General features: G+C 73.9%; 858 protein-coding genes, 5 tRNA genes, 3 rRNA genes and 8 pseudogenes (2 of these 874 only partly in view). 530 read left to right on the top strand and 344 right to left on the bottom strand.

The window, feature by feature from the left end; translation table 11 throughout:
- Positions 1-553 carry the 3' portion of an alpha/beta fold hydrolase gene (locus FB558_RS09730; RefSeq protein ID WP_142050615.1) on the top strand. It extends 347 nt beyond the left edge of the window, so only the last 553 of its 900 coding nucleotides appear in the window; the start codon falls outside the window, past its left edge; it ends in the stop codon at positions 551-553.
- A 31-nt stretch (positions 554-584) separates the two neighbouring features.
- Here FB558_RS09730 and FB558_RS09725 read toward each other — a convergent pair whose 3' ends face one another.
- Positions 585-1,214 carry a PadR family transcriptional regulator gene (locus FB558_RS09725; protein WP_211366252.1) on the bottom strand — a complete coding sequence of 210 codons (630 nt, stop codon included), beginning with the start codon at positions 1,212-1,214 and terminating at the stop codon, positions 585-587.
- Positions 1,215-1,306: 92 nt separating this feature from the next.
- Between FB558_RS09725 and FB558_RS09720 the strand changes: the two genes are divergently transcribed.
- Entirely contained in the window at positions 1,307-2,530 is a 1,224-nt protein-coding gene (locus FB558_RS09720; protein ID WP_142050612.1) for an FAD-dependent oxidoreductase, read from the top strand.
- 13 nt (positions 2,531-2,543) lie between these two features.
- Here FB558_RS09720 and FB558_RS09715 read toward each other — a convergent pair whose 3' ends face one another.
- Positions 2,544-3,053 carry a GtrA family protein gene (locus FB558_RS09715; RefSeq protein WP_142050610.1) on the bottom strand — a complete coding sequence of 170 codons (510 nt, stop codon included), beginning with the start codon at positions 3,051-3,053 and terminating at the stop codon, positions 2,544-2,546.
- Positions 3,054-3,110: 57 nt separating this feature from the next.
- On the opposite strand from FB558_RS09715, the gene FB558_RS09710 reads away from it, so the two are divergent.
- From FB558_RS09710 to FB558_RS09700, 3 genes are all read left to right on the top strand, one after another.
- Positions 3,111-4,334 (top strand): 5-(carboxyamino)imidazole ribonucleotide synthase, encoded by a 1,224-nt coding sequence (locus tag FB558_RS09710; RefSeq protein ID WP_281288583.1) that lies wholly within the window; start codon positions 3,111-3,113, stop codon positions 4,332-4,334.
- On the top strand, positions 4,327-4,830 hold the full coding sequence (gene purE, locus FB558_RS09705) for a 5-(carboxyamino)imidazole ribonucleotide mutase (protein WP_211366249.1): 504 nt from the start codon (positions 4,327-4,329) through the stop codon (positions 4,828-4,830). The genes FB558_RS09710 and purE overlap by 8 nt, the downstream gene beginning before the upstream one ends.
- Before the next feature lie 450 nt (positions 4,831-5,280).
- Positions 5,281-6,222, top strand: coding sequence for a hypothetical protein (locus FB558_RS09700; RefSeq protein ID WP_211366246.1), 942 nt, complete (start codon positions 5,281-5,283; stop codon positions 6,220-6,222).
- Between the two features lie 57 nt (positions 6,223-6,279).
- Here FB558_RS09700 and FB558_RS09695 read toward each other — a convergent pair whose 3' ends face one another.
- Positions 6,280-6,954, bottom strand: a complete 675-nt coding sequence (locus FB558_RS09695) for a TetR family transcriptional regulator (protein ID WP_142050604.1) — start codon at positions 6,952-6,954, stop codon at positions 6,280-6,282.
- Positions 6,955-7,013: 59 nt separating this feature from the next.
- Here FB558_RS09695 and FB558_RS09690 point away from each other — a divergent pair, with 59 nt between their 5' ends.
- Positions 7,014-8,171, top strand: coding sequence for an acyl-CoA dehydrogenase family protein (locus FB558_RS09690; protein WP_142050602.1), 1,158 nt, complete (start codon positions 7,014-7,016; stop codon positions 8,169-8,171).
- A gap of 13 nt (positions 8,172-8,184) precedes the next feature.
- On the opposite strand, the gene FB558_RS09685 is transcribed toward FB558_RS09690, so the two are convergent.
- The 3 genes from FB558_RS09685 to FB558_RS09675 form a co-directional block, all read right to left on the bottom strand.
- Complete coding sequence (locus tag FB558_RS09685) at positions 8,185-8,715, bottom strand: YflT domain-containing protein (RefSeq protein ID WP_142050599.1); 531 nt, start codon at positions 8,713-8,715, stop codon at positions 8,185-8,187.
- Positions 8,716-8,826: 111 nt separating this feature from the next.
- Positions 8,827-9,546 (bottom strand): TIGR03089 family protein, encoded by a 720-nt coding sequence (locus FB558_RS09680; RefSeq protein ID WP_142050596.1) that lies wholly within the window; start codon positions 9,544-9,546, stop codon positions 8,827-8,829.
- Between the two features lie 22 nt (positions 9,547-9,568).
- Positions 9,569-11,320, bottom strand: a complete 1,752-nt coding sequence (locus tag FB558_RS09675; protein WP_142050593.1) for an LCP family protein — start codon at positions 11,318-11,320, stop codon at positions 9,569-9,571.
- 166 nt (positions 11,321-11,486) lie between these two features.
- Here FB558_RS09675 and FB558_RS09670 point away from each other — a divergent pair, with 166 nt between their 5' ends.
- From FB558_RS09670 to FB558_RS09650, 5 genes are read left to right on the top strand one after another with little or no spacing between them, the layout of a single operon-like run.
- Positions 11,487-12,314: a glycosyltransferase gene (locus FB558_RS09670; protein WP_142050590.1), complete on the top strand. Its 828-nt coding sequence runs from the start codon at positions 11,487-11,489 to the stop codon at positions 12,312-12,314.
- 50 nt (positions 12,315-12,364) lie between these two features.
- A complete protein-coding gene (locus FB558_RS09665; RefSeq protein ID WP_142050587.1) occupies positions 12,365-13,216 on the top strand; it encodes a tetratricopeptide repeat protein in 852 nt (283 codons plus the stop codon).
- A 32-nt stretch (positions 13,217-13,248) separates the two neighbouring features.
- A complete protein-coding gene (locus FB558_RS09660; protein WP_142050584.1) occupies positions 13,249-14,016 on the top strand; it encodes a glycosyltransferase family protein in 768 nt (255 codons plus the stop codon).
- Between the two features lie 40 nt (positions 14,017-14,056).
- Positions 14,057-15,127: a mannose-1-phosphate guanylyltransferase gene (gene manB / locus FB558_RS09655; protein WP_246106506.1), complete on the top strand. Its 1,071-nt coding sequence runs from the start codon at positions 14,057-14,059 to the stop codon at positions 15,125-15,127.
- Positions 15,128-15,132: 5 nt separating this feature from the next.
- Entirely contained in the window at positions 15,133-16,044 is a 912-nt protein-coding gene (locus FB558_RS09650) for a DNA-3-methyladenine glycosylase family protein (protein ID WP_142050580.1), read from the top strand.
- 92 nt (positions 16,045-16,136) lie between these two features.
- Here the strand turns inward: FB558_RS09650 and FB558_RS09645 are convergent, their stop codons facing one another.
- From FB558_RS09645 to FB558_RS09630, 4 genes are read right to left on the bottom strand one after another with little or no spacing between them, the layout of a single operon-like run.
- Entirely contained in the window at positions 16,137-17,030 is an 894-nt protein-coding gene (locus FB558_RS09645) for a carbohydrate ABC transporter permease (RefSeq protein WP_142050578.1), read from the bottom strand.
- Positions 17,031-17,034: 4 nt separating this feature from the next.
- Entirely contained in the window at positions 17,035-17,973 is a 939-nt protein-coding gene (locus tag FB558_RS09640) for a carbohydrate ABC transporter permease (RefSeq protein ID WP_142050575.1), read from the bottom strand.
- Positions 17,970-19,283: an ABC transporter substrate-binding protein gene (locus FB558_RS09635; protein WP_142050572.1), complete on the bottom strand. Its 1,314-nt coding sequence runs from the start codon at positions 19,281-19,283 to the stop codon at positions 17,970-17,972. The genes FB558_RS09640 and FB558_RS09635 overlap by 4 nt, the downstream gene beginning before the upstream one ends.
- 24 nt (positions 19,284-19,307) lie before the next feature.
- Positions 19,308-21,119 (bottom strand): glycoside hydrolase family 127 protein, encoded by a 1,812-nt coding sequence (locus FB558_RS09630; RefSeq protein WP_142050569.1) that lies wholly within the window; start codon positions 21,117-21,119, stop codon positions 19,308-19,310.
- 128 nt (positions 21,120-21,247) lie between these two features.
- On the opposite strand from FB558_RS09630, the gene FB558_RS09625 reads away from it, so the two are divergent.
- The 5 genes from FB558_RS09625 (at position 21,248) to FB558_RS09605 (ending at position 25,839) form a co-directional block, all read left to right on the top strand.
- Entirely contained in the window at positions 21,248-22,255 is a 1,008-nt protein-coding gene (locus FB558_RS09625; RefSeq protein ID WP_246106342.1) for a LacI family DNA-binding transcriptional regulator, read from the top strand.
- 119 nt (positions 22,256-22,374) lie between these two features.
- A complete protein-coding gene (locus FB558_RS09620; RefSeq protein ID WP_211366243.1) occupies positions 22,375-22,914 on the top strand; it encodes a methyltransferase family protein in 540 nt (179 codons plus the stop codon).
- A gap of 72 nt (positions 22,915-22,986) precedes the next feature.
- The gene (gene cofD, locus FB558_RS09615) at positions 22,987-23,979 is read left to right on the top strand and encodes a 2-phospho-L-lactate transferase (protein WP_142050563.1); all 993 of its coding nucleotides are present in this window, start codon (positions 22,987-22,989) and stop codon (positions 23,977-23,979) included.
- A complete protein-coding gene (locus FB558_RS09610) occupies positions 23,972-25,306 on the top strand; it encodes a coenzyme F420-0:L-glutamate ligase (RefSeq protein WP_142050560.1) in 1,335 nt (444 codons plus the stop codon). Before cofD ends, FB558_RS09610 begins: the two co-directional genes overlap by 8 nt.
- Positions 25,300-25,839, top strand: a complete 540-nt coding sequence (locus FB558_RS09605) for an NUDIX hydrolase (RefSeq protein ID WP_142050557.1) — start codon at positions 25,300-25,302, stop codon at positions 25,837-25,839. The genes FB558_RS09610 and FB558_RS09605 overlap by 7 nt, the downstream gene beginning before the upstream one ends.
- A 286-nt stretch (positions 25,840-26,125) precedes the next feature.
- Here the strand turns inward: FB558_RS09605 and FB558_RS09600 are convergent, their stop codons facing one another.
- Entirely contained in the window at positions 26,126-26,899 is a 774-nt protein-coding gene (locus tag FB558_RS09600; RefSeq protein WP_142050554.1) for a site-2 protease family protein, read from the bottom strand.
- A gap of 165 nt (positions 26,900-27,064) precedes the next feature.
- Here FB558_RS09600 and FB558_RS44415 point away from each other — a divergent pair, with 165 nt between their 5' ends.
- A complete protein-coding gene (locus FB558_RS44415) occupies positions 27,065-27,397 on the top strand; it encodes a WhiB family transcriptional regulator (protein ID WP_246106341.1) in 333 nt (110 codons plus the stop codon).
- 30 nt (positions 27,398-27,427) lie between these two features.
- Here the strand turns inward: FB558_RS44415 and FB558_RS09590 are convergent, their stop codons facing one another.
- Positions 27,428-27,910, bottom strand: coding sequence for a metallopeptidase family protein (locus tag FB558_RS09590; RefSeq protein ID WP_142050551.1), 483 nt, complete (start codon positions 27,908-27,910; stop codon positions 27,428-27,430).
- Positions 27,911-28,077: 167 nt separating this feature from the next.
- Between FB558_RS09590 and FB558_RS09585 the strand changes: the two genes are divergently transcribed.
- The 5 genes from FB558_RS09585 to manA all read left to right on the top strand — a co-directional run bounded on the left by FB558_RS09585 (position 28,078) and on the right by manA (position 32,498).
- Positions 28,078-28,434: a DUF3499 domain-containing protein gene (locus FB558_RS09585; protein ID WP_142050548.1), complete on the top strand. Its 357-nt coding sequence runs from the start codon at positions 28,078-28,080 to the stop codon at positions 28,432-28,434.
- Positions 28,435-28,460: 26 nt separating this feature from the next.
- Positions 28,461-29,816: a phosphomannomutase/phosphoglucomutase gene (locus tag FB558_RS09580; protein WP_142050545.1), complete on the top strand. Its 1,356-nt coding sequence runs from the start codon at positions 28,461-28,463 to the stop codon at positions 29,814-29,816.
- 137 nt (positions 29,817-29,953) lie between these two features.
- Positions 29,954-30,163 carry a Trm112 family protein gene (locus FB558_RS09575; RefSeq protein ID WP_142050542.1) on the top strand — a complete coding sequence of 70 codons (210 nt, stop codon included), beginning with the start codon at positions 29,954-29,956 and terminating at the stop codon, positions 30,161-30,163.
- Positions 30,164-30,166: 3 nt separating this feature from the next.
- Positions 30,167-31,261 (top strand): SIS domain-containing protein, encoded by a 1,095-nt coding sequence (locus tag FB558_RS09570; RefSeq protein ID WP_142050539.1) that lies wholly within the window; start codon positions 30,167-30,169, stop codon positions 31,259-31,261.
- A 16-nt stretch (positions 31,262-31,277) separates the two neighbouring features.
- A complete protein-coding gene (manA, locus tag FB558_RS09565; protein WP_142050535.1) occupies positions 31,278-32,498 on the top strand; it encodes a mannose-6-phosphate isomerase, class I in 1,221 nt (406 codons plus the stop codon).
- A gap of 48 nt (positions 32,499-32,546) precedes the next feature.
- Here manA and FB558_RS09560 read toward each other — a convergent pair whose 3' ends face one another.
- A complete protein-coding gene (locus FB558_RS09560) occupies positions 32,547-33,656 on the bottom strand; it encodes a DUF418 domain-containing protein (protein ID WP_246106340.1) in 1,110 nt (369 codons plus the stop codon).
- 115 nt (positions 33,657-33,771) lie between these two features.
- On the opposite strand from FB558_RS09560, the gene FB558_RS09555 reads away from it, so the two are divergent.
- Genes FB558_RS09555 through FB558_RS09535 form a run of 5 tightly spaced genes read left to right on the top strand, consistent with a single transcriptional unit; the run spans position 33,772 to position 38,004 of the window.
- A complete protein-coding gene (locus tag FB558_RS09555) occupies positions 33,772-34,356 on the top strand; it encodes a TetR/AcrR family transcriptional regulator (RefSeq protein ID WP_142050532.1) in 585 nt (194 codons plus the stop codon).
- Between the two features lie 47 nt (positions 34,357-34,403).
- Positions 34,404-35,324, top strand: a complete 921-nt coding sequence (locus FB558_RS09550; protein ID WP_142050529.1) for a cation diffusion facilitator family transporter — start codon at positions 34,404-34,406, stop codon at positions 35,322-35,324.
- A 55-nt stretch (positions 35,325-35,379) separates the two neighbouring features.
- The gene (locus tag FB558_RS09545; RefSeq protein WP_142050526.1) at positions 35,380-36,885 is read left to right on the top strand and encodes an amino acid permease; all 1,506 of its coding nucleotides are present in this window, start codon (positions 35,380-35,382) and stop codon (positions 36,883-36,885) included.
- 40 nt (positions 36,886-36,925) lie between these two features.
- The gene (locus FB558_RS09540; protein WP_142050523.1) at positions 36,926-37,237 is read left to right on the top strand and encodes an ArsR/SmtB family transcription factor; all 312 of its coding nucleotides are present in this window, start codon (positions 36,926-36,928) and stop codon (positions 37,235-37,237) included.
- On the top strand, positions 37,234-38,004 hold the full coding sequence (locus tag FB558_RS09535) for an SRPBCC family protein (RefSeq protein ID WP_142050520.1): 771 nt from the start codon (positions 37,234-37,236) through the stop codon (positions 38,002-38,004). The genes FB558_RS09540 and FB558_RS09535 overlap by 4 nt, the downstream gene beginning before the upstream one ends.
- 82 nt (positions 38,005-38,086) lie before the next feature.
- Here FB558_RS09535 and FB558_RS09530 read toward each other — a convergent pair whose 3' ends face one another.
- From FB558_RS09530 to FB558_RS09520, 3 genes are read right to left on the bottom strand one after another with little or no spacing between them, the layout of a single operon-like run.
- The gene (locus FB558_RS09530) at positions 38,087-38,710 is read right to left on the bottom strand and encodes a nucleoside/nucleotide kinase family protein (RefSeq protein WP_211366240.1); all 624 of its coding nucleotides are present in this window, start codon (positions 38,708-38,710) and stop codon (positions 38,087-38,089) included.
- A gap of 53 nt (positions 38,711-38,763) precedes the next feature.
- Complete coding sequence (locus FB558_RS09525) at positions 38,764-39,501, bottom strand: maleylpyruvate isomerase N-terminal domain-containing protein (RefSeq protein ID WP_142050517.1); 738 nt, start codon at positions 39,499-39,501, stop codon at positions 38,764-38,766.
- Entirely contained in the window at positions 39,498-41,159 is a 1,662-nt protein-coding gene (locus tag FB558_RS09520; protein WP_142050514.1) for a long-chain fatty acid--CoA ligase, read from the bottom strand. Before FB558_RS09520 ends, FB558_RS09525 begins: the two co-directional genes overlap by 4 nt.
- 119 nt (positions 41,160-41,278) lie before the next feature.
- Here FB558_RS09520 and FB558_RS09515 point away from each other — a divergent pair, with 119 nt between their 5' ends.
- From FB558_RS09515 to FB558_RS09505, 3 genes are all read left to right on the top strand, one after another.
- Entirely contained in the window at positions 41,279-42,565 is a 1,287-nt protein-coding gene (locus FB558_RS09515) for a glutamate mutase L (RefSeq protein WP_142050511.1), read from the top strand.
- A 332-nt stretch (positions 42,566-42,897) separates the two neighbouring features.
- Positions 42,898-44,397, top strand: a complete 1,500-nt coding sequence (ahcY, locus tag FB558_RS09510) for an adenosylhomocysteinase (RefSeq protein WP_142050508.1) — start codon at positions 42,898-42,900, stop codon at positions 44,395-44,397.
- Positions 44,398-44,437: 40 nt separating this feature from the next.
- The gene (locus tag FB558_RS09505) at positions 44,438-44,890 is read left to right on the top strand and encodes an NUDIX hydrolase (RefSeq protein WP_246106339.1); all 453 of its coding nucleotides are present in this window, start codon (positions 44,438-44,440) and stop codon (positions 44,888-44,890) included.
- 161 nt (positions 44,891-45,051) lie between these two features.
- Here the strand turns inward: FB558_RS09505 and FB558_RS09500 are convergent, their stop codons facing one another.
- Positions 45,052-45,636 (bottom strand): MarR family winged helix-turn-helix transcriptional regulator, encoded by a 585-nt coding sequence (locus FB558_RS09500; protein WP_142050505.1) that lies wholly within the window; start codon positions 45,634-45,636, stop codon positions 45,052-45,054.
- Positions 45,637-45,749: 113 nt separating this feature from the next.
- Here FB558_RS09500 and FB558_RS09495 point away from each other — a divergent pair, with 113 nt between their 5' ends.
- Entirely contained in the window at positions 45,750-46,976 is a 1,227-nt protein-coding gene (locus tag FB558_RS09495; protein ID WP_142050502.1) for a multidrug effflux MFS transporter, read from the top strand.
- 7 nt (positions 46,977-46,983) lie between these two features.
- On the top strand, positions 46,984-47,625 hold the full coding sequence (locus tag FB558_RS09490; protein WP_142050499.1) for a dTMP kinase: 642 nt from the start codon (positions 46,984-46,986) through the stop codon (positions 47,623-47,625).
- A gap of 52 nt (positions 47,626-47,677) precedes the next feature.
- Here the strand turns inward: FB558_RS09490 and FB558_RS09485 are convergent, their stop codons facing one another.
- A complete protein-coding gene (locus FB558_RS09485) occupies positions 47,678-47,848 on the bottom strand; it encodes a type II toxin-antitoxin system VapC family toxin (RefSeq protein ID WP_142050496.1) in 171 nt (56 codons plus the stop codon).
- Positions 47,849-47,941: 93 nt separating this feature from the next.
- On the opposite strand from FB558_RS09485, the gene mtrA reads away from it, so the two are divergent.
- The 6 genes from mtrA to secA all read left to right on the top strand — a co-directional run bounded on the left by mtrA (position 47,942) and on the right by secA (position 56,890).
- Positions 47,942-48,619 (top strand): MtrAB system response regulator MtrA, encoded by a 678-nt coding sequence (mtrA, locus tag FB558_RS09480; protein ID WP_142050493.1) that lies wholly within the window; start codon positions 47,942-47,944, stop codon positions 48,617-48,619.
- Positions 48,620-48,635: 16 nt separating this feature from the next.
- Positions 48,636-50,363, top strand: coding sequence for an MtrAB system histidine kinase MtrB (gene mtrB, locus FB558_RS09475; RefSeq protein WP_142050490.1), 1,728 nt, complete (start codon positions 48,636-48,638; stop codon positions 50,361-50,363).
- Complete coding sequence (locus FB558_RS09470; RefSeq protein WP_142050487.1) at positions 50,360-52,093, top strand: LpqB family beta-propeller domain-containing protein; 1,734 nt, start codon at positions 50,360-50,362, stop codon at positions 52,091-52,093. The genes mtrB and FB558_RS09470 overlap by 4 nt, the downstream gene beginning before the upstream one ends.
- 75 nt (positions 52,094-52,168) lie before the next feature.
- Positions 52,169-52,843 carry a ComF family protein gene (locus FB558_RS09465; protein ID WP_246106338.1) on the top strand — a complete coding sequence of 225 codons (675 nt, stop codon included), beginning with the start codon at positions 52,169-52,171 and terminating at the stop codon, positions 52,841-52,843.
- Positions 52,844-53,094: 251 nt separating this feature from the next.
- Positions 53,095-53,736, top strand: a complete 642-nt coding sequence (gene hpf / locus FB558_RS09460) for a ribosome hibernation-promoting factor, HPF/YfiA family (RefSeq protein ID WP_142050484.1) — start codon at positions 53,095-53,097, stop codon at positions 53,734-53,736.
- A 163-nt stretch (positions 53,737-53,899) separates the two neighbouring features.
- Positions 53,900-56,890, top strand: a complete 2,991-nt coding sequence (gene secA, locus FB558_RS09455; RefSeq protein WP_142050481.1) for a preprotein translocase subunit SecA — start codon at positions 53,900-53,902, stop codon at positions 56,888-56,890.
- A gap of 105 nt (positions 56,891-56,995) precedes the next feature.
- On the opposite strand, the gene FB558_RS43180 is transcribed toward secA, so the two are convergent.
- Positions 56,996-57,487 (bottom strand): Rv3235 family protein, encoded by a 492-nt coding sequence (locus FB558_RS43180; RefSeq protein ID WP_170231256.1) that lies wholly within the window; start codon positions 57,485-57,487, stop codon positions 56,996-56,998.
- A 101-nt stretch (positions 57,488-57,588) separates the two neighbouring features.
- Here FB558_RS43180 and FB558_RS09445 point away from each other — a divergent pair, with 101 nt between their 5' ends.
- Positions 57,589-58,422: an HAD-IA family hydrolase gene (locus FB558_RS09445; protein WP_170231255.1), complete on the top strand. Its 834-nt coding sequence runs from the start codon at positions 57,589-57,591 to the stop codon at positions 58,420-58,422.
- Positions 58,423-58,431: 9 nt separating this feature from the next.
- Here FB558_RS09445 and FB558_RS09440 read toward each other — a convergent pair whose 3' ends face one another.
- Genes FB558_RS09440 through FB558_RS09425 form a run of 4 tightly spaced genes read right to left on the bottom strand, consistent with a single transcriptional unit; the run spans position 58,432 to position 60,966 of the window.
- Positions 58,432-58,620 (bottom strand): hypothetical protein, encoded by a 189-nt coding sequence (locus FB558_RS09440; RefSeq protein WP_142050472.1) that lies wholly within the window; start codon positions 58,618-58,620, stop codon positions 58,432-58,434.
- A gap of 57 nt (positions 58,621-58,677) precedes the next feature.
- Positions 58,678-58,920 (bottom strand): antitoxin, encoded by a 243-nt coding sequence (locus tag FB558_RS09435; RefSeq protein ID WP_142050469.1) that lies wholly within the window; start codon positions 58,918-58,920, stop codon positions 58,678-58,680.
- Positions 58,921-58,964: 44 nt separating this feature from the next.
- Entirely contained in the window at positions 58,965-60,185 is a 1,221-nt protein-coding gene (locus tag FB558_RS09430; protein ID WP_142050466.1) for an alpha-hydroxy acid oxidase, read from the bottom strand.
- A 10-nt stretch (positions 60,186-60,195) separates the two neighbouring features.
- Complete coding sequence (locus FB558_RS09425) at positions 60,196-60,966, bottom strand: TrmH family RNA methyltransferase (protein ID WP_142050463.1); 771 nt, start codon at positions 60,964-60,966, stop codon at positions 60,196-60,198.
- 22 nt (positions 60,967-60,988) lie between these two features.
- Between FB558_RS09425 and FB558_RS09420 the strand changes: the two genes are divergently transcribed.
- From FB558_RS09420 to FB558_RS09405, 4 genes are all read left to right on the top strand, one after another.
- The gene (locus FB558_RS09420) at positions 60,989-62,398 is read left to right on the top strand and encodes a WS/DGAT/MGAT family O-acyltransferase (RefSeq protein WP_142050460.1); all 1,410 of its coding nucleotides are present in this window, start codon (positions 60,989-60,991) and stop codon (positions 62,396-62,398) included.
- 4 nt (positions 62,399-62,402) lie between these two features.
- Positions 62,403-62,909 carry a DUF6912 family protein gene (locus FB558_RS09415; RefSeq protein ID WP_142050457.1) on the top strand — a complete coding sequence of 169 codons (507 nt, stop codon included), beginning with the start codon at positions 62,403-62,405 and terminating at the stop codon, positions 62,907-62,909.
- 112 nt (positions 62,910-63,021) lie between these two features.
- Complete coding sequence (locus tag FB558_RS09410; protein WP_142050454.1) at positions 63,022-63,873, top strand: FadR/GntR family transcriptional regulator; 852 nt, start codon at positions 63,022-63,024, stop codon at positions 63,871-63,873.
- Complete coding sequence (locus FB558_RS09405; RefSeq protein ID WP_246106337.1) at positions 63,870-65,126, top strand: CynX/NimT family MFS transporter; 1,257 nt, start codon at positions 63,870-63,872, stop codon at positions 65,124-65,126. Before FB558_RS09410 ends, FB558_RS09405 begins: the two co-directional genes overlap by 4 nt.
- A gap of 43 nt (positions 65,127-65,169) precedes the next feature.
- On the opposite strand, the gene FB558_RS45155 is transcribed toward FB558_RS09405, so the two are convergent.
- The 3 genes from FB558_RS45155 to aroA are packed head-to-tail and all read right to left on the bottom strand — an operon-like array spanning position 65,170 to position 67,886.
- Positions 65,170-65,598 carry a DUF1707 SHOCT-like domain-containing protein gene (locus FB558_RS45155; protein ID WP_142050450.1) on the bottom strand — a complete coding sequence of 143 codons (429 nt, stop codon included), beginning with the start codon at positions 65,596-65,598 and terminating at the stop codon, positions 65,170-65,172.
- A 27-nt stretch (positions 65,599-65,625) separates the two neighbouring features.
- Positions 65,626-66,624: a ribosome small subunit-dependent GTPase A gene (gene rsgA / locus FB558_RS09395; RefSeq protein ID WP_142050447.1), complete on the bottom strand. Its 999-nt coding sequence runs from the start codon at positions 66,622-66,624 to the stop codon at positions 65,626-65,628.
- Complete coding sequence (gene aroA / locus FB558_RS43875) at positions 66,621-67,886, bottom strand: 3-phosphoshikimate 1-carboxyvinyltransferase (RefSeq protein ID WP_142050444.1); 1,266 nt, start codon at positions 67,884-67,886, stop codon at positions 66,621-66,623. The genes rsgA and aroA overlap by 4 nt, the downstream gene beginning before the upstream one ends.
- A gap of 113 nt (positions 67,887-67,999) precedes the next feature.
- Between aroA and FB558_RS09385 the strand changes: the two genes are divergently transcribed.
- Positions 68,000-68,794 (top strand): SOS response-associated peptidase, encoded by a 795-nt coding sequence (locus FB558_RS09385; RefSeq protein WP_142050441.1) that lies wholly within the window; start codon positions 68,000-68,002, stop codon positions 68,792-68,794.
- 6 nt (positions 68,795-68,800) lie between these two features.
- Here FB558_RS09385 and FB558_RS09380 read toward each other — a convergent pair.
- Positions 68,801-69,121, bottom strand: a pseudogene (locus FB558_RS09380) (barstar family protein); the annotation flags it as partial.
- Between the two features lie 133 nt (positions 69,122-69,254).
- Between FB558_RS09380 and FB558_RS09375 the strand changes: the two are divergent.
- Positions 69,255-69,896 carry an alpha/beta hydrolase family protein gene (locus FB558_RS09375; protein WP_246106336.1) on the top strand — a complete coding sequence of 214 codons (642 nt, stop codon included), beginning with the start codon at positions 69,255-69,257 and terminating at the stop codon, positions 69,894-69,896.
- Positions 69,897-69,966: 70 nt separating this feature from the next.
- On the opposite strand, the gene FB558_RS43175 is transcribed toward FB558_RS09375, so the two are convergent.
- Positions 69,967-71,247, bottom strand: a complete 1,281-nt coding sequence (locus FB558_RS43175) for an MFS transporter (RefSeq protein WP_170231253.1) — start codon at positions 71,245-71,247, stop codon at positions 69,967-69,969.
- 19 nt (positions 71,248-71,266) lie between these two features.
- Here FB558_RS43175 and FB558_RS09365 point away from each other — a divergent pair, with 19 nt between their 5' ends.
- Positions 71,267-71,809, top strand: a complete 543-nt coding sequence (locus FB558_RS09365; RefSeq protein WP_142050431.1) for a CGNR zinc finger domain-containing protein — start codon at positions 71,267-71,269, stop codon at positions 71,807-71,809.
- A 10-nt stretch (positions 71,810-71,819) separates the two neighbouring features.
- On the opposite strand, the gene ybaK is transcribed toward FB558_RS09365, so the two are convergent.
- The gene (gene ybaK, locus FB558_RS09360) at positions 71,820-72,293 is read right to left on the bottom strand and encodes a Cys-tRNA(Pro) deacylase (RefSeq protein WP_142050428.1); all 474 of its coding nucleotides are present in this window, start codon (positions 72,291-72,293) and stop codon (positions 71,820-71,822) included.
- A 227-nt stretch (positions 72,294-72,520) separates the two neighbouring features.
- Between ybaK and FB558_RS09355 the strand changes: the two genes are divergently transcribed.
- The gene (locus FB558_RS09355; RefSeq protein ID WP_142050425.1) at positions 72,521-73,204 is read left to right on the top strand and encodes a sigma-70 family RNA polymerase sigma factor; all 684 of its coding nucleotides are present in this window, start codon (positions 72,521-72,523) and stop codon (positions 73,202-73,204) included.
- Positions 73,201-73,545, top strand: a complete 345-nt coding sequence (rsrA, locus tag FB558_RS09350; protein WP_142050422.1) for a mycothiol system anti-sigma-R factor — start codon at positions 73,201-73,203, stop codon at positions 73,543-73,545. Before FB558_RS09355 ends, rsrA begins: the two co-directional genes overlap by 4 nt.
- Positions 73,546-73,594: 49 nt before the next feature.
- Here rsrA and FB558_RS45655 read toward each other — a convergent pair whose 3' ends face one another.
- Complete coding sequence (locus tag FB558_RS45655) at positions 73,595-73,669, bottom strand: 50S ribosomal protein bL37 (protein ID WP_369805044.1); 75 nt, start codon at positions 73,667-73,669, stop codon at positions 73,595-73,597.
- An 88-nt stretch (positions 73,670-73,757) separates the two neighbouring features.
- Here FB558_RS45655 and FB558_RS09340 point away from each other — a divergent pair, with 88 nt between their 5' ends.
- Positions 73,758-75,233 (top strand): sensor histidine kinase, encoded by a 1,476-nt coding sequence (locus tag FB558_RS09340; protein WP_142050416.1) that lies wholly within the window; start codon positions 73,758-73,760, stop codon positions 75,231-75,233.
- A gap of 157 nt (positions 75,234-75,390) precedes the next feature.
- On the opposite strand, the gene FB558_RS09335 is transcribed toward FB558_RS09340, so the two are convergent.
- Positions 75,391-75,642, bottom strand: coding sequence for a WhiB family transcriptional regulator (locus tag FB558_RS09335; protein ID WP_094923777.1), 252 nt, complete (start codon positions 75,640-75,642; stop codon positions 75,391-75,393).
- Positions 75,643-76,190: 548 nt separating this feature from the next.
- Here FB558_RS09335 and FB558_RS09330 point away from each other — a divergent pair.
- Positions 76,191-76,628, top strand: a complete 438-nt coding sequence (locus FB558_RS09330) for a hypothetical protein (RefSeq protein ID WP_246106335.1) — start codon at positions 76,191-76,193, stop codon at positions 76,626-76,628.
- A gap of 273 nt (positions 76,629-76,901) precedes the next feature.
- Here the strand turns inward: FB558_RS09330 and FB558_RS09325 are convergent, their stop codons facing one another.
- Together FB558_RS09325 and FB558_RS09320 are read right to left on the bottom strand one after the other, a co-directional pair.
- A complete protein-coding gene (locus FB558_RS09325) occupies positions 76,902-77,402 on the bottom strand; it encodes a GNAT family N-acetyltransferase (RefSeq protein WP_142050413.1) in 501 nt (166 codons plus the stop codon).
- A 29-nt stretch (positions 77,403-77,431) separates the two neighbouring features.
- Positions 77,432-78,028, bottom strand: coding sequence for an acid phosphatase (locus tag FB558_RS09320; protein WP_142050409.1), 597 nt, complete (start codon positions 78,026-78,028; stop codon positions 77,432-77,434).
- Positions 78,029-78,273: 245 nt separating this feature from the next.
- On the opposite strand from FB558_RS09320, the gene trpS reads away from it, so the two are divergent.
- The gene (gene trpS, locus FB558_RS09315; protein ID WP_142050406.1) at positions 78,274-79,260 is read left to right on the top strand and encodes a tryptophan--tRNA ligase; all 987 of its coding nucleotides are present in this window, start codon (positions 78,274-78,276) and stop codon (positions 79,258-79,260) included.
- 69 nt (positions 79,261-79,329) lie between these two features.
- Here the strand turns inward: trpS and FB558_RS09310 are convergent, their stop codons facing one another.
- The gene (locus FB558_RS09310; RefSeq protein ID WP_142050403.1) at positions 79,330-79,731 is read right to left on the bottom strand and encodes a PPOX class F420-dependent oxidoreductase; all 402 of its coding nucleotides are present in this window, start codon (positions 79,729-79,731) and stop codon (positions 79,330-79,332) included.
- 309 nt (positions 79,732-80,040) lie between these two features.
- A complete protein-coding gene (sodN, locus tag FB558_RS09305; protein WP_142050398.1) occupies positions 80,041-80,457 on the bottom strand; it encodes a superoxide dismutase, Ni in 417 nt (138 codons plus the stop codon).
- A 30-nt stretch (positions 80,458-80,487) separates the two neighbouring features.
- On the opposite strand from sodN, the gene FB558_RS09300 reads away from it, so the two are divergent.
- The 7 genes from FB558_RS09300 (at position 80,488) to FB558_RS09270 (ending at position 88,548) form a co-directional block, all read left to right on the top strand.
- Positions 80,488-80,847: a S26 family signal peptidase gene (locus FB558_RS09300; RefSeq protein WP_342787296.1), complete on the top strand. Its 360-nt coding sequence runs from the start codon at positions 80,488-80,490 to the stop codon at positions 80,845-80,847.
- Positions 80,848-81,078: 231 nt separating this feature from the next.
- Complete coding sequence (locus FB558_RS09295; RefSeq protein WP_142050392.1) at positions 81,079-82,248, top strand: NAD(P)-dependent malic enzyme; 1,170 nt, start codon at positions 81,079-81,081, stop codon at positions 82,246-82,248.
- A gap of 184 nt (positions 82,249-82,432) precedes the next feature.
- Positions 82,433-85,051: a putative bifunctional diguanylate cyclase/phosphodiesterase gene (locus FB558_RS09290; protein ID WP_170231252.1), complete on the top strand. Its 2,619-nt coding sequence runs from the start codon at positions 82,433-82,435 to the stop codon at positions 85,049-85,051.
- Positions 85,052-85,161: 110 nt separating this feature from the next.
- On the top strand, positions 85,162-86,259 hold the full coding sequence (locus FB558_RS09285; RefSeq protein WP_142053929.1) for an ABC transporter ATP-binding protein: 1,098 nt from the start codon (positions 85,162-85,164) through the stop codon (positions 86,257-86,259).
- Positions 86,256-86,906, top strand: coding sequence for an ABC transporter permease (locus FB558_RS09280; RefSeq protein WP_142050386.1), 651 nt, complete (start codon positions 86,256-86,258; stop codon positions 86,904-86,906). Before FB558_RS09285 ends, FB558_RS09280 begins: the two co-directional genes overlap by 4 nt.
- Positions 86,903-87,625, top strand: a complete 723-nt coding sequence (locus FB558_RS09275) for an ABC transporter permease (RefSeq protein ID WP_142050383.1) — start codon at positions 86,903-86,905, stop codon at positions 87,623-87,625. Before FB558_RS09280 ends, FB558_RS09275 begins: the two co-directional genes overlap by 4 nt.
- The gene (locus tag FB558_RS09270; RefSeq protein WP_142050380.1) at positions 87,622-88,548 is read left to right on the top strand and encodes an ABC transporter substrate-binding protein; all 927 of its coding nucleotides are present in this window, start codon (positions 87,622-87,624) and stop codon (positions 88,546-88,548) included. The genes FB558_RS09275 and FB558_RS09270 overlap by 4 nt, the downstream gene beginning before the upstream one ends.
- Positions 88,549-88,750: 202 nt before the next feature.
- Here FB558_RS09270 and FB558_RS09265 read toward each other — a convergent pair whose 3' ends face one another.
- On the bottom strand, positions 88,751-89,674 hold the full coding sequence (locus FB558_RS09265) for an SDR family oxidoreductase (RefSeq protein WP_142050377.1): 924 nt from the start codon (positions 89,672-89,674) through the stop codon (positions 88,751-88,753).
- Positions 89,675-89,738: 64 nt separating this feature from the next.
- Between FB558_RS09265 and FB558_RS09260 the strand changes: the two genes are divergently transcribed.
- Positions 89,739-89,966 carry a type II toxin-antitoxin system VapB family antitoxin gene (locus FB558_RS09260; protein WP_142050374.1) on the top strand — a complete coding sequence of 76 codons (228 nt, stop codon included), beginning with the start codon at positions 89,739-89,741 and terminating at the stop codon, positions 89,964-89,966.
- 68 nt (positions 89,967-90,034) lie between these two features.
- On the opposite strand, the gene FB558_RS09255 is transcribed toward FB558_RS09260, so the two are convergent.
- Positions 90,035-90,733 carry a hypothetical protein gene (locus tag FB558_RS09255; protein WP_142050371.1) on the bottom strand — a complete coding sequence of 233 codons (699 nt, stop codon included), beginning with the start codon at positions 90,731-90,733 and terminating at the stop codon, positions 90,035-90,037.
- Positions 90,730-91,071 carry a PadR family transcriptional regulator gene (locus tag FB558_RS09250; RefSeq protein WP_142050369.1) on the bottom strand — a complete coding sequence of 114 codons (342 nt, stop codon included), beginning with the start codon at positions 91,069-91,071 and terminating at the stop codon, positions 90,730-90,732. The genes FB558_RS09255 and FB558_RS09250 overlap by 4 nt, the downstream gene beginning before the upstream one ends.
- Positions 91,072-91,169: 98 nt before the next feature.
- Here FB558_RS09250 and FB558_RS09245 point away from each other — a divergent pair, with 98 nt between their 5' ends.
- Together FB558_RS09245 and FB558_RS09240 are read left to right on the top strand one after the other, a co-directional pair.
- Positions 91,170-91,592 carry a hypothetical protein gene (locus FB558_RS09245; RefSeq protein WP_142050368.1) on the top strand — a complete coding sequence of 141 codons (423 nt, stop codon included), beginning with the start codon at positions 91,170-91,172 and terminating at the stop codon, positions 91,590-91,592.
- Positions 91,589-93,142: a multicopper oxidase family protein gene (locus FB558_RS09240; RefSeq protein WP_142050366.1), complete on the top strand. Its 1,554-nt coding sequence runs from the start codon at positions 91,589-91,591 to the stop codon at positions 93,140-93,142. The genes FB558_RS09245 and FB558_RS09240 overlap by 4 nt, the downstream gene beginning before the upstream one ends.
- A gap of 21 nt (positions 93,143-93,163) precedes the next feature.
- On the opposite strand, the gene FB558_RS09235 is transcribed toward FB558_RS09240, so the two are convergent.
- From FB558_RS09235 to FB558_RS09200, 9 genes are all read right to left on the bottom strand, one after another.
- Entirely contained in the window at positions 93,164-93,460 is a 297-nt protein-coding gene (locus FB558_RS09235; RefSeq protein WP_142050363.1) for a DUF1330 domain-containing protein, read from the bottom strand.
- A gap of 15 nt (positions 93,461-93,475) precedes the next feature.
- Positions 93,476-94,477 (bottom strand): TIGR03842 family LLM class F420-dependent oxidoreductase, encoded by a 1,002-nt coding sequence (locus FB558_RS09230; protein WP_142050360.1) that lies wholly within the window; start codon positions 94,475-94,477, stop codon positions 93,476-93,478.
- Between the two features lie 94 nt (positions 94,478-94,571).
- Entirely contained in the window at positions 94,572-95,966 is a 1,395-nt protein-coding gene (hydA, locus tag FB558_RS09225) for a dihydropyrimidinase (protein ID WP_142050357.1), read from the bottom strand.
- Positions 95,963-97,255 (bottom strand): aspartate aminotransferase family protein, encoded by a 1,293-nt coding sequence (locus FB558_RS09220; RefSeq protein ID WP_142050354.1) that lies wholly within the window; start codon positions 97,253-97,255, stop codon positions 95,963-95,965. The genes hydA and FB558_RS09220 overlap by 4 nt, the downstream gene beginning before the upstream one ends.
- Complete coding sequence (locus tag FB558_RS09215) at positions 97,252-98,103, bottom strand: nitrilase-related carbon-nitrogen hydrolase (protein ID WP_142050351.1); 852 nt, start codon at positions 98,101-98,103, stop codon at positions 97,252-97,254. The genes FB558_RS09220 and FB558_RS09215 overlap by 4 nt, the downstream gene beginning before the upstream one ends.
- 112 nt (positions 98,104-98,215) lie before the next feature.
- Entirely contained in the window at positions 98,216-98,725 is a 510-nt protein-coding gene (locus FB558_RS09210) for an SRPBCC family protein (RefSeq protein WP_142050348.1), read from the bottom strand.
- Positions 98,722-99,042, bottom strand: coding sequence for an ArsR/SmtB family transcription factor (locus FB558_RS09205; RefSeq protein ID WP_142050345.1), 321 nt, complete (start codon positions 99,040-99,042; stop codon positions 98,722-98,724). The genes FB558_RS09210 and FB558_RS09205 overlap by 4 nt, the downstream gene beginning before the upstream one ends.
- Before the next feature lie 32 nt (positions 99,043-99,074).
- Positions 99,075-99,284 (bottom strand): hypothetical protein, encoded by a 210-nt coding sequence (locus tag FB558_RS43170; protein ID WP_170231117.1) that lies wholly within the window; start codon positions 99,282-99,284, stop codon positions 99,075-99,077.
- 5 nt (positions 99,285-99,289) lie between these two features.
- The gene (locus tag FB558_RS09200) at positions 99,290-99,673 is read right to left on the bottom strand and encodes a hypothetical protein (protein WP_211366237.1); all 384 of its coding nucleotides are present in this window, start codon (positions 99,671-99,673) and stop codon (positions 99,290-99,292) included.
- Positions 99,674-99,801: 128 nt separating this feature from the next.
- Here FB558_RS09200 and FB558_RS09195 point away from each other — a divergent pair, with 128 nt between their 5' ends.
- The 5 genes from FB558_RS09195 to FB558_RS09175 all read left to right on the top strand — a co-directional run bounded on the left by FB558_RS09195 (position 99,802) and on the right by FB558_RS09175 (position 104,205).
- On the top strand, positions 99,802-100,062 hold the full coding sequence (locus FB558_RS09195; protein ID WP_094923702.1) for a hypothetical protein: 261 nt from the start codon (positions 99,802-99,804) through the stop codon (positions 100,060-100,062).
- Positions 100,059-100,310 carry a hypothetical protein gene (locus tag FB558_RS09190; RefSeq protein ID WP_142050342.1) on the top strand — a complete coding sequence of 84 codons (252 nt, stop codon included), beginning with the start codon at positions 100,059-100,061 and terminating at the stop codon, positions 100,308-100,310. Before FB558_RS09195 ends, FB558_RS09190 begins: the two co-directional genes overlap by 4 nt.
- Positions 100,311-100,319: 9 nt before the next feature.
- Entirely contained in the window at positions 100,320-103,055 is a 2,736-nt protein-coding gene (locus FB558_RS09185; RefSeq protein ID WP_142050339.1) for an FtsK/SpoIIIE domain-containing protein, read from the top strand.
- A gap of 73 nt (positions 103,056-103,128) precedes the next feature.
- Positions 103,129-103,512 (top strand): hypothetical protein, encoded by a 384-nt coding sequence (locus tag FB558_RS09180; RefSeq protein ID WP_142050336.1) that lies wholly within the window; start codon positions 103,129-103,131, stop codon positions 103,510-103,512.
- A gap of 93 nt (positions 103,513-103,605) precedes the next feature.
- Positions 103,606-104,205 carry a class I SAM-dependent methyltransferase gene (locus FB558_RS09175; protein WP_142050333.1) on the top strand — a complete coding sequence of 200 codons (600 nt, stop codon included), beginning with the start codon at positions 103,606-103,608 and terminating at the stop codon, positions 104,203-104,205.
- Here FB558_RS09175 and FB558_RS09170 read toward each other — a convergent pair whose 3' ends face one another.
- A complete protein-coding gene (locus tag FB558_RS09170) occupies positions 104,206-104,982 on the bottom strand; it encodes a maleylpyruvate isomerase family mycothiol-dependent enzyme (protein WP_246106334.1) in 777 nt (258 codons plus the stop codon). It abuts the gene before it with no gap.
- A 45-nt stretch (positions 104,983-105,027) separates the two neighbouring features.
- On the opposite strand from FB558_RS09170, the gene FB558_RS09165 reads away from it, so the two are divergent.
- The gene (locus FB558_RS09165; RefSeq protein ID WP_142050330.1) at positions 105,028-105,960 is read left to right on the top strand and encodes a MerR family transcriptional regulator; all 933 of its coding nucleotides are present in this window, start codon (positions 105,028-105,030) and stop codon (positions 105,958-105,960) included.
- A gap of 88 nt (positions 105,961-106,048) precedes the next feature.
- On the opposite strand, the gene FB558_RS09160 is transcribed toward FB558_RS09165, so the two are convergent.
- Both FB558_RS09160 and FB558_RS09155 read right to left on the bottom strand, forming a co-directional pair.
- On the bottom strand, positions 106,049-107,347 hold the full coding sequence (locus FB558_RS09160) for an MFS transporter (protein ID WP_142050323.1): 1,299 nt from the start codon (positions 107,345-107,347) through the stop codon (positions 106,049-106,051).
- Between the two features lie 138 nt (positions 107,348-107,485).
- Positions 107,486-108,403, bottom strand: coding sequence for a LysR family transcriptional regulator (locus FB558_RS09155; RefSeq protein ID WP_170231251.1), 918 nt, complete (start codon positions 108,401-108,403; stop codon positions 107,486-107,488).
- 82 nt (positions 108,404-108,485) lie between these two features.
- On the opposite strand from FB558_RS09155, the gene FB558_RS09150 reads away from it, so the two are divergent.
- Positions 108,486-110,120, top strand: coding sequence for an amidohydrolase (locus FB558_RS09150; protein ID WP_142050314.1), 1,635 nt, complete (start codon positions 108,486-108,488; stop codon positions 110,118-110,120).
- A 77-nt stretch (positions 110,121-110,197) separates the two neighbouring features.
- Here the strand turns inward: FB558_RS09150 and FB558_RS43165 are convergent, their stop codons facing one another.
- From FB558_RS43165 to FB558_RS09100, 11 genes are all read right to left on the bottom strand, one after another.
- Positions 110,198-110,371 (bottom strand): DUF6104 family protein, encoded by a 174-nt coding sequence (locus FB558_RS43165; RefSeq protein ID WP_170231250.1) that lies wholly within the window; start codon positions 110,369-110,371, stop codon positions 110,198-110,200.
- Between the two features lie 6 nt (positions 110,372-110,377).
- Positions 110,378-114,142: a multifunctional oxoglutarate decarboxylase/oxoglutarate dehydrogenase thiamine pyrophosphate-binding subunit/dihydrolipoyllysine-residue succinyltransferase subunit gene (locus FB558_RS09145; protein ID WP_246106504.1), complete on the bottom strand. Its 3,765-nt coding sequence runs from the start codon at positions 114,140-114,142 to the stop codon at positions 110,378-110,380.
- A 191-nt stretch (positions 114,143-114,333) separates the two neighbouring features.
- Positions 114,334-115,131, bottom strand: a complete 798-nt coding sequence (locus FB558_RS09140) for a hypothetical protein (protein WP_142050306.1) — start codon at positions 115,129-115,131, stop codon at positions 114,334-114,336.
- Positions 115,132-115,201: 70 nt separating this feature from the next.
- Positions 115,202-115,882, bottom strand: a complete 681-nt coding sequence (locus FB558_RS09135; protein ID WP_170231249.1) for a GntR family transcriptional regulator — start codon at positions 115,880-115,882, stop codon at positions 115,202-115,204.
- Between the two features lie 85 nt (positions 115,883-115,967).
- Entirely contained in the window at positions 115,968-116,642 is a 675-nt protein-coding gene (locus FB558_RS09130; protein ID WP_142050300.1) for an RraA family protein, read from the bottom strand.
- A gap of 27 nt (positions 116,643-116,669) precedes the next feature.
- Positions 116,670-117,776 carry an Ldh family oxidoreductase gene (locus tag FB558_RS09125; protein WP_170231248.1) on the bottom strand — a complete coding sequence of 369 codons (1,107 nt, stop codon included), beginning with the start codon at positions 117,774-117,776 and terminating at the stop codon, positions 116,670-116,672.
- A gap of 56 nt (positions 117,777-117,832) precedes the next feature.
- The gene (locus tag FB558_RS09120; protein WP_246106333.1) at positions 117,833-118,864 is read right to left on the bottom strand and encodes an aldo/keto reductase; all 1,032 of its coding nucleotides are present in this window, start codon (positions 118,862-118,864) and stop codon (positions 117,833-117,835) included.
- A complete protein-coding gene (locus FB558_RS09115) occupies positions 118,861-120,399 on the bottom strand; it encodes a tripartite tricarboxylate transporter permease (RefSeq protein ID WP_142050294.1) in 1,539 nt (512 codons plus the stop codon). Before FB558_RS09115 ends, FB558_RS09120 begins: the two co-directional genes overlap by 4 nt.
- 10 nt (positions 120,400-120,409) lie before the next feature.
- The gene (locus tag FB558_RS09110) at positions 120,410-120,916 is read right to left on the bottom strand and encodes a tripartite tricarboxylate transporter TctB family protein (protein ID WP_142050291.1); all 507 of its coding nucleotides are present in this window, start codon (positions 120,914-120,916) and stop codon (positions 120,410-120,412) included.
- 1 nt (position 120,917) lies between these two features.
- Positions 120,918-121,919 carry a Bug family tripartite tricarboxylate transporter substrate binding protein gene (locus FB558_RS09105; protein WP_170231247.1) on the bottom strand — a complete coding sequence of 334 codons (1,002 nt, stop codon included), beginning with the start codon at positions 121,917-121,919 and terminating at the stop codon, positions 120,918-120,920.
- Between the two features lie 231 nt (positions 121,920-122,150).
- Entirely contained in the window at positions 122,151-123,182 is a 1,032-nt protein-coding gene (locus FB558_RS09100) for an LLM class F420-dependent oxidoreductase (protein WP_142050285.1), read from the bottom strand.
- Between the two features lie 107 nt (positions 123,183-123,289).
- On the opposite strand from FB558_RS09100, the gene FB558_RS09095 reads away from it, so the two are divergent.
- Both FB558_RS09095 and FB558_RS09090 read left to right on the top strand, forming a co-directional pair.
- On the top strand, positions 123,290-123,871 hold the full coding sequence (locus FB558_RS09095; protein WP_170231246.1) for a winged helix-turn-helix domain-containing protein: 582 nt from the start codon (positions 123,290-123,292) through the stop codon (positions 123,869-123,871).
- 4 nt (positions 123,872-123,875) lie between these two features.
- Positions 123,876-124,091, top strand: coding sequence for a hypothetical protein (locus FB558_RS09090; RefSeq protein ID WP_142050279.1), 216 nt, complete (start codon positions 123,876-123,878; stop codon positions 124,089-124,091).
- A gap of 77 nt (positions 124,092-124,168) precedes the next feature.
- Here FB558_RS09090 and FB558_RS09085 read toward each other — a convergent pair whose 3' ends face one another.
- On the bottom strand, positions 124,169-124,882 hold the full coding sequence (locus FB558_RS09085; protein ID WP_142050276.1) for a dienelactone hydrolase family protein: 714 nt from the start codon (positions 124,880-124,882) through the stop codon (positions 124,169-124,171).
- Positions 124,883-124,905: 23 nt separating this feature from the next.
- Here FB558_RS09085 and FB558_RS09080 point away from each other — a divergent pair, with 23 nt between their 5' ends.
- The 7 genes from FB558_RS09080 (at position 124,906) to glmS (ending at position 134,839) form a co-directional block, all read left to right on the top strand.
- Complete coding sequence (locus FB558_RS09080) at positions 124,906-125,412, top strand: NUDIX hydrolase (RefSeq protein WP_246106332.1); 507 nt, start codon at positions 124,906-124,908, stop codon at positions 125,410-125,412.
- A gap of 134 nt (positions 125,413-125,546) precedes the next feature.
- Positions 125,547-126,437 (top strand): SGNH/GDSL hydrolase family protein, encoded by an 891-nt coding sequence (locus FB558_RS09075; protein ID WP_142050270.1) that lies wholly within the window; start codon positions 125,547-125,549, stop codon positions 126,435-126,437.
- Between the two features lie 19 nt (positions 126,438-126,456).
- Entirely contained in the window at positions 126,457-127,371 is a 915-nt protein-coding gene (locus tag FB558_RS09070; RefSeq protein WP_142050267.1) for an ATP-binding cassette domain-containing protein, read from the top strand.
- Positions 127,368-128,186: an ABC transporter permease gene (locus FB558_RS09065; protein ID WP_142050264.1), complete on the top strand. Its 819-nt coding sequence runs from the start codon at positions 127,368-127,370 to the stop codon at positions 128,184-128,186. Before FB558_RS09070 ends, FB558_RS09065 begins: the two co-directional genes overlap by 4 nt.
- Positions 128,187-128,681: 495 nt before the next feature.
- Positions 128,682-132,446 (top strand): ABC transporter ATP-binding protein, encoded by a 3,765-nt coding sequence (locus FB558_RS09060; protein WP_170231245.1) that lies wholly within the window; start codon positions 128,682-128,684, stop codon positions 132,444-132,446.
- Between the two features lie 286 nt (positions 132,447-132,732).
- On the top strand, positions 132,733-133,002 hold the full coding sequence (locus FB558_RS09055; RefSeq protein WP_142050261.1) for a hypothetical protein: 270 nt from the start codon (positions 132,733-132,735) through the stop codon (positions 133,000-133,002).
- Between the two features lie 10 nt (positions 133,003-133,012).
- Entirely contained in the window at positions 133,013-134,839 is a 1,827-nt protein-coding gene (gene glmS / locus FB558_RS09050) for a glutamine--fructose-6-phosphate transaminase (isomerizing) (protein ID WP_142050258.1), read from the top strand.
- A 200-nt stretch (positions 134,840-135,039) separates the two neighbouring features.
- Here glmS and FB558_RS09045 read toward each other — a convergent pair whose 3' ends face one another.
- On the bottom strand, positions 135,040-136,518 hold the full coding sequence (locus FB558_RS09045) for a GAF domain-containing protein (protein WP_170231244.1): 1,479 nt from the start codon (positions 136,516-136,518) through the stop codon (positions 135,040-135,042).
- Positions 136,519-136,678: 160 nt separating this feature from the next.
- Between FB558_RS09045 and FB558_RS09040 the strand changes: the two genes are divergently transcribed.
- From FB558_RS09040 to FB558_RS09025, 4 genes are all read left to right on the top strand, one after another.
- Positions 136,679-137,410 carry a LuxR C-terminal-related transcriptional regulator gene (locus FB558_RS09040; protein WP_142050252.1) on the top strand — a complete coding sequence of 244 codons (732 nt, stop codon included), beginning with the start codon at positions 136,679-136,681 and terminating at the stop codon, positions 137,408-137,410.
- A gap of 95 nt (positions 137,411-137,505) precedes the next feature.
- Positions 137,506-138,222: a DedA family protein gene (locus FB558_RS09035; RefSeq protein WP_142050249.1), complete on the top strand. Its 717-nt coding sequence runs from the start codon at positions 137,506-137,508 to the stop codon at positions 138,220-138,222.
- Positions 138,223-138,270: 48 nt separating this feature from the next.
- Complete coding sequence (locus tag FB558_RS09030) at positions 138,271-138,864, top strand: TetR/AcrR family transcriptional regulator (protein WP_142050247.1); 594 nt, start codon at positions 138,271-138,273, stop codon at positions 138,862-138,864.
- Positions 138,865-138,906: 42 nt separating this feature from the next.
- Complete coding sequence (locus tag FB558_RS09025; RefSeq protein ID WP_142050244.1) at positions 138,907-140,304, top strand: amidase; 1,398 nt, start codon at positions 138,907-138,909, stop codon at positions 140,302-140,304.
- A gap of 147 nt (positions 140,305-140,451) precedes the next feature.
- On the opposite strand, the gene FB558_RS09020 is transcribed toward FB558_RS09025, so the two are convergent.
- Genes FB558_RS09020 through FB558_RS09010 form a run of 3 tightly spaced genes read right to left on the bottom strand, consistent with a single transcriptional unit; the run spans position 140,452 to position 143,484 of the window.
- The gene (locus FB558_RS09020; protein ID WP_142050241.1) at positions 140,452-141,477 is read right to left on the bottom strand and encodes a 6-phosphofructokinase; all 1,026 of its coding nucleotides are present in this window, start codon (positions 141,475-141,477) and stop codon (positions 140,452-140,454) included.
- Between the two features lie 59 nt (positions 141,478-141,536).
- Positions 141,537-142,892, bottom strand: a complete 1,356-nt coding sequence (locus FB558_RS09015) for a sodium:proton exchanger (RefSeq protein ID WP_142050237.1) — start codon at positions 142,890-142,892, stop codon at positions 141,537-141,539.
- 22 nt (positions 142,893-142,914) lie between these two features.
- The gene (locus FB558_RS09010; RefSeq protein ID WP_342787357.1) at positions 142,915-143,484 is read right to left on the bottom strand and encodes an ATP-dependent Clp protease proteolytic subunit; all 570 of its coding nucleotides are present in this window, start codon (positions 143,482-143,484) and stop codon (positions 142,915-142,917) included.
- A 318-nt stretch (positions 143,485-143,802) separates the two neighbouring features.
- Between FB558_RS09010 and FB558_RS09005 the strand changes: the two genes are divergently transcribed.
- The gene (locus tag FB558_RS09005; protein WP_425467981.1) at positions 143,803-145,908 is read left to right on the top strand and encodes a PhoX family protein; all 2,106 of its coding nucleotides are present in this window, start codon (positions 143,803-143,805) and stop codon (positions 145,906-145,908) included.
- A gap of 131 nt (positions 145,909-146,039) precedes the next feature.
- Here the strand turns inward: FB558_RS09005 and FB558_RS09000 are convergent, their stop codons facing one another.
- From FB558_RS09000 to FB558_RS08990, 3 genes are all read right to left on the bottom strand, one after another.
- Entirely contained in the window at positions 146,040-146,813 is a 774-nt protein-coding gene (locus FB558_RS09000; RefSeq protein ID WP_142050231.1) for a VldE C-terminal domain-containing protein, read from the bottom strand.
- A gap of 169 nt (positions 146,814-146,982) precedes the next feature.
- Positions 146,983-147,687, bottom strand: coding sequence for a VldE C-terminal domain-containing protein (locus FB558_RS44405; protein WP_246106331.1), 705 nt, complete (start codon positions 147,685-147,687; stop codon positions 146,983-146,985).
- Between the two features lie 441 nt (positions 147,688-148,128).
- Complete coding sequence (locus tag FB558_RS08990) at positions 148,129-149,103, bottom strand: AraC family transcriptional regulator (RefSeq protein WP_211366234.1); 975 nt, start codon at positions 149,101-149,103, stop codon at positions 148,129-148,131.
- 149 nt (positions 149,104-149,252) lie between these two features.
- Between FB558_RS08990 and FB558_RS08985 the strand changes: the two genes are divergently transcribed.
- The 4 genes from FB558_RS08985 (at position 149,253) to FB558_RS08970 (ending at position 152,090) form a co-directional block, all read left to right on the top strand.
- Complete coding sequence (locus FB558_RS08985; protein ID WP_142050226.1) at positions 149,253-150,146, top strand: NmrA family NAD(P)-binding protein; 894 nt, start codon at positions 149,253-149,255, stop codon at positions 150,144-150,146.
- On the top strand, positions 150,143-150,622 hold the full coding sequence (locus FB558_RS08980) for an anthrone oxygenase family protein (protein ID WP_142050223.1): 480 nt from the start codon (positions 150,143-150,145) through the stop codon (positions 150,620-150,622). The genes FB558_RS08985 and FB558_RS08980 overlap by 4 nt, the downstream gene beginning before the upstream one ends.
- Positions 150,623-150,692: 70 nt before the next feature.
- Positions 150,693-151,172, top strand: a complete 480-nt coding sequence (locus FB558_RS08975; protein WP_211366232.1) for a DUF3291 domain-containing protein — start codon at positions 150,693-150,695, stop codon at positions 151,170-151,172.
- A 60-nt stretch (positions 151,173-151,232) separates the two neighbouring features.
- The gene (locus FB558_RS08970; protein WP_142050220.1) at positions 151,233-152,090 is read left to right on the top strand and encodes a spermidine synthase; all 858 of its coding nucleotides are present in this window, start codon (positions 151,233-151,235) and stop codon (positions 152,088-152,090) included.
- 15 nt (positions 152,091-152,105) lie between these two features.
- Here FB558_RS08970 and FB558_RS08965 read toward each other — a convergent pair whose 3' ends face one another.
- Entirely contained in the window at positions 152,106-153,551 is a 1,446-nt protein-coding gene (locus FB558_RS08965; protein ID WP_142050217.1) for a DHA2 family efflux MFS transporter permease subunit, read from the bottom strand.
- Between the two features lie 243 nt (positions 153,552-153,794).
- Positions 153,795-154,550 (bottom strand): CDP-alcohol phosphatidyltransferase family protein, encoded by a 756-nt coding sequence (locus FB558_RS08960; RefSeq protein WP_246106330.1) that lies wholly within the window; start codon positions 154,548-154,550, stop codon positions 153,795-153,797.
- A 49-nt stretch (positions 154,551-154,599) separates the two neighbouring features.
- On the opposite strand from FB558_RS08960, the gene FB558_RS08955 reads away from it, so the two are divergent.
- The 5 genes and pseudogenes from FB558_RS08955 to FB558_RS08935 form a co-directional block, all read left to right on the top strand.
- A complete protein-coding gene (locus FB558_RS08955; protein WP_142050214.1) occupies positions 154,600-155,577 on the top strand; it encodes a zinc-dependent alcohol dehydrogenase in 978 nt (325 codons plus the stop codon).
- Positions 155,578-155,660: 83 nt separating this feature from the next.
- Positions 155,661-156,059, top strand: coding sequence for a 6-pyruvoyl trahydropterin synthase family protein (locus tag FB558_RS08950; protein WP_142050211.1), 399 nt, complete (start codon positions 155,661-155,663; stop codon positions 156,057-156,059).
- On the top strand, positions 156,056-157,159 hold the full coding sequence (locus tag FB558_RS08945) for a glycosyltransferase family 4 protein (protein WP_246106329.1): 1,104 nt from the start codon (positions 156,056-156,058) through the stop codon (positions 157,157-157,159). Before FB558_RS08950 ends, FB558_RS08945 begins: the two co-directional genes overlap by 4 nt.
- Positions 157,156-157,968, top strand: a complete 813-nt coding sequence (locus FB558_RS08940) for a methyltransferase domain-containing protein (protein ID WP_142050205.1) — start codon at positions 157,156-157,158, stop codon at positions 157,966-157,968. Before FB558_RS08945 ends, FB558_RS08940 begins: the two co-directional genes overlap by 4 nt.
- A pseudogene (locus tag FB558_RS08935) lies at positions 157,965-158,732 on the top strand (lysylphosphatidylglycerol synthase transmembrane domain-containing protein); the annotation flags it as partial. The gene FB558_RS08940 and the pseudogene FB558_RS08935, both read left to right, overlap by 4 nt.
- Before the next feature lie 115 nt (positions 158,733-158,847).
- On the opposite strand, the gene FB558_RS08930 reads toward FB558_RS08935, so the two are convergent.
- Positions 158,848-159,540, bottom strand: coding sequence for a creatininase family protein (locus FB558_RS08930; protein ID WP_211366230.1), 693 nt, complete (start codon positions 159,538-159,540; stop codon positions 158,848-158,850).
- A 59-nt stretch (positions 159,541-159,599) separates the two neighbouring features.
- On the opposite strand from FB558_RS08930, the gene FB558_RS08925 reads away from it, so the two are divergent.
- Positions 159,600-160,250 (top strand): GTP cyclohydrolase II, encoded by a 651-nt coding sequence (locus FB558_RS08925; RefSeq protein ID WP_142050199.1) that lies wholly within the window; start codon positions 159,600-159,602, stop codon positions 160,248-160,250.
- Positions 160,251-160,389: 139 nt separating this feature from the next.
- Here the strand turns inward: FB558_RS08925 and FB558_RS08920 are convergent, their stop codons facing one another.
- Entirely contained in the window at positions 160,390-161,586 is a 1,197-nt protein-coding gene (locus FB558_RS08920) for an MFS transporter (RefSeq protein ID WP_142050196.1), read from the bottom strand.
- Positions 161,583-162,524 carry an NAD(P)/FAD-dependent oxidoreductase gene (locus tag FB558_RS08915; RefSeq protein WP_142050193.1) on the bottom strand — a complete coding sequence of 314 codons (942 nt, stop codon included), beginning with the start codon at positions 162,522-162,524 and terminating at the stop codon, positions 161,583-161,585. The genes FB558_RS08920 and FB558_RS08915 overlap by 4 nt, the downstream gene beginning before the upstream one ends.
- A gap of 91 nt (positions 162,525-162,615) precedes the next feature.
- On the opposite strand from FB558_RS08915, the gene FB558_RS08910 reads away from it, so the two are divergent.
- Positions 162,616-163,233 carry an XRE family transcriptional regulator gene (locus FB558_RS08910; RefSeq protein ID WP_142050190.1) on the top strand — a complete coding sequence of 206 codons (618 nt, stop codon included), beginning with the start codon at positions 162,616-162,618 and terminating at the stop codon, positions 163,231-163,233.
- Positions 163,234-163,295: 62 nt separating this feature from the next.
- Here the strand turns inward: FB558_RS08910 and FB558_RS08905 are convergent, their stop codons facing one another.
- Positions 163,296-163,691 carry a VOC family protein gene (locus tag FB558_RS08905; RefSeq protein ID WP_342787355.1) on the bottom strand — a complete coding sequence of 132 codons (396 nt, stop codon included), beginning with the start codon at positions 163,689-163,691 and terminating at the stop codon, positions 163,296-163,298.
- Positions 163,692-163,871: 180 nt separating this feature from the next.
- Positions 163,872-164,966 (bottom strand): dienelactone hydrolase family protein, encoded by a 1,095-nt coding sequence (locus FB558_RS08900; protein WP_142050184.1) that lies wholly within the window; start codon positions 164,964-164,966, stop codon positions 163,872-163,874.
- A 157-nt stretch (positions 164,967-165,123) separates the two neighbouring features.
- Here FB558_RS08900 and FB558_RS08895 point away from each other — a divergent pair, with 157 nt between their 5' ends.
- The 3 genes from FB558_RS08895 (at position 165,124) to FB558_RS08885 (ending at position 169,274) form a co-directional block, all read left to right on the top strand.
- Complete coding sequence (locus FB558_RS08895) at positions 165,124-168,198, top strand: alpha-L-rhamnosidase (RefSeq protein ID WP_211366227.1); 3,075 nt, start codon at positions 165,124-165,126, stop codon at positions 168,196-168,198.
- A 157-nt stretch (positions 168,199-168,355) separates the two neighbouring features.
- On the top strand, positions 168,356-168,757 hold the full coding sequence (locus FB558_RS08890; RefSeq protein WP_211366224.1) for a hypothetical protein: 402 nt from the start codon (positions 168,356-168,358) through the stop codon (positions 168,755-168,757).
- Positions 168,758-168,797: 40 nt separating this feature from the next.
- Positions 168,798-169,274 carry a cupin domain-containing protein gene (locus FB558_RS08885; protein ID WP_142050181.1) on the top strand — a complete coding sequence of 159 codons (477 nt, stop codon included), beginning with the start codon at positions 168,798-168,800 and terminating at the stop codon, positions 169,272-169,274.
- A 12-nt stretch (positions 169,275-169,286) separates the two neighbouring features.
- Here the strand turns inward: FB558_RS08885 and FB558_RS08880 are convergent, their stop codons facing one another.
- On the bottom strand, positions 169,287-170,531 hold the full coding sequence (locus tag FB558_RS08880; RefSeq protein WP_142050178.1) for a flavin-dependent oxidoreductase: 1,245 nt from the start codon (positions 170,529-170,531) through the stop codon (positions 169,287-169,289).
- 145 nt (positions 170,532-170,676) lie between these two features.
- Here FB558_RS08880 and FB558_RS08875 point away from each other — a divergent pair, with 145 nt between their 5' ends.
- A complete protein-coding gene (locus FB558_RS08875) occupies positions 170,677-171,894 on the top strand; it encodes an MFS transporter (protein ID WP_142050175.1) in 1,218 nt (405 codons plus the stop codon).
- On the opposite strand, the gene FB558_RS08870 is transcribed toward FB558_RS08875, so the two are convergent.
- The 3 genes from FB558_RS08870 to FB558_RS08860 all read right to left on the bottom strand — a co-directional run bounded on the left by FB558_RS08870 (position 171,889) and on the right by FB558_RS08860 (position 175,526).
- Positions 171,889-173,322 carry a lipopolysaccharide biosynthesis protein gene (locus FB558_RS08870; RefSeq protein ID WP_142050172.1) on the bottom strand — a complete coding sequence of 478 codons (1,434 nt, stop codon included), beginning with the start codon at positions 173,320-173,322 and terminating at the stop codon, positions 171,889-171,891. The two genes, FB558_RS08875 and FB558_RS08870, sit on opposite strands and share 6 nt — an antisense overlap.
- A 330-nt stretch (positions 173,323-173,652) precedes the next feature.
- Entirely contained in the window at positions 173,653-174,363 is a 711-nt protein-coding gene (locus FB558_RS08865; RefSeq protein ID WP_425467980.1) for a response regulator, read from the bottom strand.
- Positions 174,351-175,526 (bottom strand): sensor histidine kinase, encoded by a 1,176-nt coding sequence (locus tag FB558_RS08860; RefSeq protein WP_142050169.1) that lies wholly within the window; start codon positions 175,524-175,526, stop codon positions 174,351-174,353. Before FB558_RS08860 ends, FB558_RS08865 begins: the two co-directional genes overlap by 13 nt.
- Before the next feature lie 267 nt (positions 175,527-175,793).
- Between FB558_RS08860 and FB558_RS08855 the strand changes: the two genes are divergently transcribed.
- Positions 175,794-176,540, top strand: a complete 747-nt coding sequence (locus tag FB558_RS08855; RefSeq protein WP_211366221.1) for an aminoglycoside phosphotransferase family protein — start codon at positions 175,794-175,796, stop codon at positions 176,538-176,540.
- A 128-nt stretch (positions 176,541-176,668) separates the two neighbouring features.
- Positions 176,669-177,256 (top strand): dihydrofolate reductase family protein, encoded by a 588-nt coding sequence (locus FB558_RS08850; RefSeq protein ID WP_142050166.1) that lies wholly within the window; start codon positions 176,669-176,671, stop codon positions 177,254-177,256.
- A 15-nt stretch (positions 177,257-177,271) separates the two neighbouring features.
- Here FB558_RS08850 and FB558_RS08845 read toward each other — a convergent pair whose 3' ends face one another.
- The 4 genes from FB558_RS08845 to FB558_RS08830 all read right to left on the bottom strand — a co-directional run bounded on the left by FB558_RS08845 (position 177,272) and on the right by FB558_RS08830 (position 180,324).
- Positions 177,272-178,279: an RNA polymerase subunit sigma-70 gene (locus FB558_RS08845; RefSeq protein WP_142050164.1), complete on the bottom strand. Its 1,008-nt coding sequence runs from the start codon at positions 178,277-178,279 to the stop codon at positions 177,272-177,274.
- Between the two features lie 458 nt (positions 178,280-178,737).
- Positions 178,738-178,812: transfer RNA gene (locus FB558_RS08840), tRNA-Arg, on the bottom strand.
- A gap of 34 nt (positions 178,813-178,846) precedes the next feature.
- Complete coding sequence (locus FB558_RS08835; protein WP_142050161.1) at positions 178,847-179,554, bottom strand: DUF305 domain-containing protein; 708 nt, start codon at positions 179,552-179,554, stop codon at positions 178,847-178,849.
- The gene (locus FB558_RS08830; protein ID WP_142050158.1) at positions 179,554-180,324 is read right to left on the bottom strand and encodes a thioredoxin-like domain-containing protein; all 771 of its coding nucleotides are present in this window, start codon (positions 180,322-180,324) and stop codon (positions 179,554-179,556) included. Before FB558_RS08830 ends, FB558_RS08835 begins: the two co-directional genes overlap by 1 nt.
- Before the next feature lie 119 nt (positions 180,325-180,443).
- Between FB558_RS08830 and argS the strand changes: the two genes are divergently transcribed.
- The 10 genes from argS to FB558_RS08780 all read left to right on the top strand — a co-directional run bounded on the left by argS (position 180,444) and on the right by FB558_RS08780 (position 192,899).
- Complete coding sequence (gene argS / locus FB558_RS08825; RefSeq protein WP_142050155.1) at positions 180,444-182,093, top strand: arginine--tRNA ligase; 1,650 nt, start codon at positions 180,444-180,446, stop codon at positions 182,091-182,093.
- Between the two features lie 85 nt (positions 182,094-182,178).
- Positions 182,179-183,621 carry a diaminopimelate decarboxylase gene (gene lysA, locus FB558_RS08820; RefSeq protein ID WP_142050152.1) on the top strand — a complete coding sequence of 481 codons (1,443 nt, stop codon included), beginning with the start codon at positions 182,179-182,181 and terminating at the stop codon, positions 183,619-183,621.
- A 79-nt stretch (positions 183,622-183,700) separates the two neighbouring features.
- Complete coding sequence (locus FB558_RS08815) at positions 183,701-185,026, top strand: homoserine dehydrogenase (protein WP_142050149.1); 1,326 nt, start codon at positions 183,701-183,703, stop codon at positions 185,024-185,026.
- Complete coding sequence (thrC, locus tag FB558_RS08810; RefSeq protein WP_170231242.1) at positions 185,023-186,099, top strand: threonine synthase; 1,077 nt, start codon at positions 185,023-185,025, stop codon at positions 186,097-186,099. Before FB558_RS08815 ends, thrC begins: the two co-directional genes overlap by 4 nt.
- Positions 186,100-186,175: 76 nt before the next feature.
- Positions 186,176-187,078, top strand: a complete 903-nt coding sequence (gene thrB, locus FB558_RS08805; RefSeq protein WP_142050145.1) for a homoserine kinase — start codon at positions 186,176-186,178, stop codon at positions 187,076-187,078.
- A gap of 318 nt (positions 187,079-187,396) precedes the next feature.
- The gene (gene rho, locus FB558_RS08800; protein ID WP_142050142.1) at positions 187,397-189,772 is read left to right on the top strand and encodes a transcription termination factor Rho; all 2,376 of its coding nucleotides are present in this window, start codon (positions 187,397-187,399) and stop codon (positions 189,770-189,772) included.
- Between the two features lie 130 nt (positions 189,773-189,902).
- Entirely contained in the window at positions 189,903-190,124 is a 222-nt protein-coding gene (gene rpmE / locus FB558_RS08795) for a 50S ribosomal protein L31 (RefSeq protein WP_142050139.1), read from the top strand.
- Positions 190,125-190,193: 69 nt separating this feature from the next.
- Complete coding sequence (prfA, locus tag FB558_RS08790) at positions 190,194-191,258, top strand: peptide chain release factor 1 (protein ID WP_142050135.1); 1,065 nt, start codon at positions 190,194-190,196, stop codon at positions 191,256-191,258.
- A 19-nt stretch (positions 191,259-191,277) separates the two neighbouring features.
- The gene (prmC, locus tag FB558_RS08785) at positions 191,278-192,156 is read left to right on the top strand and encodes a peptide chain release factor N(5)-glutamine methyltransferase (protein ID WP_142050132.1); all 879 of its coding nucleotides are present in this window, start codon (positions 191,278-191,280) and stop codon (positions 192,154-192,156) included.
- A 95-nt stretch (positions 192,157-192,251) separates the two neighbouring features.
- Positions 192,252-192,899: an L-threonylcarbamoyladenylate synthase gene (locus FB558_RS08780; RefSeq protein WP_142050129.1), complete on the top strand. Its 648-nt coding sequence runs from the start codon at positions 192,252-192,254 to the stop codon at positions 192,897-192,899.
- Positions 192,900-192,979: 80 nt separating this feature from the next.
- On the opposite strand, the gene FB558_RS08775 is transcribed toward FB558_RS08780, so the two are convergent.
- On the bottom strand, positions 192,980-193,654 hold the full coding sequence (locus FB558_RS08775) for a TetR/AcrR family transcriptional regulator (RefSeq protein ID WP_142050126.1): 675 nt from the start codon (positions 193,652-193,654) through the stop codon (positions 192,980-192,982).
- A gap of 110 nt (positions 193,655-193,764) precedes the next feature.
- Here FB558_RS08775 and FB558_RS08770 point away from each other — a divergent pair, with 110 nt between their 5' ends.
- From FB558_RS08770 to FB558_RS08710, 13 genes are all read left to right on the top strand, one after another.
- Positions 193,765-195,054 (top strand): serine hydroxymethyltransferase, encoded by a 1,290-nt coding sequence (locus tag FB558_RS08770; protein ID WP_142050123.1) that lies wholly within the window; start codon positions 193,765-193,767, stop codon positions 195,052-195,054.
- Positions 195,055-195,067: 13 nt separating this feature from the next.
- Entirely contained in the window at positions 195,068-196,225 is a 1,158-nt protein-coding gene (locus FB558_RS08765) for a glycosyltransferase family 4 protein (protein ID WP_246106327.1), read from the top strand.
- The gene (locus tag FB558_RS08760; protein ID WP_142050118.1) at positions 196,222-196,674 is read left to right on the top strand and encodes a Cg1360 family ATP-synthase-associated protein; all 453 of its coding nucleotides are present in this window, start codon (positions 196,222-196,224) and stop codon (positions 196,672-196,674) included. The genes FB558_RS08765 and FB558_RS08760 overlap by 4 nt, the downstream gene beginning before the upstream one ends.
- Positions 196,675-196,877: 203 nt before the next feature.
- Positions 196,878-197,096 (top strand): hypothetical protein, encoded by a 219-nt coding sequence (locus tag FB558_RS08755; RefSeq protein WP_142050115.1) that lies wholly within the window; start codon positions 196,878-196,880, stop codon positions 197,094-197,096.
- Positions 197,097-197,153: 57 nt separating this feature from the next.
- On the top strand, positions 197,154-197,939 hold the full coding sequence (atpB, locus tag FB558_RS08750; RefSeq protein WP_211366218.1) for a F0F1 ATP synthase subunit A: 786 nt from the start codon (positions 197,154-197,156) through the stop codon (positions 197,937-197,939).
- A gap of 65 nt (positions 197,940-198,004) precedes the next feature.
- Positions 198,005-198,220, top strand: coding sequence for an ATP synthase F0 subunit C (atpE, locus tag FB558_RS08745; protein ID WP_142050112.1), 216 nt, complete (start codon positions 198,005-198,007; stop codon positions 198,218-198,220).
- 37 nt (positions 198,221-198,257) lie between these two features.
- Positions 198,258-198,818, top strand: a complete 561-nt coding sequence (locus FB558_RS08740; RefSeq protein ID WP_142050109.1) for a F0F1 ATP synthase subunit B — start codon at positions 198,258-198,260, stop codon at positions 198,816-198,818.
- Positions 198,818-199,648, top strand: coding sequence for a F0F1 ATP synthase subunit delta (locus FB558_RS08735; RefSeq protein ID WP_142050106.1), 831 nt, complete (start codon positions 198,818-198,820; stop codon positions 199,646-199,648). Before FB558_RS08740 ends, FB558_RS08735 begins: the two co-directional genes overlap by 1 nt.
- Positions 199,649-199,683: 35 nt before the next feature.
- Positions 199,684-201,333 (top strand): F0F1 ATP synthase subunit alpha, encoded by a 1,650-nt coding sequence (gene atpA, locus FB558_RS08730; protein ID WP_142050103.1) that lies wholly within the window; start codon positions 199,684-199,686, stop codon positions 201,331-201,333.
- 26 nt (positions 201,334-201,359) lie between these two features.
- Entirely contained in the window at positions 201,360-202,346 is a 987-nt protein-coding gene (locus FB558_RS08725) for a F0F1 ATP synthase subunit gamma (RefSeq protein ID WP_142050100.1), read from the top strand.
- 1 nt (position 202,347) lies between these two features.
- The gene (gene atpD / locus FB558_RS08720) at positions 202,348-203,775 is read left to right on the top strand and encodes a F0F1 ATP synthase subunit beta (RefSeq protein ID WP_142050096.1); all 1,428 of its coding nucleotides are present in this window, start codon (positions 202,348-202,350) and stop codon (positions 203,773-203,775) included.
- A gap of 11 nt (positions 203,776-203,786) precedes the next feature.
- A complete protein-coding gene (locus FB558_RS08715; protein WP_142050093.1) occupies positions 203,787-204,161 on the top strand; it encodes a F0F1 ATP synthase subunit epsilon in 375 nt (124 codons plus the stop codon).
- 11 nt (positions 204,162-204,172) lie between these two features.
- The gene (locus tag FB558_RS08710; RefSeq protein WP_342787291.1) at positions 204,173-204,634 is read left to right on the top strand and encodes a DUF2550 domain-containing protein; all 462 of its coding nucleotides are present in this window, start codon (positions 204,173-204,175) and stop codon (positions 204,632-204,634) included.
- Between the two features lie 323 nt (positions 204,635-204,957).
- Here FB558_RS08710 and FB558_RS08705 read toward each other — a convergent pair whose 3' ends face one another.
- The 6 genes from FB558_RS08705 to FB558_RS08680 form a co-directional block, all read right to left on the bottom strand.
- Positions 204,958-205,536 carry a cob(I)yrinic acid a,c-diamide adenosyltransferase gene (locus FB558_RS08705; protein WP_142050090.1) on the bottom strand — a complete coding sequence of 193 codons (579 nt, stop codon included), beginning with the start codon at positions 205,534-205,536 and terminating at the stop codon, positions 204,958-204,960.
- A gap of 121 nt (positions 205,537-205,657) precedes the next feature.
- Positions 205,658-206,260, bottom strand: coding sequence for a DedA family protein (locus FB558_RS08700; RefSeq protein WP_246106326.1), 603 nt, complete (start codon positions 206,258-206,260; stop codon positions 205,658-205,660).
- A 5-nt stretch (positions 206,261-206,265) separates the two neighbouring features.
- Positions 206,266-207,486 carry an alpha/beta hydrolase family protein gene (locus FB558_RS08695; RefSeq protein ID WP_170231241.1) on the bottom strand — a complete coding sequence of 407 codons (1,221 nt, stop codon included), beginning with the start codon at positions 207,484-207,486 and terminating at the stop codon, positions 206,266-206,268.
- An 84-nt stretch (positions 207,487-207,570) separates the two neighbouring features.
- On the bottom strand, positions 207,571-208,236 hold the full coding sequence (locus tag FB558_RS08690; RefSeq protein ID WP_142050082.1) for a response regulator: 666 nt from the start codon (positions 208,234-208,236) through the stop codon (positions 207,571-207,573).
- A complete protein-coding gene (locus FB558_RS08685; protein ID WP_142050079.1) occupies positions 208,233-209,846 on the bottom strand; it encodes a sensor histidine kinase in 1,614 nt (537 codons plus the stop codon). Before FB558_RS08685 ends, FB558_RS08690 begins: the two co-directional genes overlap by 4 nt.
- 28 nt (positions 209,847-209,874) lie before the next feature.
- A complete protein-coding gene (locus FB558_RS08680; protein ID WP_142053904.1) occupies positions 209,875-210,606 on the bottom strand; it encodes an SDR family NAD(P)-dependent oxidoreductase in 732 nt (243 codons plus the stop codon).
- Between the two features lie 89 nt (positions 210,607-210,695).
- On the opposite strand from FB558_RS08680, the gene FB558_RS08675 reads away from it, so the two are divergent.
- Positions 210,696-211,307, top strand: coding sequence for a TetR/AcrR family transcriptional regulator (locus tag FB558_RS08675; protein ID WP_142050076.1), 612 nt, complete (start codon positions 210,696-210,698; stop codon positions 211,305-211,307).
- Positions 211,308-211,336: 29 nt separating this feature from the next.
- Entirely contained in the window at positions 211,337-212,605 is a 1,269-nt protein-coding gene (murA, locus tag FB558_RS08670; RefSeq protein ID WP_142050074.1) for a UDP-N-acetylglucosamine 1-carboxyvinyltransferase, read from the top strand.
- On the opposite strand, the gene FB558_RS08665 is transcribed toward murA, so the two are convergent.
- Genes FB558_RS08665 through FB558_RS08655 form a run of 3 tightly spaced genes read right to left on the bottom strand, consistent with a single transcriptional unit; the run spans position 212,602 to position 216,218 of the window.
- On the bottom strand, positions 212,602-213,600 hold the full coding sequence (locus FB558_RS08665; protein ID WP_142050071.1) for a substrate-binding domain-containing protein: 999 nt from the start codon (positions 213,598-213,600) through the stop codon (positions 212,602-212,604). The genes murA and FB558_RS08665 overlap by 4 nt on opposite strands.
- 33 nt (positions 213,601-213,633) lie before the next feature.
- Positions 213,634-214,641: an ABC transporter permease gene (locus FB558_RS08660; protein ID WP_142050068.1), complete on the bottom strand. Its 1,008-nt coding sequence runs from the start codon at positions 214,639-214,641 to the stop codon at positions 213,634-213,636.
- Complete coding sequence (locus FB558_RS08655) at positions 214,638-216,218, bottom strand: sugar ABC transporter ATP-binding protein (protein WP_342787290.1); 1,581 nt, start codon at positions 216,216-216,218, stop codon at positions 214,638-214,640. Before FB558_RS08655 ends, FB558_RS08660 begins: the two co-directional genes overlap by 4 nt.
- Before the next feature lie 176 nt (positions 216,219-216,394).
- On the opposite strand from FB558_RS08655, the gene FB558_RS08650 reads away from it, so the two are divergent.
- On the top strand, positions 216,395-217,129 hold the full coding sequence (locus FB558_RS08650) for a DedA family protein (RefSeq protein ID WP_142050065.1): 735 nt from the start codon (positions 216,395-216,397) through the stop codon (positions 217,127-217,129).
- A gap of 239 nt (positions 217,130-217,368) precedes the next feature.
- A complete protein-coding gene (locus FB558_RS08645) occupies positions 217,369-218,127 on the top strand; it encodes a DUF1206 domain-containing protein (RefSeq protein WP_170231240.1) in 759 nt (252 codons plus the stop codon).
- Between the two features lie 4 nt (positions 218,128-218,131).
- Here the strand turns inward: FB558_RS08645 and FB558_RS08640 are convergent, their stop codons facing one another.
- Positions 218,132-218,452, bottom strand: coding sequence for a hypothetical protein (locus FB558_RS08640; protein ID WP_246106325.1), 321 nt, complete (start codon positions 218,450-218,452; stop codon positions 218,132-218,134).
- A 143-nt stretch (positions 218,453-218,595) separates the two neighbouring features.
- On the opposite strand from FB558_RS08640, the gene FB558_RS08635 reads away from it, so the two are divergent.
- Positions 218,596-220,620 carry a protein meaA gene (locus FB558_RS08635; protein ID WP_142050060.1) on the top strand — a complete coding sequence of 675 codons (2,025 nt, stop codon included), beginning with the start codon at positions 218,596-218,598 and terminating at the stop codon, positions 220,618-220,620.
- A 12-nt stretch (positions 220,621-220,632) separates the two neighbouring features.
- The gene (locus tag FB558_RS08630; RefSeq protein WP_211366215.1) at positions 220,633-221,313 is read left to right on the top strand and encodes a GNAT family N-acetyltransferase; all 681 of its coding nucleotides are present in this window, start codon (positions 220,633-220,635) and stop codon (positions 221,311-221,313) included.
- A gap of 49 nt (positions 221,314-221,362) precedes the next feature.
- Here FB558_RS08630 and FB558_RS08625 read toward each other — a convergent pair whose 3' ends face one another.
- The gene (locus FB558_RS08625) at positions 221,363-222,382 is read right to left on the bottom strand and encodes a TrbL/VirB6 family protein (protein WP_142050057.1); all 1,020 of its coding nucleotides are present in this window, start codon (positions 222,380-222,382) and stop codon (positions 221,363-221,365) included.
- A 240-nt stretch (positions 222,383-222,622) separates the two neighbouring features.
- On the opposite strand from FB558_RS08625, the gene ehuB (FB558_RS08620) reads away from it, so the two are divergent.
- Genes ehuB (FB558_RS08620) through ehuA form a run of 4 tightly spaced genes read left to right on the top strand, consistent with a single transcriptional unit; the run spans position 222,623 to position 225,677 of the window.
- Positions 222,623-223,531: an ectoine/hydroxyectoine ABC transporter substrate-binding protein EhuB gene (gene ehuB, locus FB558_RS08620; RefSeq protein ID WP_142050054.1), complete on the top strand. Its 909-nt coding sequence runs from the start codon at positions 222,623-222,625 to the stop codon at positions 223,529-223,531.
- A 7-nt stretch (positions 223,532-223,538) separates the two neighbouring features.
- Positions 223,539-224,243, top strand: a complete 705-nt coding sequence (locus FB558_RS08615) for an amino acid ABC transporter permease (RefSeq protein WP_142050051.1) — start codon at positions 223,539-223,541, stop codon at positions 224,241-224,243.
- On the top strand, positions 224,243-224,896 hold the full coding sequence (gene ehuD, locus FB558_RS08610; RefSeq protein ID WP_425467979.1) for an ectoine/hydroxyectoine ABC transporter permease subunit EhuD: 654 nt from the start codon (positions 224,243-224,245) through the stop codon (positions 224,894-224,896). Before FB558_RS08615 ends, ehuD begins: the two co-directional genes overlap by 1 nt.
- 16 nt (positions 224,897-224,912) lie before the next feature.
- Positions 224,913-225,677 (top strand): ectoine/hydroxyectoine ABC transporter ATP-binding protein EhuA, encoded by a 765-nt coding sequence (gene ehuA / locus FB558_RS08605; RefSeq protein WP_142050048.1) that lies wholly within the window; start codon positions 224,913-224,915, stop codon positions 225,675-225,677.
- A 17-nt stretch (positions 225,678-225,694) separates the two neighbouring features.
- Here ehuA and ehuB (FB558_RS08600) read toward each other — a convergent pair whose 3' ends face one another.
- The 3 genes from ehuB (FB558_RS08600) to FB558_RS08595 all read right to left on the bottom strand — a co-directional run bounded on the left by ehuB (FB558_RS08600) (position 225,695) and on the right by FB558_RS08595 (position 228,343).
- The gene (ehuB, locus tag FB558_RS08600; RefSeq protein ID WP_142050045.1) at positions 225,695-226,555 is read right to left on the bottom strand and encodes an ectoine/hydroxyectoine ABC transporter substrate-binding protein EhuB; all 861 of its coding nucleotides are present in this window, start codon (positions 226,553-226,555) and stop codon (positions 225,695-225,697) included.
- A gap of 26 nt (positions 226,556-226,581) precedes the next feature.
- Complete coding sequence (locus FB558_RS43160) at positions 226,582-226,746, bottom strand: hypothetical protein (protein WP_170231239.1); 165 nt, start codon at positions 226,744-226,746, stop codon at positions 226,582-226,584.
- A gap of 823 nt (positions 226,747-227,569) precedes the next feature.
- A complete protein-coding gene (locus FB558_RS08595) occupies positions 227,570-228,343 on the bottom strand; it encodes an enoyl-CoA hydratase-related protein (RefSeq protein WP_142050042.1) in 774 nt (257 codons plus the stop codon).
- A gap of 132 nt (positions 228,344-228,475) precedes the next feature.
- Here FB558_RS08595 and FB558_RS08590 point away from each other — a divergent pair, with 132 nt between their 5' ends.
- Both FB558_RS08590 and FB558_RS08585 read left to right on the top strand, forming a co-directional pair.
- Positions 228,476-229,183: a TetR/AcrR family transcriptional regulator gene (locus FB558_RS08590; protein ID WP_142050039.1), complete on the top strand. Its 708-nt coding sequence runs from the start codon at positions 228,476-228,478 to the stop codon at positions 229,181-229,183.
- 32 nt (positions 229,184-229,215) lie between these two features.
- Complete coding sequence (locus tag FB558_RS08585) at positions 229,216-230,478, top strand: cytochrome P450 family protein (RefSeq protein WP_142050036.1); 1,263 nt, start codon at positions 229,216-229,218, stop codon at positions 230,476-230,478.
- A gap of 204 nt (positions 230,479-230,682) precedes the next feature.
- On the opposite strand, the gene FB558_RS08580 is transcribed toward FB558_RS08585, so the two are convergent.
- Complete coding sequence (locus FB558_RS08580; RefSeq protein WP_246106324.1) at positions 230,683-231,219, bottom strand: NUDIX domain-containing protein; 537 nt, start codon at positions 231,217-231,219, stop codon at positions 230,683-230,685.
- 44 nt (positions 231,220-231,263) lie between these two features.
- On the opposite strand from FB558_RS08580, the gene FB558_RS08575 reads away from it, so the two are divergent.
- From FB558_RS08575 to FB558_RS08550, 6 genes are all read left to right on the top strand, one after another.
- Complete coding sequence (locus FB558_RS08575) at positions 231,264-232,250, top strand: helix-turn-helix transcriptional regulator (protein ID WP_142050031.1); 987 nt, start codon at positions 231,264-231,266, stop codon at positions 232,248-232,250.
- Positions 232,251-232,327: 77 nt separating this feature from the next.
- Positions 232,328-232,987, top strand: coding sequence for an endonuclease NucS (nucS, locus tag FB558_RS08570; protein WP_142050028.1), 660 nt, complete (start codon positions 232,328-232,330; stop codon positions 232,985-232,987).
- A gap of 20 nt (positions 232,988-233,007) precedes the next feature.
- Complete coding sequence (locus FB558_RS08565; protein ID WP_142050025.1) at positions 233,008-233,229, top strand: hypothetical protein; 222 nt, start codon at positions 233,008-233,010, stop codon at positions 233,227-233,229.
- Between the two features lie 105 nt (positions 233,230-233,334).
- Positions 233,335-234,825, top strand: a complete 1,491-nt coding sequence (locus FB558_RS08560; RefSeq protein WP_142050022.1) for an aldehyde dehydrogenase family protein — start codon at positions 233,335-233,337, stop codon at positions 234,823-234,825.
- Positions 234,826-234,941: 116 nt separating this feature from the next.
- Positions 234,942-236,681 (top strand): 3-hydroxyacyl-CoA dehydrogenase family protein, encoded by a 1,740-nt coding sequence (locus FB558_RS08555; protein ID WP_142053894.1) that lies wholly within the window; start codon positions 234,942-234,944, stop codon positions 236,679-236,681.
- Positions 236,682-236,691: 10 nt separating this feature from the next.
- Entirely contained in the window at positions 236,692-236,982 is a 291-nt protein-coding gene (locus FB558_RS08550) for a hypothetical protein (protein WP_142050019.1), read from the top strand.
- Between the two features lie 82 nt (positions 236,983-237,064).
- Here FB558_RS08550 and FB558_RS08545 read toward each other — a convergent pair whose 3' ends face one another.
- The 3 genes from FB558_RS08545 to mce all read right to left on the bottom strand — a co-directional run bounded on the left by FB558_RS08545 (position 237,065) and on the right by mce (position 240,206).
- Positions 237,065-238,246 carry a coiled-coil domain-containing protein gene (locus FB558_RS08545; RefSeq protein WP_142050016.1) on the bottom strand — a complete coding sequence of 394 codons (1,182 nt, stop codon included), beginning with the start codon at positions 238,244-238,246 and terminating at the stop codon, positions 237,065-237,067.
- 88 nt (positions 238,247-238,334) lie between these two features.
- Positions 238,335-239,666, bottom strand: coding sequence for a crotonyl-CoA carboxylase/reductase (gene ccrA / locus FB558_RS08540; protein WP_142050013.1), 1,332 nt, complete (start codon positions 239,664-239,666; stop codon positions 238,335-238,337).
- A 96-nt stretch (positions 239,667-239,762) separates the two neighbouring features.
- Positions 239,763-240,206, bottom strand: a complete 444-nt coding sequence (gene mce / locus FB558_RS08535; RefSeq protein WP_142050010.1) for a methylmalonyl-CoA epimerase — start codon at positions 240,204-240,206, stop codon at positions 239,763-239,765.
- Positions 240,207-240,367: 161 nt separating this feature from the next.
- Here mce and FB558_RS08530 point away from each other — a divergent pair, with 161 nt between their 5' ends.
- Entirely contained in the window at positions 240,368-241,558 is a 1,191-nt protein-coding gene (locus tag FB558_RS08530; RefSeq protein ID WP_142050007.1) for an acetyl-CoA C-acetyltransferase, read from the top strand.
- Positions 241,559-241,567: 9 nt separating this feature from the next.
- On the top strand, positions 241,568-242,542 hold the full coding sequence (meaB, locus tag FB558_RS08525; RefSeq protein WP_142050004.1) for a methylmalonyl Co-A mutase-associated GTPase MeaB: 975 nt from the start codon (positions 241,568-241,570) through the stop codon (positions 242,540-242,542).
- A gap of 1,023 nt (positions 242,543-243,565) precedes the next feature.
- On the opposite strand, the gene FB558_RS08520 is transcribed toward meaB, so the two are convergent.
- Entirely contained in the window at positions 243,566-244,708 is a 1,143-nt protein-coding gene (locus FB558_RS08520) for a helix-turn-helix domain-containing protein (RefSeq protein ID WP_142050001.1), read from the bottom strand.
- Positions 244,705-245,616 (bottom strand): pentapeptide repeat-containing protein, encoded by a 912-nt coding sequence (locus tag FB558_RS08515; protein WP_142049998.1) that lies wholly within the window; start codon positions 245,614-245,616, stop codon positions 244,705-244,707. The genes FB558_RS08520 and FB558_RS08515 overlap by 4 nt, the downstream gene beginning before the upstream one ends.
- Before the next feature lie 127 nt (positions 245,617-245,743).
- Here FB558_RS08515 and FB558_RS08510 point away from each other — a divergent pair, with 127 nt between their 5' ends.
- The gene (locus tag FB558_RS08510) at positions 245,744-246,079 is read left to right on the top strand and encodes a hypothetical protein (protein ID WP_142049995.1); all 336 of its coding nucleotides are present in this window, start codon (positions 245,744-245,746) and stop codon (positions 246,077-246,079) included.
- An 11-nt stretch (positions 246,080-246,090) separates the two neighbouring features.
- On the opposite strand, the gene FB558_RS08505 is transcribed toward FB558_RS08510, so the two are convergent.
- Complete coding sequence (locus FB558_RS08505; RefSeq protein WP_142049992.1) at positions 246,091-246,618, bottom strand: MarR family winged helix-turn-helix transcriptional regulator; 528 nt, start codon at positions 246,616-246,618, stop codon at positions 246,091-246,093.
- A gap of 93 nt (positions 246,619-246,711) precedes the next feature.
- On the opposite strand from FB558_RS08505, the gene FB558_RS08500 reads away from it, so the two are divergent.
- Positions 246,712-247,014, top strand: a complete 303-nt coding sequence (locus FB558_RS08500) for an MTH1187 family thiamine-binding protein (protein ID WP_142049989.1) — start codon at positions 246,712-246,714, stop codon at positions 247,012-247,014.
- 61 nt (positions 247,015-247,075) lie between these two features.
- Here the strand turns inward: FB558_RS08500 and FB558_RS08495 are convergent, their stop codons facing one another.
- On the bottom strand, positions 247,076-247,369 hold the full coding sequence (locus FB558_RS08495; protein ID WP_142049986.1) for a hypothetical protein: 294 nt from the start codon (positions 247,367-247,369) through the stop codon (positions 247,076-247,078).
- A gap of 315 nt (positions 247,370-247,684) precedes the next feature.
- Between FB558_RS08495 and FB558_RS08490 the strand changes: the two genes are divergently transcribed.
- Positions 247,685-248,608, top strand: a complete 924-nt coding sequence (locus tag FB558_RS08490; RefSeq protein WP_142053893.1) for a tetratricopeptide repeat protein — start codon at positions 247,685-247,687, stop codon at positions 248,606-248,608.
- A gap of 64 nt (positions 248,609-248,672) precedes the next feature.
- On the opposite strand, the gene add is transcribed toward FB558_RS08490, so the two are convergent.
- Both add and FB558_RS08480 read right to left on the bottom strand, forming a co-directional pair.
- Positions 248,673-249,710, bottom strand: a complete 1,038-nt coding sequence (gene add / locus FB558_RS08485; RefSeq protein WP_246106323.1) for an adenosine deaminase — start codon at positions 249,708-249,710, stop codon at positions 248,673-248,675.
- 164 nt (positions 249,711-249,874) lie between these two features.
- Positions 249,875-251,248 carry a neutral zinc metallopeptidase gene (locus FB558_RS08480; protein WP_170231238.1) on the bottom strand — a complete coding sequence of 458 codons (1,374 nt, stop codon included), beginning with the start codon at positions 251,246-251,248 and terminating at the stop codon, positions 249,875-249,877.
- A 79-nt stretch (positions 251,249-251,327) separates the two neighbouring features.
- Here FB558_RS08480 and FB558_RS08475 point away from each other — a divergent pair, with 79 nt between their 5' ends.
- Positions 251,328-252,542 carry a glycosyltransferase family 87 protein gene (locus tag FB558_RS08475; protein ID WP_170231237.1) on the top strand — a complete coding sequence of 405 codons (1,215 nt, stop codon included), beginning with the start codon at positions 251,328-251,330 and terminating at the stop codon, positions 252,540-252,542.
- Positions 252,543-253,388: 846 nt separating this feature from the next.
- Here FB558_RS08475 and glgB read toward each other — a convergent pair.
- Positions 253,389-255,596, bottom strand: a pseudogene (glgB, locus tag FB558_RS08470) (1,4-alpha-glucan branching protein GlgB); the annotation flags it as partial.
- A 230-nt stretch (positions 255,597-255,826) separates the two neighbouring features.
- Between glgB and FB558_RS08465 the strand changes: the two are divergent.
- On the top strand, positions 255,827-256,381 hold the full coding sequence (locus FB558_RS08465; protein WP_142049976.1) for a hypothetical protein: 555 nt from the start codon (positions 255,827-255,829) through the stop codon (positions 256,379-256,381).
- Between the two features lie 13 nt (positions 256,382-256,394).
- Here FB558_RS08465 and FB558_RS08460 read toward each other — a convergent pair whose 3' ends face one another.
- Positions 256,395-257,087 (bottom strand): FadR/GntR family transcriptional regulator, encoded by a 693-nt coding sequence (locus FB558_RS08460; RefSeq protein WP_246106322.1) that lies wholly within the window; start codon positions 257,085-257,087, stop codon positions 256,395-256,397.
- Between the two features lie 166 nt (positions 257,088-257,253).
- Between FB558_RS08460 and FB558_RS08455 the strand changes: the two genes are divergently transcribed.
- The gene (locus FB558_RS08455; protein WP_170231236.1) at positions 257,254-259,035 is read left to right on the top strand and encodes a 2-isopropylmalate synthase; all 1,782 of its coding nucleotides are present in this window, start codon (positions 257,254-257,256) and stop codon (positions 259,033-259,035) included.
- Positions 259,036-259,063: 28 nt separating this feature from the next.
- Here FB558_RS08455 and FB558_RS08450 read toward each other — a convergent pair whose 3' ends face one another.
- The 5 genes from FB558_RS08450 to fes all read right to left on the bottom strand — a co-directional run bounded on the left by FB558_RS08450 (position 259,064) and on the right by fes (position 267,087).
- A complete protein-coding gene (locus FB558_RS08450; protein WP_246106321.1) occupies positions 259,064-260,080 on the bottom strand; it encodes a sigma-70 family RNA polymerase sigma factor in 1,017 nt (338 codons plus the stop codon).
- A gap of 113 nt (positions 260,081-260,193) precedes the next feature.
- Positions 260,194-261,597, bottom strand: coding sequence for a maltokinase N-terminal cap-like domain-containing protein (locus FB558_RS08445; protein WP_142049967.1), 1,404 nt, complete (start codon positions 261,595-261,597; stop codon positions 260,194-260,196).
- On the bottom strand, positions 261,594-263,345 hold the full coding sequence (gene treS, locus FB558_RS08440) for a maltose alpha-D-glucosyltransferase (RefSeq protein ID WP_142049964.1): 1,752 nt from the start codon (positions 263,343-263,345) through the stop codon (positions 261,594-261,596). The genes FB558_RS08445 and treS overlap by 4 nt, the downstream gene beginning before the upstream one ends.
- A gap of 277 nt (positions 263,346-263,622) precedes the next feature.
- On the bottom strand, positions 263,623-265,608 hold the full coding sequence (locus FB558_RS08435; RefSeq protein ID WP_142049960.1) for an alpha-1,4-glucan--maltose-1-phosphate maltosyltransferase: 1,986 nt from the start codon (positions 265,606-265,608) through the stop codon (positions 263,623-263,625).
- Between the two features lie 156 nt (positions 265,609-265,764).
- Positions 265,765-267,087, bottom strand: coding sequence for an enterochelin esterase (gene fes / locus FB558_RS08430; protein ID WP_142049957.1), 1,323 nt, complete (start codon positions 267,085-267,087; stop codon positions 265,765-265,767).
- 35 nt (positions 267,088-267,122) lie between these two features.
- On the opposite strand from fes, the gene fepB reads away from it, so the two are divergent.
- Positions 267,123-268,097 carry a Fe2+-enterobactin ABC transporter substrate-binding protein gene (gene fepB, locus FB558_RS08425; protein WP_142049954.1) on the top strand — a complete coding sequence of 325 codons (975 nt, stop codon included), beginning with the start codon at positions 267,123-267,125 and terminating at the stop codon, positions 268,095-268,097.
- Between the two features lie 3 nt (positions 268,098-268,100).
- Here the strand turns inward: fepB and FB558_RS43870 are convergent, their stop codons facing one another.
- Positions 268,101-268,661, bottom strand: coding sequence for a TetR/AcrR family transcriptional regulator (locus tag FB558_RS43870; RefSeq protein WP_211366213.1), 561 nt, complete (start codon positions 268,659-268,661; stop codon positions 268,101-268,103).
- Positions 268,662-268,718: 57 nt separating this feature from the next.
- Between FB558_RS43870 and FB558_RS08415 the strand changes: the two genes are divergently transcribed.
- The 3 genes from FB558_RS08415 to FB558_RS08405 all read left to right on the top strand — a co-directional run bounded on the left by FB558_RS08415 (position 268,719) and on the right by FB558_RS08405 (position 272,599).
- Positions 268,719-269,549: an alpha/beta hydrolase family protein gene (locus FB558_RS08415; protein ID WP_142049951.1), complete on the top strand. Its 831-nt coding sequence runs from the start codon at positions 268,719-268,721 to the stop codon at positions 269,547-269,549.
- 36 nt (positions 269,550-269,585) lie between these two features.
- Positions 269,586-272,162: an alpha-glucan family phosphorylase gene (glgP, locus tag FB558_RS08410; RefSeq protein ID WP_142049948.1), complete on the top strand. Its 2,577-nt coding sequence runs from the start codon at positions 269,586-269,588 to the stop codon at positions 272,160-272,162.
- A 224-nt stretch (positions 272,163-272,386) separates the two neighbouring features.
- Positions 272,387-272,599, top strand: coding sequence for an FmdB family zinc ribbon protein (locus tag FB558_RS08405; protein ID WP_142049945.1), 213 nt, complete (start codon positions 272,387-272,389; stop codon positions 272,597-272,599).
- Positions 272,600-272,712: 113 nt separating this feature from the next.
- On the opposite strand, the gene glgX is transcribed toward FB558_RS08405, so the two are convergent.
- The gene (gene glgX / locus FB558_RS08400; protein ID WP_142049942.1) at positions 272,713-274,713 is read right to left on the bottom strand and encodes a glycogen debranching protein GlgX; all 2,001 of its coding nucleotides are present in this window, start codon (positions 274,711-274,713) and stop codon (positions 272,713-272,715) included.
- A gap of 89 nt (positions 274,714-274,802) precedes the next feature.
- On the opposite strand from glgX, the gene FB558_RS08395 reads away from it, so the two are divergent.
- A complete protein-coding gene (locus FB558_RS08395) occupies positions 274,803-275,567 on the top strand; it encodes an ABC transporter ATP-binding protein (protein WP_142049939.1) in 765 nt (254 codons plus the stop codon).
- A 34-nt stretch (positions 275,568-275,601) separates the two neighbouring features.
- On the opposite strand, the gene FB558_RS08390 is transcribed toward FB558_RS08395, so the two are convergent.
- Positions 275,602-276,255, bottom strand: coding sequence for a winged helix-turn-helix transcriptional regulator (locus FB558_RS08390; RefSeq protein WP_246106320.1), 654 nt, complete (start codon positions 276,253-276,255; stop codon positions 275,602-275,604).
- 56 nt (positions 276,256-276,311) lie between these two features.
- Here FB558_RS08390 and FB558_RS08385 point away from each other — a divergent pair, with 56 nt between their 5' ends.
- Complete coding sequence (locus FB558_RS08385; protein WP_142049936.1) at positions 276,312-276,815, top strand: pyridoxamine 5'-phosphate oxidase family protein; 504 nt, start codon at positions 276,312-276,314, stop codon at positions 276,813-276,815.
- Positions 276,812-277,660 (top strand): alpha/beta fold hydrolase, encoded by an 849-nt coding sequence (locus tag FB558_RS08380; RefSeq protein ID WP_246106319.1) that lies wholly within the window; start codon positions 276,812-276,814, stop codon positions 277,658-277,660. Before FB558_RS08385 ends, FB558_RS08380 begins: the two co-directional genes overlap by 4 nt.
- Positions 277,661-277,683: 23 nt before the next feature.
- On the opposite strand, the gene FB558_RS08375 is transcribed toward FB558_RS08380, so the two are convergent.
- Positions 277,684-278,979, bottom strand: coding sequence for an IS110 family transposase (locus FB558_RS08375; RefSeq protein WP_281288572.1), 1,296 nt, complete (start codon positions 278,977-278,979; stop codon positions 277,684-277,686).
- 196 nt (positions 278,980-279,175) lie between these two features.
- Here FB558_RS08375 and FB558_RS08370 point away from each other — a divergent pair, with 196 nt between their 5' ends.
- Positions 279,176-279,877: an alpha/beta fold hydrolase gene (locus tag FB558_RS08370; RefSeq protein ID WP_246106317.1), complete on the top strand. Its 702-nt coding sequence runs from the start codon at positions 279,176-279,178 to the stop codon at positions 279,875-279,877.
- A 16-nt stretch (positions 279,878-279,893) separates the two neighbouring features.
- Positions 279,894-280,673, top strand: coding sequence for an enoyl-CoA hydratase/isomerase family protein (locus tag FB558_RS08365; RefSeq protein ID WP_142049930.1), 780 nt, complete (start codon positions 279,894-279,896; stop codon positions 280,671-280,673).
- Between the two features lie 98 nt (positions 280,674-280,771).
- On the opposite strand, the gene FB558_RS08360 is transcribed toward FB558_RS08365, so the two are convergent.
- The 3 genes from FB558_RS08360 to FB558_RS08350 are packed head-to-tail and all read right to left on the bottom strand — an operon-like array spanning position 280,772 to position 284,390.
- Positions 280,772-281,929: a DUF418 domain-containing protein gene (locus FB558_RS08360; RefSeq protein ID WP_211366211.1), complete on the bottom strand. Its 1,158-nt coding sequence runs from the start codon at positions 281,927-281,929 to the stop codon at positions 280,772-280,774.
- Positions 281,926-283,635, bottom strand: coding sequence for a hypothetical protein (locus tag FB558_RS08355; protein ID WP_142049927.1), 1,710 nt, complete (start codon positions 283,633-283,635; stop codon positions 281,926-281,928). Before FB558_RS08355 ends, FB558_RS08360 begins: the two co-directional genes overlap by 4 nt.
- Positions 283,620-284,390 carry an ABC transporter ATP-binding protein gene (locus tag FB558_RS08350; RefSeq protein ID WP_142049924.1) on the bottom strand — a complete coding sequence of 257 codons (771 nt, stop codon included), beginning with the start codon at positions 284,388-284,390 and terminating at the stop codon, positions 283,620-283,622. Before FB558_RS08350 ends, FB558_RS08355 begins: the two co-directional genes overlap by 16 nt.
- A 129-nt stretch (positions 284,391-284,519) precedes the next feature.
- On the opposite strand from FB558_RS08350, the gene FB558_RS08345 reads away from it, so the two are divergent.
- A complete protein-coding gene (locus FB558_RS08345) occupies positions 284,520-285,803 on the top strand; it encodes a sensor histidine kinase (RefSeq protein ID WP_246106316.1) in 1,284 nt (427 codons plus the stop codon).
- Positions 285,800-286,456 (top strand): response regulator transcription factor, encoded by a 657-nt coding sequence (locus FB558_RS08340; RefSeq protein WP_246106315.1) that lies wholly within the window; start codon positions 285,800-285,802, stop codon positions 286,454-286,456. The genes FB558_RS08345 and FB558_RS08340 overlap by 4 nt, the downstream gene beginning before the upstream one ends.
- 9 nt (positions 286,457-286,465) lie before the next feature.
- Here FB558_RS08340 and FB558_RS08335 read toward each other — a convergent pair whose 3' ends face one another.
- The gene (locus tag FB558_RS08335) at positions 286,466-286,795 is read right to left on the bottom strand and encodes a hypothetical protein (RefSeq protein ID WP_142049918.1); all 330 of its coding nucleotides are present in this window, start codon (positions 286,793-286,795) and stop codon (positions 286,466-286,468) included.
- 146 nt (positions 286,796-286,941) lie between these two features.
- On the opposite strand from FB558_RS08335, the gene FB558_RS08330 reads away from it, so the two are divergent.
- The 4 genes from FB558_RS08330 (at position 286,942) to FB558_RS08315 (ending at position 290,488) form a co-directional block, all read left to right on the top strand.
- Complete coding sequence (locus tag FB558_RS08330) at positions 286,942-287,895, top strand: class I SAM-dependent methyltransferase (RefSeq protein ID WP_142049916.1); 954 nt, start codon at positions 286,942-286,944, stop codon at positions 287,893-287,895.
- A gap of 43 nt (positions 287,896-287,938) precedes the next feature.
- Positions 287,939-289,084 carry a MacS family sensor histidine kinase gene (gene macS / locus FB558_RS08325; protein WP_246106314.1) on the top strand — a complete coding sequence of 382 codons (1,146 nt, stop codon included), beginning with the start codon at positions 287,939-287,941 and terminating at the stop codon, positions 289,082-289,084.
- A 17-nt stretch (positions 289,085-289,101) separates the two neighbouring features.
- Positions 289,102-289,737 carry a response regulator gene (locus tag FB558_RS08320; RefSeq protein ID WP_142053874.1) on the top strand — a complete coding sequence of 212 codons (636 nt, stop codon included), beginning with the start codon at positions 289,102-289,104 and terminating at the stop codon, positions 289,735-289,737.
- 97 nt (positions 289,738-289,834) lie between these two features.
- Positions 289,835-290,488 (top strand): response regulator transcription factor, encoded by a 654-nt coding sequence (locus tag FB558_RS08315; RefSeq protein WP_246106313.1) that lies wholly within the window; start codon positions 289,835-289,837, stop codon positions 290,486-290,488.
- Between the two features lie 87 nt (positions 290,489-290,575).
- On the opposite strand, the gene FB558_RS08310 is transcribed toward FB558_RS08315, so the two are convergent.
- Genes FB558_RS08310 through FB558_RS08300 form a run of 3 tightly spaced genes read right to left on the bottom strand, consistent with a single transcriptional unit; the run spans position 290,576 to position 292,562 of the window.
- Complete coding sequence (locus FB558_RS08310; protein ID WP_142049913.1) at positions 290,576-291,505, bottom strand: nucleoside hydrolase; 930 nt, start codon at positions 291,503-291,505, stop codon at positions 290,576-290,578.
- Positions 291,502-292,338 carry a ribokinase gene (locus tag FB558_RS08305; RefSeq protein ID WP_142049910.1) on the bottom strand — a complete coding sequence of 279 codons (837 nt, stop codon included), beginning with the start codon at positions 292,336-292,338 and terminating at the stop codon, positions 291,502-291,504. The genes FB558_RS08310 and FB558_RS08305 overlap by 4 nt, the downstream gene beginning before the upstream one ends.
- Positions 292,339-292,358: 20 nt before the next feature.
- The gene (locus FB558_RS08300; protein WP_142049907.1) at positions 292,359-292,562 is read right to left on the bottom strand and encodes a hypothetical protein; all 204 of its coding nucleotides are present in this window, start codon (positions 292,560-292,562) and stop codon (positions 292,359-292,361) included.
- Between the two features lie 54 nt (positions 292,563-292,616).
- Here FB558_RS08300 and FB558_RS08295 point away from each other — a divergent pair, with 54 nt between their 5' ends.
- Together FB558_RS08295 and FB558_RS43155 are read left to right on the top strand one after the other, a co-directional pair.
- A complete protein-coding gene (locus FB558_RS08295) occupies positions 292,617-293,342 on the top strand; it encodes an acyltransferase (protein WP_142049904.1) in 726 nt (241 codons plus the stop codon).
- 97 nt (positions 293,343-293,439) lie between these two features.
- Complete coding sequence (locus tag FB558_RS43155; RefSeq protein WP_170231235.1) at positions 293,440-293,598, top strand: hypothetical protein; 159 nt, start codon at positions 293,440-293,442, stop codon at positions 293,596-293,598.
- 16 nt (positions 293,599-293,614) lie between these two features.
- Here the strand turns inward: FB558_RS43155 and FB558_RS08290 are convergent, their stop codons facing one another.
- From FB558_RS08290 to FB558_RS08280, 3 genes are all read right to left on the bottom strand, one after another.
- A complete protein-coding gene (locus tag FB558_RS08290) occupies positions 293,615-294,865 on the bottom strand; it encodes a glycosyltransferase family 4 protein (protein ID WP_142049901.1) in 1,251 nt (416 codons plus the stop codon).
- Positions 294,866-295,146: 281 nt separating this feature from the next.
- On the bottom strand, positions 295,147-296,634 hold the full coding sequence (locus FB558_RS08285; RefSeq protein ID WP_142049898.1) for a 1,4-alpha-glucan branching protein domain-containing protein: 1,488 nt from the start codon (positions 296,632-296,634) through the stop codon (positions 295,147-295,149).
- Positions 296,631-297,386 carry a class I SAM-dependent methyltransferase gene (locus FB558_RS08280; protein ID WP_142049895.1) on the bottom strand — a complete coding sequence of 252 codons (756 nt, stop codon included), beginning with the start codon at positions 297,384-297,386 and terminating at the stop codon, positions 296,631-296,633. The genes FB558_RS08285 and FB558_RS08280 overlap by 4 nt, the downstream gene beginning before the upstream one ends.
- A 122-nt stretch (positions 297,387-297,508) precedes the next feature.
- Between FB558_RS08280 and FB558_RS08275 the strand changes: the two genes are divergently transcribed.
- The gene (locus FB558_RS08275; RefSeq protein WP_142049892.1) at positions 297,509-298,162 is read left to right on the top strand and encodes a class I SAM-dependent methyltransferase; all 654 of its coding nucleotides are present in this window, start codon (positions 297,509-297,511) and stop codon (positions 298,160-298,162) included.
- A 6-nt stretch (positions 298,163-298,168) separates the two neighbouring features.
- Here the strand turns inward: FB558_RS08275 and FB558_RS08270 are convergent, their stop codons facing one another.
- Positions 298,169-298,477, bottom strand: a complete 309-nt coding sequence (locus FB558_RS08270) for a hypothetical protein (protein WP_142049889.1) — start codon at positions 298,475-298,477, stop codon at positions 298,169-298,171.
- An 86-nt stretch (positions 298,478-298,563) separates the two neighbouring features.
- Positions 298,564-298,704 carry a hypothetical protein gene (locus tag FB558_RS43150; protein WP_170231234.1) on the bottom strand — a complete coding sequence of 47 codons (141 nt, stop codon included), beginning with the start codon at positions 298,702-298,704 and terminating at the stop codon, positions 298,564-298,566.
- A gap of 230 nt (positions 298,705-298,934) precedes the next feature.
- Here FB558_RS43150 and FB558_RS08265 point away from each other — a divergent pair, with 230 nt between their 5' ends.
- The 3 genes from FB558_RS08265 (at position 298,935) to FB558_RS08255 (ending at position 301,728) form a co-directional block, all read left to right on the top strand.
- Complete coding sequence (locus FB558_RS08265; RefSeq protein WP_142049886.1) at positions 298,935-299,717, top strand: electron transfer flavoprotein subunit beta/FixA family protein; 783 nt, start codon at positions 298,935-298,937, stop codon at positions 299,715-299,717.
- 32 nt (positions 299,718-299,749) lie between these two features.
- Entirely contained in the window at positions 299,750-300,697 is a 948-nt protein-coding gene (locus tag FB558_RS08260; RefSeq protein ID WP_142049883.1) for an electron transfer flavoprotein subunit alpha/FixB family protein, read from the top strand.
- A gap of 257 nt (positions 300,698-300,954) precedes the next feature.
- Positions 300,955-301,728: a GNAT family N-acetyltransferase gene (locus tag FB558_RS08255; RefSeq protein WP_142049880.1), complete on the top strand. Its 774-nt coding sequence runs from the start codon at positions 300,955-300,957 to the stop codon at positions 301,726-301,728.
- Between the two features lie 88 nt (positions 301,729-301,816).
- Here the strand turns inward: FB558_RS08255 and FB558_RS44400 are convergent, their stop codons facing one another.
- Complete coding sequence (locus FB558_RS44400) at positions 301,817-301,984, bottom strand: hypothetical protein (RefSeq protein WP_246106312.1); 168 nt, start codon at positions 301,982-301,984, stop codon at positions 301,817-301,819.
- Between FB558_RS44400 and FB558_RS08250 the strand changes: the two genes are divergently transcribed.
- The 9 genes from FB558_RS08250 to FB558_RS08210 all read left to right on the top strand — a co-directional run bounded on the left by FB558_RS08250 (position 301,971) and on the right by FB558_RS08210 (position 313,642).
- Positions 301,971-302,684: a lysophospholipid acyltransferase family protein gene (locus FB558_RS08250; protein WP_246106311.1), complete on the top strand. Its 714-nt coding sequence runs from the start codon at positions 301,971-301,973 to the stop codon at positions 302,682-302,684. The genes FB558_RS44400 and FB558_RS08250 overlap by 14 nt on opposite strands.
- Positions 302,685-302,763: 79 nt before the next feature.
- Entirely contained in the window at positions 302,764-303,978 is a 1,215-nt protein-coding gene (locus FB558_RS08245) for a cysteine desulfurase family protein (RefSeq protein ID WP_142049874.1), read from the top strand.
- Entirely contained in the window at positions 303,975-305,051 is a 1,077-nt protein-coding gene (gene mnmA / locus FB558_RS08240) for a tRNA 2-thiouridine(34) synthase MnmA (RefSeq protein WP_142049871.1), read from the top strand. Before FB558_RS08245 ends, mnmA begins: the two co-directional genes overlap by 4 nt.
- A 224-nt stretch (positions 305,052-305,275) precedes the next feature.
- Positions 305,276-306,328: a uroporphyrinogen decarboxylase/cobalamine-independent methonine synthase family protein gene (locus FB558_RS08235; RefSeq protein ID WP_246106498.1), complete on the top strand. Its 1,053-nt coding sequence runs from the start codon at positions 305,276-305,278 to the stop codon at positions 306,326-306,328.
- A gap of 23 nt (positions 306,329-306,351) precedes the next feature.
- Entirely contained in the window at positions 306,352-308,016 is a 1,665-nt protein-coding gene (locus tag FB558_RS08230) for a DUF1841 family protein (protein WP_142049865.1), read from the top strand.
- A gap of 46 nt (positions 308,017-308,062) precedes the next feature.
- The gene (gene ligA / locus FB558_RS08225; protein WP_246106310.1) at positions 308,063-310,390 is read left to right on the top strand and encodes an NAD-dependent DNA ligase LigA; all 2,328 of its coding nucleotides are present in this window, start codon (positions 308,063-308,065) and stop codon (positions 310,388-310,390) included.
- Positions 310,391-310,510: 120 nt separating this feature from the next.
- Positions 310,511-311,230: a 3-keto-5-aminohexanoate cleavage protein gene (locus tag FB558_RS08220; RefSeq protein ID WP_142049859.1), complete on the top strand. Its 720-nt coding sequence runs from the start codon at positions 310,511-310,513 to the stop codon at positions 311,228-311,230.
- A gap of 187 nt (positions 311,231-311,417) precedes the next feature.
- The gene (locus FB558_RS08215; protein ID WP_142049856.1) at positions 311,418-312,491 is read left to right on the top strand and encodes a ferredoxin reductase; all 1,074 of its coding nucleotides are present in this window, start codon (positions 311,418-311,420) and stop codon (positions 312,489-312,491) included.
- An 8-nt stretch (positions 312,492-312,499) separates the two neighbouring features.
- Positions 312,500-313,642, top strand: coding sequence for a fatty acid desaturase family protein (locus FB558_RS08210; RefSeq protein ID WP_142049853.1), 1,143 nt, complete (start codon positions 312,500-312,502; stop codon positions 313,640-313,642).
- A gap of 78 nt (positions 313,643-313,720) precedes the next feature.
- Here FB558_RS08210 and FB558_RS08205 read toward each other — a convergent pair whose 3' ends face one another.
- Both FB558_RS08205 and FB558_RS08200 read right to left on the bottom strand, forming a co-directional pair.
- Positions 313,721-314,329, bottom strand: coding sequence for an ATPase (locus FB558_RS08205; protein WP_142049850.1), 609 nt, complete (start codon positions 314,327-314,329; stop codon positions 313,721-313,723).
- Positions 314,326-314,883, bottom strand: coding sequence for a peroxiredoxin-like family protein (locus tag FB558_RS08200; RefSeq protein WP_142049848.1), 558 nt, complete (start codon positions 314,881-314,883; stop codon positions 314,326-314,328). The genes FB558_RS08205 and FB558_RS08200 overlap by 4 nt, the downstream gene beginning before the upstream one ends.
- A 70-nt stretch (positions 314,884-314,953) precedes the next feature.
- Between FB558_RS08200 and FB558_RS08195 the strand changes: the two genes are divergently transcribed.
- Positions 314,954-315,565: a TetR/AcrR family transcriptional regulator gene (locus FB558_RS08195; protein ID WP_142049845.1), complete on the top strand. Its 612-nt coding sequence runs from the start codon at positions 314,954-314,956 to the stop codon at positions 315,563-315,565.
- A gap of 77 nt (positions 315,566-315,642) precedes the next feature.
- On the opposite strand, the gene FB558_RS08190 is transcribed toward FB558_RS08195, so the two are convergent.
- A complete protein-coding gene (locus FB558_RS08190; protein ID WP_142049842.1) occupies positions 315,643-316,812 on the bottom strand; it encodes a helix-turn-helix domain-containing protein in 1,170 nt (389 codons plus the stop codon).
- A gap of 4 nt (positions 316,813-316,816) precedes the next feature.
- A complete protein-coding gene (locus FB558_RS08185; RefSeq protein ID WP_142049839.1) occupies positions 316,817-317,470 on the bottom strand; it encodes an ACT domain-containing protein in 654 nt (217 codons plus the stop codon).
- A 307-nt stretch (positions 317,471-317,777) separates the two neighbouring features.
- Between FB558_RS08185 and gatC the strand changes: the two genes are divergently transcribed.
- The 4 genes from gatC (at position 317,778) to FB558_RS08165 (ending at position 322,112) form a co-directional block, all read left to right on the top strand.
- Entirely contained in the window at positions 317,778-318,089 is a 312-nt protein-coding gene (gene gatC / locus FB558_RS08180) for an Asp-tRNA(Asn)/Glu-tRNA(Gln) amidotransferase subunit GatC (protein ID WP_142049836.1), read from the top strand.
- Complete coding sequence (gene gatA, locus FB558_RS08175) at positions 318,086-319,582, top strand: Asp-tRNA(Asn)/Glu-tRNA(Gln) amidotransferase subunit GatA (RefSeq protein WP_142049833.1); 1,497 nt, start codon at positions 318,086-318,088, stop codon at positions 319,580-319,582. Before gatC ends, gatA begins: the two co-directional genes overlap by 4 nt.
- Positions 319,582-321,081 carry an Asp-tRNA(Asn)/Glu-tRNA(Gln) amidotransferase subunit GatB gene (gene gatB / locus FB558_RS08170; RefSeq protein ID WP_142049830.1) on the top strand — a complete coding sequence of 500 codons (1,500 nt, stop codon included), beginning with the start codon at positions 319,582-319,584 and terminating at the stop codon, positions 321,079-321,081. The genes gatA and gatB overlap by 1 nt, the downstream gene beginning before the upstream one ends.
- 65 nt (positions 321,082-321,146) lie before the next feature.
- Positions 321,147-322,112, top strand: a complete 966-nt coding sequence (locus FB558_RS08165; protein ID WP_142049827.1) for a DUF3558 family protein — start codon at positions 321,147-321,149, stop codon at positions 322,110-322,112.
- A gap of 33 nt (positions 322,113-322,145) precedes the next feature.
- Here the strand turns inward: FB558_RS08165 and FB558_RS08160 are convergent, their stop codons facing one another.
- The gene (locus FB558_RS08160) at positions 322,146-323,300 is read right to left on the bottom strand and encodes a PQQ-dependent sugar dehydrogenase (RefSeq protein ID WP_246106309.1); all 1,155 of its coding nucleotides are present in this window, start codon (positions 323,298-323,300) and stop codon (positions 322,146-322,148) included.
- Between the two features lie 81 nt (positions 323,301-323,381).
- Here FB558_RS08160 and FB558_RS08155 point away from each other — a divergent pair, with 81 nt between their 5' ends.
- Entirely contained in the window at positions 323,382-323,975 is a 594-nt protein-coding gene (locus FB558_RS08155; RefSeq protein WP_142049823.1) for a DoxX family protein, read from the top strand.
- Positions 323,972-324,841 carry a phosphotransferase gene (locus FB558_RS08150; protein ID WP_142049821.1) on the top strand — a complete coding sequence of 290 codons (870 nt, stop codon included), beginning with the start codon at positions 323,972-323,974 and terminating at the stop codon, positions 324,839-324,841. The genes FB558_RS08155 and FB558_RS08150 overlap by 4 nt, the downstream gene beginning before the upstream one ends.
- A gap of 1 nt (position 324,842) precedes the next feature.
- On the opposite strand, the gene ilvD is transcribed toward FB558_RS08150, so the two are convergent.
- The 5 genes from ilvD to FB558_RS08125 all read right to left on the bottom strand — a co-directional run bounded on the left by ilvD (position 324,843) and on the right by FB558_RS08125 (position 330,619).
- Positions 324,843-326,684, bottom strand: coding sequence for a dihydroxy-acid dehydratase (gene ilvD, locus FB558_RS08145; protein ID WP_142049819.1), 1,842 nt, complete (start codon positions 326,682-326,684; stop codon positions 324,843-324,845).
- Positions 326,685-326,871: 187 nt separating this feature from the next.
- Positions 326,872-327,294, bottom strand: coding sequence for a PH domain-containing protein (locus FB558_RS08140; RefSeq protein ID WP_170231233.1), 423 nt, complete (start codon positions 327,292-327,294; stop codon positions 326,872-326,874).
- Positions 327,295-327,320: 26 nt separating this feature from the next.
- Positions 327,321-328,517: a lysophospholipid acyltransferase family protein gene (locus FB558_RS08135; protein ID WP_211366208.1), complete on the bottom strand. Its 1,197-nt coding sequence runs from the start codon at positions 328,515-328,517 to the stop codon at positions 327,321-327,323.
- A complete protein-coding gene (locus FB558_RS08130) occupies positions 328,514-329,347 on the bottom strand; it encodes a phosphatidate cytidylyltransferase (RefSeq protein WP_142049813.1) in 834 nt (277 codons plus the stop codon). Before FB558_RS08130 ends, FB558_RS08135 begins: the two co-directional genes overlap by 4 nt.
- 678 nt (positions 329,348-330,025) lie before the next feature.
- Positions 330,026-330,619, bottom strand: coding sequence for a CDP-alcohol phosphatidyltransferase family protein (locus FB558_RS08125; protein WP_211366205.1), 594 nt, complete (start codon positions 330,617-330,619; stop codon positions 330,026-330,028).
- Between the two features lie 405 nt (positions 330,620-331,024).
- On the opposite strand from FB558_RS08125, the gene FB558_RS08120 reads away from it, so the two are divergent.
- The 3 genes from FB558_RS08120 to ilvC are packed head-to-tail and all read left to right on the top strand — an operon-like array spanning position 331,025 to position 334,481.
- The gene (locus tag FB558_RS08120; RefSeq protein ID WP_142049807.1) at positions 331,025-332,941 is read left to right on the top strand and encodes an acetolactate synthase large subunit; all 1,917 of its coding nucleotides are present in this window, start codon (positions 331,025-331,027) and stop codon (positions 332,939-332,941) included.
- Positions 332,941-333,447: an acetolactate synthase small subunit gene (gene ilvN, locus FB558_RS08115; protein WP_142053865.1), complete on the top strand. Its 507-nt coding sequence runs from the start codon at positions 332,941-332,943 to the stop codon at positions 333,445-333,447. The genes FB558_RS08120 and ilvN overlap by 1 nt, the downstream gene beginning before the upstream one ends.
- Before the next feature lie 29 nt (positions 333,448-333,476).
- Complete coding sequence (ilvC, locus tag FB558_RS08110) at positions 333,477-334,481, top strand: ketol-acid reductoisomerase (RefSeq protein WP_142049804.1); 1,005 nt, start codon at positions 333,477-333,479, stop codon at positions 334,479-334,481.
- Between the two features lie 75 nt (positions 334,482-334,556).
- Here the strand turns inward: ilvC and FB558_RS08105 are convergent, their stop codons facing one another.
- Positions 334,557-334,907 (bottom strand): MerR family transcriptional regulator, encoded by a 351-nt coding sequence (locus tag FB558_RS08105; RefSeq protein WP_142049801.1) that lies wholly within the window; start codon positions 334,905-334,907, stop codon positions 334,557-334,559.
- A 41-nt stretch (positions 334,908-334,948) separates the two neighbouring features.
- Between FB558_RS08105 and FB558_RS08100 the strand changes: the two genes are divergently transcribed.
- From FB558_RS08100 to FB558_RS08070, 7 genes are all read left to right on the top strand, one after another.
- A complete protein-coding gene (locus tag FB558_RS08100) occupies positions 334,949-335,857 on the top strand; it encodes an aldo/keto reductase (RefSeq protein ID WP_142049798.1) in 909 nt (302 codons plus the stop codon).
- A gap of 11 nt (positions 335,858-335,868) precedes the next feature.
- A complete protein-coding gene (locus FB558_RS08095; protein WP_142049795.1) occupies positions 335,869-336,657 on the top strand; it encodes a hypothetical protein in 789 nt (262 codons plus the stop codon).
- Positions 336,658-336,693: 36 nt separating this feature from the next.
- A complete protein-coding gene (locus FB558_RS08090; RefSeq protein ID WP_142053863.1) occupies positions 336,694-337,686 on the top strand; it encodes an LLM class flavin-dependent oxidoreductase in 993 nt (330 codons plus the stop codon).
- A 147-nt stretch (positions 337,687-337,833) separates the two neighbouring features.
- Positions 337,834-339,456: a phosphoglycerate dehydrogenase gene (gene serA, locus FB558_RS08085; protein ID WP_246106307.1), complete on the top strand. Its 1,623-nt coding sequence runs from the start codon at positions 337,834-337,836 to the stop codon at positions 339,454-339,456.
- Positions 339,453-340,370 (top strand): ribonuclease Z, encoded by a 918-nt coding sequence (locus tag FB558_RS08080; RefSeq protein WP_142053861.1) that lies wholly within the window; start codon positions 339,453-339,455, stop codon positions 340,368-340,370. Before serA ends, FB558_RS08080 begins: the two co-directional genes overlap by 4 nt.
- Positions 340,371-340,372: 2 nt before the next feature.
- Entirely contained in the window at positions 340,373-340,936 is a 564-nt protein-coding gene (gene thpR, locus FB558_RS08075) for an RNA 2',3'-cyclic phosphodiesterase (RefSeq protein WP_142049789.1), read from the top strand.
- 289 nt (positions 340,937-341,225) lie between these two features.
- Positions 341,226-342,278 (top strand): 3-isopropylmalate dehydrogenase, encoded by a 1,053-nt coding sequence (locus FB558_RS08070; protein ID WP_142049786.1) that lies wholly within the window; start codon positions 341,226-341,228, stop codon positions 342,276-342,278.
- A gap of 43 nt (positions 342,279-342,321) precedes the next feature.
- Here FB558_RS08070 and FB558_RS44395 read toward each other — a convergent pair whose 3' ends face one another.
- Positions 342,322-342,624, bottom strand: a complete 303-nt coding sequence (locus tag FB558_RS44395; protein ID WP_142049783.1) for a hypothetical protein — start codon at positions 342,622-342,624, stop codon at positions 342,322-342,324.
- Between the two features lie 945 nt (positions 342,625-343,569).
- Between FB558_RS44395 and FB558_RS08060 the strand changes: the two genes are divergently transcribed.
- Both FB558_RS08060 and cimA read left to right on the top strand, forming a co-directional pair.
- Positions 343,570-344,562, top strand: coding sequence for an iron-siderophore ABC transporter substrate-binding protein (locus FB558_RS08060; RefSeq protein ID WP_142049780.1), 993 nt, complete (start codon positions 343,570-343,572; stop codon positions 344,560-344,562).
- 197 nt (positions 344,563-344,759) lie between these two features.
- Complete coding sequence (cimA, locus tag FB558_RS08055; RefSeq protein WP_142049777.1) at positions 344,760-346,382, top strand: citramalate synthase; 1,623 nt, start codon at positions 344,760-344,762, stop codon at positions 346,380-346,382.
- Between the two features lie 43 nt (positions 346,383-346,425).
- Here the strand turns inward: cimA and FB558_RS08050 are convergent, their stop codons facing one another.
- On the bottom strand, positions 346,426-347,685 hold the full coding sequence (locus tag FB558_RS08050; RefSeq protein ID WP_425467978.1) for an MFS transporter: 1,260 nt from the start codon (positions 347,683-347,685) through the stop codon (positions 346,426-346,428).
- A gap of 121 nt (positions 347,686-347,806) precedes the next feature.
- On the opposite strand from FB558_RS08050, the gene FB558_RS08045 reads away from it, so the two are divergent.
- Positions 347,807-348,736 carry a LysR family transcriptional regulator gene (locus FB558_RS08045; protein ID WP_142049775.1) on the top strand — a complete coding sequence of 310 codons (930 nt, stop codon included), beginning with the start codon at positions 347,807-347,809 and terminating at the stop codon, positions 348,734-348,736.
- 131 nt (positions 348,737-348,867) lie between these two features.
- A complete protein-coding gene (locus FB558_RS08040; protein WP_142049772.1) occupies positions 348,868-349,320 on the top strand; it encodes a hypothetical protein in 453 nt (150 codons plus the stop codon).
- Positions 349,321-349,357: 37 nt separating this feature from the next.
- On the opposite strand, the gene FB558_RS08035 is transcribed toward FB558_RS08040, so the two are convergent.
- Both FB558_RS08035 and FB558_RS08030 read right to left on the bottom strand, forming a co-directional pair.
- The gene (locus FB558_RS08035) at positions 349,358-350,212 is read right to left on the bottom strand and encodes an alpha/beta fold hydrolase (RefSeq protein ID WP_211366197.1); all 855 of its coding nucleotides are present in this window, start codon (positions 350,210-350,212) and stop codon (positions 349,358-349,360) included.
- 49 nt (positions 350,213-350,261) lie between these two features.
- Positions 350,262-350,705 carry an Lrp/AsnC family transcriptional regulator gene (locus FB558_RS08030; protein ID WP_142049769.1) on the bottom strand — a complete coding sequence of 148 codons (444 nt, stop codon included), beginning with the start codon at positions 350,703-350,705 and terminating at the stop codon, positions 350,262-350,264.
- A 90-nt stretch (positions 350,706-350,795) separates the two neighbouring features.
- On the opposite strand from FB558_RS08030, the gene FB558_RS08025 reads away from it, so the two are divergent.
- Positions 350,796-351,944 carry an MFS transporter gene (locus FB558_RS08025; RefSeq protein WP_142049766.1) on the top strand — a complete coding sequence of 383 codons (1,149 nt, stop codon included), beginning with the start codon at positions 350,796-350,798 and terminating at the stop codon, positions 351,942-351,944.
- A gap of 87 nt (positions 351,945-352,031) precedes the next feature.
- Here the strand turns inward: FB558_RS08025 and FB558_RS08020 are convergent, their stop codons facing one another.
- Positions 352,032-353,321, bottom strand: coding sequence for an FAD-dependent oxidoreductase (locus FB558_RS08020; protein ID WP_142049763.1), 1,290 nt, complete (start codon positions 353,319-353,321; stop codon positions 352,032-352,034).
- Between the two features lie 60 nt (positions 353,322-353,381).
- On the opposite strand from FB558_RS08020, the gene gltX reads away from it, so the two are divergent.
- From gltX to FB558_RS45150, 4 genes are all read left to right on the top strand, one after another.
- Complete coding sequence (gltX, locus tag FB558_RS08015) at positions 353,382-354,875, top strand: glutamate--tRNA ligase (protein WP_142049761.1); 1,494 nt, start codon at positions 353,382-353,384, stop codon at positions 354,873-354,875.
- 46 nt (positions 354,876-354,921) lie between these two features.
- Positions 354,922-354,993: transfer RNA gene (locus FB558_RS08010), tRNA-Gln, on the top strand.
- A 50-nt stretch (positions 354,994-355,043) separates the two neighbouring features.
- A tRNA-Glu gene (locus FB558_RS08005) sits at positions 355,044-355,116 on the top strand.
- 795 nt (positions 355,117-355,911) lie between these two features.
- The gene (locus tag FB558_RS45150) at positions 355,912-356,046 is read left to right on the top strand and encodes a hypothetical protein (protein WP_281288567.1); all 135 of its coding nucleotides are present in this window, start codon (positions 355,912-355,914) and stop codon (positions 356,044-356,046) included.
- Between the two features lie 164 nt (positions 356,047-356,210).
- On the opposite strand, the gene FB558_RS08000 is transcribed toward FB558_RS45150, so the two are convergent.
- Complete coding sequence (locus tag FB558_RS08000; RefSeq protein WP_142049758.1) at positions 356,211-358,103, bottom strand: Hsp70 family protein; 1,893 nt, start codon at positions 358,101-358,103, stop codon at positions 356,211-356,213.
- Positions 358,104-358,257: 154 nt separating this feature from the next.
- A complete protein-coding gene (locus tag FB558_RS07995) occupies positions 358,258-358,959 on the bottom strand; it encodes an IclR family transcriptional regulator (protein WP_142049755.1) in 702 nt (233 codons plus the stop codon).
- 51 nt (positions 358,960-359,010) lie between these two features.
- Here FB558_RS07995 and leuC point away from each other — a divergent pair, with 51 nt between their 5' ends.
- From leuC to FB558_RS07955, 8 genes are all read left to right on the top strand, one after another.
- The gene (gene leuC / locus FB558_RS07990) at positions 359,011-360,423 is read left to right on the top strand and encodes a 3-isopropylmalate dehydratase large subunit (RefSeq protein WP_211366194.1); all 1,413 of its coding nucleotides are present in this window, start codon (positions 359,011-359,013) and stop codon (positions 360,421-360,423) included.
- Positions 360,423-361,016, top strand: a complete 594-nt coding sequence (leuD, locus tag FB558_RS07985; protein ID WP_142049750.1) for a 3-isopropylmalate dehydratase small subunit — start codon at positions 360,423-360,425, stop codon at positions 361,014-361,016. Before leuC ends, leuD begins: the two co-directional genes overlap by 1 nt.
- 24 nt (positions 361,017-361,040) lie before the next feature.
- The gene (locus FB558_RS44390; RefSeq protein WP_142049747.1) at positions 361,041-361,646 is read left to right on the top strand and encodes an HU family DNA-binding protein; all 606 of its coding nucleotides are present in this window, start codon (positions 361,041-361,043) and stop codon (positions 361,644-361,646) included.
- Between the two features lie 317 nt (positions 361,647-361,963).
- On the top strand, positions 361,964-362,800 hold the full coding sequence (locus FB558_RS07975; protein WP_170231231.1) for a MurR/RpiR family transcriptional regulator: 837 nt from the start codon (positions 361,964-361,966) through the stop codon (positions 362,798-362,800).
- Positions 362,801-362,825: 25 nt separating this feature from the next.
- Positions 362,826-364,019 (top strand): ABC transporter substrate-binding protein, encoded by a 1,194-nt coding sequence (locus tag FB558_RS07970; RefSeq protein WP_142049741.1) that lies wholly within the window; start codon positions 362,826-362,828, stop codon positions 364,017-364,019.
- Between the two features lie 2 nt (positions 364,020-364,021).
- The gene (locus FB558_RS07965) at positions 364,022-365,791 is read left to right on the top strand and encodes an ABC transporter permease (RefSeq protein WP_170231230.1); all 1,770 of its coding nucleotides are present in this window, start codon (positions 364,022-364,024) and stop codon (positions 365,789-365,791) included.
- Positions 365,788-366,903, top strand: a complete 1,116-nt coding sequence (locus FB558_RS07960) for an ABC transporter ATP-binding protein (RefSeq protein ID WP_142049735.1) — start codon at positions 365,788-365,790, stop codon at positions 366,901-366,903. The genes FB558_RS07965 and FB558_RS07960 overlap by 4 nt, the downstream gene beginning before the upstream one ends.
- Positions 366,900-367,502 carry a histidine phosphatase family protein gene (locus FB558_RS07955; RefSeq protein ID WP_142049732.1) on the top strand — a complete coding sequence of 201 codons (603 nt, stop codon included), beginning with the start codon at positions 366,900-366,902 and terminating at the stop codon, positions 367,500-367,502. The genes FB558_RS07960 and FB558_RS07955 overlap by 4 nt, the downstream gene beginning before the upstream one ends.
- On the opposite strand, the gene FB558_RS07950 is transcribed toward FB558_RS07955, so the two are convergent.
- From FB558_RS07950 to cofC, 5 genes are all read right to left on the bottom strand, one after another.
- Positions 367,481-368,401, bottom strand: coding sequence for an NUDIX hydrolase (locus FB558_RS07950; protein ID WP_246106306.1), 921 nt, complete (start codon positions 368,399-368,401; stop codon positions 367,481-367,483). The two genes, FB558_RS07955 and FB558_RS07950, sit on opposite strands and share 22 nt — an antisense overlap.
- Positions 368,398-370,755: an RNA degradosome polyphosphate kinase gene (locus FB558_RS07945; protein ID WP_425467977.1), complete on the bottom strand. Its 2,358-nt coding sequence runs from the start codon at positions 370,753-370,755 to the stop codon at positions 368,398-368,400. The genes FB558_RS07950 and FB558_RS07945 overlap by 4 nt, the downstream gene beginning before the upstream one ends.
- Positions 370,756-370,806: 51 nt before the next feature.
- Positions 370,807-371,253 (bottom strand): protein-tyrosine phosphatase family protein, encoded by a 447-nt coding sequence (locus FB558_RS07940; protein ID WP_142049729.1) that lies wholly within the window; start codon positions 371,251-371,253, stop codon positions 370,807-370,809.
- Complete coding sequence (locus FB558_RS07935) at positions 371,250-371,660, bottom strand: helix-turn-helix domain-containing protein (protein WP_142049726.1); 411 nt, start codon at positions 371,658-371,660, stop codon at positions 371,250-371,252. The genes FB558_RS07940 and FB558_RS07935 overlap by 4 nt, the downstream gene beginning before the upstream one ends.
- A 134-nt stretch (positions 371,661-371,794) precedes the next feature.
- Positions 371,795-372,460: a 2-phospho-L-lactate guanylyltransferase gene (cofC, locus tag FB558_RS07930; protein ID WP_142049723.1), complete on the bottom strand. Its 666-nt coding sequence runs from the start codon at positions 372,458-372,460 to the stop codon at positions 371,795-371,797.
- 69 nt (positions 372,461-372,529) lie between these two features.
- On the opposite strand from cofC, the gene FB558_RS07925 reads away from it, so the two are divergent.
- From FB558_RS07925 to FB558_RS07910, 4 genes and pseudogenes are all read left to right on the top strand, one after another.
- Positions 372,530-373,237: a lysophospholipid acyltransferase family protein gene (locus tag FB558_RS07925; RefSeq protein ID WP_142049720.1), complete on the top strand. Its 708-nt coding sequence runs from the start codon at positions 372,530-372,532 to the stop codon at positions 373,235-373,237.
- Positions 373,238-373,308: 71 nt separating this feature from the next.
- The gene (locus FB558_RS07920) at positions 373,309-374,250 is read left to right on the top strand and encodes an NAD(P)H-dependent glycerol-3-phosphate dehydrogenase (protein ID WP_246106497.1); all 942 of its coding nucleotides are present in this window, start codon (positions 373,309-373,311) and stop codon (positions 374,248-374,250) included.
- 37 nt (positions 374,251-374,287) lie between these two features.
- Positions 374,288-375,391: a cystathionine gamma-lyase gene (locus FB558_RS07915; protein WP_142049717.1), complete on the top strand. Its 1,104-nt coding sequence runs from the start codon at positions 374,288-374,290 to the stop codon at positions 375,389-375,391.
- Positions 375,392-375,856: 465 nt separating this feature from the next.
- Positions 375,857-376,198: pseudogene (locus tag FB558_RS07910) on the top strand (transglycosylase family protein); the annotation flags it as partial.
- Between the two features lie 122 nt (positions 376,199-376,320).
- Here FB558_RS07910 and FB558_RS07905 read toward each other — a convergent pair.
- From FB558_RS07905 to FB558_RS07875, 7 genes are all read right to left on the bottom strand, one after another.
- Positions 376,321-377,970: an ABC transporter substrate-binding protein gene (locus tag FB558_RS07905; protein ID WP_142049711.1), complete on the bottom strand. Its 1,650-nt coding sequence runs from the start codon at positions 377,968-377,970 to the stop codon at positions 376,321-376,323.
- 29 nt (positions 377,971-377,999) lie between these two features.
- Entirely contained in the window at positions 378,000-378,878 is an 879-nt protein-coding gene (locus tag FB558_RS07900; RefSeq protein ID WP_142049709.1) for an ABC transporter permease, read from the bottom strand.
- 10 nt (positions 378,879-378,888) lie between these two features.
- A complete protein-coding gene (locus FB558_RS07895; RefSeq protein WP_142049706.1) occupies positions 378,889-379,839 on the bottom strand; it encodes an ABC transporter permease in 951 nt (316 codons plus the stop codon).
- A complete protein-coding gene (locus FB558_RS07890) occupies positions 379,832-380,863 on the bottom strand; it encodes an ABC transporter ATP-binding protein (RefSeq protein WP_142049703.1) in 1,032 nt (343 codons plus the stop codon). Before FB558_RS07890 ends, FB558_RS07895 begins: the two co-directional genes overlap by 8 nt.
- On the bottom strand, positions 380,863-381,891 hold the full coding sequence (locus FB558_RS07885; protein WP_246106305.1) for an ABC transporter ATP-binding protein: 1,029 nt from the start codon (positions 381,889-381,891) through the stop codon (positions 380,863-380,865). The genes FB558_RS07890 and FB558_RS07885 overlap by 1 nt, the downstream gene beginning before the upstream one ends.
- A 109-nt stretch (positions 381,892-382,000) precedes the next feature.
- Complete coding sequence (locus tag FB558_RS07880; RefSeq protein ID WP_170231229.1) at positions 382,001-382,660, bottom strand: PHP-associated domain-containing protein; 660 nt, start codon at positions 382,658-382,660, stop codon at positions 382,001-382,003.
- Positions 382,657-383,238, bottom strand: coding sequence for a CGNR zinc finger domain-containing protein (locus FB558_RS07875; protein WP_142049697.1), 582 nt, complete (start codon positions 383,236-383,238; stop codon positions 382,657-382,659). The genes FB558_RS07880 and FB558_RS07875 overlap by 4 nt, the downstream gene beginning before the upstream one ends.
- 108 nt (positions 383,239-383,346) lie before the next feature.
- Between FB558_RS07875 and FB558_RS07870 the strand changes: the two genes are divergently transcribed.
- Positions 383,347-383,787: a VOC family protein gene (locus FB558_RS07870; RefSeq protein WP_142049694.1), complete on the top strand. Its 441-nt coding sequence runs from the start codon at positions 383,347-383,349 to the stop codon at positions 383,785-383,787.
- A gap of 62 nt (positions 383,788-383,849) precedes the next feature.
- Here the strand turns inward: FB558_RS07870 and FB558_RS07865 are convergent, their stop codons facing one another.
- The 6 genes from FB558_RS07865 to FB558_RS07840 form a co-directional block, all read right to left on the bottom strand.
- Entirely contained in the window at positions 383,850-384,638 is a 789-nt protein-coding gene (locus FB558_RS07865) for an SDR family NAD(P)-dependent oxidoreductase (RefSeq protein ID WP_142049691.1), read from the bottom strand.
- A 1-nt stretch (position 384,639) separates the two neighbouring features.
- Entirely contained in the window at positions 384,640-386,127 is a 1,488-nt protein-coding gene (locus FB558_RS07860) for an MFS transporter (protein WP_211366192.1), read from the bottom strand.
- A gap of 122 nt (positions 386,128-386,249) precedes the next feature.
- Entirely contained in the window at positions 386,250-387,365 is a 1,116-nt protein-coding gene (locus tag FB558_RS07855) for an acyl-CoA dehydrogenase family protein (protein WP_142049686.1), read from the bottom strand.
- A gap of 12 nt (positions 387,366-387,377) precedes the next feature.
- Entirely contained in the window at positions 387,378-388,256 is an 879-nt protein-coding gene (locus FB558_RS07850) for an SDR family NAD(P)-dependent oxidoreductase (protein ID WP_211366189.1), read from the bottom strand.
- Positions 388,253-389,479, bottom strand: a complete 1,227-nt coding sequence (locus FB558_RS07845; RefSeq protein ID WP_142049683.1) for an acyl-CoA dehydrogenase family protein — start codon at positions 389,477-389,479, stop codon at positions 388,253-388,255. Before FB558_RS07845 ends, FB558_RS07850 begins: the two co-directional genes overlap by 4 nt.
- A gap of 13 nt (positions 389,480-389,492) precedes the next feature.
- Entirely contained in the window at positions 389,493-391,706 is a 2,214-nt protein-coding gene (locus tag FB558_RS07840; RefSeq protein WP_142049680.1) for an acetate--CoA ligase family protein, read from the bottom strand.
- A 154-nt stretch (positions 391,707-391,860) separates the two neighbouring features.
- On the opposite strand from FB558_RS07840, the gene FB558_RS07835 reads away from it, so the two are divergent.
- The 4 genes from FB558_RS07835 to FB558_RS07820 are packed head-to-tail and all read left to right on the top strand — an operon-like array spanning position 391,861 to position 395,038.
- Positions 391,861-392,709: a MaoC/PaaZ C-terminal domain-containing protein gene (locus tag FB558_RS07835; RefSeq protein WP_142049677.1), complete on the top strand. Its 849-nt coding sequence runs from the start codon at positions 391,861-391,863 to the stop codon at positions 392,707-392,709.
- 48 nt (positions 392,710-392,757) lie between these two features.
- Positions 392,758-393,942 (top strand): thiolase C-terminal domain-containing protein, encoded by a 1,185-nt coding sequence (locus FB558_RS07830; protein ID WP_142049674.1) that lies wholly within the window; start codon positions 392,758-392,760, stop codon positions 393,940-393,942.
- Between the two features lies 1 nt (position 393,943).
- Positions 393,944-394,339 (top strand): Zn-ribbon domain-containing OB-fold protein, encoded by a 396-nt coding sequence (locus tag FB558_RS07825; RefSeq protein WP_142049671.1) that lies wholly within the window; start codon positions 393,944-393,946, stop codon positions 394,337-394,339.
- Between the two features lie 57 nt (positions 394,340-394,396).
- Positions 394,397-395,038 (top strand): TetR/AcrR family transcriptional regulator, encoded by a 642-nt coding sequence (locus FB558_RS07820; RefSeq protein ID WP_211366187.1) that lies wholly within the window; start codon positions 394,397-394,399, stop codon positions 395,036-395,038.
- A gap of 6 nt (positions 395,039-395,044) precedes the next feature.
- Here FB558_RS07820 and FB558_RS07815 read toward each other — a convergent pair whose 3' ends face one another.
- The 4 genes from FB558_RS07815 to FB558_RS07800 form a co-directional block, all read right to left on the bottom strand.
- Positions 395,045-395,668 (bottom strand): TetR/AcrR family transcriptional regulator, encoded by a 624-nt coding sequence (locus tag FB558_RS07815; protein ID WP_142049666.1) that lies wholly within the window; start codon positions 395,666-395,668, stop codon positions 395,045-395,047.
- A gap of 62 nt (positions 395,669-395,730) precedes the next feature.
- Positions 395,731-397,245, bottom strand: a complete 1,515-nt coding sequence (locus tag FB558_RS07810; protein ID WP_142049663.1) for a tripartite tricarboxylate transporter permease — start codon at positions 397,243-397,245, stop codon at positions 395,731-395,733.
- A gap of 13 nt (positions 397,246-397,258) precedes the next feature.
- Positions 397,259-397,762 (bottom strand): tripartite tricarboxylate transporter TctB family protein, encoded by a 504-nt coding sequence (locus tag FB558_RS07805; RefSeq protein ID WP_142049660.1) that lies wholly within the window; start codon positions 397,760-397,762, stop codon positions 397,259-397,261.
- A gap of 1 nt (position 397,763) precedes the next feature.
- Positions 397,764-398,732 (bottom strand): Bug family tripartite tricarboxylate transporter substrate binding protein, encoded by a 969-nt coding sequence (locus tag FB558_RS07800; protein WP_142049657.1) that lies wholly within the window; start codon positions 398,730-398,732, stop codon positions 397,764-397,766.
- A 163-nt stretch (positions 398,733-398,895) separates the two neighbouring features.
- Between FB558_RS07800 and FB558_RS07795 the strand changes: the two genes are divergently transcribed.
- From FB558_RS07795 to FB558_RS07780, 4 genes are all read left to right on the top strand, one after another.
- Positions 398,896-400,467, top strand: a complete 1,572-nt coding sequence (locus FB558_RS07795; protein WP_246106304.1) for an acyl-CoA synthetase — start codon at positions 398,896-398,898, stop codon at positions 400,465-400,467.
- 17 nt (positions 400,468-400,484) lie between these two features.
- The gene (locus FB558_RS07790) at positions 400,485-401,657 is read left to right on the top strand and encodes an acyl-CoA dehydrogenase family protein (protein ID WP_142049654.1); all 1,173 of its coding nucleotides are present in this window, start codon (positions 400,485-400,487) and stop codon (positions 401,655-401,657) included.
- An 89-nt stretch (positions 401,658-401,746) separates the two neighbouring features.
- The gene (locus FB558_RS07785; RefSeq protein WP_246106303.1) at positions 401,747-402,349 is read left to right on the top strand and encodes an HNH endonuclease; all 603 of its coding nucleotides are present in this window, start codon (positions 401,747-401,749) and stop codon (positions 402,347-402,349) included.
- 10 nt (positions 402,350-402,359) lie between these two features.
- Positions 402,360-402,932 (top strand): beta-class carbonic anhydrase, encoded by a 573-nt coding sequence (locus FB558_RS07780; protein WP_425467976.1) that lies wholly within the window; start codon positions 402,360-402,362, stop codon positions 402,930-402,932.
- Between the two features lie 6 nt (positions 402,933-402,938).
- Here the strand turns inward: FB558_RS07780 and FB558_RS07775 are convergent, their stop codons facing one another.
- Together FB558_RS07775 and FB558_RS07770 are read right to left on the bottom strand one after the other, a co-directional pair.
- A complete protein-coding gene (locus tag FB558_RS07775; protein WP_142049639.1) occupies positions 402,939-404,009 on the bottom strand; it encodes a hypothetical protein in 1,071 nt (356 codons plus the stop codon).
- A 257-nt stretch (positions 404,010-404,266) separates the two neighbouring features.
- Positions 404,267-404,491 carry a hypothetical protein gene (locus tag FB558_RS07770; RefSeq protein ID WP_142049633.1) on the bottom strand — a complete coding sequence of 75 codons (225 nt, stop codon included), beginning with the start codon at positions 404,489-404,491 and terminating at the stop codon, positions 404,267-404,269.
- A gap of 95 nt (positions 404,492-404,586) precedes the next feature.
- On the opposite strand from FB558_RS07770, the gene FB558_RS07765 reads away from it, so the two are divergent.
- Together FB558_RS07765 and FB558_RS07760 are read left to right on the top strand one after the other, a co-directional pair.
- Positions 404,587-405,261 (top strand): helix-turn-helix transcriptional regulator, encoded by a 675-nt coding sequence (locus FB558_RS07765; protein WP_142049630.1) that lies wholly within the window; start codon positions 404,587-404,589, stop codon positions 405,259-405,261.
- 7 nt (positions 405,262-405,268) lie between these two features.
- Complete coding sequence (locus tag FB558_RS07760; RefSeq protein WP_142049627.1) at positions 405,269-405,901, top strand: arsenate reductase/protein-tyrosine-phosphatase family protein; 633 nt, start codon at positions 405,269-405,271, stop codon at positions 405,899-405,901.
- Between the two features lie 775 nt (positions 405,902-406,676).
- Here the strand turns inward: FB558_RS07760 and FB558_RS07755 are convergent.
- The gene (locus tag FB558_RS07755; protein WP_142049624.1) at positions 406,677-408,146 is read right to left on the bottom strand and encodes a sugar transferase; all 1,470 of its coding nucleotides are present in this window, start codon (positions 408,144-408,146) and stop codon (positions 406,677-406,679) included.
- Between the two features lie 288 nt (positions 408,147-408,434).
- Here FB558_RS07755 and FB558_RS07750 point away from each other — a divergent pair, with 288 nt between their 5' ends.
- The 8 genes from FB558_RS07750 to FB558_RS07715 all read left to right on the top strand — a co-directional run bounded on the left by FB558_RS07750 (position 408,435) and on the right by FB558_RS07715 (position 418,687).
- Positions 408,435-409,538 carry an LCP family protein gene (locus FB558_RS07750; protein ID WP_142049621.1) on the top strand — a complete coding sequence of 368 codons (1,104 nt, stop codon included), beginning with the start codon at positions 408,435-408,437 and terminating at the stop codon, positions 409,536-409,538.
- On the top strand, positions 409,535-411,526 hold the full coding sequence (locus FB558_RS07745; RefSeq protein ID WP_170231228.1) for a tyrosine-protein kinase domain-containing protein: 1,992 nt from the start codon (positions 409,535-409,537) through the stop codon (positions 411,524-411,526). The genes FB558_RS07750 and FB558_RS07745 overlap by 4 nt, the downstream gene beginning before the upstream one ends.
- Positions 411,527-411,598: 72 nt before the next feature.
- A complete protein-coding gene (locus FB558_RS07740; RefSeq protein WP_142049614.1) occupies positions 411,599-412,978 on the top strand; it encodes a UDP-glucose dehydrogenase family protein in 1,380 nt (459 codons plus the stop codon).
- A 1-nt stretch (position 412,979) separates the two neighbouring features.
- On the top strand, positions 412,980-414,119 hold the full coding sequence (locus tag FB558_RS07735) for a DUF1972 domain-containing protein (protein ID WP_211366184.1): 1,140 nt from the start codon (positions 412,980-412,982) through the stop codon (positions 414,117-414,119).
- Between the two features lie 10 nt (positions 414,120-414,129).
- The gene (locus FB558_RS07730; protein WP_170231227.1) at positions 414,130-414,927 is read left to right on the top strand and encodes a glycosyltransferase family 2 protein; all 798 of its coding nucleotides are present in this window, start codon (positions 414,130-414,132) and stop codon (positions 414,925-414,927) included.
- Between the two features lie 10 nt (positions 414,928-414,937).
- Positions 414,938-416,098: a glycosyltransferase family 4 protein gene (locus tag FB558_RS07725; protein ID WP_142049608.1), complete on the top strand. Its 1,161-nt coding sequence runs from the start codon at positions 414,938-414,940 to the stop codon at positions 416,096-416,098.
- A 46-nt stretch (positions 416,099-416,144) separates the two neighbouring features.
- Positions 416,145-417,422, top strand: coding sequence for a hypothetical protein (locus FB558_RS07720; protein ID WP_142049605.1), 1,278 nt, complete (start codon positions 416,145-416,147; stop codon positions 417,420-417,422).
- A gap of 104 nt (positions 417,423-417,526) precedes the next feature.
- Positions 417,527-418,687 carry an MATE family efflux transporter gene (locus FB558_RS07715; protein WP_170231226.1) on the top strand — a complete coding sequence of 387 codons (1,161 nt, stop codon included), beginning with the start codon at positions 417,527-417,529 and terminating at the stop codon, positions 418,685-418,687.
- Between the two features lie 889 nt (positions 418,688-419,576).
- Here FB558_RS07715 and FB558_RS07710 read toward each other — a convergent pair.
- Positions 419,577-420,455: a phosphotransferase family protein gene (locus FB558_RS07710; RefSeq protein ID WP_246106301.1), complete on the bottom strand. Its 879-nt coding sequence runs from the start codon at positions 420,453-420,455 to the stop codon at positions 419,577-419,579.
- Positions 420,456-420,467: 12 nt separating this feature from the next.
- Entirely contained in the window at positions 420,468-421,715 is a 1,248-nt protein-coding gene (locus FB558_RS07705) for an NsdA family TPR-like regulatory protein (protein ID WP_142049599.1), read from the bottom strand.
- Between the two features lie 422 nt (positions 421,716-422,137).
- Here FB558_RS07705 and FB558_RS07700 point away from each other — a divergent pair, with 422 nt between their 5' ends.
- The 6 genes and pseudogenes from FB558_RS07700 (at position 422,138) to FB558_RS07675 (ending at position 428,315) form a co-directional block, all read left to right on the top strand.
- Entirely contained in the window at positions 422,138-422,362 is a 225-nt protein-coding gene (locus FB558_RS07700) for a hypothetical protein (protein WP_142049595.1), read from the top strand.
- 219 nt (positions 422,363-422,581) lie between these two features.
- The gene (locus FB558_RS07695; RefSeq protein ID WP_142049592.1) at positions 422,582-423,064 is read left to right on the top strand and encodes a GNAT family N-acetyltransferase; all 483 of its coding nucleotides are present in this window, start codon (positions 422,582-422,584) and stop codon (positions 423,062-423,064) included.
- Positions 423,065-423,254: 190 nt separating this feature from the next.
- On the top strand, positions 423,255-423,779 hold the full coding sequence (locus FB558_RS07690; RefSeq protein ID WP_170231224.1) for an RNA polymerase sigma factor: 525 nt from the start codon (positions 423,255-423,257) through the stop codon (positions 423,777-423,779).
- Positions 423,776-424,327: pseudogene (locus FB558_RS07685) on the top strand (sigma-70 family RNA polymerase sigma factor); the annotation flags it as partial. The gene FB558_RS07690 and the pseudogene FB558_RS07685, both read left to right, overlap by 4 nt.
- A gap of 731 nt (positions 424,328-425,058) precedes the next feature.
- Entirely contained in the window at positions 425,059-426,330 is a 1,272-nt protein-coding gene (locus tag FB558_RS07680; protein WP_142049586.1) for an HNH endonuclease signature motif containing protein, read from the top strand.
- Positions 426,331-426,925: 595 nt separating this feature from the next.
- Positions 426,926-428,315 (top strand): annotated as a pseudogene (locus tag FB558_RS07675) (amidase).
- Positions 428,316-428,362: 47 nt separating this feature from the next.
- On the opposite strand, the gene FB558_RS07670 reads toward FB558_RS07675, so the two are convergent.
- Complete coding sequence (locus FB558_RS07670) at positions 428,363-428,689, bottom strand: MerR family transcriptional regulator (protein ID WP_142049584.1); 327 nt, start codon at positions 428,687-428,689, stop codon at positions 428,363-428,365.
- 371 nt (positions 428,690-429,060) lie between these two features.
- Here FB558_RS07670 and FB558_RS07665 point away from each other — a divergent pair, with 371 nt between their 5' ends.
- From FB558_RS07665 to FB558_RS07650, 4 genes are read left to right on the top strand one after another with little or no spacing between them, the layout of a single operon-like run.
- Positions 429,061-429,894: a DUF6597 domain-containing transcriptional factor gene (locus FB558_RS07665; RefSeq protein ID WP_142049582.1), complete on the top strand. Its 834-nt coding sequence runs from the start codon at positions 429,061-429,063 to the stop codon at positions 429,892-429,894.
- A 53-nt stretch (positions 429,895-429,947) separates the two neighbouring features.
- A complete protein-coding gene (locus FB558_RS07660; protein ID WP_142049580.1) occupies positions 429,948-431,255 on the top strand; it encodes an FAD-binding oxidoreductase in 1,308 nt (435 codons plus the stop codon).
- Positions 431,256-431,277: 22 nt separating this feature from the next.
- Positions 431,278-432,198: an NAD-dependent epimerase/dehydratase family protein gene (locus FB558_RS07655; protein ID WP_142049577.1), complete on the top strand. Its 921-nt coding sequence runs from the start codon at positions 431,278-431,280 to the stop codon at positions 432,196-432,198.
- 11 nt (positions 432,199-432,209) lie between these two features.
- Positions 432,210-432,593, top strand: a complete 384-nt coding sequence (locus FB558_RS07650) for a PPOX class F420-dependent oxidoreductase (protein WP_142049574.1) — start codon at positions 432,210-432,212, stop codon at positions 432,591-432,593.
- 7 nt (positions 432,594-432,600) lie between these two features.
- On the opposite strand, the gene FB558_RS07645 is transcribed toward FB558_RS07650, so the two are convergent.
- Positions 432,601-433,500, bottom strand: coding sequence for an SDR family oxidoreductase (locus FB558_RS07645; protein ID WP_142049572.1), 900 nt, complete (start codon positions 433,498-433,500; stop codon positions 432,601-432,603).
- Between the two features lie 84 nt (positions 433,501-433,584).
- Between FB558_RS07645 and FB558_RS07640 the strand changes: the two genes are divergently transcribed.
- Positions 433,585-434,142 carry a TetR family transcriptional regulator gene (locus FB558_RS07640; RefSeq protein ID WP_142049568.1) on the top strand — a complete coding sequence of 186 codons (558 nt, stop codon included), beginning with the start codon at positions 433,585-433,587 and terminating at the stop codon, positions 434,140-434,142.
- A 15-nt stretch (positions 434,143-434,157) separates the two neighbouring features.
- On the opposite strand, the gene FB558_RS07635 is transcribed toward FB558_RS07640, so the two are convergent.
- Positions 434,158-435,018, bottom strand: a complete 861-nt coding sequence (locus tag FB558_RS07635) for a helix-turn-helix transcriptional regulator (protein WP_142049565.1) — start codon at positions 435,016-435,018, stop codon at positions 434,158-434,160.
- Between the two features lie 102 nt (positions 435,019-435,120).
- Here FB558_RS07635 and FB558_RS07630 point away from each other — a divergent pair, with 102 nt between their 5' ends.
- Entirely contained in the window at positions 435,121-436,119 is a 999-nt protein-coding gene (locus FB558_RS07630) for an aldo/keto reductase (RefSeq protein WP_142049562.1), read from the top strand.
- 1 nt (position 436,120) lies between these two features.
- Here the strand turns inward: FB558_RS07630 and FB558_RS07625 are convergent, their stop codons facing one another.
- Positions 436,121-436,981 carry an alpha/beta fold hydrolase gene (locus FB558_RS07625; protein WP_142049559.1) on the bottom strand — a complete coding sequence of 287 codons (861 nt, stop codon included), beginning with the start codon at positions 436,979-436,981 and terminating at the stop codon, positions 436,121-436,123.
- 86 nt (positions 436,982-437,067) lie between these two features.
- Between FB558_RS07625 and FB558_RS07620 the strand changes: the two genes are divergently transcribed.
- Both FB558_RS07620 and FB558_RS07615 read left to right on the top strand, forming a co-directional pair.
- Positions 437,068-437,535: a DUF2975 domain-containing protein gene (locus FB558_RS07620; RefSeq protein ID WP_170231223.1), complete on the top strand. Its 468-nt coding sequence runs from the start codon at positions 437,068-437,070 to the stop codon at positions 437,533-437,535.
- Positions 437,535-437,783 carry a helix-turn-helix domain-containing protein gene (locus FB558_RS07615; protein WP_142049553.1) on the top strand — a complete coding sequence of 83 codons (249 nt, stop codon included), beginning with the start codon at positions 437,535-437,537 and terminating at the stop codon, positions 437,781-437,783. Before FB558_RS07620 ends, FB558_RS07615 begins: the two co-directional genes overlap by 1 nt.
- A gap of 56 nt (positions 437,784-437,839) precedes the next feature.
- On the opposite strand, the gene FB558_RS07610 is transcribed toward FB558_RS07615, so the two are convergent.
- Positions 437,840-438,433, bottom strand: a complete 594-nt coding sequence (locus FB558_RS07610; RefSeq protein WP_142049550.1) for a TetR/AcrR family transcriptional regulator — start codon at positions 438,431-438,433, stop codon at positions 437,840-437,842.
- Between the two features lie 26 nt (positions 438,434-438,459).
- On the opposite strand from FB558_RS07610, the gene FB558_RS07605 reads away from it, so the two are divergent.
- The 3 genes from FB558_RS07605 (at position 438,460) to FB558_RS07595 (ending at position 441,670) form a co-directional block, all read left to right on the top strand.
- Entirely contained in the window at positions 438,460-439,200 is a 741-nt protein-coding gene (locus tag FB558_RS07605; RefSeq protein ID WP_170231222.1) for an SDR family oxidoreductase, read from the top strand.
- Between the two features lie 569 nt (positions 439,201-439,769).
- The gene (locus tag FB558_RS07600) at positions 439,770-440,624 is read left to right on the top strand and encodes a DUF222 domain-containing protein (RefSeq protein WP_142049547.1); all 855 of its coding nucleotides are present in this window, start codon (positions 439,770-439,772) and stop codon (positions 440,622-440,624) included.
- Positions 440,576-441,670 carry an HNH endonuclease signature motif containing protein gene (locus FB558_RS07595; RefSeq protein WP_246106300.1) on the top strand — a complete coding sequence of 365 codons (1,095 nt, stop codon included), beginning with the start codon at positions 440,576-440,578 and terminating at the stop codon, positions 441,668-441,670. The genes FB558_RS07600 and FB558_RS07595 overlap by 49 nt, the downstream gene beginning before the upstream one ends.
- Before the next feature lie 400 nt (positions 441,671-442,070).
- Here FB558_RS07595 and FB558_RS45145 read toward each other — a convergent pair whose 3' ends face one another.
- Positions 442,071-442,193: a hypothetical protein gene (locus tag FB558_RS45145; protein ID WP_281288563.1), complete on the bottom strand. Its 123-nt coding sequence runs from the start codon at positions 442,191-442,193 to the stop codon at positions 442,071-442,073.
- A gap of 223 nt (positions 442,194-442,416) precedes the next feature.
- Between FB558_RS45145 and FB558_RS07585 the strand changes: the two genes are divergently transcribed.
- Positions 442,417-443,160, top strand: a complete 744-nt coding sequence (locus FB558_RS07585; RefSeq protein ID WP_142049543.1) for a GAF domain-containing protein — start codon at positions 442,417-442,419, stop codon at positions 443,158-443,160.
- Positions 443,161-443,178: 18 nt separating this feature from the next.
- Here FB558_RS07585 and FB558_RS07580 read toward each other — a convergent pair whose 3' ends face one another.
- Positions 443,179-443,862, bottom strand: a complete 684-nt coding sequence (locus FB558_RS07580) for a sugar transferase (RefSeq protein ID WP_170231221.1) — start codon at positions 443,860-443,862, stop codon at positions 443,179-443,181.
- 295 nt (positions 443,863-444,157) lie between these two features.
- On the opposite strand from FB558_RS07580, the gene FB558_RS07575 reads away from it, so the two are divergent.
- Positions 444,158-445,549 (top strand): sugar transferase, encoded by a 1,392-nt coding sequence (locus FB558_RS07575; protein WP_211366179.1) that lies wholly within the window; start codon positions 444,158-444,160, stop codon positions 445,547-445,549.
- 16 nt (positions 445,550-445,565) lie between these two features.
- Positions 445,566-446,816, top strand: coding sequence for an MATE family efflux transporter (locus FB558_RS07570; RefSeq protein ID WP_170231220.1), 1,251 nt, complete (start codon positions 445,566-445,568; stop codon positions 446,814-446,816).
- Here FB558_RS07570 and FB558_RS07565 read toward each other — a convergent pair.
- The 4 genes from FB558_RS07565 to FB558_RS07550 are packed head-to-tail and all read right to left on the bottom strand — an operon-like array spanning position 446,782 to position 452,378.
- A complete protein-coding gene (locus tag FB558_RS07565; RefSeq protein ID WP_142049533.1) occupies positions 446,782-448,440 on the bottom strand; it encodes a choline dehydrogenase in 1,659 nt (552 codons plus the stop codon). The genes FB558_RS07570 and FB558_RS07565 overlap by 35 nt on opposite strands.
- Before the next feature lie 52 nt (positions 448,441-448,492).
- Entirely contained in the window at positions 448,493-449,572 is a 1,080-nt protein-coding gene (locus FB558_RS07560; RefSeq protein WP_142049530.1) for a cellulase family glycosylhydrolase, read from the bottom strand.
- On the bottom strand, positions 449,569-450,912 hold the full coding sequence (locus FB558_RS07555; RefSeq protein WP_142049527.1) for a hypothetical protein: 1,344 nt from the start codon (positions 450,910-450,912) through the stop codon (positions 449,569-449,571). The genes FB558_RS07560 and FB558_RS07555 overlap by 4 nt, the downstream gene beginning before the upstream one ends.
- Positions 450,909-452,378, bottom strand: a complete 1,470-nt coding sequence (locus tag FB558_RS07550) for a YveK family protein (RefSeq protein WP_142049524.1) — start codon at positions 452,376-452,378, stop codon at positions 450,909-450,911. Before FB558_RS07550 ends, FB558_RS07555 begins: the two co-directional genes overlap by 4 nt.
- 118 nt (positions 452,379-452,496) lie before the next feature.
- Between FB558_RS07550 and FB558_RS07545 the strand changes: the two genes are divergently transcribed.
- On the top strand, positions 452,497-453,408 hold the full coding sequence (locus tag FB558_RS07545) for a glycosyltransferase family 2 protein (protein WP_170231219.1): 912 nt from the start codon (positions 452,497-452,499) through the stop codon (positions 453,406-453,408).
- Here the strand turns inward: FB558_RS07545 and FB558_RS07540 are convergent.
- A complete protein-coding gene (locus FB558_RS07540; protein ID WP_142049518.1) occupies positions 453,405-454,199 on the bottom strand; it encodes a hypothetical protein in 795 nt (264 codons plus the stop codon). The genes FB558_RS07545 and FB558_RS07540 overlap by 4 nt on opposite strands.
- A 75-nt stretch (positions 454,200-454,274) precedes the next feature.
- Between FB558_RS07540 and FB558_RS07535 the strand changes: the two genes are divergently transcribed.
- The 10 genes from FB558_RS07535 (at position 454,275) to FB558_RS07490 (ending at position 469,382) form a co-directional block, all read left to right on the top strand.
- Positions 454,275-455,210, top strand: a complete 936-nt coding sequence (locus FB558_RS07535; protein ID WP_142049515.1) for a glycosyltransferase — start codon at positions 454,275-454,277, stop codon at positions 455,208-455,210.
- Positions 455,211-455,334: 124 nt separating this feature from the next.
- Positions 455,335-456,120, top strand: coding sequence for a glycosyltransferase family protein (locus tag FB558_RS07530; RefSeq protein WP_142049512.1), 786 nt, complete (start codon positions 455,335-455,337; stop codon positions 456,118-456,120).
- 466 nt (positions 456,121-456,586) lie between these two features.
- Positions 456,587-460,084, top strand: coding sequence for a Pls/PosA family non-ribosomal peptide synthetase (locus FB558_RS07525; protein ID WP_142049509.1), 3,498 nt, complete (start codon positions 456,587-456,589; stop codon positions 460,082-460,084).
- Between the two features lie 42 nt (positions 460,085-460,126).
- Entirely contained in the window at positions 460,127-462,628 is a 2,502-nt protein-coding gene (locus FB558_RS07520; protein WP_246106299.1) for a non-ribosomal peptide synthetase, read from the top strand.
- Positions 462,629-462,660: 32 nt separating this feature from the next.
- Positions 462,661-463,662 (top strand): TauD/TfdA family dioxygenase, encoded by a 1,002-nt coding sequence (locus FB558_RS07515; protein ID WP_142049502.1) that lies wholly within the window; start codon positions 462,661-462,663, stop codon positions 463,660-463,662.
- Positions 463,659-464,705 carry a 2,3-diaminopropionate biosynthesis protein SbnB gene (gene sbnB, locus FB558_RS07510; protein ID WP_142049499.1) on the top strand — a complete coding sequence of 349 codons (1,047 nt, stop codon included), beginning with the start codon at positions 463,659-463,661 and terminating at the stop codon, positions 464,703-464,705. Before FB558_RS07515 ends, sbnB (FB558_RS07510) begins: the two co-directional genes overlap by 4 nt.
- A gap of 37 nt (positions 464,706-464,742) precedes the next feature.
- Positions 464,743-465,735 (top strand): 2,3-diaminopropionate biosynthesis protein SbnA, encoded by a 993-nt coding sequence (gene sbnA / locus FB558_RS07505; RefSeq protein ID WP_142049497.1) that lies wholly within the window; start codon positions 464,743-464,745, stop codon positions 465,733-465,735.
- A gap of 25 nt (positions 465,736-465,760) precedes the next feature.
- Entirely contained in the window at positions 465,761-467,509 is a 1,749-nt protein-coding gene (locus FB558_RS07500) for a heparan-alpha-glucosaminide N-acetyltransferase domain-containing protein (protein WP_142049494.1), read from the top strand.
- On the top strand, positions 467,506-468,648 hold the full coding sequence (locus FB558_RS07495; RefSeq protein ID WP_246106298.1) for a pyridoxal-phosphate dependent enzyme: 1,143 nt from the start codon (positions 467,506-467,508) through the stop codon (positions 468,646-468,648). Before FB558_RS07500 ends, FB558_RS07495 begins: the two co-directional genes overlap by 4 nt.
- The gene (locus FB558_RS07490) at positions 468,648-469,382 is read left to right on the top strand and encodes a response regulator transcription factor (protein WP_142049492.1); all 735 of its coding nucleotides are present in this window, start codon (positions 468,648-468,650) and stop codon (positions 469,380-469,382) included. Before FB558_RS07495 ends, FB558_RS07490 begins: the two co-directional genes overlap by 1 nt.
- On the opposite strand, the gene FB558_RS07485 is transcribed toward FB558_RS07490, so the two are convergent.
- From FB558_RS07485 to FB558_RS07475, 3 genes are all read right to left on the bottom strand, one after another.
- Positions 469,300-470,640 (bottom strand): sensor histidine kinase, encoded by a 1,341-nt coding sequence (locus FB558_RS07485; protein WP_142049489.1) that lies wholly within the window; start codon positions 470,638-470,640, stop codon positions 469,300-469,302. The two genes, FB558_RS07490 and FB558_RS07485, sit on opposite strands and share 83 nt — an antisense overlap.
- Before the next feature lie 83 nt (positions 470,641-470,723).
- Positions 470,724-471,227 carry a hypothetical protein gene (locus FB558_RS07480; protein ID WP_142049486.1) on the bottom strand — a complete coding sequence of 168 codons (504 nt, stop codon included), beginning with the start codon at positions 471,225-471,227 and terminating at the stop codon, positions 470,724-470,726.
- Between the two features lie 157 nt (positions 471,228-471,384).
- On the bottom strand, positions 471,385-472,701 hold the full coding sequence (locus FB558_RS07475; RefSeq protein WP_142049483.1) for a glutamate-1-semialdehyde 2,1-aminomutase: 1,317 nt from the start codon (positions 472,699-472,701) through the stop codon (positions 471,385-471,387).
- A 74-nt stretch (positions 472,702-472,775) separates the two neighbouring features.
- Here FB558_RS07475 and FB558_RS07470 point away from each other — a divergent pair, with 74 nt between their 5' ends.
- From FB558_RS07470 to FB558_RS07445, 6 genes are all read left to right on the top strand, one after another.
- The gene (locus FB558_RS07470; protein WP_211366177.1) at positions 472,776-474,230 is read left to right on the top strand and encodes an apiosidase-like domain-containing protein; all 1,455 of its coding nucleotides are present in this window, start codon (positions 472,776-472,778) and stop codon (positions 474,228-474,230) included.
- A 1,173-nt stretch (positions 474,231-475,403) separates the two neighbouring features.
- A complete protein-coding gene (locus FB558_RS43860; protein WP_142049480.1) occupies positions 475,404-478,112 on the top strand; it encodes an ATP-binding protein in 2,709 nt (902 codons plus the stop codon).
- 127 nt (positions 478,113-478,239) lie between these two features.
- Entirely contained in the window at positions 478,240-479,157 is a 918-nt protein-coding gene (locus FB558_RS45470) for an SRPBCC domain-containing protein (RefSeq protein WP_142049477.1), read from the top strand.
- 35 nt (positions 479,158-479,192) lie between these two features.
- Positions 479,193-479,447, top strand: a complete 255-nt coding sequence (gene ctaJ, locus FB558_RS07455; RefSeq protein WP_142049474.1) for an aa3-type cytochrome oxidase subunit CtaJ — start codon at positions 479,193-479,195, stop codon at positions 479,445-479,447.
- A complete protein-coding gene (locus FB558_RS07450; protein WP_142049471.1) occupies positions 479,434-479,961 on the top strand; it encodes a DUF5130 family protein in 528 nt (175 codons plus the stop codon). The genes ctaJ and FB558_RS07450 overlap by 14 nt, the downstream gene beginning before the upstream one ends.
- Before the next feature lie 314 nt (positions 479,962-480,275).
- A complete protein-coding gene (locus tag FB558_RS07445) occupies positions 480,276-480,533 on the top strand; it encodes a hypothetical protein (RefSeq protein WP_142049468.1) in 258 nt (85 codons plus the stop codon).
- Here the strand turns inward: FB558_RS07445 and FB558_RS07440 are convergent.
- Positions 480,523-481,518 carry a DUF2332 domain-containing protein gene (locus tag FB558_RS07440; RefSeq protein ID WP_211366175.1) on the bottom strand — a complete coding sequence of 332 codons (996 nt, stop codon included), beginning with the start codon at positions 481,516-481,518 and terminating at the stop codon, positions 480,523-480,525. The genes FB558_RS07445 and FB558_RS07440 overlap by 11 nt on opposite strands.
- 34 nt (positions 481,519-481,552) lie before the next feature.
- A complete protein-coding gene (gene pepN, locus FB558_RS07435) occupies positions 481,553-484,087 on the bottom strand; it encodes an aminopeptidase N (RefSeq protein ID WP_142049465.1) in 2,535 nt (844 codons plus the stop codon).
- Positions 484,088-484,246: 159 nt separating this feature from the next.
- Between pepN and FB558_RS07430 the strand changes: the two genes are divergently transcribed.
- On the top strand, positions 484,247-484,870 hold the full coding sequence (locus FB558_RS07430; RefSeq protein ID WP_281288561.1) for a mycothiol-dependent nitroreductase Rv2466c family protein: 624 nt from the start codon (positions 484,247-484,249) through the stop codon (positions 484,868-484,870).
- A gap of 6 nt (positions 484,871-484,876) precedes the next feature.
- Here FB558_RS07430 and FB558_RS07425 read toward each other — a convergent pair whose 3' ends face one another.
- Together FB558_RS07425 and FB558_RS07420 are read right to left on the bottom strand one after the other, a co-directional pair.
- Positions 484,877-485,458, bottom strand: a complete 582-nt coding sequence (locus tag FB558_RS07425) for a hypothetical protein (protein WP_142049459.1) — start codon at positions 485,456-485,458, stop codon at positions 484,877-484,879.
- Positions 485,459-485,554: 96 nt separating this feature from the next.
- Complete coding sequence (locus FB558_RS07420; RefSeq protein ID WP_142049456.1) at positions 485,555-485,986, bottom strand: CBS domain-containing protein; 432 nt, start codon at positions 485,984-485,986, stop codon at positions 485,555-485,557.
- Positions 485,987-486,361: 375 nt separating this feature from the next.
- On the opposite strand from FB558_RS07420, the gene FB558_RS45465 reads away from it, so the two are divergent.
- Positions 486,362-488,584 carry an apiosidase-like domain-containing protein gene (locus FB558_RS45465; RefSeq protein ID WP_142049453.1) on the top strand — a complete coding sequence of 741 codons (2,223 nt, stop codon included), beginning with the start codon at positions 486,362-486,364 and terminating at the stop codon, positions 488,582-488,584.
- Between the two features lie 132 nt (positions 488,585-488,716).
- Entirely contained in the window at positions 488,717-490,246 is a 1,530-nt protein-coding gene (locus FB558_RS07410; protein WP_142049449.1) for a serine/threonine-protein kinase, read from the top strand.
- Positions 490,247-490,325: 79 nt separating this feature from the next.
- Here the strand turns inward: FB558_RS07410 and FB558_RS07405 are convergent, their stop codons facing one another.
- Positions 490,326-492,194 (bottom strand): S9 family peptidase, encoded by a 1,869-nt coding sequence (locus FB558_RS07405; RefSeq protein ID WP_246106492.1) that lies wholly within the window; start codon positions 492,192-492,194, stop codon positions 490,326-490,328.
- Between the two features lie 5 nt (positions 492,195-492,199).
- Entirely contained in the window at positions 492,200-493,981 is a 1,782-nt protein-coding gene (locus FB558_RS07400) for an N-acetylglutaminylglutamine amidotransferase (RefSeq protein ID WP_142049443.1), read from the bottom strand.
- A gap of 115 nt (positions 493,982-494,096) precedes the next feature.
- On the opposite strand from FB558_RS07400, the gene FB558_RS07395 reads away from it, so the two are divergent.
- The 3 genes from FB558_RS07395 (at position 494,097) to FB558_RS43135 (ending at position 495,895) form a co-directional block, all read left to right on the top strand.
- Complete coding sequence (locus FB558_RS07395; protein WP_142049440.1) at positions 494,097-494,888, top strand: LLM class flavin-dependent oxidoreductase; 792 nt, start codon at positions 494,097-494,099, stop codon at positions 494,886-494,888.
- A gap of 126 nt (positions 494,889-495,014) precedes the next feature.
- The gene (locus FB558_RS07390; RefSeq protein WP_170231218.1) at positions 495,015-495,776 is read left to right on the top strand and encodes a hypothetical protein; all 762 of its coding nucleotides are present in this window, start codon (positions 495,015-495,017) and stop codon (positions 495,774-495,776) included.
- Positions 495,692-495,895, top strand: coding sequence for an endonuclease domain-containing protein (locus tag FB558_RS43135; RefSeq protein ID WP_170231217.1), 204 nt, complete (start codon positions 495,692-495,694; stop codon positions 495,893-495,895). Before FB558_RS07390 ends, FB558_RS43135 begins: the two co-directional genes overlap by 85 nt.
- Before the next feature lie 50 nt (positions 495,896-495,945).
- Here FB558_RS43135 and FB558_RS07385 read toward each other — a convergent pair whose 3' ends face one another.
- The 7 genes from FB558_RS07385 to FB558_RS07355 all read right to left on the bottom strand — a co-directional run bounded on the left by FB558_RS07385 (position 495,946) and on the right by FB558_RS07355 (position 503,338).
- The gene (locus FB558_RS07385; RefSeq protein ID WP_142049434.1) at positions 495,946-496,209 is read right to left on the bottom strand and encodes a type II toxin-antitoxin system RelE family toxin; all 264 of its coding nucleotides are present in this window, start codon (positions 496,207-496,209) and stop codon (positions 495,946-495,948) included.
- A complete protein-coding gene (locus tag FB558_RS07380; protein ID WP_142049431.1) occupies positions 496,206-496,475 on the bottom strand; it encodes a type II toxin-antitoxin system Phd/YefM family antitoxin in 270 nt (89 codons plus the stop codon). Before FB558_RS07380 ends, FB558_RS07385 begins: the two co-directional genes overlap by 4 nt.
- Before the next feature lie 107 nt (positions 496,476-496,582).
- Positions 496,583-499,156, bottom strand: a complete 2,574-nt coding sequence (locus FB558_RS07375) for a carboxylate--amine ligase/circularly permuted type 2 ATP-grasp protein (RefSeq protein ID WP_142049428.1) — start codon at positions 499,154-499,156, stop codon at positions 496,583-496,585.
- A 111-nt stretch (positions 499,157-499,267) separates the two neighbouring features.
- The gene (locus tag FB558_RS07370; RefSeq protein ID WP_142049425.1) at positions 499,268-499,912 is read right to left on the bottom strand and encodes a TenA family protein; all 645 of its coding nucleotides are present in this window, start codon (positions 499,910-499,912) and stop codon (positions 499,268-499,270) included.
- 14 nt (positions 499,913-499,926) lie between these two features.
- Positions 499,927-500,703, bottom strand: coding sequence for an MBL fold metallo-hydrolase (locus FB558_RS07365; protein WP_142049422.1), 777 nt, complete (start codon positions 500,701-500,703; stop codon positions 499,927-499,929).
- Positions 500,700-501,413: a 2-phosphosulfolactate phosphatase gene (locus tag FB558_RS07360; RefSeq protein ID WP_142049419.1), complete on the bottom strand. Its 714-nt coding sequence runs from the start codon at positions 501,411-501,413 to the stop codon at positions 500,700-500,702. The genes FB558_RS07365 and FB558_RS07360 overlap by 4 nt, the downstream gene beginning before the upstream one ends.
- Positions 501,414-501,430: 17 nt before the next feature.
- Complete coding sequence (locus FB558_RS07355; RefSeq protein WP_142049416.1) at positions 501,431-503,338, bottom strand: molybdopterin biosynthesis protein; 1,908 nt, start codon at positions 503,336-503,338, stop codon at positions 501,431-501,433.
- 203 nt (positions 503,339-503,541) lie between these two features.
- Between FB558_RS07355 and sbnA (FB558_RS07350) the strand changes: the two genes are divergently transcribed.
- The 6 genes from sbnA (FB558_RS07350) to FB558_RS07325 are packed head-to-tail and all read left to right on the top strand — an operon-like array spanning position 503,542 to position 514,075.
- A complete protein-coding gene (gene sbnA, locus FB558_RS07350; RefSeq protein ID WP_142049413.1) occupies positions 503,542-504,528 on the top strand; it encodes a 2,3-diaminopropionate biosynthesis protein SbnA in 987 nt (328 codons plus the stop codon).
- A 15-nt stretch (positions 504,529-504,543) separates the two neighbouring features.
- Positions 504,544-508,689, top strand: coding sequence for a Pls/PosA family non-ribosomal peptide synthetase (locus FB558_RS07345; RefSeq protein WP_211366172.1), 4,146 nt, complete (start codon positions 504,544-504,546; stop codon positions 508,687-508,689).
- Positions 508,686-511,190, top strand: a complete 2,505-nt coding sequence (locus FB558_RS07340) for a non-ribosomal peptide synthetase (RefSeq protein ID WP_246106297.1) — start codon at positions 508,686-508,688, stop codon at positions 511,188-511,190. Before FB558_RS07345 ends, FB558_RS07340 begins: the two co-directional genes overlap by 4 nt.
- Before the next feature lie 10 nt (positions 511,191-511,200).
- On the top strand, positions 511,201-512,166 hold the full coding sequence (locus FB558_RS07335; protein WP_142049410.1) for a TauD/TfdA family dioxygenase: 966 nt from the start codon (positions 511,201-511,203) through the stop codon (positions 512,164-512,166).
- Entirely contained in the window at positions 512,163-513,191 is a 1,029-nt protein-coding gene (gene sbnB, locus FB558_RS07330; RefSeq protein ID WP_142049407.1) for a 2,3-diaminopropionate biosynthesis protein SbnB, read from the top strand. Before FB558_RS07335 ends, sbnB (FB558_RS07330) begins: the two co-directional genes overlap by 4 nt.
- A 20-nt stretch (positions 513,192-513,211) precedes the next feature.
- Positions 513,212-514,075: a DUF1775 domain-containing protein gene (locus tag FB558_RS07325; RefSeq protein WP_170231216.1), complete on the top strand. Its 864-nt coding sequence runs from the start codon at positions 513,212-513,214 to the stop codon at positions 514,073-514,075.
- Positions 514,076-514,125: 50 nt separating this feature from the next.
- Here FB558_RS07325 and FB558_RS07320 read toward each other — a convergent pair whose 3' ends face one another.
- The 3 genes from FB558_RS07320 to FB558_RS07310 form a co-directional block, all read right to left on the bottom strand.
- A complete protein-coding gene (locus FB558_RS07320; protein ID WP_142049401.1) occupies positions 514,126-514,332 on the bottom strand; it encodes a DUF7455 domain-containing protein in 207 nt (68 codons plus the stop codon).
- Between the two features lie 5 nt (positions 514,333-514,337).
- Positions 514,338-514,574: a hypothetical protein gene (locus FB558_RS07315; protein ID WP_142049398.1), complete on the bottom strand. Its 237-nt coding sequence runs from the start codon at positions 514,572-514,574 to the stop codon at positions 514,338-514,340.
- Between the two features lie 153 nt (positions 514,575-514,727).
- Positions 514,728-517,187, bottom strand: coding sequence for an Hsp70 family protein (locus FB558_RS07310; RefSeq protein WP_246106296.1), 2,460 nt, complete (start codon positions 517,185-517,187; stop codon positions 514,728-514,730).
- A 142-nt stretch (positions 517,188-517,329) separates the two neighbouring features.
- On the opposite strand from FB558_RS07310, the gene FB558_RS07305 reads away from it, so the two are divergent.
- The 4 genes from FB558_RS07305 (at position 517,330) to FB558_RS07290 (ending at position 522,913) form a co-directional block, all read left to right on the top strand.
- Positions 517,330-518,034 carry a sensor histidine kinase gene (locus FB558_RS07305; protein ID WP_142049395.1) on the top strand — a complete coding sequence of 235 codons (705 nt, stop codon included), beginning with the start codon at positions 517,330-517,332 and terminating at the stop codon, positions 518,032-518,034.
- The gene (locus FB558_RS07300; protein ID WP_142049392.1) at positions 518,025-518,690 is read left to right on the top strand and encodes a response regulator transcription factor; all 666 of its coding nucleotides are present in this window, start codon (positions 518,025-518,027) and stop codon (positions 518,688-518,690) included. Before FB558_RS07305 ends, FB558_RS07300 begins: the two co-directional genes overlap by 10 nt.
- Positions 518,691-518,798: 108 nt before the next feature.
- The gene (locus tag FB558_RS43130) at positions 518,799-520,124 is read left to right on the top strand and encodes a hypothetical protein (protein WP_170231215.1); all 1,326 of its coding nucleotides are present in this window, start codon (positions 518,799-518,801) and stop codon (positions 520,122-520,124) included.
- On the top strand, positions 520,121-522,913 hold the full coding sequence (locus FB558_RS07290; protein WP_142049388.1) for a sensor histidine kinase: 2,793 nt from the start codon (positions 520,121-520,123) through the stop codon (positions 522,911-522,913). The genes FB558_RS43130 and FB558_RS07290 overlap by 4 nt, the downstream gene beginning before the upstream one ends.
- An 8-nt stretch (positions 522,914-522,921) precedes the next feature.
- Here the strand turns inward: FB558_RS07290 and FB558_RS07285 are convergent, their stop codons facing one another.
- A complete protein-coding gene (locus FB558_RS07285) occupies positions 522,922-523,869 on the bottom strand; it encodes a helix-turn-helix transcriptional regulator (RefSeq protein WP_142049385.1) in 948 nt (315 codons plus the stop codon).
- A gap of 53 nt (positions 523,870-523,922) precedes the next feature.
- Here FB558_RS07285 and FB558_RS07280 point away from each other — a divergent pair, with 53 nt between their 5' ends.
- Positions 523,923-525,227, top strand: a complete 1,305-nt coding sequence (locus FB558_RS07280; RefSeq protein WP_142049382.1) for an FAD-binding oxidoreductase — start codon at positions 523,923-523,925, stop codon at positions 525,225-525,227.
- Between the two features lie 3 nt (positions 525,228-525,230).
- Here FB558_RS07280 and FB558_RS07275 read toward each other — a convergent pair whose 3' ends face one another.
- From FB558_RS07275 to FB558_RS07265, 3 genes are read right to left on the bottom strand one after another with little or no spacing between them, the layout of a single operon-like run.
- Positions 525,231-526,784: an efflux RND transporter periplasmic adaptor subunit gene (locus tag FB558_RS07275; protein WP_142049379.1), complete on the bottom strand. Its 1,554-nt coding sequence runs from the start codon at positions 526,782-526,784 to the stop codon at positions 525,231-525,233.
- Positions 526,781-528,004 (bottom strand): ABC transporter permease, encoded by a 1,224-nt coding sequence (locus FB558_RS07270; protein WP_142049376.1) that lies wholly within the window; start codon positions 528,002-528,004, stop codon positions 526,781-526,783. The genes FB558_RS07275 and FB558_RS07270 overlap by 4 nt, the downstream gene beginning before the upstream one ends.
- On the bottom strand, positions 528,001-528,750 hold the full coding sequence (locus tag FB558_RS07265; protein ID WP_142049373.1) for an ABC transporter ATP-binding protein: 750 nt from the start codon (positions 528,748-528,750) through the stop codon (positions 528,001-528,003). The genes FB558_RS07270 and FB558_RS07265 overlap by 4 nt, the downstream gene beginning before the upstream one ends.
- A 460-nt stretch (positions 528,751-529,210) precedes the next feature.
- On the opposite strand from FB558_RS07265, the gene FB558_RS07260 reads away from it, so the two are divergent.
- The 5 genes from FB558_RS07260 (at position 529,211) to lepB (FB558_RS07240) (ending at position 531,439) form a co-directional block, all read left to right on the top strand.
- Positions 529,211-529,477, top strand: a complete 267-nt coding sequence (locus FB558_RS07260; protein ID WP_142049370.1) for a hypothetical protein — start codon at positions 529,211-529,213, stop codon at positions 529,475-529,477.
- A 272-nt stretch (positions 529,478-529,749) separates the two neighbouring features.
- The gene (locus tag FB558_RS07255; protein ID WP_142049367.1) at positions 529,750-530,040 is read left to right on the top strand and encodes a hypothetical protein; all 291 of its coding nucleotides are present in this window, start codon (positions 529,750-529,752) and stop codon (positions 530,038-530,040) included.
- A gap of 24 nt (positions 530,041-530,064) precedes the next feature.
- Entirely contained in the window at positions 530,065-530,304 is a 240-nt protein-coding gene (locus FB558_RS07250; protein ID WP_142049364.1) for a hypothetical protein, read from the top strand.
- Positions 530,305-530,348: 44 nt separating this feature from the next.
- Positions 530,349-530,585 (top strand): hypothetical protein, encoded by a 237-nt coding sequence (locus tag FB558_RS07245; RefSeq protein ID WP_142049361.1) that lies wholly within the window; start codon positions 530,349-530,351, stop codon positions 530,583-530,585.
- A 68-nt stretch (positions 530,586-530,653) separates the two neighbouring features.
- Entirely contained in the window at positions 530,654-531,439 is a 786-nt protein-coding gene (gene lepB / locus FB558_RS07240) for a signal peptidase I (protein WP_246106295.1), read from the top strand.
- Between the two features lie 12 nt (positions 531,440-531,451).
- On the opposite strand, the gene FB558_RS07235 is transcribed toward lepB (FB558_RS07240), so the two are convergent.
- The 6 genes from FB558_RS07235 to FB558_RS07210 form a co-directional block, all read right to left on the bottom strand.
- Positions 531,452-532,723, bottom strand: a complete 1,272-nt coding sequence (locus FB558_RS07235; RefSeq protein WP_142049355.1) for a molybdopterin-binding protein — start codon at positions 532,721-532,723, stop codon at positions 531,452-531,454.
- Positions 532,720-534,483, bottom strand: coding sequence for an NAD(P)H-dependent oxidoreductase subunit E (locus FB558_RS07230; RefSeq protein ID WP_142049352.1), 1,764 nt, complete (start codon positions 534,481-534,483; stop codon positions 532,720-532,722). The genes FB558_RS07235 and FB558_RS07230 overlap by 4 nt, the downstream gene beginning before the upstream one ends.
- Complete coding sequence (fdhF, locus tag FB558_RS07225) at positions 534,480-537,347, bottom strand: formate dehydrogenase subunit alpha (protein ID WP_142049349.1); 2,868 nt, start codon at positions 537,345-537,347, stop codon at positions 534,480-534,482. The genes FB558_RS07230 and fdhF overlap by 4 nt, the downstream gene beginning before the upstream one ends.
- 186 nt (positions 537,348-537,533) lie before the next feature.
- Entirely contained in the window at positions 537,534-539,399 is a 1,866-nt protein-coding gene (locus FB558_RS07220) for an ABC transporter ATP-binding protein (RefSeq protein WP_246106491.1), read from the bottom strand.
- Between the two features lie 198 nt (positions 539,400-539,597).
- Positions 539,598-541,400: an aldehyde ferredoxin oxidoreductase family protein gene (locus tag FB558_RS07215; RefSeq protein WP_142049343.1), complete on the bottom strand. Its 1,803-nt coding sequence runs from the start codon at positions 541,398-541,400 to the stop codon at positions 539,598-539,600.
- 49 nt (positions 541,401-541,449) lie between these two features.
- Positions 541,450-542,301 (bottom strand): NTP transferase domain-containing protein, encoded by an 852-nt coding sequence (locus FB558_RS07210; protein WP_211366170.1) that lies wholly within the window; start codon positions 542,299-542,301, stop codon positions 541,450-541,452.
- A 93-nt stretch (positions 542,302-542,394) separates the two neighbouring features.
- Between FB558_RS07210 and FB558_RS07205 the strand changes: the two genes are divergently transcribed.
- Genes FB558_RS07205 through FB558_RS07185 form a run of 4 tightly spaced genes read left to right on the top strand, consistent with a single transcriptional unit; the run spans position 542,395 to position 545,864 of the window.
- Positions 542,395-543,747 (top strand): AI-2E family transporter, encoded by a 1,353-nt coding sequence (locus tag FB558_RS07205; RefSeq protein WP_211366168.1) that lies wholly within the window; start codon positions 542,395-542,397, stop codon positions 543,745-543,747.
- A 39-nt stretch (positions 543,748-543,786) separates the two neighbouring features.
- The gene (locus FB558_RS07195; RefSeq protein ID WP_142049340.1) at positions 543,787-544,287 is read left to right on the top strand and encodes a ribose-5-phosphate isomerase; all 501 of its coding nucleotides are present in this window, start codon (positions 543,787-543,789) and stop codon (positions 544,285-544,287) included.
- Positions 544,287-545,120, top strand: a complete 834-nt coding sequence (locus FB558_RS07190) for an Fpg/Nei family DNA glycosylase (protein WP_142049337.1) — start codon at positions 544,287-544,289, stop codon at positions 545,118-545,120. The genes FB558_RS07195 and FB558_RS07190 overlap by 1 nt, the downstream gene beginning before the upstream one ends.
- Before the next feature lie 60 nt (positions 545,121-545,180).
- Positions 545,181-545,864 carry a GntR family transcriptional regulator gene (locus FB558_RS07185; RefSeq protein ID WP_170231214.1) on the top strand — a complete coding sequence of 228 codons (684 nt, stop codon included), beginning with the start codon at positions 545,181-545,183 and terminating at the stop codon, positions 545,862-545,864.
- 61 nt (positions 545,865-545,925) lie between these two features.
- Here the strand turns inward: FB558_RS07185 and FB558_RS07180 are convergent, their stop codons facing one another.
- Positions 545,926-546,819, bottom strand: a complete 894-nt coding sequence (locus FB558_RS07180) for a sigma-70 family RNA polymerase sigma factor (RefSeq protein ID WP_142049332.1) — start codon at positions 546,817-546,819, stop codon at positions 545,926-545,928.
- 74 nt (positions 546,820-546,893) lie between these two features.
- Here FB558_RS07180 and FB558_RS07175 point away from each other — a divergent pair, with 74 nt between their 5' ends.
- On the top strand, positions 546,894-547,361 hold the full coding sequence (locus FB558_RS07175) for a carboxymuconolactone decarboxylase family protein (protein WP_425467975.1): 468 nt from the start codon (positions 546,894-546,896) through the stop codon (positions 547,359-547,361).
- 56 nt (positions 547,362-547,417) lie between these two features.
- Here FB558_RS07175 and FB558_RS07170 read toward each other — a convergent pair whose 3' ends face one another.
- Positions 547,418-548,185, bottom strand: coding sequence for a hypothetical protein (locus FB558_RS07170; RefSeq protein WP_142049329.1), 768 nt, complete (start codon positions 548,183-548,185; stop codon positions 547,418-547,420).
- A 106-nt stretch (positions 548,186-548,291) separates the two neighbouring features.
- Here FB558_RS07170 and FB558_RS07165 point away from each other — a divergent pair, with 106 nt between their 5' ends.
- Together FB558_RS07165 and FB558_RS43125 are read left to right on the top strand one after the other, a co-directional pair.
- Positions 548,292-549,041 carry an HAD-IIA family hydrolase gene (locus FB558_RS07165; RefSeq protein WP_211366556.1) on the top strand — a complete coding sequence of 250 codons (750 nt, stop codon included), beginning with the start codon at positions 548,292-548,294 and terminating at the stop codon, positions 549,039-549,041.
- 211 nt (positions 549,042-549,252) lie between these two features.
- Positions 549,253-549,408, top strand: a complete 156-nt coding sequence (locus FB558_RS43125) for a hypothetical protein (RefSeq protein WP_170231213.1) — start codon at positions 549,253-549,255, stop codon at positions 549,406-549,408.
- A gap of 7 nt (positions 549,409-549,415) precedes the next feature.
- Here FB558_RS43125 and FB558_RS07160 read toward each other — a convergent pair whose 3' ends face one another.
- Complete coding sequence (locus FB558_RS07160) at positions 549,416-549,904, bottom strand: GNAT family N-acetyltransferase (RefSeq protein WP_246106294.1); 489 nt, start codon at positions 549,902-549,904, stop codon at positions 549,416-549,418.
- 48 nt (positions 549,905-549,952) lie between these two features.
- On the opposite strand from FB558_RS07160, the gene FB558_RS07155 reads away from it, so the two are divergent.
- Complete coding sequence (locus FB558_RS07155; protein ID WP_246106293.1) at positions 549,953-550,489, top strand: TetR family transcriptional regulator; 537 nt, start codon at positions 549,953-549,955, stop codon at positions 550,487-550,489.
- A gap of 31 nt (positions 550,490-550,520) precedes the next feature.
- Here the strand turns inward: FB558_RS07155 and FB558_RS07150 are convergent, their stop codons facing one another.
- Together FB558_RS07150 and FB558_RS07145 are read right to left on the bottom strand one after the other, a co-directional pair.
- Complete coding sequence (locus tag FB558_RS07150) at positions 550,521-552,077, bottom strand: PH domain-containing protein (protein WP_246106292.1); 1,557 nt, start codon at positions 552,075-552,077, stop codon at positions 550,521-550,523.
- Positions 552,074-552,601: a PH domain-containing protein gene (locus FB558_RS07145; protein ID WP_142049323.1), complete on the bottom strand. Its 528-nt coding sequence runs from the start codon at positions 552,599-552,601 to the stop codon at positions 552,074-552,076. The genes FB558_RS07150 and FB558_RS07145 overlap by 4 nt, the downstream gene beginning before the upstream one ends.
- Positions 552,602-552,644: 43 nt before the next feature.
- On the opposite strand from FB558_RS07145, the gene FB558_RS07140 reads away from it, so the two are divergent.
- Together FB558_RS07140 and FB558_RS07135 are read left to right on the top strand one after the other, a co-directional pair.
- Complete coding sequence (locus FB558_RS07140) at positions 552,645-553,250, top strand: TetR/AcrR family transcriptional regulator (RefSeq protein ID WP_142049320.1); 606 nt, start codon at positions 552,645-552,647, stop codon at positions 553,248-553,250.
- A 32-nt stretch (positions 553,251-553,282) separates the two neighbouring features.
- Positions 553,283-554,008 carry a Mut7-C ubiquitin/RNAse domain-containing protein gene (locus tag FB558_RS07135; RefSeq protein ID WP_246106291.1) on the top strand — a complete coding sequence of 242 codons (726 nt, stop codon included), beginning with the start codon at positions 553,283-553,285 and terminating at the stop codon, positions 554,006-554,008.
- 187 nt (positions 554,009-554,195) lie between these two features.
- Here the strand turns inward: FB558_RS07135 and FB558_RS07130 are convergent, their stop codons facing one another.
- The 5 genes from FB558_RS07130 to FB558_RS07110 all read right to left on the bottom strand — a co-directional run bounded on the left by FB558_RS07130 (position 554,196) and on the right by FB558_RS07110 (position 557,128).
- On the bottom strand, positions 554,196-554,984 hold the full coding sequence (locus tag FB558_RS07130) for an endonuclease/exonuclease/phosphatase family protein (RefSeq protein ID WP_142049317.1): 789 nt from the start codon (positions 554,982-554,984) through the stop codon (positions 554,196-554,198).
- 19 nt (positions 554,985-555,003) lie between these two features.
- Entirely contained in the window at positions 555,004-555,663 is a 660-nt protein-coding gene (locus FB558_RS07125) for an RraA family protein (protein WP_142049314.1), read from the bottom strand.
- Positions 555,664-556,166: 503 nt separating this feature from the next.
- A complete protein-coding gene (locus tag FB558_RS07120; RefSeq protein ID WP_142049311.1) occupies positions 556,167-556,400 on the bottom strand; it encodes a hypothetical protein in 234 nt (77 codons plus the stop codon).
- A 19-nt stretch (positions 556,401-556,419) separates the two neighbouring features.
- Positions 556,420-556,496, bottom strand: a tRNA-Pro gene (locus FB558_RS07115).
- A 71-nt stretch (positions 556,497-556,567) separates the two neighbouring features.
- Positions 556,568-557,128: a dihydrofolate reductase family protein gene (locus FB558_RS07110; RefSeq protein ID WP_142049308.1), complete on the bottom strand. Its 561-nt coding sequence runs from the start codon at positions 557,126-557,128 to the stop codon at positions 556,568-556,570.
- A 168-nt stretch (positions 557,129-557,296) separates the two neighbouring features.
- Between FB558_RS07110 and FB558_RS07105 the strand changes: the two genes are divergently transcribed.
- The 10 genes from FB558_RS07105 (at position 557,297) to FB558_RS07060 (ending at position 575,681) form a co-directional block, all read left to right on the top strand.
- Positions 557,297-557,367 (top strand) — tRNA-Gly (locus tag FB558_RS07105).
- Between the two features lie 754 nt (positions 557,368-558,121).
- Positions 558,122-559,642: ribosomal RNA gene (locus FB558_RS07100) — 16S ribosomal RNA — on the top strand.
- A 298-nt stretch (positions 559,643-559,940) separates the two neighbouring features.
- Positions 559,941-563,056, top strand: a 23S ribosomal RNA gene (locus FB558_RS07095).
- A gap of 77 nt (positions 563,057-563,133) precedes the next feature.
- Positions 563,134-563,250 (top strand): 5S ribosomal RNA (gene rrf / locus FB558_RS07090).
- The 16S, 23S and 5S rRNA genes sit together here, the layout of an rRNA operon.
- A 221-nt stretch (positions 563,251-563,471) precedes the next feature.
- A complete protein-coding gene (locus tag FB558_RS07085; protein WP_142049305.1) occupies positions 563,472-563,984 on the top strand; it encodes a single-stranded DNA-binding protein in 513 nt (170 codons plus the stop codon).
- A 23-nt stretch (positions 563,985-564,007) separates the two neighbouring features.
- Positions 564,008-565,684 carry an energy-dependent translational throttle protein EttA gene (gene ettA / locus FB558_RS07080; RefSeq protein WP_142049302.1) on the top strand — a complete coding sequence of 559 codons (1,677 nt, stop codon included), beginning with the start codon at positions 564,008-564,010 and terminating at the stop codon, positions 565,682-565,684.
- Between the two features lie 70 nt (positions 565,685-565,754).
- The gene (locus FB558_RS07075; RefSeq protein WP_211366165.1) at positions 565,755-569,588 is read left to right on the top strand and encodes a hypothetical protein; all 3,834 of its coding nucleotides are present in this window, start codon (positions 565,755-565,757) and stop codon (positions 569,586-569,588) included.
- Positions 569,589-569,824: 236 nt separating this feature from the next.
- On the top strand, positions 569,825-574,549 hold the full coding sequence (locus FB558_RS07070; protein WP_246106290.1) for an NAD-glutamate dehydrogenase: 4,725 nt from the start codon (positions 569,825-569,827) through the stop codon (positions 574,547-574,549).
- Positions 574,550-574,611: 62 nt separating this feature from the next.
- Entirely contained in the window at positions 574,612-575,028 is a 417-nt protein-coding gene (locus FB558_RS07065; protein ID WP_142049293.1) for an acyl-CoA thioesterase, read from the top strand.
- On the top strand, positions 575,025-575,681 hold the full coding sequence (locus FB558_RS07060; RefSeq protein WP_142049290.1) for a DUF8185 domain-containing protein: 657 nt from the start codon (positions 575,025-575,027) through the stop codon (positions 575,679-575,681). The genes FB558_RS07065 and FB558_RS07060 overlap by 4 nt, the downstream gene beginning before the upstream one ends.
- A 181-nt stretch (positions 575,682-575,862) precedes the next feature.
- Here FB558_RS07060 and FB558_RS07055 read toward each other — a convergent pair whose 3' ends face one another.
- The 5 genes from FB558_RS07055 to FB558_RS07035 form a co-directional block, all read right to left on the bottom strand.
- Entirely contained in the window at positions 575,863-577,449 is a 1,587-nt protein-coding gene (locus FB558_RS07055) for a glycoside hydrolase family 13 protein (protein WP_211366554.1), read from the bottom strand.
- Positions 577,450-577,536: 87 nt separating this feature from the next.
- The gene (locus FB558_RS07050) at positions 577,537-577,920 is read right to left on the bottom strand and encodes a globin (protein WP_142049284.1); all 384 of its coding nucleotides are present in this window, start codon (positions 577,918-577,920) and stop codon (positions 577,537-577,539) included.
- A gap of 19 nt (positions 577,921-577,939) precedes the next feature.
- A complete protein-coding gene (locus FB558_RS07045) occupies positions 577,940-578,941 on the bottom strand; it encodes a mechanosensitive ion channel family protein (RefSeq protein ID WP_246106289.1) in 1,002 nt (333 codons plus the stop codon).
- The gene (locus FB558_RS07040) at positions 578,938-581,031 is read right to left on the bottom strand and encodes a prolyl oligopeptidase family serine peptidase (RefSeq protein ID WP_142049281.1); all 2,094 of its coding nucleotides are present in this window, start codon (positions 581,029-581,031) and stop codon (positions 578,938-578,940) included. Before FB558_RS07040 ends, FB558_RS07045 begins: the two co-directional genes overlap by 4 nt.
- A gap of 190 nt (positions 581,032-581,221) precedes the next feature.
- A complete protein-coding gene (locus tag FB558_RS07035) occupies positions 581,222-581,872 on the bottom strand; it encodes a pyridoxamine 5'-phosphate oxidase family protein (protein WP_142049278.1) in 651 nt (216 codons plus the stop codon).
- 68 nt (positions 581,873-581,940) lie between these two features.
- On the opposite strand from FB558_RS07035, the gene pdxR reads away from it, so the two are divergent.
- On the top strand, positions 581,941-583,302 hold the full coding sequence (gene pdxR, locus FB558_RS07030; RefSeq protein ID WP_142049276.1) for a MocR-like pyridoxine biosynthesis transcription factor PdxR: 1,362 nt from the start codon (positions 581,941-581,943) through the stop codon (positions 583,300-583,302).
- A 3-nt stretch (positions 583,303-583,305) separates the two neighbouring features.
- On the opposite strand, the gene FB558_RS07025 is transcribed toward pdxR, so the two are convergent.
- On the bottom strand, positions 583,306-583,617 hold the full coding sequence (locus tag FB558_RS07025) for an ArsR/SmtB family transcription factor (protein WP_142049273.1): 312 nt from the start codon (positions 583,615-583,617) through the stop codon (positions 583,306-583,308).
- Between the two features lie 81 nt (positions 583,618-583,698).
- Here FB558_RS07025 and FB558_RS07020 point away from each other — a divergent pair, with 81 nt between their 5' ends.
- From FB558_RS07020 to FB558_RS43850, 6 genes are all read left to right on the top strand, one after another.
- Positions 583,699-583,986, top strand: coding sequence for a DUF1330 domain-containing protein (locus FB558_RS07020; protein WP_142049270.1), 288 nt, complete (start codon positions 583,699-583,701; stop codon positions 583,984-583,986).
- A 115-nt stretch (positions 583,987-584,101) separates the two neighbouring features.
- Positions 584,102-584,821 carry a FadR/GntR family transcriptional regulator gene (locus tag FB558_RS07015; RefSeq protein ID WP_211366163.1) on the top strand — a complete coding sequence of 240 codons (720 nt, stop codon included), beginning with the start codon at positions 584,102-584,104 and terminating at the stop codon, positions 584,819-584,821.
- On the top strand, positions 584,818-585,687 hold the full coding sequence (locus tag FB558_RS07010; protein WP_142049267.1) for an NAD(P)-dependent oxidoreductase: 870 nt from the start codon (positions 584,818-584,820) through the stop codon (positions 585,685-585,687). Before FB558_RS07015 ends, FB558_RS07010 begins: the two co-directional genes overlap by 4 nt.
- A complete protein-coding gene (locus FB558_RS07005) occupies positions 585,684-586,451 on the top strand; it encodes an SDR family NAD(P)-dependent oxidoreductase (protein ID WP_142049264.1) in 768 nt (255 codons plus the stop codon). Before FB558_RS07010 ends, FB558_RS07005 begins: the two co-directional genes overlap by 4 nt.
- The gene (locus tag FB558_RS43855) at positions 586,448-587,338 is read left to right on the top strand and encodes a four-carbon acid sugar kinase family protein (protein WP_211366160.1); all 891 of its coding nucleotides are present in this window, start codon (positions 586,448-586,450) and stop codon (positions 587,336-587,338) included. The genes FB558_RS07005 and FB558_RS43855 overlap by 4 nt, the downstream gene beginning before the upstream one ends.
- On the top strand, positions 587,302-587,859 hold the full coding sequence (locus FB558_RS43850) for a nucleotide-binding domain containing protein (protein ID WP_211366157.1): 558 nt from the start codon (positions 587,302-587,304) through the stop codon (positions 587,857-587,859). The genes FB558_RS43855 and FB558_RS43850 overlap by 37 nt, the downstream gene beginning before the upstream one ends.
- 8 nt (positions 587,860-587,867) lie before the next feature.
- On the opposite strand, the gene pruA is transcribed toward FB558_RS43850, so the two are convergent.
- The 4 genes from pruA to FB558_RS06980 form a co-directional block, all read right to left on the bottom strand.
- Positions 587,868-589,493 (bottom strand): L-glutamate gamma-semialdehyde dehydrogenase, encoded by a 1,626-nt coding sequence (gene pruA / locus FB558_RS06995; RefSeq protein ID WP_142049261.1) that lies wholly within the window; start codon positions 589,491-589,493, stop codon positions 587,868-587,870.
- A gap of 122 nt (positions 589,494-589,615) precedes the next feature.
- Complete coding sequence (locus tag FB558_RS06990; protein WP_142049257.1) at positions 589,616-590,083, bottom strand: SRPBCC family protein; 468 nt, start codon at positions 590,081-590,083, stop codon at positions 589,616-589,618.
- Positions 590,080-590,418: an ArsR/SmtB family transcription factor gene (locus FB558_RS06985; RefSeq protein WP_142049254.1), complete on the bottom strand. Its 339-nt coding sequence runs from the start codon at positions 590,416-590,418 to the stop codon at positions 590,080-590,082. Before FB558_RS06985 ends, FB558_RS06990 begins: the two co-directional genes overlap by 4 nt.
- Positions 590,419-590,473: 55 nt before the next feature.
- Positions 590,474-591,277 carry an aminotransferase class IV family protein gene (locus FB558_RS06980; RefSeq protein ID WP_142049251.1) on the bottom strand — a complete coding sequence of 268 codons (804 nt, stop codon included), beginning with the start codon at positions 591,275-591,277 and terminating at the stop codon, positions 590,474-590,476.
- Between the two features lie 55 nt (positions 591,278-591,332).
- Between FB558_RS06980 and FB558_RS06975 the strand changes: the two genes are divergently transcribed.
- A complete protein-coding gene (locus FB558_RS06975) occupies positions 591,333-591,683 on the top strand; it encodes a MerR family transcriptional regulator (RefSeq protein ID WP_142049248.1) in 351 nt (116 codons plus the stop codon).
- A gap of 10 nt (positions 591,684-591,693) precedes the next feature.
- Here FB558_RS06975 and FB558_RS06970 read toward each other — a convergent pair whose 3' ends face one another.
- The 3 genes from FB558_RS06970 to FB558_RS06960 form a co-directional block, all read right to left on the bottom strand.
- Positions 591,694-593,271, bottom strand: coding sequence for a PucR family transcriptional regulator (locus FB558_RS06970; RefSeq protein WP_170231211.1), 1,578 nt, complete (start codon positions 593,269-593,271; stop codon positions 591,694-591,696).
- Between the two features lie 105 nt (positions 593,272-593,376).
- A complete protein-coding gene (locus FB558_RS06965) occupies positions 593,377-593,580 on the bottom strand; it encodes a DUF397 domain-containing protein (RefSeq protein ID WP_142049245.1) in 204 nt (67 codons plus the stop codon).
- A 180-nt stretch (positions 593,581-593,760) separates the two neighbouring features.
- Positions 593,761-594,606: a helix-turn-helix domain-containing protein gene (locus tag FB558_RS06960; protein ID WP_170231210.1), complete on the bottom strand. Its 846-nt coding sequence runs from the start codon at positions 594,604-594,606 to the stop codon at positions 593,761-593,763.
- 542 nt (positions 594,607-595,148) lie between these two features.
- Here FB558_RS06960 and FB558_RS06955 point away from each other — a divergent pair.
- From FB558_RS06955 to putP, 3 genes are all read left to right on the top strand, one after another.
- Entirely contained in the window at positions 595,149-595,616 is a 468-nt protein-coding gene (locus tag FB558_RS06955) for a hypothetical protein (protein WP_142049239.1), read from the top strand.
- Positions 595,617-595,710: 94 nt separating this feature from the next.
- Positions 595,711-596,634, top strand: a complete 924-nt coding sequence (locus tag FB558_RS06950; RefSeq protein WP_142049235.1) for a proline dehydrogenase family protein — start codon at positions 595,711-595,713, stop codon at positions 596,632-596,634.
- 35 nt (positions 596,635-596,669) lie between these two features.
- On the top strand, positions 596,670-598,181 hold the full coding sequence (putP, locus tag FB558_RS06945; RefSeq protein WP_142049232.1) for a sodium/proline symporter PutP: 1,512 nt from the start codon (positions 596,670-596,672) through the stop codon (positions 598,179-598,181).
- 28 nt (positions 598,182-598,209) lie between these two features.
- Here the strand turns inward: putP and FB558_RS06940 are convergent, their stop codons facing one another.
- A complete protein-coding gene (locus FB558_RS06940) occupies positions 598,210-598,650 on the bottom strand; it encodes a nitroreductase/quinone reductase family protein (protein WP_142049229.1) in 441 nt (146 codons plus the stop codon).
- Between the two features lie 52 nt (positions 598,651-598,702).
- Between FB558_RS06940 and FB558_RS06935 the strand changes: the two genes are divergently transcribed.
- Positions 598,703-599,182: a MarR family winged helix-turn-helix transcriptional regulator gene (locus FB558_RS06935; RefSeq protein ID WP_170231209.1), complete on the top strand. Its 480-nt coding sequence runs from the start codon at positions 598,703-598,705 to the stop codon at positions 599,180-599,182.
- Here FB558_RS06935 and FB558_RS06930 read toward each other — a convergent pair.
- Positions 599,166-599,558, bottom strand: coding sequence for an NAD(P)-dependent oxidoreductase (locus tag FB558_RS06930; RefSeq protein ID WP_142049223.1), 393 nt, complete (start codon positions 599,556-599,558; stop codon positions 599,166-599,168). The two genes, FB558_RS06935 and FB558_RS06930, sit on opposite strands and share 17 nt — an antisense overlap.
- Before the next feature lie 22 nt (positions 599,559-599,580).
- Here FB558_RS06930 and FB558_RS06925 point away from each other — a divergent pair, with 22 nt between their 5' ends.
- Positions 599,581-599,958: a TetR-like C-terminal domain-containing protein gene (locus FB558_RS06925; protein WP_246106288.1), complete on the top strand. Its 378-nt coding sequence runs from the start codon at positions 599,581-599,583 to the stop codon at positions 599,956-599,958.
- On the opposite strand, the gene FB558_RS06920 is transcribed toward FB558_RS06925, so the two are convergent.
- Both FB558_RS06920 and FB558_RS06915 read right to left on the bottom strand, forming a co-directional pair.
- A complete protein-coding gene (locus FB558_RS06920; RefSeq protein ID WP_142049220.1) occupies positions 599,949-600,398 on the bottom strand; it encodes a pyridoxamine 5'-phosphate oxidase family protein in 450 nt (149 codons plus the stop codon). The two genes, FB558_RS06925 and FB558_RS06920, sit on opposite strands and share 10 nt — an antisense overlap.
- A 26-nt stretch (positions 600,399-600,424) precedes the next feature.
- Positions 600,425-600,844 carry a hypothetical protein gene (locus tag FB558_RS06915; RefSeq protein ID WP_142049217.1) on the bottom strand — a complete coding sequence of 140 codons (420 nt, stop codon included), beginning with the start codon at positions 600,842-600,844 and terminating at the stop codon, positions 600,425-600,427.
- A gap of 117 nt (positions 600,845-600,961) precedes the next feature.
- Here FB558_RS06915 and FB558_RS06910 point away from each other — a divergent pair, with 117 nt between their 5' ends.
- The 6 genes from FB558_RS06910 (at position 600,962) to FB558_RS06885 (ending at position 606,703) form a co-directional block, all read left to right on the top strand.
- Positions 600,962-601,930, top strand: a complete 969-nt coding sequence (locus FB558_RS06910) for an NAD(P)H-dependent flavin oxidoreductase (protein ID WP_142049214.1) — start codon at positions 600,962-600,964, stop codon at positions 601,928-601,930.
- 41 nt (positions 601,931-601,971) lie between these two features.
- On the top strand, positions 601,972-602,763 hold the full coding sequence (locus FB558_RS06905) for a DeoR/GlpR family DNA-binding transcription regulator (protein WP_142049211.1): 792 nt from the start codon (positions 601,972-601,974) through the stop codon (positions 602,761-602,763).
- A gap of 127 nt (positions 602,764-602,890) precedes the next feature.
- Positions 602,891-603,835 (top strand): carbohydrate ABC transporter permease, encoded by a 945-nt coding sequence (locus FB558_RS06900; protein WP_142049208.1) that lies wholly within the window; start codon positions 602,891-602,893, stop codon positions 603,833-603,835.
- Positions 603,832-604,701 (top strand): carbohydrate ABC transporter permease, encoded by an 870-nt coding sequence (locus tag FB558_RS06895; protein ID WP_211366152.1) that lies wholly within the window; start codon positions 603,832-603,834, stop codon positions 604,699-604,701. The genes FB558_RS06900 and FB558_RS06895 overlap by 4 nt, the downstream gene beginning before the upstream one ends.
- Positions 604,698-606,020 (top strand): ABC transporter substrate-binding protein, encoded by a 1,323-nt coding sequence (locus FB558_RS06890; RefSeq protein ID WP_142049204.1) that lies wholly within the window; start codon positions 604,698-604,700, stop codon positions 606,018-606,020. The genes FB558_RS06895 and FB558_RS06890 overlap by 4 nt, the downstream gene beginning before the upstream one ends.
- The gene (locus tag FB558_RS06885; RefSeq protein WP_142049201.1) at positions 606,017-606,703 is read left to right on the top strand and encodes a glycerophosphodiester phosphodiesterase; all 687 of its coding nucleotides are present in this window, start codon (positions 606,017-606,019) and stop codon (positions 606,701-606,703) included. The genes FB558_RS06890 and FB558_RS06885 overlap by 4 nt, the downstream gene beginning before the upstream one ends.
- An 8-nt stretch (positions 606,704-606,711) precedes the next feature.
- On the opposite strand, the gene FB558_RS06880 is transcribed toward FB558_RS06885, so the two are convergent.
- Complete coding sequence (locus FB558_RS06880) at positions 606,712-607,719, bottom strand: sigma-70 family RNA polymerase sigma factor (RefSeq protein WP_142049198.1); 1,008 nt, start codon at positions 607,717-607,719, stop codon at positions 606,712-606,714.
- Between the two features lie 102 nt (positions 607,720-607,821).
- Between FB558_RS06880 and FB558_RS06875 the strand changes: the two genes are divergently transcribed.
- Entirely contained in the window at positions 607,822-608,637 is an 816-nt protein-coding gene (locus FB558_RS06875) for an SDR family NAD(P)-dependent oxidoreductase (RefSeq protein ID WP_211366150.1), read from the top strand.
- Positions 608,638-608,702: 65 nt separating this feature from the next.
- On the opposite strand, the gene FB558_RS06870 is transcribed toward FB558_RS06875, so the two are convergent.
- Positions 608,703-609,587 carry an alpha/beta fold hydrolase gene (locus FB558_RS06870; RefSeq protein ID WP_246106287.1) on the bottom strand — a complete coding sequence of 295 codons (885 nt, stop codon included), beginning with the start codon at positions 609,585-609,587 and terminating at the stop codon, positions 608,703-608,705.
- A 494-nt stretch (positions 609,588-610,081) separates the two neighbouring features.
- On the opposite strand from FB558_RS06870, the gene FB558_RS06865 reads away from it, so the two are divergent.
- Complete coding sequence (locus FB558_RS06865) at positions 610,082-611,191, top strand: D-alanine--D-alanine ligase family protein (protein WP_142049195.1); 1,110 nt, start codon at positions 610,082-610,084, stop codon at positions 611,189-611,191.
- Between the two features lie 456 nt (positions 611,192-611,647).
- Complete coding sequence (locus FB558_RS06860; protein WP_142049190.1) at positions 611,648-613,276, top strand: hypothetical protein; 1,629 nt, start codon at positions 611,648-611,650, stop codon at positions 613,274-613,276.
- Between the two features lie 99 nt (positions 613,277-613,375).
- Here FB558_RS06860 and FB558_RS06855 read toward each other — a convergent pair whose 3' ends face one another.
- The 3 genes from FB558_RS06855 to FB558_RS06845 are packed head-to-tail and all read right to left on the bottom strand — an operon-like array spanning position 613,376 to position 614,861.
- On the bottom strand, positions 613,376-614,041 hold the full coding sequence (locus tag FB558_RS06855) for a metal-dependent transcriptional regulator (protein WP_142049187.1): 666 nt from the start codon (positions 614,039-614,041) through the stop codon (positions 613,376-613,378).
- Between the two features lie 19 nt (positions 614,042-614,060).
- The gene (locus FB558_RS06850) at positions 614,061-614,618 is read right to left on the bottom strand and encodes a DUF3515 domain-containing protein (protein WP_246106286.1); all 558 of its coding nucleotides are present in this window, start codon (positions 614,616-614,618) and stop codon (positions 614,061-614,063) included.
- A gap of 6 nt (positions 614,619-614,624) precedes the next feature.
- Positions 614,625-614,861, bottom strand: coding sequence for an Lrp/AsnC ligand binding domain-containing protein (locus FB558_RS06845; protein ID WP_142049184.1), 237 nt, complete (start codon positions 614,859-614,861; stop codon positions 614,625-614,627).
- 70 nt (positions 614,862-614,931) lie between these two features.
- Here FB558_RS06845 and FB558_RS06840 point away from each other — a divergent pair, with 70 nt between their 5' ends.
- On the top strand, positions 614,932-615,918 hold the full coding sequence (locus FB558_RS06840) for a thiamine-phosphate kinase (protein ID WP_142049181.1): 987 nt from the start codon (positions 614,932-614,934) through the stop codon (positions 615,916-615,918).
- Between the two features lie 66 nt (positions 615,919-615,984).
- Here FB558_RS06840 and FB558_RS06835 read toward each other — a convergent pair whose 3' ends face one another.
- The gene (locus FB558_RS06835) at positions 615,985-616,566 is read right to left on the bottom strand and encodes a TetR/AcrR family transcriptional regulator (protein ID WP_142049178.1); all 582 of its coding nucleotides are present in this window, start codon (positions 616,564-616,566) and stop codon (positions 615,985-615,987) included.
- Between the two features lie 88 nt (positions 616,567-616,654).
- Between FB558_RS06835 and FB558_RS06830 the strand changes: the two genes are divergently transcribed.
- The 6 genes and pseudogenes from FB558_RS06830 to FB558_RS45650 form a co-directional block, all read left to right on the top strand.
- Positions 616,655-617,836: an MFS transporter gene (locus FB558_RS06830; protein ID WP_142049175.1), complete on the top strand. Its 1,182-nt coding sequence runs from the start codon at positions 616,655-616,657 to the stop codon at positions 617,834-617,836.
- A 268-nt stretch (positions 617,837-618,104) separates the two neighbouring features.
- Positions 618,105-618,572 carry a cupin domain-containing protein gene (locus tag FB558_RS06825; protein WP_142049172.1) on the top strand — a complete coding sequence of 156 codons (468 nt, stop codon included), beginning with the start codon at positions 618,105-618,107 and terminating at the stop codon, positions 618,570-618,572.
- Complete coding sequence (locus tag FB558_RS06820) at positions 618,569-618,952, top strand: DUF3870 domain-containing protein (RefSeq protein WP_142049170.1); 384 nt, start codon at positions 618,569-618,571, stop codon at positions 618,950-618,952. Before FB558_RS06825 ends, FB558_RS06820 begins: the two co-directional genes overlap by 4 nt.
- Positions 618,953-619,013: 61 nt before the next feature.
- The gene (locus FB558_RS06815; RefSeq protein ID WP_142049167.1) at positions 619,014-619,748 is read left to right on the top strand and encodes an isocitrate lyase/phosphoenolpyruvate mutase family protein; all 735 of its coding nucleotides are present in this window, start codon (positions 619,014-619,016) and stop codon (positions 619,746-619,748) included.
- 38 nt (positions 619,749-619,786) lie between these two features.
- Positions 619,787-621,115 (top strand): MFS transporter, encoded by a 1,329-nt coding sequence (locus tag FB558_RS06810; RefSeq protein WP_142049164.1) that lies wholly within the window; start codon positions 619,787-619,789, stop codon positions 621,113-621,115.
- Positions 621,112-621,867, top strand: a pseudogene (locus FB558_RS45650) (SDR family NAD(P)-dependent oxidoreductase); the annotation flags it as partial. The gene FB558_RS06810 and the pseudogene FB558_RS45650, both read left to right, overlap by 4 nt.
- 172 nt (positions 621,868-622,039) lie before the next feature.
- On the opposite strand, the gene FB558_RS06800 reads toward FB558_RS45650, so the two are convergent.
- Positions 622,040-622,603: a DinB family protein gene (locus FB558_RS06800; RefSeq protein ID WP_142049163.1), complete on the bottom strand. Its 564-nt coding sequence runs from the start codon at positions 622,601-622,603 to the stop codon at positions 622,040-622,042.
- A gap of 126 nt (positions 622,604-622,729) precedes the next feature.
- On the opposite strand from FB558_RS06800, the gene FB558_RS06795 reads away from it, so the two are divergent.
- The 5 genes from FB558_RS06795 (at position 622,730) to FB558_RS06775 (ending at position 627,578) form a co-directional block, all read left to right on the top strand.
- Complete coding sequence (locus tag FB558_RS06795; RefSeq protein WP_246106285.1) at positions 622,730-624,148, top strand: ABC transporter substrate-binding protein; 1,419 nt, start codon at positions 622,730-622,732, stop codon at positions 624,146-624,148.
- 4 nt (positions 624,149-624,152) lie between these two features.
- On the top strand, positions 624,153-625,190 hold the full coding sequence (locus FB558_RS06790) for an ABC transporter ATP-binding protein (protein ID WP_142049161.1): 1,038 nt from the start codon (positions 624,153-624,155) through the stop codon (positions 625,188-625,190).
- The gene (locus FB558_RS06785) at positions 625,190-626,140 is read left to right on the top strand and encodes a carbohydrate ABC transporter permease (protein ID WP_142053793.1); all 951 of its coding nucleotides are present in this window, start codon (positions 625,190-625,192) and stop codon (positions 626,138-626,140) included. Before FB558_RS06790 ends, FB558_RS06785 begins: the two co-directional genes overlap by 1 nt.
- A gap of 1 nt (position 626,141) precedes the next feature.
- Positions 626,142-627,023, top strand: coding sequence for a carbohydrate ABC transporter permease (locus FB558_RS06780; protein ID WP_142049159.1), 882 nt, complete (start codon positions 626,142-626,144; stop codon positions 627,021-627,023).
- A 114-nt stretch (positions 627,024-627,137) separates the two neighbouring features.
- The gene (locus FB558_RS06775) at positions 627,138-627,578 is read left to right on the top strand and encodes a VOC family protein (protein ID WP_142049157.1); all 441 of its coding nucleotides are present in this window, start codon (positions 627,138-627,140) and stop codon (positions 627,576-627,578) included.
- An 83-nt stretch (positions 627,579-627,661) separates the two neighbouring features.
- Here FB558_RS06775 and FB558_RS06770 read toward each other — a convergent pair whose 3' ends face one another.
- Positions 627,662-628,591 (bottom strand): zinc-binding dehydrogenase, encoded by a 930-nt coding sequence (locus FB558_RS06770; RefSeq protein ID WP_142049155.1) that lies wholly within the window; start codon positions 628,589-628,591, stop codon positions 627,662-627,664.
- Positions 628,592-628,677: 86 nt separating this feature from the next.
- On the opposite strand from FB558_RS06770, the gene FB558_RS06765 reads away from it, so the two are divergent.
- Positions 628,678-629,319: a TetR family transcriptional regulator gene (locus FB558_RS06765; RefSeq protein ID WP_142049152.1), complete on the top strand. Its 642-nt coding sequence runs from the start codon at positions 628,678-628,680 to the stop codon at positions 629,317-629,319.
- A gap of 82 nt (positions 629,320-629,401) precedes the next feature.
- Here FB558_RS06765 and FB558_RS06760 read toward each other — a convergent pair whose 3' ends face one another.
- The 3 genes from FB558_RS06760 to FB558_RS06750 are packed head-to-tail and all read right to left on the bottom strand — an operon-like array spanning position 629,402 to position 633,511.
- Positions 629,402-630,736, bottom strand: a complete 1,335-nt coding sequence (locus tag FB558_RS06760; protein ID WP_142049150.1) for a (Fe-S)-binding protein — start codon at positions 630,734-630,736, stop codon at positions 629,402-629,404.
- A 1-nt stretch (position 630,737) separates the two neighbouring features.
- Positions 630,738-632,072 (bottom strand): FAD-binding oxidoreductase, encoded by a 1,335-nt coding sequence (locus FB558_RS44360; RefSeq protein ID WP_246106284.1) that lies wholly within the window; start codon positions 632,070-632,072, stop codon positions 630,738-630,740.
- Positions 632,069-633,511, bottom strand: a complete 1,443-nt coding sequence (locus FB558_RS06750) for an FAD-linked oxidase C-terminal domain-containing protein (RefSeq protein ID WP_142049148.1) — start codon at positions 633,509-633,511, stop codon at positions 632,069-632,071. The genes FB558_RS44360 and FB558_RS06750 overlap by 4 nt, the downstream gene beginning before the upstream one ends.
- Positions 633,512-633,655: 144 nt before the next feature.
- Here FB558_RS06750 and FB558_RS45140 point away from each other — a divergent pair, with 144 nt between their 5' ends.
- The 5 genes and pseudogenes from FB558_RS45140 (at position 633,656) to FB558_RS06730 (ending at position 637,973) form a co-directional block, all read left to right on the top strand.
- Positions 633,656-633,790, top strand: a complete 135-nt coding sequence (locus FB558_RS45140) for a hypothetical protein (protein WP_281288558.1) — start codon at positions 633,656-633,658, stop codon at positions 633,788-633,790.
- Positions 633,791-633,884: 94 nt separating this feature from the next.
- A complete protein-coding gene (locus FB558_RS06745) occupies positions 633,885-636,035 on the top strand; it encodes a malate synthase G (protein WP_142049146.1) in 2,151 nt (716 codons plus the stop codon).
- A gap of 46 nt (positions 636,036-636,081) precedes the next feature.
- On the top strand, positions 636,082-637,263 hold the full coding sequence (locus FB558_RS06740) for an MFS transporter (protein WP_142049143.1): 1,182 nt from the start codon (positions 636,082-636,084) through the stop codon (positions 637,261-637,263).
- Positions 637,264-637,308: 45 nt separating this feature from the next.
- Positions 637,309-637,437: pseudogene (locus FB558_RS06735) on the top strand (mycothiol transferase); the annotation flags it as partial.
- Between the two features lie 20 nt (positions 637,438-637,457).
- Complete coding sequence (locus FB558_RS06730) at positions 637,458-637,973, top strand: GNAT family N-acetyltransferase (protein WP_425467974.1); 516 nt, start codon at positions 637,458-637,460, stop codon at positions 637,971-637,973.
- A gap of 980 nt (positions 637,974-638,953) precedes the next feature.
- Here the strand turns inward: FB558_RS06730 and FB558_RS06725 are convergent.
- From FB558_RS06725 to FB558_RS43840, 3 genes are read right to left on the bottom strand one after another with little or no spacing between them, the layout of a single operon-like run.
- Entirely contained in the window at positions 638,954-640,228 is a 1,275-nt protein-coding gene (locus tag FB558_RS06725; RefSeq protein ID WP_142049138.1) for an ABC transporter substrate-binding protein, read from the bottom strand.
- An 8-nt stretch (positions 640,229-640,236) separates the two neighbouring features.
- Positions 640,237-641,049, bottom strand: coding sequence for a carbohydrate ABC transporter permease (locus FB558_RS43845; RefSeq protein ID WP_211366147.1), 813 nt, complete (start codon positions 641,047-641,049; stop codon positions 640,237-640,239).
- A complete protein-coding gene (locus FB558_RS43840; RefSeq protein ID WP_211366144.1) occupies positions 641,046-641,945 on the bottom strand; it encodes a carbohydrate ABC transporter permease in 900 nt (299 codons plus the stop codon). Before FB558_RS43840 ends, FB558_RS43845 begins: the two co-directional genes overlap by 4 nt.
- A gap of 240 nt (positions 641,946-642,185) precedes the next feature.
- Here FB558_RS43840 and FB558_RS06715 point away from each other — a divergent pair, with 240 nt between their 5' ends.
- From FB558_RS06715 to FB558_RS06655, 13 genes are all read left to right on the top strand, one after another.
- On the top strand, positions 642,186-643,862 hold the full coding sequence (locus FB558_RS06715; protein WP_142053791.1) for a sodium:solute symporter family protein: 1,677 nt from the start codon (positions 642,186-642,188) through the stop codon (positions 643,860-643,862).
- An 11-nt stretch (positions 643,863-643,873) separates the two neighbouring features.
- A complete protein-coding gene (locus tag FB558_RS06710) occupies positions 643,874-644,149 on the top strand; it encodes a hypothetical protein (protein ID WP_142049135.1) in 276 nt (91 codons plus the stop codon).
- 428 nt (positions 644,150-644,577) lie between these two features.
- Positions 644,578-646,947, top strand: coding sequence for a hydrogen gas-evolving membrane-bound hydrogenase subunit E (gene mbhE / locus FB558_RS06705; protein WP_246106281.1), 2,370 nt, complete (start codon positions 644,578-644,580; stop codon positions 646,945-646,947).
- Complete coding sequence (locus tag FB558_RS06700; protein WP_142049133.1) at positions 646,944-647,501, top strand: MnhB domain-containing protein; 558 nt, start codon at positions 646,944-646,946, stop codon at positions 647,499-647,501. The genes mbhE and FB558_RS06700 overlap by 4 nt, the downstream gene beginning before the upstream one ends.
- A 17-nt stretch (positions 647,502-647,518) precedes the next feature.
- Positions 647,519-647,971: a Na(+)/H(+) antiporter subunit C gene (locus FB558_RS06695; protein WP_142053787.1), complete on the top strand. Its 453-nt coding sequence runs from the start codon at positions 647,519-647,521 to the stop codon at positions 647,969-647,971.
- 115 nt (positions 647,972-648,086) lie between these two features.
- On the top strand, positions 648,087-649,619 hold the full coding sequence (locus FB558_RS06690) for a Na+/H+ antiporter subunit D (RefSeq protein WP_142049130.1): 1,533 nt from the start codon (positions 648,087-648,089) through the stop codon (positions 649,617-649,619).
- The gene (locus tag FB558_RS06685; RefSeq protein WP_142049128.1) at positions 649,616-650,206 is read left to right on the top strand and encodes a Na+/H+ antiporter subunit E; all 591 of its coding nucleotides are present in this window, start codon (positions 649,616-649,618) and stop codon (positions 650,204-650,206) included. Before FB558_RS06690 ends, FB558_RS06685 begins: the two co-directional genes overlap by 4 nt.
- Entirely contained in the window at positions 650,203-650,469 is a 267-nt protein-coding gene (locus tag FB558_RS06680) for a monovalent cation/H+ antiporter complex subunit F (RefSeq protein ID WP_142049126.1), read from the top strand. Before FB558_RS06685 ends, FB558_RS06680 begins: the two co-directional genes overlap by 4 nt.
- Positions 650,466-650,822, top strand: coding sequence for a monovalent cation/H(+) antiporter subunit G (mnhG, locus tag FB558_RS06675; protein WP_142049124.1), 357 nt, complete (start codon positions 650,466-650,468; stop codon positions 650,820-650,822). Before FB558_RS06680 ends, mnhG begins: the two co-directional genes overlap by 4 nt.
- Before the next feature lie 10 nt (positions 650,823-650,832).
- A complete protein-coding gene (locus FB558_RS06670; protein ID WP_142049122.1) occupies positions 650,833-651,354 on the top strand; it encodes a gamma carbonic anhydrase family protein in 522 nt (173 codons plus the stop codon).
- Complete coding sequence (locus tag FB558_RS06665; RefSeq protein WP_142049120.1) at positions 651,354-652,034, top strand: uracil-DNA glycosylase; 681 nt, start codon at positions 651,354-651,356, stop codon at positions 652,032-652,034. Before FB558_RS06670 ends, FB558_RS06665 begins: the two co-directional genes overlap by 1 nt.
- Before the next feature lie 1,175 nt (positions 652,035-653,209).
- A complete protein-coding gene (locus tag FB558_RS43120; RefSeq protein WP_170231208.1) occupies positions 653,210-654,052 on the top strand; it encodes a polysaccharide lyase family 7 protein in 843 nt (280 codons plus the stop codon).
- A gap of 81 nt (positions 654,053-654,133) precedes the next feature.
- Positions 654,134-655,153 carry an NAD(P)/FAD-dependent oxidoreductase gene (locus tag FB558_RS06655; protein WP_142049118.1) on the top strand — a complete coding sequence of 340 codons (1,020 nt, stop codon included), beginning with the start codon at positions 654,134-654,136 and terminating at the stop codon, positions 655,151-655,153.
- A gap of 59 nt (positions 655,154-655,212) precedes the next feature.
- Here FB558_RS06655 and rpmB read toward each other — a convergent pair whose 3' ends face one another.
- On the bottom strand, positions 655,213-655,404 hold the full coding sequence (gene rpmB, locus FB558_RS06650) for a 50S ribosomal protein L28 (RefSeq protein ID WP_142049116.1): 192 nt from the start codon (positions 655,402-655,404) through the stop codon (positions 655,213-655,215).
- Between the two features lie 119 nt (positions 655,405-655,523).
- Between rpmB and FB558_RS06645 the strand changes: the two genes are divergently transcribed.
- The 3 genes from FB558_RS06645 (at position 655,524) to FB558_RS06635 (ending at position 660,198) form a co-directional block, all read left to right on the top strand.
- Positions 655,524-657,146 carry a DAK2 domain-containing protein gene (locus tag FB558_RS06645; RefSeq protein ID WP_142049114.1) on the top strand — a complete coding sequence of 541 codons (1,623 nt, stop codon included), beginning with the start codon at positions 655,524-655,526 and terminating at the stop codon, positions 657,144-657,146.
- On the top strand, positions 657,143-659,332 hold the full coding sequence (recG, locus tag FB558_RS06640) for an ATP-dependent DNA helicase RecG (protein ID WP_142049112.1): 2,190 nt from the start codon (positions 657,143-657,145) through the stop codon (positions 659,330-659,332). Before FB558_RS06645 ends, recG begins: the two co-directional genes overlap by 4 nt.
- A gap of 275 nt (positions 659,333-659,607) precedes the next feature.
- On the top strand, positions 659,608-660,198 hold the full coding sequence (locus FB558_RS06635; RefSeq protein WP_142049111.1) for a TetR/AcrR family transcriptional regulator: 591 nt from the start codon (positions 659,608-659,610) through the stop codon (positions 660,196-660,198).
- Here the strand turns inward: FB558_RS06635 and FB558_RS06630 are convergent.
- On the bottom strand, positions 660,158-660,700 hold the full coding sequence (locus tag FB558_RS06630; RefSeq protein ID WP_170231207.1) for a nuclear transport factor 2 family protein: 543 nt from the start codon (positions 660,698-660,700) through the stop codon (positions 660,158-660,160). The genes FB558_RS06635 and FB558_RS06630 overlap by 41 nt on opposite strands.
- 332 nt (positions 660,701-661,032) lie before the next feature.
- On the opposite strand from FB558_RS06630, the gene FB558_RS06625 reads away from it, so the two are divergent.
- Entirely contained in the window at positions 661,033-661,827 is a 795-nt protein-coding gene (locus tag FB558_RS06625; protein ID WP_142049107.1) for an SAM-dependent methyltransferase, read from the top strand.
- An 88-nt stretch (positions 661,828-661,915) separates the two neighbouring features.
- Here the strand turns inward: FB558_RS06625 and FB558_RS06620 are convergent, their stop codons facing one another.
- Positions 661,916-662,812, bottom strand: coding sequence for a hypothetical protein (locus tag FB558_RS06620; protein WP_142049105.1), 897 nt, complete (start codon positions 662,810-662,812; stop codon positions 661,916-661,918).
- Between the two features lie 181 nt (positions 662,813-662,993).
- Here FB558_RS06620 and FB558_RS06615 point away from each other — a divergent pair, with 181 nt between their 5' ends.
- The 6 genes from FB558_RS06615 (at position 662,994) to FB558_RS06590 (ending at position 670,536) form a co-directional block, all read left to right on the top strand.
- Positions 662,994-666,371, top strand: a complete 3,378-nt coding sequence (locus tag FB558_RS06615) for a pyruvate carboxylase (protein ID WP_142049103.1) — start codon at positions 662,994-662,996, stop codon at positions 666,369-666,371.
- Between the two features lie 79 nt (positions 666,372-666,450).
- On the top strand, positions 666,451-667,017 hold the full coding sequence (rsmD, locus tag FB558_RS06610) for a 16S rRNA (guanine(966)-N(2))-methyltransferase RsmD (RefSeq protein ID WP_142049101.1): 567 nt from the start codon (positions 666,451-666,453) through the stop codon (positions 667,015-667,017).
- On the top strand, positions 667,014-667,499 hold the full coding sequence (coaD, locus tag FB558_RS06605) for a pantetheine-phosphate adenylyltransferase (protein WP_142049099.1): 486 nt from the start codon (positions 667,014-667,016) through the stop codon (positions 667,497-667,499). The genes rsmD and coaD overlap by 4 nt, the downstream gene beginning before the upstream one ends.
- A 77-nt stretch (positions 667,500-667,576) precedes the next feature.
- Positions 667,577-668,326, top strand: a complete 750-nt coding sequence (locus FB558_RS43115; RefSeq protein WP_170231206.1) for an SPFH domain-containing protein — start codon at positions 667,577-667,579, stop codon at positions 668,324-668,326.
- Positions 668,327-668,639: 313 nt separating this feature from the next.
- Positions 668,640-669,491 carry a MinD/ParA family ATP-binding protein gene (locus FB558_RS06595; protein WP_142053785.1) on the top strand — a complete coding sequence of 284 codons (852 nt, stop codon included), beginning with the start codon at positions 668,640-668,642 and terminating at the stop codon, positions 669,489-669,491.
- Between the two features lie 73 nt (positions 669,492-669,564).
- Positions 669,565-670,536: a MinD/ParA family ATP-binding protein gene (locus FB558_RS06590; RefSeq protein ID WP_246106280.1), complete on the top strand. Its 972-nt coding sequence runs from the start codon at positions 669,565-669,567 to the stop codon at positions 670,534-670,536.
- 82 nt (positions 670,537-670,618) lie between these two features.
- Here the strand turns inward: FB558_RS06590 and FB558_RS06585 are convergent, their stop codons facing one another.
- Positions 670,619-672,952, bottom strand: a complete 2,334-nt coding sequence (locus tag FB558_RS06585) for a hypothetical protein (protein ID WP_142049095.1) — start codon at positions 672,950-672,952, stop codon at positions 670,619-670,621.
- A gap of 435 nt (positions 672,953-673,387) precedes the next feature.
- Between FB558_RS06585 and FB558_RS06580 the strand changes: the two genes are divergently transcribed.
- From FB558_RS06580 to FB558_RS06565, 4 genes are all read left to right on the top strand, one after another.
- On the top strand, positions 673,388-674,095 hold the full coding sequence (locus FB558_RS06580; protein ID WP_142049093.1) for a GntR family transcriptional regulator: 708 nt from the start codon (positions 673,388-673,390) through the stop codon (positions 674,093-674,095).
- Between the two features lie 627 nt (positions 674,096-674,722).
- Positions 674,723-675,811, top strand: coding sequence for a MinD/ParA family ATP-binding protein (locus FB558_RS06575; protein ID WP_246106279.1), 1,089 nt, complete (start codon positions 674,723-674,725; stop codon positions 675,809-675,811).
- Positions 675,812-675,831: 20 nt separating this feature from the next.
- On the top strand, positions 675,832-676,266 hold the full coding sequence (locus tag FB558_RS43110; protein ID WP_170231205.1) for a hypothetical protein: 435 nt from the start codon (positions 675,832-675,834) through the stop codon (positions 676,264-676,266).
- An 87-nt stretch (positions 676,267-676,353) separates the two neighbouring features.
- Positions 676,354-677,490: a MinD/ParA family ATP-binding protein gene (locus FB558_RS06565; protein ID WP_246106278.1), complete on the top strand. Its 1,137-nt coding sequence runs from the start codon at positions 676,354-676,356 to the stop codon at positions 677,488-677,490.
- Positions 677,491-677,547: 57 nt separating this feature from the next.
- Here FB558_RS06565 and FB558_RS06560 read toward each other — a convergent pair whose 3' ends face one another.
- Positions 677,548-678,843: a sensor histidine kinase gene (locus tag FB558_RS06560; protein WP_142049091.1), complete on the bottom strand. Its 1,296-nt coding sequence runs from the start codon at positions 678,841-678,843 to the stop codon at positions 677,548-677,550.
- Between the two features lie 15 nt (positions 678,844-678,858).
- Positions 678,859-679,563 (bottom strand): response regulator transcription factor, encoded by a 705-nt coding sequence (locus FB558_RS06555; RefSeq protein WP_142049089.1) that lies wholly within the window; start codon positions 679,561-679,563, stop codon positions 678,859-678,861.
- Positions 679,564-679,721: 158 nt separating this feature from the next.
- Between FB558_RS06555 and FB558_RS06550 the strand changes: the two genes are divergently transcribed.
- From FB558_RS06550 to FB558_RS06530, 5 genes are all read left to right on the top strand, one after another.
- Complete coding sequence (locus FB558_RS06550) at positions 679,722-680,909, top strand: ABC transporter ATP-binding protein (RefSeq protein WP_170231204.1); 1,188 nt, start codon at positions 679,722-679,724, stop codon at positions 680,907-680,909.
- Between the two features lie 38 nt (positions 680,910-680,947).
- Positions 680,948-682,219, top strand: a complete 1,272-nt coding sequence (locus FB558_RS06545; protein ID WP_211366139.1) for an ABC transporter substrate-binding protein — start codon at positions 680,948-680,950, stop codon at positions 682,217-682,219.
- Positions 682,216-683,517, top strand: a complete 1,302-nt coding sequence (locus tag FB558_RS06540; RefSeq protein WP_246106277.1) for an ABC transporter permease — start codon at positions 682,216-682,218, stop codon at positions 683,515-683,517. Before FB558_RS06545 ends, FB558_RS06540 begins: the two co-directional genes overlap by 4 nt.
- Positions 683,514-684,461, top strand: a complete 948-nt coding sequence (locus FB558_RS06535; RefSeq protein ID WP_142049083.1) for a carbohydrate ABC transporter permease — start codon at positions 683,514-683,516, stop codon at positions 684,459-684,461. Before FB558_RS06540 ends, FB558_RS06535 begins: the two co-directional genes overlap by 4 nt.
- A gap of 145 nt (positions 684,462-684,606) precedes the next feature.
- Positions 684,607-687,048 (top strand): glycoside hydrolase family 65 protein, encoded by a 2,442-nt coding sequence (locus FB558_RS06530; protein WP_142049081.1) that lies wholly within the window; start codon positions 684,607-684,609, stop codon positions 687,046-687,048.
- Positions 687,049-687,096: 48 nt separating this feature from the next.
- Here the strand turns inward: FB558_RS06530 and FB558_RS06525 are convergent, their stop codons facing one another.
- On the bottom strand, positions 687,097-687,984 hold the full coding sequence (locus FB558_RS06525; protein ID WP_142049079.1) for a class I SAM-dependent methyltransferase: 888 nt from the start codon (positions 687,982-687,984) through the stop codon (positions 687,097-687,099).
- A gap of 129 nt (positions 687,985-688,113) precedes the next feature.
- Positions 688,114-688,470 (bottom strand): hypothetical protein, encoded by a 357-nt coding sequence (locus tag FB558_RS06520; protein ID WP_142049077.1) that lies wholly within the window; start codon positions 688,468-688,470, stop codon positions 688,114-688,116.
- Between the two features lie 55 nt (positions 688,471-688,525).
- Here FB558_RS06520 and FB558_RS06515 point away from each other — a divergent pair, with 55 nt between their 5' ends.
- From FB558_RS06515 to mutM, 6 genes are read left to right on the top strand one after another with little or no spacing between them, the layout of a single operon-like run.
- On the top strand, positions 688,526-688,921 hold the full coding sequence (locus FB558_RS06515) for a GntR family transcriptional regulator (RefSeq protein ID WP_142049075.1): 396 nt from the start codon (positions 688,526-688,528) through the stop codon (positions 688,919-688,921).
- The gene (locus tag FB558_RS06510; protein ID WP_142049073.1) at positions 688,918-690,054 is read left to right on the top strand and encodes a DUF1648 domain-containing protein; all 1,137 of its coding nucleotides are present in this window, start codon (positions 688,918-688,920) and stop codon (positions 690,052-690,054) included. Before FB558_RS06515 ends, FB558_RS06510 begins: the two co-directional genes overlap by 4 nt.
- The gene (locus FB558_RS06505) at positions 690,051-690,626 is read left to right on the top strand and encodes a YceD family protein (protein WP_425467973.1); all 576 of its coding nucleotides are present in this window, start codon (positions 690,051-690,053) and stop codon (positions 690,624-690,626) included. The genes FB558_RS06510 and FB558_RS06505 overlap by 4 nt, the downstream gene beginning before the upstream one ends.
- A 27-nt stretch (positions 690,627-690,653) precedes the next feature.
- Positions 690,654-690,836: a 50S ribosomal protein L32 gene (rpmF, locus tag FB558_RS06500; protein WP_142049071.1), complete on the top strand. Its 183-nt coding sequence runs from the start codon at positions 690,654-690,656 to the stop codon at positions 690,834-690,836.
- Positions 690,837-690,849: 13 nt separating this feature from the next.
- Positions 690,850-691,590, top strand: a complete 741-nt coding sequence (gene rnc / locus FB558_RS06495; protein WP_142049069.1) for a ribonuclease III — start codon at positions 690,850-690,852, stop codon at positions 691,588-691,590.
- A 1-nt stretch (position 691,591) separates the two neighbouring features.
- Entirely contained in the window at positions 691,592-692,473 is an 882-nt protein-coding gene (gene mutM, locus FB558_RS06490) for a bifunctional DNA-formamidopyrimidine glycosylase/DNA-(apurinic or apyrimidinic site) lyase (RefSeq protein WP_142049067.1), read from the top strand.
- A 129-nt stretch (positions 692,474-692,602) separates the two neighbouring features.
- On the opposite strand, the gene FB558_RS06485 is transcribed toward mutM, so the two are convergent.
- On the bottom strand, positions 692,603-692,794 hold the full coding sequence (locus FB558_RS06485) for a helix-turn-helix domain-containing protein (protein WP_246106276.1): 192 nt from the start codon (positions 692,792-692,794) through the stop codon (positions 692,603-692,605).
- 111 nt (positions 692,795-692,905) lie between these two features.
- Between FB558_RS06485 and FB558_RS06480 the strand changes: the two genes are divergently transcribed.
- Complete coding sequence (locus FB558_RS06480; RefSeq protein WP_142049063.1) at positions 692,906-693,193, top strand: hypothetical protein; 288 nt, start codon at positions 692,906-692,908, stop codon at positions 693,191-693,193.
- Between the two features lie 1,087 nt (positions 693,194-694,280).
- On the opposite strand, the gene FB558_RS44355 is transcribed toward FB558_RS06480, so the two are convergent.
- The 8 genes from FB558_RS44355 to corA all read right to left on the bottom strand — a co-directional run bounded on the left by FB558_RS44355 (position 694,281) and on the right by corA (position 702,837).
- A complete protein-coding gene (locus tag FB558_RS44355) occupies positions 694,281-695,456 on the bottom strand; it encodes a Gfo/Idh/MocA family protein (RefSeq protein WP_142049061.1) in 1,176 nt (391 codons plus the stop codon).
- The gene (locus FB558_RS44350; protein WP_246106275.1) at positions 695,453-696,460 is read right to left on the bottom strand and encodes a Gfo/Idh/MocA family protein; all 1,008 of its coding nucleotides are present in this window, start codon (positions 696,458-696,460) and stop codon (positions 695,453-695,455) included. The genes FB558_RS44355 and FB558_RS44350 overlap by 4 nt, the downstream gene beginning before the upstream one ends.
- Complete coding sequence (locus FB558_RS06465) at positions 696,457-697,461, bottom strand: Gfo/Idh/MocA family protein (RefSeq protein WP_211366135.1); 1,005 nt, start codon at positions 697,459-697,461, stop codon at positions 696,457-696,459. Before FB558_RS06465 ends, FB558_RS44350 begins: the two co-directional genes overlap by 4 nt.
- Positions 697,462-697,466: 5 nt before the next feature.
- Positions 697,467-698,303, bottom strand: a complete 837-nt coding sequence (locus FB558_RS06460; protein ID WP_142049057.1) for a carbohydrate ABC transporter permease — start codon at positions 698,301-698,303, stop codon at positions 697,467-697,469.
- Positions 698,296-699,234, bottom strand: a complete 939-nt coding sequence (locus FB558_RS06455) for a carbohydrate ABC transporter permease (protein WP_142049055.1) — start codon at positions 699,232-699,234, stop codon at positions 698,296-698,298. The genes FB558_RS06460 and FB558_RS06455 overlap by 8 nt, the downstream gene beginning before the upstream one ends.
- Positions 699,231-700,535 (bottom strand): ABC transporter substrate-binding protein, encoded by a 1,305-nt coding sequence (locus FB558_RS06450; protein ID WP_142049053.1) that lies wholly within the window; start codon positions 700,533-700,535, stop codon positions 699,231-699,233. Before FB558_RS06450 ends, FB558_RS06455 begins: the two co-directional genes overlap by 4 nt.
- Positions 700,532-701,701, bottom strand: a complete 1,170-nt coding sequence (locus tag FB558_RS06445) for an ROK family protein (protein WP_142049051.1) — start codon at positions 701,699-701,701, stop codon at positions 700,532-700,534. Before FB558_RS06445 ends, FB558_RS06450 begins: the two co-directional genes overlap by 4 nt.
- A 101-nt stretch (positions 701,702-701,802) precedes the next feature.
- Positions 701,803-702,837: a magnesium/cobalt transporter CorA gene (corA, locus tag FB558_RS06440; protein ID WP_142049049.1), complete on the bottom strand. Its 1,035-nt coding sequence runs from the start codon at positions 702,835-702,837 to the stop codon at positions 701,803-701,805.
- A gap of 93 nt (positions 702,838-702,930) precedes the next feature.
- Here corA and FB558_RS06435 point away from each other — a divergent pair, with 93 nt between their 5' ends.
- A complete protein-coding gene (locus FB558_RS06435) occupies positions 702,931-703,251 on the top strand; it encodes a PadR family transcriptional regulator (protein ID WP_142049047.1) in 321 nt (106 codons plus the stop codon).
- Complete coding sequence (locus FB558_RS06430) at positions 703,248-704,537, top strand: HAAS signaling domain-containing protein (RefSeq protein ID WP_142049045.1); 1,290 nt, start codon at positions 703,248-703,250, stop codon at positions 704,535-704,537. The genes FB558_RS06435 and FB558_RS06430 overlap by 4 nt, the downstream gene beginning before the upstream one ends.
- Positions 704,538-704,641: 104 nt before the next feature.
- On the opposite strand, the gene FB558_RS06425 is transcribed toward FB558_RS06430, so the two are convergent.
- The gene (locus tag FB558_RS06425; RefSeq protein ID WP_142049043.1) at positions 704,642-705,349 is read right to left on the bottom strand and encodes a CAP domain-containing protein; all 708 of its coding nucleotides are present in this window, start codon (positions 705,347-705,349) and stop codon (positions 704,642-704,644) included.
- A 21-nt stretch (positions 705,350-705,370) separates the two neighbouring features.
- Between FB558_RS06425 and FB558_RS06420 the strand changes: the two genes are divergently transcribed.
- From FB558_RS06420 to FB558_RS06370, 10 genes are all read left to right on the top strand, one after another.
- Entirely contained in the window at positions 705,371-705,661 is a 291-nt protein-coding gene (locus FB558_RS06420) for an acylphosphatase (RefSeq protein ID WP_142049041.1), read from the top strand.
- Positions 705,662-705,705: 44 nt separating this feature from the next.
- Positions 705,706-709,299, top strand: coding sequence for a chromosome segregation protein SMC (gene smc, locus FB558_RS06415; RefSeq protein WP_142049040.1), 3,594 nt, complete (start codon positions 705,706-705,708; stop codon positions 709,297-709,299).
- A complete protein-coding gene (locus tag FB558_RS06410) occupies positions 709,296-709,829 on the top strand; it encodes an MmcQ/YjbR family DNA-binding protein (protein WP_142049037.1) in 534 nt (177 codons plus the stop codon). The genes smc and FB558_RS06410 overlap by 4 nt, the downstream gene beginning before the upstream one ends.
- Before the next feature lie 190 nt (positions 709,830-710,019).
- Entirely contained in the window at positions 710,020-711,759 is a 1,740-nt protein-coding gene (gene ftsY, locus FB558_RS06405) for a signal recognition particle-docking protein FtsY (protein ID WP_142049035.1), read from the top strand.
- A gap of 161 nt (positions 711,760-711,920) precedes the next feature.
- The gene (locus tag FB558_RS06400) at positions 711,921-713,267 is read left to right on the top strand and encodes an ammonium transporter (RefSeq protein ID WP_142053773.1); all 1,347 of its coding nucleotides are present in this window, start codon (positions 711,921-711,923) and stop codon (positions 713,265-713,267) included.
- 2 nt (positions 713,268-713,269) lie between these two features.
- Positions 713,270-713,608, top strand: coding sequence for a P-II family nitrogen regulator (locus FB558_RS06395; RefSeq protein WP_142049033.1), 339 nt, complete (start codon positions 713,270-713,272; stop codon positions 713,606-713,608).
- A 77-nt stretch (positions 713,609-713,685) separates the two neighbouring features.
- Positions 713,686-716,019: a [protein-PII] uridylyltransferase gene (locus tag FB558_RS06390; RefSeq protein WP_211366133.1), complete on the top strand. Its 2,334-nt coding sequence runs from the start codon at positions 713,686-713,688 to the stop codon at positions 716,017-716,019.
- Between the two features lie 22 nt (positions 716,020-716,041).
- Positions 716,042-716,380, top strand: coding sequence for a P-II family nitrogen regulator (locus tag FB558_RS06385; protein ID WP_142049029.1), 339 nt, complete (start codon positions 716,042-716,044; stop codon positions 716,378-716,380).
- A 1,042-nt stretch (positions 716,381-717,422) separates the two neighbouring features.
- Positions 717,423-718,862 (top strand): group II intron reverse transcriptase/maturase, encoded by a 1,440-nt coding sequence (ltrA, locus tag FB558_RS06380; RefSeq protein ID WP_211366131.1) that lies wholly within the window; start codon positions 717,423-717,425, stop codon positions 718,860-718,862.
- A 341-nt stretch (positions 718,863-719,203) separates the two neighbouring features.
- Complete coding sequence (locus FB558_RS06370) at positions 719,204-719,815, top strand: AAA family ATPase (protein WP_170231203.1); 612 nt, start codon at positions 719,204-719,206, stop codon at positions 719,813-719,815.
- Between the two features lie 9 nt (positions 719,816-719,824).
- Here FB558_RS06370 and FB558_RS06365 read toward each other — a convergent pair whose 3' ends face one another.
- Positions 719,825-720,607 (bottom strand): SDR family oxidoreductase, encoded by a 783-nt coding sequence (locus FB558_RS06365; protein ID WP_142049021.1) that lies wholly within the window; start codon positions 720,605-720,607, stop codon positions 719,825-719,827.
- Between the two features lie 103 nt (positions 720,608-720,710).
- On the opposite strand from FB558_RS06365, the gene FB558_RS06360 reads away from it, so the two are divergent.
- The 7 genes from FB558_RS06360 to rimM all read left to right on the top strand — a co-directional run bounded on the left by FB558_RS06360 (position 720,711) and on the right by rimM (position 727,035).
- Positions 720,711-721,529, top strand: a complete 819-nt coding sequence (locus FB558_RS06360) for a helix-turn-helix transcriptional regulator (RefSeq protein WP_246106274.1) — start codon at positions 720,711-720,713, stop codon at positions 721,527-721,529.
- 10 nt (positions 721,530-721,539) lie between these two features.
- Positions 721,540-723,069 (top strand): signal recognition particle protein, encoded by a 1,530-nt coding sequence (ffh, locus tag FB558_RS06355; RefSeq protein ID WP_142049017.1) that lies wholly within the window; start codon positions 721,540-721,542, stop codon positions 723,067-723,069.
- Complete coding sequence (locus FB558_RS06350) at positions 723,070-724,146, top strand: amidohydrolase family protein (RefSeq protein WP_142049015.1); 1,077 nt, start codon at positions 723,070-723,072, stop codon at positions 724,144-724,146. It abuts the gene before it with no gap.
- A gap of 139 nt (positions 724,147-724,285) precedes the next feature.
- On the top strand, positions 724,286-725,539 hold the full coding sequence (locus tag FB558_RS45135) for a CPBP family intramembrane glutamic endopeptidase (RefSeq protein WP_281288557.1): 1,254 nt from the start codon (positions 724,286-724,288) through the stop codon (positions 725,537-725,539).
- Positions 725,540-725,728: 189 nt separating this feature from the next.
- Positions 725,729-726,175, top strand: coding sequence for a 30S ribosomal protein S16 (gene rpsP / locus FB558_RS06340; protein WP_142049013.1), 447 nt, complete (start codon positions 725,729-725,731; stop codon positions 726,173-726,175).
- A gap of 73 nt (positions 726,176-726,248) precedes the next feature.
- Positions 726,249-726,488, top strand: coding sequence for an RNA-binding protein (locus tag FB558_RS06335; protein ID WP_142049011.1), 240 nt, complete (start codon positions 726,249-726,251; stop codon positions 726,486-726,488).
- Positions 726,466-727,035 carry a ribosome maturation factor RimM gene (rimM, locus tag FB558_RS06330; protein WP_142049009.1) on the top strand — a complete coding sequence of 190 codons (570 nt, stop codon included), beginning with the start codon at positions 726,466-726,468 and terminating at the stop codon, positions 727,033-727,035. Before FB558_RS06335 ends, rimM begins: the two co-directional genes overlap by 23 nt.
- Positions 727,036-727,261: 226 nt before the next feature.
- Here rimM and FB558_RS06325 read toward each other — a convergent pair whose 3' ends face one another.
- Both FB558_RS06325 and FB558_RS06320 read right to left on the bottom strand, forming a co-directional pair.
- The gene (locus FB558_RS06325) at positions 727,262-728,632 is read right to left on the bottom strand and encodes an FAD-binding oxidoreductase (RefSeq protein WP_142049007.1); all 1,371 of its coding nucleotides are present in this window, start codon (positions 728,630-728,632) and stop codon (positions 727,262-727,264) included.
- A 97-nt stretch (positions 728,633-728,729) separates the two neighbouring features.
- Positions 728,730-731,825 carry an ATP-binding protein gene (locus FB558_RS06320; protein WP_142049005.1) on the bottom strand — a complete coding sequence of 1,032 codons (3,096 nt, stop codon included), beginning with the start codon at positions 731,823-731,825 and terminating at the stop codon, positions 728,730-728,732.
- A 138-nt stretch (positions 731,826-731,963) separates the two neighbouring features.
- On the opposite strand from FB558_RS06320, the gene FB558_RS06315 reads away from it, so the two are divergent.
- The 12 genes from FB558_RS06315 (at position 731,964) to FB558_RS06260 (ending at position 741,526) form a co-directional block, all read left to right on the top strand.
- Entirely contained in the window at positions 731,964-732,179 is a 216-nt protein-coding gene (locus FB558_RS06315; RefSeq protein WP_142049003.1) for a helix-turn-helix domain-containing protein, read from the top strand.
- A 10-nt stretch (positions 732,180-732,189) separates the two neighbouring features.
- Entirely contained in the window at positions 732,190-732,762 is a 573-nt protein-coding gene (locus FB558_RS06310) for a Clp protease N-terminal domain-containing protein (protein WP_142049001.1), read from the top strand.
- Positions 732,763-732,831: 69 nt separating this feature from the next.
- Positions 732,832-733,593, top strand: a complete 762-nt coding sequence (trmD, locus tag FB558_RS06305) for a tRNA (guanosine(37)-N1)-methyltransferase TrmD (protein ID WP_142048999.1) — start codon at positions 732,832-732,834, stop codon at positions 733,591-733,593.
- Positions 733,594-733,729: 136 nt separating this feature from the next.
- Positions 733,730-734,089: a 50S ribosomal protein L19 gene (rplS, locus tag FB558_RS06300; RefSeq protein ID WP_142048997.1), complete on the top strand. Its 360-nt coding sequence runs from the start codon at positions 733,730-733,732 to the stop codon at positions 734,087-734,089.
- Positions 734,090-734,122: 33 nt separating this feature from the next.
- Positions 734,123-735,379, top strand: a complete 1,257-nt coding sequence (gene lepB / locus FB558_RS06295; RefSeq protein ID WP_425467972.1) for a signal peptidase I — start codon at positions 734,123-734,125, stop codon at positions 735,377-735,379.
- Between the two features lie 39 nt (positions 735,380-735,418).
- Positions 735,419-736,288: a ribonuclease HII gene (locus FB558_RS06290; protein WP_142048995.1), complete on the top strand. Its 870-nt coding sequence runs from the start codon at positions 735,419-735,421 to the stop codon at positions 736,286-736,288.
- Positions 736,285-736,608, top strand: coding sequence for a DUF2469 domain-containing protein (locus tag FB558_RS06285; RefSeq protein WP_142048993.1), 324 nt, complete (start codon positions 736,285-736,287; stop codon positions 736,606-736,608). The genes FB558_RS06290 and FB558_RS06285 overlap by 4 nt, the downstream gene beginning before the upstream one ends.
- A 112-nt stretch (positions 736,609-736,720) precedes the next feature.
- Positions 736,721-737,077: a YraN family protein gene (locus FB558_RS06280; protein ID WP_142048991.1), complete on the top strand. Its 357-nt coding sequence runs from the start codon at positions 736,721-736,723 to the stop codon at positions 737,075-737,077.
- On the top strand, positions 737,077-738,582 hold the full coding sequence (locus FB558_RS06275) for a YifB family Mg chelatase-like AAA ATPase (RefSeq protein ID WP_142048989.1): 1,506 nt from the start codon (positions 737,077-737,079) through the stop codon (positions 738,580-738,582). Before FB558_RS06280 ends, FB558_RS06275 begins: the two co-directional genes overlap by 1 nt.
- Positions 738,579-739,757, top strand: a complete 1,179-nt coding sequence (gene dprA / locus FB558_RS06270) for a DNA-processing protein DprA (protein ID WP_142048987.1) — start codon at positions 738,579-738,581, stop codon at positions 739,755-739,757. Before FB558_RS06275 ends, dprA begins: the two co-directional genes overlap by 4 nt.
- A gap of 31 nt (positions 739,758-739,788) precedes the next feature.
- The gene (locus FB558_RS06265) at positions 739,789-740,712 is read left to right on the top strand and encodes a tyrosine-type recombinase/integrase (protein WP_170231202.1); all 924 of its coding nucleotides are present in this window, start codon (positions 739,789-739,791) and stop codon (positions 740,710-740,712) included.
- Positions 740,687-741,526 carry a FliA/WhiG family RNA polymerase sigma factor gene (locus tag FB558_RS06260; RefSeq protein WP_142048985.1) on the top strand — a complete coding sequence of 280 codons (840 nt, stop codon included), beginning with the start codon at positions 740,687-740,689 and terminating at the stop codon, positions 741,524-741,526. The genes FB558_RS06265 and FB558_RS06260 overlap by 26 nt, the downstream gene beginning before the upstream one ends.
- A 13-nt stretch (positions 741,527-741,539) precedes the next feature.
- Here FB558_RS06260 and FB558_RS06255 read toward each other — a convergent pair whose 3' ends face one another.
- Positions 741,540-742,139: a murein hydrolase activator EnvC family protein gene (locus tag FB558_RS06255; RefSeq protein ID WP_246106273.1), complete on the bottom strand. Its 600-nt coding sequence runs from the start codon at positions 742,137-742,139 to the stop codon at positions 741,540-741,542.
- A 323-nt stretch (positions 742,140-742,462) separates the two neighbouring features.
- Between FB558_RS06255 and rpsB the strand changes: the two genes are divergently transcribed.
- From rpsB to FB558_RS06225, 6 genes are read left to right on the top strand one after another with little or no spacing between them, the layout of a single operon-like run.
- The gene (gene rpsB / locus FB558_RS06250) at positions 742,463-743,365 is read left to right on the top strand and encodes a 30S ribosomal protein S2 (protein WP_142048981.1); all 903 of its coding nucleotides are present in this window, start codon (positions 742,463-742,465) and stop codon (positions 743,363-743,365) included.
- Positions 743,366-743,413: 48 nt separating this feature from the next.
- Positions 743,414-744,229, top strand: a complete 816-nt coding sequence (gene tsf, locus FB558_RS06245) for a translation elongation factor Ts (RefSeq protein ID WP_142048979.1) — start codon at positions 743,414-743,416, stop codon at positions 744,227-744,229.
- 20 nt (positions 744,230-744,249) lie between these two features.
- Positions 744,250-745,038, top strand: a complete 789-nt coding sequence (pyrH, locus tag FB558_RS06240; RefSeq protein ID WP_142048977.1) for a UMP kinase — start codon at positions 744,250-744,252, stop codon at positions 745,036-745,038.
- Positions 745,035-745,592: a ribosome recycling factor gene (gene frr, locus FB558_RS06235; protein WP_142048976.1), complete on the top strand. Its 558-nt coding sequence runs from the start codon at positions 745,035-745,037 to the stop codon at positions 745,590-745,592. Before pyrH ends, frr begins: the two co-directional genes overlap by 4 nt.
- Positions 745,593-745,627: 35 nt before the next feature.
- Positions 745,628-746,461: a phosphatidate cytidylyltransferase gene (locus FB558_RS06230; protein WP_142053765.1), complete on the top strand. Its 834-nt coding sequence runs from the start codon at positions 745,628-745,630 to the stop codon at positions 746,459-746,461.
- Entirely contained in the window at positions 746,458-747,192 is a 735-nt protein-coding gene (locus tag FB558_RS06225) for a class I SAM-dependent methyltransferase (RefSeq protein WP_246106272.1), read from the top strand. The genes FB558_RS06230 and FB558_RS06225 overlap by 4 nt, the downstream gene beginning before the upstream one ends.
- Here FB558_RS06225 and FB558_RS06220 read toward each other — a convergent pair.
- A complete protein-coding gene (locus FB558_RS06220; RefSeq protein ID WP_142048974.1) occupies positions 747,179-747,595 on the bottom strand; it encodes a Rieske (2Fe-2S) protein in 417 nt (138 codons plus the stop codon). The two genes, FB558_RS06225 and FB558_RS06220, sit on opposite strands and share 14 nt — an antisense overlap.
- Before the next feature lie 114 nt (positions 747,596-747,709).
- On the opposite strand from FB558_RS06220, the gene FB558_RS06215 reads away from it, so the two are divergent.
- The 3 genes from FB558_RS06215 (at position 747,710) to rlmN (ending at position 750,564) form a co-directional block, all read left to right on the top strand.
- Positions 747,710-748,240, top strand: coding sequence for a hypothetical protein (locus FB558_RS06215; RefSeq protein ID WP_142048972.1), 531 nt, complete (start codon positions 747,710-747,712; stop codon positions 748,238-748,240).
- Between the two features lie 90 nt (positions 748,241-748,330).
- A complete protein-coding gene (locus FB558_RS06210; protein WP_142048970.1) occupies positions 748,331-749,461 on the top strand; it encodes a hypothetical protein in 1,131 nt (376 codons plus the stop codon).
- Positions 749,458-750,564: a dual-specificity RNA methyltransferase RlmN gene (gene rlmN, locus FB558_RS06205; RefSeq protein WP_142048968.1), complete on the top strand. Its 1,107-nt coding sequence runs from the start codon at positions 749,458-749,460 to the stop codon at positions 750,562-750,564. The genes FB558_RS06210 and rlmN overlap by 4 nt, the downstream gene beginning before the upstream one ends.
- On the opposite strand, the gene FB558_RS06200 is transcribed toward rlmN, so the two are convergent.
- On the bottom strand, positions 750,540-751,769 hold the full coding sequence (locus tag FB558_RS06200; protein WP_170231201.1) for an MFS transporter: 1,230 nt from the start codon (positions 751,767-751,769) through the stop codon (positions 750,540-750,542). The two genes, rlmN and FB558_RS06200, sit on opposite strands and share 25 nt — an antisense overlap.
- A gap of 88 nt (positions 751,770-751,857) precedes the next feature.
- Between FB558_RS06200 and FB558_RS06195 the strand changes: the two genes are divergently transcribed.
- Together FB558_RS06195 and FB558_RS06190 are read left to right on the top strand one after the other, a co-directional pair.
- Positions 751,858-752,220: a YciI family protein gene (locus FB558_RS06195; RefSeq protein ID WP_342787350.1), complete on the top strand. Its 363-nt coding sequence runs from the start codon at positions 751,858-751,860 to the stop codon at positions 752,218-752,220.
- 11 nt (positions 752,221-752,231) lie between these two features.
- On the top strand, positions 752,232-753,488 hold the full coding sequence (locus FB558_RS06190; RefSeq protein ID WP_142048962.1) for an RNA polymerase sigma factor: 1,257 nt from the start codon (positions 752,232-752,234) through the stop codon (positions 753,486-753,488).
- Between the two features lie 30 nt (positions 753,489-753,518).
- On the opposite strand, the gene FB558_RS06185 is transcribed toward FB558_RS06190, so the two are convergent.
- On the bottom strand, positions 753,519-754,595 hold the full coding sequence (locus FB558_RS06185; protein WP_142048960.1) for an ATP-dependent DNA ligase: 1,077 nt from the start codon (positions 754,593-754,595) through the stop codon (positions 753,519-753,521).
- Positions 754,596-754,654: 59 nt separating this feature from the next.
- Here FB558_RS06185 and FB558_RS06180 point away from each other — a divergent pair, with 59 nt between their 5' ends.
- The 3 genes from FB558_RS06180 (at position 754,655) to mug (ending at position 756,744) form a co-directional block, all read left to right on the top strand.
- Positions 754,655-755,194 (top strand): MarR family winged helix-turn-helix transcriptional regulator, encoded by a 540-nt coding sequence (locus FB558_RS06180; protein WP_142048958.1) that lies wholly within the window; start codon positions 754,655-754,657, stop codon positions 755,192-755,194.
- On the top strand, positions 755,187-756,020 hold the full coding sequence (locus FB558_RS06175) for a DMT family transporter (protein WP_142048957.1): 834 nt from the start codon (positions 755,187-755,189) through the stop codon (positions 756,018-756,020). The genes FB558_RS06180 and FB558_RS06175 overlap by 8 nt, the downstream gene beginning before the upstream one ends.
- A gap of 127 nt (positions 756,021-756,147) precedes the next feature.
- The gene (gene mug / locus FB558_RS06170) at positions 756,148-756,744 is read left to right on the top strand and encodes a G/U mismatch-specific DNA glycosylase (RefSeq protein ID WP_142048955.1); all 597 of its coding nucleotides are present in this window, start codon (positions 756,148-756,150) and stop codon (positions 756,742-756,744) included.
- A gap of 93 nt (positions 756,745-756,837) precedes the next feature.
- Here the strand turns inward: mug and FB558_RS06165 are convergent, their stop codons facing one another.
- The gene (locus FB558_RS06165) at positions 756,838-757,809 is read right to left on the bottom strand and encodes a DNA polymerase domain-containing protein (RefSeq protein ID WP_142048953.1); all 972 of its coding nucleotides are present in this window, start codon (positions 757,807-757,809) and stop codon (positions 756,838-756,840) included.
- A gap of 7 nt (positions 757,810-757,816) precedes the next feature.
- Positions 757,817-758,083 carry a DUF2631 domain-containing protein gene (locus tag FB558_RS06160; RefSeq protein WP_142048951.1) on the bottom strand — a complete coding sequence of 89 codons (267 nt, stop codon included), beginning with the start codon at positions 758,081-758,083 and terminating at the stop codon, positions 757,817-757,819.
- Between the two features lie 70 nt (positions 758,084-758,153).
- Between FB558_RS06160 and dxr the strand changes: the two genes are divergently transcribed.
- On the top strand, positions 758,154-759,326 hold the full coding sequence (gene dxr / locus FB558_RS06155; protein WP_142048949.1) for a 1-deoxy-D-xylulose-5-phosphate reductoisomerase: 1,173 nt from the start codon (positions 758,154-758,156) through the stop codon (positions 759,324-759,326).
- Positions 759,323-760,633 carry a M50 family metallopeptidase gene (locus FB558_RS06150; RefSeq protein WP_142048947.1) on the top strand — a complete coding sequence of 437 codons (1,311 nt, stop codon included), beginning with the start codon at positions 759,323-759,325 and terminating at the stop codon, positions 760,631-760,633. Before dxr ends, FB558_RS06150 begins: the two co-directional genes overlap by 4 nt.
- Before the next feature lie 320 nt (positions 760,634-760,953).
- Here FB558_RS06150 and FB558_RS06145 read toward each other — a convergent pair whose 3' ends face one another.
- Complete coding sequence (locus tag FB558_RS06145; protein WP_142048945.1) at positions 760,954-761,709, bottom strand: maleate cis-trans isomerase family protein; 756 nt, start codon at positions 761,707-761,709, stop codon at positions 760,954-760,956.
- Positions 761,706-762,752, bottom strand: a complete 1,047-nt coding sequence (locus FB558_RS06140; protein ID WP_142048943.1) for a 2,5-dihydroxypyridine 5,6-dioxygenase NicX family protein — start codon at positions 762,750-762,752, stop codon at positions 761,706-761,708. Before FB558_RS06140 ends, FB558_RS06145 begins: the two co-directional genes overlap by 4 nt.
- Positions 762,753-762,845: 93 nt before the next feature.
- Here FB558_RS06140 and FB558_RS06135 point away from each other — a divergent pair, with 93 nt between their 5' ends.
- The 11 genes from FB558_RS06135 (at position 762,846) to FB558_RS06085 (ending at position 774,573) form a co-directional block, all read left to right on the top strand.
- The gene (locus tag FB558_RS06135) at positions 762,846-763,391 is read left to right on the top strand and encodes a MarR family winged helix-turn-helix transcriptional regulator (protein WP_246106271.1); all 546 of its coding nucleotides are present in this window, start codon (positions 762,846-762,848) and stop codon (positions 763,389-763,391) included.
- A gap of 196 nt (positions 763,392-763,587) precedes the next feature.
- A complete protein-coding gene (locus tag FB558_RS06130) occupies positions 763,588-764,856 on the top strand; it encodes an FAD-dependent monooxygenase (RefSeq protein WP_142053759.1) in 1,269 nt (422 codons plus the stop codon).
- Positions 764,857-764,881: 25 nt separating this feature from the next.
- Entirely contained in the window at positions 764,882-766,288 is a 1,407-nt protein-coding gene (locus FB558_RS06125; protein WP_142048941.1) for an MFS transporter, read from the top strand.
- 4 nt (positions 766,289-766,292) lie between these two features.
- Positions 766,293-767,219 carry an FAD binding domain-containing protein gene (locus FB558_RS06120; protein WP_142048939.1) on the top strand — a complete coding sequence of 309 codons (927 nt, stop codon included), beginning with the start codon at positions 766,293-766,295 and terminating at the stop codon, positions 767,217-767,219.
- Complete coding sequence (locus tag FB558_RS06115; RefSeq protein ID WP_142048937.1) at positions 767,216-769,576, top strand: xanthine dehydrogenase family protein molybdopterin-binding subunit; 2,361 nt, start codon at positions 767,216-767,218, stop codon at positions 769,574-769,576. Before FB558_RS06120 ends, FB558_RS06115 begins: the two co-directional genes overlap by 4 nt.
- On the top strand, positions 769,569-770,081 hold the full coding sequence (locus FB558_RS06110) for a (2Fe-2S)-binding protein (protein ID WP_142048935.1): 513 nt from the start codon (positions 769,569-769,571) through the stop codon (positions 770,079-770,081). The genes FB558_RS06115 and FB558_RS06110 overlap by 8 nt, the downstream gene beginning before the upstream one ends.
- Positions 770,078-770,704, top strand: coding sequence for an isochorismatase family protein (locus tag FB558_RS06105; protein ID WP_142048933.1), 627 nt, complete (start codon positions 770,078-770,080; stop codon positions 770,702-770,704). The genes FB558_RS06110 and FB558_RS06105 overlap by 4 nt, the downstream gene beginning before the upstream one ends.
- Positions 770,701-771,534, top strand: a complete 834-nt coding sequence (locus tag FB558_RS06100) for an alpha/beta fold hydrolase (protein ID WP_142048931.1) — start codon at positions 770,701-770,703, stop codon at positions 771,532-771,534. The genes FB558_RS06105 and FB558_RS06100 overlap by 4 nt, the downstream gene beginning before the upstream one ends.
- 149 nt (positions 771,535-771,683) lie before the next feature.
- Positions 771,684-772,826, top strand: coding sequence for a flavodoxin-dependent (E)-4-hydroxy-3-methylbut-2-enyl-diphosphate synthase (gene ispG / locus FB558_RS06095; RefSeq protein ID WP_211366129.1), 1,143 nt, complete (start codon positions 771,684-771,686; stop codon positions 772,824-772,826).
- A 62-nt stretch (positions 772,827-772,888) separates the two neighbouring features.
- Positions 772,889-773,722, top strand: coding sequence for a GNAT family N-acetyltransferase (locus FB558_RS06090; RefSeq protein WP_142048929.1), 834 nt, complete (start codon positions 772,889-772,891; stop codon positions 773,720-773,722).
- Between the two features lie 62 nt (positions 773,723-773,784).
- Entirely contained in the window at positions 773,785-774,573 is a 789-nt protein-coding gene (locus FB558_RS06085) for an SAM-dependent methyltransferase (RefSeq protein WP_142048927.1), read from the top strand.
- On the opposite strand, the gene FB558_RS06080 is transcribed toward FB558_RS06085, so the two are convergent.
- Both FB558_RS06080 and FB558_RS06075 read right to left on the bottom strand, forming a co-directional pair.
- Entirely contained in the window at positions 774,565-775,380 is an 816-nt protein-coding gene (locus tag FB558_RS06080) for an ABC transporter permease (RefSeq protein ID WP_142048925.1), read from the bottom strand. The two genes, FB558_RS06085 and FB558_RS06080, sit on opposite strands and share 9 nt — an antisense overlap.
- The gene (locus FB558_RS06075; protein ID WP_142048923.1) at positions 775,377-776,363 is read right to left on the bottom strand and encodes an ATP-binding cassette domain-containing protein; all 987 of its coding nucleotides are present in this window, start codon (positions 776,361-776,363) and stop codon (positions 775,377-775,379) included. The genes FB558_RS06080 and FB558_RS06075 overlap by 4 nt, the downstream gene beginning before the upstream one ends.
- Before the next feature lie 70 nt (positions 776,364-776,433).
- Here FB558_RS06075 and FB558_RS06070 point away from each other — a divergent pair, with 70 nt between their 5' ends.
- Positions 776,434-777,213, top strand: coding sequence for a TetR/AcrR family transcriptional regulator (locus tag FB558_RS06070; RefSeq protein WP_142048921.1), 780 nt, complete (start codon positions 776,434-776,436; stop codon positions 777,211-777,213).
- Between the two features lie 83 nt (positions 777,214-777,296).
- On the top strand, positions 777,297-777,731 hold the full coding sequence (locus FB558_RS06065; RefSeq protein WP_142048919.1) for a DoxX family protein: 435 nt from the start codon (positions 777,297-777,299) through the stop codon (positions 777,729-777,731).
- 53 nt (positions 777,732-777,784) lie between these two features.
- Here FB558_RS06065 and FB558_RS06060 read toward each other — a convergent pair whose 3' ends face one another.
- From FB558_RS06060 to FB558_RS06050, 3 genes are all read right to left on the bottom strand, one after another.
- Positions 777,785-779,068: an NAD(P)H-dependent oxidoreductase gene (locus FB558_RS06060; RefSeq protein ID WP_142048917.1), complete on the bottom strand. Its 1,284-nt coding sequence runs from the start codon at positions 779,066-779,068 to the stop codon at positions 777,785-777,787.
- The gene (gene rfbC, locus FB558_RS06055; protein ID WP_142048915.1) at positions 779,068-779,616 is read right to left on the bottom strand and encodes a dTDP-4-dehydrorhamnose 3,5-epimerase; all 549 of its coding nucleotides are present in this window, start codon (positions 779,614-779,616) and stop codon (positions 779,068-779,070) included. Before rfbC ends, FB558_RS06060 begins: the two co-directional genes overlap by 1 nt.
- 72 nt (positions 779,617-779,688) lie before the next feature.
- A complete protein-coding gene (locus FB558_RS06050) occupies positions 779,689-780,138 on the bottom strand; it encodes a MerR family transcriptional regulator (RefSeq protein WP_170231200.1) in 450 nt (149 codons plus the stop codon).
- A gap of 31 nt (positions 780,139-780,169) precedes the next feature.
- Between FB558_RS06050 and FB558_RS06045 the strand changes: the two genes are divergently transcribed.
- From FB558_RS06045 to FB558_RS06015, 7 genes are all read left to right on the top strand, one after another.
- Positions 780,170-780,796, top strand: coding sequence for a class I SAM-dependent methyltransferase (locus FB558_RS06045; protein WP_142048911.1), 627 nt, complete (start codon positions 780,170-780,172; stop codon positions 780,794-780,796).
- 64 nt (positions 780,797-780,860) lie between these two features.
- Positions 780,861-782,678, top strand: coding sequence for a penicillin-binding transpeptidase domain-containing protein (locus tag FB558_RS06040; protein ID WP_211366127.1), 1,818 nt, complete (start codon positions 780,861-780,863; stop codon positions 782,676-782,678).
- A 67-nt stretch (positions 782,679-782,745) separates the two neighbouring features.
- On the top strand, positions 782,746-783,126 hold the full coding sequence (locus FB558_RS06035; protein WP_142048909.1) for a DUF3054 domain-containing protein: 381 nt from the start codon (positions 782,746-782,748) through the stop codon (positions 783,124-783,126).
- Between the two features lie 245 nt (positions 783,127-783,371).
- Positions 783,372-783,659 carry a type IV toxin-antitoxin system AbiEi family antitoxin domain-containing protein gene (locus FB558_RS45645; RefSeq protein ID WP_142048907.1) on the top strand — a complete coding sequence of 96 codons (288 nt, stop codon included), beginning with the start codon at positions 783,372-783,374 and terminating at the stop codon, positions 783,657-783,659.
- The gene (locus tag FB558_RS06025) at positions 783,577-784,302 is read left to right on the top strand and encodes a hypothetical protein (RefSeq protein ID WP_170231199.1); all 726 of its coding nucleotides are present in this window, start codon (positions 783,577-783,579) and stop codon (positions 784,300-784,302) included. The genes FB558_RS45645 and FB558_RS06025 overlap by 83 nt, the downstream gene beginning before the upstream one ends.
- Before the next feature lie 259 nt (positions 784,303-784,561).
- Entirely contained in the window at positions 784,562-785,419 is an 858-nt protein-coding gene (gene map / locus FB558_RS06020) for a type I methionyl aminopeptidase (protein WP_142048903.1), read from the top strand.
- A 20-nt stretch (positions 785,420-785,439) separates the two neighbouring features.
- Positions 785,440-786,036, top strand: coding sequence for a pyridoxamine 5'-phosphate oxidase family protein (locus tag FB558_RS06015; protein WP_142048901.1), 597 nt, complete (start codon positions 785,440-785,442; stop codon positions 786,034-786,036).
- A gap of 495 nt (positions 786,037-786,531) precedes the next feature.
- On the opposite strand, the gene FB558_RS06010 is transcribed toward FB558_RS06015, so the two are convergent.
- Complete coding sequence (locus tag FB558_RS06010; RefSeq protein WP_142048899.1) at positions 786,532-787,413, bottom strand: AraC family transcriptional regulator; 882 nt, start codon at positions 787,411-787,413, stop codon at positions 786,532-786,534.
- A gap of 188 nt (positions 787,414-787,601) precedes the next feature.
- On the opposite strand from FB558_RS06010, the gene FB558_RS06005 reads away from it, so the two are divergent.
- Genes FB558_RS06005 through FB558_RS05985 form a run of 5 tightly spaced genes read left to right on the top strand, consistent with a single transcriptional unit; the run spans position 787,602 to position 795,296 of the window.
- Positions 787,602-790,937, top strand: coding sequence for a DUF5107 domain-containing protein (locus FB558_RS06005; protein ID WP_142048897.1), 3,336 nt, complete (start codon positions 787,602-787,604; stop codon positions 790,935-790,937).
- Positions 790,934-792,193, top strand: coding sequence for a cellulase-like family protein (locus tag FB558_RS06000; protein ID WP_142048895.1), 1,260 nt, complete (start codon positions 790,934-790,936; stop codon positions 792,191-792,193). The genes FB558_RS06005 and FB558_RS06000 overlap by 4 nt, the downstream gene beginning before the upstream one ends.
- A gap of 40 nt (positions 792,194-792,233) precedes the next feature.
- Positions 792,234-793,535 (top strand): ABC transporter substrate-binding protein, encoded by a 1,302-nt coding sequence (locus FB558_RS05995; protein ID WP_142048892.1) that lies wholly within the window; start codon positions 792,234-792,236, stop codon positions 793,533-793,535.
- The gene (locus tag FB558_RS05990) at positions 793,532-794,476 is read left to right on the top strand and encodes a carbohydrate ABC transporter permease (protein WP_142048888.1); all 945 of its coding nucleotides are present in this window, start codon (positions 793,532-793,534) and stop codon (positions 794,474-794,476) included. Before FB558_RS05995 ends, FB558_RS05990 begins: the two co-directional genes overlap by 4 nt.
- A 1-nt stretch (position 794,477) precedes the next feature.
- Positions 794,478-795,296, top strand: coding sequence for a carbohydrate ABC transporter permease (locus FB558_RS05985; RefSeq protein ID WP_142048886.1), 819 nt, complete (start codon positions 794,478-794,480; stop codon positions 795,294-795,296).
- Between the two features lie 4 nt (positions 795,297-795,300).
- Here FB558_RS05985 and FB558_RS05980 read toward each other — a convergent pair whose 3' ends face one another.
- The 8 genes from FB558_RS05980 to FB558_RS05945 are packed head-to-tail and all read right to left on the bottom strand — an operon-like array spanning position 795,301 to position 802,354.
- Positions 795,301-795,759 carry an SRPBCC family protein gene (locus tag FB558_RS05980; protein WP_246106269.1) on the bottom strand — a complete coding sequence of 153 codons (459 nt, stop codon included), beginning with the start codon at positions 795,757-795,759 and terminating at the stop codon, positions 795,301-795,303.
- Positions 795,756-796,220 carry a peroxiredoxin gene (locus FB558_RS05975; RefSeq protein ID WP_142048884.1) on the bottom strand — a complete coding sequence of 155 codons (465 nt, stop codon included), beginning with the start codon at positions 796,218-796,220 and terminating at the stop codon, positions 795,756-795,758. Before FB558_RS05975 ends, FB558_RS05980 begins: the two co-directional genes overlap by 4 nt.
- Positions 796,207-797,028 (bottom strand): DUF1295 domain-containing protein, encoded by an 822-nt coding sequence (locus FB558_RS05970; RefSeq protein WP_142048882.1) that lies wholly within the window; start codon positions 797,026-797,028, stop codon positions 796,207-796,209. The genes FB558_RS05975 and FB558_RS05970 overlap by 14 nt, the downstream gene beginning before the upstream one ends.
- Positions 797,025-798,389 (bottom strand): SAM-dependent methyltransferase, encoded by a 1,365-nt coding sequence (locus FB558_RS05965; protein ID WP_142048880.1) that lies wholly within the window; start codon positions 798,387-798,389, stop codon positions 797,025-797,027. Before FB558_RS05965 ends, FB558_RS05970 begins: the two co-directional genes overlap by 4 nt.
- A 2-nt stretch (positions 798,390-798,391) precedes the next feature.
- The gene (locus FB558_RS05960; protein WP_142048878.1) at positions 798,392-799,642 is read right to left on the bottom strand and encodes an SAM-dependent methyltransferase; all 1,251 of its coding nucleotides are present in this window, start codon (positions 799,640-799,642) and stop codon (positions 798,392-798,394) included.
- An 8-nt stretch (positions 799,643-799,650) separates the two neighbouring features.
- Positions 799,651-800,394 carry a DUF1365 domain-containing protein gene (locus FB558_RS05955; protein WP_142048876.1) on the bottom strand — a complete coding sequence of 248 codons (744 nt, stop codon included), beginning with the start codon at positions 800,392-800,394 and terminating at the stop codon, positions 799,651-799,653.
- Entirely contained in the window at positions 800,388-801,653 is a 1,266-nt protein-coding gene (locus FB558_RS05950) for an NAD(P)/FAD-dependent oxidoreductase (RefSeq protein ID WP_142048874.1), read from the bottom strand. Before FB558_RS05950 ends, FB558_RS05955 begins: the two co-directional genes overlap by 7 nt.
- Complete coding sequence (locus FB558_RS05945) at positions 801,650-802,354, bottom strand: alpha/beta hydrolase (protein WP_142048872.1); 705 nt, start codon at positions 802,352-802,354, stop codon at positions 801,650-801,652. The genes FB558_RS05950 and FB558_RS05945 overlap by 4 nt, the downstream gene beginning before the upstream one ends.
- A 171-nt stretch (positions 802,355-802,525) precedes the next feature.
- Here FB558_RS05945 and FB558_RS05940 point away from each other — a divergent pair, with 171 nt between their 5' ends.
- Both FB558_RS05940 and FB558_RS05935 read left to right on the top strand, forming a co-directional pair.
- On the top strand, positions 802,526-803,353 hold the full coding sequence (locus tag FB558_RS05940) for a lysophospholipid acyltransferase family protein (protein ID WP_246106268.1): 828 nt from the start codon (positions 802,526-802,528) through the stop codon (positions 803,351-803,353).
- A 262-nt stretch (positions 803,354-803,615) separates the two neighbouring features.
- A complete protein-coding gene (locus FB558_RS05935) occupies positions 803,616-804,497 on the top strand; it encodes a type IV toxin-antitoxin system AbiEi family antitoxin domain-containing protein (RefSeq protein ID WP_142048868.1) in 882 nt (293 codons plus the stop codon).
- 185 nt (positions 804,498-804,682) lie between these two features.
- Here FB558_RS05935 and FB558_RS05930 read toward each other — a convergent pair whose 3' ends face one another.
- From FB558_RS05930 to FB558_RS05920, 3 genes are all read right to left on the bottom strand, one after another.
- Positions 804,683-805,630 carry an acyl-CoA desaturase gene (locus FB558_RS05930; protein ID WP_142048866.1) on the bottom strand — a complete coding sequence of 316 codons (948 nt, stop codon included), beginning with the start codon at positions 805,628-805,630 and terminating at the stop codon, positions 804,683-804,685.
- A gap of 70 nt (positions 805,631-805,700) precedes the next feature.
- Positions 805,701-807,074, bottom strand: a complete 1,374-nt coding sequence (locus FB558_RS05925) for a mycothione reductase (RefSeq protein ID WP_142048864.1) — start codon at positions 807,072-807,074, stop codon at positions 805,701-805,703.
- Positions 807,075-807,119: 45 nt separating this feature from the next.
- Entirely contained in the window at positions 807,120-807,887 is a 768-nt protein-coding gene (locus FB558_RS05920) for a M15 family metallopeptidase (protein WP_425467971.1), read from the bottom strand.
- A gap of 60 nt (positions 807,888-807,947) precedes the next feature.
- Between FB558_RS05920 and FB558_RS05915 the strand changes: the two genes are divergently transcribed.
- Positions 807,948-808,406 carry a GNAT family N-acetyltransferase gene (locus FB558_RS05915; protein ID WP_142048862.1) on the top strand — a complete coding sequence of 153 codons (459 nt, stop codon included), beginning with the start codon at positions 807,948-807,950 and terminating at the stop codon, positions 808,404-808,406.
- A 90-nt stretch (positions 808,407-808,496) separates the two neighbouring features.
- Positions 808,497-808,946 (top strand): lipopolysaccharide assembly protein LapA domain-containing protein, encoded by a 450-nt coding sequence (locus FB558_RS05910; RefSeq protein ID WP_246106267.1) that lies wholly within the window; start codon positions 808,497-808,499, stop codon positions 808,944-808,946.
- A gap of 55 nt (positions 808,947-809,001) precedes the next feature.
- Here the strand turns inward: FB558_RS05910 and FB558_RS05905 are convergent, their stop codons facing one another.
- From FB558_RS05905 to yaaA, 4 genes are all read right to left on the bottom strand, one after another.
- Positions 809,002-810,354, bottom strand: coding sequence for a glycoside hydrolase family protein (locus tag FB558_RS05905; protein ID WP_142048860.1), 1,353 nt, complete (start codon positions 810,352-810,354; stop codon positions 809,002-809,004).
- A gap of 89 nt (positions 810,355-810,443) precedes the next feature.
- The gene (locus FB558_RS05900; RefSeq protein ID WP_246106266.1) at positions 810,444-811,733 is read right to left on the bottom strand and encodes a DEAD/DEAH box helicase; all 1,290 of its coding nucleotides are present in this window, start codon (positions 811,731-811,733) and stop codon (positions 810,444-810,446) included.
- A gap of 416 nt (positions 811,734-812,149) precedes the next feature.
- Positions 812,150-813,103 carry a serine protein kinase RIO gene (locus tag FB558_RS05895; RefSeq protein ID WP_211366125.1) on the bottom strand — a complete coding sequence of 318 codons (954 nt, stop codon included), beginning with the start codon at positions 813,101-813,103 and terminating at the stop codon, positions 812,150-812,152.
- Positions 813,104-813,347: 244 nt separating this feature from the next.
- Positions 813,348-814,094, bottom strand: a complete 747-nt coding sequence (gene yaaA, locus FB558_RS05890; protein WP_142048856.1) for a peroxide stress protein YaaA — start codon at positions 814,092-814,094, stop codon at positions 813,348-813,350.
- Between the two features lie 176 nt (positions 814,095-814,270).
- Here yaaA and FB558_RS05885 point away from each other — a divergent pair, with 176 nt between their 5' ends.
- On the top strand, positions 814,271-815,566 hold the full coding sequence (locus FB558_RS05885) for a bifunctional o-acetylhomoserine/o-acetylserine sulfhydrylase (protein ID WP_211366122.1): 1,296 nt from the start codon (positions 814,271-814,273) through the stop codon (positions 815,564-815,566).
- Between the two features lie 8 nt (positions 815,567-815,574).
- Complete coding sequence (gene metX, locus FB558_RS05880; RefSeq protein ID WP_142048854.1) at positions 815,575-816,717, top strand: homoserine O-acetyltransferase MetX; 1,143 nt, start codon at positions 815,575-815,577, stop codon at positions 816,715-816,717.
- On the opposite strand, the gene FB558_RS05875 is transcribed toward metX, so the two are convergent.
- Entirely contained in the window at positions 816,695-817,348 is a 654-nt protein-coding gene (locus tag FB558_RS05875; protein WP_142048852.1) for a TetR/AcrR family transcriptional regulator, read from the bottom strand. The genes metX and FB558_RS05875 overlap by 23 nt on opposite strands.
- A gap of 131 nt (positions 817,349-817,479) precedes the next feature.
- Between FB558_RS05875 and FB558_RS05870 the strand changes: the two genes are divergently transcribed.
- A complete protein-coding gene (locus tag FB558_RS05870) occupies positions 817,480-817,701 on the top strand; it encodes a hypothetical protein (RefSeq protein ID WP_142048850.1) in 222 nt (73 codons plus the stop codon).
- A 70-nt stretch (positions 817,702-817,771) separates the two neighbouring features.
- On the opposite strand, the gene FB558_RS05865 is transcribed toward FB558_RS05870, so the two are convergent.
- On the bottom strand, positions 817,772-818,170 hold the full coding sequence (locus FB558_RS05865; protein WP_142048848.1) for a VOC family protein: 399 nt from the start codon (positions 818,168-818,170) through the stop codon (positions 817,772-817,774).
- A 664-nt stretch (positions 818,171-818,834) separates the two neighbouring features.
- On the opposite strand from FB558_RS05865, the gene FB558_RS44335 reads away from it, so the two are divergent.
- The 5 genes from FB558_RS44335 to FB558_RS05840 all read left to right on the top strand — a co-directional run bounded on the left by FB558_RS44335 (position 818,835) and on the right by FB558_RS05840 (position 825,260).
- A complete protein-coding gene (locus FB558_RS44335) occupies positions 818,835-819,515 on the top strand; it encodes a RibD family protein (RefSeq protein WP_142048846.1) in 681 nt (226 codons plus the stop codon).
- Complete coding sequence (locus FB558_RS44330) at positions 819,512-819,952, top strand: cytidine/deoxycytidylate deaminase family protein (protein ID WP_142048844.1); 441 nt, start codon at positions 819,512-819,514, stop codon at positions 819,950-819,952. Before FB558_RS44335 ends, FB558_RS44330 begins: the two co-directional genes overlap by 4 nt.
- A gap of 184 nt (positions 819,953-820,136) precedes the next feature.
- Positions 820,137-821,885 carry a proline--tRNA ligase gene (locus FB558_RS05850; RefSeq protein WP_142048842.1) on the top strand — a complete coding sequence of 583 codons (1,749 nt, stop codon included), beginning with the start codon at positions 820,137-820,139 and terminating at the stop codon, positions 821,883-821,885.
- A gap of 259 nt (positions 821,886-822,144) precedes the next feature.
- A complete protein-coding gene (locus FB558_RS05845) occupies positions 822,145-824,370 on the top strand; it encodes an FHA domain-containing protein (protein ID WP_142048840.1) in 2,226 nt (741 codons plus the stop codon).
- Positions 824,371-824,411: 41 nt separating this feature from the next.
- Entirely contained in the window at positions 824,412-825,260 is an 849-nt protein-coding gene (locus FB558_RS05840) for a protein kinase domain-containing protein (RefSeq protein WP_142048838.1), read from the top strand.
- A gap of 211 nt (positions 825,261-825,471) precedes the next feature.
- Here FB558_RS05840 and FB558_RS05835 read toward each other — a convergent pair whose 3' ends face one another.
- Positions 825,472-825,882: a secondary thiamine-phosphate synthase enzyme YjbQ gene (locus FB558_RS05835; protein ID WP_142048836.1), complete on the bottom strand. Its 411-nt coding sequence runs from the start codon at positions 825,880-825,882 to the stop codon at positions 825,472-825,474.
- 34 nt (positions 825,883-825,916) lie between these two features.
- On the opposite strand from FB558_RS05835, the gene FB558_RS05830 reads away from it, so the two are divergent.
- Entirely contained in the window at positions 825,917-826,936 is a 1,020-nt protein-coding gene (locus tag FB558_RS05830) for an aminotransferase class V-fold PLP-dependent enzyme (RefSeq protein WP_142048834.1), read from the top strand.
- 18 nt (positions 826,937-826,954) lie between these two features.
- Here FB558_RS05830 and FB558_RS05825 read toward each other — a convergent pair whose 3' ends face one another.
- Entirely contained in the window at positions 826,955-827,419 is a 465-nt protein-coding gene (locus FB558_RS05825) for a ferritin-like domain-containing protein (RefSeq protein ID WP_142048832.1), read from the bottom strand.
- Positions 827,416-827,916: a hypothetical protein gene (locus tag FB558_RS05820; RefSeq protein ID WP_142048830.1), complete on the bottom strand. Its 501-nt coding sequence runs from the start codon at positions 827,914-827,916 to the stop codon at positions 827,416-827,418. Before FB558_RS05820 ends, FB558_RS05825 begins: the two co-directional genes overlap by 4 nt.
- A 293-nt stretch (positions 827,917-828,209) precedes the next feature.
- Between FB558_RS05820 and rimP the strand changes: the two genes are divergently transcribed.
- From rimP to FB558_RS43105, 10 genes are all read left to right on the top strand, one after another.
- Positions 828,210-828,734 (top strand): ribosome maturation factor RimP, encoded by a 525-nt coding sequence (rimP, locus tag FB558_RS05815; protein ID WP_142048828.1) that lies wholly within the window; start codon positions 828,210-828,212, stop codon positions 828,732-828,734.
- Complete coding sequence (gene nusA / locus FB558_RS05810; RefSeq protein WP_142048826.1) at positions 828,731-829,750, top strand: transcription termination factor NusA; 1,020 nt, start codon at positions 828,731-828,733, stop codon at positions 829,748-829,750. Before rimP ends, nusA begins: the two co-directional genes overlap by 4 nt.
- On the top strand, positions 829,675-830,181 hold the full coding sequence (locus tag FB558_RS45640) for a YlxR family protein (RefSeq protein WP_425467970.1): 507 nt from the start codon (positions 829,675-829,677) through the stop codon (positions 830,179-830,181). Before nusA ends, FB558_RS45640 begins: the two co-directional genes overlap by 76 nt.
- A gap of 92 nt (positions 830,182-830,273) precedes the next feature.
- On the top strand, positions 830,274-833,303 hold the full coding sequence (gene infB, locus FB558_RS05800) for a translation initiation factor IF-2 (protein WP_142048822.1): 3,030 nt from the start codon (positions 830,274-830,276) through the stop codon (positions 833,301-833,303).
- 53 nt (positions 833,304-833,356) lie between these two features.
- The gene (locus tag FB558_RS05795; protein WP_142048820.1) at positions 833,357-833,653 is read left to right on the top strand and encodes a DUF503 domain-containing protein; all 297 of its coding nucleotides are present in this window, start codon (positions 833,357-833,359) and stop codon (positions 833,651-833,653) included.
- 13 nt (positions 833,654-833,666) lie between these two features.
- Positions 833,667-834,122 (top strand): 30S ribosome-binding factor RbfA, encoded by a 456-nt coding sequence (gene rbfA, locus FB558_RS05790; RefSeq protein WP_142048818.1) that lies wholly within the window; start codon positions 833,667-833,669, stop codon positions 834,120-834,122.
- Between the two features lie 56 nt (positions 834,123-834,178).
- A complete protein-coding gene (locus tag FB558_RS05785; RefSeq protein WP_142053744.1) occupies positions 834,179-835,111 on the top strand; it encodes a DHH family phosphoesterase in 933 nt (310 codons plus the stop codon).
- A 591-nt stretch (positions 835,112-835,702) separates the two neighbouring features.
- Positions 835,703-836,335 (top strand): class I SAM-dependent methyltransferase, encoded by a 633-nt coding sequence (locus tag FB558_RS05780; protein WP_142048816.1) that lies wholly within the window; start codon positions 835,703-835,705, stop codon positions 836,333-836,335.
- On the top strand, positions 836,332-837,675 hold the full coding sequence (locus FB558_RS05775; protein WP_142048815.1) for an MATE family efflux transporter: 1,344 nt from the start codon (positions 836,332-836,334) through the stop codon (positions 837,673-837,675). Before FB558_RS05780 ends, FB558_RS05775 begins: the two co-directional genes overlap by 4 nt.
- Positions 837,676-837,755: 80 nt before the next feature.
- Positions 837,756-837,908: a hypothetical protein gene (locus FB558_RS43105; RefSeq protein ID WP_170231197.1), complete on the top strand. Its 153-nt coding sequence runs from the start codon at positions 837,756-837,758 to the stop codon at positions 837,906-837,908.
- A gap of 28 nt (positions 837,909-837,936) precedes the next feature.
- Here the strand turns inward: FB558_RS43105 and FB558_RS05770 are convergent, their stop codons facing one another.
- Positions 837,937-838,530: a TetR/AcrR family transcriptional regulator gene (locus tag FB558_RS05770; protein ID WP_142048813.1), complete on the bottom strand. Its 594-nt coding sequence runs from the start codon at positions 838,528-838,530 to the stop codon at positions 837,937-837,939.
- A 107-nt stretch (positions 838,531-838,637) separates the two neighbouring features.
- Between FB558_RS05770 and FB558_RS05765 the strand changes: the two genes are divergently transcribed.
- On the top strand, positions 838,638-839,021 hold the full coding sequence (locus FB558_RS05765; RefSeq protein ID WP_142048811.1) for a VOC family protein: 384 nt from the start codon (positions 838,638-838,640) through the stop codon (positions 839,019-839,021).
- Between the two features lie 6 nt (positions 839,022-839,027).
- Here FB558_RS05765 and FB558_RS05760 read toward each other — a convergent pair whose 3' ends face one another.
- The 3 genes from FB558_RS05760 to FB558_RS05750 all read right to left on the bottom strand — a co-directional run bounded on the left by FB558_RS05760 (position 839,028) and on the right by FB558_RS05750 (position 843,347).
- Complete coding sequence (locus FB558_RS05760) at positions 839,028-840,677, bottom strand: PstS family phosphate ABC transporter substrate-binding protein (RefSeq protein ID WP_142048809.1); 1,650 nt, start codon at positions 840,675-840,677, stop codon at positions 839,028-839,030.
- A 132-nt stretch (positions 840,678-840,809) separates the two neighbouring features.
- Positions 840,810-842,486 (bottom strand): ABC-F family ATP-binding cassette domain-containing protein, encoded by a 1,677-nt coding sequence (locus tag FB558_RS05755; protein ID WP_142048807.1) that lies wholly within the window; start codon positions 842,484-842,486, stop codon positions 840,810-840,812.
- A 42-nt stretch (positions 842,487-842,528) separates the two neighbouring features.
- The gene (locus FB558_RS05750) at positions 842,529-843,347 is read right to left on the bottom strand and encodes a DUF5995 family protein (RefSeq protein ID WP_142048805.1); all 819 of its coding nucleotides are present in this window, start codon (positions 843,345-843,347) and stop codon (positions 842,529-842,531) included.
- A gap of 159 nt (positions 843,348-843,506) precedes the next feature.
- Here FB558_RS05750 and FB558_RS05745 point away from each other — a divergent pair, with 159 nt between their 5' ends.
- Complete coding sequence (locus FB558_RS05745) at positions 843,507-846,536, top strand: helix-turn-helix transcriptional regulator (protein ID WP_142048803.1); 3,030 nt, start codon at positions 843,507-843,509, stop codon at positions 846,534-846,536.
- Positions 846,537-846,550: 14 nt separating this feature from the next.
- Here FB558_RS05745 and FB558_RS05740 read toward each other — a convergent pair whose 3' ends face one another.
- Positions 846,551-847,132, bottom strand: coding sequence for a sigma-70 family RNA polymerase sigma factor (locus FB558_RS05740; RefSeq protein WP_142048801.1), 582 nt, complete (start codon positions 847,130-847,132; stop codon positions 846,551-846,553).
- Positions 847,133-847,331: 199 nt separating this feature from the next.
- Here FB558_RS05740 and FB558_RS05735 point away from each other — a divergent pair, with 199 nt between their 5' ends.
- A complete protein-coding gene (locus FB558_RS05735) occupies positions 847,332-848,021 on the top strand; it encodes a DUF5995 family protein (protein WP_142048798.1) in 690 nt (229 codons plus the stop codon).
- A gap of 688 nt (positions 848,022-848,709) precedes the next feature.
- Here the strand turns inward: FB558_RS05735 and FB558_RS05730 are convergent.
- The gene (locus tag FB558_RS05730) at positions 848,710-850,494 is read right to left on the bottom strand and encodes an ABC transporter ATP-binding protein (RefSeq protein ID WP_142048796.1); all 1,785 of its coding nucleotides are present in this window, start codon (positions 850,492-850,494) and stop codon (positions 848,710-848,712) included.
- Complete coding sequence (locus tag FB558_RS05725; RefSeq protein WP_142048794.1) at positions 850,491-852,131, bottom strand: ABC transporter ATP-binding protein; 1,641 nt, start codon at positions 852,129-852,131, stop codon at positions 850,491-850,493. Before FB558_RS05725 ends, FB558_RS05730 begins: the two co-directional genes overlap by 4 nt.
- 83 nt (positions 852,132-852,214) lie before the next feature.
- Between FB558_RS05725 and truB the strand changes: the two genes are divergently transcribed.
- The gene (truB, locus tag FB558_RS05720) at positions 852,215-853,090 is read left to right on the top strand and encodes a tRNA pseudouridine(55) synthase TruB (RefSeq protein WP_211366118.1); all 876 of its coding nucleotides are present in this window, start codon (positions 852,215-852,217) and stop codon (positions 853,088-853,090) included.
- 8 nt (positions 853,091-853,098) lie between these two features.
- Here the strand turns inward: truB and FB558_RS05715 are convergent, their stop codons facing one another.
- Positions 853,099-853,779 carry an NAD(P)-dependent oxidoreductase gene (locus FB558_RS05715; RefSeq protein ID WP_246106265.1) on the bottom strand — a complete coding sequence of 227 codons (681 nt, stop codon included), beginning with the start codon at positions 853,777-853,779 and terminating at the stop codon, positions 853,099-853,101.
- Positions 853,776-853,925: an NAD(P)-binding domain-containing protein gene (locus tag FB558_RS44325; protein WP_246106264.1), complete on the bottom strand. Its 150-nt coding sequence runs from the start codon at positions 853,923-853,925 to the stop codon at positions 853,776-853,778. Before FB558_RS44325 ends, FB558_RS05715 begins: the two co-directional genes overlap by 4 nt.
- A gap of 115 nt (positions 853,926-854,040) precedes the next feature.
- Between FB558_RS44325 and FB558_RS05710 the strand changes: the two genes are divergently transcribed.
- From FB558_RS05710 to FB558_RS05690, 5 genes are all read left to right on the top strand, one after another.
- A complete protein-coding gene (locus tag FB558_RS05710; RefSeq protein WP_142048790.1) occupies positions 854,041-854,967 on the top strand; it encodes a bifunctional riboflavin kinase/FAD synthetase in 927 nt (308 codons plus the stop codon).
- A gap of 177 nt (positions 854,968-855,144) precedes the next feature.
- Positions 855,145-855,654 carry a helix-turn-helix domain-containing protein gene (locus tag FB558_RS05705; protein ID WP_142048788.1) on the top strand — a complete coding sequence of 170 codons (510 nt, stop codon included), beginning with the start codon at positions 855,145-855,147 and terminating at the stop codon, positions 855,652-855,654.
- 162 nt (positions 855,655-855,816) lie between these two features.
- A complete protein-coding gene (gene rpsO / locus FB558_RS05700) occupies positions 855,817-856,086 on the top strand; it encodes a 30S ribosomal protein S15 (protein WP_142048786.1) in 270 nt (89 codons plus the stop codon).
- 194 nt (positions 856,087-856,280) lie between these two features.
- Positions 856,281-858,542 carry a polyribonucleotide nucleotidyltransferase gene (locus FB558_RS05695; protein ID WP_142048784.1) on the top strand — a complete coding sequence of 754 codons (2,262 nt, stop codon included), beginning with the start codon at positions 856,281-856,283 and terminating at the stop codon, positions 858,540-858,542.
- Complete coding sequence (locus FB558_RS05690) at positions 858,539-859,873, top strand: M16 family metallopeptidase (protein WP_142048782.1); 1,335 nt, start codon at positions 858,539-858,541, stop codon at positions 859,871-859,873. Before FB558_RS05695 ends, FB558_RS05690 begins: the two co-directional genes overlap by 4 nt.
- Before the next feature lie 36 nt (positions 859,874-859,909).
- Here the strand turns inward: FB558_RS05690 and FB558_RS05685 are convergent, their stop codons facing one another.
- On the bottom strand, positions 859,910-860,524 hold the full coding sequence (locus FB558_RS05685; RefSeq protein WP_142048781.1) for a GNAT family N-acetyltransferase: 615 nt from the start codon (positions 860,522-860,524) through the stop codon (positions 859,910-859,912).
- A gap of 76 nt (positions 860,525-860,600) precedes the next feature.
- On the opposite strand from FB558_RS05685, the gene FB558_RS05680 reads away from it, so the two are divergent.
- Genes FB558_RS05680 through dapB form a run of 4 tightly spaced genes read left to right on the top strand, consistent with a single transcriptional unit; the run spans position 860,601 to position 863,596 of the window.
- A complete protein-coding gene (locus tag FB558_RS05680; RefSeq protein ID WP_170231196.1) occupies positions 860,601-861,200 on the top strand; it encodes a CGNR zinc finger domain-containing protein in 600 nt (199 codons plus the stop codon).
- 58 nt (positions 861,201-861,258) lie between these two features.
- Positions 861,259-862,296 carry an ABC transporter substrate-binding protein gene (locus FB558_RS05675; protein WP_211366115.1) on the top strand — a complete coding sequence of 346 codons (1,038 nt, stop codon included), beginning with the start codon at positions 861,259-861,261 and terminating at the stop codon, positions 862,294-862,296.
- Positions 862,297-862,355: 59 nt separating this feature from the next.
- Positions 862,356-862,835: a DUF456 domain-containing protein gene (locus tag FB558_RS05670; RefSeq protein WP_211366112.1), complete on the top strand. Its 480-nt coding sequence runs from the start codon at positions 862,356-862,358 to the stop codon at positions 862,833-862,835.
- A 5-nt stretch (positions 862,836-862,840) separates the two neighbouring features.
- The gene (gene dapB / locus FB558_RS05665; RefSeq protein ID WP_142053737.1) at positions 862,841-863,596 is read left to right on the top strand and encodes a 4-hydroxy-tetrahydrodipicolinate reductase; all 756 of its coding nucleotides are present in this window, start codon (positions 862,841-862,843) and stop codon (positions 863,594-863,596) included.
- A 359-nt stretch (positions 863,597-863,955) separates the two neighbouring features.
- Here the strand turns inward: dapB and FB558_RS05660 are convergent, their stop codons facing one another.
- Positions 863,956-864,516, bottom strand: a complete 561-nt coding sequence (locus FB558_RS05660; RefSeq protein WP_142048777.1) for a GNAT family N-acetyltransferase — start codon at positions 864,514-864,516, stop codon at positions 863,956-863,958.
- A gap of 83 nt (positions 864,517-864,599) precedes the next feature.
- Here FB558_RS05660 and FB558_RS05655 point away from each other — a divergent pair, with 83 nt between their 5' ends.
- Both FB558_RS05655 and FB558_RS05650 read left to right on the top strand, forming a co-directional pair.
- On the top strand, positions 864,600-865,565 hold the full coding sequence (locus FB558_RS05655; RefSeq protein WP_170231195.1) for an EamA family transporter: 966 nt from the start codon (positions 864,600-864,602) through the stop codon (positions 865,563-865,565).
- The gene (locus FB558_RS05650; protein ID WP_142048773.1) at positions 865,562-866,794 is read left to right on the top strand and encodes a winged helix-turn-helix domain-containing protein; all 1,233 of its coding nucleotides are present in this window, start codon (positions 865,562-865,564) and stop codon (positions 866,792-866,794) included. Before FB558_RS05655 ends, FB558_RS05650 begins: the two co-directional genes overlap by 4 nt.
- Positions 866,795-866,800: 6 nt before the next feature.
- Here the strand turns inward: FB558_RS05650 and FB558_RS05645 are convergent, their stop codons facing one another.
- The 3 genes from FB558_RS05645 to FB558_RS05635 form a co-directional block, all read right to left on the bottom strand.
- On the bottom strand, positions 866,801-867,676 hold the full coding sequence (locus FB558_RS05645) for an oxidoreductase (protein ID WP_142048771.1): 876 nt from the start codon (positions 867,674-867,676) through the stop codon (positions 866,801-866,803).
- A 245-nt stretch (positions 867,677-867,921) separates the two neighbouring features.
- Entirely contained in the window at positions 867,922-868,884 is a 963-nt protein-coding gene (locus FB558_RS05640) for a DUF4097 family beta strand repeat-containing protein (RefSeq protein ID WP_142048769.1), read from the bottom strand.
- A gap of 5 nt (positions 868,885-868,889) precedes the next feature.
- Positions 868,890-869,402, bottom strand: a complete 513-nt coding sequence (locus tag FB558_RS05635; RefSeq protein WP_142048767.1) for a toxin-antitoxin system HicB family antitoxin — start codon at positions 869,400-869,402, stop codon at positions 868,890-868,892.
- Positions 869,403-869,501: 99 nt separating this feature from the next.
- On the opposite strand from FB558_RS05635, the gene thyX reads away from it, so the two are divergent.
- Positions 869,502-870,254 carry an FAD-dependent thymidylate synthase gene (gene thyX / locus FB558_RS05630; RefSeq protein ID WP_211366109.1) on the top strand — a complete coding sequence of 251 codons (753 nt, stop codon included), beginning with the start codon at positions 869,502-869,504 and terminating at the stop codon, positions 870,252-870,254.
- On the opposite strand, the gene FB558_RS05625 is transcribed toward thyX, so the two are convergent.
- Entirely contained in the window at positions 870,241-870,456 is a 216-nt protein-coding gene (locus FB558_RS05625) for a hypothetical protein (RefSeq protein WP_142048763.1), read from the bottom strand. The two genes, thyX and FB558_RS05625, sit on opposite strands and share 14 nt — an antisense overlap.
- A 146-nt stretch (positions 870,457-870,602) precedes the next feature.
- Between FB558_RS05625 and FB558_RS05620 the strand changes: the two genes are divergently transcribed.
- The 3 genes from FB558_RS05620 (at position 870,603) to FB558_RS05610 (ending at position 874,911) form a co-directional block, all read left to right on the top strand.
- Positions 870,603-871,427, top strand: a complete 825-nt coding sequence (locus FB558_RS05620; RefSeq protein ID WP_142048761.1) for a helix-turn-helix domain-containing protein — start codon at positions 870,603-870,605, stop codon at positions 871,425-871,427.
- Positions 871,428-871,441: 14 nt separating this feature from the next.
- Entirely contained in the window at positions 871,442-871,648 is a 207-nt protein-coding gene (locus FB558_RS05615; protein WP_142048759.1) for a DUF397 domain-containing protein, read from the top strand.
- Between the two features lie 95 nt (positions 871,649-871,743).
- Positions 871,744-874,911 carry an ATP-binding protein gene (locus FB558_RS05610; RefSeq protein WP_142048757.1) on the top strand — a complete coding sequence of 1,056 codons (3,168 nt, stop codon included), beginning with the start codon at positions 871,744-871,746 and terminating at the stop codon, positions 874,909-874,911.
- A 2-nt stretch (positions 874,912-874,913) separates the two neighbouring features.
- On the opposite strand, the gene FB558_RS05605 is transcribed toward FB558_RS05610, so the two are convergent.
- Positions 874,914-875,747 (bottom strand): ABC transporter permease, encoded by an 834-nt coding sequence (locus FB558_RS05605; RefSeq protein WP_142048755.1) that lies wholly within the window; start codon positions 875,745-875,747, stop codon positions 874,914-874,916.
- Complete coding sequence (locus tag FB558_RS05600; protein ID WP_246106263.1) at positions 875,744-876,712, bottom strand: ATP-binding cassette domain-containing protein; 969 nt, start codon at positions 876,710-876,712, stop codon at positions 875,744-875,746. Before FB558_RS05600 ends, FB558_RS05605 begins: the two co-directional genes overlap by 4 nt.
- A gap of 97 nt (positions 876,713-876,809) precedes the next feature.
- Here FB558_RS05600 and FB558_RS05595 point away from each other — a divergent pair, with 97 nt between their 5' ends.
- From FB558_RS05595 to FB558_RS05565, 7 genes are all read left to right on the top strand, one after another.
- Complete coding sequence (locus FB558_RS05595; RefSeq protein ID WP_142048751.1) at positions 876,810-877,433, top strand: TIGR03085 family metal-binding protein; 624 nt, start codon at positions 876,810-876,812, stop codon at positions 877,431-877,433.
- 71 nt (positions 877,434-877,504) lie between these two features.
- Complete coding sequence (dapA, locus tag FB558_RS05590) at positions 877,505-878,503, top strand: 4-hydroxy-tetrahydrodipicolinate synthase (RefSeq protein ID WP_211366106.1); 999 nt, start codon at positions 877,505-877,507, stop codon at positions 878,501-878,503.
- Between the two features lie 175 nt (positions 878,504-878,678).
- Positions 878,679-880,352: a ribonuclease J gene (locus FB558_RS05585; RefSeq protein WP_246106484.1), complete on the top strand. Its 1,674-nt coding sequence runs from the start codon at positions 878,679-878,681 to the stop codon at positions 880,350-880,352.
- A gap of 98 nt (positions 880,353-880,450) precedes the next feature.
- Complete coding sequence (locus FB558_RS05580) at positions 880,451-880,705, top strand: type II toxin-antitoxin system Phd/YefM family antitoxin (protein ID WP_142048747.1); 255 nt, start codon at positions 880,451-880,453, stop codon at positions 880,703-880,705.
- Entirely contained in the window at positions 880,702-881,133 is a 432-nt protein-coding gene (locus FB558_RS05575; RefSeq protein WP_142048745.1) for a type II toxin-antitoxin system VapC family toxin, read from the top strand. The genes FB558_RS05580 and FB558_RS05575 overlap by 4 nt, the downstream gene beginning before the upstream one ends.
- Positions 881,134-881,226: 93 nt before the next feature.
- Complete coding sequence (locus FB558_RS05570) at positions 881,227-882,009, top strand: phytanoyl-CoA dioxygenase family protein (RefSeq protein WP_246106262.1); 783 nt, start codon at positions 881,227-881,229, stop codon at positions 882,007-882,009.
- Positions 882,010-882,199: 190 nt separating this feature from the next.
- Positions 882,200-882,670, top strand: coding sequence for a hypothetical protein (locus tag FB558_RS05565; RefSeq protein WP_142048743.1), 471 nt, complete (start codon positions 882,200-882,202; stop codon positions 882,668-882,670).
- Positions 882,671-882,695: 25 nt separating this feature from the next.
- On the opposite strand, the gene FB558_RS05560 is transcribed toward FB558_RS05565, so the two are convergent.
- A complete protein-coding gene (locus tag FB558_RS05560; RefSeq protein WP_142048741.1) occupies positions 882,696-884,243 on the bottom strand; it encodes an aldehyde dehydrogenase family protein in 1,548 nt (515 codons plus the stop codon).
- Complete coding sequence (lat, locus tag FB558_RS05555; RefSeq protein WP_142048739.1) at positions 884,240-885,550, bottom strand: L-lysine 6-transaminase; 1,311 nt, start codon at positions 885,548-885,550, stop codon at positions 884,240-884,242. The genes FB558_RS05560 and lat overlap by 4 nt, the downstream gene beginning before the upstream one ends.
- Before the next feature lie 83 nt (positions 885,551-885,633).
- Here lat and FB558_RS05550 point away from each other — a divergent pair, with 83 nt between their 5' ends.
- The 3 genes from FB558_RS05550 to FB558_RS05540 all read left to right on the top strand — a co-directional run bounded on the left by FB558_RS05550 (position 885,634) and on the right by FB558_RS05540 (position 889,186).
- Positions 885,634-886,074: an Lrp/AsnC family transcriptional regulator gene (locus tag FB558_RS05550; protein ID WP_170231194.1), complete on the top strand. Its 441-nt coding sequence runs from the start codon at positions 885,634-885,636 to the stop codon at positions 886,072-886,074.
- Between the two features lie 95 nt (positions 886,075-886,169).
- On the top strand, positions 886,170-888,689 hold the full coding sequence (locus tag FB558_RS05545) for an FtsK/SpoIIIE family DNA translocase (protein ID WP_142048734.1): 2,520 nt from the start codon (positions 886,170-886,172) through the stop codon (positions 888,687-888,689).
- Positions 888,686-889,186, top strand: a complete 501-nt coding sequence (locus tag FB558_RS05540) for a GNAT family N-acetyltransferase (protein WP_142048732.1) — start codon at positions 888,686-888,688, stop codon at positions 889,184-889,186. The genes FB558_RS05545 and FB558_RS05540 overlap by 4 nt, the downstream gene beginning before the upstream one ends.
- Before the next feature lie 730 nt (positions 889,187-889,916).
- Here the strand turns inward: FB558_RS05540 and FB558_RS05535 are convergent.
- Positions 889,917-890,561 carry a TetR family transcriptional regulator gene (locus FB558_RS05535; protein WP_170231193.1) on the bottom strand — a complete coding sequence of 215 codons (645 nt, stop codon included), beginning with the start codon at positions 890,559-890,561 and terminating at the stop codon, positions 889,917-889,919.
- An 84-nt stretch (positions 890,562-890,645) separates the two neighbouring features.
- Between FB558_RS05535 and FB558_RS05530 the strand changes: the two genes are divergently transcribed.
- Positions 890,646-891,539, top strand: coding sequence for an SDR family NAD(P)-dependent oxidoreductase (locus FB558_RS05530; protein WP_142048729.1), 894 nt, complete (start codon positions 890,646-890,648; stop codon positions 891,537-891,539).
- Between the two features lie 160 nt (positions 891,540-891,699).
- On the opposite strand, the gene FB558_RS05525 is transcribed toward FB558_RS05530, so the two are convergent.
- On the bottom strand, positions 891,700-892,545 hold the full coding sequence (locus FB558_RS05525) for a helix-turn-helix domain-containing protein (protein WP_142048727.1): 846 nt from the start codon (positions 892,543-892,545) through the stop codon (positions 891,700-891,702).
- 41 nt (positions 892,546-892,586) lie between these two features.
- Entirely contained in the window at positions 892,587-893,084 is a 498-nt protein-coding gene (locus FB558_RS05520; RefSeq protein ID WP_142048725.1) for an amino-acid N-acetyltransferase, read from the bottom strand.
- Positions 893,085-893,127: 43 nt separating this feature from the next.
- Between FB558_RS05520 and rimO the strand changes: the two genes are divergently transcribed.
- The 4 genes from rimO (at position 893,128) to FB558_RS05500 (ending at position 896,885) form a co-directional block, all read left to right on the top strand.
- A complete protein-coding gene (rimO, locus tag FB558_RS05515) occupies positions 893,128-894,597 on the top strand; it encodes a 30S ribosomal protein S12 methylthiotransferase RimO (RefSeq protein ID WP_425467969.1) in 1,470 nt (489 codons plus the stop codon).
- Positions 894,594-895,205, top strand: coding sequence for a CDP-diacylglycerol--glycerol-3-phosphate 3-phosphatidyltransferase (gene pgsA, locus FB558_RS05510; RefSeq protein WP_142048721.1), 612 nt, complete (start codon positions 894,594-894,596; stop codon positions 895,203-895,205). The genes rimO and pgsA overlap by 4 nt, the downstream gene beginning before the upstream one ends.
- Positions 895,206-895,348: 143 nt before the next feature.
- Positions 895,349-895,771 carry a helix-turn-helix domain-containing protein gene (locus FB558_RS05505; protein WP_142048719.1) on the top strand — a complete coding sequence of 141 codons (423 nt, stop codon included), beginning with the start codon at positions 895,349-895,351 and terminating at the stop codon, positions 895,769-895,771.
- 307 nt (positions 895,772-896,078) lie between these two features.
- Complete coding sequence (locus tag FB558_RS05500) at positions 896,079-896,885, top strand: PspA/IM30 family protein (RefSeq protein ID WP_142048717.1); 807 nt, start codon at positions 896,079-896,081, stop codon at positions 896,883-896,885.
- A 70-nt stretch (positions 896,886-896,955) separates the two neighbouring features.
- Here the strand turns inward: FB558_RS05500 and FB558_RS05495 are convergent, their stop codons facing one another.
- Positions 896,956-898,182, bottom strand: coding sequence for an FAD-dependent monooxygenase (locus tag FB558_RS05495; RefSeq protein ID WP_142048715.1), 1,227 nt, complete (start codon positions 898,180-898,182; stop codon positions 896,956-896,958).
- A gap of 75 nt (positions 898,183-898,257) precedes the next feature.
- Between FB558_RS05495 and FB558_RS05490 the strand changes: the two genes are divergently transcribed.
- Complete coding sequence (locus FB558_RS05490; RefSeq protein WP_142048713.1) at positions 898,258-898,977, top strand: TetR/AcrR family transcriptional regulator; 720 nt, start codon at positions 898,258-898,260, stop codon at positions 898,975-898,977.
- A gap of 11 nt (positions 898,978-898,988) precedes the next feature.
- Here the strand turns inward: FB558_RS05490 and FB558_RS05485 are convergent, their stop codons facing one another.
- On the bottom strand, positions 898,989-900,281 hold the full coding sequence (locus FB558_RS05485) for an MFS transporter (RefSeq protein ID WP_142048711.1): 1,293 nt from the start codon (positions 900,279-900,281) through the stop codon (positions 898,989-898,991).
- Positions 900,278-901,093, bottom strand: a complete 816-nt coding sequence (locus tag FB558_RS05480) for an Fpg/Nei family DNA glycosylase (protein WP_211366104.1) — start codon at positions 901,091-901,093, stop codon at positions 900,278-900,280. The genes FB558_RS05485 and FB558_RS05480 overlap by 4 nt, the downstream gene beginning before the upstream one ends.
- 238 nt (positions 901,094-901,331) lie before the next feature.
- Between FB558_RS05480 and FB558_RS05475 the strand changes: the two genes are divergently transcribed.
- Positions 901,332-902,633: a sensor histidine kinase gene (locus FB558_RS05475; protein WP_211366101.1), complete on the top strand. Its 1,302-nt coding sequence runs from the start codon at positions 901,332-901,334 to the stop codon at positions 902,631-902,633.
- Entirely contained in the window at positions 902,633-903,262 is a 630-nt protein-coding gene (locus FB558_RS05470; RefSeq protein WP_142048707.1) for a response regulator, read from the top strand. Before FB558_RS05475 ends, FB558_RS05470 begins: the two co-directional genes overlap by 1 nt.
- 162 nt (positions 903,263-903,424) lie before the next feature.
- Here FB558_RS05470 and yidD read toward each other — a convergent pair whose 3' ends face one another.
- Positions 903,425-903,886, bottom strand: a complete 462-nt coding sequence (gene yidD / locus FB558_RS43825) for a membrane protein insertion efficiency factor YidD (protein ID WP_211366098.1) — start codon at positions 903,884-903,886, stop codon at positions 903,425-903,427.
- A 402-nt stretch (positions 903,887-904,288) separates the two neighbouring features.
- On the bottom strand, positions 904,289-905,035 hold the full coding sequence (locus FB558_RS05460; protein ID WP_142048705.1) for a GNAT family N-acetyltransferase: 747 nt from the start codon (positions 905,033-905,035) through the stop codon (positions 904,289-904,291).
- Positions 905,036-905,095: 60 nt separating this feature from the next.
- On the opposite strand from FB558_RS05460, the gene FB558_RS05455 reads away from it, so the two are divergent.
- From FB558_RS05455 to FB558_RS05440, 4 genes are all read left to right on the top strand, one after another.
- A complete protein-coding gene (locus FB558_RS05455) occupies positions 905,096-905,437 on the top strand; it encodes a DUF6412 domain-containing protein (RefSeq protein WP_142048703.1) in 342 nt (113 codons plus the stop codon).
- A 106-nt stretch (positions 905,438-905,543) separates the two neighbouring features.
- On the top strand, positions 905,544-906,473 hold the full coding sequence (yidC, locus tag FB558_RS05450) for a membrane protein insertase YidC (RefSeq protein ID WP_142048701.1): 930 nt from the start codon (positions 905,544-905,546) through the stop codon (positions 906,471-906,473).
- A gap of 27 nt (positions 906,474-906,500) precedes the next feature.
- The gene (locus FB558_RS05445) at positions 906,501-907,289 is read left to right on the top strand and encodes an alpha/beta fold hydrolase (RefSeq protein ID WP_142048699.1); all 789 of its coding nucleotides are present in this window, start codon (positions 906,501-906,503) and stop codon (positions 907,287-907,289) included.
- A 102-nt stretch (positions 907,290-907,391) separates the two neighbouring features.
- Positions 907,392-907,631, top strand: coding sequence for a hypothetical protein (locus FB558_RS05440; RefSeq protein ID WP_142048697.1), 240 nt, complete (start codon positions 907,392-907,394; stop codon positions 907,629-907,631).
- Positions 907,632-907,638: 7 nt separating this feature from the next.
- On the opposite strand, the gene FB558_RS05435 is transcribed toward FB558_RS05440, so the two are convergent.
- A complete protein-coding gene (locus tag FB558_RS05435; RefSeq protein ID WP_142048695.1) occupies positions 907,639-912,417 on the bottom strand; it encodes an ATP-dependent helicase in 4,779 nt (1,592 codons plus the stop codon).
- Between the two features lie 145 nt (positions 912,418-912,562).
- Entirely contained in the window at positions 912,563-913,963 is a 1,401-nt protein-coding gene (locus FB558_RS05430; RefSeq protein ID WP_246106261.1) for a PP2C family protein-serine/threonine phosphatase, read from the bottom strand.
- Between the two features lie 214 nt (positions 913,964-914,177).
- On the opposite strand from FB558_RS05430, the gene FB558_RS05425 reads away from it, so the two are divergent.
- Positions 914,178-914,897, top strand: partial view of a M20 metallopeptidase family protein gene (locus tag FB558_RS05425; RefSeq protein WP_142048693.1) — the 5' portion only. The gene runs 489 nt beyond the window's last position; the window shows 720 of its 1,209 coding nt (coding positions 1-720); it begins with the start codon at positions 914,178-914,180; its stop codon lies off the right edge, out of view.

Below are 914,897 nucleotides of genomic sequence, written 5' to 3'. Positions count from 1 at the left end.
GGGCGGCCTGCTGGCGCAGCGCGTCGCACTGCGCCACCCCGGCCGCGTCCGCGGGATCGCGGTGTCGGCGGCGGTGCCGAGCGACGCCGGGTCGCTCGGCGTGCTGCGCTACGTCCGCCTGGGATTCGTGGCCCGGATGTCGCGGCTGCGCTTCCCGGACGGGCCCGACGGCGACCTCGTCGCCGGGCTGGCGCTGGCCCGGGCGGTGGCCTCCCCCGCGTACCCGTTCGACGAGGACGCGGCGCGGCTCGTCGTCGACCGCGAGCGGGCGGTCGGGGTGCGCAGCGGCGTACGGGACGCGGCGGCGCAGGGCCGGCAGACGGGCGCGCCGTGGAGCGGTCCCCGGCTGGCCGCGCTGCGCGTGCCCGCGGTCGTCCTGCACGGCACGGCCGACCAGGTGCTGCGGCCGGCCGGGGCCCGCGTGACCGCCGCGGCGATCCGCGGTGCACGGCTCGTGCTCCTGCCCGGGGTCGGTCACGACCTGCCGCGGGAGCTGTGGCCGCGGGTGGCGGACGAGGTGCGTGCCGTCGCCGATCGCGTGGAGGGCCGGTAGGCGGAGCGGAGCCCACGAGGTCGATCCCGTCTCAGTCCGTGCCGTCGCCCTCCGGACTGAGGCGTCGGGATACGGCGTGCAGCCATTCCGAATTCCAGGTGAGACCTCCCGCACGCAAGTCGTCCACGAGGTCGTTCACCCATCGCAGCTCGGTCTCGGTGATCGCGCGCTGGTACTCGTCCTCCAGCATGAACAACCGGGGCAGGCCCATTCGATCGGCGCGCTCGGCGTCAGCGCCGGCCCGCCGCAGCCGTTCCCGCAGGCTCTGCGCCCGGTGTTCCAGCAGGTCGGCGGCCCGCTCCGGGGTGAGGTGCGGCAGTGCGGCCAGTGCCACGGGGAACTCCGGGAACTCGCGGGCGGGAGCGGAGAGCATCTGCCGCAACCACTCCTCCAGAGTGCCGTGCCCGTGGTCGGTGAGCCGGTAGATCGTCCGCTCGGGACGGCCCGGCGCGCGCTCCGTGTCCGCCACCGCGATGAGCTCGGCACGCAGTAGCCGGTCCAAGGTCTGGTACACGCTGTTGCGCTGGGCGATGTTGACGATCCGGTCCTTCTGCCGGGCCTTGATCAACTGCTGCATCCGGTAGGCGTGCATCGGCTCCTCGGCCAGCAGCAGCAGTAGTTGCACCGCCAGGGGCGAACGCCGGTGCGTGTGATGCGGCACCTGGTCACCTCCACATCGTCGTCATGCCGGGCCGATGGTGGGAGTCATCCTATGTATAGTCATAGTATGACTAGCGGTGAAGTGGGCGGGCGATGACCAAGGCGCTGATCATCGGAGGAGGTATCGGTGGCCCGGTCGCCGCGGCGGCGCTGCAGCGCGCCGGTATCGAGGCGGTCGTCCACGAGGCCCACGCCGGTCCGGGGGACAACTTGGGCACCTTCCTCACGCTGGCGCCCAACGGCCTGGCCGCCCTGCGCACGGTGGGCATGCTCGACGCGGCGCGGCGGGCGGCCGCTTTTCCCACGACGGGCATCGAGTTCGTCAACGGGTCCGGCCGGCGCCTCGGGAGGTTGGGCGACGGCTCGGAGCGGGGCCCGGCCGAGTTACGCACCATCACCATCAACCGGGGCGACCTGCAGCGCGCCCTGGCCGAGGCCGCCCGGGACCAGGGCATCCGGATCGAGTACGGCAAACGCTTCACCCGTTACACCGAGACGGACTCCGGGGTGGCCGCCGAGTTCGGCGACGGCTCCTCGGCCGAGGGCGATGTCCTGCTCGGGGCCGACGGAATCCACTCCCTGGTGCGGCGCTTGATGGACCCCGAGGCCCCGAACCCGGCATACACGGGGCTCCTGGGGATCGGCGGGTACCTCGAATCCTCGGACGTCGCGCCCACCGCCGAGGCCACGACGCGGATGGTCTTCGGCAAGCGGGCGTTCTTCGGCTACCAGACCGGGCCTTCGGGCGAGGTGTTCTGGTTCGCCAACCTCGGGCATTCCGAAATGACCGCCGAAGAGATCGCCGCCCGCGGCGACGACGATTGGAAGTCCCACGCGCTGGCGTTGTTCAGCGACGATCTTCCGGACATCACCACGATCATGCGGGCTGCCGAACCCTCGCGGTTCCGACCGCTCGGCACCTACGACCTGGCATCGTTGCCCCGATGGAGTCGGGGCCGGGTGGCACTCCTCGGTGATGCCGCCCACGCCGTGTCCAACTCTAGCGGCCAGGGCGCCTCCCTCGCGGTGGAGGACGCACTCGTCCTGGCTGCCTGCCTACGGGACCTCCCCGACGCCACCCGGGCGTTCGCCGCCTATGAGCATCGGCGCCGCGCCCGGGTGGAGCGGATCGCGGCTGAGGGGCGCAGGCGCGGCAATCAAAAGGTGGGCTCGGCCCATCCCGCGGCGCGGCTGGTACGGGACATGTCACTGCGGGTGGTGTTCGCGCTGATCGCCCGGTTCGGCAGCCAGGCGTGGATGAACGACTACCGCGTCGACTTCGAGGGGTCGGACTCCTCGCCAGGGCTCCGATGCTGACGTTCGCCTGCGCTCAGCCGGTGGGGACCTGGCGCCGCACGTCCTCGTCGGGGAAGACGAACCGGCGGAAGGCCCACCAGCGGAACGCCATCCCGGCGAGGACGCCGATGATCTGGCCGCTGACGAAGTCGGCGATCCCCTCGGTGAGCGGGCTCACCTGGGGGACCTCGAGGTGGAACACGTAACGCGAGATCGCCAGCGGCGCCGTGTACACGGCGACCCCGATCCCGCTCACGAGGAAGAACAGCGCGGCCTCGTGGTGGCGTTCCCGGCCACCACGGGTGCGGAAGGACCACTCGCGGTTGAGGACGTAGGACGCGATCGTGGCCACGAGCACTGCCATGATCTTGGCCGTGAGCGGCTTCTCCTCGAGCACGGTGGCCTTGAGCAGCAGGAACACCGCCGTGTCGATCACCCACGTGGTGCCGCCGACGAGGGCGAACTTCACCAGTTCCCGGTGCTTGATGGCGATGTCGCGGTAGGGCTGCGGGATGATCGCAAGCGCCGACTCGACAACGGACACCTGCTCGATCGTGCCAGACGCCGGTGCCGCGGCACCCGCCGGTAGGCTCCCTGCACCGTGGACGCCTCCCGATCGCACTCCGCTGGGGGCCTTCCCGTCGTCGGGATGGTCGGTGCCGGACAGCTCGCGCGCATGACGCACCAGGCCGCGATCGCGCTCGGCCAGTCGCTGCGCGTGCTCGCCGTCGATCCGGCCGACCCCGCCGCGCTCGTCTGCGCCGACGTGCACGCCGGCGCGGCCTCGGACCTGGCGGCCCTGCGCTCGTTCGCGCGGGGCTGCTCGGCCGTCACCTTCGACCACGAGCAGGTGCCCCAGGAGCAGCTGCGCGCGCTCGTCGCGGCGGGCGTCCCGGTCCACCCGCACCCGGACGCGCTGCTGCACGCGCAGGACAAGCTGGTGATGCGCCACCGGCTGGCCGGGCTCGGCCTGGTGGTGCCGGCGTTCGCCGAGGTGCGCGAGCCGGGGGACGTGGGGGCGTTCGCCGCCGAGCACGGCTGGCCGGTGGTGCTCAAGGCCGCGCGCGGCGGCTACGACGGGCGCGGCGTGTGGATGCTGCGCGAAGCGCAGCCCGAACTGGTCGCCGAGCTGCTCGCGGCCGGCACCCCGCTGCTCGTGGAGCAGGCCGTCCCGATGCGCCGCGAGCTCGCCGCGCTCGTGGCCCGCTCGCCCTACGGGCAAGCGGCGGCCTGGCCGGTGGTGGAGACCGTGCAGGAGGACGGCCAGTGCGTGCAGGTGCTCGCGCCGGCTCCCGGCCTGGACGAGGACGTGGCCGCGCGCGCCCAGGAGATGGCGCTGCGGGTGGCCGCCGAGCTGGGCGTCACGGGGCTGCTGGCGGTGGAGCTGTTCGAGCGGACCGACGGGGTCATGGTCGTCAACGAGCTCGCGATGCGCCCGCACAACTCCGGGCACTGGACGATCGAGGGCTCCCGCACCTCCCAGTTCGAGCAGCACCTGCGCGCCGTCCTGGACTACCCGCTCGGCGCCACCGCGCCCACCGCGCCAGCCGTCGTGATGGCCAACGTGCTCGGTGCCGCGCAGGAGCCGGCGATGTCGGTCGACGAGCGGGTGCACCACCTGTTCGCGCGGTTCCCCGACGTCAAGGTGCACCTGTACGGCAAGGCCGAGCGCCCGGCGCGCAAGGTCGGGCACGTCACCGCGCTCGGCGCGGACATGGCCGCCGTGCGGGAACGCGCGGCGCTCGCCGCGGCGTGGTTGTCCACGGCGCAGTGGCCCGACGGGTGGTCGGTGCACGAGAACGCACAGGAGGCGCACGGTGTCTGACCCGCGGGTCGGCGTGATCATGGGCAGCGACTCGGACTGGCGCGTGATGCGCGCCGCCGCCGAGGCGCTCGCCGAGTTCGAGGTGCCCCACGAGGTGGGGGTCTACTCGGCCCACCGCACGCCGCAGCGCATGCTCGACTACGCGACGAGCGCCGCCGGGCGGGGCCTGCAGGTGGTGATCGCGGGTGCCGGCGGCGCGGCGCACCTGCCCGGCATGGTGGCCGCGGCCACGCCGCTGCCGGTGATCGGGGTGCCGGTGCCGCTCGCGCAGCTCGACGGGATGGACTCGCTGCTCTCCATCGTCCAGATGCCGGCAGGCGTGCCGGTGGCCACGGTCGCGGTCGGCGGGGCGCGCAACGCCGGCCTGCTCGCCGTCCGGATGCTGGCGACGGGCGACGCCGGGCTGCGCGAGCGGATGGTGGCGTTCCAGGCCGACCTCGCGGAGTCGGTGCTGGCCAAGGACGCGGCGCTGCGCGACGCCGCCGCGGGGACGTGATCCGCGGAATTCTCGTGGCGCGCCCGCGTCTCCCGGTCGTAGTGTGGCCGTACACAGGAGAGGAGGTGGTCCAGCGTTGAATAGCAACTGGGCATGTGAGGTGGCTGTCCGCTAGCACCACTGGACTCGTTCCGACGGCCGTCAGTGGAAGCCGGTGTGGTGCCGGCGAATCCCAGGCAGTCACCCGTGGTCCCCGGGCCCGAGCCCGTCCAGCTCGGCGTGCGCAGCTCCTGCTGCGGCCCGGGGATCACGCATGTCCGGCCTCTCCCGACGGGGGTTTCCCCCACCCGGATCCCGGGGTCATCCCCAATGATCTTCGGTGGCGATCGCAGGACGATCGACGGGTCGGAGGGCTGCGCGGCGGCCCGCTCCAGTCGGGAGGCCCCAGTGTCCAGCTCCTTTGCCGAAGTGCGGTCGTGGCACCGACCGTTGGTGGTCATGGTGGCCGCGATGGCCGGACTGGTCGTCGTCGCAGGCATCGGGCTCGTCGTCGACGACCGGCAGCTGCTGACCGAGTCGATCTGGGCGAAGCCGTTCAAGTTCGCGGTCTCGTTCGTCCTCTACGGCGCGACGCTCGCCTGGATGCTGCCGAGGCTGCGCCGGGCCCGGCGCACGATGTGGACCCTCGGCACGGTCTTCGCCGTCACCGGGATCGTCGACGTCGGGTTCATCGCGCTGCAGGCCGCCCGCGGCACGTTCAGCCACTTCAACACCAACACCGACCCGATCAACGCCATCGGCCAGCAGGTCTTCCAGTCCGGCGTGATCGGGCTCTTCGGGGCGAGCCTGCTGATCGCCGTGATGCTGCTGTTCCAGCGGGTCGGCGAGCCCGCGCTGACCTGGGCGCTGCGGGCCGGCGTCGCGCTGGCCGCCCTCGGGATGCTGGTGGCGTTCTCCATCGTCGGGTCGGGTCCCGGCCCGCGGGTCGTGGAGGACGCGAACGGCACCCCGGTCCGGCTGTCGGGGCAGCACGGCATCGGGGTACCTGACGGCGGCGGCATGCCGATCACGAACTGGAGCGTGCAGGGCGGGGACATGCGGGTGCCCCACTTCGTCGGCCTGCACGCCATCCAGGTCTTCGTGCTCGCGGTGCTGGTCCTGCGCGCCGCGGCCACGCGGGTCGCCTGGCTGCGCAGCGAGCGCGTGCGCGCGCAGCTGACCGGGGTCGCGATCCTCGCCTACACCTGCGTCTTCGTCATCACGGCATGGCAGGCGGTGCGGGGCCAGTCGCTGGTCCACCCCGACGCCGCTACCTGGACCGCCGTCGGGGCGACGGCCGCGGTCACGGTGCTGCTGACGGTCGGGATCGTGACGCGGGCCCGCCTGCGTCCGCCGGTGGCGGGCCGGCACCGCGCCACGGCGGAGCCGCTCGTGCGCTCCGGGGCGGCGTGAGGGCCGCCTGCCGGATTGCTGCCTGCCGGATTGCTGCAACCGGGCGGGGCCGGGCGCTCACAGGCCGAGCCGCTCCACCGCGTCCTCCAGCCGCTTCGCCACCGCGTGCAGCCCGGCGCGCTCCGTGGGCTCGCCGGGCAGCATCGTGGCGACCCGGCGGAACCGCTCCTTGGCGGCCGGGAGCCCCGTGGCCGGGGCGCCGTCGGCGAGCCAGGCGCGCAGGGCGAGGTTGTGCGCGGCCACCACGGACGCGCCGATCACGGCGGCGCGCAGCTCCCCGTCGGGCTCGCCGGTGAAGCGGCTGCGCAGGTGGCGGGTGAACAGCCGCCGGTAGTGGTCCACGCGGGCCGACTCGCGGTCGCGCAGCACGGGCACCTCGTGCGTCAGCGCGAAACGCTGCACCGACAGCGCGGGGTCCTCGGCGTAGAGGTCGAAGACCGTCTCCCCGGCCCGGAGCACCAGCGAGGCCGCGGGCTCGTCGGGGTGGGCGGCCTCGAAGACCTCCGCGATCCGGGCGAGGGCGGCCTCGTGGTCGGGGGAGACCGCGTCCTCCTTGCTGCGGAAGTAGCGGAAGAACGTGCGCCGCCCGACGCCGGCCGCGGCCGCGATGTCGTCGACCGTCGTGTCCTCGTAGCCGCGGGTGCCGAACAACCGGACGGCGGCCGCCACCAGTTCGCGCCGGACCTCGGCCCGGCCCTCCGGGGAGCGGCCGCGGCGGGTGGCCCCAGTCATGGCACGCAGGGTAGCAACCTCCTTGAGTAGTGGCACGTAGTGCCGTTAAGCTGGCGCACATGAACCCCGACTTCGACATCTACCGGCTCAGCGACGAGCACGAGGCGCTGCGCGAGGCGGTGCGGGCGCTCGCCGAGAAGGAGATCGCCCCGTACGCCGCGGAGGTCGACGAGCAGGGGCGCTACCCGATCGAGGCGCAGAACGCGCTGGTCAAGGCGGGGTTCCAGGCCGTCGTCATCCCGGAGGAGTACGGCGGCCAGGGCGCCGACGAGCTGTCGGGCTGCATCGTGATCGAGGAGGTGGCGCGCGTGTGCGCGTCGTCCTCGCTCATCCCGGCCGTCAACGGGCTGGGGCTCACGCCGATCCTGCTCTCGGCGTCCGACGGGCTGAAGCGGCAGGTGCTGCCGTCCATCGCGGCGGGGGATGCGATGATCAGCTACGCCTTGTCGGAGCGCGAGGCGGGCTCGGACGCCGCGGCGATGAAGACCCGCGCGCGCCGCGACGGCGACTCCTGGGTGCTGAACGGCACCAAGTGCTGGATCACCAACGCGGGCGAGTCCACGTGGTACACGGTCATGGCGGTGACCGACCCGGAGAAGGGCTCAGGCGGGATCTCCGCGTTCGCGGTGCACCGCGACGACCCGGGCTTCGAGGTGGGCCCCAAGGAGCGCAAGCTCGGCATCAACGGCTCGCCCACCCGCGAGATCTACTTCGCCGACTGCCGGATCCCGGCCGACCGCCTCATCGGCGCCGAGGGCACAGGCTTCAAGACCGCGCTCGCCACCCTCGACCACACCCGCCCGACGATCGGGGCGCAGGCGGTCGGCATCGCCCAGGGTGCGCTCGACGTCGCCACCGCGTACGTCAAGGAGCGCAAGCAGTTCGGCAAGCACCTCGCCGAGTTCCAGGGCCTGCAGTTCATGCTCGCCGACATGGCGATGAAGGTGGAGGCGGCGCGGCAGCTGGTCTACGTCGCCACCGCGCGCGCCGAGCGCGGCGAGCCGAAGCTGGGGTTCATCTCCAGCGCGGCGAAGTGCTTCGCCTCCGACACGGCCATGAGCGTCACCACCGACGCCGTGCAGCTGCTCGGCGGCGCCGGCTACACGCGGGACTTCCCGGTGGAGCGGATGATGCGCGACGCGAAGATCACCCAGATCTACGAGGGCACCAACCAGATCCAGCGCATAGTGATGGCGCGGGCGCTGCTCAAGGGCTGACCCGCCGCCGCGGTCACGGCACCGCGCGGTCCGCCGGTCCCGTCGCGCTCCCGCGTCCCGGAGCGCCGGGCGCGTCCAGCAGCTGCGCCGCCCGGGCGGCCAGCTCGCTGTCTACGACCACCTCGTACGCGTCCGCGCGCACGCCCGGGACGGAGGAGAAGTCCCGCCGCCCGCCGCTCATGGCGTGCCCGAGCGCGCCGAGGACCGCGCCGAGGACGGCGCCGACCACCAGCCCGTACAGGGCGAGGAGCAGGCCGGAGATCAGCGGGTCGACCCAGCTGAACACCCCGAACAGCCACCCCAGCAGCGCCCCGATGACGGCGCCGGACACGGCTCCCTGCAGGGCCGCGCGTCCGGTCGTGAGGCGTCCGGTCACCTGCTCGTAGCTGCTGAGACCGCGTCCGGCGATCGCCGTGCGCTCCACCGGGAAGCCGTTGTCGGACAGGTGGTCGACGACGCGTTCGGCCTCGGCGTAGGTCGCGTAGGACCCGAGCACCGTCTGGCCGCTCGCCTGCGGCGCGGCGTGCTGTCCCGGCTCGGTCATGCTCCATCACTCCTTCGTCCGTCGGTCGCCCCCGCAGTACCCGCGGTGCGGGCGGGGAACCGGGACGCGACCGGGGGGCACCCGGACGTGACGGGATCGTGACCGTGCAGGTCAGGCCAGCCGGACGGTCGTGCGCTCGGTGGCGGCGCGGCGGCCCATCGCCTCCTCGTCGGGGTGGCGCACCTGCACCAGCGACGCCTCCGCGGCGAGCACGGCGAGCAGGCCGTCGCGCAGCCCGTCGCCGGTGCTCCAGTCGAGCGTGGACAGGACCCGGTCCCCGCGGGAGATCCCCAGCTCGCCCGCCCGCGCCCGGGCGCAGGCGAGCACCTCGCCCACCGTGGCCCCGGCGAGCGCGGGAGCGTTCTCGGGCACCGGGCTCCACGGTACGAACTCGTCGCCCTGCAACCGGACCTCGGTGGCGAAGTCGACGACCCCCGCAGGCAGGCCGGGCACGCCGGCGCCGAACGCGTCGAGCGACAGCGCCACCACGCCGCCGGCCGGCTCGACGCCGAGCGCGAGGTCCACGCGCTCGGCGTCGCACAGCACCCACTCGGCCTCGGCCGGCTCGGTGACCGTGGCCCCGCACCACCACGCGGCGAGCAGCACGGCGGCGGTCTGCCAGTGCGCGGGCAGCAGGACGGCGACGGGCGTGCCCGGCTCGACGTCGCACTCCTCGCGCAGCAGGTTCGCCGCCTTGGCGGCCCAGTTCGCGGTGGTGGTGGCGGAGAGCTCGACGCGCTCACCGGTCGCGTCGTCGTAGAAGGTGATCAGCGGGCGGGCGGCGGCCGCGCCCGAGAGCAGCGGGCCCAGCAGGGCGGCGGTGAGCGTCACGGGACGCCACGCTAGCGCCCGCTCAGTCGACGCAGGGGACGCCGGCCGCTGTGATGGGGGCGTTCGGCGGGGGAGCCGGGGCCGCGGTGGTCGGCGAGGCGGCGGACGTGGGGGCCGGTGCCTCCGCGGGCGGCTCGGGCACGACGGCGGGGTCGAAGTCGGCGCCGAGCACGACCTGCAGGTGCCCGCGGGCGACCGCGTCGTCGCGCTCGACCTCGATGCCGCCCAGCTGGTCGGCCACCGACTGCGCGGCGTCGGCGTCCGGATCGGTGTAGCGCACCACCGACGTCGCGGCCGGCTCGGCGTTGTCCACGATGCCGGGGACGAAGCCGAGCCCGTCCAGGTGCTCGGAGACGTCGCCCGCCATCCCACCGAGGTCGGATCCGTTGCTCACGTCCACGACGTAGCGCGAGGCGATCACGTCGACGGGTGGGGGTGGCGGGGGCGGCGGGTCGGCGGCCTCCGCGGCCACGGCCTGCGCCGCCGCCTCGGCGGCCGCCCGCTGCGCCGCGATCCGCTCCTCGATGAAGGCCTCCACCTCGCGCGGCTCCACCAGCACGACGTCGCCACGGGTGTTCGTCTCGCGCCCCTCGGTCGGGATCGTGAGGAACTGCAGGTTCCCGGCCGCGATGTCGGCGGCCTGCTGGGCGAACGCGAGGAGGTCCCAGCCCTCGTCGATGACGAGTGACTGCTGCGCCACCCCGACGAGCGCGGCGAGCCGACCCGGGTCGGTGAGCGTGCCGCCCGCGAGCACCTTGTCGGCGACGGCGGCGAGGAACACCTGCTGGCGGCGGATGCGCGACAGGTCGCCGTCCGGCAGGCCGTGCCGCTGCCGGACGAAGGCCAGCGCGTCCGTTCCCGAGATCGTCTGCGGCCCCGCGGGGAAGCGCGCTCCGGAGAGCGCGTCGTCCACCGGCTCGCGCAGGCAGACGTCCACGCCGCCGATCGCCCGGGTGAGGTTGTGGAAGCCGAGCAGGTTGATCTCGGCGTAGTGGTCGACCGTCTGCCCCGTCAGCCGCTCGACGGCGCCGATCAGGGCGCTGCGACCCTCCTGGGCCGCCTCGGCGTCGCGGCCCTTCCCGGCGCGGACGCCCTGCGCCGCGAGCCGTTCCTGCGCGCGGGCCGCGATCGCCGGGTAGGCCGCGTTGATCTTGTCGCGGCGGTAGCCGGGGATGTCGACGTAGGCGTCGCGCGGGATCGAGAACGCCGTCGCGGCCCCGCCGCCCTCCGGCACGTGCAGCAGGATGATCGTGTCCGAGTTCAGCACGCCGGTGTCCGGGCCGCTGTTGAGCATCTGCTGCACCTCGGGCGGCAGCGGGTTCCCCTGTGCGTCGGTCCGGCTGTCCACGCCGACGAGCAGGATGTTCTGCGCGCCGCCGTCGCCGCCGCCCGCGATGACGTCGGTGGTCGTGATCCCGGCGGTGATGTCGCGGTAGAGGCCCCACGCGGTCCCGGTGAGCGTCAGCACGAGCACCGAGGCCACCACCAGCACGACGCGCAGGCGCCTGCGCAGCGTGTGCCCGCGCGGCGGCGGGGCCGGTGTGCGGGGCGCCGACGCCGGGCGGGGCCTGCGGGCCGACGCCGGGTGCGGGCCCGGCTCGCGGGACGGCGAGCGCCGGGGCGCCTCGCGCGGGGACCGCTCCGCCGCGCGGGCGGGGCGGAGGCCCACGGCGGAGCGCTGCGGTGACGAGCGCTGCGGTGTCGAGCGCTGCGGTGACGAGCGCTCCGGTGTCGAGCGGCGTGGTGTCGAGCCGCCGGTCACCCGTCCGTCCATCGGTGACCACCTCCGCTCGCTCCCGGCATCCGGTCTCCTAGGGTGCAACACCGGAGGTGGTCCCCCCGGGTCACCGCGGTGCGTGTCGCGGGTGACCCCTGCCGCGTCCACGCTCGTCACGCACCGTGACTCCGGTGGTTCCCCGCCGGAGCGGAGGGAGCCCGCGATGTCCGAGCGGCTGTCGCTGCTGCTGCCCGTCTGGGCCGGTGACCGGCCCGACTTCCTCACCGACGCGTTCCGGTCCACGGTGGACGCGCAGACGCGTCGACCGGACCAGGTCGTCATCGTGCGTGACGGCCCGGTGGGCGCCGCGCTCGACGAGCGGATCGCGGAGCTCGCCGCGTCCAGCCCGGTGCCGGTGGACGTCGTGGAGCTCGCGCAGAACGCGGGCCTGGGCCCCGCGCTCGACGCCGGGCTCGCGGCCTGCCGCCACGACGTGGTCGCGCGGATGGACGCCGACGACATCTCGCTGCCCCAGCGGTTCGCCGTGCAGATGCCGGTCATCGAGTCCGGCGTCGATGTCGTGGGCTCGGGCCTGCTGGAGTTCGCCGACGACCCGGACGTGGTCGTCGGCTCGCGGACCGTGCCGACCGAGCCCGCCGAGATCGTCCGCCGGGCCCGCTTCGCGACCCCGTTCCACCACCCGACGGTCGTCTACCGACGCCCCCTCGTCACCGGTGTCGGGGGCTACGGGGACTTCGCGAAGATGGAGGACTACCTGCTCTGGGCGAAGCTGATCGTCGCCGACGCGCGGGTGGCCAACGTGGCCGAGCCGCTCGTGAAGTACCGCGTGGGTGCGGGCGCCTACGCGCGGCGCGGCGGGCTCGCGCTGCTGCGCGCCGAAGTGGCCCTCCAGGCCCGCTTCCGGGAACTCGGGTTCACCACGCGCGGCCAGTGCGTGCGCAACCTGGTCGTACGCGGCGGCTACCGGTTGGTCCCGGAGGGACTGCGCCGGTCGGCGTACCGCAGGGTGATAGCCCCCTACCGACGGTGATCTCTCCTGGTCGGAGTGGCAGCATCGCGCCACCCGATCGAGGGAGAGAGATGACCGAGCCACCCGTTCCGTCTCCGGAGGACATGGCGGTGCAGGGCGCGGCGCTGCTCGCACAGGGGCGTCCGTTCGAGGCCGTCGACGTGCTGCGGCAGGCGGTCGCGGCCGGGGAGCCCTCCGCGCCGGACCTGCTGGTGCGCGCCTACCTGGACAGCGGCAGCTTCCGCGCCGCCGCCGACTGGCTCGGCACGCTCGTCGAGCAGGGGCACGTGCGCTTCGCGGGTCGGCTCGGCGTCGCACTGGTGCAGCTCGGTGAGCGGGACCGCGCGGAGGCGGCACTGCGGCTCGCCGTCGAGTCCGGCGAGATCAACGCGGCGAACGACCTCGCGATCCTGCTGCGCGACGAGGGCCGGCTGCAGGAGGCGCTGCGCCTGCTGGGCGACGCGCTCGCGGCGGGCGACCAGCTCGCCGCGGCCAACCTCGTCGAGCTGCAGCTCGAGGCGGGTGACCTGTCCGCCGCGGTCGAGACCGCCGAGGCCTACGCGAGCGACGGCAGGCCGGACACCCTCGTCGCGCTGGCCGACGTCCGCGCGTTGCAGGGGCGCCACGACGACGCCGACGCGCTCTACCGGCGGGCGGGCGAGCTCGGCGCGCTGCGGGCGCACACCGCGCATGCGCAGTTCCTGCTGAGCGCCCGGAACGACCCGGTGGCTGCGGAGCGCGCGTTCCGCGAGGCCGAGCGGCGCGCCGAGCCCGGCTGGGCCTTCGCGCTGGGCCGGTTCCTCCTCGACGAGGGCCGCGGGGAGGAGGCGCGCCACTACCTGCAGCTCGCGGTCGACGAGGGCGACGAGACAGCGGTGGAGGCACTGGCGGAGCTGGACGGGGTGGACCTGGACGAGTACTGAGCCTCGGGCGCTGGGCGGATAGCGTGGCTGGGGTGGAGATCGATGCGGTGCGTCGGTACGGCGACGGGCTCGCCGTCCTCAGCGCCACCCGGCGGGGGGTTCCCGCTCTCGACGGCGTCCGGGCGGCGCTGCCCGCCGCCACCGCGCGGCCCGTGCGGCTGGTCGTCGTCGACACGGCCTGCGGTTCCGCCGCGGGGGACGGGGACGTGCTGCGCCTCGCCGAGGACGTCGGCCGCGCAGCCGCGCTCAACCGCGCCGTGGCCGGGCTGGAGCCGTCGGTGGGCTGGGTCGTGCTCACCGATCCGGGGGTGCGCTGGCGGCCCGGTGCGATCGACGCGCTCCTCGACGCGGCGGCCCGCCACCCGCGCGCCGGCCTGCTGGGGCCCCGCCTGTACGCGGCGGACGCGGCCGTCGCGTCCGGGGGAGCGCTGCCGGGGGTGCTCGCCGCGGCGCGCGGACGGATCCCCCACGCGGTGGTGTCCGGACCGACCGGGTGGCTGTCCACGGCGGCCGCACTCGTGCGCCGGACCGCCTGGGACTCGGTGGACGGTCTCGACGGCCGCTACCTGGGCGGGCCCGGCGAGATCGGTGACGTCGACCTCGGGGACCGGCTCGCCGCGGCGGGCTGGCTGGTCGTCGCGGTGCCGGGCGCGGGCGCGGAAGTCGAGCCCGGTGACACGTTCGAGTGCGGGCACGGCATCCTGGAGGCGCACGCGGCCGGGCTGCACCGGTACGTGCGCGACCGCGCCTCCGGACCGGTGCGGGCGCTGGCGGCGCTCGCGGGTCGCCGCCGACCCTGAACATCCGAACCCGAGATCCTGAACACGAGGAGTACGCGTGCTGGACGACGTCGAGGCCGTGGTGCTGGTCGGCGGCAAGGGAACACGGCTGCGGCCGCTCACGCTGTCGGCCCCCAAGCCCATGCTGCCGACGGCCGGCGTGCCGTTCCTGGCGCACCTGCTCTCCCGGATCCAGGCGGCGGGTGTGCGCCGGGTGGTGCTCGGCACGAGCTACCTGGCGGAGACCTTCTCCGAGTACTTCGGCGACGGTTCCGAGATGGGGCTGGAGATCGAGTACGTCGTGGAGACCGAGCCGCTGGGCACCGGCGGTGGCATCCGCAACGTCCTCAAGTACCTCACCGCCCCCGACGTGCTGGTGTTCAACGGTGACGTCCTGTGCGGCACGGACCTGACCGCCGTGGTCGACACCCACCGCCGCACGAAGGCCGACGCCACGCTGCACCTGGTGCGCGTGCAGGACCCGCGCGCGTTCGGCTGCGTGCCCACCGACGAGGACGGGCGGGTGACGGCGTTCCTGGAGAAGACCGAGGACCCGCCGACCGACCAGATCAACGCCGGGTGCTACGTCTTCCGCCGCGAGGTGATCGAGTCGATCCCCGAGGGCCGTCCCGTGTCGGTGGAGCGCGAGACGTTCCCCGGGCTGCTGGAGGCGGGCGCGCGGGTGTCGGGCCACGTCGACACCGCGTACTGGCGTGACCTGGGCACCCCGCTCGACCTGGTGCGCGGCTCGGCCGACCTCGTCCGCGGCGTGGCGCCCTCGGCCGCCCTGCCCGGGCCGGCCGGCGAGGCACTGCTGCTGGACGGTGCGCAGGTGGACGAGACGGCGCGCGTGTTCGGCGGCACGATCGTCGGGCGCGGCGTGACGATCGGCAAGGGTGCCCGGGTCGACGCCTCCATGCTGTTCGACGGCGCCGTCGTCGAGGACAACGCCCGTGTCGTGAACTCGGTCGTCGGGAACGGCGCGCGGATCGAGGAGAGCGCCGCCCTGTTCGACGCCGTCGTGGGCGACCGCGCGGTCGTGGGCGCGCACTGCGAGCTGCGGCACGGCATGCGGGTCTGGCCCGACGTCACGCTGCCCCCGCACGGGCTGCGCTTCTCCCCGGACGTCTGACGGACGTGGCCGGCGCGAGCACCCGCGAGTGGCGGCCGGACTTCCGGCTGGACCTCGCCGGTGTGCTCGCGCCGCTGCGCCGCGGCCCCGGTGATCCCAGCTGGCGCGCCGACGGCGCCGCGGTCTGGCGGACCGGCAGCACGCCGGACGGCCCGGCCACGCTGCGGCTGCACCGTCGCGGTGACGGCACCGTGGTGGCGCAGGCGTGGGGCGCCGGGGCGCAGTGGTCGCTCGACGGGGTCCCGGCGCTGCTGGGCGAGGGCGACCGACCCGAGGGGTTCGTGGCCCACCACCCGCTCGTCGCCGACGCGGCCCGGAGGATGCCCGGTCTGCGCCTCGGCGCGTCGATGCGCGTGTGGGACGTGCTGGTGCCCTCGGTGCTGGAGCAGAAGGTCACCGGCACCGAGGCGCGGCGGTCGTGGCGGGAGCTGTGCCGGCGCTTCGGCGACCCGCCGCCCGGCCCCGCCCCCGAGGGCATGCGCGTGCCGCCGTCACCGGCGCAGGTGCGGGCCATCCCGGACTGGGAGTGGCACCGCGCCGGCGTGGACCTCGCCCGCAGGCGCGCCATCCTCGCCTGCGCCGCGGTCGCGCACCGGCTGGAGGCGGCCTGCGAGCTGGGCGGCGAACGCGGCCGTGAGCTGCTGCGGAAGGTCCCGGGCATCGGCGTGTGGACCGCGGCCGAGATCGCGCAGCGCGCGTGGGGCGACCCGGACGCCGTGAGCGTCGGCGACTTCCACATCCCCACCGTCGTGGGCTGGGCGCTCGTGGGCCGCCCGCTCGACGACGCCGGGATGCTGGGCGTCCTGGCCCCGTACGCGCCGCAGCGCCAGCGGGCGGTCCGCTACGTGGAGCTGTCGGGCTTCAAGCGCCCGAGATTCGGCCCCCGCTACAGCCCGAAGGACTACCGCGCCATCTGAGGAGCGCCCACCCCGCACCTTGGAGCCATACCGCACTTTTGAGGCGCTTCAGAACAGCAGTACGGCTCCAAGGTGCGCTCTGGAGGGTGGCGTCAGCCCTTCACTGCTCCGCTGGCCAGGCCTGCCACGTAGAAGCGCTGGAGGCCAACGTAGAGGATCACGCAGGGGATCATCGCGATCACCGAGCCGGCCGCGATGAAGCCGAAGTCGATCTGACCGTAGGTGCCCTGCTGCAGGTTCACCATGGCCACCGGCAGCGTGTAGAGGTCGGTGTCGGTGAGGAAGGTCAGCGCGCCGAGGAACTCGGTCCACGCGGCGAGGAACGCGTACAGGGCGACGGTCGCGGCGCCCGGCGTGATCAGCGGCCGCAGCACCGACGTGACGATCCGGAACGTGCCCGCGCCGTCGATGTGCGCGGAGTCCTCCAGCTCACCGGGGATCGAGGAGAACGCGTTGCGCATCACCAGCACCCCGAACGGCAGGTTCAGCGTGGTGGTGAACAGCACGAGCCCGAGCAGGCTGTCGGTGAGCCGCATGAGGTTCATCTGCAGGTACAGCGGCGTGAGGATGGCCTGGAACGGCACCATCATCGATGCCACGACCAGCGCGAACAGCAAGGGGCCGGACCGGAAGCGGAACCGGGCGAACCCGTAGCCGGCCGCGGTGGCCAGCACCGTGGTCAGCACCGCGCAGGACAGCGCCACGACCAGGCTGTTGCCCACCGCGCGGATGAGGTTGCCCGGGCCGGTCACCAGCGCCGCGAAGTTCTCGCCGGTCAGGTCGAAGAAGGTGGCCGGGTCCGGGGCCGCCACGATGACGTCGCCGGGCTGCAAGGACCGGAACAGGGCCCAGGCCAGCGGTACCGCGAAGACCAGGAACGCGCCGGTGCCCCCGACGGCGTAGAGCAGGCGCTTCGTCCGGGTCTCGCGCCGGCCGGTGCTCGTGCGACCGGCGCTGGCGCGGGGTGCGGGTGCGACGACGGTCATCGGTTCACTCCTCGCCTCGGACGAGCCACATCTGCAGGGCCGTCACCAGCGCGATCACGACCACCAGCACGACCGACAGCGCCGTGGCCGCGCCGAGCTGGAGCTGCACGAAGGCGCGCTTGTAGATGTAGAGCACCACGGTGGCGGTCGCCGAGCCCGGCCCGCCCTGGGTGAGGATGTAGAACTGGGTGAACGCGAGCAGCGAGCCGATCACCGAGATCACCAGCGACATCGCGATCGTCCGGCGCAGCATCGGGATCGTGATCCGCCACTCCTGCTGCCACCAGCTCGCGCCGTCCAGGTCGGCCGACTCGTAGACCTCGCGCGGGATCGCCTGCATCCCGCCCATGAGCAGCAGCATGGTCAGCCCGGACACGCCCCAGATCACCAGCACCGAGACGAGCACCGTGGCCAGCGGCCCGTCCACCAGCCACGCGGTGCTGCCGTCGGTGATGCCGAGCGCCGCCAGCACCAGGTTGATCGCGCCGCTGTTCGGCTGCGCCTCGAGCAGGGTGATGAACGAGAGCGTGGTCAGGCCCACCACGAACGGCAGGAAGAACACGGTGCGCAGCAGCGTGGCGCCGCGCCGCCTGCTGCGCACGAGCACCGCGAGCGCGTAGCCGAGCACGAGGATCGGCAGCGTGACGATGCCCGTGTAGAGCAGCGTGTAGAGCACCGCGCGCAGGAAGCCGAGGTCGCTGCCGATGCTCACGTAGTTGGTGAGGCCGGTGAAGCCGACCTCGCCGATCAGCGGCCAGTTCGTGAAGGAGATCCCCAGGGCGAACAGCAGCGGCGCGAGGACGAACACCCCGATCATCACCAGCGCGGGCGCGACGAGCAGGAGCCCGACGCGCGGGGGGTGGGTCAGCGAGCGCCGCCGCCCGCCGCGCGGGCCGGACGGCGCGGGAGGCGCGGCCCGCTCCGCCGTGGTCACGGCGGTCATGTCTGGGCCTGCCGGAGGATCCGGTCGTAGCCGATCTGCGCTTCTGCCATGGCCGCCTCGATCTCGCCGTCGAAGACCGCGCGGCGGAGCATCGTGAGCCACGGGCCGTCGGGCTGGTTGTAGATCTGGTTGTAGGACAGCGTCTGCGGCGCATAGCCCTCGTCCTGGTTCAGCAGGGGCGGGAGCACCAGCGGGTGCCGCGCCGCGAACTCCGGTGTCGCGACGTCGGAGCGCACCGGCGTGAAACCGCCCTCGGGCAGCGCCGACTGCTGCGGCAGATCGAGCGCGAACCGCGCGAACTCCCACGCCCCGGACGCGTTGGCGGCGCCACGGGGGATGCACATGTTGTCGCCGCCGTCGAAGAAGGCGCGCCCGCCGTCGGGACCGGGCAGCAGCCGCACCGTGGTGGCCGCCACGAGCTCGGGGTCCGTGTCCGTGGTGACCGTGCTGTAGTTGGAGGGGATCATGCCGATCCGCCCGGCCTTGTAGTCCGAGCCCCAGCGGGAGGCGTCGTCGGCGAAGTTCTCCGGCGGCACGAGCCCGTCCACCCAGAGGGCGCGGTAGAACTCCAGCAGCCGGGCCACGGCGTCGTTGCCCGCCACGTTGCCGCTCTGGGCACCGACCTCGCCGCGGATGAGGTCGGTGTCGGCCGCCCAGACGTGCGGCTGCACCACGAACCCGAGCGAGCCCTGGTTGTTGCCGGGGAAGGTCCAGCCGCGCACGTCGCCGCCGAGCGCGGTGATCCGCCGCGCGGCGTCGAGCAGGGAGTCCAGGTCGGTCGTGGCCTCGTCGACGTCGAGGCCGGCCCGCTCGAACAGCCGCGTGTTGCAGAACAGCGCGGAGTTGTCGGCCAGGTACGGCACGGCGTAGCGGCGGCCGCCGACCGTCGCCAGTGCCAGGTGTCCGGGGCTGAGCCGGTCGGCGAAATCGAGATCCGCGATCAGGTCGGTCAGGTCGGTGAACGCGTCCCGGTAGACGAACAGCAGCGAGTTGATGTCGTCGATGTCCACCAGGTCCGGCACGTCCCGCGCCCGGATCGCGGTGGCGAGCTTCGTGACGTACTGGACGTCCGGGATCGGTGTCAGCTCGACGGTCAGCCGGTCCTGGCTCGCGTTGAACGACGCCACGAGCGCGGTGAGGCCCTCCTGGGTGTTGGCCCGGCACCAGACCCGGACGGGGCCCGTGGCCGAGGTGCCGAATCCGGGCGCCGCGGTGTCCGGCGCCGGCAGCACGGAACTGCAGGCCGGCAGCCCGGCCGCGAGCGCGCCGAGTCCGGCGAGCCGGAGGAAACCGCGTCGTGAGGTCGTCATCGTCCTCTTCCTGACGGGTGGAACTCAGGTGGTCGGGATCCAGACGCGCATCGGCGCCGCGCCGCGGTTGGCCCAGGCGTAGTACGGCACCAGGGTCAGCTCGCCCGCGGTGACGACGGTGACGCCGCCGAGCAGGTCCGGGCGGTGCGCGCCCGCGCGCGGGGCGGCGGGGTCGAGGCGCAGGTCGTCGACCGGGGTGTCGTGGTCGGCCTGCTCGGCCGCGTACACCAGCGGCCCGCGCTCCACGGCCACGCAGCCGCGCACGGCGTCGACGCGGGGGTGCGCGGTGGTGGTGCGGACCTCCATCGGCAGCCGCAGTTCGACGACGTCGCCCGCGGCCACCTGCACCCGGGCGTAGCCGGGTCCCACCGGTGCGCCGTCGAGGGTGGCGCCCGCCGCCCACGCCGGCACCCGCAGGGACAGGGCGAAGGGGGCGTCCGCGGCGTCGACGCGCACGCGCACCAGCCCGTCCCACGGGTACTCGGTCTCGACGGTCAGCGTGGTGGCGCCTGCCGTGACCGTGCCCGGTGCGTACTGGTGCAGCTGGACGCCGCCGTCGTCACGCGTGGCGAGGTAGCCCTCCAACCCGGACAGCGTGCGCATCACGTTGGGCGGGCAGCAGGCGCAGTCGAACCAGCCGCGGCGGCCGTGGGCGGGCGAGCGGTCGCCGTCGGCGTGGGCGTCGCTGCGGTGCTGCAGCGGGTTGACGTAGAAGTACTCGGAGCCCGACAGGGAGACGCCGGCCAGGAAGCCGTTGAACAGCATGCGTTCGATCGCGTCGGCGTAGCGGGCGTCGCCGGTGGCCAGCAGCATCCGCCACGCCCACTGGACGCCGCCGATCGCCGCGCAGGTCTCGGCGTAGGCGCGGTCGGTGGGCAGCTCGTAGGGGTCGCCGAAGGCCTCCCGGTCCCAGCGCGCGCCCAGCCCCCCGGTGATGTAGGTCTTGGTGGCGAGCATGTGGTCGAACTGCCGGGCGAGGGCGTCGAGCAGCGCCGTGTCGCCCCGTTCGGCGGCGACGTCGGCGGCACCGGCGGTCAGGTAGACCGCGCGCACGGCGTGGCCCTCCACCGTGGTGGCCTCCCGCACCGGAACGCGGTCGGAGAAGTAGGTCGGGTCGTGGCCGTAGGCGCTGATCAGCCCGTGGCCGCGGGCCTCGACGAAGTAGCGGGCGAGCTCCAGGTGGCGGGGGTCGCCGGTCTCGCGGTGCAGCTCGACGAGCGCCATCTCGATCACGGGGTGGCCGTCGACGTCGTGGCGGCGGTCCTCGCCGAAGGTGTCGGCCAGGTGGTCGGCGACCTTGACGGCGACGTCGAGCAGCGCCGTGTCGCCGGTGCAGCGGACCTGGGCGACGGCGGCCTGGATGAGGTGTCCCGCGCAGTAGTGCTCGTGGCTCCACGGCAGGTCGGTGTAGCGCTCGTCGGCGTGGCGGACCTGCACGACGGAGTTCAGGTAGCCGTCCGCGGCCTGCGCGTCGGCGACGACCGCGGTGACCTCGCGCTGCATCGCCAGCAGCTCCTCGGCGGGGCGGCGGGCGTACTCCCAGGCCACGGCCTCGAGCCACTTGTAGACGTCGGAGTCGGCGAAGATCGGGCCGATCGCGTCGCCCTCCTCCCGGCCGGCGGCGATGCGCAGGTTCCGGAGGTTCCCGGCGTCCTCGAGACGCCGGCGGCCGAGCGGGATCGCCGCCGCGTTCGCGTCCTGGCGGCCGGCCCAGAAGCCGCCGCCGATCGTCGCCTCGCCGAGGCCGAGCGGGCGCAGCGCCACCTGCGCCGCGGCCGTCGGGGCGGCGGGCCCCCGGGTGCTGGTGGTGCCGGTCCGGGGCGAGGTCGCCGTCATGCCACTCCTGCGTGTCACGGAAAAAAGGAATTCGATTTCCGTGGAGACGGTAGGGTCGGTGCCCCGAGCAGTCAAGGCCTGGTGCCGCTACGATGCGCCGAGGCCGGAACGTACGGAAAGGAGTGCCGGTGGCGAGCAGTGCGTCGAGCCGCGCCGGCGTCGTCCGCATCACCGACGTCGCGGCGCTGGCCGGGGTCTCGCCCGGCACCGCGTCGAAGGCCCTGAACGACACGGGCCAGCTGCGCAGCGAGACCCGTGAACGGGTCCGTCGCGCCGCCGAGCAGCTCGGGTTCACCCCCGACGGCCGCGCCCGCGCGCTGTCCTCGGGGCGCAGCTACACCGTCGGGCTGGTCACCACCGACAGCTCCGGCCGCTTCAGCATCCCGATCATGCTCGGCGCCGAGGACGCCCTCTCCGCGGGGGAGATGGCCCTGCTGCTGTGCGACACCCGCGACGACCCGTTGCGCGAGCAGCACTACGTGCGCACCCTGCTCGCCCGGCGGGTCGACGGGATCATCGTCACCGGGCGGCGCACCGAGCCCCGGCCGCCGATCGACGTGCCGATCCCCGTCGTCTACGCGTTCTCCAGCTCGACCGACCCGGCCGACGCCTCGGTCGTCGTCGACGACCGGGGCGGCGCGACCGCCGCCGTCGGGCACCTGCTGGACGTCGGGTGCACCGCGATCGCCCACGTCACCGGCCCGCAGCGGCACCGCAGCGCCGTCGAGCGGGCCTCCGCGGCGGTCGAGGCGGCCGGAGGGGCGTTCCGCGGCCCGGCGCTCTACGGCGAGTGGAGCGAGCGCTGGGGCCGCCACGCCGTCGACCTGCTGCTGCGCGCCCACCCCGACCTCGACGCGATCTCCTGCGGCAGCGACCAGATCGCCCGCGGGGTCTGCGAGCGGCTGCGCGAGCTGGGCAGGCGCATCCCCGAGGACGTCGCCGTCACCGGTTACGACAACTGGGACGTCATGGCGCTGGCCAGCCGCCCCCCGCTCACGACGGTCGACCTGGAGCTGGAGGAGCTGGGCCGCCACGCCGCCCGGCTGCTGCTGGACGCGGTGGCCGGCCGTGCGCACCGCGGAACGGTGGCGCTCCCGGCCCGCCTCGTGGTCCGCGCCTCGACCCTGCCCGACTGAGGCGGCGGCGTGGCCGCGCGCTCCGCTGCAGACTCCCACCCGGACGAACGGCACTCTCGTCGGTACCTAGCCGACGAAAGTGCCGTTCGTCATCGGATATGGTCCCGGGGAGGTGCCCGATGGGAGCGGACGTGCGGACGCGGCGCCGGCGCGCGGGGCTGGTCTCGGCCCTCTTCATGGCCGCCGGTCCCGGCACGGTGGCCGGCGTCGTCCCCTACCTGCTCACGCGCTGGGAGCGACGCGACCCGGTGCCCGGGGGCGTCCCGGCCCAGGTGGCGGGGAGCGTGCTCGTCGCGATCGGCGGGGCGGCGATCACCTCGGCGTTCGTGCGCTTCGTGCGGGAGGGCCTCGGCACGCCGATCCCGGTGGCCGCGCCCACCGAGCTCGTGGTCGGCGGGATCTACCGACACGTCCGCAACCCCATGTACCTCGCGCTGGCCTCGGCCGTCCTCGGGCAGGCGTTGCTGCTCGGCCGCGCCCGGCTGCTCGTGTACACGGGCGTGATGGCGGTGCCGGTCACGGCGTTCGTTCGCCTGCGGGAGGAGCCTGCGCTCGCAGCGCAGTTCGGTGAGCAGTACGAGCTCTACTGCGAGAACGTCCCCCGCTGGATCCCGCGTCGACGCCCGTGGGAACCGCCCCACCGCACCGTGGAGCCATAGCGCTGCCCAGCGGGCGACAGAACAGCAATAAGGCTCCAAGGTGCGTCTGGGTGGACGACTACGCTCGTTCGCGTGAGAGTCGCTGTGTTGGTCGGTGGCGTCGGTGGGGCCCGCTTCCTGCTCGGGGTGAAGGCGGCGCTCGGCCTGCCCCCCACAGGTGAGGGGGAGTCGGGGCACCAGGTCACGGCCGTGGTGAACGTCGGCGACGACGTCTGGATGCACGGCCTGCGGATCACCCCCGACCTCGACACGTGCATGTACACCCTCGGCGGTGGGATCGACACCGAGCGCGGCTGGGGCCGGGTCGGTGAGACCTGGACGGTGCGCGACGAGCTCGCCGCCTACGGCGCCGAGCCCACGTGGTTCGGCCTCGGCGACCGCGACCTCGCCACCCACCTCGTCCGCAGCCGGATGCTGCGCGCCGGGTACGGCCTCTCCGACGTCGTCACCGCGCTGTGCGACCGGTGGCGCCCCGGTGTCCGGCTGCTGCCCGCCACCGACGACAGGGTCGAGACCCACGTGGTCGTGGACGACCCGGAGACCGGCCCGAAGGCGCGCAAGGCGATCCACTTCCAGGAGTGGTGGGTGCGGCACCGCGCCGAGCTGCCCGCGCACGACATCGTCTCGGTCGGCGCCGAGCAGGCGAGCGTGCTGCCGGCGGCGCGCGACGCGATCCGGGACGCCGACGCCGTGCTGCTCGCACCGTCCAACCCCGTCGTCAGCATCGGCACGATCCTCGCCGTGCCGGGTGTGCGCGAGGCGCTGCGCGAGACGGCGGCGAAGGTCGTGGGGTTGTCGCCGATCGTGGGCGGCAGGCCGGTGCGCGGGATGGCCGACGCGTGCCTCACCACGATCGGCGTGGAGACCAGCGCCGAGGCGGTCGGGCGGCACCTCGGTGCGCGCGCCGACGGCGGGGTGCTCGACGGCTGGCTCGTGCACACCGGCGACACGGCCGACGTCCCGGGCGTCGAGGTGCAGGCGGTGCCGCTGCTGATGTCCGACGTGGACGCCACGGCCGAGATGGCGCGGCGGGCGCTGGAGCTGGCGGGGACGACCGTTGCGTGACCACGCCGCCCCCGAGGGCCTGACGGTCCTGCCGGTCCCCGGGCTGCCCGAGTTCCGCCCCGGTGACGACCTCGCGGGTGCCCTCGCCGACGCCGCGCCGTGGCTCGCCGACGGCGACGTCGTGGTGATCACCTCCAAGGTGTTCTCCAAGGTGGAGGGCAGGCTCGTTCCCGCCCCCACCGACCCCGAGGCGCGCGACGCGCTGCGCCGCGAGCTCGTCGACGCCGAGACCGAGCGGGTGCTGGCCCGGCGGGGCCGCACGCTGATCGTCGCGGGCAAGCTGGGCATCGTGCAGGCGGCGGCGGGTGTCGACGGCTCGAACGTCCGGCGCGACGAGCTCGCGCTGCTCCCGGCCGACCCGGACGCCAGCGCCGCGCGCCTGCGGGACGAGCTGCGGCGCCTGCGCGGCGTCGAGGTGGCCGTGGTCGTCACCGACACGCTGGGCCGCACCTGGCGCGTGGGACAGACCGACGTCGCGATCGGCTCGGCCGGGCTGCCCGTGCTGCACCGCTACGAAGGGCAGCTGGACGCCGAGGGCAACGAGCTGCTGGTCACCGAGGTGGCGCTGGCCGACGAGCTGGCCGCGGCTGCCGACCTCGTCAAGGGCAAGCTCGGCGGGCTGCCGGTGGCGGTGGTGCGCGGAATGGCGCCGGTGGACGACGGCTCCACGGCGCGGGACCTCGTGCGCCCGCTCGACGAGGACATGTTCTGGCTCGGCACCGACGAGGCCATCGCCCGCGGCAGGCGCGAGGCGGTGCTGCTGCGGCGCAGCACCCGCGCGTTCACCGACGACCCGGTCGACGGGGCGGTGCTGCGGCGGGCCGTCGGCGTGGCGCTCACCGCGCCCGCGCCGCACCACAGCACACCGATCCGGTTCGCGTGGGTGCGCGAGCGGCGCGCCGCGCTCCTGGACGCGATGGCGGCGCGGTGGCGCGAGCACCTGGAGGCCGACGGGCGCCCCGCGGACGAGGTGGAGCGGCGGATGCGGCGCGGCGACCTGCTGCGCCGCGCCCCCGAGCTGGTGCTCGCCTTCCGCACCGGCGACGGCATGCACACCTATCCCGACGACGCCCGCCGCACGGGTGAGCGGACGATGTTCACGGTGGCCGGGGGTGCGGCCGTGCAGTCGTTCCTCGTGGCGCTGGCCGCCGAGGGGCTCGGCTCGTGCTGGGTGGGCTCGACGATCTTCGCGCCGGACGTCGTCCGCCGGGTCCTGGACCTTCCCCCGGACTGGCAGCCGCTCGGCGCCGTCGCCGTCGGGGTGCCGGCGGACCCGCTCGTGCCGCGCCCGCCGCGCGATCCGGACCAGGGGTTCCTCGAGTGGTAGCCCCCGCTGCGGCGGTCGCCGAGCTGACGGCCTGGGACCCGGCCGACCGGGCTCAGCAGGGCCTGCGCCACGCGCTGCTCGCCTTCCTCGACGCCCGTCCGGACGACGCGTGCTCCCGCTCGTGCGAGCCCGGGCACCTCACCGCGTCCGCGCTCGTCGTCGACGCGGCGGCCGAGCACACCCTGCTGACCCTGCACCCGCGCGTCGGCCGGTGGCTGCAGCTGGGCGGGCACTGCGAGGACGGCGACGCCTCCCTCGCGGACGCCGCGCTGCGGGAGGCCACGGAGGAGTCCGGCATCGACGGCCTGACGATCGACCCGGCGCCGCTGCACGTGGACGTCCACCCGATCACCTGCTCGCTGGGCCTGCCGACCCGCCACCTCGACGTCCGGTTCCTGGTGCGGGCGCCGGAGGGCGCGGTACCGCGGATCAGCGCCGAATCCGACGACCTGCGCTGGTGGCCCCTCGACGCCCTCCCCGACGACGCCGACGTCCCCGCGATGGTCGCCGCCGCCCGCTCCCGCCTTCCCTGACGCCCGACCCCACCCCGGCGAGTCTCCCGTCCGGACAGCGCGAGTCTCCCGTCCGGACAGGGCGAGTCGCGCGGGCGATCAGGCCGGTCGGGCGGGCGGCGCGGGTGGGAGCGGTGGCTCGGGTGGGTCCGGCGCCTTCGGAGGGGTCGGCGGGAACGGCTCGGGCCCGGGCGGTTCTGGCTCGGGGCCCGGTCCCGCGGGGTCAGTGGCGTGGACGCCCATGTTCCACCCCTCGTGTCGTCGTCACGATCGCCCTACTCCGCACCAGTACCCGCGGGCGGTGCACTCATTCCCAGAACCGCAGCTCGCTGTAGCCGAAGAACGCGAGCTCGGCGTCGCCGCCCACGGCCGCGAACAGGTTCCCGCCGACCTGGAAGAACGCCGAGGAGACCCCCGGCACCCCGATGATCAGCAGGAACAGCACGAGCGGTGCCCACGGCCGCACCCGCGCCGCCAGCCGGCGCGCGGACAGCGGCAGGAACGGCTCCAGCACGCCGAAGCCGTCGAGCCCCGGGATCGGGATGATGTTGAGCACGAACGCGATCACCTGGATGAACGCCAGGCAGGAGAGGCCGATCGCGAGCCCGATCGGCATCGGCACGAGCGCGACGGCCGCGGTGAGCAGCGCGCCGAGCACCAGGTTCGTGCCCGGGCCCGCGAGCGACACGAGGCTGCGCGCGCCGCGGGAGCGGATCGCGCCGTGGTTGATCCACACAGCGCCACCGGGCAGTGGGATCCCACCCACGAGGAGGATCACGATCGGGAGGACGAACGACAGCCCGACGTCGGTGTAGCGGCGGATGTCGAGCGTGAGGTAGCCCTTCGACCGCACGGACCGGTCGCCCGCGCGGTAGGCGACGAGGGCGTGCCCGAACTCGTGCAGGCACAGCGACACCGCCCAGCCGCCGAGCACCAGCAGCACCACCCCCGCCGTGAGCAGCGGAGACGTGCCCGTGGCGAGGGCGGCGGGAGTGCCGGCGACGGCGAGCACCGCTCCGGCGACCGCGATCGCGACGAGCACGAGGAACCAGGGACTGACCCGATCAGACACAACGCGCACCCGGTCATTGTGCTGAACGGGCGACCGACCGGGTGGACTGCGTCACCCGGTCGGCAGCTTCAGCTTGCAAACCTCGAACCGACAGCGCTGTACTTACATCGCTGTCATTCCCAGCCCGTAGGGTTGGTGGCGGCCACGCCGGGGGCGCGCGGGGAGGTGGGCAAGGTGAACGTCATCACAGCCACGATGGAGCTGGTCGAAACCACAGCGGGGGTTCCGTATCCGGCTGCCGATCCGTTCGGGGAGGCGGTTGCCGCACTCGGCCAGGAGGAACCCGAGGAGCAGGACTGGCAGGAGCGCGCGCTCTGCGCGCAGACCGATCCGGAGGCGTTCTTCCCGGAGAAGGGCGGCTCCACGAGGGAGGCCAAGCGCATCTGCTCCGGGTGCGAGGTGCGCGCCGAGTGCCTCGAGTACGCGCTCGCGCACGACGAGCGCTTCGGCATCTGGGGCGGGCTCTCGGAGCGGGAGCGGCGCCGGCTGCGGCGCGCCGCCTGCTGAGCCGTCCGGTGGTCTGAGCCGCGCGAGCGCCTACCGGCCCTCGTCGCCGTCCACGGCGTCCGGCTCGATGTTCAGGTACTCCGCCACCTGCTCGACGAGCACCTCGTGCAGCAGGTCGGAGAGGTCGGCGCCCCCTCGGGCGCGCGCCTCGAGCGGTCGGCGGTAGATCACGATCCGCGCCCGCGACGGCAGCCCCTCCGGGTCCACGCCGGCCGGCACGAGCTGCGCGAGGGGAACCCCGACGTCGGCGAGCACGCCCTGGCCCCACACCACGTCGTCCGGCGAGGTCTCGTCGACCTCGGGGACCTCGTCCACGGCGAGGTCGAGGTCGGCGAGCTCGGATCCCCAGCGCAGCTCGATCGGCTCCAACGCCTCCAGCACCATGGCGTCGAACTTCTCGGCACGCGTGCGCGAGGCAGGCGTGGTGGCCGGGTACATCAGTCCGCGCAGGCCCCGCCCCCGGCGGTCCCGCCTGCGGGGCGAGCGGCGCAGCGTCCGGCGCGCGGTCGTCACCCGGGGAATCCTACGGCCCCCGGCGGGCCGGTCCCACTCCCCGACGCTCCGCGTCCCGCGGACACCACCCGCACCGGCGATCCCGGCGGTGCCCGGAGGGGGTGAGTCGCGCAGACGGTGCGCGTCGCGGCCGGGGAGCGGGGGCGCGAGGAGGTATCGTCCGGGACGTGCTGAGTGTGCGGCGGTGTTCGCGGACCGGGTGCACCGAGCTCGCGGTGGCCACGCTCACCTACGTCTACGCCGACTCCACGGCGGTCGTCGGTCCCCTGGCCACACAGGCCGAGCCCCACTCCTATGACCTGTGCACGGCGCACGCCCACCGGCTGACGGCGCCCAGGGGCTGGGAGCTGGTGCGGTTCGAGGGGGAGTTCGCCCCGCCGCAGCACAGCAGCGACGACCTCACCGCGCTGGCCGAGGCCGTGCGCGAGGCCGGACGCGCCGACCGCCCGGTGGAGCCGGTGCCCGCGTCGGGCACCGGGCGCCGGGGGCACCTGCGCGTCCTCCCCGGGCCCTCGGAGGACTGATCCGCGGCGACGCTAGTGTCTGAGGCGTGGCAGATCTGGCGGCGATCGTGAAGGCCTATGACATCCGCGGCGTGGTCGGCGAGCAGCTCGACGCCGCGACCGTCCGCGACCTCGGCGCGGCGATGGCGGCGCTGGTGGGGGCGGAGGGCGCGCGCGGGGTCGTGATCGGTCACGACATGCGCGACAGCTCCCCGGAGCTTGCGGCGGCGTTCGCCGACGGCGTCACGGGGCAGGGCCTCGACGTCGTGTCGATCGGCCTGGCCAGCACCGACATGCTCTACTTCGCCTCCGGCACCCTCGAGCTGCCGGGCGCGATGTTCACCGCGAGCCACAACCCGGCGAAGTACAACGGCATCAAGCTCTGCCGCGCGGGCGCCACGCCGATCGGGCAGGACACCGGCCTCTCGCAGATCCGCGAGGCCGTCGAGGCGGGCGTGCCGGCCGGCCCCGGGGGCGGCACGGTGAGCACCCGCGACATGCTCGCCGACTACGCGGCCTACCTGCGCGAGCTCGTCGACCTGAGCGGCGCGCGACCGCTGCGCGTGGTGGTCGACGCCGGCAACGGCATGGGCGGCTACACGGTGCCCGCGGTGTTCGAGCCGCTGCCGTTCGAGGTCGTGCCGATGTACTTCGAGCTCGACGGCACGTTCCCCAACCACGAGGCCAACCCGCTCGACCCGGCCAACCTCGTCGACCTGCAGAAGCGCATGGTCAGCGAGGGCGCCGACATCGGCCTGGCCTTCGACGGCGACGCCGACCGCTGCTTCGTGGTCGACGAGCGCGGCGAGCCGGTGAGCCCGAGCGCGATCACCGCGCTGGTGGCCACCCGCGAGCTGGCCAAGGACCCGGGCGCCACGGTGATCCACAACCTGATCACGTCGAAGGCCGTTCCGGAGATCGTCACCGAGCGCGGTGGCACCCCGGTGCGCACCCGCGTCGGGCACTCGTTCATCAAGCAGACGATGGCCGAGACGGGCGCCGTGTTCGGCGGCGAGCACTCCGCCCACTACTACTTCCGCGACTTCTGGAAGGCCGACTCCGGCATGCTCGCCGCGCTGCACGCGCTGGCGGCGCTGGCCGAGCAGGACGCGCCGCTGTCGCAGCTGATGGCCGACTACGAGCGGTACTCGGCATCCGGCGAGATCAACTCGACTGTGCGCGACCAGGCCGACCGGATCGCGGCGGTGAAGGACACCTACGGCGCCCGCGACGGCGTCGAGCTCGACGAGCTCGACGGCCTCACGGTCAACCTTCCCGACGGGTCCTGGTTCAACCTCCGCCCGTCCAACACCGAGCCGCTGTTGCGGCTGAACGTGGAGGCCGCGGACGCCGCCGCGATGGCCGCGCTGCGCGACGAGGTGCTCGCGGTCGTCCGCGCCTGACCTCGCCGAACTCCGCGAGTGGCCGACCTGCCCGGCGGAGTGCGCCGCACACTGGCAGCATCGGGTGTTCCCGCGCGCGCCGAGCGCCTGGGCGGAGCTCGCGGAGCGAACATCGACGCCGTCGAAGGAGGAGGACCGTGGCCGTACAGCTCGATCCCCAGCTGATGGACATCCTGGCCTGCCCGTCCGACGACCACGCGCCGCTGCGGGCCGGCAGCCCCGCCGATCCGGACGCCGACGTGCTCACCTGCACGTCGTGCGGTCGCGGGTTCCCGGTCGTGGACGGCGTGCCGGTCCTGTTGCTGGACGAGGCGATCCCGCCCGTCGAAGCACCGCCGAGCGACTGACCCGTGCTCGACGACACCCTGCTGGCCGACCCGAGGGCGCTGGCGGCGCTCGACTCGGGCGGTGTGCTGCGGTCCGCGGCGACCGCCGGTGCGCAGGTCCGGTCCGCGGCGCAGAGCGCGGCGGAGGCGGGCGTCGGTGAGCTGGCCGGCGGCCGTCCGCGGGCGCTGGTGCTGCTGCGCAGGCCGGGCGCGTCCGCCACGTCGACGGGCCTGCTCGCCGCGCTGCTCGGCCCCGGCGCGCCGGTGCCGGTGGTCGTCACGGACACGACGCCGACGTGGATCGGCCCGCTGGACGTGGTCATCGCGCACACGGCCGAGGAGACCGACGCCGAGCTCGCCGACAGCGTCGTCCTCGCGGTGCGCCGAGGTGCCGAGGTGGTGCTCTCCGCGCCCGGCGAGGGGCCCGTGGCGTCGGCGGGTGCCGGCCGGGCGCGGCTGGTGGAGCCCCGCATCCCGGTGCCGCCGGGGCTGGACCTGCCGTGCGCGCTGGCCGTCGGGCTCGCCGTGGTCCAGGCGCTCGGGCTCCTCGACTCCCCGCTCGATCCGACGTTGGACGCGCTTGCCGACGTCCTCGACGGGGAGGCGGAGCGCAACCAGCCCGGCCACGAGCCCTTCATGAACCCGGCGAAGTCGCTGGCGCTGCGCCTGGCCGACCACACACCGCTGCTGTGGGGCACGGACCGCCTCGCGGCGGCCGTCGCCGTGCACGGGGCGGCGGCGCTGGCCACCCAGGCCGGGGTCGTGGCCCACGCGGGGGAGGTCACCGAGTCCGCGGCGGCCGCAGGCCTGGTCCGGGCGGTGGACCGCGGGGCGCGGGGGACCGACATCTTCCGAGACCCGTTCGACGACCCGGACGGGGCCGCGGAGGCACCCCCCGTGCGGCTGGTACTGCTGGCCACCGGGGAGGATGACCCCGGACAGGTGACGTTGCGGCGCGCCGGGCGCGGGTGGCCGGCGGCCGATGTGGCGCACCCGGTCGACGAGGTGGCGCGCGGGACCCGGCACGCCGCCCTGCTCCGGGCCGTGCTGCTCGCGTCGCGTCTGGACGTGGCCGCGGTGTACCTGGGACTGGCCACCCGCACGATCGAGCCTGCCTGAGGAGAGCTGACCGGACGTGGAGCTGCTGGACAACCCCGTGCGTGCCTACGCGTGGGGCTCGCGCACGGTGATCCCGGAACTGCTGGGCGAGGAGGTGCCCTCGGCGCACCCGCAGGCCGAGCTGTGGTTCGGGGCCCATCCCGCCGACCCGTCGCACCTGGTGCATCCCGACGGCGGGCGCACGTCGCTCCTCGACGCGCTGCGCGCCGACCCGCGGCGGCTGCTCGGTGACGACCGGAGCGCGCGCTGGGACGGCACCCTCCCGTTCCTGCTCAAGGTGCTGGCCGCCGACGAGCCGCTCTCGCTGCAGGCGCACCCGAGCATCGAACAGGCCAGGGCGGGGTTCGCCCAGGAGGAGGCCGAGGGCGTCGCCCGCGACGCCTCCGACCGCAACTACAAGGACGCCAACCACAAGCCCGAGCTGATCTGCGCGCTCACCGAGATGCACGCGCTCGCCGGGTTCCGGGACCCGGCGGTGACGGTGCGGCTGCTGCGCGCGCTCGGCGTGCCCGAGCTCGCGGGGCATGCCGAGCTGCTCGCCGCCCAGCCCGACGCCGACGGGCTGCGGGCGCTGTTCACCACGTGGATCACGCTCCCGCAGGCCGTGCTGGACACGTTGGTCCCCGCCCTGCAGGAGGGCTGCGTCGGGCTGGCGGGCGGTGACGGCGAGTTCTCCACCGAGGCCCGCACGGTGCTGGAGCTCTCCGAGCGCTACCCGGGCGACGCGGGCGTGCTCGCCGCGCTGCTGCTCAACCGCGTCACGATCGAGCCCGGCGAGGCGCTGTACCTGCCGGCCGGCAACCTGCACGCGTACCTGTCCGGCGCGGGCATCGAGCTGATGGCGAACTCCGACAACGTGCTGCGCGGCGGGCTCACGCCCAAGCACGTGGACGTCCCGGAGCTGCTGCGGGTGCTGGACTTCCAGGCCACGCCGCCGCCGATCGTCGCGGGCAAGCCGGACGGCGACTGGATCCGCTACGACACCCCTGCGGAGGAGTTCCTGCTCCGCCGGTTCGACGCCGTGGCCGAGGCGGGCGGCCCCGTCCCGGTGCCCGACGGCGGCCCGCGGATCCTGCTCTGCACCGCGGGGTCGGCGCGCGTCCGTTCGCTGGGTGGCGAGCTGGAGATCGGCCGCGGGGCGTCGGTGTGGCTGGGAGCGGCCGACACGAGCGTCACCGTCACGCCGCGGGCGGACGGCACGCAGCTGTTCCTTGCCAGCGACGCGCTGGCGGTCTGACCCCAGGAGGCCGTGAGTGGATACGGGTGCTCCGACACCCATATCCACTCACGACGTGCGGTAGGCCAGGCGACGCAGGAGCGCCTCGGCGGGCCCGGGGCGGCCTGCGCGCCGGGCCAGGTCGGCGACGACCACGGTGACCAGCCAGATCCCGAGGCCCACGGCGGCCGCGGCGGCGATCCCGAGCGCCCCGGTCAGGCCGGCCAGGTAGGGCTCCAGCAGCAGGAACCAGGCGACCGACTGGGCGAGGTAGCAGCTCATGGAGCGCTGCCCGCAGGCGGCGAGCGCCGTGGCGACCGGGCCGGGGGCCGTGCCCCGCCGGGTCAGCCGCAGGGCGACGAGGCCGACGAGTGCGGCGTAGCCGAGCCCGCCCGCGTAGCCGGTGGCGGTGTGCAGGGCACCGGCCGCGACGAGGGCGCCGCTCCCCGGGACCCAGGCGGCGGTCGTGACGAGCGCGTGCGGCACGGCGCCGACCGCGGCGATCGCGATCCCGGCGACGGCCACGCCCGTGAGCAGGCGGCGGTGCCGCTCGGGCTCCTCCAGCAGCAGGCGCCGACCGGCCCAGATCCCGACGAGCAGGGGCGCCGCGGCCATCACCGCGTTGAGCGGGACCACCAGCGGGAACGCCATGAGCCGGTAGAGCGCCGAGCCCAGCGGATCCACGGGCAGGTCGGCCGGGTCGCCGACCGGGGCGGGCAGCGCGAGGACGGAGCCGTACACCAGCGCCCCGACGACGGCGGCGCCTGCGGCGACGGTGAGCAGGCGTCCGTCCGGCCAGCGCAGCGCGCCCACCAGGAGGAGGGCGAGGACGCCGTAGGAGGCGAGGATGTCGCCGGGGTAGAGCAGCAGCACGTGGCAGAGGCCGAACATGATCAGCCACGTGGCGCGGCGGCGCAGCAGCCTGCGGGCGCCGGTCCGGCCGAGGACGGGTTCGCGGCTCCGCAGGATCTGCACCATCCCGTAGCCGAAGAGCGCCGCGAACATCGGGTAGCCGCGGCTGTCGACGAAGAGCGTCAGCAGCGCCTGCACGGCGGTGTCGACGGCGGATCCGGGCGCGGGCGCCGGCCCGAGGAACGGCTGCGCGAGCACCTGCGAGTGGGCGAGCGCGATGACGGCGAGCATGGTGCCGCGCGCGAGGTCCGGGGCGAGGGCACGCACCCGGGGGACGGGGGGTTCGTAGCGGGTCGACGACACGAGCGGTGCCTCTCGTAAGATACGGATGCGTAGCTGGCGCAGAATAAGATACGGATGCGTATCTCGGCAAGGAGGCGCGATGGGTGGCCGGCCCCGGCGCCGCGGAGCGGAGCTCCTCGCGGCCCTGCACGACGCGGTGCTCGCCGAGCTCGACGAGGTGGGGCTCGGCAGGCTGACGATGGAGGGCGTCGCGCGCCGTGCCGGCACCCCCAAGACCACGCTCTACCGGCGCTGGGCCGGCCCGGAGGAGCTGCTGCTCGACGCGATCGCCGCGGCGTACCCCGTGGAGGCGCCGTCCCCGGCGGCCGACGACCTGCGCGGGGACCTGGTCGCGGCGCTGCAGCTGCTGATCGAGTGGTCCCGGCACCCGACGGCGCGCGCGGTGCAGGCGATCATGACCGAGCGGCACCGCCGCCCGGAGCTGGCCGAGGCGCTGCAACGGGTCTTCGACGCCGCGGGCAGGCGGTTCACGGCCACGGTGCTGCACCACTACGCCGGGCTGGGACAGCTCGACCCGGCGCTGGTCACCCCGGTCGTCGAGGACATCGGTGAGGCGCTCGTCCTCAAGCACGCGATCGACTCCGGCGAGGAACCGACGCGGCAACGGCTGGCCGAGATCGTCGACCAGGCCATCCTCCCCGCGGTCGGGGTCCGTCCGGTCTAGGGGAGCACTAGGCTCCGTGCCGGACATCGGCCGGACGGGGAGAAGGCATGGCTGCGGGTGGGGGAACGCGGGCGATCGTGGCGGCACTGGTCGCCAACGCCGGGATCGCGATCGCCAAGTTCATCGGATACCTGATCACCGGGTCGTCGTCGATGCTGGCCGAGGCCGTGCACTCCGTGGCCGACACGTCCAACCAGGGGCTGCTGCTGCTCGGCGGCCGCACCGCCCGGCGCAAGGCCACCCCCGAGCACCCGTTCGGCTACGGCCGGGACCGCTACTTCTACTCGTTCGTCGTGGCGCTGCTGCTGTTCACCCTGGGCTCGGTGTTCGCGCTGTACGAGGGCATCCACAAGCTGGAGGCGCACGAGCCGCTCACGTCGCCGCTGGTCGCCGTCGTGATCCTGGTGGTCGCGATCGGCCTGGAGACGTACTCCTTCCGCACCGCGATCCACGAGTCGCGGCCGCTGAAGGGCTCGAAGACCTGGTGGCAGTTCATCCGCCAGTCGAAGACGCCCGAGCTGCCGGTGGTGCTCCTGGAGGACCTCGGTGCGCTCGTCGGGTTGGTGCTGGCCCTGCTCGGCGTCGGGCTCAGCGTGCTCACCGGCGACCCGGTGTTCGACGCGATCGGCACCATCTGCATCGGCCTGCTGCTCGGCGTCATCGCGATCATCCTGATCATCGAGATGAAGAGCCTTCTGATCGGTGAGGGGGCGGCTCCACCGGTGCTGTCCACGATCGTCTCGGCGCTGGAGGTCGAGGACGTCCAGCGCGTCATCCACATCAAGACCCAGTACCTCGGCCCGGAGGAGCTGCTGGTCGCCGCCAAGATCGCACTGGCTCCTGGGCTGCCGCTCGAGGCCGTGGCGCGGGCCATCGACGCCGCGGAGGCCCGGATCCGGGAGCGCGTGCCGGACGCGCGGGTCATCTACCTCGAGCCCGATCTCGACCGCGCCACCGTCTCCGGCTGACCCCTCCTCCTCGCCCGGCTGGCCGAAGCAGCGGGCGACGGTTAGGTTGCGCGTCATGGCCCTCCGCGAGACCCGCAACGGGATCATGCGCACCAAGTCGGTGGAACAGTCGATCGCTGACACCGACGAGCCGGACAGCAAGCTCCGCAAAGACCTGACCACCTGGGACCTGATCGTCTTCGGGGTCGCGGTCGTCGTCGGCGCGGGCATCTTCACGCTCGCCGCGAGCACGGCGGGGGACGTGGCGGGGCCGTCCGTCTCGCTCGCCTTCGTGCTGGCCGCGATCGCGTGCGCGCTCGCCGCGCTCTGCTACGCCGAGTTCGCCTCCACGCTGCCGGTTGCCGGGAGCGCCTACACGTTCTCCTACGCCACGTTCGGCGAGTTGATCGCCTGGATCATCGGCTGGGACCTGGTGCTCGAGTTCGCGGTGGCGGCCGCCGTCGTCGCGAAGGGCTGGTCGCAGTACCTCGCCACGGTGTTCTCCCAGTTCGGGGCGGAGGTGCCCACCACGCTGGACCTCGGGGGCGTCGCCTTCGACTGGGGCGCCCTGCTGCTGATCGCCGTGCTCACCGTCCTGCTGGTGCTGGGCACGAAGCTCTCGAGCCGGGTCAGCCTCGTGATCACCACGATCAAGGTCGCGATCGTGCTGTTCGTGATCATCCTCGGCTTCACCTACATCAACGCCGCCAACTACTCGCCCTTCATCCCGCCTGCCGCGGCGGCGGGCGAGGAGTCCGACGGCGGGCTGCAGCAGTCGTTGCTCTCGGCCATCGGCGGCGAGGCCGGCAGCACCTACGGCATCTACGGCCTGCTCGCGGCCGCGTCGCTGGTGTTCTTCGCGTTCATCGGCTTCGACGTCGTCGCCACGACCGCGGAGGAGACCCGCAACCCGCAGCGGTCGCTCCCGCGCGGCATCCTCGGCTCGCTCGCCATCGTCACGGTGCTCTACGTCGCGGTCGCGCTCGTCCTCACCGGCATGGTCCCCTACACGGACCTGCAGACGCAGGAGGACGGCACCCGGGCCACCCTGGCCACGGCGTTCGCCTCGCTCGGCGTCGACTGGGCGGCCACGATCATCGCGGTGGGCGCGCTCGCCGGGCTCACCACCGTCGTGATGGTGATGCTCCTCGGGCAGATCCGGGTGTTCTTCGCGATGTCGCGCGACGGCCTGCTGCCGCGCTCGTTCGCGCGCACGGGGTCGCGCGGCACGCCGGTGCGGGCCACCGTCCTGATCGGTGTCGTGGTGGCGATCGTCGCCACGTTCTTCCCGGCGGGCACGCTGGAAGAGATGGTCAACATCGGCACGCTGTTCGCGTTCGTGCTGGTGTCGATCGGGGTGGTCGTCCTGCGGCGCACCCGGCCCGACCTGCCGCGGGCCTTCCGCACGCCGCTGGTGCCGCTGGTGCCGATCCTCGCCGTGCTGGCCTGCGTCTGGCTGATGATCAACCTGTCGGTCGAGACCTGGCTGCGGTTCGTCGTCTGGATGGCCGTGGGCGTGGTCGTGTACTTCGCCTACGGCCGGTCGCACTCGGTGCTGGGGCGGCGGGAGCGCCAGAAGTAGATTCCTTGCGGTTATATAGCTGGCTCGGTATGTTCGGCTCGTGACGTTCGAGGTGCTCGCCGAGCCGGTCCGCCGGCGCATCCTCGACCTGCTGCGGGAGCGCCCGCGGCTGGTCGGGGAGCTGACCGCCGAGCTCGGCATGAGCCAGCCCGGCACCTCCAAGCACCTGCGGGTGCTGCGCGAGGCGGGGTTGGTGCGGGTGCGGGCCGAGGCCCAGCGCCGCTGGTACGAGATCGACCCGGCCCCGCTGCGCGAGGTCGACGCGTGGCTCGAGCCGTACCGGTGGATGTGGGCCGACCGCTTGGACGCCCTCGAACGGCACCTCGACGAGGATGCTGAGGAGGAGACGTGAGCGAGAGCCTGCAGACCGACGGCGGCCGCGCGGTGTTGCGCCTGGAGCGGCGGCTGGGGCACCCGCCGGAGAAGGTGTGGCGGGCGATGACCGAGCCCGAGCGGCTCGCGGACTGGTTCCCCGGGGCGATGACGCCCGAGCTGCGGGTGGGCGGGGCCGTCACGTTCGACTTCGGCGACGACGGCGTGGTCACGGACCTGGACCCGCCACGCGTCATCGCCTACACCTGGGGCGGGGACCACCTGCGCTGGGAACTGCACCCGGACGGCGCCGGTACCCGCCTCGTCCTGCTGCACACGTTCGACGACCGCGCGGGCGCGGCGAGCTTCGGAGCGGGCTGGCACACCTGCATCGTGGCGCTCGCCCTCGCGCTCGACGGCCGCGCGGGCGAGGACCCGGGCGTCGACGACATCGCCCTGCACGAGCGCTTCGTCGCGCAGTTCGGGCTCGACGCCGGCGCCGTCGAGGAGGACGCGCAGGGCCGGCGGGTGCGGTACGAGCGGCAGCTCACCCGGCCCGCCGACGCCGTGTGGGAGGTGCTGACGGCCGGCGTGCCCGCGGGCGCCGTCGCGCACGGGCACGTGCTGGAGCACGACGCCGACGAGGGTGGCCGGCTGCGCTGGGAGTTGCGGGAGGGCACCGGGCACGGCGCCCGGCTGCTGCTCACGCACACCGTGGGCGGCGACCCGCAGGCGGCGCTGGCCGCCGACCGCACGCGGGTCGCCGACCTGGTGGCGCGGCTGGAACGCGTGCCGAGCGGCCGCTGACGCGGCGGCTGCAGGCGGCGCACCCCGGGTCGGTCGAGGCTCCCGGGTCGACGGGGCGCGTGGCCGGAGACGGGGCGCGCGCTCATCGGGCAGGGGCGGGTGCCGCGAGGACGACCTCCCGCGCGGGGTCGTGCGGCACCTCGGACGCACCGTCGACCCGGAAGTCCGCGCGCTCGGCGGTGCCCTCCTCGGCGAAGTGGGCGGCCTCCTGGCGCGCCCAGCGCTCCCAGTGCGGGCGGTAGGTGTCGCCGTCGCGGGCGATGCCGCGCCGGTACCGCTCGTCGCGCGGGGCGTCGATCCAGACCAGCAGCACGGCACGGGCTGCGACCTCGCGTGCTCCGCTCCCGGCCCCCTCCACGACGAGCACGGGCGGTGTGCCGAGTGCACGCGGCTGCGCGAACTCGCCGCGGTGCCAGTCGTAGGGCCGGTAGCGGGCCGCCCGCCCCGCGGCCAGTGGCCCGACGACCTGGTCGTGCAGCAGCGGGACCGCGGCGGCGAGCCCGTCCCAGCCCGGGTAGATGTCGTCCATGTGCAGCACCGGCGAACCGCCGAGCGCGGCGGCCAGCCGCGCGGCGAACGTCGTCTTCCCCGACCCCGACGGCCCGTCGACGCACACCAGCCGCGTGGGCCCGCACCGCGGCGGGGCGGCGAGCACCTCCACCGCGAGCGCGGCGAAGGTGATCGTGCCGGCCCGCGGGAGCTCCACGGCGGGAGACTACGTGGCTGCAGGAAAGTGGCTCTGCTGCAATCCCCCCGCCCTCAGCCGAGTAGCGGGAGGCGCGCGGCCGCCGGGCCCAGGGCTCGGCGTTCACCGCCCCCGGGCGGTACGCGACCGGTGCCGAGCAGGGCCCAGCGCTCGTCGGGCCAGTCCTGCGGGGCCGGGTGGCCCAGCAGCGCGTCCAGCGTGCAGCGCACCAGCGCGAGCGGCTCGGGCCGCGGGCCGGGACGGCGCAGCTCCACCACGAGGTCGAGGTGGTGCACGGCGGCCTTCACCGCGAGCGTCGTGACGAGGTCGACCACCTGCAGCACGTGCCCCTGCGTGGCGACGAGCGCCTCGGGCGGGGTCCGGCCGGCGAGCGTGACGACCGCGCGCGTCGTCTCGACGAACGTGCGGACCAGGTCCTCGAGGTTCCACGCGCTCGCGATCGTGCGCAGGCTCCGCAGTTCCCGGAAGTCCGGGTCGTCGGTCGGCTCGGCCCCCGTCCACCACGTCACGGCGTCGCGGTCGGGTGGACCCACGGCCGGGGTGGCCAGGGCGACCAGCGCGCGCTGGACGTCACCGAGCAGGTGGACGAGCAGGTCGCGCACCACCCACCCGGTGCACCGGGTGGGTAGCCAGGAGTCCTCCTCCTCGATCGAGGCCACGATCGTCGCGATGTCGGAGTAGGCGATCCGCAGCGCGGCGAGCTCGGGGCTCGGCAGCGCCGCGGTGAGCGGCGGGCCGATGTTCGGGCGGGTGGGCGTCGTGCGGTGTTGAACCAGTCGTGCGGTCGTCATGTCCTGCCGTCGTCGGTCGTGCTCGCCGGTCCGGGACCGGTCACCTGGTAGCCACCGAACTTCTCACGAAGTGTCCTCTTGGAGAACTTGCCCACGCTGGTCTTGGGCACCTCGTCGATGAACTCCACCGCATCGGGGAGCCACCACTTCGCGACGCGCGGCTCCAGGTGGGCGATGACCTCGTCCGCGGTGAGCGTCTCGCCCGGTTTGACGACCACGCACGCGAGCGGGCGCTCGACCCACTTCTCGTGCGGGATCGCGATGACGGCGGCCTCGGCGACCTTCGGGTGCGCCATGATCTCGTTCTCCAGCTCGACGGACCCGATCCACTCGCCGCCGGACTTGATGAGGTCCTTCGTCCGGTCGACGAGCCGGACGAAGCCGTAGCGGTCGACCGCGGCGACGTCGCCGGTGCGCAGCCAGCCGTCGTCGGTGAACTGGGCGCCGCCGCCCTCGCCGCGGTAGTACTCGGCGGCGATCCACGGGCCCGCCGCCTGGATCTCGCCGGTGGCCGTGTCGTCCCACGGCTGCGGCTCGCCCGTGCCCGGGTCGACGAGGCGCAGGTCGACCAGCGGCACGGCCTGGCCCTGGCGCGCGCGGACGTCGGCGCGCTCGGCCTCGGTGAGCGGGTCGTGCTGGGTGCGGGGCGTGGACATGGTGGCGATCGGGCTGGTCTCGGTCATGCCCCACGCGTGCAGCATCGGCACCCCGATCGCCTCCCGGTAGGCCTCCGACAGCGCCTTCGGCACGGCCGACCCGCCGCACAGGATCGTCCGCAGCGCACTCAGGTCGTGCTGCGCGAGCAGTGGCTGCATCCCCATCCAGATGGTGGGGACACCGCCGGTGACGGTGACGCGGTGGCGTTCCAGGAGCCCGGCTATCGCCTGCGGGTTCATGTTCGGACCGGGGAACACCAGGTCGGAGCCGGCGAGCAGGCAGCCGTAGGGCAGGCCCCACGCGTTGGCGTGGAACATCGGGACCACCGGCAGCACCACGTCGCGCTCGGACAGCGCCGCCCCGTCGACGATCAGGGTGATCAGCGAGTGCAGGACCGCGGAGCGGTGGCTGTAGACCACGCCCTTCGGGTTGCCGGTGGTCCCGGAGGTGTAGCACATGGCCGCGGCGGTGTTCTCGTCCTCGATGACGAACGTGCCCTCGAACGGGGCGGCTGCGCCGATGAGCTCCTCGTAGTCGTGCACGCGCGGGTCGACCGGCACCTCGGTGTCGGCGCCGTCGTCGATCACGATGACGTGCCGTACGGTCTCCAGCTTGTCCACCAGCGGCCAGAGCAGCGGCAGCAGCGACCGGTCGACGAACACCACCTCGTCCTCGGCGTGGTTGGCCACGTAGACCAGCTGCTCGGGGAACAGCCGGATGTTCAACGTGTGCAGCACGCGTCCGGTGCAGGGCGCGGCCAGGTACAGCTCGAGGTGCCGGCCGGTGTTCCAGCAGAAGGTCCCGACACGCCCGTCCGCGCTCACGTCGAGCGTGTCGAGGACGGTGGCGAGCCGCCGCACCCGCTGCGCCCACTCGGCCACGGTGGTCCGGGTCTCGCCCGCTGCGCCCGCGGTGACGATCGTCTTGTGCCCGAAGTACTGCTCGGCCCGGTGGAAGACGTGCGGCAGGGCGAGCGGTCGGTCCTGCATGAGTCCGAGCATCAGGGGCCTCCTGTCGGCGACTGTGCCGTGCGTCATGCGGAAGTTACCTCCGGACGGGTGGCTTGACCATCGACGCGACGCGCAGCCGTCGGAGCCACCAGCGGTTACGCTCGTTCGTCGTGACGCCCACCGACCAGGCCGCATCGGTCTGCCTCGACGTGGGTTCCACGTGGACCAAGGCCGTGCTCGTGCACCCCGACGGCGCGCTGGCCGGCTTCGCGGAGCACCCCACGACCACCGGTGACGTGCTCGCGGGCATGGACGCCGCCGTCCGCGCCGTGTCCGCGGCGGGCTCCGGCGGGGAGCCCGAGCTGCTGGCCTGCTCGTCGGCGGGCGGTGGCCTGCGGCTCGCCGTGGTCGGCTCGGAGCGGCTCTCGGCGACCGAGGCGGGGCACCGCGTGGCCGTCACGGCGGGGGCGCACGTCGTGCACGTCCACGCCGGCCCGCTCGAGCCCGCCGACGTGCGGTCGCTGCGCAGCGCCCGCCCCGGCGTCGTGCTGCTGGTGGGCGGGTCCGACGGCGACGACCCGGCCGGGCTGCTGCACAACGCCGGCCGGTTGGCCAGGGCCAGGATCCGGCACCCGATCGTGCTCGCGGGCAACGCCGCGGCGCACGACGACGCCCTCGCGCTGCTGCGCGCCACCGGGCGCCGGGTGGTCAGCTGCGACAACGTCCTGCCGCGCCGGGGAGAGGTGGTGCCGGGCCCGGCGCGCGCCGCGCTCGCCGAGCTGTACCGCCGCCACGCCATCGGCGGCCGCGGCCCCGCGGTCGCACCCCGGTTCCGCAAGCTCGTCCGCGTGGTCACCCCCGACGCGGTGGGGCACGCGGCCGGGGAGCTCGCGCGCATCTGCGACGCCCGCGCGCTGGTCGTCGACGTCGGGTGCGCCACCACCGACGTCCACTCCTCGGCGGGGACCGAGGCCGCCGTCCGCACCGTCGAGGGCGACCTCGGCGTCCGTGCCGCCGCCGGTGGGGTGCTGGTGGAGGGGCAGGCCGAGGGCATCGTCGACCCCGTGGAGGCCGACCTGCTCGGCCCCACGGTCGCCCGGATGGCGAGCGAGGTGGGCTACGTGCCGCGCGATCCCGGCAGCGCCGCGGAGGACCGCCGCGTCGCCGCGGTGGCCGCCGTGGTCGCGGTCCGCCGGCACCTGCGCGTGCACGACGACGCCGGGCGCGACCTGGGCCTCGTGGTGCTGTCGGGCGGGGTGTTCCGCCAGCGCGACCGCGCGGGCGGGCTCGCGGCCGTGGCGGCCACCCTGCGCGCCGACCCGGTGCTCGCTCCCGCGCTCGCGGGCGTGCCGATCGTGGTGGACGCCGACTTCGCGGTGGTGCCGGCGGGGCTGCTCGCGGCCCGCGGCCGCACGAGCGCGGCCGAGTCGCTGTTGCGCGACCACCTGCTGGGCTGACGGCCGCCGCGCGGTGTGTGTCGTGTCGCCGCGCGGTTGACAGCGTCGACCGCCGATGGCGATGCTGGAGGGGCAATCGCGTAGTCGGTCTCGAGAGGCGCTGCGACGGGCTGCCCGCACCCGGGCCCCGCCACGCTCGATGACCAGGCCGTTGCACGCAACAAGGGCGCCTGCCACTCGCACGAGGAGGGCAGCCCGGTGCACCCCGCGTTCCGCCGCAACCGGCGGCGCCGCCGCACGCCGTCCTCACTGCTCCACCCACCCCGGCGGGCCCTCGCGCACCGAGTAGCGTGGCCCGCCGCACCAGCCCATCGAGGAGGCGTAACCACCCCATGACCGCCACTGCCGACATCAGCAGCAGGCTGCAGACCCGCGGCGGCATCGACTTCGCCGTGGCCGACCTCGGCCTGGCCGAGTTCGGCCGCAAGGAGATCCGGCTCGCCGAGCACGAGATGCCCGGCCTGATGGAGCTGCGCCGCGAGTACGCCGAGGCCCGCCCGCTGCACGGGGCCCGCGTCGCCGGCTCGCTGCACATGACCGTGCAGACCGCCGTCCTGATCGAGACGCTCGTCTCGCTCGGCGCCGACGTGCGCTGGGTGTCCTGCAACATCTTCTCCACCCAGGACCACGCGGCCGCCGCCACGGTCGTCGGCCCGCACGGCACCGCCGAGGAGCCGAAGGGCGTGCCGGTGTTCGCCTGGAAGGGCGAGACGCTGGAGGAGTACTGGTGGTGCACCGAGCAGCTGTTCAAGTTCACCGACGAGGCCGGCAACGTCGTCGGCCCGAACATGATCCTCGACGACGGCGGTGACGCCACCCTGCTCGTGCACAAGGGCGTCGAGTTCGAGAAGACCGGCGTCGTGCCCACCGTCGAGGACGAGGACCTGACCGTCTCCGACGAGTACCGGATCGTCCTCGACACGCTGCGCCGCTCGCTGGCCGAGGACCCGAAGCGCTGGACCACGGTGGCCTCGGACGTCCGCGGCGTCACCGAGGAGACCACCACCGGTGTGCACCGGCTCTACCAGCTGGCCGAGCAGGGCCTGCTGCTGTTCCCGGCGATCAACGTCAACGACTCGGTCACCAAGAGCAAGTTCGACAACAAGTACGGCATCCGGCACTCGTTGATCGACGGCCTCAACCGCGGCACCGACGTGCTGATCGGCGGCAAGGTCGCGGTGGTCTGCGGTTACGGCGACACCGGCAAGGGCTCGGTGGAGGCGCTGGCCGGGCAGGGCGCGCGCGTCATCGTCGCCGAGGCCGACCCGATCTGCGCGCTGCAGGCGCTGCTGGAGGGTCACCAGGTGGCGCGGCTGGAGGACGTGATCGGCCAGGCCGACATCATCATCACGGCCACCGGAAACAAGGACATCGTGTCCGCCGACCTGATGTCGCGCACCAAGCACCAGGCGATCATCGCCAACGTCGGCCACTTCGACAACGAGATCGACATGGCCGGGCTGGGCCGCTACCCGGGCATCCGCAGGCTGAACATCAAGCCGCAGGTCGACGAGTGGGTCTTCCCGGACGGGCACTCGATCATCGTGCTGTCCGAGGGCCGGCTGATGAACCTGGGCAACGCCACCGGGCACCCGTCCTTCGTGATGTCCAACAGCTTCGCCAACCAGGTGATCGCCCAGGTCGAGCTGTTCACCAAGCACGAGGAGTACAACAAGGACGTCTACCGGCTGCCGAAGATCCTCGACGAGAAGGTCGCCAGGATCCACGTGCAGGCGCTGGGCGGCGAGCTCACCAAGCTCACCAAGGACCAGGCCGAGTACATCGGCGTGGACGTCGAGGGCCCGTTCAAGCCCGAGCACTACCGCTACTGACGCCTCGCCCTCTCACCACCCCGCCGCATAGTGTGGCGGGGTGGTGCATTTCCGGGGCGACGGCGACGGCTGGGCCCAGTGCGCCCTCGGCCACCGGCACTGGGGGCTCTACGGTGCCGCGGGCCTGCTGCTGTGGCACCACGACCTGGTGCTGCTGCAGCACCGCGCGCTCTGGAGCCACCACGGCGGCACCTGGGGCCTGCTCGGTGGCGCCCGCAACCGTGCGGAGTCGGCCGAGCAGGCCGCCCGGCGCGAGGCCTCCGAGGAGGCGGGCCTCGCCGCCGACGCGTACGAGGTGACCGGCCGGCACGTCGACGACCACGGCGGCTGGTCCTACACCACGGTCGTCGGCCGCGCCCGTACGGCCGTGCTGCCGACCGGCCTGACCGGCGAGACGCTGGAGGTCCGCTGGGTGCAGGCCGACGAGCTCGGTGAGCTCCCGCTGCACCCGGGCTTCGCGGCGACGTGGGAGACGGTCCGCGCGATCGCCTGACCCGCGCGGCCCGCTACGCTGCCGCCGCTGTGTCCGTCGATCTTCCTTTTGCTCCTGACGTCCCGTGCCCTTCGCCGGGAGCAGCGGCGATGTTGCCAGGTCCGGAGGGCTGTGACGGCACTGGAGCCGCTGGTCGAGGACGACGCCGCCGGCAGCGGCACTCAGCACGAGGGGTCGTCCTGACGACGATCGGCTTCCGCTTCGTCGCTGCCGGCGCCGTGCCGGCGGTCTGACCGCTGCCCCGCGCAGGGCCCGGGTCGGGTCGGCGGGTTCGCGGCGGCGGCGCGGAGGGCGTCGGACAGCGTGGTGAGTGCGGCCGTGATCTCGGCGCGCTGCTCTGCGGTGAGCGTCGAGAGCGCCGCGGCCTCGAGCGCGAGCTGGCGCGGGAACAGGGAGTCGACGACCTGCGCGCCCACCTCCGTGAGCTCGACGAGGGCGGCCCGGCGGTCGGCCGGGTTGGGCGTGCGGGTCACGTACCCGCGCTGGTCGAGCTTGGCGAGGGTCTTGCTGATCGCCGCGCCGGACCGCCCGATCGCCCTCGCCAGCGCGACGGCGATCGTGGGCTGCGGCCCGAGCCGGAGCTTGAGCAGCACGTCGAGCTCCGCCGGGCCGACCGGCGCCGTGGCGAACAGCGGCTCGACGAGCAGGTCGTGGGCCGCCTGAGCGGCCTTGAGCGGGCCGACGACGGCCATCGACGACGTGTCCAGGCCGGGATGGTCCCGTTCCCAGCTCTGCGGCGCGCTCATCCGCCCCTCCGTTACATAACCGGTTGACTATCGGCGATGCTTAACTGGTAATGTATCGCTCGCCGACCGGTCCGGACCCTACGCGACGCCTCGAACTCGATGGGAGCTCCGGCATGGAACCCGCACACCCCGACACCACCCGCACCCGCGAGCCGCGCGGGCTGATCCCCGTGCTCGCCGCCGTCACGGCGGTGGCGCCACTGGCCACCGACATGTATGTGCCCGGCTTCCCCCGGATCGCGTCGGACCTCGGCACCTCGGGGGCGGCCGTGCAGCTCTCGCTCACCGGCTTCCTGGTCGGCCTGGCCGTCGGGCAGATCGTGCTCGGCCCGCTGAGCGACCGGGTGGGCCGACGCCCGGTGCTGCTCGGTGGCGCGATCGCGTTCACGCTGCTGTCCCTCGCCTGCGCGGCCGCTCCGAGCATCGTCGTGCTGGACGCGGCGCGCGTTCTGCAGGGGATCGCAGGGGCGGCCGGCCTGGTGGTGGCGCGTGCGGTCGTCACGGACCGGTTCGCCGGGGTGGCGGCCGCCCGCCGGTTCTCCACGCTCTCGGTGATCGTCTTCGTCGCGCCGGTGGTGGCTCCGCTTGCCGGTGCGCTCGTGCTGGCGCTCGGGTCGTGGCGGGCGGTCTTCGGCGTGCTCGCCGCGTTCGGGGCGCTGCTCGTGGCGGGGGTGTGGGCGTGGGTGCCGGAGTCGCTGCCTGCGACCGACCGCAGCCGCGGGGGCCTGCGGAAGACGGTGGCGGCGATGGCCGGGCTGCTGCGCGACCGGCTCCTCGTGGGCCACCTGCTCGCACTCGCATTCGGCGGTGCCGCGCTCTTCGGCTACATCGCCGGGTCGGCCTTCGTCTTCCAAGGCGTCTACGGCATGTCCCCCACCGCCTACGGCCTCGTCTTCGCGAGCAACGCGGTTGGCATGCTGCTGGCCGGCGCGGCGTTCGGGCGGCTCGCGGGCAGCCGGCCCGTCCCGGTGCTGCTCGCGTCCGGCGCGGCGGTGGCGCTGGCATCCGCCACGGTGCTGGTCGCGCTCCTGCTCGCCGGCCTGGACACCCCGGGTGGCACCTGGGCCTGCCTGTTCGGGACGACCGCGGGACTCGGCATGATGCTGCCGGCCGCGGTCACGACCGTGCAGGAACGGGGCCGCAGTGCCCCCGGCGCGACGTCCGGGATCCTCGGCGGCGCGCAGTTCGTGCTCGGTGCCGCAGCCGCGCCGCTGCCCGGTCTCCTCGGCGTCACCACCGCGTTCCCGACGGCCGCGGTCGTGCTCGGTGCGCTGCTCCTGGCGGTCGCGGCACTGGCGGGGCTCGCCCGGCCGTGGGCGCGGACGGCCCACCGGGGATGATGCGGCCATGGGCCGCTTGATCGTCGTGGAGGGGCTGGACGGGGCCGGCAAGCGCACCCTGTCCGATGCCCTGTGCGCGGCACTCGACGCGCGGGGGGCGCGGGTCGCGCGCTACGCGTTCCCCCGCTACGACGCGGACGTGCACGCGGAGCTGGCCCGGGAGGCGCTCTACGGCCGGCACGGCGACCTCGCTGCCTCGGTGCACGGAATGGCGTTGCTGTTCGCGCTGGACCGCCGCGCCGCCGCCCCGGAGCTGCGGGCGGCGCAGCAGGAGCGCGACGTGGTGCTGGTCGACCGGTACGTCGCGTCCAACGCCGCCTACAACATGGCGCGGCTCGGGGAGGATGTCGACGGCCGGTTCGTGGAGTGGGTGCACGAGCTCGAGGTCGAACGGTTCGGCGTGCCGGTGCCGGACCACCAGCTGCTGCTCTCGGTGCCCCGCGCGGTCGCCGCCGAGCGGGCCGCCCACCGCGAGCGCACCGAGGCCGGCCGGGAGCGGGACGCCTACGAGTCCGACGCCGGGCTGCAGGAGCGCACCGGCGCGGCGTACGCGCAGCTCGCGGCGGCGTCGTGGCTGTCACCCTGGACGGTGCTGGACGGCAGCGGATCGATCGACGCGACGGCGCTCGCGGCTCAGCTCCTCGGGTAGACGACGATCCGCGCGTGGTGCCCGCTGGCCCGGCCCGGGCGGGCGTCGCAGGTCAGAAGGCGAGGTCGAACGCCTCGGCGAGCGCGACGTAGGCGGCGTCGTACGCGGTGATCGCTCGAGGATCGCGGACGCGTCGACGGCGAAGCTGATCACCGACGGTCGGCTCGATCCCGTTCCGGCGCGGCGGCGGGCGCGCCACCCGGAATCGCGTGGCCTGCCTCACGCCGCTCGTCCGCGCGCGCCCCGCTCCTGGTGCAGATTCCGCGAACCCGCGGGTCCGAGGCGGGCCGCGCGCGGCGGGTGGGATGCTGCGCTCATGAAGTCGCGCGTTCTGGTGGTCGATGACGACCCGGCGTTGGCCGAGATGCTGACCATCGTGCTGCGGGGCGAGGGTTTCGACACCGCGGTGGTGGCCGACGGCACCCGGGCGCTGCCGGCCGTCCGCGAGCTGCGGCCCGACGTCGTGCTGCTCGACCTGATGCTGCCCGGCATGAACGGGATCGACGTCTGCCGCGCCATCCGGACCGAGTCCGGCGTGCCGATCGTGATGCTCACCGCCAAGAGCGACACCGTGGACATCGTGCTCGGTCTCGAGTCCGGGGCCGACGACTACGTGGTCAAGCCGTTCAAGCCCAAGGAGCTCGTCGCGCGCATCCGCGCCCGGGTGCGCCGCACCGAGGCCGAGCCGGCCGAGCAGCTCGCGATCGGCGACGTCACCATCGACGTGCCGGCCCACCAGGTCGCCCGGGCCGGGGTGCCGATCGCGCTCACGCCCCTCGAGTTCGACCTCCTTGTGGCGCTGGCCCGCAAGCCGCGGCAGGTGTTCACCCGGGAGGTGCTGCTCGAGCAGGTTTGGGGCTACCGGCACGCCGCGGACACGCGGCTGGTGAACGTGCACGTGCAGCGCCTGCGGTCGAAGGTGGAGCGCGACCCGGAGCACCCGGAGGTCGTGCTGACGGTCCGCGGCGTGGGCTACAAGGCAGGCCCGCCGTGATGGGCCGCCGCCGTCCATGAGCTCCGCCGGAGCCCCGCGGCGGCGGAGGTGGACCGAGCCCGTCGGCCGTGCTCTCGCCCCGGTGCGCCAGCAGGTCAGCGAGCTGATCGAGGCCTGGGGCGTGGCCTGGCGGCGCTCGATGCAGCTGCGCGTCGTGATCAGCACGCTCGCCCTGTCGACGGCCGTCGTCCTGGTGCTCGGCATGGTGCTGCAGACGCAGATCGCGCAGCGGCTGCTGCAGAACAAGGAGGACGACGCCCGTACCCGCACCGAGACGGGCGCGGTCCTGCTGGAGCGCGACCTGGCCGGCGTCGATCCGGAGCGCGAGGGCGCGCAGGGCGAGCTCAACAACGCGTTGGACCGGCTCACCAACGCCAGCGCCGCGGACGACCAGCAGGCCACGGCGGGCGAGTTCCGCGCGGTGCTCACCACGAGCAGCGGCGACGGGGCCCAGGTCTCCGCGGGCCCCGTCGAGGACGTCCCCGCGACGCTGCGCGAGGCCGTCGCGGCGGGCACCCTCTCGAGCCAGTACACGACCACGCTGAGCGAGCAGGGCGTCGAGGTGCCGACGCTGGTGGTCGGGCAACCGGTGCGCACCGCGGTCGGTGACCTGGAGTTCTACCTGCTGTTCCCGCTGACCGCCGAGCAGCGCACGCTCGGCACCGTCCAGAGCACGCTGATCGTCGGTGGGTTGATCCTCCTGCTGCTGCTCGCCGGGATCGCCGGGCTCGTCACGCGGCAGGTCGTGCGCCCGGTGCGGCAGGCCGCCGAGATCGCGGAGCGGTTCGCCGACGGCCACCTCGACGAGCGGATGCCCGTGCAGGGCGAGGACGAGGTGGCCCGGCTCGCGGAGTCCTACAACGAGATGGCGTCGAGCATCCAGGTCCAGATCCAGCAGCTCGAGGAGTTCGGCGCGCTGCAGCGCCGGTTCACCTCGGACGTGAGCCACGAGCTGCGCACCCCGCTCACCACCGTGCGGATGGCCGCCGACGTGCTCTACGCCTCCCGCGAGGAGCTGTTGCCCGCGCTGCGGCGCAGCTCGGAGCTGCTCGTCGCCGAGCTGGACCGCTTCGAGGCGCTCCTCGCGGACCTCCTGGAGATCAGCCGGCTCGACGCGGGCGTTGCCGAGCTCGGCGCCGAGCGCGTGGACATGCACGCCGTGGTGGTGCGGGCGGTCGAGGCGGTGCGCGGCATCGCCGACGAGACCGGCACCCCGCTCGAGCTGGATCTCCCGGCCGGCGAGTACGCCGAGGTCGACCCGCGCCGGGTCGAGCGCATCGTGCGTAACCTGGTGGCCAACGCGATCGACCACAGCGAGGGCAGGCCGGTGCACATCTCCCTCGCGGGCGACGAGCGCGCGGTCGCCGTGCGGGTGCGCGACCACGGCGTCGGCCTGCGCCCCGGAGAGGCGAGCCTGGTGTTCAACCGTTTCTGGCGCGCGGAGGAGTCGCGCGCGCGGCGCAGCGGCGGCAGCGGCCTCGGGCTCGCCATCGCGATCGAGGACGCGCGGTTGCACGGCGGCTGGCTGCAGGCGTGGGGCGAGGTCGGCGAGGGTGCGGTCTTCCGGCTGACGCTGCCGCGCACGGTCGGCGACGTCGTCGAGTCGAGCCCGCTGCCGCTCGGGCCGCCCGACGAGCCCGCGCCCCGTGCGGAGACGGCGGCGTCCGTGCCGACTCCGCCGCTCGGGTGGCCGGTCACGGTGCCCCCGCACCCGCCCGCGGACGGGCCGGGGGAGGGCCGGTGAACCCGCGTCGCCGGGGCGTCCTGGTGGCGCTGCTGCTGGCGCTCTGCACCGCCGCCGGGTGCGCGAGCGTGCCCGAGACGTCCACGGTCCAGGTGCTGCGCCAGGTCGGCGGCGGTGAGGACGCGATGCTCCCGCCCGGCCCCGTGGAGGGCAGCAACCCGCTCGACCTGGTGCGCGACTTCGTGTTCGCCTCGGGCAGCAGCACCGAGCGCCACGGTGCGGCCCGCCGTTTCCTGGCCCCCGAGGCCGAGCACTGGGACGACGCCGCGGGCCTCACCGTGCTCGACGGGCAGTTCGACACGGTCCCCGCGCCCGGGGCCGCGAGCCTCAGCACGGGCGTCACCACCATTCGCATCCGCGGCACCGCGATCGGGCGGCTCACCTCGTCCGGGTCCTTCGAGCCGGAACAGCGCACCTTCCAGCAGGACGTCACCGTGGTGCGCCGTGACGGGCAGTGGCGGATCTCGAACCTCCCGCCGGGGGTCGTCGTGCCGCTGACGGTCTTCCGGGACAACTACAAGCCCGTGCGCACCTGGTTCGTCGACCCCGTCCGCCGGATGGTCGTCGCCGACCAGCGCCACGTGCCCAGCACCCCGTCCCGGGCGCAGGCCGCGCGGGTGATGGAGCTGCTGCTGGCGGGGCCGTCCCCGGCGTTGCAGGGTGCGGTGGTCTCGTTGCTGCCACCGGGCGCGCAGCTGCGCGCCAACGTGACGGTCAGCGCCGACGGGGCCCTGATCGTCGACCTGACGCGCCTCGGTGACCTCGACGAGCCGTCCCGGATGCTGCTCGCCGCCCAGGTGGTGCTGTCGCTGTCCGAGGTGAACGTCGGGCGGGTCCGGCTGCTGGCCGACGGCGAGCCGCTGGTGCCCGGCCGCCAGGACCTCACCCGCGAGGACGTCGCGGCGCTGTCCGCGGTCGTCCAGCCGGCCGCGGACGTGCCCGGGCTCGTGGTCGCGGGCGGGCGGGTGCGCCAGCTGTCCGGCCCGGAACCGAGCGCACCACTGCCCGGCGCCGTGGGTGACGGCGCCTACGACGTGGAGTCGGCGGCGTCGACGGTGGACGGCACGCGGCTCGCGGCGGTCACCCGCTCCGGGGGGCGCCGCTCGCTGGTCGTCGGGGACGGCTCCGGCGACGTCTCGGCGGTGTCGCTCACGGCCGACACGATGACCCGCCCGTCGTGGACGCCGACCGGGGGCGAGGTGTGGACCGTGCTCGACTCGGCCGTCGTCGCGCGGGTGCTCGTCGGTGACACGGCGCCGCCGCGCACCGGGCAGGTCAACGCCGAGGAACTGGCCGCGCTCGGGCCGATCGCGGACCTGCGGCTGTCCCGCGACGGCGTGCGCGTCCTCGCGGTCGTCGGCGGCGGGCTCCACACCGGGGCCGTGGTGCGCAGCATCGACGGTGAGGTCGCGATCCGCAACATCCGCCGGTTGCGGCCGGACGACCTCGGCGAGGTCGTGGCGGCGGACTGGCGCTCGGTCGACTCCGCCATCGCGATCACGAGGACCGGGGAGATGCTGGTCGCACAGGTTTCGGTCGACGGCCTGGTGGTCCAGCCGGTGCTCAGCAACAACCTCACCCCGCCGCTCACCGCGATCGCCGCCGCGTCGAACCGGCCCCTCTGGGTCACCGACCAGACGGGGGTGTGGAGCTTCGGCGGCGGCGACCAGGTCGCGTGGCGCCAGGTCCTCGGCGGTGCCCCCGACGCGGTCCCCCTCTACCCCGGCTGAGCGCGGGCCCGCGCCTGTGGACAACCCGGGTGCGGGCGGGCGTCGCGGGGGGTGGTGCGCGCGAAGCTGGACCCCGTGGACCCTGTGGACGCGCGGGCGCTCGGTGCGGCGCTGGTCGACCTCGTGCTGCCCGGCGAGTGCGCGGGGTGCGGCGTCGCGGTGCGGCCGTGGTGCCCGGCGTGCCTCGCCCAGGTCGGTCCGCCCACCCGGCCGTGGCTGCCCGGCGGGCCCGCGGTGCTCGCGGCCGGGCGGTACACCGGGCCGCTGCGCGCGGCGCTGCTGCGCTACAAGGAGCGCGGCCGCCGCGACCTGGCCGGGGCGCTCGCGTGGCTGCTCGTCCCGGTGCTCGACGAGGTCGCCGGGCCGCCGCGGGGGAGCGCGGTGTGGCTGGTGCCCGCGCCGTCGCGGCCGGCGGCGGCGCGCGAGCGCGGCGGCGACCACGTCGCGCGCCTGTGCCGCACGCTCGCGGCGGGCCGGGCCGACGTGCGGGTGGCGCGGCCGCTGCGGCTGGCCCGGCGCACCCGGGACTCGGTGGGGCTCGACGCGGCGCAGCGCGCCGCCAACCTCGCGGGTCGGGTCCTGGTGCACCCCGGTGCACTGCCGGGCGCCGGTCCGGGGGACCGGGTGCTGCTCGTCGACGACGTCGTCACCACCGGCGCCACGCTGCGGGCGTGCCGGGACGCGCTCGGGGGTGCGGGGGTGCCGGTGGCGGCGGCGGTCGTGCTCTGCGACGCCGTGCGGGAGCGTTGATCGTCGACGGAACGATCATGAACGCAACGTGGAATCGTACCGTCGCCGCGGCGTACGGGGAATGTCGTTCAGCGCATCCACTCTGCCGGGGCCCAGAGGGGCCTCAGGGCTGTTGCACAACCGTGATGCGCGTTACGGTGCTCGGCATCCCACCGAGGCACCCAATCAGGAGGAATCGCCGATCGAGCGCCGGGGGTGGGTTCCCCCGGCGCACCCTGCAACGTCACCCGACGAGAGCGAGGGAAGTCTGCGTGGAGATCGTTGTCACCGGCCGCAATGTCGAGGTTCCCGAACACTTCCGTGTTCACGTGTCCGACAAGCTCGGTCGCCTGGAGCGGTACGACCACAAGATCGTGGGCATGGAGGTCGAGCTCTTCCACGAGCGCAACCGTCGCCAGCTCAAGAACTGCCAGCGGGTCGAGATCACCGGCAGGGGGTGCGGCACGGCGGCCAGAGCCGAGGCCTGTGCCCAGGACTTCTACGCGGCCTTGGACGCCGCGGTCGCCAAGCTCGAGTCCCGGCTGCGCCGTTCGCACGACCGGCGCAGGGTCAACGGCAAGCGCACCCGCGTGACGGCCGGCCGCGGCGCCGCGGGCGCCGCCACCGCCGTGCTCGACGAGCTGCCACCGGTCGAGCAGGACGAGCAGTCCGATCTCGACATTCCCGGGCCGCGGGGCCATGACGAGGGCCTCCCGGCCGACGAGCAGGTGCCGGGCCGGATCGTCCGGCGCAAGGTGCACACGGCGTCCCCCATGAGCGTCGACGACGCGCTCTCGCGGATGGAGCTGGTCGGGCACGACTTCTACCTGTTCTCCGACGCCGACAGCGGCCAGCCCTGCGTCGTGTACCGGCGCAAGGGGTACGACTACGGGATGATCCGCCTCGAGCGGTAGCCCTGTTTCCGCCCGAAGGGGCGGCTCGCGCTCCGGGACCGGAACGCGAGCCGCCCCTCCGGCGTTGTGCAGGGAGCGGTCCGTCGCTTCGCTACCCTGGTCCGGGCAGCGCGTGCTCCGGCAGCGGGCTGCACCCTGACCGCGAGGTGAATGAGGTCGATCCGTGTCGTTCCTGAACCGTCTGCTCCGCGCCGGCGAGACCAAGCTGGTGAAGAGGCTGGCGAAGTACGCGCAGGAGATCGACGCGCTCGAGGCGGAGACGCAGGCCCTCACCGACGACGAGCTGCGTGAGAAGACCGCCGAGTTCCGCGCGCGCTACGCCGACGGCGAGTCGCTCGACGACATGATGTTCGAGGCGTTCGCCGTGGTCCGCGAGGCCGCGGTGCGCACGTTCGGGCAGCGGGCGTTCCCCGTGCAGCTCATGGGTGGCGCCGCGCTGCACCTGGGCAACATCGCCGAGATGAAGACCGGTGAGGGCAAGACGCTCACCTCGGTGTTCCCGTCCTACCTCAACGCCATCTCCGGCGACGGCGTGCACGTCATCACCACCAACGACTACCTGGCCAAGCGCGACTCCGAGAACATGGGCCGCATCCACCGGTTCCTCGGGCTCACGGTCGGCGTGATCCTCTCCGAGATGCCGCCCGCGGTGCGCCGCGCCCAGTACGGCGCCGACATCACCTACGGCACCAACAACGAGTTCGGGTTCGACTACCTGCGCGACAACATGGCCTGGAAGCAGGCCGACATGGTGCAGCGCGGGCACAACTTCGCCATCGTCGACGAGGCCGACTCCATCCTCATCGACGAGGCGCGCACCCCGCTGATCATCTCCGGCCCCGCGGAGCAGAGCGCCCGCTGGTACCAGGAGTTCGCGCGGATGGCGCCGATGCTGCAGCGCGACCGCCACTACGAGGTCGACGAGCGCAAGCGCACGGTGGGCGTCACGGAGGAGGGCGTCACGCTGGTCGAGGACCAGCTCGGCATCGACAACCTCTACGAGGCCGCCAACACCCCGCTCGTCGGCTACCTGAACAACGCCTTGAAGGCCAAGGAGCTGTTCAAGAAGGACAAGGACTACATCGTCCGCGACGGCCACGTGCTGATCGTCGACGAGTTCACCGGCCGCGTGCTGGCCGGTCGCCGCTACAACGAGGGCATGCACCAGGCCATCGAGGCCAAGGAGGGCGTGGAGGTCCAGGCCGAGAACCAGACGCTGGCCACCATCACGCTGCAGAACTACTTCCGGCTCTACACGAAGCTGTCGGGCATGACCGGTACCGCCCAGACCGAGGCGGCCGAGCTGCACCAGATCTACAAGCTGGGCGTGGTGACCATCCCCACCAACCGGCCGATGGTGCGCAAGGACCAGCCGGACCTGATCTACAAGACGGAGGAGGCGAAGTTCGCCGCCGTCGCGGCCGACATCGCCGAGAAGCACCGCAACGGCCAGCCCGTCCTGGTCGGCACCACGAGCGTGGAGAAGTCGGAGTACCTGTCGAAGCTGCTGGTCCAGCTCCAGGTGCCGCACGAGGTGCTGAACGCCAAGCACCACGAGCGGGAGGCGGCGATCATCGCCCAGGCCGGGCACGCCGGCGCGGTCACGGTGGCCACCAACATGGCGGGCCGCGGCACCGACATCCAGCTCGGCGGCAACCCCGAGTTCCTGGCCGACCTCGAGCTGCGCCGCCGCGGGCTCGACCCGGTGGAGCGGCGCGAGGAGTACGAGGCGGAGTGGGACGCGGTCCTCGCCGCCATGAAGGACCAGGTCGCCGCCGAGGCCGAGGAGGTCAAGGAGGCAGGCGGGCTCTACGTCCTGGGCACCGAGCGCCACGAGTCCCGGCGCATCGACAACCAGCTGCGCGGTCGGTCCGGCCGCCAGGGTGACCAGGGCGAGTCGCGGTTCTACCTCTCGCTGGGCGACGAGCTCATGCGCCGGTTCAACGGCCAGATGGTCGAGTCGATCATGAACCGGTTCAACCTGCCCGACGACGTGCCGATCGAGGCGGGCATGGTCACCAAGGCCATCCGCAGCGCGCAGACCCAGGTCGAGCAGCAGAACTTCGAGATCCGCAAGAACGTCCTCAAGTACGACGAGGTGCTCAACAAGCAGCGCACCGTCATCTACGAGGAGCGCCGCCGCGTCCTGGCGGGCGAGAACATCCAGTCGCAGATCGAGAACATGATCGAGGACGTCGTCCGCGCGTACGTGGAGGGCGCCACGGCCGACGGCTACGCCGAGGACTGGGACCTCGACAAGCTCTGGACGGCCCTGCGCACGATCTACCCCGTCGGCATCCGCTGGCAGGACCTCGCCGGGGACGGCGACGACGACGAGGTCGGCGACCTCACGAAGGACGCGCTCACCGAGGCGATCCTGGCCGACACCCGTGCCGCCTACGAGCGCCGGGAGGCCGAGGTCGACGCGCTCATCGCGCCGCTCGGCGGCATGCGCGAGCTGGAGCGGCAGGTCCTGCTCACGGTGATCGACCGCAAGTGGCGCGAGCACCTCTACGAGATGGACTACCTCAAGGACGGCATCGGCCTGCGGGCGATGGCCCAGCGCGACCCGCTCATCGAGTACCAGCGCGAGGGCTACGACATGTTCAACGCCATGTCGGAGGGCATCAAGGAGGAGACGGTCGGCTACCTGTTCAACGCCACCGTCCAGGCCGCCGCACCCGCGCAGGCCGCTCCGGCCGCCGACGGGCAGCCCCAGGCGGCCCAGCCCCAGGCGGCCCAGCCTCAGACGGCGCAGCCCCCGGCGGCGCAGCCCGGCGCCCCGGGCCGTCCCGCTGCGGCCGGGGCGCAGCAGGCCCCTGCCGCGCGCCCCGCGCAGCAGGCGCCGACCGCGCCGCAGGCGGAGCCGGCACGGGCGGCCGGTGGCCGGCACGCCGCGCCCGCCGGGGATCCGACCGGCGCCGGGAGCGTGCTGCCTGCGGCGTTCCGCGGCAGCAGGCCCACCGACCTGCGCTACAGCGGCCCCGCCGAGGACGGCACGGCCACCCGCACCCGCTCCGCGGGCAACGGTGGCGAGCGCGGCGAGGCGGCGGGCGCAGGCCCCGCCCAGCCCTCGCGCAACCGCCCGTGCCCGTGCGGCTCGGGCCGCAAGTACAAGCAGTGCCACGGGTCGCCCACCGCGGCGCGCCCCTGACCCGGCCAGGCGGACTCGCCGGTCCGGGCCTCCCACCTGACGAACGGCACTTTCGTCGGCTAGGTACCGACGAGAGTGCCGTTCGTCATGCGGATCGCAGGGGAGCTAGCCCATCCGCACCGCCGTGCACCACCACCTGCCGTCGTGGCGCTCGAAGCGCGCGGCGAGAGCGCGGTGGCGGCCGTCCACGACGCAGGTGACGGCCACCTCCGCCACGCCCGAGCGCGGCAGGCAGAGCCGCAGGCGGCCGCACCGGGCCGGTGCCCGGGCGGTGCGCCGGCCGGCGGCGGCGCGCCAGTAGCGCAGCGGCGCGTCCGCGAAGTGCGTCCTGAGCTGCGCGGGTGGGCGCCTGCCGTCGAGCACCTCGAGGGCGAGCCGCAGGATCCGGGTGGCGGCGAGGTGCGCGTCCACGAACTCGCGGCCCGGGTGTCGGCGCGCGGCGCTGCCCGGTGGGGGCGGCCGCGGTGGCCCGGACGGCGCAGGTGCCGGACCGGGCGGTGGGCGGCCGGTGGCGGGCTCGTAGCGGACCGGGCGCAGGCGGGCGCGGGTGGGGGCGGGCGCGGCGGGCACCGGCGGGCTTCCCAGCGTGGTCGTCATGCCGCGATGGTGGGGCTCGCGGCGCCGTCGGCAGGGCCGTTCGGGTCTATTCGGGGCCATACCGTACGTGGGCGAACCATCTCCGCACGTACGGTCGGCCGGTGCATCCCGGACCAGGGGAGGAGCCGCTGGAACGGCTCCTCGTGCGCACGGCGCAGGCGCTGCAGCGTCGCACCCGGCGCGCGGCCGCCGCGCTCGGATTGACGGCGACAGGCCTCGAGGTCCTCGGTGTGCTCGTCCTGCACGACGCGCCGTCGCAACGCGACCTGGCAGGCCACCTCCGGCTCGCACCGGCCACGCTCACCCCGGTGCTCGACGCGCTGGAGGAGCGGGGCGCGCTCCAGCGGGTGCGCGACGCGGCCGACCGGCGGGTCGTGCGGGTCTCGGTCACGGCCCGCGGCCGGGAGCTGTGCACCGAGGCGAGCGCGGGCGTCGAACGCCTCCTCGCGGGGCTGCCGCGCCCGGGCCCGGAGCGGGTCGCGGTGGTGCGGGAGCACCTGCTCGAGCTCCTGGCGGCCCTGGACCGACCCGAGCCGCGGCCGGTGGATAGCGTCGACGCCATGCCCGTGCGCGCGCTGCTGATGGACTACGCGGGCGTCCTGACCGAGGCGCCGGAGCTGCTCGACGTGGTCGCCCGGGCCAGGGCTGCGGGCGTGGCGACCGCGCTGGTGTCCGACGCGCAGGTCGTCCCCGACGCGTGCGCCGCGGCGTTCGACCTGCTGGCGTTGGGTGACGCGCTGGGCGTGCGGAAACCGGATCCGGAGCTCTACCGGCGCGTGGCGGGGCGGCTCGGGGTCGGTGTCGCCGAGTGCGTGGTGGTGGACGACCACGTCCGCAACGTGCGTGGCGCCCGCGCGGCGGGCGCGGTCGTGGTGCACCACCGGTCCGCGGACGTCACGGTGATGGAGCTGGAGGCCCTGTTGGACCTGCGGTGACCCGCCGGGTCAACGCGTCTCGTCGTCGGAGCCGTCCCCGTGGCGCGGGAAGGCCGCGCCCTGCGGCTCGGCCGGCGGCTCCGGGTCCTCGCCGGTGCCGGTGAGCGTGGCGTCGCGCAGGGTGCTCTCGGTGGTGCCCTCGGAGCCGGGGGCGGGCCGGTCGGTGCGTCCCTCGGGTCCCGTGTCGTCGTTCGGCATGGGACGGGGGTGCCCCGAACCGGCCGGGCCCGAACCGGTCAGCCGCGGTTCACGGCGTCACTGCGGCGGCGGGGGCGGCTGCTCGCCCGGCTCTCCGGGAGGCGGGGCCTCGCCCGGCGCCGGGGCCTGGGTGGTGTCGCCGTCACCCGTCATCCCCTGCACGCGGTCGACGCCCTGGTCGATGTGTTCCTCGTGGCCGGCGAAGCGGCCCTTCGCCGCCTCCCCCGCCTTGTCGAGGCCCTGGTCGACCTTGTCGTCGTGCTGGTGCAGCATTTCCTTGGCCTTGTCCATGAAACCCATGCGCCCACCATGGACCCCCGCCATCGGCGGTGCAGTGTCGGACGTCACCCGTTCGGGCGTAGCCGGACGTGCGACGGGCGGAGCTCGTCGACGCTCGCCACCCCGATGAGCTGGAGGGTGCGCACGATCTCGCCCGCCAGGATCGAGACGGCCTTCTCGACACCGACCCGGCCGCCGGCCATGAGCCCGTACAGGTAGGCACGCCCGATGAGGGCCGCGCGGGCGCCCAGCGCCACGGCGGCGAGCACGTCCGCGCCGTGGACGATGCCGGTGTCGACGAACACCTCGGCGCGGTCGCCGAGCGCCTGCACGGTGGGCTCCACCAGCTCCAGCGGCACGGGAGCGCGGTCGAGCTGGCGGCCGCCGTGGTTGGACAGCAGCACCGCGTCGGCCCCGGCGTCGACGACCCGGGTGGCGTCCTCGACGCTCTGGATGCCTTTGATCACGAGCTTCCCGGACCAGGCGCCGCGCAGCCACTCGACGTCGTCCATCGTGAGCGCCGGGTCGAACACCCGGTTGATCAGCTCGGCGACCGTGCCCTCGGTCGAGCCGAGGCTGGCGAAGTTCAGCGGCTCGGTGGTGAGCATGTTGAACCACCAGTGCGGGTGCAGCGCACCGTCGACGAACGTGCGCAGCGAGAGCGCGGGCGGGATCGACATGCCGTTCCGCACGTCGCGCAGCCGCGCTCCGCCGACCGGGGTGTCCACGGTCAGCATCAGCGTGTCGTACCCGGCCGCGGCCGCCCGCTGGACCAGGTCGCGGGCGTGGGCCCGGTCGCGCCAGATGTAGAGCTGGAACCACTTGCGGGCGTCCGGCGCGGCCGCGGCGACGTCCTCGATGGTGGTGGTGCCCATCGTCGAGAGCGTGTACGGGATCCCGACCTGCTGGGCGACCGACGCGACGGCGCGCTCGCCCTCGTGGTGCATCATCCGCGTGAACCCGGTCGGGGCGAACGCGAACGGCAGCGCGGCCCGCTCCCCGAGGATCTCGCGGCTGGTGTCGGTGGCGGAGACGTCGCGCAGCACGGTGGGCTGGAACTCCACCCGGGCGAACGCGCGACGGGCCCGGTTCAGCGACAGCTCGCCGTCGGCGGCCCCGTCGGTGTAGTCGAACACAGCGCGCGGGGTGCGGCGCCGTGCGATCGTCCGCAGGTCGGCGATGCTCGCGGCGCGCCGCAGCCTGCGTTCGTCCGCGTCGCGCACGAACGGGGCCGGACGCAGCAGCGGGCGGAGCTCGGAGGGGCGGGGCAACCTGCGCTGGACCATGTTCCCGAACCTATGCCCCGACCGGGTGCCGCCGCCGCGAGAGCTCGAACGCCGCGACGGCGCCGGCGCTGGCCACGCCGAGCGACTCGACGCCGCCGTGCATCGGGATCGCGAGCAGGCCCTCCAGCAGCGGGCGGACCGACCCGGACAGCCCGTCGGTCTCGTTGCCCAGCACGAGCGCCACGCGGTCGGGCAGCGCAGCCCCGAGGAGCGAGTCGCCACCCGCGTCGAGGCCGTACAGGGCGAACCCGGCGTCGGCGAGCGCGGCGCACCCCTCCTCGACGGTCGCCGAGCGCAGCACGGGGGCCCGGAAGGCGACGCCGGCCGACGCCTTCACGACCAGCGGGTCGATCGCGGGCAGGCCGCGGCGGGGCAGCAGCACCCCGTCCAGGCCCGCGGCGGTGGCGCTGCGCAGGATCATGCCGACGTTCGCGGGGTTGGTGAGCCGGTCCAGCACGAGCACGGCCGCAGGGGCGCCGGGTGCCAGCGCGTCGGTGAACTCGGCGACCGGTGCCATCCGCGGCGCGACGACGTCGGCGAGCACGCCCTGGTCGTGCCGCCCGTTGCCGGCGAGGACCTTGACGCGGTGCGCCGACGCGCGCTGCACCGGCACCCCCCGCCTGCGGGCGCCGTCGAGGATGGCCTGCACCGGTTGGCCGCGCAGACCCTCGGCGAGGACGACCTTGTCCACCCGCAGCTCCCGGTCGTCGAGGGCCTCGAGCACCGGCTTGCGGCCGTAGACGGTGATGAATGTGTCCTTCGGGGACCGCTCGCCGCTCATGCACCGAGCCTAGGATCGGGGGATGCCGCCCCGGCTCTCCGCCCTCGACGCCTCGTTCCTGTACCTGGAGGCGCCGACCACGCCGATGCACGTCGGCGCGGTGTCGGTCTTCCGGCGGCCGCGGGCCGGGTTCGACTACGACCGGCTCGTCGACCTGATCGAGCAGCGCATCGCGCTCGTGCCGCGCTACCGGCAGAAGGTCCGCCACGTGCCGGGCAACCTCGCCCGGCCGGTGTGGATCGACGACCCCGACTTCGACGTGGCCTACCACGTGCGGCGTTCCGCCCTGCCCAAGCCGGGATCGGACGAGCAGCTCACCGAGCTCGTCGCCCGGCTGATGTCGCGCCCGCTCGACCACACCCGTCCGCTCTGGGAGATGTACCTGGTCGAAGGGCTGGCGCGGGGCCGCACGGCGGTCGTCACGAAGACCCACCAGGCGATGGTCGACGGGATCAGCGCGATCGACATCGGCCAGGTGCTCCTGGACGTCTCGGCCGAGCCGCGGGTGGTGCCCGAGGAGCTGTGGATGCCCCGGCCGGAGCCGTCGGGCGCGGAGCTGGTGCTCGGGGCGGTCGCGGAGGCGGTGGCGCGGCCCGGCGAGATCGTCGACAACGTGCGCGTGGCCACCGGCGACGCCGTGGCCACCGTCGGCAAGATCACCGGTGCTGCGGCCACGCTGTTCTCGATGGCGTGGACGGCGAGCAGGCCGGCCCCCGGCACGCCCCTCAACGTGGGCATCTCCACGCAACGCCGGTTCGCGATCGCCCGCACCGAGCTCGAGGACTACCGGCGGGTGCGGGCGGCGCACGGCTGCAGCGTCAACGACGTCGTGCTGAGCGTCGTGGCGGGGGCGCTGCGCAACTGGCTGCTCTCCCGCGGCGAGCCGGTCACCCCGTCCGCGACGGTGCGTGCGATGGTGCCGCTGTCGGTGCGCGGGGAGGCCGACGTGCCGAGCTCGGCCACCGCGGGGTCGCTGGGCAACCGGGTGTCGTCCTTCCTCGTGGACCTGCCGGTGGGGGAGCCCAGCCCGGTGGTGCGCCTGCACCACGTCACGCACGCGATGCGCGAGCACACCTCGAACGGCCAGTCCGTCGGTGCCGACACCCTGGTCCGCATCGGCGGGTTCGCCCCGCCTACGCTGCACGCCCTGGGGGCGCGCGCCGCGAGCGGGTTCTCGAAGCGGATCTTCAACTTGGTGGTGACGAACGTGCCGGGACCGCAGTTCCCGCTGTACGCCGCAGGTGCCCGGATGCTCGAGATGTTCCCGGTCGTGCCGCTGGCGAAGGGCCAGGCGCTCGCGATCGGGCTCACCTCCTACGACGGGGGCGTCTACTACGGGTTCAACGGCGACCGCGACGCGATGCCCGACGTCGACGTGCTGGCCGGGCTGGTCGACGAGTCGCTCGACGAGCTCCTGAGCACGGTGGCCTGAGCCGATGCGCGTCTACGTCCCGGCCACGTGGCCGATGCTCCGCTCGCTGGTCAAGAACGGCGTCCTGGACCCGATCGGCGGCACCGCGTTCGCCCTCACGCCCGCCCTGCGCGAGGCCTACACCAGCGGCGACGACGAGGAGCTCGAGTACGCCGCGATGAACCAGGCTGCCCGGGCTTCGCTGCGGCTGCTCGCCGTGGAGTTCGGGCTCGGGGAGGACACCACACCGGCCCGCCGGGTGGTGGTGGCGGCCGACCTGGACGACGTCACGCTGCGCCCCGACCTCGACGACGGCGTCGTGCGCATCGCCGGCTCGGTGCCGTTCGAGTCGATCGCGGCGGTGCACGTCGACACCGAGGAGGCCGCGTACGCGGTGCGCCAGGCCTCCGGCGCGGTCGACGCCGCCGACATGGGCGACCTCGACGCCGAGTTCCTGGTCGGCGAGGCCGAGGACCACGAGCTGGCCTGGTACGACCCCTCCGAGGTGGCGTTCCTGGTGGAGGTCGGCTGACCGCAGCGCACGCCGGAACGGGTGGGCCCGGTTCGCCCCGGCGCTGTGCGCTGACCCTTGCTCGCAGGTCTGCTAGGTTCAGTCCTATGACCAGCTGCCCTACATTTGGCCAGTGTCGCAGCCGGCGACCCCGCCGGCTGCCGTGATCCCGCCGACCCCGCCGACCGGCGCACGACCCGGCCCCCGGCCCCGCCACGGCGCGGCCGCGGCGGAGCACGGCCCGGAGATCTCGGGCGCCTCCCCGAGCGGGCTGCGCGCACCGGCCCGGACGATCCCGCTGTCCCGCCAGGTCGCCGACCAGCTCCTCGAGCTCATCTCCTCGGGTCGCTGGCCGGTCGGGACCCGGGTTCCCCCGGAGCACGACCTGGTCGCCGATCTCGGCGTCAGCCGGAACACCGTGCGCGAGGCGCTGCGAGCACTCGTGTACCTCGGCCTGCTCGAGTCCCGGCCCGGGGACGGCACCTACGTCCGGGCGTCCAGTGAGCTCGAGGCCTCGCTGGCCCGCCGGGTGCACCGGACCGGCACGGCGGAGGCCTTCGAGGTGCGGGCCGTGTTGGAGCAGCATGCAGCGGGGTTCGCCGCCGCGCGCCGTCGCCCCCACGACGTGGAGCACCTCCGGGTGCTGCTCGCCCGCCTGCTCGAGCTCGATGCCGGCGGCGACACCGCCGCGTTCCTGCGCGCGGACGCGGAGCTGCACCGTGCGGTGGTGGCGTGCGCCGGTAATGACCTGCTGACCGAGCTGTACGACAGCCTCGGGAGCGCCCGCGTCGCGTCGGTGGCCACGCGCGCCCTCGGTCGCGAACACCTGGCCGCCGAACAACGCCACCGCCACGCGGCCCTGGTGGAGGCCATCGCCGCAGGCGACGTTCCGGCCGCGCAGCGCGCCGCCATCGGCATCGTCGCCGCCTCTCAGGACGCCGAACCGGACGACCAGCCCGACGATCCGCGGCGGGGGACGTCGTGATCCGCCGACATCCCGCTCCCACCGCGGCCGGCCGGCCGGACCACCACCGCACCGCACCGGTGGCGCTGCTGGTCGCCGGCAGCGTGCTGATCGCAGCCAACCTGCGCGCCGCACTGACCGTCGTCGGCCCGGTGCTCGACCCGATCGGACGCGGCCTCGGGCTCTCGGCATCCGCTGCGGGGCTCCTCAACACCCTTCCGCTGCTGGCGTTCGCCGCGTTCTCGCCGATCGCCCCGGGGCTGGCCCGCCGCCTGGGCCGCGAACGCGCTCTGCTGGTCGCGCTGGTGGTCCTCACCGCCGGGATCGTGGTTCGCTCGCTGCCCGCCGCGGGCGCGTTGTTCACCGGCACCGTCATGCTCGGCGCGGCCATCGCGGTCGGCAACGTCCTGCTGCCCGAGGTGATCCGGTACTACTTCCCCGACCGGGTCGGGGTGCTCACCGGGACGTACGTGACCGTCATGGGCCTCGTCGCCGCGCTGGCCTCCGGGTTCGCGGTACCGATCGCGGGAAGCGAGCCCGACGGGTGGCGCCTCGCCCTCGGCTGCTGGGCCGGGCTGGCGTTGATCACTGCGGCCCTCTGGGCTCCGCATGCCGTACGTCAGAGCCCGGGTTTCCCGCCCACCGGGTCCACCCATCCCCGGCGTCCGGTCGCCATGCCATGGCGGTCCCCGCTGGCGTGGCAGGTCACCGGCTTCATGGGGCTGCAGTCGCTCGGGTTCTACGTGATGATCGCCTGGCTACCCAGCATCCTGGAGAGCCGAGGCGCCACCAGCGCCACCGCCGGCTGGGCCCTGTTCGGCTACCAGTTCGTCGCGCTGGCCGCCAGCCTCGTTCTCCCGTTGGTGACCCGCCAGGTCACCGATCAGCGACGGGTCGCCGTCACCGCCGCGCTGTGCTGCCTCGTCGGCTACCTCGGCCTCGCGCTCGCTCCTTCCGCGGCCCTGGCCTGGGTCGCCGTCGTGGGCCTCGGCGGCGGCGCCTGCCTGGTGCTCGCGCTGTCGTTCATCGGCCTCCGCGCTTCCGACGCCGCCCACACCGCCGCGTTGTCAGGCATGGCCCAATCCATCGGCTACCTGCTCGCCGCGTTCGGGCCCGTCCTGTTCGGCGCCCTCCACGACAGCACCACGAGCTGGACGCCGCCCCTGCTCGGCCTCGCCGCCACCGCGGCGCTGCTGGCGGTCACCGGTCTCGGCGCCGGTCGGCCCGCGCACGTCCAGGCCGCCCCCCGCCGTTCCCCTCGACCGCAACGCTGACGCCCAGGGGCAGGGCGATCGCCGTGGTGGTGGGCCGCACCGTTCACTGCCGCCGCCCCGCCCACAGCAGCACGGCCGCCAGCGGGATCAGCAGCATCAGCACGCCCTGCCGGGTGAGCAGGAACAGCCCGATCGCGACGACCACCGCCACCCCCATGAGCTGAGGTGCCCAGCGCTCCAGCGTTCCGGGCTGCGGCGGGGCGACCTCGCCCGCCGGCGGTGCCACCGGGAGCGGCGCGGTCGGTGGCGGCGCGGCCGGACCACCGGGTAGCGGCGGGTGCGGCTCGGGCAGGTCGGTGAACAGGTCGGCGAGATCGGCCGCGACCACGGCGCCGGCCGCGGCGGCCGAGCGGTCGGCGTACTCGTCGACGTCCAGGCGGCCCGCCGCGAGGTGCTCGTCGAGCGCCTTCAGGGCCGCCGTGCGCTCCGCGTTGCCGATCCGCAGCGGCGAGCGCTCCTCTCCGGCCGTCATGGGTACGACACTGCCATCCCGCACGGGTCAGTGCAGGGCCACCAGGACCCGCCGCAGCGCGGCGAGCCGACCGGGACCGAGCTTCCCGTCGGCCACGAGCGTGTCGAGCGCGCACTCCGGGTCCGCCGGCGGCCCGAGGTGGCCACAGCCGCGCGGGCAGTCCTCGATCGCCTCCGCGAGGTCGTCGAACGCCGCGGGAACGTCGTCCGGGGTGACGTGGGCGAGCCCGAACGAGCGGATGCCCGGCGTGTCGACCACCCAGCCCGCGCCGCGATCCTCGGGCAGGGCGAGCGCGAGCGCCGCCGTCGTCGTGTGGCGGCCCTTGCCGACGGCGGAGACCACGCCCACGGCGCGGCTGGCTTCCGGGACCAGGGCGTTGACCAGCGTGGACTTGCCGACACCTGAGTGCCCCACCAGCGCCGAGACCTTCCCGGCGAGGGCGGCGGCGAGCGGTGCGGGGTCGTGGTCGCGCCGGGTGACGAGCACGGGCAGGTCCAGGTCGCGGTACTGGGCCGCGAACGGCTCCGGGTCGGCGAGGTCGGCCTTGGTCAGGCACAGCACGGGCGTCAACCCGCCCGCGTAGGCCGCCACCAGGCAGCGGTCCACGAAGCCGGTGCGCGGGACCGGGTCGGCCACCGCCGTGACGATCACCAGCTGCTCGGCGTTCGCCACGACCACGCGCTCGTACGGGTCGGTGTCGTCGGCGGTGCGCCGCAGGACCGTGCGCCGCTCCTGCACCCGGACGATCCGGGCGAGCGTGTCGACCGCGCCGGACAGGTCCCCGACCAGCCCCACCCGGTCGCCCACGACGATCGGCGTGCGCCCGAGCTCGCGGGCACGCATCGCGGTGACCGGCGGCCGGTCCGCGTCGCCGTCGGGGGCGCAGGTCCAGCGGCCGCGGTCGACCGCGGTGACCATGGCCTCGGCCGCGTCGGCGTGCTCCGGGCGGCGTTTGCTGCGCGGCCGCGACCCCCGGCGCCCGGGCCGCACCCGGACGTCGGTCTCGTCGTACTCGCGGGGACTCACCCGAGCAGCGCCGTCCAACGGGACGGGAAGTCGGGGATCGTCTTGTCGGTGGCACCGATGTCGTCGACGGCCACCCCGGGCACGGCCAGCCCGACGAGCGCGCCCGCGGTGGCCATCCGGTGGTCGGCGTAGGCGTGCCACGGCCGGTCCGGCGCGGTGAGCGGCGCGGGCCGGATCTCCAGCCCGTCCGGGGTCTCCGCGACGTCTCCACCGAGCGCCGAGAGCTCGGTGGCCAGCGCGGCCAGCCGGTCGGTCTCGTGGCCGCGGATGTGGGCGACGCCCCGGATGCGCGACGGGGAGGTGGCCAGCGCGGCGACGGCGGCGACGGTGGGCGTGAGCTCGCTGGCGTCGTGCAGGTCGACGTCCACCCCCGCGAGCTCGGACGGCCCCCGCACGGTCATGCCGTCCGGGCCGGGGGTGACGGTGCAGCCCGCCTGCTCGAGGACGGAGAGGATCTCGGTGCCCGGCTGGGTGGAGCCACCCGGCCAGCCCGCGACGGTGACCTCGCCGCCGGTGAGCGCCGCGGCGGCCAGGAACACGGCGGCGTTGGACAGGTCCGGCTCCACGCTCCAGTCGCGCGCCGCGATCGGGCCGGGGGCCACGCGCCAGGTGTTCGGCTCGGCGTCGTCGACCTCGACCCCCGCCTCGCGCAGCATCGCGACCGTCATCTCGATGTGCGGCAGCGAGGGCACCGGCTTGCCGTCGTGGTGGACGGTGACGCCCTTGTCGTAGCGGGCGCCCGACAGCAGCAGCCCCGACACGAACTGCGAGGACGCCGAGGCGTCGATCACCACGTCGCCACCGGCGAGCCCGCCGGTGCCGTGCAGGACGAAGGGGAGGGCGGAGCCGTCGACGCGGGCGCCGAGGGCGCGCAGCGCGTCCAGCACGGTGTCCATCGGGCGCTCCCGTGCCCGCGGGTCGCCGTCGAAGGAGACCGGGCCGTCGGCGAGCGCCGCCGCGGGCGGCACGAAGCGCATCACGGTGCCCGCGAGGCCGCAGTCGACGGTACCGCCGCCGCGCAGCCCGTCGTGCCCGCCGAACACGACCCGCTCGCCGTCGGCCTCGACCGCGACGCCCAGCGCGCGCAGCGCCCCCACCATGAGCGCGGTGTCCCGGGAGGCGGGCGCGTGATCGACGGTGCACGCGCCGCCGGAGAGCGCCGCCAGCAGCAGGGCGCGGTTGGTCACGGACTTGGAGCCCGGCACGCTCACCCGGCCGCGGACGGGTGTGGTGGCGTGCGGGGCGGGCCAGGCTGCGGTCACGCCACCATGATTCCGCATGGCCGGCGGGCCCCGGCGAGCGGACGAACGGCACTTTCGTCTGCGAGGTACCGACGAGAGTGCCGTTCGTCGGACCCGGCTGCCACGATGGGGGCATGTGCGGCCGATACGCCTCCATCAAGGCCCCCGCGGACCTCTCCGACGAGTTCCGGGCCGTCGACGCCACCGACGGCGCAGCGCAGGCCGACTACAACGTGGCCCCGACGAAGCAGATCATCACAGTCGTCGAGCGGCACCCCCGCGACGCCGAGGGAACGCCCGACCCGGACCGGACCGAGCGCACGCTGCGGATGGTGCGGTGGGGCCTCGTACCGTCCTGGGCGAAGGACCCGAAGGCCGGAGCGCGGATGATCAACGCGCGCTCCGAGTCGGTGGCGACGAAGCCGGCATTCCGCCGGGCGTTCAGCTCCCGGCGCTGCCTGATCCCCGCCGACGGCTGGTTCGAGTGGCAGCGCGGACCCGAACACAAGCAGCCCTACTACACGCACTACGCCGACGGCTCATCCCTGGCGATGGCCGGGCTGTGGGAGTTCTGGAAGCCCAAGGACGACCCGGACGGCGAGTACCCCAACGGTCTGGTGACCGCCACCGTGCTCACCACCGAGGCCGTCGGCCCGCTCGCGCAGATCCACGACCGGATGCCGCTGGTGCTGCCGCCCTCGGCGTGGGAGGCCTGGCTCGACCCGGACCGCGGCGCGGACGACGACGCCGTTGCGTCGCTGATCACGCCTCCGTCGCTCGACCTGATCGGCAGGCTCGAGCTGCGGCCGGTGTCGCCGCTGGTGAACAGCGTGCGGAACAACGGAGCGCAGCTGCTGGAGGAGCTGCCGCCGGAGGAGGTGCGGGAGCCGGTGCAGCTGGATCTGCTGGCGGGGCCGAACCCGAGCTGAGCAGGTTCACGCCGAGAGGTGGTAGTGCGGGCCCGGCGGGTTGGTGGGGTCGGCGGAGAACAGCACGAAGAGTTGCCCCCGAGGGATGTCCCGGCCCAACGGGTCGGCCGGCCTGCTGGCGATCTGACCGAAGATGGCGAGGAACGTCTCGAAGGCCTGGGGCGGCTCGTTCGCGAGAAGGTGCTCGGCATCGGCAACGGTGACGACGAGGCTGCGCGCCCGGCGGCCCATCCGCTCGCCGTAGTAGCTCCCGAGTCCGCCGTCGGACAGGACGAGCAGTTCGTAGAGACATTCGTCCAGCGCGTCCCAGTTCATCCCGTAGTAGCTGGGGAACTCGAGCGGCGTGACAGCGGATGAAGGCCTGACGAGCGATCCGGCCCGGCGATAACGACCGGTCGTCGTGCCCGCCTCGCCGCGTTCACGCCGCGGCGGTGCCTACCGCCGTGCGAGCATGACGCCCGTGTTGCCAGCCATCGAGAGGTCTGCCGGCGCCACCATCGAGGTGGACACGCCCCACGGCCCCGCCCGCATCACCCGCCGCGACGCCGACGGCGACGCACGCGGCCTGCTCCTGCTCGGCCACGGTGCCGGCGGGGGAGTGAGCGCACCCGACCTGCTCGCGACGGCGGGCGTCGCGCTCGCCCTCGGCGTGCACGTGGGGCTTGTCGAGCAGCCCTACCGGGTCGCGGGGCGCCGCGCCCCGGCGCCGGCCGGGCAGCTCGACACGGCCTGGCTGGCGGTCGTCGAGCACGTCCGGGCGGAGCGGCCGGACCTGCCGCTTGTCGTCGGCGGGCGCAGCTCCGGTGCCCGGGTGGCGTGTCGGACGGCCACCGCGGCGGGGGCCGCGGGCGTCCTGTGCCTGGCCTTCCCCGTGCACCCGCCGGGCAGGCCGGAGAAGGACCGGCTGCCCGAGCTCGCCCAGCCGACCGTTCCGGTGCTGGTGGTGCAGGGCGAGACCGACCCGTTCGGCCGCCCGGAGCCTGCGCCCGGCCGCGACGTGGTGCTGCTGCGGGGCGACCACAGCCTCAAGTCCGACGTCCACGGCCTCCGCGCCGCGGTGACGAGCTGGCTGACGCAACTACTGGCCCTGCCGGTCTCCTGATCCACCGGGGCGCTGGGTGACGGGAGCCTCGCGGGTTCGGCACATACCTCGGCTGCCTGGCACACACCTCCTACCGGGCGTGCCAGGGCGTGGAGGTCTGTGCGGGGGCCGGCGGGCCGGGAGCCGCTCGGCGGTCGAGCACCGCCGCCACCGCCGCGACCGCGACCACGGCGGCCGAGCAGGCGAGGACGGCGCGAGGTCCGAGGGCCAGTGCGATGCCGGTGACCGCCGTGCCGGCCGAGGCGGCCGCCGTCTTGGCGCCCGCCATCGTGACGAAGACGCCGGCGCGGGCCTCCGGTGGTGAGTACGTCGAGCGGGCCGCGAGCGAGGCGGGGAACAGCACCCCGTTGACCGCACCCGCCACGCCGAACGCCACCAGCGCCGACCCGAAGCCGGGTGCCAGGGCGCACCCGGCGATCGCCACGGCGAGCACCGCGGTCAGCCGGATCGTCAGCCGCTCCGGCTCGGCGCGCAGCGGCAGCACGGCGACGACGGCGGAGGCACCGAGGCCGCCGAGACCGAACGCGGCGGCCAGCGCAGGTCCGGCGCCGGCGGCGGTTGTCAGCTCGCCTCCGAGCACCACCGCGACGACGAGCAGCCCACCCGCCGCGACGGCGGTGAGGGTGCTCGCCACCAGCACCCGTCGCAGCGGGCCGGGGGCCGCCACCAGACGGACGACCCGCCCGGGTCCGGCCGCGGGTGCGTCCCCGCCGGACGGCCTCGGCAGGGGGAGGGTCGTCAGCAGCGCGGCGCCGACGAGCGCCGCGCAGGCGAGCCCGACGACCGATGCGAGCGGGGTGGCCACAGCGACGATCGCGCCCACCGCGGCAGGCCCGGCGGTGCCGGCCAGGCCGTAGGTCACGGCGTCCCAGCCCTCGGCCCGCCGCTGGGCGTCGACCTCGGGGTCGGCCAGCGCGGAGAGCCTGCTGCTCAACCCGCCGGTCAGCAGTGGTGTGGTGAGCCCCGCGACGCCGATGACGGCCGCGGCGACGCCCACCGGCGCGCGGCCGACCAGCACGGCCCCCACCGCGAGCGCGCCCGCGAAGAGCACGCACGAGGCGGCCAGCACCCAGCGGCCGTCGCAGGCCCGGTCCAGAGGTCGCGCGCAGACCGGTCCGAGGAGTGTGGGCGCGGTCAGCATCGCGGCGAGGAGACCACCGACCGCGGGCCCGTTCCCGCCCGGCCCCGTCGCGTCGACGGCGAGCGCCACGAGCGCCACGGCCGCGCCGGTCGAGGCGGCGCGCACCAGCGCCGCCGCGACCACGTACCGCAGCAGCACAGCGCCCACCGCGATCCCCTCCCCGTCACCGGTCCGACCGGTGAGCATCGTCAGCGTTGCCCGACGGTGCATCACCGGTCAAGATGGTGACGTGCGGTTCCAGTTCGTCGGTGGGAACCTCGCCCTCGACTTCGTCGGCACGGTCGCCGAGTGGACGACCAGCCGGACCGAGCTGCTCGTCGCACCGGCCGACCTCGGCGCATGGCTGGCCGAGGCCGGCGTGCTGGATCACGCCCCCGAGGTGAGCACGGCCGACCTGGCAGCCGCCAGGGAGCTACGGGGCGCGATCCGCGGGTTGGTCGTGGCGCTCGAGGCGGGGCAGCCGGTGCCGGTCGAGGTCGGCGAGGTCGTCAACCGGTATGCGGCCGTGGAGCCGGTGCTGCTCCGACTGGACGCGACCGGTCGACCGGTGCGTCGAGGGACGGTGGGCGCCGCGCTGTCGTCGGTGGCGCGCAGCGGGATCGAGCTGGCCGAGCCGTCCACCGCGGGGCTGCTGCGCTCGTGCGCCGACGCCACCTGCACCCGCGCGTTCCTCGACCGCTCGCGCGGGCGGCGGCGCCGGTGGTGCGGGATGAGCGGCTGCGGGGACCGCGCGAAGGCAGCGGCCTACCGCAGCCGGCACCGCCGGAGCTGAGCCTGCCCGCTCAGCTCGCGATCGGCGCCACCGTCGCCCCGCAGAGGTGCACCAGGTCGGCCGGGGCGAGCTCGATCTCCAGGCCGCGGCGTCCGCCGCTGCAGAACACCGTCTCCCAGCGCTGCGCCGAGGCGTCGACGACCGTGGCGAGGCGCTTGCGCTGGCCCAGCGGGGAGATGCCGCCCGCGACGTAGCCGGTGGCGCGTTCGGCGGCCGCGACGTCGGCCATCCGGCCCCGCTTGCCGCCGACGGCTGCGGCGAGCGCCTTCAGGTCCAGCGTGGCCGACACGGGCACGACGCCCACGGTGAGGGTTCCGTCCACCTCCGCGACGAGCGTCTTGAACACCCGCTCGGGGTCGAGGCCCAGCAGTTCGGCGGCCTCCGGGCCGTACGCCTGCCCGTCGCCGTGGGTGTAGGTGTGCACCTGGTGCGCGACGCCCCGCCCGGCGAGCAGCGCCGTCGCCGGGGTCCCCTTTCCTGCCACGGGCGAACGGTATGCCAGGCGTTCGTTGCGCGGGGAATCACCCACCTCGGCCGGGTGTTGACGCATCCGTGGCACAGGCAGTGATGGACGGCCCCCGCACCACCGGATCGGTGCGTCCCGTGGGCCGGGATCGAGCGAGCGGCGTACCCTCGACACGTCATGCGGTCGCCAGAGCGGCGGCCGACACCGGGGTCGCCGAGCGCGCGGCCCGGCGTGAGAGGAGCGCGGTGCCCGGCACCGAGCAGGACGCGGCGCGATCCGTCGAGTCCCGGACCGTCGAGTCCCAGACCGGCGAGCAGAGCGGCCAGCAGGTCGAGCGGGAGGAGACCGCCGACGAGCGGGTCGCCCGTTTCGAGCGCGACGCCATGCCGCTGATCGACCAGCTCTACGGCGCAGCCCTGCGGATGACCCGCAACCCGGCCGACGCCGAGGACCTCGTGCAGGAGACCTACCTCAAGGCGTACTCCGCCTTCCGGACCTTCCGCGCGGGCACGAACCTCAAGGCGTGGCTGTACCGGATCCTGACCAACAGCTACATCAACGGCTACCGGAAGCGGCAGCGCCAGCCGTTGCAGTCGCCCACCGAGGAGATCACCGACTGGCAGATCGCCCAGGCCGGCGAACACACCTCGCAGGGGCTGCCGTCGGCCGAGATGGAGGCGCTGGACCGGCTCCCGGACAACGACGTGAAGGCCGCGCTGCAGCAGCTTCCCGACGACTTCCGGATGGCGGTGTACCTCGCCGACGTCGAGGGCTTCGCCTACAAGGAGATCGCTGACATCATGGGCACCCCGATCGGCACCGTGATGTCCCGGCTGCACCGGGGCAGGCGCCAGCTGCGGGACATGCTGACCGACACCGCTCGTGACCGCGGTTTCCTTCGCGGACGGCATGAGGAGGTCTCGTCGTGAGCTGCGGGAACCACCACGACACGGACTGCTCGGAGGTGCTGGCCGAGGTCTGGCTGTTCCTCGACCACGAGTGCAACGAGGAGCGGCGGCGGCTGCTGGCCCAGCACCTGGACGAGTGCGAGCCGTGCCTGTCCGAGTACGGCCTCGACGAGAAGCTGAAGCGCCTCCTCGCGGCCAAGTGCGGCGGCGAGCACGCGCCGGCGGGCCTGAAGGACCGGTTGCGCCAGCAGATCCGCGTGGCGGTGCTGGAGCAGGCGGAGGTGAAGGTGGAGGAGGGCCCGGCGGGCACCACCACCACGACGGTCGAGGTGCGCAGCACCCGGGTCGAGCAGCACGGCTAGCGGACGCGGGCCAGGGACGACGCGGCGCGTCGTCCCCAGCCGGCGACGCTCAGGTGTTGGGCTTCTTGCCGTGGTTCGCGCCCTTCTTGTTGCGGTCGCGACGCTTGCGTGCGCGCTTCGACATGTTCGACCTCCTCGTTCCGTCCGGGGGATAACCCCGATCCTCCCACGTGGTTTCATGGAGCCGAGTACGGACCGGAAGGCGGCGTCGGGTGTCGACCCTGAGTGAGCTGCTCGCCGAGCAGACCGAGTTGCGCGGCGAGGCGGTCGAGCACCTGCAGCGCGTCGTCGCGGAGTGGCAGCTGCTGGCGGACATGTCGTTCGCCGACTTCCTGCTGTGGGTGCCGCTGGCCGGTGGCGCGGAGTTCCTCTGCATCGCGCAGGCCCGGCCCACGACGGCGCCCACCGCGCACCCCGAGGACATCGTCGCTGCGCGCGTCACGACGGCCGAGAGCCCCCAGCTGCGGCGCGCGGTCGTCGAGGGGCGGATCTGCCGGGAGGAGTACCCGCGCTGGCACCTCGAGGTTCCGGTGCGGCGCGAGACGATCCCGGTGCGCTTCGGCGGGTCGGTCATCGCGGTGCTCTCACGCGACACGAACCTGGCGATGCCGCGCGTGCCCAGCCCGTTGGAGATCGCCTACCTCGGCAGTGCCTCCGACCTGTGCCAGATGGTCGCCGACGGCACCTTCCCGCCCAGCGCGGAGACGGTCGGTGCCGTCACGAGCCCGCGGGCGGGCGACGGGCTGGTCCGCCTCGACGCGCACGGCCTCGTGGCCTACGCCAGCCCCAACGCGCTGTCGGCCTACCACCGCATGGGCCACGCGAGCGACCTCGTCGGCGTCGTGCTCTCCGACGCCACCCGCGACCTGGTCCACGACCCGTTCGACGCGGCGGAGGTCGCCGCGCGGATCGACGGGGCGCTGGACGGCAAGCACTCGCTGCGGATGGAGGTGCGGGCCCGCGGCGCGGTCATGCTGGTGCGCGCGCTGCCGCTGCGGCCCCGCGGCGACGCCGCCGGTGCGCTGGTGCTGGTGCGCGACGTCACCGACCTGCGGCGTCGCGACATGGCCCTGCTCTCGAAGGACGCGACGATCCGGGAGATCCACCACCGGGTCAAGAACAACCTGCAGACGGTGGCGGCGCTGCTGCGCCTGCAGGCGCGGCGCACTGCGATCCCGGAGGCGCGGATCGCGCTCGCGGAGAGCGTGCGGCGCGTCAACTCGATCGCGCTGGTGCACGAGGCGCTGTCGGTGTCCGTGGCGGAGCGCGTGGACCTCGACGAGCTCGTCGACAAGGTGCTGCCGGCCATCGGCGACGGCGCCACCGCCGAGTCGCGGGCGAAGGTCCGCCGGGAGGGCAGCTTCGGCACGCTTCCCGCCGCGCTGGCCACACCGCTGGTGCTCGTGCTCACGGAGCTGGTGCACAACGCGCTCGCGCACGCCTTCGACCCCGGCCGGGCCGGCGAGGTCGTGGTGTCGGCGCAACGGTCGGACACGACCCTCGACGTGGTGGTCGGCGACGACGGGCGGGGCATCCCGGACGGCATCGACCTGGAGCGATCCGCGGGCCTCGGCCTGCAGATCGTCCGCACGCTGGTCGACTCCGAGCTGGGTTCCGCGCTCGAGGTGCGTCCGCGTCCGGGGGGCGGAACGGAGGCCGTCATCAGGCTCTCGTTGCGGGGGCGCTAGCCTGCACACGAGGTCGCTGGTTCGACGAGCGAGGTCGCGACGCCCGGACCGACGGCCCCCTCCGGAGCTGCCCCCCGCGTGCGCCCGGTGTAACGACCGCGGGCCCGGAGCCGGGTGCAGTCCGGCTTCGGGCCCGCGGTTGGGGAACTAGGGAGGTTCAGGCAGTGCGTGCGCGCGTACGCGCATTACGGCGCTTGAGCGCCCGCCGCTCGTCCTCGCTCATACCGCCCCAGACGCCTGCGTCCTGGCCGCTCTCGAGTGCCCACGCGAGGCACTCACTGGTGACAGGGCAGCGCCGGCAGACGGTCTTGGCCTCGGCGATCTGCAGCAGCGCAGGACCGCTCGTCCCCACGGGGAAGAACAGCTCGGGGTCCTCGTCGCGGCAGATAGCGCGGTGACGCCAATCCATGGTCTCTCGGCTCCTTGTGCTTGCGCGATCGGGGTCGCGCCGATCGTCTGTCACGGTCTTGTGGTCCGCGCTTGTGAATGATTTCACGAGCGCCCTCGATCTTCAAGGGACCAGGTCCATCCAGGTGACCACTCTCACCCACTCACCGCAACGATCCCCAGTACCGACAGTTACTGATCCGGTACTCATCCAGCTCGTGGTCGTTGCGATGACCGATCGACCTCGTCCCGCCCACCGGCCCCGTATACCCGGGATCGGCCGGACCATGCGAGAAGTCCACTCGCGATCACTCGCTTGTCCGTGACCTACCATGGAGCAACGTTTGCCCAGGTGCGAGCCCTTATCGGCTCGACGGTCCACGAGCATCGGTGAGTGGACACCTGCCGTCACCTCATCGGGTGACAGGGCGCGTCCGGCTGCGGCGAGCTGCGCGTCTCGTACGACGACGCGTAGCGCACCGGACACGGCCCGGAGCCGCACCGTGCGGTAGTGCGCGCAGGTGTGGGCACAGCGTAGGCCCGGGCGTTCGGAGGCCTATCCTCGACTCCGTGAGCGCGCAGGACGGCCCCGTCGCGGGCCCGCCCCGCCAGGTGCGGCTGGCCGGGCTGCTGGTGGCCGTGCAGGGCCTCGTGGGGCTCGGTTTCGCGGTCGCGCTCGTCGTCCGGGCGCTGACGGCCGAGGGCGTGGGCCTGCCGGTCGGCGACATCGTGGGGGAGGCCGGGTACTTCGCCCTCGTCGGCGCGGCCCTCGTCGCCGTCGGGGTCGGGCTGGTCCGTGGCCGCCGCTGGGCGCGCACCCCGGCGATCGTGACGCAGCTCCTGCTGCTGCCCGTCGTCTACACCCTGCTCGGGCCGTCCCGGCAGCTGTTGCTCGGCATCGTGGCCGGCGTCGTCGTGGTCGCCACGTTCCTGCTGCTGATCAGCGAGGCGTCGAGGACCTGGTCGATGGGGCTGAACCTGCCCGACGCGCCTCCGCAGCCCCGCTGACGGGTACGTCCGTGCGGTGGCGCGGGTGCGAGCTGCACCTCAGGTGATCGCCAGGAGTGGTGCCAAGGCGACAGATCTGTCGCTCTCCCACCACTCTTGCTGATCAAAGCCGGCCGCGTTCCGCGGAACACGGCCGCGCATGACTGATCAGATCGACACCAGGGCGATTTCTGGGTGATCCAACAGCCCTGGTGTCGATCTGACCATGAATCTCCCGTGGGCGCGCCGTTCCCGGCTCGAGGCCAGTGCCCGGGCGATGCCCGTGGCCCGGCGCTAGTCGACCTGCGCGGGTGCTCCGCGGTCGGCGGTGGCGGCGAAGCCGGCGAGCGCGGCGCCGTCGAGGCGGAAGGTCGTCCACTCGTCCATCGGCACGGCGCCCAGTGCCCGGTAGAACCCGATCGACGGTTCGTTCCAGTCGAGCACCTGCCACTCCAGGCGCGCGTAGCCGCGTTCGGCGCAGACGCCGGCGAGGGCGGCGAGCAGCGCGCGGCCGAGGCCGCTGCCGCGGTGCGCGGGCCGCACGAAGAGGTCCTCGAGGTGGATGCCGGCCACGCCGGTCCAGGTCGAGAAGTTGAGGAACCAGATGGCGCAGCCCACGACCTCGCCCGCCGCCTCGGCGACATGGCACTGGGCGACGGGCTCGGGGCCGAACAGCGCGTGGCGCAGCTGCGGCTCGGTGAGGGTGCAGGCCGAGGCGGCGCGTTCGTACTCCGCGAGCTCGTGCACGAGCCCGACGACGGCGGGCACGTCGTCGATCCGCGCTTCCCGGATCATCGTGGTCCTCCTGGTGCTCGGAGGGCTGGTCACGGCGTGACCGGCCGCAGGTTGACGTGGTCGAGCCGGGGGACGCCGCGCTCCTCGCCGAGGACGGCCCACCCCGCCGCCTCCATCGCGAAGTGGACGCCGTCGGTGGCGGGCAGCCCGATCCAGCGGGCGACGAGGACGCGGCTGAAGTGGCCGTGCCCGACGAGCACGACGTCGCCCGCCCCCAGCCGGGCGCGGGCGTCCGCGAGGAGGGAGTCCGCGCGCTCGGTGACGTCCTGCGGCGTCTCGCCCCCGGGGTGGGGGTGGGTCCACACCGTCCAGCCGGGCACGGTCTCGCGGATCTCCGGGGTGGTGCGGCCCTCGTACTCGCCGTAGTCCCACTCCGCCAGGCGCTCGTCGACGGCGTCGACGCGGAAGCCGGCCAGGTGGGCGGTGTCCTGCGCCCGGGAGCGCGGGCTGGTCAGCACGAGGGCGGGCGGCGCGTCGGCGCGCAGCGTCGCGACGACGCGACCGGCGGCTGCGGCCAGCTCACGGCCCCGCTCGGTGAGGGGGACGTCGGTGCGGCCGGTGTGCTTGCCGGTGCGCGACCACTCGGTCTCGCCGTGGCGCAGCAGGAAGACGCGGCCGGAGGTCATGGGCACGGAGCCTAGTGCGACGCCGATCCGGGCCGTCCTGCCGATCATCCCGGGACCGTGAAGTGCGGCTCGCACCGACCACTAGGCTGTCGACGTGCGCACTTACCCGAGCTCCTGGTGGCCGCCCTCAGGCGGCTCCACCCACGTGCGCTGACACGCAGCAACCACGAAGGCCGCCCGCGCAGGCGGCCTTCGTCGTTCCCCGGGGGCCGTGGCGCGCCGGCCACCGACCCGAGGACACACCGATGCGACTTTCCGGGATCACCCCGTCCGGCCACCCCCACCTCGGCAACCACCTGGGCGCGGTCCGGCGCTGGGTGTCCGACGGCGGCCCGGACGACCTGTACTTCGTGTCCGACCTGCACGCGATGACCACGAGCCACGACCCGAGCCGGCTGCGGGCGCGGACCAGCGAGATGCTGGCCGTGCTGGTGGCCTCCGGGATCCCGGCCGAGCGGGTGTTCGTGCAGTCGGACCTGGCGCGCGAGCTGGGCGCGCTGACGTGGGTCCTGGAGTGCACCTGCAGCTACGGCGAGGCCGCACGGATGATCCAGTTCAAGGAGAAGGGCAGGGGGCAGGCCGGCGTCCGGCTGAGCCTGCTGACCTACCCGGTGCTGATGGCCGCGGACATCCTGTTGCAGGGCGCGGAGGAGGTCCCGGTGGGCTTGGACCAGAACCAGCACGTCGAGCTGGCGCGGGCGCTGTCCCGGCGGTTCAACGGCACCTACGGCGAGGTGTTCACGGTGCCGCGGGCGGTGCTGCCCCTGACCGGCGCGCGGGTGCGCGACCTGACCGACCCGACGCGGAAGATGTCGAAGTCCGCGCGGGACGCCGCCGGCGTGGTGTTCGTGCTGGACGAGCCCGACCTGGTCCGGCGCAAGGTGCGCCGGGCCGTGACGGACGGGTGCGCCGACGTGGTGTACGCGCCGGACGAGCGTCCCGGGGTGGCCAACCTGCTGGAGATCCTGGCCGGCTGCCGCGGTGGCCGTCCGGCGGACCTGGCCGCCGGGTTCACCTCCTACGGCGCGCTGAAGGAGGCCGTGGCGGACGCGGTGGTCGAGACGCTGCGCCCGGTCCGCGAGCGGACCGTCGAGCTGCTCGCGGACCCGGGCGAGCTGGCCCGGATCCGCGCGGAGGGCGCCGCCCGTGCCGCGGAACGGGGGGAGCACCGCCTGACCTCGGCCATGCGGTTGATCGGCGCGGGCGCGCCGGCGGGAGGGCGGAGAGCATGACTGCATGACTCGTCCTCCGAACGGGCTGCCGGAGGTTCGGACCACCTGCGCGCGGACCTGGGCGGGCCCCTATGAGTTCGGCCAGGGACTGAACACCTTGTCGGCCGTGATCCTCACGGTGACCCATTGCGGGTTCGGCCCGGCGAACCCGGGGTACGGTCCGCCCGTGTACTTGTGCGACAGCTCATCGATCAGCGTGCCGTCCGGGTCGTCGACGACGGAGGCGACGCCCTGCACCTGGACACTCTCGTAAGGCCTCGCGGCGTCGAAAATCGCGACAGCAGCCCGCGGGTCCCGGTTCAGGTTCCTGGTCTTGCGCCGGCTCTTCGGCAGCGCGAACAGGAGGTCATCTCCGTCGCGCTTCACCCAGACCACTGTCGAATGTGGCCTGCCGTCCGGTTCGAGCGTCGACAGTACAGCGAAGTTCTTGTCATCGAACAGCATGCGCACCTTGCCGCCGAGCTGCGCCATCAGCTTCTCCTTCTCCCGGTCGCCGGCAGGAGCAGCCGCTCGAGGTCGACCGCGAATGCCCCCTGATGGCGCCACGCTAGGCCGACCCCCCGACACTCTGAGCCGCGCTCGTCGCCGCTCGTCGGAGTCGTCCTACCCGACGGGCTGGGGCGAACCGACGCAAGAGCCGGTGCGGCATCGAGGCGAGGCGGGACCTGGCTGGGCCGTCCCGACCCGTCTGCGGGCCGTGGAAGCGCACCCGACGACGAGAAACGGCGCTGACCGACGGGAGGTCGTTCCCGCGGGCCAGCGCCGTTCCGACGCCTGTGATCAGGCAGCCGCCTTGGTCTCCCAGAAGATCTTGTCGATCTGGGCGATGAGGTCGAGCAGTTCCTGGCCGGTGGCCGGGTCCATCGACGACTTGGCGCCGTCGGCGCCGCCGCCCGCCTTCTTCGTGGCCTTGTTGAACAGCTCGTGCAGCTCCGGGTACTTCTCGAAGTGCGGGGGCTTGAAGTAGTCGGTCCACAGCACCCACAGGTGGTGCTTGACCAGGTCGGCCCGCTGCTCCTTGATGTGGATGGCTCGGGTGCGGAACTCGGGGTCCTCGTTGCCCTGGTACTTCTCCTGGATGGCCTTCACCGACTCGGCCTCGATCCGGGCCTGCGCCGGGTCGTACACGCCGCAGGGGAGGTCGCAGTGCGCGGTGGCCTCCAGCCGCGGGCGGAGAATGCGGGTGAACAGCCGCATGGGTCCTCCCTGGATGGTGATCGTTCTGGCGTGCCCGACACTACTCCCGGCGTCGGGGTGCAGCAGGGTGACGAGGGGGTGGGAGTGCGCTGGCGAAGGGTGGCCGTGCGTGGACCGTCGATGTCTCCGACGTTGCGGGACGGCGACGTCGTGCTCGTCCGGTTCGGTGGGCGGGTCCGGGCGGGTGACATCGTGCTGGTCCGCTGGTTGTCCCGGCCCGAGCAGCTGTCGGTGAAGCGGGCCGCGCGGCCCGCGGAACGGGGGTGGTGGGTGCTCGGCGACAACGACCACGGCTCGACCGACTCGCGCTCGCTCGGCCCGGCGGACGTGCTGGCGGTGGTCCGCGCCCGGTTGTGGCCGCGGCCGCGGAGGTTCCGCAGCCGCCCGTGACGGGTTCGTCACCCCTCGGAACGCAGGAGCGGCGGGGACGGCGGGGCACGGTAGGATCACCGCGAACCCGACAGCCCGTTCGCCCGGCCCACCGCACCATCCTGCGGTCGCCGGCGCGAGGCCGTCCGGCACCGGTCGCGACCCGCGACCTCCGGTGCACGGCGAGCGCGCGCCCCCCGAGCAGAGCTCGCGGCGCGCATGCCCTGAGCACCCGCACGAGGAAGTGGACCCGTGACGATCGCTGGAGAACGCACCCTGCCCACCCGCGAGGAGATCTTCGCCGCCCACGGCGGCGGCAAGCTCGCCACCGCGCTCACCGCTCCGCTGGCCGACGCGCGCGACCTGGCCGTCGCCTACACGCCGGGCGTCGCCGAGGTGAGCCGCGCCATCGCCGCCGACCCCGGCCTCACCGCCCGCTACACCTGGACGAACCGCCTCGTCGCGGTCGTCAGCGACGGCACCGCCGTGCTGGGGCTGGGCGACATCGGCCCGCGCGCGGCGCTGCCCGTGATGGAGGGCAAGTCCGCGCTGTTCAAGGCGTTCGCCGACCTGGACTCGATCCCGCTGGTGCTGGACACCACGGACGTCGACGAGATCGTCGAGACGCTCGTGCGGCTGCGCCCGAGCTTCGGTGCGGTGAACCTGGAGGACGTCGCCGCGCCGCGCTGCTTCGAGCTCGAGCGCAGGCTCGTCGAGGCGCTCGACTGCCCCGTCATGCACGACGACCAGCACGGCACCGCCATCGTCCTGCTCGCGGCGCTGCGCGGCGCCTGCGCGGTGCAGGACCGCGACCCGGCGGGGCTGCGCGTGGTCATCTCCGGGGCGGGTGCCGCCGGCGTGGCCTGCGCCCGCATCCTGCTGGCCGCCGGGATCCGCGACGTCGTCGTGCTCGACTCGCGCGGCGTGCTCGACCACACCCGCGGTGGGGAGAAGGCGGCGCTGGCCGCCGTCACCAACCCGCGGGGCGTCCCGGGCGGGATCGCCGAGGCCCTCCAGGGCGCCGACGTGTTCGTGGGCCTCTCCAGCGCGGTGCTGCCCGAGGAGCTGCTCGCCCGGATGGCGCCCGAGGCGATCGTCTTCGCGCTCTCCAACCCCGACCCCGAGGTGCACCCGGAGGTCGCGGCGCGGCACGCGGCGATCGTCGCCACCGGGCGCAGCGACTTCCCGAACCAGATCAACAACGTGCTCGCGTTCCCCGGCGTGTTCCGCGGGGCGCTCGACGCGGGGGCGCGGCGGATCACGGAGCCGATGAAGCTGGCCGCCGCGGAGGCGATCCTCTCCGTCGCGCGCGAGGACCTCACGGCCGAGTCGATCGTGCCGAGCCCGTTCGACCCGCGTGTCGCGCCGGCCGTGTCGGCGGCGGTCGCGGCGGCGGCCGCTGCGGCCGACGACGCTGTGTGACCCGCTGGACCTGCACCTCTGCGCCATTAGTGATCAACTAGAGATCACTGTGATCACGCAGCGTGCCGGTCCGGCGTTCACTCACTCGGGGTGGGGTAGGTCGATCGGGCAGTTCGGCCAGATCCAGTGGCGGGTGTCGTCGTTGAAGCTGTGAGTGTCGAGGCCGCAACGCTGGGAGATCGCCGTGAGAGAGCTCGGACACCGCTCCGGACGGGGCGCGGCGATCGAGCCGCCGACCGAGCCGACGGGCACCGGGTTCGCCTCGGACGCGGTGCTGCGGACGGACCTGCACCGTTCGCGCCGGGCCACGCTCGGTGGCGAGGTGCACCCGGAGGCCGCGCTGTTCGCGTCGCGGCTGGCTCGGGCGGTGGTCGAGGCGCCGGCAGGCGAGCGGGAGGACGGCCCGGACGGCAGCCCGCTCCCGGCGCTGCGCGACGCGGTCTTCGGCGGCGGCGTCGTCCCCGTGGCGACGCCGGAGGCGGTCGCGCTGCCCGCCGAGCCCGCGCTGGTGTGCCGCGAGGAGCGGGTGGTGCGGGCCAACGCCGCGCTCGCCCGGCTCGCCGGGGCGGACGAGGCGGACCTGGCCGGCGTCCGGCTGCACAAGCTCGTCCTCGGCCCCGACGCCGACGCGCAGCTGGTGCGGGCGGACGGGGTCGTGGTGCCGGTGCGGCCGGTGCGCTGGCCCGTGCCCGGCACGGACATGGCGGTGATCGTGCTGCTCGCGCGGGACGCGGCGCCGGTGGTGGACCCGGTGTGGGTCACCGAGCTGGAGCGGCTGGCCCGCGTGGGCACGTGGTCGTTCGAGCTGGCGACGGCCACGCTGCACCGCAGCGAGACCCTCGAGGAGCTCTACCGCGCCGTGGGCGTCGACCCGGACGGCGCCGGTGCCGGACCGGTGGAGGGCGAGCAGGTCGCGGCGCTGTGCCGGGCGTTGCGCACGGGAGCGCCCACCGGTGACCACCACGTCGAGCTGCAGCTGCCCGGGGACGGGATGCTCAGCTGCCGCGCCCAGGTCGAGCACACCGAGGACGGCGTGCCCGTGCGGCTGATCGGCGTCGTGCACGACGTGAGCGCGGAGCGGGTGGCGCGCAGGCGCGTGGAGCGCTGCTGCGAGCGGTTCGCCGACCTGATGGCCGTCGCCCCCGGCGGGGTCGTCCTGCTCGACCCCTCGGGCCGCGTGCTCGACGCGAACGCGGCGCTGTGCGCGCTGCTCGACGTCCCGCTGGAGCGGCTCCGCGGCGTGGCGGCGTCCGCGCTGTCCGCGGACGAGGTGCCCGCCGGGCAGGGACTGCCGGAGTGGCTGCGCCCGCTGCCGCCGGGTGCGGACCACGGCTACCGCGTCGAGAGCGCGCCGCTGCGCCGCGGGGACGGCACCACGGTGTGGTGCGAGCTGGCCGTCTCCGTCACCACCGCGGACGACGGTGGCTGGCTGTGGCTGGTGGCCTGCGCCGACGTGTCGGACCGCAGGCGGGCCGAGGAGCTGCTGCGCAGTGCCGGCACGGTGGACGAGCTCACCAGGCTGCCCAACCGCGCCGCCTGCCTGCAGATGGTGGACCGGCTGCTCGCCGGCCCCGAGCGCGAGCGCGTGGCCGTGGTGTGCGGCGACCTCGACGACTTCGCCCGCGTCAACTCCTCGCTCGGTCACGACGCCGGGGACGACCTGCTCGTCTCGCTCGCCGGCCGGCTGCAGCGGGAGCTGCCGTTCGGCTGCACGGCCGCGCGCCTCGGCGGCGACGAGTTCGTCGTGATCTGCGCCGACCACACCGAGGTCGGGGGGCCGGACCAGCTCGCCCGCACGGTCGCCGACCTGCTGCGCACCACGATCACGGTGTGCGGCCGGCCGGTGCAGATGACGGCCTCGGTCGGGCTGGCGACGCCGGTCCCGACCGGCGAGGTGCGGGCCGCGGACCTGCTCCGGTTCGCCGAGGCGGCGATGCACGACGCGAAGCGCCGGCAGTCGCGCGGCGGGATCGGGATCGCCACCGACGGCGTCGTGAGCTCCGCCACCAAGGCCCTCGAGCTGGAGGCGGAGCTGCGCGCGGCGATCGCGGGTGAGGGCCTCGTCCTGGACTACCAGCCGGTCGTCGGCCCGGACGGCGCGGTGCTCTCGGCCGAGGCGCTCGTGCGCTGGCGGCACCCGGAGCGCGGCCTGATCCCGCCCGCCGACTTCCTCCCCGTCGCGCAGCGCAGCGGGCTGCTGCGGGAGCTGGACCTGTGGGTGCTGCGCACCGCCACCCGGGAGGCCGCCGGCTGGCCGGAGCACCTGGGCCGCCGCTGCGCCGTCGCGGTGAACCTCGCCGGCCTGCTCCCCGGGGACGTGGGGTTCCTCGCCGCGGTCAGCGACGCGGTCGACGCGGCCGGGCTCGCCTGGGACCAGCTGGTGCTCGAGCTGGTCGAGACCAGCCTCGTCGCCCTGCCGCCGCACGCGCTGGCCGCGATGGCCGAGCTCACCGAACGCGGCGTCCGCTTCGCGGTGGACGACTTCGGCACCGGCTACTCGTCGCTGGCCCGGCTCAAGGAGCTGCCCGCGCAGACGGTGAAGGTGGACAGGGCGTTCGTCACCGGCGTCGCCGACGACCCGGCCGACTTCGCCGTCGCCCGCGCCGTGGTCGACATGGCGCGAGCGATGGGTCGCACCACGGTGGCCGAGGGCGTGGAGACGGCCGAGCAGTTCCACGTGCTGCGCGGCATCGGCGTCGACGCCTACCAGGGCTGGCTGTTCTCCCGCCCGGTCCGCGCCGTCGGCCTGCGGGACGTGCTCCTGCGGGGCAGACTGGCGACACCCGCCTCCGCAGGCCGATGAGGCGGGATCGCGGTCGCGTCACATCGGTCGCGGTTGTCGGTGCCTCGGGATAGCCTCGCGGGGACGCGACGACCGGCAAGGGGTCGTCGGTGAACACGGAGGTCTCCCGGATGATCGAGTTCCGGGGCGTGACCAAGCGCTTCCCCGACGGCACCGTTGCGGTCGACTCCCTCGACCTGGCCGTGGACGCCGGCAAGATCACGGTCTTCGTCGGTCCGTCGGGGTGCGGCAAGACCACGTCGTTGCGGATGATCAACCGGATGATCGAGCCCACCGGCGGCACGATCACGGTCGACGGGCGCGACGTCACCGCCGTCGATGCCGCCGAGCTGCGCCGGGGCATCGGCTACGTCATCCAGCAGGCGGGGCTGTTCCCGCACCGCACCATCCTCGACAACATCGCCACCGTGCCGCTGCTGCTGGGCTGGAGCAAGGCGAAGGCCCGCGCTCGCGCCGCGGAGCTGATGGAGCTCGTCGGCCTGGACCGCGAGATGGCCAAGCGCTACCCCGCCCAGCTGTCCGGCGGCCAGCAGCAGCGGGTGGGGGTGGCAAGGGCGCTGGCGGCCGACCCGCCCATCCTGCTCATGGACGAGCCGTTCAGCGCGGTCGACCCGGTGGTGCGCGAGAGCTTGCAGGACGAGCTGCTGCGGCTGCAGTCCGAGCTGGGCAAGACCATCGTCTTCGTCACCCACGACATCGACGAGGCGATCAAGCTCGGCGACAAGGTCGCGGTGCTGCGGGTCGGCGGTGTGCTCGCGCAGTACGACGAGCCCGGCCAGCTGCTCGCGCGGCCCGTCGACGACTTCGTCGACAACTTCGTGGGGCGCGACCGGGGCTACCGGGGCCTGGGCTTCCTGTCCTCCGACGCCATCCCGATCGGGGAGCTGGCCACCGTCGCCCTCGGCGACCCGGTGCCCGACGAGGACGCGTGGGTGCTGGTCGTCGACTCCGAGCGGCACCCGCAGGGATGGCTCAACGGCGCCGAGCGCAACGGCACCCCCACGGTCGACCCCGCGCACCTGGTGCCCGGGGGCTCGCTCTACGACATCGGCTCCGGTTCGCTGCGCAGCGCGTTGGACGCCTCGCTGTCGTCGCCGTCGGGCGTGGGCGTCGCGGTCGACGAGGGCGGTGCCGTCGTCGGTTCCGTCACCGCGGGCGACGTCCTCGCCGTGCTCGACGCCGCGCGGGAGCACGAGGCGGCTGCGTGATCTGGAGCTGGATCCCCGCCAACGCGGACCGGATCCTGGATCTCACCGTCGAGCACCTGCGGCTGGCGCTCATCCCGGTAGTGGTCGGGCTGGTGTTGTCGGTGCCGCTCGGCTGGCTGGCGAACCACTACCGGGTCGCGCGGGCGGTGCTGGTCCCGGCGGCCGGGGTGCTGTACACGATCCCGTCGCTCACGCTGTTCGTCGTGCTCCCCGGGATCCTCGGCACCCGCATCCTGTCCGAGATCAACATCATCGTCGCCCTCACGATCTACACCGTCGCCCTGCTCGTGCGCAGCGTCGCCGACGCGCTCGCGGCGGTGCCAGGGCTCGTCGTCGCGGCCGCCACGGCGATGGGCTACCGCCCGGCCCGGCGGTTCCTCGACGTCGAGCTGCCGCTGGCGGTCCCGGTGCTCGTCGCCGGGCTGCGGGTCGCCACCGTGTCGAGCATCAGCCTGGTGAGCGTCGGCGCCCTGATCGGTGTCGGCGGCCTCGGTGAGTTCTTCACCGAGGGCTTCCAGCTGCAGTTTCCCACCGAGATCATCACCGGCATCGGGCTGATCGTGCTCCTGGCGCTGGCCGGTGACGCGGTGCTGCTGCTGCTCGGGCGCGTGCTCACGCCGTGGAGCCGGGCGGGGGGCGCCCGGTGAACATCGTCGCCGAGGTCGTCGCCTGGTTCGCCGACCCCTCGAACTGGTCGGGCAACACCGGCGTGCCGGCGCGGCTGCTCGACCACCTGGGCTACACGCTGCAAGCCCTGCTGATCGCCGCGGCGATCGCGATCCCGATCGGTGCGGCGATCGGGCACACGGGGCGGGGCGGCTTCCTCGTGGTCGGGTCGGCCAACGGGCTGCGCGCGCTGCCCGAGCTCGGGCTGCTCACGCTGCTGGTGGGCTTCACCGGCCTCGGGGTCCTGCCGCTCACGATCACGCTGGTGATCCTCTCGGTACCGCCGCTGCTGGCCGGCACCTACGCGGGAGTGCGCAACGCCGACCCCGCCGTCGTCGACGCCGCCCGCGGCGTGGGCATGCGCGAGCGGGAGGTGCTCACGAAGGTGGAGCTGCCGATCGCGGTGCCGCTGATCCTCGGCGGGCTGCGCACCGCCACCCTGCAGGTGATCGCCACCGCCACCATCGGCGCCTACATCGGCCTCAGCGGGCTGGGCCGGTTCCTGATCGACGGCCTCGCCCGCAACGACTACACCGAGATGGCAGCGGGCGCCGTGCTGGTCGCCGGGCTCGCCCTGGTCGTCGAAGGGCTGCTCGGCGGCCTGCAACGCCTGATCGTCTCACCCGGCCTGCGCTCGGCGCAGGCCCGCCGGAGGGCCCCCCGAACGGCCCCCGTCTTCGCAGGAGGAACTGCATCATGAATCGCACTCTCGTCGCGCTGGCCGGCCTGATCGCCGTCGGCCTCACGGCCTGCGGGGGCGGCGGCGACCCGCTCGCCGGCGGCTCCGCAGGCACCGCCGCCGAGCAGCCGCCCGCCGCGGCCGACACCATCCGGATCGGTTCGGCCAACTTCACCGAGAACCGGCTGCTCGGCGAGATCTACGCACAGGCGTTGGAGGCCAAGGGCGTCACTGTGGAGCGCCAGTTCGGCATCGGCAGCCGAGAGGTCTACTTCCCTGCACTGCAGGACGGCTCCATCGACCTCATCCCGGAGTACAGCGGCAACCTCCTCCAGGAGATCGACCCGCAGACCACGGCCACTGCACCGGACGCGGTGTACCAGGAGGTCACCCAGAAGCTCCCGGACGGGCTCACCGTCCTCGAGCAGTCCGCCGCGGAGAACAAGGACGCCGTCGTCGTCACGGCCGAGACGGCGCAGCGGTACGGCACCTCGTTGGCCGACTACGGCCCGGCGTGCGGGGAGCTCGTGTTCGGTGGACCGCCCGAGTTCGCCGAGCGGCCCTACGGCCTGCCCGGGATCGAGCGGCTCTACGGCTGCACGTTCAGCGAGTTCCGTTCGCTCGACGCGGGCGGCCCGCTCACGGTCGCGGCCTTGGCGGACGGCACCATCCAGGCCGCCGACCTGTTCACCACCGACCCGGTCATCGAGGACCGCGGATGGGTGGCGCTGGAGGACCCGAAGAACAACTTCGCGGCCCAGAACGTCCTGCCGCTGATCAACGAGGCGAAGGCCACGGACCAGGTGCGCGAGACCCTCAACGCGATCTCGGCAGCCCTCACCACCGACGGCCTGATCGAGCTCAACCGCAAGCTCGCCGACGCCGCCACCAACAGCGTGGAGTCGGTGGCGACGGAGTGGCTGGCGGCGAACAACCTGGGCTAGCGCCTTGATCCATCTGAGCAGCACGTGACGGTGCGCCCGACCGCGCTGACGCGCTGCTCGGGTCGATCAACGCTGCCTGATCGCTGCGAGTCGCGCGCTGTGGTGGCGTGACCGCCGTGGCGTACTGCTCGGACGGACTGCGGCCCGGACGAGCGGCGCTCTCGTCCACACCGATCGGACGAAGGTGCCGCTCGTCCGATCGTCAGCGGTAGCCCGTCACGTCCGCCGGCTTGCCCGCGTCCTGCACCTCGACGATGTAGCGCCAGCAGTCCGGCCGCGAGCCGTCGAGGTCGGTGAAGCCGTACTCCTTCGCGAGCCCGCCGCTGGACAGGCTGGCGCCCTGCCACCGCCCGCGGTCGGGGTCGGCGGCCAGCGCGGCGACGGCGCGGCCGACGAAGTGCGGGGTCTCGGAGATCGCGAAGTGCGGCTCCTTCGCGCACGCGTCGCGCCAGTTCTGCTCGGCGACGTCGTAGTGGTCGAGCATCATCTCCGAGCGCAGCCAGCCGGGCGTGATCACCACGGACGTACCGCCGTGCGGGCCGAGCTCGTGCGCCCAGGTGCTGGCCAGCCGGATGGGCGCGATCTTGGCGAGGTCGTAGTAGGCGTTGAGGCGGTAGTTCTCGGCGTTGTACTCCGCCGTCCCGTCGGTGACCTCGACGACGAGCCCGCCGGGCCGCTCGATGAGCAGCGGGAACGCGTACCGCGCCGTGATCAGGTGCGTGTCGATCGCGAGGCGCAGGATCCGCAGCCCGGCATCGAGCGGGTGCTCCCAGACGGTCTTGTCCCACTCCGTCAGGTACTCGCCGCCCCAGATGTCGTTGACCAGGACGTCGAGGCGGCCCTGCTCGGCCCGGATGCGGGCCACGAGTGCCTCGACCTGTTCGGGCACCAGGTGGTCGGTGGGTACCGCGATGCCGGTGCCGCCCGCGGCCGTCACCAGGTCGGCGGTGTCCTCGATCGTCTCGGACCGGTCGTACTCGCTGCGCCGCTCCCGGGTCGTGCGGCCGGTGACGTACACCGTGGCACCCACGGCGCCGAGCTCCACCGCGATGCCCCGGCCCGCGCCCCGCGTCGCACCCGCCACGAGCGCGATCCGTCCGGCCGGCGGCCTCTCCGTCGATGTCATGTCGCCAGCATCGCGTGCATCCTTGACAGCTGCTGTCGGTGTATGGCGGGTGTATCGAATGTGCATGGCGCGCACCAACATCGACATCGACGACGAGCTCGTCACCGAGGCGATGCGCAAGTTCGGGCTCGAGACGAAGGAGGAAGCCGTCGACCTGGCCCTGCGCCGGCTCGTGGGGCCGCGGCTGTCGCCTGAGTTCTTCGAGAGCATGCGCGGGATCGGCTGGGACGGCGACCTCGACGAGATGCGGGAGTCGCGGGTACAGGAGATCGAGGACCGCGAGTGGAGCTGATCGACTCCTCGGTGTGGATCGAGTACCTCCGCGACCGGGACCGGGACTTCGACGTGCTCGCCGCGGCCCTACCCGACCTGCGCGTGCGCTCCCTGGTCCGAGCGCGTCGACGCCCACGCCACCCGCAGCGACCGGACGGCGGAGCGGACCACCACCACGAGCACCAGGGCGCTCACGACGACCGCGACCAGCGCGAGGGGTCTCGTGGTGAGCATCAGACCCGCTTGCGGCGCGTGCGCCAGGTTCATCACGATGGCGGTGCCGCCGCAGACGAGCGCGCCCGTGGCGGCGGTGAGGCCGGCCAGCCCGGTGATCCACCGGGGGGCGCCGCTGCGCCGGAACGTGGCGACGAGCAGCGCGAGCGCGGCCGCCGCGATCCCGAAGCTCGCGACGTCCTGAACGCGGGCCAGCGCGGCGACGACGGCCGGTGCCGGGCCGGGCCAGCCGATGCCGGAGCTCCACAGCAGGTCCCAGCCGAGGACCATCGCGGGGAACACGAGCGCCAGCAGCAGTGCGGTCGCGCGGCCCTGGCGCACGGTGAGCTCCTCCTGCATCAGCGGCGCCACCGCGCGCACCGGGCCGAAGTCCTGCACGGCCGCGGCCGCCGCGGGGAGCGGTTCCAGCCCACCGGCCCGGTAGGCGTCGGCCGCGTCCTGCAACCCGCCGTGCACCTCCGCGATCATGCTGCGCTTGACGGTGCCGGGGCCGCGCAGCAGGCGGTCGAGCTCGGCGACGTGAGCGGCCACCGGGTCCGCGGCCGCGGTCACGACGCGTCCCGGGCGGTGCCGGGGAGCCGCAGCACGGCGTCCACCACGGCGCTGAACTCGCGCCAGTCGGCCCGCTGCCCGGCGAGCGAGTGCCGCCCGGCGCGGGTGAGCGTGTACGTGCGCCGCTCGCGCCCGCCGACCGTGCTCCACGCGCCCGAGAGCAGCCCGGCCCGCTCCAGCCGGCGCAGTGCGGGGTAGACGGTGCCCGTGGGCAGGTCCAGCCGCCCGCCGCTGCGGGCCTGCAACGCCTCGATGATCGAGTAGCCGTGGCGGGGCCCGTCCTCGAGGACGGCGAGGATCAGGCCGTCCAGGTGGCCGCGCACGACGTCGGGCTTCATGCATAGGGACTCTACCTAGCCCGGGCGTCTCCGGATCCGGGGCGGGATCAGGGATCTCCCGGATTCATATGTAGACGCGCTACCTATAGCGTCGCGGTGTGGACACCCTCGCGCCACCGGCGGCTCCCGTTCGGAGACCCCGGATCACCCTCTGGACGTTGCGGCTGATGCTCTCGGTGCACCTGCTGGCGGTCCTCGCCCAGCCGGTCCTCGCCGGCCGGTACCTGATCGGCGACGTCGACGCGATGGCCGCGCACGGGCTCGTCGGCTCGCTGCTGGCGCTCGTCGCGATGTTCGTGATCGCCGCGGCGCTGGCCTACGTGCTCGTGGTCCGGGGGCGGGTGTGGATCCTGCCGGTCACCGTCCTGCTGTTCCTCGCCGACGGCTTCCAGATCGGCGTCGGTTACAGCCGCGAGCTGAACCTGCACGTGCCGCTCGGTGTGGGGATCGTCGTCGGCGCGGTCCTGCTCACGACCTGGGCGTGGATGCCGGTGGCCGCCCGGCCACGGGGGCGGCGATGAGCCCGCGGGTGTCGCGGCGGGGCTTCCTCGGGCTGCTCGGGGGCGCCGCGGCGCTGGCGGCGCTCCCGGCGTGCGGGTCGCTCCCCGCCGGGTCCACCGGCGAGGTGCTGGCCAGCACGCTGCCGCTGCCCGAGCCGTTCCGGGTGCCGCTGCCGGTGCCGCCGGTCGCGCGGCCGGTCGGCGTCGACGGGTCGGGTGCGGAGCTCTACCGGGTGACGCAACGCGTGGCCGAGCAGGAGATCATCCCCGGCTACCGGACACCCGTCCTCGGCTACGACGGGATCTTCCCCGGGCCGACGTTCGAGACCCGCCGCGGGCGCCCCGTCGTGGTGCGGCACCGCAACGAGCTGCCGGTGCCCACCGTGGTGCACCTGCACGGCGGCCACACGCCGGCCGAGCACGACGGGTGGCCGCTCGACCTCGTGCTCCCGGTGGGTGACACCAGCGACTGGACCGGGCACCACGGGATGGTCGGGGACCCGGTGGCGGGCGAGCGCGAGCACCGCTACCCGAACGACCAGCGCGCCGCCACGCTCTGGTACCACGACCACCGCATGGACTTCACCGCTCCGGCGGTCTACCGCGGGCTCGCCGGCTTCCACCTGGTGCGCGACGACGCGGAGGACGCGCTCCCGCTCCCGCGCGGCGACCGCGAGTTGCCGCTGATGATCTGCGACCGCGCGTTCGCCGCGGACGGCTCGTTCGCCTACCCCGGCCTGGACCAGGGGATGCGCTCGGTGCCCGGTGTGGAGGACGCGTGGATGGAGGGCGTGCTCGGCGACGTCGTGCTCGTCAACGGCGCACCCTGGCCGGTGCACGAGGTGGACGCCGCGCGGTACCGGTTGCGGCTGCTCAACGCCGCGAACGCCCGGCGCTTCCGGATCGCGCTGACCGTGCCCGGCGGGCCGGCCGTCCCGCTCGTGCAGATCGGCTCCGACGGCGGGCTGCTCGCCGCACCGGTCGTGCACGAGGCCATCGAGATGGCGCCGGGTGAGCGGTTCGACGTGGTCGTCGACTTCTCGGCGCTCCCGGTCGGCACCGAGGTCACGATGGTCAACGGGCTGGACGCGGGGCGCGCGGGCGACGTCATGCGCTTCCGGGTGGTGCGCACGGCCGCCGACGACAGCCGGGTGCCCGACCGGCTCGCCGACGTCGAGCCGCTCGTGGCGCCGCCCGGCGCGACCCTGCGCACGTTCGACTTCGCGCGCGGCCCCGTCGGCGGCCACACCGGCTGGACGATCAACGGAACGTCCTTCGACCCGAACTCCTCGATCGCCGACATCCCGCTCGGCGAGACCGAGGTGTGGCGGTTCGTCACCGACGTCCACCACCCGGTCCACCTGCACCTGGACGCGTTCCAGGTGCTGAGCCGAGGTGGGCGGCCGCCCTCGCCCTACGACGGCGGGTGGAAGGACACGGTGGACATCCGCCCGGCGGAGGTCGTCGACGTCGCGGTGCGGTTCACCGAGCACGCCGGCCGGTTCGTCTTCCACTGCCACAACCTCGAGCACGAGGACATGGCCATGATGGCGACGATCCGGACCGTCTGAGCGACGCGCCGGCGGGGTGGATCACTGCGGGGCGGGAGCTCCTTCGACGATCACGACCGACGCGGTGCTGCACGCCTTCCGGATCTCGACCAGCCGCTGGTACTCCGGTGACCGGTAGAAGGCGAGCGCGGCGTCGTAGCTGGGGAACTCGACCACCACGACCCGCGGCAGCCACTCGCCCTCCACCACGGTGGCCGCGCCGCCGCGGGCGAGGAAGCGCCCGCCGTGCTCGGCGACGACCCGCTGGGCTCCCGCCTTGTACTCCTCGTAGGCGTCGGGGTCGGTGACCTCGCCGTTCAGGATGACGTATCCGGACACAGGGCTCCTTCTCGCTCAGGAGAGCGCGGGGATGACCGAGGCGCCGTACGCCTCGATCGTCGACTCGCGGGCGTCGTGCATGGCGTAGACAGCGAACTGGTCGACCCCCAGCTCCCGCAGCTCGGCGAGCCGCTCCAGCTGGGCCGCGGGCGGGCCGAGCAGGCAGAAGCGGTCGACGACCTCGTCGGGCACGAAGTCGGTGGACCGGTTCCCCGCGCGGCCGTGGTGGCTGTAGTCGTAGCCGTCGCGGCCCGCGATGTAGGCGGTGAGCGCCGCGGGCACGGCCGCCGACCCCTCGCCGTAGCGCGTGACGAGGTCGGCGACGTGGTTGCCCACCATCCCGCCGAACCAGCGGCACTGGTCGCGGGCGTGGCCCAGGTCCTCGCCGACGTACGCGGGCGCGGCCACGCACATCGTGATCGATGCCGGGTCGCGGCCCGCGGCCTCCGCCGCGGCCCGCACCGTCTTGATCGTCCACTCCACGAGGTAGGGGTCGGCGAGCTGCAGGATGAACCCGTCGGCGGCGCGCCCGACGAGGTCGAGCGCCTTCGGGCCGTACCCGGCCATCCACACCGGCAGCTGCGCGCCCTCGGCGACCCAGGGGATCTGCACGGTCGTACCGTGCATCTCCACGGCCCGGCCCTCGGCGAGCTCACGGATCACGTGGATCGACTCCTCGAGCCGCGCCAGCGTGGTGGGCGGGCGGCCCTGCACGCGCACGGCGGAGTCGCCGCGACCGATGCCGCAGACCGTCCGGTTGCCGAACTGCTCGCCCAGCGTGGCGTGCATGGAGGCGATGACCGTCCAGTCGCGGGTCGCCGGGTTGGTCACCATCGGCCCGACGACCAGCCGTGACGTCCGCTCCAGGATCCGCGGGTAGAGGACGTAGGGCTCCTGCCACAGGACGTGCGAGTCGAACGTCCAGCCGTGGCTGAACCCCAGCGACTCACCCCTCACCATGAGGTCGACGACGGCCCGAGCAGGCGGATCGGTCTGAAGGACGAGCCCCACGTCCATCACGTGCTCCCGCCCCGAGCGCACCGTGGAGCCTTACTGCTGTTTTTCGGCCGCCAGGACAGCAATGTGGCTCCAAGGTGCGGGGTGTTGACCGTCATTTGAGGTACTGGCACGTCGACCGCTGTTGGAAGCGGCCGTGGCCGGCGCTCCCGCGGTACTCGCCATCGTCGACGATCACCCGGCCCCGGGAGATCACGGTCTCCGCGCGGCCGGTGATCGCTTTGCCCTCGTAGGCCGAGTAGTCGACGTTCATGTGGTGCGTCTGCGCCGACAGCACCTGCTGGGCGGCCGGGTCGTAGACGACCACGTCGGCGTCCGCGCCCGGGGCGATGGTGCCCTTGCGCGGGTACAGCCCGAACATCCGGGCCGGCGTGGCGCAGGCGATCTCGATCCAGCGCCGCCGCCCGATGTGCCCGTCGAGCACGGCCTGGTGCAGCAGGTCCATCCGGGTCTCGACGCCCGGCAGCCCGTTGGGGATCTTGGAGAAGTCCCCGAGCCCCAGCTCCTTCTGGTCCTTGAAGCAGAACGGGCAGTGGTCGGTGGACACCACCGACAGGTCGTCGGTGCGCAGCCCGCGCCACAGCGCCGCCTGGTGGTCCACCGGGCGCAGCGGTGTGGAGCAGACGTACTTGGCGCCCTCGAAGCCCGGCCGGGCCAGGTCCGCCGTCGAGAGGTAGAGGTACTGCGGGCAGGTCTCGGCGAAGGCGTTGTAGCCCTCGTCGCGGGCGCGGGTGATCTCGGCCAGCGCCTCGATCGCCGACAGGTGCACGATGTAGATCGGCGCCCCCGCGACCTGCGCGAGCTTGATCGCCCGGTGCGTGGCCTCGGCCTCGAGCAGCGCGTGGCGCACCACGCCGTGGTAGCGCGGGTCGCTCTGGCCGCGGGCCAGCGCCTGCTCCACGAGCACGTCGATCGCGATGCCGTTCTCGGCGTGCATCATGATCAGCCCGCCGGTCTCGGCGCCCTTCTGCAGCGCGCGCAGGATCCGCCCGTCGTCGCTGTAGAGGTTGCCCGGGTAGGCCATGAACAGCTTGAAGCTGGTGATGCCCTCCCCGATCAGGGCCTCCATCTCCTTGAGGGAGGAGTCGGTGACATCGGACATGATCATGTGGAAGGCGTAGTCGACGGCGCAGTTGCCGTCGGCCTTCGCGTGCCATGCGTCGAGGCCCTCGCGCAGCGAGCCGCCGCGGGGCTGGATCGCGAAGTCGACGATCGTGGTGGTGCCGCCCCATGCGGCGGCCCGGGTGCCGGTCTCGAACGTGTCGGACGCGACGGTGCCGCCGAACGGCATCTCCATGTGCGTGTGGGCGTCCACGCCGCCGGGGATGACGTAGCGGTCCGTGGCGTCGATGACGGTGTCGGCGGTGAAGCCCTGCGCCACCGCAGGGTCGACGACCGCGACGATCTTCTCGTCCTCGATGAGGACGTCGGCGCTCAGCTCGTCCGACGCGGTGATCACCAGGCCGTTGCGGATCAGCGTGCGGCTCACGGCGTGACCTCCTCGATCGCGGCCACGAGGATGGCCAGCCCCTCTTCGGCCTCCTCGGCGGTGAGGGTGAGCGGCGGGGCGATGCGCAGTGCGTTGCCGTGCAGCCCGCCCTTCCCGACGAGCAGCCCGCGGCGCTTGCAGGCCTCCAGCACGGCGTTGGCCAGCTCGGGTGCCGGCTCGCCCGGGCTGCCGGTGCCCGGGCGCACGAGCTCGACACCGATCATCAAGCCCTTGCCGCGGACGTCGCCGATGATCGGCGACCCGTGTGCCCGCAGGCCGTCCAGCAGCGTCGGCCCGTGCCGGGCGGCGTTGCCCTGCAGGTCGTGGTCCAGCAGGTACCGCAGGTTGGCCAGCGCGCCCGCCGACGTCAGCGGCGAGCCGCCGAACGTCGAGATCGAGTTGGCGCCGAGGCAGTCCATCACCTCGGCGCGGGCGATCACCCCGCCCATCGACAGCCCGTTGCCGATGCCCTTGGCGAAGGTGACGATGTCGGGCGTCGAGCCATGTGCCTGCCAGCCCCAGAAGTGCTCGCCGGTGCGGCCCCAGCCGGTCTGCACCTCGTCGGAGATCCAGAGGATGCCGCGCTCGCGCAGCACGTCGGCGAACGCGCCGAGCAGGCCGTCCGGGCCGGAGGTGAAGCCGCCGACGCCCTGGATCGGCTCGGCGATCAGCGCGGCCACGTCGCCGCCCGCCTGGTCGAGCACCTCGTTCAGGTCGGTCACGCAGGCGGCGATGTACTCGCCGTCCGAGAGCCCCGCGTAGGGCGAGCGGTACTGCTGCCCGCCGTGCACGTAGTAGACCTGGAACGGGGAGAGCGACGTGGGCGACCACGTCCGGTTCCCGGTGATCGCCACCGTCGAGAACGACCGGCCGTGGTAGCTGTTGCGCAGGGCCAGGATCTGGTTCGACCGGCGCAGCGAGCTGGCCAGCAGCAGCGCGGTGTCGTTGGCCTCGGTGCCCGACGTCGTGAGGAAGACCTTCGCGTCCGGGATGTCGGAGACGGCGGCGATCTGCTCGGCGAGCTCCACCATCGGCCGGTTCAGGTACAGCGTGGAGCTGTGGATGATCCGCCCGGCCTGGTCGGAGACGGCCTTGGTGACCTCGGGCAGCGCGTGCGCGGTCATCGTGGTGAGGATGCCGCCGAAGAAGTCCAGGTAGCGGCGGCCGTCGGCGTCCCAGACGTGGCGGCCCTCGCCCCGCTCGATCTCGATGGGCTCCTGGTAGTAGACCGCCAGCCACGACGGCAGGACCGCGCGGGTGCGGGCGAGCAGGTCGTCGGGGCCGCTCATGACTGCACCAGCGGCCCGTAGGCGTCGGGACGCCGGTCGCGGTAGAACGCCCATTGCTGGCGCACCTCGTCGATCAGCCCGAGATCGAGGTCGCGGACCAGGAGCTCCTCGTCGGAGCCGCTCGCGACCTCCCCGACGAACTGCCCGCGGGGATCGACGAAGTAGCTCGTGCCGTAGAAGTCGTTGTCGCCGTACTCCTCCACGCCGACGCGGTTGATCGCCGCCACGAAGTACTCGTTGGCCACGGCCGCGGCCGGCTGCTCGAGCTTCCACAGGTAGGACGACAGGCTGCGGCTCGTGGCCGACGGGTTGAACACGATCTGCGCGCCCGCGAGGCCGAGCGCGCGCCAGCCCTCCGGGAAGTGCCGGTCGTAGCAGATGTAGACGCCGACCTTGCCGACCGCGGTGTCGAAGACCGGCCAGCCGAGGTTGCCCGGCTTGAAGTAGTACTTCTCCCAGAAGCCCTTGACCTGCGGGATGTGGTGCTTGCGGTACTTGCCCAGGTAGCTGCCGTCGGCGTCGATCACGGCGGCGGTGTTGTAGTAGTTGCCCGCGCTCTCGATCTCGAAGACCGGCACGACCAGCACCATCCCGGTCTCCCGGGCGAGCGCCTGCATGCGCTGCACCGTCGGGCCGTCCGGGACGGACTCGGCCCACCGGTAGTGCTCCGCCTCCTGCACCTGGCAGAAGTACGGGGCGTTGAAGACCTCCTGGAACCCCATCACCCGCGCCCCCTGCTCGGCGGCCGAGCGGGCGTAGGACTCGTGCACCTCGATCATGGACGCGGTGTCGCCCGTCCACTTGGCCTGCAGCAACGCCGCCCGCACCACGCGGGACCCATCCGACATCTGAAGAACCTCCGCCGTGCTCGCCCGAGGGGGAAGTGGTCACCTTCGAACGCGGAGCGGCCCCAGTGCAAGACCCAATCGCATCGACCTTCCGCGGACCTCCCGCGCGGCGTCAGCGCGATGCCGCGTACACCTCGCTCAGGGCGGCGTAGTCCGGCTCGGCGGGGGTCTCGCCGTCCAGGTGGGCGGCCAGCGCGTCGAGCATCGCGTGCCAGCCCGTGGCGTAGTCGGAGGCGGGCTCGGAGCGCAGCGGTCGGTGCAGCAGCACCAGCACCGAACCGTCGCCGTCCGCGCTGATCTCCCAGCGGACGGTCGACGCCGGCTCGTCCGGCCACAGCCAGGTGTGCTCCAGCGCGCGTGGCGGGTCGACCCGCAGCACCTCGCCCTCGGCGCGGCCCTCGGCGTCGAAGTCGAAGACGACCGGGCCGCCGACGCGCGCGTGGATCCGCACGCCCGGCACCCAGCGGTCCTGCTGGTCGACGTCGACGAGCGCCTCCCACACCCGTTCGGGCGGGTGCGGCACGCGGCGCTCGAAGCGGATCTGCCACTGCCCGTCCTCGCCGACGCCCAGCGTGCCGCGCCGGTCGTCGCGGGAGGGGGTCGTGTCGGGGTGCTCGCTCATGCGTCGTTCCACCTCTCGTCCAGGTGCTTCTCGAAGGCGTCCAGGCGGACGGCCCAGTTGCTGCGCGTGCGCTCGATCCACGCCCCGGCCTCGGCGAGCGGGGCCGCGTCGAGCCGGTAGAGGCGCCGCTGCGCCTCGCCCCGCCACGCGACGAGCCCGGCGTCGCGCAGCACCCGCAGGTGCCGCGAGACGGCGGGCCGCGACGTCGCGAACTCGGCGGCGAGCTCGCCCGCGGTGCGCTCGCCGGAGGCGACGAGCTCGAGGATGCGCCGGCGCGTGGGGTCGGCGAGGGCCTCGAACACGGCGTCGTCGGACACCCGCCTTTTGTAACCGAAGTTCTACGTAACCGTCAAGTGACAGACGACGCGGGCCCGCGCAGGGCACGGGCGGGCAGCCTGCGCTCCAGCAGCAGCACCCCGGCGACGCTCGCGGCGTTGAGCAGGCCCAGTGCGATCCACGGGGCCGCGGGGAGCAGCTCGAACAGCGTGGCGAAGAACGCGGGAGCGATGATCGAGGAGACCGCGAACGAGTACTGGAACGTGGCGAGTCCGAGCATCATGCTGCTCAGGGCCGCCGTCCACGTGGTCGGCGATGGCGGTGAACACCGACGACCAGAAGAACCGCACCCCGATCGCGACCAGCGACGCCGAGACGAGGATGCCCACGGGCCCCGCTACCCAGGCGTAGGCCAGGAACCCGGCGGCCTGCAACACCTGCGAGGGTGCCGGCCCACACCGGGATCGGCGGGGTGACCGCGTTGGCCACGCTGAGCAGCACCCCGACCAGGGCGAGCGGCACCTCGGTGAGCTGCACGAAGTAGACCAGCGACAGGGGGAGGAACAGTCCGTTGCCGAGCGAGTCGACGGCCGGTGCCCCGATCAGGACACCACCACCGCGACTGCCATGATCGCTGATCATGCGCCGCGCCGCGCGGTCCCCGTGCACCACGACGGACGAGCGTAGGGCGGCCGTTCGGGGCGAAAAACCGAGTAACGGGCCGCATGCGCCGGGTAGCCATTGCGCGGTTAGATTTGCACCGGTAGTGACGGGTACGGGGATCAGGGGAGCAGCGGGACATGGCGAGCATCGAAGAGGTCCGGGCCGGCATCGCGCTGGCCAACGACAAGGCCTCGGAGAGTCTCGGAGCGCTGCAGCAGGCGCACTCCTCACTGGAGCAGGCGCAGGGGGCGCTACTGCGCGTCACCGAGGGCAGTGCGCAGTCCGACGTCTCGGAGGCGAACGGCCTGCTCGCCCAGGCGGTCAGCAGCATCGGCGAGGTGCAGCAGGCCGTGCAGGCGGCGATCCAGGCGTCCGAGGGGGTCGCGAACCGGCTGTGAACGATCTGGGTGAGATCCGGTTCGTGCTGGCGGGCGTGGCCGAGCAGCTCGGCAGCGCCTACCAGCACGCGGGCGTCGCGCGCGACCGGATCGCCGACGCCGTCGCCGTGCTCGACGGGCTGGCTCCGCAGCACTCCGAGCCGCTGGTGCCCGTCGAGCTGCAGCGGGCGGCCGAGGAGCTGGACCGCGGGCTCGGGTTCATCAGCGGCGGTGCGGCCGTCGTCGCCGACATCGACGCGCGGCTGTAGGGGCAGGCCGTGGCACGCGGACCGAGCAGGCGCCAGCAGCGCATCACGGCGGCCTTCGACGCGCTGTGCGCCACGATGGCGCGCGCGCTCGGAGCCGCCGAGGGCGCGCGGGACGCCACCGTGCGCGCGCACGCCGAGGCGATGGCGGAGATGTGGCTGCGCACCGAGGGGCTGGACGGCGCGCAGGCCGACCCGGCGCTGCGCGGCCTGCTCACCAACCCCCGCCTCGCCGGCCCGCTCGAGCGGGTGCGGGCCGACCGGGCCGCGGCCTTCGGGGAGTGGTTGGACACCGGGCCGGAGCAGCTCGCGGGGATCCTCGCCGAGGCCGCCCCGGACGCCGCCGGCCGGGAGCCGGACCAGTGGCTCGGCCAGGTCGGCAAGATCGACGGCGCCGGACCGGTGCCGGCGTTGTGGTCGATCGGCACCGGCCGGATCGGCGGCGCCGAGCCGCGCCTGCCGGTCGCCGTGCCGCTGCTCGACGAGTCGCACCTGCAGATCACCTCCACCCACGACAGCCGGGCGCGCGCCGAGGCGCTGGTGGAGAACCTGCTGCTGCGCGTGATGAGCAGCTTCCGGCCCGGCGTGGTGCACCTGCACGTGTGGGACGTCGGCCAGTTCACCGGGTCCATGCCCGGGCTCTACCCGCTCACCCGCACCGGGCTGCTCACCGTGCACGACCCGAGCATGCTGGCGCAGCTGCTCGAGGAGCTGTCCGACCGGATCCGCCGCGTCCACACCCGGGTGCTCGTCGACGGCCACCCGTCGCTGCGCGCGATGGCGGAGACCGCAGGCGGGCGCACCGAGCCGTGGGTCGTCGCGGTCCTCGTCGGGAACCGGGCGGCGCTGAAGGACGACGAGCACCGCCAGCTGCAGCGCGTGGCGCGCGGCGGGCTCGCGTGCGGCGTGCAGCTGGTGCTGCTGGACGTCCCGATGACGGTGAACGCGCCCGTCGAGACGATCCGGTTCGACGACAGCGGTACCGCGAGCACGTCGATGACCGGGCAGTACGTCACGGTGGAGCCGGACCCGCCGCTGCCGACCACCGAGGTCACGCGCGCGTGCCACGCCATCGCCGACGAGCACGAGCGCTGGCGCAGCCGGATCGGCACGTTCGCCGACCTGCTCCCGTCACCCGCGCAGTGGGGCGGCATGCGGTCGGTGAGCGGTTTGCACGCCCCGATCGGCTTCGCCGACGGGCTCCCGGTGCAGATGGCTCTCGCCGACTCGGCGCCGCACGCGCTGATCGGCGGACCGAGTGGCTCGGGCAAGACCAACCTGCTGCTCACCATGATCAGCTCGATGGCCGCCCGCTACGGGCCGGACGAGCTGGAGTTCTACCTCCTCGACTTCAAGGAGGGGGTCTCGTTCGCCCAGTTCGCCCCGGGGCGGCGCGACCTCACCTGGCTGCCGCACGCGCGGCTGGTCGGGGTCAACATCAACACCGACCGCGAGTTCGGGCTCGCGCTGCTGCAGTTCCTCTCCGACGAGATGCGGCGCCGCGCCGAGGCGGCCAAGTCGCACGAGGTCACCAAGCTCGAGGAGCTGCGCGAGGCCGACCCGGACGGGCGGTGGCCGCGCATCGTCGCCGTCGTCGACGAGTTCCAGTACCTGTTCGCCGAGCGCGACGCCGTCACGCGGCAGGCCACGCTGCTGCTCGAGGACGTCGCCCGGCGCGGCCGCTCCCAGGGCATCCACCTCGTGCTGGCCAGCCAGGACGTCTCCGGCATCGAGGCGTTCTGGGGCCGGCCGGCGATCTTCGAGCAGTTCGTGCTGCGGATCGCGCTGCCCCGCGCCCGGCGGGTGCTCGCCGAGCTGAACGACGCCACGCTCGGCCTGCCGCGCTGGCACGCGGTGCTCAACCACGAGTCGGGCATCAGCCACGGCAACGAGGTCGTGCGGATCCCCGATGCGACGGGCAAGGGCTCGGTGGACGAGGTGCAGCGGACGCTGCACGAGACCTACGCCGAGGGCAGAGCCGAGCCGCGGCTGTTCGACGGGAGCCGGTCGCCGCGGTTCGCCGACCTGCTCGCGGGTCTCCCCGAGGACGGGCCGAACGCGCTCGTCGGGCAGTGCATCGACGTGGCGGGCAGCGCCGCCGCGGTCGCGCTCCCGGACGCCCCCGGCCGCAACCTCGCCGTGTTCGCCTCTGTCGGGCGGGAGGCCGTGCGCGTGCTCGGCGCGGCCGCGGCGTCGCTGGCCGGCAGGCACCCGCGGGGGGAGCTGGACGTCGTGATCGCGCCGCTCGTCGCCGAGGCCGCCGAGCCGGCGCGACGGCTGGCCGAGCGGGTCGTCGCGGCGGGGCAGCGGGCGGAGACGGTCGCGCTCGACGGCCTGCGGGCCCGGGTCGTGGCGCTCGCCGGCGACGTCGGCGACCGGCTCGGCGACGCCGCGGCGCGTCGTCCCGTCGCCGTGGTGCTCTACGCCGCCGACGCCGCCGACACCGTCCTCGAGCGCGAGGGCACGGAGGCGCTGCGCAAGCTGCTGCGCTTCGGCCCGGAGACCGGCGTGCACGTCCTGGGCTGGTGGCGCAGCCCGGCGCGCCTCAAGGCGTTGCTCACCATGGGCGCATCGCCCGACGACGTGGGCGCGTGGGTCGCCCTGGACGTACAGGGGTCGGAGCTGCAGCCGCTCGTGCCCGGGATGATGATCCCCTGGTCGCCGCGCCCCGGGCGGGCGCTGCTGTTCGACCGCGCGCAGCACGCGCAGCCGGAGGTCGTCATCGTGCCGTCGCTGGAGGAGACGTGAGCGAGCTTGCGAGCTCACCATTGAATACAGCAGCGCCGCGAACGGGGCCGACGAGCGTCAGCGAGGAGGACTCGTGAGCGACCACCTGCGGAAGCGACCGGTGAGCGCGGCCCGCGAGTACAAGGAAGTCGTCGCCGGCATCACAGCGGCGGCCGAGGCGCTGCGGGAGCGTGACCGCGAGCGGGCCGCCGCGCTCGCCCGTGAGCTCGTGGGGCTCGCCGATGCCATGCACGGGGCGGGCGAGCGCGCGGCGCTCACCCGGCTCGGGGTCCAGCTGCACTGGGAGGCGGTGCTCGAGGCGCTGTGGGTGGAGTCGTGGATGAAGCTGCGCCCCCTCCCCGGCCCCGACCCCCGCGCCGATCCCGCGGACCTGGACGACCTCGACGCGGAGGTCGAGGCGCGGGCCGCGGAGCTGCAGGAGGCGGTGCGCCGCCGGTTCGGCCTGCCCCGCCGCTGACCACTCGCACACCGATAGTGGTGCTCGCGCACCGACTGCAGTCGGTGTATGAGGGCAGGAGTCGGTGTGTGAGCGTCATGGGAGGGTGGCGGCGTGCCCGTGCCTGACGAGCGGTGGAACCACAACATCCACTACCACCCGGTGGTGCTCGGCGCGGTGCCGGCGGACTGCCGCACGGCGCTCGACGTCGGGTGCGGCGAGGGGATGCTCGCCCGCGAGCTGCGGGCGGTGGTCCCGTCCGTCACCGGCGTCGACCTCGACGCGCCCAGCCTCGAGCTCGCCCGCGCGCAGGGCGGCGGCGTCGAGTACGTGCAGGGCGACGTCCTCACCCATCCCTTCGCGCCCGCGTCGTTCGACCTGATCGCCTCGATCGCCGTGCTGCACCACATGGACACGGCCACCGCGCTGCGCCGGATGCGCGGGCTCCTGCGCCCCGGCGGGGTGCTCGCGGTGATCGGCCTGCCCCGCACCCGGCTCCCGCGCGACCTCCCGTACGAGATCGCAGGCGCGGTCGCGCACCGCTGGCACCGCAGGCGCCGCGGGTACTGGGAGCACTCCGCGCCGACGGTGTGGCCGCCGCCGGACACCTTCGCCGACGTCCGCCGCACCGCGGAGCGGGAGCTGCCCGGTGTGCGGCTGCGCAGGCACGCGCTGTGGCGCTACTCGCTGGTCTGGACGAAGCCCGCGGCCTGATCAGAAGGCCGTGTGCGCCCACCAGTGGTCCAGCAGCGCCCGGTCCCCGGTGATCGTGATCCGGTCGTCGTCGGGGTCGGTCCGCCGGGAGAACACCAGCAGGAGGTCCCGCACCGCCCCCGAGACCGTGACGTCCGCGTCGGCCGTCCGGCGCTCCCAGATGACGCCGGCGGGGGTGCGGGTGATCAGCCACCCCGCGCCCAGGTCGTCCGGGCGCAGCTGGAGCGTCTCGCCGTCACCGCGCAGCTCGGCCAGCGCGGGCTGCAGGTTGGCGCTGCCCGCGGCGGCGATCAGCCCGAGGCCCTCGCTGATCGTGTCCGCCGCCAGGTCCGGGGCGATCGCGAAGTCGACGCGCGCGGCGCCCGCGGCGTCGGCGTGGTGCACCGCGGTGTCGGCCAGCATGCGGCGCAGCCAGAACGCGGCGGGACGCTCGTCGAGGAACGTCCAGACCGGGGTCGCGGGGCCGCCGTCGACGACCGCGGCGACGAGCGCGTCGGCGCCGTCGCGCAGCCACTCCGGCCACTCCCGTGGGGCGCCGGGTTCAGCGGCGCGGGGATCGGGCACGGGTGCCGCGGCCCGCGTGCGCACGAGCTCGGCGCTCCACCGGTGCGCCTGCCCGATGTGGCCGACGAGGTCCCTGACCCGCCACTCGGGGCAGGTCGGCACCGGGGCGTGCGGGTCGAGCCCGGCGACCGCCCGGGCGAACGCCCCGGTCTCCTCCCGCAGGCCGGTGGCCAGCCGTTCGACGTCCAGATCGTGGATCTGCAGCTGTTGCACGCGTCGTACCGTAGGAACTCCACCCGACCGGAGGTTCCACCGACTGTGACCGACAGCACAGCCACGCTCGGGATCGGCGACCTCGCGGCGCGGACCGGCGTGCCGGTGCGCACCATCCGCTTCTACTGCGACGAGGGGATCCTCGAGACCGGGCGCAGCGCGGGCGGGCACCGCCGGTTCGCCCCGTCGGCGGTCGAGCGGCTCGACCTCGTGCGGCGGCTGCGCGGCCTCGGCCTGGGCCTTCCGGCGATCGCGGGCGTCCTCACCGGCGAGCGGTCGCTCGCCGAGGCGGTCGCGGCGGAACGGGCCGCGCTCGACGTCGAGCTGGCGGCGCTCGCGTGGCGGCGGGCGACACTGCGGGCGGTGGAGGAGGCCACGTCCGTCGAGCGGGCCGCGCGCCTCGCGCTGCTCGCGGCGGTGCAGGACCACCGCGCCGCGCACCACGCGCTCCTCGACTTCTGGAACCGGCTGTTCGTCGCGCCGCTGCCCGCGGACCTGCTCGACATGTTCCTCGAGGTCAGCGTGCCCACGCCGCCTGCCGACCCGACGCCCGCGCAGGTCGTCGCGTACGCCGAGATGGTCGTGCTGGTCGGCGACCAGACCCTGGCGCAGCGGATGCGCGCGCGGGGCCGGTTCAACGTCGAACGCATCTCCGACGAGCCCGGGCTGCTGACGGGGATCGCCGAGGCGTGCGAGCTGGCCCGGCCGCTGCTGCTCGCCGGGCGTCGCCCCGAGCCCGGCCGCGCCCTCGACCGGTACGTGACCGCCTACGCCTCGGCGCAGCGCGCCCGGGACACCCCGCGGTTCCGGCAGGAGCTGCTCGCCACGGCCGCGGTCGACCGCGATCCGCGGCTGCGCCGGTACTGGGGTCTGGTGGGTGAGGTGACCGGTGAGCCCGTGACCGTCGGCGTGGCACAGGCCTGGCTCGTCGACGCGTTGGAGCGCTCGGTGGACGGGCGCGGTCGAGCCGAGGGGTGACGCGGCCCTGTCGGAGCGGGGGACTCGCCCTGTCGAGATGGGGGACTCGCGCTGTCGGGACGGGAGACTCGCGGGGAGGGTGGGGCCGTTATGCGCTCTCCTTGCGGTGGTCGGTGCCGATGACGTGCCGGGCGATGATCGAGGCGACGAGCGAGACCACCGCGATCCCGAGCAGCAGGGATGCGGGGCCCCATGAGGCCCCGCCCGACCGGGAGGAGACGAAGGTGGCCAGGGCCGGCATGAACCCGGCGATCACCCCGGAGATGTTCGCCGACAGTGCCAGGCCGCTGTACTGCAGCCGGGCCGGGAACAGCTGCGAGAGCAGCTCGCCGATCGGGCCGTAGGCGATCGTGGTCAGGCCGAGCTGCAGGACGAACCCGACGGCGATCAGCGCGGGGTTCCCGCTGTCGACGATGAAGAAGATCGGGAAGGCCATGGCGACGGAGAAGACGTAGCCGATGATCACGGTGCGCGGCGAGCCGAGGCGCACGGCCATCCACCCCGCGACGAAGAGACCGACGATCTGCCCGAGCGCCCCGATCGTCAGGGCGTTGAGGATGACCGACGCGGGCAGCTCCCGCACCCGCGTGGCGTAGCTGATCATGAACGTCGTGACGATGAAGAAGCCCGCGTTGTTGAACAGGTAGGCGCCGACGCCGAGGGCCAGCCGGCCGGGTGCCTTGAGCACCTCGACGACCGGCGCCCGCTCCGTCTTCGCCGCGGCGGCCAGCGCGCGGAACGTCGGTGTCTCCTCCACCCGCCAGCGCAGCCAGAGCGCGACCGCCACCAGCACGATCGAGGCCAGGTAGGGCAGCCGCCAGCCCCAGGCCAGGAAGTCCTCCTGCGGCAGGAGCGTCACGAGCGCGACGGCGCCGGTGGACAGCAGCGTCCCGGTGGGCGAGCCGATCTGCACCATCGAGGCGTAGAAGCCCCGCCGCCGGGTCGGGGCGTACTCGATCGCCAGCAGCGTGGCGCCGCCCCACTCACCGCCGGTGGCGACGCCCTGCACGGCCCGCAGCAGGGTCAGCAGGATCGGCGCGACGATCCCGGCCGACGCGTAGGTCGGCAGGAGGCCGATGAGCGTGGTCGCGATGCCCATCAGGCCGATCGTCACGACGAGGGCGACGCGCCGGCCGTACCGGTCGCCGATGTGGCCGAAGACGACCGCACCCACCGGGCGGGCGATGAAGCCCACGGCGAAGCTCAGGAACGCCGAGAGCGTGGAGAGCACCGGGTCGTCGCCGGGGAAGAACAGCGGCGCGAACACGAGCGCGGCCGTGGTGCCGAAGAGGAAGAAGTCGTACCACTCCAGCGCGGTGCCGACGTACGCGGCGGTCGCGATCTTGCGGACCTGCTGCTCCGTGGGTCGAGCCGTCGCTTCCGTCATCTGCGTCTCCGCCCGGCCGAGGGACTGCGGGATGGCCGGAGGCTAGGCGAGCACGAGGATGCCGGCCAATACTCGAACGCGATCGACGGCATGCCGCACCGGCATACTCGCCCGCACCTTGGAGCCGTACTGCTGTTCTCACGGTCGGTGAACAGCGGTATGGCTCCATGGTGCGGACATGTGGAGGAACGTCGCCAGGCGTTCGGCGAGCGCGGCGATCACCTCGGCCGCGTAGTGGTGCGGCTCCCACGCCACGTGCAGCGGCACGCCGAGCGCGGAGGCGGGTTCGCCGACGTCGCCCCGTACCGGCACCGGGTGGACGCCGTAGCGCGGGCCGTCGGTGACCACCGCGACCCCCTTGCCCGACGCGGCGACGGCCTGCGCGGTGCCCCCGTCGTCGCACTCCTCGACGGGGCCGTAGGTCAGCCCGCAGCGCGCGACGGCCTCGTCGAGCACCCGCCTGCTCACCGCGGAGCTGCTGGGCAGCACCAGCGGCTCGGCGAGCAGCTCGGCCAGGCCCACCGCGGTCCGGCCGTCCCGGGCCCACGGGTGCCGGGCCGCGACGTGGGCCTGCAGCGGCGCCGCCCCGAGCGGCTGCCGCGCGAAGCCCTCCTCCCCGGGAGCGGGCGAGACGATCGCGTCGGCGCCTGCGCGCAGCGCGTCGTACAGCGCGAAGTGCGACTCCGGCCGGGTCAGCAGGAGCGGGTCGGCCGGGCCGAGAGTGGCGACGAAGGGCGCGACGAAGGCGCTGAGCGACGCGGGGGTCGCGGCGACGGTGAGCCGCCGCACGGCGCCGGCCGCGAGCGCGTCGGCGGCCGAGCGCAGGCTCTCCGACTGCACGAGGAGGTGTCGGGCCATGCGGGCGAACTCCACGCCGGCCGGCGTGAGGCGCAACGTGTTGTGGTGGCGGGCGAACAGCCGCAGGCCCACATCCTTCTCCAGCGCGTGCACCTGCCGGCTCAGCGCGGGCTGGGCGATCAGCAGCCGGCGGGCGGCGGCGGTCACCGTGCCGGTGTCGACCACCGCGAGGAAGCAGCGCAGCCGGTGCAGGTTCACGGCCGCACCATGCCGCATCGGCATGCTCGGCCACCAGTTCTCGTAGTCGCGGGGCCGGACGGGCGTGCGTAGCGTCCCGGGGATGCGGCTGGATGCGATCTACGAAGGCGGGCGGTTCGTGACGATGGACCCCGCGCGGCCGCGGGCGCACCGGGTCGGTGTGCTCGGCGGGCGCATCGTCGGGTTCGACGACGAGCTGGACGGGGTGGGCGCCGTCCGGACCGTCGACCTGGGGGGCGCCTTCGTCGTGCCCGGCTTCAACGACGCCCACCACCACCTGAGCATGCGGGGCCGCCGGTTGCGCGCGCTGGACCTGCGCTCGCACGTGGTCACCTCGCTCGACGCGCTCTACGCCGCGGTCGCGCGCGCGGCCGAGGCACTGCCGCGCGACGCGTGGGTCCACGCGGGCGGGTACGACCAGAACAAGATCGGTGCGCATCCGCTCGCCGAGCGGCTCGACGAGGTGACCGGAGGGCGCCCGATCTGGATCGAGCACGTCTCGGGGCACATGGGCGTGGCGAACACCGAGGCGTTCGCGCGCGCGGGCTTCCCGGGCCGCGACGGCGTGCCCGACGTCGAGGGCGGGCACGTCGTGCGCGGCCCTGACGGGCGCCCGGCCGGGCTGCTGCAGGAGCGGGCGATGCCGCTGGTGCGCGGCGCGTTCGAGCCCCTGCCGGTCGCCGAGATCGAGGCGAACATCGCCGAGGCCTCCCGGGTGGCGCTGTCCGAGGGGCTGACCAGCGCGACCGAGCCCGGGATCGGGACCATCGACGGGCTCGGCAACAGCCCGCTCGACCTGCACGCCTTCCAGCGCGCCCGCGAGTCCGGCGCGCTCGGCGTGCGGATGACGCTCATGCCCTACGTCACCGCGCTGCACGCCGTGGCGGGCGAGGACGGGCTGCGCGGGCTGGACCTGGGACTGCGCAGCGGGTTCGGCGACGAGTGGCTCCGGATCGGGCCGGTCAAGATCCTCACCGACGGCTCGCTCATCGGCCGCTCGGCCGCGATGACGTGCTGCTACGCCGGTGAGGACGACAACACCGGCTTCATGCTGTTCGAGCCGCAGGAGATGGCGCCGCTGCTGGTCGGTGCACACCGGGCGGGCTGGCAGGTGGCCGCGCACGCCATCGGCGACGCGGCGATCGACCACGTGCTCGACGTGTACGAGCAGGCCCAGCGCGACCACCCGCGGCCCGACACCCGCCACCGCATCGAGCACTTCGCCGTGGCCGACGACCGGCAGGTCGCCCGGGCGGCCGCCCTCGGCGTCGTCGCGGTGCCGCAGGGCCGGTTCATCACCGAGCTCGGCGACGGCATGCGCACCGCCCTCGGGCCCGAGCGCAGCGAGCACTGCTACCGGATGCGCAGCCTGCTGGACGCCGGCATGGTCCTGCCCGGCAGCAGCGACACCCCCGTCGTCGACGGGGCGCCGCTGCTCGGCATCCACGACATGGTCAACCGCCGCACCCGCTCCGGGCAGGAGCTCGCGCCCGGCGAGCGCGTCACCGTCGAGCAGGCCCTGCGCGCCTACACCCACGGCTCGGCCTACGCGGTGCGCGAGGAGCACCGCAAGGGCACGCTCGTCGCCGGCGCCCTCGCCGACTTCACGGTGCTCTCGGAGGACCTGCTCGCCGTCGAGCCGGAGCGGATCGCCGAGATCGAGGTGCGCGCGACGGTGGTGGGCGGCGAGCTCGCCTACGAGCGCTCCGCGGGGTAGCACCGACAGACCGACGAACGGCACTCCCGTCGGCACCTGGCCGACGAGAGTGCCGTTCGTCAGGCGCGGGACGCGCGTCAGGCGTCGGCGTCGTCTCTCGCCAGGAAGCTCGCCACGCGTTCCACCGCGTCCTCGAAGGCGGGGTTGAGGTCGACGAAGACGCGCAGCCGCTCGGCCAGCCACTCCACGCTGACCTGCTCGTCACCGCGCCGCTCGACGAGCTCCTCGATACCCCGGTCCGTGGCGTACATGAAGGATCAGCTCCCGAACGCCTCGTCGATGAGGGCGTTCTGCTCGACCTCGTGGACCTTGCCCGAGCCGGCGGCCGGTGCGGCCATCCGACGCCGCGACACCCGCCGGAACCCGACGAGCCGCGGCAGCTTGGCCGGCAGCTCCAGCCCCATGAACGGCCACGCGCCCTGGTTGGCCGGTTCCTCCTGGACCCACCGGATGTCCTCGGCGTTGGGGTAGCGCTCCAGCACCGACGCGAGCTGGCGGTCCGCCACCGGGTACAGCTGCTCGACGCGGACGATGGCGGTGTCCTCGATGCCCCGCTTCTCGCGCGCCGCGGCCAGCTCGTAGTAGAGCTTGCCGTAGCAGAGCAGGACCTTCCGCACGTCGGACGCCGGGCCGTCGTTCTCCCGGAAGCGCGGGTCGTCGATCACGGCGCGGAAACGGCCGCCGGTGAAGTCGGACAGCGGGCTGACGGCCTGCTTGGCGCGCAGCATCCACTTGGGCGTGAACACCACCAGCGGGCGGCGGACCCCGTCCATCGCGTGCCGGCGCAGCAGGTGGAAGTAGTTGGCAGGCTCGGTGGGGATGGCGACCGTCATCGAGCCCTCGGCGCACAGCTGCAGGAACCGCTCGATGCGGCCCGACGAGTGGTCCGGCCCCTGGCCCTCCAGGCCGTGCGGCAGCATCAGCACCACGTCGGACATCTGGCCCCACTTGGCCTCACCGGACGAGATGAACTCGTCGATGATCGACTGCGCGCCGTTGACGAAGTCGCCGAACTGCGCCTCCCACGCCACGAAGGCGTTCGGGTTGGCCACGGAGTAGCCGTACTCGAAGCCGACGGCCGCGAACTCCGAGAGCGCGGAGTCGTAGGGCAGGAACCGGTCCTGGTCCTCGGACAGGTTGCGCAGCGGGTAGTACTCCTCGCCGGTGCGCCGGTCGATGACCACCGAGTGGCGCTGCACGAACGTGCCGCGGCGGGTGTCCTGCCCGGACAGCCGCACGAGCTTGCCGTCCATCACGAGCGAGCCGAGGGCGAGCAGCTCGCCGAACGCCCAGTCGACGTTGCCCTCGCGCGACATCTTCTCGCGCTTCTGCAGCACCGGCTTGACGCGCTGGTGCACGGTGAAGCCCTCGGGCAGCTCGACGTGCGCGTCGCCGATGCGGTGCACGACCTCCAGCGACACCGAGGTGTCGAGGTCGGTGGGCACCGACTGCTCCTGCTCCACGGACGGGCTCGGCGCAGGCGGGGTCTTCTCCAGCTCGCGGACCTCGTTGAAGACGTGCTCCAGCTGGTTGGAGAAGTCCTTCAGCGCGTGCTCGGCCTCCTCCATGGTGATGTCACCACGGCCGATCAGCGACTCGGTGTAGATCTTCCGGACGCTGCGCTTGGCGTCGATGATGTCGTACATCGCCGGCTGCGTCATCGAGGGGTCGTCGCCCTCGTTGTGGCCGCGCCGCCGGTAGCAGATCATGTCGATCACGACGTCGTTGTTCCAGCGCTGCCGGTACTCGACCGCCAGCTTCGCCACCCAGACGCAGGCCTCCGGATCGTCGCCGTTCACGTGGAAGACCGGCGCGTCGATCATCTTCGCGACGTCGGTGGAGTACTGCGAGCTGCGGGAGTGCTCCGGCGCGGTGGTGAACCCGACCTGGTTGTTGACGACGACGTGCACGGTGCCGCCGGTGCGGTAGCCGCGCAGCTTGGCCAGGTTCAGCGTCTCGGCGACCACGCCCTGACCGGCGAACGCGGCGTCGCCGTGCAGCATCAGCGGCAGCACGGTGAACCCGCCCTCGCCCCGGTCGAGCAGGTCCTGCTTGGCGCGGACGATGCCCTCGAGGACCGGGTCGACCGCCTCCAGGTGCGACGGGTTCGAGGCGAGCGACACGACCGTCTCGCCGTCACCGAACATCCGGAAGTACTTGCCCTCGGCGCCGAGGTGGTACTTCACGTCGCCGGAGCCGTGGGCCTGGCCCGGGTCGAGGTTGCCCTCGAACTCGCGGAAGATCTGGCTGATCGGCTTGCCGACGATGTTGGCCAGCACGTTGAGCCGCCCCCGGTGCGGCATGCCGATCACGACCTCGTCGAGCTCCTGCTCGGCGGCCTTGTCCAGCACGGCGTCCAGCAGCGGGATGACGGTCTCGCCGCCCTCGAGGGAGAACCGCTTCTGCCCGACGTACTTGGTCTGCAGGAACGTCTCGAACGCCTCGGCCGCGTTGAGCTTGGAGAGCACGTACTTCTGCTCGGCGGCGTTCGGCTTCTGGTGCGGCACCTCGATGCGCTCCTGCAGCCAGGCGCGCTGCTCGGGGTCGGCGATGTGCATGTACTCGGTGCCGATCGTGCGGCAGTAGGCGTCGCGCAGCACGCCGAGCACGTCGCGCAGCTTCATGTGCTGCTGCCCGGCGAACCCGCCGACCGCGAACTCCCGGTCGAGGTCCCACAGCGTCAGGCCGTGGGAGAGGATGTCCAGGTCGGGGTGGCGGCGCTGGCGGTAGTTCAGCGGGTCGGTGTCGGCCATGAGGTGCCCGCGGGTGCGGTGCGCGTCGATCACCTCGATCACGCGGGCGGTCTTGTCGACCGCGCCCTCGGGGATGTCCTTGACCCACCGCACGGGCTCGTACGGCACCCGCAGCGAGCGGAAGATCTGGTCGTAGAACTCGTCCTCGCCCAGCAGCAGCGCGTGCACGCGGCGCAGGAAGTCGCCCGACTCGGCGCCCTGGATGATCCGGTGGTCGTACGTCGAGGTCAGCGTGATGATCTTGCTGACGCCGAACTCGGCGAGCCGCTCCTCGCTCGCGCCCTGGAACTCCGCCGGGTACTCCATCGCACCGACGCCGATGATCGCGCCCTGGCCCTGCATCAGCCGCGGCACCGAGTGGTTGGTGCCCAGCGTGCCGGGGTTGGTGAGGCTGATGGTGGTGCCGGCGAAGTCCTCGGCCGCCAGGCTGCCGGCCCGCGCCTTGTGGACGATGGCCTCGTAGGCCGACCAGAACTGCGCGAAGTTCATCGTCTCGCAGCCCTTGATCGAGACGACGACGAGCGAGCGCTGCCCGTTCTTGCCCGGCAGGTCGATCGCCAGCCCGAGGTTGACGTGGTCGGGCTGCACGACGGTGGGCCTGCCGTCGTTCTCGGCGAAGTGGCGGTTCATCCCCGGGAAGTCGGCGAGCGCCTTGACCAGCGCGAAGCCGATCAGGTGCGTGAAGGAGATCTTCCCGCCGCGGGTGCGCTTGAGCTGGTTGTTGATGACGACGCGGTTGTCGGCGAGCAGCTTCGCCGGGACCGCGCGCACGCTCGTGGCCGTGGGCACGGTGAGCGAGGCGTTCATGTTCTTGACGACCGCGTTCGCGGCGCCCCGCAGCGGGGTGGCGGTGCCCGCGCCGTCGTCACCGGACACGCCGGCGGGCCGCGCGGCCTGCGACGTGCTGCCGGCGGCCGGCTTGGCGGCGGTGCCGCTGCCCGCCTTGCTCGCCCGGGGGGCGGCGCTGCCGTTCGCCCCGCCCGCGGGCGGCGGCGTGAGCGCGCTGCGGTCGGCGACCCGCTTGCGCTCGGTGGGCTCGGCCGACTCGGCCGCGGGGCGAGGGGCCGGCGCCGTGGGCGCCTGTGACGGAGCCGACGGCGTGGCGGGCTGCTGCGCGGCCTGCTGCACGGACTTCTGCGCGACGTCGCCGCGATCGGCGGGACGCTCGGTCGTGCCGTCGGTTGCGTCGTCGGTCGGGCGGTAGTCGGCGAAGAACTCGTGCCACGCGGGGTCGACGGTGCTCGGGTCGTCGAGGAAGCGCTGGTACATCTCCTCGACGAGCCACTCGTTGGGCCCGAACTCGCCTGCCGGACTGGACGTACTGCTGCTGGACACGCTGAAGACCGCCTTGATCGGATCGCATCGTCATCGCCGAGGACTGCACGCCAGGTTAGTCCTCGCGATCCGGGGCCGGGTACCGCGCACGGGAGGCGCGCGGCTGCACCGGTTCAGGGGTCGGTTCAGGTGACGGGGAGCTCACCGGCCGCGTCGACGACGGCCGTGCGCACCGCGGTCGTGCTGATCACGGTGCCCGCAGGCAGACCGAAGCGGGAGTCGGTGCGCAACGTGTCGCGCTCGCCGGCGAACTGGCCGTCCGACGGGTCGAGCAGCAGCTCGGTGCGCGTGCGCCCGGCGTCGTGGACGATCGCCACGCAGGAGTGCCCGTCCACGTTCGCGGCCTCGTCGCCGATCCGGACGCCGGGCAGCGCGGAGAGCGCGCGGAAGAACGCGGCACGCAGCTCCGCGGGTACCAGCGCCGTGCGCAGGGCCGTGACGGCGGCCGCGAACGGCCCGAACCAGCTGCCGGGGTTGTCCTCGCGCAGCTTGTCGAGCAGGACGTCCGGGTCCCGGGGGAGGTTCTGCAGGAACTCCGGCGTCGGGGACTGCCAGCTGCCGCGCCGCGGCGGGCGCGGACGGGCGCAGAACGAGTCCAGGTCCACGCCGAGATCGGCGTCCGGGCCGGCGTCGAAGTCCCCGTAGGGGGCGCGGAACCGGCCGACGGGCGCGATGTCGCGCAGGTCGAACCCGTCCGCGCGGGCCTCCTCCGCCGAGCCCGAGAGCCAGCGCTGCGCGCCGGTCAGCTCGCGCTCGAGCACCCACTCCCGTTCGGGGCGGGCAGGCACCCACTGCCGCAGCCGGTGCTCGGTGAGGTGCTGGTGGGGGCCGAAGGTCCCCAGCCACCACGCATGGGTCTCGACATAGCGGTACTGGTGGGACGCCATCGGTCGGTCGGACACGGCGATGGCGGGGTCGGACACGCGCGCTCCTGCGGTCGGGGGTCGTCGCCACTGAGTGTGGCCCAGTGACGCTGCGTGATCGAATCGCCCTCTACTGGCCGCTGGTAGCCCGGGCGCGCAACGTCTCGATCATCAGTTCCTCGCCGGTGCGCAGGTGGTGCAGCAGCTCGCGCCGAGCGGCCGCGAAATCGCGATCGCGGATCGCGAGGGCGACGGCGAGGTGTTCGTCGAGCGTCTCGTCCGCCCGGCCCGCGGCCGCTGTGGTGAGGAAGTGCCTGCCCCGGTCGATGTGGTTCTGCATCACGGCGTAGGTCCGACGCAACCGGCGGTTCCCGCTGCAGGCGACGATGAGGTTGTGGAAGGCGTGGTCGCGCGCGAAGTACTCGGGGTACCGCCCGACCGGCACGGGGTGTGAGAAGTCGTCGAAGAACCCGGCGATGCGCGCGATCACCTCGTCGTCCCGGTCCCGCGCGAGCTGGTCGATACCCGCTGGTTCGAGCAGCATCCGCATCTGGAAGATCTCGTGCACGTCCTGCTCGGTGAACGGGCTCACCTCCCAGCCCGCCCGGCCCCGTGGCTCGACGAGACCCGCGGCCTCCAACCGGTGCAGCGCCTCGCGCACGGGCGTCCGGCTCACCTGGAGTGCCTCGGCGAGCTGCCGGTCGCGCAAGGGCTCGCCGGGCACCAGGTCGCCGTTGATGATCGCGAGCCGCAGCGTCTCGAACGTGCGGTCGCCGAGGGCGACCGACTCGATCGGCCGCAACGGGGTCACGGACGTGCCTCCTGGAATACAAAACTCTGGATACCCACGATAACGCACGGGTTCCCCCGCTCACGGCCTCGACGGCCGCCCGCGGTCAGTGGACTTCGTGGACGTTCAGCGCGGCGTCGATCCAGCTGCGGTCCCACCGGCCGGCCGCGATCGCCTCGCGTTCGGCGGCCTCGGCCTCCGCCTTCTTCTCGGCGGCCGCGACGATCTCCTCGGCCCGGTCGCGCGGCACCACGGCGATGCCGTCGTGGTCGCCGATCACGATGTCACCGTCGTGGACGACGAGTCCGGCGACCGACACCGGGCCACGCAGGTCACCGGGCCCGTTCTTGTACGGGCCGAGGTGGCTGACGCCGGCCGCGAAGACGGGAGGTGCGACGTCCCCGAGGCTGGAGATGTCGCGCACCGCGCCGTCCACCACCACAGCGGCGATGCGCTGCGTCGTGGCGTACTGGCCCATCAGACCGCCGATGATCGCCCGGTCGGTCTGCCCGCCCGCCGACACGACGAGGACCTCGCCGGGACGGGCGATGTCGAGGGCCTTGTGCACGACGAGGTTGTCACCGGGCCGGGTGCGGACGGTCAGGGCGGGCCCGGCCACGACCCGTCCCGGGGCGAGGCCGGCCAGCGGCAGGAGGTTCGGGGCGCCGGCCCAGCGTCCGAAGACGTCGGAGACCAGCGAGGTGGCCAGGCGCTCGAACCGCGCGACGAGCTCGGCGGGCGGCAGCGGGGTGGCGGCATGGATACGGCAGTCGACCTGCATTGCGCTCCTCGTTCCGGACGGGTGGGGTCAGCGGGGTGCGGTGGTGAGCCGGTGGTCGAGCCCGACCTCGGCGGCGATGGCGTCGAGGTCGGCGGCGACGCTCGCCGACAGCGTGACGCCGTCGCGCTCCGCCGCCGCACGGGCGTTCTCCTCCACCTCGCCGGGCAGCAGGACCTGGTCGAAGCCCTCGGCGGGCGGGAGGTCGTGCACCCGGCGCGCGAACGCCTCGACGTGGGCCAGGAACGCCTCCCTGCCCAGCCAGCCGTCCGGGTTGAGCACGATGAACAGGTGGCTGACGCGCTGCGTGCGCGTCCAGTCCTCGTACATGTCGCCGATGCCGTCGGCGGTGACGCCCGCCACCAGCGCCCCGCAGAGCAGCTCGACCATCATCGCCAGACCCGAGCCCTTCGGCCCGGCGAAGGGCAGGACCGAGCCCAGCAGCGCCGCCGCCGGGTCGGTGGTGGGACGCCCCGCCTCGTCGACGGCCCAGCCGTCGGGGATCTCCGTGCCGAGCTGGTGGGCAAGGATGATCTTTCCCCGCGCGGTGGCGCTGGTGGCCATGTCGACGGTGACCGGCGGGCCGCCCGCCCGGGGGACGGCCATGCTGACCGGGTTCGTCCCGACGGCGCGCGTGCGCCCGCCGAAGTAGACCATCGTGGGGGGAGCGGTCGACATCGCGATCGCCACCAGGCCGCGGGCGGCGACCTGCCGGGTGAAGTAGGCGAGCGTCCCGCAGTGGTTCGAGTTGGCCACCCCGGCCACGCACACCGCGCCCTGGAGCGCACGCTCGACCGCGGCGTCCGTGCCGGCCTGCGCCCCGAGGTGCCCGATGGCGTTGCCGGCGTCGATGTGCACGCCGCCCGGTTGCTCCCGGACGACGGCGGGCCGGGCCGCCGCGTCGATCATGCCGCCGCGCAGTCGCTCGGCGTAGATCCGCGTCCGGTTCACGCCGTGCGAGCCGATACCGCGGGCCTCGGCGTCGACGAGCGAGTCGGCGACCAGGTCGGCCGCGGCGCCGTCCAGCCCGGCCGCGCGGAAGACCGCGGCGCAGTGCCCGCGCAGCCGGGCCAGTGGCACGGTGCGGGGCGCCGCCGCCGTGGCATCCCCCCTGCGGTACGCGGTGCTGCGGTCCACTCGCTCTGTCCCCTCGCTCGGTCCGGTGGGCGCGTCGCCGCGCACCGCGTCCGCGTTCATCGGTTGTAGTGCGGCGCGGCGCCCTCGAGGCCCGCCCACACGTCGTCGCAGGCGCTCAGGACGTCCGGCCCCGGCGGCGGCCCGTCCAGCGCCCCGAGGTTGGCCGTCAGCTGGTCGATGCTCGACGCGCCCAGCAGCATCGCGTCGGTCAGCGGGCGGGAGTACACCCACCGCAACGCCAGCTCGATCAGCGTGAGCCCGGCCTGCTCGGCGACGCCGCGCAGCCGGTCGATCGCCTCGAACTGCACCGGGTTCCAGTAGCGGTCCCGGTACATCGCCTTGCTGAACCGGGTGCCGGGGGCCGGGTCGGCGTCGGGGCGGTGCTTGCCGGTGAGCAGCCCCCCGGCCAGCGGGTTGTACGTGATGCTGGACAGCCCGAGCCGGCGCGCGCACGCCGCGTACTCGACCTCGACCCGCCTGCCGAGCAGGTTGTACATCGGCTGGGAGATCCGGATCTCCGGCCAGCCGTTCGCCCGGGCCAGGTAGAGCATCTCCGTGATCTGCCAGGCCGCGAAGTTGGACTGGCCGACGTGGCGCACCTTCCCGGAGCGCACGAGCTCGTCGAGGGCCGCGAGGGTCTCCTCGACGGGGGTGTTCGGGTCCGGCCGGTGCAGGTAGAACACGTCGATGTGGTCCACGCCGAGCCGGCGCAGGCTGCCCTCGACCGCGTGGTTCAGGGCGGTGCGCGAGAGGCCGGCCACCGAGGCGTCCGCCTGGTCCACGTGGCTGCCGGCCTTCGTGGAGAGGACGATCTCGTCCCGGAACGGCTTGACGATCCGGCCCAGGATCTCCTCGGACGCGCCGCCGGCGTAGTTGTTCGACGTGTCGAACGCCGTGATGCCGGCGTCGCGGCACCGGGCGACCATCTCGGTCGCCTCGGCCTCGTCGACCTGGGCGCCGAAGGTCATCGTGCCGAAGACGACGCGGCTGATCGACAGGTCGGTGCCGGCCAGGGTGTGGCGCTCCATGTGCGGCGGCTCCTCGGGATCGTGGTCGGTCTGGTCGCCGCGGTGTCGGTCGGGCGTCACCGCGGGGCGCCCTGCGGGTCACCGGCGCGGCGCGCGCGCAGCGACCGGACGAGCGGCAGGACGAACAGCGCGAGGGAGGCGAGCAGGACGGGCAGCGCGATCGGGCTGGTCACCATCGATCCGGTGACGGCGGCCGCGTCGCCGTCGTGGAGCTGCAGCATGCGCCGCAGGTTCGACTCGAGGATCGGGCCGAGGATGAGGGCGAGCACGAGCGGCGCCTTCGGGATGTCGGCGCGGGCGAACGCGAACCCGACGGCGGCGAACACGAGCATGACGGTCACGTCGACCGTGCTGTTGTTGATCGCGTAGCTGCCGACGACGCTGATGGCGGCGATCGCCGGGAGCAGGATCGTCCGCGGCACCGCCAGCACCCGGGCGAAGTGCCGGGCGGCGAGCATGCCGATGACGAGCAGGCAGATGTTGGCCAGCAGCAGGCTGATGAAGATCGACGACACGAGGGCGGAGTCCGACTCGAACAGCCGCGGTCCGGGCTGTACGCCCTGCACGACGAGAGCGCCCAGCAGGATGGCGGTGAGGGCGTCGCCCGGGATCCCCAGCGAGAGCATGGTCATCATCGCGCCGCCGCTCGCCGCGTTGTTGGCGGTGTCCGAGGCGGAGATGCCCTCGGGGGCACCCTTCCCCATCTCCTCCGGGTGCTTCGAGAGCCGCTTCTGCGTGCCGTAGGAGATGACCGACGCGATCGTCGCGCCCGCCCCGGGCAGTGCTCCGACCAGCGTGCCGATGACCGAGGAGCGTCCGATCACCCAGCGGAGCGGGATGACGTCGCGGACGGCGCTGCCCATCCCGCGGACGGTCTGGGGCCGCTGCGCGGTCCGGTGCTGGCGGCTGAAGACCTGCTCGAGCACCTCGGCCATGCCGAAGATTCCGATGATCACGGCGATGAACTCGAGGCCGCCCATCAGCGAGGGCTCGCCGAATGTGAACCGGGCCTGTCCGGACAGCAGGTCCCGCCCGACGGTCCCGACGAGCAGCCCGATCAGCGCCGACGCCAGGCCCTTGAGGAACGAGGTGCCCGAGACGTAGGCGATGACCGACAGACCCAGCACCGCCACCGAGAAGTACTCGGCGGAGCCGAAGTTGCGGGCCATCTCCGCCAGCAGCGGCCCGGCGAGCCCCAGGACCAGGACGCTGATCGTGCCGCCCAGGAACGAGGAGAGCACGCCGATCCCGATGGCCCGGCCACCCTCGCCGCGCCGGCTCATCGGGTAGCCGTCGATCGTCGTCATGAGATCGGCCGGGGTGCCCGGCATGTTCACCAGTACCGCCGGGATCGTCCCGCCGTAGAGGGAGCCCAGCCAGACGCCTGCGAGCACCGCGATCGCGTCGGTCGGCTCCATCGTGAACGTCAGCGGGACGAGGACGCCGACGCTCATGTTGGCGGTGAGCCCCGGGATCGCGCCCACCACCATGCCGGTGAGCACGCCGAGGACGATGAGCGCGAGCGTCAGCGGGTCGAGGACCAGGCTCCAGCCCTCGGTGTAGAGAGAGCCGGGCGAAGCCGCAAAGACGATCATCCCTGACCTCTCATGGAAGCGGTGTCCGCGGCAGGGGGACCCCGAGGAGCAGGAAGAACCCGATGTACATCGCGGCGGTGAGCCCGACGGCGAAGACGGCCAGCACGGCCGTCCGGCGCCGGTCCGTGCCCCAACCGAGGAGGACGGGGAGCGCGACGAGGAACACGACGGTGGTGCTGAGGTAGCCCAGCTGGAACGCGGCGGTCGCGTACCCGGCGAGCACCGCGAACACGGCGAGCGCGAGCCGCGGCGCCGGGGGGAGCTCCGCCCGGGCTGCCAGCTCCTCCTGCATGTCCTCGGGCACGTGGGCGGACCCGAGGGCGGGCGCGGCCCGCCTCCCGCGGAGCCCGAGGGCGACCATGCAGACGCCGGTCACGACCAGCCCGGCGGACACGGCCCGCGGCAGCAGGGCCGGGTCGGCCGCGGCCGACGGGGCCGTGGGGAAGCCGGCGCTCGCCGCAAGGGCCGCGGCCCCGAGCACCGTCACACAGGCGCCGCTGACGATGTCCTTGTCCACGTCAGTTGGGCACGCGCTCGGGCCGGGTGGTCATGAAGTCCTCGCCCGCGAACAGTTGGCGGATGAGCTCGTCCTCCTGGGTGATGAGCTCGCCGAACTCGGCAGGGCCGATCCAGGTGGTCTCGAACCCCGCCCCGGCCATCGCGGTCTGGTAGGCCGGGTCCTCGGCGGCCGCGCGGACCCGCTCGGCGAGCTCGAGGCGGACGGGCTCGGGCGTCTCGGCATCCACGACGTAGCCCCGCCACACCGCGTAGGTGACGTCGATGCCCTGCTCCTGCAGCGTCGGGACGCCGGGGTAGAGGCTGGACCGCTCCTCGCCCATCACGGCGAGCATCCGCGCGTCGCCGCCCTCGACGAACGGGCGGGTCTCCGGGGCGCCGATGGTGACGGCGTCGATCTCGCCGGCCACGAGCGCGTTGCCTGCCGACGAGCCGCCGTCGTAGGGGATGAACGTGAACTCGACGCCCGCGGCGCGCGCGAGTAGCAGCCCGGCGGCGTGCCAGACCCCGCCGGTGCCGGCCGTCCCGATCCGCACGCCGCCGGGGTTGGCGCGGGCGTGGTCGAGGAACTCCGCCACGGTGTCGTAGGGCGCGTCGGCGCGGACCGTCAGCGCGGAGACGTCCTGGTGGGTGACCCCGATCGGCGCGAGGTGGAGGACCGGGTCGATCTCGGGGGTGCCGGTGTAGGGCACCGAGGCGATCGATCTGGACGTGATCATCATGGCCGTGCCGTCGGCCGGATCGTCGAGCATCTGGGTAGCGGCGATCGCGCCACCCGCCCCTTCGAGGTTGGTGGGTACCACGCTCTCACCGAGCTGCTCGGCCAACGCGGGCTGCAGGGCGCGCGCGGCGATGTCGAACCCGCCGCCGGGGGCGTTCGGGATGTACAGGGTCATCTCGCCGGGCCACTGACCTGCGGCGGGGGCATCCGTGCTCGTCGGCGCCTCCTCCGCACCGGCGCAGCCGGCGAGCACGAGGGCGAACGGCAGCGACAGTGCGGCCATGCGGAGACGGGGGCGCATCTCGTCCTCTCTGGAGCCGGTCGACCGCGGATGGACCGGGCAGCGGGACCGGTGGTAGGCAGGATATCGGTCGTCGGAATTAGGTATACCGCACACCAGCCGCCGGTATCTGTCAAGGACGAGTCGGGCGATCCGGGGTCACCGATGGCGGGGGGCGGCCGTGCGGAGGCGCGGCCGGCCCGTGGCCCCGAGGCGGTCAGTGACCGCCGCTGATCAGGAGATCCACTCCTTGACCTGCGCGAGCAGCTTCGGTGCATCCGCGGAGACCGGGTTCACGTGCAGGTGGGTGACGCCGGCCTCGCGCAGCGCGGCGATCCGCTCCCGGACGTGCCCGGCCGGGCCGATCAGCGTGACCCGGTCGATGAAGTCGTCGGGCAGGGCCGCGGCCGCCTCGTCCTTGCGGCCGTCGAGGTAGAGGTCCTGCACGCGCTCCGCGGCGTCCTCGTAGCCCTGGCGGGCGAAGACCGTGTTGTAGAAGTTCTTCCCGCGCGCGCCCATGCCGCCGATGTAGAGCGCGTAGATCCCGCGCGCGAGGTTGCGGGCCGGCTCGAACATCTCCTCCTCGAGCGCGAGGACCCCGCCGCCGGTGATCTGCAGGGGACCGAGCTCCGGCGCGCGCTTGGCGAAGCCCGCGTCGAGCGCGGGGCCGAAGACCTCCCGCATCTTCTCCGGGAGCAGCGCGTGCGGCAGCCACCCGTTGGCGAGCTCGGCCGTCATCTCGAGGTTCTTGTCGCCGAGCGCGGCGACCCAGATCGGGATGTCGGCCCGCTGCGGGTGGTTGATCAGCTTGAGCGGCTTGCCGAGGCCGGTGCCCTGCTCGGGCGGCAGCGGGATCGTGTAGAGCCCCTCGTGCGTGACCCGTTCGCGGCGCCACACCTTGCGGCAGATCTCGATGACCTCGCGCGTGCGGGCCACCGGCTTGTCGTAGGGGACGCCGTGGAAGCCCTCGATCACCTGCGGGCCGGACGCGCCGAGGCCGAGGATCGCGCGACCTCCGGAGAGCGCGTCGAGACCGGCGGCGCTCATCGCCGTGAGCGTGGGGGTGCGGCTGTAGATGGGGAGGATCCCGGCGCCGATCTGCACGCGTTCGGTGCGCGCCGCGAGGTAGCCCATCAGCGACACGGCGTCGTAGCTGTAGGCCTCCGCGACCCAGACGACGTCGAGCCCCGCCTGCTCCATGGCGACCACGCTCTCCGCGTTGCGCACCGGGTCGTCGCCGTACTGGAGCTGGGTCGAGAGCAGCATGCAAGTAGCCAACACAGGGGTTACCGGCGAGTCAAGCAACAGGCTTCGCAAGGAAGCTTGCTCAAGAAGTCTTGCTCAAGGAACCTTGCGCAAGATACCTTGTCCTCGTGACCGAGCACCTGCCCGAGCGCATCACCGATCCGAAGGCGCTCCGCGCCCTGTCGCACCCCACGCGGTGGAAGCTGATCGAGCTGCTGGGCCTGGAGCGCACCGCCACGGCCACGCGCTGCGCCGACTTCACCGGCGAGAGCGTCGCGAGCTGCTCCTACCACCTGAACATGCTGGGCAAGTACGGGTTCGTCGAGCAGGCCGAGGGCGGCACCGGCCGGGAGAAGCCGTGGAAGCTGGTGAAGTACGACCAGAGCTGGGAGACCGAGGGCCTGGAGCCCGAGGGGCAGCTCGCGGCCGAGGCGCTCACCGACGTCTTCCTCGACTACGAGGTCGGCCGGATGAAGGAAGCCTCCCGCAGGCAGGAGCGGGAGCCGGAGGAGTGGCGCCGGCACAGTCGCAAGAGCGCGGCCCTCACCTACCTGACCGTCGAGGAGCTGGAACAGGTCGCCCAGGAGCTCCGGTCGATCCTCGACCGGTACGCCGACCGGCTCGAGGAGCCGGCCAGGCGGCCGCCCGACGCCCGCGCGGTCAGGATGTTCTTCGCGACGTACTTCCCACCGGGTTCCGGGACGGGGTGAGCCCATGGACCCCCACCAGCTGCCGTACCTGTTCCTGCACGCCGACGACGTCCGCCGCGTCCGGGAGGCGGAGGCGGCGCACCGTCGCCTCGTGCGCGCCTGCCGCGGCCGCCGGCGTCCCTCGCGCGTCCTGCGGCTCTACGCCCGGCTGTGGTGGGCCTCCCGGCCGCGGGCGGCCGCGTGGACGCCGGGCCTGTTCGACACCCCGGCGCGCACCTGAACCCGCCGCCTCGGCCGGACGAAGCCGGTACGAGCGCCACTTCTCGCCGGGGCGCAGCGGCGTGCGGCACGGACCGATCAGGGTCGCAGGTGCTCGTCGAGGAACCGGAGCGTGCGCTCCCACGCGGTGCGGGCGGCGGCCTCGTCGTAGAGCGACGGCGCGTCCCAGTTGGAGAACGCGTGCCCGGCCTCGTAGCGGTGCAGGGTGACGCCGGGGCGGCCCGCCACGGCCCGCTCGACGTCGTCGATCTGCTCCGCCGGGATGTACGGGTCGCGCGACCCGTAGTGGAACAGGACGGGGCACTCGATCCGGTCGGCCGACCCGAGCATGCCGTGGATCGCCGAGCCGTAGTAGGACACCACCGCGTCCGGCCCCCGCCCGTCCACGCGCGCGCTGGTGGCGAGCAGGTAGGCGAGCGTGCCGCCGAGGCAGAAGCCGATGCCGCCGACCGTGCCGTTGCACCCGGGCATCGCACGCGCGTGGGCCATGGTGGCGGTGAGGTCGGCGGGCACCAGGTCGAAGTCGAGCCGCTGGAGGTGGGCGAAGCCGTCGGCGAGGCCGGACTCGTCCTTGCGCTCGAAACGCGGCTCGCTCCTCCAGAACACGTCCGGCGCGAGCGCCAGGTACCCGGCATCGGCGAGCTGCTCGCACAGCCCGCGGATGTTGTCGTTGATGCCGAAGACCTCCTGGAGGACCAGCACGGCAGGGGCCGGGGAGGTCTCGGGCAGGGCGCAGAACGCCTCGAAGTCGCCGTCAGGTGTGCTGATCTTCTCGTAGCGGGTGTCGGCCATCCGGTGCAGCCTAGGGTGTGATCGTGAGGTTCTGCGTCGTCCCGGCCGCCTACGTGCTCCTGCTCCGCGGAACCGGTCACGACGCCGAGGTGCTGCTGCAGCTGCGCCAGGGCACCGGGTACCGGGACGGGCACTGGGCCGCGGCGGCCGCCGGGCACGTCGAGGCCGACGAGTCGGTGCACGAGGCCGCGTGCAGGGAGGCGACCGAGGAGGTCGGGGTGCGGATCGACCCGTCCGACCTCGAGCCGCTCACCACGATGCACCGCACCCACGCCAACCACGAACCGATCGACGAGCGCGTCGACTTCTTCTTCGGCTGCCGCCGCTGGTCCGGCGAACCCCGGTTGCTCGAGGCCGCGAAGGCCGCCGACCTCGGCTGGTTCAAGCTCGCGGCGCTGCCGGAGCCGGTGGTCCCGCACGAGCGGTACGTGCTCGACGCGCTGCGCGCCGGCACGCTCCCGACGATCACGGCCTACGGCTTCCGCCCCCGCTCGGGCCACGGAGGGGAAGTGGGGGCCAACGGCGGGTGACGTCCGGGCGAACGGCATGGTCCGGACCGGTGGCACGCAGGGACCCGGCGGGGTGGCCGCACGCCGCCCTGGCTACGGTGACGATCCCCACCCCCGTGCACCACGGGTCGCGACTACCGCTCCCCGGAGTCCTCATGAGCTCACCCCTGCAGGTCCCTCGGATGCGCGCCGCAGCGCGACGGGTCAAGGCGGGTGGCGAACGCTTCCTCGGCGGCGTGCTGCCCGGAGCCTCCGCCCGCAGGCTGCAGATCCGCGCCTTCGCCGACGACTGGGCCGCCGCGAACCTCGACGCCCGCCAGGCCACCGGCCCGCTGTGGATCGTCCTCGGCGACTCCGCGGCCCAGGGCATCGGCGCCACCCGCCGCGACGCCGGTTACGTCGGCGTGGTGCACGAGCTGCTGCGCCACCGCGACGCGTGGCGGGTGATCAACCTGTCCCGGGCGGGCGCAGGCGTCGCCGACGTGCTGGCCCACCAGCTGCCCGAGCTCGTCGCGCTCACGGGTGAGGAGCCGGCCGCGCTCGTCAGCTGCATCGTCGGTGCCGAGGACATCGCCCGGCGCGTCCCCGGCGCCGACATCACGCTGCGGCAGGTGCTGGCCGCGCTGCCGTCCGGCTCGGTCGTCGGCACGTTCGCGCGCGGCGCCCGCGGCGGGCCCGCCGCCGCCCTCGACGCCGTCACCCGTGAGGAAGCGGCGAAGCACCGGCTGCGCGTCGCGGAGCTGCCCCCGCGCTTCGGCCCGGGCAGCCGCGGCCGCAGCGGCGCGCTGCTCGGCGACGTCGAGCACGCCGCGTGGGCCCAGGCCGTCATCGCGGCGATCGACGGACCGCCGGCCGAGGTCGCGCCGTCCACCGACCCCGAGCTCCCCGTGGTGCCGGCGCTCCCGTCCGAGAAGTCCCCGGTCGCGAAGTCCGCATCCGGGAAGTCCGCTTCCGGCGAGCCCTCGGCCACCAAGCCCTCGGCCACCAAGCCCTCGGCCACGGAGCCCGCGTCCGGCAAGTCCTCGTCCGCGCCGGCCGAGGACTGAGGTCCGCCCGGGTACGAGGTTGGACGACCGGAGCGGCCGCGTCACCGTACGCGAGCTGAGCAAGCGGTTCGGCGCCGTCGCCGCCGTCGACGGGCTGAGCTTCACCGTCGAACCCGGGGCCGTCACCGGCTTCCTCGGACCGAACGGTTCCGGGAAGACCACGACGCTGCGGATGGTCCTCGGGTTGGTCACGCCCACCGCGGGTGAGGCGCGGATCAACGGGCTGCGCTTCGCCGAGCTCGCGCAGCCGGCCCGCGTGGTGGGCGCGGTGCTGGAGGCGCAGGGGTTCCACCCGGCCCGCACGGCGCACGCGCACCTCCTCGCCTGCGCGGCCGCGGTCGGTGTCCCGGACGCCGCCGCCGACCACGCGCTCGGCACCGTCGGGCTGGCCGACGCGGGCGGGCGCCCCGTGGGCGAGTACTCGCTCGGCATGCGCCAGCGGCTCGCGCTGGCCGTCGCGTTGGTCGGGGACCCGCAGGTGCTGCTCCTGGACGAGCCGGGCAACGGCCTCGACCCCGAGGGCATCGCGTGGCTGCGCGCGTTCCTGCGGGCGTTCGCCGCGCAGGGGCGCACGGTGCTGGTGTCCAGCCACCTCCTCGGCGAGGTGGAGCAGACCGCCGACCACCTCGTCGTGATCAGCCGCGGCCGCTGCGTCTACCAGGGTTCGCTCACGCAGCTGCAGCAGTCGCGCCGGGCCCGCGTCCTGGTGCGCTGCGCCGATCCCGCCAGGCTCGCCGAAGCACTCGCCCGCACGGGGATCGTGGAGATCGACACCCTTGCCGATGGCTGGCTGGGGATCGCCGGGACCGACCCCGTCCACGTCGGCGACGTTGCGCTGGGAGCGGGGGTCGCGGTCTACGGGATGGTGCACGAGAGGATCGAGCTGGAGCAGCTGTTCTTCCAGCTCACCGCCGACGAGTGGTGGACGCGGTGACGGCAGCGGCGATCCGGGCCGAGTTCCGCAAGCTCGTCTCCACGAAGCTGTGGTGGGGCCTGCTGGTCCCCGTCGTCGCGCTGTCCAGCGTGATCAACCTCTTCGGCGGGGTGTTCACGGCGGCGTTCCCGGAGTCGGGCGCACTGCCGCTGCTGCTCGGTTCCCTCGCCTACGCCCTCGGGCTGACCACCGTCTTCGCCGCCGTGCAGGGCGTCGTCGCGGCCGCGGGCGAGCACCGGCACCGCACGATCACCACCACCTACCTGACGACGCGGGGCCGCACGCAGGTGCTGCTGGCCAAGATGGTGGTCAGCGCGGGGGTCGGCGCGGGCTACGCCGCGGTCGCCGTGCTCGTGGGCGTGCTCGCCGGCTTCGTCGCCGATCCGAGCGCGTCGTTCCCCGGAGCCGGCCCGCTGCTCGCGACAGCGACGATCGGCCTCGCCGTGGCCGCCCTGTGGGGCGCGCTCGGCGCGGCGCTGGGAACCGCCGTGAGCAACCAGGTCGGTGCGCTGGTCGCCGTGCTGCTGTACCTGATGGTCGGGGAGCTGCTCCTCGGGGCGCTGCTCGACGCCGCCGAGTCCGACGCCGTGCGGGCCCTGTCGTCCTACCTCCCGTCCAACGCCGGCGAGGTGGCGATCTACACGATCCCGGCCCACGCGATCGCCGGTCCGGTGACGGCACCGCAGGTCGTGGAGATCCTGTCCGGCGCCACCACCCCGCCGCCGTGGGGCGTGGCGCTCCTCGTGCTCGCGGTGTGGACGGCCGTGGTCGGCGCGGTAGGCGCGCTGGTCGGCGGCAGGCGCGACATCACCTGAACCTTCGCCACGAGGCGGCGAGCTCCCGCCCGAACAGCGCGAGTCTCCCGTTCGGACCGGGCGAGTCTCGCGTTCGGACCGGGCGAGTCTCGCGTTCGGACAGGGCGAGTCTCGCGTTCGGACAGGGCGAGTCTCGCGTTCGGACCGGGCGAGTCTCGCGTTCGGACCGGGCGAGTCTCCCGTGCGACAGGGGCGTTTGGGGGTCGGGCAGGTGTACCGCGTCCTGCGCGCAGCCGTCCTAGCCGAGACAGGGGCTCACGTCGTCGAGCCGGGGAGTTCACCGTGTTGAGATGTGCGACTCGCGCTGTCGAGGTGAGGGACTCGCGCTGTCGAGGTGGGGGACTCGCGCTGTCGAGGTGGGGGACTCGCGCTGTCGAGACGGGGGACTCGCCCGGCTGGAACGGGAGACTCGCCTTGTTGGGGGGGCGGGCGTCGGCGGGACGGCTCCCACGCGGGCGGCGTCGCGGTGTCGGTGGAGCGGCATAACGTGGAGGTGTGCCCGACGCTCCCTCTCCCGGCTGGATCCGCCGGCTCGTCCGTTCCTGCCTGAAGCACCGGGCGGTCGCCGCGGGGGCGCTCGTCGCCTCGGTGTTCGGGGTGAGCCTCGAGGCGGTGGGGCCGCTGCTCACGCGGGTCGCGGTGGACGATGCCGTCGCCGGCTCCACCGCGGTGCTGGGCACGGTCGTGGTGGCGGTGCTCGCACTGGCGCTCGTGCGCTTCGGCGCCGCGTTCCTGCGCCGTTACCTCGCGGGGCGGCTCGCGCTGGACGTGCAGCACGACCTGCGGCGCCAGGTCTTCGCCGCCGTGCAGCGCCTCGACGGGGAGCGGCAGGACGCGCTGCGCACCGGGCAGGTCGTCTCGCGGGCGATCACCGATCTGCAGCTGGTGCAGCAGCTGCTGTCGATGGCGCCGCTGGCGCTGGGCGCCGTGGTGCTGGTGGTCGTCTCGATCGGGGCCATGCTCTGGCTGTCGCCGCTGCTCACGCTGGTGGCGCTGGTGCTGCTGCCGGCGGTGTGGTGCGTCGCGCTGCGCACCAGGGCGCGGCTGTTCCCGGCCACCTGGTCGGCCCAGCAGCGCGCGGCCGACATCGCCCAGCACGTCGAGGAGACGGTCGCCGGCGTCCGGGTCGTCAAGGGCTTCGGCCAGGAGCAGCGGGAGACCGCCACGCTCGAGCGCGGCGCCGCGCGGCTGTTCGGCGAGCGCATGCGCGCCGCCCGGCTCACCGCCCGGCTCAACCCCACGCTGCTCGCGCTTCCCGCGCTGGGGCAGGTCGGGGTGATCGCGGTCGGGGGCTGGCTCGCCATGGGCGGGTCGATCAGCCTCGGCACGTTCCTCGCCTTCTCCACCTACGTCGCCCAGCTCGTCGCGCCCGCCCGCATGCTCGGGTCCCTGGTCGTCAGCGCCCAGCTCGCCCGCGCGGGTGTGGAGCGCGTGCACGACCTGGTCGACTCCCAGCCCGACGTCGTCGACCCCGCCTCCCCCGCGACCCTGCCCGAGGGGCCGTTGTCGGTGGAGCTGGACGGCGTCACGTTCGGCTACTCGCGTCGGGAGCCCGTGCTCGACGGCGTCACGCTGCGCGTCGCGGCGGGGGAGACGCTCGCGGTGGTCGGCACCGCCGGGTCCGGCAAGTCCACGATCGCCCTGCTGCTGCCGCGCTTCTACGACCCGCAGCGGGGCGAGCTGCGCCTCGGCGGCGTGCCGCTGCCGCGGCTGCGCCTCGCCGACCTGCGCCGCGAGCTCGGCGTGGTGTTCGAGGAGGCGTTCCTGTTCTCCGACACCATCCGGGCCAACATCGCCTACGGCCGCCCCGACGCGAGCGACGAGGAGGTGCGGGCCGCGGCGCGGGCGGCCCAGGTGGACGGGTTCGTCGAGGCCCTGCCCGACGGCTACGACACCCTTGTCGGCGAGCGCGGCCTCACCCTGTCCGGCGGGCAGCGCCAGCGGGTGGCGCTGGCGCGGGCGGTGCTCACCGACCCGCGGGTCCTGGTCCTCGACGACGCCACCTCGGCCGTCGACACGGCCACCGAGGCCGCCATCCACGACACGTTGCGCACGCTCACCGCGGGGCGCACCACGCTGCTCGTCGCGCACCGGCGTTCCACGCTCGCCCTCGCCGACCGGATCGCCGTGCTCGACGCAGGCCGGGTCGTCGACGTGGGCACGGAGGCGGAGCTGGCGCAGCGTTGCCCGCTGTTCCGGGAGCTGCTCGCGGTGCCCGAGCCGGGGGCTTCGGTGACGCGGCTGGACGAGCCCGGGCGGCGCGGCGCCCACCGCGGCGGCACGGTGCACGCGCCCGTCACCGCGGAGCTCTGGCCCGACCCGGAGCCCGCCGACGGCGTCCCGCAGCCCGTCCGCACCGCCGACGCGGGCGCGGTCCGCCCCGGCGGGCGCGGCGGCATGGGTGGCGGCATGGGTGCCGCGGGGAACATGGCGCCCACCCCCGAGCTCCTCGCCGCGGTCGAGGCGCTGCCCCCGGCCACCGAGGAACCGCGCATCCGCGGCGAGGACCCGACGGCGCCGGACCCCGGCTTCCGGCTCGCCGGGCTGTTGCGGCCGGTGCGCGCGCTGCTGCTGGTGGGCGTCTCACTGGTGGCGCTCGACGCGCTGGGCACCCTCGCCCTGCCCGCCGTCACGCGGATGGCCGTCGACGGCGGCATCACGGCGGGCGCGCCCGAGGTGCTGCTCACGGCCATGCTGCTGGGCATCGGGCTGGTGGTCGCCGGGTGGCTCGTGGTGGCCACGCAGACCGTCGTCACCGCCCGCGCCGGGGAGAGCCTGCTCTACCTGCTGCGGGTGCGCAGCTACGCCCACCTGCAGCGGTTGGGCCTGGACTACTACGAGCGCGAGCTGTCCGGGCGCATCATGACGCGGATGACCACCGACGTCGACGCGCTGTCGGCGTTCCTGCAGACCGGCCTCGCGCAGGCGGTCGTCAGCGTCCTCACGATCGTCGGTGTCGCGGTCGCGCTCCTGGTCACCGACCTGGAGCTGGCGCTGGTGGCCCTCGCGGTGCTGCCGGTGCTCGTGGTCGCCACGGTGATCTTCCGGCGGGTGTCCTCCACCGCGTACGCGGAGGCCCGCGAGCGGGTGAGCATCGTCAACGCCGACCTGCAGGAGAACGTCGTGGGCGTGCGCGTCGCACAGGCCTACGTCCGGGAGGAGCGCAGCGCCAGCACGTTCGGCGAGCGCAGCGCGGCGTACCGGCGCTCGCGGCTGCGCGCGCAGCGCTACATCGCGACGTACTTCCCGTTCGTCGCGCTGCTGTCCGACGTGTCGACCGCCGCCGTCCTCGGCGTCGGGGCGGCGCGGGTGGCCTCGGGGGAGATCACCGCGGGCGTCCTCACCGCCTTCCTGCTCTACCTCGCGCTGTTCTTCGCACCGGTGCAGCAGCTCTCGCAGGTCTTCGACAGCTACCAGCAGGCCCGCGTCGGCCTCTCGCGCATCTCCGACCTGCTGCGCACCCCCACATCGGTGCCCCCCGAGCCCGCCGGCGACCCGGTGCCCGCGCCCGCGCGGTTGCGCGGCGAGGTCGAGCTGCGCAACGTCGGCTTCGCCTACGCAGGGGCGGAGACGCCCGCGCTGGCCGACGTCTGTCTGCGGGTGGCCCCCGGCGAGACGATCGCCCTCGTCGGTGCCACCGGCGCGGGCAAGTCCACGCTGGTCAAGCTGCTCGCCCGGTTCTACGACGCCGGCACGGGCGCGGTGCTCGTCGACGGCGTCGACGTGCGGCGCTACCCGCTGGCCGGCTACCGGCAGCGGCTGGGGATCGTGCCGCAGGAGCCACACCTGTTCACCGGTGACGTCGCCGCCAACATCGCCTACGCGCGCCCGGGGGCGTCGCGGTCGGAGGTCGAGGCCGCGGCGCGGGCCGTCGGTGCGTGGGAGCTGGTGGCCGGGCTGCCCGGCGGGTTCCGGCACCCGGTCGGTGAGCGCGGGCAGGGGTTGTCGGCCGGGCAGCGCCAGCTGATCGCGCTCGCCCGCGCGGAGCTGGCCGACCCCGACCTGCTGCTCTACGACGAGGCCACCGCCGCGCTCGACCCGGCCACGGAGGCCGCCGTGCTCGAGGCGGGTGACCGGGTCACCGCCCGCCGCACGGCCTTCGTGGTGGCGCACCGGCTGGGTACGGCCGCCCGCGCCGACCGGATCGTGGTGCTGGACGGCGGCCGTGTCGTCGAGGTGGGCCCGCACGCCGAGCTGCTCGCCGCCGGCGGTCACTACGCCCGGCTCTGGCAGGCCGGGGAGCTGGAGCCGGCGGCGTAGCGGCCTCGGACGTCGCGCCGGAATCGGTGCGCGAGCGGCGAAGCGCGCCCGGGCGCCGCCTCGCCCGCCGCACACCGACTTCTGCTCGCACACCGAATGCTGCCCTGGCACACCGACTGCAACCGGTGTGGGAGCACCACGATCGGTGTGTGAGGGGGCCGGGCGGGCCGCCGCCCGTCACCTAGCGTCGTACGGCGGCCGCCAGGACTGCCGCATCGGGCGGATCCTGCCCGTATTCGGGCAGGAAGTTTGGGTTTTGCCGCCGCGCAGGGCACCATCTCTCCTCGTGCCCGCCGGACCCTACGACGACCTCGTCGCCCACCTGGTGCGCAGCACGCCGCTCAACGCGGGTGAGGCGGCGCGGGTGGTGGCCGAGGTCGTGGGCTACTTCTCCGAGGAGCTTCCGGAGTTCGTCCGGCGCAGGCACGCGGAGCTGCAACGTCGCGGGCTCACCAACGAGCAGATATTCGCGGCGCTGGACGCCGAGCTGGCGACGCGACGGGTGGCCCCGCCGCCGCTGTCGGCACGCCAGCTGCGGCGCATCGTCTACGGCTGAGAGGACTGCTATGTGCGGCATCGTCGGATACGTCGGGCCCCAGGACGCCGCCCCGATCCTCCTGGAGGGGCTGGGGCGCCTGGAGTACCGCGGGTACGACAGCGCCGGTCTCGCGCTCGCCGGCAAGGGCGGGCTCAAGGTGCGGAAGGTGAGCGGCCGGGTCGCCGACCTCGCCGCCGACCTGCCCGCGCGGTTCAAGGGCTCGCCGGGGATCGGCCACACGCGCTGGGCGACGCACGGTGAGCCGTCCACGGAGAACGCGCACCCGCACACCGACACGGCGGGCCGGATCGCCGTCGTGCACAACGGGATCATCGAGAACGCCGACGAGCTGCGCGCCAAGCTGACCGCAGACGGCGTGGAGTTCGCCTCGCAGACCGACACCGAGGCCGTCGCGCACCTGGTGGCCGCGGCCTTCGCCGCGGGGGCGGTCGACCTGGAGCAGGCGGTGCGGCAGGCGCTGCGCCAGGTCGTCGGCGCCTACGGCCTCGCCGTGGTGGACGCGGAGCACCCGGACCGGGTCGTCGTCGCCCGCAACGGCAGCCCGGTGCTGCTGGGCGTCGGTGAGAAGGAGATGTTCGTCGCCTCCGACGTGGCCGCGCTGATCGGCTACACCCGCCAGGTGGTCTACCTCGACGACGGCGAGCTCGCCACCGTCACCGCGGGCGGCTACCGCACGTTCACCCTCGACGACCGCGCGGTCGCGAAGAGCCCGTCCTGGATCGACTGGGACGTGGTCGGGGCGGAGATCGGCGATCACGCGCACTACCTGGTGAAGGAGATCGAGGAGCAGCCGCGGACCATCGAGCGGGCGCTCAAGGGCCGCATCGACGAGCGCTTCACCACCGCGCACCTGGGCGGGCTCAACATGAGCGTCCGGGAGGCGCGGGAGTTCCGGCGCGTCAAGATCCTGGGCTGCGGGTCGGCCTGCTACGCGGGCGAGCTCGGCGCGCAGCTGATCGAGGACCTCGCGCGCGTCCCGGCGAGCGCCGAGGCGGCGTCGGAGTTCCGCTACCGCAACCCGGTGGTGGAGCCGGACACGCTGTACGTCGCCGTGAGCCAGTCCGGCGAGACGATCGACACCCTCGCCGCGGTGCAGGAGCTGCAGCGCAAGGGCGGCCGCGTGATCGGCATCGTCAACGTGGTCGGCTCGACGATCGCGCGCCAGGTCGACGGCGGCATCTACCTGCACGCGGGGCCCGAGATGTCGGTGGCGGCGACCAAGTCGTTCACCTCGACGGTGACGGCGTTCGCCCTGCTGGCGCTGCACCTGGGCCGCATCCGCGACCTCTCCCCGGAGCAGGGGAGGCGCATCATCGCCGGGCTGAACGCGCTGCCCGGGCAGATCACCGAGATCCTGGGGCAGTCCGATGCGATCGCCGAGGTCGCGAAGGAGATCGTCGACAGCCGCGGCATGATGTTCGTCGGTCGCCGCCGCGGCTGGCCGGTGGCGCGCGAGGGTGCGCAGAAGCTCAAGGAGATCTCCTACATCCATGCCGAGGCCTACCCCTGCGCCGAGCTCAAGCACGGCCCGCTCGCGCTGATCAGCCCGGAGATGCCGACGGTCGCCGTGGTCCCCGACGACGACCTGCTGGAGAAGAACACCTCCACGCTCTCGGAGATCAAGGCGCGCAAGGGTCCGGTGATCGCGGTGGCACACCGCGAGCTGCCCGCCGACCTGGCCGACCGCACCCTCGTGATCCCGCGCAACGAGCCCGAGCTCGACCCGATCCTGCTGTCGGTCCCGCTGCAGATCCTCGCCTACCACGCCGCCGTCGCCCTGGAGCGCGACGTGGACAAGCCGCGCAACCTGGCCAAGAGCGTGACGGTGGAGTAGGGCGCAGCCCGCGCGCTGAGGAGGCGGGGTGTCCGGCGGTTCGGCCGCACTCGGGCCGGGCGCCGCGAGGCGCACGCGAGCGTCGTGACGGGCGCCCTGCGGTGCAGGTCGGAATGATTGTCCGCTGCTGATCGCTGCGAGATGTACGCAGCGGTCTCGGCGGCAGCGCTGATGCACGGCTGGGAACGATCAGGGGGTGACTACCCCTCGGCCACCAGCCGCGCCCGGCGGGCGGCGAGCGTGCCGCGGCGCGGGTCGGACGCCGGGAGCAGATCCAGCAGCCGGTCGTGCACCTCGAGGTCCTCGCGACCCAGCGGGTGGGCGGCGAACTCGGCGAGCAGGTCGGGGTCGTCGCTCTCCAGCACGACCCCGCGCAGCCCGACCTCCAGCTCGTCGCGCAGCTCTCGGATGGCGGGGGCGTCCGAGCGCGGCAGCAGCGCACCCGCGCAGGCGCGCAGGGCGTCGGCGGGCCTGCCGTCGCGGATCGCGCGGGCGAGGGCCTGGAAGTCGGTGTCGACGGTGGCGGCGAGCCGGTACGGGCGGGTGCGCAGCACGTCGGCGCCGATCAGGGAGCGCAGGCGCAGCACCTCCCCGCGGACGGTGGTGGGGTTGCCCTCGTCGCCGTAGAGCAGCAGCGCGAGCTGCTCGGCGGTGAGCCCGTCGGGGTGCAGGGCGAGCGCGGTGAGCAGCTCGGCGGGGCGCAGCGTGAGCGGGATCGACCGGCCGTCGAGCACGGCGGAGGGCCCGCCCTCGCCCGTGAACCGCAAGGAGAGCGCGGAGCGCGGCGCCGCGCGTGCGCTCGTCTGCGGCGCGCGCAGCAGGAAGCCCTCCGCGAGCTGCTCCACCACCATCTCGCGGCCGTCGTCGAGCACCACCCGGTCGGCGTCGGGGCGCAGCGCCACCCGCTCCGGCCACTCGCCGTACGGCTCGCCCGCCACGACGCGTCCGGTGTCGCTGACCAGTGCGCCGGGGCACCCGCGCAGGCCGGCCAGGTGGGGCATGTTGCGCACGCGCAGCCGCTCGTCCTCGATGGCGAGGCGCACGCGCAGCTGGTTCTCCGCGAGCTGCGCCGTGGCCACGACCAGCTGCTTCATCGCCGGGTGCACCGTGTGCAGGGGACCGCTGATGTCGATGGCGCCGAGGATCGCGCCGGTGTCGGGGTCGTGCACGGGCGCCGCGGCGCAGGTCCACGCGTGGTAGGTGCGGACGAGGTGCTCGGCGGAGTGGATCGTCACCGGCGCGTCGACGGCGAGGGTGGTGCCCATGGCGTTGGTGCCGATGGCGTCCTCGGTCCACCGCGTGCCCGGTTGCAGCCCCACCTCGTCGGCCGAGGACAGCAGCCGGGCGGCGCCCTCGCGCCACAGGATCGTGCCGTCGGCGTCCGTGACGAGCATGACGTGCATCGCCTCGTCGGCGATGCTCACCAGCGTGCTGCGCAGCAGCGGCATCACCGCGTTCAACGGGTGGGCGGTGCGCAGCTCGGGCAGGTCCGCGTCCTGCAGGACGACCGGTGGCGTGCGCTTGTCGGGGTCGATGTGCGCGGCGAGGCTGCGCCGCCACGACTCGGACACGAGCGAGCGCGGTGCCGCGGGAGCACGGTCACCGGCGAGCACGGCGTCGAACACCCGGTGGAGCAGGTGGGCGTGCGCCACAGGGTCGTGTGCACCTTGAGTCGTCATCAGCACTCCGAGCGTCATCGCCCCAGGACCGCGCCATCATCACCCAGCGGTCGGGAAGCAGCAAGACGAGCGGATGTTGAGCGTGCAACGTGCAGGCAACGTGCGGCTTCCTAACCTCGCCGAACCGACGCCGACCAGCGCCGCCAGGGGAGGTTGCCCGATGACCGCTGACGCACTGCTCGACCGCCACACCGCGACGGACACCGTGGGTGGCGTTCCCACCACCACCGTCCGGCGCACCGCCCGCCTCCTCGTCGTGGACGACGAGGCGATCGTCCGATTCGGGTTGCGCCAGCTGTTCGCCGCCGACCCGCACCTCGCCGTCGTCGGCGAGGCCGCGACGCCGCGCGACGCGCTCGTGATCGCCGACCGCTGCCCGCCCGACCTCGTCATCCTCGACGTGGACCTCGGGCGGGGGGACGCCGCCGGCGTCGAGCTGGCCCGGATGCTGCTCGAGCGCCATCGCGGGGTGCGCGTCCTCGTGCTCACCGGGTGCCGGGACCGCGACGTCATGATGCGCACCGTCCGGCTCGGTGTGCACGGGTACGTCCGCAAGGGTGCCGACACCGCCGACATCGCCCGCGCCGTGCACATGCTGCTGCGCGGCGAGAGCGTCTTCGACACGGGCGGCGCCGCCGGTGCCGTCGTCATGGACGTGCTGCGCGACGAGGACCGCCCGCCGGCCCGCGGGCTGGGCGGGGCGATGCTCACCGAGCGGGAGAACCAGGTCCTGCGCCTGCTCGCGGTGGGGATGTCCAACCGGGAGATCGGGCGGCGGTTGGTGATCAGCGAGGCCACCGTGAAGTTCCACGTGCGCAACCTCCGCGACAAGCTCGACGTCCGGCGCCGCACCGAGATCGTCTACACGGCGACGCGGCAGGGCATCGTCTGACGACCTCCCCTCGGGGAGGACCCTGATACGAAATCCGGGTCGGGCGGCACTTTCGACCGATGTGCCGCCCACCTCGTGGTTCCTAGCCTGGCTGCATGATCGATGGACTGCGGCTGCTGCTCGACGGCGCGTTGGCGTCGCAGTGGCTGCTGCTCGTGATCGTCGGGCTCGCCGCCGTCGACGCGCTGCTGCCCGTGGTGCCGAGCGAAGCGCTGATCATCGCGGCCGGTGTGGGGGCGGCCGCGGGGAGCCAGGACCTGCTCGCGGTGGTGGCGGCGGCGTCGCTGGGAGCGTTCCTCGGCGAGGTGGCGTCGTACGTCCTCGGTCGCGGGTTCGGGTCCGTGGTGCGTGGGCGGCTGCAGCCCGGGACGCCGCGGGCCGAGCTGTTCGCCCGCATGCAGCACACCCTGACGACGCGGGGTGGCCTCATCCTGTTGACCGCGCGCTACATCCCGGCCGGACGGACCGTCGCGGCGCTGGCGGCCGGGGCGATCCGGTTCCCGACCGCGCGGTACCTCGCCTACAGCGCCATCGGTGCCACGATGTCCGCCGCCTACGTCGCGGCGCTGGGCTTCCTGGGCGGCGCGGCGTTCGCGAGCGACCCGCTCGTCGCCCTGCTCGTGAGCCTGGGCGTCGGTACCACGATCGGGGCGGTCGCCGGGCTGGTGCGCAAGCGCCGGGCCGGACGGCCCGAGCCGGCCCGCCCGCAGCTGCGGACCGTCGCGGCGCCGGTGCCGCCGCGCGACCACTGGGAGGTGCTGCGCGTCGGACGCCGGCCCGCTCGGCTCGCCCGGACGGCGATCGCTCCGTAGCCGACGGAGCGCGCCGTCGCCGCGTGCGTGACGCCGTATCGTGGCGCGGTGCCGAGCAAGCGCCTGACCCGCGAGCAGAGCCGGGCGCGCACCCGTGAGCTGCTGCTCGACGCCGCCGCGGCCCTGTTCGCCGAGCGCGGCGTCAACGGAGCGTCGGTGGAGCAGATCGCCGAGCGCGCCGGCTTCTCGCGCGGCGCCTTCTACGGCAACTTCGCCGACAAGCACGATCTCGTCCGCGAGCTGCTGCAGCGGCGCACCGAGCAGGAGCTCGCCGAGGTGCGGGCGCTGCCCGGCGGGGACGGCTACGAGGGCCTGCGGGAGTGGAACCGCGCCCGTGCCGAGCACCTCGAGGAGTGGCTGGCCCTGCGCCTGGAGCTGCTGCTGCACGCGCTGCGCCATCCCGAGGCCCGGCCCGCGCTCGCCGCGCGGGAGGACATGGCGCGCGACGCCCACGCGCGGGCGCTCGCGTCCCGGTTCCGGGAGCGCGGGGTGGAGCCGCCCGCCGACCCGCGGCAGCTCGCGCTGATCGTGCACGCGCTGGAGGACGGTCTGCTGCTGCAGCGCATGCTCGCGCCCGACCGGTTGCCGGCCGACGTCGTCGTCGACGCGGTGGAGTTGTTGGACCGGCTGTGGACCCACTGATATGCAGCTGCGTATCTGAATACAGCTCTGTATCTTGAGTGCGTGGACGGGATCTGGGAGTGGAGCGCGGCCGCCGTCGGCCGGGCCGTCGGTGCCGGCGAGGTGTCGGCGCGCGAGGTGATCGAGGGGTGCCTCGCGCGGATCGACGAGGTGGACCCGGCGGTCAACGCCATCACCGTCCGCTTCGGCGAGGCGCTCGCCGAGGCGGACCGGATCGATGCCCGGGTGCGGGCGGGCGAGCCGGTGGGGCCGCTGGCCGGCGTGCCGTTCACCGTCAAGGAGAACATCGACGTCGCGGGGTACGCGACCACGCACGGCGTCCCCCACTTCCGCGACGCCGTGGCCGGGCGGGATGCGCCGCCGGTGCGCCGGCTGCGGGCGGCCGGCGCGGTCCCGATCGGGCACAGCAACATGCCCGACCTCGCGCTCGCCGGGAACACCACCGTCAGCCAGCTGTTCGGGGAGACCCGCAACCCGTGGGGCGCGATCCGCAGCCCAGGGGGCACCAGTGGCGGGGACGGTGCGGCCGTCGCGTCGGGGATGGCCGCGATCGGGCTCGGCAACGACTCGGGCGGGTCGGTGCGGCTGCCGGCGATGTTCTGCGGGGTCGCGGCGCTGAAGCCGAGCTACGGCGGCATCGCCCAGGACCACCGCGTCGGGGGCGCCGACCCGACACCGGCCTCGCAGCTGTTCCCGGTCGACGGTCCGATCGCGCGCACCGTCGAGGACCTGGGCCTCGCGTTCGACGCCCTCGCCGGAACCGACCCGGCCGACCCGCGCGCGGTCCCGCGGGCGGCGGGGCCACCGCTGCCCCGGCGGGTCGCGTTGTGCGTCGACCCGGCGGGGCTCGGCGTCGACCCGCAGATCCGGGCGGAGCTGGAGCGGGCCGCGGCCGCACTGGGCGAGGCGGGCTACGAGGTCGAGGAGGCGGAGCCGCCACGGCTCGCGGACGCCCTGGCCGCGTACGGGACGTTGATCACCACCGAGTTCGGGTTGCGCTGGCCCTCGATCCGGCGGCTGCTCACCGAGGAGTCGGCGCAGCACATGGAGCTGTCGATGGCCCGGCGCCCGCCCGCCGACCTCGAGGGCTACCTGGCGGCCTCGGCCACCCGGTTCGGCGTCATGCGGGAGTGGGACGCGTTCGCCCAGCGCTACCCCCTCGTGCTCGGGCCGGTGTACACCGAGCGGCCGTTCGACGTGGACCCGTTCGACGCCGAGCAGGGGCTGCGCGCGATGCTCGGGATGCGGTTGTGCACGGCCACCACCTGCGTCGGCGTGCCGGCGGTGGCCGTGCCGACCGGGGTGGTCGACGGCCAGCCGCTCGGCGTGCAGCTGATCGGACCGCGCTACCGCGAGGACGTCTGCCTCGCGGCCGCCGGCGAGGTCGAGGCCCGCCTCCCGATCCCGGCCCCGATCCCCGAACCCCGCGTAGCAGGGTGAGCTGGGGGCTCCGACTCCTGGACCAGAGCGGATGCTGAGTCGCACTGTCGTTTTGGGAGATTCGCGCTGTCGAGACGGGAGACTCGCGCTGTCAGAACGGGAGACTCGCGCTGTTGGTTGGGGGACTCGCGCGCGTTGGCGGAGGGGTCAGCCGAAGAAGACCTCGGCCTCGGCGTAGAGGCCGGGGTCGACGACCTTGAGCTCCTTCGTCGCCTCCGAGAGGGGGACCAGCTCGATGTCGGTGCCGCGCAGCGCGGTCATCTGGCCCCACGAGCCCGCGTGCACGGCGTCGATCGCGTGCAGGCCGAAGCGGGTGGCCAGCCAGCGGTCGCGAGCCGTCGGGGTGCCGCCGCGCTGGACGTGCCCGAGCACCGTGGTGCGGGCCTCCTTGCCGGTGCGCTCCTCGATCTGGTGGGCGAGCCAGTCGCCGATGCCGCCCAGGCGGACGTGGCCGAAGGCGTCCTTCTCGCCGCTCTGCAGCACCTCGTCGCGGTCCTTCGGCATGGCGCCCTCGGACACCACCACGATCGGCGCGTAGTCGAGCCGGAAGCGCGACTCGACCCACCGGCAGACCTTGTCGATGTCGAAGCGGATCTCCGGGATGAGGATGGCGCTCGCACCGCCCGCCATGCCGGAGTGCAGCGCGATCCAGCCGGCGTGCCTGCCCATCACCTCGACGATCAGGGCGCGGTGGTGCGACTCCGCCGTGGTGTGCAGGCGGTCGATCGCCTCGGTCGCGATGTTCACCGCGGTGTCGAAGCCGAACGTGTAGTCGGTGCCCGACAGGTCGTTGTCGATCGTCTTCGGCACGCCGACGACGTTGACGCCCATCTCGTGCAGCTTCGTGGCCACGCCCAGGGTGTCCTCGCCGCCGATCGCGATGAGCGCGTCGACGCCGAGGTCCTGCAGGTTGCGCTGGATGCGCTCGACGCCGTCCGGCACCGCGAACGGGTTGGTGCGCGAGGAGCCGAGGATCGTGCCGCCGCGCGGGAGCAGGCCGCGCACGGCGGGGATGTCCAGCGGCTTCGTGAGCGCCTCCAACGGCCCCCGCCAGCCGTCGCGGAAGCCGAGGAAGGAGTAGCCGTACTCCGGCACGCCCTTGCGGACGATGGCCCGGATGACCGCGTTCAGTCCGGGGCAGTCCCCGCCTCCCGTGAGCACGCCGACGCGCATGGCTCGTACCTCTCCATCGATGCAGAAGTGGGCGCCGTCACGCTAGCGCGACGGCTCCGTCACCGAGAGGGCGACACCCGCTCACCCTCCGCCAGCTCGTCGAAGGGCGTGACGAGACCGTCGCGGAGGGTCCGTCCCAGCGCCCGTCGCCTGCGCAGCAGCAGCCCGGCGGAGAGCACGACGTAGAGGGCCGAGAGCACGATCACGACGACGCGGTCGACCTCGGTCGGGAGCGTGAGGCTGGCGACGAACTGGATGGCGAACAGCACGAACAACGCCACCGCGCCCCACGCCGTCAGGGACAGGGCGATCAGCAGGCTCACGGCGAACAGCGACTGCGCGGCGGTGAGGAGCAGCTCGAAGCGCTGCTGGGCGTCCAGCGGGAGGCCGTGCACCGAGCGGGAGGCGAGCGCGAACACGATCGGGATGGTGCCGACGAGCAGCGTCCACTGGTTGACCTTGCTCGACAGCAGGGTGCCGAGCGAGTCGCTCGCCTTGAGCCGGGCCGCGTACAGGCAGGCGACGATCAGTTCCGGCGCCTCGCTCGCGATCGGGGCCACCCACTGGACCAGCAGGAACTCGTCGACGCCGAGCTCGGCGCCGGTCTGCACGAGGTTGTCGGCGAAGTGCTCGGCGCTGGCCAGGATGACGAGCGCGGCCACGGCGAACAGCGACAGGTAGGTGCTGCGGCGGCGCCGGCGTTCGAAGCCGCCGATCCAGGCCGAGGTGCCGATGAGGTCCGGTTCCTCGGCCGGTGCCTTCGCGAGCCGGATCGCGTACGCCACGAAGATCGACACGAGCACGGCGGCGTCGAGCAGCGTGAGTGAGGTCCGCAGCGGCAGGTGCAGCGAGTACACCGTGGCGATCCCGAGGTAGACGATCTCCGCCGACATGGCGCGCGGCATCGTCACGCCGCGGGGTGAGACGCCGGTGGCCGTGCCCGCCCGGCGCGCCCGCAGCGCCGCGACCGCGGCCACCAGCACGACGACCGGCCACCCGATGCCGACGAGCACCCGGTTGGCGCCGGTCATGTTCGCGAGCGCGAGCGAGCACGGGTTGGCGCCGTCCGGGGTGGGCACGCACTCGCCGTGCTCCCCGTAGACGAGGCCCGCCTGGAGGCTGAAGACGAAGTCGACGGCGTACTCGGGCAGCACGGCGAGCAGGGCGAGGACCGCCAGCGCGAGCCCGGCGCTGACGTCGACCTGGGCCGCCTCGGCCGCCCACGAGAGGACGAACGCGGCCGCGATGATCGCGATGCCGTAGATCAGCGCGCCGAGCGGTGCGGGCAGCTCCGGGTGCGGGAGGCCGAGGTAGGACGCCGCACCGAGGTAAGTACCCGGTACGGCGACGAGCACGGCGAGCACGAGCGGCAGCGGTATGCGGAACCGGGGCACCGGGCCTGGGTACCCCGCCATCGCCGCCTCCACCCCGGGTGGGTCAGGCCTGCACCACGTGGTCGACCAGGCCGTACTCGCGGGCCTGGACGGCGGTGAACCAGCGGTCGCGGTCGGCGTCGGCGGTGATCGTCTCGAAGGTCTGGCCCGTGTGCCGGGCGGTGATCTCGGCGATCTCGCGCTTCATCTCGCCGTAGACCCCGGCGCGGATCGCGATGTCGGTGGCGTTGCCGCCGATCCCGGCCGAGGGCTGGTGCATCAGGATCCGCGCGTGGGGCAGCGCATGCCGCTTGCCCGGTGTGCCGGCCGAGAGCAGGAACTGCCCCATGGACGCGGCGAAGCCGATGGCCCAGGTCGCGACGTCCGGGCGGACCAGGCGCATCGTGTCGTAGATCGCCATGCCCGCGGTGACCGAGCCGCCGGGCGAGTTGATGTACAACGTGATGTCGCGCTCGGGGTCCAGCGCGGCGAGCAGCAGCAGCTGGGCGCTGATCCGGTTGGCGATCTCGTCGTCGACCTCCCGGCCGAGGAACACGATGCGCTCCTCGAGCAGCCGGTCCAGCACCGGGTCGGAACCGCTGGGGACGGTGGCCGGTGACGAGTGCAGCACCAGGCCGCGGACCGGGGGCGGGGACGGCTGCGCGGGCGGCAGGGGCGAGGGACTCGGGGTGGGGAACGGCGGTCGGGGGTGGGTGGCGCTGGTGATCGGCACGGGGGCTCCTGTCGTCGGCGAGAACCCGACGCTAGGACGGTTCTGCGCCCCACCGGGCCCGTGTTCGCCCAGAGCGGCGGTGTTCGCCCAGGGTGATCGGGGTGACGCACGCCTCGCCCTCCCCGGGCACGTTCACCTCTGCTCCATCTGGACGCCATCCCACCCTCAGTGGCCCTGCCTAGGGTCAGCGCGTTTCCCGAACGCCCCTGGAGGATGACGGTGGCCCTGCCACGCCCGGAGACCGGTCTCCGGTCCACTCTCTCGCTGCCGCTGCTGACCCCCCGCCACGGTGGCCGGCAGGGACTCACCTGCCGCTACCGCTGCGGCAACGCGTGCGCCCACGACGAGCCCAACACCTCCGAGAACGAGTACTTCGGCGACGTGCTCGCCCGCGCGGTGAGCCGCCGCGGCGTGCTGCGCGCCGGTGCCGTCCTGACCCTCGCCGCCGGCGCCACCACCGCCACCGCGGCCTGCGCGCCCGGGGCCGGCCCGCAGGCCGGTGGTGAGCCCGGCCTGCCGCAGGGCCTCGCGTACGAGCCGGTGCCGCCGAACACCACCGACGCGATCACGCTGCCGCCCGGTTACGAGAGCAACGTCGTGATCCGCTGGGGCGACCCGGTGGTGCCCGGGGCGCCGGAGTTCGACTTCGAGAACCAGACGGCCGAGGCGCAGGCCGCCCAGTTCGGCTACAACAACGACTTCTGCGGGCTGGTGCCGCTGCGTGGCCCCGGCGAGCGGTACCTGATGTTCTCCAACCACGAGTACACACTCGAGCCGCTGATGTTCCGCGGGTACGACCCGGCCGACCCCACCGAGGAGCAGTTCCGGATCGGCCTGGCCGCGCACGGCCTGACCGTGGTCGTCGTGGAGCGCGACCGGGAGACCGGCCGCATGACGCCGGTGCTCGACGGGCAGTACAACCGCCGCTACACGGGCACCTCGGAGTTCGTGCTCGACGGCCCGGCGGCCGGATCGGACCTGCTGAAGACCGGTGCGGACGCCTCCGGCACCCGGGTGCTGGGCACGTTCAACAACTGCGCGGGCGGCGTCACGCCGTGGGGGACGTTCCTGTCCGGCGAGGAGAACTTCAACCAGTACTTCGCCAACGGGGGCTCGATCTCCGACCCGGTCGCGGCCGCCCGCGTGCAGCGCTACGGGATCGAGGAGGCGGGCACCGAGCGGCTGTGGGAGCGGTTCGACTCCCGCTTCGACCTGGCGCAGGAGCCCAACGAGGTCAACCGCTTCGGCTGGGTGGTCGAGGTCGACCCGTTCGACCCGGCGGTCCCGCCCCTGAAGCACACCGCGCTCGGCCGGTTCAAGCACGAGGGCGCCACGATCCGGCTCGCCGAGGACGGGCGCGCGGTGGCCTACATGGGCGACGACGAGCGGTTCGACTACGTCTACAAGTTCGTCTCGGACGAGGCGATGCGGGAAGGCGAGAGCCGTGCCGCCCGTGAGCACAACCGCACCCTGCTCACCCGCGGCACGCTCTACGTCGCCCGGTTCACCGGGAACAGCCCCGCCGCCGAGATCACCGGGAACGGTGCGGTGCCCGCCGACGGTGCGTTCGACGGTGGTGGCGAGTGGATCCCGCTGGCGGCGGGCGACCGCTCGTTCGTCGACGGCATGACCGCGGCCGAGGTGTACGTCTACACCCGCGAGGCGGCGGACAAGGTGGGCGCCACCAAGATGGACCGCCCCGAGGACGTCCAGGCCAACCCGCGCACCGGCACCGTCTACCTGGCGCTGACCAACAACAGCGACCGCGGCAAGGCCGACGCCACGCGCACCACCGGCCCCGACGAGGCGAACCCGCGGCTGGACAACAAGCACGGGCACGTCATCGAGCTGGTCGAGGAGGGCAACGACCCGACCGCCACGAGCTTCGGCTGGTCGATCCTGCTGCTGTGCGGCGACCCGAACGACCCGAGCACCTACTTCGGCGGGTTCGACAAGAGCCAGGTCAGCCCCATCACCTCGCCGGACAACCTCGCGTTCGACCCCTACGGCAACCTGTGGATCTCCACGGACTCCGGCCTGGAGCTGAACATCAACGACGGCCTGTACGGGGTGTCGCTGGAGGGCCCGACCCGCGGGCGCACCACGCTGTTCGCGAGCGTCCCGGCGGGGGCGGAGTGCTGCGGCCCGGTGGTCACCGAGGGGTTCGTGCTGATCTCGCCGCAGCACCCGGGCGACCTGGACGGCGCGAGCCCGGAGACGCCGATGAGCACCTGGCCCGACGGCCCCGGCACCCAGCCGCGCCCGTCGGTGGTGAACATCTGGCGAGCTGGTCCGGGCGGCCGACCGGGCCGCATCGGCGCCTGACCGCTTCGTGAGTGGATACGAGTGCCGGAGCACTCGTATCCACTCACCGTCCTCCCTCGCTGCGCTCGGTCGGCCGCTTCGCGGCCCACGCTGTGTCCATGGTTCGCTCGCTGCGCTCACTCACGGCGGCGTCAGCCGCAGCGATCGGGGCGCGGTGTCGACTCCGGCGCGTCCTCGTCGAACGAGACGTGCACGTGGTCGTAGTGGTTCTCGGTGTCGTCGCCGCGGTCGGACATGCGCTCCCAGCCGCCGCCGTCGTTGTACCGCTGCTCCCAGATGACGTAGTCGACGCCGAGCTCGTCCTGGTTGGCCAGGGCGCACTCGGCGATCCGGTCCCCCCGCTCGCCGCGGACCATCAGGTCGATGGCGAGGCCCCGCGGGTGGTCGGAGTCGCGGCTGCGGTGGGCCTTGCCGATGAGCTCGGGCTCGTCGTAGAGGCAGCTGAGGAACCGGGCGCCGGCCCGCACCCACGGTTTGACGCGGCCCAGGTCGTCCAGGTCGACGTCGTCGCAGAACGCGGCGGCGTGCTGCTCGGCGAGGCCGGTGGCCTTCACGAGGTCGGCGACGTCCAGTTCGGGGGGTTCCGGCTCGTGCGTGGCCGCGACCGGGAGGATGCTGGTCAGCATCCGGACATCGCCCCCGGGGACCGCGGCCACGGGGCGCACGAGCGTCCCGTCGGCCGCCGCCTCGGTGACGGGGGCGGTGATGGTGGTGGCGGCGACGGTGGGAACGGCCACGGCGAGCGCGCCGCCCGCGGCGACCGCCGCCATGCCGTTGCGCACGACGAACTCGCCAGCGGCGCGGTGGCGCGCCGGTCGGTGGGCCTGCGCACCGGGGAGCGCGGCCGCGTTCAGAACGGGCCGCTGGTGCGCGCTGCGGCCGCCGGGGGAGCGGTGCCGAGACACGACCTGCCTTCCGGATCGCGCGACCCGTCCGGGCGACCGGTTCGGGGGAACCGGCGGATCGGGGGATCCCACCCGTGGGGAGCCGGGTCGCGCGTCGATCCGTCACGCACGATAGCGGATCGGTTACGCAGGGCTGTCATCGGTGACCCCGCGTGTTGCGGTTGCGGCGTCAGCAGCCCTGGAGGGAGCCGCCACCTCCGCCGCGTTCGAACGAGATGTGCACGTGGTCGAAGTGGTTGGCGGTCGCGCCGCCGCGGTCCTCCATGCCCTTCCACCCGTTGCCGTGGTTGATCTGCTGTTCCCAGATCACGTACTTGACGCCCAGGGTGTCCATGTTCTCGAGTGCGCAGGAGGCGAGCGCGTCACCGGTGGCGCGGTCGACCATGAAGTCGACGGCCAGGCCGCTCGGGTGGTCCGAGGTGCCGGCCCGGCCTGCGACGCCGTGCATGTCCGGCTCGCCGTAGCGGCAGCCGAGCTGCTCCGCCGCGTTGCGCACGTTCGACTTCACGCGTCCCAGGTCGGAGAGGTCCAGGCCGCAGTCCACCGGGCCCTTCGCAGCCTCGGCCTCGGCGGCGGCGCGCTCCTGCGCGGCCCGCTCCTCGGCGGCGGCCTTCTCGGCGGCGACCCGGGCGATCTCCTGCTCGGCGAGCTGCACGGCCTTCACCAGCTCGCTCGCGTCGGCGACGTCCGGGTCGGGGTCGACCGGCTCGACGGCCGCCGCCAGCAGCGACGCGCCCGTGGCGCCCGCCGCGTCGAGCTCGTCCGGCTCGTCGAGCTCGGCCTGCGCGACCGGCACGACGGCGGGCGCGGGAGCCCGTTCCGGTTCGGGTGGTGCGCCGCCGACCAGCGAGAACGCGCTGCCGGTGACGGCCACTGCGGCGGCACCCCGCCGCAGCGGGGTCGGTACGGACCGTAGCGCGCCAGCGCCGGCACGGCGGCGGCCGGGAGCCACCGTGAGCGGGTGCTGGTGCGCGCCTCGGCCCCGGGGGGAGCGATGCCGAGCCACGACCTGCCTTCCGGACCGACGGCGACGGTAAGGGCGTCCGGTTCGGGGGAGCCGGCGGGTGGGGAGTCCCGTGTCCTTTTCGTGACCGTGCCGTCATGTATCCGAGAGGCAACGTAAGCAACCTCCCGGTCCCCTGCACGTCAGAGGGCCGGCGGATGGGACGAGAGCGCGTCGGCGAGCGACGAGCGGCGGGGCGGTGCCCCGTTCGGGTCAGGCGCCCGTGCCGCCGTCCGGCGGTGTCCGGTTCATCCGTTGCGCCCGGTGGCGGCAGGCTCCTGATCAGCGCGGACGTTCACGACCACGAGTCGGTCAGGCGGGCTCGTGGAGCCGCTGGACCTGGTCGCGGCCCCGTGCGCCGACGGCGCCGGGGGAGACGCCGACCATCCGCTTGAAGGCACGGCTGAACGCCGCCTCCGACTGGTAGCCGAGCCGGCCCGCCACCTCGCCGACGGTGGCCCCCTCCTCGGTCAGCCAGGTGCGGGCCACGTGCATGCGCCAGCGGGTGACGTAGCGCATGGCGGGCTCGTCGACGAGCTCGGTGAAGCGGGCCGAGAACGCCGAGCGCGACATGGCTAGCTCGGTGGCCAGCGACGCGACCGTCCAGTCCCGCGCGGGTTCGCGGTGGATCAGTGAGATCGCCCGGCCGATCTGCCGGTCGCGCAGCGCGCCGAGCCAGCCCCGCTGGGCCGCCGGGTCGTGCTCGATCCAGGCCCGCAGGGTCTGGATGACGAGGATGTCCGACAGCCGGGTGATCACTGCTTCACCGGCGGGGCGCAGCTCCGAGGCCTCGGCGGCGATCAGGCGCAGGGTGCTCTGCATCCATTCGCCCTGCGGTCCTCCTCCGGGTTCGACGTGGATCACGTCGGGCAGCAGCGGGACGATGTGGTGCGCGGCCGGGTGGTCCAGCCGGACCGCCCCGCAGAGGAGCACGGTGGCGGCTCCGCCCCCGCCGTGGCGCAGGATCCCGTAGCGGTTGCGGAACTCGTGCTCGATGCTCGTGACGTCGGGGGCGATCGTGCCCGGCTCGCTGCGCAGCGTGTGGCCCCGACCGTGCGGCACGAGCGCGAGGTCCCCGGCCTGCAGCACCCGCGGCTCGGCGTCGCCCACCTCGAGCTGCATCCGCCCGGCGGTGACGATGTGGAACCAGAGGCAGTCCGGCCAGTCCGGCACCGTCAGTCCCCACGGCGCGGTCAGCTCGGAGTGGCAGTAGAAGCTGCCGGTGACGCGCAGGAAGTGCAGCGCCTCGCCGAGCGGGTCGTCCGCGTGCAGCGGGTTCGTGAGCACGACGGTCAGTGTGCCGGGCCGGAGGACCGAGCGTCCACCAGACCTGGACGAACGAGCATGGAAGTGCGACTCCCGGCGATGGGAAGTCCAGTTCCGCCCCGGCAGCCTGGACGTCGAGCAAGGACGACCACGACCCCGAGGAGAACCCGATGATCACCGTGATGGGAGCGACCGGCCAGGTCGGCAGCAAGATCGTCCGCCGGCTGTCGGCGGCGGGTGAGCAGGTGCGCGCCGTCGGCCGCAACCCCGAAGCGCTCGCCCGGCTCGCCGCCGACGGGGCCGAGGTCGTCGCGGGTGACGCAGGCGACGCGGACTTCCTGACCCGCGCCTTCCGCGGGGCCGACGCCGTGCACACGCTGCTGCCCTACAGCCCGACGGCGCCGGACTTCCGGGCCGAGCAGGCCCGGCTGGGCGAGGCGATCGTCACGGCCATCCGGGACTCGGGCGTGCGTTCGGTGGTGGCCCTGAGCAGCCTCGGGGCCGACCTGCCGGACGGCACCGGGTTCATCGCCGCGAGCCTGTACCCCCAGGAGCAGCGCCTGCGCGCGCTGGACGGCGTCGACGTGCTGTTCCTGCGGCCGACGCTGTTCTTCGAGAGCATCGTCGCGGCGGTCGACCTCGTGGAGGCCATGGGCGTCAACGCCGACGTGGTCGACCCCGACGTGGCGGTGCCGATGATCGCCACCCGGGACATCGCCGAGGTCGCCGCCGCGGCGCTGCGCTCCCGGGACTGGACGGGTGTCGCGGTCCGCGAGCTGCTCGGCCCGCGCGACCTCACCTACACCGAGGCCACCCGGATCCTGGGCGCGGCGATCGGCAACCCGGACCTGCAGTACGTCCGGCTCCCCGACGAGGAGATGATCGGCGCGCTGGTCCAGGGCGGGTTCTCCCCGGACACCGCGGCGCTGCACGTCGAGATGGGGCACGCGCTCTCGGCCGGCGCCATCACCCCGCACGAGGGGCGCACCCCCGCCACGACGACCCCCACCCGGTTCGAGGACGTGGTGTCCACGCTCCTCCCCGATCGCCAGGAGACGTCATGATCGACTCGGTCCTGCCCGCCGTCGCGCTGCTCGGTGCCGTCGGCTGCGGCGTGATGGCAGGGGTGTTCTTCGCCTTCTCGACCGCGGTGATGCCGGGGCTGCGCAGGCTGTCCCCGGCCGACGGCGCCGCGGCGATGCAGCAGATCAACCGCACGATCCTCAACCCGCTGTTCGGCCTCGTCTTCGGCGGCACGGCGCTCCTGTGCCTGGTGCTGGCCGTCGGTGCGCCGTTCAGCGGCCGGGCAGGCACCGCCTGGATCGTCGCCGGGGCGCTGCTGTACCTCGTCGGCAGCATCGTGCTGACGATGGCGGTGAACGTGCCGATGAACAACCGGCTGGACGCCGCGGACCCGGCGAGCGCGCAGGGCGCCGAGGTCTGGACCGGCTACCTCGCCCGCTGGACCGCGTGGAACCACGTCCGCGCGGCGGCCTGCACGGCCGCGACCGCCGCGCTGGCGATCGGGCTGTGGTCCTGACCGCGAGGGTCGGGTTCGCGGGGTGCGGGTCAGCGGTCACGGCCGCGCCCGCCCCCCTACGCTGGCGCCGGTGCAGCACCTCGCGCAGGTGAACGTCGCCCGGCTGCGCGCGCCGGTCGACGATCCGTCCATGCGGGAGTTCGCCGCGGGGATCGACTCGATCCACTGCCTTGCCGCCGCGAGCCCCGGCTTCGTCTGGCAGCTGCGCACCGACGACGGCCACGGGATCTGCGTCCAGCCCGGCGAGGGCGGGCCGGTATTCGTCAACCTGACGGTGTGGCGCGACTACGAGGCCCTGCACGCGTTCACCTACCGCACCGCGCACGCCGCCTTCCTGAAGCGGAGGTCGCGGTGGTTCGCCGCGACGCCGCAGCCGTCCACGGCGCTGTGGTGGCTGCCGGCGGGCACCGTCCCCGCGGTGGACGACGCCCTGCGCCGGTTGCGCCACCTGCGCACCTACGGGCCGACCGCCCGCGCGTTCTCGCTCCGCCGACGGTTCCGCCCCGACGGCACGCCCGCCACCCGCCGCCCCCCGACCCGCGCGCGCTGACCCGCTCGCGGTCGGCGGTGCCCGCCGTGGGGCGGTGCGCGGCGCGTCGATACTGGACGCGTGGCGGGTCGGCGGGGGAACGGGCGGGAGCCGGTCCGCGCGCAGGTCGGCACCGGGGACGCGGAGCTGCGGGCGGATCCGGACCGCCGCCGCGGCTGGACGCTGCTGGTGGACGGCACGCCGCAGTCGCACGTCGACCTCGACGACCCGACGCACCTGGAGTTCGACTACGTCCGCAGGCTCGGGCACGTCGTGGACCTCGCGGCGCCCCCGCGCCGTCCGCTGCGCGCACTGCACCTGGGTGGCGGGGCCCTGACGCTGCCGCGCTACGTCGCCACGACGCGGCCGCGGTCCGTCCAGCAGGTGGTCGAGGTGGACGCCGGGCTGGTCGAGCTCGTGCGCCGGGAGCTGCCGACCGAGCGGGCGTGGCGGCTGCGGGTCCGCACCGGCGACGCGCGCGAGGTCGTCGCCCGCCTCCCCGACGGCGCGTTCGACCTGGTGGTGATGGACGTGTTCGCCGCCGCCCGCACGCCGTCGCACCTGGCGTCGGCGGAGTTCCTGCGGGCCGTCACGCGCGTCATGGCGCCCGCCGCGACCTACGTGGCCAACCTGACCGACGGCGGCGCGCTGGCCTTCGCCCGCGGCCAGGTGGCCACGGCGCAGGAGGTGTTCGCCCACGCCTGCGTCGCCGCCGACCCCGCCGTCCTCCGGGGCCGTCGCTTCGGCAACCTGCTGCTGGCCGGCGCGCCGGGGCCGCTGCCGGTCGACGACCTGACGGCGCGGGTGGCGGGGGACCGGTTCCCCGGGCGGGTGCTGCACGGCAGGGAGCTCGAGCGGTTCCGCGCCGGTGCGCGGCCGGTGACCGACGACGTGGCCGTGGCGTCGCCGCCGCCCCCGCGGGGAACCTTCCGGGCTTGAGCGCGACGACCGCCCTCAGGCCGTCGTCGCCTCCTGGCGCCGACCCCCGACGAGCAGGGTGAGGGGGAGGGCGACGGTGGCGATGACCGCCGCGCACAGGAACGCCGCGTGCGCACCCGCCGCGTCGGTGCCGGCTGCGCCGGTCGCCGATCCGAGCGCCATCACCGTGATGAAGAGCGCCGTGCCCGCCGCGCCCGCGACCTGCTGGATGGTGGCCATGATCGCGCTGCCGTGCGAGTCGAGGTCGCCGGGCAGCCGGCCCAGCGCGTCGGTGATGAGCGGGGTGAGCATCAGCGACAGCCCGACGACCAGCACGACGTGCATCGCCACGACCATCGACAGCGGGGACGTGGCCCCCAGCGTGGTGAACGCCCAGAGCGCGACGGTGAGCACCACGGCCCCGGGGATGACCAGCTTCCGCGCACCGAGCCGGTCGTAGAGGCGTCCGACGACGGGCCCCAGCAGCCCCATCACGAGCCCGCCGGGGAGCACCGCCAGCCCGGTGGCGAAGGCGTTGACTCCGAGCACGTCCTGCAGGTAGAGCGGGAGCAGGATCAGCACCCCGAACAGCGACATCATGCTGAGCACGACCAGCACGATCGAGATCACGAACGGCCGGTGGCGCAGCGGACGCAGGTCCAGCAGGGCGTTGCCCGCGCGCTGCAGCCGCAGCTGGCGGGCGACGAAGACCGCGAGCGCCACGGCGCCGATGACGGTGGGCAGCCACGGCGGCAGCTGCGCCTCGCCGCGGGCGGCCTCGCCGACGCTGCTCAGGCCGAAGATCAGGCCACCGAAGCCGAGCGCCGACAGCAGCACCGAGACGAGGTCGAGGGGGACGGGCCGCACGTCGGCGGCCACCCGCAGCCACCGCAGCCCGGCCGCCAGCGCGATCAGCGCGAGCGGCAGCACGATCCAGAACATCCACCGCCAGCCGAGCGCGGTGAGGATCACGCCGGAGAGCGTGGGGCCGATCGCCGGCGCGACGGCGATGACCACCGTGATCGTGCCCATCATCTGTCCGCGCCGCTCCGGTGGCACGAGGCGCAGCACCGACGTCATCAGCAGCGGCACCATCACGGCCGTGCCCGCGGCCTGCACCACGCGGCCGGTCAGGAGCACCGGGAAGCCGGGGGCCAGCGCGCAGATGAGCGTGCCCAGGCTGAACAGGGTCATCGAGGCCAGGTAGATCTGCCGCGGCGGGAAGCGCTGAAGCAGGAACCCGGTGATCGGGATGACCACGGCCATCGTCAGCAGGAACCCGCTGGTCAGCCACTGCGCGGTGGCGACGGTGATGTGCAGGTCGGCGATCAGCGCCGGCAGCGCGACACTCATGATCGTCTCGTTCAGGATCATCCCGAACGCCGAGCCGACCAGCAGCGCGATCACGACGGACGCACGCGCATCCGCCGGCACCGGCTTCCCGGTGGCGTCGTCGGTGCGGCCGGTGGCCGGGCTGCTCATACTGCTCCTGACGTCGAGAGGGGATCCTTTCCGACGCTACCGATCTCGGCGGGCGCGCGGCCACGCAGTTCGCGGGTAGCGAGGCGGCTCACACCGCCCTCGGCTCCGAAACCCGCGGCCCTGGCCCACCGACGATCGTCCGCACACACCGCGACGACCTCGCACACACGCCAGGGCGCGGGTGCGGGGCAGGCGAGGTGTGCGACTCGGGGTCGCCGGTCGTGGCGGACTGAACCGCGGGGGTCAGTCGGACGGCATCCGCGGGGCCGGCACGCGGTGCGAGGCCACCCACAGCCGCCGCACGTCCCGCCCGAACGACCAGCACAGCAGCGCCAGCGCGACGGTCACCAGCGCGACCGCGAGCCCGTGGGGCAGCACCTGCGCGCTCACGACGACGAGCACCACGCCCTGCAGCGCCGCCACCGTCTTGCCCGCGTAGCTGGGGGGCAGCGGCCCGCGCAGCCACGGCCACGCCCACCCGGCGGCGACGAACGCGTAGCGCATGGCGCCGATCGCGAGAGCCCACGGCCCGACGACACCCGCGACGTGGACGCTCAGCACGAGGATGAGGAAGGCGTCGACCTCCATGTCGAAGCGGGCGCCCAGCGCCGAGACCGTGCCGGTGCGCCGGGCGACCTGCCCGTCGACGGCGTCGAGGACCAGCGCCACCGCCGCGAGCCCCACCAGGGCGGGCACCGCCGCCGCCCCGCGGACCAGCCCGTCGACGACCACGGCCGTCACGCCGCCGACGAGCAGCGCCCTGGTCAGGGTGACCACGTCGGCGGGTCCGAGCCGCGGCCGGCCCGCCCGGACCATCGCCGCGGACAGCATCGCGAGCAGCGCCGCGGCGTACCCGACCCCGACGAGGACGCCGAGCAACCCCACCTCGAACGCGCCCGCGAGGCCGGCGAGCAGCAGCAGCTGAGCGCTCGCGGCCGCGGCCTGGTCCGGGCACCCCTTCTCTAGGGTGCGGGTGCCGGTCTCCACTGCACGGTCCACCTCCTCGACACGTCCGCGCGGGCCGGGGAGTTCACCCCGGAGGAACGAGATGCCCCACACCGCCCGTGCGTTCTGGCTCCGCGCCCCCGGCGAGGGCGAGATCCGGGAGGTCGCGTTGCCCGAGCCCGGCGACGGCGACGTCGTCGTGCGCACGCTCCACACCGGGGTGAGCCGGGGCACCGAGACCCTCGTCTTCTCCGGCGCGGTGCCGCGCAGCCAGTACGCGACCATGCGCGCCCCGTTCCAGGAGGGCGAGTTCCCGGCACCGGTGAAGTACGGGTACCTCGCGGTCGGCGTCGTCGAACACGGGCCCGCCGAGCTGCGCGGGCGCACCGTGTTCTGCCTGCACCCGCACCAGACGCGCTTCGTCGTGCCGGCGGCGGCGGTCACGCCGGTTCCGGACGACGTGCCCCCGGGACGCGCGGTGCTCGCAGGCACCGTCGAGACCGCCGTCAACGCGGTGTGGGACGCGGCGCCGCTCGTCGGCGACCGGATCGCGGTCGTGGGCGCGGGGTTGGTCGGGTGCAGCGTCGCCGCCGTGCTGGCCGGCCTGCCCGGCGCGCGCGTCGAGCTGGTGGACGTCGACCCGGCCCGGGCCGGCGTGGCGGCGGCGCTCGGCGTCGGGTTCGCGAGCCCCGACGGCGCACTGGGGGACTGCGACCTCGTGGTGCACGCCAGCGCCACCGAGGCCGGGTTGGCGCGGTCGCTGGAGCTGCTGGCCGCCGAGGGCGAGGTCATCGAGCTGTCCTGGTACGGCGACCGGCGGGTGAGCCTCCCGCTCGGGGAGGCCTTCCACCCGCGGCGGCTGGCGGTGCGCAGCAGCCAGGTGGGCACGGTGTCGCCGCGCCGGGCGAGCCGCGGCTACGCCGGTCGCATGGCGCTGGCCCTGCGGCTGCTCGCCGACCCCCGCTTCGACGCGCTGGTCGGGGGCGAGCACGCGTTCGACGAGCTTCCCGCCCTGCTGCCCCGGCTGGCGGCGGGTGAGCCGCCCGCGCTCTGCGTGCGGGTGCGCTACGACGACGCGTGAGGCGCGGTCGGCGCGGCGGTGAACCGTCCGGGCGTGGCGCGCGTGTGCGGTAGGACGGAGCCCGCGCGTGCAAGGGAGCGATCTTGTTCAGCATCACCGTCCGCGATCACGTGATGGTCGCCCACAGCTTCCGCGGCGAGGTCTTCGGCCCGGCGCAGCGCCTGCACGGCGCCACCTTCGTGGTGGACGCGACGTTCCGCCGTCCCGATCTCGACGCCGACGGGATCGTGGTCGACATCGGGCTGGCCACGCAGCAGCTCGGCGCGGTGCTGGCCGGGCTGAACTACCGCAACCTCGACGACGAACCGGCCTTCGCCGGCGTCAACACCTCCACCGAGTTCCTCGCCCGGCACATCGCGGACCGGCTGGCCGAGCAGGTGCACGCGGGCGCGCTCGGTGAGGGCGCCCGCGGGATCGCCGCGATCGCCGTCACCCTGCACGAGTCGCACGTCGCCTGGGCGAGCTACGAGCGCACCCTGTGACCGGCGCCGCGGTGCACGTCGTCCTGCCCGGCGACGTCGACGACCCCGCCCGCCCCAGCGGCGGCAACGCCTACGACCGCCGCGTCTGCGCGGGCCTGGTCGCCGCGGGCCGCCCGGTGCACGAGATCGCCGTGGCCGGGACGTGGCCGGAGCCCGACGACGCCGCCCGCGCCGAGCTGGACCGGCGCCTGGCCGCGGTGCCCGGGGGCGCCGCCGTGGTGCTCGACGGCCTGGTGGGCTGCGCCGTCCCCGAGGTCCTCGCGCGCCATGCCGGGCGGTTGCGGCTCGTGGTGCTCGTGCACCTGCCCCTCGGCGACGAGGCCGGTCTCGCCCCCGCCACGGCCGCCGACCGCAGCGCCCGCGAACGGACCGCGCTGGACGCCGCGGCCGCGGTCGTGGCGACCAGCCCGTGGACGGCGCGGCGGCTCGCGCAGGTGCACGGGCTGTCCGCCGAGCGGGTGCACGTCGTCCCGCCCGGCGTCGAGCCCGCCCCCTCGGCGGTCCCCGACGAGGACGGCGGCAGGCTGCTCTGCGTCGGGTCGCTCACCCCGACGAAGGGCCAGGACCTGCTGGTGGACGCCCTCGCCCGGCTCGCCGACCGGAGCTGGACGTGCCGGCTCGCCGGCCCGCTCACCCGCGACGCGGCGCACGTCGACGCCGTGCGGGCCCTCGTGCGCCGCCACGGGCTGGACGACCGCGTGGAACTCACCGGCCCGCTCACCGGTCCGGCGCTCGACGCCGCGTACGCCGCCTCCGACCTGCTGGTGCTGCCCTCCCGCGCGGAGACCTACGGCATGGTCGTCACCGAGGCGCTGGCGCGGGGGATCCCGGTGCTGGCGTGCGCCGTCGGCGGGGTGCCCGAGACGCTCGGCCGCGCACCCGGGGGCACCGTGCCGGGACTGCTGGTGGCACCCGCGGACGTCGCGGCGCTCGCGGCCGCGCTGCGCCGCTGGCTCGACGAGCCGGGCCTGCGCACGGCGGCGCGGGACGCCGCCCGCGCCCGCCGCCCCCAGCTGCCCGGCTGGGACGTAGCGGCTCGTGAGTGGATACGGGTGCTGGAGCACTCGTCTCCGCTCACGGCCCGCAGGAGCGGGGCATGAGCAGGCCGGACGCGCCGGTCGGGGCGGACTGGCTCGCGCTGCGCGAGCCCGCCGACGCCGCCGCCCGCGCCGTCGAGCTCGCCGACCAGGCGCGCGCGCACCTGCCCGCGGGCAGGCTCGTGGTGCGCGACCTGGGCTGCGGCACCGGGTCGATGGGGCGCTGGCTCGCCGGTCGGCTGCCCGGCCCGCAGCACTGGGTGCTGCACGACCGCGACCCCGCGCTGCTCGACCGCGCCGTGACCGGCCTGCCCGCGCACGTGACCGCGGAGCCCTGCCCCGGTGACCTCACCGAGCTCGACGCCGCCCGCCTCGCCGGCACCGACCTCGTCACCGCATCGGCCCTGCTGGACCTGCTGACCGTCGACGAGGTGGAGCGCCTCGCCGCCGCGTGCACGGCGGCGGCGTGCCCGGCCCTGCTGACCCTGTCGGTCACCGGCAGCGTGCTGCTCACCCCGGCGGACCCGCTCGACGCCGCGTTCGCCGCCGCCTTCGACGCCCACCAGCGCCGCACGGTCGGGGGACGGCGGCTCCTCGGGCCGGACGCCCCGCCCGCGGCCGCCGCCGCGTTCCGGCGCCTCGGCGCCCGGGTCGTGCGCGCGCCGAGCCCGTGGCGGCTCGGAGCGGGCGACGGCGCCCTGGTGGAGGAGTGGCTGCGCGGCTGGGTCGAGGCGGCGTGCGCGCACAGCCCGTCGCTGGCCACCGAGACCGACGCGTACCTGCGCCGCAGGCTCGACGCCGCGGCCCGCGGGGAGCTGCGCGTCGTCGTCGGGCACGCGGATCTCCTCGCCCTGCCGGGACGCGGGGCATGACGGTGGGTGGTGTGCTGCGGCCACTGGCGGGGGTGGCGATCGTCGCCGTCCTGGTGTGGTGGTCGGGGCCGGACGCGGTGGCCGACGGGCTCGCGGCGCTGGAGGCCGGGCCGGTGCTGGCCGCGCTCGGGATCGGCGTCGTGACGACCGTCTGCAGCGCCTGGCGGTGGTGCCTGGTCGCGCGCGGCCTCGGCCTGCGGCTGCCGCTCCCCGCGGCGGTCGCCGACTGCTACCAGGCGATGTTCCTGAACGCGGTGCTGCCCGCGGGCGTCCTCGGCGACGTGCACCGGGCGCTCGGGCACGGCAGGCGGGCGGGCGACGTCGGGCGCGGGGTGCGGGCGGTGGCCCTCGAGCGGCTGGTCGGCCTGCTGGTGCTGGTGGTCGTGGCCGCCGGCGTACTGGCGGCGCAACCCGCGCTGCTGGGCGTCGCGGGCGACGCGGTGCCCGCAGCGGGGTGGTTCGGCGTCGCGGTGCTCGTGGCGGCGCCGGTGCTCGGCTGGGCCCTGCGCTCCCGCCTGCGCCCGCTGGCGGCGGACCTGCGCGCGCTGCGCCGCACGTGGCCCGCTGTCCTCGGGCTGTCCGTGGTGGCGCTCGGCGGCTACCTCGCCACGTTCGTCGTGGCCGCCCGCGCGGCCGGCACGTCCGCGCCGGTGGTCGAGCTGCTTCCGTTGCTGGTGCTGGCGTTGCTGGTGATGGCCCTGCCGCTGAACGTGGGCGGGTGGGGCCCGCGGGAGGCGGTGGCCGCCGTCGGTTTCGGCGCGGTCGGTCTCGGTGCCGCGCAGGGCGTCTCCGCGGCCGTCGCCTACGGCGTGCTGGGCCTGGTGGCGTGCTCACCCGGTGCCGCGGTGCTGCTGCTGCGCCTGGCGACCCGGCGCAGGCTCACAGGTAGCCGGCGAACCCGCGCACCAGGCTCGCCAGCACCGCACGTCCCTTCTCCGCGGTCGCCAGCGACGGGCGGCCCACCACACCCGACTCCGTGTACGCCTGCAACCCGCGGCTCAGCATGTGCCTGCGGTCGTCCGCCAGCTCGTCGGCCCGTTCGAACCCCGGCCTGACCAGGTGGGGATGCGCGTGCAGCAGGATCGAGGTCTCCAGCTCACCGGCGTGCATGTCCGACGGTCCCGCCGTGACGAGCCCGGCCTCGGCGCGCGCGTCCTCCCAGTCGGCCTCGCCCGGGAACAACGCCATCCGCAGCGGCCCGAGGCTCGCCTCCTGCACGACGTTGCCGAGCACGTAGTTGCCGCCGTGGCCGTTGACGAGCACCAGCGACGTCACGCCCGCCCGGTGCACGGACGCGGCGACGTCGCGCACGACCGCGGCGAGCGTGGTGGCCGAGATGCTGACGGTGCCGGGCCAGGCCGCGTGCTCGTGGGAGCAGGAGATGGTCACGGGCGGCAGCCTGCGGACGACGTAGGCGGTGGTGAGCTCGACTGCGAGCGTGCACGCGACGAGGGTGTCGGTCGTCAGCGGCAGGTGCGGGCCGTGCTGCTCGACGCTGCCGATCGGCAGCAGCGCGACGGTGGCACCGCGCTCGCGCTCGTCGAGCGTGGTGTCGGCCGGGAGGAGGTCCATCACCGGGGACCTTCCCACGGTTCGCCGCCGGGGACGAGCGGGGACGAGAGGGGAACGGGATGCAGGACATGCACGACGGCGGGCTGGATGACGTCGCCGAGTCGGAGCTGGTGACGCGGCACGGGCCGTTCCGGGCGGTGGCGTTCCGGGACCCGGTGGACGGGCACGAGCACCTCGCCCTCGTCCGCGGCGACCCGCGGGGGCGCGAGGACGTGCTGGTCCGCGTGCACTCCGAGTGCCTGACCGGCGACCTGTTCGGGGCGTTGCGCTGCGAGTGCGGGGCCCAGCTGCGGTCGGCGATCGACGCGATCGTGGACGAGGGCTGCGGCGTTCTCGTGTACCTGCGCGGGCACGAGGGGCGCGGGATCGGGCTCGTCGCCAAGATCCGCACCCACGTGCTGCAGGACGAGCAGGGGCTCGACACCGTGGACTCGGCCACGGCGCTGGGCCTCCCCGTGGACGTGCGCGACTTCGGCCCGGCCGCGCGCGTGCTGCGCCACCTCGGCGTCGCGTCGGTCCGGCTGCTGTCCAACAGCGCGGACAAGGTGCTCGGGCTGACCGGGCACGGGGTCGCCGTGACCGGGCGCGTCCCGCTGCTGGAGCCGGTCGACGAGCACAACGTCCGGTACCTGACGGCGAAGCGCGACCGGCTCGGCCACGACCTGCCGCACCTGGACTCCGTGCGCGGGCGAGGGCGAACGGGATGGTGATCGCCGCAGCCCGGCGCCGATCGAAGGGAGGTCCGCCGGGACGAACGGCACTCTCGTCGGTACCTAGCCGACGAAAGTGCCGTTCGTCATGCGGATCCCGTTCCCCGCGGCCGCCGGTAGTGCCCTCCGGGCCGGAGGCTCACCGCGCGGCTCCCCGGGCCGTGGCCCGCTCGACGAGGACGACCGCGATGGTGATCGCCGCCAGGCCGGCGCCGATCCAGGCGACGGTGGTGACGGGCGCACCGGCGTGCAGCGGCACGGCGGCCATCAGGGGGACGAGGCTGATGCCGAGCTGGAAGGCGGACACCGTGGTCGCCCCGGCGAGCGTGGGGGCGTCCGCGGCGATGCGGAACACCCGGCCGTAGACAGCGGGGTTGAGCACGAACCCGGCCACGCCGAGGAGCAGGACGAGCGGGACGACGGCGAGGGCGTGCTCGGCGAGGACCGCGATCAGCACCGAGCAGCCGACGATGCCGGCCGAGCCCCCGACCATGGCGAGGTGGGGACGCCTGTCGGCGATGCGGCCGCCCACCGCCAGACCGAGGTACGCGCCGACGCCGAACAGCACGAGGACGAACGCGATCCACACCTGCGGGATCCGCGTGACGCGGGTCAGGAGCTCGGCCAGGTAGTTGAACGTGATCATGTAGGCCGCCGTGCTCAGCAGCGTCGCGGCGTACACGAGCCACAGGTTCGACCGCCGCATGGCCGCGAGCTCGCGCCCGATGCTCGGAGCGCGCCCACCGGTCGTCGCGGGCAGCGCGACCGACACGGCGGCGGCAGCGACCACGGTGAGGGCGACCACGAGCCAGAACCCGCCTTCCCACCCGGTCCGGTAGCCGATCAGCGTCCCTGCGGGGCCGCCGAGGACCATGGCCAGGCCGAGGCCGCTGACGACCACGCCGGATGCGCGCGCGGCCCGGTCGGCGGGGACCAGGCTCACGGCGGTGACGGCTGCCACGGCGAAGAACCCCGCGTAGGCGAGCCCGGCGGCGAAACGGGTGACCAGGAGGGCGGGGTAGCTGCCGATGGCCACGCCGGTGGCGATGCAGGCCGCGAAGAGCAGTTGGGTCACCACGAGCGCCGTGCGACGCGGCCAGCCGAGGCTGATCACCGCGAACGGCGGCCCACCGATGACGACCCCGACGGCGAACGCGCTGATCAGCCCACCTGCGGTGGCCAGGTCGACCTGGATGTCGGTGGCGACCGCGGGAAGGACGCCGGCGAGGAGGAACTCGGCGCTGCCCATGGCGAAGAGGCTGAAGGCCAGCAGGTACACCCCGAGCGGCAGCCGGCCTCGGGCGCCGGAGGGCGCCGCGGCGGTGTCGACGTTCATCGGACCGCATCCCGCTGCACGGCGGCGTCGAGGTCCTGGTCCAGGAGCCAGGACGTCAACCCGATGGCGGCAGCAGACGCCTCACCCGCAGCGGTGACGACCTGCGCACGGGGGTTCACGACGTTGCCGGCCGCCCGGACGCCGGGCACGTCGGTCGCCCCGGCGGCATCGACCGCCACCCATCCGGTGGCGGGGTCGGGCTCGCAACCGAGCGCCCGCAGGACCGCGTCGTTCGGACGCGGCAGCGGAGCGACGAACACCGCATCGCAGGGCTGCACGCGGCCGTCCGCGAGCTCGACACCGGTCACGCCGCCGCCCCCGCCGACGAGGCGGGAGACGGCGCCGTCGACGATGCGGACGCCGAACGCGAGCAGCCGGCGGCGGTCGGCCTGCGAGACGTCCATGCCGTCGGGGCACAGCGTCACGCGCTCGCTGTAGCGGCGCAGCAACGCCGCCTGGTGCAGCGTCATCGGTGGTACGGCGCCGCCGATGACGACGAGCTCCCGGTCGCGGACCTCGTACCCGTGGCAGTGCGGGCAGTGGTGCACCGCCGACCCCCACAGCTCGCGGGCCCCCGGGATGCCGGGCAGCTCGTCGGTCAGCCCCGTGGCGACGAGCACCGCGCGCGTGCGCACCACCGTCCCGGTGTCCAGGGTGAGCGCGAACCCGTCACCGCCGCTGCCCCGGCGCGCGTCGACGACACGCGCCCGGACCAGCTCGCCGCCGTAGCGGGCGACCTCCCCGCGGCCGGTCGCGAGGAACTCCGCGGGGTCCACCCCGTCGCGGGAGACGAACCCGTGCATGTGCGCGGCCGCTGCGTTCCGGGGACTGCCGCCGTCGACGACCAGCACGTCGGCCCGGGCGCGGGCCAGGACGATCCCCGCGGTCAGCCCGGCCGCGCCGGCACCGATGATCACGACATCTCGATGGTTCTCCATCACTGCCACCTCCGCGGCAGAACATCGCGCCCTCGTCCCGGCCGCGGCAACTTCCGTTGCCGAAAGCGGAACGGTCTGCTGGAGTGGGCCGATGTCCGCCCATCCCGCGATCGACGCCACCCTCAGCCGGATCGGGTACCGCCTGCGCCGGGTCAGGGAGAAGAAGGACCTCTCGCTCGCCGACCTCAGCCGCATGACCGGGATCTCCAAGAGCACCCTGTCGCGGCTCGAGTCCGGGCAGCGCAAGCCGAGCCTGGAGCTGCTGCTGCCGGTCGCCGCCGCCCTGGCGGTGCCGCTCGACGAGATCGTCGCGGCCCCGCGCATCCTCGACCCGAGGATGCCGCAGGAACCGAGGCGGACGGAGGGACGCGTCATCGTCCCGCTGTCGCGGACGCAGGGCGAGCCCAAGGCGTACAAGCTGACGATCCCCGCGAGCGAGTCCGAACCGTTCACGCGCACCCACGCCGGGTACGAGTGGCTCTACGTGCTCAGCGGACGGCTACGGCTCGTCCTGGGTGACTACGACCTGGTCCTCGCGCCGGGGGAGGTCGCCGAGTTCGACACCCAGCACCCGCACTGGTTCGGCTCGACCGGGCGTGGCAGCGTCGAGGTGCTCAGCCTCTTCGGTGGGCAGGGCGAACGGGCGCACATCAGGGCGAGGCCGGCAGCTCCCGGATCTCGTCGGCAGGTCGAGCACGCGGACGGCTGACGGCGTCGGAACACCTCGTACGGCGTTCCGCCGAAACGCGAACGGCCTCGCCCCAGCACGATCTACCGCACACCCCGGAAGTCACCGGCCCGCCACGGCATCTCCTGCAGCACCCAGGTGTTGCCGTCCGGGTCGGCGAACGGCACGAACTTCATCCCCTGGTCGTGCTCGTCGACGTCTCCGACCGGCACCCCGCGGCGGGCCAGCTCGGCGCGAGCCTCGACGGCGTCGCCGACCACGAGGTGCAGGCCCCTCGCCGAGCCCGGCACCATGTCGGCGAGCGCGGGCAGACCGGTGGAGAGCACGATCGAGCAGGCCGAGCCGGGCGGGGTGAGCTGCACGACCCGGACGCCCTCGGCGGGCTGCACGTCCACGTCGACGCCGAACCCGGCGCGCTCGTAGAAGGCCTTGGCGCGGTCGACGTCGGTGACCGGGACGGGGACGAGCTCGAGCAGCATCTTCACGACGGGCCTCCAGGCCTGCGGGTGGATCGGATCGGCAGCGAGCGTCCCGCAGGCCCGGCCCGCGGGCACCCGTGCCGGCCACGCGTGGGCTACGTGAGCGGCACGCGCTCGTGCCGGCGACGGTCCGCGGCATCGCCACGGGTCACCTGCCCGGCGCGTGGCCCCCATCCGCCCTCAGCCCCGCAGCCAGCGCTCCAGGTGCGCGAACGCGGAGGCCTGCATGGCCCGGTTGAACTCGTGGGGGCCGTCGGAGAACTCGCCGATGTAGGCCTCCGGTGCCCCGGCCTGCCGGTACCGGGCGGTCAGCCGCTCGTGGGCCTCGATCATGCCGGGCAGCCCGAACAGGTGGTCGTGCCGCTTGTACTGCACGAGCAGCGGTGCCGGGGCGCGCGCCGCGGCGACGTCGGGCCAGTCGCCGCGCGCGGCCAGCCCGGGCGGGAAGAACATCCACGTGTGCCGGCCGACGTGCGCGTCGAGCAGGCCCGGGTAGCTCGACATCATCCCGACGATCCCGGCCGCCGCCACGTCGTCGCAGGTGGCCTGCAGCAGCGCCGCGCGGCACCCGCCGCCGGACAGGCCGATGCACCCGATCGGCCCGGCCACGGCGTCGGTGCGCGAGCGCAGGTACCGCACCGCGATGCGGTCCTCGCGGGCGACCACACCGGCGAGCGAGGTGCCCAGGACCGTGCAGTACTTCGCGACGACGTGCTCGTGGGCCCGCGCGGCGGTGTTGTACGCCTCCGGCTCGTCCGCGGAGCCCACCAGCTCCGGTGGGAACTTCCGGCTGCCCCACCGGAACACGTCGTGGGCGAGCACGGCGAACCCGCGGCGGGCGAGCTCGTTCGCGAACGGGGCGCCCCCGTAGGACCGCTCCCGCAGCGCCCGCGCCGGGACGGGCGCCTCCTCGGGGCCGTCGGCGACCTTCTCCTTGCCGTAGTAGGTGAACCCGTCGTGGCTGTGCAGCGCGACCACGCCGGGCAGCGGCCGGGTCTCCCCGGCCGGGCGCAGCAGCCAGGCGCGGGTCCGCGGGCCGAAGCCGACCGACCAGGACACCTCCTCGCCGTCCACTCCGTCGCGCGTCCAGCGGCGCCCGCGTTCGGGGGCGAGCGGCTCGCCGTCGTGCCCGGAGCCGATGAGGGTGCGCACTTCGGCGCCGGTCAGCGGGGGCCGCGCCGCGGAGGGGTAGAGGTCCCCCTCCGCGGCCGCGTGCGCGACCCAGTCGCTGAACGGCCCGAGAGCGCGGAACGCGGGTCGATCGGGTCCGGCCACGGGTGCCTCCATCGTGAGTGGATACGGGTGCTCCGGCACCGGTATCCACTCACGGCCGGCTGCGCCGGCGGGAGTAGGGCAGGTGTCCCCCTCGACCGGATGTGGCTCGCCGACCCCGCTCCGATGATTTCCCCAGGTCACGGCGGAGGGGGCGATCATGGTCGAGGTGAGCCGGCGGGCGGTGCTCGGTGGGCTGGCGGGGGTGGCGGCGCTGGCCGCGCTGCCCGTCGCGGTGCGCGGGTCCGCGACCGCGCCGCCCCCGCTGCAGCCCGTCGCCCTGACGACCGAGCACCTGGCCCACCCGCTCGGCATCGACGCCGCCGCGCCCCGGTTCGGCTGGCAGCTCGAGGCGCAGGGGACGGACCGGGCGCAGTCGGCGTACCGGATCCTCGTGGCGAGCCGGCCCGAACTGCTGCCCGACGCACCCGACGTGTGGGACTCGGGCGTCGTCGCGTCGGCGGAGCAGTCGGCGCAGGTCTACGGCGGCCCGCCGCTCGCGTCGCGGACGCGCTACCACTGGACCGTCCGGACCTGGGACGAGCGGGGGCGGGAGGGGCCGGCCGCCGGGACCGCGTGGTTCGAGACCGCGATGCCGGACCCGCAGGACTGGACCGCGGCCTGGATCGGGAGCGGGCTCGTGGTGCCGAAGGCCGTGCGGGTGCTCGGGCCGCAGCTCGTCGAGCCCGCGCCGCTCGCGCCGGGCGCGACGCTGGGGCAGAGCCTCGTCTCCGACGGCCCGGTCGCGGCCGTCGCCGTGCTGCTCGGCGTGCCGGCCGGGGAGACGGCCGCGTGCGTGCTGTCGGTGCGGCGGGACGGGCCGGACGGCGAGCTGTTCGGCCGCACCGTCCTCGAGGGCCTGACCGGCGACGAGTACGGCAACGCGGCGGGCCGGCTCGACCTGGCGCCACCGGCCGCGCCCGGCCCGCTGTACGTCGAGCTCGCCGACGCGCGTGGGCCGGTGTCCTGGATGAGCAGCGCGGAGGACTCCTACGCCGGGGGCAGCGCCCACGTCGACGGTGCTGCGGTGCCCGGCGACCGCTGGGTGCACACGATCCCGCCGGACCCGCCGGCGGATCCGCTGCTGCGCCACGAGTTCGACCTGCCCGCCCCCGTGGCGTCGGCGCGGCTGTACCTGGTGGGCCTCGGGTGCGCGGTGGCGGAGGTCAACGGGCAGCGGGTGGGCGACGCCGCGCTCGCCCCGGCACCCACCGACTACGACCGGCGCTGCCTCTACGGCACGCACGACGTCGGTGGCCTGCTCCGGGCGGGGCGCAACGCGATCGGCGTCGCACTCGGTCGCGGCTTCTACGCCACGCGGTCGCCGGACACCGACGGCAGCGACCTGGCGCGCTGGGTCGGCGAGCCGCGGCTGCGGGCGCAGCTGGAGATCGACCTCGTCGACGGGCGGCACGTCACCGTCGGGAGCGGCCCGGACTGGCGCCTCACCGAGGGCCCGACGACCTACGACGGCGTGTTCACCGGCGAGTCCTACGACGCCGGCCGGGCCGCGCGGGTGGCGGGGTGGTCGGCGCCCGGCTTCGACGACGGCGGGTGGCGCCCGGCGAGCGTCGTGGACGGGCCGGGCGGTGCGCTCGTGGCGTACGCGGGGGAACCGGTGCGGGCCGGCGCCCCGATCGAGCCGGTCGCGGTGACCACGCCGGCGCCCGGGGTGCGGGTCCTCGACTTCGGCGTGGTGCTGGCGGGCTGGGCGCGGCTGCGCGGGTCGCTCCCGGCCGGCACGACCGTGCGCCTGCAGTACGGCGAGAAGCTCGGGCCCTCGGGCCGTGTCGAGGTCGGCATCCCGGGTGGCTTCGAGAACGGCTCGGTCACGGGCCGCTTCCAGCGCGACGAGTACACGGCGGCCGGCGGGCGGGAGGAGACCTGGCAGCCCTCCTTCGCCTTCAAGGGCTTCCAGTACGTCGAGGTCACCGGGACGGACGCGCCGCTGGAGGTGCAGGCGGTGCCGGTGGGCAGCGATCTCGCCGAGACGATGCAGCTGCGGATCGAGCACCCCGAGCTGCAGTGGATCGCCGACGCGTTCCGCCGGACGGCCCGCAACAGCCTCCACGGCGTACCCGACCAGGCTCCGGGCAAGCTGTCGTGGACGACGGCGACCTACCGCGCGGTCGCGCCGATGCTCTACCAGTTCGGCATGGCCTCGGTGTTCGCCTCGTGGCTCGACGACATCCGGCTCGCCCAGGCGCCGGACGGCGAGATCCCGCTGATCGCCCCGCTCGGCGCGACCGCGGGCGGCATGCTGCTGACGCCCAGCTCGACCGGCGTCTACCCGTTCCTCGTCCACCGCTACTGGCTCACCTACGGCGACCCGACGGTGCCGCGCAGGCACTTCGACGCGGTGCGCCGCTACCTCGGGTGGCTCTCGGGGATGCTGCGCGACGACCTCGCCGACGACCGGTTCGGCGACTGGTACCCGCCGCGCCCCGTGGGCGGTCCGATGGCGCCGGAGGGCGGCACCCTGGTCGGGACGGCCCACGTGATCGCGAGCCTGCGCGACGGGGCGGCACTGGCCGACGTCGTCGGCGAGCCCGGGCAGGCCGCGGCGTGGCGCGACCGCGCGGACGCGGTCACGCGCCGGTTCACCGCGGCGTTCCTCGACGCGGGCACCGGCACCTACCGCACGCCGATCGACGCCGGCTACCGCCAGACCAGCAACGCCGTGCCGCTCGCCGCCGGCATCGTGCCCCCCGAGCACGTCGGCCCGGTGGTGGCGAACCTGGTGGCAGACGTCGAGGCGCAGGAGCGGCACCTGGACACGGGCGCGCTGGGCACCGGTGCGCTGCCCTACGCGCTGTCCGACAACGGACGCGCCGACCTCGCGGTGGCTGTGCTCGGGCAGACCGCCTACCCGTCCTACGGTCACCTGCGCGCGCTGGGCGCCACGACGTTCTGGGAGTCGTGGGAGGACACCGCACGCGGGCACAACGACACGACCCTCAGCGAGCCCGTCCGCTGGCTCGTGGAGCGGGCCGCCGGGATCGAGCCGCTGGAACCGGGCTGGGCGCGGTTCCGCGTGCAGCCCCGCGTGACCGCCGCGCTGCCGGGCGCCCGGATCACGCTGCACACCGTCCGCGGTCGGATCGACCTCGCGTGGCGGCGGGCGGACCGGCTGGAGCTCGACCTGCGGGTGCCGGTCAACGCGGTCGCGCAGGTCGTCCTGCCCGACGGGCGGCAGCGCGAGCTGGGCTCCGGCGAGCACCGGATCGAGGGGTAGCAGTGGCGCTCGGGGGGAGCGGGTCGCCGACCGGTGTGGAACCTCGGAACGCACGGCGACCTGCCGGTTACCGCGAGTTCCGCGCACGTGGTGCCGACCGGAGGTAGGCCGCCCTGGCCTCCTCGCCCGTTCTGCGCCGGTTCATGATTACTCCTCGATGGACGACGAGTGGCTCGGAGAACGGGGGACCGCGATGGAGCGAGAGGCCGACGATGCCGCGATCCAGGCGCTCCTCGAGCTGAGGGGCGCGCTCGACCGCACGATCGCCGCTCTCGGCGCCGCGGCCGAGCGCGCCGACGACCTGATCGCGCAGCGCCGGCGGGGCCGCACGTGGTTCGAGATCGTCTCGTCCGAGAAGCCGCCACTCGTCATCGAGACCGTCACCGGGGTGCTGGACGAGCTCGGTGAGCTGGGCAGCCGCTTCCGCCGCGAGGAGGCGCTCGCCCTGCAGCGCGAGGACGTCAGCATCACGCGGATCGCGGAGATGTTCCGGGTCACCCGGCAGCGGGTGTCCGCGCTGCTGCACACCCGCTCGGCCCGCGACGGCGCGCGGGCCTGAGGTCTCGCGCCCGCCCACGGGTCCGGTGCATCATCGGGCGATGACCGGCGACGAGATCGTGCTCGGCCCGCTGCCCAAGGGCATCACCCTCGCCCGTGAGGGCATGCGCAAGAAGGTGTGGAACGTGCTCGGCCACACCTACACGATGAAGGCCGCGAGCGACTCCAGCTTCGCCTTCGAGACCTACGACCCGCCCGGCACCGGCGTACCACCGCACGTGCACCCCCTCCAGGACGAGCACATCTACGTGGTGGAGGGCGTGTTCACCCTCTACCTGGACGGCGAGTGGACGACCGCGGGGCCCGGCGACACCGTCCGCATGCCGCGCAACCTCCCGCACGCCTACTACAACCGCAGCGACGCGCCCACGCGCGGGCTGTTCTGGGTGAGCCCGGCAGGCCGGCTCGCGGCGCTGTTCGACCAGCTGCACGACCTCACCGACCCCGAGGAGGTCGTGCGCCGCTCCGCCCTGCACGACGTCGACTTCCTGCCGCCCGGCTCGGTCGAGGGGGCCTGACCGCGCCCGGGTTCAGGGCGTCCGGTTCACCTGGCTCCGGTCCGCCCCGGCGGCCCGGGCGTAGCCGCTGACGACGGCGTCCAGCTCGGCGGCGTCGATGACGTCCTCCAACCGGTCGAAGCCGTCGGGGGCCCGGCGTTCCACCTCGTCGATCACGCCCTCCGGGCCGCCGATGCGGTTGCGGAGCACGACCTCGCTGGTGGCCGGGAGCCGCTCGTCCTCGTAGGCCTGCAGCGCCGCCGCCGGGTCGGCGTGCGCGGCCAGGTGGCGCCCGATGCTGGTGGCGTCGAGGATCGCCTGGCCCGCGCCGTTCGAGCCCATCGGGTACATCGGGTGGGCGGCGTCGCCGAGCAGCGTCACGCGTCCGCGCGTCCAGTGCGGGAGCGGGTCGCGGTCGCACATCGGGAACTCGAAGAACTCGGGCGTCGCCCGCACCAGCGCGGCGTGGTCGAGGTGCGGCACCCGGAACCGGTCGATGTGCGGTTCCACGTCGGCCGCCTCCGCGCGCCGCGACCAGTCCTGGCGTTCGGGCGGCGGGTCGCCGGGCGTGCCGGTCAGGATGCAGACCGCCCAGTTCGTCAGCTTCGTGCCCGGCTCGCGCCCCTCGCCGATCGGGTAGATCACGAGCTTCGCGGCCGTGCCACCCGCGATGATCATCGAGCGGCCGGTGAGGTACTCCGGCCAGTCCGTGGCCCCCCGCCACATCATCACGCCGTTCCAGCGCGGTGCTCCCTCGTCGGGGAACAGCGTGGCGCGCACCGTCGAGTGGATGCCGTCCGCGGCGACGAGCACGTCGCCGCGCGCCTCGCCCAGCGGCTCGCCGTGCCGGTCGGCGAACCGGGCCCGCACCCCGTCCGCGTCCTGGTCGAACCCGACGAGCCGGTGGCCCGTGCGCACGGCGTCGGGCCCGAGCCGCTCCCGCACCGCCGCCAGCAGCACCGCCTGCAGCCGGCCGCGGTGGAAGGACAGCTGGGGCAGCGCGAACCCCGCGTCGAGCCCGCACGGCTTGACCATGATCTGCGGGCCCAGCCGGTGCAGGTAGAGCAGCTCCTTGGTGCGGACCGCCGCGGCGTCCAACCGCTCCAGCAGCCCGAGCTCCGCGAGGTCGCGGACCGCGTGCGGCAGGACGTTGATCCCGACGCCCAGCGCGCTGATCTGCGTGCTCTGCTCGTGGACGGTGCACTCGACGCCCGCTCGGTGCAGCCGGAGCGCGGTGGTGAGCCCACCGATACCGGCGCCGATGATCACAACCCTCATGGTCGTCCCCCCGACGTGGCCAGAGAGGTCCACCTTGGCGCAGGCGCCGGGATCGCACCAGTGCCGCGGTGGCGCACCATCCGGTCGCGCCGGCGGGGCGCACCCTGAGCGGGCCGCCGTGGATCCGCTGTTGCACGCTGGAGCGATGACCACGGAGCCCGGCGCGCTGTCCCGTGCCGGCCTCCGCCGCGTGCTCGCCGTGCTGTGCGGCACCGAGATCACCAGCTGGGGCGTGCTCTACTACGCCTTCCCGGTGCTCGCTCCCGGTATCGCCGCCGACACCGGCTGGTCGATCACCACGATCACCGCCGCCTTCTCCCTCGCCCTGGTGGTGTCGGCCCTCGTCGGGGTCCCGGCCGGGCGCTGGCTCGACCGGCTCGGACCCCGGCTGGTCATGACCTCCGGATCGGTCGTCGCGGTGCCCGCGGTGCTCGGCATCGCCACCGCGCCGTCGCTGCCCTGGTTCTTCGCGGCCTGGGCGCTGGCCGGCGTCGCCATGGCGGGCGTGCTCTACCAGCCCGCGTTCGCGGCGCTGACCCGCTGGTGGGGTCCCCGCCGGGTCACCGCCCTCACGACCGTCACGCTGCTGGCCGGCCTCGCGAGCACGATCTTCGCCCCGCTGACCGCCGCGCTCGCCGAGCCACTGGGATGGCGCGGGGCCTACCTCGTGCTCGCCGTCGTGCTCGCCGCGGTCACCGTCCCTGCGCACCTGTTCGGCCTGCGCGGCCCCTGGCCGCGGCCCGACCCCGCCGAGGTCCCCGCGGACACCGACACCGACCCCCGCGCGGTCGCGCGCAGCCGCCCCTTCGTCCTGCTGGTCGCCGCGGTCGCGCTCGGGACGTTCGCGGCGTTCGCCGTGGTCGTCAACCAGGTCCCCCTGTTCATCGAGCGCGGCATGACGACCACCGGAGCGGCCTGGGCCCTGGGGCTCGGCGGCGTCGGGCAGGTGCTCGGCCGGCTCGGCTACGGCCTCCTCGTCCGCCGGGTCGGTGTCCGCCTGCGGGGCGTGCTCATCCTCGGCGCCACCGCGGCGGCGACCGCGCTGCTCGCGGTCCTCCCCGGTCCGGCACTGCTGCTCGTCGCCGCGGCCATGCTCGCAGGAGCCGCCCGTGGCGTGTTCACGCTGCTGCAGGCCACCGCCGTCAGCGACCGCTGGGGTGCGGCCCACTACGGCAGGCTCAACGGGATCCTCGCCGCACCCGCCACGGTCGCCACCGCGCTCGCACCCTGGGCAGGCGCGGCGCTGTCGGAGGTCCTCGGCGGCTACCCGGCGGTGTTCGCGCTACTGGCCGGGCTGGCCGCGCTCGCCGCCGTGCTCGCCGCAGGCAGCGTCCCCGGCAGGCGCGAACGTCGCGGATCATGAACTGGCGGGGCGGCCCGCCCGCCTCCGCCCCAGCACCCGGACGAGCACCACGTGCGCCGCGCAGAGCACCTGGACGGCGACGTAGCCCCACGCGACCGGCAGGAGGGCGGCGCCCGCGCCCCCCTCGGCAGGCACCGGCGCCAGGACGACGGCCAGCAGCACCAGCACCGTGCTCGACAGGTGCAGCCGGGCGTAGGCCACCCCCCGGCCGGCGGCGGTGCGCACCCCCAGCTCGTGCACCACGAGCAGGCGGAAGGCCTGGCCGAGCAGGAGCAGCCGCAGCACCTCGGCCGTCGCGGTGTAGCCCGGCCCGAAGATCGACAGGCCCGGACCGGCCAGCAGGGCTCCGAGGGCGAGGAGCGGAAGGAAGATCATGAGCATCTGCCGGCGCGAGGACGACGTGAGCTCGCGGGCGCGCTCCGGGGCCCGCGCGCAGGCGGCCGACAGCGAGTGCGTGAAGTAGGTGGCCGCCGTCTCCACCACGACCGTGGCCTGCCAGGCGATGAAGAACGCCGCGCCGGACTCGGGGCCGAACCGGAGGATGACCAGCAACGGCACCTGGTTGAGCAGGAGGGTGTTGCCGATCTGCGCGAGCCAGGTCGGGCCGAGGAAGCCCACCACCTCGCTGCGGCTCGGCACGGTGCCACCGGTGCTCCCCCGGGCGTGGCGCCGCACCGCCACCACCAGCACCAGCGAGCCCACCGCGATCCACACCACGAGCGGGCCGGCCCACGAGAGCACGACGCCCTGCGCGCCCAGTGCGGACCCCAGCACGACCAGCAGGCCGATGCGGACCACCGCGAACAGGCCGTTGCGCCACACGCTCCACCACGGCCGGCCGATCGCGACCAGGACGTAGTCGTGGACGACGAACGCGCCCCACGCCGCGGCGGCCACGGTGAACACCGCCGTGCCGGCCAGGAGCGGGCCGTCGGGCCCCGCCGCGGTGCGGGCCAGCGCGGGAACCGCCAGCACGTACCCGAACCCGGCGACCCCGGCCAGCGGCATGATCACGAGCAGGCTCCGCCACACCAGCGTGCCGACGTGCCGGCCCGCGACGGGGAGCCACCGCATCAGGGCCAGCCCGAGGTTCAGCTGGGAGATGCCCCCGACCAGCATGAACGCCGAGACCACCGCGGCGGCGAGCCCGAACTGGGCCTGTGGCAGCAGGCGCGCGGCGATCAGCCAGCTCGCCAGCCCGGCCAGCGCGCCGAGCCCGGAGCTGATCGACAGTGCCAGCCCCTCGCCCAGCCCGCCGCGCCGCGGCCCCGTGCCGGACGGCGGCTCCTCGCCGCGGCGCCGGACGGGCGGCAGGACCACGGTGAGCGGTTCGGTCACGAGCGCGCAGAGCACGTGCTCGGCGCGCGGCGGGGTGGCGCGCAGCTCGCCGGGCACGGGGATCGGCATCCGGAAGGTCGGCGGATCCACCGGGTGCGGGCGTCGGGTCCCGGGTGCGGACCGCCCGGCCGCGGGCGGCGGGTGCGGGAGGACCCGGTCGTGCGGTCCGGGATGGCGTGGTCCCGCGGGCGCACGACCCGGCCCCGCGGCGCGAGGCCGTTCCGGGCGGTGCGTCCCGTGGCCCCGGCGCGGGACGCGCGGTTCGTGCACGGAGTCGGTGTGGACGAAGCGGGCGTCGTCCGGCACGTGCGTCCTTCCGTCGCTGAGTACGGTCGCAATGGCTGTTGCGCGTCCGCAGGGTAGACGTCCGGGCACGGCCCGCGGTTGCCCGCCGGGTCGGGTCTCTCCGCTCTCCTGCGCTCAGCGTTGCGCGTCGAGCGCCGCGTCGTGCACGAGCAGGGCCACCTGCACGCGGTTGGTGAGGTCGAGCTTGGTGAAGATCGCGGACACGTGCGTCTTGACGGTGGCCAGGCCGATGTGGTGGCGCGCGGCGATCTCCGCGTTGGACCGTCCCGCGCCGATCTCGATCGCGACGGCGCGCTCCCGTCCGGCGAGGGAGTCGAGCTTGCGGCGGGCCGCGTCGCGGCGGGTGTCCTGGTCGGCGCCCGCGACGCGGTCGATGAGCCGGCGGGTCACGTCCGGGGAGAGCACGGGCCGCCCCTGCGCGGCGTGCCGGATGGCGACGACGAGCTCGTCCGGCGGGGTGTCCTTGACCAGGAACCCGGCCGCCCCGGCCCGCAGGGCGCGCAGGACGTGCGCGTCGGCGTCGAAGGTGGTGAGCACGACGACCTGCGTCGCGGGGGTCCGTGCCCTGATGGTCTCGGTCGCGGTGATCCCGTCGGTGCCGGGCATCCGGATGTCCATCAGGACCACGTGCGGCCGATGGTGGGCGGCCAGCTCGATCGCCTCCGCGCCGTCCCCGGCCTCGGCGACCACCCGCAGGTCGGCCGCGCCCCGCAGCATCATGGCCAGCCCGAAGCGGACGACCGGGTCGTCGTCGGCGACGAGCACGTCGATGGTCGGCTCGGTCGGCGGCGGGATCGGCGGCGGGGCCTGGCTCACGCCGGCCACCGTAGCCTCATGCCCAGCCGCCACCCGCCGGTCCGGGTCGGCCCGTGCTCGAGCCGCCCGCCGACGAGCGTGGCCCGCTCGGCCAGCCCGCGCAGCCCCTCCCCGGAACCGATCGCGGGAGCGACGCCCGCGGGCGGCGCCAGCGGCGGCCGGGCGTTGATGACCTCGACGCTCAGGTGGTCACCGGGGTCCCCGGTGATCCGGACGAGGACGGGCGCGCCGGGGGCGTGCTTGCGGGCGTTGGTCAGACCCTCCTGGACGAGCCGGTAGAGCGTGCGGCCCACCGTCGCGGGGACGGCTCGGCCACCGGGCGTCACGCCGCTGACGTCCCGCAGCTCGACCGGGGTGCCGGCACGCCGGGTCTCGTCGACCAGCTCGACGACGTCCTCGACGCCGGGCAGCGGGCGGTCCCGCTCGGGGGTGCGCAGGACGCCGATCACCTCGCGCAGGTCCTGCAGGGCGCGGCGGGCGTTCTCCCGCACCACCTCGGCGGCCCGGGCGATCTCCTCCGCCGAGGCGCCGCGGTAGTAGGCCAGGGCGCCCGCGTGCACGCTGAGGAGCGACAGCCGGTGGCCGAGGACGTCGTGCATCTCCCGCGCGAGGGCCTCGCGCGCCTCGTGCTGGGAGCGCTCGGCCCGCAGCCGGGCCGCGACCTCGGCGGCCTCGGCCCGTTCGCGCAACGACGCGACGAGCTGCCGGCGGCTGCGCACGAGCATCCCCCACCCGGCCACGCCGACCACGAGCGCCACCTGGAGCGCGACCAGCAGCCACACGGGCACCGTCCGGTCCGGGCGGAGCACCAGGTAGACCCCGAAGGAGAGCAGGTAGGCCACGGCGAGCACGGCCGTGTGCCGCGCCGGGCGGTGGACGGCCAGGGTGAGCAGCGCGATGAGCGCCGCCGCCGAGACGGACAGGGAGAAGGTGCTCACCACGGCCATGACGACGGCGAGCACCAGCGGGAAGCGGCGTCGCCACCACAGCGCGAGGCAGCCGATCGCACCGGCGGCGTAGTCCAGGTTCTGCAGCCATGGGGGCAGCGTCGGCTGGCCCGCCCACCAGGCGACGGCCGGGTAGAACCCGGCCGTGACCGCCAGCACGACCAGCCCGCCGTCGACGAGCCCGTCCCGGACCGCGCCGCGCCGCGCGCCCGTCGTGTCGTCCACGTGGCGAGCCTAGGCAACCCGCAGCGGGCCCACCTCCCCCCGAAGTCGGAGGCCGCGCTCCGACTTCGGCAGGACGGTCCGAGCCCGTCGAACGATCCACAGCCGGCCTCCCCGGGTGGACGAAGGTCGCGTTGCCCGGCGCGGGGCTCCTCGCCGCGCTCGAACGCACTCTGATGCTCCGCAACCAGTGGCCGGCGAAGGTCGGGGCGTAGTCCGCCGTGGCGCGAGCGCCAAACCCGTGGCGGCGGCGGTGGTCATCCGGTGAGGATGGCCGACGTGGAGGAGGTCGAGGTCGTCGTCGCCCACGACGAGCGCGCGACCCTGCGCGTCGGCGACGTGTTCCTGAAGGTCGACGCCGATCGGGCGCGCACCGACGTCGAGGTCGAGGCGATGGCCATGGCGCCGATCCCGACCCCGGAGGTCCTGTGGCGGCAGCCGCCCGTGCTCGCGCTCGCCGCCGTCCGGGGGACGGCGCTCGGGCGCCTCGGCGAGCCGTCGCCCGCGTCGCCTGCGGCGTGGGCCGCGGTGGGTGCCGCCGTTCGGACGCTGCACGACGCGCCACTGCCCCCGTGGCCCGGCCGGAGCCCCGACGAGATCGCAGCGCGGCTCGACGTCGAATGCGAGTGGCTCGTCGCGAACGGCGTGCTCCCGATCGACCTCGTCACGCGCAACCGGCACATCGCCGAGGCCGCGCTCCGGCCGTGGACACCCGTGTTCACCCACGGCGACCTGCAGATCACCCACGTGTTCGTCGACGGTGACGAGGTCACCGGCGTGATCGACTGGTCCGAGGCGAGCCGGGGCGACGCCCTGTTCGACCTCGCGACCCTGACGCTCGGGCACGAGGAGCACCTCGCCGACGTCGTCGCCGGCTACGGCACCGACGTCGACCTCGACGTGATCCGCGCGTGGTGGTCGTGGCGGAGCCTGACGGCGGCCCGGTGGCTGGTCGAGCACGGCTTCGACCCGTCCGCGCCCGGCTGCGAGTTCGACGTGCTGAGATCCCGGATGTGAGGCGGCAGACGCCCAGCCGACGTGCGGATCCCGTTCCGGACCGGCTGCGGACGCAGATCGCGCACCGATCAGGTTTCCACGCCGCGACCGTCTGTACGTGTGAGATCGACTCACAGGAGGCGGGCACGATGCGGAAACTGATCTTCGGCATGAACCTGACGCTGGACGGCTACATCGCCGCGCCCGGCGACGACATCGGCTGGAGCGCCGGGGACTCCGGCGCGCACGGTGGGCCGAGCGACGAGCTGTTCCAGTTCTGGCTCGACCACGAGTTGGCGAGCGATCTGTCGCTGTACGGGCGCAAGCTGTGGGAGTCGATGAGCTCCTACTGGCCGACCGGCGACCAGCAGCCCGGCGCCACCCCGGCGGAGATCGAGTTCGCGCGGAACTGGCGGGACACGCCGAAGGTGGTGTTCTCCTCGACGATCGACGAGGTCGACTGGAACACCCGCCTGGTCACCGGCGACGCGGTCGCCGAGATCACCCGGCTCAAGGCCGAGGACGGCGGCCCGATGGGCATCGGCGGCGCAACGCTCGCCGGGGCGGCCATGCGGGCCGGGCTGATCGACGAGTACGCCCTGGTCACCCACCCGGTCCTGGTGGGTGGCGGCACGCCGTTCTTCACGGCGCTGGACAGCTGGGTGAACCTGAACCTGGTGGAGATGCGGACGTTCCCCGGCGGCGCGGTGCTGACCCGGTACGAGACGCGGCGATGAGCACGGCTCGTGCCTTCACAGCGTCGGGGGCAGGCCCAGCCATGGTTCGTCGGTGGCGTCGAACCCGGTGAGCTCGGCGATCTTCCCGTCGACGATGTGCAGGACCGCGATGGCGAACAACCGGTACTCCGGGTCGCCGGGGGCGCGCAGGTACAGCGCGGCGGCCGGCATGCGGTTGACCGTCGTGGTGGTACCGCGCCAGTCGTCGTGGCCGCGCTGGAAGAGCCCACCGGAGACCCAGCCGCCCACCGCGTCCTCGGCCGTCATGGGCACGGTGCCCATCTCGGGCAGCATCGCGAAGCGCAGCTCGTCGCGCAGCAGGGACGTCAGCCCGTCGAGGTCGCCCTGCTCATGGGCGTCGATGTACGCCTTCACCACGCCGCGCTCGTCGTCCGACAGCTCGTGGGTGGCGGGGCTGCGCCAGTCGAGGCGGCGGTCGGGCAGCTGCGAGCGCATCGTGGCGCGCGCCCGCTGCAGTGCGCTGGTCACCGATGCGACGGTCAGCTCGAGGGCGTCGGCTGCCGTCGACGCCGGCCAGCCGAGGACGTCGCGCAGGATGAGCACCGCCCGCTGCCGCGGCGGGAGGTGCTGGACGGCGACGATGAACGCCAGCTCGATCGTCTCCCGCGCCACCACCGATTCCTGCGGGTCCTCGGGGAGCATCCGGTCGGGGTAGGGCTGCAGGTACAGCACCTCGGAGCCGGGGTCCGCCAGCCCGGACGGTACGGGTGTGCGGTCATTGCGCTTCTCCAGGAAGTCGAGACAGGCGTTCGTCGCGATCCGGTACAGCCAGGTCCGCAGCGCGGCGTGGCCCTTGAACGACTCCCGCTTGTTCCACGCCCGCAGGAACGTCTCCTGCGTCATGTCCTGGGCGTCCTGGTAGTTCGCGAGCATCCGGTAGCAGTGCACCTGCAGCTCACGCCGGTGGCGCTCCGTGATGAGCGCGAACCGCGCCGGGTCGCCCGAGCGGACCGCCGCGAGGAACGTGGCCCCGTCGGCGCCCAGCGGTCTGGCGTGGGTCATGGTCGTCAATCCTTCCACCGGTGCGAGCAGCTACCAGAGCTGACGACGTGGCGGAGGAATCCTGATCGGTGAAGCCGCTGACAGCGTGCGGGTCGTCGTACGTCGTCTGCGGACACGATGATCGATCCGGCACCGTCGCGGTCGGGTTCAGGTGCCCCGGCCTGCTCGACGATGGCCGCGTCACGGAAGGAGACCGCTGGTGCTGGAAGGCTTCAACGCAGCGCTGGACCTCGTCGAGGACGCCGTCAAAGCTGGTGATCCGGTGGACGTCGCCGTGCTGGGCAGGTGCGCGCGGACGAGCGAGCACCATTTCCGGCGCACGTTCTCTTCCGTGGCCGGCATCCCGAGGCACGCATCGGGCACAGTCAGCCGGGTACGGCCGCCGCGGCCGGAGACGACAAGATCGGCCCCTCACCCTGTCGTCCCAGGTGAGAGGCCGTTCTGTGTGGTCACCGTGCTGGTGCCCCCGGCAGGATTCGAACCTGCGCTCCCGCCTCCGGAGGGCGGTGCTCTATCCCCTGAGCTACGGGGGCCGTGCGATGGCACAACCCTAGCGCACGCCGGGATCTACAACGGCAGGGGCTGCCCCCCGCGCTCGGTGAGCAGCCCGCGCAGGTAGTCGGTCTCCACCGACTGCGAGCGGTGCATCTGCTCGGCCAGGTTGCGGACCTGCGGCACCACGGCGTGCTCGGCGGCGTAGGAGAGCATGCTCGCCCCGCCCTGGTGGTGGCGGAGCATCAGCTGCAGGAACAGGACGTCGAGCTCGGGGCCGGTGGCGGCGCGCAGGGCGGCGAGCTCGTCGTCGCTGGCCATCCCCGGCATGGTGGCGACGCCGCTCGCGCTCGTGGCCGCGTGGTCGTGTCCCGGCTCGGTCATCCACGCCATGTGCCCGCCGCTGGGCAGCGACGCGGCACCCCACAGCTCGAGCCAGCCCTGCATGCGGCCGATCTGCGCCTCCTGCGTGGCCTCGATGTCGGAGGCGAGCTGGTGCAGAACGGGGTCGCTGGTGTGGTCGCGCTCCCAGGAGGCCATCGTCACGGCCTGCTGGTGGTGCACGGTCATGTCCTGCGCGAAGCCGACGTCGACGGAGTCGCGCTCCGGCACGACCGGACCCGACGAGCCGGGCATGCCGAGCAGGAGCCCGCCTGCCGCGCCGAGCAGGAGGAGCCCGACGGCGGCGACGACCGCGAGCGCCGGGCGGATCCAGTCCGCCTCCCGCGGGGCGGGGTCGGGCGGGGTGGTGGCGGGCGCCGTGGGCGTGCTCACCCCTCCCATCACGACCCCGCTGCGGGCGCCTGCTGCGCCTGCAGCGTCTCGGGGTAGGCGCCCGGGGTGCCCGGGGCGGGCGGGGGTGCGAACGCGGGCGGGGAGTCCTGGGAGAAGCCGTTGGCCTCGTTGCAGCTGGCCCCGGGCTCGGGGTGCTGGTACTGGTTGAGCCGCAGCGCGGTGATGAACTGGTCGATCCGCGGGTCGTTCGCGTCGTCCAGCTTCAGCTGGTGGCCCCAGGACTGCAGCGAGATCGGGCGGTCGAGCCCGGGGTAGGGCGACAGCATCGTGTAGGGCTGGCCCTCCACCTTGCTGCGCAGGGTGTCGAGCGCCTCCCCGCTGACCTGGTCGGGGTTGTAGGTGATCCAGACCGTGCCGTGCTCGAGGGAGTGGACCATGTTCTCGCTGCGCACCGCTTCCGGGTACACGACGCCGTTGCACGCGGCCCAGGCGTAGTCGTGCGCGCCGCCCATCGGCGGGGAGTGCGTGTACGCGACCTGCGTGGCCCCGTCGACGTGCACGCCGCCCTCGAACGGGAGGACCTCGACACCGGTGATCTGGGTGGACGGGTCCTGGTTCTGCGCGCTCGGCGTGAAGGGCGCCATCGCGTCCGCCTGCGCCTGGTTCTCCTCGTTGCGCATGAACGCGTAGCCGAAGACCGCGCCCGCGAAGAGCGCCACCACGACGACCGCGGCGATCAGCCCCCACGGCGTGGCCTTCTGCTGGACCACCTTCGTGCGGGAGCTGCGGGACCGCTTGCTCGTCTTGCCGCTGACCATGAAACGTCCAGACCTCGGAATCGGGATGCGCGCGGCCGTCACCCGGACAGCCCTTGCGATCCCGCAGTCTACGAACGCCACCTGAGAAACCGGTGAGCAGCACCTCCTATCCTTGAGCGGTGACTCCCGCCCTGCTCGCCGAACTGGTCCGTGCCGCTGCGTCCGACGTGCTGGCGCGACGCGGCCTGGACCTCGCGGCGCTGCCCGCCGACGTCACGGTGGAGCGCCCGCGCAACCCGGAGCACGGCGACTACGCCACCAACGTGGCGATGCGCACGGCCAAGAAGGCCGGGGTCGCACCGCGGGACCTGGCGGGCTGGCTCGTCGAGGAACTGGCCGGGCGGCCGGGCGTCGCGAGCGCGGAGGTCGCGGGGCCGGGGTTCATCAACCTCCGGCTGGCGGCCGACGCGCAGGGTGCGGTGGTCGGCGAGGTGCTGTCCGCAGGCGTGGGCTACGGCAGCGGTGACGAGTACGCCGGCCGCAACGTCAACCTCGAGTTCGTCTCGGCGAACCCGACGGGCCCGCTGCACATGGGCGCCACGCGGTGGGCCGCCGCAGGCGACGCGCTGGGACGGGTGCTGACCGCACGTGGGGCGAAGGTCACCCGCGAGTACTACTTCAACGACGCCGGCGCGCAGATCGACCGGTTCGTCGCGTCGCTGGTGGCGGCGGCGGCGGGTCGGCCGACGCCGGAGAACGGGTACGCGGGCGCCTACATCGGCGAGGTCGCCCAGGACGTCGTCGCGGCCGAGCCGGGTGTGCTCGACCTCCCCGAGGCCGAGCGCGACGAGGTGTTCCGCCGCGTGGGCGTCGGGCGGATGTTCGACAGCATCAAGCGCACGCTGCACGAGTTCGGCACCGACTTCGACGTGTTCTTCCACGAGCAGTCGCTGTACGAGTCGGGTGCGGTCGATGCTGCGGTGCAGCGGCTGAAGGACTCCGGCAGCCTCTACTTCGCCGACGGTGCGTGGTGGCTGCGGTCCAAGGACTTCGGCGACGACAAGGACCGGCCGGTCATCAAGAGCGACGGCAACCCCGCCTACATCGCGGGCGACCTGGCCTACCTGCGCGACAAGCGCTCGCGCGGCTTCGACCTGTGCATCTACATGCTCGGCGCCGACCACCACGGCTACATCGGCAGGCTCAAGGCGGCCGCCGCGGCGTTCGGTGACGACCCGGGCGTGGTCGAGGTGCTGATCGGGCAGCTGGTCAACCTGGTCAAGGACGGCAAGCCGGTGCGGATGAGCAAGCGCGCGGGCAACACCGTCACGATGGACGACCTCGTCGAGGCCGTCGGCGTGGACGCGGCCCGCTACTCGCTGGTGCGCTCCTCGGTCGACTCGCCGCTGGACATCGACCTGGACCTGCTGGTCAAGCGCTCGAACGACAACCCGGTCTTCTACGTCCAGTACGCCCACGCCCGCCTGGCCTCGCTCGCCCGCAACGCCGCCGACCTCGGCGTCGAGCCCGGTGACGCGTTCGGCCTGCTGGAGCACCCGCGCGAAGGCGACCTGATCCGCACGATCGGCGAGTTCCCCGGCGTCGTGGCCACGGCGGCCGAGCTGCGCGAGCCGCACCGGGTGGCCCGCTACCTGGAGCAGCTGGCCAGCGCCTACCACAAGTTCTACGACTCGTGCCGGGTGCTGCCGATGGGCGACGAGGAGGTCGGCGACCTGCACCGGGCCCGGCTGGCGCTGTGCGTCGCCGCGCGCCAGGTGTTCGCCAACGGGCTCGGCCTGCTCGGGGTCTCGGCGCCGGAGCGGATGTGAACACCGGCCGTGACCGGCGGTTCGGCGCGACACCGCGCCGGACACGCCCGAGTACGCGCCGACCCGCCGATCAAGAGGCTGAATCATGAACGCCCATCCCGCCGGCCCACTCCACGCCGGCATCTCGGTACCCCCGGAGACCGCGGGCCACCGCCCGTCGGACGCGGCCGGGCTCGACGAGCTCGCGCCCGCCGTCTGGCCGCGGAACGCCGCCCGCTCCGAGGACGGCGCGCTGGAGGTCGCGGGCGTCGACGTCCGCGACCTCGCCGAGCGCTACGGCACCCCGCTGTTCGTGGTCGACGAGGGCGACTTCCGCTCCCGCGCCGCCGAGTTCGCGGCCGCGTTCGGGGCGCACGCGGTGCACTACGCGGCGAAGGCGTTCCTGTCCGTCGAGGTGGCCCGCTGGGTGGCCGAGGAGGGCCTGAGCCTGGACGTCGCGAGCGGCGGCGAGCTCGCCGTCGCGCTGCGCGCCGGGTTCCCGGCCGAGCGGATCGCGCTGCACGGCAACAACAAGTCCACCGAGGAGCTCGTCGCGGCCGTGGAGGCGGGCGTGGGCCGGGTGGTGCTCGACTCGTTCCACGAGATCGCCCGCCTGGACGCGATCGCCCGCGAGCGCGGCGTGCGGGTGCCGGTGATGGTGCGCCTGACCGTCGGCGTCGAGGCGCACACGCACGAGTTCATCGCCACCGCCCACGAGGACCAGAAGTTCGGCTTCTCCATCGCGGGCGGGGAGGCGAGCGCGGCGGCCGAGGCCGTGCGGCGCGTCCTCGCGGCCGACGGGCTGGTGCTGGACGGCCTGCACAGCCACATCGGCAGCCAGATCTTCGACACCGAGGGCTTCGAGGTGGCCGCGCACCGCGTCGTGCGCTTCCTCGCACGGCTGCACAAGGAGCACGGCGGGGACGCGCTGGCCGCGCTCACCACCCTCGACCTCGGCGGCGGGTTCGGCATCGCCTACCGCGCGCAGGAGACCCCGGTCGACGTTCCCGAGCTGGCCGAGGAGCTGCGCGGCATCGTCAAGCGGGAGTGCCACGCCGAGGACCTGGACGTGCCGCACCTCGCGGTGGAGCCGGGCCGGGCGATCGCCGGACCCGCCGGGATCACGCTCTACACGGTCGGAACCCTCAAGGACGTGCCGCTGGGCGGGACGTCACGGCGCTACGTCAGCGTGGACGGCGGGATGAGCGACAACATCCGCACCGCGCTCTACGACGCCGTGTACGACTGCCGGCTCGTCTCGCGCTCCTCGCAGCGCGACGGCACCGGCGACGCGGCGCTGTCGCGGGTGGTCGGCAAGCACTGCGAGAGCGGGGACATCGTGGTGCGCGACTGCTGGCTGCCCGCCGACCTCGCCCCCGGTGACCTGATCGCGGTGGCGGCCACCGGTGCCTACTGCTACTCGATGGCCAGCTCCTACAACCGGCTGCCGCGACCCGCGGTCGTGGCCGTGCGGGACGGGCAGGCGCGGCTGCTGCTGCGCCGGGAGACGCTCGAGGACCAGTTCCGGCTCGAGGTCGGTTCGGGGTGAGCGGGCTTGCGAGCGAGCCGACGGCACAGCGCGCCCACCCGCGCGTCCGGGCCCCGCGGGCACCGGCGATGATCGGGGGGTGGCTGTGAAACCCGTCCGCGTCGCCATGCTGGGCTGCGGCACCGTCGGCGGCGAGGTGGTGCGGCTGCTGCGCGAGCAGGCCGACGAGCTCACCGCACGTGCGGGCGCCCCGGTCGAGCTGGTCGGTGTCGCCGTCCGCCGCCCGCACAAGCACCCCGAGCTGGGTGATCTGATCACCACCGACGCCACCGGCCTCGTCACGCGCGAGGACGTCGACGTCGTCGTCGAGGTGATCGGGGGCATCGAGCCGGCGCGCACGCTGCTGCTGGAGGCGCTCAAGGCCGGGAAGTCCGTCGTCACGGCCAACAAGGCGCTGCTCGCCGAGGACGGCCCCGCGCTCGCCGAGGCCGCCGACGCCACCGGCGCCGACCTCTACTACGAGGCGGCCGTCGCCGGGGCGATCCCGCTGGTGCGCCCGTTGCGCGAGTCCCTCGCCGGGGACCGCATCACGCGCGTCGCGGGCATCGTCAACGGCACCACCAACTTCATCCTCTCCGCGATGACCGCGTCGGGGGCGAGCTACGCCGACGCGCTCGAGGAGGCCACGCGGCTGGGCTACGCCGAGGCCGACCCGAGCGCCGACGTCGACGGCTACGACGCCGCCTCCAAGGCGGCGATCCTCGCGTCGCTGGCGTTCCACACCCGGGTCGCGTCGGCCGACGTGCACTGCGAGGGCATCCGCGCGGTCGCGGCTGCCGACATCGCGGCCGCCACCGGCATGGGCTGCGTGATCAAGCTGCTGGCGATCTGCGAACGCACGGCCGCCGACTCCTCCGGCCCCGAGTCGGTGTCGGTGCGCGTCTACCCCGCGATGATCCCGGACACGCACCCGCTCGCGTCCGTGGACGGCGCGTTCAACGCCGTGTTCGTCGAGGCCGAGGCCGCGGGCCAGCTGATGTTCTACGGGCAGGGCGCGGGCGGCGCCCCCACGGCGAGCGCGGTGCTCGGCGACCTCGTGGCGGTGGCCCGCAACCGGGTGCTGGGCGGGCGCGGACCGCGGGAGTCGGCCTACGCGAGCCTGCCCGTCCGCCCGATCGGCACGCTGCCCACGCGCTACCACGTGAGCCTCGAGGTGGCCGACCGCGCGGGCGTGCTCTCCACGATCACCGGGGAGTTCGCCCGGCACGGCGTCAGCATCGCCGCGGCGCGCCAGACCGGTGAGGGCAACGGAAGCGAGTCCGCCCGCATCGTCGTGGTCACGCACAAGGCGCCCGAGGCCGCGCTGGCCGCCACGGTGGACGTGCTGGCCGGGCTCGACGTCGTGCACGGCGTCCACAGCGTGCTGCGGGTCGAGGACCTGGGCCGGAAGGGAGCGGCGGTATGACTGCCATGCAGGGGCTCACCCGTTGGCCCGGTGTGATCGAGGCCTACCGCGACCGGATGCCGGTGCAGCCGGACTGGACGGTCGTCACGCTGGGGGAGGGCGGCACCCCGCTGCTGCGGGCTCCGCACCTGTCCGGACAGACCGGCTGCGAGGTGTTCCTCAAGGTCGACGGGGCCAACCCCACGGGCTCGTTCAAGGACCGCGGGATGACCGTCGCCGTCACCGACGCGCTCGCGCAGGGCAAGCAGGGCGTGCTCTGCGCGTCCACCGGCAACACCTCCGCATCGGCCGCCGCCTACGCCACGCGCGCGGGCCTGACCTGCGCGGTCCTCGTGCCGCAGGGCAAGATCGCGCTCGGGAAGCTGGCGCAGGCCGTGGCGCACGGCGCCCGGATCCTGCAGATCGACGGCAACTTCGACGACTGCCTCGAGCTCGCCCGCAAGACCGCGGCCGACTTCCCGGTCACCGCGCTCGTCAACTCCGTGAACCCCGCGCGGATCGCCGGTCAGGCCAGCGCGGCCTACGAGATCTGCGACGAGCTCGGCCGCGCACCCGATGTGCACTGCCTGCCCGTCGGGAACGCCGGCAACATCACCGCGTACTGGGCCGGCTACCGCGCGTACCTCGCGGACGGGCTGATCACCGCGGCGCCGCGGATGTTCGGGTTCCAGGCCGCCGGGGCGGCCCCGCTGGTGCACGGCGAGCCCGTCACGGCGCCGGAGACGATCGCCACGGCCATCCGGATCGGCGCGCCGGCGTCCTGGGGGCCCGCCGTCGCGGCGCGCGACGAGTCGCACGGGCGGTTCGCCGCCGTCACCGACGACGAGATCCTGGCGGCCTACCGGCTGCTGTCGGCGCAGGAGGGCGTGTTCGTCGAGCCCGCCTCCGCGGCCAGCGTCGCCGGGCTGCTGCAGTCGGCGGCCGACGGCACGCTGCCGCGCGGGTCGCTGGTCGTGTGCACCGTCACCGGCCACGGCCTGAAGGACCCCGACACGGCCCTGCTCGCCGCGCCGGAGCCCACGGTGGTGCCGATCGACCCGGCCGCCGTCGCCGCCGCCCTGGAACTCGCGTGACCTCCGGTCCCGTGAACGGGTACGAGTGCTGCAACACCCATATCCACCCACGACCGCCGAAGGCGGGTGAGCGCTGATGGGGCGCCCGTCGGAGGTCCGGGTGCGGGTGCCGGCGTCGTCGGCGAACCTCGGCCCCGGCTTCGACGCCCTCGGGCTCGCGCTCGGGCTCCACGACGAGATCGAGGCGTCCGTGGCTGCGGACGGCCTCACGGTCGACGTCGGGGGCGAGGGGGCGGGTCGCGTGCCGTGCGACGAGAGCCACCTCGTCGTCAAGGCGATGCGCACGGCCTGGAACATCGTCGGCGACGCACCGTCGGGGCTGCGGCTGCGCTGCCGCAACGCCATCCCGCACTCGCGCGGGCTCGGCAGCTCCGCGGCGGCCGCGGTGGCCGGCGCCGTCGCGGCCGTGGTGCTCGCCGGGCGCGACGTCGAGCTGGAGCGCGACACGGTCCTGCAGGTCGCGGCCGGGATGGAGGGCCACGCCGACAACGCGGCGGCCAGCCTGCTCGGCGGTTTCGTGGTGGCCTGGGAGACGCCCGGGAATACCGCCGAGCGGTTCCACGCTGTACGGCTCGATGCGCACCCGGGCATCCGCCCGGTGGCGCTCGTCGCGGGGACCGAGTCGCTCACCAGCACCACCCGCGGGCTCCTGCCCGAGCGGGTTCCGCTGGTGGACGCCGCCTTCACCGGCAGCAGGACCGCGCTCGCGGTGCTGGCCTTCACCCAGCGTCCCGAGCTGTTGCTGCCCGCCACCGAGGACCGGCTGCACCAGGGCTACCGCCGTCCGGCCTACCCGGCTTCGGCGGACCTGGTGGACGCGCTGCGCGAGCGGGGCGTCCCGGCCGCGATCTCCGGAGCCGGGCCCACGGTGCTCGCACTGCCCGTCGACGGCACCCTCCCGGCCGACGTGGCGCTGGACGGCTTCACGGCCCTCCCGCTGCCCGTCGACGCCACCGGCGCCCGCGTGGAGATCGGCTGACCGGGCCGCCCGGCACGCCGGTCACAGGGGGTTGTTGCCGGGGTGCGGTGGGAACGTCTACGCTCGGCACCGCAACGGCGATCCACGCGGCATCCGCGTGGCCACTCGAGCCGGGATCTGCCAATCAGCTCCGCCAGGACCGGTTCCGACCCGAGCGGCCAATTCCCGTGACCGTCGCGATGATCGCCGCCCTTGCCTGTCGGGGCGGCCGCTCTTCCCGCGACCCGTTGACCGACATGTCGTCCGGCACACCGTCCGGGCGAGTGTGTGAATCCCGCTGACCAGGGCTCGAGGCCCGGTCGGTCAGGAAGGACATCTGTGAGCGAGACCGATCTCGTCAGCACCGAGGCATCGCCCGCACCCCGCAAGCGCGGAGGCCTCACCGGCATGGTGCTGGCGGAGCTCCGCCAGCTGGCCGGCGAGCTGAACATCCCCGGCACCGCCGGGATGCGGAAGGGCGATCTGATCGCTGCGATCAAGGAGAAGCAGGGCGCGCCGCCGAGCCGCAAGAAGGCGGCGTCGGGCCAGCTCCCGCTAACGGAGAACGGCTCCGCGCCGGCAGCCTCCGTGCCGGCCGCCTCCGCGCCGGGCGCCACCGAGGCGCCCGCCGTGAACGGCTCGGCGCCCGCCGCGGACGCGAAGCCCGCTGCGGACGCCGCGCCTGCCGCCGAGAAGAAGGCCGCCGAGAAGAAGGCCGCCGGCGCGAAGGCCGCCGACAAGAAGGTCGCCGACGCGGCCCCGGCCACCGACACCACGCCGGGCACCGGGACCGTCTCCGCGGAGGCCGCTCCCGCCGAGGCGGCGCCTGCCGGCGACGCGGCGCCTGCCGCCGCGCCCACGCGCCGCCGCCGCGCCGCGTCGCGACCCGCGGGAGCGCCGGCGAAGTCCGCCGCCGCGCCCGCCCCGGCCGCCGAGGCGCCTGCCGCGAACGGCTCCGCGCCCGTCGCGGAGGCCGCCCCGCAGCAGCCGGAGCCGACTGCCGCAGCGAGCGCGCCGCAGGTGGACGCGTCCACCGAGGCCCCCGCGCCCACCCGGCGTTCGCGGCAGAGCCGGCGCAACCGCGCCGAGCAGCAGGCCGCCCAGCAGCCCGGGCAGGCCCCCGAGCAGGTCACCGCCGCCGCGCCGGCTCCCGCCGATGCTCCGGTGGAGGAGCGGCCGCGCGAGCGCACGCGTGACGGTGGCGAGTCCCGCCAGGAGGGCCGCCGTGACGAGGGCCGCCGCGACGAGGGCCGCGTCGAGCGCGACGGCGGCCGCGGGGACCGCGACGGCGGCGGTCGCGGCGAGCGCGACGCCGGCCGTGGCAACCGCGCCGACAACCGTGCCGACAGCCGCCCGGACAACCGCGGCGACCGCCCGGACAACCGCGGCGACCGCCCGGACAACCGCGCCGACACCCGCGGCCCGCGCGACAACCGCCCGGACGACGATGACGACGACGGTGACGGCCGGGGCCGTCGCGGCCGCCGCTTCCGGGACCGCCGCCGTGGCCGGGACCGCGACCGCAGCAGCGGTGGCGGCGCCCAGGGCAACGTCGACACCGAGGTGCGCGACAGCGACGTGCTGCTGCCGGTCGCCGGCATCGTCGACATCCTGGACAACTACGCGTTCGTCCGCACCACCGGCTACCTGTCCGGGCCCACGGACTGCTACGTCTCGCTGTCGCTGGTCCGCAAGTACGGTCTGCGCCGCGGTGACGCGATCACCGGCGCCGTGCGCGAGCCCCGCGAGGGCGAGCAGTCGCGGCAGAAGTTCAACCCGCTGGTCCGCGTCGACTCGATCAACGGCCAGGACCCGGACACCGCGCGGAACCGGCCCGAGTTCACCAAGCTCACCCCGCTCTACCCGAACGAGCGGCTGCGCCTGGAGACCGAGCCGCACAAGCTGACCACCCGCGTCATCGACCTGGTGATGCCGGTCGGCAAGGGCCAGCGCGCACTGATCGTGTCCCCGCCGAAGGCGGGCAAGACCACGATCATGCAGAACATCGCCAACGCGATCACCACCAACAACCCGGAGTGCCACCTCATGGTCGTCCTCGTGGACGAGCGGCCGGAGGAGGTCACCGACATGCAGCGGTCGGTGAAGGGCGAGGTCATCGCGTCCACGTTCGACCGGCCGCCGTCGGACCACACCACGGTCGCGGAGCTGTCGATCGAGCGGGCGAAGCGCCTGGTCGAGATGGGCCACGACGTGGTCGTGCTGCTCGACAACATCACCCGCCTCGGCCGGGCCTACAACCTGGCCGCGCCGGCGTCCGGGCGCATCCTGTCCGGTGGTGTCGACTCCACGGCGCTCTACCCGCCGAAGCGGTTCCTCGGCGCGGCGCGCAACATCGAGGACGGTGGCTCGCTCACGATCTTCGCCACGGCGCTGGTCGAGACCGGGTCCACGATGGACACGGTCATCTTCGAGGAGTTCAAGGGCACCGGCAACGCCGAGCTCAAGCTGGACCGCCGCATCGCCGACAAGCGGGTCTTCCCCGCCATCGACGTGGGCGACTCCGGCACCCGCAAGGAAGAGCTGATCATGTCGCCGGACGAGTACGCCGTCATGGTCAAGCTCCGCAGGGTGCTCGCCGCGCTGGACGACCAGCAGGCCATCGACCTGCTGCTCACCCAGCTCCGCAAGACGCGCACCAACATCGAGTTCCTGATGCAGGTCGCGAAGAGCACCCCCGGCACCGACAACGACTGACCCGACCCCAGCCGATCCGGACCGCCCGCGGGAATCCGCCGGCGGCCCGGGTGGTTGAATGGAGCGTCACGCTCCGGTCCCGGTTCACCCCGCCCGACGGGGACCCGGCACCACTTCGAGAGGAACCACCGTGCGTTCAGGCATCCACCCCGAGTACGTCGAGACCCAGGTCGTCTGCGGCTGCGGCAACTCGTTCACCACCCGCAGCACCAAGACCAGCGGCAAGATGACGGTCGAGACCTGCTCGGCGTGCCACCCGTTCTACACCGGCAAGCAGCGGATCCTCGACTCCGGCGGCCGCGTCGCCCGGTTCGAGGCGCGCTACGGCAAGCGGGCCGGCAACAAGAAGTAGTTCCCCTGACGGCGCCCACCGGACCACGGTGGGCGCCGTCGGTGTGTCCGGACCGGGGAAGGAGGAGCCATGAGCGCACCGGCTGTGGAGGCCGTGCTCGCCGAGCACGCCGAGCTGGAGCTGCGGCTCGCCGACCCGGCCGTGCACGCCGACGCCGCCACCGCCCGCAAGCTCGGCCGTCGCTACTCCGAGATCGGCCCCATCGTGGCCGTGGCCAGGGAGCTCTCCGCGGCGCGCGCCGACGAGGCCGCGGCCCGCGAGCTCGCGGCCGAGGACCCGTCGTTCGCCGCGGAGGCCGACGAGCTCGCCGCGCGCATCCCCGCCCTGGAGCGGCGGCTCGCGGAGCTGCTCGTCCCGCGGGACCCGCACGACGGCGACGACGTCATCATGGAGGTCAAGTCCGGAGAGGGCGGCGAGGAGTCGGCCCTGTTCGCGGGCGACCTCGTGCGGATGTACCAGCGCTACGCCGAACGCCGCGGCTGGTCCACGCAGGTCCTCGACGCCGTGCCGTCCGACCTCGGCGGCGTCAAGGACATCACGCTGCTGGTGCGCTCGCGCGAACCGGTGGCCGACGGCGTCTGGTCGGCGTTGAAGTTCGAGGGCGGCGTGCACCGCGTCCAGCGCGTGCCCGTCACCGAGTCGCAGGGGCGCATCCACACCTCCGCCGCGGGGGTGCTGGTCTACCCCGACACCGGCGAGGACGCCGACGTCGAGATCGACGAGAACGACCTGCGCGTCGACGTCTTCCGCTCCTCGGGTCACGGTGGCCAGAGCGTCAACACCACCGACTCCGCCGTCCGGATCACCCACCTCCCCTCGGGCATCGTCGTGAGCTGCCAGAACGAGCGTTCGCAGCTGCAGAACCGGGCCCGGGCGATGGAGGTGCTGCGGTCGCGGCTGCAGGCCCTCGCCGAGGAGGAGGCGGCGGCGAAGGCGTCGGACCAGCGCCGTTCCCAGGTGCGCACGGTCGACCGTTCCGAGCGCATCCGCACCTACAACTTCCCGGAGAACCGGATCTCCGACCACCGCGTGGGCTACAAGGCCCACAACCTGTCGACGGTCCTCGACGGCGACCTGCAGGGGGTAGTCGACGCCCTGCAGGCCGCGGAACGCGCGGAGACGGTCGGCTCATGAGGCCTCGGGAGGGCCGGTCGTGAGGCGGCAGCCGCTGCGGTTGGCCATCCTCGAGGCCGAGCGCACCCTCGCCACCGCGGGCATCGCCTCGCCCCGGGTCGACGCCGAGCTGCTCGCCGCGCACGTCGTGGGCGTGGAACGGGGGCGGCTCATGCTGCACCCGCTCGTCGACCAGCCCGTCCTCGACGCGCTGCGCGAGCTGGTGGAGCGCCGTGCCGCCCGCGAACCACTGCAGCACCTCGTGGGCACGGCCGTGCTCGGACCGGTCGAGGTCGCGGTCGGGCCGGGCGTCTTCACCCCCCGTCCGGAGACCGAGCTGCTGCTGGAGTGGGGGCTGCGCGAGATCGCCGACGTCGCGCAGCCGCTGGTCGTGGACCTGTGCACGGGCAGCGGGGCGCTCGCGCTCGCCGTCGCGGCGAGCCGGCCGGACGCCCGGGTGCACGCCGTCGAGGCCGATCCGGCGGCGCTGACGTGGGCGCAGCGCAACGTCGCCGCGCACGTCGCCGCGGGGGGGACGCCGGTCACCCTGCACGCGGCGGACGTCCGGTGGCCCGACCTGCTCGTCGAGCTGGAGACGCACGTCGACCTCGTGCTCTGCAACCCGCCCTACGTCCCGGACGGCACCCGGCTGCCGCCGGAGGTCACCGACTGGGACCCGCCCGCGGCCGTCTTCGGCGGGCCCGACGGCCTGGAGGTCATCCGGGCCGTCATCTCGGCGTCCGCGGCCCTGCTCCGCTACGGCGGCGGCCTCGCGATCGAGCACGACGACACCCACGGCGAGACCGTCCCCGCGCTGTTGCGCCGCCGCAAGGTGCTCACCGAGGTCGAGGAGCACCACGACCTGGCCGGCCGCCCCCGCTTCGCCACGGCCCGCCGCCGCCCCCTCCACCCCGCCTGACGGACCGCCCCTGACGCACCTTGGAGCCAAGGTGCTGTGGGAGGGCGCTTCTGACCGCACGTTGGAGCCAAGGTGCTGCTGAGTAGGCTCCGCCCGTGGCTTCCACGTACGACTGCGCCGATCCCGACCAGCGTGCCGAGGGTCTGGCAGCGGCAGCACGAGCGGTGCGCGCGGGCCGCCAGGTGGTCCTGCCCACGGACACCGTCTACGGCATCGGGTGCGACGCGTTCAGCGCCTCGGCGGTCCGCGGCCTGCTCAACGCCAAGCAGCGCGGCCCGGACATGCCGGTCCCGGTGCTCGTCGGCTCCTGGACGACCATCGACGGCCTGGTGCAGGGCGTCCCGAAGACCGCGCGCGACCTGATCGAGGCGTTCTGGCCCGGCGGGCTCTCGCTGGTGCTGCGGCACGCGCCGTCGCTGAAGTGGGACCTGGGCTCCACGAAGGGCACCGTGATGCTGCGGATGCCGCTGCACCCGGTGGCGCTCGAGCTGCTGCGCGACGTCGGCCCGATGGGGGTGTCCAGCGCGAACGTCTCGGGGCAGCCGCCCGCGTCGTCGGCCGCGCAGGCGCGGGAGCAGCTCGGCGACAAGGTGGCGGTCTACCTGGACGGCGGGCCCTCCGGCGAGCCGATCGCCTCCACGGTGATCGACCTGACCGGCGACGACCCGCGTGTGCTGCGCGAGGGCGCGGTCTCCTCGGCCGAGGTGGCGGAGGTCCTGGGCCGCGAGGTCCTCCCGGCCTGATCCTGCGGTGCCCCGCGGACGAACGGCACTCTCGTCGGCTAGGAAGCAACGAAAGTGCCGTTCGTTGCGGGGGCTCGTGTTCAAGGGAGCGGGAACAGGTCCGCCAGGCGCTCCACCACCACGTCGAAGTGCGCCTCGTGGTCGGCCACCACGCCGTGGGTCTGGCCGAAGATCTCGAAGCTGATCGCGCCGTAGAGGCCGCTCCAGGCCATGACGATGCGCGGGCCGAGGGTGGGCGGCAGGCCGAGGCGCTCGGCGACGCCGGGGGTGAGCACGTCGGCGCCGTCGCCGGGGTCGGCATCGACGGCGCCGGCCGCGACCCCGTCGGCCACGATCCGGCACAGCAGCTCCGCGACCCGCGCCGCCGGCCCGATGGTCGCCTCGGGGGCCGCGTAGCCGGGTACCGGCGAGCCGTAGACCAGCGCGTACTCGTGCGGGTGCGCGACCGCCCACTCGCGGGCGGCCCGGCACGTCGCGTGCCAGCGACCGCGCAGGTCGGCGCGCTCGACCGCGGACTCGGCGCGCTCCGCGGCGGTGCCGATGGCGTCGTACGCGTCGATGATCAGGGCGGTGAGCAGGTCGTCGCGGCTGGGGAAGTAGCGGTAGACGGCCGAGGAGGCCATGCCGAGCTCGCGGGCCACCGCACGCAGGGAGAGCGCGGCCGCGCCCTGCGTGGCGAGGTGGCGGCGGGCGGCCTCGGCGATCTCACGGGTCAGTTCGGCGCGCACGCGGGCGCGGGCTCCGGCGGCGGTCATCGGCCGAGTCTGGCACGGAGCGAGAGCGCCGGCAACAACAGCGATCAGTGCTCCAATCGCACGCCACCGCCCCGGCCGGGCGCGGCGGTCGCAGCGGGTACCGTTCAACCGTGAGCGAGCACAGCACCCCGTTCTGGGGCCCGGACTTCGACGCGCTGCAGCACCAGGACCCGGAGATCGCCGGCGTGGTGCTCGACGAGCTGGACCGGCTGCGCGGCGGCTTGCAGCTCATCGCCAGCGAGAACCTCACGAGCCCGGCCGTGCTGGCGGCGCTGGGGTCCACGCTCTCCAACAAGTACGCCGAGGGTTACCCGGGCCGCCGCTACTACGGCGGCTGCGAGGTCGTCGACCGCGCGGAGGAGATCGGCAACGCCCGCGCGCGGGAGCTGTTCGGCGCCGAGCACGTCAACCTGCAGCCGCACTCGGGCGCGTCGGCCAACTTCGCGGTGTACGCCGCGTTCACCCGGCCCGGCGACACGGTGCTCGCGATGGACCTCAAGCAGGGTGGCCACCTCACCCACGGCAGCAAGGTCAGCTTCTCCGGCAAGTGGTTCAACGCCGTGTCCTACACCGTGCGCGAGGACAGCGAGCTGATCGACTACGACCAGGTCCGCGACCTGGCCCTCGAGCACCGGCCGAAGATGATCATCGCGGGTGCCACGGCCTACCCGCGGCTGATCGACTTCGCCGCCTTCCGCCAGATCGCCGACGAGGTCGGCGCCAAGCTGATGGTCGACGCGGCGCACTTCATCGGGCTGGTCGCCGGCGGGGCGATCCCGTCGCCGGTGCCGTTCGCCGACGTCGTCACGGCCACCACGCACAAGGTGCTGCGCGGCCCGCGCGGCGGGATGGTGCTCGCGAAGGCCGAGCACGCGAAGGCCATCGACAAGGCCGTGTTCCCGTTCGCCCAGGGCGGCCCGCTCATGCACGCGGTGGCGGCCAAGGCGGTCGCGATGCGCGAGGCGGCGCAGCCGGAGTACCAGGCCTACACGAGCCAGGTGATCGGCAACGCGCAGGCGCTCGCCAAGAGCCTGGAGGCCGAGGGGATGCGCGCCGTGTCCGGCGGCACCGACACCCACCTCGCGCTGGTGGACCTGCGGCCGCTCGGCGTCACCGGCGACCAGGCGGAGACCCGCTGCGACGCCGCCCGCATCACGCTCAACAAGAACGCCATCCCCTACGACCCGGCCCCGCCGCTCAAGCCGTCCGGGCTGCGGGTCGGCTCGCCCAGCGTCACCACGCAGGGCATGACCGAGACCGACATGGCCGAGATCGGTGCGCTGCTCGGCCGGGCCGTGCGGGCCGAGCACGGCACCCCGGCCGGGGATGCGGAGCTGGCCGACGTGGCCGCCGCGGTGTCCGCGCTCGTCGCGCGCGCCCCCGCCTACCCGCGGCCCTAGCGGCCGCGCTGCCGTGGCGGTCCCCACGCTCGTCCTGCCGATCCGGGAGTTCCTGCTCGCGGGTCTGACGGCGACGGTCGTGACGTTCCTGCTGGTCGGACCGGTGCGCGTGCTCGCGCTCCGCCTCGGCGCGGTCGCGTGGCCGCGCAAGCGCGACGTGCACGTCACGCCCACCCCGCGCTGGGGCGGCCTGGCGATGCTCGGAGGCGTGCTCGCCGGCGTGGGGATGGCCTACCAGCTGCCGGCGCTGCGGCTGGCGTTCGACAACAACGCCTCCGAGGTCGTCGGGGTCATGGGGGCCGCGCTGCTGCTCGCGGCCGTCGGGGCACTCGACGACCGCTACGACCTGGACGCGCTCACCAAGTTCGCGGGCCAGACCACGGCCGCCGGCATCCTGGTGATCTTCGGCGTCCAGTGGACGGTGTTCTTCGTGCCGTGGGGCGGCGGCGACTCGGGGGAGTCCGGCTCGCTCCTCGTGCTCGGCCAGGAGCAGGGCGTGCTGCTGACGGTGCTGCTGACGGTGGCGCTGGTCAACGCGATGAACTTCGTCGACGGCCTGGACGGCCTCGCCGCGGGCGTCGGGATGATCGCCGCGGCCGCGGTGGGGCTCTTCGCGATCGGGCTGGTCGGCCGCGTCGGCAACGACCCCTCCGTGTACTCGCCTGCCCTGATCGCGGCCGTGCTCGCCGGCGCGTGCCTGGGGTTCCTGCCGCACAACTTCAACCCCGCCCGGATCTTCATGGGCGACTCCGGCTCGATGCTCATCGGCCTGCTGCTCGCGGCGGCCACCACGAGCGCATCGGGCAAGATCTCCATCATCGGCGCGGACGCCACCGACGTGCTGGCGCTGTTCGCACCGCTCATCGTGCTGGCCGCGGTGGTGTTCGTACCGCTGCTCGACCTGCTCATGGCCGTCGTGCGACGCACCCGCAAGGGCATGAGCCCGTTCGCGCCGGACAAGATGCACCTGCACCACCGGCTGCTCGAGATCGGGCACAGCCAGCGGCGCGCGGTGCTGCTGATCTACCTGTGGGCCGGCCTGCTGGCGTTCGGCGCGGTGGCGCTGGCGCTGATCGACGACCCGTTCATCGTGCTGTGTGTGGTGGGGATCGGCCTGGTCGTGGCCGTGCTCGCCTCCGCCATCCCGAGAGTGAGGGCCAGACAACAATGACCGCACCGGAGCCGACCGCACCCGAACCGCAGCCCGACGCCCCGCACGTCGCCACCGTGCTGCGCCTGGCCGCGGCGATGCAGCGGTACGCGGCCATCATCACGGTCGTCGTCACCGTGATCGCGCTGGTGGTCGGCTTCCTGATGCGAGGTGGTCCCGGCCTCGTGGGGGCGCTCGTCGGGGCCGTGATCGGCGGTGCACTGGGCTGGCTGGGCACGTGGGTCATGGCGCGCACCGCCCGGGCCACCCCGGCCGGCGTGATGATCGGCGCGATGGCCGCGTTCGGCGTGAAGATCGTCGTGATGCTGGTGTTCCTGCTGCTGTTCCAGGGGACCATGCTGTTCGACAACCGGGCGTTCGCCTTCAGCCTGCTCGCCGTGACGGCGGCGTGGATCGTCGGTGAGGTCGTCGGGTTCGTGCGCACCCGGATACCCGCCGTCGACCTCTGACAGCCACCGATCGGGTGATCCCGACCTGGTGTGAGCGGCGTCTCCCTGGGATCCCGGTCACGCGGCGATCGGTCTTCTACGCGCGATAGAGCCACGTCGGTCGCCTCCGTGGCCCGGAAACGGGCGCTCGCGGGGCCGTCACGACGTCCGTCGAGGTCATCCCTGGTAAAGAGCTGCTAACCCGCCTGATATGGTCCGTCTCGATGGAGCCGGACCAGTCGCGCGGCGGCGGTGCTCAACCGCCACCACCGGGCGACGCGTGGACCGCTCTGTCCTACCTCCTGTCCGGCTTCCTCCTCTTCGGAGGGATCGGATGGGGGTTGGACGCACTGCTGGGTACGGGTGTCTTCCTGCCGGTCGGCTTGCTGTTCGGCGGGGCTGCCTCGTTGTACTTGATCTACATCAGGTACGTTAAGTCCTGATCGTCACGATTCTGCCGCTCTGGATCACCCGGACGGCGGAACCGGAAGGAGCACTGGGTGACCATCCCGGCCACCGCCCCGAACCCCGGCTTCGACGCGCCGGGTGTCGAGGACTTCCAGCTGCCGCCAATCGCCGGCATCGAGGGTCTCACGAAGCCCGTCGTGGAGCTCGTGCTCGCCGCGATCATCATCTACGCCTTCTTCGCGTGGACGGTGCGGCGCCCGGCACTGGTCCCCAGCAAGGGGCAGTTCCTCGGCGAGTCCTTCCACGGGATCGTGCGGAACTCGATCGCCCGCGACAACATCGGGCCCGAGTTCCTCAAGTACGTCCCGTTCCTGACCACGCTGTTCGCCTTCATCCTGGTGAACAACCTGTTCGGGATCATCCCGCTCATCCAGTTCCCGACCTTCTCGCACCCGGGTATGGCCTACGCCCTCGCAGCGATGGTGTGGCTGACCTACAACATCGTCGGCATCCGCCGCCACGGGTTCGTCGGCTACCTGCGGGTGTCGACCTGGCCCCCGGATGTGCCGTGGTGGGTGCGGATCGTGCTCACGCCGATCGAGTTCCTGTCGAACATCCTGCTCCGGCCGGTCACACTGTCGCTGCGACTGTTCGGCAACATGTTCGCCGGCCACCTGCTGCTGCTGGTGTTCATCCTCGGCGGCGAGTACATGCTGCTGCACTCCCAGTCGATCCTGCTGGGCGTGCTCTCTCCGTTCGCGTTCGGTCTCGGGATCGTGTTCACGTTCTTCGAGGCGTTCGTGCAGGTGGTGCAGGCCTACATCTTCACGATCCTCACGGCCTCCTACATCGGCAGCGTGCTCGCCGAGGACCACTAGGTCACCCCCGCTCCACGACTTGATGGGTCCGCGGGAGGTACCGCGGACCGGAGGAAAGGAAAGCAATGAACATCGTCGGTAACCTGAACGTCATCGGTTACGGCCTGTCCGCGATCGGCCCGGGTATCGGCGTGGGCATCGTCTTCGCCGCGTTCATCAACGGCGTCGCGCGCCAGCCGGAGGCCCGCGGCCAGCTGCAGGGCATCGCGTTCATCGGGTTCGCCCTCTCCGAGGCACTCGCGATCCTGGGCCTCGTGCTCGCGTTCGCGCTGCCGGCCTGAGCCAGGAGGAACGCCGGGTAGGCGGAGGAGAAACCCCATGACCACCGTTCTCGCGGCCGAGGAGCTGAACCCTCTCGTCCCGCACACCGTCGAGATCATCGTCGGCACCATCGCCTTCCTCCTGCTGCTGTTCGTGCTCTGGAAGACGGTCTTCCCGCAGTTCGAGAAGATCTACGCCGAGCGCACGGACAAGATCGAGGGCGGGCTGAAGCGGGCCGACGAGGCCCAGCAGGAGGCCAACGACCTCAAGCGGCAGTACGAGGAGCAGCTCGCGGGCCTGCGCGCCGAGGCCGCGCGCATCCGTGACGACGCCCGCGCCGAGGGCCAGCAGATCAAGTCCGAGCTGCGGGCCCAGGCCGAGGAGGAGGCCGCCCGGATCCGGCAGCGCGGCGAGGAGCAGATCGCCGCTGCCCGCGAGCAGGCCGTGCGCCAGCTCCGCGGGGAGATCGGTGGGCTGTCCGTGCAGCTGGCCGAGCGCATCATCGGCGACTCGCTCGCCGACGACACCCGCCGCTCCGCCACGGTCGACTCGTTCCTGGCCGAGCTGGACGGCATGACCGATCGCGGCACGCCGGCCCCCGCCGGCGGGGCGAGCTGATGGCCGAGGTCCTGGCGGCGGCCAGCCGGGAGGCGATGGCCGCGGCCGACGCCCGGCTGGACGCCTACGCCGACTCGGCGCAGGGCAGCGACCTGCAGCGGCTCGGCGACGAGCTGTTCGCGATCACGCGACTGCTCGTCGAGCAGCGGTCCCTGCGTCGGCTGCTCGCCGACCCGTCGTCGCCGGAGGCGGCGCGCACGGGCCTGCTGGAGCGGCTGCTCGGGCAGCAGCTCGCGGCGCCGACCATCGGCGTGGCGAAGGAGATCGTGGCCGCGCGCTGGTCGCGGCCCGGTGACCTGGTCACCGCGTTCGAGTCGGTCGCGCGCCAGGCGCTGCTGGCCGTCGCCGAGAAGGACGGCTCGCTCGACGACGTCGAGGACGAGCTGTTCCGCTTCGGCCGGGTCGTGGACCGCGAGCCCCAGCTGGGAAGCCTGCTCTCCGACACCACCACGCCCGCCGACGGGCGCGTCGCGCTGCTCGACCGGCTGGTGGGGAGCAAGGCGTCTCCGGTCACGGTCGCGCTGCTGCGCCACAGCGTCCGGCTGCCGCGGTCGCGGCACCTCGACGTCGTGTGCGAGGAGCTGGCCGAGCTCGCCGCGGCTCGCCGCGACCGGTCGGTCGCCCGTGTCACCACGCCGGTGACGCTCTCGCCCGAGCAGGAGCAGAAGCTCACCGACTCGCTGACCCGTCTCTACGGGCGCCGGATCTCGCTGCAGGTCGAGCTGGACCCGCGCCTGCTGGGCGGGCTGGTGGTGCAGGTCGGCGGCGAGGTCATCGACGGCAGCGTGGCGAGCAAGCTCGCCGCCGCGCGCCGCACCCTCCCCAGCTGACCACCAGACTTCTAGAGAAGGACTCCACGACTGTCATGACAGAGCTGACGATCTCCGCAGATGAGATCCGGAGTGCGATCTCCAGCTACGTCTCGTCGCTGGAGACCGACACCTCCCGTGAAGAGGTGGGCACGGTCTCCGACACCGGCGACGGCATCGCCCACGTCGAGGGCCTGCCCTCGGCGATGACCAACGAGCTCCTCGAGTTCCCCGGTGGCGTGCGGGGCGTCGCGCTGAACCTGGACGTGCACGAGATCGGTGCGGTCATCCTGGGCGACTACGCCCACATCGAGGAGGGCCAGCAGGTCAAGCGCACCGGCGAGATCCTCTCGGTGCCGGTCGGCGACAACTTCCTCGGCCGGGTCGTCGACCCGCTCGGCAAGCCGATCGACGGGCTCGGCGACATCGAGGCCGAGACCAACCGCGTGCTGGAGCTGCAGGCGGCGTCGGTGGTGCAGCGCCAGGAGGTCCGCGAGCCGCTGCAGACCGGCATCAAGGCCATCGACGCGATGACGCCGATCGGCCGCGGCCAGCGCCAGCTGGTCATCGGCGACCGCAAGACCGGCAAGACCGCGGTCTGCGTCGACACGATCATCAACCAGAAGCAGAACTGGGCCACCGGCGACCCGAAGCAGCAGGTGCGCTGCATCTACGTCGCGATCGGGCAGAAGGGCTCCACGATCGCCGGTATCCGGCAGTCGCTGGAGGACGCGGGCGCGCTGGAGTACACCACCATCGTCGCCGCCCCGGCATCCGACCCGGCCGGCTACAAGTGGCTGGCGCCCTACACCGGCTCCGCGCTCGGCCAGCACTGGATGTACCAGGGCAAGCACGTCCTGATCGTCTTCGACGACCTGTCCAAGCAGGCCGAGGCCTACCGCGCGATCTCGCTGCTGCTGCGCCGTCCGCCGGGCCGTGAGGCCTACCCCGGCGACGTCTTCTACTTGCACTCCCGCCTGCTGGAGCGCTGCGCCAAGCTGTCCGACGACCTCGGGGGCGGCTCGATGACCGGCCTGCCGATCATCGAGACCAAGGCCAACGACGTGTCGGCCTACATCCCCACGAACGTCATCTCGATCACCGACGGCCAGTGCTTCCTCGAGTCGGACCTGTTCAACCAGGGTGTCCGGCCGGCCATCAACGTCGGTATCTCGGTGTCCCGCGTGGGTGGTTCCGCGCAGGTCCGCGCGATGCGCACGGTGTCCGGCTCGCTGCGGCTCGACCTCTCGCAGTACCGCGAGCTGGAGGCGTTCGCCGCGTTCGGGTCCGACCTCGACGCGGCGTCCGCGGCCTCGCTCGAGCGTGGTGCGCGCCTGGTGGAGCTGCTCAAGCAGGCCCAGTACCAGCCGCAGCCGGTCGACGAGCAGGTCGTCTCGATCTTCCTCGGCACCCGCGGGCACCTCGACTCCGTGCCGGTGGCCGACATCCGGCGCTTCGAGTCGGAGTTCCTCGACCACGTCCGTCGCAACCACGACGGGATCTTCGGCGAGATCCGCGACACCGGGAAGCTCTCCGACGAGCTCGCCGACCGGATCGCGAGCACCGTGAAGGACTTCAAGAAGGACTTCACCGCCACCGACGGCTCGTCGGTGGTGCCGAAGGAGGCCCAGGCCGAGGCGCTGGAGGAGGACGAGGTCGACAAGGACTCCGTCAAGGTCAACAAGCCGGCTCCGGCCTCGAGCTAGACGGCGGCGAGCGGAGGAGCAGCAGGATGGCGGCACAGATTCGCGTGCTGCGGCGGCGGATCCGGTCGACGCAGTCCATCAAGAAGATCACGCGCGCGATGGAGCTCATCGCGACGTCGCGGATCATGAAGGCGAGGGCTCGCGTCGACGCGGCGCGGCCGTACGCCGAGCAGATCACGGCCGTGCTCAGCGAGCTGGCCAACAACTCGGCGCTCGACCACCCGCTGCTCGTCGAGCGGGAGCAGCCCAAGCGCGCCGCGGTCCTGGTCGTCACCAGTGACCGCGGGCAGTGCGGCGGTTACAACGTCAACGTCCTGAAGGAGGCGGAGCAGCTGCAGCAGTTGCTCCGTGAGCAGGGCAAGGAGCCGGTGCTCTACGTCATCGGCCGCAAGGGCGTGAGCTACTACCGCTTCCGCAACCGCAAGGTGCAGCAGGCCTGGACCGGCTTCTCCGAGCAGCCCACCTACGCGAACGCGGCCGAGGCCGCTCGCGAGCTGGTGGCGTCCTTCATGGCCGGTAGCGACGACACCGTCGACGGCGCCGGCGAGGACGGCATCCACGGCGTCGACGAGCTGCACCTCGTGTACACCCAGTTCAAGAACATGGTGACCCAGGTGCCGCAGGCGCGGCGGATGGCTCCGCTCGAGGTCGAGTACGAGGCCGACACCGTCGCCGCGCCCGGCGGGGACGTCGAGGAGCGCCGCGAGGCCGCGCAGCAGTCGGCGGGCGAGGCCAAGCCCCTCTACGAGTTCGAGCCGAGCCCGGACACGCTGTTCGACGCACTGCTGCCCAAGTACATCGGGGCGCGGCTGTTCGCCGCGCTGCTCGAGGCCGCTGCCTCGGAGTCGGCCGCCCGCCAGCGGGCCATGAAGGCCGCCACCGACAACGCCAACGAGCTGATCCGTACCCTGACACTGGAGGCCAACCAGGCCCGTCAGGCGCAGATCACCCAGGAGATCAGTGAGATCGTCGGTGGGGCCGACGCTCTCGTCAGCGCAGGGAGTGAGAGCTGAGATGACCGCCACCGCAGATACCCAGACCACGACCGGCCGGGTCGTCCGCGTCACCGGCCCGGTCGTCGACGTCGAGTTCCCCCGCAACGCGGTGCCGGAGCTCTACACGGCCCTCACCGTCGACGTGGAGTTCGGCGACCTGGCCAAGACGCTCACCCTCGAGATCGCGCAGCACCTGGGCGACAACCTGGTGCGCACGATCTCGATGCAGCCCACCGACGGCCTGGTGCGTGGCCAGACGGTCACCTCCCTCGGGCGCCCGATCTCGGTTCCGGTCGGTGACCAGGTCAAGGGCCACGTGTTCAACGCGCTCGGCGACTGCCTCGACAAGCCCGACCTGGAGATCACCGGCGAGCTGTGGGGCATCCACCGCCCGGCGCCGAACTTCGACCAGCTCGAGGGCCGCACCGAGATGCTGGAGACCGGCATCAAGGTCATCGACCTGCTCACCCCGTACGTGCAGGGCGGCAAGATCGGCCTGTTCGGCGGTGCGGGCGTCGGCAAGACGGTGCTCATCCAGGAGATGATCACCCGTGTCGCGAAGAACTTCGGTGGCACCTCGGTGTTCGCCGGCGTCGGTGAGCGCACCCGTGAGGGCAACGACCTCATCACGGAGATGACCGAGTCCGGCGTCATCAACGACACCGCGCTGGTCTTCGGCCAGATGGACGAGCCGCCTGGCACGCGTATGCGCGTCGCCCTGTCGGCGCTGACGATGGCGGAGTACTTCCGCGACGAGCTGAACCAGGACGTGCTGCTCTTCATCGACAACATCTTCCGGTTCACCCAGGCCGGTTCCGAGGTCTCCACGCTGCTCGGCCGCATGCCGTCCGCGGTGGGCTACCAGCCCACCCTGGCCGACGAGATGGGCGAGCTGCAGGAGCGGATCACGTCGACCCGCGGCCGCTCGATCACCTCGATGCAGGCGATCTACGTGCCCGCGGACGACTACACCGACCCGGCGCCCGCCACCACGTTCGCGCACCTCGACGCCACCACGGAGCTTTCCCGCCCGATCTCCCAGAAGGGGATCTACCCGGCGGTGGACCCGCTGACGTCGACCTCGCGGATCCTCGACCCGCAGTACATCGGCGACGAGCACTTCCGCGTGGCCAACGAGGTGAAGCGCATCCTGCAGAAGTACAACGACCTGCAGGACATCATCGCGATCATGGGTATCGACGAGCTCTCCGAGGAGGACCGGCAGCTGGTGGGCCGCGCGCGGCGCATCGAGCGGTTCCTCTCGCAGAACCTGCTGGTCGCCGAGCAGTTCACCGGTCAGGCGGGCTCCACGGTGCCGCTGAAGGAGACCATCGAGGCGTTCGACAAGATCGCCAAGGGCGAGTTCGACGACGTCCCCGAGCAGGCGTTCTTCCTCTGCGGCGGCCTCGAGGACCTCGACAAGAACCGCAAGAAGCTCGAGGGCTGATCGTGGCGACCATGACCGTGGAGCTGGTCGCGGTAGAGCGGCGGATCTGGTCCGGAGAGGCCAGCTTCGTCCTCGCCCGCACCACCGTGGGGGAGATCGGGGTCCTGCCCGGTCACGAGCCCACGCTCGCGCAGCTGGAGGACTCGGGCGTCGTCCGCGTCGACGGCACGGACGGCACGTCCACCACGCTGGCGGTGCACGGCGGGTTCCTCTCGATCACGCCGGAGAACGTCACGGTGCTGGCCGAGTACGCCGAGCTGGCCGACGAGATCGACGTCTCGCGGGCCCGCGGGGCGCGGGACCGCGCCGACACGTCCGACCCCCAGGGCGTCGCTGCGGCGGCGCGGGCGAACGCGCGGCTCAGAGCCGCCGGCGCCGCGGACTAACCGGGCCGCGGGTGGGAGCAACGGCGCTGTTCGTCAGCATCGCGCTGTTGCTCGCCTGCCTGTGTCTGGGATACCTCGCCTTTCGGAGAGTGCGACTCATGCGGGGCGGTGGCGTGGACGTCTGTCTGCGCCGCCGCCCCGCTTCTCGTTCCCGGCTCCGGTCCGGTGACGGCACCGCGGGCTGGCACTTCGGCGTCGGCCGCTACCGGGGCGACGAGCTCGCCTGGTTCCGCCTGACCTCCCTGCGTCCGGGCCCGACGGTCGTCGTCGACCGCACCGAGCTCGAGATCGTCGACCGCCGCACACCGGCCAACCCCGAGGCCTACGTCATCCCGCACGGGGCCTCGGTGCTGCTCTGCCGCATCCGCGGCGTCGAGCTGGAGCTCGCCATGGCCCCCGGCGTCCTGACTGGATTCCTGTCCTGGGTGGAGGCCACTCCACCCGGCCGCACCGGCTACCGCCAGGCCTCCTGACCCCGCGAGTCCCGCGTTCCGACAGCGCGAGTCTCCCCTTCGGACAGGGTGAGTCTCCCCTTCGGACAGGGCGAATGCCGCGACTGAACAGGGCGCGTTTGGCACACGGCAGCACGAGCGGAGCGTTCCGGCCCGGAGCCGCGGCCGTGCTGCCTGCGGCACGAGGTGCTCGGCCTACCGGAACCGCCGCATCGGCCCGTCGGAACGGGAGACTCACCGGGTTGGAACGGGAGACTCGCCGGGTTGGAACGGGAGACTCGCGCTGTTCCAACGGGAGACTCACGCTGTCCTGACGGGAGACTCGCGGGGGTGGGGCGCGGGTGTCAGGGGGTGGGGCGGCCGCCGGGGTGCCAGAGGACGTCGCCGTCGGGGTTGGCGACGCGGCCCAGGATGAACAGCAGGTCGGACAGGCGGTTGAGGTACTTCGCCGTGAGCGGGTTGGTGCGCTCCGGGTCCTCCTCCAGCAGCGCCCAGGCCGAGCGCTCGGCGCGGCGGGCGACCGTGCGCGCCACGTGCAGGTACGCCGCGCCCGGCGTGCCGCCGGGCAGGATGAACGAGTCGAGCTTCGGCAGGCCTTCGTTGAACGCGTCGCACCAGCCCTCGAGCCGCGTGACGTACTCCTCGGTGATCCGCAGCGGCGGGTACTGCGGATCCTCGACGATCGGCGCGCAGAGGTCCGCGCCGACGTCGAAGAGGTCGTTCTGCACCTGCCGGAGGGGCTCGACGACCTCCGGGGCCAGGCCGCCGACCGTGACGGCGACGCCGAGCGCGGCGTTGCACTCGTCGGTGTCGGCGTACGCCGCGAGCCGGACGTCGGTCTTGCGGACGCGGCTGAAGTCGCCGAGCGCGGTGGTGCCGTCGTCGCCGGTCTTGGTGTAGATCCTGGTCAGGTGCACGGCCATGGCGTCAGCCTATGCGGGCGGTCTCAGCCGTCGCGGCCAGTGCGGCGGCGAGGTGCTCCGCGGCCCCCGCGGGGCCGCTCGCCGTGGGGGCGTCGGCGGACGTCCGCAGCAGCGTCGACGCCTATCGCCCGGCTCGCCTGCGGACGAGAGTGACACCCGCGATCACGGCGGCGATCGCAGCGAGCAGGATCCAGCTGCCTGCCCCCACTGCCTTCTCGATCTGCCGGGCGGCCTCGCCCGCCGCGGCCCCGATGCCGATGTGCAACGCGCACCAGACCGTGGCCCCCACCGCCACGGCCGGCAGGAACGACCGGAGCGGCACGCCCGATGCGCCTGCCGCCGCGGGTACGAGGGTGCGCAGCACGGGGAGGAGGATCGCCACGAGAACTGCGAGCGCCCCGTGCCTGCGCAGCGCCTCGGACGCCCGGTCCCAGCCGTGTGCGCCGTACCGGCGCACGATCCGCGTCTCCCGCAGCCGTGGCCCGTACCGGCGTCCGACCGCGTAGCCGATGCCGTCGCCCGCGATCGCGGCCGCGCTGGTCGCCGACCACATGGCGAGGAACGTCGGCGCGTCGTCCGCGATGGTGCCCAGCACGAACAGCCCGGTCTCGCCGGGGGCGATGAACCCGAGGCCCACGGTGCACTCGCCGAGGACGACGAGTGCGGCGCCGAGCACCACTCCTGCCGGGGGGAGGCTCTGCAGCCAGTCGAGCAGGGCCGTCACGACGCTCACGGGACGAGCCGCGCGTCGGGGTCCTGCGCAGCCGCGCCGTCGAACGCGCCGGTCCGGCCCTTCAGGTGCTCGTCGAAGAAGGCGGTGATCGACCGGCGCTGGACGGCCAGGCTCCGCGCGGGGTCGATCGTGCCGATCCGACCGGTGAGCGCCTCGTCGGCGATCGGTACCGCCCGGTCGATCTGCGGGAGCAGCACCTGCAGGTCCGTGAACGACATGTGCTCGGCGTCCGGCAGGTGCAGGTCACGCTTCCATCCGGTCGAGGCGTCCCAGAACGCGGCCCAGTCCGGGGCGGCCCCGTGGTGGTGGGGGTGCGCGTCGCTGCCGCTGGTGCCCCCGCCGACCAGCAGGAACGGGCGCGAGCTGCCGCCGGGGGCGGCCTGGCCATACTCGGGGGGCATGCTGCCGTCGAGGTTCGCGCCCGCGTCGATGCGTTCCTCGGTGAGCATGGCCTCGGCCGTGGTGAAGCCGCCCGCCGAGTGGCCGAACATGCCCACCCGGGACAGGTCGAGGGCCTCGGCGACGCCGGGAGGCAGGCCGCGGTGCTGCGCGTCGGGATCTGAGCCGGCCGCGACCAGCGCGAGCTGGTCGAGGACGAACCCGGTGTCGCGGGCCCGCTGCTGCATGATCAGGGCCTTGTCGAGGTCGGGTGCCGCGAGCTCCGTCCGGTCGGGGAACCGCACCGGCCCGGAGTAGGTGTGGTCGATCGTGACGACCACGTAGCCGTGGCTCGCGAGCTCCTCGACGAGCGTGGTGCCCAGCGCGCGCGACTGGTTGCCGCCGGGCGAGTACAGCACGACCGGGAGGCCGGTGGCGCCGTCGGCGACGGGAGCGCGCTGCGCCGCGTGGGTGCCGATGCCGGCGAAGTCGGCCGTGCCGGACGGGACGCCGAGCGCGGCAGCCTGCCGGTCGTAGAAGTCCGCCACCTCGGGTGCGAGGTACGGCGCCCGCGGCGCGTCGGGGCCGGGCCGGGCCGGGTACCAGATCGAGACCACGAGCTCGCGCAGTCGGTCCGGCGTCGCGGCGAACGGGTCGGTGCGGTCGTGGTCGACGAGGTGCAGCTCCAGCGTCCCGATCGGCGCCGGCCCCGTCGGTGCCGGCAGGGTCAGCGGCACCCGGGGGGCCGTGGGCTCGCTCGCCGGGCTCGCGCATGCGGCCGCGGTGAGCAGGAGGGCGCCTGCGAGGACGGCCGCCGCGCGGATGGATGTCGATCTCATGGCACCCACGGTCGCCGCCCGCGAGGCCCGCGCCATCTGCCGACCGTCGGCGGATGTCCCTGCCGAAAGTGGTAGACGCCCCTGTCAGGACCGGTCGACCAGCCCTGCCTCGTACGCGACGATGGCGGCCTGCACCCGGTTGTGCACCTCGAGCGTGCGCAGGACGGCGCTGACGAAGACCTTGACGGTGCCCTCGGCCACGTGCAGCCGCCTGCCGATCTCGGCGTTCGGCAGACCGGCGCCGACGAGGGCGAGCACCTCGCGTTCCCGCGGGGTGAGCCGCCCGACCTGCTCGCGGGCGCGAGCGGCGCGTGACATGCGCCCGGTCCCGCCCTCGCCGAGCTGGCGGATGACGCGCTGGGTGACCGTCGGCGACAGGTACGCCGCCCCGCCCGCGACGGCCCGGATGCCGGCGAGGAGCTCGTGAGGGTCGCCGGACTTGACGAGGAACCCGCCGGCGCCGTGGCCGAGGGCGCGCGCGATGTGCTCGTCCTCGGAGAACGTCGTCAGCATGATCACGCCGGTTCCGGGGGTCGTCCGGACGATCTCGGCGGCGGCGGCCAGCCCGTCCATGCCGGGCATGACGATGTCCAGCAGCGCGACGTCGGGGCGGTGTGCCTGCACCTGATCGACGGCGCCGCGCCCGTCCGACGCCTCCGCGACGACCACGATCTCCGGTGCGGCGCCCAGCACGGCGCGGATGCCGGCCCGGGTGAGCGGCTCGTCGTCGGCGAGGACGACCTTGATCACGGTGCTCCTTCCGGTCCGGAGAGCGCGGCTCGCGGAACCGCCTCCTTGCCCACGAGCCGGTCGTCCGCGAAGCACAGCCGGAAGATCAGGCGCTCGTCGGTGGGCTCGCTGGACCAGTAGTACCGGCACGAGCTTCCCGGGGACGGCAGGGGGAGGCGTCGCCCGGGGTCGTCGAGCACCTGGAACGGGGGCAGCTGCGCCTCGACGGCGGCGCGGGCGGCGCCGATCGGGAGCCGCTCGAAGACCGCCGGGTCGAGCCGGTTTGCCGCCCCGACCAGGAGGAACAGTCCGACCGTCAGGACCGCGACCGCGGCACCCGCGAGCAGCGGCACCCGCACGGCCGCCGTGAGGCTGCGGTGTGCCTCCCCGCGGGCGCGCTCCAGGTGCCGTTCGGACTCGGTGACCGCCTCGTCGGGGGCGGCCGCGGGACGGCCGTCGTGCGGGAGGACGGCCACGACCGCGAAACCGGCCCCGGCCGGTCCGGCGCGCAGGGTTCCGCCGAGGAGCCGCACGCGCTCGTGCAGGCCTACCAACCCGGTTCCGCCGCCCCGCTCGGCTGCTGGGCTCGTCGCCGGGCCGTTCGTGATGCGGACCGTCGTCGTGTCGTCGGTGTGGTCGAGCCGCACGGTGACCGGGGCGCCCGGTGCGTGCCTCGCGGCGTTCGTCAACGCCTCCCGCACGACGCGGTGCGCGGCGTGGCGCACCATCTCGGGCAGATCCACCCGCTCGTGCCCGCCGTCCCAGCGCACGGACATGCCCGCGTCCCCGGCGCGCTCCACCAGGGCCGCGACGTCGAGCCGCTCGTCGGGGTCGGCGCCGTCGTCGGTCCGCAGCACGCCGATGACCTCCCGCAGCCGTTCGGTCGCCGCGGCGACGCCGGCACGCAGCTCGCGCGCCGCATCCCGGGAGTCCTCGTCGAGGCGGGGCGACACCTCCAGCGCGGCGGCGCGCAGGGCGATCAGGGTCCACTCGTGGCCCAATGAGTCGTGCATGTCCTGCGCGATGCGGGCGCGCTCGGCCAGCCGCGCCCGGTCGGCCTCGAGCCGTTGCTGCCGTTCCAGCAGCGCAGCGCGTTCCCATCCGCCGGCGACCAGCGCGGCGCGCTGCCGCCCGTACCGTCCGGCGAGCCAGGCCGGCCCGACGGCGAGCAGCAGGACGAGCACCAGGACGACCCAGTCGTAGACGCCGGACACCAGGCCGAAGCCACCCCGGGCGCCGCCGTGCGAGGCCAGGCCCAGCAGCAGGCCGACCGGCAGCCCGGTCGCGGCGACCGCGCCGACCGCGCCCACGACGGCGCGCGTCCCCGGCATCCGGCGGCCGGCCCCGTACGCGAACACGGCGGTCGCGACGACGGGCCAGACGCGGACCGGGCCGGACGTCGTCGGCGCGAGCACCAGCCCGGCCGCAGCGACCGTCGCCATCGCGGCGCAGAGCACGCCGAGCGGGGCGCGGTCGCGCAGCCCGACCAGGACGGCGAGCAGGACCGCGCCCCCGACGAGCTCGATGGCGCGGGAACCGGGCGGTCCCGCCGACGCGTCGACGACGAGGGGGACCAGCAACACCGCCCAGAGCGCGGCGCCGGGCCGCAGCCGCGACCGCAGTGATCGCATCCGGCCGAGCCTAGTGTCCCCAGCCTGGTCAGGCGTTCGTGCCCGCGTCGACGAGCAGGGACGCACCGGTGATCGTGCGCCCTCCCGGGCCCGCCAGGTGGGCGACGGTGGCGGCCAGCTCGTCCGGGGTCTGGTAGCGGCCCAGCGCGGTGAGGGAGCGCTGGTGCGCGGCGTCGTCGGCGTCGGCGGGGTTCATGTCGGTGTCGGTCGAGCCCGGCTGCACGACGTTGACGGTGATGCCCCGCGGCCCCAGCTCGCGGGCGAGCGCGCGCGTGTAGCCGAGCAGTGCCGACTTCGTCATCGCGTAGAGCGCGATGCCGGGGAAGGGCACCCGCTCGGCGAGGTTGCTGCCGATGCTGATGATCCGCCCACCCTCGCGGAGGTGCGGGGACGCGGCCTGCGCCGCGACGAACGCGGCCTTGACGTGGATCGACAGCGTGCGGTCGAGCTCGTCGAGGCTCACCTCCTCGAACGGCCCGTACGGGAAGACGCCGGCGTTGTTGACGAGGACGTCCAGCCCGCCCAGCTCCGCGACGACGGCGTCGACGGCTCCGCGGACGGCGTCCGGGTCGGCGCTGTCGGCCCGCACCGCGAGCGCGCGGCGGCCGAGCGCCTCGATCTCCTCGACGACCTGGGCCGCGAGGCCTGCGGCGGACTGGTAGGTGATGGCGACGTCGGCCCCGTCGCGGGCGAGCCGCAGCGCGATGGCGGCACCGATCCCCCTGCTGCCTCCGGTCACCAGCGCAACGCGGCCGATCATTTCTGTAGTGCTCACTATCGAAGTGTGACCACCGCGGGTTGCCGCCGTCAAGAGGTATCTTGAGGGAGCGTTACAGAAAGGCGGTGCACATGGCCGAGCGAGGACGCCCGCGCGGCTTCGATCGCGACGAGGCGCTGCGCCGCGCGATGGAGGCGTTCTGGGAGCACGGCTACGAGGGCACCTCGATCGGTGACCTGTGCGCCGTCATGGCCATCCGGCCGCCCAGCCTCTACGCGGCCTTCGGCTGCAAGGAGGCGCTGTTCCGGGAGGCCGTGGCGCTGTACGAGGGCATGGAGGGTGAGCCGCAGCTGCACGCCCTCCGGGACGCGCCGACGGCCCGGGAGGGGATCGAGGCGATGCTGCGGGCCAACGTCCGTTCCTACACCGCCCCGGGACGCCCGACCGGCTGCATGATCGTGCTCGCCGCCACGACCTACACCCCGAGCACGGCCGGCATCCGCGACTTCCTCGCCGAGGAGCGGCGCAGCGCCACGGCCGCCGTGCGGGAGCGGCTCGCGCGCGGGCAGGCCGAGGGCGACGTGCCGCCCGGCGCGGACACGGGTGCGTTGGCCGCCTACGTCATGTCCGTCCAGTACGGGCTGTCCCTGCAGGCGCGCGACGGAGCCGGCCGTGCGGAGCTGGACACCGTGGTCGACTGCCTGGTGGCGGGTTGGGACGCGCTGCTGCCTCCCGCGGCGTAGCCGTCGGACGCGCGGGATAGCGTCTGCGCGTGGCAGAGCACTTCGCGGTCAACGGGGGCGCCCGGCTCGTCGGCGCCGTCGACGTGGTCGGGGCGAAGAACAGCGTGCTGAAACTCATGGCGGCGGCGCTGCTGGCCGAGGGCACGACCACCATCACGAACTGTCCCGAGATCCTGGACGTTCCGCTGATGGCCGACGTCCTGCGCAGCCTCGGCTGCACCGTGGAGGTCGACCACGGCACCGTCACCATCGACGTGCCGGCGGAGCCGGGCGCGCAGGCGGACTACCGGTCGGTGTCGCGGTTGCGCGCGTCGGTGTGCGTCCTCGGGCCGCTGGTGGCGCGCTGCCGCCGCGCGGTCGTCCCGCTGCCCGGCGGCGACGCGATCGGGTCGCGGCCGCTGGACATGCACCAGGCCGGGCTGCGCAAGCTCGGGGCGACCACCGAGATCGAGCACGGCCGGGTCGTCGCGCAGGCCGACGAGCTGCGCGGGGCGCAGATCTGGCTCGACTTCCCCAGCGTCGGCGCCACCGAGAACATCCTCATGGCCGCCGTCCTCGCCGAGGGCACCACCGTGATCGACAACGCCGCGCGCGAGCCGGAGATCGTCGATCTCTGCACGATGCTGCAGCAGATGGGCGCGAAGGTCGACGGCGTCGGCAGCTCCACGCTCACCGTGCACGGCGTCACCGGGCTGCAGCCCACCGAGCACCGCGTGATCGGCGACCGCATCGTCGGCGCGACGTGGGCGTTCGCCGCGGCCATGACCGGCGGCGAGGTCACCGTGCGGGGTGTCGACCCGCACCACATCGACCTGGTCCTGGACAAGCTGCGCAGCGCAGGCGCCGAGACCACGAGCGGCACCGAGGAGTTCACCGTCCGGATGGACGGGCGGCCGCGCGCCGTCGACTTCGTGACCCTGCCCTACCCCGGTTTCGCCACCGACCTGCAGCCGATGGCCATCGCGCTCTCGGCCGTGGCCGACGGAACGTCGATGATCACCGAGAACGTGTTCGAGGCGCGGTTCCGGTTCGTCGACGAGATGGTGCGCCTCGGCGCCGACGCCCGCACGGACGGACACCACGCCGTCGTGCGCGGCGTGCCGCGGCTCTCGAGCGCGCCGGTGTGGGCGAGCGACATCCGCGCGGGCGCGGGCCTCGTGCTGGCCGGGCTGTGCGCCGATGGGCAGACCGAGGTGTGGGACGTCGACCACATCGACCGCGGGTACCCCCGGTTCGTCGAGAACCTGCGGTCCCTCGGCGCCGACGTCGCCCGGGTGCGCAGCGAGCCCGATCGCTAGCCCTGGCCGCCCAGCTCCGCGTACACGGCGGCGGCGTTGTCGGCCGTCACCTGCTGGGTCTCCAGGGTGGTGGTCTTCGGGACCTCCGCGCAGTCGACGAGGATCTGCCGGGCGAGGTCGATCGCCTCGCGACCGCCCGTCGGGTAGACGTAGGTGGCCTGCAGCCTGCCCTGCTCCACCGCCTTGATGCCGCCGGACGGGATCGGCAGCGCGTCGATCCCGGTGAAGATCAGGTCGCCCGCGCGGCCCGCCGCTTCCGCAGCGAGGTAGGCGCCCTCGGCCATCGGGTCGTTGTGCGAGTACACCGCGTTCGCGTCCGGGTGCGCCTTGAGCAGCGCGTCCGCGACGGACTGGCCCTTCTCGCGCAGCCACTCGCCGGACTGGCTGGCCACGATCTCGATGGCCGGGTTGGCGGCGATGCCCTCGCGGAACCCGGCGCCGCGCTCCGCGGCGGGCGTCGAACCGGGCAGGCCGGCGATCTCGAGCACCTTGCCGCCCTGGGGGAGCAGCGTCTCGGCGTAGTACTGCCCGACCTGGCGGCCGATCTCGGTGTTGTCCGCCCCGATGAAGGCGGTGTACCTGTCGCCCTCCACCTTGCGGTCGAGCACGATCACCGGGATGCCGACGTCGTAGGCCTTGGCGACGACCGCGGTGAGCGGGGCGGCCTCGTTCGGCGAGATGATCAGCAGGTCGACCTGCTGGGTGATGAAGTTCTCGACGTCGGCGACCTGCTTGCTGTTGTCCTGGGCGGCGTCGGCGATGTTCACCTCGAAACCCTCGACGGCCGCGGCCGCCGTCTCGACGTCGGTGTTCATCACCTCCCGGTACGGCTCGGCGTTGTTGGCCTGCGACATGCCGATCAGGTAGTCGCCGGGCCCGCCGCACTCGGCGCCCGCCGCGTCCGGGGACGGGGCGTTCTCCGGCTGCTCGATGCTGCAGGCGGCGAGTGCGAGCGCGGACACGGCCAGCAGCGCCGGCCACGTGAATCGGTGCATGATCCCTGCTCCCCCTTGGGTCCTGCGCACACGTCAGGTGACGCTGCGGCGGAGTTTCTGCAGCGCGGCAGCCGCGACGATCACCAGGCCGGTGACCAGCAGCTGGATGTTCGCGTCGATGTTGTTGAGGCCGAGGATGTTGGTGAGGATGCCCAGCAGCAGCGCGCCGGCGAGCGTGCCGATCATCGTGCCGACGCCGCCGGCCAGGCTGGTGCCGCCGATCACCACCGCGGCGATGGCGTTGAGCTCGTAGCCGATGCCGTCGTTGGGGCTGCCCTGGCTCAGCTGGCCCGCGTGGATGATCCCGGCCACGGCCGTCAGCAGGCCGGCGATGACGAAGACCGCGATCTTCACACGGGTGACGGGCACACCGGCGAGCCGCGCGGCCCGCTCGTTGCCCCCGATCGCGTAGACGTGCCGGGCGAACGCCGTGGTCCGCAGCACGACGACGGCGATCGCGCCCAGCACCAGGAAGATGACTGCCGGGACCGGCAGCACCCCGTTGATTGAACCGCGGAGGATCTCGAACGACGGCGGCGCCTGCTGCGGCCCGTCGCCGTACGCGATCGGCACGCCGACCCCGCCGGACCAGATGCGCGCGAGGCCGCGGGCCACCTGGAGCCCGGCGAGCGTGACGATGAACGCCTGGATGCCGACGACGGCGGTCGCGACGCCCTGCAGCGCGCCGAACGCCGCGCCGATGAGCAGCACGACCAGCACGGTGGGCAGCACGCCCCACCCGTTGTCGACCATCAGGATCGCGGTGCCGACCGCGGAGAGCCCGAGCACCGCGCCGACCGACAGGTCGATCCCGCCGATCAGGATCACGAAGGTCATCCCGATGGCGATGATGCCGATCTCCGACACCGCGCGCACGACGTTGCCCAGGTTGCTCACCGACAGGAAGATGATCTCCCCGTTGCGGACCGGTGAGGCCAGCACGGCCACGACGAACACCACCACCAGGCCGAACAGGCTCTGGAAGCGGAACAGCGTGTCCGTGTTCACCAGCCGGCGCTTCACGCCGGCGCTCTCCCTCATGCCTGCCCCTCCGGGGTCGAGCCCATCGCGGCGGCCAGGACGGCCGCTTGGTTCGTGCGGTGCCGCGGCATGTCCGCGGCCACCCGGCCGCCCCGCAGCACGACGATCCGGTCGCAGACGCCGAGCAGTTCGGGCAGCTCCGACGAGGCGAACAGGATCCCGAGCCCGTCGTCGGCGAGGCTGCGCAACAGGCGGTACAGCTCGGCCTTCGCCCCGATGTCGATGCCGCGCGTGGGCTCGTCGAGCAGCAGGAGGCGGGGCCGGGCGAGCAACTGCCGGGCGAACACCACCTTCTGCTGGTTGCCGCCGGAGAGCGTGCCCACGGGCACCGCGGGTGATGCAGCCCTGATCCCGAGCGCCGCGATCTGCTCGCGGACGGCCCGCCGCTCGCGGCGCAACCGCACGACGCCCGCGGTGCACAGCGACCGCAGCGCGGTGAGCACGATGTTGTGGGCGACCGGGTGCTGCAGCTGCAGGCCCGAGCGCCGCCGGTCCTCCGACACGAAACCCACGCCGCGAGCGAGCGCCGCCCGCGGTCCGGACGGCGCGTAGTCGCGCCCGTCCAGCCGCACCGATCCGGTGCGCCGGCCCGCGGGGGCGGCGCCGTAGAGCGACTCCAGCAGCTCGGTCCGGCCCGCGCCCATCAGCCCGGCGAGGCCGACGATCTCGCCGGCGTGGACGGTGAGGTCGATGCCCGCCGGGTCGGTGCGGCCTGCCCGGCGCGCCTTCGGGTGCAGAGCCAGGTTCCGGACCTCCAGCAGCACGGCGCCAGGGGTTGTGTCGCCGTCGGTGCCGAACTGCTCGTCCTCGGCCCGCCCCACCATCAGCTCGATGACGTCCTGGCGGCTCGCGGTGCGCGGGTCGACGGTGCCGGCCACCCGCCCGTTGCGCATGACGGTGGCCCGGTCGGCGATCTCCTCGATCTCCTCCATCCGGTGCGAGATGTAGACGATCGCGACGCCGCGCTCGCGCAGCCGGTCGATGGTCGCGAACAGCAGCCGCACCTCGGCGTCGGCCAGCGCGGCCGTGGGCTCATCCATGATCAGCACCCGGGCGCCCCTGGGCTCGCGCGTCGGCTGCGGGCCCGAGTGGGTGGACAGCGCTTTGGCGATCTCCACGAGTTGCTGCTCGCCGACCCGCAGGGAGCCGACGGCGCGGGTCGGGTCGAGCTCGACCCCGAGCTCGGCGAGCTGTGCCGCGGCCGCGGCGGCCATGCGCCGGGCGTCGACGGTGCGCAGCCGGGTGCGGGGCTCGCGCCCGAGGAAGATGTTCTCGGCCACCGACAGCCCGGGCACGAGGTCCAGCTCCTGGTGGATCATCGCGATGCCGGCCGCCTGCGCGTCGGCCGGCCCGCGGAAGCGGTGCTCCCGGCCCGCCACGGTGATCGTGCCCTCGTGGTCGGTGATGACGCCGGCGAGCACGTTCATCAGGGTCGACTTGCCGGCGCCGTTCTCACCGAGCAGTGCCCGGACCTCGCCCGGTCGCACCGCGAGGTCCACGTCCGCGCACGCGAGCACGCCGGCGAACCGCTTGGTGATGCCGGACATGGTGACGAGCGCGCCGGAGCTGTCGGGCACGGGCACCTCCCGCCTGCGACCACGTCGTCGGGATCGAGAAATCGATTCCAGCGAGGCTGAACGTAGGGAAGGTCACACCGCCGGTGCAACCCCGAATCCGCGACCGGGAGAGGGGGGACATCCCTACCCCGGTTCAGGGGTTGCCCGGATGGGCCGGGCGCGCTCGAGGGGCCAGGGTGGACGACGTGATCACCGAATGGCTGGACGCGTTCTTCGCGATGATCGACGCGGTCCCGGCGTGGCAGCTCTACGCGGTGGTCGGCCTGCTGCTGGTGCTGGAGACGACCGTGCTGATCGGGCTGGTGACGCCGGGCGAGGTCGTCCTGCTCGCGGCGGCGACCACGGTGGGGAGCGCGGGGGAGTACGCGGCGCTGGCGGCCGTCGCCGCCGGGGCGAGCCTGACCGGGCAGACCGGGGGGTACCTGCTCGGCCGGAGGTTCGGGGGCCGGATCCGGGCGAGCTGGGCGGGACGCAAGGTCGGGGAGTCGAACTGGGTGCGGGCCGAGGGCGTGCTGCGCGGAGGTACCGGGCGTGCCGTCGTCGGCTCGCGGTTCCTGGCCGTCGCGCACTCGCTGGTGCCCGTCATCGCCGGGACGCTGCGCATGCCGCTGGGGCGGTACGCGCGCTACACGGCGCTGGGGGCGGTCGTCTGGGGGCTGGTGTACGTCGGGCTGGGGAGCGCGGCGTCGCTCGCGATCCGGCACTCCGCGCACCTGCTCGGGCCGACCGTGACGGGCGTGGTGATCGCGGCCGTTGCGGTCGCGGTGGGGGTGCGGGCGGTGCGCAAGCGCCGGCGTGGACGGGCTGGGGAGCCGGTCGACGCGGGCCCGCCGGCCGCTCCGGTCCCAGTGGGGACGGGGTGCGGTGACCCGTCGGGGGGCGGGTCACCGCAGGCGCCAGGGGGGCGCTGAGGGAGCCGGGCGTCCGCGGGGGCGGCGCCCGGCCCCACCGGGTGAGGTGGTCGTGTTCCGGGGGGAGCACGGCCACCTCGCTGCGTTGGGCCGAAGGGAGCAGCAGGGCCTGCGGAGTCCGGGGGTGCGTGCGACGGTGCGATCACCGCACGAGGAGGTCACATGAACGGCGCTGCCGGATGAACCACGCAGGGCGCACCGCCCACCGATCCGCGAAGAGCGCCGCGCGCAGCCGGCCAGTGAAGGCAGGCGCCCGGATCGGGATCGCGGCCTACGGGCTCACCCACCTGCTGGTCGCCTGGATCGCGCTGCAGATCGCGTTCGGCGGCAGCGGTGAGCAGGCCGACCAGAACGGGGCGTTCCAGACCATCGGGCAGCAACCGCTCGGCCGGGCGTTGCTCTGGGTGCTGGTCGCCGGCTTCGCCGCCGTCGCCCTCTGGCGGCTGGAGCAGGTGTTCTGGGGGTTCTCCTACGAGTCCGACCGCGTGACGAAGCTGCGCAAGCGGGTCGTCAGCGGTGGCAAGGCCGTGGTCTTCGCCGTCCTGACGGTGCTGGCCGCCGGCACCGCGGTGGGCAGCGGCGGGGGCGGCGGTCAGCAGGGCGCCACCGCCGGCGTGCTCGGGATGCCCGGCGGGCAGCTCCTCGTCGGGGTGGTGGGGGTCGGGATCCTGGTCGCCGGCGTGGTCACCGTGGTCACCGGGGTGCAGCAGCGCTTCCGGCGCGACATGTCCCTGCCGTCGGACCGGCACGCGCGGGCGGTCGCCCTGCGGACCGGGCAGGTCGGGTTCGCGGCGAAGGGCGTCGCGCTCGGCCTGATCGGCGTGCTCGTCGTCGTCGCCGCCGTGCGGTTGCGCCCCGAGGAGGCGTCGGGCATGGACACGGCGCTGCGGACGCTGGCCGGGCAGCCGTTCGGGCCGTACCTGCTCGCGGCCGTCGCGCTCGGGCTGCTGGCCTACGGGCTGTTCTGCTTCTTCGACGCGCGCTACCACCGCGTCTGAGGTCTCAGTCCGAGGGGCCGCTCACGACCACGCGGGCGGCGGCGAGGTCGGCGGGGAACACGAGCAGGCGGTAGGCGCTGCCCGACCGGCCGACGGTCGCGCGGACGCCGGCGGCCGCGAGCCGGGAGCGCAGCACCTGCGCCGCGGCCTCCGTCGGCACCCGGGACACCTCGGTGAGCAGGCCGTCGCCGGTCGGGTCGTCGGGGTCGGGGATGTGCGGGGCCGGTTGGTCGCGACCGGTGCCGAACGTCCAGCGCAGCGCGATCAGGATCATCGCCAGCATCAGGACGCCGCCGACGAGAGCGGTGAGCGGGGCGGCGGTCACCCCCTGATTGTGCGCCGCACCGGCGGGCAGCGCGCGTCCCCCTGGATCGATCCGCAGGTGTGACGCCGCTCCTCGGACGGGGCCGCGGGGGCTACCTGCCAGTAGCATCACGTCCCAGCTCATCCTCGACGCGGAGGTGCCCGGTGCCGTACCCGACCGACCGCGAGCGCGACCGACCGTGGGTCATCCGCACCTACGCGGGCCACTCGTCCGCCGAGAAGTCCAACGCGCTCTACCGGCGGAACCTCGCCAAGGGCCAGACCGGCCTGTCCGTCGCCTTCGACCTGCCGACCCAGACCGGTTACGACCCCGACGACGAGCTCGCGAAGGGCGAGGTCGGCAAGGTCGGGGTGCCGGTCAGCCACATCGGCGACATGCGAACGCTCTTCGACGGCATCCCGATGGCCGAGGCCAACACCTCGATGACGATCAACGCCCCGGCGATGTGGCTGCTCGCGCTCTACGTCGCGGTGGCCGACGAGCACGAGGCGCCCCGCGCGACGCTCGCGGGCACCACGCAGAACGACATCGTCAAGGAGTACCTGTCGCGCGGGACGTACGTGTTCCCGCCCGCGCCGAGCATGCGGCTGATCTCGGACATGATCGCGTGGTCGGTCTCGAACATCCCGAAGTGGAACCCGATCAACATCTGCAGCTACCACCTGCAGGAGGCCGGTGCCACGCCGCCGCAGGAGCTCGCCTACGCGCTGTCCACGGCGGTCGCCGTGCTGGACGCCGTGCGCGACTCGGGGCAGGTGCCGCAGGAGCGGTTCGGCGACGTCGTCGGGCGCATGTCGTTCTTCGTCAACGCGGGCCTGCGGTTCGTCGAGGAGATGTGCAAGATGCGGGCCCTGGCCCGGCTCTGGGACGAGATCACGCGCGAGCGCTACGGCGTGCAGGACCCGAAGCAGCGGCGGCTGCGCTACGGCGTGCAGGTCAACTCCCTCGGGCTCACCGAGGCGCAGCCGGAGAACAACGTGCAGCGCATCGTGCTGGAGATGCTCGCAGTGACGCTGTCGCGCGACGCGCGCGCCCGGGCGATCCAGCTCCCGGCCTGGAACGAGGCACTCGGCCTGCCCCGCCCGTGGGACCAGCAGTGGGCGCTGCGCATGCAGCAGGTGCTCGCCTACGAGACCGACCTGCTCGAGTACGAGGACCTCTTCGAGGGCAGCCGGGTCGTCGAGGCCAAGGTCGCCGAGCTCGTCGAGGAGGCCCGCGCGGAGATCGGGCGCGTCCAGGAGATGGGCGGGGCGGTCGCCGCCGTCGAGTCCGGCTACATGAAGGGGCAGCTGGTCAGCTCGCTCGCCGAGCGGCGCAGGCGGATCGAGTCCGGCGAGGAGGTCGTCGTCGGCGTCAACCGCTTCGACAGCACCGAGCCGAGCCCGCTGCAGGCCGAGGGCGCGGGCGCGATCGAGACGGTCGACCCGGCCACCGAGGCGGCCGCGATCGAGGCGGTCCGCGCCTGGCGCGCGGGCCGCGACGCCGCCGCCGTCGAGGCCGCGCTCGGCACCCTGCGCGACGCCGCACTGAGACATTCGACTGCGCCCGACGCCAACCTCATGGACGCCTCGATCGCCTGCGCGAAGGCGGGCGTCACCACCGGGGAGTGGGCCGGCGTCCTGCGCGAGGTGTTCGGCGAGTTCCGCGCCCCCACCGGCGTCTCGGCCGCCGTGACGGGCGGCGAGGCGGCGGGCGAGATCGCCGAGGTGCGCGAGCGGGTGCGGGCGGCCGGGGAGCGGCTCGGCACGCGGCTGCGGATGCTCGTGGGCAAGCCCGGCCTCGACGGGCACTCCAACGGCGCCGAGCAGGTGGCCGTGCGCGCCCGCGACGTCGGCTTCGAGGTCGTCTACCAGGGCATCCGGCTCACGCCCGCGCAGATCGTGGCCGCAGCCGTGCAGGAGGACGTGCACGTGGTGGGCCTGTCGGTGCTCTCCGGCTCGCACCTGGAGGTCGTTCCCGCCGTCGTCGACGGGCTGCGCGCCGCGGGCGCCGACGACGTACCCGTGGTGGTCGGCGGCATCATCCCGCCCGAGGACGCCGCGGCGCTGCGGGAACGCGGGGTGGCCGCGGTGTTCACGCCGAAGGACTACCAGCTCACGGGGATGATGGACGAGATCGTGACGCTGGTGCTGGCCGCGAACGGCGAGCAGGCGCCCGCTGCGCGCTGACACACTCCCGGTGTGCCGGAGATCGATGACAGCTTCGTGCCCGTGGCCGACGCCCGCCCGGGCGACGTGCCGTGGCCGCCTCTGACCTGGCCACCGCAGCCCGGCGTGGTGGTGACGACCGGCCGCGTCGTCGAGCTCGTGCCCGCCGACCCGGCCCGCGACGCCGAGGCGCTCTTCGCGGCCCTGGACGACGAGCGGGTGTGGCAGCACGTGAAGGGCCGCCCGGACACCGCGCAGGCGTACGCCGTGACGCTGGACCGCAACCGCGCGGCCGGGGCCCTGCCGTGGCTGGTGCGACTGCGCGTGCCGTGCGCCGGTCTGCCCGCCGGGACCGTCGTCGGGACGTCGAGCTACCTCGACGTCTCGGTGCCCGACGCCCGCCTGGAGATCGGGAGCACCGCCTATACGCCGGCGGTCTGGGGGACCGCGGTGAACCCCGACACGAAGCTGGCGCTGCTCGCCCAGGCCTTCGACGTGCTCGGCGCCGGGCGGGTCCAGCTCAAGACCGACGTGCGCAACGTGCGCTCGCAGCGCGCGATCGCCCGCCTCGGCGCCCGGTACGAGGGCATCCTGCGCCGCTACCAGCGCCGGGCCGACGGGACGGTGCGCGACACCGTCATGTTCTCGATCCTGGCGGAGGACTGGCCGCAGGTGCGGGCGCGCATCCACCGCACCTTGGAGCCATACAGCTGATTTCGCCGCCCGGATGACAGCAGTACGGCTCCACGGTGCGGGACGGGGGTCAGCGGGCGGCGTTCTCCTCCGCGTCGTTGCGCTCGCCCCGCCTGCGGAAGAAGCCGAGGCCGGGGATGCCCTGGATCGCCTGGCGCACCTCCTTGAGCTGTTCGAGCAGCTCGTGGACGTCCGGGCCGACCCGGTCGAGGGTGGCCAGGATCGGCATGATGTCGCCCTCGAGGTGCTCGGTGAGCTGCGGCAGCTGGTCGATCAGCCGGATCGCCGCCCGCACCTCGTCCTCGGAGAACTCCTCCACGAACCTGCGGGCCAGCGGCGCGGCCTGCCGGGCGATCGGCTGGTAGGTGGCCAGCAGCTCCGAGGCCCCGTTCGCGGCCCCGGCGGCCTGGTCGACCACCGAGCCCGCGCGGTCGGCCACCGCGGTCGCCGTGCCGATCACCGCGCCCGCGTCGTCGGCCACGCCTCCCGCGGTGGCGACGATCGTGCGCGCGTCCGCGGCGACGGTGCCGGCGCCGGCCACGACGGTGGCCGCCTCGTCGGCCACCGCGCCTGCCTTCTCCACGAGCACCGCGGCGCCCTCGGCCACCCCGTCGGCGCGTGCCACGAGCCCGGCCGCGTCGTCGGCCACGCCGCCGGCCCGGCCGACGAGCCCGGCCGCCTCGTCGGCCACCCCGCCCGCGCGGCTGACCAGCGCGCTCGCACCGTCGGCGACCGTGCGGACCTCGGCCAGTAGCGCGTCCACGGTGCGGACCATGCCGTCGGCGTCGCGCAGCACCTCGTCGACCCGGCCGACCGCGACCTGCACCGCGCCCAGCAGGTCGTCGACCGACCGCATGATCCCGTCGGTCCGCTCGACGATCGTGTCGGCGCGGTCCGCGACCGCGGTGATCCGCCCGACCAACCCGTCCGCCTCGTCGAGGAGCCCGGCCACCCGCTCGGGCAGGGAGGCGACGACCTGCACGGCCTCGTCGCTCCACCCGACCACGGCGCGTGCTCCGGCGATGACCTCGGACGGGCCGACCCAGACCGGGAGCCCGGCGATGCGCAGCATGCCCCGATCCTGTCGCATGCCGGGCTCGTCGGCTGGGTCGGGCGGTCGGTGGAAGCGGCGCCGTGTGTACCCGCCCCTTCGGGCGTTTATGGCGTCCGATCGGGTGAAGGTCGGCCGGAAACATGCAGCTCGTTGCGGTCGCGTAACGAGTAGAGGGATGCGGCGCCCAGGTGACGGCGAGGCGAACGAGTTCCCCTACGTTCGGACTTCGACGTCGGTGACCGGAGGGGGGTCGCCGGACGAACGGAAGGAGTAGCCATGACGCAGTTCTGGAGCAGGCGTGACTTCCTGCGCCGCACGGCGACGGCCGGAGCGGTGGCGATCGGCGGATCGACGTTCCTCGCGGCGTGCCAGAGCACCGGCGGCGGAGGCGCAGCAGGCGGCGGGAGCGTCCTGGAGAACGCCCGGAGTGCCGGCAGCATCCGCATCGGTATCGCCGGTGAGGAGCCGTACGGCTTCACCGACGTCAGCGGCAACGTCACCGGGGAGGCCCCTGAGGTCGCACGTGTCGTGCTGCAGGCCATGGGCATCGCCGAGGTGCAGGCCGAGCAGGTCGACTTCGGGTCGCTCATCCCCGCGCTGAACGCCAACCGCTACGACATGGTGTGCGCGGGTATGAACATCACCGCCGAGCGCTGCGGACAGGCGGCGTTCTCGATCCCGGACTACACCGCGCTGACCGCGTTCCTCGTGCCGGCCGGCAACCCGCAGCAGGTGGCCACGTTCGAGGACATCGCGGCCAAGGGCGTGCCGCTCGCCGTGCTCAGTGCCGCTGTGGAACAGGGTTACGCGGAGGCCGCAGGCGTCCCCGCCGGAAGCATCAGCGTCTACGACGACCAGAACGCACTGCTGCAGGCCGTCACCTCCGGGCGGGCGTACGCGGCCGCCCTGACCGACATCTCGCTCAAGTGGCTCGCCGGGAAGAACCCGGACGCCGGGGTCGAGGTCACCGAAGGCTTCACGCCCACCGAGAACGGGCAGCCCGTGGTCTCCGCGGGCGGGTTCGTGTTCCGGCAGGCCGACAACGACCTGCGGGAGGCCTTCAACGCCGAGCTGCAGAAGGCGCACGACGACGGACGCTGGCTCACGGCCGCGAGCCCCTTCGGCTTCTCGGAGGACAACCTGCCTGCAGACGGGGTGACCACCGAGCAGCTCTGCTCGGCCTGAGCCGGCCGTGGAGACCTTCGGCACCTGGCTGTCGATACTCAACCAGGGCCTGCCGTACACCATGATCGCTACGGTCGGCGGCATCGGTCTGACGATCGTGCTGTCGTTCGTCGCGGGGCTCGCGCTCCTGTCGCCCTGGCGGTGGGTGCGCGTGATCAGCCGGATCTACGTGGAAGGCCTGCGAGGCACGTCCGAGGTCGTCCAGCTGTTCTGGATCTTCTTCGCGCTGCCGGTGCTGGTCGGCTTCGAGTTCATCCCGCTGTGGGGCGGTGTGGCAGTACTGGGTCTCAACCACGGGGCCTACGGCGCCGAGATCGTCCGAGGGGCGGTGCAGTCCGTCCCGCGGGCGCAGTACGAGGGTGCGCTCGCGCTCAGCCTCTCGCCCGCCCAGCGGATGCGGCGGGTGATCCTTCCGCAGGCGGTCGCCGAGATGATCCCGCCCTTCAACAACCTGTTCATCCAGCTGCTCAAGAGCACATCGATCCTGTCGTTCGTCTTCATCCCCGAGATCACGAGGCAGGCGACCGAGGTCCTGATCCCGAACTTCAACCCGTGGGTCATCCAGATCATGCTGCTGCTCCTGCTCTACTACCTGGTGATGTCGCTGGTCATCACCGCGGTGATGCGGGGGCTGGAGCGGCTGGCCGCGTCGCGTCTCGGACGGGGCGCGCCCCGCCGCGGTGCTGCACGAGCGTTGGCAGGGACCCACTGATGACCGTCTGGGACTGGAACTACGCGTTCTCGATCCTGCCCGCCCTCGTCGAGGGGCTCGGGCTCACGCTCGTCGCGACGGTGCTCGGATCGATCATCGCGATGGTGCTCGGCTTGGTGTTCGCGGTGCTGCAGCGCGGTCCGCGCCCGGTCGCGATCATCGTGCGCGCGTTCGTCGAGTTCGTGCGCAGTACGCCGCTGTTGGTGCAGATCTTCTTTCTTTACTTCGGCCTGCCCGCATTCGGCGTCGTCTTGAGCGGGCTCACCGTCGGCGTGATCGCGCTCGGTATCCACTACGCCTGCTACACGTCAGAGGTTTATCGCGCCGGCATCGATGCCGTCCCCCGTGGGCAGTGGGAGGCGGCCACAGCGCTGAGCCTGCCGAGGTCGCGGGTCTGGACCGGCGTGGTGCTCCCGCAGGCGATCCCCAGGGTGGTCCCCGCTCTCGGCAACTACGTGATCTCGATGTTCAAAGAGGTCCCGCTGCTGGTCGCGATCAGCGTCCTGGACGTGGTCGGGCGGGCAGAGGAGGTCGGCAACACGTACTTCCGCTACGTCGAGCCCTACACCCTCGCGGGACTGTTCTTCCTCCTGCTCAGCTACCCCGCCTCGTTGCTGATGCGCAGATTGGAGCGTCGTGTCGGTGCAATCTAACGGTGCGACCGAGCCCATGATCGTATTTGACGACGTGGAGAAGCGGTTCGGCGACAACGTCGTGCTCTCCGACCTCAGCTTCACCGTCGCGCCGGGTGAGCACGTCACGCTGATCGGGCCGTCCGGGTCGGGCAAGACCACGATCCTGCGGCTGCTCATGTGCCTGGAGTCGGTCACCGGCGGCACCATCAAGGTGGCCGGCAAGTACCTCTCGCACATGGAGAAGGGCGGCAAGCTCGTCCCCGCCGACGAGAAGCACAGCCGTGAGGTGCGCAAGCGCATCGGGATGGTGTTCCAGCAGTTCAACCTCTTCCCGAACATGACCGTGCGGGGCAACCTGATCGAGGCGCCCACCCGCGTGCTCGGGCTGTCCAAGGACGAGGCGAACGCGCGGGCGAAGGAACTGCTCGACCTGGTCGGGCTCGGGGAGAAGATCGACGAGCACCCGTCGCGGCTGTCGGGCGGCCAGCAGCAGCGCGTGGCGATCGCGCGGGCGCTGGCGATGCAGCCGGACGTCCTGCTGCTCGACGAGGTGACCTCCGCACTGGACCCCGAGCTGGTGGCGGGGGTGCTCAAGCTGCTGCAGGACATCGGTGAGACCACCGACATCACGATCCTGTGCGTCACGCACGAGATGGGCTTCGCGCGCGACTTCTCGCACCGGGTGATGATGTTCGACGGCGGCCAGGTGATCGAGGACGCGCCGCCGGAGAAGCTCTTCTCGGAGCCGGACCACCCGCGCACGCAGGAGTTCCTGAAGGCGGTGCTGAGCAGGGGCTGATCACAGCGTGCGGCGTCTCAGCCTCTCGGTGTGCAGAGCTCCGCCGTCGTCAGGCCCGCGGGCGGCAGGTTCTCGCGCGTGAAACCGAACTGCTCGGTGATGCGCAGCCACTCGCCCGAGGCCTGCAATGCGGCCAGCTCCGCGTTGAACGCCTCGAGGAAGTCGTTCTCGCCGGTGCGGACGGCGAAGGCGGCGGCGGGCACGACGGGACGCCCGCCGACGACGGGCTCCACGGCCTCGGTGACCTCGACGCCCGCGCCCGGGTTGCGGCGCAGCTCGTCGAGCAGCGAGATCCGGGTCAGCGCGCCGACGGCGACGCGTTCGCCCGCGACGCTGCGGAGCAGCTCCGACTGGCCGTCGACGATCTCCAACTGGTCGTCGGGCACCCCGGCCGCGCGGGCGTAGTCGATCTCGACACCCCCGGCGATCACCGCGAGGCGCACCTCGGAGCGGGCGACGTCGCGGAACGACTCGATCTCGCGCGGGTTGCCCTCCTGGACGAGGAACGCCGGCGGGGCGACGAAGTCGGGCCGCGTGAAGGCGACCTCGCGGCAGCGGTCGGGCTTGACGGTCATCCCCGCGGTGATCAGGTCGAACACTCCGGCCTGCAGCTGGGGGATCAGGTCGGCGAACGGCACGCGCACGGCGGCGAGGCCGTCGATCCCGAGGCGGGCCAGCACCGCGCGCGCGACCTCCGGCTGCGAACCGGTGACCCGCCCGGCGGAGTCGACGTAGCTGTAAGGCTGCTCGCCGGAGACACCCACGCGGATCGCGCCGTCCGCCCTCGCCCGCTCGAGGGTGCTCCCGGCGGGCCGGGAGCAGGCGACCGCCGCACCCGCCGGGATCGTGAGCGCGAGGAGTCGCCGTCGGGAGAGCATCCCGAGCAGAGTAGTGCGCGGCGCTCTCAGCCCTGCCGGCCGCCGTGGAGCAGCTCGTGCCGGACGGCGGAACCGGGCGAAGTCCCGTCGAGGGTGGCCACCGTGCTGATCATGGCCGGTCGCGTTCCGCGGAACGCGCCGGTGCCGACCCGGTCGACCTCATGGGTCTTCGGCCGCGGTCGCAGACCCATGGTGTCGATGTCACGGGGGATTCTGCTGTGGGCGAGCCGTTCCCGGCTCGAGGCCACTGCCGCCCGCCTCGGCCCGGTCCCCGGCGCAGTCGGTCGGTTCCCCTGCCGCCGCCCGTCGGCGAGGTGGCCGGGTTGGTGCAACTGCCGAATATCGGGGCCGGCCGGGCGGCCGTCCCCGACCTGGCCCAGGCCTGTTGGGGACGAGCCCGTCGCTGCTGGGTAGGTGCGCACCTGGCTGTGGTCCCGATCCACCCCGTCCCGGTGATCATCGGACATGCTCGTAGCCGTCCAGGCGCTCGTGATCGGTGGAAACGGGACATGTGCTGCATGGGTGCGGCTCATGTCCCTGGTTCCCTGATCAAGGCTGTTGTCGATGGGGTTGGAAAACGGCACCACAGCCAGATGAGTGGCACCCGGCAGGAAGGTTCTCGTCGTGGACCGGCCTGGGCCCGGTCGGGGACGGCCGCCGGAGCGACCACGTCACTCGGTAGTTCTGCCAACCGGACCACCCCTCGCCACCGGAGGTCGGGCAGGGCACTGGGCCGACTGCGAGTGACCGTTGGGCGCGGAGTGGGGCAGTGGCCTCGAGCCGGGAACGGCGCGCCCACCGCAACCCGCCCCACCAGAGAGGAACCCCCGAGAGGAGCGGCCACGTGCTCACACCCCCGAACTCGCCTCACGCGACCCGTCGACGGGGTGCGTGGCCGCGGAAGGGGTGCGTCGGTGGAGGAGCGGCAGGTCGGCACCCGGTGCCCGGTCGAGGCGCGCTCATGCGCCCCGGTTCAGCCCGCGCCCCCGTCGAAGTGGGGTGCGTGCCCCCGCGCTAGTCCGGCCAGACCGGCTTGCGCTTCTCCAGGAACGCGGCCATGCCTTCCTTGGCGCCCGGGGACTGCGACAGGGAGGCCATGACCTCGGTCGCGATCGCGTAGGCGTCGGCCTCGGGCCGGTCGAGCTGGGCGTAGAGCGTCTGCTTGCCGACGGCCTTGCCGAAGCGGCTGCCCCGGGTGGCGCGGGCGAGCAGGTCGTCGACGCGCGCGTCGAGCTGGTCGTCCGGCACCGCGTAGTTGACGAGGCCCCACTCCGCGGCGGTCGCGGCGTCGATGGTGTCGCCGGTCAGGGCCATCTCCATCAGGCGCTTGCGGCCGATGTTGCGCGCGACGGGGACGGCGGGCGTGTGGCAGAACCAGCCGCCCTTGCCCCCGGGCAGCGCGAACAGCGCCGACTCGGCCGCCACGGCGAGGTCGCAGGACGCGACGAGCTGGCAGCCCGCGGCCGTGGCGATGGCGTGCACGCGGGCGATCACCACCTGCGGCACCGACTCGATCGTGCGCATCAGCCGGGTGCACAGCTGGAGCAGGTCGCGGACGCCCGCGAGGTCCCGGGCGGCGACGTCGGAGAAGTCGTGCCCCGCCGAGAACGCCTTGCCCTCCCCGGCGAGCACGATGCCGGTGGCGTCCGACCGCCCGGTGGTCTCGAACGCGTCGAGGAGCTCGCGCAGGTGCGCCTCGGTGAGCGTGTTGCGCCGTTCCGGCCGGTTCATCGTGATCCGGACGGTGTCCCCCTCCTGCTTCACCAGCAGGTGCTCGTAGTCGGTCATGCCCGACGGTAACCCGACCTGAGAGCCGGTCACAGCATCGCAGCGCACTTCCTTGCCGGAACCGGTCGGCGGGGCTACCGTGACCGTATGACTCGATGAGCAAATCGAGTCACAGCGTTCTGCGAGGTGGGCATGGCGGCACCGGAGGTTCCGGAACCGCGCGTCGAGCGGATGCTCGACAGCGCGGCGGAGCTGCTCGTGCGGTGGGGCTACCAGCGCGTGACGATCGACGAGGTCGCGCGGCACGCCGGCATCGGCAAGGGCACGGTGTACCTGCACTTCCGCTCGAAGGACGCGCTCTTCCTCACGGTGCTGCTGCGGGAGCAGCGCAAGATCGTCCAGCACCTGGCCGACCGGATGGATGCCGACCCGCGCACCGTCCTGCCGGGCGCCACGATGCGGCTGCTCTACGAGCAGCTGGTGTCCGTGCCGGTCGCGCGCTCGGTCTACCTCGGTGACGCCGAGGTGCTCGGCAGGCTGGCGCACGAGGCCGGGGGCACGCTCGGCGAGCTCGCCGCCGCCCGCGCGGACGCGGTGCGCCAGCACATCCACCTGCTCGGTGCCGCGGGCTGCCTGCGACCGGGCCTGCCCCCCGATTCGGCGCTGTACGCGTTCGCCGCAACCGCGTCCGGCTTCCTGCTGGTCGACGGGTTCGGCTACGGCGACCTCGTCCCGGACGTCGAGGAGCGGTCCGCGCTGCTCGAGCAGACCATCGCGGCCGCGGTGCAGGCGCCGGACCCGCCCGCCGCCGAGCTCGCGCGCATCGCACCGGAGATCGCGCAGCGCTACCGGTCGCTGCTCGTCCACGTCGATCAGGAATGGCGCCGCCGCGTCCGTTGACCCGGACGCGGGCGCCGGAAACGGAGCCAGCGATGACCCAGCCGGCCACGCAGCAGACGAACCCGCTGCGACCCGAACCCGACGTCATGGACCCCGCTCTGCTCCGCGACCCGGTGGCGGGCTACGGGTGGCTGCGGGAGGAGGCGCCGGTCCTGCGGGGCCGCTCACCCGACGGCAGCCCGTGCTGGTTCGTCACGCGCCAGGCTGACGTCCGGACGGTCCTCGGCGACCCGCGCTTCGTCAACAGCGCCACCTCGGTGTCCGGCGTCACCGTGGACAACCTGCGCGACAAGCTCACCGAGATGATCGGCATCCCGCGCGAGCTCGCCCACTACTTCACCGACTCGATCCTCGACGCCGACGGCGACGACCACACGCGGCTGCGCAAGCTCGTCTCGCGGGCCTTCACGGTGCGCCGGATCGGCGCGTTGCGACCGCGCGTGGAGGAGATCACCGCGGGGCTGCTCGACCGGCTGGCGACGCTCGACGGCCCCGTCGACTTGATCTCCGAGTTCGCCTACCCGCTGCCGATCACCGTGATCTGCGAACTGGTGGGGGTGCCGGAGGAGGACCGGCCCGCGTGGCGGCGCTGGGGCGCGGTGCTGATGACCATGAACCCGGAGCAGACGCCGGCCGTGGCCCGGGAGATGATCGACCACATCCACGACCTGGTCGCGCGCCGGCGCGCGGAGCCCGCGGACGACCTGCTCACCGCGCTCGTCCAGGTGCAGGAGGAGGACGGCGACCGCCTGTCCGCGGACGAGCTCGTGACGATGGTGCTCACGCTGGTCATCGCGGGCCACGAGACCACGGCGCACCTGATCGGCGCCTCGACGCTCGCCCTGCTCACCCACCCCGACCAGCTCGCGCGGCTGCGTGCCGAACCGGAGCTGTGGCCCGGCGCGGTGCACGAGCTGATGCGCTGGTGCGGGCCCGTGCAGATCTCGCGGGCGCGCTACGCCGCGCAGGACGTGGAGCTCGGGGGTGTGACGATCCGGCGGGGCGAGGTCGTGCAGCCCATCCTGGTCTCGGCGAACCACGATCCGCGCGAGTACGCCGAGCCGGACCGCCTCGACGTGACGCGGCGCCCGGCCGGGCGCGGGGAGGGACACGTCGGGTTCGGGCACGGATTCCACTACTGCCTCGGCGCCGCGCTCGCCCGGCAGGAGGGCGAGGTCGCGCTGCGGGCGCTGTTCGAGCGGTTCCCCGACCTCGCGCTCGCCACCGAGGAGCTGGAGTGGATCCCGGTGCCGGGCATCCGGCGTCTCGCCCGGCTGCCGCTGCTGCTGCGGTAGCCCGCCGAGCTGGTCGGGCCGGACGGCGCGGGGAGTCGCGTCCGGCCGGGCCCGGGGGGACGGGTCACCGGCGCCGCTGAGGGGGGCGGAGCCGGTTGCGGGGGGAGGGACCGGTCGGACCGGAGGCGGGGGGCTCCGGTCCGACCGGGTCGGTGGCCGCAGCAGTCGCCTGAGCGGCCCGCCGGTCCTCCGCGGAGCTGACCGTCACGCGGAGCCGGCGTCCCGCAACCGCAGCAACAGGTAGGCCGCGAGCGTCTGGGCGTCGACGAGCTGGGAGCGGCGCACCATCTGCTCGAACTCGGCGGTGGTGAACCAGCGGGCGCGCATGTCCTGCTCGCTGTGCTCGCGCCCGACCGGGCCCTCGCGCAGGTCGGTCGCGAGGAACACGTGCTCGCGCTGGCTCGACATGCCCGGTGCGATGTCCAGGTCGCCGAGCAGCTCCATCCGGCCGGCGACGAGACCGGTCTCCTCGGCGAGCTCGCGGGCGGCGAGCTCGGCGGGGTCGACCTCGGCCCGGTCCGGGGCCGTGCCCATCGGGAACTCCCAGCGCCGCTGCCCCACCGGGTAGCGGAACTGCTCCACGAGGTGCAGCCGGTCCCCGTCGCGGGGGATGACGATGGCGGCGGTCGGCTTGTCGACGACGCCGTAGATCCCCTCGCTGCCGTCGTCGAGGCGGATCGCGTCCTCCCGGAGCGTCATCCACCGGTTCGCGTAGACCTGTCGGCTGCTGATCGTCTGCACGCCGACCACCGTGCACCGCCACCGCATGCGGCACGATCCCGGGGGTGCGCGCGTCCCGCCTGGTCACCCTGCTGTTCACCCTCCAGCGCCTGCGCGGGGCGACGGCGGCCCAGCTCGCGCGCGAGCTGGAGGTCTCAGAGCGCACGATCTACCGCGACGTGGCCGCGCTGTCCGCCGCGGGCGTCCCGCTCTGGACCGAGCCCGGCCGTGGCGGCGGCATCCGGCTCGTCGACGGCTGGCGCACCCGCCTCGACGGGCTGACGGCGCAGGAGGCCGCCGCGATCTTCGCGGTCGGCGCCCCCCAGGTGCTCGCCGAGCTGGGCATGAGCGCGGCGCTCGCCGGGGCGCAGGCCAAGCTGCTCGCGACGCTGCCCGCGGAGCTGCAGGACCACGCGCGGGGCGTCGCCGAGCGGTTCCACCTCGACGCCCCGGGCTGGTTCCACACCCCCCAGCAGGTGACCCAGCTGGCCGCCGTGGCCGAGGCGGTGTGGGAGCAGCAGCGGCTGCGCATCGGCTACCGGCGCCGCCACGACGTCGTCGAGCGGACGGTCGACCCGCTCGGGCTCGTGCTCAAGGCGGGCACCTGGTACCTCGCCGCGGGTGTCGACGAGACCGTGCGCACCTACCGGGTCGACCGGATCACGGCCGCCGAGCCGACCGGCGCCCGCTTCGAGCGCCCCGACCGCTTCGACCTCGCCGAGTGGTGGGCCGGGGCCGCGGGCCGGTTCGAGAGCCAGATGCTGCGCGCGACCGTGCGGCTGCGGGTGGGCCCGCGCGGGCTGAAGATCCTCCCGCACGCCGCGGACCACGACGCGGCGCTGAAGGCGATCGCGCACGCAGGCCCCCCGGACGCCGAGGGCTGGCGCGAGCTGGAGCTCGACGTCGAGAGCGTCGACGTGGCGGCGGGCCAGCTCACGGCCCTCGGCGGCGAGGTCGAGGCGCTGCATCCGGAGGAGCTCCGCGCGGCGTTGGCGGCAGCAGGAGCGGCCCTGGCCGCCCGCAACGCTGCTGCGCCGCCCGCCACCACCTGACGAACGGCACGCTCGTCGGCCAGGAACCGACGAGAGTGCCGTTCGTCCGACGCCGGGGCTCCCCTACGCTCGCCCCCGTGCGTCTCGTCATCGCCCGGTGCCAGGTCGACTACGTCGGGCGGCTCACCGCCCACCTGCCCATGGCGCCGCGGTTGCTGCTGGTCAAGGCCGACGGCTCGGTCAGCATCCACGCCGACGACCGGGCCTACAAACCGCTGAACTGGATGAGCCCCCCGTGCTGGCTCGAGGAGCAGCCGGGCGTGTGGACGGTGCGCAACAAGGCCGACGAGTCGCTCGTCATCCAGATCGACGAGGTGCTGCACGACTCGAAGCACGAGCTCGGCGTCGACCCGGGCCTGGTGAAGGACGGCGTCGAGGCGCACCTGCAGGAGCTGCTCGCCGATCACCCCGGTGTGCTCGGCGAGGGTTTCTCGCTGGTGCGGCGCGAGTACATGACCGCGATCGGTCCGGTCGACCTGCTCTGCCGGGACGCGGACGGCGGCTCGGTGGCCGTCGAGATCAAGCGCCGCGGCGAGATCGACGGCGTCGAGCAGCTCACCCGCTACCTCGAGCTCATGAACCGCGACCCGCTGCTCGCGCCGGTGAAGGGCGTGTTCGCGGCGCAGCAGATCAAGCCGCAGGCCCGCACCCTGGCCACGGACCGCGGCATCCGCTGCGTCACCGTCGACTACGACGCCCTGCGCGGGTTCGAGAAGGACGACCTGCTGCTGTTCTAGGCGGGGGCACACTTGGGGGTATGCCCGAAGTCACCGTTTATCTCCCCGACGGGCTCGACCGGGCCGCGCTGGAGCGCAAGCTACCGCTGTCTGCACTGGCTCAGGAGGCGGTCGAACGCACTGTCCGCGCATCGGACCTGAATGAATGGGTGGCGCGGATGCGCGCTCGGCCCCGGCGCTGCGAGACCACGATCGACACGGCCGCGCTCCTCGACGAGGTCCGTGAGGAGTTCGGCACGTGATCGTGCTCGGTGGGTCGGCAGCGGTCCACTTCGTGCCGTACGGGTAGGCCCGGGCGGGCCGCCGTCGGCCTGTGCGGGCCGTGGGCGGCGGCCTACTCTGGAGTAATGACCGCCACCGATGTGCCGCCCGTCCCCGCGACGGCGACCTTCGAGTCCCTCGACCCGCGCACGGGCGACGTGGTCGGCACGCATCCCGTGCACGACGCGGTCGCGGTGGAGGCCGCGGTGGCGCGCGCGGTGGGGGCCGCGCAGTGGTGGGACGGGCTCGGCCACGCCGAGCGCAGGCGCCGCCTCGCGGCCTGGCGGGTGGCGCTCGTCCACAAGACGGACGACCTCGTGCACGTCATCGCCGAGGAGACCGGCAAGCCGCTCGACGACGCCCGCCTCGAGCTGGTGCTCGCGATCGACCACCTCGACTGGGCCGCGAAGCACGCCGAGAAGGTCCTCGGCACGCGCAAGGTCGCGCCCGGGCTGCTGATGGGCAACCAGGCGGCGAGCCTCACCTACCGGCCGTTCGGCGTCATCGGCGTGATCGGCCCGTGGAACTACCCGGTGTTCACGCCGATGGGCTCGATCGCCTACGCGCTCGCGGCCGGCAACGCCGTCGTCCTCAAGCCGAGCGAGCTGACGCCCGGCGTCGGCGTCGCGCTCGCGGACACCTTCGCCGAGATCGTCGACGGCCGTCCGGTGCTGCAGGTCGTCACCGGGTTCGGGGAGACCGGCGCGGCGCTGTGCCGCGCCCCGGGCGTCGGGAAGATCGCCTTCACCGGCTCGACGGCCACCGGCAAGCGCGTGATGGCCACCTGCGCCGAGACGTTGACCCCGGTGCTGGTCGAGTGCGGCGGGAAGGACCCGCTGATCGTCGACGTCGACGCCGACCTCGACGCCGCGGCGGACGCGGCGGTGTGGGGCGGCATGTCCAACGCGGGGCAGACGTGCGCGGGCGTGGAGCGCGTGTACGTGCTCGAGGCGGTGGCCGAGGAGTTCACGGCGAAGGTCGTGGCGCTGGCGCGCGGGTTGCGGGCGGGGACGGGCGGCGAGTACGGGCCGATGACGATGCCCGCGCAGGCCGAGGTGGTGCGCCGCCACGTCGAGGACGCGCTGGCCAGGGGAGGGCGCGCGGTCGTCGGCGGCGCCGAGTCGGTGCAGCCGCCGTTCGTCGAACCGGTCGTGATCGTCGACGTCCCCGAGGACAGCGCCGCCGTCACCGAGGAGACCTTCGGCCCCCTGCTCGTCGTCAACCGGGTCCCCGACCTGGACGAGGCCGTGCGCCGGGCCAACGCCGGCCGCTACGGCCTCGGCGCCTCGGTCTTCTCCCGCGCCCGCGGCGAGGAGATCGCCGGGCGGCTGCGCTGCGGGATGGTCTCGGTCAACGGCGTGATCTCCTTCGCCGGCATCCCGGGCCTCCCCTTCGGAGGAGTCGGCGATTCGGGCTTCGGCCGCATCCACGGCGAGGACGGGCTGCGCGAGTTCGCCCGACCCCAGGCCGTGGCCCGCCAGCGCTTCCGCCTACCCGTGCCGGTCACCAGCTTCTCCCGCACCTCGCGCACGATGAAGGCGCTGCTCGGCGTCGTGCGCGTGCGCCACGGGAGGTAGTGCTCACACCCCGGGGACGGGGTGCGGATGGGAGGATCGGGCGGTCCGTCCCTCGGGGAAGCGGGAGGTTGGCAGTGCGCGAGTTCCGTACGGTCGGTGTGGTCGGCCTGGGCACGATGGGGGCGGGCATCGTCGAGGTGTTCGCCCGCAACGGCCTGCAGGTGATCGCCGCCGAGGTGGACGCCGAGGCCGTCGAGCGCGGCCGGGCCCACCTGGAGACCTCCACGGCGCGGGCGGTGGGTCGCGGCAAGCTCACCCAGGCCGGCGCCGACGAGCTGCTGGGCCGCATCACCACCACCACGTCGCTGTCCGACATGGCCGACGCCGACCTCGTCGTCGAGGCCGTGCCGGAGCACCGCGACCTCAAGGCGGGTGTCTTCGCCGAGCTCGACCGCGTGTGCCGCCCGGACGTCATCCTCGCGTCCAACACCTCGTCGCTGTCGATCACCGAGCTGGCGGTCCGCACCGGCCGTCCCGGCAAGGTCGTCGGGATGCACTTCTTCAACCCGGCGCCCGTGCAGAAGCTCGTGGAGCTCGTCCGCACCGTCGTCACCGAGCCGGACGTGATCGACGACGTGCAGGCGTTCGCCGCCACGCTCGACAAGGTCCCCGTGGTGATCGGCGACCGCGCCGGCTTCATCGCCAACGCCCTGCTGTTCGGCTACCTCAACCACGCCGCGCGCATGTACGAGCAGCGCTACGCCACCCGTGAGGACCTCGACGCCGCCATGCGCCACGGCTGCGGCTACCCGATGGGCCCGCTGGCGCTGCTGGACCTCATCGGGCTCGACACCGCCTACGAGATCCTCGAGACGATGTACCGCGAGTCGCGCAACATGATGAACGCGCCCGCCCCGGTGCTGAAGCAGATGATGACCGCGGGGCTGCTCGGCCGGAAGTCCGGGCGCGGCTTCTACACCTACGCCAAGCCGCACAGCTCCGAGGTCGTGCCGGACGCGAACACGCCCTCGGGCACGGTGCCGGAGGACGTCTCCGTGCGCGACGTGCAGCGCGTCGGCGTGGTCGGCACCGGCACCATGGCCTCGGGGATCGTCGAGGTGCTCGCGAAGGCCGGGCTGGACGTGGTCGTGCGCGGGCGCAGCGACTCCAAGGTCGACGGCGCGATCGCCGGCATCCGCCGCTCGCTGGACAAGGCCGTGGTGCGCGGCAAGCTCGACGAGGCCGCCCGGGACGCCACGATCGCCCGGATCACCGGCACCACCCGGCTGGAGGACATGGCCGACGCGGACCTGGTCGTCGAGGCGGTCGCCGAGGAGCTGGACGTCAAGCGGGCCGTGTTCGCCGCGCTCGACGAGATCTGCAAGCCCGGAGCGATCCTGGCCACCACCACCTCGTCGCTGCCGGTGGTCGAGTGCGCGTCGGCCACCGCGCGCCCGCAGGACGTCGTGGGCCTGCACTTCTTCAACCCCGCGCCCGTCATGAAGCTGGTCGAGGTCGTCTCGACGATCACCACGGCACCGGACGTCGCGGCCACCGCGCTCGCCCTGTGCGAGCGGCTGGGCAAGGTACCGGTGTCGTGCGGCGACCGCGCGGGGTTCATCGTCAACGCGCTGCTGTTCCCCTACCTCAACGACGCGGTCAAGATGCTCGAGGCCCACTACGCCACCGCCGACGACATCGACGCCGCCATGAAGACCGGCTGCGCGCTGCCGATGGGGCCGTTCGAGCTGCTCGACGTCGTGGGCCTGGACGTGTCGCTGGCCATCGAACGCTCGCTCTACCAGGAGTTCCGGCTCTCCGGGTTCGCCCCGGCGCCGCTGCTGGAGCACTTGGTCACGGCGGGCAGGCTGGGCCGCAAGACCGGGCACGGCTTCCGGGACTACGCGGCGCGCTAGCCGGCACGAAGTGCCCCGTTCGAACCGACCCCGCCGTCCCGAGCACGTGCCGTTGCGCTCGGCCGCCGTCACCCGCCGCGAGTCCGGGTCCGACGGCGACTGGGTGGTGCGCAGCGTCACCGGCTCCTCGGCCGCGAAGGACTACCGCTGCCCCGGCTGCGAGCAGCTGATCCGCCCGGGCACCGGTCACGTCGTGGCCTGGCCCGCGGACGAGGTGGGCACGGTCGCCGACCGGCGGCACTGGCACACGGCCTGCTGGGCGGCACGCGGACGCCGGCGTCCGGGTGGGCGCCGGCGCTGATCGCGGGGACGGCCGGGAGCGGTGACCGCCGCTCACGCCACCGGTCGTGGCCGTGGGCCTTCCCGACGCCACGGCCGGGCGGTCAGCGGCGGGTCGATCCGGCCTTGGACCGGCGCCGCTGGCGGCGGTGGGGGCGGGGGGCCTGCGGCTGGCCGGACTGCGCGGCGTCCTCGGGCTCGTCGTCGGAGGGCGGTGTGCCCTCGTGCTCGGGGCCGGAGCCGTTGTCCTCGGGACGGCCGGTGGTCCGGTCGCGCTCGGCCCCCGGCTCGTCGGTCGAGACGTCCTCCTGCGCGGCGTCGGCGCTCGAGCCGTTCCGCGAGGGCGCCGGATCGTGCGCGGGCGGCGCGGGCGCGAGGAGCTGCTCCGGGGGGAGGGCCAGCGAGCCGAGCGTGTCGTCCAGCATCGAACGGGTCACACCGAGCTGCTCGGCGATGCGTGCGCGGGCGGTGACCAGCTCGGCCACCCGGCGTTCGGCGTCGGCGATCATCTCGCGGGCCGTGGCCTCGGCCCGCGCGATGGTCGCCCGCGCGTCGGACCGGGCGGACTCGCGCAGCTCCTCCGCCTCGCGGGTGGCCGCGGCGCGCTCGGCGCCGAGGGCGGCGAGCGCTTCGGCCCGGCGCTGGTCCATGGCGATGCTGAAGTCCTCCTCCACCAGCGCGCGGCGCTCCTCCGACTCCGCCCACGCCCGGGCGCGCTCGGCCTCGGCGGCCTCGGCCCTGGCCCTGAGGTCGGCCTCGGTGGCGGTCCGTTCGGCGGCCAGGCGCTCCAGGGCCTCCTCGCGCTCGCGGACGAACTCCTCGCGCTCCTCCGCCGTCTCCTGGCGCATCTTCTCGGCGTCGGTGCGGGCCTCCTCGCGGAGGGACTCGGCGTCGGCGCGGGCGGCGGCGAGCGTCTGCTCGGCCTGCGCGTCGGCCTCCTTGGTGCGCCGGTTCGCCTCCGTCTCGGCACGGCCGAGCATGTCGGCGACCTCGTCCTCGGCCAGCCGGAGCATCGAGCGGATCCGCTCGCTGGTGTTCTGCGGGCTCTGCTGCGGGCTGGCCAGCGAGCGGACCTGGGCGCGCAGGCGCTCCGCGTGCACGCGTGCCTCGTCCAGCTCCCTCGCCAGCTGCGCGGACTGCGCGAGCGCCGCGTCCCGATCCGTGACGAGGATGCTCACCTCCGCATCCAGCCGCCGCATGTGCGCATCGACCTGCCCTTGGTCGTAGCCCTTGCGGACGACCTCGAAGCCGGCATCGGACGGAGGTGGTGCGTGCTGTCCGGCCATGGAATCACCGTACCGGGCGTCCCGAGGACGGCAGCCCGGTCCACGTTCGGGGGTGAAGAGCCTCACCCCTGTGGGTGCACGCGGAGCGTCAGACCCCGCGGAACCGGTTGATCGCGTCGACGTGGCGGGCCCGCTTCTCCTGATCGGTGACGCCCAGCCCCTCCTCCGGGGCGAGCGCGAGCACACCGACCTTGCCCTGGTGGCTGTTCGTGTGCACGTCGAGCGCGGCCTGCCCGGTCTCCTCGAGGGGGTAGACCCGCGACAGGGTCGGGTGGATGAGGCCCTTGTCGATCAGCCGGTTGGCCTCGAAGGACTCGCGGTAGTTGGCGAAGTGCGAGCCGATGATCCGCTTGAGGCTCATCCAGAGGTACCGGTTGTCGTAGCTGTGCTCGTAGCCCGACGTGGACGCGCAGGTGACGATCGTGCCGCCCTTGCGCGCGACGTAGACGCTCGCCCCGAAGGTCTCCCGGCCCGGGTGCTCGAACACGATGTCCGGGTCGTCGCCACCGGTGAGCTCGCGGATGCGGGCGCCGAAGCGCTTCCACTCCTGCTGGTCCTGGGTCTGCTCGTCCTTCCAGAACCGGAAACCCTCGGCGCTGCGGTCGATGACCAGCTCGGCACCCATCCGCCGGCAGATCTCGGCCTTCTGCGGCGACGAGACGACGCACACCGGGATCGCGCCGCCGTTCAGCGCGTACTGCGTGGCGTAGGAGCCCAGTCCGCCCGACGCGCCCCAGATCAGCACGGTGTCGCCCTGCTTCATGGCGGCGCCGTGGCGAGAGACGAGCTGGCGGTAGGCGGTGGAGTTGACCAGGCCGGGGCAGGCCGCCTCCTCCCAGGTCAGGTGCTCCGGCTTGGGCATCAGCTGGTTCGACTTCACCAGCGCCAGCTCGGCGAGGCCGCCGAAGTTGGTCTCGAAGCCCCAGATGCGCTGCTCAGGGTCGAGCATCGTGTCGTCGTGCCCGTCGGGGCTCTCCAGCTCGACCGACAGGCAGTGCGCGACGACCCGGTCGCCGGGCTTCCAGCGCGTGACGCCTGCGCCGGTGCGCAGCACGACGCCGGCGAGGTCGGAGCCGACCACGTGGTAGGGCAGGTCGTGGCGCTTCGTCAGCGGCGAGAGCCGCCCGTAGCGGCGCAGGAACCCGAACGTCGGGAGCGGCTCGAAGATCGAGGTCCACACCGTGTTGTAGTTGATCGCGGAGGCCATGACGGCGATGACGGCCTCGCCGGGCCCCAGCTCGGGCGTGGGCACCTCGTCCAGGTGCAGGCTCTTGCGCGGGTCCTTCTCGGCGGACGGCACGTCCGCGAACATCTCCGCCTCGTCGGCGTGCACCGTCATGCCTCGGTAGTGGTCGGGCACCTCCAGGCCGGCGAGGGCGTCGAACTGCTCGGCGAGGATGGCGTCGCGGATCTCCTGCACGGCTGGCCTCCGTTGGCTCGAGTCGTGGTCACCGTGGGTTACTGGTCGGTAGGGTAACTGCCATCGGTGCTGGTCCGCGCCGTGACGGTGCCCACGTCAGTGTTCTGCGCCGCCCGCGGCGGCCGGTTCGACGAGCTCCACGAGCACGCCGCCCGCGTCCTTCGGGTGCACGAAGTTGATGCGCGACCCCGCGGTGCCGCGGCGCGGCTCGTCGTACAGCAGCCGCATGCCCTTCTCGCGCAGCGCCGCGCAGCTCGCGTCCACGTCGGCCACCCGGTAGGCCAGCTGCTGGACGCCGGGCCCGTTGCGGTCGAGGAACTTCGCGATGGCCGAGTCGTCGCGCAGCGGGGCGAGCAGCTGGACGGCCGCGCCCGCGTCGCCGGGAGCCGAGAGCATCGCCTCGCGGACGCCCTGCTCCTCGTTCGTCTCGGTGTGCGTCATCACCAGCCCGAAGGTGGAGGCGTACCACTCGATCGCGGCGTCGAGGTCCGCCACGGCGATGCCCACGTGGTCGACAGCGACGACGATGTGCTCTCCCATGAGCGGACGATAACCCCCCGTCCCCCGACGAACGGCACTTTCGTCGGTTCCTTGCCGACGGGAGTGCCGCTCGTCGGTGGAGACGCGGCTCACGGCCGCTTCCGGGGCTACCCGCGGGTATCGTCGGCCTCGCCCGCCAGCGCAGCCGATGGAGGTCAGCCGTGTCCGGATCCGTGATCGTCGCCGGGGCCCGCACCCCGATGGGCAAGATGTCGGGCGGGCTCAAGGACTTCAGCGGTGCCCAGCTCGGGTCCGTCGCGATCAAGGCTGCCCTGGAGCGGGCCGGCGTGGCGCCCGACCAGGTCGAGTACGTGATCATGGGCCAGGTGCTCACCGCCGCTGCCGGGCAGATCCCGGCCCGGCAGGCGGCGTACGGCGCGGGCATCCCGATGGAGGTCCCGGCGCTCACGATCAACAAGGTCTGCCTGTCCGGGCTCGACGCCATCGCGCTGGCCGACCAGCTGATCCGCGCCGGCGAGTTCGACGTCGTCGTGGCCGGTGGCCAGGAGTCGATGACGCAGGCGCCGCATCTGCTGCCCAAGTCGCGCGCCGGCTTCAAGTTCGGCGACGTCACGATGCTCGACCACATGGCCCACGACGGCCTGTTCTGCGCGTTCGACCAGCTCCCGATGGGCGCGTCCACGGAGAAGTTCAACGCGCGCTACGGCGTCACCCGCGAGGACCAGGACGCGTTCGCCGCGCGCTCGCACCAGCTGGCCGCGAAGGCGGCCGCCGACGGCACGTTCGCCGAGGAGATCGCGCCGGTCAGCGTGCCCCAGCGCAAGGGCGACCCGCTCGTCGTCGACACCGACGAGGGCGTGCGCGGCGACACCACCGGTGAGAGCCTCGCGAAGCTGCGCCCCGCCTTCTCCTCCGACGGCACGATCACCGCGGGCTCGTCCTCCCAGATCTCCGACGGCGCCGCGGCCGTGGTCGTGATGAGCCGGGCGAAGGCCGAGGAGCTGGGGCTGGACTGGATCGCCGAGATCGGCGCGCACGGCGTGGTCGCGGGCCCCGACGCGAGCCTGCACGAGCAGCCGGCCAACGCGATCGAGAAGGCGTGCGCGAAGGAGGGCATCGGCGCAGGCGACCTCGACCTCGTCGAGATCAACGAGGCGTTCGCCGCCGTCGGGCTGGTGTCCACCAAGAAGCTCGGCATCGACCCCGACAAGGTCAACGTCAACGGGGGCGCCATCGCCCTCGGTCACCCGATCGGCATGTCGGGCGCGCGGATCGCCCTGCACCTCGCCCTGGAGCTGCGGCGCCGCGGCGGCGGCACGGGCGCGGCTGCGCTGTGCGGCGGCGGCGGCCAGGGCGACGCGCTGATCATCCGGGTGCCCGCGGCGAGCTGAGCCGAGCAGGTGCCGCGGCGGCTCGACGTCCCGGAGCTGGTCGACCGCGCCCGGCGCGGGGAGCAGCCGGCCGTCGCGCGGCTGCTCTCGCTCGTCGAGGACGGCGCCGAGGCGGCGCTGCGCGAGGTGGCGGGCGCACTCGGGCCCGGAACCGGGCGCGCCCACGTCGTGGGGCTCACCGGGGCGCCGGGCGTCGGGAAGTCGACCACGACCTCGGTCCTCATCGGCGCGCTTCGCGCGCAGGGGCGCCGGGTCGGGGTGCTGGCCGTCGACCCGTCCTCGCCGTTCTCCGGCGGCGCCCTGCTCGGCGACCGGGTGCGGATGGGCGAGCACGCCACCGACGACGGGGTGTTCATCCGGTCGATGGCCACCCGCGGGCACCTCGGCGGGCTCGCCCGCGCCACCCCGCAGGCCCTGCGGGTGCTCGGCGCGGCCGGGTGCGACGTGGTGCTCGTCGAGACCGTCGGCGTGGGCCAGTCCGAGATCGAGGTGGTCGGCCTTGCCGACACCACGGTCGTGCTGGTCGCGCCGGGCACGGGTGACGGGGTGCAGGCCGCGAAGGCCGGGATCCTCGAGATCGCCGACGTCTTCGTCGTCAACAAGGCCGACCGCGACGGGGCCCGGCAGACCGTGCGCGACCTGCGCACCATGCTCTCCCTCGCCGAACCGCCCACCGACGACGGGTGGCGGCCACAGGTCGTGCGCACCGTGGCGTCGCGCGGCGAGGGGGTGGACGACCTGGTGTCCGCGCTCGACGCCCACCGCGACTGGCTCGACGGCAGCGGCGAGCGCAGGCGGCGCAGGCGGGCCCGCGCGGCGGCCGAGATCCGGGCCATCGCGCTCGACGAGGTCCGCAGCCGGATGGAGGACCTGCGCGGCGCGGCCGGGCTCACGCAGCTCGCCGAGCGCGTGCTGGACGGGGAGCTCGATCCCTACCGAGCTGCCGACGAGCTGACGGGCCGGCTGGGCGGGTCCGGCCGCTAGCGCAGCGCCGGATTCGATCACCAGGTGGCGCGCGGTGTGAGTCGCACACCAGGGCCCTCGCGGCCGCGCTCACGTACTTCTCGCGGGGTGATCGCCAGGAGTGGTGTGACGGCGACAGATCTGTCGCTCTCACACCACTTCTGCTGATCATGGCCGTTCCCGCGTTCCGCTGAACGCGGCTGGGCACGTCCCGGTCGCGTGTCCAGGCCCATGGTGTCGACGTGGTCGGGGGAATCTCCTGTGGGCGCGCCGTTCCCGGCTCGAGACCACTGCCCCTCGCGCCTGCCGGGGTCTTCGGCGCTGCCGGCGCCTTCCCCTGACCTCTCGCGTCGGCGAGGTGGCCGGGTTGGGTCAAGTACCGAATATCGTGGCCGGCTGGGCGGCCGTTCCCGACCTGGCCCACGCCTGTCTTGGACGAGCCCGTCGCTGTCTGGCGGGTGCGCACCTTGCTGTGGTCCCGTTCCACCCCGTCCCGGTGATCATCGGTCCTGACCAAGGCAGTGTCGGAGGGGTTGGGGAACGGCACCACAGCCAGATGAGTGGCACCCGACAGGAACGATCTCGTCGTGAACAGGCCTGGGCCAGGTCGGGGACGGCCGCCAGGGCGACCCCGTAACCCAGTAGTTCTGCCAACCCGGCCACCCTCGCCACCGGAGGTCGGGTAGGGCGCCGGGCCGAACTGCGAGTGACGCCTGGAACAGGGTGGGGCAGGAGGTCTCGAGCCGGGGACGGCGCGCCCACCGCAACCCGCCCCACGTGGCGGCAGGCGCCGGGTCGAGGGGTGCTCACGCCCCCCGTGCCCGCTCACGCCCCCGGATTCGCCTCGGGCTACCCGTCGACGGGGGGCGTCGGCGGAGAAGGGGGGCGTCGGCGGAGACGGGGTGCGTCGGCGGCGGCGTCGGTGGTCTCTGACCGGCCGATGCATGACCCGGTGCACGTTCGTGGCCACCGCACTGACGACGTGCACGGTCACGCCGGTCGCACTGGCGCTTGATCGTTCCCAGATCGAGCTCATCGCCCTCGTCAGGGCGCTGAGCTGGATCTCGGATCGATCATCGCCCGGGTGGTCGTGGTGGCGGAGGACAGGAGGGACTGCGTGCGGACCGATCCGATGCGCTCGGCCAGCGTCCGGGCCTGCCGGGCGTGCAGCGCCGCGTCCTCCGGGTGCCGTGCGGCCAGCGCGAGCGCCAGGTCGGCGTGCAGGGCGGCGCGGTGCCGCACCGAGCGTGGCGGGGCCGCGAGCGCGTGCTGCAGCGGGGCGACGGCCGCCGCGTCGCCGAGGACGGCCAGCGCGTGCCCGTGCCAGCGGTCGACGTCGGCCAGCTCGACCGCGAACGGGGGCTCGACGGTGTCGGTCGGTGCCCGCCGCACCCGCTGCGCGGTCGCGACGTCGAGCGCCCGACGGGTGCCCGGGGCATCGCCCATGGCCGCCAGCGCGGCGGCCCGCGCACCGGCCACTCGGGCGCGGGCCACGCCGTCCAGGCTCGGCTCGACCGCCTCCAGGAGCGCGACGGCGGCGGCGGGCTCGCCGATGTCGACCAGCACGTCGGCCTGCCCGGCGACGGCCGCGGCGATGCCGTCCGCCTGCCCCGCTCCGGCCGCGGCGGTGCGGGCGCGGTCGTAGCGCTGCCACGCCCGGTCGTGGTGACCCCGGTCGAGCTCCTGCGCGCCGGCCAGCGCCGCGGCGGGCGCCAGCACCGCGGCCACGGCGGCCCGCTCCGGATCGCCGAGCACGTGCCGGTGCGTGTCGTCGAGCCGTTCGACCAGCGCGGCGACCAGCTCGGCGGCGCCGGCGACGCCCAGCTCGTCATCGAGCCGGACGGCCATGGCGAGCTGCTCGCGCCACAGACCGAGCACTGCGGTGTCGACGGCCGCGGCGGCGGCGAGCGCGGCGCGCAGCCGGGCGGGCGCCGCCTCGGCCGTCGGGTCCGCGGACGGGACGGTGATGCCCAGCTCGGCGGGTGTGCGTCCGTACAGCTCGCTCAGCAGGTCGCGGTACTGCGGCTCGGGTACGGCGCGGCCGTTCTCCCAGCGCGACAGCAACGTCTTGAGGCTCGCGGCGGCTGCCACCGGTGCCCCGTGGGCCCTGGCCAGCGCGACGAGCTCCCGAGCCGCCTCGGACTGCGACCACCCGCGCGCCGTCCGCGCCGCCTGCAACCCGGTCACGGTGCCAGCGCCTCCACCGCCCAGCGGCCGGGGGCGCCCTCGACCCTCGTGCCGTCCTCGGCGCGCATCGTGCCGACCTGGGTGCCGGGGGCGGCGGTGGTGAGGTCGACGAACGAGGCGACCGTGGCCCCGGCCAGCGCCACCTCGCCGCCGAAGGTGGCGCGCCGGAACGAGACGCCGCCGTGGAACCGGGCGTCGCGCATGTCGAGCCGACCGGAGAAGACCGCGTCGGTGAGCCACACCGGCTTGGCCGCGTCCAGCTGCGACAGCCTGGTGATGCCGTGGAAGCGGGCCCCGCGTGCGGTGAGCCGGCCGATGCGCCTGCCCTCGAGGCGGAAGTGCTCGAGCCGCGCGCCGGTGAGGTCGAGGTGGTAGGCGCGGGGATCGCGGTCCTCGCCCCACGGCAGCAGGTCGGTGATCAGCCGTTGTGCGGTGAGGCGCACCTCGCGCTCCCGGTCGGCCACCGGGTCGCGCTGCGGTGTGGCGTCGGACGCCTCGGCGGCGTCGGGGAGGCCGGGGTGCTCGAAGGGTCTGCGCAGGTAGGCGCAGAGCACGTCGAGGACGGTCTGCTTGTAGCGGGGCGTGGACCCGGCCAGCCAGGCCAGCGCGTGCAGGGCGCCGACGCGCACCTGGTCGGCGTCGTTGCCCAGCAGTTCCACCGAGCGCGCGAACCGCTCGTCGGCGACCTTCTCGCCCTCCAGGTCATGGCGGGCCTCCTCGATGCGCCTCCTGCGGTCGTTGAGCCACAGGGCGTAGAGCGCGATGACGGCACCGCCGCTGAGTGCCCCGGTGCGCACCGCCTCCGACCGCGGGGCGGCGGGCTCGACGAGCACGAGCACCGCCGTGGTGACCACCGTGACGAGGATGGCGGCGAGCAGCGTGACCAGCAGCATCGAGCGCTCCCGCACGCCCTCTCCTCCCCGTCGTGGACCCGTGGCCGGCCCAGGATGTCGGGGGTGGCGCCTACCGTCAACGGTGTTGCGGCAACAGGGCGGTAACAGCGGTTCGGTGACAACAGCGGAGGGGGTGGCACCGGTGGATCTCACGGGGTGCCCGCTGGGTGCGCTCGCCGGTTCGGCGGGTGGCGTGGTGGCCGGCTATCACGCAGGGCGGCGGCGCGAGCGCGCCTCGGCGCGCCGGGGAACCGGCCTGGGGAGCCGGGGCGCCGGGAGCGGGCCGGGCGGGCGGCGGAGGCGCGGCAGGCGGGCGGCGGGGCGCTCCACGGGCGGGCGCACGATGCGCTCGTGGCCGGGCGGCGCGGGGCACTCGGGGCCGGGTGGCACATCCGGCGAGGTGCCCAGCGAGGTGCCCGGCGAGGTGCCCGGCGACGGGGCCGGCGGGGGAAGCGGCGCGGAGGAGGCGGGGCCGTGATCGCTCGGCGGTCAGGCGCGGCGCTGGTCGGTGCGCTCCTCGAAGTCGCCTGCCGCCCGCCGCACGCGCCCGAGCAGGACGGTCAGCTGCGTCTCCTCCTCCGGGGTGAGGCCGCTGAGGCCGAAGTCGATCGCGGTCACCGACTTGGTGGCGTCCTCCAGGAGGGCGGAGCCGGCCTCGGTGATCTCCACGAGCGTGGCCCGCCGGTCGGTGGGGTGCGGCGCGCGGCGCACGAGACCGTCCGCCTGGAGGCGGTCCACGATGTTGGTCACGCTGGTGGGGTGCAGCTGCAGCCGTTCGCCCATCACGCGCATCGGCAGCCGACCGGTCCGGGCGAAGGTCAGCAGCACCAGCGCCTCGTAGCGCGCGAAGGTCAGCCCGTGCGGGCGCAGGGCCCCGTCCACGGCGGAGAGGAGGATCTGCTGCACGCGCATCACGCTGGTCACCGCGGCCATGGTGCGTGCCGGACCGATGCGCTCGTCCCACAGTTCGGCGGCGCGCAGGATCGGATCGAACGGCAGTGGCTCCCGGCTGGCCATGGGTGGCGACGTTAGCAGTGCTGCTGTCACGTGACCCGGACCAGTGCGTCCTCCGGGTCGCGCCCGGGGGTCGGGCTGGGGCAGGGTGGCGGCATGCTCTTCGCCTTCAGCATCGCGCCGGCGGGCACCGCCGGCGACAGCGTGAGCGGCGCCGTCGCCGACGCCGTCCGGGTCGTCCGCGAGTCGGGTCTGCCCAACGAGACCACCTCGATGTTCACCACCATCGAGGCCGAGACGTGGGACGAGGGGATGGCCGTCGTCAAGCGAGCGGTGGAGGCCGTCCAGGCGCACGCGCCGCGGGTCAGCCTGGTGCTCAAGGCCGACATCCGGCCCGGCTACAGCGGACAGCTGACGTCCAAGGTGGAGCGGGTGGAGGCGGCTCTCGAGGACGGCTGACCCGGCTGACGCGGAACGGGCCGCGCGATCGGTGATCGTGCGGCCCGTCCGGTGACGCGGATCAGCCCAGCGAGACGTTCAGCGTGTAGAAGAAGACGCCGACCAGGATCGCGGCACCGCCCAGCGCCATCGCGATCTTCGCCTGCTTGGCGGTCACCGGGCGGCGGACGGCCGCGACGCCGAGGCCGATGGCCACGGCGCCGACGATCCACCCGAGGATCGAGATCGGGCTGACGAGCAGGGCGATCACACCCACGATCAGAGCCGCCTTGCCCAGCGCAGGGCTCTCGCTCTTGGCGGTCTTCTTGCGGGCGTCCTCGAGCAGGCGGTCGGCGACGGTGTTCTCCGAGCTCATGCGGGTTCCTTCGAGTGAGGGATGCCGCGAGGTGCGGCCGAGCAGATGTCTACGCAGAGCGACCATCCGGTCACTCACACATGCTCAACGAGCGGCCGGGACGTCTGGTGCTCCACCGGTCCGGTGATCGATTGCGCAGGGCGACGGGTGGATCGCGCACGGTGAGTGCTCGTGGGCCGGGATCCCGGGGTCGGGGCAACCCGATCGGCTGATCTTCGCCGGGTGCGCACGGGTCGGGCCGCCGGTGGCAGGATGAACGGCGTGTCTCGACCCGATCCTCGTCAGGCCGCGCAGACGGCCGCTCTGTCGCGCGCGATGGCAGGCGCGGTGGACCTCTCCGCGCTGAAGGCCCGTTCCGATGCGGCCGCCCGCCAGCAGGCCGCGCCGCAGACCGACGGCGGCGGCGCCGGTGGAGGTGGCAACCGGTTCGTCGTCGACGTCACCGAGCAGAGTTTCCAGGCGGACGTCCTCGAACGGTCGCTGCAGGTCCCGGTCGTCGTCGACCTCTGGGCGGAGTGGTGCGGCCCGTGCAAGCAGCTCTCGCCGGTGCTGGAACGGCTCGCCGAGGCCGGCAACGGGGCGTGGATCCTCGCCAAGGTCGACATCGACGCCAACCCGCGCATCGCGCAGGCGTTCGGCGTGCAGTCGATCCCGATGGTGGTGGCCGTCGTCGGCGGCCAGCCGGTGGACGCGTTCAACGGCGCGCTGCCCGAGCCCCAGGTCCGGCAGTGGATCAGCGCCCTGCTCGACGCGCTGCGTGAGCGGATGCCGGCCATCGCCGAGGCCGAGGCGGGCGCCACGGCCGACGCGGAGCCTGCCGAGGAGCCCGAGGACCCGCGCTTCACCGCGGCCGAGGACGCACTCGAACGCGGCGACTACCCCGCTGCCGAGGCCGCCTACCAGCAGATCCTCGCCGCCGAGCCGGCCAACGAGCAGGCCGCCGCGGCGCTGGCGCAGGTGCGGTTCCTGGCGCGGGCGGAGGCCGCCGACCCGTCGGCGATCGGGCGCGCCGACGCCGCGCCCGACGACGTCGACGCGCAGCTGGCCGCCGCCGACGCCGAGGTCGCGGCCGACGGCGTGGAGGCGGCGTTCGACCGACTGGTGAAGGCGGTGGCACGCACCTCGGGTGAGGACCGCGACCGCGTGCGCGAGCACCTCGTGGGCCTGTTCGAGCTGTTCCCGGCCGACGACCCGCGCGTCAGCTCGGCCCGGCGCGCGCTGGCCCGCGCCCTCTTCTGAGCCGCCTGATCGACAGACCGGGACGTGAGCGGCATCCGCGCAGCTCACGTCCCGGGTCTGCTGATCAGCCCGCGTGCGTGACGGCTGCCGCCTCGACCTGGTCGATCTCGGTGAGGATGCGCTCGCGCAGGTCCGGCGCGCAGAACGCGGCTCGCGCCCCGTCCCGCGCGATCTCGGCCAGCTCGGGCACGGTCATCCCGAACACGTCGTGGCACAGCTGGTACTCGGCGTTCAGGTCGGTGTGGAACATCCCCGGGTCGTCGGTGGCCAGCGTCACCGGCACGCCCGCCGCGCGCAGCACCGGGAGCGGGTGCTCCTCGATCGCCGTGACGGCGCCCGTACGCAGGTTCGACGTGGGGGAGACCTCGAGCGGGACGCGGTGCTCGGCGAGGTGGTCCAGCAGCCGCGGGTCGGCGGCGGCGCCGATCCCGTGCCCGATCCGCTCGGCGCGCAGCGCGGTGACCGCGGCCCACACCTCGTCGGGCCCCACGGTCTCGCCCGCGTGCGGGACGCTGTGCAGCCCCGCGGCGCGAGCGCGGTCGAACGCCGGCGCGAAGTCGGCGCGCCGCACGCCCACCTCCGGTCCGCCCAGCCCGATGCCGACGGTGCCCTCCGGGCGGTACCCGAGTGCGAAGTCGACGGTCTCCTCTGCGCCCTCGGGCCCGAGCGTCGCGTCGGCGTCGAAGATCCAGCCCAGCTCCACGCCGTGCCGTTCCCGGGCGAGTGCGCGGCCGTCGGTGAGCGCTGCGGCGAGCTCGGGATAGGCGATCCCGGCCATGCGGTTGCGGACCGCCGTGACCTGCACCTCGGCGTAGCGGACGGTGCGTGCGGCCAGTTCGCCCGCGAGCCCGTCGAGCAGGGTGACGACGTCCGCAGCCGTCGTGACCAGCAGGTTCACCCGGTGGTAGACGTTCAGGAAGTGCGGGAAGTCGGTGAACGCGTAGAACCGGCGCAGCGCCTCACGCTCGGTGGGCACACCGCCGTCGGGGTGGTGGTGGGCCAGGGCGAGCACGGTGTCGAGCGACGCGGAGCCGACCAGGTGCAGGTGCAGCTCGACCTTGGGCAGCGCGGCGACGAACGCCGCCACGGGGGACGGGGACACGGGGAGTACCTCTCGGACGACGGGGCAGGACCGGAGCGCGGGCGCTCACCAGTCGGCGTCGCCCCGGTCGTAGCACTGCCCGTACAGCGGACGCCGCAGCAGCGCCGCCGTCCGAAGATCCACGGGATCCACCCTCCCCGGGACGGGGGACGGGTGTCAAGCGGTCACCCCTGCGGCAGGCACGACCCGGCGCCGTCGAGCAGGCCGGTGCGGAAGCGCGCGATGCGCTCGAACCCGTGCTCGGCCGGGTTCGAGGCGCCGGCGGCGTCGCGCGCGACCCAGTCGGCGAGCAGCAGCACCTGCACGGCCTCGTCGAGGTCACCCGGCGAGAGCCGGAACCCGTCGGGCGCGTCCAGCAACCGGCCGGTGTAGGCACCCGCGAGGCAGGTGGCGCCCGCCCCCGCCGGCCGCCCGACGGGCGCCGCGCCGACGGCGTCGAGCAGGGCCACCCCGTACCGCCCGGCGACGAGCGCGGCAGCGGCGAAGTCACCGATGTCGCCGTGCACGTCCTCGAGCGCGGCGAGGTCGACGGCCACGTCGCCGTCGTCGGGGCAGTACGCGGCAGGCCCCTGCGCCGTCAACCGCTCGGGCGGGCACGCGCCGCCCGCGCTCAAGCGCGGCGCGTCGCGCCCCGGTGCCAGCCCGGTGAACCACCTGCCCGCGTCGTCCTCGACGAAGGCCAGCAGCTCCCGCAGCGGCAGGTTGCCGCCCCGCGCCAGGTCGGCCTCCGACCCGAACCGGCGCTGGGTGAACACCCGGTTGTCGACGGTCATGTCCGCGCACCGCGCGGCACCGTCGCGGTAGCCGTCCTGGAAGGCCGAGACGCGGTCGAACGCGTTGCCGTGCGCGCTGCGGTCCCCGGGCGCGACGCCGATGGGGTCCCGGAACCCGACGAGCGCTCGCATCGCCTCGTCGCGTTCGGCGGGACCCATCGGCAGCCCGGCGACCGGCTCGTCGAGCAGGTGGGCGATCGCGACACCCGCGTAGCAGTCGGCCATGGCCTCGAGCAGGATCGTGGGGTAGCGCTGCGGGTTGCGCTGCTGCGCCTCGTCGACGCCCAGCCGGCTCTGCACCGCGTGCCCCACCTCGTGGGCGAGCACCACGACCACGCCTGCCGGCCCGAACCGGTCGTGCAGCAGCGGCATGAGCCCGTCGGCGTCCCAGGCGACGGCGTCTGCGGCCGGGCAGTAGAACGCCTGGTCGGCGAGGTCGGCGGCGCGGTTGATGCAGGGGGGTGGGGTGGCGCGCGGGTCGTCGGTGGCGACGGCGGCGAACGTGGTGATGTCGGGCCACTCGCGGCCGAACGCGGCGGGGAACTCCTGCCGCCAGAACTCCTGCAGCGCTGCGGTGGTGGCCATGGCGACCGCGCTCGCCGACCCGGCCGGTGGCGCCGCCGCGATCGCGGCCGTGGCAGGCAGTGTGGCGGGCCGTGCGTCGCCGGGCACCACCCGGCTGCAGGCGCCGGTGAGCAGCGCCGGGACCGCCGCGACGGCGAGCGCGACCGCGACGGCGACCCAGCGGGGCAACGGTGGCGTCACGCGGCCCATCATCGCGTGCCCGCCCGCTGCGGGGGAGCGGTTCGGACGAACACGGACGGGCCGGATAGCGTCAGGAACCGTGTCCGTGCAGAACCAGAGGCGAAGCGACGGGGTGGACGACCCCGGCCGGGCGCCCGCGGTGCGCGCGGCCGTCCTGCGCCGGGCCGCGTCCTGGCTGGTGGTGCTGGCGTCGCTGGGCGCCGCCGTGGCGCTGCACGTGCGCCACCCCGACGCGCTCGTGACGCTGCTGCCGGGCGCGGACATGCGCGACCTGCACGTCGACTTCGACACGTTCTGGCACTCCGCGGTGGCCCTGGTCGGGGGCGCGGACATCTACGAGACCCCGGCGAAGCTCACGAACCTCAACCCGCCGCTGCTCACGCTGCTGCTCGTGCCGTTCGCCGGGGTCGACGCGCTCACCGGGTACCGCGTGTTCACCGTGTTCACGCTGCTCGTGGTGGTGGTCGCCGTGCTCGCGGTGGCCCGCGAGCTGCGGCTGACGCGCCCGGTCACGGCGCTGGCCGTGCTCGCCGTGCTGGCCTCGTCGCCGCTGCACGGCACGCTCGTGCTCGGTCAGATCTACCCGCTGCTGCTCGCGGGACTGGTCGCAGGGTGGATCGCGGAGCGGCGGGGGCGCCCGGTGCTCGCCGCCGTGCTGTACGGGATCACGGTGGCGCTCAAGCCCTCGCTCGCGCCGCTGCTGCTCCTGCCCGCCGTCCAGCGGCGCTGGCGCCCGTTCCGGGCGGGCATCACCGGTGCCGCCGGCGCCACCCTGCTCGGCGTGCTCGCCGCCGGCCCGTCCAGCGCGTTCGCGTGGCTGCGCATCGCCGTCAGCGAGCCGGTGCCCGACACCGTCGACAACGCGTCGCTGCCCGGGCTCGCCGTCCGGTTCGGCGTGCCGTCGGTGCTCGGCGCCCTGCTCGGGGCGGCCGTGCTGGTCGGCACGCTGGTGTGGATGGGGCGGCACCGGGAGCGGATCGACCCGGCGGGCACCGCACCGTGGGCCGTGCTCGCCGCCGGGCTGCTGTTCTCCCCGATCGCCTGGCACAACTACCTGATGCTGCTGTGGCCCGGCGTGCTCGTGCTGGTCCCGCTCGGGCTGGGCGCGGTGGCCGCCGCGGCGCTCGCGGTGGCCGTCGTCCCGGTCTCGTGGAACGCGGAGTGGACCGGCGACAGCATCGCCGCCGACGTCGCGCGCTCGCTGTACTTCGTGGTCCTGCTGGCCCACTGGCTGGTCTTCATGGCGATGTCGACCCGCACCCTCGGGCGTGCGGCGGTCCCGGACAGGTCCTGAACCACCGCACGCCGAACGGGGCGGTCAGGCGCGGGGGCCCGGCTCCGGCGGCGCCTCCGCCGGGGCGTCGTCGCTGACGGGAGCGGCGGGCCCGTCGTCGAGCACGCTGTCCGTGCCCGCGGCGGGCGGGTCGGGCACCGCGTCCGTCGTGGCGAGGTCGCCTGCCGCGTCGACCGGGGGCTGCTCGGCCCCTGGTGCGGAGCCGCGCTCCCCGGACGCCGTGGGCAGGCCGGTCGCGGCGGCCGAGGGACCCGGCTCGTCCGCGTCCGCCGCCGGGCCGGTGGCCTCCGCGGGGGTCGCGATGGTCCAGCCGGCACCGGCAGGCTCCGCGGTGTCGGGTCGGTCCGCTGGCCGGGGCGTCACGGGGGCCGCATCCGTGGCCGCGCGGGCCGGATCGTCGCCGGTCCGGGCGCGCGGCGTGGGCCGCGGTGCGGGCGTGGTCCACGGGGTGCCCGCCGCGTCCGGCGCCGGGTCCTCGCCCGCCGGGGCGCTCCCGGTCGCGCCGCCCGTTGCGGACCTCGTCACGGGCGCGCTCGTCCCGGTGGTGGTGGCGGCGGGGCCGGCGACCGCCGCGGGCCGCGCGGGCGCGTCGGAGACCGGGACCTCGGCCGCGAGGTCGGGCTCGTCGCCGAGGTCCGCCGAGCCGGTGCTCGTCACGTCGGACGCGGGCGTGTCGGGGTGGCGCTCGGGCGCGTCGGACGCGGGGACCTCCGCGGCGAGGTCCGGCTCGTCCGCCACGGCGCCCACCGGTACAGCGGCGATGCCCCGGGACGGGGTCGCCGCCGCGGCCGCGGCGTTGGTCGTGGCGGCGGTGGCGGCGGTGGTGGCGCCCGCGTGGCGACGCACCGGCCCGGCCCCCGGCTCCGGCACCAGCCACAGGACCCCGGCGGGCGGCAGCTGCAGCACGGCCGACGCCGGCCGCCCGTGCCACATGACCTGCTCGGCCTCGACCGCGCCCAGGTTGCCGACCCCGGAGCCGCCGTAGATCTGCGCGTCGGTGTTGAGCACCTCGCGCCAGCGGCCGGCGAACGGCAGCCCGACCCGGTAGTCCTGCTTGGGGCTGCCGGAGAAGTTCGCGACGCAGGCCAGCACGGTCGGCCTGCCGTCGGCGTCGACGCCGTGCCGCAGGAAGCTCAGGACGTTGCCGGAGGCGTCGTTGGCGTCGATCCAGGAGAAGCCCTCGGGTGTCGAGTCCCTCGTCCACAGGGCGGGCGTGGCGCGGTAGGCGCGGTTCAGGTCGCCGACCAGGGTCTTGACGCCCGCGTGCAGGGGGTCCTCGAGCAGGTGCCAGTCGATCGAGCGCGACTCCGACCACTCCCGCTCCTGGCCGAACTCCCCGCCCTGGAACAGCAGCTGCTTGCCCGGGTGCGCCCACATGTACGCCAGCAGCGCGCGCAGGTTGGCCGACTTGTTCCAGGCGTCGCCCGGCATGCGCGCCCACAGCGAGCCCTTGCCGTGCACGACCTCGTCGTGGGAGAGCGGCAGCACGAAGTTCTCGCTGAACGCGTACATCAGGGAGAACGTCATCTGGTTGTGGTGGTAGCCCCGGTAGACGGGGTCGCGCCCTGCGTAGTCGAGCGTGTCGTGCATCCACCCCATGTTCCACTTGAAGCCGAAGCCCAGGCCGCCCAGGTGCGTCGGGCGGGTGACGCCCGGCCACGCGGTCGACTCCTCGGCGATCGTCACGACGCCGGGGTGGTTGCGGTAGACGGTGGCGTTCATCTCCTGCAGGAACGCCACCGCGTCGAGGTTCTCCCGGCCGCCGTGCACGTTGGGCAGCCACTGGCCCTCGGGGCGGGAGTAGTCGAGGTAGAGCATGCTGGCCACGGCGTCCACGCGCAGGCCGTCGACGTGGAACTGGTCCAGCCAGAACAGCGCGTTGGCGACGAGGAAGTTGCGCACCTCGCGACGGCCGAAGTCGAACACGAGCGTGCCCCAGTCGGGCTGCTCGCCGCGGCGCGGGTCGGCGTGCTCGTAGAGCGCGCTGCCGTCGAACTTCGCGAGCGCCCACTCGTCGCGGGGGAAGTGCCCCGGGACCCAGTCGATGATCACGCCGAAGCCGTGCTGGTGCAGGTGGTCGACGAACCAGCGGAAGTCGTCGGGCGTGCCGAAGCGCGCCGTGGGCGCGTAGAAGGAGGTGACCTGGTAGCCCCAGGACCCGCCGAACGGGTGCTCGGCCACCGGCAGCAGCTCGACGTGGGTGAACCCCATCTCGCCCAGGTAGGTCGCCATCTCGCGGGCGAGCTCCCGGTAGTCGAGCCCGGGGCGCCACGAGCCGAGGTGCACCTCGTAGACGCTCATCGGCTCGGCGTGCGCCTGCCGCAGCGCGCGGGCCTGCATCCACTCCTCGTCGCCCCAGGTGTGGCCGGAGGCGTCGACGATGGAGGCGGTGGCGGGCGGGATCTCGGTGCGGAAGGCCATCGGGTCGGCCTTGTCGCGCCAGCGGCCGTCGCGGCCCAGGATGCGGAACTTGTAGCGGGTGCCGGGCTCGATGCCGGGGACGAACAGCTCCCACACCCCGGAGCTGCCCAGGACGCGCATGGGGTGGGCCCAGCCGGACCAGCCGTCGAAGTCGCCCGTGACGCGCACGCCCTGCGCCGTCGGGGCCCACACCGCGAAGCTCGTGCCCGTGACGGAGCCTGCGGGCGTGTCGTAGCGGCGCACGTGCGCCCCCAGCACGTCCCACAGCCGCTCGTGGCGGCCCTCGCCGATGAGGTGCAGGTCGACCTCGCCGAGCGTGGGCAGCCAGCGGTACGGGTCGTCGACGATGTCGACGCGCTCGCCGTAGCGCACGGCGAGCCGGTAGTCCGCGGGCGGACCGGGGACCACCCCGGAGAACAGGCCGGAGTCGTGCACCCGCACCAGCGGCTGCCCCTCCCCGCCCTCGCGGACGACGTGCACCTCGTCGGCGTGCGGACGCAGGACGCGTACGACCGTGCCGTCCCGGTGCGGGTGTGCACCGAGGACCGAGTGCGGGTCGTGGTGCGCACCCCCGAGCAGCCGATCGATCGTCCGTGGGTCCGGCGGGCACGGGTCGACCCGCTCGCTGATCATCTGGGTCCCGTTTTCCTCGCGAGCCACCCGCGCACCTTATTGCGCTCCGGGAGGCGTCGCCGATCCTGGGCGCAACGATGTGATCACTGTGCGGCGCGAGAAGCGCGAAACGCCGATCAGGCCGATGGCCGCGCTCGCACACCGGTTCCGTCCTGGTACACCGATCGTGGTGCCGGCACACCGGTTGCAGTCGGTGTGTGAGCGCAGGACTCGGTGTGTGAGGGGGCTGGATGGGGCCGCGGCGGCGTCATCGGTGGTGGTGGCGGGCATCAGCCGGGCTCGGTGTGCTGCTCGTCGCCGTGGTGCTGGGGGTGGTCGCGGAGTTCTTCGGCGGCCTGCGCAGCGACCCGGCGTTCCTCGCCTGCCTCACCGACGCGTGCTACACGCGCATCGGCGGGGGCGGGGAGCGGGGCATCGCGGTGCTGAACCGCACCGTGATGCTGTCCCCGCGCGGGATCGACCCCGTGATCGCCGCGCACGAGCTGACGCACGTGGAGCTGCACGCCCGGCTCGGGACGGCGTCGGTGCCGCAGTGGTTCGACGAGGGGCTCGCGGTGCTCGTCTCGGACGACCCGCGCTACCTCCTCCCGGAGGGGCCGGGGGACCGTTGCCGGGTCGCACCGGCCGGACCGCTGCCGGAGTCGCTCGACGCCTGGTTGCGCGCGGCGGGATCCGACCCGCAGGTCTACGCGCAGGCCGGGTGCGCGGTGAGCCGGCTGCTGGCGGCGCACGACGTGCACGCGCTCGTGGCGCTGCTCGCGGCCGGCGAGGCGCTGCCGGGCTGATGCGGTCCGCGGCTCACCGCGGCGTGCCGGGGGACATCCGCCGGTGGATCCCGACGAGGTGGGCCCGGCTCACCGCCGCGGCGCGCTCGGGGTCGCGGTCCCGGATCGCGTCGACGATGTCGGTGTGCGCGTCGTGGTCGTGCCGCGAGCGCGCGGCCGGCCCGGCCAGACCCACCATGTCGATCATCGCCTGGCGCACCCGGGGCCGGAAGGAGTCGAACAGCTCGGCCAGCACCGGGTTGTGGGCCGCGGCGACCACGCTGCGGTGGAACTCGAGGTCGATGTCCACGTAGTCGACGTCCGGCGCGTCGCTCACCGCGTGCGCCCGCCGGGCCAGGACGTCCCGCATCGCCTCCAGGTCGTGCGGGGTGCGGCGCTCGGCCGCGCGGTGCGCGGACTCGGTCTCGACGGCGATCCGGCCCTCGAGGATGTCGACGATCTCGGCGCGCCGCAGCACGGTCTCCCAGTCCTCGACGGGCTCGGCGGCGATCACGAAGACCCCCGCGCCCTGGCGGGTCTGCAGCACCCCCTGACCGGCCAGCTCGCGGATCGCCTCGCGCACGGTGGAGCGCCCGACGCCGAGCTCCGCGGCCAGCGCCGCTTCGCCGGGCAGCCGGTGTCCCGGCGGCCACTCGCCGGAGGTGGTGCGGGACAGGATCACCTCGGCCGCCTGCCGGGCCAGGGGGAGCCGCTGCAGCTTCGCCACCCGAGGACCTCTCTGCTTGTCTGAGAACCTGAGGAGCGCTACGATAGCGCACGTGTCGTGGATCGCGCTGCTCCTTCGCCGCCACGGCGGGGCCTGAGGACCGGCACCCCGCCGTGGGGTGCCGATGCGCGCCGGTCCGCCGCGGACCGATCGAAGGACCCCCGTCATGACACGCTCGTTCCCCACGCTGTCCACACCCGCAGGCGCCGTGCCCGCCACGGCCCCCGCCTGGAACCGCCAGCGCCGCTCGCAGATGCCCTCGCACCGCTACCGCGACGTCTTCGCCCGGACGCCCGTGCCGGACATGCGCGATCGGAGCTGGCCGGACGCCCGGATCGCCGAGGCGCCGCTGTGGGTGCCGGTCGACCTGCGCGACGGCAACCAGGCGCTCGTCGAGCCGATGGACCCGGCACGGAAGCGGCGCTTCTTCGAGCTGATGGTCGCGATGGGCTACATGGAGATCGAGGTCGGCTACCCCTCGGCGTCCCGGACGGACTTCGACTTCGTGCGGCTGCTGGCCGCGGGCGGGGTCGTCCCCGAGGACGTCACGATCGTGGTGTTCACCCCGGCCCGCGCGGACCTCATCGCCCGCACCGTGGAGTCGATCGAGGGGTGTGCGGGGGAGGTGGTCGTGCACATGTACACCGCCACGGCCCCGACCTGGCGCGAGGTCGTGCTGGGCGTCGACCGCGACGCGCTGGCCGACATGGTCCTGGCCGGCGCCGCCGAGGTGCACCGCCTGGTCGGGGACGACCCGCGGGTGCGGTTCGAGTTCTCCCCCGAGGTGTTCAACCTGACCGAGCCCGACTACGTGCTCGACCTCTGCGACCGGGTCACCGCCCTCTGGGACGCCCGCCCCGAGCGGCCCGTGATCCTCAACCTGCCCGCCACGGTGGAGGTCGCCACCCCGAACGTCTACGCGGACCAGATCGAGCACGTGCACCGCGGCCTGGCCCGGCGCGACGGCGTGATCCTCTCCGTGCACCCGCACGACGACCGCGGCACCGGGGTGGCCTGCGCCGAGCTCGCCGTGCTGGCCGGCGCCCAGCGCGTCGAGGGGTGCCTGTTCGGCAACGGCGAGCGCACCGGCAACGTCGACCTCGTGACCCTGGCGCTGAACCTGCACGCCCAGGGCGTCGACCCGATGATCGACTTCTCGGACATCGACGAGATCCGCCGCACCGTCGAGCACTGCAACCGCATCGCGGTGCACGAGCGCCACCCCTACGTCGGCGACCTGGTCCACACCGCGTTCTCCGGGACCCACCAGGACGCGATCAGCAAGGGTTTCGCGCACCACCGCGCCGCTGCGGCCGCTGCCGGGGTGCCGGAGTCCGAGGCCCCGTGGGACGTGCCGTACCTGCCGATCGACCCCGCCGACGTCGGGCGGGACTACGACGCCGTGATCCGGGTGAACAGCCAGTCCGGCAAGGGCGGGATCGCGTACCTGCTGCGTGCCGGGTACGGCCTGGAACTGCCCCGGCCGCTGCAGATCGACTTCTCCCGGCACGTGCAGCACGCCACGGACGCCAGCGGCGCCGAGGCCACCGCCGCGCAGCTGTGGGAGCTGTTCACCGGCACCTACCTCGCCCCGGCCGAGCCGCTCGTGACGCTGCACGAGTGGCAGGCGGCGTCGACGGGCGACGGGCACGACGAGCTGGAGGTCGACCTGACGATCCGCGGCGAACGCGCGGTGCACCACGCCACCGGGGCCGGCCCGGTGGACGCCCTCACCCGGGTCCTGGGTGGTGCGGGCCTGCCGGTCGAGGTGCTGGGCCTGACCCAGCAGTCACTCGAGGGCGGCAGCGACGCGCGGGCGATCACCTACGTGGAGCACCGCTGCCCGGACCGCGTGGCCTGGGCGGCAGGCCTCGGCACCTCGGTGCTCGAGGCGAGCCTGGCGGCGGTGGTGGCCGCCGCGTGCCACCGGGCCGCGTCCGCGAGCTGAGCAACACCACCCGCGGAGCCGGCCGCCCTCACCGGCCCGGCTCCGCGGGCAGGCTCTGCGGCAGCCCGAAGCGCGGGAACAGCGACTCGTCGAGGAACGCCGTGACGGCGGCGATCCGGTCGCCGCGGATCGTGAGGACGTCGATCACGGCACCGCGGAAGCGCCCCGCGCCCTCGTCCCAGATGTAGCAGGCCACCGCCTGCTGCCCGTTGGCGCGCACCGGCAGGTGGCGCCAGCGCTCGCGCAGCGGCAGCCGGACGAGGAAGTCGGTGACGGCGGCGCGACCGTGGTACCAGCTCGGCCGCGGCGGCATCGACCAGCTGACGTCGGCCGTGAGCAGGGCGACGAGCGCGTCGGCGTCGCCGCGCTCGAGCGCATTGGAGTACTGCGCGACCACCTCCCGCAGCCGGACGTCGCCGAGCGTGCGCAACGTCTGCTGCTGGCTCTGCTCGGGCCGCAGCTCCTCGACGACCTTCCGCGCGCGTTGCAGGGCGCTGTTGACCGACGCGACGGTGGTGCCGAGGGTCTCGGCCACCTCGCGGGCCGAGTAGCCCAGCACCTCGAACAGCAGCAGCGCGGCGCGCTGGTTGCCCGGCAGGTGCTGGCACGCGGCGACGAACGCGAGCTCGACGCTCTCCCGCTGCTCGTAGCGGGCGTGCGGGGCCGCGCGCCCGTCGGCCAGGTCCTCGTCGGGGTAGGGGCCGAGCCAGGCGACGTCGGTGAGCGGCGGGTCGTCCACCACCGCGTGCTCCGCCGCCGGGCCGAGGTCGACCGGCAGCGCGCGCCTGCCCCGGCTGCCGATCGCGTCCAGGCAGGTGTTGGTGGCGATCCGGTAGAGCCAGGAGCGCACCGAGCTGCGGCCCTCGAAGCGGCCGATCCCGCGCCAGGCGCGCAGCAGCGCGTCCTGCAGGGCGTCCTCGGCGTCGTGCAGGGAACCGAGCATCCGGTAGCAGTGCGCGCGCAGCTCACCCTGCAGTGGCTCGACGAGCCGGTGGAACGCCGCGTCGTCGCCCTCGCGGGCCCGGGAGAGGTCTGCCGCCGTCACGCCGCCAGTGTGTCCCACGGCCCCGTCCATCGGCGGAGGCTCCCACCCGGACGAAGCTCTCGTCGGTACTTAGTGTCCCCCGCCGGAAGTGCCGTTCGTCATGCGGATCGCGTCTAGACGCCCGCGTCGGACTGCGCCTCGGCCGTCAGGCGCTCGATCGACGCCAGCGGGATCGCCGCCCATGCCGGCCGGCTGTGCGTCTCGTAGACCACCTCGTACACGGCCTTGTCCAGCTCGAAGCCGCGCAGCAGGGCCGCCTGGTCGCGCGGGTCCTTGCCCGCGCGGATCGTGTAGCCGTCGCAGAAGGCGGATCGGTTGCGCTCGGCCCACTCCCGGGCGCGCCAGGCGAGCTGGGAGTCGTGGTCGGAGTCGGTCCAGTCGCGCACGGGCTCCCACTGGGAGAGCTGGTGGAACGCGGCGTAGTCGAACGACCGCAGCATCCCCGCGACGTCGCGCAGCGCCGAGTCCGGCCGGACGCGCTCCGCGAGCGGCGCGGAGGGCTCACCCTCGAAGTCGATCACCAGCCAGCCGTGCGGGGTGCGCAGCGCCTGGCCGAGGTGCAGGTCGCCGTGGACACGCTGGACGGGCACGGTGCCGGGCAGCGCCGCGACGGCGTCGTAGACCGCCCGGATCCGGTCGGCGTGCCCCGCGAGCACCGGCACCTCGGCGGCTGCCGTCGCCAGGCGCTCGCGCCAGGCCGTGGCCAGCGCGCGCGGGTCGGCCTCGGCGGTGCCGAGGGCCTCGCGCAGCTCGGCGTGCACCACGCCGATGGTCTCGCCCAGCCGCGAGGCCTCGGCGGCGAAGTCACCGCCCACCTCGTCGGCGCGCAGGTCGCCCTCGGCCAGCAGGTCGCGGACGCTCGCCTGGGCCATCGCCCAGCCGTCGGCCGAGTTGGCCGCGAAGTCCTGCAGCATGCCCAGCGTGACCGGCTCGCCGTCCAGCGCGCCCTCGATCGCGCCCTGCAGGGCGGCCACCTCGTTGCTGCCCACCGAGCGCAGCGCCCGGTGCAGCTCCAGGTCGGGGTTGACGCCGGGGAGCACGCGGCGGAACAGCTTGAGGATCGACCGCTCGCCCCAGGACACCGACGTGTTGGACTGCTCGACGCCCAGCACCCGGCCCGGGCCGCTGTCGGCAAGGGCGGCGTCGGGCTCGGGCACGAACCGCACCGCGCCCGCGGTGAGCCCGGAACGGATGGCCTCCAGCAGCCACTCGGTGACGGCCGGATCCCACAGCCCGTCGTAGGCGAGGTGGTCGCCGACCTGGCCGATCACGCAGTGGTCCAGCTCGCCGCGCAGGTGCTCGCGGCGCGCGACGAGGAGCTGGTAGTGCTGCACGGACGAGTCGTCGGCGAACTCGACGGCGAGCAGCACCAGGTCGAGGAGCGGTTCCGCGTCCGTGCGCAGCGGCGTGGCCGAGGCGACGGTCACCGAGCGGACCGGCCTGCCCTTCGCCGCGAACCAGCGCTGCGTCGGCAGCCACTCGGGCAGCAGGGCGGGAAGCTCCTCGTCGAGATTCATCCAGACTCCTCCGGCGGGGTGATCGAGAACCAGTAGAAGCCGTGGCCGGGAAGGGTCAGCAGGTAGGGCAGCTCCCCGATCCGCGGGAACGGCACGCCACCGGTCAACTCGTGGGGGGCGCAACCCTGCCACGGAGAGAGGTCCAGTTCCACCGGTTGCGGGAACCGTGACATGTTGTTGACGCAGAGCACGACGTCGTCGCCGTCGGAGCGCATGTACGCGAGCACCGACGGGTTGGAGCCGCCGAGCTCGTGGTACTCGCCCAGGCCGAACGCGCGGTGGCGCTTGCGGACCTCGATCATGTGCCGCGTCCAGTGCAGCAGCGACGTGGACGAGTGCGACTGCGCCTCGACGTTCACCGCCTGGTAGCCGTAGACCGGGTCCATGATGATCGGCAGGTACAGGCGTCCGGGGTCGCAGGTGGAGAACCCGGCGTTGCGGTCGGGCGTCCACTGCATGGGGCTGCGGACGGCGTCGCGGTCGCCCTGCCAGATGTTGTCACCCATGCCGATCTCGTCACCGTAGTACAGAACGGGCGAACCGGGCAGGGACAGCAGCAGCGCCGTGAACAGCTCGAGCTGGTTGCGGTCGTTCTCCAGCAGCGGTGCCAGCCGGCGGCGGATGCCGATGTTGGCCTTCATCCGCGGGTCCTTGGCGTACTCCGCGTACATGTAGTCGCGCTCTTCGTCGGTGACCATCTCGAGCGTGAGCTCGTCGTGGTTGCGCAGGAAGATGCCCCACTGCGCGCCCGACGGGATCGCAGGCGTCTGGGCCAGGATCTCCGAGATCGGGAACCGGTTCTCCCGCCGCACCGCCATGAAGATGCGGGGCATCAGCGGGAAGTGGAACGCCATGTGGCACTCGTCGCCGCCCACCTCGGCGTCGCCGAAGTACTCCACGACGTCGCTCGGCCACTGGTTGGCCTCGGCGAGCATGACGCGGCCCGGGTACTCGACGTCCATCACCTTGCGGCAGCGCTTGAGGAAGTCGTGCGACTCGGTGAGGTTCTCGCAGTTGGTGCCCTCGCGCTCGAACAGGTACGGCACGGCGTCGAGGCGGAAGCCGTCGATACCCAGGTCGAGCCAGAACCGCAGGACGTCGATCATCGCGTCCTGCACGTCGGGGTTGTCGTAGTTCAGGTCGGGCTGGTGGGAGAAGAACCGGTGCCAGTAGAACTGCCCGCGCACCGGGTCGTAGGTCCAGTTCGACGTCTCGGTGTCGACGAAGATGATCCGGGCGTCGGCGTAGCGGGAGTCGTCGTCGGACCAGACGTAGAAGTCGCCGTACGGCCCCTCCGGGTTGCGCCGTGACTCCTCGAACCACGGGTGCTGGTCGGAGGTGTGGTTCATGACGAGGTCGGTGATCACGCGGATGCCGCGCTTGTGGGCCTCGTCGAGCAGCACCACGAAGTCGTCCACGGTGCCGAACTCGGGCAGCACCGCGCGGAAGTCGCGGATGTCGTAGCCGCCGTCGCGCAGCGGCGAGTCGTAGAACGGCGGGAGCCAGAGGCAGTCGACGCCGAGCCACTGGATGTAGTCCAGCTTCTCGGTGAGGCCCCTCAGGTCCCCGGTGCCGTCCCGGTTCGAGTCGGCGAACGCGCGGACCAGCACCTCGTAGAAGACGGCCCGCTTGTACCAGTCATGATCGACCTTCAGTGTGCGCGCATGCTCGAAATCCTCCGACGAGGACTCGACCAGCTGGTCGTCTTCGGTGTGCTGGGGCTCGGCGGCCGAGGCGTCGATCGACATGGGGGAATCGCGTTCCTACCGGGCGGGGACTGTGGGCGGAGGGGGCACCCGGCCAGTCTTACCGGGCGGATCGCCCGGACGCAGGACGTGGCACAGCGGCTGCGTGGGGAGCGTAGCTCCCGGGTCACCGAGCCCGGGAGGAGGGACCTCAGAGGAGTCGCGTACCGCCCCCGCGGAATCACTCAGAGTGAGCAGGATCAGTGCGGGTGCCCGGGGTTCCGCGCAGACGTGGGCACCGGCGCCGGAACCGCCGGCCGCCGGTGTCCATGACCGTCGATCACACCGCCTGCGGCGCCCGCTCCACCCGGAAGACGTGGGCGACGTGGACGGTCGGCTCCAGCCGGACGTAGTTGAACTGGCCCCACCGGTAGGTCTCGCCGCTGACCTCGTCGTGCACGGTGACGCTCTCGTTCCAGTCCACGCCGAGGGCGGGCATGTCGAGGGAGGTGGTGCCCTCCTGCGCGTGGTGCGAGTCGAGCGTGCACACCACCAGCACGGTGTCGCCGCTGAGCGGGTCGGTCTTGGAGTAGGCGATGATCGCGTCGTTGTCGACGTGGTGGAAGTGCAGGTCGCGCAGCTGCTGGAGCGCCGGGTGGGCGCGGCGGATCTCGTTGAGCCGGGTGAGGTAGGGCTCCAGCGAACGGCCCTCGTTGAGCGCAGTGGCGAAGTCGCGCGGGCGCAGCTCGTACTTCTCGGAGTCGAGGTACTCCTCGCTGCCCGGGCGCACCGGCTGCGACTCGTACAGCTCGAAGCCGGAGTACACCCCGTAGGTCGGGGCGAGGGTGGCGGCCAGCGTGGCCCGGATCGCGAACATCGCGGGCCCGCCGGTCTGCAGCGACTCGTGCAGGATGTCCGGGGTGTTGACGAAGTAGTTGGGCCGGCACTCGTCGGCGCGCTCGGCGTGCATCAGCGCGAAGTCGGTGAGCTCCGCCTTCGTGGTGCGCCACGTGAAGTACGTGTACGACTGCGTGAAGCCCAGCCGTGCCAGCCCGAACAGCCTGGCCGGGCGGGTGAAGGCCTCGGCCAGGAACAGCACGTCCGGGTAGCGCGCCTTGACCTGCCAGATCAGCCAGTGCCAGAAGTTCGGCGGCTTGGTGTGCGGGTTGTCCACGCGGAAGATCCGCACCCCGTGCTCCGCCCAGTGCAGCACCACCCGCAGCGACTCCTGGTAGATGCCGCCGGGGTCGTTGTCGAAGTTGACGGGGTAGATGTCCTGGTAGCGCTTCGGCGGGTTCTCCGCGTAGGCGATCGTGCCGTCGGGCCGCACCGTGAACCACTCGGGGTGCTCGGCCACCCAGGGGTGGTCGGGGGCGCACTGCAGCGCGAAGTCGAGCGCGACCTCCATGCCGAGGTCGTGCGTGCGCGCGACAAAGGCGTCGAAGTCCTCGAGGGTGCCCAGCTCCGGCTCGACCGCGTCGTGGCCGCCCTCGGCGGAGCCGATCGCCCACGGCGAGCCCACGTCGCCCGGCCCGGCGTTGACGTTGTTGTTGCGGCCCTTGCGGTGCACCGTGCCGATCGGGTGGATCGGCGGGAGGTAGACCACGTCGAAGCCCATCGCCGCCACGCGGTCGAGCTCCTTCGCCGCCGTGACGAACGTGCCGTGGATCGGGCGGCCCTGCTCGTCGCGCCCGCCGGTGGAGCGGGGGAAGAACTCGTACCAGGAGCCGAAGAGGGCGCGCTCGCGGTCGACGTGGACCTGCTGCGGCCGCCCGCGCGTGATCAGCTCCCGCACCGGGCGCTCGGTCATGATCTTCTCGACGGCCGGGAACAGCGCGGGCGCCACGCGCGCGTGCAGCGGAAGGGCGGTGTCGCGCAGCGTGTTGGCGGCGCCGAAGAGCAGGTCGCGGTGCGGGCGCTCGCCGGGTCGTCGGCCCACGCGCTGCAGCAGCCGGGCACCGACCTCGAGGTCGTTGGCCAGCTCGTCGGCACCCTGGCCCGCCGACAGCTTGACGGTGACGGCGTGGCGCCAGGTGGCCCACGGGTCGCTCCACGCGTCGACGCGGAAGGTCCACAGCCCCGGCTCGTCGGGCACCACGGTGGCGGCGAACCGGTCGGTGCCCTTGCCGACCGGCGACATGCGCACGTGGTGCGCCGCGCCGCGGCTGCCGATGCGGCGCCAGACGACGTTGGCGGCGACGGCGTCGTGGCCCTCGCGCCAGACCGTCGCGGTGATCGGGACCACTTCACCGACGACGGCCTTGCTCGGATGGCGACCACCGCTCACCGAGGGTGTGACGTCATCGATCCCGAGCCGACCGGTCATCGGCACACCCCCAGCTGGAAACCCGTCGCGGAAGTCACAAAACTACCTACCCACTCCCGGCACCGGCGGAACGGGGCGCGCGGGTTCACCCGATGGTCACCCGACCGACGCATCGCGTCACGGGACGCCGGTCGCAGGGCCCGGACCGGCCGGCCGTCACCGCCATCCGGCCGTCAGCGCCACCAGCCCGTCCACCAGCCCGCCGCGCCAGCAGGCCCGGTCGTGCCCGCCGGAGTACTCCCGGTAGGTCACGGCGTCGCCGCGGGCGCGCAGCGCGTCGCGCATCCGCCGGGTCGGACCGAGGAGCACCTCCTCGTCGGTGCCGACCTGCAGGTGGACGCCGCTGGTGCGGGAGCCGTGCGCGACGACGCCGGTGAGCCACTCCGGCTCCGCGCCCCCGGCGGGGTTCGGCCACCAGAACGAACCCGACTGGGCGAGGGCGCAGCCGAACCGCCGCGGCGCGACGAGGGTGGCGAACACGGCGGTCAGCCCGCCGAGGCTCTGGCCCGCGACGATCGTGCGCGCCGGGTCGGCGGTGATCGCCCCGGACGCCGCGACGAGCGCGGGCACGTCCGCGGCGAGGGCGGCGACGAAGTCGTCGTCGCAGCTCAGGTCGCGGGTGCGGGCGGCAGGACCGCCGGCGGCCACCCCGACGGTGCGCAGCGGCGGCAGGCGGTCCGCGGCCCGGAGCGCGTCGAGCGTGCGGGGGAGCCCGAGCTCCGCCCAGCCCCCGCCGTCGAGCACCACCAGCAGCGGCAGCGGGTCGGTCCGCGCGACGCCTGCCGGGTGGTGCACCCTGCAGGCGCGCCCGTCGGGCAGGGCTCCGTGCACGACGGCACCCGCGGGGACGTCGGCGGGCGGGTCGTTCCACGGCTGCGGGGGCGCGTCGGGGAGCGAGGCCACCGTGGTGGCGTCCGGAAGGCGCTCGCGCGCGTACGGGTCGGGACGCGCGTGGACGAGCGCGTCGAACCAGCGGTGCATGCAGGCGCGGTCGGCCGGGGTCGCGACGGCCAGCGCGCGCCCGCGGCGCAGCTCGACCAGCTCGGCGTCCGCGCCGGTGACGATCGGCGCGGCACCCGGGACGAGCGGCGCGAGGGCGTAGGAGCCGCGCCAGTCGTGGGGCAGGCGGTAGGTCAGGGCCCACACGTCGGTGCCGGGCAACCGTTCCATCCGGCACTTGTCGGCGCCGGCGGCGTCGGTGAGCTTGTTCGCGAGCACGAGGACGTCGGCCGGTTCGTCGCCGCGCCACAGGAAGGTGACCGCGCGGTGCCGGTCGTCGCCGGGGAGCCGGTCGACCAGCGGGGTGCCGGCCGCCGCGACCGCGGGCCAGAACCCGGCGCGCCCCGCCGTGGCGAGCAGCGCGCAGGAGGCGAGGGGGTCGAGCCGCTCCGGAGGGCGGGTACGGCGCTGCTGCGGCGGGACGGTCAGCGCCGCCGGACCGGTCGGCTTCGGTCGGGGCGACGTCACAGCGGCGGACATTGACATCAGGCTAGGCATGCCTAACCATCCTGGCAATGCACCAAGGATCTGCTGCGCGCCTGGTCGCGCTGGTCGTCGGCGCGCTCCTGCTGGCGGCCTGCGGGGGCGGGCAGCCCGCCGAGCCCGCGACCACGCCGGACACCGCGCCCGCCACCCGCACCGTCACCCACGCACTGGGCACCGCGGAGGTTCCGCAGGACGTCCAGCGGGTGGTCTCCGCGAGCGTCACGATGACCGGCCACCTGCTCGGGCTCGACGTCCCCGTGATCGCCACGGCCACCGCGCCGCCCGGCGGTGTCGCCGACGAGAACGGCTTCTTCCTGCAGTGGGCGCCGGCCGCGGTGGCGGGTGGGGTGGTGGCCCTCGGCGGGCCGCAGGCGCCCATCGAGGCGATCGCCGAGCAGCGGCCCGACGTGATCGTCGGCAGCGCCGTCGGCCTGGACGCCGTCGACGGCGAGGTGTACTCGCGCCTCTCGCAGATCGCCCCGACGGTCGTCTTCGACCACAGCACCGCCTCATGGGACGAGCTCGCCGCCGAGCTCGGTGCGGCCCTCGGTCACGAGCAGCAGGCCGCCGCGGCCGAGTCGGAGTTCGACGCCCGCGCGGCGGAGCTGCAGCTCGACACCACCCATCCCGCCGCGGCGCTGACCGTCACGAGCGAGGGTCTGAACGTGTTCACCGCCGAGTCCGCGCAGGGCAAGCTGCTCCAGTCGCTCGGGCTGCAGCTCGCCGACGTGGGAACGGGCGCAGGTGCAGGCGCGGGTGGCGGGGACCGCCGCGACGTGGTGCGGCTCGCCCACGAGAACGTCGGACAGCTCGGCGACGCCTCCCTCTACGTCGTCAACGCCGACCGGTCGGACATCGAGGAGTACCGCGACGCCCACCCGGTGCTGGCGGGCCTCCCGGCGTTCGCCGAGGGGCGCGTGGTGCCGCTCGGGCCGGAGTCGTTCCGGCTCGACCGCTTCGCCGCGATGTCGGTGCTGGACCGGGTCGCCGCGGCCCAGGACTGAGGCTCACCGGCCGGCGATCCCGGCGAGCAGCCAGTCCAGGCCGCGCTCGAAGCTGCCTCGCAGCTCGTCGCCGGTCAGGGGGCGCTCGCCGTCGCCGTCGCCGTCGAAGGCCGCGAAGCCGATCGCGTAGACGATCAGGACGCGCAGCGCCTCGCGGGCGGCGTCCCCGGTGACCCCGGCCGCGGCCAGGTGCTCCAGCGTCACCACGCCCAGGTGCTGCGCGTTCGGGCCGCGGGAGCCCTGGCGGGCGAGGAAGGCAGGCACCAGCTGCGGGTGGCGCAGCAGCACCTCGTGGGTGGAGCTCATGATGCGGTGCAGCGCCGCGAGCGGGTTGCCGCCGCCCCTTGGCGCGTCGACCTGGGCGAGCACGCGGTCCAGCACGCCGTCCACCAGCTCGGTCTTGTCCGCGACGTGGCTGTAGAGCGCGTTCGGTGCGACCCCGAGGCGCTGCGCGACCGCGCGCATGGTCACCGCCCCGCGTTCGGCGATCAGGTCGGTGGCGGCGTCGAGGACGAGGTCGCGCGTCAGCCCGGCGCGCTCGCCGGGTCCCCGGGTCGGAGGCACTTGCCAACTGTACATCGTCCAGTTAAATTGGACGACGTACAGTTTCGAGGAGGAGTCATGGCAGTGGGTACTGCGATCACCGGCACCGCGGCGGGCGTCCCGTTCCTGGTCGTGCCGCCGCGGGTGGAGCGGGCGGACGCGCCCGTCGTCGTCGCGTGGCACCTGATGGACCCGCCGCGCACCGAGGCCGCGTTCGCCGCGGCGCTGCCGCTCGCCGGGCTGGACGCCTGGCGCGTCTACCTCGGCCTGCCGCTGCACGGTGCGCGGTTCCCCGAGGGTGGAGTCGAGGAGCTGATGCGCCGCGGCTACGAGGACGCGGTGCTCAACCTGTACGGGCCGGTCAGCGCGCAGGCCGCGGACGAGTTCGGGCCGGCGTTCGCCGAGCTCCGGGAGCGGTTCGGCCTGCGCGGCGGGCCGGTCGGGCTGCTCGGCGGCTCGCTCGGTGCGGCCGTCGCGCAGCTGGTGCTCGCGTCGCGCGCGGTCGAGGTCGCCGCGGCGGTGCTCGTCAGCCCGGTCTCCCGGCTGGAGTCGGTGGTCGCGGCGGTCGGCCGGCTGTTCGGCGTCGAGTACCCGTGGTCGGAGCCCTCGCTCGAGGTGGCCCGGCGGCTGGACTTCGTGGCGCGGGCCGCCGAGGTCGCGGCGTGCCCGGCCACGCTGCTCGTCGTCGGCGCCGAGGACGACGAGGAGGGCTTCCGGCAGCCGGCGGCGCGCCTGCGCGACGCCCTCGTGCAGCGCTCGGTCACCACCGACCTCGTGGTCGTGCCGGGCATGGGCCACGCACTCGCCGAGGAGCCGGGGATCGAGCCGGCGCCGCAGCTCCCGGCGGCCGCGGAGGTGGACCGGCTGGCCGTCGACTGGTTCACCCGACACCTGGGGTGCGAGCGCTGAACCGATCCGGTATGCGGGTGTTCTAGGGTCTGCCGGGTGAAGGCACTCCGCAGGTTCACCGTCCGCGCCCAGCTGCCTGCCGCGCTCGCGCCGCTGCAGGAACTGGCCACCAACCTGCGGTGGACGTGGCACATCCCCACTCAGGACCTCTTCGCCACGCTCGACCCGGACGCCTGGGAGCGGTCGGGCCACGACCCGGTGCGGCTGCTCGGGGAGATCCCGTCGGCGCGGCTCGCGGACCTGGCGAAGGACGCGGACACGGTCGTCACCGTGCGGGAGCTGGCCGACGACCTGGCGAGCTACCTGCAGGAGCCGCGCTGGTACCAGGTGGAGCGCGAGCGGGACCCGTCGCTGCCCGCCGCAGTGGGCTACTTCTCGATGGAGTTCGGCGTCAGCGAGGTGCTGCCGAACTACTCCGGTGGCCTCGGCGTCCTCGCGGGCGACCACCTCAAGGCCGCCTCCGACCTCGGGGTGCCGCTGATCGGCGTCGGGCTGCTGTACCGGTCCGGCTACTTCCGCCAGTCCCTGTCCCTGGACGGCTGGCAGCTCGAGCACTACCCGGTGCTCGACCCGCAGGGGCTGCCGCTGCAGCTGCTCGCGGACGGCGACGGCGCGCCCGTGCTCGTCGAGGTGGCCATGCCGGGCGGGCGCGCCCTGCGGGCCCGCGTCTGGCAGGCCACGGCCGGGCGCGTGCCGCTGCTGCTGCTCGACTCCGACATCGAGGAGAACGAGCCCGACCTGCGCGGGGTCACCGACCGGCTCTACGGCGGCGACCAGGACCACCGCATCAAGCAGGAGATCCTCGTCGGCATCGGCGGGGTGCGGGCCGTGCGCGCGTTCTGCGCGGTCACCGGCCACCCGGAGCCCGAGGTCTTCCACACCAACGAGGGGCATGCCGGCTACCTCGGCCTCGAGCGCATCCGCGAGCTGCACGAGCACGACGGGCTCTCCTTCGACGAGGCCGTGGCCGCGGTCCGCGCCGGCACCGTCTTCACCACGCACACGCCGGTGCCCGCGGGCATCGACCGGTTCCCGCTGGACCTGGTGCGGCACTACTTCGCGGGGCCGAGCGGCAGCGAGGCGCCCAATGACGCAGGCCAGCTCCTCCCCGGCGTCCCGATGGACCGCGTCCACGCGTTGGGCGCCGAGGAGAACCCCAACATGTTCAACATGGCGCACATGGGGCTGCGGCTGGCCCAGCGCGCCAACGGCGTCTCCCGGCTGCACGGCGCGGTGTCGCGCGGCATGTTCGGCGGGCTGTGGGAGGGCTTCGACGCCGACGAGGTGCCGATCGGCTCGGTCACCAACGGCGTGCACGGCGCCACCTGGGAGGCCCGCGAGGTCACCGCGCTGCTCGGGGACGCCGGGCCGGTCGCGAACCACACACCGCGCGAGCCCGTCTCCGACGAGATGCTCTGGGAGCTGCGCGGGGCACTGCGCGCCCGGCTCGTGTCGGAGGTGCGCCGCCGGGTGCGCGCGGCGTGGCTGCAGCGCGGCGCGTCCACCCCCGAGCTGTCCTGGACCGACCACGTCTTCGACCCGGAGATCCTCACCGTCGGCTTCGCGCGGCGCGTGCCCACCTACAAGCGGCTCACGCTCATGCTGCGCGACAAGGACCGGCTCCGCGACCTGCTGCTGGACCCGCACCGCCCGGTGCAGCTGGTGGTCGCGGGCAAGAGCCACCCCGCCGACGACGGCGGCAAGGCGCTGATCCAGGAGATCGTCCGGTTCGCCGACGACGCGGGCGTGCGCCACCGCATCGTGTTCCTGCCCGACTACGACATGTCGATGGCCCGCTACCTGTACTGGGGCTGCGACGTGTGGCTGAACAACCCGCTGCGGCCGCTCGAGGCCTGCGGGACGTCCGGGATGAAGTCCGCGCTCAACGGCGGGTTGAACCTGTCGATCCGCGACGGCTGGTGGGACGAGTTCTACGACGGCGCCAACGGCTGGGCGATCCCCACCGCCGACGGCATCGCCGACCCGGTCCGCCGCGACGACCTCGAGGCCAACGCCCTCTACGAGCTGCTCGCCACCCAGGTGGCACCCGCGTTCTACGACCGGGTGGACGGCGTGCCGCCGCGCTGGGTGGAGCTGGTGCGCCACACGCTGACGACCCTGCGTCCGCAGGTGCAGGCCACGCGGATGGTGCGCGAGTACGTCGAGGACTGGTACGCCCCCGCGGCGCGGGCGGCCACCCGGATCGCGGGCGAGGACTACGGCCCCGCGCGCGAGCTGGCCGCGTACCGCGCGCGGCTGAACGCCTCCTGGCCGCAGGTGCGGGTCACCGGCGTCGACGCCTCCGGGCTGCCCGACACCCCCGAGGTCGGGGCCCCGATGACGGTGCGCGCCTCGGTGCAGCTCGCCGGGCTCGACCCGCGCGACGTCACGGTCGAGGCCGTGGTGGGGCGCGTCGGCGAGACCGACGACCTGGCCGACTCGATCACCATGGCGATGGAGCACGTGGGGGAGGCCGACGGGATGGGCGAGCGCTTCGAGACCGTCGTCAAGCTGCCGCACGCCGGCCTCACGGGCTACACGGTGCGCGTGCTGCCCGCCCACCCGCTCCTGGCGTCCTCGGCCGAGCTCGCGAAGATCGTCCTGGCCGGCTGAAGGCAGCGCCTCGCACACCGATAGCCGCGCTCGCACACCGACTGCAGTCGGTGTGCGAGCGCGGAAATCGGTGTGTCACCGGCGGGGCGCCCCGTCCACTCGGTCGCACACCGATCGCTGCGCTCGCACAGCGACTGCAGTCGGTGTCCGAGCGACGAATTCGGTGTGCGAGCCGCTTCGGGCCGTGGATCGGCGCAGGGCGAAGAGAGCCGTAGGCTCGGCGGATGCCCCGCTACGACTTCCGCTGCCGGGAGTGCGGCTCGACCTTCGAGGTCAGCCGCCCCATGACCGCCGCGTCCGATCCCGCGCTCTGCCCCGACGGGCACGACGACACCGTCAAGCTGCTGAGCACCGTCGCGGTGGGTGGCCGCAGCGCTGCGCCCGCCGGTGGCGGCGGTGGTGGCGGGTGCTGCGGAGGCGGCTGCTGCGGCGGCTGAGACCAACCCCGGCAGTCACTTCCCCACCCGGCGAGTCTCCCGTTCCGACAGGGCGAGTCTCCCGTTCCGACAGGGCGAGTCTCCCGTTCCGACAGGGCGAGTCGCGCGTTCGGTCAGGGGATCCGGAGTAGGAGCAGGGAGCGGGGCGGGAGGGTGATGGTCGTGCCGCCCGGGAGCGGGCGGCGGCTCACCGGTTCCCCGTCCACGCGCGTGCTGTCCAGCTCCGGGGTGTACGGCCCGTCGGGCGGCAGGGTGGCGGCCACCGCGTCGGATCCGGCGTGCAGCAGCATCAGCCACTCGCCGCGCTGCAGGCCGAGCGTGCGCAGGTGACCGTCGTGCCAGTCGGCGCCGTCGAGCCTGCGGCCCGCCGGGTGCCACCACAGCACGTCGCCGTCGCGGTAGAAGCGGTCGCGGTGCAGGGCGGGCGAGCTGCGTCGGATCGCGGCCACGCGGGCCGTGAACGCGGCGAGGGCGCCGTCGCGGTGCGTCCAGTCGACCCAGGACGTCTCGTCGTCGAGGCAGTAGGCGTTGTTGTTGCCGCCCTGGGTGCGCCACAGCTCGTCGCCGCCGAGCAGCATCGGCGTGCCGGTGGACAGCAGCAGCGTGCCCAGCACCGCGCGGGCGGTCGCGAGCCGGCGGGCGGCCCGCACGGGTGAGGCGGTCTCGCCCTCCTCGCCGAAGTTCTGGGAGCGGTTGTCGTCGGTGCCGTCGCGGTTGTCCTCGCCGTTGGCCTCGTTGTGCTTGTGCTCGTAGGAGAGCATGTCGCGCAGCGTGAAGCCGTCGTGCGCGGTGACGAAGTTGATCGACGCCCACGGCCGGCGGCCGGAGAGCCTGTACAGGTCGGAGCTGCCCGTGAGGCGGGACGCGACCTCGCCGATGCTGCCGTGGCCGCGCCAGAAGTCGCGCACGGCGTCGCGGTAGCGCCCGTTCCACTCCGACCACGCCACGCCGAACCCGCCGACCCGGTAGCCCTCGCCGGTGGCGTCCCACGGCTCGGCGATGAGCTTGACCCGCGACAGCACGGGGTCGACCGCGATCGCGGTGAGCAGCGGGGCGTGCGGGTCGAAGGCACCCGATCGGGGCCTGCCCAACACGCTGGCGAGGTCGATGCGGAACCCGTCGACGCCCATGACCGTGACCCAGTGCCGCATCGCGTCGCACACCAGCCGGATGACGGTGGGCGAGCCCGCGTCGAGGGTGTTGCCGGTGCCGGTGATGTCGGCGTCGTGGCCGTCGCCGCCCAGCGCGTAGTAGGCCGGCGCGTCCAGCCCCCGGTAGGAGAGCGTGGTGCCGCCGACGCCGCCCTCCGCGGTGTGGTTCGGGACGAAGTCGAGGATCACCTCGATGCCCGCGGCGTGCAGCGCCGCGACCATGGTCCGGAACTCCTCGATCTCGGCCCCCGGCACGCTCGCGTAGCCCGGGTGCGGGGCGAGGAAGCCCAGCGTGGCGTAGCCCCAGAAGTTCGTGCGACCGCGCTCCAACAGCGGGGGCTCGTCCGCGATCGCCGCCACCGGCAGGAGCTCGACGGCGGTGACGCCGAGGCGGCACAGGTGCGCGACGACGGCGGGGTGCGCGAGCCCGAGGTAGGTCCCGCGGTGCTCGGGCGGCACCTCCGGGTGGCGCATCGTGTAGCCGCGGACGTGCACCTCCGCGACGACCGTCTCCGACCACGGCACGTCCGGGCGGGGGCCCGGGCCTGCGGGGTCGGGGCCGGTGACCACGGAGAGCGGCACGTGCCCGAGCGAGTCGCGGGGGCACGGCGGTCCCGTCATCGGGTCGTCGGTCCAGCCGCGCGCGGCTTCCAGGTCGGTGACGCGGCCGAGCACGCGCCGGGCGTACGGGTCGACGAGGATCTTGGCCGGGTTGGCGCGCACGCCGTCGCGGGGCCGGTACGGACCGTGCACGCGGTAGCCGTAGCGCTGCCCCGGTGCCACCCCGTCGACGTAGCCGTGCCAGACGCCGAAGGTGCGCTCCGTGAGCGCCACCCGCCGTTCGGACAGATCGCCGTCCGGGCCGTCCACGAGGCACAGCTCGACCGCGTCCGCGCTGGTGGACGCCACGGCGAAGCGGGCCCCGTCGTCGTCGACGTGGGCACCCAGCGGGAAGACAGGCACGATCGGCGAGGATAGGGCCCGTGGCAGCGCCCGGATCACACTCTGAGTCCTTCCTCACCGCGGATGATCTTGCCGACACCGTCGTCCGGATGGACGACGTCGCCGTGCGGCGGGGTGCGACGACACTCCTGCACGACGTCGACTGGACCGTCGAGCTCGACGAGCGGTGGGTCGTCCTGGGGCCCAACGGGGCCGGGAAGACCACGCTGCTGCGCATGGCCGCCGCCGAGCTGCACCCCACGACCGGTGTGGTGCACGTCCTCGGCGAGCGGCTCGGCCGGGTCGACGTGTTCGAGCTCCGGACGCGCATCGGGCTCACCTCCGCCGCGCTGGGGCTGCGGGTGCCGAACGACGAGACGGTGCGCGACGTCGTCGTCAGCGCCGGCTACGGCGTGCTCGGCCGGTGGCGGGAGCGCTACGAGGCCGCCGACACCGACCGCGCCGACCACCTGCTCGCCGCGCTCGGCGTCTCGCCGTTGGCCGGGCGGGAGTACGGCACGCTGTCCGAGGGCGAGCGCAAGCGCACGCTGATCGCCCGCGCCCTGATGACCGACCCCGAGCTGCTGCTGCTCGACGAGCCCGCCGCCGGGCTGGACCTGGGCGGGCGCGAGGACCTCGTCGCCCGGCTCGCGGCGCTGGCCGCCGACCCGGAGGCACCGGCGTCCGTGCTGGTCACCCACCACGTCGAGGAGATCCCGGTGGGCTACAGCCACGCGCTGCTGCTGCGCGAGGGCGGCGTGGTGGCCGCGGGCCTGCTGGACGACGTGCTGACCGACGAGAACCTCAGCGCCACCTTCGGCATGCCGCTCTCGGTGCAGAAGCGCCGCGGCCGCTACACGGCCTGGTTGCGCTAGCCACGGGGCCGCGCAGGCTCCCAGCCGACGAATCTCAGGAGCCGACGGGGGCCGGGCGCGGGAAGCGGCGCAGGAAGCGGCTCGCCCGCTCCTCGTCGCCTGTCACCTCGACGTCACCGGCCGCCACCGCCTCGGACAGGGTGCGGCCGCCGAAGACCACCGTGCGCAGGCCCGCCGCGTCGGTGCCGACCTCCGCGTCCGGGCGCTCGACCGTGCCGCGCACGATCTCCAACCGCCCGCCGGACACCGTGGCGGCGAACGCGTCGTCGCCGAGCCGCAGCGTGATCCGGACGTCCTCGGCGTCCTCGGCGTCGAACGTGGTGAGCAGCGCGAGGGCGAGCGCGTCGGCGGACAGGTCCGCGCGCGACGTCGTCGGCACCCGGCTGCCCCAGCGGGCGAGCTCGATCACCACCGGGCGCAGGGCCGCGCCGCGCTCGGTGAGCTCGTAGACCTGCCCGCTGACCGGCGGCCCGAGCCTGCGGCGCTCGACGATCCCGGCCCCGCCCAGCTCCCGCAGCCGCTGCGACAGGACGTTCTGGCTCATCCCGGGCAGCCCGCGAACCAGGTCGGAGAAGCGCTTCGGGCCGAACAGCAGCTCCCGGACGACGAGCAGCGTCCAGCGCTCGCCCACCAGGTCCAGCGCGCGGGCCACGCCGCAGGGGTCGTCGTAGTGCCGGGCACCAGCCATCGATCCACGGTAGCAAACACTTGCATAATCTTAGTGACTACTTCTAAATTAGGAGTGTGACGACCGCAACGCTCCCGCAGGGGCATCCCGACCTGATCGCCACCGACACCGCGCGCCGGCTGCTCGCCTCCCGCGAGCTCGCCCGGCTCGCCTACACGGCCGCCGACGGCACGCCCCGCGTCTTCCCGATGCTCTTCCACTGGACGGGCGACGAGATCGTCTTCGCGACGTTCGCCGGCGCCCGCAAGATCGAGGCGCTGCGGGCGCGCCCGGACGTCGCGGTCACCATCGACACCGCCTCGATGCCGCCCGAGGTGCTGCTGCTGCGCGGCCGGGCCGAGGTCACCGACGTCGACGGGATCGTGCCCGAGTACGCGCAGGCCCAGCTGCGCTACCAGGGCGACGAGGCCGGCCGCGCCGCCGTCGCCGAAGCGGACCGGCCCGGTGTGCGGATGGCCCGGATCGCGGTGCGGCCCACCTGGGTCGGTGTGCTGGACTTCACCTCGCGGTTCCCCGGCGGGGGTACGGCCGACGACTTCGCGCAGCGGGGGCGGGTGTGATCGAGCACGGCAGGGTCGTCTCGAGCGACGGCACGCGCATCGCGTACGAGCGGGCGGGCAGCGGACCGCCGCTCGTCCTGGTGGGCGGCGGGTTGGACGACGGTGCGGAGAACGCTCCGCTCGTCCCGCTGCTCGCGCGGCGCTTCACCGTCTGCAACTACGCCCGGCGCGGCCGGGGCGGCAGCGGTGACACCCCGCCCTACGACGTGCGGCGGGAGATCGAGGACCTGGATGCGCTCATCGCCGAGCTGGGCGGGCGGGCGCACGTGTACGGGGTGTCGTCCGGGGGCGCGCTCGCACTGGAGGCGGCCGCTGCCGGCAGCGCGATCGACGGGCTCGCGGTGTACGAGGTGCCCTACCCGGTGAGCGAGGAGGCGACGCGGCGCTGGCGCGACTACGTCGACGCGCTCACGGCCCTGCTCGCCGCGGGGCGACGGGCCGCGGCGGTCGAGCTGTTCATGGGGGTGGCAGGCGCATCCGAGGAGGAGATCGCGGGAGCACCCTCCTCGCCGCTCTGGCCACGCGTGGAGGCGCTCGCCCCGACGCTCGCGTACGACGCGGCCTGCCTCGGCTCGGGCGTCCCGCGCGTGCGCCTCGCCGGGATCGCCCGGCCGACGCTCGTCGTCACCGGAGGGGTGGCGGACCCGCACATGGGCGGGTTGCAGCCCGGCTACTTCGACGACGCGGCGGACGCGGTCGCCGCCTGCGTGCCGGGCGCGCGGCGTCAGGTGCTCGCCGGGCAGTCGCACGTGCCCGCTCCGGGAGCGGTGGCCGACCTGCTGGCGGGATTCTTCACCGGTTCTCCGGGCGCGGTGCGGGCGCGCGGGAGGAAGGAGGCGATGTGAGACACCCTCTGTCAACCTCCGGGTCAGGCTGCTCGTCCGAGGGCGCGGTTGCGGTTGGCGACGTGGACGTTTTCGTCGTAGAGCATGCCCTTGGTCAGGCAGTGCCAGAGGATCTCCAGCCAGCGGTTCCCGAGGGCGCGCAGGGCGGCGTGGTGTCCCTTCTTCGCGGCGATCTTGGCGTCGTAGAACTCGCGGGCCCAGCCGCTTCGGGTGAGGCTGCAGAACGCCCATTGGTGCACGGCGGCGCCGAGGTATCGGTTGTGCGCGAGGCGTCGGGCGACGACGAAGTCACTCTTGCCGGAGCGTCGGGTGACCGGAGCTTGGCCGGCGTAGCACTGCAACCCGTTCGGGGAGTCGAACTGGTCGATGTGCTCGCCGATCTCACCGGCGACCCGAGCTGCGAGGCGGTCTCCCAGGCCGGGGAAGCTCAGGTAGATGTCCCCGCCTGGGAATGCCTTCCCCGGGTCGGGGTCCTCCACGATGTGATCGCGGCCGGTGCGGCGTCCGCCGAGCAGGAGCTCGCCCATGCGGGCTTCCCAGCCGCGGCGGGCCTCGTGCAGCGCGAGCAGCTGGACCGCGGCCAGGCGGATCGCGGCGGCCTTGGCCCGCACGAGGTAGTCCCGGGTGGGCAACGACGGCGCGGCGAGCGCGTCGATGACACGGTCGGCGAACCGGGCGGGCCAGCCGTGGCGGCCCGCGCGGGCGAACGCCTCGAGTTCGTCGCGGGAGGCTTGGGCGAGTTCGGCCTGGGTCGACCAGCGCTGCAGCAGCCGCAGCACCGTCGGGGCGCCGAGGTCGGTGCCCGCGAGGGTCAGGGCGGCGGGGTAGGTGGTCTGCAGGTCGGCGCGCAGCCGGTTGAGCAGGCGGCGTTGGTCGCGGGCGGCGCGTTCGTCGTCGCGACCGATCGCGCGCAGCTCACCGCTGATCTCCCCGTGCGGCACCAGCGTCTTCAGGGTTTGGTGGCGGTCGAGGGCGAGCAGGCAGCAGATCCGGGCGTCCTCGGCGTCGTCCTTCTTCCGGGCCGGGCCGCGGCGGCGCGCGACCAGGTCGGGGTTGACCGGCAGCACGGTGAACCCGGCATCCAGCAGTGCCTCGACCAGCAGGCCGTGGCGGGTCTCGATGACCACGCGGACCTCGGCCGGGTCCGGTTCCAGGCGCAGGGCGCGCTCGATCAGGGCGGCGACACCGTCCGGGCCGTGCTGAACGCGAAACTGTTCGATCACTCCTTTCTCGACTGTCCCGAGGGCGACGTCATGGAACTCTTCAGCCCAGTCGATGCCGATTCCCAGCACCCGCGTGTCTCCTTCCGCCGAGAGCATTGTGCTCGGCGGACCAGGAAGGCGCTGCGTCGTGCTGATGAACCAGTCCTCGTGGGACCACACCCTCCTGGGCGTCAGGCCTTCGCCGGGGCCCGGCAGGGGCGCCGTCTCACATCAGTCCTCAAGGGACAAGCGCCGAAAGCGCTCCCTGCCGGGATCCACCGTGCGAAGGGAAGGTAGACCCATCAGCACCTTCGTGCTGGTCCCCGGCGGGGGCGGGCAGGCGTGGTACTGGCACCGGGTGGTGCCGCTGCTGCGGGCGCGGGGCCACCAGGCGATCGCGGTGGACCTGCCGGCCGCGGACGACCGGGCAGGGCTCGCGGAGTACACCGACGTCGTGGTGGCCGCGATCGGCGAGCACCGCGACGGCCTGGTGCTCGTCGGGCAGTCGATGGGCGGGTTCACCGTGCCGCTCGTCGCCGAGCGCGTTCCGGTCGAGCGGCTGGTGCTGCTCAACGCGATGACCCCGAAGGCGGGCGAGTCGCCCGGCGAGTGGTGGGAAGCCACGGGTCACGAGGCGGCGCGGGCCGCGAAGGCGCGCCAGGACGGCCGTGATCCGGACGGGTTCGACCCGCTGATGGACTTCCTCCACGACCTCCCCCCGGACGTGCTCGCCGAGGCGACGGCGGGGGATGCGCCGGAGCAGTCGGGCACGCCGTTCGGACAGGTGTGGCCGCTCGCGGGGTGGCCGGACGTGCCGACGCGGTTCCTGCAGGGCCGCGACGACCGGTTCTTCCCGCTGGAGTTCCAGCGCCGGGTGGTGGCGGAGCGGCTGCCCGGCGTCGAGGTCGAGGAGCTGCCGGGCGGGCACTGCCTCGCGTTGAGCCGACCGGTCGAGCTGGCGGAGGCCCTGGGGGATGGAAGCCGGCGGAGCTTGCGGAGCCGGCGGGGTGGGTGAGGCTAGTGTCCGCGTCGTGACCGAATTCGTGACGCTCGAGGTCGACGCCGGGATCGGCACGATCCGGCTGGACCGGCCCCCGATGAACGCGTTCAACCGACAGGTGCAGGAGGAGCTCAAGGCCTGCGCCGAGGAGGCCGCCCGGCGCGCGGACGTGCGCGCCGTCATCGTCTTCGGCGGTGACAAGGTGTTCGCGGCGGGCGCCGACATCAAGGAGATGACCGGCATGTCCTACGCGGACATGGCCACCACCGCCCGCAGGCTGTCGGCCTGCTTCGGCGCACTGTCCGAGGTGCCGAAGCCGACGGTCGCGGCGATCACCGGTTACGCCCTCGGCGGCGGCATGGAGGTCGCGCTGGGCTGCGACCGCCGCGTCTGCGGCGACAACGCGAAGCTCGGCCAGCCCGAGATCCTGCTCGGGATCATCCCCGGCGGGGGCGGCACGCAGCGGATGGCGCGGCTGATCGGCCCGTCCCGCGCGAAGGACCTGATCTACACCGGCCGGATGGTGAAGGCGCAGGAGGCGCTCGAGATCGGTCTGGTGGACGAGGTCGTGCCGGCGGACGAGGTCTACGCCGCCGCGCGCCGGTGGGCCGAGCAGTTCGCGAACGGGCCCGCGGTCGCCCTCGCGGCGGCCAAGAAGGCCATCGACGGCGGCCTCGACACCGACCTGCGCACCGGCCTGGACATCGAGGCGGAGCTGTTCGCGGCGCTGTTCGCGACGGAGGACCGCCGGGCCGGCATGGAGTCGTTCGTGGCGAACGGCCCGGGCAAGGCGGAGTTCACCGGCCGCTGAACCCGACCGCCACCACTTCGCACACCGGGTGGTCACTCAGCACACGGCGGGCGGTGTGCGACGTGGGGGCTGGGTGTGCGAAGTCGGGCGGCGGCGGGTCAGGCGGCGTCGCGCCGGTAGACCAGGCGGCGCATCAGCGCGTCCGCGGGGCCAGGGCGGCCCGTCCGGGCGAGCCAGGCCGCCAGTGCCACCGCCAGCAGCCAGACCCCGAGCGCGACCGTGAGCGCCCCGACGCTGTCGACGTGCGCGCCGAGGCCGAGCAGGCCGGTGTGCAGGACCAGCGCGACCAGGACCGAGTCGAACAGGTAGAACGTCAGCGACCGCTGTCCGACCGCGGCGACGGCCCGGGTCAACGGGCCGGGCCGGTCCTCGAGCCGCAGCGCCAGCAGGGCGAACGCCGCCGCGTACCCGGCGCCGCCGCAGACGCCGGTGAGGACCTGCAGCGCCAGCAGCAACCCGGTTGGCACCACACCGAGCGCCACCGCACCCGCCCCGATCAGCGCCGCGGGCAGCGCTCCGAGCAGGGACACCGCGATGCCGCCCACCGCGATCCGGCGCAGCAGCGGCCGGTGGGCGCGCGGGTCGTCGAGCAGCCCGCGCCGCCCGGCCGCGAACCCGAGCACGACCAGCAGGAACAGCGGGTATGCCAGGGCGATGAGCAGCGGGCTGAAGATCACTCCGGCGAGTCGCGTCGTCCAGTCCGCCGCCGAGGAGTACCCGGGAAGGGCGAACTGGGCGGCGGGCCCGGCGGCCCACATGCCCGTCATCGCGAGCCCGACCGTCACCACGTACCCGAGGGCGAGCAGCACCAGGGCCTTGCGGATCGTGCGGTCGGGGCGGAAGAGCAACCACCCGACCACGAGGCCGGCCAGCCCGTAGGAGGTGAGGATCTCGCCGGGAAACACCAGGAGCGCGTGCACCGCCCCGAAGGCGATCAACAGCAGGCTGCGGCGGCGCAGCAACCTGCGGATCTCGCCCTCGGCCGCCCCGGCCCGGCGCTGACGGGCGACCATCCACGCGAGGCCGTAGCCGTAGAGGATCGCGAACATCGGGAACGCGCGGTTGTCCAGCACGAGCACCGTGACGAACCGGGCGACCGTGTCGGGAACCCCGAGTCCCTCGGGGCGCACCTCGCCGAAGCCGACGCCCGCGTACACGCCGGCGTAGGCCATGGCGATCAGCAGCAGCATCACCCCCCGGGCGAGGTCGGGGGCCAGCTTGCGGGTGGTGGTCGGGCCGGTCACGGCGCCGGTCATCGCACGGTCTCCTCTGCTCGGTCGGCCTTGCGGCCCTTTGCCGCCGCTGCGGCCTCCAGTGCGGTCTTCTCCGCCTGCGCGGAGAGCCGGTCGAGCAACCCGCTGCCGTGGCCGGCCATCACCGTGCCGGGGTAGCGCAGCCGCGCGAACGTCTCGGGCAGGTGGGTGCCCAGCCGGCGCGCGGCGACGGCGCCGCCCACCCAGGCCACGGCCGCCGCGTTGGCGACCGCGACCGCGAGCGTCGCGGCGGGCCACCAGGCGGGCAGCCCGCCCGCGAACGCGAGCGGGGCGGCCAGCGCGGCCGTCGGCAGGATCGCCAGCGTGGTCGCGTAGAAGGCGACCATGATCGCGAAGGTGTTCTCCCCCGCATCGTTGGCGGTGATCCGCCGGTGCGGGTCGACGCCCGGCGTCGCGCCCACGACGGACATCAGGACGGCGATCCCGCTGCCCGAGCCGAGGGTCGCCACGAGCACCGCGGCGATCGGGACCGCGTAGGCGTACACCCCGGTCAGGGCCATCATGAGCGCCGACAACGCGGCGGCGGGCATGCCGAGCACCACCACGAGACCGAGCTGGCGCCCCCTGATGTCGGCCCGCACGGCCGCCGGCCGCTCGGACACCACGAGCTGCCACAGCGCCGTGCCGTCCTGGCCGTAGAGGTTCGCCCCGCTCAGCGCGGCCATGAGCGCCACGGCGATCCCGGCGAGCCCGGCGATCTCCGGCCGTCCGGCGATCGCGCCGTACGCGGCGAGGAACAGGCCGAACCAGATCGCCGAGCGCACCTCCAGGCTCCGCCACGGGTCGCGCCACCAGGTGCGCACCTCCTTCCCGACGACGGCGCCGAGCGGGCTCGCCGGGAGCAGCCGCCCGCGGGTGAGCACCCGACTCCCCAGCGGGCGGCTCCGGCGGCGGGCGGTGCGGTTCCCGACGTGGGGCGTGAGCAGCGCGACGGCCGACAGCACCGTCAGCGCCGCGGCGAGCACCAGCGCGCCGAGCAGACCGAGCGCCCGCGGGTAGTGGCCCGCGGCCACGGCCTCCACCGCGCGCACCGGCCACCCGACGGGGGACCACGCCAGCACCGCGCTCGCCGGGGAGCCGGCCAGGCCGTCGCGCAGGAACACCGGCACGGCGCCCACCAGCGGAGAGACGATCATCCACCCGGTGAACATGGTCGCGATGAGCAGCCCGTACTGGACGGCTGCGATCTCGACGCCCATGCGGGTGCGCATCGCCGCGCCCAGCAGCGCGTAGACGGTCCGGGAGAGCGCCACGAGCAACACCAGCAGCGCCGCGGCCCCGACGATCGCGGTGCCGACCGCCGCGACGAGCGCCGGACCGCTCGCGACGAGCAGCGCGTGGCCGACCAGCGCGAGCACCGCCGCCGCGGTGACCGCGGCACCGACCCCGACGAACACGGACGCGAGCAGCCCGAGGCCCAGCGTCCGCCGGGGCAGCGGCAGCAGCGTGAAGTACTCGGGGCGCAGCATCGCCGCGCCCGAGGTGAGGATCGGCCCGACCAGCCAGCCGACGAGCCACCCCGCGAGCACGAGCGTCATCACGTCGGCGCGCCCGTCCGGCCCGGCGACGAGCACGGCCGCCCACGTCGCGGCCGCGGCGGCGAGGCCGAGGACGAGCCCGAGCACCCGCTTCCAGCTCAGCGTGTGCCGCTGGATCGCGAGCTTCAGCCGGATCAGGTCCCCAACCACTGCAGCTCCTCGTGCCCGACCTCGCGCTCCCCGACGAGCCGCACGAACGCCTCCTCGAGCGACGTGGCGCCGCGCACCTCGGCGAGCGTCCCGTCGGCGAGCACCCGGCCGCCCGCGATCACGGCCACCCGGTCGCAGAGGTCCTCGACCAGCGACATCACGTGCGACGAGATCACCACCGACCCCCCGGCGGTGACGAACCGGCGCAGGATCCCGCGCAGCACCCGGGCCGACACCGGGTCGACGGCCTCGAACGGCTCGTCGAGCACCAGCACCTTCGGCGCGTGCAGCAGCGCGGTGGCCAGCCCGATCTTCTTGCGCATCCCGGTCGAGTACTCGATCACGAGCACGCCGCGGGCCTCGGCCTCGTCGAGCTCGAGGACGCGCATCAGCTCCGCGGCCCGGGAGCGCACGACGTCCGCTCCCAGGCCGCGCAGCAGCCCCCAGTAGGTGAGCAGCTCACCCCCCGTGAGCCGCTCGGGGAGGGCGAGCCCGTCGGGCAGCACGCCGAGCAGCGCCTTGGCCCTCGTCGGTGCGGCCCACACGTCGATCCCGTGGACCGCCGCGGTGCCCGAGTCCGGCCGCAGGAGCCCGACCGCCATCGCGAGCGAGGTGGTCTTGCCGGCGCCGTTCGGGCCCACGAGCCCGGTGAGCGACCCGACCGGGACGGTCAGGCTCACGTGGTCGGCGGCCGTCTTCCCCGAGAACGTCTTGGTGAGCCCGTCCAGGTGCAGGGCCGCGGTGTCGGTGGGCACGGAGCCAGGCTCCCGCGGCGGGGCGGGCGTCCGCTGCGGCCGTCGGGACCGCGTCGTCGGCCGATCGGCCAGTTCCGCGACCCCGATCGTGGCCACATGGCCAGATGTCCGTTCCGTACCCTTCGCAGCATGGCCGAGACGGCGGCGCCTGCCTCGCCGCGGGTGGACCGCTGGATGCTGCCGGGCGCCCTGGCCGACGCCGTCGACCCGGCCGCCGGTCCCGGCTCCCGCCGCACACCCCGGGACTGGGCCGTCGACATCACGTTGTTCCTGGTCGCGGTGACGGTCGCGGTGGTCGAGCTGGTCACCGTGGTCGTTCCCGATGCGTTCGGGCTGCCCCTGTGGCTGCGGATCGTCGACCTGGTTCTCGGCGGGCTGCTGTGCCTGTCGCTGTGGTGGCGCAGGCGGTTCCCGGTGGCGCTCGGCATCGCCGCGGCGTTCGTGGCCGCCGTGTCGAACACGGCGTTCGCGGCGCTGGCGATCCTGCTGTTCTCGGTGGCCCTGCACCGGGGCTGGGTCGTCGCGGTGCCGATCGCGGCGGCGCAGGCGCTGCTCGCCGTGCCCTACATGGTCACGTACTTCCCGGCGTCGTTCGGGCCGCCGCTGCTCTGGATCCTCGTCATCCTGCTCGGTGCGGCCCTGCTGGTGGCCGCCGGGCTCGGCGTGCGGGCGCGGCGGCAGCTGGTGGTCGCGCTGCGGCTGCGGGCCGACGCCGAGCGGCGGGAGCACGCCCGCGAGCTGGAGGAGAGCCGCCGCGGCGAGCGGCAACGCATCGCCCGTGAGATGCACGACGTGCTGGCGCACCGCATCTCGCTGCTCTCGGTGCACGCGGGCGCCCTGGAGTACCGCACGAGCATGGCGGAGGACGGCTCGGCCGCGCCGCCGACGGCCGCCGAGGTGCGCAGCGCCGTGCGCGTGGTTCGCGCCAACGCGGCCCAGGCGCTCGAGGAGCTGCGCGAGGTGCTCGACCTGCTGCGGCAGCCGGGAGCGGAAGGCGACCGGGAGACCGCGCGCGGGGGGCCGCAGCCGAGCGCCGAGCGCCTCCCGGAGCTGGTCGAGGAGGCGCGCCGGAGCGGGCAGCAGGTGCGCGCCGAGATCGGGCCGGGCGTCACCGAGCTCCGTCCGCAGCTGCAGCGCACGGTCTACCGGATCGTGCAGGAAGGGCTCACCAACGCCCGCAAGCACGCGCCCGGCGCGGCGGTCGACGTGCTCGTCCGCGGCGGCCCCGACGGCGAGGTGCTGGTGGAGGTGGCGAACGGGGTGCCGATCGGGGTCACCACCAGCGAGATCCCGGGGGCGGGAACGGGCCTGACCGGCCTGGCCGAGCGCGTCGCCCTGCACGGCGGCGAGCTCACCCGTGACGTGTGCAACGGGCGGTTCCGGCTGCGGGTCCGGATACCGTGCGTCCCGTGATCCGGGTGCTCGTGGTGGACGACGACCCGCTGGTGCGCGCGGGCCTCGGGCTCATGCTCGGCGGCGCACCGGGGATCGAGGTGGTCGGGGAAGCGGACGACGGGGCCGACGTCGTCGACGCCGTCGGCCGGCTCGCGCCGCACGTCGTGCTGATGGACGTGCGGATGCCCGTCCTCGACGGCGTCGCGGCCACCGCCGCGCTCGCCCGGCACGGGGACGGGCCGGCCGTCGTCATGCTGACGACGTTCGACGCCGACGAGACCGTGCTCGCCGCGCTGCGTGCGGGCGCGGCCGGGTTCCTGCTCAAGCACACCCCGCCCGAGCAGATCGTGGACGCGGTGCGCCGCGCGGCGGCGGGCGACCCGGTGCTGTCGCCTGCCGTCACCCGCAGCGTGATCGCGATGGCCGCCCGCAACCACCGGGACGACTCCGACCCCGGCCCCGCCGCCCGCGCACGCATGGGCCTGCTCACGGAGCGCGAGCGCGAGGTCGCGCTCGCCGTGTCGGAGGGGTTGAGCAACGCGGAGATCGGCGAGCGGCTGCACCTGTCCACGTCGAGCATCAAGGCGACGATCTCCAGCGCGCTGGCCAGGCTCGATCTCACCAACCGGATCCAGCTGGCGATCCTCGCCCACGAGTCCCGCCGCGGCTGAGCCGCCGGGTCAGGAGCCCAGCAGCGCCGGCGCGACCTCGACGACGCGGACCACGGCGAGCACGAGCAGCAGCGCGCAGACGGCGGCGGCCAGCGCGAGCAGCACGCGCACCGGGCCGCGGGCCGGCTGCCAGAGCGTGGCCACCAGGGCGAGCGGGATCACGAGCGCGAAGCCGCCGAGCAGCAGGACGAGCAGCGTGAGCAGCCCGCCGCCGCCGATGGCCGCGCTCCCCGTGATCAGCCCCGCCGCGATCGCGATCGACACCCCGATGACGCCCGCGTGCCCCGCGGTCGGGGTGGGTGTGTCGCTGGACCCGTACGCCCCGGGAGGAAGTGCCATGGTCAGCGCGCCCATCGGGGAAGCAGTCCGGCCGGCGCGACGTCGACGGCGAACGGCTCGTAGACGGCTCCGCCGCAGGGGGGCATCGTGATCGTGGGCGCCTCGGTCATCGTCGCCAAGAGTAGCGCCGGATAGGGTTCCTACCCATGAGTACGGCGGATCCGGCCCCGAACCCGCACGCCACGGCCGAGCAGGTGGCGGCGGCGCGGCACGACCGGAAGCTGGCCAACGTGCTCTACCACGACTGGGAGGCCGGCACCTACGACGAGAAGTGGTCGATCTCCTACGACGAGCGCTGCATCCGCTACGCCGCCGACCGCTTCCGGCTCGCGGCCGGCGAGGCGGGGTGGCCGTACGGGCGGGCGCTGGAGCTGGGCAGCGGCACCGGGTTCTTCCTGCTCAACCTCATGCAGGCGGGCGTGGCGAGTACCGGCTCGGTCACCGACCTCTCGCCCGGCATGGTGCAGGCCGCCCTGCGCAACGCGGAGCACCTCGGCCTGGACGTGGACGGCCGGGTGGCCGACGCCGAGCGCATCCCCTACGACGACGACACGTTCGACCTCGTCGTCGGGCACGCGGTCCTGCACCACATCCCGGACGTCGAGCTCGCGCTGCGGGAGGTGCTGCGGGTGCTGCGGCCCGGTGGGCGGTTCGTGTTCGCCGGGGAGCCCACGAAGATCGGCGACTTCTACGCCCGCCGGCTCGGTGCGCTCACCTGGAGGGCCGTCACCACCGTCACGAAGCTGCCGCCCCTGCAGGGCTGGCGGCGCCCGCAGGAGGAGCTGGACTCCTCGTCCCGGGCCGCGGCGCTGGAGGCCGTCGTCGACATCCACGTGTTCGACCCGGCCGCGCTGGAGGCCACCGCGCGCCGGGCCGGCGGCCGGGACGTCCGCGTCGCCACCGAGGAGCTCACCGCCGCGATGCTCGGCTGGCCGGTGCGGACGTTCGAGGCCGCCGTGCCGCCCGGGAAGCTCGGGCTCGGCTGGGCGATGTTCGCCTACCGGTCGTGGCAGCGGCTGTCCTGGCTGGACGCGAACGTGCTGGCCCGCGTCGTGCCCCGGGGCTGGTTCTACAACGCGCTCGTGACCGGGACCAAGTAGTCCTGCGGAGGGAGCGGCCGCCCGGACCCGGGACACTGCCTGCGTGACCCTCCCCGGCGCCGACGTCGAGCACCCGCTCGAACCACTGTGGCGGGGGATGCTCGTCTACCGGGTGCTCACGCTGCTCAGCTCGGCGGCGGGCGTGCTGCTCTCCCTCGACGCGTACGCCTCGGGTGCCGGCGCCGTCGGCGTGCTCGTCGTGATGGCCGCCTGGACGGCCGGCTCGGGGTACGTCTACCTGCGGCGCCCGGCGGCCGCGGACGAGCGGCGCGGGCGGCTGGCCGTCCTCGACGTCGTGGTGACGGTCGCGGTCATGGCCAGCACACCGCTGGTGCAGACCCCGGCGCAGCTGGCCGCCGACGCGCCCGTGATGGGGTCGATCTGGACCTCCGGGGCCGTGCTGGCCTGCGCGATCGCCTTCGGCGTCCCCGGCGGGATCGTGGGAGCGGCCGCGGTCTCGGCCGCGCTCGTGGGGTTCCAGGCCGAGCTCGCGGCCGAGCTGCCCGACATGCAGCTGCTCGCCCTCGCCGGGCTGACGATCGGGTTCGCCTCCACCGTGCTGCGCCGCTCCGCGGAACGGGTGCGCCGCGCGGTCGCGTCCGAGGCGGCGATGGCCGAGCGGGAGCGGCTGGCGCGCGCGGTGCACGACGGCGTGCTGCAGGTGCTCGGCTACGTGCGCCGCCGGGGCGCGGAGCTGGGCGGGTCCGCCGGGCAGCTGGGGACGCTCGCGGGGGAGCAGGAGGTCGCCCTGCGCACCCTGCTCACCACCGGGTCGGCGCCCGTCGACGGGAACGGGCGCCGCGACCTCGCCGCCGCGCTGCGCGTGCTCGCCTCGGCGCGGGTGACGGTGTCGACGCCCGCGCACCCCGTCGAGCTGCCTGCGCACACGGTCGACGAGCTGGTGGCGGTCGTCGGCGCCGCGCTGGCGAACGTCGCGCTGCACGTCGGCGCCGACGCGCCCGCCTGGGTGCTGCTCGAGGACGTCGGCGGCCGCGTGGAGATCAGCGTGCGGGACGAGGGACCGGGGATCCCGGCGGGCCGGCTCGAGGCCGCGGAGGCGGAGGGCCGCCTGGGGGTGGCCCGGTCGATGCGCGGCCGCGTGCGGGACCTGGGTGGCACGATCACCTGCGACACCGGGCCGGACCGCGGCACCGAGTGGATCATCGAGTTGGCGGAGGACCGGGCGTGACGGAACCGATCACGGTGATGGTCGTCGACGACCACCCGATCTGGCGCGAGGGCGTGGCCCGCGACCTCACCGAACGCGGGCTCGACGTGGTGGCCACGGCGCCGGACGCCGACGCCGCGGTGCGGATCGCGAAGGCCGTCCGGCCGCAGGTGGTCCTGATGGACCTCAACCTCGGTGGGACGTCCGGGGTGCAGGCGATCGAGGGGATCCTCGACGCACTGCCCGCGACCCGGATCCTCGTGCTGTCCGCGAGTGGCGAGCACGCCGACGTCCTGGAGGCGGTGAAGGCCGGCGCGGCCGGGTACCTCGTGAAGTCCGCGAGCGCGGAGGAGCTGCTCACCGCCGTGCAGCGCACCGCGGACGGCTTCCCGGTGTTCACGCCCGGCCTGGCAGGCCTCGTGCTGGGGGAGTACCGCCGGCTCGCGGGGGAGGAGCCGCGCTCCGGGCCGGCCGTCCCGGCGCTGACCGACCGCGAGACCGACGTCCTGCGCCTCGTGGCGAAGGGGCTCACCGCGCGCCAGATCGGCGAGCGCCTCGGCGTCTCGCACCGCACCGTCGAGACGCACGTCCAGAGCACCCTGCGCAAGCTGCAGTTGCACAACCGCGTCCAGCTCGCCCGGTACGCGATCGAGCAGGGCATCGTCGACGAGTGAACTACTCCGCGTGAGCACCTGGGCCGTACGGGTGGTCACCGTCGAACCGGATCCGCGCCGTGTCCCTCTTTGGGAGGATCCGGAGCATGATCGCTCGGTGGGTGGCTCCGGTCGGATGAACGTGCGGGGCGTTCCGGTCACGGCCGTGCTGGTCACGGCGGCGCAGGCGGTCCCGCACGTGGCGGCGGTGCTGGCCCGCGGGGGCGTCGACCTGCTGGCCACCGTCGGGCCGGACGAGGCCGAGGAGCTGGTGGCGCGGCGCCGCCCGCACGTCGCCGTGGTCGAGCTGGACGGCGGCGAGGCGCCGCTCGAGGCCGTCGCGACCCTCTCCGCCGCCGCGCCGCACGTCCCGGTGGTCACGCTGTCCGGCCGTCCCGACCACGCGGTCGCCCTCGCCGCGGTGCGCGCCGGGGCCACCAGCCACCTCGCGGGCCCGGTCGCCCCCGCCGACCTGGGCGACGCCGTGCGCCGCACGTCCGCGGGCGAGGTGGTGTTCAGCCCCGGCCTCGCCGACGTCCTCCTCGAGGAGTTCGGCCGCCCGGCCGGCCGGGAGGAACCCCGGCCGCTCACCGAGCGCGAGGCCGACGTGGTGCGGCTCGTGGTCGAGGGCCTCACCGCCCGCCAGATCGCCTCCCGCCTGGTCCTCTCCCCGCGCACGGTGGAGAACCACGTGCAGAACGTCCTGCGCAAGCTGCACCTGCACAGCAGGGCGGCGCTGGTCCGTTACGCGATAGAACGCGGCCTGGCCTGAAACGCCCACCCATCCCGCACCTTGGAGCCGTACTGCTGTTTCCTGCCGCTCAGAACAGCAAGATGGCTCCAAGGTGTGGGTCGGGAGTCAGCCCAGGCGCTGGAGTCGCTTCAGGATCTCCGCCAGCACCTCGCCGGTGTCGGCGTCCAGCGCCACCTGCACGTCCGGACCGGAGCCGGATGGCATCGCGACCGTGGCGCCGCGGGCCGGTCCCAGGTCGCAGGCCACCTCGACCGGCAGCGCGGTGGTGCGCAGCGTGCCCGGCAGCACGGCCTCCAGCACCGCGACGGCGTCGTGCACGGCCACGGCGTCCATGCCGTAGCGGGCGCGGTACGCGGCCCGGTAGTGCGCGATCACCTGCGCCAGCTCGCCGCAGCGGCTGCCGGCACCGGCCAGCGCGTCGAGCCAGTCGGGGCCGGCGGGGCAGCGCAGCGTGAGGTCCAGCGGCACCATCGTGACCGGCACGTCGGCCTGGGTGAGCACCCGGTGCGCGGCCTCCGGGTCGCAGTGCGCGTTGAACTCGGCCGCGCCAGTGTTGCCGGCGCCGAGGGAGCCGCCCATCCAGACGATGCGCGCGATCTTCGACGTCAGGTCGGGGTGCACCGCGAGCAGGAGCGCGACGTTCGTCAGCGGTCCGATCGGCACGAGGGTCACCGGTTCCGCGGACGCGCGCAGCGCTGCGGCCATCGTCTCGACGGCGCCGCGGGCGTCGGGTTCCACAGCGGGCACGGGGAGCGCGGAGGCGCGCCCGCCGAGGCCGTCACCGCCGTGCCACTGCTGCGCGCGCTCGCGCTGCGGGTGCACCAGCGGCCGCGCGGCGCCGGCTGCGACCGGGACGTCGGCGCGGTCGCAGAGCGCGAGGATCCGGCCCGCGTTCGCCGTGGTCGACTCCAGCGCGACGTTGCCGAACACCGTGGTGACCGCCCGCACCTCGACCTCCGGCGAGGCCAGCGCCAGCATGATCGCGACGGCGTCGTCGACGCCCGGATCGGTGTCGATCACGATCGGCGTGCTCACAGGACCGCCTCCAGCTCGGCGGCCGTGGGCAGCGAGGGCTGCGCGCCCGCGCGGGTCACGGCCAGCGCGCCTGCCGCGCAGGCCCGGTGCAGCGCGTCGGCGTCCGACGCGCCGTCGAGCAGCGCGACGGCGAGCGCCGCGGTGAACGTGTCGCCCGCCGCGGTGCCGTCCACGACGCGGACGGGCGGGGGTGCGGCGCGCGCCACCTCGCGGCCGCCGCGGCGCAGCACGGCGCCCTGCGCGCCGTGGGTGACGGCCACCGCGCCCGCGGCGTCGAGCCCGTCGATCGCGGTGTACTCGCCGGCGTTGACCACCACGAGGTCGACGCGGCGCAGCAGGTCCGGGTCGAGCGCCCGGGCAGGCGCGGCGTTGAGCACGACCATCCCGGTGGCGTGCCGGGCGGCATCGGCCACGGTGGCATCGGGGATCTCCAGGACGGTGAGAACGGCGTCCGCGCCGCGCACGTCCTCGGCGGAGACGGACAGCGTGTCGTTCGACCCCCCGACCACGACGATGGTCGTCTCACCCGCGTCGTCCACCGTGATCAGGGCGTGCCCGGTGGGCCGGTCGGGATCGCGGCGCAGCCGGTCGAGCCGCACGCCGTCGCGCGCCAGGAGGGCGAGGGCCTCGTCCGCGGCCGGGTCGTCACCGACCGCGGCGACCATCGTGACGTCCGCGCCGAGCCGGCGGGCGGCGAGCGCCTGGTTGGCGCCCTTGCCGCCGGGCACGCGGCGCAGGCCGCCCGCGGCGATCGTCTCGCCGGGGGCGGGCAGCCGGGGCACCCGGGCCACGAGGTCGAGGTTGACGCTGCCGACCACCGCGATCCGGGACACGCGACGACCCTATCGAGCGGTCACTCCGAGCGCGTGGGCTCGCTGTCGTCGTCCGGGCTGGGGGTGTCCGTCGTGCCGCCGGTCGGGCCGCGCGGCGCGTCGATGCCGTCGGCGTCGTCGGGCTCCGGGTCGGCGGCGCGGTAGACCCGCTCGTCGCCGGGAGCGGCCCGGGTCGGGTGCTCCACCCGGCGGGAGACGACGCGGTCCTCCTGATCGCTGCTCACGGCGGGGACCTACCCACCGCCGCGTCGGCGCGAAACGGTCATAGGGTCCTGGGCATGTCCCGCTGGTGGCGTCGCCGCGATCCGCGCCAGGCCCGCTTCCTCACGATCGCGTCGCTGCGCTGGATCGTGCGCCACCGCGCGGTCACCCCCTGGTACCTGGTGCGGTACTGGCGGCTGCTGCGCTTCCGGCTGGCCAACCCGCACGTCGTGCTGCGGGGGATGGTGTTCCTGGGCAAGCGCGTCGAGGTCGAGGCCCGCCGCGGGTACGGGCGCCTCGAGATCGGGCGCTGGGTGCACATCGGAGACGGCACCGCGATCCGTTGCCACGAGGGGTCGACGCGCATCGGCGACAAGGTCGTCTTCGGTCGCCACAACACCGTGAACTGCTATCTCGACGTCGAGATCGGGGCCGCCACGCTCGTCGCCGACTGGGTGTACGTCACCGACTTCGACCACCGGACCGACGACGTGCACGCGCCGATCAAGGACCAGGGCATCGTGAAGTCGCCGGTGCGGATCGGGCCGGACTGCTGGCTCGGGGTCAAGGTGTCGGTGCTGCGCGGCTCCCGGATCGGCCGCGGAGCGGTCCTCGGGGCGCACGCCGTCGTCCGTGGTGACGTGCCGGAGTACACGATCGCGGTAGGAGCACCCGCCCGGGCGGTGCGCGACCGGAAGGCCGATCACGAAGCGTCCGCAGCGCAGCGGGCCGCGCTCGCCGACATCACCCGGAAGACGGATGCGGCCGTAGTGACGAGGTTAACGAAGTCTGAATCGATGTGACCTCGCACAACCCATTCGGGGCGCGGAAACAAAGCGGGAGTCCCGTCCGTTGGTCATGGTGGAAGGACACCCCGTTCCGAGAGGAAGCGCCCCCACCATGAAGGACGCCACCGTCCGTCGTCTCCAGGCCCTCGAAGAGGAGTACGCCTTCGAGGTCAACGCGGCGGTCGGCGAGGACCGCGACGACCTCGTCGCCGCACTCGTCGACGAGTACCCGGACGCCGCTCTGCAGATCCTGCGCGGCGACGCCGCCTGAGGAGACCCACCGCCGGCTAGCCGAAGACGTTCCCGGTCGGGATCTTCGGCCGGCCGAGTTCGACCGTGGCACCGCGGGTGGCCCCCGCGTACACCGTGACGGTGTCGGCCGCGATCCGCGCCCAGTCGAACGCGCTCCCCAACCGCTTCCGCGCGGCCCGCGTCCGACGCGCCGCGGCGGCCGGATCGGCCAGCACACCCCCCACGGCCCGCGCCAGTGCCGCCACGTCGCCCGGCGCGAACGACAGCCCCGTCTCCCCGTCCAGCACCACCTCGCCGAGGCCCCCCGCGGTCGAGGCCACCAGCGGCGCGCCCGCCGCGGCCGCCTCCAGCGCGACGATCCCGAACGGCTCGTAGCGGCTCGGCAGCACCACGGCGTCGGCGGCGCGCAGCACGGCGGCGAGGTCGGCGTCGGGCAGGCGTCCCGTGAAGGTCACGCTGCGCAGCACCCGGTGCGCGCGGGCGGCGTCCACCAGCTGGTCGGCCGCGGTCCCGGTGCCGGCGACGAGGAGCCGGGTGCCCGGGTGGGCCCGCCGGATCCGCGGCAGGGCCGCGATCAGGTCCTGCACGCCCTTCTCGTACTCCAGCCGCCCGAAGTACAGCAGCACGGGAGCCTCGCCGGGCGCGTAGCGCTCCCGCACCTCCCGCACGCGCGCCGCGTCCGCCCGCCAGCCGCCCGGGGCGATCCCGTTGTGCCGCACGGCGATCCGCGTGGGGTCGAGGTCGTAGAGCTCGGCCACCTCCGTACGCATCGCGGCGGAGCAGGTGATCAGGGCGTCGGCGCGGTGGGCGAGCCACCACTCGGCGGAGTGCACCTGCCGCGAGAGCGGGGTGGAGAGCCAGCCGGCGTAGCGGCCCGCCTCGGTCGCGTGGATCGTCACGACGAGCGGGACCTCCAGGACGTCGGCGAGCGCGATCGCCGGGTGGGCGACGAGCCAGTCGTGCGCGTGCAGCACGTCCGGTCGCCACGTGCCGAGCCGGGTGAGCGCCGCGCGCAGCATCCCGTGCCCCATCGCGAGCGTCCAGGCGACCATGTCCCGCTCGAACTCCAGGTGCGGCGGGTCCTCGGCCACCCGCAGCACGCGGACCCCGTCGCGCACCTCGTCGGTGGTGGGGTGGGTCTCGGCGTCGCTGCCCGCGGGTTGGCGGGACAGCACGACGACCTCGTGCCCGGCGGCGGCCAGCTCGACGGCGAGCGCGTGCACGTGCCGCCCCAGCCCGCCGACGACGACCGGCGGGTACTCCCAGGAGACCATCAGCACGCGCACGGGAGGAACCTACCGGTCGGTAGGAGCCCGGCGCCGCCGCGTCCGATCGGGAGACTCGCCGCGTCCGATCGGGAGACTCGCCCTGTCTGAACGGGGGACTCGCCGTGTTCGAACGGGAGACTCGCGGGGGAGGCGCCCGGGCCCGGCGAGTCTCCCGTCTGGACAGCGCGAGTCTCCCGTTTCGACCGCGCGAGTCTCCCGTTCCGACCGCGCGAGTCTCCTGTTCCGACCGGGCGAGTCTCCCGTCTGGACGGCGCGGGTCTCGCGTTCCGGCAGGTGTCCTACCGGGGTGCGAGCAGGCGGGCGTCGAGGTGGCCGAAGACGGCGTCGTCACCGTTCCAGCCCGCCACCCGGTGGGCGGCCGCGCGGCGTCGTCCGGCGGCCAGCAGGCGGGCCAGCTCCTCGACGCGGGCCGCGTGCCCGAACGCGCGCTCGCGCGCGTAGCCGGCCGCCGAGTCCTTGGTGACCATGAACGCCCAGTCGCTCGACAGCGCCAGCAGCGCCTCGGTGGCGAGCGCGTCGCGCAGCGGGTCGCGGGTGGGACCCGGCGCCGACGCACCGAGCGCGCACCGCTGCACCCGCTCGTGCAGGGCGACCAGGTCGGCCACCTGCGGGCCCGTCCAGACCCGCCAGTCCTTGCCCGACCCCCACGACGACGGCGGCGGCGCGACCGGCGCACCCACCAGCCCGGCCTCGACGGCGCCGCGCAGCGTCGTCACCCGCACGCCGGCCTCCGGCAGCGTCCGCAACACGGCCTCCAGCCATGCGGGCCCCTCGTGCCACCAGTGCCCGAACAGCTCGGTGTCGAACGCGGCCACCGTGAGCGCGGGGCGGCCGGAGCGCTCGCGCAGCGCGGCGAGCCGGTCGCGGACGACCGCGACGAAGTCCGCGGCGTCGCGGGCGACGGCCGCGGCCGCGCGCTCCGGGTCGTAGGGCCGCTTGTCCTCCGGCGCCACCCGGCGACCGGTGACCCGGGCGGGCTTGAGGCCCGACGGGTGGTCGTAGGTGTGGAAGTCGCGGTAGTCGCGACCGCCGGGGTAGCCCGAGCGCGGCGACCAGACGCGGTAGGTGACGTCGAGGTCCCGGCCGAACGCGAGCACGTCGGTGTCGCCGACCGGCCGCGCGAGCGCGGTGTCGCCGCGCAGCGCGGGCCCGTCGACGAGGAAGCGGCGCACGCCCGCGGCGGCGTACCCGGCCTCCATGCCGGGCGCGTAGGCGCACTCGGGGGCCCAGATCCCGGCCGGCCGCGCGCCGAGCCGGATCGCCGCGTCGGTGAGGCCGGTGTCCAGCGCGAAGGCGCGGACCTCGGGCGTCAGCAGCGGTCCGAACGGGTGCGTCGCCGGGCCGCCGAGCATCTCCAGCGCGCCGGCGTCGGTGAGCCGGCGCAGGAGCGGGGAGGCGCCGTGCCGCCAGTGGCGCTCGAACCGCACGAGCGCGGTGGCGGCCGCCCGGTGCTCGTACGCGGCCAACGCCGGCAACCGGGCCGCGGCCTCGTGCGCGCGCAGCTGCCACCCGCCGAGCCAGTCGTGCATCCCGCGCAGGCAGTGCGGGTCGTCGAGCTGGGCGGCGAGCACCGGGGTGACGCCGAGCGTGAGCAGGTCGCGCCTGCCCTCCGCGGACAGGCGCGCCACCACGTCGAGCACGGGCAGGTAGGCGTGCGCCCAGGACTGGTAGAGCCACTCCTCGCCGACGGGCCAGCGCCCGTGGTGCGCGAGCCACGGCAGGTGGCTGTGCAGGACGAGGCAGAAGGTGCCGACGGGCTCGGTCACGGGCGGGTGGCCAGGGCCAGCAGGTCCAGGCTGGTGTCCACGTCCGCCGCCTGCAGCGCGAAGTCCGCCGCCGCCACCGCGCCCACGTCCGCGAGCAGCGGCGCGGGCCACTCCCCACCGTCGAGGGCGACGGCCACCTGCGCGTCGACGAGCGAGCCGCCGTGCCGGGCGTCCAGCTCGCGCAGGCGGGGGCCGTGGTGCAGACCGTGGACCTCGAGGTCGGCGAACCCGGCGTCCCGGACCAGGGCGGCGAGCTCGGCGCCGGTCAGCTCCCGGGTGTGGAACGGGTTGAGCGGCGTGTCGCGGCCGGGGGAGAACGTGAGCCGGTTCGGCGTGGAGACCACGAGCAGCCCGCCCGGACGCAGGACGCGCAGGCACTCGCGCAGGAACCGCTCCTGCTCCCACAGGTGCTCGATCACCTGCAGGGAGACGACCACGTCGCAGCCGCCGTCGCGGACCGGGAGCCCCACGAGGTCGGCGCGGGCGACGCCGACCCGGGGGTAGCGACGGGCGACGTGCGCGGCGGTGGGCATGTCGAGGTCCAGGGCGAGGACGCGCGCCGCCACCTCCGCGAGCCCGGCGGCGCCGTAGCCCTCCCCGCAGCCGGCCTCGAGCACGCGCGCGCCTGCGCAGCGGTCGCGCACCGCCGCGTACACGGCCTCGTGGCGGCGGAACCAGTAGTTCTCCTCGGGCACGCCGGGGACCGTGCGCTCGCCGGTGAGCGGGAGCGTCCGGGCGGGGGTCTCGGTCATCCGGAACAAGAAACCACGAGACGCGCGCGGGCGAGCACCGGGTCGACCGGGTGGCCACGCGATGGGTTGCCGAGACGGCAAGAACGATTGCCGTTCGGCCGCTGCGGTCGCAGAGTGGCGGTATGGACCACGACGTGACGAACCCGGCGCCCGCGAGCGGCGAGCAGTTCTGGGACGAGTTCTACGCCGCCGAGGAGCGGATCTGGAGCGGCAACGCCAATCCGCTGCTGGTGCAGGAGGTCGAGGCGTTCCCGCCGGGCACGGCCCTCGACCTGGGCTGCGGAGAGGGCGCGGACGCGATCTGGCTGGCCCGCAACGGCTGGCGGGTCACGGCCGTCGACATCGCCGGGGAGGCCCTGCGTCGCGGCGCGGAGCACGCGCGCGAGGCCGGTGTCGCCGACGCCGTGCGCTGGGAGCGCCACGACCTGTCGCGGTCGTTCCCGGACGGCGAGTTCGACCTCGTCTCGGCGCAGTTCCTGCACTCGCCGGTGGCGCGGGAGGGCGAGCGGGACGCGATACTGCGGCGCGCGGCGGCTGCGGTGGCACCGGGCGGGGTCCTGCTGGTCGCGGGCCACGCGGGGTGGCCGTCGTGGGTGTCGGAACCTCCGCAGGACTTCCACTTCCCGACCACGGGCGAGGTGCTCGCCTCGCTCGACCTCGATCCGGGCCGGTGGCGGGTCGAGCGGGAGGAGCTGATCGAGCGGGACGCGACCGACCCCGAGGGTCGGCCCGGGCGCAGGGCCGACAACGTCCTGCGCGTGCGCCGCGCCGGCTGACGGGCGTCAGCCACCTGCCGTGCGCGGGCGCGGCCCGCCCCGGACCGACAGCACGCCGCCGACGTCGTGGGTGAGCCAGGCCAGCACCGTGCTGTCCTCCAACGTGAGCGGGACCCGCGGGCCCTGCCAGCTCAGCAGCGCCGTCGGCCGGTGGGCGAGCGCGTCGCGCAGGAGCGCGGCCAGTTCGGGCGTCGCGCGCACCGACAGCCCGCCGTGGTGGACCTCTTCGCTCGCCGGTGTCCCGTCGGTGGCGTCCGCGCCGGTGCGCAGGACGTAGCCGCAGCCCTGCCGGTCGTCGTAGCCGGTGACGATCAACTCGGCCGTCCTGCCGTCGTGTGGGGCACGTCCCCGACCGTAGCGCCGAGCACGGCTGCGGCTCGCCTGGTGGCGCCGGTGGCCGGTCAGCGGCCCCGCAGGCGCGCGAACAGGCCCCGGGCGCGCTGGCGGTTGCGGGGGTCGGCCGCCATGCGGCGGCCCTGGTCGGTCATCCGCCTGCCCTGGGGGCTGGCGAGGAAGGTGCGGATGCGCTGGAGAAGAGGCATTCGTCGGAATACCCTCGGCCGTGGACCTTCACACGGTCCGCGCCCCGGGTGAGGAGTTTCACCCGCGGGACGTTTGCCGGGCGTCTACCGCCCGGTAACAATTGCCCGAAACGGGCGCCCGCCGGGCCGAGCCGCACCCCCGATGGCATTGTCGGCGGACGGGCGTCGCGCTGAGCGTCCGAGAGACCCACCGCGGCAGGTCCGCACCGGCAGGAGGTCGAAGAGGTCCGATGAACATCGTCGTGCTGGTCAAGCAGGTGCCCGACACCTATTCGGAGCGGAAGCTGAGGTCCGACGGCACGTTGGACCGGGACGCCACCGACGCGGTGCTCGACGAGATCAACGAGCGTGCGGTGGAGGCTGCGCTGCAGCTGAAGGAGGCGCACGACGGCTCCGAGGTGACCGTCCTCACGATGGGGCCGGAGCGGGCCACCGACGCGATCCGCAAGGCGCTGTCGATGGGCGCGGACAAGGCCGTGCACCTGTCGGACGAGGCGCTGGCCGGGTCGTGCGCGGTGCAGACGGCACGTGCGCTGGCCAAGGCGATCGGCACGGTGGAGGGCGTCGACCTCGTGGTGGCCGGCAACGAGGCCTCCGACGGGCGTTCCGCTGCGGTGCCGGCGATGGTGGCCGACGTGCTGGGCCTCCCGGCCCTGACGCACGCGCGGGAGATCACCGTGGACGGCTCGTCGGTCACGGTGAAGCGCGAGACCGACGACGGTGTCACGACCCTGACCGCGGAGCTCCCGGCGGTGGTGAGCGTCGGCGAGAAGATCAACGAGCCGCGGTACCCGTCGTTCAAGGGGATCATGGCGGCGAAGAAGAAGCCGGTGGCGACGATCGGGCTGGCCGACGCCGGCATCGACGCCTCGGAGGTCGGGCTGGCCTCGGCGCTGTCGACCGTGACGTCCTCGCAGCCCAAGCCGCCCAAGAGCGCGGGCGAGAAGGTCGAGGACGAGGGTGACGGCGGCGCGAAGATCGCCGCGTACCTGGTGTCGCAGAAGCTCATCTGAGACGGATCGACGAGAGAGAAGGAGACAGACCCATGGCTGAGGTGCTGGTCCTCGTCGACCACCTCGAGGGTGAGATCAAGAAGAGCACGTACGAGCTGCTGACCGCGGCGCGGGCGCTGGGCGAGCCCTCCGCGGTCGTCGTCGGCCCCGCGGGCACGGCGGGCAAGCTGGCCGACGGGCTCAAGGAGTACGGCGCGGCGAAGATCTACGTGGCGGAGACCGACTCGAGCGAGTTCCTCTCGCCCGAGGTGTCGGTGCTGTCGTCGCTGGTGGAGTCGAAGGACCCGGCGGCGGTGCTGATCGCAGTGTCCGCCGACGGCAAGGAGATCGCCGGCCGGGTGGCCGTGCGCACCGGCTCCGGGCTGCTGGGCGACGTCGTGGCCGTCTCACCGGAGGGCACCACCCACTCGGTGTTCGGTGGCGCGTTCATCGCCGAGGCGAAGTCGAACACGGCGCACCCGGTGATCACGCTGCGGCCGGGTTCGGTGGACGCCGAGCCGGCGCCGGGTGCGGGCGCGGAGGAGGCCGTGGAGGTGGCCGCCGCCGGCGGGCGCTCGGCCACGGTCTCCAGCCGGGAGCCGATCACCGGTGGCGACCGCCCGGAGCTGACCGAGGCGTCCGTGGTGGTGTCCGGTGGCCGCGGCGTGGGCTCGGCCGACGACTTCTCGGTGGTCGAGGCGCTGGCCGACTCGCTCGGCGCGGCCGTCGGCGCGTCGCGCGCTGCGGTGGACTCGGGCTACTACCCGCACCAGTTCCAGGTGGGCCAGACCGGCAAGACGGTCTCCCCGCAGCTGTACATCGCGCTCGGGATCTCCGGCGCGATCCAGCACCGGGCCGGGATGCAGACGTCGAAGACGATCATCGCGGTGAACAAGGACCCGGAGGCGCCGATCTTCGAGATCGCCGACTACGGCGTGGTGGGCGACCTGTTCAAGGTGGCCCCGCAGCTGCAGGAGGAAGTCGCCAAGCGCAAGGGCTGAGCGGAGCTTGCGGAGCGAGCATCGGCGCTGAGCGGAGCTTGCGGAGCGAGCATCGGCGCTGAGCGGAGCTTGCGGAGCGAGCATCTGCGCTGAGCGCCTCCGACGTGCCCCGGGTGGTTCGGCCGCCCGGGGCACGCCCGTGTCCTGGCGCCCCGGTGCGGCTGCGGCGGGTCCGGGCGGCGGAGTTCATCCGTCTGCCACCCGCCGGTCGACGCATCCCGGGCCGGGTGTTGCCTGCGGCCCGTACCAAGACCCGCGTGACCTCGACGCAGGTGCTCGCCCGGACGCCGCAGTCGGCCGCGTCCCACCGCTACTCCCTCCTGCTCACCTCCGATCCCCACGAGGTGCGCGCGGCCCAGCGGCTGCGCCACCGGGTCTTCGCCGATGAGCTCGGCGCCGTCCTGCACTCCCCGGAGCCGGGGGTCGACATCGACCCGTTCGACGCCTTCTGCGACCACCTGCTGGTCCGCGAGGAGGTGAGCGGCGAGATCGTCGGCACCTACCGGATGCTGCCGCCGTCGGGCGCCGCGCGTGCGGGCCGGCTGTACGCCGAGGGCGAGTTCGTGCTGGACGAGCTCGCGCCGCTGCGCCCGTCGATGGTGGAGACGGGGCGTTCGTGCGTGCACCCGGAGCACCGCAACGGGGCCGTCGTCGGGCTGGTGTGGGCCGGGATCGCGCGCTACATGCTGCTCACCGGCCACCGCTGGCTCGTGGGGTGCGCGAGCGTGCCGCTCGCCGACGGCGGGGCGGCCGCGGGTGCCGTCTGGGACCGCGCGCTGGCCCGGCACCTCTCGCCCGAGCCCTACCGGGTGCAGCCGCGGCTGCCGTGGCGCCCGCCCGTGCTGCGCCGGCCCGGCCGCGCCGCGATCCCGCCGTTGCTGCAGGGCTACCTGCGCCTCGGGGCATGGGTCTGCGGGCCGCCCGCGCTGGACCCCGACTTCGACTGCGCGGACTTCCTGGTCCTGCTGGGCCTGGACCACCTCGACGAGCGGTACGCGCGGTTCTTCCTCGGCGGCGCCGGGAACCACTAGTGCCGGCGACCGCACGCGCTCCGCGGCGTCCGGTGCTCCGGGCGCCATCCACGGCCCGCACGTCCGAGGTGCGCGGCCGCCGGCCGGGTCACCGGGGCTCGGGCTCGCCGGGCGCGCACCCGCCCGCCCCCGCGTCCGGCTGGATGCCGGTGTCGCCGTGCGGCCCGGACTGCGTGCCGCCCGCGACCGGGCCGATCGCCTCCGCGCCGGTCGTGGCGGCCCGGCTCTGCGCGTTGGCGGCGGTGCTGCTGGGCACGCTCGTCGGGGTGGCGCTGCTGCCGGGCGCCGCCCGTGCGCGCTGGCTCTGCGGCTGCTACCGCGCGGTGCTGCGCTGCTGCGGCGTCCGGCTGCGGGTGACGGGGGAGCTGGGCGCGGGCGGCGAGCTGCTCGCCGTCAACCACCTGTCCTGGGTCGAGGTGCTCGCGGTCGGGTCGCTGCGGCCGGTGAGCCCGGTGGCGAAGCGCGAGATGGGCGACTGGCCGGTGATCGGCGGCGTCGCGCGGCGGGCAGGTGCGCTGTTCGTGGACCGGGCAGGGCTGCGCGGGCTGCCGGGCACGGTCGCCGCCACGGCCGCCGCCCTGCGCACCGGTGCGGACGTCGCGGTGTTCCCGGAGGGCACCACGTGGTGCGGAGCCGCGGCCGGCCCGTTCCGGCGGGCGGTGTTCCAGGCCGCGATCGACGCCGGCGCGCCGGTGCGGCCGGTGGCCGCCGTCCTGCGCGGGCCGGACGGGGTGCCCGCCCCGGCCGCCGCGTTCGTCGGTGAGCAGACGTTGTGGGACTCGCTGCGGCAGGTGCTGCGGATGCCGACCCTTGACTGCGAGCTGACGGTCCTGCCGGCGCTGCCGCCCGGGGCCGACCGCCGCGAGCTGGCGCGCCGCGCGGGCGAGGCGGTCGCGGCGGTGACCGGCGTGCCGCACGCGGTCCCCCGCCAGTCCCGCACCCCGGCCGCGGCCTGACGGCTCACACCGTGGGTGCACCGCCCGGTGGCCGCGTGCCGGCGGACTATCCTGGCGTCGGACCGACCGAGCCGAGGAGGTGGCCGCCACGAGCGCGATCTACCTCGACCACGCCGCCACCACGCCGATGCTGCCCGAGGCCGTGGCGGTGATGGCGGAGGCACTCAGCCGTACCGGCAACGCGTCGTCGCTGCACACCGCGGGCCGCCGCGCCCGTCGTGACGTCGAGGAGGCGCGCGAGCGGATCGCCGCCGCGGTCGGCGCGCGGCCGTCTGAGGTCGTCCTCACCACCGGCGGCACCGAGAGCGACAACCTGGCCGTGAAGGGCCTGTACTGGTCGCGCCGGGCGGCCGACCCGCGGCGCACCCGGGTGCTGGTGTCGGCCATCGAGCACCACGCCGTGCTGGACGCCGCGCAGTGGCTCGCCGCGCACGAGGGCGCCGAGGTCGAGCTGCTGGAGGTCGACGCCGTCGGCCGCGTCCGCCCGGAGACGTTGCGCGCCGCGCTGGCCCGCGAGCCCGAGCGCGCCGCTCTGGTGTCGGTGATGTGGGCCAACAACGAGGTCGGCACCGTCAACCCGGTGCGCGAGCTCGCGGCCATCGCCCACGAGTTCGACGTGCCGATCCACTCCGACGCCGTGCAGGCGGTCGGGGTGCTGCCGGTCGACTTCGCCGCATCGGGCGTCGACGCGCTCACCCTCACCGGCCACAAGCTCGGCGGCCCGATCGGGGCGGGCGCGCTGCTGCTGGGTCGCGAGGTCGCGCTCACCCCGCTGCTGCACGGCGGCGGGCAGGAGCGCGATGTGCGTTCGGGCACGCTCGACACGCCCGCCGTGGTGGGCCTGGCCACCGCCGTGGAGCTCGCGGTGGCGGACGCGCCGCGCAGGTCCGCCGCGCTGGCCGCACTGCGCGACGACCTGGTCGCGAAGATCGTGGCGGTGGTCCCGGAGGCCACGCTCAACGGCGACCCGGGCTTTGGCGTCGTCGAGGGCGGGCCGTCGCGGCTGCCCGGCAACGCCCACCTGTCCTTCCCCGGCTGCGAGGGCGACAGCCTGCTCATGCTGCTCGACGCGCAGGGCGTGGAGTGCTCCACCGGCTCGGCGTGCACGGCCGGGGTGGCGCAGCCCAGCCACGTGCTGCTCGCGATGGGCGCCGACGACGCCACCGCGCGCGGGTCGCTGCGGTTCTCCCTCGGCCACACCTCCACCGCCGCCGACGTCGACGCGGTGGCTGCCGTGATCGCGCCGGTGGTCGAGCGCGCCCGCCGTGCGGGGCAGGCGGCGTTGGCGCGATGAGGGTCCTCGCCGCGATGAGCGGTGGCGTCGACTCGGCGGTGGCCGCGGCCCGCGCCGTCGACGCCGGGCACGACGTGGTCGGCGTGCACCTGGCCCTGTCCCAGACCCCGGACGCGCTGCGCAGCGGCTCGCGCGGCTGCTGCTCGCGCGAGGACGCGGGCGACGCCCGGCGCGCCGCCGACGTGCTGGGCATCCCGTTCTACGTCTGGGACTTCGCGGCCCGCTTCACCGAGGACGTCGTGGACGACTTCGTCGCCGCCTACGCCGCCGGGCAGACCCCGAACCCGTGCCTGCGCTGCAACGAGAAGATCAAGTTCTCGGCGCTGCTGGAGAAGGCGCTCGCGCTGGGCTTCGACGCGGTCTGCACCGGGCACTACGCGCGGCTGGTCGGCGGCGAGCTGCGCCGGGCGGTCGACGCCGACAAGGACCAGTCCTACGTGCTCGCCGTGCTCACCGCCCGGCAGCTGGCGCACGCGATGTTCCCGATCGGCGACACGCCGAAGCCGGACGTGCGCGCCGAGGCCGCCGAACGCGGGCTGCGCGTCGCCGAGAAGCCCGACAGCCACGACATCTGCTTCATCCCCTCCGGCGACACCCGCGCGTTCCTCGGCAGCAGGCTCGGCGTGCGGCCGGGGGCGGTCGTCGACGACGCCAGCGGCGCCGAGCTCGCCCGCCACGACGGGGTGCACGGGTTCACCGTCGGGCAGCGCAAGGGCCTCGGCGTCGCCGCCCCCGCCGCGGACGGCCGCCCGCGCTACGTGCTCGGCATCGAGCCCGCCACCGGCACGGTGCGCGTGGGCCCGGCCGCGGCGCTCGATGTCCGCACGATCGAGGCCGGTAGGCCGGTGTGGAGCGCGGGGGCCGCGCCCGGTGCCCGGTTCGACTGCGTGGCCCAGGTCCGCGCCCACGGCGGCACCGCGCCTGCCGTCGCCGAACCGGCGCCCGACGGCCTGCGCGTCGAGCTCGCGGAACCGCTGCGCGGCGTCGCGCCGGGCCAGGCCGTGGCCCTCTACCGCCCCGACGCGGCGGGCGACGTGGTGCTGGGCAGCGCCACGATCACCGCGACCGCGTAGCGCCGCGCCCGAGATCGCCGCGAGTCGTACGTGGCTGCTCCCCGGACCGCGCCGAGGTACGGCTCGCGCGGATCACGTCGCCCGGGCAGAGGCGGCGCGCCCGCCGGTGGTAGACAGCGGCCGTGAGTACCGATCCGCTCGAGGCCGCGCTCGCCGCGGCCGGCCTGGCAGGCGCCGCTCCCGGGGAGACGGTGGGCGGCGGCGCGTTCGCCGTCCCCGCAGCCGTGGACGACGGGTCCGCGGTCGCGCCGCCCGCGCGGTGGTCGGACGGGGCGGCGACCGGCGTGGGCTCGCTGCCCGGCACCGATCCGCGGGAGGCCGCGGCCACCGTCGTCGGCGAGCTGCCGCTGCTGCCGCACCTGCCGGAGCTGCCGGCCAGGGGGGTGGGCGCGGACATGATCGGCCGGACGGCGGGGCTGCTCGTCGACCTCGCCGTCGAGGTGGTGCCCACCGGCTACCGGGTGTCGGCGCGGCCCGGCATCGACCACCGCAGGGCCGTCGACCTGCTGCGCGCCGACCTCGACGCCCTCGACGAGGCCTGTGACACGGCCCGCCCGGAGTGGGTCAAGGTGCAGGCGGCCGGTCCGTGGACGCTGGCCGCGGCCGTGGAGCTGCACAGCGGCCACCGGGTGCTGACCGACGCAGGCGCGGTCCGGGAGTTCACGGCGAGCCTGCAGGAGGGGCTGCGCGCGCACGTCGCCGAGGTGGCGGCCCGCACCGGCGCGCAGGTCCTCGTCCAGCTCGACGAGCCGACGCTGCCCGCGGTGCTCGCGGGCGCCCTGCCCACCGCGTCGGGGTTCGGCACCGTGCGCGCCGTGGGCCGCAACGAGGCGCAGGACGCCCTGCGCGACCTGGTCACGGCACTGGGGGTGCCGGTGGTGGCGCACTGCTGCGCGGACCGCCCGCCGGTGCGGCTGCTCGCCGGGGCCGGCGTCGCCGGGGTGGGGATCGACGCCACGCTGCCCGCCTTCCACGGCGACACGGCGCTGCCCGCGGCGCTCGACGCGCTCGGCGAGGTGTGGGACGGCGGCACGCCGCTGCTGCTCGGCCTCGTGCCGGCCCGCGAGCCCGCCGCGCCGCCACGGCTGCGCGACCTCGCGCGTCCCGCGTTCGACCTGGCCGACCGGCTCGGTTTCGACCGCTCCCGCCTCGCGGCGCTCGCCGTCCCCACGCCGACCTGCGGGCTCGCCGGTGCGACGCCCGCGTGGGCGCGCCGGGCGATGGGGCTCGCCCGCGAGCTGGGCCAGGCCTTCGTGGACCCACCCGAGCAGTGGTGAGGCGGTCTGGCACGGTGAGCGGGGTGAGCCCGCAGAGCAAGGGACGGAAGCGCAAGAAGCAGGGGGCGCGCCGGGACGCACCCGGGGCGGACGCGTTCGCCGACCGCGTCCTCGACGACGCCGTCCGCGAGCTGGCGGGCGCCACCGACGCGCTGCAGGCCGAGCTGTACGTGTCGGTCCTGCTCGGCGCGTGGTGGGGCAAGGTCGTGCCCGACGCCGACCCGGAGGTCGTGTTCGGCGAGGAGCTCGTGGCGCGCGCGGCCCGCAAGCGGATCCCCGGCGCGGTGGCGCTGCTGCGGGTGATCGCGATCCTCGGCACCCCACGGCAGCGGGAGCAGGCCGCCGCGGGGGCCGACGCGCTGGTCGCGGGTGGTGTGGACGAGCCGGCCTGGGTGCGGGCGCTCGGCACCGAGCGCGCGGTCGAGGCGTGGACCTACGGCGACGTCTACGGCGACCAGAGCACCGTGCTGCTCGTCGTCGAGCGCGGCGGGTCCCGCCATGCGCTGGTGGCGCTGGTGGACCACACGGTCGGCGGCGTGGCGGAGGAGGCGTTCTTCACCGACGACCCGGACGGGGCGCGCGCGGAGCTGCGTGGCATCGCGGACGAGCACTCGGTCGTCGAGCGCGAGCTCTCCCTCGACGAGGCCGCGGCGATGCTCGTTCCGGCGTTCGCGGTCACCGACAGCGCGGCGGAGCTCGTGTCCGAACCGCCGGTGGGCGAGGAGTTCGCGGCCTCCCGCGCCCTGGCCGCCGCGCGGTTGCGGTTGCTGCCCGCGCCGCCGGAGCCGGTGCCCGCCCTCCCCGACGAGGCCTCGCGGGCGGCTGTCGTGGACGAGTTCCTGGCCGCGCACGACCTCCCACCCGGGGCGCGCGGGTGCGCCGAGATGCTGGTCGAGTTCGGCGCCGCGGTCTCGCCCACCCGGCCGCTGCGGGTCGGGCCGGGCACGCTCGACGAGTTCCTCGACGAGACCCTGAACGACGGCCCGGTGGTGTCGCAGGCGGAGCTGGAGGCGCTGCCCGACACGGTGCGTGCCTGGGCGGACTGGGCGGGACGGCGGTCCGGCCTGCCCGATGCCGCGCTCGCCGAGCTGGCGGACGAGGTCGACGACATGGTGTCCGCGATCGGCCGGGCGGGCGATGCCGGTCCCGTCCCGGGCGACGTCGCGGACGCCTACCTCGCCGGCCTGGACCTGGAGTCGCTGACCCCGGAGGACCTGCCCGACGTGCTCGCGCGCCGGATGTTCGCCGTTCCCGGCGTCGACACCCGGATCGGTGACGAGGAGTTCTCCTTCCTCGACCCGAGCGACCCCGACGACCGCGGCATGCTCATCGAGGGCGAGCACCCGGAGTACCACGAGGCGCTCGCCGACCCCGGCACCGAGACCGTCGACGGGGCGAACCCCCGGCTGCACATCACGGTGCACGAGATCGTCGCCAACCAGCTGTGGGACGACGAGCCGCCGCAGGTCTGGCAGGCCGCCCGGCGCCTGCTCGCCACCGGGGCGGACCGCCACGACGTCCTGCACGCGATCGCCGACGTGCTGGTGGAGCACCTGCACGGGCTGCTCACCGGGCAGGGCGACGGCGACATCGCCCCCTACATCGCCGGGCTCGAGCAGCTCGGCCGCGACCTCGAGCCCGGGGCGCGCGAACCGGCCCCCGTCATCCCGTTGCGCCGGAACCGGTGACGCGCGGGTCCCGCCGCCTGTCGGGCCCCCTCGCTAACCTCTGCTCGTGAGCCCAGACACCGACGTGCGCGAACGGCATGCGCAGCTGGCCGCGGAGGTGGCCGACCACCAGTTCCGCTACTACGTGCTCGACGCGCCCGCGATCTCCGACGGGCAGTTCGACGCGCTGTGGCGCGAGCTCGTGGAGCTGGAGAGCGCGCACCCCGAGCTGGTCACGCCCGAGTCGCCCACGCAGAAGGTGGGCAGCCGGTTCTCCACCGACTTCGTCGCCCACGACCACCTCGAGCGCATGCTCAGCCTCGACAACGCGTTCACGGCCGACGAGATGCGCGCCTGGGCGGAACGCATCACGCGCGACGTGGGTGCGAGCACGCTGCACTACCTGTGCGAGCTGAAGATCGACGGGCTCGCCGTCAACCTGCTGTACGAGAACGGCAGGCTCACCCGCGCCCTCACCCGCGGCGACGGGCGCACCGGCGAGGACATCACGCTCAACATGCGCACGCTGGAGGAGGTGCCCGACCGGCTCACCGGCACCGCGGAGTTCCCGGTGCCCGCGCTGGTGGAGGTCCGCGGCGAGGTCTACTTCCGGCTGGAGGACTTCCAGGCGCTCAACGCCTCGCTGGTCGAGGCCGGCAAGCCGCCCTTCGCCAACCCGCGCAACACGGCCGCGGGGTCACTGCGGCAGAAGGACCCGAAGGTCACCGGCTCGCGCAAGCTGCGGCTGATCTGCCACGGCTTCGGCAAGCGCGAGGGGTTCACCCTCGAGCGCCAGTCCCAGGGCTACGACGCGCTGCGGGCGTGGGGGCTGCCGGTGTCGGAGCGCAGCGTCGTGCTCACCGGCGTCGACGAGGTGCTCGCCCACGTCGAGCACTGGGGCGAGCACCGCCACGACATCGAGCACGAGATCGACGGGGTCGTCGTCAAGGTCGACGAGGTCGCGCTGCAGCGGCGGCTCGGCTCCACGTCGCGCGCTCCGCGGTGGGCGATCGCCTACAAGTACCCGCCCGAGGAGGCCACCACGAAGCTCCTCGACATCCAGGTCAACGTGGGGCGCACCGGCCGCGTCACGCCGTTCGCGCAGATGGAGCCGGTCGTCGTCGCCGGGTCCACGGTCGGGCTGGCCACGCTGCACAACGCGCAGGAGGTCAAGCGCAAGGGCGTGCTCATCGGCGACCGCGTCGTGATCCGCAAGGCCGGCGACGTCATCCCCGAGGTGCTCGGGCCGGTGGTGGAGCTGCGCGACGGCAGCGAGCGCGAGTTCGTCATGCCCACCCACTGCCCGGAGTGCGGCACCGCGCTGGCGCAGCAGAAGGCGGGCGACGTCGACCTGCGCTGCCCCAACGCCCGCTCCTGCCCGGCGCAGCTGCGGGAGCGGCTGTTCCACGTCGCCGGCCGCGGCGCGTTCGACATCGAGGGGCTGGGCTACGAGGCGGCCACCGCGCTGCTCGCCTCGGGCGTCGTGCAGGACGAGGGCGACGTCTTCGGGCTCACCGAGTCCGACCTGCTCCGGGTCGAGCTCTTCCGCAAGAAGGACGGCGAGCTGTCGGCCAACGGCCACCGCCTCCTGGCCAACCTCGACGCCGCGAAGGAGCGGCCGCTGTGGCGGGTGCTCGTCGGGCTCTCGATCCGGCACGTCGGTCCCACCGCCGCGCAGGCACTGGCCCGGGAGTTCCGGTCCATGGAGGCGATCGAGGCCGCGGCCGAGGAGGCGGCGCGCGCCACGGCCGAGGCCGGGTTGGCGATCACGTCCGACGGCACCGCCGAGGATCCCGCCGACGCCGGCGCTCCCGCGGCCACCGGTGCCGACGCGGTCGCCGCGGCGCGCGAGGCGCAGCCGGAGGATGCCGGGCCGGGCGCGAGCGGCGACGCGGAGCCGAGCGCCGAGGAACGCGCCGCGGAGGAGGAGCGGGCGGCCAGGGCCGCGGCGCGGGCGCAGGCGAAGGCACTGGCGGCGGCGCTTGCGCCCATCGCGGGGGTCGAGGGCGTCGGGCCCACGATCGCGGCGGCCCTGCGCGACTGGTTCTCGGTCGACTGGCACCGGGAGGTCGTGCAGAAGTGGCGGGCCGCCGGGGTCCGGATGGTCGACGAGGCCGACGAGTCCGTGCCGCGCACCCTCGAGGGCCTGTCGATCGTCATCACCGGCTCGATGGAGGGCTTCTCCCGCGACGAGGCCAAGGAGGCGATCATGGCGCGCGGCGGGCGGGCGGCCGGATCGGTGTCGAAGAAGACCGCCTTCGTCGTCGCGGGCGACGCACCCGGGTCGAAGTACGACAAGGCCGTGGAGATCGGTGTGCCCGTGCTCGACGAGGCGGGTTTCCGCGTCCTGCTCGAGCGCGGCCCCGACGCCGCGCGCGAGAACGCCACCGCCTAGCCCGCGCCCGATCGTGGTGACCGCGGCCACGTAGGATCCCGACACGAGACGGTCTCCGCTCGGCGGCGGCGCACGCCCGCCGTTCGACGGATAGGCTTGCCGGGGAATGGGGGTGTCGGCGTGCTGCAGGCGGTTCTGAACGGGTCGCGCCCCGCCGACGCGCACCCCGCTCTCCCCGTGATCGCCCGGCACCTCGCCCGCGACGCGCGCTCGGTCGCCGAGCTCGGCATCACCGCCGTCCACGTGCACCCGCGTGCCCCCGACGGCCAGGAGACGCTCGACCCGATCTACGTCGGCGACACGGTGGCGGCCATCCGCGCCCAGGTGCCCGGGATGGAGATCGGGGTCACCACCGGCCGGTGGATCCAGCCCGATCCGCGCAAGCGCATCGAGGCGGTCTACGCCTGGGGGCACCTGGGCGTCGGCAAGCCGGACGTGTGCTCGGTCAACGTGCACGAGAAGGGCTGGATCGACGTCTGCGCCGCGGCCCGTGCCGTCGGGATCGGCGTGGAGCTCGGCGTGTGGACGAGCGGCGACGCCGTCACGCTGCGCAACAACGGGGTCCCGCAGGGCACCACACGGGTGCTCGCCGAGTCCACCGTGTCCGACCCGGAGACCGCGGTCGCCGAGGGTGTCCGCATCCTGCGCGCGCTCGGCACGCTGCCGGTCCCGGTGCTGATCCACGGCGAGGAGACGGGCGCGTGGCCCGTGCTCGAGTACGCGATGCGGATGGGCATCGACACCCGCATCGGCTTCGAGGACGTGCTCGTCACGCCGCGCGGCTGGCTCGCCACGGGCAACGACCACCTCGTCTCGGAGGCGTTGCGGATCCGGGTCTGAGCGCCCGGCGCGGGGAGCCGCGAGACCCGGCACACGGCCGCACGGCGTGTGGGGAAGCCGGTTCGCGGGTACCGGCGGGCCCGATCGCTGCGAGATCCGCAGCCTTTGGCATCCGCCACAGAATTCGGCCGTCCGCCGTGGCCGACGCCGTGGCCCTGTGTGGGAAGCGCGCAATATCGTCAGCCACATGGGAGTTCTGGCCGACTTCGGCAGACGGGCCCGCGTCGCCGCGGGCTGGTTCACCCAACCGCTTGTGCCCGACGATCTGCTGGGCACGCTCAACCCCGTGTGGTCCACGAGTGAGCCGCACGCGCGCGTGGTCGGCGTCCGGCGGGAGACCGCGGACACGACCACCTTGCTGCTGCGCACCGGCCGGGCGCACACGACGCACCGGGCCGGTCAGTTCGTCGGGATCGGAACCCGGCTCGACGGCGTGTGGCACTGGCGCACCTACTCCGCGACCTCCTGCCCGTCGGACCCGTTACTGGCCGTGACGGTCACGGCGGTGCCCGGTGGCACCGTGTCGGGAGCGCTCGCGCACCGCACCCCCGTCGGCGCGCTGCTGCGGATCGGGCCCCCCGCGGGGGAGTTCGTGCTCCCGGACCCGGTCCCGGAGAAGCTGCTGTTCGTCACGGCGGGCAGCGGGATCACGCCGGTCATGGGCATGCTGCGCGACCTCGCGAGCACCCGGCCCGAGACCCTCGAGGGTGCCGTCGTCGTGCACTGCGACCGCACACCCGCGGACCTGGTGTTCGGCCTCGAACTGCGTGCGCTCGCGGCGGCCACCGGGATGCGCCTCGTCGAGCGGCACACGGCCGTCGAGGGGCGGCTCACGCCGGACGCGCTCGCCGACGACGTGCCCGACTGGGCGGCCCGGCAGACGTGGGCGTGCGGCCCCGCCGGGCTGCTGGACGCGCTGACGACGCACTGGGACCGCTTCGGCGACCCGGAGGCGCTGCACCTCGAGCGCTTCGTCGCGCCCACGCCGGCCTCGGACACCGGATCCGGTGGTCGCGTCACGTTCACCACCAGCGGGATCACGGCCGACGCCGGGCCGGGCACCCCGCTGCTCGCCGCGGGCGAGGCGGCAGGCGCACTGCTGCCCAACGGCTGCCGCATGGGCATCTGCCACACCTGCGTCGGGGCGCTGCGCTCCGGCGGCGTGGCCGACCTGCGCACCGGCGAGGTGCACGACACCCCAGGCCAGAGCGTCCGCACGTGCGTCTCGGGCGCCGCGGGCGACGTCGAGATCGAGCTGTAGGAGCGAACATGCCTGACACCCCCAGCGCCGCGGCGCATCTCACCGACGAGCAGGTCGAGGCCATCGGTGCCGAGCTCGACGCGATCCGCGCCGAGGTCGTCGGCAGCCTCGGCGAGCGCGACGCCCAGTACATCCATCGCGTGATCGCGGTCCAGCGGGCCCTCGAGGTCGGCGGCCGCGGCATGCTGATCTTCTCGCGGTTCCCGCCGGCCTGGATCGCGGGTACCGCGGCGCTCTCGGTGGCCAAGATCCTCGACAACATGGAGATCGGGCACAACGTCCTGCACGGGCAGTGGGACTGGATGCGCGACCCGAAGATCCACTCGACGACGTGGGAGTGGGACCACGCCACCCCCGCCGAGGCGTGGAAGCGGACGCACAACTACGAGCACCACACGTTCACCAACATCCGGGGCAAGGACCGCGACCTCGGGTACACGATCATGCGCATCACCCCGGAGCAGGAGTGGAAGCCCACCAACCTGTTCCAGCCGCTCACCAACCTCGGCCTGTCGCTGATCTTCGAGTGGGGCATCGCGCTCTACGACCTCGAGCTCGACAAGGTCAAGGACGGCACGAAGACGCGGGCGGAGGCCAGGGCCGACCTGAAGACGTTCTGGCGCAAGAGCCGCAAGCAGTTCGCGAAGGACTTCGTGCTGTTCCCGCTGCTGTCCGGCCCGGGCTTCCTGCAGACGGCGGCCGCGAACCTCACCGCCAACATCGTGCGCAACGTCTGGTCGCACGCGGTGATCTTCTGCGGGCACTTCCCGGACGGCACCGAGACGTTCGAGGAGGAGCGGCTCGAGGGCGAGACGAAGGGGCAGTGGTACATCCGGCAGATGCTGGGCTCGGCCAACCTGTCCGGGGGCAAGCTCTTCCACATCATGACCGGCAACCTGAGCCACCAGATCGAGCACCACCTGTTCCCCGACGTCCCGAGCAACCGGTACGCGGAGATCGCGCCCAAGGTGCGGGAGATCTGCGAGCGCTACGGCCTCCCCTACACCACGGGGCCGCTGCCGCGGCAGTACGGCAAGGTGGTGCGCAAGATCGCCCGCCTCGCCTTCCCCGGTGGCGGCCCGAAGACCGAGGTCACCCCGCTCCCGGTCCGCCCGAAGCCGGTCGGCGCCCCGGCCCGCCTGGCGGGCTGACCCCTACCCGCCGGTATCGGTTGTCCATGGCTGCGGACGCAGCGATGGGCAACCGATACTCGTGAGTACGCCCCGCCCTCACGTCAGTCCGTGGTCCTCGGCGTAGACCTTGCGGCAGGACGGGGCGCAGAACGCGTGGTCGACGCCGTCGTGCGTGAGCGTGAACTTCGCCGCGTCCCACTCGACCCGCATCCCGCAGACGGGGTCGATCGTGCTGCCCTCGGGGGCGACCGGACGCTCGCCGGACTCGCGGAAGCCCTGGGTCATGAGGCGCGTGATCTCGGTGCTCGTCGTGGTCCGGCCCAGCGTGCCGACGCAGTGCTCGCGCAGGCCGACGACCTGCACGACGCAATGCGGTTCGCGGTGCAGCCGGCTGGGGTCCGGCTCGGCGGCGGCGATGGCCCCGGTGACCAGCGGCACGACGTGGTCGGCGAACTCGCCGTTGCTCCAGGAGCCCGGCACCGTGAGCCGCACCAGGTAGCGGGGCGCCGCGTCCGGCGGCGGGCCTCCGGTGACCCAGGTCCGTGGCTGCGAGACCAGGACGTGGATGAACTCGCGGGCCCCGTCCATCACCGTGTCCGGTGCCGCGTCCTCGGTGGTCAGCGCCCGCAGGACGCGGTCGCCGAGATCGTGCTCGGCCTCCGCGGTGAGCGTCGGGCCGGTGACGAACACCTCGATCGTCATCATGCGCGCTCACCCGCCGGGACGAGCGCGAGCAGCTCGTCGACCGACCACTGGTCGTCGACGTGGGCGCCGTGCTTGCGGGCGAGCACCCGTCCGTCGGGGGCGATGAGGAAGTCGGCGGGCAGGCCGAGACGGCCGTCCTCCGGGTGGGCACGGGCGGCCGGGCGCTCGCGACCGCGGATCGCCCGCACCTCCTGCGCGACCGCCCGCGCGATCCCCGGCCAGCCGCGCGGGTCGAGCAGGGCCCGTGGCCCGTACTCCACCCCGAACTCCCGGTAGAGGTCGCGGCCGGGGTCCGCGACGACGTCGAGCGGCAGGTCCGCGGTGAAGGGGCGCAGCGCCTCGGCGCTCGAGTGGAACACCACGACCTCGCGGATGCCCGCGGCCACGACGTCGGCGTGCCGGGTGGCGAACGAGCGCAGGTGCACGTTGCACACCGGGCACCCGGCGAACCGGCGGAACTGCAGGTGCACCAGGTGGTCCGGGGCGGGAACCGGCACGCGTGCGCCGGCGACGGTGTCGAGGGTGCGGGCGGGGACGACGGTGGGAGGCGGCACGGCACGGGCTCCTTAGGTGTACGCAGTACGCGTACGACCAGTATGCGCGTACCTTGTACGCTGTCAAGCCGTGCCCCGGCCCCGCTCCCTCACCGACGACCAGCTGGTCGCCGCCGCCCTCGCCGTCGTCGACCGCGACGGCCTCCCGGCTCTGACGATGCGCGCCGTCGCGCGGGAGCTGGGGGTGGCGACCATGGGCCTGTACCGCTACGTGGCCGACCGCCAGGCGCTCGAGCTGCTCGTGGTCGACCACGTCCTCCGCTCGGTGGACCTCGCGCTACCCGATGCCTGCTGGCAGGACCGCGTCCGGGTGCTGCTGGACCGGCTGCGGGTGGCGGTGGCGCGGCACCCCGCCGTGGTCCCGTTGGTGCTGCGGCACCGGCAGGCCGCGCCGGGCTCACTGCGTCTGATCGAGACCATGCTCGCGGTGCTCACCGACGGCGGCCACGAAGGCGTCGACCGGGTGCTCGCGCAGCGCACCCTGATCGGCTACCTGCTGGGGTTCCTGCAGAGCGAGCACTCCGCCGCACTGTCGGGACCGGGCACGATCGTGCTGTCGGAGCTGCCTCCCGACGACTACCCGCTGCTCGCCCGCACCGCGAGCGACGCGCGAGCGGTGCCTCCCGACGAGGAGTTCCGCCGCGGCCTGGACATCGTCCTGCGCGGGCTCGCGCCGCCCTGACACCCGCACCTCGGCTCCAAGGTGCGGTCCGGACGGGGTTCCCGACCGCAGGATGGCTCCAAGGTGCGGTCGGGGCGTCAGGCGGGGCGGTCGCAGGCGGGGGCGCGCAGGGCCACGGCGATCTCCAGCCGGGCGGCCGGGTCGTCCAGCGCGCCGCCGAACGTCTCGCGCAGTCCCGCGAGGCGGTAGCGGACCGTCTGCGGGTGCACGTGCAGCGCCGCGGCCGTCGCGCTGACGTCGCCGTGCGCGTCCAGCCAGGCCCGCAGGGTCTCCTCCGCGCGGGCGGCCGCACCGGCCGGGAGCGTGTGCAGCGGGGCGAGAGCGCGTGCGGCCAGCGCGGCGGAGAGCTCGGGGGTGGCCGCCAGCAGGAGGGCGAGCAGGTGCTCGTCGGCCCGGACGAGGTGCGCGCCCGCGTCCAGCCGTCCGGACGCGTGCAGCGGCCACGCGGCCTGGGCCAGACCGGCGGACCGGTGCGCCTGCGCCGGCTCGACGACGGGGCCCAGCACGGCCTTCCGCTCGCCGGTGGCGGCGCGGACCCGGTCCAGCCACGCGGCGTCGGGCTCGCCGCGGGCGGCGACGACGACGAGCCCGGCCGGGTCCAGGTCGGCCCCGACCGCGCCGGGCAGGCGGGCGGCGACGGCCACCGCGTCCTCGACGACGAGCGCGGCGACGCGGGCCGGCACCGTCCAGCCCGCCGCCGCGGCGGCGCGTTCGAGCTCCGGCGCCTGCGTCGGGCCGGGCCGGGCGAGCAGCTCGACCAGGGCGTGCCTGCGGGCCTGCAGCGAGCCCGCCTGGCTGGCCTCCTCGTCGGCCCACCCGGCCACCGAGGCGGCGCTGAGCTCCTCGATGTAGCCGAACAGCGCCTCGGCCAGGCTGAAGATGACCTCGGGCGGCAGCTGGCGGGCGGTGGCGCTGGTGCCGAGCTGGCGCCAGAGCGTCCGGGTGCCGACCTGGTAGGCGGACTGCAGCGCGGCCAGCGTGCGGCCCTCGCGGTGCTCGAGCTGGCCCAGTGCCCGGTAGACGCTGGCGTCGCCGAGCGACTCGTCGCGCCCGAGCAGGTCGACGAACTGCCCCAGCGCCACGGAGACGCCTTCGGTGATGCGGCTGCCGAAACGCCCGGTGAGCGGCCGCGCGTACTCGGGAACCTCCGCCCGCACCGCCGTGATGATCTCGTCGATGGTGCCCGCGAGCTCGGGCCGCAGCGCGGCGCCGACCCAGCTCGGCACGCGCGACCAGGGACGGTCCATGGTCCTAGGGCCCCAGTACGGTCGTCACGATCCCGGCGAGGTGGGTGAGGCGCGCCAGCTCCGACGGGCGGAAGGCCGGCCCACCCGGCCGCCCGACGACGAGCGCGCGCGCCTTCGGCCCGAACGGCGCCGCCGCGAGCTCGGTGTCGAGCGCGCTCCACGGTTCCGGCATCCAGTGCACGGCCGGGTCCAGCACGGTGGCGCGTTCCAGGGGCAGCCAGGGCAGGTCGCCGGCGCGCGTCTCGGGCGCCGCAGCGCTCTGCGCGAGCCGGTAGGACGACTCGCCGTCCCGCACCGCGATCAGCGCCCATCCGGCGCGGAAGATCCGCGGGACGCCGTCGGCCAGCAGCTGCAGCCCGTTGCGGGGGTCGCCGGTGATCTGGTCGATCAGCTCCAGCTCGTGGTGGGTCTCCAGCCGCCCCGAGTGCGGCCGCACGGACTCGACCTCCACGCCGGGCACGGACTCGGCGGCCGTGATCAGCACGTCCGGCGGCCGGCCTGCCTGCAGCTCGACCGCCAGGTCGTCGATGGCGTGGCCGTGGGCCCGTTCCACGACGTCGACGCCGAGGATGTCGGCGCCGGCGTTGCCGAGCGCCGTGGCCACGGCTCCGAGACTGCCCGGCTTGTCCGGCAGCACGACCCGGAGCAGGAACGACACACCACACGTCCTCTCGCACAACGCCCTTCGCCTGGCCCCTCCGCCGTGGGGGAGCTCGTGCCGGCGGGGGCGGTCCGCGCGGCGGCAACCCCGGAGATTCTGTCAGGCCACGGCCGGTTCGGCACAACACGTGGATGCGATCGACGGGCCCGACCCCCGCCGCGACCAGTGGCCCCGCCGGAAGTCCGATATACGCAGAGGGCTCCCGGCGGGGACCACTAGACTCGTGGGGTCCGCGATGCGGGCATTCATCCGCAGGTCATCGCCCGCCCCAACGGGCCGCCGACGCACACCGTCCTGGAGGGACATGTCCGCCGAACCCGCGCCGATCACCCGGGACGAGGTCGCGCACCTCGCCCGGCTGGCCCGGCTCGCCGTCACGGACGAGGAGCTCGATGTCTTCGCCGGCCAGCTCGAGGTGATCCTCGGCGCCGTCGCCCGCGTCGGCGAGGTCGCCGCCGAGGACATCCCGCCCACCTCACACGCGGTACCGCTGCAGAACGTGTTCCGCCCCGACGAGCTGCGCCCCAGCCTGGAGCAGGAGCGCGCCCTGGCGGGCGCCCCGGCCGCGGAGGACGGGCGCTTCCGCGTGCCGCAGATCCTGGGGGAGGAGGCATGAGCGCGCTCACCCGGCTCACCGCCGCCGAGCTGGCCGAGAAGATCCGCACGCGCGAGGTGTCGGCCGTCGAGGTGGCGCAGGCGCACCTGGACCGGATCGCGGAGGTCGACTCCACCCTGCACGCGTTCCTGCACGTCGGCCACGATTCGGCGCTGGCCTCGGCGGCCCTGGTCGACGAGGGGCTCGCCGCTGGCACGGCACCCGCGTCGCCGCTGGCGGGCGTGCCGCTGGCGCTCAAGGACGTCTTCACCACCACCGACATGCCCACCACGGCGGGCTCGAAGATCCTCGAGGGCTGGCGCCCGCCCTACGACGCCACCGTCACCGCGCGGCTGCGCGCGGCCGGCATCACGATCCTGGGCAAGACCACCATGGACGAGTTCGCCATGGGCTCGTCCACGGAGTACTCGGCGTACGGCCCCACCCGCAACCCGTGGGACACCACGCGCGTCCCGGGCGGGTCCGGTGGCGGTTCGGCCGCGTCGCTGGCGGCCTTCGAGGCGCCGCTGGCCATCGGCACCGACACCGGCGGCTCGATCCGCCAGCCCGCCGCCTTCACCGGCACCGTGGGCGTCAAGCCCACCTACGGCGGCGTCTCCCGCTACGGGCTGATCGCCGCGGCGTCCTCGCTGGACCAGGGCGGGCCCTGCGCGCGCACCGTGCTGGACGCCGCGCTGCTGCACGAGGTGATCGCCGGGCACGACCCGATGGACTCCACGTCGATCGACCAGCCGGTGCCCGCCGTCGTCGAGGCGGCGCGGCGCGGCGCCGACGGTGACCTGTCCGGGCTGCGCGTCGGCGTCGTCCGCGAGCTCGGTGGCGAGGGCTACCAGGCCGGCGTGCGGGCCTCCTACGACGAGGCGCTGCGGCAGCTGGAGAAGCTCGGCGCGCAGCTCGTCGAGGTCTCCTGCCCGCACTTCGAGTACGGCCTCGGGGCCTACTACCTGATCATGCCGAGCGAGGTGTCGTCCAACCTCGCCCGCTTCGACGCCATGCGCTACGGCCTGCGCGTCGACAAGGGCGCGTCGGCGGAGGAGGTCATGGCCGCCACCCGCGAGGCCGGCTTCGGCCCCGAGGTGAAGCGCCGGATCATCCTCGGCACCTACGCGCTGTCGTCGGGCTACTACGACGCCTACTACGGGCAGGCGCAGAAGGTGCGCACGCTCATCGCGCGCGACTTCGCGGCGGCGTTCACCCAGGCCGACGTGCTCGTCTCGCCGGCCACGCCCACCACGGCGTTCCCGCTGGGCGACAAGGTCGACGACCCGCTGGCCATGTACCTCAACGACCTGGCCACGATCCCCACCAACCTCGCGGGCACCGCCGCCCTGTCGGTGCCCTCCGGGCTGGCCGACGGGCTGCCGGTGGGGCTGCAGGTGATGGCCCCCGCGCTCGGTGAGGCCGTGATGTACCGGGTGGCGGCGGCGTACGAGGCCGCGCGCAACGCCGAGGACGGTGGCCCGCTGCTCGACCGCGTTCCGGAGGTGTCGTGATGACCGCGCCCACGCTGGTGCCCTACGACGAGGTGGTCGAGCGCTTCGACCCCGTGCTCGGGCTCGAGGTGCACGTCGAGCTCAACACGCAGACCAAGATGTTCTGCGGCTGCCCCACCACGTTCGGCGCCGAGCCGAACACGCAGGTCTGCCCGGTGTGCCTGGGCCTTCCCGGTGCGCTGCCGGTGGTCAACCGCAAGGCCGTGGAGTCGGCCATCCGCATCGGTCTGGCCCTGAACTGCACGATCACCCCGTGGGGCCGGTTCGCGCGGAAGAACTACTTCTACCCGGACATGCCCAAGAACTTCCAGACCTCCCAGTACGACGAGCCCATCGCCGTCGACGGGTACCTGGACGTGCCGCTCGACGACGGCTCGGTCGTGCGCGTGGAGATCGAGCGCGCGCACATGGAGGAGGACACCGGCAAGTCGCTGCACGTCGGCGGCTCCACCGGGCGCATCCACGGCGCGGAGTACTCGCTGCTGGACTACAACCGGGCAGGCGTGCCGCTGATCGAGATCGTCACGAAGATGATCCCGGGCACGCGGGAGCGGGCGCCCGAGGTGGCGCGCGCGTACGTCACGGCGCTGCGCGACCTGCTGCGGGCGCTCGGGGTCTCCGACGTGCGCATGGACCAGGGGTCCATGCGCTGCGACGTGAACCTGTCGTTGTCCCCGCGCGACTCGGGGGTGCTCGGCACCCGCAGCGAGACCAAGAACGTCAACTCGCTGCGGTCGGTGGAGCGCGCCGTCCGCTACGAGATGACGCGCCAGGCCGGGGTGCTGCTCGCCGGCGAGCGCGTGGTGCAGGAGACCCGGCACTTCGACGAGAGCACCGGCAGCACCTCGCCGGGCCGCACCAAGGAGACGGCGGAGGACTACCGGTACTTCCCGGAGCCCGACCTCGTGCCGATCGCGCCGCCCGCCGAGTGGGTCGAGGAGCTGCGAGCCACGCTGCCCGAGCTGCCCTGGGAGCACCGCCGCCGGATCCAGGCCGAGTGGGGGATCAGCGACGCCGAGATGCGTGACCTGGTCAACGCCGGCGTGCTGGAGCTGATCGAGGCCACGGTCGCGGCCGGGGCTCCCGCGGGCGAGGCGCGCTCGTGGTGGGTGTCGTACCTGACGCAGCAGGCCAACACCCGCGGCGTCGAGCCGACCGGGCTGCCGATCACGCCAGCACAGCTGGCCCGGGTGATCGCGCTCGTCGCGTCGGGGGAGCTGAACAACAAGCTCGCCCGCCAGGTCGTCGACGGGGTGCTGGCCGGCGAGGGCGAGCCCGACGAGGTCGTGGCCGCGCGCGGGCTCGCCGTCGTCTCCGACGACAGCGCCCTGATCGCAGCCGTCGACGAGGCGCTCGCCGCCCAGCCCGACGTCGCGGAGAAGATCCGCGGCGGGAAGGTGGCGGCGGCCGGTGCGATCGTCGGGGCCGTCATGAAGGCGACCAAGGGGCAGGCCGACGCCAAGCGCGTGCGCGAGCTGGTGATCGAGCGCTGCAGCTGACGTGACTGCGGCGGAGCCCGGCGAGCTCCGCGCCTGGGGGCACTGGATCGGGCTGGGGGGTTCGGGTGGGTTCGAGGTGGGCGTGGTGCGGGGTGCTCGCGGCGGCGCTGGTCGCGTGCGGGAGCCCGCCGGCGCAACCGCAGGCTCCGACGGTCACGCCCGCACCGACCACGACCCCTGCGCCGCCCCCGCACCGCATCGGCGACGTCCCGGTCAGCGGCGCAGAGCTGGAGCAGATCGCGGCCGAGCTGGCCGGCTACCGGGGCTGGGACATGTGCGCGCTGCTGGACACCGCGGCCGCAGCGCGCGTCTTCGGCGCGGGCGAACCGGACCCCGACGTCGCGGAATGCGGGTTCACCAGTGACGCGTGGTCGGCCCGGCTGCGGGCGGGCAGCCCGTTCGACCGCGCCGACCGCGACCCGCTGGCCGCCGTCACGGTGGCCGACCGGACCCTGTACCGGGTCCGGACCGCCGACGAGGACGAGTGCAAGGTCCGGCTGCCGGTCAGCGATCGGTTCGCCGTCGAGCTGCACGTCCGCACGAGCGCGGCAGCCCCGCCGGAGGCCCCCCCGTGCGAGGTCGCCGAGCGCTACGTCACCGAGGTCGTCGAAGGGTGGGACCTGCCTCCGGGCGGTGGGGCCGTCCGGCCCTTCCCGCTGGCCGACCGGGACCCGTGCGCTCCGGCCGCCGAGCTGACGCGGCGGTTCGCCCCGGGCGCCGCGGGTGTGCACCTGCGGGAGATGCCGAGCCCGTCGTTCTGCGCGGTCGTGCTCGGCGATCAGGTGGTGACGATCTCCTTCGCCGTCGACCCGTTCGACGAGGTGGTGCCGGGGCCCGAGAACGCTGTCGTCGAGGTCGGTGGCCGGACGGCGGTGCAGCGCACCGGCGACTCCTCGTACTCGTGCCGGATCGGGGTGCGGTGGGACGCGCCGCCCGACCCGGCGCTCGGGGCGACCGTGCAGGTCAACAGCAGCGCGGACTGCGACGCAGGGCGCGCGGCCGCCGAGATCGTCATCGAGGCCCTCGGCTAGTCCAGTTCCCCGATCACTCGAACGGGCCGGCGTTCACTGCCGGTTGTCGCCGCCCGCCGAGAGGGGCTGGATCCGGATGACGCGGTCGTCGGAGGGCACCGGCTCGCCCCCCGCCTTGTTGATCGTCCCCAGCCAGACGAGGCCGTCGGGCGCGATCGTGGCCGCGGACATCCGGCCGTAGGCCCCCTGGAGCTGCTGCTCGGGTGCGCCGACGAACAGGTTGTTGACGTCCGAGCGGATCACGAAGAGCGACTCGGACTGGACCTGGGGCACCGCCACGGTGCCGTCCAGCGCCGCGCACCCGGCCACGCCAGGCCGGTCGGGCCAGCGCCACGCCGGGGCCGGCAGCGGCCCGGGCACCACCAGGTGCAGGGCGTCCTCGCCCGCGCGCCGGTCGGTGATCCACGCCGTGCCGCGCGCCGGGTCGACGCAGATCCCGCCGGGGGCCTGCAGCCCGGAGCTCAGGACCGTCGAGACCGGGTCGGGGTTGCCGTCGGCGGGGCGGCCCTGCGCGTCGATGCGCAGCAGCTTCCCGGCGAGCGACGCGGGCGCGGGGTCGGTCTGCCCCGCGTTGCCGGTGGCGACGAGCAGCGACCCGTCGTCGTCGACGGCGAGCGCGCCGCCGTTGTTCGTGGCGCCGCGCGGGATGCCGGTGAGGACGGGCTCGGGCGGGTCGTTCGCGGCGAGCCGGACGACGCGGTTGTCCTGCGGGGTGGTGATGTAGGCGTAGACGAGCTGGTCCTCGACGAACGACGGCGAGAGCACGAGGCCGGTGAGGCCGCCACCGCCGCTCGGGTCCACGGGCACGGTGGCCACCAGCTCGGGTTCGGTGTCCTGCTGCACCCGCAGCACGCGGCCGGTCCGCCGCTCACCGACGAGCGCCGTCTCGGCGTCCGGGAGCACGGCGATCGCGCCGACCGGGTCGAGGCAGGTGGCCACGACCTGGGGGTCCGGGTCCTCGCAGCCCGACGGCTGCTGCTGCTCGCCGCCCTGGCCCTCCTGCCCGGGCTGCGGCGGTGTCTGTGGTGGGGGCGAGGGCTCGGGCACCACCGGCGGGCCGCCGAGCTCGCCCGCGCCCTCCAGCTGCTCGTGCCACTCCCGCGGGCCCTGCTCGGGGAAGGTGGCGCACCCGGCGAGCAGCAGCCCGAGCAGCGCCGCGGCCGCAGCACGCCGCACCCGTCCTCCCACGCGCCCCAGGTTAGGCGGCAGCGGGTGAGCGGCCGGTGAGTAGCCACCGGGCCCGCCGTCGGGGGGCTACGCTCCGGAAGCATGAGCGAGCACCCCACGTCGGTCTTCCCGAACGCGGGGAGCTTCGGTGACACCGATCCGGCCCCCACCCGGCCGAACCGTCGCGAGCTCACCTGGAACCGCGGCACCGACGTCGGGCTGCTGCTGCTGCGCTTCGGCGTCGGCGGCACGTTCTTCGCCCACGGCATGCAGAAGGTCTTCGGGCTGTGGGGCGGGCCGGGCATCGACGGGTTCGCGCAGGTGCTGGAGGGCTTCGGCTTCCGGGAGGCGGTGACGCTGTCCTGGGTCACCGGGGTCACCGAGCTGGTGGCGGGCGCGTTCGTGGTGCTCGGGGTCGCCACGCCGCTGGCCGCGGCGGGGCTGCTCGCCATCATGATCAACTCGGTGGCGCTCAAGTTCGGCAACGGGTTCTTCATCGCCTCGCCCGCGGGTGCGGGAGCCGTCGAGCTCGACGTGGTGCTCGGGCTGGCCGCGGCCGCGCTCGTGCTCACCGGCCCCGGCCGGATCGCGCTCGACAACGGGCGCACCTGGCACCGCCGCCCGGCGCCGTGGGGTGTGCTCGCGCTCGTGGTCGGCGTGGCCGCCGCGGTGCTGGTGCTCCTGCTCCTGCGGTGACGCCCCCACCGCCGGACGCCGCATGGCTGCCCGCCGCGGCGCGGTGGGCGGGAGCGCCGGTCGCGGTGACGGGCCGGGCTCCGCTGGCGGGCGGGTACGTCGCGGCCGCCGTCGAGCGCGTCGCGCTGGACTCCGGCGCCGCCGTGGTCGTCAAGCGCACCCACCCGCGCGAGGTGGCCGCGATGCGCGCGCTCGCGGTGGTGCCCGGGGTCGATCGCCCGCGGCTGCTGGCCGCCGGCCGGGACGCGCACGGGTCCTGGCTGGTCATGCCGTTCTACGACGGGCCCGCACTCGACGACGCCGGCGACGTGCCCGCCGCGGTGTGGGCGATGCTGCGCCGGGTGCACGCCCACTGGCGGGGGCGCCGGCCGCGCGGGGTGCCGGTCGTGGACGCCCGCTGGTGGCGGGACATGATCGCGACGCACACGCTGCCGGCCGTCCGCGGCGCCCGCGACCGCACCGGTGACGCGCGGTTCGCCGAGGTCGCCGACCTGCTCCAGGCGTGGTCGGTCGACGCCCGGCTGCGCGCCGCGCTCGCGCTGCTCCCGCACACGCTCACCCACGGCGATGCGCACAAGGGCAACGTGCTGCTCGCCGACGGCGGCGCGGTGCTGATCGACTGGGGCAACGCCCGCGTCGCGCCGGCCGGGCTGGACCACGCCACGCTGGCGGCGCAGGGGGCGTCCGTACCCGCCGGGGGCGCGGGCGAGGTGGAACGGCTCTGGGCCCAGGTGCAGGTGCACGTCCAGTACCTGGGTTTCGCGGCCGACCACCTCGGCGTCGAGCGGGTGACCGAGATGGTGCAGACCGCGGCCCGTGCCCTGGACGCGCTCGGCCCGGCGCTGCGCGAAGAGCGCCCGGGTTAGGTCAGGGGACGCGGCGGACCGCGCCGAGGTCGGCGCTGGTGGCCAGGGCCGCATAGGCGCGCAGGGCCTTGCTCACCGGGCGGTCGCGGTGCTTCGGCTGCCACGGCCGTTCGCTCGCCTCCATCTTGGCGCGGCGCTCGGCCAGCACCTCCTCGGAGACCCCGACCTCCAGCAGGCGCGCGCGGACGTCGATGAGCACGGTGTCGCCGTCCTCGATGAGGCCGATGGCGCCACCGCCCGCCGCCTCGGGGGAGATGTGTCCCACCGAGATGCCGCTGGAGCCGCCGGAGAACCGCCCGTCGGTGATCAGCGCGCACTTCGCGCCGAGGCCGGCGCCCTTGAGGAATGCGGTGGGGTGCAGCATCTCCTGCATGCCGGGCCCGCCTGCGGGGCCCTCGTAACGCACGACCAGCACGTCGCCGGGCTGGACCTGCTTGGAGAGGATGACCGACACGGCCTCCTCCTGGCTCTCCACGACCCGGGCCGGGCCCTCGAAGCGCCAGATGTCCTCGGGGATGCCCGCCGTCTTGATCACCGCGCCGTCCGGGGCGATGTTGCCGCGCAGCACCGCGAGGCCGCCGTCGGCGGTGTAGGCGTGCGCGACGTCGCGGATGCAGCCGTTCTCGGCGTCGGTGTCCAGCGACGACCAGCGGTTGTCGGTGGAGAACGCCTCCGTCGTGCGCACCCCGCCCGGCGCGGCGTGGAAGAGCTCCACCGCCTTCTCCGACGGCGACCCGGAGCGGATGTCCCACTCCGAGAGCCACTGCTCCAGGGAGGGGGAGTGCACGGCGTGGACGTCCGTGTGCAGCAGCCCGGCGCGCCACAGCTCGCCGAGGATGGCGGGGATGCCGCCGGCCCGGTGCACGTCCTCCATGTGGTAGTTCGAGTTCGGCGACACCTTCGCCAGGCACGCCACGCGCCGTGACACCGCGTCGATGTCGGCGAGCGCGAAGTCGATCTCGCCCTCCTGTGCGGCGGCGAGGATGTGCAGCACCGTGTTGGTGGAGCCGCCCATCGCGACGTCCAGCGCCATCGCGTTCTCGAACGCGTCGCGGGTGGCGATGTTGCGCGGCAGCACGGACGCGTCGTCCTCGTCGTACCAGCGCTTCGCCAGTGCCATGACGGTGCGGCCCGCCTCGAGGAACAGGTCGCGGCGTGCGGCGTGCGTGGCCAGCGTGGAGCCGTTGCCGGGCAGCGCGAGCCCGAGCGCCTCGGTGAGGCAGTTCATCGAGTTGGCCGTGAACATCCCCGAGCACGAGCCGCAGGTGGGGCACGCGGACTGCTCGACGAGGCTCAGCCCGGCGTCGTCCACCTGGGAGGACGCGGACGCGGAGATCGCGGTGATCAGGTCGGTCGGCGCCTGCGCCACGCCGTCGACGACCACGGCCTTGCCGGCCTCCATCGGCCCGCCGGAGACGAACACCGTGGGGATGTCGAGCCGCATCGCGGCGTTCAGCATGCCCGGAGTGATCTTGTCGCAGTTGGAGATGCAGACCAGGGCGTCGGCCGCGTGCCCGTTGACCATGTACTCGACGGCGTCGGCGATCACCTCGCGCGACGGCAGCGAGTACAGCATCCCGCCGTGGCCCATCGCGATGCCGTCGTCCACGGCGATCGTGTGGAACTCCCGCGGCACCCCGCCCGCCTCGCGGATCGCCTCGGCGACGAGGTCACCGAGGTCCTTGAGGTGCACGTGGCCGGGCACGAACTGGGTGTAGGAGTTGGCGATCGCCACGATCGGCTTGCCGAAGTCGTCGTCGCCCATGCCGGTGGCGCGCCAGAGCGAGCGCGCTCCGGCGGCGTTGCGGCCGTGGGTGGTGACGCGGGACCGGAGTGCCGGCACGGTTCTTCCTCTCGCTGAGCCGGAAGGTGCGCGCGGGCGGCCGGGAGCGGTGGCACACCGGGCGTCGCGGCGCTCCGCGCGGCCGGGCCGGGGGCGTCACCCGGTCGAGCCGCTGCGGGTCGTCCCCGACGCTACGCGCCCGCCGGACCGGCGCCCGACGGTGGTCGCCGACATCACGGCTGCGGGTCTACTCGCCCTCGGCCGTGGGGTCGGGGAGGCGGCCGCCGCTCACCGCGGCGAGGCGGGGCAGGTCGCGGACGTGCACGGCGGGCAGGGTGACCTCGGAACCGTCCGCGAGCACCGCGCTGATCCGCGCGCTCGCCGGGTTGCGGGCCTTCCCGAGGTGCATCGAGGTGATGTCGCTCCACGACACGCGGCGCCCGCCGACGACCCGCCGCACGACCACCGCGTCCGGATCGGCGACGGTGCGCACGCGCAGCGTCCACACCACGACCCCGATCGGGAGCAGGTAGACCAGCCACAGGTACGGGCCGGCGGTCGCGACCGGCGTGACGCAGACGGCGAGCGTCAGTGCCACCAGCACCACGAGCGGGCTGATGCGGAACACCGCGCGCGGTGGGGCAGGTGCGTCGTCGGGGGTGGTGCTCACGCGGCCATCCTCCCACTCGCGTCCCCCTACCCCCACCAGCGGACGACCAGCGTGAGGCCCGCGGCGAACAGGGTGTAGCCGGCGAGGAGGACCGCGGGGTACGCGCGGGGCCACCGGTGCAGGCCGGCGCCGAGCAGCGCGCACGCCGTGCCGACGGAGGCGATGCGCACGCCCCGGTGCGTGCTCGCCGCCACCAGGAACGGCAGCGGAGCCGCCCCTGCCCGGCCGGCCTCGGCCGCGTAGACCTTGAACGGGATCCCGGACAGCGGCTGGTGCCGCACCGCGGACGCACCTTCCGCCGCCGTCTGCTGCGCCACCGCCACGCGCATCCGCTCGGTGACCAGCGGGGCCGCCGGTGCGGCGCCGGCCGCGCCCAGCGCCAGCGTGCAGAGCCCACCCGCCATGCTGGCCAGCACGGCGGTCGGCACCAGCCGCAGACCGGCCCGCGGCGCCGCCACCACCAGCGCGAACAGCACGCACTCCGGCAGCAGCGGCCACACGACCGCCTCCGCCGCCGCCCACGCCGCGACGAGCGCGAGGCCCGTGCGGGATTCCGCGAGCCGCGCGACCCGCGCCCGCCCCCGCGACGAACGGCACTCTCGTCGGTACCTAGCCGACGAGCGTGCCGTTCGTCCGGGCGGTGCCGTTCGCGGCAGGCTCGCGAGGCGGGTGACCTCGGCGCGGGCGGTCTCCGGGTCGGCGGGGATCGGCGCGCCGATGCGGACCGTCACGCGCGTGCGGCGCAGCCTGCCGTGCTTGGGCAGCAGCTCCCGGGTGCCGACGATGCCGACGGGCACCACCGGCACGCCCGCGGCCTCGGCGAGGCGGAACGCGCCGGAGTGGAAGCGCCCGGGCGCGCCCTGCCCGCGCGTCCCCTCCGGGTAGACGACCACGGCGCGTCCGGCCCGCAGCAACGCGACGGCAGCGGCCATGTCCACGCTGCCACCGCCGGTGCGCCGCACCGGGAACGCCGCGGCCAGCGCCCGGCAGATCGCGGGACGCCACCCACCGGCGAACCAGTAGTCGGCCGCGGCGGCGACGCGCGGGGCGTGCCGGCTGTCCAACGCGGCCAGGAGGGCCGCGGTGTCGGCGTGCGAGCTGTGATTGGCCACGACGACGCACCCGCCGCGCGGCAGCGACCCCGTGACGGTGAGACCGCCGGTCACCGCGAGCACCAGCCGCCAGAGCAGGTGCCGCAGCGCCGCGGCGACCCGCGCCCTCACCACGACCCCGCCGGCAGCGTGACCAGCACCGCGAGCGGCAGCGCCACCAGCAGCGAGTCGACCCGGTCGAGCAGGCCGCCGAAGCCCGGTAGCCAGCTGCCTGCGTCCTTGCACCCGGCCTCCCGCTTGAGCATCGACTCCAGCAGGTCGCCCAGCACACCGCCGGCCACGACCGCGACCAGCAGCCCGAATGACGGCCTCCCCAGCGCGAGCAGGACCGCGGCCGCGGCGAGCATCGCGCCGACGACGCCGCCCCACGTCTTCGACGGCGACAGCGGCGAGAGCGGCCGCGCCCCCGGGCCGCGCCGGCCGAGCAGCCGCCCGCCGCACCACGCCCCGACGTCGGCGACGGCCACGGCGAGGCAGACCGCGACCGCGACGCCCGGCTCGAGTACGGCGAGACCCGCGAGGCCGCCGCCGATCCACAGGGTCCCGAAGGTGCCGTATGCGGCGCGTCGCCCGCCGGTCGCCGTGTCGCCCGCCAGCAGCGCGGGCAGCGCGGCGGACACCGCGAGCACTGGGAGGAGCAGCCCGAGCAGGTCCGGCCGGAGCAGCGCCACGCCCGGGACGCCGACGATCCGCAGCACCAGCCCGACGGTGTCGGCGCGGGGCAGGGCGGCCAGGTGGGCGAACTCGACGGCCGCGACGGCCCCCAGCGCGGCCGCGAGCACCGCCCCACCGACCTGGCCCCCGACCAGCAGCGGGCCGAGCACCAGCGGAGCGGCGACCAACCAGGTCCGCCAGCGGGCCGTCAGCTCGGCGCGTCGCGCGGCACCGACCGCGGCCCCGCCGATGCCGAGCGCGCCGAGGGTGAGGGTCACCGGATCCATGGGCAGAGCGTGTCGCCGATCAGTCCGCCGCCCATCCGCGAGAGCACCGGATCGGGGTGCGTAGTCCTACGGGCCGCCCCGCCGGTTGATCCACGCGAGTCGCACGCGATGGCGACCGCCGCGCCCGGGGTGATCGCGGTGAGGCGTACGTGACGGTGGTCGTGGTCGGACGACCGGCGCGGCCCGGGTGGGCGTGATCCCTGCGAGTCGTACGTGAGTGTGCTCGCCGCAGCCCTGGTGTGCCGCTCGGATCGATCAGCAATGGGTGATCGGCCCGAGTCGTACGTGACGGTGCTCTGCGCAGCGCTGGTGTGCCGCTCGGATCGATGTCGGTGGTGATCGCTTCGAGTCGTACCTGGGTGCGGGGGTGGCAGCCGTGGTGTGTCGTTCGGATCGATCAACCCGGTGATCGATCCGAGTCGTACGTGCGTGCGGTGGCGGCAGCGTTGGTGTGCGACCCGCATCGATCAGCAATGGGTGATCGGTGCGAGTCGTACGTGACGGCGCTCGGCGCAGCCCTGGTGTGCGGCTCACCGGTCGTCTGCTCGTGGCCTGGGCGCCGTCCGTTCGGTGGCAGCAGGGTCACCGGACCTTCCTGCTCTGCCTGGCCGGGCCGTTCGCCGGGCGGCCGGGCTCGCCGCCGTCTGCTCCGGCCGCTGCCCGTCGTCGTGAACCTGCTCACCGCGCGGCCGCGGTGAGCGTCCGGTGCAGGGTGCGCAGTCGCAGCGCGGCGGTCACCGCCGAGCCGGCTGCCAGTGCCGTGAGCAGCGCGCCTGCGTGGGCCGGCAGCGCGGCCACGACGACCAGGAGCAGGCAGCGTTCGGTCTTGCCGACCGGCCCGCCGTTGGTGCGGGGTGCTCCGGCCGCGGCACCGGCGAGCGCCACCCACGACGGGGCGCTGGCCGCCAGCATCGCCAGCAGCACCAGCCACGGGGGTGCGAACGCGAGGCACCCGGCGAGGACGGCGAGCTCGGCCGCGCGGTCGCCGAGCTCGTTGACGACCGCGCCCCAGCGGCTGCTGGCGCCGGTGTCGCGGGCGAGGGCGCCGTCCAGGTTCGCGGCCGCAAGGCGCAGCGCGAGCAGCGCGGCGACGAGCACCGCGGCCACGGGCGCGCTGGGCACCGTGGCGAGCACGAGCCCGGCCAGTGCGCCGAAGCCGACGCCGGCGGCCGTGACGGTGCCGGGAGCCACCCCGCGCGCGGCCAAGCGACGGCGGGTGCCGGCGAGGCGGTCGGCGTACCAGGGCTTGAGGGCGTACAGGCCGCGGTTCACCCGGCCGAGCGTTCTCCGCGGCCGAGGCCGCCACATCCGGGGAACTACGGGCCCTGCGCTCACCCGGCCCAACGATGCCCGGACGGGAGACTCGCGCTGTCCGGACGGGAGACTCACGCTGTCCGGACGGGAGACTCGCCGTGTGCGGACGGGAGACTCGCCGGTTCGGGGCGCGCCGCGGCGTCCCACGATCTGGTACGGCCTTCTCACGGAATTGACGTGCGCTCCGCTGGGAAGCTACCGTCGCCCCCATGTCCGCCGTCCGGATTCTCGTACTTCGCAGGCGCGTCGCTGCCTGAGCGAAGTCACTCGGTCGTCGACGCGCCACCCTCGTTCCGTCCCGCGTGACGGTCGGGGGTTTTTTTCTGTCCAGGTCCCGAAACCCCAATGCGGAGCGATCAGCAGATGACCACCGCAACGCCCCGATCCGGCCCCGTCGCCGGGTCGCAGGCCCCGAAACCGGGGCCGCCTCCCGGCCGTCAGGGTCAGCCCCCGACCACGGGCCAGGCCGCCCCCGTAAAGCGGTTCGACGAGGTGCCGATGACCGGGGCCCAGTCGCTCGTGCGCTCGCTGGAGGAGGTGGGCTGCGAGGTCGTGTTCGGCATTCCCGGCGGCACGATCCTCCCGGCGTACGACCCGCTGCTCGACTCGACGGCGGTGCGGCACGTGCTGGTCCGCCACGAGCAGGGGGCCGGCCACGCGGCGACGGGGTACGCGCAGGCCACCGGGAAGGTCGGCGTCTGCATGGCGACGTCGGGTCCGGGCGCGACCAACCTCGTCACGCCGATCGCGGACGCCCACATGGACTCGATCCCGGTGGTCGCGATCACCGGCCAGCAGTCCCGGCCGCTGATCGGCACCGACGCGTTCCAGGAAGCCGACATCACCGGCATCACCATGCCGGTGACGAAGCACAACATGCTCGTGACCGACGCGACGGAGATCCCGCGCGCGATCGCGGAGGCGTTCCACCTGGCGTCCACGGGCCGACCCGGCCCGGTCCTGGTGGACATCCCGAAGGACGTGCTGCAGGAGCAGACCACGTTCACCTGGCCCCCGGAGATGAAGCTCCCCGGCTACCGGCCGACGACCCGGCCGCACGGGAAGCAGATCCGGGAGGCCGCCAAGCTGATCTGCGCGGCGAAGCACCCGGTGCTCTACGTCGGCGGCGGCGTGCTCAAGGCCGAGGCCACGGACGAGCTGCTGGAGCTGGCCGAGCTCACCGGCGTCCCGGTCGTCACCACGCTGATGGCGCGCGGGGCGTTCCCGGACAGCCACCAGCAGCACGTCGGCATGCCGGGCATGCACGGCACGGTGACCGCCGTGGCCGCCATGCAGAAGTCCGACCTGCTGGTCGCGCTCGGCGCCCGTTTCGACGACCGGGTCACCGGCCAGCTGTCGACGTTCGCGCCGAACGCCGCGGTCGTGCACGCCGACATCGACCCCGCCGAGATCTCGAAGAACCGCCGCGCGGACGTCCCGATCGTGGGTGACTGCAAGGAGGTCATCACCGAGCTGATCGAGGCCGTGCGCGCCGAGCAGGCGAACGGCGTCGCCGACCTCGGCCCGTGGTGGGCCCAGCTGGACGAGCTCCGCGCCACCTACCCGCTGGGCTACGACTGGCCGGCAGACGGCTCGCTGTCACCCGAGTACGTCATCGAGCGGATCGGGCAGATCGCCGGTCCCGACGCCGTCTACACGGCGGGCGTGGGCCAGCACCAGATGTGGGCCGCGCAGTTCATCAAGTACGAGAAGCCGCGGTCGTGGCTCAACTCCGGTGGCCTCGGCACGATGGGCTTCGCGGTGCCGGCGGCGATGGGCGCGAAGATGGCCCGGCCGGACGCCGTGGTCTGGTGCATCGACGGCGACGGCTGCTTCCAGATGACGAACCAGGAGCTCGCCACCTGCGCCATCGAGAACATCCCGATCAAGGTCGCCATCATCAACAACGGCAACCTGGGCATGGTCCGGCAGTGGCAGAACCTGTTCTACTCCGAGCGCTACTCCAACACCGACCTCGGCACGCACAAGCACCGGATCCCCGACTTCAAGCTCCTCGCCGAGGCGATGGGCTGCGTGGGGCTGCGTGCGGAGTCCAAGGAGGAGGTGGACCGGGTGATCCAGCAGGCCATGGAGATCAACGACCAGCCGGTCGTGATCGACTTCGTGGTCGGCGCGGACGCCCAGGTCTGGCCGATGGTCGCGGCCGGCACCGGCAACGACCAGATCATGGCCGCGCGGGACATCCGGCCGCTGTTCGACTCGGACGAGATCGTGGCCGACGACGCGGTGGCCAGCACGCAGATGACGAGGGAAGCATGATCCAGAGGCACACCCTGTCGGTGCTGGTCGAGGACAAGCCGGGCGTGCTCGCCCGCGTCTCCGGCCTGTTCTCGCGCCGGGGGTTCAACATCGAGTCGCTCGCCGTCGGGCCCACCGAGCACCCGGACGTCTCGCGGATGACGATCGTCGTCGCCGTCGACGACTTCCCGCTCGAGCAGGTCACCAAGCAGCTCAACAAGCTCATCCACGTCATCAAGATCGTCGAGCTCGAGCCCGCGGCGTCGGTGCAGCGCGAGCTGTTGCTGGTCAAGGTGCGCGCCGACCCGGGCGTGCGCAGCCAGGTGCTCGAGATCGTGAACCTGTTCCGGGCCAAGGCCGTCGACGTGACGCCCGAGGCCCTCACCATCGAGGCCACCGGCACCGCCGACAAGCTCGGCGCGCTGCTGAAGAACCTCGAGCCCTTCGGGATCCGGGAGATGGTGCAGTCCGGGATGGTGGCCGTCGGCCGCGGTCCCCGCTCCATCACCGCCACCGCTGTTCGTTAGAAATCTTCGAGAGGACGACCCCACCCGTCATGAGCGTGAACATCTACTACGACGCCGACGCCGACCTGTCGATCATCCAGGGCCGCAAGGTCGCGGTGATCGGCTACGGCAGCCAGGGCCACGCGCACTCGCTGTCGCTGCGCGACTCCGGCGTCGACGTGCGGATCGGCCTGCCCGAGGGCTCCAAGTCGCGGCAGAAGGCGCAGGACGAGGGCTTGGCGGTGGGCACGCCCGCCGAGGTCTCCGCCTGGGCCGACCTGATCATGATCCTGGCGCCGGACACCAAGCAGCGCCACATCTACGCCGACGACATCGCGCCGAACCTGAAGGACGGCGACGCGATCTTCTTCGGTCACGGCTTCAACATCCGCTACGAGCTGATCAAGCCGCCGTCGAACGTGGACGTCGCCATGGTCGCCCCCAAGGGCCCCGGCCACCTCGTGCGCCGCCAGTTCGTCGACGGCAAGGGCGTGCCCGCGCTCATCGCCGTCGAGCAGGACGCCAGCGGGAACGCGAAGGCGCTCGCCCTCTCCTACGCCGCGGCCATCGGCGGCGCCCGCGCGGGCGTCATCGAGACCACGTTCAAGGAGGAGACCGAGACCGACCTGTTCGGCGAGCAGGCCGTGCTCTGCGGCGGTGCCGCCGCGCTCGTCCAGACCGGGTTCGAGGTGCTCACCGAGGCCGGCTACGCCCCGGAGATCGCCTACTTCGAGTGCCTGCACGAGCTCAAGCTGATCGTCGACCTCATGTACGAGGGCGGCATCGCCAACGAGCGCTTCTCCATCTCCGACACCGCCGAGTACGGCGACCTCACCCGCGGCCCGCGCGTCATCACGCCGGCCGTGAAGGAGGAGATGAAGAAGATCCTCGCCGAGGTGCAGGACGGCACGTTCGCGCGCGAGTGGGTGGCCGAGGACGACAACGGCCGCCCGAACTTCACCAAGCTGCAGCAGGAGGGCCAGCAGCACCCGATCGAGCAGGTCGGGGAGAAGCTGCGCGGCCTGATGAGCTGGGTGGGCACGAAGGCTTCCTGAGCCTGTCGCGACGAACGGCACTCCCGTCGGTCAGGTACCGACGAGAGTGCCGTTCGTCAGTTCCGGCCGGGATCTTCACGCGGGGAGCAGCTGCAGGGCCAGCGACCGCTGCGCGGCGAGGTCGGACATCCGCTGCTGCAGCGCGGCGACGTGCGCCTGCAGGACGCCGGCCACGCACGCGTCGATGCGTGCCCCGGCGTCGTCGAAGCAGGGCACGACCTGTCGGATGACCCGGGTCGGGAGCCCGGCGTCGAGCAGCATCCGGATGCGGCGGACCGCCTCGACCGCGGAGGGGTCGTAGAGCCGGTGCCCGCCCGCGGTGCGCTCGGGCGCGAGGAGCCCCTGCTCCTCGTAGTGGCGCAGCAGCCGGTGACCCACCCCGGTGCGCGCCACCAGTTCGCCGATCGTGAGACGTCCCTCACCCATGCTGGAACCTCCTACCGGTGTCAGCTCCTAGCGTCGCGGCCATGAACACCACGACGTCGGACAGCTCCCGGATCTTCCGGATCGGCGGGGACCTGCCGGTCACGCGCATCGGTCTCGGCACCATGCGGCTCACCAACGCCTCGGCCCGGCACCGCCCGGCCGCGGAGGCGGAGATCTGGAACGCCGAGGAGGACCGCTCGGCGACGATCGCGTTCCTGCGTGCCGCGGTCGAGCTCGGTGTCGATCTCCTCGACACCGCGGACTCCTACGGCCTCGGTGACGGGGAGACGCAGATCGCCGAGGCACTCGCCCCGTACCCGCCGGGGCTGGTGGTGGCGACGAAGGTCGGGATCGCGCGCCCGAGCCCCACCGAGTGGGTGCCCCTCGGCCACCCCGCGTATCTGCGCCAGCAGGCCGAGCTCGGCCTGCGCCGGCTGCGGGTCGAGCGGATCGACCTGCTGCAGCTGCACCGCGTCGACCCGGCGTTCCCGCTGGAGGAGCAGGTCGGTGCGCTCGCGCAGCTGCAGACCGAGGGCAAGGTCCGCCACATCGGGCTGTCGGAGGTGACGGCCGAGCAGCTCACCGCGGCGCTCGCGGTGGCGCCGATCGCGGCCGTCCAGAACCTCTACAACCTCGCCGAGCGCGGCTCCGATCCGGTGGTCGACCTCGCCGCCGAGCGCGGGATCGCCTTCATCCCCTTCTTCCCGGTGGCGATGGGCGCGCACACCGGCCAGGACAGCCCGGTCGCGGCGATCGCCCGTGAGATCGGGGCGACCCCCGCGCAGGTCGCACTCGCCTGGTTGCTGCACCGCTCGCCCACGATCGTCCCGATCCCGGGGACGAGTTCGGCCGGGCACGTGCGGGAGAACCTGGGCGCGCTCGACATCGCGCTGACCGCCGAGCAGTTCGCTCGCCTGGGCGCCTTCGGGAGGACCGACCACGCGGCATGATCGGTGCCCGGGTGACCGCGATCGTGCGCCTGCGCACGGCCGGGCGCGCCGGTCAGGGGACGGGGGAACCGGTGGGAACCGATGACGCAGGGTTGATCGCCGCCGTCGAGGCGACGGTGGACGCCGGCACGGCCTACTTCGAGATGGAGCTGGTGTCCGAGCCGCCCGGGTTCGCGCGGTTCCGCAGCCACGGGGTGTGCGACTTCGCCCACCGGCGCGCGGCGAGCCGCACGGTGACGGACCTGCCGGCGGACGTCCCCGAGATCTTCCAGATCGCCGACGGGGGCGTCGTCTACAGCCAGGAGCCCGGCGACGGGTGGCACGTGCTGGACATGGGCGGCTGGGGTTCGGCGAGCCTGCTGGCGGTGCTCGGCTGGCTCTACGGCGTGGTGGACGCGCGGGCGGGCGACGGCGGCGAGCACCACGTGACGATGAGCGCCCGGCGCGCGGTCGAGAACTGTCCCGAGCCGCTGCGCGAGGAGCTCCGCACGGCCTTCCAGCAGGCAGGTCACCTCGACGCGGTTGCGACCGGCCGGGTCCGCACCGACGGGGCGAACCGCGTCACCGAGTGCCGGCTGGAGCTGCCCGGCGGGGAGAACGGGCTGTTCGGAACGGTCGACCTCCGCTCCCGAATCACCCTCGTCCTCTCCGACTTCGGGGAGCCGGCGCACATCCGGCCCCCGGACGCCGCCGGTCCCGCCCAGCCGATCGGGGATCTCGCCGAGGAGGTCCTGCGCCACGCCGAGGACGGCGAGGGCGACGGCCCGGCGCGGGAAGACGGCGCCGCGCCCGGCGGTTGACCCTCGTGTCCCGCAACGAAAGGTTCCGCCGTGTCCCTGCCCCTGCCCCTGTCGATCCTCGACCTCGCCACCGTCGGGGACGGCGAGACGATCCGCGAAGGCCTCGACGCGAGCGTCGCGCTCGCCCAGCGCGCGGAGGAGCAGGGCTTCCGGCGGATCTGGTACGCCGAGCACCACAACATGCGGGCGGTGGCCTCGTCGGCCACGAGCGTGCTGATCGCGCACGTCGCGGCGCACACCGAGCGGATCACGCTGGGCTCCGGCGGCGTCATGCTGCCCAACCACTCGCCGCTGGTGATCGCCGAGCAGTTCGGCACCCTCGCGACCCTGCACCCCGGCCGCATCGAGCTGGGCCTGGGCCGCGCGCCCGGCACCGACCAGCAGACCGTCACCGCGCTGCGCCGCGACCCCCGGGCCTCCGACCGGTTCCCGCAGGACGTCCAGGAGCTGCAGGCGTTCCTGTCCGACGAGAGCCTCGTGCCGGGCGTGCACGCCTTCCCGGGCCGGGGCACCGGCGTGCCGCTCACGATCCTGGGATCGTCGCTCTACGGCGCTCAGGTGGCCGCCGTGCTGGGGCTGCCCTACGCCTTCGCCTCTCACTTCGCCCCGGACGCGCTGGAGCAGGCCGTGGCCACCTACCGCCGCGAGTTCCGGCCGTCGGCGCAGCTGGCGGCGCCACGCGTGCTCGCGGCCGTCAACGTCGTCGCGGCCGACACCGCCGACGAGGCCGCGCAGCGGCTGCACGCCGTGCAGCGCGACCGGGTGAAGCGGTTCCTCTCGCGCGGCGGCCACGAGCTCACCGACGAGGAGGCCGAGGTCATCCTCGACGCCCCCGCGGGGGAGCAGGTCCGGTCGATGACCCGCTACACGGCCGCGGGCACGCCCGACGTCGTGGTCGGTTACCTGGAGGAGTTCGCCCGCAAGGCCGACGCCGACGAGCTGATCGTGACGTTCCCGGTGGTGGACCGGGCAGCCTGGTTCCGCTCCTTCGACCTGCTCGCCGAGCAGGTCCGGCCCGTTGGTGTCTGACGGCCTCCCGCCCCGGCCGCCCGGCAGGGCTCCGCGGAGTCGTCCCGTTCGCGTGTCGCCCTCGCCCACGCCGCCGAGGACGTACGCACGCAGCGGCTCTACGATCGGATGCGTACCAGACCTCGATCCGGGAGCCCTGCAACCGCCGTGAGCACTGTTCACAACCAAGGACAGGCTGCCGCCCGCCCTGTCGTCCTGCTCGCCGAGAAGCTCGCGCCGTCCGCGGTGGCCCTCCTCGGTGACGACGTCGAGATCCGCCACGTGGACGGCACCGACCGGCCCGCGCTGCTGGCCGCCATCGCCGACGCCGACGCGCTGCTCGTCCGCTCGGCCACCAAGGTCGATGCGGAGGCGCTCGGCGCCTCGACCCGGCTGAAGGTCGTGGCCCGGGCAGGCGTCGGGCTCGACAACGTCGACGTCCCCGCCGCCACCGCCCGCGGCGTCATGGTCGTCAACGCGCCGACGTCCAACATCGTCTCCGCCGCCGAGCACGCCGTCGCGCTGCTGCTGGCCGCGGCCCGGCACATCCCGGCGGCCGACGCGAGCCTGCGGGCCGGGAAGTGGGCCCGCAGCTCCCTCACCGGCGTCGAGATCAACGGCAAGGTCGTGGGCATCGTCGGCCTGGGCAAGATCGGTCAGCTCGTGGCGCAGCGGCTCGCGGCGTTCGGCGTCGAGCTGATCGCCTACGACCCCTACGTCGCCCCGGCCCGCGCCGCCCAGCTCGGCATCGAGCTGGTGTCGCTCGACGAGCTGTTGCAGCGCGCCGAGCTGATCTCCATCCACCTCCCGAAGACGCCCGAGACGCTGGGCCTCATCGGCAAGGACCAGCTCGCGCTCACGAAGCCCGGCGTGATCATCGTCAACGCCGCCCGCGGCGGCCTCGTCGACGAGGACGCGCTGGCCGAGGCCGTGCGCAGCGGCCACGTCGGTGGCGCGGGGATCGACGTCTACGTCACCGAGCCCACCACCTCGAGCCCGCTGTTCGAGCTGCCGCAGGTGGTCGTCACCCCGCACCTCGGCGCGTCCACCGACGAGGCGCAGGACCGCGCCGGCACCGACGTCGCGAGGTCCGTGCAGCTGGCGCTGGCGGGCGAGTTCGTGCCGGACGCGGTGAACGTGCAGGTCGGCGGCGTGGTCGGCGAGGAGGTGCGGCCCTGGCTGCCGCTGGTGCAGAAGCTCGGCACCGTGCTCTACGCCCTCGCCGGGCGCGTGCCCACCTCGGTCACCGTCGACGTCGCGGGCGAGCTGGCCGCCGAGGACGTCTCGGTGCTGCAGCTCGCCGCCCTCCGCGGGGTGTTCACCAACGTCGTCGAGGACCAGGTCACGTTCGTCAACACGCCGGCGCTGGCCGCCGAGCGCGGTGTGGACGTCGAGCTGGCCACGGCGCCGGAGAGCGAGAACCACCGCAGCGTCGTGCAGCTGCGCGCCGCGATGCCGGACGGCGAGGCGATCACGGTGTCCGGCACGCTCACCGGCCGCGCCCAGGTGGAGAAGCTGGTGGAGGTCAACGGCCGGCACTTCGACCTGCGCGCCGAGGGGGAGGTGCTGCTCCTGGAGTACGCCGACCGCCCCGGCGTCATGGGCCGCGTCGGCTCGCTGCTCGGCGAGGCGGCCGTCAACATCGAGGCCGCGCAGATCAGCCAGACCACCGACGGCACCGACGCGATCATGCTGCTGCGCGTCGACCGGCCGGTCGACCCGGGCGTGCTGGAGCCGATCGGCGCGTCGGTCGGGGCCAGGACCACGCGGCTGATCTCCTTCGAGGGCTGAGCATGCGTGAGCTCGTCGTGCTCGGCACGGCGAGCCAGGCGCCGACCCGCACGCGCAACCACAACGGCTACCTCCTGCGTTGGGACGACCAGGGCTTCTTGTTCGACCCGGGGGAGGGCACGCAGCGGCAGATGCTGCGGGCCGGGGTGGCGGTCAGCGCGGTCACGCGGATCTGCCTGACGCACTTCCACGGCGACCACTGCCTCGGGCTGCCCGGCGTCGTCCAGCGGCTCTCGCTGGACGGCGTCGCGCACCCGGTGGTCGCGCACTACCCCGCGTCCGGGCGGGAGTACTTCGCCCGGCTGCGACACGCCACCCCGTTCCGGGAGGTCGCGGACTTGCGCGAGGAGCCGGTCGCGGGCGACGGCGTGCTCGCGTCGGGCCCGGCGGGCGTGCTGGAGGCACGCCGGCTGGACCACCGGGTGGAGGCGTTCGGCTACCGCTTCACCGAGCCGGACGGGCGCCGCATGCTGCCCGAACGGCTCGCCGCGCACGGCATCGCGGGGCCCGACGTGGGCCGGCTGCAGCGCGCGGGCGAGCTCGTCGTGGACGGACGCGTGGTCGGGTTGGACGAGGTCAGCGTGCCGCGGCGCGGGCAGCGGTTCGCGTTCGTGATGGACACCCGCCTCTGCGACGCCGTGTTCGCGCTCGCCGACGGCGTCGACATGCTCGTGATCGAGTCCACGTTCCTGGCCGAGGACGAGGCGCTCGCACGGGACTACGGGCACCTGACCGCCCGGCAGGCCGCGTCGGTGGCGGCGCGCTGCGGTGTCCGGCAGCTCGTGCTCACCCACTTCTCGCAGCGCTACCCCGACCCGTCCCGGTTCGCGGCGGAGGCGGCCGCGGTGTTCGACGGCGAGATCGTCGTGGCGCAGGACCTGAGCCGCGTGCCGCTGCCGTCGCGGCGGAGCTGACCGTGCGGCTGTTCGTGGCGGTGACGCCCCCGCCGGAGGCGGTCGAGGAGCTGCGGGCCGCGGCCGCCGCCGTCCGGTCCGCGCACCCGGACCTGCGCTGGACGCGGCCGGAGCAGTGGCACCTGACGCTGGCCTTCCTCGGTGAGGTCGACGACCGGGCGCGGGCCGACCTCACCGTCCGGCTGGCGCGCGCCGCGGGCCGACACCCCCCGTTGCCGCTCGCGCTGCAGGGTGCGGGCCGGTTCGGCGACCGCGTGCTGTGGACGCGGGTCACGGGCGAGGTCGCGGGGCTGAAGCGGCTCGCGGCGTCCGTGCAGGCGGCGGCCCGGCGGGCGCGGCTGGCGGTCGAGGACCGGCCCTACCGGCCGCACCTCACCCTCGCCCGCGGACGTGAAGGCGTCGCGCTGCGGCCCGTGGTGGACGCGCTGGCCGGGTTCAGCGGTAGCACATGGACCGCGACGGAGCTGCACGTGGTGCGCAGCCACCTGGGCGCGGGCCCGGACCGGACCTCCCGCCACGAGGTGATCGCGACCTGGCCGCTGGCCGGGACCGGGAGCTCTAGTTGATCACTCAACGTTCCGGTGCCGCCGACTGCTCCGCCTTCCGGGGTCGCGTGTCCGCCGACCGGGTGCACGCAGAGGACGGGGGTCGGGTTCGGGCCGATGGCGCGGCGCGGCAGAATGGCCCGCTCGGGGGTGTTCGCGTGCCCGCAGATCGGGCATGTGGTCCGCCTCCGCACCAGTTCGACCCGATCAGATGACCACGATCGGGTGGTGGACGGCGGAGTGGTGCCGTCGCAGCCGGTAACGTGCGCGCCCGGCTGCTTCGGGCCAGACGGCAGAGAGGACATCGGCAATGCGCCTTGCGGTCATTCCGGGCGACGGCATCGGGCCGGAAGTCATCGACGAGGCGCTCAAGGTCCTCAACGAGGTGTCACCAGGAGCGGAGACCACCACGTACGACCTGGGGGCGGGCCGGTGGCACTCCACCGGCGAGCTGCTCCCCGAGTCCGTGCTCACCGAGCTCCAGGAGCACGACGCGATCCTGCTCGGCGCCATCGGCGACCCGTCGGTGCCCAGCGGCATCCTGGAGCGCGGGCTGCTGCTGCGGCTGCGCTTCGAGCTCGACCACCACGTCAACCTGCGTCCGGCCCGGCTCTACCCCGGCGTCCGGGGGCCGCTGTCGGGCGTCAACGAGGTCGACATGCTGGTGGTCCGCGAGGGCACCGAGGGCCCCTACGTGGGCACCGGCGGTCTGCTGCGCAAGGACACCCCGAACGAGATCGCCACCGAGGTGAGCGTCAACACGGCGTTCGGCGTGGAGCGCGTCGTGCGCGACGCGTTCGACCGCGCGTCGCGGCGCCCGCGCAAGCACCTCACGCTGGTGCACAAGACCAACGTGCTCACCTACTCCGGGCGGCTGTGGTCGCGGCTGGTGGAGGAGGTCTCGCTCGAGCACCCCGAGGTCTCGGTGGCCTACCAGCACATCGACGCCACGACGATCCACCTGGTCACCGACCCCGGCCGGTTCGACGTGATCGTCACCGACAACCTCTTCGGTGACATCCTCACCGACCTCTCCGCCGCCATCACCGGTGGCATCGGGCTCGCGGCCAGCGGCAACCTCGACGTCAGCAGGCGCAACCCGAGCATGTTCGAGCCGGTGCACGGCAGCGCCCCCGACATCGCGGGCCAGGGCATCGCCGACCCCACCGCCGCCGTGCTCTCGGTGGCCCTGCTGCTCGACCACCTCGGCAACCGCGACGCGGCCCGCCGCATCGAGGCCGCGGTGGCCTTCGACCTGGCCACCCGCGACCACAGCGCCACGGGCCACACCCAGTCGATCGGCGACCGCCTGGCGGCCCTGGTGAGCGCGCGGGCCACGCCCAGCCCGAGCCCGTCGGTGTAGGGCTCGGGTTGGTTCAGGAAAGCCACATTCATGTCCTGCAGGTTCATGAATGTGGCTTTCCTGAACCGTGCGGGACGGCCTTGAGGCCCGGTCGAGGCCTCGCGCGCGCACGTCCGTACGCCGCGCGCAGGGTCGCCGCGACGCCATTCGGGTCCGACCGGAGCTTGCGCGGTTTCGTCGCGATGTAGACCGCTCCCGCCGCCGTGAAGGCTGCGGCGCGTTCCACCGTCGCATCATGGTCGGCCGGGCTCAGATGCCACTCGGTCGACTCGGTCTCCCACACCATCGCCACGTCGTCCACCCAGCAGTCGGCGATCCCCAGGAACGCGCCGGACTCGTCGTGCACCGCGACGTTCCACCACGCCGGCGGAAGGCCTGTCCGTGGCCAGAGCGCCTTCGCCTGCCGTTCGCCGCAGAGCGGATGCCGGCGGCGACGTCACCCATCACATCGCGAGGAATCGCCGTGCCTCGGCGCGTGGTGTCATCCAGCTCCTGGAGGAGCGCGCCAACCGTGCAGTGACCCTGTTGCACCGCCTCGGCGAGGAGCTCGGTCACCTCTCCCGGATCGTCGAGGCGGCGAGCTGCATCGATGCAGGCCCTCGCCGCCGGTGCGAGCGGTACCCCGCCTCGAACGGTCGCTCGCGGCAACCGGCTCGTCCGCTCGACGTGCAGGTATCCCACTGAGCGCACCTGACGGGTCGCGGGGACGAGCATGTGGGTCTCGACGGGTCCGTTGGTCCTGCGGCCCGCCCTGACCGGCCCTCGACGGAAGCCGTGCCGTCGGCAGGCCTCGAGCCCGGTGACCACGGCATCAGGACCGCACAGCAGCAGCGCGGCCAGCACGTACTGCTCCGGAGTCGGCGTTCCCGTGAAGAGCGCGATGACGCCGGGGAGCAACCGGCGCCATGGTCCGCCAGGAAGGCAGCGCTTGTAGACGGTGCGCTCGCTGAGTCCGATCGCGACGAGTTGCCGCGCCGTTGCCACGCCCTGCGGGAACGCTGCCCGCACCTGCTCCGACAGTGCGCGCGTCCGCGTGGCCATGCCTGGTGATGATCCGGGAAGCGGTCGGAAGGCGGGCCAGAACGAGAGAACTCGGTTCAGGAAAGCCACATTCATGTCCTGCAGGTTCATGAATGTGGCTTTCCTGAACCTCCTAGGGCGGTGAGCGCTGGTGACCCTGGTCAGCGCGATCACGATGCGCGAGGCGCCGGGCCGTGACCTGTGCCTCGACGCCGGCGCCCGACCGGCCGGCGTTATTGCAGGCTGCCCTTACTTAGGGTAGGCATACTCAGTGCTCCGTCGCCTGCTGATCGCCCTCGCCGCCACCGCGCTCCTCGCCGGGTGCGCCTCCGGAGCCGCGCCGGCGACGCCGGACGCGGCCCCGGCGCCGGGCTCGGCTTTCCCCGTGACGGTGCCGTACAAGTTCGGCGAGACCGTGATCCCGGCCCAGCCGGAGCGGGTCGTCGCCCTCGGCTACACCGAGCAGGACGCGATCCTGGCGTTCGGGGTGGTGCCGGTGGGCGTGCGCCACGCGTTCGGCCCGCAGGACGACGTGTTCTTCCCGTGGGCCGACGCCGCGGCCGGCGACGCCCGCCCGGCGGTGCTGCCGCGCGAGGGGCTGGACGTCGAGCAGGTGGCCGCGCTGCAGCCGGACCTGATCATGGCCGTGACGGCCGGGCTCGACCAGCAGCAGTACGACGTCTACAGCAAGATCGCCCCGACGGTCGTGCAGCCCGCGGAGTACGTGGACTTCGGCACCCCGTGGCAGGCGCAGACGCGCGTCACCGGCCAGGCGCTCGGGCAACCCGAGCGCGCCGACGAGCTCGTTGCGGGGGTCGAGGCGAAGTTCGCCGAGGTCAAGGCCGCGCACCCGGAGCTGGAAGGCCGCAGCCTCGTCCTCTCCGGGCCGATGTACGACGGCACCTACCCCTTCCACGCCACCGACGACACCCGCACGCGGTTCTTCGGGGCGCTCGGGATGGTCGTGCCTCCCGAGCTGGACGCCGCGGCGGGCGACAGCTTCTTCGGCACGATCAGCCGCGAGAACGCGAGCATGCTGAACGCCGACGTGCTGGTCTGGCAGTCGGGTTCGCCCCAGGAGCGTGCGGAGATCGAGGCCGACCCGATCCTCGCCGCGCAGCCCGTCGTGCAGCAGGGACGGGCGCTGTTCCTCGAGGGCACCGACTACGACGCGCTGCAGTTCTCCAGCGTGCTCAGCCTGCCGCACCTGTTGGACTCGTTCGTCCCGCACCTCGCGGCGGCGGCGCAGGTAGGGGCGCCGTGATCCCACGATGTGGGCAGCGCGTGTGACAGCGTGGAACGCCGCGTGCCACACTCGCGGCGTGCAGCACCTCAGCGTGATCATTATTGACGAGCGCGTCGGCTAACCAGCACCACAGCCGACGCGCAGACCTCTCGCATTCGCGGGGGGTCTTTTTTGTTGCCCGGATCGCGCTCGCAACCCGTCCAGGAGCTCCTCCCATGTCCCGTACCGCACCGGCCGGCACCCCGCTCGACGACGCCTTCCACGTCTACGACACCACGCTGCGCGACGGGGCCCAGCGCGAGGGCATCAGCTACTCGGTGGCCGACAAGCTGGCCGTCGCGCGCCACCTCGACGCGCTGGGCGTCGGCTTCATCGAGGGCGGCTGGCCCGGTGCGATGCCGAAGGACACCGAGTTCTTCGCCCGTGCCGCGGCGGGGGAGCTCGAGCTGCGGCACGCGGTGCTCGTCGCGTTCGGCTCGACGCGGCGCGCCGGGACGACGGCGGCTCGGGACCCGCAGGTCCGGGCCCTGCTGGACTCGCAGGCCGCGGCCGTCACCCTGGTGGCCAAGTCCGACCGGCGCCACATCGAGCGGGCGCTGCGCACCGACGTCGCCGAGAACTGCGCGATGGTGGCCGACACCGTGTCGTTCCTGCGGGGCGAGGGGCGGCGGGTGTTCCTCGACGCGGAGCACTTCTTCGACGGCTACAAGTTCGACCCGGACACGGCGCTGCGCGTGCTGGAGGCGGCGATGACCGCGGGCGCCGACGTCGCGGTGCTGTGCGACACGAACGGCGGCATGCTCCCCCTGGGCATCGCCGAGGTGGTGACCGAGGTGGCCGCGCGCACCGGCTTCCGCCTCGGGATCCACTGCCAGGACGACACGGGCGCAGCGGTGGCCAACTCGGTCACCGCGGTGCAGGCCGGTGCGTCGCACGTGCAGTGCACCGCCAACGGCTACGGCGAGCGGACCGGCAACGCCGACCTGTTCGCCGTCGTCGGGAACCTGGTGACCAAGCTGGGCATGCCCGTCCTACCGGACGGCGCGCTCGGCGAGCTGACCCGCACCTCGCACGCGTTGGCGGAGATCGCCAACATCGCCCCCGACTCCCACCAGGCCTACGTCGGGGCCTCAGCGTTCGCTCACAAGGCGGGCCTGCACGCGAGTGCGATCAAGGTGGACCCCGAGCTGTACAACCACATGAACCCCGTGGTCGTCGGCAACGGGCAGCGGGTGCTGGTCACCGAGATGGCCGGCCGGGCCAGCGTCGAGCTCAAGGGCTCTGAGCTCGGCCTGGACCTGGCCGGCCATCCCGACGCGGTGTCGTCGGTGGCGCGCACGGTGAAGGAGCGGGAGGCGGCGGGCTGGTCGTTCGAGGCCGCCGACGCCTCGCTCGAGCTGCTCATGCGCTCCGCGATGGGGGACGGGGCTGTGGCACCGTTCACCCTGGAGTCCTACCGGGTGATCATGGAGCACCGGGCGGGCGGGGAGGTGGTCGCGGAGGCGACGGTGCGGGTGCTGCTCGACGGCGAGCGGCTGATCGGCACGCAGGAGGGCAACGGCCCCGTCAACGCCCTCGACGCCGCACTGCGGGCCGCACTCACCCCGCACCACCGGTGGCTGGCCGACGTGCAGCTCTCCGACTACAAGGTCCGGATCCTCAGCCACGGCACCGACGCGGTGACCCGCGTCCTGGTGGAGTCCACCGACCACGCCGGTTCCTGGACGACGGTGGGCGTGCACGGCAACGTCGTCGAGGCGTCCTGGCTGGCGCTGGTCGACGCGCTGGCCTACGCGGCGCTGCGCGAGCGCGGGCCGGTGGGTGCCGGCACGGCGTAGGGCGGGACCTTGGGTCGACGCGGCTCGGGGCGGCCGAGGGCCCTCATGGCTCCCGAGCGGGGCGCCGCGACTTGGAAGCCGGCTCGGCGGCGCCGACCGGCGCCGGACGGCGGGGCAGCAGTGCCGGGGTGGCCAGCAGCAGCACCCCGGCCACGGCGATGGCGGCACGCGGGCCGACGGCGCTGCCCAGGAGGCCCCACAGCACGGTGAGCGCCGCGGTCGTCGCCGTGCTGGTGATCGACCACGCGGTGAGGGTGCGGGCGGCCCGCTCGGCAGGCGTGTGTTCGAGGCGGTGTGCGGCGAGCACCGGGTTGACGACGCCGATGGCGGTGACCAGCCCGAACTGCACGGCGACGACGAGGACCAGCCCGGCCGTGCCCGGCTGGACCAGGGCGAGCCCGATCGGCCAGCACACGCGCAAAGTGCCCGCGACGCGCAGGACGCGGTCGGCGCCGTGACGCGCGACGACGTGGCGGGACAGCCGGGCCCCGACGAGCCCGCCCACGCACGGGGCGGCGAACGCGAGCCCGTACTGCCAGGGGCTGAACCCGAGCTCGCCGAGCATGAGGACCGCGACGAGCGGCTCGGTGGCCATGATCAGCGCGTTGACGAGCACGGTGTTGAGGAACAGCGGTCGCAGCGTCGGGTGGGTGAGCAGGTGGCGCCATCCGCCGAGCAGGTCGCGGTGGTGCAGGACCCGCGCTCCGGTGCGAGCGGGGCGCTGCTCCTGGTCGGGGATGGCGGCGATGCCGAGCGCCGAGAGCAGGTGGCCGGTCGCGTTCGCGACGACGGCCGCGACCGGGCCGAGCAGCCCGACGAGGGCTCCTCCCAGCGGGGGGCCGAGCGTGGTGGCGCTCCACGTGGTCGCCTCGAACCGCCCGGTGGCGACGACCAGGTCCGCGGGCGGCACGAGCGTCTTCAGGTAGGCACCCGCCGCCGCGTTGAAGGTGATCTTCGCCGCGGCCACCACGACCGCGACGACCACGAGCTGCGGGAGCCCGAGCCACCCGAGGGCGAACGCGACGGGCACGCTCGCCAGTGCCGCGCAGCGGACCAGGTCCGCCGTCACCATCACCGGGCGCTTGCGCCGGGCCTCCATCCAGGCCCCCAGCGGGAGGGCGAGCACCGCGCCGACCGCGAGCCCGGCCGCCGCGATCGTCGAGACCGCGGCCGGACCGGCGTGCAGCACCGTGATCGCGATCAGGGACAGCGCTCCGAACCCGAGACCGGTCCCGTACGCGCCGGCCGCGTACGCCGCCCACAGCCAGCCGAACGACCGGCCCAACGACCGCCTCGCCACCACCCCGCCTCCTCGCACAACGACCTGTTGGGGCAGGCGCATCAGATCGGGACCAGGACCAGGAGCACAAACAACGCCAGGATCGGTGTGTCACAACGGATCGTTGTACCTAGGATCTGCCGACGTGGACCTCGACGCGGTGCGCACGTTCGTCGCCGCCGCCCGGAGCGGCCAGTTCCAGCACGCCGCCACGGACCTCGGCCTGACCCAGCAGGCGGTCTCCAAGCGCGTCGCGGCACTCGAGCGAGAGCTCGGCGTGCCGCTGTTCCACCGCGGCGCCCGCGGGGTGGCGCTCACCATCGACGGGCAGGCGTTCCTGCCGCACGCCCGCGAGCTGCTGCGGGCCGAGGAACGCGCCGCCGACTCGGTGCGCAGCGGCAGACGGGCCCTGCGCGTGGACGTCATCAGCCGCCAGATCGCGCCCGCGGATCTCCTGCGCGGCTTCCACGCCGCCCGTCCGGACGTCGCACTCGATGTCGTGACACTGGGGCAGACCAGCGTCGCCGCCGCCGCCGAGGCGGTCGCCGCCGGCACGATCGACGCCTCGTTCCGGGCGGTCGCCGCGCCCCTGCGCGCGCTGCCCGACGGCGTGACGGCGACGCGCGTGCTCGACGAGCCCCACGACCTGCTCTGCGGGCCGCGGCACCCCCACGCCGGGCGGGTCGCGGTCACGCTCGCGCAGCTCGTCGGGCACCGGCTGTGGATCCCCGGTGCCGTCGCGGGCACCGAGTGGGCCACCTACTACCAGGACCTCGCGGCGGCGTTCGGGCTCGGCATCGAGACGGTCGGGCCGAGCTCCGGCACGGAGCACCTCCTGGACGTCCTCGCCGAGTCGCCGACGGTGGCCACGCTCGTCGGCAGCCGGAGCCGGATGCTCTGGCCCGACCACTACGACCTGCGCCGCATCCCGGTCTGCGAGCCCCGGCCGATCTACCCGCACTCGCTGGTCTGGCGCCGCGACAACCCCCACCCGGGTCTGCGCGCACTGCGGGAGCACCTCGGCCGCGCGGTCCGGCTCGACGCCTCGAGCTGGGAGCCGACCTGGGCGCGCTGACCGCGCTCGACGTCCCGCCGGCAGCTCCGGCAGTCCCGATCCCGTAGGGCTGCGGATGCGCCGTCCGCACCGGCTCCGCCACGATGAGACACGTCGGACGTCGACGGCGAAGAGGGTGACCCGAGGTGCCGATGTGGTTGCGCGTCACGTTGCTGCTCGTCGTCACGGGGTGGAGCGTCCTCGTCGCCGTTCGCCGCGAGCAGCGGGTGCTGCGCAGGCTGGCGCGCGCCGGTCGTGGGAGCGTCCGGCGCGCGCTCGTCGTGGTCACCGCGTCGTACCTGGCGCTCGTGGCGGTGCTCGCGCTGTGCGGACTGGCCGCCGCGATCGCCCACGACGCAGGCCTGCCCGCCCTGGCGATCCTCGCGCTGCTCGTCGGGCTGACCGTCACCGCGCCCTTCCTGTGGCTGCTCGCGCCGGCCGCGGGTGAGTGGCTCGGCCCGGTGACCTCGTTCCGGGACCTGCGACGCCATGGCGCGAAGAAGGGGGTGGCGCGCGCCATCGCCTATCCGGCCGTGGTCTACCACTTCTTCCTGCTGATGCCCGCGATGCTCGCGACGGTGATGGCCGTGATCCTGGTCGAGTAGCCGGGCAGGAGGACGCGGTGGAACGGGCTGTTCCCGCTCACCCCTTCAGCAGCTCCAGCAGCTCCGCGTTGAGCTGCTGGGCGTGTGTGACGTGCAGGCCGTGCCCGGCCGTCGGGTACTCGACGTAGCGGCAGCCGGGCACCAGCTGCGCGGTGCGGCGGCCGGTGAGCTCGATCGGCGCCGAGGTGTCGGCGGCGCCGTGCACCACCAGGGTCGGGACCGTGATCTCCCGCAGCCCGGCCCGGTGGTCGGCGTGGAACATGGACCGGAACAGCTGCGTGGTCGCCCACGGTGAAGCGGACAGGCACTTGGCGAGCGTCCAGTCGATGAGCTCGGGGGAGACGTCGTTGCCCAGGTGCGTGGCGTACCAGACCTGCGCCTGCCGGGCGAACCACTTCGGGCGGTCGGTCCGGAGCTGGGCGATGACCGCATCGAGCGCGGCCTCGGGGAGCCCGTCCGGGTTGTCGTCGGTCTGCTTCAGGAACGGCACGACCGCGGAGACGAACGCGACCCGGGCCACCCGGTCCTCGCCGTGGCGGGCCAGGTAGCGGGCCACCTCGGCGCCGCCGAACGAGTGGCCCACCAGCGTGACGCCGGTCAGGTCGAGGTGCTCCAGCAGCGCGGCCAGGTCGTCCGCGGTGGTGTCGATGTCGTAGCCGGTGGACGGCCGGTCGGAGCGGCCGTGGCCGCGCCGGTCCAGCGCGATGCAGCGGTACCCGCGCTCGGCGAAGTACGGGATCTGGTACTCCCACATGTCCGCGTCCAGCACCCAGCTCGCGACGAAGACGATCGGCTCGCCGGAGCCGTACTCCTCGTAGGCGATCCGGGTTCCGTCGGTGGCGGTGAAGTGCGGCATCGGGGCCTCCTGGTGCGCGTCGTTGACGGGCTCCACGATGTCCTGGCGCGGGTAGTGGGGTCGATGACGTCGCAGGTAAGGGAGATCAGTCGGCGAGCCCGAGGCCGCGCTCGAACCCCCGGCGCAGCACCATGATCGTCCGGCTCCGGACGACGCCGTCGACGCGGTAGAGGTCGTGCAGGACGTCCTCCAGCTCGTTCGGGTCGCCGACGCGCACCTTGAGCAGGAAGTTGCTGCTGCCCGCCACCGAGTGCGCCTCCTCGATGCGCGGCTCGGCCCGCGTTGCGGCGAAGAACTCCTCCTTCACCCAGCCCTCGCTGTCGACGAGGACGAACGCGAGGACCGGCCTGCCGAGCGCGTCGGGATCGACCTCCACCGTCGTGCGCCGGATGACGCCGGACGTGCGCAGCCGGCGCACCCGCTCGTGCACGGCGGCGGGCGAGAGCGACACCTCGCGGCCCAGCTGCGCGTACGTGCGGCCCGCGTCCTCCTGGAGCAGCCCGATGATTCTCCGGTCGATCCCGTCCACCGGGTCATGCTGACATTCCTCCGGCCGAACGTGGTACGGACTTGACGGATCCGCCTGGCCTGCCGGTTCCGGCCGATCCATCTTCAGCACATGACCGTCGTCCGGGACCGCAGCTCGGCACTCGCCACGGCCGTACTGACCGCGGGGGTCGTGGTGGTCGGCGCGCAGGCCTTCGTGCTCGCCCCGTTGCTGCCCGACATCGCCGCCGGCCTCGGCACCGGCGCCGCCGAGGCCGGCCGCGCACTCTCCGCGTACGGGATCGGCATCGTCGCCTCGGCGCTGGTGCTGGGGCGCCGGCTCGACGGGGTGCCGCGCCGTACCGTCCTGCTGGCCGGGATGGGGGCGCTCGCCGTGGCGACGGCAGGATCCGCGCTCGCCGGGCACTGGGCCGTGCTCGCGCTGGCCCAGCTCGTCGGCGGCGTCGGCGTCGGCGTCGTGCTGCCCGCGACGTACGCGCTCACCACGGAGCTCGCCCCGCCCGGCGCGGCGGCGCGGGCCACCGGACGGGTGCTCACCGGCTGGTCGATCGCGCTCGTGGCGGGTGTGCCGCTGGCCACCGTGCTCGGCGACGCGGTCGGCTGGCGGGCGGCGTTCGCCGCGCTGGCCGGGCTCTGCGGGGTGCAGATGGCGCTGTACGCGCTGCTCCCGGCGACGACGGCGCCGGGCGCCGGGGGCGGTGCGCTGGGAGCGGCGCTGCGCGCACCCGGGGTCCGCGGCCTGCTCGCCGGCGTGCTCGCGTACATGTCGGCGTTCTACGGCGTGTTCGCGTTCGCCGGGGTCGCGGTGCGGGAGGCGCACGGCGGCGGCGCGACGACCGCGGGGTTGCTCGCGCTCGGCTACGGCGTCGGGTTCGGGCTCGCCGCGGTCGTCGACCGGCTGCTGGACCGCTGGGGCGCCGCGCGCCTGGTCGCGCCCGCGCTCGCGCTGCTCGCGCTGGTGTACGTGACCCTCGCGCTGACGATCGGCTCGTTGAGCGCGTTCCTCGCGGTGGCGCTGGTGTGGGGGCTGGTCAACCACGTCGGGCTGACCGTGCTGGTCAGCGGCCTCGCCGCGGCGGCGCCCGTGCTGCGCGGCGCGGTGCTCGCGCTCAACACCGCCGCGACCTACGGCGGCGCCGCGGTCGCGGGCGCGCTGGCCGGGCCGCTCTACGAGGCGGCCGGCTTCGGCGCGCTGGGGGTCGCGGCGGCCATGCTGCTCGCGTTCGCGGTCCCGGTGGCCGCGACCCGCCGCTCGAACTGAGGTCGCAGCCCCGCCGGCTGCGTCGCACACCGATCGCTGTGCTCGCACACCGACTGCAGTCGGTGTGCCGGCGCGGTTGTCGGTGTGTCAGCGGCCGGCGGGCTCCGGCTCGCGGCACGACCACTGCGGAGCGTGCTCGGGCAGCGGGCCGATGGCGATCAGCCGGGCCGGGATGCCCTGCAGCACCGGGAAGCGCTGGGCGAGCCGCAGCGGCAGGGGCAGCGTGTCGAGCGGGGCGGGTGTCGTCGGCGCGGTGGGGGGCAGCGGGTCGTCCGCCGTGGCGGCCCGGCGTCCGAGCACGACGCGGTGGGCCAGGCGCTGGCCACCCTGGATGAGGGCGGTGGCCCACCAGCGGCGTCGTTGCACCCGCGCCAGCACCGAGCGCGGCACGATCCCGCCGGAGCGCAGCGCGGGCCCGAGCAGCCGGGCGGCCGCCACGGCGTCGGCGACCGCGAGGTTGATCCCCACGCCCCCCACCGGGGACATGGCGTGCGCCGCGTCGCCGATCAGCAGCAGCCCGTCGCGGTGCCATCGGCGCAGCCGGTCCAGGCGCACGTCCAGCAGCTTGACGTCGTCGAGCGACTCCAACGCGTCGAGCCGGTCGGCCGTCCAGGGCACCAGCGCCGCGAGCCGCTCCCGGAACCGGTCCAGGCCCGCCGCGCGCAGCTGCGCGTCCAAGCCCTTGCGGATGAGGAAGGCGCACTGCCAGTAGTCGCCGCGGTCGATCATGACCATGAACTGGCCGCTGGAGACGCGGCCGAGCACGGCCGCCGGGTCGTCGTCGTGGCGCGGGAGCCGGAACCACCACACGTCGATGGGCACGCCGAACGAGCGGGGGACGAGCCCGGCGGCCGCCCGCACGGCCGACCCGCGCCCGTCGCAGGCGACGGTGAGGCCGGCGTGCAGGTCGTGCTCGGTGCCGTCGCCCCGGTCCCGGTAGCGCACCCCGGACACCCGGCCCCCGTCGTGCAGCACGTCGACGACCTCGGCGTTGCGGAGCAGCGTGAACGTGGGCTCGGCCTCGGCGGCGTCGGCGATCAGGTCGAGGAGGTCCCACTGCGGCACCAGCGCGATGTGCTGGTGAGCGCCTGGGAGGCGGTGCAGGTCGGCGACCGCGGCGGTGCCCGTGTCCAGCTGCACCCGGGCCCGCTCGATGCGCCGGTGCGGCAGGGCGGCGAACCGCGGGCCGAGGCCGAGCTCGTCGAGGAGGGTGAGGGTGGAGGCGTGCACGGTGTCGCCGCGGAAGTCACGCAGGAAGTCGCCGTGCTTCTCCAGGACCGTGACCTCCACGCCGGCCCGGGCGAGGATCAGCCCCAGCACCAGGCCGGCCGGGCCACCTCCGACGACGGCGCAGGTCGTGCGCTCGTTGTTCACCATGCGTTGAATTCTACGCCGGTACGCTGCGGCGCGCGACCCCTCGTTAGGCTGGCGGGCATCATGGACGCAGCCAACGCCGTACGGGTCCGGTTCTGCCCGTCGCCGACCGGCACCCCGCACGTCGGCCTCATCCGCACCGCCCTCTTCAACTGGGCGCACGCCCGCCACCACGGCGGCACCTTCGTGTTCCGGATCGAGGACACCGACGCCCAGCGCGACTCCGTCGAGTCCTACGAGGCCCTGCTCGACGCACTGCGTTGGCTCGGCCTGGAATGGGACGAGGGCCCGGAGGTCGGCGGCCCGTACGGCCCGTACCGGCAGAGCGAGCGGCGCGACTCGTACCGCAACGCGCTCGGGCTCCTCGTGCAGGCGGGGGAGGTCTACGAGTCGTACTCCACGGGCGAGGAGATCGAGGCGCGGCATCGCGCCGCGGGCCGCGACCCGAAGCTCGGCTACGACAACGCCGACCGCGACCTGACCGAGGACCAGAAGGCGGCGTTCCGCGCCGAGGGGCGGGCGCCGGTCTTCCGGCTGCGGATGCCCGACCGCGACATCTCCTTCGACGACCTCGTCCGCGGCCCGATCACGTTCAAGGCGGGCACGGTGCCCGACTTCGTGCTCGCCCGCGGCGACGGCACCCCGCTCTACCCGCTCACCAACCCGCTCGACGACGCGCTGATGGGCATCACCGACGTCCTGCGCGGCGAGGACCTGCTCTCCTCCACCCCGCGCCAGATCGCGCTGCTCGAGGCGCTCCAGCGGGTCGGGATCGGCAACGGGCCGTTCCGCTACGGGCACCTCCCGCTCGTCACCGGCGAGGGCAACCGCAAGCTCTCCAAGCGTGATCCGCAGTCGAACCTGTTCCTCTACCGCGAGCGCGGATTCGTGCCCGAGGGGCTGCTGAACTACCTCGCGCTGCTCGGTTGGTCGATCGCCGAGGACCGCGACGTGTTCACCCTCGCCGAGATGGTCGATGCGTTCGACATCACACGTGTTTCGAGCAATGCCGCGCGCTTCGACCTCAAGAAGGCCGAGGCGATCAATGCGGCGCACCTGCGCGCGATGTCCGCCGAGGACTTCGCCCAGCGGGTGGTGCCCTACCTCGAGGCCGAAGGTGTGATCACCGGCACGCCCACCGACGAGCAGCGCGCGCTGCTGGCCGCCGCCGCACCCCTGGTGCAGGAGCGCAGCGTCGTGCTGTCCGACGCGGCGCGCATGCTGCGCTTCCTGTTCGTCACCGAGGAGGGCTTCGCCCCCGAGGAGGACGCGGCGGCCAAGAACCTCGGCACGGACGCCGCTCCGGTCCTCGACGCCGCGCTGACCGGCCTCGACGCGCTCCCGGCCTGGTCCGCGGGCGAGATCGAGGCGGCGCTGAAGACCGCGCTCGTCGACGGGCTCGGGCTCAAGCCCCGCAAGGCCTTCGCCCCCGTGCGCGTGGCCGTCAGCGGCCGGACGGTCTCGCCGCCGCTCTACGAGTCCATGGAGCTGCTGGGCCGGGAGCGCTCGCTGGCCCGGCTGAGGGCCGGTTTGGAACGCGCTGGAGGCCTCGGCTAGAGTGGTGCACGCAGGGCACGGACACCCCCGGGTGAACGTGATCCCTTGGGGTATGGTGTAATTGGCAGCACGACTGATTCTGGTTCAGTTAGTCTAGGTTCGAGTCCTGGTACCCCAGCGAAACGCTCCAGAAGCGGTCTGATAAACTCAATCGCAGCGTTTCAGCGAGGCCCCGTCGTCTAGCGGCCTAGGACGCCGCCCTCTCAAGGCGGTAGCGCGGGTTCAAATCCCGTCGGGGCTACATCGAAAGGCCCGCTCCGGATATCCGGAGCGGGCCTTTTGTTATGCGGAGTGTGGGGCGACCAGATCAGCCGTCCCTGCTCCGGGTGTCGGTGCGCCGCCTCGCCAGCGGGCTGCTGGTCCGCGGAGGCCGCGGAGGCCGCGGTGGCGCCGATGCGAGGGCCATCGGCCGGCTCGGCTCTGCCAGGCGATGCCGTCATGATCGCTTCGAGAAGTACGTGGTGGTCGTACCCACCGCACTGAGGTACGTCTCGCGCGATCATCGGCACGTCGGCGGGGCCGCGGGTGAGTGATCGTCGGGCGGTCGCACGAACGGCGACAGGCTCCCACCCGGACGAACGGCACTCTCGTCGGTACCTAGCCGACGAAAGTGCCGTTCGTCATGCGGATCCCGTTCCGGAGCACCTGAGCCAGCAGCTGCGCCACAGGCGGCCGGGGACAATCGGCGACAGGCTCGATGCCGATGCCGCTGCCGCTGCACCCGATCGACGATCATCGGGCACCCGCGCGACTCGCGATCCGTGATCAGCGGATCGGCGCACCAGCGGCAGCATCCGGCCGGTTCTGCACCGAACCGACGATCACCGACGATGCGCGGTCGCCCGACCTGCGGCGCGAGGCCGATGCGGAAGGCGAGACCTCACCCCCCGCGGCCCACACCCGGCCGCGGCGGCGAGCCGGCGCAGGCGCACCCGCTGCTGCCGGGGACCTCGGGCGCGTCGGTCCGGTCGCTCGCAACCCGTTGCCCGGGCCGCGGGTACCCCCGTCGATGAGCCGCGTGGCCGGGGTGGGGTGGGTGAGCCGATACCGGGTGTGCTGCCGGCTGTGCGCCCGCGGCGCCGGTCGTGATCGCGTCGAGCCGTACGTGAAGGACGTGCTCGCAGCGCTGACGTACGCCTCGCGCCGGCTGATCGTGGCGATCCGTACGTGAGCGTGGTCGCCGGAGCCACCAGGTGCGGGTCGCGGCGATCACCGAGCCTTCCGGGCGGCCAGTGGGCGCGGCGGCACGCGGACGGGTGCCCGCTCGAGCAGCTCCACGGGGGCCGCACCGTACCGTGGTGGGCTACCGGTGCTGCTGCCGTCGTCGCTCGTGGGTCAGACGGGTGGCGCCGTGTCCGCGCCAGGGCCGGTGCCGGTGCCGCTGTCCGTTCCTCCGCCGTCGGCGTTGCTACCTCCGCCCGGCCCGCTGCCCGGCCCGCCGTCGTTGCCGCCACCGCCGCCGTCGCCGTCGCCCGGCGGCGGACCGGGCGGCTCGGACGGGTCGCCCGTCGGGTCACCGCTGGGAGGCGGGTCTTCGGTCGTGGAGACCGGCGGTGGTGTAGTCGTCGTCACCGGGGGAGGTTCGGTCGTCGTCGTCACCGGCGGCCGGGTGGTCGTGACCGGCGGCGGGACGGGGCGGGTGGGCTGCTCCTGCTCCGTGGTGGGCGCCGGCTCCTCCGACGTCTCGGGGGCGGCGGGTTCGGCGCTCTCGCGGGTCGGGGCGACCGGGGCCGGGGTGCTGGCGGTGGGCTGCGTGTCGGGCTGGGGCCACAGGAACACGGCGGCGATGACGGCGATGGCGGCGCCGACGCCGCCGACGCTCACCAGCCAGCCGGGGGTGCGGCCACGGCGTTCCGGGGCGTAGTCGTAGTCGTACTCGGGTTCGTCGTCGTAGTCGGGGGCGAAGGCCGCGGCGGCAGGCCGGGGTGGTGGGGCCGGCGGGCGCTGGGGGGCGGGCCGGTGCGGCGGGAGGCTCGAGCTCGCTCCGGCGTGGCCGTAGGCGCCGGTGGCGGCGGGCGGTCCGTAGGGCGGGCGGGGCGGCGCGCCGGCTCCGCCGAACGGTGGTGCGGCACCGGCTGCGGCGGCCCGGACCGGGTTGCGCCCGGAGCCGCTCGCCCGCGGGGCAGGCACCTGGGGGGCCCACGCGCCGGTGCCGGGGGGCGCCGGCGCCAGCGACAGGGCGGCGCCCATCGCGATCGCGTTCTTCGGGTCGACGTCGACGCTGACCGGCCGCCCGAGCAGTTCGGAGACGAGCTGCCCGACGAGCGGGATGCGGGAGGAGCCGCCGACCAGCAGCACCGCGGACAGCTGCGCGGGGGCCAGCCGTGCCGAGGCGACCGCGCGGCGCAGCGCCTCGACGGTCTCCTCGACCTCCGGGCGGATCGCCGCCTCGAACTCGCTACGGTGCAGCCGCACCGAGCCCTGCGCGAGCGGGGTGATCACCTGGATCGAGACGTCGGTGTCGCTGGAGAGCGCCTCCTTCGCCTCGACGCACTCGCGCCGGATCGCCGCGACGGCCGACAGCACCGCCGGGTCGGTCTCGTCGAGGCCCTCGAACGCCTCCGGCATCCCGCTCAGGACGTGCTGGAACACGATCTCGTCGAAGTCGACGCCGCCGAGCCGGTCGACGCCCTCGGGCCGGCCGAGCAGCGTGAAGCTGTGGCCGTCCTTGTGCACGACGGCGGCGTCGAAGGTGCCGCCGCCGAAGTCGTAGACGGCGATCGTCGAGCCGGGCTCCACGCGCTCCGCGGACGCGTAGTGCAGCGCGGCGGCCTGCGGCTCGGCGAGGAACGTCACGGGCAGGCCCTGCGCCGCGAGCGCGCCTCCCAGCCGCTCCTTCTTGTGGCTGCCCCACGCCGCCGGGTGCGTGACGGCGATGCGCGCCGCGGGCCCGCCCTCGCGCTGGGCGACGCGGTCGACGACCCAGCGCACCAGCCGGGCCGACAGCTCCTCCGGCGCCCAGGGGCGCCCGGCGACCATGATCGGCGTGGGGTCGCCGATGCGGCGCTTGAACTCGCGGACGACGTGGCCGGGGGAGCTCACCGCGCGCCGCTCGGCCGCCTCGCCCACGATGACGCTGCCGTCGTCGCCGACGTACAGCACCGACGGCACCGCGCTGGCCCGGTCGCCGAGGTTGACGATCTCGGTTTCGCCGGGCCGCGCGCCGAGCCGGCCGATGGCGGCAGCCGTGCGCGTGGTGCCCAGGTCGATGCCGAGTAGGTAGCTCATCGTCACCCGTCTTCGTGTTCGGCGACTGTCTTCGTGTTCCAGATGACGTCGCCCCTCCGACGACTCTGTGTATTCATCGGGTACGACGAAACCACGTTAGCGGTCGGAGGCTCACCCGATCAGCTGGGTGCGGCGACGTGCCACGATCGTGCGGTCACAGGCGGTGCTGCAGCGCTTCCGCGGCGGCCAGCAGATCCGCCGCCCAGCGCACGCCGGGGCGCCTGCCGATGCGGTCGACGGGGCCGGACACCGAGACCGCCGCCACGACCTGCCCCGCGCTGTCCCGCACGGGCGCCGAGACGCTCGCGACGCCCGACTCCCGTTCGGCCACGCTCTGCGCCCAGCCGCGCCTGCGGACGTCGACGAGCACGCGGTCGCCGAACGTCGCCTCCCCGAGCACGGCGCGCTGGACGGCCGGTTCGGCCCACGCGGCGAGCACCTTGGCCCCCGACCCCGCGGTCATCGGCAGCCGGGTGCCCACCGGGACGGTGTCGCGCAGCCCGCTGCTGGGCTCGGCGGAGGCCACGCAGATGCGGTGGATCCCGTCGCGCCGGTAGAGCTGGACGCTCTCGCCGGTGATGTCGCGCAGCCGGGGCAGCACGTGGCTCGCCGCCTCCAGCAACGGGTCGACGCCGCCGGCCGCGAGCTCGGCGAGCGCGGGCCCGGGGCGCCAGCGGCCGTCGGCGCCGCGGTGCAGGAGGCCGTGCACCTCGAGCCCCACGGCGAGCCGGTGGGCGGTGGCACGGGGCAGCCCGGTGCGCTCGCACAGCTCGGCGAGCCCGCAGGGTTCCTTCGCGGTGGCCCGCAGCACCCCCACGGCCTTGTCCAGGACGCCGATGCCGCTATGCTGTCTCACGAGCCGATACTAACTTCCCGAAATGTGAGACGTCCAGCGAGGAGGGCCGCCGTGGGACGCACGCTGGCCGAGAAGGTCTGGGACCAGCACCTGGTCCGCAAGGGCGAGGGTCAGGAACCCGACCTGCTCTACATCGACCTGCACCTGGTGCACGAGGTCACCAGCCCGCAGGCGTTCGACGGGCTGCGCCTCGCCGGGCGCCGCGTGCGCAGGCCCGACCTCACGGTCGCCACCGAGGACCACAACGTCCCCACCACCGACGTCGAGCTGCCGATCGCGGACCCCGTGTCGCGCACGCAGGTGGAGACGCTGCGCAAGAACTGCGCCGAGTTCGGCGTCCCGCTCTACCCGATGAACCACGCCGAGCAGGGCATCGTGCACGTCGTCGGGCCGCAGCTCGGGCTCACTCAGCCGGGCACCACCGTGGTCTGCGGCGACAGCCACACCTCCACCCACGGCGCGTTCGGCGCGATGGCGTTCGGCATCGGCACCTCCGAGGTCGAGCACGTGCTCGCCACGCAGACGCTGCCGCTCAAGCGGTTCAAGACCATGGCGATCAACGTCAACTCGGCGGACGGCACCCTGCGCCCCGGCGTCACGAGCAAGGACGTCGTGCTGGCGATCATCGCCCAGATCGGCACCGGCGGTGGCCAGGGCTACGTGCTGGAGTACCGCGGCAACGTCATCGAGAACCTCTCGATGGAGGCCCGGATGACGATCTGCAACATGTCGATCGAGGCGGGCGCCCGCGCCGGGATGATCGCGCCGGACGACACCACGTTCGCGTACCTGGAGGGCCGCGACCGCGCGCCGAAGGGCGCCGACTGGGACGAGGCCGTCACGGCGTGGCGCGAGCTGCGCACCGACGACGACGCCGAGTTCGACGCCGTGGTCGACATCGACGCCGACACGCTCACCCCGTTCGTCACCTGGGGCACCAACCCGGGGCAGGGCCTGCCGCTGGGGGAGCGGGTGCCGGACCCGGCGCGGATCGTCGACGAGAACGAGCGCGTCGCGGCCGAGAAGGCGCTCGCCTACATGGGCCTGGAGGCCGGCACGCCGCTGCGCGAGGTGGCCGTCGACACCGTCTTCGTCGGCTCCTGCACCAACGGGCGCATGGAGGACCTGCGTGCCGCGGCCGACGTCATCAGGGGTCGCAAGGTCGCCGACGGCGTGCGGATGCTGGTGGTGCCGGGCTCGATGCGGGTGCGGTTCCAGGCCGAGGCCGAGGGGCTCGACGAGGTCTTCCGCGCTGCGGGCGCCGAGTGGCGTTCCGCGGGCTGCTCGATGTGCCTCGGCATGAACCCCGACCAGCTGGCGCCGGGCGAGCGCAGCGCGTCCACGTCGAACCGCAACTTCGAGGGCCGCCAGGGCAAGGGCGGCCGCACGCACCTGGTGTCCCCGCTGGTGGCCGCCGCGACGGCCGTCCGGGGCACCCTGTCGAGCCCGGAGGACCTGGCCTGATGGACGCATTCCGCACGCACACCGGCATCGGCGTACCGCTGCGGCGCTCGAACGTCGACACCGACCAGATCATCCCGGCCGTCTACCTCAAGCGCGTCACGCGCACCGGCTTCGAGGACGGCCTGTTCTCGGCGTGGCGCCAGCAGGAGGACTTCATCCTCAACACCGAGCCGTTCTCCCGCGGCTCGGTGCTGGTGGCCGGCCCGGACTTCGGCACCGGCTCCTCCCGCGAGCACGCCGTCTGGGCGCTGATGGACTACGGGTTCCGCGTCGTGATCTCCGCGCGGTTCGCCGACATCTTCCGCGGCAACTCCGCCAAGGGCGGGCTGCTCACCGCGCAGGTGGCGCAGCCCGACGTCGAGCTGCTCTGGAAGGTGCTGGAGAACGAGCCCGGCACCGAGGTCACCGTCGACCTGCAGGAGAAGACGGTGCAGGCGCGCGACCTGACCGTGCCCTTCGACATCGACGACTACACGCGCTGGCGGCTGCTGGAGGGCCTGGACGACATCGGCCTGACGCTGCGGCACGCCGACGACATCGCGACGTTCGAGGCGGCGCGCCCGTCCCGGATGCCCACGACTGCCCAGGTCTGAGCGGTCCGGGGTAGGTTCGCGGGCATGAACAAGACCCAGCTCGTGGACGCGCTCGCCGAGCGCCTCGGGGGCGACCGGCGCACGGCGGCCGCCGCCGTCGAGGGGTTGCTCGGAACCATCGTCGACACCGTCCGCTCCGGCGACTCGGTGACGATCACGGGCTTCGGGGTCTTCGAGGGCCGGGCCCGGGCGGCGCGCACCGCCCGCAACCCGCGCACCGGCGAGGCCGTCGACGTGCCGGCCACCACCGTGCCCGCCTTCCGGCCGGGTGCGTCGTTCCGCAGCGCCGTCGGCGGGAGCGCGACGCCCGCCCCGCGGGCCGCCGCCACCCGCTCGCGCCCGGCGCAGACGGCCCGGGCGGCGGCCTCCTTCGCGGAGTCGCGGGACGCGGCGGACGACGCGGCGCCCGCCGCCCCGGAGCCCCGGAAGCCCGCGAGGGCCCGCAAGGCGGCGACGCCCACGAAGGCCGCTCCCACGAAGGCCGCGCCCGCGAAGGCCGCGCCCGCGAAGGCGGGGAAGGGTGAGAAGGCCGCGAAGGCGAAGCCGGCGGCTCCGGTCAAGGGCCCGGTGAAGGACCCCGAGAAGGCGGCCAAGGCCGACAAGGGCAAGAAGGCCAAGCCGAAGAAGTAGCACCGGCGGGACGGCGTGGCTGGCTGGACGAGCCGACCGGAAGATCGGCTCGAGTCGCACACGAGGGTCCTCGCGAGGCGCTCACATACTTCTCGCCGCGGTGATCGCCAGGAGCGGTGTCACGGCGACAGGCTCCCACCCGGACGAACGGCACTTTCGTCGGTACCTAGCCGACGAAAGTGCCGTTCGTCATGCGAATCCTGCGCACGACCGCTTCTCCCGGCCGCCGGCTCGTCACCTCCGCGACGCCTGCTGTTGAGGGCAAATTTGCAGCTCAGCCATTGGCTGCAAGTTTCTTTGCAGATACCGTCGGCGCCGTGCCCCTCCGCGACCGGATCGACGAGCACCGCGGGCGCCTGTCGCCCGCGGACCGCAGCGTCGTCGACGTCCTGCTCTCGCACCCCACCGAGGCGGCCTTCCTGCCCGCCGAGCAGGTCGCCGAGCGCGCCGGGGTGCACGTGGCCACCGCCACCCGGCTGGCCAAGAAGCTGGGCTACGCGGGCTACCCGCAGCTGCGCTCGGCGTTGCAGTCCGAGCTGCTCGAGGGTGTCGACGCCGCCGCCCGCGTCCGCAGGCGCCTGGACCGCAGCCCGGACGAGGACCTGGTCGCCGGGCTGGTCGACGACGAGGTAGCCGCACTGCGGGGGGTGGCGCGGGCGGTGGCCCAGGAGGAGCTCGACGGGGTGGCTGCGCGCGTCCTGGCCGCGCGGCGCGTGCTGGTCTACGCGCGCGGCAACGCCACCGTCCTGTCGGCCCTGCTCGCGCGCCGGCTGCGCCGGTTCGGGCTGCCGGTCGTCGACCTCCCCGGCTCCGACCGCGACCTCGCCGAGGAGCTGGTGTCCCTGCACCGGGACGACCTCGTCGTCGCGCTCGCCTTTCGCCGCCCGCCGCGGACGCTGCGCCCCCTGCTCGCGACGGCGCACGAGGTCGGCGCCCCGGTGGTGCTGGTGACCGACGTGCTGGGCGACGACCTCGGCGCCGCGTCGACGACCGTGCTGGCCGCCCCGCGGGGCAACGGCCGCGAGTTCCAGTCCCTCACCGTGCCGATGGCCGTGGTCAACGCCCTCGTGCTGACCATCGCCCGCGCCGCGGCGGGCCGCACCACCACCGCGCTCGAGCGGCTCGAGGAGCTGCTCGAGCGCTTCGACACCTGACCCGACCCTTCTCTGCGGAGCGACCATGACCGCGTCCCGTCCGTCCACTGTGGACCACCACTCCACGCGCTGCCTCGCCGCGGGCGCCGCCGCCCTCGCGCTGCTGCTGACCGCCTGCGGCGGCGGCAGCCCCACCCCGGCTCCGACGCCACCCCCGGCGGCCGACCCCCTCGACACCGCCACCGTCGAGGAGCTGCACGCCCAGGCCCGGCAGGAGGGGCAGGTGGCGGTGTACTCGTTCACCAGCCGCATCGCCGAGGTCGAGGCGGAGTTCGAGGCGACGTACCCCGGCGTCGACGTCGTCGCCACCGACATCTCCTCCACCGAGCAGATCGCGCGCATCAAGGCCGAGGCCGCGGCGGGCGCACCGGGCGCCGACGTCGCCTACCTCTCCGACGCCCCCGTCGTGCTCGACGAGCTGCTGGCCGCGGGTCTGCTGCGCAACTACGTGCCGCCGCGGGTGGCCGGCGCGCTCCCCGCCGAGCACGCCGCGCCGCTGCTGGCGAACCGGCTGTCGACCAAGACCCTGGTGTACAACGAGGAGGCCCACCCCGACGGGCCGCCGGTCACCAACCTGTGGCAGCTCACCGACCCGGAGTGGAACGGCCGGGTCGTCATGGTCGACCCGCAGGTGCGCGGCGACTACCTCGACCTCATGACCGAGGTGGTGCTGCGCTCGGACGAGATGGCGGCCGCCCACGAGCAGCTGCGCGGCGCCCCGGTGCAGCTCGACGAGGGCATCACGGGCGCGGGCGAGCAGTGGATCGCCGACCTCTACGCGAACGGCGTGGTCCTGGTCGACGACACCGACAACGTCAACGCCGCGATCGGGCAGCGTGGGCAAGCGGCGCCGCCGATCGGGTTCACCTCCTACTCCGACCGGCGCGACAACGAGGACGAGGGCTGGGCGCTGCAGGCCGCGACGGGCGTCGCACCGGCTCCGGGCATCGCGTTCCCGGCCCTGCTGGCCCTCACCGCGGACACCCCGCACCCGGCCGCCGCGCGGCTGCTGGTCGACTTCCTGATGGGCGACGGCTCCGCGACCGGCGGTCCCGGCTACGCGCCCTTCTACGTGCCCGGCGACTACCCGACGCGCACCGACGTCACGGCGCCCGCCGACGCCGTGTCCCTCGAGGAGCTCGGGGCGTGGTCGATCGACCCGGCCGCCGTCGCCGAGCGCCGCCGCGAGGTCGCCGACCTGCTGCTGACGCTGGAGTGACGGTGCCGGCGACGCGGGAACGGGCGCCCGGTCTGCGGGCGGCCGCGGCCGATCCGGTCGTGCGGCTCGGGTGCGTCGTCGCGCTGGTGCTCGTGGTGCTGGTGCTCGCGCCGGTGATCGGGCTGGCGGCCACGACCCTGCGCCCGGACGGGATCGGCGCCTGGGCCGACGTGCTCACCGGCCGGCTCGCCCCGTCGCTGTTCCACGAGCCGCTGGCGAACTCGCTGCTCGTCGGCACCGCCACGGCGGTGGGGTCGGTGCTGCTGGGCGGCTCGATGGCCTGGCTGGTCGTGATGACCGACGCGCCGGCGCGCCGCACGATCGCCCTGCTGGCGACGGTCCCGTTCGCGCTGCCGAGCTTCGCGCTGGCGCTGGCCTGGGAGACGGTGTTCCGCAACGACCTGGTCGGCGGGCGGGTGGGCCTGCTCGCCGACCTGGGGGTCGTCGTGCCCGACTGGATCGCCTGGGGGCCGCTGCCGATCTCGGCCACGCTGGTGGCCCACTACTACTCGCTGACCTTCCTGCTCGCCGCCGCCGCGCTCGCCACCGTGAACGGGGAGCTGATGGAGGCCGCCGAGATGACGGGTGCGAGCCGGCTGCGGGTGGCGCGCTCCATCGCGCTGCCGGTGGTGGCGCCTGCGCTGGTGTCCGGCGGGCTGCTCGCGTTCGCCGAGGGCGTCAGCAACTTCGCCTCGCCCGCCCTGCTCGGGCTGCCGGTCCGGTTCCAGACGCTCTCCACGCGCCTCTACGGGGCGATCTCGACCGGTGAGACGGCCCGCGGTTACGTGCTCGCGCTGCTGCTCATCGCGGTGGCCGCGACGGTGCTGTTCGCGAGCAACCGGCTGGCGGGCGGGCGCCGCTCGTACGCGACGATCACCGGCAAGGGCGGACGGCGCAGCCGGGTGCGGCTGGGGCCGTGGCGGGTCCCGCTGACGGTGCTGGCCGTGACGCTGTGCCTGGCCACCACCGTGCTGCCCGGCCTGGTGCTGCTCGCCTCCAGCTTCGCCCGCCGCACGAACTCGTTCCTCGGCGGCTTCACCACGCACTTCTGGACGGGCGAGTCCGATCCCGGGATCGCGCAGGGGCAGCGCGGCGTGCTGCGCAACCCGCAGGTGGTGGACGCGGTGCTGACCACGGTGGGGCTCGGGCTGGCGGTGGCCGTGGCCGCCACCGTGCTGGGCACGGCCGTCGGCTACGCCGTGGTGCGGCTGCGGACCCGGCACGAGCGGGCCCCGCGGGCGCTGGCCGGGGCGCTGTCGACCCTGTCCTACCTGCCCTTCCTGATCCCCGGCATCGCGCTGGGAGCGGCGTTCATCGCGCAGTTCGGCCGGCCGATCGGGCCGCTGCCCGCCCTCTACGGGACGTTCGCGCTGCTGGTGGTCGCCGGGGCGGCGTACACGCTCCCGTTCGCCGCGCAGGCCGGGCGCTCCGCGGTCGGGCAGATCGCGCCGGACGTGGAGGAGGCGGCCGTGATGGCGGGCGCGGGCCTCGCCCGGAGGGCAGGCCGCATCGTCGTGCCGCTCGCCGCGCGCGGGCTGCTGGCCGGTGCGGTGCTCGTGTTCGTCAACATCGTGCGCGACCTGTCGCTCGTGGTCCTGCTCGTCACGCCGGCGACCCCGCTGCTCTCCGTGCTGACCTACCGCTACGCGTCCGAGGGCTTCGCGCAGTTCGCGAACGCCATCACCGTGATCATCGTCGTGATCTCCGTGGCCGCCACCGTGCTGGCGCGCCGGTTGGAGGGCGCGGCGCAACCCTGGCAGGAGGAGAGATGACGACGGGCATCCGGCTGGCCGGGCTGCGCAAGGACTTCGGCGCCACGGCCGCCGTCGACGGGATCGACCTCGAGGTGCCCGCAGGGGCGTTCCTCGTGCTGCTGGGCCCGTCCGGCTGCGGGAAGACGACGACCCTGCGCATGCTGGCGGGCCTCGAGCACCCGACGGGCGGAGAGATCCGGTTCGGCGACCGGGTGGTCGCGGGACCGGGTGTGGCACTGGCGCCGGGCCGGCGTGACGCCGGGCTGGTGTTCCAGAGCTACGCGCTGTGGCCGCACATGACGGTGCGCGGCAACGTCGAGTGGCCGCTGACGGTGGCGCGGACGCCTGCGGCGCGGCGCCGCGAGCGCGTGGCGGAGGTGCTGGAGCTGCTCGCGATCGAACGGCTCGCCGGCCGCTACCCCGGCGAGATCTCCGGGGGCCAGCAGCAGCGCGTGGCGATCGCCCGGATGATCGCGCCGCGGCCGAGCGTGCTGCTGTTCGACGAGCCCCTGTCCAACCTCGACGCCAAGCTGCGGGTGGAGACCCGCGCCGAGCTGCTGCGCATCCACCGGGCGACCGGGGCGACCAGCGTCTACGTCACGCACGACCAGGTGGAGGCGATGACCATGGCCACGCACGTGGCACTCATGCGCGACGGCCGGGTCGAGCAGTTCGGCCCGCCCGCCGACCTGCTCGACGACCCGGCCAGCGACTTCGTCGCGACGTTCATGGGCACACCCGCGGCCAACGTCCTCGACGCCGTCGTGCGGGGCGGCCGCGTCGAGCACGGCGGCCCCGGGGACGGCACCGACCTGGGCCCGGCGGGCGGCCTGGCCGACGGCACCGCCGTCCGTGCGATGTACCGGCCCGAGTCCCTGTGGCTCACCTCGGCCGGCGCCGGCGGGCCGGTGCTGCGCGTCGCGTTCGCCGAGGCCACCCCGATGGCCGGGCGCGTCGTCGTGACCGGGGTCGTGGGGGACCCGGCGCGACGGGTGCGGGTGTCCGTGCTCGAGGACCGCCGCCCCGCGGCCGAGCCGGGTGACGCGCTGCTCGTCGCGCTCCCCGAGCGGCCCGACCGGCTCTTCGACGCCGCGACCGGCCGCCGGGTCGACCTGGTGCGGGCGGCATGAGGCTGCTGCTGGTCCGCCACGGCGAGACGGTGTGGAACGCCGAGCGCCGCCTCCAGGGCGACCGGGACATCCCGCTGTCCGCCACCGGACGCGCGCAGGCGAGCGCACTCGCCCCCGTGGTGGCCGCGCACGCCCCGGCGTGCGTGGTGACCTCGCCGCTGGCGCGCACCCGCGAGACGGCCGAGCTGCTCGGCTTCCCCGGCGAGCGCCACGACGCGCGCTGGCAGGAGGCCGACCTCGGGGACTGGACCGGCCTGCGCACCGCGGTGCTGCGCGAGCGCGGCGGGGCCTACGCCGCCTGGCGGGCCGGGCGGTTCACCCCGCCCGGTGGTGAGCCGTTCGCGGCCCTCACCGAACGGGTCGCGGCCGGCGTGGCCGACCTGCGGGCCGATCCGGGTGGGGGCGTGGTGCTGGTCGTCACCCACGGCGGGCCGATCCGTGCGGTCCTGCGGCACCTGCTCGGGCTCGAACCGGCGCGGATCGTGCCGGTCGGGCCGGCCAGCCTCACCGTGCTCGACCTCGGCGTCGACGGCGCCCGCCTGCACGGCTACAACATCCGTGCGGGAGCGGAGGCGGTTCAGCCGGTGGGGCGCTCGTAGTAGTCGGCCGCGCGCACCTCGCCGCCCGGCCCGAAGGTCAGCAGCCAGGTGCTGCCCTTCTTCGAGGGGAGGTCGTCCGGGTCGACCCCGGGCAGGTGGGCGCCGGTCGCGAGGGCGCCGACGAGGCCGGGGACGACGCCGCCCTGGCTGCACACGACGGTGACCCCGGGCACCTCGGCCAGCTCGCGGAGCCGGGCGAGCGCGCCGGCCTGGTCGTCCCCGTAGGCGGCCTCGCCGAACAGCGGCTCGTCGCCGATCGCCAGGTCCAGCTGCCCCGCCAGGGGCACGAGGGTGTCGCGGCAGCGCACGGGCGGCGCGCTCACCAGCCGGTCGGGGCCGAACAGGCGCAGGAACGGGTCGAGCTGCTGGGCCTGCTCGCGGCCGGAGCCCGACAGCGGGCGCAGCGCGTCCTCGCCCTCCCACTGGTTGCGGCTGCCGGCCTTCGCGTGCCGGACGAGGGCGATCACCGATGCGGGTGGGCCGATCCGGGCGAACTGCTCGAGCACCTCGACGTCGTGCTTGTAGCTCAGCATGTCGGCGGCGTGCGCGAGGTCGACCCAGCGCAGCTCGTCGGTCTCCTCGCCGGGGGCGAACTCGCCCCCGCGCGCCTCGGCCGCCCAGTACCGCACGAGCTTCGCGCCGTCGGGCACGGTGTAGCGGACGTCGCCGAGCACCGGCCCGAGCCGGGCCTGCTGCCCGGTCTCCTCGGCGATCTCGCGGACGGCGGCGAACGGCATCGTCTCGTCCGCGTCGAGCTTGCCCTTGGGGAAGGACCAGTCGTCGTAGCGGGGCCGGTGCACCAGCGCGATCTCGACGCCGCGGGCGCCGGGACGCCAGAGCACGGCTCCGGCGGCCAGCACGTCGGCGGCGGTGGGCTCCATGACTCGCGGCGCGGTCACTCGGCCTCCGCAGCGGGGGTGACGGCGTGGCGCAGCATCATCTCCGCCTGGTGGTCCCGCACCGGTGACGCCCCCGACCCGGGGGAGGGCGAGGGTTCCCACGGGCCTTCGGCGTGCAGGGTCCAGCAGCGGGTGGCCGGGTCCATGCAGGAGTCGAGCATCTCCCCGAGCTTGGCGGCCAGGCGCGGGTCGGCGACGCGCAGCAGCACCTCGACGCGCCGGTCCAGGTTGCGGTGCATCATGTCGGCGCTGCCGATCCAGTACTCGTCGGCGTCGGCGAAGTGGAACACCCGCGAGTGCTCCAGGAACCGGCCGAGGATCGAGCGCACGCGGATGTTCTCCGAGAGCCCCGGGCGTCCCGGGCGCAGCGCGCAGATCCCACGGACCACGACGTCCACCGGCACACCCGCCTGCGAGGCCCGGTACAGCGCGTCGATCACCTGCTCGTCGACGAGCGAGTTGACCTTGATGCGCACGCCGGCGTCGCGCCCGGCGCGCTTGGCCTCGATCTCGTCCTCGATGCGCCGCACGATCCCGCGCCGCACCCCGTAGGGCGCCACGAGCAGGCTGCGGTAGGAGGTCTGGCGGGAGTAGCCGGTGAGCGAGTTGAACAGGTCGGCGAGGTCGGCGCCGATGACCGGGTCGGCCGTGAGCACGCCCAGGTCCTCGTAGAGCCGGGCGGTCTTGGGGTTGTAGTTCCCGGTGCCGACGTGGCAGTAGCGCCGGATCGTCGAGCCCTCCTGCCGCACCACCAGCGAGGTCTTGCAGTGCGTCTTCAGCCCCACCAGCCCGTAGACGACGTGCACGCCCGCCTTCTCCAGCTCGCGCGCCCAGCGGATGTTGGCCTGCTCGTCGAACCGCGCCTTGATCTCGACGAGCGCGACGACCTGCTTGCCGGCCGCGGCGGCGTCGATGAGGGCGTCGACGATCGGGGAGTCGCCGGACGTGCGGTAGAGCGTCTGCTTGATCGCGAGGACGTTCGGGTCGGCCGCGGCCTGCTCGATGAACCGCTGCACGCTCGTGGAGAACGAGTCGTAGGGGTGGTGCACCAGCACGTCGCCCTCCCGCAGGGTGGCGAACACGCTGCGCGGGGTCTCGCGGTCGGCGAAGGCCGGGTGCGTGGCCGGCACCCAGGTGTCGTCCTTGAGGTCGGGGCGGTCGACGCCGTGCACGGCCCACAGGGCGGTGAGGTCGAGCAGCCCCGGCACCGTGATGACGTCGTGCGGGTCGACGTCGAGCTCGCGCAGCAGCAGCTCCAGCACGTGCTCGCTCATCGTGTCGGTGACCTCGAGGCGCACCGGCGGGCCGAACCGGCGACGGGCGAGCTCGCGCTCGAGCGACTGCAGGAGGTCCTCGTCGCGGTCCTCCTCCACCTCGAGGTCGGCGTTGCGGGTGACGCGGAACGCGTGGACCTCGGCGACCTCGACGCCGGTGAACAGCTCGTGCAGGTGGGCGGAGATCAGGTCCTCGATGGGCAGGAACGTGACGGTGTCGTCGTCGTTGGCCACCCGCACCAGCCGCGGCACGTTGTTGGGCACCTTGACCCGCGCGAAGCGCTCCGTGCGCCCGTCGGGGTCGCGGACGGTGACGGCCAGGTTCAGCGACAGGCCGGAGATGTAGGGGAACGGGTGCGCCGGGTCGACCGCGAGCGGCGTGAGCACCGGGAAGACCTGCGCGGAGAAGTACGCCGACAGCCGCTCGCGCTGCTGCTCGGACAGGTCGCGCCAGCGCAGGATGGAGATCCCCTGCTCCTCGAGCTCGGGGCGCACGTGGTCGAGGAACACGCGGGCGTGCGCCTCCTGGATGGCCTGGGTGCGGGCGGCGATGCGGGCCAGCTGCTCGCGCGGCGTGAGCCCGTCGGCGCTGCGGACGGCGAGGCCGGTCTCGTCGCGGCGCTTCAGGCCGGCGACGCGCACCATGTAGAACTCGTCGAGGTTCGAGGCGAATATCGCCAGGAACTTGGCGCGCTCCAGGAGCGGCTGGCTGGGGTCCTCGGCGAGGGCGAGCACGCGCGCGTTGAAGTCGAGCCAGGACAGCTCGCGGTTGAGGTAGCGGTCGTCGGGGAGCTCAGAGCCGGGGGCCGGCGTGCGCGCCGGTGGGCTGATCGGCACCGCGGCCGCGGGCGTCGAGGACGAGCCCAGCGGCGGGTTCGCGGTGCGCACGCCGGTGGCCGGCGCGGCCGGGCCGGGCGCCGCACGCTCCGCGGGGGCCGAGGCGCCCGCGGGGAGCGTGCTGCTCGCCGCGTGGACCCGGCGCGTGGACGGCCGGGGCGCGCGCCGCGCCGGACGGGTGCGTCGGGCGGGCGGCGTCTCGCCCGCACCGTTGGTCGGGGTCCTGCTCGCGTCCTCACCCACGCCGCGATTGTTCCGCACGACCGCCGGGAGTGCTCGTGGCCGTGACCGACATCAGGGTGAACGGTGGGTGGCGAACCACCGGATCCACCGGTGCTGACCGGGCGTCTCGACGGCGCGGGGGCGGTAGTGGCGGCGTGTCCAGGCGCGCGCGTCGGCGACGGGGTGCCCGGCCAGCACCGCCATGCAGGCGATCACCGTGCCGGTCCGACCGGTGCCACCGGTGCACGCGATCTCGACGCGCTGCCCGGACCGGGCGAGCCCGTACGCCTCGATGATCTTCGCGGCCGCGTCGTCGGGATCACGCGGCACGCGGAAATCCGGCCAGTCGACCCACTCGGCGGGCCAGTCGGGCCGCCACGGGGCGCGCCGCGGGCGGTCCGGGTGGCCCAGGTACAGGCCGAAGTCGGGGAGGGGCCCGGCGGGGAGCCCCTCGCGCCTCCCGCGGCCGCGCACGAGGGTGCCGTCGGGGAGGGCGACCGCACCGGTGAGCGGGCTCACGCCGCGTCCTCGGTCAGGGTGCGGACGAACCGCAGCAGCTCGACGGTCTCGTCGAGCCGCGCGACGACCACGATCTTCAGGCGGGCCCGCGCGGGGTCGTGGACGGTCTCGATCCGGGGTCTCGGCTCGGCGGTGCCCCGGGGCAGGCCCGTGAGGACGCCCGCGATCCGCTCCGCCTCGGGGGCGTCGACCGCATCGACGTCGACGATGCTCGTGACCTGCACCCCGCGGGTGGGCGCGGCCGTCGGACGTCCGGTGAGGGCCTCCAGGTCGGCGCGGGCGATCCGGTACTGCTTCCCGATGCGGACCGCCTCGAGCCGCCCGTCCCGCACGTAACTGCGCACCGTGCGGACGTGCAGGCCGAGCCGGTCGGCGACCTGTTCCACGGAGTACCAATCCTGCTGCATGCTTCCGCATTATTCCCTATCCGAGGATGGATAAGGAAGGATGGGTCGTAGCGGTGACGGGCCCCAAGCCGACGAACGGCACTCTCGTCGGTACCTAGCCGACGAGAGTGCCGTTCGTCATGCGGATCCCCTGGTCAGCAGCGTGGCGTGGGAGTCAGGGCGCCGCTCGTGTGCGGGCCCAGGCCCAGAGCCGTGGCCTCGCGCAGGTCGTCGGCGGTGTCGACGTCGCGGCGCAGGCCCGGCCAGTCCCCGGCGAGCGGGAGGGCGCCGGACGCCTCGTGCCGGCGGGCCGAGCCCACGCCGAAGCGCGGGTCGAGGGCCGAGCCCGGGGCGGCCAGCAGGAACGTGGTGCCGGTGCCCTCGGCGTCGGCCACGAAGGCCCGCGCCGCGCCCGCCGCGAAGAGCGCGATCGCGGCGGCGACCGCGTCGTCGAGATCCGCGGGGTGCAGGGCGGGTAGGTCGGCCTGCAGCGCGCCCACCACGGCGTCCGGGTCGCGTGCGCGCAGGAAGCCCGCGCCGCGTTCGTAGGCGGGGTTCAGGCCGGGGACCGGGCCGTCCGGGAGCACGTCGACGCCGAAGACGCCCAGCTCGGCGGCCACCACCGGGTCGGAGCTCACCACCAGCAGGTGCCGGACGGACGGGGCGGCCCGCACCGCCTCGATCGTGTCGCGCGCGAGCGCCATCGCCAGCCGGGCGTGCGCCCGCGGCTCCCCGATACCGCCGTCGGCGGCACCGCGGAGCCGGGACTTCGCCTTGGCGAGCGGCTTGACCGGGATCACCAGGTCCACGGTCGAGGTCATCGAGCCCACCCCTCCATCGTGCCCGACCCCGTGGTGGACCCGAGGCGCCACGCCAGGAAGACTCTGGGCGTGGTCAGGCGTGAGAAGGGCGGGTTCTGGATCGCGTTCTGCGCGGTCTTCTTCTACCCGATCAGCTGGCTGGTGGCCCGCTCGCGGTTCGAGGGCAAGGAACACGTCCCGTCGACCGGCGGCGCGCTGATGGTCGCGAACCACCTGTCCCACCTCGATCCGATCTTCAGCGGGCTCGTGGTGCACCGGGCCCGTCGGGTGCCGCGGTTCCTCGCCAAGCACAGCCTCTGGCGTGCGCCGGTCCTCGGCTGGGCGCTCGCGGGCAGTGGCCAGATCCCGGTCTACCGCGACACGGCCGATGCGCAGCAGAGCCTGCGCGAGGGCACCCGGGCCCTGGAGGACGGCAAGGTCGTGGTGATCTACCCGGAGGGCACGATCACCCGCGACCCGGACGGCTGGCCGATGCAGGCGCGCACCGGGGTGGCCCGGCTTGCCCTGTCGACCGACGTCCCCGTGGTGCCGTTCGTGCACTGGGGCACGCGCGAGGTGCTCGACGGCTACAACAAGACGTTCCGGCCGTTGCCGCGCAAGCCGATCACGATCCGGTGCGGGGAACCCATCGACCTGTCCGCCTACCGCGGGCTCCCCATCGATGCCGCGATCCTGCGCGAGGTCACCGACCTGATCATGGTGCGGGTGCGTGACCTGCTCGCCGAGGTGCGGGGCGAGCAGGCGCCCGCGCAGTTCTACCGGCGGAGCGCCTCGTGAGCGCCGCCGTGGACGTCCGCCGGGTGGCGGTGCTCGGCGCGGGTTCGTGGGGCACGGCGTTCGCGAAGGTGATGGCCGACGCCGGGCGGGAGGTGCGGCTGTGGGCGCGCAGGCCGGAGGTGGCCGCCACGGTGAACGAGCGGCACGCGAACCCCGGCTACCTGCCCGGCGTCGTCCTGCCGACGCTCCTGACGGCCACGTCGGACGCAGGCGAGGCGCTCGAGGGCGCGGACGCGGTGGTGTTCGCCGTCCCGTCGCAGACGCTGCGGGCCAACCTCGCGGGCTGGCGCCCCCTGCTGCCGCCCGGACGCACGCTGGTGAGCCTCGCGAAGGGCGTCGAGCTGGGCACGCTGCAGCGGATGAGCGAGGTGGTCGCGGAGGTCGCCGAGGTGCCCGCGGACCAGGTGGCCGTGGTGTCGGGGCCGAACCTGGCCCGGGAGATCGCCGCCGAGGAACCGACCGCCACGGTGATCGCCTGCACCGACCACGACCGCGCCGTCGCGCTGCAGCAGGCGTGCACCACCGGCTACTTCCGCTCCTACACCAACACCGACGTCGTCGGCTGCGAGCTGGGTGGCGCCGGCAAGAACGTCATCGCGCTGGCCTGCGGGATCGCCGCGGGCATGGGGTTCGGCGACAACACCAGGGCGTCGCTGATCACCCGCGGGCTGGCCGAGACCGCCCGGTTGGGCACGGCGCTGGGCGCCGACCCGCTGACGTTCGCCGGCCTGGCCGGCCTCGGCGACCTGGTGGCCACCTGCTCCTCGCCGCTGTCGCGCAACCGGACCTTCGGCGAGCACCTCGGCCGCGGCGAGTCGCTGGCCCAGGCCGAGGCGGCCAACCACGGGCAGGTCGCCGAGGGCGTGAAGTCGTGCAAGTCGATCTGCGCGCTGGGCGACCGGCACGGCGTCGAGCTCCCGATCGCCGACGCCGTGCGCCGCGTCTGCCACGAGGGCCTCTCAGCGGCGGAGATGGGCAAGGAGCTGATCAGCCGCGCCCCCCGGGCGGAGTGAGCGCGAAGCCCGCTGACCGCCGACGTAGGGTCGGCTCGTGAGCGGGGACGGGACGGCGTGCACGCATGCGGGACACCACGTCGAGGCGCCGGGGGCGCCGGTGCACCCGGGGCCCGTCCTCTCCTCCACCTTCCACCTCGGCCTTCCGGCCGACCCCACGCCCGCCGACTTCTACGGCCGCGCCGACAACCCCACCTGGCGGGGGCTGGAGGCCGCGATCGGTGAGCTCGACGGCGGCGAGTGCGTGGTGTTCGCCTCCGGGATGGCCGCGATCGCCGCCGTGCTGCGCATCGCGGCCCGCGACGGCGCGCTCGTCCTGCCCTCGGACGGCTACTACCTCGCCCGCGCGCTCGCGCACGACGAGCTGGGGCCGCTGGGCGTCGAGGTCCGCGAGACGGCGACGACCGCGCCGCTGCCGCCGCTGGACGGCGTCGCGCTCCTGCTGCTGGAGACGCCCTCGAACCCCGGCCTCGACGTCACCGACATCGCCGCGGCCGCGGCGGCGGCCCACGCCGCGGGCGCCCTGCTCGGCGTCGACAACACGACGGCGACCCCGCTGGGGCAGCGGCCGCTGGAGCTGGGCGCCGACCTGGTGATCGCCTCCGACACGAAGGCCCTCGCCGGGCACGGTGACGTGGTGCTCGGGCACGTCAGCACCCGCGACCCCGAGTTGCTCGCCCGGCTGCGGGAGGCGCGCTCGCGCGGCGGCGCCGTGCCGGGGCCGATGGAGGCCTGGCTCGCCCACCGCGGGCTCGCCACGCTGGACCTGCGGCTGGCCCGGCAGGCGCAGAACGCCGCCGCGCTCGTGCCGGTGCTGCGGGCGCACCCCGCCGTCACCGACGTGCGCTGGCCCGGCGACCCGGACGACCCGGCCCACGCCGTCGCGTCCCGGCAGATGCGCCGCTGGAACGGGGTGCTGCGTTTCACACTCGCCTCGGAGGCGGCGGTCGGGCAGTTCCTCGCGGCGTCGCGGCTGATCGGGTCGGCCACCAGCTTCGGCGGCCCGCGCAGCACCGCCGACCGCCGGCAGCGCTGGGGCGACGACGTGGCCCCCGGCCTCCTGCGCTTCTCGGCGGGCTGCGAGGACACCGAGGACCTCGTCGCCGACGTCCGCGCCGCCCTGGACGCGATCATTCACTGATCCCCGCGGTCCCGTCGCCGCGATCACGCGGTGATCGCTCCCAGAGGTACCGCAGCGCTGCGCGGATCACTCTGATGCGCGGCTCGAACCGATCTGGACTCCGCGAGTCGCCGAGAAGCACGCCGCTCCGACGACCGCGTCGTGCGGGTCGGATCGATCATCGTCGCTGGTCACCGAGGGTGCCGGTGCGGCATGGCCCGCCTCACACTTTCGGGGTGAGTCACGCCTCTATCACGAACTGATCTCGGAAACATACTCCGATCTTCGTGGTGATCGATTTGCCGTGTGCGCTGCGGAGTTGTCCGCTGCGACTGGTCGGGAAGCAGCGTTACATGACGCTCCTCACGGTTTCCGTGGTTTGACGCGGGCGGCTGACCTGCACGTACTGTCGCTGGCCGTCGACCGGATGAGTGAGTCGACGACACCTGTGAGGCACTCGCCCCGTTCGAGGAGAAACCCCCAAGAATGTCTTTCCGCTCCCGCACGTCCACCCGCAAGAACCTGCTCCGGCTCACCGTCGCCGGAGCGATCGCCGTCGGCGCGCCGCTCGCGCTGGCCGGTACCGCCAACGCCGCCCCGTCCGGGGTCTGGGACAAGCTCGCCCAGTGCGAGAGCAGCGGCAACTGGTCGGCCAACACCGGCAACGGCTTCTCCGGCGGCCTGCAGTTCACGCCGTCCACCTGGAAGGCCTTCGGCGGTGAGGGCAGGGCGCACAACGCCAGCCGCGCCGAGCAGATCGCCGTCGCCGAGCGCGTCCTCGACGGCCAGGGCTGGGGCGCCTGGCCCGCCTGCTCGAAGAAGCTCGGCCTGCGCTGATCCTCCCGCAACGAACGGCACTCTGATTCCACTGAGAGTGCGCGCCGGCTCCGCTCGGCGCGCACTCTCAGACATACATGGCGTCGCTACCGACGAGAGTGCCGTTCGTCGTTCTAGGCGCGACCCGGGGCCTCGGGCCCCAGCCACATCCTCGCCTGGTGGCGCGTGCCGTAGTCCGGGTGCGGCCACGCGTCGTGCAGGTACGGCGCGTAGATCGACAGCCCGTCGTAGACGTAGAGCGGCACCGGGTTCGACACGTTCTCCATGATGTAGCGCTGGATCTCGTGCAGCTGCTCCTCGCGGGTGGCCCGGTCCAGCTCGCCGCGCTGCTCGTTGATCATCTGGTCGAGCGCAGGGTCGGAGATGCCGTACCAGTTGCGCGGGCCGTCGGAGGCCCACTCGCTGCTGAGGTAGTCGTCGGCGGAGAGCATGGGCGTCTGCAGCCCGTAGCCCATGTCGTAGTTCTCGCCCGCGAAGCTCTCGGTGAAGTACGTGGCGTAGTCCTGTAGGACGAGCTCGACCTGGATCCCGATCTCGGCGAGGTCCTGCTGCACCCACTGCGCCTCGCGCACGACGTTCTCGCCGTACCCGTCGGTGAGGATCATCCGGGTGGAGAAGCCCTGCGGGAAGCCGGCCTCGGCGAGCAGCGCGCGGGCCTGTTCCGGGTCGTGCGGCTGCAGCCGGGCGGCCTCCTCCGAGGGCAGCCCGCCGAACAGCGTCGGCGTGACGGCCGCCGTCGGGCTGCCGCCGGCGCGGATCGTGTCGACCATCCCCTGCCGGTCGATCGCGAGCGCGATCGCGCGGCGCACGCGCACGTCGTCGAAGGGCTCGCGGGCCTGGTTCATGTACAGCCGGGTCTGGGTGAGGCCCTGCTCCCGGAACAGCACCGCCTCCGGGTCCTCGGTGAGGATCCGCTCGGCCTGTGCGAGGTCGAGCGACAGCGCGCTGAGGAAGTCGGTCTGGCCGGTGCGGAACGCGGCGATCGCGGCGGCCTGGTCGGGCACGATCGAGATCTCGATGCGCTCGATGTAGGGCTGGCCCTCGACGTAGTAGTCGGGGTGGGCGGTGAGCACGCGCTCGCGGTCGCGTTCCCAGCGCTCGAGCACGTAGGGGCCGGTGCCGATCGCGGTGGTGGACACGTCGAACTCGCCGCGGGTGGCCTCGCACGGCAGCATCCACATGAAGTGGCCTGCCAGGTTGGTGTCGAACTCGGCGTAGGGCTCGGTGAGCCGGAAGACGACGGTGTACGGGTCGGGCGCGCCGGCCTCCTGCACCATCGCGAGCTGGCTGACCTGGTGGCCCGGCAGCTCGCGGATCCGCTGGAGCGTGCACATGACGTCGTCGGAGGTGAACTCCCGCCCGTTCACCGGCGCGACGTCGTGGAAGCGCACGCCCTGGCGCAGGTGGAACGTCCAGGTGGTGCCGTCCGGGGAGGTCTCCCAGCTCTCCGCGAGGTCGCCCTCCAGCTCCGGGGCGCCGTAGGGGACGTCCGGGCCGGTCTTGAAGTCGACCAGCTTGCTGTACGTGGATCCGATCGCGATGTGCGTGTTGAACGACGACTCGCGGTGCGGGTCGAGCGAGCGCGCGTCCGAGGGCAGCGCGTAGCGGAACGCGCCGCCGGGCTGCGGTGGGCCTGCGTTCTCCTCCGGGCGGCGGTCCTCGAGCGCGGCGCCCCCGGCGCCCCCGCCGCCGGGGGCGCTGAAGCAGGCCGTGCCGAGCAGCGCCACGACGACGAGGGCGAGCACCAGCCGGTACGAGCGCATGTGGACTCCCAGATGGTCAGTGACGACTTCTAGCGGGACTGCTTGGGGTCGAAGACGTCGCGCAGCGCGTCGCCGAGCAGGTTGAAGGCGAGCACCGCGACGGTGAGCGCACCGCCGGGGAACACGACCATCCACGGGGCGATCTCCATGTAGCGCGAGCCGTCGGACAGCATCGCCCCCCACGACGGCGTGGGCGGCGGGGTGCCGATGCCGAGGAAGCTCAGCGCCGACTCGGCGATGATCACGATCGCGAACATCAGGCTGGTGACCACGAGGATCGGCGCCAGCAGGTTGGGCAGGCCGTGGTGGCGCAGGATGCGCCAGGTGCTGCAGCCGCTGGCCCGCGCCGACTCGACGTAGAGCTCCTCGCGGATGCGCAGCATCTCCCCGCGCGCGACGCGGTTGAACGAGGGCACGACCAGCAGGCTCAGCGCGATCACCGTGTTGCGGATGCTGGGGCCGAGCAGCGCGGCGACGAACAGCAGCAGCACGATCCCGGGGATCGCCATCAGGGTGTCCATGACGCGCTGCAGCAGCGTGTCGATCCAGCCGCCCGCGAAGTAGCCCGACACCACCCCGATCGCGACGCCGAGCGCCCCGCCGACGGCGAGCGTGCACACCGCCACCAGCAGCGAGGTGCGGGCGCCGTAGAGCACGCGGCTGAAGATGTCGCGGCCCAGGTCGTCGGTGCCCATGAGGAACTGCCCGCCGGGGATCTGCAGGAAGTTCTCCCGCTGCTGGGCGGTGGGGTCGAAGGGCGCGATGACGGGCGCGAGCGCCGCGGCCACCACGAGCAGCACCACCACCACGCCCGCGACGACCCCGAGGGGCTGGCGGCGCAGCAGCCGCAGCGTGCGGCGCGTGCCGCCCGGCCGCGGTGCGGCGATCGGGACCGCGATCTCGCTCATCAGCTGCTCCTCACGCGTACCGGATGCGCGGGTCGATCACGCCGTACAGCACGTCGACCACGAGGTTGACCAGCACGAACACCGCGCCGTACACGACGACGCAGCCGAGCACGACGGGGTAGTCGCGCACCTGCACCGACTCGAAGATCAGCATGCCCATGCCGGGGATCGCGAAGATCGACTCCAGGATCACGGTGCCGCCGAGGATGTGCCCGACCTGCAGGCCCAGCAGGCTGAACACCGGCACCAGCGAGTTGCGCACGGCGTGGGTGAACAGGATCGTGTGCTCCGGCGCGCCCTTCGCCCGCACGGTGCGCACGAACGGCGAGCGCAGCACCTCCAGCAGCGACGAGCGCAGCATCCGGGCGATGGCCGCCATGCCGGCCACCCCCAGCGCGATCGCGGGCAGCGCCATGTGCACCAGGTTGGAGCCCAGGTCCTCGCCCGGCGTGCGGTACACCAGCGGCGGCGACCAGCTGAACCACAGCGCGAGGTAGGTGACCAGCAGCAGGCCGAGCCAGAAGTTGGGGATCGACAGCCCCGCCACCGAGACCGCGCGCAGGCCCTGGTCGAGCCAGCTGTTCTGGCGCACGGCCGAGAGCAGGCCGAGCGGCACGCCCAGGAGGATGCTCACGAGCACCGCCATCACCCCGAGCTGCAGGGTGGTGGGCAGCCGCTCGGCGATGAGCGCCGTGACCGGCTCGCCGCTCTGGAACGACGTGCCGAAGTCGCCGCGCACGGCGTCGGTGAGGAAGACCCAGAGCTGGGTGAGCAGTGGCTGGTCCAGGCCCAGCTGCGCGGCGCGCTCGGCGAGCTGCTCCGGGGTGACGCCGGGGGCGTCGGCGAGCTGCAGCCGCACGACGTCGCCGGGGATCAGGCGCAGCGTGAGGAACACGAACACGGTGACGAGCGCGACGACGAGCACGCCGTAGAGGCCGCGGCGGACGACGTACTCAAGCACGGTCGGCCTCCCCGAGCAGGTGGCAGGACGCGGTGCGGCCCGGGCCCGCGGCGACGGCGGCGGGCTCGACGTCGCGGCAGGGGTCGAACGCGTGGGGGCAGCGGGGGTGGAAGTGGCATCCGCTCGGCGGGTCGCTGGGGCTGGGCGTCTCCCCGCGCACGACGCCGCGGCGGCGCCGCGTCGGGTTGCGCGGGTCCGCCGCGATCGCCGCCGCCAGGCTCTGCGTGTACGGGTGGCGCGGGTCGGCCAGCAGCGCCTCGGCCGGGCCCTGCTCGACGATCCGTCCCAAGTACATGACGCAGACGCGGTCGGACACGTAGCGCACCACGTTCAGGTCGTGGGCGATGAACAGGTAGGACAGCCCCAGCTCGCGCTGCAGCCTGCGCAGCAGGTTGAGCACCTGGGCCTGCACGGAGACGTCGAGCGCGCTGACGGCCTCGTCGCACACCAGGAGGCGCGGGTCGGTGGCCAGCGCGCGGGCGATGCCGATGCGCTGGGCCTGGCCGCCGGAGAACTGGTGCGGGTAGCGGTCGAGGTCGCCCGCGGAGAGCCCGACGAGCTCGAGCAGCTCGCCGGCGCGCTGCCGGGCCGCGCGCCCGGACGAGATGCGCTGGGCCTCCAGCGGCTCGGTGATCACCGAGCAGACCGTCATGCGCGGGTCGAACGAGCTGACCGGGTCCTGGAACACGATCTGCATCCGGCGGCGCAGCGGGGCCAGCTCGCGGGCGGAGAGCCCGGCGATCTCGCGGCCGTCGAAGCGGATGCTGCCGCTCGTCGGGTCGAGCAGGCGCAGCACCAGCCGGGCCACCGTCGACTTCCCCGACCCGGACTCGCCGACCAGCCCGACGGTCTCGCCCGGCGCGATCCGGAACGACACGCCGTCGACCGCCCGGACGTGCCCGACCGTGCGGCGCAGCAGGCCGCGGGTGATGGGGAAGTGCTTGACGAGGCCGGTGACCTCCAGCAGGTCGCCTGCCGGGGCGGCGTCGGCGGACAGGGGGTGCGCCGCGGGCGAGGACGACATCAGGCCCCCTTCGTGGTGAGCGCGTCCCGGAGCGGGCGCTCCTGGCCGGGCCGGTGCAGCAGGCAGCGCGCCGCGCGGTCGCCGGGCAGCTCGTGCAGCAGGGGTTCGGTGTGCCCGCACTCGTCCCACGCGCGCGCGCAGCGGGTGTGGAAGCGGCAGCCCGCCGGCATCGCGCGCAGCGGCGGCACGGCGCCCGGGATCGCGGCGAGCGGCTGCGCGCGGTCGGTGCCCGGCGTGGGCATCGCGTCCAGCAGCGCCGCGGTGTAGGGGTGCTGCGGGTCGCTCAGGACGTCGGCGGTGGCGCCCTGCTCGACGACCTGCCCCGCGTAGAAGACGACGACGCGGTCCGCGGTCTCGGCGACCACGCCCATGTCGTGGGTGACCAGCAGCATCGCGCTGCGGTACTCGTGCTGCAGGTCGCCGAGCAGCTCGAGGATCTGCGCCTCGATCGTGACGTCCAGCGCGGTGGTCGGCTCGTCGGCGATCAGCAGCCGCGGCGAGCACGCGAGCGCGATCGCGATCATGACGCGCTGCCGCTGGCCGCCGGAGAGCTGGTGCGGGTAGGCCGCGAGCCGACGGCGCGGGTCGGGCATCCCGACCTGCTCCAGCAGCTCGGCCGCCCGCTCGCGGGCGTCCCGCTTGCTGATCCGCCGGTGCAGCCGCAGCGCCTCGACGATCTGGTGGCCGACGCTGTAGAGCGGGTCGAGCGACGTCATCGGGTCCTGGAAGATCATGGCGATCTCGTTGCCGCGGACGCGGCGCAGCGCGCGGCGGTCGAGCGCGGCGAGGTCCTCGCCGTCCCAGAGCACCCGGCCCCCGCTGATCCGGCCGCCGTCGAGCAGCTGCAGCACGGCGAGCGCGGTGACGGTCTTGCCGGAGCCGGACTCGCCGACCACCGCGACGGTCTCCTGCGCCCCGACCGAGAAGCTCACCCCGGACACCGCCTCGACCGTGCCCTCGGGGGTGTCGAAGGTGACGTGGAGGTCCTCGACCTGCAGCAGCGGCGGGTTGGTCACGGTGGTGGACACGCAGCCTCCTCGTTGGGGCGCGGGTGCGCTCGCAGCGCTGCGAGCGGCCAGAACCGTTAGAATCCAGCTCTAGAACGCGTCTCGATCGTGCGGCACGTCACGGTGCATGTCAAGGCTTGCGGAAGCGCTCGGCATGGGGTCGCAGCTCGCCGACGAGGCGCCCGCGGCCCAGCGCGTCGAGGAAGCCCGCGGGTCCGTCGAAGTCGGGCATCTCGACGTACGCGGCGCCGATCCCGGGCCCGTCGTGCGCGTCCGAGCCCGCTGACACCGGCAGTCCGTGCCGGACGCCCAACGCGGCCGCCGCGGCGTTGTGCGCGGCGTCGCCGACCTTCGCGTTGAACGCCTCCACAAAGTCGACGCCGCCGGCCCCGCACAGCTCGTCGGCCACCGCACCGGTGCCCGAGCGCACCGGGTCGTAGGGGTGCGGGAGCCCGACGAGCCCGCCCTGCGCGCGGATCCGCGCCACGACGTCCGGCAGCGGCAGCACGTACGGGATCCGTTCGGCGAGGAACAGGCCGAGCACCTCGCCGTCGGGCGTGCGGATCTCCTCGCCGACCTCGATCCGCACGCCCAGATCGCGCCTGCGGGCGGCGAGCGCCGCGGAGACCTCGTGGTGGTCGGTCACGAAGACGACGTCGATGCCCGCGGCGACGGCCCGTTCGGCCAGCTCCTCGATCCCGAGGACGGAGTCCCCGGAAGCGACGGTGTGGACGTGGCAGTCGACCCGCACCCAGCCCGCGGGCAGGGGGTCCCGGCCGGGCCGGCTCACGGCGCCGCGGCTCGGCGCGCGGCGGCGTTCCTGGCCCGCCTGCGCTCGACGAACGCGCGCTGCTTGGCCGCGGCGCCGCACGCGCTCATCGAGCACCACACGCCCGAGTTGTTGCGCGAGGTGTCGTAGAAGGCCGCCCGGCACCGCGGCTCGCGGCACACCTTCAGCCGCTGCCACGTGCGGTCCTGGTCGGCGAGGACGGCTGCCGCGAGCAGCGTCGCCATCAGGTGTCGCACCGGGGCGACCTCGCGTGGCCGCAGGCGCGGTCGCCCGCCGTCCAGGGTGACGTGCAGGTGCAGGTCCGACGCGACCTGGTCGAGTCGCTCCCGTGCAGCGGCGTCGGCGGGCTGCTCGGCGTCGTTGTGGCGGGCCAGTGCCGCGCGCATGCCTTCCCGGACGGCGAGAGCGAGCTCGAGGTCCGCGGCGGAGATCTCGCCGTCGGCGACGTCGACGCCGTGCCCACGGCACCAGCGGGCGAGATCGGCAGGGGACTGCAGGGTCTCGTCGCCGTCGCCGGTCGCGACCCGCCCGAACCAGGTGTTGATCAAGCTCTGCAGGGTGTCGAGAGGGGGCGTCATGACCGAATGTTACCAACAAAGCTCATTGACTGGTCACCTGTTACCGGCTACTTTCAAACGGCGGTCACAGCGGTGACCGCACACCGACCGCCCACCGAGGGAGATCCGATGTTCCGCGGATTCGCGACCATGAACCTCTACGCCGACGACCTCGCCGCCGCGCGCGACTGGTACGCCGAGCTGTTCGGTGTCGAGGCCTACTACGCCTACCCGTCGGCCCCGGCGACGCCCGCCTACGTGGAGTTCCGCATCGGCGACGACGGTGACGAGATCGGGCTCATCGATCGCCGCTACGCCCCGCCGGGCGCCGCCAACGCCCCCGGCGGAGCGGTGATGTACTGGCACGTCGACGACCTCGAGAGCGCCGTCGACCGGTTGATCGCGCTGGGGGCGCGGGAGTACCAGCCGATCACCGAGCACGGTGACGGCTCCGGTTTCGTGACCGCGTCCGTGGTCGACCCGTTCGGCAACCTGTTCGGCGTCATGAACAACCCGCACTACATCGAGGTCGCGGCCGGCAGGGCGCAGACCGTGGCGACACCGGCCTGAGCGCGCACAGGTCTCCCGACAGCACCTTGGAGCCGTACTGCTGATTCTCGGGCTCGAGAACATCAGGACGGCTCCGAGGTGCGGGTGGCGAGCTCGGCGAGCAGGTCCTGCGAGTAGGCGATCCGGCCGGTGAGCAGCGGGCTCGGCCGGCACAGCGCGAGCGCGGCCTCGGCCATCACCTCCGGGGGTTCGGCGTCCGGGGCGCCCTCCGTGGTGAGGTGGTGGAACAGCGTGCCCGGGGTCGGCACCACGCGGTTGGGCGAGAGCGCGTTGACGGCGATGCCGTCGGCGTGCACCTCGGCGGCCAGGCCGGTGCTGAACCTCTCGATCGCGGCCTTGCACATCCCGTAGACGGTGCCGCCGCGCCCGGCCCGCTCGACCGGCGGGTGGATCGCGGCCCGGGAGGAGATGTTGAGGATCGCCCCGCGGCGCCGTTCGCGCATGCCCGGCACCACGCGGCGGGCCAGGTCGAACGGCGCGGTCACCTGCACCTCGAACATCAGCGCGAACCGCTTGTCGGAGAACTCGGTGACCGGGGTGAACCACGTGACAGCGGCGTTGTTCACCAGCACGTCGATGGGGCCGAGCCCGGCTTCCACCTGCTGCACGAGCGCCACGCGGTCGGCCGGCCGGGAGAGGTCGGCCCGCACCGCGAGCCCCCGCCCGCCCGCGGCCTCGATACCCGCGACGGTCTCGGTGATCGTGCCGGCGAAACGCGACTCCCCCTCCGCCGCGGTGCGCGCCGACACCGCCACCGCGGCGCCCTCGGCCGCGAGCCGGCGCGCGATCGCCGCGCCGATGCCCCGGCTGGCGCCGGTGACGAGCGCGACCCGTCCGTCGAGCTGTCCCATCTCACTCCTCCAGATCGGTCACCGCGGCGCGCGGCCCGGGGACTCCCCGGCCCGCCTGCCGTCCTACGAGCGATGCCAGCACGCACAGCACCGACATCACCGCCATCAGTCCGAACGTCCACCGGAAGCCGGTGATCAGGCCGTCGAGCGCGTCGGGGGAGACCCGCGAGAGTGAGCCCTCGAGCACGTGCGCGCGCAGGTCGGGCGGCAGCGGCAGGCCGATCAGCATCAGCGAGAGCGCGGTGCTGATCGTCACGCCGCAGCTCTGCGCCATCAGCCGCACCGCGTTGGTGATGCCCAGCCGGTCGGGGCGCACGTCCTGCAGCATCGCCGTGCTGTTGGCCGGCACGAACGCCCCGGAGCCCAGACCGATCACCACGACCGCCGTGATGAGCAGCGGGTATGGCGTGTCGACGTCGATCACCGCCAGCAGCAGCACCAGCCCGGCGAGCGAGACCGTCGACGCCACGACCGCGACGGTCCGGGCCCGCACCCAGCGCAGCACCAGCCCCGCCCCGGGTGCGGAGACGATCGAGGCGATCGCGATCGGCAGCACCTTCAGCCCGGCCTCGCTCGGGGTGTCGCCCTGCACGGCCTGGAAGTACAGGCCCATGAGCAGCACCACCGCGAAACGCGACATCGTGCCGAGGAACCCGGCGAGCACCCCGATCCCGACGACCGGCTCGGAGAACAGCCGCACGTCCACCACGGGTGCCGCCACCCGCTTCTCCACCAGCAGGAACACCGGAACCGCCACCAGGAACGCGATGGCACCGGCGACGACGAGCGGGTGCAGCCAGTCGCCCGAGCCGCCCTGGGACAGCGCGACCAGCAGCCCGCCGAGGCCGAGCACGACCAGCAGGTTGCCCGCCGGGTCGAGCCGCAGCGGCTCGCCCGAGCGCGGCACCCGTTCCATCACCCGCAGCCCCCACAGCAGGCAGACGATGCCGATGGGCACGTTCAGCAGCAGCGTCCAGCGCCAGCCCCACTCGGTGGTGACGAGGCCGCCGACCGTCGGCCCGAGCATCTGGGCCAGCGAGAACGACGCCATGTAGATGCCCAGCCCCTGCCCGAGCATCCGGCGCGGGAACGCGGCCGTCACCAGCGCGGCGCTGTTGGTCATCAGCATGGCCGCGCCGGCGGCCTGCAGCACCCGGCAGGCGATGAGCAGCCCGACGTCGGGCGCCGCCCCGGCCAGCAGGCTCGCCGCGGTGAACAGCCCGACGCCGGTGAGGTACATCGTGCGCCTTCCGAACACGTCCGCCAGCCGGCCGAAGAAGATCAGCAGGGTGACGTGCGTGAGCTGGAAGGACAGCAGGATCCAGCTCGCGCCGACCGGCCCGGCGTCGAGCCCGGCGACGATCGCGGGCAGCGCGATGTTGAGCGAGCTGACGTTGATCCCGCTCATCAGCGAGGCGAGGCAGACGACGGACAGCAGTCGCCAGGCATAGCGGACCCGCTCCCGCTCGGAGCCCTCTGCCTCCCGCACGTTGGAGCCATCCTGCTGTCGGGAGGCCCCGCTGAACCGCACGTTGGAGCCATCCTGCTGTCGGGAGGCCCCGCTGGACCGCACGTTGGAGCCAAGGTGCTGTCCGGAGGGGCCTGCGGGCGTCACACCCCGATCGCGTCGGCCAGCCGTGCGCGGTGCCATGACGGGTCGCCCAGCCACAGGCGCGTGGCCTCGGCGCGCTTGAGGTGCAGGTGCGCGTCGTGCTCCCAGGTGAAGCCGATGCCGCCGTGGATCTGGATGTTCTCGGCGGCGGCGTGGAAGTAGGCGTCGGAGCAGTAGGCCTTGGCCAGGCTCGCGACGGCCGGGACCTCGTCGGAGTCCGCCGCCACCGCCCACGCCCCGTAGTACGCGGCGGCGCGGGCCGACTCGACCTTCAGCATCATGTCCGCGGCCTTGTGCTTGACGGCCTGGAACGAGCCGATCACGCGCCCGAACTGGACGCGCTGCTTCGCGTACGCCACGGCCATGTCGAGGGCCGCCTGCGCCCCGCCGACCTGCTCCAGCGCCAGCGCCACCGCGGCCTTGTGCAGGGTGCGCCGCACCGTCTGCGCCGCGGCGCCGTCGGTGCCGACGAGCCGGGCCGCCGCTCCGTCGAGCTCGAGGTGGGCGAGCGGGCGGGTCTGGTCCAGCGTGGGCACGGCCGTGCGGGTGAGCCCGGAGGCCGTGGCGTCCACGGCGAAGAGCGAGAGCCCGGCGTCGGTGCGGGCCACCACCAGCAGGAGGTCGGCGAGCGCCCCGTCGGGCACGTAGCTCTTGACGCCGTGCAGGGTCCAGTCCGGACCGGACGCGCGCGCCGTGGCCTCGGTGGCGTCCAGCTCCCAGCGCCCGCCGGCCTCGGTGACGGCGAGGGTGGCGATCGTGGAGCCGTCGGCGATGCCGGGCAGCAGGTCCTTGGCCGCCTCGTCGTCGCCCGCGTCGAGGATCGCGGACACGGCGAGCACGGCCGTCGCGAAGAAGGGGCCCGGCAGGACCGCCCGGCCCATCTCCTCGGCGACGACGGCGAGCTCGACGAAGCCCGCGCCGCTGCCGCCGTGCTCCTCGGGCACCATCAGGCCCTGCAGGCCCAGCTCCTCGGCCATCCGGCGCCACAGGGCCGGGTCGTGCGCGTCGGGCGTGTCCATCAGCGTGCGGACCGTCGCGAGCGGCACCTCGTTCTCCAGGAACCGGCGCACGGAGCGGCGCAGGTCCTCCTGCTCGGTGTCGAACACCAGCTGCATGGCTGCCTCCTGCTAACTGACGGCGGGCTTGAAGACGCGTTCGACCAGGTCGGCGAGCCGGTCGGGCTCCCACGGGCCGTTCGAGACGACGTGCCGGATCGGCTCGGGCTTGTTCATCAGGTGCACCTCGTAGCCGCGGGCGCCGATGACCTGGCCGGTGAGCCAGTCCGACGCCGTGCTCGCCAGGTACGCGACGATCGGGGCGATGTTGTCGGGCGAGCGCTCGTCGTCGGACGGGAGCGTGCCGCGCTGCCGTTCGGTGGGGATGGAGGCGATCATGCGGGTGGCGGCGCCCGGCGAGATCGCGTTGGCGGTGACGCCGTAGCGGGCCAGCGCGTTCGCGCACGAGTACGTGAGCCCGACGATGCCCATCTTCGCCGCGGCGTAGTTGGGCTGGCCGGGCGCGCCGTACAGCCCCGACACCGACGTGAAGTTGATCAGGCGGTAGTGCCCCTCGGCGTTGCGCTGCTCGCGCCAGTACGCCGACGCGGGCTTGGTGGTGGAGAAGTGCCCCTTGAGGTGGACGCGGATGACGTCGTCCCACTCCTTCTCGGCCAGGTTGAAGATCATCCGGTCTCGGAGGATGCCGGCCGCGTTGACCAGCACGTCCAGCGCCCCGAACTTGTCCACCGCGGTGCGGACGAGGCGCTCGCCGACCTCGGGGTCGGCGACGTCGCCGCCGTCGGACACGGCCGCGCCACCCGCGTCGGTGATCTCCTGCGCCACCGTGGCCGCGGGTCCGGTGTCGGCGCCGCTGCCGTCGACCTCGGCGCCGAGGTCGTTGACGACCACGGCCGCACCCTCGGCGGCCAGCAGCCGCGCGATGCCCGCGCCGATGCCCCGCCCGGCCCCGGTGACGACCGCGACCCGTCCGTCCAGCCTGCCTGTCACTTGACCCCTCCTGCCACCGGTTCCCGCGGCAGGCCCAGCGCCCGTTCCGCGATGATGTTGCGTTGGATCTCGCTGGTGCCGGAGAAGATCGTCCCGGCGCGGCTGGCCAGGAACACGCCCTGCCAGTGGGTCGTGCGGTAGCCCTCGCCCTCGGGGCGCACGAGCGCCTCGGCGCCGAGCAGCTCCGCGGCGAGCTCGCCGACGCGGCGCTCGTACTCGCTCCAGAACAGCTTCGCGATCGACGCCTCCGGCCCCGGCTCGCGGCCCTCGGCGAGCTGCGCCATCAGCCGCATGCCCTGGTAGCGCATGATCTCGACGTGCGTGTGGCACCACGCCAGCTCGTCGCGGATCGCGGGGTCGCGGTCGCGGCCCTGCTTGCGGGCCAGGTCGACCAGCGCCTCGAACTGGCGGCGGTAGCGCAGGTGGGCGGTGGTGGCGCTGCCCCCGCGCTCGTGCCCGAGGGTCGTCATCGCGACCCGCCAGCCGTTGTTGAGCCCGCCGATGACGTTGAACAGCGGCGCGCGGGCGCCGTCGATGAACTCCTCGCCGAACTCGGCGGAGCCGGTGAGCTGCTTGAGCGGGCGCGCGTCGATGTTGTTGTCGCGCATCGGCAGCAGGACGTAGGACAGCCCCTTGTGCTTGGGCGCCTCGGGGTCCGTCCGGCACAGGACGAAGATCATGTTCGCCCGGTAGAACCCGGACGTCCACACCTTCTGCCCGGTGACCACCACCTCGTCGCCGACGACCTGCCCGCGGGTCTGCACACCGCCGAGGTCGGAGCCCTGCTCGGGTTCGGAGAAGCCCTGGCAGTAGACGTCCTCGGCGCTGATGATCCGGGGCAGGAAGTGCTTCTGCTGCTCCTCGGTGCCGTGCACCATGATCGACGGGCCGACCATGTTCTCGCCGAACCCGCGCCGGATCCGCGGCAGGCCGGCGCGCACCAGCTCCTCGCTGTAGATCGCGTTCTGCACCGGGCCGAGGCCCCGGCCGCCGAAGCGCTCGGGCCACTGCGGGCAGATCCAGCCGTCGGCCAGCAGGGCCTGGGTCCACTCCGCGTACCGGGGATCGGCCTCCGCCTGCTCGAACGCCGCACGGTCGCCGCCCGTCATCGGCGGCGAGTTCCAGTCCACCAGCTCCGCGAGGCCCTTGGGGGCGTTCCGGGCGATCCACTCCCGGATCTCGCGCCGGAAGGCCTCCGCCTCCGGTCCGAGGTCGAGTTCCATCAGTTGCCTCCAGTTACGACGACGCAGTCACCACGAGGACGTCGAGCGCTTCGACGTCGCCGCCGTCGACGCGCAAGGGGTTGATCTCCAGCGTCTGCAGCGCGGGCCCGAGCCCGGCCGCGGCCGCGGCGACGCCCGCGACGACCTCGGACACGCGGTCCAGGTCGGCGGGCCGGGTGCCCCGGGCCCCGCCGAGCACGGCCGCGCCGCGCAGCTCGCCGAGCATGCGGCGCACCTGGCCCGGGTCGACCGGCAGCAGCCGCAGCGCGACGTCGTGCAGGACCTCGATGAACACGCCGCCGAGCCCGACCGCGAGCACCGGGCCGAACGACGGGTCCACCGTGACGCCCACGAACAGCTCCGTCGCGGGCGCGCGCATCGGGCTGACCAGCACGCCGTCGATCGCGGACGTGGCCGCCCGCCCGGCCGCCAGCACCCGCCCGAAGGCCGTGCGCACCTCGTCGGCGCCGGACACCCCGAGCGCGACGCCGCCGATGTCGCTCTTGTGCGTGATCTCGGCCGAGCAGATCTTGAGCGCCACCGGCCCGCCGAACGCCAGCGCGGCGGCGACGGCCGCGTCGGCGTCGATGACGAGCTCGGCGGGCACCAGCGGCACGCCGCTCGCCGCGAGCAGGTCGCGCCCGCGCGCCTCCGACCACGGCCCGGACGGCAGCCCGGGCGGCGCGGTCGCCGCGGTGCCCGCACCGACCGCCGGCGGGGCCAACCGGGTCTCGTGCCAGGTCAGGGCGTGCCCGATGGCGGTGAGACCGAACTCGATGCCGCCCAGCGCGTGCAGCCCGTGGCGGTCCAGCAGCGACTGCGCGTAGGGCGAGAGGTCGGTGCAGGTGGCCGTGAAGTTGACGACCGGCACGCGCGAGCGCGCGGTCGTGGCCGCCACCTCGGCCACGCGCCGCTCCACCACCGACGGGTCCGGCGGCTCGGCCTGGGGCAGCGCGAGCATGTTGAAGACGAAGTCGACACCCGGGTCGTCGACCACGGCGTTCAGCGCGACGTCGCCGAGGGCGGACTGCGCGGAGCCGCGGTCGGCGAGGATGACGCCGGTGACGTCGAGCGGGTTCTGCGCCGCCGCGAACGGGGGGAGCACCGCGCGCAGCGCGGCCGTCGTCGCCGGCGCGAACTCGACGATCTCGACGCCCTCGTCGGTGCTGCGGTCGGCGATGATGTCGCAGGCCCCGCCGGATGCGGTGACCACACCGACCCGGCGCCCGCTCGGCACCTGCCCCGACCCCATCAGCCCGCAGGTGACCAGCAGCTCCTCCAGGCTCTTGACCCGGATCACGCCGTACTGGCGGAACGCGGCGTCGACCACGGCGTCGTCGCCCGCCAGCGCGCCGGTGTGGGCGAGGGCGGTGCGCTGCCCCGCCTCGGTGCGCCCGACCTTGAGCGCGACGATCGGCTTGCCCGCGGCCATCGCGGCCGCGGCGAGCGCGGTGAAGCGCGGCGCGTCGCGCACCGACTCCAGGAACAGGCCGATCACCTCGCAGTCGTCGTCGGCGATGAGGTGCTCGACGACGTCGGCCGTGGTGATCACGGCCTCGTTGCCCATCGAGGTGAGCAGGCTGATGCCCACCTGGTGGACGCGCGCGAAGGCGAGGACGTTGCTGGTGAGCGCCCCGCTCTGCAGCACGATGCCGACCGGGCCGCGGCGCAGCGGCGGCACGATGCCCAGGCCGAACGGCGCCACCGACGCGGCCGCGTTGACGAAGCCGAGGCAGTTGGGGCCCAGGAGCGTGATGTCGCGGGCCACGGCCTGCTCGACGAGCCTGCGTTCGAGCTCGCGGCCCTGCGCGTCGCCGCCGTCGCCGTAGCCGGAGGCGAGCACCACGGCGTTGCGGACGCCGGCCGCGGCCGCGTCGTCGAGCACGCTCTCCACCGCGTGCGTGGGTGCGAAGACGTAGGCGAGGTCGACGGGCGCGTCGAGCGCGCGCAGGCTCGGCACGGTGGGCAGGTCGAAGGCCGTCGGGTGCTTCGGGTGCACGGGGCGCAGGGCGCCGGTGAAGCCGGCGGTGCGCAGGCTGTCGACCACGAAGCGGCCCCAGCCCGAGCTGTCCGATGCCCCGACGAGCGCGATGCTGCGCGGTGCGAAGAACTCGCGCAGCCGCTCGGGTGTGGCCAGCCGCCTGCGTGCTGCGGCGGGGTCGAGCGGGTCGGGCGGGGCGTGGCGCCCCGCGGCGTCGAGCGTCACTGATCGAGTCGGCTGCGCCATCGGATCCTCCCCGGGCGTCGACTGAATCGGCGTCCTAGAACCGGATTCGACTATGGGCGCAAGCGTCGCGCCGTGTCAACGGCTTGACACGGCTGTGCCGCTGGGCCAACTCTGTCCTAGAACCGCATTCCAAATCGGGGACGGGAGAGCAGCGATGGCGCTGGACCACGATCTCGTCGGAGTGGCCTCCGAGCCCGTCGAGCGCAGCTGGCGCGCCGACGACGTGATCCTCTACGCGCTCGGCGTCGGCGCCGGGGCGCAGGACCCCACCGACGAGCTCGCCTTCACCACCGAGAACACCGCCGGTGTCGAGCTGCGGGTCCTGCCCACGTTCGCCGTGCTGGCGGCGCAGGCCCGCACCGGGCGCAGGCTCGGCGACTTCGACCCGGCCAAGCTCGTGCACGCCGAGCAGGCGTTCGAGCTGCACGCGCCGCTGCCCGTCGACGGGCGGGTGCAGGTCGTCTCCACCGTCACCGGCATCGCCGACAAGGGCAGCGGCGCGCTCGTCACCACCGAGAGCACCGCGGCCGACGCCGAGACGGGGAAGCCGCTGGTCACCACGCGCAGCGGGGTGTTCATCCGCGGCGAGGGCGGCTTCGGGCGATCCGGCTCCACCAGCGATCCGTGGGCGCTGCCCGAGCGCGCGCCCGACGAGCAGGTCCGCTACCGCACCCGCCCGGAACAGGCCTTGGTCTACCGCCTGTCCGGCGACCGCAACCCCCTGCACGCCGACCCCGCGTTCGCCGCCCGCGGCGGGTTCGAGCGGCCGATCCTGCACGGGCTGTGCACCTACGGGTTCACCGGCCGGGCCCTGCTGCACGCGCTGTGCGACTCGGACCCGGACCGGTTCGACGCGATGTCGGGCCGGTTCAGCCGGCCCGTCCTGCCCGGTGACGAGCTCGTCGTCTCGATCTGGCGCGACGAGCCGGGGACCGCGCTCTTCCGCACCGCCACCGCCGACGGCTGGGTCGTGATCGACCGCGGCCGCGTCCGGTTCCACTGAGCGGAGCTTGCGGAGCGAACAGACCACACTAGAAGCAGGAGGCAGGAGATGGCAGCGCGCGCCGCCGCGATCGTCGGGATCCACGAGCTCGCCTCGCGGCGGGTCGACGGACTGAGCAAGTGGCAGATCAAGGCCGAGTGCGCGGCCCGCGCGCTCGCCGACGCCGGCCTCACGTTCGCCGACGTCGACGCCGTCTACGACGCGGGGGAGACCGGCCCGATGGCCGGCATCGCGGTGCCGGAGTACCTCGGGATCTCCCCGCGGCTGGTCGACACCACCGGCGTCGGCGGCAGCTCCTACGAGTTCCACGCGGCCCACGCCGCCCGTGACATCGCCGCCGGCCGGGCCCGCGTCGCGCTGCTGACCTACGGGTCCACGGCGAAGAGCGAGTCGCGCGCCATCGGCACCGGCGCCCGCCCACCGGGTGACCCCGCGCCGGCGAACAACATGGAGACGCCCTACGGGCTGCCGCTGATCGGCAACTACGCACTGGTGGCGCGGCGGCACATGCACGAGTACGGCACCACGCCCGAGCAGCTGGCCGAGATCGCGGTCACCACGCGTGCGCACGCCGTGCGCAACCCCGAGGCGGTCGCCGGGCTCGCCGCGCTGGGGATCCGGAAGACCGGCGAGATCACCGTCGAGGACGTGCTCGGCTCGCGCATGGTCGCCGACCCGCTGCACCTGCTCGACTGCTGCCTCGTCTCCGACGGCGGCGGCGCGGTCGTCATCGCGGCGGCGGACGTGGCGGCCGACTGCCGCCCGTCGCCGGTGTGGATCCTCGGCTCCGGCGAGGCCGTCGGCTACCCGGGCAACGACCGGGACATCACCACGAGCGCGGCCGCGCAGTCCGGTCCGCCCGCGTTCGCCGAGGCGGGCGTGCGGCCGGAGGACGTCGACATCGCGATGATCTACGACTCGTTCACGATCACCGTGCTCACGCTGCTGGAGGACCTCGGGTTCGCCAAGAAGGGCGAGGGCGGCCCGTTCGTCGAGGGCGGGCGGCTGCGCTTCGACCGGCCGGGCGCGCCCGCGCTCAACACCGACGGCGGCGGGCTCTCGTCCAACCACCCCGGGATGCGTGGGATCTTCCTGCTGATCGAGGCGGCCCGGCAGCTGCGCGGGGAGTCGACCTCGCAGGTGGACGGGGCCCGCACCGCCGTCGCCCACGGCAACGGCGGGTTGCTCGGCACCCGCCACGCCGCCGCGACCGTCGTACTGGGGAGGGACTGACATGACCGACACCCGACCGCTGCCCGTGCTCACCGAGCCCGACACCGCGGAGTTCTGGCGGGCGTGCGGCGAGCACCGCCTCACCTACGGCACAGGTCCGGACGGGGAGGTCGTCTTCTTCCCGCGCCGGGTGGAGGGCGGCGAGACGCGCGAGTCGGCGGGCCGCGGCGTCGTCTACACGTTCACCGTGGTGCGCCAGCACGGGCACCCGTTCTTCCGCGCGCACGCGCCCTACGTGGTGGCCTACGTCGACCTCGACGAGGGCTTCCGCATGCTCGCCGAGGTCGACGCCGATCCGGACGCGGTGCGCGTCGGGATGCGGGTCGACCTCGGCTGGGAGGACCACGGGGAGACCGCGGTCCCGGTCTTCCGCCCCGTCGATACCGTGGCTACGTAGGCTTGCGCGACCGGCGTCCGAGGTGGGGTCCGGATGTCGAGCGATCGAGGAGGCGCCGTGACAGCGCGCAGCAGCGGCCGCAGTGCGGGCCGGCAGTGGAGCACCACCGAGCAGACCCGCGTCCAGTTCCTGGACGCCGCCCGGGTCGTGTTCGCGCGCCGCGGCTTCGCGGAGGCGAGTGTCTCCGAGGTGGTGGAGCGGGCCGGGTCGAGCGTCGGGAGCCTCTACCACCACTTCGGCGGCAAGGCGGAGCTGTTCACCGCGCTGTGGGAGCGCTACCGCGACGAGCAGCACGCCGTGGCGGCCGCCGCGGTCGCCGCCGCGCGGGCCGACGGCGTCACCGACCCGTTCGCGCTGTTCGAGGCCGGTGCCCGCGCCTACCTGCAGGCCACGTGGACCAACCGGGACCTGGTCAAGCTCGTCCACGACGGCGACACCCCGCCCGGGTTCCAGAAGCTGCTGCGCCAGAGCGGCAAGGAGTGGGTGAAGGACAACTTCCGCCTCCTCGGCGCGAGCAACAGCCCGGTGAACCGCGTGCTCGTCGCGCTGCTCACCAGCTTCATGGGCGACGCCCGCCGCGAGATCGCCTCCGCGCGCTCGGCCAAGGAGGCCCAGCAGCTGGTGGACACGATGATGGACGTGCTCGGACGCATGCGCGCCGTGATCGAGAGCGAGCTGCTCGCCGACCTGCCCGGCTGACGGCGGTCACGGGCTCGGGGCGTCGAGCAGGCCCTCGGCGGGACCGTCGAACCCGTTCGCCCAGAGCCGCCCGCGCAGGGACAGGTCGAGCAGCATGTGGGTGATCTCCTCCGCCGACATCGACGGCTCGTCCTCCTCCAGCCACCACTGCAGGATCGCGACCTGCTCACCCACCCAGGCGCGGGCGAGCAGTTCGGCGTCGATGCGCATGGTGACGCGGTGGTGGGCTGCGCGGTCGGCGAAGATCTTCGCTGCCGTCGCCGTCCGGCTGTCGACGAAGGTCCGCAGGGCGCTCCCGTGCCCCTCCCCGCGCAGGATCACCCGGTAGGTGTCGCGTTCCTCCCGGGCGTGCCGGAACAGTTCCAGCACCGGCTTGCCGGTGAACCCGCGGGAGGACGCGGGCGCGAGCGGGACGAGGCGTTCCTGCAGCTCGGCCAGCACGTCGGCGACGACCTGGTCGAGCAGGGCCTGCTTGTCCCGGTAGTACTTGTAGAACGTGGCGCGGCTGATGTCCGCGTGCTCGGTGATGTCCTCGACGGTGACGTCGTCGAAGCCGTTCGCGAGGACGAGCTGGACCAGGGCGGCCTTCAGGAGCCGCTTGGTGCGCCGGGTCCGGCGGTCCTCGGCCATCTCATCCTCCGGGATCGGCGCTGCCGGCCGTGGAACACGGCGCGGTGTTTCCGACACAGAGCCTACAGTCGGACATCCTGTCGCCTCTCTCCCCGGATCTGCCAGAGGCCGTGCGCGACCAGGCCGGCAACGGCGACGACGATGACGGCCAGCAGGGTCGCCGCGACCGGACCGGACCAGAACACCGACCACTCGCCCTTGGAGACGAGCAGGGCCCGGCGGAGGTTGTCCTCGAGCATCGGGCCGAGGATCACGCCGAGCAGCAGGTTGGTCAGCGGGTAGCCCGAGCGTCGCATGAGGTAGCCGACGATCCCGAAGACGACCATCAGGCCGACGTCGAAGAAGTTGCTGCGCAGGGAGTAGACGCCGACGAAGCACAAGCTCGCGATGAACGCGGTGAGGAACGGGGAGACGGCCCGCAGCGCACCCGCGAAGAACGGCACGAGCGCCGTGTTGAGCACCAGCAGCATCACGTTGGCCACGACGACCGCGGCGATGACCGCCCAGACGATGTCGGAGGACTTCGTGAACAGCGCAGGCCCCGGTTGGAGGCCGACCATGACGAGCCCGCCGAGGATCATGGCGCCGCTCGCCGAGCCCGGGATGCCGAGCGCGAGGGTCGGGATCAGCGCACCGCCCACGGAGGCGTTGTCCGCGGCCTCGGGTGCCGCGAGCCCGCGCGGGTTGCCCTTCCCGAAGCTGTCGCGGTCCTTCCCGAACAGCTTCTCCGTGGCGTAGGCGATGAACGTCGCCATCGACGCCCCGGCGCCGGGGAAGATCCCGATCAGGAAGCCGATGAGGCCACCGCGGGCCATGCTCGGGGAGTACCGGACGATGCTGCGGGCGGGCGGGAACAGCGAACGCAGCGACACCCGGGTGGCGTGGTCGACGGTGCCGCCGTCCCGGACGCGGACGAAGACCTCGGAGAGCCCGAAGATGCCGATGGCGACGACGACGAGGTCGGCGCCGTCCCAGAGGTCGACCACTCCCCAGGTGAACCGCTCGTCGCCGGTGACGCGGTCGAGCCCGACCGTGGAGATGAGCACCCCGATGCCGACGGCGGCGATCGCCTTCGTCCGCGTGGAGTTCGTGATGCCGGAGGTCAGGAGCAGCACGAGCGTGACGAGCAGGAAGTACTCGGCCGGTCCGAAGAGGATCGCGGCCTGGGCGAGGGTCGCGGCGAGGAGAGCCAGCCCCACGAAACCGATCATCCCCCCGACGAAGGACGCGACGGCGCTGAGCGTCAGGGCGTAGCCGACCCGGCCGCTCCGGGCGAGCGGGTACCCGTCGAAGGTCGAGACGACGCTCGACGCGTCGCCCGGGATGTTGAGCAGGATCGAGCTGATCCGCCCGCCGAACATGCCGCCCATGTAGATGGCGACGAGCAGCACCAGGGCGCTCACCGGGGACAGCCCGAACGTCAACGGGAGCAGCACGGCCATCGTCGTGACGGTGCCGATGCCCGGGAGAGCGCCGACCACCGTCCCGATCGTGACGCCGAGGGCGCACCAGGCGAGGGTGGCCGGGTCCGACAGGACCGAGGCCAGCCCGCCGCCCAGCAGGGTCAGGAGTTCCACCGCAGCACTTCCCTCACGAGGGCAGCAGGTCGATGGGGACCTGCAGCAGGACGACGAAGACGACGTACAGGCCGGCGGTCAGGAGCGCCGTGGTCAGGACGGCCCGGGTCCAGGAACGCCGTTCGACGACGCGCAGGCAGCACAGGATCAGGAGGGGCACCGCCGCCAGGCCGATCCACGGGCCGAGCAGCGCGGCGACGACGGCCAGCGCGACGAACCGGTGCATCGGAGGCTCTGACCAGCGACGCAGCCGCGCTCCGGGACCGGTGGGCGCGGCGGGCACCTCCTCGGGGCGCGGCCGCCGGGTCTGCCGGATGGCGTCGATCGCGAGGAGGACCAGCACGACCGTGCCGAGGACCAGGGGGAGGAACGCGGGTCCGAGGTCCGCGCTCGTGTCGGTGCTGCCGGTCCAGAGGGTGGCCGCCTGCCACAGGACCGTGGCGGTCCACAGGCCGGCGACGACGGGGAAGGCGGACGGGAGCCCGCCGCGTCGACGGGTGTCGGTGCTCGTGGACATCTCAACCACGCTCCTGGAGGTAGCGGCCGAACTCGTCGCCTTCTTCGCGCAGCCACGCGCCGTACTCGTCGGGGCCCTTGTACTCGACGATCAGGCCGTTCTTCTGCGCGAACCGGGCCCACTCCTCGGTGCGGCTGACGTCGCGGAGCGCCTCGGCCCAGTACGCGACCGCCTCGTCCGACGCCGCCGCGGACATGACGACGCCCTGCGCCCGGTAGTAGGAGACGTCGAGTCCGTGGTCGCGGAGCGTCGGGACGTGGGGCAACGACTCGAGCCGCTCGTCCGACGTCACGGCGAGCGCGCGCAGGTCTCCGTTGTCGATGTAGCTGCGTGCCAGGCTCGGCACGACCAGTGCGACGTCGATCCGCCCGCTGACGACGTCCGGGACGACCTGCGAGACCCCCTTGCTGGGGACGAAGTTCAGCGTCTGCGGGTCGATGCCACGGTCGCGGGCGATCGTCTGCCAGGTCGCCGGTTCCTTCGACTGCAAGGTGCTCGACAGTCCGAACGTCGCCTCGTCCGTCGCCATGCCGTCGATCAGGTCCTGGAACGTGCGGAGCCGCGAGCCGGTCGCGGTGACGAGGATCAGCGGGCTGGTCGCGAGCTGCGCCACCGGACGCAGCTGGTCCATGCGGATCGGCGCGTCCTCGCGGTAGAGGGGCGCCAGCACGTCCACCCACTGCATCAGGGTGTTGTCATCGCCCTGCCGGGCCAGGGTCTGGATACCCAGGAGGCCGCCCGCGCCCCCGATGTTCTCGACGTAGATGTCGCCGTGGGAGATGCCCGCGGAGGAGAGCGTGCGCGCGGTCTCCCGTGCGGCGGTGTCGGTGCCCCCGCCGGGGGCGAACGGGACGATGTAGCGGATCCGGCTCCCCGGGGCGTCCGGCGCGCTCACGCCCGGAGCCCCGCATCCGACGAGGGACGCGATGGCCGCCACGGCGACCAGGCACAGTGCGGTCCTCGATGCCATGTGCAGTCCTCTCTGACTGGCAGCCCGGGTCCTGCGACATGCTGTCCGTAAGTAGACGGACTGTCAACAGTCGGTCGACCTATACAGGAAAGGGTTGCGCGCCCTCGAGCGGCCTGGTAGACAGCGTGTCCAGTAGTGATCGGCACGACTGAAAAGAGTCCCGGTGTGTGATTCGATGCTGAACCTCGGCCGCTTCATCGCACGCGCGGCGACCTACTGGCCGAGCAACGACGCGTTGGTCTGCGATGGGCGGCGATGGACCTATGCCGAGCTCGACGCGCGGTCGAACCGGCTCGCTTCCGCGCTGGCCGGGCGGGGTATCGCCGTCGGCGGCGCCGTCGCGACGTTCGCCGCCAACCGCGCCGAGCTGGTCGAGGTCGAGGTCGCGCTCTACAAGGGGGGGCTCCTCCGGGTGCCGATCAACCACCGGCTCGGGTTCGAGGAGGTGCGGCACATCCTGGCCGACGCGGACGTCCGGCTGCTGCTCACCGACGCGGCGCACGCCGACACCGGGCGCCGTGCGGCCCGCGCGGCCGGCCGCGAGATCCCGGTGGTGGTGTTCGACGCCGGTGTCGCCGACGCGGACTCCTACGACGACCTGCTCGCCGCGGGCGACGAGGCTCCGGTCGCCGTCGACGTCGGGCTGGACGCACCGAGCGTCCTGCACTTCACGTCCGGCTCGACGGGTCGTCTCAAGGCCGCGGTGCAGACCACCGGCAACCGCCTGGCCAACATGCGCAAACGCCTGATGGACCCCGACGCCGCGGCATCGCCCGACGAGACCTACCTCGTCGCCGGCCCGATCACCCACGCCTCCGGGATGGGCCTGCTCGCCCTGATGAGCCGGGGTGCCACGATCGTCGTGCTGCCGGCGTTCACCCCGCAGGCCTTCCTCGACCTGATCGCCCAGGAGCGCGTCACGTCGACCTTCCTGGTGCCGACGATGCTCAACATGGTGCTCGCCCACCCCGGTCGCGACACCGCGGACGTCTCGTCGTTGAAGGTCGTGCGGGTCGGCGGCGCACCGGTGTCCCCGCAACGGCTGCGGGATGCGGTCGCGCTGTTCGGACCGGTCGTGATGCAGGGCTACGGGCAGGCCGAGACCACCAGCGGGGTGACCACGCTGACCCGCGCCGATGTGGTGCGCGGGATCGAGAGCGACCCGGAGCTGCTGCTGTCGTGCGGCCGCGCGCAGTTCGACACCGAGATACGGGTGGTGGACGAGCAGCTGCGCCCGGTGCCGACCGGGGTCACCGGCGAGCTGGTCGTCCGCGGGCCGGACTGCGTCACCGAGTACTGGCACGAGCCCGAGCTGTCCGCGGAGACCTTCCGGGACGGCTGGGTGCTGACCGGCGACGTCGCCTACCTGCGGGAAGACGGCTACGTGTTCATCGTCGACCGCAAGAAAGACATGATCATCTCGGGCGGCTTCAACATCTACTGCAGCGAGGTCGAGGCGGCGCTCTACGAGCACCCCGCCGTCGTCGAGGCCTGTGTGGTCGGGGTGCCCGACGAGAAGTGGGGCGAGGCGGTGAAGGCCGTCGTCGTGCCGCGGTCCGGCGCCGGGCTCGACCCCGCCGAGCTGATCGCCTTCTGCGCCGACCGGCTGGACCGCCTCAAGAAGCCGCAGTCGGTCGACCTCGTCGATGCCCTCCCGGTCAACCGCAACGGCAAGATCGACCGCCGCGCGGTGCGGGCCCCGTACTGGGCCGGCTCCGACCGGGCCGTGAACTGAAGCGCCGGGAGCAACGGATGTCCTTCGACCTCACGCCCTCCTACGACGAGCTCCCGGGCGTCCGGCCCGTCGTCGACGAGCTGCGCCGCTACCTCGGCGGGGAGCTGGCCGACTACGAGCGGGCACACGGCCTCGGACCCGAGTCGCGGTACGACCGCTCGGTCCTGCAACCGGTGTGGAAGCGCAGCCGCGAGCTGGGCTTCTACGGGATCCACCTGCCGCCGGAGTACGGCGGCCGCGGCCTCACCCACTCCGAGCTCGCCGCTCTCAAGGAGGAGGTCGGTGCCTCCGGGCGAGCGCTCTACCACAGCGTGCTCGGCGACATGGGCGGTCCGCTGCGGGCCGGCGCGATCTTCGGACACGCCACCCCCGTCCAGCTCGAGCGGTACCTGCTGCCCGTCGTCGACGGTGACCGGGCCTGCTGCTTCTCGCTCACCGAGACCGATGCGGGGTCCGACGTCCGCGCGATGCGCACCACCGCGACCCCGGACGGCGCGGGTTGGCGGCTGACCGGGCGCAAGGTCTTCAGCTCGGCCGGGCCGTTCGCGGACTTCTCCGTGCTCGTGGCGCGGATGGCGGGGCCCGGGGAGGTCTACTCCGCGTTCCTCGTCGACCTCGACTCGCCGGGGTGCACCGTCCTCGACGGGGAGGTGCCGCTCTCGGGTCAGCACATCGAGTCCGACATCCTGCTGCAGGACTGCTACGTCGGTCCCGACCAGCTCCTCGGCGGCGTCGGGGACGGCTTGAAGATCGGACTCGGCCGGGTGACGAGCAACCGGCTGCTGCACTGCCCGACGATCATCGGGCACGCCCGCCGGGTCCTCGCCCTCACGATCGAGTACGCGAAGCAGCGGGCGATCTTCGGCGGCACCCTCGCCGACCTGCAGTCGATCCAGCACAAGATCGCCGACATGGCCACCGCGCTCTACGCCGCGCGGTCCATGACCTACGACGCGCTGGCCGCGCTCGACCGCGGCGAGAGCCCGCGCACCGAGGCGTTCATGTGCAAGCTCTTCGTGGCCGAGAACGCCTTCGCGATCGCCGACAGCGCGATGCAGATCCACGGCAAGGCGGGGATGGTGCGGGGCTCGGAGATCGAGTGGATGTTCCGCCGGCTCCGGATGTTCCGCATCCTCACCGGCTCCTCGGAGATCCAGAAGAACGGCATCGCGAAGGCCCTGCTCACCTGAGGGGGGTTGCGCCACCGGCGCGTCGCCCCCTTATCACACGTGCGTAACCCACCCCCGCTATGGTCGAATCAGCGCAGGGAGGTGGTCGCGTGAAGCACCGACAACCAGGCCCCAACGGTGCCCACCCCGATCCAGGGGAGGCACCGGGGATCGCGCCGCACCCGAGCGTGATCCCGAAGGGGTCCCGGGTCCTGCTTCTCAACGCCACCTTCGAGCCGCTCGCGGTCGTCACCGCGAAGCGCGCCATCGTCCTGATGCTCACCGGCAAGGCCGAGTGCGTCGAGGCCGGCCTCGACGGCGCGGCCTTCCACTCGGAGAGCCTCACCCTCCCCGCGCCCTCGGTGATGCGCCTCTCCCGCTACGTCCGGGTGCCCTACCGCCGCACGGTGCCGATGACGCGGGCGGGCGTGCTCCGTCGCGACGGGCGCCGCTGCGCCTACTGCGGCAAGCGCGCCGACACCATCGACCACGTGGTACCCCGCAGCCGCGGCGGCGCGCACGCGTGGGACAACTGCGTGGCGGCCTGCCGCACCTGCAACTCCCGCAAGGCCGACCGCATGATCGAGGAGCTCGGCTGGACGCTCGCGGTCGTGCCCCGCGCACCGGACCGCGCGGCGGGCGGCATCCTCGTCCTGGCGGTGGAGCCGCTGCCGTCCTGGGAGCCGTGGCTGGGGGCCACCAGCGCGGCCTGACCGCGGCCGCGTGAATTCGCCCGCATTCCCGCCGCGCCCGCGTCCGTCGTGGTTAGTTGTCGGGGTGGCTTCCGAGGATTTGCTGAGACGGCACCAGGTCGGAGGAGGACGGCGCGCGGCGGCGGGCGCGGCGGGGCTCGCGGCGGTCCCGTCGCTGCACACGGCCGTGGTGACGTGCATGGACGCGCGGATCGACGTCCTCACCCTGTTCGGCGCGAACGTCGGTGAGGCGCACGTGCTGCGCAACGCGGGTGGCGTGGTGACCGACGACGTGGTCCGCTCCATCGTGATCAGCCAGCGCAAGCTGGCCACCCGGGACGTGCTCCTCGTCCAGCACAGCAAGTGCGGGCTCACCACGTTCACCGACGCGGAGTTCTGCGAGGAGCTGGCCGCGGACACCGGCATCGAGCCGTCGTGGCGCCCCCAGGCGTTCCCCGACCCGGCCGAGAGCGTCCGCCGCGGCATCGCCCGGCTGCGCCGCGACCCGTTCCTGCACCCCGACACCCGGGTGCGCGGGTTCGTGCTCGACATCGAGACCTTCGCGCTCGACGAGGTGTTCGTCGACGGCGAGCGCGCCGGCTGACACCCCTCAGTCGCGCCCGGGCGGCCGGCCGCGGCCGGGACGGGCGCGGCGCTGGCCGCTGCCGCGGGCCCACTGCCGGTGCCCGCCCGCGACGCGGCCGACCCCGGCTGCCGGGTCGTGGGGCTGGCCGGCCTGCGGCGGGCGGGCGGCGGTGAGGATCCGGATGCCGTCGGTGACCGGGCCGATGGTGAGACCGCCCGCGGGGCTGGGCGCGGCGGCGTCGCGCCGGCCGTCGGGGAGGTCGTCGGCGCCGGTCCGCGGCGCCGGCGTCCGGACGGCGCGCGGCGCGGGCACCTCCGTCTCGCGCAGCCCGCGCAGGACGGCGACGAAGAACGCCACGGCCGCCACCAGCAGCATCCCGACGGCGGCCAGCTCGAGCGCGGCGCCGAGGGCGTCGCGGTCCCCGCCGGGCGCTCCACCGGAGACGATGCGCACGGCGTGGGCGGCCGAGAGGGTGGTGAACGCGATCCCGGTGCGGCGCACCAGCGCCCGCCGCGACCGGGTGCCCCCGACCAGCGCGACGATGCCGGCCGCCCCTGCCCCCGACCACGCGACGACGTCGAGCCCGCCGACGGCCCACGCGGGCGGCATCCAGCCCGGCTGGGCCACCGCGACGGCGCCGATCGCGGCGACGGCGACGACGGTGAGGATGCCGACGGTGAGGGCGGCGCGCCGTCCCGCCCTGCCGGTGACCGGCCCGCGCACCGCGAGTGCCAGCATGCCGAGCGCGCCGAGCACGGCGGTGCAGCTCGCCAGCACCCAGACGTTCATCGGGTCCTCGAGCCCGGCGGCGCGCACCAGCAGCGCGACGCCGGAGTAGAGGGCGACGGCGGTCGCGATGCGTCCGGTGCGGGCGCTGCCCGACAGCCCCGCGACGGCGGCGAGCAGGATCGCCGCGGCGACGCCGGCCGCGAACGCGAGCACCGCGACCGCCTCGTGCGCCACGGCGTGCCGCCCGTGGATCAGGACGCCGAGCAGCCAGGCGCCTGCGCCCATGGCCGCGAGTGCCACCAGGTCGACGGCCAGCGCGCGGCCGGCCGGATCCTGGCCGCAGCGGATGCTGATCGTGCTGCGCAACGTGCTCTCAACCCCTCGACGTCGGGGGACGGCCGCGATCACGCGAACCGGGTGCTGGGGAGCTCCACCTGGCCTTTCGGTACGCGCCCGGGCGCCGTTACCCCGCGCCCCGGGGAGCCGGGAGCCGTGGCGAGATGCGGACGGGAGCCTAGGAGCATCCCCTCTGACCTGCGGTTCTCCGGCCTCGGCCACGCTGAGCGGCTGCTCGCTGACACCCCGCCACAGCATGCTGGGAGTGATCGACGACACGTATCCGGTCATCGGCTCCGCAGTGTGACCACCAGCGCTCCTCCGTAGATCGCGGCGAATGCGACCAGGTCGCCGAGGTGCACGCCGTGGTTGCGGGTGAGCGCGAGCAGGACCGGACCGATGCGGGTGGTGGCGGCGACCGCGAGCCCGAGGAGCGTGGCCGTGACCCACACCGCCACCAGGAACGCGCGACGGCGGCGCCCGGACACCACCCCGCCCGGTTCCTCCACCATCCCGCCACGGTAGCCGCGAGGTAACGCCACGGAGGCGACGACCGAGCCCGTAGCCGTCTCTGCAGTCTTCGAACGTTTCTGGGGGAACCGCGTCGATGCCGACCGATGTCCCCGTGCTCGTCGTCGGTCCGAACGACCTCGTGACCACGTCCGTCGGCACGGCACTGAGCGCCCGCGGGTTCGCGGTGCACGCGTGGACGGGTGCGGGGCCACTGCCGGCACCGCCTGCCCGGGGTGGGGTCGCCGTCGTCAACCTCGACGTGCCCGACCCCGCCGAACGCGTGTCGTACGCGGTCGTCGCGGGCTGGTCGGTGCTGGTGCTGGGCCGTGCGAGCGAGCCGGAGCGGACGGCGGCGGCGGTGGCCGCGGGCGCGCACGCGCAGCTGTCGCGCCGCGCCCCGCTCGACGCCCTCGTGCACGAGGTCGCCGAGCTGCGCGAGGGCCGCCCCGGGATGACCGAGGACCAGCGGGCGGCCTGGATGGCCGTGCACCACCGGGTGCTGCTGGACGTCGACGCCGGCCGCCGCCGGCTGGACCTGCTCACCGACCGCGAGTTCGAGGTGCTGCAGCGCATGGAGCGCGGCCAGAAGGCGGCCGAGATCAGCGCGGAGGCGCGGGTGGCGATGAGCACCGTGCGCAGCCACATCCGGTCGATCCTCACCAAGCTCGAGGTCAACTCGCAGCAGCGGGCCGTGGAGCTCTACCGCGACACCCGTCGCCACGCCCGCAGGACCCGGACCGGCGTCGAGGACCTGGTGCCCGGGAGATGATGGCCCGATGGCGCGGCACCGGCGGGAGGAGACGCAGTTCCGGCTGCTCTACGTCTGCACGGGCAACATCTGCCGGTCCCCGTTCGCCGAGATCCTGACGCGCCACCTGCTCGTGGGGCGGCTCGGCGGCCGCGGCGCGGCGGCGTTCGACGTGGCCAGCGCGGGCGTGCAGGCCGTCGTGGGCTCGGGGATGCACGCGTCGACGCGCGAGGAGCTGGCGCCGTGGGGCCTGCACCGCGCGGCGGCGGACCGCTTCGTGGCGCGCGGGCTGCAGCCGGACATGATCGAGGACGCCCACCTCGTGCTGGGGGCGAACACCCGGCACCGCGCGGTGGTGGTGGACCGGCAGCCGGCCGCGCTGGCCACGAGCTTCAGCCTGCGGGAGTTCGCGCGCCTGGCCGGCGAGGTCGATCCGGCGCAGCTGCCCACCGAGCCGGTGAGCCGCGCTCACGCCCTGGTGGAGCAGGTGCGCACGCGCCGGGGGGTGTCGCCGCCGAGCCTGCCCGAGGCCGACCGGATCCCCGACCCGATGGGCGGGCCGCCGCAGGCCCACCACGAGGCGGCCGTGCTGATCCGGGAGGCCGTCACGCGGATCGTCGACATGATCGCGCCGCCGGGTCTGGCACGGGCCGGTGCGTGACCACGTACGTCCACGGACCTCGATCCTGCGGCGGCGGGCGGTGCGAGTCGCAGGTCAGGGCTTCTCGGCCGCACCCTTCTCGGCCGGGGTGATCGCCAGGAGTGGCGCCAGGGCGACAGATCTGTCGCTCACCAGGGCGACAGATCTGTCGCTCTCCCACCACTCCTGCTGATCATGGCCGGTCGCGCGTTCCGCGGAACGCGCCGGTGCACGACCGGTCGACGTCATGGGTCTTCGCCCGCGGTCGCAGACCCATGTCGACATGGTCGTGGGATCTCCTGTGGGCGGGCCGTTCCCGGCTCGAGGCCACTGCCGCCCGCCCCGGCACGGTCCTCGGTGCGGTCAGCGCCTACCCCTTGCCCCGCCCGTCGGCGAGGTGGTCGGGTTGGTGCAACTGCCGACTATCGGGGCCGGCCGGGCGGCCGTCCCCGACCTGACCCAGGCCTGTTGGGGACGAGCCCGTCGCTGCTGGGTAGGTGCGCACCTGGCTGTGGTCCCGATCCACCCCGTCCCGGTGATCATCGGACATGTTCGAAGCCGTCCAGGCGCTCGTGATCGGCGGAAACGGGACATGCGCTGCATGGGTGCGGCTCATGTCCCTACTCCGCTGATCAAGGCCCGCTCCCCCGGGAGGAGCGGGGGCGGTGCTGACACCCCCCCGTGTCCCCCTACGCACCCCGATTCAGCCGACGCCACCCGTCGACGGGGTGCGTCGGCGCAGAAGGGGTGCGTCGGCGGCCGCGGACCCGCCGCCGTAAGCCCCCGGTCGACGTTCCTAGTAAGCGCCCCGCCCCCGCGTCACAGCGTTGACCGTCTTCCAGAGGATCATGAAGTCGAGCGTGATCGACCAGTTCTCGACGTAGCGCAGGTCGAGCCGCACCGTCTCCTCCCAGGACAGCTCGCTGCGGCCGCTGACCTGCCAGAGCCCGGTCATCCCGGGCCGGACGAGCAGGCGGCGGCGCGCGTCGTCGCCGTAGGCCTCCACCTCGCGGGGCAGCGGCGGGCGCGGGCCGACGAGCGACATCGCGCCGGTGAGCACGTTGAACAGCTGCGGGAGCTCGTCGAGGGAGTAGCGCCGCAGGACGGCGCCCACGCGCGTGACGCGCGGGTCCTGGCGCATCTTGAACAGCGGCCCGGCGCCCTCGTTGGCGGCGGCGAGGCGGGCGACCTCGCGGTCGGCGTCCACGCGCATCGACCGGAACTTGACCATGCGGAACCGGCTGCCGCCCACCCCGACGCGCTCCTGCAGGAAGAACGCGGGCCCGCCGTCGCTGCGCACGGCGAGGGCGATGGCCAGCAGCAACGGCGCGACGAGCACGATCGCGACCGCCGCCCCGAGCCGGTCGACCGCGTTCTTGAGGATGCGGTGCCCGCCGGAGAAGTTCGGCTGGGTGAGCCGCACGAGGGGCATGCCGTCCACGGGTGTGATGTGCATGCGCGGCCCGGCGATCTCCATCAGCCCCGGGTTGACCACGAGCTCGGTCTGCGTGCCCTCGAGCTGCCAGGCGAGCTCGTGCAGCCGGCGCGGTCCCCAGCCCGGGGACGGCGCGACCGCGACGACCCGGTAGCCCGACGCGCGCACCGCGCCGTTGACGGACGAGAGGTCGCCGACCACCGGGACGCCCTCGACGTGCGCGGCCCCGCCCGGCCCGGCGCCGGTGGGCGTGCAGACGCCCTCGACGGACCAGCCGAAGTGCCGGTCGCGCCGCGTCCGGTGGATCAGGTCGGCCACGGCGTCGTCGCTGCCCACCACGAGCACGGGCAGCACGCACCGGTCGTGGTGGCGCTGGTGGTGCAGCCAGCGGCGCCAGCAGTACCGGGCCGACAGCGCGAGCACGCCGTAGAGGGGGAGCACGAGGAAGACCCACGGGCGGACCGAGTCGACCTGCAGCGCGAGCCCGGCGAGGCCGAGCGCGCCCGCGCTGCCCGTGACGGCGCGCAGCACCCGTCGCAGCTCGGCGGAGCCGTTGCCGAGCACGCGCGGCTCCCACGCCCGCGTGGCGGCGAGCCCGATGACCAGCAGCGCGGCCGCGACCACGCCCGCCACGAGGTGCGCCCGCTCGCCGGGGCCCTCGAGCGTGGTGATCCCCAGCAGCGCGCCGGTGCCGAGGCAGAGCACGAGCAGCGCGACGTCGGTGGTGGAGACCGCGGCGGCGTAGCGGCCCTGCCACTGCTCGGGCGCCCGGCGGGGCGCGGGAACGGTGACGGGCCCGGTGTCGTGCTCCGGCGGCCGGGGGAGCGGCACCGGAGGATGCGCAGCAGCGTGCCGCGCTCCGGACGTTGTCACGGGAGCGATCTCCTCGGGGGGCGCGAGTGACCTCGGGGCGCGGGTGCGGGGTGGGGGGAGCAGCGCGCGGTCGGGTCAGCACGGACGGTGGATGCCCGGTCCTCGTGGCCTCCTCGGAGATCGTTACGGCTCCGGTTGAGCTCTCATCAGCATTGAGGAGAACGCCCCGACCACCGCTAACACGCCGCCCGTCCGTGCGAAGGGTCGTCGACAGCTCCCCGCGTCCCAGGACGGACAAGCACGCCGATGTACGCACGCCAGCAGGGCCCGCAGGCCGAGCCGCACGGCTCTGACCTGCTCGTCCTCGACGACGCCACCGAACCGCGCGGCCTGCCCGCTGTGGTGGCGCGGCGCCGCAGGGGCCGCCGGGTCCTCGCCGGAGTGCTCGTCGTCGCGCTGCTGCTGATCGGCGCAACCGCGACTGCGCTGTTCGTCGCCACGGAGTCGCTGGGCAACAACGTCGCGCGCGTCCCGGACGTCTTCGGCGACCTCGACGCCGCGGCCCGCCCCGCCGACAGCCCCGCGCTCACGTTCCTGCTCGTCGGCAGCGACTCGCGCGCCGACGCGCCCACGACCGGTGCCGGCGCGACCGCCGACGGCGGGTCCGAGCGCAGCGACGTGCTGATGCTCGCCCGCGTCGACCCGGCGCGCACGGGCGCGTCGGTGGTGTCCATCCCGCGCGACAGCTGGGTCGACATCCCCGGGCACGGCGAGAACAAGATCAATGCGGCGTACGCGTTCGGCGGCCCGTCGCTGCTCGTCCGCACCGTCGAGCAGCTGACCGGCATCCGCGTCGACCACCTCGCGGTCATCGACTTCGCCGGCTTCCGCGCCATGGTCGACGCCGTCGGCGGCATCCGGGTGCGCGTCGCGGAGGCCACCGAGAACGAGGGTGTGCGCTTCCACCAGGGCGTCAACGAGCTCGACGGCGCCGCGGCGCTGGCCTACGTCCGGCAGCGCCACGGCCTGCCCCGCGGCGACATCGACCGCGCCGCACGTCAGCAGAACGCCCTGCGCGCGCTGCTGGACAAGGCGGCGTCCGCGGGGATGCTCACCGACCCGGTGCCGCTCTACCGGCTGCTCGACGCCGTGAGCCGCTCGGTGAGCGTCGACGACACCCTCAGCAACGGCGGGATCCGCGAGCTCGGCTTCGAGGTGCGCGGCCTGCGGCCGTCGGGGCTGACGTTCGTCGGAGCACCCGTGCGCGGCCTGGGCCGGGAAGGCGACCAGTCGGTCGTGTACCTCGACGACGCCCGCTCGAGCGAGCTGTGGAACGCGGTGCAGACCGACGCACTGGCGGCATACACCCGGCGCAACCCCACCGACACCCTGGGAGAAACCCCTCCGTGACGATCCAGGACTACTTGCGGGTGCTCCGCGAGCAGTGGCTCGTCGTGCTGCTCGCCGTGGTGCTCGGCCTCGCCGGCGCCGCCGCCGCGTTCTTCGTGCGCCCGCCCGAGTACACCGCGCGCCTCACGATGTACGTGTCGTCGCAGGGCGGCGACTCGGCCAGCGCCGCGTACCAGGGCGCGCAGCTGTCGCAGCAGCGCGTCACGTCCTACGTCGAGCTGGTCACCAGCCTGCGCGTGAGCGAGGAGGTGGCCCAGCAGCTGCAGCTCACCGAGTCGCCCGAGGCGCTGTCGAAGCAGATCACGGCCACGAGCGCGCTGGACTCCGTGCTGATCGACGTCGCCGTCGTCGACGCCGACCCGGCCCGCGCCGCCGAGCTGGCCAACACCGTCGGCGAGGTCTTCACCGGCCTGGTCGACGAGCTGGAGCGCCCGGTCGACCCGGCCGCGCCGCAGGCCGTCGCCGTCCGGGTGGTGCAGCCGGCGGCGCCGCCGAGCACGCCGTCGTCCACCGGCCTGCCGGTGACGCTCGCACTCGGCCTGCTCGCGGGCCTGGCCGTCGGGGTCGGCGGGGCGCTGGCCCGCAACGCCCTGGACACGTCGGTGAAGTCGCCGGAGATGCTGCGCGACGCCGCCGGCGCGCCGAACCTGGGCACGATCGCGCACGACGCGCAGGTGCCCAAGCGCCCGCTCACGGTGCACGAGGACCCGCAGTCGCCGCGGGCGGAGGCGTTCCGGCAGCTGCGGACGAACCTGCAGTTCGTCGATGTCGACAACCCGAACAAGGTCCTCGTGGTCACCAGCGCGATGCCGAGCGAGGGCAAGACCACCACGATCGTCAACCTGGCTATCGCGCTGGCGTCGGCCGGCAGCCGGATCCTGCTGATCGAAGCCGACCTCCGCCGCCCGAAGGCCGCCGACCTGCTGGGCCTCGAGCGCACGGCAGGCCTCACGAGCGTGCTGTCCGGCCGTGCGGCCGCGGAACAGGTGATCCAGCCGTGGGGCGGGGGCATGTTCGACGTGCTCGCCAGCGGGCCGCTGCCGCCCAACCCCAGCGAGCTGCTCGCCTCCCGGCACATGGAGGAGATGCTGCGAGAGCTGCGGGAGCACTACGACGTGATCCTGATCGACACGCCGCCGCTGCTGCCCGTCACCGACGCCGCCGCCGTCGCTCCCGCGACCGACGGCGCGATCCTCGCCTGCCGCTTCAAGCAGACCACCCGCTTCCAGGTGGAGACCGCCGTCCAGGCTTTGGAGGCCGTCTCCGCGCCGCTGCTGGGCACCGTGTTCACGATGGTGCCGAACTCCGGCCCCCGCGCGTACGCGCAGTACAACTCCTACTACCGCTCCGCCCAGCCGATCACTCCGGCGGCCCCGCCGACACCGGTCGCGGACACCCCGCGCCGCGCCCCGGAGCCGACCAACGCCCGGCGTGCACCCGTCGCGAGCACCGGGCCCCGCCCGGTCGCACCGCTCAACGGGCACCGCGAACCGGCAGTGACGAACGGGCATCGCGAGCCGGTCGCGACGAACGGGCACCGAGAGCCGGTACCGGTGAACGGGCACCGAGAGCCGGCGCCGGTGAACGGGCACCGAGAGCCGGCGCCGGTGAACGGGCACCGTGAGGCGGCGCCGACGAACGGACACCACGGCCCGACGTCCTCGAACGGGCATCGCGAGCCCGCGTCGACGAGCGGGCTCCGCGTGGTGGCCTCGCCCAACGGGCACCAGGAGCAGGCGGAGCCGAACGGGCGGCGTGCCGTTCCGGTGGCGCCCGAGAACCGTGGTGGCCGCCGCGCTGCGCCCCCGAACAGCCGCCGCGAGCCGTCCGGGACGAACGGCCACCACGCGCCGCCGGAGTTCGAGGAGCCCTACGACGCCGACAGCGCTCACCCACCGCTGCCGCGCCGCAACACCCACCACCGCTCGCCCCATCCGGGCACGAACGGGACGTTCACGCGTCCCAGCCCCACAGCCCGCGGCCGCTAGCCCGGCCCCACGAACGCAGCGGGCCCCCTCGGGAGGGCGCCGTCCACGAGTAGCCGAGGAGGCTGCATCCCAGTGTTCGCACGTCGCATCGCAGTGGTGGGAACCGGATACGTCGGCCTGACGACCGGCGCCTGCCTCGCGTCGCTCGGTCACCGCGTGGTCTGCGCGGACGTCGACGAGGACAAGGTCGATCGCCTGCGCGCCGGCGAGATCGGCATCCGCGAGGACGGCCTGGCCGAGCTGGTGAGCGAGGGCGTGGCCGCCGGCCGGCTCTCGTTCGTCGTCGGCGCAGGCACCGCCCTGAAGGAACTGGAGGCGGACGGCAACCCCGTCGAGGTCATGTTCCTCTGCGTCCCGACCCCGATGGGAGTGGGCGGCATCGCCGACCTGACCGCCGTCGAGGCCGTGGTGGAGGAGACGCGGGCGCAGCTCCCGCCGGGCTGCGTGGTGGTGAACAAGTCGACCGTGCCGGTCGGCACGGCCGCCCGCACGGCGGAGCTGTTGGAACGCGAGGACGTGGCCGTGGTGAGCAACCCGGAGTTCCTCCGCGAGGGCTCGGCCGTGCACGACTTCCTGCACCCCGACCGCATCGTCGTCGGATCCACCTCCCAGGACGCCGCAGAACGCGTGGCAGCCCTCTACGCCCGCCTGGGCGCCCCGATGGTCCTCACGGACGCGGCGAGCGCCGAGATGATCAAGTACGCCGCCAACTGCTTCCTGGCGATGAAGCTGTCGTACGTCAACGCGATCGCGGAGCTGTGCGAGCGGCTGGACGCCGACGTGGCGGACGTGACCGAGGGCATGGGTTATGACAAGCGCATCGGCCAGGCCTTCCTGTCGCCGGGTCCGGGGTGGGGCGGCTCGTGCCTGCCGAAGGACACCCACGCGTTGCTGCAGGTGGCGGACGCGGCGGACTTCGAATTCCGGCTGCTGAGGGCGACGATCGACACGAACACCCGGCAGTTCCAGCGGATGGTGGACAAGATCCGGCTGGCGGTGACGGGGAAGCGGAACGGGTCGCTGGCGAAGAAGAAGATCGCGCTGTTCGGGCTGACGTTCAAGGCTGGCACGGATGATCTGCGGGACTCGCCGGCGCTGGCGGTGGCGGCGTTGTTGAAGCAGGCCGGGGCGGAGTTGGCTGCCTACGATCCCGGGGTCCGCACGGCGGCCGCGATTAGTGAGGCCTGGTTGCTCACCGTTCTCGATGACCCGTACTCCGCGGCAGCCGGTGCTAATGCAATTGTCGTGCTCACCGAGTGGTCGGAATTTCGGCTGCTCGACTGGCGGCGGGTCGCCCGCGACGCATGCGAACCATTGGTGATCGATACTCGGAACTTGCTCGACGAGGCGGTGCTTGCGCGGGCCGCAATTCGGCATGTGTGCCTCGGTCGGCCGCGTACAGCGCACGCTCTCACGCCGCCCGTGGCCGCCGCCTCGTCGAGGACGGACTGACATGTCCGAACAGATCAGTCCAAGCGTCACCATCATTGGAAGCCGTGGTTACCCTAGTTACTACGGTGGTTTCGAGACGCTCGTCCGCAAGCTTGCGCCGTACCTGGCCGAACACGGCTGGCGGGTGACGGTGTATGGGCGTGAGCAGCTCGCCGGCGATCGCCGCGATGAGGCGCATCCTGGTGTCAAGACAACAGTGACCTGGGGTATGGATTCCAAGTCACTCAGCACGTTGACTTATGGGCTCTCGGCATCGGTCGACGCAGCTCGTAGGAAGCCTGACGTCGCGCTCGTGCTCAATGTCGCCAACGGCTTCTACCTGCCGATGCTCAAGCTGCGGGGTGTGCCAACGCTCGTGAACGTCGATGGGATCGAGTGGGAGCGTGACAAGTGGGGTCGGGCCGCTCGGGCGCTCTTTCGGGCGGGCGCACGGTGCACTGCTGCCGCCGCCGACGCGCTGATCCTCGACTCAGCAGCGATTGCGCAGCAGTGGAGCCGCGACTTCGGCCGCAGTGGGTACTTCATTCCGTACGGCGGCGAGCAACTCGACGATGTCACGCCGCCTCTAGGCCTTGCGCGGCGTGGCTACGTGCTGATGGTCGCGAGACTGGTGCCGGAGAACAGCGTTGGCGCGTTTCTTGAGGCGGCCCGGGAGATTTCGCGCCGCTGGCCCGTCGTCGTGGTTGGTTCCTCTGGGTACGGCGGCGCCTTCGAGCAGGAGCTGACTGATCTGACCAGTGAACAGCAAGACATTCGCTGGCTGGGACACGTGAGCGACGACAATCTGCTATTTGCCCTGTGGAACAACGCGGGGGCGTATTTTCACGGCCACAGCGTGGGTGGGACGAATCCCGCGCTGGTGCAGGCGATGCATTGTGGTGCACCCACCGTGGCGCGCGAGACCGTGTATAACCGTGAGGTCCTGGACGAGTGCGGCCTATATGTCGAGCCGGTCGCCGCCGGGATCACGTCCCGCATCTTCCAGCTGATGGACAATTCCGAGCAGCAGGAGAAATTGGCACGGCTGGCTCGGGATCGGGCGGCCCGGACGTATGGCTGGAATTCTGTTATGGAGAGCTACCGGCTAGCACTTGACGATGTGCAAGCCAACTGTCGGAGAGTTCGGTGGTCTCATGTCTAGTTCGTTGTGTGTGGTTATTCCGACCTATCAGGCGGGCTGCCTGATAGGACGATGCCTGGACAGCGTCGAACGGCATCTTCCGGATGTCGAGATAATTGTAGTTGACAATGCCAGCACCGACGACACGGTGCCTCGAGTCGAGCAGCACGGGGTGCGCTTGATTCGGAACGGATCGAATCTCGGGTTCGGCACGGCGTGTAACCGAGGGGTGGATGCCGCCACTGCGGAGCACATCGTTCTACTCAATCAGGACGTCGTGCTGGAGAGCAGTCTCGCAGACGCCCAGCGGATACTGGATTCGGTGACATGGGTGGGGGCCGTCGGTGGAACGATGACTGACTCGGCCGGTCAGACGCGGCCGAACGCATACCGCTACCCCCGACTGGACAACGTCGTGTGGAGGCGTCGCTCCCACGACCGGCGCGCGATGCATGCGTTAACGAACGGCGAACCGCTGATCAGCGTCGACTACTTCGAGTTCTCGCTCGCAGTATTGCGCCGTGCCGACTATCTGCGGATGGGCGGCTTCGACGAGCGCTATTTTATGTACGGCGAGGAGCGGGATCTGATGTATAGACTCGCTCGGGCGGGGTTACGGGCGGTGCTCTCGCCACTTGTGCGATACGTTCACGACGGCGGTTACAGTGATGCCCGTCGGCAGCTCGTCATTGACGGGCAGCTTCGCTTCGTGGCTGACCATGGAAATCGTCGTCAGCGAATCGTATACCCTCGCCTGCTGGCGCTGAAGAGCGCTGTGCGAACCAGACAAGTGCACCGGACAGTCTCCGCGGACCGCAGTGTGTCCTAGGGCGGGCAGGATGGTGCAGCGTGTGTTGTTTGTGCACAGCTCCGCAGAGCTCTACGGTTCCGATCGGAGCTTGGCAGAACTCTGTGCGGAGTATGTACGCCGCGGACTGGCAGTTGCCGTCGTGGTTCCGTCGGACGGCCCGTTGGTCCCGCTCCTGAGGGGCAGTGGGGTGCGTACCATCGTTGCACCGGCTGCGGCCAAGTTGGACCGATCGACCCTTCGGCAGGTGCGGTCTTCGGTCAAGCTGCTGGGCCGCCTTGTCGACACCTTCCGGCTGGCTGCCCGGCTGGGTCGAGCGGACGTGGTGCACTCGAACACCACCGGTGTGCTCGGAGGGCCAGTGCTCGCCGGACTGCTCCGAGCACCGCACGTCTGGACTGTGCGTGAGATTATCGAGCGTCCGGCAGCGGTGAGGAAAGCCATCGGGTCGGCGCTGCGCTTCGGCAGCAAGGCAGTGACCTACAACAGCCGCGCCACCGCCGAGTTCTGGCTGACAGTTGCGCCGACGCTCGCGATGAAAAGTACCGTAGTAGCCAACCAGGTGTCCGTTCCTAACGAGCTCGCGCGGCGCTGTGAGGCACGGACCCAGCTCGGGCTCGGCCCCGACGACGTCGTCGTCGCGATCCTGGGGCGCATCAATGAATGGAAAGGTCACGACGTCCTGTTGTCGGCCTTCGAAAAACTGGCAGCGCGGTGGCCACATCTCCGACTGCTAATCGCTGGCAGCGCGCCGCCTGGACAGGAATGGCGCGTCGACGCGCTACGGGATCGAATGGAGTCTGCGTCGTTTGCGGCGCGGGTGCAGTTCGTCGGATTCTTGCCCGAGCCGGGCCCGGTGTACGCAGCGGCTGACATCGTGGTGGTCCCCAGCACCCGCCCTGAGCCGTTCGGACGCGTCGCTGTGGAGGCCGCGCACTACGGGGTACCTGTGGTGGCGGCGGAGCACGGCGGCCTACGGGAGATCGTGCACCACGAGGAGACCGGGTTGCTGGTTGCGCCCGGCAGCGCCACGGATCTCGCAGCCACGCTGTCCCGGCTCGCCGGCGACGAGGCGCTGCGCATGCATCTCGGCACCGAGGCGCAGCGTCGTGCACGTGGCTTCTCGGTTGAGGCGATTGCTGATCAGTACCTCGAGGTCTACCGACGTGCTGCCAACGACGCGGGTGCCTAGCGCTGGGGCCGGTACCGATACCGACCGTCGGCCGACGGCCCTCTGCGTGCTCGTGTTCGCTGGTGTCGTCGCGGCCGAGTTGGCGCCGCCAGAGATCAGCATGTTGATCAGTGTGGCCGCGCTGGTCGCCGCCGTGGTGACGGCCCGGACGCTCGTCTGGCGATGTCGGCCGGGCATAGCGCTAGTCTTCCCGGTACTCGCAGTCGCCGGGACGCTGCCGCTGTGGGGCCAGCCCGACTTGTTCACGATGCGGGACTACGTGCGCGACCTGATGATCCTAGGGGCCACCGCTGCGTTCATGATCCTGGGTCAGGTGCTCGGATCAACCGAACGGCTTTTGGTCGCGGGCCTGCGGACGCTTTACGCGGGCGGCCTGTGTCTCGCCGTCGTGCACCTGATCCGGGTCGGGGCCGGTGGCTTCGCCTTCGGCACCGCCGAGGAGCTGCGCGATGCGGCGGGTCGCGGTGCCGTGCTGGAGGTACTCGCGTTGGCTTCGGCATACCTCCTGGCCCGACTGGGATACCGCGTTGTCGCCCGCGTCCCGCACTGGCTAGTTGTCGGGGCGAATGCAGTCATCGTCCTGTCGATCATCACAAGCCTGTCTCGCGGGCTGGTCCTCGACTCAGCCATCTTCGTGCTTGTTGCGGCGACGGAAAGGATGCTGTTCCGGACAAGGTCACATCGGGGAGGGGGGGTGCGCTCGGGACTCGGTGTCGGTCTGACCGTCGCACTTCTGATTACGATTGCGGTGGCAGTCCCGCTGCGCACGCACATCGAGCCCGCCGTGGCGAACTACGTGCTCAAGATAGAAAATAGCTGGTCCGAACTGGACTCCGATCTGGTCGCGGCCTCGCGCAATCAGGTCACTCAGAACTACCGGGCCTACGAATCAAGCCGCGCGCTGGCGCAGTTCCGGGATGCAGGCGTGGTCGAGAAGATCATCGGTGCCGGGTGGGGAAGTTCGGTGTATCTGGTCGCTGACACCGCGTCGTCGACTGCGACGTTCACGAGGCGGGAGGCGCCGATTCTGCACAACGGCTACCTTTACTACCTAACAAAGTCTGGAGTGCTGGGTCTCAGCCTGTACGTGTTGCTGCTCGTCGTGGCCGCCTGGACGGCGATGCGGTGCTGGGTGCGCAGCGAACCCGAGCCTGTCCGTGCTCGAGCCAGCATGCTCCTGGCGCTGGTTATCGTGCTGACCGCCAGCACGATAACAGTGAGCGGTTTCGCGAGTAAGTCGTCGTTCTACTGCCTGGCCTTCCTCATGGGGCTGCTGTTGGTCGGGCAGCGCGACGCATCCGCGCGGACCAGGGGTTACGCGTGACAAGTGGGGCGTGGGCCGACGTGCGCGCATCGCTTCGCGGCTCTCCGTGGTATCTGCTATTCACCTTGGCCGGGGCTGCCTTGGCGGTCGCACAGCTTCTGATGATGCCGCAGCTGCTCGATCCCGTGCAGTTCAGCATCGCACTGCTCGCCTTCTCGGTGACTCAGGCGATGCTGCAGTTCGGGGATGTTGGACACGGCAACGCTGCGATGCGAGCTGATCTGCCCGGCGCGGCGCGGCAGGATCTGCGCAGCAGTGGTCTGGCGATCGCCTATACGGTCGGCTTAGTACTGGCGGTGGCTATCGTGCTGATCGGGGTTCTCACGGGCTCTAGAGCGGACGTGGTCGGCGCGCTCGCCGTGGCGGCTATAGCTGGCGCGCTATTGATGAACGGTAAGATGGCAGCGAACGAGGCGATCCACGCGGGCGCAGGATCACGTGCAATGCGCCTGGCGTTCTCCTGGCAGAACTCACCAAAGATGGGGCAGTTGGCGGGGACGCTGACTGGTTCCGGGCTGGGCGTCGTCGTTGCCGGTCTCGTGTCGGCGATGGCTGTCACCCGTGTGCGATGGGTGCGCCCGCAAGCGGGTTGGCGTTCACTGTGGGCGAACTGTTCGTGGTGGGCCCCGGGAGTCGTCGTCTCGTTGTGCGCCTTCCTGTTGAGCTGGGCAGATACCTACTTGATCGCCTCAACCCTCGGCCTCGCCGAGGCTGGGATGTACCAAGCCGTGTACCGCCCGATGCTTGGTGTCACCTACGTTGTGTTCCCGGCGCTTTCGCTCCTGCAGGCCGCAGAGAACCGGGGTGATCGTGGCCGGGTGCGGGTCCTCGGTTGCGGTGTCATCCTCGTGGCCTCCGCCGTTCTTGGGGTTTTATCCATGCTGCTTGTCAGGCATGGCTCTACTGTGTGGCCCGAGTACAAGTTCCCTGCGGTGCTGACGGCGACGGTGGCTATGACGGTATTCATGTTTTGTGGGTCGGCTATAGCTGGTGCACTGTTGTTGGTTCGAGGGGCGACACGATGGTTGATCATTGCGAATGTGGCTGCCCTGGCCGTGATGGTGTCCGGGTTTGCTGGGTTGCCAGTGGTCGGAATCAACATCTCGCCGATTTCGGTCGCGACCGTGTCGCTACTTGCGTGGACGACGGCTGCGGTTATGCAGGCCGTGGGTTTGTGCTCGGCGCCCGAGCGGCGGCGGTTCCGCCGCTGGCCGCCGCGGCGATCGTTACGCGATAGCTCAGAGCAGCGTGCCTCTCGTACGTGATATCGCCCACCGCCGCAAAAATGCGCGGGCTCGAGTTGCGAATGCACACCACGGACGGCTGGGGGACGGGGCGAGCCCGTCGATCTGGAAGCTCTCGGCCTCCGGCCCTCGCTCGGCGCATGCCGTCGCCGCGGTGAGCGGCAGGATGGAGGCCGTGACGATGCCCAGCGGGAGCGTAGTGATCAGGTCGTCGCGCGGGTAGCTGCGACTGTAGTGCCACCGCGGCAATAGTGGGCTTCGACGAGTGCGGTAAGCCGCACATCGTCGCCACGATCGCGGTGATCACCATTCTGGTGTAGATGCGGCGGGATGTTGCCGCCGGTGCACCCATCCGGTGATCACGGCCCCGACTCGGCCGCCTCGGCGCCGTCCCGAGCGTCGGTAAAGCCACCTTCGCTGCAGGAGACGACATCAAGGTGGCTTTGCTTACGTTTCAGTCTTCCTCCGCGGCGGCTACGCGAGACACGCGGCAGCGGAAACCGTGCGTTGGAGACCGGTCCACCACCGAACCGCTGTCATGGGCTCGCTGGCTCCCCGGGGGCGACTGTATTCGTCGCGGCGGACGCATCACAAGGAGCGAGCGCGGCTCGCGCACGTGATCGACCCGCCGGAGACTTCGCGGAGAATCTCGGCTCGCCGATGCACACACCACGGTCGCCTGTGGGCTCTTAAAGCAACGAGGATGATATCCCGCTCCTGGGGACGAGATCTGATCCGAGAGAATGGCTCTTCCATTTGAATTGCTAACATCGACGGCTTCGACTGACAAAGCTGGCAGCAGGAGGGCACCGCTGCGGTTCTATCCATTGATCCTCTGGTCTGGAGGTCGCAAGTTGGCGACCTTCGATGTCGAAGCCGGCAGTCCATACCATGACGAGCAAGCGCACCTTCAGAACGCGGTCCACGTCCAGGGTTTCGGGACAGCGCCGCGGATGCAGGCTACGCGGTGCCGTATCTCGGGGATGGCCAGTGGCTCATCGGCCTTGCTGAGTGCGAAGGCAACCCAACGCAGTTCCTGGACCGCGGCTGCGAGCGGGTAGGCGGGCCAGGCGAAGACGTCGTCCCCGTAGGAACCGACGAAGTCGGCGTACTCGTCGTGGCTGATTCGCGCGAAGTCCGTGTGGTCGACGGCGATCTGAACGAGATCCCAGGCTGCGTCGCCGAGAGAGACGTTCTCGAAGTCGAGCAGGATGGGCGGGCTGTCGTCGACGACGGCGAGGTTGCCTTGCCACGCGTCGCCGTGCAGGAGCCGGGGTGGACGGAACGGTGCCTGTTGCGCGAACTCCTCGCGGAGTCGAGCGAGGTGGCGGGAGAGCCATCCGCGTTCGTCGTCGGACAGCGCTCGGGTCTCGTGGATGCGCGTCGAGATCCCGTGGAACGGGTCGTGACGGGGAAGCGCGAACGACGGCGGCGGAAGGGCGTGGACGTCATGCAGAACGGCGCCGAGCTCGCGGGGTGTGCCCGGCCGGTGCGGAGGGAGGGCCGCCCACCAGGTGACGGGACGTTCCCCGACCAGCGTCGGCTGGGGCACGCCCGGCAAAGGTGTTGTGACCGCGAGGCCTTCGGCAGCGAGCCAGCGGGCGACGCGGACCTCGCGTTCGGCGATCGTCGCGCGGCCGGCGGGTGCGACCCGTGCGATGACGGCTCCGGGGAGGCGGAACATCGCGTTGCTGCCGTTTCGAAGGAGGCGCGGCTCGCTGCCGTCGATCCCGGCGAGGCCTGCCGCCTCGGTCACAATCTCTTCGAGTGTCTCGGTGGGGATCGGCACCCTCCGATCCTCTCAGGAGCGGCGAGGCAACGCTTCGATCATCTGTCGCAACTCGACGGTCGAGCCGGTTGGCCGAGTTCGGGACGCCGCGGCGAGCGCGGACAGCTCGTGCCTTATCCGCTCTGAACGGAATTGTGCTGCCTCCCTGACTGCGACTCGACCGATGGTCGACGCCTCGACAGGGTCACCGAGCTTCATGAGCAGCGTCGCCAGCCGGGTCCTCGAGAAGGTGCGTGATCGCGGGTATGCGTCTCCCGCGGACTTGACAGCTTCGGCCAGGCGCGCGGCCGCGGGCAGGGGATCACGTAGGGCCTCGGCGAGTACCGCGAGGACGCAACCTGTGCTCCCTTGGTGCTCTGCCTTGTCGTAGTAGCACAGCCATGGTGGATCGACGGCCGGATCGGAGCGGGTCATCCAGTCGTCAGCGCGAGTGATCTCGTCCGCTGCCTCCGCTTGGCGGCCGAGGTGCGCGAGCGCCCGGGCGCGCAGCATGCCCGTCATCGCCTGCGCGGTGGCGGTGAGCCGATCCGAGCGGACCTGCGCCAGCTCGACCAGCGAGAGCGCGTCGTCGAACCGTCGCCCGTGAGCCGCGGTTCGCGCCATCTCCGCGAGGACGTTGGAGCGGAGCGGCCAAGACCCAGCGTCGTTCGCGCATCGCAAGGCGAACTGGAAGCACTTCTTCGCCGCCTTGTGATCGCCGACGTCGAACGCGGTGAACGCGACCACGCCGGCCATGTTCCCGACCGCCTCCGCCATGGCGCTGCGCACCGCGTTGGACGTGGGAACGGACAGCAGTTCGGCCGTCGCCCGCAGCTGTGAGACCGCTGCGTGGCACGTGACACCGCCGCCGAAGAGGTTCTCCGATCTCGCCAGCACGGTCGTCGCGTTTCGAACCTGCTCGACTTCCGGCCATCCGGCGCGTGCGGGGGCGGGGAGGTGTACCTCCAACTCGCCGAGCTCGTCGTGTCCCGTCGCGGGGCCGCGGGGAGTGGGGCGGAACCCGAGCCCGCCGTCCGTCGCTCCGAGCACCTTTCGCAGAGCCGAGCGGTACGCGGCGTTCGGCCACCGCACTGCGCCGCGCTCGTACCGGGCGATGGTGTGGGCGTCGAGCGCATAGCGGCGGCCCGTGCTCTGCCAGAGTTCCGCGTTGACCGCTTCGGCGAGTTCTGCCCGGCTCATCGCCGCGCCCGGGATCGAGGTCGATGGCCGGGACTCGCGCAGCGCACGCAGCCTGGTGTTCGGCTCCACGGCACCCCCCACGAGCGCGAGCGTAGCGGCCACGCTCGGCGATATGACGACTACAGAATGCCCCAAGTTGCCCGCCGGTGTGCCCTCCCTCCACAGGCCGGAGAGTCAGATGCTCGTGGCGGTGGGACGAGCGGGGCAGGACGACCCAGGGACGCGGTCGCGCCTCGTCAGATGCATCGCCCTGAGCCCGTTTTGACTGACACAGATCGGTGGAGATCACATGCACAACGGCACGGATCCGTCGTCCGGCGTGGCCGGCTGCATCGACGCCGCTGCACGCTTCCTCGCCGCGCAGCCCGGGGCCGTCGAGCGGATGTTGAGCATGCACCGCCCCCGCGGGGATGGGCGCTGCTCCGCGTGCCGACCACTGGTGCACTGGCCGTGCACGATGGCGAACATCGCGCGCGCCGCGGCAGCGCGGAGCCACCCGGTCCATGGAGAGCGCTGACCGCGGAGCCGCCGACTCCCTGTGGGACACCTGCGTGGTCTACGTCGAGCGGCGGCAACGGTGGTGGTGGAACGCGTGGCGCCCGTCCACGGTCACCGAGCTGTCCGGGTTCGCCGAGTCCGAGGAGCAGGCGCGTCGGGAGATGGCGCGAGCGGTGGTGGCGGCCGGGCCGTCACCCTCCACGCACGTCGTGCGCTCCGCGTACCCGTGAGCCTTCCGAACTCGACCTCCTGCCACCCGGCGACAGTGCGCTGGTGGATCAACGCCCGGCAGCACACAGGCCCCATTCCCGACATCACGAGCGCGTCGTAGCCGTGATCGAGCCGGAGCGGCAGACGGTCGGGGTCATCTAATCGGCGCCGAATTCGTCCGCGCGAGCAGGCCCGTGCCGAGCCAGAACCCTCGACGGGAACTGAGGGACACTGCACCCGTGATCACCAGGCCCGCGCGCCACGAGGATCTGTCGGGATACCTGCAGTTGGCTGCGCAGGTCGAGCACTGGTTCGGGCCGATGGTGGAGAACGAGGGCTTCCGGGCTGCAGTGATGCGGAGCATCCGAAGGGGCAGTGCACTCGTCGTCGATGGCGAGCAGGAGGCCGGTCTCAGGGGTGGTCTGCTCTTCGGCGGGAGGTTCCCGACCTTCCACGTGCACTGGCTCGTCGTGGCCGAGCACGGGCGCCTACAGGGCGTGGGCCGAGCTCTGATCGTCGACGCGATCTCCAGGTTCGTGCACGAACCGCGCGCCGCCGTGGAGGTGATCACTTTCGCCGAGGAGCATCCCGCGGCGTGGATCAGCGGTGCCCGGGCCTTCTACGAACGTCTCGGGTTCGTCGCTGCCGAACCCGCGGGTGCAGGCCCGGAAGGTGGGCCTCGACAGGTCTACCGGCTGGAGCTCGGCGGCCGTTCGGCATAGCTCGAGGATTGCGGCGGAAGAACTTCGGTTCGTCGATGCACACCACTGAGGGCTGGGGGGCTCTAGGAGACGAGGAGTTCGACGCCCACCGAGAGGATCGCCCAGATGCCCCCGATGCACGACACCGGAGTGCCTGATGTCGAATGAGCCCGAAGCGTGTGCTCCGGTGCAGCCGGCTCATGAGCAGGCGATGACCAGCAGCCGGGCCGCCCAGGACCCGGTGGAGCTCGCCGAGTTCGCGAAGTTCTACCGCGAGGCCGTTCCCGGACTGATCGGGTTCCTCCGGTTGCTGGGTGCCTCCTACCCCGTCGCCGCCGACTGCGTGCAGGACACGATGCTCAAGGCGCTTCCCCCGGTCTGGGGGACGCTCACCCACCCCCGGGCATGGTGCCGCACCACCTGCATGCACGCCTACCGCCGCCAGGCTGCCCGCAACCGGGAAGATCCGGTCGCGGACGTCGGGCTGACCGACCACCCTCTGCTGTCGACCGACACGGACTTCGACGAGCTCGAAGAGCACTTCGAGGTCGTCCGGCTCCTCGAGCGCCTGCCGCTGCGTCGGCGTCAGGTGATGGCCTGCGTCTACGACGGGGCTTCCTACGACGAGATCGCGGAAGCGCTCGGGATGACTCCGGCCACTGTCCGGTCCACGCACCGGTACGCGAAGCTGGACCTGGCCAGGCTGCTCGGCGAGAACGGCGGCGGAGCCCGATGAGTGCCTCGCCCCGTCGCATCCCGGCCTCAGACGATCAGCTCGGCGTCGGCCACGGACTGCCCGACGAGCTGGTGGACCGCGCCCGCTCGGGCGATCGCGACGCGGTCGCGGACGTGATCGCTCACATCCGGCCCGTGGTGGCGAACTACTGCCGCGGGCGTCTGCGCGGACTCGACCGCTCGGACATCGCGGTGGACGACATCGTGCAGGAGGTGTGCATGGAGGTGCTCGCGGCCCTGCCCGGCTACCACGCCAGGGGGCGTCCGTTGCTCGCCTTCGTCTACGGCGTCGCGTCCCGCAAGGTGTCGGAGGCGTACAGCGGGCGGGCCCCCGGACGGGACGGCGCCGTCGACGGTCCCGAGCGCGCGCTCCGCGCCGAGATGATCCGCCTCCTCGGCGCGCTCCCGGACAAGCAGCGTGAGGTCCTGGTGATGCGCGTCCTGGGTGGGTTCTCCATCGAGGAGACGGCCGAGGTGGTCGGTTCCACGCCGGGAGCGGTCCGCGTCACCCAGCACCGGGCGCTCGCTCGGTTGCGCTCGTCGGCGGCCCAAGGGGGTGCCGCGCCTCTTGACGTCTTCGAGCTCCTCGCCGAGCACGACGTCGAGCCCCTTCGCCGTTCCTACCTGGCCTACGTCGAGTCCCTGGCTCCTGCACTCGATCTCGACGCCGGGTTCGCGCACCTCGAGGACCGCTACGCCCATCGCGACTTCGTCGCCGGGATCGCGGGCCAGCTCAACCTCGACGCGGGCCTCGATGCGCTCCTACGGAGGGCGCAGACGCCTGATCCCTGATCGGGGCGGCGGTCGGGTCCGGGCCGTCACCGCCTGGGCCCGACCGCTCCTCCCACCCCGCGCGCGGTTGGTTCCTCTTCGCCCGAACGATGGCGTTGACGACGAGGCCTCGGCCGGCGAGCCACCGTGCGACGCGGACCTCCCGTCCGCGACGGCGGTACGTCCGGGCGGCGCGACCCGTCCGGTCACGGCTCCGGGTAGGAGCGGGTACGGCCGTGATTCTCCGACGTCAGCCCAGGTGCGGGTGCGCATCGGTGCGAATGCCTTGTGTAGGCAGTAGGAGCAGGGGCGCACAGGCTACCGCCGTAGAGCTCGGTGAGGGGTTTGTGGATCAGGATCCCGCGCTGGTCCGCTTCGCTAATCGGAGAACAATCAGGTTCGGGTTGTTCGGTCACGCCGACCGTCTCGCCACGCAGGGTTCACTATTGCAAACGCGGACCACCCGAACGCCACCTGCATTCGAAAACATGTTCGACTAAACTCAGGGTATGTCCGCAGTCGCCGCCGCACACCACCACCTCCAACAGGCGCTGGACGAATTGCGGCAGGCCGCGGAATCCGGCCTGACCTCCGACCCCGAGTTGTTGTCGGTGCTGACGGTCAGCGAAGGACTGTCACGACAGCTGGAGCACCTCACCGTCGCCACCACCGCCGCCCTGCAACGGCGCGGGACCTTCACCGAACGCGGGTATCGGGACACCACCGGGGCGTTGACCGACCTACTCGGCTGTGACCGGTTCGAGGCCCACCGCCGCGTCCTCGCCGCCGAGCAGGCGTGCGAGCAGATCGGGCTGGACGGCACCGTGCTCCCCGCCCGGCTGCCGGCCACCGCGAAGGCGTTCGCCGCCGGACAGGCCGGCCTGCGTCACGTCGAGGTCATCGCCGGACTGCTGAACACCCCGGCGGCGGGGCGGCTCACCGACGCCCAACGCGGCGGACTGGAAGAACAACTCGCCGCCCTGGCCAGCGAGTACCGGCCCACCCAACTGCGCAACCTCGGTGCCCAGCTGATCGAAGCCCTCGACGACGACGGCCCCGAGCCCGACGACACCCCACCCGCCCCGGTCAACACACTGCACCTGCGCCGTCACCGTGACGGCTCCGGCGGGAAGATCACCGGCCAGTTCGACGACGCCGCCATGTTCGACGCCATCGCCACCGTCATCGACGCGAAGTCGAAGCCGCTCGGCAAGGATGACCGGCGTCCCACCGCGCAGCGCCAGGCCGAAGCACTCGCCGACGCGTGCGGGTATGTCCTCGCCCACGGCGAGGCCGACACCCTCCCCGAGACCGGCGGGCGCCGCCCGCAGTTGAACGTGATCGTCCGGCTGGAGGACCTGGAGCAGCGGGCGCGGTCGGCGATGCTGGACTTCGGCGGCACCCTCACCCCGGAGTCACTGCGGATGCTGGCCTGTGACGCCGCCGTGGTGCCGATCGTGATGAACGGCGCCGGGCAGCCCTTGGACGTCGGCCGTTCGACCCGCGTCATCCCCGACGGGTTGCGCCGGGCGGTCACCGCCCGGGACCGGGGATGCGCCCACCCGGGGTGTGATCGTCCGCCTGCTTGGTGCGAAATCCACCACATCCTCGAATGGGAACACGACGGCCACACCGTGCTGTGCAACCTGGTGATGTTGTGCAAGGCGCACCACCGGTTGATCCACCATTCCGGGTGGACGGTCCGGATGCGGGACGGGCGACCGGAGTTCATACCACCGAAATGGATCGACCCACAACAACGACCTCGCCACAATCCCTGATGTGATGAAGGCGCGGGCCCTCCGCTCGCCGTGACTCCTGGCTCGTGCGCGGGCTGCTCTCGTCATCGATTCGCGAATGCCCCTGTGGGTGAATGGCACGCAGACACCAGATCGTCGGGATGGATGGGAGCCCGACGCTCGGGGCAGCGGGACGAGCGCTCCCGATCCGGCGTCCGGCATCGCCGCCAGCTGCATCGACGCCGCCGCGCGCTTCCTCGCCGCGCAGCCCGGGGCCGTCGAGCGGATGCTGAGCATCCACCGCCCCCGTGGGGACGGGCGCTGTTCCGCGTGCCGACCGCTGGTGCACTGGCCGTGCACGATGGCGAACATCGCGCGCGCCGCGGCGGCGCGGGCGGCATCGCTCGGTTGAGACATCCATCCCGTTGCGCGATATGGCGTTTCGTGGCCCCGGCGGATCGAGTTTCGACGGCCAAGGCTCTGACCTCGCGATTGTCACCTTTCCGGGGATCTGCAGAAGGACGTGCGGTCCCCGCGCTTGTGGGTCGAGTGTCTGCGGACGGCTGGTAGCGTCGGATTCGTGGAGCGTAATTTCCGATCGGCCGAAGAGATCGCGGCTTCCTTGCGTGCCGGTGAGATGACCGCGGTGGAGTTGATCGACGAGGAGATAGTCCGCATCGAGCGCGACGACAAGGAGATCAACGCGATCTGCGTGTCGGACTTCGACCGTGCGCGGGCCGCCGCCAGGCGTGCCGACCAGGCGCTCGCCCGCGGGGAGGACCGGCCGCTGCTCGGTGTCCCGGTGACGGTCAAGGAGTCCTACGACGTCGCCGGTCTGCCCACGACCTGGGGCATGCCGCAGCATCGGAACCACGTGCCTGCCGAGGATGCGGTGCAGGTGTCGCGGCTCAAGACCGCCGGCGCCGTCGTGCTCGGCAAAACCAATGTGCCATTGGGGCTGCAAGACCTGCAGAGCTTCAACGAGATCTACGGCACGACCAACAATCCGTGGGATCAGGACCGCACGTCGGGCGGATCGTCGGGAGGGTCAGCGGCGGCACTGGCGTCCGGATTCGGCGCGCTGTCCATCGGCTCCGACATCGGCGGTTCGCTGCGCACCCCCGCGCATTTCTGCGGCGTCTACGCGCACAAGCCGACACTCGGGCTGGCGGCGAACCGCGGCATGGTCGCGCCGACCGAGCCTGCGCTGCCGGTCGACCTCGACCTCGCCGTCGTCGGTCCCATGGCGCGCACCGCGGGCGACCTCACGCTGCTGCTCGACGTCATGGCCGGGCCGGACCCGCTGACGCTCGGCGTGGCGCACCGCCTGACGCTGCCGGCTGCCCGCCACGAGCAGATCCGCGACTTCCGGGTCCTGGTCCTCGACGAGCACCCGCTCATCCCGACCGGGTCCGCGGTGCGAGCGGCCGTGAACCGGGTCGTCGACGCGCTGGTCGCCGGCGGCGCCCGCGTCGAACGGCACCATCCGCTGCTGCCGGATCTGGCCGAAGCCGCGATGCTCTACACGCAGTTGCTCTTCTCGGGCTCCGTTGCCCGCTTCCCCGTCGAGGCGTACGAGCAGCTGCGGGCCCGCGCCGCCGGACTGGGCGCAGGCGACCGGAGCCTCGCGGCTGCGCGGCATGGTGCTCAGCCACCGCGACTGGCTCGAGGCGAACAACCGCCGCGAGCTCCACCGCCACGGCTGGCGACAGCTCTTCGCCGAGTTCGACGCCGTGGTCTGCCCGATCACGCCGACCCCCGCGTTCCCGCACGACCACGACCCCGACCTGCTGGGACGCCGGATCGACATCGACGGCGTCGAGCACCCGTTCTTCGACCAGCTGGTCTGGGCCGGTCTGGCCACCATGCCGGGCCTGCCCGCCACCGCCGTGCCGGCAGGCCGGTCCCCCGAGGGACTGCCGGTGGGCGTTCAGCTCATCGGCCCGATGTACGAGGACCGCACCCCGCTGCGGCTGGCCGAACTGCTGGAGCGGGAGATCGGTGGCTTCCAGGCGCCACCCGGGTAGGGCGGCGCACGTCACTTCGTCGCCGGGCTCGACGCGCTCTTGCGGCGTCAGCTGCTCGCCCGGCGCCGGGTCAGCTCGGCGTTGATCCGCCGGGCCTCCTCGAGCTGGTCCTCCAGGATGATGATGCGGCAGGCGGCGTCGAGGGCGGTGCCGTTGTCGACCAGCGCCCGGACGCGAGCGGCGATGCGCAGTTGGTAGCGGGAGTAGCGGCGGTGTCCGCCGGGGGAGCGTTGCGGGACGAGGAGCTTCACCTCGTCGAGGCTGCGGAGGAACCCGGGCGTGGCGCCCAGCAGCTCCGCGGCACGGCCCATGGTGTACGCGGGGTAGTGCTCGTCGTCGAGCTTGTCGTCCGCTGTTCGCGGGTCTTCTGCCATCGCACCTCCACATGACAGGGGCCCCGGTGCCGTTGCACCGGGGCCCCGAGGGTTGTAGGTCACACCATCGACCGACTCATCGTCGGCTTCCTCGACCCGCAGGACTCGGATACCAGCTCCTGCGGGATCGCATCTGCGTAGTAACCGATAATCACCTTCCGTTCCGGACGAGGCGGCACCCACCCGGCCTCACGGCCCCGGGCGGGTCGGACAGTGTGCGACTTCCCTTCTCCTCGGCGTTGCTGTGTCCCGGCGACCTTCTCTGCGCCGCGACGGGGCCGAAGGTACACCCGGCTGCCGCCGAATGTCTACCTTGGCTGGGGGAGATTTTCTGGGTGCCGCTCGGGCTGCTCCGGTGCCAGGATGCCGCGGTGGAGTCCTACGTCGAGCGGCCGCCGCTGCCGGGGCTCGCCGGCGTGGTGCGGACGGTCTGGGTCCAGCGCACCGGTGACGCGCGGTACCTGCAACGGCACCTGCCCACGGGCGGCGTCGAGATCCACTTCCCGCTCGGGGGCCGTCCCCAGCTCGTCGGCCCGCTGACCGGACCGCAGATCGAGGTCATCCCGCCGCACACCACCATCGTGGGAGTGCGGTTCCGGCCCGGGGCCGCGCCGCACCTCCCGACCGTGCTCGACGACCTGGTGGACCAGCGCCTGGGCCTGGCGGAGCTGTGGGGGAGCCCGGTGGATCGCCTGGTGGAGGCGATGGCCCTCGCCGGGTCGCCCGAGCAGGCCCTGGGGTTGCTGCAGGCCCACCTCCTGCGGGAGTTCCGGAGCGTGGTCCGGGTGGACCCGCTGGTGGGCGAAGCCGTGAACGCGCTGATGCCCTGGCACCCGGTCGACATCGCCGGCCTGGCCTGCCACCTCGCGCTCTCCGCGAGCCAGCTGCGCCGCCGCTGCCTGCACGCGGTCGGGGTGGGGCCCAAGGCGCTCCAGCGGACGTTGCGGTTCCAGGGCTTCCTCGCGCTGGCCCAGGCCGGCGCCGCCGCCTCGGGTCGGCGTGGCGCCGACGGGGTGGCGGGCCTCGCGGTGGACGTGGGGTACGCCGACCAGGCGCACCTCGGACGGGAGTGCCTGCGCCTGACCGGACTCACCCCGCGCCGGCTCCTCGGCGGCGACCTCGACCGCTGCGCCTGCGGCCACGAGCACTCCGCGTCCTACGCGCCCTTCCTCGCCACCCGGGGCAGGCCGCCGCTGCGGGTCTGACCCTGCGCGTTCCGTTCAATCGCCGTCCTCGCGCCGCGCCTAGCTTCGAGCCCGTGCCCGACCTGGCCGCGTTCCCCACCCCGCTCGACGGCGAGTCGTTCCGACCCGGCTCGCCGGGGTACGACGCGGTCCGCCGCCCGGCCGGCGCCGCCCACCGCGACGTGCGGCCGCGGCTCGTGGTCCGGTGCCGCTCGGTCGCGGACGTCGTCGCCGTCGTCGCGTACGCGCTCGCCAGCGGGGAGCGCGTCGTCCCCCGCGGCGGGGGGCACTGCTTCGCGGGCCGGTCGTCGTCGGACGGGGTCGTGCTCGACCTGTCCGGCCTCGACGAGGTCACCGTGTCCGGCGACGGGGTCACCACGATCGGTGCCGGCGCCCGCCTGGGCCGGGTGTACGCCGCGCTGCACGCCTACGGCCGGACCGTTCCGGCCGGGTGCGGGGCCACGGTGGGCATCGCGGGCCTCACGCTCGGCGGCGGGATCGGGCTGCTCGGGCGCGAGCACGGCCTGACCTGCGACCGCCTCGTCGGGGCGCAGGTCGTGCTCGCGGACGGCCGCGTCGTCGAGTGCGACCAGCACCGCGAACCGGACCTGTTCTGGGCGCTGCGCGGCGCGGGCGGCGGCCAGTTCGGGGTGGTCACGTCGCTGCGGTTCGCCACCGTCGCCGAGCCGACGACCACCCGCATCGAGGCGCACTGGTCGGAGCCCGACCCCGAGGCGCTGGTCGCGGCCTGGCAGTCCCGGGCACCGGACGCCCCGGACGGGCTCACCGCCAACCTCACCCTCGTCTCGCGGCCCGGCGCGCCCGTCCGGGCCACCCTCTTCGGCGCCTCCACCCTCGAGGCGGGAGCGACCCGGGAGATCGTGCGCGGGTTGGGCGCGCCGCAGGCGACCGCGTTGCGCCCCGGGCTGGCCTTCCACCAGCTGAAAGGTACCTTCGACGACCCGCCGGACGCCGAACGCGCTCTGCGTGCCCGGTCGGAGTTCTTCTCCCGCGCGATGTCCGGCCGCACCCTCGCCGCGCTCCTGGCCCAGCTCGGCGAACCGAGGGCGGCGGGCCGGCGGGAGATCACGTTCACCGCGATGGGCGGGGCCTACAACCGGATCGCCGAGGACGCCACCGCGTTCGCCCACCGCAGCGAGCGCTTCCTGCTCGAGCACGCCGCGGACGTCGGCGACCCGTGGGTCGACCGTTCCTGGGCGATCGCCCACGTCGACGGGTCGGGACGGGTCTACCCCAACTTCCCCGACCCGGCGCTCGACGGCTGGGCCACGGCGTACCACGGGGCCAACCACGCCCGGCTGGCCGCGGTGAAGAGCGCCTACGACCCGCACCGCTTGTTCGACTTCCCCCAAGCTGTCTGATCGACGAGAAACGGACCGCGAGATGATCCTCGTCACCGGTGGGCTCGGCATGATCGGCGCCCACACCGCACGCGCGCTGGTCGACCTCGGGCAGGAGGTCGTGGTCACCGCGCACCGCCGCACCGGGGTGCCGTCGTTCCTCGCCGGCCGGGTCACCGTCGAAGCCCTCGACGTCACCGACCGGGAGGCCATCCTCGCCCTCGGCGAGCGCCACGAGATCAGCGACGTCGTCCACCTCGCCGGCACCGTCCCCGGTGAGGACCCGGTCGCCTTCTTCCGGACGGACACGACCGGCCTGCTCAACGCCCTGGACGCCGCCCGCACCTGGGGTGTCCGGCGGTTCGCCGTCGCCGGCAGCCTCGGCGTCTACGTCGGGCGCAGCGAGGTCCCGTGGACGGAGGAGCTCGCGCTGCCCACCGCGGCGCTGCCGCACCCGATCGTCGCGTTCAAGAAGGCCGTCGAACCGCTCACCACGCACGGCCTCGCGGGCAGCGGTGTCCAGCCGGTCGTGCTGCGCATCGGCAGCACCTGGGGCCCGCTGATGGACCCGGAGTCACCGTTCAACCCCATCCCGCCCTACATCAGCGCGGTGCTGCGCGGCGAGCAGCCGCCGCCGCTGCACGGCGACGACGGCGGGGACAGCTGCTACGCCCCCGACGCCGGCCGCGCGATCGCCCTCCTGATGACCGCGCCGACCCTGCACCACGACACCTACAACGTCTCCAGCGGCCGGCCGTTCACCAACCGCAGGCTCGCGGAGGCGCTGGAGGCGATCACTCCCGGCCCGCGGCCGGCCCTCCTGCCCGGGCGCAGGGGCGGCCCCGGTGAGGACCCCTACCTCGACATCACCCGGCTCACCCGGGACACGGGGTTCGCGCCGGCCTTCGACGTCGCCGCGGCGGTCGCGCACTACGTCGCGTGGCGCGCCGACAACCACCGCTGAAGGAGAACACCATGCTCGAACCCGACGTGCGCCGCGTCCTCGACGGCACCTCGATCGCGCACCTCGCCACCGTCCTGCCGGACGGCGCGCCCCACTGCGTTCCCGTCTACGTCGGCGCGCACGGCGACCGGATCGTCACCTTCACCGGCCCGGGCACGCGCAAGGCGCGCAACCTGCGCCGCGACCCCCGGCTGGCCCTGTCGATCGCGCCCGCCGACAACCCGTTCGAGCCCGTGGTCGTGCGGGGGCGGGTCGTCGAGTGGATCGAGGGCGATGCCGCGTGGGAGATCATCGACGAGCTGGCCGTGAAGTACGCCGGCGCGCCCTACCCCCGCGGGGAAGAGCGCGTGGTGGCCGTGATCGAGCCGGAGCGCCAGACGGTCGGGATCGGCTGAGCGCAGGTCACCCCGGGAGTGCGTACGCCCCGGCGGCGATGTCCTCGAACAGCGTCGGACCCGTCGGCGTCCAGCCGAGCACCTCCTGGGTGCGAGCGTGGGAAGCGGCGCCGTTCAGGGCGAAGAAGCGGCCGATCCAGCCGAAGTGGGCCTCGGCGTCCTCCGGCGCGACCGATGCCGTCGGCAGGGCCAGGTACCGGCCGATCGCGGCGGCGATGTCGCGGGTGGGGATGCCGTCCTCGGCCGCGGCGTGCATCCGGGAACCCGCCGGTGCGTTCTCCAGCGCGAGCCGGACCATCCGCGCGGCGTCGGAGCGGTGCACGGCCGCCCAGCGGTTCGCGCCGTCGCCGATGTAACCGGCCACGCCGCGCTCCTTCGCGATCCTCGTCAGCGTCGCGGTGAAGCCCGGGTCGCCCGTGCCGTGGACGGTGGCGGAGAAGCGCAGGGCGACCGGCCGGACCCCGAGCTCGGCGTAGGACAGCGCGAGGTTCTCGCTGCCGCCGCGCATCGAGTCGGCACCGTGGTGCGGCAGTGCGTCGTCCTCGGTCAGCGGCCGCCCGCTGATGCCTCCTGCCAGCCCGGAGGCGAGCAGGAACGGCCGGTCGCTGCCCTTCAGCGTGTCGAGCATCCGCCGGACGGCGGCGTGCTCGGTGCGGCCGGCGCCCGCGTAGTCGGCGAAGTCGTGCTTGAAGGCGAGGTGGATGACGCCGTCGGCGGCCTCGGCGGCCGAGGCGAGGCTGTCGAGGTCGTCGAGGCTGCCGCGGTGGACGGTGGCGCCCTTCGCCCGCAGCGCATCGGCCGACCGGTCGGAGCGGGCGAGGCCGACGACCTCGCACCCGTGGGCCAGGAGCTCGTCGGTGACGGCCGAGCCGATCCAGCCGGAGGCACCGGTGACGAAGACGCGCATGGTGGCTTCCCTTCTGCGTATGACAGTGACTGACATCAACGCTAGCACCTGATGTCGGTCACTGTCATCACTACACTCGCCGCCATGAGCCGCTGGGAGCCGGACGCGCGCGGGCGGATGATCCGCGCCGCGATGGAGCTCTTCGCGGAGCGCGGCTTCGAGCAGACGACCGCGGGCGACATCGCCGAGAGCGCCGGCGTCACCGAGCGCACCTTCTTCCGGCACTTCACCGACAAGCGCGAGGTCCTCTTCGACGGCTCCGAGGCCATGCAGCAGACCGTGCGCGACGCGATCCTGGCCGCCGCGCCGGACCTCCCGCCGCTCGACGCCGCGCTCGCGGGGGTGGCCGCGGCCGCCGGCCTGCTGGAGGACCGGCACGACCACGCCGTCCGCCGCGCGCGGATCATCGCGGCCAACCCCGCCCTCCAGGAGCGTGAGCTGCTCAAACTCGCGGCGATGGCCGACGTCACGACCGGCGGGCTCCGCGCGCGCGGCGTGCCGGAGCCGTCCGCGAGCCTCGCCGCCCAGAGCGCGGTGACGGTCTTCCAGGTCGCGTTCACGCGCTGGGTCACCGACGACGGTGCGCCCGGCTTCGCCGACTGCATCGCGGAGGCCGCGGTGGCGTTGCGCGCCCTGAGGTGACCAGGCGCGCGAGGTTCACCGCGCGGACGCGTCCGCGGCCCCGGCGGGGAACTCCTCGGTGCCGAGCACCCGCAACAGCTCCAGCCGCTCACGGGCCTCCGCGTCCGCCGGGGTGAGCACCAGCAGCAGCTGACGCTGGTCGGGGGTGACCAGGGTCTCGCAGTCCATCAGCAGCGGGCCCACCCGCGGGTGGATCAGGGTCTTGCGGTCGGAACGCCGGACCGCGACCTCGTGCTCGGCCCACAGCCTGCGGAACTCGGCGCTCGCGCGCTGCAGCCGGTGGACGAGCCGGGCGACCTCCGCGTCGCCGGACCGCCGGCCCGCGACCGCGCGCAGGTCGGCCACCGTCTGACGGGAGTTGTGCTCCCGCTCCTCGGGCGGCCGGACGGCGCGGGTGGCGGGCTCGGTGAACCAGCGGTACACGAGGTAGCGGCGGTCGCCGGACAAGCCGCGGTGGTCGCCGTTCAGCAGGAGGGCCATCCGGTTCTGGGCGAGGATCTCGCCCAGGTCGGACAGCACCACCGCCGGGGTGTCGCCGAGCAGGTCGAGCATGCGCACCAGGCCCGCGCGGGCCATGCCGGCCACCCCGTCGGCCGGCGGGGGCTGGTGGCCCGCCAGGTGGAACAGGTGGTCGCGCTCGTCGTCGGAGAGGCGCAACGCGCGGGCCAGCGCGCCGAGCAGCTGGGTGGAGGGCTGGCTGCTGCGGCCCTGCTCGAGGCGCACGACGTAGTCGACCGACATGCCGGCGAGCATCGCCACCTCCTCCCGGCGCAGCCCGGAGGTGCGGCGGCGCGGGCCGTCGGCGATCCCGACCTCCGCCGGGCGGATCGCCTCCCGGCGGCGACGCAGGAAGTCGGCGAGCTCGTCGCGCTGCATGACCCCCATGCTCCCCGCGGTCGCGGAGGAGATCCAGGGAGCCGCTCTCCCACGATGAACGCTCCGCTCCCGTGCGCCCTCACGGCGGCACAAGGTGGCTCCATGCAGACACGAACTCTGGGAAGCACCGGGCCGGCCGTCTCCGCGCTGGGCCTGGGCGCGATGGGCCTCTCGGGCGAGGCCTACGGCGCCACCGACCGCGACGAGAGCATCGCCACGGTGCACGCCGCGCTGGACGCCGGCGTCACGCTGATCGACACCGGCGACTTCTACGCGATGGGCCACAACGAACTGCTGCTGGCGGAGGCGCTGCGCGGCCGGAACCGGGACAGCTACCAGCTGAGCGTCAAGTTCGGCCAGCTCCGGGGCCCGGGCCCGGTGTTCGGCGCGCAGGACAACCGGCCCGAGGCGGTGAAGAACTTCCTGGCCTACTCGCTGACGCGGCTGGGCACCGACCATGTCGACGTCTACCGCCCGGCCCGGCTGGACCCGGCCGTACCGATCGAGGAGACGGTGGGCGCGATCCAGGAGATGGTCGACGCCGGGTACGTGCGGCACATCGGCCTCTCCGAGGTCGACGCCGCGACGATCCGCCGCGCGCACGCCGTGCACCCCATCGCCGACCTGCAGATCGAGTACTCGCTCCTGTCCCGCGCGGTGGAGGCGGAGGTCCTGCCGACCCTGCAGGAGCTGGGCATCGGCATGACCGCGTACGGGGTGCTCGGCCGCGGCCTCCTCTCGGGGCACTGGAGCGCAGGCCGCACCGCGGGCCCCGGCGACATGCGCGGGTTCAGCCCGCGGTTCGCCGCCGAGAACGTGGAGCACAACCTCGCCCTGGTGGAGTCGCTGCGCCGGGTCGCCGGGGCGAAGGGCTGCACGGTCGCCCAGCTGGCGATCGCCTGGGTGGCCGCGCAGGGCGCCGACATCGTGCCCCTGGTCGGCGCCCGCACCCGCGAGCGCCTGGCCGAGGCGCTGCCCGCGGCGAGGTTGGAGCTCACCGCCGACGACCTCGCCGAGATCGAGGAGGCGGTGCCTGCCGGTTCGGCGCGCGGCGACCGCTACCCGGCGGTGTTCATGTCCGGGCTCGGGGTGGGGAACTGACTCAGCCCGGCGCGGTGTGCTCGAGGATCGACGAGATCGTGAGGTCCCACAGCGGTGGCGGCGGGATCTCGTGCCCCGCGCCCTCCAGGACCACCAGGCGGGCGCCCGGGATCTCCCGGGCGAGCGCGTCCCCGTGCCCGAGGGGGAGGAGGGGGTCCGTGGAGCCGTGCAGCACCAGCGTCGGCGCCGTGATCTCGCCCAGCCGGTGGCGGCCCGACCAGCCGCCGTCGAGCACGAAGTGGTTGGTCAGGCTCGCCGCCATGTCGGTGGTGCGGTCCACCTCGAGCGTGGCGAGCCTGCGCACCCGCTCCTCGTCGAAGCCCAGGCCGCCCACGTAGGGGCGTTCGACCGCCACCCGGTAGTCGATGACCGCTTTCCGGTCGGACCAGTCCGGCTCGGGGTCGGGATCGGTGAACGACGCGGCCACGGCCGGCGCCATCGGCGGCAGGCCGTTCTCGGCGTCACCCGGCCCCGCCGGGCTGGTCTCCACGAGGACCAGCGACCGGATCCGGTCGCCGTGCTCCACCGCGAGGTACTGGGCGATGCCGCCGCCCATCGACATGCCCACCACGTGCGCCCCGTCCACGCCCAGGGCGTCGAGCACCCGCAGGGGGTCGGTGGCCAGGTCGGTGGACGTGTAGGCGGGGGAGCCGGCCGGGGACGACACCGAGCGCCCGGTGTCGCGGTGGTCGTAGCGCACCACGTAGCGGCCGCCGGCGGCCAACCGGGAGCAGAACCCGTCCTCCCACCACACCATCGACTGGCCCCCGCCCGCCACGAGCAACAGCGCCGGGTGCGCCGGGTTCCCGAACGTCTCGACGCACAGCCGCACGCCGTCGGTCGTCACCGTCGTCTCTGCCATGACGGGTGGACCGGGGCGGACGGCAGAACTCATCGCCGGGCGGAGTATCTATTGACTTTCGATAGATATCCATCGAGGATCGAGCGGTGAGCCAGCTCGTGATCCTCGTCCTGCGGGGACTCCTCGTCCTGATCGCGCTCGGCGCCGTCGGCCTGCAGGTCGTGCTCGCCGTCGTCATCGCGACGCAGCTCGCGGCACCCGACACCGTCATCCTCGCCGTGGCGTACTCGGCGTTCGGCATCGCGGCCGTCGCGTGCGTCGAGGTCCTGCTCGCCGCCCTGTGGGTGCTGCTGTCCATGGTGCGGCGCGACGCGATCTTCGACGAGCGCGCGTTCCGCTGGGTCGACGTCATCTCCGTCGCAGGGCTCGTCGCCGCGGTGCTGGTCGCCGGGCTGTGCGCGCACGCGGGCGAGGTCGACGACGCGCCCGGGCTCGTCCTGATCGGCGGTGGCATCGGCCTCAGCGGCGTCGCGTTCGCGCTGTTGATGGTCGTCATGCGGGGGCTGCTGCGCTCCGCGACGGTCCTGCGGCGCGAGCTCGACGAGGTGGTGTGATGGCCATCGTCGTCGACATCGACGTCATGCTCGCCCGGCGCAAGATGTCGGTCGCCGAGTTCGCCGAGGCCGTCGGCATCACCCCCGCGAACGTCGCCGTGCTCAAGAACGGGCGCGCCAAGGCCGTCCGGTTCGCGACCCTCGACGCCGTGTGCCGCGTGCTCGGGTGCCAGCCGGGCGACGTCCTGCGCTGGGTGCCCGACGAGGAGTCGCAACCGGCGGCCGAGCAGGCGTCGCATCTGCGCTGACCGGTTGGTGCGCGAAGGGGGTCGGCGCCCGCTACCGGCCCGACCTCCACGGCGCCTCAGGGGCGGCGTGCCCGGAGACCGTCGACGAGGATCGACAGCAGTCGCGACCCCCGCGCGTCGAGTTCTGCGTCGTCCAGCCGCGACAACCAGCTGATGAGCACGATGACGTCGCGGGCTTCGGCGTCGGCGCGGACGCTGCCGGCCTCGCGACCGGCAGCCAGCAACAGCTCCACCGCCTCGCCGATCGGGCCGAGGCTGTGCGCGGCGAGATCGCGCCACGTCCCGGCCTCGACGGCGGCGAACACGTCGCGCTTGACCCGGGCGTAGGCGGCAACCCGGTCGAACCACGCCGCCAACGCCTCCAGCGGCGGGTGGATCTCCAGCAGCCGGGGGGCCTCGGCGACCAGCTCGTCCATCTCGCGGCGGTACACCTCGGCGAGGAGGTCCTCGCGGGTCGGGAAGTGCCGGTACAGCGTGCCCTGCCCGATACCGCAGGCCTTCGCGACGGCGTTGAGCTTCAGCTCTCCCGGCTCGTGCACGAGCTCGCGCGCCGCGTGCAAGATCCGCTCGCGGTTGCGTTGCGCGTCGGCGCGCCGACCCTTGACTGAACCGGACACGTGTCCGCTAGGCTTGTCGGGGTAACCGGACATGTGTCCATTCTAGGCAGGGGAAAGTCATGGCCATCCACGGCAAGGTCGTCGCCATCACCGGCGCCAGCAGCGGGATCGGTGAGGCGACGGCTCGCCACCTCGCGTCGCTCGGCGCGCCCGTCGTCGTCGGAGCCCGCCGCACCGACCGGCTGGACCGGCTGGTCACCGAGATCGAAGCCGGCGGCGGCCGGGCGGCCGCCACGCGCGTGGACGTCACCGATCCCGACGGCCTCCGGTCGCTCGTCACCGTCGCCGTCGAGCGCTTCGGCCGCCTGGACGTCCTGGTGGGCAACGCCGGGACGACCAGGATCAGCACCATCGCCGACCTCGACGTCGAGGGCTGGGCGGCGATGGTCGACGTGAACGTCAAGGGGATCCTGCACGGGATCGCCGCGGCCCTGCCGGTGTTCCGCCGTCAGGGCGGCGGCCACCTCGTCACCGTCGTCTCGACCTCCGGCCTGAAGATCGTCCCCACCCAGGCGGTGTACGCCGGGACGAAGAACGCGGTGCGCACCCTCCTGGAGGGCTTGCGGCAGGAGAGCACCGACGGGGTCCTGCGGACGACGTCGATCTCGCCGGGCTACGTCCGCACCGAGCTCGTCGACAACGCCGTCGACGATCCTGCCGTGCGCGAGGAGGTCAGGCGGAACATGGCTGATCTCGGTATCGACCCGGTGGCGGTGGCCCGGGCGATCGCGTTCGCGATCGACCAGCCCGACGACGTCGAGATCGGGGATCTGACAATCCGGCCGACGCGTCAGGGCTGATCGTGACGGGTGCGGGCGACGGCCTTTCCGCCGGTGGCCCGGGTCCGACCGCGGAAGTTCGTGGTGGCGGGCGGTGCTCATCGCGGGATCTTCCGGCGGTGGGCGCGCCGTTCCCGGCTCGCGGCCACTGCCGCCCGCCCTGGTCCGGGGTCTTCGCCGCAGTCGGCGCCTTCCCCTGATTCCGCCCGGTCGGCGAGGTGGCCGGTGGTCGGCCGGCGGCCGTTCCCGACATGGCCCAGGCCTGTTCCGGACGAGCCCGTCGCTGCCGGGTGGGTGTGCTCCTTGCGGTGGTCCCGTTGCACCCCTACCTGTGATCGTCGGCCTGGTCCGGGTCGCTGATCGGGCTTCGAGCGCCGTCGTCAGCCCTTGATCACCGCTGGACGGAGTAACTGTGCCAACAGGGCCACCCTCGGCACCCGGGGGTCGGGTACCCGCCGCGGTGACCGCGAGTGAGGCCGGGGCGTGGGGTGGGGCAGTGGTCTCGAGCCGGGCACGGCGCGCCCACGCAACCCGCCCGACCTGCAGGAATCGCGGAGCACGGCCGCCGCAACCGTGCTAGAATCGAACACATGTTCGACACGGTGTGTTCCTCGGGTCTCCTTCGGGACTGGCCTGAGGACGCGCCCTTGGACGCGGTGCTGGACCGGGGTGAGGACTGCCCCGAGGACTGCCCCGACCTGCCGCCGCTGGAGGAGGTCGCCGTGGAGACCGCGGAGGAGCGGGCGGCGCGGCAGTGGCGCGGGAGGGAGGAGTGGCTGCGTTTCGGCGTCGAGCGCACGTACGGCAACACCGAGCCTTCTGCGCTGCTGGGGATGGAGTTGGATGTCGATGCCGACTCGCCGGGCAGCCTGTCGGATGCGGAGTTGATCGATGCGGTGGTGGGGTTCGACCGGGTCGCGGCGTGGGCGCAGGCGCGGCGGACCGAGGTGTTGGCCGAGTTCGCGCGCCGTCGCCCGGGTGATGACAACACGATGGTGGCGGTGGACAAGCCGTGCGGGTTGGGCCGGTTCGCCCCGGACGAGGTGGGGCTGGCGCTGCGCAAGTCGCGGATGACGGCCAAGGCCGAGCTGGGTCGGGCGGTGCAGCTGACGCAGGTGCTGCCCGAGGCGTTGGCGGTGTGGAAGGCCGGTCGGCTCGACGAACGCCGGGTGGCGGCGATCTGTGATGGCGTGCATTACCTGCCGGTGGACAAGGCGCGGGCGGTGCAGGCGCGGGTCCTGGACCGGGCGCCGGAGCAGACGTTGGCGCAGGTGAAGGCCGCGGTGAAGCGGGCGGTGGCGCAGGTCGACCCGGAGGGTGTTTTCGCCCGGCATCGGGCGGCGCATCGGGAGCGGCGGGTGGTGCTCAACCCGGAAGAGGAGGGCATGGCGTCGTTGTGGGCGTCGATGTCGGCCGCGGATGCGTTGGCGTGTTCGGGTCGTTGACCCGGTTGGCCAAGGGGCTTGGCAAGGATGATCCGCGGGGGATCGACGCCCGGCGTTCGGATCTGGTCGTTGCGCTGCTGACCGGTGCCCTCGCCTATGCGGCGTTCAACACCGACGCCGACACAGATGCAGACACCGGCGACGCTGCTGACGCCGACACCGCTGACGATACTGACTCCGACGCCGCTGTCGACTACGCCGATACCGGCGCGGTCGACGATGCCGACGCCACTGCTGACATGGGCGCCGCTGCTGACGACGACTCCGGTCCCGGTCCCACTGGTGCCGCCGATACCGGCACCGTTGACCCGGGCGCCGCTGACACCGGCTGCGCCGCCGGCCGGGGTGTTTGCGAGCGGTGCGGGTCGGGCGATTCCTCGTCGGGGAGCGGTGGCGGCGGGCTGCTGCCGCGGCCGGTCACCCCGACCAAGCCCCTGGTGCAGGTGCTGGTTCCGCTGTCCACGCTGGCCGGTCTCGATGACCAGCCGTGTGAGTTGGTCGGTCACGGTCCGATCCCTGCCCAGTTGGCCCGCGAGATCGCAGTTGATGCGAACCTACGGCGCCTTGTCTATGACCCGTTGTCGGGCACGGTGCTCGACTACGGGCGCACGACCTACCGGCCACCGGCCGGGCTGGCCGATTTCGTGCGGGCCCGCGATGTGTACTGCCGCAGCCCGATCTGCCGGCGCCGGGTGCTCGACTCGCATCTGGAGCACGTGGTGCCGTTCCCGCAGGGCCCGACGAACGAGAAGAACCTCGACGGGTTGTGCGGTCATGATCATGTGATGAAGCACGCCCCGGGGTGGGCGGTGCGGGCGTTGCCCGACGGGCGGATCCAGTGGATCACTCCTACCGGGCACCGCTACTGCAGCCATCCCTACGACTACCGCCCCGACCCCGACCCGCCGACGGCGCCGCGCCGTGACCGGCCGGAGCCGCGGTCGCGGGGTCCGCGGATGTCGCAGCAGGACTACGACGGGTACTTCGCGCGCAGGCCCACCGACCCGCCGACGTCCTTCGACGAGACCGGCCCGCCGCCCTTCTGACCAGGCAGCGGAACGGCGGGCGGGGATGCCGGACGTGGCCTCGGATCCGCCGGCGTCGCCCAGATCGTCAGGACGCGCGAAGCCGACGACCGCGACGGCGACCGGCGCGAGGCTCCCGCGCGCGACGAGCCCGGTGCCGGCCGCGAGCGTGAACGCGAGCACCGCGTACGCCATCGGCACGATCCCGGAGGTCTCGAAGAGCGGGGTGTCGAGCGGCCACCAGCAGGCCGCTGGTCGCGGCACGCCTCCGTCACGACCTCGAAGCAGGCCTCCTCGATCCCGTACTCCCGCAGGAAGGCCACGAAGTCGTGCCGGCCGGCGACGAGCACGGCGGCGAACGCGGCCACCAGCGACGCGGCCGTCAGCAGGGCGGCGCGCTGCCGGCGCCAGACGAGCCATGTCATGCGGCACGCTCCGGTTCCTGCAGGTAGGCGAGGACGAGGTCGTCGAGCCCGGGACGTTCGGCGCGGAAACCAGGTGGGGTGTCGACGCCGCGGACCGGCGCGCGGGTCTGCCGTCCCACGGTCGCGGTGCACGCCGACTGCCGCGCTCCGCAGGGTGCCCAGGCGCAGGGCCTGCTTGACCTGCGTGACGATCTGCAGGTACGTCGGCACGCCCGACCGGCGCTCGATCCGGTGGCGTAACGGCACGGCGCCGCCAGGCGACCACTTGATCAGAGCCCGGCTCGCTCCCCACCCGCCGGGCCGAGGAGTTGCCATGTTCTGCACCCGCTGGACGGGACTGCCGTGACCGCGGCCGACCCGACCCTCACCTCGCTCGCCCTGCACCTCGCGCGCCTCAGCGCCGGCGAGCTGGACCTGCGCGCCGAGCTGGGACGGCTCTGCGAGGCGCTGCCACCCGCGCTCGGCGTGGCGGCCGCGCTGGTGATGGTCACCGAGCCGTCCGACGAGGAACCGACGGTCGCGGCGTCGGACGCGCAGGCCGGCTGGATGGGAGCGGCCCAGCGCCGTGCCGGCACCGGCCCCCTGCCCGCGGTGATCCGCAGCGGCCGGCCGCTGCACACGCCCGACCTCACCCGCCTCGGCCCCCCGGAGCTCGCCGCCGTCGCCGCGGAGACCGGCCGGGCCAGCTCGGTGGTCGTGCCCCTGCGCACCGCGTCCGCCGGGTTCGGGGCGTTGCAGCTGCTCGGGGACGCACGGCGGCCGGTCCAACCGCGGGACCTCGACGCGGCACGCACGGTGCTCGAGGTGCTCGTCGCCCGGCTCGTGGACGTGCGGGCGCTGCGGGTGCTCGCGGTACCGCGGCCCCGGCCGCCGGTGACGGTGGATCCGGGGGACGTGGCGACCACGGTGCTCCCGGTGGCGCCGCCGCCCCGGCACGGAGCCGAGGAGCGGGGCGGTCGCCGGCGGGCGGAGGCGGCACGGGCGGCGATACCGGCGCCCCGCCGGAGCGAGCCCAGGCACCGCCGCGACGACGCGGAGCAGGTGGCGGCGCACCCCTCGCCGGGAGCGGCGCGTCACGTCCGGTGACGACCGCGGGGCCGGACGTCACGCGGCGGTGCCGTCGCGCTCCTTCGCCGCTCGCAGCGCCCGGAAGAGGATCACGGTGTCGAGGGCGGGCGTCCAGGTCTCGACGTAGCGCAGCTCGAGGCGGGCCGCGTCGTCGCGGTCCCGCCCAGGGGGCCAGAGGCCGGTGACACCGGGTTTGGCCACCGGTGCCCGCGACGGCGCGCCTGCGGCTTCGGTGGGCCGCAGCGGCCGGGGGCCGACGAAGGCCATGGACCCGGCCACCACGTTGAGCAGCTGTGGCAGCGCGTCCCACGAGTAGTGCCGCAGGAGCGCACCGACCCGGGTGTCGCCGCTGCCGCGCGCGGACGTGCAGCGGAACGCCAGCATCCCGAACGTGCGGCCGCCGGCGCCGACGCGCTCCTCCTGGACGAGCGCCGGGCCGCCGTCCGCGCGCACCACCACCGCGACGGCGAGCAACAGCGGCGCGGTCACCGCGAGGATCGCGAGCGCGACCGTGGAGTCCAGTGCCGGCTTCAGCAGCCGGGCGGTGACCGGGAGGAGGCGCGCAAGGCTCAGCGCTGCTGCGGTGAGCACGGCGCCGACCACCCAGGCCGGACCGGCGAGGGCGGCTACGGCGAGGCCCAGCAGGACGCCCGTCACGGCCGCGACGACGAGCCCGTTGCGCCCCACCCGTTCCCGTGCAGAGCCGGACCCGACCCCCATCGGTGTTCCCCCCTCGCGGCCCCGCCTGCAGCGGGTACATCCGTCGTTCGGAGCCTGGGCCGCACGTGTTAACGACGGGGCGCAGACACACGTAGTGAATGCCGACGTTCGGCCCATCGACGCAGCGCAACCGGGGTAAGCGCGCGGGCCTCCACCGCGGGGGCCGTGCGAGATGAAACGTTCCTCCGACCGTCACCGAGCTTGCAGGAGCGACACCAGTCGTCGCACGGGGCTCGGGGGGATGGGGGACTCGACCGTGACTGCTCTGGAGTCGACCGCCTTGTCGTCGTCCTCCATGGGATCACGGGGCGGCGATCGGCTGCGGCCACGACTGCTCGTGCGGCTGGTGCCGCTGGCGGTGCTGCGCAAGATCCGGGCGTGGATGGTCGTGCTGCCCGTCGACGGGCTGCTGCTGCTCGCGCCGCTGCTGTGGGACCGCAGCCAGTGGAAGGCGATGGTCGTGATGACGGGGCTGTCGCTGCTGCTGCTCACGGGCGGCGGGCGCTATCGCGCACGGCTGCACCTGAGCGTTCTCGACGAGCTCCCGACGCTGGGGAGCAGGTTGCTCACCGCGGCCGCCGTGGTGGCCACGGTGATCGCCCTGCGGCACGAGCAGGCCGCCGTCACGACGTTCCTCGTGAACGTGGCGTCGTCGATCGGGCTCGTCGTCGCCGGTCGCCTCGTCACCACCCGGCTGATCAGCTGGAGCCGGCGGTGGCAGCTCACGTCCCACCGGGTGGTCGTCATCGGCGGCGGCCCGCTCGCGCTGGAGCTGATGCAGGTCGTGCGGGCCAACAGCCGCTACGGCCTGCGCGTCGCCGGTTTCGTGGACGACGGTGAGGACCCGGTGGCCGAGCAGGAGGCGCCACGGCTCGGCAAGCTCGTGGACCTGGACTCCGCCGTGGTGCGCACCCAGGCCGACGTGCTGCTGATCGCCGACGGCGAGTTCGCCGAGCGGGACCTGCTCGACATCGTCCGAACCCCCGCGTGCCTGCCCTGCGACCTGCTCGTCGTGCCCCGGCTGCACTACTTCCACACCCAGACCGGGATGGCCGACCACATCGAGTCGATCCCGATCATGCGCATCCGCACGCCGTCACTGCGGGGGCCTGCGCGGCTGATCAAGCGGCTGTTCGACGTCGTCGTCGCGGGCACGCTGCTGCTCGTGGTGGCGCCCGTGCTCCTGGCCTGCATGCTCGCCGTCCGGATCGAAGGCGGCCCCGGTGTGATCTTCCGCCAGCCCCGGGTGGGCCGCGACGGCATCGTCTTCGACTGCCTCAAGCTGCGTTCGATGCGCCCCGCCAGCGAGCAGGAGGCCGGCACCACCTGGTCCATCGCCGACGACCCGCGCGTGGGCCCCGTGGGCCGGGTCCTGCGCCGGACCTCGCTCGACGAGCTCCCGCAGCTGTGGAACATCCTGCGCGGTGAGATGACGCTCGTGGGTCCGCGGCCGGAGCGCCCGCACTTCGTCGACCAGTTCTCCCAGGAGTACGACCGGTACGCCCACCGGCACCGGGTGCAGGCAGGGCTCACCGGGCTCGCGCAGGTCAGCGGCCTGCGCGGCGACGTCTCGATCGCGAAGCGCGCGCGGTGCGACAACTACTACATCGAGAACTGGACGCTGTGGCTGGACATCAAGATCCTCATCAGGACGGTGAGCGAAGTGATCTTCGCGAAGGGTCGATGAGGAAGGCCGCGCACCGGTGGTGAACCGGAGCGCACTCATCCGTCGAGCCGGCTGGAACCTCGCCGACCAGGTCGTCTCGAGCGTCACCAACGCCGCGCTGTCGGTCGTGGTGGCGCGCTCGGTGGCCGCTGACGCGTTCGGCGGGTTCGCGGTGGCGTTCACCGTGTTCGCCGTCCTGGTCGGCGTCAGCCGCGCCGTGGCCACGACGCCGTTGCTCATCCGCTTCGCCGGCGCGGAGCCCGAGCGGTTCCGGCCGGCCTCGGCGGCCGCCCTGGGCACCGCGCTCAGCCTCGGTCTGCTGGCCGGCGCGGGCTGCCTCCTGGCGGGTGCGTGGTTCGACGGTCCCACCGGGAGCGCCTTGTCGGCGCTCGGCGTGGTGTTCCCGGGCCTGCTCGTGCAGGACGCGTGGCGCCAGGTGTTCTTCGCGGAAGGCCGCCCGGCCGCGGCGACGCTGAACGACACGGCATGGGCCGTCGTCCAGGTCGCCGTGGTCGGGGCGCTGCTGCTCGCCGACGTCGACACCGTCGGCCCGCTGGTGCTCGCCTGGGGCGGATCCGCCGTGATGGCGGCCGTCCTCGGCGTCCGGCAGGCGCGCAACCGACCCCGACCGTCGGCGACCACGGGCTGGCTGCGCGACCACCGCGACCTCACCGGCGTCCTGCTCACCGAGTTCGGCACCCAGCAGGGCTCCATGCAGGGCGCACTGCTGGTCATCGCAGCCGTCGGCTCGCTGGCCGCGATCGGGGCCCTGCGCGGCGTGCAGGTGCTGCTGGGGGTCACCAACATCCTGCTGATGGCCGCGGTCGCCTTCGCGCTGCCGGAGCTCTCACGCAGGCGCGACAGGTTGACCCCCCGTCAGTGGTACGGCGCGGCCGTCGGCCTGTCGGCGGTGGTGGCCGGTCTCGGGTTCCTGTGGGGCCTCGGGTTCCTGCTGGCGCCGGACGCCTTCGGCCGTGCTCTCCTGGGTGACACCTGGGACGGCGTGTCGGAGATCCTGTTCGCCTCGGTGCTGGGCAACGCGCTGCTGGCGAGCGGGATCGGGCCGGCCACGATGATGCGCGCCATGGACCGCGCGCGCATGACGCTCGCCCTGAACGCGGTCCAGTGCCCGCTGGCGTTCGTGTGCGGTGTCGTGGGCGTCCTGCTCTGGGACGCCCAGGGCGCGGTGTGGGGCTTCGCGGTGGCGTACGCGGTGACGAGCCCGTTCTGGTGGCTCCGCCTACGGCGCGAGGTCAGGCGGTTCGGGTCGGAGCGGGTGGCGTCCTGACCGGCGCGGCGGGCAGCGGCGGTACGCCGAGGATCATGTCCGCCGCCTTCTCGGCGATCATCATGACGACCGCGTAGGTGTTGGCGTTGATGATCGCCGGCAGCACCGAGGCGTCCACGACGCGCACGCCGTCGAGGCCGTGCACCCGCAGCGACGACGGGTCCACGACCGAGCTCTCGTCGAGCCCCATCCGGCAGGTCGAGGTCGGGTGCAGTCCGGGGCTGCCGTTGCGGCGCACCCATTTGACGACCTGCTCGTCGGTGCGCACCCCGGGGCCGGGCACCAACTCCCCGGCGTCGTGGGGAGCGAACGCCGGCTGGGCGAGCAGCTCCCGGGCGGCGTCGAGGGCGCGGGGCCACCAGGCGCGGTCGGCCTCGGTGGAGAGGTAGTCGAACCGGATGGCCGGCGGGACCCGCGGGTCGGCCGAACGCAGCCGCACCGAGCCGACGGACTCCGGGCACAGGGCGTCCAGGTACAACTGGTACCCGTGCTTGTCCGGCTCGGTCCGCGGGTCGATGTTCGTGAGCAGCGGGGCGAACGTGACCATCAGGTCCGGGTAGGGCAGTGCCGGGTCGGTGCGGAGGAAGCCGCCGCCCTCCCACTGGCTCGACGCGGCCGGTCCGGTGCCGAACAGCAGCCACCTGGCCCCGATTCCCGGCCACCGCATGCGCCGGCGCATCGGCATCATCGACACCGGCTGCGCCGCCCGGTGCTGGACGAACAGGCCGAGGTGGTCCTGCAGGTGCGCACCCACGGCCGGCAGGTGCTGGACCGTGGGGAGCCCCAGCGCCCCCAACGCGTCGATGTCACCGACACCGGAGAGCTGCAGGAGCTGGGGGGAGTTGAGCGCGCCGCCGGCGAGCACCACCTCGCCCGCGCGGACGTCGTACTCCGGACCCGAGGACGGCCGGACGCGCACGCCGACCGCGCGGCGCCCCTCGAACAGCACCTTCGTGACCAGCACCTCGCACCGGACCTCGAGGTTCTCCCGCCTGCGGACGGGCGCGAGGTAGGCCTTGGCCGCGGAGACGCGCCTGCCGCGTCGCACGGCGCGGTCGAAGGGTGCGAAGCCCTCCTGGTGCTCGTTGGTGTCGACGGCGCGCAGGTGCCCGGCCTGCACCGCCGCGTCGAAGAACGTGTCCCACAGGCGGCCGGAGGCGGGGCCGCGCCGCAGGTCCTGGGGCCCGGTCCGCCCCCGGCTGGGTCCGGCGTCGGGATCCGTGCACTTCTCCAGGCGCGCGAAGTACGGGAGGCAGTGGGCGTAGCTCCACCCCTCCATGCCCGGCTGCGTGGCCCACTCGTCGTAGTTGGCGGCGTGGCCACGCTGGTAGACCTGCCCGTTGATGGCGCTGGACCCGCCGAGCCCCTTGCCCCTCGCGTGCCTGATCGTGCGGCCGTGCAGTTCGGGTTCGGGTTCGGAGTCGTACCGCCAGTCGTGCGCCTCGTCGCCGACCGCGTAGATCGCCGCGGCGGGCATCTCGACGAGGATGTCCCACCAGCGGTCCCGACGACCCGCCTCGAGGACGAGGACCCGGTTCGCGGGGTCCGCGCTCAGCCGGTTCGCCAGGACGCAACCGGCCGAGCCGCCGCCGACCACCACGAAGTCGAATTCCGAACGCGCCATGTCACCTCAAAACCCGTACGAAGATCGGCAGCGGGAGCGCATCGCCGCTGGTCTACTCGGGCACGGGGATCGGGATGTTACGGATCATCGTGGTGAGCGGGTCGTCCGAGGTCGTGCTGAGCGTGCACGTCTCGTCGCCGGGCGCGGCGCCATCGGCCATGAACGACCAGTAGAGCGCGCCGGCGACCTCCGGCACGTCGAGGTAGGCCTCGAGCTTGGCCTCGGCGACCTCGGCCCGGTCCTCGACCGAGTAGCACAGCGTGTCGTTCACCTCGTCGGCTCCCGGCAGCCCGGCGTACAACCCCCACTCGCCGAGCATCAGGGGCTTGTCGACCGCCTCGGCCGCCTCCAGAGCGGGCGCGAGGTGGTGTGAGGCGTCGTCCACGGCGTCGTACTCGTGCAGGCTGACCACGTCGATGCCGGGGCTCTGCGACACCTCCAGGAACGCCTCCGGCCCGCCGAGGGTGTCGGGCTGCAACGTCCCGGAACTGACCAGGTGGTGGGGGGCGAGCCGGTGGACGACGCCGCCGGCCTCGTCGAAGAACGCGCGCAGCGTGCTCGGGTCCGAGGTGCGGGGCTCGTTCATCAGCTCCCACATCGCGATGGTCGGTTCGTCGCGGTAGGCGGGTACCACGGCCTCCACCCACTCCAGGTAGTCGCCGCGGAAGCCGTCGTCGTAGAACTCGTCGTCCTTCGCGACGTCGCCGCACTCCCCGTGGTGGTCGCTGAGGACGACGACCAGCCGCTGCCCGTGCTCGGCGGCGTACCCCACCACCTCGTCGAAGTCGGCGAGGTCGGTGCCGGGCAGCAGGAACAGGCGCACGACGCCCCCGGGGCGCAGCGCGGAGAAGAACTCCTCGCGGTCGGCACCGTTGATGTCCTCCTCCGGGTGACCGCACCCGAAGAGGACGTAGGTGTTGAAGCCGACGAAGCGGTAGGTGCTGCCGTCGACGGTGAGCCGCGTGCCGTCCCGCTCCACGAAGCCCCGCTGCGTGGCGGGCGCCGCGGCCTCCGGGCCCGCGGCGGGTCGCTGCTCGTCGCTCTGGCGCCCGGGGAGCGCGAAGCTCCCGATCAGCATCAGGACGGCGGCAACGGCCGCGGCCAGGACGAACGCGCGTCCGCCTGAGGTCATCGTGCTCCTCGCCCGCGTCGCGCCCCGGCGACCGGGCCGGCGGCGAACAGCCCGGAGATCAGCCACGCGAAGTAGACGATCGGCGCGGTCAGCAGCGCGCTCGACAACACGAAGAACAGCAAGGCGGCCATCAGTCCGAGTGTGGCGGACGGCGCGCGTCTCAGGAACATCATGAGGGGGAAGGCCAGGAACGCGAGCGTCGCCGGGAGCCCGTACTCACCCAGCAGCTTCGGGACCGCCGGGTAGTTCGCCTCGACGTGGTCGGGGTTGAAGAACGCGGCGTCGCGGGTGATGGACCCGGGGCCGCGACCGGCCAGCAGGGCGGACGTGTCGGACGGGACGGCGGCGAGCACGAGGTCGTACGGCGCGACGAAGCGGATGTAGCCGCTCGAGCCCTCCTGGGCGGTCTCGGTGGAACGGTCGACGAGCAGCTCGCCCGCAGGCGTGAACGACACGGCGACCACCGCGGCGACGACGGCCACCGCCGCCCGCGCCGCCCACCGGCCGCCGCGGCGCACGGCGAGGACGAGCAGGCCCGCGCCCAGCAGCACCACCCCGGTGCCGGAGAACGTCGTGGCCAGGCCGGCGGCGAGCAGGGCGATCCGCCAGTAACCGCGCCCGAGCAGGATCTGGACGATGATCGCCATGGCCAGGAACTGCGAGCAGAAGCTCGCCTCCAGGAACACGATCCCGTTGCTCTTGTAGATCGGCGAGCCGTACGAGACCGGGTAGCTCAGGTTGTACTCGACGGTCGAGGCGATCATGCCGCTCGGCAGGAACGACAGCAGGTCCTCGAACGTCCAGCCGCCGAGCTGCGCGACGTACTGCCCGAGGCAGACCACGGCGACCGCGCACATGAGCCGCTGGAAGAACTCGAGCACGTCGGGGAACCGCCGGCGCAGGGCCGGCGTGAGGCGACCGCAGCAGGGCACGTACATCACGGCGAGCAGCGCCAGTGACGTCAGCGACGAGCTGTCGAGACCGGCCCAGCCGGTGGACACCAGCGTCGCGGCGCCGCACAGCGCGACCGCGCCGAGGTAGGCGAGGGTCCGCGGCACGTCCGCGACGATGTGGCCGCGCACCGCGAGCGCACCCACCACGAGGAACGCGATCGGCAGCGCGACGAAGACGACCGTGCCCGGCACGACGATGCGCTGCAGCACCGTGGTGGCGACCACGAGCAGGTACAGCCCGGCCACCGGGGCCCGGCCGGCGCCACGCCACAGCCGCGTCTGCGCCCGCGTGAGCGCGGGGTCCCCCGGCCGGTCCCGCGGGCTGCCCGGCCGGGGCGCGTGGGGCAGGGGGTCCGGCTCCGTGCCGCTCCGGACGACGACGGTCATGTGCGGCTGGCCCACTCGCCCGCGTCGAGGGACTCCGGCGCCCGCCGCGGCCACGGCACCTTCGTACGGCGCCGCGGGGGAACGGCCAGGACGTAGCCCAGCAGCGTCACGCCGGACAGGGCGAGCCGACGCCCCATCTCGTGCGCGTCGTCGATCGAGGAGTCGGCGTCGACGACGAGGACCACCCCGTCGACCCCGCGCCCCAACGCCAGGCCGACCGACAGCTCGCCCAGCGGAGGCGCGTCGACCAGCACGAGCGAGGCCACCGAGTGCAGCCGCTCGGCCGCCGCCCTCAGGACCTGGGGGCGCGCCGGCACGCCGGTGCCCGACCGCGACGCCCACCCGCTGAGCGGGACGACCCCGACCTCCGTGTTGGCCACGTGCCACTGGCGGACCGAGTCCGCGATCGGGTTCGCGGTGTCGGCCAGGGCCTCGAGCCCGACGCCGGGATCCACGTCGGTGAGGCTGCTGATGCCCCGCTCCTTCATGCCGCCGTCGATGAGCACGATCTCGCGGCCGGCCTTGGCCGCCGCGAACCCCGTGGTGGCGACCAGCGAGGTGGTGGTGAGCGTCTCCTGCCAGCTGACGAACAGCACGCTCACCCGCGGCCTGCCGTCGAGTGCGACGTCGATGGTCGCGAGCAGGTCCAGCGCTGCGGGCAGGTCGCTGCCGTCGGTGCGCACGACGTCGGCGACGGCGGAGGACGACGGCCGCGCGAAGCGCGTGATCAGCGGTGCGCCGAGCAACATGTCGAAGTCGGCGATGGTGGGCCTGCGCGCGCGCCGCTGGTCGCGCAGCACCGCGAGCCCGATCGCGATCGCGATCCCGACGGCCGCCGCGATGAGGGCGTTCTGGACGCGCAGCGGGGCGGACGGTGCGTTCGGGAGGACCGCGGGCTCGATGGCCCGGATGCCGTCGAAGTAGGCGGCCGAGCGGGCCAGCATCTCGGCCTCGACGAACCCGTCCGCGATGGCGTCCTGGGCGCGTGAGGTCACCTCGACCACGCGTTGCCGCGCGGCCTCGGCGTAGGACCGCGTGATCGCGTCGGCGAGTGCGCGCGCCTGCTCGGCGGTCGGGCGCTCGACGCTGACGGTGACCCGGTTCGTCTCGGCCGAGCCGACCGCGGAGGTGCTGGCGCGCACCTCCTCCACGGGCACCGGCGGGACGACCCGGCGGCCCGCAGGCTCGAGCACCTCGGTCGTGACGATGAGCTCGACCTGGTCGGCGGTGAAGCGCGTGGCGTCGGCGCCCATCTCGTCCATGGGGTCGAACGGGCTCGTGACGCTGAAGAACACCGAGCTCTGCGCGGTGTAGCTCGTGGGGAGCAGCATCGACGCGCCGTAGCCGGCCGCTCCGCACAGGACGCCCAGAACGACGATCAACACGGCGTGTGCACGCATCGAGGAGAGCACCCCCGGCCGTGCACGCTCCGAGGACGGGTCGAGGACGATCGCCTCAGAGGACACGCCGCGGCTCCTTCGTCAACTGGCAGCCGGGAGCTACTGCGGTGCCCGCAGGTCCCCCGAGATCGCTGGGCTCTCCCGAATGCTCGCGAGGCCGGTCGCAGGCGTTACTGTCCCCGCCGTGGCCGCAGCGGGCAGCACTTCGCGCGAACCCCTCGTGAGCGTCGTGATCCCGACGCACGACCGCGCCGCGTCCCTGGAGCAGGGGATCGAGGCCGTGCTGGCCGGTTGCGCGGGCGTCGACACCGAGGTCATCTACGTCGACGACAGCTCCACCGACGACACCCCCGCGATCCTCGCCCGGTACGCCGCAGCGGGGCGCATCAGGCACGAGAGCGTCAGCGTGCGGGCGCCCGGCCCGGCGCGCAACGCCGGCGCCGCGGTGGCACGCGGCCGGTACCTGCTGTTCACCGACGACGACTGCACCGTTCCGCCCGGCTGGGTCGCGGGCATGCTCGCGAGCAGGGAGCACCACCGGGTCAGCGCGCTGAGCGGGGGATTCCGGCCGGCCCGGATGGAGACGGGCGCCGAGCGCTACTACGCCCACCGGATGGCCACGATCTTCGGCGCCCGGTCGAAGCCGGTCGCCGCCGTTCCGATGATGAACCTGCTCGTCGAACGATCCGCGTTCGCCGCCGTCGGTGGGTTCTCCCCGCTCCGGCTGCCGTCGATGGAGGACTGGGAGTTCTGCTACCGCCTCACCGCGGCGGGCCACGACCTGCACTACGACCCGGCGGTCAGCGTGACCCACCCGTACGGACGCCACTGGGGTTACGTCTGGGGGCGGGTCGTCCAGGCCGCGTGGCTGGGGCCCGCGGTGTGGCGGTTGACCGGCGTGGACGCGCGTCGCAAGCTGGCGCGCGACGCACTCCGCTGGGCCGCGGCGCCGCTGTGGTGCCTCGTCTACTACCCGCCGCGCTCGTACCTGCCCGCCCTCGCGCTGGAAGCGGTCTACTTCGCCACGCGCCTGGCAGGCGCGGTCTTCGCGGGCCGCGTCGAGCGGCGGTTGCGGTCCGGGTGGGCGGGCTCCTAGCGCCCGCCGACCACCGGCCGCAGCCCGAAGACCGCGTCGTACCGGGCGGTGACGACCGCGGTGGCGTAGGTCCGGTCGAAGAACGCGCTCGCCGCCGCGGACAGCTCCGCGTTGCGCGACGGATCGGCGAGGCCGCCGATCAGCAGCTCGACCTCGTCGGCGTTGACGAGCAGGTTCACGTCGAAGTCCCGGACCACCCGGGCCTCCCGGCGTTGCAGGCGCCGCCCTTCGAACCGCAGCAGGGGCAGGTAGACCGCGCGCCTGCGGGCGAGCCACCGCAGCCGGGCGGGCACGTTGTCGACGAAGCCGCCGAGCGGGTCCATGTCGACCGAGTCCTCCTCGGCCACCTCGAGCATCCGCGCGTAGCGCACCGAGAAGAGGTCGTCGACGTAGAGCACCCGCCGCCGGGACGTCCGGCGCGGGGGCGCGTGCTGGCCCATGCGGAGCGTGTCGTAGACCTCGATCCGCGGGTCGAGCTCGTGCACGAGTGCGGCCACCTGCCGGGTCAGGCCGCGCGAGCCCAGCATCGCCTCCTGGATGGTGTAGGACCGGTCGGTGAGGCAGCGCGTGAGCGCGCCGAGCTGGGCGCCGACGCTCGGCCGGTCGAGGTGGTGGACGGTCACGGGGAAGGGGATCGGCGCGGCGGTGTCGGCACCCACCAGCGCGTAGTGCACGTTCCCCGGCCCGAGCCGGTCCACGAGGTAGCGCAGCAGGCCGCGGAGCACGACGCGCTTGCCGGTGTCCGGCGGGTCCGGGACGGTCGCGCTGACCACGAGCGCGGTGTCGGGCATCCGCGCACCGTAACGTTCGCCCCGCGACCGCGAGCCTGCTCCAGGATGTTCCGCCTCCCTCCCCGGAAGGAACCGATGGACGCTCAGGCCACCGACCTCCTCGCGCTCGCGCCCGCCGGGCGCCGCCGCTACGACTACGAGCTGGTGCTCGTCGCCTACCACAGCCGTCCGCTGGTCGAGGCCCTCCTGGCGAGCCTCCCCGCCGATCTGCCCGCCGTGGTCGTCGACAACGCCCACGGCGCGGACGGCCTCGCGGAGCTCGTCGCGAACCGGCCTGCCACCCGCTACCTCGACGGGCCGGGGCGGGGGTACGCCGCGGGCGCGAACCTCGGGGCACGCAGTTCCGGGTACGACACCGTGATCTTCGTCGACCCGGACAGCCGGCCCACGCCCACCCAGCTCGACGGCCTGGCCGCGACGCTCGCGCGCGGCGACGACCTCGCGGTCGTGTGCGCCATGACCGCCGACCACGACGGGCGCGCGGAGATCGGGGTCGGCGGTTGGGAACCGACCGCGGCACGGGCGCTCGTGCACGCGACGGGTGCGCACAAGCTGTTCCCGACGGCAGGGCTCTGGGCGCGGCCGCGGCGCGGCCGTCCCCTCGAGCTCGACTGGCTCGGCGGCGCGTGCATGGCGATGTCCATGCGGCACTTCCGCGAGCTCGGGGGCTTCGACGAGAGCTACTTCGTCTACAGCGAGGACGTCGAGTACGGCAGGCGGGTCCGCGCCGCGGGCCTGCGCCAGGTGCTCCTCACCGACATGGTCGTCCTGCACGGCGGCACCGGCTCCGGGGACGGCCGGGAACGGATGGTCCGGCTCAGGGCCGCGTCGATGATGAGCTACGTGCGCCGGTACAACGGCGCCGGGACGGCGCTCGGCATCCGGCTGGCCCTCACCGCGGGCTACTTCGCCCGGCGGGTGGCTGCGCGACTCCGCGGCCGCGCGGTGACCGCCCGGGAGCACGCGGCCTACGTCCGCGGTCTGTGGCTGGGCGCCCCCGACATGACGTGAGGTCGGTCGGACGGTCCGGCCGGTCGCGGTGCGGGAACGAGCCGGCGTAACGGGCTCGCGCGACGGGCCGAGTAGACGATCGCTGACGGGCCGTCCGGTCCCGACGTCGAGGGGGGTGCGGCAGATGAAGGTAGTGCTGTTCTGCGGCGGCTACGGAATGCGGATGCGTGACGGCGCCTCGGACACGCCCAAGCCGATGGTGACGGTCGGCCCGCGTCCGCTGCTGTGGCACGTGATGCGCTACTACGCCCACTTCGGGCACACCGACTTCGTGCTGTGCCTCGGCTACGGCGGGCACCACATCAAGAATTTCTTCCTGGACTACCAGGAGGCGGCGTCGAACGACTTCGTGCTGCGGGGCGGGCAGGTCCAGCTCTTGAGCAGCGATATCGCCGATTGGTCGATCACGTTCGTCGACACCGGCCAGGACTCGCCCATCGGTGAACGGCTCCGCCGGGTCCGCGAGCACGTCGCGGGCGAGGAGATGTTCCTCGCCAACTACGCCGACGTCCTCACCGACGCCCCGATCGACGCGATGATCGCCCAGTTCGCCGCCACCCCGGATGCGGTGGGGCAGTTGCTGGCCGTGCCCCCGCAGGCGGCGTTCCACGTGGTCGACATGGGCGAGGACCGGCGGGTGGAGGCGATCACCGCGCTCAAGGACATGCGGTTGCAGGAGAACGGCGGGTACCTGGTGCTGCGCCAGGAGGTGTTCGACTACCTCCCGGAGAACGGCGATCTCGTGGCGGACGCCTGCGCGGTCCTGGCGAAGGAGGGGCGGCTCATCGCCTACCCGTACCACGGCTTCTGGCACCCGGCCGACACGGTGAAGGAGCGGCACGCCCTCGAGGCGATGTACCAGGCGGGCCGGACCCCGTGGATGCCCTGGCGGAGCGGGCCGCGCGCCTAGTACTCCAGCGGTAGGTCGTGATCGCAACGATGTGCACCCGATACTGCCGATCATGGGCGGGAAGATCGCGAGTATCGGTTGTCCATCGCTGCCGCCACGACCATGGACAACCGATATCGCGGATCATGCGCGGGACCACCACCGAGCGGCCCCGGCCACCGCCGACATCCGTGATCACGAAATCCGGCTGTAGCGCTAGCAGACCCGTGGCGGCGCCCGGCGCGATCGGGAGCTGACGCACGCTCCGACCCCGGGGCGGGACCGGTCGGTACGCCGAACGAGATACACGTGTTCCGCGCTTTTCCCCTGTTCGAGGGATGCCCTCCGCTTCTCGTCGCCGTGAGCGACGGCGTCAGGGCCGAACGGATGACGGTTCCCGGTATCGAGAAACGCTCCCCCGCGAGCCTGCGAGAACTCGGACCTGGGGCCGCGAGGGGGCGGCCCGTCCCCGCAAGGAGTTCGTCTCGTGGGAAACCAGCTCGAGGTACTGACGGCCGAACCGGTCGTATCCGAGATCGCACGGCTCGAGGACGCCGGCCCGGCGACCGGTGTCGAGGGTGCGCTCGCCGAGGTGCTGGCCGAGGTCGTGGGTGTCGAGCGGGTGTCGGTGGAGAGCCACTTCTTCGACGACCTGGGTGCGGACTCGATGGTGATGGCGCAGTTCTGCGCCCGGGTGCGCAAGCGGGACGGGTTGCCGTCGGTGTCGATGAAGGACATCTACCAGCACCCGACGATCCGGAGCCTGGCCACGGCGTTCCCGGGCGTCACGCCGGCTCCTGTCGAGGGCGGGTTCGCCGAGGTGCTGGCCGAGGTCGTGGGTGTCGAGCGGGTGTCGGTGGAGAGCCACTTCTTCGACGACCTGGGTGCGGACTCGATGGTGATGGCGCAGTTCTGCGCCCGGGTGCGCAAGCGGGACGGGTTGCCGTCGGTGTCGATGAAGGACATCTACCGGTACCCGAGCATCCGGAGCCTGGCGGCCGCGCTCTCGGGTTCGACGCCGGCCGCGGGCGGTTCGACGGCGACGGCGACCGCGCCGGTCGAGGTCGCGACGCCCGTCCCCACGGCGCAGTACCTCCTCTGCGGGGCGCTGCAGGTCCTGTTCTACCTCGGCTACTCCTACGCCGTCGCCGTGGTCGCCGTGCGCGGCTTCGAGTTCGTCTCGGCCGCCACCGGTGTGCTCGACATCTACCTGCGGTCGGCGCTGTTCGCCGGCGGGACGTTCCTCGCGATGTGCCTGCTCCCGATCCTGGCCAAGTGGTTGCTCGTCGGCCGGTGGAAGGCGCAGCGGATCCGCATCTGGAGCCCGGCCTACGTCCGCTTCTGGCTCGTCAAGACCCTCGTCCGCGCGAACCCGCTGGTCATGTTCGTCGGCTCGCCGCTCTACGTGCTCTACCTGCGGGCGCTGGGCGCGCGGATCGGGCGTGGTGCGGTGATCTTCTCCAAGCACTTCCCGCTGTGCACCGACCTGCTGACGGTCGGGCCGGACACGGTGATCCGCAAGGACACGTTCTTCAGCTGCTACCGGGCCCGCTCCGGGGTGATCGAGACGGGCCCGGTCACGCTCGGCCGGGGCGTGTTCGTCGGCGAGTGGGTGGTGCTCGACATCGACACCTCGATGGGCGACGGCTCCCAGATCGGCCACGCCTCCGCCCTCCACGCCGGGCAGGCCGTGCCGGCCTTCGAGAACTGGCACGGCTCGCCCGCGGAGCGGACCGGTGCGGACTACCGGGAGGTGCCGGCGCGCCGGGTCCGCACCTGGCGCAGGGTGAGCTACTCCCTGGTGCAGCTGCTGACCCTGCTGGTCGTGTACCTGCCGCTGGGCATCGGCGGCGTGACCATCGTGTTCTTCGAGGTCCCGCGCCTCGCCACCCTGCTGGGTCCGGGGCCGCTGGCGCTCACGACCTGGCTGCTCTACGTCGAGGCGCTCGCCGCGTCCCTCGTGCTGTTCCTCGGCTCCCTGCTCCTCGGCCTGCTCGTCATCGGCACCGTGCCGCGGGTGGTCAACCTCGTGCTCACCCCGGAGAAGACCTACCGCCTCTACGGCTTCCACTTCTGGGCCCACCGGTACGTCGAGCGGGCGACGAACAGCAGGTTCTACACGAACCTCTTCGGCGACAGCTCCTACATCGTGGGCTACCTGCGCTGGCTGGGGTACGACCTCGCGCCGGTCGTGCAGACCGGCTCCAACTTCGCCACGGGCGTCAAGCACGACTCCCCCTACCTGTGCTCGGTGGGCAGCGGGACCGTCGTCGCGGACGGGCTGTCGATGCTCAACGTCGGCGTCTCCAGCACGTCCTTCCGGGTGTCGCGGGTGTCGATCGGGCGCGAGAACTTCCTCGGGAACCTGATCGCCTACCCCGCCCGCGGGCGGACCGGGGAGAACGTCCTGCTCGGGACGAAGGTACTGGTCCCCATCGACGGGAAGGTCCGGGAGAACGTGGGGCTGCTGGGCTCGCCCAGCTTCGAGATCCCGCGCAGCGTCGACCGGGACAGCCGGTTCGACCACCTGCGGGTCGGCGACGAGTTCCGGCGCCGGCTCGCGGCCAAGAACCGGCACAACGCCGCCACCATCGGGCTGCGCCTGCTGGTGAGCTGGGTCCTGTTCTTCGGGATCACGGTGATCGCGCTGGCCGCCACCGACCTCTACGCGCTGCTCGGTGAGTGGTCGATCGTGCTGGCCACCAACGCGATCCTGCTGGTCACCATCGGCTACCAGGTGGTCGTCGAACGCGCCTCCACCCGGTTCCGCGGGGTGCGCCCGACCTACTGCTCGATCTACGAGCGCGACTTCTGGCGGGTCGAACGCTTCTACAAGATGCACGCGACGGCGGGCGCGCTCCTCGACGGCACCCCGTTCAAGTGCCTCTTCTGGCGGTCGCTGGGCGTGCGGGTCGGGAAGCGGCTCTACGACGACGGCGCCGACCTGTCCGAGAAGAACCTGGTGACGTTCGGCGACGACGTCGCGCTCAACGAAGGCGCCGTGGTGCAGTGCCACTCGCAGGAGGACTACGCCTTCAAGTCCGACCGCATCGTGATCGGTTCCGGCTGCACGGTCGGGGTGAACGCGCTGGTCCACTACGGCGTCACGATGGGCGACGGCGCGGTGCTCGCGCCCGACTCGTTCCTCATGAAGGGCGAGGAGGTCCCGCCGTACGCGGAGTGGGGCGGCAACCCCGCTCACGAGATCCGGGCCGGACGGCCGGTCGCGCCGGCACCGGCGGTGCCGCCGCTACTGGAGCCACCGGCGCGCCCGACCCGGTCCGCACCGCCGCTGTGGCTGGCGGCCGCGCTGGTGCCGCTGGGAGTGGCCAGTGGCCTGACGGTCGTCACCAGCTGGAGCGCGCTCAACGCGCCGCCGGCGCAGAGCGCGCGGCAGCCGCTCGCCGCGCCGGTCCCGCCACCGGTTGCGCCGCCGGTTGCGCCGCCCACCCCCGCGCCCGCCGCCTCGCCCGTCCCGGATGCGGCGGCGGCCGCGTCGACTGCCGCGCCCGCCGCCGAGGCGACGGCCTCGTTCGGCCTCGCCGACATCGCGTCGCTGGAGGCCGGGCTGGCCGTCGGTGACAGCGGGCCGCCGGTCGTCACCGTCCAGCAGCACCTGCAGCGGCTCGGTCACCACCAGGGGGACGCCCACGGCTCGTTCGACGAGCCGACGGTCGCGGCGGTGCGTGCCTTCCAGGCCGCGGCGGGGGTCGTCGAGGACCCGCCCGGAACGGTCGGCCGGTCCACCGCCCAGGCGCTGGAGGCCGCCGGGGACCGGCCCGAGCTCGCGGCGGGCTCCCGGGGCGAGGAGGTCCACCGGCTGCAGCACGCCCTGCTCGTCGCGCTCGGGCGTTCGCTGCCGCGCAACGGCAGTTACGGATCCGCGACCGTCGAGGCGGTGCGGGACTACCAGTCCTCGCGGGGGCTGCAGGTCGACGGAGCGGTGGGGCCCGGCACCTGGGCCGCGCTGCAGAGGGGGCGGTGAGCGGTGCGTCGCGAGGACGAGTGGAGGGACGAGGAGATGGGGATGCCGGACACCGGCCGGGACTACTGGCGCCGGGTGCTCGCGGCGGGTGGGGCCGCGACGGTGCCGCGGTGGACCCGCGATCCGGCGCCGGGCGTCGGGGAGCACGTCGAGACGGTCCCCGCCGACCTCGTGGCGGCACTGCGGCGGCTGGCCGACGCGCTGGACGTGCGGCTGGGCGCGGTCATGCTCGGCGCGCACGCCGTGGTCCACGCCGCGCTCTCCGGCGAGCGCGAGATCGTCACCGGCTACGCCCCGCCGGACGGGGCACCGGTGCCGTGCCGGCTGGTCACCCCGGCGGGCGGCAGCTGGCGGGAGCTGGTGCGGGAGGCGCAGCGGGCCGAGGACGACCTGCTGCGCCACCGCGGGTTCCCCGTCGCCGACCTGCGGCGCGAGCTCGGCCTGCCCGGGCCGTCGTTCGAGACCGTCGTCGACGTCGGGGACCACGCTCGCGGCGAGCTGCCCGACGGCGTGGTCCTGCGGGTGGGGATCGCTCCGCGCGGCGAGGAGCTGGTGCTGCGGGTGCGGCACCGCACCGACGCCCTCGACGCGGACGCGGCGGCGCGCGTGGCGGGGTACCACCGCAGCGCCCTCACCGCGATGGTGACCGATCCGGACGCCGAGCCGGGGCGGGCGAACCTGCTCTCGGCGCAGGAGCTGCGCCTGCAGCTCGACGGGCTCGCCGGACCCCACCGGGAGCTGCCGGACCTGCGCGTGCACGAGCTGTTCGAGCAGCGGGTCGCGCGGCACCCGGACGCCGTCGCCGCCGTGCACGGCTCCCGGCGGTGGACCTACCGGGAGCTGAACTCCCGCGCCAACCGCCTCGCGCGGGCACTGCGGGCCCGGGGTCTGCCGCGCGAAGCCGTGGTCACGGTCGTCATGGAGCGGAACCTGGACTGGATGGCCTCCGTGCTGGCGATCTGGAAGGCCGGGCTGACCTACCTGCCCCTCGAACCGCACTTCCCGCCCGCGCGGATCGCGGCCGCCGTCTCGAGGGCGGGGTGCGGGCTCGTGCTGACCGAGCGGGGCAGCACCACGACGCTCGACCAGGCACTCGCCACGCTGCCCGGGGTCCGGGTGCTGCACGCCGACGCCGCCTACGCCGAGGGCCACGCCGACCACGACCTCGGCCTCGCCGTCGCGGCGGACCAGCTGGCCTACGTGCTGTTCACCTCCGGCTCCACCGGTGAGCCCAAGGGCGCGATGTGCGAGCACGCGGGCATGCTCAACCACATCCAGGCCAAGCTCGCCGACCTCGGGGTCCGCGAGGGCGAGGTCGTCCCGCAGACCGGTCCCCAGTGCTTCGACATCTCCGTGTGGCAGCTGGTCGGCGCGCTCCTGGTCGGCGGCTCGACCCTGCTCGTCGAGCAGGACGTGGTCCTCGACGTCGCGCGGCTCGTCGACACGCTCGTCGAGGCCCGGGCCGGCGTGCTGCAGGTCGTGCCGTCCTACCTCGACGTCCTGCTGTCCCACCTGGAGCAGCACCCCAGGGAGCTGCCGGACCTGCACTGCGTGTGCCCGACGGGGGACTTCCTGAAGGAGGAGCTCGTGCGGCGGTGGTTCGCCGCCGTGCCCGGCACCCGGCTCGTCAACACCTACGGGCTGACCGAGACCTCGGACGACGCCGTCCACCTGGTCCTGCACGGGGCCCCGGACGGGACGCGGATCCCGCTGGGCCGGCCCATCCAGAACACGACCGTCTACGTCGTCGACGAGCACCTGGCACCCGTGCCGCTGGGCGCGCCCGGCCTGATCGTCTTCTCCGGCGTCTGCGTCGGCCGCGGGTACGTCAACGACCCGGAGCGCACGCGGGGGATGTTCGGGCCGGACCCGCACCACCCGGGGCGGCGGATCTGCCGGACCGGCGACTACGGCCGCTGGCGGCCGGACGGCACGCTGGACTTCCTCGGCCGCCGGGACAACCAGGTCAAGATCCGTGGCTTCCGGATCGAGATCAGCGAGGTCGAGAACGCGCTGCTGCGGGTGCCCGGCGTCCGTGACGGCGCCGCGCTGGTGGCCGACGGGTCCGCGGCGGGGAAGCGCCTCGTGGCCTTCTACTCGGGGGAGCGGGCGATCGCGGCCGACGTGCTGCGGCGCGTGGTGGCCGAACGGCTGCCCGAGTACATGGTGCCGTCCGCGCTCCACTGGTGCGAGCGCCTCCCGCTCACCCCGAACGGCAAGATCGACAGGGCGTCGCTGGCGGTCCGGGCGAACGAGCTCGACGTCGACGGCACCGGCTTCGAGGCGCCCGCCTCGCCGAGCGAGCAGCGGGTCGCGGCGGCGTGGGCGGCGGTGCTGGGCGTCTCGGAGGACCAGGTCGGGCGCCACGACCACTTCTTCGACCGGGGCGGCGACTCGTTGTCGGCGGTCAAGCTGGTGATCGCCCTGCAGCGCGAGGTGTCCCTCGCCGACATCACCGGTTGTCCCACGCTCGCCGAACTGGCCCGGGAGATCGAGAGCAGGTCCGCCGTGCCACATCCCGCCGCGCTCGTGTCCCCGTCCTGACCAGAACCTGCCCGGAACCGAAGGGAAACGACATGTCCACCTCACCGACCGCACTGCTCGACCTGGACCTGCGTCCCGGTGCGCGCCCGACGCTGCGGGTCGAGGCCACCGGGGACGCGCCGGGCTGGGCCGCCGAACACCGGGACGCCCTGCGCGCCGCCACCACCGAGCACGGGTGCGTCCTGGTGCGCGGCCTCGGGCTGGGCGACCCGGACGAGATCGCCGCCGTCTTCCGGCGGCTGGCCACCGGCCTGATGGCCGAGAAGGAGGCCTTCGCCGCGCGGCGGACCTACGGCGAGGGCGTGTACTCCTCCTCCGCGTGGCCGGCGAACCAGCCGATGTGCATGCACCACGAGCTGAGCTACACCCTCGAGTTCCCGAGCCTGATGCTCTTCGCCTGCCGCACCGCCCCCACCGAGGGCGGCGCGACCGGGGTGGCCGATGCGGCGGCGGTGCTCGCGGCGCTGCCCCTCGACCTGGTCAACCGGTTCGAGCGCGAGGGCTGGCTGCTGGTGCGCAACTACAACGACGACATCGGTTCCTCGGTCGCCGAGGCCTTCGGCACCGACGACCGGGGCGCGGTCGAGAGCTACTGCCGGGCCAACGGCATCGCCTTCGCCTGGCAGCCCGATGGCGGCCTGCGCACGCAGCAGCGCCGCAGCGCCGTGCTGCGCCATCCGGTCACCGGTGAGCGCTGCTGGTTCAACCAGATCGCGTTCCTGAACGAGTGGACGATCGATCCCGAGGTTCGCGAGTTCCTGGTGGACGTCTACGGCCCCGACGGGCTGCCGTTCACCACCCGCTTCGGCAACGGCGACCCGATCGGCGCGGACGTCGTGGAGCTGCTCAACCAGACCTACGAGGCCGCCACGGTCCGCGAGCCGTGGCAGTCGGGCGACCTGCTGCTCGTCGACAACATCCGCACCGCCCACAGCCGGGAGGCCTTCCGGGGACTGCGGGAGGTGCTCGTCGGGATGGCCGACCCGGTGCGCCTCACCGACTGCGCGCCCACCGTGGAGGTGGCGCCGCGATGACGGCCACCGACGCCGCGCCGCTCGCGGTGCCGCCGTTCGCGGTGATCTCCGGTGCGCAGGTGCGGAGCGTGCTGGAGGGACGCGAGAAGGAGGTCGTGGAGCTGGTCGAGACCACCTACCGGCTGCACGGCGCCGGGGACTCGGTGAACCCGCCGTCCTACTTCCTACGCTTCCCCGACCGCCCGTCGTCCCGGATCATCGCGCTCCCCGCCTCGCTCGGCGGGCAGGTGCGGGTGGACGGGTGCAAGTGGATCTCGAGCTTCCCGCGGAACGTGGCGGCCGGCATCCCGCGGGCCTCGGCGGTGCTGATCCTCAACGACCACGACACCGGCTACCCGCTGGCCTGCATGGAGAGCTCGATCATCAGCGCGACCCGGACGGCCGCGTCGGCGGCGCTGGCGGCCGACCGGCTCACCCGCGGGCGGCCGCGCCCGGCCCGGGTCGGTTTCGTCGGGACCGGCCTGATCGCCCGCTACATCCACACGTTCCTCGCCCGCACCGGCTGGTCGTTCGACGAGATCGGCGTGCACGACCTGTCCGCGGACAGCGCGGCGGGGTTCTGCGGGTACCTGGAGCAGTCCGGCACGGCCGGCCGGATCACCGTCCACGACGGCGCCGAGCAGCTGATCCGGTCCAGCGACCTGGTGGTCTTCGCGACCGTGGCCGCGGCGCCGCACATCAGCGACGTGTCGTGGTTCGCGCACGCACCGGTGGTGCTGCACGTGTCGCTGCGGGACCTCGCCCCCGAGGTCGTGCTCGCCTCGACCAACATCGTCGACGACGTCGACCACTGCCTGAAGGCCGACACCTCGCCGCACCTGGCCGAGCAGCGCACCGGCAACCGCGACTTCCTGCACGGCACCTTGGACGACGTGCTCACCGGGCGCGTGAGCGTGCCGGACGACCGGCCGGTGGTGTTCTCACCGTTCGGCCTCGGGGTGCTCGACCTGGCCGTCGGCAAGTACGTCTACGACGACCTGGCCCGGTCCGGCGACCTGCACGTCATCGACGACTTCTTCCACGAACTGCGCCGGCACGGATGAGCGCCGTGCGGTTCGACCCACATGAGGAGTAGGCATCGTGCCTGTCATCACCGCCCCGCACCAGTTCAACGAGGACGAGCTCTACGTCGACCTGCAGTCGGTGTACGGCCGCTCGCTGTTCCTGAAGTGCGAGGGGTTCAACTTCGCCGGCTCGATCAAGCTGAAAGCCGCGACCGAGATGGTGGACGCCGCCGAGCGCAGCGGGGCCCTGACGCCCGGGGCGATCCTCGTCGAGTCCTCGTCCGGGAACCTGGGCGTGGCGCTGAGCATGCTCGCGGCGAGCAAGGGCTACCGCTTCCTGTGCGTGACCGACTCCCGCTGCAACCTCTCCACGCGGCGGCTGATGGAGGCGTTGGGCAGCCACGTGCACATCATCGCCGAGCCGGATCCCGTCGGTGGCTTCCTCGGCGCCCGGATCGACTTCGTCCGCGCGCTGTGCGCCTCCGACGAGCGGTACGTGTGGATCAACCAGTACGCCAACCCGGGCAACTGGATGGCGCACTACCGCACGACGGCACCGGCGATCGCCCGCCAGTTCCCGCAGCTGGACGTGCTGTTCGTCGGCGCGGGCACGACCGGGACGCTGATGGGCTGCGCGCGCTGGTTCCGGGAGTGGCACCGCAGGGTGGAGGTCGTCGCGGTGGACAGCGTCGGCTCGGTGACCTTCGGCGGGCCGCCGGGACGCCGGATGATCCCCGGTCTCGGGATGAGCATCCGCCCGCCGCTGCTGGACGAGTCCTACCTGGACGACGTGGTGCGCGTCGAGGAGGCCGACACCATCCGCGCCTGCCACCGCCTGGCGCGCAGCGGGTTCCTGTTCGGCGGCTCCACGGGCACCGTGGTCAGCGGCGCGATGGGGTGGCTGGCCCGGCGCGGGGCGCCCGCGATCACGGCGGTGGCCGTGGCACCGGACCTCGGCGAGCGCTACCTCGACACGGTCTACCAGACGAACTGGCTGGAGGACCTCTACGGCGCGGACGTGCTCGACACCGAGGAGCGGACGCATACCCCCGTTCCCCGTCCGGCGTGAGCTCACCGCTGAACAGGGGTGTCCGATGCTGATCTCACCGGATCCGAGCACCGACGCGCGGACCGCCGTCGCCACGCGGAGCGGCGACCCGGCCCCGCCCCGGACGCGCGTCGTCGGGGTGGACGTCGCCCGCGGCGCGGCGCTGCTCGGGATGATGGCCGTGCACGTCCTGGACTCGTTCGACGAGCAGGACGCGCCCACCGCGACCACCCTCGTCGCCGCAGGCCGCTCGGCAGCGACCTTCGTGCTGGTCGCCGGCGTCAGCCTGGCGTTCCTCTCGGGCGGACGCCACGTCGTGCGGGGCTCCGCGCGGACGGCGGTGGCCGGCGGGCTGGTGGTCCGGGCCCTGCTGATCGGGGCGATCGGTCTCGCGCTCGGGACGCTCTCGGAACGCAACGGCGTGGACGGGATCCTGCCGTTCTACGCCGTGCTGTTCCTGCTCGCCGTCCCGCTGATCGGCCGCCCGCCGCCCGTGCCGGCAGGCGTGGCCGCCGCGGTGGCCGTCGCCGGGCCGGTCCTGCTGGTCGCCGCGGCCGGGCTCCCGCTCCCGGAGCCCGACTCCGACCCCACGTTCACCGCCCTCGTGCAGGACCCGCTGGGGGTGGCGGCCCAGCTGTTCGTCACCGGCGCCTACCCTGTCGTCGTCTACTTCGCCTACCTCTGCGCCGGGCTCGCGATCGGGCGGCTCGACCTGGCCTCGCGCCGGGTGGCGTGGTGGCTGTTCGGCGGCGGCGTCGCGCTGGCCGTGCTGGCCCGGCTGGTGTCCGCGCTCGTGCTGTACCCGCTGGGCGGGTTCGCCGCGCTGATGTCCGGGAGCGCATCCGGCGACACCGCCGCCGAGACGGCCCGGATCCTGCTGTGGGACCCCGACCCGGCGACGTCGTGGTGGTACCTGGCGCTCCCGGCCCCGCACTCGGGCACGACGGTCGACCTGGTGCACACCCTCGGCAGCGCCGTCGCGGTGCTCGGTGCGGCGCTGCTGCTGACCCGCCCCGGGATCCCGGCCCGCCTGCTGGCGCCGTTCGCGGCGGCCGGCAGCATGGCCCTCACGCTGTACTCCGCGCACCTGGTCCTGCTGGCCACCGGCGTGCTGGAGGACGAGCCCGTCGTGCTCTTCGTCCTCATGGTCGTCGGCGCGGGCGTCTTCGCCGTGGTCTGGCGGCGCTGGCTCGGTCAGGGGCCGCTGGAGCGGGTCGTCGCGATCGTCGCCGGGACGGCGCGCCGCCGGCTGGCCGAGCGGCTCTCCCGCCGACCCGGCGACCCGCCCGCGGACCGCGGCGCCGCCGCACGGGGGACGCGCGTGGCCCAGTTCGTGGTGCCGGTGGCCTGCGCGGCAGCGGTGGCCCTCGCCCTCGTCCTGGTGGCCCGGCCCGCACCGGAGTCGGTGGAGGGCGAGGTGGCGGGCGCCGGGACCGTCGCCGCGCCGGCGCCGCCCGCCGCGGCCGCGCCGCCACCGGACCCCGCGCCCGCCGTCGTCGCCGACCCCGGCCCCGGCCCCGCACCCGACCTCGACCGGTACTGCGTGCTGTCGGAGCAGGTCGACGCGGCGGACGACCAGCACCCCGACGATCCGGTGGCGTTCATCGGTGAGGCGCGCGGCCCGCTGGCCGACATGCCGCGCGTGGCGCCCGCCGAGATCCGCGACGCGGTCGCCGTCTCCGTGGCCGACACCCTCGCCGAGGCGGGCGAGCCGGGGGTGCAGGCCCCCGACGAGGGTGCGCTGGACCAGGCGGAAGAGCGCATCGACTCCTACGAAGAGGAGAACTGCCCGTGACCGCAGGAGGGATCGCTGACGAGGTGGTGGCGCCGACCGGGCGCGGGTGGATGCGGTCGGCGGACCCGCCCGCCTCGTTCACGATGTGGCGCTACCGGGAGCTGCTGCCCGTGCCCGACGGTCCGATCCGGTACCCGCTGCCGATCGGCGGCACGCCGCTGCTGCCCGCGCCCGCGCTGCGCCGGGCCTGGGGCCTGCCGCAGCTGTGGATCAAGGACGAGACGCGCAACCCGACCGCCTCCAACAAGGACCGCGCCACCGCGCTCGTGATCGAGGGCGGCCTGCGGCGCGGGGTGGACACGATCACGACCGCGTCCACCGGGAACGCGGCCGTGGCCACCGCGTTCGGGGCCGCGGCCGCCGGGATGCGGGCCGCCATCTTCGTCTCCACCGACTGCCGGCCGGAGAAGCTGGCGCTGATGACCCAGGCCGGTGCGCGGGTCTTCCGGGTCCGCGCGGGCTACGCGGCCGCGGTCGACCTCTCCCGCGCCGCCGCCGCCGCGTTCGGCTGGCTCGACCGCAACACCGGGGCCAACCCGGTCACGCTCGAGGCGAAGAAGACCGTCGCGTTCGAGGTGTGGGAGCAGCTCGGGCGCCGGGTCCCGGACGTGCTGGTCGCCCCGGTCGGCGACGGCCCCACGCTGGTGGCGCTCGACAAGGGCTTCGCCGAGCTCGAGAGCCACGGGCTCGTCACGCGGCGACCGCGCCTGATCGGGGTCCAGGCGCAGCCGTGCCAGCCGCTGGTGCGGGCGTGGCGGGGGGAGCCCGTCGGGCCGGCGGATCTGGATCCCGCCGCCACCGTCGCCGACGGCATCGCCGTGATGCGCCCGGCCATCGGCGACGCCGTGCTGGACGCGGTGCGCCGCGGCGGCGGGGCCATGGTGGCGGTCACCGACGAAGCGCTCCGGGGCGCGGTCGCGACGTTGGCCGCCACGGCCGGCGTCGGCGCCGAACCCGCGGGGGCGGCGGCCCTCGCAGGGCTCGCCGCCGCCGTCGAGCTGCGCCGGGTGGGCCGGGAGGAGACCGTGGTCCTGCTGGTCACCGGCCGGGAGGTGACGGCGGGCGGGCCCGCGGACCCGGCGCGCGTGGCCGTCGTCGAGACGCTCGACGAGGTGGAGCGGGCAATGGCGGGCGGCTGATGGCCGGCCGCATCCTCCTCGTCGAGGACGACCCGACCATCGGGGAGGTGCTCACGTCGAGCCTGCGCAGCCACGCCTTCGAGGTCCGGTGGGAGCGGACGGGCGCCGCGGGCCTCGCAGCGGCCGCCGCCGTCGACCTCGTGCTGCTGGACCTCGGGCTCCCCGACCTCGACGGCGTCGAGGTCTGCCGGCAGCTGCGGCGCGGCCAGCCCGGCTGCGTGATCGTCGTCCTGACCGCCCGGTCGGCGGAGATGGACGTCGTCGTGGGCCTGGAGGCGGGCGCCGACGACTACCTGGTCAAGCCGGTGCGGCTGGCCGAGCTGCACGCGCGCATCCGCGCCCACCTGCGGCGCAACGAGGGTGCCGCCGGGCCGGCGCCGGTACGGGCCGTCGGTGACCTCGTCGTCGACGTGACCCGCCGCCGGGCGGGCGTGGGCGGTCGGGAGCTGCGCCTGCGGGCGAAGGAGTTCGACCTGCTGGCCCGCCTGGCCGCGGAACCGGACGTGGCACTGAGCCGCGAGACGCTCATGTCCGACGTGTGGGACGAGCACTGGTTCGGCTCGACCAAGACGCTCGACGTCCACGTCGCGGCGCTCCGCCGGAAGATCGGGGAGGTCGCGCCGCCGGCGTCCGCCCGCGTTCCCGCGATCGTCACCCTGCGGGGCTACGGGTACCGGCTGGAGCTGGGAGAGCCCGCGGACCGGCCGAGCGGTCGGCGGGCAGCAGGAGGGTGAACATCGGGGGCGACGGCCGGGTCAGGCCCAGGCGGCCCCCTTCCGCCTCGGCCAGCCGGCGCGCCAGCGCCAGGCCGATCCCGTGCCGGCCCCGCTCCCGGTCGACGCGCCGGTCGAACAGGGTGCCCTCGGCGTCGTGCACGCCGGCTCCCTCGTCGCCCACGTCGATCGCGACCGCGTCGGTGGCCTCCCGGACCGCCACCGTCACCGTGCCCTCGCCGTGGGTCGTCGCGTTGTCCACGAGCACCGCGAGGATCTGCCGGACCGCCGCGGCCGACGCGCACGGGTCCGGGGTGTCCGGATCGACGCTCAGCGCGAGGTCGCGGCCCTGGAGCGCGAGGCGCCCGCTCCACTCCGACGACATCGCGGCCAGCAGCGCGGAGAGCTCGACCGTGCCGCCCGGGATGGCCCGCTGGTCCCGGGCGAGTGCGAGCAGCTCGTCGATGGTCGACTCCAGGCGGTCCGCGTCGACGAGGCTGGCGGCGATGGCGGGTGCGAGGTCGCGGCCGGGCGACTCGAGGGCCGCCTCGAGCCGCAGGCGGAGCCCGGCGAGCGGGGTGCGCAGCTGGTGCGACGCGTCGGCGGAGAACGCGCGCTCCCTGGCGAGCAGGGCGTCGAGGCGACCGGCGGTGGAGTTGAGGGCCGAACCGACCGAGTCGATCTCGGCGATGCCGCCCGGCCGCGTGCGCACGCTGAAGTCGCCGTCGCCGAGCCGCCTGGCGGCGACGGCCAGGTCCTCGAGCGGGCGCGCGAGCCGCCGGGCCTGTCGCCGTCCCACCAGCCACGCGGCGCCCACGGCGAGGGCCGCCAGCGCTGCCATCGCCACCCACACCAGCGCCACCGTCTGCAGGGCGGCGCTGCGGGGAACGGCGGCGCGCACCGCACCGATCACGTCGTCCTCGTGCGTGACCGGCACCGCGACGACGAGGTCAGCGCCGTCCATCCTGCTCCCCGCCCTGCCCTGGAGGGCCCGCGCGACCTCGGGTCCGCCGTCGGGCGGCCCGGTGGCGCTGAGCCGGTCGCCGTCCGAGTCGTACACCGACACCCGGACCGAACGGGGTACCTCGACGTTCGCGACCTCGTCCTCGTCGTAGACGTCCGCGGCCACCCTGATAGCCACCGCGCGGGCCGTCTGCGCGAGCTCGCCCCGCTCGACCTGCATCGCGTACTGGAGCACCGCCACCGCGAGCGGCACCCCGAACAGGCCGATGGCCAGGGCGGACGCGCAGACGGCCAGGCCGATGATTCGAGTGCGCACGAGCGTCGCCTCCGATCCGTGGCCGCCGTGTCCCACAGGCTGTGCTCTGCGCGGCGGCCAGGACCGTTACCTCACCCGCCCGGTCAGTTCATGCTGGGCACCGCACCGCGGCGTGCGAGGGAGGGCGCGGCCCCGACCGGGGCCTGCCCCGGCCACGGCGCCAGCTCGAGCAGCGCGGCCCCGCTGCCGCGCGGGGCAGCGGGGGAGATCTCGAACATCCGGGTCTTGAAGATCGTGTCTGCGCCGTCCTCGACGGCCGCACGCGGCGGCGGGAGGCACCGGGTGCTGATCACCCCGCGCGCCGCGGGCGCCGTCAGGGCCGCCCGCAGCCGTGCCAGCACGGCGTCGAGGTGCGCGTGCCGCTCCGCGAGCCGCCGGGGCAGGTGGGCGCGAGCGGCCAGCAGCTGCGCCCCGTCCCGGGCGTCCACCCGGTCGCTGCCGCTCCACGCCAGCGCGAGGAAGCAGCTCGCCGGTGCCGGCGGCTCCGGGACCCGTGCCTGGTCGATGCGGTCGGCGTAGTTCACGAGGAGCGCTCGCAGCACCGCGTCACGCGTGATGAGCTCGAAGGCTGCGAAGCGGAGGTCCATCGTGATCGTCCCGTCGGTTGCGGTGTCCGCGGTACCTCACGTCCGGCGCGCAAGGGCGCCGGCGCCGGTTCCCTACGCTATGCGATCGGCCGCTAACGGGAAACCTCGCGAAGGCAAGGTGTCGGCAAATTGCCGCACCAGGAGGCATGCGGCCCGATCAGGCGTACTGCCGGAACACCGGCTTGACCGGTCGCCCGCCCATCCACGGCGTGGGGTCGCCCGCGTCGAGGGCCTTGCGGTACACGGCGCACGCCTGCGCGACGACCTCGACGGTGCGGTCGACGTCGTCCTCGGTGAGCGCGGCGCTGACCACGAAGGAGGGACCGATCACCCCGCCTGCCAGCAGCTGGCGCAGGAACAGGGTGCGGTAGGGCTGCGACGGCTTCCCCTCGACGTCGAGGGTCGCGAAGACGAGGTTGCTCGTGCGCCCCCTGACCAGCACGTGCTCGGCGACGCCCATCCCGGCGGCGACCTCGCGGACGCCCGCGGCGAGCCGTTCCCCCAGCGCGTGCAGCCGGGCGGCGCTGCCCTCCGCGGCGTAGGTGTCCATGACGGCGATCGCGGCGGCGAGGGAGTGGGTCTCGGCGCCGTGCGTGGTGGAGAGCAGGAACACCCGTTCCCGGTCGGTGCGCAGGCCGCCGCGTTCCATGAGCTCGCGCTTGCCGGCCAGCGCGGAGACGGCGAAACCGTTGCCGAGCGCCTTGCCGAACGTCGACAGGTCCGGCGTGACGCCGTAGACGCCCTGGGCGCCGTGCTCGGACCAGCGGAACCCGGTGATCATCTCGTCGAAGACGAGGACGACGCCGTGCCGGGTGGCGAGCTCGCGGACGCCCTCGAGGTAGCCGGGCGGCGGGTCGGTCTGGGTGGCGGCTTCGAGGATCATGCAGGCGATCCGGCCCTCGTGCTGGTCGAGCAGCGCGGCGAGGGCGCCCAGGTCGCCGTAGGGGAAGGTGACCGTGGCCTGCTCGGGGATGCCGGCGTTCATGGGCGTGCCGCCGATGAACCAGTCGTCGGTGGAGAAGAACGGCTGGTCGTGGCAGAGGGCGACGAGCGTGCGCCCGGTGGCGGCGCGCGCGAGGCGGATGGCGGCGGTGGTGGCGTCGGAGCCGTTCTTGGTGAACTTGACCATCTCGGCCGTGGGGACGGTCTGCAGGAAGCGCTCTGCGGCGTCCACCTCGATGGCGGCGGGGCGGACGAAGTTCGTGCCGCGGTCGATCTCGCGGCGCACCGCCTCCACCACGCGCGGGTGGGCGTGGCCGAGCGCGACGGCGCGCAGGCCGGAGCCGTACTCGATGTAGGAGTTGCCGTCGACGTCCCACACGTGCGCGCCGCGGCCGTGGGAGATGACCGGCGCGAGGTCCTGGGGGTACTGGTCGTCGCCCTTGGCGTAGGTGTGGGCGCCGCCGGGCACGGCGGCGTGCAGCCGCTCGTTGAGCGCGGCCGACCGCGGCAGGGACGGGTCCGGGAGCGTCATGCATGCACCTTCGTCGTTGCGGGTCGCGTCGTTGCGCGTCAGCTCGAACGGTTCTCCTCGGCCATGATGGACCCGTGCCCGGCGTGCGCCCCATCGAGGTACCCCACCGCGGGCCGAGCCCGGTGCGCCGCTGCGCGCTGCTCCTCTCGGGAGTGCTCCTCGCGTCCTGCGGCGCCGCGACGCCCGGCCCTATCGTCACCGGTCCGGTACCGCAGGCGTCGTGCGAGGGGACGGGGATGGGCGAGCACTCCTACGTGACCGCGGTCGGCGCGGACGGCCGGTACTTCGAGGACCAGCACGGCACGCCGCTGCTCGTCTTCGGCGACTCCCCGTGGGCGGGGCCGGTGCGCTGGTCACCGCCGCAGGCGGAGCACTACTTCGCGAACCGCGAGGCGCACGGCTTCAACGCCTCGATCGTCTCGCTGATCGGGTCCCGCGCCAACGGCGGGCCGGGCGACGACGGGCGCACCCACGACGGGATCCTGCCGTTCGTCGGCGGCGACGTGACGCGCTGGAACGAGCCGTACTGGCAGCGCGTCGACGAGCTGGTCCGGGCGGCGTGCGCCCACGGGAACACACTGTTCCTGTACCCGATCGACGGGTGGACCGTCAGCACGGTGTTCCGCGGCGCCGCACCCGAGGACGCCCACCGGTTCGGCGTCATGGTCGCCGAGCGCTACGCCCGCTTCCCGAACATCGTGTGGATGACCGGCGGCGACCACTTCCCGCACGACGTGACGGGCCGGCACGACTCGCCGCCCGAGCACGACGCGAGGTTCGAGCAGGTGCTGCGGGGGATCCGCTCCACCGGCGACACCCGGCTCTTCTCGATCCAGCTCGGGTACCCGGCGTCGGTGTCCACCGACAGCCCGATGTGGGAGCCGCACGTCGACTTCAACTTCGTCTACACCTACCTCCCCACCTACCGGGCGGTGCTGGACGGCCACGCCCGGGACCGGCGCCCCGCCCTGCTGATGGAGGCGAACTACGAGGGCGAGAACAACCTGCCCGGCACCCCGGTGACCGACGACGAGGTCCTGCGCCGGCAGATGGGGTGGGCGCTGACGTCGGGCTCCCCGGGCTACTTCTACGGCTCCGACGACTGGGAGCTCCCGCCCGGCTGGGAGACGCGGCTGGACACCCCGGCCGTCGGTCAGCTGGGGCGGATGCGGGAGTTCTTCGCGGCGCTGCCCTGGTGGGAGCTCGCTCCCGTCGAGCCCGGCGAGGTGATCGTGGCCGGGCGCGGGGAGCCCGTCGGGAGCGACGCCGAGGTCGGGGTGATGGCCGACGACCACGTCACCGCCGCCCGGACCGGTGACACGCTGGTCGCCTACGTCCCGACGGCCCGCACGCTGACCGTGGACCCCGCGACGCTCGCGCAACCGCCGACCGCGCGCTGGGTCGACGCGGCGGACGCCACGGCCCCGCCGGTGGAGGCGCGCCTCGACCCGCCGGGAGCGGTCACCACGCCGGGGCGGAACGCGGCGGACGGCGAGGACTGGCTGCTGGTGCTGCGGCTGCGGTCGTAGCGGGCACCGCCCCCACCGCGGTCGAGGTCGACGTGAGCGCTGTCGGAAGGCCACGCCCCCCGTCTGCGCTCACGCCCCCCGTCTGCGCTCACGCCCCCCGTCTGCCGCGACGCACCCCGTCGACGGGGTGCGTGAGCCGAATCGGGGTGCGTGAGCACGCGGTCCGCGCCTACTCCGGGGTTTCCTGACGGGCAGGGCGGGTTGCGGTGGCGCGCCGTTCCCGGCTCGGGACCAGCTGCCCCACCCCACGTCCAGGTGTCGCTCGCAGTCGGCCCCGGCGCCCTGCCGGACCTCCAGTGGCGAGGGCGGCCGGGTTGGCACCACTACCGAATATCGTGATCGCCCTGGCAGCCGTCCCCAACCTGGCTCCGGCCGGTCCACGACGAGCCCGTCCCCGCCGGGTGCCACTCATCCGGCGGTGGTTCCGTTCAAGAACCCCTCCGAAGCGCCCCTGATCAGCGAAGCAGGGACCAGGGCCGCACCCATGCAGCCGCACCCATGCAGCAGATGTCCCATTTCCGCCGATCACGAGCCTCGATGCGCCCCGGGCCGGTCCGATGATCACCGGGGCGGGGTGGATCGGGACCACAGCCAGGTGCGCACCCACCCGGCAGCGACGTTCTCGTCCGGAACAGGCCTGGGCCAGGTCGGGAACGGCCGCCCGGCCAGCCACGATATTCGGTACTCGGCCCAACCCGGCCACGTCGCCGACGGGCGGCGCAGGGGAATCGGCCGACCGCGCCGGAGACCACGGGCGAGGGCGGGCGGCAGTGGCCTCGAGCCGGGAACGGCGCGCCCACAGGAGAATCCACCGCCACATCGACACCATGAGTCTGCGCCGCAGGCCGGAGACCCATGACGTCGATCGGGTCGCGCACTGCCGCGTTCCGCAGAAGGCGGGAACGGCCATGATCAGCAGAAGCGGTGGGAGCGCGACAGATCTGACGCCCTGGAGCGCGACAGATCTGACGCCCTGACACCACTCCTGGCGATCACCGCGGAGGAGAGCAGCTAACCCCCGAGGAACGCGAGCGAGATCGCCGGGACGTAGGTCACGACTGCAGCACCGTCATGCCCGACATCCCGCTGGCCACGAACAGGTTCAGGGCCGGCTGACCGCGCTGACGTCTACGTCGGGCGCGCGCTGTCCGCTCACACGGCCATGATGGTGTCGTGGCGCTGCCCGTCGACGTGTCCGACCGCGAGGCCGAGGTGCTCGCGGCCGTCGGGGCGCACCTGAGCAACGCCCAGATCGCCGGGCGCCTGCACCTGTCGGTGCGGACCGTCGAGGGGCACGTCTCGTCGCTGCTGCGCAAGTACGGCGTCGCCGACCGCCGCGAGCTGGCCGCCCTGGTCGGCCCGGACGCGGGCGCGGCGCCCCCGCCGGGCGGCGTGGCCGGGCTCCCGGTGGCGCGCACCTCGTTCGTCGGGCGGGGAGCGGAGCGGACCGCGATCCTCGCCGCGCTGGCGCGGGAGCGGCTGGTCACGCTGGTCGGCCCGGGCGGCGTCGGGAAGACCCGGCTCGCCGCGGTGGTCGCCGCGGAGGTCACCGAGGCGGCCGCGTTCCCGTTCGGCGGGGCGTTCGTCGACCTCGTGCCCGCCCGCGAGGACTCGGTGGCGCAGGCCGTCGCCGCCGCGCTGGGCGTCGCGGAGGGGCCGCAGCAGCCGCTGGAGGCGGCGATCGCCGGGCGCCTGGGCCGCGGCCGCTCGCTGCTGGTGCTCGACAACTGCGAGCACGTCGTCGACGCGGTCGCCGGGTTCGCCGAGCGCGTCCTCGCCGCGTGCCCGACCGTCACGCTGCTCGCCACGAGCCGGGAGCGGCTCGCGGTGCCGGGGGAGCGGGTCGTGGCCGTCGGGCCGCTCCCGCTGGGATCCGACGCCGAGCGGCTCTTCGCCGACCGCGCGGTGGCCCCCGTCGAGCCGGGCGCCGTGGCCGACCTGTGCGCCCGGCTCGACGGGCTGCCGCTGGCCATCGAGCTGGCGGCGGCCCGCAGCGCCGCGCTCGGCGGGCCCGGCCTGCTCACCGGGCTGGGCGACTACCTCCGCCTGCTGGCCGGCGGGCGCGGTCGGGCGGTGCGGCACCGGTCGCTGCGCGCGGTGCTCGGCTGGAGCCACGACCTGCTCGACGACGAGGAGCGCCGCCTGTTCCGGGCACTCGCCGCGTTCGTGGGCGCGTTCGACCTCCCGGCTGCCGCGTCCGTCGCCGGCCTGGAGCTCGCGGTGGCCGCCGACGTGCTCGGCAGGCTCGTCGACAAGAGCCTCGTCGTGCACGAGCGGGGCCGGTGGCGGCTGCTCGCGACGGTGCGGGCGGTGGCCGCGGACAAGCTGGCGGAGGCGGGGGAGACCGCGCAGGTCCGGGCGCGGCACCGCCGGTGGGCGGTCGCGCGGGCCGACGCGCTCACCGGCTCGCCGCGCACCGGTGACGGCTGGCGCGAGGAGGTCGACGCCGCCCTCGACGACCTGCGCGACGCGCTGGCCGCCTGCCCGCCCGGCCCGGACCCCGACGGCCACGCGCTGGCCCGCGCCCTCGGGTGGATCACCCACGCCCGCGGGTTCCTCGACGAAGCGCGCCGGCGCTACCTGGAGGCGCGCGGGCACGCGGGCGGCCCGGACGAGGCGGCCCGCGACCTGCGCTCGGCTGCCGACTGCGCGGAGGTGGGCCACGACTCCGGCGGCGCGTTCGACCTGCTCGTCGAGGCAGGCCGAACGGCCGCGGACGGGAACGCGGCGGCGGTCGCGCTCGCCCGGGCCGTCGAGCTGGCCTGCCGCTGCCCCGCCACGTTCGCCGTCGAGGTTCCCCACGAGCGGCTGCGCGCGCTGCAGGCCGACGCGGCGGCCGCCTGCGACCGCCGCGACCCGGTGGCCACGGCCCGGCTCGCGATCGCCGCGGCCTGGAACGCGGGTCCGCGCAAGCTCGCACCGGCGCGGGCCCTCGCCGAGGAGGCCGTCGCCGCGGCCCGGCGCACCGGCGAACCGCTCCTGGTCAGCGCCGCGCTGGGCGCGCTGCGGGGCGCGGCCGTGGAGGAGGGCCGGCTGCGCGAGGCGCACCGGATCTGCACCGAGCGGCTGGATCTGCTGCCCGGCATGGACCCCACGGACCCGCAGGACGCCGCCGAGATCGAGGACGTGCTCGCCGTCGCCTGCGCGGACGCGGTGGCGGTCGGGGAGCCGGGGTCCGCGCTGGACGTCGCAGGCCGGATCCTGGACGCCGACGTGCACGGCGACTCCCCGCACCTCGCGCTGAGCACCGTGCTCCCCGCGCTCGTGCTGGCGGGCGAGATCGACCGGGCGCTGCGGCACGCGCCCGCGATGTGGGCGGGCTGGGAGCGGGCCGGGCGCCCGCCCGCGGTGTGGATGCCGGTGGCGGCGCGGTTCGCCGCGCTCGCCGCGGCGCTGCGCGGCGACGACGCGCAGGCCGCGCTCTGGGACGCCCGCGCGCGGGAGGCCGGCACCGCGAACGTGTTCCACGCCCAGCACGCGCCGCTCGCGGTCTTCACGCAGGCCCGCGCGGCCGTGCACGCCGGTCGCGCCACGCGGGTGCGCCCGCCCGAACCGGCCGCCGGCCGCTACCACGCCTACGCCGTGGCGGCGCACGCCGAGCTGGCCGTCGTCGCGGGGTGGCCGGACGCGCCCGCGCGCCTGGACGCCGCGCGCCGGGAGGCGGGCGCGCACCCGTGGGCCGTCGCCTGCCTCGACCGCGCCGCCGGGCGCCTGCACGCCGACGAGGCGGCCCTCGCCGCGGCCGTCGCCGGGTTCGAGCGCATCGGCGCCCGCCTCGAACGCGCCGTCACCCTGGCTCTCCTGCCCCCGCGGGCCGAGGAGGGCGCGGCCGAGCTGGCGCTGCTCGGGGTCCGGGTGCCGCAGCCGGCCCCGTCCTCCTGAGCGGGGGGAGCGGAGCGGACCGTCCCCGGGCACGTGGTGGTCGGGTGGTGGTCACGTGCTCGTCCCGGGTCCGCCCGCGCCGCCGCCGGGGCACCGTGGCGGGGAGACGACGAGGAGGAGGTGCGCCGTGCAGTGGACGTTGGAAGTGGTGCAGGTCCCGGTGTCGGACGTGGAACGCGCGAAGGCGTTCTACGCCGACCGGGTCGGGTTCACCGTCGACCTCGACGTGGCGAGCGACGCCGAGCACCGGTTCGTGCAGCTCACCCCGCCGGGCTCGGGGTGCTCGATCCAGCTCTCGACCGGCTACCACGACGACCTGGTCCCGGGGTCGCTGCGCGGGCTGGTGCTCGTCGTGCCCGACGTCCACGCCGCGCACGCCCACCTGGCGGCGGGAGGGGTGGCGACGAGCGGGGTCGTGGTCAGCGAGGACGGTGAGACCTTCCGCCCCGCGCGCGAGGGGGACGCTCTCGACAACGTGGGGTTCGTGCACTTCGCCGACCCGGACGGCAACCGGTGGTCGGTGCAGCAGATCAGCAGCCGGGCGGGCGTGACCCACGACCTCACCGTCACCCGCCTGCTGGAAGCGCCTGTCGAGCAGGCGTGGAAGGCCTGGACCGAGCCCGAGTACGTCATGCGCTGGTGGGGTCCGACCGGCTTCACCTCACCGCTGGCCGAGCTCGACGTCCGGGAGGGAGGCACGTCGCTGGTGTGCATGCGCGCGCCGGCCGAGTACGGCGGCCAGGACATGTACAACACCTGGACCTACCGCACGGTCGTGCCGCATGAGCGGCTCGAGTTCGCGCTCGACTTCACCGATGCCGACCGCGCGCCGCTCGACGACGCGTCCATCCCGCCCGGCGTGCCCCGCGCCGTCCGGCACGTGGTGACGCTCCGCCCGGTCGACGGTGGGCGCACCGAGCTCACCGTGCAGGAGTTCGGCTACGGCACGGCCGAGGCGCGCGACGTGTCCCGGGCCGGGTTGGAGCAGTGCCTGGACAAGATGGAGTCGCTGTTCCGGGACGGCTGGGCACCGCCCGCCGGATGAAGTGCCCGCAAGGGCGTCGACTATCGTTCCGGCACGTGAGCGTGTGGGAGACGATCCTCTTCTTCGTGGTGCCGTCAGTGGCGTTGTACCTGGGTATCGTGCTGCTGGTCGTCGCACCGCGGATGGCTCGGCGGCCCCGCTACCGGGTCGGCCAGCCCTGGCCGCACGCTCCCATCTGGTGGACGGCCAACCCGCAGGGCGCGCAGCTTCCGGCCGCCGACCACCACCCGACCGCTGTGACCGGAGCGCGCGCCGGCACCGAGCGAGGAGGTGCCCGTGGCAGCTGGTGAGGTGACCCCCGGCAGCACGACCGACCACGGCGGCACCGGCACCGCCGTCGCCCGCCCGGAGAGCGACGAGCTGCCGGACGGCGCCGTCGTCACGGCGTCCGGCCGGATCTCGCAGGCGGAGGAGTTCGAGGAGCCCTCCCGCGCCGACGAGCCGTTCACCCCGGTGCAGCTCGCCCGGCTCGACGAGGCGCTCACGCTGGCCAGCCGCGAGACCGGCCTGCGGTTCAGCGTCTACCTCGGCGACCTCGGGCCGGAGCCGCAGGCGCGGGTGGCGCAGCTGCACGACGAGCTCGAGGGCTCGGACGAGGCGGTGCTCATCGCGGTCAGCCCGGGCCAGCGGGTGGTGGAGGTCCTCAGCGGCGGCGAGGCGCGGGTGCGCCTGCCCGACCGCGGGGCGAAGCTCGCGGTGATGAGCATGGTGGCCTCCTTCAAGGAGGGCGATCTGCTCGGCGGGCTGCTCAGCGGTCTGCGCATGCTCGCCGACCAGGCGGGCGGACGCCCCCGCACGCGCTGACCCACCGCTCACCGACGCGGTCCGTCGTTTCCCCGCCGACCCCGAACGGGTACTCCCCACCGTCGGCGACGACGCGACGTGCAGCACGACCGGTAACAGATCGACCGTAACCTCCGAGCTTGTACCGGAGTTGGTGATGGTCGACTTCATGGCTCCGGTCGCATACTGTGCGTGCACGCCCCCTCCAGGGCACGGACTGATGAAGGGCAGGGACCCACATGGGTGATGCGGCATCGGGGCACTCGGCCGGCGCAGGGCAGCGACGCGGCCGCGCACACAGCGCAGGCTCCTCGGTCCTCACGCCACCCACGGGCATGCCCTCCCTCTCCGATCTGGACACCTCCCTCCCGACGCAGCGCACCTCGTCACCGCCGGTTCCGGCGGACGTCCCGCCGCCGCCCGTCCAGCGCACCGTCGTCGACCCGTGCACCTGCGGGCACGGCCAGGCCGCGCACGAGCACTACCGGCCCGGCAGCGACTGCGGCACCTGCGGCCGCCTGGGCTGCGCGGAGTTCCGGCCCGAGAACGGGTTCTTCCGGCAGCTCTGGCGCAAGATCACCGCTAGTTCCTGACCCCGGGTTCCGGCCGGCCCGGCCGGTCGGCGACCCATTCGACCCAGGTGCCGTGCCCGTCGGTGAACGCGAGCGGGGTGCGTCCGTCGCGGACGAGGAGGAACGCGTCGGTGCCCGCGCGCGGCGCCGGTGCGTCGCGCAGGTCGGTGAGCACGCCCGGGGCCTCGTTGGACAGCCAGACCGCGCCCAGGTGCCCGACCGCGTCGGCGAACTCCCGTCGCCGGTCCGGGTCGACGTAGTGCAGCACGGCGGAGTGGAAGACGACCAGCGTGGCGTCCGAGGGCGCCTGTGCTGCGAGCGCCGGGAGGTCGTCGACGAGGTCGCCCCGCACTATGCGCGGCGGGTCGCGCCGCGCGACCGCCGCGGCCGCAGCCAGACGTTCCTGCCGGCCGTGCTCGCCGGGCCATACCAGGCAGCCCAACCACGCGAGGTCGTCCGGGTCGGTGACGTCGAGCGGGTTGAGGTCGAGGCCCGCGCGCCAGACGACGCGGGGGAGCTCGGCGGGCACCGGAACCGGGCCCACCGGCCGGCAGCGCAGGACGGGGGCGCCCGGATCGCCGTTGGTCAGGGTGTGCCCGTCGTAGTCGTAGCGGTAGCGGTCCGGCAGCAGGGTGAGCCCGGCGCTGGCGCCGACCTCGAGCAGGGCCAACGGCTGCGGTAGCGCGGCGAGGGCGGGGAGCAGGGTGGCGCACCGGGCGGGCTCGTTGGTCTGGGTGCGCCGCGAGAGCACGACGTCGGTGAGCTCGGCCGGGCGCTCGAGCACGGCCGCACGCAGCCCGGCGTAGCTGCCGGGGAGCCCGACGAGGTGGCGCACCGCCGCGAACAGCAGGTTCGGCTGCCGCTTGGGCTCGGGCAGGGTGGCGAGGAAGGCCAGCACGCCCGGATCGCCCGCGATCGCGCGCGCCCACCGCTCGTAGAGCGGTGAGCGGCCGCGTGCCTCCACGTCGGCGAAGCGCCGGTACCGCTGACCGGTGCCGGTCAGCACGTCCTCGTCGACGATCCTGGCCTCCCCCTACGCGCTACGAGCGGTCGAACTCGCGCGCACCCAGTGCCCGGACGATCCCGGCCCGGCCCTCGGACACCAGCCGCCGCAGCGCAGGCGGGTGCGACTCGTCGGCGAGCCACGCGTCGGCGGCCTCCACCGTGGACTTGTCCACCGCCCACGACGGGAACAGCCCGACCACCACCTGCTGGGCCCGCTCGCTCGTGCGCCGCTCCCAGACCTCGGCCACCTCGGCGAAGTACCGCTCCACGTACCCGCCGAGCATGCCGCGCTGCCCCGGGTGGGAGAAGCCGCTGATGATGGCCTCCTGCACCGCGTTCGGGACCTCGTCGTCGTGGACCGCGCGCTTCCAGGCCCGCTCCTTCGCCTCCGCGGTGGGGACCAGGGCGCGCGCCCGCTCGGCCTGGCGCTGGCCGGTGGACGTCGGGTCGCGCCGCAGCTCCTCCTCGATCTCGGCCTCGCCGGCGAAGCCGTGCGCCGCGAGGGCGTGCAGCAGCCGCCAGCGCAGGTCGGTGTCGATGGTGAGGCCCGCAGGCACGTTCTCGCCGTGCAGCCACTCGCGCATGCCCTCGAGCACCGGCGTGTAGAGCACGCTGGAGGTCAGGGCGTTGACGGTGGCCAGCTGCGCGTCAGAGCCCGCGGCCGCGGAGTCGAGACGCAGGAGCAGGGAGTCGACGAGCATCGGCCAGCCGCGTTCGGCCGCCCACGTCTCGTCGGCGTAGGAGGTGATCGCGGTCTGCGCCTGCAGCAGCAGCCGCTGCACCACGCCGATCTCGGTCTCGGCGCCGAACCCGCCCGCGACGAGCGTGGCGAAGTCGCGGGCCTTCAGCTCGGCCTCGCGGGTCATCTCCCACGCCGCCGACCAGCACAGCGTGCGCGGCAGCGGATCGGCGATGTCGCCGATGCGGTCGACGAGCGTGGCCAGCGAACCCGGGTCCAGCCGCAGCGCGCAGTAGGTGAGGTCGTCGTCGTTGACCAGCACCAGCTGCCCGCGCGGCACCCCCACCAGCTCCGGCACGTCGGTGCGCTCGCCGTTGACGTCCACCTCGACGCGGTGCGTGCGGACCAGCTTGCCGTCCCGGTCGTCGTAGACGCCCACCGCGAGGCGGTGCGTGCGCAGCTCACCGGCGCCGGGACGGGCCCCGCCCTGCACCACGGCGAACCGGGTGAACCGGCCCTCGGCGTCGACCTCGAACGACGGGCGCAGCAGGTTGAGCCCGGTGGTGCGCAGCCACTGCGCGCCCCAGCCGGACAGGTCGCGGCCCGACGCCTCCTCGAGCGCGCCGAGCAGGTCGTCGAAGGTGGCGTTGCCCCAGGCGTGCGCGGTGAAGTAGCTGCGCAGCCCGGCGAGGAAGGGCTCCAGCCCGACGTAGGCAACCAGCTGCTTGAGCACCGACGCGCCCTTGGCGTAGGTGATGCCGTCGAAGTTGACCTCCACCGCCTGGAGGTCGGGGATGTCGGCGGCCACCGGGTGCGTGGAGGGCAGCTGGTCCTGCCGGTACGCCCACGACTTCTCGACGTTGGCGAACGTCGTCCACGCGTTGCGGTACTCGGTGGCCTCGGCCTGGCAGAGCACCGACGCGAACGTGGCGAACGACTCGTTCAGCCACAGGTCGTCCCACCACCGCATCGTGACGAGGTCGCCGAACCACATGTGCGCCATCTCGTGCAGCACGGTCTCGGCGCGCCGCTCGTAGAGGAAGCGGGTGACGCGGGAGCGGAAGACGTAGTCCTCCAGGAACGTCACCGCGCCGGCGTTCTCCATCGCGCCCGCGTTGAACTCCGGCACGAACAGCTGGTCGTACTTGCCGAACGGGTACCGCACGCCGAAGTTGCGGTGGTAGAAGTCGAACCCCTGCTTGGTCTCGGTGAAGAGCCGCTCGGCGTCCATGTGCTCGGCGAGCGAGGCCCGGCAGTAGATCCCCAAGGGGATGCCGTCGTGCTCGTCGCGCCACTCCGCGTACGGCCCGGCGATCAGGGCCACCAGGTAGGTCGACATGATCTCGGTGGTGGCGAAGCGGTGCACCCCGCCCTCGACGCTCTCGGCGGCGGCGTTGGAGACGACCTTCCAGTCCTGCGGCGCGGTGACCGTGAGCGTGTAGCGCGCCTTGAGGTCGGGCTGGTCGAAGCAGGCGAACATGCGCTTCGCGTCGGCCGTCTCGAACTGCGAGTACAGGTAGACCGCGCCGTCCACGGGGTCGACGAAGCGGTGCAGGCCCTCCCCGGTGTTCATGTACCGGCCGGTGGCCTCGACGCGCAGCTCGTTCTCCGCGGCGAGCCCGGGCAGCGCGATGCCGTCCTCCTCGCGGTAGCCGGAGACGTCGAGCGGCTCGCCGTTGAGCGTGGCCGAGGCGACCTCGGCACCCACGAAGTCGATCCAGCTGTCGGTGCCGGGCTCGGCGCGGAACCGGACGGTCGTGGTGGTCGCGAACGTCGCCGCACCGGGCTCGCCGGAGCCGTCGGTGAGGTCGAGCTCGACCACGTAGTCGGCGACCTCGAGCTGCGCGGCCCGGCGCTCGGCGTCGGTGCGGGTCAGGTTGGGCGGGGCCATGCGGACTCGGCACTCCTGTATCGGTGGACGCTCGGACTGGCTGCCGATCCAACCACGAGCGCGTGCGGGGCGCCGGTGAGATCGCGCCGTCGCGGAATGCCGGACCCACCCTTCTGGTTGGTGCCGTCGAACCGCCCGCCGCAACCCGAGGAGCTTGCCGTGTCGAGTGCCGTGTCCACGGAGACCGCCCGCGTCGACTTCTGGTTCGACCCGCTCTGCCCGTGGGCCTGGATCACCTCGCGCTGGATGCTGGAGGTGCGCGAGGTCCGGGACGTCGAGATCCACTGGAACGTCATGAGCCTCGCCGTGCTGAACGAGGGCCGCGATCTGCCCGCGGAGTACCGCGAGATGATGGACCGCGCATGGGGCCCGGTGCGCGTCGCCATCGCCGCCGCCCGCAACCACGGCCAGGAGATCCTCGAGCCGCTCTACACCGCCTTCGGCACCCGCATCCACGACGGGGGCAACAAGGACTTCGACGTGGTGATCAAGGAGTCGCTCGCCGAGCTCGGCCTGCCGGCGAGCCTCGCCGACGCCGCCACCAGCACCGACCACGACGAGGAGCTGCGCGCGAGCCACCACCGCGGCATGGACCCGGTGGGCCTGGACGTCGGCACCCCGACCATCCACGTCGACGGCACCGCGTTCTTCGGGCCGGTCCTCTCCCGCATCCCGCGCGGCGAGGACGCCGGGAAGGTGTTCGACGGCGCCCGGCTGCTCGCCGACTACCCGCACTTCTTCGAGCTGAAGCGCACCCGCACCGAGGACCCGGCGTTCGACTGAGCCGGCCTACGCGCGGCCGATGTTGATCTGGACCGACGTGCGGATCTCGATGCGCCGGCACGCCTCGGCGAACAGGTCCGCGGTGTAGGCGATGGAGTCGAGGGTCCAGTCCGGGGCCACGGTGTCGAACGTGACCGGGTGCCGGCCCTCGCCCATCCAGAACTCGGTGACCTCCGGCAGGAGCTGCATGTGCTCCTGCCGGGTGCCCGGCTCGACCGCGAACCGTTCCGGCGCCATCAGCATGACGAGCTCCGACAGCTGCGCCGCCACCCGCGGCAGGACCGCGTCCTCGCCGCTGTCCAGGGTCACCCGCAGGCGCGTGCGGGAGGCCGGATCGCAGGGGGTGAACCAGTTCGGCACCGCGGAGCGGAACGCCGGCGCGCCGGCGTGCTGCACGGGTACGAGGAACTGCACACCCTCCAGGCCCAGTCGGCCCACCCGGGCGACGGAGTCGACCGCGCACGTCAGCAGCGGATGGAACGGGAACGCCACACCCGACAGCTCGCCCTCGCCGGTCCCGACCTGGAACCAGGCGACCCGACCCGCGCCGGTCGTCTCGCCCGCGACGTCGAACCCCGCGTCGTTCATCCCCCAGAGGACGGGACGACGAGCCTCGGCGGCCGAATGCGACCACCCCATCATCTCGGCGCGGTTGACGAAGAGGTGCCTACCAACGCGGTGGCGTCAGTAGCGCGCGATCACCGCGTCGCGCAGCACGCCCGTCTCGATCTCCATCTCCCGGACCCGGTGCTTCACGAGGTCCCCGATGCTGACCATGCCCACGACCCGCCCGTCGACGACCACCGGAAGGTGCCGGTAGCGGCCCGCGGTCATCCGGGCCATCGCGTGCGCGACGGTCTCGTCCGGGTCGCAGGTCTCGACGTAGCGGGTCATCACCTCGCTCACCGGCATGGTGAGCAGGGCGGCGCCGTGCTTGCGCAGCGCGCGGACGATGTCGCGTTCGGAGACGATCCCCTGGATGGAGTTCGACTCGCTGACGAGAACCGCCCCGATGCCGAGCCGGCCGAGGCGGTCGACCACCTCCGCCACCGTGAGCCACGGCAGCACGGAATGGACGTCGCGTCCCTTGGTGTCGAGGATGTCGGCGATCTTCATCGTTCCCCCTTCACATCCGGCTGCGAACGGTTCCATGGTCCTCCTCCCGGCGGCGTCGTGCGGGCTCGCAGCGGTGCGCGTCACCCGGAAAGTCGCACCATCCGTCCGCGATGTCGGGGTCGGTGCGCCGAACGGTCACCGATCACGATCGTGAACGGTCGCGGGTGATCGCGACGATCCCGTCGCCGGACCGCTGACCTGCTGACGAGGGTGCCCGGATCGCGGAGACCGGGCCCGGACGGGCGCTTCGTCCGGCTCGTTCCGGCCCGCGCGCGCCGCGTGCCTGCCTAGCGTGCGCCTGCCCGAGGGGCGGCGCGGACCGGTGCCGCCACACCCGTCCGAGCCCACCCGATCCGGTGGGAGCCGAGGTGGTCCGTGCGTCGTCCGAGCCGATCCGGGGTCGCGCTGCCTGCGGTCGTCGTGGTGGTCGTCGTGGTGGCCGTGGCTGCGCTCACCACGGTGCTCCGGGGACCCGAGTCGGCGCGTCCGGCCGCGACGTGGGAGTGCGCGGGCTCGGACGACTCAGCGGCGGTGAGCGGCAGCGTCGTCGGGGCGGGGCACGAGGCCTGCACCCCCGGCGCCCTCGCCGTCGACGGGCGCACCTTCACCCGCGGCGGCGAGCCGTTCTTCTGGCTGGGCGACACCGCCTGGAGCCTCTTCGTCAACCTCACCCGTGCCGAGACCGAGGAGTACCTCGACGCGCGCGCGGCGCAGGGGTTCACGGTCGTGCAGGCGGCGGCCGTGTTCCCGCAGGCGGGCGGGCCCGGCCCGAACCAGTACGGCGACTCGCCGCACGGCACCGGCCTCGACGACCTCGCCGTCACCCCTGGCGACGAGGGCGAGGAGCAGTACGACTACTGGGACCACGTCGACTTCGTGGTCGCGCAGGCCGCCGAGCGCGGCCTCGTGCTGGCGGTGCTGCCCGTGTGGGCGGACGGGCAGGTCGGCGAGCTGCTCACCGAGGAGAACGCGGGCGCGTACGGCGAGTTCCTCGGCCACCGCTACGGCGGTGCCGGGAACGTGGTCTGGGTGCTGGGCGGGGACGCGCCCGCCGACGGCGTCGAAGGCGTCTGGCAGGCGCTCGCCGACGGGATCCGGGAGGGCGGCGGCACCCAGCCCGCGACCTACCACCCCCGCGGGGACCAGACCTCGGTCACCTGGTTCGACGGCGACGAGCGGATCGGCTTCCACATGCTGCAGGGCGGGCACTGCCTGCGCTACGACGTCCGCGCCGAGCTCGTCGCGCAGACCTACGCCGCGGGCCTGCCGTTCGTGGACGGCGAGCCGATCTACGAGGACCACCCCTACTGCTGGCGCCCCGCCGACGGGTACTCGACCGCGCAGGACGTGCGGCGCGACGCCTACTGGTCGGTGCTCGGCGGCGCGGCCGGACACACCTACGGCCACCACGCGGTCTGGCAGTTCCTCGCCGGCGGCCGGTCCCCTGAGCTGCACGCCCGCGGCACCTGGCCCGAGGCGCTGCGGTCGCCCGGGGCGGAGCAGATGCAGAACGTGCGGGCGCTGGCGGAGTCGCGGCCGCGGGTGGAGCCGGCCGCGGTCGTCGCCGACCCGGGGGAGGGCGCCGGGCGGATCCAGGCGGCGGTCGCGGCCGACGGCTCCACCCTCATGGCCTACACGGCAGCGGGCCGGGAGGTGGCGCTCGACCCGGGCGTGCTGTCCGGCACGACCCTGCAGCCGTGGTGGTTCGACCCCCGCACCGGCGACGCCGTCCGCCTCGACCCCGTCGAGAACAGCGGCCCGGCCACCTTCACCCCGCCCGCCGGCGAGGGCGACGAGGCCGACTGGGTCCTCGTCGTCGACGACGCGGCCGCCGGCTTCGGCGCGCCCGGCGCCGGGCGCCTCCCGGGCCGCGACGCGCCCGCCTCCGACCGGACGGGCGCCTCCGGCCGCGACCTCGACGATCCCGACGCGGGCTTCGGCCCCGGCGACGGCGGGGAGGAAGGGGGAGAGCGGGGCGGAACGGATGAGGACCGCGACCGGGGCGACGAGGACGGAGGCGGGGACGGAGGCGGGGACGACGATGGCGGGGATCGCGCCGGAGGACGCGACGCGCGCGAAGACGCCGGCGAGGACGGCCGCAGTGACGACAGCCGCGGTGCGGACGAGCGCGGCGGCGGGAGCGCTGACGAGACCGGCGACGAGAGCGCCGGTGACGCGGATGATCGCAAGGGCGGCGGTGAGGAGGGCAGCGCTGAGGAGGGCGGCGCTGAGGAGGGCGGCGCCGGGGAGGGCGGCGCCGAGGGCGGGGGGAGTGACGGCGGGGAATCGGAGCGCGCCCCGGCCGAGCAGGAAGCGCCGGCACCGGCCGCAGCGGACGCCGCGGTGTGGGAGCGGCTCGCCGCGTGCGAGTCCTCGGGGGACTGGGGGATCGACACCGGCAACGGCTACTACGGCGGCCTGCAGTTCAGCGACGCCACGTGGAAGGACTACGGCGGCACCGAGTTCGCGCCGCAGGCGCACCTGGCCACCCGGGAGGAGCAGATCCTCGTGGCCACCCGGGTCCGCGACGACCGCGGCGGCTACGGCTCGTGGCCCGCCTGCGCGAGCCGGCTCGGCCTCCCGCGCTGGAGCTGGTGATCACCCTGCGCCACCCTCGCGCGGCAGCGAGTTCGTCCGATAGGTTCGGGCGAACGGGCCGTTCGTGCAGGTGCGTCGCCTGACCCCGGCCGTTCGGCACGCTCTCGGTGCCCCTGGCTACCCTTGCGGGCGATGAGCCCCGCATCCGATCACACCCCCGTCCGCGTCGGCGCCCGCTACCGGCTCGACGAGCGGATCGGTGCGGGCGCGATGGGCGCCGTCTGGCGGGCCACCGACGAGCTGCTGAACCGCACGGTGGCGGTCAAGGAGCTGCTCATCGCGGCCGCCCCACCCACCGCGGCGGGCAACGACGCGCTGGAGGAGTCGCGCCAGCGCATCCTGCGCGAGGGCCGGATCGGGGCCCGGCTGCAGCACGCGCACGTGATCAGCATGTTCGACGTGGTGGTGCACGAGGACCGGCCGTGGCTGGTGATGGAGTACCTCCCGTCGCAGTCGCTGGCCCAGGTGCTCGGGGCGAAGGGACCGTTGCCGCTGTCCCAGGTCGCCGACATCGGCCGCCAGGTCGCCGACGGGCTGGCGGCCGCGCACGTCGCGGGCGTGGTGCACCGCGACGTCAAGCCGGGCAACGTGCTGATCGCCGAGGACGGCCGCGTCAAGCTCACCGACTTCGGGGTCTCCCGTGCCGTCGACGACGTGCAGCTCACCCGCACCGGCCTGATCGCCGGCACGCCCGCGTTCATCTCGCCCGAGGTGGCGCGCGGGCTCGACCCGACCGCTGCGTCGGACGTGTTCGCGCTCGGCGCCACCCTGTACGCCGCGGTCGAGGGCACCCCGCCGTTCGGGCTCGACGACAACGCCTACGCGCTGCTGCACAAAGTCGCCACCGAGAACGTGCGCCCGCCGCGCGAGACCGGCCCGGTCGTGGACGTGATCATGCGGCTGCTCAGCAGGGACCCGGAGGACCGTCCGTCGGCCGCGCAGGCCCGCGACGCACTGGCCGCGGCTGCCGCGGGCCGTGACACCGGCCTCGCGCCGCTCGCGCCCACGGCGGCGGCGAGCACCGCCGTCGCGGCCGTGCCACCCGCGCCCGCAGGTCCGCCCACCGTGTCCGACATGCGGCGGCCCGAGCCGCAGCGGCGCCGCAACCGCCGACTGCCGGTCCTGATCGGTGTGCTGGCGGTGCTCGCCGCGGGTGTCGGAGTGACCGTGGCGCTCCTGACGAGCAGCGGCGACCCGGGCGGTACGCCGGCCGCCCTGCCCGCGACGAGCGCGCCTGCGCCGACGGAGTCCGCCGCGGCCGCCCCGACGACCACCCCGTCCCCCACCCCGACGCCCACACCGGCGCCGACCACCACCACTGCGCCGCCCGCCACGAGCGCGCCACCCGCCGCGGCGGCCGGCGACGCCGCCGCCGTCGTGCAGACCTACTACGGGCTGCTGCCCGGCAACACCGACGCGGCCTGGCAGATGCTCGGCGCCCAGGCGCAGGGCCAGTCGGGCAGCCGGGACTCCTTCAACGGCTTCTACGGCGGCATGGACTCGGTGAGCGTGCAGAACGTCCGCCAGACGGGGGAGAACACCGTGGAGGCCACGGTCGTGTTCGACCCCCGCGACGGCGCCACGACCACCGAGCCGTACCGCTTCGTGGTGGGCACGGGCGAGAACGGCCAGCCGATCATCGAGAGCTTCAGCCAGGGCTGACCCGCACCTTGGAGCCCTCCTGCTGTTCTGAGGAGCGGAAAACAGCAGTACGGCTCCAAGGTGCGCCGAGGGTGGCGGCTCAGGCGGTGCGTTCGCCGACCTCGTGTAGGTGGGCCTTCACCCAGCTCACCACCTCGCGCACGAAGATCACTCGGTTGTCGGTGCCGCGCACCTCGTGGCCCTCGTCGTCGAACAGCAGGAAGCCGGGGCTGGCGCCGCGCTCGCGCAGCGCGTCCACGACCTGCTGCGCCTGGCCGAGCGGCACGTTCGTGTCGTGGGCGCCGTGCACCACGAGCAGCGGCGCGGCGATGTGGTCCACGTGCTGCAACGGGGAGAGCTCGTGCAGCAGGGCCGCGTCGTCGTCGGGATCGCCGTACTTGGTGGTGGCCGCGGTGGCGATCCACGGCTCGGTGCGGGCGTAGAACGAGGCGAAGTCGGAGATCCCGCACACGTCGACGCCCACGGCGAACCGGTCGGGGTACCAGGCCAGCGCGGCGAGGGTGAGGTAGCCGCCGTAGGACCGGCCCGACACCCCGACGCGCGCGGCGTCGGCCAGGCCCGCCCCGACCAGGAAGTCGACGGCCGCGCGGACGTCGCTGATCGCGGCGAAGCGGCGCTCCCCGTCGTCGGCGGTGGTGAAGCTGCGACCGTAGCCGCCCGAACCGCGCACGTTCGGCGCGAAGACCGCCACACCCTCGGCGAGCAGCGCCTGGAACAGCGGCTGGTACGTCGGGCGCTCCTGGCCCTCCGGGCCGCCGTGCAGCCAGATCAGGGTGGGCAGCGGGCCCAGCACGCCGCCGGGCCGGAACAGCCACCCGGACAGCCGCAGGCCGTCCTCGCCGCGGAAGTTCTGCAGCGTGGGCTCGACGAGCGAGGTGCCGAACTGCCGGGAGGCGCGCAGCAGCGGTGTGGCCGGGTCGTGCGAGTCCAGCCCCACGCGCGAGATCCGCGGTGGGACCGTCGGGCCCTCGTTCGCCACGAGCAGCGCCGTGCCGTCACGGCTGAACGCGGCCCCGGTGACCACGTCGCCGGGCACCGGGACCACCGGCTCCAGCAGGCCCGAACGCAGGTCGAGCAGCTCCAGCTCGCTGCGCCCGTCGACGTTCCAGGCGAGCGCGGCGCGCACGCCCGCGGGGTCGAGGGCCACCAGGTCGAGGTCGTCGTCGGGGCGCTGCGCGATCGTGTAGACGCTGGACACGCCGCTGCTGCCGCGCAGCGTCACCGCGAGCAGCGCGGGGCGCTCCCGTCCGGCGTCGGTGTGCACGTAGAGCTGGCGGCCGGTGACGCCGAACCGCGCGTCGGCGACGTTCGCCCCGCCGGGCAGCAACTCGGTGCGCCGCCCGGAGCGCAGGTCCACCAGCTCGAGCCGGCGGGCGCCGCGGCGGCCCAACCGCACGACGGCGCGCCGGCCGTCGCCGCTCACCGCGCAGACCCGCGCCGACGGGCCGGACGCGAGCACGGTGGAGGTGCCGTCGCGCAGGTCGACGAGGCAGGCCTGCCCGTCGCCGGAGCCCTCGGCGAAGACGGTGACGCCCAGCTGCCGCCCGGTCGGGGACCAGACCCCGAGGGTGGCGGCGGCCGCACCGGGCGCCGGCTCGCGGACCTCGCCGCTCTCGGGCGCGACGAGCTGGACCCGGGTGCGTTCGCCGCCGTACCGCGCGGTCTGGCAGGCGATCCACAGCCCGTCGGGCGACCAGCTCAGCGTCTCGACGTCACCGTCGACGGGGAGCGCCAGCTCCGGCTCCTCGACCGGCTTCCCCCCGGGCGGCAGCGGGGCCACGTAGGCGCGCGGGCGCCCGTCGCGGTCGGAGATCCAGGCGAGCAGCGCCCCGTCCGGCGAGGGCGCCGGATGGGAGTACTGCGGAGGGAACAGCACGGGCGCGTCCGTGCCACCGCCGAGACGCGCGAGCCGCCGCTCGGTGAACCCCGACACCTCCACGTGCTCCATCTCCCTCACAGCCCCCTCTCCTGCAGCCACATCTCCAACAACGCCACCTGCCACAACGCGTTGGAACCCAGGTTCGTCCGCGTCGTGTTGGGGTCGGCCAGCATCGTGTCCAACCAGTCCCGGCGCACCAGCCCCCGTGCCTTCGCGACCGGATCGGTGACGGCGTCCCGCACCCGGTCCAGGAACGGCCCTTCGAGGTGCCGGATCGCCGGAACCGGAAAGTACCCCTTGGGCCTGTCGATGACCGCGTCCGGTACCACTCCGCGCGCCGCGTCCTTCAACACGCCCTTGCCGCCGTGGGCCAGCTTGTGCTCGGGCGGGCACGCCGCGACGAGCTCCACCAGCTCGTGGTCGAGGAACGGCACCCGCGCCTCGAGGCCCCACGCCATCGTCATGTTGTCCACCCGCTTGACCGGGTCGTCCACCAGCATGACGGTCGAGTCCAGCCGGAGCGCGGCGTCGAGCGTCTCCTCGGCGCCGGGGGCGGCGAAGTGCTCCGCCACGAACGCCCGGCTGGGGTCGTGGTCGAGCAGCCACTCCGGCTCCAGGACGGCGGCCAGCTCGGCGTGCGGGCGGTCGGTGAACACGCGAGCGTACGCCTCCGGCCCGCGCTCGCGCGGCACGCCGGCCAGCGGCGGGTACCAGTCGTAGCCGGCCAGCACCTCGTCGGCGCCCTGGCCGGACTGCACGACCGTGACCGACCGCGACACCTCCTGCGCGAGCAGGTGGAACGCCACGCAGTCGTGGCTGACCATCGGCTCGGCCATCGCGCCGATCGCGGCGTCGACGGCGGGCAGCATGCGGTCCGGGTCCACCAGGATCTGCTGGTGGTCGGTGCCGAACTCGGCCGCGACCAGGTCCGAGTACTCGAACTCGTCACCCGCCTCGCCCGCCGTGGCGTGGAAGCCGACGCTGAACGTCTTGAGCCCCGACTGGCCTTCCCGCGCGAGCAGGGCCACGACCAGCGACGAGTCGAGCCCGCCGGACAGCAGCACGCCGACCGGGACGTCGGCGACCATCCGCCGGCGCACCGCGACGCGCAGCGCCTCGAGCACGGCGTCGCTCCAGTCACGGGCGTCCATCCCCGCGTGCTCGGGGCGCCTTACGTGCTCGGGCCGCCAGTACACGCGCTCGGTGGCGGTGCCGTCGGGACGGATCGTGCGGACGGTGGCGGGCGGCAGCTTGCGGACGCCGGACAGGATGGTGCGCGGGGCCGGCACCACCGAGTGGAAGGTCAGGTAGTGGTGCAGGGCCACCGGGTCGATCGCGGTGTCGACGCCCCCGCCGGCGAGTAGCGCGGGCAGCGACGACGCGAAGCGCAGCCGACCCGTCCCTTCCGTGACGTAGAGCGGCTTGATGCCCAACCGGTCGCGGCCCAGCGTCAGCACGCCGGTGTCGCGCTCGACGATCCCGAACGCGAACATGCCCAGGAAGCGCTCGACGCACGAGGGCCCCCACTGCCGGAAGGCCTTGAGCAGCACCTCGGTGTCGGAGGTCGAGAAGAACCGGTGGCCCGCCGCCTCCAGCTCGGACCGCAGCTCCCGGTAGTTGTAGATCAGCCCGTTGAACACCGCGGCGAGCCCGAGCTCCGGGTCCACCATCGGCTGGGCGCCCCGCTCCGAGAGGTCGAGGATCTTCAACCTGCGGTGCCCGAGCGCGACGGCGCCGGACGCGTGCACCCCGGAGCCGTCCGGGCCGCGCCGGTGCATCTCGGCGGTGATCCGCGCGACGGCCGCGACGTCCGGCTCGGCGCCGTCGAACCGGATCTCGCCGGCGATCCCGCACATCGCAGCCCTCCGCTCCTGGTGCCCACGAGTGGACGACGCGGTGGCCCGCCGGCGCAAGACGGGGCGTGTTTCCAATTCGTGTCGCGTTGTCGGCGGCTCGTGGTGTGATCCACCCATGACGGATACGACGGTCGGTGTGGTGCTCACCCCGAAGTCCCCGCCGGAGCGGTTGCGCGAGGTGGCCCGGGCCGCCGAGGACGCCGGCGTCGCCCAGCTGTGGCTGTGGGAGGACTGCTTCTACGAGGGCGGGCTCACCGCCGCGACGGCCGCGCTGTCTTGGACCGAACGGCTGCAGGTCGGCATCGGGCTGATGCCGGTGCCGTTGCGCAACCCCGCCCTGGTGGCGATGGAGGTCGCCACCGTCGCCCGGTTGTTCCCCGGGCGGTTCCTCCCGGGCTTCGGACACGGCGTCCTCGACTGGATGGGGCAGGTCGGGGCGCGCGTCGCCTCGCCGATGACGCTGCTGCGCGAGTACACGAGCGCCGTCCGCGACCTGCTGCACGGCCGCACCGTCGACGTCGACGGGCGCTTCGTGCACCTGGAGCAGGTCGCGCTCGACTGGCCGCCCGTGTCACCGCCGCCGGTGCTCGTCGGCGGGCGGGGGCCGAAGACCGTGCGGCTGGCCGGCGAGGTGGCCGACGGGCTCATCATCGACGCGGGACACACGCCCGACCAGGTCCGGGGCATCTTCGCCACCGCGGCCGAGGGCCGCGTGGCCCGGGCCGCGGAGCCGTTCGACAACATCGCCTTCGTGGAGCTCGACGCGTCCGCACCCGGCCTCGCCGGACGGATCGACGAGTCCGTCGCCGCGTTCACGGAGGCCGGCGCCGACACGGTCGTGTTCCAGGCGCTCCTGGACGACCCGGACCCGGAGCCGCTGATCGCGGCGCTCGCGGCCCGAGCCTGACCCGCGACGACCCGCGCGCGGCTCATGATCGCCGGTTGAGTGTGCTCAGCGTCGTCGGCACTGCAGTGAGCGCACTGAACCGGCGATCACGGAACCTGGTGCCGCTCCGCGTCGTCAGTGCAGGCCATGACGATCGATATCAACAGTCCGTTCCGGGGTTCTGCCGCTGTCGCCGCCGGGGTGCTGACGCCTGGGGTCCTGCGCGGGCCGCGGTTCCGGCGGCTCTACCCCGATATCTACGTGGCGGCGCGGCGTGAGCTCGACCTCGTGCTGTGGTCGCTGGCGGCGTACCTGCTCGTCGAGGGGCGGGGCGTGCTGGCCGGCTGGTCGGCGGCCGAACTGCTCGGCGCCTCGTGCGGGCCGCTGGGGGCGCCGGCCACGGTGTTGATGTTCCCCGGCCGGCAACGCGGCCGCTGCCCCGGCCTGGCGGTGCGGCGGGGCACGGTGGATCCGGACGAGACGACCTGGCGGCGCGGCTGCCGGATCACCCGTCCGGTCCGCACGGCGTTCGACCTCGCCCGCTGGGCGCCCACGCTCGTCGAGAAGGTGGTGGCGGTGGACGCGCTGGCCTACCGGCACCGGTTTGCGATCGACGCCGTCCGGCAGTTGGCCGGGCGCTACCTCGGGGTGTACGGCGGCGCGGAGCTCCCGCGGGTGTGCGCGCTGGCGAACCGGCTCTCCGAGTCACCGATGGAGACCCGCATCCGGCTCGCGCTCGTCCTCGGCGGGCTCCCCGTTCCCGTCGTGCAGCACCGCGTGGTCGGTTCGGCCGCTCCCACCGGCTCGACCTGGCCTACCCGGAGGTGCTGCTCGCGATCGAGTACGACGGCGCCGAGCACCTCGACCCCGAGCGCGCGCGCCGCGACCTGGAACGGCAGGCGGTGCTGACGGGGCTCGGCTGGACGATCCTGCGCTTCGACGCCCGGACGGTGCTCCACGACCAGGAACACCTGGTGGCGGTGGTCCGGGCCGAACTGATCCGCCGCGGCGTCATGATCGCCGGTTGAGCGCGATCCGCGTCGTCAGCACAGCAGTCAGCGCAGTGAGACGGCGATCTTCAGCGGGACCGGTAGATGTCGCGACGGTGGCCGATCGCCAGCACCAGAACGAGCAGCTCCCCGTCCTTGATCTCATAGACGATGCGGTAGTCGCCGGTACGTACCCGCCACTCACCGCGGCCACCGACCAATCGGGTAGCTGCCGGAGGGCGGGGCTCGTCGGCGAGCAGCTCGATCGCGGCCTGGATGCGGCGCCGTGCCTGAGCATCGAACTTGCGTAGTTGCCGTGCGGCGCTGGGTGCGAGCGTGACGCTGTAGGTCACAGCCCGAGGTCCGCCTTGACCTCGTCCCACGGGATCGGCGTTGCGTCGGTGTCCCGCATCTCGGCCCTGGCCGCCTCCGCCGCACGGATGTCGGCCATGTCCTCGGCGAGGTCGAGCAACTTCTCGAGATCGTCGGCGTCGATGACCGCGGCGATGCGCTGCCCGCGGCGGGAGAGGAACACCGGCCGGTGTTCCGTGCGGGCGCGGTCGATCACTGAAGCGAGGTTCTCGCGCGCCTCGGAAATGGTCACAGCCTCGTCCGCCATGTACAGAACGTACAGGAGAAGCCACAGATGTACGACGAGCAGCGAGAGATCGCCGCTTGAGTGCGCTGACGGTCGGCGCAGCAGTCAGTGCACTGAACCGGCGATCTTCAGCGGAGGATCCAGGTGTCCTTCGCCCCGCCCCCGCGCGAGCTGTTGACGATCATGCTGTCGGCCGGGGCCATCCGGCTCAGGGCCGCGGGGGCCACCTCCACGTTCGTGCGCTCGCCCTCGCGGGACTGGAACACGAAGGCCCGCAGGTCCACCGCCCGCGGCTCGAGGCGGCCGTCGGTGAAGGTGGGGTGGGTGGACAGCTGCACCACGTCCTGGGCCACCCACGCGGCGGGGTCGGCCCGCACCGCCTCGGCCAGCTCGGCGAGCTCGGAGCGGCTCGCCTGCGGACCGATCACGATGCCCTGCCCGCCGTAGCCGTCCACCGGCTTGAGCACCAGCTCGTCGAGGCGGTCGAGCACCTCGGCGCGCCGGTCCGGGTCCACGCACGGGTAGGTGGGCACGTTGTCCAGCAGCACGTCCTCGCCGAGGTAGTAGTCGATCATCTGCGGCACGTAGGCGTAGACGAGCTTGTCGTCGGCGACGCCATTGCCCAGCGCGTTGAGCAGCGCGACGGTGCCGCGGGCCACCGCGTTCTGCAGGGCCCGGCCGATCGGGCGCAGGTCGGCGCCCTTCGCGGTGAGCAGTTCGCGCTCGTCGAGCCGCCGGTAGAGCGCGGAGAGCCGCCGACGGGCGCCGGAGCTCACGAGGTGGACGCCGTCCTCGCCGACCTGCAGGTCGCGCGGCGTCACCAGCGGTACGCCCATCCGGCCGGCGAGCAGACGGTGCTCGAAGAAGGCCGAGTCCGACGGGCCCGCGGACAGCACCGCGACGTCGTCGTGGCCCGCCGCGTCCGGCTCGGTGGCCGAGATCAGGGCGGCGCGCAGCGCGTCGGGCACCGACTCCACGCCGACGACACCCGCGGGCGCCTCGAGGTCGGGCATCGCGCTGCGGATGAGGCGCCTGCTGATCAGCGAGTACCCGATGCCCGACGGGACGCGCAGGTTGTCCTCCAGCACGTACCAGTGGTCGGCCCGGTCGCGCACGAGGTCGACGCCCGCCACGGCGACGCGCACGGCGTCGGCCGGCACGAGCCGGCCCGAGCGGCTGCGGCCCGGCGCGCCGTCGACGACCGCGGCGGGCACCACGCGGTCGGCGACGATCCGCCGCTCGCCGTACACGTCGCGCAGGAACGCCTCCAGCGCGCGCAACCGCTGCGCCAGGCCCGCGGTGAGCCCGGCCCAGTCCTCGGCGGTGATGATCCGCGGCACGAGGTCGAGCGGGAACAGGCGCTCGCTCTCGTCGTCGACGCGGAACGTGACCCCTCGCGCCCGCTGCTCGGTGTGCAGGGCCGACTGCGCGGCCGCCATCCCGCGCGGGCCGAGCCGGTCGAGCGTGCGGAACAGCCAGCCGTAGTGCGGCAGCACGGTGCCGCCCTCGCTGACGGCCTCGTCGAACGCGGCGCGCTCCCCGCCGTCGCGGTGGTAGCCGACGAGCAGGCCGGGCGTGCACGGCACCGTGGCGGGCGGCTCGGCCTCGGGTGTACGGCCCTGGGTGCCGGCGAGCAGTACGTCGACGACGTCGGCGAGCTCGCCCCGGCGGCCGAACGCGCGGCGCTGGCGGGCGGCAGCACTGCCCCGCACGAGCGTGGCCTGGGAGAGCTCGAGCACCTGTTCCCAGTCGCCGAGCTCCTCCAGCTGCGGGCGCAGCTGGTCGACCAGCGAGCCGATGAGCAGCGGTGGCGACACCAGCGTGGGCCCGACGAGGTCGACGAGGTCGCCCTCCAGGCCGGAGCGGGCGGCCCGCCAGGACGCGGCGCGCAGCAGCTCGTGGCGGGAGTCGGGCAGCGGCAGGCCGGCCTCGGTGTCCTCGCGGGCCTTGCCGACCAGCGCCCGGAACAGCCCGGCGATCAGCACGACGTCGTCGACGTCCGGGCAGGCGTCGCAGACCCGCAGCTCCACCGTGGGCAGGTGGGCGCTGGGGCGGATGTCGAAGTAGACCATCCCGGGGTCGCTGATCGTGCCCGACGCGATGAGGTCGGCGACCAGCGCGTCGTAGTCCTCCGCCGTCTCCACGTGGGCCGGTGGGCCCGCGGTCGGCCAGCGCGACCAGACCATCGACCGGAAGCTCGCGTATCCCGAGTCGCGGCCGTTCCAGTACGGGGAGCTGGCCGAGATCGCCAGCAGGATCGGCAGGTACGGCGCGACGCGGCGCACCACCTGCACGGCGAGGTCGCGGTCGGGCACGTCCACGTGCACCTGCGCGCCGCAGATGTGCTGCTCGCGCACCAGCAGCTGGTACTCGTGCTGCATCTTCTCGTAGCGGGCGCCCGCCGAGACGGCGTCGCCGCCCGCCTCGGCCAGCGGGACGGTGCCGGCGGCGACGACGCCCAGCCCGAGCGGTTCCGCCACCGACTCCAGCCGGGCGCGCAGCCGCGTGAGGTTGCCGCGCAGCTCGTCGAGGGTGCCGCAGACCGGCGTGTTCGTCTCCACGAGCGAGCGCTGCAGCTCGGGCGCGAACTCCGCGCCGTCGAGCTGGGCGAGGAGCGCGTCGACCTCCGGCGCGGCCCGGCGCGACTCCAGGTCGACGACGTGGAACTCCTCCTCGACGCCGAGCAGCGGGACGTCACTCATACCGGTGACGCTGTCAGATGCAGGTGACGACCGTGCTGCGGCCGGGTCACGACGGGAAGCGCGGGCACGTGCATCCTCTGCCCGTTCCCGAGCCCGCCGACACCCGTCCGATCAGGCGTACGCCGCGTCGAAGAACGCGAGCTCGAGGTCGACCGCGCGGACGAACAGCTCCTGCACCCGCTGCCGGTGGCCGGTGTCGAGGCCCCCGCTCACCCGGTCGAACTCGTCGCGCAGGAAGTCCACCCACGCGGTGAAGGCCGGGCCGCTGTGCAGCTGGATCCACTCCTGCTGCAGCGGCTCGTCGGGCGGCTCGGTGTCGGCGCGGGTGGCCCAGTCCAGGTAGAGCCACTCGGCGACCAGGAGCACCGCGAGGCACGACGGGTAGTCGGCGCTGGTGCGGGCGCTGTCCATCAGCGCGATGAACCCGACCGTCGGTTCCCGCAGCTCGGGGTGGGTGCGGTCGGCCAACGGCACGTCGAGGGTGTCGAGGGCGCGGGCGAAGAAGTCGTTCTCCGGGCCGGCGACGATCCCCAGCTGGCGGGCGTGCACGACGCGCGCCTCCGCGTGGTCGGCGGTGGCGACGGCGGCGCCCATCAGCGCGAGGAACGCGTCGACGAACTGGTTGTCCTGCACGAGGTAGTTCGCCAGGACGTCCCCGTCGATCTCGCCGCGCCAGATCTCGTCGACGAAGCGGTGCCCGACGGCGGCGTCCCACGTCGGGGCGGTCAGCTCCCGCAGCTGTGCTGAGAAGGTCACCGGGCGGACGGTAGTCACGACGGCCACGGCACGCCCGGGTACGGGGACCGGCGCGCCGCCTCGGTGGCCGTGATCTCGCCACGGCCGACCGCCGCGTGCAGCGTGGCGACCTCGGCCAGCTCGGCGCGCTGCCGGTCGACGAACGCGGCGCCGACGGGGTCGCCGTGCCCGGGCACGACCACGCGCGGACGGAGCTCCAGCAGGGCGGCGAGGGTGGCGGGCCACTCGGCGACGACGGCGTCCTCGAGGTCGGGTGGCGCGCCGTGTTCGACCAGGTCGCCTGCGAACACGACCCCGGAGTCGGGCACGGCGACGACGAGGTCGTGGTCGGTGTGCCCGCGCCCGAGGTGGCGCAGGTCGGCCCGGCGCCCGCCGAGGTCGAGGACGGCGGGTGCGTCCCGGTCCGGCAGCGGCGGGACGGTGCCGGTGAGCGCGTCGGCCGTGGTGTGGTCGCCGCGCCCGCGGTAGTGCGCGCTCCACCGCTCCCGCTGCGCCGCGGCGGTCGCGGCCAGCACGTCCCGGCAGCGGGGCAGCGCGTGTACGGGGGCGGGCGCGAACGCGGCGGCGCCGAAGCAGTGGTCGAAGTGGGCGTGCGTGATCGCGACGACGAGCGGCAGCGTGGTGACCGCCCGCACCGCCGCGGCCAGCTCCCGGCCCTGCCGCGCGTCGCCGCGGACGTCGACCACGAGGGCGCGGTCGGCGCCGAGCACGAGGCCGACGGTGAGGTCCAGCTCGGCGTGGCGGCGGGCGAGGACCCCGTCGCCGACCTCGATCCACCGTCCCTCGCTCACGCCGCCAGCATCCCGTCGCGCAGCGTCGGCGCGACGTCGCTGGCGTCGTGCGCGGCGGCGAGCGCGACGTCGCCCGCGAAGCCCTCCGCGTGCAGCTCACGCCCCGACGCGGTGGCGGCGAGGACGTCGGAGAGTCCCTGCTCGCGGGCCGCCCGGAACTGCGCGACGGCCAGCTCCGCCTCGGGGGAGCGGTCGGTGAGCGCGGCGGCGACCGCGCCCGCGCCGAGCGCGTCCTCGACGGCGACGCGCATCGTGTCGTCGGGCCAGCGCTCCCCGGCCGGGACGATCCCGATCGGGCCGCCGACGCCCCGCGCGGCGGCCGCCACCGCCGACGCGTTGCGCAGGCAGCCGGCGAGCAGCACGGCCCCGGAGGCGGCCACGACCGCGCACAGGGTGGCGCCGTTGGGCGAGGGCAGGGCCAGCCGGGTGCCCGCGGGCAGGTCCACGAGCGACGCCGGGCTGAGCGAGGGGCCGGGCCCCCGCCGCGGACCGGCGAGCTGCACGTCCGGCGGCAGCGCGGGGTGCTCATCCACCCAGCGGAGCGGCAGGACCGCGGCCCCGCGCCCCACGGCCACGTCCACGGCGGTGGAGAACGACAGCACGTCGACGACGACCACCACCGCGCAGTCGGCGGCCAGCATCGCGGCCCCCTCCCGCCCCCACTCGAGCCGGACCGGGTACGCGCGCTGGCGGTGCTCGGAATGGGTCATGATCCGATACTCGCGGGTTACCGGATCCGCCGCCCGGTCTCCGCGCACGAGTAGCCGCCCAGCGCCTCCACCTCGTCCCGGAACGCGGGGCGCGCGAGCAGCTCCCACAGCGGCGCGAGCAGCGGCTCGTCCAGGGTCGAGGCGCGCAGCACGAGGTCGTAGGGCTCGCGGGCGACCGGCACGAAGTCCAGGCCGAACGCGCGTGCGGCGGCGAGGATGCCCAGGCCCGCGTCGGCCCGCCCGGCGGCGACGGCGGCGGCCACCGCGAGGTGCGTGTGCTCCTCGCGCGAGTACCCGTCGACCTGGGCGGGGTCGAGGCCCCGGCGGGAGAGCTCGTGGTCGAGCAGGGCGCGCGTGCCCGCCCCGCGCTGCCGGTTGACGTAGCGGACGCCCCCGCGGGCGAGGTCCTCGATACCGGAGATCCCCAGCGGGTTGCCGGGAGCGACGATCAGCCCCTGGTCGCGGTGCACGAGCCGCACCACGGCGACATCCTCGGCCCCGAGGATCTTGTCGACGTAGGGCAGCGTGTACTCGCCCGTCGCCGGGTCGAGCAGGTGCGAGCCCGCGAGGTGGCACAGCCCGTCGCGCAGCGCCACGAGGCCGCCCAGCGAGCCGACGTTGGAGCCGGCCAGCGTGACGAGCGGGTCGTCGGTGCGCAGGGCGGACGCGGCGACGTCGAGCACGAGGTCGTGCGAGCCGATCGCGACGATCGTGCGCCCGATCTCGCCGAGGCCCCGCAGCAGCTCCACCCGCACCTGCTCGCCCGCGTGGTGGCCCTCCAGCCCCGCCGGGACGACCAGCAGCCCGTCCGCGCGGACCAGCGACGTGAGCACGCCCGCGCCGCGCGGCAGCGGCGTGGCGACGACGTCCCCGCCGACGCGGCCCAGCCGCACGCGCACCCAGTCGTCCATGCCGACGTTCGAGGCGAGCTTGCGCGCCAACCTCGCCGTGGTCGTGGGCCGCTCGCGGGGCGCGGCGCCCTCCAGGGCGGCGAGCAGCGGCGCGGCGAAGATGTCGAAGGTCAGCGCGGCCGACACCGGGTAGCCGGGCGCGCCGAGCACCGGCGTCGCCTCGACGGCGCCGAGGACGACGGGATGCCCCGGCCGCACGGCCACGCCGTGCACCGCGAGGGTGCCGGCCTTCGCCACCACGCGCGCCGTGTAGTCGTCGCGGCCCGCGCTGGAACCGGCCACGAGCACCACCAGGTCGGCCTCCGCGGTCGCCTCCTGCAGCGTCTGCATGATCACCGCGGGGTCGTCCGCGACGATCGGCGTGACCCGCGCCTCGCACCCCAGCTCGCGCGCCTGCGCGGCCAGCATCAGCGAGTTGGTGTCGAGGATCTCGCCCGGGGCCGGGTCGGTGCCGATGGGCCGGATCTCGTCGCCGGTCGGCACGACGACGACCACCGGCGCGCGCCGCACGGAGAGCTCGACGGCACCGGCCGCCGCGGCCGCCGCGACGTCCACGGGGCGCAGCCGGTGCCCGGCGGGCAGCAGCAGCTCCGCGGCCGCGATGTCCTCGCCGATCGAGCGCACGTGCTGGTAGGGCGGCACCGCGGCGCGGACCTCGGCGGCCTCGCCCACCCGGTGCACGTGCTCGCGCATGACGACGGCGTCGTAGCCCTCGGGCAGCGGGTCGCCGGTGTCGACCACGGCGAAGTCGCGCAGCAGCACCGGCGTGGTCTCGGCCGCCCCGACGGTGTCGGCCGCCCGCACCGCGATGCCGTCCATCCCCGACGCGTCGAAGGCGGGGGAGGAGCGCCGCGCCCACACGGGCTCCGCGGTGACCCGCCCGACGGCCTCGGCCACCGGGACCCGCACGGCGTCCACCCGGGGCGGGCAGCCGGTGGCGGCACAGGCCTCACGCCACGCGTCGAGCGCCGCGGCGGCGGGGACGTCGGACACGAACGGCGAGTCGGCGGCCACCCGCGAACGGTACGCCGGGACGCGGGCGCAGGGAGTGGGCCCGGTAGGGGAAACCCGACCGCCGGCGTGGGGGAGGACGCCTTCGACTCCGGGTGTTCTCCGCCCGCGTCGTGGTGTGCACACCATCGATCGGCACCGCCTCCGGTCGCACTCTGTGACGCAGCGAAGCGCCACCCACCAGGGCTTCCGGCAGAGGAGTCGTCATGCCAGTGATCTCGGTTCCCCAGGAGTTCAACGAGGACGAGCTCTACGTCGACCTGCTCGCGGTGGTCGGGCACTCGCTGTTCCTCAAGTGCGAGGGATTCAACTTCGCCGGCTCGATCAAGCTGAAGGCGGCGTCGGAGATGGTCGAGGCCGCCGAGCGCGACGGGCTCCTGCGCCCCGGTTCGATCCTGGTCGAGTCCTCGTCGGGCAACCTCGGCGTGGCGCTGAGCATGATCGCCGCGAGCCGGGGCTACGGCTTCCGGTGCGTCACCGACCCGCGCTGCAACCTCGCGACGCGGCGTCTCATGGAGGCGCTGGGCGCCGAGGTGCACACCGTCACCGAGCCGCACCCCGAGGGCGGCTTCCTCCAGGCGCGCATCGACCACGTCCGCGCCCTCTGCGCCTCCGACCCCCGCTGCGTCTGGCTCGACCAGTACGCGAACCCGAGCAACTGGAAGGCGCACCACCGCACGACCGCTCCCGCGATCGCGCGCCAGTTCCCCGCGCTGGACGTGCTGTTCGTCGGCGCGGGCACGACCGGCACGCTGATGGGCTGCGCGCGCTTCTTCCGCGAACGGCACCCGGCGGTGCGGATCGTCGCCGTGGACACTGTGGGATCGGTGAGCTTCGGCGGTCCGGCGGGCCAGCGGATGATCCCCGGCCTCGGCATGGCCGTGCGACCCCACTTCCTGGACGAGTCCTACGTCGACGACGTCGTGCTCGTCGAGGAGCGCGACACGATCCGCACCTGCCACGCGCTGGCCCGGCGCGGGTTCCTGTTCGGCGGCTCGACCGGCACGGTCGTCAGCGGCGCGACGACCTGGCTGGAACGGCACGGCGCGCGGGACCTGACCGCGGTGGCGATCGCCCCCGACCTCGGCGAGCGCTACCTCGACACCGTCTACCAGACCAACTGGCTGCGCGACCTGTACGGCGAGGACGTCCTCGGCTCCGACGAGCCGCTCGACGTCCCCCGCGCGGCCTGAGCCCCGGAGCCCGGGATGACCACGATGCTGCAGCTCGACGGGCCTGCGGTGCCGATCTCCGAGCTGGTCCTGGTGGACCGGCACGAGGCGCAGGGCTGGCGGGTCCGCCAGGACGAGCGCCTGGACCACCTGTTCGAGGAACGGTGCGACTGGGTCAGCACGTACGGGCGGCCCGGCCAGCTCGCCGTGGATGCCGGCGAGGTGTCCCTCACCTACGAGGAGCTGGACGCCCGGGCCAACCGGACGGCGCGCTACCTGCGCCTGCGCGGGGCCGACGCGGGCGACCGGATCGCGCTGCTGTTCGACCGCGCGACCGACGCCTACGTCGCGATGCTGGCGGTGCTGAAGATCGGCGCGGTGTACGTCCCGCTGGACGTCGGGTTCACCGCGGACCGGATGGCCCACATCGTCGAGGACGCCCGGGTGCGCACGGTGCTGTCGACGACCGCCGTGGCCGACCGGGTGCAGCGGATCGAGGAGCTCACCGCGGGCCGCGCCGAACTGGTGCACCTCGACCGGGCCGCGCGCCTGATCGACGAGCAGAGCCCGCACCGGCTCGTCGCCGCCGAGCGTGGCGTCCGCGACGACCAGCTCGCCTACATCATCTACCCCGCCGGATCCGACGAGCGTCCCCGCGGGGTGGCGATCGACCACCGCAGCATCTGCAACTTCGTCAAGGTCGCCGCCGAGGTGTACGGCATCGGGCCGCGGGACCGGGTCTACCAGGCGCTCTCGCTCGCGTTCGACTTCTCCGTCGAGGAGATCTGGGTGCCGTGGATGCGCGGGGCTACCCTGGTGCCGCGCCCGACGGGCGTGCGCCTGCAGGGCCGCGACCTGCACGAGTTCCTCGTGGCGCAGCGCGTGTCGGCGATGTGCTGCGTGCCGGGCGTGCTGGCCACGATCCCCGCTGACCTGCCCGGACTGCGCTTCCTGCTGGTGGCGGGCGCGGCCTGTCCCCCCGAGCTGGTCCGCCGCTGGCACCGGCCCGGCCGCCGGTTCGTGGGTGTCTACGGCCCCACCGAGGCCACCGTCAGCGCGGCCTGGACCCAGCTGCACCCGGACAAGCCGCCGACCATCGGCGTGCCGTTGCCGACCTACAGCACCGTCGTCCTGGACCCCGACGACCCGTACCGCGCCCTGCCGCACGGCGAGATCGGCGAGATCGGGATCGCGGGGATCGGGCTGTCCTGCGGGTACCTCGACCGCGCCGAGCTCACCGAGAAGGCGTTCATCCCGGACTTCCTGGGGATCCCCGCCAACCCGTCCCGCCGGATCTACCGCACCGGCGACCTGGGCCGGGTCGACGCCCACGGCGAGATCGAGCACCACGGGCGGGTCGACCGGGACGAGACGCGGGGCTACCGCAGCGAGCTGGCCGAGATCGAGTCGCTGCTGCTGCGGGCGCCGGAGATCGTCCAGGCCGTCACCGCCGGTGGCGTGGCCCCGCCCGAGGCACTGGCCCCCGCCCCCGCCCCGGCCGCGAGCCCGGCGACCGGTGTCGAGACGGCGCTCGCCGAGGTGCTCGCGGCCGTCCTGGGGGTCGATCGGGTCCCGGCCGGGAGCCACTTCTTCTCCGACCTCGGTGCCGACTCGATGGTGATGGCGCAGTTCTGCGCGCGGGTGCGCAAGCGGCCGGACCTGCCGTCGGTGTCGATGAAGGACATCTACCGCAACCCGACGGTCCGGGCACTGGCGACGGCGCTCGCCGGTCCGGCGCCCGTCCTGCTGGAGCACAGCCTCGCCGAGGTGCTCGCCGACGTCCTCAAGGCCGAGCAGGTGGCGGTCGGCAGCCACTTCTTCGACGACCTGGGCGCGGACTCGATGGTGATGGCGCAGTTCTGCGCGCGGGTGCGCAAGCGTGCCGACCTGCCGTCGGTGTCGATGAAGGACGTCTACCGCAACCCGACCATCGCCGGCCTCGCGAGCGCGTTCGCCGAGCCCGCCCCGGCCGGGCGGGCGACGCCGCAGCTCGCGGAACCGCAGCCGCCCGCCGAGCCGGCGCCGTTCGAGCTCGAGGAGCCGGTCGGCACGCCGCACCACGTGCTGTGCGGAGCGCTGCAGCTGCTGACGATCGTCGGGTACGGCTACCTCACCGCTTTCGTCGCGATCCGCGGGATCGAGTGGGTGGCCACCGGCCCGGACGTGGTGCAGGTCTACCTGCGGTCGCTGCTGTTCGCCGGCGCGAGCTTCGTGGGGCTGTCCCTGCTGTCCGTGGTGGCCAAGTGGCTGGTCGTGGGCCGGTGGACGCCGCGCCGGATCCGCGTGTGGAGCCTGGCCTACTTCCGGTTCTGGCTGGTCAAGATGCTCATCCGGACCAACCCGCTCGTGCTGTTCGCCGGCTCACCGCTCTACGTGCTCTACCTCAGGGCGCTGGGCGCGACGATCGGGCGCGGCGCGGTGGTGCTCAGCCCGCACGTCCCCGTCTGCACCGACCTGCTGACGATCGGCGAGGGCGCGGTCGTGCGCAAGGACTCGCACTTCTCCTGCTACCGGGCACACGACGGGCTGATCCAGACCGGCGCGGTCACGCTCGGGCGCGACGTGGTCGTCGGCGAGGCCACGGTGCTCGACATCCACACCGCCATGGGCGATGGGGCCCAGCTCGGGCACAGCTCCTCGCTGCACACCGGGCAGACCGTGCCGGCAGGCCGGCGGTGGCACGGCTCCCCGGCGGTGCCCACCGACGTGGACTACCGGGCCGTCGCGCCCGCCCGCTGCGGTGGTCTGCGCCGGGTCGTCTTCTCGGCCGTGCAGCTGCTGAACGTACTGCTGCTCCTGCCGCTGCTCCTCGGCACCGGGGTGCTCGTCGCCGCCCGGATCCCCCACCTCACGGACCTGCTCGGGACGGGCCCGTCGGCCATCACCGATTGGCGCTTCCACCTGCAGGCCGTCGCGGTCTCCTACTGGGTCTTCCTCGGCTCCCTGCTCGTCGGCCTCCTGATGGTGGTCACGGTCCCGCGGGTGCTGCGCCCCCTCGTCCCGCCGGACACCGTCCACCCGCTCTACGGCGTGCGCTACTGGGCGCACCGGGTGATCGGGCGCATCACGAACGTCAAGTACTTCACGGAACTGTTCGGCGACAGCTCCTACATCGTCGGGTACCTGCGCTGCCTCGGCTACCGCCTGTCGCCCGTCGAGCAGACCGGGTCGAACTTCGGCGCGGCGGTGAAGCACGACAACCCGTTCCTGAGCGCGGTGGGCACCGGAACGGTGGTGGCCGACGGGCTGTCGTTCGTCAACGCCGACTTCTCGAACACGTCGTTCCGGGTGGCCCGGGTATCGGTCGGGCGCCACAACTTCCTGGGCAACAACATCGCCTATCCCGCCCAGGGGAGAACGGGCGACAACTGCCTGCTCGCCACGAAGGTCATGGTTCCGGTGGACGGCGATGTCCGGGAGGGCGTCGGCCTGCTGGGATCACCCTCGTTCGAGATCCCGCGCTCGGTCGAGCGGGACAGCAACCTGGAACTGCAGAGCCCGGCCGAACTGCGCCGCCGGCTCGCGGAGAAGAACGCGCACAACGTCACCACGATCGCGCTGCGCCTGCTGGTTCGGTGGCTGCACCTCCTGCTCGTCACCGTGCTCGGCATGGTCTGCATCGACCTGTACCAGTCGTGGGGCGCACCCCTGATCGCACTGGCCGCCGCGCTCCTGCCGCTGGTCAGCGTCGGCTACTTCGTGCTGGTCGAGCGGGCCGTCACCGGTCTGAAGGCGTTCGTCCCGAACGGTTGCTCGATCTACGACCGCGCGTTCTGGCGCCACGAGCGCTTCTGGAAGGTGCCGTTCACCCAGTACCTCCAGGCGTTCAACGGCACTCCGTTCAAGAACCTGATCTGGCGGATGCTGGGCGTGCGGATCGGGCGGCGGGTGTTCGACGACGGTTGCGTGATCACCGAGAAGTCCTTCGTCACCATCGGGGACGGCTGCACGCTGAACGCCGGAACGGTCGTCCAGGCGCATTCGCAGGAGGACGGCGCGTTCAAGTCCGACCTCGTCACGATCGGCGCGCACTGCACGCTCGGGGTCGGCGCATTCGTGCACTACGGCGTGACGATGGGCGACGGGGCGGTACTCGCCCCCGATTCGTTCCTGATGAAGGGCGAGGAAGTCCCGCCGCACGAGCGGTGGGGTGGGAATCCGGCCAGGGAGATGACGACATGACGGCGACGGAAATGACGACGACGGAAATGGCGACGACCAGCACGACGGACCCCGCGCGCGCGTTCTGGCGGGACGTGCTCCTCGCCGGTGGCGGCACCGCGGTTCCGCGGTGGAGCGCGGCCCCGCAGCCCGGTGCCGGCGTGCACCGGCAGGCGGTGCCCGAGGACCTGGTGGCCGCGCTGTCGACCCGGGCGGGGGCGCTGGCCGTGCACGCGAAGGTGCTCGCGTCGGTCTCCGGGGAGCGGGAGGTGGTCACCGGGATCGTCGTGGGCGGCCGGCGGCTGCCCTGCCGGCTCGTGGTCGGGGAGGGCTCCTGGCGGGCCCTGCTCGCGGACGCCGACCGCGCCGCGTCGGAGCTGGCGGCGCACGCGGACTTCCCCCTCGAGGAGCTGCGGCGGGAGCTGGATGTCCCGGGCCCGTCGGTCGAGGTGGTGCTCGACCCGGGCGGGGACGCTGACCTGACCGCGGGCACGGTGCTGCGGGTCGGGGTCGCCGACGGCGGCCGGGTGCTCGTCCTGCGGTTCCGGACCGACGTGCTCGACGCGGCTGCGGCGGCGCGGATCGCCGGCTACCACCTGACCGCGCTCATGCAGATGACGGCGGATCCCGCCGCCGACCACGGGCGGCAGAGCCTGCTCTCGCGCGAGGAGCTCCGGTTCCAGCTCGAGGAGCTGGCCGGGCCTGCGCGGGAGCTGCCGGACCGGCGGTTCCACGAGCTGTTCGAGGACCGGGTGCGGGCGCACCCGCACGCGGTGGCCGCGGTGCACGGCGAGCGGGAGTGGACCTACCGGGAGCTGGACTCCCGGGCGAACCGGCTGGCCCGCGCGCTGCGGGCGCGCGGGCTGGACCGGGAGGGGGTGGTCGCGGTCGTCACCGAGCGGAACCTGGACTGGATGGCGGCGGTACTGGCGGTGTTCAAGGCCGGTGGGGTGTACCTGCCGGTCGAGCCGCACTTCCCGGCCGCGCGGATCGCCACCGTCCTGGCCCGCGCCGGGTGCCGGTGGGCGGTCACCGAGCCCGGGAGCAGCGCTTCCCTGGACGCGGCGTTGGCCGAGCTGCCCGGCGTGCAGCGGCTCGAGGTGCAGGACGCCGACGCCGAGGGCCACCCCGACGGCAGCCTCGGGATCCCGGTCGGCCCCGACCAGCTCGCCTACGTCTACTTCACCTCCGGCTCCACCGGTGAGCCCAAGGGTGCGATGTGCGAGCACGCGGGGATGCTCAACCACCTGCTCGCCAAGGTCGAGGACCTCGACATCGCCGAGGGCGGCGTCGTGGCCCAGACCGCGCCGCAGTGCTTCGACATCTCGCTCTGGCAGCTCCTCGCGGCCCTGCTGGTGGGCGGCCGCACCGTCGTCGTCGAGCAGGCGGTGGTCCTCGACGTCGCACGCTACGTCGACACGCTGGCCGCGCAGCGGGTGGCGGTGGTGCAGATGGTGCCCTCCTACCTGGAGGTGGTGCTGACCCACCGGGAACGCCACCCCCGCCCGCTGCCGGACCTGCGGTGCGTGTCCGCCACCGGGGAGGCGCTCAAGGCCGACCTGATCCGGCGCTGGTTCGCCCTCGAACCCGACGTCCCGCTGGTGAACGCCTACGGGCTGACCGAGACCTCCGACGACACCAACCACGAGGTGCTGCGCCGGCCGCCGGCCGACGACCGGGTGCCGCTGGGTCGCCCGATCCGCAACGTGGTGCTCTACGTCGTCGACGAGCAGCTGCGCCCGGTCCCGCTGGGTGCGCCGGGGCTGATCGCCTTCTCCGGGGTGTGCGTGGGGCGCGGCTACGTCAACGACCCGGTCCGCACCCGCGAGGCCTACCGGGTCGACCCGCACCGCGAGGGCGCCCGGCTGTACCTGGGTGGCGACTACGGGCGCTGGCGTCCGGACGGCAAGCTGGAGTTCCTGGGCCGCCGCGACGCGCAGGTGAAGATCTCCGGCTTCCGGATCGAGATCGGTGAGGTCGAGAACGCGCTGCTGCGGGTGCCCGGCGTGCGCGACGGGGCGGTGGTGGTCGCCGAGCGGGGTGACGGCGGCCGGCGGCTGGTGGCCTTCTACTCCGCCCCGGCACCCCTTCCCCTCGACGTCCTGCGGGACGGGCTGGGGGCCTCGCTGCCCGGTTACATGGTCCCGGCCGCGTTCCACCACCGGGGGGCGCTGCCGCTGACGCCGAACAGCAAGATCGACAAGAAGGTGCTCGGCGCGCTCGCCGCCGAGCTCGGTACCGGCGAGCCCGGTCCCGGTGACGACGGCTACCACGCCCCGAGCGGCCCCGGGGAGCGCCGGCTGGCGGCGGCGTTCGCGACCGTGCTCGGGATCGGTGAGGAGCGCGTCGGGCGGCACGACCACTTCTTCGACCGGGGCGGCACCTCCCTGTCGGCGGTCAAGCTCGTCATCGCGCTCCGGCGCGCCGTCTCGATCACCGATGTCACCGCCCACCCGGTACTGGCCGACCTGGCCGCACTGCTCGACGGCAGGGGCGAGCCGGCCCCCGCGCCCACCCGATAAGGAGATCCCGATGTCCTACCCCGCCCCGTCCCTGCGCGTCGACCTGCGGCCCGGCGCACCCGCGCTGCTGCACGTGCCGACACCCCCCGATCCCACCGCCTGGGCCGCCGCGCACCGCGACGTGCTGCACTCGGTGGTGGCCGACCACGGCGCGGTGCTCGTGCGCGGCCTCGGACTGCGCGACCCGCACACGGTCGCCGCCGTGTTCGGGCGGCTGTCCGCGAACCTGATGGTCGACCGCGAGGCGTTCGCCGCCCGCCGCGTCCACGCCGACGGCGTGTACTCCTCGTCGGTGTGGCCGGCGAACCAGCCGATGTGCATGCACCACGAGCGCAGCTACGCCGTGGAGGTCCCCGCCCTGATGCTGTTCGCCTGCCTGCAGGCACCGCAGACCGGTGGGGCGACCGGTGTCGCCGACTCGTCGCGGGTCCTCGACGCCCTGCCCGCCGAGCTGGTGCGGCGGTTCGAGCAGGAGGGCTGGCTGCTCGTGCGCAACTACAACGACGAGATCGGCGCCTCGATCGCCGACGCGTTCGGCACCGACGACCCGGCCGCGGTCGAGTCCTACTGCCGGGACAACGCGATCAGCTTCCAGTGGCAGCCCGACGGCGGGCTGCGCACCTGGCAGCGGCGCCGCGCCGTCCTCCGGCACGCACTCACCGGACGACGCTGCTGGTTCAACCAGATCGCGTTCCTCAACGAGTGGACCATCGAACCCGAGGTGCGCGAGTTCCTGGTCGACACCTACGGCCCCGACGGGCTGCCCTTCACCACCCGCTTCGGTGGCGGTGAGCCGATCGGCGCCGACGTCGTGCAGCTGCTCAACGCCGTGTACGAGCAGCACACCGCCCGCGAGCCCTGGCAGGACGGCGACCTGATGCTGGTCGACAACATCCGCACCGCGCACAGCCGGGAGGCCTTCACCGGCCCGCGTGAGGTGCTCGTCGCGATGGCCGACGCGGTGAGCCTGCGATGACCGGGGTGGTGCCACCGTTCGCGGTGATCTCCGGTGCGCAGGTCCAGCAGGTGCTGCACGGGCGCGAGGAGCAGATCGTGGAGCTGGTCGAGGCCACCTACCGGACGCACGGGGCGGGCGACTCGGTGAACCCGCCCTCGTACTTCCTGCGGTTCCCCGACCGGCCATCCTCCCGGATCATCGCGCTGCCCGCGTCGCTCGGCGGGCGGACCGGGGTCGACGGCCTGAAGTGGATCTCCAGCTTCCCGGACAACGTGACCGCCGGGATCCCGCGCGCGTCCGCGGTGCTGATCCTCAACGACCACGAGACCGGCTACCCCTTCGCGTGCCTGGAGAGCTCCATCATCAGCGCCACCCGCACCGCCGCCTCGGCCGCACTGGCCGCCGACCGGCTCAGCCGCGGGCGGCCCCGACCGGCGCGGGTCGGGTTCATCGGGACCGGGTTGATCGCCCGCTACATCCACACCTTCCTCGCCGGCACCGGTTGGTCGTTCGACGAGGTGGGGCTGTTCGACCTGTCCGCGGGCAGCACCGCGGGGTTCCGCGACCACCTGCGGGCCGCGGGCGCCGCCGGGCGGATCACCGCGCACGACACGGCCGAACAGCTGATCCGCTCCAGCGACCTGGTGGTGTTCGCCACCGTCGCCGCCCGACCGCACGTGCACGAACCGTCCTGGTTCGACCACGACCCGGTCGTGCTGCACGTGTCGCTGCGCGACCTCGCTCCGGAAGTCCTCCTGGCCGCCACCAACATCGTCGACGACGTCGAGCACTGCCTCAAGGCCGACACCTCACCGCACCTGGTCGAACAGCTCACCGGCAACCGGGACTTCCTGCACGGGACCCTCGACGACGTCCTGAGCGGACGCGTCGGGGTCCCGGCGGGCCGTCCGGTGGTGTTCTCCCCGTTCGGGCTCGGGGTGCTCGACCTGGCGGTCGGCAAGTTCGTCCACGACGAGATCGCCCGCGGCGGTGGGCTGCACGTCGTCGACGACTTCTTCCACGACCTGAGCCGCCACGGGTGAGCGCCGGGCACACTGCTCGGGTGTGGTCTGCGCGGGTGCGGCGAGGACGCGGGCCGGTCGCGGCCGGCCGGCTCGTGGCGCTGGCCCTGCTGTGGCCGGCCCTGCTGGGTGCCGCGACCCCCGCCGCCGGCGTGTCGGCCGAGCCCGCCGGCCGGGTTGCCGCCCAGGTCGCAGCGGACCCGGTCGCGCCGGACCCGGACGCCGCGCTCGAGCCCGACCACGTCGAGCGCGGCGCCCGGGACGTCACGCTGCGCGTCCTGCTGAGCGGCATCGACCCGGCGGCTCCCGCCGTCCGGTTCCGGTTGTTCCTGCCCACGGGGCGCCCGCTCGTGGGCGTCACGGCGCCGGCCGTGCCCGGCTGGACGTCCCAGGTGACGACGACCGTGCTCCCGGCCCCCGCCCCGAGCGTCGACGGCCCGGTCCACGAGGTCGTGTCGGAGGTCGCCTGGACGGCCACGGCACCGCCGACCACGGGTGCGGCGCAGCTCGTCCTGCACGTGGACCTGATGCCGGACGGCGCGGGCCCGGTCCGCTTCCGCGCGGTCCTGTCCGACGCCTCCGGGCGCTCCGTCGAGTGGACGAACAGCTGGGCCGACGGTGGACCGAGGCCGGCGCACGACGCCCTCGAGCTGGCGCTCGGTGCACCACCGCGCCCCGAGCCGGCCGCCGCCGCGCACGGCCACCACCACGGCGAGGGGGCCGCCGCCCTCCCGGCCGCGGACGCCGCCACTCCGGGCGGGATCGCCACGACGGTCGGCGCGCTGCTGGCCCTCGCCGCGGTCGTGGGCGCGCTCGTCGCGATGTTGTCCCGCAGGCAGCGCCGCCGCTTCGAGGCCGTGACGGCGGGGGAGCGGGGCGGCGGGCCGCCGGCGGACACGCGCTGACACCCGAGCCCGGCCGCGCGGGAGGCGACCGGGCTCGGGGGGCGGGTGGGTCAGCGACCGAGGCGGAACTCGGCGCCGATGTCGCGCAGCCGCGCGGCGTGCACGCGGGTGTGGTGACCGCAGAACAGGAGCTCCCCCGCGTTCGGGATCACGGCGACGACCTGGGCCGCCGCGGTGCAGCGGTCGCACCGGTCGTGGCGGGTGAGCGCGGCGTGGACGGTGCCGGTCGGGGCGGTGCCGGTCGGGGCGGTGGACATGGGGATCACGCCGCCAGCAGCGCGCGGCCGGACGCGGTGAGCAGGGCCCGTCCCGTCTCGGCCGCCGCGGCGATCAGGCCCGCGGACGTGAGGCGGGGCCCGGTGAACTGGTCGGCGAAGCAGAGGCCGTCGACGACGAGCACACCACCGGCCGCTGCGGAGATCTCGCACCGGCCGGCCGCGACGGCCCGGAGCACGGCCCGGTCCCGAGGGGTGAGGGGCGTGGCGGTGGTGGTGCTCATCGTCGTTCTCCTTCCGGCCCGGCGGGGTTTCCCGGTGACCTTGGAAGGATGCGCCGCGGCGGCGTCCGGCAACATCGCGCTGGCCCTACGACCGGGTGGGACGACCCGCCGGTCGAGGTGGGGTGAACCCCAGGGGGTGCAGCCGCGCCGGGATCAGCCCGAGAGGTGCAGCAGGGTGAGGGTGCCGTCGTCGAGGTTCGTGACGTAGCCGGTCGTGCCGTCCGGGTGGACCGCGACCGAGGTCGGGGACATGCCGGTCGGGATCGTGGCCGTGACCGTCATCGACTCGGCGTCGATCACGGAGACGCTGTGGTCGTTGACGTTGGTCGTGTAGGCGAACCGGCCGTCGGGTGCCCAGGTGATGTCCTGCGGGTTCGCGCCCACGTCGATCGTGGCGATGACCCGCTCGGTGTTCGTGTCGATCATGGTGACGGATGCCGCGTCGTAGTTGACGTTGGCCACGAGCGGGCGCGTCGGGTGCACCGCCACGCTGTGCGGGCTGCGCTCCACGGGCACCTCGGCGAGCACCGTGTTGTTCGACGTGTCGAGCACGGAGACGAGGTTGGACTCGTGGTTGGCGATGTAGGCGCGCGAGCCGTCGGTCGAGAACTCGATCCAGTGCGGGTTGGGCGCGACCTTGATCTCGGTGGTCACCACGTGGGTCGCGGTGTCGATGACCGACAGGGTGCCCGAGTCGTGGTTGGGCACGTACAGCCACTTGCCGTCGTGCGTGACCGCCGCGAGGAACGGCCGCGTGCGCACCGGGATCGTGGCGATGACCGAGTTGGTGGTGGTGTCGAGCACGCCGACGGCCGCGATCGTGCGGGCCTCGTTCCAGATGCTGACGTAGATCCGCCTGCCGTCGGGGGAGAACGACAGGAACTGCGGCGGGCCCGCCGGCACCGGGATCGTGGCCGTGACGCGGTCGACGGCGGTGTCGACGACCGTGACGACGCCCGCGGTCCGGTTGGCGATGTAGGCCTGGCGCCCGTTGGGGGAGACGACGACGAAGCCCGGGGTGTCGCCGACCGGGACCGTCGTGCCCAGGGCAGGCACCGGAACGCTCGAGGCCACCGCGGGCGACGGGATGGGCGGTGCCGGGGCGGGTTCGGGCGGGACGGCCTGCGGGTCGGCCGCCGCGGTGGGCTGGGCCGCGGGCGGCGGCGTGCGGAGGCGGTCGGCGGCGATGTAGCCGACACCGCCGACGATGGCGAGCAGCGCGACCACCGCGGCCACGACGACCAGCGCTCGGCGACCGCTGCCGCCGCCCGGGGAGGCGGGCGGCCCGGGGGGCGCGACGCCCGGCGGGCCCCCGTGGGCCGCCGGCACGCGGTCCTGGTCGGCGGGCCGGGTCGGGGCCGTCGCGGGGCGCTGCGGTGCGCCGTACCCGCTCGTCGCCGGGCCCGGCCGGGGTTCCGGGGACCGGGGCGACGGGGGCGGGCCGGGCGGTACCGGCGGTGGCGCGACGTCCCCGACCGGCGGCGGGTACCCACCGACCCCGACTCCGGCGCCGACACCGGCCGGCGCGGTACCGGTACCGGCACCGGCGAGGGCCAGGCTGGCCGCTCCGAGCGCGACGGCGTACTTCGGGTGCGCGTCGACCACCGTGGGGCGGCCCAGCTCCTCGGAGATCATCCGGGAGACCAGCGGGATCCGTGAGGAGCCGCCGACCAGCAGCACGGCGGAGAGCGTGCTCGGCTCGACCTGGGCCGAGCGCAGCGTGCGCTGCAGCGTGCCGATGGTGGACTCGACGGGGGCCCGGATCATGTCCTCGAACTCGGCCCGGGTGAGCGGCACGTCGAAGTGGCGGTGCGGCAGGAACACCGGGATCGTCGTCTCGGTGTCGATCGACAGGGCCTCCTTGGCCAGCACGCAGTCCTGGCGCAACCGGGCCAGCGCGACGGCGGTCTGCGGGTCGCTCATGTCGAGCTCGCTGAGCGCACCGCCCGCCGCGTAGTTGACGTGGGACAGGATCGACTCGTCGAAGTCGACGCCGCCGAGGCGCTCGATCCCCTCCGGGACGCCGAGGATCTCGATGCCGCCCGGGTGCTTGCGCAGCACCGTGGCGTCGAAGGTGCCGCCGCCGAGGTCGTACACCGCGATGACCTCACCGTCGGAGAGCTGCCGGGACGCGGCGTAGTGCGCCGCGGCGGCCTCGGGCTCGGTGACGGTGCGCGGGGCCGTGAGCCCGGCGACCTGGGGGACCTCCTCGAACAGCTCGCGCCGGAACGGCCCCCAGTTCGCGGGGTGGGTGAGCACCACGCTCGCGGGCTTCGCGCCCTCGGTCTCGGTGACCCGGGTGATGACGTCGTGCAGGAGGGCACCGAGCAGCCCGGTGACCGCGTACGGGGCGCCGCCGAGCATCACGGGCGTCGGGTCGCCGAGGCGGCGCTTGAACTCCCGCCCGATCCGGTCCGGGCTGCTGACCGCCCTGCGGGCGGCGGCGTCGCCGGAGACCAGGGCGCCGTCCTCGCGGAGGTAGACGACGGCGGGGGTGACCACCGTCCGGTCGCCGAGGGTGAACATCTCGACGCGCGACTCCGTGGCGAGGGCGGCTGCGACGAACGTCGTACCGAGATCTACTCCGAGGTGATAGCCCACGACGCCTCCCATGGCGGGACTCCGGATCCCGTCGCTCCCCGATGGCTGATCGTTACGCTTCCTGGTCCCGGGGCCGAACAACAGGGGGACAGCCCTACCCGGGGTGGGGGCCGCCCCCTTCACGAGTGCGCAGGGGCGGCGGAGGATACGTCGCATGATGCTCGAGCCAGCGCCGCAGCGCGCCGGCGACGCTCCCCGCACCGCCCGTGAGCAGGGCACGCCCGCCCCGCCGCCGCACCCTCCCCCCGCGTCCGGCGGGTCCACCCGCCTGCCCGCCCCCGCAGCGGACGCGCGCCTGCGCACCGAGCGTGAGCAGTGGCGGCGCCGCCGGGACCTCGAGCGGCAGCTGCACGACGGCGCGGCGCTGCGGATCTCGGCGCTCACCCTGCAGCTGGGGCTGTTCCGCCACCGCGCCGCCGAGGGCGGGCCCGAGCTGGACGTGTCGATCGACGGGCTGCAGGACGAGCTGCACGCCGTGCTCCAGGAGCTGCGCGACGTGGCCGCGCAGATCTACCCCCCGCTGCTCGACGAGGCCGGCCTCGGTCCGGCCCTGCGCGAGGTGGCCGGCCGGCTGGCGGCGCCGGTGCGGGTGGACGCCCCCGCCGACCGCTTCGGGCCCGCTGCCGAGGGCGCCGCCTACTTCGCGGTGACCGGGTGCCTGGAGGCCGCGGACCCCACCGCGGCCGGCCTGCACGTCGTGGTGCGGCGCGACGGCGCGGACCTCGTGGTCGAGGTCGCCGGGGTCGACCTGCACCACGCCGCCGCGATGGTGGTGCCGGTGCGGCGCCTGGGCGGCACGATCGACGTCGCGGGCGGACCGGATGCCGGCACGATCACAGTGAGGATCCCATGCGAGTAGCACTGGCCGAGGACGGCGCCCTGTTCCGCGAGGGCCTGCTGATGCTGCTGGAGGCGGCCGGGCACGAGGTGGTGGGGTGCACCGCCGACGGCGACTCCCTCGTCGAGCTGCTCGGCAAGGAGCAGGCGGACGTCGCCATCCTGGACATCCGGATGCCGCCCGAACCCGACGGCGGCCTGGTCACGGCCGAGCGGCTCCGCGCGGCGCACCCCGGGATGGGGCTGCTGTTCCTCTCGCACTACGCCGAGTCGCACTACCTGATGCGGATCCTGGAGATCGGCACGGAGTCCGTCGGGTACCGGCTCAAGGAGAAGGTGGGCAGCGTCGACGTCCTCAGCGACACCCTCACCCGGATCGGCAGCGGCGAGATCGTCATCGAGCCGGTGCTGGCCAAGCGGCTGGTGGAGCGGCCACGCGGGGACCGGAAGGGCGTGATCACCCGGCTGTCGGAGCGCGAGCTGGACGTGCTGCGCCTCATGGCGGAGGGCCGGTCCAACAACGGCATCGCCGGCCAGCTGTTCGTCACCCCGAAGGCGGTGGAGAAGCACATCGCGAACATCTTCGGCAAGCTCAACCTGCACGCCGACACATCCGAGCACCACCGCAGGGTGCTGGCCGTGCTCACCTACCTGCGCTCGCAGCGCGACGGGGAGTGAGGCCCCTGCGATCCAGGCCGGTTCGTCCCCTTGGCGGCGGTCGCCGTGGCATTTAGCGTGACGCGACGGGGGCCCGGATCCGACCCGGGCGGGGACCGGTGGAGCGCGATGGACCGGACGGTCGTGGCGCGGCTGCTGCGGGCGTTGCTGGTCGCCTGCGGCGTCGCCGTCGTGCTCGTCGTCGTGGTCGACGGCATCGCGGCCGCGGGCCCGCTCGAAGTGCTCCTGCCCTTCGTGGTCGTCGCCCTCGCGGCGGCCGGGCTCGGCGTCGTCCGGCCGCGGATCGACCGCCTGGTCGAGCGCCTCACACACCACCGCGAGGTCACCCCGTACTCGTCGCTGGCCGCGGTCGCGACGCGCATCCGGGCCGGGGTGCTGGAGCAGGCGCTGCCCGGGCTCGCCCAGGTGCTCGCCGACGGGACCGGGGCCACCCGTGCGGTCGTGTGGCTCGCGGTCGGTGACCGGCTGGTCGCGGCCGCCGAGCACCCGCCACCGCCGACCGGCGCCCCGCAGGCGACCGTGGAGAACCTGGCGGTGCTGCTGGCCCGACCGGACACCGACCACGTCGTCCCGGTGGTCGACGGCACGGTCCTGCGCGCCGCGCTCGCCGTCACCAAGCCCGGAGCGGCGGTCACGCCGCGCGACCGGGAACTCGTGCGCGACGTCGCGAACGGCGCCGCGCTGCTCCTGCGCGGCGTCGCGCTCAACGCCGAGCTGGCCGAGCGGGTGCGACGGGCCGATGACCTCGCCGAGGAGCTGCGGGCGTCCCGGCAGCGCCTGGCGCGGGCCCGGGAGGTCGAGCGCAGGCGCCTGGTCATCGAGCTGGGACACGTGACGGGGGACCGGCTGGCCGCGTTGCGCGCGCACGTGGGCGCGGCGGGGGCCGGGCTGGACCGCAGGCCCGAGGACGCCCGGGGAGCGCAGCAGGCGTTGGTCCGCGCGCGGGTCGGGCTCGACGAGCTCCTGGAACGGTTCCGGCTGATCGCCCGCGGCGTGCACCCCGCGGTCCTGCGCGACCAGGGGCCCGCCGCGGCCCTCGACGAGGTGGCCGCGGACCTGCCGCGGCCGGTGCGGCTGGTCGGCGACCTGGACGGGCGCCTGGACTGGGAGATCGAGTCGGGCGTCTACTACGTCGTCGCGGCAGCGGTGAACGTCCTCGCGGGCCGTCCGGGTGCCGGTGAGGTCGTCGTCGGGTTCGACCGCACCGACGGCACGGTGACGGTGCGCGTCGACGACCCGGTGGCGGTCGTGAGCGCCGACGAGCTCCGGCAGGCGCTCGCCGACGAGGCCGAGCGCCTCGCCGCGCTCGGTGGCGAGATGGCGCTCACCGGCGGCGCCGACGGCGACCCCGGCCCGCTGGAGCTGCACGTCCGGTTGCTCGACCGGCTCGAGCCGGTGGTCGAGAGCCGCCTCGGCACGGAGGTGGCGCCGTGAACGGCGGGCGGCGGGAGGTCCTCGCCACGGCGGCGTACGGCGTTCTGCTGGTGGCCTGCGCCCTGCTGTCGGTCGCCTGGCTGGCCGCGGGCGCCGTCGTGGCGGTCGCCGCGCAGCTCCCCGGTGCCGCGGACGCGCTGGCCGTCGCGGGGGCGGCGGGCGACCGGTGGGCGCAGGGGGTCCTCGCCGCGCTCCCGGCCGGCGGACCGGCCGGCCAGGCCGTCCTCGACTACGGCTTCAGCGCCGCCACCCTCGTCATCGCGGCGGTGCTGGGCACGAGCCAGGAGCGGAGCTGGTCGATCCGGCTGCTGGTGCTCGCGATGGTCGGCGCGGCGGGCGCGTTCAACCTGCAGGCGCACGCCGCATCGGCGGTGGTCGAGACGGCGACCGGCCTGCCGATCGGCACGCTGCACCAGGTGCTGCTGCACGGGGTCGCGTGCGCGGCGTACATCGTCGCGCTGCTGCTCTTCCCGCCCGGGCGCGGCGCGCAACCGGGCGGGGCGGCCCGCGCGGTCGTCGTCGTGGCGGGCACCGGCACGCTGCTGCTCGTCGGTGTCGGCACGGCGCTGCTGCCGCACACCACGAGCTGCGTGCTGTTCTTCGGGATCCTCGTGCCGGTCGCCGGGCTGGTGGTGCTGCCGCGCCGGATCCGGGGCGCGCCGACCGCCACGGCCCGCACCCAGGCACGGCTGCTGTTCAGCGTGCTCGCCGCGGCGTTCGCCATCACCGCGGTGCTCGCCGTCATCACGCTGCTGCTGTGGTCGACGGGCTGGCGCAGCGTGGTCCTGGTGGACATGACCTCGCACGAGGGCATGCCGGGTCACGGCGAGCCGACCGCGCTGCTGTTCTGGTTCTCCCGGCTCGCGTGCATCGCCGTCGCGGTCGCGGTGTTCGTCGCGACGCGGCGCGGCGGGCTGTGGACGGCGGAGCGGCTGTTCAGCCGCGGGCTCGCGGTGGGGTTGACCTCCGCGCTGGTCGGCGGGGGCTACGTCGTCGTGCGTCGCACGCTCGACCACGTGCTCGAGGTCGGCGCGCTCACCGCGGCCGTGGTCGCGACGGCCATGGCCGCGCCGGCGCTCCTGCCCGTCTACGTGCGGGCCGAACGGCTGGCCGACCGGCTGCTGTTCGGCAGCCGACCCACCCCGTACCGCGTGCTCGCCGGGATCACCGCGCTCTCGCGCGTCACCGCGACCGACGCGCCGGACCTGACGCAGGTGGCGGAGGCCGTGGGGCGTGGGCTGGGCGCGGGCACGTGCCGGTTGACCGTCACCCGGCCCGGCCTGCGCGACCGCAGCCACACATGGACCGAGGGCGGGGAGCACGGCCCCGGCGAGCTCGTCGAGGTCGTGGTCCGCCACGGCGGGGAGGCCGTCGGCACGCTGGCGGTGGACCACGGCGCCGTGGCCGGCCTGCACCACCAGCGCCGGCACCTGCTGGAGGACGTCGCCGACAGCCTCGGCGTCGTCCTGCAGGCCAGCCGGTCCGGGATCGAGCTGGAGCGCCAGCTGCGGGCCGCCCTCGCGCACGCCGGCGAGATCGCGGCGTCGCGCCGGGCCGTCGTCGCCGAGATGGACGCGGAGCGGCGGCGCATCGAGCGGGACCTGCACGACGGCGCGCAGCACCACCTGGTGTCGCTGCGCCTGACCCTCGGTCTGGTCGAGCACCAGGTGTCGACCGGCCAGCTCGACAAGGCGCGCACGCGGCTCGAGCAGCTCGCCGGTCAGATCGACGTGGCCGAGTCCATCCTCGCGGAGACCGCGATGGGCGTGTCCTCGCCGTTGCTGGCCGAGCGCGGGCTCGTCCGGGCCCTCGAGGAGGAGCTGGCGCGCGGGCAGCCGCCGATCGCGGTGGACGCGGACGGCGTGGTGCCGGCAGGCGACGGCCGGTTCCCGCACGACGTCGAGTCGGCGGTGTACTTCTGCTGCCTCGAGGCGGTCGGCAACGCGCGCAAGCATGCTCCCGGCGCGAGCGTCGTCGTGCGCCTGCGCACCGAGGACGGGCGGCTGCGGTTCACCGTCCAGGACGACGGACCGGGTTGGGACCAGGCCGGGACGACGGGCTCGCCGGGACGCGGCCTGCGCAACGTCACCGCACGCATCTCCGCCGTGGGCGGGCGGGTCGAGGTCCGGTCGGCCCCGGGCCGGGGGACCACCCTGGAGGGGTCGCTGCCGCTGCCGGAGCCCGACGCGCGACCGGCCCCGCGCCCGCCCGCCTCGACGGGGTCTCCGCTGCTCGACCAGGTGCGCGACGCGGTGCGGGAGGCGCGCGAGCTCTACCCCGTCGGCGTGCAGGCGGGCGCCCTGCGCGCGCTCGCCGAGCGGCTCGACGATCCGCGGACCGGGCCTCGCGGGCCCGAGCCCGCGGAGCGCCGCGCCTGCCGCGAGGACGCGCGCGCCGCCCGCGCCGTGCTGCGGGCGCTGGAGGAGCTGGTGCGGACGGACCCGCCGCACGCGGGCGCCGAGCTGCTGCGCTACCGGCTGGACCGCATCCGCTCCGGGGCGCACGAGCTCGCGGAGCTGGACGTGCTCGACGCGCTCGGCGCGGGGGAGCTCCAGCTCCCGGACGGGGAGCGCCGCGCGGCCGAGCGGTTGCTCGGGGTGCTGGGGCCCGAGACCCCCACGCGGCTCGGGCTGGCACCGGGCTCGCCGGCACCGGACGTGCGGCGCGCCGCGGCCGAGCAGCTGGCCCGGTGGCAGCGGCACGCCGTGAACCCCCTCGCCGGATCGGACGCGCGCACGGCCGCGGACGTCCTCGTCCGGACCTGCGAACGGCTGCTCGCCCGGCCCTGAGCGGGGCCTCAGACCCCCAGCAGGCGCCGGCCCACCTCGCGCAGGTGCTCGCGCACCTCCGGTGGCGCGTCCAGTTCCTCGAGCTCGGGGCCGAGCGCGACGACGTCCTGGACGACGCGGTCGAGCGAGTCCGAGCTCAGGTGCACCCGGCAGCGCTCCCCGTCGATGGCCTGCACGCGCCCCGGGACCGCCATCGGCAGCCGGGCCGCGACGACCTCGGCCGGGGCGCGGACGACGGCGCGCACGGTGTGCCGGGCGAGCGCCCGCCCGATGCTCTCCCGCAGGTAGGTGACGGTGTCCTCGGCGGGGAGCGGGCGCGGGGCGAAACGGTGGCGCACCGGCTGCGGCGCGGTGACCCGGTCGACGCGGAAGGTGCGCCAGTCGTCGCGGTGCAGGTCGTAGGCGAGCAGCCACCACAGCCCGTACCCGGCCAGGAGCTGGTAGGGCTCGACGCGGCGGTCCGCCACCGCGCCGTCGCGGCGGCGGTAGCCGAACCGCACGACCTCGCGGTCGCGCGCGGCCCCCCCGAGCAGGCCGAGCACGGCGGGGTCGACGCGGGTGCCGCGCCGGGCGGGGAACCGGACGGTGGTCTCCCCGACGGCGGCGAGGCGGTGGCGCAGCCGGTCGGGAAGCACCTGGGAGAGCTTGGCCAGCGCGCGGACCGCGGTCTCCTCGACGCCCTCCGTTCCGGTGGCGGTGAGCAGGCCCGTGGCCACCGCGATCGCCTCCTCGTCGTCGAGCAGCAGCGGGGGCAGGTCGCGTCCCGACGTCAGTCGGTAGCCGCCCGCGGTGCCGGTGGTGCCCGCGATCGGGTAGCCCAGCTCGCGCAGCCGCCCGACGTCGCGGCGCACGGTGCGGTCGGTGACACCGAGCCGCTCGGCGAGCTCCGCACCCGACCATTCGCGCCGGGTCTGCAGCAGCGACAGCAGGCGCAGGAGGCGAGCGGGCGTCGTCACACCGCTCAGCTTACGGACCGATCCTGTCCGCAAGGCTCCCTACGGTCGGGCCCATGAACGAGATCGCGCAGATCGACAGCCCGGTGTTCCGCCCGGGCGACGAGGGCTACGACGCGGAGACCAGCGGCTACCAGGTGGCCGACCCGCACCGGCCGGACCTGGTGGTCGGCGCCACGAGCGCGCAGGACGTCGCGGCCGCGGTGCGCCACGCCGCCGACCGGGGGCTGCCGGTGGCCGTGCAGACCAGCGGGCACGGGCGCGGCGCGCCGCTGGAGGGCGGCGTGCTGATCAGCACGCACCGGATGCGCGGCGTGCGCGTCGACCCGGCCACCGGCACCGCGCGGATCGCGGCCGGAACGCGCTGGGCTCAGGTCGTCGAGGCCGGCGCCCCGCACGGGCTCGCGCCGCTCTCGGGCTCCTCATCCGGCGTCGGCGCCGTCGGCTACACGCTCGGCGGCGGCATCGGCGTGCTCGCCCGCACGTTCGGCTGGGCGAGCGACCGGGTCCGCGCCGTCGACCTGGTCACCGCCGACGGGCAGCAGCGCCGCGTCACGCCCGCATCGGATCCCGAGCTGTTCCGCGTGCTGCGCGGCGCGGGGGCCGGGCTCGGGGTGGTGACGGCGATGGAGGTGGAGCTCGTGCCGGTGACCCGGCTGTTCGGCGGCACCCTGTTCGTCGACGGTCCGCACGTCCCCGCCCTGCTCGACGCGTACCGGGAGTGGACGGCCGACCTGCCCGACGAGCTCACCTCGTCGATCACGATGCTGCCCCACCCCGACGTGGCGTTCGTGCCGGAGCACCTGCGCGGCCGGTACGTCGCGAAGGTGCACATCGCCTGCACGGGCACCGTGGCCGACGGGGAGCGGCTGGTCGCGCCGCTGCGCGCCGCGGTGCCGGTGCTGGGCGACACGCTCGGCGAGCTGCCTCACACCCGGGCGGACACGATCTTCGACGACCCGACGCAGCCGCACCCCTACACCGGGACCAACGCGATGCTGCGCGATCTCGACCCGGCCGTGCTGACGGCCGCCCTGGACGTCGCGGGGCCCGCGGCGCCGGTCATGTGCGTGCTGGGTCTTCGCCACCTGGGTGGCGCGCTGGCCCGCCCACTGGCCGTACCGGACGCCGTCGCGCACCGGGACGCGGCGTACCTGCTGAGCGTGCTGTCCCTGGTCGACGACACCCCCACGCCGGGACGGCTGCACCACGAGCTGATGGACCGGATCGCCCCGTGGACCGCGGGCCGCACCCCGAACCTCCGCTTCGGCGCCCGGGCCGCCCAGGAGCGGCCGTCGGACGTCCCGGGCTGTGCCGCGCTCGTCGCCGAGCTGGACCCGGAGGGGCTGTTCCCCCGGTAGCGGTCACTCCTCCCCGGGGGCGACGACGATCTGCTGGCCCTCGCGCAGGCCGGCGAGGACCTGGGTGGCGCTGTCGCCGGCGAGGCCCAGCTCGACCTGGACCTGCCGCTGCGCGCCGTCCGCCTCCAGCACCGTGACGATGCCGGACTGGCCGCTCTGCATGACGGCGGCGTTCGGCACGGCGAGGGCGTTGTCGCGGTGGTCGACCACCACGTTGGCCGACGCGGTCTGGCCGTCCATCAGCCGGTCGTCGAGCTCGTTGAGCACGATGACGGCGTAGTAGCTGGTGACGCCCTGGATGTCGGTACCGGTCGGCGCGATGCTGACGACGCGGCCGGAGCGGGTCAGGTCCGGGATCGCGTCGAAGGTCACCTCCACCGCCTGGTTCGGCTCGATGCGCGCGGCGTCGGACTCCGCGAACGGCGCGACGATCTGGAAGGTGCGGACGTCGTCGAGCACGATGAACGCCGAACCGCCGGGCCGGTCCTCGCCGCTCGCCAGCTCGTCGCCCGACGACACGCCGCTGCTGCGGTCGGGCAGCGGGACGGTGCCGCCGGGCGCGAGCGCGGTGGTGCCCGAGCCGCCGCCGAGGAACTCGCCGATCATGCCGTTGATGCTCGCGATCTTGCCGGCGACGGGTGCGCGCAGGACCGTGTCCTCGATGGCCCGGTGCGCGGTCTCGACGTCCACCTGGAGCTGCGAGACGACCGCCGCCTGCTCGTCGATGTTGTGCGGACGGTCGCCGCGGGCGCTCGCGGCCTCGTTCTTCGCGGCGGCGAGGTCGCGCCGGGCGTTCTCGACGGCCAGGTCCTGCTGGGCGTTCTCGACCCGCCGCTGCTTCTCGGCCTGCTCGAGCGCCGCCCGGCTGGAGCGGACCTGGCGCTCGGCGGCCTCGACCTCGGCTTCCTTCTGCGCGGCGGCCTCGCAGTCGGAGTCCTGCGTGGAGCCACCCGAGAGCGACGACATGAGGCTGTCCCGGTCGTCGTCCTCCGCCGCCTCCTCGGCGGCCCTGCGGTCCTCGCTGGTGCAGGAGCGCCGGCCGGCCCGGGTCCGGTCCTTCGTGTCCTCGAGGACCTCCTTGTCGAGCGCCAGCTGCTTCTTCGCCTGCTCGACGGCCGAGGCGTTCGCGTCGTCGACCGCCTCGGCCTGCTCCTCGGTGGCCTCGAGGACCTCACCGGCCCGCTTGACGTCGTCCTCCGCGGCGTTCACCTGGTTGCCGTCCCGGATCCGGGCCAGCGCCGCCCGCTCCTGCGCCAGCTGCGCCTCGGCCTTCTGCAGGTCCTGGCGGGCGGCGAAGTCGTCGACGCGGGCCAGGACCTGGCCCGGCTCGACCTGCTGTCCGACGGAGACGTTCAGCTCCACGAGCTTCCCTCCGTCGGGGAAGCCGAGGTTCTGCTCCGTGATGGCCTGCAGGGAGCCGGTGGCGCTCACGGTCGACGTGACGCTCGTGCGGGTCACCTTCACCGTGAGCGGTTCGGACTCCCCGCTGGTGCACCCGGCCAGGAGCAACACGAGGGCCGCGGCGCCGAGGCGGCGGACGGTGGTTCGCGTGGTCATTCGTACCTCAACGCTTCGATGGGGCGGAGCCGGGCGGCGCGCTTCGCGGGGTAGGCGCCGAAGAACAGGCCGATGCACAGGCTGACGGTGAACGCGACGATCACCGAGGGGACGGACAGCCGGGGTGGGGCGAAGTCGCCGAACGCGGCGCCGAAGCGCGCGCCGAGCACGCACAGCCCGACCCCGAGGGCGACACCGACCAGGCCGCCGATGCCCGACAGCACGGTCGACTCGACGAGGAACTGCTCGAGCACAGTCCTGCGGCGGGCGCCGATCGCCTTGCGCAGACCGATCTCCCGGGTCCGCTCGGTGACCGTCACCAGCATGATGTTCATGACGCCGATCCCGCCCACGAGCAGCGAGATCGCGGCGATGGCCGCGAGGAAGAGCGTGAAGACGGCCGTGACCTCGCCGTACTGCTCGAGCAGGTCGAGGTTCGAGCGGACCTCGAAGTCCTTCTGCGTGGGGTCGTCGATGCGGTGGGCGTCCATGAGGACGCGCTCGATCTTCGCCATGGCGGCGGGCACGGCGTCCTGGCCCGTCGCCTGCACCACGAGCTGGTCCACCCGGTTGTCCGCCCCGCCGCCGACCAGGTAGGTGCGCGCGGTCGTGATCGGCATGACCGCGACGTCGTCCTGCTGCCCGTTGGGCTCCAGCACGCCGATCACCTCGAACATCTGCGAGCCGATGCGCAGCTGCTGGCCGAGCGCCGCGGCGGGGATGCCGCCGAAGAGCTCCTGGACCGGGCGGGGGCCGATCACCACGACGCGGGCGCCGGTCCGGACCTGGGAGTCGGTGAAGAACTTGCCGGCGTCGAGCGTCCGGTTGAGCGCGGAGGGGTAGTCCTGCGACGACCCGACGATGCTGGTGCGCCAGGTGCCGTACACGCCCTTCAGCACGGCGCTCGCCTGCTTGACCGGGGTCACCGTCACGAAGCGCGGGACCTCGGTCGACTCGCGCAGCGCCTCGACGTCCTGGTCGGTGAGGGGCTGGCTGCGGCCGCCCTCCGACACGCTCCCGCGGGCCTGGAAGACCCCGATCAGGTTCGTGCCCAGCGCCTCCAGCTGCGAGTTCAGCCGCGCGGACGTGCCGTTGCCGAGCGCGACGAGCAGGATCACCGACGCGACCCCGATCATGATCCCGAGCATGGTCAGCAGCGACCGCAGCCGGTTGGCGCGCAGGCCGCGCCAGGCCATGACGATGGCGAGCCGGAGCGTCATCCGCCGGCCTCCGCCCGGTTCCCGGCGCCGCTCGCGAGCGAGATGCCGGGCATGTCCGACGGGATGTCGCCGGGGACGTCGTTGCGGACGTCGCTCACGATGCGCCCGTCGCGCAGCCGCACGACGCGGCGCGCGTACGCGGCGATCTCCTCCTCGTGCGTGATGAGCACGACCGTGCGACCGGCGTCGGAGAGCTGCCCCAGCATCTCGGCGATCTCGCAGCTGGCCTCGGTGTCGAGGTTCCCGGTCGGCTCGTCGGCCAGGATCATCGTCGGGCGGGTGACCAGCGCGCGGGCGATGGCGACGCGCTGCTGCTGGCCACCGGAGAGCTGGTTGGGCAGGTGCGCGGCGCGATCGGCGAGGCCGACCTCCTCGAGCGCGCGCAGGGCCCGGGTGCGGCGCGCCCGCTGCTTGCCGTAGAGCAGCGGCAGCTCGACGTTGGCGAGCGCCGTCGTGCGCGGCAGCAGGTTGTAGGACTGGAAGACGAGGCCGATCTTGCGGTTGCGGATGTCGGCCAGCTCGTCGTCCTCCATGCCGGAGACGTCCACCCCGTCCAGCAGGTAGCGCCCCTGCGTCGGGACGTCGAGGCAGCCGAGGATGTTCATCATCGTGCTCTTGCCGGAGCCGGACGGGCCCATGATCGCGACGAAGTCGCCCTCGTCGACGGTGAGCGTGACCCCCTGCAGCGCGCGGACCTCGGCGTCCCCGGCGCGATAGCTCTTGCCGACATCCTCGAGTCTGATCATCGGGTTCCTGGCCACCCTCCCCCGGGGCACACGGACGCACCGGCCGGCTCTTCAGTCGCCGGCCATGTCGATGAACCGTCACGCGTTCCGTCCGTGGACGGTGGCGGCGATCCCGGCAGGACAACGAAGGCGGGTCGCGCCTGTTACGTCAATTGCCGCGCAACCACCCGAGTGGGTCGCGCAGGTCAGGGTTACGCACACTCCGTGCTCGGTACCGCTCGGTAGCTCAATTCGAGTGGCCCTCGCTCGGTGAATCACACGGATGTGAGCCGCGAGTCCTCTGACATCACACGATTGCCATCCGGAAATAACTTCTGGTGATCCAGGACGGGCCGCGCAACTCGACCGGGTGGGATCCGCGGACGGCAGGGGTCGTGCGCTGGACAGGCCTGGGGGAGAGGACTACTCATTGGTCTGCACGGAGCGACTGGCGTTCCGTCAATCACCAAGGAGAGCAAGGATGCTTCGTAAGACCTCTGTCGTGTCTGCTGCAGCTGCTTTCGCTCTGGCGGGGGCGGCGCTGTTCGGTGGCGCGGCAATGGCCGGCGGCCACGGCGACCACGAAAACGTGGGTGGCCCCGGCGGTAGCGGCGGCGACGCCAACGCCAACTGCCTGATCCCGGTGGGCGTTTCGGCCGGCCTGCTGCTCGGGCAGGGCGGCGACGTCTCGCAGTGCAACGCGGGCGGCGGCGCGGGCGGTGCCGGCGGCACGGGCGCCGACTACTGATCTCCAACACCCCTGCGTAATGGCGGTGCAGGCCCCCGGACTCGTCGGGGGCCTGCACCACCCTCAGGGTAGCTCTCGACGGTGGCCGGCGACCAGATCGATCGTTGCGGCATCCGTCACGGCGCGGTTCCGGATCACCGAACCGCCACCCGGCACGATTCCCGGCCTCTCCGCAGTTCCGCGGAGTGCGCCGGTTCTTTCGTGACCAGGGCATGCTCAGGTCAGACAGCACAGATCGATCGGACCATCGGAAGAATGGACGGAGAACGAGGATGAACGTGCGTGCACGAAAGACTGCGGTCGCGGTGTCGGCATTCGCAGCGGCCGGCTCGATGCTGTTCGGCGGCACCGCACTCGCCGGCGGTCACGGCCACGGCCACGGTCACGGCCACGGCGACACCGAGAATGTGGGCGGGCCGGGCGGTTCGGGCGGCGACGCCAATGCGAACTGCCTGATCCCGATCGGCATCTCGCTCGGCCTCCTCGGCCAGGGCGGCGACGTCTCCCAGTGCAACGCGACCGGCGGTGCCGGCGGCGCCGGTGGCACCGGCGCCGACTACTGAGCCGTGGTGTCGAGCGGACCCGGGATGACCGGGCGTCCGGCGCGGCGGCCGGCCATCGTGGCCGCGGCGGTGCTCCTGGCCGGTGGCGGGTTCCTGGCCTCGACGGGGCTCGCCCACGCCGGTGACGAACCCGACGGCGTCGGGGCGCCCGGCGAGGACGGGCAGGACGTCACCTGCACCGCGTACCTGCCCCCGGTGAACATGCCGGTGTGCAACGCGGTGGGCGCGGACGGTGCCGACGGCGGGACGGGAGTCGACCGATGAGGGTTCCGCAGACGCCCGCCGTGATCGACCCAGGAGGTGTCTCCGTGACACGGATCGTGTGCCGGATCGCCGTCGCGGCCGCCGCGGCGACCGCGTCGGCGGCGTTGTGCGCAGGCGCGGCCCAGGCCGGTGACCCGAAGGACCAGGACGGCGCGCCCGGTGAGTCGGGTACGGCCACCGCCACCTGCCGCTGGATGCCGCCGGTACAGGACGCGTTCATCGTCCAGTGCACGGCCACCCGAGGGGCGGCCGGCGCCGGCGGCTCCGACGTCGACTACTGATCGCACGGGCGATCCCGGGCGCAGGCTCCTCGCGCCCGGGGTCGCCCGTCGGTATGCGGGGAGGAACCGTGTTGCGCAGGTCGGTCCGGCAGCCGGTGGAAGCCGGTGCCACGGAGAGCAGTGCCGCGGAGAGCAGTGCCGCGGGGAACAGTGCCGCGGAGGACCCCGGCTCGAGCGGCGGGGAGGCGTCGTCGACGGCGCGGGCGGGGCGGTGGCGGATCCGCCGCGGCCCCGCGCTGGTCGTCGTCGCGCTGCTGGTGCTGGCGCTCATCCCGGTGTTCGTCGCGCGCATCTACGTCATCCCCTCCGGCTCGATGGAGCGGACGCTGCACGGGTGCCCCGGTTGCGCCAACGACCGCGTGCTGGTCGACAAGCTCGCTTACCGGTTCGGCACGCCGGAGCCCGGTGACGTCGTGGTGTTCACGCTCCCGGACACCTGGACCAGCACCGAGCTGCAGATCCCGCACGGCGGCGGGAACCCCGTCGTGGAGGGCTTGGCGCAGCTCGGTGGGCTCGTGGGGATCCAGGCCACCGACGAGACCGAGTACGTCAAGCGCGTGATCGCCGTCGGCGGGCAGACGGTGCAGTGCTGCGACGATCGCAACCGGATCGTGGTCGACGGCGCCGGCGTGGACGAGCCGTTCCTCTACTTCCTGCCCGAGGCCGGGCCCCCGCAGCAGGCGGCGTTCGGGCCCGTCCGGGTCCCCGAGGGCGAGCTGTGGGTGATGGGGGACAGCCGCAACGACTCGGTGGACTCGCGCGCCGAGGGCAACGGCCCGGTCTCCGTCGCGCAGGTCATCGGCAAGGCCCGGTTCATCGTGTGGCCGTTCGACCGCATCGGCGGCATCGACTGAGCCGGCCGCCCGTCAGCGGTAGAGGGTGACCGCGACCTCGACGCCCGCGTCGAGGCCCGTCGCGGGTTCCGGCACGACCAGGAACCCGTCGGCGCGGGTGAGCACCGAGAGCAGTGCCGACGGGCCGAAGATCGGCTCCGCGAGCCCGTCGCGCACCACGACCTGCACGACGTCCAGCCGTCCCGCGGCCGAGGGCAGGTCCCGGGCGAGGCGCGCGCTCGTCGACGGCTCCGGCGGCGGCGTGTCGCAGCCGGCCAGCCGCCACACCAGCGGCACCCCGACCAGCCGGAACACCACCAACGCCGACAACGGGTTGCCGGGCAGCCCGACCACGGGCACGCCCGCGCACTCGGCGAGCAGCGTCGGCTTGCCCGGTTTGATCGCCAGGCCGTGGCACCAGATCTCGCCCAGCGCGGCCACCGCGCCCGCCGTCTCGTCGCGGGCGCCCACCGAGGACCCGGCCGAGACGACCACCAGGTCCGCCCCCGGCAGCACCGCGCGCATCCGGTCCTCGAGCGCGCCCGGCTCGTCGGAGACGATCCCGGCCACCACGGGATCGCCGCCCGCGTCGCGCACGAGACCCGCCAGCGCCGAGGCCGTCGCGTCGCGGACCTGGCCCGGGTGCAGCTGCGCGGTGTCCGGGGGCACCACCTCGTCGCCCGTGGAGACGATCACGACCCGGGGACGGGCGTGCGCCGCCACCGCCGTGACGCCCGCCGCGGCGAGCAGGCCGAGGTCGGGCGCGCGCAGTGGTCGCCCGCCACGGACGAGCGGGGCACCGGCCGCCACGTCCTCGTCGGCGCGCACGACGCCGCCGCCGGGCGCGACCGGCCGCGTCACCTCGATGGTTCCCGGCATCGTCTCGGCCGTGTGCTCGACCATCACGACGGCGTCCGCACCTTCGGGCAGCACGCCGCCGGTCGGCATGCCCACGGCCGCGCCGGGCCGGACGGCGACCTCCGGCGCGGCGCCCATCCGCACGGCGCCGACCAGGTCCAGGTACGACGGGAGGCCCTCGGACGCGCCGTAGGTGTCGGCGGCGCGCACCGCGTAGCCGTCCACGGTGGAGCGGGCGAAGCCGGGCAACGGCGCCGCGGCGGGAACCTCGGCGGCCGGCACCCGGTGCAGGGCGTCGGCCAGCGGCACCTCCTCCACCGTGGTGCGCCGCGCCGGCCGGAACCCGGCGAGCGCGTCCGCGACCGTGCGCGCGGTGAAGAACTCCCGCCCCGCGGAGCGTGGTCCCGGGGTACGCGGGTGCGTGCCCGTCGAGGGGTGGTGCGTCATCGGTCGGGCTGCTCCGCCCCGTCGGGTCGGGGTTGCGGCCGCGCGGCCGCTCCACCCTTGCGCAGGCCCAGCACGCTCACGACGGGACCGAGCGCCACCTGCCCGAGTCCGCAGATCGACGTCTTGCGCATGGCCTCCTCCAGCTCGACGATCCGCGCGCGCTCGGCGTCGTCGAGGCTGCTGCGGCCCTCCAGCAGGGTGTAGGCCTTCGTGGAGCCCACCCGGCACGGCACGCACTTGCCGCACGACTCGTTGCGGAAGAACCGCAGCACGTTGGTGGCCGCCGCGAGCAGGTCGGTGCCCTCGGCGAGCACGACCAGCGCGCCGGAACCGAGCATCGTGCCGGCCTCGGCGGCGGTGCCGAAGTCGAGCGCCAGGTCCAGCTGGTCGGGCCCGATGAAGTTGGACGACGCCCCGCCCGGCTGGACGGCCCCGACCGCGCGCCCCCCGCTCACGCCACCGGCCTGCTCGATCAGGGCGCCGACGGCGGTGCCCATCGGCACGCAGTACACCCCGGGCCGCTCCACGTGCCCGGACACCGCGAAGAACTTCCAGCCCACGGAGTTCCCGAGGCCCTGGTCCCGCCACCACGTCGCGCCGCGCTGCACGATCACCGGGACGTCGGCGAACGTCTCCACCGAGTTGATCAACGTCGGACGGCCGTGAAGGCCGTAGTTGCCCGGGAACGGCGGCTTGTTGCGCGGCTCGCCGCGGTGGCCCTCCATGCACTCCAGCAGCGCCGTCTCCTCGCCGAGGATGTAGCCGCCGGGCGAGACGAACACGTCCAGCTCCAGGCGCCGGCCGCTGCCGCACGCGTCCGCGCCGATCACGCCCGCGGCGCGCAGCGCGTCGATCTCGGCGCGCAGCACGTGCTCCTCGGGCCCGTACTCGTGGCGGATGAACACCCACCCCTGCTCGGCCCCGACCACGGCCATCCCGAGCAGCAGCCCCTCGAGGACGAGGTGCGGCTGGTCGGCGAGGATCTGCCGGTCCTTGAACGTGCCGGGCTCGGACTCGTCGGCGTTGCAGATCGCGTACTTGACGGGGTCCTCGGCCTTTCGCACCAGACCCCACTTCTGTCCCGTCGGGAACCCCGCGCCGCCCATGCCGCGCAGGCCGGAGTCCTTCAAGACGTCGACGAGCGCGTCCGCGTCCAGCTCGCCGGCGAGCAGGGCGCGCAGCGTGGCGTAGCGCTCGGCGACCCCGGAGCCGGCGGGGTAGGGATCGTTCGGCCAGACCCCAGCCCGCGAGTCTCCCGTTCCGACAGCGCGAGTCTCCCGTTCCGACAGCGCGAGTCCCCCGTTCGGACCCGATGAGTTCCCCGCCGCGACCGCCGCACGTGCGGTGGCCACCAGCGCATCCGCCTCCGCCACCGGGGCCGGCCGCTCGTTCACCGCCACCGCGGGGGCGCTGTCACAGCGGCCCAGGCAGCTGACCTCCACCAGCTCCACGTCGGCGTCCGCCCCGTAGCGCTCCCGCAGCTCGGCCAGCCGCTCCCCGCCGTCGCGCAGGGCGCACGGCAGGTCGTGGCAGACGTGCAGCGCCACCGGCGCCGGCGGCGTCGTGCGGAAGTGCGGGTAGAACGAGATCAGGCCCTCGATCTCGTACCGGGGGCGCCGGCTCTCCCGGGCCAGCTCCTCCAGCTCCTCCCGGGGCAGCCAGCCGAGCCGGGCCTGGATCGCGTTGAGAGCCGGGATCAGCGAGGGGCCCGGGAACTTCCCCGCCCGCGCCTCGACCCCCGGCACCAGCGATCGCGTCATAGGGCCTCCACCTGCACCGCGCAGAACTTGAACTCCGGGATCTTGCCGTACGGGTCGATCTCGTCGATCGTCAGCAGGTTCGCCGCCGCCTCCCGGAAGTGGAACGGGATGAAGCAGTTGCCCAGCTGCTCGCGGTGGCTGATCCGCACCAGCAGCTCGATCTCCCCACGGCGGGAGCGGACCCGCACCCGCTGCCCGTGCGCCAACCCGCGCTCGGCGGCGTCCTTGGGGTGCAGGTAGACCTCGGCCACCGGGGAGATCGCGTCGAGGGCGTAGGAGCGCCGCGTCATCGAGCCGGTGTGCCAGTGCTCGAGCAAGCGGCCGGTGTTGAGCACCAGCGGGTACTCGGCGTCGGGCAGCTCCTTGGGCGGCAGCCACTCGGCCGGCACGAGGTGCGCGAGCCCGTCATCGGTGTTGAACCGCTCGTCGAACATCACGACCGTGCCGTCGGAGTGCTCGGGATCGGCGTTCGGGTAGAGCTTCCCCGACGGCCCGAGGTTGTCCCAGCGCAGGTTCGCGTAGGAGGGCATCAGCGCGACCATCTCGTCGAAGACCTCGCTCGGGCTCTCGTAGCGCCAGTCGAGGCCGATGCGGCGGGCGATGTCCTGCACGATCACCCAGTCGGCGCGGGCCTGTCCCGGCGGGTCGAGGACCTTGCGCCCGCGCTGCACGCGGCGGTCGGTGTTGGTGTAGGTGCCGTCCTTCTCCAGGTAGGAGCTGGCGGGCAGGATCACGTCGGCGAACTCGGCGGTCTCGGTGAGGAAGATGTCCTGCACCACCAGGAACTCCAGCGCCGAGAGCGCCTTGCGCACCTTGGTGGTGTTGGGGTCGGACAGGAACGGGTTCTCGCCGAGCATGTACATCCCGCGCACGCCGCCCGGCTCCAGCACCGACTTGACGATCTCGGTGACGGTCAGGCCGCGCTTCGGGTCCAGTGCCGTGCCCCACGCCCGCTCGAACCGCTCGCGCGTGGCGTCGGCGTCCACACCCTGGTAGTCGGGGTAGAACATCGGGATCAGGCCGGCGTCCGAGGCGCCCTGCACGTTGTTCTGCCCGCGCAGCGGGTGCAGACCGGTGCCGGGGCGCCCGACGTTCCCGGTGATCGTGCAGAGGGCGATGAGGCAACGGGCGTTGTCGGTACCCGTCGTGTGCTGGGAGATCCCCATCCCCCAGTAGACGACCGCGGCGCCCGCCTCCCCCCAGGTGCGCGCGACCTCGCGGATCGTGTCGGCGTCGACGCCGGTGATCTGGGCGGCGCGCTCGGGCGGGTAGTCCGCGAGCGTGCGCGCGAGCTCGTCGTAGTTCGACGTCCGGTTCGCGATGAACTCCCGGTCGATCAACCCGAGCCGGACGATCTCGTGCATCACGCCGTTGTAGAACGCGACATCGGTGCCCGGCTTGAGCTGCACGAAGATGTCGGCGTGCTCGGCGACCGTCGATGCGCGGGGGTCGATGTAGATGATCTTCGTGCCGCGCCGGCGGGCCTGCTTGAAGAACGAGCTCGCGACCGGGTGGTTGGCCGTCGGGTTGGAGCCGGTGATGATCACGACGTCGGCGTTGGCGACGTCGCCGTAGGTGGTGGACACCGCCCCGGACCCCACGCCCTCGAACAGCGCCGCGACGCTGGATGCGTGGCACAACCGCGTGCAGTGGTCGACGTTGTTCGTGCCGAACCCGGTGCGGATCAGCTTCTGGAAGAGGTAGGCCTCCTCGTTGGAGCACTTCGCCGAGCCGAACCCCGCGATCGCCCCCGGCCCACCCGCGGTGTGGATCTCGCGGAGCCGGCGGGCGACGAGGTCGAGGGCCTCGTCCCAGGTGGCCTCCCGGAAGTGCGGCAGCACCTCGTCGTAGTCGACCAGCCCGCCCGGCTTGCGGCCGCGGTCCTTGCCCGGCCTGTCGTCCTTGCGCCGCTTGCCGTTGCCCTCGCCGCGCACGTCGGCCGAGAGCGCACCCTTCGGGTACGACTTCTCGCGGCGGATGAGTGGCACCGTCAGCCGCTGCGGGGACGCCGCGTAGTCCCAGCCGTAGCGGCCCTTCACGCACAACCGGCCCTGCGAGCCCGGCTGGTCCCGACCCTCGGCGAAGGAGATCGCGCCGCGTTCGCGGTCCACGTTGTAGGTCAGCGCACACCCCACACCGCAGTACGGGCACACCGACTCGACCTGCTCCAACTCCGCACGCGGCCGGATCGGAATGTTGTTGATCGCCTTGTTGGTCAACGCCCCCGTCGGGCACGCCGCCACGCACTCCCCGCACGTCACGCAGCTCGACGAGCCCATGGGGTCGTTCAGGTCGAACGCGATCCGCGTGGCATACCCCTTGCCCGAGCGGCCGATCACGTCGTTGCCCTGCACGTCGTCACACGCCCGCACGCAGCGGTCGCACAGGATGCAGGCGTCGTGGTCCACCGCGATCACCGGGTTCGACAGGTCCGTGCCCCGGCCCGACCCGCGGGGGAGGCCGTCTTGGCCGATGCCCGACCCCTCGGCCAGCTCGAACAGCAGGTTGTCCCGGGTGGTGGTGTGCTTGCGGTCCTGTTCGGGCGCCGGCTGGTCGGCCATCAGCAGCTCGGTCAGCACGTCGCGGGAGCGCTGCACCTCGGGGGTGGCCGTCTGCACCTGCATGCCGTCCTCGCACGGGCGCACGCAGGCCGCGGCGAACGCCCGACCGCCGGTGTCGACCACGCACATCCGGCACACCCCGACCGGGTCGAACCGCTCGTCGTGGCACAGCACCGGGATCTCCACCCCGACCTGCTTCGCCGCGTCGTAGATCGTCGTCCCTTCCGGGACGCTGACCTCCTGGCCGTCGATGGTGGCGGTGACGGTGCGGACCGCGGTGGCGGGTTCCTGGAGGGCGGTCATCGAGATCCCCCGATTCAGCGACGGTGCGAGGAACCGAGACTAGTTGATGGCGCCCGCTGCAGGCCCCCACCGGACGAACGGCACTTTCGTCGGCTAGGTACCGACGAGAGTGCCGTTCGTCCGGGTGGGAGCAACACGCTCGGACCAGGCCCGCCCGGCCGGACCCCTCTCCGGCCGGGCGGGACGTCAGCTCCCGGCCAGGGCGACCGGGGAGACCGTGCTGGGCTGGTCGAACTGGGTGCGGTGCAGCTCCGCGTAGCGGCCGTCCCGGGCGAGGAGCTCGGTGTGCGTGCCGCGCTCGACGACGCGGCCGGCCTCGAGGACCAGGATCTGGTCGGCGGCGCGGATCGTGGAGAGCCGGTGGGCGATCACGATGGCGGTGCGCCCCTCGAGCGCTTCGCCCAGTGCCTCCTGCACCGCGGCCTCGGACGTGGAGTCGAGGTGGGCGGTGGCCTCGTCGAGCACCACGACCCGCGGCTTGGCCAGCAGCAGGCGGGCGATCGTGAGGCGCTGGCGCTCGCCGCCGGAGAGCCGGTAGCCACGCTCCCCGACGACGGTCTCGAGGCCGTCGGGCAGGGAGGCCACGAGCTCGGCGAGCCGGGCGCGCTCCAGCGCGTCCCAGATCTCGGCGTCGCTCGCGCCCGGGGCGGCCAGCAGCAGGTTGGAGCGGATCGACTCGTGGAACAGGTGCCCGTCCTGCGTGACGAGGCCGAGCCCGCCGCGGATCGCGTCGAACGACAGGTCGCGGACGTCGACGTCACCGAGCCGCACCGAGCCCTCGTCGACGTCGTAGAGGCGGGGGAGCAGCTGCGCGATCGTGGACTTGCCGGCGCCCGACGACCCGACCAACGCGATCATCTGCCCCGGCTCGGCCCGGAACGACACGTCGTGCAGCACCTCCTCGCCCCCGCGCGAGTCGAGCCGGGCGACCTCCTCCAACGACGCCAGCGACACCTTGTCGGCCGACGGGTAGCCGAACCGGACGGAGCGGAACTCCACCGACAGCGGGCCATCGGGCAGCGGCACCGGGTGGGCCGGCTCGGCGACCAGCGGCGGCAGGTCCAGCACCTCGAACACCCGCTCGAAGCTCACCAGCGCGCTCATCACCTCGACGCGCGCGCTCGCGAGCGCCGTGAGCGGGGCGTAGAGGCGGGTGAGCAGCAGGGCGAGCGCGACGACGTCACCGGAGCTGACGCCGCCCGAGATCGCGAACCAGCCGCCGAGGCCGTAGACCAGCGCCAGCGCCAGCGCCGACACCAGCGTGAGCGCCGAGACGAACACCCACTGCACCATGGCCGTGCGCACCCCGATGTCGCGGACGCGGGCGGCGCGCGCCACGAACTCGCGCGTCTCGTCGGCGGGACGGCCGAACAGCTTGATGAGCGTGGCGCCGGGGGCCGAGAAGCGCTCGGTCATCGTGGTGCCCATGGCGGCGTTGTGCTCGGCCGCCTCGCGCTCCAGCGAGGCGAGCTTGCGGCCCATCCGCCGGGCCGGCAGCACGAACACCGGCAGCAGCACGAGCGCGAGCAGCGTGACCTGCCACGACAGGCTGAGCATCACGACGAGCGTGAGCACCAGCTGGACGGTGTTGCCCACCACTCCCGACAGCGTGTCGCTGAACGCGCGCTGCGCGCCGATGACGTCGTTGTTGAGCCTGCTGACCAGCGCACCGGTGCGGGTGCGGGTGAAGAACGCGACGGGCTGGCGCTGCACGTGGTCGAACACGGCGGCCCGCAGGTCGAGGATGAGCCCCTCGCCGAGCGACGCGGACAGCCAGCGCGACACGATGCCGCCGCCCGCCTCCGCCACCGCGATGGCCGCGATGAGGAGGGCCAGCGTGACCACGACGCCGAGCGGCCCGCCGGCCTCGATGGTGTCGAACACCCGGCCCGCGAGGACGGGCGTCGCCACCGCGAGCGCCGCCACGATGACGCTGACCACCAGGAACGCGGTGATCCGGCGCCGGTGCGGCGCCGCGAACGCGCCGATCCGCCGCAGGGTGGCCATCGAGAACGGGCGTCTCTCCTCCGTGGCGTGTGCAGCCTGGTACATCGACTGCCACGCCACCATCTCCATACTCACTGCGCACTCCTCATCGCCCCGGCCCTCGCCCGCACCTACGACCCCTCGGACCGGGAGAACTCATCGGTCGCTGCGTGGGTCGCCAGTGTGGCGGAGGGGTCCGACAGTTCTGGTCCGATCGCCTTCCGGCTTCCGTCGGAGACGCTAGGAGCTGAAGTCAGGTACAGGTCAAGCGTCGAGGAGCAGCCCGGCGAGGTCCGCCGGGTCCGGCCGGCCCTCGGCGTCCAGGCCGCGGTCGGCGTAGTAGCCCGTCACCATCGACCGCAGCCGCTCCGCGGTGAGGGTGGCCGTGCGGCCCGAGCCCAGCTCGAGCGGGGTGTCGAGCATGCGGCGGGGCAGCGCGTCGTCGGCGGCGGTGGCGCCCTCGCGCATGTTGAACACGCGCTTGGCGAGCACGATCCGCCGGGCCGCCGCCCGCAGCTCGTCGGCGGTGACCTCCCACCCGGTGACCGGGCGCAGCAGCTGCGCCCACTCCTCGAACGGCTCCGCGAACACGCCCCGCAGGAACTTGCAGAGGATCATCGAGTCCATGACGGCGGCGCGGTCCTCGGTGCCGATCGCCGCGGCGACGTGCGCCGGGCCGCCCGAGAGCCGGTCGAGGTCGCCGGAGAGGTCGGCCTCGTAGGCGCCGGAGCGGTTGTGGTCGGCGCCCCGGGCGTTGACGGCGAGCCCGAGGGCCATCGACTGCAGCGACCGCGGTTCGTAGCCGGGCAGCTCGAGGCCCTTGACCTGCGGCGCGAAGTCGATGGAACCGTGCCCGACGACCTCGGCGGCCGCCCGCGAGCCCAGGGACAGCAGCTCGCCGAGGCCCGGTGCGCGGGTGCCGATCAGGTCCAGTGCCCGCAGCAGCGCCGGACCGTCGCCGAAGCGCAGCCACGGCTCGTCGATCAGGCCGCGCTCCACGCACTCCATCGCCCAGGCGATCGTGCCGCCCGCGGAGATCGTGTCCAGGCCGAGCTCGTCGCAGCGGGCGCTGGCGGCGAACACGTCGTCGGGGTCGGAGACCCCGCACAGCGGGCCGAGCGCGAACACGTTCTCGTACTCCATGCGCTGCGACCCGCCACCTTTGCGCGAGTAGATGTGCTCGCAGCCGATGGAGCAGGACGCGCAGCTGTTGCGGGCCACACCGCGCATCTCGTGCAGCTCCTCGGCGGCCAGCCGCGGCGCCTCGGCGAACGTGGCCGCGGTGAAGTTGCGCGTCGGCAGCGTGGACACGGCGTTGAACGCGAGCAGGTTGGCCAGCGTGCCCAGCTCGCGGTACTTGGCGGTGGCCGGTCCGAAGCTGCGCTGCCGCAGGTCCTTCGCGGCGGCGAGCACCGCGGGGGAGTCGGCGACGTCGACGCGGGCACCGGAGCGCACCAGCACGGCCTTGACGTTCTTCGCCCCCAGCACCGCGCCCAGCCCGCCGCGCCCGGCGTGCCTGCCGTCGTGGCTGATGGTCGCGTAGCGGACGCCGCGCTCGCCCGCGGACCCGATCGCGGCCGTGCGCCACCCCCGGCCGAACCGCTCCCGCACGGCCGACTCGGCGTCGGCCGCCGGCATCCCGGCCAGCTCCGGCGCCGGCTCGAGGCGCACCCCGTCGGCGTCGACGAGCAGGACGGACAGCTGCGCCGCCCGCCCCCGCACGACGATCGCGTCGTGGCCGGTGAGCTTGCCCGCGATCGCGAACTGCGACGAGGCGAGCGCGTCGGTGAGCAGCCCGGTGAGCGGCGACTTCGCGAGCACCGCGAACTTCGCGCTCGTCGTCAGCGGGGTGCCCACCAGCGGGGAGAACACGAACGCCAGCGGTGCCTCGGGCGCCAGCGGGTCGACGCCGGGCGGGGCGAGGCGGTGCAGCAGCCAGGTGCCGAGCCCGACCCCGCCGAGGTAGGCCCGCAGCACGGGCTCGGGCAGCTCCAGCGCGCTGCCTTTCGCCGACGTCGCGGCGACGTCGACGACCAGCGCGCGTCCGAAGTACCCACCTGCCGTCACCCGGACGACTGTATGCGCTCGACGTCGCGAACGCTCCTGATCGGGCCGATCAACCCCCCGCGTCCGCCGACAGGAACGCGACCGAGTCGCCCGCCACCAGCGGCGTCTCGGGGTCGCGGGTGATCTGGTCGCCGTTGAGGGCGGCGACGACGTGCCGGTCCAGCGGGAGCTCGACGGCGGCGGCCGCCGCGCCCAGGGTGGCCGCCGCGACGGTGCCGGGCCCGCGGTGGCCGCGGGAGGCGAGGGCGCCGTAGCGCTGCACGGTGATCTCCGGCGCAGGGCGCGCGCGGGCCGCGCGGTAGTCGTCGGGTTCGTTGACGTTGACGACCGACTCCAGCTCCGGGTCGAGCGCGCGCAGGTGGGCGTCGGCGAGGAGGTCCGCGTCGTCGGCGCGGCGGGTGGGGCAGCGCTCGAACAGCTGGCCGAGCTTGAGCTGCCGGTCCGCGGCCATCTGCGCGAGCACGGGCGCGAGCCCCGCGCGGTAGGCCGCGGCGAGGGGCTGGCGGTGGCCGCGGGCGTGGGGGAGGACGGCGTCGGAGCCGGCGTCCAGCAGCCGGAGCACGCGCCGGACGTAGGCCGGGTGCAGGAAGGGCAGGTCGGTGGAGCAGACGAACGCGGCGTCGGCGCGGTCGGCCACGGCGGCGAGGCCGGTGGCGATGCCCTGCACCGGCCCGAGCCCCTCGACGGGATCGTCGACGACCGCGACGGCGTCCGGGAGCGGGGGGAGCGGCTGGCCGGGGGCGCGGACCACGACGACCGGGCCGTCCACGGCGCGGGCGAGCAGCCCGGTGGTGCGCCGCAGCAACGTCGAGCCGTGCCACTCCAGCGTGGCCTTCGGCTGTCCCATGCGCGACGAGCGACCGCCCGCGAGCACGATGCCGGCGATCCGGGTGGGCGTCACCCGCGCGATCGTAAACGCCGTCCGCGCGAGGGCGATGTCTGGAAGCCTGGGGGACGGGAAACCCGGCTGTCGGGGGGAGCAGAGGAGTTGGTCGTGACGACGAGCGGGACTCCGCAGCGGGGCCGCGGCACCGCGATCGGCGAGGGCGTCACCTGGGCTGCGCGGTGGAGCCTGCGGCTGATCCTCGCCGCTGCCGGCGCCACGCTGATCTGGCTGCTCGTCGGGGCCTTGTGGTCCATCGTGCTGCCGGTGGTGCTGGCAGTGATCCTCGCGACGGTGCTGTGGCCGCCCACGGACTGGCTGCGCCGCCACCGCTTCCCGCCCGCGCTCGCCGCGGCCACCGTGCTGCTCGCCGGCATGATCGTGCTCGCCGGGCTCGTCACGCTGATCACCACGTCGGTGTCGGGCAGCATCCCGCAGATCGCGGCGAGCGCCACCTCGGGCATCCAGGCCATCCAGGAGTGGATGTCCGGGCCGCCGCTCAACCTGGCGCGCAGCCAGCTCGACGCGGCCCTGCAGACCGCCACGGCGCAGCTGCAGCAGAGCGTCTCCACGATCACCACGAGCGTGCTCACCGGCGTGGGGAGCGTGGCGTCCGGGGTGGTCACCGCCCTGCTGACGCTGGTGCTCGCGTTCCTGTTCGTGAAGGACGGGCCGCGGTTCCTGCCGTGGCTGGTGGCCGTCGCGGGCGACGGCGCGGGTGGGCACATGGCGGAGGTGCTGCGGCGGGTCTGGCGCACGGTCGGCGAGTTCATCCGCGTGCAGGCCCTCGTGGCGCTGGTCGACGGCGTGCTCATCGGGTTGGGACTGGTGATCCTCGGGGTGCCGCTGGCGATCCCGCTCGCCGTGCTCACGTTCCTCGGCGGCTTCATCCCGATCGTGGGTGCGCTGGTGGCCGGCGCGCTGTCGGTGCTGGTGGCGCTGGTGAGCAACGGGTTCACCACCGCGCTGGTCGTGCTCGTGATCATCATCGTGGTGCAGCAGCTCGAGGGCAACGTGCTGCAACCGCTGCTGCAGGGCCGCAGCCTGCGCCTGCACGCCGCGGTGGTGCTGCTCGCCGTCACCGCGGGCAGCACGCTGTACGGCATCGCGGGCGCGTTCCTCTCGGTGCCGGTCGTGGCGGCCGCGGCCGTGGTGGTGCGCTACCTCGGGGAACGGGTCGACGCGCGCGCGAGCGGTGGAACGGCGCCGCACGTCGACCCGCCGCTGGAGACCGTGCAGGTGGTCGACAGCCTGCCCGGCGCCCCCACCCCGGACGCCACCGTCCCCGACCCGGACGTCCCCGACCCGGACGCCCCGGACCCGGACGCGGACGGCGCGGACGGCGCGGACCCGGGTTCCGGGCCCGACGGCGGTGGCGGCGCCCGTCACGAACCCGACGTGCCCGAACCCGAGATCCCCGAGATGCGCGACGCCGGGCGCGCCGCGCGGCACGGCCAGGGCTGAGGCCGGGCGCGCGCCGGGCATGGGGGAGGATGACCCACCGTGCGCGTCTACCTCGGCTCCGACCACGCAGGCTTCGAGCTCAAGACCCACCTGGTCACCCACCTGACCGCCCTCGGGCACGAGGCGGTCGACGTCGGGCCGGCCGCCTACGACGCGAGCGACGACTACCCGCCGTTCTGCGTCGAGGCCGCGCGCCGCACGCTGGCCGACCCCGGCAGCCTGGGCGTCGTGCTCGGCGGCTCGGGCAACGGGGAGCAGATCGCCGCCAACAAGGTGGCCGGCGTCCGCTGCGCGCTGGCGTGGAGCGTCGAGACGGCGACGTTGGGCCGTCAGCACAACGACGCCCAGGTGGTCGCCGTGGGGGCCCGGATGCACACCCTCGACGAGGCCGCCGAGATCGTCGCCGCGTTCGTCGCCACGCCGTTCTCCGGCGAGCCCCGCCACCAGCGCCGGATCGACATGGTCGGCGACTTCGAGCGCACCGGCGTGCCGCCCGCGCTGCCGCCCGAGCAGATCCCGGCTCCCACGACCACGAGCTGATGCCCGAAGGCCACACCCTCCACCGCCTCGCCGACCTGCACCACCGCCGCTTCGCGGGCCGTCCGGTGGCGGTGTCGAGCCCGCAGGGGCGGTTCGCCGCGAGCGCCGCCCTGGTCGACGGCCGGGTGCTGGAGCGTGCCGAGGCGCACGGCAAGCACCTGTTCCACCACTACGGACCCGACCTCGTCGTGCACGTCCACCTCGGGCTGTACGGGAAGTTCAGCGACGAGCCGCTGCCGGCCGGGGAACCGGTGGGCCAGGTGCGGATGCGGATGGTCGGTTCCACCTCCTACGCCGACCTGCGCGGCGCCACGGCGTGCGAGCTGGTGACCGACGCCGAGGCGAACGCGGTGCACGCGCGGCTCGGCGAGGACCCGCTGCGTCCCGACGCCGACCCGGAGCGCGCGTGGGCGAAGGTGTCCCGCTCCCGTGCCCCGCTCGCCACGCTGCTCATGGACCAGTCGGTGATCGCGGGGATCGGGAACGTCTACCGCGCGGAGCTGCTGTTCCGCCACGGCCTGGCCCCGCAGCTGCCCGGCCGGGACCTGCGCCGGGAGCAGTGGGACGCGTTGTGGGCCGACCTCGTGGACCTGCTCCGGGAGGGCTACCGGCGCGGCCTGATCGAGACGCTGCGGCCCGAGCACGAGCCGCTGTCCACCGGCGAGGAGGGCGTGAGCGGCCGGCGCGTCTACGTCTACCGCCGGACCGGCGAGCCGTGCCTGCTCTGCGGCACGCCGGTGGCGCACACCGAGCACGCGGCCCGCAACCTGTTCTGGTGCCCGACCTGCCAGAAGGTGCGCAGACGCCGCCGGCGGGCGGGATCCCGCGCCTGAGCGGTGCAGCGGTCGGGCCGGGCGCCTGCGCCTATGCTCCCGATCGCGGAAAGGGGGGTCGTGGCAGCTGAGCCGTCGCCCGAGGGCGGGCCCGCGCACGCCTACGCCACCGTCCGCGCCTGGATCGTCGAGGGGCGGATGCGCCCCGGCGAGCACCTGGTCGAGCAGCGCATCGCCGAGCAGCTCGGGCTCTCCCGCACCCCGGTGCGGGAGGCGGTGCGCATGCTCGCCGCCGAGGGGCTCGTGGTCTCGGAGCGGCACCGGGGCGCCGTGGTGCGCACGCTCGACCGCGACGCCGTCGTGGACCTCTACGAGCTGCGGTCCCGGCTCGAGGCGTACGCGGCCGAGCTGGCCGCGCAGCGCCGCACCGAGGCCGACATCGTCGAGCTCGACGGTGGCATCGCGGAGTTCGCGGCCGCGCTCGACGCGCCCGACGAGGACCCGCTCGCGCGCACCCGGCGGATCAGCGCGGCCAACCGCCGCGTGCACGACGCCGTCGTGCGGGCCGGCGGCCACGAGCGGCTGCAGCACATGCTCGCGCGGGCGGTCGACGCCCCGCTGGTGTTCGACGCGTTCCGGCACTTCGACGAGGCGCAGCTGCGCCGGTCCCACCAGTTCCACACCATGATCAGGAACGCGATCGCCGCCGGTGAGGCGTCGCGCGCCGCCGGTCTCATGCGCGAGCACATCCTGCAGGGCCGGGACCAGGTGCTGCTCGGCCTGCGCACCGAGGGCGAGGGGTGAGCCGGCCGTCGTGCCTCGCGGACCGATTTGATCGCGGCCGTCGACGGCGACGCGCACGCCCTCAGGGCCGCAGGACCGCCGGGTCGAGCAGGGCGAGGCGCTCGGGATCGGTGACGATGTCGAGCGCGGTGATCTTCCCGCCTGCGACGGTGAACGTTGCGACCGACACCAGCCGGTCCCCCGAGAGCGCGACCGCGCCCGGCGCGCCGTCCACCCACGCGGGGCGGGTGAGCCCGGCCAGCCGCGCGAAGGTCATCGCCCCCTCGGCGACGGCCCGGCGGCCGCGGACGACGGTGGCCGGCCGCAGCGGCCCGCCGTCGGTGCGCACCACGACGTCCGGGGCGAGGAGCTCGACGAGGGCCGCGAGGTCACCTCCCCGTGCAGCGGTGAGGAAGGCGTCCACGACGCCCCGCCGGGCGCCGAGATCCGCGTCCTGCGACGGTCGCGCGGCCTGGACCCGGCGGCGGGCCCGGCTCGCCAGCTGGCGGGTCGCGGCCTCGCTGCGGTCGAGCACGGGCGCGATCTCGTCGAACGGCATCGAGAACAGGTCGTGCAGCACGAACGCGAGCCGCTCGGCCGGACCGAGCGTGTCCAGGACGACGAGCAGCGCGAGACCGACCGAGTCGGCGAGCAGCGCCTCGCGTTCGGGGTCTGCACCGTCGTCCGCGATGTCCTGGGCGGGGGTGCGGACCGGGTCGGGCACGTGCACGTCCAGCGGCTGCTCGCGCCGCCCCGCGCGCGAGCGCAGCGCGTTCAGGCAGACGCGCGCCACGATCGTCGTCAGCCAGCCGCCCATGTTCTCGACGCCGGACGCGTCGGCGCGCGCGACCCGCAGCCACGCCTCCTGGACCGCGTCGTCGGCCTCGGCGAGCGACCCCAGCATCCGGTGGGCCACCGCCTTCAGGTGTCCGCGGTGTTCCTCGAACCGTGCGGCCAGGAACTCGTCCTCGTCCATGTCACATCCCTCGATCGGCGCGTGTCAGTGCAGTGACCCGCCGAACCGCGGCGATGTGACGAGGAGGCAGTTCCATGCGCATGAAGAACCCGGCGATCGTGCTCCCGGACGCGATGAAGGGCATCCAGAGCCTGCTGAAGGCGACCAACCAGGGAGGTGTGCCGAGCCGCACCCTCGAGCTGATCGGACTGCGCGTCAGCCAGATCAACGGTTGCAGCGCGTGCATCTACGGGCACCTGCGGGAGGCCAAGGAGCTGGGCGAGACCGACGAGCGGATCGCGACCGTGGCCGCGTGGCGGGACTCGCCGTTCTTCGACGACGCCGAGCGCGCGGCGTTGCACCTGGCCGAGGTGGTGACGCGGCTGGCCGACCGGTCCGACGAGCCGGTGCCGGACGCGGTCTGGGACGAGGCGGCCGACCACTACGACGAGCGGCAGCTCGCGGCGCTCCTCGTCATGATCGGCACCCTGAACCTGTTCAACCGGTTCAACGTGACGGTCAAGGAACGGGCCGACCGGCCCAGCTGGGAGACGGCGGCCTGACGGTGCCGTGAGTGGATGCGAGTGCTGGAGCACCCGCATCCACTCGCGACCGAGGGTCAGAAGTCGCCGAACCCGTCGAAGCCCCCGCCGTCGAAGCCGCCCCCGTCGAAGCCCGGGTCGCCGCCCATGTCGGCCCCGACGTCGCCCTGCGCGTCGTCGCCGCCCATGCCGGCGTCGTCCTGGGCGGCTCCGTCGGAGAAGCCGTCCGCGTAGGCCACGCCGGCCATGCCGGAGAACATCGTGGTGAACAGAAGGGCCGAGCCGATGCCCCAGGCCCCGGCGACCAGCGCGGGCCGCCACCACGGCTCGGAGTACCAGCCCTGCGGCACCGGGCGTCCGGCCACGGTGCCGCCGGGGTAGTAGTGGCGGTTGCGCTGCGACGGCACCGGCGAGGCGCTGTAGCCGTGCCCCTCCACCTCGACCTCGCGTTCCTCGCTGACGGCGCCCGCGCGCTGCTGGCCGGGCAGCGGCGGGAGCTCGGGGCCGGGGTCGATGCCCATGGCGGTGCGGGCGGCGCGCACGTAGTAGAGGCCCTCGCGGGCGGTCTCGGTGACCTGCTGGGCCTGGGCGGTGCTGCGGGCCTGCTCCATCTGCGAGCCCGCGGCGGTGTAGCGCTCCGCGGCGTCGGCGAGCGCCTGCTTGGAGGCCTCGTCCGTACCGACGAGGTTGAGCACCTGCCCGCCGAGGCGTTCGACCCAGCGGCGGGCCTCGGACTTCGCGTCCTCCAGCTCCCGCGTCCGCTCGGCGGCGCGCTGGCGCACCAGCCAGACGGCGCCCACCACGATCAGGGCGAGGACCACGATGGTCAGGATCGTGCCGGTCACTCGAACCACTCCTCACGACTCATCAGGGTCAACGCACGTCAGCGGGCCGGCGTTCCCCTCGCTAGGCTGCCCGGTCGTGGCCGATCCGAAGCCGATCGAATGTTGGATGACCGACATGGACGGCGTGCTCGTCCACGAAGGGCGGTTGATCCCCGGCGCCGACGTGTTCATCGCCCGGCTGCGCGAGACCGGCAGGCCGTTCCTGGTCCTCACCAACAACTCGATCTTCACGCCGCGGGACCTGCAGTTCCGGCTGCGGACCAGCGGCATCGACCTGCCGGTGGAGTCGATCTGGACGTCGGCGCTGGCCACCGCCACCTTCCTCGACGACCAGCGCCCGCAGGGCAGCGCGTACGTCGTGGGCGAGGCCGGGCTCACCACGGCCCTGCACGAGATCGGTTACGTGCTCACCGACAACGCCCCCGACTACGTCGTGCTCGGCGAGACGCGCACGTACAGCTTCGAGGCGGTGACCACGGCGATCCGCCTGATCCGCAACGGGGCGCGCTGGGTCGCGACGAACCCCGACCCGGTGGGGCCGTCCCGCGACGGCGTGCTGCCCGCGACGGGGGCCGTCGCGGCGCTGATCAGCAAGGCCACGGGCGTCGAGCCGTACTTCATCGGGAAGCCGAACTCGCTGATGATGCGGGCCGCGCTGAACCGCATCGAGGCCCACTCGGAGTCGACCGTGATGATCGGTGACCGGATGGACACCGACGTCATCGCCGGTCTGGAGGCCGGCATGCGCACCGTGCTGGTGCTGACCGGGATCACCCAGGCCGAGGAGGTCGAGCGCTTCCCCTACCGGCCGAACCGCGTGGTGGCCTCCATCGCGGACCTCGTCGAGGAGGTTTAGCCGGACCCACGCCGACGGGCACGCCGACGCGGATCCGGGGCCGGACGAGGAGGGGGTCGCCGGCCGGTGGCGGGACGTCGGCGCCGTTCGCGCACGTCCCGCCTCCCCGACTGCACTCGCGACCCGCGGAGGCCGCGTTACCCGCCGCCGTGCTCCGTCGGCGTGTCGCGCGCCCGGAGAATGACAGAGGTGTCATTTAGCATCGGGAGCCATGGACACGACGATCACGACCGGATGGTGGGGTTGCACCGGGTGCGGCGTCGAGGCCGAGCTGCCCGTCGCGGCGACGGCAGGCTGCGAGGTCCCCTGCCCGGACTGCGCGGAACCGATGACCGAGAAGTGGTGCTGGGAGGCGCTGGCGGCGTAGCCGCCGCTCACAGCTCGAGCTCGTAGTCCTGGCCCACGAGCTCGGCGCCGAAGCTGCGGTGCGGCTCCTGGGCCACGAGGCGGAAGCCCGTGGCGAGGTAGATGCGGCGCGCGGCGGCGAGCACGTCGTTCGTCCACAGCCGCATGCGGGTGTAGCCGCGCTCCCGTGCGAACGCGACGCAGGCGTCCACCAGTCGCGTGCCGACGCCGTGGCCCCGGGCATCCGGGTGCACGAGCAGGATGCGCAGCTGCGCGGTGCCGGGCTCGTCGCCCGCCACGCAGAACACGCAGCCCACGCGCCTGCCGTCGAGCTCGGCGATCCAGGCCCGCTCGCGGGCGGCGTCGTGGCCCGCGGCGAGGTCGGCCACGATCCGGGCCACCAGCGCCTCGAAGGAGGTGTCCCACCCGTACTCCTGGGCGTAGAGCTCGCCGTGGGCGAGCACCACCCAGCCCAGGTCACCGGGTTCGCCGAGCTGCCGGATCCGCACGTCGCCCACCGCGGCCCTCCTGTCACTGAAACGACTGTTTCAGTGCAGACTGTCCTCGTGGCCGCCGATCCGCAACCCCCTTCCGGGCGCCGGGAGGAGCTGCTGGAGCTCGCCTACGCCTACGTGCTGCGCCACGGCATGGCCGGGATGTCGCTGCGGCCGCTCGCGGAGGCGGTCGGGTCGAGCCCGCGCGTGCTGCTGTACCTGTTCGGGTCCAAGGACGGGCTGGTCCGGGCGCTGCTGGACCGCTCGCGCGCCGAGGAGCTCGCCCTGCTCGCCGAGGTGCGCGCGCACGGCGGCGGGGCGGTCGAGACCGTCGAGCGGCTCTGGGCGTGGCTGGCCGCCCCGCAGCGGCGCGACCTCCTGCGATTGTGGGTGGAGGGCTACGCGCGCTCGCTCGTCGAGCCCGACGGACCGTGGGCCGGCTTCGCGGCGCAGGGCGTGCAGGACTGGATCGCGCTGCTCGGGGACGTGCTCGGCCCCGACGGCGACCCCACCGCGGTGCTCGCGACGTTGCGCGGAGCCCTGCTCGACGTGCTGGCGACCGGCGACGTGGAGCGCACGACGGCAGCGGTCCGCCGCGGGCTGCGTTGATCCTGATGACGAACGGCACTCTGGTCTGCGCCTAGCCGACGAATGTGCCGTTCGTCGCGGGGGCGTCGAGTTCCTCCGCGAACGGCTCCAGCAGGCCTGGGACCGTCGCCCTGGCCAGGGCCAGGCCTTCGTCGGTCCCCGCGTCCGGCACGGCGTAGGCGCCCGTGCCCGCGGCCGTCGTCGCGATCACCGTCACCAGCTCCGCGCGCCGCTGGAAGATCGACTGCCGGAAGGTCCAGCCGATGATGCCGCCGCGCTGCAGGGCCACCGTGCTGCGCCGGACGGTGCCGCTGCGCGCCACGAGGTACCGCTCGCCGAGGCCGTGGCCGAGGCTGCGGTAGGCGTCGACCGCCAGCACGACGGCGAGCGGCACGAGAGCGAGCGCGCTGATCCAGGCGATGTGCAGGAGCACGTCGGTGAGCAGCACGCCGAGGACCACCAGCGGCGCCTCCACCGCGACGACGGTCGCGAGCGCCCACCGCAGCCGCCTCCCGCGCGCGGCGGCCGGATGGCCGGTCAGGCGCACGGCATCGGTGGGCGACACCTGCTCGCGCAGGACGGCGGCGGCCACCCCCTGGGCGAGGGCCCGCGGCGCCGCGGGCAGCAGCGTGCGGCGGTCGGTCTTGTCGTCCTCGGGCTTCGCCGCGCCCATGCCGGTGGCCACGGCGTCGATGCGGGCGGCGCCGGACAGCCGCACGCCCAGCGGCTCGACGAGCTCGACGCCGCGCAGCCGCGCCTCCTCCACCGAGATCGAGCGGGTGGTGAGGAGGCCGCGGCTGACGCGCAGGGTGCCGGGCTCGCGCTCCAGGCGGTAGTTCCACCACATCTCGACCCACAGCCCGAGGGCCCCGACCGCGCCGACCACCAGCGCGCCCGCGGCGAGGATCGCGATCACCGCGGCGAGGGGGACCCCGTGGAACACCTCCGCGACCCAGGTGATCACCCCGGCCTGCAGGCCGAACCACTCCGACACCTGCAGCGCGCCGCCGAACGCGCTGGCCCCGAGCACGGGTGCCACGAACGACACGGGGGCGTAGCGGATCCAGGCCGGGTCGAGCACGGCGAGCGCGCCGTCGACCGGAGCGTCCGCGTCCGCGCCGTCCCGCCGCTCGCGGCGCAGCAGTTCGCGGCGCAGCGCCTCACCGGTCGCCGACGGCACCGGCCGCAGCGCGACCGACCCCTCGCCCGCGCCGGACTGCTCGCCCGTGCCGACCCGGACGGCCACGAGCCCGAAGGCGCGCAGCAGCGGGTCGGCCGTGACGTCGACGGCGCGGATGCGGTCGCGCTGCAGCGAGCGGTGCCTGGTGACGACGATGCCGGTGCGCAGCTCGACCCGGCTCGGCGTGACCCGGTAGCGCGTGCGGCGCCACCGGACGTGGTCGAGGACGCCCGCCCCGGCCACCAGCAGCGCCACGGCGGGCAGCACCCACAGCAGGGCCGTGCCGGTCGAGGTGTTGCGGGCGACCGCGAGCCCGATGGGCATGCCGGCGGCGACCGAGCCGCCGAGCGTCAGCAGCGCCGTGACCGCGACCGTCCGCCGGTCCAGTTCGTGCCAGCCCTCGTCCGGTGCGGTGCCGGGTGCGGTCACGTCGCGTCCCCCGGGGTGGCCTGCGTGGTGGCGGTGAGCCGCTCGGCGAGCTCGGCCGCCACCTCGTGGCCGAGCCCTTCGATCTTGAGCGCGCCCTTCGCCGACGCCGTCGTGACCGTGACGGTGGCGAGCCCGAATCGCTGCTCGAGCGGTCCGCGCTCGGTGTCGACGGTCTGGATGCGCGACATCGGCGCCACCCGCCACTCCTGCCAGAAGTAGCCGGAACGCGTGTAGACCGCGACGTCGGTGACCTCCCAGCGGTGCAGCCGGTACCACCAGCGCGGCAGGGCGAGCACCAGTGGCAGCCCGGCGACCAGGACGACGGCCGCGGGCAGCAGGAGCCAGAACCGCGCCGGTGGGATCAGCGCGCCCAGCACCGCGAGCACGACCACCGGGGTGCCGACGAGCAGGGCGAGGGTGGTGCGCCACCAGGCCACCGCTCTCGGGTCCACGGGGTGGCGGGGCGGCCGCAGCCGCAGCTCGCCGGGTGGTCGATCGCGGGTCGAGCCGGTGGCCGTGGTCATGTCGTCCCCTTCGCCATGCGATCGCATTGTATAGGCTGCGGCCGTGCCCAGACGGGTGGACCACGACGCGCGCCGGCGGGAGATCGCCGACGCGCTGCTGCGCCTGGCCACCGCAGAAGGCCTGGAGTCGGTGAGCCTGCGCCACGTCGCCGCCGAGGCGGGCATCTCGATGGGCGCCGTGCAGCACTACTTCCGCAGCAAGGACGAGATGGTCGTCTTCGCGCTCGAGCACCAGTCGCAGCAGCAGGAGCAGCGCATCGTCGCGTCGCTGCGGGACGCCGGCCATCCGCCCACCGACCGCGACGTCATCCGGACGATCATGCTCGAGATCCTGCCCATCGACGGACCCAGCCGCGCGGCGTGGCTGGCCGGGATCGCGTACTTCATCCGCGCGATGTCCGACCCGCGGATGGCCGCGATCGTCGCCGCGGGCGGGCCGAAGGTGATCGAGGTCTTCGCCGAGCGGCTCGCCGCGGCGCGGACCGCGGGCGAGCTGGCCCCCGGCGTCGACCCCGTGCACGAGGCGGTCGTGCTGTGGTCGCTCGTCGACGCGCAGGCCACCGCGATCGTCCTCGGCGGCCGCACGCCCGAGCAGGCGGTGGCCACCGTGGACTACCACCTGTCCCGGGTGTTCCCCGGGCGCGGCTGACGACCGGTCGCCGACCTGGGATCGTCGGTGCGGTGGAACTCGTGGTCCGGCCGGCGCCCGCGCTGTGGCTGTTCCTCCCACCCCGGCGCCGCCGCACGCAGATCACGGTGCCCTACGACGGGAGCGCCTCCCTCGGCCACGTCGTCCAGTCCCTCGGCATCCCGTTGACCGAGGTCGGGCCGCCCAGCGTCGACGGCGCCGCCGCCGGTGCGAGCCGGCCGCTGCATCAGGGCGCGGTGGTCGGACTCGACCCGCCGCCCCGCCCGCAGCCCCTGCCGCACGGCGCCCGGTTCCTGCTCGACGTCCACCTCGGCACGCTCGCCCGCCGGCTGCGCGTGCTCGGCGTCGACACCTCCTACGACAACGACGCCGACGACCCCGACCTCGTCGCGCGCGCCGGACGGGAGCAGCGCGTGCTGCTCACCCAGGACCGCGGCCTGCTCATGCGGCGCGCCTTGTGGGCCGGCGCATACGTGCGGGGGCACGGCGCCACGGCGCAGCTGGCCGACGTCCTGGACCGCTTCGCCCCGCCGCTGCGTCCACGGACCCGCTGCGCGGCCTGCAACGGGGAGCTCGTCGACGTGCCGAAGGAGCAGGTCGTCGACCTCCTGGAGCCCGGGACCCGGCGGCGCTACGAGCGGTTCGCCCGCTGCCGTTCCTGCGGTCGCGTGTACTGGCACGGCGCGCACGGGCGCCGCCTGGACGCGCTCGTCGCGGACGCGGTGCGGGCGGTCGGCGCCGCGGGCGGCGGCCCCTGACGCGTGCGGCCTCGGGAAACGGGATTCGCATGACGAACGGCACTTTCGTCGGCTAGGTACCGACGAAAGTGCCGTTCGTCCGGGTGGGAGCCTGACCCATCGGGCAACAACGCTCCGGGTGCCGCCTCCCGTGTCGGCGGTCGCGAACCGATCGCTGCACGGCCCGGTGGACGTTCGGGTCACCGCGCTAGTCGGGGAGGGCGAGCTCGGCGACGACGCCGTAGTGGTCGCTGGCCTGCACACCGCCGATCGGCTCGACGAGCGCCCGCTCGCACGAACGCACCTGCAGCGTCGGCCCGTGGGATCCACCGCGGACCAGCACGTAGTCGATGCGCCTGCCGCGCACGAGGCGCATGCCGCCCGCGCGGACGAGCGGGTTCTCCGGCGTGAACGTGTGCCCCGGCTCGTCACCGTGCACGCTCTCCCACGCGTCGTGGTAGCAGACGCTCGCGCCGTCGAGCGACTGGCGCCCGGTCCAGAACCGCAGGGAGGCCGAGTCCGGGCGGGCGTCGAAGTCGCCGAGCACCACCACGTGCCGGGCCGGGTCCGGCACGACCTCCTCGACGAGCCCCGCGGCGGCCACCGCGTGCAGCTCGCGCTCCCGCTCGTAGGGCAGCTGGTAGACGGGCTTGTGGTGCACGACGTGCACCGGCCCGATCGGTGGGGGCGCGAGCACCTCCGCCACCAGGGTGCCGCCCCAGGGGAACTCGGCGGCGCGGTCGGTGACGGCGCCGTCGACCTCGTGCACCGCGCCCAGCGGCCACCGGCTCGCGAGGGTGGCGCCGAGTCCGGCGTCACGGCGGGAGTGCGGCGCCAGGTGCCAGCCGGGCCCCAGCACCTCGGCGGCGTCGGTCACCTCCTGCAGCGCGACGACGTCGGGGTCGACCGCGCGCACCCCCGCGACCAGGGCGTCACGCCGCCGATCCCAGTCCCCGGCGTACCGCGGCGAGAGGATGTTCAGCGTGAGGACGCGCATCCGGCCATCATGGCGGGGCTCACGGCTGGAAGCGGAACGTGCTCGGCTCGCCCGCGGCGACCGCGCGCAGGTGCTCGGCGGCGTTCGTGAGCTCGTGCAGGCTGCGCCCGCGGCCCATCCCCGCGGCCACCTCGGCCTCGACGCGCTCGATCTCCTCGGCCCGCTCCAGAGCCGCCGCGACCCGCTCCGGCGGGGCGATGAGCAGCCCGTCGTCGTCGCCGAAGACGATGTCGCCGGGCCGCACGTCGACGCCGCCGAACCGCACCGGCACCTGCACGACCGACGGTCCCGCCGCCGGGCCCGCGGCCGGTGTGGTGCCCCGGGCGAACACCGGCAGGCCCACGCGGCGCAACCCACGCAGGTCCCGGCACCAGCCGTCGACCGCGATCCCGGCGATCCCGCGCCGCCTGCCCTCGGTGGCGAACAGCTCCCCGGACGCGGCGAGCGGGCTGCCGTCGGTGGCCGCCACGAGCACGGTGCCCGGTCCGGCCTGCCCGATCGCGTCGATCATGCCGAGGAGATCGCCGTCGGAGCGGACCGTGAACGCCGTCCCGACCAGCGTGACGTCCGGGAGCAGCGGACCGATCGCCGGGTCGCAGACCGGGAGTGTCTTGTCCGCGTCGCTCAGCGACGACACCTGCAGCCGCGCCAGGCGCGTGACCAGCTCGGCGATCTCCATCGATGGGCCTCCGTCCTCGCGACCGGCACCTCCGGTCGGTACGTCCGTGCCCGGCGACGGTAACCGCGGTCAGGTCCTCCGCCGGCGCGCACCCGGGCTCGACGACGTCGACCGGGTGATCCAGGTTTGGGACCCACCCGCTTCTGCCTACCCATCTGTCAGCGCGGAGCCCAGCGGGCACTGCGACACCGGCCCGGCCGCCGGACCGCCCCCCCTCACGGTCCGTCGGCCGGGCCTCGGTGTCTCCGCACACACCCCGAGGACGCCGCACGCACGACCGGGCGCGGGTGCCGAGGCGCGCAGCTGTGTGCGGGCTCTTCCGGTTCCCGCACGCACGAGGGCGCGGGGTACGCGCGTGGGCCGGACGGCCTCGGCGTGCACCGGCGGCTGCGCGCGCCGCGATGGAGACCCGCTCGGTGACGAGGAACGCAAGCTCCCCGCAGTTCCGGACCCCGGTGTCCTCGAGGCGGCCGGGCCCGCCGAGCTGTACGGGCGCGCGATCCTCAGTCCACGGCGATCAGCGTGAACCCGACGCCGTTGCACCGGTCGCAGGTCGTGGAACCCCACGTGCCGCCACCGCGGCACTTGTCGCACAACCCGTCGTGCCAGCACTCGCCGTCGAGCGCCTGGTGCGGCCGCGGGTAGTGGGTGTCGGGGAGATGGCACTCGACGCCGGTGACCGCGTGCCGACGACGGCAGAGGTCCTGGCCGATCCGGCGTCGGACGGGCTCGTCCACTCGTCCTCCTCGGCGCTACTGGTCGGGGTGGCGGGATTTGAACCCACGGCCCCTCGCTCCCAAAGCGAGTGCGCTACCAAGCTGCGCCACACCCCGTCGGCAGGAGTCTAAGCGCCGTTCGCGACCTGCGGGCACCCGCCGTCGCGGACGGGGGAACCGGGACCGTGTCAGCGACGGCGGTAGCGGGCGTAGGTGATCCCGCTGCGGAACGCCGTGGCCTCGAGCAGGCGCAGGGCGGGCACCTCGACGCCCTCGGGGAACAACCGCCGGCCCCGGCCCTGGACGACCGGGTAGGCGAAGAGCCGGTACTCGTCGACCAGCCCGGCCCCGATCAGCGTGTGGCACAGCGTGATGCTGCCGGTGACGACGATGTCCTGCCCCGGCTGCTCCTTGAGCGCGCGCACCTCCGCCACCGGGTCGCCGGACAGCACCGTGGTGTTCTGCCACCCCGGGTCGGTCATCGTCGAGGAGACGACGAACTTCTGCACGCGGTTGAGGTAGTCGGTGATCCCGGTGGCGTCGTCGGACTGCGCCGGCCAGTAGCCGCGCAGGTCCTCGAAGGTCCGGCGACCGGCCAGGAACGCGTCCGCCGCGCCGTCCTGGCGGTGCAGCTCCTCGAGGAGGTCGGAGTTGTCCACGTCGGCCTGGCCCTGGGGGTCGAACCAGTCGCCGAGCATCTCGATCGAGCCGTCGAGGGTGGTGTTCTGGGTGATGGCAAGGGTGCGCACGCGCTCGGCTCCTCCGATGGACGTCACGGGTCTCACCGGTGGAGACCGCCACCGCGCGGCGAACTCATCGCCGTCGCGGGCAATGGGACGGCCGGGATCACGTGGTGGGCGCGGAAGACGCCGCCCCGTCCGCTAAGGTGGGGACGGCTCCGCGACCGAGCGGGCCACGCGGGCGTAGCTCAATGGTAGAGCCCCAGTCTTCCAAACTGGCTACGCGGGTTCGATTCCCGTCGCCCGCTCACACGATCTGACCAGCACGAACGCCGCCCGCACGTGATCATGGGAACGGGCATCGACCCATCTCGTGCGATGACCGGGTCTCCGCGACCCCTCCGAACCGTCGGAGCGCGCCCCGTCCGGGCTGAGGAGCGGGATCCGCATGACGAGCGGCACTTTCGTCGGCTAGGTACCGACGAGGGTGCCGTTCGTCCGGGTGGGAGCCTGACGGTCGGGCAACGCGCTCCATCCGGCCGTTCCTGCGCCAGGACGGCGATCACGAACGCGGGAGCATCGTCTCGGTTCTGCACGGGCGGCGGGGCGCGTCGGCAGCCGCGTGACCGGGGATCCGGTGCTCGGAGGCGCCGATCGAGCCGATGACCTGCGACGGAACACCGGCGCGCGGGTGCGGGCGCCCACGACCGACCCCCCTGTCGAAGGCCTCTGACGGGGGTGTGTATCTTTCTCCTCGTCGCCACGGCGGGCAGCACGACAGACCGGGACGGAATCTCCGGCCCAGAGTCAGCCCAGCTGGAGACGACACTCCCGGAAGGTCGCGCCGCAAGGTGTTGCCCAAAGGGTGGTGGGCCTGGCGGAGGTTGACTCCGCGCTCAGGACCATGTACTGTGAGAAAGTTGCCCCGGCGCGGTCCGCGAGGATCGTGATGGTGTGCGGGTGTCTCTTGAGAACTCAACAGTGTGTCGAGCTTTATCATGAATTGGTTTATGCCAGTTTGTTTTAGCCGAGACCCCGTCTCGGTTTTGCTAGAGCCAGATTTAGTTGGAGAGTTTGATCCTGGCTCAGGACGAACGCTGGCGGCGTGCTTAACACATGCAAGTCGAGCGGTAAGGCCTCTTCGGGGGTACACGAGCGGCGAACGGGTGAGTAACACGTGGGTGACCTGCCCTCAGCTCTGGGATAAGCCCGGGAAACTGGGTCTAATACCGGATATGACCTGGCCTCGCATGGGGTTGGGTGGAAAGTTTTTCGGCTGGGGATGGGCCCGCGGCCTATCAGCTTGTTGGTGGGGTGATGGCCTACCAAGGCGACGACGGGTAGCCGGCCTGAGAGGGCGACCGGCCACACTGGGACTGAGACACGGCCCAGACTCCTACGGGAGGCAGCAGTGGGGAATATTGCGCAATGGGCGAAAGCCTGACGCAGCGACGCCGCGTGGGGGATGACGGCCTTCGGGTTGTAAACCTCTTTCGACCGGGACGAAGCGTGAGTGACGGTACCGGTAGAAGAAGCACCGGCCAACTACGTGCCAGCAGCCGCGGTAATACGTAGGGTGCGAGCGTTGTCCGGAATTATTGGGCGTAAAGAGCTCGTAGGCGGTGTGTCGCGTCGGTCGTGAAAACTTGGGGCTTAACTCTGAGCTTGCGGTCGATACGGGCATCACTTGAGTTCGGCAGGGGAGACTGGAATTCCTGGTGTAGCGGTGAAATGCGCAGATATCAGGAGGAACACCGGTGGCGAAGGCGGGTCTCTGGGCCGATACTGACGCTGAGGAGCGAAAGCGTGGGGAGCGAACAGGATTAGATACCCTGGTAGTCCACGCCGTAAACGGTGGGCGCTAGGTGTGGGGGCCATTCCACGGTCTCTGTGCCGCAGCTAACGCATTAAGCGCCCCGCCTGGGGAGTACGGCCGCAAGGCTAAAACTCAAAGGAATTGACGGGGGCCCGCACAAGCGGCGGAGCATGTGGATTAATTCGATGCAACGCGAAGAACCTTACCTGGGTTTGACATGCACTAGACGCGTCTAGAGATAGGCGTTCCCTTGTGGCTGGTGTGCAGGTGGTGCATGGCTGTCGTCAGCTCGTGTCGTGAGATGTTGGGTTAAGTCCCGCAACGAGCGCAACCCTCGTTCCATGTTGCCAGCGGGTTATGCCGGGGACTCATGGGAGACTGCCGGGGTCAACTCGGAGGAAGGTGGGGATGACGTCAAGTCATCATGCCCCTTATGTCCAGGGCTTCACACATGCTACAATGGCCAGTACAGAGGGCTGCGAGACCGTGAGGTGGAGCGAATCCCTTAAAGCTGGTCTCAGTTCGGATCGGGGTCTGCAACTCGACCCCGTGAAGTTGGAGTCGCTAGTAATCGCAGATCAGCAACGCTGCGGTGAATACGTTCCCGGGCCTTGTACACACCGCCCGTCACGTCACGAAAGTTGGTAACACCCGAAGCCGATGGCCTAACCCCTTGTGGGAGGGAGTCGTCGAAGGTGGGACTGGCGATTGGGACGAAGTCGTAACAAGGTAGCCGTACCGGAAGGTGCGGCTGGATCACCTCCTTTCTAAGGAGTCCACCGTGTTGGTGGGGTTGACCGGTCTCGAGTGTTGGGGTTGGTTCTCCTTTCTTCGATAAATGTCGCGCCTGCTGGTTGTGGGGTGTGGCGCTGGGTGGAACATAGTGCTGGTTCATGAGTGCTTGGCACGCTGTTGGGTCCTGAGGGGACACTCGTTGTGGGGTGTGTCTTCTGGCTCCTGACCCGGATCGTCTAACGCATTCCTCGTGGGTGTGGTGGTGGTCGGTGGGGGTTGGGGTGTGGTTGTGTGTTGAGTGTTGCATAGTGGATGCGAGCATCTTGTTGTGAACAAGTGTTTAAGGGCACATGGTGGATGTCTAGGCATCAGGAGCCGATGAAGGACGTGGGAGGCCGCGATAGGCCTCGGGGAGCTGTCAACCGAGCTGTGATCCGAGGATGTCCGAATGGGGAAACCCGGCACCCGTCATGGGGTGTCACCGCCAGCTGAATACATAGGCTGTCGGAGGGAACGTGGGGAAGTGAAACATCTCAGTACCCACAGGAAGAGAAAACAACCGTGATTCCGTGAGTAGTGGCGAGCGAAAGCGGATGAGGCTAAACCTTGGTCGTGTCAAGCCGGCAGGCGTTGCGGCTGGGGTGTTGTGGGATTTTCTCGTGGTGGTGCTGCCGCGCTGCCGAGGTCATTGATTCGTGTTAGTGGAAGACTTCTGGAAAGGGTCGCCGTAGCGGGTGAGAGCCCCGTACATGAAAACACGTTTCGTGGTCTGGAGATTGTTCCCGAGTAGCAGCGAGCTCGTGGAATTTGCTGTGAATCTGCCGGGACCACCCGGTAAGCCTAAATACTCCCTGATGACCGATAGCGGACTAGTACCGTGAGGGAAAGATGAAAAGTACCCCGGGAGGGGAGTGAAATAGTACCTGAAACCGTGTGCCTACAAGCCGTCAGAGCCTCTTTGGGGTGATGGCGTGCCTTTTGAAGAATGAGCCTGCGAGTTATGCTTCGTGGCGAGGTTAACCCGTGTGGGGTAGCCGTAGCGAAAGCGAGTCTGAATAGGGCGTCGAGTCGCGGGGTGTAGACCCGAAGCGGAGTGATCTACCCATGGCCAGGGTGAAGCGTCGGTAAGACGTCGTGGAGGCCCGAACCCACCAGGGTTGAAAACCTGGGGGATGAGCTGTGGGTAGGGGTGAAAGGCCAATCAAACTCCGTGATAGCTGGTTCTCCCCGAAATGCATTTAGGTGCAGCGTCGTGTGGTGGATGCCGGAGGTAGAGCACTGGATGGGCTAGGGGGCCGACAAGCTTACTGAACTCAACCAAACTCCGAATGCCGGTATTTCTAGCGCGGCAGTGAGACTGCGGGGGATAAGCTTCGTAGTCGAGAGGGAAACAGCCCAGATCACCGGCTAAGGCCCCTAAGCGTGCGCTAAGTGGGAAAGGATGTGGGATCGCCCAGACAACCAGGAGGTTGGCTTAGAAGCAGCCACCCTTTAAAGAGTGCGTAATAGCTCACTGGTCAAGTGGTCCTGCGCCGACAATGTAGCGGGGCTCAAGCGCACCGCCGAAGCCGTGGCAACATCACATGAGATCCGCTCATGCTCTTCGGGGTGTGGGTGTAGTCGTGGTGTTGGGTAGGGGAGCGTCGTGCATCCGGTGAAGCGGCCGAGTGATCGAGTCGTGGAGGGTGTGCGAGTGAGAATGCAGGCATGAGTAGCGAATGCAGAGTGAGAACCTCTGCCGCCGAATGACCAAGGGTTCCTGGGCCAGGTTAATCCGCCCAGGGTGAGCCGGGACCTAAGGCGAGGCCGACAGGCGTAGTCGATGGACAACGGGTTGATATTCCCGTGCCCGTGATAGTGCGCCCGTGCTGAGGCCGGTGATGCTAACCATCCGAACCCGCTTTCCGGCCTTCGGGCTGGGTTGTCAGGGGAGCGTGGGACCCGATCCGGTAGTAGGCAAGCGATGGGGTGACGCAGGAGGGTAGTCCCGCCAGGCGGTGGTAGTCCTGGTGTAAGCCTGTAGCCCGACATCCAGGTAAATCCGGGTGTCATCAAGGGTGAGAGGTGATGCGTAGCCGATTGAGGCGAAGTAGGATGATCCCATGCTGCCGAGAAAAGCCTCTAGCGAGTGCTGTTGCGGCCCGTACCCTAAACCGACACAGGTGGTCAGGTAGAGAATACCGAGGCGATCGAGTGAACTGTGGTTAAGGAACTCGGCAAAATGCCCCCGTAACTTCGGGAGAAGGGGGGCCGGTTGCTCTGAAGCCCTTCGCGGGCTAGGGGTGGCCGGCCGCAGAGACCAGGCCCAAGCGACTGTTTACTAAAAACACAGGTCCGTGCGAAGTCGCAAGACGATGTATACGGACTGACGCCTGCCCGGTGCTGGAACGTTAAGAGGACCTGTTAGTCCCTTCGGGGGCGAAGCGGAGAATTTAAGCGCCAGTAAACGGCGGTGGTAACTATAACCATCCTAAGGTAGCGAAATTCCTTGTCGGGTAAGTTCCGACCTGCACGAATGGCGTAACGACTTGGGCGCTGTCTCGACCACAGACTCGGCGAAATTGCACTACGAGTAAAGATGCTCGTTACGCGCGGCAGGACGGAAAGACCCCGGGACCTTTACTACAGCTTGGTATTGGTGCTCGGTTCGGCTTGTGTAGGATAGGTGGGAGACTGTGAAGCGGCCACGCTAGTGGTGGTGGAGTCGTTGTTGAAATACCACTCTGGTCGAATTGGGTGTCTCAACCTCGGGCCATGATCTGGTTCAGGGACAGTGCCTGGTGGGTAGTTTAACTGGGGCGGTTGCCTCCCAAAGTGTAACGGAGGCGCCCAAAGGTTCCCTCAGCCTGGTTGGCAATCAGGTGTCGAGTGTAAGTGCACAAGGGAGCTTGACTGTGAGACTGACAGGTCGAGCAGGGACGAAAGTCGGGACTAGTGATCCGGCACCTCCTGGTGGAAGGGGTGTCGCTCAACGGATAAAAGGTACCCCGGGGATAACAGGCTGATCTTGCCCAAGAGTCCATATCGACGGCATGGTTTGGCACCTCGATGTCGGCTCGTCGCATCCTGGGGCTGGAGTAGGTCCCAAGGGTTGGGCTGTTCGCCCATTAAAGCGGTACGCGAGCTGGGTTTAGAACGTCGTGAGACAGTTCGGTCCCTATCCGCCGCGCGCGCAGGAGACTTGAGGAAGGCTGTCCCTAGTACGAGAGGACCGGGACGGACGAACCTCTGGTGTGCCAGTTGTCCCGCCAGGGGCACGGCTGGTTGGCTATGTTCGGAAGGGATAACCGCTGAAGGCATCTAAGCGGGAAGCTCGTTCCAAGATGAGGTCTCCCACCACCTTGCGTGGTTAAGGCCCCCAGCAGACCACTGGGTTGATAGGCCAGAGATGGAAGCCCTGTGAGGGGTGGAGTTGACTGGTACTAATAGGCCGAGGGCTTGTTCATGACGAGTTGTTTGCATCCACTGTGCGACCCTGAGCGCATAATCGCATCCACTATGATTCACATAATTTGATAGTGTTGTCGGTGGTTATGGCGGAGGGGGTACGCCCGGTCCCATCCCGAACCCGGAAGCTAAGCCCTCCAGCGCCGATGGTACTGCACTCGTCAGGGTGTGGGAGAGTAGGTCGCCGCCGACATTCAACGTGTTCAGAGGAGCCCCGCCGTTCGGCGGGGCTCCTCTTTTTTTCTGCCCATCCTTGCAAGTACCCCCGACCGGATCGGCGGTCGGCCGGCCCGGCCATCCACCTCGTGGGTCGCTCATCCACAGATTCGCCGCGGGCCTCGTTCCGCCGCTGCAGGTGGCGCACGCTCGACGTACCGGGCCCGTGACGGGCCCGCCGACGAGCGAGGAGCGGTGATGAGCACGATCTTCCTAACGGTGCCGGGGCGCGTGGCGACTAAGCCGGAGCGGCTCTCCTCCGGCAACGTGGTCGGCGTGAAGTTCCGGATCGCCAGCACCGAGCGGCGGTTCGACCGCTCCGCGGACGCCTGGAACGACGCGGAACCGGTCTACCTCACCGTCACGTGCTGGCGACAGCTCGCGGAGAGCGTCCTCGGATCGCTCCGCATCGGGGATCCGGTCATCGCGCACGGCAAGCTGGTGAACTCGCGCTTCGAGCGCGACGGGCGCGTCGAGTACCGCCTCGAGATGCGGGCCGACGCGGTCGGTCCGGACCTGCGGTGGTCCACCGCGGTCGTCAGCCGCGTCCGTGCCGCGGCGGCGGAGGCCCCGCAGGGCGTCGGAGCCGAGGAGCCCGGCGGCCCGCGCGTGCCGGCACCTGCGCCCGCACCCGACGACGGCGCGGGCGGCCACCTGGACGGCGGGCAGCACCGAGGCGTGCTGACCGGTGAGGGCGCCGGAAGGGCGTGACCGGCCGGAACTACCATCGTCGCGTGGCGGAGTTCATCTACAGCATGCAGAAGGTCCGGAAGGCCCACGGCGACAAGGTCATCCTCGACAACGTGACGTTGAACTTCCTGCCCGGAGCGAAGATCGGCGTCGTCGGTCCGAACGGGGCCGGGAAGTCGACCGTCTTGAAGATCATGGCCGGGCTGGAGCAGCCGAACAACGGCGACGCGCTCCTCGCGCCCGGTGCCACGGTGGGCATCCTGCAACAGGAGCCGCCGCTGAACGAGGAGAAGACCGTTCTCGGCAACGTCGAGGAGGGTCTCGGCGAGATCAAGCGGCAGCTCGACCGCTACAACGAGATCGCCGAGCAGATGGCCACCGACTACTCCGACGAGCTGATGGAGGAGATGGGGCAGCTCCAGGAGATCCTCGACCACAACGACGCGTGGGAGCTCGACTCCCAGCTCGAGCAGGCGATGGACGCCTTGCGGTGCCCGCCGCCGGACGCTCCCGTCACCCAGCTCTCCGGCGGCGAGCGCCGGCGCGTGGCCCTGTGCAAGCTCCTGCTGAGCAAGCCCGACCTGCTCCTGCTCGACGAGCCCACGAACCACCTCGACGCCGAGAGCGTGCTCTGGCTCGAGCAGCACCTGGCGAGCTATGCGGGCGCCATCCTGGCCGTCACGCACGACCGGTACTTCCTCGACAACGTCGCAGAATGGATCATGGAGCTGGACCGGGGCCGGGCGATCGGCTACGAGGGCAACTACTCGACCTACCTGGAGAAGAAGGCCGAGCGGGTCGCGGTGCAGGGCCGCAAGGACGCGAAGCTGCAGAAGCGCCTCGTCGAGGAGCTCGCCTGGGTGCGGTCGGGTGCGAAGGCCCGCCAGGCGAAGGGCCGGGCGCGGCTGGAGCGGTACGAGGAGATGGCGGCCGAGGCCGAGAAGCACCGCAAGCTCGACTTCGAGGAGATCCAGATCCCGCCGGGGCCGCGCCTGGGCAACGTGGTGGTCGAGGTCGACCACCTCGACAAGGGGTTCGACGGGCGGGTCCTCATCAAGGACCTGTCGTTCTCGCTGCCGCGCAACGGCATCGTCGGTGTGATCGGGCCCAACGGGGTCGGCAAGACCACGCTGTTCAAGACGATCGTCGGACTCGAGGAGCCCGATTCCGGCACGGTGCGGGTCGGCGAGACGGTGCTGCTGTCCTACGTCGACCAGAACCGCGCCGGCATCGATCCGAAGAAGAACGTGTGGGAGGTCGTCTCCGACGGGCTCGACTACATCAAGGTGGGCAACTCCGAGATGCCCTCGCGCGCCTACGTGGCGGCGTTCGGGTTCAAGGGGCCGGACCAGCAGAAGCCCGCGGGGGTGCTGTCCGGTGGTGAGCGCAACCGCCTCAACCTGGCGCTCACGCTGAAGCAGGGCGGCAACCTGATCCTGCTCGACGAGCCGACGAACGACCTGGACGTCGAGACGCTCAGCTCCCTGGAGAACGCGCTGGAGCAGTTCCCCGGGTGTGCGGTCGTGATCTCCCACGACCGGTGGTTCCTCGACCGGGTCGTCACGCACATCCTCGCGTGGGAAGGCACCGACGAGAACCCGGCCTCGTGGTTCTGGTTCGAGGGCAACTTCGAGGCCTACGAGCGCAACAAGATCGAACGCATGGGGGCGGAGGCCGCGCGACCGCACCGAGTGACGCACCGTAAGCTGACCCGCGACTGAGAGCTATTGATCCCCCGGCCGGTCACCGTTCACGGTCCGGAGGGTGGATCCCGGCACTTCAGGAGGTCACGTGGGGTCGACGCGTGCCGGAGGCGTAGCGGCTGCCGGGTCAGCAGGACGGGGAGCGGACCTCGTCGCTGCAGCTGCTGCACTGCGGTGGGCTCGTCCCGATCTGACGGCCGCGCTCGCCGATCACGTGCTCGAGGAGGCGTCCGCGGCGGGCGAGCGGGAGCGCTGGCTCGCCGCCGCCGGTTGGGCGGTGCACGGGCGCGCCACCACGGGTGACGGGCGGGACATCGCGTGTGACGTCCTGACCGGCCTGAGCCGGTGGGGCACGTCGGTGCTCGACCTGCCCGCCGCCCGGCGCCTGCGGGTGGAGCTGGCGATGGTCGCCGCCGGTGCCGGCGAGGTCGGGTCCGCGCGGCAGCTCGTCGCGCCGGTCGCGGTCGACGACGGCGAGCCGGAGCTCCTCGCCGACCTCCGGTGCGTGCACGCCCGGTGCGCCGTGGAGGACACGCCCGCCGACGTGACCGACGCCATCGGCGCCGCTGTGGCGGCGTGGCAGGCCGTCGGGGGACCGGCGGGCGAGATCGGCGGCGCATCCGTCGCGCTGATCGAAGCGGTCGTGGAGCGCCGCGCCGGGCGCCCGGCCGCGGCCGTCGAGCGCGCGAAGGACGGGCTGGCCCGGCTGGAGCGTGGACGCGCCGGGGCGGGCACCCCGTCCGGGCACCTCGGCGCGGCGCTGGCCGCCGAGTGGCTCTCGGCGCTCCTCGATGCCGACCGCGCCGCAGAAGCCCTCGACGGGTGCGCCGCGCTGCTGCCGCGCCTGTCCGAATGGTCCCGGCCCACCCGGCAGCTGGCGCTGCTGCGGCTCACCGTCGCCCGGGTGCTGGCGGCGCAGGACGGTGCCGCCGACACCGCGCAGCTGCTCGAGCAGGCGGCCGAGGATGCTGCGGGCAGTGGCGCCTCCGACCTCGAGGCGGTGTGCCGCACCGCGCTCGGCGCGCTCTACGAGAAGGCGGAGCGGCTCGATGCCGCGCTCGAGACCCTGCAGCTCGCCGTCACCGCCGAGCGTCGCGACCGGGCCCGCGCGCGGCGGTTCGCGCAGGCGCTCGCCGAGCTCCCGGCGCCGACCGAATCGTCGACGGAGCTGCTGGCGGAGCCGTCGACCGCGTCGTCGAGCGAGCCGTCGCACGAGCCGGCACCCGCGTCGACGAGCGCTGCCGAGCGCGGCCCGACCTCCGCCCCCGCGCAGGCGTCCGCTCCGGCCGCGCGAACCGCTCCGCGTCGTGCGCGCCGCGCCGCGGAGGACGCCGAGCGGTTCGACGAGGCGGTCGCGAGCGAAGCCACCACCGTGCTGCCCGCGATCACCCGGGGCGACCGGAAGCTGGCCAGGAGCCGGTGGGAGGAGCTCCTGCGCGAGGGGCGCGACGAGCAGCGAAGCGGTGCGCCGGACGACGGGGGAACGGGCACGGGAACCCCCCCGGCATGGGCGCGCTTCGAGCGCATGCTCAACGGCGATGCGGCCGACGACGCCGACAACGCCGCCGCCGACGACGCGGAGCAGGGCGACACCGCCGCCGGCTGGGGAGCCGTGTCCTGGAACGGGTCGACGGGCGAGTCACCCATCGGTGACCTGCTGATCCGCGGTCTGCGCTCCGGTCCCGGGGGTCCGGGCGGCGACGAGGCACCCGGTCGACGCAACGGCAAGGCCCGCGACGGTGGTGGCGAGGACGCACCGGCGCCCGAGGTACGGCGGTCGCGCCGCCGTGACCGGAACGGGACCGCGGAGCCCGCCGGTCCGAGCGGGTGGATGCCGGCGTCCGTCGACTCCGCGGACGAGCGACCGAGCCGCAGTCGGCGCTCCCGCGCCCACTCCCGCCCCGACGACGTGCGGCGGACCGACGCAGGCGAGGCCCGCGACGAAGCGGGTGGCGCGCCCGATGACCGACCCGGTGACACGGCCGACGAGCGGTCCGCCCGGCGCCGCACGGACGCGGGCCCGCGTGGCCGCAGGCGTGCCGCCGACCCGAGCGCGACGGAGGAGCCCGACGAACGCTCCGTCCGGCGGACCTCGTCGGAGGAGTCCCGCGGACACCGCCCCGCCCGTACGGCATGGGAAGGGGACGGCGGGCGCGCGACCGCGCGGAGCGCGTCGGAACGCTCTGGTGCGCGCCCGTCCGCCCGCGGACGCCACGACCGCACGGCGCCGTCCACCGACGGCGCGCCACCGGAGAGCCCGGAGGAGGGGACGAACCGCTCCTCGTCCCGGAGCCGATCCCGGCGAGGTGCTGCCGCGGACGCGGACACGGGAACGGGCGGTGACACCGGACCTGCGGGCGGCGTGCTCGGCGAGGTTCTCGGCGACCCCGCGCTCGGCGCCGACGTGCCGGTCAACGGGCGTCGGCACCGCGCGGACGATCCGTGGGCCACGGGCCGCTGGACGGTGACGCCCGGCGTGCGGCAGGCACCGCAGCCCTCGGCGGCCGACGAAACGCCCGTTCCCGCGCCGCCCGTCCCCGCACCGTCGGTCCCTGCCGCGGAGCCCGGCGGCTGGCTGCAGGCGGCCCTGGCCGACCTCGACCGCGTGCTGGGCAGCACGTCGGTGGTGCCGCGCGCAGATCGCGATCCCGATCCCGGTCCAGGTCCCGACCCCGACCCCGGGCCCACCGGCTCCAGCCCCGGAAGCATCCTCGACGACGGGTCCGGTGCGGACGGGTTCGATGCCGACGGGTGCGTGGTCGTCGTCGACATCGCCCGGGACGGGCGGCGCTTCGCCGGCCGGCGGGCCGGGGCCGTGGTGCGAGCCGTCGCGGACCGGCTCGAGGCGCGGCTGCCGTCCGGAGCGCACCAGCGGTTCGGCGACTCCGACGCCCTGGTGATCGACCGCCCCGGCTGGGGGCGCGTCGCGGCCACCGAGTGGATGCACCGGACGCTGCCCGGCCTCCTGGCCGGGTTCGTGCCCGAGGAGGACCTCCCGGCTGCCCAGCTGCGGGCGGCCGTGCACGACGCGGACGGGCCGGTGGGCGCGCAGATCCTCCAGGACCTCTCGCGCCCCGCCGGGCGCGCGCCCGACCCGTGGAACGACCTCGGCACCCGGAAGGCGGAGCCGCGCGGCGCGGCGCACCCGGCGGATCGGCGGGGCGGCCCGGACGCCGCCCGGCGAGGTACGCGCTCGTCCCACACCGTCGACCGTCGCGTCCGCACGGACGACCCGCCGGGGTGGCCCTGGTCCGGCGAGGACAGCGGCGAGGACAGCGGCGCCGACATCGGGGACACCGCCGTCGACCCGGCTGCCGCGTCGACCGGGGGGGCGAACGGCGCAGGTCCGGCGACGGAGAGCGGAGCGAGCTCCGACCGCGGGGCGGGACGGCACGAGGCGGGGCCCGACGAGCCGGCCGGGGACATCGCGGACGCGGACACCGACCCGGCGCGCAGCCGCCGCGCCGACGTCCCGAACGGCCGGGCGCGCAGCGGTGCCGGGCGGCGAGAACGCCGCGAGGCCGGCGATGCGCCGCGCGAGGGGCAGCGCGCAGCCCGTGCCCGTCGCGACGAACCGGCCGGCCGGGAAGCCGCGCCACCGAGCCCGTCCACCACCGGGTCGCGCAACGGTGAGGCTGCGCGCGTCACCGAATCCGCCCCCGGCGAGCGGCCCGCGGTCGCCACCCCCGCCCGGGCCGAGGCCACAGCGACCGCCTCCGGCGCGCGGGGCGGTCGTCGCAACGGTGCCGCCGCCGGCGACGCGGACGGCGCCGGTCGCGCCGACTCCGCGGGCTCCGGTGCCACGGGCAGGAACGGGGCGGGGGCGGAGGAGGAGCCCGGGCGCGGGGCCGCGGGGTCGGCCGACAACCTCGGCATCGCCGACCTGCTGGCCGGAGCGCTCGCCGCCTACCGGGGGATCTGACGGCGCTGCGGGCCGCCCGCCGACGCGGTCGGCGACCGGCCGCGTGACGGCCGTCGAGCGCTCTGGACCGCCCGTTGGGAGCAGCGCGGATACCGTCCGGAGCGCGTCGGCTCCGTAGCGAGATCGGCGGTCCCACGTCCGTGGCCCCGCACTAGGGTGACGACGAGCCCGCCGCGCAGGCGGGCGATCCACGGCGACGGGACGAGCACGCCGCCGGTGAGACCCGGAGCTGCATTGTGACGAGCCGGACCCGGGAGTGGGCGGACCTGCCCGCGACCGATCCCGAGCTGACCGACCTGGGCGCGCTCTACGCACGCCACGCCCCCGACCTCGAGCGGGCGGACCACCGGCCGCTGCTCCTCGCGGCCGCGCGCAGCCACTTGCAGCTCGCGCGCGTGCGGGCGCCGGGCGAGGTGCTGATCCGGGTCCGCGAGCCGGAGGAGGGGCCGGACCCGGCGGGGCCGGTGGCCGAGGTCGTCACCGATGACATGCCGTTCCTCGTCGAGTCGTTGCTGGCCGGGGTCTCGCGCGCCGGCGCCGAGGTGCAGCGCGTGATCCACCCGATCGTCGTGGTGCGGCGCGCGCCGGACGGTGAGCTCACCGACGTGCTCACCGACGGCGATCCCGCGGCGCCACCACCAGGTGCGCTCGCCGAGTCGTGGATCCACCTCGACCTGCTGCCCACCGACGTGCCACTCGCCGACCTGGAGCGCGGGCTCACGCGGGTCCTGCGCGACGTCCGCGAGGTGGTCGAGGACTCCGAACCGATGGTGCAGCGCGCGCGCCGCGTGGCCGACGAACTGCCCGGCAGCGGCGTCGCGCCCGGCGGCACGCGCCCGGCCGACGTCGCCGAGCTGCTGCGCTGGCTCGCCGACGGCCACTTCACGTTCCTGGGCTACCAGCACTACGAGTCCTCCTCCGGGCAGCTGCAGCTCGAACCCGGGTCCGGGCTGGGCGTGCTGCGGTCCGGGTCGGCGATCGCGGAGAAGTTCGCGCCGCGCGTCGAGTCCGCGGACGGCACGAGCGAGCTGCTGATCATGACCCGGGCCAGCGCGCCGAGCCCGTTGCGCCCGGTGCACCCCTACTACCTCGCGGTGCGCGCCTTCGACGCCGCCGGAGCGCTGGTCGGGGAGCACCGGTTCCTGGGTCTGCTGACCGTCCCGGCGATGTACGAGAGCGTCCTGGACATCCCGGTCGTCGAGCGGCGCGTGCGCGACGCGATCCACCGCGCCGGGTTCCCGCTGGAGTCCTACTCGGGCCAGCAGATGCTCGAGGTGATCTCCGGGCTGCCGCGCGAGGAGCTGTTCGGCGCGGGGGAGCAGCGCCTCCACGACACCGCCGTCGGGGTGCTCGCGGTCGCCGGGCGCCGCGCGGTGCGGCTGTTCCTGCGACCGGACCCGTACCGCCGCTTCATCTCCTGCCTCGTCTACGTCCCCCGCGACCGCTACACGACCGACGCGCGGATCCGGATGTCGGAGGTCCTGCAGCGCAGGCTCGGCGGACACGGCGCGGAGTTCACCGTGCGGCTGTCGGAGTCGAGCCTCGCGATGGTGCACTTCACCGTCCTGACCGGCGCCGACGCGTCGGGCTACGGCGAGGTCGACGTCGCCGCGCTGCAGGACGAGCTGACCGAGGCGGTCCGGACGTGGGACGACCGGCTGCTCTCCCAGCCCGACACCGCGGGGATGGCCGCGCTGCTGCCCGGGGTGCCCGAGGCGTACAAGGCGGCCGTCGCGCCGCGGCACGCGGTGGAGGACCTGCGTCGGATCGCGGCGCTCCCGGGGCCGGGGGCGTTCGACACCCGGATGTACCTCGCCGAGGACGTGCAGCGGGAGCCTCGGTTCACCCTCTACCTCGCCGGTGAGTCCGTCACGCTCACCGCGGTGATGCCGCTGCTGCAGCAGCTCGGCGTCGACGTGCTCGACGAGCGCCCGTCGCAGTTCGTCCGCGCCGACGGCCTGCAGTGCTGGCTCTACGACTTCGGCCTGCGGGTCGACGACGCCACCCGGACCGCGCTGGACGATCCCGCGGTCGAGGAGTCGTTCGGTACGGCGTTCCGGGCGGCGTGGCGCGGTGACGCCGAGTCCGACCGGTTCTCCGCGCTGGTGCTGCGCGCCGGGCTGCCGTGGCGGGAGGCGGCCGTGCTGCGGGCGTACGCGCGCTACGCGCGGCAGCTCGGCAGCCCGTACGGGCCCCACTACATGGCCAACACGCTGCTCGCGCACCCGTCGGTCGCCACGTCGCTGATGGCGCTGTTCCGCGCGCGCTTCGATCCCGCGACCGGGGAGCGGGACCGGGCGGTGGAGGCGGCGCTCGCCGAGGTGCGGGAACTGATCGACGCCGTCACCGGTCTGGACGCCGACCGCATCCTCCGGGGCTACCTGGCGATGATCATGGCGACGTTGCGCACCAACTGGTTCCGCGACCGGCCGTTCTTCTCGTTCAAGCTGGACCCGGCGCAGGTGCCCGGCATGCCGGCGCCGCGGCCGAAGTTCGAGATCTTCGTGTACTCGCCGCGCGTCGAGGGCGTGCACCTGCGGTTCGGGGCGGTGGCCCGCGGGGGCCTGCGGTGGTCGGACCGCCCGCAGGACTACCGCACCGAGATCCTCGGCCTGGTCAAGGCGCAGGCCGTGAAGAACGCGGTGATCGTGCCGGTGGGCGCGAAGGGTGGGTTCGTCGTCCGGCGCGACGCCGCGGGGCCCGAGGAGGTCGAGTTCTGCTACCGGACGTTCATCTCCGGGCTGCTGGACGTCACCGACAACCTCGTCGTGGCCGCGGACGGGAGCACCGAGACCGTGCCGCCACCGGACGTCGTGCGCCACGACGGCGACGACTCCTACCTCGTCGTCGCCGCGGACAAGGGCACGGCGAAGTTCTCGGACACGGCCAACGACGTCGCCGCGTCCTACGGCTTCTGGCTGGGCGACGCGTTCGCCTCCGGCGGCTCGGTCGGCTACGACCACAAGGCGATGGGCATCACCGCCAAGGGCGCGTGGGAGAGCGTCAAGCGGCACTTCCGCGAGCTGGGGGTGGACACCCAGAGCGAGGAGTTCACCGTCGTCGGTGTCGGGGACATGTCCGGTGACGTGTTCGGCAACGGCATGCTGCTCTCCCGGCACATCCGGCTGCTCGCCGCGTTCGACCACCGGCACGTCTTCGTGGACCCGGACCCCGACGTCGCGGCGAGCTACGCCGAGCGCGAGCGGCTGTTCGCGCTGCCGCGCTCGTCCTGGGACGACTACGACCGCTCGGTGATCAGCGAGGGTGGCGGCGTGTGGCCGCGCACGGCGAAGACGGTGCCGATCGGGCCGCAGATCCGTGCGGCCCTCGGTCTGGCCGACGAAGTCCAGGAGCTCAGCCCACCGGAGCTGATCGCGGCGATCCTGCGCGCACCCGCCGACCTGCTGTGGAACGGCGGCATCGGCACCTACGTGAAGGCCTCGGAGGAGACGCACGCCGACGCGGGCGACAAGGCCAACGACGCGGTGCGGGCCGACGCGTCGCAGCTGCGGGTGAAGGTCGTCGGCGAGGGCGGCAACCTCGGGCTCACCGCACGGGGACGCATCGAGTTCGCGCGGCGTGGCGGGAAGATCAACACCGACGCGATCGACAACTCCGCCGGCGTCGACTGCTCCGACCACGAGGTCAACATCAAGATCCTGCTGGACCGGTTGGTCGCAGCGGGTGAGCTGGAGCGCGACGCGCGCAACGCGGTGCTGCTCGAGATGACCGACGAGGTGGGCGCGCTCGTCCTCGCCGACAACCGCGACCAGAACGCGGTGCTGGGCATCGCGCGGGCGCACGCGCCCGCGATGGTCAGCGTGCACGCCCGGTTGACGGCCGACCTCGAGGCGCGGCGCGGTCTCGACCGGCGGATCGAGGTGCTCCCCGACGCCGACGGCTTCGCCGCGCTGGAGGCCGCGAGCGCCGGCCTGACCAGCCCGGAGCTGGCCACGCTGCTCGCCCACACCAAGCTCGACCTCACCGCGCAGGTGCTGGCCACGGACCTGCCCGACGTCGCGGCGTTCGCCGGCCGGCTTCCCGAGTACTTCCCGCAGGAGGTGCGGGAACGCTTCGCCGGCGCCGTCCGGCAGCACCCGCTGCGCCGCGAGATCGTCACGACGCTGCTGGTCAACGAGATGGTCGACGGCGCGGGCATGACGTACGCGTTCCGGCTGGGGGAGGAGCTCTCGGCCACCCCCACCGACGCGATGCGCGCCTACGCCGTCACCACGGCGGTGTTCGACCTGCCGGCGCTGTGGGAGGAGCTGCGCTCGCCGCGGATCCCCACCGAGGTGGCGGACGAGCTCGTGCTGGACTCGCGGCGCCTGCTCGACCGCGCCTCGCGCTGGTTCCTCACCAACCGGCCCCAGCCGCTCGCGGTCGGGGCCGAGGTGAGCCGCTTCGCGGCGACGGTCCGGGAGCTGCGCGCGGCGCTGCCGGAGCTGATGCGCGGCCGGGAGAAGGCGAGCGTCGAGATGCGCGCCGCCGAGCTCCGGTCGGCCGGCATCGAGCCCGACGCGGCCATGCGCTCGGCCGCGCTCGTCTACGGCTACGGGCTGCTGGACGTCGTCGAGCTCACCGAGCTGTCCGAACGCGACCGGGAGGCGCGCGAGCCCCACGACGTCGCGGCGCTGTACTTCGGGCTGTCCGAGCACCTGGGCCTCGACACCGCGCTCACCTCGGTCAGCGCGCTCGAACGCGGCGACCGCTGGCACGCCCTCGCCCGCCTCGCCCTGCGCGACGACCTCTACGCCTCGCTGCGTGCGATCACCCTCGACGCCCTGCGCGAGGCGGGGCCGGGCACGTCGGTGGGGAAGGCCATCGCCCTGTGGGAGAAGGCCAACGCCTCCCGCCTCGTGCGGGCCCGCGCGGCGCTGCAGGAGGTGGGCACCGCGGGGCAGCTCGACCTGGCCACGCTGTCGGTGATCTCCCGCCAGCTGCGCGGCCTGGCCCGCTGACGAGCGCGACGCGGACGGGCCCTGGCGCGCCGGGTGGGAAGGGGGCTTGAGAGGGTGGCGGTGTGGCCCCCTTCGTCGCGCAGGTCCCGGTGCGCTGGACCGATCAGGACGTCTACCGGCACGTGAACCACGCCGTCGCGGTGACGCTGCTCGAGGAGGCCCGCATCCAGCTCGTGTTCGACGCCGCGACCGCCGAGGGCGTGGCCGGCTTCGTCAACGGACTGCTCGTCACCGGGCTCTCCGTCGACTACAAGCGCCAGATCTCCTACCCCTCGCGGCTCCTGCGCGTGGCCATGACGGTGGAGGCGGTGCGGGCGGCGACGTTCCGGATCCGGTACGCGATGCACGACGGCCCGGAACCGGACGACGCCGTCGCCGTCACGGCGGAGACGTCACTCGCCGCGTTCGATCTGGGCGCCCAGCGCCCGCGGCGGCTCACGACCGAGGAGAAGGAGTTCCTGGGAAAGTGGGCGGCATGACGCGGCTGACCGTTCCCGATCCGGACGAGCGGGCCGACCTCGGCGCCTTCGTGGCGCGGGTCGTCCGGCTGGACCAGGCGGCGCTCGTGCGCCTGCAGGGGGCCGGCGGAACGGTGTCGGCGTGGGCGTCCACGCCGTTCGACGTGCTCGCCACCCGCACCGTCCACGGCGCGCTGGAGCCCGCCGACGTCACGGCTCCGGCGGCCGGGCTGCTCACCGCGCTCACGGTGGAGCGGGCGGAGACGGTCGACCCCGGCGCGGGCGGGCTGTGGCAGGGCGAGCTGCCCCCGGCCGAGGGGTGGCAGCCGGTGGACGAGGTACCGGCCGCCGAGCTCGAGAGGCTCACCGAGCGGGGCCTCGCGCTCGCGCGGGAGAACGCCGGTCCGATGGGCCCGCCCGCCTCGCTGCTGGACCAGACGGTGCTCACCGTGTCGGCCGAAGGCCCGGTTGCGGGCCCGAGCACCGGCACCGGGACGCGGCCGGCGGTGAAGGTGCCGCTGCGCTGCTTGTTCGCGCTGTCCGGCATGGGGTTCCTCGGCGAGGACGGCCCTGCCGTGCGAGTGTCGGCCACCGGCACCTGGATGCGCCTGGACGCGCGTTACGGCGCGGTGGTGCGCCGCCGGATCACGGCCCTTCCGCTGCTGGTGGGCTGAACGGGAGACTCGCCCGGTCGAAACGGGAGACTCGCGCTGTCGGAACGGGAGACTCGCGCTGTCGGAAGGGGAGACTCGCGCTGGTGGTGCGCGAGTCTCCCCTTCGAGCAGCGCGAGTCTCCCGATCGAGCAGCGCGAGTCTCCCGTTCGGACCGGCTGAGATGCGCGTTCGAGCCGCGGGTCACGTCAGCCAGGCGGCCGTGTCCGGGGGGAGCCGGCCGTCCTCCAGCGGGCCGCTGGCCAGCAGGACCTCACCCGGCGGGAGCGGGACCGGTTCGGTGGAGGTGTTCAGCGCGCACACCAGCGTGGTGCCGGCGCGGCGGAACGCGAAGCAGCCCTCCGGGGCCCCGAACCACTCCAGCTCCCCGCCCTGGAACCCCGGGTGGGACTTGCGCAGCTCGATGGCCCGGCGCACCAGCGACAGCGTCGACCCGGTGTCCTCCAGCTGGTCGGCCACGACGAGCTCGCCGAACTCGGGGGGCATCGGCAGCCAGGGGTCGCCCGCCGTGAAGCCGTAGCTCGGGCCGCCGCCCTCCCAGGGCATCGGGACGCGGCAGCGGTCGCGGCCGCGGCGGGTGCGGCCGGAGCGTTCCCACACCGGGTCCTGCAGCGCCTCGTCTGGCAGGTCGACGTCGGGCAGCCCCAGCTCCTCGCCGTTGTACAGGTAGACGACACCCGGCAGCGCCAGCTCCACCAGCGACATGGCCCGCGCGCGGGCGAGCCCGGTGGCCCCGCCGCCGTAGCGGGTGACGGGCCGGGAGACGTCGTGGTTGGACAGCGTCCACGTCGGCGGGGCGCCCACCGCCGCGACCGCGGCGAGCGAGTGCTCGATCGCGGCGCGCACGGCGTCGGCCTCGAACGGGGCGCGCACGAGCCGGAAGTCGAAGCCCAGGTGCAGCTCGTCGGGGCGCACGTAGCGGGAGAAGCGGGTGTCGTCGCCGATCCAGACCTCGCCGACGACGAGCCGACCCGGGTAGTGGTCGAGCACGCCGCGGATCATCCGGTGCACGTCGTGCACGCCGTCGTGGTCGAAGCGCGGGTCCGGCTCCGCGCCGGAGCCATCCCAGCGCGCGTCGTCGCGCGCGCCGCCCCGGGGATCGCGCGTGTCGGGCAGGTCCGGCGGCTTGCTCATCCCGTGCGCCACGTCGATGCGGAACCCGTCGACACCGCGATCGAGCCAGAACCGCAGCGTCTTCTCCAGATCGGCCCACACCTCCGGGTTCGTCCAGTTCAGGTCGGGCTGTTCGGCGGCGAACAGGTGCAGGTACCACTCGCCCGCGCCGCCGTCCGGATCCTGCACGCGCGTCCAGGCGGGGCCGCCGAAGACGCTCTGCCAGTTGTTGGGCGGTGCGGCGCCGTTCGTGCCGGTGCCGGGGCGGAAGTGGTAGCGGGCCCGCTCCGGGCTGCCCGGTGCGGAGTCCAGGGCGGCGCGGAACCACTCGTGCTCGCTGGAGGTGTGGTTGGGGACGAGATCGATCGTGACGCGCAGGCCGTGCTCGTGGGCGTCGGCGACGAGCCGGTCGAACGTGGCGAGGTCGCCGAAGACCGGGTCGACGTCGCGCGCGTCGGCGACGTCGTACCCGTGGTCGACCATCGGGGAGGTGTAGAACGGTGTGAGCCACAGCGCGTCGACGCCGAGCAGCTCCAGGTAGCCCAGCCGGGCCCGGATGCCTTCGAGGTCGCCGACGCCGTCGCCGTCGCCGTCGGCGAACGAACGGACGTAGACCTGGTACACCACGGCGTCGCGCCACCACTGCACGCGCCAGATCTTGCCAGCACCGGGGACGGAGTGAGCGCCCTCCGTCACACCCGGTAGCACTTTCGGGTGGTTCTCACCCCGCCGGACGGCACCCGGTCAGAAGTTGCTGTTGACCATGCTCGCGGCCGCGTAGGTCATGTACTGCCACAGCTGGTCGCGGTGCGCGTCGTCCAGGCCCGCGTCGTCGACGGCCACCCGCATGCACCGCAGCCACGCGTCGCGCTCGATCGGCCCGACCTTGAACGGCGCGTGCCGCATCCGCAGCCGCGGGTGGCCCCGCTGGTCGGAGTACGTGCGCGGGCCGCCCCAGTACTGCTCGAGGAACATCCGCAGCCGGACCTCGGCGGGGCCGAGGTCCTCCTCCGGGTAGAGCGGGCGCAGCACCTCGTCCTCGGCGACCTGCTCGTAGAACCGGCGCACGAGCTTCTCGAAGACCGGGGCGCCGCCCACCTCGGCGTAGAAGTTCTGGGGTTCGGTCACGCCCCCATCATCCCCCCTGCTACGCGCTGGCCTGCGAGGTGGGGAAAACCGTGGGCCGTGGCACAGCGGCGTCCTCGAGCGCGTCGGCGATCGCGGCGTTGAGGGCGCGCTGGACGGAGAACTGCTCACCGGGCTTGACCTTGACGGTCAGCCGGAGCGTGACGCCCTCCGGCGCGACCCGGTCCACGCCCAGCATCTCCGGCGGCTCCAGCACGGAGTCGACGATGTCCTTCACGGCCACCCGATCGGTGACGGCGCGCTCCGCGAGGGCCGTGGCCGACGGGATGTCGGCGGTGTGCGCCAGCGGGACGTCGACGACGGCGACCGCGTAGCCCTGGCTCATGTTGCCGACGCGCAGGATCTCGCCGTTGCGGACGTACCAGACCGTGCCCTTGAGGTCGCGCAGCGTCGTGATCCGCAGCCCGACGGCCTCGACGACGCCGATCGCGTCCCCGACGTCGACGATGTCACCGACGCCGTACTGGTCCTCGAGCAGCATGAACATGCCGGACAGGAAGTCGCGCACCAGGTTCTGCGCGCCGAAGCCGACCGCGACGCCGACGATCCCCGCTGACGCGAGGATCGGCGCGAGCGCCACACCGAACTCGGCGAGCACCATGATCGCCGCGATCGTCAGCACGACGATCGAGCTGAGCGAGCGCAGCACCGAGCCGATCGTGCGGGCCCGCTGCGCGCGGCGCGGGGTGACCGGCGCGTTGCCGTTGGCGCGCAGCCGCGGGGTGCGGCCGATGAGCTTGGAGATGCGCGAGTTCGCGGCGCCCTCGACGATCTGGTTGATCGTCCGGTGGATCAGGTAGCGGGCGCCGAACGCGAGCAGCAGGATCAGCGCGACCGACGTCGTCGTGGAGACGATCGCGTCCGCCGAGCGGGCCAGGAAGTCGCTGTTGGTCCACTGGTAGAAGCTGGCGCACCAGCTCCCGGCCTCGGTGGCGCAGGTGGGCTGGGAGGGTGCGATCAGAGCGGGGGATGCGGTGTCGGGCGGGGGTGCGGGGGTGGTCACGACAGCTCCAGACCGGTATGGGCGGCGAGGAAGGACAGCTGGTCGGCCGCCAGCGCGACGGTGCGGGAGACCGAGCGGGCCCCGTGGCCGACGTCGGTCTCGCGGCGGATCAGGACGGGGTGGGTGCGCGGGTCGCCGGTGGTGGCGTGCTGCAGCGCCGCGCACATCTTGCGCGCGTGCAGCGGGTCGACGCGGGTGTCGGAGTCGAACACGGTGAACAGCACCGCCGGGTACGCGACCCCGTCCCGGACGTGGTGGTATGGCGAGTAGGACAGCAGCCAGCCCAGCTCGTCGGGGTCGGCGGCGGTGCCGTACTCGTCGTTCCAGGTGCGGCCGAGGGAGAACTCCTCGTAGCGCACCATGTCCAGCAGCGGCGCCGAGCAGACGACCGCGCGGTAGAGGTCGGGGCGCTGGGTGAGCGCGGCGCCGACGAGCAGCCCGCCGTTCGAGCCGCCCATGATCGCCAACCGGTCCGCGGCGGTGTCACCCGCGTCGATCAGGGCTTCGGCCGCGGCGTGCAGGTCGTCGAACACGTTCTGTTTGTGCGCGCGGTTGCCGGCGAGGTGCCACTCCTCGCCCTCCTCGCCGCCGCCGCGCAGCGACACCAGCGCGTACACGCCGCCGGCCGCCACCCACGCGAGCGCCGAGGCGGTGTAGGCGGGCTCGCGGCTGATCCCGAACCCGCCGTAGCCGGTGACGAGCGCGGGGCGCGCGCCGCGGGCGTCGGGCGGGGAGAGGACGAACATCCGCACGGTGGTGCCGTCGGCGGAGGTGAACTCGCGCTGCTCGCTGCGCACGGTGGGCAGGTCGACCGCGCCCGGTGCGGCCTCCTCCCGGAGCGTCTCCCCGGTCGCCAGGTCGAAGCGGTGCACCTCGGGCGGGGTCACCAGGTCGGTCCAGCCGAGCCAGAGGCGCCCCGCCTCGGCGGGCGTGTCGCGGTCGGCGACCGAGAACCCGATCAGGGAACCGGTGCCGGGCAGCGGGACGGTGCCGCGCGGCGTGCCGTCGGCGGCGTCGTGCAGCGCGACCTCGGCGACCGCGTGCCGGGCGCGGGCGAGCGCCAGCAGCACGGTCCCGTCGGGCGCCTCCAGCCGGCGCACGGCCTGCAGCACCGAGCCCGGGTCCTCGGCCACCAGCTCGCGCCAGTGCTCGCGCTCGGGCGTGCGCGGGTCGGTGACGGCGAGCCGCCACCGCGGCGCGCCGTCGGTCGTGTGCAGGTAGAGCCGGCCGTCCCGCTCGACCCACGCGTGGCACTGCACGTCGTCGGCCTGCGTGAGCACCGGGGCCAGCTTGACGTCGGTGCCGCCCAGCTCGGCGATCCACACGCTGTCGCGACGGGCGGTGCCGACGTTGCCGGTGACGACCAGCCAACCGCCGTCGCGGGAGACCTGCACGCCGTAGTAGGTGTGCTCGTCGTAGAGGCCCGGGCCGTCGACCAGCTCGTCGGTGTCGGCGGGGGTGCCGACCCGGTGGCGCCAGATGCGGCGGTGGAACGCCTGCTGCCCGGGCGGTGCCTCGTCCTCGTCCACCATGCGGACGTAGACGAACTCCTCGCCGCCGGGCAGCCAGGACACGTCGGAGTAGCGGCAGCGGTCGATCGGCGCCTCGACGTCGTGACCGGTGGAGACGTCGAGCACGTGCAGCACCGAGTGCTCGTCGCCGCCGGAGGAGAGCTGGTAGGCCAGCCGCCGCCCCTCGAGGTCGGGCACCCAGGCGTCGAGCGTGGTCAGGCCGCTGGGGTCGAGGGCGACCGGGTCGAGCAGGACCCGCTCGGCGCCGTCGGGCTCCCGCACGAGGAGCACGGCGTGCTCCTGGCCGGGCTCGCGCCGCGTGGCGAACCGGCGCCCGGCCCGCCACAGCGGGGCGGACACCGATCCGGCCGACAGGAGCGCGGTGAGCGTGGCCGCCAGGCCGTCGCGTCCGGGGAGCCGCTCCAGGTGCGCGCCGGTCACGGCGTCCTGCGCCGCGGACCACTCCCGCGTGCGCGGGTCGTCGGCGTCCTCCAGCCAGCGGTAGGGGTCGGCCACGCGATGGCCGTGCAGGTCCTCGACGAGGTCCAGCCGCAAGGCGTCGGGGTAGGGGGCGTCCACGCGGGCCGAGGTTACGTCACCCGGTCCGGTGGTCGTGGCGGCCCGCGCCGGACCGGCGACCCCCGCCGACGAACGGCGGTCCGCCGCCACGGGCGGCCGCTCGCCCGCGGCGTGGCGCCGTTCGACCGCCGGACGAGCGCCCGCGTCGCTCCCTCCACCGACGCGGGCGCCGTCCGTCGCGGGCGTGAGCTCACTCCGGCCGTCGGTCGGCCACGTGGGCGGGCGCCGGGGCGTCGGCGGGCAGGGTCGGGCACGGCTCGGGGGCACCGAACACCGTGCGGACCGGCAGCACGCCCGCCCAGCGGTCGCCGGCCGCGACGTCGGCCTCGTCGTCGGCGGGTGGGCCGGTGCGGACCTTGACGCTGGCCTCGGTGAGGTCGAGGGCGAACACCGCGGTGGCAGCGAGCTCGCGCCGGTCGGGCTCGCGGGCGTGCTCCCAGGACCCCGGCGAGAGCTGCTCGACGATCGCGCGCAGCGCGGCCAGCTGCTCGTCGCGGTCGGTGACGTGCCGGACCGGCCCGTGCACGACCGCGCTGCGGTAGTTCATGGAGTGGTTGAACACCGAGCGGGCGTAGACGATCCCGTCGAGGTGGGTCACGGTCAGGCAGACGGGCGCGCCGTCGGCGATCCGGAGCCAGCCCGCGCCCGTGGAGCCGTGCACGTAGACGGTGTCGTCGATGCGCCCGTAGCCGGTGGGGATGACGACGGGGGCGCCGTCGCGGACGAGGCCGAGGTGGCAGACGAGCCCGGCGTCGAGCACGGCGTGCAGGTCGGCTCGTTCCGTGCGGGCGCGCTCGCGGTGCCGGGTGACGGTGGTGCGGTCGGTGGTCGAGAGGCTCACCGCACCATCCTCGTCGCTGCGGTGGCATCGTGGCAGGGCCACTTCTTCCCGACTTCGGAAGGCCACTCGTGGACCTGCCGCCGCTGCCGCTCGACCGTGACGCCGGTCGTCCGCTCGCCGCCCAGCTCGCCGACGGGCTGCGCGCCGCCACGACGGGTGGCGCGCTCCGCGCGGGGGACCGGCTCCCGTCCACGCGGGCGCTCGCGGCCGCGCTCGGCGTGAGCCGCACCGTGACGGCCGCCGCGTACGACCAGCTGCTCGCCGAGGGCTGGGCGGAGGGACGGCGCGGGTCGGGGACGTTCGTCGTCGGCGCACCCGCCGCGTCCCGCACGCCGGTGCCCGCGGCGACCGCCGCCGTACCCGAAGGCGACGCCGGCCTCGTCGACCTGAGTGCCGGGAGCCCGTGCGTCGGCGCGCTGGACCGGGCGGCGTGGCGCCGGGCGTGGCGCGCGGCCGCCGATCCGGCACCCGATGTCATGCCCGACCCCGTGGGACTGCCGGAGTTCCGGGCCGTGGTCGTCGAGCACCTGTTGCGCCACCGCGGCCTGCCCGCCCACCCCGCTGACGTGCTCGCGACCGGGGGCAGCACGGCCGCCATCGGCGAGGTGGCGCGCACGCTGCCCCCCGGCGCCCGCGTCGCGGTGGAGGAGCCGGGCTACCAGCGGGCGGTCACGGCGTTGCGGGACGCAGGCCTCGAGGTCGTCGCCGTGCCGGTCGACGGCGCCGGGCTCGTCGTCGAGGCCGTCCCCGCCGGGACCGCGGCCGTGTACTGCACCCCGGCGCACCAGTACCCGCTGGGGGCGCGCCTGTCGGCGACGCGCCGCGTCGCCCTGGTGGAGCGGGCCCGCGCCGAGGGCTTCCTCGTGCTGGAGGACGACTACGACGGCGAGCTGCGCTACGACGTGGCGCCGCTGCCGCTGCTCGCCGCACTCGGCCCGGACGTCGTGGCGCACCTGGGCACGGCCAGCAAGCTGCTCACCCCGACCCTCGGCGCCGGCTGGCTGGTCGCCCCGCCCGCCGTCCGCGCCGCGGTGCTGGCCGTGCGCGGCCGCACCGGCGGGCGTCCGGCGCGGGCGGGTCAGCGCGTCTTCGCCGCGTTCGGCGCGCACGGCGACCTGGCCCGCCACCTGCGGCGGCTGCGCCGGGAGCTCTCGGGCCGCCGCTCCGCGGTCGTCGCCGCGGTGCACGCCGCCGGGCGGGCGGTGGAGGGTGACGCCGCAGGCGCGCACGTGCTCGTCCCGCTGCCCGGCGCGGCCACCGAGCGCGCGGTCGTGGCCGCGGCCGCGGCGAGCGGGGTGGCGCTGGACGGCCTCGGGCGCCACTACGCCGCCCCGCCGGCCCGGGCGGGGATCGTGCTCGGGTACGCGGGCCCGGGCTCCGACGAGCTGGAGTGGGCGCTGCCGCTGGTCACCGAGGCGCTCCGGCGCTGAGGTTCACACGTCGGCGTCGACGGCGTTCCGCACGACCTCGAGCAGGCCGGGGAAGCGGGCGTCGAGGTCCTCGCGCCGCAGCGTGTGCAGGATCGTGCGGCCCTCCCGCCGGGCGTGCAGGACGCCGCTCTCCCGCAGGATCCGCCAGTGGTGGCTCGCCGCCGACTTCGGCACGTCGGGCAGCGTGGTGCCGCAGGTCAGCTCCTCGCCGTCGGCGAGCCTGCGCACCACGCGGAGCCGTACCGGGTGGGCCAGTGCGTCGAGGACCGACTCGAAGCGGATCTGCTCGCGGGTCGGGTGGCTGAGCGTCTGCACGGTTCAACAGTACGTGAACTTGCCAAAGGTTGCGGTCATGCTGTCTCATAGTTCAGCAACATTTGAACATTAGGAGGGCGCATGAGCGCTTACATGATCATCAGTGTCACGCCGGAGGACGAGGAGGGGTTCGCGGAGTACGAGAGGCGGACGCTCGCCGTCGTGGAGCGCTTCGGCGGTCGCCCCGTCGCCCGGGACACCGCCTCGTTCGCCCTGGAGGGCGCCGTGGCGCCCGGGATCGCCGTGATCCTCGAGTTCCCGAGCAAGGAGCACGTGCGGGCGTTCTACGAGTCCGAGGAGTACGCGCCGCTCAAGGCGTTCCGGCACGCCATCGCGCGCGCGGGAGCGCTGGTCATGGACGTGGCGTAGCGGCCGGGCCGTCCGTCCGCCCGTGACCCGTCGGGGGGCGTTGACTGCGGCGCGGCATCGCCCCTAGCCTTCCCCACATTGGTTCGACCAATCGTGAGGAGGTGGGCGGGTGGGTGTGGACCTGTCATTCCTGATCCGCAGCCTCGCGGAGCAGGCGGTCCCCGAGCCGCGAACCGGCCGGCTGCGGCTGCCGACCGAACGGGAGCTCGGTGCCGGCCTGGAGGTGAGCCGGGGTGCGTTGCGCGAGCAGTTGTCGATGCTGGAGGCGCTGGGTTTCCTGGAACGCACCCAGGGCCGGGGCTCCTACCTGCGGGTCCCGGATGCGGGGTTCCTGCAGCTGTCCTTCGACCTGTCGCAGCAGCTCGGCCAGCTGACGCACGAGCAGTTCGGCGCGGCGCGGGAGATGCTGGAGATCTCCGTCGCCGAGGCCGCGGCGGGCCTGGCCACCCCCGAGGACGTCGCGGCGCTGCGCGGGCTCGTCGACGAGATGGTCCGCGCCGCCGACGCGGGCGAGGAGCACCGCGCACTCGAGGCCGACCTGGAGTTCCACCGCCGCCTGTTCGCCGTGGTGGACAACCCGATCTTCACCATGCTGCGCAACGGGCTGGCGCACGTCCTGCGCGACGCCGTCGTCGACCGCAGGCGGCTGGCCGCGGAACGCGAGCAGGCGCCGGCCGGCACGCCACGTCCGTCCGACGCCGTGCACCACGAGATCGTCGACGCGCTCGCCGCCGGGGACGGCGACGCGGCGCGCACCGCCATGCGCCGCCACTTCCTGGTGTGGCGCGACGCCACCGGTACCCCCGAGGAACCCACGGACGGGAAACTGCCATGACACCGAAAGACGTCACCTTCGTCGGCATCGGGGCCATCGGCCTGCCGATGGCCGGCCGGTTGGCCGCCGCGGGCCACCGCACCACCGGCGTGGACCCGCTCCCCGCGGCCCTCGAACGGGCCGCCGCCGCGGGCCTGTCCGCCGTGTCGCGCTTCCCCGAGGCGCCGCGGGCCGAGTTCGTGATCGTGATGGTCGCGACGCCCGACCAGCTCGCGGCGCTGGTGAGCGAGGCGCTGGCCGGGGACGTGGGCGGGCAGCGCTGGGTCGTGATGAGCACGGTCGGGCCGGACGCGGTGCGCGCGGAGGGTGAACGGCTGCGCGCCGCGGGGGCGAGCGTGCTCGACGTCCCCGTCACCGGCGGGGTGGCGCGGGCGAAGGCCGGCGAGCTGACGATGTTCGCCTCCGGCCCCGCGGCCGACGTCGCCGCGGCGCGCCCCGTGCTCGAGGCGCTCGGCACCGTGCGCGAGGTCGGCGGCGAGATCGGCGAGGGGCAGGCGATCAAGGTCGTCAACCAGCACCTGTGCGCCGTCCACATCGTGGCCGCCGCCGAGGCGCTGGCACTGGCCGACGCCCTCGGGCTCGACCAGGAGCAGGTCCTCTCGCTCGTCGAGCAGGGCGCCGCCGGGTCGTTCATGCTGTCCGACCGCGGCCGGCGGATGCTCGCGGGCACCGACGTCGAGGTCGCCAGCGCGGTCGGGATCTTCGTGAAGGACAGCGGGCTCGTCGCCGACGCCGCTCGTGCCGTCGCGGCCGAGACCCCGCTGCTCGACGCCGCGCGCGACCGCTACCTGGCGGCCGCCGAGGCCGGACTCACCGTCCGCGACGACTCACGCGTGATCGAGACCTACTCGGGAGGCAGGCGATGACCCCGTTCCCCGCCGAACGGACCGTGCTGCTGACGGGCGCGGCGTCCCCGCGCGGCATCGGCCGCGCCGCCGCCGACCGGATGGCCCGGGAGGGCTGGGCGGTCGCGGTGCTCGACGTCGACGCCGGCCAGGCCGAAGCCGCGGCGGCCGAGATCGGGCAGGCCCGCGGCGTGCCGGTGCTCGGCGTCGGCGCGGACGTCTCCGACGAGGCGGCGGTCGACGCGGCCGTCGCGCGGGTGGAGGCGGAACTGCCGCCGCTGGTGGGGCTGGCCAACCTGGCCGGGATCAGCTCGCCCACGCCGTTCATGCAGGAGACGGTGGCGGGTTGGGACCGCGTCTTCGCGGTGAACACCCGCGGCACGTTCGTCGTCACCCAGCGGGTGCTGCGCGGCATGATCGACCGGAAGCTCGGCCGCGTCGTCAGCGTCTCGTCGGTGTCCGCCCAGCGCGGCGGCGGCACCTACTCGAAGGTGGCCTACAGCGCGTCGAAGGCGGCGGTCATCGGCTTCACCCGTGCGCTCGCCCGGGAGGTGGGGGAGCACGGCATCACCGTGAACGCCGTGACGCCCGGGCCGATCGACACCGACATCATGGGCGGCACCCTCACCGAGGAGCGCAAGGCGGCGATGGCGGCCGACACCCTGCTGGGCCGGGTGGGCACCCGGGAGGAGGTCGCGGCGCTGATCGCGTTCCTGCTCGGCGAGGAGGCCGGCTGGATCACCGCCGCAACCTACGACATCAACGGCGGGCTGCAGATCTCATGACGAGCGAGTCCGCGCTGCTCGCCGGCTACCCGACCGAGGTGCCGGTCCCCGCGAGCGAGGTGGCCGCCTCGGTCGCCGCGGCGGGGCGCACCCTCGTCGTGCTCGACGACGACCCGACCGGCACCCAGTCCGTCGCCGACCTCCCGGTGCTCACCCGCTGGTCGGAGGCGGACCTGCGGTGGGCCCTCGAGCAGGACGCGCCCGCGGTCTACGTGCTGACCAACACCCGCAGCCTCGACCCGGAGGAGGCGGCGGCGCGCAACCGGGAGGTCGTGGCCAACGCCCTCGCCGCGGCGGACGGGCGCCCGCTCGGGTTCGTCAGCCGCAGCGACTCCACGCTGCGCGGGCACTTCCCGCTCGAGCCGGAGGTGATCGCCGAGGAGCTCGCGCGCGTCGGCGTGCGCACCGACGGCGTCGTGGTCGTCCCCGCGTTCCCGGACGCCGGGCGGGTCACGATCGGCGGCACCCACTACATGCGGGGCGGCGGCGGGAGCCTCGTCCCCGTGGCCGAGACGGAGTTCGCGCAGGACGCGACGTTCGGCTTCACGCGCTCGCACCTGGCCGAGTACGTCGAGGAGAAGTCGGGAGGTCGGTACGCGGCGCGCGACGTGGTCGTGCTCGACCTCGGCGTGGTCCGCGGCGGGGCCGACGGCATCGCGGACGCCCTCGCCTGCGTGTCCGGCGGCGTCCCGGTCGTCGCCGACATCGTCACCGAGAACGACCTGCGGGCGCTGGCCCTCGGCCTGGCCGAGGCGGAGCGGCGGGGAAGTCGCTGCTGTACCGCGTGGGCCCGCCGTTCGTCCGCGGCCGGATCGGGCAGGAGGCGCGGGCGCCGCTCACCGCCGAGGAGGTGTACGGCGGGACGCCGCGACCCGGCGGTGGGTTGATCGTCATCGGCTCGCACGTCGGGCTCACCACGCGGCAGCTCGACGCGATGCGCGAGGGGCGCCCGGACGTGCGGACCGTCGAGCTGCACGTCCCGCAGCTGCTCGGGGACGCTCCCGCCGAGCTCGACGCCGTGGTCGCCGACGTCGTGGCCGGCCTCGCCGAGGGCGACGTGGTGCTGCACACCAGCCGCGACCTGGTGCGGGGGGACTCGGCGGGCGCGAGCCTGCGGATCGCCCGCACCGTCTCGGCCGCGCTCGTCGAGGTCGTGCGGCGCACGCTCGCGCAGCGCCCGCCCCGGTTCGTGATCGCCAAGGGCGGGATCACCTCGTCGGACGTCGCCGGGGAGGGCCTGCAGATCCGCCGCGCGGTCGTCCGCGGCCCGATGCTGCCCGGCATCGTCTCGCTCTGGGAACCGGTCGACGGACCGGCCCGGGGCATCCCCTACGTCGTGTTCGCGGGGAACGTGGGGGACGACCGCTCCCTGCTGGACGTCGTCCGCGTCCTGAGCGGGGCGCCCTGAGCGGGCTTTCAGCCCTGGTGGGGGTGGCGGGAGGTCGTCGGCGGGACGAACGTCTCCTTGATCGTGCGGGGGCTGGTCCAGCGGAGCAGGTTGAAGATCGAGCCGGCCTTGTCGTTCGTGCCGGACGCGCGGCCGCCGCCGAAGGGCTGCTGGCCGACGACCGAGCCGGTCGGCTTGTCGTTGATGTAGAAGTTGCCCGCCGCGAAGCGCAGGGCCTCGGACGCCGTGGCGACGGCCGCGCGGTCCTGGGCGATGACCGCCCCGGTCAGCCCGTACGGGGAGCCCTGGTCGACGTGCTGGAGCGTGCGCTCGAACTCGTCGTCCTCGTACACGTTCACGGCCAGCAGCGGGCCGAAGTACTCGGTGGAGAAGACCTCGTTGCCCGGGTCGCCGCCGACGACCACGGTCGGCCGCACGAAGTACCCCGTGCTGTCGTCGGCGGTGCCGCCCGCAATCACCTCGAGGCCGGGGTCGGAATGGGCGCGCTCGATCGCGGTGGTGACCTTGTCGTAGGCCCTGCGGTCGATGACCGCGCCGAGGAAGTTGCCGAAGTCCTCGACGTCGCCCATCGGCAGCGCCTCCACCTCGGCGACGAGGTCGTCGCGCAGCCGGGCCCACAGCGAACGCGGCACGAACGCCCGGGAGGCGGCCGAGCACTTCTGGCCCTGGTACTCGAACGCGCCGCGCACGAGCGCGGTGCGCACCACGTCCACGTCCGCCGAGGCGTGCGCGACGACGAAGTCCTTGCCGCCGGTCTCGCCGACCAGGCGCGGGTAGCTCGCGTAGCCGGCGATGTTCGCGCTGACCTGCTGCCACAGGTGCTGGAATGTCGCGGACGAGCCCGTGAAGTGGATGCCGGCGAGCGCCCGGTCGGCCAGCAGCACCTCGGAGACCTCGCGGCCGTCGCCGGTGAGCAGGTTGATCACGCCGGGCGGCAGGCCCGCCGCCTCCAGCAGGCGCATCGTGTAGTGCGCGGCGAGCGTCTGCGTCGGGGACGGCTTCCAGACGACGGTGTTGCCCATCAGCGCCGGCGCGGTGGGCAGGTTCCCGGCGATCGCGGTGAAGTTGAACGGCGTGATCGCGTAGACGAAGCCCTCCAGCGGGCGGTAGTCCATGCGGTTCCAGGCGCCGGCGGCGCTGTGCGGCTGGTTCTCCATGAGCTGGCGCGCGTACGCCACGTTGAAGCGCCAGAAGTCGGCGAGCTCGCAGGCGGCGTCGATCTCGGCCTGGATGCAGGTCTTGCTCTGGCCGAGCATGGTGGCGGCGTTGAGCCGGTCGCGCCACGGCCCGGACAGCAGGTCCGCGGCGCGCAGCAGGATCGCCGCGCGGTCCTCGAACGGCATCGCGCGCCACGCGGGCGCGGCCCGCAGCGCGGCCTCGACGGCCGCCTTCGCCTCGCCGTGGCCCGCGTTCGCCGCGGTGCCGAGCACGCGGGCGTGGTCGTGCGGGGCGACGACGTCGAACCGCGCGCCGCCCGCCATCTGCTGCTTGCCGTCGATGGTGACCGTCAGCTCGTGGTGGCGGCCGCCCACCTCGGCGAGTGCGGCCTGCAGGCTCGCGCGTTCCGGCGTGCCCGGCGCGTAGTCGCGCACCGGCTCGTTCCGCGGCGTCGGCGTGGTGGTGATCGCGTCCATGGCAGGGGCTCCCGGGGTCGGAGGGTGCCTAGAACCCTAGGAAGGAGCGCCGCTCCGCGAGTCGTCCGAGCAGACGACGATCCGGCTGGGCGGTTGTCCGACCGGACAACCGCCCAGAACGGTCATACCTGCCGGGCGAGCAGGGCGTCGAGCGCGGCGTAGCTCTCGTTGAGCCCGGTCGCCATGCCGGAGCCCAGCATCCCGTCGCGCTCCTCGGTGGTGTGGAACAGCGAGGTCGTGGTGACCCGGGTGCGGCCGTCGCCCAGGTCGGTGAACTCGGCGGTCTCGACGATCACGTGGCCCGGCATCCCGTCCCACTCGAACGTCTGCACGATCCGCTCGTGCGGGACCACCTCGCGGACGCGGCCCTCGAACCCGCTGTCGCCCTCCGGGCCGTGCTCGACGATCCGCCAGCGCCCGCCGCGCTCCACCTCCATGCGCTCGATCGTGAGCTTGTTGCCGCGGCCCCACCACTGCGCGAGCAGGTCGGGGTCGGTGTAGGCCTGCCACACCCGCGCGACGGGTGCCGCGAAGTCGCGCTCGACGCGGATCTCGCGCTCGGCCGGGGTGGTGATCGTCGCCTCGCTCATCGTCCGTCTCCTCTGTCCCGCTCGAGGAACTCGCCCAACCGATCGAGGCGGGCCTCGAGCATCTCCTGGTACCGCGCGATCCACGCGGTCTCGTCCTGCAGCCGGCGTGGGCCGAGCCGGCACCGCCGGACCCGGCCGACCTTCTCCGTGCTCACCAGACCCGCCTCCTCGAGGACGCGGATGTGCTTCTTCATCCCGGTCAGCGTCATCCCGAACTGCTCGGCGAGCTCGGTGACGGATGCCTCCTGCCTGCCCAGGCGCTCGAGGATGCCGCGGCGGGTCCGGTCGGCCAGTGCGTGGAAGGAGTCGTCGAGTCCGTCCGAACACTGAACCATGTGGCTCAGTATTTGCGGGGCGCGCGAGGCTGTCAAGCCGCCGTCCGCTCGCGACTCACACCGGAGTGGCGGGTTCGGAGGCGTAGGCCTCGTGGAGGAGCCGGGTGAACCCGGGGTCGTCCGCCAGCCGGTGCTCGCCGAGGCGCGAGACCGGGATGGCCGGGACCCAGGAGTTCATCACCACCGCGGACATGCGGTCCGTCAGGTCCGACCGGCGGATCTCCCGGGACCGCTGGGGAACTCCACGGGCGTCGAGCCGGCGGGCCAGGGTCTGCATCGTCACCCCGGGCAGTACCGCGGCCTTCGGCCAGATCACGGAGTCGCCGTCCCAGAACGCCAGGTTCCAGATGGTCGCTTCGCTCAGCCGGCCGGCGCGGTCCTCGAAGGCGGCGTCGTCGAAGCCGCGGGTGTGCGCCCTCCTGAGGAAGTGCGTCTTGGCGACCTCGCCGACGTGCTTGATGTGGGGCAGGTAGCGCTCGTGCCCGACGACGTCCAGCGCCAGTGGCCCCGCGGGCGGCTGCGCGGGCTCGGTGATCCGGACGACGACGTCGAGGCTCCCGTCGGGGTCGGCGGGCAGGAACTCCCCCGGGCGTGACGTGACGACGAAGGTCAGCGACGAGTCCGGCGGACCGGCATCGATCGCGGTCCGCAGGTGCTCCCGGATCCGGGAGTCGGGCAGGTGCCGGTCGAACAGCTCGTCGCTGGCCGTCCGGAGCCGGTCGAGGTGCAGGTCCAGGGACCTGACGGACCGATCACGGACCTGCATGGCGGTGAAGTGGGCGTAACCTGCGAAGGCCAGCGGCGCGAGGTCCTCGGCCGTGGCGGCCCGACCGTTGAGGTGGGCGATCGAGATCGACATACCGCGAACGTAGGAGTTGACACCAGTGTCACAGGCAAGTCGCCAGGCGCGCGAGTTGCTCCGCGTCGGGGACCTGGCGGCACGCACGGGGGTGAACCCGCGGCTCCTGCGCTACTACGAGAACCAAGGGCTCATCGAAGCGGCTCGGTCCTCGACCGGCCAACGGCTCTTCGACGCCGCCGCGGTGGAGCAGGTCCGCTACGTCCGGCAGCTGCTGGACGCCGGGCTGCCGACGCGCGTCATCCGCGAGCTCCTCGGCTGCATCCGGGAACCGGGTCGCCTGGAGCCCTGTGCGGTGCCCACCCTCGTCGAGCACCTGCGCGCGCACGACGAGCGGATCGCGGGCCTCCTCGGCACCCGCCACGCGCTCCAGGGTCTGATCGACTCCTCGAGCCCCGCTCGGTAGCCCTCCGAGATCAGGAGCGCTCGCGCAGGGCGGCCAGCAGCTGCAGGTGGTGCACCAGCCGGGCTCGCGGGTCGCCCAGCCGCAGGCCGGCGATGGCGGTGGCCCGGCGCACCCGGTAGCGCAGCGTGTTGGGGTGGACGGTGAGCTTCTCGGCCGCGGCCCGGACGTCGCCCATCGCGTCGAGCCAGGCCACGACCGACGTGACGAGGTCGGTGCGGTGCTCCCGGTCGTAGGCCACGAGCCGGGCGATGCCGGGGTCGTGCAGGTCGGGGCCGGCCTCCAGGAGGTCGAGGGTCTGGGTGAGCAGCACCTCGGCGCGGATCTCGCCGAACACCGCGACGTCCTGCGCGTCGCCCATCGCGCCCAGCACCCGGTCGGCCTCGCGGCGCGAGTCCGGTACGCCCGCGAGCCCCGGCACCGGCGACCCGAGCCCCGCCTGCACGCGGACCCCGCTGCGGCGGCGGGCGGCCGTGACGACCTCGGCGCACATCGTCCTGAGCGCCGCGTCGGTGCGCTGCACGCCGGGCAGCACCGCGTACACCCGTGACTCCACCGCGGTGCACAACGCGGCCCTGCGGTGGCCCGCGGCGTGCACCGACACGATCTCGGCGAGCTCGGCGAGGCCCAGGTCGTGGGTGGCGGGGTCGCCGTCGCGGACGGCGAACGCGACGACCAGCGCGCCGGCGTGCTCGTCGAGGCCGAACGTGCCGGCGACGAGGTCCGGGCTCGCGCGCCCGTCGAGCAGCCCGGCCACCAGGTCGCGTTCCCAGCGGCCGCCGGGCGTCTGCTGGCTGCGCCGGCGCACGAGGTGTCCCGCCGCCACGCGCGCCGCCCCGACCAGCACGTCGGCCGCGCGCTCGGCGAACGGCTCCGCCCCCTCCTGCACCCAGATCGTCCCCAGCTGGCGGGAGCCCGCGTGGATGCCGACGGCCAGCCGGCGCCGGATGCCCAGATCGGCGTGCTCGTCGACGTGGACGACGTCCTCGCCGGCGCGCAACCGGTCGAACACGCCCCACTCGCGCAGCATCCGCAGGTAGGCCGGCGGGCCCTGGCGGCCGAGGATCGACAACCTGCGCAGCTCGTCGACCTGCGCCGCGTCGTCGTCGGAACGGGAGTAGGCGAGCACGCGGCTGGCGGTGTCCTCGATGCTCACGACGCCGCGGGTGAGCAGCGCGACGGTCTGCGCGAGCGAGAACAGGTCGCCCGGACCGTCCTCGCCCGCGGCCCCGCCCTCGTGCAGCACGTCCCGCGCGAGCGACTCGAGCCGCTCCCAGCGCACGTCCGGCCGCACGAGCAGCAGGGCTGCGCCCGCCTCCGTCGCGGCGGCCTGCAGCACGTCGGTGGCCCCGCCGGCCTTCACCGCGACCGCCGCGGCTCCGCGCCGGGCCGCGGCGCGCAGCGCCGCCGTCGCCGCCCGGCCGCGGACCCCGATCACGAGGACCAGCTGGCCCGGATAGCGGTCCGGCTCGTCGTCGGGGTCGACGATCGCGAGCCCGGTCAGCGCGACGTCCAGGCCCGCCGGCGTCGCAGCCACCTCGACCAGCGGCTCGCCGATCGCGGCGAGCAGCTGGCGCAGCGTCGTGTCCACGGCCGGCCTCCTCGAGCTGCTCGTCGGATCGGACGAGGGGAGGAGGTGAACCTTATCCGGCCGGACAACCAGCGGTCTGTGGCGTCGCTGGCCGGACGGCGGGGGTCAGCCGAGCAGGTGGTCGAACTCGCCGCGGCGGGCGCCGTCGAGGAAGGCGGCAATCTCGGCGCGGGTGAAGAGCAGGTGCGGGGCCTCGGGCCGCTTCGAGTCCCGGAGCGCGATCATGTCGCCCGCTGGAGCGAGCTCCACGCAGTCACCGTGGCCGTAGCTGCGCGATGCCTTGACCCAGTCGAGCTGGAGGGGAGCCACGTCGTGAGCCTCCGGGAAGCGTGCGTGCCACCCGTGTCCGGGCTGGTCATCGCGTGTTCGAGAGCGGGGAGCGCCTTGCGGCGCGGGAAGCGTACTGGTTCGGGACGGCGGTCATCCGATCCGGGAGGGGCATGATCCGAACGGCGCCGCGCGCTCGATGCGCTGCGTGCCCACTTCTCGTCAGCTGTGCGGAATCGCCTCGCGGATCAGCACTCCGCTGTCCTCCTCGGAGAGCGCGAGCGCGGAGAGTGACTGCCACGCTGCGGCGTACCGCGCGAGGTCCTCGTCCTTGAACAGGTTGCGGGCGCCGGACAGGCCCTCCACGTAGACGAGCTCGGGCCCGTGGTCGCCCTTGGTGCTCACGATCACGAAGCGACTGTCCATGCCGGGATGGGCGCCGGCCGAGTACGGGAGCACGCGGATCGACACCCGGGGCCGGTCGGCCGCCGCGGCCAACGCCGTCAGCTGCTCCCGCATCGTGTCCGGTCCGCCGGTCGCGCGGTGGAGCACCGACTCGTCGAGGATGGCCCAGATCCATGGCGGGTCGGCTCCGTCGAGGAGCTCCTGGCGGCGGATCCGGTGCTCGACGGTGGTCGCCCGGTCCTCGTCGGGGGTGTCGATCGCCGTGCGGTCCACCACCGCCTCGCAGTAGGCGCGCGTCTGGAAGAGCCCGGGCACGATCGAGCCGTAGGTCGTGATCGCCGACGCTGCCTGCTCGAAGCCGATGTACTCCCGCATCTCCCGCGTCACCGGGGCGTGTTCCCACCACGGCTTCTGCCTCGCCAGACGGGCAAGTTGCCGCAGCTTTCGGTGCGACCGGGCCGGGAGCGCGTAGAAGTCCGCCAGCCGCTCGGCCTTGTCGTCGCCGAGCCCGCGGAGCCCGCGTTCCACCCTCGACAGGAAGCCGGGCGTCACGGCGATGGCCGCTCCCACCTCCTCGAGGCCCAGCTCGTGCTGGGTGCGGAGGCTGCGGAGCATGGTGCCGAGCTCGCGGCGGGCGGTCGGTGGTGTCGACTCCGCGGACATCAGGCGAGTCCGCCGTTCGGCCGCATCCGCTTCACGGAGTGTCACGGTAGCACTCGTGCTCTTGCCTTCAGGCAAATTGCCCCGCACCATTCACGGTGTCGCCCTTCGGGCCGGCGCGGGTCGTTCCGCGCCGGCTGCGACACCGGTCGCGGTGGGAGGTGGTCGTCAGGACGCCGTCTGCGCGACGCCGCGTGCCCGCTCCGCCGGCACGACGGAACCCTGGGAAGAGAGAAGCGCCGCAACCGGTTCGTGGGCCGGTGCAGCGCTTCCTCCGTGGACGACGAGGTGAGCGGCGAGCCCCCTCGATCGTCGACTGTGGATGTCGCCCGGTGCGCCAACACCGAGCGGCGTGCGTTCCTCGGCTCGCCGTCCAGATGCGCTGCACAAGCAAGGGCGGAACGACAATGGACGAGCGTACTAGCGGTTCGTGCAATTGCAAGAGGGGTGAGCCGATCGAGCGGCGGGCGGTCGGCCCGCCGATGACCAGCGGCGATGTCCGCCGCTTCTTCCCTCCGCTCCGGCGCCGGCCTTCGCCTCCGGTCGTGGTCGCCCGGTGGTGGTTCGAACTGACCGTCGCAGGGCTGCTCGCCGCCGCCTCGTGGGCGGTGGTCGAGCTGGTCGGCGGCCCCGGCGCCGTCGCGTGCGGCTTCGCGGCGGGGGCGACCCTGACCGTGGCCACCGCGAAGGTCGAGCCCGTGCGGGAGGCGGTCCTCGGCGTGGTCCAGCGGATGATCGTGCCCCACCGGCTGCGGCTGGGGTTCGTGCGCGGGGGCGTCGCCACGCGTGACGGGCGCCTGCCGGCGATCGTCCGCTCGCAGTGCCGGTTCGACCAGGCCCGGTGCTGGGTACGGCTGCCGGCCGGGCTCCTCGTGGAGGATCTCGTCGCCGCGCGGCGCGTGTTCGCCGGCAGTTGCGGCGCCACGGACGTCGAGGTGGTCCCCGACGGACCGAGGCGGGACCGGGCCATCGTGGTCGTGGTCCGGCCGCGGTGGGGGTGGCCCGGGCGGTGACACGGCACCGATGTCCGGTCGGACCAAGGGTTCTCCGAATCCTTGTCCGGCCGGACGAGCCTGTCGCGGGCGGCCGCGATCTACGGTCCTCCGCATGCTCCGCAGCACCCTGCTGGCCGCGGCCCGGTCGACCGCGTTCCGCGCCGCCGTCGAGTCCGGGCCGTTCGACGCGCTGGTCGGCCGGTTCGTCGCCGGCACCACGCTGGACGAGGCGGTCGCGGTGGCGCGGCGGATCACCGCGGACCGGCTGGTCACGGTGGACCACCTCGGAGAGGACACCACCGACCGCGCGCAGGCGGACGCGAACGTCGCCGCGTACCGGGCGTTGCTGCACCGCCTCGGCGACGAGGGCCTCGCCGACCGGGTCGAGGTGTCGGTGAAGCTGTCGGCCTTCGGTCAGCGGCTGCCCCGCGACGGGGAGAAGATCGCGCTGGAGTCGGCGCGGCAGGTGTGCGAGGCGGCCGCGGGCGTCGGCACCACCGTCACCGTCGACATGGAGGACCACACCACCACCGACGCCACCCTGGCGGCGGTGGGCGACCTGCGCGTCGACTTCCCCTGGGCCGGCGCCGTGCTGCAGTCGCAGCTGCGCCGCACCGAGGGCGACTGCCGGGACCTCGCCGGTCCGGGCTCGCGCGTGCGGTTGTGCAAGGGCGCCTACGACGAGCCCGAGTCGGTGGCCTTCCGGCGGGCGGGCGAGGTCGACCGGTCCTACGTCCGCTGCCTCGGGGTCCTCATGGCGGGGCAGGGGCTGCCGATGGTCGCGACGCACGACCCGCGGCTGGTCGCGATCGCCCAGCACCTCGCGCAGCGCGCCGGGCGCAGCACCCGCGACTACGAGCTGCAGATGCTCTACGGGGTCCGGCCCCGCGCGCAGTCGGAGCTGGCGGCCGAGGGGCAGCGGGTGCGGGTGTACCTGCCCTACGGCACGGAGTGGTTCGGGTACTTCATGCGCCGTCTGGCCGAGCGGCCCGCCAACCTGGCATTCTTCGCGCGCTCGCTCGTGACCCGCGGCTGAACGTCGACAACGCAGCACCGGCGGAAGGAACAGGGATGTCCGATCAGGCCTACGAGGTCGCTGCGTTGGTCGTCTACTTCGCGGCGATGATCGGGATCGGCTACTACGCCTATCGGCAGACCGCCGACCACGAGGAGTACATCCTGGCCGGGCGCCGGCTCCCGCCGTGGGCGGCCGCGCTGAGCGCGGGTGCCTCAGACATGTCGGGCTGGCTGATGATGGGCCTCCCCGGTGCGATCTACGTCGCCGGGCTGGTCGAGGCGTGGATCGCCATCGGCCTGACCGTCGGCGCCTACCTGAACTGGCTGTTCGTGGCGCCGAGGCTGCGTTCCTACACCGAGGTGGCGCAGAACTCGCTCACGATCCCCAGCTTCTTCGAGAACCGGCTGCACGACTCCTCGCGGGCGTTGCGGGTCGCGTCCGGGGCCATCCTCCTGGTGTTCTTCACGTTCTACGTCTCCTCGATGCTGGTCGCGGGCGGCCAGTTCTTCGAGCTCGCCTTCGGGGGCTCCTACCTGCTGGGCGTGGTCCTCGTCGCCGTCGTGACCCTGAGCTACACGTTGTTCGGCGGCTTCCTCGGAGCCTCGCTCACCGACGTGGTGCAGGGCGTGATGATGATGATCGCCCTGCTGGTCGTGCCGGTCGTCGCGATCTCCGCGGTCGGCGGGCTCGGGGAGACGGCCGCGGCGATCCGGGAGGTCGACCCGGCGCGGCTGTCCCTCGTGGGCGGAGGGGCGCTGACCGCGACGACGGTGATCGGCATCATCTCCGCCGCGGCCTGGGGCCTGGGGTACTTCGGCCAGCCGCACATCATCGTGCGGTTCATGGCCATGCGGGACGTCGCCTCGGCCGGCGCCGCGCGGCGGATCGGGATCAGCTGGATGGTGGTGTCGCTGCTCGGGGCGGTCGTCTGCGGTCTCGTCGGCATCGCGTTCTTCCTGCGCACCCCGGTGGCCCTGGACGACCCCGAGCTCGTGGTGCTGGCGATGTCGCAGGCCCTGCTGCCCCCACTCGTCGTCGGGTTCGTGTTCGCCGCCGTGCTGGCGGCGATCATGAGCACCGTGTCGAGCCAGTTGATCGTCAGCTCCTCGGCGTTCGTCGAGGACCTGTACAAGGTCTTCGGCCGCGACACCTCGCCGCGCACCCTGCTGCTGCTCGGCCGGCTGTGCGTGCTCGGGGTGGCCCTGATCGCCGGCGTGCTGGCCATCAGTCCGAGCGACACGATCCTGGACCTCGTCGCGTTCGCCTGGGCGGGTTTCGGCGCATCCTTCGGCCCGGCCATCCTGCTGTGCCTGTTCTGGCGCAGGCTCACCAACTGGGGCGCTCTGGCCGGGATGGTCGCCGGCGCCGTCACCGTCTTCGTGTGGGACGCCTACGGCCAGGCCCTGTCCGGTGTGGACCTGTACGAGATCGTGCCCGGGTTCGTCGTGAACCTCGTGGTCGCCGTCGTCGTCAGCCGCATGACCTACACGCCGAACGACGAGATGGACCGGGAGTTCGCCACCGCGATCGAGGGCGTCCGCGAGAAGCGGGTGAGCGCGTCGTAGCGCGTCGTTCGGCGGCGAGTGCCGCCGGTCATCCCCGCAGTTCGAACACCGCCACGCGGTCGGCTGCCGCGGCGAACTCGTCCGGGTCCGGGCCGTGCACCAGACCGAGCCGCACGAAGAACTGCACCCCGTGCGGCACCTCGGTGGGGAAGGCCCGCATCACCGCGCGGCGGACGTGGGCGTCGGTGGTCTCGACCAGCATCACCGCCCGTTTCCGCCCGCGGGCGGCGAGCTCGCCGTGGCCCGCGGCCCGCGCGTTGCGGGCCCAGTCCGCCTGGGGCAACGCGGCGATCACGTAGCGCCGCCCGTCCACCGTGAGCGGAGAGACGGGTGTTGCTCGAGGTTCGCCGGAGCTCCGCCCGGGCAGGGTGAGCACGTGGATCGTGCCGGTCGGCAGTCTCAGCCGGTTCAGCGCCTTGACCACCCGGTTCACGGTCGGCAGCCACGAGGGGAGGTGGGTTGTCGCCACGGCGAGACCCTTCGATCGTCGAAATGATGTGCCGGACCCTATACTCCTTCGAGTGTCGAAGCAATCTGCGGTGGAGCGCACGGCGCGGGCGGCCGCCGAGTTCGGCGATGCGGGCGACGCCGTGGACGACGCGGCCGCGGCCGTCTTCGGCGTCAACCGCACCGACCTGCGGCTGATCGGCGCGCTGCGCGACGGCCCGCTCAGCGCCGGGCGGCTGGCCGCCGCCGTCCAGCTGAGCCCCGCCGCCGCGACCACGGCGATCCAGCGGCTCGTCGCGCGCGGGCACCTGACCCGGGAGCCGGACCCGGTCGACCGCAGGCGCGCGGTCGTCGCGCTGACCTCGCAGGCGATGCGGATCATCGAGCAGGTCTACGGCCCGCTGGTGGAGGCCGCGCGCGTGACGCTGGCGCGGTGGAGTGCCGCGGAACTGGGGTTGATCGCCGACTTCCTGGAGCGTGGCCGGGCCATGCAGCTGGCGGAGGCGGAGCGCATACGGGCGATGGCGGGCGGGGCCGTCAGTAGCCGACGGTGAACCGCCGCTGCGCGAACCGGGGCTGCTCGGCCTCGTCCAGCACGGCGACGGCCGGGTCCTCGGCGGAGATGTCGGCCGTGCCGTCCTCGCGGACCAGCAGTTGGTCGCCACCGATCCGGAACCGGCCGGTGCGCTCGCCCGGCTGCACGAGCCCGGCCGAGGGGCTGACGTAGGTCCAGTTCCGGTTCGACAGACGATAGAGCTCCAGCGCCTTCCGGTGTGCGCGTACGACGTGGACGTACTCGGACGGGACACCGAGTGCGTCCGGCAGCCCTTCCGCGAAACCGGCGGTGTCGACGACCTGCAACCCCGGCGCCACCTCGAGGCTGCCGGCGCCCCCGACGACGATCAGGCGCAGCCGCGGGAGCGCCTCCATCGCGGCGAGCAACGCGCGGGCCGTGGCCGGGAAGGCCTCGGACCCGGTGCCGGGCTACCGGGAACCCGAGGGCGGCCCCGCGGCCGAGCCGGAGCACCGCGCGTGCGCCGGCCTCACCCAGCTGGTGGCGGCCGCCTGGAGCCGGGCAGCGCCGCACCAGCCCGATGCCGACTGGTCCGACTTCACCCCCGAGCTGGTGGAGGAGGTGCGCCGCGACTTCCCCGACCTGCCGCCCGCGGCCGTCGGGCTGGCCCTGCGCGTGTGGGGCCGGATGCACGGCCTCGTCGCGTTGGAGGTGTACGGCCACCTGCGCGGGCAGACCACCGACCCGGCGCGGCTGTACGAGGCCGAGCTGCGTGACCTCGTGCGGTCACTGGGGTGGGGTCGGGATCAGGAGTAGTTGCCGTACACCCGCTCGGGCTCGACCAGCACGGCCACCCGGCGCTCCTCGCGCATCACGCGGTCGTAGGCGTCCCAGTCGTCGTGCGTGCCGCCGGCGCCGGTGAACACCGCGCGCAGCAGCAACCGCACCCCGTCGGCGTCGACGCCGTCGGCCGGGTCGTCGGGGCCGATGAGCTCGCTGCGGCCGTCGACACCCACCCACTGCCACCCCGCCCGCCACAGCAGTGACGTGGCCGGGCGCTCGCGGAGGCTGCGCAGCTTCACCGGGCCGTAGGTGACGTAGCCGACCACCGGGCGGCCCGTGCGCGGGTGCTCGAGCACCCCTGCGTTGACGAGCGAGGTGTGCGGGGTGCCGTCGGCCCGCACGACGCTGACGCTCGCCAGCCCGTGCTCACGGGTGACGATGGTGCGGACCGGGGTCAGGTCTGGGCTGGTCACGACCCCAGTCTGCACCCGGGCCCCCGTCACGGCGGGGGGATCCGGTGGACGCCGCCGCTCGTGCTCAGGTAGACGCCGCGCAGCGAGGCGCCCGCGCGGTGGCAGGCCTGCTCGAGGGCCGCGGCCCACTGCCGGTCGCCCGCCAGCACGGCGTCGCGGCCGAGGCGTTCCAGCGTGAACACGACCGAGCCGCCGCCCACCTCGGTGGACAGCTGGGCGCAGAGGTCTCTCAGGCCCGCGGCGAGGTCGTCGATCACGCGGAGCTCCGGGCGCAGCGGGATGTCCGAGATCGGCACGATGACCGGGGACTGCCGGCCGTCGCCGTCCACGAACATGATCCAGAGCTGGCGGGCGGCGGCTGCCGGCCCCACCAGCTGTTCCACCCGTTGGAGCACGTCGTCGTCGGTGAGCAGGAGCGGGGCGTCGGCCGGGTTCGGAAGCGTCATGCGGGGAGCGTGGCGCAGCGGGGCATGATCCCGTGGCCGTTCGGGAGAAGTCGCGCCCGGCTCGACCCGGAACCGGGGGCGCGCCATCCTGGGGGCCCCGGTCCGTGGAGGTCCCCGATGCTCAGCACCCGGTTCACCGAGCTCGTCGGCTGCGACGTCCCGCTGCAGCAGGCACCGATGGGGCTCGTGTCCCCGCCGGGCCTCGCGCTCGCGGTGGCCCGGGCGGGTGGTGTCGGCACTCTCAGCGCGCCGCTCGGTGTCGCGCCCCGCGAGCTGGCGGCCTGGCTGGACGCATCGGTGGACGCCGGCGCCGGTGTCCTCGCCGTCAACTTCATCACCGACCAGGTCGATCCGGCGGCCGTCGGCGTCGCGGGCGCCAGGGCCCGGATCGTCGACTTCTTCTGGAACGTGCCCGACCGCAGGCTCGTCGACGCCGCGCACGAGGCCGGGGCGCTGGTGAACTGGCAGGTCGGATCGCTGTCCGAGGCCGTGCTGGCGGTCGAGGTGGGCGCGGACGTCGTCACCGTGCAGGGCAGCGAGGCGGGCGGGCACGTGCGCGGCGACACCCCGCTGCTGGCGCTGCTGGCCGCGGTGCTGCGCGCGGTGGACGTGCCCGTGCTCGCCGCGGGCGGCATCGCCGAGCCGCGGGCGCTGGCCGCCGTGCTCGCGGCCGGGGCGTCCGGCGCGCGGGTCGGCACGCGGTTCCTCGCGGCGCGGGAGTCCGGCGCGCACCCCGAGTACGTCCTCGCGCTGCTCGCCGCGGGGCCGGAGAGCACGGCCGTCACCGACGCCTTCGCGGAGTGCCCGATGTGCGCCACGCTCCCGCGGGCCCGGGTGCTGCGCTCGGCCGTCGAGGCGGTCGGGGCCTGGGGGAGCGGGTCGGTCGGCACCGTCGCGGCCGGGGACGGCGAGCGGCCGCTGCCGCCCCGCGCCGGACTGCCGCCGCACAAGGGCGTGCACGGCCAGGTGCACGCCATGGCGTTGTACGCGGGTGGCGCCGTCGAGCACGTCACCGCGGTGCGAGCGGCCGAGGAGGTCGTCCGGGAGCTGGCGGAAGGGGCGGAGGTCCTGCTCCGCAGGTGGTGACCCCCGACGGGTGCGGGGTGGGAGGGCGACATCATGACGGCATGAGTGCGGACAGCGGCGAGGCCGCTCGGCGTCCGGTCCGCCGGCAGGCGGAGATCGCGGCCTACGTCGTCGAGCACGGCACCGCCACCGCCCACGAGCTCGTCGAGGCGTTCGGCGTCAGCCTCATGACGGTGCACCGCGACCTCGACGCGCTGGAGCGCCAGGGCGTGGTCCGCAAGTACCGGGGCGGGGTGAGCGCGCAGCCCACCAGCGTGTTCGAGAGCAACGTGGCCTACCGGCTGAACACCGCGCAGGCGCAGAAGCAGGCGCTCGCCCGCCGTGCCCGGGAGCTGGTCGAGCCCGGGATGTCGGTGATGCTCGACGACTCCACCACCGCCCTCGCCCTGGTCCCGATGCTGGAGGACGTCCGGCCGCTCACGGTGGCGACCAACTTCCTGCCGGCCATCTCCCTGCTCACCGCGATGCCCGACACCCAGCTGATCGTGCTCGGCGGGATCTACTCGCCCACGCACGACTCGTTCGGCGGCGTGCCCTGCGCCGAGGCCGTCGAGGCGCTGCAGACCGATCTGCTGTTCTGCAGCGTCTCCGCGGTCTCCGGCACGCACGCCTACCACCAGGAGCAGGAGATCGTGCTGGTGAAGCGGGCCATGCTGCGGGCCGCCCGCACGCGGGTGCTGCTGATCGACAACGCCAAGCTGCGGCGCACGGCGCTGCACCGCCTCGCCCCGCTCACCGGCTTCGACCTCGTCCTCGTGGACGACCAGGCGCCCGCGGACGGCATCGCCGCGCTGCGCGAGCACGGGGCCGCGGTGGAGGTCGTCGCGGTCTGAGCCACCACCGGCTCTGTTAGTTACCTCTGAACTTCACGCTTTGGGCCTGTTCGTACCCATGATCGGGTGATAACTTCCCGTCCAGTCGTCGCCCCGAGGTGACGCCCACCACGACGAGGAGGCGGGCATGACCGCTGTCGGCCAGCCCGTCCGGTCCCGTCCGGGCGTGGCGGCGCAGGCCGCACCACCGGCCGGGCGGAAACGCCCTTTGCGGGAGTACGGGCTCTTCGCCCTGATGGTGGCCCCGAACCTGCTCGTGATCGCCGTCTTCGCCTACTGGCCGATCCTCTACAACGCCTACCTGAGCCTGACGGACTGGAACATGATCGCCGTCCGGCCGACCTTCGTCGGCCTGGCCAACTACGCGCGCACGCTCACCGACCCCGCGTTCCACCAGACGCTGTGGGTCACCGTGGTGTTCACCGGGCTGGTCGTGGCCGGCAGCCTCGTGATCGGGCTGGCGCTCGCGGTCCTGCTGAACCAGCCGCTGGCCGGGCGCGGGGTGGTGCGCACGCTCTCGTTCGCGCCGCACGTGCTCTCCGGCGCCGCGGTGGCCACGCTGTGCCTGTTCATCTTCGACCCCGGCTACGGGCTGGTGCGGGCGCTGCTCGACCCGCTCGGCCTCACGGCACCGGACCTCAACTCCTCCGACGGGGCGCTGTTCGGCCTGGTGCTCGTCTACCTGTGGAAGAACGTGGGCTTCGCCGGGCTGATCTACCTGACCGGCATGCAGGGCCTGCCCCGCGAGCTGGACGAGGCCGCCGTCCTCGACGGCGCGGGTGCCTGGACCCGCTTCCGCCGGGTCGCGCTGCCGCAGCTGCGGCCGATCACCTTCTTCCTGCTGATCACCACGGTGATCGGGACGTTCCAGGCGTTCGACGTGATCGCGGTGATGACCGGCGGCGGGCCGGGTGACGCGACCACCACGCTCAGCTGGGCCATCTACAGCGAGGGCTTCGAGGCGTTCGACGCCGGCCGCGCCGCAACGCTGTCGATCATCATGTTCGTCCTCCTGCTGATCGTCACCGCGGTCCAGGTCAAGGTCATGGAGAGGCGGGTGCACGTCGGATGACGGCGACGATGCCGCCGCGGTCGGTCCCGGCCCGTCCGCAGCGGACACCACGGCCCGTGCGCGCCGTGCAGTACGTCCTGCTGCTGGGCGTCGCCGCGGTGTTCCTCGGCCCGCTGTACTGGCTCCTCGCCACGTCGCTGAAGACGCCGGACGAGATCTACCAGTTCCCGCCCGCCTGGTGGTCCAGCGGCCTGACCTGGGAGAACTTCAGGCTGGCCTGGGAGGCTGCCCCCTTCGACCGGTTCTTCGTGAACTCGACGGTCGCCACGGTGGCCGGCACCGCGCTGAAGGTGGTGAACGCGGTGCTCACCGCGTACGCCTTCGTGCACCTGCGGTTCCCGTTCAAGAACGTGCTGTTCCTGGCGATCCTGGGCGCGATGATGGTGCCCGGCCACGTCACGCTGCTGCCGAACTACCTCACGGTCGCGAGCCTGGGCTGGATCAACACCTACGCCGGGCTGATCATCCCGGGCATCGGCTCCGCGTTCGCCACGTTCCTGATGCGCCAGCACTTCCTCACGCTGCCGCGCGAGGTGACCGATGCGGCCTCGGTCGACGGGGCGGGGCACCTGCGCACGCTCTGGCAGGTGGTGCTGCCGATGTCGCGCCCGATGCTGGTGACCGTCGTCGTGATCACGGCCGTCGAGGAGTGGAACAACTTCGTGTGGCCGCTGATCGTCACCAACACCGCGGAGATGCGCACGTTGCCGATCGGCCTGCTGCTGCTGAAGGACCAGGAGGGCCCGGCGAACTGGGGTACGACGATGGCCGGGACGACCTTCGTCCTCGTGCCGATGCTGCTGATCTTCTTCGTGGCGCAGCGCTGGATCGTCGGTGGCATCACGGCCGGGGCGGTGAAGGGATGACCACCAGGCGCGCCTTCCTGGGGCTCCTCGGCGCGGCCGGGCTCGCGGGCTGCGGCTTCCGCTCCCCGGACGCGGAGTACGGGCAGCCCTCCGGCACCGTGCCACCGCAGTACGCCGGGCGCGTGCGGGTGGTGTTCTGGCACTCCTACAGTGGCCGCAACGGCAAGGTGCTCGGCGAGCTGGTCACGCGGTTCAACGACGTCCAGGACGACGTGTACGTCGAGGCGCAGTACCAGGGCAGCTACGACGACACCGCGCAGAAGGTGGCCGCGTCGCTGATCGCGGGGCAGGTGCCGGACATCGCGATCTTCTCCGACGTCACGTGGGAGCGGTTCTACCTCAACGACGCGCTGGAGCCCTTCGACGGCTACTTCCGGACCGGGTTCGACGCGGGCGTCTACGAGCCGAAGCTGTTCGACGAGGGGGTGCTGCGGGGGCGCAGCTGGTGGCTCCCGTTCGCGCGCAGCACCCCGATGCTCTACTTCAACCGCGACGCGTTCTCCCGTGCCGGGTTGCCCGACCGGGCCCCCGACACCTGGAGCGAGCTGCGGGAGTGGGCGCCGGCGCTGGCGGGGGTGCAGTCGGCGGGGCGGTCGCTGCGGGCGCTCGCGTTCGTCAAGACCGACGGCGACTGGCAGTTCCAGGGCAACGTCTGGCAGTTCGGCGGCGCCTACTCCAACGGCCTCGACGTGACGATCGACGAGGACGGCGCCGTCGCCGCGGGTGAGTGGCAGCGGCGGCTGATCCACGAGGACGGCCACGGCTACATGGCCAACAGCGCGATGACCGACTTCGCGGGCGGGCTCACGGCCATGGCGCAGGACAGCACCGGCGGCCTGCGCAACGCGATGGAGAAGGCGTCGTTCGAGGTGGGGGCCGGGTTCGTGCCGTCGGAGGTGGCCGCGGGAGTGGCCACGGGTGGTGGCGGGATCGGGATGATGCGCAACGCGACGGCGGAGCGCAAGCAGGCCGCGGCGGTCTTCCTGGCCTACCTCGCCCGGCCCGAGGTCGCCGCGCACTGGACGATCGAGACCGGCTACCTGCCCGTCGTCACCGCGGCGCAGCGGGAGCCCGCGCTGGTGGACCTCATCGCGCGGCAGCCCAACTACGGCGTCGCGATCCGGCAGCTCCCCCGTGCCCGCCAGCAGGACGCCATCCGGCTCTACGGACGCAACGCCAACGTGTCCATCTACACCGGGTTGCAGCAGATCTACGCCGACAACGCCGATCCGCGCGAGGTGTTCCGGTCCGTGGCGCGGCGGCTCGAGTCGATCGCCGACGAGGTCCGGCGCCAGTACGAGGAGAAGGTACAAGCATGATCATCACCGGTCACCGCGGCGCCATGGGCAGCGAGCCGGAGAACACGCTGCGCTCGTTCCGCAGGGCCGTGCAGGAGGGTTGCGACGAGATCGAGCTCGACCTGCGCGTCACCGCCGACGGGCGGCTGGTCGTGCTGCACGACGCCACCGTGGACCGGACCACCGACGCCACCGGCGCCGTCGCCGACCTGACCTTCGACGAGGTCCGCGCGCTCGACGCCGGCCTGGGCGAGCAGGTGCCGACGTGGGCCGAGGTGGTGGCCGCGGTCGACGTGCGGTTCCAGGCCGAGGTGAAGGCGGAGGCCGCGGTCGGGCTGCTGGCCGAGTCGCTGCGGACCGATCCGGAGCTGGCGCGCCGCACCCTCGTGACGTCGTCGCACGCGGAGGTCCTGCTGGCCGTGCGCCGGGAGCTGCCGGACGCCGCGACCGGGCTGATCCTCGGCCGCACCCCGGCGTTCGACGAGATCGTCGCCCGGGCGACCGCCGCCGACGCGGGCACCGCGCTGTGCGGCATCGCGGGGCTCACCGTCGACGGCGTCGCCGACCTGCACGAGCGCGGGTTCGACGTGACGGCGTGGCCGGTGCCGGACGCGCAGGTGTTCGCGCGAGCCGCGGAGCTGGCGGTCGACGGGGTCACCACCGACCACCCCGACCGGCTCTGCACGCTCGCGCGCGCGAGCTGAACCACGTGTCACCGGGGAGGCAACGAACGCGGCAGCCCGAACGACGGGAGCACACCGCTGTCGAAGTGGGTGATCGCGCGGATGCGGTCGCCGTCGAGGGTGAGGACGTCGATGCCGGTGCCGTGGCGGACCTCGCCCGCGGGGGCACGCAGGTAGGTGCCCACCGCCGGCTGGCCGTTGGCCCGGGTCGGGACGACGTCGTAGGTCCGGAGGCGGAATACCTCGGTGAAGAAGCCGGCCACCGGCCCGCGGCCCACGTACTCCAGGGGGATCGGTGGCATGGCCAGGAGGACGTCGTCGGTGAGCAGCGCGACGAGCGCGTCGACGTCGCCGGACCGGTAGGCGCGGGTGAGCCGGTCGACGAGCGCCCGCTCGGCAGGCGAGCCGGGAGCGGGCGCCAGTTCGCTCGCCCCGGCCGGTGGCACGCGGCGGCGTACGGCGCTGCGCGCGCGTTTGAGGGCGCTGTGCACCGACGCGACGGTCGTGTCGAGCATGTCGGCCACCTCGTCGGCCGGGAATCCGAGCACCTCGCGCAGGACGAGCACGGCGCGCTGGCGGGCGGGGAGCACCTGCAGGGCCGTCATGAAGGCCAACGAGACGGCTTCGGTCTGCGCGTAGTGCGCGTCCGGGCCGGGTGGCACGTCGATGCCGCCCAAGAGGAGGGCGTCGGGATAGGGCTCGAGCCACAGGACCTCGCCGAGGCGCGACGGCTCGGGCGGCGCGAAGCCGGGCACGCTCGCCTGCACGGTCGGGCGGCGGCCGGCCGCGCGGAGCGCGTTGAGGCACCGGTTGGTGGCGATCCGGTAGAGCCACGTGCGGATCGAGGCGCGCCCCTCGAACGCCCCGATGCCCTGCCACGCGGCCAGCAGCGCGTCCTGCAGGGCGTCCTCGGCGTCCTGGAAGGAGCCGAGCATGCGGTAGCAGTGCACCTGCAGCTCCCGCCGGTACGGCTCGGTCAGCACGCGGAACGCCTCGCCGTCCCCGGCCTGCGCCCTGGCCACCAGGTCGGTCGTCATCACGCCAGTATCGACACCGGGCGCCCCGCGAACCGGGCGCAGCGGCCGCGCCCAGTTCCTCGCCATCGTGGTGTCTGCACCGACGGCTGATCGGAGGAGCTCATGATGGTGCTGACGGGCAGGACGGCGCTGGTCCACGGCGGCGGTGGGGCGGTCGGCGGCGCCGTGGCGCGCGCGTTCGCCGCCGCGGGAGCCCGCGTCCACCTCGCCGGGCGGTCGAGGGCCCGGCTCGAGGCGGTGGCGGACGAGATCGGTGACGCCGCCGTCGTGGCGGACGTCGACGCGCTCGACGGGCGCGCCGTCGCCGATCACGCCGACGCGGTGGCGGCGGCCGAGGGTGGGATCGACATCGCCCTGAACGCCGTGTCCTTCCCGTTCGTGCACGACAGGGCGTTCGCCGAGGTGTCCGTCGAGGAGGTCCTGCACCCGATCGAGCGCCACCTGCGCACGAACCTGGTCACGGCCAAGGCGGTGGCACCGCACATGGCGGCGCGCGGGGCGGGGACGATCCTGACGCTCTCGGCGGCCGCGTCGCGGATCGGGACCCCCGGGAGCCTCGGTTACGGCACCGCCTGCGCCGCGATCGAGACGCTGACCCAGCGGCTCGCCGTCGAGCTCGGGCCGAGCGGCGTCCGCGTCGCCTGCCTGCGCTCGCACCTGATCGCCGACGGTCCCGCCCACGGCTCCCCCACCGGTGAGCTGTTCGCGCGACGGGCCGCCGCGGCGGGCGTCGACGTCGCGCAGCTGCCGGCCGATGTCACCCTGCTGGGGCGGCTCCCGACGCTGGCCCAGGTCGGCGCCGCGGCGGTGTTCGTGGCGTCGGACGGTGCCGCCGCGATCACGGGTGCCGTCCTCGACCTGACCTGCGGCAGTGCCGTGCGCACCGCAACGGGATCCGTCGTCGGCGTGCTCGACTAGCCCACACCTGGCGACGGCCGGTTCCGGCTCGGATCGGCTCGGCGCGCGGTACCGAGCGCCCCGGGCTACCGCGCCGTTTGTGCGAGCACCGCCGTGGCCACCTCCGCGTGCGCCCGGCGGGGGAGCTCCGCCCCGACCCCGTCGAGGACCAGCAGGGTTGCGCCGGGGATCTCCTCGGCCAGCGCCTTCGCATTGCCCACCGGGAAGAACGGGTCGGCGGCGCCGTGCACCACCAGCGTCGGTGCGGTGATCTCCGGGAGCCGTTCGCGCCAGCGTGGCGTGCAGTCCAGCTTCGAGAACACCGTGCTCAGCAGGCCGTTGCGCGCCGACGCCGGGTGCGGACCGGAGCGGTCGAGAACACCGGCCGCGCGGGCGCGGGCCTCGCCGGCGTCGAACTGCGGCGAGCCGGAGAACGCGCGTGCCGTGGCCACCGCGCCGTCCAGTATCGACGTGCGGTCGGTCCAGTCGACCGGTGGAGCGCTGCCGAAGTGGGTCATGATCTCGGGGGAGTGCTCGGGCAGGTCGTCGTCGACGGGGCCCGGCGCGACCGGGCGGGTGCCGACCAGCACGAGCGAGGCGACCCGTGACGGGTGGTCCAGGGCCAGGAGCTGTGCGATGAAGCCGCCGGTCGCGATGCCCACGACGTGCGCGCGTGCGATGCCGAGCCCGTCGAGCACACCGACGGCGTCGGTGACGAGGTCGCGCAGCGTGTAGCCGGGCGAGTCGGGGTCGACGGTGGTCGACCGGCCGGCGTCCCGCAGGTCGTAGCGGATGACGAACCGGCCGGTCAGCCGCTCGACGAGCTCGTCGTCCCAGGTGGCGACGGTGGTGCCGATCAGCAGCAGCGGGATGCCGGTCGGCGGGCCGACGGTGTCGACGCACAGCTCGACGTCGCCGACCGGAAGAAGGGTCTCCATACCGACGAGACCGCGCGAGACGGCAGAACTCATCGGGCCGGATCCACCGGACCCGCTACGTTCGTCGGCTTCGAGCATGCGCGGGGTGCGAGTCCCACCACTTCTGCTGATCATGGCCGGTCGCGCGTTCCGCGGAACGCGCCCATGCGGACCCGGTCGACGTCATGGGTCTCCGGTCGCGATCGCAGACACATGGTGTCGATGCGGCGCGGGGCGGTCCGGGGCCGTCCAGGCGCTCTTGATCGGCGGAAACGCGACATGTGCTGCATGGCTGCGGCTGAGGTCCCCGGTTCGCTGATCACGGCTGTGTCGGAGGGGTTCTTGAACGGGACCACAGCCGGATGAGTGGCACCCGGCGGGGACGGGCTCGTCGTGGAAGGAGCTGCGGCGGGTGCGCCGGTGGTCGCGGGCCGGCCGCTGCGCGACCCGGTGGACGTCCACGGCCGTCGCCCTGAGCCGGTCCGGCTCGGCCGACACGCCGTGCCCGGGTCGGTCCGCCGCGCCGGCAGCGCCTACCCTCCGATGCCATGACGCAGAAGGTGCGGGTCGCTGTCGTGTTCGGGGGCCGGAGCAGCGAGCACGCCATCTCCTGCGTCTCCGCCGGAGCCGTGCTGTCGCACCTCGATCCGGAGCGCTTCGAGGTCGTGCCGGTCGGCATCACCCGCGACGGGGCCTGGGTGCTGGGCACCTCCGACCCCCGCGAGCTCGTGATCTCCGACCGGGCACTGCCGTCGGTCGACGCGAGCGGCACCGCGCTGGCCCTGCCCGGGGACCCCACGCGCGGTGGGCTCGTCGTCCTCGACGCGGACCGGGCCGGCGAGGTGTTCTCGGGCGTCGACGTCGTGTTCCCGGTGCTGCACGGCCCGTTCGGCGAGGACGGCACGATCCAGGGGCTCCTGGAGATGGCCGGCGTGCCCTACGTGGGCGCGGGCGTGCTCGCGAGCGCGGTGTCGATGGACAAGGAGTTCACCAAGAAGCTGCTGGCGGCCGAGGGCCTCCCGGTCGGCGAGCTGGTGGTCCTGCGCCCCGGCACGGCGACGGTCACGCCCGCGCAGCGCGACCGGCTCGGCCTGCCGGCGTTCGTCAAGCCGGCCCGGGCCGGCTCGTCGGTGGGGATCACGCGCATCACCGACTGGGCCGACCTGGACGACGCGATCGCGCTGGCCCGCGAGCACGACCCGAAGGTGCTCGTGGAGGCGGCCGTGGTCGGACGCGAGGTCGAGTGCGCCGTGCTCGAGCTCCCCGACGGCAGCGTGCGCGCCAGCGTGCCCGCGGAGATCCGGATCGTCGGCACCACGGCAGGCGGCGCCACGCCGGACTTCTACGACTTCGAGGCCAAGTACCTCGACGACGTCTGCGAGTTCGACATCCCCGCCAAGCTCGACGACGACGTGGCCGAGCGGCTGCGCGCCATGGCGGTGGACGCCTTCCGCGCCGTCGACGGGCAGGGCCTCGCGCGCGTCGACTTCTTCGTCGGACCCGACGGGGAGCTCACGGTCAACGAGGTCAACACGATGCCCGGCTTCACCCCGATCTCGATGTACCCGCGGGCGTGGGCGGTCACCGGCGTCGACTTCGCGACGCTGCTGACCACGCTGGTCGAGACGGCGCTCGCCCGCGGTACCGGCCTGCGCTGAGGCGGTGCGGTCACCATCACGCGTCCGCGCAGCGGTCTGGGGGCGGTCGCGAGCGCGCTCGTCATCCTGTGGGCCGAGATCGTCCACAGCCGGGCCTCACGGTCTCTCGTCGGCGCCGATCGAGGCGGCTCCGAGGCGATCGTCGTCCTCGGCACCTGGGAGAACGTGGTGAACGCGGTTCAGCCCTAGTGTCCCCCACCGGAAGCCCGCCGAATAATTCGGCGGCCCAGCCCCACGCAGCGCGAACCTGGATCCACCGACTTACCCAGCGAACTTCCGGCGGGGGACACTAGTGAGGCCAGCCTCGGACCGCCAAGGTGGGTGGTCGCCGTGGTTGGGTCCGTTTCGGTTGAGTGCGGGCTGGGGAGCGGTCCGAGGCTGTCCGGGTAAGCGATCGCGGCTTCGCCGCGTGGCTGGCCGCTGGCCAGCGCGCCGGGATGGGGCCAGGCTGCCGGTATGGCCACGCCGGTAACGGTCAACGACGTCCTGGACGGGCATGTCGGACTCGATCTGGAGTGTCTGGACCGGATCTACCTCAACGCCTACGTGCCGAACCTACAGGTCGGCGGGCAGGTCGTGTCCTTCCTGACCGCGCATCTGGGGTATCCGATCCCGTCGCCGGCGATCTTCGACAAGATCGGCACTGCGTTCCGCGCCGCGGTGGACCGGTTCGCTGCCGACGAGCACATCCCGGTGGTGCGGTTCGCGAAAACCGACCGCAAGATCGACAGGATGGGCCGCTACCTGGCCCGACAGGCCGCCACCGGGCGGTCAGGGGTGGCCGCGATCGGGATCGCCCAGGAGTTCGCCCAGGTGTTCTCGCCCAGCAAGAAGGGCCAGGGCAACGCGGTCTGGTTCTCCTTCACCAAGGCCAAGAGGCGGGTCAGCTGCTACTACTTCTACCTCTGGGATGACGAGTTCGGGCCGGGGTTCATCAAGGTCTGCTCCTACTTCCCCTACCCCGCCAAGGTCTGGATCAACGGCCACGAGTGGGCCAAACGCCAGGCCACCCACGCCGGCATCGGCTACCGCGAGCTGTCCAACGGGTTCGCCGCCACCGACGACCCGGCCCGGCTGCAGGCCATCTGCGACCGGTTGGGCCCGGCCACCATCGAAGCGTTCGTCGAGCGCTGGCTGGCGGTGCTGCCGTTGCCGCTCACCGAGGCCGATCGGGCCGCCGGCTACTGGTGGGAGCTGTCGATGCGCCAGGTCGAGGTCTCCCGCACGATCGTGTTCACCCAGCCCCGCCACGCGCGATCGTTCTTCGAAGCGCTGGTCACCGACAACCTTGACATCGGCCGCCCGGAACAGGTCGAGCTGATCTTCTCCCGGTGGCCGACCCGGCGCGGCCGACCGTCCGGGCAGCAACGGTTCTCCACCTGGCTGGTCACCCAAGGCACCCAAGTCACGGTGAACGCCGCCTACAAACACTCCCGGATCAAGCAGTATCTGAAAGACGGTCGCGCGCTGCGCATCGAAACCGTCGTCAACGACACTGCCGACCTGGGCTGCCTGCGCCGCCTGCACCACCTGCCCGAGCTACAAGCCAGGGCCCGTGCGGCCAACCGCCGCCTGCTCGATACTGAACGGGTCGGTCAGGGCTGCGTCCTTGCGAGTCCAGCCTTTGAGCGGATCGCGCACCCCACCCGCACCCGGGAGGGGCGGAGGGCCCCGGCCCTGCGGTTCGGCGACCCTCGGGTCCAGGCCCTGGCCGGCGCGCTCTGCCACACCCTGCTCGCCGTCACCGGCATCACCAACAAGAGCCTGCGCGCCTTGATGACCGGACTGCTCGTCGAGCCCAACCACACGAACTACAGCATCAGCCGGGCCAGCTACGACCTGACCCGCCTGCGCCGCAACGGACTGATCGAACGCCTCCCCGGCCGCAACCTCTACCGGCTCACCCCGGACGGCCTCGCCTTCGCGATCTTCTACAGCAAGGTCCACAACCGGGTCCTGCGACCGCTGCTCGCCACCACCGACGCGCCACACGCACCACCACCGCTCAAGGCCGCGCTACGCACCATCGACACACAAATCGACGCCCGGCTGGCAGCGGCCCGGCTACCGACCACGACTGCCTGAAACTCTGGACAAGTGCCGAACTCCTAGCGACCAAGGATCGCTAGCGACCAAGGATCGCTAGCGAGGGAACATGTGGTGCGACAGGATCCGCTCGGCTAGCTAGCGCAGCTCGGCGTGCCCGTGCACCAGGCGGGTGAGGGCCGGCCCCAGCGCGTGCCGGTGCTCGCCCACCCGGACCCAGCGTGGCCCGCCGAACGGCGCCTGCTCCTCGACCACGATCACGACGCCGGGGTAGATGCCCAGCTCGCCGAGGTAGCGCAGGGCGGCGCTGTCGCGGTCGGACACCCGGTCCACGTGGAAGCGGCCGCCGGTTGGCGCCGCGTCGAGCGACTCGCCCCAGCCCTCCTCGTGCGGGCCGTCGCGGGGCGGGATCGGGTCGCCGTGCGGGTCGTGGGTCGGGTGGCCCAGCGCGGCGTCGATGCGCTCCTCGAGCCGCTCGGACAGCGCGTGTTCCAGCAGCTCCGCCTCGGCGTGCACCTCGTCCCAGGGGACGTCGAGCATCCGGGCGAGGAACGTCTCCAGCAGCCGGTGGCGCCGGACGACGCGCAGCGCGGCCCGCTCCCCGGACGCGGTGAGCTCCAGCGAGCGGCTGTCCGGGCGGACCAGCAGGCTCCCGTCCTCCAGGCGCTTCACCATCGCCGAGACCGACGGGGCCGACACCCCGAGCTCGGTGGCGAGCTGGCCGGTGGTGACCGGCTCGCCCCGATGGGCGAGGTGGTAGATCGCCTTGAGGTAGTCCTCGGTCGCCCGGGACATGGTCACCATGGCAGAAATCGTATGCCGCTCAGCGCACGGCCACAGCGGTGGCGGGCAGGGTGGCGCGCACCACCTCGGAAACCTGCTGCAGCGGCCCGCTGCCTGCGTCGACGGGGGTGGTCAGCGCCACGTACACCGGCCGGTCCACGGCGATGTAGCTGACCTGCACCGGCTCGGGGAGGCCGTCGTCGATCTGCAGCCAGCGCACCCCGTTGACCTCCAGCAGGGCCGAGGTCGGTGTGAGCTCGACCGGGCGGGGCAGCCCGCAGCGCAGCACGACCGGCCGCGGCGCCGCCGCCCAGGCCCGCACACCCGGCAGTTGCTCGGCCTCGGCGATCGGGCGGGGCGGCATGGGGCCGTCCGGGCCGTCCAGCTCAGCGGGGAGAGCGGCCAGCAGGCTCTGGCACTCCGGTCCGCCCGCGGCGGGGGAGTCGACGGGGGCGACCGCGAGCGGCCCGGTGTCGGGCGGCGGCGGCGCGCCGACGCCCTGCACCCGCGCGGCGACGGCGATCGCGGCCACCGTGACGGCGAGCAGCAGCGGCAGCGCGATCGCGATCGCCACCGGCAGGGAGACCCGGGTGCGCACGGGAGGTCAGGAGAGGTGCACCACCGGGCAGGTCAGCGTGCGCGTGATGCCGCTGACGCCCTGCACCTGCGCGACGACGAGCTGCCCGAGGAGGTCGACGTCGTCGGACTCGGCGCGCACGATGACGTCGTAGGGCCCGGTGACGTCCTCGGCGGAGACGACGCCGGTGATCTTGGAGATCTCGGCGGCGACGGCGGCGGCCTTGCCGACCTCCGTCTGCACCAGGATGTAAGCCTGCACCACGGCGAGCCCCTTCCAGTTCGATCGTTGGGCGTAGGAGAGTCGGAAGCCGAACGTACCGGAGGAGGCGCCCGTGCCCACATCGCAACCGCCCCCGACCGGCGCGGCGGAGGCGGAGAACACACTCGCCGGTATCGGCGAGTTCGGTCTGATCGACCGGCTCACCGCCGAGCGCGCGCCGACGCCCGCCACGCTGCTCGGGCCGGGTGACGACGCCGCGGTCGTGGCCGCGCCGGACGGCCGCGTGGTGGCGAGCACGGACGTGCTCGTCGCCGGCGTGCACTTCCGCCTGGACTGGTCGAACCCCGAGCAGGTCGGGCGCAAGGCGGCGGCGGCCAACCTCGCCGACATCGCCGCGATGGGTGCGGTGCCCACGGCACTGCTCGTCGGGCTCGCCTGCCCGCCCGACACCCCGGTCGAGACGCTCACCGGGCTGACCGACGGCCTCTGGGCGGAGGCGCGATCGGTGGGGGCGGGCGTCGTCGGCGGCGACGTGGCGTCCTCGGGCACGCTGGTGCTGTCGGTCACCGCGCTCGGCTCGCTGGAGGGGCGGGACGCGGTGACGCGCGCCGGCGCCCGCCCCGGCGACCGCGTGGCGATCGCCGGCCGCGTCGGATGGGCGGCCGCGGGGTGGGCCGTGCTGGCGCGTGGCTTCCGCTCACCGGTGGCAGTGGTGTCCGCGCACCGGGTGCCCGAGCCGCCCTACGGGGCGGGCCCGCAGGCGGCCGACGGGGGCGCAACGGCGATGATCGACGTCTCCGACGGCCTGCTCGCCGACCTCGGCCACGTCGCGCGGGCCTCCGGGGTGCGCATCGACGTGCGCAGCGCCGCGTTCGAGGTGCCCTCCCGGCTCGTCGACGTGGGCGCGGCGCTCGGCGTGGACCCCCTGCACTGGCTGCTCACCGGCGGCGAGGATCACGCCCTCGCCGCGACCTTCCCCGGCGCGCTCCCGGACGGCTGGACCGCGATCGGCACGGTGTCCGAGGGGGAACCGGAGGTCATGGTGGACGGGCGGGCCTACGACGGCGGGCCGAGCGGTTGGGAACACTTCACCCGCTGAGCCCGTGATCGCCGGTTCAGTGCGGCTGCTGTCGCGCCTGCAGCACTGAGCGCACCGAACCGCCGATCACTGCAGCGAGCGGACCGTCGTGTCGACGACCTCGGCGAGCTCAGCGGGGTCGTGGCCCGCTCTGGCCCGCACGCGCAGCCCGAGCACGAGGGTGAACAGGATCTCGGCCGTGGCGGCGGCGTCGAGGCCGGCACGCAGCGCACCCTCACGGCACCCGCGGTGCAGCACCTCCCGCAGCGCCCCGCGGGTGACGTCGAACGCCGCCTGGGTGCGCAGGTCGACGTCCGGGTCGTCGGCACCGAGCTCCGTGGCCGTGTTGACGACGAAGCAGCCGCGGGCCGCGGTTCGGTCCTCGGGCAGGCCGACCATCCGGATCAGCCAGTCGCGGAGCACCTGCGGCGCCGGCCCGCGGCACAGCAGGTGCTCGCGCGCCTCGGCGGACTCGGTGGCGCGGTAGTGGTCGAGCGCGCGCAGGAAGAGCGCGTGCTTGTCGCCGAAGGTGCGGTAGAGGCTGCTCGGCGACAGCCCGAGCTCGTCGCCGAGATCACGCGTCGAGGTGGCGTGGTAGCCGCGCCGCCAGAACAGGTCGGTGGCGCGCGCCACCACGTCCTGCTCGTCGAACTCCCGGGGCCGTGGCACGCCGCCGAGGGTACCAGTTGTGGAGCGATCGTTCCCGTATTAGGGTCCCCGGCCGTATGGGAACGATCGATCCCAAATGGAGGCGGGAATGGAACGGGCGACGGTGGCCCAGGCCGAACGGGCCGGCGTGCGGCGGTGGGCCGCGGTGGTGGCGGTGGCGGTGGGGACCTTCCTGCTGGTCACCGCCGAGCAGTTGCCGGTCGGTCTGCTGACGCCGATCGGTGCGGGCCTGCGCGTGAGCGACGGCGTGGCGGGATTGATGGTCACGGTGCCCGGGATCGTTGCGGCGGTGTCGGCGCTGCTGGTGCCGGTACTGGTCGGGCGCCTGGACCGGCGCGTGTTGCTCGGTGTGCTGATGGCCCTCATGACGCTGGCCAACGTGGTGTCGGCGCTCGCGCCGAGCTACGCGGCGCTGCTGGCGTCGCGGGTCCTGGTCGGCATCGCGATCGGCGGGTTCTGGGCCGTGGCCGGCGGGCTGGCGACCCGGCTCGTGCCCGGTCCGGACGTCCCGCGGGCCACCGCGGTGATCTTCGGTGGCGTCGCGGCGGCCAACGTGCTCGGCGTCCCGATCGGCACGCTGCTCGGCGGGTTCGCGGGCTGGCGGATCGCCTTCGGGGCGCTCGGCGCGCTCGCCGCCGTGGTGCTGGTGGCGCTGTTCGCGCTGCTGCCGAAGCTGGTGGCCACGAGCCCGGTGCGGCCGGGCGTGCTCCTCGCGCAGTTGCGCGAGCCCGCCGTCGCGACCGGGATCCTCGTGACGCTCCTCGTGGTCACGGGCCACTTCGCCGCCTACACGTTCGTGAGCCCGGTGCTGCAGGACCGCGCCGGCGTGCCGGCGGCGCTCGTCGGGCCGCTGCTGCTCGGCTTCGGCGCCGCGGGGATCGTCGGCAACTTCGTGGCGGGTGCCGCGGTGGCCCGTCGGCTGCGCCGGACCGTGCTGGGGATCGCCGTTGCGCTCACCCTCGTGCTCGCGCTGTACCCGCTGCTCGGCACCGGCGCCGCCGGCGGCACCGCGCTCCTGCTGCTGTGGGGGCTGGCCTACGGCGGTGTCTCGGTGAGCCTGCAGAGCTGGATGGTCGCGGCGGCGCCCCGCGCGGTGGAGGCGGCCACCGCGCTGTGGGTGGCGGTGTTCAACCTCGCCATCGGGCTCGGTGCCCTCGTGGGCGGGCTCGTCGTCGACCGCACCGCGCTCACCGGTGTCCTGTGGCTGGCCGCGGCGCTGTTCCTGCTCGCTGCGCTCGTCGTACGGTTCGGCGGCCGTCGAGGGCGGTGATCGAAGTGGCGGTGACCGAAGTGGCGGCTATCCCGGGTGGGCCTACGACGGCGGGTCGGGGGGCTGGGACCACCTCGCCGGCCGTTGATGAACCGTGGGCTTGTGCGGCGCGTGCGCGGGTCATACGGTGACCTGACCAACAGCGGACCTCGACGATGTCGGCGCGACCGGGCATTCCGCCCCGTCACCGGCACCAGGGTCGGGCCCACTCCCTTGGCAGGTGTCGCACCGTTGCGCCGCCGGTCTGCAGTGCCGAGGGAGCACCCCAATGTCTCTGCACGTGTCCGCCACGGACGTCCCCGAGGACACCGCCCGGGTCGGGGTCATGACCTTCACGACCACGGCCGTGTACGGCAACGAGTCGTCCCTGATGATCGCGACGCGGCCGCCCGGCTACCACTCGACGCCCCATACGCACGAGTGCGAGCAGCTGAACTGGCTGCAGGCGGGTGAGGTGTGGGTCTTCATCGAGGACCGCGCGTTCCACATGCGGGTGGGTGACTTCCTCCGGGTGCCTGCGGGTGCGGTGCACTGGGCGTGGAACAAGTCCGACGCCCCCTGCACCCTCGTGGAGGTCCACGCGCCGGGGATGCAGCACGACCCCACCGTCGCCGCGTTCGCCGTGGGCCTGTTCGGCGAGCGCGAGGAGCCCGACCCGGCGGGGACTCCGATGAACCGGTTCCTGCCCGAGGACTCGGACTTCGACCCGCGCATCGCCGAGGAGCAGGCGCGATGACCGCGGTGGCTGTCGCCTCGGAGCTGGAGGTCCCCCGCCGCTGGTGCGATGCTGCCACGATGCGGCCCCGCGTCAGCCTGATCGTCGTCGGGTACGCCAAGGTGCCGCGCACGTCCGGCGCACACGGTGCCACCGACCTGCTTGCGGTCAGCCTGCGCATCGACCCCGCGACCGGCACGGTCGTGGAGGCTGATTCGACCGCGGTCAGCGCGATGCACCGAGCCTGGGTGAACGAGCTGTTGCTGGGCGTCGACTTCTCCGCCGACATCTCGGGCGTACTCGCCGAGATCGACGAGAGCTACCTGAGCAATGCTGCGGGCTCGCTGAAGCAGGCGATCGCCGACGCCTGGCGGCGTTACGCGTCCCACCGCGCCCGCTGACCCGCGCGCACCCGCCGTTCCCCGTGCGGCGGGGACCCACCGTGTCGAGGGAGAACCCCGGATGCTGATCCGCCCTGCGCCCACGCTGCTCCGGAACGCGTTGCAGGACCGCGTTCCGGTCGTGGTGCCGGGCTGTCACGACCCGCTGAGCGCGCGTCTCGCCGCGGAGGCCGGTGCCGCCGCGGTATTCCTCGCCGGCAGCGCCGTCGGGCGGGCGCTCTTCGACACGCCCGACGTGCCGCGGTGGGGAGCGCGGACCTACCTGCGCTACGTCGAGCTGGTGTGTGCCGCGTCGCCGCTGCCGGTGATCGTCGACGGTGAGGACGGGTTCGGTAACACGGTGGCGCTTTGCGGCGAGCTCGCCGCAGCCGGCGCGGCGGGAGTGGTCGTCGGCGACTCCGCCGCCGGCGAGGACCTGCGCCCCGCCGGCGGGTTCGCCGCCGACATCACCGAGGCGCGACGTTGCTGCGACCTGGTGTTCCTCGCCCGCACCGACGGCATCGCGCACGACCGGCCGGACACCTTCCGCCGGATGCGGCAGTACCGCGAGGCCGGCGCCGAGCTCACGATCGCGCTGCTCACTCCCGTGCTCCGCGCGGAGAGCGAGGCCGAGCAACTCGCGACGTTCGCGGAGCTCGCCGGCGCGGCAGGGGGCCGTCTCGCATTGCACGCCCGGCGGGCCGGTGACCTGCCCCCGCCGTCCCTCCTCCCCGACGGAGTCGCCGCCGTGCTCGTGACCGGCGTCTCCGTCCCGACCTCCACCGACCACATCACCCGCGTGCTGACCGCGCGCTGACGCCGGGGGCCGACCCCGCCGACGAGGAAGGCGACTCGATGATGACGACGCCACCCGACATCGAGAGCAGGACCCTCCGCAAGATCATGTGGAAGTTCATCCCCCTGCTGTGGTGCTGCTACTTCGCGCTGTACCTGGACCGCCTCAACGTGTCCGTCGCCGCGCTGACGATGAACGAGGACCTCGGCATCAGCCCGGCGGTCTTCGGGCTGGTCGCAGGCGTGTTCTTCTGGACCTACTCGCTGCTCGAGGTCCCGAGCAACTACGTGGTCTCCCGGGTCGGCGTGCAGGTGTGGGTCACCCGCATCATCATCAGCTGGGGACTGGTGACGATGCTGACCGCTGCCGCGCAGGGGGAGGTCAGCCTGATCCTGCTGCGGCTGCTGCTCGGCGCTGCGGAAGCCGGCTTCGCACCCGCGATGATCGTGCTGATCGGGCTATGGTTCCCGGCGTCCAAGCGGGCCGGGGCGATCTCGCTGATGGCGGTCGCGGTGCTGATGTCGGGCTTCGGGACACCGCTGTCGGCCATGATCATGACGAGCACGGACGGCCTGCTCGGCCTGCCCGGCTGGCGGTGGATGTTCCTGATCACCGGCCTTCCCGCGGTCGTACTCGGCTTCGTCTTCTACAAGGTCATCCGCAACGGGCCGAGCGAGGCGACCTTCCTGGACCCCGACGAGAAGCGGTGGTTGATCACGCGCCTGGAGGCCGACGCCGCCGACCTCGGCGGGAACGCCGCCCACCCGTTCCTGCGCGGGGTCCTCAACCCGCGCGTCGCGTTCCTCGTCGTCATGTACATCCTCTTCGCGTTCAGCCTCTTCGGTTTCCAGTTCTTCATCCCGCAGATGCTCCAGCAGTTCGGCTTCGGCACGAACACCATCGGGTGGCTCGCAGCGCTTCCGCCGCTGCTCGCCGTCGGACCGATGCTTTGGTGGTCGCGGCACTCCGACCGCACGGGGGAGCGGGTGCTGCACTACGCCGCGGCCGCTGCCACCGCCGGGCTCGGTTTCCTGATCGCGGGCTTCTCGATGAGCACGCCGCTGATCGCGATGATCGGCTTCTGCGTCGCCGGGATCGGCCTGTACACGTGCATCCCGATCCAGCTCGCCATCCCGTCGAGCTTCCTCACCGGGGCGGCGCTCGCCGGCGGTATCGGAGCGATCAACGGGCTCGGCAACATCGGTGGATACATCGGCCCGCAGGTCACCGGGATCATCCGCGAGGCCACCGGGAACTTCTTCACGGCGGCGGTGTTCGTGCTCAGCGCGAGCATCACGGGAGCCGCCGTCCTCGCGGTGGTCTTCGCCCTCTGGCAACGCCGCCCGGCGCCGACCGCGCCGTCCCCCGTGGTGCTCGACCCCGCATGAACGGATCCACGAGAGGAACGCACGTGCCGGACACATCCTTCGACGGCCGGGTCGCCGTGATCACCGGAGCGGGGAGCGGGATCGGCGCGGCGACCGCCCGCCTGCTCTCCGCCTCCGGGGCGGACGTGGTGGTCGTCGACGTCGACGAGGACGCCGCCCGAGGCACGGCCGCCGACCTCCCGGGCCGCGCGATCGCCGTCACCGCTGACGTCTCCCGGGAGGAGGACGTCGACAGGTACCTCGAGGCGGCGGTCGAGCAGTTCGGCGCCGTGCACCTGCACCACCTCAACGCCGGTATCGGCGGGAGCACCGCCGCCCCGCCCGACCTCGAGGTGGCGGACTTCGACCGGGTGATGGCGGTCAACCTGCGGGGCCCGTTCCTCGGGTTGCGCGCGGCCTTCCGCCAGTACCGCCGCCAGGGCTGCGGCGGCGCGATCGTCATCACCTCGTCGATCGCGGGACTGCGGGGGAGTCACGACCTGCTGCCCTACCAGATCTCGAAGCACGGTCTGCTGGGTGCGGTTCGCGGTGCTGCCGTGTACGGCGGGCCGAGGGGGGTGCGTGTCAACGCGGTCGCCCCCGGTCTGGTGCCCACCGGGCTCGCGTCCGCTCCCGCTGCCGCCCAGGACATGCGCCGCCGAGGCGGCACCGTGCCGCAGCGCCGCACCGGGACCCCGGAGGAGGTAGCGGATGCCGTGGCGTACCTGCTCGGCGACGCCGCGAGCTACGTCAACGGCGCAGTCCTCTCCGTCGATGGTGGAGCCGCCGCGGTGAGCACGGTGCGGGCATCCGGGGGAGCAGGGGCCTGGGACCCGGCCGACGTGGACGACCCCGTGGGCTGGAGCGGGCCCGTGGGGCGGCGCAGGCGCGCGCGCGTCGGATCCGCGCGAGGGTACGCGGTAGCCGTCCGCGGCCTTCCCGACCTCAGCCCGCGCCCCGCGACCGGTACAGGTCGCGCAGCAGCAGGATCTCCGCGCCGTGGTGGATGGCCTCCCGGTGGATGTGCAGCACCAGTGTGGCCATCGGGTGCTCCGCCCACGGGCCCTCGGCCGGCCCGACCGGTCGGGCGAGCGCCGCGTCGTCCAGCCCGCGCACCCCGCTGATCCAGGCGTCGTAGGTCTCGTCGAGCTGGCGCAGGGCCTCCTCGGCGGTGCCGGCGTAGACGTGGCTCTGGTAGTCCATGGCCGGGCCGCCGAAGTGTGAGCCGGCTCGCGCTCCGAAGACGCCGACGACGACGTGCCCGATCCGCCACGCGATCGTGGTGACCGGCGGCGGGTCGGGCTCCGGGAAGGCGAAATCGATCGTGAACCCGCCGCTGCCGGCCTGCACCGGAGCGGGCGAGGTGCCCCGTGGCCGCACGTTCCAGCTCCCGGGCGCGGGTTCCCAGAAGTACTCGTCGTCGGTGAGCCCGTGCAGCTTCGGGCGGAGGTGGCCCTGCCAGTGCCACTCCAACTGCTCGACGAGCTGTGTCGTCCAGTCGATGCCCATGGCGTGGACGGTAGGGCAGGGCACCGACAACGGCTGGGGTAACGATCTCGTCCTACCCACTCCCGGTCGTCGCCCACCGGTCATAGTCTCAGCCGATCGAGTCGACGATGCCTCGGGAGATACGTCATGCACATGCGCTCGGAGTTCGACCGGCGGCGGTTCCTGCAGGCCACCGGGTTGGCGGCGCTCGGAGGCACGCTCGCGGCGTGTGCATCCGACGACGGGATCGGCGGTGCCGCACCGGAGCCGACCCAGCCCGCGCCCACGGGCACGTTCACCGAGCCGTCGGCGCCGCTGTCCGGCGCGCTGTCGATCCTGATGTGGAGCCACTTCGTGCCCGCGCACGACACGTGGTTCGACCCGTGGGTGCAGGAGTGGGGCAGCCGCGTCGGCCTCCAGGTCACGGTCGACCACATCAACTACGCCGAGCTGCCCGCCCGCACGCAGGCCGAGATCCAGGCGAACCAGGGCCACGACCTGATCCTGCACATCGCGCCGGTGCCGCAGTACGAGCCGAGCGTGCTCGACCTGACCGACGTCGTCACCGAGGCGAACAACCGGCACGGCGAGATGCTGGAGCTCTGCCGGAAGTCCTCGTTCAACCCCACCACCGGCAAGTACTTCGGGTACGCGCCCGCGTGGGTGCCCGACCCCGGCGACTACCGCAAGACCCTGTGGACGCCGGTCGGCCTGCCCGAGGGCCCCACCACCTGGGACGAGCTGCTCCGCGGCGGCACCGAGATCAAGAACAGCCAGGGCGTGCAGCTGGGCATCGGGATGTCCCAGGAGATCGACTCGAACATGGCGGGCCGGGCCCTGCTGTGGTCGTTCGGCGCCTCGATCCAGGACGAGTCCGAGCAGGTCGTCATCAACTCGCCGGAGGCGGTCGCCGCGGTGGAGTTCATGAGCAGGCTCTACCGGGACGCGATGACGCCCGAGGTGTTCTCGTGGAACGCCGCGTCGAACAACCAGGGGCTGGCCGCGGGCCAGCTGTCCTACATCCTCAACTCGCTCTCGGCATGGCGGACCTCCCAGGAGACCGACCCCGAGGTGGCGGCCGACATCTTCTTCTCGCCCGCGCTGCGCGGCCCCGCGGACGCCCGCGCGGCCAGCCACGTCATGTACAACTGGATCGTCCCGAACTTCGCCGCGAACCCGGACGCGGCCAAGGAGTTCCTGCTCCACTACACGGCCAACCTCGACGTCGTGGCGTGGAACTCCAAGCTCTACGACTTCCCGGCCTACACCGACGTCGTCCCCGACCTCGGGAAGTGGCTCGGCGCGGACCCGTTCGGGGCGCAGCCCCCGGACAAGCTCTCCCTGCTCGAGGACGCGGTCGAGTGGAGCACCAACATCGGCTACCCGGGCACGGCCAACACGGCCGAGGGCGAGGTGTTCGCCACGTTCGTCATCCCCAACATGTTCGCCCGCGCCGCGCGCGGCGAGGTGAGCCCGCAGCAGGCCGTCGCCGACGCCGAGGCGCAGATCATCCCGATCTTCGACAACTGGCGTGCGCGCGGCTTGATCGGCACGGGCGGGAGCTGAGCCCTTGAGCACCGTAGAGGTCAAGGAGCTGCGCAAGTCGTTCGACTCGGGTCGCGTGCACGCGATCGACGGGGTCGACCTGGCCACCGGGGAGGGGGAGTACCTGGTCCTGCTCGGCCCGTCGGGCTGCGGCAAGACCACGCTGCTGCGCACCATCGCCGGGCTCGAGGAGCCCACCAGCGGCGACGTGCTGATCGGCGGGCAGGTGGTCACCGGGCTGCCGCCGCGGGCCCGGCGCATCGCGATGGTCTTCCAGAGCTACGCGCTCTACCCGCACAAGACCGTGCAGGCCAACATCGTCTTCCCGCTGCGCGCCGAGGGGGTGCCGCCCCGCGAGCGGGAGGAGAAGGCGCGCACGGCGGCCGAGATGCTGGGCATCGGGCACCTGCTCGCCCGCAAGCCGCGCCAGCTCTCCGGCGGTGAGCGGCAGCGGGTGGCGCTGGCCCGGGCGCTGGTGCGCGATCCCACGGTGTTCCTGCTCGACGAGCCGCTGTCGAACCTGGACGCCAAGCTGCGCACGAGCGCACGCGACGAGCTGAAGCGGTTCCAGCAGGACATCGGCGCCACCACGATCTACGTGACCCACGACCAGAGCGAGGCGATGGGCCTCGGCGACCGGATCGCCGTGCTGTCCGCCGGGCGGGTGCGCCAGATCGGCGCGCCCGTCGAGATCTACGACGACCCCGCCGACACGTTCGTCGCCACCTTCATCGGGTCGCCGCCGATGAACCTCGTGCCGCACGGTGACGTGCTCGTCGGGTTCCGGCCCGAGCACCTGCTGCCCGTCGAGAACGTGGCCGGGGAGCGGGTGACGGCCACGCTGGAGGTGCAGCGGATGGAGTACCTGTCCGGGGACCGGCACGTGTACGGCACGGTCGACCTCGGGGACGGCCCGTGCCGGGTGATCGCCCGGCTGCCCGCCACCGTCGAGACGCCCATCGCGGTCGGCGAGCGGCACGACTTCGCGGTGCCGGGCGCCCGGCTGCGCTTCTTCGACGCCGGGAGCGGTCTGCGCACCGAGCCGGTCCGGCTGGGCGCGTGATGGCACGGTCGGCTCCTCCCGCCGAGGCCGCCCCGCGGACCCGCGAGCGGCCCGTCGAGCTGCGGCGGCGTGGCCTCGCCGACCGCGACGACGTGCTGTCCTGGCTGCTGCTGACCCCGGCGGTGCTCTACATCCTCGCGCTGGTGGGCGTGCCGTTCGTGCTGGCGGTCGCGTTCAGCTTCTCCGACGTCACCGGCGGCGACCCGAGCTTCGACTGGGTGGGCCTGCAGAACTTCGAGCGGGTCTTCGCCGACCCGGTGTTCTGGCGCTCGCTGCGCAACACGTTCCTGTTCACGGCCGTGTCGATGCTGTTCATCGTGATCTTCGGCAAGGTGCTGGCCAACATCCTCATCGCCGATTTCCGCGGCCGCTGGATCGTCCGGTTCTGCGTGCTGCTGCCCTGGACCACACCGGTGGCGCTCTCGACGATCACCTGGCTGTGGCTGCTCGACTCGGTGTTCTCGCCGATCGACTGGGTGTTGCGCCAGGCCGGGTTGATCCAGTCGAACATGTTCTGGCTCGGGCAGCCGACGCTGGCGATGGCCTCGGTGATCGCCGTGCACGTCTGGCGGCTGGTGCCGCTGGCCGCGGTGATCATGATGGCGGGGCTGCTGTCGATCCCGAAGGACGTGCAGGAGCAGGCCGCCGTCGACGGCGCGGGCTACTGGCGGCGGATGTTCGAGGTGACGATCCCGCTGACCGCCCCCGTCATCGCGATCTCGGCGTTGTTCGGCGCGATCTTCACGTTCACCGACATGACCGTCGTCTACGTGCTCACCCGCGGCGGCCCGACCAACGAGACCCAGGTGCTCGCCAGCTGGGCGTTCTTCCGCGGCATCGAGGGCAGCGACGTGGCGCAGGGCGCGGCGATCGCGCTGTTCCTGTTCCCGCTGCTGCTCGCGGCGGCGATCGCGATCCTGCGTGCGGTCCGGCGCATGGAGGTCAGCTGAGATGGACGCGCTCGTCATCACCGACGCCGACCGGCGGCGGTTCGCGCGCAGGCACCGGATGGGCCGGGTCGCGCTGTACGCGCTCGCCGTGCTGTCCGCGCTGGCCGCGGCCGGCCCGTTCGTGTGGGCGGCCATCACCACGTTCAAGCAGGACAGCGACCTCTACCGGCGCGCCAACAACCCGTTCGTCTTCAACGAGCTGCCCACGCGCGACCACCTCGACCTGCTGCTGACCGGCACCGGGTTCGCCACGTTCGCGTGGAACACCCTGTGGGTCGGCGTACTCGTCGTGCTGATCACGCTGGCGCTGTCCCTCCCCGCCGCCTACAGCCTGGCCCGGCTGGACCGCCCGTGGGCGGGCCGGATGGGCATCGCGATCTTCTTCGTCTACCTGGTCCCCCCGACCCTGCTGTTCCTGTCGCTGTCGCGGCTGGTGGTGGCGCTGGGGCTGCAGGACTCCACGTGGTCGCTCGTGGTGATCTACCCGACGATCACGGTGCCGGTGTCGGTGTGGCTGCTCATCGGCTTCCTCAAGACCATCCCGCGCGACATCGAGGAACAGGCGATGGTCGACGGCTACAGCCGCGTCGGGGCCATGGTGCGGGTGGTCGCGCCGCTGCTGTTCCCCGGGCTCGTCGCCGTCGTCGTGTTCGCGTTCACGCTGACGGCCAGCGAGTTCATCTACGCGCTCGCGTTCATCTCGCCCAGCGCGGAGAAGGTGATCAGCACCGGGGTGCCCACCGAGCTGGTGCGCGGCGACGTGTTCTTCTGGCAGTCGCTGCAGGCCGCCGCCGTGCTCGTCGCCGTGCCCATCGCGGTGGTGTTCAACCTGTTCCTCGACCGGTTCATCGCCGGCTTCACCCAGGGCGCCGTCAAGGGCTGAGCGCGGTCACCGACCACACCCCAGCGACCGGACCCGATGTCGAGACCGGTCCGGCGGTTCCGTCCCAGGGGCGGACGCGGCCGCAGTGGCCGCACGACACCGAGGAGGCCCGGCATGACGGTCAAGCGGATGGACAACGTCCTCATCGTGGTCGACGACCTCGACGCCGCTGTGTCGTTCTTCGTCGAGCTCGGCATGGAGCTGGAGGGCGAGGGGCCCGTCGAGGGACGCTGGGTGGAGCGTGTTATCGGGATCGACGGCGTCCGGGAGGACGTCGCGATGCTGCGGACCCCGGACGGCCACGGCCGGGTCGAACTGGCGAGGTTCCACACGCCGAAGGCGATCAGCGCGGAGCCGAAGGACGCGCCGGTGAACACGCTGGGCATCCGGCGCGTCATGTTCGCCGTCGACGACATCGAGGACGTCGTCGCCCGCCTCCGCGCCCGCGGTGCCGAGCTCGTCGGCGAGCTGGTGCAGTACGAGGACAGCTATCGGCTCTGCTACGTCCGCGGCCCCGAGGGCATCATCGTCGGACTGGCCGAGCAGCTCGGCTGACGCCGCGTGCCCGCGCAGGGAGCGGATCACCACGAGTGGGGCCTGCCGTCAGTGTCCCCCGAGGATCGCGGCCGCGGGGCCGTTCAGCCGATGTCGAGCACCGCCTTCCCGTGCAGTCGCCGCTCCAGTAGGGCGGCGATCGCATCCGCGGCGCCGTCCCAGCCGCCGCGCCACGAGATCTGCGGGTCCAGCCGTCCGGCGGCGACGGCGCGGGCGAGCCAGCCGAGGTCGGGGGCCAGGTCGGGGCAGTCCAGCAGGTAGAACGCGGTGATCGAGCGGTCGTGCCGGCCCTCGTTGCCGAAGAACGCGCCGAACGGGAAGTTCTCGCCCCCGTCGGTCGAGTGCCCCACCGAGACGAGGGTGCCGCCCTTCGCCAGTCGCTCGTAGGCGGCCACGAGCTGCCCGCCGCCCACCATGTCGACGATGCCGTCCACCTGGTCGGCGAGGTCGGCGGGGTCGGCCCGCACCTCGTCGGCTCCGAGGGCGCGCAGGCTCTCGCCGTGGCGCTCCGGGTCGCCCGTGGTCGCGACGACGGACGCGCCGCCGAGGCGGGCGAGCTGCACGGCGTAGCCGCCGACGCCCCCGGTGGCGCCGGTGACCAGCACGCGCCTGCCGAGGATCGGCCCGAGCCGGTGCAGGGCGCGCAGGGCGCTCGCGCCGGCGACGGGCACGGTGCTGATCGCGCCGAGGTCCGCGCCCGGGGGGACGGTGCCGATCAGTCCGGTGTCGACGGCGCGCAGCTCGGCCCACGCCCCGTCCGGGGCGAGGGTGACCACGGGGGTGCCGGCTGCCGGCCCGGTCCCGTCCGCCGCGGCGCGCTCGACGACGCCGGCCGCGTCCCAGCCCAGCACCGCCCCGTCCGGGGCGTTCGCGATGCCGAACCGCACCTCCCCGGCGTTCAGGGACGTGGCCGTCACCCGGACCAGCGCCTGGTGCGGTGCCGGCACGGGATCGGCGGTCGTGCCGAGATGCAGGCCGCCGGGTGCGGAGCGGTCGACGAGGAGAGCGCGCACGGTCGTGAACCTCCACTGAGAAGCTAACGCCACTGAGAGGCGTAGGCGTACGAGCGGCGTTGGCGCCCGGGATACAGTGAGTGGCGATGGACACGCCGTCGCCCGCCGGGCTGCCGCTGCGGGAGCGCAAGAAGCTCCGCACGCGGCATGCCCTCGTCGACACCGCCCTGCGGCGGTTCACCGCCGACGGCTTCGACGCCACCACGCTCGACGACCTGTGCGCCGAGGTGGAGGTCTCCAAGCGCACGTTGTTCCGGTACTTCACGAGCAAGGAAGACCTCGCGCTCGCCCCGACCCACGACATGTGGACCGCGTTCCTCGCCGAGCTCCGCGTCCGCGAGCCGGCGGACGGTTCGACGCTCCTGGAGCTGCTCCAGGACACCCTGCTCGTGGTGCTGGCCCGGATGCCCCGCGACGGGTGGGCCGAGCGCGCCGCGGCCAGTTGCCGGCTGGCCGGGAGCACCCCGTCGATCAGTGCTCACGGGTTGCAGTTCTGCGACCGCACCACGCGGGCCGCGATCGCGGTCGTGGCAGAGCGCTTCGGGGTGGTCGAGGACGACCTGCGCCTCCGGCTCGCCCTCGACGTGGTGGTGGCGGCGTTCCGCGCCGCGCTCGAGCGGTGGGCGTCCCGGCCCGGTGCGGCTGCTCGCGAGGAACTGCCGGAGCGCCTGCGGGAGGCGTTCGCCGCGGTGCCGGGCAGCGTGCGGATGACACTGCCGGGGCTCTGACAACCCACAAGATCCGCGATATCGGTTGCCCATGGCTGCGCGCGCAACCATGGACGACCGATACTTCGGATCTTCGGGAGCCTCAGCTGCGCGGGACCGGGACCCCGCGGATCGAGGCGTCGAGCAGCTGCACCGGGTGCAGCAGGGGGAGGTCCTGCCCGAGGTGCTTGCCGATCTGCAGCAGGCATCCCGGGTTGGCCGTGACCACCAGGTCCGGCGCCACCGACCGGACGTTCCCGGCCTTGCGGGCCCCGAGCTCGGCGGCGGCCTCCGGCATGATCATGTTGTAGATGCCGGCCGAGCCGCAGCACAGCGCGGCCTCGGGCAGGTCCACCAGCTCCAGGTCCGGGATCGAGCGCAGCACCTCGCGCGGCTGGCTGCGCACCTGCTGGGCGTGGCCGAGGTGGCAGGCGTCGTGGTAGGCCACCCGCCCGCGGAACGGGTGCCTCGGGGCACGCGGCCCCAGCTCCGCGAGCACCTCGTGGACGTCGCGCACCCGCTTGCTGAACGCCGCCGCCCGCTCGGCCCACTCGGGGTCGTCGGCGAGCAGGTGGCCGTACTCCTTCATCGACGAGCCGCAGCCCGCGACGTTGGTGACGACGTGGTCGACGTCCAGCTTCTCGTAGACCGCGATCTCGCGCTTCGCCCTGGCCAGCGCGCTGTCCTCGCGGCCGGCGTGCAGCTCGAGCGCGCCGCAGCACTGCTGCTCGCGCGGCACCAGGACGTCGCAGCCCTCGGCCGCCAGCACGCGCACGGTGGCCGCGTTGACGCGGTGGAAGAACACGTCCTGCACACAGCCGGACAGCAGGGCCACCCGCGCCCGGCGCTCACCGACCGCGGGGGTGTGCACGGGCAGCCGGGCGAACGCCTCGCGCACCGACACCGGCGGCAGCAGCGACTCCATCGCCCCGAGCCGCCCGGGGAGCTTCCCCGCCAGCTTCGCGACGGCCGGGACCTTGCGCAGCCGCTGGTAGAGCGCGCCGGGCACGGCCGCGGCCCGCAGCCTGCGCTTGTACGGGAACAGCGCGAAGATCGCGTTGCGGAACCAGGCGTCGTTGCGCTCGCGCGGCACGTTGCGCTCGATCTGCGGGCGCACCGACTCCAGCAGCCGGTCGTACTGCACGCCCGACGGGCACGCCGTCACGCAGGCCATGCAGCCCAGGCACCGGTCGATGTGCTCGGTGAACGGGCCGGGCAGCTCGATCTCGCCCTTCTCGGCGAGGTCCATCAGGTAGATGCGGCCGCGCGGGGAGTCCATCTCCTCGCCCCACAGCTGGTAGGTGGGGCAGGTCGGCAGGCAGAAGCCGCAGTGCACGCAGTCGTCGAGCAGCTCCCGCTCCGGCGGGCGCCGCTCGTCGAAGGCGCTCGGGCCCGTCTGCGGCAGGTTGGTGTCGGCGGAACCGGCGGGTGTGCTCATCTCACATCCAAGGGTCGAAACGGCCCGGGCCGAGGCGACCCTGCGGGTCGAGCTCGGCCTTGACGGCGCGCAGGACGGCGATCGCGGACGGCGGCGGCCCCCAGGCGGGGACACCCGAGCCCGCCGGGCGGGAGCGCAGCACGGAGGTGCCGCCCGCGGCGTGCACCCGGGCGTGCGCGTCGGCGACGGCGTCCGGCGGGAGGGCGACGGTGGCGACCCCGGTGCCGAGACCCGCGGTGACGGACGAGGCGGGCAGGTCCGCGAGCACGCCGGGCAGCCGCGAGGGCCGCACCCCGATGCGCAGGACGGCGAGCTCAGGCGTGCCGCGCACGAGCGAGGCGTGCCGCTCCCAGGCCTCCGACTGACGAACGGCACTCTCGTCGGTACCTAGCCGACGAGAGTGCCGTTCGTCGGGAGCGTCGGGGGTGCCTGTGCGGACCGGGCCCCGGGTGCCGGGCTGCGTGTCGGCTGCGTCCGGGGCGAGGGCCTCGGCGCCGTGCGAGTCGGGGCCGGGCGCGTCGAGCGCGTCCGCGGCATGCGCCTCCGGACGAACGGCACTTTCGTCGGTACCTAGCCGACGACGAATGTGCCGTTCGTCGGAGTCGCGCGGAGTCGCGCCCAGCGCCTTCCGCAGGCGCTGCAGCCTCGCGTCCAGGGCGTCCTCGGTGCCCTCGACGCGGATCAGCAGGGTGCCGTCGCTCGTCCACTCCAGGGCCGCCGGCTCGTAGGGGCCGCCGAGCACGGTGGCGGCGTGCGCGGCCGCTTCCTCCAGGGAGCACGGGACGGCGAGCGTGGCGGTGCGTTTCGGCACGGGGTGCAGCCGCAGGACGACCTCGGCCAGCACGCCGAGAGTGCCGTAGCTGCCGTGCAGCAGCTTGGCGAGGTCGTAGCCGGCGACGTTCTTGATGACGTGCCCGCCGCTGCGGGCCACGGTGCCGTCGGCCAGCACGACCGTGACGCCGATGACGAGGTCGCGCATCGACCCGAACACCAGCGCCGCGGGTCCGGCGTCGGCGGTGGCGACGAGCCCGCCCACCGTGGCGCCGTCGGCGGCGTGCGCCGCGTCGAACGCCACGTGCTGGCCGTGCGGGGCGAGGTCGGCCTGCAGCTCCCGCAGCGGGGTGCCGGCGTGGACCGAGACCGTCATGTCGCCGGGGTTGTGCGTGATCACCCCGGTGAGGCCGGTGGTGTCGAGGACGTGGTCGACCGGGCCGAGCGGGGCTCCCCAGTCCGTGGCCGTGCCCGCCCCGGCGATCCCGATCGGGCCCGCGGTGTCGAGCACCGCGTCGCGCAGCGAGCGCAGGTCGGTGGGGCGCAGTGTGGTCGCGGTGTTCACAGGCGCTCGATCACTCCCGACTCCTCCAGGGGGTGGGGCCGGTACTTGCCGGGCCGCTCGCCGCACAGCCGCGGCGTGGGCAGCACCTTGCCCGGGTTGCACAGGTGGCGCGGGTCGAAGGCCGCGCGCACGCGGTCCATGACCGCCAGGTCGTCGCGGGAGAACATCTTCGGCATCGAGCACGCCTTGTCCGTGCCGATGCCGTGCTCGCCCGAGAGCGACCCGCCCAGCTCCACGCACAGCTCGGCGATCTTCCCCGACAGCTCCTCGGCGCGCTCGGTCTCCCCGGCCGCGGCGCTGTAGAGCACCAGCGGGTGCAGGTTGCCGTCGCCCGCGTGGAAGACGTTGGCCACGCGCAGCCCGGCGTCGTCACCCATCGCGGCGATCCGGTCGAGCACCTCGGCGAGCCGGGTGCGCGGGACGACGCCGTCCTGCACGAAGTAGTCGGGGGAGATGCGCCCCACCGCGGCGAACGCGGCCTTGCGCCCGCGCCAGATCGCGGCGCGCTCCTCCGGGGAGCCCGCGATGTGCAGGCGGGTGCACCCGTGCCGGTCGCAGATCTGCTTCACCTGCTCGAACTGGACGTCGCACTCCTCGGCGGGCCCGTCCAGCTCGACGACCAGCGCGGCCGGGACGCCCACCGTGTAGCCGGCGTGGACGGCCTCCTCGGCGGCCTCGATGGCGAGCGTGTCCATCATCTCGACCGCCGCCGGGACGATGCCCGCGGCGACGATGTCGGAGACGACGTCCCCGGCCGCGGCGATCGATCCGAAGTCGGCGAGCAGCGTGCGCACCGACTCCGGCGTGCGCAGCAGCCGCACCGTGATCTTCGTGGTGATGCCGAGGGTGCCCTCGGAACCGAGGAACACCCCGCGCAGGTCCGGCCCGGCCTGCTCGCCGGTGTCGGTGCCCAGCGTGACGAGCGACCCGTCGGGCAGCACGACCTCGCAGGACAGCACGTGGTTGGTGGTGAAGCCGTACTTGAGGCAGTGGGCGCCGCCGGAGTTCTCCGCGACGTTGCCGCCGATCGTGCACACCTGCTGGCTCGACGGGTCCGGCGCGTAGTACAGCCCGTGCGGGGCGGCCGCCGCCGTGATCTCCAGGTTGGTGACGCCCGGCTCGACGACCGCGCGCCGGTCGACCGGGTCGACCTCCAGCACCCGCTTGAGCCGGGCCAGGCTGATCACCACGCCGTCGGCCACCGGGAGCGCGCCCCCGGACAGGCCCGTGCCGGCACCGCGGGCCACGAACGGCACCCCGTGCTCGTGGCACACGCGCACCGCGGCGGCCACCTGCTCCGCGTCGCGCGGCAGCAGCACGAGCTGCGGGACGACGCGGTAGCCGGTGAGGCCGTCGCACTCGTAGGCCCGGCAGCGGACCGGGTCGCTGATGATGTCCGCCGGGTCGAGAACGGACGCGAAAGCGTGGTCGGGACTCATCGACCGGCCCCCTCCGTCGCGGGTCGCTGGCTTGCATGGAGACTACGGCCGCGGTCCGCGGACCGCGCGGTCCTCGGCGCCGCCGGGACCGGGCACGCAGTGATCGAGTGCGCACTGCCGGTGAGCCTTCGGGAGGTCGGAGCGGTGGGTCCCCGCCGGAAGCTGCAGCTGTCCCTCGTCGTCGTGGCGGCCGTCGTCGTGGTGCTGGCGCTCACCGGCGCCGTGGGACCCGCGTCGGTCGACCCCGTGCCGGCGCCCGCTGCCGTCGTCATGAGATGAGTTTCGCTTCCGCAATGCGGAAGTGCAAGTCCGTCTGGTAGAAAAGTCGCCGGGCGGGTACCCGCCGTGCGTGCTGCCGACCGGAGGGTGAGAGATGAGTGCGCAACTGCAGATCGATCCGGCTTTGCGGGAGTTCGTGGCCGACGAGCTGCTGCCCGGCCTCGACCTCGAGCCGGAGTGGTTCTGGTCCACCCTCGCCGCGCTGCACGGCCGGTTCGACGGCCGGATCAAGCTGCTGCTGCAGCGGCGCGACGAGCTGCAGGCCCAGCTCGACGCCTGGCATTCCGAGAACGGTGGGGGCGACGTCGCCGCGTACGAGGCCTTCCTCACCGAGATCGGCTACCTCGTGCCGCCGGCCTCGCCGAAGGTGCAGGTCGACCGCGTCGACGCCGAGATCGCCGAGATCGCCGGCCCGCAGCTCGTGGTGCCGGCCACCGTGCCCCGCTACGCCCTGAACGCGGCGAACGCCCGCTGGGGCTCGCTCTACGACGCGCTCTACGGCACCGACGCGCTGCCGCTCGACCACGAGCTCGCCCCCGGCTACGACGAGGAGCGCGGCGCGCAGGTCATCGCCGAGGCCGACCGGCTGCTCGACGAGTTCTTCCCGCTCGCCCAGGGCAGCCACGCCGACGCCACGGCCTACCGGGTGGAGAACGGGCGGCTGGTCGTCGCGACGGGCACGGGGGAGACCGGCCTCGCCGACGCGGGGCAGTTCGCCGGCCACCGCAGCGGCTCCGACGGCGGCGGCGGGTCGCGGGGCGCGGTCGCGGCCGTCCTGCTGCGCCACCACAACCTGCACGTCGAGCTGACGATCGATCCCGAGCACCAGGTCGGGCGCCAGCACCACGCCGACGTCGCCGACGTCGCGGTCGAGGCGGCCGTCACCACGATCGTCGACCTCGAGGACTCGGTCGCCACGGTCGACGGCGAGGACAAGGCCCTGGCCTACCGCACCTGGCTCGGGTTGATGACCGGGGAGCTCGTCTCGCGCTTCGAGAAGGGCGGCGAGACCGTCGAGCGGCGCGTCAACGGGGACCGGGAGTACACGGCGCCGGACGGCTCCCCGCTCACCCTGCACGGGCGCTCCCTCATGCTCGTGCGCAACTGCGGGCACCACATGTTCACCGACGCCGTGCAGGTGGACGGTGAGCCGGTCGGCGAGGGCGTGCTCGACGCGCTCGTCTCCGCCACCGCCGCGCTGCACGACCTGCGGGGCCTGGGGCGCTACTCCAACTCGCGCGCCGGCAGCGTCTACATCGTCAAGCCCAAGCAGCACGGCCCGGACGAGGTGGCGCTCACCGCCGAGCTGTTCGCCGCCGTCGAGGAGGCGCTCGGGCTGGCGCCGGCCACGCTCAAGGTCGGGATCATGGACGAGGAGAAGCGCACCTCGCTCACCCTCGACGCCTGCATCGCCCAGGCCCAGGACCGCGTGATCTTCGTGAACACCGGCTTCCTCGACCGCACCGGCGACGAGATCCACTCCGACTTCCTCGCCGGCCCGGTCGTGCGCAAGAACGACATGAAGTCCACGGCGTGGCTGCAGGGCTACGAGGACCGCAACGTCGACGTCGCGCTGCGCGCCGGGTTCGTCGGCAACGCCCAGGTCGGCAAGGGGATGTTCGCCAAGCCCGCCGCGATGGCCGAGCTGCTCGCCACGAAGGGCGCCCACCCCGAGGCCGGCGCCAACACCGCGTGGGTGCCCTCGCCGACGGCCGCCACCCTGCACGCGCTGCACTACCTGCGCATCGACGTCGCGGCCCGCCAGCGCGAGCTCGCCGGCCGGGAGACCGACCGGCGGCTGCTGCTCGAGGTCCCGCTGCTCACCGGTGAGCTGTCGGAACAGGAGAGGCAGCACGAGCTGGAGACCAACGCGCAGTCGATCCTCGGCTACGTCGTGCGGTGGGTGGGCCTGGGCATCGGGTGCTCCACCGTGCCGGACCTGGAGGGCGTCGGCCTGATGGAGGACCGCGCCACGCTGCGGATCTCCAGCCAGCTCATCGCCAACTGGCTGCACCACGGCCTGGTCGACGAGGCGGGGGTGCGCGAGACGTTCGCGCGCATGGCCGCGCTCGTCGACGAGCAGAACGCCCGGGAGCCGGGATACGCGCCGATGGCGGCGGACCTCGACGCGAGCCCGTCCTTCCAGGCGGCGCTCGAGCTGGTGTTCACCGGGCGCACCGAGCCGAACGGCTACACCGAGCGCGTGCTGACCACCTGGCGGCGCACCGCCAAGGCCGGCGCCTGAGCTCCCGGCCACAGTTCGGGGGCGACCGAACCGTCCGGCGCGCAGCATGGCGGGCGTGCAGGGATGGATGCGGGCGGCGGCGGCACTGTTCGCCATCGGGTACGGGGCGAACCAGTTCAGCTCGCTGATGGTGATGTACCGGGAGCAGGCGCACTACCCGGCGGTGGTCGTCGCGGCGTTCTTCGGCGTCTACGCCGCGGGGCTCGTGCCGGGCCTGCTGCTGGGCGGGCCGGCGTCCGACCGGTGGGGGCGGCGGCGGTTGCTGCTGCCCTCGCTGGTGGTGTCGGCGCCGGCCAGCGCGGTGCTCGCGCTCGGCGGCGTGGCGGCGGTGTCCCAGCCCGCGCTCTACACCGGCCGGTTCCTGTTCGGTGTGGTCACGGGCATCGCGATGGCCGTGGGCACCACGTGGGTCAAGGAGCTGTCGCAGGCCCCGTGGGACCCGGGCGCCGACGCCGCCGCGGGCGCGCGCCGCGCCGCGCTCGGGTTGTCGGCTGGGTTCTGCGTCGGGCCGCTCGTCGCCGGGGTGCTCGCGCAGTGGGCTCCGCTGCCGATGGAGCTGCCCTACCTCGTGCACATCGTGCTGACCGCCGCCGTGGTGGCCGCGGTGGCGGGGCTGCCCGAGACGCGCCCGCCGGGGGCGTTCCGGTCCGGGCTGCGGGTGCACCTGCCGCGGCGGTTCCGCCGGGTCGTCGCCCCGATGGCGCCCTGGGTGTTCGGGGCGCCCGCGCTGTCCTTCGCCGTGCAGCCCGCGGCGTTGGGCCCGCAGCTGGCCGGTTTCGGGCTGGTCTACGCCACCCTGCTCACCACGGTGACGCTCGGCACCGGCATCGCCGTGCAGTCGTGGGCCCGCCGGCTCTCCCCGGTGACGGGCGCGCGTCTCGGGCTCGTGGCGCTCGTGGGCGGCCTCCTGGTCGCCGCCGCGGCGGCCGCGCTGGGCTCCCCGGTGCTCGCCGTGCCGGCGTCGGTCGTGCTCGGCGCGGGCTACGGGCTGCTGCTGGTCGCCGGCCTGATCGAGGTGCAGCGGATGGCCGAGCCGGCGCAGCTCGCCGGGCTCACGGCCGTGTACTACGCGTTCACCTACATCGGGTTCCTGCTGCCCGTGCTGCTCGCGGCGCTCACCGGGCTGGCCGGGTACCCGGTGCTGCTGCTGGTCGTGGCGCTGCTGGCCGCGCTCAGCCTCGCGGCCGTGATGAGCGCGGGCCGGGTGCGGGAGCCGGTGCCAGGCTGAGCCGGTGACCCTCCCGTTCCCCGAGCCCACCAGCCCGCGCGCCTCCCGCGCCGAGGTCCTCCTCGGCTACCGACCCTGGAGCGGGTGCTGTTCCACCTGCTGCAGGAGTACGCCCGGCACGCGGGGCACCTCGACGTGGTCCGCGAGCTGATCGACGGGCGGACCGGCGGGTAGCCGCTCGTAGGATCGAGGGCGTGCTCGATCTCCGCCCGACGCCCCTCGACCACCCCGACGCCGCCCGCCTGATCGCCGAGGTCCAGCAGGTCTACGTCGAGCGCTACGGCGGCGAGGACGCCACGGTGCTCGATGCGCGGGAGTTCGCGCCGCCTGCCGGCTTCTTCGTCGTCGGCTACGTGGACGGGCAGCCGGTGGCGTGCGGCGGGTGGCGGGCGCGGAGCGCGGCGGAGTCCCCGGCCCTGCGCGACGGCGACGCCGAGGTCAAGCGCATGTACGTGAACGCCGCGCACCGCGGGCACGGCCACGCCCGCGCCGTGCTGGCCGAGCTGGAGCGCGCCGCCGCCGCGGCCGGGCTCACGCGCCTCGTGCTGGAGACCGGCACCCGCCAGCCCGAGGCGATCGCGCTGTACGCGAGCTCCGGCTACGCGCCGATGCCGGCGTTCGGCCACTACGCGGACTCGGAGTCGAGCCGCTACTTCGCGAAGCCGCTGCCGTCGCGGGTGGCGCCCGGCACTTTGATCTCGCCGGGCTGAGCGGCGGCGGTTCCGCGTTCACTTCGTGGTCTGTTCCTGTCGGGTGGGGCGGGTTGCGGTGGGCGCGCCGTTCCCGACTCGAGGCGAACTGCCCCCACCCCGCGCCGAGCCGTCACTCGTAGTCGCCCCGGCGGCGTACCCGCCCCCCGGTGTCGAGGTGGCCCGGTTGGCAGAACGACCGAGTTACGGGGTCGCCCGGGTGGCCGTACCCGACCGGGCCCAGGCCTGTTCTGGACGAGCTCGTTGCTGCCGGATGCCACTCATCCGGCTGTGGTGCCGTTCCCAACCTCTTCGAAACGGCTTTGATCAGCGAACCAGGGACCTGAGCCGCACCCGTGCAGCGCATGGCCCCTTTCCGCCGATCAAGGGCGCATGGACGGCCCGGACCGGTCTGATGATCGCCGGGACGGGTGGAGAACGGGACCACCGCCAGGTGCGCACGCACGCGGCAGGGGCGGTCTCGTCCGGGACAGGCCTGGGCCCGGTCGGGGACGGCCGTCCGGCCAGCCACGACATTCGGTCCTTGGCCCAACCCGGCCATCTCGCCGACGGGGCGGGATCGAGGAGGACCGGCCGACTGCGCCGAGGACCGGGCCAGGGCGGGGGCAGTGGTCTCGAGCCGGGAACGGCGCGCCCACAGGAGATTCCATGACCACATCGACGTGAGCGGGGTTCGATCTTGGCCTCAACCCCGCTCACGTCTATCTGATCACGTGCAGGCGCGTTCCGCGGAACGCGAGACGGCCATGATCAGCAGGAGTGGTGCCAGAGCGGCAGATGTGCCGCCGTGAGCGGCAGATGTGCCGCCGTGACACCACTCCTGGCGATCACGACGGCGAGCAGGCGTGCGAGAAGTACGTGAGCGCGGCGGCGAGCACGGTGAGGTGCGGCTCACACCGATCACGCGCCGCCCCTGCCGAACGAACGGCACTTTCGTCGGCTAGGTAGCGACGAGAGTGCCGTTCGTTGCGCCGGGGGTCTCAGCCGCCGCTCACCTGCGCCCAGCCCTCCGTCAGCTCGCGCTGCAGGGTGGGCAGGTCGATCTGGGCGCCCAGGTAGCGCTGCAGGGCGGGGGTGGCGATCTGGTCCTTCCACTGCGGGTAGTCGGTCACCGACTGGAACGGGGCCGTGGTCAGGTACTCGGCCCCGGCCAGGGTGGCCGTCCACCCGTCCTGGCCGCCGGTGGCCTCGGCCACCGCGTCGCGGGCCGCGCCGGACGTGGGGATCAGCCACTCGCCCTGCGCCACCGCCGCGAGGTTCTGCGCCTGCAGGTAGAACTCGATGAAGTCGGCGGCCTGGGCGACGTGCGGGCTGTCGGCGGGCACCGAGAGCGTCTGCGGGTTGGCGGCCTGCTCCGGTGAGGTGCCGGCCAGCGCGGGGAGCACCGCCCAGGAGAAGCCGGGCGGCGCCGCCTCCGCGATCTGCTGCGCCACGTAGCTGCCCGCCACGACCATGGCGTAGCGCCCGTCGAGGAACGCGGTGACGACGTCGGAGCCGCTCTGCGTGAGCGAGGTCGGGTCGAGGGACCGGTCGACGTAGGCCATCTCGTGGATCCGCCGCGGCACCTCCAGCTCGGCGTCTCCCACCTGCACGGTGGTGGCCTCGCCCGCGCCGGTGAAGAAGGTGCCGCCGAAGTTCAGCCCGAGGCTCATGACGGTGGCCGTCGGCTGCCGCAGGCCCCAGCCCAGCCCCGCGGTCGTCGCGGTGGTGGTGCTCCGCGCGGCGGCGGCGAGCTCGTCCCAGGTCAGGGTCGGGCTCGTCGGGATCGGGACGCCCGCCTGCTCCAGCATCGTGGTGTTCGCGAACACCACGTAGGACTGCAGCAGGGTCGGTGCGGCGACGGTCGTCCCGTCGACGGTGACGGCGTCCCACACGCCCTGCGGGATCGCCGCCCGGGTCTCATCGGACAGGTGCGGTCCCAGGTCGGCGAGGTAGCCCTGGCGGGCGAAGCCGCTGATGTCGGCCGACTCGTCGTGGATGACGTCCGGGGCCGTGCCGCCCTGGAACTGGGTCACCAGCTGGTCGTGCACGGAGTCCCAGCTGCCCTGCGTCAGCTCCACCCGGACGTCCGGGTGGGCGGCGTTCCAGTCGGCGACGATCCGCTCCGTGGCGGCGACGCTCGGCTCCTGGAACGCGAGGCTCTGGAACGTCAGCGTGACGGGGCCGGTGCCCTCGTCGACCTCGGGGCCGACGGGGGCGGTGGCGCAGCCGGCGAGCGCGGCGACGGCGCCGATCGCGACGAGCAGCTTCCGCATCGGTGCTCCTATCCCTTCACCGCGCCGCTGAGCAGCCCGGACGTGAGCCGCCGCTGGACCGCGGCGAAGAACAGCAGGCTCGGCACCGTGGCCAGCAGTGCACCGGCGGCGAGCGCCCCGAGCTGCACCTGGCCCTCGGCGCCGACGAACCGGGCGAGGGTGAGCGGCAGCGTCACCTTCGCCGGGTCCTGGATCAGCACGAGCGCGAAGAAGAACTCGTTCCACGAGGAGATCATGGTGAACATCGCGGTGGCGACGAGGCCGGGTGCCAGCAGCGGGGCCACGATGCTCGCCAGCACCCGCACGCGGCCGGCGCCGTCGACGACACCGGCCTCCTCGACGTCGCGCGGGATCGCGGCGATGAAGCCCTGCAGCATCCACAGCGCGAACGGCAGTGCGTAGACCGCGTGCACGAGCGTCAGCCCGACGAGGCTGTCCACCAGCCGGAACTGGCGCAGGATCAGGAACAGCGGCACCACGACGAGGATCACCGGGAAGACCTGGCTGACCAGCACCCAGCCGTTGGCCACGAGCTTGAGCCGGGTGCGGTAGCGGGCCAGCGCGTACGCGGCGGGGAGCGCGAGCACCAGCACTAGCACGGTGGTGCCGAGCGCGACGAGGAGGCTGTTGGTCGCGGCCGTCACGAGGTCGGCGCGCACCACGGCGTCGGCGAAGTTCTCCACGGTGGGCGACAGCGGCACGATCCCGCCGGTCGCGAGCTCGTCCGGGGACTTGAGCGCCGTGCCCAGCAGCCACAGCAGCGGGAAGCCGAGGAAGACCAGGTAGGCGGCCAGCGCGAGGTACTGCAGCGGGCGCCTCACGGCATCCTCCGCAGCTGCGAGCGCAGGTAGAACAGCAGGAACCCGACGACGAGGACCACCATCACGCCGCCCATCGCCGAGGCGTAGCCGAACTCGCCGTAGCGGAAGGCCGCGTTGTAGGCGAAGAGCATCGGCAGCATCGTCTGCCCGCCGGGGCCGCCCGCGGTGAGCACGTAGACCAGGGCGAACGAGTTGAGGTTCCAGATGAGGTCGAGCGTGGTGATCGCGACGATCACCGGGCGCAGCCCGGGCAGCGTGACGTGCCAGAACCGGCGCCACGGCCCGGCCCCGTCCACGGCGGCGGCCTCGTGCAGCGCACCGTCGATCGTCTGCAGGCCGGCGAGCAGCGTGATCGTGGTCTGCGGCATGCCCGCCCACACCCCGATGACGATCACGGCGGGCAAGGCGGTGGAGAACTCGCCGAGCCAGTTCACGCCGCCGGGCAGCGGGCCGTGGTTGGGGTTGAGCAGCAGCCGCCACATGATCGCGATGATCACCGGCGGCATCGCCCACGGCACGAGCGCGAGGGTGCGGGCGAGCCATCGCAGGCGCAGGTCCTCGTTCAGCAGGAGCGCGAGCCCCATGCCCGCGGCGAACTGCAGCACGGTCACCGAGAAGGCCCAGACGATCCCGATCCGGAACGAGGACCAGAACAGCTCGTCGGACAGCAGCCGCGTGAGGTTGTCGAACCCGGTGAAGCTGGTGACGACACCGCGGCCCGCGCGGGCGTCGGTGAAGCCCAGGTACAGGCCCTGCGCCAGCGGGTAGACGCTGAACAGCGCGACCGGGACCAGGGCCGGCAGCACGAGCGGCCAGGCATCGGTGCGCCGTCGGCGGGCGCGCACGGGCGACCGACCGGGCACCGGGTCCGCCGCGCGCAGCACGGCTCGCGTCATCGGATCCCGGTGCGGCGACCCACGTGCACGCTTCCCCCCACCGCTGTCCGGGTCCGCACCGTCGCCGGACGCCGTGGCGACGGTGGCATGCCGGCCCCGTGGAGGCAAGTGCCGACGAGCGGGTCCTGGTCGGCAGTCCTCCGGACGCGCCGTCGCTCCGTGTGGCGCGATCGCGGAGTGTGGCGAATGATCCGCAGCACGTGACTGCCGGGAGCGAGGGAGGGGACGCCGGTGGCGACCGTGACGGTGCTGGGGCAGACCGACCTGCGGCTGGACACGGCGTGGATCGACTACGTGTTCATCGTCTTCTACTTCGTGCTGGTGCTGGGGATCGGCGTGCTGGCGCGCCGGTCGATCGCGTCCAGCCTGGACTTCCTGCTGTCGGGGCGGTCGCTGCCGGCCTGGGTGACGGGCCTGGCGTTCGTCTCGGCGAACCTGGGTGCGATCGAGCTGATCGGGATGATGGCCAACGGCGCCCAGTACGGGGTGCCGACGTTCCACTACTACTGGATCGGCGCGATCCCGGCGATGGTGTTCCTGGGCATCGTGATGATGCCCTTCTACTACGGCTCCAAGGCGCGCAGCGTGCCGGAGTTCCTGCGGATGCGGTTCAACACGACCACGCAGCGGGTGAACGGCGTGACGTTCGCGCTGGCGTCGGTGTTGATCGCCGGGGTGAACCTGTACGCGCTGGGGCTGATCCTGGAGGCGTTGCTGGGGTGGTCGTTGGCGGTGGCGGTGCCGATCGCGGCGCTGGTGGTGCTGAGCTACACCTTCCTCGGCGGGTTGTCCGCGGCGATCTACAACGAGGTGCTGCAGTTCTTCGTGATTCTGGCCCTGCTGATCCCGCTGACCGTCGCGGGGTTGGCGCGGGTCGGGGGCTGGGACGGGCTGGTCGAGCGGGTGAGCGCGCTGCCGCCGGGCCCTGAGCAGGTGTCGTCGTGGCCGGGGACGTCGCTCACCGAGATCGCCAGCCCGTTCCTGTCGGTGCTGGGGATCGTGTTCGGGCTCGGGTTCGTGCTGTCGTTCGGGTACTGGACGACGAACTTCGCGGAGGTGCAGCGGGCGCTCTCGGCGCGCAGCATGTCCGCGGCGCGCCGCACGCCGATCATCGGGGCGTTCCCGAAGGCGTTGATCCCGCTGGTCGTGGTGATCCCGGGGATGATCGCCGGGGTGCTGGTGCCGCAGCTGACCACGCTCAAGCAGGGCGGGCCCACCGACGTCACCTACGACAACGCGCTGACGTTGCTGATGGGCGAGGTGCTGCCCAACGGGATCCTCGGGGTGGCGCTCGCGGGGCTGCTGGCCTCGTTCATGGCGGGCATGGCCGCGAACGTCAGCTCGCTGAACACGGTGTTCACCTACGACCTGTGGCAGGACTGGATCCGACCGGGCCGCCCGGACGACTACTACCTGCGGGTGGGGCGCGCGGTCACGGTGATCGGGTGTCTGCTGGCGATCGGGACGGCGTTCATCGCGAGCAGCTTCACGAACCTGATGGACTACATCCAGGCGTTGTTCAGCTTCTTCAACGCCCCGTTGTTCGCGATCTTCATCCTGGGGTTGTTCTGGAAGCGGATGAGCGGGACCGCGGGGTGGACGGGCCTGATCGCGGGCACCGTCGCGGCGGTCACGGTCGACGCGTTGGTGCGCGTCGGGGTGATCGCGGTGTCGTCGCAGGCGGGCTCGTTCATCGGGGCGAGCGCGGCGTTCGTGGTCGGGATCGCGGTGAGCGTGGTCGTGACGATGGTGACCGCGCCGCGTCCGGAGTCGGAGCTTGCCGGGCTGGTCTGGTCGCTGACCCCGCGGGAGCGGGGCCGCGGCGGTGAGGACGAGGGCAGCTGGTGGCAGTCGCCGGTCGTGCTCGGCGCGATCGTGCTCGTCCTGACCCTCGCCCTGTACCTGGTCTTCGCGTAGGAGGTGCGGTCATGTCCGAGCCGGAGGAGTCGGCGGTCGACCAGGGCGCCACGTCCAGTGCGGCGTCGCAGCTGTTCGACCTGCGCACGGTCATCGCGGTGCTGTTCGGCCTCTACGGCGTCGTGCTGACGGTCCAGGGCGCGTTCTTCGAGGACGAGGCGCAGCTCGAGAAGGCAGGCGGGATCGAGATCAACCTGTGGTCCGGGATCGTGATGCTGGTGGTCGCGGCGCTGTTCCTGCTGTGGGCCCGGCTGCGCCCGCTGGTGCCGCCCAGCGGGCGCAGCTGAGGCCCGCGCGGGTGGGGGCCTCAGTCGCGCGGGGTCGGGTAGCGCGGGTTGAACGCGGTCAGGGTCCAGGCGTCGAGGCGACGCAGGGCCCGCCGGACTGCGCCGGTGAGGCGCGTGGTGCCGGTCATGTGTCCTCCTCACGGGGGTCTCGATGGCTGGTTCCACCGGGTACAGCGCACCCGACGACTGGATCGTTCCAGTTGACCGCTGTGAGTCGTCGCACGGTCACCGGCGTGCTCGACACGGCGTGCGGTGGCCGGGAGCGCGAGCACCGATCGGTAGGGTGGTTCCCGCGCCCCCGGCCCGGAATGTCCACTTCCGCGGCGCCACCGACGGTTCGCGGGGCCGCCGGACGATGATCGGGCCGACCCCGGGTACCTCGTGCCCGAGGGCGGCCTCGTCCGTCCGCCGAGCCCCGACTCGGCGGGGTGGACATCGGCCCTGACCGGGAGGAGGACCGCGTGCTCGCGCTCGTCGTCGCGCACCTCGTCGTCGCCGGTCTGCTGCCGTTGGTGTCGGCCCGCAGCCGGCCCGCGGCGTTCGGGGTGGCCGCCGTGCTGCCCGCCGCCACCCTCCTGTGGGCGCTGGCGAACGCGGGGGCCGCGCTGGGCGGCGGGCTGGGGGAGTCCACCGCGTGGTCGCCCGCGCTGGGGCTCACCCTCTCGTTCCGCCTCGACGCGCTGGCCCTGGCGATGATCGTGCTGGTCTCCGGCATCGGCGCCGTGATCCTCGTCTACTGCATCGGCTACTTCCGCGGCGACTCCCCGGAGTCGCCGCGCTCCGCCGCCCTGCTGCTGGCGTTCGCGGGCGCGATGCTCGGCCTGGTGCTGGCCGACGACCTGCTCACGCTCTACCTGTTCTGGGAGCTGACGTCGATCGCGTCGTTCCTGCTGGTCGGCCAGGGCGGGGAGAAGCGCGAGGAGCGCCGCGCCGCCGTGCAGGCGCTCCTGGTCACCGTCTTCGGCGGCCTGTCCATGCTGCTGGGGTTCGTGCTGCTGGGCGAGGCGGCGGGCACGTACCGGATCTCGGAGATCCTCGCCGACCCGCCCCGGGGTGCGCTGGTGCCCGCGGCGCTGCTGCTGATCCTGCTCGGCGCGTTCACCAAGTCCGCGCAGCTGCCGTTCCACCCGTGGCTCCCGGCCGCGATGGTCGCACCCACCCCGGTCAGCGCCTACCTGCACGCCGCCTCGATGGTCAAGGCGGGCGTGTACCTGGTGGGCCGGTTCTCGCCCGCGTTCTCCGACCTCGCGGTCTGGACGGTGCCGATCCTGGTCGCCGGGATCGCCACGATGCTGATCGGCGGCTGGCGCGCGCTGTCGGCCACCGACCTCAAGCGGATGCTCGCGTTCGGCACCGTCAGCCAGCTCGGGTTCCTCATGGTGCTGTTCGGCGCGGGCGGCCGCGTCGCGGCCATGGCCGGGATCGCCATGCTGCTCGCGCACGGGCTGTTCAAGGCCACGCTGTTCCTGACGGTCGGCGCCGTCGACCACGCCACCGGCACTCGCGACGTGCGGAAGCTCTCCGGTGTGGGCCGGGCGCTGCCCGGCCTCGCGGTGGCCGCCACGCTCGCCGCCGCGTCGATGGCCGGCCTGCCGCCGCTGATCGGGTTCGTCGGCAAGGAAGCGGCGTTCGAGGCGTTCCTGCACGGCAGCGTCCAGAACGTGGCCGTCGCGGTCGGTCTGCTGCTGGGCTCGGTGCTCACCGTGGCCTACAGCGCCCGCTTCCTGTGGGGCGCGTTCCTGCGCAAGCCCGGCCGCGAGGACACCCCGGTGCACGGGATCGGCGCCCTGCTCTCCGCGCCGGTCTGGCTGTGCGCCGTCGCGGGCCCCGTGCTCGGCCTCGCCGCCCCGGTCGTGGACGCCGAGGCCGCGAGCTACGCGGCCGCGTACCCCGGCGAGTCCGGCTACCACCTCGCGCTGTGGCACGGCCTGGGCCTCCCGCTGCTGTTCTCCGCGATCGCCCTCGCCGGCGGGCTGGCCCTGCACGCCGCACGGGGCCGCACGAGCGCGCTCGCCGGGCGCAGCCCCGTCGACGCGCAGCGCGCCTACGAGAAGACGATCGCGGGCATCGGGCGGCTCGCCGTGGGGATCACCGGGCGGCTGCAGGTCGGGTCGCTGCCCGCGTACCTGGCCACCATCCTCGTGGCGTTCGTGCTGCTGCCGGGGGTCGCCACCGTGCTGGCGGGCTCCTGGCCCGCGCTCCCCCCGCTCTACCACGCGGCCATCCAGGTGCCGCTCGCGATCGTGGTCGTCGTCGCCGCGGTGGCCGTCACCCGGGCGCGGCGGCGCTTCACCGCCGTCCTGCTGGTCGGGGTGATCGGTTACGGCGTCGGCGGGCTGTTCGTCGTGGACGGCGCGCCGGACCTCGCGCTGGCGCAGTTCCTCGTCGAGACGCTCTCCCTGGTCGCGTTCGTCTTCGTGCTGCGCAGGCTCCCCGCCCAGTTCACCGAGGAGCGCCCGCCGCGGCGGGTGCGCGTGCCCAAGGCGCTGCTCGGGGCCGCGGGTGGCGCCGCCGTCGCGGTGTTCGCGATCGTGCTGTCCGGGGCCCGGACCGCACCGTCGGCGGCGAGCGGTGAGTTCGCCCGGCTCGCCCCCGAGGCGGGCGCCGCCAACGTCGTCAGCGCGATCCTCGTCGACTTCCGCGCGCTGGACACCGTCGGCGAGATCGGCGTGCTGTTCGTCGCGGCGGCCGGGGTGGCCAGCCTCGTGCTCGCCACCCGCTACGACCGGCGCGGCGGCCGCAGCCCGGTGGAGAGCGGCCAGGGCAGCCCCCGGCACGAGGAGGACGTGCTCGGATGACGACGATCGACGACGAGCGCTCCGGCGGCGACCCGCTCCCCTTCGAGGAGTGGGACCACCCCCGGGAGGCGTGGCTGCTGTCCGGCGAGTGCCGCGGCGACCGCCAGCGCACCCTCCTGCTGGAGATGACGACCCGGGCGCTGTTCCCGACCGTGCTGGTGTTCTCGGTCTACCTGCTCCTCGTGGGGCACTACGGGCCGGGCGGCGGGTTCGCCGCGGGGCTGGTGGCGGGGCTGGCGTTCGTGCTGCGCTACATCGCAGGCGGGAGCGACGACCTGGGGGCGACCGTGCGCCTGCGCCCTCCCGTGCTCATCGGGAGCGGGCTGGGGGTCGCCCTGCTCAGCGCGCTCGCGCCGGTGGCGTTCGGGGCGCCGGTGCTCGCCACCGCGAAGGTCGCCGTCGACGTCCCCCTGCTCGGGCACCTCGAGACGCAGACGAGCGTCGTCCTCGACGTCGGCGTGTACCTGCTGATCATCGGCGTCGTGCTGGACCTGCTGCGCTCGCTCGGCGCCGGCATCGAGCGCGACATGCGCGACGCGGGGGAGTCCCGGTGACCGCGGTCAACCTCGTCATGGCGGGCACGGTCGGCGTGCTCTACGGCACCGGGTTCACGCTGCTGCTGTCGCGCTCGCTGATGCGGGTGCTGATCGGCGTGGTGGTGCTCGGCCACGGCACCAACCTGCTGCTGCAGCTGGCGGGCGGCCCGCCCGGCCGGGCGCCGATCCTCGGCTCGGCGCCCGCGGAGTCCTTCACCGACCCGCTGCCGCAGGCCCTCGCGCTGACCGCCATCGTGATCACGTTCGCGCTCACCACGTTCCTGCTCGCGCTCGGCTACCGCTCCTACGTCCTCGTCGGGCACGACGAGGTGCAGGACGACGTCGAGGACCGCCGGATCGCCCGCCAGAAGGCCCCGTCGGTGCCGCTCGAGGACGACGACGACGCGGACGAGCCCGATCCCCTCGCGCGCGCCGAGCGCACCGACGACGACGTCGAGGCCGCGGCGACGGGGCGGGAGGAACCATGAGCGAGCGTCAGCGAGCGAATCATCAGCACAGCGCCCGCGCCCCGCGCGCGAGCTTGCGAGCGCGCCATCGGCAGAGCGCCCGGCGAAGCCGGCCGAGCGTCAGCGAGGCCGTGCGATGAGCACGCTGCTCACGCTCCCGGTGCTGCTGCCGATGCTCGGCGCGGCGCTCTCGATCGTCGGCAGCCGGTCGGCCGCGCTGCAGCGGGTGGTCGGGGTCGTCGTGCTCACGGCCGTGGCGGTCCTCGCCGGCGTGCTGCTCGTGGCCACCGACCGCGGCGGGCCCATCGTCGCCGAGCTCGGCGGCTGGCCTGCACCCGTCGGCATCGCGCTGGTGGCCGACCGGCTCTCGGCGCTGTTGCTGCTCGTCTCCACGCTGGTGACGCTCGCGGTGCTGGTCTACGCCATCGACCAGCGCATCGCCGACTACGGCCGGGCCACCGCCAGCACCACGTTCCACCCCATGTACCTCATGCTGTGTGCGGGCGTGTCGCTCGCGTACCTCACGGGCGACCTGTTCACGCTGTTCGTGGCGTTCGAGCTGATGCTCACCGCGTCCTACGTGCTGATCACGCGCCGCACCGGCGCGAAGCGGATCCGCGCCGGCATGACCTACGTGACGGTCAGCCTGATGTCGTCGCTGCTGTTCCTCACGGCCGTGGCGATGGTGTACGCCGCCACCGGCACGGTGAACCTCGCCGACCTCGCGGGCCGGGTCGGTGACCTGCCACCCGGGCTGCAGACCGTGCTGGCGATGATGCTGCTCGTCGTCTTCGGCATCAAGGCGGCGATCGTCCCGCTGCACTTCTGGCTGCCCGACAGCTACCCGAACGCGCCCGGGCCGGTGGCGGCGTTGTTCGCCGGGCTGCTCACCAAGGTCAGCTTCTACGCGCTGCTGCGCACCCAGACCCTGCTCTTCCCCCGGGAGGAGCCGTGGACGCTCATGCTGGTGCTGTCGGTCGCCACGATGCTGGTCGGGGTCCTCGGGGCGCTCGCCCAGAACGACCTCAACCGCATCCTGTCGTTCCTGCTGGTCAGCCACATCGGCTTCCTGCTGTTCGGCCTGGCCGTGTTCGACGCGGCCGGCGCGTCGGGCGCCACGCTCTACGCCGCGCACCACATCACCGTGCTCGCCACGCTGTTCCTGGTGAGCGGCCTCATCACCCGGCGCACCGGCACCGTGGCCCTGGACCAGATGGGCGGGCTGCTGCGTGATGCGCCCGGGCTCGCGGTGCTGTTCGCGATCCCCGCGCTGACCCTGGCCGGGGTCCCGCCGACGGCCGGGTTCGTCGCCAAGCTCGCGCTGCTGCAGGCGGGTGCGGGGAGCAGCGTGGCCGCGCAGGTCGTGGCCGGGGTCGTGGTACTGGCCAGCCTGCTCACCCTCTACGCGCTCGTCCGGGTGTGGGTGCGGGTCTTCTGGGGCGAGCCGGTGCCGCCGCTGCCCGACGACGACCCGTCCGACGAGGTGGTCGTCGGCACGGCGCGTTCCGCCGTGCCGATGTACGCGGCCACCGGCGGGCTCGTGGCGGCCAGCCTGGCCATCGCCGTCTTCGCGGGGCCGCTGGCGGCCGTCACCGACCGCGCCGGGGTGGACCTGCTCGACCGCGAGCCGTACCGGGTCGCGGTCCTGGGCGTCCAGGAGGGCCGATGACGGTTCCCGACGAGCGCGGCGGGCGGGGTCTCGCGCGGCGGATCCGCGCCCGGCTGCCGTCCGTGCTGTGGCTCACCGTCGTGTGGGTGCTGCTGTGGGGCACGTTCACCGTGGCCTCGGTGGTCGGAGGAGTGCTCGTGGCGCTGCTCGTCACGGGGCTGTTCCGGCTCCCGCTGTCGCGCGAGCGGTTGCCGCTGCGGCCGCTGCGGCTCGTCGGCCTGCTGTGCTACCTGGTCTACGACCTCGTGGTGTCCGGCGCCGAGGTGAGCTGGCAGGTGGTGCGGCACGGCCCCCGCGCCCGCTCGGCGATCATCGCCGTCCCGCTGCTGTCGGGCTCGGACCGGGTCGTCACGGTCATGGCGAACGCGCTCTCGCTCTCCCCGGGCACGATGGCGCTGCAGATCGACCATGACCACGACGTCTGGTACGTCTACGCGCTCGGCCCGCGCGACGAGGCCGGGGTCGACCGGATCCGGCGGCGCACCCTGGACATGCAGCGTCGGGTGCTCGCCGCGCTCGGCTCGCCCGCCGAGGTGGCGGAGGCGGAGCGGCTGGTGGCGGCGGTACCGGTGAGGAGGGCCTCGTGAACGTCGTGTTCACCGTCGTGCTGGGCGTGCTGTGCCTCGCGGGCGCGCTGACGCTCGTGCGGTTGCTGCGCGGGCCGGACACGCTCGACCGGATCGCGGCGCTCGACGTCTTCGTGATCCTCATCGTGGCGGCGGCCTCGGTGTACATCGCCATCTACGGCGACGGCTCCAACATCCCGCTGCTCGCCGCGGTGGCGCTGCTCGGCTTCGTCGGGTCGGCCACGGCCACCCGGCTGGCCGAGCGCAGGGAGCGACTGCGATGACGGTCGCGCCGGTCGTCGTCGACGTCCTCTCCGCGGTGCTGCTGCTCACGGGCGCCCTGACCTGCCTCCTCGGGGCCGTCGGGCTCGTGCGGCTGCCGGACCTCCCCGCGCGGCTGCAGGCGGCCACCAAGCCGCAGACGCTCGGGTTGCTGCTGATCCTCGCGGGCACCGCCCTGCGCGTCCCGCTCGAGAGCGCCGTCACGCTCGTGCTCGTCGGCCTGTTCCAGGTGATCACGGCGCCGGTGATCTCGCAGCTGCTGGGCCGGTCGGCCTACCGCAGCGGGACGGTGCGCCGGGACGGGATGGTCGTCGACGAACTGGCCGACAAGATGCCCGAGGAGCGACCCTCCTAAGCTGCCGGGCGTGCCCCTCTACGCGCTCGGCGACGTCGAACCCGACATCCATCCCGACGCCTACGTCCACCCGGACGCCGTCGTGATCGGCAACGTCACCATCGGGGCGGAGGCCTCGGTCTGGCCCACCGCGGTGCTGCGCGGCGACGACGGCCGCATCGAGGTGGGCGCGCGCACCAGCGTGCAGGACGGCTCGATCATCCACTGCACCCCGCACGAGCCGACGATCATCGGCGCCGAGGTGACCGTGGGGCACAACGTCCACATCGAGGGCGCGGTGATCGGGGACCGCGCGCTGGTGTCGTCCGGGTCGGTGGTGCTGAACGGCGCCCGCGTCGGCGAGGGTGCCGTCGTCGCGGCCGGTGCCGTCGTCTCGCCGAAGGCCGAGATCCCGCCCCGCCGCATGGCGATGGGCGTGCCGGCGCGCGTCCGCGAGGGCCACGAGGTGCCCGAGGGCTACTACGACCGCGCCGTGCAGAGCTACGTCCGCCGCGGGCAGCGGTTCCGCGCGGAGCTGCGGAGGATCTCCTGATGGCCGCCCGACCGCTCGAGGAGGTCGTCGAGGCCGGGTGGGCGCAGGCGCTCGCCCCGGTGGCGCCGGTGATCTCCGACATGGGTGACTTCCTGCGGGCCCAGCTCGCCGCCGGACGCCGGTACCTGCCGGCGGGCGCCCACGTCCTGCGCGCGTTCCAGCAGCCCTTCGACGAGGTGCGGGTGCTCGTGGTGGGCCAGGACCCCTACCCGACGCCCGGGCACGCGATCGGGCTGTCGTTCTCGGTGTCGCCGCAGACCCGGCCGGTGCCGCGGTCGCTGGCCAACATCTTCCGCGAGTACTCCGAGGACCTCGGCCACCCCACCCCGTCCACCGGTGACCTGACGCCGTGGACCGAGCAGGGCGTGCTGCTGCTCAACAGGGTGCTCACGGTCGAGCCCGGCAATCCCGGCTCGCACCGCGACAAGGGCTGGGAGAAGGTCACCGAGCAGGCCATCCGGGCCCTCGTGGACCGGGACGGTGAGCCGCTGGTCGCGATCCTGTGGGGCCGCGACGCGCGCAACCTGGTGCCGCTGCTCGGGGACGTGCCGTGCATCGAGTCGGCCCACCCGAGCCCGATGTCGGCCGACCGCGGCTTCTTCGGCTCGCGCCCCTTCAGCCGCGCCAACGCCCTGCTCGAGGAGCTGGGCGGGGAGCCGGTGGACTGGAAGCTGCCCTAGTACGACAGCCCGAGATCGTTTTCGTCGGATGTGGTGCCGTGGCCGCGGTGGTGCGGCCCTGCGACCGCACTTGGCGATCATGCGATGGCCTCGGGCGAAAGATCGGCGTCTGCGGTTGTGGGGCCGCGGCTGTGCGGTTCTCCGACCGCACGCGCCGATCATCTCTGGTCGCCGCCTCGCACGCGGGTCCTGTGGGCGCGCGGTTCCCGGGCTCGGCGCGAGCTGCCTCACCCCTGGCCTGGTCTTCCGCGCGGTCGGACCGGTGGGCGAGCCCGGCACATCTCTCGGGGTGGCCGGGTTGGCGGAACTGCCGAGTGGCGTGGTCGCTCGGGCTGCCGTCCCCGACTGCGCGGCACGCCGCTTCCCGACGAGAACGCCCCTGCCGGGTGCCACGCAACGTCCGGTGGTGCCGTTCCCGAGCCCTGGCCCCTGCGGCTGCCCGGGATGTTCGGTCTGCCGGGGTGAGGTGGTGCACCGGGACCACAGGCGGTCGGGTGGCACCCCACAGGAACGACCTCGTCCAGGAACGGTGTGCCGCGCAGTCGGGGACGGCCGTCACGGCGACCACGTTGGGCGGTAGTTCTGCCCACCCGACCACCCGTCGAGCGAGGGGACGGCGGAGGCGGGTGATCGCGCCGCAGGCCTGGGCCAAGACGCGAGGCGGTCGTCGCGAGCCGGGTGCGGCGCGCCCACAGGAGGGTTTCCCTGGTCAGGGAGACGTGACGGTCGTCGGGCAGCGGCCTCGGATTCAGCAACGCTGACGTCGACCGTCCAGCGGGCCGAGGATCCTCACGCGGTGGCCGTCCACGTTCCCGGCCGCCTCGCCGGCAAGGTCAGGAAATGCGGCGGAACCACTGTGGTTCCGGCGGGACCGACGAGCGTCCGGAGCCGGTCACCGCACGTCGCGGGGGTCCACACCCGGGTGATCACCCGTGTGGGTGGGATCCGCCCCGTTCGGGGAACGCTGCGCACGATCACCGGCGGGACGCCGGGGGCGCTCATACGATCACCGGGTACGACGACGTGACCCGTCGTCACCACGAGCGGCCTGGCCGCCCGCTCGGTCCACACCCCTGCCCGGGGTCCGTCCTGCGCGTCTCCACGACGGGAGATCCCATGCCCGAGGCCGTCCTGCTCCCCGCCCCCGACCGCCCCTCCCGCGGGAGGTGATCGCCGTGCCGGATCTCCTCGCCCCCGTGGCGGTCGCCGTGGCCGCCGTGCTGGCCGTCCCCGCGGTCGCCGCCCCCGAGCCCTCCGTGATCGACCCCTGCGCCGTCGTGCAGGTGGTGGCGGCTGCCAGGCCGCCGTCGTGCCCGCTGCCGCCCGCGCTGCCCGAGATCGCTCCGCCGGACGCGCAGGGCGGCGCGGACAAGCCGGGGGACCTGCTCGACCTGGGGAACTGGTTCCTCACCCTGCCGATCGGGCCGCCCGGCGACCCGGACTCCATCGACCAGCCCGAGCTGCTCGACTACGAGAGCGAGTGGTTCGACCTGACCCCCGACGGCACCGGCGTCGTCTTCCGGGCGCCCGCGGGCGGCGTGACCACGAAGAACAGCAAGTACCCGCGGTCGGAGCTGCGGGAGATGAACGGCGAGGAGAAGGCCGCCTGGTCGAACACGGAGGGCGTGCACACGCTCGAGAGCCGGCAGGCGATCACGAAGGTGCCGCCGGCGAAGCCCGAGGTGTCGGCCACGCAGATCCACGACGGCGGCGACGACGTCATGCAGATCCGGCTCGAGGGCTCCACGCTCGTGGCGCAGTACGCCGACGGCGAAGAGCAGATCGTGATCGACCCCGACTACGTGCTCGGCACGCCCTACGACCTGAAGATCGTGGCGGCCGACGGGCGGATCACGGTGTTCTACGACGGCGAGCAGAGCGCGGTGATCGACCGCAGCGGCAGCAGCTGGTACTGGAAGGTGGGCGCGTACACGCAGTCCAACCCGGAGCGGGGCGACGACCCCGACGCCGTGGGGGAGGTCGTCGTGTACTCGCTCGCGATCGAGCACACCGACTGAGCGGCCAGGGGTTGCTGGAACGGCAATGAACTTTGCCAGTCGACCCCGTCTGTCCGCACCCTGGTCGCGGAGGTGGTCGACGTGACCGAACAGCTGCAGAACGGCTGCGACGTGGTGGTGGTCGGCGGCGGGGCCGCCGGCCTGAGCGGGGCGCTGGTACTGGCCCGCGCCCGGCGCACGGTGGTGGTCGTCGACGCGGGGGAGCCGCGCAACGCGTCGGCCGACGGCGTGCACGGGCTGCTGGCCCGGGACGGCACGCCCCCGGCCGAGCTGCTGGAGCGCGGCCGGGCCGAGGTGCGCTCCTACGGCGGGAGCGTGGTGACCGGGGCCGTCACCGGCGTGCACCGGGACGGCTCGGGGCTCGTCGTGGCGCTGGCCGACGGCAGAGCCGTGCGGGCCCGGCGGCTGCTGGTGACGACCGGCCTGGTGGACGAGCTGCCGGACGTTCCGGGGCTGCGGGAGCGGTGGGGCCGGGACGTGCTGCACTGCCCGTACTGCCACGGGTGGGAGGTGCGGGACCAGCCGATCGGCGTGCTCGCGAGCGGACCGATGTCGGTGCACCAGGCGCTGCTGTTCCGGCAGTGGAGCGCCGACCTCACGTACTTCACCCACGACCGGCCGGACCTCACCGACGAGCAGTGGGAGCAGCTCGCGGCCCGCGGCATCGAGGTGGTGGACGGCGAGGTGGAGGGCCTGGAGGTCGTCGACGACCGGCTCGTCGGCGTCCGCCTGGCCGACGGCAAGCTGGTTCGCCGGACGGCGCTGGCGGTGGCGACGCGGATGGTCGCCCGCGCGGAGCTGCTCGCCGGGCTCGGCCTGCGGGCGCAACCGCACCCCTCCGGGGTGGGGGAGTACGTCCCGACGGACGCGACCGGGCGCACCGACGTGCCCGGCGTGTGGGCCGCGGGCAACGTCACCGACCTGAGCGCGCAGGTCGGCGCCGCCGCGGCCGCCGGGGCGTTCGCGGCGGCCCAGATCAACGCCGACCTGATGGCGGAGGAGACCCGTCGGGCCGTCGACGCCTACCGGGACCCGTTCTCGGCGCGCTCGGAGTCCCGGCTCAGCGACCTGGTGACGAGCGGCCGCAGGCACGGCCTCTAGACGAACGGCACCCTCGTCCGATCAGATCGGACGAGGGTGCCGTTCGTACGTACGAGCGCTCAGGCGCGCGCGACCTTGCCCGCCTTCAGGCAGGAGGTGCACACGTTCAGCCGGCGGCGGTTGCCGCCGTTCAGGCTGGCACGCACCGTCTGGATGTTCGGGTTCCAGCGGCGGTGGGTACGGCGGTGCGAGTGCGAGACGGACATGCCGAAGCCCGGACCCTTGCCGCAGACGTCGCAGACGGCAGCCACGTCGGACACTCCTCGGGTAGACGATAGGGGGGTTGCCGGGTTGGCCCCGGTCGCGATTACCCAGGATACGCGTGCTGCCGCAGCGGCTTGCAGACCCCCTACCGCCTAGGCTCGCACGGGTGCCCCCGACGCTGGACGCCGCGCTGATCACCCGGTGGACGCGCGCCGCCACCACCGCGCTCGAGCGGCACCGCGCGGAGATCGACCGGATCAACGTCTTCCCGGTTCCCGACGGTGACACGGGCACGAACCTGCTGCTCACAATGCGTGCCGCGGCCGACGCCGTGCGGCGGGCGGTGCGGGAGAACGGTCGCGGCCCCTCCGCGGTGGCGGGTGCGCTCGCCCGCGGCGCGCTGCTCGGCGCGCGCGGCAACTCCGGGGTGATCCTCTCGCAGGTGCTGCGCGGCGTCGCGGAGGCGATCGCGAAGGTGGCGGGTCCGGCCCCTGCGGGCGCGGTCCTCGCCGACGCGCTGCAGCGGGCCCACCGGCTCGCGACGGCCGCCGTCAGCTCGCCCCGCGAGGGCACCGTGCTCTCGGTGCTCGCGGCGGCGGCGGGTGCGGCCGCCGCGGTCGGCTCGGACCGGCTCGACGACGTGGCGGTCGCCGCGGCCGACGCCGCCGGTGCCGCGGTGCAGGCCACCACGGGGCAGCTGCCGGAGCTGGCCAGGGCGGGCGTCGTCGACGCCGGCGGGCTCGGCCTCTACGTCGTGCTGGACGCGCTCGCCGCGCTGGTCACCGGGCGGGTCGGCGGCGAGCTGCCGCGCCCGCCCGCGCCCGCGGCCCGGAGCCGGGAGGTGCTGGTGGCGCAGCGGGAGACCGGGTCGGCCGAGCACGACTACGAGGTCATGTACCTCCTGGACGGCAGCGACCGGGCGCGGGTCGACGCGCTGCGCGCCCGGCTGGGCGCCGTCGGCGACTCGGTGGTGGTGGCCGAGGGCGGCGACGACCTGTGGAACGTCCACGTGCACTGCACCGACATCGGGGCCGCGATCGAGGCCGGCATCGCGGCGGGACGGCCGCACCGGATCACCGTGGTCCGCTTCGCCGACACCCCGCGGGAGGCGCCCGGGCGGTTCGTGCGCGAGCGCGCGGTGCTGATGGTCGTGCCCGGTCCGGACGTGGCCGACCTGGCCCGCTCGGCGGGCGCCGCCGTGCTGGAACGCCGCGCGGGCCACCGCCCCGGGGAGGAGGAGCTGGCGGCGGCGCTGGCCGGCACCCGCGCGCGCCACGTCGTGCTCCTGCCCGACGACGCCGACCTCACCGGGACCGCCGAACGCGCGGCGGCCGCGGCGCGCCGCGACGGGCAGGAGGTGCTGGTCGTGCCGACGGCGTCGGTGCTGCAGGGGCTCTCGGCCCTCGCCGTGCACGACGCGGCGCGGCGCGCGGGCGACGACGTGGTCGCGATGGCCGAGGCCGCCGCGGGCACCCGGACCGGCGGGCTGCAAGTGGCCGAGTCCGAGGCGCTCACCTGGGTGGGGCGCTGCGAACCCGGCGACGTGCTCGGCATCACCGACGGGGAGGTGGTGCTGATCGCCCCCGACCTGGCTGTCGGGGGGCTGTGGTTGGCTCACCGCATGCTCACGGCGGGTGGTGAGATCGTCACCGTGCTCCTCGGTGAGGGGGCCGACGCGGCGCTGGGGGAGGGCCTGGCGGCCGACCTGCGTCGCACCCATCCCGAGGTCGACGTCGTGGTGCACCGCGGGGGGCAGAGCGACTACCCGCTCGTACTGGGGGTGGAATGACCGGGATCGACATGTCGAGCGCGCTGGAGCCGCTGGTCGGCAAGCGCACGGCCGCGGCGCTGGAGTCGCTCGACATCGCCACCGTCGGCGAGCTCGTGCGGCACTACCCGCGCCGCTACGTCGACCGCGGCAAGCTCACCGACATCGCCGGCCTCGAGATCGGCGAGCAGGCCACCCTCGTGGCGCAGGTGGAGAAGTCGGCGCTGCGCGACATGCGCTCGCGGCGCGGGAAGCTGCTCAGCGTCGTCATCCGCGACGAGAAGGGCGCCACGATCGACTGCACCTTCTTCAACGGCCACAAGGTGCAGCACGTCATCCACCCCGGGGTCCGTGCCGTGTTCTCGGGCAAGGTCGGGGTCTTCAACGGGAAGCTGCAGCTCACGCACCCGCAGTTCGAGCCGTTCGACGAGGCCGACGAGATCCGCCCGTTCCTGTCCGTCTACCCGGCCACCGGCAAGATCACCTCGCAGCAGGTGGCGCGCTGCGTCCGGCAGGTCCTCGACGTGCTCGACGACCCCACCGACCCGCTGCCCGAGTTGGTGCGGGGCCGGGAGAAGCTCACCGACCTGGGGCGGGCGCTGCGGCGCATCCACGTGCCGGAGTCCGAGGCCGACATCCACGCCGCCCGCCACCGGCTCGTGTGGGACGAGGCGATGGGCGTGCAGCTCGCGCTGGCGCTGCGCCGCCAGGCCACCGCCACCCGCCCCGCTGCCGCCTGCCCGCCGGTGCCGGGCGGCCTGCTCGACGCGTTCGACGCCCAGCTCCCGTTCGCGCTCACCGCCGGCCAGCACGCCGTGGGCGCCGAGATCGCCGCCGACCTGGCCCGCGAGCACCCGATGAACCGGCTCGTGCAGGGCGACGTCGGCGCGGGCAAGACCGTCGTCGCGCTGCGGGCGATGCTGCAGGTCGTCGACGGCGGTCGGCAGGCGGCTCTGCTCGCGCCCACCGAGGTGCTCGCAGCCCAGCACGCGCGCTCGCTGCGCACGCTGCTCGGGCCGCTCGGGAAGGCCGGCGAGCTGGGCGGCGCCGAGCAGGCCACGAGCGTCACGCTGCTCACCGGGTCGCTGGGGGCGAAGGCGCGCCGGCAGGCGTTGCTGGACGCGCAGTCCGGCGCCGCGGGCATCGTCGTCGGCACCCACGCGCTCATCCAGGAGCACGTCGGGTTCGCCGACCTCGGGCTCGTCGTCGTCGACGAGCAGCACCGGTTCGGCGTGGAGCAGCGCGACGCGCTGCGCAGCCGCGGCGAGCTCGCCCCGCACATGCTCGTCATGACGGCCACGCCGATCCCGCGCACGGTGGCGATGACCGTCTACGGCGACCTCGAGGTCTCCGCGCTGCGCGAGCTCCCCAAGGGGCGCTCGCCCATCGCCACCACAGTCGTGCCGCTGGCGGAGAAGCCGTCGTGGTTCGAGCGGGTGTGGCGCCGCGTGCACGAGGAGGTCGCGGCCGGGCACCAGGCGTACGTCGTGTGCCCGCGCGTCGGCGGTGCCGACACCGGCGCCGACGCCGACCTCGTCGACACCGAGGATCCCGACATCGGCGCCGACAGCGACGACGGGCAGGCCAAGCGCCCGCCGATGGCCGTGCTGGAGGTCGCGCCCAAGCTCGACGACGGCCCGTTGCACGGTCTGCGGATCGGCGTGCTGCACGGCAAGCTCCCGCCGGACGAGAAGGACGCCGTGATGCGGGCCTTCGAGCGTGGCGAGCTCGACGTGCTGGTGGCCACCACCGTCATCGAGGTCGGTGTCGACGTGCCCAACTCCACCTGCATGGTCATCCTCGACGCCGACCGCTTCGGGCTCTCCCAGCTGCACCAGCTGCGCGGGCGCGTCGGCCGCGGGTCGGCGCCGGGGGTGTGCCTGCTCGTCACCGACATGCCCGCCGCCACCACGGCCCGCGAGCGCCTCGACGCCGTCGCCGGCACCACCGACGGCTTCGAGCTGGCCCGCCTCGACCTCGAGCTGCGCCGCGAGGGCGACGTGCTGGGCGCGCTGCAGTCCGGCCGCCGCTCCGGGCTGCGGCTGCTGTCGTTGCTGCGCCACGAGGAGGTCATCTCCAAGGCGCAGGTGTACGCGCAGCACGTCGTGGCCGACGACCCGGGCCTGCGCCGCCACCCCGGCCTCGCCGCCCTGGTCGGCGAGACCGTGGGCGACGAGGAGCGCGCGGCCTACCTGGACAAGGTCTGACGCCACCCCCGCGAGTCTCCCGTTCGAGCAGGGCGAGTCTCGCGTTCGGACAGGGCGAGTCTCCCGTTCGAGCAGGGCGAGTCTCGCGTTCGGACAGGGCGAGTCTCGCGTTCTGGCGGGCTTCGAGCCGCGGTCGTACGGCTGGGGCGTGATCAGCGGTGTCGGACCGCGCAACTCGCCCTGTGGAGACGGGAGACTCGCCCGGTCGGTATGGGGGACTCGCCCTGTCAGGTGGAGCGGGTGCCGCGCCGGTCAACGCACGTAGGCTGAGCGCCGTGCCACCCAGGTCTCACCGCACGTCCCGGGATGCGCAGCGTGAGCGGACGCAGGCGCGCATCCTCGCCGCGGCCCGCCGGCTCTTCGCCTCCGCCGGCTACGACCGCACCACGGTGCGCGCCATCGCGCGGGAGGCGGGCAGCGACCCGGGGCTGGTGATCCGCTACTTCGGGTCGAAGGAACAGCTGTTCGCCCGGGCCGCGGAGCTGCCCCCGGACGACCGGCTCGAGGGTGAGCCCGCGCGGATCGCCGAACAGATGCTGGCGTCGTTGCAGGCGAAGCTGACCTCCGACGCGGCGGGTTCGGTGGCGGTGCTGCGCTCGATGCTCACCCATCCCGACGCTGAGCGCGAGGTGCGCCAGGCGCTCGCGGACCAGCAGCGGGCCGGGGCCGCGGCGCTCGGGAGCCCGGATGCCGCCCTGCGGATCGGCCTCGTCGGGGTGCTCGTGCTCGGGGTCGTGCTGGGGCGTGATCTGCTCGAGCTGGACGGGCTGCGCGACGCGCCTCCCGAGCAGGTGGTGGCGCTGCTGCGCCCGGCGATCCACGCCCTCACGTACGGGGGTGCGGAGCCCGGGCCCCGGGGGTCGTGAGCCGCCGAGCGCCCGGTCCGCTCCGGGCACCCGCCGCGCGGAGACGGCCGACCAGCGCCGTCCCGACCCGGTCCGCGGCCACCCGCACCGTGCCGCGCAGCCCGAGGGCCTGCACGCCGGAGAGCGGACTCCAGTAGTCGCGCCACAGCGCGATCTCGCCGTCGTGGGCCCGCAGCACCTGCACGTAGGGCATCCGGTAGCCCTTGCCCGTGCTCGTGACGATGCCCCTGGCCTCGTACTCGACCACGACCAGCTCCGGGTCGGACCCCTCGATGACGTGCAGGTCACCCGTGCCCGTCAGCACGAGGGGCGTCGAGACGATCGACGTCAGGTACGCACGGATCTCCTCGCGGCCCTGGAGCCGCGCCGGGACGCCCGGCGGGGCGAACGGCAGCTCGTGCCTGCCGTCGACCGCGAACATGTCGGCGAACGCGTTCATGTCCTTGGCCAGGAAGCAGCGCAGGGCCTGCGCGAAGACCTCCCGTGCGGGTGGGGCACCCAATGTCCGCTCCGTTCCAGGCAACACTCGTTGACTGAAACAACCGTAGCGGCTGCCCAGCCGTTCAGTCAACGAGCGTAGGCCGAACTGGGACCGGTGCGGTGACAGATGGTGCGAGGCGCAGCGAAGCGGGATCCGCATGACGAACGGCACTTTCGTCGGCTAGGTACCGACGAAAGTGCCGTTCGTCCGGGTGGTCCTCGCACGCACCCCGATTCGCCCCACCACCCGTCGACGGGGTGCAACCGGTGGGCGCGGACCGGCCGCTGCACGACCCGGTGAACCGTCATCGCCACCGCACTAGTGTGGCGATCCCCACCCCGAGGAGTGAGCAAGTGACCGAGCCGAGCCGCGAGATCGACACCAGCGTTCCGGGCGCCGCCCGCATCTGGAACTACTGGCTGGGCGGCAAGGACAACTACGAGGCCGACCGGCTCGCGGCCGAGGCGGCTCTGCAGTACTACGACATGGCCACGTTCGCGCGGCAGTCGCGGCAGTTCCTCAACCGGGTCGTGCGGTTCCTGGCAGGGGAGGCGGGCGTCCGGCAGTTCCTCGACGTGGGGACCGGGCTGCCGACCATGCAGAACACCCACGAGATCGCCCAGGCGATCGCACCGGACGCCCGGATCGCCTACGTGGACAACGACCCCATCGTGCTGGCGCACGCGCGGGTCCTGCTGAGGAACACGACACCCGAGGGCGTCACCGACTACGTCGAGGCCGACTACCACGACCCGGACCAGATCCTCGCCCACGCGCGGCGCATCCTGGACTTCGAGCAGCCGATCGCGGTCATGTTCATGGGCGTCCTCGGCCACGCCAGGGGCTTCGAGGCCTCGCACGCGGTCGTGGCGCGGGTGATGGACGCGGTGCCGTCGGGCAGCTACCTGGCCCTGTGGGACGGCAACGACACCAACGCCGCGCTCAACGCCCTCGCCGAGAACTACGCGAAGTCCGGGGGCGTGCCCTACATCCAGCAGCCGATCGAGCACATCCGCGGGTACTTCTCCGGGTTGGAGCTGGTCGAGCCCGGCCTGGTGCCCGTCACGGAATGGCGGCCGGAGCGCACGGACATCGGTGATGTCGAGCCCCTGCCCGAGACCACGGGCGGAGTGGCGCGCAAGCCCTGAGGCGCCCGCACCGCCGCACACACCTCCGCAGCGCGGCACACACGGCCGGGCCTGTGTGCGGGTGTCGGGAGGTGTGTGCGGGCGGGCGTCAGGCCGGCAGTGCGCCGCGTGCGGCCTCGTCCAGAGCGGCGGCGGCCGTGCGGGGGAGGTGCACGACCCCGGCACGGTCGAGCTTGGTCAGCTCCGCGCGGGCGAGGGAGTAGGCGGCGAGGCGCTCGGGGTCGTTGTCGGAGTCGCGGGCCGTGGTGAGCAGCTTGATCACCCGCTCGACGGTGCCGCGCTCGGCGGGGGACAGGCCGGACAGGCGGATGCGGTCGGCGGCCTCCACCGCGGCGCGCCAGGCGCGCTCGGCCCGGTCGACGGCGGAGACGAACGACGCGCCGTGCTCACCGGGCGGGTATGCGTCCGTCGCGAGCGCCTGGGCCTCGGCGAACGCGTCGACGAAGCGCGCAGTGCTGGGCACCGACACGTCGGCGAGCGCGGGGCGGTGCAGCACCTGCATCGGGTCGCACTCGAACGCGGCGTACTCACCGCGCAGGGCGGCGAAGCGGTCGCGGGCCCGCTCCCACACGGCCTCGGGTCGGGGCGGCGCGGCCGGGCGGGCCGGGAGGGGCACGGTGCCCGCCGCGAGGGCGCGGCGCCTGCCGTGCCGGGCCAGCGCGATGGCCGTGCCACCCACCAGCAGCGCCGGGAGCGCCATCGCGGTGACGGCCACCGCGGCCGCGAAGATCGAGACCACGATGAGGGCGACGGTGCCCGCGGCTGCGGAGGCGAGCAGGAGGGCCAGCAACACCCAGCCCGGGGAGTGCCGGCGGTGCCGGCGCCCCGCGAAGCGACGCGCACGGTGGCCGGCGATCCGGGCTCGATGGGCCTCGATGCGGGCGTGGTGGGCCTCTCGGTGCGCGCGGCGGTGCTGGGCCATCTCGCGCAGCCGCCGGCCGTGGGCGAACGCGGCGCCGTGGGTCGCCCGTGGGTCAGGACGCATGGCGGGCCACCCCTCGGTTCGTTCGACGGCCGGTGCGCGCGCCCTCCGCACGGGGCGTCGTACCGTCTCGCACCACTCCTTGTTACCGGAAACGTGGCGTTCTTCGCACGGGTCCGAACGAGTGCCGAAGGTACGGTTTGCTCGCCTCGACCGGGGCGCCGGTCCACAGGAAGGGAGCTCGATGTTCCGCAAGGTGCTGGTCGCGAACCGCGGAGAGATCGCCATTCGGGCGTTCCGCGCCGCCTACGAGCTGGGCGTATCGACCGTGGCCGTCTTCCCGCACGAGGACCGGAACTCGCTGCACCGGGCGAAGGCCGACGAGTCCTACCAGATCGGCGAGCCCGGCCATCCGGTCCGGGCGTACCTGTCGGTCGAGGAGGTCGTCAAGGCCGCGAAGAGGGCGGGCGCGGACGCGATCTACCCGGGCTACGGGTTCCTGTCGGAGAACCCGGATCTGGCCGAGGCGTGCGAGCGGGAGGGCATCACGTTCGTCGGGCCGCCGACCGACGTGCTGCACCTGACGGGCAACAAGGCCCGTGCCGTCGCCGCGGCCCGGGCGGCGGGCGTGGCGGTGCTGGCCTCGTCCGAACCCTCCGACGACGTGGAGGCGCTGCTGGCCGCGGCCGACGACGTCGGCTTCCCGATCTTCGTCAAGGCGGTGGCCGGCGGTGGCGGGCGCGGGATGCGCCGCGTCGAGGAGCCCGCGGCGCTGCGCGACGCGATCGAGGCCGCGATGCGCGAGGCCGAGTCGGCGTTCGGCGACCCCACGGTGTTCCTCGAGCAGGCGGTGGTGAACCCGCGCCACATCGAGGTGCAGATCCTCGCCGACGCCGAGGGCAACGTGGCGCACCTCTACGAGCGGGACTGCTCGGTGCAGCGGCGCCACCAGAAGGTCGTGGAGATCGCGCCGGCCCCCAACCTCGATCCCGAGCTGCGCGAGCGGATCTGCAACGACGCGGTGGCGTTCGCCCGCCACATCGGTTACCGGAACGCGGGCACCGTCGAGTTCCTGCTCGACGAGCGCGGCAACCACGTGTTCATCGAGATGAACCCGCGCATCCAGGTGGAGCACACGGTCACCGAGCAGGTCACCGACCGGGACCTGGTGATCGCCCAGCTGCGGATCGCGTCCGGGATGACGCTGCCGCAGCTGCGGCTCACCCAGGACCAGATCACGCTCAGCGGCGCGGCGCTGCAGTGCCGCGTGACCACGGAGGACCCGCAGAACGGCTTCCGCCCCGACACCGGCACGATCAGCGCGTACCGCTCGCCGGGCGGGCCGGGCGTCCGGCTCGACGGCGGCACCACGCACACCGGCGCCGAGGTGAGCGCCCACTTCGACTCGATGCTGGTGAAGCTCACCTGCTACGGGCACGACTTCCCGAACGCGGTGCGCCGGGCGCGGCGGGCGATCGCGGAGTTCCGCATCCGCGGCGTGTCGACGAACCTGCCGTTCCTCGCGGCCGTCCTCGACGACCCGGACTTCGCCGAAGGCCGCGTCACCACGAGCTTCATCGAGCAGCGCCCGCAGCTGTTCACCGCGCGCCAGCCCGCCGACCGCGGCACGCGCGTGCTCACCTACCTGGCCGAGACCACCGTCAACACGCCGAACGGGCCGCGCCCCCACGTCGTCGAGCCTGTGGACAAGCTGCCCCGGTGCGACCTGGACGCCGCGGCGCCGGACGGGTCGCGCCAGCTGCTGCGCGAGCTCGGCCCCGAGGGCTTCGCGCGGCGCCTGCGCGAGCAGACCGCGGTGGCGGTCACCGACACGACCTTCCGCGACGCGCACCAGTCCCTGCTGGCCACGCGCGTGCGCACCCGCGACCTGCTCGCCGTCGCCCCGCACGTGGCGCGGACGGTGCCCGAGCTGTTCAGCCTGGAGTGCTGGGGCGGCGCCACCTACGACGTCGCGCTGCGCTTCCTGGCCGAGGACCCGTGGGAGCGGCTGGCCGCGATCAGCGAGGCGGCGCCGAACATCTGCACGCAGATGCTGCTGCGCGGACGCAACACCGTGGGCTACACGCCGTACCCGGTGGAGGTGACCGACGCCTTCGTGCAGGAGGCGGCGCGCACCGGGATGGACATCTTCCGGATCTTCGACGCGCTCAACGACATCGAGCAGATGCGCCCGGCGATCGAGGCGGTGCGCGCCACCGGCACGGCGGTCGCGGAGGTGTGCCTCTGCTACACCGCGGACCTGTCCGACCCGCGCGAGCAGCTCTACACCCTCGACTACTACCTGCGCCTCGCCGAGCAGATCGTCGAGGCGGGCGCGCACGTGCTGGCCATCAAGGACATGGCGGGCCTGCTGCGCCCGCCCGCGGCGCGCAGGCTCGTGACGGCGCTGCGGGAGCGGTTCGACCTGCCGGTGCACCTGCACACGCACGACACCGCGGGTGGGCAGCTGGCCACGCTGGTCGCCGCGATCGACGCCGGCGTGGACGCGGTCGACGCCGCGGTCGCGTCGATGGCGGGCACGACGAGCCAGCCCTCGCTCTCGGCGCTGGTGGCGGCCACCGACCACACCGAGCGGGCCACCGGCCTGTCCCTGCAGGCGGTCGGCGACCTGGAGCCGTACTGGGAGGCCGTGCGGAAGGTGTACGCGCCGTTCGAGGCGGCGCTGCCCTCGCCGACGGGCCGCGTCTACCACCACGAGATCCCCGGCGGGCAGCTGTCCAACCTGCGCCAGCAGGCGATCGCGCTCGGGCTCGGCGACCGGTTCGAGCTGATCGAGGACTGCTACGCGGCCGCGGACCGGATGCTCGGCCGGCTGGTCAAGGTCACCCCGTCGTCGAAGGTCGTGGGGGACCTCGCACTGCACCTGGTCGGGGCGGGCGTCGAGCCGAAGGACTTCGAGGCCGACCCGGGCCAGTTCGACGTCCCCGACTCGGTGATCGGCTTCCTGCGCGGCGAGCTGGGGGACCCGCCCGGCGGCTGGCCGGAGCCGTTCCGCACCCGCGCGCTGGAGGGACGCCCGGCGCGCGCGGAGGACGCCGACCTGACCGAGGAGGACCGCGCCGGCCTGCGCGACGACCCCAGGGGCACCCTGAACCGGTTGCTGTTCCCCGGCCCGACCCGGGAGTACCTCGCCCACCAGGAGTCCTACGGCGACACCTCGGTGCTGTCGACCAAGGACTTCCTCTACGGGCTGGAACCCGAGGTCGAGCACACCGCCGAGCTCGAGCCCGGCGTCACGCTGATCATCGAGCTCGAGGCGATCTCCGAGCCGGACGAGCGCGGCTACCGCACCGTGCTGGCCACCCTCAACGGCCAGCTGCGTCCGCTGTCGGTGCGCGACCACTCGATCGCCAGCGACGTCAAGGCGGCGGAGAAGGCCGACCGGTCCGACTCGCGCCACGTCGCCGCCCCGTTCGCGGGGGTCGTGACGCTGCAGGTGGAGGAGGGCGCCCAGGTGGAGGACGGCCAGACCGTCGCCACGATCGAGGCCATGAAGATGGAGGCCTCGATCACCGCGCACCGCGCGGGCACGGTCGGGCGCCTCGCGATCGGGAAGGTGCAGCAGGTCGAGGGCGGGGACCTGCTCCTGGTCCTGGAGTGACGACACCGCCACGCAACGAACGGCACTCTCGTCGGCTAGGAAGCGACGAACGTGCCGTTCGTTGCGGTGGAGTCGGGGCGTGACCCGGATCATCGCCGGCGTCGCCGGGGGGCGGCGGATCGCCGTGCCGCCTCGGGGCACCCGGCCCACGTCCGACCGGGTGCGGGAGGCCCTCTTCTCCGCCCTCACCGCCGACCCGGGGCTCGACGGCGCGGCCGTGCTCGACCTGTGCGCGGGGTCCGGGGCGCTGGGGCTGGAGGCGTTGTCGCGGGGGGCGGCGCACGCGCTGTTCGTCGAGTCCGACCGGCGCGCGGCCGGCGTCCTGCGCCGCAACGTCGACGCGCTCGGCGTGCCCGGCGCCGTCGTGCGCGTGGCCCCGGCCGCGACGGTGCTCGCCGCGCCCGCCGAGCGCGCCTACGACGTCGTGCTCGTCGACCCGCCCTACGACGTGCCGGCCGCCGAGGTGGCCGGGTGGCTGAGCAGCGCGGAGTCGCACGGGTGGCTGGCCGAGGACGCCACCGTGGTGATCGAGCGGGCGGGGCGCGACGGCCCCTTCCCGTGGCCCGCCCCACTGCGTCCGGTGCGTGAGCGTCGCTACGGGGAGACGACCTTGCACGTCGCGCTCCGGTACGGTCCCCGACTGTGAGGCGCGCAGTCTGTCCGGGATCGTTCGACCCACCCACCAACGGGCACCTCGACGTGGTCGGGCGCACGGCCGCCCTGTTCGACGAGGTCGTCGTCGCGGTGCTGGTCAACAAGAAGAAGACCGGCATGTTCACCGTGGACGAGCGGATGGAGATGCTCGCCGAGATCACGGCGCCGTACCCGAACGTGCGCGTCGACTCCTTCCACGGGCTCCTCGTCGACTACTGCCGCGACCACGAGATCCAGGCGATCGTCAAGGGCCTGCGGGCGGTCAGCGACTTCGACTACGAGCTGCAGATGGCGCAGATGAATCGGAGACTCGCCGGGGTGGACACGCTGTTCATGTCCACGAACCCGGAGTACAGCTTCGTCTCCAGCTCGCTGGTCAAGGAGGTCGCGACCTACGGCGGCGACGTCGCGCATCTGCTGCCGGAGAGCGTGTACGGCCGACTGCAGGAACGGATCGCCGAACACCAAACATGAGTCACCCGTTCGGAACTTGACACGCTGGCGCTGGGCAATGCGCAGCAGCGTCGTGCCGCGATGAGAGGATGCGTCGCGTGTACCGGGTCTTCGAATCGCTCGACGCGCTGGTCACCGTCGTCGAGGAGGCTCGGGGCGTCCCGATGACCTCGAACTGCGTGGTTCCCCGCGGTGACGTGCTCGACCTGCTCGACGACGTGCGTGAGGCGCTCCCGGGCGAGGTGGACGACGCGCAGGACGTCCTCGACCGGCGCGACGAGCTGATCGACGACGCCGTCCAGGAGGCCGAGCAGACCCGCAGCAGTGCGCAGGCCGAGGCCCAGCAGCTGGTGGCCGACGCGCAGGCGGAGGCCGAGCGGCTGGTGGCGGAGGCGCGGGCGGAGGCCGAGCAGACGGTGGCCAGGGCGCGGCACGAGGCGGAGCGCGCCGTCGCCGAGGGGCGGCGCCAGTACGCCGAGCTCACCGACCGCGCCCAGGCCGAGGCCGACCGGATCGCGCACGCCGGCCGGGCCGCCCACGACCGGTTCGTGGCCGACGGCCAGGCCGAGCAGGCGCGGCTGGTGGCGCAGAGCGAGGTCGCGCGCGCGGCGCACGCCGAGGCCGCGCGGATCGTGGACGCCGCCGAGGGTGAGGCGGAACGCCTGCGCCGCGAATGCGACGGCTACGTGGATGCGAAGCTCGCCGAGTTCGAGGACAGCCTCACGAAAGCACTGCGCACCGTCTCGCGGGGGCGCAGCAACCTGTGGCGCGGGGGCCCCCAGAACGGGGTCCCGTCCGGTCCCGCGATGAACGGGCGATCGGGCACCGGGATGGATCTCATCGATTGATCCGTCCTCGATCACAGGGCTGGCGAATGTAGCCCGTCAGGACGATAGGCTCAGGCGCGTGGTGCGCCGTCGGGTCGAACCGGACCCCTCGATCTGGTGGGAGCGGTACGGCCATCGGTTGGAACCGCTGCGGCACACCGACGCAGCGCCGCAACGGCCGGTGCCGCAACAGCCAGGGCCGCAACAGCCAGGGGGTGCAGTGAGTTCGCAGGGGCCCGCTTCTCCGCTCGGTCCTCCTCGTGAGGACGACGCGACGACCGCTACGGCGCTGGACGCCGACGCGATCCTGCGAGCCCGGCCCGACGAGCCGTCCATGGGGTGGCGCCGGGCCGTTCTCCGCGCCACCGGAGGGCTGGTGAACCCGGGGCCGAGCGCCGCGGAGGTGCACTGGCGCGACGTGGTGCACCGGATCCGCAGGCCGCTGGTGCAGTCGCACCGCATCGCCGTCAGCTCGATCAAGGGCGGGGTCGGCAAGACCACGGTGTCCACCCTGCTCGGGCTCGTGATGGCCGAGAACCGCGGCGACCGCGTGATCGTGCTCGACGCCAACCCCGACGCCGGCACCCTCGCCGACCGGCTCACGGGCGAGTCGTCGGTGACGGTCCGGGAGCTGCTGCGCGACCTCGACCGGATCCACTCCTGGACCGAGGTGTCGCGCTACACGAGCCTCGCCGGGCGGCTGCAGGTCCTCGCCTCCGAGCAGGACCCGGCGTCCAGCGAGGCGTTCAGCCGCGAGGAGTACCAGCACATCTGCGCGCTCCTCGACCGCTTCTTCAACATCATCATCACCGACTCGGGCACCGGGCTGGTGCACTCGGCCATGGAGGGCACGCTCAAGCTGGCCGACAGCCTGATCGTCGTCGGCGCGCCCACCGTGGACGGCGCGGGTCGCGCGAGCAAGACGCTCGACTGGCTGCTCGCGCACGGGCACTCCGCGCTCGCCACGGAGGCCGTCGTCGTCCTGTCCTGCGACCGCACCAGCGCCGAGGTCGACCAGGACCGGATCCGGAAGCACTTCGCGGCCCGCAGCCGCGCCGTCGTCGAGATCCCGCACGACCCGCACCTCGCCACCGGCGGGCGCGTGGAGCTCGCCCACCTGCGACCGGCCACCCGCGACGCGGCCTACGAGCTGGCAGCCCTCATGGCCGACCGGTTCGTGGCGTGAGCGAGCTCGCGAGCGAACCGGTGGGCGCAGCAGCGCAGCGAGCGCGGGCGACGAGCGTCAGCGAGGAGTGTGCGTGAGCGGCCAGGACCTGGGACGGCCCGACGAGCTCAGCGAGGAGACGATCGTCCGGTTCCGCGGCGACCGTCCCGAGCGCGGCTGGCGGGGCGCCCTCTACAAGGCCAGCGGCGGGCTCGTGAACCCCGGCCTCGGCGACGCCGAGCGGGCCCGCCGGGACCGGCTGCGGCGCATCGCCCGCCCGCTGCCGGGCACGCACCAGATCGCCGTCAGCTCGATCAAGGGCGGGGTCGGCAAGACCACGGTCTCGGCGTGCCTCGGGCTCGTGCTGGCCGAGAACCGGGGCGACCGGATCATCGCCCTCGACGCCAACCCCGACGCCGGGACGCTCGCCGACCGGCTCACCGGGGACACCTCGGTGACCGTCCGGCACATGCTGGAGAACATCGAGTCCGCGCACTCGCTCACCGAGGTCGCCCGGTACACCAGCCTGGCCGGACGCCTCCAGGTGCTGGCGTCCGAGCAGGACCCCGCGATGAGCGAGGCGTTCAACCGCGACGAGTACGAGCGCGTGTGCGCCGTGCTCGCCCGCTTCTACAACATCGTGATCACCGACTCCGGCACCGGGCTGGTGCACTCGGCCATGGAGGGCACGCTCGCCCTGGCCGACAGCCTCGTCGTCGTCGGCGCCCCCACGGTCGACGGCGCCAGCCGCGCCAGCAAGACCCTCGACTGGCTCATCGCCCACGGTTACGCGACCCAGGTCGCCAACGCGGTGGTCGTGCTGTCCTGCGACCGCACCAGCACCGAGGTGGACTCGGGGCGCGTGCGCGAACACTTCGAGGCGCGCTGCCGGGCGGTCGTCGAGGTGCCCCACGACCCCCACCTCGCCACCGGCGGGTTCATCGAGCTGCACCGGATGCGGCCCGCCACCGTGGACGCCTTCGTCGCCCTCGCTGCCCTCCTCGCCGACGGCTTCGGCGGCCGGCCGGTCGCGACGCCCACGAGGCAGGCGCCCCACGCGGGCTGACCAGCGCCGACGGGACGCACACCGCAACGACTTCGGGCCCTGCCGCAGGATCGCGGCAGGGCCCGAGGTGTCGCTGGGAAGGTCAGTCGTCCGAGTCGCCGTCGTCGGAGTCGCCGCCGTCGTCGGAATCCCCGTCGTCGGAATCCCCGTCGTCGGAGTCCTTCTTCTTCGAGTCGGAGTCGTCGGAGTCCTCGTCGTCGGAATCCTTGTCGGAATCGTTGTCCGAGTCCTCGTCGTCCGAGTCGTCGTCGGAGTCCTTCTCGGACTTCTCCTGCGAGTCCTCGTCGTCGGAGTCCTTCTCGTCCGACTTCTTCTTCGAGTCGGAGTCGTCGGAGTCCTCGTCGTCCGAGTCCTTCTTCGAGTCCTTCTTCGAGTTCTTTCCGGAGTCCTCGTCGTCGTTCTCGTCGTCGTCGCGGTCCGAGTCGCCGAGGCGGTCGGCCGCGTCACGGATCCGGTCCTCGGCGCGCTTGCGCTCGCGCTCGGCCTTGCCGCTCGGACGCTTGCGCTCGTCGTCGCCGTCCGCGCGCTCCTCGCGGTCGTCGTCCCCGTCGTCGTCGGCGCGATCCTCGTGGCGGTCGCGGGAGTGCTCGTCGGAGTCGTGCGAACGGTTGCGCTCCGCCTTGCCGATCGGGCGGTTGCGGTGCTCGGAGGCCGAGTCGTCGTCGCGCTCGTCCCGGTCGTCGTCGTCGCGGTCGTCGTCCCGATCGCCGCGGCGGTCGCTGTCGCGGTCGTCGTCGTCGTCCGAGCCGCCCAGCAGGCCCTCGGCGACGTCACCCACCCCGTGCACGACGTCGCCGACCGGCCCGCGGTCGTCGTCGTCCTCGTCGCGGTCGCCGTGGTCCCGGTCGCGGTCGTCGTCCCGGTCGTCCCGGTCGTCCCGGTCGTTGTTGCCGCGGTCGTCGTCCCGGTCCTCGTCGCGACCGGAACGGTCGGAGTCGGAGTCGGAGTCCTCGTCGCCGCCGGGCAGAACGCGGTCGATGGTGCCGGACAAGCCGGAGGCGATGCCCCGCACCGGTCCTCCGCGCTCCTCGTCGCCGTCACGCGACTCCGAGCCCTGCCCGGCCGACTCGCGCCGCTCGGACTGCGACCCGCCGCCACCCGCGAGCACCGAGACGTCAGGACGGTCCGGGGACGACGGCGTGCTGTTCCCGTCGCCGCCGGTGTCCCCGTTCACGGCACCGGCGTTGCTGTCGGCGTTGGTGCTGCCGCCCGCGCTGCCGGCCGTGCCCGAGTCGGGGTTCTCGTTGCCGGGCCCCTCGTTGCCGGGGTCCTTGTTGTCGGAGTCCTCGTTCGCGGAGTCCGCGTTGTCGGAGTCCTTGTTGTCGGAGTCGTCGTCGGAGCCCTTGCCCATCAGGGCGTTGACGCGCTCGACGATCGGCCGGGTGCGGTCGGCCTCGTCGCGAAGCGGTCGGCGCAGGGCCTCCTCGACACCGGACCGCGCCTCGTCGATCGCCTCGATGGCGCGGTCGCGCTCCTGGCGGTGCCGCTCGCGCTGCTCCTCGAGCTGCCGGAGCGCCTCGGCGTGGTCGGCGGAGGCGGTGGCGGCCTCGTTCTCGGCGAGCGTCTTCTCGACGGCGTCCAACTGCGCCTGCGCCGCGGCGAGCTCGCTGTTGAGCTCCGGGAGCGTGCGCAGCGCGGCGAGCTGCGAGGCCAGCGTGGTGCGCTGCTGCTCGAGCTGGGCCTTGCGCTCGCGCAGGGCCTGCACGGCTTCGTGCGGCTGGGCGGGGTCCGCCACGGGCGCCTGTTGCCAGCTGGCCTCCGTCCGGGTGACGGTCTCCAGCTGCTGGTTGATCGACGCGAGCACGACCTCGGCCTGGCTCGCCCAGACGTCCGCCTCCACCGCCGGCTCCGGCGCGGCCTGCGGCGGCGGGACGACGGTGGGGGTGGTGCCGAGGTTCTCGGTGACGTAGTAGCTGGTGCCGCCGGCCACCAGGCTCGCGACGGCGACGCTCGCCACGGCGCGGCGCCGCATGGAGGTGGCGGCGGCCTTGCGCTCCGCGCTGGTGCGGGCCGGCTTCGCCTTCTTCACCCGCTTCGAGGTGATCGTCCGGACGGTGCGCCCGGCGTGGACGGGCGGGAGCGGCGTCTTCGAGATCGTCCAGGACGCGGCGGGGTTCCACTCGCGCTCCGGCGGGTCGCTCAGCGCCGCCGCCGGAGCGGGTTCCGGCTCCCGGGGAGCGGCGAGCGGCTCGGGCGGAGTGGTGTTCTCCGGAGCGGTGGTGTCGGCTGCGGTCGATTCGCCCGTGGTCGACTCGGCTGCGACGGTCGTGGTCTCCGCGCGCGCGGCGTGGCGCATCTTGCGCGCCGATGCGCGGTGCGCAGGCGAGCAGTACAACCGGCGCGGCCCGCCGTCGTCCGGCTGCACCACGAACTCGTTGCATCCGGGCAGGGCGCACTGCTGTGGCCCGTCGGTCATGTCGTCCCCCCAAGGACAATCACTGCCGCCGTCTCCTCGTCACGGCGGGCCTCACGACACGATGAGAGCCGGCCCACCAGGTGGACCGGCCCGATCGAACCACGACTCGCGTGCAAGAAGACTCGAAACGGACGTCGCCGCGAGGTGCCCGTGCTCCACCACGCAGTTACCCCCCGTCCTCGTGTGCCGTCGAACCGTCACTCGATTGTGCAGCAGCCTACTGCCGTCCCCCTGCCAGATCGATGGCGGTTCGATCACCATCGGAAGCCCTGCGCACGCCCTCGCTCCCCGTGAGGAGAAGGTCGCCCACTGTGAGTGAGGCGGCGCTCGATCCGGGATGAACAGGACATCTCGGGCTGCCGGTGCGAAAGAGCGCGGCGTTCGATCGTTGTACGATCCTTCAGTCGAACATCTGGCGGCGGGGGAGGCGGCGACGTGACCACTGACGGGCCGGCCATCGACGGCCTGGTCGCGGACCGCGCGCTCCTGTCGCGCACGAGCACCGCGGAGCGGGTCGCGGGAATCCTGCGCAGCCGGATCATCGAGGGCTGGTTCCCGCCCGGCACCCGGCTGGCCGAGGACGGCATCGGGAACGCACTCGGGGTCTCCCGCAACACGCTGCGGGAGGCGTTCCGGTTGCTCTCGCACGAGCGCCTGCTCACGCACGAGCTCAACCGCGGCATGTTCGTCCGCACCCTGACCGTCGAGGACGTCGTCGACCTGTACCGGGTGCGCCGGCTCGTCGAGTGCGGCGTCGTCCGCACGGTGTCCGGACCGCACCCGGGGCTGCCCGTGGTGGCCGCCGCGGTCGCCGACGGCGAGGACGCGCTGCGCCGCAGCGAGTGGCAGGCCCTCGGCACCGCGAACATCTCGTTCCACCGGGCCCTCGTGGCGCTGGCCGGGAGCCCGCGCTCGGACGAGCTCATGAGCGGCATCCTGGCCGAGCTGCGGCTCGTCTTCCACGTCATGGCCGACCCGCAGCGCTTCCACGAGCCCTACCTCGAGCGGAACCGGGGGATCCTGCACCGGCTGCAGGACGGCGACGGGCCGGGCGCCGCGGAGGACCTCGAGGTGTACCTGCACGATGCCGAGCAGCAGCTCGTGGAGGCCTACGCGCAACGGCAGGCCGCACCCGCCGGGTGAGTGCCGCGGTCACCCCCGCGACTGCCCACGCGGCGCGCGAGCATTGTGACAATGGTTCGCGCGCGAGCTTGCTCATCGCCCTGCGCGGGGGGTTCTGCGTAGGATCCGGGCTCGCGTGATCACCGCGAGTGGGGGAGGGACGTGCCGAAGCGATCGTTCGCACGGGGGAACTCGCGCGATCCCGGCACGGAGGCGCCCGGGACGGAGCCGCCGCGGCCTGCCGCATCTCCGCCGCCCTCCGCGTCCCCACCGACGCCTCCGCCGCCGTCCGCGCCGTCACCGTCCGCGCCGCCGGGGCCGTCCGCGCCGCGACCGTCCGGACGAGGGCCTGCTGCGCCGCGACCGCCGGGCCCACCTGCGCACGCTCCCGTGCCGCGAACCCCGGGGCCGGGATCGGCCGCCCCGAGACCGCCTGGCCCGGGATCGGGCGCACCGCCGTCGTCCGGCGCGGGACCAGCTGCGCCGAGACCGCCGGGGCCGTCCGCGCCGAGGCCGTCCGGCCCGGGATCGGTCGCACGACGACCGTCCGACGTGGGATGGGCTGCGCCGAGACCGCCTGGCCCGGGGCCGTCCGCATCGCGACCGCCCGGACCGACCGCACCAAGGCCGTCTGCGCCGGGACCGTCCGTGTCGGGCCCGCCGCCCCCGCCGCGCACGGCACCTCCACCGGCGCCGCCACGGGCGCAGCCGCCGGACCTGCTGCCGCCCGGGCCGGCGCCCGTCAGGCCAACGGTCGACGCGCACATCGGTGATGCCTCCGCGCTGAGCGAGTACACGATCGTCCGGCGCCGCTCCGACCGGCCGGGCTCCGGTTGGCGCCGCGCGGTCCACCTGGTCAGCGGGGGCCTGGTGAACCCGGGGATCGGGTCGGCCGAGGAACGTCGTCAGGAGCTCGCGCTGCGGGTGCGGCGACCCCTGCCCGGCCCGCGCCAGATCGCGGTGGTGTCGATGAAGGGCGGCGTCGGGAAGACCACGGTGACCGCACTGCTGGGCCTGGTGCTCGCCGAGCACCGCGGTGACCGGATCATCGCCCTCGACGCCAACCCCGACGCCGGGACGCTCGCCGAGCGGCTGACCGGCAAGACCGACTCCACCGTCCGCGACCTGCTCGACGGGATCGGGGACCTGCGCTCGCTCAGCGACGTGGCCCGGTTCACCACCCTCGCGGGACGGCTCCAGGTGCTCGCCTCGGAGCAGGACCCGGCGCGCAGCGAGGCGTTCGACCGCGCCGAGTACGAGCGGGTGTGCGCGGTGCTCGCCCGGTTCTACAACGTCGTGGTCACCGACTCCGGCACCGGCATGGTGCACTCGGCCATGGACGGCACACTCGCGCTCGCGAACGGGCTGGTGGTCGTGGGGTCGCTCACGATCGACGGTGCCAGCCGGGCCGCCAAGACGCTGGACTGGCTGGTCGCGCACGGCCACGGCCGGATGGTCGAGCGCGCGGTGGTCGTCCTGTCCGGGGACCGGACGAGCAAGGAGATCGACACCGACCTGCTGGTCGGGCACTTCTCGGCCCGCTGCCGCGCGGTGGTCGTGGTGCCGCACGACCCGCACCTCGCCACCGGTGGGCGGATCGAGCTCGGCGCCCTGCGCACCGCCACCTCGGACGCGTTCCTCGAGATCGCCGCGCTCGTCGCCGACGACTTCGCCGACGAGCCGGTCGTCGCGCCGCGCGTCGACGTCCTCGCCGGCCGGCCTGGCGACGGCGCGTGATCGGCGGCACCATGCCCGCTGTGAAGATCTTCCCTGCGTTGCCCCGCCTGCTCGCCGGCGTCGCGGCGGCCGCGCTGCTGACCTCGGCCTGCTCCACCACCGTCCCGGGGGAACCGACCCCGGGTGCCGCCTCGCCGAGCGCGCAGGCCGCGCCGGCGCCCGACTCGGGGCCGTCGGCGTCGGGGTGCGAGGTGCGGGCCTCGTCGTCGGGCTCCATCAGCAGTTCGGGGGCAGGTGGGCGCACCGTCACGACGAACGGGCGGACCTCGTTCTCCTGCGGATCGGGCCCGTTGATCGCGATCGAGGCGATCGACGGCTCGGGCGTGACCTTCTCCGCGGACGGCGCCACGGCGACGGTGGCGCCGGGCTCGGCCGCCGCGGTGGGCCCGTACCGGATCACGGTCGGGAGCGTCGACGGTGGCGCGGCCGAGTTCGAGGTCGAGCCCGCGGGCTGAGTTCGCGGCGCCGGGTGGGACGGGCACCCGGTAGCCTCCCGGCGAGATCATCAAGACACAACCACGGTGGGGGAACGGGGTGGTCGGGTGAGCGGCCCGGGGGACGAGCAGGCCGACGGTCGCGCAGGTGCGCGGCCGGTCGGGGACCACGACGGGTCCGCGGCGCGCCCCAGCCGCTCCCAGCGCCGGCGGCCCGGCACCGAGGAGGGGGGCCCGGCGTCTCCCGCTCCGCACCGCAGGACGGGCCTGGCCCCGGCGGACCTCGGCGGCCCCGACGCGGACGCCCTCACCTCCGACACCATCGTCCGGCGGCGCGTCGACCGGCCGACCGACGGCTGGCGGGGCCTGCTCTTCTCGGCCACCGGTGGCCTGCTGAACCCCGGGGTCGGGCCCGCCGAGCACGCGCGCCGCGAGCAGGTCCGGCGCATCCGCAGGCCGCTCGGCAACGCCCACCAGATCGCCGTCACCTCGATCAACGGCGGTGTCGGGAAGACGACCGTCGCCGCCTGCGTCGGCCTGGTCCTCGCGGAGAACCGGGGCGACCGCATCGTCGCGGTCGACGCCAACCCGAATGCGGGCACCCTCGCCGACCGGCTCACCGGTGACGCCTCGACGACCGTGCGGGAGATGGTGGGCCAGATCGAGTCGCTGCGCTCCCTCGCCGACGTCGCGCGCTTCACCAGCCTGGCCGGGCGGTTGCAGGTGCTGGCCTCCGAGCAGGACCCGGCGATGAGCGCGGCGTTCGACCGCGACGAGTACGAGCGCGTGTGCACGGTCCTGCGGCGCTTCTACGACGTGGTCATCACCGACTCGGGCAGCGGCCTCGTGCACTCCGCGATCGCCGGCACGCTGGCGCTCGCGGACAACCTGGTGATCGTCGGTTCACCCACGGCGGACGGCGCGAGCCGGGTGACCAAGACCCTCGACTGGCTCACGGTGCGCGGGCACGCCGACCGCGTGGGCGCCGCCGTGCTCGTGCTGACCTGCGACCGGGCCGGAAAGCACGTCGATACCGCGCGCGTGCGCCGCCACTTCGAGGGCCGCTGCCGCGCGGTCGTCGAGGTGCCCCACGACCCGCACCTCGCCACCGGCGCCCGGATCGACCTGGATCGGATCCGGCCCGCGACCCACGACGCGTTCCGCGCGCTCGCCGCGCACCTGGCCGACCGGTTCGACGCCACGCCGGTGGGTGTCGGCGCCGATCTGATCAGGCTCCCCAACTGACGAGCGGCACTCTCGTCGGTGCCTAACCGACGAAAGTGCCGTTCGTCATGGCGGCGGCTAGCCGGTTACCGGCTCCCGCCACAGCCGCCATGCGCGCGGCACGTGCGGCGCCTCGTGCTCCGCGTCGGCGAAGCGCAGCCGGATGCGGGCACCGCCCAGCGCCGCCCGCTCGACGTGGATCGTGCCGCCGGTGGCCTCCACGGCGTCGCGGGCGATGTCGAGGCCGAGCCCGGTGCCACCCCCGGAGCTGACGCCGCGGCTGAGCGCGGCGGCCGGGTCCGCGACGCCCGGTCCCGCGTCGTCGACCACGAGGCTGATCCACCCGGCGTGCGACACCACGGAGACGGCGAAGCCGGTGCCGTCGGGCGTGTAGCGGAAGACGTTGCCCAGCAGGGCGTCGACGACCGCGGCGAGGTCGTCCTCGGCGAGCGCGATCGTGGCGGGCGGCGGCGCGGTGCGGACCTCGCAGGAGCGCCTGCTGTGCTGGGCGAGGGCCGACCAGAACGCCATCCGGCGCTGCACGACGGCGACGACGTCGCAGCGGGCCGGGGCCGCGTCGGGGGCGGGGGTGGCGCGGATGAGCGCGTCGACGTCGCCGTCCAGGGACGCGATGGTCCGGCGCACCCGTTCGGCCGCCGGGCCGTCGCCGATCGCGTCGGCGTCGAGGGCGAGCGCGGTGAGCGGGGTCCGCAGCCGGTGCGACAGGTCGGCGGCGAGGCGCCGTTCGAGGGCGCGGGCCTCGGCGAAGCGGGCGGTCACCGCCGCGAGGGCCCGGGCGAGCGCCGCGGTCTCCGGGACGTGCATCCGGCGGGCGGGCGGCGGCGCGTCCTCCCGCCCGATCGCCGCGGCCTCGGTGGCGAGCGTGGTGAGGTCGGCGACGACCGGCCGCAGCCGGCGCGCGGCCACCGCCACCCCGCCGCCCGCGACCAGCGCGCCGGTGCCGATCAGCAGCGCGGCGAGGCCGAGCTCGGCGCTGCCGGGGGCCCGGTAGGGCACGAACACCTCGACGACGGCCGGGCCCGCGGTGCGGGCCAGCACGGTGCCGCCCGCGACGGGCACCTCACCGGGAGCCGGCGCGCCGGGCCCGAGCCGCGAAGTGCCGACGGTCGTCCCGGCCACGTGCACGGCGAGCCTGCCCTCGCGACCCGCGGCGGTGCGGGCGATGCCGCGCAGCAGGGCCTCGCCGTCCGGGGTCGCCTCGGCCAGGCTGACCAGCGCCGCGAGATCGGACTCCGACGCGCTGCGCAGCCGGTCGCGCTCGCCCGCGAGCTGCACGACCAGCGCCACCGCGGTGACGGCGGCGACGCTCGCCACGGCGGTGGCGACGATCAGGCGGAGGACGAGGTGCCGCACGGCTCCACTCTCGCGTCAGGCGGGTGCGGACGTTCCGCAGGGGTCGACGAGCTTGATGCCGACGCCGCGCACGGTGTGCAGGAACCTCGGCTCGGCCGCGGTCTCGCCGAGCTTGCGGCGCAGCCACGACAGGTGCACGTCGATCGTCTGGTCGAGGTGCAGGTTGGGCTGGCGCCAGACCTCGCGGCACAGCTCCGACTTGGACACGACCTTCCCGCTGCGCGCCGCGAGGTAGGCGAGCAGGTCGAACTCGCGGCGGGTGAGCGTGAGGGGGGTGGCGCCGATGCGGGCCTCCCGGGTGGCGGGGTCCACCACCAGGTCGCCGACCTCGATCCGCCCGTCGTCCGCCGGCTCCGGCGCCGCGGACCGCCGCAGGACCGCGCCGACGCGGGCGGCGAGGTGGTCGCTGGAGAACGGCTTGGTGACGTAGTCGTCGGCGCCCGCGTTGAGCAGCCGCACGATCGTCGGCTCGTCGGTGCGGGCCGTGGCGATGATCACCGGGACCGTGCTGACGCCGCGGAGCAACCGCAGGGCCTCGAACCCGTCGAGGTCGGGCAGCCCGAGGTCGAGCACCACGAGGTCGACGTGGTCGTCGGTGACGGTGCGCAAGGCGTCCAGGGCGCTGCCGACCGGCTGGACGACGTACCCGGCCTCGCGCAGCGCCCCCGTCATCGCCGTCCGCACGGCGTGGTCGTCCTCGACCAGTAGCACCAGCGCCATGGTCGGAACCGTAGATGCCGGGTGACCCGTTCGGGAACCGCCCTCCGCTGCGATCCCGACCTTCATCGGGATCTGGCGGCTCCTTAAGGTCGCCTTCGGGCGCGCGTCCCTACGATTCGGCGTTCGGGGGGCCGCTCGGCGACGTCGACGGGAGCATCGTGGCGGGGATCGAGTTGGACCGCGTCGGCAAGGTCTACGCCGACGGCACGCGCGCCGTCACCGACCTGAGCATCGACGTCATGGACGGCGAGCTGCTCGTGCTGGTCGGGCCCTCGGGATGCGGCAAGACCACGGCGCTGCGGATGGTCGCCGGGCTGGAGGAGATCACCGAGGGCGAGGTGCGGATCGGGGGACGGGTGGTCAACGCGGTGCCCTCGCGGGACCGGGACGTGGCGATGGTGTTCCAGTCCTACGCGCTCTACCCGCACCTCACGGTGTACGACAACATCGCGTTCGGGCTGACGCTGCGCAAGACGCCGCGCGCGCAGGTCGAGCGCCGGGTGCGCGAGGTCGCCGACGTGCTGGAGCTCGGGCCCCACCTGAAGCGCAAGCCGCGCCACCTCTCGGGCGGCCAGCGCCAGCGCGTCGCCATGGGCCGGGCGATCGTGCGCGAGCCGCGCGCGTTCCTCATGGACGAGCCGCTGTCGAACCTCGACGCGACGCTGCGCGTGCAGATGCGCGCCCAGATCGCACGGATCCAGCGTGACCTCGGCGTCACCACGGTCTACGTCACGCACGACCAGACCGAGGCCATGACGCTGGGGGACCGCGTCGCGGTCGTGCGCGGCGGCGTGCTGCAGCAGATCGCCTCGCCGCAGGAGCTGTACGACCAGCCCGTCAACATGTTCGTCGCGGGCTTCATCGGTTCCCCGGGCATGAACATGATCGCGGCGGACCTCGCGTTCGACGCCGACGGGCAGGCGTCGGTGTCCTTCGGCGAGCACCGGCTGGCGGTGCCCGAGAGCGTGCTGCGGGCGCGGCCGGGGCTGACGCGCTACGACGGGCGCCGCCTCGCCGTCGGCATCCGGCCCGAGGACATGCAGGACGCGGGGCTCGTCGGCGCCGTCCACGGCGGCACGCTCGAGTCGGTCGCCGACCTGGTCGAGGCGATGGGCGCCGACGTGATGGTGCACTTCCCGGTCGACGCCGCGCCGGTGCGCACCGAGGACCGGGTGAACCTCGAACGCGAGTCGGGGCGCGTGCGGGCGGCCGGGAGCGGCAGCGTCCTGGTCGGGCGGTTCAGCCCGCGCACGCGCGTGTTCGAGGGCCAGCCCGTGACGGTGCGCGTCGACACCGAGGGCCTGCACTTCTTCGACCTCGACACCGGCCGCTCGATCCGGGCCTGACGCCGATGCGGAGCGGAGCGTTGCGCAGGTGCCTCCCGGTGCTGGTCGCGGTGGTGGTCGTGGTGGCGGGGTGCGCGAACCCGGAGGCGGGGCGCGGGGGACCGGGGCTGTCCGGGCGGAGCATCGAGGTCCTCGCGGTCTGGTCCGACGAGGAGCAGGCGGCGTTCGAGCGGGTGCTGGAGGTGTTCGAGCGCCGGACCGGGACCACCGTCACCTACGTCTCGGGTGGCGACGAGGTGCCCACCCTGCTCGCCACCCGGCTGGCGGGCGGCTCCCCGCCCGACGTCGCGGGGATCTCCCAGCCCGCGCTCGTGCGCACACTGGCGCGGGCCGGGTCCCTGGTCCCGCTCGACGCCGCCACCGAGTCCGTGATCGACGCGCAGTTCGCGCCGGTCTGGAAGGGGCTCGGCACGGTGGACGGCGAGCTGTTCGGGCTCGTGTTCAAGGCGGCGAACAAGTCCACGGTCTGGTACGACGCGGAGCAGCTCGGCCCCGGCTTCACCCCGCCACGCACGTGGGACGCGTTCACCGAGACGCTGCGCAAGCTCTCCGACACCGGCGACACCCCGCTCTCGGTCGGCGGCGCCGACGGCTGGGTCCTCACCGACTGGTTCGAGAACGTCTACCTCCAGACGGCCGGCGGACAGATGTACGACCGCCTCGCCGACCACGAGATCCCGTGGACGCACCCGTCGGTGCGCACCGCGCTGGAGACGCTCGGCCAGGCCTTCCGCCCCGAGTACCTGCCCGGCGGCGTCTCCGGTGCCCTGCACACCGAGTTCACCGAGTCGGTCGTGGACGTCTTCGGCGCCGATCCGCAGGCCTCGATCGTCTACGAGGCGGACTTCGTGGCCGGGGCGATCGCGGAGAGCACCTCGGCGACCGTGGGGCGCGACGCACGCGTCTTCCCGTTCCCCCGGATCGGCCCCGTCCGTTCCGTCGTCAGCGGCGGCGACACACTGGTCGCGCTGACCGACGAGCCGGGCACCGCCGAGCTGATGCGCTTCCTGGCCTCGTCGGAGGCCGCGTCGATCTGGGCGCAGCACGGCGGGTTCGTCTCCCCGAACCGGCAGGTCGAGCTGGGCGACTACCCCGACGACACCACCCGGCAGATCGCCGACGAGCTGGTGAACGCCGAGAACGTGCGGTTCGACATGTCCGACCTGATGCCCACCGCCCTGGGCGGCATCCGCGGCGACGGGTTCTGGCGGGCGATGCAGGACTACCTCGCCGACCCGTCGCGCATCGACCGGATCCTCGCCGACCTCGAGGCCGAGGCCGCCGCCGCGTACGACGGTGGTGGACGGTGACGCGCCGCGCGGGCACCCCGGCCCGCGGCGGGCGGTGGATGGCGTGGGCGTTCCTCGCGCCCGCGGTGGCGCTGATGGCCGTCTTCCTCGTCTACCCGGCGGTCTATTCGGTGGTGCGCAGCCTCTTCGACGCGCCCGGCACGCGGTTCGTCGGGCTCGACAACTACCGCACCGCCTTCACCGACGACCGGACGCTCGTGGCGATGCGCAACAGCGCGATCTGGGTGCTGGTGGCGCCGACCCTGGTGACCGGGATCGGGCTGGTCCTCGCGGTCCTGACCGAGCGGGTCCGGTGGGCCGCCGCGTTCCGGCTGGTGATGTTCATGCCGCTGGCGATCTCCCTGGTCGCCTCCGGGATCATCTTCCGCCTGGTCTACGACGAGGACCCGGACAGCGGCCTGGCCAACGCGGTGGTCGTCGCCGTGCACGACGCGTTCACCGCGTCGGCGCCCTACCCGGGGGCCCGGCCCCGCGACGGCGGCGGCCTCGTCGTCGCTCCCGACGGTGCGCTCGTCACGTCCGCCCCGGTCGCGGCGCAGGACGCGCTCGCGCTGCCGCTCACCGGCTACGACCCCGCCGACCTGCCGCCGACGGCCGCGGCGGCGGCCGTCCCCGAACCCGGTCCGGGCCTGCGCGGCCTGGTGTGGCTCGACGTCGGCAGCGGGCCGGACCGGACCGGGCTGGTCGACGAGGGGGAGCGTGGCGTGCCGGGCGTCGCGGTCGAGGTCGTCGCCGGGGACCGGGTCGTGGCCACCGCGACCACCGGTGACGACGGCCGGTTCACGGTGCCCGACCTCGCCGCGGGCACCTACGCGGTCCGGCTGCCGGGAGCGAGCTTCGCCGAGCCGTTCCGCGGGCTGACCTGGCTGGGGCCGGTCCTGGTCACGCCCGTGGTGATCTCGGCATGGCTGTGGATCATGTCCGGGTTCGCGATGACGTTGATCGCGGCCGGCCTCGCGTCCATCCCCCGCGACGCCCTCGAAGCGGCGCGGGTGGACGGGGCCACCGAGTGGCAGGTGTTCCGCCGCGTGACGGTGCCGCTGCTCTCGCCCGTTCTGCTGGTCGTGGTCGTGACCCTGGTGATCAACGTGTTGAAGGTGTTCGACCTCGTCTTCGTCACCGCGCCCGGGTCGGTGCAGGAGGAGGCGAACGTGCTGGCGCTGCAGATGTGGCAGGTCTCGTTCGGGGCCGGTGGCGGCGACCAGGGGCTCGGCAGCGCGCTCGCCGTGCTGCTGTTCCTGCTCGTGGTACCGGCCATGGTGTTCAACATCCGGCGGTTCAGGGGGGACCAGGGATGACCTCGGTGCTCGGCGCGGCGGCGCGGGGTGCGCCTGCCGCCGATCCACCCGATGATCCCGGCGGCGGCCCCGGCGACGGTGACCCGGTGCCCCGCCGCCCGCTCGCCGCGCGGCTGGTCGCGCGCATGGGCGGCCCGGTGGTGCGGATCGTGCTGACCGCGGTGGCCGTCTTCTGGCTGCTGCCGGTGCTGGGGCTGCTGGTGGCCTCGCTGCGCCCCGGGGAGGACGGTGCGCGCAGCGGGTGGTGGACGGTGTTCACCGCGCCCGCGCAGCTCACCCTGGCCAACTACGCCGCGCTGCTGTCGGACGGCGTCGTGCTGGGCTCGCTGTGGAACACCGTGCTGATCGCGGTGCCGTCCACGGTGCTCGTGGTCGCCATCGGGGCGCTCGCGGCCTACGCGCTGGCCTGGATCGAGTTCCCGGGCCGCGACTGGGTGCTGATCGGCGTGGTCGCCCTCCTGGTGGTGCCGGTCCAGGTGGCGCTCATCCCGGTGGCGCGGCTGCTGGGCGGCATCGGGCTCTACGGGTCCGTGCCCGGCGTGGTGCTGTTCCACGTCGCGTTCGGCCTGCCGTTCGCGGTCTTCCTGCTGCGCAACTTCTTCGCGGGAATCCCGCGCGACCTGCTCGAGGCGGCCCGGATGGACGGCGGGCGGGAGCTGCGCATCTTCTGGCGCCTGGTGCTGCCGATCTCGCTGCCCGCCGTCGCGTCGCTGGCGGTCTTCCAGTTCCTGTGGGTGTGGAACGACCTGCTCGTCGGGCTCGTGTTCGCCGACGAGAGCTCGGCGCCGATCACGGTGGCGCTGCGCAGCCAGCTGCGCCAGTTCGGGGGTAACGTCGATGTGTTGGCCAGCGGGGCCTTCCTCTCGATGATCGTGCCGCTCGCGGTGTTCTTCGCCTTCCAGCGGCACTTCGTGCAAGGCGTCCTCGCCGGAACCACCAGGTGACGGGCACGACGCTCGTCCGGGTGGCCCGTGGCGACGCCGCCATCCGGGTGTGGGAGCGTGCGAGGCCCAGGTCCGAGCGCACACCCCTGCCCGTCGTGGCCGCCGAGGCCCGATGCGTACCGTCCCGATCCATGGAGGTTGTCTGATGTCGTCCGGTCGTGCGTTCTCCGTGGAGCCCTGGGTGGTGCGCGAGCCGCGGCTGGACCTGGACCGGATGGGCCAGGTCGAGTCGGTGTTCGCGCTGTCCAACGGGCACATCGGGCTGCGCGGCAACCTCGACGAGGGTGAGCCGCACGCGATGCCCGGCACGTACCTGAACTCGTTCTACGAGCGGCGCCCGCTGCCGTATGCCGAGGGCGGGTACGGCTACCCCGAGTCGGGTCAGACGATCATCAACGTCACCAACGGCAAGCTGATCCGGCTGCTGGTGGAGGACGAGCCGTTCGACCTGCGCTACGGGCGGCTGCACCGCCACGAGCGCGTGCTCGACATGCGGTCGGGCACGCTCTCCCGCGACGTCGAGTGGGAGTCGCCCGCCGGCCGGGTCGTGCGCGTGCGCTCCACCCGCATGGTGTCGCTCACCCAGCGCGCGATCGCGGCGATCTGCTACGAGGTCGAGGTCGTCGATGCGCCGGCGCTGGTGGTGCTGCAGTCCGAGCTGGTGGCCAACGAGCAGCTGCCGGGCCGCGACGAGGCCGACCCGCGGGTCGAGGCCGCGCTCACCGACCCGCTGGTCGCCGAGCAGCACGGCAGCCACGGCGCGGGCGCGTACCTGATCCACGGCACCCGCCGCTCCGGTCTGCACGTCGCCGCGGCGATGGACCACGAGGTGCACGGCCCGGAGACCGCCGAGGTGACCTCGGAGGCGGCCGAGGACACCGGCCGCACCACCGTGATCGCGCGCCTCGAACCCGGCAAGCCGCTGCGGCTGGTGAAGTACCTGGCCTACGGCTGGTCGTCGCGCCGGTCGCTGCCGGCGCTGCACGACCAGGTCCGCGCGGCGCTGGCGGCGGCGCGCTACACGGGCTGGGACGGGCTGGTGGCCGAGCAGCGTCAGTACCTGGACGAGTTCTGGGAGACCGCGGACGTCGAGATCGACGGGGACGCGGAGCTGCAGCAGGCGGTGCGGCTGGCGACCTTCCACGTGTTGCAGGCCGGCGCGCGGGCCGAGCGGCGGGCGATCGGGGCGAAGGGCCTGACCGGCGAGGGCTACGACGGGCACACGTTCTGGGACACCGAGACGTTCTGCCTGCCGGTGCTCTCGCACCTGGCCCCGCACGCGGCCGCGGACGCGCTGCGCTGGCGGCAGTCGATCCTGCCGCAGGCCTACGAGCGGGCCGAGCAGCTGGGGCTGGGTGGTGCGGCGTTCCCGTGGCGGACGATCCGCGGTCAGGAGTGTTCGGGGTACTGGCCCGCGGGGACCGCGGCGTTCCACATCAACGCCGACATCGCCGACGCGGTGCGCCGGCACGTCGCGGCCACCGGCGACGAGGTGTTCGAGCGCGAGGTGGGTCTGGAGCTGCTGGTCGCGACGGCACGGTTGTGGCGTTCCTTGGGTCACCACGACTCGTCGGGGGAGTTCCGCATCGACGGGGTGACCGGCCCCGACGAGTACACCGCGATCGTGGACAACAACGTCTACACGAACCTGATGGCGCAGCAGAACCTGCGCTACGCCGCCGAGGTCGCGGCCCGGCACGGCCGCGCCGCCGCCCGCCTGGGCGTCGACGCGGAGGAGATGGCCAGCTGGCGCGACGCCGCGAAGTCGATGCGCATCCCGTTCGACGAGGTGCTCGGGGTGCACCCGCAGGCCGAGGGCTTCACCTCGCACGCGGTGTGGGACTTCGCGGGGACCCCGGCGCACATGTACCCGCTGCTGCTGAACGTCCCGTACTTCGACCTGTACCGCAAGCAGGTGATCAAGCAGGCGGACCTGGTGCTGGCGATGCAGCTGCGCCCCGACGCGTTCGACCTCGAGCAGATGCGCCGCAACTTCGCCTACTACGAGGGGCTCACGGTGCGCGACTCGTCGCTGTCGGCGTGCACCCAGAGCGTGGTGGCGGCGCGCACCGGGCACCTGGGGCTGGCCTACGACTACCTGGCCGAAGCGGCGCTGGTGGACCTGGACGACCTGGCGGGCAACTCCGACCACGGCGTGCACATCGCGTCCATGGCCGGCACCTGGACCGCGGTGGTCGCGGGCTTCGGCGGCATGCAGATGGACGACGCGGGGATCGCGTTCGCGCCGCGGCTGCCGGCCGCGCTGCCGCGGATCTCGTTCGGGCTGCGCTGGCAGGGCCGGCAGCTTCGGGTGGAGATCCGGCCCGACGAGGTGGAGTACCGGCTGGTGTCGGGCCCGCCGATGCGGCTGCGCCACCACGGCGAGGCGTTGGCGCTCACCGAGGACGAGCCGCAGGTCCGCGACATCCCGGTGCTCGACCCGGTCGAGCCCGTGGAGCAGCCGCACGGGCGCGCCCCGCGTCCCCGCCACCCCGCCGGGCCGGCCTGGACGGCCGCTACCAGCCGTCGCGCGGCCTCCCACCCGGAGCCGTGGGCCGCTACTGGCGACATGCGAGAGACCGGCTGACTCACCTCTGCCGTGAGTGGATACGAGTGCCCCAGCACCCGTATCCACTCACGACCGCTGGTGGAAGTGCCAGACGAGCAGGCCGGGCACGCCGGCGCTCGCCGCGCGGGCCGCGTCGGGCACGAGCGCGTTGAGCGCCCACGGCCAGACCTCCCAGGGGCCGGGCGCCGCGGGCGCAGGGGCGTCCGGGTCCGGATCCGGCACGGGCATCCGCGGCTCCTCGCAGCGGCGCACCTGCAAGCCCACCGGGAGGGCGGCACGCAGGTAGTCGCCGACCAGGTGGCGGTGCGACACCAGGCGGCCCGGGCGGCCCTCGGCGTCGCGCACGGGCTGGTTCGAGCCGCGGGCGACGACCTCCGGGTGCATGTCCGCGATCACCAGGTGCCCGCCGGGCCGCAGCACGCGAGCGAACTCGGCCAGCACCGGGCGGAGGTCGGGGACGTGTGACAACGCGAGCGCGCAGACCACCAGGTCCACCGCGTCGTCGTCGAGCGGCAACCCGGTCAGCTCGCCGAGCCGGAACTCGCTCCCGGGCACCTCGGCGCGGGCCCGGGCGAGCATCTCCGGCGAGCTGTCGACGCCGATGACGCGGTGCCCGCGCGCGGCCAGCGCCGCGGACCACCGCCCGGTGCCGCACGCGGCGTCGAGCGCGACGCCCGCGGGCAGCGCGTCGAGGATCTCGCCGACGACCGGTTCGTCGAGGTCGAACGCCGCGTTCGGGCCGCCGTAGGTGCGCGACCAGATGCGGTAGCCCTCGACGGTGCCGACCCGGTCGACCTCCACCCCCGCGCCCGCCAGCGACTCGTCGTCGAGCAGCCTGCGCACCTCGGCGAGGCGCGCCTCGACGAATGCGCGGTCGTACTCCCCGGTGAACCCCCGCAGCAGGGCGATCCCCTCGATGCCGAGCACGTAGGCCAGCGGATGCTCGTAGATCACGACGGCGACGCTACGAGCGGTCGTGGCAGGGGTCGACCGGATTGCGCCGCGTGCTCGCACAGACCATGCCTACCCCGCACACGCGACCGGGCGCGTGTGCGAGGCCGTGGAGATGTGTGCGAGCGCAGCTCAGGGCCGCGCCGCGCGCAGGCCCCTCGCGACCGCCGCCGCGTCCGGCAGGCCGACGAGCACCTCGTCGTAGCCGGTGACGCCGCGGTCGAGCCGCAGGCGCAGGGCCGGCTGGCCGCGCCGGACGCTGACGAGCTGCCGCAGCCCGACCCCGATGCCCCAGCGGCCGATCTTGCGCACCCCGGTGACGAGCAGCCCGGCGCGCCCACCCCGCGTGGCGCGCAGCCCGTTCTCGACGACCTCGACCTCCCGGATCGCGCCGAACGGAACCTCCAGCTGCGCCCGCAGGGTGAACAGCGGCTCCCACCCCTCGAACCGCACCACCACGCCCGTGTCGTGCTCCTCGATCCGCGCCATCCCTGCCTCCTCTGTCTCGCTGTTCTAGTAGATGTATAGCAGATATGCTGTCCGCGTGCACCTGACCCTGGACCTCGACAGCGAGGTGCCGATCTACCTCCAGCTCCGCGACCAGGTGGTGGAGGCGATCGCCGACGGTGGGCTCGCGGAGGGCTCGCCGCTGCCGTCCACCCGGCAGCTGGCGGCCGACCTCGGTATCAACTTCCACACCGTCAACAAGGCCTACGACCTGCTGCGGCAGCAGTCGGTGATCCGGATCAACCGCAAGAGCGGCGCCGTGGTCCGCCGCGACGCCGGGTCCGGGCCACCCGAGCCCGGCTTCGTCGAGGACTGGGAGCAGCGGCTGCGCACGCTGCTCGCCGAGGCGGTGGTGCACGGCGTGGCACCCGCGGGCGTCCGCGAGCGCTGCGACGGGGTGCTCGCGTCGTTCCGGGCCGGGGACCGGGTGTGAGCCTCGCCTCGGACCTGGTGGCCGTCGCGCTCGTCACCGTCGCGTTCCGGGCGCTGCCCGCGCTCGCGCGCCCGACGTTGCCCTTCGGGGTGCGCGTGCCGCCCGCGCGCGTCGACGAGCCCGCCCTGCGCCGGGAGCGGCACCGGTACGCGCGCTGGGTCGACGAGGCCGGCGCGCTCGGTGCGGTGGTGGTGGTCGTGCTCGCGCTGCTCGCGGCCCCGGCCGGGGTGCGGGCGGGCGCCGTCACCGCGCTCGGTGCGGCCGACCTCGCGTTCTTCCTGGTCGCCTCCCGGGCCGTCGGCAGGGCGAAGCGGGCGGGGGACTGGTACGCCGGGACGCGCCAGGGCGTCACCGCCGACACCTCGCTGCGGACCGACCCCGTGCGGGTGCCCTGGGCCGTGCTCGTCCCCGCCGTCGTCGTGCTGCTGGCGACGGCCGCGGTCGGCGTGCTGCGCTACCCGGAGCTGCCCGCGACGCTGCCCGCCCTCGGGGGCACGGGGGTGCTGCCGGACGTGCGCGTGCCCACCACGGCCGGCGCGGCCTTCGCGCCCGTCGTCCAGCAGGCGGTGCTGACCGTGCTGATGCCGGCCCTGGTGGCCGTCTCGCTGCGGGCCCGCCCGGAGCTCGACGCCGCCGACCCGGCCGGCAGCGCCGCGCGGTACCGGGTCTACCTGCGCGGCCTCGCCGTGCTGCTGCTCGGTAGCACGGCGCTGGGGAACCTGAGCCTCGCGGTCGTCGCCGCGCTGCTCTGGGGCCTCGCGGCGCCGGGTCCGCTCGCCACCGCGGCGCTGGTGGTGCCGCTCGCCGTCGCGGGGCTGGCCTGGGTGGTGTTCGCGGTGCGGGTGGGGGAGGCCGGGCACCGGTTGCCGGGCGGCACCGCGCCGTCGCGGCTCGTGCAGCGCCGGCTCGTGCAGCGCGACGACGACCGCCACTGGTACCTCGCCGGCCTCGTCTACGGCAACCGTGCCGACCCGGCGCTGCTGGTGCACAAGCGCATCGGCATGGGGTGGACGCTCAACCTCGGCCACCCGGTCGCCTGGGCCGTGCTGGCGGGGCTCGTCCTGCTCGCCGTGCTCGCGACCACCGGCGTGATCGACCTGCCCGCGCGCGGCGGGCCTACCCTGGAGCCGTGAGCACGCACCGCCCCACCCCCGGTCACCCCGACCCGGCGAGCCCGTGGGTCTTCGCCACCCGTGAGCTCGGCAGGCGTCCGGGGAACATGCGCACCTACACGCGCCGCATCGACGCCCCGGCGGGTCCGATCCCGCTCGGGGTCGACGCGATCGCGGTTCCACCCGGTGCGCCCATCGAGCTCGACGTGCGGATGGAGTCGGTCACCGAGGGCGTCTACGTCTCGGGCCGCGCGCACGCGCCGGTGTCCGGCGAGTGCTCGCGCTGCCTCGACGAGCTGTCCGACGAGATCGACGTCGCGCTGTCGGAGCTGTTCGCCTACCCCGACAGCGTCACCGACGAGACCACCGACGAGGACGAGGTGTCGCGCGTCGTCGACGAGATGGTCGACGTCGAGCAGATCGTGCGCGACGCCGTGGTCCTCGCCCTGCCGCTGGCCCCGCTCTGCCGGGACGACTGCCCCGGTCTGTGCCCCGACTGCGGGGAGAAGCGGGCCGACCTCGGGCCCGACCACGGGCATGAGACACTGGATCCTCGCTGGGCCGCTCTCCGTGAGCGGTTGCCCGCCGAATGACCCGCACACACTGCTAGGAGATCTCACGTGGCTGTTCCGAAGCGCCGGATGTCGCGGTCGAACACGCGCTCGCGCCGGGCGCAGTGGAAGGCCGCTGCTCCCACCCTCGTCGCCTGCTCGAACCGCGCCTGCCGGGCCACCAAGCCCCCGCACGTGGCGTGCCCGACCTGTGGCACCTACGACGGCCGTCCGGTCGTCACCCCGGCCTGATCACGCCGCACGGATGGGAGAGCGCGTGCCGCAGGGGTCCGTGGACGATCGCGGGCCCCTCCTCGCCTCGCTCGGGGTGAAGATCTCCGACGATCTCCTCACCCTCGCACTCACCCACCGCTCGTACGCCTACGAGAACGGTGGGCTGCCCACGAACGAGCGGCTCGAGTTCCTGGGCGACTCGGTGCTGTCCATCGTCGTCACCGAGCGGCTCTACCGGGACCACCCCGAGCTGCCCGAGGGGCAGCTGGCCAAGCTGCGCGCGAGCGTCGTCAACATGCACGCCCTCGCCGGGGTGGCCACCACCCTCGGCGACGACGGGCTGGGCGCGCACCTCTACCTGGGCCGCGGCGAGGAGCTCACCGGCGGCCGCACGAAGGCGAGCATCCTCGCCGACGCCACCGAGGCGCTGATCGGCGCGGTGTACCTCGAGCACGGTCTCGACACCGCCCGCGAGCTGGTGCACCGGCTGTTCGACTCGCTGCTGGAGGGCGCGCCGCTGCTCGGCGCCGGCCTGGACTGGAAGACCAGCCTGCAGGAGCTCACCGCCTCCGCCGACCTCGGTGTGCCCGAGTACCGGATCACCGAGGACGGACCGGACCACCTCAAGGAGTTCACGGCCACCGCGGTCGTCGCAGGCCGCGACCTCGGCTCGGGTGTGGGGCGCACCAAGAAGGAAGCCGAGCAGAAGGCGGCCGAGCTGGCGTGGCGCACCCTCACGGCCGAGGCCGCAGGCGGCTCCGAGGGGCGCTAGGTTGCCCGAGCTGCCCGAGGTCGAGGTCGTCCGGCGGGGCCTCGCCGACCACGTGCTCGACCGCACGATCGAGCGGGTCGACGTCGCGCACCCCCGGGCCGTCCGGCGCCACGTCGAGGGGGCCGCGGACTTCTCCGCGCGCCTGGCGGGTCGCCGGATCAGCGCGGCCCGTCGCCGCGGCAAGTACCTCTGGCTCGACCTCGACGGCGGCGCCGAGGGTGAGGACGCCGTACTCGCCCACCTCGGCATGAGCGGACAGATGCTCGTCGCCGACGCCGACCGGCCCGACGAGACCCACCTCCGCGTCCGCGTGCGGTTCGCCGACGGCGGGCCGGAGCTGCGGTTCGTCGACCAGCGCACGTTCGGCGGGCTGTCGCTGCACCCGCTGGTGCCGGCCGTCGGTGGCGGGCTGCTGCCCGCGCCCGTGGCCCACATCGCCCGGGACCCGATGGACCCGGTCTTCGAACCCGACGCCGCCGTCGCCGGCATCCGCCGCAGGCGCACCGGGCTCAAGCGCGCCCTGCTCGACCAGACCGTCGTCTCCGGGATCGGCAACATCTACGCCGACGAGGCGCTCTGGCGCGCCCGGCTGCACGGCGCCCGTCCCACCGAGAAGCTGACCCGGGCCCAGGGGCGCGCCGTGCTCGACGCGGCCACCGAGGTGATGGCGGAGGCGCTGGTGGCGGGGGGCACCTCGTTCGACGCGTTGTACGTCAACGTCAACGGCGCCTCGGGCTACTTCGACCGCTCGCTCGCGGTGTACGGCCAGGCCGACCGGCCGTGCCCGCGCTGCGGCACCCCGATCCGGCGCGACGCGTTCATGAACCGCAGCTCCTACACCTGCCCCCGCTGCCAGCCCCGCCCGCGCAACTCCCACCCCTGACGGCGCACCGCGGGGACGCGTGGACTGCGGGTGAGATGAACGTCAGGGCGATCGCAGCGCCCGCGGATCGCCATGGTGTTCATCTCACCCGCGGCGCCCGTGCATCCGCCCGGTCGCGGAGGCCCCGGGTCAGTCGGCGTCCGGGCGCCTTCTCGGCTGCCCCAGCTGCTCCCGTACGTCGTCCAGGGAGAAGCGGTATTGGCCGCCGGGCGTGGTCATCGTCGGCCGGATGCGGCCTGCCCTGACCCATCGTTGGACCGTCTTGACGTTGACGTGCAGCAGTTCCGCAAGCTCGCTGCTGTTCAGGAGACGGTCCGGCACACCGGACATGTTCGAGCGAGTACCCGACCGGAGGTAGTTTGATCTAACCAGACGTATCCGTAGCTATCCATACATACCCCGCGATACCCAGATGTCCGATATAGTGCCCGCATGGTGTTCTGGGTCACGGAGCTTCCGGGAGGCGGGTTCGCGATGGGTGAGGCTGCGGACGAGGCAGGGGCGCGATCGATGATCGAGTCGCAGCAGCGGGGGTCGGTGACGTTCAACGAGCACACCGGTCGGTACCGCTGGACCGTCGTGCTGGACGGCGGGAAGTCCTCGCACGGGTTCGCCGACACGCGGGAGGAGGCCTGGTGGTTCGTCGAGGAGGCGCTCCGGCGGCCGCACCGGGGCGTCCGCTCCCGCCACCCGCGCGGGAGATTCGGGTTGTCGACCTGAGAGGCGCCCGGCGGGCCATGATCAGATCGACCTGAGCGCTGTTCCCATACACACCTTGCTGTGGTCCCGGTGCACCCACTACCCCTGCAAGTCCGGTGATCAGCGGGCCGTCGCACCTCATGATCGGCGGGATCGGGACATGCGCTGCACGACGAGCCTGTTGCCGATGGGCTCCGGTCGCGCGCGGTGGGCGGCTGATTCAGGGCTTCGGGAAGAGGGATTCGCATGACGAACGGCACTTTCGTCGGCTAGGTACCGACGAGAGTGCCGTTCGTCAGGGTGGGAGCCTGACGATCGGCAACACGCTCGGGCTGCAGGTCAGATCCCGTATTCGCGATCATGGCCGTGGCAAGGGGTCCGGAACGGCACCACAGCCGGTCGCGTGGCACCCGACAGGGGCGTTCTCGTCCCGAACCGGCCGGGGCCCGGTCGGGGACGGCCGCCCGAGCGACCACGTAACTCGGTAGTGGTGCCAACCCGGCCACCTCCGCATGGCGGGATGCCGCTCGGCACCGGAGTGATCGCGCGGAAGGCCGGGGCGAGGGGTGGGGCAGCTCGCCCCGAGCCGGGAACGGCGCGCCCACGGGAGGGCGCACCCGCGAACGGGCCCACCGGATCCCCGTTCGCGGGTGAAGGGAACACCAGAGCTGGCCAAGCATGATCGAAAAGCCCTGGTGTTCCGTTCACCCGCAAAACCCGGCCCCGAGCAGGAGAACGGCGCACCCGCAACTCGCCCGACCGATGAGTTCCCCCGCGAAGGCGGTCACGGCGGCGTTCCACGGCCTGACCGAGGGATGATCAGCAGAGCGACGAATCCGTCGCGGCGAGTCGACCTGCGAGAAGCACACCAGCGCGGTCGCGAGGACGCTGACGTGCGACTCGGACCGATCACGCGACGCCGAGCGCCGCCACCGGATCGGTTCCTAGTGTCCCCCGCCGGAAGTTCGCTGGGTAAGTCGGTGGATCCAGGTTCTCGCTGCGTGTGCCGGGCGGCGAGCCTCGTACCGGGCGTACTCGGCTCGTCGACCGGTGCGCGCAGCGTGGAGCTGGGCCGCCGAATTATTCGGCGGACTTCCGGCGGGGGACACTAGCATTGCCCCCGCTCGAAGTAGGCGACGAGCTCCGGGTCCAGCGGCGGGATCTCCCGCGGTTCCCCCGCCGCCCGCAGCGACTCCGTGGCCAGGACGCCCGCGGCCACGCTCATCCGGGCGGCCACCGGGGAGGTGTCGGTGGCGCCGCCGTCGCGGGCGAACCGCAGGAACTCCGCCATGAGCAGCGGGTCCGCGCCCGAATGGACCTCCGTGGTCGGCGGCAGCCGGTACTCGATGTCGGCGTCGGGTGCGTGGCCCGAGCGTCGCCGGTTCCACACCTTGACCACCGCGTCCGAGCCGTCGCCGACGTTCTCCAGCCGCCCCTCGTCGCCGATCACCGTGTAGTTGCGCCAGTAGTCCGGGGTGAAGTGGCACTGCTGGTAGGCGGCCAGCACGCCCCCGCCCAGCTGCAGGTTCACCAGGGACAGGTCCTCGACGTCGATCACCGGGTTGAGGTCGCGCTGGCTGCGGGGCGGCCAGTGCCGGTCCGGGTCGAGCCAGCCCGCGGTCTTCGGCGTGCCGGGGGCGCGCCGGTGCCCGTCGCCGTAGACGCGCAGGGCGCCGAACGCGGAGACCCGCTCGGTGTAGGCGCCGGCGAGCCAGTGCACCACGTCGAAGTCGTGCGCGGCCTTCTGCAGCAGCAGCGAGGTCGTGCAGCGGCGCTCGGCGTGCCAGTCCTTGAAGTAGAAGTCGCCGCCGTTGCCCACGAAGTGGCGCACCCACACCGACTGCACGGTGCCGATGTCCCCGCGCGCGACGATCTCCCGCATCGTGCGCACCACGGGCATGTGCCGCATGTTGTGGCCGACGTAGAGCCGGCTGCCCGTCTCCCGCGCGGTGCGCAGCACCCGGTCGCAGTCCTCGACGGTGGTCGCGAGCGGCTTCTCCACGAACACGGCCTTGCCCGCCTGCAGCGCGGCGCAGGCGAGGTCGGCGTGGGTGTGGTCGGGGGTGATCAGCAGGACGGCGTCGACGTCGGCGCGGTCCAGCAGGGTGCGGGCGTCGGTGTGCGCGTCGGCGTCGGGGTGCCGCTCGCGCACCGCCCGCCGTGCCGCCTCGGCGTCGACGTCGGCCACCGCCACGACACGCGAGGTGCCGGGACGCTCGGCGGCCAGGGCGAGGCCGGAGCGGAAGCCGGCCCCGACAACCCCCACACCGAGCACATCGGTCACGCCGGCACACCCGTACGCGCGGACTCGTACGCGCGCGCGACGACCCGCAGCGAGCGCAGGCCCGACTCGCCGTCCGGCTGCGGGCGCCGCCCGTCCCGGATCGCCGAGACGAACTCCTCGAGCATCGGCCCGTCGCCGCCCTCGCCGAAGTCGAACCGCAGCGGCCCGCGCGTCGACGCCCGGAACCCGTGGACGGCCTGGGCGAACGCGTCCATGTCCGCGATCCCGTCCTCGCCGAACAGCCGCAGGGTCAGCCCGCCCCACGTGGGGTAGTGCTGCGGCACCGACCAGCTGCAGTCGATGGTCGCGATCATGCCGCCGGGGTAGCTCAGCGACACGAGCCCGCCGGTCTCCACCTCGACGTCGTCGCCGCGGATCATCCGGTTGGTCACCGCGTGCACCGACTCCGCCTCCGCGCCCGAGAGCAGGCAGTCGAGCAGGTCGGCGAGGTGGACGGTGTGGTCCATGACGGCGCCGCCGCCGGCGAGCTCGGCGTCGGAGAACCACGACCGGCCACCGGGGAGCTGGCCGTTGTTCGTGCCCGCGGCGGCGACGACCCGGCCCAGCGCGGGCAGGGTGGCCTGCAGCGCGCGGAACTGGCGGGAGAACCGCACCGGGTAGGCGATCATGAGGTGCACCCCGGCCGCGGCGCATGCCGCGATCATGGCCTCGCCGTCGGCCACCGTGGTGGCCATCGGCTTCTCGCACAGCACGTGCGCTCCCGCCGCGGCGGCCAGCTCGGTGAGCTCGCGGTGGCGCGAGTTCTCGGAGCAGACGATCACGCCGTCCGGCCCCCAGTCGAGCAGCTCCTGGTGGGTGTCGAAGTAGCGGCCCACGCCCAGCTGCTCCGCGAACGCCCGGCCCCCGGACTCCCCGGGCGGGCGGGTGGCCGCGTCGGGGTCGCTGACCGCGACCTCGACGTCGGGCCGGCCGGAGAGCAGCGCGAGGTAGCCCGCCGCGTGCAGGTGGGCCAGGGACAGGACACCGATCCGCAGCGGCCTCACGGCGTGACCTCCTCGATGTTCGCGGGGCGCCCGGTGGCGAGCGAGACGTTCGCGGCGGCGGCGAGCCGGACCGCGGCCAGCCCGTCGTCGGCGCTCACCCGCGGCGCCGGGCCGCCGGCGAACGCGGCGGCGATCTCGCGGATCTCGGTGACGAACGGGCTCTCCACCAGCGAGACGTCGGGGAGCAGCCGTTCGCCGCCCTCGTCGGGGGCGCCGGTGTCGGTGCGCAGCGACAGGTCGGTGGCCGAGTCGTAGGAGAGCATCCCGTCGGTGCCCGCGGCGTGGAAGCCGTAGCGGAACCGCGTGCCCGGCCGGGCCCAGGTGCCGGTGACGCTGCTGAGGGCGCCGCCGCGGTGCCGGGCGACGACGTGCGCGGACACCACGCCGGTCGTGGTGCCCGGCGCGCTGTCGGACAGGCGGGCGTGCACCGACTCGACCTCCCCGCCGAGCCAGCGGGCGAAGTCGAGGTCGTGGATCATCTGGTCCATGATGATGCCGCCCGAGAGCGCCGGGTCGGCGAACCAGCCGGCGCGGGGCCGGGCCCCGCAGCGGTGGAAGCGCAGCACGGCGGGCGTGCCGATCGCCCCGGCCGTCACGGCCTGCTGCAGGGCGGCGTACTCGGCGAAGTAGCGCACGACGTGCCCGGGGTAGAGCTGCACCCCGGCGGCCGCGCAGGCCTTCACCATCGACTCGGTGGTCCCGGCGTCGAGCGCGAGCGGCTTCTCGCACAGCACGTGCTTCCCCGCGGCCGCGGCGGCGAGGACGATCTCGGGGTGGGTGTAGGTCGGGGTGCAGACGTCGACGACGTCCACCTCGGCGAGCAGCGCGTCGAGCGTGTCGACGACCCGGCCGCCGCCGTGGCGGACGACCAGCTCCGGGGCGCCGTGGAGCGAGTGCACCACCACCTCGGCGCCCAGGTGGAGCCAGGCCGGCAGGTGCGCGTTCGCGATGCCGCCCGCGCCAACCACGCCCACGCGGCGGGGTCCGGGTGTGCCACCCAAGTCGTTCATCCTTTCGTTCCGGACAGGGCGATGCCCTGCACGAACTGCCGCTGCAGCGCCAGGTAGGCGAGCAGCATCGGGATCGAGGCCATCAGCGACCCGGCCATGAGGACGGGGTAGTCGGTCCACTCCTGGCCCTGCAGGCTGGTGAGCCCCGCGCTGATCGGCATGGTCGCGGGGGCGGTGTTGACCACCAGCGGCCACAGCAGGTCGTTCCAGGAGTGCATCACGGTGATCACCGCGAGCGCTGCGAGCGCGGGCTTGACCAGCGGGAGCATGATCGAGAAGAAGATGCGGAACCGGCCGGCGCCGTCCAGCAGGGCGGCCTCCTCGAGGTCCTTCGGGATCGTCGCGAAGAACTGGCGCAGCAGGAACGTGCCGAACGCGGAGAACAGCCCGGGCAGGACGAGCGCGGTCAGGGTGTTGAGCAGCCCGAGGTCGGACATGATCTGGTACTGGGGCAGGATCAGCAGCTGCTTGGGCACCATCAGCACCGACAGGAACAGCGCGAAGATCAGCTCCCGGCCGCGGAACTCCAGCCGCGCGAAGGCGTAGGCGCCCAGCGAGCAGAACGCGAGCTGGCCCACCGTCACGACGGACGCCACGATCAGCGAGTTCACCAGCTGCTGGGCGAACGGCAGCGCGTCGAACACGTCGGCGAAGTTCGACCACAGCCACTCCTGCGGGAACACCGTCGGCGGCACCGTCGTCGTCTCCGGCAGCGACTTGAACGCCGTGAGCAACTGCCAGACGAACGGGCCGATCATGGCCACGGCGCCGAGGACCAGCACGGCGTGGGTGAGTACGGAACCGGTGCGGGTGACGCGCGCGGACTCAGACATAGTTCACCCACCTGCGCTGGAGCCGGAACTGGACGAAAGTGAGGGCCCCGATCAGCAGCATCAGCAGGAACGCCAGCGCGGTGGCCGTGCCCTTGTCCGCCTCGACGAAGGCCTTCTCGTAGAACAGCTGGACGATCGACTGCGACGCCCCGAACGCGGGGTTGACCGTGGCCGTCGCGCTCATCACGTAGACCAGGTCGAAGATCTGCAGGGTCGCGATGACGTTGATGACCGTGCAGAAGAAGATGCTGGGCGACAGCAGCGGCAGCGTGATGCGCCAGAACCGCTGGAACGCGCTCGCCCCGTCGATCTCGGCGGCCTCGGCGTACTCCTTCGGGATCGCCTTGATCCCCGCGATGAAGATGATGAGGTAGTAGCCGATCTGCGACCACACCTGCACCACGCCGATCGCGAACAGCGCCGTGTCCGGGTTGGAGACCCAGTAGGTGCCGGGGATGCCGAAGATGCCGAGGAACTGGTTGACGAGCCCGAAGTCACCGTTGTACAGCCACTTCCACACCATCCCGCTCGCCACCGGGAGCGTGATGAACGGGATGAAGTAGAGCGCCCGGTAGACCGACACCCCGCGCAGGCCCTCGCGGTTGAGCAGCACCGCGAACAGGATCGCGGCGGGCAGCGTGAGCAGGCCGATCACCATGTATAGCAGGGTGTTGCCGAGCGCGGTCCAGAAGGCGTCGAGCCGGAACACGTTGACGTAGTTGGCGAGCCCGGTGAAGGTGTGCCCGCCGAACGGGCCCCACTCGGCGAAGCTCAGCACGAACGTCGAGATCGCCGGGTAGAGGTAGAGGGACAGCAGGCCGAGGCCCACCGGGGCGATGAACAGGTAGGCGCTGCGGTGGTGGGGGCGGCGTCGCCGGGCGGGTGCCGGTTGCGCCGCCCGGACGGCCGGCTCGGTTGCGAGCTGGGTCATACCGCCTCCTTGGCGAGGACGCCGTTCATGTCGTCGGCCAGCGACCGGGCCGACTGCTCGACGGGCCTGCTGCCGGCACCGATCCAGGACGGGCCGAGGTGCCGCAGCTGCATGAGCTCCCAGGTCATGGTGTTGACCGAGGCCGGGTACGCCGTGGCGTCGGGGACCTGGTCGATGAACGACTGCATGCGGAACTCCGGCTTGGAGTCGAGGAAGGCCTGCTGGGTGCCGGAGAAGCTGGGCAGGATGGTTCCGGAGCGCCCCTGGATCTCGCCCGCGGTGCGGCCGGCCATGAACTTCACGAACTCGTAGGCGGCGTCCGGGTACGCGGTGCGCGCGTTGACGACGTTCGCGAGCCCGTGGATGACGTTGCCCCGCTGCACGCCCCGGGGGAGCACGGCGATGCCGGTGCGCGCGCGGACCTCCGGGTCCTCGTAGGTGGCGTTCGAGTCGTTGGGCAGGCCGTTGTACATCGCGACCTTCCCGCCCTGGAACAGCTCCCGCGGCCGCGTGTCGGCCTCGACCATCGCGTTGGGCGCGAGGCCCCGGTCGATCGCGTCGGTGAGGTGGCGCAGGCCGCCGATCGTGGCGTCGTCGTCGAACCCCGAGCGGGTGCCCCGCAGCACCCACCCCCGGTTCTGGAAGATCGCCGGGTACAGGTTGCGCTGGCGGTCCAGCGCCGCGGAGAAGCCGAACACCCCCGAGGCCGGGTCGCGGATCTCGGCCGAGGCGTCGAGGACGTGCTGCCAGGTCCAGCTCTCGTCCGGGTAGGAGATCCCGGCCCGGTCGAACAGCTCGGTGTTGTAGTAGAGGCTGATCGTGTCGAAGTCCTTGGGGATGCCGAACTGCTCGCCCTCGTGCTGGTAGAGCTCCACCAGGTTCTTCGGGTGCTCGGTGAGCGTGACGCCGTCGCGCCGCAGCCGGTCCGACAGCGGCAGCAGGGTGTCGTAGCGGGCGTACCGGGCGATGTTGGGCGCGTTCATCCAGAAGACGTCCGCCGCCCCGCCGCCGACGATCGAGGTCTGCAGCTTCGTCCAGTAGGTGGCCCACGGCGTCAGCTGGATGGCGACGTCGACGTCCGGGTGCTCCGCGTGGAACGCGGCGATGACCTCCTGCATCGCCGGCACCTGGTCGGCGTCCCAGACGCCGTAGCCGATGGTGGCGCGCCCGCCGTCGGGCACGAACGCGGGGCCGGAGGTGCCGGCGCACCCGGCGATGCCGCCGGCGAGGGGGAGCGCGGCGAGGGAGCGGAGCAGGGTGCGCCGTGGCACCTGCGTGGGTGGTCGGGGAACCGGCGTCATTGCTGGCCTCCAGCGATGGTGGGAACGGGGACGGAGAGCGGCGGCGTGACGAGCGCCGCGATGAGGGGGGAGCGTCGGACGGCGAGCTGGAGCGCGGACCGGACCGCGCCCAGCGCGACGGCCTCGGGGCCGAGCCGGGACAGCACGATCGGCATCGTGCGGAAGGCGGGGCGCTCGACGTGGCGTTCGACGCCCTCGACGAGCGGCCTGCCTGCCTGGGAGAGGCCGCCGCCGAGCACCACCATGTCCGGGTCGAACGCCTTGACCAGGAACTCCACGACCCGGCCGAGGCGCCGGTAGAACTCCTCCACCAGCTCCGCGGCGTGCGCGTCGCCGTGGCGGGCGGCGCGGAAGACCGCACCGATCGCGTCGGGGTCGCTGCCGGCGGTGGCGAGCAGTTCCTCGGTGTCGAAGTACAGCTCCGGGATGCTCCCGATCTCCCCGGCGGCGCCGTGGCGGCCGGTGTGCAGCCGGCCGTCGACGATGATGCCGGCGCGGGTGCGGCGCCCGGCGAGGACGTAGACGACGTCGTCGACGAGGCGGGCCGCGCCCATCCAGTGCTCGGCGAGGGTGGCCATGTTGGCGTCGTTGGCCACGGTGACGGGCACGCCCGCCCAGCGGCCGAAGTGCTTCTCGACGTGGAAGCCGGTCCAGTCCGGGATGACGGTGCTGAGCGTGACCCGCCCCGACGGGTCGACGATGCCGGGCACGCCGAGGCTCAGGGCCAGCGTCTCGGCCGGCTCGATCCCGAGCTCGGCCACGGTGTCGGCGACGAGCGACTGCACCGCGGTGCGGCGGTCCGCGCCGGGCGTCGAGCGGCTGATGGGGCGGGTGGCGGTGTGCCGGGTCGTGCCGGTGATGTCGGCGACCACGGCCGTCAGGAGGTTCACCCCGACGTCGACGCCCACGACGAAGCCCGCGTCCGGGTTGAGCCGGTAGGTCCGCGCGGGCCGGCCCGCCTGCCGGGTGCCGGCCGGCGGGTCGGTGGGCTCGCGCTGCTCGACCCACCCGAGGCGGCCGAGCTCGGTGAGGATCGAGTCGACGGTGGGGCGGGACAGGCCGGTGGCCTGCGCGAGCTCGGCGAGCCTGCGGCCGGCGTCGACCCGAAGCGCGGTGAGCACCCCGACCGTGTTGGCGTGCCGCTCCGCGGAGGAGTCGGATGCCATCGCTGCCCCCCGTCATGCCGGTCGTACCCGATCGGGGCATTACGCTAGGGAGGTTGCATAAATAGCGCAAGGGTCTCGCCGCGAACCTCCGGGAGGAGGCGCTAGAGCCAGCCGCGGCGCTTGAACACGAGGTAGAGCGCGACCATCCCGAGCACCATCAGCAGGACGGCGAACGGGTAGCCCAGCGCCCAGTGCAGCTCCGGCATGTGGTCGAAGTTCATGCCGTAGATCGAGGCGACCAGGCTCGGCGCGAAGAAGATCGCCGCCCACGAGGAGATGCGCTTGACCTGCTCGTTCTGGTCGAAGCCTGCCTGCGTCAGGCGGGCCATCTCCTCGTTCTGGCGCTGCCCGACCAGCGCCGCGTTGACCTGCAGGATGTTCGTGAGCAGCTGGCGGAACGCCTCGATGCGCTCCAGGACGCGCGTGGCGTGGTCGGCGACGTCGCGCAGGGCGCGCCGCAGCTCGAGGTCGGACTCGCCGGCCTGCTCCTTCAGCTTCGCGCGCAGGTTGTCGAACACGTCGGCCAGCGGCTCCACCGCGCGCTGGAACTCGATCACCTCGCGGGAGAGCTGGTAGATCCGCTTCGAGACCCCCGGGTCGCCGCCGAAGACCTGCACCTCGATCTCGTCGATGTCGTCCTGCAGGCCGTCGAGGACCGGGCCGTAGTCGTCCACGATCTTGTCGAGCACGGCGTAGAGCACGGCGTAGGGGCCGTCGTCCAGCAGCGCGGGCTCGTGCTCCAGCCGCTGGCGCACCTGCGCGAGGTCGGGTTCCTCGGCGTGCCGGACGGTGATCACGAAATCGGGTCCGAGGAACAGGTGGACCTCGCCGAGCTCCACGACCTCGTGCCGGTCGACGTAGCGCGCGGGACGCAGCACCACGAACAGCACGTCGCCGTAGCGCTCCAGCTTGGGCCGCTGGTGGGCGGTGATCGTGTCCTCGACGGCGAGGCCGTGCAGCGAGAACTCCTCGGCGACCGCCTGGATCTCCGCGGGCGTGGGGCGCAGCAGGCCGATCCAGCAGAAGCTGTGGCCGTTGTCCGGGCACTGGCGCAGCTCTTCGAAGGTGCGGTCGAGCGAGCCCGGCGCCGCGGCCCGCCTGCCGTCGACGTAGATCGCGTTGTCGACCAGCGGCATGCGGTGAGACTAGCCCGCCCGCGGGACGGGGAGCCCCGGGCGACACTACTGTGCGATGCGTAGTACCGTGCATCGCGCAGGAGGGGGGCAGCCATGGACACGAGCCAGCTGCTCAAGGGTGTGCTCGACCTCGCGGTGCTCGCGGTGCTGGAGCGGGGTGACGGCTACGGCTACGACGTGGTGCGTCGCCTGCGAGCCGCCGGGCTGCAGGAGGTGGGCGACGCGTCGGTGTACGGCACGCTGCGCCGGCTCTACAACGCCGGGCTGCTGACGTCGTACGTCGTGCCGAGCGAGGAGGGCCCGCACCGCAAGTACTACAGCCTGAACGCGCCGGGGCGCGACCGGCTGCGGGAGACCGCGAAGACGTGGCGCGCGTTCGCGGAGACGATGGAAGGGCTGGTGGGGGCGGCATGAGCGACGACGAGGCGACGCAGGGTGGGGCGCCCACGGTGCGGCTGGCGAGCGGGGGAGCCGAGGAGTACCTCGACGGCGTGCGGGGCGCTCTCGCCGACCTCCCGGCCCCGGAGGTCGCCGAGATCCTCGACGACGTCCGCGCGCACCTGGCCGACCTGACCGCCGAGCTCGGCGCGGACGCCGACGCGGCGGCCCTGACCGACCGGCTCGGCCCGCCCCGCGCCTACGCGTCCGAGCTGCGCGCCGCCGCCGGGTACCCGCCGGCCGCGCCGGAGCAGGTGCAGGGCGCCCACGTCGGCCTGGCGCGGCTCGCGATCGCCGCGGCGGTGGTGGCCACGGTGGTGGTGGGAGCGGGCCTGCTCGTGGGTGAGCCGGGCGTGGTCCTGTTCGGGCTGCTGCTCACCGCGCCCGCCCTGCCCCTGCTGCTGCGGGACGGGCCGCGGCTGCCGAGCGTCACGGCGCTGCCGGAGGTGCGGCGCCTGTCCGAACGGCTCGCCGCGGGCGCGGCGGGGCGCACCGTGCTCGGCTTCCTCGCGAGCCTGCAGCCGGCGTGGTGGGTCGCGCGGGCGTTCGCGGCGGCGGTGGTGCTCGTCGCGGTGCTCGGCGGCGGCGGCTTCGCGCCCACCCTGCTCGTCGGGCTGGTCGGCGTGCCCGTCTCGGTCTGGGTCGGCCACCGCACCCGCCGCGACCGCCGCTGGCTCTGGGCGGTGGTCCCGCTGAACGCCCTCGCGGCGATGGTGTTGCTCGTCGCGCCCGTCGACGGCGGGCTCAGCGGTCCGAGCGTGCAGAGCAGCGCCGCGTCCTACCAGCCCGGGCTGTGGCAGGACTCGGAGCGCGAGATCCAGGACATCCGCCCCGTCGACGCGTCCGGCACGCCGCTCACCGGCGTGTACCTGTTCGACCAGGACGGGCGGCCGATCGACACCTCGGGTGGCCGCTTCTGCGCGCCTGCCGGCGCCCCGGGCGATCAGGACGCGGCCGAGGCGGCGCGCCCGTACCCGCGCGGCACCTGGGACTACGACCACCGCACCGGCGAGTGCGTGCTCACGCCGCCCGTCCCGCTCGTGGTCGCCGTGCCCTCCGCCGGGTCGACGGCCCCGACGGCGCCGGTGGCGCCGACCACGGTGACGGTCCCGGCCCCGCCGCCCGCGGCCGGGTCGTCACCGGCTCCGGCTGCGCCCTCGGCGCCGGTGACGCCCTCGGTCCCGGCCCCGCCGTCGGCCGCCCTGCCGCCTGCGGTGTCCGTGCCGCCTGCCCCGCCCGTTCCGGCGACGCCGGCGGGGTAGCCCGCCGGGCCCGGCCCGTCCACGTCGTCCCGGGGAGTGGCGGCGCGGACGGGCCGAGGCGACCGCGGCACGGCACGCACGGGCGCACCTGGGCTCCCCGGGACCTACTTGCCGAACTCCTGGACCCAGTAGTTGCCCGCGCGTGCCACGCCGATGGTGGTGAACCCGCAGGTCAGCAAGGCGGAGCGGTGCGAGGGTGACGCCATCCACTCCCGCACGACCTGGGCCGCGCTCGTCTGGCCCTTGCCGATGTTCTCCGCTCCGGGCCGGGGGTAGCCCGCGGCGCGCACCCGGTGCTCGAAGCGCCTGCCGTCCCGGCTGACGTGCGAGAAGTAGCCGTTCTCCGCCATGTCCTCGGCGTGCGCCCGCGCGGCCCGCGCCAACCGGGCGTCCGGCGCGAGCGAACCGCACCCGTGCTCGTTGCGCTCCTTGTTGGTCAGCGCGATGACCTCGCCCTCCGTGCCGGAGACCGACATCGGCGCCCGCTCCTGCTCGGGCTCCTCGGGCTCCGGCGGCTCCGTGGGCTCGGGGGCGAACTGCGGCCCGGACGCCGTGGCACCGGCTGCGGTGGCGAAGGCGTGCAGCGTGGAGATCTCCGACGGCGGTGGGTCGTCGGGCGGCTCGTCGACCAGCGCGGCCCGCGGCAGCACGTCGGCCGCCGCGGACGGGGAAGTCGCCTGGGCGACCGGCGCGATGCGCAACCCGACCGGCACGACCTCCGGGAAGGCCGCGACCGTGACACCGGCGACCAGCAGGACACCGGTCGCGAGAGCGAGCGTTTGCGCACCGGCGTTAGGCCGGTTGGGGAGCACGAGGCGGTAAGCTAGCAGCTCGTGATCACGGGCAGCGACGAGGTGGTCCGGCTCACGGCGTGGGTCGAGGGCCGGGTCCAGGGTGTCGGTTTCCGCTGGTGGACCCGTTCCCGGGCGTTGGAGCTGGGCCTCGTGGGCACGGCCAGGAACCTCCCGGACGGCCGCGTCGCGGTCGTCGCCGAAGGTCCACATCACTCGTGTGAGTTACTCCTGGCTGCGCTGCGTGGCGATGCGACTCCGGGGCGTGTCGACGGCGTGGTGGAGCAGTGGGGCCCGGCGCGCGGCGGGCTTGCGGGGTTCCGCGAGGCCTAACCAGTAGCCTTCCTCGACCACCTGCCGTTCTGGAGACCCCGCCCGTGCACCTCAAGAGCCTGACGCTGAAGGGCTTCAAGTCCTTCGCCTCGGCCACGACGCTCCGCCTGGAGCCGGGCATCACGTGCGTGGTGGGCCCGAACGGGTCGGGGAAGTCCAACGTGGTCGACGCGATCAGCTGGGTGCTCGGGGAGCAGGGCGCGAAGGCGCTGCGCGGCGGCAAGATGGAGGACGTCATCTTCGCCGGCACCTCCGGTCGCGCGCCGCTGGGCCGCGCCGAGGTCACGCTGACGATCGACAACTCCGACGCCGCCCTGCCGATCGACTACTCCGAGGTCTCGATCACCCGCCGCATGTTCCGCGACGGTGCGGGCGAGTACGAGATCAACGGCTCGTCCTGCCGGCTGCTGGACATCCAGGAGCTGCTCTCGGACTCCGGCATCGGCCGCGAGATGCACGTGATCGTCGGGCAGGGCCAGCTCGACTCCGTGCTGCAGAGCAAGCCCGAGGACCGGCGCGCCTACATCGAGGAGGCGGCGGGCGTCCTCAAGCACCGCAAGCGCAAGGAGAAGGCGCTGCGCAAGCTCGACGCGATGCAGGCCAACCTCACCCGGCTCACCGACCTCACCGCCGAGCTGCGCCGCCAGCTCAAGCCCCTGGGCAGGCAGGCCGAGATCGCGCGGCGCGCGCAGTCGGTGCAGTCCGAGCTGCGCGACGCCCGGCTGCGGCTGGCCGCCGACGACATCGTCACCGTGCGCGACCAGCTCGCCCGCGAGGAGGCCGACGAGGCGAGCGCCCGTGCGCGGCGCGCCGAGGTGGAGGAGCAGCTGTCCGTCGCGCGCGTCGAGCAGGAGCGGCTCGAGACCGCGCTCGCCCAGGACGCCCCGCGCCTGGCCGCCGCGCAGGACACCTGGTACCGGCTCTCGGCGCTCGCCGAGCGGATCGCCGGCACCGTCCGGCTCGCCCAGGAACGCACCCGCCACCTCGCCGACCCGCAGGAGCGCACCCCCGGCCGCGACCCCGACGAGCTCGACGCCGAGGCCGACGCGATCGCCGAGCAGGAGGAGGAGCTCGTCGCGGCCGTCGCGGAGGCCCGGCGCCGGCTCTCCGACGTCCTGGAGGAACGCGCGGAGCACGAGAAGACCCTCGCCGCCGCGGAACGCGCGCACATGGCCGCCGTCCGCGCGCTCGCCGACCGCAGGGCCGGGCTCGCCACCCTCGCCGGGCGCGCCGAGGCGCTGCGCAGCGGGGCCGCGGCCACCGCCGACGAGATCGAGCGCCTGTCCGAGGCGCTCGCCGAGGCGCAGGAACGCACCGCCGTCGCCGAGACCGAGCTGGAGCACGCCCGCGACGAGCTGGGCACCCTCGACGAGGGCGACAGCGGGCTGGACGAGCGCCGCACCCAGGCCGCCGAGGCCCACGAGGCCGCCCGCGCCCGCGTCGCCGAGCTGGTGGCGCGCGAGCGCGAGCTGGAGCAGCAGCGCGCGCACTGGCGGGCCCGCGTCGACGCGCTGTCGGTGAGCCTCGCCCGCCGCGACGGCTCCGGCGAGCTCGTGGGCACCGACGGCGTGCTCGGCCCCCTGTCCGGCCTGCTGACGGTGGAGCCGGAGGCCCGCGCGGCGGTGGCGGCGGCACTGGGCGAGCTGGCCGACGCACTGGCCGTGGAGTCCCCGGGAGCGGCGGTGACATCCCTGGAGCTGCTGCGCACGAAGGACGCGGGCCGAGCGAGCCTGGTGGTCGCCCCGGAGGTTCAGGAAAGCCACATTCATGAACCGCCAGGACAGGAATGTGGCTTTCCTGAACTCGGCGAGGCGCCTCGGGGGCGGTGGGCGCTCGAGTTCGTCACCGCCCGACCTGCCGTCGCGCCTGCCGTGGCGCTCCTGCTCGACGGCGTCCTCGTCGTCGACGACCTGGCCGCCGCACGGGCCGTGGTCGCCGACCACCCCGAGCTCACCGCCGTCACCCGCGACGGCGACGTGCTCGGGGCCGCGCGGGCGTCCGGCGGCTCCGGCACGGCGTCCAGCGCGCTCGACGTGCAGGCCGCCGTGAACGAGGCGCTGGAGCGGCGTGAGGCCGTCGAGGAGGAGCTGGCCCGGCTGCGGCCCGCACTGGACGGGGCGCGGGCCGAGGAGGCCGCCCGGCTGGCCGACGTCCAGGCGGCGCAGCAGGTGCAGAACGCCGCCGAGGCCCGCCGGTCCGCGGCGTCGGCGCAGCTGGGCCGGTTGGAGGAGACCGTCCGTTCGGCCACCGCCGAGGCGCAGCGGCTGCGCGAGCGCCGCGACGCCGTCGAGTCGCGACGTTCGGACTCCCTGCTCGCGCTGGAGGCCGCCGAGCAGCAGCTCGCCGTGGCCGAGGACGAGCCGGTGGACGACGAGCCCGACACCGAGGTCCGCGACGCCGCCGCCGACTCCCTCGCCACCGCCCGGGCCGAGGAGGTGGAGGCGCGGCTCGCGCTGCGCACCGCCGAGGAGCGGGCGCGGGCGATCGCCGGACGGGCCGAGTCGCTGCGCCGCCAGGCGGCGTCGGAGCGGCAGTCCCGGGCGCGCGCGGCGGCCGCGCGGGAGGCCAGGGAGCGCAGCGCGGCGATCGCCCGCCACGTCGTCGCGGCGGGGGAGACGGCGTCGGAGCGGATCGCCGTCTCGCTCTCCGCGGCCGCGCAGGAGCGCGACGCCGCAGCGGCCGCCCGTGACGCCCGCGAGCGCGCCCTCGGCGAGGCCCGGCTCACCACGCAGCGGCTCTCCGGGCTGATGGACAAGCTCACCGACGCCGTCCACCGCGACGAGGTGCTGCGCGCGCAGAACCGGCTCCGATTGGAGCAGCTCACCGAGAAGGCGCTCGACGAGCACGGGCTCGGCGTCGAGGACCTGGTCGGCGAGTACGGCCCGGACGTCCCCGTCCCGCCGTCGGCCGCCGAGATGGCCGAGTACGAGGCGGCGAAGGAGCGCGGGGAGGAGGTCACCGAGCCCCCTCCCATGCCCTACGACCGTGGCACGCAGGAGCGGCGGGCCAAGCGCGCGGAGAAGGACCTCACGCTGCTCGGCAAGGTCAACCCGCTCGCGCTCGAGGAGTTCGCCGCGCTGGAGGAGCGCTACCGCTTCCTCTCCACGCAGCTGGAGGACCTCAAGAACACCCGCCGCGACCTGCTCACGGTCGTCCGCGAGGTCGACGACAAGATCCTCGAGGTCTTCACCACGGCGTACGCCGACGTGGCCCGTGAGTTCGAGATCGTCTTCCACACGCTGTTCCCCGGCGGCGAGGGTCGGCTCGTGCTCACCGACCCCGACGACATGCTCACCACCGGCATCGAGGTGGAGGCGCGCCCGCCGGGCAAGAAGGTCAAGCGGCTGTCGCTGCTCTCGGGCGGTGAGCGCTCCCTGACGGCGATGGCGCTGCTGGTGGCGATCTTCCGCGCCCGGCCGTCGCCGTTCTACATCCTCGACGAGATCGAGGCCGCCCTCGACGACGTCAACCTCCGCCGGCTGATCTCGCTCATGGAGGAGCTGCGCGAGACCAGCCAGCTCATCGTCATCACCCACCAGAAGCCGACGATGGAGGTCGCCGACGCCCTCTACGGCGTCTCCATGCGCGGCGACGGCATCACCACGGTGATCAGCCAGCGGCTGCGGGCGGTCTCGTGACCACCGTGGCCCAGCTGCGCAAGGCCGCGCTCGGCCTCCCGGAGACGGAGGAGGGCACCCACTTCGGCATGGTCGCGTTCTCGGTGCGCGGCAAGGGGTTCGCCTCGGTGACCGGCGACGGCCGGGTGCAGCTCCAGCTCTCCGACGACGACGCCGAGGCGGCGCTCGCCGCGCACCCGACGGGGGAGCGGCTGGTGCGGATGGGCACCCCGATCGGCGTCCGGGTGCCGCTCGCCGACGTCGACGGCCAGGCCCTCAACTCCCTGGTTCGCGCCGCCTGGTACCGCCGCGCGCCCAAGCGGCTGGCGGCCGCGCTCGCCGCCGCCGACGCCGGAACGGCGCCGGACGCCGACCTCCCGCCGGGCATCGGGAAGCCGGCCACCCGCGCCCTGCTCGGGGCCGGGTTGCCCACGCTGGAGCAGGTCGCCGGTCGCACGGAGGCCGAGCTGCTCGCCCTGCACGGGGTCGGGCCGAAGGCCGTGCGGATCCTGGCCGAGGCGCTGCGGGAGAGGGGCCTGTCGCTGCGGTGACAGCCGCCGCGGGCCGAGGCCGGGCCGGCGCCCGTCAGACACCGACATCGACGCTCGCGCACCGACTGCAGTCGGTGCGCGAGCGCGGAAGTCGGTGTGCGAGCGCTCGCCCCACCCGGCAGCGGCCCGGGGAGCCGGCGGGACAGCGGGCGGCGCGGCGGCGCTGCGTGGCGCGTGACAGGGTGGTCGGGTGACCACGGAGACCTTGTGGATCGTCGTCGCGGTCGTGGCGGCGATCGTGATCATCGCCGTCGCGCTGGGGCTGGTGCTGCGCCGCCGTCGTCGGATCAGCCTCCGCGAGGCCGAGCAGGTCGAGCGCGGCACCGGCACCGGCACCGGCACCGGCACCGCTCCTCCGCGGCGCGGGGGCACCTACCAGGCGGGCGGGGGCTTCTCCTTCTCGTCGGGGGCTCCGACCGAGGCCGAGCCGCCCCCCGCGCCCGCTCCCGGCGCCGAGCCCCCCTCGGCCGCGGCACCGAGCGTGGACGGCCCGCCGTTCGTGTCCCCCGCCGCTCCGGCGCCGGAGGAGAGCCCGGCCGCCGACTCCTCCGCCACCGACTCCTCCGCCACCGACACGGCACCGCCCGGCGCGCCCGCGCCCTCGAACGGCGCCGCCGCCGAGGCGACGACCCCGGCCGCCGACGAGACGTCGGCCCCGGCGCCACCCACCGAGGCCGGGCCGGCAGCACCCTCGACGAACGGCGCCGCCGCCGGGCCGACGACCCCGGCCCGGGAGAGCGGCGCCCCTCCCGCGCCCCCTGCGCCGCCGGTCACCCCGCCGCCCGCGCAGTCCCCCGAGGCCCCCGCGCCGCCGGCGAACGGGGCCGCACCGGCCGCGCCCCCGGTGGCTCCGTCCGAGCCCACCGCGCCTCCGGCGTCCCCGAACGGCACCCCGCCTGCCGCCCCGCAGAAGGCCACCCCGCCGGTCGCCCCGCCGCCCGCGCGGCCGGAGGCGCCGGCCGCGTCCGCACCGCCCGCCGAGCACGCTCCCGCGCCGGCCGACATCGCGCCCGCCGAGGGCCGGCTGGAGCGGTTGCGCGGCCGGCTCGCCCGGTCGCGGTCCGGCTTCGGGCAGGGCCTGCTCGGTCTGCTCGGCGCCGGCGAGCTGGACGAGGAGTCGTGGGAGGACGTCGAGGCCACGCTCCTGCAGGCCGACCTCGGCCCGGAGATGACCCTCGAGCTGGTCGACACGCTGCGCACCGAGCTGGCCCGCCGGGCCGTCCGCACCCCGGAGCAGGCGCGCCAGATGCTGCGCGACGTGCTGACCGACGCCCTGCGCACCGATCTGGACCGCTCCATCCGTGCGCTGCCGCACGGCGGCCGTCCCGCGGTGCTGCTCGTCGTCGGCGTCAACGGCACCGGCAAGACCACCACCACCGGCAAGCTGGCCCGCGTGCTGGTGGCGGGCGGGCGCCACGTCGTGCTCGGCGCCGCCGACACCTTCCGCGCCGCCGCCGCGGAGCAGCTGGCCACGTGGGGCGAGCGCGCCGGGGCCACCGTCGTGCGCGGCCCGGAGGGCGCCGACCCGGCCAGCGTCGCGTTCGACGCCGTGAAGCAGGGCGCCGAGGAGGGCGCCGACGCGGTCCTGCTCGACACCGCGGGGCGGCTGCACACCAAGACCGGCCTGATGGACGAGCTGGGCAAGGTCAAGCGGGTGGTGGAACGGCAGGCCGAGGTGGACGAGGTGCTGCTCGTCCTCGACGCCACCACCGGCCAGAACGGGCTCACCCAGGCCCGGGTGTTCGGCGACGTCGTCAAGGTCACGGGCATCGCGCTCACCAAGCTGGACGGCACCGCGAAGGGCGGCATCGTCTTCCGGGTGCAGCGCGAGCTGGGTGTCCCGGTGAAGCTCGTGGGCCTCGGCGAGGGCGCCGACGACCTGGCCCCGTTCGAGCCCGCGGCGTTCGTGGAGGCCCTGCTCGCCCCGTAGTACGGCCGCCGCTGCGCACGTCACGCGGATGTAACACCGCCGGTCCGCTCGTTCACAGTGCGGAAACAGCGGTGGAGGGTGTCCGAAACACGTCGCTCCGATAGTTCCCGTCACCACTTCGGGAAGGAGTTGACGTGCTCGACACCGGCGATACCGCCTGGATGCTGGCCAGCACCGCGCTCGTGCTGCTCATGACGCCTGGGCTCGCGCTGTTCTACGGCGGCATGGTCCGCAGCAAGAGCGTGCTCAACATGATGATGATGAGCCTCGGCTCCGTCGGGCTCGTCGGCATCCTGTGGGCGCTGTACGGCTACTCGATCGCGTTCGGCAACGACGTGGGCGGCGGCCTGCTCGGCAACCCGGGCGAGTACTTCGGGCTCGCCGGCCTGTTCGTCGGCGACTACGGCGCCGACCCGGCGACGTTCCCGATGTCGGGCACGATCCCCGCGCTCGTGTTCGTCGGCTTCCAGGCGACGTTCGCGATCATCACGACCGCCCTGATCTCCGGTGCCGTGGCCGACCGGATGCGCTTCGGCCCGTGGCTGGTCTTCGCCGGGCTGTGGGCCACGATCGTCTACTTCCCGGTGGCCCACTGGGTGTTCGCGTTCAGCGACGACGAGTCCGGCGTGGTCGGCGGCTGGATCGCCAACGACCTGGCGGCCATCGACTTCGCGGGTGGCACCGCGGTGCACATCAACGCCGGTGCCGCCGCGCTCGCGCTGGTGATCGTCGTCGGCAAGCGCGTCGGCTGGCCCCGCGAGCCGATGCGCCCGCACAACCTCACGCTCGTGATGCTCGGCGCCGCGCTGCTGTGGTTCGGCTGGTTCGGGTTCAACGCGGGCTCGGCGCTGGGCGCCAACGGCATCGCCGCGTTCGCGATGGTCAACACGATCCTGGCGACGTGCGCCGCGATGCTGGGCTGGCTGCTCACCGAGCGCGTCCGGGACGGCAAGCCGACGAGCCTGGGTGCGGCGTCCGGCATCGTCGCGGGCCTCGTGGCGATCACGCCGGCCTGCTCGTCGGTGTCGCCGATGGGTGGCATCGCGATCGGCCTCATCGCCGGTGTGCTGTGCGCGCTGGCCGTCGGGCTGAAGTTCCGCTTCGGCTTCGACGACTCGCTCGACGTGGTCGGCGTCCACCTGGTCGGCGGCCTGGCCGGCACGATCCTCATCGGTTTCTTCGCCGACCCCGGCTCGCCCGCGGCCGTCGCGGGCCTGTTCTACGGCGGCGGTGTCGACCAGCTGTGGCGCCAGGTCGTCGGCGCGTTGGCGGTGCTGGCGTACTCGTTCGTGGTCTCGCTGGTGCTCGCCTACCTCGTCAAGGCGGTCATGGGCCTGCGGATCACCCCGGAGGAGGAGGCCACCGGCATCGACGAGACCGAGCACGCGGAGACCGGCTACGACTTCTCCAGCCACCGCAGCGTCTCCGGCCTCGGATCCCCGCGCCCGGACGCGGCCACCGCCGCGGCCGCGGCGCACGTCCCGGCCACCGCCGGCAAGGAGGCCTGATCATGAAGCTGATCACCGCGATCGTGAAGCCGTTCGTCCTCGAGGACGTCAAGGGGGCGCTCGAGCAGATCGGCGTGCTCGGCATGACGGTGAGCGAGGTGCAGGGCTACGGCCGGCAGAAGGGGCACACCGAGGTCTACCGGGGCGCGGAGTACTCGGTGGACTTCGTGCCGAAGGTGCGCGTGGAGGTCGTCGCGGACGACGCCCTCGCCGACAAGGTCGTGGACGCGGTCGTCGAGGGCGCCCGCACCGGGAAGATCGGCGACGGCAAGGTCTGGGTCACCCCCGTCGAGAGCGTGGTCCGGGTCCGCACCGGCGAGCGCGGCGCCGACGCCATCTGAGGTCCGTTGCACACAGCGCGGTGGCCGTGCTCCGGCAGCGGAGCACGGCCACCGCGTGCTCGGGAGGGAGTGGCGTAGTGGGTGCCGTGGCCGTGGCGTCGGGGGACGCGGAGGACCTGGCCCGCGCGAAGGCGGTACTGCTGGAGCAGGGGTCCGGGAAGCGGCGCCTCGGCCCGGAGGCGCTGCGCACGGCACTGGTCGACCTGCACGACTTCTGGTTGTCCTCCCGCGCGGCGACGATCGGCCTCACCGACCGCGCCGCGCTCGTGGCGGTCGGGGCGCTGGGGCGCCGGGAGCTGGCGCCCTGGTCCGACCTCGACCTCGTCCTGCTCCACGACGGCCGCAAGGACGTGGAGCGCCTCGCCGACGGGCTCTGGTACCCGCTGTGGGACGCCGGGATCGGTCTCGACCACTCGGTCCGCACCCCCGGCCAGGCCGTGCAGGTGGCGGCAACGGACCTGCGCGCGGCGCTCGGCCTGCTCGAGGCGCGGCACATCGCCGGGGACCCGGCGCTGTCCGACACCGTGCGCACGGCGGTGCGGCAGGCGTGGCGGGCGGGCATCCGCGGCCGCCTCGACGAGCTCGCCGGCGCCGCGCAGGAGCGCTGGCGCAAGGTGGGCGACGTCGCGCACCGGGTGGAGCCGGACCTGAAGAACGGGCACGGCGGTCTGCGCGACGTGCAGCTGATCGACGCGCTCGCCGCCGCCCAGCTCGTGGACCGGCCGGGCGCCGACGTGGTCGCCGCCCGCGGCCTGCTGCTGGACGTCCGCACCGAGCTGCACCGGCTGGCCGGTCGCGCCCGTGACGTGCTGCGCGCCCAGGAGGCCGACGAGGTCGCGGCGGCGCTGGAGATCGCCGACCGGTTCGAGCTGGCCCGCGCGCTGTCCGGGGCGGCCCGGTCGGTCGCGTTCGTGGCCGAGGTCGGGCTGCGCGCGGCCCGTGCGGCGCTGCCCCGCCGCGGGCTGGCCGCCCTGCGCCGCCCGCCGGTGCGACGCCCGCTGGACAGCGGGGTCGTCGAGCACGCAGGCGAGGTGACGCTGGCGCGTGACGCCAGCGCGGTCCGGGACCCCGGCCTGGTGCTGCGTGTCGCGGCCACCGCCGCGCGCACCGGGATGCCGATCGCCGCCGGCACCCTGCACCGCCTCGCCGACACCGCGCCGGAGCTGCGCGAGCCGTGGCCGGCGTCGGCGCGCGGCGAGCTGCTCTCGTTGCTGGGCACCGGCCGGCCGCTGGTCGACGTCGTCGAGTCCCTGGACCGCACGGGGCTGTGGGGACGGCTGCTGCCGGAGTGGGGCGCGGTGCGCGACCTGCCCCCGCGCGACCGCGCGCACGTCTGGACCGTCGACCGGCACCTGGTCGAGGCGTGCGCCCAGGCCGCCCGGCTGACCACGCGCGTGGCCCGGCCGGACCTGCTGCTGGTCGGCGCCCTGCTGCACGACATCGGCAAGGGGCGAGGAGGGGACCACTCCGAGGTCGGGGAGTCGCTGGCGGTGCAGGTGGGGCGCCGGATCGGCTTCGGCGCCCCGGACGTCGCCGTGCTGGGCGGGATGGTGCGCCACCACCTGCTGCTGCCCCACACCGCCACCCGCCGCGACCTGGACGACCCGGCCACCGTCACGCGCGTCGTGGAGACCCTCGACGGTCACGGCCTGCTGCTCGACCTGCTCGAGGCGCTCGCCGAGGCGGACGCGCTGGCCACCGGTCCGGGCGTGTGGAGCCCGTGGAAGCGGGCGCTCATCCACGACCTCGCCCGCCGCTGCCGCGCGCTGCTGGCCGGCGAGGCGCTGCCCGGGCCCACGCAGGCGGACGAGGGGGCGGCCGCGCTCGCCCGTGCCGTCGAGGCCGACGCGCGTCCGCAGGTCGGCCTGGACGCGGGCGACCCGGCCACCGTCGTCGTCGCCGTCCCGGACCGGAGGGGGATGCTCGCCGCCGCAGCCGGTGTGCTCGCGCTGCACTCGCTGGAGGTGCACGCGGCGGAGCTGGCCACGCTCGGCGGCGTCGGGGTGTTCACGTTCACCGTCTCGCCGCGCTTCGGCGGCCTGCCCGACCCCGCCCTGCTGCGCTCGGACCTGACCCGCGTGCTCGACGGCGGGCTCGGGCTGGCCGACGCGCTGGCCCGGAAGGAGCGCGACTACGCGCCGACCGCCGCGGCGGAGCCGCCCGCGCCCCCGCGGGTGCTGTGGTTCGACGACGAGGCCACCGGTGCCGTGGTCCTCGAGCTGCGGGGCACCGACCGGATCGGTCTGCTGCACCGGGTCGCCGCGGCGCTCGAGCAGTGCGGGGCGGACGTGCGCTGGGCGCGGGCGTCGACGCTGGGCGCCTCGGTCGTCGATGCGTTCGGGCTGGCCGGGGGGACGAGCCGCACCGAGCGCAGGCGGATCGAGAAGGCCGTGCTGGCCGCGGCCGGGTGAGCCTGCCCTACGGTGGCTGGTCGTGATCCTCGTGACGGCCGTCGTGAAGCCCTTCGTGCTCGGTGACGTGAAGGCCGCGCTCGAGCGGCTCGGCGTGCTCGGGATGACGGTGTCCGAGGTCCAGGGCTACGGCCGGCAGAAGGGGCACACCGAGGTCTACCGGGGCGCGGAGTACAGCGTCGACCTCGTCCCGAAGGTCCGGGTCGAGGTCGTCGTGGACGACGAGGTGGCCGACCGCGTCGTCGACGCCGTCGTGGCGGCGGCCCGCACCGGCAAGATCGGCGACGGGAAGGTGTGGACGACGCCCGTCGGGACGGTGGTCCGGGTCCGCACGGGGGAACGCGGCCCCGACGCGCTGTAGCCTGCCGACGAACGGCATCTTCGTCGGTACCTGGTTCTCCAGCCGGGCTTCGTGATCTTGCCGATGGGGTCCTGGGAACGCGGGCCACTGCTGGTTCCTGCGCGGCATGCTCGCGGAACTGCCGCGCAGGACATGGTGCGTTCCTGTGGGCGCGCCGTACCCGGCTGGCGACCACGGCCTCCCGCCCCACCTCTCGTCCGCGGCGATCACCCACCGTCCCTCGCCCCTTCCGTCGGCGAGGTGGCTGAGTGGGCACCACTACCGAGCATCGTGGTCACCGTGACGGCCGTCCCCGACCGGGCCCCGCCCCTGCGATCCGCCAGGAACACCGCGACCTGACCGCCATCACAACCATGTGCGCCCGATACTGCGGATCATGGACGGGAAGATCACGAGTATCGGTTGTGCGCCACGAGGCGCTGTTGGTTCGGATGGAGGTGGGAGACCTTCGTGGCCCTGTCGTCGTAGCGGTGGGGTGAAGCTGGCGGCAGCCTGATCCGGGGATCGCCGGGGAGGGTGGGAGCAGCCGCGACAAAGTCGGGACGGCTCAGGACTGCCGGATGGGCCGGGCCCGGTGAGCGAGACGAGAAGGTATACGAGAGAAACCAGCGCTATTACGCCTCTTGACTCGCGGCCAGCTCGAAATCCGGTGGATATGGGCTGGGGTGCGGCGCGTACTCGGCTGCCGGTCGTGTCCCGGCGGGTGAGGAACTCCCGGCTGGTATGGCCGTGCCGGGTCCGGGAGGCCATGGTGAATGTCTACGGCGTAGCCGTGGCGATGCCGCAGGGGTACAGCTGGGTGCCTCACTCGTCGACCGAGCAACAGTGAACGTGGGAACCATCCGTGCGACGTTCCAGCAGGGTGCGCCGGCCAGGCGTGACGACCGCTGGATAGGTGCGATGCCGACCGAAGGGCCGGGTGGGGCGGAGCCGCCGTAGTACTCCGGGCCGGGGAAAGCCCGGCACACGGGGAAGGGCGGCAGCGTGTCGGGCGAGGATGCTGACTGCAAGGGACGGAGATACACCGGTGAATACTGGTGTCGTGGCTTGGCCGGATGTGGATTCGGCCGGGTTGGCGGTACGGAGGATGCAGCGCAAGTTGCACCGTTGGGCGAGCGAGGACCCGGCTCGCCGGTTTGATGATCTGTTCAACCTGGTCTATGATCCGGCGTTCCTGGTCGATGCGTTCACGCGTGTTGCCGGAAACAAGGGGGCGAAGACCGCGGGGGTCGACGGGCTGACGGTGGCCGCGGTCGATACCCGCATCGGAGTGGACGTGTTCCTGGGTCAGATCCGGGACTCACTCAAGACGCGTGAGTACCGGCCGTGTCCGGTCCGGCAGGTGATGATCCCCAAGGGCGGCGGCAAGCTGCGCCGGCTGGGGATCCCCACGGTGGCCGACCGGGTGGTCCAGGCCGTCGTCAAGGCGGTGCTCGAACCCATCTTCGAGGCGGACTTCCTGCCGTGCTCGTATGGGTTCCGCCCGAACCGGCGCGCTCAGGACGCGATCGCCGAGATCCACCACTTCACCTCCGCACCCATCAACTACGAGTGGGTGCTGGAGGCCGACATCGCCGCGTGTTTCGATGAGATCGACCACGTCGCGGTGATGGACCGGCTGCGGCGGCGGATCAAGGACAAGCGGCTGGCGAATCTGGTGAAGGCGTTCCTGAAATCCGGGATCTTCACCGATCTCGGGGATCGGGAGGAATCACCGACCGGCACCCCGCAGGGTGGGATCCTCTCGCCGCTGCTGGCGAACATCGCACTCTCAGTGTTGGATGAACACTTCACCCAACACTGGGACCCGGCCACCGGGGCGATGGGCACCCCGGCACGGCGGGCCGCGCGGAAACGTAACGGCAAGGGGAACTGGCGTTTGATCCGGTATGCCGACGACTTCGTGTTGCTGGTCTCCGGGGACCGTCACCACGCCGAAGCGCTCCGGGTCGAGGTGGCGGCCGTGCTCGCCCCACTGGGGCTACGGCTTGCCGAGGAGAAAACCCGGGCGGTGCACATCGACGAGGGCTTCGACTTCCTCGGTTTCCACATCCGGCGGATGCGGAAACGTGGAACGCAGAAGCGCTACGTCTACACCACACCCTCCCGCAAATCAACACAGAAGGTGCGGGACCGGGTGCGAGAGAAAACGAACAAGTCAAACCTGAACACCGACCTGGACGAGCTGCTCTCCGGGCTCAACCAGACGGTGCGAGGGTGGGCGAACTACTTCCGGCACGGGGTGTCCAAAGCGACCTTCAGCGCGGTCGACCACCACACCTGGTGGCGACTGGTCGGGTGGATCCGCCGCAAACACCCCAAGATCAGCTGGAAGGAGATCCGCCGCCGCTTCTGCGATCATGGCTGGCGGATCGCCCACAACGGGGTGGTGTTCACCGGCGCTTCCAGCGTCGCCGTGACCCGCTACCGCTACCGCGGAGCGAACATACCAACCCCGTGGACCCCAGCCCTCACAGGCTGAGCAACGGCCACGACATGCGGAGAGCCGGATGCGGTGAGAGCCGCACGTCCGGTTCGGCGGGCGGGCACGGGAAACGGACCCGGGGCAACCCGGGCACCGCGCCCGTGTCCGACCCAACGTCCATTGCTGCTGCCACGACCATGAGCAACCGATACCGCGGATCATGCCCGCGACCACCACCGAACGGCCCGGCCACCGCCGGAACACCCGTGGTCACGAGATCCGGCTGTCGTGTCAGCCGACGAGAGTGCCGTTCGTCGGGCGTGCGCGGATGATCATCGTCACGCTCGGTCATGGCCGTCGAACGGAACGAACCGCCCGAACCGTACGTTGGACACGCCGTGACGACCGCGACACGGCCGGTGCGGCTCGCCCTGCCCGGCCGGAGCCTGCTGCTGGTGGCCGGCATGCCCGGGGCCGGGAAGTCCACACTGCTCGCGAGCCTGCCCGATACCGACGGGGTCGCCGTGTTCGACTCGGAGTCGCAACGCGCGGCACTGCGCCTGCTGGCCCGCGGCGTGCCCTACGGGTGGCAGCGCCCCGTGGTGCACCTGCTGCACCGCTCGGCGGTGGTCGCCGCGGCCGCGTCGCGCACGCCGACCGTCGTGGTGCACCTGCCGGCCACGCAGCCCGGCACCCGGGCGGCGGTCGCGCGTCTGGCCGCCGCCACCCGCAGGTCCGCGCACCTGCTCTGGCTGCAGGTCGGCGTCGAGGAGGCGCGCCGCGGCCAGCGCGAGCGCGGGCGCGTGGTGTCGGAGGGCTCGTTCAGCGGGCACGCGCGGCGGGCCGAGGGCACCGCGGCCGACCTGCTCGGCCACCCGCCTCCCGGCTGGCGCAGCATCACGGTCCTCGACCGGGCCGCCGCCGCGGGCGGGTTGCGGCTGGACACCGAACCGACGAGGACGGTGCTCGCCCGGGAGGCCACCGCGCCGGAGCCCACGACGGTGAGCTGAGAATGCCGGTCAGCCCTGAGCGGTGGGCAGCACGATCAGCTCCGCCACGTTGACGCGGGGCGGCGCGGCCGCCGACCAGGCGATGGCCTCCGCGATGGCGCCGGCCGGGATCGGTCCGACCGCCCGCCGGATCTCCTCGAGAGTGTCGCGGCCCGCGCTGTCGAGCATCGTCTCGCCGAGCTCGCTCTCGGTGAGGCCCGGCTCGACCGCACGCACCCGCACCCCGCGCGGTCCGAGCTCCATCCGCAGCCCGCGCGTCAGCGCGGCCACGCCGGCCTTCGTCGCGCTGTACACGGCGTAGGTCGGGAAGATCGCGTGGCTCGCGATCGAGCCGACGTGCACGAGGTCGGCGGGCCCGCCGTCGGCGGCGGCCGCGAGGAGGTCGTCGACGAACGCCTTGCCGGTGTGCAGCAGGCCCGTGACGTTCGTGTCCACCATCGCGTGCCACTCCGCGGGCTCGGCCGTGGCGAACGGGGCGCCGAGCATCACGCCGGCGTTGGCGACCACGAGGTCGGGTGCGCCGAGCGCGGCGCGGACGGTCGCGGCCGCGCGGGCGAGGCTCGCGGGGTCCGTGACGTCGGCGGGCACGGCGACCCCGTCGATCTCCTTCGCGAGCGCCTCGATGCGGTCGGCGCGCCGGGCCAGCACGGCGACGCGGGCGCCGCAGGCGGCGAGCGCCCGTGCGGTGGCGGCACCGATCCCGCTGCTGGCCCCGGTGACGACGGCGGTGCGTCCGGTGAGGTCGTGGGTGTTCTGGGTCGCGGCGTTCTGAGTTGTGGCGTTCTGCGTCATGCCACCGAGCCTGCGGGCGGCGCGGAGGGGCCGGGGAGGCCCCGCGAAGGGGGGTAGTCACAGGACCACCCCTTCTCCCCGGGCGCGCCCTACCGTGAGGTCCGTGCCGAACCTCTTGGGCGAGTTCCTCCGCGCCCGCCGCGAGCTGACCCGACCCGAGGACCACGGCCTGCCCGTCGGGCGCAGGCGGGTGCCCGGGCTGCGGCGCGAGGAGGTCGCGATGCTCGCCGGCATCAGCGCCGACTACTACCTGCGCCTGGAGCGCGGGCGCGACCGCCACCCGTCGACGCAGGTGGTGGAGGCGCTGGCCCGCGTGCTCGAGCTCGACGCCGAGTCCACCGCCTACCTCGCCTCGCTCGCCGCGCCCGCGCCCCGGGTGCCGCGGCGCAGCCGCCGGGAGCCGGAGCGCGCCGCGCCCGAGATCGTGCGGCTGCTGGAGTCGATGGCGGGCGTGCCCGCGTTCGTCCTGGGCCGGTGCATGGACGTGCTCGCCGCCAACCGGCTGTGCGAGCTGCTGTGCGGCACGATCCCCGGGGACGGCAACATCGTGCGGCACGTGTTCCTCGACCCCGGGGCGCGCGAGTTCTACCCGGACTGGTCGGACGTGGCGGAGGAGACCGTCGCCGCGCTGCGCGCCTCGGCCGCGGACGCACCCGACGACCCGCGGCTGGTCACCCTGGTCGGGGAGCTCTCGGTGCGCAGCGACGAGTTCCGCAGGCTGTGGGCGCGCCACGACGTGCGCGCCAAGGCGGCGGGCCGCAAGCGGCTCGTGTCGCCCGTCGTCGGGGAGGTCACGGTGGGCTGGGAGTCGCTCGCCGTGGCGAGCGCGCCGGGCCAGCTGGTGGTCACCTACTTCGCCGAGCCGGGCTCGCCGTCGGCCGCGGCACTGGCACGCCTGCAGGAGCTCGCGGCACGCCAGTAGGGTGGGAGGGGTGTTCGACACCCTCTCCGAGCGCCTCAGCGGCACCCTCGCCAACCTCCGCGGCAAGGGTCGCCTCTCCGACGCCGACATCGACGCCACCGCGCGCGAGATCCGCATCGCGCTGCTGGAGGCCGACGTCGCGCTGCCGGTGGTCCGCGGCTTCATCGCGCGGGTCAAGGAGCGGGCCAAGGGCGCGGAGGTCTCGGGGGCGCTGAACCCGGCCCAGCAGGTCGTCAAGATCGTCAACGAGGAGCTCGTCGACATCCTCGGCGGCGAGACCCGGCGGATCCGGCTGGCCAAGGAGCCGCCGAGCGTGATCATGCTCGCCGGTCTGCAGGGTTCCGGTAAGACGACCCTCGCCGGCAAGCTCGCCGGCTGGCTGAAGAACCAGGGCCACACCCCGCTGCTGGTGGCGTGCGACCTCCAGCGTCCCAACGCGGTCAACCAGCTGCAGATCGTCGGCGAGCGCGCGGGCGCCACGACCTTCGCCCCCGAGCCGGGCAACGGGGTGGGCGACCCGGTCGACGTCGCCCGCCGCGGCGTCGCGCACGCCCGCGACAAGCACTACGACGTCGTCATCGTCGACACCGCGGGCCGCCTCGGCGTCGACGAGGAGCTGATGCGCCAGGCCGCGGACATCCGCGACGCGGTGCAGCCCGATGAGACGCTGTTCGTCGTCGACGCCATGATCGGCCAGGACGCCGTGGCCACCGCCGAGGCGTTCCGCGACGGCGTCGGCTTCACCGGTGTGGTGCTCACCAAGCTCGACGGCGACGCCCGCGGTGGTGCCGCGCTGTCGGTCCGCGAGGTCACCGGCCAGCCGATCCTCTTCGCCTCCAACGGTGAGAAGCTCGCCGACTTCGACGTCTTCCACCCCGACCGGATGGCCAGCCGCATCCTCGGGATGGGCGACCTGCTCACGCTCATCGAGCAGGCCGAGCAGGCGTTCGACCAGGAGCAGACGGCCAAGACCGCCGCCAAGATCTCCAGCGGCGAGCTCACGCTGGAGGACTTCCTCGAGCAGATGCTCGCGGTCCGCAAGATGGGACCGATCGGCAACATCCTCGGCATGCTGCCCGGCGCCGGGCAGATGAAGGACGCGCTGGCGCAGGTCGACGACAAGCAGCTCGACCGGTTGCAGGCGATCATCCGGGGCATGACGCCCGCCGAGCGGGCCGACCCGAAGATGATCAACGGGTCCCGGCGGCTGCGCATCGCCAACGGCTCCGGGGTCACGGTCAGCGAGGTCAACGACGTCGTCAACCGCTTCTTCGAGGCGAAGAAGATGATGAAGCAGATGGCGGGCCAGTTCGGCTTCGGCAGCCGCAGCGCCACGAAGAAGCAGGCGAAGGGCCGCAAGGGCAAGAAGTCGAAGGGCAAGAGCCGTCCGACGCCGCCGCGCGCCCCCGCCGGCCTCCCCGGCGGCGGCATGCCGGACCTCTCGGGCCTCCCGGCGTCGCTGCGCGACATGCCCCCCGGGCTCGACCAGCTGCCACCCGGCTTCGACCCGAGCAAGCTGAGGTTCCCGAAGGGGAAGTAGATGTTCCGGCTGCGCGGCGTCCTGCTGCCGGGCGAGGAGTCCGTCGAGCTGTGGATCGACGGCGCCGGGCGGCTGAGCGAGCCGCTGCGGGGCGCCGAGACGCTGGTCGACGGCGGGTACATCGTGCCGGGCCTCGTCGACGCGCACTGCCACATCGGGCTCGGGCCGGGCGGCGGCGTCGACCTCGAGGAGGCCGACGCGCAGGCCCGCGTCGACCGCGACGCCGGCACGCTGCTCGTGCGCGACTGCGGCTCGCCGATCGACACCTCACCGCTGCAGGCGCGCGACGACCTCCCGGAGATCATCCGGGCCGGCAGGCACGTCGCGCGGCCCAAGCGCTACATCCCGGGCGTCGCCCAGGAGCTGGACGACCCGGCGCTGCTCCCCGACGCCGTCGCGGAGCAGGCCGCCGCGGGGGACGGCTGGGTCAAGCTCGTCGGCGACTGGATCGACCGCGGCGCGGGCGACCTCGCCCCGCTCTGGCCCGACGACGTGCTGGCCACGGCCATCGACACCGCCCACCGCGCAGGCGCCCGCGTCACGGCACACGTGTTCGGCGCCGAATCGATCCCCGGCCTGGTGCGCGCGGGCATCGACTGCATCGAGCACGGCACCGGCCTCACCGACGACGTCATCGCCGAGATGGCCGCGCGCGGCACGGCCCTGGTGCCCACGCTGATCAACATCGAGACGTTCCCGGCGATCGCCGACCAGGCGGTCCGGTACCCCGCCTACGCGGACCACATGCGGCGGCTGCACGCCGGTGCGGGAGCGGTGGTCCGCCGGGCGGTGGAGGCGGGGGTGCCCGTCTACGCGGGCACCGACGCCGGTGGTGGCATCGCCCACGGCCGCCTCGCCGACGAGGTCATCGCCCTGCACCGCGCCGGCCTGCCGGCGGCCGACGCGCTGGGCGCCGCGAGCTGGGCGGCCCGCCGCTGGCTGGGCCGGCCCGGCCTCGAGCCCGGCGCCCGCGCCGACCTGGTGGTCTACCGCCGCGACCCGCGCCTGGACCTCTCGGTCCTGCACGAACCGGCCCTGGTGGTGCTCCGCGGCCGTCCGGTGCACGCCGGCACCTGACCGCCCACCGCTCGGACACCGAATCCTGCGCCGGCACACCGACTGCAGTCGGTGTGCGAGGACGGAAGTCGGTGTGCGAGGGCCGGGCCGTCGGGCAGGGGAGCGGCGGCGTTCCTGACCGGCCGGTAGCGTCGGGGGCGTGGGAGCGGTGCAGGGTGACGGTCGATCGCGTGCGGAGGAACCGGAGGGCACGGATCCCGCGCGACCCGACGGCGCCCCGGTCGAGCAGGCCGCGGACCCGGCGCCCGGGCACGTCGACGTGAACGGCCACCCACAGCGTCCGGATCCGCGGTCGACGAGTGCAGACCCCGCCCCGGGCGAGGTGTCGCCGGGAGCCGGGACGCAGGCCATGCCACCGCCACCGCCACCGCCTGCGCCGGAGGTCGTGCCCGCGCAACCGCAGGCGCCACAGGGCGAGCCGCCGCCGTTCGCGCAGGCCGCGCCGCCGCCGTTCCCGCCTGCCGTGCCGCCGCCGTTCCCGCAGGCCGTGCCGCCGGCGTCCCCGCAAGCCGCACCGCCGCAGTTTGCGCAGACCGTGCCGGCGGGGCCGCCGTTCCCGCAGGCATATCCGCCCCAGCAGGCATATCCGCCGCAGCAGCCGCCGTTCCCGCAGGCCGTCGGCGCGGCCGTGCCTCCTCCCGGCTTCCCCGCCGGTCCGCCTCCGGTGCATCCGCAGCAGCCCCCGGCAGCTCCGCCGGCGCCGCGCCGGACCCACCGGTGGGGGCTCGGCGCGTTCGCGCTCGCCGAGCTGGCGTTCCTCGCCTGCTCCGTCCTCGTCGCGTGGTTCCTGGTCGACCCGGACGCGCCGTCGGTCCCCCAGCTGGGCATCGCGGTCGCCGTGCCGACGCTCGTCGCCGCGGGCGTCGCGATCGCCGCCACGCTCGTCCGGGGCAACGGTCCGGTGCGCGACCTGGGGCTCGTCTGGTCGTGGCGCGACGTCGGCGCGGGGCTCGCCTTCGGGCTCGGTGGGTTGTTCGTCACCGCGGTCGCGGCGATGGTGTGGGTGTCGATCGTCGGGCCCGACGTGAACTCGGCCGTCGGCACGGCGTTCGACGGCCAGCGCGCGTCGTGGCCCGCGGCCCTGGGGATCGCGCTGCTCGTCGTGATCGTCGCGCCGATCTGCGAGGAGATCCTCTACCGCGGCCTGCTGTGGGGGGCGTTGGAGCGGATCGGCGCAGGTCGGTGGGTCTGCTTCGGCGTCACCACGCTGGTGTTCGCCCTGTTCCACTTCGAGCTGGAGCGCGCGCCACTGCTGCTCGTGATCTCGATCCCCATCGGGCTGGCGCGGCTCTTCACCGGCCGCCTGCTGGCGAGCGTGATCGCGCACCAGATCAACAACTTCCTTCCGGGCGTCGTGCTCTTCCTCGCGCTGACCGGCAACATCCCGGTGTAGGCGGCGAGCCGCGGGGCACGCGCCGGAGCGCAACCCGGCGTCGTCTGGCAGAATGGCCGATCGGCCCCGCGGCTGGCCCTCTACCGTGCCGCGGACGCACCACACACGCGAGGACCGCGCAGCCCGTACCCCCACGCGAGCCGCGCGGACCCACCCGAAGCACACGATCCTCGAGGAGCACCGACCAGCGTGGCCGTCAAGATCAAGCTGATGAGGCTGGGCAAGATCCGCCAGCCGTACTACCGAATCGTCGTCGCCGACGCCCGCAGCCGTCGCAGCGGCCGGGCGATCGAGACCATCGGCAAGTACCACCCGAAGAACGACCCGAGCCTCATCGAGGTCGACTCGGCCCGGGCGCAATACTGGCTGGGTGTGGGCGCGCAGCCCACCGAGCCGGTGCAGAACCTGCTCGAGATCACCGGCGACTGGCAGAAGTTCAAGGGCCTGCCCGGCGCCGAGGGCACGCTCAAGCCGCAGCCGGAGAAGGTCGACAAGCTCGCCCGCTTCCAGGCCGCGCTCGCCGCCGCCGGCGAGGAGCCCACCACCGAGGCCACCACGCCGCGCAAGAAGGGTGGCGACCGCCGGGCGAAGGGCGACAGCGGAGACGCTGCCGCCGAGGCTCCCGCAGAAGCGTGACCGAGCTTGCGAGGTCACCAATGAGCACAGCAGTGCCGCGAACGAGGCCGACGAGCGTCAGCGAGGAGGTCTCGTGAGTGTCCTGGCGGACGCTCTGGAGCACCTCGTCCGGGGCATCGTCGACCACCCCGACGACGTGCAGGTGGAGCTGGTCACCACGCGTCGGGGTCGCACCCTCGAGGTCCGGGTGCACCCCGAGGACCTCGGCAAGGTGATCGGGCGCGGCGGGCGCACCGCCACCGCGCTGCGCACGGTCGTCGGCGGTATCGGTGGCCGGGGCGTGCGGGTGGATGTCGTCGACACCGACCGGTAGCACCCCGGGCGCACCCCGCCCGGACACCGAGTACCTCGTCGGGATCGCCGTGCGGGCCCATGGCCTGCGCGGCGAGCTCGTCGTGGACGTGCACACGGACTCCCCGGACGAGCGGTTCGCCGCCGGGGCGTCCCTCATCGCGCAGCGGCCGGGTGCGCCCAGCGGGACCCTGACCGTCGAGTCGGCCCGGCCGCACTCCGGTCGCTTGCTCGTCCGGTTCGTCGAGGTGCCCGACCGCGACGCGGCCGAGGCGCTGCGCGGCACCCGGCTCCTCGTCGCGGCCGACGCCATCACGCCGCCCGCCGACGACGAGGAGTTCCACGTCCACCAGCTGGAGGGCCTGCGGGCCGAGCTGGTGGACGGCACCGTCGCCGGCACTGTCCGCGAGGTCGTGCACGGCCCCGGCGGCGAGCTGCTCGTCCTCGCCCGCCCCGGAGGCGGCCCGGACATCCTGGTCCCGTTCGTGCAGGCCATCGTCCCGACGGTGGACCTGGCGGGCGGCCGGCTGGTCCTCACCCCACCCGAGGGCCTCCTCGACCCCGCCTGACTCCGGCCTCGCACACCGACTTCGGCCCTCACACACCGACTGCAGTCGGTGTCCGAGCGCAGATGTCGGTGTGCGAGCTGCCGCTCGCCGCGGCCGGCGCCGCCTCGACGCGGTCGCACACCGATTTCGGTGCTGGCACATCGACTGCGGTCGGTGTGTGAGTGCAGATGTCGGTGTGGGAGCGTCCGTCAGACGCCGTGGCTGCTGGACGGGATCCCGGGATCGATCACGCCATCGGCTCGATGTTCTGGTTGAGGTGGAAGAGGTTGTCCGGGTCGTAGGTGGCCTTGACCCGCCGCAACCGGTCGTAGTTCCGCCCGTAGTTCTGCGGCACGCGGCCCTCGTCCTCCGACAGCATGTTGACGTACCCCCCTTCCGTGCCCGCGTAGGGGTGGACCGCGTCGTAGTAGTCCCGCGCCCACCGGATGGCGCCCTCGTCCTCGGCCGGGGTGTCGTAGAACGCGCCGATGACCATCACGTACCGCGCGTCGCGGTGCCCGAACGCCGTCTCCTCCGGACCGACCCGCGACGGCGCCCCGTTGATCGAGTACAGGTGCATCGTCGAGGTGAGGCTCGGCGTCGGCGGCCCGTGCTCGACGTGCGCGGCGACGGCCTCGTCCGGCAGATCGCGCACGAAGTCGGCCTTCCAGTACTGCCGCATCCCCTTGTAGAACAGCCCGTCGAAGGCCGAGTTGAGGGCGGGGTAGGGCATCGGGCCGACGTGCTCGGCCTTGACCCGGGCCGCGTCGCGGAACGGCTTGATCGCCTGCTCGCCCTGCTCCGGCCGCCCGCTCCAGCAGGTGACCACCACGCAGAACATGTCCCCGTGCCGGTCCTGCGGGATGAACGGCAGCGGTGGGGCCATCTGCCAGCCGAAGAACGCCCCGAGCTGCTCGGGCGCTTCCTGGATGTACTCGTCGTAGGCGCGCATCACGGCCGGCGCGTCCTCGACCTCGAACAGCATGGGACCGCCGTAGATCGTCGCGACGTCGTGCAGGGCGAGCTCCATCGACGTCACCACGCCGAAGTTGCCCCCGCCGCCGCGCAGGGCCCAGAGCAGGTCCTCGTTCTCGTGCTCGCTCGCGACGACGATGCGGCCGTCCGCGGTGACCACCTCGGCGCTCACGAGGTTGTCGCACGACAGCCCGCAGCCGCGGGCGAGGTACCCGACCCCGCCGCCCAGCGTCAGGCCGCTCACGCCGGTGGTCGAGATGATGCCCCCGGTGGTGGCGAGGCCGAAGGCGTGGGTGGCGTGGTTGAAGTCGCCCCACGTGGCGCCGCCCCCGGTCCGAGCGGTCTTCCGCACGGGGTCGACGAACACGTTGTTGATCAGCGACAGGTCGAGCACGACGCCGCCGTCGCACGTGCCGAACCCCGGAGCGCTGTGCCCGCCGCCCCGCACCGCGAGATCGAGGCCCGCATCGCGGGCGTAGTCGACGGTCGCGGCGGCGTCCGCGGTCGCCGCGGCGCGGACGATGAGCGCGGGACGCCGGTCGTGGATGCCGTTGTGGACGCGGCGGTGCTCGTCGTAGCCGTCGTCGCCCGGCTCGATGACGGGCCCGCGCACCTGCTCGCGCAGCTCGGCGATGGTGGTCATGTCCCCTCCTGCGGTCCTGGTGGAGGCGAGACCATGCCGGACGGGGCGTTCCCGCAGCGTTCCCGATCACGCAGCGTTCCCGATCACGCCGTCCCGATCACGCTGTCCCGCTCAGCCGGGCCGCGGTCGCGGCGGCGCGGTCGCGGAGCCACGGCGCGTCCGCGCGGACGGCCTCGTCGACCGCGGAGCGGGCGCTGACCCGCGCCCCGGCCCGGTCGCCTGCGGCCGCCCGCAGCTCCGCGTCGATGCGCAGGAGCTCGGCGAGCAGGTAGCGCTGGTCACTCGCGGTGGTGCGGTGCACGGCCTCGTCGACGACCGCGAGCCCGGCGCGCGGGTCGCCGGCGCGCAGGTGGGCGCGGGCCAGCAGGCTGAGCCCGAGGGTCAGGTGCAGCGGCTGGTCCTGCCGGAGCTGGTCGGTGGCCCCGCGGATCACGTCGACGCCGTCGAGGTCGCCGTCGAGGACGTCGCACCACCCCCGCAGGAACCGGGCGACGATCGCGAAGTACCCGATGTTCACGGCGTGCGTGGCGGTGTCCAGGGCGTCGACCGCGGCGCGCAGGTCCCGATCCCCGGGCTCGAGCGCGACCAGGATCGCGTCGAAGGCACGGACGTATCCCGTGGTCATCGGGTCGTCGAGCTCCGCGGCCACCCGCAGCGCCTCGCGCATCGACGCCGCGGCGTCGGCGGGCCTGCCGCGGAAGAGCTGCGTGAGGGCCAGGCGGGACGAGCACACCCCCAGCGGGTCCTGGCCGTGGAGCGCGACGTGCAGCGGGGCGTCCTCGATGCGGTAGGAGCCGATGGCGGCGCGCAGGTGGTGCTCCGCGGCCGCGAACCCGCCCCGCCAGAACGCGCTGACCCCCAGCACGTACTCGCCCTCGGTGCGCGCGGTCGGCTCGGTCCCGGCCGTGGCGACCAGCTCCCTGCCCATCTCCTCCGCCCGGTCGAACGAGAGGGTGGCCACGGCGTGCAGCGCGAGGCCGCGCAGCACGGCCGCGCTGGGGCGGCGCCCGAGCTTGCGGTGCAGGGTGAGCGCACGCTCGAAGCAGTGCAGGGCCTCGGGCGCGCCGTAGCCGCGGCGCGCGACCAGCGGCACCCCGAGCGCCGAGCGCAACCTCAGCTCCACCTCGTCGCGCCCCGCACCGCGCGCCGACTCGTCGAGCAGCGCCACCGCGCGCTCCAGCAGGGCGATGCAGTCGTCGAGGGCGAAGACGCGGTGGGCGTGGCGGGCGGCCCGCTCGTAGGCCGCGACGGCGCGGGAGGCGAGCCCCGCGCTGGTCCAGTGGACGGCGAGGCGGGCGCTGACCGGGTCGAGATCGGCCGCGTGGTGCACCTCGACGGCCTCGGCGACCCGGCGGTGCAGCCGACGCCTGCGCGCGGGGCTGATCAGTTCCACGGCGACCTCGCGCAGCCGGTCGTGGCTGAAGTCGAACGCCGGACCGCGTTCGCGGATGACGTGGTGCTGCCAGAGCTCGTCGAGGTCCTCGGTCAGCTCGTCCTCGGGGCGCCCGGCGGCGGTGGCGAGGACCGCCGGGGTGAACTCGCGGCCGATCGTCGCTGCGACCTCGGCGAGCGCCCGGGCTCCCGGCGAGAGGCGGTCGAGGCGGGCGCTGATCACGGCGTGCACGGTGGGCGTCAGCGCGACGCGCCCGCCCGTGCCCGCGCCGAACCCCGCCCGCACGGCCTCGAGGACGAACAGCGGGTTGCCCTCGGTCTCCCGCCACAGCCGGGCCGCGGCATCGGGGTGCAGGCCCGGGCCGACCTGGGCCGCCATCGCGGCCGTCGCGGCGGCGTCGAGGGGCCCGAGGGGGATCGTCGTGACGGCGCCCGCCGGGGCGAGGTGGCGGCGCAGGCGCGCCACCGCCCGCTCGCCCGCGGCGTCGTCGTCGCGGGCCGTGCCCGCCACCAGCAGGGGAGCCGACGGCGCGCTGCGGACGAGGTAGCCGCACAGCTCGACCGTGTCGGTGTCGCACCACTGCAGGTCGTCCACGACGAGCAGCAGCGGGCGGCCCGTCGCGAGGAGGCCGCGGCGGACGGCGTCGAGCAGGTGGTGGCGGCGGCCGACGTCGGTGGCCGGCGGCCCGTCCGGCAGCTGCGGGTGCGCCAGCCGGAGCTCGGGCAGCAGCCGCGCGAGCTCGGCGAGCCAGGCGTCGCCGAGGGCGTCGAGGCCGGCCCGCACGGGCTCGGACCGCAGCCAGTCGACCACCGGTCCCCACGGTGGTCGGCCCGCCGCCTCGTAGGCCCGGCCGCCTGCCACGGCGTGCCCGTCCGCGGCCGTGCGCCGGGCCAGCTCCTCGACGAGGCGCGACTTGCCGATGCCCGCCTCCCCGGTGACCAGCAGGAGGTGGGCCCGGCCCCCGGAGGCGGCGCGCCACGCCGCGCGGGCCGCCCGCCACTCGGCCGCCTGGCCGACCAGCTCGGGTCCGGCGGGACCCGTCGGGCCCGTCGCGCGGAGTCGTGCGGCGACCGCGGTGGTCGCGGGCTCGGGGGTGACGCCCAGGTCGCGGGCCAGCCGCTCGGCGAGGCGTTCGTACACGCGCAGGGCCTCGCTCCGCTCGCCGCGCCGGGCCAGCGTGCGCATCAGCAACCGGCAGGTGGGCTCGTGCAGGGCATCGATCCCGAGCAGCCGGCGCGCGTACGCCACGACGTCGGTGTCGCGGTGCTCGGCGTCGGCGTGGACCGCGAGCCCGGCCAGCGCCTCGACGGCGAGCAGGCGCAGCCGCTCCCGCTCGGCGACCACCCACTCGTCGTCGCACGCCGGCAACAGGTCACCGCCGTAGCAGCGCGCCGCGCCCGCAGGGTCCCCGCCGGTGGCGGCGTCGGTGAACGCCACGACGTCGAGCCACGCGGCCCCGCCGCACCAGCGCACCGTGCGCGCGCCTGCGTCGACGACCTCGCCGGGTGCGGGGAGGGCGCGGCGGAGGTCGTGGAGCAGCTTGCGCAGGTTGGTCCGGGCCTGGGCCGCGGTCGAGTCCGGCCAGAGCTCGCCCGCCAGCCGGTCGCGGGGCACACCCGCGTCCCGGGCGAGCGCCACCCGCGCGAGCAGGCGCTGCATGCGCGGCGCGGTGAGCTCCGGCACCGTCCGCCCGTCGAGGGTGGCGCTCGCCTCGCCGAGGCAGCGGAGCACCAGGCGCGCGCGGCCGGTGCCGGACGGGGTCCGGCGACGGGTCGCGCGGGTGGCGTTCGGTGCGGGCACGGTGGTCCTCGGCGGTGGACGGGTGGCAGGCGGTCCAGTGCACCGCTGAACCGGCGGACGGGCAACGGCCGTTCGGCGCAGCGAGCCGCGGTGTCAACTAAGGTTGACAGAGGCGGTCTGTCAACGTAGGTTGACGGCATGAGCGATGCCACGAAGGTCGCGGCGGCGGCGTCCAGCAGGGACCCGGCCGTCGGGTTGGCGGCGGTGGCGTCCCTGCGGGGACTGCTGGAGTCGCTGGAGGAGCTGCAGGTCTCGAACGCGCGGTCCCAGGGCTGGTCCTGGCAGCAGATCGCGGACGCACTGCACGTGAGCCGACAGGCCGTGCACAAGAAGTACCGCCGGTACGGGTTCTGAGGGGAACGAGATGTTCGAACGGTTCACCGGCGAGGCCCGCAAGGTCGTCGTCGACGCCCAGGAAGAGGCGCGGACGCGGGCGGCGGACGAGATCCGCACCGAGCACCTGCTCGCCGCGATCTACACGGTGCGGGACGACCTCGCGCTCGCCGTGCTCGACGAGCTCGGCGTCGACGAGGCCGACGTGCTGCGCGACATCGACCGGCTCCGCCCCGGCTCGGCCCCGGCGCTCGACGCCGATGCGCTGTCCGCGATCGGGATCGACCTCGACGAGGTGCGTCGCCAGGTCGAGGAGGCGTTCGGGCCGGGCGCGCTCGACCGCACGCGGGCCGCCCACGGCGGGAGCCCCGGTCGTCTCTTCGGCCACATCCCCTTCGAGGGCCAGGCCAAGAAGGCGCTCGAGCTCGCGCTGCGCGAGGCGGTCCACCTGCGGCACGACCGCATCGGCGCCGCGCACATCCTGCTCGGGCTGATCCACGCCGACGGCGGGGCCGCCCACCACGTCCTGGCCGCGCGAGGGGTGCGGCTGGAACCGGCCCGGGCGGTCGTGGAGCAGCTGGTGCGCGACCGCAAGGCCGGATGAGGGGGCCGCGCGCCGCGCCCGCATCGGGTGGGTGCGGCGCGCGCCCGGCCGTCCTGGCAGCATCCGTCCGTGCGGATCGACGTCATCACGATCTTCCCCGGCTACCTGGCCCCGCTGCGCGAGGCGCTGCTGGGGCGGGCGATCGCGGCCGGGCTGGTCGACCTGGACGTGCACGACCTGCGCGACTGGACGCACGACGTGCACCAGGCCGTCGACGACGCGCCCTACGGCGGCGGGCCCGGCATGGTGATGCGCCCGCAGGTCTGGGGGGAGGCCCTCGACGCGGTGCTCGCCCGGGACGCGCGGACGCCGCGGATCGTCGTCCCGACGCCCGCGGGGCGGCCGTTCACCCAGGCCACCGCACAGGAGTGGGCCGGAGCGGAGCGGCTGCTGTTCGCGTGCGGCCGCTACGAGGGCATCGACCAGCGCGTCGTCGACGACGCGCGCGGTCGCGGCCTGCCCGTCGACGAGGTGAGCATCGGCGACTACGTGCTCGTCGGCGGCGAGGCCGCGGTGCTCGTGATGGTGGAGGCCGTGGTGCGGCTGCTGCCCGGCGTGCTCGGCAACCCGGCGTCGGCGGAGCAGGACTCGTTCTCCGACGGGCTCCTGGAGGGCCCGGCCTACACCCGGCCCGAGACGTGGCGCGGTCTCGCCGTCCCGGAGGTGCTGCGCAGCGGCAACCACGCGGCGATCGCCCGGTGGCGCCGCGACCGCGCGCTGGAGCGCACGGCGCAGCGACGGCCCGACCTGCTCGCCGCCCTGCCCGAGCGCGCCCTCGACAAGGCCGACCGGGCGTTCCTGGCGAGCCTGGAGGGCTCGGGGGACGGGTGATTTCACCCGCCCGCCGGGCGTCTGGCACTATGGACTGGTTGCCCGCGCCCGACGCGGGCCTGCCCGGCGCCCCCGTGCTCGACTGCGAACGGCGCCCCTGCACGACCGCCACACGGACCGAGGACGGATCTTCGCGATGAACACCCTGGACGCCCTGGACGCACAGCTGCTGCGCTCCGACATCCCCGCCTTCCGCCCGGGTGACACGCTCAAGGTGCACGTGAAGGTCATCGAGGGCAACCGCTCCCGCATCCAGGTCTTCCAGGGCGTCGTCATCCGGCGCCAGGGGGCCGGGGCCCGCGAGACCTTCACCGTCCGCAAGATCTCGTTCGGTGTCGGCGTCGAGCGCACCTTCCCGGTGCACTCCCCGAACATCGACAAGATCGAGCTGTTCACCCGCGGCGACGTGCGCCGCGCCAAGCTCTACTACCTCCGTGAGCTGCGCGGCAAGGCCGCGAAGATCAAGGAGAAGCGCGAGACCCCGTCCGCGTCCTGACCGCCTCACCGCGGTTGCCGTAGCCTCGTGGGCGTGGCCCTCCCCGAGCTCCCCGACGACCGTCGGGCGCGCCCGCGGCTCGCGCCGGAGCCGGGTCACCACCCGCAACCGCCCGGTCAGCGGCCGATCGCGCCGCCGGACGTCCCGCCCCCGGGACGCCCGGTCCCGCGGCCCGGCGTCCCGAACGGGAATCCGCCCGGTCCGGCAGGCAACGGGCGGCCCACGGGCGGCATGCCCGCGCCCGCCGGTCCGAACGGCGCGCCCGGTGTCCGTCCCGGTGGGAACGTGCCCCCCGCGCGGCGCGCCGGCCCGCCCGACCCCGCCGACGACGAGCCCACGGTCGTGCACGGGGACCTGCTGGGCGGCGCGGCCGCGGAGTCTCCCGAGGCCCCGGGCCGGCACCGCAGGCGGGCGGGCGCGTCCCCGCAGGGCCGGCCCGCGTCGGAGTACCGCGAGCAGGTGGAGGCGAGCGGCCGCAAGGTCCGCCCCGGCCGGCGGCGGCGCCCGACGTTCTGGAAAGAACTGCCGATCCTGATCGTCACGGCGCTGGTGCTCACGTTCCTGATCCAGACGTTCCTCGCGAAGGTCTACGTGATCCCGTCCGGGTCGATGGAGACCACGCTGCACGGCTGCACCGGCTGCAACAACGACCGCGTGCTCGTCGACAAGATCACCTACCGGTTCACCGACCCCGCCCCGGGCGACGTCGTGGTCTTCCGCGGCCCGGACAGCTGGAGCAGCGAGATCGACGTCGAGGAGCCGAGCAACGCGGTGACGCGGGGCCTGCAGCTGTTCGGGTCCCTGATCGGGCTCGCCCCGCCGAGCGAGAAGGACTTCGTCAAGCGGATCATCGCGGTCGGCGGCCAGACCGTGCAGTGCTGCGACGCGCGCGGCCAGGTGATGGTGGACGGCGAACCGCTCGACGAGCCCTACGTCTACTACCTCCCCGAGGCCGGACCGCCCAAGCAGGCGCCGTTCGGGCCCGTCACGGTCCCCGAGGGGCACCTGTGGATGATGGGCGACAGCCGCAACAACTCGGCCGACTCCCGGGTGCCCGACCACGGCGCCGTGCCCGTCGAGAACGTCATCGGCCTGGCCCGGCTGGTCGTGCTGCCGTTCGACCGGTTCGGGTGGATCGAGGCGGACGACCCGCAGTCCACGGCCGTCGGCATGGGTGACGGGGCCGGCACCCCGCTCGCCCTCGGGATGATCGGCACGCTCCCGCTGGCGGTGGCCCGGCGGCGCCGGGCGGCGGGCGACCCGCAGTTCCTCCCGCGTCCGCCCCCCTGAACGCGCGCCGCCGGAACGCCTGGCGGACACTGCTCCCCGATGGCCGCACGACCCGTACCCCGCAGGCGCACGCGCCGCCCGGTGCGCCCCACCCTGCCGCCCGAACTGCGCCCCACCCGCGCCGTGGTGCGCCGCTCGGGCAGCTGGACCCTGCAGAGCACCCTGCACCGGCACGGCCTGGGCCCCGTCGCGGGCGTCGACGAGGCGGGCCGGGGTGCCTGCGCGGGCCCGCTGGTGGTGGCCGCGTGCGTCCTGCGTCCCGGCGACGCCAAGCGACTGGAGGGGCTGACCGACTCCAAGCTGCTCACCCCGGCGGCCCGCGAGGAGTACTACGCGCTGATCACCCGCCGCGCGCAGGACTCGGCCGTGGTCGTCATCCCGCCCGAGGAGGTCGACCGCCGCGGCGTGCACGTCGCCAACGTCGAGGGGATGCGCCGCGCCGTCGCCGGGTTGCGCGACCGGCCCGGCTACGTCCTGACCGACGGGTTCGCGGTGCGCGGGTTCGGCAGTCCGGCGCTGGCGGTGCCGAAGGGCGACCAGGTGGCCGCGTGCGTCGCGGCCGCGTCGGTGCTGGCGAAGGTCACCCGGGACCGGATCATGGTCGCGCTCGACGCGGAGTTCCCGGAGTACGGGTTCGCCGAGCACAAGGGCTACTGCACGCCGGTGCACGACCAGGCGATGCTCGCGCACGGCCCGAGCCGGGTGCACCGCTACTCGTTCGTCAACGTCCGCGCCGCCCGTGACGGGGTGCGGCCGCCCGCCGTGCCGCCGGGGGAGGAGATCCTGGGCGAGCCGGGGGACGACACCATCGAGGCGGGGCTCGCCGAGGACCTCGCCGAGGGTCTGGTCCACAATGGGGCGCTCGTCGTCGGGACGTCCGACGGTGCCGGAGGAGGGGTAGGACCGTGAGCGCCGAGGATCTCGAGAAGTACGAGACCGAGATGGAGCTCACGCTCTACAAGGAGTACCGGGACATCGTGGCCCAGTTCTCCTACGTCGTGGAGACGGAGCGTCGCTTCTACCTGGCCAACTCGGTCGACGTCGCGGCCCGCAACGCCGACGGGGAGATCTACTTCGAGGTCCGGATGTCCGACGCGTGGGTGTGGGACATGTACCGGCCCGCGCGGTTCGTGAAGAACGTCCGGGTGCTGACGTTCAAGGACGTGAACGTCGAGGAGCTGGACAAGCCCGACCTGCGCCTTCCGGAGGGCAACCAGTTCGGGGCATAGGCCTCCGACGGTCGCGGGCCGCCCCGGGTGGGTTGTCCACCTCGCCCCCCGGCTGTCCACAGTTCTCGCAACGGGCTGTCCGGCGCCGCCCACCTCGCCGATCGTGGTCGGCATGGCAGCGAAGGACGTGCTCGGGCGCCGCGGTGAGGACCTCGCGGCGCAGTACCTCGAGCGGCAGGGCCTGGTGGTCCTTTCCCGCAACTGGCGGTGCCGCCACGGCGAGCTCGACCTGGTCGCCACCGACTCCACCCGGCTGGTCGTGTGCGAGGTCAAGACCCGCTCGAGCACCCGGTTCGGGGTGCCGGCCGAGGCGGTCGACCGGCGCAAGGCGGCCCGCATCCGGCTGATCACCCGGGCCTGGCTCGCGGCGCACCAGGTCCGCTGGTGCGAGATCCGGTTCGACGTGCTCGCCGTCGTGGCCGAGCCCGGGGCACCGGTCACGGTCCAGCACTACGAGGGGGCGTTCTGATGGCGCTCGCACGCGCACACTCGGTGGCACTGCTGGGCGTCGACGGGCACGTGGTCGAGATCGAGGCCGACGTCGGGGGCGGGCTGCCCGGGTTCCACCTGGTCGGGTTGCCCGACGCCGCGCTGCACGAGTCGAAGGACCGGGTGCGCGCGGCCATCGTCAACAGCGATCGGAGCTGGCCCAACGAGCGGATCGTGCTGGCCCTCTCGCCCGCCACCCTGCGCAAGGCGGGCAGCGCGTTCGACCTGGCGCTCGCCTGTGCCGTGCTCGGCGCGTGCGAGGTACTGCCACAGGCCGCCCTCGACCGCACCGTCCTGCTCGGGGAGCTCGCGCTCGACGGCAGGTTGCGCCCGGTCCGCGGCGTGCTGCCGTGCCTGCTCGCGGCCCGCGAGGCGGGGATGGAGCGGGCCGTGGTGCCCGAGTCCTCGCTGGCCGAGGCCGCCCTCGTGGAGGGCATCGCGGTGCACGGGGCGCCCAACCTCGACGCGGCGCTGGCGTTCCTGGGCCACGGGCACGCGTTGCGCAGGCCGGGCGCGATCGTCCACGACGAGGCCGTGCGACCGCTGGACCTCGCCGACGTCGTCGGCCAGGACGACGCGCGGCACGCCATCGAGATCGCCGCAGCCGGCGGTCACCACGTGCTGCTGGTGGGCCCGCCGGGCACCGGGAAGACCATGCTCGCCCAGCGCTTCGTCGGGCTGCTGCCGCGCCTGGGCCCGGAGGAGGCGCTCGCGCTCGCGGCGGTCCGGTCGGTCGCGGGGCGGTTGCCCGGGGGCGGCGCGCTGAGCACGCTCCCGCCCTTCGTGGCGCCACACCACTCCAGCTCGATGGCCGCGCTCGTCGGCGGCGGCAGCGGCCTGGCCCGCCCCGGCGCCGTGTCGCTGGCCCACCTCGGGGTCCTGTTCATGGACGAGGCGCCGGAGTGGGGAGCGGCCATGCTCGACGCCCTGCGCACGCCGCTGGAGGAGGGCGAGGTGCGGCTGGCCCGGGCGGAGGGCACCGTGGCCTACCCGGCGCGGTTCCAGCTCGTGCTGGCGGCCAACCCGTGCCCGTGCGCGCCTGCGCACGACCGCGACTGCGTCTGCCCGTCGCTGGTGCGCCGCCGCTACCTGGGCCGGTTGTCGGGACCCCTGCTCGACCGCGTGGACCTGCGCGCCCGGATGTTCCCGGTCACGGCGCTCTCGGCGGCAGGCGAGGGCGAGGACACGGCCACGGTCCGGGCCCGGGTGCAGGCGGCCCGTGCCGCGGCCGCGGAGCGCTGGGGGGCGTTCGGCTGGCGCACCAACGCGGAGGTGCCGGGCCCGGTCCTGCGCACGCGGTTCGCCCTGCCCCGGCCCGCCGTGCGGCCGCTCGACGCCGGGTTGCGCGCGGGCGAGCTCACCGCGCGCGGCGCGGACAGGGCGCTGCGGGTGGCGTGGACCTTGGCCGACCTGGGCGGGCGGGACCAACCCGATGAGGACCTGGTCGCCACCGCTCTGTACTTCCGGGACCGGAGGGCGGCGTGAACGAGCGGATCCTGCACGCGCGGGCGTACCTGTCACGGGTCGCCGAGCCGCCCGCCGCGGCGCTGGCTGAGCTCGTGGCCGAGGTCGGGCCCGTGGAGGCGGCGGCACGGGTGCGTGACGGGCGGGTGGGCGAGCGCGTGGCGGGGGAGACCGGGGTGCGCCGGGCGGTGTACCGGGCAGGGGAGGACCTCGCCGCCGCGGCGGCGGCCGGCGCGCGGCTGCTCGTCCCGGAGCACGACGACTGGCCGGGCGACGCGTTCGAGGCCTTCGAGGCCGCGGGAGCGCGCGAGCTGGCACCACCGCTCGCGCTGTGGGTGCGCGGGCCGGGAGCGCTCGGCGCCCTCAGCAGGCACGCGGTGGCCGTCGTGGGGGCGCGCGCGGCCACCAGCTACGGCACCCACGTGGCGGGGGAGCTGGGCGCCGGGCTCGCCGACCGCGGTTACACGGTCGTCTCCGGTGCCGCCATCGGCGTCGACGGCGCCGCCCACCGCGGGGCCCTCGCGGTGCAGGGGCCCACCGTGGCGGTGCTCGCGTGCGGCGTGGAGCGGGCCTACCCGGCGTCGCACCAGCTGCTGCTGGAGCGGATCGCCGCCGAGGGGCTCGTCGTGAGCGAGTACCCGCCGGGCAGCGTGCCGGCGCGCCACCGCTTCCTCGTGCGCAACCGGCTGATCGCGGGCATCGCCGGCGGCACCGTGGTGGTGGAGGCGGGGTTGCGCAGCGGGGCGCAGCGCACCGCGTCCGACGCCGTCTCGCTCGGGCGGCCGGTGATGGCCGTGCCGGGCGCGGTGACCTCGGGCCTGTCCGCGGGCTGCCACCGGCTCGTGCGCGACGGTGCGCTGCTGGTCACCCGCACCGAGGAGGTGCTGGAGGCGGTGGCCCCGATCGGGCTGCACCTGGCCGAGCTCCCGGACCTGGGAACCGCGCGCTCCACCGACGGACTCGACGCCGCGGCCGCGCGCGTCCACGACGCGCTGCCGGCGCGTGCCGCCCGCGACACGCGCTGGCTCGCGCTCGAGTCCGGTGTGCCGATCGGCGCCGTGCGCGCCGCCCTCGTCGCGCTGGAGCGCCGGGGGCTCGTGGAGCACCGGGACGGCCGCTGGCGGCGGTGCCCGGTCGTGGAGGAGCCTGCGCCACCGGCCCGAGCGGGCGCCTCGACACGCGCGGGCGGTGCTTGACCGGGGGAGCGGGTGCGCGCACGGTCGAGCGATGTCGTCCCCGCCGGAGCCAGTGGTCACCGCGCCCGGGCCGGCGGCGGCCCTCGACGCGTTCCTGCAGCACCTGGAGCTCGAGCAGGGTCGTTCGGCGCACACGGTCCGGGCCTACCGCAGCGATCTCGCGGGGCTGCTCGCGGGCGTCGGCGACACGCACGAGGTCGACCTGGCGCTGCTGCGCCGCTGGTTGGCGGCCGGGCACGCGGCGGGGCTGGGCCGGGCCACGCTCGCCCGGCGCGCGGCCGCCGCCCGCACCTTCACCGCGTGGGCGCACCGCACCGGCCGGCTGCCGGGCGATCCGGGTGCCCGGCTGGCCTCCCCGCGCCCGCGGCACGCGGTCCCGGAGGTCCCCACCGCCGAGGAGGCCGCCGCCGTGCTGCACGCCGCGGGCAGCGGGGCGGCGGAGGACCACCCGGTGGCGCTGCGCGACCTGCTGGTGCTGGAGCTGCTCTACGCCACCGGGGTGCGCGTGGCCGAGCTGTGCGGCCTCGACCTGGACGACGTCGACGGCGAGCGGCGCGCGTTGCGGGTCGTCGGCAAGGGCGACCGGGAGCGCACCGTCGTCTACGGTGTGCCCGCCTCCGACGCGCTGCGACGCTGGCTGGCCCGCGGGCGCCCGGCGCTGGCGCGCCAGGGGTCGCCGCGTGCGCTGCTGCTCGGCGTGCGCGGCGGGCGGCTCGACACCCGGGTCGCGCGAGGGGTCGTCCACCAGGCGCTGTCCGCCGTGCCCGGCGCGCCGGACGTGGGGCCGCACGGCCTGCGCCACGCTGCGGCAACGCACATGCTCGAGGGCGGCGCGGACCTCCGTTACGTACAGGAGTTGCTCGGTCACGCTAAGCTAGCAACCACTCAGCTCTACACGCAGGTGACGGTCGAGCGGCTGAAGGTGGTTCATGAGCAGGCGCACCCGAGGGCATGACGTCGTCCAGCCCCCATCGGCGCAGCTCAGAGCCGTCCCCGGTCCGGTCGTGCAGGTCGCGGTGCACCCGGTGGCCCCGACGCCCGTCGACGAGCTGTGGGCCGCGTTCCTGGCCGAGCCCAGCCGGGCGCTGCGGGACCGGCTCGTCGTGCACTACACGCCGCTCCTGCGCGCCGTCGCCCACCGGCTGGGGAGCGCGCTGCCGTCCTACGTCGAGGTCGGCGACCTGGTGCAGTGCGGGGTCTTCGGCCTGATCGACGCCATCGAGCGCTTCGACCCGCAGCGCAGCCCCCGCTTCGAGAGCTACGCCGTCGCGCGCATCCGGGGCGCGATCATCGACGAGCTGCGGGCGCAGGACTGGGTGCCGCGCACCGTCCGGGGGCGGGCGCGGGAGCTGGAGCGGGCCCAGGAGCGCCTGGAGGCGCGGCTGCTGCGGGCACCCACCGACGCCGAGCTGGCCGCCGAGCTCGGAGTGGGCGTCCACGAGCTGCGCTCGGCCGGCCGGGGGGTGCAGCTGATCAGCGTGGAGGCGCTGGACGAGAACAGCGGCGGTGTCTCGGAGGTGCTGGCCGACGAGGGCGCGCCCGACCCGATGACCGTCGTGCAGACCACCGAGACCTTGCGGCAGCTGGCGCTCGCGGTCGCGCAGCTGGGCGAGCGCGACCGCGCCGTGGTGCGGCTGTACTACCTCGAGAACCGCACCCTCGCCGAGATCGGCAGGGTGCTCGGCGTGACCGAGTCGCGGGTCTGCCAGCTGCACACCCGGCTGGTCGGCCGCCTGCGCGGGCGGCTGGACGAGCTGGCGGCCGGCTGAGCCGCCGCCGGTCTCACGGCCCGGCCGCGGGCCACGGGACGGGCACCGGCAGCAGCCGCACGTGCGGCGGGCGCAGCAGCACGAGCGGGTCGAGGTACTCCTGCCGGCCCCGCCGCAGCCCCCAGTGCAGGCACGCGGCGGGCGCGCAGGCGGGGTGCCCGGCTTCCAGCTGCCCGAGGACGTCACCGGCGCGCACGACGGCGCCCGCGGCGACGAGGGGGCGCACCGGCTCGTACGTCGTGCGCAGCCCGTCGTCGTGCTGCACGGACACCACGCCGCGCCCGGCCACGGGCCCGGCGAACACCACGGTGCCGCCGCGCGCGGCGAGCACGGCCTGGTCCGCGGTTCCGGTGAGGTCGACACCCCGGTGCCCCGGCCCGTAGACGTGCTCCGGCGCCCGGAAGGGCACGGCGACCGCGGGCGCAGGCAGCAGCGGCCAGGCGTACCGGGCGCCCGGGGCGGGCACCCCCGCGCCGGGCGGTGGTGGCGGTGGCGGCCCGGCGTCGGGTGGCGGGGCGGCGTGGGCGACCGCGGTGCCGGTCGCGCCGAGGACCGCCACGACCGCGAGCCGCACGAGGAGGGCCGCTCCACCCCGGCGCGCGCGTCCGTCCACGCCCGTAGCCTCTCCCGCGGGGACGGCCCGCGGGGCCCGTCGGCGCGGCCCTGTGGATGGTCCGGAGCCGAGGTGGACGGCCGCGGGACGCGCCGTCGGGGCGTTCCCGCCCGCGGCGTACACTCGATCTGCACCTCGACGGCGTCGGGGTGACTTCGCGCGTGTGCGCACCCGCATCGAGCGGGAGCGGTGGACGGGCGGTCCCGGGCCTCCCGGGTCCGGCCACCGGCGCCACGCCAGGGCGGTGCCGCCGACCGGCGCTCCGCGAAACCGCGTGCGTGGCCGCTCGAGGGCCGCGCCTGACGAGAGGGTGAGTACCGGCCGTGGCCGTCGTCACCATGAAGCAGTTGCTGGATTCCGGTGTGCACTTCGGGCACCAGACCCGCCGCTGGAACCCGAAGATGAAGCGCTACATCCTCACCGAGCGCAACGGCATCTACATCATCGACCTGCAGCAGACCCTGTCCTACATCGACCGGGCCTACGAGTTCGTCCGCGAGACCGTCGCCCACGGCGGCACGGTCATGTTCGTCGGCACGAAGAAGCAGGCGCAGGAGGCCATCGCCGACGAGGCGGGCCGGGTCAACATGCCGTACGTCAACCAGCGGTGGCTGGGCGGCATGCTCACCAACTTCCAGACCGTGCACAAGCGCCTCCAGCGCCTCAAGGAGCTGGAGTCGATGGAGCAGACGGGGGGCTTCGAGGGTCGCACCAAGAAGGAGATCCTCATGCTCACCCGCGAGAAGGACAAGCTCGAGAAGACCCTCGGCGGCATCCGCGACATGTCGAAGGTTCCGAGCGCGGTCTGGATCGTGGACACCAAGAAGGAGCACATCGCCGTCGGTGAGGCCCGCAAGCTGGGCATCCCGGTCGTCTCCATCCTGGACACCAACTGCGACCCCGACGAGGTCGACTTCCCGATCCCGGGCAACGACGACGCGATCCGCTCGGCCGCGCTGCTCACCAAGGTGATCGCGCGCGCTGCCGCCGACGGCCTGATGGCGCGTTCTGCGCGCTCGCGCGGCGGCGACGCCGAGGAGAAGCCGGAGGCGGGCGTCGGCACCGACGAGCCGCTGGCCGAGTGGGAGCAGAACCTGCTCTCCGAGGGTGCCGGGTCCGACGGCGCCAGCCTCACCGCGGCCGGTCAGGCCGCCGAGGCGCCCAACCCGGCCGCCGAGCCCGCGCCGGCCTCCACCAGCAACGGCACGCAGCAGACCGCCGGCTGAACAGGCCTTCCCCCCGACACCTCCCGAACAGAACGGACGAAAGGCACCATGGCGAACTACACCGCCGCCGACGTCAAGAAGCTCCGGGACCTCACCGGTTCCGGGATGATGGACTGCAAGAAGGCGCTCGAGGAGGCCGAGGGCGACTTCGACAAGGCGGTCGAGCTGCTCCGCATCAAGGGCGCCAAGGACGTGGGCAAGCGCGCCGGCCGCGAGACGGCCAACGGGCTCGTCGCGGCCGAGGGCGGCACGATGGTCGAGCTGAACTGCGAGACCGACTTCGTCGCCAAGAGCGACGACTTCCAGGCGCTCGCCGACAAGGTCCTGCGCGTCGCGGTCGAGCAGAAGCCGGCCGACGCCGAGGCACTGCGGAAGGCCCCGCTCGACGGGGCCACCGTCGACGACGCCGTGCAGGCGCTGTCGGCCCGCATCGGTGAGAAGCTCGAGCTCAAGCGCTACATCCACGTGGACGGGCCGGTGGCGCTGTACCTGCACCGCCGCGCGTCGGACCTCCCGCCGGCCATCGGCGCCCTGGTGGCGTACGAGGGCGCGGGCGACGAGGCCGCCAAGAGCGTGGCGATGCACATCGCCGCTGCCCGCCCGCAGTACACCACCCGTGAGCAGGTCCCCGGCGACGTGATCGACAACGAGCGTCGCATCGCCGAGGCCACCGCCCGCGAGGAGGGCAAGCCCGAGCAGGTGCTGTCGCGCATCGTCGAGGGCCGGATCAACGGCTTCTACAAGGACGTCGTGCTGCTGGAGCAGCCGTCGGTCCACGAGCCGAAGAAGACGGTCAAGGCGCTGCTCGACGAGGCGGGTGTCACCGTCCGCGACTTCGCCCGCTTCGAGGTCGGCCAGGCCTGAGGCCGGCCGAGGACTGCATGATGACCACCCCACGGATCGGCTCCGACGGCCCCGGCCCCGGCTTCCGCCGCGTGCTGCTCAAGCTCGGCGGCGAGATGTTCGGCGGCGGGGCCGTCGGGGTCGACCCTGGGGTGGTCGAGACCGTCGCCCGCCAGATCGCGGAGGTCGTCGCCACCGGCGCCCAGGTCGCCGTGGTGATCGGCGGGGGCAACTTCTTCCGCGGCTCCGAGCTGCAGCAGCGGGGCATGGACCGCGCCCGTGCCGACTACATCGGCATGCTCGGCACCGTCATGAACTGCCTCGCGCTGCAGGACTTCCTGGAGCGCGAGCACCACGTCGACACGCGCGTCCAGACCGCCATCACCATGGGGCAGGTCGCCGAGGCCTACATCCCGCGCCGCGCGATCCGGCACCTCGAGAAGGGGCGGGTCGTCATCTTCGGTGCGGGTGTCGGCATGCCCTACTTCTCCACCGACACCGCGAGCGCCCAGCGCGCCCTGGAGATCGGCGCGGAGGTCGTCCTGATGGCGAAGGGCGTCGACGGCGTGTACACCGCCGACCCCAAGATCGACCTCGACGCCAAGCTGTACGACGAGATCACCCACCGCGAGGTGCTGGAGCAGGGGCTGAAGGTCGCCGACGCCACGGCGTTCAGCCTCTGCATGGACAACAAGATGCCGATCATCGTGTTCAACCTGCTCGTCGAGGGCAACATCGCCCGCGCGGTGCGGGGTGAGAGGATCGGCACGCTGGTCAGCACCCCGGGCTGGAACGATGGATCTGGGCAGGAAGGCAGGGACGCGCCGTGATCGACGAGACGCTCTTCGACGCCGAGGAGAAGATGGAGAAGGCGGTCGCCGTCGCGAAGGACGACCTCGCCTCCGTGCGCACCGGCCGGGCGACGCCCAACATGTTCTCCCGCGTGGTCGTCGACTACTACGGCGCGATGACCCCGATCAACCAGCTCGCGTCCATCAACGTGCCCGAGGCGCGCATGGCCGTCATCAAGCCCTACGACGCCAGCCAGCTCAAGGCCCTCGAAACCGCGATCCGCAACTCCGACCTCGGGCTCAACCCGAGCAACGACGGTCAGATCATCCGCGTGGTCATCCCGCAGCTGTCCGAGGAGCGGCGCCGCGAGATGGTGAAGGTCGCGCGCGGCAAGGGCGAGGACGCCCGCGTCACCATCCGCAGCATCCGCCGCAAGGCGATGGACGAGCTGCACCGCATCGTCCGGGACGGCGAAGCGGGTGAGGACGAGGTCGGGCGCGCCGAGAAGGAGCTGCAGAGCGCCACCGACCGCTACGTCCACCAGGTCGACGACCTGGTGAAGCACAAGGAAACCGAGCTGCTCGAAGTCTGACGGTGACCGCCTCGTCCTCCTCGCACGCCGCGGCGATGGTGCCCCCTCCGGCCCGCCGCCCGTCCCGTGCGGGCCGCGACCTGGTCGCGGCGATCGCCGTCGGCGTGGGGCTGGGCGTCGTCATCCTGGCGTCGTTGCTGGTCGAGCGGCACCTGTTCGTCGGCGTGCTGGCGCTCTCCACCGCCGTCGCCACCTGGGAGCTCGCCGGTGCCCTGCGCCGCGGCGCCGGGATCGAGGTCCCGCTGCCGATCCTGCTCGTCGGCGGCCAGGCGATGATCTGGTCGTCCTGGCCGTTCGGGCTGCAGGGCCTGGGTGCGGCGTTCGCGCTCACCGCGCTCGCGGTGCTGCTCTGGCGGATGCGCGCCGGCGCCGCGCACTACGTGCGGGACGCCACCGCGGGGCTGTTCACGGCCGCGTACGTCCCGTTGTTCTGCTCGTTCGCGGTGCTGATGCTGGTGGCCGAGGACGGGCTGGGCCGCGTGCTCACGTTCATGCTCTGCGGTGTCGCCTCGGACGTCGGGGGCTACGCGGCGGGCGTGCTGCTGGGTAGGCACCCGATGGCGCCGACGATCAGCCCGAAGAAGTCGTGGGAGGGCTTCGGCGGGTCGCAGCTGGTCGGCATGGTCGCGGGTGCGCTGTGCGTGCACTTCCTGCTCGGCGGCGCGTGGTGGGCCGGTGCGCTCACCGGCGCCCTGCTCGTCACCTGCGCCACGCTGGGCGACCTGATCGAGTCGATGGTCAAGCGGGACCTCGGCATCAAGGACATGAGCACCCTCCTCCCCGGTCACGGTGGCCTGCTGGACCGGCTGGACTCGTTGCTGCCCACCGCCGTGGTGGCCTGGGTCCTGCTGAGCATCGTCGTCCCGTGATCGAGAGGTTCCGCCGCGTCGTCGCGGCCGAGCCGGATCCGGCGATCCCCAGCCCGAACATCTGGAACTGGCCCGACGTCTACGAGCGCGAGAACCGCGCGCAGGACGCCGAGGGGGCGATCTGGGCCGCGCTGCGCGAGGCCGCGCCCTGGGCCGGCCGGGACGTGCTCGACGTGGGGTGCGGTGACGGCTTCCACCTGCCGGTGTTCGCCGCCGAGGCGGCGTCGGTGGTCGGGGTGGAGCCGCACGCCCCGCTGGCGCAGCGGGCGCGCGAGCGGGTGGGAGCGCAGGCGCGGGTGTTCACGGCAGGGGCGGCCGCCCTGCCGCTGCCGGACGCGAGCGTTGACCTCGTGCACGCCCGCACCGCCTACTTCTTCGGCCCGGGGTGCGAGCCGGGGCTGGCGGAGGCTCAGCGCGTGCTGCGGCCGGGTGGTGCGCTCGCGATCGTGGACCTGGACGCCACCGCGGCGCCCTACGGTCGCTGGATGCGGGCGGACCTGCCGCGCTACGACCCGGCCCGCGTGGAGGCGTTCTTCGCGCGGGCGGGCTTCTCCATGCGCCGGGTGCCCACGATGTGGCGCTTCCCGGACCGGGCCACGCTCGAGGCCGTGCTGCGGATCGAGTTCTCCCGCGGCGTGGCCGAACGCGCGATCGCCGGGACCACCGGGATCGAGCTCCCCGTGCGCTACCGGCTGCACGTCCGCCGGAAGGACCCGGTCAGGCCAGGCTGATCTCGCCGTTCGTGACGGTGATGGCCCGGCTCTGGAGCGGTGCCTCCGCCGGGCCCTGTTGCACGCTGCCGTCCAGGCCGAACGTGCTGCCGTGGCACGGGCAGACGATGCTGGTGCCCTCCACCGACGACACCGCGCAGCCCTGGTGCGGGCAGGCGGTGGAGAAGGCGGCGTAGGTGCCCGCGCTGGGCTGGGTGACCACCACACCGGCGGCGTCGAAGATCTGGGCGCTGCCGACCGGGACGTCGGCGGCGGGGCCGACCGGCGTGCCCGCGGCGGCGTCGGCGGGTGCGGTGGGCGGCGGAGCGGTCGAGCACCCCGTGGCGAGCAGGCCGGCTCCGACGGCGGCGACACCGGCGCCGGTGACGACGGTGCGACGGGTCAGGGGAGCGGGGTCGGCCATCGCAGGACTCCTCGTGGTGGCGGGCGGGAGCGGGGGATCGTCGCAGACCCTCGCAGACCGGGCGTGGGGCGGGCGTGGGGATCCGGCGAGCCGCTCCTCGCTACCGTGGGGAGCATGCGTGCGACCCGGGTGCCCTACCTCGAGCCGATCGTCGGCGCGGCGTGGTGGACGGTCGGTGCGGCCGCGCTCGACGGCGGCCCCGGCACCGTCGTGCTGGCCGCGGGCCTCGGGCTGACCGCCGTGCTGGTGATGGCCCTGCGCAGCAGGCACGGAGCGGTCGAGCCCCTCCCGCACCGCGGCCGGGGCCGGTTCCTGCGGTTGCTGGGCATCACCGCGGCGCTGGTCGCGGTCACCGGAACGGTGCTCTCCAGCCTGTCGTGGGGGGAGCTCACGGTGCCGGTGGTGGCCGCCGTCGTGGGAATCGCGGTGCTGATGCTGTCGTCGCAGCTGGACGAGCGGTCGCTGGTCGCGCTCGGGGGCGCGCTGATGGTGCTCGGGGCGGCGGGGGCGCTGCTCGCGCTCGACTCGGCGGGGAAGCTGTACCCGCAGGGCGTCGTCGGGCTCGTCGCGGGCGCGCTGTTCTGGCTGACGAGCGCGCACCGCACCGGGCTGCTGGCCGAGGCGCACCACCGGGTCCGCCGCTGACCGCCGCCCGGCCCTCGTCCCCCCGCCGGGGGAGGAGCTTCCCCCGGCACCGGGAGGATCATGCGCCGAGATCGGCGGATCGTTCCCGGCATGGAGATCACGAACTGGGGCGACACCCGGAGGGGCGTCGCCGGCCGAGCGGTCCTCGCCGCCGCATGGTCCGCGCTCACGATCGCGCTCGGCCTGTGGTGGTGGCTGCGGCCGGGTAGCTACCCGTTCGCGCCGGTCGCGGGGGAGCCGAGGGGAACGCTGCTCGACGTCGTCCCCGCGGCCGCCGTGCCGCCGGTGCTCGTCGGGGCCGGGCTCGTCGGGCTGGGGGGCGCCGCGCTCGCCGGGAAGGGCCGGGCGCGCGGTGCGGTCGTGGTGATCGCTGCCGTGTGGGTGGTGGTGTTCGGGCTCGCGGTGCCGGGGGTGGCGCCGCTGACGCTCACCGGCTACGCGATGGCGATGCTCGGGCCGCCCGTGCTGTTCGCCACGGTGCTCGCCGGTGCGTGGCGGTGGCGCGGCGGACCGGCGGCCGTCGCGGTGTTCGTGCTGGTGGGTGTGCTCGCGTGGAGCACGGGGATCGCCGACGCCGGGGTGCTGGGCCGCTACTGGGTGGTCGTCACCGGCACCCTGGAGAAGACCGTGCCGCCCGCGATCATGCTGTTCTTCCTGGTCGGCGCCCTGGTGTGGGCCGCGCTCGGCGTCCGGGCGGTGCAGCGGGGCGGCGACCCGGCACCGGGGTGGACCCGCCCGGAGGCGGCGGCGCGCTGGGGGAGGGCCGCGGTGGTCGTCGCGGCGGCCTGCGCCCTGCCCTACGGCCTGCACCGGCTGACCTGGCTCACCCCGTGGCCGGTGGGCGTGGACGCCGCGGAGCTGGCCGCCCATCCCGAGATGCGGTTGCACGGCCTGCTCCTCGGGGGTGCCGCGCTGGCGGGAGCGGTGCTGACGACGGGGCTCGTGGCCCGGTGGGGCGAGGTGTGGCCGCGCTGGATGCCGGTGGTGCGGGGACGGCGGGTCCCGCTCGCGGCGGCCGTCGTGCCCGGCACGTTCGTGGCGGCGCTGTTCACCGTGGCGGCGGTGCCGATGGCGCTGATATCCATCCGCTCCGGTGAGCTGTGGGCGCTGCTGGTGTTCCCGTTCCCGGTGTGGGGGCCGGCGCTGGGGCTGGCCGTGCTGGGCTACGTGCTGCGGCGTCGGGGGGAGTCGGCGCGACCTGGCACAATCGGGGGGTCATGACTTCCCTCCCGCTCGTGTTCGACGCGCCGCGGCGCGCCCAGCCGCCGCGCCACCTCGCCGATCTCGACCCGGCCGACCGCCGGGCCGCGATCGGCGAGCTCGGCCTGCCCGGGTTCCGCGCCGACCAGCTCGCCCGCCACTACTACGGCCGGTTCACCGCCGACGTCGACGCGATGACCGACCTGCCCGCGGCGGCGCGCGACACGCTGCGCGAGCTGCTGCCGCCGCTGGTCACCCCGGTGCTCGAGCAGGAGTGCGACGACGGCACCACCCGCAAGACGCTGTGGAAGGGCCACGACGGCACCCGCGCCGAGTCGGTGCTGATGGGCTACCCGGACCGCGCCACGGTCTGCGTGTCCAGCCAGGCCGGCTGCGGGATGGCCTGCCCGTTCTGCGCCACCGGGCAGGGCGGGCTGCAGCGCAACCTGTCCACCGGCGAGATCGTGGAGCAGGTCCGGCAGGCGGCCGCCGCGGCCCGGGACGGCGCGCTCGGCGCGCCCACGCGGCTGTCCAACGTCGTGTTCATGGGCATGGGCGAGCCGCTCGCCAACTACAAGCGCGTGGTCGCGGCCGTCCGGCGGATCACGTCGCCGTCGCCGGACGGGCTCGGGATCTCCGCGCGCGGCGTCACCGTCTCGACGGTCGGGCTGGTGCCGGCGATCGACCGGCTCGCCGCGGAGGGGCTGCCGGTCACGCTCGCGGTGTCGCTGCACACCCCCGACGACGAGCTGCGCGACACGCTCGTGCCGGTGAACAACCGCTGGAAGGTCGGCGAGGTGCTGGACGCGGCCCGGCGCTACGCGAAGACCACCGGGCGGCGGGTGTCGATCGAGTACGCGCTCATCCGCGACGTCAACGACCACCCGTGGCGGGCCGACCTGCTCGGGAAGCTGCTGCGGCAGCACGTCGGCACCGCGCGCGTGCACGTCAACCTCATCCCGCTCAACCCCACACCGGGTAGCCAGTGGGACGCCTCGCCGCGGCGGGTGCAGGACGAGTTCGTCGCGCGCGTGCAGGCCGCGGGCGTCGCCTGCACCGTGCGCGACACCCGCGGCCGCGAGATCGCGGCGGCGTGCGGTCAGCTGGCGGCGTCGCAGGTCTGAGCGGCGCCACCGCGCAGCGCCGTCGCGACGAGCAGGCCACCGCTCGCCGCCGCGAACGCGGTGACCAGGAAGCCGGACGCGTGCACGCCCTGCTGCTCGGTGAGCAGCCCGATGCCCAGCGCGACCGGCAGGAACACGAGCCAGGTGAGCGTGCTGACGCCGGACGCGACCCCGGCCCGCACGGTGGACGGCACGGCGTCGTGCAGCAGCCGCGCCACGTGGATGCCCGCGGCCACGACCAGCAGGGCGAGCAGCACCTGCGCGACCGCCACGACGACGACGTGGCTGCTGGTGCTCAGCGCGACGCCGGCCAGCACCATCAGCGCGGCGGCCACCGCCGCGGCGCGCGGCCGTCCGAGGGGGAAGCGGCCTGCGACCAGCCCACCGAGCCCCAGCGCGGAGACGACGCCCGCCCAGTACGGCCCGTACAGCGCGGCCGGCGCGGCCAGCGCCACCAGCCACAGCGGCCCGAACTCGAGGACCACCTGCAGGACCAGCCCGGCGAGCACCGACAGGGTGACGATCGGCAGCAGCCGCCCGCGCCGGGCGAGCGCCCGGTAGGTGAGCGCGAGGTGCGCGCGCAGCGGGGTCGGCTCGGCGGGCCGGTGCAGCGTCGGTTCGGTGAACCGCAGCAGCGCGACGATCGACAGGACCGCGACCGGCACGGTCAGCAGGTAGGTGGCGCGCGTGCCCAGCAGCGCGGCCAGCCCGCCGCCCAGCAGCGAGCTGAGGACCATCGCGGCGCTGTTCACAAGGCGGGAGTGCCCGAGCTGCCGCTCGAACGCCGCGCTGTCGCCGGTCTCCTCGAGCACGGTGTCGTAGACGACGGAGTCCAGCGTGCCGGAGCTCATCGCGAAGAACACGCCGAGCACGAGTGCGCTCAGGACGTAGGTGGGCACGTCGTGGCTGAGCCCGCCGAACAGCGCGCTCACCGTGAGCGCCGCGCTGGACACCACGAGCACACCGCGCCGGCTCCACCGGTCGGCGAGGATCCCGGAGGGCACCTCGAGCAGCGGCACGACCGCTGCGTAGGCCGCGGCCATCAGGCCGATGCTCGCGGCGGTGAAGCCGATCTCGTTCATGAACAGCTTCTCCACCGGCACCCAGAAGGCGAACCCCTGCAGGAACACGGCGATGTGCAGGGGGAGCAGGCGGGACCGCAGCCGGGACCCGTTCGAGGGTGTCGATGCGGTGGTGGTGGTCATGGGAGGCTCCTCGTTCCGGTTCGGTGACGCGGGGACATCGGAGCCGCTGCGGCGTCCTCGACATCGGGAGGGGAGACCCGTGAAGTTCATGCTGATGATCTGGCGCAACCCGGCGAACTGGGACGCGCTGACGCCTGCCGAGCAGGAGGCGCTCGGCGGGCGGGCCGGCGCGGAGCACGCGGCGATCGACGCCGACCTGCTGCGTTCCGGGGAGCTCGTGCTGTCGGCCGCGCTGGAGGACGCAGGCACGGCCCGTACGGTCCGGGTGCGCGACGGGGTCGTCAGCACCGACGGCCCGTACGCGGAGGCCAAGGAGCACCTCGTGGGCTACTACCTGGTGGAGTGCGCGAGCCCCGACCGGGCGGCCGAGATCGCCGCCCGGATCCCGGACGCCCGGTGGGACCGGGTCGAGATCCGGGAGGCCGTCGACGTCGCCGGCCGCGGGTTCTGAGGGCCGTCGTGGTGGGCGACGACGTCGGCGCCCTGCTGCGTGAGCTCGCGCCGCAGGTGCTCGCGGCGCTCGTGCGCCACCACGGTCGCTTCGACGCGTGCGAGGACGCCGTCCAGGAAGCGCTGCTCGCGGCCGCGGTGCAGTGGGGTGAGAACGGCGTCCCGGAGAGCCCCCGCGGCTGGTTGATCACGGTGGCCGCGCGCCGGCTCACCGACCAGCTGCGCAGCGACGCGGCCCGGCGGCGGCGCGAGGAGATCGACGCCGCGCGGCTCCCGTCCGAGGCGCGGGTGTCGCCGGCCGCGGACGCCGTACGGCCCGCCGCCGACGACGCCCTCACCCTGCTGTTCCTGTGCTGCCACCCGACGCTGTCGCCACCGTCCCAGGTCGCCCTGACGCTGCGCGCCGTCGGCGGGCTCACGACCGCCGAGATCGCCCGTGCCTTCCTCACGCCGGAGGCCACGATGGCGCAGCGCATCAGCCGGGCGAAACAGCAGATCAAGGCTGCGGGCGGCCGGTTCGCGCCGCCCGCGCCCGCCGAGCGCCCGCAGCGGCTGGGCGCGGTGCTGCACGTGCTCTACCTCGTCTTCAACGAGGGCTACCTCGCGACGTCGGGCCCGGACGTGCACCGCGGCGAGCTGACCGGCGAGGCCATCCGACTCGCCCGCCAGGTGCGGCGCCTCCTGCCCGACGACGGCGAGGTGGCCGGGCTCCTGGCTCTGATGCTGCTCACGGAGGCCCGGCGGGCCGCGCGGACCCGGGACGACGGCAGCGTCGTCCCGCTCGCCGAGCAGGACCGCGGCCGGTGGGACCGGGCGGCGATCAGCGAGGGCACGGCCCTGCTCACCGACGTGTTGAACCGGACGCCGATCGGCCCGTACCAGATCCAGGCGGCGATCGCGGCCGTGCACAGCGAGGCCGACCGCGCCGAGAACACCGACTGGGCGCAGATCCTCGCGCTGTACGACCTGCTCGTCCGGTTCGAGCCCGGCCCGGTGCCGCAGCTCAACCGCGCGGTCGCGGTGGCGATGGTGCGTGGCCCGCGCGCCGGCCTCGACCTGCTGGAGGAGCTCGAACGCGACCGCAAGCTCGCCGGGCACCACCGCCTGCACGCCGTGCGGGCCCACCTGCTGGAGCTCCACGGCGACCGCGAGGCCGCGCGGACGGCGTTCGAGGCTGCCGCCCGCCGGACCGCGAGCCGGCCCGAGCAGCGCTACCTGCGTGCCCGGGCGAGCAGGCTGGCCGGTGCCGAGGGCCCCTCGACACCGTAGGACCCGCCACAGCGGCCCCGGCGCGCCGGGTCAGGTGCGGGTCGCCGCCGTGAGCACGTCGGCCAGGTCGAACTCCACCGGCCGCTCCAGCTGCTCGTACGTGCAGGACGCCGGCTCGCGGTCCGGGCGCCAGCGCACGAACTGCGCGGTGTGGCGGAACCGGTCGCCCTCCATGTAGTCGTAGCGGACCTCGACCACGCGCTCCGGGCGCAGCGGCACGAACGACAGGTCCTTGCCCGCGTTCCAGCGGCTCGTCTCGTTCTTGCGCGGGGTCCGCTCGCCCTGCATGTGGGCGGCCCAGTCCCACGGGTGGCCCTCGAACGTGGTGACCAGCGGCTGCAGCTCGGTGAGCAGGGCGCGGCGGGTGGCCATCGGGAACGCGCCGACGACGCCGATCGAGTTCAGCACCCCGCGGTCGTCGTAGAGGCCCAGCAGCAGCGAGCCGAGGGCGTCCGGGCCGGACTTGTGCACCCGGTAGCCGGCCACCACGCAGTCGGCCGTGCGCTCGTGCTTGATCTTGCTCATGACGCGCTTGTCGGGCTGGTAGCGCAGGTCGAGCTTCTTGGCGATGAGCCCGTCCAGCCCGGCGCCCTCGAACTGCTCGAACCACCGCCGTGCCGTGTCGAGGTCGCGGGTGACCGGCGTGAGGTGGATCGGCGGCGCGACGTTCCCGAACGCCTCCTCCAGCAGCGCACGGCGCTCCTCGAGGGGCCGCTCGGTGAGGTCGTCGTCGCCGAGGGCGAGCAGGTCGAAGGCGATGAAGCTCGCCGGCGTCTGCTCGGACAGCAGTGTCACGCGGCTCGCGGCGGGGTGGATGCGCTGCTGCAGGGCGTCGAAGTCGAGGGTGTTGCGGGCGGTGTCGGCGACCACGATCTCCCCGTCGACGACCGCGCGGTCCGGGAAGTTCGCCCTGATCGCGTCCACGACCTCGGGGAAGTACCGGGTCATCGGGCGCTCGTTGCGGCTGCCGATCTCGACCTCGTCGCCGTCGCGGAAGACGATCGAGCGGAAGCCGTCCCACTTCGGCTCGTACATCTGGCCCGCCGGGATGTTCGCGATCGGCTTGGCCAGCATCGGCGCGACGGGCGGCATGACGGGGAGGCGCACGAGGGCCAGTCTGCTCGTTCCGGGCTGCGCTGTCAGGTGGTCCGTGTTATGCATGAGTCATGCATGACGAACGCAGGACCGCGAACCTGCTCGGAGCGGCCGCGCTGGCCGTCACCGACCTCGTCCTGGCCGGGGCCACCGCGGCCGCCGGCACCAGCGGGAGCGGCGCGGCGGCCCTCGTCGTGCTGGGCGCGGATCCGGGGATCAGCGTCACCGAGCTGGGGCGCCGGGTCGGGCTGACGCAGTCCGCCGCCGCACGGATGGTCGACGCGCTGGAAGCACGCGGGCTCGTCGAGCGCCGCCCGACGCTGGGCAGGTGGGTGGCCGTGCACCCCACCGACGCCGGGCGCGCGGCGTCGGCGGACCTGCTGGACGCGCGCGGCGGCCGGCTCACCGCGCTCGTCGGCACCCTCACGCCCGCCGAGCAGGAGTCGCTCGCCGCCGTGCTGGAGCGCCTGCTGGGGGCCGTCTACGGCGAGGTCGGCAGCTCGGAGCGGGTGTGCCGGCTGTGCGACCGGCCCACGTGCACCGAGGCGGGCGCGATCTGCCCGGTGGGGCAGGCCGAGCGCGACGACGAGCGGGGTGTGGACGATGGGTGAGGCGCTCGCGCTCGGCGCGGCGCTCTGCTTCGGGATCACCGACTTCGTCAGCGCGCTGCTCGCCCGCCGCGTGCACAGCGCCGCCGTCGCGCTCGTGGCGCAGCTCGGCGGGACCGCGCTGATCCTGGTGGCGGCACTGCTCGTGCCGGCACCCGCGGTGACGGCGGGCGCGCTCGGCTGGGGCGCGCTGTCCGGCGTCGGCACCGGGATCGGCATCGCGTTCCTGTTCCGCGGGATGGGCACCGGGCAGCTCTCGGTGGTGGTGCCGCTCAGCGATGTCGGCGGCGTCGTGCTGCCGGTACTCGTCGGTGTGACGCTCCTGGGGGAGCGGCCCTCGGTGCTCGCGTGGCTGGGGATCGCCGCCGCGGCGCCCGCGCTCTGGTTGATCACCCGGGTCGGGTGCGGCCGTCCGACGGCCGCCGGGAGCGCGGACGGCCTGGTGTCCGGGCTGGGGTTCGCGCTGCAGTTCGTCGCGCTCGTGCCGGTGGACCCGGCCGCAGGGCTCTGGCCGCTCGTCGCGAGCCGCGTCGCGTCGGTCGTCACGATCCTGCCGGTGCTGCGCGCCGCCCGCGCCTCGCTGCGGATGCCGCGGCGGCTCGCGCTCGCGGCCGTGGCCAGCGGGGCGGTCGGCACCCTCGCGATCGCCTGCTACACCCTCGCCACGCGGCAGCAGCTGCTCGCCGTGGCGGTGGTGCTGACCGCGCTCTACCCGGTGGTGCCGGTGCTGCTCGGCCTCACGGTGCTGCGCGAGCGGCTCACGGCGGCGCAGACGGCCGGGCTGGGGCTCGCGGGCGCGGCGGTGGGGCTGATCGCGGTGGCCGCGTGAGCGGGACCGGACCCGCGGCGGAGGCTCTCGAGCTGATCGACGCCATTGCCGTGGACGCCATGGGTCTGGTGGACGCCCGGGAGACCCGTGGGGTCGACGTCGACCGTGGTCACGAGAGCATGAGGGCGTGCCCCGCTTCACCCGAGCCGAGCTGGAGGCCGCCCGCGACCGCCTCCTCGACGACGTGCTGCCGGGCTCCGGCGACCCACCGCTGCGCGTGCTGTTCTGCGGCATCAACCCCGGCCTCGTGTCCGCGGTGACCGGGCACCACTTCGCCCGCCCGGGCAACCGGTTCTGGCCCGCCCTGCACGGCGCCGGGTTCACGCCCCGGCTGCTGCGGCCCGCCGAGCAGGGGGAGCTGCGCGGCCTCGGGCTGGGCATCACGAACATGGCACCCCGCGCGACGGCCCGCGCCGACGAGCTGACGCCGGCCGAGCTGGTGGCGGGCGGGCAGCGGCTGCGCGGTCTGGTGGCGGCGCGCCGGCCTGCCTGGCTGGCGGTCGTGGGGGTGACGGCGTACCGGACCGCGTTCCGCGCGCCCCGTGCCGCCGTCGGGCCGCAGGGGGAGCGGTGGGGCGACACCGCGGTGTGGGCGCTGCCCAACCCGAGCGGCCTCAACGCCCACTGGCAGCTGCCCGCGATGACCGCCGAGTACGCCCGCCTGCGCGCGGCCGCCGGACTGCGCGACGCCCGCGGCCCGGAAGCCGGGCCGCCCGGCGGCTGAGGCGCGACCGCACACACCGGAGCCCGGCCGCACACACGGTCGGCGCTGTGTGCGGCCTCGCCAGGGTGTGTGCGGCGGTGCTCCGAGGCGCGCTCAGGCGTCGAGGTCCTGGGCTTCCTCGGCGTCGGGCGGGCTCTCGGCGCCCTCGCGGGCGTCGCGGTCGGCCCACTCGAGCAGCTCGTCGATCAGGAACACGTGCTCGTCGATGCCGGCGTGCAGGTCGCCGAGCTCGGCGAAGCGGGCGGGGACGGTGGCGATGGTGAAGTCGCGCGGGTCGGCGTCGTCGACCTCGTCCCAGCGGATGGGGGTGGAGACGATCGCCTCGGGCACCCCCCGCACGGAGTAGGCGCTGCGGATCGTGTGGTCGCGGGCGTTCTGGTTGTAGTCCACGAAGATCGACTTCGGGTCGCGGTCCTTGCGCCACCACGTCAGGTCGACCAGGTCGCAGCGGCGGCCCACCTCGCGGGCGAAGGCGTGCGCGGCGCGCCGGACGTCGGCGAAGCCGTGGTCGGGCGGGATCCGCACGTAGATGTGCATGCCCTTGCCGCCGGACGTCTTCGGCCAGCCGGTGGCGCCGAGCTCGTCGAGCACCTCGTGGGCGACGTGGGCGACGCGCCGGACGTCGGCGTAGCCGGCCTCGGGCATCGGGTCGATGTCGATGCGCCACTCGTCGGGCTTCTCGGTGTCGGCCCGCCGGGAGTTCCACGGGTGGAACTCGACGGTGGACATCTGCACCGCCCAGACGACGTCGGCCGGGTGCTGGACGCACAGCTCGTCGGCGGTGCGGTTCCAGCGGGGGAAGTGGATGCGCACGGTCTGCACCCAGTCGGGCGCGCCCTTGGGCAGCCGCTTCTGGTGCACCTTCTCCCCGGTGACGCCGGTGGGGAAGCGGTGCAGCATGCACGGGCGGTCGCGCAGGGCGCGCACGATGCCGTCGGAGACCGCGAGGTAGTACCGCGCCAGGTCGAGCTTGGTCTCCCCGCGCGCCGGGAAGTACACCCGGTCGGGGCTGCTCAGCCGGACGACGCGGTCGCCGACCTCCAGCTCGACGGCGGAACCCGCCATGGCGGACTCAGCGCCGCCAGGCGGTGCGCTTGCGGGCCGAGTGCATGACCAGCCCGATCGCCATCAGGATCGCGAGCCCGGTGAGCCAGACGTTCGCGGTGTTGTTGACGAGGTTGTTGTTCGTGAAGTTGAACAGCAGCAGGATCACGACGACGACCCACCCGGCGATCACCGAACCGCGGGGGAAGCTGCCGTGCCAGCCCCACTCCGCCGACGGCTCGTCGCGCGGATCGACAGCGGGACGCTGCGCCAGCTCTCGGGTGTTCCTCGCCACCGAATCCTCCTGATCGACCGGATGTGGGCCTCATCCTCGCACAACGCGGCGACGAGGATGATGGACGGCGATGAGCACACGTTCCGTCCTCGTCCTGGGCTCCACCGGCTCGGTGGGGACCCAGGCCCTCGACGTCGTCGCCGCCCACCCGGACCGCTTCACGGTCGCAGGCCTGGCGGCCGGCGGCCGCGACACCGACCTGCTGGTCCGGCAGGTCGGCGAGCACCGCGTGCCGCGGGTCGCCGTCGCGAGCGCCGAGGTCGCCGCCGAGCTTCGCGAGCGCCTGCCCGGCGTCGAGGTGCTGGCCGGCCCGGACGCCGCCACCGAGCTCACCGCCACCGCCGACGTCCACACGGTGCTCAACGCGATCACCGGCTCGGTCGGGCTCGGCCCGACGCTCGCCGCGCTCGCGTCCGGCGCCACCCTCGCGCTGGCCAACAAGGAGTCCCTGGTGGCCGGTGGCGCGCTCGTCACGGGCGCGGCGGCGCCCGGGCAGGTCGTGCCGGTCGACTCCGAGCACTCCGCCCTGGCCCAGTGCCTGCGCGGCGGCCGGGCCGAGGAGGTGGACCGGCTGGTGCTCACCGCGTCCGGCGGGCCGTTCCGCGGGCGGGAGCGCGCGGAGCTGGCCGGTGTCACCGTGGCCGAGGCCCTCGCCCACCCGACGTGGGACATGGGCCCGGTCGTCACGATCAACTCGGCGACCCTGGTGAACAAGGGCCTCGAGCTCATCGAGGCCCACCTGCTGTTCGGCGTGCCGTACGAGAAGATCGACGTGGCGGTGCACCCGCAGTCGATCGTGCACTCGATGGTCACCTTCGTCGACGGCTCCACGCTGGCGCAGGCCAGCCCGCCGGACATGAAGCTGCCGATCGCGCTGGGCCTGGCCTGGCCCGACCGGCTGCCCGGCGTCGCCCGTCCGTGCCGCTGGGACACCAGCCAGGCGTGGACGTTCGAGCCGCTCGACGACGACGCCCTGCCCGGCGTGCGCCTGGCGCGGGCGGCCGGTGCCGCGGGCGGCTGCGTGCCGGCGGTGTTCAACGCGGCCAACGAGGAGGCGGTGGCCGCGTTCGTGGCAGGCGACCTGCCGTTCCTCGGCATCTGCGACCTGCTGGAGCGGGTGCTCGACGCCGCCGACGGCTGGACGGGCGACCCCGCTACCGTTGCCGACGTGCTGGCTGCCGAGGAATGGGCGAGGGCGCGGGCAGGCGAGCTCGCGGCGTCGAGGAGGGCGTCCCTCTCATGATGTTCGTACTCGGCATCCTGCTGCTCTTCGTCGGGATCATGGTTTCCGTGGCCTGGCACGAGCTCGGCCACTACCTCGCGGCCAAGAAGTTCGGGATCAAGGTCCCGGAGTTCTTCGTCGGCTTCGGCAAGACGGTCTGGTCGCGCAAGGTCGGCGAGACCGAGTTCGGCGTCAAGGCCATCCCGCTCGGCGGCTACATCCGCATGATCGGCATGTTGCCGCCGGCCAAGGGCGAGACCCTGGGCCGCAGCCGCCGCACCGGCCCGTTCCAGGGGCTGATCGACGACGCCCGGCAGCAGTCGGCCCAGGACGTCCTGCCGCAGGACGCCGACCGGCAGTTCTACACCCGGGCGCCGTGGAAGCGGATCGTCGTGATGGCGGCGGGGCCGTTCCAGAACCTGATCCTGGCGGTCGTGCTGTTCGCGATCGCGATCATGGGGATCGGGGTGGCCGGCGGCGCGGACGGTACGCAGAACACCACGACGATCTCGCAGGTCAGCCAGTGCGTATTGCCGGCATCGGCCCCGGCGACCAACGAGTGCCCCGCGGACGCGCCCCCGACGCCGGCCGCCGCGGCAGGCATCCAGCCCGGTGACGAGATCGTCGCGTTCAACGGTGCGCCGGTGGTCGAGAACGACTGGCGCGGCCTGCAGGAAGCCATCCGGGCGGCGTCCGGCACGGTCACGATCACGGTGGAACGTGACGGCCAGCGGCTCGACCTCACCCCGACCTTGATCCGTACCGAGGCCCGTGATCTCGACGAACCGAGCCGCATTGTCGAGGCGAGCTTCCTCGGGGTCACGCCGGTGCCGATCTTCGTGCCGCAGGGGCCGGGAGTCGTGGTCGCGCAGGTCGGCGACGTCGTGGTCCGTACCGGGCAGGCGATCATCAACCTGCCCGAGCGGCTGCCGAACCTGTTCGGTTCGGCCTTCCTCGGCGCGGAACGCGACCAGGACGGGCCGGTCGGCATCGTGGGGGTGTCGCGGATCGGCGGGGAGTACCTGTCGGCGGGCTTCACCGCGACGCAGGAGATCCTGTTCCTGATCAACCTCCTGGCACTGGTGAACATCTCGCTGTTCCTGTTCAACCTGCTGCCGCTCCCGCCGCTGGACGGCGGTCAGATCTTCCCGGCCCTGTGGGAGGCCGTGAAGAAGCGGATCGCCCGACTGCGCGGCAAGCCCGATCCCGGGCCGGTGGACGCGGCCAAACTGCTGCCGGTCGCGTACGTGGTGGCGCTAGCGTTCATCGGGTGGAGTGCGATCCTGCTGGTCGCGGACCTGATCAACCCGATCGCGACACCGTTCTGAGCTCATCAAGGTGTGTTCAGTCCGGGAGACGAGCCGCTCGACGAGCTGGCAGCGTGGCGACCGTGCTGTTGGAGGAGGAGCGGCTCGACCTCCTGCTCCACGCGACACCGGTTGTGGACGGCGGCGTCTCCGTGCGACCCGAGATCGTCGCGAGCCGTACGCCAGCGCGGGGCGCGCCACCGTGGTGTGCGGTTCGCCGCGATCAACGCCCGGTGATCGGGCCGAGCCGCACCCCAGGGTCGTCGAGGCAGCGCTGGTGTGCGTCTCGGGCCGATCACGTGCCGGGCGTCGGCGCTCCCGGCCCCGGTGGCGTCGAGGCGTTACCCCTGCCGGGCCGCGAGCAGCCGGCCTGCTCCCGGGACGTGCGGTTCCAGCCCGAGTTCGGTGAGGATCCGGTGCGTGGTGGCCGTCGCCGCGGACAGGACCGGGATGCCGGCCTCGTCCTCCACCGCCTGGATCGCGTCCAGCGAGGGCATCTGCACGCACGCGGACAGCACGAGCGCGTCCGCGCCGGTGAGGTCGAGCTTGCGCCAGTGCCGGCGCAGGTCGGCGGGGTCGAGGCGGGCGACGGCGAGGTTGTCGGGCACCTCCAGGGACAGGGCGTCGACGACCTCGACGCCCGCGTCCTCGAGGTAGTCGACCACCAGCTGGGTGAGCGGCTTCAGGTACGGGGTGATGATCGAGACCTTCCGGGCCCCGAGCGCGGCGATGCCCGAGAGCAGCGCCCCCGCGGAGGACACGACCGGGGCCTGGGCGCCCTCGGCGCGCAGGGCGGCGGTGATGGTGTCCTCGGCGGTGCAGTGGTAGCCCGGTCCCTGGGCCATGATCGCCACGAGGCAGGCGGTGGCCACGACGTCGGGGCGGGCGTCGGCCAGCTCGGTCGCGGCCCGTTCGGCCTGGGCGTTCATCGCCCGCAGCTGTTCGGGGGTGACGTGCTGCATCCGGGCGCGGGCGGAGTGGAACACGAACCGGTCGCCCGGGTGGGTCTGCTCGCGGGCGTGCAGCATGCGGGGCAGTTCGGTCTCCATCGTCAGGTTCGACGACGGGACGATCATCCCGATGTGGTGGTCGGTCATCGCCGGGCCGCCGGGCGCATCTCGGGGACGGTCAGCTCGCCGTTGTCGACGATGAGCTCGTCGTCGAGGTAGAGGGAGTTGCCGCGCATCGGGATGTCGAAGTGGCAGGCGGTGTCGTTGGGGCCGCCGAGCTCGTTGTTCGGGCCGATGGAGAACATCACGTTGCCGTAGAAGCTGCGCAGCTCCATGCCCATGCCGCCGCCGAACTGGGTCAGCCCGTGCCAGTGAGCGCGCTCGTCGAGGCCCCAGCCGACGTGGGACATGCCGTAGCCGCGGGGGTCGTCGAAGCTGCGGATGTAGGAGGAGAGCAGGTCGGCGTCCAGGCCGGAGGAGCCGGCGCCGCCGCGGATGTCGCGGATGAACCCGGCCTCGATGGTGATCTCGACCGGGGTCTGGACGTAGGTGTTGAACGGCAGCAGCACGTCGCCGGGGGCGAGGACGATCTTGCCGTCGACGCCGTCGTCGGCGCCGCCGGTGAACACGAACGCGGCGGGCCAGTGGTCCCAGCGCCCGGGCTGGTCGGTGTAGCCGTACTCGGACATGGTCGGGTAGACCCCGAGCCGGTAGGTGACGTCGGTGCCGTGCGGGCTGGTGATCCGCATGGTCTGGGCCTTGGCCAGCAGCTCGGCGCCGATCTCGACCCGCTCGCGCAGCTCGCGGGTGGGCATCAGGCGGGCCAGCAGCGGGGCGGGTTCGACCGCGGTGAGGATGCGGGTGCCGGCGGCCTGGATCTCGAACTGCTCGGGGCTGAACAGCAGGAAGGTGCAGTCCACCACCATGTCCACGGACTTGAGCGCCTCCACCGCGAGGCGGTTGTCGGCCAGGCCGGAGTCGCCGACCGCCCACGCGCCCGAGGCGCTCGCGGGTGCGGGCAGGCGCAGGTGGAAGCCCTGCGCGCCCAGCTTCTGCACCGCCCACAGGAACGCGTCGGCGTACTCGCCGCGGTCACCGCCGCGGGTCAGCACCGCGACGGTCTCGCCCTCGTGCACGCCCGAGAGCGTCAGCTGCTGCAGGCAGATCTCGTTGAACAGGTTCTGGTCCACAGGGGTCCCTCCAGGGAGTCCGGGGGAGATAGTCCGAACACTGACGATCCCTCGTTCGTCCGCTCCGGTCAAGGGGGAGCGTGTTTCCGGCGCGTGACGCACCGGACGCCGCTGGTGACGCCCCGGCGTGGTGAGATGGGTGCCGTGGCGAGTGGGGGACCGGCGGGACGTGCAGGGATCGACCCCTCGAAGGGCCTGCCCGCGCCGTCCGCGCTGCTCGCCGCCCCCGGCTACGTCGCGCGCAGGCTCCACCAGGCCTACACCGCCGCCTGGGTCCGCCTGGTCGATCCGGTGCTGACCGGTCCGCAGTTCGCGGTGCTCACCGCCGTCGACGCCTTCCCGGGTGCCGAGCAGGGGTCGCTCGCCTCGTCGGTGGCGCTCGACCGCTCGACGATGGCGAGCATCGTGCGTCGACTGGAGGACCGCGGGCTGATCGTCCGGGAGCGGCCCGCGGAGGACGGCCGCAAGCGGCTGCTGCGCCTGACGGCCGAGGGTGAGACGACGCTGCGGGAGACCGATCGGCGCGCCCGCGACCTCGACCGGCTGCTCATGCAGGGCTACGACGGCGCGGAGCAGGAGGCGCTGCTGCGCAGGTTGACGGTGCTCACGGAGCACTGGGAGAGCCTCGTCGACGACTGATCGGCGCGGGTCCGGCGGGTTTCTGACGCGTTACAGCTTGCGGAACCCCTTGCGCTCCGGGATCGTCAGTGTTCGGATTATCTCCGCCGGGCGCCGCGACCGGTGCCCGCGACGAGCGGGGATCGCGGCGTACCGCCCGATGCCTTCTGTCCACAGTGGACAGCTGATCCCGCTCGACGACGCCCTGGGAGGAACAGTGCCGGCCAGCCAGTCCTTTGCGGTCACCATCGCCGGCGGCGGTCTCGGTGGCCTCACCACCGCGCTCGCGCTGCGCCGGCGAGGGCTGCGCACCACCGTGCTGGAACAGGCCCCCCAGCTCGGCGAGGTGGGAGCGGGGATCCAGACCGCGCCCAACGCCAGCCGGGTCCTGCTCGGGCTCGGCCTGCGCCGCAGGCTCGAGGCCATCCACACCGAGCCGCAGGACCAGGTGCGCCGACGCTGGGAGGACGGCAGCATCATCGCCACCCTCCCGCTCGGCGACCGCGTCAAGCGGGAGTTCGACGCCCCGTACTGGCACTACCACCGGGCCGACCTGCACAAGGTGCTGCTCGACGCCTGCCTCGACCCCGACGGCCCCGGCCCGGTGGTCGAGGTGCACACCGGGGCGCAGGTCATCGACATCGACGTCGCCGATCCCGCCCGACCGGTCGTGATCACCACCGACGGCCGGCGCTTCGGCGGCGACGTGCTGGTCGGCGCCGACGGGATCCGCTCGGCGGTCCGCGACGCGATGGGACTGCCCGACACACTCGTCTTCTCCGGCGAGATGGCCTACCGGGCCCTCATCCCCGGCGACAAGATCGCGGCCGACCCCGCGACCCGCTTCCTGCTCGACCGGTTCCACTCCACGATCTGGTACGGCCCGGACCGGCACCTCGTGCACTACCTGATCCGCGGCGGGGAGTACCTCAACGTCGTCGCGATCGTCCCGAACACCCTCGACGTCGAGCAGACCTGGACCGGACCGGCGACCGCCGACGAGATGGTCGACGCGTTCCGCGGCTGGGACGACCGCGTCGCGTCGATGCTGTCCAAGGCCGAAGGCGACGCGTCGAAGTGGGCGATGTTCCGCCGCCACCGCGACCCGGTGTGGGTGGACGGGCACGTCGCGCTGCTCGGCGACGCCTGCCACGCGATGCTGCCCTACCAGGCCCAGGGCGCGTCCCAGGCGATGGAGGACGCGGCCGTCCTCGCCGAGGAGCTGGGCGCGGTGACCCGGGACGGCATCGCGGGCGCGCTCACCCGGTACGTGGCGCGCCGCGCCACCCACGCCGGCATGGTCCAGGACGCGTCCTTGGAGAACATGCGCTTCTACCACCTGCCCGACGGCCCCGAGCAGCGGGAACGCGACCGGCTGTTGCGGGAGTTCAGCGGTGAGTCCGACGTGTCCTACGACTGGCTGTGGCGCGGCACCCCGCGCGACGACGCCGACCTCGAGTCCTTCTCCTACCCGTTCGTGCGCTGATCCCCCCTCCGCGAAGGAGCACCGTATGCGTACCGGCGACCAGGTCGTCCAGGACCTCCCGTGGAAGTGGGGCGTCCAAGGCAAGATCTTCATCATCGGCGGGCTCGGCTACATGTTCGACGCCTGGGACGTCGCCCTCAACGGCTTCCTGACGCCGCTGCTCGGCACCGAGTTCGACCTCTCCACCGGTGAACGTGGGCTCGTCGCGACCGCCAACCTCGTCGGCATGGCCGTCGGGGCGGTCGCCTGGGGCACCATCGCCGACCGGGTGGGCCGCAAGAAGGCCTTCAGCCTGACGCTGATGATCTTCGCGTTGTTCTCCGTGCTGGGCGCGCTGTCGCCGAGCTGGGAGATCTTCCTCGTGCTGCGCTTCCTCGCGGGCGTCGGCCTCGGTGGCTGCATCCCGGTGGACTACGCGATCGTCAGCGAGTTCTCCCCGCGCAAGCAACGCGGCCGGGTGCTCGCGGCGATGGACGGCTGGTGGCCGATCGGCACGACGTTCGCCGGACTGAGCGCCACCCTGCTCGTCCCGGTCAGCGGCAACTGGCGCTGGATGCTCGCGCTGATGGTGCTGCCCGCCCTACTGCTGTTCTGGGTGCGGCGCGGCGTGCCGGAGTCGCCGCTCTACCTCGCCCGGATGGGCCGGGAGCCCGAGGCCCGGGCCGTCATCGACGACATGGTGATGCGCACGGGTGCCACGCCCGAGCCCTACGAGATCCCCGTCGTGGTCCCGGCCGCTGCCGCGTCCCGCAAGCGGGGGCTCGCCGCGGGGCTGGAGCAGCTGCGGATGGTGTGGGCGTTCAACCCGAAGGTCACCGGCGTCGCCTGGTCGCTGTTCATCTCCGTGATGGTCGTGTACTACGCCGCGCTGGCCTGGATGCCGTCGATCCTGCGGGCGCAGGGCATGGGTGAGGTGGCCGCGTTCGGCAGCACGACCGTGATGAACGCGGTCGGTATCCTCGGCGTGGTCACGGCGGTGCTGCTGGTCGAGGTGGTCGGCCGCAAGTGGGTCATCGGGGTCGCCGCGCTCCTGTCGGCCGCGTCACTGCTGGTGTTCTCGCTCGTCCTCGGCTCGCCCACCGCGGCCATCGTGATGATCGCGGTCTTCGGGTTCTTCTCGCTGGTGGTGATCCCGGTGATGTACGCCTACGTCTCCGAGCTCTACCCGACGGAGCTGCGGGCCAGCGGCTTCGGCTGGGCGTCGTCGTCGAGCCGCGCGGTCACCGGCTTCGTCCCGCTGATCTTCGGCAGCCTCCTGTGGCCGGTGCTCGGCCTGCCGTTGACGTTCGCGCTCATGGGTGTGGTCGTGCTCGGCGCCGTGATCTTCATGGCGGTCGCGGCGCCGGAGACGCGGGGCCGCGAGCTCGACCACATCGTCACCCCGGAGAAGCCCGTCCTGGTGGCGCCGGACGACACGGCTGTCCGAGGCTGAGCCCATGAAGCCCGCCGCGTTCACCTACCACCGCGCCCGGACGGTCCCGGGCGCGGTGGGGCTCCTCGCCGAGCTGGGGGACGACGCGAAGGTCATCGCGGGCGGCCAGAGCCTGGTCGCGATGATGAACTTCCGCCTCGCCCGCCCCGAGCACCTGATCGACATCGGCCGGATCCCCGGTCTCGACGCGATCACCCGCGACTCGGGCGCGCTGCGGCTCGGCGCGCTCGTCACCCACCACGCCGTCGAGACCGCCGACCTCGGCCCGGGCTTCCGGGTCCTGTCCGAGGCGATGGCGTGGGTGGGGCACCTGCCGATCCGCACCCGCGGCACGGTGGGCGGCAGCATCGCGCACGCCGACGCCACCGCCGAGTGGTGCCTGCTCGCGGTGCTGCTCGACGCGCAGGTCGTGGTGGAGGGACCGGCGGGGCGGCGGAGCATCGCGGCCGAGGAGTTCTTCCAGGGCGTGTTCACCACCGCGCTCGAGCCGGACGAGCTGATCGTCGAGGTGGTCTTCCCGCGGCCGGCGCCCCGCGCGGCGCTCACCGAGTACGCCGAGCGGCGCGGTGACTTCGCGATCGTGGCCGCGGCCGTGGACCTGGACGCCGCGCGCGTGGTGCTCGGCGGCGTCGCCCCGGTGCCGCTGCGCGTCCCGGCGGCCGAGGCCGTGCTGGCCGAGGTCGTGAGTGGAGACGAGTGCTCCAGCACTCGTATCCACTCACGGGCGGCGTCAGCCGCGGCGGAGGCGATCGACGCCCGGGACGAGCCGGGGATCAGCGCGCACTACCGGCGCGGGCTCGTCCGGACGCTCGTCGCGCGGGCCTGCGCCGAGGCGGCCCGCCCGCATGATCAGCGGTTCGGCGCGATCGCGGGCGGAAACGACCCGGGAACGCGCCGACACGCTGATCATGAGCAGGGAGGAGAGGGATGAACGAGCCTCGGTTCCGCCGCGACGGCGCCTGGATCGGGGCGTCGGTCCCGCGGCGGGAGGACCCGCGGTTGCTGGCCGGGCGCGGCCGGTTCGTCGACGACATCGTGCTGCCCGGGATGCTGCACGCGCAGTTCGTGCGCAGCCCGGTGGCGCACGGGCGGATCGTCGCGGTCGACCTGGACGAGGTGCGGGCGGTGCCCGGCGTCGTCGCCGCCTTCTCCGCGGCCGACCTGGACCTGCGCGACATCACCGCGCTGCTCGACCGCCCGCCGCACGAGTTCGTGCCCACCGCCATGCCGGTGCTCGCCCGCGACACCGTCCGCTACGTCGGGGAGCCCGTCGCGATCGTCGTGGCGCGCGACCCGTACGCCGCCGAGGACGGTCTCGAGGCCGCGGTCGTCGAGTACGAGGAGCTGGAGCCTGTCGTCTCCGACACCGCGGCGCTGGCCGACGACGCCCCGCTGGTGCACGCCGAGGCCCCGCGCAACACGCTGGTGGACGTCTCGCTGTTCGCCACCGAGGGCATCGACGACGTGTTCGCCGAGGCGCCCTGCGTGGTCCGGGTGCGGAGCAAGACCGGCCGCCAGAACGCGCTGCCGCTGGAGACCCGCGGCGTCGTCGCCTCCTTCGACGACCGCGACGAGCAGCTCCAGGTGCAGACGGCCACGCAGGTGCCCCACCAGGTGCGGACCGTGCTCGCGCGCTGCGTCGGGCTGGACGAGAAGGAGGTGCGCGTCACGGTCCCGGACATGGGCGGCGGGTTCGGGCAGAAGTGCGTGGTGGGCCGCGAGGAGATCGCCGCCGCGGCCGCCGCGCTGCGGCTGCGCCGCCCGGTGAAGTGGATCGAGGACCGCCGCGACGCGCTGACGGCCGCGTTCCTCGCCCGCGAGCAGCGCTACGACGTGCGCGCCGCGTTCGACGCCGAGGGCCGCATCCTGGCCCTGGACGCCGACGTCGTCTGCGACATGGGCGCCTACTCCTGCTACCCGTTCACCGCAGGCATCGAGCCTCTGATGGCCTCGGCCGAGATGCCCTCGGTCTACCGGGTGCCGGCCTACCGGGTGCGCGGCCGCGCCGTCACCACGAACAAGGCGCCGACGGCCCCGTACCGCGGGGTGAGCCGCCCGCAATACGTCATGGTCGTGGAGCGGCTGATGGAGCGCGCCGCCCGCGAGCTGGGCATGGACGCCGTGGAGATCCGGCGCCGCAACGTGATCACGGTGTTCCCCTACACCGGCGTCAACGGCATCACCTACGACCCGGGCTCCTACCGGGAGTCGCTCGACCTCTGCGAGCAGGTGCTGCGCGACGAGGGCTGGTACGACGCGCGCGCCGCCGAAGGCCGAGTGGTCGGGATCGGCTACGCCTGCTTCTCCGAGCGCACCGGGTACGGATCGGGCGCGTTCGCGCAGCGGAAGATGCAGGTGGTGCCCGGCTTCGACATCTCGGAGATCCGGATGGACACCTCGGGCACGGTCAGCGTCACCACCGGGACGATGAGCCACGGCCAGAGCCACGAGACGACGATGGCGCAGATCGTGGCCGACCGGCTCGGCCTCGACATCGCCCGCGTCAAGATCGTGCAGGGCGACACCGACCGGATCACCTACGGCTGGGGCTCGTTCGCCAGCCGCTCGATCACGATCGGCGGCAGCGCGGTCGCGGCGGCCTCGGAGAAGCTCGGCGAGCAGCTGCGGGAGATCGCGGCGCACCTGCTCGACGCCGACGTCGACGCCTGCGAGCTCGACGGCGCCGGTGGCGTACGGCTGCGCGACGGCTCCCGCAGGTTGTCGTTCGCCGAGCTCGCCGACGTCGCCTACCTGCGCTCCCACCTCCTGCCCAAGGGCGTCGGCCCGGGGCTGACGGCCACGGCGAGCTTCGACGTCGGCGGCGACGGCACGTTCTCCAACGCCACCCACGGCGTCGTCGTCGAGCTGGATCCCGGGACCGGTGGCGTGGACATCCTGCGCTACGTCTGCGTGGAGGACTGCGGGGTGGCGATCCACCCGCAGATCGTCGAGGGGCAGTGCCGGGGCGGGATCGCGCAGGGGATCGCAGGCGCGCTGTTCGAGCAGGTCACCTACGACGACGCCGGGCAGCCGCAGGCGCCGAGCTTCATGGAGTACAAGGTGCCCACGGCCGCGGAGATCCCCGACGTCGCGATCCACCACCTGGAGACGCCGTGCGCGTTCACCGCGAACGGCGCCAAGGGCGCGGGGGAGGGCGGCACGATCGGCGCGCCCGCCGCCGTGCTCAACGCGGTCAACGACGCGCTGCGCGCCACCGGCGTGGAGCTGGACGACACCCCGATCGCGCGGGAGTCCGTGCACCGGGCCCTGGAGGCAACGCATGTCTGAGATCCAGCTCATCGAGCTGACCGTCAACGGCGAGCGGCACGACCTCGCGATCGAGCCCCGGCGCACGCTCGTGGACGTGCTGCGCCACGACCTCGGCCTCACCGGCACGCACGTGGGCTGCGAGCACGGGATCTGCGGGGCGTGCACGGTGCTCGTCGACGGCGCTCCGGTGCGGGCGTGCCTGCTGTTCGCCGCGCAGGCGGAGGACGCCGACATCCGGACGGTCGAGTCGCTCGCGGAACCGGACGGGACGCTCTCGGACCTGCAGCAGGCGTTCTCGGCGCACCACGGACTGCAGTGCGGGTTCTGCACACCGGGCTTCCTGATGCTCGCCGAGGGCTACCTCGCCGAGCGCCCGGACGCGTCGAAGGAGGAGATCCGCGAGGTGGTGGCGTCGAACCTGTGCCGGTGCACGGGCTACCAGACCATCGTCGAGGCCGTGGACGACTGCGCGTCCCGGCGCCGCACGGCGCTGCAGGAGCAGCTGGACAGGAGGAGCGCATGACGGACGCGGTCTACGAGCGGGCGGGCTTCGGTGCGCCGGTGCGGCGCGGGCAGCGGCCCGCGATCGTGGTGGTGGACCTGACGCACGGCTTCACCGACCCCGCGGCCCCGACGGGTGCAGACCTGTCCGACGTCGTCGCGGCGACCGCCGAGCTGATCGAGGCCGGCCGGCCCGCGGGCGTGCCGGTGGTGTTCACGACGATCGCCTACACCCCGGCAGAGGCCGACGGCGACGACGTCACCTGGCTGACCAAGGCTCCCGGCATGCGGGCGCTGCGCGAGGGAAGCCGCGCCGTCGCCGTGGACGACCGGCTGCCGGTCGACCCGCGCGACCACCTGATCACCAAGAAGGGCGCCTCGGCCTTCTTCGGCACCACGCTCGCCGCGCTGCTCGCCGGCCTGCGGGTCGACACCGTCCTCGTCTGCGGCGCCACGACGAGCGGGTGCGTGCGTGCCACCGCCGTGGACGCGGTGCAGAGCGGGTTCTCGGTGCTGGTGCCGCGGGAGTGCGTGGGCGACCGCGCGCAGAGCCCGCACGAGGCCAATCTGTTCGACATCCAGGCGAAGTACGGAGACGTGATCGATGTGACCGAGGCCGTTTCCTACGTGAAGGCGGCGCGATGAGGGCGGTGCTCCAGGCGGCGCTGGCCGACCTGGCCGACGTGCCCGCGCAGTCGCGCTGGGCCCGGTCGGGGGACCTGCGCCTGCACGTCCTCGACTACGGCGGCGACGGCGTCCCGCTCGTCGTGCTGCCCGGGATCACCAGCCCGGCGGTCACGATGGACTTCGTCGCGCGCGAGCTGACGGACCTGGTGCGCCCGATCGTCGTGGACGTCCGGGGCCGGGGGCTCTCGGACTCCGGCAAGTCCTACACGCTCGACGACTACGCCGACGACACCGTCGCCGTGCTCGACGGCCTCGGCCTCGACCGCCCGCTGCTGCTCGGCCACTCGATGGGCGCGCGGATCGCGGCGGTCGTGGCGGCCCGGGGCGTCCCGTTGCGGGGCACGGTGCTCGTCGACCCGCCGATGAGCGGGCCGGGCCGCGGCCCGTACCCGACCACGCTGGAGGCGTTCCTCGGGCAGCTGGAGCAGGCGCGGCGGGGCACCGACGCCGACGAGGTGGCCCGGTCGTGGCCGCGCTGGCCGCGCCGCGAGCAGGAGCTCCGCGCCCGGTGGCTGTCCAGCTGCGACGCCGAGGCGATCGCGGCCACCCACGCCGGGTTCGAGAGCGAGGACTTCTTCGCGACCTGGCCGCACGTGCCCGCCCCCACCGTGCTCGTGCACGGCGGGGACAGCCCGGTGGTGACGGCCGAGGGCGCCGCGGAGGCGGCGGCCACGAACCCGGCGGCGAGGCTGGAAGAGGTCCCGGGAGCGGGCCACATGGTCTTCTGGGACGAGCCCGGCGTCGCGCTCGACCGGCTCCGCGGACTCCTGAGCGCGTTGCGCGATTGAGCGGCAGGGCGACGAACGGCACTCTCGTCGGCGAGGAAGCGACGACAGTGCCGTTCGTCGGTCGCCCGGTGGCGCTCACCCTGCGAGAGCCGGGGTGGGCCCGGACACCGTCGGCGGCGCTTCCGGCACGGCCCGGGGATACTGGAGCCGTGAGCGTCTCCCTGGGCATGCCCGCACCGCCCGCGCCGACACTGGCCCCGCGCCGCAAGACCCGGCAGCTGCAGGTCGGGGCGGTGGGTGTCGGTAGCGACCACCCCATCTCGGTGCAGTCGATGACCACCACCCTCACCGCCGACGTCAACGCCACCCTCCAGCAGATCGCCGAGCTCACGGCCTCGGGCTGCGACATCGTGCGCGTCGCGTGTCCCAGCCAGGACGACGCCGACGCGCTGCCCGCGATCGCGCGGAAGTCGCAGATCCCGGTGATCGCCGACATCCACTTCCAGCCGAAGTACGTCTTCGCCGCGATCGAGGCCGGCTGCGCGGCCGTCCGGGTGAACCCCGGCAACATCCGCAAGTTCGACGACCAGGTCAAGGAGATCGCGGCCGCCGCGAAGGACCACGGCACCCCGATCCGCATCGGCGTCAACGCGGGCTCGCTGGACAAGCGCCTGATGCAGAAGTACGGCAAGGCCACACCCGAGGCGCTCGCCGAGTCGGCCATGTGGGAGGCGAGCCTGTTCGCCGAGCACGACTTCCACGACATCAAGATCTCGGTCAAGCACAACGACCCCGTCGTGATGATCAGGGCATACGAGCTGCTCGCCGAGCAGTGCGACTACCCGCTGCACCTCGGCGTCACCGAGGCGGGGCCCGCGTTCCAGGGCACGATCAAGTCGGCCGTCGCGTTCGGGGCGCTGCTGCGTCAGGGCATCGGCGACACGATCCGCGTCTCGCTGTCCGCGCCGCCGGTCGAGGAGATCAAGGTCGGCACGCAGATCCTGCAGTCGCTGAACCTGCGCCCCCGCAAGCTGGAGATCGTCTCCTGCCCGTCGTGCGGGCGCGCCCAGGTGGACGTCTACAAGCTCGCCGACGAGGTCACGGCCGGGCTCACCGGCATGGAGGTGCCGCTGCGCGTGGCCGTCATGGGCTGCGTCGTCAACGGGCCGGGCGAGGCCCGGGAGGCCGACCTCGGCGTGGCGTCGGGCAACGGCAAGGGCCAGATCTTCGTGAAGGGCGAGGTCATCAAGACGGTGCCGGAGCACGCGATCGTCGAGACCCTCATCGAGGAGGCGATGAAGATCGCCGAGTCGATGGAGGGCGACGGCGAGCCGCAGGTGACGGTGGGCTGACGCCCTCCGAGAGAGCTGATCCCGTCGTGGGCACCGCAGCCGGCGTCTGGCATCGTTGGGGGGTGCTTCGTCTCGCCGGAGCGCGGCTCCTCGACGACCGGGACCGCGCGGGGGTGCGCGCGGCCCTGGAGGACGATCCGGTGGCCGCCTGCATGGTCGCTGCCCGCGTCGAGGTGGCGGGGCTGGACCCGTGGCGGCTGGGCGGTGAGCTCTGGGCCGTCGGCTCCCGGCTCGACGGCCTCTGCTTCTCCGGTGCCAACCTCGTCCCGCTGCGCGGTGACCGCGCGGCCCTGCGCAGCTTCGCCGACCGCGCCCGGCGCCACGGGCGCACCTGCTCCTCGCTGGTCGGGCGGGCCGAGCTCGTCCTGCCGCTGTGGGACGACCTCGCGTCGCACTGGGCGCCTCCGCGCGAGGTGCGCGCCGACCAGCCGCTGATGGTGCTCGCGGGCCCGCCCGCGGTCGACCCGGACCCGTACGTCCGCCCGGTGCGACCCGCCGAGCTGGACCGCTACCTGCCCGCGGCCATCGCCATGTTCACCGAGGAGGTCGGCGTCGACCCGCGGCTGGGCGACGGCGGGGTGGGGTACCGGGCGCGGGTGGCGGAGCTGGTGGCCGCGGGCCGCGCGTTCGCCCGGTTCGAGAACGACGAGGTCGTGTTCAAGGCCGAGATCGGTGCCCTGTCCGGACAGGTGGGGCAGATCCAGGGCGTCTGGGTGCACCCGGAGCGGCGCGGGCACGGCCTCGGCACCGCCGGCACGGCCGCGGTGGCCGAGCGGCTCGCGGCGATGGGCCGCGTGTCGAGCCTGTACGTCAACGGTTTCAACACCGTGGCGCGCGCCGCCTACACGCGGATCGGGTTCACCCAGATCGGCAGCTTCGCCACCGTCCTGTTCTGACGGGCTATCCCGACGGGCAGGTGTACCCCGATCGGGTGGTGATCACCGGATAGGGTGCGCGCGTGAACCGGGAGCAGCGCCGCACCGACGCCCCGGTCGCGCACTCGCCCCGTGTGTGGGACTACTGGCTCGGCGGCAAGGACAACTACGCGGTCGACCGGCAGGTGGGCGACCTGTTGCGCGCCACCTACCCGCCGGTCGTCGACCTCGTGCGCTCGTCGCGGCGCTTCCTGGCCCGGGCACTGCAGCACCTCGCGGGGGAGGTCGGCCTGCGCCAGTTCGTGGACGTCGGCCCGGGGCTGCCGACCGTCGACAACACCCACGAGGTCGTGCAGCGGGTCGCGCCGGGGGCGCGGGTCGTCTACGCCGACAACGACCCCGTGGTGCTCGCGCACGCCCGGGTGCTGCTGCAGGGCGAGGGCACGTCCTACGTCGAGGCCGACCTGCGCGACCCCGCGGGGCTCCTCGACGCCGCCGCCCGCGACCTCGACCTCGACCGCCCGGTGGGTCTCGTGCTGACGAACGTCCTCGGCCACCTGCCGGACCTCGCCGAGGCCCGCCGGTCCGTCCGCGATCTCGTGGCCGCCGTGGCTCCGGGCAGCCACCTCGTCGTGGCGGACGGCCGGACCGACGGCGGCGGGCCGTTCGACGCCGCCGTGAGCATGTGGAACCAGGCGGGTTCGCAGCCGTACGTGCTGCGCACCACGGAGCAGATCACCTGCTTCCTCGACGGGTTGGAGCTGCTCGAGCCCGGCGTCGTGCAGAGCTCGCTGTGGCGCCCGGACGGGCCGCCCGGCAGGCTCGTCGAGCACGTGGGCGCGGTGGGGCGGAAGCCCTCAGCCTCAGCCTGACGTGCGCCGGTAGCGGTGCACCGCGAGCGGCAGGAACACCGCGACGATGGCCACCGGCCACAGCACGGCCAGCAGCATCGCGTGCTGCGCCGGCCAGGTGGCGGTGAGCTCGGCGCCCGGGTTGCCGAACAGCTGCCGGGTGGCGGTGACCGTGGCCGAGATCGGGTTCCAGTCGGCCACCGCGCCCAGCACCGGTGGCATCTGCGCCGGGGAGACGAAGGTGTTGGCGATCATGGTGAGGGGGAACAGCGGCGCCCACGCCAGCCCGGCGGCCTCCTGGCTGACGAGGAGCCCCAGGAAGATCCCCACCCAGATCATCGCGAACCGCAGCAGGAGCAGCAGCCCGACCGCGGCCAGCGTGGACCCCACACCGGTGCGCGTGGTCCAGCCCACCAGCAGCCCGCACGCCACCAGGACGACCAGGTCGAGCACCGACCCGACCATGTCGGCCAGGCTCCGCCCGATCAGCGGGGCGCTGCGGGCCACGGGCATCGAGCGGTAGCGGTCGGTGACGCCGAGGGCCCGGTTGGCCGCGACGACCGCCACCGTGGCCGCCGCGCCGTTGACCATGGCCTGCGCGAACATCCCCGGCATGAGGAACTCGCGGTAGTCGCCGCCGCCGGGCACCGCGATCGCGCTGCCGAAGACGAACCCGAACAGCAGCACGAACATCACCGGGAACGCGACGCTGGACGCGATCAGGCTCGGGTTGCGCACCCAGTGCAGCAGCTCGGCGCGCGCGATCGTCCAGGAGTCGACCAGCGTCCAGCGCAGGGCATCGCCCACGGGGGCGGTCAGGGTGGTCATGCCGGCACCCCGATCCGGGGGGTGGGAGCGGGCTCCTCGGCCGGGTGGCCGGTGAGGTGCAGGAACACCTCGTCGAGGGTGGGCCTGCGCACGCCGATGTCCTCGACCTCGAGGCCCGCGTCCGCCAGTGCCCGCACGACCGCGGTGAGCGCGGCGACCCGGTCGTGCACGGCGGCGCTGATCCGTCGGACCGGCGCATCGATCTCGGGCTCGCCGCCCGCGCCCCTCGCCAGCAGCGCGGCGGCGGCGGGGAGGTCGGCCTCGGACCGCATCGTGACGTCGATGCGATCGCCCCCGATCGCGTTCTTGAGCTGGGTGGGCGTGCCCGCGGCGACGGTGCGCCCGCTGACGATCACGACGATGCGGTCGGCGAGCTGGTCGGCCTCGTCCAGGTACTGCGTGGTCATCAGCACCGTCGTGCCGCCGGCGACCAGCCCGCGCAGCGCGTTCCAGACCTCGCCGCGGTTGCGCGGGTCGAGCCCGGTGGTCGGCTCGTCGAGGAAGTAGACGCGCGGGGCGAGCACCAGGCTGCTGGCGATGTCGAGCCGGCGCCGCATGCCGCCCGAGTAGTGCTTGGCCCGCCGGTGCGCGGCCTCGGTGAGCCCGAACTGCTCGAGCAGCTCGTCGGCCCGCCGCGCCGCCTCCCGGGCCGGCAGGTGGAACAACCGGCCCCAGTGCACGAGGTTCTCCCGCCCGGTGAGGATCTCGTCGACCATGGGTTGCTGCCCGGTGAAGCCGATGGCGCGGCGCACCTGGGCCGGGCGGCGGGCGACGTCGAACCCGGCGACCTCCGCCCGCCCCGCGTCGGGCCGCAGGAGCGTGGTGAGCACCCGTACCGCCGTGGTCTTCCCCGCCCCGTTGGGGCCGAGCAGCCCGCAGACCGTGCCCTGGGGAACGGTCAGGTCGAACCCCTCCAGCACCCACCTGTCGCCGAACCGCTTGCCCAGCCCGTCGACGATCACCGCATCGGACCCGCGTGCCACGACACCCCCCTCACTGAGTACACTGTACTGGTAGCTTCGTACACCGTACTCAATTTTAGGATCTGCGGCAATGTCACACGATGAGGGGTCGGCTCGCCCCGACGGCGGCGCAGCCGTCCGACGCAGCCTGCAGTTGATGTGGGGCGGGGCGCCCGAGCCGACCCGCGGCCCGAAGCCGGGCCTCGCGGTCGGCTCGATCGTGCGGGCCGCGATCGAGCTGGCCGACACCGAGGGGCTGGTCGCCCTGTCCATGCGGCGCATCGCGGGGGCGCTGGGTGTCGGGGCGATGTCGCTGTACCGCTACGTCCCGGGCAAGGCCGAGCTGGTGGACCTCATGGTCGACGAGGTCTACGCCGAGGACGCCGCGGCGGTGGACGTCCTCGAGGGGGACTGGCGGTCCCGGCTCGAGGCCTTCGGGCGCCAGGAGTGGGCGATGTACCTGCGGCACCCGTGGATGCTGCAGATCGCGCAAGGCCGCCCGATGCTGGGCCCCAACGCGATGCGCTCCACCGACGTGGCCCTGCGCGCCGTCGACGACCTCGGCCTCACCGAGGACGAGATGCTCGGCGCGGTCGTCACGCTCAGCGCCTTCGTCGCCGGGCTGGCCAAGAGCACGATCGAGGCCATGCAGGCCGCGGACCGCACGGGCATCAGCGACGAGGAGTGGTGGGAGATCCAGGGCGAGTACGTCGGCCCGGCGGTCGTGGCGGGGGAGCTGCCGATGCTCACGAAGGTGGGCGAGGCGGGCGCGTTCAACTCGAGCTTCGACAACTTCGAGTTCGGGCTGCAGTGCGTGCTCGACGGCCTCGGGGTGCTCATCGAGGGCAGGCGGGCGGCCGGCGGGAGCTGACGGCCACACCGCGCCGTCACAGCGACCCTCGTAATGTGAACGCGCAACAGTTCAGCGTTCACCTACACGAGGAGTCGTACCCCATGATCCGCACGCTGCCGCCCTCCGCCCGGGACGCCGCGCTGCTGGTGGCCCGGCTGGTGCTCGGAGTGGTGCTCGTCGCGCACGGCTGGCAGAAGGTGGTCACGAACGGCCTCGGCGCCACCGCCGAGGGGTTCGCCGGTATGGGCGTGCCGCTCGCGCCCGTCTCGGCGGCGTTCGCCGGACTGGTCGAGCTCGTCGGCGGTGTCCTGCTCGTGGCCGGTGCGGCGACGGCGCTGGTGGGCGTCCTCGTCGTGCTGGACATGATCGGTGCCGCGCTGCTCGTCCACGCCGCCAACGGCGTCTTCGCCTCCGACGGCGGGTGGGAGCTCGTCGGCGTGATCGGTGCACTGGCGCTGGTGCTGGCGGCCGTCGGCGCCGGCCGGTTCAGCGTCGACCACGCCCTCGCCTCGCGGCGCCGCACCGCCGCGGTCTGAGACGACGGGAGGGCCGGCCCGCGGCGTGCGGACCGGCCCTCCGTCGGCGGGTGTCAGGCGAAGAGCTTGTCCTGCTCCTCGCGCAGCTGGTCGACCAGCCGCCCGGGCGGCAGGGTGACGTCGGCGTAGGTCAGCACCTCGTCCTTGGCCACGTTCCGCTTGAGCACGCAGCCCTCGGCCACACCCATCGGCAGCAGGCCCTCCGCGCGCGTGGCGGCGGTGGACTCGGCCACGCCGTAGCTGTCGTAGCCGCCCAGCCCGTCGAGGGTGTGGCCGGCCGCGAGGTCCTGCTTCGCCGTGGCCACCACGTCGACGTGCGGCCCCGCGGGCGGCGCGAGCGCCGCGTCGGCGAAGTCGACCGCGCGCACCACCGAGTTGGGCACCTCGAAGTGGCACAGGTGGTAGGGCGTGTAGAAGCTGTACAGCGGGCCCTCGCCCAGCTTGTACAGGTTCAGGTAGTGGCGCTGCTTCGGGTCGTCGTGCGTGCCGAGCACGAACACGCCCGGGCCCGGCTTCGACTTCACCACGTAGTCGACGATGCCGCCCAGCTCGCGCAGCTCGTCGACGTCGTAGCGGGTGGTCAGCTCGTCGACGTGGCCCTCGTGGTCCCAGCCGTTCATGCCCCGCTTCGGGACGGTGAGGCCGAACGCGTTGGCGACGATCGCCTGCTCGAAGGAGATCTTCGTGCCGTCGGCGAAGCTCGTGACCATGTACGGGTCCTGGCCCCAGCGCTCGGCGAACGCCTTCTGCGTGGTGGGGGTGCGGTACTCGTCCTGCAGGCCCTTGATGTTGCCCGCGACCAGCGGCGTGACGCCCAGGCCCTTGACGAACCGCATGAGGTTGCCCTGCACACCGGGCTGGTCGCCGTCGCAGCCGGTGAGCACGACGCCGGCCGCGCGCGCCCGGTGGGCGAGCAGCGGCCCGACCGTGCCGTCCAGCTCCGCGTTCATCGTGACGACGGGCAGGCCGCGTTCGATGGCCGCCACCGTGACGCGGGCGCCGAACTCGACGGCGCCGGTGACGTCGACGACGCAGTCCAGGTGCACGGCCTTGAGCAGCTCGAACGCGTCCTCGCAGACGGCGGGCGAGCCCTTCTCGATGGCGGCGTCGAGCTGGTCGGCGTTCTCCACCCGCACCGGCTCGACGCCGGCCTCGGCGTAGGCGCGCTCGGCGTTGGCGAGGGTGCGGTTGGCGATCGCGACGAGCCGCATGCCGGGCACCGAGTTGACGATCTGGTTGGCCAGCCCGCGGCCCATGAATCCGGCGCCGATCATGCCGACGCGGATCGGGCGGTCCTCGGCCTCGCGCCGGGCGAGCGCCGTGTCCAGGATCAGCATCAGCGGGCCTCCACCGAGACCTCGGACAGCAGCGGCCAGGCCGCGTCCTTCTCCGAGATGACGGCAGGGGGGATCGGCCAGTCGACGCCGAGCGCGGGGTCGTCCCAGCGCAGGCCGCGCTCCGCGCCCGGGGTGTAGGCGGTGGAGACCTGGTACATGACCTCGGCCTTGTCCGTCAGCGTGATGTAGGCGTGCGCGAAGTTGCGCGGCACGTACATCGCGGTGCGGTTGTCCTCGGTGAGCTCGGCGCCGAACCACTTCAGGTAGGTGGGCGACTCCGGGCGCAGGTCGACGATCACGTCCCAGATCGCGCCGCGGTAGCAGCGGATGAACTTCGTCTCCGCGTTCGGCTCCAGCTGGTAGTGGAACCCGCGCAGCGTGCCCGCCTTGTGGTTGAACGAGATGTTGGCCTGCTCGACCAGCGGCTCGAGGCCCGCGTCGACGAACTCCTGGCGGCAGAAGGCGCGCGCGAAGAAGCCGCGGTCGTCCTCCAGGAGCTTCAGGTCGACCAGGGCCGAGCCGGGGAGCGGAGTGGTGTGGATCTGCATGTCGGGAGGCTCGTCCTCTTCACGTCGTCCTTGAGGTCCGCCCGGAGCCTAGACCGGGCGGATGATGCCCCTTCATCCGTCACCACCGGTGGCCGCGTTACCGGTCGCGGCGCCGCCGCGGTGGCCGGCACCGGGCAGCGGCGACCCCGCTACCAGCGCGTCGAGCGCATCCCGCAGGTAGGGGCAGTCGCGCACCGGCTGCGGGGCGGGGCAGTCCCGGCCCGAGAGCAGCACCTCCCGGGCGCGGCGGGCCCGGGCGATCTGCGCGTCGAGCAGGGCGACCTGGGCGTCGACGACCGCCGCCCAGCCGTCCGGGCCGGGGTGCAGCGCGTCCCGGATCGCGGCGAGGCCGAGGCCGAGGTCGCGGGCCATGGCGACGAACGCGAGCGTCCGCAGCTCGGCGGGGCCGTAGCGGCGTCGGCCGTCGTCGCCGCGCGGGGCGTCGAGCAGGCCCTCCGCCTCGTAGAACCGGATCGCCGACGGCGCGAGGCCCACCCGGCGGGCCGCCTCGCCGATTGACATCAAGGGCGCTCGAGCATCCACGGTGGGCTGCATGGCTGCATCGATACCACCGAGCTGGACCACCGGCACCGTCCCCAACTCCTTCGCCGCACTCCCGACCGGCGCGCTCGGCACGCTCGGCGGGCAGCTCATGCGCCTCCTCAACCGGGCGCAGCAGCACGAGGTGGCCCGGTTGCTCGGGCCGGTGCCCGGCGCGGACGTGCTCGAGGTGGGGCACGGCCCCGGCGTGCTGCTGGGCCTGCTCGCCCGGACGGCCGGGCACGTCACGGGCGTCGACCCCTCGGAGGAGATGCGCCGGCTCGCGATCCGCGCGCACGCCCGTGCGATCGCCGCGGGCCGGCTCGACGTGCGGGCGGGCGACGCCGGGGCCACCGGCCTGCCCGACGCCGCCGTCGACCTCGTCGTGGCGGTCAACAACGTGGCGATCTGGCCCGATCTGGACGCCGGCGTGGCCGAGCTGCGCCGCGTGCTGCGCCCGGGTGGTCGGCTCGTGCTGAGCTGGCACGGCGGGGAACGGCCGGCCCGGATGGCGCGTGGGCTCGTGCTGCCCGAGGAGCGGCTGCGCCGCATCGACGACGCACTGGGTGTCCGCTTCCCCGAGGTGCGCCGCACCCTCACCCGGCGGTGCACCGTGTTCGAGGCCCGCTGCGCCCCGTGACCGGGCTCGCGCACGATCGGGCGAAGCCCGAGGTCGTCGGGGGTGCTCGGCATACTTCGGCGCCGTGCCGCCCTCCCGAACTCCCCGGCCGCTCGCCGCGATCGCCGTCGTGGCCGTCGTGCTGCTCGCCGCCACCGGCTGCGGGGTCTTCCGGGACACCGGCGCGCAGGACACCGCCACGGCGTTCCTGAGCGCCTGGTCGGCGGGCGACGACCGGGCCGCGGCCGCCCTCACCGACGACCCGGAGAGCGCGGGTGAGCTGCTCGGAGCCACCCGCCGATCCCTCGACCCCGAGGCGCTCACCGCCACGCTCGGCCAGGTGCGCACGGCCGCCGACCTGGCGTCGGCGTCCGTCGACGTCACGTGGCGGCTCGGACCCGAACGCAGCTGGCACTACCTCGCCGAGATGGAACTGCGCCCGGCACCCGACACCGAGGAGGGCTGGCGGGTCCATTGGGCGCCCACCGTCGTGCACCCCGAGCTGGCGGACGGCCAGCGGCTCGCGCTGCGCACCGCCTCGCCCTCGCCCGCGCCGGTCGTCGGGCGCGACGGTGCGCCGCTGCTGTCGGCCACCACCGTCGTGGCGGTGCTGCTGGACCGGCTCGCCGCGGGCGACCTGCCGGCCGTCACCGGCGCGCTCGCGCAGGCACTGTCCCCGTTCGACGCGCAGATCACGCAGGCGTCCATCGCCGAGGGCGCCGCCCGCACTCCCGACGGGCGGGCGTACACGGTCGCGGTGCTGCGCGAGACCGACTACGCGAGCGTCAAGGACGCCATCCACCACCTGCCCGGCGTCCGGTTCACCACCTCGGAGCGGCTGCTCGCCCCCGACGCCGACTTCGGCCGGCAGGTGCTCACCGGCGTCCGCGCCGAGGCCGCGCCGCAGCTCGAGGGCGTCCCGGGCTGGTCGGTGCGCGTCGTCGACGGCAGCGGCGCCGCGGTGCGCACCCTCGCCGAGCACGAGCCGCGCTCGGGCACCACGGTGACGATCGGGATGGACCGCACGATCCAGGCCGCCGCGGAGGACGCCGTGGAGCCCGTGGCGCAGCAAGCGATGCTGGTGGCGGTGTCGGCGTCCACCGGTGACCTGCTCGCGGTCGCCCAGAACCCCGCCGCGGACGCCGAGGGCCCGCTCGCGCTCACCGGCCGCTACCCGCCGGGCTCCACGTTCAAGGTGGTCACGGCGGCCGCGGCGATGGCCGAGGACGGCGTCACCGCCGCCACGCCGCTGCCGTGCCCGCCCGCCACCGTGATCGGCGGGCGCGAGGTGCCCAACGCCGGCCGGTTCGGGCTCGGCACGGTCCCGCTGCGCACGGCGTTCGCGCGCTCCTGCAACACCACGTTCGCGCAGCTCGCCGTCGACCTCGAACCCGGCGCCCTGCCCGCAGCGGGGCTGCGGTTCGGCATCGGCGCCGACTACGCGGTGCCGGGCATCACCACGATCACCGGCTCCGTGCCCACGGCCGCCGAGCAGGTCCTGCGCGCCGAGAACGGCTTCGGGCAGGGCGAGGTGCTGGCGAGCCCGTTCGGCGTCGCGCTCGCGGCCGCCACCGTCGCGCGCGGCGGACCGGTCGTGCCGCAGCTGTTCCGCGACCGGCCCACCGAGGTGCTGGTCCCGGCCGCCGCGCCGGACCCCGCCGTCCTGGAGCAGCTGCGCACGATGATGCGGGCCGTCGTCACCGAGGGCACGGCGTCGACGCTGGCCGGGCTCGGCGAGGTGCACGGCAAGACGGGCACGGCGGAGTTCACCGCCGACGGCAGGGCCCACGGCTGGTTCATGGGCTACCGCGGCGACGTCGCGTTCGCGGTGCTGGTGGTGGACGGCGCGTCGGCGGCGCCCGCCGTGGGGGTCGCCGAGCGGTTCCTGGGGGCGCTGGGCTGACCGCGAACGGAGGAATCCTCCTTCGCGAGGTGAGGTGGGTCTTGCCTCGGCGCTTACCCTGGAACCCATGTCGCCCCGGCGGATCCCCGCGCTCGCGATCACGGCAGACGTGGTGTCCGTCGTCGTCTTCGCCGCCATCGGGCGGATGAACCACGCGCAACCCGACGACCTGCTGGGCCTGCTGGGCACCGCGGCGCCGTTCCTCGTGGGGCTCACGGCGGTGTGGGCCACACCGGTCGTGCGGGCCCACCCGGTCGGCATCCGGGGTGCCCTCGTGGTCTGGGCGGGCACCGTCGTGCTCGGCCTGGCGTTGCGCGCGGGCTTCACCGAACGCCTGCCGCTGAGCTTCGCGGTGGTCACGGCCGTCTCCCTCGCCGTGCTCATGCTGGGCTGGCGCGGCCTCTCGGCCCTGGTCGCCCTCCGGGCCCGCCAACGCGCCCTGCGCTGACACACCGACATCCGCGCTCCCACACCGACTGCAGTCGGTGCGCGACGCCAGGATTCGGTGTGTGACGACGGAGTCGGTGTGCGAGGCGGCCGGCGGGGCGGCCGCGGCCGCGGCGGGCGGTCGCACACCGATTGTGGTGCTGGCACATCGACTGCAGTCGGTGCGCCAGGGTAGAAGTCGGTGTGCGACGGGGGCAGTTCGCGCAATCGGGCCCGCCGGACGCGCCTCGCCGTCATCCTCGCCGCATGGAGACCCCGCGCCTCGTCCTGCGTCGCGAGCTCATCAGGGCCGGTTGGAGCGATCAGGAGGTGCGGCGCCGGCAGCGGGCGGGGGAGCTGTTGCGGCTCGGGAGGGGCGCCTACGTGCAGGCCCCCGGACGCCCCACCGCAGTTCGAGGTCCGGCACGCCCTGCTCGCGGCGGTCCGCGACGAGCGCCATGCGGCCGACGGCGTGCTGAGCCACGTCTCGGCCGCGGTGCTCCACCGGCTCTCGACGTGGGGGCTGCGGCTCGACCGCATCCACCGCACCCGTGACCTGCGCAGCGGGGGCCGGGTCGGCCGGGGGGTGCACCTGCACGCCGCCCCGCTGGCGCCCGAGGACGTGGACGAGGTCGACGGCCTCGCCGTCACCTCGGTCGCGCGCACGGTCGTCGACCTCGCGCGCTCGGCCGGTTTCGAGGCCGCGGTCGCGGTGGCCGACAGCGCGCTGCACAAGCACCTCGTCGACCTGGACGAGCTGAGCAGCGTCGCCGCTCGATGCGCCGGATGGCAGGGAGCGCCACAGGCCCGCAGGGTCATCACGGTCTCCGATGGCGGGAGCGAGAGCGTCGGCGAGTCCCGCAGCCGCCTCGCGATGCAGCGCGCCGGCCTGCCGAAGCCGAAGCTGCAGTGGAAGGTGCAGGGCGACGGCCGGACCTACGAGGTCGACTTCGCGTGGCCGGAGCTGCGGACGGTCGCCGAGTTCGACGGGCTCTCGAAGTACGGGCGCCTGCTGCGGCCCGGCCAGGACCCGGCGGAGGTCGTGGTGGCCGAGAAGCTGCGTGAGGACGAGATCCGGGACCTCGACCTGCGGGTGGCCCGCTGGATCTGGTCCGAGATCGACGACTTCGCCCCGGTCGCGGACCGCCTCCGCCGCGCCTTCGCCGCCTCCCCGGCCGGCGCCGCGTGGCGCCGCTGACGCTCGCACACCGACATCAGCGCTCCCGCACCGACTGCAGTCGATGCGTGAGCGCAGGAGTCGGTGTGCGACCGCAGGACTCGGTGTGCGGCGGCGGAAGTCGGTGTGCGAGCGGCGGGCGGCGCGGGCGACGGCGTCCGGTGTGGTCGCACACCGATATCGGTGCTCCCGCACCGACTGCAGTCGGTGCGGCGGGGCAGGAGTCGGTGTGCGAGCGACCACGGTGGGTCGTCGGGACGCGCGGCCTAGACTGGAGGCCATGCCCGCCCGCACGCTGCTCACCCCCGGCACCGTCTCGCCGACCCGGCCCGTGCCCGCGCACATCACGCGCCCGGAGTACGTCGGGAAGTCCCGGCCCGAGCGCAGCGGTGACCCGTGGGTGCAGACGCCCGAGGTCATCGAGGGCATGCGGGTGGCCAGCAAGATCGCGGCCCAGGCGCTCGCGGCGGGCGGCGCGGCGGTGGCGCCAGGCGTCACCACCGACGAGGTGGACCGCGTGGTGCACGAGTTCCTGATCGACCACGACGCCTACCCGTCCACGCTGGGTTACAAGGGCTTCCCGAAGTCGTGCTGCACGAGCCTCAACGAGGTGATCTGCCACGGCATCCCGGACTCCACCGTGATCCAGGACGGCGACATCGTCAACATCGACGTCACCGCCTACATCGGCGGCGTCCACGGCGACACCAACGCCACGTTCCTCGCCGGTGACGTCGCCGAGGAGGACCGGCTGCTGGTCGAGCGCACCCGCGAGGCCACGGCGCGGGCGATCAAGGCGGTGCGTCCGGGGCGGGAGCTGAACGTCGTCGGCCGCGTGATCGAGTCCTACGCCAAGCGGTTCGGCTACGGGGTGGTGCGCGACTTCACCGGCCACGGCATCGGCCGCGCGTTCCACAGCGGTCTGGTGGTGCTGCACTACGACGAGCCGAGCGTGCACACCGTCCTCGAGCCGGGGATGACCTTCACCATCGAGCCCATGATCACGCTGGGCTCGATCGACTACGACATCTGGGACGACGGTTGGACCGTCGTCACGAAGGACCGCGCCCGCACCGCGCAGTTCGAGCACACGGTCCTCGTCACGGCCGACGGGGTGGAGATCCTCACGCTGCCCTGACGGGGCCTACTGTCCGCGTCATGGGGAAGGTCTACGACGGGATCGACGCGGCGATGGCGGCGTGGATCCAGAAGCAGCCGGTGTTCTTCGTGGCCACCGCCCCGCTGGCCGCGGACGGGCTGGTGAACCTCTCGCCCAAGGGCACCATGGGCACGTTCCGGGTGGTCGACGCGCACACCTTCGCCTACCTGGACATGACCGGCAGTGGCGTGGAGACCGTCGCCCACCTGCGGGAGAACGGGCGCATCTGCGTGATGTTCTGCGCGTTCGAGGGCCGTCCGACCATCGTGCGCCTGCACGGCACCGGGCGGGCCGTGCTCGTGGATGACCCGGGCTACGAGGCCGAGCTCGCGCCCTTCGGGGACGCGGCCGAGATCCGGCGGCCCTACCTGCGCGGGGTGGTGCGCGTGGAGGTGGCCCGGGTGTCGGACTCGTGTGGCTACTCGGTGCCGCAGATGGACCTCGTGGCGGAGCGCGAGACCCTCGACGCGGTCTGGAGCAGCCGCGACGACGAGCGGATCGCGCGCTACCACGCCGAGCGCAACGCCGTGAGCCTCGACGGGCTGCCGGGGCTCGCGGCCCGGACGACCCAGCCCCAGCTCCCGCCGGCGTGCTGATCACGGGGCGCACGCAACTCGCCGTCATGGTCGCCAAGATTGGTGCGAGGGCCGCAGACCTGCCGCTCTAGCACCACGCTCGCTGATCATGGCCGTCCCGCGTCCGCTGAACGCACCCTTTTCGTGATCAGGTCGACGTGAACGGGTTCAGGAAGGATCTAACCCCGCTCACCTCTGTTGCACCCCTCATCTGTGATCATCGGGCGGGTTCGAGGTGTGTTGCCCTCGTGATCGGTCTGATCGGCCCACGCGGTACACGGATGCGGCAGGAGGCCTCGAGCCGGGAACGGCGCGCCCACTGCAACTCGCCGTATGAGGCAGGGCCCCGGGGAGGAGTGGCGCCGGGTCGGGGTGCTCACGCCCCTCGTGTCCGGTCGCGCCCCCGGTTCCGCGTCGCGCATCCCGTCGACGGGGGGCGTGGGCGGAGAAGGGGGGCGTGGGCAGGGTGGCCCGGACCGGCTGCTGGATGACCCAGCGAACGCCGTGGTCATCGCCCTACCCGCCCTGACCCTCGCGGTGCGCCGTGCGGTAGTCGCTCGGGCTGCACCCGTGCACGGTGCGGAACTGGCGGGAGAAGTAGAAGGCGTCGGAGTAGCCGACCGCCGCCGCGATGTCGCCGATGTCGCGGGACGAGGTGATCAGCAGCTCGCGGGCGCGCGCCATCCGCAGCCGCTTCGTGTACTCGACGACCCCGCCCCCGGTGGCGGCGCGGAAGAGCGCCGAGAAGTGGGACGGGGAGAGCCCGGCCGTGCGGGCGAGCTCGGCGACGCTGAGCGGCTTCGCGAAGTTGTGGCGTAGGTAGGCCTGCGCCTGGCGGACCGGCTCGGTGCGCTGCGCGCCGCCCGCCACGACGTCGGCGGCGAGCTGGGCCAGCAGCGCCCATCCGGTGCCGGCCGCGGAGATGAGGTTCGGGAACGTCTCGTCGCGTTCCAGGAAGCCGATGGCGTCGTCGATCGTGGCGACGGCGCGGTAGGTGTCCTGCAGCGCGACGAGCGCCTCGCGCCCGTCGGGCGCGATCAACCCCAAGAGCTCCGGGACCTGGGTGCCGGCCGCGTGCAGCCACCAGATCGTCCATGGGCGCCGCGGGTCGGCAAGGTAGGTGTGGGCGCGTCCGGGCGGCAGCACGAGCGCCTGCCCCGGGGCGACGACGGTGGTGCGACCCTCGACCTGGCACCGCCCCATCCCGTCGACGCAGACGATCACGATGGCTTCCGGGGCGCCTCCGGGGCGCCGCCGACCGTGGTTCGCCGCGCGCGGGAAGTAGCCGGCGTCCGTGACGAGCAGCGCGGAGGTCGGCGTCCTGCGCAGGGCGGATGTCACGAGCGGGCGGGGGAGCACCCGGATCCGTTGGCCGGGGAAGCCGTCGGGGAGGAGCACGGCCTCACGCTAGTGCCACCCGCCGAGGGTCCGTCGGGGTCGTCGGCCGCTGAGCGCGGCGCGGGGCGGGGCGGCCGGGCTGTTCGGTGGCCTTGCGGGTGGGGCGCCGGCGGCGATCGTCGGATCGTCCAGGGTTCTCGATCGAATCGCCCATGCCGCCGCGGGCCGCGCGCTCGTAGCGTCGCGGCGTGCTCGACGGTGAGTCCCGACTGCAGCTCCCGGATCGGCCCGCCGACCTGGCCGGTGCCGGCGTGGCCGGGTGGCGGGAGCCGGTGGTGATCGAGACCTACCTGCCGGAGGCGCCCGACCGCTACCCCGCCTATCTGGACCGGCGCGTCTACCAGGGGTCCTCGGGCCGGGTGTACCCGCTGCCGTTCCACGACCGGATCAGCGCGACGAGCCGCCCGGTGACCTGGGACGCCGTGCACCTGGAGAACCGGTGGCTGCGCGTCATGGTGCTGCCCGAGCTGGGTGGGCGCATCCACGTCGGGTACGACCGCGGTGCGGGCTACGACTTCTTCTACCGCAACGGCGTGATCAAGCCCGCCCTCGTGGGGCTGGCCGGGCCGTGGATCGCCGGCGGCGTGGAGTTCAACTGGCCGCAGCACCACCGGCCGGCCACGTTCCTGCCCACCGACGTCGAGATCGAGCACGAGCCGGACGGCGCGGTGACGGTCTGGTGCTCCGACCACGACCCGTTCGCCCGGATGAAGGGCATGCACGGGATCCGGCTGCGCCCGGACCGGGCGGTGATCGAGGTGCGGGCGCGGCTGTACAACCGCAGCGAGCAGACGCAGACCTTCCTGTGGTGGGCGAACGTGGCTGCCCGGGTGCACGAGCAGTACCAGTCGTTCTTCCCTCGGGACGTGCGTGTGGTCGCTGACCACGCGAAGCGCGCGATCACCGCGTTCCCGGCGGCCGACCGCCCGTACTACGGGATCGATTACCCCGCCCGCCGCGACACCGGCGGCGACCGCCTCGACTGGTACCGCAACATCGAGGTCCCGACGTCGTACATGTGCGTGGGCAGCCGTGAGGGGTTCTTCGGCGGCTACGACCACGCCGCCCGCGCCGGGTTCGTGCACGTGGCCGATCCGCACGTGGCGATCGGCAAGAAGCAGTGGACCTGGGGCAACGCCGCGTTCGGGCACGCGTGGGACCGCAACCTCGGCGACGACGGCGCCGCGTACGTCGAGCTGATGGCGGGGGTGTTCACCGACAACCAGCCCGACTTCTCCTTCATCGCCCCCGGCGAGACGAAGGTGTTCTCGCAGTTCTGGTACCCGATCCAGGAGATCGGGCCGGTGCACGCGGCGAGCGTCGACGCGGCGGTGCGGGTGGACGTCGAGCCCGGCGGCGTGCGCGTCGGCGTCGCGGTGACGGCGGAGCGGCCCGGCTGCCGGGTGCGGCTGGAGGACGGGGCGGGCGCGGTGCTGGCCGAGGTGGACGCCGACCTCGCGCCGGGAGCACCGCACCGCTCCCGGGTCGCGCTGGACGTGCCGGACCGGCTGGTGCTGCGGGTGCTGCACGCCGGTGCCGAGCTCGTGAGCTGGGACTCGCTCGTGCCGGACGCCGGCGCGGACGTCACGGCGGCGAGGGAGCCGGCGGCACCCGCTGACGTCACGTCGGTGGAGGAGCTGGCGGTCATCGGCGCGCACCTGGCGCAGTACCGGCACGCGACGCGCTCGCCCGAGCCGTACTGGCGCGAGGCGCTGCGCCGTGACCCCGGGCACGTGGCCAGCAGCGTCGGGCTGGCGGCTCGCGCCTACGGGCGGGGCGAGTACGCCGAGGCCGAGGTCCTGCTCACCGCCGCGGTCGAGCGGCTCACGGCGCTCAACGCCCACCCGGGCGACACCACGGCGCTGTACGCGCTCGGCCTCGTGCTCGACCGGCAGGGCCGCACGGAGGAGGCCTACGCGCGGTACGCGGCCGCGTCCTGGGCCCGGGCGTGGCGGGCCCCCGCGGGCTACCGGATGGCCCGCCTCGACGCCGCGGCCGGCCGGGATGCGGCGGCCCTGGACCGCCTCGCCGACGTGCGCCGCGTCGAGCCCGAGCACCTGCAGGCCCGCGCGCTGACGGCGTTGCTGCTGCGCCGAACCGGGCGGGCCGATGTGGCCGCGGCCCTGCTCCGGGAGACCCTCGCGCTCGATCCGCTGGACTGGTGGAGCCGCGACCTGGCCGGCCTGCCGCTCACCGCGGACGCGCAGACCTGCCTCGACGTGGCGCTGGAGTACGCGGGCGTCGGCGAGCCGGAGGAGGCGCTGCGGGTCCTGGACGCCGCGCAGGAGCGCGAGGCGCACCGCGCGCTCGGTCAGACCGCCGCCGGCCCGCTGATCTCCTACCACCGCGCCGCCCTGCTCGACCGGGTCGTGAGTGGATACGAGTGCTCCAGCACCCGTATCCACTCACAGCCGCTGACGTGGTGCGTCCCGGTCCGCTTGGAGGACATCGAGGCGCTGGAACGCGCCGCGGCGGCCGACCCCACCGATGCGCGCGCACTCGCGCTGCTCGGGCACTGGCGCTACGCGGTGGGCCGCGCGGACGACGCGATCGCGGCCTGGCGGGAGAGCGCGGCGCTGGACCCGTCCGACCCGGTCGTGTGGCGCAACCTGGGCCTGGCCGCCTGGAACCACCTCGGCGACGCCGAGCGGGCCCGCGGCGCCTACGACCGCGCGCTCGCCGCCGCCGGCACCTCCGACGCCCGGCTGGTGTTCGAGAGCGACCAGCTCGACGCCCGGCGCGGCGTGTCGCCCGCGCGGCGGCTCGAGCGGCTGCTCGCGGTGCGGGAGGTCGTCGAGTCCCGGGACGACGCGACGGTCGAGCTCGCGCACCTGCTGCTCACCGCGGGCCGGCTCGACGCGGCCCGCGCGCTGCTGCTGGGCCGGACGTTCCAGCCGTGGGAGGGCGGCGAGGGCGCGGTGCTGGCGGCGTGGGACCGGCTGTGCCGGCTGGAGGCGGCGCGCGCGAGCGGCGAGGAGGCGGTCGCCGCCCACGACGCGGCCCTCGACCCGCCCGCCTCCCTCGGCGAGGCCCGGCACCCGCTGGCCAGCACGGCGGCGCTGCAGCTGGGACGCGGCGACGCGCTGGCGGCCGCGGGGGACGCGGCGGGGGCGCGTGCGGCGTGGGAGGCGGCGGTGGCCGACGGGGACTTCCGCGCGATGTCGGCCGATCCGCATTCCGAGGCCACGTACTCCTCCGTGCTCGCGCTGCGCCGGCTGGGACGGGACGCCGAGGCGCGCGAGCGCACCGCGTCGCTGCGCGCGTTCGTCGACGCGCTGGAGGCCGCGCCCGCGACGGTGGACTACTTCGCGACATCGCTGCCCTCGATGCTGCTGTTCGCCGAAGACCCGGAGATCGCCCGGGACCGCCGGGTGGCCTTCCTGCGCGCGCAGCTCGACGTCCTCGACGGCGCCCCCGACCGGGCGCGCGAGCGGCTCGGCGCGCTGCTCGCGCAGGACCCGCACCACGTCGACGCCCTGGAGCTCGCCGGCTCCCTGCACGCCATCCTGGAGGAAGCTCGATGACGTCCCTGCCCGCCCACCTGCCCGACCGCCTGACGATCTCGCTGTGGGACTTCTCCTGGTACGTGCGCACCGGGCCGGGGGAGCCCTTCGAGGACCTCGACGCGGCGTTCGCCCAGGCCGTCGAGCGCGGCTACAACACGGTGCGGATCTGCGCGATGCCGTTCCTGCTGTTCGGTTCCGGGCTCGACACGTCGGCGCTGCGGCTCGGCCCGCTGGGCGGGGAGTACGGGCAGGGCCTGCGCTGGTACGACGTCGGCGCCCCGACCACGATCGACGCCCGTCAGCACCTGCTGGAGCTGTTCCGCGCCGCGCGCCGCCACGACTGCTACGTGATCGTCTCGTCGTGGGAGTACCAGCAGAGCTCGGCGTTCGCGGCGGAACCGGCCTGGTGGGACGCCCTGCGCGCGGTGCCGCCCGCCGAGCGGCCCGAGCGCCTCGCCGCCGCCCACGCCGACCTGGTGGACCTGCTGGTCGCCGAGGGCCTCGACGACCGCGTCGCGTTCACCGAGATCCACAACGAGGTGCAGATCGGCCACCTGACGGAGGGGATGGAGCGCGCGAACGCCGTGGTCGAGCTGCGTCCGTCGCTGGAGAAGGCGGTCGACGCGTTCAAGGCGCGCCACCCGGACCGTCCCTGCACCGTCAACTACGGCGGGGTGCCGCACGCGAGCATGCGGGGGATCCCGGAGAACATCGACGTCCTGGTCGTGCACCCCTACGTCTACGGGGTGCTGGGCGCGCTGATCGAGGAGTTCGGGCTGCGCCGCCCGGTCGAGGAGTTCGGTCAGGAGGCCGCGAACGCGCAGCTGCTGCGCGCCGGCGCGCCGCCCGCCGCCGAGTGGAGCGTCCCGGACGAGCACCGCTGGCGGCTCGATGCCATGATCATCCAGCATTCCGAGGTCTACGTGCACGACTGGTGCGACCCGGACGCGTTCGACCGCTGGCTCTACGACCACTACGGCGAGCACCGCGTGGCGATGGACGAGAAGCTGCGGCTGTGGCTCGACGTCGCCGCCGACTGGGCCGCGGCGCACGGCGTCCCGCTGGTCCTCGGCGAGGGCTGGGTGGGATACACCCCGCTGCGCGGCGACTTCGAGGAGGGCCCGGTCGGCGCGCAGATCTGCCGCGACGCCGTGCGCTACGCCCGCCAGGTCGGCGCGTGGGGCACGGTCGTGTGCTCCAACGCCGCCCCGCAGCACCCGATGTGGGCCGACGTCGCCCTCCAGCAGGAATGCAACACGCGCTTCACCCAGTAACCGGTCCGACCGCGCCAACGAGGGCGCGCTGGAGGTTGTCATGAACCCGTCACCGCTGTCCCGCCGCCGGTTCCTGCTCGGAGCTGCGAGCCTCACCAGCGTGCCGTTGCTGACGTCCTGCGTCGGCTCGGGCAGCGGGGGAGGTGGCGGGGGCGAGGTGTCGTCGACCATCACGCTGCAGTCCTCGGTGCAGGACGCCGGCCCGAAGGCCGCCCTCGAGCAGCTCGTGGCCGCCTACGCAGGGGTGGGTGCTCCGGTGACCATGAACTCGGTGGCCACCGAGCAGTTCCGGGCCCAGCTGTCGACCTACCTGTCCTCGGCGACGCCGCCGGACGTCCTCACCTGGTACGCCGGGTCGGTCGCCAACTCCTACGCCGCCGAGGGCCTGCTGCTCGACGTCTCGGACCTGTGGACGGGCGACGGTGCGTGCGCCGGGTTCTCCGACGCGCTGCGGTCGCTGTCGACGTCGGCCGACGGCCAGGCGATCTTCGTGCCGACCAGCTACTACTGGTGGTCGATCTTCTACAAGCGCTCGGCGTTCGAGAAGTGGGGGATCGAGCCGCCGACGACGTGGGACGGCTTCATCGCGCTCTGCGACGAGCTGAAGGGGCGGGGGGTCCACCCGCTCACCAACGGCATCGGCACCACCCCGTGGATGGCGTCGGGCTGGTTCGACTACCTGAACCTGCGGATCAACGGCGCGCAGTACCACCGCGCGCTGCTGGCCGGGGAACGCTCGTTCACCGACCCCGAGGTGGCGGCGGTGATGGAGCAGTACGCGCGGCTGATCCCCTACTTCCACCCGAACCAGACGTCGTGGGACTCGCAGCAAGCCGTCACGCCGATGGTCAACGACGAGGCGGCGATGTATCTGGTCGGCGCGTTCGCCATGCAGTACTTCCCGGCCGACCAGCGCGACGACCTCGACTTCTTCTCCGTCCCGACGATCGACCCGAGCGTGCCGAGCGCCGAGGAGGCGCCCACCGACGGCTACTTCGCCGCGGCGGCCAGCGACAACCCGGACGGCGCGAAGGCGTTGATGAGCTACCTGGCCTCGCCGGAGGTCCAGGCGCAGTACATCGCCAAGCTCGCCGAGGCCGGGTCGGGGAGCCTGCCGACCTCGCCCGACGTCGACACGTCGGGGTTCGCGCCGGTCGTGCAGAAGGGCATCGAGCTGCTCAACTCCACCCAGGAGCTCACCCAGTTCTTCAACCGCGACTCCAGCGACGCGCTGCAGACGACCGCGGACGCGGCGCTCACCCGCTTCCTCGCCGACCCCACCGACGTCCCCGGCCAGCTGCAGGCCTGGCAGACGGCCGCGCAGCAGGTCTTCTCCTCGTGACCGCCCTCCAACAGGCCCCGGCGGGTGCCCCGCCCGGTGGCGCGGCCGGACGGCGGGGGCGGCGGGGCGGGGTCACGCGCCGGGTGCCGCCGCTGGTGTGGCTGTTCCTGGCGCTGCCGCTGGCCGTCGAGCTGTTCTGGGTGTTCTGGCCTGCGATGAACAGCTTCTCGCTGTCTTTCACCTCGTGGAGCGGGGTCGGGGCGGCCGAGCCCGTCGGCTTCGAGAACTACGAGCGCCTGCTCGCCGACCCGATCTTCGCCACGGCCCTGCGCAACAACGTCATCTGGGCGATCGGGTTCGGCGGGCTGTCGGTGGCGGGCGGGCTCGCGCTCGCGGTGGCGCTCAACCGGCCCGGCCGCGGCGTCGGGATCTACCGCAGCGCCATCTACCTGCCGATGGTCATCTCGCTCGCGGTCACCGGCCTGTTCTGGCGGGTGATGTACCAGCCGGGCGGTCCGATCGACGCCGGGCTGGGCGTGATCGGGCTCGAGGGGCTGCAGCAGCAGTGGCTCGCCAACCCCGACACCGCGCTCTACGCCGTGCTGATCGCCGCGGTGTGGCGGCAGGTGGGCTACATCATGGTGCTCTACCTCGCGGGGCTGAAGGGCTGCGACCCGACGCTGGAGGAGGCCGCCGCCGTCGACGGCGCCAACGCGTGGCAGCGCTTCTGGCGCGTGGTCATGCCGCAGCTGCGGGGCGTCAACACGGTGGTCTTCGCCGTCACGGTGATCGACTCGCTGCGCACGTTCGACATCGTGTGGGCGATGACCCGCGGCGGGCCCTACAACACCACCCAGCTGCTCTCGACCTACATGTTCCAGCAGGGGTTCACGCTGGTGAACCTGGGCTACGGCTCGGCCATCGCCGTGGTGATCTTCCTGCTGGCGATCGCGTTCATCATCACCTACCTGGTGCGCCAGGCCCGGGCGGAGGAGGTCTGAGATGAGGTCCCGATCGCCCTGGTTCCACGTCGTGATGGTCCCGTTCACGCTGCTGTGGCTGGCGCCGATCGTCTTCGTCGTGCTCGTGTCCCTGCGCGACTTCGACGACATCGCCGCCCGCGGCCTCGGGGCGTTGCCGACCGGACTCTCCTTCGAGGGCTTCGCCACCGCACTCGCCGGGGGCGCCGTGGCCACCGCGCTGCTCAACAGCGCCGTCGTCACGGTCGCGACGGTGCTGCTGTCGCTCGCGCTGGCCGCGGTCGCGGCGTACGCGCTCTCCCGGTTCCGCATCCCGGGGCGGCGCACGATCCTGCTCGTGATGCTGGCCGGCAACCTGCTGCCGCCGCAGATCCTGCTGATCCCGGTGTCGCGGATCGCGCAGAGCCTGGGGATCTACGACACGTTGTTCGCGCTGGTCGTCGTGCAGGTCGGGTTCGGGCTGGGCTTCTACACGTTCGTCCTGCACGGGTTCATGCGCGGGCTGCCGACCGAGGTGTTCGAGGCCGCCCTGCTCGACGGGTCCGCCGCAGGACGCACGTTCTGGAGCATCGTGCTGCCGCTGTGCAGGCCCGCGCTCGCCGCACTGGCCGCGCTGGCCACCACCTGGATCTACAACGACCTGATCTGGGCGATGACCGTGCTGCAGACCGACACCAAGTTCCCGATCACCGCGGCCCTGCTCAACCTGCAGGGCGGCTACTCCAACTCCTGGAACGTGATCGCCGCCGGGTCGCTGGTGGCGGCGGTGCCGACGGCGATCGTGTTCTTCGTGTTCCAGAAGCAGTTCGTGTCCGGGTTGCTGGTGGGATCGAACAAGTGAGGGGTCAAGGGGTTCCGAAGATCTCGCGGAGCCTGCGCAGCGTGTCCCTGATCGACTTCGCGTTGCCCTTCGGGAAGCCGAGCAGCTCCATGCCCTTCGCCACCGGGGAGGCGGTGTAGTCGAACGTCTCGGTGACCCGGGTGCCGCCGGGCACCGGCTCGAGCTCGTAGCGCCAGACCGCCTTGGCGGCGTGGCACCACCCGATGCGGCGGTCCGGCTCGAGCTCCACCACCCGGTTCGTGATCCGGTACGGCAGCTTGATCTTCATGCTCATGCCGAAGCGGTCGCCGAGCGCGAGCCGCTCCGGCCCGGAGACGGCGCCGCGGACCGTGCCGGAGCCGTCGAACTCGTGGTGCCGGTGCGGGTTCGCGAGCAGCGCGAACACCTCCTCCGGCGGCGCGGCGACGACCGTGGCGGCCGAGACCGTGCGTCCGCTGATGGTCGCCTGCTCGTCGCCGGTCACGCCGCCTGCCCCGTCCGCAGCGCCTCGAGCGCCGCGTCGGCGTGCGCCGTCATCGACCGCTCGTTCGCCACCACGTGGCGGATCCGGCGGTCCGTGTCGATCACGAATGTCATGCGCCGAGTGTGCAGGCCGCCGGGCAGGAACCAGCGGTAGGCCCCGAGGTGCCTCGCCACGCGGTTGCCGTCGTCGGACAGCAGCGGGTAGCCGAGGATGTGGGCCGTGGCGAACGCGTGCTGCTCCGCGACCGCGTCGCTGCTGATCCCCACCGGCCGGGCGCCGACGGCGGCGAACTCGGCGGCCAGGTCGCGGAAGTGGCAGGCCTCCTGCGTGCAGCCACCGCTGGAGGCGATCGGGTAGAAGAAGAGCACGACCGGGCCGTCCGCGAGCAGGCTGCTCAGCCGGCGTGGCGTGCCCGTCTCGTCCGGCAGCTCGAAGTCCTCGACGTGGTCACCGGTCTTCATGGGAAACCTTTCGGGAAGGGGGGAGCGGCAGGAAGCCGCTCGTGCGCCGGACGTACTCGGCGTAGCCGGGCCTGCGCTCGCCGATCGTGGACTCCAGCAGCGTCGCGCCGGTGCCGCGGGTGAGCAGCCACGTCATCAGCGCGGCGCTCACCAGCCCGGCCAGGCCCGCGGGGTGGTGCAGGGCGAGGGCGGTGAGGCCCCACCAGACGGCGGCGTCGCCGAAGTAGTTCGGGTGGCGGGTGTAGCGCCACAGGCCGCGGTCCATCACGCGCCGGCGGTTGGCCGGGTCGGCGGTGAACGCGGCGAGCTGCGCGTCGCCGACGGTCTCGAAGGCGAACCCGAGCAGCCACAGCGCCACGCCGAGCACCGCCAGGACGATCGCGGGGGCGCCGCCCGCCGTGCCGTACTGGCCCAGCTGCACCGGCAGCGAGACGACCCACATGACCACGGCCTGCGGGAGGTAGACCTTCCGGACCAGGTGCGCGACGGGGTGGCCGGGCGCGCGGGCGAGGATGTCGCGGTAGCGCGGGTCCTCGTCGCGGCCGCGGTTGCGGCGCCCGATGTGCCAGGCGAGGCGCAGGCCCCACACGCAGGTGAGCACGGTGATGAGCCAGCGCCGCCAGGCGTCGCCGTCGGACAGCAGCAGCGTGACGACCGCGATCACCGCGAACCCGGCGCCCCACAGGACGTCGACGCCGTCGTGGCGGCCCCGTCCCCCGTCGCGGCGCAGGGCCAGCAGCAGCGCGCCCGTGAACAGCACCACGACGACGACGGCCGTCACGGCGAGGTTCGTCAGCACGGCGATCATCGTGGCGCAGCCGTGAGCACGTCGCGCACCGAGCCGTTGCCGGCGGCGGCGTGGTCGGCCGCCGGGTCGACGCCCACCACGTCGCGTCGCGCGCGGGGCAGGCCGGAGCGGCCCTCGGCGTCGGGACGGACCATCAGGACCTGGTGCACGCCCATCCGGTTCTCCTCGAACGCGAGCGCGGCGCCGGCGAGGTAGAGCCGCCAGATGCGGTACTGCTCCTCGCCGACCAGCGCCACGGCCTCGTCCCGGCGGTCCTGCAGCGTGTCGAGCCACGGGCGGACGGTGTGGACGTAGTGCTCGCGCAGCGCGTGCACGTCGACGACCTCCAGACCGGCCGCCTCCAGCAGGTCGAGCGTGGATCCCAGCGGACGCATGAACATGTCCGGGGCGACGTAGCGCTCCATGAACGCGCCCCCGCCGGGCGCGGAGTTGGTGCCCGCCGCGCCGCGCGACATCTGCTGCAGCAGCAGCCGGCCCCGCGGCACGAGCAGCCGGTGCAGCTGCCGGGCGTAGACCGGGTAGTTGTCCTCGCCGACGTGCTCGCCCATCTCGATCGACGCGACGGCGTCGAACGGCGGGTCGTCGATCTCCCGGTAGTCCTGCAGCCGGATCTCGACGCGGTCGTCGAGCCCGAGCTCCCGCACCCTGGCCAGTCCGAACGCGCGCTGCTGCGCCGAGAGCGTGACGCCGACGGCCGTCACGCCGTGGTGCTGCGCGGCGTGCACCAGCAGCGACGCCCACCCGCACCCGACGTCGAGCAGCCGCATCCCGGGCCGCAGCCCGAGCTTGCGGCAGATCAGGTCCAACTTGTCGCGCTGGGCGTCGGCCAGCCCGTAGGACGGCGACGCGGGCCGCGTCCAGTAGCCGCACGAGTACGCCATCCGCGGGTCCAGCAGGAACGCGTAGAACTCGTTGGACAGGTCGTAGTGGTGCGCGATCGCGGCGCGGTCGCGGCGGCGGGTGTGCAGGCCGCCGCCCAGCCGGGCCTCGGACGCGGGCGGGTGCGGACGCGGGCCGAGCACCCCGAAGCGCGCCGCGAGCCGGGCCGCGGCGAGCGCGTCCGACCGGGTCGGTCGCACGCCGGACGGGCCGTGCTCGCGGGCGAGCCGCCAGAACCGGGACAGGCCCTCGGCGAGGTCGCCCTCCACGTCCAGCTCGCCGGCGACGAACGCGCGGGCCAGGCCCAGCTCACCGGGGTTCCACAGCAGGCGGCGCAGCGCGCGGCGGTGGCGCAGCACGGCGACCGGGCCGTCGGCGGCGCCGGCCTCCGAGCCGTCCCACGCGCGGATCCGGACGGGCAACGGGGCGCCGAGGACGCCCTCGACAAGGGCGGCGAGCTGCGGGGCGACGGGCACGGGCACTCCTAGCGGCGCTGGAACGAGAACTGGAAGACGTCGAGGTAGCCGACGCGGAACCCGGCCTCGCAGTAGGCGAGGTAGAACTCCCACATCCGGCGGAAGGTCTCGTCGAACCCGAGCGCGGCGACCTCGTCCCAGCGGTCGAGGAAGGTGTGGCGCCAGTGCGCGAGGGTGCGGGCGTAGTCCGGGCCGAGGCTGCGGCGCTCGACGATCCGCAGCCCGGTGTGGTCGCGCAGGTTCTGCTCGATCGCCTCGACCGACGGGATCACGCCGCCGGGGAAGACGTACTTGGAGATCCAGGTGTAGTCGTCGGCCGAGACGAGCATCCGGTCGTGCGGCATCGTGATCGCCTGCAGACCGACGCGCCCGCCCGGGCGCAGCAGCCGGTCCAGCGCGGCGAAGTAGGTGGGCCAGTAGCGGACCCCGACGGCCTCGACCATCTCGACGCTGACCACGGCGTCGTAGCCGCCCTGCGCCTCGCGGTAGTCGCGCAGCAGCACCTGCACCCGGTCGGACACACCCGCCGCGGCGATCCTCTCCTCGGCCAGCCGCGCCTGTTCCGCGGAGATCGTGAGGGTGGTGACGCGCGCACCGCGCTGCGCGGCCCGGATCGCGAGTGCGCCCCAGCCGGTGCCGATCTCCAGCACGTGCTGCCCCGCGCGGACGCCCGCCATGTCGAGCACGCCGTCGATCTTGCGCAGCTGCGCCGCGGCGAGGTCGTCGCCGCCGTCGGCGAACCAGGCCGAGGAGTAGGACATGGTCTCGTCGAGGAACGTGGCGAACAGCGCGTTGGACAGGTCGTAGTGGCGGTGGATGTTCTCCCGCGACCCGTCGAGCGTGTTCGCCTCGACGGCCGGCTTGCGGGCCTCCGCGACCCGGCGGAACGCCCGTTGCAGGGCGGGCGGGATCAGCGTCGACAGCTGGGCCGCGAACGGCGTGAGCAGGTCCGCCGGGCGGTGGGACGTCCAGTCGCCGACCATGTAGGCCTCGCCGAACCCGATCTTCGAACCGGCGCCGAGGCGGTGGAAGAACGCCTCGGGCGCCACGATGCGCATCACCGGTGAGTCCGGGCCGCCTGCCCCGATCCGCTCCCCGCCGGGGAACACCACGCGCACCGGCAGCGCGCGCACCGCGCGCCGGAACAGCGCCTCGGCGATCCGGGCCTTCAGCGGCGCGTGCGGCGGCGTGGCGAGGCCGGGCCAGACGCCCTCGGCGGGCCGGGGGACCGGGGGCACGGGCGCGACGGGGCTGCTCATCGACGTGGTCACTGGACGCCCTCCTGCGGGGTGTGCACGGGCCGGGGGACCACGGGGAGCCCGCGCAGCCACAGCGCGGTGCCGTGGCCGCGGATCAGCGCCGTGGTGCGGTGGGTGACGAGCGGGTGGCGCACCAGCAGGCGCGCGAGCGCCGCGGGGGTGACCCGGCGACGCGTGCCCGTCACGGTGGCGGTGAAGGCGGTCTCGTCCTGCTGGTGCAGGGTCACGGCCAGCGCGAGCCGCTCGCCGGGCACCGGCAGCCGCATCGCGTACTCGCCCTCCACCGCGAGGAACGGGGACACGTAGAAGTCCTTCACGGCGCGGGCGCGACCGGAGCCGTCGGGACGCAGCAGGTAGCAGTGCCGCCCGCCGTAGGTGTTGTGCACCTCGGCCACCACGCACGCGAGCGCGCCCGCGGCGTCGTGGCACCAGTACACCGTGATCGGGTTGAACACGTGGCCGAGCACCCGGGCGTTCGCGAGCATCAGCACCCGCCCGCCGCGCAGGTCCACGCCCTGGCCCGCGAGCCAGGCGTCGAGGTTCTCCCGGATCGAGCGGTGGGGCACCCCGAGGTGGTCCCGCGCGCGGAACCGCGCGAACGGGCGCAGCGGGCGGGGCAGCCGCGGGAGCGCGTCGAGGTCGACCAGCCAGTAGTAGGCGCGGTGGGAGAACGCCCGGTGCACCCGCTGCCGGCGCACGTGGCGGACCTCGACGTCGTAGAGGGCCGCGCCGCGGGGGTCCGCGGTCACCATCCCGCTCCGAGCGACTCCGCGGCGCGGACGCCGGCCGCGGCGCCGTCCTCGTGGAAGCCCCAGCCGTGGTAGGCGCCGGCGAAGGCGAGGACGCCGTCGTTCAGGGCGGGCAGCCGCCGCTGCGCGGCCACCGACTCCGGCGTGTAGACCGGGTGCTCGTAGACCATCCGCGCGATCACCCGCTCCGGGTCGACCCGCTGCTGCCCGCCGAGCGTCACCACGTAGTCGTCGGGTTCCACGAGCCTCTGCAGCCGGTTCACGTCGTAGCTGACCAGCACCGGGGCGTCGGTCGACGAGCAGGAGGGCTTGAGGTAGTTCCACGAGGCGCGCGCCCGCGGCCGCCGCGGCAGCACGCCGGTGTCGGAGTGCAGCCAGGTGGTGTTGCGCGAGTAGGTGAACGCGCCCAGCACCTCGCGCTGTGCCGCCGTCGGCTCCGCGAGGAGCGCGAGGGCCTGGTCCGGGTGGGTGGCCACGACCACCCGGTCGACGCGGTGCGCCCCGCCGGCCCCGTCGCGGACCTCGGCGCCGTCACCCGCGCGCCGCACCGCGCGCACCGGCGTGGCCACGTGCACCGCGGTCAGGTCCTTCACGACGCGCTCCACGTAGCGCTGCGAGCCGCCCACGACCGTGCGCCACCGCGGCGACCCGCCGACCGCCAGCAGGCCGTGGTGGTGCAGGAACGTGAACAGGTAGCGCGCCGGGTAGGCGGACGACACCGTCTCGCCCGCCGACCAGACGGCGCTGACGACGGGCAGCACGAAGTGCTCCACGAAGTAGCGCGAGTAGCCGCCGATCGCGAGGAACGCGCCGAGCGTGACGTCGCCCGCGCGCTCGTCGGCGAGCACCCGGCGGGCGTGCCGGTGGAAGCGCAGCACCTCCGCGAGCATCCGCAGGTAGGCGGGCCGGGCCAGGTTCGACGCCTGCGGGAACAGCCCGCCGAGCCGGCGTCCCCCGGCGTACTCCAGCCCGCAGCCCTCACAGCGCACGCTCATCGACATGTCCGACTCCTGCGTCGCGACGCCGAGCTCGGCGAACAGGCGCAGCAAGGTCGGGTAGGTGCGCTCGTTGTGCACGATGAACCCGCTGTCGACGCGCGCGGTGCCGCCGTCGGAGCTCACCACCTCGTGCGTGTGCGCGTGCCCGCCGAGCCGGTGGTCGGCCTCGAAGAGGGTGACGTCGTAGCGGCGCTGCAGCAGGTGCGCGGCGGTCAGGCCGGCGACCCCGGCGCCGATCACGGCGGCGGTGGGGCGGCTCGTCATCGGTCGGCTCCGTTCCGGGGGAGGGCCACGGACAGGCCCTCGGGGCTCGGTCGTCGCAGGGCGTTCGTGATCAGCGGGTCCGCGGGTTCGATCCCGAGCTCGCCGAGGACGAACCCGCGCACCAGCGCGTGCCAGTCGCGGGCGCGGGCGAGCATGGAGTGGCCGGCGCCGTGCACGTCGAAGCGGGCCACGCGGTCGGTCACGCGCTTCGCCCGCACCGCGTACGCGTAGGACTCCCGCGGGTCGGTGTAGCGCTCCCGGTCGCCGTGCGCGATGAGGACCGTCCGGCCGGCGAGCTGGTCGACCGGGTCCGAGGCGTCGAGCCACGGCGCGAGGGCGCAGACCGCGGTGACGCCGGGCGTGCCCGCCACCGCGAGGGCGGCCCGGCCGCCCATCGAGTGCCCGACCAGCACGGCGGGGGCACCGGGGTGCCGCGCCGCGATCTCGGCCAGCGCCCACCGCGCGTCCTGCACCGGGTCCTTGCGCGGGGCGTTCCAGCCGCGGTACCGGTAGCGCAGCAGGTACGTGGCGGCCCCGGCGGTGGCGAGCCCGCGCGCGAACGGCAGCATCCGCAGCCGCGTCAACCGGCTGCGTTCACCGCTCTCGGTGCTGCGCGAGCGCCCGCCGTGCAGCAGGAGCACCACGCCGGGAGGCGGAACGTCGGGACGGGGTGGGATCGGATCGAGCCGGGGAAGGGGCAACGGGGAACCTCACGCGGGACGGGGTGTCGTCCGGTGTTCTGCCCGGCGCACCCGGGCGGTTCGGGGCGTGGGACCGACGTCACAGCGCTCGCACCCGCAGCGGCCGGCACCGCACGAGCGGGCCCGGGTGCGATGATCCTGGGGTCCGGTGACGAGTGCGAGGAGAACGCAGTGACCCAGGGGAGCCCGACGCAGGGGAGCCCGGCGCCGGCCGCGGTGCGGCCGCTCTCGGAGTGGCAGAAGCTGCGGCTCACGGTCACGCGGCGCTGGCGCGACTCGGGGTTCTGGTACGGGCTCGCGATCGCGCTGATCTGGCCGTTCGCGATGTTCGGCACCCGGATCGCCTGGCGCGGGGGCGAATACCTGCCCCGCACCGGCGGCGCCCTGCTCGCCATCAACCACGTGTCGTTCTCCGACCCGATCTTCGACGTGGCGTTCACGATCTCGCACGGGCGGATGCCCCGCTTCCTCGCGAAGTCGGAGCTGTGGGGCACCCCGGTGGTCCGCTCCGTGCTCGGCGGCGGCAAGCACATCCCGGTCTACCGCGCGTCGTCCCGCGCGGCCGACGCCTACAAGGACGCGGTCGCGGCGATCCAACGCGGCGAGATCGTGGCCTTCTACCCCGAGGGCACCTACACCGCCGACCCCGACGGCTGGCCGATGAAGGCGAAGAACGGGATCGGACGGATCGCGCTGATCACCGGTGCCCCGGTCATCCCGGTGGCGAACTGGGGCACGCAGGACGTCCTCCCGCCCTCGAGCGGCCGCCCGCGGCTGTTCCCCCGGAAGCGGGTCACGGTCGTCGCCGGCCCGCCCGTCGACCTCTCGGCCTGGGCCGACGGCCGTCGCACCCGCACCGCCCTCGACGGCGCCACCGCCGCGATCATGGCCGACGTCACGCGGCTGGTCGGGGAGATCCGCGGCGAGACCCCGCCCTCGGCCCCGTACGACCCGGCCCGCCCGGCCGCGGACGCCCGGGACGAGCGACCGGCGAGCTGAGCCGGCCGGTCCCGCGAGCCGGCCCGGGTCAGCCGGCGCCGCGGCGAGCTGCCCCGCGACCGCACGGTGATCGTTCCGAGCGGTACAGGAGCGCTGTCGGCGCAGCGCTGACGTACTTCTCGAAGTCAGGGCGGGAGGGGTGATCGCCGAGTGCGGTTGCAGGGGCGCGCCGGTGCGGTTCTGCAACCGCAGGCGCAGATCATGCTGCCGACTTCTGCGGAACGGGCCCGGGGAGGAGCGGCGACGGGGATGCTCACGGTCCGTGAGCCTCGAACGCGTCCTCGTCCGGCAGGCCGGCGTCGTCACGCGGGCGCAGGCGCTCGCCTGCGGCCTGTCCGCCGACACGGTGCGGCGCCGGGTGCGGGCCGGGGTGTGGCGCGAGCTGCACCCCTGCGTGTACCTGGTCGGTGGGCACCGGCTCACGGACGAGGCACGGGTGCGGGCGGCGTCGTTGTGGGGGCGGGCGGCCGGCGCGGCCGTGACGGGGCCCGCGGCCGCGTTCTGGCACGGCATGCTCGACCGCGCTCCCGGCGCGGTGGAGCTGACGCTGCCGCGCGCGATGCATCGATCGCCGCGGCCGGGCGTGGCGCTCCGCCGCCGCGACCTCCCCGCCGCCGACCTGGTCGAGCACCGCGGCGTCGCCGTGGCCACCCCACCGCTCGCGGCGCTGGAGACGGCGATCGCCGTCCCGCGTGGCTCGGTGTTCCTGGACCGCGCGCTGCAACGGCACGTCCGCTTCCCCGCGGTGTACCGCAGCTACTGCCGGACGATCGGCCGGCAGGGCTCGGCAGCCATGCACCGGATGTTGGTGTCAGCGGCCGATCGGGCCGACTCCGAAGCCGAGCGCCTGCTGGTCCGGCTGTTGCGCGCGGCGGGCATCGACGGCTGGGTGCTCGGCCACCCCTTCGGTCCGTACCTCATCGACCTGGCGTTCCCGGCCGAGCGGGTGGCGATCGAGGTGGACGGCTGGGCATGGCACATGGACGCCGAGCGCTTCCGCGCCGACCGCCGCAAGGGCAACGCCCTCACCCGCGGGAACTGGGACCTCCTGCGTTACCCGTGGCACGCGCTCGACGGCGAACCCGACGCCTGCATCGCGGAGATCCTCGAGACCCGCGAGCTCGCCCGCAGGCGACCGGCCTGACGCCGGCCGGCCCGGACATGTCGGTGGACGACGGCATGATCGGCGTCTGCGGTGGGAGGTCCGCACGGGCGCCGCTTCACGACCGCACCCGGTGATCTTCGGCCGGGCCGGGGCGTGACGGGGGTCAGTGAGCTCCCGAGTCGCGCGGCCGATGGCACGGGCCGACCCGGAGCCGCTGCCTCGCGTCAGCCGGTCTCGCGGGCCAGCTTCGCCAGCCGCCGCTGGGTGGGCCAGCGCACGGAGTGGGCCCAGCCCAGCTTCTCGAACGCCCAGATCACGCGGGCGGAGATGTCGACCTGCCCGCGCTGGACGCCGTGGCGGGCGCAGGTGGGGTCGGCGTGGTGCAGGTTGTGCCAGGACTCGCCGAAGCTGAGCACGGCGAGCGGCCAGACGTTGCGGGAGTGGTCGCGGGCGGCGAAGGGCTGGTCGCCGATCATGTGGCAGATCGAGTTGATCGACCAGGTGACGTGGTGCAGCAGCCCCACGCGCACCAGCCCCGCCCAGAACAACGCGGTGAGCGCCCCCCACCACGACCAGGACAGCAGCCCGCCCAGCACCGCGGGCACCAGCAGCGTGAGCACCGACCAGAGCAGGAACAGGCGGTCGACGCGCGAGATGTCGCGGTCGGCGAGCAGGTCCGGGGTGAAGCGCTCGCGATTGGTCACGTCGCGGTCGAACAGCCAGCCGGTGTGGGCGTGCCAGAAGCCCTTGGCGAGGGCCACCGGCCCGGTCCCGAACAGCCACGGCGAGTGCGGGTCGCCCTCCTTGTCGGAGAAGGCGTGGTGGCGGCGGTGGTCGGCGACCCAGGTGATCACCGGGCCCTGCATCGCGAGGCTGCCTGCGACGGCCAGCGCGACCCGCAGCGGGCGCTTGGCCTTGAACGAGCCGTGGGTGAAGTAGCGGTGGTAGCCGACGGTGATGCCGAGCCCGCTCGCGACGTAGAACACCGCGGCGATCGCGACGTCGAGCCACGTCAGTCCCCAGCCCCAGGCGATGGGGACGGTGGCGACCAGCGCCAGCAGCGGGAGTATGACGAAGACGTAGACGCTGATCTGCGGCGCCAGGCCCCGCCGCCCGGCGATGATCGGGCGGGCGCCTCCCGCCGGTCGAGTGGGAGAGTCGGCAACGGTCACGGCATGCACCTCACGAGTGATCCCCAGGAGTGATCCAAGGAAGGGTCACCTTACCCGCTGTGCGCCGGATCTACAGGTCGAGACCCAGGAGTGCGTTCTCCACCACTTCCGGCAGCGCGGGGTGGATCCAGTACTGCCCGGTGGCCATCTCGCGGGCGCCGAGCCCGAACGACATCGCCTGGATCAGCGGTTGGATCACGGTGGACGCCTGCGCGCCCATGACGTGGGCGCCGAGGATCTGCCCGGTCCCGCGCTCGGCGATCACCTTGCAGAAGCCCGTGGTGTCCTCCATCGCCCAGCCGTAGGCGACGTCGCCGTAGTCCTGCACCGCGGCGGTGTAGTCGAGGTGACCGGCGCGGCACTCGGCCTCGGTGCGCCCGACGGCGGCGATCTGCGGGTCGGTGAAGACCGCGGCCGGCACGAAGCGGTGGTCACTGCGGCGGGGCTCGTCGGGGTGCAGCAGGTTGTGCGCCACGACCTTCGACTCGTGGTTGGCCACGTGCTTGAGCTGGTAGGCGGAGCTGACGTCGCCGAGCGCCAAGATCCCGTCCACGCCCGTGCGCTGCTGGTCGTCGACGATCACCCGCCCGTCGGGGTGGACCGCCACGCCGGTGCGGTCCAGGTCGAGGCGGTCGCCGTTCGGGACGCGGCCGGTGGCGACGAGCAGGAGGTCGCCGCGCACGGTGGCGCCGCCCTCCAGGTGCAGCGCGACGTCACCCGCGCCGCCGGTGACGTGCTCGACCTCGCGGCCGAGGTGGACGTCCCAGCGCCGGGCCGCGACGTCGGTGAAGCGCTCGCACACGGTCTCGTCCTGGCCACGGAGCAGGCTGCTGCGCCCGACGATCGACACCCGCGACCCGAGCGAGGCGAAGACGTGCGCGAACTCCGCGCCGATGTAGCCGCTGCCCAGGATCACGACGTGCTCGGGGAGCGCGTCGAGGCGCATGACCGTGTCGGAGGTCTCGTACGGCACGCCGGAGCCGGTGACCACCGGGGGGACGACGGGCCTGCTGCCGGCGGCGATCACGACCTGGTCTGCGGTGAACGCGTCGGTGCCGGAGCCGTCGGTGCGGGCGATCGCGATCTCCTTGTGCCCGGTGAAGCGCGCGTGGCCCTCGTAGACGGTGACGTTCGGGCTGCGGTCCACCCGGTACTCGCGCCCGCCCGCCGAGATCGGGTCGATGCGGCCGAAGACCCGGTCGCGGATGTCGCTCCAGCGCACCTTGTCGACGGTGGCGTCGACGCCGTAGCGGCTCGCGGTCCGGACGACCTCAGCGACGTCGGAGGCGTAGACGAACATCTTCGTCGGGATGCAGCCGACGTTCAGGCAGGTACCGCCGAAGACCCCGTGCTCGACCAGCGCGACGTCGAGGTGCGCGAAGCGCTCGTCGACGATCGAGTTGCCCGAGCCGGTGCCGATGACGACGAGATCGTGGTGGTGCACGTCCCCACGCTACGGAACGCCACCGCGGGCAACCACGTGCCGGTCTTACGTGCCGGTGGCGGAGAAGTGGTGCAGGTCCACCGGCGAGCGCCAGCGCCCGCCCCAGGCCCAGCCGATGCGCTCGAACGCGGTGACCACCGGCCCGCCGTCGACGATCATGCCGGGCAGGTCGCGGTCGCGGTCCAGGTAGGCCGAGGCGAGCTCGGGCAGCACGAGGTCGCCCTTGCGGTACGGGTTCTGGAACGGGTTGACGTCGACGGCGAGGCCGAGGGCGTGCGCCGACCAGCGGGTCAGGCCGACGGCGGGCCGGCACACGAAGGCGGTGGTGTTGTTGTCGTCGCCGGTCGGGGGTGCGGTCAGCTCGGCCTCCTCGACCACCCGCATCTCCTCGATCGGGAAGTCCGCGGCGAACAGCTCCCGGAACGCGGCCGCGACGTCGTCGGCCACCCGGGCGGCGACGATCAGCTCCCCGGTGTGCGCCGCGCCGTCGAACCCGCGGAAGGCGACGGTGACGTAGCGCAGGTCGGCGGGGGCGACGGGGCAGTCCGGGGTCCACGTCGAGCGGGCGAGCACGTCGTCGGGGACGGGGGCGACCGTGGCGGCGAACTCCCCGTCGACGGGCGGTGGGAGCAGGTCGCGGGTCGGCAGCCTGCGGTCGACGAGATCCGGCGGCGTGGGCTGGGCGACCCCGTACCCGTCAGGTCGCAGCGGCAGCGGTGGGCGCTCGGCTCCCGACGCCACGGCCCCGGGCGACAGCGCGGCGGCCGCGGTCACGGCGGCCGTCAGGGCGTGGAGCACGGGGCGCGGGAGCACGCGTCGAGCCTCGCACGCCCGCGCCCGGCGGGTGGTCACCCGATCTGGTAGGCAGGCCGGATGACAAGCGACGCGGTCACCGCCACCGTGCACCGGTCCTGGGCGGCCGACCTGCTGCCCGCCACGCTCTACGAGCTGCTCCGGGTGCGCGTCGACGTCTTCGTGGTGGAGCAGGCCTGCCCCTACGCCGAGCTCGACGGCCGGGACCTCGAGGACGGCGCCCGGCACTTCTGGCTCGGCGGCAACGGCCACCCGGAGCCGGTGCTGGGCACGGTCCGGGTGCTGCGCGAACCCGGGGGCGAGTTCCGGATCGGTCGGCTGTGCACGGCCCGGACGGTCCGGGGCCGCGGGCTGGGGCGGCAGCTGATGGAGGCGGCGCTGGCCGAGGTCGGCGACCGGCCCTGCGTGCTCGACGCGCAGGAGCACCTCGCAGGCTTCTACCGCGAGTTCGGCTTCAGCGCGGCGGGCGACACCTACGACTGGGACGGCGTCACCCACCTGCCGATGCGCCGCGCCTGAGCGCACCGGAGATCGCGACGGCGCGCGTGAGGCGGCGCCCTCCGGGATACTCCGGGCAGGAGCGGACCCGAGCGGAGCGAGGTGGGCATGATGAGCGAGGACCGGACGCGCGCCACCGCGCGCCCCGCGTCCCACGGGCCGCGGACCCACGGCAGCGCCGGCCCGCAGGACCCGCGCGCCGACCCGGCCACCCGCCCGACGATGCGGCCCGCGGCCGAGCCCGCCGTGCCCGAGGGGCCCACGGTCCCGACGCCCACGGGCTGGGAGGACCCGCAGCCCCGCGACAAGCTCGCGCACTCCCGCACCGGCGTGCTGTGGACGGGGCTGATCCTCTCGGCGCTGGTGCTGCTCCTGCTGCTGGTCTTCATCCTGCAGAACGACGCGCCGATCCAGATCAACTTCTTCGCCGCGTCCGGCACCCTGCCCACGGGCGTGGCGCTGCTGCTCGCGGCCATCGCGGGGCTGCTGCTCGTCGCCATCCCGGGAGGCCTGCGGATCCTGCAGCTGCGCCGGGCCGCCCGCCGAGGCCGCCGGCTGTGAGTGGATACGGGTGCTCCAGCACTCGTATCCACTCACGACCGGGCGGAGCCCGGCGTCAGGAGTCGCGCCCGCCCACCGAGATCTGCCACGGCTGCAGCGGCTCGGCGCCCGGCGCCAGCTCGGCAGGCGCGTCGCTCAGGTTGGCCACGACGACCCCGTCGTCCGCGCGGAAGGCGAGCAGGTCCGGTCGGGACGGGGACCGGCCGATCTCGACGTCCCCGGCCGCGAGGTGCGGCACCAGGAACTGCCAGGCCGCCGTCAGCGGCGTCGGCTGCCCGCCGTCCTCCTCGGTGGCGTCGGTCCACAGGGCGGCCGACCCGAGGCTGTGTCCCTGCGGGCCCCACAGCAGCGCGCCCGCGGTGCCGGACTCGGCCATGGCGGCGACGGCGCCGAGCATGACGGCGGCGTTGGCCGGGCTGGTGGCCTCGTCGCTCTCGCCGTCGGGGACCTCCGGGTAGAACTCGGCCCACCAGATCGGCAGGTCGCTGCGCTCCTGCAGCCAGCGCGCCACGTCGGCGAACTTCTGGTTGCCGTCCATCGGGGCCGGGACGGTCTCCTGGCGGGTGTCGGTCGCCGCGTCGACCACGAGGAAGTCGGCACCCACGTTGTTCTGCAGCCAGTAGTCGACCACGTCGAGGGTGCGCTGGTCGGCCACGCCCCACGGACCCGCGAACGACGACGCGTCCTCCGACCCGGGGTCGAGGCTGATCATCACGACGTAGGGCCCGCCGACCAGGACGTCGGGCCGGACGTCCTTCACGGCCCGGTAGACCTGGTTGTAGAGATCGGTGTAGCCCTCGTAGTTCCAGCGGCCCTCGTCGTGGTTCCAGAAGCCCTTGAGCTCGTTCCACACCATGACCCGCTCCACCTGCGGGTAGCGCTGCACCGCCTCGGCGGCCAGCGCGGCGTAGTCGCCGTAGTGCTCGGGCTCCGGGTCGCTCTCGAGCTCGTCCCAGTCGGTCTCGCCCGCCTCGCCGCCCTTCATCCAGTCCGGGGCGCAGCAGAGGGTGAGGACGCTGCGCTGGCCGGTCTGCTCGGTCAGCTGCATCCGCGCGTCGAGCGTGTCCCAGTCGTACTCACCGGGCGAGGGCTCCGGGTTGCCGGAGCCGAAGCCCATGAGGTGGTGGTTCTGCCAGATCGCGCTGTCGTTCGCGAGGATGTCCATGCCGCGCCGGCGCGCCTCGGCCGGACCGTGGTCGTCGAGGCTGTACTGGGTGTGCGTGACGCCGAGCTCCAGGGGCCCGGCCTGCGGGGTCCACTGCCAGTCACCCGCCAGCTCGATGGGGGGCAGCGGCGCGTCGGGTGCGGGCGTGGCCGACCCTTCCGTCGTGTTCGGATCGGTGGAGCAGGCCACCAGCGCCGCGGCCAGCACGGCGAGCGAAGCGGCGAGGAGACGGGGAGCGCGCACGGGAACCCTCGATGTCGGGATGGGCAATTCCGTCCGAACAGTGTCAGGACGTCCCTGTGGAGCGGCTGAGAGGGTTCCCGCGCGCGCGGTCAGGCCGCCGTGCTGCTGCGCCGGCCACCCGAGCGGGCGCCCGGGCGACCCCGCCCGCCGGAACCACGGGAGCGTCGGCCGGTACCCCGCGGGGTGGGTGCGGGCTTGGGCGGCTCGATGACCGGAACGCCCGACGGCGGGCGCGCGCCCGTGATCCGCGCCAGCTCCGGCGCGCCCGGGCCCACCTCGGTCTGCGGTGCGCGCACGCCCGCGAGCCGCATGAGGCGCTCGACGTCGCGCCGCTCGGCCGGCGTCACCAGCGTGACGACGGTGCCCGAGTCGCCCGCCCGCGCGGTGCGACCGGCGCGGTGCAGGTAGTCCTTCGGGTCGGCGGGCGGGTCGAAGTGCACGACGAGGCTGACGTCGTCGATGTGGATGCCGCGCGCGGCCACGTCCGTGGCCACGAGCACCGGGGTGCTCCCGTCCTTGAACGCGGCGATCGCCCGGTTGCGCGCGTTCTGGGCCTTGCCGCCGTGCAGGGCGCCGGCCGCGACGCCCTCGCGGCGCAGGATCTTCACGAGCTTGTCGACGCCGTGCTTGGTGCGGGAGAACAGGATCGTGCGCCCGTCGCGCGCGGCGACCTCGGTGACGATCCGGGGCTTGTCCGCCGCGTGCGCCAGCAGGACGTGGTGGTCCATCGTCTCGACCTGCGCGGTGGCCGAGGCGACGGACCGGGTGACGGGGTCGGTGAGGTACTGGCGGACCAGGGCGCCCACCTCGCCGTCGAGGGTGGCGGAGAACAGGAGCCGCTGCCCGTCGGGCGGGGTGAGGTTGAGGATCGCCCGCACCTGCGGCAGGAACCCCATGTCGGACATGCGGTCGGCCTCGTCGAGCGCCGTGATCATGACCTGCGACAGGTCGCACGTGCGCTGGTTGGTGTGGTCGGTGAGCCGGCCGGGCGTGGCGACGAGCAGGTCGACGCCCCGCGCGAGCTCGGCGACCTGCCGGTTGAACGACAGGCCGCCCACGACGACGGCGGTGGTGAGGCCGAGCGCCTTCGCGAACGGGGCCAGCGCGTCGTCCACCTGCTGGGCGAGCTCGCGGGTGGGGACGAGGACGAGCCCGCGGGGCTGGCGGGCCCGCGCCCGGTCGCCGGCGAGGCGCGCCAGCAGCGCGAGGCCGAAGGCGAGCGTCTTGCCCGAGCCGGTCTGGCCCCGCCCGAGCAGGTCACGGCCTGCGATCGTGTCCGGCAGCGTCGCGGCCTGGATCGGGAACGGCTCGGAGAAACCGCGCTGGGCCAACGCCCGCACGACGGGCTCGGGCAGCCCGAGCTCGGCGAAGGAGGGCATGCCGCTCTCCGGCGCGGTCCAGAGCACCTCCGGCGGCGCGGCGTGGGTGGGAGCGACGGGTCGGTTCTGCGGCGCGCGCGAGCGGCCGCGGGGGGAGCGGGAGCGTCCGCCGTCGGAGCGACGGGAACGCGGGTCCGCCGAGAAACCCGAGCGCGAGGACTGCGGGGCACGGCGGGGGGACGGGGATGACAAGTAGGACCTCCGGGACGTGGCACGTCGCACGGAGAAGCAGCGCCCGGAACGGCGGCGGCTGGGATCTCTGAAGGACGAGCCCCGGGCGCAGGCACTGCGCCCTGATGAGTACTGCGGTTGCATGAATGCTGCGGTTGCGCCCACTCCACGGCGGGGGATCCGGCCGGGCGCTCCTGATCGAGTCTACGGGCAGCGACCGGCCGGACGCCGGACGGACCGGGCGGCTATCCCTGAGACGCCCCGGGGTCCGGTGGCATTCCCGCCTCCGCCCGCAGATCGGCGAGCAACGCGTCAGGGAGGCCGGTGGCGAGGCCGCGCGCGAGGAACCAGTCGCCGACGCGCCGGACGTCGCGGGCGAGGTACTCCGCCCCCTGCGGGTTGCCGATCACGTCCACGACCTGCGGGAGGTCGATGAGCACCAGCCGTCCGTCGTGCACGAGCAGGTTGTAGGCGGACAGGTCGCCGTGGGTCAGTCCCCGCCGGGCGAGCCCGAGGAGGGCGTCCTCCAGTTGGTGCCACAGATCACCCAGCTCGTCCTCGTCGGGGCGCAGCTGGGCCAGCCGCGGCGCCGCCGCGCCGTCGTCGGTGCCGAGGAACTCCAGCAGCACCTCGGTGCCGCTGCACTGGACCGGGTAGGGCACCGCGATGCCGTCGGCCCACAGCCGGGAGAGCGCGGCGAACTCGGCGCTCGCCCACTGCCCGGCGAGCATGTCGCGGCCGAACGCCGTGCGGTTGGCCATGGCCCGCATCTCCCGGGACCGGCGGACGCGGCGTCCCTCGAGGTAGCCGGCGTCGCGGTGGAACATGCGGTGCTCGGCCGTGCGGTAGCGCTTGGCGGCCATGAGGGCGCGCCGCCGGGTGCCGGGGACGGCCCGCTCGACGAGGTGGACGTCCGCCTCCTTGCCGGTCTTGATCACGCCGAGCTCGGTGTCGACCGCGGCGTGCTCGGTGACGACCCAGTCCGGGTGCGGACGCGGGCCGTGCTCGGCGCCGTCCCAGGTGGACCAGCGGTCACCCGCCGGCGGCCCGTCCGGCTCGACGCCCTCCCGCTCGTCGAGGGCGGACAGGTCCGGCGCCGGTCGCCGGCCGGCGGGCGCGTCGTCGTCGAAGCGACGCCGACGGGGCTTGCGGGGACGTTCGCTCTCGAACGTCTCGGAGTACGACTCGTAGTCGCGCAACGCGGGGCTCCAGGTGGAGTGTGCGCCCCGCGGATCGTGGTCAGCGCGGGGCGGGGATCGGACGGGGGCAGGCCACGTCCAGGACAGGCATCGACACAGGCCACCTCCCTCTGATCACGCCGGACCCCCGGCACCGAACGGGAGCACTCTCCCCGCGCGCCCACACCCCCCGCAACCGAATTCCGCACCTTGGAGCCGTACTGCTGTTCTCAGGGCGAGAAATCAGCAGTACGGATCCAAAGTGCTAGGCGGGGACGATGACCGAGAGCACCTGCGCGGCTCGTTCCACCCGCATGCCGGCGCGGCGCGCGATCGCCGCCACCCCTGCCGCGTCGGTGGGCTCGGCCCTCGTGCCGGCCAGCACGCGGGCCAGCCGGCCCTTGTGGGCCTTGTTGAAGTGGCTGACGACGCTGCGGGTGCCGTCCGGCTTCTCGGCGAGGACGGTGACCGTGACCGCACCCGGCACCCGGCCCAACGCCGCGTACGACCCGGAGCGCAGGTCCACCACCAGCTCCGCCGCCGCGACCGCGGCCAGCTCGGGCTCGAGCACGGGCTTCCACCGCGCGGCGAGGGTGCCGCGGCCGGGCAGGGCCGAGCCGGCCGACAGGCGGTAGGCCGGCACCGGGTCGTCGGCGCGCAGGATCCCGAACAGCGCCGAGCCCACGGCCAGCCGTGCCCGGGCACGGGCGGCCGCGGCGCCTCGCAGCGAGCCCGCGTCGAGTGCGTCGAAGAGCACACCGGTGTAGCGGTGCAGGGCGGGCAGGGTCGGCGCGGTCCACAGCGCCGCGTTGCGGGCGATCTCGGCGTCCTGCGCGGGGGAGAGGCCGAGTGCCGCGCGGCTGGCCGGGGGGTCGGCGGCCAGCTCGACGAGCTCCTCGACCAGCGCCTTCCGCACCGCGTCCAGCGCCGGGTGCGACAGCGCGTCCAGCCGGAGGGGCGGGCCGTCGCCGCCGTCGCGCTTGGTCTCGGACGGGGGCAGCAGGACGAGCACGCGGGGGAGGGTAGCCCGCGCGCCCGGTTGTGCCGGGATGACGTGCGGATTACGGTCTCGGGCGTGATCCGCCTCGTGACGCGCCGGCATGTCGACTTCATGCGGACCACGAGCGCGATGTGTCGTCCCGGCCGCTGACCGCCGAGTCCCACTCCGCCCCTCCCCGGGAGACAGCTGTGTCCGAGAACTGGTCCTTCGAGACCAAGCAGGTCCACGCCGGCGCCACCGCCGACCCGACCACCGGCGCCCGCGCCACGCCGATCTACCAGACCACGTCCTACACCTTCCGCGACACCGAGCACGCCGCCGCGCTGTTCGGGCTCAGCGAGCTGGGCAACATCTATACGCGGATCATGAACCCCACCCAGGACGTGCTGGAGCAGCGCGTGGCCGCCCTCGAGGGCGGCATCGCGGCGGTCGCGTTCGCGTCCGGGCAGGCCGCGCAGACCCTCGCGCTGCTCAACATCGCCGAGGCGGGCGACCACATCGTCTCCAGCGCCGCGCTCTACGGCGGCACCTACAACCTGTTCCACTACACGTTCCCGAAGATGGGCCTCGAGGTCTCGTTCGTCGAGGACCCCGACGACATCGACGCCTGGCGCGCCGCGGTCCGCCCGAACACGAAGGCCTTCTACGCCGAGACGCTGGGCAACCCCCGCGGCAACGTGCTCGACGTCCGTGCCGTCGCCGACGCCGCGCACGCCGCAGGCGTGCCGCTGGTCGTCGACAACACGGTGCCCACGCCCTACCTGCTGCGCCCGCTCGAGCACGGCGCCGACATCGTCGTGCACTCGGCCACGAAGTTCCTCGGCGGGCACGGCACCGCGATCGGCGGCGTGGTGGTCGACTCCGGCAACTTCGCCTGGGGGGACCACGCCGACCGCTACCCGGGCCTGACGACGCCGGACCCGAGCTACCACGGCCTCAACTACTGGGACGCCCTCGGGCCGCAGTCCTACATCATCAAGCTGCGGGTGCAGCTGCTGCGCGACCTCGGCCCGGCCATCTCGCCGCAGAACAGCTTCCTGCTCATCCAGGGCATCGAGACGCTGTCGCTGCGGATCGAGCGGCACGTACAGAACGCGCAGGGGCTGGCCGAGTGGCTCGAGCAGCGCGACGAGGTGGAGAAGGTCCACTACGCGGGCCTGCCGTCGAGCCCCTGGTACGAGGCCGGGCAGAAGTACCTGCCGCGCGGCGCCGGCGCCGTGGTGTCGTTCGAGATCCGCGGCGGCGTGGAGGCCGGCCGTCGGTTCGTCGACGCGCTCGAGCTGCACAGCCACCTGGCCAACATCGGCGACGTGCGCAGCCTGGTGATCCACCCGGCGAGCACCACGCACAGCCAGCTCTCCGGTGAGGAGCAGCTCGCCACCGGCGTCACACCCGGCCTGGTGCGGCTGTCGGTGGGCCTGGAAGGCATCGAGGACCTCAAGGCCGACCTCGAGGCGGGCTTCCGGGCAGCCAAGGGGGCCTGACACCGCACGTGACCGCCGTCGACACCGACCTTCCTCCCGCCAGCGGCGCCTGGCGGGAGGGGGACGACCCCGGCCGCCGCCAGTGGATCTCCCTGCCGGAGCCGCTGCCGCTGGAGGCCGGGGGCACGCTGCCCGGAGTCCGGATCGCCTACGAGACGTGGGGCGCGCTGAACGCGGACGCGTCCAACGCCGTGCTCGTGCTGCACGCCCTCACCGGCGACAGCCACGTGGCCGGTCCCCAGGGCCCGGGCCACGCCACCCCGGGCTGGTGGGACGCGCTCATCGGGCCCGGCCGCGCGCTCGACCCCGCCCGGTGGTTCGTGGTGGCCCCGAACGTCGTCGGCGGCTGCCAGGGCAGCACGGGGCCGGCATCGCCCGCGCCGGACGGCAGGCCGTGGGGGAGCCGCTTCCCGCTGGTGACCGCCCGGGACTCGGTCGTGGCGGAACGGGCGCTGGCCGACGCGCTCGGCGTGCGGAGCTGGGCCTGCGTGATCGGCGGATCCATGGGCGGCATGCGGGCGCTGGAGTGGGCGGCGACGGAACCCGACCGCGTGACGCGGCTGTGCCTGCTCGCCTCCCCGGCCGCCACCAGCGCCGACCAGATCGGCTGGGCCGCGCCCCAGCTGGCGGCGATCCGCGCCGACCCCGGATGGCACGGCGGCGACTACCACGACGCCCCGCCCGGGCAGGGACCGCACCGCGGCCTCGGCGTGGCCCGCCGGATCGCGCACCTGAGCTACCGCAGCGCCGGGGAGCTCGGCGAGCGCTTCGGTCGCAGCCCGCAGGACGACGAGGACCCGTTCCACGGCGGGCGCTACGCCGTGGAGAGCTACCTCGACCATCACGCGAACAAGCTGGTGCGCCGCTTCGACGCCGCGTCCTACGTCCGGCTCACCGAGCTGATGAACGCCCACGACGTGGGGCGCGGGCGCGGCGGGGTGGCCGCCGGTCTCGCGCGCGTGACGGCGAGGACGCTCGTGGCCGGCGTGACCTCGGACCGCCTCTACCCGCCCGAGCAGCAGGCCGAGCTGGCCGACGGCATCCCCGGCGCCGGCCCGCTGCAGCTCATCGACTCCCCGTACGGCCACGACGGCTTCCTCATCGAGGCCGCGACCGTGGGCGCCTTGCTCACGGAGCTGCTGGAGGCCTGAGCCCGCCCGCCGCCGGCTCCGGCTCGTCGGTCGTCCCGGGGAAGATGCGCGCGAGCTGGTGATCGATGAGCGCCACGGCCTGCTCCGGGGCGCGCTGCCCGAGCAGGACGCCTGACTGCAGCCCGTCGGCACCGGCCACCAGGAACGAGGCCTCGGCCCGCGCGTCCACATCCGCGCGGACCTCGCCGAGGTTCTGCCCGCGCCGGAGCAGGTCGGCGACGAGCTCCTCGAGCGCGAGCGGAGCGTCGCGGACCACCGCGCCGAGGTTCGGGTCGGCGAGGAAGCGGACGAAGTACGCCACGTACGTCAGGTGCCGGTTCCGCCGCTCCTCGTCCAGCGGCAGCATCTCGAGGAGGACGCCGCGGACGATCGCGCGCGTGCCGGGCGCCGCGCCGAGCGCCGCCAGCCGTTGCCGAGCGCGCTGCTCCGCGTCGGTGTTGAGGATCTCCAGCGCACCGAGCAGCAGCTGGTCGCGGGTGCCGAAGTAGTACTGCAGGAGGCGCGCCGAGACATCCGCCTCGGCGGCGACCTGCCGCAGGGTGACGTCCTCCAGGCCGCCTCGCGTGGCGAGCCGCCACACGGCCTCGGCGATCTGGCGGCGGCGCAGGTCGTGGTCCACCTGTCGAGGCATGCCGTCGATCCTCCGTCGCCGCAGTTCCGCGATCTCCACCACCCCGTTGTGGTGCGATCGAACCACGAAGCGCTATGGTGCGATCGAACCACAAAGGCGGGCCCGTGTGGGCCGAGGGGAAAGAGGGACACATGAAGCACGTGGCAACGCTGGTCGTCGGCATGCTCCTGCTCGTACTGGCGGTGCAGGGCGCCATCAGGCTGGTGGTCGACCACACCGACGCCGGGCTCCTCGCCTGGATGCCGGGCGGGTTCGGGGTGTGGCTGCTGTGCTACGCGGTGCTCACCGTTGCCGGGGCGCTCCTCGCTGCCCGGGGCAGCGCCCGGGCGAAGCGCGCGGGCGGAGGCGGGTGACCGGCCCCCGCGCCGCGCGACATGCGCCCACCGCCGCCCCGCCGCACGCCGGCGGCCGAGGTGGGTCGTCTCAGGAAGCGGAAGACGGGACGAGGTCGGCCGTGGCCGCCTCCGTCTCCCCGATGCAGAACTCGTTGCCCTCGGGGTCGGTGAGGGTGGTCCAGGCGAAGGTCCCGGGCTCGCCCCGCTCCCCGAGCACCGTGGCGCCGAGCTGCACGAGGCGCTCGACCTCCGCCTGCCGCGCGCCCGTGGCCGCGCCCAGGTCGAGGTGCAGCCGGTTCTTGCCCGACCGCTCCTCCGGAACCCGCTGGAAGGCCAGCAGCGGCCCGCCCTCCGGGGGCGGGGCGAGGATGACGAACTCGCCGTCGTGGTCGGCCATGACGGTGGTGTCGAGCGCGGACGCCCAGAAGCGCGACAGCGCGGACGGGTCCGCGGAGTCGACGGTGACCATGCCGATCGAGAGTGCCATGCCGACGACGCTAGCGACGGGGTCCGACAGGAACGGGCTCGCTCCGCAAGATCGGTCCGAGCCGTGCACCCCGCCGATCGGGACAGCCGTGAGGTGCCGGTCGGACTGATCGAGTTCGGCAGAGATCGGTGCGAGTCGCGCCTCGTGGCGGTCGGGGCAGCCGTGGCGTGCTGGTCGGACCGATCAGCCGCAAGATCGGTCCGAGCCGCGCACCACGGTGGTCCGCACATCCGTCACGTGCTGGTCGGACTGATCACTCGCAGGATCGGTGCGAGCCGCACACCACGGTGGTCCGGGCAGCCGTGACGTGCTGGTCGGATCGATCACATCGCCGAGATCGGTCCGAGTCGCGCGTCGTGGTGGTCCGGGCAGCCGTCACGTGCTGTTCGGGCCGATCACGTCCGGAAGATCGGTCCGATCCGCGCATCACGGTGGCGCGGACAGCCTGTCGTCCCGTCTCGGGGCGATCACCCACCGACCGGCCCGAGGAGTACCGGGGCGTCGGAACAGCCGGGACGTGCTCCTCGGATCGATCACGCCTGGAGCATCGGTGTACGGCTCGGACCGATCACCTCCCAGGCCATCTGCGCGCCGCCCGGCCGTCGAGCGGGTGTGGGGACCCGGGCCGGAACCGGCCCGGCGCGGGGTGGGGCAGGATCGGGCCGTGCCCGACCGCCCCTACGTGCTGCTCTCGGCCGCGATGTCGGTGGACGGCCGCATCGACGACAGCGGGCCCGCACCCCTGCTGCTCTCCGACGCCGCCGACCTGGACCGCGTCGACGAGTTGCGGGCGGGGGTGGACGCGATCCTCGTCGGCGCCACGACCCTGCGCCGGGACGACCCGCGGCTGCTCGTGCGCTCCGCGGAGCGCCGCGCAGCGCGGGTGGCGGCGGGACGGGGGCCGGACCCGCTGAAGGTCACGCTCACCGGGACGGGGGACCTCGACCCGGCCGCCCGGTTCTTCGCGCTGGGCGCGGGGCCCAAGCTCGTCTACGCCGCGACGCCCGCGGTGGACGCGGCCCGGCGGGCGGTGGGCGAGGTGGCGGAGGTGGCCGACGCGGGCGCTCCCCTCGACGTGCGCCGGCTGCTCGCCGACCTGCGCGCCCGGGGCGTCGCGCGGCTGATGGTGGAGGGCGGCACCGCCGTGCACACCCTGTTCCTCACCGGCGGGGTGGTCGACGAGCTGCAGCTGGTCGTCGCCCCGTTCTTCGTCGGCGACGCCGACGCGCCGCGGTTCGTGGGGCCCGGGCGCTTCCCGCACGACGCCGCGCACCGCATGCGGCTGGCCGAGGCGCGCCCGATCGGCGACCTCGTGCTGCTGCGCTACCTCCTGGACGGCGCGTGAACGACCGGGAGCTGCTCGCCCGCGCCGTCGAGCTGGCACGCCGCTGCCCGCCGTCGCAGACCGCGTTCTCGGTGGGCGCCCTCGTCGTCGACGCCGCGGGCGACGTGCTCGCCGAGGGGTGGTCGCGCCGCCGCGACCCGCACGACCACGCCGAGGAGTCGGCCCTCGCCGACCTGGGGGCCGGCTGGCGGGCGCCGCCGGCCATCACGGTCTACAGCTCGCTCGAACCGTGCAGCGCACGCGCCTCCCGCCCGCGGACCTGTTCGGAGTTGATCCTCGCCGCGGGCGTCGACCGGGTGGTGTTCGCCTGGCGGGAGCCGAGCCTGTTCGTCGACGGCGAGGGCGCCGAGCTGCTCCGCGCCGGCGGGGTGGAGGTCGTGGAGCTGCCCGAGCTCGCCGCGGCCGCCCGCGCACCGAACGCGCACCTGCTGGGATGACCGGCCGACGCTGCGGCGCGGACCGGCACGAGCGGCGCGCCGGCCGCTCGCACACCGACAGCTGTGCTCGCACACCGACTGCAGTCGGTGTGCCGACGCCGGAGTCGGTGTGCGAGCGGGCCGGCCGACCCGTGACCGGTGACCGGCGCGTCCGCCGTCGGGGGGCGTCGCTACCCTCTTCCAGGTGCTGACCAGGATGTCGTCGCTGTTCCTGCGGACCCTGCGCGAGGACCCGGCCGACGCGGAGGTTCCGAGCCACAAGCTGCTCGTCCGCGCCGGCTACGTCCGTCGCGTCGCGCCGGGGATCTACTCCTGGCTGCCGCTGGGCCTGCGGGTGCTGCGCAACATCGAGCGGGTGGTGCGCGAGGAGATGGACGCCATCGGCGCCCAGGAGATCCAGTTCCCGGCGCTGCTGCCCCGCGAGCCCTACGAGGCGACGAACCGGTGGACCGAGTACGGGCCCAACCTGTTCCGGCTCAAGGACCGGCGTGGGGGCGACTACCTGCTCGGGCCCACGCACGAGGAGCTGTTCACCCAGGTCGTCAAGGGCGAGTACGCGTCCTACAAGGACTACCCGGTGATGCTGTACCAGATCCAGAACAAGTACCGCGACGAGGCGCGGCCCCGCGCGGGCATCCTGCGCGGCCGGGAGTTCCTGATGAAGGACTCCTACTCGTTCGACCTCACCGATGAGGGCCTTGCCGAGTCCTACCGCCTGCACCGCGACGCCTACGTGCGGATCTTCGACCGGCTCGGCCTCGAGTACGTGGTCGTCAAGGCCACGTCCGGGGCGATGGGCGGGTCCGCGTCGGAGGAGTTCCTGGCGGTCGCGCCCACCGGCGAGGACACCTACGTGCGCAGCCCCGGCGGCTACGCGGCCAACGTCGAGGCGGTCACCACGCCCGCGCCGCCCGCGCGGCCCGTCGACGGGCTGCCCGCCGCGCAGGCGCACCACACCCCCGACACCCCCACCATCGAGACGCTGGTGGACTTCCTCAACGGCGCAGGCCTCGGCCGCACCTTCACCGCGGCCGACACCCTGAAGAACGTGCTGGTCAAGACCCGGGCCCCCGGTTCGGGCGAGTGGACGTTGCTGGGGGTCGGCGTGCCCGGCGACCGCGAGGTCGACATGAAGCGCCTCGAGGTCGCGCTGGAGCCCGCGGAGGTCGCGCTGCTCGACGAGGCCGACTTCGCGGCCCACCCGTTCCTCGTCAAGGGCTACATCGGACCGTCCGCGCTGGCGGCCAACGGCGTGCGCTTCCTCGTCGACCCGCGCATCGCGCCGGGCACGGCCTGGGTCACCGGGGCCGACAAGCCCGACCACCACGTCGTCGACCTGGTCTGCGGCCGCGACTTCACGCCCGACGGCACGATCGAGGCCGCCGAGGTGCGGGAGGGCGACCCGGCGCCCGACGGCTCCGGGCCCCTCGAGGCGGCGCGCGGCATCGAGATCGGGCACGTCTTCCAGCTCGGCCGCAAGTACGCCGACGCCGCGCAGCTCGACGCCCTCGGCGCCGACGGCAAGCCGGTGCGCATCACGATGGGCTCCTACGGCGTCGGCGTGTCCCGGCTGGTCGGCGTGATCGCCGAGCAGAGCCATGACGAGTCCGGCCTGATCTGGCCGCGCGGGATCGGACCCGCCGACGTCCACGTCGTGGTCGCGGGCAAGTCCGAGGAGATCGCGGCCGGCGGCGAGCGGCTGGCGGCGGAGCTGGACGCCGCAGGCGTCCGGGTGCTGCTGGACGACCGCAAGGCCTCGCCCGGCGTCAAGTTCGCCGACGCCGAGCTGATCGGCGTGCCGACGATCGTCGTGGTCGGGCGCGGGCTGGCGAACGGCGTCGTCGAGGTGAAGGACCGGCGCAGCGGTGAACGGCAGGAGATCGCGGTGGACGCGGTCGTCGAGCACCTCGTGGAGCTGACCGGCACCCGCTGAGCGGCGACCGGTCTGGTCGTGGCCACTACGGGCATGGTCGACTGAGCGGGTGCGACGGCGTACCGGATCCTGTGACGCACCGGACCCGCACCGTCACCACCTGCGACGACGACGGTGCGGCGGTAGCCGTGGATCACGGGCCACGTACCGTTCGCGTCGTTCGCCTGCTGTTCTGCACGACCGGGATCGTCACCTGGCCGGTGGCGGACGGGCCCCCGCGCCGTCCGTCTGCGGCTGTCGCGGGGGAGGTTGAATCCGAGTGGACTTCGACGCGCTGCGGGCCGCCGTCGTGCCCGGCGCGGCTGTCGTCGGGCGCTGGCCCGGCGTGATCTGCGTGGCCGAGTGCGCCGACCGGCACGTCCTGCGCCAGCTGCTCGACGTGTGCGCGAGTGCGTCCGGTGGCGAGCCGGGCCGCACCCTCGCGCGCCGGCTCGCGGGGTGGCTCGGCGGGTCGGACGCCCCGGGCGACGGGCTGCGGTTCGGCACCGTGGCGGTCACCGGTGGTGACTCGCGGGCGCGTGGCGAGCAGTGGGCCGTGTTCCTCTACGGGTCCGTCGGCCTGGTCGTGCCCGACCGGCAGGTGGCGCTGTCGGGTGCGCAGTCGGTGGCCTGGACCGACCGGCTGCTGCCGCGCCCCGACGCCCCGGTCGTGCTCGCGCTCGAGGGCGGACCCATCCCGCCCGGCGTCGTCGACGGGGTGCACGACCTGCGCGCCGGCGTCGTCCCCGCGGCGGGCGCTGTGCTCGTCCCCGGGGGTGAGGACCGCTCCGCGGGCGCCGCGGACGAGTCGGTGCGCAACCGCCCGGACGAGCCACGCTGGCCCGACGCCGGGCCGCCGGAGCGCCCCCGCTGGGTGCCCGAGCCGTCCACCGCGCCCGCGGAGGGCCTGTACCCGGGTGACACCCCCGGCAACGGGATGACGACGCGCACCAGCTTCGACGCGATCGACGGCGGTTTCGGCCGTTACGAGGGCGGCGGCCCCGAGCGGACCAACGGGAACGGTCGCGCCCACCTGCGCCCGGTGCCCTCCAACGGTGTGGCCCACCGCGACTGGGCTCCGCGCCGCGGTTCGCTGGACGTCGACCGCGACCAGGACGCCGCCGAGCAGCGGCGCTCAGGCGGTCCGGCCGAGGACGAGCCGGCCGAGGCGGCACCGCCGCGATCCGACCGCCCCGAGGGGCGACGCCTCCCGCCCGACCGCGACGACCCGCGCGGTCCGGAGACCACCTCGCCCGGGATCGGTGACGACCCGGGCGCGGAGCACGGCAGCGACCGCGCCGGCAGCGACCGCGCGCTGGACGACCGCCCGCTCGACGACCGCCCCCGCAACGGCCTGACTGGCCTGAACGGGCTGAACGGCCTGAACGGCCACCGCACCAACGGCGCCGCGTACAATCTGCTCGGCGGGACCCCGGAGCAGGGGCCGCGCGAGTCGGAGCGCGAGGCGGAGCGCAGCCCGTGGAGCGACGGCCCCGACCTCGGCCGTCCGGACCGGATCGAGGGGTGGTTCGCCACCCGCGACGACTCGGGCACCGAGGCGGACCTGAGCGCCATCGGCCCCACCGAGCTGCGCCGACGCCGGCACGGGCGGCCCGAGGACGACGCCGCGCACGAGCACGAGCCCGCCGCGGAGACCGCGCACGAGGGCACCGACCCCGAGCAGGGCGAGCGCGAGTTCGGCGGGTACGGCGACCAGGGCGAGTTCGGCGCCGGGTCCGCCGAGTACGACAGCGCCGAGCCGGTGGCCGACGATGCGGACCGGAGCGCGGTCCCGGACGGCGCGGACCTGGACGGGTCCGGGGACGGCACGCCGCGCCTGGGCGTTCCGCGCGCCGAGGAGGCGGGACCCGAGCAGGACCCGCACGCCACGCTCACCGACGTCGAGGCCCCGCACACCACGGCGCTGCGGTCCGAGCGGATCCTCGGCGTCGCGCCCGGTGAGGCGGAGCGCCCCGCGCTCGACGACGGGCCGGTCACCGGCGGCCTCGCCGTCGACGCCCGGCAGGACGAGCAGCAGGTGCACGGGTACCTGTGCGCCCGCGGGCACCTCAACGACCCGCGCGCGCAGTTCTGCGGACTGTGCGGGGTGCCGATGGAGGAGCAGTCGGGCCCACCCACGCTCGGTGCGCGGCCCCCGCTCGGCCTGCTGGTGTTCGACGACGGTGCCACCTACACGGTTGACGCCGAGTACCTCATGGGTCGGATGCCCGAGGCGGACGACCGGGTGACCTCGGGGAGCCTGCGCCCGCTCGCCCTCGAGGACACCTCGGGCGCGGTGTCGCGCGTGCACGCCCAGATCGTGGTGGACGGCTGGGACGCGCTCATCGTCGATGCAGGCTCGCGCAACGGCACGTTCGTGTCCCCGCCGGGCGAGCAGGTGTGGACGCAGCTGCCCGCGGGCGAGACTCACCGCCTCGTGCCCGGCACCCGGGTGCGCATCGGCGGCCGCAGCTTCCAGTTCGAGACCCCCGTGGGCGGGCACTGAGTGCTGCCGGCCGTGCCGTCGTCGCCGAGGGGGGACACCGGGTGGACGTGACGACCGCGCCGCTGCCCACGGCGGTCGCCGACTACGAGGTCCTGCACCTGATCGGTGCGGGCGCGCACGGCCGCTGCTACCTCGCGCGGCCGCCGGCGCGACTCGGGCTCGACGAGGAGGTCGTCGTGCTCAAGGTGCTCGACGACCGCGTGGGCGAGCAGGCCTTCACCCGCGGCGTGCGCGTGCTGCGTGCCGTGTCCGCGGCGGCCTCGCCGTACGTCGTGCGCGTCTTCGACGCCGCCCGGGAGGACGCCGTCCGCGAGGACACCGCCGTCTACGCGATGGAGCACTGCCCGCTGGGATCGCTCGCCGACTCGGCCCGCCCACTCGCCCGCATCGAGGTGCTCACGGCGCTTGAGCACACCGCCCGCGCCGCGCACGACCTGCACCAGGCCGGGATCGCGCACGGCGGGATCCACCCCGGCAACGTGCTGCTCGTCGAGGAGCCCGGCGGGATGCTGGGCGGGCGGCTGTCCGATCCCGGGCTGGCGCGCGTGCTGACGCCGGGCGCGGTCGTCACCGGCACCGGCCGGGTGGACCCGCTCGCGTTCACCGATCCCGCGCTGATCACCGGCGCGGCCCCGTCCCGGCGCACCGAGGTCTGGGCGCTGGGCGCCACCATCCACCGCGCGCTGACCGGCGTGGGCCTCTACGACGAGCCCCTCGGCCCGCAGCCGCTGGACGCGATCCGGCAGGTCCTCACGACCCGTCCCCAGGTGCGGCCCGGGCTGGAACCCGCGGAGGCCGCCCTGGTGCGCGCCTGCCTCGAGGACAGCGCCCGGCTCGGCACCGCCGCCGACGTGGCCGACGGCCTCGCGGTCCTGCGCTCCCTGCCGTAACGGGAGACTCGCCCTGCCGTAACGGGAGACTCGCCCTGCCGAGACGGGAGACTCGCCCTGCCGGAACGGGAGACTCGCCGGCTGCAGGCGAGTCTCCCGTTCGGACAGCGCGAGTCTCCCGTTCGGACAGCGCGAGTCTCCCGTTCGGACAGCGCGAGTCTCCCGTTCTGACGGGGCGAGTCTCCCGTTCTGGCGGCGTGGGTCTCCCGGGTCAGCCCGGGAGGTAGGACAGGCGGACCGAGCGGACGGGGTTGTCGCCGTTCGTGTCGACCAGGCACACCGACTGCCAGGTGCCCAGGGCCGTGCTGCCGTCCAGGACCGGCACGGACATCGACGGCGCGACGATCGCCGGGAGGACGTGGTCGCGACCGTGCCCGGGACTGCCGTGGCGGTGCGTCCAGCGGTCGTCCGCGGGGAGCAGGTCGCGCAGCGCGGAGAGCAGGTCGGTGTCGCTGCCGGCGCCGGTCTCGATCACCGCGAGGCCCGCGGTGGCGTGCGGCACCCACACGTTCAGCAGCCCGTCGCCCGCGCCCGCCGAGCGCAGGAACGCGGCGATCTCGTCGGTCAGGTCGACGACGGCCTCGCGGCCCCCGGTCCGGATCTCGATCAGCGTGCTGTCCACGGCCGTAGTGTGCCCGCCCGTAGGGTCGGCCACCGTGCGCACTGCATTCGGACAGGAGTTCGACGTCCCCGAGGGCTACCTCAACACGGCCAGCATCGGCATCCCGCCGGCGGACGCGGGCGCGGCGGTCGCCGCGGCCGTCGCCGGCTGGCGCGCCGGTGCCGGCAGCCCCGGCGACTTCGACGAGCCGGTGGCGCGGGCGCGGGCGGGGTTCGCCGACCTCGTCGGCGTCGCCGCCGAGCGGGTGGCGATCGGGCCCGCGGCGTCGGCGCTCGTGGGGCTCGTGGCGGCCGCGGTGCCCGACGGCACCCGCGTGCTCGCCGCGGAGGGCGAGTTCACCAGCGTCACGTGGCCGTTCGCGGCGCAGGCCGGGCGCGGCGTCACGGTCACCGAGGTCGACCTCGCCGATGTCGGTGCGCGGGCGGGGGAGTTCGACCTCGTCGCCGTGAGCGTCGTGCAGTCCGCGGACGGGCGCGTGGTCGACCTGGACGCGCTGCGGGCCGCCCGCGACGGTGGTACGCGGGTGCTGCTGGACGCCACCCAGTCGCTCGGCTGGCTCGACGTCGACGTCTCCTGGGCCGACGCCGTGGTCGCCGCGGGGTACAAGTGGCTGCTCAGCCCGCGTGGCGTGGCGTGGATGGCGGTCCGGCCGGACCTGCCGACGCACGCGAACGCGGCCGGCTGGTACGCGGGCGCCGACCCGTGGACGGCGATCTACGGGCTGCCGATGGACCTGGCGACGGACGCGCGGGGCCTCGACACGTCCCCCGCCTGGTACTGCCAGGCGGGCGCCGCGGTGGCGCTGCCCTGGCTGGCCGGTCTGGACCGCGCCGCCGTGCACGCCCACTGCGCGGGCCTCGCCGACACCGTCCGCGCCGGGCTGGGGATGGAGCCGGCCGGCTCCGCCATCGTGGCCGTGCGCCGCCCGGACGCCGCCGAGCGGCTCGCCGCCGCGGGCGTCGTCAGCGCGAACCGCGCCGGCGCGGCCCGCCTGGCCTTCCACCTCTACAACACCGAGGCCGACGCGGCCCGCGCCCTGGACGCCCTGACCTGATGCGCCTCGCGGGTGGGGTCAGGGGCGGCCGGGGAAGACCGGGATCGCGGGCTGTGTGCCCACCACCGCGCGCCAGCGCGCGCAGCGCAGGGTGCCCGAGGTGAGGGCGTCGAGCGCGGCCTGGCGCAGGGCGCGGTCGTCGGTGCGCTCCAGCACGGAGCGCCAGGCCGCGAGCGCGTCGGTCTCGGCGACGACGGCGAGCGCGGCCGCGGAGGGGGCGTCGGTGACCGGCTGCGGGGTGCGGTAGGCCGGTTGGGCCGACACCGGCGGGGCGCCGAGCTGGGACAGCGTCTGCTCGATGAGGTTGCGCAGGTCGCGGTGGGAGTCCTCGTTCTCGCGGGCCCGCTCGGCGTCGGCGCCGGTGAGGAACGCGACGGTGAGCGCGTAGCTCCAGACGGCGGCGTGCTCGGCCGCGAGCGCGTTCTGCAGGGCGGCGACGGCGGTCTCGTCGATCCGGGTGTCGGCGGGAACGGTCCTGTTCACCCCAGGACCTCCGCGTAGGTGCTGCAGCACGCCGCGACCGACGCGACGAGGCCGATCCGCTCCGCCGGCAGGCCGAGCGCCACCTCGGAGGCCGTCTGGGCGGACGCGAGCACGGCCCGGCGGACGTCGTCGAGGCCGGGCTGCGAGGTGGCGGGCGGGGGCGGCGGCCCCGGGGTGGGGCGGTCGGGGTCCAGCCGCGCGACCTCGGCGTCGAGGGCCGTGGCATGCTCGGTGCGCGCGTCCACGAGCGGCCGCAGCGACTCGGCGAGGTCCGGGTCGGCCGCCAGTGCCGCGGCGGCGAGCGCGGCGTCGGCGCGGGCGGCGTCGGCGAGTGCGATCAGCGGGTCGGGCTCGTCGGACCCGGACCCGGTCGCCAGCGAGCAGCCGGCCAGCGCGGGCGGGACGAGCAGCAGCGCGGCGAGCAGCCGCCGCCTGCTCCACGCGGTCCGCGGCTCCCGACCGGACGGCGGGGCCGCCGACCGGGACGCTCCTGCCACCGCGTTCACCCTCTGATCGCCTCCGCCGCGCTCCGGCGAGCTCCTCGTGCCTGCGTGGGACGGCACCCGCTCACTCGCTGTTCCCCCGACTCCGCGCCTCGTCCGGCGTCGTTCGCCGGGCGCACATCCTGCCAGGCGTCGCATGCGGGCGACCGGGGTGCCGGGGGGTGCACGGGCGGTAACGGGCTGCCGGAGCCGGGGGAGCGGCGCGATACCCTGACAGACCCACCGACACCCACCGCGCACGTCCGACCGGCAGGACGGTGGTCACCGACCGAGCAGGAGTACACGCGATGCCCTCCCCCCACCCCGCGCAGGATCCCGGGTCCCCGCCCGGCGAGCTGCACGGCGTGCTGGAACCGATCGTCACCGCGGCCGGGTTCGAGCTGGACCAGCTCGACGTGCGGGCCGCCGGGCGCAGGCACACCGTCAAGGTGGTGATCGACTCCGATGAGGGCGTCGGGCTGGACGACATCGCGACCGTCTCGCGGTCCGTCTCCGAGGAGCTGGACGGCCACGAGCACCTGCTCGGCGGCTCGTACACGCTCGAGGTGACCTCGCCCGGTGTCGACCGGCCGCTCACGCTCCCGCGCCACTGGCGGCGGGCGCACCTGCGCCAGGTCGCGGTGCGGCTGCACGACGGCGCCACCTTCACCGGTCGCGTCGGCCGGGCGGGCGAGGATGCGGTCACGGTGCTGGTCGACGGGCGGCGGCGCGAGGTGCGCTACGCCGACGTGGCCCACGCGGCTGTGCAGGTGGAGTTCCGGCAGGTGCCGGAGTCCGAGGTGGCGCTGCTGCAGGAGGAGGAGACGGCATGAACGTCGACATCGCGGCGCTGCGCACGATCGAGCGCGAGAAGGACATCCCGTTCGACACGGTGATCGAGGCCATCGAGACGGCGCTGCTCACCGCGTACAAGCACACCGACGGCCACCAGCCGCACGCGCGGATCGACATCGACCGCAAGACCGGCGCGGTCCGCGTCATGGCCCAGGAGCTGGGCCCCGACGGCGTCGTCGACACGGAGTGGGACGACACCCCCGAGGGCTTCGGCCGGATCGCGGCCACCACGGCGCGGCAGGTGATCGTGCAGCGGCTGCGCGACGCCGAGCACGAGCGCACCTACGGCGAGTTCGCGGCGAAGGAGGGCGAGATCGTCGCGGGCGTCATCCAGCGCGACGCGCGCGCCAACGCCCGCGGGGTCGTCATCGTGCAGCTCTCCGGCGACACCGAGGGCGTGCTGCCCCAGGCCGAGCAGGTGCCCGGCGAGCGCTACGAGCACGGCGAACGGATCCGCTGCTACGTCGTGGGCGTCACCCGGGGAATGCGGGGGACGCAGATCACGTTGAGCCGCACGCACCCCAACCTCGTGCGCAAGCTGTTCGCGCTCGAGGTCCCCGAGATCGTCGACGGGTCCGTGGAGATCGTCGCGGTCGCCCGGGAGGCCGGTCACCGATCCAAGATCGCGGTGCGGTCCACGGTGTCCGGGGTCAACCCGAAGGGCGCGTGCATCGGACCGGTAGGGGCGCGGGTGCGCGGCGTGATGAGCGAGCTGGCGGGAGAGAAGATCGACATCATCGACTGGGACGAGGACCCGGCCACGTTCGTCGGCAACGCGCTCTCGCCGTCGAAGGTGGTGTCGGTCACGGTTCTGGACGCCCGCACGAAGACCGCGCGGGTGGTCGTGCCGGACTTCCAGCTCTCGCTCGCGATCGGCAAGGAAGGCCAGAACGCCCGGTTGGCGGCCCGGCTCACCGGGTGGCGGATCGACATCCGCAGCGACGCGGACCCCCGTGGGGCCCTCGACGCCTCCGAGACGGAGTCGGTCGGCTGAGTCGGCGAGCACGTAGCGCGAGGGGAGTGGGCGCGAGTGCTGCGCTACACTCCACAGCGGCCCACCGTTCGGGTTCGGCCGTCGCACGACCGACCTCCGCAGCGGATCACCGATCCGCCGTGGCACCGGTCAGGACGTGCGTCGGTTGCCGGAACCGGGCTGTGGCCGACGGTCTGTTGCGGGTCGTCGCGGTGGACGGGGTACTCACCCCGGACCTGCGGCGCCGGCTCCCCGGGCGCGGTGCATGGCTGCACCTCGCTCCGGAGTGCCTGGACCGTGCCGAGCGACGCTCGGCGTTCCCGCGGGCGCTCCGCGTCCCGGGTCCGCTGGACACCGCGCCGGTACGGGCCCACATCAGGGCCGTGAGCATGGACGGGGCCCGGGAAACACCCGGGTCCGGCACACCAGGAAGCAAGGTCGACCCGTCATGAGCCAGTCGTGAAGATCGCACCATGAACGTGCTTCGACACTAGGTTCGAGGTCGAGCGGGACCGCCGCCCGGCCTCCGGAAACAAGGAGTGCAGTGGCAGGCAAGGCCCGCGTGCACGAGCTCGCGAAGGAGCTCGGAGTCAGCAGTAAGCAGGTCCTGAGCAAGTTGCAGGATCTGGGTGAGTACGTGAAGTCCCCGTCCTCGACCGTCGAGGCCCCGGTCGCCCGCAAGCTCCGCGAGTCCCTCGCGGGTGGCGGCGACTCCGGTGGCCGCCGGTCCGGCGGGGGCCGTCCGCGTCCGGGTGGTGCGCCCACCCCGGGCGCCGTTCCGCCCCGCCCGTCCCAGCCGTCCGGCGGCCCGGTTCCCGGTCCGCCCCGGCAGCAGGAGCGCCCGGCCGCCCCGGCGCCGTCCCAGTCCGACGGTCCGCGGCCCAGCGGGCCGCGTCCGGGCCCACGCCCGGGACCGGCGCCCGCGCGTCAGGAGCCGCCGCGCCAGGAGCCTCCGCGTCAGGAGCCCCCGGCCGCCGAACCCCAGCAGCCCGCCGCGCAGAGCCCGGCCGCCCCGGAGCAGCAGCGTCCGGGTCCGCGTCCGGGGCCGCGCCCCGCGCCCACGCCGGAGCCGGCGCCCGCGCCGCAGCAGCAGCGCCCGGCCGCCGCGGCGGCCGACGGCGGGGTCGTCCCGCCGCGTCCGGCCGCCCCGCGTCCGGGCCCCCGCACCCCGCGGGTGGGCAACAACCCGTTCGGCGTCGGTTCCGGCGCCCCGCCGCGTCCGGCGGCACCGCGTCCCGGCCCGCCCGGCGGCGGGCAGGCGCCCGGCCAGGGTGGTCAGGGCGGCCAGGGGCAGGGCCAGGGCCAGGGCGGTCCGCGCCCCGGTGGTCCGCGTCCCGGTGGTCCCCGACCCGGCGGTGACGCCGGTCGTGGCGGCCCCCGTCCGCCGTCGCCGGGCAACATGCCTCCGCGTCCGAACCCCGGCATGATGCCGGCGCGTCCGGCCGGTGGGCGTCCCGGTGGTGGCCCCGGTGGGGGTCGCGGCGGTCCCGGTGGGCGTCCCGGTGGTCCGGGCGGTCGTCCGGGCGGTCCCGGTGGGCGTCCCGGCGGTGGCGGCGGCGGTTTCCGCCCCGGTGGCGGTGGCCCGCCGGCCGGTGGGTTCCGCCCCGGTGGCGGCGGTGGTCGTCCCGGTGGCGGCGGTCGTGGTCGCGGCGGTGCCGCGGGTGCGTTCGGCCGTCCCGGCGGTCCCGCGCGCAAGGGTCGCAAGTCGAAGCGGCAGAAGCGCCAGGAGTTCGACTCGATGCAGGCTCCCTCGGTGGGCGGCGTCCGCCTGCCGAAGGGCAACGGCGAGACGATCAAGCTCCCGCGCGGTGCGTCGCTCACCGACTTCGCCGACAAGATCGGCGCCAACCCGGCCTCGCTGGTGCAGGTGCTGTTCCACCTCGGTGAGATGGTCACGGCCACGGCATCGGTCGCCGACGAGGTGCTCGAGCTGCTCGGCACCGAGATGAACTACAACGTCCAGGTCGTCAGCCCGGAGGAGGAGGACCGCGAGCTGCTCGACAGCTTCTCCATCTCCTACGGCGAGGACGCCGGTGGCGAGGAGGACCTCGTCGTCCGGCCGCCGGTCGTCACGATCATGGGTCACGTCGACCACGGCAAGACGCGCCTCCTGGACACCATCCGGAAGGCGAACGTCGCCGAGGGCGAGGCCGGTGGCATCACCCAGCACATCGGTGCCTACCAGGTCATGTCCGAGCTGGACGGCTACGAGCGGCCGATCACCTTCATCGACACCCCGGGTCACGAGGCGTTCACCGCCATGCGTGCCCGCGGCGCGAAGTCCACGGACATCGCGGTGATCGTGGTCGCCGCCGACGACGGTGTGATGCCGCAGACGGTGGAGGCGATCAACCACGCCCAGGCGGCCGACGTGCCGATCGTGGTCGCGGTCAACAAGATCGACAAGGAGGGGGCCAACCCCGCCAAGATCCGCCAGCAGCTCACCGAGTACGGGCTGGTCGCCGAGGAGTACGGCGGCGAGACGATGTTCGTCGACATCTCGGCGCGCGAGAACATCAACATCGAGCAGCTGCTCGAGGCGATCCTGCTCACCGCGGACGCCGCGCTCGACCTGCGGGCCAACCCGAACATGGAGGCCCAGGGCGTCGCGATCGAGGCCCACCTGGACCGCGGTCGCGGTCCGGTGGCCACGGTGCTGGTGCAGCGCGGCACGCTGCGGGTCGGCGACTCGGTGGTCGCGGGCGACGCCTCCGGGCGCGTCCGGCGCATGCTCGACGAGCACGGCGCGGACGTCACCGAGGCCTACCCCTCGCGTCCGGTGCAGGTCATCGGGTTCACCTCGGTGCCCGGCGCGGGCGACACGTTCCTCGTCGTCGACGAGGACCGGGTGGCCCGTCAGATCGCCGACCGGCGCCGCGCCCGCGAGCGCAACGCCGAGCTGGCCAGCCGCCGCAAGCGCGTGAGCCTGGAGGACCTGGACGCCGCGCTGAAGGAGACCAACACCCTCAACCTGATCATCAAGGGTGACAACTCGGGTACAGTCGAGGCACTCGAGGACGCGCTCATGAAGATCGAGGTGGGCGACGACGTCGAGCTGCGGGTCATCCACCGCGGCGTCGGTGGCATCACCGAGGGCGACATCAACCTCGCGATCGCCGACAACGTCATCGTCCTGGGCTTCAACGTCCGGGCCGAGGGCAAGGCCACCGAGCTCGCCAACCGCGAGGGCGTGGAGATCCGTTACTACACGGTGATCTACCAGGCCATCGAGGAGATCGAGCAGGCGCTCAAGGGCATGCTCAAGCCGGAGTACGAGGAGGTCGGGCTCGGCACCGCGGAGATCCGCGAGGTCTTCCGGTCGTCGCGGTTCGGCACCATCGCCGGTTGCCTCGTGATGGGCGGGGTGATCCGGCGCAACGCCCGGGCGCGCCTGCTGCGCGACAGCGTGGTGGTGGCGGACAACCTGTCGATCAACTCGCTGCGACGGGTCAAGGACGACGTGGTCGAGGTCCGCGAGGGCTTCGAGTGCGGTCTCACGCTCGGCAACTTCAACGACATCAAGCAGGGCGACGTCATCGAGACGTTCGAGATGCGCGAGAAGCCGAGGAGCTGACGCATCCTCGGGGCCGGTCCGCGGACCGGCCCCGAGGTGTCTGTCGGGAAGCCATGTACGTCGGAGCACTGGAGCTGGACGTCCTCCTCGGGGACGTCCACTCGCTGAAGCAGAAGCGGTCCGTGGTGCGGCCCGTTCTGGCCGAGCTGCGCCGCAAGTTCGAGGTGGCCGTCGCCGAGGCGGGCCACCTCGACCTGCACCGCCGTGCGCTGCTCGGGGTCAGCTGCGTCGCGGCCGAGTCCGGTCACGTCATCGAGGTGCTCGAGCGGTGCGAGCGGCTGGTCGCCGCCCGTCCCGAGCTCGAGCTGCTCTCGGCCCGGCAGCGCATGCTGGGGCCCGAGGACGAGTAAGAGGAGAGGCGAGATGGTCGACCAGGCCCGCGCGCGGCGACTGGCCAAGCGGATCACGCAGATCGTGGCGGCCGCCCTCGAGCACGAGGTCAAGGACCCGCGGCTGAAGATGGTGACCATCACCGACACCCGGGTCACCGGCGACCTCCGCGAAGCCACCGTGTACTACACGGTGATCGGGGAGACGGTCGACGCCGACCCCGACAGCGCGGGCGCCGCGGCCGCCCTGGCCAGCGCCACCGGCGTCCTGCGTTCGCTGGTGGGAGCGGGCACCGGGATCCGGCACACGCCCTCGCTGGCGTTCGTGCCCGACGTGGTGCCCGACGAGGCCCGCCGCATGGAGGAGCTGCTCGCCCGCACCCGCGAGTCGGACGCCGAGGTGGCCCGGCTGGCGGCCGGCGCCCGCCCGGCGGGCGACCCGGACCCGTACCGCGCCCCGCGGGAGCGGGACGAGGCCGACGACACGTGAGGGAGCCGGACGGCGCGATGCGTGCGGCCGGGTCCGGCAGGGCATGGCAGCGAGGTATGGACGACGCCGCCGAGGTCCTCGCCGGCGCGGGGCAGATCACGCTGCTGGCCCACGTCGACCCGGACGCCGATGCGCTGGGCAGCGCGCTGGCGCTCGGCATCGCCCTGCGCCGCCGGGGCGCCGACGTCGAGGTGGCGTTCGCGAGCCCGGAGCGGGTGCCCGAGTCGTTGGCCCCGCTCGACGTGCTGGGCCTCGTGGTCGCCCCGGCCGCGGTCTCGGCGGCTCCGGAGGTGCTGGTCTGCTGCGACGCGGCCGAGCCCGCCCGGCTCGGGTCGCTGGCCCGGCTGCTGGACACCGCCGGGTGCACCGTCATGCTCGACCACCACGGCACCAACCCCGGCTTCGGCGAGATCCAGGTGCTCGACCCCACCGCGGAGGCCACCGTGGTGCTCGCGCACCGCGTGCTCGTCGCGATGGACGCCCCGCTCGACGTCGACGTCGCCCGCTGCCTCTACGCGGGCCTGGTCACCGACACCCGTGGCTTCCGGACCGCAGGCCCCGACGCGCACCGGCTCGCCGCGGTGCTGGTGGAGGCGGGCGTGCAGCCGGCCGTCCTGGCCCGGACGCTGATGGACGAGCACCCGTTCGCCTGGTTCTCGGGGCTGTCGGCCGCGCTCGGGCGGGCGGTGCTCGAACCGACCGGCCTCGTCCACACCACGATCCCGCTGGACGACGTCCGGCGCTACCGGCCCGAGGAGATCGACAGCGTCGTCGACGTCCTGCGCAGCGCGCAGGAGGCCGAGGTCGCGGCCGTCCTCAAGCAGGCCGGACCGGCCCGGTTCGTGGTCTCGCTGCGCTCGACGGGCGCGGTCGACGTCTCTGCCGCGGCCACGGCGCTCGGCGGCGGCGGGCACCGCGCGGCCGCCGGGTTCACCCGCGAGGGCACCGAGCAGGAGGTCCTCGCGGCGATCCGCGCGGCCCTCGTCTAGCGGTGGCCGGGGAAGTTCACCGGTCGCGCAGGGGCCGGCCCGCGACCACCGGTTGCGCCCACCGACGCTCCCCCTCTCCGCCGACGCGCCCCTTCTGCCCCGACGCACCCCGTCGACGGGGTCGCGTGGCGCGAATCGGGGCGTGTGAGCACGCGGCCGCTCCTCCCCGGGGGTCCTGACTGGTCGGGCGGGTTGCGGTGGGCGCGCCGTTCCCGGCTCGAGGCCAGCTGCCCCACCCCGCGCCCAGGCCTCACCCGCAGTCGCCCCGGTGCCTTGCTCGATCTCCCGTGGCGAGGGTGGCCAGGTCGGGGACGGCCGCCCACAGGAGAATCCTCGACTGCATCGACACCACGGGTCTGAACCCGGGACCGGAGACCCATGACGTCGACCTGGTCAGGCACACGGCGTTCCGCGGAACGCGACCCGGCCATGATCAGCAGGAGTGGTGCGAGAGCGACAGATCTGACGCCGCCCCACCACTCCGGGCGATCACCACGGCGAGACGCAGCCCTCGGCGGGCTACCTCGCCGCCGGCACCGGCCCGTCCGACCCGCCCGCTACGGTGACGCCGTGACGAGCGGAGGGCATTCGATGACGTCCGACACCCCGGCGACCGGAGCGGACGGCCGTTCGGCCCGCCGGGCCTTCCTCGCGGCTGCGGTGCGGCGCCCGGCCACGATGGGCGCGGTCGCGCCGAGCTCTCCGCGCCTGGGTGCGGTACTGGCGTCGGTGGTGCCGCGCACCGGGGAGCCGGTGGTGGTCGAGCTGGGCCCGGGCACCGGTGCCGTGAGCGCCGTGATCGCCGAGAGGCTGCCCGCGGGCGGGCGGCACCTGGCCGTGGAGCTGGACCCGGACATGGTCGCCTACCTGCGTCGCACCCGGCCCGGCCTCGAGGTCGTGCCGGGCAACGCCGCCGACCTCGGGGACCTGCTGGCCGAGCGCGGCCTCCCGCGGGCCGACGCGATCATCTGCGGGCTGCCGTGGGCGCTGCTCGACGACGCCACGCAGACGCGCCTCCTGGGGGAGATCAGCCGCGCCATCGGCGACACCGGCGCGTTCACCACGTTCGCCTACCTGCACGGCATGAGCCTGTCCGCCGCCCGCCGGTTCCGCCGCACGCTGCGCGCGACCTTCGAGGAGGTGCAGGTCACCGCCACGGTGTGGCGCAACCTGCCGCCCGCGTTCGTCTACGTGTGCCGGCGGCCGTTCGCGCCACGGGGATGACGACCGCGTCCGACCGGGTCCCGCTGCGCGAGGTGCTGCGGCTCGCCGCGCCCGCGTTGCCCGTGTTGGCCGCCGAGCCGCTCTACCTGCTCGTCGACACCGCGGTGGTCGGGCGCCTCGGCGCGGTGCCGCTCGCGGGGCTCGCCGTCGCCGCGGTGGTGTTCGCCCAGGTCACCAGCCAGCTGAACTTCCTGTCCTACGGCACCACGGCCCGTGCCGCGCGGCTGCACGGCGCCGGGCGGGGCGGGGACGCCGTGGGCGAGGGCGTGCAGGCCACCTGGTTGGCGCTCGCCGTCGGCGTGCTCGTGCTCGGGGTCGGGCAGCTCGTCGCCCGTCCCGTGGCGGAGTTCCTCGGGGACGGTGGCGAGATCGCCGACGCGGCCACCTCGTGGCTGCGGGTGGCGTTGTGCGGCGCGCCGATGGTGCTGGTCACGCTGGCCGGCAACGGGTGGATGCGGGGCGTGCAGGACACCGCGCGACCGCTGCGCATCGTGCTGGCGGGGAACGCGTTGTCGGCGCTGGTCTGCCCCGTGCTGGTGCACGGCGTGGGGGAGTGGCCCGGGATCGGCATGGTCGGGTCGGCCGTCGCGAACGTCACCGGGCAGTCGGTGGCGGCCACGCTGTTCCTCGTCGCGCTGGTGCGGGCGGCGCGGGCGGGGGCGGTGCCGCTGCGCCCGGCGCCGGTGGTGCTGCGCGCGCAGCTCGCCCTCGGGCGCGACCTGCTCGCGCGTAGCCTCGCCTTCCAGGCGTGCTTCCTGTCGGCGGCCGCGGTGGCCACGCGGTTCGGGGCCGCCACGGCCGCCGCGCACCAGATCGTGCTGCAGCTCTGGTTCTTCCAGGCACTCGTGCTCGACGCCGTGGCCATCGCGGCCCAGGCGCTGGTCGGAGCCGCACTCGGCTCGCCGGAGCGGGGTGCGCAGCGGGCCAGGGCGCTGGCCGGGCAGGTCGCGCGCTACGGGCTGGTGCTCGGCATCGGGTTCGGCGTGCTGTTCGCGGTCCTGATCACCGTGTTGCCGCCGGTGTTCACCCCGGACCCCGCAGTGCTTCAGGTCGTGCCGGTGGCCTGGTGGTTCTTCGCCGCGATGCAGCCCGTGGCCGGGGTGGTGTTCGCCCTCGACGGGGTGCTGCTCGGCGCGGGCGACGCGGCGTTCCTGCGGACGTCCACGCTGGCCGCGGCCGTGATCGGGTTCCTGCCACCGATCTGGGCCTCGCTGGCGTTCGGGTGGGGTCTGGCCGGCATCTGGTCGGGTCTCACGGCGTTCATGCTGCTCCGGTTGGTTGCCGTGGGGCTGCGCGCCAGGAGCGACCGGTGGATCGTCACGGGCGCGGTCCGCGCCTGAGTGTCGGTACCCGCCGCGCCGTCACGTGCGGTAGACAGGAAGTGACATCGCCAACCCTGCGGGCCACGGATCGGGTGCACGTGAAGAGAATCATCGGACTCCTCGTGATCGCGCTGCTCGTCTTCTGGGTCTTCGTGAGTCCCGACAGCGCTGCCAACACGGTGCAGGACATCGGCAACCTGCTCCGCACCGGCGCCGAGTCGATCATCCGGTTCTTCACGCAGCTCTTCTGAGCGTGCCCCGCCGCGTCGCGCGGCCTCCTCACGCGGTCCGGGCGGGGCCGAGCACGTGGTCGACGAGCTCGGAGATCCGGGCCGGGTCGAAGGGCTGTCCGGTGATGAGCCGGCAGTAGAAGATCGGCCCGACCAGGGCAAGGGATGCGAGGTCGGGGTCCAGGCCGGGCGCGAAGTCCCCGGCTGTGATCCCGGCGGTGACGGCGTCGACCACGCTCTGCCGGCGCCGGGCCGAGTAGTCGCGGTAGAAGGTGCGTACCGCGGGCTCGTGCTCGGCGGCTTCGACGAGGGCGGGGATCGTGGCCGACAGGACCGGGTCGGCGAGGGCCTCGGTGAGGTGCTGCAGGAGCCGTTCGACCCGCTGACGGGGGGCGCCGTCGCCGGCGTCCGGGCGCGGTTGCTCGTTGAGCGTCTCGAGCGCATCGGTGATCAGTGCGAGCCCGTTGCCCCAGTGGCGGTACACGGTGCTCTTGCCGACGCCGGCCCGGGCGGCGACCGACTCGATGGTGAACCCGCCGTACCCGCGCTCGGCGAGCTCGTCCAGCGCCGCCTGCCGGATCACCCGGCGCGACCGCTCGACCCGCGGATCGAGGTCGTCGCCGGTGCGTGCGCTCCTGCTCACCGCTCGCCCGCCTCCCGTTGCGCGTCCCGAGCGAGACTACCCCGTATCGCTGTAGAACGATCTCGTATCGCAGTGATACGCTGTCGTATCGTTTCTAGGAGGTCACCATGGACACCGCCTCGGTCCGCTACTTCGTGCACGACGTCGACTCCTCCGTCGGCTTCTACACCGGTCATCTGGGTTTCGAGGTCGCGTTCCGGGCGGCGGGCGGCTTCGCGGTGCTGTCGCGGGGTCCGTTGCGCCTGCTGCTCAGCGCGACAGGGGGTTCGGGAGGAGCTACCCGGCCCGCGGCCGACGGGCGCCGACCCGGTCCCGGCGGGTGGAACCGCATCCAGATCAGCGTGGACGACCTGGACGGCGTGGTCGATGAGCTGCGGAGCGCCGGAGCGGACTTCCGCAACGAGATCGTCGTGGGCAACGGGGGACGGCAGATCCTGCTCGACGACCCGTCCGGCAACCCCGTCGAGCTGTTCGAGCCCGCGGCCCGTTGAGGAGGGTCAGCGGTCTCCCACGCACAGCGGGTCGAGGCTGCGGTCGAACAGCACGCACGGCTCGTACCCGGCCTCGCTGATGAGCCGGGCCGTCGCGTCGCCGGACAGGTGTTCGAGGAAGCGCTGCAGCGCACCCCCCGGGCGCGGCCGCCCGTAGGTGTAGGCGTACTCGACGGTCCAGAACGGGTAGCCGGTGCGGGCACTGCCCTGGGAGGCCTCAGCGCCGTCGATCGCGACCGCGGCCAGGCCGGGGTACGCGCCTGCGGCCTCGGCATCGGCGTAGCCGATCGCCCCCGGTACCGCGGCGACCTGCCGCAGCACCTCCTCGGTCGTGGCGCGCTCGCAGCGCACGACCGGGTCGCCCGGCACCCGGTCGCGCTCCAGGCAGTCGTTGGACGACTCGCGCGGCTCGGCGCCGCCCTGCAGGACGTAGCGCTCGAAGGCCTCCCGGCTGCCCGAGTCTGGGCCGCGGCCGACGATCCGGATGGGCACCGGGGCGCCGCCGAGCTGGTCCCATGAGGTCACCGCGCCGGACATGATCGCGCGGATCTGCCCGGTGGACAGCCCGTCGACGCCCGCGTCGTCGTTGACGACGACCGCGTAGATCAGAACGGCGACGGCCTGGCGCTGGAGCTGGCCGCTCGGGTCGTCCGCCACGCCGTCGGACAGGGCGAGGACCGCCTCGCGGTCGGCGTCGGGCGCGAGGAGGGACCGGATGCCCTCCCGGCTGGTCGACACGGTGGTGGCGACCGAGGCGCCCGGGCAGGCGGCGAGGTAGGGCCGGGCGGCCTCCGCGACGACCGGGACGAACGCGCTGGAACCGGTGACCGTCACGCCACCGGATCCGCAGAACGGGGGAGGGGTGCGGGGCACCGCGATCGCGACCACGAGCGCGATCGCCAGGACGGTGACCGCCGCGACCAGGGCGCGCGTCAGCGTCACGATCCGGCGCTTGCGCCCGCGCTCGACGATCCGCCGGTCGGTCGGCAGCAGGTTGTCGACGGCGCCGTCGACGGTGTACTCCCGTTTCCGGCTACCCGGGTCGTCGTCCCGGCAGCAGATGATCAGCCGGAACTGGCCGCCGGGCGGGATCGTGAGCGGCGGGAGGATGAGCACCCGTCGCCGGTCGCGGGCGGCGGGGTCCAGGCCGCCGTCCGCGGCGTCGACGAGGGAGTCCGGCAGGGTCTGGCGCAGTGCGGTGCGGACGAGTCCGTGCCGGAGCGCCTCCGCCTGGTCCCGGCCCCGCGGGCAGACGACCCAGCCCGTGCGTTCCCCGCTGTCATCGGCGCGCCCACCGGAGTCGATGCCCCACTGGATCTCGTTGTCCAGGGCGATGAGCGACGGCTGCGAGACCCGGAAGTCGACGATGAACCGGCCGTCGAGCGACACCTGCGGCAACGTGCGGTAGGCGGTCTCGGGGATCGTGCTCCAGCCCGCGTTGCGGAACTTGACGACCAGCACCGTGACGGAGTTGAACTGCGCCAGCGCCGGGGAGGAGTCGTGCGGGCCGAACGGCTCCATCCCGATCTTGGTGTTGAGCTCCTCCTCCCACACCAGGCGCCTGCGCCCGACGTAGAGCCGGACGAGCAGGGCGAGGACGGCCAGCCCCAGGGTCACCAGGAGCCCGATCGGGCCGAACGTCTGCAGAACCGACACGAGCGCGTCCCACACAGCGGCCAACTGCCCAGCCCATCCCGTCGGGTCGCCCGGCTCCGTCGCGCCGAAGCATAGGGCGCAGCGATCACCCGGACGTGATCGGTGCGATCGTGAGCCGGCAGCCCCCGCCGGCTACCGCACCGGGGCTGCCGACGTAGTGCGCTCCTGCGACTCCCACACCGGCTCCGGGGTCTCGCGGACCTCCCCGTCCGCGCCGAACAGCAGGAACCGGTCGAAGGTCCGGGTGAACCAGCGGTCGTGGGTCACCGCGAGCACCGTGCCCTCGAACGCCCCGAGCGCCTGCTCGAGGGCCTCGGCGGAGGCGAGGTCGAGGTTGTCGGTGGGCTCGTCGAGCAGCAGCAGCGTGGCGCCGGACAGTTCCAGCAGCAGGACGAGCAGCCGCGCCTGCTGCCCGCCGGACAGGGTGGCGAACGGCTGTTCGGCCTGGTCGGCCAGTTCGTAGCGGGCGAGTGCGTTCATCGCCTCGCCGCGGGGCATCCCCGGCCGGTCGACGTCGCCGCCCACGAGGACGTCCAGCAGCGTGCGGCCGGCCAGCTCGGGACGGTCGTGGGTCTGGGAGAAGTGCCCCGGACGCACCCGCGCGCCCAGGCGGGCGGTGCCGTCGTGCGCCACGGCCGCGAGCGCGAGCCCGCTCGCCGGAACCGTTCGCGGCTCGGGATCGGTGCCGCCGCGGGCCAGCAGGCGCAGGAAGTGCGACTTGCCGGTGCCGTTGGCGCCCAGCACCGCCACCCGGTCGCCGAACCAGATCTCCAGGTCGAAGGGGTAGGTCAGGCCGTCGAGCTCCAGCTGCTCGCAGACGACCGCGCGCTTGCCCGTGCGCGCGCCGCGCAGCCGCATCCGCACGTTCTGCTCGCGGGGCTTCTCCGGCGGCGGGCCCGCCTCGAGGAACCGGGCCAGCCGGGTGCGCGCGGCCTGCAGGCGGGACGCCATGGAGTCGTTGTGGGATGCCTTGGTCCGGTAGTAGGTGACCAGGCGCTCCAGCTTGGCGCGTTCCTCGTCCCAGCGGCGGCGCTGCTCGTCGAGCCGGTCGTGCCGGGCCACCCGCGCCGCGTGCCAGGACGCGAAGCCACCCGGGTGCACCCACACAGAGCCCGCCTCGACCGTGACCACGCGCTGCGCGGTGCGGGCGAGCAGCTCCCGGTCGTGGCTGACGTACAGCACGCTCTTGCCCGACTCGTCCAGGCGCGCCTCCAGCCACCGCTTGCCGGGGACGTCGAGGAAGTTGTCCGGCTCGTCGAGCAGCAGCACCTCGTCGGGGCCCCGCAGCAGCAGCTCCAATGCGAACCGCTTCTGCTGGCCTCCGGAGAGGGTGGCGACCCGGCGGTCGCGCACCCGCTCCCACGGCAGGTCCAGCGCGGCGACGGCGGCCGTGTCGAACTCCACCTCGGCGCCGTAGCCGCCGGCCTCCCCCCACCCGGTGAGCGCGTCGGCGTAGCGCAGCTGGGACCGCTCGGTCGCGTCGAGGGCCCGCTCGGCCGCGCGCAGCCGCTCCCCGGCCGCGCGGACGGCGGGCGGGGCCAGCGAGAGGGCGAGGTCGGTCAGCGTCGAGTCGTCGTCGATCGAGCCGATGAACTGGCGCATCACGCCGAGCCCGCCGCTGCGCGCGATGCTCCCCGCCACCGGCGTCAGCTCGCCGGCGACCATCCGCAGCAGGGTGGTCTTCCCGGCGCCGTTCGGCCCGACGAGCGCGACCTTGGCGCCGTCGCCCACGCGGAAGGAGACGTCGGAGAACAGCGTGCGGCCGTCGGGCAGCCGGTGCCCGACCGCCATCGCCTCGATGTGGCCCACGCGGTGATGGTGGGGGTTCGCCGCCCCGCGGTCGACCGGAATTCAGATGGGCAACGGCGTGCGCAGCAGGCGTTCGCCGATGAACGCCGCGATCGTGTCCAGGCGCTCCTCCGACGCCGCGCACACCTCCGGCGACGCCCCCAGGCCCCACACCCGCTCGGCCTCGTTCCAGGCCAGGTCACGGGTGAAGCGGATGACCAGGTCGGCCACCCAGTTGGCGGCGCGGTCCCAGATCGCGCCGTCGGGGCCCGCGGACAGCAGCGAGTCGAGGTCCTCGCGCAGCGGGTCCATCTCGACCTCGAACACCTCGTTGACGAGCCGGTAGTCGTGGAACTGGGCACCGCCCTCGCCCTCACCGTCGGGCGCGATGTGCCGCCAGGTGGCGATCAGCGCGCACGCCAGGTCGAAGTTGATGTGGGCGTTGACCCCGGCCACGGCGAAGTTCACCGGAGCGACGTACGGGTCGCTGCGGTTGTCGAACAGCACGCGCCACACGCGCGGGGCCGACGCCATGTCCGCGGCGTAGCTGCGCAGCGCCTGGAAGTAGCGCTCGGCGAACTCGATGTCCAGGCGCACCAGGAAGTCGGTCGAGCGGAACTCCCCGCTCTCGGCCATGGAGCCGATCCGACTCGTGATGGTGTGGTAGAGCGTCGAGAACGAGGCGATGCCGTCGCCCTCGCCGAGCAGCGACGTGCTCGCGGCGTGGTCGCGGATCGCCGCCAGCCGCTCGACGACCTCCGGGATCGACCCCGCCGGCCGGTCGCCTGCCAGCTCCGCGAGGCGCTGGGTGCTCCCGCGACCGCCCGGCCTGCGGGCGATGGCCCGCTCCCGCTCCCCGGTCACGATCCCGCTGCTCCCCACCCTGACTCCTCTCGCACACCGCACCTCGCCGGCGGACCCGCCTCGAGGAGCACGTGGACGCCCTCGTGATACGTCGAAGATGATCGAACTTCCCGCGGCGCGGAACGTGACGGGTACCGACCTGGCTCCCGGAACGGGTGCACACTAACGTCACCAACCGTGACCGAGCGATGGCCGGCGCGCACCCTGGTCGGCCGGGAGGACGAGCTCGGCGCGCTCGTCGCCGCGCTCGAGACCGTCCGGCAGGGGCGGATGGCCACGGTCTTCCTCACCGGCGACGCCGGTGTCGGCAAGACGCGGCTCGTGCAGGAGCTCGTCCGGCGGGCCGACGGCGCCGGCGCCACGGTGCTGCTGGGCGCGGCGTCCGACATCGCGGAGAGCCCCCCGTTCTGGCCGGTGGCCTCGGCCCTGCGCGCGGTGCTGCGCTCCGCGGCGGGGGAGCCGATCCGGCGGCTGCTGGCACCGTGGTCCGAGCAGCTCGACGAGCTGCTCGCCCTGCGCGCCCCGGTGCCCGCCGCGCTCGGACGCGTGCAGACCCTGGAGCTGCTGCACCGCGTGGTGCTGCGGCTGGCCACCGAGTCGGTCGTCGTGCTCGTCGTGGAGGACGTGCAGTGGGCCGACCGCTCCACGTTGGACCTGCTGGCCTACCTCGTCGCCGACCTCCCCGACGAGCGGCTGCTCCTCGTGGGCACCCACCGCAGCGAGCCCGGCGCGGAGGCCACCGCCGCGCGCACGATGATCCGCGAGCTCGGCAGGCACCGGCAGGTGCGCAGCATCGAACTGGCGCCGCTGCGCCGGACCGACATCGCGGAGCTGGTGCGCGCCGACGCTCCTGACCGGCCCGACCTGGTCGACCTTGTCTGGACGCGTTCGGCGGGCAACGCGTTCATCGCCGAGGAGACCCTGCGCGCGGCGCTCGACGGTGACCCGACCGCGCTGCCCACGACGTTGCGCGAGCTGGTGCTCTCCCGCGTCGGGCGGCTCACGCCGCCGGCGTTGCGGGCGGTGCGCGCCGTCGGGTTGTGCGAGGGCCCGCTCCCGCACCGGCTGCTCGACGCGGTGCTCGGTGACGACCCGTCGGCCGGCTCGTGGCTGCTCGACGCCCTGCGCGAGGCCGTGGACGCCGGCGTCGTCGTGGTCGACGGGGCCGCCGACGGCTACCGCCTGCGGCACGGCCTGATGACCGAGGTGGTGGTGGGGGAGCTGCTGCCCGGAGAGCGGATGGACCTGCACCGCCGCTACGCCACGGCCTTGTCGCGCTCGTGGGCGCGCGAGCTCCCCGGCGTGGACGCCCGCCTCGCCCACCACTGGTACGGAGCGGGCGACCGGGAGCGCGCGGGCGCCGCCGCCGTGGCCGCCGCCGAGGCCGCCGACCGGGTGCGGGGCTACGCGGAGGCGCACCGGCACTGGCTGCGCGCGGCCCAGCTCGCGGGGGAGCTGGACGGCGCGCCCGTGCCGCGGACCACCTGCCTCGAGCGCGCGGCCGAGGCCGCGCACCTGGCCGGGGACGCCGACCAGGCGGTGGCGCTGCTGGCCGAGCGGCTCGACCTGCTCGAACCGGTCGGGGCACCCGACACCGGCCCCGACACCGGTCCCGACGCGGCCCCGGCCGCAGCGCCCGACGACCTCGCCGCCGCCCTGCTGCACGCCCGCACGGGCCGCTACCTGGTCGCGGCCGGCCGCGGCGGGGAGGCCGCCGAGGCCTTCGGCCGGGCCACCGCGGCCCTCCCCGCGGCGGGTGCGGAGCCCGAGCGGGCCGAGGTGCTCGGCGGGTACGCGGGAGCGCTCTGGACGGCGGGTGACTACGCCGGCGCCCACGAGGCGGCCGGGCGCGCGCTCACGTCGGCCCGCCGCGCCGGTCTCGCCGTGGAGGAGGCGCGGGCCCTCGCGACGCTCGGGTTCAGCCTCGCCTACCGGGAGGACGCGCAGGCGGGTGAGGCGGCGCTGCGCGAGTCGATCGCGGTGGCCGAGCGCGCCGGCGAGCCGACCGGGATCGTGAGCGCCCACCGCAGGCTCGCCGAGCTGCTGTCCGGGCCGTTGAACGAGCTCGACCGCGGCATCGCGATCGCCCGCGCCGGGGTCGAGCGGGCACGCGAGCTCGGGCTCGCCCGCAGCGCGGGCGCCGGCCTGCTCGCCCTGGCGGCGAACGGGATGTTCCGGATCGGTCGCTGGGACGAGGCGGACGCGACGATCGCCGAGGCCTGGGAGCTGGCGCCCCGCGGCGCGGAGGCGCTGGAGCTGCGGCTGTCCCGGGCGCGGTTGCACACCGGACGGGGCCGCTTCGACGCCGCCGAGGACGACCTGGAGGCCGTCGAGGCGCTGTCGGCGGCCACCGTGGGCCCGCGCTACCGGCTCCCGCTGCTCACCCTGCGTGCCGGGCTCGCGATGTGGCAGGGCCGGCCCGACGTGGCGCTCGACCACGTGGCCACCGGGCTCGACGTCGTGGAACAGGGCTCGGACGACGTGTGGCTGGTGGCGCCGCTCGTCTGGCACGGCGCGCGGGCGCGGGCGGAGCTCACCCGGCTGGGGATGCGCCGCGCCGACGACGCCACCGTCGCCCGGTTGCGCCGCCACGCCGACGAGCTGGCCCGCACCGCGGCGTCCTCCGTGCCGGCGGTGCGCGACGTCGTCCTCGGCTTCGTCGCGATGTCGGCGGCCGAGGACGGGCGCGCCGCGCAGCGCTCCGACCCGCAGGCGTGGGAGCACGTCGCCGAGGTCTGGCGGGTCCACCGGCAGCCCTACCCCGCGGCCTACGCCCACCTGAGGCGGGCCGAGGCGCTGCTCAGCACCCGGGCGCGGTCGGGTGCGGCGGCCGAGTCGCTGCGCCACGCCGCCGGGGTGGCGCGCGACCTCGCGGCCGGCCCGTTCCTCGCCGAGGTGGCCGAGCTGGCGGAGCGGGCGCGGGTGCGCCTCGACGGCGTCGGCCGCGCGCCCGAGCCCGCGCAGCCACCGGCCACCCCCGCCCCCGACGACGAGCTCGCCGCCCTCACGGCCCGGGAGCTCGAGGTCCTCACCGAGCTGGCCGGGGGGCACACCAACCGGGAGATCGCGCAGCGGTTGTTCATCAGCGAGAAGACCGTCGGCGTCCACGTCGGGCGCATCTACGCCAAGATCGGCGTGCACAGCCGGGTGCAGGCGAGCGCCGTCCTGTTCCGCGCGCGTCCCGAGGCTCGTCCCGGCGCCCGCTGACTCGTCGGCCCGGGTCACGCCGGGACGGGCGCGGCCGGCTCGGGCGTGCCCATGTCGAAGGTGCGCCGCACCCGCTCGATGAGGCGGGCCCGGCTGGGGCCGAGGCTGCCGACCGGGATGCCGGTGTCGCGCGCCACCTCGGCGTAGGGGCGGGGTTCCTCGGCGAACAGCTCGGTCATGATCGTGCGGCCCCGGGGCGGCAGGTCCGACACGATGGTCCACAGCCGCGAGACCGTGTCGGCGTCGACGACCTGGTCCTCCACCGGAGGGACCGGGTCGGGCACCGCGTCGAGCTCGTCGGTGACGACCACCCGGTTCTCCCGCAGGATCCGCAGGCACTCCCGCGAGGCCGTGGTGGCCAGCCAACCGCCGAGCCGTTCGGGGTCGCGCACCGCGCCCCGGTGCTCCACCAGGCGCAGCCAGGTGCGCTGCTCGGCGTCCCGCGCGTCCGCGTCCTGCATGCGGTAGGACCGCACGACCGCGCTGACCATCCCCTCGTAGCGCCGCACGATCTCGGTCCAGGCGCGCTCGTCGCCGCGACCCGCCGACCGGAGCAGCTCGCCGTTGCCGGCACCGGTCCGGGTGGGTGCGGTCATCGCAGACTCCTCACGAGGCGGGGCGGGGGGCCGCCCCAGCCTCGTGGGGGCGCGGGTGGGTGTCGTCAGGTCAACGCCCTATATCCGCCCGTGCGGCCCCCCTACATCGCGCCCGCGCGTATCAGCGGGCGGGCGCGCGACCTCTCCTCGTGGCCGGCGACCGCCGGGACGGGCACCAGAGGCTCGGCGAGGAGGAACGGTGATCGAAGCGACGGGCCCGGGGGTGGTCGGCACGGACGCGGACAACGCCCCCCGGCCGCACCCGCGCGCGGACGGCCTGGCCGAGGCCGTGGTGCGGCTGCAGGCCGGCGCGGACGCGCGGGACCGGGGACACGGGGCGGGCCCGGTCGGGCAGCTGCTGACCGCGCTCGCCGGCGCGGGCGACGACGGACCGCCCGATGCCGCCCGCGAGTTCCGCGCCGCGCTGGTCGCCGAGCTGATGCGGCGTTACCTGCGTGCGGTGCGGGGCCACGCGCGTGCCGCCGCGGCAGCGCGGGTGTGGCGGGTCGTGCTCGACCGGTGGGAGGCGGGCGCCGACCCCGCCCGCACGACGCTGGCGGGGGCCCACGCGCTGGTCGGCTACGACCTCCCCCCGGCGGTGGTGAGTGCGTGCACGGTGCTCGGCCGGGTGCCCGGGCGGGTCGAGCGCGCGGTCGTGCGCGACGTCGTCGGCCTGGTCTCGGGCGCTGTCGGGGACGCCGCCGCGGACGCCGACCTGCTCACCCGGGCCGATGCGCGCGATCTCGTCCTGCTGTTCGCGCGGGGCGAGCACTGGCGTCGGGCGGTGCAGCTGTGGGCCGTCCGTGGCAGGCCGTCGGAGGCCGAGAAGGAGCGGGCCGCCCTGGACGCGAGCGCCGCCCCGGTGGCCGAGGTCCTGCTCGGCGGCTAGCCACGTGCCACCGTGATCCATCCCCACCGCACACCACCGTCCCGTGGTCCGCATAGATCAGGAACCCCGTGATCGCCGTGAGCCGTACCCGACGGCGGCGCCGGCCGCTCTGATGTGCGGCTCGGATCGATCACGGACCTGATCGCAGTGAGCCGCACGTGAGGGTGGCGCCGGCCGCTGTGGCGTTCGGCTCGGAGTGACCATGGCCTCGTGATCGCTGTGAGTCGTGCGTGGGGGTGGTGTCGGCCGCTGTGGGGTGCGGCTCGGATCGATCACGGACCTGATCGCAGTGAGCCGCACGTGGGGGTGGCGCCGGCCGCTGTGGCGTTTGGCTCGGAGCGACCATGGCCTCGTGATCGCTGTGAGCCGTGCGCGGGGGTGGTGTCGGCCGCTCTGATGTGCGGCTCGGATCGATCACGGATCTGATCGTTGCGCGCCGCACATGGGGGTGGTGCCGGCCGCTGTGGCGTGCGGCTCGGGCTGATCGCGTCCTGGTGATCGCCGTGAGTCGTACGTGGGGGTGGTGGCGGCGCTGTGGGGTGCGGCTCGGGCTGATCGCGTCCTCGTGATCGTTGCGCCCCACGTCACGCTGACCGCGGCCGCCCTGGCGTGCGGCTCGCACTGATCACCGCGATCAGGTCGTTTGCCGCCGCACAACCACCGTTCCTGCAACCGCCGTGTGTACGGCTCACGGCGTGCGGGGGGACGCCCACGCCGCCCAGAGCGCCGCGTAGCTGCCCCCGGCGGCCACCAGCTGCTCGTGCGGCCCCGACTCGACCACACGTCCCTTGTCCAGCACCACGACCCGGTCGGCGTCCGCGGCCTGCGTGAGCCGGTGGGCGATCACCACGGCGGTGCGGCCGGCGAGGGCGGCCTCGGCGGCGCGCTCCAGGGTGCGCGCGCCGGCGCTGCCGGCCTCCGCGGTGGCCTCGTCGAGCACCGCGACGGCCGGGTCGGCCAGCACCAGCCGGGCGAGCGCGAGCTGCTGGGCGCGGGTGGCGGAGAGCTCGTCGCCGCCGTCCCCGACCACGTCGGACAGCGCCAGCGGTGCCTCGACCGTCCGCAGGGCCGCGGCGAGGTCGGCGTCGGTGGCGTCCGGGCGGGCCAGGCGCAGGTTGTCGGCCACGGTGCCGGCGAACACGTGCACCTCCTGCGTGACGAGCGCGACGTGGCGGCGCAGCGGCGCGATCGCGGCGAGCGGCACGCCGCCGATCTCCACGGTGCCCCCGGTGGGCGTGTGCACCCCGGCGAGTACGGCGCCGAGCGTCGTCTTGCCCGCGCCGCTGGCCCCCACCACGGCGACGCGCTCGCCCGGCGCGATCTCCAGGTCGACGCCGTGCAGCACCTCGGGGCCCGAGTCGTAGGCGTGCCGCACGCCGCGCAGGCGCACCGACGCATCCCGAGGGGTGCGCGGGGCGCGCGGCTGCGGCGGGGCGGGCATGTCGGCCACGCCGACCAGCCGTGCCAGCGCGGCGCCCGCGGACTGCGCCTCGTCGAGCAGGTAGAGCATGATCCCGATCGGGTCGAACAGCCGCAGGAAGTACAGGGCGGCCGCGGTGGCCGCGCCGACCGTCACGGCGTCGGCCCGCACCAGCAGGAAGCCCGTGACGAGGATGGACAGCACGCCGACCAGCTCGGCGCCGTTCATCACGAGGCCGAACCGGGACTCCGCCGTGGAGGCGCGCACCGAGGCCCGCACCGCGGCCGTCGAGTGCCGGTCGATGCGGGCGAGCTGGGCGGCGCGCCTGCGGAAGGCGCGGACGGTGGGAGCCCCGCCGATCCCGGCGAGCAGCGTCTGTGTGCGCGCGCCCTCGGCCACCCGCTCGGCCGCGTAGAGGCGCCCGGACGTCCGCAGGTACCAGCGGCCGATCAGGATCCAGATCGGCAGCGGGGCGAGCCCGGCGAGCGCGAGGCGCCAGTCGAGCAGGGTGAGCCCGACCAGCGTGAGCGCCACGTCGAGCAGCGAGATGACGACGGTGGGCAGCGCGCGCCGGACGCCCTCGGAGATCACCGCGATGTCGCCGCCGACGCGCTGCAGGAGGTCCCCGGAACCGGCGCGCTCGACGTCGGCGAGCGGCACGTCCAGCGCGCGCCGCACCACGTTCTCGCGCAGTTCGGCCAGGACCAGCTCACCGAGGCGGGCCACGAGCACCGAGCCCAGCGCCGCCAGCAGCGCCCGTGCCACGAGCGCGACGAGGATGCCGAGCGCGAGCGCGTCGACGAGCCCCGCGACGCCGCGGGAGATCACGACGTCGACGATCCGGCCGAGCAGCGCGGGCACCACCAGCACCGCCACCGAGGCCGCCACGAGGGTGACGACGGTGCCGGCCAGCAGCGCGCGGTGCGGCCGGACGAGGCCGGCGAGCGCGCCGCGGGTGCGCGCGGGGGTGGCGATCGGGAGCAGGTGCGCCCTCGCGCCGCCGTTGTCCACGCCGTTGCTCGCGCCGCCGTTGCTCGCGCCGCCGTTGTTCACGACAGCACCGCCTGCCGGTAGCGGGGGTCGGACACCAGCTCGGCGTGGGTCCCGCTCGCGACCACGGCGCCCGCGTCCACCAGCAGCACGCGGTCGCAGCGGGCCAGCAGCGCGGGGCTCGACGCCACGAGGACGGTGGTGCGCCCGGCCCGCAGCGTCGCGACGCCCGCGGCGATCCGGTGCTCGGTGGCGGCGTCGACCGCGGTGGTGGGGTCGTGCAGCACGAGCACGGACGGCCGTGCGGCCAGCGCCCGCGCCAGCCCGACCCGCTGGCGCTGCCCGCCCGACAGGGTGCGGCCCCGCTCGGCCACCTCGCTGTCGAGGCCGTGCGGGAGCGTCTCGACGACCTCGTCGGCGGCCGCGGCGGCGAGCGCGGCGCGATCGCGGCCGGTGTTGTCGGCGACCGTGCCCTCGAACAGCGTGGCCTCGTGCCGGGCCACCAGCACCGCGCGGCGGGCGTGGTCGAGGGTGACCTCGCGCAGGTCGGCGCCGTCGAGCACGACCTCGGCGTCGGTGTCGCGGGCCAGCGCGTCGAGCAGCGCCGCGGCGTCGGTGGCCCGCAGCGTGACGATCCCGACGTGCTCGCCTGCCGCCACCTCCACGGCGAGGCCGCCGGGCACGCGCACGCGCAGCGCCCCGGCCGGCTGCTCCGGCAGCGCACCGGCGCCCTCGCGGACCGCGGGCGGCGCGTCCAGCAGCGTGGCCACCCGGCGCGCCGACCCCCGGGCGCCGGCGAGCAGCGGGCCGAGCTCGGTGAGCCGTTCGAGCGGCCCGATGAGGAACTGGGCGAGCCCGACGCCTGCCACCAGCTCGCCGATGCTGATGGCGCCTTCGAGCGCGAGCCGGCCGCCGACCCAGGCGACCACCACGAGGAAGAGCCCGGTGATCACGTTGGTGGCACCCAGGTAGCCGCCCTCCAGGCGAGCGGCGTGCAGGCGGGCCGCCAGCGCCGCGCGGCTGGCCCGCCGGTAGGTCTGCGCCGCCGCCCGCTCCGCCCCGATGCCCTTGACGACGCGCAGCCCGCTGACCACGTCGGTGGCGACGCCGGTGGCCGTGGCGAGCGCGCCCTGCTCGGCCTCGGCCCGCCCCACCAGCGGGCGGGCCAGCAGCCGCGAGGAGACCAGCACCAGCGGCACACCGCCGAGCACGACGAGACCGAGCACCACCGACGAGCCGAGCAGCACGACGGCGCCGCCCGCGAGCGCGGCGAGGGCTCCCGCCCCGGCCCAGATCACCTGGCACACGAGCGCGGCCCGGTCGGCGTCGGCGCCCGCGGTGCTCACGAGCTCGCCGGAGCGCCCGGGCGCACCGCCCGCCGGGTGCAGCACGCGGGCGGCGACGTCCATGCGGATGCGGTGGGCGGCCAGCAGCTCCACGCGCCGGGCCAGCCAGTAGCCGCCCAGCGCGCTGGTGGCCAGCACCACGAACACCCCGAGCACGACGGCGAGCCAGCGCAGCAGCGCGACGGGGTCACCGGTGGCCACCGCGACGTCGATCACCCAGCCGACGGTGACGGGCACCGCGGCCTCGGCCAGCTGGTGCACCGCCACCAGCAGCGACGCGACGGCGAGGTCACGGGGCCGGGCGCCCGCGCCCCGGCGCAGCACGCCGCCCGCGGTGATCGTCGTGCGTGACATCCGAGTCCCCCCTGACCGCTGTCCGCGGGAGACGGTAACCGGCGCCGCCGACAGCGGGTGGGGTCATTGCGAGAATCACCGGCGTGGACGCCCCCGCCCCCGGCCTCGTCGTGGTCGACAAGCCCGCCGGTCTCACCTCGCACGACGTCGTCGCGCGGCTGCGCCGGATCCTGCGCACGCGCAAGGTCGGCCACGCCGGCACGCTCGACCCGATGGCCACGGGTGTGCTCGTGTGCGGCGTCGACCGCGGCACGAAGCTGCTCGGGCACCTCGCGCTGGACACGAAGGCCTACACGGCCACGATCCGCCTCGGCGCCGCCACCAGCACCGACGACGCCGAGGGCGAGGTGCTGGCCACCGCCGACGCGAGCGGGGTGGACGACGCCGCGATCGCGACCGGCATCGCGGCCCTGACGGGGTCGATCGAACAGGTTCCGAGCACGGTGAGCGCCATCAAGGTCGACGGGAAGCGCGCCTACGCGCTGGCCAGGGCGGGGGAGGAGGTCGTGCTCGCCGCGCGCCCCGTCACCGTCTCGGAGTTCACGCTGCTGCAGCGCCGCGGCACGGACCTCGACGTGACGGTGACCTGCTCCTCGGGCACCTACGTGCGCGCGCTCGCCCGCGACCTGGGCGCGGCGCTGGGCGTCGGCGGGCACCTCACCGCGCTGCGCCGCACCCGGGTCGGCCCGTTCACCCTGGAGCGCGCCCGCACCCTCGAGGAGCTGGAGGCCGATCCCCGCGCGGTCGTGCCGCTCGACGACGCGGTCGCACTGGCCTTCCCCCGCCGCGACCTCGACGCGGCGCTCGCGGCCGACATCTCCCACGGCCGCCCGCTGCCGGCCACCGGCGCAGGCGGCACGTACGGCGTCTTCGCCCCCGACGGTCGCGCCCTCGCACTGGTGGCCGACCGCGACGACCGGGCCCGCCCCCTGGTGGTCCTGGCCCCCGCGGCCACCTGACGCTCGGCCTACGCGGGGCTCCTGATGCTCTCGATGATCCTCGCGAAGCCCTCCTTGCCGTGCCCGGCGTCGATCTGGCGCCGGATCAGGTTCTGGACCATGCCGATCACCTCGGTGCTGATGCCCTGGTCGGCGCTGGCGGTCACCATGTCGGTGAGGTCGGAGAACTCCAGGCTCTGTTGACCGTCCACCGAGTAGTCCCCGCCGTCGATGACCGTGGCGAAACCCTCGAACCCGCCGGTCATCGCGCTCAACCAGGGTACGGCCGCCGCAGCGAACTCCCTGGCCGGAACCCCGGCCGCCCCGACCATCGCCGCGCCGTGCACGAACCCGGCGAACATGACGTACATGCCGGCGAGCAGAGCGAGGTCGTACAAGGAGGCCATACCGGCGTCCTCGCCGTAGTACCTGCTCTCCCCCCACAGGTCGAGCAGCGGCTTGTTCTGCTCGAACGCCGCCGCGGACCCGCTGTAGAGGATCGAGGAGCCGGGCTGCCCGATCATGGCCGGCACGGCCATGATCCCGCCGTCCAGGTAGTCGATCCCGGCGGCGGCGGCCCAGGCGGCGAGCTCGCGGGACTTTGCCGGTGACGTCGTCGTCACGTTGATCACGGTGCGGCCTGCGAGATCGCCGAAGACCGGGTCGAGCACCTCGTGCACCGACGCGTGGTCGAAGAGGCAGACGATCACACCCGGCTCGCCCGCACCGCGTCGGCCACCGTCGCTGCCTCCACGGCCCCCTGCGCCACCAGCTCGGCCGCCTTCCCGGCCGAGCGGTTCCACACCGTGGTGTGGGCGAACCCGGTTCGCCAGCACCATCCCCGGGTCTCGCACACCGATCGCCGCGCTCGCACACCGACTGCAGTCGGTGTGCGAGCGCTGGAGTCGGTGTGCCAGGCGGTGGGCGCACCGCCCGCGGTGGCGTCATCGGCGTTCCGTAGGCTCGCGACCGTGCAGCGCTGGCGTGGGCTGGAGGCGGTTCCCACCGGTTGGGGCCGCAGCGTCGTCACCGTCGGTGTGTTCGACGGCGTGCACCTCGGGCACCAACAGCTGATCGGCCGCGCGGTGCAGCGGGGGCGGGCGCGCGGACTCCCGACGGTGCTCGTGACGTTCGACCCGCACCCGGCCGAGGTCGTGCGCCCCGGCAGCCACCCGGCGCGGCTGACCACCCTGCCGCGCCGCGCGGACCTGGTCTCCGGGCTCGGCGTCGACGCCTTCCTCGTGCTCCCCTTCACCCCGGAGCTCGCCCGCACGGCGCCCGCCGAGTTCGCGCACGAGGTGCTGGTGGAGCGGCTGCACGCCGCCGACGTCGTGGTCGGGCGCAACTTCACCTTCGGGCACAAGGCGGCCGGGGACGTCGCGCTGCTCACCGAGCTGGGGCAGCGCTTCGGGTTCGGCGTCGAGGGCCTGGAGCTGATCACCGACGACGGGATCACGTTCTCCTCCACCTACATCCGCGCCTGCATCGACGCCGGCGACATGGCCGCCGCGGCGGCGGCGCTGGGCCGGCCGCACCGCGTCGAGGGCGTGGTGGTGCACGGCGACCGCCGGGGTCGCGACCTGGGGTTCCCGACCGCCAACCTGGCGACCGGCCCCTACTCCGCGCTGCCCGCCGACGGCGTCTACGCCGGGCGGTTCGTGCTCGGGGAGCGCAGCCTGCCGGCCGCGATCTCCGTGGGCACCAACCCGACGTTCTCCGGCAAGGAGCGCACGGTCGAGGCGTACGTGCTCGACGTCGACGAGGACTTCTACGGCTTCGAGGTCGCCCTCGACATCGAGCACCGGCTGCGCGGCCAGGAGCGGTTCGCCGACGTCGACGCGCTCGTCGCGCAGATGCACCGCGACGTCGCCCGCACCCGCGAGCTGCTCGCTCCCTGACCGGAGCGCTGACCCAGGGGCTCCGAAACGGGATTCGCATGACGGGCGGCACTTTCGTCGGCCAGGTACCGACGAGAGTGCCGTTCGTCCGGTGGGGGCCCGACGAACTTCCGCCGGGAGGCACTTGTTTCCCCGTTCGCCCACGGAGAGGGCCGCCTGCTTGCGAGCATCCTCCTCATGGCGGACGCGGACGGCGAGGCGACGAGTGCCTGGCTGATCGAGAACCGGGAGCGGCAGCGCGAGCTGTACGGCGCTCCGCTGGGCGACCGGGTCCGCCGCCTCACCGGGGCGCTGGGCATCTCGCAGGCGCGCCTGGCCCGCACGCTGGGGATCAGCCCGGCGATGCTCAGCCAGCTCGTGAGCGCGCGCCGGGTGAAGATCGGCGATCCCGCGGTGCTGGCGCGGATGCTGATGCTCGACCACCGCTGCCACGGCCTGCCGCGCACCCCCGACCCGCGGGCGGTCGAGACGCTGCTCGGGGAGATCTCCCGGGCCCGCTGGCAGTGGAACGGCCCGCGCACGGCGGCGCGGCGGGCCCGTCGCGCCGCGGCGGACGGCACGGCGGCCGCGGCGCTGCGCGGGGTCACCGACCCGGCCCGGCTCGCGGCCGCCGCGGCCGCGCTCGGACCCTCGTTCCCGGAGCTGGCCGAGGTCCTGCGCCAGGCGGCCAGCCGGCCGGGTGCGTGAGCCCCGAGCACGCCGGAGCGCGGCGGAGGCGAATCAACGCTGCACATCGTGGCTGGTAACGTGGTGTACCGGGTCCGGCTGCAGTCCGTGGCGGCCGTGACCGTCTTCCGCCCCCGTCGCGGGGAGCGGGCTTCACGGCACAGCAGATGGAAAGAGGAGCACGTGGCACTCGACGCCGCAACCAAGAAGAGCGTCCTGGACGAGTACGGGGTCCACGAGGGCGACACCGGTTCGCCCGAGGCGCAGGTGGCGCTGCTGACCAAGCGCATCACCGGTCTCACCGAGCACCTCAAGATGCACAAGCACGACCATCACTCCCGTCGCGGGCTGCTGCTGCTGGTCGGCCGCCGCCGCAGGCTGCTGAAGTACCTCGCGTCGGTCGACGTCGCGCGCTACCGGTCCCTGATCGAGCGCCTCGGCCTCCGCCGCTGACACACGCCGGCCCGGATCCTCGACGGATCCGGGCCGGTGCCACAACTGGAACGACACCACGCCTCGCCGGTAGACGATCCGCCGGTCCTCGGTAGTGGCTCCCGGGTGGGAACCCGAGGGCTTCGATCGAAGACCGGCTCGGCCGAGGATCCGCCGCTGCGGCGTGGAGTCACACACGCACAGAGAAGGACCACATGACCGACCCGATGGACGACGTGCACGAGACCAGTGCCGTCATCGACAACGGGAGCTTCGGCACCCGCACGATCCGGTTCGAGACCGGGCGCCTCGCGCGCCAGGCCGCCGGCTCCGTCGTCGCCTACCTCGACGACGAGACCATGCTGCTGTCCGCCACCACGGCATCCAAGCAGCCCAAGGAGCACTTCGACTTCTTCCCGCTCACGGTGGACGTCGAGGAGCGGATGTACGCGATCGGCAAGATCCCCGGCTCGTTCTTCCGCCGGGAGGGCCGCCCGGGCACCGACGCGGTCCTCACCTGCCGCCTGATCGACCGGCCGCTGCGCCCGTCGTTCGTCGACGGCCTCCGCAACGAGATCCAGATCGTCGTCACCGTGATGAGCCTGGACCCGCAGGACCCCTACGACGCGCTGGCCATCAACGCCGCGTCGATGTCCACCCAGCTGTCGGGTCTGCCGTTCTCCGGCCCGATCGGCGGCGTCCGCGTCGCGCTGATCGACGGCCAGTGGATCGCGTTCCCGCAGCACGAGGACCTGCAGCGCGCCGTGTTCGACATGGTCGTCGCGGGCCGGGTCGTCGGTGACGACGTCGCGATCATGATGGTGGAGGCCGAGGCCACCACCGAGACCGTCGAGCTCGTCGCCGGTGGCGCGCAGGCGCCCACCGAGCAGGTCGTGGCGGCCGGGCTGGAGGCGGCGAAGCCGTTCATCCGCAGCCTGTGCGTGGCGCAGCAGCAGCTGGCCGACGTCGCCGCCAAGCCGACGCGGGAGTACCCGACGTTCCCGGCCTACCAGCCCGACGTCTTCGAGGCCGTGGAGGCGGAGGGCAGCAAGGACCTCGCCGCCGCACTGACCATCGGCCCGAAGCAGGAGCGCGAGGCGAAGCTCGACGAGGTCAAGCTCGCCGTGCTCACCGCGCTCGGCGAGAAGTTCGAGGGCCGCGAGAAGGAGCTCGGCGCCGCGTTCCGGGCGCTGAACAAGAAGCTCGTGCGCCAGCGCATCCTGCGCGACCAGGTCCGCATCGACGGCCGCGGCATCACCGACATCCGGCCGCTGTCGGCCGAGGTCGAGGTCGTCCCGCGGGCGCACGGCTCGGCGCTGTTCGAGCGCGGCGAGACCCAGATCATGGGCGTCACCACGCTGAACATGCTGCGCATGGAGCAGCAGATCGACTCGCTCGGCCCGGAGACGCACAAGCGCTACCTGCACCACTACAACTTCCCGCCGTACTCGACCGGTGAGACCGGCCGGGTGGGCTCGCCGAAGCGCCGCGAGATCGGCCACGGCGCGCTGGCCGAGCGGGCCCTGCTGCCCGTGCTGCCCACGCGCGAGGAGTTCCCCTACGCCATCCGGCAGGTGTCGGAGGCCCTGGGTTCCAACGGCTCCACGTCGATGGGCTCGGTCTGCGCGTCCACGATGTCGCTGTTCAACGCCGGTGTGCCGCTGAAGGCGCCGGTCGCGGGCATCGCGATGGGCCTGGTGTCCGACGAGGTGGAGGGCCAGACCCGCTACGTCGCGCTCACCGACATCCTCGGTGCCGAGGACGCCTTCGGCGACATGGACTTCAAGGTCGCCGGCACGTCCGAGTTCGTCACGGCGCTGCAGCTGGACACCAAGCTCGACGGCATCCCGTCCGAGGTGCTGGCCGCGGCCCTGTCGCAGGCCAAGGACGCCCGGCTGACGATCCTCGAGGTCATCGGCGAGGCGATCGACCGGCCCGACGAGATGAGCCAGTTCGCGCCGCGCGTCACGGCGATCAAGGTGCCGGTCGACAAGATCGGCGAGGTCATCGGCCCGAAGGGCAAGATGATCAACTCGATCACCGAGCAGACCGGTGCCGACATCTCCATCGAGGACGACGGCACGATCTACGTCGGTGCGGCCGACGGCCCCTCGGCCGAGCAGGCCATCGGGATGATCAACGCGATCGCCAACCCGCAGCTGCCGAAGATCGGGGAGCGGTTCCTGGGCACGGTCGTCAAGACCGCGGCCTTCGGCGCGTTCGTCTCGCTGGTCCCGGGCAAGGACGGCCTCGTCCACATCTCGAAGCTCGGGCAGGGCAAGCGCATCGCCAAGGTGGAGGACGTCGTCAAGGTCGGCGACAAGATCCGCGTCGAGGTCACCGACATCGACAACCGCGGCAAGATCAGCCTGGTTCCGGTGGGCGAGGACTCGGAGAACGGTGCCGCTCCGGCCGCCGTCGACACCGAGGCCGACACCGAGGCCGACGCCGACGCCGAGGCGGTCTCGCCCTCTTGACAGGTGTTCTGACGCCGGGGGCGGGGGCTTCGGCCTCCGCCCCCGGCGGCGTCTCACGCACCGAGCTGCCCGGTGGGCTCCGGGTCGTCACCGAGACGGTGCCGGGCGTGCGCTCGGTGTCGCTGGGGATCTGGATCGGCATCGGCTCGCGGGACGAGTCGCCGACCCAGGCCGGCGCCGCCCACTACCTCGAGCACCTGCTGTTCAAGGGCACGCAGCGGCGCACGGCCGTGGCGATCGCCGAGGAGTTCGACGCCGTGGGCGGCGATCTCAACGCGTTCACCGCGAAGGAGCACACCTGCTACTACGCGCAGGTGCTCGACACCGACCTGCCGCTCGCGGTGGACGTGCTCGCCGACGTCGTCACCGACGCCACCCTGGCGCCGCCGGACGTCGAGGTGGAGCGCGGGGTGGTGCTCGAGGAGATCGCGATGCGCGACGACGACCCCGAGGACCTGCTCGGCGAGCTGTTCGACGAGGCCCTGTTCGCGGGCCACCCGCTGGGCCTGCCCGTGATCGGCTCCGAGGAGTCGATCCGGTCGATGACCCGCCACACGCTGCACGAGTTCTGGCGCGGGCGGTACACCACCCCGCGGATGGTCGTCGCGGCCGCGGGCAACCTGGTGCACCACGAGGTCGTCGAGCTGGTGGGCGCCGCGTTGAGCGGGGCGGCCGCCCGCGCGGGCGACGTCGGTCCGGTCCCGCCGCGCCGGCCGGCCCCGGCGGCGCTCGCGTCCGGGCCGCGCCTGGTGCTGCGACCCGACGACACCGAGCAGGCGCACCTGCTGCTCGGCGTGCCCGGCCTGTCCCGGCACGACCCGCGCCGCAGCGTGCTCACCGTGCTCAACACGGCGCTGGGCGGCGGGCCGAGCTCCCGGCTGTTCCAGCAGGTCCGTGAGCAGCGCGGGCTGGCGTACTCGGTGTACTCGGCCCTGTCCACCTACGCCGACGCGGGCAGCTTCTCGGTGTACGCGGGCTGCGCGCCCGAGCGGCTCGACGAGGTCGTCACCGTCGTGCGGGCCGTGCTCGCGGAGGTCGCGGTCGACGGGCTCACCCCCGCCGAGGTCACCCGGGCCCAGGGCAACCTGCGCGGTGGGCTGGTCCTCGGGCTGGAGGACACGCCGTCGCGGATGAACCGCATCGGGCGCTCGGAGCTGGACCACGGCCGCCAGCGCACGATCACCGAGAGCCTGGACCGGATCGCCGCGGTCACCCCCGAGCAGGTGGCGGAGCTCGCCCACGAGCTGCTGGCCGCGCCGCTCACGGCTGCGGTGGTGGGTCCGTACGACGACGAGGCCGACCTGCCGGGCTCGCTGCGCTCGCTGGCCTGACCTCGTCGGCAGGGCGAAGCGCGGGCGTCGTCGTACTCACCGGCGGTCGGTGACGAGGACCGGCCGCTCGACCGGTCGAAGGGTGCGGCGCATCACCGGCCGATCGGACTTGCGGCGGGCGACCTCGCGGAATCCCGCCGCGAGGTAGGCGGATGCCATCCCGGTCATGGCCGTGTCGGCTCCGGCGCGCTTGCCCCCGGCCGGTTCCACGGGGACGGCTTCGACGATCTCCTGGCCCTGGTCGGCGGCGAAGCGGCAGGCCGCATCGATGAGCGGCGCGTGCAGCCCGGCGCCGCGGTGGTCACGACGCACGTACACGCAGCTGATCACCCAGACGGGTGCATGGTCGATCGCCTTGGTCACCGGTGAGCGCTGCATCCGCGGATACTCGGAGCGCTCGCCGATCGCGACCCACCCCACCGGCTCGCTGTCGAGGTAGCAGACCACTCCCGGTGGTGGGTCCGACTCGGCGCGCTCACGCATCGTCGCTCGGTTGCCCGCGCCACGTCCGCGTTCCCACTGCTGGTAGGTCATGCGCCAGTGCATGCACCAGCAGCCGCGAGCGCCGCCGTCGGGCCCCATGACCTGCTCGAAGTCGGCCCACGTGTGTTCGGTGAGCGGCGCGCCGACGATCTCGCTGCTGTTCGCCATGGCAGCTCACGTTACCATCTAATGGCTTATGATGGTGACGGTCGATCCACTACCGACGAGGCCGCAGGGGGCGACGATGACGATCGATCCAGCGCACCCCGCGCCCGGTCGGCTGGCGCTGGTCCAGCGTTTCGCCAACACCGACGACCGCTACAACGGCCACGACGAGCTCGCCGATCCCGGTCAGGCGGCGGGCTGGCTGGTCGCGCATGGCCTGCTCGCGCCCTACCGGCGCATCACCGCCGCCGAGCTCGCCGCCCTGCACGAGCTCCGGGACGCGGTCCGGGAGCTGGCCGCGAGCAACGGGGCCGGGGGCGGCCCGCCTGCGCCGAACGTCCTCGCCGCGTTCAACCGGGTCAGTGCCGCGGGTCCCCAGGTCGTCGAGATCGGTACCGACGACCACGGCCGGCCGGCAGCGGTGTCGACCCCGCACGACTCCGGGTTCGCCGCGGTCGTCGCTCGGCTCACCGGCGCCGTGCACGAGGCCGTGCTCACCGGCGCCTGGCCCCGCCTCAAGGCCTGCGCCGACCCGAGCTGCGCCTGGTTGTTCTACGACACCTCTCGCAGCCGCACCGGCCGCTGGTGCTCGATGGGGGCCTGCGGGTCCATCAACAAGGCACGGAACTACCGCCGCAGGAGCCGGGATCGCGCCGCGATCGACGGCCCCCTCTCCTGAGTCGAACCCCGCCGGATCTACCAGCCGGTAGGAGTGAAGGTGAGGCTATCCTCAGCCGGTGCGTCGATCCCACATCGTTCTCGCCGTGCTGCTCAGCGCGGCCACCCTGATGGGCGCCTGTGCCGCGCCCTCCGCTCCGGCCGATCCGCCGCCACCCGGGCCGGCGCCCGCGGCGGCTGCGTTCCCCGTGACCGTCGACCACGCGTTCGGCAGCACCACGGTGCCGGCGCCGCCGCAGCGCATCGTCACGGCCGGCTACACCGAGCAGGACATCGTGCTCGCTCTCGGCGCGACGCCCGTGGGCGTCACCGAGTGGTACGGCGACCAGCCGCACGCCACGTGGCCGTGGGCGCAGGACGAGCTCGGCGGGGCCACGCCCGAGGTGCTCGAGAACATCGACGGCCCGCAGTTCGAGCGCATCGCCGCCCTGGAGCCGGACCTGATCGTCGCCGTCAACGCCGGTCTCGACCAGGCCGACTACGAGACGCTCTCCGCGATCGCGCCGACGGTGGCGCAGCCGGCCGGGGAGCTCGCCGTGTTCGCCCCGTGGGACGAGCTGACGCTGCAGGTCGGGCGGGCGATGGGCCGCGAGCAGCAGGCGCGCGAGCTCGTGGACGGGATCAAGGCGGACTTCGACGCGGCCGCGGCCGCGCACCCCGAGTTCGCCGGGGTCCCGGCGATCTTCCTGCAGGCCCCGTTCTACGAGGGGCGGGCGATCGCCTACCAGGACGGGCTGAGCACGGCGTTCCTCACCGACCTCGGCTTCGTCGTGCCCGCGGAACTGGCCGCGTTCGCTCCCGAGGACGGGAGCGCGCAGGCCTACATCCCGATGGAGCAACTCGGTGTGCTGAACGCGGGCGAGGTGCTGGTCTGGGCCACGGAAGACGACCAGGCCCGTGCGCAGATGGAGGCGGAGCCGATCTACCGGGGGCTGACGCCGGTGCGGGAGGGCAACCTCGTGTTCACCGACGGCGTGCTCGCGGGCGCGATCTACTTCGCCACGCCGCTCAGCCTGCCGTACGTGCTGGAACACCTGGTGCCGCTGCTGGAGAACGCCGTGGCGGGCGACCCGTCCACGGTCCCGGCGCAGCCCTAGACCCACGTCGCCTCGGCGGTGGCGCGAGCGGGTCCACCGGCTGGTGACATCATCGCGGCGTGGAGTTCGCTGTGGTGCTGGCCGCGGTGCTCGTCGCCGTCGGGATCGTGGGGATCGTGGTGCCGGTGCTGCCGGGGCTGGTCCTCGTGGTGGCGGGGGTCGCGGTCTGGGCCGTCCCGCGGGGCGACGTCGTGGCGTGGACGGTGCTCGGGATCGTCGTCGCGATCGTGGTGCTCGGATCGGTGGCGAAGTACCTCCTGCCCGGCCGGCGGCTGCGCGACTCCGGGGTGCCGGGCCGGACGCTCGCGCTGGGCGCCGTGCTGGGCGTCGTCGGCTTCTTCGTGATCCCGGTGGTCGGGCTGTTCCTCGGGTTCGTGCTCGGGGTGTACCTCGGGGAGCTGGCCCGGCTCGGCCGGCGGGAGAGCGCGTGGCCGTCCACGAAGCAGGCGCTCGCGGCCGTGGGCTGGAGCCTCGTCATCGAGATGGCCACCGGCCTGATCGCGGCGGCGGTCTGGGTCGGAGCGCTCGTCTTCGCGTGACTACGCTGCCCGCCGTGAGCGAGATCAGGGTGGGCGTGCTGGGCGCGCGCGGGAGGATGGGCACGCAGGTCTGCGCGGCCGTCGAGGAGGCCGACGGGCTGGCGCTCGTCGCGCGCGTCGACGACGGCGACCCCTTGACGGCGCTGACCGACGCAGGCGCCCAGGTGGCCGTCGACTTCACCCATCCCGGCGCCGTGCTCGACAACCTGCAGTTCTGCCTGGACCACGATATCGCCGTGGTCGTCGGCACGAGCGGTTTCGACGAGGCCCGGCTCGACGACGTGCGCGCGCGGCTCGAGGCGCGGCCGGGCAACGTGCTCGTCGCGCCCAACTTCGGGGTCGGCGCCGTGCTCATGATGCAGTTCGCCCGCACCGCCGCCCGGTTCTTCGAGTCCGTCGAGGTGATCGAGCTGCACCACGCCGGCAAGGCGGACGCGCCCTCGGGCACGGCCGTGCACACCGCGGGGCTCATCGCCGCCGCCCGGGCCGAGGCCGGTGCCGGCCCGCTGCCCGACGCCACCACCGCGGAGCTCCCGGGCGCCCGCGGCGCGCAGGTCGAGGGCGTGCGGGTGCACTCGGTGCGGCTGCCCGGACTGGTGGCGCACCAGGAGGTCGTCCTCGGGACCACGGGGGAGACGCTGACGATCCGGCACGACTCGTTCGACCGGGCGTCCTTCATGCCCGGCGTGATCATGGCGGTACGGGCGGTGGGCGAGCGCCCCGGCCTCACCGTCGGCCTGGAACCCCTGCTGGGCCTGTAGCGGGCCGCTCGTAGGCAAGGGCTGGTGATCGTTCCGAGTCGTACGCAGCGGTCGCGTCGGGGTTGCTGGCGCGCGGCTCGGAATGATCAGAGGCTGATGATCGCCACGAGCCGTACGTCAGGGTTCCGGCTGCAGCGCTGGTGTGCGAATCGCAACGATCACGGGCAGGATCGTTGCGGGTCGTACCTGAGGGTGCTGTCGGGCTTGCTGGTGCGCGGCTCGGAATGATCTCCGGCGGGTGATCGCCGCGAGGCGTGCGTGAGGGCTCTGGCGACAGCGCTCAGGTACGGGTCGGACCGATCAAGTGCCGCGACCGTGGTCGACGAGCCCACGGTGCCGTCGCCTCGGTGTGACACGGGTCAGGTGAGTTCCAGGTCGAGGCCGCCGGTGACACGGACCTCGCGCACCGTGCCCTCGCCCGTGTCGAGCACGCGGACCGTGCCGTCGGCGGACCAGCCGGCCCGCTCGTAGAACCCGCGGGAGGCGGTGTCGCTCTCCGGCACCCAGGCGAGCCCGTAGCGGGCGCCGTCCTCGCGCAGCGCCGCGGCCGCCGTGGCGAGCAGGCGGCCGCCGTGCCCGCGCCGGCCCCAGCGCGGCTCGACGAGCAGGATGCTGATCTCGGCCCACGCCTCCGGCCCGAGCGTCGGGCCCGACGGTGCCACCGCGCCCTCGGGTGCGACGGCCGGGGCGGCGGCGCAGAAACCCACCGTCCACTCGCCCTCGGTGGCCACCAGCACGTGGTGGCCCTCACCGGCGGTGACGGCGGCGGCCCACGCCGCATGCGCCTCCGGCGCGCGCAGCTGTTCGAGCGCCGCCGGCGGGATCAGGCCCTCGTAGGCCGTGGACCAGGTGTCGGACTGGATGCGGACGATCTCTGCGACGTCCTCGGGGGCGGCGGGGCGGACGAGGGCGGTGGCCATGCCGCCATCCAAGACCACGCGGGCGCCCGGTCGGTCGCTCGCCCCCCGCACGGGCGTCCGCCCGCCGTGGCAACGTGGTGGGCGTGCCCGTTCCCGCCGGTCCCCGCCGCCCGCCCGCCCTCGCCTGGGCCGCGCTCGGGGTGGTCTACGTGCTGTGGGGCTCGACCTACCTGGCCAACCGCTTCATCATCGCCGACGTGCCGCCGCTCTTCGCCAGCGGCGCCCGCTTCCTGGTCGGGGGCTCCCTGCTCACGTTCGTGGTGCTGGCCGTCGGCGGGTGGCGGGCCTTCCGGATGGACCGGCGGCAGTTCGCGACCACGGCGCTCGCCGGGTTGCTGCTGCCCGCGTGGGGGAACGGGCTCGTCACGGTCGCGCAGCAGCACGTCGCGTCAGGGGTGGCCGCACTGCTGATCGCCTCGGTGCCGCTGTGGATCGTCGTGCTGCGCGCGCTGACCGGGGACCGGCCGCGGGCCGCCACCGTCGCCGGCACCGGGGTCGGTGTGGTGGGTCTCGCGGTGCTGCTGCTCGCCGGGTCGTCCGGGGGTTCCGGCGGAGTCGTCGGCAACGCGTGGTGGGGGCCGTGGCTGGTGGTGCTGGCCGCGGTCGGCTGGGCGTCGGGGACGTTCGCGACGACGCGCCTGCCGACCCCGCGCAACCCGTTCGCGCTGGCCGCGGTGCAGATGCTGGTGGGTGGCCTCGTGCTGATGGTGGGCAGCATCGTCGCAGGCGACCGCCCGGACCTCACGGCCGTCTCCCCGAGCGCATGGTGGGCATGGGCGTACATGGCCGTGGTGGTGTCGCTGCTCGCGTTCAGCGCCTACGCCTACGCGCTGGCGGCGCTGCCGGTCTCCACGGTCGCGACCTACGCCTACGTCAACCCCGTGATCGCGGTGCTCCTCGGCGCCCTCGTGGCGGCGGAGCGGTTCAGCGGGCTGCAGCTGCTCGGCGGCGCGGTGGTGCTGCTCGCGGTGGTGCTGGTGGTCGCGGCGGAGCGGCCGCGCACGGGCCGGCGGAAACGTCGGGGGCAGCTGGCAGCATCGCCGACGTGACATCCACCGTCGAGACGATCGGTCCCGCCGTCGCCCGCCGGGCCGCGCTGGCCGCCCAGGGCTTCGCCGACCCGCCGCCGTCCGGCCCGGTCACGCGCCGCCACCTGCTGCGCGCGCTCGGCCGCGTCCGGCTGCTGCAGCTCGACTCGGTGAACGTCGCCGTCCGCGCCCACTACATGCCGCTGTTCAGCCGGCTCGGTCCCTACGACCCGGCCCTCGTCGACGATGCCGCGTGGTCGCATTCCGCGCGCAGGCCCCGCCTGCTCGTCGAGGCATGGGCGCACGAGGCGAGCCTGCTGCCGGTGCAGGAGTGGCCGCTGATCCGGGCCGGTGCCACCCGCGACCGCTGGTGGCGCGGCTACCAGCCGCTGGTCGATCGGCACCCGGGCCTGGTCGACGACGTGCTCGCCGCCGTCAAGGAGCTGGGGCCGGTCGGTGCGGGCGCCCTCGAGGCGGCGCTGCAGGCCCCCACCCGGCCACGGCCCGCCGGGGCGTCGTGGTGGGAGCGGTCGGAGGTCAAGCGCATCTGCGAGTACCTGTTCGGCATCGGCGCGCTCACCACGGGCACCCGGCGCCACTTCGAACGCCTCTACGACCTGCCCGAGCGCGTGCTCCCGCCCGCAGTGCTCGCCGTGCCGCAGCCGTCGCCGGAGGAGGCCGCCCGGGCGCTCGTGCTGCGCTCGGCGTCCGCGCTGGGCGTGGCCACCGAGCCCGAGCTGCGCGACTACTACCGCCTCGCCCCGGCGCGCAGCCAGGCGGCGGTGGCGGAGCTGGTCGGGTCGGGCGAGCTGGAGCAGGTCCGGGTGCGCGGGTGGGAACGCCCGGCGTACCGGTTGCCCGGCACCCGCGTGCCCCGCCGCATCACCGGGCGGGCACTGCTGTGCCCGTTCGACCCGCTGGTCTGGGAACGCGAACGCACCGAGCGGATGTTCGGGTTCCACTACCGCATCGAGATATACGTGCCGGAACCGAAGCGCCGGTACGGCTACTACGTCTTCCCGTTCCTGCTCGACGGCGAGCTGGTGGGCCGGGTCGACCTCAAGGCCGACCGCAAGGCGGGTGTCCTGCGCGTGCCGGGCGCCTTCGCCGAGCCGCACGCCGACCGGCCGCGCGTCACCGCCGAGCTCGCCGCGGAGCTGCGGGTGATGGCCGGCTGGCTCGGTCTCGACGGGGTGGTGGCAGGCGAGCGCGGCGACCTCGCGGGCCCGCTGGCCGCCGCGTTGCGCTGAGCGGGCTCAGCCGGGCCCGATCGCGTAGCGCACCCCGGTGAGGTGCTCGGAGCGCTCCCACAGCCGGGCGGCGAGCGCGGGGTCGCGTGCGGCGCGGCTCGACCGGACGAGCGTGGGGTAGCCGTTGCGGTGGCGCGGTCCGTCGGGGCCGACGTAGTCACCGCCGCGTACACCGGGCGCGACCGCCGCGTACAGCAGTGGCAGCACGCCCATCTGCGGGCTCTGCGCGCGCCCGCCGGCCACGATCCGGCCCTGCAACGACCTGTCCCGGCGCTGCCCCTCGGTGGCGGTGACACCGGGGTGCGCCGCCACCGAGACGGTGCGCCGTCCCGCCGCGGCCAGCCGCCGCTGGAGCTCGTAGGCGAACAGCAGGTTGGCCAGCTTGGACTGCCCGTAGGCCAGCCACCGCTGGTAGGGGCGGCGCTCCCAGTTCAGGTCGGCACGGATCCGGCCGAGCACGTGCAGGCCGCTCGACACGGTGACGACGCGGTCGCGCACCTGGTCGACCAGCAGGCCGGTCAGGGCGAACGGGCCGAGGTGGTTCGTGCCGATGTGCCGCTCGAACCCGTCGGCCGTGGTGCCCTTCGGCACCGCGAGGACGCCGGCATTGTTGATGAGGACGTCGACGTGGCCGTCGAGGGCCTCGGCGAACGCCCGCACCGACGACAGGTCGGCCAGGTCGAGCCGGCGCACCTCGGTGAGCCCGCCGATCCGCTCCGCGACGGCGCGCCCGGCGTCGGGGTCGCGGCACGCCATCACCACCCTCGCGCCGGCCCCGGCGAGCACGCGCGTCGCTTCCGCGCCGAGCCCGCTGGTGGCGCCGGTGATGAGCACGGTGCGTCCGTGCTGGGCAGGGACGTCTGCCGCGGTCCACCCGGTCATGTCACGTCTCCTCTGATCAGACAGCTCCGGGCGGGCGGGGCGACGCGTTCCGCCCCGCCCGCCCCTCGCCCCGCACCGATCCGGTCCGCGCGGGCCGTTCCCCACTCGGCCCGCGCCTCCCCCGTGACCGTCGATCGGGCAGGCACGCCGCTCCCGCGCGCTCACGCACCGACTTCCGCTCTCCCGCACCGACTGCAGTCGGTGCGGGAGCGACGCAGTCGGTGTGCGAGCGCCCGGGCCGCCGGTCAGGCCGGCACGGCGGCCCGGGAGACCAGTACGTCGCCGCTGCCCGTGCGGCCGCGGACCTGCACCGCCGCGGGCGTGGCCGGCGCCACCGAGGCGACGTCGAGCTCACTGCGGGCGCGTCCCGAGCCCGACACCAGGTCCAGCTCCGCCGCGACGCCGGGGTGCACGCCGACCCGCAGGGCCCCGGAGCCGGTCGTGACCTGCAGGGCCCCGCTGCGCGCGTCGGTGATCGTGACGTCGCCGGAGCCGGTGCGCAGCTCGACGTCGCCGTGCACCGCGCCGAGGGTGACGTCGCCGCTGCCGGTCTTGACCTCGGTGTGTCCGCCCGTGGCGGCCACCCGGATGTCACCGGAGCCGGTGCGCAGCCGCGCCCGGCCGCTCACCGGTCCGAGGTCGATGGCACCGGAGCCGGTCGTGACGTCCGCGTCGCCGTCCACGGCGTCCAGGGTGGCGCCGCCCGAGCCGGTGCGGACGCCCGCCCAGCCGGCCCGGCCGGCGACGCGCACCTCGCCCGCGCCGATCCGGGCCGCGAGCCGGGAACGGGTGGGGGCCCACACGGTGATCGCGAGCGGCACCACCCGCAGGGGCAGGTCCTGCGACGAGCGCACCACGAGCCGCCGCCCGCTCTCCGACCAGCTGATCTCCGCCGCGGACACGGCCTCGGCGGCCAGCTCCTCGGTGCTCCCACCGGGCGCGCTGCCTGCGGTGGCGTTGCCGAGCCAGGAGATGATGCCCGACAGGCCCTGGCTCCAGCTGTTGCCCGCGGACGGGTCGTGGCGCACCTCCACGCGCACCTCGCCCGCCCCGTCGGGCTGGTCCTCCAGGTGCACCCGGATGCGCCCGACGTCCGTGTTCAGCTCCAGCTCGGCCGGCCCGTCCGCGCGCCATTCCTGACGGCGCACCAGACCCGGCCCGGGCTCGTCGGCGGAGTCCTTGGTGAAGTCGATCCCGAAGTCGTCCATGTCGTTCAGCCCTCCACCCAGCCGCGCAGGCGCTTGCCCTCGCGGTCACCCGTGCCGTCGCCGCGCCGCCCGTGCCGGCGGTGCCCCCCGGCGAGCGCGCCCTGCACCGCCTGGGCCACCCAGGAGTTCAGCGACACCCCCTGCGCCGCGGCGGCCTGCTCGGCCTGGCTCTTGATCTGCTCGACGAGCCGCAGCGTGATGCGGCTGATGTCACCGGTGTCGGCGCCGCCGAACCCGCCGAAGGGCGGCTCGGGGTCCGGCCCCGGCTCGGAGCCCTCGTCGCGGCTCACGGCGACACGCACGTCGCGGCCGTCGAGGCGCACCTCGACGACGCGGTCGCCGAGCGTGGCGGTGACCTCGGCCGCGAGGTCCGATAGCGCGTTCATGATCGCCAGTCGGGCGGCGGGCTCGATCGCGGCGCCGAGCAGCGCGGCGGTGCGCTGGGTCTGCTCGTCACCTGCGGCGGCGGCGGACGCGAGGTCCTCCCGCAGCTGCCGCACGTACTGGTTCAGGTCCATGACGTCACTATGGCGTCAGGGCTGACATCAGTCAAGGAACCAGATGGCGTCAATCGGCGTCACGCCGGTGCTGCCATGGTGCCTCGTTACGCTGCCGCCATGCCGCAGTCCGTGCCGCTGGGCGTCCAGCTGGTCGCCAAGACCGAGTTCGTCGCCCCGGAAGGCGTCCCGTGGAGCACCGACGCCGACGGCGGTGCGGCGCTGGCCGAGTTCGCGGGCCGGGCCTGCTACCAGTCGTGGTCGAAGCCGAACCCGGCCACGGCCACCAACGCCGGCTACCTGCGCCACATCCTGGAGGTCGGGCACCTCTCGGTGCTCGAGCACGGCACCGTGAGCTTCTACCTCACCGGGGTGTCGCGCTCGCTCACCCACGAGCTCATCCGCCACCGCCACTTCTCCTACAGCCAGCTCTCGCAGCGCTACGTACCCGAGCGGGACGCCGCGATGGTCGAGCCCGACGTCATCGCCGCCGACGAGGAGCTGCACGCCCTGTTCACGGAGGCCGCCGCCGCCTCGGTGCAGGCCTACGAGGCGCTGCTCGAGGGCCTGCAGAAGCGGTTCGCCGACGTCCCCGACGCCACCCTGCGCCGCAAGCAGGCCCGGCAGGCGGCGCGGGCGATCCTGCCCAACGCCACCGAGACCCGCGTCGTCGTCACCGGCAACTACCGGGCGTGGCGGCACTTCATCGCCATGCGTGCCACCGAGCACGCCGACGTGGAGATCCGCGCCCTCGCCGTCGAGTGCCTGCGCCAGCTGCAGCGCGAGGTGCCCACGGTGTTCGGCGACTTCGAGATCGCCGCGCTCGAGGACGGCACCGAGATCGCCTCCAGCCCGTTCGTCACGGAGGGGTAGGCCGCACCGCGCCCGCCAGCACGGCGAGCGCGCACGGCCAGCGCGGCGCGTCGCGGGTCTGGCTCGTGCAGGCCCGGCAGCGGCCACGGGCGTCGGGCACGTGGGCGGCCAGCAGGCGGCCGCGCACGAGCGGCCAGCCGGTGATGATCTCGGCGGCCTCGAACAGCAGCCGGCCGTTGCGCTCGGCGCGGGTGGTCGTCATGCGACGCAGGCTCGCGCGGGGGTCCGCGGGATCGGGATCGGTGCGGCGGGAACGACCGGTGCGGGAATCCCACACCCGCGTTCCCGTGTGCCACGATCCGTGACCGGGGCCGGACGGGGGGTCACGTGGTGCAGCACGAGGGATCGATGATCCGCCGACGCGTGCTCGCCCGGCAGCTGCGGGCGATGCGCGAGGAAGCGGGGCTCACGCTCGAGCAGGCCGCGCCGAAGCTGGACTTCTCGGTGAGCAAGCTGAGCCGCATCGAGAACGCGCAGGTCATCATCGACGTGCACTGGGTGAAGAGCATGCTCGACGTCTACGACGTGGGCGGCGACCGCTGGACCGAGCTGGTCGAGCTGGCCCGCGAGGCACGGCAGCCCGGTTGGTGGCGGGCCTACGGGTTGGGCAAGCACACCTGGTACATCGGCTACGAGACCGAGGCGCGCCGAGTCCAGGAATTCATGGTCGCCTACGTTCCTGGCCTCATGCAGACTGCCGACTACGCCCGGGCATTGATGCGCGCGGTGCCGGTGCGGCGCACAGCCGACGAGCTGGAGAACGAGGTCGCGGCGCGGATGTACCGCCAGCATCGGCTGTCGTCGGCCGAGGACCCGCTCGAGTTGGTTGCGGTGGTCGACGAGGCGGCGCTGCGGCGCCCGGTCGGCGGACCGGCAGTGTTGCGGGCCCAGCTCGGGCGGATCATCGAGCTGGCGGCGCTGGAGACGGTGACCCTGCACGTACTGCCTGCGACCGTCGGCGCCCACGCGGCTCTGCCGTCCGGGTTCACGATCCTCAACTTCGGTGACCTCGGAGAGCCGGACATGGTCTACGTCGAGCACGGCCTGGGTGCGCTGAGCCTCGACAAGGACGGCGAAGTCGCACGGGCGAGGCTGACGTTCGAGCGCGGGCTGGCGGAAGCGCTCGACCCGGCCGAGTCCGTCGCGCTCGTCCACCGGCTCGCCGGGTCGTGAGCCCTCTGGAGGCGATGGCAGTGGGCGACGACGAGCTCCGCTGGTTCACGAGCAGCTTCAGCGGCGGTAACGGTGACGGCTGCGTCGAGGTGGCCTTCCTGCCCGATGCCGTCGCCGTGCGCGACACGAAGGACCGCACGCTGACGCCGCACCGCTACCCTGCCGCCCACTGGGCGGAGTTCCTGTCCGGCGTGCGGGCAGGAGAGTTCGACTCCACTTGATCCGCATGACGAACGGCACGTTCGTCGGCCAGGTACCGACGAGAGTGCCGTTCGTCGCCGGGGGCCGGGTGTGCGGGGCGGCTTAGGCTGGCCGCGTGCGTCCCGCGTTGACCTTCCTCGACGGTGTCCGCTGGCGCGGCGCACCCGTCGCGGGCGAGCGGGCGCAGACGTTGCTGGCCGTGCTGGTGCGCCACGGGCGTGAGGGCGCGGGCGACGAGCGCCTCGCCGGGGAGCTGTGGGGGGACGTCCCGCCGGCGAACCCGGCGAAGGCGTTGCAGGTCGTGGTCTCGCGCACCCGTGCGGCGTGCGCCCCGGAGGTCGTCGTGCGCACCGCGCGCGGCTACCGGCTCGGTCTGCCCGACGACGACGTCGACGTCCTGCGGCTCGCCGGGCTGGTCGCGCGGGCCCGGGCCGCGCTCGTCGGCGGCGACGCCGTCGCGGCGCGGGACCACGCGCAGGCGGCGCTGGAGCTGGCGGGCGGGGTGGCGCCGCGCGCCGCCGACGGCCCCCTCGACGAGGTGCTGGTGTGCGCCGCGGACCACGCGGCGCAGGCCCGGACGCTGCTCGGCGTCGCGCTGCACCGCTCCGGCGCGCACCCCGCGGCCCTGCCGTTGCTGGAGACGGCCGTGGCCCGCCACCCCGGCGACGAGGAGCTGCTGGCCGCGCTGCTGCGCAGCGAGGCGGCGGTCCGGGGGCCGGGTGCGGGGCTGGCCCGCTACGAGTCCTACCGCCGGAACCTGGTCGACCGGCTCGGCGTCGAGCCGGGGGAGCCGCTGCGCCGCGTGCACGCCGAACTGCTCGCCCTCGACCGGCCGGTGCGCGACGGCTTGCTCTTCGACACCACCTCGCTGCTGGGCCGGGACGCCGACCTCGCCGCGCTGCGGGGGCTGCTGCGCGGCGGCCGGGTCACCTCGATCGTCGGGGCAGGCGGGCTGGGCAAGACCCGCCTCGCACACGTGCTGGGCCGGGAGGCCGTCCAGCCGGTGGTGCAGTTCGTCGAGCTGGTGGGTGTCACCACCGGTGACGACGTGGTCAGCGAGGTCGGGTCGGTGCTCGGGGTGCGTGATTCGGTCAGCAGCCGCCGCAGCCTCACCCCGGCGCAGCGCGCCGACGTCCGTTCCCGCATCGCCCGCCACCTCGGCCAGGCCCCCGCGCTGCTGATCCTGGACAACTGCGAGCACGTCGTCGAGGCCGTGGCCGACCTGGTGGCCTTCCTCGTGGCCGCCACGCGCGACCTGCACGTGCTGACCACCAGCCGGGCCCCGCTCGCCATCGCGGCCGAGCACGTCTACCCGCTCGCCCCGCTCGGGACGCCGGACGCCGCCGAGCTGTTCCGCATGCGCGCGCGGGCGGCGCGGCCGGGCGTGGCCCTCGACGAGCACGCCGTCGCCGACGTCGTCGCGCGGCTGGACGGCGTGCCCCTGGCGATCGAGCTGGCCGCCGTGAAGGTGCGCGTGATGTCGGTGGCGGACGTCGCGCGCCGCCTGCAGGACCGGTTCGCGCTGCTGCGCGGTGGGGTCCGCGGCGCCCCGGACCGGCACCAGACGTTGCTGGCCGTCATCGACTGGTCGCACAACCTGCTCACCGACCGCGAACGCCGGGCCTGGCGGCGGCTCTCGGTCTTCCACGACGGGTTCACCCTCGCCGCCGCGGAGGCGGTGCTCGGGCCGGAGGCGGCCGACGCGGTGCCCGCGCTGGTCGACCAGTCGCTGCTCGCGGTGCGCGAGTCCGGGGCGGGCGTGCGGTTCCGGATGCTGGAGACGGTGCGCGAGTTCGGGCGCAGGCAGCTCATGGAGGCCGGCGAGGACGCCGAGGCGCTGGCCGCGCACCGGCGGTGGGCAACCGCGTACGCGGACGCGGCGCGGTCCGGTCTGCACGGTGCGGACCAGGTGCGGTGCACGGACCTCCTGCTCGAGGAGGAGACCAACCTCGCCGACGCGCTCCGCCAGGCCCTCGCGGAGCCCGACCCCGCCGCCGTGGTGGTGCTGTACGCGGCGCTGACCGGCTTCTGGTCCATCAGCGGTGATCATTCGCGAGTGGTCGGCCTGGTCGACGCCGTCCAGGTCGCCCTGCACGGGTGGACGCCGCCCGCGGAGCTGGCCGGGCACACCCGGATGGCGCTGGCGGGCGCGCTGAACAACACGGTGATCGTCGACGAGCTCGGGTTCGACGTGGGCGAGCTGTGGGCGCTGCTGCGCAGGCTCGGCCCCGGGCCCGGCCCGTCGGAGGTCGCCGCGAGCGTCGCGGTCACGCTCGCCGTGGACCCGGCGGACCCCGGCGGGATCGACGCGCGGCTCGAGGCCCTGTCCGACGGCCGTGACCCGCGCACGGCGGTCAAGGCCCTGATGTGGCGCAGCCACGCCCGGGAGAACGCGGGGGACGTCGAGGCGGCGATCGCGCTGACCACCCGCGCCCTGGCCATGGTCCCGGACGAGGACGGGCCCTGGACCCGGGCGATGCTGCACACCCAGCTGGCGCAGCTGCACGCCGCACTGGGGCGGCACGGCGAGGCCGCCGGGCACGCCCGGCGGGCCATCCCGGTGCTCGAGCGGCTGGGCGTCGACGACGACCGCGCCCAGCTCCTGTCCGTCACGGCGGTGCACGCGCTCGTCGAGGGCAGGCTCGAGGAGGCCGAGCGGATCTTCACGACCGTGGACGGGGTGGGCGAGCGCGGGATGGGCGTCGGCAGCGAGGTGGTCCGGCTGGTCGGCCGCGCGGAGCTGGCCCTGGCCCGGGGGCGGACGTCCGAGGGGCTGGCGTTCTACCGCGCGGCCGTCACCAGTGCGCGGGAGCTGCGGTTCCCCGGCTTCCCGTCGGTGAACGGGTACGAGCCGTGGACGGTGTACATCGAGGCCGTCGCGCTCACCGCGCACGCGCTGCACGGCGGGGGCGACGCCGCCGATCCCGACGGTGCCGACCTGGACGCGGTGGTGCGCGGCAAGGCGGCCGCCCTCCTCGAGCCGGACCAGTTCCTCGACCACCCGATCGTGGGGCTGGCGCTCTACGGCGTCGGCATGTGGTCGCTGCGGGTGCCGGCGTGCCGGAGTGCGGAGGGCGCGGTGCCGGTCGCGGTGCGGCTCCTCGCGCTCGCCGAGCGGTTCGCCTACAACCGTTCGGTGCCCACGATGAGCTGGGACCGTGCCGTCGACGTCGCGGAGCGCGCGGCGCCGGGCCTGCTCGGGAAGATCCTCGACGAGTACGGCGAACGCCGCGGGCCCGACCTGCTCGACGAGGCCCGCGGCGTCGTGCGCGCGCTGGCGTGAGGTCACATCCGCCGGCGGAACGTCGCCACCGACAGCGGCGCGAAGATCGCGACCACGACGGCGCAGCCGAGCAGCGCCCAGCCGACGTCGGCGGTCAGGCTGCCGGTGTTGGCGAGGGCCCGGACCGCGGAGACCACGTGGGACACCGGGTTGACCTGCACGAACCCGGCGAGCCAGCCCGGCAGGGTCTCCACGGGGACGAAGGCGTTGGACAGGAACGTCAGCGGGAACATGATCATCATCGAGATGCCCTGGACGCTCTGGGCGCTGCGGGCGATCGTCCCGACCCAGGTGAAGACCCACGCGAGCGACCACCCGGCGACCACCGCGACCAGGCCGCCCGCGACGACCCCGAGCACTCCTCCGCCGGGCCGGTAGCCCAGGAGGAGGCCCATCGCGAACGTGAGCGTGGCGGCGATCGCGTAGCGCAGCAGGTCGGCGACCATCGGGCCGGCGAGCGGGGCGATGCGGGCGATCGGCAGTGACTTGAACCGGTCGAACACCCCCTTGTCCATGTCCTCGCGCAGCTGCACACCGGTCGCCATGCAGGCTGTCAGCGTGGTCTGCGCGAGGATCCCGGGGATCATCAGCGGCAGGTAGCTCGCGACGTCCCCGGCGATCGCCCCGCCGAAGATGAAGGCGAACATCGCGGTGAACAGGATCGGCTGGAACGTCACGTCGAAGAACTGCTCGCCGTTGCGGCGCATCTTCTTCGTCGCGCGCCAGGCCAGGATCATGGTCTGGCGCGCGGTCTCGCCCAGCGTGATGCGGGTGCGCGTCATGGCGACCCGGTCGGGGCCCGTGGCGCGGGCCGGTTCGGCGAGGAGGGTGGTCATGCGGACTGCTCCAGTGTGGTGTCGTGGCCGGTGAGCGCGAGGAAGACCTCGTCGAGGCTGGGCTTCTGCACGCTCACCGAGGCGATGGATATCTCCCGCGCGCGCAGCGCGACGAGGACGTCGGCGGCGTCGTCGGGGCGGTCGAGGGGGACGGTGATGCGGCCCCGCTCGGGGGAGAGCACGGGTTCGGTGCCCAGCAGGCCCTGCACGGTGTCCGCGGCGGTTGCGGTGTGCGCAGGCTCGGTGAGCAGCAGGTGCAGCGAGGAGTTGCCGACGGAGGACTTCAGCGCGTCGGGGGTGCCCTCGGCGACCTTGCGACCCCGGTCGATCACCGCGATCCGGTCGGCGAGCTGGTCGGCCTCGTCGAGGTACTGGGTGGTGAGCAGCACCGTGGCGCCGTCGTCGACGAGCGCGCGGATCGTGTCCCACATCTGGCCGCGGGTTCGCGGGTCCAGCCCGGTCGTCGGCTCGTCGAGGAAGATCAGCGGTGGGCGGGTGATGAGGCTGGCGGCCAGGTCGAGGCGGCGGCGCATGCCGCCGGAGAACTGCGAGATCGGGCGGTTCGCGGCCTCCTCGAGCCCGAACCGCCCGAGCAGCCGCGTGGCGGTGCGGCGGGCCGTGGCGGAGGGCAGGCCCTGGAGCCGGCCGAACAGCCACAGGTTCTCGGCGGCGGTGAGGTTCTCGTCGACCGAGGCGTACTGCCCGGTGAGGCCGATGAGCTGGCGGATCCGGTGGGGGTGGCGGCGCACGTCGACGCCGAAGACCTCGGCGTGCCCGTCGTCGATCGCGAGCAGCGTGGCCAGCATGCGCAGCACGGTCGTCTTGCCCGCGCCGTTCGGGCCGAGGACGCCGAAGACCTCTCCGGGCGCCACCTCGAGGTCGATGCCGTCGACGGCGCGGTGGGCGCCGAACGCCTTCACCAGCCCCTCGGTGCGGACGGCGGGGGGTGTCGGGGATGTCGTCACGGGTGGAGGGTGCGGCGGGCCGGTTTCACCCGGCCCTCGCCGCGCCTTCACGCGTGAAAGCGGCCCGGGGAGCCCGCCCGTCAGTAGGGTCGGGTGCATGAGCCTCGCAACCCGGGAGCGCGCGGCGCTCAGCGCCGAGCTGGAGCGCGTCGGCCCCGACCGGCCCACCCTGTGCACCGGCTGGACCACCCGCGACCTGCTGGCCCACCTGCTGGTCCGCGAGCGGAAGACCTGGGCGGCCGCCGGTGCGCTGGTGCCCCCGCTGGCCGGGGTCACCGAGCGGGCGATGGACGCCTACCGCGACATGCCGTGGGCGGAGGCGGTCGCGCTGTTCCGGGGCGGCCCGCAGGAGTGGTCGCCGCTGCGGATCGAGCGGGTCGACGCCGCAGCGAACGGCACGGAGTTCTTCGTCCACCACGAGGACGTGCGCCGCGGCGAGCCGGGCTGGGAACCGCGCGAGCCCGACGTGGACCGCGACACCGCGCTCTGGGCCGGCGTGCGCCGGCTGGGTGTGCTGATGCGGCGTAGCCCGGTCGGCGTGGTGCTGGCGCGGCCCTCGGGGCAGCGGTACGCGGTGCGGACCGGTCCCGGCGTCGTGACGGTGGTCGGGGAGCCCGGCGAGCTCGTCCTGTTCGCGTTCGGGCGCGAGGCCGCCCGGGTCGAACTGCAGGGGGAGCACGGCGACGTCGAGGCGCTGCGCCGGACGCCGCGAGGGGTCTGAACGCGCCCCGCGGGGGTGCGAGGGTCGCGTCCAGGCGCTTCGGGCCGGGGCCGCGGGGGTACCGTCTCCCCATGAGCCCCATCGCCCCTGGACTGCGGCCGCCCGGCCGCCCGTTCGGCCGGATGCTGACCGCGATGGTCACGCCCTTCGACGCCGATGGCCGCCTGGACCTCGCGAAGGCCGAGGAGCTGGCCGGTCACCTCGTCGATCTGGGCAACGACGGCCTCGTGGTCAACGGCACCACGGGGGAGGGGCCCACCACCACCGACAAGGAGAAGTCCGAGGTGGTCCGGGCCGTGGTCAACGCGGTCGGGGACCGCGCCACGGTGGTGGCCGGGGCGGGCACGTACGACACCGCCCACAGCATCGAGCTGGCGCGCCAGGCCGAGAAGGCGGGTGCGCACGGGCTGCTGCTGGTCACGCCGTACTACTCGCGGCCGCCGCAGTCGGGTCTCGTGCTGCACTTCACGGCCGTGGCCGACGCCACGGACCTGCCGGTGATGCTCTACGACATCCCGCCGCGCAGCGTCATCCCGATCGAGGTGGAGACGCTGCAGCGGCTCGCCGAGCACCCGCGGATCGTCGCGGTGAAGGATGCGCGCAACGACCTGCGCGTCGGCACCGAGGTGCTCGCCACCACCACGCTCGCCTACTACTCCGGCGACGACCCGGTGAACCTGCCGTGGCTCTCGGTCGGCGCGGTCGGGTTCGTCAGCGTGATCGGGCACGTGGCGGCCAACCGGCTGCGCGAGATGCTCGACGCGTACGAGGCGGGCGAGGTCGACCGGGCCCGCAACCTGCACTACGCCACCCTGCCGCTGATCCGCGCGATGGGGCGCGTCGGCGGGGTGGTCTTCGCGAAGACGGCGCTGCGCCTGCGCGGCCTCGACGTCGGCGACCCCCGGCTGCCGCTGCCGCCCGCCACCGAGGAGCAGGTGGCCGCGATCTCGGGCGACCTGCAGGCCGCCGGGATCGCGCTCGCCACCGACCGTCGCACCGACCTCGGCCACGGCGCCCTCGGCGCGCGGGCCGCGGCCGACCTCGGCGCCGAGGTGGCCTACCAACACTGACCCCCTGCGCGGCGCCGAGCGCGCCGAGCGCAACCGTACTGCGAGGAAGAAGAGCTTGAGTCGTCCACCCGCGCGGTCCGACCGCCCCCGGTCCGACCGTCGTTCGCGGCCGCCCCGGCGCGATCGCGCCCGTCCCGCCCCCGCCGCCCCGCCCGAGGAGGTCAACCGGGCCGAGCTGCCCGCCGGGCCGCCACCGGTGCTGCCGGACGGCGCCCTGCGCGTCGTCGCGCTCGGCGGCATCGGCGAGATCGGCCGCAACATGACGGTCTTCGAGTACGACGGGCGGTTGCTCGTCGTGGACTGCGGGGTGCTCTTCCCGGCCGAGGACTCGCCGGGCGTCGACCTGATCCTGCCCGACTTCCGGGCCATCGAGGACCGCCTCGACGACATCGACGCGCTCGTGCTCACCCACGGCCACGAGGACCACATCGGCGCCGTGCCGTTCCTGCTGCGCCAGCGGCCGGACCTCACGATCGTCGGCTCGCGGTTCACGCTCGCGCTCGTCGCGGCCAAGTGCAAGGAGCACCGGCTCACCCCGCACCTCCTGGAGGTGAAGGAGGGGGAGCGGCTGCACCACGGCACGTTCGACTGCGAGTACTTCGCGGTGAACCACTCGATCCCCGACGCGCTGGCCGTCGCGATCCGCACCCCCGCCGGGCTGGTGCTGCACACGGGTGACATCAAGCTCGACCAGCTGCCGCTGGACGGGCGGCTCACCGACCTCGCCGGGTTCTCCCGGCTCGGCGACGAGGGTGTCGACCTGTTCCTCGTCGACTCCACGAACGCCGACGTCCCCGGTTTCGTGATCTCCGAGCGGGAGATCGGCCCGGTGCTCGACGGGGTGTTCCACCGCGCCGACGCCCGGATCATCGTCGCCTGCTTCGCGAGCCACGTCCACCGCGTGCAGCAGGTGCTCGACGCCGCCGCGGAGCACGGGCGGAAGGTGTGCCTGGTCGGGCGCTCGATGGTGCGCAACATGGGCCTGGCCGCCGAGCTGGGCTTCCTGAACGTGCCCGACGGGCTGCTCGTCGAGCTGGACGACGCGATGGAGCTGCCCGACGAGAAGCTCGTGATCGTCTCCACCGGTTCGCAGGGGGAGCCGCTGTCCGCGCTCGCCCGGATGGCCCGCGGCGACCACCGCTCGGTGCGCATCCAGCCGGAGGACACGATCATCCTCGCCAGCTCGTTGATCCCGGGCAACGAGACGGCGGTCTTCGCGGTCATCAACGGCCTCACGCGCCTCGGCGCCACCGTCGTGCACCAGGGCACGGCCAAGGTGCACGTGTCGGGCCACTCCCCGGCCGGTGAGCTGCTGTTCCTCTACAACGCCGTCCGGCCGAGCAACGTCATGCCGGTGCACGGCGAGTGGCGGCACCTGCGCGCCAACCGCCGCCTCGCCGTGCAGACCGGGGTGCCCGAGGACGCCGTGGTGCTCGCCGAGGACGGCGTGGTGGTCGACCTCGTCGACGGCCGCGCGGCCATCAGCGGGCGCGTCGAGGTCGGGCGGGTGTACGTCGACGGGCTGGCCGTCGGCGACATCGGCGAGAGCACGCTGGGTGACCGGCTGGTGCTGGGCGAGGGCGGGTTCATCTCGATCACGGTGGCCGTCGACGCCAACACCGGCCGCGCCGTCTCGCGCCCCACGCTGTCGGGGCGCGGGTTCTCCGACGACCCGAAGGCGCTCGACGCCGTGCTGCCGATGGTCGAGGACGAGCTCTCCCGCACCGAGGCCGAAGGCATCACCGACACCCACCGCATCGCCCAGTCGGTGCGCCGGGTCGTGGGCAAGTGGGTGGGGGAGACCTACCGCCGCCGCCCGATGATCGTGCCGACGGTCATCGCGGTCTGAGCCCCGGGTGGGTCTCGGGCGGTAACGGGTCGGCGGACGGCGTCGTGACGCGGGCGTGGCTACAATTGCGACCATTGATGTAGCCACCGGAGGTCGGCGTGGAGATCGGGATCAGGGAGCTGCGCGACGGGTTGAGCAGGCACCTCGCCGAGGTGCGGCGAGGTGCGACCGTCACCGTGACCGACCACGGGCGGCCCATCGCCCGCATCGTCCCGGTCGAGCGGCTCAGCCGTCTGGAACAGCTGCGTGCCGAAGGTCGGGTCCGTCCCGCGGCCCGTCGCAGGCGACCGGCACCGGATCCGGTGGAGAGCTCCGGGTCCGTGTCCGATCTCGTCGACGACCAGCGGCGGTGATCGGCTACCTCGACACGTCCGCGTTCGTCCCGCTGCTCGTCGCCGAACCGTCGAGCGCGGTGTGCCGGCGGTTCTGGGACTCCGCCGACGCGGTCGTGACGTGCCGGCTGCTGTACGTCGAGACGGCCGCGGCTCTCGCGCAGGCCGAGCGGATGGCGCGCCTCGACCGGGCCCGGCACCGGCGGGCGCGGGACCTGCTCGACGACCTCTGGTCGGAGCTCGACGTCATCGAGATCGACGAGCCGCTGGCCCGGGCCGCAGCCGATGCGGCGCACGCCCTGGGTCTGCGGGGCTACGACGCCGTCCACTGCGCCGCGGCGGAGCAGCTCTCCGACGACGACCTCGTGGCCGCCACCGGAGACCACCACCTGCTGGCCGCGTGGCGGGAACGTGGAGTGGCGACCTACGACACGAACCAGGCGCCCTGAGCGCCCGATCACCGTCGTCGGAGGATGATCGACCGATCTCGGGCCGCCGAAACCGGTCGACCGACCGCCGCCCACCCCGCAGGATGCGGTGCGATGAACGAGCTGATGTGGCCGGCCGAACGGACCGAGGCATTCGTCCGCGACGGGTTCGTGCACCTGCCCGGCGCTTTCGACACGTCCCTAGCCGCCACCTGCCGGGACCTGCTGTGGCAGCGCCTCGACGCCCGCCCGGACGAGCCCGCGACGTGGACCAGACCGGTCGTGCGGATCGAGGGGATGGCCGACGAGCCGTTCACCGCATCGGCCAACACGCCCGCGTTGCACGCCGCCTTCGACGCGCTCGTCGGGCCCGGGCGGTGGCGCCCGCGGATCGGGATGGGCACCTTCCCGATCCGGTTCCCGCATCCCGACGATCCCGGCGACGCGGGATGGCACGTCGAGGCCAGCTACGCCGGCCCCGGTGGTGAGCCGCGGCTCGACATCCGCTCGCACGGGCGGGCCCTCCTGATGCTGTTCCTCTACTCCGACGTCGGCCCGGACGACGCCCCGACCCGGATCCGCGTGGGCTCGCACCTCGACGTCGCGGCGCTGCTCGCACCCCACGGCGACGAGGGCGCGGAGTTCTTCGCGTTCGCCGGGGAGGCCGTCCCGGCGACGGCGCACCGGCCGGTCGTCGACGCGGTCGGCGCCGCGGGCGACGTCTACCTGGTGCACCCGTTCGTCGTGCACTCCGCGCAGCCGCACCACGGCACGCGGCCCCGGTTCATGGCGCAGCCGCCCTTGGAACCGGTCGCCGACCTGCGGTTGGACGGTGCCGACGGCGAGCGCTCCGCGGTCGAGCGGGCCGTCCTGCGCGGCCTCGGCCGGGAGCGGTAACGGCAAGGGTCCAGGAAGGTGAGGCCGAAGCGGTTCGATCAGGTGGGGGAGGAGCTCCGGCCGCAGGTCAGGAACACCGTGCCCGCCGAGCTGGCGGAGACCTCCCGCAGGTCGAACCTGCGCTGCGTGTCGTCACCGGCGAAGAGCCGGTGATCGGCTGATCGGGCGGGTAGTGGGGTACTCCGCCGGCGTGGAGCGTGAGGTGCAGGTGCGCGAGGTCGAGGAGCTGACCGGGCGGTCCGGCACGACCCGGTTCGTCCTGCGCGACGACGACGCCACCGAGTACACGACCTTCCGCGACCGCATCGGCAAGGAGGCAATGCGCTTCCGGGGCAAGCGGGCCCGGATCGAGTTCCACGAGGAGGAGCGCCGCGGCTTCCACAACGTCTACCTCGACGGGATCGGCCCCGCGCCCGAGCCGTCCGGCCCGGACGGCGCGGACGGCCCGCCACCGGGCGGCGGGCGCGCGGCCCAGCCGGCCGACGAGTCGGCGTGGGACACGGCGGTCGAGGCGGCGCCGTGGATCCTCGGCACGCGTGAGCCGGAGGAGGCCGTCGCGCCGGAGGAGCTCTACGAGCGGCTGCACCCGTTCAAGGAGCTCGTCGCCGACGACATCCGCAAGGCGGGCGCCGAGGACGACGAGCCGGACCGCCGCTCCTAGTAGTCCCCGCCGGAGGCGTCCGCCCTCAGGGGAGGCGGAAGCCCGGGTCGCTCGGCAGCACCGCCGTGTCCATCTGCGCCTTCTGCAGCTTCCCGGCGTAGTCCCAGTTCATCGACTGCCAGCGCGTGAACTGGTCCAGCACCCAGATGCCGGACTGGCGGCTGCCGTTGCCCGAGCGCCCGTTGCCGCCGAAGGGCAGGTGCGCCTCGGCCCCGGACGTCGAGTTGTTCACGCTGACCATGCCCGCGCTCACCCGTTCCCGGAACCGGAACGCGTGCACCGGGGTGGAGGTGTAGATCGACGCCGACAGGCCGTAGCCGTGCCCGTTCGCGAGCGCGACGGCCTCGTCGAACGTCTCGAACTCCGCGATGCCGATGACCGGCCCGAACGTCTCGGTCCGGTACAGCGCGTCGCCCTCGCGGACGCCGTCGACGATCGTGGGGTGGGCGTAGAGACCCGGCTCGCCGGTGAACTCCCCGCGCGGGTTGGCCGGGGTGATCCGGCCGGTGCCGGTCGAGCCGTGCAGCGCGTGGTGCGACTCGACGAGCCCGAGGTGCTGCTCGAACGCGTCCAGGAACCGCTGCGAGATCATCGGCCCGTACAGGACGTCGGCGCGGGTGGGGTCGCCGATCGCGGCGCCGCGCACGGCGGCGTCGAGGCGGCTCAGGAACCCGTCGTGCACGCCAGCGTGCACGATCGCGGTGCCCAGCGACGTGCAGCGCTGCCCCGCGGTGCCGAACCCGGAGAACAGCGCGCCCTCGACGGCCAGGTCGAGGTCGGCGTCGGGCATGACGACCAGCGGGTTCTTGCCGCCCAGCTCCAGGCACGGGTTCTGCAGGTGCCGACCGGCCAGCTCGCCGATCCGCGTCCCGACCGCGGACGAGCCGGTGAAGCCGATCTTGTCGACGAGCCCGGCGTCGAGGGCCCGTGCGAGCCCGTCGGAGGTCGTGGGGCCGTCGGCGAGCACCGTGTTCAGCACGCCGTCGGGCAGCCCGCCGCGGACGAACAGCTCGGTGAACGCCTGCGCGATCGCCGGGGTGTACTCCGCGGGCTTCCAGACGACCGCGTTGCCGCAGAGCAGGGCGGGCACGAGGTACCAGGACGGCACCGCAACGGGGAAGTTCCCCGCCGTCACGATCGCGGCGACGCCGACCGGCACGCGGAAGGTGAACAGCTGCTTGTCGGGCATCTCGCTGGGCACCGTCTGCCCGTAGAGGCGTCGACCCTCCCCGGCGAAGAAGGAGCAGGTGTCGATCACCTCCTGCACCTCGCCGCGCGCCTCGCTGATCGGCTTGCCGATCTCGCGGGTGACGAGGGCGGACAGGGCGTCGGCGTTGGCCTCGACCAGGCGACCGATCTGCTCGACCACCCGGCCGCGCACCGGAGCGGGAACGGCGGCCCAGCCGCGCTGCGCGTCGCGGGCGGTGCGGCAGGCGTCGACGAACTTCTCGGCGTCGGCGAGCAGCGCCTCGGCCACCGGCTCCTCGCGGGCCGGATCGACCGAGACCAGGCGGCCACCGGGAGCGTCCTCGAGCCACTTGCCTCCGACGAAGGAGCCGACGGGGCGCGTCACGACCGCACCGCCCGCGCCAGCGCCGCGACCGCGAGGTCGAGCTCGTCCTCGCCGACGGTCAGGGCGGGCCGGAAGCGGATCGAGCGCTCACCGCCACCGAGGATCAGCACCTTCTCGTCGCGGTGCAGCCGGGCGACGGCGGCGGCGCGCGCCTCCGGCGTGGGGAGGTCGACCGCGACGAACAGGCCGCGCCCGCGCACGTTGTCGATCCCGGGGACGCCTCCGAGCCCGTCCAGCAGCCGCTTGCCCAGCACCGCGGCGCGTTCGACCAGCCCGTCGGACTCGATGACCTCGAGGTAGCGGCGCGAGCGGACCATGTCGGCGAGCCCGCCGCCCCACGTCGAGTTGATCCGCGACGACACGGCGAACACGTTGTCGGGCACCTCGTCCACGCGCCCGCCCGCCATGATCCCGCAGACCTGCAGCTTCTTGCCGAACGCGACGACGTCGGGCGTCAGGCCCAGCTGCTGGTATGCCCACGCGGTGCCGGTCATCCCGCCGCCGGTCTGCACCTCGTCGAGCACGAACAGGGCGTCGTGCTCGTGGCACAGGGACTGCATCGCCTGCAGGAACTCGGCCCGCATGTGGTTGTCGCCGCCCTCGCCCTGGATCGGCTCGGCGATGAAGCAGGCGATGTCGTGCGGGTGGGCCGCGAACGCGGCGCGGGCCTGCTCCAGCGCGCGGGCCTCCGCGGCCTCGACCTCGCCGCGGTCGAGCGGGAAGCGCAGCGCGGGCACGTCGATGCGGGGCCAGTCGAACGTCGGGAACAGGGCCGTCTTGACCGGGTCGGTGTTGGTCAGCGAGAGCGTGTAGCCGCTGCGGCCGTGGAACGCCTTGCGCAGGTGCAGGACCTTCGTGCCCCGGTCGGCAGGACGTCCCAGCATGGCGTTGTGCCTGCGCTTCCAGTCGAACGCGGTCTTCAACGCGTTCTCGACGGCGAGCGCGCCACCCTCCACGAGGAACAGGTGCGGCAGGGCGGGATCGCCGAGGACCCGCTCGAACGTCTCGACGAACGCCGCCATCTGGACGGTGTAGATGTCGGAGTTCGACGGCTTGTTGACCGCCGCCTCGGTGAGCTCCGCCAGGAACGCCGGGTCGTCGGCGAGCGCCGGGTGGTTCATCCCCAGGGGCGCGGAGGCGAAGAAGCTGAACATGTCGAGCCAACGCGTGCCGTCGCGGGCGTCGACGAGCCACGACCCCCGGCTGGCGCGGGTGTCGAGCACCAGGTCGAAGCCGTCGACGAGCAGGTGGCGGCGCAGTATCTCCATGACCTGGGTCTCGTGGACGCGGTCCGGGGTGACGGTCATGCGCACCAGTGTCGGAGCGGTGATCGTCACGGCACACGACTCCGAGCGTCGGGATCCGACCACGAAGTGCCACGATGTGCGCCGTGTCACCGACGGATCGTCAGCTCGACGACCTCGACCGCAAGGTGCTCGCGCTCCTCGCGGCCGACGGCCGCGCCTCGATGGCGGACCTCGGGCGCGCCGTCGGGCTGTCGCGCACCGCCGTGCTCGCGCGCGTCCAGCGCCTGGAGCGCGAGGGCGTGGTCCGCGGCTACCACGCCGAGATCGTGCTGCCGGGCTCCGAGGCCGCGCACCGCGCCCGCGTCGGCATCGTGATCCGCACCCCCGACGTCGCCGGCTACGTCCGGCGGCTCTCCGCACTGCCCGGCGTCACCGGCATCGAGACCGTGACGGGGGAGTACGACCTGATGGTGCTGGTCACGGCGTCGAGCGCGGGCGAGCTGGACGCCGTGCTCGACGGCATCCAGGGCTGGCGGGAGACGGTGCGGACGACGACGTGGGTGGTGCTGACGCGCTACCGATGAGGCGGCCGTGAGTGGATACGAGTGCTCCAACACTCGTATCCACTCACGGGTGTCGGTCACCGGACCGGGGGTCCCTCCCCGATACCGTGGAACGCATGGCAGGACGGACGACCGCCGGCGGCGGACGGGGCACCGCGGCGCGGTCGTCCCGGGGCGGGGCGCGCAAGCCCACGTCCCGGTCGACGCCGCGCCGCTCGTCCGGTTCCACGCGCCGGACCCCGGCGAAGCGCCAGCCCGACATGATCGACCGCGGGATCGACGGCGTGGGCCGGGGCATCGCCCGCGCCGGCAGGTCGCTGGGCCGGGCCGTCGGCCGCACCCGCGAGCTCGACCCGGCCCACCGCCGCGACGGGCTCGGCTTCGCGCTGCTCGTGCTCGGCGTCGTGGCGGCGGCCGGCATCTGGTGGGGCGCGGGCGGGCCGGTCGGGGGGTGGCTCTCCGGCGCGGTGGCCGCCGTCGTCGGGCTCGGCGCGGTGGTGCTGCCCGTGCTGCTCGTGGCCACCGGCGTGCTGCTGATGGGCACGCCGCCGCACCCGGAGTCGCGGCCCCGGGTGGCCGTCGGGTCGCTGCTGCTGGCCCTCGGCGTGCTCGGCCTCGTGCACATCGTCGCGGGCCGCCCCGACGACCCCGCGCTCTGGTCGCAGGGCGGGGGAGCCATCGGCTACGTGGCCGCCACCCCGCTCGCCACCGGCCTGACGTCCTGGGTGGCCGTCCCCGTCCTCGTCCTGCTGTCCGGGTACGCGTTCCTGGTGCTCACGGGCACGCCGGTGCGGGCGGTGCCGAACCGGGTCCGGCGGCTGCTCGGGCAGACCGTCGAGGAGCCCGAGCCCGAGAGCGGTGCGCAGGGCGAGGCCGTCACCGACACCCCGCCGGTGGCGCTGCGGCGCCCGTCGCGGCGGCGGCAGGCCTCCCGGGTGGCCGACGTCTACCGCGACGACCCCGACGAGACCCCGGAGGCGCTCGACCCGCCCGCTGCCGAGGGGGCACCTGCCGCCGAGGAGCCCGCGCGACCCAAGCGCAAGCCGGGGGCCGTGCAGGCCACCCCGCCCGCCGAGGCCGAGCCGGACGGCGCCGTGGGGGAGCAGCTGCGCCTGACCGTGCAGCCCACCGCCGAGGGCCAGGAGCCCTACAAGCTGCCGCCCAGCGACCTGCTGCCCACCGGGCCCGCGCCCAAGACCCGCAGCCGCGCCAACGACGCGATGATCGAGGCCATCGGCGGGGTGCTCGAGCAGTTCAACGTCGACGCCCAGGTCACGGGCTTCACCCGCGGGCCCACCGTCACCCGCTACGAGATCGAGCTCGGCCCGGCCGTGAAGGTCGAGAAGATCACGCAGCTGCAGCGCAACATCTCCTACGCCGTCGCCACCGACAACGTGCGGCTGCTCGCACCGATCCCGGGCAAGTCGGCGGTCGGGATCGAGGTGCCCAACACCGACCGCGAGATGGTGCGCCTCGGTGACGTGCTGCGCTCGGGCGCCGCGCGCACCGAGCAGCACCCGCTCGGGATCGGGCTGGGCAAGGACATCGAGGGCCACTTCCTCGTGGCCAACCTCGCGAAGATGCCCCACCTGCTGGTGGCCGGCTCCACCGGCTCCGGCAAGTCGAGCTTCGTCAACTCGATGCTGGTGTCGCTGCTGTCGCGGGCCACGCCCGACGAGGTCCGGATGATCCTCATCGACCCGAAGATGGTCGAGCTCACCCCGTACGAGGGCATCCCGCACCTGATCACCCCGATCATCACCCAGCCGAAGAAGGCGGCGTCGGCGCTCGCGTGGCTCGTCGAGGAGATGGAGCAGCGCTACCAGGACATGCAGGCCAGCCGGGTGCGCCACGTCGACGACTTCAACCGCAAGGTCCGCTCCGGCGAGATCACCGCGCCGCTGGGCAGCGAGCGCGAGTACCGGCCCTACCCGTACATCCTCTGCATCGTCGACGAGCTCGCCGACCTCATGATGACCGCGCCGCGCGACGTCGAGGACGCGGTCGTGCGGATCACCCAGAAGGCCCGCGCCGCAGGCATCCACCTGGTGCTCGCCACGCAGCGCCCGTCCGTCGACGTCGTGACCGGCCTGATCAAGACGAACGTGCCGTCCCGGCTGGCGTTCGCGACGTCCTCGCTCACCGACTCCCGCGTCATCCTCGACCAGCCCGGCGCGGAGAAGCTGATCGGCATGGGCGACGGGCTGTACCTGCCGATGGGCGCCGGCAAGCCCGTCCGCATGCAGGGTGCCTACGTCAGCGACGAGGAGATCTCGAGCGTCGTCGCGTTCACGAAGGACCAGGCCGAGCCCACCTACACCGAGGGCGTCACCGCGCAGAAGCAGGGCGAGGCCAAGGAGATAGACCCCGACATCGGCGACGACCTCGACGTGTTGATCCAGGCCGCCGAGCTGATCGTCACCTCGCAGTTCGGGTCGACCTCGATGCTGCAGCGCAAGCTGCGCGTCGGCTTCGCCAAGGCCGGGCGCCTGATGGACCTGCTGGAGACGCGCGGCATCGTCGGGCCGTCGGAGGGGTCGAAGGCGCGCGAGGTGCTGATCAAGCCGGACGAGCTGGAGAGCGTGCTCTGGCTGATCCGCGGCGGCGGCGGCCCGGACGGCGAGGACGACGAATGAACACCCGGCAGGCCACGGCGGGCGACCACCGGGCGATCGTCGGGTGCGTGCAGCGCTGGTGGGCCGACTCGCGGACGCCCGAGCAGGCGCGGGAGCTCTCGCTGCTCCTGCCGAGGTTGTTCCTGCAGCACTTCGCGCGGACCAGCCTGGTGGTCGAGGACGCCTCCGGGATCCGGGCGTTCCTCGTGGGATTCCACTCCGCCGACGCGGCGGACGAGGCGTACATCCACTTCGTGGGGGTCGACCCGCAGCTGCGGGGCACCGGCACGGGGCGCGACCTCTACGGCAGGTTCTTCGCGCAGGCGGCCATGGCCGGCAGGCGGACGGTACGGGCGATCACCTCGCCGGCGAACACGGGATCCGTCGCCTTCCACCGCGCGCTGGGCTTCGACCTCGAACCCGGAGACAAGCAGGTCGACGGGATTCCGGTGCACACCGACCACGACGGCCCCGGGCAGGACCGGGTGTGCTTCCGGCGGCTGCTCGACGCGGCCTGACGCGCCCGGTCCAGCTCCTCCGGTGCGGCGCCGGGGTGGTGCGGCGGGGGTTCGGCTTGCGTGGGCGCGCCCTACCGGGCTCGAGACCAGCTGCCCACCCCTGTTCCAGGCGTCACTCGCAGCCGGTCCGGCGGCGTACCCGGCCCGGGAAATGAGCCGCACCCGTGCAGCGCATGTCCCGTTTCCGCCCATCAAGAGCGCCTGGACGGCCTCGGACCGGTCCGATGATCACCGGAACGGGGCGGGACGGGACCACCGCCAGGTGCGCACGCACCCGGCAGCGACGTTCTGGTCCGGAACAGGCCTGGGCCATGTCGGGGACGGCCGCCCGGCCAGCCACAGCATTCGGCAGTTGAGCCAACGCGGCCACCTCGCCGACGGGCGGGGCAGCGGAACCGGTCGACTGCGCCCAAGACCGGGACGAGGCGGGCGGCAGCGGCCTCGAGCCGGGAACGGCCCGCCCACAAGAGAATCCACCGCCACATCGACACCATGAGTCCGCGACCGCGGGCCGAAGACCCATGACGTCGACCGGGTCGTGCGCAGGCGCGTCCCGCGGAACGCGCCAACGGCCATGATCAGCAGAAGTGGTATCAGAGCGACAGATCTGTCGCCCTCAGAGCGACAGATCTGTCGCCCTCACACCACTCCTGGCGATCACCCTGGCGAGCCGAGGTCCGAGACGTACGAGAGGGCGGTCGTGGGGACGCTGACGTGCGTCTCGCGGCGATCACGCGCCGTCCGGGCCCCGATCCGGGGCGTCGCGAGAGCTCACGCGAGCTTCCTCCGTTGCGCCAGGAGGCATCGGGCGCAGCGCGGCGAACCCCCGGTCGAGCAGCTCGGTCCGGTCGGCGCGGCCGTCCGTGCGCACCCATTCCGCGGCGACGCTGTCGAGCACGGCGACGGCGGCGTTCGCGAGCAGGTCGGCGGTGAAGGTGTCGAGCGCGCCCGCCGACCGCGCGACCAGCGCGTCACGGGCCGCGTGCCGCCAGAGCTCGCGCTTCTGGTGCAGACGGGCGCGCAGAACGGGGGTCGTCTCGATGAGGCGCTGGTGGGCCAGCGCGGTGGCCGAGGTGTGGATCTGCTCGTGCCAGCGGCGCAGCACCTGGTGCAGGCACTCCCAGGGGTCCTCGCCCGCCGGCCGCGCACGCAGGTCCTCGACGACCTGCTCGACGAGGACCTCGGTGCCGGCGAAGACCGCGTCCTCCTTCGTCGGGAAGTAGCGGAAGAAGCTGCGCTTGGTCATGCCGACGGCCCGGGCGATGTCCTCGACGGTGGTCTCGTCGAAGCCGCGCTCGGCGAACAGCGCGACGGCGGCGTCCGCGAGCTCGGCGCGCACCGCACGCCGGGTCCGATCCCGCAGCGTCTCGGCCATCACCTGAGACTACTTCTCTGCATCTGTTGTCGAACCTGTCACTCGGTGTCGTAGTCTGATCCCCGATCGACAGATGGAGGGAACATGGGGGACCGGACGATCGTGATCACCGGGAGCACCGGCGGGATCGGCAAGGAGACGGCGCGCGGGCTGGCGCGCCTGGGAGCGCGCGTCGTGCTCGTCGGGCGCGACCCGCACCGCGCCGCGGCGGCCGCGGACGAGCTGCGCCGCCACACCGGCAACGACGCCGTCGACGCGCTCACCGCCGACGTCACGCGGCAGGCCGACCTGCGCCGCCTGGCCGACGAGGTGGGCGCCCGGTACGGCCGGCTGGACGTGCTGGTCAACAACGCCGCGATCGTGCGGGACCGCCGCGAGCTCACCGAGGACGGTGTCGAGGCGATGTTCGCGGCGAACGTCCTCGCGCCGTTCCTGCTCACCCACCTGCTGCTCCCGACGCTGCGCGCCGCGGGACGGGCCCGGGTCGTGAACGTCACCGGCGCCGTGCCCCGCGGCCGGATCGACCTCGACAACCTGCAGGGGGAGCGGCGCTACCCCTGGTTCATCAACCAGACCAAACGCGCGCTGATGGCGATGAGCTACGAGTTCGCGACCCGCCTCCCCGGCGACGAGGTGACGATCAACGTGGCGTACCCGGGCCACGCGTACACCGACATGAACCGGAACCTGTCGGCCGCCACGTTCCCGGCGCCTGCCCGCCCGCTCGTGCCGCTGCTGCGGCTCGTCCTCCCGATCGCCTACGGCGGCCGGGCGATCGAGAAGGCCTCCCGCTCGAGCGTCCGGCTCGCGTCCGACCCCGCGCTGTCCGGCGTGCACCGCACCTACGTCGACACGAACGGCCGGCCCACCCCGTGGCCGCGCTGCGCCGTCGACGCGCGCAACCGGGAGGTGATCTGGGCGCTCTGCGAACGCCTCAGCGGCCCCTTGTCGACGAACGGCACCTTCGTCTGCCCCTAGTGTCCCCCGCCGGAAGCCCGCCGAATAATTCGGCGGCCCACCTCCACGCTGCGCGCACCGGTCGACGAGCCGAGTACGCCCGGTACGAGGCCCGCCGCCCGGCACACGCAGCGCGAACCTGGATCCACCGACTTACCCAGCGAACTTCCGGCGGGGGACACTAGCCGACGAGAGCGCCGTTCGGCAGGCGGGGGGAGAGCCACTTCGTCGCCGGCTCGCCCGCCAGGTCGCGGAAGTCGCGGGACAGGTGCGCCTGGTCGGCGTAGCCCGCCTCCGCCGCCACCTGGGCCAGCGAAGGGCGGTCCGGGGCTCGCAGCCGGTCGCAGGCGGCCTCGAAGCGGATCAGCCGCGCCGCCGCCTTGAGCCCGAGCCCGGTCTCGGTGCGGAACTTCTCCGTGAGGTGGCGCCGGCTCCAGCCCAGCTCGCGGGCGAGCTCCTCGACGCGCAGGGTGCCACCGGTGGCGGTGAGCCGGTCCCACGCGTACCCCACCTCCGGTCGCACACCGCGCTCACCGGGCCCGTCGGCCAGCAGCGCCGTGAGCTCGTCGTCGAGCAGGGCGAACCGCTCCGGCCAGCCGTCGGCGGAGGCCAGCCGGTCGGTGACGGCGGCCGCGCGGCGGCCCAGCAGCGCGTCGAGACCGACGGTGTCGCCTGCCAGCGCCCCGGCGGGCACCCCCAGCAGCGCCCGTGCGCCGCGCCAGGTGAGCCGCAGCTGCAAGCCGGTCTGCGGCTCGCCCTGGGCGATGCGGGCCGGCGCGTCGTGCAGCCCGCCGACCGCGGAGACGAAGCTGCCCGGCGGCTTGCTCGGATCGGCGTTGGTGAGCACCTCGACGCGGCCGTCGAGGCAGATCAGGAAGGTCAGGTGCGCCGAGGCCACGCCCTGGTGGACCGACGGGGGTGCGGCCTCCTGCCGGTAGCCCGTGTACGCGCTCACGTACGGCCGCAGCGGCGCCGCGGGCGTGCGCCAGCAGGCGCGGAACGCGCTCTCGAGGACCGGGGCGGCCATACCCGGGAGGCTACGCGCGGACCCCGACCATCGGGGTGCCTCTACAGGTGCAGCAGCATCCGCACGTTGCCCAGCGTGTTGGGTTTCACGTGCGCCAGGTCCAGGAACTCCGCCACGCCGGTGTCGTAGGAGCGCAGCATCGCGGCGAAGACGTCGGGTTCCACGGGCGTGCCGTCGATCTCCACGAAGCCGTGCCTGCCGAAGAACTGCCGCTCGAACGTCAGCACGAACAGCCGCTGCAGGCCCAGCTCGCGCGCTCCGTCGACGAGCGCGGAGACGATGGCGTGGCCGACGCCGCGGCCGACGACGCGCGGGTCCACCGCGACCGTGCGGATCTCGCCGAGGTCCTCCCAGAGCACGTGCAGCGCCCCGCACCCGACGACCTCGCCGTCGAGCTCGGCCACGAGGAACTCGGGCACGGACTCGTAGAGGGTGATCATCTCCTTGGCCAGGAGCACCCGGCCCGCGTAGGCGTCCACGAGCTGTTTGATCGTCCCGACGTCCGCGGTGCGCGCCCGCCGGACAACCACCTCTGCCACGACCCGTCAGATTAGATCAACCGCTGCCGATACCCTGGTGCGCGTGCCCGAACCCGACGCTCCGCGGCGTGCCGCCCTGCTCACCCTCGGCTGTGCCCGCAACGAGGTCGACTCGGAGGAGCTCGCCGGTCGGTTGACCGGCAGCGGGTGGGAGCTGGTCGACGCCGACTCCGGCACCGCCGATGTGATCGTCGTCAACACCTGCGGCTTCGTCGAGCAGGCCAAGAAGGACTCCATCGACACCCTGCTGGCGGCCTCCGACGCGGCGGCGCCCCGCGGCGCGAAGGTCGTGGCCGTCGGCTGCCTCGCCGAGCGCTACGGCGCGGAGCTGGCCGAGAACCTGCCCGAGGCCGACGCCGTGCTCGGCTTCGACGCCTACCCCGAGCTCGCCGAGCGGCTCGGCGACGTCCTCGGCGGTCACGCGCCCGCCCCGCACGTCCCGGTCGACCGGCGCACGTTGCTGCCGATCTCCCCCGTGGAGCGCCCGGCGGCCGCGAACGACGTCGCGGTCCCCGGCCACGCCTGGGTGCCGAACCTCGCGCGCACGCGGCTGTCCGACGCGCCCGTGGCCCCGCTGAAGCTCGCCTCCGGCTGCGACCGCCGCTGCGCGTTCTGCGCGATCCCGTCCTTCCGCGGGGCGTTCGTGTCGCGCCCGCCGGACGACGTCGTCGCCGAGGCGGCGTGGCTGGGCATGCACGGCGTGCGCGAGCTCGTGCTCGTCAGCGAGAACTCCACCTCCTACGGCAAGGACCTGCCCGGCGGCACCAGCGCGCTGGCCCGCCTCCTGCCCCGCCTGACGCACGTGCCGGGCATCGACCGGGTGCGGGTGTCCTACCTGCAGCCCGCCGAGCTGCGCCCGGACCTGCTGGAGGTCATCGCCACCACGCCGGGCGTCGCGCCCTACTTCGACCTGTCGTTCCAGCACGCGAGCCCCGCGGTGCTGCGCCGGATGCGCCGGTTCGGCTCGCGGGAGGACTTCCTCGCGCTCTGCGAGCGCATCCGCGCGCTCGCCCCCGAGGCCGGGATCCGCAGCAACGTGATCGTCGGCTTCCCCGGCGAGACGGAGGAGGACCTCGCCGAGCTGGAGGCGTTCCTGACCGGCGCGCGGCTGGACGCGGTGGGCGTCTTCGGCTACTCCGACGAGGACGGCACCGAGGCGGCCGGCTACGACGGCAAGCTCCCGACCGAGGAGGTCGCCGCCCGCGTCGAGCGGATCACCTCGCTCGTCGACGAGCTGATGGCGCAGCGGGCCGAGGACCGGGTCGGCACCGAGGTCACGGTGCTCGTCGAGGCCGCGGAGGACGACGACTTCGAGTGCACCGGGCGCGCCGACCACCAGGCGCCCGAGGTCGACGGCGAGTGCGTGCTCGAGCGCGGTTCCGGGCTCGGACCCGGCGAGCTCGTGCGGGCCGTCGTCGTCGGCACCGAGGGCGCCGACCTCGTCGTCTCGCCGCGGGAGACCGTGGCGTCGAGCGCGCTCGCCGCGTCCGGAGCCGGCCGGGGGCCCGGGTGAGCTCTGCCCCGGCGAACCCGCCCCCGCTGCTGAACATCGCGAACGTCCTCACCGGTGTCCGGCTCCTGCTGGTGCCGGTGTTCCTCGTCGTGCTGTTCGTCGAGGACGGTGGCGACACCGGCTGGCGCCTGGCGGCCACGGGTGTTTTCGCGCTCGCGGCGATCACCGACCGGTTCGACGGGGAGCTGGCGCGCAGCCGCGGCCTCGTCACGGCGTTCGGCACGATCGCCGACCCGATCGCGGACAAGGCGCTCACCGGGGCGGCGCTCATCGGGCTCTCGGTGCTGGCCGAGATCCCGTGGTGGGTCACGATCGTGATCATGGGCCGGGAGCTGGGCATCACCGTGCTGCGGTTCTGGGTCCTGCGGCACGGGATCATCCCCGCGAGCCGCGGCGGCAAGGCGAAGACCCTGTGCCAGGCGGTGGCCATCGGGCTGTACCTGCTGCCGCTGCCGGAGCTGCTCGGCGTCACCGGGCCGGTCGAGGTCGCGCGCTGGACGGTGCTCGGGATCGCCCTCGCCCTGACCGTCCTCACCGGGCTGGACTACGTGCTGCGCGCCGTGCGGTTGCGCGCCGCGGCTGCTGCCGCCGTGCCCGACACGCGCTGATCGGACCGGCGCGCACCCCCGTGTTCGCCGTGGGCGTACGCGCCGGACCGCGTCGTGCGGGGACGCGGCGGGCGCGGAGTCGGTACGGTGATCTCACCGGCCGCGGTGTGCGGGCGTGCCGGCGGACGAGCGAGGAGGGTCGCATGGCGGTGCTGATGCGGGAGGCGATCGGCGGCAGCCTGCGACGTGTGCGCACGGCGCGGCGGCGCACCCTGCGGGACGTGTCGCGCCGTGCCCGGGTGAGCCTGGGGTACCTCTCCGAGGTGGAGCGTGGCCGCAAGGAACCTTCCAGCGAGCTGCTCGCCGCCATCTGCGAGGCGCTCGAGATCGCGCTGAGCGACCTGCTCGCCGAGGCGGCGGAAGCCATCGCGGCGGAGGCGGTCACGGCCGAGGCCGCGCGCCTGCGCCGCCCGGTGGGCCTGCGGCAGATGGACCTGCGCCTGGCGTCCGGGGCCGACGAGCCGATCCCCGCGATGTCCCCGGTGGCGCCGGTCGCCCCGCGCCACGTGCCGCAGCAGCCGAAGAGCCCGCAGCCCGTGGCCCTGGCCTCGGTACGCGCCGCGTAGGGCGCACGCATCGTCAGCACCTTGGAGCCCTACTGCTGCTCTCGCGCGCCCGAGGACAGCGGTAAGGCTCCAACGTGCGGTGATGGGTGCGTGCGTGCGTCGGCGTTCTCGGGGTCGGGCCGGTAGCCTGAGGTCCGGGTTGCCCCCACGGTGACCTCCGGATGATCCCCGATATCGTCGCGGATCGGTGGAAGCCGGGCCGCGTCGGTGCCACGATGGGGCGCAGCGCACCCGGCCGGCAGGCCGGGCAGCCGGAACGGACACGGACAGGCAGCGGCGAGCGCGTCGCACTCGGAGGGCGGAGCAGATGGCCAACGGTTTCACGAAGGCCTGGAAGTACCTGATGGCGCTGTTCTCGTCCAAGGTCGACGAGTACGCCGACCCGAAGGTGCAGATCCAGCAGGCCATCGAGGACGCCCAGCGTCAGCACCAGTCGCTGTCCCAGCAGGCCGCCGCGGTGATCGGCAACCAGCGTCAGCTCGAGATGAAGCTCAACCGCCAGCTCGGTGAGATCGAGAAGCTCCAGGCCCAAGCGCGGCAGGCGCTCGTGCTCGCCGACCAGGCCCGCGCCGCCGGCGACGAGACGAAGGCCCAGCAGTACGAGCAGGCGGCGCAGATGGCCGCCACCCAGCTCGTCAGCGCTGAGCAGTCCGTCGAGGACCTCAAGACGCTGCACGACCAGGCGATCCAGGCCGCCGGGCAGGCCAAGCAGGCCGTCGAGCGCAACTCGATGATGTTGCAGCAGAAGATCGCCGAGCGCACCAAGCTGCTCAGCCAGCTCGAGCAGGCCAAGATGCAGGAGCAGGCCGCCGCCTCGCTGCGGCAGATGACGGAGCTCGCGTCGCCGGGGAGCACCCCGTCGCTGGAGGATGTGCGCGAGAAGATCGAGCGGCGCTACGCCAACGCGATCGGCTCGGCCGAGCTGGCGCAGAACTCGGTGCAGGGCCGCATGCTGGAGGTCCAGCAGGCCACGGTGGACATGGCGGGGGCGAACCGCCTCGAGCAGATCCGCGCGTCGCTGCAGGGCGGCTCCGTGGCCGGGGAGGTCACCTCCGGCGACCCCGCCGCCGCCCCCACCAAGCTGAACAAGCAGCAGCAGCCCGGCACCGCCTGAGTCGCCGCACGTCCCGACGCCGCCCGCCCCACCCGGGGCCGGGCGGCGTCGGCGTCCGAGGGGCCGACGGCTACGCGGCGAGCCCGGGCTCGTCCGCGGGCACCGGGTAGGCGGGGAGGTCGAGCTCCGTGGCGATCGACCTCGTGCTCGCGACGAGCAGCCGCTGCACCAGCCTCGTCCGCAGCAGGGCGTTGCGCAGCCACAACCGGGTGGCGGTGGACGGCGCGAGGAACTCGCCGGGGGCGGCGCCGCGCTGCCAGCGCCCGGTGTAGGCGCGCATCCGCCGTTCGTAGGCGGCGAACGCCGCGCGGTGATCGCCCTGCGCGGCAGCGAGCTCCCCGGCCAGCACGTGGGCGCCGACGACGGCGGCGCCCACACCCATGCCGCCGAGCGTGACGCCGGTGGCGGCGTCGCCGAGCAGGGCGACGCGCCCGGTGGACCACCGCGGGACGCTCACGCGGCTGATCGCGTCGAAGTACAGCTCCGCCGCCCCCGGCAGCGTCTCGAGCAGCTGCGGCACGAGCCAGCCCACACCGGCGAACGCGCCGGCGACCAGCTCCTTCTGGCGGTCGATGTCGGTGGGGTCGTACTCCAGGCGGGGTGCGGCGAAGACGAGGAACGCGCCGGCGCGTTCGGGGTCCCGGTCGTCGAGGGAGACGCTCGCCATCCGTCCGGGCACGTTGTACTGCTGGGGCGTGGTGCGCAGCCGGGGGTCGGCCACGGCGTCGGTCGGGAGGTCCCAGCCGGCGAGGTGGTAGCCCAGGTGCCGCACGTAGCGCGACTCGTCGCCGAAGGCGAGGCGTCGCACACCGGAGTGGATCCCGTCGGCGCCGACGACGAGGTCGACGGTGCGGGAGGCGCCGCGCGCGAGGTCGACGTGCACTCCGTCGGCGGTCTGCGTCAGAGCCGTGACGGAGTCGCCGAACAGGTACTCGGCACGCTCGGCGCTGCGGTCGTGGAGCACCCGGGACAGGTCCCGGCGCCGGACCTCGATGTCGCCGCCGGCGAACTCGGCCGGCAGCCCGAAGATCTCCCGCCCGTGCTCGTCGACGCAGCTCGAGGCGCCGCCGTGCGTCTGGACGGAGCGCAGCTCGTCGAGCACACCCATGGCCGCGAGGACGCCGAGATGGGTCGGGCCGCGGAAGTCGACCGCGAACCCGCTGGTGCGCAGCGCACGTGCGCTCTCGACGACGGTGGTCGTGGCGCCGTACCGCGAGAGCCAGAAGGCCAGGGACGGGCCGGCGACGCCCGCGCCGGAGACGAGGACGCGCAGACCGCGCAGCGGGAGGATGTTCATGGGGGCCACCTCGGATCGAAACTGTGTCTGAAGGACACAGTATATGGTGGACGCAGTAGGTCTGCGAGGAGCGATGTGGCAACGAGCGAGCACGACCGGGCCGTCGCCCTGCTGTGGGGCGAGCGCCCTCCGTCCACCCGGGGTCCCCGGCCGACCCTGACACCCGACGCGATCGCGCGGGCCGCGATCGGGATCGCCGATGCGGAGGGCCTCGCCGGCGTGACCATGCAGCGCGTCGCCGGCGCGCTCGGCGTCACCAAGATGGCGCTGTACCGGTACGTGCCCGGCAAGGTCGAGCTCATCGCGCTCATGACCGACACGGCCATCGGCGAACCGCCGCGCCTCGAGGCCGTCGACGGCGGCTGGCGGCCGCGGCTCGACGGATGGGCCCGCCGGCTGTTCGACCGGTTCTGGCAGCACCCGTGGACGCTGGAGAGCACCGTGGGCGCCCGTGCGATGGGCCCGCACGAGCTGGGCTGGATGGAGCAGGCCATCGCAGCCCTCGACGGCACCGGGCTCGACGGCGGCGAGGCGCTCGACGTCGCCGTCACCCTCGTCGGCCACGTCCGCTCGATCGCCCAGCAGGGCGCCGCCGCGTCCGGCGGCCCTCCGGAGCAGGCGATGGGCGCCACGCTCGACGCGCTCGTCCGCGGCCGGGAGGACCGGTTCCCGGCGCTGGCGGCGGCCCTCGCGTCGGTCGCCGCGCACGGCACGCAGGACCAGGCCCTCGACGTCGGTCTGCGCCTCATCCTCGACGGCGCCGACCTGCTGGTCCGCGCCCGTTCCTGCGGCTGACGCCGGGCGCGCTACGTCGCGACGGCGCTCGTGCCCCTCGCCGGGACGAACAGCATGGCGAGCGCCCCGAGCAGCGCGGGCACGGCGAACGCGTAGAAGTTCGCCTCGATGCCCCAGCCGGACGCGAGCACCGCGCCGCCGTACAGCGGGCCGAGGATGGCGCCGAGCCGGCCGACGCCCAACGCCCAGCCCAGCCCGGTGGCCCGCATGTCGACCGGGTAGTAGGCCGCGGTGTAGGCGTTGACGAGGATGGTCGTGCCGATCGTGCACGCGCCCGCGACGCCGACCAGCACGAACAGCAGCGGTGCCGGGAGCGGCACGCTGAGCAGGAAGATGCACAGGGCCGCGACGAGGAACATCCCCACGGTCACGGGCTTGGAGCCGACCCGGTCGGCGACCGCGCCGAGCAGCGGGGTGCCCACGATCGCGCCCAGGTTCAGCACGAGCAGGAACGCCAGTGCCGAGCCCAGCGGGTAGCCGGCCTCGCGCATGATCTGCGCGAGCCAGGTGTTCAGCCCGTACACGAGCAGCAGGCCGACCCCGGTGCCGAGCCAGAACAGCAGCGTGCCCCGGACCAGGTTCGGGGCGACGAGCCGCTTCAGCGTGCTCGCCGCGCCGGCGTCCTCGGCCGGTGCCGCCGGCTGCTCGAGCGTCAGGCCGAAGCGGTCGGCGAGCGCGCGGGCCTCGGCCTCGCGGCCCCGCGCGAGCAGGTAGCTCGCCGACTCCGGCAGCAGGCGCCACGCCACCGGCAGCAGCAGCGCGCCGAGGGCGGCGCCGATCCAGAACATCGCGCGCCACCCGAGGCTCGGGATGACCATGATCGCGACGAGCGCGGCGGCGATCCCGCCGATCGAGTAGCCGGAGAACATCACCGCGTTCGTCGTGCTCCGGTGGCGCGGGTGGGCGTACTCGATGGTGAGCGCGATCGCCGTCGGGACCACGCCGCCGAGCCCGATCCCCGCGACGAACCGGGCGGCGCCGAACAGCTCGGGCGTCGGCGCGGCGGCGGCGAGCGCCATCGCCACCGAGAACCACGCGATGCAGCCCAGCATGATGCGCCGCCGGCCGACGACGTCGGTGATCGTGCCGATCACCATCGCTCCGATCAACATCCCGACCAGCGCGTACGCGCCGATGCGCCCGGCCTGGGGCGCGGTGAGCGTCCACTCGGCGGAGCCGTCGACCAGCGTGGGCACGACCGTGCCGTAGACGATGAGGTCGTAGCCGTCGATCACGATCGTGACGCAGCAGAGTGCGACGACGAGGAACCGCGACGACGTACTGCTCGGGGTGTCGGTGCTCACCGCCTCATCCTGGTCGGAGCCGGGCCCGGCTGGCAGGCGGGGCACCAGTACGCGATGCGGGCGTACACGCCGTCGCCCTGCTCGGCGGTGCGGATGCGGGTGCCGCAGCGGCGGCAGCGCTGCCCGCCGCGCTCGAACACCCAGGTCTGCCGTCCACGGGCGAGATCGCCGGTGGTGGACTGCTGGGGACGGTCGGCGTTGCGCAGCAGCAGCTCGCGCGAGAGCGCGATCGCGGCGGCCGGGTCGGGGACGTCGCGGACGAGCGTCCACGGGGAGAGCCCGAGCAGGAAGCACACCTCGGTCTTGTAGAGGTTCCCGACCCCGGCCATCACCCGCTGCTCCAGCAGCACCAGCCCCAGCTCGGACGCCTCCCGCGCGGTGAACCGGCGCAACGCCTCCGCGGCGTGCGCGTCGCCCCAGGCCGGATCGAGCAGGTCCGGGCCCAGGTGCCCGACCAGCCGGCCCTCCTCGCCGGTGGGCAGCAGCTCCAGGTCGTGCAGGTTGAACCCGACGGCGGTGCGCCCGTCCGTCTCCAGCACCGCGCGCGCCTGGTGGGAGGGGCGCTGCCAGGGCGCGCCGGGCGGGTAGAGGTGCCACGAGCCGTCCAGGCGCAGGTGGCTGTGCAGGCTGCGCCCGTCGTCGAAGCGGGTGAACAGGTGCTTGCCGACCGAGGCGACCTCGAGCACGGTGCGGCCCGCGAGGTCGTGCCCGACGAGGCGCGGGTGGCGCAGCTCGCCGCGCACCAGCACCTGCCCGGCGAGCGCGGCGCGCAGCCGGCGCGCGGTGAGGTGGACGGTGTCGCCCTCGGGCACGCCGACGACGGTAGCGCGGTGCGCGGCCATCCACCGATCGGTTGGTCCTGGCCCCCGGGACGGTCGATCCGGGGGCGGCGGTGGGCCGCGACGATGGGGGAGTGCCGTCGAGCGGGGAGCAGCGACGTCCTCGGGGCGGTGCCGGGGCCGCGCCGAGCGCGTCGAGGGGGGTGCGCTCGGCGGCGAGCCGCCCGGCGGCCCGTCCGGAGAGCTACCGTGCGGCAGTGGGAGCTGGACGGTGACCGCGGCGCGGAGTGAGCCGGCGCTGCCCGGGGACCGTGAGCGCCGCCTCGACGCCGTGGAGCACCGGATCGACGTGCTCCTCGACCGCTGGTCGCCCTACGCGGGGCTCCTCCTCGGCGCCGTGCTGACGCCGCTGTTCCTCGCCGACGGGCCGGTGTGGGCGTGGGTGACCATCGGCGTCCTCGCGCCCGTGACGGCCCTGTGGTGCGCCCTGCTGGTGAGCGTGCGGCCGGTGCGGGCGGAACGGCCTGCGGTCGGTGCCGTGTACATCGTCGGGCTGCTCGTCCTGATGACCCCGCTGGTCTACGCGTCGCCGTTCTTCGCGTTCCAGGTCATCGCCGTGTACATCCACTCCTTCGCCTACCTGCGCGGCAGGTGGCGGTTCGTCGCGGTCGCCGCGGGCGCGGCGCTCGTGGCCTACTCGCAGGTCGGCGGGCGCTTCGCCGAGTTCACCCCGGGCCTCGGCGTCGCCGTGGCGGTGCTCGTGGTGGCGAACTCGCTCTTCGGCGGCGGGGCCACCTACTTCGGCGTGTTCATCTCGGAGCAGAGCCAGCGCAGGCGCCAGATCATCGAGGAGCTCAACGAGAGCAACCGGCGGCTGTCGGAGACACTCGGGGAGAACGCGGCGCTGCACGCGCAGCTGCTCGCCCAGGCCCGGGAGGCGGGCGTCATCGACGAGCGGGCCCGGCTCGCGCGGGAGATCCACGACACGATCGCGCAGGGGCTCACCGGGATCGTCACCCAGCTCGAGGCGGCAGGGGCGGCCGACGGCGAGCCGACCGTGCGCCGCCGCCACATCGACACGGCGCGCGCATTGGCCCGGGAGAGCCTCACCGAGGCCCGCCGGTCGGTCGACGCGCTCGCCCCCGGGCAGCTCGCGGCCGCGCAGCTGCCCGACGCGATCGCGGAGATGGCCAAGGCGTGGGCCGAGACGGCGGGCGTCGAGCTGATCCTGGACACCACCGGCGACCCCCGCCCGTTGCTGCCGGAGCTGGAGGTCACGCTGTTCCGGGTGGCACAGGAGGCGCTGGCGAACGTCGGCAAGCACGCCCAGGCGCGGCGGGTCGGGCTCACCCTGTCCTACATGGACGACGTCGTGGTGCTCGACGTGCGCGACGACGGGCGCGGCTTCGTCGCCCCCTGCGAGACCCCGCGCGGGGACGGCTCCGGCTTCGGGCTGACGGCCATGGAGCAACGGGTGCGGCGCGTGTCGGGCACGCTGACCGTGGAGAGCGAGCCGGGGGAGGGCGCGGCCCTGAGCGCGAGCGTGCCGGCGATCCCGGCGGAGGTGCGGTGATGGACCCGATCCGGGTGCTGATCGTCGACGACCACCCCGTCGTCCGCGACGGGTTGCGCGGCGTGCTCGACGGCGAGCCGGACATGCAGGTCGTCGGGGAGGCCGGCCACGGGGCGGAGGCGCTCGCGCGGGCGGGGGCCGTCGCCGTGGACGTGGTGCTGATGGACCTGCGGATGCCCGTCATGGGCGGCGTCGAGGCCATCGGGGAGCTGCGGCGCACCGCCCCGGACGTCCGCGTGCTCGTGCTCACCACCTACGACACCGACCGCGACGTGCTGCCCGCGATCGAGGCGGGTGCCACCGGCTACCTGCTCAAGGACACGCCCCGCGAGGAGCTCCTGCGCGCCGTGCGCGCCGCCCACCGGGGTGAGGCCGTGCTGTCGCCCGCGGTGGCGGGCCGGTTGATGGGGCAGGTCCGCACACCCACGCAGGACGCCCTGAGCGCACGCGAGCTGGAGGTGCTGCGGCTCGTCGCGGCCGGCTCGACCAACCGGGACGCCGCCCGGCGCCTGTTCATCAGCGAGGCCACCGTCAAGACCCACCTGCTGCACATCTACGCCAAGCTCGAGGTGCGCGACCGCGCCTCCGCGGTGGCCGCCGGGTACCAGCGCGGCCTGCTGAGCCCTTAGCTACGAGACCGGGACCCGGCCACACCGCGGTGTTCGGGTCGGAGGCGAGCAGGGCGGGCAGCCACTCCGGCGGGGTGTCGACGAAGCCGGCGAGCGCGGCCAGGTCGGCGGGCGGCAGGTGCTCCGGTCCGCCGCGCAGCGAGGTGGGCGGCTGACCCGGGCTCAGCCCGCCGCCGACCCGGACCCGCACCCGCGCACCCGTGCGGCCGCGGCCGCGAGCCCGCGCCGCGCGCCCGATGCCTCGACCGCCGCGAGCGCGAACGCGCTGCAGCTCGGGGTGCCCGGGCAGCGCGGAGTGAACCGGCTGAGCCACCGCTGGTAGGCGCGGACGGCGGTCCGCACCAGCCGGTCGGCTCCGCGCGGCGGCACCACGGCCGCGGCCAGGAACAGCAGGGTGGACACCCGCAGCAGCGACAGGTTGCAGTCGCAGCCGTCGCAGCGTCCCCCGCCCGCGCCTTCGCCTCCGCCTCCGGCGCCGCCCCGCCCGCAGCCGCTGGCGCAGGTGCGTACGCCGTTGATCACCTCGCAGGTGTCGGAGACCTCGTCGCACCGCTGCTCGCACCGCTGCCGGCGGCGCCGCTGCCGGTCCCGCCGCGAGTCCCCCGGCTCCCCGTCCGGCTCCACCCGCTCCTCCTCCGCGGCTCACACGGCCCCGTGACGCCCTCGAGGCGAGATCATTCCTGATGGGTCGGTCGGGTCCCGGTGCGGCCGGGCATGATCGCCGAGTGCGGTTCCAGGGCCGCGCCCGTGCGGTTCCGTGACCGCACACGGCGATCATCGCTGGGTAGGGGCGGACGGCGCCGGGCCGGGACGGGCGGCGATCACCAGGAGCGGCGCCGGAGCTGCAGCCGTGCGGTCCTGAGACCGCAGGCGGCGATCATGTCCCGGCTGCGCCGCCGCGGCTCGGGTCGGCTCGTGCCGACGCCGTGGCCGACCCCGGCGATCGTGCCATGTGCACATCTACGCCAAGCTCGAGGTGCGCGACCGTGCCTCCGCCGCCGGGTACCAGCGCGGCCTGCTGAGTCCCTAGTAGGAGACCGGGACCCGGGTGCGCAGCGCGTACAGGACGTCGTCGCGGTCGTGGACGAACCCCAGCCGGGCCGCGACGGCGAGGCTGCCGGTGTTGTCCGGGGACGTCGTCCACGTGGGCACGTGGCCCCGGGCCCGGATGTCGGCCACCAGCGCGGCCGCGCACGCCGTGGACAGCCCCCGCCTGCGGTGCGCGGGCTCCGTGACGACACCGATGTCCTCGTAGGTGCCACCGACGTAGAACGGGACGGCGAGCGCGGCCACCCGGCCCTCGACGACCACGCCGCGCGCGACCCCGGCCGCGAGCAGCCCGGGCACGCCACCCCAGGTCTCGGCGATCCACGCGCTGTCCGCGTCCAGTGCGGCGAACGCGGGCGCGTCGGCGGGGGTGAGCAGGCGGACGTCAGGGGCGCGCACCGCCACCCCGGCGGGGAGCACCGCCACCAGGCGGTTCCACACGCCGGCGGCGGGATCTGCCGCGCGCAGTGCGGGCAGCCAGTCCGGCGGCGCCTCGACGAACCCGGCCGCACCGTCGAGGGCGTCGGGTGGCAGGCGGTCGGGCGCCCCGCGCAGGGCGAGGTTGCCCGGCAGCGCGGCGACCACGACCCGCGGGTCGGGCCAGCGGTCCACCTGCACGCGCCCGTGCCCGGTGCGCGCCACGTGCTCGAAGATCAGCGGCCCTGGACGCTCGGGGGCGAACCACGGGCGCAGCGCGGGGAGCCGGTCGGGCGCGACGGTCAGCACGACGCGCACCCTGCCGCGCCGCCGCCGCGGGCGCCACCGGTTAGCCGGTACCGTGGTGGCGTGCGGTGGACGACGGGACGGGCGGAGCTGCTGAGCTCGCTGCGCCTCCCGGGGATCGCGCTGGTCCTCGCCGTCGTCTCCTCGGCCGTCCTCGCCGCCGCGGCGGCGCCCGCCGGGGACGCCTCGCTCGTCGTCGGCGTGCTGGGCACCCTGCTGGCCGCCTGCGCGGTCGCCCGCGGCGTCGCCGTCGTGCTGCCCGCCCTCACCGGCCTCGGCCCGGTCGTCGCCGCGCGCGACCACCACCGCGCCCTCGCGCGACGGCCGGTGCCCCGCCACCGCGACCCGGACGCCCCTGGCCACACCCGCTCCCGAGCGCCGTCGGAGCTCGCCCCGGCGGCGTAGACGCGCGTCCACGCCGCCGGACGACGAGTCCCCGTTCCGGCTGCCCGTGGAGTGCCGTCATGCCCCGTACCGTCCTCGTCGACCCCTGCGCCATGGCTGTGGCGCCGTGCTAGACCCCGTCTACTACGCCGTCTCCGGCGTGATGTGGTGCTGGCACCAGCTGTTCGGGCTCCTGCTCGGCCCGGCCAGCGGCGCCGCGTGGGCGCTGTCGGTCGTATTCCTCGTGCTGACGCTGCGCGCCCTGCTGGTCCGCCCGTTCCTGGCCCAGGTGCGGTCGGGCCGGGCGATGCGCGCGCTCGCGCCGCAGCTGGCGCAGCTGCGCACCCGCCACGCCGACGACCCGGCCCGGCTGCTGCAGGAGACCCGCGCGCTCCAGCAGTCGCACGGCGTGAGCGCGGCCGGCACGATCCTGCCTGCGCTGCTGCAGGTGCCGGTGTTCGTCGGGTTGCTGCACGTGCTGACCCACTTCAACCGCCGCGGCCTGACCTTCGAGCAGAACGCCGCACTGGCCAATTACGCCTTCGGCCCCGACGAGGTGCGCTCGTTCCTCACCGCGCGGCTGTTCGGGGCGCCGCTCTCGTCGTACCTGAGCATGCCGCAGCAGCTGCTCGACTCCTTCGGCGGTCACGTGGACCGCTGGGAGGTCGCGGCGGTGGCCGTGCCGCTGATGGTGCTGGCCGCCGTGGCCACGCACTTCTCGGCGCGGCACTCGCTGCGCCACCAGCCGGCCGACGGCCCGCTCGGCGCGGTCATGCGCTGGACGCCCTGGGTCTTCCCGCTCGGGGCGCTGGTCGGCGGCGCGTTCTTCCCGCTCCCGATCGCCATCCTGCTGTACTGGCTGGTCAACAACCTCTGGACGCTGGTCCAGCAGTGGATCGTGTTCCGGCCGGCCGGGGAGCCGCCGCGCCCGCCCGAGACCGCCGTCGCGGCGCCGGCCGCAGCGCTCGCCGCCCCGGTCGCCGCCCCGGTCGCCCGGGCGCGGGGCGGCTCCGCGTCGCCCGGGCCCCGGCGCGGCTCCCCGGGCCGGCGCAGGTGACGGTCCCGGCGGTAGGAAGATCGGGTCGTGCACGCCACGACAACCCCGGACGGCACCCGCATCGCCTACCAGGTCGGCGGGTCGGGCCCGCCCCTGCTGCTGCTCTCCGGGCAGGCGAGCTCCCACACCTGGTGGAACGGCGTCCGCGACGAGCTCGCGGCCGCCCACACGACCGTGACGATGGACTACCGCGGCACCGGCGCGAGCGACAAGCCCGACACCCCGCACAGCACGCCCGGCTTCGCCGAGGACGCGGTGGCGGTGCTCGACGCGCTCGGGATCACGCAGGCCGACGTCTACGGCACGTCGATGGGCGGGCGGGTGGCCCAGTGGCTGGCGGCCCGGTACCCGGGGCGCGTGCGCCGCCTCGTCCTGGGCTGCACGTCGCCGGGCGGGGTGCACGCGGTGGAACGCGCCGACGACGTGCGCCGCTCGCTCGCGCAGCCGGACCCGGCGGCCAACCGGCAGGCGCTGCTCGAGCTGATGTACACGCCCGACTGGCTGCGCCGCGAGCCCGGCCCCTACTGGACGCTGGGCGACCCGGACATGCCCCCGCACTCGCGGCGCGGGCACCTGCGGGCCAGCGCGCGGCACGACGCCTGGGACGCGCTGCCCGGGATCGCGGCCCCCACGCTCGTGCTGCACGGCGGCGACGACCGGCTCAACCCGGCCGCCAACGCCCCCCTGCTGGCCGAGCGCATCCCCGGGGCGCGCCTGCACGTGATCCCGGGCGCCCGGCACGCCTACTTCGAGGAGTTCCGCGACGTCGCGGGCCCGCTGGTCGAGGCGTTCCTCGCCGCGGAACGGCACGCATGACGAACGGCACTTTCGTCGGTTAGGTACCGACGAGAGTGCCGTTCGTCAGCGGGGTGCTCCGTTCCCCGACTACCGGAGCGCCGTTGCGGTTATCCCGCATCCGTGGCCATCACCGCCGAGCACCTGACGCAGCTGTTCGACTCCGACCTCGCCGACCCGCACCTCGTCGTCACCGCGGGGGAGCCCCGGGTCGTCGACGGGCCGGCCGAGGAGGGGGACGGGCTCGTGGTCGCCTCCCGCGCCGACCTGCTGGCCGCGCGGGGCGGCCGGCGCCCCGAGGGCGAGACCCTCGACGAGCTCGCCGCCCGCCTGGACACCGCGGTGACCGGCATGGGCGGCTGAGCGCGCGTCACGCCCGCAGCCGCAGGCCCTTCGGGGTGACGCGGAATCCGGCCTCGGTGAGCACCTCGGCCAGGTCGGAGCCCAGCGACCCGACGCCGTCGGCGCGCTCGACGGCCAGGCTCCCGAGCCAGCCCTCGTGCACCGCACCGGCCAGGGCGTGGGCGGCCGCCACGAGCTCCTCGCGCTCCGCGGCGAACGACAGCAGCGACCGGCCGCCCCGCTCGACGTACAGCACGGGTGCGCCCTCGACGAGCACGACGAGCGCCCCCGCCTTGCGGCCCGGCCGGTGCTTGCTGTCGCCGACCGTGCCGGGCCAGGCGAGCGCGGCGCCGTAGGGCTGCGCCGGGTCGGCGGCGGCGAGCACCACGCCGGCCGGGCCCGCCGGACCGCGGCCCGCCCCGTCGGCTCCGGGCCATCCCGCACCGGACGCGCCCGGGGGACCGCCGTCCGGTCGCGACATCGCGCGGAGCCGGTCGATCGCGCCCGGCACCGCGAACTGCGCCGCGCCGAGGCCCTCCACCACGTAGCCGCGCCGCGCGCGGCCCGAATCCTCCATGGCCCGCAGCACCCGGTACACCCCGGCGAACCCGCCGCTGACCCGCTCGGTGCCGAGCGCGCCGCGGGTGAGGACGCCGTGGCGCTCGAGGAACGCCTCGGCGCGGGCGTGGGCGCGACGGGTGGGGTCGGGCTCCCGTTCCACGGCGAGTGACCACCGCCCGCCGACCGACGGCGGCCCGCCACGGCTCGGCATGGCCGGGCGCCCGGCGCGCAGCTGCGCGTACCGGCCACGGGCGGGGGAGCGGCGGCTGCGGTGGGCCGGGCCACCGCGGCTGCCGGGGGCCCGCCCGCCGCCCAGGCGCGCCCGCAGCGGCGAGAGGGTGTCGTTGGTGAGCAGGCCCGCCCACACCAGGTCCCAGACCGCGGCGACGACCACGTCGTCGGACGGGGCCTGCTCCCCGGCGTCGAGCAGGGTGCGGGTGGTGCGATCGGTGAGCTCCCGGAAGAAGAGCGCGCCGGCGCCGACCGGCGGTGCGTCGAGCTCGGGCAGGCCCAGCGCGGCGAGGACGGCCCGGTGCAGCGGTGTGCCGGCGACGTCCGGCTCCGGCTCGGGCAGCAGCAGGTCGGCGACGTCGGACGGGGCGACCGCGAGCCAGCCGTCGCTGCCGGCGAGCGGGCCGCACCCGGTCCAGGTGACCTCGCCGGCCGCCGTGAGCTCGTCGAGCAGCGCCGGGGTGTAGCCGGGCAGCCGGGCGGGCAGGACCAGCGACTCGAGCGCGCTCGCCGGCAGCGGCGCCCCGGCGAGCTGCTCCACCACGCCGAGCACGTCCTCCGCGCCGGGTGCGCGACGCATCCGGCCGCGGCGCTCGCCGCCGGGTGCGGCCTGCACGCCCTGCCAGGCCGGCAGGAACCGCCCGAGCGCCCGCTGCTCCACCGGCTCGACCTCGGCGCGCAACCGGGCGAGCGAGCCGCGCCGCAGCCGCCGCAGCACCTCCGCGTCGCAGTACTCGAGCGGGTCGGCCCCGCGGCTCGCGTCGGCGGGTTGCAGGGCGAGCGGGCGCAGCTCGCCGCGGACCAGCCGGCCGGCGCCGACGAGCCGGTCGAGCACGCCGGTGACCACGGCGACCCCGAGCCCGAAGCGCGCCGCGCACTCGGCCGCGGCGAACGGCCCGTGGCTGCGGGCGTAGCGCAGCACGAGATCGCCCAGCGGGTCGGCCACGGGCTCGGTGAACGTCTCGGGCACCCCGACGGGCAGCGCCGCGCCGAGCGCGTCGCGCACCCGCCCGGCGTCCTCGATAGCCAGCCAGCGCTCCTCGCCGCCCATGCGGACGCGGATGGCGCGCCGCGCGGACTCCAGCCCCTGCAGCCACTCCTCCGCCACCCCGCGCGCCGCCGCCTCGGCGGTGGTGAGGTCGCCGAGGAAGCGCAGCAGGTCGGCGGCGCCCTCGGCGTCGCGCGCGTGCCGGTCCGGTGCGAGGCGCTGCAGCTGCGCCTCGACCTCGGCCACGACCTCCGGGTCGAGCAGCTCCCGGATGGCCTCCGAGCCGAGCAGCTCGGCCAGCAGCGTGGAGTCGAGCGACAGGGCCGCCGCCCGCCGCTCGGCCAGCGGCGCGTCGGACTCGTAGAGGAACATCCCGACGTAGCCGAACAGCAGGCTGCGCGCGAACGGTGACGGCGCGGGCGTGGCCACCTCGACCACGCGCACCTTGCGCGCCTGCACGTCGGCCATCAGCTCGCGCAGCCCGGGCAGGTCGTAGACGTCCTGCACGCACTCGCGCATCGCCTCGAGCGTGACCGGGAACTGCTCGTAGCGCCCGGCCACCGCGAGCAGCTGCGAGGCTCGTTGGCGCTGCTGCCACAGCGGGGTGCGCCGGCGCGGGTCGCGGCGGGGCAGCAGCAGCGACCGCGCCGCGCACTCGCGGAACCGGGACGCGTACAGCGACGAGCCGCCCAGCTCGGCCACCACGACCTGCTCCACCTCGGCCGGGTCGAGCAACACGTCCTCGGCGGTGGGGACGACCTCGGCGCCGGAGTCGTCGACGGCGTCCGGCACCCGCAGGACGATGCCGTCGTCGGCGCCCGACGCGTGCACCTCGACCCCGCGCCGCTCCCGCATCCGGGCCGCGATCGCGAGCGCCCACGGCCCGTTGACCTTGGCACCGAACGGGGAGTGCACCACCAGGCGCCAGTCGCCCAGCTCGTCGCGGAACCGCTCGACGAGCAGGGTGCGGTCGCTGGGGACGTGGCGGGTGGTCTCGCGCTGCTCGTGCAGGTAGGCGATGAGGTTGTCGGTGGCCCACTCGTCGAGCCCGGCCGCCGTGGCGCGCTCGCGGGCGTCCTCGGCGGACAGGCCCGTCATCTCGCGCACGAACGCACCGACCGCCCGCCCCAGCTCCAGCGGGCGACCGACCTGCTCGCCCTTCCAGAACGGCATCCGCGCCGGTTGCCCCGGCGCAGGGGTGACGATCACGCGGTCGTGGGTGATGTCCTGCACGGTCCAGCTCGACGTGCCGAGCAGGAACGTGTCGCCGACGCGGGACTCGTAGACCATCTCCTCGTCGAGCTCGCCCACCCGGGAACCGCGCCCGTCGGCCCCGCCGGGCGTCATGACCGTGAACAGCCCGCGGTCGGGGATGGTGCCCCCGGACGTGACGGCGAGCCGCTGCGCGCCCGGGCGCCCCTGGAGGGTGTCGGTGACGCGGTCCCAGGTGATGCGGGCGCGCAGCTCGCCGAACTCCTCCGACGGGTAGCGCCCGGCCAGCATGTCGAGCACGGCGTGCAGCGCCGACTCCGGCAGCGCCGCGAACGGCGCCGCCCGGCGCACCACCCGTGCGAGGTCGTCGAGCTGCCACGCCTCGAGCGCCACCATCGCGACGACGTGCTGGGCGAGCACGTCGAGCGGGTTGCGCGGGTAGCGCGTCGACTCGATCGCACCGGACGTCATCCGCTCGGCCACGACCGCGCAGGAGACCAGGTCGCCCCGGTACTTCGGGAACACGACGCCGCGCGACACCGCCCCCACCTGGTGGCCCGCCCGGCCCACGCGCTGCAGGCCGGATGCGACGCTGGGCGGCGCCTCGACCTGCACGACCAGGTCGACCGCGCCCATGTCGATGCCCAGCTCCAGGCTCGAGGTGGCCACCACACAGGGCAGCAGGCCGCTCTTGAGCTCCTCCTCCACGAGCGTGCGCTGCTCGCGCGACATCGATCCGTGGTGCGCCTTCGCGACGGTGGGCACCGCCCCGCCGCCGATGCCGGACTGCCCGATCGCCTCGGCGGGGAAGGTGTCGAGGTCCTGCACCTCGCCCTCGACCTCCTCGGCGGCCAGCTCGTTGAGCCGCGCCGTGAGCCGCTCGGCCAGCCGCCGCGAGTTGGAGAACACGATGGTGGAGCGGTGCTCGCGCACCAGCCCGAGCAGGCGCCGCTCCACCGCGGGCCAGATCGACGGCCGCTGCGCCGACCCGGCCGCCGACCCGATGACCTCCTCGTCGCTGCTGCCCACCGCGGGCTGCTCGTCGAGCGCGGCGAGGTCGGGCACCGGCACCTCGACGGCCACCTCGATCGTCTTCGGGATCGGTGGCTGGATGACCTCCACGGGGCGGGCGCCCGCGAGGAACGTGGCCACCTCGTCGACCGGGCGCACGGTGGCCGACAGCCCGATGCGCTGCGCCGGGCGGTGCTGATGGCCCGACCCCGCGAGCGGGTCTGGCGCGAGCAGCTCGTCGAGCCGCTCCAGGGACAGCGCGAGGTGGGCGCCGCGCTTGGTGCCCGCGACGGCGTGCACCTCGTCGACGATGACGGTCTGCACGCCGCGCAGCGACTCCCGCGCGGCCGAGGTGAGCAGCAGGAACAGCGACTCCGGGGTGGTGACCAGCACGTCGGGCGGGGTGCGCGCGAACTGGCGCCGCTCGTCGGCGGGGGTGTCGCCGGTGCGCATGCCCACCGTGATGTCCGGCTCGGGCAGGCCGAGCCGGGTGGCGGCCTGGCGGATGCCGGCCAGCGGCGAGCGCAGGTTGCGCTGCACGTCGACGGCCAGCGCCTTGAGCGGGGACACGTAGAGCACGCGGCAGCGCTGCGCGGCCTCCGGTGGGGGCGGCCCGGCGGCGAGCCGGTCGAGCGCCCACAGGAACGCGGCCAGGGTCTTGCCGGAGCCGGTCGGGGCGACGACGAGCGCGTGCCGGCCGGCCTGCGCCGCCGCCCACGCGCCCTCCTGGGCGGCGGTGGGCGCGGCGAAGGCCCCGCGGAACCAGTCGCGGGTGGCGGGGGAGAAGCCGTCGAGCGCGCTCACGGGTCCATGATGCGCGCGGAGTCCGACACTTTCCGCGCGCCCGACCCCCGAGGTTCCCCCGACCCCTCCGGGCAGGGCGCTGTGGGACGTGCCTCGGGTGGTCCGTCGCCCGTGCGGCCGCCGGCAGGTCGTACCCGGTCTTCCGTCAGTCGCCCCTGGTCGGCTCGTCCGTCGGGCGGGGCACGGTCATCGCCAGCAAGGCGATGTCGTCCTTGGGTGCGGGCGCGAACTGGTCGATGCGGGTCGTGAGGTCGGCGACGAGTGCGGCGGCCCCGCAGCCGATCCGGGCGGCGAGGAACCGCATGAGGCCCTCCTGCCCGAAGGGCTCACCGTCGACGGGGGTGTCGGTCAGTCCGTCGGTGTAGAGCAGCAGCGTCTCGCCGGGCCCCAGGCGGACGCTGCAGGCGCTGAACCGGGCGTCGGGCAGGGCGCCGACGAGCATCCCGTCCTCGGGCAGGATCTCGATCACGTCGTCGTCCTGCCCGCCGGGCTGCGCCCGGATCAACATGGCCGGCTCGTGACCGCCGGTGCCGAGGGTGACGAGGAATCCGGGTCCGCCGGGGTCGGGCTGCAGGAGCCCGAACATGACGGTGGCGAAGCGCGGGCCGGTGGTGGGCTCGTTGAGCAGTGCGGCGTTCACCTCGGCCAGCACGCTGATCGGACGCGGGTCGTGCCAGGCGGCCGCACGGAGCGTGTAGCGGGTGAGCGAGGTCAGGGCGGCCGCCGGTGCCCCGTGCCCGCAGACGTCGCCGAGGAAGAAGGCCCACCGGCCACCGGGTAGCGGGAACACGTCGTAGAAGTCGCCGCCGACGTTGCGGGTGGAGGCGGGGTGGTAGTGGCTGGCCAGCTCGAGGTCGGGCACCTCGGGCAGGGCGGGCGGGAGCAGGGTGCGTTGCAGGGTGGTGGCGAAGGTCTGGATGATCGCGCTGTCGCGCTCCATCGTGGCCCGGTCGCGCTCGGCACGCGCCCGCAGCTGCCGTTCTGCTCGGACGGTCCGCAGCGACGAGAGCCGCAGCTCCAGCTGGTCCATCACGATCGCAGCCAGGTCGGAGAGCGTCTCCAGGCCGGCCGCGCCGGCCTCGCGCGGTCGCGTGTCGAGCACGTTCACGGTGCCCAGGCGGTGCCCGTCGCGGGTGACGATGGGCGCGGCGGCGTAGAACCGCACGCCCATCTCGCCGTGGACCAGCGGATGATTCGCGGTGCGGAGGTCGGTCAGGGCGTCCGTGACGACGTAGGGGGTGTCCTGGCAGACGGCCGAGGCGCACAACCCGGGCTCGGTCCCGATCTCGGTGACACCGTCGAGACCATGCGTCGCCTTGAACCAGACCCGGTCCTCGTCCACGATGCTCACGGTCGCGATCGGGGTGTCGAGCCACCGCGCCGCCAGCGCCGCGACCCGGTCGAAGGCGCCGTCGCGCGGGGTGTCGAGGATGTCGTAGCGGGCCACCGCAGCCAGCCGGGCACCGTCACGAACGGCTGAACGCACCTCGTCCGGAGCGAGGACCCGGGTTCGGTGGGCCGGGCCCGCCTCCCTCTCATCGTCCAACGCGGCGCACCTCGCCTCCGACCCCGGAACATCGGACCACGCCCGACGCTACGCTGCCGCCGCCGACCAACAGGCACGGCGCCCAGGTCGACGGTGCTCGCGGCGCGACCTGCAGCGCCTCGACGAGGCCAGGCCCGCTTCGCCCAGGGTGACGCCTGCGCTCGGCGTCGTCGTCCATCATGAACGGGTTCCCGGCAATCCGCATGGAGGTGCGATGGCACTGGACGACCGGCTCCGCGACGACGCGGACGCGCTCACCCCGGAGCTCGTGGACCTGCGCCACCGGCTGCACCGGCACCCGGAGGTCGGCCTGGACCTGCCGGTCACGCAGCGGACGGTCCTCGAGGAGCTCGACGGGCTCGGGCTCGAGGTGAGCACCGGCACGGCGCTGTCCTCGGTGACGGCGGTGCTGCGCGGCACCGCGTCGGGCCCCGCCGTCCTGCTCCGCGGCGACATGGATGCGCTGCCCGTCACAGAGGCCACCGGCCTGGGCTACTCCAGCCGCGTGGACGGCGCGATGCACGCCTGCGGCCACGACCTGCACACGACGATGCTCGTCGGCGCCGCCCGGCTGCTCGCCGCGCAGCGGGACGCGCTCGCGGGCGACGTCGTGTTCATGTTCCAGCCCGGCGAGGAGGGCTGGGACGGTGCCGGCCACATGATCGCCGAGGGCGTGCTGGACGCCGCGGGGCGGCGGGCGGACTCCGCGTACGGCATGCACGTGATGTCGGCGCGGATCCCGCACGGGGTGTTCACCACGCGGCCGGGGCCGATGCTGGCCGCGAGCGACGGCCTCTTCGTCACGGTGCGCGGCGCGGGCGGGCACGGCTCGGCGCCACACCTGGCGCTCGACCCCGTCACCGCGGCCGCGGAGATGGTGACCTCGCTGCAGACGCTGGTGACCCGCCGGTTCGACGTGTTCGACCCGGTGGTG

Origin of the sequence: Pseudonocardia kunmingensis, from assembly GCF_006716445.1 — a bacterium.
GTDB lineage: Bacteria > Actinomycetota > Actinomycetes > Mycobacteriales > Pseudonocardiaceae > Pseudonocardia > Pseudonocardia kunmingensis.
Note: the sequence above shows the minus strand (reverse complement) of the source record. Positions and strands in the feature narration are given on the sequence as shown.

Excerpts from the sequence above, each read along its gene's own strand:
- FB558_RS07300 (WP_142049392.1), top strand. The coding sequence starts at position 518,025 with ATGCGAGTAGCACTGGCCGAGGACGGCGCCCTGTTCCGCGAGGGCCTG.
- FB558_RS06990 (WP_142049257.1), bottom strand. The coding sequence starts at position 590,083 with ATGAGCGAGGCGACGATCACCACCCCGGCCGAGCGCGAGATCCGCGTC.
- FB558_RS07390 (WP_170231218.1), top strand. The coding sequence starts at position 495,015 with ATGACGATCGATATCAACAGTCCGTTCCGGGGTTCTGCCGCTGTCGCC.
- FB558_RS08120 (WP_142049807.1), top strand. The coding sequence starts at position 331,025 with ATGACCACCGCAACGCCCCGATCCGGCCCCGTCGCCGGGTCGCAGGCC.
- lysA (WP_142050152.1), top strand. The coding sequence starts at position 182,179 with ATGAACGCCCATCCCGCCGGCCCACTCCACGCCGGCATCTCGGTACCC.
- FB558_RS08295 (WP_142049904.1), top strand. The coding sequence starts at position 292,617 with ATGTCCCGCTGGTGGCGTCGCCGCGATCCGCGCCAGGCCCGCTTCCTC.
- FB558_RS07900 (WP_142049709.1), bottom strand. The coding sequence starts at position 378,878 with ATGAGCGAGATCGCGGTCCCGATCGCCGCACCGCGGCCGGGCGGCACG.
- FB558_RS43130 (WP_170231215.1), top strand. The coding sequence starts at position 518,799 with ATGGACCGGACGGTCGTGGCGCGGCTGCTGCGGGCGTTGCTGGTCGCC.
- sbnB (WP_142049499.1), top strand. The coding sequence starts at position 463,659 with ATGACGGCCACCGACGCCGCGCCGCTCGCGGTGCCGCCGTTCGCGGTG.
- FB558_RS08930 (WP_211366230.1), bottom strand. The coding sequence starts at position 159,540 with ATGGACCTCCTCCCGGCCGACACCACGCTCGACGAGCGCGAGCGCGGT.
- FB558_RS08560 (WP_142050022.1), top strand. The coding sequence starts at position 233,335 with ATGACCGCCACCGATGTGCCGCCCGTCCCCGCGACGGCGACCTTCGAG.
- FB558_RS07875 (WP_142049697.1), bottom strand. The coding sequence starts at position 383,238 with ATGACGCCCCCTCTCGACACCCTGCAGAGCTTGATCAACACCTGGTTC.
- FB558_RS07905 (WP_142049711.1), bottom strand. The coding sequence starts at position 377,970 with ATGCGCTCGTACCGGCTGGTGCTCGCCCTCGTCGTCGTGGCGCTGCTC.
- FB558_RS06050 (WP_170231200.1), bottom strand. The coding sequence starts at position 780,138 with ATGTCAATCGGCGAGGCGGCCCGCCGGGTGGGCCTCGCGCCGTCGGCG.
- FB558_RS07835 (WP_142049677.1), top strand. The coding sequence starts at position 391,861 with ATGGCGCTGGACCACGATCTCGTCGGAGTGGCCTCCGAGCCCGTCGAG.
- FB558_RS07515 (WP_142049502.1), top strand. The coding sequence starts at position 462,661 with ATGTCCACCTCACCGACCGCACTGCTCGACCTGGACCTGCGTCCCGGT.
- cofC (WP_142049723.1), bottom strand. The coding sequence starts at position 372,460 with ATGACCTCGACCGTGGACCTGGTGATCCCGGTCAAGCCGCTCGCCAAG.
- FB558_RS06830 (WP_142049175.1), top strand. The coding sequence starts at position 616,655 with ATGGAACGGGCGACGGTGGCCCAGGCCGAACGGGCCGGCGTGCGGCGG.
- FB558_RS09075 (WP_142050270.1), top strand. The coding sequence starts at position 125,547 with ATGAGCTCACCCCTGCAGGTCCCTCGGATGCGCGCCGCAGCGCGACGG.
- FB558_RS07475 (WP_142049483.1), bottom strand. The coding sequence starts at position 472,701 with ATGACGCTCCCGGACCCGTCCCTGCCGCGGTCGGCCGCGCTCAACGAG.
- FB558_RS05680 (WP_170231196.1), top strand. The coding sequence starts at position 860,601 with ATGACGATCGATCCAGCGCACCCCGCGCCCGGTCGGCTGGCGCTGGTC.
- FB558_RS09545 (WP_142050526.1), top strand. The coding sequence starts at position 35,380 with ATGGCCCTCCGCGAGACCCGCAACGGGATCATGCGCACCAAGTCGGTG.
- FB558_RS08850 (WP_142050166.1), top strand. The coding sequence starts at position 176,669 with ATGCGGAAACTGATCTTCGGCATGAACCTGACGCTGGACGGCTACATC.
- FB558_RS07360 (WP_142049419.1), bottom strand. The coding sequence starts at position 501,413 with ATGACCCATTCCGAGCACCGCCAGCGCGCGTACCCGGTCCGGCTCGAG.
- FB558_RS06815 (WP_142049167.1), top strand. The coding sequence starts at position 619,014 with ATGCTGATCCGCCCTGCGCCCACGCTGCTCCGGAACGCGTTGCAGGAC.
- FB558_RS07020 (WP_142049270.1), top strand. The coding sequence starts at position 583,699 with ATGAGCGCTTACATGATCATCAGTGTCACGCCGGAGGACGAGGAGGGG.
- FB558_RS07345 (WP_211366172.1), top strand. The coding sequence starts at position 504,544 with ATGACCACGATGCTGCAGCTCGACGGGCCTGCGGTGCCGATCTCCGAG.
- rbfA (WP_142048818.1), top strand. The coding sequence starts at position 833,667 with ATGGTCGACCAGGCCCGCGCGCGGCGACTGGCCAAGCGGATCACGCAG.
- FB558_RS06530 (WP_142049081.1), top strand. The coding sequence starts at position 684,607 with ATGTCGTCCGGTCGTGCGTTCTCCGTGGAGCCCTGGGTGGTGCGCGAG.
- FB558_RS06905 (WP_142049211.1), top strand. The coding sequence starts at position 601,972 with ATGAGTGCGGACAGCGGCGAGGCCGCTCGGCGTCCGGTCCGCCGGCAG.
- mnmA (WP_142049871.1), top strand. The coding sequence starts at position 303,975 with ATGAGGGTCCTCGCCGCGATGAGCGGTGGCGTCGACTCGGCGGTGGCC.
- FB558_RS07575 (WP_211366179.1), top strand. The coding sequence starts at position 444,158 with ATGGGATCACGGGGCGGCGATCGGCTGCGGCCACGACTGCTCGTGCGG.
- FB558_RS06260 (WP_142048985.1), top strand. The coding sequence starts at position 740,687 with ATGAGCAGGCGCACCCGAGGGCATGACGTCGTCCAGCCCCCATCGGCG.
- FB558_RS08880 (WP_142050178.1), bottom strand. The coding sequence starts at position 170,531 with ATGAGGGTTGTGATCATCGGCGCCGGTATCGGTGGGCTCACCACCGCG.
- tsf (WP_142048979.1), top strand. The coding sequence starts at position 743,414 with ATGGCGAACTACACCGCCGCCGACGTCAAGAAGCTCCGGGACCTCACC.
- sodN (WP_142050398.1), bottom strand. The coding sequence starts at position 80,457 with ATGCGGCTGTTCACCCGCATTCTCCGCCCGCGGCTGGAGGCCACCGCG.
- FB558_RS09645 (WP_142050578.1), bottom strand. The coding sequence starts at position 17,030 with ATGACCGTCGTCGCACCCGCACCCCGCGCCAGCGCCGGTCGCACGAGC.
- FB558_RS43180 (WP_170231256.1), bottom strand. The coding sequence starts at position 57,487 with ATGACGACCACGCTGGGAAGCCCGCCGGTGCCCGCCGCGCCCGCCCCC.
- FB558_RS09720 (WP_142050612.1), top strand. The coding sequence starts at position 1,307 with ATGACCAAGGCGCTGATCATCGGAGGAGGTATCGGTGGCCCGGTCGCC.
- FB558_RS07180 (WP_142049332.1), bottom strand. The coding sequence starts at position 546,819 with ATGGACGAGGACGAGTTCCTGGCCGCACGGTTCGAGGAACACCGCGGA.
- FB558_RS07610 (WP_142049550.1), bottom strand. The coding sequence starts at position 438,433 with ATGTCCGGTTACCCCGACAAGCCTAGCGGACACGTGTCCGGTTCAGTC.
- FB558_RS07405 (WP_246106492.1), bottom strand. The coding sequence starts at position 492,194 with ATGGAGCACGTGGAGGTGTCGGGGTTCACCGAGCGGCGGCTCGCGCGT.
- FB558_RS05775 (WP_142048815.1), top strand. The coding sequence starts at position 836,332 with ATGACGACCGCGTCCGACCGGGTCCCGCTGCGCGAGGTGCTGCGGCTC.
- FB558_RS08555 (WP_142053894.1), top strand. The coding sequence starts at position 234,942 with ATGGGGGCGGGCATCGTCGAGGTGTTCGCCCGCAACGGCCTGCAGGTG.
- FB558_RS09640 (WP_142050575.1), bottom strand. The coding sequence starts at position 17,973 with ATGACCGCCGTGACCACGGCGGAGCGGGCCGCGCCTCCCGCGCCGTCC.
- ehuB (WP_142050054.1), top strand. The coding sequence starts at position 222,623 with ATGACGCAGTTCTGGAGCAGGCGTGACTTCCTGCGCCGCACGGCGACG.
- mtrA (WP_142050493.1), top strand. The coding sequence starts at position 47,942 with ATGAAGTCGCGCGTTCTGGTGGTCGATGACGACCCGGCGTTGGCCGAG.
- FB558_RS06460 (WP_142049057.1), bottom strand. The coding sequence starts at position 698,303 with ATGTCTGAGTCCGCGCGCGTCACCCGCACCGGTTCCGTACTCACCCAC.
- FB558_RS06785 (WP_142053793.1), top strand. The coding sequence starts at position 625,190 with ATGGCACGGTCGGCTCCTCCCGCCGAGGCCGCCCCGCGGACCCGCGAG.
- rnc (WP_142049069.1), top strand. The coding sequence starts at position 690,850 with ATGGGAGAGCGCGTGCCGCAGGGGTCCGTGGACGATCGCGGGCCCCTC.
- FB558_RS43125 (WP_170231213.1), top strand. The coding sequence starts at position 549,253 with ATGGACACGACGATCACGACCGGATGGTGGGGTTGCACCGGGTGCGGC.
- FB558_RS08665 (WP_142050071.1), bottom strand. The coding sequence starts at position 213,600 with ATGCACCGATTCACGTGGCCGGCGCTGCTGGCCGTGTCCGCGCTCGCA.
- FB558_RS05645 (WP_142048771.1), bottom strand. The coding sequence starts at position 867,676 with ATGACCGGGTGGACCGCGGCAGACGTCCCTGCCCAGCACGGACGCACC.
- FB558_RS05740 (WP_142048801.1), bottom strand. The coding sequence starts at position 847,132 with ATGACCGCACCCACCCGGACCGGTGCCGGCAACGGCGAGCTGCTCCGG.
- FB558_RS07410 (WP_142049449.1), top strand. The coding sequence starts at position 488,717 with ATGAGCCCCGCATCCGATCACACCCCCGTCCGCGTCGGCGCCCGCTAC.
- FB558_RS08685 (WP_142050079.1), bottom strand. The coding sequence starts at position 209,846 with ATGCGATCACTGCGGTCGCGGCTGCGGCCCGGCGCCGCGCTCTGGGCG.
- FB558_RS43840 (WP_211366144.1), bottom strand. The coding sequence starts at position 641,945 with ATGACGCGAGCCGTGCTGCGCGCGGCGGACCCGGTGCCCGGTCGGTCG.
- FB558_RS09525 (WP_142050517.1), bottom strand. The coding sequence starts at position 39,501 with ATGACGACCGCACGACTGGTTCAACACCGCACGACGCCCACCCGCCCG.
- FB558_RS06725 (WP_142049138.1), bottom strand. The coding sequence starts at position 640,228 with ATGCGGAAGCTGCTCGTCGCGATCGGCGCCGTCGCCGCGCTCGCCGGC.
- gatB (WP_142049830.1), top strand. The coding sequence starts at position 319,582 with ATGACCGCGCCCACGCTGGTGCCCTACGACGAGGTGGTCGAGCGCTTC.
- FB558_RS09635 (WP_142050572.1), bottom strand. The coding sequence starts at position 19,283 with ATGACGACCTCACGACGCGGTTTCCTCCGGCTCGCCGGACTCGGCGCG.
- FB558_RS09285 (WP_142053929.1), top strand. The coding sequence starts at position 85,162 with ATGATCGAGTTCCGGGGCGTGACCAAGCGCTTCCCCGACGGCACCGTT.
- FB558_RS43855 (WP_211366160.1), top strand. The coding sequence starts at position 586,448 with ATGACGAGCGAGTCCGCGCTGCTCGCCGGCTACCCGACCGAGGTGCCG.
- FB558_RS05505 (WP_142048719.1), top strand. The coding sequence starts at position 895,349 with ATGGCGGTGCTGATGCGGGAGGCGATCGGCGGCAGCCTGCGACGTGTG.
- FB558_RS06520 (WP_142049077.1), bottom strand. The coding sequence starts at position 688,470 with ATGGCGCGGATCGAGGAGCACGACACGGGCGTGGTGGTGCGGTTCGAG.
- FB558_RS05900 (WP_246106266.1), bottom strand. The coding sequence starts at position 811,733 with ATGCCCTCCTTCGCCGAGCTCGGGCTGCCCGAGCCCGTCGTGCGGGCG.
- rimP (WP_142048828.1), top strand. The coding sequence starts at position 828,210 with ATGCCCTCCCCCCACCCCGCGCAGGATCCCGGGTCCCCGCCCGGCGAG.
- FB558_RS06890 (WP_142049204.1), top strand. The coding sequence starts at position 604,698 with ATGACCACCAGGCGCGCCTTCCTGGGGCTCCTCGGCGCGGCCGGGCTC.
- FB558_RS09620 (WP_211366243.1), top strand. The coding sequence starts at position 22,375 with ATGGGAGCGGACGTGCGGACGCGGCGCCGGCGCGCGGGGCTGGTCTCG.
- FB558_RS07280 (WP_142049382.1), top strand. The coding sequence starts at position 523,923 with ATGAACGAGATCGCGCAGATCGACAGCCCGGTGTTCCGCCCGGGCGAC.
- FB558_RS07250 (WP_142049364.1), top strand. The coding sequence starts at position 530,065 with ATGACCGGGCGTCCGGCGCGGCGGCCGGCCATCGTGGCCGCGGCGGTG.
- FB558_RS07230 (WP_142049352.1), bottom strand. The coding sequence starts at position 534,483 with ATGACGCGATCGCTGGTGCCGGGGGTCGAGGCGCGGGCGGGGAAGTTC.
- FB558_RS08335 (WP_142049918.1), bottom strand. The coding sequence starts at position 286,795 with ATGGCACTTCCTCCCGGGGCGTACGGGTCCAGCGACACACCCACCCCG.
- FB558_RS09670 (WP_142050590.1), top strand. The coding sequence starts at position 11,487 with ATGTCCGAGCGGCTGTCGCTGCTGCTGCCCGTCTGGGCCGGTGACCGG.
- FB558_RS06195 (WP_342787350.1), top strand. The coding sequence starts at position 751,858 with ATGCTGATGATCTGGCGCAACCCGGCGAACTGGGACGCGCTGACGCCT.
- ahcY (WP_142050508.1), top strand. The coding sequence starts at position 42,898 with ATGACCGCCACTGCCGACATCAGCAGCAGGCTGCAGACCCGCGGCGGC.
- FB558_RS08595 (WP_142050042.1), bottom strand. The coding sequence starts at position 228,343 with ATGACCGACTACGAGCACCTGCTGGTGAAGCAGGAGGGGGACACCGTC.
- FB558_RS06930 (WP_142049223.1), bottom strand. The coding sequence starts at position 599,558 with ATGGAGGCGCTCCCGCGGCTGCGCCTGATCGTCGTCGGGGGCGCCGGC.
- treS (WP_142049964.1), bottom strand. The coding sequence starts at position 263,345 with ATGTCGATCGACGCCTCGGCCGCCGAGCCCCAGCACACCGAAGACGAC.
- FB558_RS05705 (WP_142048788.1), top strand. The coding sequence starts at position 855,145 with ATGGCGGACGCGGACGGCGAGGCGACGAGTGCCTGGCTGATCGAGAAC.
- FB558_RS07855 (WP_142049686.1), bottom strand. The coding sequence starts at position 387,365 with ATGCAGCTGGTGTTCGACACCGAGCAGGAGGACCTGCGCCGCTCCGTG.
- FB558_RS43155 (WP_170231235.1), top strand. The coding sequence starts at position 293,440 with ATGAAGGACGCCACCGTCCGTCGTCTCCAGGCCCTCGAAGAGGAGTAC.
- FB558_RS05595 (WP_142048751.1), top strand. The coding sequence starts at position 876,810 with ATGAGCCTCGCAACCCGGGAGCGCGCGGCGCTCAGCGCCGAGCTGGAG.
- FB558_RS07760 (WP_142049627.1), top strand. The coding sequence starts at position 405,269 with ATGGCGCGGCACCGGCGGGAGGAGACGCAGTTCCGGCTGCTCTACGTC.
- FB558_RS05535 (WP_170231193.1), bottom strand. The coding sequence starts at position 890,561 with ATGGCCGAGACGCTGCGGGATCGGACCCGGCGTGCGGTGCGCGCCGAG.
- FB558_RS06080 (WP_142048925.1), bottom strand. The coding sequence starts at position 775,380 with ATGACCACCCTGACCGCCCCCGTGGGCGATGCCCTGCGCTGGACGCTG.
- FB558_RS06450 (WP_142049053.1), bottom strand. The coding sequence starts at position 700,535 with ATGACGCCGGTTCCCCGACCACCCACGCAGGTGCCACGGCGCACCCTG.
- FB558_RS07565 (WP_142049533.1), bottom strand. The coding sequence starts at position 448,440 with ATGGCGCGTTCGGAATTCGACTTCGTGGTGGTCGGCGGCGGCTCGGCC.
- FB558_RS08955 (WP_142050214.1), top strand. The coding sequence starts at position 154,600 with ATGCCCCACACCGCCCGTGCGTTCTGGCTCCGCGCCCCCGGCGAGGGC.
- FB558_RS09385 (WP_142050441.1), top strand. The coding sequence starts at position 68,000 with ATGTGCGGCCGATACGCCTCCATCAAGGCCCCCGCGGACCTCTCCGAC.
- FB558_RS07540 (WP_142049518.1), bottom strand. The coding sequence starts at position 454,199 with ATGCCCGACACCGCGCTCGTGGTCAGCGCGACCGTCCCGGACCCGCCG.
- FB558_RS07670 (WP_142049584.1), bottom strand. The coding sequence starts at position 428,689 with ATGGCAGAAGACCCGCGAACAGCGGACGACAAGCTCGACGACGAGCAC.
- FB558_RS09320 (WP_142050409.1), bottom strand. The coding sequence starts at position 78,028 with ATGACCTCCGGCCGCGTCTTCCTGCTGCGCCACGGCGAGACCGAGTGG.
- FB558_RS07380 (WP_142049431.1), bottom strand. The coding sequence starts at position 496,475 with ATGGCGGACGAGGCTGTGACCATTTCCGAGGCGCGCGAGAACCTCGCT.
- gatC (WP_142049836.1), top strand. The coding sequence starts at position 317,778 with ATGTCCGCCGAACCCGCGCCGATCACCCGGGACGAGGTCGCGCACCTC.
- FB558_RS07275 (WP_142049379.1), bottom strand. The coding sequence starts at position 526,784 with ATGACCACGCGAACCACCGTCCGCCGCCTCGGCGCCGCGGCCCTCGTG.
- FB558_RS43165 (WP_170231250.1), bottom strand. The coding sequence starts at position 110,371 with ATGTACGCCACGGACCGGGGTATCGAGGAGCTCGTCGAGCGGCGCGGT.
- rplS (WP_142048997.1), top strand. The coding sequence starts at position 733,730 with ATGAACACCCTGGACGCCCTGGACGCACAGCTGCTGCGCTCCGACATC.
- FB558_RS08000 (WP_142049758.1), bottom strand. The coding sequence starts at position 358,103 with ATGAGCTACCTACTCGGCATCGACCTGGGCACCACGCGCACGGCTGCC.
- FB558_RS09665 (WP_142050587.1), top strand. The coding sequence starts at position 12,365 with ATGACCGAGCCACCCGTTCCGTCTCCGGAGGACATGGCGGTGCAGGGC.
- FB558_RS06895 (WP_211366152.1), top strand. The coding sequence starts at position 603,832 with ATGACGGCGACGATGCCGCCGCGGTCGGTCCCGGCCCGTCCGCAGCGG.
- FB558_RS06145 (WP_142048945.1), bottom strand. The coding sequence starts at position 761,709 with ATGACCGACCACCACATCGGGATGATCGTCCCGTCGTCGAACCTGACG.
- FB558_RS07500 (WP_142049494.1), top strand. The coding sequence starts at position 465,761 with ATGCTGATCTCACCGGATCCGAGCACCGACGCGCGGACCGCCGTCGCC.
- FB558_RS05685 (WP_142048781.1), bottom strand. The coding sequence starts at position 860,524 with ATGGCGAACAGCAGCGAGATCGTCGGCGCGCCGCTCACCGAACACACG.
- FB558_RS08105 (WP_142049801.1), bottom strand. The coding sequence starts at position 334,907 with ATGGGTGAGGGACGTCTCACGATCGGCGAACTGGTGGCGCGCACCGGG.
- trpS (WP_142050406.1), top strand. The coding sequence starts at position 78,274 with ATGCGACTTTCCGGGATCACCCCGTCCGGCCACCCCCACCTCGGCAAC.
- FB558_RS06100 (WP_142048931.1), top strand. The coding sequence starts at position 770,701 with ATGAGGGCGGTGCTCCAGGCGGCGCTGGCCGACCTGGCCGACGTGCCC.
- FB558_RS07800 (WP_142049657.1), bottom strand. The coding sequence starts at position 398,732 with ATGGCATCGAGGACCGCACTGTGCCTGGTCGCCGTGGCGGCCATCGCG.
- FB558_RS07870 (WP_142049694.1), top strand. The coding sequence starts at position 383,347 with ATGTTCCGCGGATTCGCGACCATGAACCTCTACGCCGACGACCTCGCC.
- FB558_RS09240 (WP_142050366.1), top strand. The coding sequence starts at position 91,589 with ATGAGCCCGCGGGTGTCGCGGCGGGGCTTCCTCGGGCTGCTCGGGGGC.
- FB558_RS06290 (WP_142048995.1), top strand. The coding sequence starts at position 735,419 with ATGGCCGCACGACCCGTACCCCGCAGGCGCACGCGCCGCCCGGTGCGC.
- FB558_RS09250 (WP_142050369.1), bottom strand. The coding sequence starts at position 91,071 with ATGAAGCCCGACGTCGTGCGCGGCCACCTGGACGGCCTGATCCTCGCC.
- FB558_RS07260 (WP_142049370.1), top strand. The coding sequence starts at position 529,211 with ATGCTTCGTAAGACCTCTGTCGTGTCTGCTGCAGCTGCTTTCGCTCTG.
- FB558_RS05725 (WP_142048794.1), bottom strand. The coding sequence starts at position 852,131 with ATGTCACGCACGACGATCACCGCGGGCGGCGTGCTGCGCCGGGGCGCG.
- FB558_RS06045 (WP_142048911.1), top strand. The coding sequence starts at position 780,170 with ATGGCTGCATCGATACCACCGAGCTGGACCACCGGCACCGTCCCCAAC.
- FB558_RS09495 (WP_142050502.1), top strand. The coding sequence starts at position 45,750 with ATGGAACCCGCACACCCCGACACCACCCGCACCCGCGAGCCGCGCGGG.
- FB558_RS06865 (WP_142049195.1), top strand. The coding sequence starts at position 610,082 with ATGACGCAGAAGGTGCGGGTCGCTGTCGTGTTCGGGGGCCGGAGCAGC.
- FB558_RS08465 (WP_142049976.1), top strand. The coding sequence starts at position 255,827 with ATGGGGCCGCGGCGGCGTCATCGGTGGTGGTGGCGGGCATCAGCCGGG.
- atpA (WP_142050103.1), top strand. The coding sequence starts at position 199,684 with ATGACAGAGCTGACGATCTCCGCAGATGAGATCCGGAGTGCGATCTCC.
- FB558_RS09675 (WP_142050593.1), bottom strand. The coding sequence starts at position 11,320 with ATGGACGGACGGGTGACCGGCGGCTCGACACCACGCCGCTCGACACCG.
- FB558_RS06595 (WP_142053785.1), top strand. The coding sequence starts at position 668,640 with ATGGGGTGGCGCCGGGCCGTTCTCCGCGCCACCGGAGGGCTGGTGAAC.
- FB558_RS08505 (WP_142049992.1), bottom strand. The coding sequence starts at position 246,618 with ATGGCCAGCCGGGAGCCACTGCCGTTCGATCCGATCCTGCGCGCCGCC.
- FB558_RS06980 (WP_142049251.1), bottom strand. The coding sequence starts at position 591,277 with ATGTCGATCTCGATCGCCCACCTCAACGGTCGGGCCGCCACGGCCGAG.
- FB558_RS06175 (WP_142048957.1), top strand. The coding sequence starts at position 755,187 with ATGGGTGAGGCGCTCGCGCTCGGCGCGGCGCTCTGCTTCGGGATCACC.
- FB558_RS09130 (WP_142050300.1), bottom strand. The coding sequence starts at position 116,642 with ATGCAGGTCGACTGCCGTATCCATGCCGCCACCCCGCTGCCGCCCGCC.
- FB558_RS06760 (WP_142049150.1), bottom strand. The coding sequence starts at position 630,736 with ATGAGCACACCCGCCGGTTCCGCCGACACCAACCTGCCGCAGACGGGC.
- FB558_RS06910 (WP_142049214.1), top strand. The coding sequence starts at position 600,962 with ATGCTCAGCACCCGGTTCACCGAGCTCGTCGGCTGCGACGTCCCGCTG.
- FB558_RS08705 (WP_142050090.1), bottom strand. The coding sequence starts at position 205,536 with ATGGCCGTGCACCTGACCAGGATCTACACCAAGACCGGCGACGACGGC.
- FB558_RS09310 (WP_142050403.1), bottom strand. The coding sequence starts at position 79,731 with ATGGCGCAGCTCGGCGGCAAGGTGCGCATGCTGTTCGATGACAAGAAC.
- FB558_RS07190 (WP_142049337.1), top strand. The coding sequence starts at position 544,287 with ATGCCCGAAGGCCACACCCTCCACCGCCTCGCCGACCTGCACCACCGC.
- FB558_RS06310 (WP_142049001.1), top strand. The coding sequence starts at position 732,190 with ATGTTCGAACGGTTCACCGGCGAGGCCCGCAAGGTCGTCGTCGACGCC.
- FB558_RS05625 (WP_142048763.1), bottom strand. The coding sequence starts at position 870,456 with ATGACGACCACCCGCGCCGAGCGCAACGGCCGGCTGCTGTTCGAGGCC.
- FB558_RS08545 (WP_142050016.1), bottom strand. The coding sequence starts at position 238,246 with ATGGCCGGACAGCACGCACCACCTCCGTCCGATGCCGGCTTCGAGGTC.
- FB558_RS06960 (WP_170231210.1), bottom strand. The coding sequence starts at position 594,606 with ATGTCCGCGGAGTCGACACCACCGACCGCCCGCCGCGAGCTCGGCACC.
- FB558_RS06065 (WP_142048919.1), top strand. The coding sequence starts at position 777,297 with ATGATCCGCACGCTGCCGCCCTCCGCCCGGGACGCCGCGCTGCTGGTG.
- FB558_RS06750 (WP_142049148.1), bottom strand. The coding sequence starts at position 633,511 with ATGAGTCCCGACCACGCTTTCGCGTCCGTTCTCGACCCGGCGGACATC.
- FB558_RS07970 (WP_142049741.1), top strand. The coding sequence starts at position 362,826 with ATGACCGCGTCCCGTCCGTCCACTGTGGACCACCACTCCACGCGCTGC.
- FB558_RS06200 (WP_170231201.1), bottom strand. The coding sequence starts at position 751,769 with ATGACCACCACCACCGCATCGACACCCTCGAACGGGTCCCGGCTGCGG.
- putP (WP_142049232.1), top strand. The coding sequence starts at position 596,670 with ATGTCCGATCAGGCCTACGAGGTCGCTGCGTTGGTCGTCTACTTCGCG.
- FB558_RS06230 (WP_142053765.1), top strand. The coding sequence starts at position 745,628 with ATGGTGCCCCCTCCGGCCCGCCGCCCGTCCCGTGCGGGCCGCGACCTG.
- FB558_RS05910 (WP_246106267.1), top strand. The coding sequence starts at position 808,497 with ATGAGCGAGGACCGGACGCGCGCCACCGCGCGCCCCGCGTCCCACGGG.
- FB558_RS08585 (WP_142050036.1), top strand. The coding sequence starts at position 229,216 with ATGACCCAGCCGGCCACGCAGCAGACGAACCCGCTGCGACCCGAACCC.
- FB558_RS08915 (WP_142050193.1), bottom strand. The coding sequence starts at position 162,524 with ATGGAGAACCATCGAGATGTCGTGATCATCGGTGCCGGCGCGGCCGGG.
- FB558_RS07845 (WP_142049683.1), bottom strand. The coding sequence starts at position 389,479 with ATGGAACTCGACCTCGGACCGGAGGCGGAGGCCTTCCGGCGCGAGATC.
- FB558_RS08985 (WP_142050226.1), top strand. The coding sequence starts at position 149,253 with ATGATCACCGTGATGGGAGCGACCGGCCAGGTCGGCAGCAAGATCGTC.
- FB558_RS09490 (WP_142050499.1), top strand. The coding sequence starts at position 46,984 with ATGGGCCGCTTGATCGTCGTGGAGGGGCTGGACGGGGCCGGCAAGCGC.
- FB558_RS08395 (WP_142049939.1), top strand. The coding sequence starts at position 274,803 with ATGGACGACGTCGCCGTGCGGCGGGGTGCGACGACACTCCTGCACGAC.
- FB558_RS09085 (WP_142050276.1), bottom strand. The coding sequence starts at position 124,882 with ATGGCCGACACCCGCTACGAGAAGATCAGCACACCTGACGGCGACTTC.
- FB558_RS08360 (WP_211366211.1), bottom strand. The coding sequence starts at position 281,929 with ATGACCGGCGCCGTGACCGGCCCGACCACCACCCGCAAGCTGGCCCCC.
- FB558_RS09265 (WP_142050377.1), bottom strand. The coding sequence starts at position 89,674 with ATGACATCGACGGAGAGGCCGCCGGCCGGACGGATCGCGCTCGTGGCG.
- FB558_RS06280 (WP_142048991.1), top strand. The coding sequence starts at position 736,721 with ATGGCAGCGAAGGACGTGCTCGGGCGCCGCGGTGAGGACCTCGCGGCG.
- FB558_RS08760 (WP_142050118.1), top strand. The coding sequence starts at position 196,222 with ATGACCGCACCGGAGCCGACCGCACCCGAACCGCAGCCCGACGCCCCG.
- thrC (WP_170231242.1), top strand. The coding sequence starts at position 185,023 with ATGACTGCCATGCAGGGGCTCACCCGTTGGCCCGGTGTGATCGAGGCC.
- FB558_RS05570 (WP_246106262.1), top strand. The coding sequence starts at position 881,227 with ATGAACGAGCTGATGTGGCCGGCCGAACGGACCGAGGCATTCGTCCGC.
- FB558_RS08070 (WP_142049786.1), top strand. The coding sequence starts at position 341,226 with ATGCGCCTTGCGGTCATTCCGGGCGACGGCATCGGGCCGGAAGTCATC.
- FB558_RS09045 (WP_170231244.1), bottom strand. The coding sequence starts at position 136,518 with ATGACGACTCAAGGTGCACACGACCCTGTGGCGCACGCCCACCTGCTC.
- FB558_RS06775 (WP_142049157.1), top strand. The coding sequence starts at position 627,138 with ATGACGGTCAAGCGGATGGACAACGTCCTCATCGTGGTCGACGACCTC.
- FB558_RS09100 (WP_142050285.1), bottom strand. The coding sequence starts at position 123,182 with ATGCTGCTCTCGACCCAGCTCCAGTACGGCGACGACCCGGTGCGCAAC.
- FB558_RS07255 (WP_142049367.1), top strand. The coding sequence starts at position 529,750 with ATGAACGTGCGTGCACGAAAGACTGCGGTCGCGGTGTCGGCATTCGCA.
- fepB (WP_142049954.1), top strand. The coding sequence starts at position 267,123 with ATGCACCAAGGATCTGCTGCGCGCCTGGTCGCGCTGGTCGTCGGCGCG.
- FB558_RS08445 (WP_142049967.1), bottom strand. The coding sequence starts at position 261,597 with ATGAATCTCGACGAGGAGCTTCCCGCCCTGCTGCCCGAGTGGCTGCCG.
- rfbC (WP_142048915.1), bottom strand. The coding sequence starts at position 779,616 with ATGCAGATCCACACCACTCCGCTCCCCGGCTCGGCCCTGGTCGACCTG.
- FB558_RS09090 (WP_142050279.1), top strand. The coding sequence starts at position 123,876 with ATGGACCCCCACCAGCTGCCGTACCTGTTCCTGCACGCCGACGACGTC.
- FB558_RS06120 (WP_142048939.1), top strand. The coding sequence starts at position 766,293 with ATGAAGCCCGCCGCGTTCACCTACCACCGCGCCCGGACGGTCCCGGGC.
- FB558_RS07165 (WP_211366556.1), top strand. The coding sequence starts at position 548,292 with ATGACCGACATGGACGGCGTGCTCGTCCACGAAGGGCGGTTGATCCCC.
- FB558_RS08495 (WP_142049986.1), bottom strand. The coding sequence starts at position 247,369 with ATGAGCTCGGAGAACACCGTCGCCGACCGCCTGCTCGAGGACGCCCGC.
- corA (WP_142049049.1), bottom strand. The coding sequence starts at position 702,837 with ATGCCGCTGGTCGACAACGCGATCTACGTCGACGGCAGGCGGGCCGCG.
- gltX (WP_142049761.1), top strand. The coding sequence starts at position 353,382 with ATGGACGCAGCCAACGCCGTACGGGTCCGGTTCTGCCCGTCGCCGACC.
- FB558_RS43150 (WP_170231234.1), bottom strand. The coding sequence starts at position 298,704 with ATGCCTCTTCTCCAGCGCATCCGCACCTTCCTCGCCAGCCCCCAGGGC.
- pepN (WP_142049465.1), bottom strand. The coding sequence starts at position 484,087 with ATGGCCCCGCCCAACCTGACCCGCACCGACGCCGAGCGCCGGGCCGCG.
- FB558_RS05660 (WP_142048777.1), bottom strand. The coding sequence starts at position 864,516 with ATGGCCACCGCCCTCGTCCGCCCCGCCGCCCCCGAGGACGTCGCAGAG.
- glmS (WP_142050258.1), top strand. The coding sequence starts at position 133,013 with ATGTGCGGCATCGTCGGATACGTCGGGCCCCAGGACGCCGCCCCGATC.
- FB558_RS06275 (WP_142048989.1), top strand. The coding sequence starts at position 737,077 with ATGGCGCTCGCACGCGCACACTCGGTGGCACTGCTGGGCGTCGACGGG.
- FB558_RS06400 (WP_142053773.1), top strand. The coding sequence starts at position 711,921 with ATGCTGGCCAGCACCGCGCTCGTGCTGCTCATGACGCCTGGGCTCGCG.
- nusA (WP_142048826.1), top strand. The coding sequence starts at position 828,731 with ATGAACGTCGACATCGCGGCGCTGCGCACGATCGAGCGCGAGAAGGAC.
- FB558_RS07580 (WP_170231221.1), bottom strand. The coding sequence starts at position 443,862 with ATGGGGGTCGGGTCCGGCTCTGCACGGGAACGGGTGGGGCGCAACGGG.
- FB558_RS08925 (WP_142050199.1), top strand. The coding sequence starts at position 159,600 with ATGCAGGACATGCACGACGGCGGGCTGGATGACGTCGCCGAGTCGGAG.
- FB558_RS06765 (WP_142049152.1), top strand. The coding sequence starts at position 628,678 with ATGGACACGCCGTCGCCCGCCGGGCTGCCGCTGCGGGAGCGCAAGAAG.
- FB558_RS06180 (WP_142048958.1), top strand. The coding sequence starts at position 754,655 with ATGCATGACGAACGCAGGACCGCGAACCTGCTCGGAGCGGCCGCGCTG.
- FB558_RS07830 (WP_142049674.1), top strand. The coding sequence starts at position 392,758 with ATGGCAGCGCGCGCCGCCGCGATCGTCGGGATCCACGAGCTCGCCTCG.
- FB558_RS06780 (WP_142049159.1), top strand. The coding sequence starts at position 626,142 with ATGGACGCGCTCGTCATCACCGACGCCGACCGGCGGCGGTTCGCGCGC.
- FB558_RS07060 (WP_142049290.1), top strand. The coding sequence starts at position 575,025 with ATGACGCGGCTGACCGTTCCCGATCCGGACGAGCGGGCCGACCTCGGC.
- FB558_RS06740 (WP_142049143.1), top strand. The coding sequence starts at position 636,082 with ATGGCGGGCGTGCAGGGATGGATGCGGGCGGCGGCGGCACTGTTCGCC.
- map (WP_142048903.1), top strand. The coding sequence starts at position 784,562 with ATGCCCGCCCGCACGCTGCTCACCCCCGGCACCGTCTCGCCGACCCGG.
- FB558_RS09335 (WP_094923777.1), bottom strand. The coding sequence starts at position 75,642 with ATGGATTGGCGTCACCGCGCTATCTGCCGCGACGAGGACCCCGAGCTG.
- FB558_RS07375 (WP_142049428.1), bottom strand. The coding sequence starts at position 499,156 with ATGAGTGACGTCCCGCTGCTCGGCGTCGAGGAGGAGTTCCACGTCGTC.
- FB558_RS43170 (WP_170231117.1), bottom strand. The coding sequence starts at position 99,284 with ATGATGCTCGGACTCGCCACGTTCCAGTACTCGTTCGCGGTCTCCTCG.
- FB558_RS07625 (WP_142049559.1), bottom strand. The coding sequence starts at position 436,981 with ATGGCAGAGACGACGGTGACGACCGACGGCGTGCGGCTGTGCGTCGAG.
- FB558_RS06855 (WP_142049187.1), bottom strand. The coding sequence starts at position 614,041 with ATGGTGACCATGTCCCGGGCGACCGAGGACTACCTCAAGGCGATCTAC.
- FB558_RS09690 (WP_142050602.1), top strand. The coding sequence starts at position 7,014 with ATGAACCCCGACTTCGACATCTACCGGCTCAGCGACGAGCACGAGGCG.
- FB558_RS09325 (WP_142050413.1), bottom strand. The coding sequence starts at position 77,402 with ATGATCCGGGAAGCGCGGATCGACGACGTGCCCGCCGTCGTCGGGCTC.
- FB558_RS05615 (WP_142048759.1), top strand. The coding sequence starts at position 871,442 with ATGGCAGTGGGCGACGACGAGCTCCGCTGGTTCACGAGCAGCTTCAGC.
- FB558_RS07690 (WP_170231224.1), top strand. The coding sequence starts at position 423,255 with ATGACCAGCAGCCGGGCCGCCCAGGACCCGGTGGAGCTCGCCGAGTTC.
- FB558_RS07615 (WP_142049553.1), top strand. The coding sequence starts at position 437,535 with ATGGCCATCGTCGTCGACATCGACGTCATGCTCGCCCGGCGCAAGATG.
- FB558_RS06700 (WP_142049133.1), top strand. The coding sequence starts at position 646,944 with ATGACGACGATCGACGACGAGCGCTCCGGCGGCGACCCGCTCCCCTTC.
- FB558_RS07320 (WP_142049401.1), bottom strand. The coding sequence starts at position 514,332 with ATGTCCACCGCCCCGACCGGCACCGCCCCGACCGGCACCGTCCACGCC.
- FB558_RS08875 (WP_142050175.1), top strand. The coding sequence starts at position 170,677 with ATGACCACGGAGCCCGGCGCGCTGTCCCGTGCCGGCCTCCGCCGCGTG.
- FB558_RS07130 (WP_142049317.1), bottom strand. The coding sequence starts at position 554,984 with ATGCGCGTCCTCACGCTGAACATCCTCTCGCCGCGGTACGCCGGGGAC.
- FB558_RS07395 (WP_142049440.1), top strand. The coding sequence starts at position 494,097 with ATGACGGATACGACGGTCGGTGTGGTGCTCACCCCGAAGTCCCCGCCG.
- FB558_RS07655 (WP_142049577.1), top strand. The coding sequence starts at position 431,278 with ATGATCCTCGTCACCGGTGGGCTCGGCATGATCGGCGCCCACACCGCA.
- FB558_RS07560 (WP_142049530.1), bottom strand. The coding sequence starts at position 449,572 with ATGACCTCAGGCGGACGCGCGTTCGTCCTGGCCGCGGCCGTTGCCGCC.
- FB558_RS07725 (WP_142049608.1), top strand. The coding sequence starts at position 414,938 with ATGGTGCAGCGTGTGTTGTTTGTGCACAGCTCCGCAGAGCTCTACGGT.
- FB558_RS05545 (WP_142048734.1), top strand. The coding sequence starts at position 886,170 with ATGGCAGGACGGACGACCGCCGGCGGCGGACGGGGCACCGCGGCGCGG.
- FB558_RS06825 (WP_142049172.1), top strand. The coding sequence starts at position 618,105 with ATGTCTCTGCACGTGTCCGCCACGGACGTCCCCGAGGACACCGCCCGG.
- FB558_RS06210 (WP_142048970.1), top strand. The coding sequence starts at position 748,331 with ATGGAGATCACGAACTGGGGCGACACCCGGAGGGGCGTCGCCGGCCGA.
- FB558_RS06315 (WP_142049003.1), top strand. The coding sequence starts at position 731,964 with ATGAGCGATGCCACGAAGGTCGCGGCGGCGGCGTCCAGCAGGGACCCG.
- FB558_RS06690 (WP_142049130.1), top strand. The coding sequence starts at position 648,087 with ATGAGCACGCTGCTCACGCTCCCGGTGCTGCTGCCGATGCTCGGCGCG.
- FB558_RS09685 (WP_142050599.1), bottom strand. The coding sequence starts at position 8,715 with ATGACCGAGCCGGGACAGCACGCCGCGCCGCAGGCGAGCGGCCAGACG.
- rimM (WP_142049009.1), top strand. The coding sequence starts at position 726,466 with ATGTCGTCGACACCGACCGGTAGCACCCCGGGCGCACCCCGCCCGGAC.
- FB558_RS09695 (WP_142050604.1), bottom strand. The coding sequence starts at position 6,954 with ATGACTGGGGCCACCCGCCGCGGCCGCTCCCCGGAGGGCCGGGCCGAG.
- FB558_RS05620 (WP_142048761.1), top strand. The coding sequence starts at position 870,603 with ATGATCCGCCGACGCGTGCTCGCCCGGCAGCTGCGGGCGATGCGCGAG.
- ehuB (WP_142050045.1), bottom strand. The coding sequence starts at position 226,555 with ATGCTCTCCCGACGGCGACTCCTCGCGCTCACGATCCCGGCGGGTGCG.
- FB558_RS08715 (WP_142050093.1), top strand. The coding sequence starts at position 203,787 with ATGACCGTGGAGCTGGTCGCGGTAGAGCGGCGGATCTGGTCCGGAGAG.
- FB558_RS08775 (WP_142050126.1), bottom strand. The coding sequence starts at position 193,654 with ATGACCGCCGCCGGAGCCCGCGCCCGCGTGCGCGCCGAACTGACCCGT.
- FB558_RS07420 (WP_142049456.1), bottom strand. The coding sequence starts at position 485,986 with ATGAAGATCGCCGACATCCTCGACACCAAGGGACGCGACGTCCATTCC.
- FB558_RS08890 (WP_211366224.1), top strand. The coding sequence starts at position 168,356 with ATGGACGACGAGTGGCTCGGAGAACGGGGGACCGCGATGGAGCGAGAG.
- FB558_RS08920 (WP_142050196.1), bottom strand. The coding sequence starts at position 161,586 with ATGAACGTCGACACCGCCGCGGCGCCCTCCGGCGCCCGAGGCCGGCTG.
- atpD (WP_142050096.1), top strand. The coding sequence starts at position 202,348 with ATGACCGCCACCGCAGATACCCAGACCACGACCGGCCGGGTCGTCCGC.
- FB558_RS06950 (WP_142049235.1), top strand. The coding sequence starts at position 595,711 with ATGCTCCGCAGCACCCTGCTGGCCGCGGCCCGGTCGACCGCGTTCCGC.
- FB558_RS07270 (WP_142049376.1), bottom strand. The coding sequence starts at position 528,004 with ATGACGCTCCGGCTCGCCATCGTCATGGCCTGGCGCGGCCTGCGCGCC.
- FB558_RS08675 (WP_142050076.1), top strand. The coding sequence starts at position 210,696 with ATGGCCGAGCGAGGACGCCCGCGCGGCTTCGATCGCGACGAGGCGCTG.
- prfA (WP_142050135.1), top strand. The coding sequence starts at position 190,194 with ATGAGCGCACCGGCTGTGGAGGCCGTGCTCGCCGAGCACGCCGAGCTG.
- FB558_RS08390 (WP_246106320.1), bottom strand. The coding sequence starts at position 276,255 with ATGGCTGGTGCCCGGCACTACGACGACCCCTGCGGCGTGGCCCGCGCG.
- ehuD (WP_425467979.1), top strand. The coding sequence starts at position 224,243 with ATGACCGTCTGGGACTGGAACTACGCGTTCTCGATCCTGCCCGCCCTC.
- FB558_RS06870 (WP_246106287.1), bottom strand. The coding sequence starts at position 609,587 with ATGAGTTCTGCCGTCTCGCGCGGTCTCGTCGGTATGGAGACCCTTCTT.
- FB558_RS06125 (WP_142048941.1), top strand. The coding sequence starts at position 764,882 with ATGCGTACCGGCGACCAGGTCGTCCAGGACCTCCCGTGGAAGTGGGGC.
- leuD (WP_142049750.1), top strand. The coding sequence starts at position 360,423 with ATGGACGCATTCCGCACGCACACCGGCATCGGCGTACCGCTGCGGCGC.
- FB558_RS09435 (WP_142050469.1), bottom strand. The coding sequence starts at position 58,920 with ATGGGTTTCATGGACAAGGCCAAGGAAATGCTGCACCAGCACGACGAC.
- FB558_RS05975 (WP_142048884.1), bottom strand. The coding sequence starts at position 796,220 with ATGAAGACCGGTGACCACGTCGAGGACTTCGAGCTGCCGGACGAGACG.
- FB558_RS09040 (WP_142050252.1), top strand. The coding sequence starts at position 136,679 with ATGACCGCTGACGCACTGCTCGACCGCCACACCGCGACGGACACCGTG.
- mnhG (WP_142049124.1), top strand. The coding sequence starts at position 650,466 with ATGACGGTCGCGCCGGTCGTCGTCGACGTCCTCTCCGCGGTGCTGCTG.
- FB558_RS07425 (WP_142049459.1), bottom strand. The coding sequence starts at position 485,458 with ATGAACGACGCGGGGTTCGACGTCGCGGGCGAGACGACCGGCGCGGGT.
- ehuA (WP_142050048.1), top strand. The coding sequence starts at position 224,913 with ATGATCGTATTTGACGACGTGGAGAAGCGGTTCGGCGACAACGTCGTG.
- recG (WP_142049112.1), top strand. The coding sequence starts at position 657,143 with ATGACCGGGATCGACATGTCGAGCGCGCTGGAGCCGCTGGTCGGCAAG.
- FB558_RS09115 (WP_142050294.1), bottom strand. The coding sequence starts at position 120,399 with ATGATCGTCTTTGCGGCTTCGCCCGGCTCTCTCTACACCGAGGGCTGG.
- FB558_RS08755 (WP_142050115.1), top strand. The coding sequence starts at position 196,878 with ATGGAGCCGGACCAGTCGCGCGGCGGCGGTGCTCAACCGCCACCACCG.
- FB558_RS43160 (WP_170231239.1), bottom strand. The coding sequence starts at position 226,746 with ATGGGTCTGCGACCGCGGCCGAAGACCCATGAGGTCGACCGGGTCGGC.
- FB558_RS07445 (WP_142049468.1), top strand. The coding sequence starts at position 480,276 with ATGCCCTCCCTCTCCGATCTGGACACCTCCCTCCCGACGCAGCGCACC.
- FB558_RS08965 (WP_142050217.1), bottom strand. The coding sequence starts at position 153,551 with ATGAGCAGCCCGGCCACCGGCCGCACCGACGACGCCACCGGGAAGCCG.
- FB558_RS44390 (WP_142049747.1), top strand. The coding sequence starts at position 361,041 with ATGAACAAGACCCAGCTCGTGGACGCGCTCGCCGAGCGCCTCGGGGGC.
- FB558_RS08020 (WP_142049763.1), bottom strand. The coding sequence starts at position 353,321 with ATGGTGAACAACGAGCGCACGACCTGCGCCGTCGTCGGAGGTGGCCCG.
- FB558_RS06150 (WP_142048947.1), top strand. The coding sequence starts at position 759,323 with ATGATGTTCGTACTCGGCATCCTGCTGCTCTTCGTCGGGATCATGGTT.
- FB558_RS09550 (WP_142050529.1), top strand. The coding sequence starts at position 34,404 with ATGGCTGCGGGTGGGGGAACGCGGGCGATCGTGGCGGCACTGGTCGCC.
- FB558_RS09500 (WP_142050505.1), bottom strand. The coding sequence starts at position 45,636 with ATGAGCGCGCCGCAGAGCTGGGAACGGGACCATCCCGGCCTGGACACG.
- FB558_RS08040 (WP_142049772.1), top strand. The coding sequence starts at position 348,868 with ATGTGGTTGCGCGTCACGTTGCTGCTCGTCGTCACGGGGTGGAGCGTC.
- FB558_RS09215 (WP_142050351.1), bottom strand. The coding sequence starts at position 98,103 with ATGTCGGATGGGTCCCGCGTGGTGCGGGCGGCGTTGCTGCAGGCCAAG.
- FB558_RS05695 (WP_142048784.1), top strand. The coding sequence starts at position 856,281 with ATGACCGACCCGATGGACGACGTGCACGAGACCAGTGCCGTCATCGAC.
- FB558_RS09420 (WP_142050460.1), top strand. The coding sequence starts at position 60,989 with ATGCCGCCCCGGCTCTCCGCCCTCGACGCCTCGTTCCTGTACCTGGAG.
- FB558_RS05495 (WP_142048715.1), bottom strand. The coding sequence starts at position 898,182 with ATGAACATCCTCCCGCTGCGCGGTCTGCGCGTCCTCGTCTCCGGCGCG.
- FB558_RS05995 (WP_142048892.1), top strand. The coding sequence starts at position 792,234 with ATGAACCCGTCACCGCTGTCCCGCCGCCGGTTCCTGCTCGGAGCTGCG.
- FB558_RS07650 (WP_142049574.1), top strand. The coding sequence starts at position 432,210 with ATGCTCGAACCCGACGTGCGCCGCGTCCTCGACGGCACCTCGATCGCG.
- FB558_RS06535 (WP_142049083.1), top strand. The coding sequence starts at position 683,514 with ATGACCTCGGTGCTCGGCGCGGCGGCGCGGGGTGCGCCTGCCGCCGAT.
- FB558_RS06435 (WP_142049047.1), top strand. The coding sequence starts at position 702,931 with ATGGACACGAGCCAGCTGCTCAAGGGTGTGCTCGACCTCGCGGTGCTC.
- FB558_RS08375 (WP_281288572.1), bottom strand. The coding sequence starts at position 278,979 with ATGCTCTCGGCGGAAGGAGACACGCGGGTGCTGGGAATCGGCATCGAC.
- FB558_RS08830 (WP_142050158.1), bottom strand. The coding sequence starts at position 180,324 with ATGGTCAGCGGCAAGACGAGCAAGCGGTCCCGCAGCTCCCGCACGAAG.
- cimA (WP_142049777.1), top strand. The coding sequence starts at position 344,760 with ATGTCCCGTACCGCACCGGCCGGCACCCCGCTCGACGACGCCTTCCAC.
- FB558_RS07335 (WP_142049410.1), top strand. The coding sequence starts at position 511,201 with ATGTCCTACCCCGCCCCGTCCCTGCGCGTCGACCTGCGGCCCGGCGCA.
- FB558_RS08625 (WP_142050057.1), bottom strand. The coding sequence starts at position 222,382 with ATGCGACAGGATCGGGGCATGCTGCGCATCGCCGGGCTCCCGGTCTGG.
- FB558_RS07715 (WP_170231226.1), top strand. The coding sequence starts at position 417,527 with ATGCCGCAGCTGCTCGATCCCGTGCAGTTCAGCATCGCACTGCTCGCC.
- FB558_RS07640 (WP_142049568.1), top strand. The coding sequence starts at position 433,585 with ATGAGCCGCTGGGAGCCGGACGCGCGCGGGCGGATGATCCGCGCCGCG.
- sbnA (WP_142049413.1), top strand. The coding sequence starts at position 503,542 with ATGCCAGTGATCTCGGTTCCCCAGGAGTTCAACGAGGACGAGCTCTAC.
- FB558_RS05875 (WP_142048852.1), bottom strand. The coding sequence starts at position 817,348 with ATGCCTCGACAGGTGGACCACGACCTGCGCCGCCGCCAGATCGCCGAG.
- FB558_RS06695 (WP_142053787.1), top strand. The coding sequence starts at position 647,519 with ATGGCGGGCACGGTCGGCGTGCTCTACGGCACCGGGTTCACGCTGCTG.
- FB558_RS07645 (WP_142049572.1), bottom strand. The coding sequence starts at position 433,500 with ATGCGCGTCTTCGTCACCGGTGCCTCCGGCTGGATCGGCTCGGCCGTC.
- FB558_RS07770 (WP_142049633.1), bottom strand. The coding sequence starts at position 404,491 with ATGGTGGAGGAACCGGGCGGGGTGGTGTCCGGGCGCCGCCGTCGCGCG.
- FB558_RS05950 (WP_142048874.1), bottom strand. The coding sequence starts at position 801,653 with ATGACGAGCCGCCCCACCGCCGCCGTGATCGGCGCCGGGGTCGCCGGC.
- FB558_RS09425 (WP_142050463.1), bottom strand. The coding sequence starts at position 60,966 with ATGAGCGGCGAGCGGTCCCCGAAGGACACATTCATCACCGTCTACGGC.
- FB558_RS08275 (WP_142049892.1), top strand. The coding sequence starts at position 297,509 with ATGGACCACGACGTGACGAACCCGGCGCCCGCGAGCGGCGAGCAGTTC.
- FB558_RS07310 (WP_246106296.1), bottom strand. The coding sequence starts at position 517,187 with ATGGGAGGCGTCGTGGGCTATCACCTCGGAGTAGATCTCGGTACGACG.
- FB558_RS05525 (WP_142048727.1), bottom strand. The coding sequence starts at position 892,545 with ATGGCCGCCCCGGTCCTCGAGAGCGCGTTCCGCGCCTGCTGGCGCACG.
- FB558_RS07735 (WP_211366184.1), top strand. The coding sequence starts at position 412,980 with ATGTCCGAACAGATCAGTCCAAGCGTCACCATCATTGGAAGCCGTGGT.
- FB558_RS08345 (WP_246106316.1), top strand. The coding sequence starts at position 284,520 with ATGGCCGAGACGGCGGCGCCTGCCTCGCCGCGGGTGGACCGCTGGATG.
- FB558_RS09430 (WP_142050466.1), bottom strand. The coding sequence starts at position 60,185 with ATGGTCCAGCGCAGGTTGCCCCGCCCCTCCGAGCTCCGCCCGCTGCTG.
- FB558_RS07125 (WP_142049314.1), bottom strand. The coding sequence starts at position 555,663 with ATGGAGATCGCCGAGCTGGTCACGCGCCTGGCGCGGCTGCAGGTGTCG.
- FB558_RS07535 (WP_142049515.1), top strand. The coding sequence starts at position 454,275 with ATGGACGCTCAGGCCACCGACCTCCTCGCGCTCGCGCCCGCCGGGCGC.
- FB558_RS05915 (WP_142048862.1), top strand. The coding sequence starts at position 807,948 with ATGACAAGCGACGCGGTCACCGCCACCGTGCACCGGTCCTGGGCGGCC.
- FB558_RS06585 (WP_142049095.1), bottom strand. The coding sequence starts at position 672,952 with ATGACCGACGGGCCACAGCAGTGCGCCCTGCCCGGATGCAACGAGTTC.
- FB558_RS07765 (WP_142049630.1), top strand. The coding sequence starts at position 404,587 with ATGCCGACCGATGTCCCCGTGCTCGTCGTCGGTCCGAACGACCTCGTG.
- FB558_RS09145 (WP_246106504.1), bottom strand. The coding sequence starts at position 114,142 with ATGTACCAGCGCTTCCTCGACGACCCGAGCACCGTCGACCCCGCGTGG.
- FB558_RS06445 (WP_142049051.1), bottom strand. The coding sequence starts at position 701,701 with ATGGCATCCGACTCCTCCGCGGAGCGGCACGCCAACACGGTCGGGGTG.
- FB558_RS08855 (WP_211366221.1), top strand. The coding sequence starts at position 175,794 with ATGGCCGACGTGGAGGAGGTCGAGGTCGTCGTCGCCCACGACGAGCGC.
- FB558_RS05530 (WP_142048729.1), top strand. The coding sequence starts at position 890,646 with ATGGGGGACCGGACGATCGTGATCACCGGGAGCACCGGCGGGATCGGC.
- FB558_RS06455 (WP_142049055.1), bottom strand. The coding sequence starts at position 699,234 with ATGACCCAGCTCGCAACCGAGCCGGCCGTCCGGGCGGCGCAACCGGCA.
- FB558_RS06885 (WP_142049201.1), top strand. The coding sequence starts at position 606,017 with ATGATCATCACCGGTCACCGCGGCGCCATGGGCAGCGAGCCGGAGAAC.
- FB558_RS07750 (WP_142049621.1), top strand. The coding sequence starts at position 408,435 with ATGTACGCACGCCAGCAGGGCCCGCAGGCCGAGCCGCACGGCTCTGAC.
- dxr (WP_142048949.1), top strand. The coding sequence starts at position 758,154 with ATGAGCACACGTTCCGTCCTCGTCCTGGGCTCCACCGGCTCGGTGGGG.
- FB558_RS05640 (WP_142048769.1), bottom strand. The coding sequence starts at position 868,884 with ATGGACGACTTCGGGATCGACTTCACCAAGGACTCCGCCGACGAGCCC.
- FB558_RS09160 (WP_142050323.1), bottom strand. The coding sequence starts at position 107,347 with ATGACGGAAGCGACGGCTCGACCCACGGAGCAGCAGGTCCGCAAGATC.
- pruA (WP_142049261.1), bottom strand. The coding sequence starts at position 589,493 with ATGGACGCGATCACCACCACGCCGACGCCGCGGAACGAGCCGGTGCGC.
- FB558_RS08905 (WP_342787355.1), bottom strand. The coding sequence starts at position 163,691 with ATGCTGCTCGAGCTCGTCCCCGTCCCGGTCACCGACGTCGACCGCGCC.
- mce (WP_142050010.1), bottom strand. The coding sequence starts at position 240,206 with ATGGGAGAGCACATCGTCGTCGCTGTCGACCACGTGGGCATCGCCGTG.
- FB558_RS05635 (WP_142048767.1), bottom strand. The coding sequence starts at position 869,402 with ATGGACCTGAACCAGTACGTGCGGCAGCTGCGGGAGGACCTCGCGTCC.
- FB558_RS09195 (WP_094923702.1), top strand. The coding sequence starts at position 99,802 with ATGGCGAGCATCGAAGAGGTCCGGGCCGGCATCGCGCTGGCCAACGAC.
- FB558_RS06325 (WP_142049007.1), bottom strand. The coding sequence starts at position 728,632 with ATGACCACCATCGCCGAGCTGCGCGAGCAGGTGCGCGGGCCCGTCATC.
- FB558_RS07530 (WP_142049512.1), top strand. The coding sequence starts at position 455,335 with ATGAAGGTAGTGCTGTTCTGCGGCGGCTACGGAATGCGGATGCGTGAC.
- FB558_RS06265 (WP_170231202.1), top strand. The coding sequence starts at position 739,789 with ATGTCGTCCCCGCCGGAGCCAGTGGTCACCGCGCCCGGGCCGGCGGCG.
- FB558_RS07340 (WP_246106297.1), top strand. The coding sequence starts at position 508,686 with ATGACGGCGACGGAAATGACGACGACGGAAATGGCGACGACCAGCACG.
- FB558_RS05500 (WP_142048717.1), top strand. The coding sequence starts at position 896,079 with ATGGCCAACGGTTTCACGAAGGCCTGGAAGTACCTGATGGCGCTGTTC.
- FB558_RS07805 (WP_142049660.1), bottom strand. The coding sequence starts at position 397,762 with ATGTCCACGAGCACCGACACCCGTCGACGCGGCGGGCTCCCGTCCGCC.
- FB558_RS08130 (WP_142049813.1), bottom strand. The coding sequence starts at position 329,347 with ATGGATCCGGTGACCCTCACCCTCGGCGCGCTCGGCATCGGCGGGGCC.
- FB558_RS07305 (WP_142049395.1), top strand. The coding sequence starts at position 517,330 with ATGATGCTCGAGCCAGCGCCGCAGCGCGCCGGCGACGCTCCCCGCACC.
- gatA (WP_142049833.1), top strand. The coding sequence starts at position 318,086 with ATGAGCGCGCTCACCCGGCTCACCGCCGCCGAGCTGGCCGAGAAGATC.
- FB558_RS07085 (WP_142049305.1), top strand. The coding sequence starts at position 563,472 with ATGAGCACGATCTTCCTAACGGTGCCGGGGCGCGTGGCGACTAAGCCG.
- FB558_RS05765 (WP_142048811.1), top strand. The coding sequence starts at position 838,638 with ATGGACACCGCCTCGGTCCGCTACTTCGTGCACGACGTCGACTCCTCC.
- FB558_RS43175 (WP_170231253.1), bottom strand. The coding sequence starts at position 71,247 with ATGCACCGTCGGGCAACGCTGACGATGCTCACCGGTCGGACCGGTGAC.
- FB558_RS09020 (WP_142050241.1), bottom strand. The coding sequence starts at position 141,477 with ATGCGCGTCGGCGTGCTCACGGGAGGCGGGGACTGCCCCGGACTGAAC.
- FB558_RS07315 (WP_142049398.1), bottom strand. The coding sequence starts at position 514,574 with ATGAGCACCACCACCGCCACGCCCCTCACCCCTCGGGACCGGGCCGTG.
- ilvC (WP_142049804.1), top strand. The coding sequence starts at position 333,477 with ATGAGCGTGAACATCTACTACGACGCCGACGCCGACCTGTCGATCATC.
- FB558_RS07815 (WP_142049666.1), bottom strand. The coding sequence starts at position 395,668 with ATGGCCGAGGACCGCCGGACCCGGCGCACCAAGCGGCTCCTGAAGGCC.
- FB558_RS06685 (WP_142049128.1), top strand. The coding sequence starts at position 649,616 with ATGACGGTTCCCGACGAGCGCGGCGGGCGGGGTCTCGCGCGGCGGATC.
- FB558_RS09700 (WP_211366246.1), top strand. The coding sequence starts at position 5,281 with ATGGCCGGACTGGTCGTCGTCGCAGGCATCGGGCTCGTCGTCGACGAC.
- FB558_RS07865 (WP_142049691.1), bottom strand. The coding sequence starts at position 384,638 with ATGGGACAGCTCGACGGACGGGTCGCGCTCGTCACCGGCGCCAGCCGG.
- FB558_RS08910 (WP_142050190.1), top strand. The coding sequence starts at position 162,616 with ATGTCCGCCCATCCCGCGATCGACGCCACCCTCAGCCGGATCGGGTAC.
- FB558_RS07825 (WP_142049671.1), top strand. The coding sequence starts at position 393,944 with ATGACCGACACCCGACCGCTGCCCGTGCTCACCGAGCCCGACACCGCG.
- FB558_RS07400 (WP_142049443.1), bottom strand. The coding sequence starts at position 493,981 with ATGTGCGGGATCGCCGGCGAGATCCGGTTCGACGGCGCCGAGCCGGAC.
- FB558_RS09015 (WP_142050237.1), bottom strand. The coding sequence starts at position 142,892 with ATGGCGGGGTACCCAGGCCCGGTGCCCCGGTTCCGCATACCGCTGCCG.
- FB558_RS05780 (WP_142048816.1), top strand. The coding sequence starts at position 835,703 with ATGACGTCCGACACCCCGGCGACCGGAGCGGACGGCCGTTCGGCCCGC.
- FB558_RS08155 (WP_142049823.1), top strand. The coding sequence starts at position 323,382 with ATGAGCGAGCACCCCACGTCGGTCTTCCCGAACGCGGGGAGCTTCGGT.
- FB558_RS08590 (WP_142050039.1), top strand. The coding sequence starts at position 228,476 with ATGGCGGCACCGGAGGTTCCGGAACCGCGCGTCGAGCGGATGCTCGAC.
- atpE (WP_142050112.1), top strand. The coding sequence starts at position 198,005 with ATGAACATCGTCGGTAACCTGAACGTCATCGGTTACGGCCTGTCCGCG.
- FB558_RS09105 (WP_170231247.1), bottom strand. The coding sequence starts at position 121,919 with ATGGCCGCACTGTCGCTGCCGTTCGCCCTCGTGCTCGCCGGCTGCGCC.
- FB558_RS07235 (WP_142049355.1), bottom strand. The coding sequence starts at position 532,723 with ATGACGCACCACCCCTCGACGGGCACGCACCCGCGTACCCCGGGACCA.
- FB558_RS06110 (WP_142048935.1), top strand. The coding sequence starts at position 769,569 with ATGTCTGAGATCCAGCTCATCGAGCTGACCGTCAACGGCGAGCGGCAC.
- FB558_RS08260 (WP_142049883.1), top strand. The coding sequence starts at position 299,750 with ATGGCTGAGGTGCTGGTCCTCGTCGACCACCTCGAGGGTGAGATCAAG.
- lat (WP_142048739.1), bottom strand. The coding sequence starts at position 885,550 with ATGACCGTCACCCCGGACCGCGTCCACGAGACCCAGGTCATGGAGATA.
- FB558_RS06860 (WP_142049190.1), top strand. The coding sequence starts at position 611,648 with ATGGCCACGCCGGTAACGGTCAACGACGTCCTGGACGGGCATGTCGGA.
- FB558_RS06035 (WP_142048909.1), top strand. The coding sequence starts at position 782,746 with ATGTCGCCCCGGCGGATCCCCGCGCTCGCGATCACGGCAGACGTGGTG.
- FB558_RS07555 (WP_142049527.1), bottom strand. The coding sequence starts at position 450,912 with ATGACCGTCGTCGTCCGGAGCGGCACGGAGCCGGACCCCCTGCCCCAC.
- FB558_RS07955 (WP_142049732.1), top strand. The coding sequence starts at position 366,900 with ATGAGGCTGCTGCTGGTCCGCCACGGCGAGACGGTGTGGAACGCCGAG.
- FB558_RS06430 (WP_142049045.1), top strand. The coding sequence starts at position 703,248 with ATGAGCGACGACGAGGCGACGCAGGGTGGGGCGCCCACGGTGCGGCTG.
- fdhF (WP_142049349.1), bottom strand. The coding sequence starts at position 537,347 with ATGACCGCCCTCCAGGAACCCGCCACCGCGGTCCGCACCGTCACCGCC.
- FB558_RS08845 (WP_142050164.1), bottom strand. The coding sequence starts at position 178,279 with ATGACCCACGCCAGACCGCTGGGCGCCGACGGGGCCACGTTCCTCGCG.
- FB558_RS05605 (WP_142048755.1), bottom strand. The coding sequence starts at position 875,747 with ATGACCACCCTCCTCGCCGAACCGGCCCGCGCCACGGGCCCCGACCGG.
- FB558_RS08280 (WP_142049895.1), bottom strand. The coding sequence starts at position 297,386 with ATGACCGAGACCCCCGCCCGGACGCTCCCGCTCACCGGCGAGCGCACG.
- FB558_RS07490 (WP_142049492.1), top strand. The coding sequence starts at position 468,648 with ATGGCCGGCCGCATCCTCCTCGTCGAGGACGACCCGACCATCGGGGAG.
- FB558_RS08265 (WP_142049886.1), top strand. The coding sequence starts at position 298,935 with ATGAACATCGTCGTGCTGGTCAAGCAGGTGCCCGACACCTATTCGGAG.
- FB558_RS06015 (WP_142048901.1), top strand. The coding sequence starts at position 785,440 with ATGGGGAAGGTCTACGACGGGATCGACGCGGCGATGGCGGCGTGGATC.
- FB558_RS08205 (WP_142049850.1), bottom strand. The coding sequence starts at position 314,329 with ATGATGACGATCGAGGTGTTCGTCACCGGCCCGACGCTCACCGCGGAG.
- FB558_RS06350 (WP_142049015.1), top strand. The coding sequence starts at position 723,070 with ATGTTCCGGCTGCGCGGCGTCCTGCTGCCGGGCGAGGAGTCCGTCGAG.
- FB558_RS09035 (WP_142050249.1), top strand. The coding sequence starts at position 137,506 with ATGATCGATGGACTGCGGCTGCTGCTCGACGGCGCGTTGGCGTCGCAG.
- FB558_RS06665 (WP_142049120.1), top strand. The coding sequence starts at position 651,354 with ATGGCCGCCCGACCGCTCGAGGAGGTCGTCGAGGCCGGGTGGGCGCAG.
- FB558_RS06060 (WP_142048917.1), bottom strand. The coding sequence starts at position 779,068 with ATGCTGATCCTGGACACGGCGCTCGCCCGGCGCGAGGCCGAGGACCGC.
- FB558_RS08885 (WP_142050181.1), top strand. The coding sequence starts at position 168,798 with ATGACCGGCGACGAGATCGTGCTCGGCCCGCTGCCCAAGGGCATCACC.
- FB558_RS45155 (WP_142050450.1), bottom strand. The coding sequence starts at position 65,598 with ATGACGGCCGGAGAGGAGCGCTCGCCGCTGCGGATCGGCAACGCGGAG.
- FB558_RS06875 (WP_211366150.1), top strand. The coding sequence starts at position 607,822 with ATGATGGTGCTGACGGGCAGGACGGCGCTGGTCCACGGCGGCGGTGGG.
- FB558_RS05960 (WP_142048878.1), bottom strand. The coding sequence starts at position 799,642 with ATGAGCAGCCCCGTCGCGCCCGTGCCCCCGGTCCCCCGGCCCGCCGAG.
- FB558_RS06795 (WP_246106285.1), top strand. The coding sequence starts at position 622,730 with ATGCACATGCGCTCGGAGTTCGACCGGCGGCGGTTCCTGCAGGCCACC.
- FB558_RS05865 (WP_142048848.1), bottom strand. The coding sequence starts at position 818,170 with ATGGCACTCTCGATCGGCATGGTCACCGTCGACTCCGCGGACCCGTCC.
- FB558_RS08680 (WP_142053904.1), bottom strand. The coding sequence starts at position 210,606 with ATGATCGGCCGCGTTGCGCTGGTGACCGGAGGCAGCAGGGGGATCGGT.
- FB558_RS06105 (WP_142048933.1), top strand. The coding sequence starts at position 770,078 with ATGACGGACGCGGTCTACGAGCGGGCGGGCTTCGGTGCGCCGGTGCGG.
- FB558_RS08025 (WP_142049766.1), top strand. The coding sequence starts at position 350,796 with ATGACCGTCGTCCGGGACCGCAGCTCGGCACTCGCCACGGCCGTACTG.
- FB558_RS06070 (WP_142048921.1), top strand. The coding sequence starts at position 776,434 with ATGTCACACGATGAGGGGTCGGCTCGCCCCGACGGCGGCGCAGCCGTC.
- FB558_RS06000 (WP_142048895.1), top strand. The coding sequence starts at position 790,934 with ATGACGTCCCTGCCCGCCCACCTGCCCGACCGCCTGACGATCTCGCTG.
- FB558_RS07790 (WP_142049654.1), top strand. The coding sequence starts at position 400,485 with ATGTCCTTCGACCTCACGCCCTCCTACGACGAGCTCCCGGGCGTCCGG.
- FB558_RS09210 (WP_142050348.1), bottom strand. The coding sequence starts at position 98,725 with ATGAGCGAGCACCCCGACACGACCCCCTCCCGCGACGACCGGCGCGGC.
- thyX (WP_211366109.1), top strand. The coding sequence starts at position 869,502 with ATGCCGCAGTCCGTGCCGCTGGGCGTCCAGCTGGTCGCCAAGACCGAG.
- FB558_RS08725 (WP_142050100.1), top strand. The coding sequence starts at position 201,360 with ATGGCGGCACAGATTCGCGTGCTGCGGCGGCGGATCCGGTCGACGCAG.
- FB558_RS05970 (WP_142048882.1), bottom strand. The coding sequence starts at position 797,028 with ATGATCGCCGTGCTGACGAACCTCGCCGTGACGGCCGTCGTCGTCGTG.
- rlmN (WP_142048968.1), top strand. The coding sequence starts at position 749,458 with ATGACTTCCCTCCCGCTCGTGTTCGACGCGCCGCGGCGCGCCCAGCCG.
- FB558_RS08835 (WP_142050161.1), bottom strand. The coding sequence starts at position 179,554 with ATGGGAGGGGTGAGCACGCCCACGGCGCCCGCCACCACCCCGCCCGAC.
- FB558_RS08565 (WP_142050025.1), top strand. The coding sequence starts at position 233,008 with ATGCCCGAAGTCACCGTTTATCTCCCCGACGGGCTCGACCGGGCCGCG.
- FB558_RS07920 (WP_246106497.1), top strand. The coding sequence starts at position 373,309 with ATGGCCGACGCCGGGCGGGAGGTGCGGCTGTGGGCGCGCAGGCCGGAG.
- FB558_RS09415 (WP_142050457.1), top strand. The coding sequence starts at position 62,403 with ATGCGCGTCTACGTCCCGGCCACGTGGCCGATGCTCCGCTCGCTGGTC.
- FB558_RS08215 (WP_142049856.1), top strand. The coding sequence starts at position 311,418 with ATGGGAGTTCTGGCCGACTTCGGCAGACGGGCCCGCGTCGCCGCGGGC.
- FB558_RS07890 (WP_142049703.1), bottom strand. The coding sequence starts at position 380,863 with ATGTCGTCCTCGCCCGCGGCGCACCCCCTGTCCGCCGACGCCGCCCCG.
- FB558_RS08435 (WP_142049960.1), bottom strand. The coding sequence starts at position 265,608 with ATGACCGGTCGGCTCGGGATCGATGACGTCACACCCTCGGTGAGCGGT.
- FB558_RS07480 (WP_142049486.1), bottom strand. The coding sequence starts at position 471,227 with ATGGACCTCCGCTTCGCAGCCTTCGAGCTCATCACGCGTGACGCGGTG.
- mtrB (WP_142050490.1), top strand. The coding sequence starts at position 48,636 with ATGAGCTCCGCCGGAGCCCCGCGGCGGCGGAGGTGGACCGAGCCCGTC.
- FB558_RS06900 (WP_142049208.1), top strand. The coding sequence starts at position 602,891 with ATGACCGCTGTCGGCCAGCCCGTCCGGTCCCGTCCGGGCGTGGCGGCG.
- fes (WP_142049957.1), bottom strand. The coding sequence starts at position 267,087 with ATGTCCGCCGCTGTGACGTCGCCCCGACCGAAGCCGACCGGTCCGGCG.
- FB558_RS06480 (WP_142049063.1), top strand. The coding sequence starts at position 692,906 with ATGGTGTTCTGGGTCACGGAGCTTCCGGGAGGCGGGTTCGCGATGGGT.
- FB558_RS06800 (WP_142049163.1), bottom strand. The coding sequence starts at position 622,603 with ATGGGCATCGACTGGACGACACAGCTCGTCGAGCAGTTGGAGTGGCAC.
- FB558_RS07630 (WP_142049562.1), top strand. The coding sequence starts at position 435,121 with ATGCAGACACGAACTCTGGGAAGCACCGGGCCGGCCGTCTCCGCGCTG.
- FB558_RS06215 (WP_142048972.1), top strand. The coding sequence starts at position 747,710 with ATGCGTGCGACCCGGGTGCCCTACCTCGAGCCGATCGTCGGCGCGGCG.
- FB558_RS08210 (WP_142049853.1), top strand. The coding sequence starts at position 312,500 with ATGCCTGACACCCCCAGCGCCGCGGCGCATCTCACCGACGAGCAGGTC.
- FB558_RS09520 (WP_142050514.1), bottom strand. The coding sequence starts at position 41,159 with ATGCTCGGACTCATGCAGGACCGACCGCTCGCCCTGCCGCACGTCTTC.
- FB558_RS06915 (WP_142049217.1), bottom strand. The coding sequence starts at position 600,844 with ATGACGCTTCCGAACCCGGCCGACGCCCCGCTCCTGCTCACCGACGAC.
- FB558_RS07145 (WP_142049323.1), bottom strand. The coding sequence starts at position 552,601 with ATGACCACGGCCACCGGCTCGACCCGCGATCGACCACCCGGCGAGCTG.
- FB558_RS08490 (WP_142053893.1), top strand. The coding sequence starts at position 247,685 with ATGGCAGGCGCGGTGGACCTCTCCGCGCTGAAGGCCCGTTCCGATGCG.
- FB558_RS07010 (WP_142049267.1), top strand. The coding sequence starts at position 584,818 with ATGACACCGAAAGACGTCACCTTCGTCGGCATCGGGGCCATCGGCCTG.
- FB558_RS07635 (WP_142049565.1), bottom strand. The coding sequence starts at position 435,018 with ATGCAGCGCGACGAGCTCGCCGACTTCCTGCGTCGCCGCCGGGAGGCG.
- FB558_RS08415 (WP_142049951.1), top strand. The coding sequence starts at position 268,719 with ATGGCAGTGGGTACTGCGATCACCGGCACCGCGGCGGGCGTCCCGTTC.
- FB558_RS07600 (WP_142049547.1), top strand. The coding sequence starts at position 439,770 with ATGTTCGACACGGTGTGTTCCTCGGGTCTCCTTCGGGACTGGCCTGAG.
- FB558_RS09230 (WP_142050360.1), bottom strand. The coding sequence starts at position 94,477 with ATGGACGTGGGGCTCGTCCTTCAGACCGATCCGCCTGCTCGGGCCGTC.
- FB558_RS06555 (WP_142049089.1), bottom strand. The coding sequence starts at position 679,563 with ATGGCGCTGGTGCTACTGGTCGAGGACGACCACGCCGTGCGGACGGCG.
- FB558_RS06165 (WP_142048953.1), bottom strand. The coding sequence starts at position 757,809 with ATGGCGGGTTCCGCCGTCGAGCTGGAGGTCGGCGACCGCGTCGTCCGG.
- FB558_RS06880 (WP_142049198.1), bottom strand. The coding sequence starts at position 607,719 with ATGACGACCGACCTGGTGGCCAGGGCGCAGGCCGGGGACGGCGAGGCG.
- FB558_RS08740 (WP_142050109.1), top strand. The coding sequence starts at position 198,258 with ATGACCACCGTTCTCGCGGCCGAGGAGCTGAACCCTCTCGTCCCGCAC.
- FB558_RS06220 (WP_142048974.1), bottom strand. The coding sequence starts at position 747,595 with ATGGCCGACCCCGCTCCCCTGACCCGTCGCACCGTCGTCACCGGCGCC.
- FB558_RS08940 (WP_142050205.1), top strand. The coding sequence starts at position 157,156 with ATGAGCAGGCCGGACGCGCCGGTCGGGGCGGACTGGCTCGCGCTGCGC.
- FB558_RS07935 (WP_142049726.1), bottom strand. The coding sequence starts at position 371,660 with ATGCAGCAGGATTGGTACTCCGTGGAACAGGTCGCCGACCGGCTCGGC.
- FB558_RS08895 (WP_211366227.1), top strand. The coding sequence starts at position 165,124 with ATGGTCGAGGTGAGCCGGCGGGCGGTGCTCGGTGGGCTGGCGGGGGTG.
- FB558_RS06395 (WP_142049033.1), top strand. The coding sequence starts at position 713,270 with ATGAAGCTGATCACCGCGATCGTGAAGCCGTTCGTCCTCGAGGACGTC.
- FB558_RS07680 (WP_142049586.1), top strand. The coding sequence starts at position 425,059 with ATGTCCGCAGTCGCCGCCGCACACCACCACCTCCAACAGGCGCTGGAC.
- FB558_RS06745 (WP_142049146.1), top strand. The coding sequence starts at position 633,885 with ATGAGTGCGCAACTGCAGATCGATCCGGCTTTGCGGGAGTTCGTGGCC.
- FB558_RS07840 (WP_142049680.1), bottom strand. The coding sequence starts at position 391,706 with ATGGCGCAGCCGACTCGATCAGTGACGCTCGACGCCGCGGGGCGCCAC.
- FB558_RS07700 (WP_142049595.1), top strand. The coding sequence starts at position 422,138 with ATGGAGAGCGCTGACCGCGGAGCCGCCGACTCCCTGTGGGACACCTGC.
- FB558_RS09270 (WP_142050380.1), top strand. The coding sequence starts at position 87,622 with ATGAATCGCACTCTCGTCGCGCTGGCCGGCCTGATCGCCGTCGGCCTC.
- FB558_RS05985 (WP_142048886.1), top strand. The coding sequence starts at position 794,478 with ATGAGGTCCCGATCGCCCTGGTTCCACGTCGTGATGGTCCCGTTCACG.
- FB558_RS06620 (WP_142049105.1), bottom strand. The coding sequence starts at position 662,812 with ATGCGTCCTGACCCACGGGCGACCCACGGCGCCGCGTTCGCCCACGGC.
- FB558_RS08735 (WP_142050106.1), top strand. The coding sequence starts at position 198,818 with ATGGCCGAGGTCCTGGCGGCGGCCAGCCGGGAGGCGATGGCCGCGGCC.
- FB558_RS06615 (WP_142049103.1), top strand. The coding sequence starts at position 662,994 with ATGTTCCGCAAGGTGCTGGTCGCGAACCGCGGAGAGATCGCCATTCGG.
- FB558_RS07175 (WP_425467975.1), top strand. The coding sequence starts at position 546,894 with ATGCGCATGAAGAACCCGGCGATCGTGCTCCCGGACGCGATGAAGGGC.
- FB558_RS06710 (WP_142049135.1), top strand. The coding sequence starts at position 643,874 with ATGTCCGAGCCGGAGGAGTCGGCGGTCGACCAGGGCGCCACGTCCAGT.
- FB558_RS06115 (WP_142048937.1), top strand. The coding sequence starts at position 767,216 with ATGAACGAGCCTCGGTTCCGCCGCGACGGCGCCTGGATCGGGGCGTCG.
- FB558_RS05955 (WP_142048876.1), bottom strand. The coding sequence starts at position 800,394 with ATGGTGACCGCGGACCCCCGCGGCGCGGCCCTCTACGACGTCGAGGTC.
- FB558_RS09440 (WP_142050472.1), bottom strand. The coding sequence starts at position 58,620 with ATGCCGAACGACGACACGGGACCCGAGGGACGCACCGACCGGCCCGCC.
- FB558_RS08455 (WP_170231236.1), top strand. The coding sequence starts at position 257,254 with ATGACACGCTCGTTCCCCACGCTGTCCACACCCGCAGGCGCCGTGCCC.
- FB558_RS09260 (WP_142050374.1), top strand. The coding sequence starts at position 89,739 with ATGGCGCGCACCAACATCGACATCGACGACGAGCTCGTCACCGAGGCG.
- FB558_RS08100 (WP_142049798.1), top strand. The coding sequence starts at position 334,949 with ATGAACACCACGACGTCGGACAGCTCCCGGATCTTCCGGATCGGCGGG.
- pyrH (WP_142048977.1), top strand. The coding sequence starts at position 744,250 with ATGACCACCCCACGGATCGGCTCCGACGGCCCCGGCCCCGGCTTCCGC.
- FB558_RS08660 (WP_142050068.1), bottom strand. The coding sequence starts at position 214,641 with ATGAGGGAGAGCGCCGGCGTGAAGCGCCGGCTGGTGAACACGGACACG.
- dapA (WP_211366106.1), top strand. The coding sequence starts at position 877,505 with ATGAGCCCCATCGCCCCTGGACTGCGGCCGCCCGGCCGCCCGTTCGGC.
- FB558_RS07265 (WP_142049373.1), bottom strand. The coding sequence starts at position 528,750 with ATGATCAGACTCGAGGATGTCGGCAAGAGCTATCGCGCCGGGGACGCC.
- FB558_RS07220 (WP_246106491.1), bottom strand. The coding sequence starts at position 539,399 with ATGTACCAGGCTGCACACGCCACGGAGGAGAGACGCCCGTTCTCGATG.
- FB558_RS06985 (WP_142049254.1), bottom strand. The coding sequence starts at position 590,418 with ATGGTTCAGTGTTCGGACGGACTCGACGACTCCTTCCACGCACTGGCC.
- FB558_RS07520 (WP_246106299.1), top strand. The coding sequence starts at position 460,127 with ATGCCGGACACCGGCCGGGACTACTGGCGCCGGGTGCTCGCGGCGGGT.
- FB558_RS05540 (WP_142048732.1), top strand. The coding sequence starts at position 888,686 with ATGAACACCCGGCAGGCCACGGCGGGCGACCACCGGGCGATCGTCGGG.
- FB558_RS07605 (WP_170231222.1), top strand. The coding sequence starts at position 438,460 with ATGGCCATCCACGGCAAGGTCGTCGCCATCACCGGCGCCAGCAGCGGG.
- FB558_RS08330 (WP_142049916.1), top strand. The coding sequence starts at position 286,942 with ATGAGTACGGCGGATCCGGCCCCGAACCCGCACGCCACGGCCGAGCAG.
- FB558_RS06820 (WP_142049170.1), top strand. The coding sequence starts at position 618,569 with ATGACCGCGGTGGCTGTCGCCTCGGAGCTGGAGGTCCCCCGCCGCTGG.
- FB558_RS05785 (WP_142053744.1), top strand. The coding sequence starts at position 834,179 with ATGGACGACGCCGCCGAGGTCCTCGCCGGCGCGGGGCAGATCACGCTG.
- FB558_RS05795 (WP_142048820.1), top strand. The coding sequence starts at position 833,357 with ATGTACGTCGGAGCACTGGAGCTGGACGTCCTCCTCGGGGACGTCCAC.
- FB558_RS09150 (WP_142050314.1), top strand. The coding sequence starts at position 108,486 with ATGCGGCTGGATGCGATCTACGAAGGCGGGCGGTTCGTGACGATGGAC.
- FB558_RS09555 (WP_142050532.1), top strand. The coding sequence starts at position 33,772 with ATGGGTGGCCGGCCCCGGCGCCGCGGAGCGGAGCTCCTCGCGGCCCTG.
- FB558_RS05470 (WP_142048707.1), top strand. The coding sequence starts at position 902,633 with ATGGACCCGATCCGGGTGCTGATCGTCGACGACCACCCCGTCGTCCGC.
- FB558_RS45645 (WP_142048907.1), top strand. The coding sequence starts at position 783,372 with ATGGAGACCCCGCGCCTCGTCCTGCGTCGCGAGCTCATCAGGGCCGGT.
- FB558_RS05870 (WP_142048850.1), top strand. The coding sequence starts at position 817,480 with ATGAAGCACGTGGCAACGCTGGTCGTCGGCATGCTCCTGCTCGTACTG.
- thrB (WP_142050145.1), top strand. The coding sequence starts at position 186,176 with ATGGGGCGCCCGTCGGAGGTCCGGGTGCGGGTGCCGGCGTCGTCGGCG.
- FB558_RS09220 (WP_142050354.1), bottom strand. The coding sequence starts at position 97,255 with ATGAGCGGCCCCGACGACCTGCTCGCCCGCACCCGCGCGGTCCTGCCG.
- FB558_RS08405 (WP_142049945.1), top strand. The coding sequence starts at position 272,387 with ATGCCCCGCTACGACTTCCGCTGCCGGGAGTGCGGCTCGACCTTCGAG.
- FB558_RS08980 (WP_142050223.1), top strand. The coding sequence starts at position 150,143 with ATGATCGACTCGGTCCTGCCCGCCGTCGCGCTGCTCGGTGCCGTCGGC.
- FB558_RS08190 (WP_142049842.1), bottom strand. The coding sequence starts at position 316,812 with ATGGACCGTCCCTGGTCGCGCGTGCCGAGCTGGGTCGGCGCCGCGCTG.
- FB558_RS08695 (WP_170231241.1), bottom strand. The coding sequence starts at position 207,486 with ATGAGATCGACATCCATCCGCGCGGCGGCCGTCCTCGCAGGCGCCCTC.
- FB558_RS06810 (WP_142049164.1), top strand. The coding sequence starts at position 619,787 with ATGATGACGACGCCACCCGACATCGAGAGCAGGACCCTCCGCAAGATC.
- FB558_RS06365 (WP_142049021.1), bottom strand. The coding sequence starts at position 720,607 with ATGACGCAGAACGCCACAACTCAGAACGCCGCGACCCAGAACACCCAC.
- FB558_RS09630 (WP_142050569.1), bottom strand. The coding sequence starts at position 21,119 with ATGACGGCGACCTCGCCCCGGACCGGCACCACCAGCACCCGGGGGCCC.
- FB558_RS07960 (WP_142049735.1), top strand. The coding sequence starts at position 365,788 with ATGACGACGGGCATCCGGCTGGCCGGGCTGCGCAAGGACTTCGGCGCC.
- FB558_RS08500 (WP_142049989.1), top strand. The coding sequence starts at position 246,712 with ATGCTCTTCGCCTTCAGCATCGCGCCGGCGGGCACCGCCGGCGACAGC.
- FB558_RS08320 (WP_142053874.1), top strand. The coding sequence starts at position 289,102 with ATGGTCGTCGACGACCACCCGATCTGGCGCGAGGGCGTGGCCCGCGAC.
- FB558_RS07005 (WP_142049264.1), top strand. The coding sequence starts at position 585,684 with ATGACCCCGTTCCCCGCCGAACGGACCGTGCTGCTGACGGGCGCGGCG.
- sbnB (WP_142049407.1), top strand. The coding sequence starts at position 512,163 with ATGACCGGGGTGGTGCCACCGTTCGCGGTGATCTCCGGTGCGCAGGTC.